Origin of the sequence: Paraburkholderia acidisoli (assembly GCF_009789675.1) — a bacterium.
In the GTDB taxonomy this organism is placed as follows: Bacteria; Pseudomonadota; Gammaproteobacteria; order Burkholderiales; family Burkholderiaceae; genus Paraburkholderia; species Paraburkholderia acidisoli.
Map to the genome: position 1 here is coordinate 113,000 of NZ_CP046916.1, position 904,634 is coordinate 1,017,633.

At 64.2% G+C, this 904,634-nt stretch carries 865 protein-coding genes, 4 tRNA genes, 7 pseudogenes and 2 riboswitches (2 of these 878 running past the window's edge); of the genes and pseudogenes, 429 read left to right on the plus strand and 447 right to left on the minus strand.

The window, feature by feature from the left end; all coding sequences use genetic code 11:
• The 5 genes from FAZ98_RS29100 to FAZ98_RS29120 form a co-directional block, all read right to left on the minus strand.
• A protein-coding gene (locus FAZ98_RS29100; RefSeq protein WP_233273003.1) for an ABC transporter permease crosses the window boundary here: on the minus strand, positions 1-62 show its 5' portion. 982 nt of this gene lie to the left of the window's left edge; the window shows 62 of its 1,044 coding nt (coding positions 1-62); it begins with the start codon at positions 60-62; its stop codon lies beyond the left edge, outside the window.
• A gap of 13 nt (positions 63-75) precedes the next feature.
• On the minus strand, positions 76-1,104 hold the full coding sequence (locus tag FAZ98_RS29105; RefSeq protein ID WP_158956807.1) for an ABC transporter permease: 1,029 nt from the start codon (positions 1,102-1,104) through the stop codon (positions 76-78).
• A gap of 42 nt (positions 1,105-1,146) precedes the next feature.
• The gene (locus FAZ98_RS29110; protein ID WP_158956809.1) at positions 1,147-2,757 is read right to left on the minus strand and encodes a sugar ABC transporter ATP-binding protein; all 1,611 of its coding nucleotides are present in this window, start codon (positions 2,755-2,757) and stop codon (positions 1,147-1,149) included.
• Between the two features lie 14 nt (positions 2,758-2,771).
• The gene (locus tag FAZ98_RS29115) at positions 2,772-3,803 is read right to left on the minus strand and encodes an ABC transporter substrate-binding protein (RefSeq protein WP_158956811.1); all 1,032 of its coding nucleotides are present in this window, start codon (positions 3,801-3,803) and stop codon (positions 2,772-2,774) included.
• A gap of 137 nt (positions 3,804-3,940) precedes the next feature.
• Entirely contained in the window at positions 3,941-5,029 is a 1,089-nt protein-coding gene (locus tag FAZ98_RS29120; protein ID WP_158956813.1) for a LacI family DNA-binding transcriptional regulator, read from the minus strand.
• 323 nt (positions 5,030-5,352) lie between these two features.
• Between FAZ98_RS29120 and FAZ98_RS29125 the strand changes: the two genes are divergently transcribed.
• Complete coding sequence (locus FAZ98_RS29125; protein ID WP_158958570.1) at positions 5,353-6,303, plus strand: aldose 1-epimerase; 951 nt, start codon at positions 5,353-5,355, stop codon at positions 6,301-6,303.
• 210 nt (positions 6,304-6,513) lie between these two features.
• Entirely contained in the window at positions 6,514-7,872 is a 1,359-nt protein-coding gene (locus FAZ98_RS29130) for an MFS transporter (protein WP_158956815.1), read from the plus strand.
• An 81-nt stretch (positions 7,873-7,953) separates the two neighbouring features.
• Here FAZ98_RS29130 and FAZ98_RS29135 read toward each other — a convergent pair whose 3' ends face one another.
• Positions 7,954-8,775, minus strand: a complete 822-nt coding sequence (locus FAZ98_RS29135; RefSeq protein WP_158956816.1) for a CAP domain-containing protein — start codon at positions 8,773-8,775, stop codon at positions 7,954-7,956.
• On the opposite strand from FAZ98_RS29135, the gene FAZ98_RS29140 reads away from it, so the two are divergent.
• On the plus strand, positions 8,774-9,079 hold the full coding sequence (locus FAZ98_RS29140) for a hypothetical protein (protein ID WP_158956818.1): 306 nt from the start codon (positions 8,774-8,776) through the stop codon (positions 9,077-9,079). The two genes, FAZ98_RS29135 and FAZ98_RS29140, sit on opposite strands and share 2 nt — an antisense overlap.
• Before the next feature lie 236 nt (positions 9,080-9,315).
• Here the strand turns inward: FAZ98_RS29140 and FAZ98_RS29145 are convergent, their stop codons facing one another.
• From FAZ98_RS29145 to FAZ98_RS29180, 8 genes are all read right to left on the minus strand, one after another.
• Positions 9,316-9,669 carry a DOPA 4,5-dioxygenase family protein gene (locus FAZ98_RS29145; protein ID WP_158956820.1) on the minus strand — a complete coding sequence of 118 codons (354 nt, stop codon included), beginning with the start codon at positions 9,667-9,669 and terminating at the stop codon, positions 9,316-9,318.
• An 87-nt stretch (positions 9,670-9,756) separates the two neighbouring features.
• Entirely contained in the window at positions 9,757-10,536 is a 780-nt protein-coding gene (locus FAZ98_RS29150) for an ATP-binding cassette domain-containing protein (protein ID WP_158956822.1), read from the minus strand.
• Positions 10,533-11,507, minus strand: a complete 975-nt coding sequence (locus tag FAZ98_RS29155; RefSeq protein ID WP_158956824.1) for an ABC transporter permease subunit — start codon at positions 11,505-11,507, stop codon at positions 10,533-10,535. The genes FAZ98_RS29150 and FAZ98_RS29155 overlap by 4 nt, the downstream gene beginning before the upstream one ends.
• 31 nt (positions 11,508-11,538) lie before the next feature.
• A complete protein-coding gene (locus FAZ98_RS29160; RefSeq protein WP_199272480.1) occupies positions 11,539-12,519 on the minus strand; it encodes an ABC transporter substrate-binding protein in 981 nt (326 codons plus the stop codon).
• 184 nt (positions 12,520-12,703) lie between these two features.
• Positions 12,704-14,302 carry a threonine ammonia-lyase, biosynthetic gene (gene ilvA / locus FAZ98_RS29165; RefSeq protein WP_158956826.1) on the minus strand — a complete coding sequence of 533 codons (1,599 nt, stop codon included), beginning with the start codon at positions 14,300-14,302 and terminating at the stop codon, positions 12,704-12,706.
• A 507-nt stretch (positions 14,303-14,809) separates the two neighbouring features.
• Complete coding sequence (locus FAZ98_RS29170) at positions 14,810-15,844, minus strand: ParB/RepB/Spo0J family partition protein (RefSeq protein WP_158956828.1); 1,035 nt, start codon at positions 15,842-15,844, stop codon at positions 14,810-14,812.
• Entirely contained in the window at positions 15,834-16,523 is a 690-nt protein-coding gene (gene parA / locus FAZ98_RS29175; protein WP_158956830.1) for a ParA family partition ATPase, read from the minus strand. Before parA ends, FAZ98_RS29170 begins: the two co-directional genes overlap by 11 nt.
• 1,064 nt (positions 16,524-17,587) lie before the next feature.
• Positions 17,588-18,961 carry a replication initiation protein gene (locus tag FAZ98_RS29180; RefSeq protein WP_158956832.1) on the minus strand — a complete coding sequence of 458 codons (1,374 nt, stop codon included), beginning with the start codon at positions 18,959-18,961 and terminating at the stop codon, positions 17,588-17,590.
• Positions 18,962-20,540: 1,579 nt separating this feature from the next.
• Between FAZ98_RS29180 and FAZ98_RS29185 the strand changes: the two genes are divergently transcribed.
• Genes FAZ98_RS29185 through FAZ98_RS29195 form a run of 3 tightly spaced genes read left to right on the plus strand, consistent with a single transcriptional unit; the run spans position 20,541 to position 23,385 of the window.
• On the plus strand, positions 20,541-21,215 hold the full coding sequence (locus FAZ98_RS29185; protein ID WP_199272496.1) for a response regulator transcription factor: 675 nt from the start codon (positions 20,541-20,543) through the stop codon (positions 21,213-21,215).
• A gap of 40 nt (positions 21,216-21,255) precedes the next feature.
• Positions 21,256-22,650: a sensor histidine kinase gene (locus tag FAZ98_RS29190; RefSeq protein ID WP_158958574.1), complete on the plus strand. Its 1,395-nt coding sequence runs from the start codon at positions 21,256-21,258 to the stop codon at positions 22,648-22,650.
• A gap of 9 nt (positions 22,651-22,659) precedes the next feature.
• On the plus strand, positions 22,660-23,385 hold the full coding sequence (locus FAZ98_RS29195) for a response regulator transcription factor (protein WP_158956836.1): 726 nt from the start codon (positions 22,660-22,662) through the stop codon (positions 23,383-23,385).
• Between the two features lie 276 nt (positions 23,386-23,661).
• On the opposite strand, the gene FAZ98_RS29200 is transcribed toward FAZ98_RS29195, so the two are convergent.
• The 7 genes from FAZ98_RS29200 to FAZ98_RS29230 all read right to left on the minus strand — a co-directional run bounded on the left by FAZ98_RS29200 (position 23,662) and on the right by FAZ98_RS29230 (position 32,291).
• Positions 23,662-23,946: a DUF4148 domain-containing protein gene (locus FAZ98_RS29200; protein ID WP_158956838.1), complete on the minus strand. Its 285-nt coding sequence runs from the start codon at positions 23,944-23,946 to the stop codon at positions 23,662-23,664.
• A 160-nt stretch (positions 23,947-24,106) separates the two neighbouring features.
• Positions 24,107-25,558, minus strand: coding sequence for an efflux transporter outer membrane subunit (locus FAZ98_RS29205; RefSeq protein WP_158956840.1), 1,452 nt, complete (start codon positions 25,556-25,558; stop codon positions 24,107-24,109).
• Positions 25,551-26,744, minus strand: coding sequence for an efflux RND transporter periplasmic adaptor subunit (locus tag FAZ98_RS29210; protein ID WP_158956842.1), 1,194 nt, complete (start codon positions 26,742-26,744; stop codon positions 25,551-25,553). The genes FAZ98_RS29205 and FAZ98_RS29210 overlap by 8 nt, the downstream gene beginning before the upstream one ends.
• On the minus strand, positions 26,734-30,006 hold the full coding sequence (locus FAZ98_RS29215; protein ID WP_158956844.1) for an efflux RND transporter permease subunit: 3,273 nt from the start codon (positions 30,004-30,006) through the stop codon (positions 26,734-26,736). The genes FAZ98_RS29210 and FAZ98_RS29215 overlap by 11 nt, the downstream gene beginning before the upstream one ends.
• A 221-nt stretch (positions 30,007-30,227) precedes the next feature.
• Positions 30,228-30,902: a response regulator transcription factor gene (locus tag FAZ98_RS29220; RefSeq protein ID WP_158956846.1), complete on the minus strand. Its 675-nt coding sequence runs from the start codon at positions 30,900-30,902 to the stop codon at positions 30,228-30,230.
• Positions 30,903-30,924: 22 nt separating this feature from the next.
• Entirely contained in the window at positions 30,925-31,854 is a 930-nt protein-coding gene (locus FAZ98_RS29225) for a LysR family transcriptional regulator (RefSeq protein WP_158956848.1), read from the minus strand.
• 50 nt (positions 31,855-31,904) lie between these two features.
• Entirely contained in the window at positions 31,905-32,291 is a 387-nt protein-coding gene (locus tag FAZ98_RS29230) for a hypothetical protein (protein WP_158956850.1), read from the minus strand.
• Between the two features lie 244 nt (positions 32,292-32,535).
• On the opposite strand from FAZ98_RS29230, the gene FAZ98_RS29235 reads away from it, so the two are divergent.
• On the plus strand, positions 32,536-33,672 hold the full coding sequence (locus FAZ98_RS29235) for an HPP family protein (RefSeq protein WP_233273004.1): 1,137 nt from the start codon (positions 32,536-32,538) through the stop codon (positions 33,670-33,672).
• Positions 33,673-33,729: 57 nt separating this feature from the next.
• On the opposite strand, the gene FAZ98_RS29240 is transcribed toward FAZ98_RS29235, so the two are convergent.
• Positions 33,730-34,734: a sodium:calcium antiporter gene (locus FAZ98_RS29240; protein WP_158956852.1), complete on the minus strand. Its 1,005-nt coding sequence runs from the start codon at positions 34,732-34,734 to the stop codon at positions 33,730-33,732.
• A gap of 68 nt (positions 34,735-34,802) precedes the next feature.
• Positions 34,803-34,996: riboswitch (yybP-ykoY riboswitch) on the minus strand.
• A gap of 89 nt (positions 34,997-35,085) precedes the next feature.
• Positions 35,086-36,264, minus strand: a complete 1,179-nt coding sequence (locus FAZ98_RS29245; RefSeq protein WP_158956854.1) for a porin — start codon at positions 36,262-36,264, stop codon at positions 35,086-35,088.
• A gap of 445 nt (positions 36,265-36,709) precedes the next feature.
• On the opposite strand from FAZ98_RS29245, the gene FAZ98_RS35485 reads away from it, so the two are divergent.
• Positions 36,710-36,865, plus strand: coding sequence for a hypothetical protein (locus tag FAZ98_RS35485; protein ID WP_199272481.1), 156 nt, complete (start codon positions 36,710-36,712; stop codon positions 36,863-36,865).
• 113 nt (positions 36,866-36,978) lie between these two features.
• The gene (locus FAZ98_RS29250) at positions 36,979-37,731 is read left to right on the plus strand and encodes a class I SAM-dependent methyltransferase (RefSeq protein WP_158956856.1); all 753 of its coding nucleotides are present in this window, start codon (positions 36,979-36,981) and stop codon (positions 37,729-37,731) included.
• Here the strand turns inward: FAZ98_RS29250 and FAZ98_RS29255 are convergent.
• The gene (locus FAZ98_RS29255) at positions 37,724-38,257 is read right to left on the minus strand and encodes an outer membrane beta-barrel protein (RefSeq protein ID WP_158956858.1); all 534 of its coding nucleotides are present in this window, start codon (positions 38,255-38,257) and stop codon (positions 37,724-37,726) included. The two genes, FAZ98_RS29250 and FAZ98_RS29255, sit on opposite strands and share 8 nt — an antisense overlap.
• Positions 38,258-38,684: 427 nt before the next feature.
• Between FAZ98_RS29255 and ugpB the strand changes: the two genes are divergently transcribed.
• On the plus strand, positions 38,685-40,001 hold the full coding sequence (ugpB, locus tag FAZ98_RS29260) for a sn-glycerol-3-phosphate ABC transporter substrate-binding protein UgpB (RefSeq protein ID WP_158956860.1): 1,317 nt from the start codon (positions 38,685-38,687) through the stop codon (positions 39,999-40,001).
• An 87-nt stretch (positions 40,002-40,088) separates the two neighbouring features.
• Here the strand turns inward: ugpB and FAZ98_RS29265 are convergent, their stop codons facing one another.
• Positions 40,089-41,960 carry an acyl-CoA dehydrogenase gene (locus FAZ98_RS29265; RefSeq protein WP_158956862.1) on the minus strand — a complete coding sequence of 624 codons (1,872 nt, stop codon included), beginning with the start codon at positions 41,958-41,960 and terminating at the stop codon, positions 40,089-40,091.
• A 164-nt stretch (positions 41,961-42,124) separates the two neighbouring features.
• On the opposite strand from FAZ98_RS29265, the gene FAZ98_RS29270 reads away from it, so the two are divergent.
• Positions 42,125-43,045, plus strand: a complete 921-nt coding sequence (locus tag FAZ98_RS29270; RefSeq protein WP_158956864.1) for a LysR family transcriptional regulator — start codon at positions 42,125-42,127, stop codon at positions 43,043-43,045.
• A 177-nt stretch (positions 43,046-43,222) separates the two neighbouring features.
• On the opposite strand, the gene FAZ98_RS29275 is transcribed toward FAZ98_RS29270, so the two are convergent.
• Positions 43,223-44,116, minus strand: coding sequence for a LysR family transcriptional regulator (locus tag FAZ98_RS29275; protein WP_158956866.1), 894 nt, complete (start codon positions 44,114-44,116; stop codon positions 43,223-43,225).
• A gap of 99 nt (positions 44,117-44,215) precedes the next feature.
• Between FAZ98_RS29275 and FAZ98_RS29280 the strand changes: the two genes are divergently transcribed.
• From FAZ98_RS29280 to FAZ98_RS29310, 7 genes are all read left to right on the plus strand, one after another.
• On the plus strand, positions 44,216-45,109 hold the full coding sequence (locus tag FAZ98_RS29280; RefSeq protein WP_158956868.1) for an HpcH/HpaI aldolase/citrate lyase family protein: 894 nt from the start codon (positions 44,216-44,218) through the stop codon (positions 45,107-45,109).
• Between the two features lie 87 nt (positions 45,110-45,196).
• Positions 45,197-46,387, plus strand: a complete 1,191-nt coding sequence (locus tag FAZ98_RS29285; RefSeq protein ID WP_158956870.1) for a CaiB/BaiF CoA transferase family protein — start codon at positions 45,197-45,199, stop codon at positions 46,385-46,387.
• A gap of 41 nt (positions 46,388-46,428) precedes the next feature.
• Positions 46,429-47,250: an amidohydrolase family protein gene (locus FAZ98_RS29290; protein ID WP_158956872.1), complete on the plus strand. Its 822-nt coding sequence runs from the start codon at positions 46,429-46,431 to the stop codon at positions 47,248-47,250.
• Between the two features lie 44 nt (positions 47,251-47,294).
• Positions 47,295-48,662, plus strand: a complete 1,368-nt coding sequence (locus tag FAZ98_RS29295; protein ID WP_158956874.1) for a short-chain fatty acid transporter — start codon at positions 47,295-47,297, stop codon at positions 48,660-48,662.
• A gap of 14 nt (positions 48,663-48,676) precedes the next feature.
• Complete coding sequence (locus tag FAZ98_RS29300) at positions 48,677-50,005, plus strand: 2-hydroxycarboxylate transporter family protein (RefSeq protein ID WP_158956876.1); 1,329 nt, start codon at positions 48,677-48,679, stop codon at positions 50,003-50,005.
• A gap of 164 nt (positions 50,006-50,169) precedes the next feature.
• A complete protein-coding gene (locus FAZ98_RS29305; RefSeq protein ID WP_158956879.1) occupies positions 50,170-50,772 on the plus strand; it encodes a DUF1007 family protein in 603 nt (200 codons plus the stop codon).
• Positions 50,766-51,911, plus strand: coding sequence for a nickel/cobalt transporter (locus FAZ98_RS29310; protein WP_158956880.1), 1,146 nt, complete (start codon positions 50,766-50,768; stop codon positions 51,909-51,911). The genes FAZ98_RS29305 and FAZ98_RS29310 overlap by 7 nt, the downstream gene beginning before the upstream one ends.
• A 10-nt stretch (positions 51,912-51,921) precedes the next feature.
• Here FAZ98_RS29310 and FAZ98_RS29315 read toward each other — a convergent pair whose 3' ends face one another.
• The 5 genes from FAZ98_RS29315 to FAZ98_RS29335 all read right to left on the minus strand — a co-directional run bounded on the left by FAZ98_RS29315 (position 51,922) and on the right by FAZ98_RS29335 (position 56,911).
• On the minus strand, positions 51,922-52,320 hold the full coding sequence (locus FAZ98_RS29315; protein WP_158956882.1) for a lysozyme inhibitor LprI family protein: 399 nt from the start codon (positions 52,318-52,320) through the stop codon (positions 51,922-51,924).
• Between the two features lie 158 nt (positions 52,321-52,478).
• Positions 52,479-53,822, minus strand: coding sequence for an MFS transporter (locus FAZ98_RS29320; protein WP_158956884.1), 1,344 nt, complete (start codon positions 53,820-53,822; stop codon positions 52,479-52,481).
• Between the two features lie 98 nt (positions 53,823-53,920).
• Positions 53,921-54,592 (minus strand): 3-isopropylmalate dehydratase small subunit, encoded by a 672-nt coding sequence (gene leuD / locus FAZ98_RS29325; protein ID WP_158956886.1) that lies wholly within the window; start codon positions 54,590-54,592, stop codon positions 53,921-53,923.
• A complete protein-coding gene (gene leuC, locus FAZ98_RS29330; protein WP_158956888.1) occupies positions 54,585-56,003 on the minus strand; it encodes a 3-isopropylmalate dehydratase large subunit in 1,419 nt (472 codons plus the stop codon). Before leuC ends, leuD begins: the two co-directional genes overlap by 8 nt.
• A 23-nt stretch (positions 56,004-56,026) precedes the next feature.
• Positions 56,027-56,911 (minus strand): alpha/beta fold hydrolase, encoded by an 885-nt coding sequence (locus FAZ98_RS29335; RefSeq protein WP_158956890.1) that lies wholly within the window; start codon positions 56,909-56,911, stop codon positions 56,027-56,029.
• A gap of 118 nt (positions 56,912-57,029) precedes the next feature.
• Here FAZ98_RS29335 and FAZ98_RS29340 point away from each other — a divergent pair, with 118 nt between their 5' ends.
• Complete coding sequence (locus FAZ98_RS29340; RefSeq protein WP_158958578.1) at positions 57,030-57,947, plus strand: LysR family transcriptional regulator; 918 nt, start codon at positions 57,030-57,032, stop codon at positions 57,945-57,947.
• Between the two features lie 55 nt (positions 57,948-58,002).
• Here FAZ98_RS29340 and FAZ98_RS29345 read toward each other — a convergent pair.
• A pseudogene (locus tag FAZ98_RS29345) lies at positions 58,003-58,838 on the minus strand (oxidoreductase).
• Positions 58,839-58,953: 115 nt separating this feature from the next.
• Complete coding sequence (locus FAZ98_RS29350; RefSeq protein ID WP_158956892.1) at positions 58,954-59,694, minus strand: SDR family oxidoreductase; 741 nt, start codon at positions 59,692-59,694, stop codon at positions 58,954-58,956.
• Between the two features lie 112 nt (positions 59,695-59,806).
• Between FAZ98_RS29350 and FAZ98_RS29355 the strand changes: the two genes are divergently transcribed.
• The 4 genes from FAZ98_RS29355 to FAZ98_RS29370 all read left to right on the plus strand — a co-directional run bounded on the left by FAZ98_RS29355 (position 59,807) and on the right by FAZ98_RS29370 (position 63,265).
• Positions 59,807-60,703: a LysR family transcriptional regulator gene (locus FAZ98_RS29355; protein ID WP_158956894.1), complete on the plus strand. Its 897-nt coding sequence runs from the start codon at positions 59,807-59,809 to the stop codon at positions 60,701-60,703.
• A 224-nt stretch (positions 60,704-60,927) separates the two neighbouring features.
• Positions 60,928-62,235, plus strand: coding sequence for a glycoside hydrolase family protein (locus FAZ98_RS29360; RefSeq protein WP_158956896.1), 1,308 nt, complete (start codon positions 60,928-60,930; stop codon positions 62,233-62,235).
• A 272-nt stretch (positions 62,236-62,507) separates the two neighbouring features.
• The gene (locus tag FAZ98_RS29365) at positions 62,508-62,843 is read left to right on the plus strand and encodes a DUF4148 domain-containing protein (RefSeq protein WP_158956898.1); all 336 of its coding nucleotides are present in this window, start codon (positions 62,508-62,510) and stop codon (positions 62,841-62,843) included.
• A gap of 167 nt (positions 62,844-63,010) precedes the next feature.
• Entirely contained in the window at positions 63,011-63,265 is a 255-nt protein-coding gene (locus FAZ98_RS29370; protein ID WP_199272482.1) for a hypothetical protein, read from the plus strand.
• A 175-nt stretch (positions 63,266-63,440) separates the two neighbouring features.
• Here the strand turns inward: FAZ98_RS29370 and FAZ98_RS29375 are convergent, their stop codons facing one another.
• Complete coding sequence (locus tag FAZ98_RS29375; protein WP_158956900.1) at positions 63,441-65,660, minus strand: TonB-dependent receptor; 2,220 nt, start codon at positions 65,658-65,660, stop codon at positions 63,441-63,443.
• 572 nt (positions 65,661-66,232) lie between these two features.
• Between FAZ98_RS29375 and FAZ98_RS29380 the strand changes: the two genes are divergently transcribed.
• Entirely contained in the window at positions 66,233-68,332 is a 2,100-nt protein-coding gene (locus FAZ98_RS29380; RefSeq protein ID WP_158956902.1) for a putative bifunctional diguanylate cyclase/phosphodiesterase, read from the plus strand.
• A gap of 18 nt (positions 68,333-68,350) precedes the next feature.
• On the opposite strand, the gene FAZ98_RS29385 is transcribed toward FAZ98_RS29380, so the two are convergent.
• Positions 68,351-68,761, minus strand: coding sequence for a rhodanese-like domain-containing protein (locus FAZ98_RS29385; RefSeq protein WP_158956904.1), 411 nt, complete (start codon positions 68,759-68,761; stop codon positions 68,351-68,353).
• A gap of 96 nt (positions 68,762-68,857) precedes the next feature.
• On the opposite strand from FAZ98_RS29385, the gene ftrA reads away from it, so the two are divergent.
• Both ftrA and FAZ98_RS29395 read left to right on the plus strand, forming a co-directional pair.
• A complete protein-coding gene (gene ftrA / locus FAZ98_RS29390) occupies positions 68,858-69,889 on the plus strand; it encodes a transcriptional regulator FtrA (protein ID WP_158956906.1) in 1,032 nt (343 codons plus the stop codon).
• A gap of 299 nt (positions 69,890-70,188) precedes the next feature.
• Positions 70,189-71,679 (plus strand): SulP family inorganic anion transporter, encoded by a 1,491-nt coding sequence (locus FAZ98_RS29395; protein WP_158956908.1) that lies wholly within the window; start codon positions 70,189-70,191, stop codon positions 71,677-71,679.
• A gap of 76 nt (positions 71,680-71,755) precedes the next feature.
• Here the strand turns inward: FAZ98_RS29395 and FAZ98_RS29400 are convergent, their stop codons facing one another.
• From FAZ98_RS29400 to FAZ98_RS29410, 3 genes are read right to left on the minus strand one after another with little or no spacing between them, the layout of a single operon-like run.
• Positions 71,756-72,448 carry a PepSY-associated TM helix domain-containing protein gene (locus FAZ98_RS29400; protein ID WP_199272483.1) on the minus strand — a complete coding sequence of 231 codons (693 nt, stop codon included), beginning with the start codon at positions 72,446-72,448 and terminating at the stop codon, positions 71,756-71,758.
• 21 nt (positions 72,449-72,469) lie between these two features.
• The gene (locus tag FAZ98_RS29405) at positions 72,470-73,261 is read right to left on the minus strand and encodes a hypothetical protein (protein WP_233273005.1); all 792 of its coding nucleotides are present in this window, start codon (positions 73,259-73,261) and stop codon (positions 72,470-72,472) included.
• Positions 73,262-73,285: 24 nt separating this feature from the next.
• Positions 73,286-75,499, minus strand: coding sequence for a TonB-dependent siderophore receptor (locus FAZ98_RS29410; protein WP_233273006.1), 2,214 nt, complete (start codon positions 75,497-75,499; stop codon positions 73,286-73,288).
• A gap of 473 nt (positions 75,500-75,972) precedes the next feature.
• On the opposite strand from FAZ98_RS29410, the gene FAZ98_RS29415 reads away from it, so the two are divergent.
• The 6 genes and pseudogenes from FAZ98_RS29415 to FAZ98_RS29440 all read left to right on the plus strand — a co-directional run bounded on the left by FAZ98_RS29415 (position 75,973) and on the right by FAZ98_RS29440 (position 81,925).
• Positions 75,973-76,656, plus strand: a complete 684-nt coding sequence (locus FAZ98_RS29415; protein WP_158958586.1) for a response regulator transcription factor — start codon at positions 75,973-75,975, stop codon at positions 76,654-76,656.
• Complete coding sequence (locus tag FAZ98_RS29420) at positions 76,643-78,043, plus strand: sensor histidine kinase (RefSeq protein WP_158956910.1); 1,401 nt, start codon at positions 76,643-76,645, stop codon at positions 78,041-78,043. The genes FAZ98_RS29415 and FAZ98_RS29420 overlap by 14 nt, the downstream gene beginning before the upstream one ends.
• A gap of 402 nt (positions 78,044-78,445) precedes the next feature.
• Positions 78,446-79,327 (plus strand): glycosyltransferase family 9 protein, encoded by an 882-nt coding sequence (locus FAZ98_RS29425; RefSeq protein WP_233273007.1) that lies wholly within the window; start codon positions 78,446-78,448, stop codon positions 79,325-79,327.
• A 93-nt stretch (positions 79,328-79,420) separates the two neighbouring features.
• On the plus strand, positions 79,421-80,293 hold the full coding sequence (locus FAZ98_RS29430; RefSeq protein WP_158956914.1) for a glycosyltransferase family 9 protein: 873 nt from the start codon (positions 79,421-79,423) through the stop codon (positions 80,291-80,293).
• 86 nt (positions 80,294-80,379) lie between these two features.
• Positions 80,380-81,441 (plus strand): annotated as a pseudogene (locus FAZ98_RS29435) (glycosyltransferase family 4 protein); the annotation flags it as partial.
• Positions 81,442-81,604: 163 nt separating this feature from the next.
• Entirely contained in the window at positions 81,605-81,925 is a 321-nt protein-coding gene (locus FAZ98_RS29440) for a hypothetical protein (RefSeq protein ID WP_158956918.1), read from the plus strand.
• Between the two features lie 144 nt (positions 81,926-82,069).
• On the opposite strand, the gene FAZ98_RS29445 is transcribed toward FAZ98_RS29440, so the two are convergent.
• The 8 genes from FAZ98_RS29445 to FAZ98_RS29480 form a co-directional block, all read right to left on the minus strand.
• Entirely contained in the window at positions 82,070-83,728 is a 1,659-nt protein-coding gene (locus FAZ98_RS29445; protein WP_158956920.1) for an OprD family porin, read from the minus strand.
• A gap of 96 nt (positions 83,729-83,824) precedes the next feature.
• A complete protein-coding gene (locus FAZ98_RS29450) occupies positions 83,825-84,877 on the minus strand; it encodes an ABC transporter ATP-binding protein (RefSeq protein ID WP_158956922.1) in 1,053 nt (350 codons plus the stop codon).
• Entirely contained in the window at positions 84,874-85,884 is a 1,011-nt protein-coding gene (locus tag FAZ98_RS29455) for an ABC transporter ATP-binding protein (protein ID WP_158956924.1), read from the minus strand. The genes FAZ98_RS29450 and FAZ98_RS29455 overlap by 4 nt, the downstream gene beginning before the upstream one ends.
• A gap of 1 nt (position 85,885) precedes the next feature.
• The gene (locus FAZ98_RS29460; protein WP_158956926.1) at positions 85,886-86,767 is read right to left on the minus strand and encodes an ABC transporter permease; all 882 of its coding nucleotides are present in this window, start codon (positions 86,765-86,767) and stop codon (positions 85,886-85,888) included.
• A gap of 14 nt (positions 86,768-86,781) precedes the next feature.
• A complete protein-coding gene (locus FAZ98_RS29465) occupies positions 86,782-87,720 on the minus strand; it encodes an ABC transporter permease subunit (RefSeq protein ID WP_158956928.1) in 939 nt (312 codons plus the stop codon).
• Between the two features lie 11 nt (positions 87,721-87,731).
• Positions 87,732-89,366, minus strand: coding sequence for a peptide ABC transporter substrate-binding protein (locus FAZ98_RS29470; RefSeq protein ID WP_158956930.1), 1,635 nt, complete (start codon positions 89,364-89,366; stop codon positions 87,732-87,734).
• A gap of 486 nt (positions 89,367-89,852) precedes the next feature.
• Positions 89,853-90,215, minus strand: a complete 363-nt coding sequence (locus FAZ98_RS29475) for a DUF934 domain-containing protein (RefSeq protein WP_158958588.1) — start codon at positions 90,213-90,215, stop codon at positions 89,853-89,855.
• A 19-nt stretch (positions 90,216-90,234) separates the two neighbouring features.
• A complete protein-coding gene (locus FAZ98_RS29480; RefSeq protein WP_158956932.1) occupies positions 90,235-91,692 on the minus strand; it encodes an aminotransferase-like domain-containing protein in 1,458 nt (485 codons plus the stop codon).
• A gap of 390 nt (positions 91,693-92,082) precedes the next feature.
• Here FAZ98_RS29480 and FAZ98_RS29485 point away from each other — a divergent pair, with 390 nt between their 5' ends.
• The 3 genes from FAZ98_RS29485 to FAZ98_RS29495 all read left to right on the plus strand — a co-directional run bounded on the left by FAZ98_RS29485 (position 92,083) and on the right by FAZ98_RS29495 (position 95,049).
• Positions 92,083-92,286: a DUF2970 domain-containing protein gene (locus FAZ98_RS29485; protein WP_158958590.1), complete on the plus strand. Its 204-nt coding sequence runs from the start codon at positions 92,083-92,085 to the stop codon at positions 92,284-92,286.
• A gap of 544 nt (positions 92,287-92,830) precedes the next feature.
• Positions 92,831-93,628, plus strand: coding sequence for a type IV pili methyl-accepting chemotaxis transducer N-terminal domain-containing protein (locus FAZ98_RS29490; protein ID WP_158956934.1), 798 nt, complete (start codon positions 92,831-92,833; stop codon positions 93,626-93,628).
• Positions 93,629-93,654: 26 nt separating this feature from the next.
• A complete protein-coding gene (locus FAZ98_RS29495; RefSeq protein ID WP_158956936.1) occupies positions 93,655-95,049 on the plus strand; it encodes an MFS transporter in 1,395 nt (464 codons plus the stop codon).
• Between the two features lie 109 nt (positions 95,050-95,158).
• Here the strand turns inward: FAZ98_RS29495 and FAZ98_RS29500 are convergent.
• A pseudogene (locus FAZ98_RS29500) lies at positions 95,159-95,260 on the minus strand (DNA-binding response regulator); the annotation flags it as partial.
• A gap of 183 nt (positions 95,261-95,443) precedes the next feature.
• Complete coding sequence (gene cobA, locus FAZ98_RS29505; protein ID WP_158956938.1) at positions 95,444-96,211, minus strand: uroporphyrinogen-III C-methyltransferase; 768 nt, start codon at positions 96,209-96,211, stop codon at positions 95,444-95,446.
• Between the two features lie 611 nt (positions 96,212-96,822).
• Between cobA and nirB the strand changes: the two genes are divergently transcribed.
• The 3 genes from nirB to FAZ98_RS29520 all read left to right on the plus strand — a co-directional run bounded on the left by nirB (position 96,823) and on the right by FAZ98_RS29520 (position 104,098).
• A complete protein-coding gene (gene nirB / locus FAZ98_RS29510; RefSeq protein ID WP_158958592.1) occupies positions 96,823-99,381 on the plus strand; it encodes a nitrite reductase large subunit NirB in 2,559 nt (852 codons plus the stop codon).
• A 38-nt stretch (positions 99,382-99,419) separates the two neighbouring features.
• Complete coding sequence (gene nirD, locus FAZ98_RS29515; protein ID WP_158956940.1) at positions 99,420-99,767, plus strand: nitrite reductase small subunit NirD; 348 nt, start codon at positions 99,420-99,422, stop codon at positions 99,765-99,767.
• Between the two features lie 92 nt (positions 99,768-99,859).
• Positions 99,860-104,098 carry a bifunctional nitrate reductase/sulfite reductase flavoprotein subunit alpha gene (locus FAZ98_RS29520; protein WP_158956942.1) on the plus strand — a complete coding sequence of 1,413 codons (4,239 nt, stop codon included), beginning with the start codon at positions 99,860-99,862 and terminating at the stop codon, positions 104,096-104,098.
• On the opposite strand, the gene FAZ98_RS29525 is transcribed toward FAZ98_RS29520, so the two are convergent.
• Positions 104,052-104,309, minus strand: coding sequence for a hypothetical protein (locus tag FAZ98_RS29525; protein ID WP_158956944.1), 258 nt, complete (start codon positions 104,307-104,309; stop codon positions 104,052-104,054). The genes FAZ98_RS29520 and FAZ98_RS29525 overlap by 47 nt on opposite strands.
• A gap of 244 nt (positions 104,310-104,553) precedes the next feature.
• Here FAZ98_RS29525 and cynR point away from each other — a divergent pair, with 244 nt between their 5' ends.
• From cynR to FAZ98_RS29550, 5 genes are all read left to right on the plus strand, one after another.
• Entirely contained in the window at positions 104,554-105,453 is a 900-nt protein-coding gene (cynR, locus tag FAZ98_RS29530; RefSeq protein ID WP_233273008.1) for a transcriptional regulator CynR, read from the plus strand.
• Between the two features lie 133 nt (positions 105,454-105,586).
• Positions 105,587-106,831 (plus strand): acyl-CoA dehydrogenase family protein, encoded by a 1,245-nt coding sequence (locus tag FAZ98_RS29535; RefSeq protein WP_158956948.1) that lies wholly within the window; start codon positions 105,587-105,589, stop codon positions 106,829-106,831.
• 150 nt (positions 106,832-106,981) lie between these two features.
• Entirely contained in the window at positions 106,982-107,785 is an 804-nt protein-coding gene (locus tag FAZ98_RS29540; protein WP_158956950.1) for a COG4705 family protein, read from the plus strand.
• Positions 107,786-107,866: 81 nt separating this feature from the next.
• Entirely contained in the window at positions 107,867-108,496 is a 630-nt protein-coding gene (locus FAZ98_RS29545) for a phosphatase PAP2 family protein (protein ID WP_158956952.1), read from the plus strand.
• A gap of 123 nt (positions 108,497-108,619) precedes the next feature.
• The gene (locus tag FAZ98_RS29550; protein ID WP_158956954.1) at positions 108,620-108,856 is read left to right on the plus strand and encodes a hypothetical protein; all 237 of its coding nucleotides are present in this window, start codon (positions 108,620-108,622) and stop codon (positions 108,854-108,856) included.
• A gap of 38 nt (positions 108,857-108,894) precedes the next feature.
• Here the strand turns inward: FAZ98_RS29550 and FAZ98_RS29555 are convergent, their stop codons facing one another.
• A complete protein-coding gene (locus FAZ98_RS29555) occupies positions 108,895-109,119 on the minus strand; it encodes a hypothetical protein (protein ID WP_158956956.1) in 225 nt (74 codons plus the stop codon).
• Between the two features lie 153 nt (positions 109,120-109,272).
• Positions 109,273-109,965 (minus strand): GntR family transcriptional regulator, encoded by a 693-nt coding sequence (locus tag FAZ98_RS29560; RefSeq protein ID WP_158956958.1) that lies wholly within the window; start codon positions 109,963-109,965, stop codon positions 109,273-109,275.
• Between the two features lie 384 nt (positions 109,966-110,349).
• On the opposite strand from FAZ98_RS29560, the gene FAZ98_RS29565 reads away from it, so the two are divergent.
• The 6 genes from FAZ98_RS29565 to ilvD all read left to right on the plus strand — a co-directional run bounded on the left by FAZ98_RS29565 (position 110,350) and on the right by ilvD (position 118,234).
• A complete protein-coding gene (locus FAZ98_RS29565) occupies positions 110,350-111,132 on the plus strand; it encodes an HpcH/HpaI aldolase family protein (protein WP_158956960.1) in 783 nt (260 codons plus the stop codon).
• A gap of 17 nt (positions 111,133-111,149) precedes the next feature.
• Entirely contained in the window at positions 111,150-112,304 is a 1,155-nt protein-coding gene (locus FAZ98_RS29570) for a pyridoxal phosphate-dependent aminotransferase (protein ID WP_158956962.1), read from the plus strand.
• Positions 112,305-112,434: 130 nt separating this feature from the next.
• On the plus strand, positions 112,435-113,502 hold the full coding sequence (locus FAZ98_RS29575) for a porin (protein WP_158956964.1): 1,068 nt from the start codon (positions 112,435-112,437) through the stop codon (positions 113,500-113,502).
• A gap of 27 nt (positions 113,503-113,529) precedes the next feature.
• Entirely contained in the window at positions 113,530-114,672 is a 1,143-nt protein-coding gene (locus FAZ98_RS29580; protein WP_158956966.1) for an aminotransferase class V-fold PLP-dependent enzyme, read from the plus strand.
• Positions 114,673-114,706: 34 nt separating this feature from the next.
• On the plus strand, positions 114,707-116,110 hold the full coding sequence (locus tag FAZ98_RS29585; protein WP_158956968.1) for an amino acid permease: 1,404 nt from the start codon (positions 114,707-114,709) through the stop codon (positions 116,108-116,110).
• Between the two features lie 264 nt (positions 116,111-116,374).
• Positions 116,375-118,234, plus strand: a complete 1,860-nt coding sequence (gene ilvD / locus FAZ98_RS29590; protein ID WP_158956970.1) for a dihydroxy-acid dehydratase — start codon at positions 116,375-116,377, stop codon at positions 118,232-118,234.
• 150 nt (positions 118,235-118,384) lie between these two features.
• On the opposite strand, the gene FAZ98_RS29595 is transcribed toward ilvD, so the two are convergent.
• Positions 118,385-120,628: an NADP-dependent isocitrate dehydrogenase gene (locus FAZ98_RS29595; RefSeq protein WP_158956972.1), complete on the minus strand. Its 2,244-nt coding sequence runs from the start codon at positions 120,626-120,628 to the stop codon at positions 118,385-118,387.
• 497 nt (positions 120,629-121,125) lie between these two features.
• On the opposite strand from FAZ98_RS29595, the gene FAZ98_RS29600 reads away from it, so the two are divergent.
• Both FAZ98_RS29600 and FAZ98_RS29605 read left to right on the plus strand, forming a co-directional pair.
• Positions 121,126-121,542: a MarR family winged helix-turn-helix transcriptional regulator gene (locus FAZ98_RS29600; RefSeq protein ID WP_158956974.1), complete on the plus strand. Its 417-nt coding sequence runs from the start codon at positions 121,126-121,128 to the stop codon at positions 121,540-121,542.
• A gap of 64 nt (positions 121,543-121,606) precedes the next feature.
• The gene (locus FAZ98_RS29605; protein ID WP_158956976.1) at positions 121,607-121,870 is read left to right on the plus strand and encodes a hypothetical protein; all 264 of its coding nucleotides are present in this window, start codon (positions 121,607-121,609) and stop codon (positions 121,868-121,870) included.
• A gap of 27 nt (positions 121,871-121,897) precedes the next feature.
• Here the strand turns inward: FAZ98_RS29605 and FAZ98_RS29610 are convergent, their stop codons facing one another.
• From FAZ98_RS29610 to FAZ98_RS29620, 3 genes are all read right to left on the minus strand, one after another.
• Positions 121,898-122,722, minus strand: a complete 825-nt coding sequence (locus tag FAZ98_RS29610; RefSeq protein ID WP_158956978.1) for an alpha/beta fold hydrolase — start codon at positions 122,720-122,722, stop codon at positions 121,898-121,900.
• Positions 122,723-123,025: 303 nt separating this feature from the next.
• Entirely contained in the window at positions 123,026-123,331 is a 306-nt protein-coding gene (locus FAZ98_RS29615; protein WP_407672158.1) for a hypothetical protein, read from the minus strand.
• Positions 123,332-123,514: 183 nt separating this feature from the next.
• Positions 123,515-124,591 (minus strand): purine-nucleoside phosphorylase, encoded by a 1,077-nt coding sequence (locus FAZ98_RS29620; protein WP_158956980.1) that lies wholly within the window; start codon positions 124,589-124,591, stop codon positions 123,515-123,517.
• Positions 124,592-124,868: 277 nt separating this feature from the next.
• Here FAZ98_RS29620 and FAZ98_RS29625 point away from each other — a divergent pair, with 277 nt between their 5' ends.
• From FAZ98_RS29625 to FAZ98_RS29640, 4 genes are all read left to right on the plus strand, one after another.
• Entirely contained in the window at positions 124,869-125,462 is a 594-nt protein-coding gene (locus tag FAZ98_RS29625) for a DUF2760 domain-containing protein (RefSeq protein WP_158956982.1), read from the plus strand.
• A complete protein-coding gene (locus FAZ98_RS29630) occupies positions 125,459-127,309 on the plus strand; it encodes an Hsp70 family protein (protein WP_158956984.1) in 1,851 nt (616 codons plus the stop codon). The genes FAZ98_RS29625 and FAZ98_RS29630 overlap by 4 nt, the downstream gene beginning before the upstream one ends.
• A gap of 6 nt (positions 127,310-127,315) precedes the next feature.
• On the plus strand, positions 127,316-130,252 hold the full coding sequence (locus FAZ98_RS29635) for an Hsp70 family protein (RefSeq protein ID WP_158956986.1): 2,937 nt from the start codon (positions 127,316-127,318) through the stop codon (positions 130,250-130,252).
• A 96-nt stretch (positions 130,253-130,348) separates the two neighbouring features.
• The gene (locus FAZ98_RS29640) at positions 130,349-131,089 is read left to right on the plus strand and encodes a YceH family protein (protein WP_158956988.1); all 741 of its coding nucleotides are present in this window, start codon (positions 130,349-130,351) and stop codon (positions 131,087-131,089) included.
• A gap of 47 nt (positions 131,090-131,136) precedes the next feature.
• Here FAZ98_RS29640 and FAZ98_RS29645 read toward each other — a convergent pair whose 3' ends face one another.
• Positions 131,137-132,192 (minus strand): LacI family DNA-binding transcriptional regulator, encoded by a 1,056-nt coding sequence (locus FAZ98_RS29645; protein WP_158956990.1) that lies wholly within the window; start codon positions 132,190-132,192, stop codon positions 131,137-131,139.
• Between the two features lie 201 nt (positions 132,193-132,393).
• On the opposite strand from FAZ98_RS29645, the gene FAZ98_RS29650 reads away from it, so the two are divergent.
• The 5 genes from FAZ98_RS29650 (at position 132,394) to FAZ98_RS29670 (ending at position 138,595) form a co-directional block, all read left to right on the plus strand.
• Positions 132,394-133,419: a TRAP transporter substrate-binding protein gene (locus FAZ98_RS29650; protein WP_158956992.1), complete on the plus strand. Its 1,026-nt coding sequence runs from the start codon at positions 132,394-132,396 to the stop codon at positions 133,417-133,419.
• Positions 133,420-133,468: 49 nt separating this feature from the next.
• The gene (locus tag FAZ98_RS29655) at positions 133,469-135,388 is read left to right on the plus strand and encodes a TRAP transporter large permease (protein WP_158958596.1); all 1,920 of its coding nucleotides are present in this window, start codon (positions 133,469-133,471) and stop codon (positions 135,386-135,388) included.
• A gap of 98 nt (positions 135,389-135,486) precedes the next feature.
• Entirely contained in the window at positions 135,487-136,026 is a 540-nt protein-coding gene (locus FAZ98_RS29660) for a VOC family protein (protein ID WP_158956994.1), read from the plus strand.
• A complete protein-coding gene (locus FAZ98_RS29665) occupies positions 136,023-137,300 on the plus strand; it encodes a ribulose-bisphosphate carboxylase large subunit family protein (RefSeq protein ID WP_158956996.1) in 1,278 nt (425 codons plus the stop codon). The genes FAZ98_RS29660 and FAZ98_RS29665 overlap by 4 nt, the downstream gene beginning before the upstream one ends.
• The gene (locus FAZ98_RS29670) at positions 137,297-138,595 is read left to right on the plus strand and encodes a four-carbon acid sugar kinase family protein (RefSeq protein WP_158956998.1); all 1,299 of its coding nucleotides are present in this window, start codon (positions 137,297-137,299) and stop codon (positions 138,593-138,595) included. Before FAZ98_RS29665 ends, FAZ98_RS29670 begins: the two co-directional genes overlap by 4 nt.
• A gap of 39 nt (positions 138,596-138,634) precedes the next feature.
• On the opposite strand, the gene FAZ98_RS29675 is transcribed toward FAZ98_RS29670, so the two are convergent.
• The 3 genes from FAZ98_RS29675 to FAZ98_RS29685 all read right to left on the minus strand — a co-directional run bounded on the left by FAZ98_RS29675 (position 138,635) and on the right by FAZ98_RS29685 (position 141,156).
• Complete coding sequence (locus FAZ98_RS29675) at positions 138,635-139,489, minus strand: alpha/beta fold hydrolase (RefSeq protein WP_158957000.1); 855 nt, start codon at positions 139,487-139,489, stop codon at positions 138,635-138,637.
• A gap of 126 nt (positions 139,490-139,615) precedes the next feature.
• Positions 139,616-140,002: a YybH family protein gene (locus tag FAZ98_RS29680; RefSeq protein WP_158957002.1), complete on the minus strand. Its 387-nt coding sequence runs from the start codon at positions 140,000-140,002 to the stop codon at positions 139,616-139,618.
• 137 nt (positions 140,003-140,139) lie between these two features.
• Positions 140,140-141,156, minus strand: a complete 1,017-nt coding sequence (locus FAZ98_RS29685) for a D-cysteine desulfhydrase family protein (protein ID WP_158957004.1) — start codon at positions 141,154-141,156, stop codon at positions 140,140-140,142.
• A 308-nt stretch (positions 141,157-141,464) separates the two neighbouring features.
• Between FAZ98_RS29685 and FAZ98_RS29690 the strand changes: the two genes are divergently transcribed.
• Positions 141,465-141,674 carry a hypothetical protein gene (locus FAZ98_RS29690; protein WP_158957006.1) on the plus strand — a complete coding sequence of 70 codons (210 nt, stop codon included), beginning with the start codon at positions 141,465-141,467 and terminating at the stop codon, positions 141,672-141,674.
• 304 nt (positions 141,675-141,978) lie between these two features.
• A complete protein-coding gene (locus FAZ98_RS29695) occupies positions 141,979-142,986 on the plus strand; it encodes a hypothetical protein (protein WP_233273009.1) in 1,008 nt (335 codons plus the stop codon).
• Between the two features lie 6 nt (positions 142,987-142,992).
• Here FAZ98_RS29695 and FAZ98_RS29700 read toward each other — a convergent pair whose 3' ends face one another.
• The 5 genes from FAZ98_RS29700 to FAZ98_RS29720 all read right to left on the minus strand — a co-directional run bounded on the left by FAZ98_RS29700 (position 142,993) and on the right by FAZ98_RS29720 (position 149,264).
• Positions 142,993-143,991 (minus strand): Csu type fimbrial protein, encoded by a 999-nt coding sequence (locus FAZ98_RS29700; protein WP_158957010.1) that lies wholly within the window; start codon positions 143,989-143,991, stop codon positions 142,993-142,995.
• On the minus strand, positions 143,988-146,411 hold the full coding sequence (locus tag FAZ98_RS29705; RefSeq protein ID WP_158957012.1) for a fimbria/pilus outer membrane usher protein: 2,424 nt from the start codon (positions 146,409-146,411) through the stop codon (positions 143,988-143,990). The genes FAZ98_RS29700 and FAZ98_RS29705 overlap by 4 nt, the downstream gene beginning before the upstream one ends.
• A gap of 184 nt (positions 146,412-146,595) precedes the next feature.
• Complete coding sequence (locus FAZ98_RS29710) at positions 146,596-147,330, minus strand: fimbrial biogenesis chaperone (protein WP_158957014.1); 735 nt, start codon at positions 147,328-147,330, stop codon at positions 146,596-146,598.
• Positions 147,331-147,347: 17 nt separating this feature from the next.
• Entirely contained in the window at positions 147,348-147,872 is a 525-nt protein-coding gene (locus tag FAZ98_RS29715; RefSeq protein WP_158957016.1) for a Csu type fimbrial protein, read from the minus strand.
• 552 nt (positions 147,873-148,424) lie between these two features.
• Complete coding sequence (locus tag FAZ98_RS29720) at positions 148,425-149,264, minus strand: SDR family oxidoreductase (RefSeq protein ID WP_158957018.1); 840 nt, start codon at positions 149,262-149,264, stop codon at positions 148,425-148,427.
• A gap of 99 nt (positions 149,265-149,363) precedes the next feature.
• Here FAZ98_RS29720 and FAZ98_RS29725 point away from each other — a divergent pair, with 99 nt between their 5' ends.
• From FAZ98_RS29725 to FAZ98_RS29735, 3 genes are all read left to right on the plus strand, one after another.
• A complete protein-coding gene (locus FAZ98_RS29725; protein ID WP_158957020.1) occupies positions 149,364-150,278 on the plus strand; it encodes a LysR family transcriptional regulator in 915 nt (304 codons plus the stop codon).
• A gap of 182 nt (positions 150,279-150,460) precedes the next feature.
• The gene (locus FAZ98_RS29730) at positions 150,461-151,354 is read left to right on the plus strand and encodes an alpha/beta hydrolase (protein WP_199272484.1); all 894 of its coding nucleotides are present in this window, start codon (positions 150,461-150,463) and stop codon (positions 151,352-151,354) included.
• A gap of 272 nt (positions 151,355-151,626) precedes the next feature.
• On the plus strand, positions 151,627-152,103 hold the full coding sequence (locus FAZ98_RS29735) for a nuclear transport factor 2 family protein (protein WP_158957022.1): 477 nt from the start codon (positions 151,627-151,629) through the stop codon (positions 152,101-152,103).
• 3 nt (positions 152,104-152,106) lie between these two features.
• Here FAZ98_RS29735 and FAZ98_RS29740 read toward each other — a convergent pair whose 3' ends face one another.
• Positions 152,107-152,568, minus strand: a complete 462-nt coding sequence (locus FAZ98_RS29740; RefSeq protein ID WP_158957024.1) for a YaiI/YqxD family protein — start codon at positions 152,566-152,568, stop codon at positions 152,107-152,109.
• 47 nt (positions 152,569-152,615) lie between these two features.
• The gene (locus tag FAZ98_RS29745) at positions 152,616-154,133 is read right to left on the minus strand and encodes an HD domain-containing phosphohydrolase (RefSeq protein ID WP_158957026.1); all 1,518 of its coding nucleotides are present in this window, start codon (positions 154,131-154,133) and stop codon (positions 152,616-152,618) included.
• Positions 154,134-154,340: 207 nt separating this feature from the next.
• On the opposite strand from FAZ98_RS29745, the gene FAZ98_RS29750 reads away from it, so the two are divergent.
• Complete coding sequence (locus tag FAZ98_RS29750) at positions 154,341-154,922, plus strand: DUF308 domain-containing protein (RefSeq protein WP_158957028.1); 582 nt, start codon at positions 154,341-154,343, stop codon at positions 154,920-154,922.
• 296 nt (positions 154,923-155,218) lie between these two features.
• Positions 155,219-157,279 (plus strand): putative bifunctional diguanylate cyclase/phosphodiesterase, encoded by a 2,061-nt coding sequence (locus FAZ98_RS29755; protein WP_158957030.1) that lies wholly within the window; start codon positions 155,219-155,221, stop codon positions 157,277-157,279.
• Positions 157,280-157,289: 10 nt separating this feature from the next.
• On the opposite strand, the gene FAZ98_RS29760 is transcribed toward FAZ98_RS29755, so the two are convergent.
• The 4 genes from FAZ98_RS29760 to FAZ98_RS29775 all read right to left on the minus strand — a co-directional run bounded on the left by FAZ98_RS29760 (position 157,290) and on the right by FAZ98_RS29775 (position 162,155).
• On the minus strand, positions 157,290-158,411 hold the full coding sequence (locus FAZ98_RS29760) for a porin (RefSeq protein ID WP_233273010.1): 1,122 nt from the start codon (positions 158,409-158,411) through the stop codon (positions 157,290-157,292).
• A gap of 103 nt (positions 158,412-158,514) precedes the next feature.
• On the minus strand, positions 158,515-159,927 hold the full coding sequence (locus FAZ98_RS29765; protein WP_158957032.1) for an FAD-binding oxidoreductase: 1,413 nt from the start codon (positions 159,925-159,927) through the stop codon (positions 158,515-158,517).
• Between the two features lie 12 nt (positions 159,928-159,939).
• Positions 159,940-161,277, minus strand: a complete 1,338-nt coding sequence (locus tag FAZ98_RS29770; RefSeq protein ID WP_158957034.1) for an MFS transporter — start codon at positions 161,275-161,277, stop codon at positions 159,940-159,942.
• A gap of 140 nt (positions 161,278-161,417) precedes the next feature.
• Positions 161,418-162,155, minus strand: coding sequence for an HpcH/HpaI aldolase family protein (locus FAZ98_RS29775; protein WP_158957036.1), 738 nt, complete (start codon positions 162,153-162,155; stop codon positions 161,418-161,420).
• A 371-nt stretch (positions 162,156-162,526) separates the two neighbouring features.
• On the opposite strand from FAZ98_RS29775, the gene FAZ98_RS29780 reads away from it, so the two are divergent.
• Genes FAZ98_RS29780 through FAZ98_RS29795 form a run of 4 tightly spaced genes read left to right on the plus strand, consistent with a single transcriptional unit; the run spans position 162,527 to position 165,231 of the window.
• Positions 162,527-163,219 carry an EthD family reductase gene (locus FAZ98_RS29780; protein WP_233273011.1) on the plus strand — a complete coding sequence of 231 codons (693 nt, stop codon included), beginning with the start codon at positions 162,527-162,529 and terminating at the stop codon, positions 163,217-163,219.
• A gap of 43 nt (positions 163,220-163,262) precedes the next feature.
• Positions 163,263-164,363 carry an LLM class flavin-dependent oxidoreductase gene (locus FAZ98_RS29785; RefSeq protein ID WP_158957038.1) on the plus strand — a complete coding sequence of 367 codons (1,101 nt, stop codon included), beginning with the start codon at positions 163,263-163,265 and terminating at the stop codon, positions 164,361-164,363.
• Positions 164,364-164,392: 29 nt separating this feature from the next.
• A complete protein-coding gene (locus FAZ98_RS29790; RefSeq protein WP_158957040.1) occupies positions 164,393-164,935 on the plus strand; it encodes a flavin reductase family protein in 543 nt (180 codons plus the stop codon).
• 32 nt (positions 164,936-164,967) lie between these two features.
• Positions 164,968-165,231, plus strand: coding sequence for a hypothetical protein (locus FAZ98_RS29795; RefSeq protein WP_158957042.1), 264 nt, complete (start codon positions 164,968-164,970; stop codon positions 165,229-165,231).
• Here the strand turns inward: FAZ98_RS29795 and FAZ98_RS29800 are convergent.
• Positions 165,221-165,541 carry an H-NS family nucleoid-associated regulatory protein gene (locus tag FAZ98_RS29800; RefSeq protein WP_158957044.1) on the minus strand — a complete coding sequence of 107 codons (321 nt, stop codon included), beginning with the start codon at positions 165,539-165,541 and terminating at the stop codon, positions 165,221-165,223. The genes FAZ98_RS29795 and FAZ98_RS29800 overlap by 11 nt on opposite strands.
• Before the next feature lie 249 nt (positions 165,542-165,790).
• On the opposite strand from FAZ98_RS29800, the gene FAZ98_RS29805 reads away from it, so the two are divergent.
• The gene (locus tag FAZ98_RS29805; protein WP_158957046.1) at positions 165,791-165,979 is read left to right on the plus strand and encodes a hypothetical protein; all 189 of its coding nucleotides are present in this window, start codon (positions 165,791-165,793) and stop codon (positions 165,977-165,979) included.
• Between the two features lie 73 nt (positions 165,980-166,052).
• On the opposite strand, the gene FAZ98_RS29810 is transcribed toward FAZ98_RS29805, so the two are convergent.
• The gene (locus FAZ98_RS29810; RefSeq protein ID WP_158957048.1) at positions 166,053-166,961 is read right to left on the minus strand and encodes a BKACE family enzyme; all 909 of its coding nucleotides are present in this window, start codon (positions 166,959-166,961) and stop codon (positions 166,053-166,055) included.
• Between the two features lie 180 nt (positions 166,962-167,141).
• On the opposite strand from FAZ98_RS29810, the gene FAZ98_RS29815 reads away from it, so the two are divergent.
• Positions 167,142-168,185, plus strand: coding sequence for a phosphotriesterase family protein (locus FAZ98_RS29815; protein ID WP_158957050.1), 1,044 nt, complete (start codon positions 167,142-167,144; stop codon positions 168,183-168,185).
• 30 nt (positions 168,186-168,215) lie between these two features.
• Here FAZ98_RS29815 and FAZ98_RS29820 read toward each other — a convergent pair whose 3' ends face one another.
• The gene (locus FAZ98_RS29820) at positions 168,216-169,154 is read right to left on the minus strand and encodes a TetR/AcrR family transcriptional regulator (protein WP_158957052.1); all 939 of its coding nucleotides are present in this window, start codon (positions 169,152-169,154) and stop codon (positions 168,216-168,218) included.
• Positions 169,155-169,446: 292 nt separating this feature from the next.
• Between FAZ98_RS29820 and FAZ98_RS29825 the strand changes: the two genes are divergently transcribed.
• The 4 genes from FAZ98_RS29825 (at position 169,447) to FAZ98_RS29840 (ending at position 174,876) form a co-directional block, all read left to right on the plus strand.
• Complete coding sequence (locus FAZ98_RS29825) at positions 169,447-170,532, plus strand: porin (RefSeq protein ID WP_158957054.1); 1,086 nt, start codon at positions 169,447-169,449, stop codon at positions 170,530-170,532.
• A 55-nt stretch (positions 170,533-170,587) separates the two neighbouring features.
• On the plus strand, positions 170,588-171,889 hold the full coding sequence (locus tag FAZ98_RS29830; protein ID WP_158957056.1) for an MFS transporter: 1,302 nt from the start codon (positions 170,588-170,590) through the stop codon (positions 171,887-171,889).
• A 100-nt stretch (positions 171,890-171,989) separates the two neighbouring features.
• Positions 171,990-173,351 carry an aspartate aminotransferase family protein gene (locus FAZ98_RS29835; protein ID WP_158957058.1) on the plus strand — a complete coding sequence of 454 codons (1,362 nt, stop codon included), beginning with the start codon at positions 171,990-171,992 and terminating at the stop codon, positions 173,349-173,351.
• Positions 173,352-173,355: 4 nt separating this feature from the next.
• Positions 173,356-174,876 (plus strand): amidase, encoded by a 1,521-nt coding sequence (locus FAZ98_RS29840; RefSeq protein WP_158957060.1) that lies wholly within the window; start codon positions 173,356-173,358, stop codon positions 174,874-174,876.
• A 70-nt stretch (positions 174,877-174,946) separates the two neighbouring features.
• On the opposite strand, the gene FAZ98_RS29845 is transcribed toward FAZ98_RS29840, so the two are convergent.
• A complete protein-coding gene (locus tag FAZ98_RS29845; protein ID WP_158957062.1) occupies positions 174,947-176,188 on the minus strand; it encodes a cystathionine gamma-synthase family protein in 1,242 nt (413 codons plus the stop codon).
• Between the two features lie 401 nt (positions 176,189-176,589).
• Between FAZ98_RS29845 and FAZ98_RS29850 the strand changes: the two genes are divergently transcribed.
• Both FAZ98_RS29850 and FAZ98_RS29855 read left to right on the plus strand, forming a co-directional pair.
• Positions 176,590-177,537: a hypothetical protein gene (locus FAZ98_RS29850; protein ID WP_233273012.1), complete on the plus strand. Its 948-nt coding sequence runs from the start codon at positions 176,590-176,592 to the stop codon at positions 177,535-177,537.
• Positions 177,538-177,704: 167 nt separating this feature from the next.
• Positions 177,705-178,028, plus strand: a complete 324-nt coding sequence (locus tag FAZ98_RS29855) for a hypothetical protein (protein WP_158957064.1) — start codon at positions 177,705-177,707, stop codon at positions 178,026-178,028.
• A gap of 149 nt (positions 178,029-178,177) precedes the next feature.
• On the opposite strand, the gene FAZ98_RS29860 is transcribed toward FAZ98_RS29855, so the two are convergent.
• Both FAZ98_RS29860 and FAZ98_RS29865 read right to left on the minus strand, forming a co-directional pair.
• Complete coding sequence (locus FAZ98_RS29860; protein ID WP_158957066.1) at positions 178,178-179,131, minus strand: NADP-dependent oxidoreductase; 954 nt, start codon at positions 179,129-179,131, stop codon at positions 178,178-178,180.
• 51 nt (positions 179,132-179,182) lie between these two features.
• On the minus strand, positions 179,183-179,632 hold the full coding sequence (locus FAZ98_RS29865; RefSeq protein WP_158957068.1) for an ester cyclase: 450 nt from the start codon (positions 179,630-179,632) through the stop codon (positions 179,183-179,185).
• 94 nt (positions 179,633-179,726) lie between these two features.
• Between FAZ98_RS29865 and FAZ98_RS29870 the strand changes: the two genes are divergently transcribed.
• From FAZ98_RS29870 to FAZ98_RS29905, 8 genes are all read left to right on the plus strand, one after another.
• A complete protein-coding gene (locus tag FAZ98_RS29870; protein ID WP_158957070.1) occupies positions 179,727-180,638 on the plus strand; it encodes a LysR family transcriptional regulator in 912 nt (303 codons plus the stop codon).
• A gap of 164 nt (positions 180,639-180,802) precedes the next feature.
• A complete protein-coding gene (locus FAZ98_RS29875) occupies positions 180,803-181,216 on the plus strand; it encodes a hypothetical protein (protein ID WP_158957072.1) in 414 nt (137 codons plus the stop codon).
• 111 nt (positions 181,217-181,327) lie between these two features.
• Positions 181,328-181,804 carry a helix-turn-helix transcriptional regulator gene (locus FAZ98_RS29880; RefSeq protein ID WP_158957074.1) on the plus strand — a complete coding sequence of 159 codons (477 nt, stop codon included), beginning with the start codon at positions 181,328-181,330 and terminating at the stop codon, positions 181,802-181,804.
• A gap of 78 nt (positions 181,805-181,882) precedes the next feature.
• Complete coding sequence (locus tag FAZ98_RS29885; RefSeq protein WP_158957076.1) at positions 181,883-182,296, plus strand: VOC family protein; 414 nt, start codon at positions 181,883-181,885, stop codon at positions 182,294-182,296.
• Positions 182,297-182,496: 200 nt separating this feature from the next.
• Positions 182,497-183,669 (plus strand): iron-dependent methanol dehydrogenase, encoded by a 1,173-nt coding sequence (gene mdh / locus FAZ98_RS29890; protein ID WP_158957078.1) that lies wholly within the window; start codon positions 182,497-182,499, stop codon positions 183,667-183,669.
• A gap of 162 nt (positions 183,670-183,831) precedes the next feature.
• Positions 183,832-185,358 carry an aldehyde dehydrogenase family protein gene (locus tag FAZ98_RS29895; RefSeq protein ID WP_158957080.1) on the plus strand — a complete coding sequence of 509 codons (1,527 nt, stop codon included), beginning with the start codon at positions 183,832-183,834 and terminating at the stop codon, positions 185,356-185,358.
• 176 nt (positions 185,359-185,534) lie between these two features.
• Positions 185,535-187,508: an acetate--CoA ligase gene (acs, locus tag FAZ98_RS29900; protein WP_158957082.1), complete on the plus strand. Its 1,974-nt coding sequence runs from the start codon at positions 185,535-185,537 to the stop codon at positions 187,506-187,508.
• Between the two features lie 209 nt (positions 187,509-187,717).
• Positions 187,718-188,506: an SET domain-containing protein-lysine N-methyltransferase gene (locus FAZ98_RS29905; RefSeq protein ID WP_158957084.1), complete on the plus strand. Its 789-nt coding sequence runs from the start codon at positions 187,718-187,720 to the stop codon at positions 188,504-188,506.
• Positions 188,507-188,628: 122 nt separating this feature from the next.
• Here the strand turns inward: FAZ98_RS29905 and FAZ98_RS29910 are convergent, their stop codons facing one another.
• Positions 188,629-188,817, minus strand: a complete 189-nt coding sequence (locus FAZ98_RS29910; RefSeq protein WP_158957086.1) for a hypothetical protein — start codon at positions 188,815-188,817, stop codon at positions 188,629-188,631.
• A 404-nt stretch (positions 188,818-189,221) separates the two neighbouring features.
• On the opposite strand from FAZ98_RS29910, the gene FAZ98_RS29915 reads away from it, so the two are divergent.
• Positions 189,222-191,240 (plus strand): sigma-54-dependent Fis family transcriptional regulator, encoded by a 2,019-nt coding sequence (locus tag FAZ98_RS29915; RefSeq protein ID WP_158957088.1) that lies wholly within the window; start codon positions 189,222-189,224, stop codon positions 191,238-191,240.
• Between the two features lie 175 nt (positions 191,241-191,415).
• Here FAZ98_RS29915 and FAZ98_RS29920 read toward each other — a convergent pair whose 3' ends face one another.
• Positions 191,416-192,294: an NmrA family NAD(P)-binding protein gene (locus FAZ98_RS29920; RefSeq protein WP_158957090.1), complete on the minus strand. Its 879-nt coding sequence runs from the start codon at positions 192,292-192,294 to the stop codon at positions 191,416-191,418.
• 144 nt (positions 192,295-192,438) lie between these two features.
• Between FAZ98_RS29920 and FAZ98_RS29925 the strand changes: the two genes are divergently transcribed.
• Complete coding sequence (locus FAZ98_RS29925) at positions 192,439-193,335, plus strand: LysR family transcriptional regulator (RefSeq protein ID WP_158957092.1); 897 nt, start codon at positions 192,439-192,441, stop codon at positions 193,333-193,335.
• A gap of 129 nt (positions 193,336-193,464) precedes the next feature.
• On the opposite strand, the gene FAZ98_RS35490 is transcribed toward FAZ98_RS29925, so the two are convergent.
• The 3 genes from FAZ98_RS35490 to FAZ98_RS29935 all read right to left on the minus strand — a co-directional run bounded on the left by FAZ98_RS35490 (position 193,465) and on the right by FAZ98_RS29935 (position 195,299).
• The gene (locus FAZ98_RS35490; protein ID WP_199272485.1) at positions 193,465-193,638 is read right to left on the minus strand and encodes a hypothetical protein; all 174 of its coding nucleotides are present in this window, start codon (positions 193,636-193,638) and stop codon (positions 193,465-193,467) included.
• 104 nt (positions 193,639-193,742) lie between these two features.
• The gene (locus FAZ98_RS29930) at positions 193,743-194,180 is read right to left on the minus strand and encodes a hypothetical protein (RefSeq protein WP_158957094.1); all 438 of its coding nucleotides are present in this window, start codon (positions 194,178-194,180) and stop codon (positions 193,743-193,745) included.
• 213 nt (positions 194,181-194,393) lie between these two features.
• Complete coding sequence (locus FAZ98_RS29935; protein WP_158957096.1) at positions 194,394-195,299, minus strand: LysR family transcriptional regulator; 906 nt, start codon at positions 195,297-195,299, stop codon at positions 194,394-194,396.
• 77 nt (positions 195,300-195,376) lie between these two features.
• Here FAZ98_RS29935 and FAZ98_RS29940 point away from each other — a divergent pair, with 77 nt between their 5' ends.
• The 9 genes from FAZ98_RS29940 to FAZ98_RS29980 all read left to right on the plus strand — a co-directional run bounded on the left by FAZ98_RS29940 (position 195,377) and on the right by FAZ98_RS29980 (position 205,312).
• Entirely contained in the window at positions 195,377-196,264 is an 888-nt protein-coding gene (locus FAZ98_RS29940; RefSeq protein ID WP_199272486.1) for an inositol monophosphatase family protein, read from the plus strand.
• 70 nt (positions 196,265-196,334) lie between these two features.
• Positions 196,335-196,970 (plus strand): NADPH-dependent F420 reductase, encoded by a 636-nt coding sequence (locus tag FAZ98_RS29945; protein ID WP_158957098.1) that lies wholly within the window; start codon positions 196,335-196,337, stop codon positions 196,968-196,970.
• A 180-nt stretch (positions 196,971-197,150) separates the two neighbouring features.
• Entirely contained in the window at positions 197,151-198,386 is a 1,236-nt protein-coding gene (locus tag FAZ98_RS29950; RefSeq protein ID WP_158957100.1) for an MFS transporter, read from the plus strand.
• Positions 198,387-198,447: 61 nt separating this feature from the next.
• Complete coding sequence (locus tag FAZ98_RS29955) at positions 198,448-199,374, plus strand: LysR family transcriptional regulator (RefSeq protein ID WP_407672159.1); 927 nt, start codon at positions 198,448-198,450, stop codon at positions 199,372-199,374.
• Positions 199,375-199,463: 89 nt separating this feature from the next.
• Positions 199,464-200,993 carry an amidase gene (locus FAZ98_RS29960; protein WP_158957104.1) on the plus strand — a complete coding sequence of 510 codons (1,530 nt, stop codon included), beginning with the start codon at positions 199,464-199,466 and terminating at the stop codon, positions 200,991-200,993.
• Positions 200,994-201,000: 7 nt separating this feature from the next.
• A complete protein-coding gene (dsdA, locus tag FAZ98_RS29965) occupies positions 201,001-202,362 on the plus strand; it encodes a D-serine ammonia-lyase (RefSeq protein WP_158957106.1) in 1,362 nt (453 codons plus the stop codon).
• Between the two features lie 200 nt (positions 202,363-202,562).
• On the plus strand, positions 202,563-202,808 hold the full coding sequence (locus FAZ98_RS29970) for a hypothetical protein (protein WP_158957108.1): 246 nt from the start codon (positions 202,563-202,565) through the stop codon (positions 202,806-202,808).
• Positions 202,809-203,036: 228 nt separating this feature from the next.
• Positions 203,037-204,110: an Imm72 family immunity protein gene (locus tag FAZ98_RS29975; RefSeq protein WP_158957110.1), complete on the plus strand. Its 1,074-nt coding sequence runs from the start codon at positions 203,037-203,039 to the stop codon at positions 204,108-204,110.
• 179 nt (positions 204,111-204,289) lie between these two features.
• A complete protein-coding gene (locus FAZ98_RS29980; protein ID WP_158957112.1) occupies positions 204,290-205,312 on the plus strand; it encodes an aldo/keto reductase in 1,023 nt (340 codons plus the stop codon).
• Positions 205,313-205,342: 30 nt separating this feature from the next.
• Here FAZ98_RS29980 and FAZ98_RS29985 read toward each other — a convergent pair whose 3' ends face one another.
• The 5 genes from FAZ98_RS29985 to FAZ98_RS30005 form a co-directional block, all read right to left on the minus strand.
• Complete coding sequence (locus FAZ98_RS29985) at positions 205,343-206,356, minus strand: LysR family transcriptional regulator (protein ID WP_158957114.1); 1,014 nt, start codon at positions 206,354-206,356, stop codon at positions 205,343-205,345.
• A 48-nt stretch (positions 206,357-206,404) separates the two neighbouring features.
• On the minus strand, positions 206,405-207,871 hold the full coding sequence (locus FAZ98_RS29990) for a DEAD/DEAH box helicase (protein WP_158957116.1): 1,467 nt from the start codon (positions 207,869-207,871) through the stop codon (positions 206,405-206,407).
• 127 nt (positions 207,872-207,998) lie between these two features.
• A complete protein-coding gene (locus tag FAZ98_RS29995; RefSeq protein ID WP_158957118.1) occupies positions 207,999-208,328 on the minus strand; it encodes a hypothetical protein in 330 nt (109 codons plus the stop codon).
• Between the two features lie 109 nt (positions 208,329-208,437).
• A complete protein-coding gene (locus FAZ98_RS30000; RefSeq protein WP_233273013.1) occupies positions 208,438-208,800 on the minus strand; it encodes a MarR family winged helix-turn-helix transcriptional regulator in 363 nt (120 codons plus the stop codon).
• A 274-nt stretch (positions 208,801-209,074) separates the two neighbouring features.
• Entirely contained in the window at positions 209,075-209,293 is a 219-nt protein-coding gene (locus FAZ98_RS30005) for a hypervirulence associated TUDOR domain-containing protein (RefSeq protein WP_158957122.1), read from the minus strand.
• A 267-nt stretch (positions 209,294-209,560) separates the two neighbouring features.
• On the opposite strand from FAZ98_RS30005, the gene FAZ98_RS30010 reads away from it, so the two are divergent.
• Together FAZ98_RS30010 and FAZ98_RS30015 are read left to right on the plus strand one after the other, a co-directional pair.
• Positions 209,561-210,328: a hypothetical protein gene (locus FAZ98_RS30010; protein WP_158957124.1), complete on the plus strand. Its 768-nt coding sequence runs from the start codon at positions 209,561-209,563 to the stop codon at positions 210,326-210,328.
• A 137-nt stretch (positions 210,329-210,465) separates the two neighbouring features.
• Positions 210,466-210,909, plus strand: coding sequence for a hypothetical protein (locus FAZ98_RS30015; RefSeq protein WP_158957126.1), 444 nt, complete (start codon positions 210,466-210,468; stop codon positions 210,907-210,909).
• A gap of 24 nt (positions 210,910-210,933) precedes the next feature.
• Here the strand turns inward: FAZ98_RS30015 and FAZ98_RS30020 are convergent, their stop codons facing one another.
• Positions 210,934-211,959, minus strand: a complete 1,026-nt coding sequence (locus tag FAZ98_RS30020; RefSeq protein WP_158957128.1) for an alpha/beta fold hydrolase — start codon at positions 211,957-211,959, stop codon at positions 210,934-210,936.
• A 26-nt stretch (positions 211,960-211,985) separates the two neighbouring features.
• Positions 211,986-212,954 carry a DMT family transporter gene (locus FAZ98_RS30025; protein WP_158957130.1) on the minus strand — a complete coding sequence of 323 codons (969 nt, stop codon included), beginning with the start codon at positions 212,952-212,954 and terminating at the stop codon, positions 211,986-211,988.
• A gap of 207 nt (positions 212,955-213,161) precedes the next feature.
• Between FAZ98_RS30025 and FAZ98_RS30030 the strand changes: the two genes are divergently transcribed.
• Positions 213,162-214,109, plus strand: a complete 948-nt coding sequence (locus FAZ98_RS30030; protein WP_158957132.1) for a LysR family transcriptional regulator — start codon at positions 213,162-213,164, stop codon at positions 214,107-214,109.
• On the opposite strand, the gene FAZ98_RS30035 is transcribed toward FAZ98_RS30030, so the two are convergent.
• A complete protein-coding gene (locus FAZ98_RS30035) occupies positions 214,110-214,490 on the minus strand; it encodes an ATP-dependent protease (RefSeq protein WP_158957134.1) in 381 nt (126 codons plus the stop codon).
• Between FAZ98_RS30035 and FAZ98_RS30040 the strand changes: the two genes are divergently transcribed.
• From FAZ98_RS30040 to FAZ98_RS30050, 3 genes are all read left to right on the plus strand, one after another.
• The gene (locus tag FAZ98_RS30040; protein WP_158957136.1) at positions 214,489-214,767 is read left to right on the plus strand and encodes a hypothetical protein; all 279 of its coding nucleotides are present in this window, start codon (positions 214,489-214,491) and stop codon (positions 214,765-214,767) included. The two genes, FAZ98_RS30035 and FAZ98_RS30040, sit on opposite strands and share 2 nt — an antisense overlap.
• A gap of 106 nt (positions 214,768-214,873) precedes the next feature.
• Complete coding sequence (locus tag FAZ98_RS30045; RefSeq protein ID WP_158957138.1) at positions 214,874-217,255, plus strand: phosphoketolase family protein; 2,382 nt, start codon at positions 214,874-214,876, stop codon at positions 217,253-217,255.
• Positions 217,252-218,409 (plus strand): acetate/propionate family kinase, encoded by a 1,158-nt coding sequence (locus FAZ98_RS30050; protein WP_158957140.1) that lies wholly within the window; start codon positions 217,252-217,254, stop codon positions 218,407-218,409. Before FAZ98_RS30045 ends, FAZ98_RS30050 begins: the two co-directional genes overlap by 4 nt.
• A gap of 91 nt (positions 218,410-218,500) precedes the next feature.
• Here the strand turns inward: FAZ98_RS30050 and FAZ98_RS30055 are convergent, their stop codons facing one another.
• The 8 genes from FAZ98_RS30055 to FAZ98_RS30090 form a co-directional block, all read right to left on the minus strand.
• The gene (locus FAZ98_RS30055; protein ID WP_158957142.1) at positions 218,501-220,819 is read right to left on the minus strand and encodes a xanthine dehydrogenase family protein molybdopterin-binding subunit; all 2,319 of its coding nucleotides are present in this window, start codon (positions 220,817-220,819) and stop codon (positions 218,501-218,503) included.
• On the minus strand, positions 220,819-221,805 hold the full coding sequence (locus FAZ98_RS30060; protein WP_158957144.1) for an FAD binding domain-containing protein: 987 nt from the start codon (positions 221,803-221,805) through the stop codon (positions 220,819-220,821). Before FAZ98_RS30060 ends, FAZ98_RS30055 begins: the two co-directional genes overlap by 1 nt.
• Entirely contained in the window at positions 221,802-222,545 is a 744-nt protein-coding gene (locus FAZ98_RS30065; protein ID WP_407672168.1) for a 2Fe-2S iron-sulfur cluster-binding protein, read from the minus strand. The genes FAZ98_RS30060 and FAZ98_RS30065 overlap by 4 nt, the downstream gene beginning before the upstream one ends.
• Positions 222,520-223,902, minus strand: coding sequence for a sensor histidine kinase (locus FAZ98_RS30070; protein WP_158957148.1), 1,383 nt, complete (start codon positions 223,900-223,902; stop codon positions 222,520-222,522). Before FAZ98_RS30070 ends, FAZ98_RS30065 begins: the two co-directional genes overlap by 26 nt.
• Positions 223,883-224,560 carry a response regulator transcription factor gene (locus FAZ98_RS30075; RefSeq protein ID WP_158957150.1) on the minus strand — a complete coding sequence of 226 codons (678 nt, stop codon included), beginning with the start codon at positions 224,558-224,560 and terminating at the stop codon, positions 223,883-223,885. Before FAZ98_RS30075 ends, FAZ98_RS30070 begins: the two co-directional genes overlap by 20 nt.
• A 31-nt stretch (positions 224,561-224,591) precedes the next feature.
• Positions 224,592-225,884 (minus strand): MFS transporter, encoded by a 1,293-nt coding sequence (tcuC, locus tag FAZ98_RS30080; RefSeq protein WP_158957152.1) that lies wholly within the window; start codon positions 225,882-225,884, stop codon positions 224,592-224,594.
• Between the two features lie 111 nt (positions 225,885-225,995).
• Positions 225,996-226,985 carry a quinone oxidoreductase family protein gene (locus FAZ98_RS30085; RefSeq protein ID WP_158957154.1) on the minus strand — a complete coding sequence of 330 codons (990 nt, stop codon included), beginning with the start codon at positions 226,983-226,985 and terminating at the stop codon, positions 225,996-225,998.
• A 30-nt stretch (positions 226,986-227,015) separates the two neighbouring features.
• Entirely contained in the window at positions 227,016-228,050 is a 1,035-nt protein-coding gene (locus FAZ98_RS30090) for an ABC transporter substrate-binding protein (RefSeq protein ID WP_158957156.1), read from the minus strand.
• Between the two features lie 354 nt (positions 228,051-228,404).
• Here FAZ98_RS30090 and FAZ98_RS30095 point away from each other — a divergent pair, with 354 nt between their 5' ends.
• On the plus strand, positions 228,405-230,030 hold the full coding sequence (locus FAZ98_RS30095; RefSeq protein ID WP_158957158.1) for an FAD-dependent monooxygenase: 1,626 nt from the start codon (positions 228,405-228,407) through the stop codon (positions 230,028-230,030).
• A gap of 2 nt (positions 230,031-230,032) precedes the next feature.
• Here FAZ98_RS30095 and FAZ98_RS30100 read toward each other — a convergent pair whose 3' ends face one another.
• Positions 230,033-231,055, minus strand: a complete 1,023-nt coding sequence (locus FAZ98_RS30100; protein ID WP_158957160.1) for an SGNH/GDSL hydrolase family protein — start codon at positions 231,053-231,055, stop codon at positions 230,033-230,035.
• A gap of 221 nt (positions 231,056-231,276) precedes the next feature.
• Here FAZ98_RS30100 and FAZ98_RS30105 point away from each other — a divergent pair, with 221 nt between their 5' ends.
• From FAZ98_RS30105 to FAZ98_RS30120, 4 genes are all read left to right on the plus strand, one after another.
• Positions 231,277-232,170 (plus strand): alpha/beta fold hydrolase, encoded by an 894-nt coding sequence (locus FAZ98_RS30105; protein ID WP_158957162.1) that lies wholly within the window; start codon positions 231,277-231,279, stop codon positions 232,168-232,170.
• Between the two features lie 46 nt (positions 232,171-232,216).
• A complete protein-coding gene (locus tag FAZ98_RS30110; protein WP_158957164.1) occupies positions 232,217-232,651 on the plus strand; it encodes a GFA family protein in 435 nt (144 codons plus the stop codon).
• 151 nt (positions 232,652-232,802) lie between these two features.
• Complete coding sequence (locus FAZ98_RS30115) at positions 232,803-233,426, plus strand: ABC transporter ATP-binding protein (protein ID WP_158957166.1); 624 nt, start codon at positions 232,803-232,805, stop codon at positions 233,424-233,426.
• 206 nt (positions 233,427-233,632) lie between these two features.
• Complete coding sequence (locus tag FAZ98_RS30120; protein WP_158957168.1) at positions 233,633-235,165, plus strand: hypothetical protein; 1,533 nt, start codon at positions 233,633-233,635, stop codon at positions 235,163-235,165.
• A 40-nt stretch (positions 235,166-235,205) separates the two neighbouring features.
• On the opposite strand, the gene FAZ98_RS30125 is transcribed toward FAZ98_RS30120, so the two are convergent.
• A complete protein-coding gene (locus FAZ98_RS30125) occupies positions 235,206-236,117 on the minus strand; it encodes a CHAD domain-containing protein (RefSeq protein ID WP_158957170.1) in 912 nt (303 codons plus the stop codon).
• 220 nt (positions 236,118-236,337) lie between these two features.
• Between FAZ98_RS30125 and FAZ98_RS30130 the strand changes: the two genes are divergently transcribed.
• Positions 236,338-236,703 (plus strand): NUDIX hydrolase, encoded by a 366-nt coding sequence (locus FAZ98_RS30130; protein WP_158957172.1) that lies wholly within the window; start codon positions 236,338-236,340, stop codon positions 236,701-236,703.
• Positions 236,704-236,766: 63 nt separating this feature from the next.
• On the opposite strand, the gene FAZ98_RS30135 is transcribed toward FAZ98_RS30130, so the two are convergent.
• Positions 236,767-237,009 (minus strand): hypothetical protein, encoded by a 243-nt coding sequence (locus tag FAZ98_RS30135; protein WP_158957174.1) that lies wholly within the window; start codon positions 237,007-237,009, stop codon positions 236,767-236,769.
• A 188-nt stretch (positions 237,010-237,197) separates the two neighbouring features.
• On the opposite strand from FAZ98_RS30135, the gene FAZ98_RS30140 reads away from it, so the two are divergent.
• The 9 genes from FAZ98_RS30140 (at position 237,198) to FAZ98_RS30180 (ending at position 250,340) form a co-directional block, all read left to right on the plus strand.
• The gene (locus tag FAZ98_RS30140) at positions 237,198-238,394 is read left to right on the plus strand and encodes a ParB/Srx family N-terminal domain-containing protein (protein ID WP_158957176.1); all 1,197 of its coding nucleotides are present in this window, start codon (positions 237,198-237,200) and stop codon (positions 238,392-238,394) included.
• A gap of 232 nt (positions 238,395-238,626) precedes the next feature.
• Positions 238,627-239,499, plus strand: coding sequence for an AraC family transcriptional regulator (locus FAZ98_RS30145; protein ID WP_158957178.1), 873 nt, complete (start codon positions 238,627-238,629; stop codon positions 239,497-239,499).
• Between the two features lie 145 nt (positions 239,500-239,644).
• The gene (locus FAZ98_RS30150) at positions 239,645-242,224 is read left to right on the plus strand and encodes a type VI secretion system Vgr family protein (protein ID WP_158957180.1); all 2,580 of its coding nucleotides are present in this window, start codon (positions 239,645-239,647) and stop codon (positions 242,222-242,224) included.
• Positions 242,225-242,235: 11 nt separating this feature from the next.
• Positions 242,236-243,144: a DUF4123 domain-containing protein gene (locus FAZ98_RS30155; RefSeq protein ID WP_158957182.1), complete on the plus strand. Its 909-nt coding sequence runs from the start codon at positions 242,236-242,238 to the stop codon at positions 243,142-243,144.
• A 30-nt stretch (positions 243,145-243,174) separates the two neighbouring features.
• Entirely contained in the window at positions 243,175-244,134 is a 960-nt protein-coding gene (locus FAZ98_RS30160) for a hypothetical protein (protein ID WP_158957184.1), read from the plus strand.
• A gap of 35 nt (positions 244,135-244,169) precedes the next feature.
• Complete coding sequence (locus FAZ98_RS30165; RefSeq protein ID WP_158957185.1) at positions 244,170-246,458, plus strand: hypothetical protein; 2,289 nt, start codon at positions 244,170-244,172, stop codon at positions 246,456-246,458.
• Positions 246,459-246,777: 319 nt separating this feature from the next.
• Positions 246,778-247,596 (plus strand): spherulation-specific family 4 protein, encoded by an 819-nt coding sequence (locus FAZ98_RS30170; RefSeq protein WP_158957187.1) that lies wholly within the window; start codon positions 246,778-246,780, stop codon positions 247,594-247,596.
• Positions 247,597-247,865: 269 nt separating this feature from the next.
• On the plus strand, positions 247,866-248,057 hold the full coding sequence (locus FAZ98_RS30175) for a hypothetical protein (protein WP_158957189.1): 192 nt from the start codon (positions 247,866-247,868) through the stop codon (positions 248,055-248,057).
• Positions 248,058-248,225: 168 nt separating this feature from the next.
• Positions 248,226-250,340 carry a phosphocholine-specific phospholipase C gene (locus tag FAZ98_RS30180; protein WP_158957191.1) on the plus strand — a complete coding sequence of 705 codons (2,115 nt, stop codon included), beginning with the start codon at positions 248,226-248,228 and terminating at the stop codon, positions 250,338-250,340.
• A gap of 138 nt (positions 250,341-250,478) precedes the next feature.
• Here FAZ98_RS30180 and FAZ98_RS30185 read toward each other — a convergent pair whose 3' ends face one another.
• The 4 genes from FAZ98_RS30185 to FAZ98_RS30200 form a co-directional block, all read right to left on the minus strand.
• Positions 250,479-251,669 (minus strand): porin, encoded by a 1,191-nt coding sequence (locus FAZ98_RS30185; RefSeq protein WP_158957193.1) that lies wholly within the window; start codon positions 251,667-251,669, stop codon positions 250,479-250,481.
• A 467-nt stretch (positions 251,670-252,136) separates the two neighbouring features.
• The gene (locus tag FAZ98_RS30190; RefSeq protein WP_158957195.1) at positions 252,137-253,207 is read right to left on the minus strand and encodes an Ldh family oxidoreductase; all 1,071 of its coding nucleotides are present in this window, start codon (positions 253,205-253,207) and stop codon (positions 252,137-252,139) included.
• A 72-nt stretch (positions 253,208-253,279) separates the two neighbouring features.
• Positions 253,280-253,951 carry an isochorismatase family protein gene (locus FAZ98_RS30195; RefSeq protein ID WP_158957197.1) on the minus strand — a complete coding sequence of 224 codons (672 nt, stop codon included), beginning with the start codon at positions 253,949-253,951 and terminating at the stop codon, positions 253,280-253,282.
• A gap of 207 nt (positions 253,952-254,158) precedes the next feature.
• The gene (locus tag FAZ98_RS30200; RefSeq protein ID WP_158957199.1) at positions 254,159-254,395 is read right to left on the minus strand and encodes a DUF4148 domain-containing protein; all 237 of its coding nucleotides are present in this window, start codon (positions 254,393-254,395) and stop codon (positions 254,159-254,161) included.
• Between the two features lie 326 nt (positions 254,396-254,721).
• Between FAZ98_RS30200 and FAZ98_RS30205 the strand changes: the two genes are divergently transcribed.
• From FAZ98_RS30205 to FAZ98_RS30245, 9 genes are all read left to right on the plus strand, one after another.
• Complete coding sequence (locus FAZ98_RS30205) at positions 254,722-255,393, plus strand: GntR family transcriptional regulator (RefSeq protein ID WP_158957201.1); 672 nt, start codon at positions 254,722-254,724, stop codon at positions 255,391-255,393.
• Positions 255,394-255,720: 327 nt separating this feature from the next.
• Positions 255,721-257,781 carry a hydantoinase/oxoprolinase family protein gene (locus FAZ98_RS30210; protein ID WP_158957203.1) on the plus strand — a complete coding sequence of 687 codons (2,061 nt, stop codon included), beginning with the start codon at positions 255,721-255,723 and terminating at the stop codon, positions 257,779-257,781.
• On the plus strand, positions 257,778-259,502 hold the full coding sequence (locus FAZ98_RS30215; RefSeq protein ID WP_158957205.1) for a hydantoinase B/oxoprolinase family protein: 1,725 nt from the start codon (positions 257,778-257,780) through the stop codon (positions 259,500-259,502). The genes FAZ98_RS30210 and FAZ98_RS30215 overlap by 4 nt, the downstream gene beginning before the upstream one ends.
• Positions 259,499-260,125, plus strand: a complete 627-nt coding sequence (locus tag FAZ98_RS30220) for a TRAP transporter small permease subunit (protein WP_158957207.1) — start codon at positions 259,499-259,501, stop codon at positions 260,123-260,125. The genes FAZ98_RS30215 and FAZ98_RS30220 overlap by 4 nt, the downstream gene beginning before the upstream one ends.
• The gene (locus FAZ98_RS30225) at positions 260,122-261,495 is read left to right on the plus strand and encodes a TRAP transporter large permease (RefSeq protein WP_158957209.1); all 1,374 of its coding nucleotides are present in this window, start codon (positions 260,122-260,124) and stop codon (positions 261,493-261,495) included. Before FAZ98_RS30220 ends, FAZ98_RS30225 begins: the two co-directional genes overlap by 4 nt.
• A 9-nt stretch (positions 261,496-261,504) precedes the next feature.
• Positions 261,505-262,521, plus strand: a complete 1,017-nt coding sequence (locus FAZ98_RS30230; protein ID WP_158957211.1) for a dipeptidase — start codon at positions 261,505-261,507, stop codon at positions 262,519-262,521.
• 2 nt (positions 262,522-262,523) lie between these two features.
• Positions 262,524-263,654, plus strand: coding sequence for a M24 family metallopeptidase (locus FAZ98_RS30235; protein ID WP_158957213.1), 1,131 nt, complete (start codon positions 262,524-262,526; stop codon positions 263,652-263,654).
• A 50-nt stretch (positions 263,655-263,704) separates the two neighbouring features.
• Positions 263,705-264,784: a TRAP transporter substrate-binding protein gene (locus FAZ98_RS30240; protein ID WP_158957215.1), complete on the plus strand. Its 1,080-nt coding sequence runs from the start codon at positions 263,705-263,707 to the stop codon at positions 264,782-264,784.
• Between the two features lie 25 nt (positions 264,785-264,809).
• On the plus strand, positions 264,810-265,856 hold the full coding sequence (locus FAZ98_RS30245; protein ID WP_158957217.1) for a glutamate cyclase domain-containing protein: 1,047 nt from the start codon (positions 264,810-264,812) through the stop codon (positions 265,854-265,856).
• A gap of 236 nt (positions 265,857-266,092) precedes the next feature.
• Here the strand turns inward: FAZ98_RS30245 and FAZ98_RS30250 are convergent, their stop codons facing one another.
• Positions 266,093-267,244: a porin gene (locus FAZ98_RS30250; protein ID WP_158957219.1), complete on the minus strand. Its 1,152-nt coding sequence runs from the start codon at positions 267,242-267,244 to the stop codon at positions 266,093-266,095.
• Between the two features lie 684 nt (positions 267,245-267,928).
• A complete protein-coding gene (locus FAZ98_RS30255) occupies positions 267,929-268,834 on the minus strand; it encodes a LysR substrate-binding domain-containing protein (protein WP_158957221.1) in 906 nt (301 codons plus the stop codon).
• 98 nt (positions 268,835-268,932) lie between these two features.
• Between FAZ98_RS30255 and FAZ98_RS30260 the strand changes: the two genes are divergently transcribed.
• The gene (locus FAZ98_RS30260) at positions 268,933-269,982 is read left to right on the plus strand and encodes an alpha/beta hydrolase family protein (protein ID WP_158957223.1); all 1,050 of its coding nucleotides are present in this window, start codon (positions 268,933-268,935) and stop codon (positions 269,980-269,982) included.
• Here the strand turns inward: FAZ98_RS30260 and FAZ98_RS30265 are convergent.
• Positions 269,958-270,608, minus strand: a complete 651-nt coding sequence (locus FAZ98_RS30265; protein ID WP_158957225.1) for a FadR/GntR family transcriptional regulator — start codon at positions 270,606-270,608, stop codon at positions 269,958-269,960. The two genes, FAZ98_RS30260 and FAZ98_RS30265, sit on opposite strands and share 25 nt — an antisense overlap.
• A 246-nt stretch (positions 270,609-270,854) precedes the next feature.
• Between FAZ98_RS30265 and FAZ98_RS30270 the strand changes: the two genes are divergently transcribed.
• The 4 genes from FAZ98_RS30270 (at position 270,855) to FAZ98_RS30285 (ending at position 276,073) form a co-directional block, all read left to right on the plus strand.
• A complete protein-coding gene (locus tag FAZ98_RS30270) occupies positions 270,855-272,639 on the plus strand; it encodes a gamma-glutamyltransferase family protein (RefSeq protein WP_158957227.1) in 1,785 nt (594 codons plus the stop codon).
• A 69-nt stretch (positions 272,640-272,708) separates the two neighbouring features.
• Entirely contained in the window at positions 272,709-274,130 is a 1,422-nt protein-coding gene (locus FAZ98_RS30275; RefSeq protein WP_158957228.1) for an MFS transporter, read from the plus strand.
• 25 nt (positions 274,131-274,155) lie between these two features.
• Positions 274,156-274,692 carry a GAF domain-containing protein gene (locus FAZ98_RS30280; protein WP_158957230.1) on the plus strand — a complete coding sequence of 179 codons (537 nt, stop codon included), beginning with the start codon at positions 274,156-274,158 and terminating at the stop codon, positions 274,690-274,692.
• A gap of 85 nt (positions 274,693-274,777) precedes the next feature.
• The gene (locus FAZ98_RS30285) at positions 274,778-276,073 is read left to right on the plus strand and encodes an MFS transporter (protein WP_158957232.1); all 1,296 of its coding nucleotides are present in this window, start codon (positions 274,778-274,780) and stop codon (positions 276,071-276,073) included.
• On the opposite strand, the gene FAZ98_RS30290 is transcribed toward FAZ98_RS30285, so the two are convergent.
• The 4 genes from FAZ98_RS30290 to FAZ98_RS30305 all read right to left on the minus strand — a co-directional run bounded on the left by FAZ98_RS30290 (position 276,051) and on the right by FAZ98_RS30305 (position 278,339).
• Entirely contained in the window at positions 276,051-276,356 is a 306-nt protein-coding gene (locus FAZ98_RS30290; protein ID WP_158957234.1) for an NIPSNAP family protein, read from the minus strand. The two genes, FAZ98_RS30285 and FAZ98_RS30290, sit on opposite strands and share 23 nt — an antisense overlap.
• A gap of 58 nt (positions 276,357-276,414) precedes the next feature.
• Complete coding sequence (locus FAZ98_RS30295; protein ID WP_158957236.1) at positions 276,415-276,924, minus strand: DUF1697 domain-containing protein; 510 nt, start codon at positions 276,922-276,924, stop codon at positions 276,415-276,417.
• Between the two features lie 13 nt (positions 276,925-276,937).
• Positions 276,938-277,642, minus strand: a complete 705-nt coding sequence (locus FAZ98_RS30300; RefSeq protein ID WP_199272487.1) for a Pr6Pr family membrane protein — start codon at positions 277,640-277,642, stop codon at positions 276,938-276,940.
• A 265-nt stretch (positions 277,643-277,907) separates the two neighbouring features.
• Positions 277,908-278,339: a hypothetical protein gene (locus FAZ98_RS30305; RefSeq protein ID WP_158957238.1), complete on the minus strand. Its 432-nt coding sequence runs from the start codon at positions 278,337-278,339 to the stop codon at positions 277,908-277,910.
• Positions 278,340-278,684: 345 nt separating this feature from the next.
• Between FAZ98_RS30305 and FAZ98_RS30310 the strand changes: the two genes are divergently transcribed.
• Positions 278,685-278,906: a DUF3079 domain-containing protein gene (locus FAZ98_RS30310; protein WP_158957240.1), complete on the plus strand. Its 222-nt coding sequence runs from the start codon at positions 278,685-278,687 to the stop codon at positions 278,904-278,906.
• A gap of 642 nt (positions 278,907-279,548) precedes the next feature.
• Here the strand turns inward: FAZ98_RS30310 and FAZ98_RS30315 are convergent.
• Complete coding sequence (locus tag FAZ98_RS30315) at positions 279,549-279,758, minus strand: dodecin (protein WP_158957242.1); 210 nt, start codon at positions 279,756-279,758, stop codon at positions 279,549-279,551.
• Positions 279,759-280,197: 439 nt separating this feature from the next.
• Here FAZ98_RS30315 and FAZ98_RS30320 point away from each other — a divergent pair, with 439 nt between their 5' ends.
• From FAZ98_RS30320 to FAZ98_RS30340, 5 genes are all read left to right on the plus strand, one after another.
• The gene (locus tag FAZ98_RS30320) at positions 280,198-281,649 is read left to right on the plus strand and encodes an ATPase domain-containing protein (RefSeq protein WP_158957243.1); all 1,452 of its coding nucleotides are present in this window, start codon (positions 280,198-280,200) and stop codon (positions 281,647-281,649) included.
• A gap of 9 nt (positions 281,650-281,658) precedes the next feature.
• On the plus strand, positions 281,659-282,048 hold the full coding sequence (locus FAZ98_RS30325; RefSeq protein WP_158957245.1) for a response regulator: 390 nt from the start codon (positions 281,659-281,661) through the stop codon (positions 282,046-282,048).
• An 81-nt stretch (positions 282,049-282,129) separates the two neighbouring features.
• The gene (locus FAZ98_RS30330; RefSeq protein ID WP_158957247.1) at positions 282,130-282,477 is read left to right on the plus strand and encodes a response regulator; all 348 of its coding nucleotides are present in this window, start codon (positions 282,130-282,132) and stop codon (positions 282,475-282,477) included.
• A 70-nt stretch (positions 282,478-282,547) separates the two neighbouring features.
• Positions 282,548-284,077, plus strand: a complete 1,530-nt coding sequence (locus FAZ98_RS30335; RefSeq protein ID WP_233273014.1) for a sensor histidine kinase — start codon at positions 282,548-282,550, stop codon at positions 284,075-284,077.
• A gap of 409 nt (positions 284,078-284,486) precedes the next feature.
• Positions 284,487-284,777 (plus strand): DUF1488 family protein, encoded by a 291-nt coding sequence (locus FAZ98_RS30340; RefSeq protein ID WP_158957251.1) that lies wholly within the window; start codon positions 284,487-284,489, stop codon positions 284,775-284,777.
• 141 nt (positions 284,778-284,918) lie between these two features.
• Here the strand turns inward: FAZ98_RS30340 and FAZ98_RS30345 are convergent, their stop codons facing one another.
• Entirely contained in the window at positions 284,919-286,616 is a 1,698-nt protein-coding gene (locus FAZ98_RS30345) for a hybrid sensor histidine kinase/response regulator (RefSeq protein ID WP_158957253.1), read from the minus strand.
• A 150-nt stretch (positions 286,617-286,766) separates the two neighbouring features.
• On the opposite strand from FAZ98_RS30345, the gene FAZ98_RS30350 reads away from it, so the two are divergent.
• Entirely contained in the window at positions 286,767-287,171 is a 405-nt protein-coding gene (locus FAZ98_RS30350) for a response regulator (protein ID WP_158957255.1), read from the plus strand.
• Positions 287,172-287,194: 23 nt separating this feature from the next.
• Here the strand turns inward: FAZ98_RS30350 and FAZ98_RS30355 are convergent, their stop codons facing one another.
• Positions 287,195-287,617 (minus strand): hypothetical protein, encoded by a 423-nt coding sequence (locus FAZ98_RS30355; protein ID WP_158957257.1) that lies wholly within the window; start codon positions 287,615-287,617, stop codon positions 287,195-287,197.
• A 246-nt stretch (positions 287,618-287,863) separates the two neighbouring features.
• On the opposite strand from FAZ98_RS30355, the gene FAZ98_RS30360 reads away from it, so the two are divergent.
• Positions 287,864-288,301: a carboxymuconolactone decarboxylase family protein gene (locus FAZ98_RS30360; protein WP_158957259.1), complete on the plus strand. Its 438-nt coding sequence runs from the start codon at positions 287,864-287,866 to the stop codon at positions 288,299-288,301.
• A 139-nt stretch (positions 288,302-288,440) separates the two neighbouring features.
• Here the strand turns inward: FAZ98_RS30360 and FAZ98_RS30365 are convergent, their stop codons facing one another.
• Positions 288,441-288,992 (minus strand): hypothetical protein, encoded by a 552-nt coding sequence (locus FAZ98_RS30365; RefSeq protein WP_158957261.1) that lies wholly within the window; start codon positions 288,990-288,992, stop codon positions 288,441-288,443.
• 118 nt (positions 288,993-289,110) lie between these two features.
• On the opposite strand from FAZ98_RS30365, the gene FAZ98_RS30370 reads away from it, so the two are divergent.
• Positions 289,111-289,800, plus strand: a complete 690-nt coding sequence (locus FAZ98_RS30370) for a TetR/AcrR family transcriptional regulator (protein WP_158957263.1) — start codon at positions 289,111-289,113, stop codon at positions 289,798-289,800.
• 70 nt (positions 289,801-289,870) lie between these two features.
• On the opposite strand, the gene FAZ98_RS30375 is transcribed toward FAZ98_RS30370, so the two are convergent.
• Entirely contained in the window at positions 289,871-290,677 is an 807-nt protein-coding gene (locus FAZ98_RS30375) for an aldolase/citrate lyase family protein (RefSeq protein ID WP_158957265.1), read from the minus strand.
• A 228-nt stretch (positions 290,678-290,905) separates the two neighbouring features.
• Here FAZ98_RS30375 and FAZ98_RS30380 point away from each other — a divergent pair, with 228 nt between their 5' ends.
• The 12 genes from FAZ98_RS30380 (at position 290,906) to FAZ98_RS30435 (ending at position 302,593) form a co-directional block, all read left to right on the plus strand.
• Positions 290,906-291,754, plus strand: coding sequence for an IclR family transcriptional regulator (locus FAZ98_RS30380; protein WP_158957267.1), 849 nt, complete (start codon positions 290,906-290,908; stop codon positions 291,752-291,754).
• A 195-nt stretch (positions 291,755-291,949) separates the two neighbouring features.
• Positions 291,950-293,293, plus strand: coding sequence for an MFS transporter (locus FAZ98_RS30385; RefSeq protein ID WP_158957269.1), 1,344 nt, complete (start codon positions 291,950-291,952; stop codon positions 293,291-293,293).
• A 37-nt stretch (positions 293,294-293,330) separates the two neighbouring features.
• Positions 293,331-294,191 (plus strand): fumarylacetoacetate hydrolase family protein, encoded by an 861-nt coding sequence (locus FAZ98_RS30390; protein WP_158957271.1) that lies wholly within the window; start codon positions 293,331-293,333, stop codon positions 294,189-294,191.
• Between the two features lie 5 nt (positions 294,192-294,196).
• Entirely contained in the window at positions 294,197-295,000 is an 804-nt protein-coding gene (gene hpaH / locus FAZ98_RS30395; RefSeq protein WP_158957273.1) for a 2-oxo-hept-4-ene-1,7-dioate hydratase, read from the plus strand.
• A gap of 14 nt (positions 295,001-295,014) precedes the next feature.
• Positions 295,015-295,401 carry a RidA family protein gene (locus tag FAZ98_RS30400; protein ID WP_158957275.1) on the plus strand — a complete coding sequence of 129 codons (387 nt, stop codon included), beginning with the start codon at positions 295,015-295,017 and terminating at the stop codon, positions 295,399-295,401.
• A gap of 28 nt (positions 295,402-295,429) precedes the next feature.
• Complete coding sequence (locus FAZ98_RS30405) at positions 295,430-296,296, plus strand: amidohydrolase family protein (protein ID WP_158957277.1); 867 nt, start codon at positions 295,430-295,432, stop codon at positions 296,294-296,296.
• A 72-nt stretch (positions 296,297-296,368) separates the two neighbouring features.
• The gene (locus tag FAZ98_RS30410; protein WP_158957279.1) at positions 296,369-297,394 is read left to right on the plus strand and encodes an amidohydrolase family protein; all 1,026 of its coding nucleotides are present in this window, start codon (positions 296,369-296,371) and stop codon (positions 297,392-297,394) included.
• A 16-nt stretch (positions 297,395-297,410) separates the two neighbouring features.
• Positions 297,411-298,259: an amidohydrolase family protein gene (locus FAZ98_RS30415; protein ID WP_158957281.1), complete on the plus strand. Its 849-nt coding sequence runs from the start codon at positions 297,411-297,413 to the stop codon at positions 298,257-298,259.
• Between the two features lie 37 nt (positions 298,260-298,296).
• A complete protein-coding gene (locus FAZ98_RS30420) occupies positions 298,297-299,154 on the plus strand; it encodes an HpcH/HpaI aldolase family protein (RefSeq protein ID WP_158957283.1) in 858 nt (285 codons plus the stop codon).
• 13 nt (positions 299,155-299,167) lie between these two features.
• Entirely contained in the window at positions 299,168-300,061 is an 894-nt protein-coding gene (locus FAZ98_RS30425; RefSeq protein ID WP_158957285.1) for a substrate-binding domain-containing protein, read from the plus strand.
• A gap of 183 nt (positions 300,062-300,244) precedes the next feature.
• The gene (locus FAZ98_RS30430; protein WP_158957287.1) at positions 300,245-301,228 is read left to right on the plus strand and encodes a porin; all 984 of its coding nucleotides are present in this window, start codon (positions 300,245-300,247) and stop codon (positions 301,226-301,228) included.
• Between the two features lie 99 nt (positions 301,229-301,327).
• Complete coding sequence (locus FAZ98_RS30435; RefSeq protein WP_158957289.1) at positions 301,328-302,593, plus strand: MFS transporter; 1,266 nt, start codon at positions 301,328-301,330, stop codon at positions 302,591-302,593.
• A 126-nt stretch (positions 302,594-302,719) separates the two neighbouring features.
• On the opposite strand, the gene FAZ98_RS30440 is transcribed toward FAZ98_RS30435, so the two are convergent.
• Complete coding sequence (locus FAZ98_RS30440) at positions 302,720-302,986, minus strand: DUF4148 domain-containing protein (RefSeq protein WP_158957291.1); 267 nt, start codon at positions 302,984-302,986, stop codon at positions 302,720-302,722.
• A 404-nt stretch (positions 302,987-303,390) separates the two neighbouring features.
• On the opposite strand from FAZ98_RS30440, the gene FAZ98_RS30445 reads away from it, so the two are divergent.
• Positions 303,391-303,597: a hypothetical protein gene (locus FAZ98_RS30445; RefSeq protein ID WP_158957293.1), complete on the plus strand. Its 207-nt coding sequence runs from the start codon at positions 303,391-303,393 to the stop codon at positions 303,595-303,597.
• 127 nt (positions 303,598-303,724) lie between these two features.
• Here FAZ98_RS30445 and FAZ98_RS30450 read toward each other — a convergent pair whose 3' ends face one another.
• On the minus strand, positions 303,725-304,372 hold the full coding sequence (locus FAZ98_RS30450; RefSeq protein WP_158957295.1) for a LysE family translocator: 648 nt from the start codon (positions 304,370-304,372) through the stop codon (positions 303,725-303,727).
• Positions 304,373-304,472: 100 nt separating this feature from the next.
• On the opposite strand from FAZ98_RS30450, the gene FAZ98_RS30455 reads away from it, so the two are divergent.
• A complete protein-coding gene (locus FAZ98_RS30455) occupies positions 304,473-305,321 on the plus strand; it encodes a LysR family transcriptional regulator (RefSeq protein WP_158957297.1) in 849 nt (282 codons plus the stop codon).
• Between the two features lie 31 nt (positions 305,322-305,352).
• On the opposite strand, the gene FAZ98_RS30460 is transcribed toward FAZ98_RS30455, so the two are convergent.
• The 3 genes from FAZ98_RS30460 to FAZ98_RS30470 form a co-directional block, all read right to left on the minus strand.
• Positions 305,353-305,724, minus strand: a complete 372-nt coding sequence (locus FAZ98_RS30460) for a BON domain-containing protein (RefSeq protein WP_158957299.1) — start codon at positions 305,722-305,724, stop codon at positions 305,353-305,355.
• Between the two features lie 42 nt (positions 305,725-305,766).
• The gene (locus tag FAZ98_RS30465) at positions 305,767-307,014 is read right to left on the minus strand and encodes a porin (RefSeq protein WP_158957301.1); all 1,248 of its coding nucleotides are present in this window, start codon (positions 307,012-307,014) and stop codon (positions 305,767-305,769) included.
• Between the two features lie 150 nt (positions 307,015-307,164).
• Positions 307,165-308,406, minus strand: coding sequence for a M20 aminoacylase family protein (locus FAZ98_RS30470; RefSeq protein WP_158957303.1), 1,242 nt, complete (start codon positions 308,404-308,406; stop codon positions 307,165-307,167).
• Between the two features lie 125 nt (positions 308,407-308,531).
• Between FAZ98_RS30470 and FAZ98_RS30475 the strand changes: the two genes are divergently transcribed.
• Complete coding sequence (locus tag FAZ98_RS30475) at positions 308,532-309,464, plus strand: LysR family transcriptional regulator (protein WP_158957305.1); 933 nt, start codon at positions 308,532-308,534, stop codon at positions 309,462-309,464.
• Between the two features lie 19 nt (positions 309,465-309,483).
• Here the strand turns inward: FAZ98_RS30475 and FAZ98_RS30480 are convergent, their stop codons facing one another.
• From FAZ98_RS30480 to FAZ98_RS30490, 3 genes are read right to left on the minus strand one after another with little or no spacing between them, the layout of a single operon-like run.
• Positions 309,484-310,590, minus strand: coding sequence for a M14 family metallopeptidase (locus FAZ98_RS30480; protein ID WP_158957307.1), 1,107 nt, complete (start codon positions 310,588-310,590; stop codon positions 309,484-309,486).
• Between the two features lie 11 nt (positions 310,591-310,601).
• The gene (locus tag FAZ98_RS30485) at positions 310,602-312,077 is read right to left on the minus strand and encodes a CapA family protein (RefSeq protein WP_158957309.1); all 1,476 of its coding nucleotides are present in this window, start codon (positions 312,075-312,077) and stop codon (positions 310,602-310,604) included.
• A 17-nt stretch (positions 312,078-312,094) separates the two neighbouring features.
• A complete protein-coding gene (locus tag FAZ98_RS30490; protein WP_158957311.1) occupies positions 312,095-313,366 on the minus strand; it encodes an MFS transporter in 1,272 nt (423 codons plus the stop codon).
• 190 nt (positions 313,367-313,556) lie between these two features.
• On the opposite strand from FAZ98_RS30490, the gene FAZ98_RS30495 reads away from it, so the two are divergent.
• Both FAZ98_RS30495 and FAZ98_RS30500 read left to right on the plus strand, forming a co-directional pair.
• Complete coding sequence (locus FAZ98_RS30495; RefSeq protein ID WP_158957313.1) at positions 313,557-314,462, plus strand: LysR substrate-binding domain-containing protein; 906 nt, start codon at positions 313,557-313,559, stop codon at positions 314,460-314,462.
• Positions 314,463-314,768: 306 nt separating this feature from the next.
• Entirely contained in the window at positions 314,769-317,708 is a 2,940-nt protein-coding gene (locus tag FAZ98_RS30500) for an autotransporter family protein (RefSeq protein WP_233273015.1), read from the plus strand.
• A gap of 148 nt (positions 317,709-317,856) precedes the next feature.
• Here the strand turns inward: FAZ98_RS30500 and FAZ98_RS30505 are convergent, their stop codons facing one another.
• Positions 317,857-319,026 (minus strand): porin, encoded by a 1,170-nt coding sequence (locus FAZ98_RS30505; protein ID WP_158957315.1) that lies wholly within the window; start codon positions 319,024-319,026, stop codon positions 317,857-317,859.
• Between the two features lie 326 nt (positions 319,027-319,352).
• On the opposite strand from FAZ98_RS30505, the gene FAZ98_RS30510 reads away from it, so the two are divergent.
• The 6 genes from FAZ98_RS30510 (at position 319,353) to FAZ98_RS30535 (ending at position 324,973) form a co-directional block, all read left to right on the plus strand.
• Positions 319,353-320,162, plus strand: a complete 810-nt coding sequence (locus FAZ98_RS30510) for an IclR family transcriptional regulator (RefSeq protein ID WP_158957317.1) — start codon at positions 319,353-319,355, stop codon at positions 320,160-320,162.
• A gap of 54 nt (positions 320,163-320,216) precedes the next feature.
• A complete protein-coding gene (locus tag FAZ98_RS30515) occupies positions 320,217-321,851 on the plus strand; it encodes an OPT/YSL family transporter (protein ID WP_158957319.1) in 1,635 nt (544 codons plus the stop codon).
• 76 nt (positions 321,852-321,927) lie between these two features.
• Positions 321,928-322,872, plus strand: coding sequence for a DUF1177 domain-containing protein (locus FAZ98_RS30520; RefSeq protein ID WP_158957321.1), 945 nt, complete (start codon positions 321,928-321,930; stop codon positions 322,870-322,872).
• A 9-nt stretch (positions 322,873-322,881) separates the two neighbouring features.
• Positions 322,882-323,568: an AroM family protein gene (locus FAZ98_RS30525; protein ID WP_158957323.1), complete on the plus strand. Its 687-nt coding sequence runs from the start codon at positions 322,882-322,884 to the stop codon at positions 323,566-323,568.
• Positions 323,568-324,293 (plus strand): dipeptidase PepE, encoded by a 726-nt coding sequence (gene pepE / locus FAZ98_RS30530; RefSeq protein WP_158957324.1) that lies wholly within the window; start codon positions 323,568-323,570, stop codon positions 324,291-324,293. Before FAZ98_RS30525 ends, pepE begins: the two co-directional genes overlap by 1 nt.
• Positions 324,290-324,973 carry an aspartate/glutamate racemase family protein gene (locus FAZ98_RS30535; RefSeq protein WP_158957325.1) on the plus strand — a complete coding sequence of 228 codons (684 nt, stop codon included), beginning with the start codon at positions 324,290-324,292 and terminating at the stop codon, positions 324,971-324,973. The genes pepE and FAZ98_RS30535 overlap by 4 nt, the downstream gene beginning before the upstream one ends.
• A gap of 77 nt (positions 324,974-325,050) precedes the next feature.
• On the opposite strand, the gene FAZ98_RS30540 is transcribed toward FAZ98_RS30535, so the two are convergent.
• Together FAZ98_RS30540 and FAZ98_RS30545 are read right to left on the minus strand one after the other, a co-directional pair.
• Complete coding sequence (locus FAZ98_RS30540) at positions 325,051-329,406, minus strand: ATP-binding protein (RefSeq protein ID WP_158957326.1); 4,356 nt, start codon at positions 329,404-329,406, stop codon at positions 325,051-325,053.
• Between the two features lie 187 nt (positions 329,407-329,593).
• Entirely contained in the window at positions 329,594-329,821 is a 228-nt protein-coding gene (locus tag FAZ98_RS30545) for a hypothetical protein (RefSeq protein WP_158957327.1), read from the minus strand.
• Between the two features lie 362 nt (positions 329,822-330,183).
• On the opposite strand from FAZ98_RS30545, the gene FAZ98_RS30550 reads away from it, so the two are divergent.
• Positions 330,184-332,673, plus strand: a complete 2,490-nt coding sequence (locus FAZ98_RS30550) for an ATP-binding protein (RefSeq protein WP_158957328.1) — start codon at positions 330,184-330,186, stop codon at positions 332,671-332,673.
• A 114-nt stretch (positions 332,674-332,787) separates the two neighbouring features.
• Here FAZ98_RS30550 and FAZ98_RS30555 read toward each other — a convergent pair whose 3' ends face one another.
• Positions 332,788-334,353 (minus strand): sulfatase-like hydrolase/transferase, encoded by a 1,566-nt coding sequence (locus tag FAZ98_RS30555; protein ID WP_158957329.1) that lies wholly within the window; start codon positions 334,351-334,353, stop codon positions 332,788-332,790.
• A 34-nt stretch (positions 334,354-334,387) separates the two neighbouring features.
• Positions 334,388-335,752, minus strand: coding sequence for an MFS transporter (locus FAZ98_RS30560; RefSeq protein WP_233273016.1), 1,365 nt, complete (start codon positions 335,750-335,752; stop codon positions 334,388-334,390).
• Positions 335,753-335,948: 196 nt separating this feature from the next.
• Here FAZ98_RS30560 and FAZ98_RS30565 point away from each other — a divergent pair, with 196 nt between their 5' ends.
• On the plus strand, positions 335,949-336,932 hold the full coding sequence (locus FAZ98_RS30565; RefSeq protein ID WP_158957330.1) for a LysR substrate-binding domain-containing protein: 984 nt from the start codon (positions 335,949-335,951) through the stop codon (positions 336,930-336,932).
• Positions 336,933-337,249: 317 nt separating this feature from the next.
• Here FAZ98_RS30565 and FAZ98_RS30570 read toward each other — a convergent pair whose 3' ends face one another.
• Together FAZ98_RS30570 and FAZ98_RS30575 are read right to left on the minus strand one after the other, a co-directional pair.
• Positions 337,250-339,373: a hypothetical protein gene (locus FAZ98_RS30570; protein ID WP_158957331.1), complete on the minus strand. Its 2,124-nt coding sequence runs from the start codon at positions 339,371-339,373 to the stop codon at positions 337,250-337,252.
• 18 nt (positions 339,374-339,391) lie between these two features.
• Entirely contained in the window at positions 339,392-340,675 is a 1,284-nt protein-coding gene (locus FAZ98_RS30575) for a hypothetical protein (RefSeq protein ID WP_158957332.1), read from the minus strand.
• A gap of 585 nt (positions 340,676-341,260) precedes the next feature.
• On the opposite strand from FAZ98_RS30575, the gene FAZ98_RS30580 reads away from it, so the two are divergent.
• The 3 genes from FAZ98_RS30580 to FAZ98_RS30590 all read left to right on the plus strand — a co-directional run bounded on the left by FAZ98_RS30580 (position 341,261) and on the right by FAZ98_RS30590 (position 346,534).
• The gene (locus FAZ98_RS30580) at positions 341,261-343,408 is read left to right on the plus strand and encodes a hydantoinase/oxoprolinase family protein (protein WP_158957333.1); all 2,148 of its coding nucleotides are present in this window, start codon (positions 341,261-341,263) and stop codon (positions 343,406-343,408) included.
• Complete coding sequence (locus tag FAZ98_RS30585) at positions 343,405-345,138, plus strand: hydantoinase B/oxoprolinase family protein (RefSeq protein WP_233273017.1); 1,734 nt, start codon at positions 343,405-343,407, stop codon at positions 345,136-345,138. The genes FAZ98_RS30580 and FAZ98_RS30585 overlap by 4 nt, the downstream gene beginning before the upstream one ends.
• A 256-nt stretch (positions 345,139-345,394) precedes the next feature.
• Positions 345,395-346,534 carry a helix-turn-helix transcriptional regulator gene (locus FAZ98_RS30590; protein ID WP_233273018.1) on the plus strand — a complete coding sequence of 380 codons (1,140 nt, stop codon included), beginning with the start codon at positions 345,395-345,397 and terminating at the stop codon, positions 346,532-346,534.
• Here the strand turns inward: FAZ98_RS30590 and andR are convergent.
• Complete coding sequence (andR, locus tag FAZ98_RS30595) at positions 346,531-347,490, minus strand: anthranilate 1,2-dioxygenase regulatory protein AndR (RefSeq protein ID WP_158957335.1); 960 nt, start codon at positions 347,488-347,490, stop codon at positions 346,531-346,533. The two genes, FAZ98_RS30590 and andR, sit on opposite strands and share 4 nt — an antisense overlap.
• Before the next feature lie 234 nt (positions 347,491-347,724).
• On the opposite strand from andR, the gene andAc reads away from it, so the two are divergent.
• The 4 genes from andAc to andAa are packed head-to-tail and all read left to right on the plus strand — an operon-like array spanning position 347,725 to position 351,061.
• Positions 347,725-348,996 carry an anthranilate 1,2-dioxygenase large subunit AndAc gene (gene andAc, locus FAZ98_RS30600; protein WP_158957336.1) on the plus strand — a complete coding sequence of 424 codons (1,272 nt, stop codon included), beginning with the start codon at positions 347,725-347,727 and terminating at the stop codon, positions 348,994-348,996.
• Between the two features lie 12 nt (positions 348,997-349,008).
• Positions 349,009-349,482: an anthranilate 1,2-dioxygenase small subunit AndAd gene (andAd, locus tag FAZ98_RS30605; RefSeq protein WP_158957337.1), complete on the plus strand. Its 474-nt coding sequence runs from the start codon at positions 349,009-349,011 to the stop codon at positions 349,480-349,482.
• Between the two features lie 12 nt (positions 349,483-349,494).
• On the plus strand, positions 349,495-349,827 hold the full coding sequence (andAb, locus tag FAZ98_RS30610) for an anthranilate 1,2-dioxygenase ferredoxin subunit AndAb (protein ID WP_158957338.1): 333 nt from the start codon (positions 349,495-349,497) through the stop codon (positions 349,825-349,827).
• Positions 349,817-351,061 carry an anthranilate 1,2-dioxygenase system ferredoxin--NAD(+) reductase gene (gene andAa, locus FAZ98_RS30615; RefSeq protein WP_158957340.1) on the plus strand — a complete coding sequence of 415 codons (1,245 nt, stop codon included), beginning with the start codon at positions 349,817-349,819 and terminating at the stop codon, positions 351,059-351,061. Before andAb ends, andAa begins: the two co-directional genes overlap by 11 nt.
• Before the next feature lie 126 nt (positions 351,062-351,187).
• Here andAa and FAZ98_RS30620 read toward each other — a convergent pair whose 3' ends face one another.
• Together FAZ98_RS30620 and FAZ98_RS30625 are read right to left on the minus strand one after the other, a co-directional pair.
• The gene (locus FAZ98_RS30620; RefSeq protein WP_158957342.1) at positions 351,188-351,964 is read right to left on the minus strand and encodes an aspartate/glutamate racemase family protein; all 777 of its coding nucleotides are present in this window, start codon (positions 351,962-351,964) and stop codon (positions 351,188-351,190) included.
• A 2-nt stretch (positions 351,965-351,966) separates the two neighbouring features.
• On the minus strand, positions 351,967-353,013 hold the full coding sequence (locus tag FAZ98_RS30625; RefSeq protein ID WP_158957344.1) for an ABC transporter substrate-binding protein: 1,047 nt from the start codon (positions 353,011-353,013) through the stop codon (positions 351,967-351,969).
• A gap of 470 nt (positions 353,014-353,483) precedes the next feature.
• Here FAZ98_RS30625 and FAZ98_RS30630 point away from each other — a divergent pair, with 470 nt between their 5' ends.
• The 6 genes from FAZ98_RS30630 (at position 353,484) to FAZ98_RS30655 (ending at position 361,012) form a co-directional block, all read left to right on the plus strand.
• Positions 353,484-354,635, plus strand: coding sequence for a porin (locus FAZ98_RS30630; protein ID WP_158957346.1), 1,152 nt, complete (start codon positions 353,484-353,486; stop codon positions 354,633-354,635).
• Between the two features lie 98 nt (positions 354,636-354,733).
• Positions 354,734-356,491 (plus strand): thiamine pyrophosphate-dependent enzyme, encoded by a 1,758-nt coding sequence (locus tag FAZ98_RS30635; protein ID WP_158957348.1) that lies wholly within the window; start codon positions 354,734-354,736, stop codon positions 356,489-356,491.
• Positions 356,492-356,618: 127 nt separating this feature from the next.
• Positions 356,619-358,082, plus strand: coding sequence for a protoporphyrinogen/coproporphyrinogen oxidase (locus FAZ98_RS30640; RefSeq protein WP_158957350.1), 1,464 nt, complete (start codon positions 356,619-356,621; stop codon positions 358,080-358,082).
• A 109-nt stretch (positions 358,083-358,191) separates the two neighbouring features.
• On the plus strand, positions 358,192-359,265 hold the full coding sequence (locus tag FAZ98_RS30645; RefSeq protein WP_233273019.1) for an ABC transporter substrate-binding protein: 1,074 nt from the start codon (positions 358,192-358,194) through the stop codon (positions 359,263-359,265).
• 50 nt (positions 359,266-359,315) lie between these two features.
• Positions 359,316-360,098 (plus strand): ABC transporter ATP-binding protein, encoded by a 783-nt coding sequence (locus tag FAZ98_RS30650; RefSeq protein ID WP_158958616.1) that lies wholly within the window; start codon positions 359,316-359,318, stop codon positions 360,096-360,098.
• A complete protein-coding gene (locus FAZ98_RS30655; protein WP_158957352.1) occupies positions 360,095-361,012 on the plus strand; it encodes an ABC transporter permease in 918 nt (305 codons plus the stop codon). The genes FAZ98_RS30650 and FAZ98_RS30655 overlap by 4 nt, the downstream gene beginning before the upstream one ends.
• A gap of 131 nt (positions 361,013-361,143) precedes the next feature.
• Here FAZ98_RS30655 and FAZ98_RS30660 read toward each other — a convergent pair whose 3' ends face one another.
• The gene (locus FAZ98_RS30660) at positions 361,144-361,749 is read right to left on the minus strand and encodes a UbiX family flavin prenyltransferase (RefSeq protein ID WP_158957354.1); all 606 of its coding nucleotides are present in this window, start codon (positions 361,747-361,749) and stop codon (positions 361,144-361,146) included.
• A complete protein-coding gene (locus tag FAZ98_RS30665) occupies positions 361,746-363,086 on the minus strand; it encodes a UbiD family decarboxylase (RefSeq protein WP_158957356.1) in 1,341 nt (446 codons plus the stop codon). The genes FAZ98_RS30660 and FAZ98_RS30665 overlap by 4 nt, the downstream gene beginning before the upstream one ends.
• Positions 363,087-363,339: 253 nt before the next feature.
• Here FAZ98_RS30665 and FAZ98_RS30670 point away from each other — a divergent pair, with 253 nt between their 5' ends.
• Both FAZ98_RS30670 and FAZ98_RS30675 read left to right on the plus strand, forming a co-directional pair.
• A complete protein-coding gene (locus tag FAZ98_RS30670; RefSeq protein WP_233273020.1) occupies positions 363,340-364,503 on the plus strand; it encodes a helix-turn-helix transcriptional regulator in 1,164 nt (387 codons plus the stop codon).
• A 207-nt stretch (positions 364,504-364,710) separates the two neighbouring features.
• The gene (locus tag FAZ98_RS30675; protein ID WP_158957358.1) at positions 364,711-366,141 is read left to right on the plus strand and encodes an aldehyde dehydrogenase family protein; all 1,431 of its coding nucleotides are present in this window, start codon (positions 364,711-364,713) and stop codon (positions 366,139-366,141) included.
• 112 nt (positions 366,142-366,253) lie between these two features.
• On the opposite strand, the gene FAZ98_RS30680 is transcribed toward FAZ98_RS30675, so the two are convergent.
• Positions 366,254-367,303 carry a LacI family DNA-binding transcriptional regulator gene (locus FAZ98_RS30680; RefSeq protein ID WP_158957360.1) on the minus strand — a complete coding sequence of 350 codons (1,050 nt, stop codon included), beginning with the start codon at positions 367,301-367,303 and terminating at the stop codon, positions 366,254-366,256.
• A gap of 253 nt (positions 367,304-367,556) precedes the next feature.
• On the opposite strand from FAZ98_RS30680, the gene FAZ98_RS30685 reads away from it, so the two are divergent.
• From FAZ98_RS30685 to FAZ98_RS30705, 5 genes are all read left to right on the plus strand, one after another.
• Positions 367,557-370,022, plus strand: a complete 2,466-nt coding sequence (locus FAZ98_RS30685; RefSeq protein WP_199272488.1) for a membrane-bound PQQ-dependent dehydrogenase, glucose/quinate/shikimate family — start codon at positions 367,557-367,559, stop codon at positions 370,020-370,022.
• A 372-nt stretch (positions 370,023-370,394) separates the two neighbouring features.
• A complete protein-coding gene (locus FAZ98_RS30690; protein ID WP_158957362.1) occupies positions 370,395-371,225 on the plus strand; it encodes an IclR family transcriptional regulator in 831 nt (276 codons plus the stop codon).
• A gap of 114 nt (positions 371,226-371,339) precedes the next feature.
• Entirely contained in the window at positions 371,340-372,704 is a 1,365-nt protein-coding gene (locus tag FAZ98_RS30695) for an MFS transporter (RefSeq protein ID WP_158957364.1), read from the plus strand.
• A complete protein-coding gene (locus FAZ98_RS30700; protein ID WP_233273021.1) occupies positions 372,701-373,423 on the plus strand; it encodes a hypothetical protein in 723 nt (240 codons plus the stop codon). The genes FAZ98_RS30695 and FAZ98_RS30700 overlap by 4 nt, the downstream gene beginning before the upstream one ends.
• 82 nt (positions 373,424-373,505) lie before the next feature.
• Positions 373,506-373,748, plus strand: coding sequence for a cupin domain-containing protein (locus tag FAZ98_RS30705; RefSeq protein WP_158957366.1), 243 nt, complete (start codon positions 373,506-373,508; stop codon positions 373,746-373,748).
• Between the two features lie 2 nt (positions 373,749-373,750).
• Here the strand turns inward: FAZ98_RS30705 and dld are convergent, their stop codons facing one another.
• From dld to FAZ98_RS30775, 14 genes are all read right to left on the minus strand, one after another.
• Positions 373,751-375,493: a D-lactate dehydrogenase gene (gene dld, locus FAZ98_RS30710; RefSeq protein ID WP_158957368.1), complete on the minus strand. Its 1,743-nt coding sequence runs from the start codon at positions 375,491-375,493 to the stop codon at positions 373,751-373,753.
• Between the two features lie 37 nt (positions 375,494-375,530).
• Entirely contained in the window at positions 375,531-376,892 is a 1,362-nt protein-coding gene (locus FAZ98_RS30715; RefSeq protein WP_158957370.1) for an MFS transporter, read from the minus strand.
• A gap of 36 nt (positions 376,893-376,928) precedes the next feature.
• A complete protein-coding gene (locus tag FAZ98_RS30720) occupies positions 376,929-377,942 on the minus strand; it encodes a zinc-binding dehydrogenase (RefSeq protein ID WP_158957372.1) in 1,014 nt (337 codons plus the stop codon).
• Positions 377,943-378,215: 273 nt separating this feature from the next.
• Positions 378,216-379,217 carry an aldose epimerase family protein gene (locus tag FAZ98_RS30725; protein WP_158957375.1) on the minus strand — a complete coding sequence of 334 codons (1,002 nt, stop codon included), beginning with the start codon at positions 379,215-379,217 and terminating at the stop codon, positions 378,216-378,218.
• A gap of 20 nt (positions 379,218-379,237) precedes the next feature.
• Positions 379,238-380,395 (minus strand): mandelate racemase/muconate lactonizing enzyme family protein, encoded by a 1,158-nt coding sequence (locus FAZ98_RS30730; protein WP_199272489.1) that lies wholly within the window; start codon positions 380,393-380,395, stop codon positions 379,238-379,240.
• Between the two features lie 30 nt (positions 380,396-380,425).
• Positions 380,426-381,103, minus strand: coding sequence for an RraA family protein (locus FAZ98_RS30735; protein ID WP_158957377.1), 678 nt, complete (start codon positions 381,101-381,103; stop codon positions 380,426-380,428).
• A 30-nt stretch (positions 381,104-381,133) separates the two neighbouring features.
• The gene (locus FAZ98_RS30740) at positions 381,134-382,114 is read right to left on the minus strand and encodes a C-terminal binding protein (protein WP_199272490.1); all 981 of its coding nucleotides are present in this window, start codon (positions 382,112-382,114) and stop codon (positions 381,134-381,136) included.
• Between the two features lie 73 nt (positions 382,115-382,187).
• Positions 382,188-383,309, minus strand: coding sequence for a glycerol dehydrogenase (locus FAZ98_RS30745; RefSeq protein WP_325073086.1), 1,122 nt, complete (start codon positions 383,307-383,309; stop codon positions 382,188-382,190).
• Between the two features lie 10 nt (positions 383,310-383,319).
• A complete protein-coding gene (locus tag FAZ98_RS30750) occupies positions 383,320-384,072 on the minus strand; it encodes an SDR family NAD(P)-dependent oxidoreductase (RefSeq protein ID WP_158957381.1) in 753 nt (250 codons plus the stop codon).
• A gap of 102 nt (positions 384,073-384,174) precedes the next feature.
• Positions 384,175-385,866: a GMC family oxidoreductase gene (locus tag FAZ98_RS30755; RefSeq protein ID WP_158957383.1), complete on the minus strand. Its 1,692-nt coding sequence runs from the start codon at positions 385,864-385,866 to the stop codon at positions 384,175-384,177.
• A 71-nt stretch (positions 385,867-385,937) separates the two neighbouring features.
• Entirely contained in the window at positions 385,938-386,930 is a 993-nt protein-coding gene (locus tag FAZ98_RS30760; protein WP_158957385.1) for an ABC transporter permease, read from the minus strand.
• A gap of 4 nt (positions 386,931-386,934) precedes the next feature.
• Positions 386,935-387,873 (minus strand): ABC transporter permease, encoded by a 939-nt coding sequence (locus FAZ98_RS30765; protein WP_158957386.1) that lies wholly within the window; start codon positions 387,871-387,873, stop codon positions 386,935-386,937.
• The gene (locus FAZ98_RS30770) at positions 387,870-389,393 is read right to left on the minus strand and encodes a sugar ABC transporter ATP-binding protein (RefSeq protein WP_158957388.1); all 1,524 of its coding nucleotides are present in this window, start codon (positions 389,391-389,393) and stop codon (positions 387,870-387,872) included. The genes FAZ98_RS30765 and FAZ98_RS30770 overlap by 4 nt, the downstream gene beginning before the upstream one ends.
• 26 nt (positions 389,394-389,419) lie before the next feature.
• Complete coding sequence (locus tag FAZ98_RS30775) at positions 389,420-390,448, minus strand: ABC transporter substrate-binding protein (RefSeq protein ID WP_199272491.1); 1,029 nt, start codon at positions 390,446-390,448, stop codon at positions 389,420-389,422.
• Between the two features lie 189 nt (positions 390,449-390,637).
• Between FAZ98_RS30775 and FAZ98_RS30780 the strand changes: the two genes are divergently transcribed.
• The 8 genes from FAZ98_RS30780 (at position 390,638) to FAZ98_RS30815 (ending at position 397,785) form a co-directional block, all read left to right on the plus strand.
• Positions 390,638-391,327, plus strand: a complete 690-nt coding sequence (locus FAZ98_RS30780; RefSeq protein ID WP_158957393.1) for a GntR family transcriptional regulator — start codon at positions 390,638-390,640, stop codon at positions 391,325-391,327.
• Positions 391,328-391,409: 82 nt separating this feature from the next.
• Positions 391,410-392,486 (plus strand): lactonase family protein, encoded by a 1,077-nt coding sequence (locus FAZ98_RS30785; RefSeq protein WP_158957395.1) that lies wholly within the window; start codon positions 391,410-391,412, stop codon positions 392,484-392,486.
• A gap of 13 nt (positions 392,487-392,499) precedes the next feature.
• Positions 392,500-393,411, plus strand: coding sequence for an NAD-dependent epimerase/dehydratase family protein (locus FAZ98_RS30790; protein ID WP_158957396.1), 912 nt, complete (start codon positions 392,500-392,502; stop codon positions 393,409-393,411).
• Positions 393,412-393,426: 15 nt separating this feature from the next.
• A complete protein-coding gene (locus FAZ98_RS30795; RefSeq protein WP_158957397.1) occupies positions 393,427-394,650 on the plus strand; it encodes an alpha-hydroxy acid oxidase in 1,224 nt (407 codons plus the stop codon).
• A gap of 55 nt (positions 394,651-394,705) precedes the next feature.
• On the plus strand, positions 394,706-395,233 hold the full coding sequence (locus FAZ98_RS30800; protein ID WP_158957398.1) for a 2,4'-dihydroxyacetophenone dioxygenase family protein: 528 nt from the start codon (positions 394,706-394,708) through the stop codon (positions 395,231-395,233).
• Between the two features lie 85 nt (positions 395,234-395,318).
• Positions 395,319-396,047, plus strand: coding sequence for an SDR family NAD(P)-dependent oxidoreductase (locus FAZ98_RS30805; protein WP_158957399.1), 729 nt, complete (start codon positions 395,319-395,321; stop codon positions 396,045-396,047).
• A gap of 50 nt (positions 396,048-396,097) precedes the next feature.
• Positions 396,098-397,108, plus strand: coding sequence for a 2-dehydro-3-deoxygalactonokinase (locus tag FAZ98_RS30810; protein ID WP_199272492.1), 1,011 nt, complete (start codon positions 396,098-396,100; stop codon positions 397,106-397,108).
• Positions 397,105-397,785, plus strand: coding sequence for a 2-dehydro-3-deoxy-6-phosphogalactonate aldolase (locus tag FAZ98_RS30815; protein WP_158957400.1), 681 nt, complete (start codon positions 397,105-397,107; stop codon positions 397,783-397,785). The genes FAZ98_RS30810 and FAZ98_RS30815 overlap by 4 nt, the downstream gene beginning before the upstream one ends.
• A gap of 46 nt (positions 397,786-397,831) precedes the next feature.
• Here FAZ98_RS30815 and FAZ98_RS30820 read toward each other — a convergent pair whose 3' ends face one another.
• The 5 genes from FAZ98_RS30820 to FAZ98_RS30840 form a co-directional block, all read right to left on the minus strand.
• Positions 397,832-398,572 (minus strand): GntR family transcriptional regulator, encoded by a 741-nt coding sequence (locus FAZ98_RS30820; RefSeq protein ID WP_158957402.1) that lies wholly within the window; start codon positions 398,570-398,572, stop codon positions 397,832-397,834.
• Positions 398,573-398,703: 131 nt separating this feature from the next.
• Positions 398,704-399,714 carry an ABC transporter permease gene (locus FAZ98_RS30825; protein ID WP_158957404.1) on the minus strand — a complete coding sequence of 337 codons (1,011 nt, stop codon included), beginning with the start codon at positions 399,712-399,714 and terminating at the stop codon, positions 398,704-398,706.
• On the minus strand, positions 399,711-401,273 hold the full coding sequence (locus FAZ98_RS30830) for a sugar ABC transporter ATP-binding protein (protein WP_158957406.1): 1,563 nt from the start codon (positions 401,271-401,273) through the stop codon (positions 399,711-399,713). The genes FAZ98_RS30825 and FAZ98_RS30830 overlap by 4 nt, the downstream gene beginning before the upstream one ends.
• Positions 401,263-402,222, minus strand: a complete 960-nt coding sequence (locus FAZ98_RS30835; protein ID WP_158957408.1) for a substrate-binding domain-containing protein — start codon at positions 402,220-402,222, stop codon at positions 401,263-401,265. The genes FAZ98_RS30830 and FAZ98_RS30835 overlap by 11 nt, the downstream gene beginning before the upstream one ends.
• 409 nt (positions 402,223-402,631) lie before the next feature.
• Positions 402,632-403,525, minus strand: coding sequence for a LysR family transcriptional regulator (locus tag FAZ98_RS30840; RefSeq protein WP_158957410.1), 894 nt, complete (start codon positions 403,523-403,525; stop codon positions 402,632-402,634).
• 267 nt (positions 403,526-403,792) lie between these two features.
• On the opposite strand from FAZ98_RS30840, the gene FAZ98_RS30845 reads away from it, so the two are divergent.
• From FAZ98_RS30845 to FAZ98_RS30875, 7 genes are all read left to right on the plus strand, one after another.
• A complete protein-coding gene (locus tag FAZ98_RS30845) occupies positions 403,793-405,862 on the plus strand; it encodes a hydantoinase/oxoprolinase family protein (protein ID WP_158957412.1) in 2,070 nt (689 codons plus the stop codon).
• On the plus strand, positions 405,859-407,610 hold the full coding sequence (locus tag FAZ98_RS30850; protein ID WP_158957414.1) for a hydantoinase B/oxoprolinase family protein: 1,752 nt from the start codon (positions 405,859-405,861) through the stop codon (positions 407,608-407,610). The genes FAZ98_RS30845 and FAZ98_RS30850 overlap by 4 nt, the downstream gene beginning before the upstream one ends.
• Entirely contained in the window at positions 407,607-408,713 is a 1,107-nt protein-coding gene (locus FAZ98_RS30855; RefSeq protein WP_158957416.1) for a M24 family metallopeptidase, read from the plus strand. Before FAZ98_RS30850 ends, FAZ98_RS30855 begins: the two co-directional genes overlap by 4 nt.
• A gap of 25 nt (positions 408,714-408,738) precedes the next feature.
• Entirely contained in the window at positions 408,739-409,800 is a 1,062-nt protein-coding gene (locus tag FAZ98_RS30860) for an aminopeptidase P family N-terminal domain-containing protein (RefSeq protein WP_158957417.1), read from the plus strand.
• Positions 409,801-409,805: 5 nt separating this feature from the next.
• Positions 409,806-411,125, plus strand: coding sequence for an MmgE/PrpD family protein (locus tag FAZ98_RS30865; RefSeq protein ID WP_158957419.1), 1,320 nt, complete (start codon positions 409,806-409,808; stop codon positions 411,123-411,125).
• Between the two features lie 63 nt (positions 411,126-411,188).
• Entirely contained in the window at positions 411,189-412,526 is a 1,338-nt protein-coding gene (locus tag FAZ98_RS30870) for an MFS transporter (protein WP_158957421.1), read from the plus strand.
• Between the two features lie 111 nt (positions 412,527-412,637).
• Positions 412,638-413,846, plus strand: coding sequence for a porin (locus FAZ98_RS30875; protein WP_158957423.1), 1,209 nt, complete (start codon positions 412,638-412,640; stop codon positions 413,844-413,846).
• Positions 413,847-414,121: 275 nt separating this feature from the next.
• Here the strand turns inward: FAZ98_RS30875 and FAZ98_RS30880 are convergent, their stop codons facing one another.
• The 6 genes from FAZ98_RS30880 to FAZ98_RS30905 form a co-directional block, all read right to left on the minus strand.
• Positions 414,122-415,441, minus strand: coding sequence for an MFS transporter (locus tag FAZ98_RS30880; protein ID WP_158957425.1), 1,320 nt, complete (start codon positions 415,439-415,441; stop codon positions 414,122-414,124).
• Between the two features lie 263 nt (positions 415,442-415,704).
• Positions 415,705-416,502, minus strand: a complete 798-nt coding sequence (locus tag FAZ98_RS30885; RefSeq protein WP_199272493.1) for an aspartate/glutamate racemase family protein — start codon at positions 416,500-416,502, stop codon at positions 415,705-415,707.
• Positions 416,503-416,556: 54 nt separating this feature from the next.
• The gene (locus tag FAZ98_RS30890; protein WP_158957427.1) at positions 416,557-417,489 is read right to left on the minus strand and encodes a polysaccharide deacetylase family protein; all 933 of its coding nucleotides are present in this window, start codon (positions 417,487-417,489) and stop codon (positions 416,557-416,559) included.
• The gene (locus FAZ98_RS30895) at positions 417,486-418,403 is read right to left on the minus strand and encodes a polysaccharide deacetylase family protein (RefSeq protein WP_233273022.1); all 918 of its coding nucleotides are present in this window, start codon (positions 418,401-418,403) and stop codon (positions 417,486-417,488) included. Before FAZ98_RS30895 ends, FAZ98_RS30890 begins: the two co-directional genes overlap by 4 nt.
• A complete protein-coding gene (locus FAZ98_RS30900; RefSeq protein ID WP_158957429.1) occupies positions 418,400-419,077 on the minus strand; it encodes an isochorismatase family protein in 678 nt (225 codons plus the stop codon). The genes FAZ98_RS30895 and FAZ98_RS30900 overlap by 4 nt, the downstream gene beginning before the upstream one ends.
• A 212-nt stretch (positions 419,078-419,289) precedes the next feature.
• A complete protein-coding gene (locus FAZ98_RS30905; RefSeq protein ID WP_158957431.1) occupies positions 419,290-420,651 on the minus strand; it encodes an MmgE/PrpD family protein in 1,362 nt (453 codons plus the stop codon).
• A gap of 202 nt (positions 420,652-420,853) precedes the next feature.
• Here FAZ98_RS30905 and FAZ98_RS30910 point away from each other — a divergent pair, with 202 nt between their 5' ends.
• The 10 genes from FAZ98_RS30910 to FAZ98_RS30955 all read left to right on the plus strand — a co-directional run bounded on the left by FAZ98_RS30910 (position 420,854) and on the right by FAZ98_RS30955 (position 432,250).
• The gene (locus FAZ98_RS30910) at positions 420,854-421,633 is read left to right on the plus strand and encodes a GntR family transcriptional regulator (protein WP_158957433.1); all 780 of its coding nucleotides are present in this window, start codon (positions 420,854-420,856) and stop codon (positions 421,631-421,633) included.
• Positions 421,634-421,718: 85 nt separating this feature from the next.
• Entirely contained in the window at positions 421,719-422,984 is a 1,266-nt protein-coding gene (locus tag FAZ98_RS30915) for a 3-isopropylmalate dehydratase large subunit (RefSeq protein WP_158957435.1), read from the plus strand.
• A 2-nt stretch (positions 422,985-422,986) separates the two neighbouring features.
• Positions 422,987-423,499 carry a LeuD/DmdB family oxidoreductase small subunit gene (locus tag FAZ98_RS30920; protein ID WP_233273023.1) on the plus strand — a complete coding sequence of 171 codons (513 nt, stop codon included), beginning with the start codon at positions 422,987-422,989 and terminating at the stop codon, positions 423,497-423,499.
• 1 nt (position 423,500) lies between these two features.
• On the plus strand, positions 423,501-424,910 hold the full coding sequence (locus FAZ98_RS30925) for an FAD-dependent oxidoreductase (protein ID WP_407672166.1): 1,410 nt from the start codon (positions 423,501-423,503) through the stop codon (positions 424,908-424,910).
• A gap of 2 nt (positions 424,911-424,912) precedes the next feature.
• Positions 424,913-425,785: an isocitrate lyase/PEP mutase family protein gene (locus FAZ98_RS30930; RefSeq protein WP_158957439.1), complete on the plus strand. Its 873-nt coding sequence runs from the start codon at positions 424,913-424,915 to the stop codon at positions 425,783-425,785.
• Between the two features lie 221 nt (positions 425,786-426,006).
• The gene (locus FAZ98_RS30935; protein ID WP_158957441.1) at positions 426,007-427,167 is read left to right on the plus strand and encodes a porin; all 1,161 of its coding nucleotides are present in this window, start codon (positions 426,007-426,009) and stop codon (positions 427,165-427,167) included.
• Between the two features lie 214 nt (positions 427,168-427,381).
• Positions 427,382-428,131 carry an electron transfer flavoprotein subunit beta/FixA family protein gene (locus FAZ98_RS30940; protein WP_158951018.1) on the plus strand — a complete coding sequence of 250 codons (750 nt, stop codon included), beginning with the start codon at positions 427,382-427,384 and terminating at the stop codon, positions 428,129-428,131.
• A gap of 13 nt (positions 428,132-428,144) precedes the next feature.
• Entirely contained in the window at positions 428,145-429,080 is a 936-nt protein-coding gene (locus tag FAZ98_RS30945; RefSeq protein ID WP_158957442.1) for an electron transfer flavoprotein subunit alpha/FixB family protein, read from the plus strand.
• Positions 429,081-429,193: 113 nt separating this feature from the next.
• On the plus strand, positions 429,194-430,822 hold the full coding sequence (locus FAZ98_RS30950; protein WP_158958635.1) for an electron transfer flavoprotein-ubiquinone oxidoreductase: 1,629 nt from the start codon (positions 429,194-429,196) through the stop codon (positions 430,820-430,822).
• A 591-nt stretch (positions 430,823-431,413) separates the two neighbouring features.
• On the plus strand, positions 431,414-432,250 hold the full coding sequence (locus FAZ98_RS30955) for a c-type cytochrome (RefSeq protein ID WP_158957444.1): 837 nt from the start codon (positions 431,414-431,416) through the stop codon (positions 432,248-432,250).
• Between the two features lie 81 nt (positions 432,251-432,331).
• Here FAZ98_RS30955 and FAZ98_RS30960 read toward each other — a convergent pair whose 3' ends face one another.
• Positions 432,332-433,540 (minus strand): MFS transporter, encoded by a 1,209-nt coding sequence (locus FAZ98_RS30960; protein ID WP_158958637.1) that lies wholly within the window; start codon positions 433,538-433,540, stop codon positions 432,332-432,334.
• Between the two features lie 115 nt (positions 433,541-433,655).
• Between FAZ98_RS30960 and FAZ98_RS30965 the strand changes: the two genes are divergently transcribed.
• From FAZ98_RS30965 to FAZ98_RS30975, 3 genes are all read left to right on the plus strand, one after another.
• Positions 433,656-434,144, plus strand: a complete 489-nt coding sequence (locus tag FAZ98_RS30965; RefSeq protein WP_158957446.1) for a MarR family winged helix-turn-helix transcriptional regulator — start codon at positions 433,656-433,658, stop codon at positions 434,142-434,144.
• A gap of 236 nt (positions 434,145-434,380) precedes the next feature.
• Positions 434,381-434,746, plus strand: coding sequence for an H-NS histone family protein (locus FAZ98_RS30970; protein ID WP_158957448.1), 366 nt, complete (start codon positions 434,381-434,383; stop codon positions 434,744-434,746).
• Positions 434,747-434,924: 178 nt separating this feature from the next.
• The gene (locus FAZ98_RS30975) at positions 434,925-435,674 is read left to right on the plus strand and encodes a response regulator (protein WP_158957450.1); all 750 of its coding nucleotides are present in this window, start codon (positions 434,925-434,927) and stop codon (positions 435,672-435,674) included.
• On the opposite strand, the gene FAZ98_RS30980 is transcribed toward FAZ98_RS30975, so the two are convergent.
• On the minus strand, positions 435,619-437,478 hold the full coding sequence (locus tag FAZ98_RS30980; RefSeq protein ID WP_158957452.1) for a hybrid sensor histidine kinase/response regulator: 1,860 nt from the start codon (positions 437,476-437,478) through the stop codon (positions 435,619-435,621). The genes FAZ98_RS30975 and FAZ98_RS30980 overlap by 56 nt on opposite strands.
• A 373-nt stretch (positions 437,479-437,851) precedes the next feature.
• Between FAZ98_RS30980 and FAZ98_RS30985 the strand changes: the two genes are divergently transcribed.
• On the plus strand, positions 437,852-438,115 hold the full coding sequence (locus tag FAZ98_RS30985) for a hypothetical protein (RefSeq protein WP_158957454.1): 264 nt from the start codon (positions 437,852-437,854) through the stop codon (positions 438,113-438,115).
• Between the two features lie 337 nt (positions 438,116-438,452).
• Here FAZ98_RS30985 and FAZ98_RS30990 read toward each other — a convergent pair whose 3' ends face one another.
• Positions 438,453-439,088, minus strand: a complete 636-nt coding sequence (locus FAZ98_RS30990; RefSeq protein ID WP_158957456.1) for a LysE family translocator — start codon at positions 439,086-439,088, stop codon at positions 438,453-438,455.
• 51 nt (positions 439,089-439,139) lie between these two features.
• Between FAZ98_RS30990 and FAZ98_RS36115 the strand changes: the two genes are divergently transcribed.
• Positions 439,140-439,682 carry a DUF4148 domain-containing protein gene (locus FAZ98_RS36115; RefSeq protein WP_325073087.1) on the plus strand — a complete coding sequence of 181 codons (543 nt, stop codon included), beginning with the start codon at positions 439,140-439,142 and terminating at the stop codon, positions 439,680-439,682.
• A gap of 102 nt (positions 439,683-439,784) precedes the next feature.
• Here the strand turns inward: FAZ98_RS36115 and FAZ98_RS31000 are convergent, their stop codons facing one another.
• From FAZ98_RS31000 to FAZ98_RS31015, 4 genes are read right to left on the minus strand one after another with little or no spacing between them, the layout of a single operon-like run.
• The gene (locus FAZ98_RS31000) at positions 439,785-440,924 is read right to left on the minus strand and encodes a porin (RefSeq protein WP_158957458.1); all 1,140 of its coding nucleotides are present in this window, start codon (positions 440,922-440,924) and stop codon (positions 439,785-439,787) included.
• Positions 440,925-440,966: 42 nt separating this feature from the next.
• Complete coding sequence (locus FAZ98_RS31005; RefSeq protein ID WP_158958641.1) at positions 440,967-441,773, minus strand: ABC transporter ATP-binding protein; 807 nt, start codon at positions 441,771-441,773, stop codon at positions 440,967-440,969.
• 5 nt (positions 441,774-441,778) lie between these two features.
• Complete coding sequence (locus FAZ98_RS31010) at positions 441,779-442,864, minus strand: FecCD family ABC transporter permease (protein WP_158957460.1); 1,086 nt, start codon at positions 442,862-442,864, stop codon at positions 441,779-441,781.
• 2 nt (positions 442,865-442,866) lie between these two features.
• On the minus strand, positions 442,867-444,054 hold the full coding sequence (locus tag FAZ98_RS31015) for an ABC transporter substrate-binding protein (protein WP_158957462.1): 1,188 nt from the start codon (positions 444,052-444,054) through the stop codon (positions 442,867-442,869).
• Positions 444,055-444,339: 285 nt separating this feature from the next.
• Between FAZ98_RS31015 and FAZ98_RS31020 the strand changes: the two genes are divergently transcribed.
• Entirely contained in the window at positions 444,340-445,086 is a 747-nt protein-coding gene (locus FAZ98_RS31020; RefSeq protein ID WP_158957464.1) for a response regulator, read from the plus strand.
• A 3-nt stretch (positions 445,087-445,089) separates the two neighbouring features.
• The gene (locus tag FAZ98_RS31025) at positions 445,090-446,490 is read left to right on the plus strand and encodes an ATP-binding protein (RefSeq protein ID WP_158957466.1); all 1,401 of its coding nucleotides are present in this window, start codon (positions 445,090-445,092) and stop codon (positions 446,488-446,490) included.
• 30 nt (positions 446,491-446,520) lie between these two features.
• Here the strand turns inward: FAZ98_RS31025 and FAZ98_RS31030 are convergent, their stop codons facing one another.
• The 3 genes from FAZ98_RS31030 to FAZ98_RS31040 all read right to left on the minus strand — a co-directional run bounded on the left by FAZ98_RS31030 (position 446,521) and on the right by FAZ98_RS31040 (position 448,404).
• A complete protein-coding gene (locus FAZ98_RS31030) occupies positions 446,521-446,919 on the minus strand; it encodes an ester cyclase (protein WP_158957468.1) in 399 nt (132 codons plus the stop codon).
• Positions 446,916-447,392: a VOC family protein gene (locus FAZ98_RS31035; protein ID WP_158957470.1), complete on the minus strand. Its 477-nt coding sequence runs from the start codon at positions 447,390-447,392 to the stop codon at positions 446,916-446,918. Before FAZ98_RS31035 ends, FAZ98_RS31030 begins: the two co-directional genes overlap by 4 nt.
• 133 nt (positions 447,393-447,525) lie before the next feature.
• On the minus strand, positions 447,526-448,404 hold the full coding sequence (locus tag FAZ98_RS31040; RefSeq protein WP_158957472.1) for an aldo/keto reductase family oxidoreductase: 879 nt from the start codon (positions 448,402-448,404) through the stop codon (positions 447,526-447,528).
• A gap of 162 nt (positions 448,405-448,566) precedes the next feature.
• Between FAZ98_RS31040 and FAZ98_RS31045 the strand changes: the two genes are divergently transcribed.
• From FAZ98_RS31045 to FAZ98_RS31065, 5 genes are all read left to right on the plus strand, one after another.
• Positions 448,567-449,490: a LysR substrate-binding domain-containing protein gene (locus tag FAZ98_RS31045; protein ID WP_233273032.1), complete on the plus strand. Its 924-nt coding sequence runs from the start codon at positions 448,567-448,569 to the stop codon at positions 449,488-449,490.
• Positions 449,491-449,653: 163 nt separating this feature from the next.
• Positions 449,654-450,808 (plus strand): tetratricopeptide repeat protein, encoded by a 1,155-nt coding sequence (locus tag FAZ98_RS31050; protein WP_158957477.1) that lies wholly within the window; start codon positions 449,654-449,656, stop codon positions 450,806-450,808.
• 212 nt (positions 450,809-451,020) lie between these two features.
• The gene (locus FAZ98_RS31055; protein ID WP_158957479.1) at positions 451,021-451,278 is read left to right on the plus strand and encodes a hypothetical protein; all 258 of its coding nucleotides are present in this window, start codon (positions 451,021-451,023) and stop codon (positions 451,276-451,278) included.
• Positions 451,279-451,319: 41 nt separating this feature from the next.
• On the plus strand, positions 451,320-451,559 hold the full coding sequence (locus tag FAZ98_RS31060; RefSeq protein WP_158957481.1) for a hypothetical protein: 240 nt from the start codon (positions 451,320-451,322) through the stop codon (positions 451,557-451,559).
• A gap of 44 nt (positions 451,560-451,603) precedes the next feature.
• The gene (locus FAZ98_RS31065; protein WP_158957483.1) at positions 451,604-451,873 is read left to right on the plus strand and encodes a hypothetical protein; all 270 of its coding nucleotides are present in this window, start codon (positions 451,604-451,606) and stop codon (positions 451,871-451,873) included.
• 39 nt (positions 451,874-451,912) lie between these two features.
• Here FAZ98_RS31065 and FAZ98_RS31070 read toward each other — a convergent pair whose 3' ends face one another.
• The 20 genes from FAZ98_RS31070 to FAZ98_RS31165 form a co-directional block, all read right to left on the minus strand.
• The gene (locus tag FAZ98_RS31070) at positions 451,913-452,644 is read right to left on the minus strand and encodes a hypothetical protein (protein WP_158957485.1); all 732 of its coding nucleotides are present in this window, start codon (positions 452,642-452,644) and stop codon (positions 451,913-451,915) included.
• Positions 452,645-452,658: 14 nt separating this feature from the next.
• Positions 452,659-453,384, minus strand: coding sequence for a patatin-like phospholipase family protein (locus tag FAZ98_RS31075; protein WP_233273024.1), 726 nt, complete (start codon positions 453,382-453,384; stop codon positions 452,659-452,661).
• Positions 453,385-453,475: 91 nt separating this feature from the next.
• Positions 453,476-453,976 carry a hypothetical protein gene (locus tag FAZ98_RS31080; protein WP_158957487.1) on the minus strand — a complete coding sequence of 167 codons (501 nt, stop codon included), beginning with the start codon at positions 453,974-453,976 and terminating at the stop codon, positions 453,476-453,478.
• A gap of 247 nt (positions 453,977-454,223) precedes the next feature.
• Positions 454,224-454,436, minus strand: coding sequence for a hypothetical protein (locus FAZ98_RS31085; protein ID WP_158957489.1), 213 nt, complete (start codon positions 454,434-454,436; stop codon positions 454,224-454,226).
• A 761-nt stretch (positions 454,437-455,197) separates the two neighbouring features.
• The gene (locus tag FAZ98_RS31090; protein ID WP_158957491.1) at positions 455,198-455,695 is read right to left on the minus strand and encodes a hypothetical protein; all 498 of its coding nucleotides are present in this window, start codon (positions 455,693-455,695) and stop codon (positions 455,198-455,200) included.
• Between the two features lie 102 nt (positions 455,696-455,797).
• Positions 455,798-456,334 carry a hypothetical protein gene (locus FAZ98_RS31095; protein ID WP_158957493.1) on the minus strand — a complete coding sequence of 179 codons (537 nt, stop codon included), beginning with the start codon at positions 456,332-456,334 and terminating at the stop codon, positions 455,798-455,800.
• A 586-nt stretch (positions 456,335-456,920) separates the two neighbouring features.
• Positions 456,921-457,670: a hypothetical protein gene (locus FAZ98_RS31100; protein WP_158957494.1), complete on the minus strand. Its 750-nt coding sequence runs from the start codon at positions 457,668-457,670 to the stop codon at positions 456,921-456,923.
• Positions 457,671-457,678: 8 nt separating this feature from the next.
• Entirely contained in the window at positions 457,679-458,131 is a 453-nt protein-coding gene (locus FAZ98_RS31105; RefSeq protein WP_158957496.1) for a hypothetical protein, read from the minus strand.
• Between the two features lie 21 nt (positions 458,132-458,152).
• Positions 458,153-458,614, minus strand: a complete 462-nt coding sequence (locus tag FAZ98_RS31110) for a glycoside hydrolase family protein (RefSeq protein WP_158957498.1) — start codon at positions 458,612-458,614, stop codon at positions 458,153-458,155.
• On the minus strand, positions 458,611-458,859 hold the full coding sequence (locus FAZ98_RS31115; protein WP_158957500.1) for a hypothetical protein: 249 nt from the start codon (positions 458,857-458,859) through the stop codon (positions 458,611-458,613). Before FAZ98_RS31115 ends, FAZ98_RS31110 begins: the two co-directional genes overlap by 4 nt.
• Before the next feature lie 175 nt (positions 458,860-459,034).
• Positions 459,035-459,832, minus strand: coding sequence for an acyltransferase family protein (locus FAZ98_RS31120; protein ID WP_158957502.1), 798 nt, complete (start codon positions 459,830-459,832; stop codon positions 459,035-459,037).
• Entirely contained in the window at positions 459,829-460,182 is a 354-nt protein-coding gene (locus FAZ98_RS31125; RefSeq protein ID WP_158957504.1) for an acyltransferase family protein, read from the minus strand. The genes FAZ98_RS31120 and FAZ98_RS31125 overlap by 4 nt, the downstream gene beginning before the upstream one ends.
• A 405-nt stretch (positions 460,183-460,587) precedes the next feature.
• Positions 460,588-462,000 (minus strand): right-handed parallel beta-helix repeat-containing protein, encoded by a 1,413-nt coding sequence (locus FAZ98_RS31130; protein WP_158957506.1) that lies wholly within the window; start codon positions 461,998-462,000, stop codon positions 460,588-460,590.
• A gap of 119 nt (positions 462,001-462,119) precedes the next feature.
• The gene (locus tag FAZ98_RS31135) at positions 462,120-462,746 is read right to left on the minus strand and encodes a hypothetical protein (protein WP_158957508.1); all 627 of its coding nucleotides are present in this window, start codon (positions 462,744-462,746) and stop codon (positions 462,120-462,122) included.
• Positions 462,743-463,138, minus strand: coding sequence for a hypothetical protein (locus FAZ98_RS31140; protein ID WP_158957510.1), 396 nt, complete (start codon positions 463,136-463,138; stop codon positions 462,743-462,745). The genes FAZ98_RS31135 and FAZ98_RS31140 overlap by 4 nt, the downstream gene beginning before the upstream one ends.
• Positions 463,135-463,299 (minus strand): hypothetical protein, encoded by a 165-nt coding sequence (locus FAZ98_RS31145; protein WP_158957512.1) that lies wholly within the window; start codon positions 463,297-463,299, stop codon positions 463,135-463,137. The genes FAZ98_RS31140 and FAZ98_RS31145 overlap by 4 nt, the downstream gene beginning before the upstream one ends.
• 7 nt (positions 463,300-463,306) lie before the next feature.
• Complete coding sequence (locus FAZ98_RS31150) at positions 463,307-464,194, minus strand: hypothetical protein (protein WP_158957514.1); 888 nt, start codon at positions 464,192-464,194, stop codon at positions 463,307-463,309.
• 2 nt (positions 464,195-464,196) lie between these two features.
• On the minus strand, positions 464,197-465,087 hold the full coding sequence (locus FAZ98_RS31155; RefSeq protein ID WP_158957516.1) for a hypothetical protein: 891 nt from the start codon (positions 465,085-465,087) through the stop codon (positions 464,197-464,199).
• 3 nt (positions 465,088-465,090) lie between these two features.
• Positions 465,091-466,527, minus strand: coding sequence for a baseplate J/gp47 family protein (locus tag FAZ98_RS31160; RefSeq protein ID WP_233273025.1), 1,437 nt, complete (start codon positions 466,525-466,527; stop codon positions 465,091-465,093).
• On the minus strand, positions 466,524-466,871 hold the full coding sequence (locus tag FAZ98_RS31165; protein ID WP_158957518.1) for a hypothetical protein: 348 nt from the start codon (positions 466,869-466,871) through the stop codon (positions 466,524-466,526). The genes FAZ98_RS31160 and FAZ98_RS31165 overlap by 4 nt, the downstream gene beginning before the upstream one ends.
• A gap of 11 nt (positions 466,872-466,882) precedes the next feature.
• Here FAZ98_RS31165 and FAZ98_RS31170 point away from each other — a divergent pair, with 11 nt between their 5' ends.
• Both FAZ98_RS31170 and FAZ98_RS31175 read left to right on the plus strand, forming a co-directional pair.
• Positions 466,883-467,527: a hypothetical protein gene (locus tag FAZ98_RS31170; RefSeq protein ID WP_158957520.1), complete on the plus strand. Its 645-nt coding sequence runs from the start codon at positions 466,883-466,885 to the stop codon at positions 467,525-467,527.
• Positions 467,524-467,709, plus strand: a complete 186-nt coding sequence (locus tag FAZ98_RS31175) for a hypothetical protein (RefSeq protein WP_158957522.1) — start codon at positions 467,524-467,526, stop codon at positions 467,707-467,709. Before FAZ98_RS31170 ends, FAZ98_RS31175 begins: the two co-directional genes overlap by 4 nt.
• Here the strand turns inward: FAZ98_RS31175 and FAZ98_RS31180 are convergent.
• The 45 genes from FAZ98_RS31180 to FAZ98_RS31405 all read right to left on the minus strand — a co-directional run bounded on the left by FAZ98_RS31180 (position 467,706) and on the right by FAZ98_RS31405 (position 498,947).
• Positions 467,706-468,236 (minus strand): hypothetical protein, encoded by a 531-nt coding sequence (locus FAZ98_RS31180; RefSeq protein WP_158957524.1) that lies wholly within the window; start codon positions 468,234-468,236, stop codon positions 467,706-467,708. The two genes, FAZ98_RS31175 and FAZ98_RS31180, sit on opposite strands and share 4 nt — an antisense overlap.
• Positions 468,237-468,668: 432 nt before the next feature.
• Positions 468,669-469,376, minus strand: coding sequence for a hypothetical protein (locus FAZ98_RS35780; RefSeq protein ID WP_233273026.1), 708 nt, complete (start codon positions 469,374-469,376; stop codon positions 468,669-468,671).
• Positions 469,373-469,651, minus strand: coding sequence for a hypothetical protein (locus FAZ98_RS31190; RefSeq protein WP_158957526.1), 279 nt, complete (start codon positions 469,649-469,651; stop codon positions 469,373-469,375). The genes FAZ98_RS35780 and FAZ98_RS31190 overlap by 4 nt, the downstream gene beginning before the upstream one ends.
• Before the next feature lies 1 nt (position 469,652).
• The gene (locus FAZ98_RS31195; RefSeq protein WP_158957528.1) at positions 469,653-470,390 is read right to left on the minus strand and encodes a hypothetical protein; all 738 of its coding nucleotides are present in this window, start codon (positions 470,388-470,390) and stop codon (positions 469,653-469,655) included.
• Positions 470,356-472,260 carry a lysozyme family protein gene (locus FAZ98_RS31200; protein WP_158957530.1) on the minus strand — a complete coding sequence of 635 codons (1,905 nt, stop codon included), beginning with the start codon at positions 472,258-472,260 and terminating at the stop codon, positions 470,356-470,358. Before FAZ98_RS31200 ends, FAZ98_RS31195 begins: the two co-directional genes overlap by 35 nt.
• A gap of 112 nt (positions 472,261-472,372) precedes the next feature.
• Positions 472,373-472,912, minus strand: coding sequence for a hypothetical protein (locus FAZ98_RS31205; RefSeq protein ID WP_158957532.1), 540 nt, complete (start codon positions 472,910-472,912; stop codon positions 472,373-472,375).
• Positions 472,875-473,036: a hypothetical protein gene (locus FAZ98_RS31210; protein WP_158957534.1), complete on the minus strand. Its 162-nt coding sequence runs from the start codon at positions 473,034-473,036 to the stop codon at positions 472,875-472,877. Before FAZ98_RS31210 ends, FAZ98_RS31205 begins: the two co-directional genes overlap by 38 nt.
• An 88-nt stretch (positions 473,037-473,124) precedes the next feature.
• On the minus strand, positions 473,125-473,571 hold the full coding sequence (locus tag FAZ98_RS31215) for a hypothetical protein (protein ID WP_158957536.1): 447 nt from the start codon (positions 473,569-473,571) through the stop codon (positions 473,125-473,127).
• Positions 473,572-473,580: 9 nt separating this feature from the next.
• Positions 473,581-474,117, minus strand: coding sequence for a hypothetical protein (locus FAZ98_RS31220; RefSeq protein WP_158957538.1), 537 nt, complete (start codon positions 474,115-474,117; stop codon positions 473,581-473,583).
• A 20-nt stretch (positions 474,118-474,137) separates the two neighbouring features.
• Positions 474,138-475,130, minus strand: coding sequence for a hypothetical protein (locus FAZ98_RS31225; RefSeq protein ID WP_158957540.1), 993 nt, complete (start codon positions 475,128-475,130; stop codon positions 474,138-474,140).
• A gap of 61 nt (positions 475,131-475,191) precedes the next feature.
• Entirely contained in the window at positions 475,192-476,508 is a 1,317-nt protein-coding gene (locus tag FAZ98_RS31235; protein WP_233273027.1) for a hypothetical protein, read from the minus strand.
• A complete protein-coding gene (locus tag FAZ98_RS31240; protein WP_233272949.1) occupies positions 476,505-476,984 on the minus strand; it encodes a hypothetical protein in 480 nt (159 codons plus the stop codon). The genes FAZ98_RS31235 and FAZ98_RS31240 overlap by 4 nt, the downstream gene beginning before the upstream one ends.
• On the minus strand, positions 476,984-477,628 hold the full coding sequence (locus tag FAZ98_RS31245) for a hypothetical protein (RefSeq protein ID WP_158957544.1): 645 nt from the start codon (positions 477,626-477,628) through the stop codon (positions 476,984-476,986). Before FAZ98_RS31245 ends, FAZ98_RS31240 begins: the two co-directional genes overlap by 1 nt.
• Before the next feature lies 1 nt (position 477,629).
• The gene (locus tag FAZ98_RS31250) at positions 477,630-477,890 is read right to left on the minus strand and encodes a hypothetical protein (RefSeq protein ID WP_158957546.1); all 261 of its coding nucleotides are present in this window, start codon (positions 477,888-477,890) and stop codon (positions 477,630-477,632) included.
• A 2-nt stretch (positions 477,891-477,892) separates the two neighbouring features.
• Complete coding sequence (locus FAZ98_RS31255) at positions 477,893-478,414, minus strand: hypothetical protein (RefSeq protein WP_158957548.1); 522 nt, start codon at positions 478,412-478,414, stop codon at positions 477,893-477,895.
• A gap of 118 nt (positions 478,415-478,532) precedes the next feature.
• Positions 478,533-479,558, minus strand: a complete 1,026-nt coding sequence (locus tag FAZ98_RS31260) for a DUF2184 domain-containing protein (protein ID WP_158957550.1) — start codon at positions 479,556-479,558, stop codon at positions 478,533-478,535.
• 12 nt (positions 479,559-479,570) lie between these two features.
• On the minus strand, positions 479,571-480,176 hold the full coding sequence (locus tag FAZ98_RS31265; RefSeq protein ID WP_158957552.1) for a hypothetical protein: 606 nt from the start codon (positions 480,174-480,176) through the stop codon (positions 479,571-479,573).
• A complete protein-coding gene (locus FAZ98_RS31270; RefSeq protein ID WP_158957554.1) occupies positions 480,177-482,078 on the minus strand; it encodes an NUDIX hydrolase in 1,902 nt (633 codons plus the stop codon).
• Positions 482,079-482,221: 143 nt separating this feature from the next.
• A complete protein-coding gene (locus tag FAZ98_RS31275) occupies positions 482,222-482,443 on the minus strand; it encodes a hypothetical protein (RefSeq protein WP_158957556.1) in 222 nt (73 codons plus the stop codon).
• Positions 482,444-482,447: 4 nt separating this feature from the next.
• The gene (locus tag FAZ98_RS31280; protein ID WP_158957558.1) at positions 482,448-483,284 is read right to left on the minus strand and encodes a hypothetical protein; all 837 of its coding nucleotides are present in this window, start codon (positions 483,282-483,284) and stop codon (positions 482,448-482,450) included.
• Positions 483,281-484,744, minus strand: coding sequence for an anti-CBASS protein Acb1 family protein (locus FAZ98_RS31285; RefSeq protein ID WP_233273028.1), 1,464 nt, complete (start codon positions 484,742-484,744; stop codon positions 483,281-483,283). The genes FAZ98_RS31280 and FAZ98_RS31285 overlap by 4 nt, the downstream gene beginning before the upstream one ends.
• Positions 484,745-486,019, minus strand: a complete 1,275-nt coding sequence (locus FAZ98_RS31290) for a hypothetical protein (protein ID WP_158957560.1) — start codon at positions 486,017-486,019, stop codon at positions 484,745-484,747. It abuts the gene before it with no gap.
• The gene (locus tag FAZ98_RS31295; RefSeq protein WP_158957562.1) at positions 486,016-486,477 is read right to left on the minus strand and encodes a terminase small subunit-like protein; all 462 of its coding nucleotides are present in this window, start codon (positions 486,475-486,477) and stop codon (positions 486,016-486,018) included. The genes FAZ98_RS31290 and FAZ98_RS31295 overlap by 4 nt, the downstream gene beginning before the upstream one ends.
• Before the next feature lie 20 nt (positions 486,478-486,497).
• A tRNA-Thr gene (locus FAZ98_RS31300) sits at positions 486,498-486,573 on the minus strand.
• 60 nt (positions 486,574-486,633) lie between these two features.
• Positions 486,634-486,855 carry a hypothetical protein gene (locus tag FAZ98_RS31305; RefSeq protein ID WP_158957564.1) on the minus strand — a complete coding sequence of 74 codons (222 nt, stop codon included), beginning with the start codon at positions 486,853-486,855 and terminating at the stop codon, positions 486,634-486,636.
• A gap of 801 nt (positions 486,856-487,656) precedes the next feature.
• Positions 487,657-487,737: transfer RNA gene (locus tag FAZ98_RS31310), tRNA-OTHER, on the minus strand.
• Positions 487,738-488,109: 372 nt separating this feature from the next.
• A complete protein-coding gene (locus FAZ98_RS31315) occupies positions 488,110-488,406 on the minus strand; it encodes a hypothetical protein (RefSeq protein WP_158957566.1) in 297 nt (98 codons plus the stop codon).
• Positions 488,403-489,572 (minus strand): oxidoreductase, encoded by a 1,170-nt coding sequence (locus FAZ98_RS31320; protein ID WP_158957568.1) that lies wholly within the window; start codon positions 489,570-489,572, stop codon positions 488,403-488,405. Before FAZ98_RS31320 ends, FAZ98_RS31315 begins: the two co-directional genes overlap by 4 nt.
• Positions 489,573-489,787: 215 nt before the next feature.
• Positions 489,788-489,910 carry a hypothetical protein gene (locus tag FAZ98_RS35995; RefSeq protein ID WP_267904872.1) on the minus strand — a complete coding sequence of 41 codons (123 nt, stop codon included), beginning with the start codon at positions 489,908-489,910 and terminating at the stop codon, positions 489,788-489,790.
• The gene (locus FAZ98_RS31325) at positions 489,907-490,125 is read right to left on the minus strand and encodes a hypothetical protein (protein WP_199272464.1); all 219 of its coding nucleotides are present in this window, start codon (positions 490,123-490,125) and stop codon (positions 489,907-489,909) included. Before FAZ98_RS31325 ends, FAZ98_RS35995 begins: the two co-directional genes overlap by 4 nt.
• 142 nt (positions 490,126-490,267) lie before the next feature.
• Positions 490,268-490,663 (minus strand): phage protein NinX family protein, encoded by a 396-nt coding sequence (locus FAZ98_RS31330; RefSeq protein WP_158957572.1) that lies wholly within the window; start codon positions 490,661-490,663, stop codon positions 490,268-490,270.
• Entirely contained in the window at positions 490,660-491,064 is a 405-nt protein-coding gene (locus FAZ98_RS31335) for a hypothetical protein (RefSeq protein WP_158957574.1), read from the minus strand. Before FAZ98_RS31335 ends, FAZ98_RS31330 begins: the two co-directional genes overlap by 4 nt.
• A gap of 112 nt (positions 491,065-491,176) precedes the next feature.
• On the minus strand, positions 491,177-491,626 hold the full coding sequence (locus FAZ98_RS31340; RefSeq protein WP_158957576.1) for a hypothetical protein: 450 nt from the start codon (positions 491,624-491,626) through the stop codon (positions 491,177-491,179).
• An 869-nt stretch (positions 491,627-492,495) separates the two neighbouring features.
• Positions 492,496-492,840: a hypothetical protein gene (locus FAZ98_RS31350; RefSeq protein ID WP_233272955.1), complete on the minus strand. Its 345-nt coding sequence runs from the start codon at positions 492,838-492,840 to the stop codon at positions 492,496-492,498.
• Positions 492,841-493,176: 336 nt separating this feature from the next.
• Entirely contained in the window at positions 493,177-493,362 is a 186-nt protein-coding gene (locus tag FAZ98_RS31355) for a hypothetical protein (protein WP_158957578.1), read from the minus strand.
• Complete coding sequence (locus FAZ98_RS31360) at positions 493,349-493,540, minus strand: hypothetical protein (RefSeq protein ID WP_158957580.1); 192 nt, start codon at positions 493,538-493,540, stop codon at positions 493,349-493,351. Before FAZ98_RS31360 ends, FAZ98_RS31355 begins: the two co-directional genes overlap by 14 nt.
• A complete protein-coding gene (locus FAZ98_RS31365; RefSeq protein ID WP_158957582.1) occupies positions 493,537-493,722 on the minus strand; it encodes a hypothetical protein in 186 nt (61 codons plus the stop codon). Before FAZ98_RS31365 ends, FAZ98_RS31360 begins: the two co-directional genes overlap by 4 nt.
• On the minus strand, positions 493,719-493,961 hold the full coding sequence (locus tag FAZ98_RS31370) for a hypothetical protein (protein WP_158957584.1): 243 nt from the start codon (positions 493,959-493,961) through the stop codon (positions 493,719-493,721). The genes FAZ98_RS31365 and FAZ98_RS31370 overlap by 4 nt, the downstream gene beginning before the upstream one ends.
• Before the next feature lie 637 nt (positions 493,962-494,598).
• The gene (locus FAZ98_RS31375; RefSeq protein ID WP_158957586.1) at positions 494,599-495,012 is read right to left on the minus strand and encodes a putative PDDEXK endonuclease; all 414 of its coding nucleotides are present in this window, start codon (positions 495,010-495,012) and stop codon (positions 494,599-494,601) included.
• Positions 495,013-495,321: 309 nt separating this feature from the next.
• Positions 495,322-496,281 (minus strand): AAA family ATPase, encoded by a 960-nt coding sequence (locus FAZ98_RS31380; protein WP_158957588.1) that lies wholly within the window; start codon positions 496,279-496,281, stop codon positions 495,322-495,324.
• A gap of 15 nt (positions 496,282-496,296) precedes the next feature.
• Positions 496,297-496,689, minus strand: a complete 393-nt coding sequence (locus tag FAZ98_RS31385; protein ID WP_158957590.1) for a hypothetical protein — start codon at positions 496,687-496,689, stop codon at positions 496,297-496,299.
• The gene (locus FAZ98_RS31390; protein ID WP_158957592.1) at positions 496,689-497,468 is read right to left on the minus strand and encodes a conserved phage C-terminal domain-containing protein; all 780 of its coding nucleotides are present in this window, start codon (positions 497,466-497,468) and stop codon (positions 496,689-496,691) included. The genes FAZ98_RS31385 and FAZ98_RS31390 overlap by 1 nt, the downstream gene beginning before the upstream one ends.
• A 192-nt stretch (positions 497,469-497,660) precedes the next feature.
• The gene (locus FAZ98_RS31395; protein ID WP_158957594.1) at positions 497,661-497,813 is read right to left on the minus strand and encodes a hypothetical protein; all 153 of its coding nucleotides are present in this window, start codon (positions 497,811-497,813) and stop codon (positions 497,661-497,663) included.
• A 323-nt stretch (positions 497,814-498,136) separates the two neighbouring features.
• A complete protein-coding gene (locus tag FAZ98_RS31400) occupies positions 498,137-498,559 on the minus strand; it encodes a hypothetical protein (protein WP_158957596.1) in 423 nt (140 codons plus the stop codon).
• A 103-nt stretch (positions 498,560-498,662) separates the two neighbouring features.
• Positions 498,663-498,947 carry a helix-turn-helix domain-containing protein gene (locus FAZ98_RS31405; RefSeq protein WP_158957598.1) on the minus strand — a complete coding sequence of 95 codons (285 nt, stop codon included), beginning with the start codon at positions 498,945-498,947 and terminating at the stop codon, positions 498,663-498,665.
• A 471-nt stretch (positions 498,948-499,418) separates the two neighbouring features.
• Between FAZ98_RS31405 and FAZ98_RS31415 the strand changes: the two genes are divergently transcribed.
• The 32 genes from FAZ98_RS31415 to FAZ98_RS31570 all read left to right on the plus strand — a co-directional run bounded on the left by FAZ98_RS31415 (position 499,419) and on the right by FAZ98_RS31570 (position 515,504).
• Positions 499,419-499,790 carry a LexA family protein gene (locus FAZ98_RS31415; protein ID WP_158957601.1) on the plus strand — a complete coding sequence of 124 codons (372 nt, stop codon included), beginning with the start codon at positions 499,419-499,421 and terminating at the stop codon, positions 499,788-499,790.
• A gap of 1,000 nt (positions 499,791-500,790) precedes the next feature.
• Positions 500,791-501,165: a DUF1566 domain-containing protein gene (locus tag FAZ98_RS31420; protein ID WP_158957603.1), complete on the plus strand. Its 375-nt coding sequence runs from the start codon at positions 500,791-500,793 to the stop codon at positions 501,163-501,165.
• A gap of 38 nt (positions 501,166-501,203) precedes the next feature.
• Positions 501,204-501,677 (plus strand): HNH endonuclease, encoded by a 474-nt coding sequence (locus tag FAZ98_RS31425; protein WP_158957605.1) that lies wholly within the window; start codon positions 501,204-501,206, stop codon positions 501,675-501,677.
• Between the two features lie 283 nt (positions 501,678-501,960).
• Positions 501,961-502,206 carry an acyl carrier protein gene (locus tag FAZ98_RS31430; RefSeq protein ID WP_158957607.1) on the plus strand — a complete coding sequence of 82 codons (246 nt, stop codon included), beginning with the start codon at positions 501,961-501,963 and terminating at the stop codon, positions 502,204-502,206.
• A gap of 19 nt (positions 502,207-502,225) precedes the next feature.
• Positions 502,226-502,762, plus strand: coding sequence for a hypothetical protein (locus FAZ98_RS31435; protein WP_199272495.1), 537 nt, complete (start codon positions 502,226-502,228; stop codon positions 502,760-502,762).
• A 429-nt stretch (positions 502,763-503,191) separates the two neighbouring features.
• Positions 503,192-503,428, plus strand: coding sequence for a hypothetical protein (locus tag FAZ98_RS31440; RefSeq protein WP_158957609.1), 237 nt, complete (start codon positions 503,192-503,194; stop codon positions 503,426-503,428).
• A gap of 212 nt (positions 503,429-503,640) precedes the next feature.
• Positions 503,641-503,973, plus strand: a complete 333-nt coding sequence (locus tag FAZ98_RS31445; protein WP_158957611.1) for a hypothetical protein — start codon at positions 503,641-503,643, stop codon at positions 503,971-503,973.
• Positions 503,957-504,106 carry a hypothetical protein gene (locus tag FAZ98_RS31450; protein WP_158957613.1) on the plus strand — a complete coding sequence of 50 codons (150 nt, stop codon included), beginning with the start codon at positions 503,957-503,959 and terminating at the stop codon, positions 504,104-504,106. Before FAZ98_RS31445 ends, FAZ98_RS31450 begins: the two co-directional genes overlap by 17 nt.
• The gene (locus FAZ98_RS31455; RefSeq protein WP_158957615.1) at positions 504,103-504,423 is read left to right on the plus strand and encodes a hypothetical protein; all 321 of its coding nucleotides are present in this window, start codon (positions 504,103-504,105) and stop codon (positions 504,421-504,423) included. Before FAZ98_RS31450 ends, FAZ98_RS31455 begins: the two co-directional genes overlap by 4 nt.
• Before the next feature lie 193 nt (positions 504,424-504,616).
• Positions 504,617-505,123, plus strand: a complete 507-nt coding sequence (locus tag FAZ98_RS31460; RefSeq protein ID WP_158957617.1) for a hypothetical protein — start codon at positions 504,617-504,619, stop codon at positions 505,121-505,123.
• Positions 505,124-505,151: 28 nt separating this feature from the next.
• Positions 505,152-505,748 carry a hypothetical protein gene (locus tag FAZ98_RS31465; protein ID WP_233273029.1) on the plus strand — a complete coding sequence of 199 codons (597 nt, stop codon included), beginning with the start codon at positions 505,152-505,154 and terminating at the stop codon, positions 505,746-505,748.
• Between the two features lie 89 nt (positions 505,749-505,837).
• Positions 505,838-506,203: a DUF1566 domain-containing protein gene (locus FAZ98_RS31470; protein ID WP_158957621.1), complete on the plus strand. Its 366-nt coding sequence runs from the start codon at positions 505,838-505,840 to the stop codon at positions 506,201-506,203.
• A 29-nt stretch (positions 506,204-506,232) separates the two neighbouring features.
• The gene (locus tag FAZ98_RS31475) at positions 506,233-506,697 is read left to right on the plus strand and encodes a DUF1566 domain-containing protein (protein ID WP_158957623.1); all 465 of its coding nucleotides are present in this window, start codon (positions 506,233-506,235) and stop codon (positions 506,695-506,697) included.
• Between the two features lies 1 nt (position 506,698).
• Positions 506,699-507,160 carry an HNH endonuclease signature motif containing protein gene (locus FAZ98_RS36000; RefSeq protein WP_158957625.1) on the plus strand — a complete coding sequence of 154 codons (462 nt, stop codon included), beginning with the start codon at positions 506,699-506,701 and terminating at the stop codon, positions 507,158-507,160.
• A 563-nt stretch (positions 507,161-507,723) separates the two neighbouring features.
• Positions 507,724-508,083, plus strand: a complete 360-nt coding sequence (locus FAZ98_RS31485; protein ID WP_158957627.1) for a hypothetical protein — start codon at positions 507,724-507,726, stop codon at positions 508,081-508,083.
• A 26-nt stretch (positions 508,084-508,109) separates the two neighbouring features.
• Complete coding sequence (locus tag FAZ98_RS36220; protein WP_158957629.1) at positions 508,110-508,313, plus strand: helix-turn-helix transcriptional regulator; 204 nt, start codon at positions 508,110-508,112, stop codon at positions 508,311-508,313.
• A gap of 24 nt (positions 508,314-508,337) precedes the next feature.
• Positions 508,338-508,691: a hypothetical protein gene (locus FAZ98_RS31495; protein ID WP_158957631.1), complete on the plus strand. Its 354-nt coding sequence runs from the start codon at positions 508,338-508,340 to the stop codon at positions 508,689-508,691.
• Positions 508,692-508,697: 6 nt separating this feature from the next.
• Entirely contained in the window at positions 508,698-509,795 is a 1,098-nt protein-coding gene (locus FAZ98_RS31500) for a Lar family restriction alleviation protein (RefSeq protein WP_158957633.1), read from the plus strand.
• Positions 509,788-510,186 carry a Lar family restriction alleviation protein gene (locus FAZ98_RS31505; RefSeq protein ID WP_158957635.1) on the plus strand — a complete coding sequence of 133 codons (399 nt, stop codon included), beginning with the start codon at positions 509,788-509,790 and terminating at the stop codon, positions 510,184-510,186. Before FAZ98_RS31500 ends, FAZ98_RS31505 begins: the two co-directional genes overlap by 8 nt.
• Positions 510,183-510,347 carry a hypothetical protein gene (locus tag FAZ98_RS31510; RefSeq protein ID WP_158957637.1) on the plus strand — a complete coding sequence of 55 codons (165 nt, stop codon included), beginning with the start codon at positions 510,183-510,185 and terminating at the stop codon, positions 510,345-510,347. Before FAZ98_RS31505 ends, FAZ98_RS31510 begins: the two co-directional genes overlap by 4 nt.
• The gene (locus FAZ98_RS31515; RefSeq protein ID WP_158957639.1) at positions 510,344-510,730 is read left to right on the plus strand and encodes a hypothetical protein; all 387 of its coding nucleotides are present in this window, start codon (positions 510,344-510,346) and stop codon (positions 510,728-510,730) included. The genes FAZ98_RS31510 and FAZ98_RS31515 overlap by 4 nt, the downstream gene beginning before the upstream one ends.
• Positions 510,731-510,779: 49 nt before the next feature.
• Positions 510,780-511,076, plus strand: a complete 297-nt coding sequence (locus FAZ98_RS31520; RefSeq protein WP_158957641.1) for a hypothetical protein — start codon at positions 510,780-510,782, stop codon at positions 511,074-511,076.
• 172 nt (positions 511,077-511,248) lie between these two features.
• Positions 511,249-511,617, plus strand: coding sequence for a hypothetical protein (locus FAZ98_RS31525; protein ID WP_158957643.1), 369 nt, complete (start codon positions 511,249-511,251; stop codon positions 511,615-511,617).
• A gap of 284 nt (positions 511,618-511,901) precedes the next feature.
• A complete protein-coding gene (locus tag FAZ98_RS31530) occupies positions 511,902-512,252 on the plus strand; it encodes a hypothetical protein (protein ID WP_158957645.1) in 351 nt (116 codons plus the stop codon).
• A 144-nt stretch (positions 512,253-512,396) separates the two neighbouring features.
• Positions 512,397-512,600: a hypothetical protein gene (locus tag FAZ98_RS31535; RefSeq protein WP_158957647.1), complete on the plus strand. Its 204-nt coding sequence runs from the start codon at positions 512,397-512,399 to the stop codon at positions 512,598-512,600.
• The gene (locus tag FAZ98_RS31540) at positions 512,597-512,992 is read left to right on the plus strand and encodes a hypothetical protein (RefSeq protein WP_158957649.1); all 396 of its coding nucleotides are present in this window, start codon (positions 512,597-512,599) and stop codon (positions 512,990-512,992) included. The genes FAZ98_RS31535 and FAZ98_RS31540 overlap by 4 nt, the downstream gene beginning before the upstream one ends.
• Before the next feature lie 54 nt (positions 512,993-513,046).
• Positions 513,047-513,244: an excisionase gene (locus tag FAZ98_RS31545; RefSeq protein ID WP_158957651.1), complete on the plus strand. Its 198-nt coding sequence runs from the start codon at positions 513,047-513,049 to the stop codon at positions 513,242-513,244.
• Positions 513,241-513,789 (plus strand): phage integrase Arm DNA-binding domain-containing protein, encoded by a 549-nt coding sequence (locus FAZ98_RS31550; protein ID WP_158957653.1) that lies wholly within the window; start codon positions 513,241-513,243, stop codon positions 513,787-513,789. The genes FAZ98_RS31545 and FAZ98_RS31550 overlap by 4 nt, the downstream gene beginning before the upstream one ends.
• The gene (locus FAZ98_RS31555) at positions 513,771-514,319 is read left to right on the plus strand and encodes a tyrosine-type recombinase/integrase (RefSeq protein ID WP_158957655.1); all 549 of its coding nucleotides are present in this window, start codon (positions 513,771-513,773) and stop codon (positions 514,317-514,319) included. The genes FAZ98_RS31550 and FAZ98_RS31555 overlap by 19 nt, the downstream gene beginning before the upstream one ends.
• Before the next feature lie 334 nt (positions 514,320-514,653).
• Positions 514,654-514,911 (plus strand): hypothetical protein, encoded by a 258-nt coding sequence (locus tag FAZ98_RS31560; RefSeq protein ID WP_158957479.1) that lies wholly within the window; start codon positions 514,654-514,656, stop codon positions 514,909-514,911.
• A 39-nt stretch (positions 514,912-514,950) separates the two neighbouring features.
• On the plus strand, positions 514,951-515,190 hold the full coding sequence (locus FAZ98_RS31565) for a hypothetical protein (protein WP_158957481.1): 240 nt from the start codon (positions 514,951-514,953) through the stop codon (positions 515,188-515,190).
• Positions 515,191-515,234: 44 nt separating this feature from the next.
• Complete coding sequence (locus FAZ98_RS31570; protein WP_158957483.1) at positions 515,235-515,504, plus strand: hypothetical protein; 270 nt, start codon at positions 515,235-515,237, stop codon at positions 515,502-515,504.
• A 183-nt stretch (positions 515,505-515,687) separates the two neighbouring features.
• Here the strand turns inward: FAZ98_RS31570 and FAZ98_RS31575 are convergent, their stop codons facing one another.
• The 19 genes from FAZ98_RS31575 to FAZ98_RS31660 form a co-directional block, all read right to left on the minus strand.
• On the minus strand, positions 515,688-516,188 hold the full coding sequence (locus FAZ98_RS31575; RefSeq protein ID WP_158957657.1) for a hypothetical protein: 501 nt from the start codon (positions 516,186-516,188) through the stop codon (positions 515,688-515,690).
• Positions 516,189-516,288: 100 nt separating this feature from the next.
• On the minus strand, positions 516,289-516,582 hold the full coding sequence (locus FAZ98_RS35800) for a hypothetical protein (protein WP_233272942.1): 294 nt from the start codon (positions 516,580-516,582) through the stop codon (positions 516,289-516,291).
• On the minus strand, positions 516,579-517,103 hold the full coding sequence (locus FAZ98_RS35805) for a patatin-like phospholipase family protein (protein ID WP_233272943.1): 525 nt from the start codon (positions 517,101-517,103) through the stop codon (positions 516,579-516,581). Before FAZ98_RS35805 ends, FAZ98_RS35800 begins: the two co-directional genes overlap by 4 nt.
• The gene (locus FAZ98_RS31585) at positions 517,103-517,603 is read right to left on the minus strand and encodes a hypothetical protein (protein ID WP_158957487.1); all 501 of its coding nucleotides are present in this window, start codon (positions 517,601-517,603) and stop codon (positions 517,103-517,105) included. Before FAZ98_RS31585 ends, FAZ98_RS35805 begins: the two co-directional genes overlap by 1 nt.
• A 247-nt stretch (positions 517,604-517,850) precedes the next feature.
• Entirely contained in the window at positions 517,851-518,063 is a 213-nt protein-coding gene (locus FAZ98_RS31590) for a hypothetical protein (RefSeq protein WP_158957489.1), read from the minus strand.
• A gap of 52 nt (positions 518,064-518,115) precedes the next feature.
• Positions 518,116-518,760 (minus strand): hypothetical protein, encoded by a 645-nt coding sequence (locus FAZ98_RS31595; protein ID WP_158957659.1) that lies wholly within the window; start codon positions 518,758-518,760, stop codon positions 518,116-518,118.
• A gap of 66 nt (positions 518,761-518,826) precedes the next feature.
• Positions 518,827-519,324, minus strand: a complete 498-nt coding sequence (locus tag FAZ98_RS31600; RefSeq protein WP_158957491.1) for a hypothetical protein — start codon at positions 519,322-519,324, stop codon at positions 518,827-518,829.
• A 102-nt stretch (positions 519,325-519,426) separates the two neighbouring features.
• Complete coding sequence (locus FAZ98_RS31605) at positions 519,427-519,963, minus strand: hypothetical protein (RefSeq protein ID WP_158957493.1); 537 nt, start codon at positions 519,961-519,963, stop codon at positions 519,427-519,429.
• Positions 519,964-521,773: 1,810 nt separating this feature from the next.
• A complete protein-coding gene (locus tag FAZ98_RS31610) occupies positions 521,774-522,001 on the minus strand; it encodes a lysozyme family protein (protein ID WP_233272944.1) in 228 nt (75 codons plus the stop codon).
• Between the two features lie 82 nt (positions 522,002-522,083).
• Positions 522,084-522,236 carry a lysozyme family protein gene (locus tag FAZ98_RS31615; protein ID WP_158957663.1) on the minus strand — a complete coding sequence of 51 codons (153 nt, stop codon included), beginning with the start codon at positions 522,234-522,236 and terminating at the stop codon, positions 522,084-522,086.
• The gene (locus FAZ98_RS31620) at positions 522,233-522,481 is read right to left on the minus strand and encodes a hypothetical protein (RefSeq protein ID WP_158957500.1); all 249 of its coding nucleotides are present in this window, start codon (positions 522,479-522,481) and stop codon (positions 522,233-522,235) included. Before FAZ98_RS31620 ends, FAZ98_RS31615 begins: the two co-directional genes overlap by 4 nt.
• A 174-nt stretch (positions 522,482-522,655) precedes the next feature.
• Positions 522,656-523,804 carry an acyltransferase family protein gene (locus tag FAZ98_RS31625; protein ID WP_158957665.1) on the minus strand — a complete coding sequence of 383 codons (1,149 nt, stop codon included), beginning with the start codon at positions 523,802-523,804 and terminating at the stop codon, positions 522,656-522,658.
• A 200-nt stretch (positions 523,805-524,004) separates the two neighbouring features.
• On the minus strand, positions 524,005-526,374 hold the full coding sequence (locus tag FAZ98_RS31630) for a right-handed parallel beta-helix repeat-containing protein (protein WP_158957667.1): 2,370 nt from the start codon (positions 526,372-526,374) through the stop codon (positions 524,005-524,007).
• Positions 526,371-526,766: a hypothetical protein gene (locus FAZ98_RS31635; protein ID WP_158957510.1), complete on the minus strand. Its 396-nt coding sequence runs from the start codon at positions 526,764-526,766 to the stop codon at positions 526,371-526,373. The genes FAZ98_RS31630 and FAZ98_RS31635 overlap by 4 nt, the downstream gene beginning before the upstream one ends.
• Positions 526,763-526,927, minus strand: a complete 165-nt coding sequence (locus FAZ98_RS31640; RefSeq protein WP_158957512.1) for a hypothetical protein — start codon at positions 526,925-526,927, stop codon at positions 526,763-526,765. Before FAZ98_RS31640 ends, FAZ98_RS31635 begins: the two co-directional genes overlap by 4 nt.
• A 7-nt stretch (positions 526,928-526,934) precedes the next feature.
• Complete coding sequence (locus FAZ98_RS31645; protein WP_158957669.1) at positions 526,935-527,939, minus strand: hypothetical protein; 1,005 nt, start codon at positions 527,937-527,939, stop codon at positions 526,935-526,937.
• On the minus strand, positions 527,824-528,714 hold the full coding sequence (locus FAZ98_RS31650; protein WP_158957516.1) for a hypothetical protein: 891 nt from the start codon (positions 528,712-528,714) through the stop codon (positions 527,824-527,826). Before FAZ98_RS31650 ends, FAZ98_RS31645 begins: the two co-directional genes overlap by 116 nt.
• A gap of 3 nt (positions 528,715-528,717) precedes the next feature.
• Entirely contained in the window at positions 528,718-530,154 is a 1,437-nt protein-coding gene (locus FAZ98_RS31655) for a baseplate J/gp47 family protein (RefSeq protein WP_233272945.1), read from the minus strand.
• Entirely contained in the window at positions 530,151-530,498 is a 348-nt protein-coding gene (locus tag FAZ98_RS31660) for a hypothetical protein (RefSeq protein WP_158957518.1), read from the minus strand. Before FAZ98_RS31660 ends, FAZ98_RS31655 begins: the two co-directional genes overlap by 4 nt.
• A gap of 11 nt (positions 530,499-530,509) precedes the next feature.
• Between FAZ98_RS31660 and FAZ98_RS31665 the strand changes: the two genes are divergently transcribed.
• Complete coding sequence (locus FAZ98_RS31665; protein ID WP_158957520.1) at positions 530,510-531,154, plus strand: hypothetical protein; 645 nt, start codon at positions 530,510-530,512, stop codon at positions 531,152-531,154.
• Between the two features lie 177 nt (positions 531,155-531,331).
• Here FAZ98_RS31665 and FAZ98_RS31670 read toward each other — a convergent pair whose 3' ends face one another.
• From FAZ98_RS31670 to FAZ98_RS31900, 51 genes are all read right to left on the minus strand, one after another.
• Positions 531,332-532,012 carry a hypothetical protein gene (locus FAZ98_RS31670; protein ID WP_158957671.1) on the minus strand — a complete coding sequence of 227 codons (681 nt, stop codon included), beginning with the start codon at positions 532,010-532,012 and terminating at the stop codon, positions 531,332-531,334.
• Complete coding sequence (locus tag FAZ98_RS31675) at positions 532,009-533,007, minus strand: hypothetical protein (RefSeq protein ID WP_233272946.1); 999 nt, start codon at positions 533,005-533,007, stop codon at positions 532,009-532,011. The genes FAZ98_RS31670 and FAZ98_RS31675 overlap by 4 nt, the downstream gene beginning before the upstream one ends.
• A complete protein-coding gene (locus tag FAZ98_RS31680) occupies positions 533,004-533,282 on the minus strand; it encodes a hypothetical protein (RefSeq protein ID WP_158957526.1) in 279 nt (92 codons plus the stop codon). The genes FAZ98_RS31675 and FAZ98_RS31680 overlap by 4 nt, the downstream gene beginning before the upstream one ends.
• Position 533,283: 1 nt before the next feature.
• Positions 533,284-534,021, minus strand: coding sequence for a hypothetical protein (locus FAZ98_RS31685; RefSeq protein WP_158957528.1), 738 nt, complete (start codon positions 534,019-534,021; stop codon positions 533,284-533,286).
• The gene (locus FAZ98_RS35810; protein WP_233272947.1) at positions 534,018-535,142 is read right to left on the minus strand and encodes a lytic transglycosylase domain-containing protein; all 1,125 of its coding nucleotides are present in this window, start codon (positions 535,140-535,142) and stop codon (positions 534,018-534,020) included. Before FAZ98_RS35810 ends, FAZ98_RS31685 begins: the two co-directional genes overlap by 4 nt.
• A gap of 46 nt (positions 535,143-535,188) precedes the next feature.
• Positions 535,189-535,821 carry a hypothetical protein gene (locus FAZ98_RS35815; protein ID WP_233272948.1) on the minus strand — a complete coding sequence of 211 codons (633 nt, stop codon included), beginning with the start codon at positions 535,819-535,821 and terminating at the stop codon, positions 535,189-535,191.
• A 170-nt stretch (positions 535,822-535,991) separates the two neighbouring features.
• The gene (locus FAZ98_RS31695; RefSeq protein ID WP_158957673.1) at positions 535,992-536,654 is read right to left on the minus strand and encodes a hypothetical protein; all 663 of its coding nucleotides are present in this window, start codon (positions 536,652-536,654) and stop codon (positions 535,992-535,994) included.
• A gap of 88 nt (positions 536,655-536,742) precedes the next feature.
• Positions 536,743-536,976: a hypothetical protein gene (locus FAZ98_RS31700; protein ID WP_158957675.1), complete on the minus strand. Its 234-nt coding sequence runs from the start codon at positions 536,974-536,976 to the stop codon at positions 536,743-536,745.
• Between the two features lie 171 nt (positions 536,977-537,147).
• Positions 537,148-538,749: a hypothetical protein gene (locus tag FAZ98_RS31705; RefSeq protein WP_158957677.1), complete on the minus strand. Its 1,602-nt coding sequence runs from the start codon at positions 538,747-538,749 to the stop codon at positions 537,148-537,150.
• A gap of 61 nt (positions 538,750-538,810) precedes the next feature.
• Complete coding sequence (locus tag FAZ98_RS31710) at positions 538,811-539,107, minus strand: hypothetical protein (RefSeq protein ID WP_158957542.1); 297 nt, start codon at positions 539,105-539,107, stop codon at positions 538,811-538,813.
• 64 nt (positions 539,108-539,171) lie between these two features.
• On the minus strand, positions 539,172-540,131 hold the full coding sequence (locus FAZ98_RS31715) for a hypothetical protein (protein WP_158957679.1): 960 nt from the start codon (positions 540,129-540,131) through the stop codon (positions 539,172-539,174).
• Positions 540,128-540,607 (minus strand): hypothetical protein, encoded by a 480-nt coding sequence (locus FAZ98_RS31720; RefSeq protein ID WP_233272949.1) that lies wholly within the window; start codon positions 540,605-540,607, stop codon positions 540,128-540,130. Before FAZ98_RS31720 ends, FAZ98_RS31715 begins: the two co-directional genes overlap by 4 nt.
• Positions 540,607-541,251, minus strand: a complete 645-nt coding sequence (locus tag FAZ98_RS31725) for a hypothetical protein (protein ID WP_158957681.1) — start codon at positions 541,249-541,251, stop codon at positions 540,607-540,609. Before FAZ98_RS31725 ends, FAZ98_RS31720 begins: the two co-directional genes overlap by 1 nt.
• Position 541,252: 1 nt before the next feature.
• On the minus strand, positions 541,253-541,513 hold the full coding sequence (locus FAZ98_RS31730) for a hypothetical protein (RefSeq protein ID WP_158957546.1): 261 nt from the start codon (positions 541,511-541,513) through the stop codon (positions 541,253-541,255).
• Positions 541,514-541,515: 2 nt separating this feature from the next.
• Positions 541,516-542,037, minus strand: a complete 522-nt coding sequence (locus FAZ98_RS31735) for a hypothetical protein (protein ID WP_158957548.1) — start codon at positions 542,035-542,037, stop codon at positions 541,516-541,518.
• Between the two features lie 118 nt (positions 542,038-542,155).
• Positions 542,156-543,181, minus strand: coding sequence for a DUF2184 domain-containing protein (locus FAZ98_RS31740; protein WP_158957683.1), 1,026 nt, complete (start codon positions 543,179-543,181; stop codon positions 542,156-542,158).
• A 12-nt stretch (positions 543,182-543,193) separates the two neighbouring features.
• Entirely contained in the window at positions 543,194-543,472 is a 279-nt protein-coding gene (locus tag FAZ98_RS35820) for a hypothetical protein (protein WP_233272950.1), read from the minus strand.
• Positions 543,469-543,798, minus strand: a complete 330-nt coding sequence (locus FAZ98_RS35825; RefSeq protein WP_233272951.1) for a hypothetical protein — start codon at positions 543,796-543,798, stop codon at positions 543,469-543,471. Before FAZ98_RS35825 ends, FAZ98_RS35820 begins: the two co-directional genes overlap by 4 nt.
• Positions 543,799-545,700: an NUDIX hydrolase gene (locus FAZ98_RS31750; RefSeq protein WP_158957684.1), complete on the minus strand. Its 1,902-nt coding sequence runs from the start codon at positions 545,698-545,700 to the stop codon at positions 543,799-543,801.
• 57 nt (positions 545,701-545,757) lie between these two features.
• Positions 545,758-546,069: a hypothetical protein gene (locus FAZ98_RS31755; protein WP_158957687.1), complete on the minus strand. Its 312-nt coding sequence runs from the start codon at positions 546,067-546,069 to the stop codon at positions 545,758-545,760.
• A gap of 4 nt (positions 546,070-546,073) precedes the next feature.
• On the minus strand, positions 546,074-546,910 hold the full coding sequence (locus tag FAZ98_RS31760; RefSeq protein ID WP_158957689.1) for a hypothetical protein: 837 nt from the start codon (positions 546,908-546,910) through the stop codon (positions 546,074-546,076).
• Complete coding sequence (locus tag FAZ98_RS35830; protein ID WP_233272952.1) at positions 546,907-547,689, minus strand: hypothetical protein; 783 nt, start codon at positions 547,687-547,689, stop codon at positions 546,907-546,909. Before FAZ98_RS35830 ends, FAZ98_RS31760 begins: the two co-directional genes overlap by 4 nt.
• Before the next feature lie 113 nt (positions 547,690-547,802).
• A complete protein-coding gene (locus FAZ98_RS35835) occupies positions 547,803-548,369 on the minus strand; it encodes a DUF1073 domain-containing protein (RefSeq protein WP_233272953.1) in 567 nt (188 codons plus the stop codon).
• Positions 548,370-549,644: a hypothetical protein gene (locus FAZ98_RS31770; protein ID WP_158957560.1), complete on the minus strand. Its 1,275-nt coding sequence runs from the start codon at positions 549,642-549,644 to the stop codon at positions 548,370-548,372.
• Complete coding sequence (locus tag FAZ98_RS31775) at positions 549,641-550,102, minus strand: terminase small subunit-like protein (protein WP_158957562.1); 462 nt, start codon at positions 550,100-550,102, stop codon at positions 549,641-549,643. The genes FAZ98_RS31770 and FAZ98_RS31775 overlap by 4 nt, the downstream gene beginning before the upstream one ends.
• A 20-nt stretch (positions 550,103-550,122) precedes the next feature.
• Positions 550,123-550,198: transfer RNA gene (locus tag FAZ98_RS31780), tRNA-Thr, on the minus strand.
• A gap of 60 nt (positions 550,199-550,258) precedes the next feature.
• Complete coding sequence (locus FAZ98_RS31785; protein ID WP_158957564.1) at positions 550,259-550,480, minus strand: hypothetical protein; 222 nt, start codon at positions 550,478-550,480, stop codon at positions 550,259-550,261.
• Between the two features lie 802 nt (positions 550,481-551,282).
• A tRNA-OTHER gene (locus tag FAZ98_RS31790) sits at positions 551,283-551,363 on the minus strand.
• A gap of 372 nt (positions 551,364-551,735) precedes the next feature.
• Positions 551,736-552,032, minus strand: coding sequence for a hypothetical protein (locus FAZ98_RS31795; protein ID WP_158957566.1), 297 nt, complete (start codon positions 552,030-552,032; stop codon positions 551,736-551,738).
• A 366-nt stretch (positions 552,033-552,398) separates the two neighbouring features.
• A complete protein-coding gene (locus FAZ98_RS31800; protein WP_158957691.1) occupies positions 552,399-553,196 on the minus strand; it encodes a helix-turn-helix domain-containing protein in 798 nt (265 codons plus the stop codon).
• A gap of 215 nt (positions 553,197-553,411) precedes the next feature.
• Positions 553,412-553,534, minus strand: coding sequence for a hypothetical protein (locus tag FAZ98_RS36005; RefSeq protein WP_267904872.1), 123 nt, complete (start codon positions 553,532-553,534; stop codon positions 553,412-553,414).
• Positions 553,531-553,749, minus strand: coding sequence for a hypothetical protein (locus FAZ98_RS35495; protein ID WP_199272464.1), 219 nt, complete (start codon positions 553,747-553,749; stop codon positions 553,531-553,533). The genes FAZ98_RS36005 and FAZ98_RS35495 overlap by 4 nt, the downstream gene beginning before the upstream one ends.
• Before the next feature lie 140 nt (positions 553,750-553,889).
• Complete coding sequence (locus tag FAZ98_RS36225; RefSeq protein ID WP_407672146.1) at positions 553,890-554,315, minus strand: phage protein NinX family protein; 426 nt, start codon at positions 554,313-554,315, stop codon at positions 553,890-553,892.
• The gene (locus FAZ98_RS31815; RefSeq protein ID WP_158957697.1) at positions 554,281-554,685 is read right to left on the minus strand and encodes a hypothetical protein; all 405 of its coding nucleotides are present in this window, start codon (positions 554,683-554,685) and stop codon (positions 554,281-554,283) included. The genes FAZ98_RS36225 and FAZ98_RS31815 overlap by 35 nt, the downstream gene beginning before the upstream one ends.
• A gap of 111 nt (positions 554,686-554,796) precedes the next feature.
• Positions 554,797-554,976 (minus strand): hypothetical protein, encoded by a 180-nt coding sequence (locus FAZ98_RS31820; protein WP_158957699.1) that lies wholly within the window; start codon positions 554,974-554,976, stop codon positions 554,797-554,799.
• Positions 554,977-555,056: 80 nt separating this feature from the next.
• The gene (locus FAZ98_RS31825) at positions 555,057-555,245 is read right to left on the minus strand and encodes a hypothetical protein (protein ID WP_158957701.1); all 189 of its coding nucleotides are present in this window, start codon (positions 555,243-555,245) and stop codon (positions 555,057-555,059) included.
• Positions 555,246-555,261: 16 nt separating this feature from the next.
• The gene (locus tag FAZ98_RS36230; RefSeq protein WP_233272954.1) at positions 555,262-555,681 is read right to left on the minus strand and encodes a DUF1364 domain-containing protein; all 420 of its coding nucleotides are present in this window, start codon (positions 555,679-555,681) and stop codon (positions 555,262-555,264) included.
• A gap of 433 nt (positions 555,682-556,114) precedes the next feature.
• Positions 556,115-556,459, minus strand: coding sequence for a hypothetical protein (locus FAZ98_RS31830; RefSeq protein WP_233272955.1), 345 nt, complete (start codon positions 556,457-556,459; stop codon positions 556,115-556,117).
• 335 nt (positions 556,460-556,794) lie between these two features.
• Positions 556,795-556,980 (minus strand): hypothetical protein, encoded by a 186-nt coding sequence (locus tag FAZ98_RS31835; protein ID WP_158957578.1) that lies wholly within the window; start codon positions 556,978-556,980, stop codon positions 556,795-556,797.
• The gene (locus tag FAZ98_RS31840; RefSeq protein WP_158957580.1) at positions 556,967-557,158 is read right to left on the minus strand and encodes a hypothetical protein; all 192 of its coding nucleotides are present in this window, start codon (positions 557,156-557,158) and stop codon (positions 556,967-556,969) included. Before FAZ98_RS31840 ends, FAZ98_RS31835 begins: the two co-directional genes overlap by 14 nt.
• A complete protein-coding gene (locus FAZ98_RS31845) occupies positions 557,155-557,340 on the minus strand; it encodes a hypothetical protein (RefSeq protein ID WP_158957582.1) in 186 nt (61 codons plus the stop codon). Before FAZ98_RS31845 ends, FAZ98_RS31840 begins: the two co-directional genes overlap by 4 nt.
• The gene (locus FAZ98_RS31850) at positions 557,337-557,579 is read right to left on the minus strand and encodes a hypothetical protein (RefSeq protein ID WP_158957584.1); all 243 of its coding nucleotides are present in this window, start codon (positions 557,577-557,579) and stop codon (positions 557,337-557,339) included. The genes FAZ98_RS31845 and FAZ98_RS31850 overlap by 4 nt, the downstream gene beginning before the upstream one ends.
• Positions 557,576-558,223, minus strand: a complete 648-nt coding sequence (locus tag FAZ98_RS31855) for a hypothetical protein (RefSeq protein WP_158957703.1) — start codon at positions 558,221-558,223, stop codon at positions 557,576-557,578. Before FAZ98_RS31855 ends, FAZ98_RS31850 begins: the two co-directional genes overlap by 4 nt.
• Positions 558,220-558,633, minus strand: coding sequence for a putative PDDEXK endonuclease (locus FAZ98_RS31860; RefSeq protein WP_158957586.1), 414 nt, complete (start codon positions 558,631-558,633; stop codon positions 558,220-558,222). Before FAZ98_RS31860 ends, FAZ98_RS31855 begins: the two co-directional genes overlap by 4 nt.
• Positions 558,634-558,942: 309 nt before the next feature.
• Entirely contained in the window at positions 558,943-559,341 is a 399-nt protein-coding gene (locus tag FAZ98_RS31865) for an AAA family ATPase (RefSeq protein ID WP_158957705.1), read from the minus strand.
• Complete coding sequence (locus FAZ98_RS31870; RefSeq protein WP_158957707.1) at positions 559,338-559,901, minus strand: AAA family ATPase; 564 nt, start codon at positions 559,899-559,901, stop codon at positions 559,338-559,340. The genes FAZ98_RS31865 and FAZ98_RS31870 overlap by 4 nt, the downstream gene beginning before the upstream one ends.
• Position 559,902: 1 nt before the next feature.
• Entirely contained in the window at positions 559,903-560,310 is a 408-nt protein-coding gene (locus tag FAZ98_RS31875) for a hypothetical protein (protein ID WP_158957709.1), read from the minus strand.
• Positions 560,310-561,089 (minus strand): conserved phage C-terminal domain-containing protein, encoded by a 780-nt coding sequence (locus tag FAZ98_RS31880; protein WP_158957592.1) that lies wholly within the window; start codon positions 561,087-561,089, stop codon positions 560,310-560,312. Before FAZ98_RS31880 ends, FAZ98_RS31875 begins: the two co-directional genes overlap by 1 nt.
• Before the next feature lie 8 nt (positions 561,090-561,097).
• Positions 561,098-561,433 carry a hypothetical protein gene (locus FAZ98_RS31885; RefSeq protein WP_158957711.1) on the minus strand — a complete coding sequence of 112 codons (336 nt, stop codon included), beginning with the start codon at positions 561,431-561,433 and terminating at the stop codon, positions 561,098-561,100.
• A 322-nt stretch (positions 561,434-561,755) separates the two neighbouring features.
• Positions 561,756-562,031: a hypothetical protein gene (locus tag FAZ98_RS31890; protein ID WP_158957713.1), complete on the minus strand. Its 276-nt coding sequence runs from the start codon at positions 562,029-562,031 to the stop codon at positions 561,756-561,758.
• A gap of 249 nt (positions 562,032-562,280) precedes the next feature.
• A complete protein-coding gene (locus tag FAZ98_RS31900; protein WP_158957598.1) occupies positions 562,281-562,565 on the minus strand; it encodes a helix-turn-helix domain-containing protein in 285 nt (94 codons plus the stop codon).
• Positions 562,566-562,642: 77 nt separating this feature from the next.
• Here FAZ98_RS31900 and FAZ98_RS31905 point away from each other — a divergent pair.
• The 27 genes and pseudogenes from FAZ98_RS31905 to FAZ98_RS32035 all read left to right on the plus strand — a co-directional run bounded on the left by FAZ98_RS31905 (position 562,643) and on the right by FAZ98_RS32035 (position 578,603).
• Positions 562,643-563,406, plus strand: a pseudogene (locus FAZ98_RS31905) (S24 family peptidase).
• 999 nt (positions 563,407-564,405) lie between these two features.
• Positions 564,406-564,780: a DUF1566 domain-containing protein gene (locus FAZ98_RS31910; protein WP_158957603.1), complete on the plus strand. Its 375-nt coding sequence runs from the start codon at positions 564,406-564,408 to the stop codon at positions 564,778-564,780.
• Between the two features lie 188 nt (positions 564,781-564,968).
• A complete protein-coding gene (locus tag FAZ98_RS36235) occupies positions 564,969-565,169 on the plus strand; it encodes an HNH endonuclease (protein ID WP_407672169.1) in 201 nt (66 codons plus the stop codon).
• A 403-nt stretch (positions 565,170-565,572) separates the two neighbouring features.
• Positions 565,573-565,818 (plus strand): acyl carrier protein, encoded by a 246-nt coding sequence (locus tag FAZ98_RS31920; RefSeq protein ID WP_158957607.1) that lies wholly within the window; start codon positions 565,573-565,575, stop codon positions 565,816-565,818.
• Positions 565,819-565,837: 19 nt separating this feature from the next.
• Positions 565,838-566,425: a hypothetical protein gene (locus tag FAZ98_RS31925; protein WP_158957719.1), complete on the plus strand. Its 588-nt coding sequence runs from the start codon at positions 565,838-565,840 to the stop codon at positions 566,423-566,425.
• Between the two features lie 380 nt (positions 566,426-566,805).
• Positions 566,806-567,042, plus strand: coding sequence for a hypothetical protein (locus tag FAZ98_RS31930; protein WP_158957609.1), 237 nt, complete (start codon positions 566,806-566,808; stop codon positions 567,040-567,042).
• Positions 567,043-567,254: 212 nt separating this feature from the next.
• Complete coding sequence (locus tag FAZ98_RS31935) at positions 567,255-567,512, plus strand: hypothetical protein (RefSeq protein WP_158957721.1); 258 nt, start codon at positions 567,255-567,257, stop codon at positions 567,510-567,512.
• Positions 567,513-567,568: 56 nt separating this feature from the next.
• Positions 567,569-567,718, plus strand: coding sequence for a hypothetical protein (locus tag FAZ98_RS31940; RefSeq protein ID WP_158957613.1), 150 nt, complete (start codon positions 567,569-567,571; stop codon positions 567,716-567,718).
• Positions 567,715-568,035 carry a hypothetical protein gene (locus FAZ98_RS31945; protein ID WP_158957615.1) on the plus strand — a complete coding sequence of 107 codons (321 nt, stop codon included), beginning with the start codon at positions 567,715-567,717 and terminating at the stop codon, positions 568,033-568,035. The genes FAZ98_RS31940 and FAZ98_RS31945 overlap by 4 nt, the downstream gene beginning before the upstream one ends.
• Before the next feature lie 193 nt (positions 568,036-568,228).
• The gene (locus FAZ98_RS35845) at positions 568,229-569,359 is read left to right on the plus strand and encodes a hypothetical protein (protein ID WP_233272956.1); all 1,131 of its coding nucleotides are present in this window, start codon (positions 568,229-568,231) and stop codon (positions 569,357-569,359) included.
• An 89-nt stretch (positions 569,360-569,448) separates the two neighbouring features.
• Positions 569,449-569,814 carry a DUF1566 domain-containing protein gene (locus tag FAZ98_RS31955; protein WP_158957621.1) on the plus strand — a complete coding sequence of 122 codons (366 nt, stop codon included), beginning with the start codon at positions 569,449-569,451 and terminating at the stop codon, positions 569,812-569,814.
• A gap of 29 nt (positions 569,815-569,843) precedes the next feature.
• On the plus strand, positions 569,844-570,308 hold the full coding sequence (locus FAZ98_RS31960; protein WP_158957623.1) for a DUF1566 domain-containing protein: 465 nt from the start codon (positions 569,844-569,846) through the stop codon (positions 570,306-570,308).
• Position 570,309: 1 nt separating this feature from the next.
• Positions 570,310-570,771 carry an HNH endonuclease signature motif containing protein gene (locus FAZ98_RS36010; protein WP_158957625.1) on the plus strand — a complete coding sequence of 154 codons (462 nt, stop codon included), beginning with the start codon at positions 570,310-570,312 and terminating at the stop codon, positions 570,769-570,771.
• 207 nt (positions 570,772-570,978) lie between these two features.
• A complete protein-coding gene (locus FAZ98_RS31970; protein WP_158957723.1) occupies positions 570,979-571,695 on the plus strand; it encodes a hypothetical protein in 717 nt (238 codons plus the stop codon).
• A 26-nt stretch (positions 571,696-571,721) separates the two neighbouring features.
• Positions 571,722-571,925, plus strand: a complete 204-nt coding sequence (locus FAZ98_RS36240) for a helix-turn-helix transcriptional regulator (protein WP_158957629.1) — start codon at positions 571,722-571,724, stop codon at positions 571,923-571,925.
• Between the two features lie 24 nt (positions 571,926-571,949).
• On the plus strand, positions 571,950-572,318 hold the full coding sequence (locus FAZ98_RS31980) for a hypothetical protein (RefSeq protein WP_233272957.1): 369 nt from the start codon (positions 571,950-571,952) through the stop codon (positions 572,316-572,318).
• Positions 572,308-573,405 carry a Lar family restriction alleviation protein gene (locus FAZ98_RS31985; RefSeq protein WP_158957633.1) on the plus strand — a complete coding sequence of 366 codons (1,098 nt, stop codon included), beginning with the start codon at positions 572,308-572,310 and terminating at the stop codon, positions 573,403-573,405. The genes FAZ98_RS31980 and FAZ98_RS31985 overlap by 11 nt, the downstream gene beginning before the upstream one ends.
• The gene (locus FAZ98_RS31990; protein WP_158957725.1) at positions 573,398-573,958 is read left to right on the plus strand and encodes a Lar family restriction alleviation protein; all 561 of its coding nucleotides are present in this window, start codon (positions 573,398-573,400) and stop codon (positions 573,956-573,958) included. The genes FAZ98_RS31985 and FAZ98_RS31990 overlap by 8 nt, the downstream gene beginning before the upstream one ends.
• Positions 573,955-574,341, plus strand: a complete 387-nt coding sequence (locus FAZ98_RS31995; protein ID WP_158957639.1) for a hypothetical protein — start codon at positions 573,955-573,957, stop codon at positions 574,339-574,341. Before FAZ98_RS31990 ends, FAZ98_RS31995 begins: the two co-directional genes overlap by 4 nt.
• Before the next feature lie 49 nt (positions 574,342-574,390).
• Positions 574,391-574,687 (plus strand): hypothetical protein, encoded by a 297-nt coding sequence (locus FAZ98_RS32000; protein WP_158957641.1) that lies wholly within the window; start codon positions 574,391-574,393, stop codon positions 574,685-574,687.
• Positions 574,688-574,859: 172 nt separating this feature from the next.
• Positions 574,860-575,228, plus strand: coding sequence for a hypothetical protein (locus tag FAZ98_RS32005; RefSeq protein ID WP_158957643.1), 369 nt, complete (start codon positions 574,860-574,862; stop codon positions 575,226-575,228).
• Positions 575,225-575,524, plus strand: coding sequence for a hypothetical protein (locus tag FAZ98_RS32010; RefSeq protein WP_158957727.1), 300 nt, complete (start codon positions 575,225-575,227; stop codon positions 575,522-575,524). Before FAZ98_RS32005 ends, FAZ98_RS32010 begins: the two co-directional genes overlap by 4 nt.
• Positions 575,524-575,874 carry a hypothetical protein gene (locus tag FAZ98_RS32015; protein ID WP_158957645.1) on the plus strand — a complete coding sequence of 117 codons (351 nt, stop codon included), beginning with the start codon at positions 575,524-575,526 and terminating at the stop codon, positions 575,872-575,874. The genes FAZ98_RS32010 and FAZ98_RS32015 overlap by 1 nt, the downstream gene beginning before the upstream one ends.
• A 342-nt stretch (positions 575,875-576,216) precedes the next feature.
• On the plus strand, positions 576,217-576,612 hold the full coding sequence (locus tag FAZ98_RS32020; RefSeq protein ID WP_158957649.1) for a hypothetical protein: 396 nt from the start codon (positions 576,217-576,219) through the stop codon (positions 576,610-576,612).
• Between the two features lie 54 nt (positions 576,613-576,666).
• Positions 576,667-576,864 (plus strand): excisionase, encoded by a 198-nt coding sequence (locus FAZ98_RS32025; RefSeq protein ID WP_158957651.1) that lies wholly within the window; start codon positions 576,667-576,669, stop codon positions 576,862-576,864.
• Between the two features lie 120 nt (positions 576,865-576,984).
• Complete coding sequence (locus FAZ98_RS32030; protein ID WP_158957729.1) at positions 576,985-577,938, plus strand: tyrosine-type recombinase/integrase; 954 nt, start codon at positions 576,985-576,987, stop codon at positions 577,936-577,938.
• Between the two features lie 152 nt (positions 577,939-578,090).
• On the plus strand, positions 578,091-578,603 hold the full coding sequence (locus FAZ98_RS32035) for a glycosyltransferase family 9 protein (RefSeq protein WP_325072960.1): 513 nt from the start codon (positions 578,091-578,093) through the stop codon (positions 578,601-578,603).
• Positions 578,604-578,613: 10 nt separating this feature from the next.
• Here FAZ98_RS32035 and FAZ98_RS32040 read toward each other — a convergent pair whose 3' ends face one another.
• The gene (locus FAZ98_RS32040) at positions 578,614-580,041 is read right to left on the minus strand and encodes a dipeptidase (RefSeq protein ID WP_158957731.1); all 1,428 of its coding nucleotides are present in this window, start codon (positions 580,039-580,041) and stop codon (positions 578,614-578,616) included.
• Between the two features lie 396 nt (positions 580,042-580,437).
• On the opposite strand from FAZ98_RS32040, the gene FAZ98_RS32045 reads away from it, so the two are divergent.
• Both FAZ98_RS32045 and FAZ98_RS32050 read left to right on the plus strand, forming a co-directional pair.
• The gene (locus FAZ98_RS32045) at positions 580,438-581,544 is read left to right on the plus strand and encodes an EAL and HDOD domain-containing protein (protein WP_158957733.1); all 1,107 of its coding nucleotides are present in this window, start codon (positions 580,438-580,440) and stop codon (positions 581,542-581,544) included.
• Between the two features lie 89 nt (positions 581,545-581,633).
• Positions 581,634-582,587 carry a chemotaxis protein gene (locus FAZ98_RS32050; RefSeq protein ID WP_233272958.1) on the plus strand — a complete coding sequence of 318 codons (954 nt, stop codon included), beginning with the start codon at positions 581,634-581,636 and terminating at the stop codon, positions 582,585-582,587.
• Positions 582,588-582,665: 78 nt separating this feature from the next.
• Here FAZ98_RS32050 and FAZ98_RS32055 read toward each other — a convergent pair whose 3' ends face one another.
• From FAZ98_RS32055 to FAZ98_RS32085, 7 genes are all read right to left on the minus strand, one after another.
• Entirely contained in the window at positions 582,666-584,381 is a 1,716-nt protein-coding gene (locus FAZ98_RS32055) for a tannase/feruloyl esterase family alpha/beta hydrolase (RefSeq protein ID WP_158957737.1), read from the minus strand.
• Positions 584,378-585,487: an OpgC domain-containing protein gene (locus tag FAZ98_RS32060; RefSeq protein WP_158957738.1), complete on the minus strand. Its 1,110-nt coding sequence runs from the start codon at positions 585,485-585,487 to the stop codon at positions 584,378-584,380. The genes FAZ98_RS32055 and FAZ98_RS32060 overlap by 4 nt, the downstream gene beginning before the upstream one ends.
• A 362-nt stretch (positions 585,488-585,849) precedes the next feature.
• Positions 585,850-590,133 (minus strand): autotransporter domain-containing protein, encoded by a 4,284-nt coding sequence (locus tag FAZ98_RS32065; protein WP_158957740.1) that lies wholly within the window; start codon positions 590,131-590,133, stop codon positions 585,850-585,852.
• Between the two features lie 348 nt (positions 590,134-590,481).
• A complete protein-coding gene (locus tag FAZ98_RS32070) occupies positions 590,482-591,660 on the minus strand; it encodes an acyltransferase family protein (RefSeq protein ID WP_158957742.1) in 1,179 nt (392 codons plus the stop codon).
• A gap of 223 nt (positions 591,661-591,883) precedes the next feature.
• Positions 591,884-592,381 carry a GAF domain-containing protein gene (locus FAZ98_RS32075; RefSeq protein ID WP_158957744.1) on the minus strand — a complete coding sequence of 166 codons (498 nt, stop codon included), beginning with the start codon at positions 592,379-592,381 and terminating at the stop codon, positions 591,884-591,886.
• A 131-nt stretch (positions 592,382-592,512) separates the two neighbouring features.
• Positions 592,513-594,102, minus strand: coding sequence for a sensor domain-containing diguanylate cyclase (locus FAZ98_RS32080; protein ID WP_233272959.1), 1,590 nt, complete (start codon positions 594,100-594,102; stop codon positions 592,513-592,515).
• Positions 594,099-596,873 (minus strand): putative bifunctional diguanylate cyclase/phosphodiesterase, encoded by a 2,775-nt coding sequence (locus FAZ98_RS32085; protein ID WP_158957746.1) that lies wholly within the window; start codon positions 596,871-596,873, stop codon positions 594,099-594,101. Before FAZ98_RS32085 ends, FAZ98_RS32080 begins: the two co-directional genes overlap by 4 nt.
• A gap of 379 nt (positions 596,874-597,252) precedes the next feature.
• Here FAZ98_RS32085 and FAZ98_RS32090 point away from each other — a divergent pair, with 379 nt between their 5' ends.
• The gene (locus tag FAZ98_RS32090) at positions 597,253-599,067 is read left to right on the plus strand and encodes a phospholipase D-like domain-containing protein (protein WP_158957748.1); all 1,815 of its coding nucleotides are present in this window, start codon (positions 597,253-597,255) and stop codon (positions 599,065-599,067) included.
• 20 nt (positions 599,068-599,087) lie between these two features.
• Here FAZ98_RS32090 and FAZ98_RS32095 read toward each other — a convergent pair whose 3' ends face one another.
• Positions 599,088-599,519, minus strand: coding sequence for a hypothetical protein (locus FAZ98_RS32095; RefSeq protein WP_158957749.1), 432 nt, complete (start codon positions 599,517-599,519; stop codon positions 599,088-599,090).
• Between the two features lie 235 nt (positions 599,520-599,754).
• On the opposite strand from FAZ98_RS32095, the gene FAZ98_RS32100 reads away from it, so the two are divergent.
• Complete coding sequence (locus tag FAZ98_RS32100; protein ID WP_158957751.1) at positions 599,755-600,060, plus strand: DUF4148 domain-containing protein; 306 nt, start codon at positions 599,755-599,757, stop codon at positions 600,058-600,060.
• Between the two features lie 85 nt (positions 600,061-600,145).
• Here FAZ98_RS32100 and FAZ98_RS32105 read toward each other — a convergent pair whose 3' ends face one another.
• Both FAZ98_RS32105 and FAZ98_RS32110 read right to left on the minus strand, forming a co-directional pair.
• A complete protein-coding gene (locus tag FAZ98_RS32105; protein WP_158957753.1) occupies positions 600,146-601,336 on the minus strand; it encodes a GNAT family N-acetyltransferase in 1,191 nt (396 codons plus the stop codon).
• Between the two features lie 2 nt (positions 601,337-601,338).
• On the minus strand, positions 601,339-602,241 hold the full coding sequence (locus FAZ98_RS32110) for a class I SAM-dependent methyltransferase (protein WP_158957755.1): 903 nt from the start codon (positions 602,239-602,241) through the stop codon (positions 601,339-601,341).
• A gap of 434 nt (positions 602,242-602,675) precedes the next feature.
• Between FAZ98_RS32110 and FAZ98_RS32115 the strand changes: the two genes are divergently transcribed.
• Positions 602,676-603,650 carry a hypothetical protein gene (locus FAZ98_RS32115; protein ID WP_158957756.1) on the plus strand — a complete coding sequence of 325 codons (975 nt, stop codon included), beginning with the start codon at positions 602,676-602,678 and terminating at the stop codon, positions 603,648-603,650.
• Positions 603,651-603,690: 40 nt separating this feature from the next.
• Here FAZ98_RS32115 and icmH read toward each other — a convergent pair whose 3' ends face one another.
• The 3 genes from icmH to tssJ form a co-directional block, all read right to left on the minus strand.
• The gene (gene icmH / locus FAZ98_RS32120) at positions 603,691-604,476 is read right to left on the minus strand and encodes a type IVB secretion system protein IcmH/DotU (protein ID WP_158957758.1); all 786 of its coding nucleotides are present in this window, start codon (positions 604,474-604,476) and stop codon (positions 603,691-603,693) included.
• Positions 604,473-605,819, minus strand: coding sequence for a type VI secretion system baseplate subunit TssK (gene tssK, locus FAZ98_RS32125; protein WP_158957760.1), 1,347 nt, complete (start codon positions 605,817-605,819; stop codon positions 604,473-604,475). Before tssK ends, icmH begins: the two co-directional genes overlap by 4 nt.
• A 144-nt stretch (positions 605,820-605,963) precedes the next feature.
• Positions 605,964-606,578 carry a type VI secretion system lipoprotein TssJ gene (gene tssJ, locus FAZ98_RS32130; protein WP_158957762.1) on the minus strand — a complete coding sequence of 205 codons (615 nt, stop codon included), beginning with the start codon at positions 606,576-606,578 and terminating at the stop codon, positions 605,964-605,966.
• 346 nt (positions 606,579-606,924) lie between these two features.
• Here tssJ and FAZ98_RS32135 point away from each other — a divergent pair, with 346 nt between their 5' ends.
• The 10 genes from FAZ98_RS32135 to FAZ98_RS32180 all read left to right on the plus strand — a co-directional run bounded on the left by FAZ98_RS32135 (position 606,925) and on the right by FAZ98_RS32180 (position 618,811).
• On the plus strand, positions 606,925-607,593 hold the full coding sequence (locus FAZ98_RS32135) for a tetratricopeptide repeat protein (protein WP_158957764.1): 669 nt from the start codon (positions 606,925-606,927) through the stop codon (positions 607,591-607,593).
• 99 nt (positions 607,594-607,692) lie between these two features.
• A complete protein-coding gene (gene tssB, locus FAZ98_RS32140) occupies positions 607,693-608,241 on the plus strand; it encodes a type VI secretion system contractile sheath small subunit (RefSeq protein WP_158957766.1) in 549 nt (182 codons plus the stop codon).
• A 16-nt stretch (positions 608,242-608,257) separates the two neighbouring features.
• A complete protein-coding gene (tssC, locus tag FAZ98_RS32145; protein ID WP_158957768.1) occupies positions 608,258-609,751 on the plus strand; it encodes a type VI secretion system contractile sheath large subunit in 1,494 nt (497 codons plus the stop codon).
• 151 nt (positions 609,752-609,902) lie between these two features.
• Positions 609,903-610,406, plus strand: coding sequence for an Hcp family type VI secretion system effector (locus tag FAZ98_RS32150; protein ID WP_158957770.1), 504 nt, complete (start codon positions 609,903-609,905; stop codon positions 610,404-610,406).
• Between the two features lie 80 nt (positions 610,407-610,486).
• Positions 610,487-610,966 carry a type VI secretion system baseplate subunit TssE gene (gene tssE, locus FAZ98_RS32155; protein WP_158957772.1) on the plus strand — a complete coding sequence of 160 codons (480 nt, stop codon included), beginning with the start codon at positions 610,487-610,489 and terminating at the stop codon, positions 610,964-610,966.
• A 39-nt stretch (positions 610,967-611,005) separates the two neighbouring features.
• Positions 611,006-612,844, plus strand: a complete 1,839-nt coding sequence (gene tssF, locus FAZ98_RS32160) for a type VI secretion system baseplate subunit TssF (protein ID WP_158957774.1) — start codon at positions 611,006-611,008, stop codon at positions 612,842-612,844.
• Complete coding sequence (gene tssG / locus FAZ98_RS32165; RefSeq protein ID WP_158957776.1) at positions 612,808-613,893, plus strand: type VI secretion system baseplate subunit TssG; 1,086 nt, start codon at positions 612,808-612,810, stop codon at positions 613,891-613,893. The genes tssF and tssG overlap by 37 nt, the downstream gene beginning before the upstream one ends.
• Before the next feature lie 54 nt (positions 613,894-613,947).
• Positions 613,948-616,620, plus strand: coding sequence for a type VI secretion system ATPase TssH (tssH, locus tag FAZ98_RS32170; protein ID WP_158957778.1), 2,673 nt, complete (start codon positions 613,948-613,950; stop codon positions 616,618-616,620).
• 29 nt (positions 616,621-616,649) lie between these two features.
• Positions 616,650-617,783 carry a type VI secretion system protein TssA gene (tssA, locus tag FAZ98_RS32175; protein WP_158957780.1) on the plus strand — a complete coding sequence of 378 codons (1,134 nt, stop codon included), beginning with the start codon at positions 616,650-616,652 and terminating at the stop codon, positions 617,781-617,783.
• A 71-nt stretch (positions 617,784-617,854) separates the two neighbouring features.
• Positions 617,855-618,811: a DUF3592 domain-containing protein gene (locus tag FAZ98_RS32180; RefSeq protein ID WP_158957782.1), complete on the plus strand. Its 957-nt coding sequence runs from the start codon at positions 617,855-617,857 to the stop codon at positions 618,809-618,811.
• 45 nt (positions 618,812-618,856) lie between these two features.
• On the opposite strand, the gene FAZ98_RS32185 is transcribed toward FAZ98_RS32180, so the two are convergent.
• The 6 genes from FAZ98_RS32185 to FAZ98_RS32210 all read right to left on the minus strand — a co-directional run bounded on the left by FAZ98_RS32185 (position 618,857) and on the right by FAZ98_RS32210 (position 627,404).
• A complete protein-coding gene (locus FAZ98_RS32185; protein WP_158958659.1) occupies positions 618,857-619,783 on the minus strand; it encodes an OmpA family protein in 927 nt (308 codons plus the stop codon).
• A 4-nt stretch (positions 619,784-619,787) separates the two neighbouring features.
• Entirely contained in the window at positions 619,788-620,798 is a 1,011-nt protein-coding gene (gene tagF, locus FAZ98_RS32190; RefSeq protein ID WP_158957784.1) for a type VI secretion system-associated protein TagF, read from the minus strand.
• Entirely contained in the window at positions 620,795-624,667 is a 3,873-nt protein-coding gene (gene tssM / locus FAZ98_RS32195) for a type VI secretion system membrane subunit TssM (RefSeq protein ID WP_158957786.1), read from the minus strand. The genes tagF and tssM overlap by 4 nt, the downstream gene beginning before the upstream one ends.
• A 7-nt stretch (positions 624,668-624,674) precedes the next feature.
• Positions 624,675-626,159 carry a hypothetical protein gene (locus tag FAZ98_RS32200; protein WP_158957788.1) on the minus strand — a complete coding sequence of 495 codons (1,485 nt, stop codon included), beginning with the start codon at positions 626,157-626,159 and terminating at the stop codon, positions 624,675-624,677.
• A gap of 74 nt (positions 626,160-626,233) precedes the next feature.
• Positions 626,234-626,497: a PAAR domain-containing protein gene (locus tag FAZ98_RS32205; protein WP_158957790.1), complete on the minus strand. Its 264-nt coding sequence runs from the start codon at positions 626,495-626,497 to the stop codon at positions 626,234-626,236.
• Between the two features lie 49 nt (positions 626,498-626,546).
• The gene (locus tag FAZ98_RS32210) at positions 626,547-627,404 is read right to left on the minus strand and encodes a M15 family metallopeptidase (protein ID WP_158957792.1); all 858 of its coding nucleotides are present in this window, start codon (positions 627,402-627,404) and stop codon (positions 626,547-626,549) included.
• A gap of 136 nt (positions 627,405-627,540) precedes the next feature.
• Between FAZ98_RS32210 and FAZ98_RS32215 the strand changes: the two genes are divergently transcribed.
• Positions 627,541-628,464 (plus strand): hypothetical protein, encoded by a 924-nt coding sequence (locus tag FAZ98_RS32215; RefSeq protein WP_158957794.1) that lies wholly within the window; start codon positions 627,541-627,543, stop codon positions 628,462-628,464.
• 118 nt (positions 628,465-628,582) lie between these two features.
• On the opposite strand, the gene FAZ98_RS32220 is transcribed toward FAZ98_RS32215, so the two are convergent.
• Both FAZ98_RS32220 and FAZ98_RS32225 read right to left on the minus strand, forming a co-directional pair.
• Positions 628,583-629,353: an IclR family transcriptional regulator domain-containing protein gene (locus FAZ98_RS32220; RefSeq protein WP_158957796.1), complete on the minus strand. Its 771-nt coding sequence runs from the start codon at positions 629,351-629,353 to the stop codon at positions 628,583-628,585.
• Positions 629,354-629,386: 33 nt separating this feature from the next.
• Positions 629,387-630,562, minus strand: a complete 1,176-nt coding sequence (locus FAZ98_RS32225; RefSeq protein ID WP_158957798.1) for a 4-hydroxyphenylpyruvate dioxygenase family protein — start codon at positions 630,560-630,562, stop codon at positions 629,387-629,389.
• A gap of 399 nt (positions 630,563-630,961) precedes the next feature.
• Here FAZ98_RS32225 and shiA point away from each other — a divergent pair, with 399 nt between their 5' ends.
• Both shiA and FAZ98_RS32235 read left to right on the plus strand, forming a co-directional pair.
• Positions 630,962-632,293, plus strand: coding sequence for a shikimate transporter (shiA, locus tag FAZ98_RS32230; protein WP_158957800.1), 1,332 nt, complete (start codon positions 630,962-630,964; stop codon positions 632,291-632,293).
• Positions 632,294-632,454: 161 nt separating this feature from the next.
• Positions 632,455-633,093, plus strand: a complete 639-nt coding sequence (locus tag FAZ98_RS32235) for an FMN-binding negative transcriptional regulator (RefSeq protein WP_158957802.1) — start codon at positions 632,455-632,457, stop codon at positions 633,091-633,093.
• 79 nt (positions 633,094-633,172) lie between these two features.
• Here FAZ98_RS32235 and FAZ98_RS32240 read toward each other — a convergent pair whose 3' ends face one another.
• Positions 633,173-633,565, minus strand: coding sequence for a hypothetical protein (locus tag FAZ98_RS32240; protein ID WP_158957804.1), 393 nt, complete (start codon positions 633,563-633,565; stop codon positions 633,173-633,175).
• Between the two features lie 178 nt (positions 633,566-633,743).
• On the opposite strand from FAZ98_RS32240, the gene FAZ98_RS32245 reads away from it, so the two are divergent.
• A complete protein-coding gene (locus tag FAZ98_RS32245; RefSeq protein ID WP_158957806.1) occupies positions 633,744-634,178 on the plus strand; it encodes a phosphate-starvation-inducible protein PsiE in 435 nt (144 codons plus the stop codon).
• A 24-nt stretch (positions 634,179-634,202) separates the two neighbouring features.
• Here FAZ98_RS32245 and FAZ98_RS32250 read toward each other — a convergent pair whose 3' ends face one another.
• Positions 634,203-635,039 carry a LysR family transcriptional regulator gene (locus FAZ98_RS32250; protein ID WP_158957808.1) on the minus strand — a complete coding sequence of 279 codons (837 nt, stop codon included), beginning with the start codon at positions 635,037-635,039 and terminating at the stop codon, positions 634,203-634,205.
• 143 nt (positions 635,040-635,182) lie between these two features.
• Here FAZ98_RS32250 and FAZ98_RS32255 point away from each other — a divergent pair, with 143 nt between their 5' ends.
• Together FAZ98_RS32255 and FAZ98_RS32260 are read left to right on the plus strand one after the other, a co-directional pair.
• On the plus strand, positions 635,183-635,608 hold the full coding sequence (locus tag FAZ98_RS32255; protein WP_158957810.1) for a cupin domain-containing protein: 426 nt from the start codon (positions 635,183-635,185) through the stop codon (positions 635,606-635,608).
• A gap of 82 nt (positions 635,609-635,690) precedes the next feature.
• Complete coding sequence (locus tag FAZ98_RS32260; protein ID WP_158957812.1) at positions 635,691-636,770, plus strand: tartrate dehydrogenase; 1,080 nt, start codon at positions 635,691-635,693, stop codon at positions 636,768-636,770.
• A gap of 100 nt (positions 636,771-636,870) precedes the next feature.
• On the opposite strand, the gene FAZ98_RS32265 is transcribed toward FAZ98_RS32260, so the two are convergent.
• Complete coding sequence (locus FAZ98_RS32265; RefSeq protein WP_158957814.1) at positions 636,871-637,128, minus strand: hypothetical protein; 258 nt, start codon at positions 637,126-637,128, stop codon at positions 636,871-636,873.
• Between the two features lie 160 nt (positions 637,129-637,288).
• Between FAZ98_RS32265 and FAZ98_RS32270 the strand changes: the two genes are divergently transcribed.
• Positions 637,289-638,062, plus strand: a complete 774-nt coding sequence (locus FAZ98_RS32270; RefSeq protein ID WP_158957816.1) for an SDR family oxidoreductase — start codon at positions 637,289-637,291, stop codon at positions 638,060-638,062.
• An 83-nt stretch (positions 638,063-638,145) separates the two neighbouring features.
• On the opposite strand, the gene FAZ98_RS32275 is transcribed toward FAZ98_RS32270, so the two are convergent.
• From FAZ98_RS32275 to FAZ98_RS32290, 4 genes are all read right to left on the minus strand, one after another.
• Positions 638,146-638,850 (minus strand): glutathione S-transferase N-terminal domain-containing protein, encoded by a 705-nt coding sequence (locus FAZ98_RS32275; protein WP_158957818.1) that lies wholly within the window; start codon positions 638,848-638,850, stop codon positions 638,146-638,148.
• Positions 638,851-639,095: 245 nt separating this feature from the next.
• Entirely contained in the window at positions 639,096-639,407 is a 312-nt protein-coding gene (locus tag FAZ98_RS32280) for a cupin domain-containing protein (protein ID WP_158957820.1), read from the minus strand.
• Between the two features lie 70 nt (positions 639,408-639,477).
• On the minus strand, positions 639,478-640,185 hold the full coding sequence (locus FAZ98_RS32285) for a dienelactone hydrolase family protein (protein WP_158957822.1): 708 nt from the start codon (positions 640,183-640,185) through the stop codon (positions 639,478-639,480).
• Positions 640,186-640,342: 157 nt separating this feature from the next.
• Entirely contained in the window at positions 640,343-640,762 is a 420-nt protein-coding gene (locus tag FAZ98_RS32290) for a secondary thiamine-phosphate synthase enzyme YjbQ (protein ID WP_158957824.1), read from the minus strand.
• A gap of 209 nt (positions 640,763-640,971) precedes the next feature.
• On the opposite strand from FAZ98_RS32290, the gene nfsB reads away from it, so the two are divergent.
• Together nfsB and FAZ98_RS32300 are read left to right on the plus strand one after the other, a co-directional pair.
• On the plus strand, positions 640,972-641,622 hold the full coding sequence (gene nfsB / locus FAZ98_RS32295; protein WP_158957826.1) for an oxygen-insensitive NAD(P)H nitroreductase: 651 nt from the start codon (positions 640,972-640,974) through the stop codon (positions 641,620-641,622).
• Between the two features lie 100 nt (positions 641,623-641,722).
• Positions 641,723-642,181, plus strand: a complete 459-nt coding sequence (locus FAZ98_RS32300) for a PACE efflux transporter (RefSeq protein WP_158957828.1) — start codon at positions 641,723-641,725, stop codon at positions 642,179-642,181.
• 1 nt (position 642,182) lies between these two features.
• On the opposite strand, the gene FAZ98_RS32305 is transcribed toward FAZ98_RS32300, so the two are convergent.
• The 5 genes from FAZ98_RS32305 to FAZ98_RS32325 all read right to left on the minus strand — a co-directional run bounded on the left by FAZ98_RS32305 (position 642,183) and on the right by FAZ98_RS32325 (position 652,430).
• Complete coding sequence (locus tag FAZ98_RS32305) at positions 642,183-642,632, minus strand: YMGG-like glycine zipper-containing protein (RefSeq protein ID WP_158957830.1); 450 nt, start codon at positions 642,630-642,632, stop codon at positions 642,183-642,185.
• Positions 642,633-642,948: 316 nt separating this feature from the next.
• Complete coding sequence (locus tag FAZ98_RS32310; RefSeq protein ID WP_158957832.1) at positions 642,949-644,550, minus strand: efflux transporter outer membrane subunit; 1,602 nt, start codon at positions 644,548-644,550, stop codon at positions 642,949-642,951.
• Positions 644,547-647,897 carry an efflux RND transporter permease subunit gene (locus tag FAZ98_RS32315; protein ID WP_158957834.1) on the minus strand — a complete coding sequence of 1,117 codons (3,351 nt, stop codon included), beginning with the start codon at positions 647,895-647,897 and terminating at the stop codon, positions 644,547-644,549. Before FAZ98_RS32315 ends, FAZ98_RS32310 begins: the two co-directional genes overlap by 4 nt.
• Positions 647,894-651,031: an efflux RND transporter permease subunit gene (locus tag FAZ98_RS32320; RefSeq protein WP_158957836.1), complete on the minus strand. Its 3,138-nt coding sequence runs from the start codon at positions 651,029-651,031 to the stop codon at positions 647,894-647,896. The genes FAZ98_RS32315 and FAZ98_RS32320 overlap by 4 nt, the downstream gene beginning before the upstream one ends.
• A 70-nt stretch (positions 651,032-651,101) precedes the next feature.
• Positions 651,102-652,430, minus strand: coding sequence for an efflux RND transporter periplasmic adaptor subunit (locus FAZ98_RS32325; RefSeq protein WP_158957838.1), 1,329 nt, complete (start codon positions 652,428-652,430; stop codon positions 651,102-651,104).
• Between the two features lie 545 nt (positions 652,431-652,975).
• Between FAZ98_RS32325 and nadE the strand changes: the two genes are divergently transcribed.
• From nadE to FAZ98_RS32350, 5 genes are all read left to right on the plus strand, one after another.
• Positions 652,976-653,812, plus strand: coding sequence for an ammonia-dependent NAD(+) synthetase (gene nadE / locus FAZ98_RS32330; RefSeq protein WP_158957840.1), 837 nt, complete (start codon positions 652,976-652,978; stop codon positions 653,810-653,812).
• Positions 653,813-653,886: 74 nt separating this feature from the next.
• Positions 653,887-654,405 carry a CinA family protein gene (locus FAZ98_RS32335; RefSeq protein WP_158957842.1) on the plus strand — a complete coding sequence of 173 codons (519 nt, stop codon included), beginning with the start codon at positions 653,887-653,889 and terminating at the stop codon, positions 654,403-654,405.
• Positions 654,406-654,480: 75 nt separating this feature from the next.
• Positions 654,481-655,746 (plus strand): AAA family ATPase, encoded by a 1,266-nt coding sequence (locus tag FAZ98_RS32340; protein WP_407672148.1) that lies wholly within the window; start codon positions 654,481-654,483, stop codon positions 655,744-655,746.
• Position 655,747: 1 nt separating this feature from the next.
• Positions 655,748-657,541 carry a cobaltochelatase CobT-related protein gene (locus FAZ98_RS32345; protein WP_233272960.1) on the plus strand — a complete coding sequence of 598 codons (1,794 nt, stop codon included), beginning with the start codon at positions 655,748-655,750 and terminating at the stop codon, positions 657,539-657,541.
• A gap of 166 nt (positions 657,542-657,707) precedes the next feature.
• Positions 657,708-658,883, plus strand: a complete 1,176-nt coding sequence (locus FAZ98_RS32350) for a J domain-containing protein (RefSeq protein ID WP_158957844.1) — start codon at positions 657,708-657,710, stop codon at positions 658,881-658,883.
• A gap of 64 nt (positions 658,884-658,947) precedes the next feature.
• On the opposite strand, the gene FAZ98_RS35860 is transcribed toward FAZ98_RS32350, so the two are convergent.
• Complete coding sequence (locus FAZ98_RS35860; protein ID WP_233272961.1) at positions 658,948-659,226, minus strand: transporter; 279 nt, start codon at positions 659,224-659,226, stop codon at positions 658,948-658,950.
• Positions 659,227-659,257: 31 nt separating this feature from the next.
• Positions 659,258-659,521 (minus strand): hypothetical protein, encoded by a 264-nt coding sequence (locus FAZ98_RS35865; protein ID WP_233272962.1) that lies wholly within the window; start codon positions 659,519-659,521, stop codon positions 659,258-659,260.
• Positions 659,522-659,861: 340 nt separating this feature from the next.
• On the opposite strand from FAZ98_RS35865, the gene FAZ98_RS32360 reads away from it, so the two are divergent.
• Together FAZ98_RS32360 and FAZ98_RS32365 are read left to right on the plus strand one after the other, a co-directional pair.
• Complete coding sequence (locus FAZ98_RS32360) at positions 659,862-661,454, plus strand: aspartate:alanine exchanger family transporter (RefSeq protein WP_158957846.1); 1,593 nt, start codon at positions 659,862-659,864, stop codon at positions 661,452-661,454.
• 56 nt (positions 661,455-661,510) lie between these two features.
• Positions 661,511-662,521 (plus strand): 2-hydroxyacid dehydrogenase, encoded by a 1,011-nt coding sequence (locus FAZ98_RS32365; RefSeq protein WP_158957848.1) that lies wholly within the window; start codon positions 661,511-661,513, stop codon positions 662,519-662,521.
• A gap of 134 nt (positions 662,522-662,655) precedes the next feature.
• On the opposite strand, the gene FAZ98_RS32370 is transcribed toward FAZ98_RS32365, so the two are convergent.
• Together FAZ98_RS32370 and FAZ98_RS32375 are read right to left on the minus strand one after the other, a co-directional pair.
• A complete protein-coding gene (locus FAZ98_RS32370) occupies positions 662,656-663,831 on the minus strand; it encodes a porin (protein ID WP_158957850.1) in 1,176 nt (391 codons plus the stop codon).
• A 173-nt stretch (positions 663,832-664,004) separates the two neighbouring features.
• Complete coding sequence (locus FAZ98_RS32375) at positions 664,005-665,918, minus strand: bifunctional sugar phosphate isomerase/epimerase/4-hydroxyphenylpyruvate dioxygenase family protein (protein WP_158958665.1); 1,914 nt, start codon at positions 665,916-665,918, stop codon at positions 664,005-664,007.
• A 294-nt stretch (positions 665,919-666,212) separates the two neighbouring features.
• Between FAZ98_RS32375 and aroQ the strand changes: the two genes are divergently transcribed.
• From aroQ to FAZ98_RS32445, 14 genes are all read left to right on the plus strand, one after another.
• The gene (aroQ, locus tag FAZ98_RS32380; RefSeq protein WP_158957852.1) at positions 666,213-666,668 is read left to right on the plus strand and encodes a type II 3-dehydroquinate dehydratase; all 456 of its coding nucleotides are present in this window, start codon (positions 666,213-666,215) and stop codon (positions 666,666-666,668) included.
• Positions 666,665-667,570, plus strand: a complete 906-nt coding sequence (locus FAZ98_RS32385) for a shikimate dehydrogenase (protein WP_158957854.1) — start codon at positions 666,665-666,667, stop codon at positions 667,568-667,570. The genes aroQ and FAZ98_RS32385 overlap by 4 nt, the downstream gene beginning before the upstream one ends.
• 55 nt (positions 667,571-667,625) lie before the next feature.
• The gene (locus FAZ98_RS32390; protein WP_158957856.1) at positions 667,626-669,005 is read left to right on the plus strand and encodes an MFS transporter; all 1,380 of its coding nucleotides are present in this window, start codon (positions 667,626-667,628) and stop codon (positions 669,003-669,005) included.
• Between the two features lie 244 nt (positions 669,006-669,249).
• Positions 669,250-669,918, plus strand: a complete 669-nt coding sequence (locus FAZ98_RS32395) for a TetR/AcrR family transcriptional regulator (RefSeq protein WP_158958667.1) — start codon at positions 669,250-669,252, stop codon at positions 669,916-669,918.
• Between the two features lie 373 nt (positions 669,919-670,291).
• The gene (locus FAZ98_RS32400) at positions 670,292-671,965 is read left to right on the plus strand and encodes a methyl-accepting chemotaxis protein (protein WP_158957858.1); all 1,674 of its coding nucleotides are present in this window, start codon (positions 670,292-670,294) and stop codon (positions 671,963-671,965) included.
• Positions 671,966-672,019: 54 nt separating this feature from the next.
• On the plus strand, positions 672,020-672,535 hold the full coding sequence (locus tag FAZ98_RS32405; protein WP_158957860.1) for a chemotaxis protein CheW: 516 nt from the start codon (positions 672,020-672,022) through the stop codon (positions 672,533-672,535).
• The gene (locus FAZ98_RS32410) at positions 672,532-674,073 is read left to right on the plus strand and encodes a CheR family methyltransferase (RefSeq protein ID WP_158957862.1); all 1,542 of its coding nucleotides are present in this window, start codon (positions 672,532-672,534) and stop codon (positions 674,071-674,073) included. Before FAZ98_RS32405 ends, FAZ98_RS32410 begins: the two co-directional genes overlap by 4 nt.
• A 10-nt stretch (positions 674,074-674,083) precedes the next feature.
• Complete coding sequence (locus FAZ98_RS32415) at positions 674,084-674,746, plus strand: chemotaxis protein CheW (protein WP_158958669.1); 663 nt, start codon at positions 674,084-674,086, stop codon at positions 674,744-674,746.
• On the plus strand, positions 674,743-677,157 hold the full coding sequence (locus FAZ98_RS32420; protein WP_158957864.1) for a hybrid sensor histidine kinase/response regulator: 2,415 nt from the start codon (positions 674,743-674,745) through the stop codon (positions 677,155-677,157). Before FAZ98_RS32415 ends, FAZ98_RS32420 begins: the two co-directional genes overlap by 4 nt.
• Positions 677,154-678,170: a chemotaxis response regulator protein-glutamate methylesterase gene (cheB, locus tag FAZ98_RS32425; RefSeq protein ID WP_158957866.1), complete on the plus strand. Its 1,017-nt coding sequence runs from the start codon at positions 677,154-677,156 to the stop codon at positions 678,168-678,170. Before FAZ98_RS32420 ends, cheB begins: the two co-directional genes overlap by 4 nt.
• A gap of 131 nt (positions 678,171-678,301) precedes the next feature.
• Positions 678,302-679,417, plus strand: coding sequence for a response regulator (locus tag FAZ98_RS32430; RefSeq protein ID WP_158957868.1), 1,116 nt, complete (start codon positions 678,302-678,304; stop codon positions 679,415-679,417).
• A 313-nt stretch (positions 679,418-679,730) separates the two neighbouring features.
• Positions 679,731-680,579: a hypothetical protein gene (locus tag FAZ98_RS32435; protein WP_158957870.1), complete on the plus strand. Its 849-nt coding sequence runs from the start codon at positions 679,731-679,733 to the stop codon at positions 680,577-680,579.
• A gap of 96 nt (positions 680,580-680,675) precedes the next feature.
• Positions 680,676-681,194, plus strand: coding sequence for a sigma-70 family RNA polymerase sigma factor (locus FAZ98_RS32440; RefSeq protein WP_158957872.1), 519 nt, complete (start codon positions 680,676-680,678; stop codon positions 681,192-681,194).
• Positions 681,191-682,039 (plus strand): anti-sigma factor family protein, encoded by an 849-nt coding sequence (locus tag FAZ98_RS32445; protein WP_158957874.1) that lies wholly within the window; start codon positions 681,191-681,193, stop codon positions 682,037-682,039. Before FAZ98_RS32440 ends, FAZ98_RS32445 begins: the two co-directional genes overlap by 4 nt.
• A gap of 88 nt (positions 682,040-682,127) precedes the next feature.
• Here FAZ98_RS32445 and FAZ98_RS32450 read toward each other — a convergent pair whose 3' ends face one another.
• The 3 genes from FAZ98_RS32450 to FAZ98_RS32460 all read right to left on the minus strand — a co-directional run bounded on the left by FAZ98_RS32450 (position 682,128) and on the right by FAZ98_RS32460 (position 683,833).
• On the minus strand, positions 682,128-682,448 hold the full coding sequence (locus tag FAZ98_RS32450) for a DUF4148 domain-containing protein (protein ID WP_158957876.1): 321 nt from the start codon (positions 682,446-682,448) through the stop codon (positions 682,128-682,130).
• 246 nt (positions 682,449-682,694) lie between these two features.
• On the minus strand, positions 682,695-683,264 hold the full coding sequence (locus tag FAZ98_RS32455; protein ID WP_158957878.1) for a chromate transporter: 570 nt from the start codon (positions 683,262-683,264) through the stop codon (positions 682,695-682,697).
• Complete coding sequence (locus FAZ98_RS32460; RefSeq protein ID WP_158957880.1) at positions 683,261-683,833, minus strand: chromate transporter; 573 nt, start codon at positions 683,831-683,833, stop codon at positions 683,261-683,263. Before FAZ98_RS32460 ends, FAZ98_RS32455 begins: the two co-directional genes overlap by 4 nt.
• A gap of 398 nt (positions 683,834-684,231) precedes the next feature.
• Between FAZ98_RS32460 and FAZ98_RS32465 the strand changes: the two genes are divergently transcribed.
• From FAZ98_RS32465 to FAZ98_RS32485, 5 genes are all read left to right on the plus strand, one after another.
• Positions 684,232-685,557, plus strand: coding sequence for an MFS transporter (locus tag FAZ98_RS32465; protein ID WP_233272963.1), 1,326 nt, complete (start codon positions 684,232-684,234; stop codon positions 685,555-685,557).
• A 282-nt stretch (positions 685,558-685,839) separates the two neighbouring features.
• Positions 685,840-686,889 carry an extracellular catalytic domain type 1 short-chain-length polyhydroxyalkanoate depolymerase gene (locus FAZ98_RS32470; protein WP_158957882.1) on the plus strand — a complete coding sequence of 350 codons (1,050 nt, stop codon included), beginning with the start codon at positions 685,840-685,842 and terminating at the stop codon, positions 686,887-686,889.
• Positions 686,890-686,960: 71 nt separating this feature from the next.
• Positions 686,961-688,214: a DUF1479 domain-containing protein gene (locus FAZ98_RS32475; RefSeq protein WP_158957884.1), complete on the plus strand. Its 1,254-nt coding sequence runs from the start codon at positions 686,961-686,963 to the stop codon at positions 688,212-688,214.
• A 157-nt stretch (positions 688,215-688,371) separates the two neighbouring features.
• Positions 688,372-689,412, plus strand: a complete 1,041-nt coding sequence (locus tag FAZ98_RS32480) for a transporter (RefSeq protein ID WP_158957886.1) — start codon at positions 688,372-688,374, stop codon at positions 689,410-689,412.
• A 172-nt stretch (positions 689,413-689,584) separates the two neighbouring features.
• The gene (locus tag FAZ98_RS32485) at positions 689,585-690,544 is read left to right on the plus strand and encodes a sulfonate ABC transporter substrate-binding protein (RefSeq protein ID WP_158957888.1); all 960 of its coding nucleotides are present in this window, start codon (positions 689,585-689,587) and stop codon (positions 690,542-690,544) included.
• 31 nt (positions 690,545-690,575) lie between these two features.
• Here FAZ98_RS32485 and FAZ98_RS32490 read toward each other — a convergent pair whose 3' ends face one another.
• From FAZ98_RS32490 to FAZ98_RS32510, 5 genes and pseudogenes are all read right to left on the minus strand, one after another.
• Complete coding sequence (locus tag FAZ98_RS32490; protein WP_158957890.1) at positions 690,576-691,520, minus strand: ABC transporter substrate-binding protein; 945 nt, start codon at positions 691,518-691,520, stop codon at positions 690,576-690,578.
• Positions 691,521-691,628: 108 nt separating this feature from the next.
• A pseudogene (locus FAZ98_RS32495) lies at positions 691,629-692,579 on the minus strand (ABC transporter permease subunit); the annotation flags it as partial.
• A gap of 124 nt (positions 692,580-692,703) precedes the next feature.
• Positions 692,704-694,257: a sugar ABC transporter ATP-binding protein gene (locus FAZ98_RS32500; protein WP_158957894.1), complete on the minus strand. Its 1,554-nt coding sequence runs from the start codon at positions 694,255-694,257 to the stop codon at positions 692,704-692,706.
• Positions 694,244-695,494, minus strand: a complete 1,251-nt coding sequence (locus tag FAZ98_RS32505) for an ROK family transcriptional regulator (protein ID WP_158957896.1) — start codon at positions 695,492-695,494, stop codon at positions 694,244-694,246. The genes FAZ98_RS32500 and FAZ98_RS32505 overlap by 14 nt, the downstream gene beginning before the upstream one ends.
• A 394-nt stretch (positions 695,495-695,888) precedes the next feature.
• Positions 695,889-697,043, minus strand: a complete 1,155-nt coding sequence (locus FAZ98_RS32510; RefSeq protein ID WP_158957898.1) for an MBL fold metallo-hydrolase — start codon at positions 697,041-697,043, stop codon at positions 695,889-695,891.
• Between the two features lie 88 nt (positions 697,044-697,131).
• Here FAZ98_RS32510 and FAZ98_RS32515 point away from each other — a divergent pair, with 88 nt between their 5' ends.
• From FAZ98_RS32515 to FAZ98_RS32535, 5 genes are all read left to right on the plus strand, one after another.
• Positions 697,132-697,746, plus strand: a complete 615-nt coding sequence (locus FAZ98_RS32515; protein ID WP_158957900.1) for a TetR/AcrR family transcriptional regulator — start codon at positions 697,132-697,134, stop codon at positions 697,744-697,746.
• 165 nt (positions 697,747-697,911) lie between these two features.
• Entirely contained in the window at positions 697,912-698,265 is a 354-nt protein-coding gene (locus tag FAZ98_RS32520; RefSeq protein ID WP_158957902.1) for a YciI family protein, read from the plus strand.
• 177 nt (positions 698,266-698,442) lie between these two features.
• A complete protein-coding gene (locus FAZ98_RS32525) occupies positions 698,443-698,865 on the plus strand; it encodes a YciI family protein (protein WP_158957904.1) in 423 nt (140 codons plus the stop codon).
• Between the two features lie 32 nt (positions 698,866-698,897).
• Entirely contained in the window at positions 698,898-699,317 is a 420-nt protein-coding gene (locus tag FAZ98_RS32530; RefSeq protein ID WP_158957906.1) for a VOC family protein, read from the plus strand.
• Complete coding sequence (locus tag FAZ98_RS32535; protein WP_158957908.1) at positions 699,317-700,678, plus strand: RNA polymerase sigma factor; 1,362 nt, start codon at positions 699,317-699,319, stop codon at positions 700,676-700,678. The genes FAZ98_RS32530 and FAZ98_RS32535 overlap by 1 nt, the downstream gene beginning before the upstream one ends.
• A 149-nt stretch (positions 700,679-700,827) precedes the next feature.
• On the opposite strand, the gene FAZ98_RS32540 is transcribed toward FAZ98_RS32535, so the two are convergent.
• The gene (locus FAZ98_RS32540) at positions 700,828-701,823 is read right to left on the minus strand and encodes a hypothetical protein (RefSeq protein ID WP_158957910.1); all 996 of its coding nucleotides are present in this window, start codon (positions 701,821-701,823) and stop codon (positions 700,828-700,830) included.
• A 254-nt stretch (positions 701,824-702,077) separates the two neighbouring features.
• On the opposite strand from FAZ98_RS32540, the gene FAZ98_RS32545 reads away from it, so the two are divergent.
• Positions 702,078-703,148: a hypothetical protein gene (locus FAZ98_RS32545; protein WP_158957912.1), complete on the plus strand. Its 1,071-nt coding sequence runs from the start codon at positions 702,078-702,080 to the stop codon at positions 703,146-703,148.
• Positions 703,149-703,300: 152 nt separating this feature from the next.
• Here FAZ98_RS32545 and FAZ98_RS32550 read toward each other — a convergent pair whose 3' ends face one another.
• A complete protein-coding gene (locus FAZ98_RS32550) occupies positions 703,301-703,729 on the minus strand; it encodes a PRC-barrel domain-containing protein (RefSeq protein WP_158957914.1) in 429 nt (142 codons plus the stop codon).
• A gap of 163 nt (positions 703,730-703,892) precedes the next feature.
• Here FAZ98_RS32550 and FAZ98_RS32555 point away from each other — a divergent pair, with 163 nt between their 5' ends.
• Positions 703,893-704,438, plus strand: coding sequence for a GNAT family N-acetyltransferase (locus tag FAZ98_RS32555; RefSeq protein ID WP_158957916.1), 546 nt, complete (start codon positions 703,893-703,895; stop codon positions 704,436-704,438).
• A 45-nt stretch (positions 704,439-704,483) separates the two neighbouring features.
• Here FAZ98_RS32555 and solA read toward each other — a convergent pair whose 3' ends face one another.
• A complete protein-coding gene (gene solA / locus FAZ98_RS32560; RefSeq protein ID WP_158957918.1) occupies positions 704,484-705,653 on the minus strand; it encodes an N-methyl-L-tryptophan oxidase in 1,170 nt (389 codons plus the stop codon).
• A 185-nt stretch (positions 705,654-705,838) separates the two neighbouring features.
• Positions 705,839-706,111 (minus strand): hypothetical protein, encoded by a 273-nt coding sequence (locus tag FAZ98_RS32565; RefSeq protein WP_158957920.1) that lies wholly within the window; start codon positions 706,109-706,111, stop codon positions 705,839-705,841.
• Between the two features lie 547 nt (positions 706,112-706,658).
• Here FAZ98_RS32565 and FAZ98_RS32570 point away from each other — a divergent pair.
• The 13 genes from FAZ98_RS32570 to FAZ98_RS32630 all read left to right on the plus strand — a co-directional run bounded on the left by FAZ98_RS32570 (position 706,659) and on the right by FAZ98_RS32630 (position 718,341).
• Entirely contained in the window at positions 706,659-707,468 is an 810-nt protein-coding gene (locus tag FAZ98_RS32570; protein ID WP_158957922.1) for an N-acyl homoserine lactonase family protein, read from the plus strand.
• Positions 707,465-708,250 (plus strand): SDR family oxidoreductase, encoded by a 786-nt coding sequence (locus FAZ98_RS32575; RefSeq protein WP_158957924.1) that lies wholly within the window; start codon positions 707,465-707,467, stop codon positions 708,248-708,250. The genes FAZ98_RS32570 and FAZ98_RS32575 overlap by 4 nt, the downstream gene beginning before the upstream one ends.
• Before the next feature lie 19 nt (positions 708,251-708,269).
• Positions 708,270-709,616 carry an MmgE/PrpD family protein gene (locus tag FAZ98_RS32580; RefSeq protein WP_158958671.1) on the plus strand — a complete coding sequence of 449 codons (1,347 nt, stop codon included), beginning with the start codon at positions 708,270-708,272 and terminating at the stop codon, positions 709,614-709,616.
• A 57-nt stretch (positions 709,617-709,673) separates the two neighbouring features.
• The gene (locus tag FAZ98_RS32585; protein WP_233272964.1) at positions 709,674-710,600 is read left to right on the plus strand and encodes an NAD(P)-dependent oxidoreductase; all 927 of its coding nucleotides are present in this window, start codon (positions 709,674-709,676) and stop codon (positions 710,598-710,600) included.
• A 21-nt stretch (positions 710,601-710,621) separates the two neighbouring features.
• Positions 710,622-710,948 carry an NIPSNAP family protein gene (locus FAZ98_RS32590; protein ID WP_158957925.1) on the plus strand — a complete coding sequence of 109 codons (327 nt, stop codon included), beginning with the start codon at positions 710,622-710,624 and terminating at the stop codon, positions 710,946-710,948.
• A gap of 12 nt (positions 710,949-710,960) precedes the next feature.
• On the plus strand, positions 710,961-711,872 hold the full coding sequence (locus FAZ98_RS32595; RefSeq protein ID WP_158957927.1) for an NAD(P)-dependent oxidoreductase: 912 nt from the start codon (positions 710,961-710,963) through the stop codon (positions 711,870-711,872).
• A gap of 46 nt (positions 711,873-711,918) precedes the next feature.
• Entirely contained in the window at positions 711,919-713,358 is a 1,440-nt protein-coding gene (locus FAZ98_RS32600) for an aldehyde dehydrogenase family protein (protein ID WP_158957929.1), read from the plus strand.
• 123 nt (positions 713,359-713,481) lie between these two features.
• Positions 713,482-713,877 carry a carboxymuconolactone decarboxylase family protein gene (locus tag FAZ98_RS32605; protein WP_158957931.1) on the plus strand — a complete coding sequence of 132 codons (396 nt, stop codon included), beginning with the start codon at positions 713,482-713,484 and terminating at the stop codon, positions 713,875-713,877.
• An 83-nt stretch (positions 713,878-713,960) separates the two neighbouring features.
• Positions 713,961-715,319 (plus strand): MFS transporter, encoded by a 1,359-nt coding sequence (locus FAZ98_RS32610; protein ID WP_158957933.1) that lies wholly within the window; start codon positions 713,961-713,963, stop codon positions 715,317-715,319.
• A gap of 25 nt (positions 715,320-715,344) precedes the next feature.
• Positions 715,345-716,247, plus strand: a complete 903-nt coding sequence (locus FAZ98_RS32615) for an NAD(P)-dependent oxidoreductase (protein WP_233272965.1) — start codon at positions 715,345-715,347, stop codon at positions 716,245-716,247.
• Between the two features lie 31 nt (positions 716,248-716,278).
• Positions 716,279-716,674 carry a cupin domain-containing protein gene (locus tag FAZ98_RS32620; protein WP_158957937.1) on the plus strand — a complete coding sequence of 132 codons (396 nt, stop codon included), beginning with the start codon at positions 716,279-716,281 and terminating at the stop codon, positions 716,672-716,674.
• A 94-nt stretch (positions 716,675-716,768) separates the two neighbouring features.
• Positions 716,769-717,566 carry a carboxymuconolactone decarboxylase family protein gene (locus FAZ98_RS32625; RefSeq protein ID WP_158957939.1) on the plus strand — a complete coding sequence of 266 codons (798 nt, stop codon included), beginning with the start codon at positions 716,769-716,771 and terminating at the stop codon, positions 717,564-717,566.
• Positions 717,567-717,645: 79 nt separating this feature from the next.
• Complete coding sequence (locus tag FAZ98_RS32630) at positions 717,646-718,341, plus strand: GntR family transcriptional regulator (protein ID WP_158957941.1); 696 nt, start codon at positions 717,646-717,648, stop codon at positions 718,339-718,341.
• A 79-nt stretch (positions 718,342-718,420) separates the two neighbouring features.
• On the opposite strand, the gene FAZ98_RS32635 is transcribed toward FAZ98_RS32630, so the two are convergent.
• Together FAZ98_RS32635 and FAZ98_RS32640 are read right to left on the minus strand one after the other, a co-directional pair.
• The gene (locus FAZ98_RS32635) at positions 718,421-718,654 is read right to left on the minus strand and encodes a hypothetical protein (protein WP_407672149.1); all 234 of its coding nucleotides are present in this window, start codon (positions 718,652-718,654) and stop codon (positions 718,421-718,423) included.
• A gap of 265 nt (positions 718,655-718,919) precedes the next feature.
• Entirely contained in the window at positions 718,920-720,491 is a 1,572-nt protein-coding gene (locus FAZ98_RS32640) for a C40 family peptidase (RefSeq protein ID WP_233272966.1), read from the minus strand.
• Positions 720,492-720,974: 483 nt separating this feature from the next.
• On the opposite strand from FAZ98_RS32640, the gene FAZ98_RS32645 reads away from it, so the two are divergent.
• Entirely contained in the window at positions 720,975-721,976 is a 1,002-nt protein-coding gene (locus FAZ98_RS32645; RefSeq protein ID WP_158957945.1) for a GNAT family N-acetyltransferase, read from the plus strand.
• Between the two features lie 152 nt (positions 721,977-722,128).
• Here the strand turns inward: FAZ98_RS32645 and FAZ98_RS32650 are convergent, their stop codons facing one another.
• Positions 722,129-723,325 carry a glycosyltransferase family 4 protein gene (locus tag FAZ98_RS32650; RefSeq protein WP_233272967.1) on the minus strand — a complete coding sequence of 399 codons (1,197 nt, stop codon included), beginning with the start codon at positions 723,323-723,325 and terminating at the stop codon, positions 722,129-722,131.
• A gap of 748 nt (positions 723,326-724,073) precedes the next feature.
• On the opposite strand from FAZ98_RS32650, the gene FAZ98_RS32655 reads away from it, so the two are divergent.
• Complete coding sequence (locus FAZ98_RS32655) at positions 724,074-724,352, plus strand: HU family DNA-binding protein (protein WP_158957947.1); 279 nt, start codon at positions 724,074-724,076, stop codon at positions 724,350-724,352.
• Positions 724,353-724,583: 231 nt separating this feature from the next.
• Here FAZ98_RS32655 and FAZ98_RS32660 read toward each other — a convergent pair whose 3' ends face one another.
• Both FAZ98_RS32660 and FAZ98_RS32665 read right to left on the minus strand, forming a co-directional pair.
• Complete coding sequence (locus FAZ98_RS32660; RefSeq protein WP_233272968.1) at positions 724,584-726,101, minus strand: sensor domain-containing diguanylate cyclase; 1,518 nt, start codon at positions 726,099-726,101, stop codon at positions 724,584-724,586.
• Between the two features lie 275 nt (positions 726,102-726,376).
• A complete protein-coding gene (locus FAZ98_RS32665) occupies positions 726,377-726,754 on the minus strand; it encodes a DUF427 domain-containing protein (protein WP_158957949.1) in 378 nt (125 codons plus the stop codon).
• A gap of 360 nt (positions 726,755-727,114) precedes the next feature.
• On the opposite strand from FAZ98_RS32665, the gene ssuD reads away from it, so the two are divergent.
• The 3 genes from ssuD to FAZ98_RS32680 all read left to right on the plus strand — a co-directional run bounded on the left by ssuD (position 727,115) and on the right by FAZ98_RS32680 (position 730,012).
• Positions 727,115-728,257, plus strand: a complete 1,143-nt coding sequence (ssuD, locus tag FAZ98_RS32670; protein WP_158957951.1) for an FMNH2-dependent alkanesulfonate monooxygenase — start codon at positions 727,115-727,117, stop codon at positions 728,255-728,257.
• Positions 728,258-728,379: 122 nt separating this feature from the next.
• The gene (locus FAZ98_RS32675) at positions 728,380-728,685 is read left to right on the plus strand and encodes a helix-turn-helix domain-containing protein (protein ID WP_158957953.1); all 306 of its coding nucleotides are present in this window, start codon (positions 728,380-728,382) and stop codon (positions 728,683-728,685) included.
• A gap of 1 nt (position 728,686) precedes the next feature.
• The gene (locus tag FAZ98_RS32680; RefSeq protein WP_158957955.1) at positions 728,687-730,012 is read left to right on the plus strand and encodes a type II toxin-antitoxin system HipA family toxin; all 1,326 of its coding nucleotides are present in this window, start codon (positions 728,687-728,689) and stop codon (positions 730,010-730,012) included.
• Positions 730,013-730,072: 60 nt separating this feature from the next.
• Here FAZ98_RS32680 and FAZ98_RS32685 read toward each other — a convergent pair whose 3' ends face one another.
• On the minus strand, positions 730,073-730,396 hold the full coding sequence (locus FAZ98_RS32685; RefSeq protein ID WP_158957957.1) for a hypothetical protein: 324 nt from the start codon (positions 730,394-730,396) through the stop codon (positions 730,073-730,075).
• A gap of 113 nt (positions 730,397-730,509) precedes the next feature.
• Here FAZ98_RS32685 and FAZ98_RS32690 point away from each other — a divergent pair, with 113 nt between their 5' ends.
• From FAZ98_RS32690 to FAZ98_RS32720, 7 genes and pseudogenes are all read left to right on the plus strand, one after another.
• Positions 730,510-731,670 carry a porin gene (locus tag FAZ98_RS32690; RefSeq protein ID WP_158957959.1) on the plus strand — a complete coding sequence of 387 codons (1,161 nt, stop codon included), beginning with the start codon at positions 730,510-730,512 and terminating at the stop codon, positions 731,668-731,670.
• A 234-nt stretch (positions 731,671-731,904) separates the two neighbouring features.
• Complete coding sequence (locus FAZ98_RS32695; RefSeq protein WP_158957961.1) at positions 731,905-732,333, plus strand: MarR family winged helix-turn-helix transcriptional regulator; 429 nt, start codon at positions 731,905-731,907, stop codon at positions 732,331-732,333.
• A gap of 47 nt (positions 732,334-732,380) precedes the next feature.
• The gene (locus tag FAZ98_RS32700; RefSeq protein ID WP_158957963.1) at positions 732,381-733,649 is read left to right on the plus strand and encodes a M20 family metallopeptidase; all 1,269 of its coding nucleotides are present in this window, start codon (positions 732,381-732,383) and stop codon (positions 733,647-733,649) included.
• Between the two features lie 20 nt (positions 733,650-733,669).
• Positions 733,670-734,305 (plus strand): annotated as a pseudogene (locus FAZ98_RS32705) (trimeric intracellular cation channel family protein); the annotation flags it as partial.
• Between the two features lie 482 nt (positions 734,306-734,787).
• Positions 734,788-735,891, plus strand: coding sequence for a porin (locus tag FAZ98_RS32710; protein WP_158957965.1), 1,104 nt, complete (start codon positions 734,788-734,790; stop codon positions 735,889-735,891).
• A gap of 90 nt (positions 735,892-735,981) precedes the next feature.
• Positions 735,982-738,651, plus strand: a complete 2,670-nt coding sequence (locus tag FAZ98_RS32715) for a glucose/quinate/shikimate family membrane-bound PQQ-dependent dehydrogenase (protein WP_158957967.1) — start codon at positions 735,982-735,984, stop codon at positions 738,649-738,651.
• 223 nt (positions 738,652-738,874) lie between these two features.
• Complete coding sequence (locus tag FAZ98_RS32720) at positions 738,875-739,903, plus strand: porin (RefSeq protein ID WP_158957969.1); 1,029 nt, start codon at positions 738,875-738,877, stop codon at positions 739,901-739,903.
• A 30-nt stretch (positions 739,904-739,933) separates the two neighbouring features.
• On the opposite strand, the gene FAZ98_RS32725 is transcribed toward FAZ98_RS32720, so the two are convergent.
• The 3 genes from FAZ98_RS32725 to FAZ98_RS32735 form a co-directional block, all read right to left on the minus strand.
• A complete protein-coding gene (locus FAZ98_RS32725; protein WP_199272465.1) occupies positions 739,934-740,365 on the minus strand; it encodes a Rieske (2Fe-2S) protein in 432 nt (143 codons plus the stop codon).
• Positions 740,362-741,786 carry an MFS transporter gene (locus tag FAZ98_RS32730; protein WP_158957970.1) on the minus strand — a complete coding sequence of 475 codons (1,425 nt, stop codon included), beginning with the start codon at positions 741,784-741,786 and terminating at the stop codon, positions 740,362-740,364. Before FAZ98_RS32730 ends, FAZ98_RS32725 begins: the two co-directional genes overlap by 4 nt.
• 235 nt (positions 741,787-742,021) lie before the next feature.
• Positions 742,022-742,696: a hypothetical protein gene (locus FAZ98_RS32735; protein WP_233272969.1), complete on the minus strand. Its 675-nt coding sequence runs from the start codon at positions 742,694-742,696 to the stop codon at positions 742,022-742,024.
• A 313-nt stretch (positions 742,697-743,009) separates the two neighbouring features.
• On the opposite strand from FAZ98_RS32735, the gene FAZ98_RS32740 reads away from it, so the two are divergent.
• Entirely contained in the window at positions 743,010-743,981 is a 972-nt protein-coding gene (locus FAZ98_RS32740; RefSeq protein WP_158957972.1) for a hypothetical protein, read from the plus strand.
• Positions 743,982-744,056: 75 nt separating this feature from the next.
• On the opposite strand, the gene FAZ98_RS32745 is transcribed toward FAZ98_RS32740, so the two are convergent.
• The gene (locus tag FAZ98_RS32745; RefSeq protein WP_158957974.1) at positions 744,057-744,497 is read right to left on the minus strand and encodes a hypothetical protein; all 441 of its coding nucleotides are present in this window, start codon (positions 744,495-744,497) and stop codon (positions 744,057-744,059) included.
• Between the two features lie 342 nt (positions 744,498-744,839).
• Positions 744,840-746,201: an LLM class flavin-dependent oxidoreductase gene (locus FAZ98_RS32750; protein WP_158957976.1), complete on the minus strand. Its 1,362-nt coding sequence runs from the start codon at positions 746,199-746,201 to the stop codon at positions 744,840-744,842.
• 178 nt (positions 746,202-746,379) lie between these two features.
• Between FAZ98_RS32750 and FAZ98_RS32755 the strand changes: the two genes are divergently transcribed.
• The 5 genes from FAZ98_RS32755 (at position 746,380) to ubiM (ending at position 753,138) form a co-directional block, all read left to right on the plus strand.
• The gene (locus FAZ98_RS32755) at positions 746,380-747,768 is read left to right on the plus strand and encodes an MFS transporter (RefSeq protein WP_158957978.1); all 1,389 of its coding nucleotides are present in this window, start codon (positions 746,380-746,382) and stop codon (positions 747,766-747,768) included.
• Between the two features lie 26 nt (positions 747,769-747,794).
• The gene (locus FAZ98_RS32760; protein WP_158957980.1) at positions 747,795-748,406 is read left to right on the plus strand and encodes a carboxymuconolactone decarboxylase family protein; all 612 of its coding nucleotides are present in this window, start codon (positions 747,795-747,797) and stop codon (positions 748,404-748,406) included.
• 1,648 nt (positions 748,407-750,054) lie between these two features.
• Positions 750,055-750,567 (plus strand): hypothetical protein, encoded by a 513-nt coding sequence (locus FAZ98_RS35500; protein WP_199272466.1) that lies wholly within the window; start codon positions 750,055-750,057, stop codon positions 750,565-750,567.
• Between the two features lie 866 nt (positions 750,568-751,433).
• Complete coding sequence (locus FAZ98_RS32775) at positions 751,434-751,856, plus strand: hemerythrin domain-containing protein (protein ID WP_158957982.1); 423 nt, start codon at positions 751,434-751,436, stop codon at positions 751,854-751,856.
• A 76-nt stretch (positions 751,857-751,932) separates the two neighbouring features.
• Positions 751,933-753,138 (plus strand): 5-demethoxyubiquinol-8 5-hydroxylase UbiM, encoded by a 1,206-nt coding sequence (gene ubiM / locus FAZ98_RS32780; RefSeq protein WP_158957984.1) that lies wholly within the window; start codon positions 751,933-751,935, stop codon positions 753,136-753,138.
• A 38-nt stretch (positions 753,139-753,176) separates the two neighbouring features.
• Here ubiM and FAZ98_RS32785 read toward each other — a convergent pair whose 3' ends face one another.
• Complete coding sequence (locus tag FAZ98_RS32785) at positions 753,177-753,443, minus strand: DUF2934 domain-containing protein (RefSeq protein ID WP_158957986.1); 267 nt, start codon at positions 753,441-753,443, stop codon at positions 753,177-753,179.
• A 247-nt stretch (positions 753,444-753,690) separates the two neighbouring features.
• Between FAZ98_RS32785 and FAZ98_RS32790 the strand changes: the two genes are divergently transcribed.
• A complete protein-coding gene (locus tag FAZ98_RS32790; protein WP_158957988.1) occupies positions 753,691-754,164 on the plus strand; it encodes a PRC-barrel domain-containing protein in 474 nt (157 codons plus the stop codon).
• Between the two features lie 73 nt (positions 754,165-754,237).
• Positions 754,238-754,504 carry a hypothetical protein gene (locus FAZ98_RS32795; RefSeq protein ID WP_158957990.1) on the plus strand — a complete coding sequence of 89 codons (267 nt, stop codon included), beginning with the start codon at positions 754,238-754,240 and terminating at the stop codon, positions 754,502-754,504.
• A gap of 30 nt (positions 754,505-754,534) precedes the next feature.
• Here the strand turns inward: FAZ98_RS32795 and FAZ98_RS32800 are convergent, their stop codons facing one another.
• On the minus strand, positions 754,535-755,476 hold the full coding sequence (locus tag FAZ98_RS32800) for a LysR family transcriptional regulator (RefSeq protein ID WP_158957992.1): 942 nt from the start codon (positions 755,474-755,476) through the stop codon (positions 754,535-754,537).
• 204 nt (positions 755,477-755,680) lie between these two features.
• Between FAZ98_RS32800 and FAZ98_RS32805 the strand changes: the two genes are divergently transcribed.
• Positions 755,681-756,544 (plus strand): oxidoreductase, encoded by an 864-nt coding sequence (locus tag FAZ98_RS32805; protein WP_158957994.1) that lies wholly within the window; start codon positions 755,681-755,683, stop codon positions 756,542-756,544.
• 286 nt (positions 756,545-756,830) lie between these two features.
• Here FAZ98_RS32805 and FAZ98_RS32810 read toward each other — a convergent pair whose 3' ends face one another.
• Both FAZ98_RS32810 and FAZ98_RS32815 read right to left on the minus strand, forming a co-directional pair.
• A complete protein-coding gene (locus FAZ98_RS32810; protein WP_158957996.1) occupies positions 756,831-757,637 on the minus strand; it encodes a sulfite exporter TauE/SafE family protein in 807 nt (268 codons plus the stop codon).
• A 34-nt stretch (positions 757,638-757,671) separates the two neighbouring features.
• Positions 757,672-758,871, minus strand: a pseudogene (locus FAZ98_RS32815) (cysteine desulfurase family protein); the annotation flags it as partial.
• 204 nt (positions 758,872-759,075) lie between these two features.
• On the opposite strand from FAZ98_RS32815, the gene FAZ98_RS32820 reads away from it, so the two are divergent.
• Together FAZ98_RS32820 and FAZ98_RS32825 are read left to right on the plus strand one after the other, a co-directional pair.
• On the plus strand, positions 759,076-759,459 hold the full coding sequence (locus FAZ98_RS32820; RefSeq protein ID WP_158958000.1) for a BON domain-containing protein: 384 nt from the start codon (positions 759,076-759,078) through the stop codon (positions 759,457-759,459).
• A gap of 17 nt (positions 759,460-759,476) precedes the next feature.
• Complete coding sequence (locus tag FAZ98_RS32825; RefSeq protein ID WP_233272970.1) at positions 759,477-760,235, plus strand: protein-L-isoaspartate O-methyltransferase family protein; 759 nt, start codon at positions 759,477-759,479, stop codon at positions 760,233-760,235.
• 155 nt (positions 760,236-760,390) lie between these two features.
• Here the strand turns inward: FAZ98_RS32825 and FAZ98_RS32830 are convergent, their stop codons facing one another.
• Positions 760,391-760,654 (minus strand): DUF6723 family protein, encoded by a 264-nt coding sequence (locus FAZ98_RS32830; RefSeq protein ID WP_158958002.1) that lies wholly within the window; start codon positions 760,652-760,654, stop codon positions 760,391-760,393.
• Between the two features lie 370 nt (positions 760,655-761,024).
• Between FAZ98_RS32830 and FAZ98_RS32835 the strand changes: the two genes are divergently transcribed.
• The gene (locus FAZ98_RS32835; RefSeq protein WP_158958004.1) at positions 761,025-762,278 is read left to right on the plus strand and encodes a multidrug effflux MFS transporter; all 1,254 of its coding nucleotides are present in this window, start codon (positions 761,025-761,027) and stop codon (positions 762,276-762,278) included.
• A gap of 123 nt (positions 762,279-762,401) precedes the next feature.
• On the opposite strand, the gene FAZ98_RS32840 is transcribed toward FAZ98_RS32835, so the two are convergent.
• From FAZ98_RS32840 to ku, 9 genes are all read right to left on the minus strand, one after another.
• Positions 762,402-764,027, minus strand: a complete 1,626-nt coding sequence (locus FAZ98_RS32840; protein ID WP_158958006.1) for an FGGY-family carbohydrate kinase — start codon at positions 764,025-764,027, stop codon at positions 762,402-762,404.
• 52 nt (positions 764,028-764,079) lie between these two features.
• On the minus strand, positions 764,080-764,808 hold the full coding sequence (locus FAZ98_RS32845; RefSeq protein WP_158958008.1) for an SDR family oxidoreductase: 729 nt from the start codon (positions 764,806-764,808) through the stop codon (positions 764,080-764,082).
• A 63-nt stretch (positions 764,809-764,871) separates the two neighbouring features.
• Entirely contained in the window at positions 764,872-766,149 is a 1,278-nt protein-coding gene (locus FAZ98_RS32850; protein ID WP_158958009.1) for a sugar ABC transporter permease, read from the minus strand.
• Positions 766,150-766,160: 11 nt separating this feature from the next.
• Positions 766,161-767,051 carry an ATP-binding cassette domain-containing protein gene (locus FAZ98_RS32855; protein ID WP_233272971.1) on the minus strand — a complete coding sequence of 297 codons (891 nt, stop codon included), beginning with the start codon at positions 767,049-767,051 and terminating at the stop codon, positions 766,161-766,163.
• Positions 767,052-767,148: 97 nt separating this feature from the next.
• A complete protein-coding gene (locus FAZ98_RS32860; RefSeq protein ID WP_158958011.1) occupies positions 767,149-768,213 on the minus strand; it encodes an ABC transporter substrate-binding protein in 1,065 nt (354 codons plus the stop codon).
• A 123-nt stretch (positions 768,214-768,336) separates the two neighbouring features.
• Positions 768,337-769,281, minus strand: a complete 945-nt coding sequence (locus tag FAZ98_RS32865) for an AraC family transcriptional regulator (RefSeq protein WP_233273036.1) — start codon at positions 769,279-769,281, stop codon at positions 768,337-768,339.
• 344 nt (positions 769,282-769,625) lie between these two features.
• A complete protein-coding gene (locus FAZ98_RS32870) occupies positions 769,626-770,747 on the minus strand; it encodes an NADH:flavin oxidoreductase/NADH oxidase (protein WP_158958013.1) in 1,122 nt (373 codons plus the stop codon).
• A 156-nt stretch (positions 770,748-770,903) separates the two neighbouring features.
• Positions 770,904-773,690 carry a DNA ligase D gene (gene ligD / locus FAZ98_RS32875; protein WP_158958015.1) on the minus strand — a complete coding sequence of 929 codons (2,787 nt, stop codon included), beginning with the start codon at positions 773,688-773,690 and terminating at the stop codon, positions 770,904-770,906.
• Positions 773,691-773,722: 32 nt separating this feature from the next.
• Entirely contained in the window at positions 773,723-774,673 is a 951-nt protein-coding gene (ku, locus tag FAZ98_RS32880; protein ID WP_158958017.1) for a non-homologous end joining protein Ku, read from the minus strand.
• Positions 774,674-774,958: 285 nt separating this feature from the next.
• Between ku and FAZ98_RS32885 the strand changes: the two genes are divergently transcribed.
• Positions 774,959-778,003 (plus strand): PAS domain S-box protein, encoded by a 3,045-nt coding sequence (locus FAZ98_RS32885; RefSeq protein WP_158958019.1) that lies wholly within the window; start codon positions 774,959-774,961, stop codon positions 778,001-778,003.
• Between the two features lie 444 nt (positions 778,004-778,447).
• Positions 778,448-778,888: a hypothetical protein gene (locus FAZ98_RS32890; RefSeq protein ID WP_233272972.1), complete on the plus strand. Its 441-nt coding sequence runs from the start codon at positions 778,448-778,450 to the stop codon at positions 778,886-778,888.
• Between the two features lie 34 nt (positions 778,889-778,922).
• Here the strand turns inward: FAZ98_RS32890 and FAZ98_RS32895 are convergent, their stop codons facing one another.
• Positions 778,923-780,551 (minus strand): EAL domain-containing protein, encoded by a 1,629-nt coding sequence (locus tag FAZ98_RS32895; RefSeq protein ID WP_233272973.1) that lies wholly within the window; start codon positions 780,549-780,551, stop codon positions 778,923-778,925.
• A gap of 221 nt (positions 780,552-780,772) precedes the next feature.
• Between FAZ98_RS32895 and FAZ98_RS32900 the strand changes: the two genes are divergently transcribed.
• Entirely contained in the window at positions 780,773-782,233 is a 1,461-nt protein-coding gene (locus tag FAZ98_RS32900) for an MFS transporter (RefSeq protein ID WP_158958023.1), read from the plus strand.
• Between the two features lie 33 nt (positions 782,234-782,266).
• Here FAZ98_RS32900 and FAZ98_RS32905 read toward each other — a convergent pair whose 3' ends face one another.
• Positions 782,267-783,451, minus strand: coding sequence for a porin (locus FAZ98_RS32905; RefSeq protein WP_158958025.1), 1,185 nt, complete (start codon positions 783,449-783,451; stop codon positions 782,267-782,269).
• Between the two features lie 273 nt (positions 783,452-783,724).
• Here FAZ98_RS32905 and FAZ98_RS32910 point away from each other — a divergent pair, with 273 nt between their 5' ends.
• The 6 genes from FAZ98_RS32910 to FAZ98_RS32935 all read left to right on the plus strand — a co-directional run bounded on the left by FAZ98_RS32910 (position 783,725) and on the right by FAZ98_RS32935 (position 789,779).
• Positions 783,725-784,879 carry a LysR family transcriptional regulator gene (locus FAZ98_RS32910; protein WP_158958026.1) on the plus strand — a complete coding sequence of 385 codons (1,155 nt, stop codon included), beginning with the start codon at positions 783,725-783,727 and terminating at the stop codon, positions 784,877-784,879.
• Between the two features lie 108 nt (positions 784,880-784,987).
• On the plus strand, positions 784,988-785,644 hold the full coding sequence (locus FAZ98_RS32915) for a DUF4286 family protein (protein ID WP_158958028.1): 657 nt from the start codon (positions 784,988-784,990) through the stop codon (positions 785,642-785,644).
• 113 nt (positions 785,645-785,757) lie between these two features.
• Positions 785,758-787,068: an MFS transporter gene (locus FAZ98_RS32920; protein ID WP_158958030.1), complete on the plus strand. Its 1,311-nt coding sequence runs from the start codon at positions 785,758-785,760 to the stop codon at positions 787,066-787,068.
• A 73-nt stretch (positions 787,069-787,141) separates the two neighbouring features.
• Positions 787,142-787,843 (plus strand): DUF2848 domain-containing protein, encoded by a 702-nt coding sequence (locus FAZ98_RS32925; RefSeq protein ID WP_158958032.1) that lies wholly within the window; start codon positions 787,142-787,144, stop codon positions 787,841-787,843.
• 141 nt (positions 787,844-787,984) lie between these two features.
• Positions 787,985-789,358 (plus strand): amidase, encoded by a 1,374-nt coding sequence (locus FAZ98_RS32930; protein ID WP_158958034.1) that lies wholly within the window; start codon positions 787,985-787,987, stop codon positions 789,356-789,358.
• A gap of 82 nt (positions 789,359-789,440) precedes the next feature.
• Positions 789,441-789,779, plus strand: a complete 339-nt coding sequence (locus FAZ98_RS32935) for a DUF2322 family protein (protein ID WP_199272503.1) — start codon at positions 789,441-789,443, stop codon at positions 789,777-789,779.
• 113 nt (positions 789,780-789,892) lie between these two features.
• Here FAZ98_RS32935 and FAZ98_RS32940 read toward each other — a convergent pair whose 3' ends face one another.
• The 3 genes from FAZ98_RS32940 to FAZ98_RS32950 all read right to left on the minus strand — a co-directional run bounded on the left by FAZ98_RS32940 (position 789,893) and on the right by FAZ98_RS32950 (position 793,522).
• On the minus strand, positions 789,893-791,332 hold the full coding sequence (locus FAZ98_RS32940; RefSeq protein ID WP_158958036.1) for an MFS transporter: 1,440 nt from the start codon (positions 791,330-791,332) through the stop codon (positions 789,893-789,895).
• Positions 791,333-791,409: 77 nt separating this feature from the next.
• Complete coding sequence (locus tag FAZ98_RS32945; RefSeq protein ID WP_158958038.1) at positions 791,410-792,564, minus strand: CaiB/BaiF CoA transferase family protein; 1,155 nt, start codon at positions 792,562-792,564, stop codon at positions 791,410-791,412.
• Positions 792,565-792,580: 16 nt separating this feature from the next.
• Positions 792,581-793,522 carry a hydroxymethylglutaryl-CoA lyase gene (locus FAZ98_RS32950; protein ID WP_158958040.1) on the minus strand — a complete coding sequence of 314 codons (942 nt, stop codon included), beginning with the start codon at positions 793,520-793,522 and terminating at the stop codon, positions 792,581-792,583.
• Between the two features lie 154 nt (positions 793,523-793,676).
• Here FAZ98_RS32950 and FAZ98_RS32955 point away from each other — a divergent pair, with 154 nt between their 5' ends.
• Entirely contained in the window at positions 793,677-794,624 is a 948-nt protein-coding gene (locus FAZ98_RS32955) for a LysR family transcriptional regulator (protein ID WP_158958042.1), read from the plus strand.
• Between the two features lie 95 nt (positions 794,625-794,719).
• A complete protein-coding gene (locus FAZ98_RS32960; RefSeq protein ID WP_158958044.1) occupies positions 794,720-795,385 on the plus strand; it encodes a DUF2278 family protein in 666 nt (221 codons plus the stop codon).
• Positions 795,386-795,398: 13 nt separating this feature from the next.
• On the opposite strand, the gene FAZ98_RS32965 is transcribed toward FAZ98_RS32960, so the two are convergent.
• Together FAZ98_RS32965 and FAZ98_RS32970 are read right to left on the minus strand one after the other, a co-directional pair.
• A complete protein-coding gene (locus FAZ98_RS32965) occupies positions 795,399-797,591 on the minus strand; it encodes a TonB-dependent siderophore receptor (protein ID WP_199272504.1) in 2,193 nt (730 codons plus the stop codon).
• Positions 797,592-797,871: 280 nt separating this feature from the next.
• Positions 797,872-798,378, minus strand: coding sequence for a hypothetical protein (locus FAZ98_RS32970; RefSeq protein ID WP_158958046.1), 507 nt, complete (start codon positions 798,376-798,378; stop codon positions 797,872-797,874).
• 317 nt (positions 798,379-798,695) lie between these two features.
• On the opposite strand from FAZ98_RS32970, the gene FAZ98_RS32975 reads away from it, so the two are divergent.
• Positions 798,696-799,781, plus strand: a complete 1,086-nt coding sequence (locus FAZ98_RS32975) for a linear amide C-N hydrolase (RefSeq protein ID WP_158958048.1) — start codon at positions 798,696-798,698, stop codon at positions 799,779-799,781.
• Between the two features lie 27 nt (positions 799,782-799,808).
• Here FAZ98_RS32975 and FAZ98_RS32980 read toward each other — a convergent pair whose 3' ends face one another.
• Entirely contained in the window at positions 799,809-800,234 is a 426-nt protein-coding gene (locus FAZ98_RS32980; RefSeq protein ID WP_158958050.1) for a VOC family protein, read from the minus strand.
• 111 nt (positions 800,235-800,345) lie between these two features.
• Here FAZ98_RS32980 and FAZ98_RS32985 point away from each other — a divergent pair, with 111 nt between their 5' ends.
• Positions 800,346-801,245: a LysR family transcriptional regulator gene (locus FAZ98_RS32985; RefSeq protein ID WP_158958052.1), complete on the plus strand. Its 900-nt coding sequence runs from the start codon at positions 800,346-800,348 to the stop codon at positions 801,243-801,245.
• A 38-nt stretch (positions 801,246-801,283) separates the two neighbouring features.
• Here FAZ98_RS32985 and FAZ98_RS32990 read toward each other — a convergent pair whose 3' ends face one another.
• The gene (locus tag FAZ98_RS32990) at positions 801,284-804,607 is read right to left on the minus strand and encodes an autotransporter outer membrane beta-barrel domain-containing protein (RefSeq protein WP_158958054.1); all 3,324 of its coding nucleotides are present in this window, start codon (positions 804,605-804,607) and stop codon (positions 801,284-801,286) included.
• 248 nt (positions 804,608-804,855) lie between these two features.
• Between FAZ98_RS32990 and alr the strand changes: the two genes are divergently transcribed.
• Entirely contained in the window at positions 804,856-805,974 is a 1,119-nt protein-coding gene (alr, locus tag FAZ98_RS32995; RefSeq protein ID WP_158958056.1) for an alanine racemase, read from the plus strand.
• Between the two features lie 68 nt (positions 805,975-806,042).
• On the opposite strand, the gene FAZ98_RS33000 is transcribed toward alr, so the two are convergent.
• Entirely contained in the window at positions 806,043-807,104 is a 1,062-nt protein-coding gene (locus FAZ98_RS33000; RefSeq protein ID WP_158958058.1) for a LacI family DNA-binding transcriptional regulator, read from the minus strand.
• A gap of 116 nt (positions 807,105-807,220) precedes the next feature.
• On the opposite strand from FAZ98_RS33000, the gene FAZ98_RS33005 reads away from it, so the two are divergent.
• On the plus strand, positions 807,221-808,285 hold the full coding sequence (locus FAZ98_RS33005) for a fatty acid desaturase family protein (RefSeq protein ID WP_158958699.1): 1,065 nt from the start codon (positions 807,221-807,223) through the stop codon (positions 808,283-808,285).
• Positions 808,286-808,319: 34 nt separating this feature from the next.
• The gene (locus FAZ98_RS33010; protein WP_158958060.1) at positions 808,320-808,640 is read left to right on the plus strand and encodes a MocE family 2Fe-2S type ferredoxin; all 321 of its coding nucleotides are present in this window, start codon (positions 808,320-808,322) and stop codon (positions 808,638-808,640) included.
• 74 nt (positions 808,641-808,714) lie between these two features.
• Here FAZ98_RS33010 and FAZ98_RS33015 read toward each other — a convergent pair whose 3' ends face one another.
• From FAZ98_RS33015 to FAZ98_RS33075, 13 genes are all read right to left on the minus strand, one after another.
• Positions 808,715-809,938 (minus strand): MFS transporter, encoded by a 1,224-nt coding sequence (locus FAZ98_RS33015; protein WP_158958062.1) that lies wholly within the window; start codon positions 809,936-809,938, stop codon positions 808,715-808,717.
• 103 nt (positions 809,939-810,041) lie between these two features.
• The gene (locus tag FAZ98_RS33020; RefSeq protein ID WP_158958064.1) at positions 810,042-810,494 is read right to left on the minus strand and encodes a MarR family winged helix-turn-helix transcriptional regulator; all 453 of its coding nucleotides are present in this window, start codon (positions 810,492-810,494) and stop codon (positions 810,042-810,044) included.
• Between the two features lie 73 nt (positions 810,495-810,567).
• Positions 810,568-810,783 (minus strand): DUF3820 family protein, encoded by a 216-nt coding sequence (locus tag FAZ98_RS33025; protein WP_158958066.1) that lies wholly within the window; start codon positions 810,781-810,783, stop codon positions 810,568-810,570.
• Between the two features lie 63 nt (positions 810,784-810,846).
• Positions 810,847-811,584 carry an energy transducer TonB gene (locus FAZ98_RS33030; protein WP_233272974.1) on the minus strand — a complete coding sequence of 246 codons (738 nt, stop codon included), beginning with the start codon at positions 811,582-811,584 and terminating at the stop codon, positions 810,847-810,849.
• A complete protein-coding gene (locus FAZ98_RS33035; RefSeq protein WP_158958068.1) occupies positions 811,571-811,975 on the minus strand; it encodes an ExbD/TolR family protein in 405 nt (134 codons plus the stop codon). Before FAZ98_RS33035 ends, FAZ98_RS33030 begins: the two co-directional genes overlap by 14 nt.
• Positions 811,972-812,607 (minus strand): MotA/TolQ/ExbB proton channel family protein, encoded by a 636-nt coding sequence (locus tag FAZ98_RS33040; protein ID WP_158958070.1) that lies wholly within the window; start codon positions 812,605-812,607, stop codon positions 811,972-811,974. The genes FAZ98_RS33035 and FAZ98_RS33040 overlap by 4 nt, the downstream gene beginning before the upstream one ends.
• Positions 812,608-812,632: 25 nt before the next feature.
• Positions 812,633-814,984, minus strand: coding sequence for a TonB-dependent receptor (locus FAZ98_RS33045; protein ID WP_158958072.1), 2,352 nt, complete (start codon positions 814,982-814,984; stop codon positions 812,633-812,635).
• A gap of 275 nt (positions 814,985-815,259) precedes the next feature.
• Entirely contained in the window at positions 815,260-815,976 is a 717-nt protein-coding gene (locus FAZ98_RS33050; protein ID WP_158958703.1) for an O-methyltransferase, read from the minus strand.
• A 65-nt stretch (positions 815,977-816,041) separates the two neighbouring features.
• Positions 816,042-816,335 carry a 4Fe-4S dicluster domain-containing protein gene (locus FAZ98_RS33055; RefSeq protein WP_407672171.1) on the minus strand — a complete coding sequence of 98 codons (294 nt, stop codon included), beginning with the start codon at positions 816,333-816,335 and terminating at the stop codon, positions 816,042-816,044.
• Positions 816,336-816,719: 384 nt separating this feature from the next.
• Positions 816,720-817,607, minus strand: a complete 888-nt coding sequence (locus FAZ98_RS33060) for an ABC transporter permease (RefSeq protein ID WP_158958074.1) — start codon at positions 817,605-817,607, stop codon at positions 816,720-816,722.
• Complete coding sequence (locus tag FAZ98_RS33065) at positions 817,604-818,515, minus strand: ABC transporter ATP-binding protein (RefSeq protein WP_407672151.1); 912 nt, start codon at positions 818,513-818,515, stop codon at positions 817,604-817,606. Before FAZ98_RS33065 ends, FAZ98_RS33060 begins: the two co-directional genes overlap by 4 nt.
• A 155-nt stretch (positions 818,516-818,670) precedes the next feature.
• Positions 818,671-819,726, minus strand: a complete 1,056-nt coding sequence (locus FAZ98_RS33070; protein ID WP_158958076.1) for an ABC transporter substrate-binding protein — start codon at positions 819,724-819,726, stop codon at positions 818,671-818,673.
• A 141-nt stretch (positions 819,727-819,867) separates the two neighbouring features.
• Positions 819,868-820,788 (minus strand): LysR family transcriptional regulator, encoded by a 921-nt coding sequence (locus tag FAZ98_RS33075; protein WP_158958078.1) that lies wholly within the window; start codon positions 820,786-820,788, stop codon positions 819,868-819,870.
• Positions 820,789-820,955: 167 nt separating this feature from the next.
• On the opposite strand from FAZ98_RS33075, the gene FAZ98_RS33080 reads away from it, so the two are divergent.
• Both FAZ98_RS33080 and FAZ98_RS33085 read left to right on the plus strand, forming a co-directional pair.
• Positions 820,956-822,350 (plus strand): MFS transporter, encoded by a 1,395-nt coding sequence (locus tag FAZ98_RS33080; RefSeq protein ID WP_158958080.1) that lies wholly within the window; start codon positions 820,956-820,958, stop codon positions 822,348-822,350.
• A gap of 244 nt (positions 822,351-822,594) precedes the next feature.
• Positions 822,595-824,130, plus strand: coding sequence for a sensor domain-containing diguanylate cyclase (locus tag FAZ98_RS33085; RefSeq protein ID WP_158958082.1), 1,536 nt, complete (start codon positions 822,595-822,597; stop codon positions 824,128-824,130).
• Between the two features lie 64 nt (positions 824,131-824,194).
• On the opposite strand, the gene FAZ98_RS33090 is transcribed toward FAZ98_RS33085, so the two are convergent.
• From FAZ98_RS33090 to FAZ98_RS33100, 3 genes are all read right to left on the minus strand, one after another.
• On the minus strand, positions 824,195-824,461 hold the full coding sequence (locus FAZ98_RS33090; protein WP_158958084.1) for a hypothetical protein: 267 nt from the start codon (positions 824,459-824,461) through the stop codon (positions 824,195-824,197).
• A gap of 346 nt (positions 824,462-824,807) precedes the next feature.
• A complete protein-coding gene (locus tag FAZ98_RS33095) occupies positions 824,808-825,977 on the minus strand; it encodes a lytic transglycosylase domain-containing protein (protein WP_233272975.1) in 1,170 nt (389 codons plus the stop codon).
• A gap of 203 nt (positions 825,978-826,180) precedes the next feature.
• Positions 826,181-826,594 (minus strand): hypothetical protein, encoded by a 414-nt coding sequence (locus tag FAZ98_RS33100; protein WP_233272976.1) that lies wholly within the window; start codon positions 826,592-826,594, stop codon positions 826,181-826,183.
• Between the two features lie 266 nt (positions 826,595-826,860).
• Here FAZ98_RS33100 and FAZ98_RS33105 point away from each other — a divergent pair, with 266 nt between their 5' ends.
• From FAZ98_RS33105 to FAZ98_RS33125, 5 genes are read left to right on the plus strand one after another with little or no spacing between them, the layout of a single operon-like run.
• A complete protein-coding gene (locus FAZ98_RS33105; protein ID WP_158958090.1) occupies positions 826,861-827,172 on the plus strand; it encodes a BufA1 family periplasmic bufferin-type metallophore in 312 nt (103 codons plus the stop codon).
• A gap of 57 nt (positions 827,173-827,229) precedes the next feature.
• The gene (bufB, locus tag FAZ98_RS33110) at positions 827,230-828,078 is read left to right on the plus strand and encodes an MNIO family bufferin maturase (RefSeq protein WP_158958092.1); all 849 of its coding nucleotides are present in this window, start codon (positions 827,230-827,232) and stop codon (positions 828,076-828,078) included.
• Entirely contained in the window at positions 828,068-828,841 is a 774-nt protein-coding gene (locus FAZ98_RS33115; protein WP_158958094.1) for an HvfC/BufC N-terminal domain-containing protein, read from the plus strand. The genes bufB and FAZ98_RS33115 overlap by 11 nt, the downstream gene beginning before the upstream one ends.
• A gap of 2 nt (positions 828,842-828,843) precedes the next feature.
• Positions 828,844-829,347 carry a DoxX family protein gene (locus tag FAZ98_RS33120; RefSeq protein WP_158958709.1) on the plus strand — a complete coding sequence of 168 codons (504 nt, stop codon included), beginning with the start codon at positions 828,844-828,846 and terminating at the stop codon, positions 829,345-829,347.
• Between the two features lie 55 nt (positions 829,348-829,402).
• Positions 829,403-830,044 (plus strand): DUF1109 domain-containing protein, encoded by a 642-nt coding sequence (locus tag FAZ98_RS33125; RefSeq protein WP_158958096.1) that lies wholly within the window; start codon positions 829,403-829,405, stop codon positions 830,042-830,044.
• A 216-nt stretch (positions 830,045-830,260) separates the two neighbouring features.
• Here FAZ98_RS33125 and FAZ98_RS33130 read toward each other — a convergent pair whose 3' ends face one another.
• Positions 830,261-830,902 carry a DUF1109 domain-containing protein gene (locus FAZ98_RS33130; RefSeq protein ID WP_158958098.1) on the minus strand — a complete coding sequence of 214 codons (642 nt, stop codon included), beginning with the start codon at positions 830,900-830,902 and terminating at the stop codon, positions 830,261-830,263.
• Positions 830,899-831,444: a sigma-70 family RNA polymerase sigma factor gene (locus FAZ98_RS33135; RefSeq protein WP_158958100.1), complete on the minus strand. Its 546-nt coding sequence runs from the start codon at positions 831,442-831,444 to the stop codon at positions 830,899-830,901. Before FAZ98_RS33135 ends, FAZ98_RS33130 begins: the two co-directional genes overlap by 4 nt.
• Positions 831,445-831,593: 149 nt before the next feature.
• Here FAZ98_RS33135 and FAZ98_RS33140 point away from each other — a divergent pair, with 149 nt between their 5' ends.
• Complete coding sequence (locus tag FAZ98_RS33140) at positions 831,594-832,199, plus strand: TetR/AcrR family transcriptional regulator (protein ID WP_158958102.1); 606 nt, start codon at positions 831,594-831,596, stop codon at positions 832,197-832,199.
• A gap of 29 nt (positions 832,200-832,228) precedes the next feature.
• Here the strand turns inward: FAZ98_RS33140 and FAZ98_RS33145 are convergent, their stop codons facing one another.
• From FAZ98_RS33145 to FAZ98_RS33190, 10 genes are all read right to left on the minus strand, one after another.
• Positions 832,229-833,227, minus strand: a complete 999-nt coding sequence (locus tag FAZ98_RS33145) for a lysylphosphatidylglycerol synthase domain-containing protein (protein ID WP_158958104.1) — start codon at positions 833,225-833,227, stop codon at positions 832,229-832,231.
• Between the two features lie 70 nt (positions 833,228-833,297).
• A complete protein-coding gene (hpnI, locus tag FAZ98_RS33150) occupies positions 833,298-834,566 on the minus strand; it encodes a bacteriohopanetetrol glucosamine biosynthesis glycosyltransferase HpnI (RefSeq protein ID WP_158958106.1) in 1,269 nt (422 codons plus the stop codon).
• Positions 834,563-835,984 (minus strand): hopanoid biosynthesis associated radical SAM protein HpnJ, encoded by a 1,422-nt coding sequence (gene hpnJ / locus FAZ98_RS33155; RefSeq protein ID WP_158958108.1) that lies wholly within the window; start codon positions 835,982-835,984, stop codon positions 834,563-834,565. The genes hpnI and hpnJ overlap by 4 nt, the downstream gene beginning before the upstream one ends.
• Positions 835,981-836,439 (minus strand): hypothetical protein, encoded by a 459-nt coding sequence (locus FAZ98_RS33160; protein ID WP_158958110.1) that lies wholly within the window; start codon positions 836,437-836,439, stop codon positions 835,981-835,983. Before FAZ98_RS33160 ends, hpnJ begins: the two co-directional genes overlap by 4 nt.
• Positions 836,440-837,093: 654 nt before the next feature.
• The gene (locus tag FAZ98_RS33165; RefSeq protein WP_158958112.1) at positions 837,094-838,152 is read right to left on the minus strand and encodes an ABC transporter ATP-binding protein; all 1,059 of its coding nucleotides are present in this window, start codon (positions 838,150-838,152) and stop codon (positions 837,094-837,096) included.
• Positions 838,149-839,834, minus strand: a complete 1,686-nt coding sequence (locus FAZ98_RS33170) for an ABC transporter permease (RefSeq protein ID WP_158958114.1) — start codon at positions 839,832-839,834, stop codon at positions 838,149-838,151. The genes FAZ98_RS33165 and FAZ98_RS33170 overlap by 4 nt, the downstream gene beginning before the upstream one ends.
• Positions 839,835-839,838: 4 nt before the next feature.
• Positions 839,839-840,822, minus strand: coding sequence for an iron ABC transporter substrate-binding protein (locus tag FAZ98_RS33175; RefSeq protein WP_233273039.1), 984 nt, complete (start codon positions 840,820-840,822; stop codon positions 839,839-839,841).
• Between the two features lie 87 nt (positions 840,823-840,909).
• On the minus strand, positions 840,910-842,220 hold the full coding sequence (gene efeB / locus FAZ98_RS33180; RefSeq protein WP_158958116.1) for an iron uptake transporter deferrochelatase/peroxidase subunit: 1,311 nt from the start codon (positions 842,218-842,220) through the stop codon (positions 840,910-840,912).
• A gap of 1 nt (position 842,221) precedes the next feature.
• The gene (locus tag FAZ98_RS33185) at positions 842,222-843,325 is read right to left on the minus strand and encodes an NHL repeat-containing protein (RefSeq protein ID WP_158958713.1); all 1,104 of its coding nucleotides are present in this window, start codon (positions 843,323-843,325) and stop codon (positions 842,222-842,224) included.
• 135 nt (positions 843,326-843,460) lie between these two features.
• Entirely contained in the window at positions 843,461-844,885 is a 1,425-nt protein-coding gene (locus FAZ98_RS33190) for a carbohydrate porin (RefSeq protein ID WP_158958118.1), read from the minus strand.
• Positions 844,886-845,355: 470 nt separating this feature from the next.
• Between FAZ98_RS33190 and FAZ98_RS33195 the strand changes: the two genes are divergently transcribed.
• Entirely contained in the window at positions 845,356-846,018 is a 663-nt protein-coding gene (locus FAZ98_RS33195) for a response regulator (protein WP_158958120.1), read from the plus strand.
• Positions 846,015-847,361, plus strand: coding sequence for an ATP-binding protein (locus FAZ98_RS33200; protein WP_158958122.1), 1,347 nt, complete (start codon positions 846,015-846,017; stop codon positions 847,359-847,361). Before FAZ98_RS33195 ends, FAZ98_RS33200 begins: the two co-directional genes overlap by 4 nt.
• A gap of 214 nt (positions 847,362-847,575) precedes the next feature.
• On the opposite strand, the gene FAZ98_RS33205 is transcribed toward FAZ98_RS33200, so the two are convergent.
• From FAZ98_RS33205 to FAZ98_RS33215, 3 genes are read right to left on the minus strand one after another with little or no spacing between them, the layout of a single operon-like run.
• Complete coding sequence (locus FAZ98_RS33205) at positions 847,576-850,632, minus strand: efflux RND transporter permease subunit (protein WP_158958124.1); 3,057 nt, start codon at positions 850,630-850,632, stop codon at positions 847,576-847,578.
• Positions 850,629-851,756: an efflux RND transporter periplasmic adaptor subunit gene (locus FAZ98_RS33210; RefSeq protein ID WP_233272977.1), complete on the minus strand. Its 1,128-nt coding sequence runs from the start codon at positions 851,754-851,756 to the stop codon at positions 850,629-850,631. The genes FAZ98_RS33205 and FAZ98_RS33210 overlap by 4 nt, the downstream gene beginning before the upstream one ends.
• Positions 851,757-851,761: 5 nt before the next feature.
• Complete coding sequence (locus tag FAZ98_RS33215) at positions 851,762-853,222, minus strand: TolC family protein (protein WP_233272978.1); 1,461 nt, start codon at positions 853,220-853,222, stop codon at positions 851,762-851,764.
• Between the two features lie 309 nt (positions 853,223-853,531).
• On the opposite strand from FAZ98_RS33215, the gene FAZ98_RS33220 reads away from it, so the two are divergent.
• A complete protein-coding gene (locus FAZ98_RS33220; protein ID WP_158958128.1) occupies positions 853,532-856,399 on the plus strand; it encodes a putative bifunctional diguanylate cyclase/phosphodiesterase in 2,868 nt (955 codons plus the stop codon).
• Here the strand turns inward: FAZ98_RS33220 and FAZ98_RS36120 are convergent.
• Complete coding sequence (locus FAZ98_RS36120; protein ID WP_325073062.1) at positions 856,300-857,958, minus strand: methyl-accepting chemotaxis protein; 1,659 nt, start codon at positions 857,956-857,958, stop codon at positions 856,300-856,302. The two genes, FAZ98_RS33220 and FAZ98_RS36120, sit on opposite strands and share 100 nt — an antisense overlap.
• Positions 857,959-858,250: 292 nt before the next feature.
• Positions 858,251-858,472: a hypothetical protein gene (locus tag FAZ98_RS33230; RefSeq protein WP_158958132.1), complete on the minus strand. Its 222-nt coding sequence runs from the start codon at positions 858,470-858,472 to the stop codon at positions 858,251-858,253.
• Between the two features lie 268 nt (positions 858,473-858,740).
• Here FAZ98_RS33230 and FAZ98_RS33235 point away from each other — a divergent pair, with 268 nt between their 5' ends.
• From FAZ98_RS33235 to FAZ98_RS33245, 3 genes are all read left to right on the plus strand, one after another.
• Entirely contained in the window at positions 858,741-859,784 is a 1,044-nt protein-coding gene (locus FAZ98_RS33235) for a porin (RefSeq protein ID WP_158958133.1), read from the plus strand.
• Positions 859,785-859,879: 95 nt separating this feature from the next.
• Positions 859,880-861,100 (plus strand): MFS transporter, encoded by a 1,221-nt coding sequence (locus tag FAZ98_RS33240; protein ID WP_158958135.1) that lies wholly within the window; start codon positions 859,880-859,882, stop codon positions 861,098-861,100.
• Positions 861,101-861,119: 19 nt separating this feature from the next.
• Positions 861,120-861,977, plus strand: a complete 858-nt coding sequence (locus FAZ98_RS33245; protein ID WP_233272979.1) for an amidohydrolase family protein — start codon at positions 861,120-861,122, stop codon at positions 861,975-861,977.
• Here FAZ98_RS33245 and FAZ98_RS33250 read toward each other — a convergent pair.
• The 3 genes from FAZ98_RS33250 to FAZ98_RS33260 form a co-directional block, all read right to left on the minus strand.
• On the minus strand, positions 861,974-863,047 hold the full coding sequence (locus FAZ98_RS33250; protein WP_158958139.1) for a porin: 1,074 nt from the start codon (positions 863,045-863,047) through the stop codon (positions 861,974-861,976). The two genes, FAZ98_RS33245 and FAZ98_RS33250, sit on opposite strands and share 4 nt — an antisense overlap.
• A gap of 135 nt (positions 863,048-863,182) precedes the next feature.
• Positions 863,183-864,484, minus strand: coding sequence for a dicarboxylate/amino acid:cation symporter (locus FAZ98_RS33255; RefSeq protein WP_158958141.1), 1,302 nt, complete (start codon positions 864,482-864,484; stop codon positions 863,183-863,185).
• Between the two features lie 144 nt (positions 864,485-864,628).
• Positions 864,629-865,492, minus strand: coding sequence for an amidohydrolase family protein (locus FAZ98_RS33260; RefSeq protein ID WP_158958143.1), 864 nt, complete (start codon positions 865,490-865,492; stop codon positions 864,629-864,631).
• A gap of 172 nt (positions 865,493-865,664) precedes the next feature.
• Between FAZ98_RS33260 and FAZ98_RS33265 the strand changes: the two genes are divergently transcribed.
• The gene (locus FAZ98_RS33265; protein ID WP_158958145.1) at positions 865,665-866,576 is read left to right on the plus strand and encodes a LysR family transcriptional regulator; all 912 of its coding nucleotides are present in this window, start codon (positions 865,665-865,667) and stop codon (positions 866,574-866,576) included.
• 88 nt (positions 866,577-866,664) lie between these two features.
• On the opposite strand, the gene FAZ98_RS33270 is transcribed toward FAZ98_RS33265, so the two are convergent.
• Complete coding sequence (locus FAZ98_RS33270) at positions 866,665-867,129, minus strand: hypothetical protein (RefSeq protein WP_158958147.1); 465 nt, start codon at positions 867,127-867,129, stop codon at positions 866,665-866,667.
• A 423-nt stretch (positions 867,130-867,552) separates the two neighbouring features.
• On the opposite strand from FAZ98_RS33270, the gene FAZ98_RS33275 reads away from it, so the two are divergent.
• Positions 867,553-867,855, plus strand: coding sequence for a hypothetical protein (locus FAZ98_RS33275; RefSeq protein WP_158958149.1), 303 nt, complete (start codon positions 867,553-867,555; stop codon positions 867,853-867,855).
• A gap of 60 nt (positions 867,856-867,915) precedes the next feature.
• On the opposite strand, the gene FAZ98_RS33280 is transcribed toward FAZ98_RS33275, so the two are convergent.
• The 3 genes from FAZ98_RS33280 to FAZ98_RS33290 are packed head-to-tail and all read right to left on the minus strand — an operon-like array spanning position 867,916 to position 870,522.
• Positions 867,916-868,803 carry a MipA/OmpV family protein gene (locus tag FAZ98_RS33280; RefSeq protein ID WP_233272980.1) on the minus strand — a complete coding sequence of 296 codons (888 nt, stop codon included), beginning with the start codon at positions 868,801-868,803 and terminating at the stop codon, positions 867,916-867,918.
• Positions 868,804-868,808: 5 nt separating this feature from the next.
• Positions 868,809-869,747 (minus strand): alpha/beta hydrolase, encoded by a 939-nt coding sequence (locus FAZ98_RS33285; protein WP_158958151.1) that lies wholly within the window; start codon positions 869,745-869,747, stop codon positions 868,809-868,811.
• A gap of 1 nt (position 869,748) precedes the next feature.
• The gene (locus FAZ98_RS33290; RefSeq protein WP_158958153.1) at positions 869,749-870,522 is read right to left on the minus strand and encodes a DUF4118 domain-containing protein; all 774 of its coding nucleotides are present in this window, start codon (positions 870,520-870,522) and stop codon (positions 869,749-869,751) included.
• Positions 870,523-871,029: 507 nt separating this feature from the next.
• Between FAZ98_RS33290 and FAZ98_RS33295 the strand changes: the two genes are divergently transcribed.
• The 3 genes from FAZ98_RS33295 to FAZ98_RS33305 are packed head-to-tail and all read left to right on the plus strand — an operon-like array spanning position 871,030 to position 873,536.
• On the plus strand, positions 871,030-871,689 hold the full coding sequence (locus FAZ98_RS33295; protein WP_158958155.1) for a response regulator: 660 nt from the start codon (positions 871,030-871,032) through the stop codon (positions 871,687-871,689).
• Positions 871,686-873,158: an ATP-binding protein gene (locus FAZ98_RS33300; RefSeq protein ID WP_158958156.1), complete on the plus strand. Its 1,473-nt coding sequence runs from the start codon at positions 871,686-871,688 to the stop codon at positions 873,156-873,158. Before FAZ98_RS33295 ends, FAZ98_RS33300 begins: the two co-directional genes overlap by 4 nt.
• 48 nt (positions 873,159-873,206) lie before the next feature.
• Positions 873,207-873,536 carry a hypothetical protein gene (locus FAZ98_RS33305; protein WP_158958158.1) on the plus strand — a complete coding sequence of 110 codons (330 nt, stop codon included), beginning with the start codon at positions 873,207-873,209 and terminating at the stop codon, positions 873,534-873,536.
• A 73-nt stretch (positions 873,537-873,609) separates the two neighbouring features.
• Here the strand turns inward: FAZ98_RS33305 and FAZ98_RS33310 are convergent, their stop codons facing one another.
• The 5 genes from FAZ98_RS33310 to FAZ98_RS33330 form a co-directional block, all read right to left on the minus strand.
• Positions 873,610-874,962, minus strand: coding sequence for a TRAP transporter large permease (locus FAZ98_RS33310; protein WP_158958160.1), 1,353 nt, complete (start codon positions 874,960-874,962; stop codon positions 873,610-873,612).
• 63 nt (positions 874,963-875,025) lie between these two features.
• On the minus strand, positions 875,026-875,631 hold the full coding sequence (locus FAZ98_RS33315) for a TRAP transporter small permease (protein ID WP_158958162.1): 606 nt from the start codon (positions 875,629-875,631) through the stop codon (positions 875,026-875,028).
• Positions 875,632-875,657: 26 nt separating this feature from the next.
• On the minus strand, positions 875,658-876,650 hold the full coding sequence (locus FAZ98_RS33320) for a TRAP transporter substrate-binding protein (protein WP_158958164.1): 993 nt from the start codon (positions 876,648-876,650) through the stop codon (positions 875,658-875,660).
• 111 nt (positions 876,651-876,761) lie between these two features.
• Positions 876,762-877,988 (minus strand): porin, encoded by a 1,227-nt coding sequence (locus tag FAZ98_RS33325; protein ID WP_158958166.1) that lies wholly within the window; start codon positions 877,986-877,988, stop codon positions 876,762-876,764.
• 190 nt (positions 877,989-878,178) lie between these two features.
• Positions 878,179-879,177, minus strand: a complete 999-nt coding sequence (locus tag FAZ98_RS33330) for a LacI family DNA-binding transcriptional regulator (RefSeq protein WP_158958168.1) — start codon at positions 879,175-879,177, stop codon at positions 878,179-878,181.
• Between the two features lie 169 nt (positions 879,178-879,346).
• Here FAZ98_RS33330 and FAZ98_RS33335 point away from each other — a divergent pair, with 169 nt between their 5' ends.
• A complete protein-coding gene (locus FAZ98_RS33335; RefSeq protein WP_158958170.1) occupies positions 879,347-880,192 on the plus strand; it encodes an NAD-dependent epimerase/dehydratase family protein in 846 nt (281 codons plus the stop codon).
• Positions 880,193-880,318: 126 nt separating this feature from the next.
• On the opposite strand, the gene FAZ98_RS33340 is transcribed toward FAZ98_RS33335, so the two are convergent.
• Positions 880,319-881,761 carry an NAD-dependent succinate-semialdehyde dehydrogenase gene (locus FAZ98_RS33340; RefSeq protein WP_158958171.1) on the minus strand — a complete coding sequence of 481 codons (1,443 nt, stop codon included), beginning with the start codon at positions 881,759-881,761 and terminating at the stop codon, positions 880,319-880,321.
• Positions 881,762-882,280: 519 nt separating this feature from the next.
• On the opposite strand from FAZ98_RS33340, the gene FAZ98_RS33345 reads away from it, so the two are divergent.
• The 5 genes from FAZ98_RS33345 (at position 882,281) to FAZ98_RS33365 (ending at position 886,986) form a co-directional block, all read left to right on the plus strand.
• Positions 882,281-883,459, plus strand: a complete 1,179-nt coding sequence (locus tag FAZ98_RS33345; protein WP_158958173.1) for a fumarylacetoacetate hydrolase family protein — start codon at positions 882,281-882,283, stop codon at positions 883,457-883,459.
• A 137-nt stretch (positions 883,460-883,596) separates the two neighbouring features.
• Positions 883,597-884,154 (plus strand): carboxymuconolactone decarboxylase family protein, encoded by a 558-nt coding sequence (locus tag FAZ98_RS33350; protein ID WP_158958175.1) that lies wholly within the window; start codon positions 883,597-883,599, stop codon positions 884,152-884,154.
• Positions 884,155-884,183: 29 nt separating this feature from the next.
• Positions 884,184-885,059 (plus strand): helix-turn-helix domain-containing protein, encoded by an 876-nt coding sequence (locus FAZ98_RS33355; protein ID WP_158958176.1) that lies wholly within the window; start codon positions 884,184-884,186, stop codon positions 885,057-885,059.
• Between the two features lie 182 nt (positions 885,060-885,241).
• A complete protein-coding gene (locus FAZ98_RS33360) occupies positions 885,242-886,777 on the plus strand; it encodes a methyl-accepting chemotaxis protein (protein WP_158958178.1) in 1,536 nt (511 codons plus the stop codon).
• A gap of 11 nt (positions 886,778-886,788) precedes the next feature.
• On the plus strand, positions 886,789-886,986 hold the full coding sequence (locus FAZ98_RS33365) for a hypothetical protein (RefSeq protein ID WP_158958180.1): 198 nt from the start codon (positions 886,789-886,791) through the stop codon (positions 886,984-886,986).
• A 63-nt stretch (positions 886,987-887,049) separates the two neighbouring features.
• On the opposite strand, the gene FAZ98_RS33370 is transcribed toward FAZ98_RS33365, so the two are convergent.
• Positions 887,050-888,228: a GGDEF domain-containing protein gene (locus FAZ98_RS33370; protein WP_158958182.1), complete on the minus strand. Its 1,179-nt coding sequence runs from the start codon at positions 888,226-888,228 to the stop codon at positions 887,050-887,052.
• Between the two features lie 414 nt (positions 888,229-888,642).
• Here FAZ98_RS33370 and FAZ98_RS33375 point away from each other — a divergent pair, with 414 nt between their 5' ends.
• Positions 888,643-889,158 (plus strand): DUF6622 family protein, encoded by a 516-nt coding sequence (locus FAZ98_RS33375; RefSeq protein ID WP_158958184.1) that lies wholly within the window; start codon positions 888,643-888,645, stop codon positions 889,156-889,158.
• Between the two features lie 26 nt (positions 889,159-889,184).
• On the opposite strand, the gene FAZ98_RS33380 is transcribed toward FAZ98_RS33375, so the two are convergent.
• From FAZ98_RS33380 to FAZ98_RS33400, 5 genes are all read right to left on the minus strand, one after another.
• Complete coding sequence (locus tag FAZ98_RS33380) at positions 889,185-890,726, minus strand: dynamin family protein (RefSeq protein WP_158958186.1); 1,542 nt, start codon at positions 890,724-890,726, stop codon at positions 889,185-889,187.
• Positions 890,723-891,988: a GTPase gene (locus FAZ98_RS33385; protein ID WP_233272981.1), complete on the minus strand. Its 1,266-nt coding sequence runs from the start codon at positions 891,986-891,988 to the stop codon at positions 890,723-890,725. The genes FAZ98_RS33380 and FAZ98_RS33385 overlap by 4 nt, the downstream gene beginning before the upstream one ends.
• A 116-nt stretch (positions 891,989-892,104) precedes the next feature.
• A complete protein-coding gene (gene catA / locus FAZ98_RS33390; protein WP_158958190.1) occupies positions 892,105-893,040 on the minus strand; it encodes a catechol 1,2-dioxygenase in 936 nt (311 codons plus the stop codon).
• Positions 893,041-893,136: 96 nt separating this feature from the next.
• Entirely contained in the window at positions 893,137-893,427 is a 291-nt protein-coding gene (gene catC / locus FAZ98_RS33395; RefSeq protein WP_158958192.1) for a muconolactone Delta-isomerase, read from the minus strand.
• A 39-nt stretch (positions 893,428-893,466) separates the two neighbouring features.
• Positions 893,467-894,603 carry a muconate/chloromuconate family cycloisomerase gene (locus tag FAZ98_RS33400; RefSeq protein WP_158958194.1) on the minus strand — a complete coding sequence of 379 codons (1,137 nt, stop codon included), beginning with the start codon at positions 894,601-894,603 and terminating at the stop codon, positions 893,467-893,469.
• Positions 894,604-894,796: 193 nt separating this feature from the next.
• On the opposite strand from FAZ98_RS33400, the gene FAZ98_RS33405 reads away from it, so the two are divergent.
• Positions 894,797-895,678, plus strand: a complete 882-nt coding sequence (locus FAZ98_RS33405; protein ID WP_158958196.1) for a LysR family transcriptional regulator — start codon at positions 894,797-894,799, stop codon at positions 895,676-895,678.
• 87 nt (positions 895,679-895,765) lie between these two features.
• Here the strand turns inward: FAZ98_RS33405 and FAZ98_RS36015 are convergent, their stop codons facing one another.
• Positions 895,766-895,900 (minus strand): hypothetical protein, encoded by a 135-nt coding sequence (locus FAZ98_RS36015; protein WP_267904873.1) that lies wholly within the window; start codon positions 895,898-895,900, stop codon positions 895,766-895,768.
• Entirely contained in the window at positions 895,897-897,246 is a 1,350-nt protein-coding gene (locus FAZ98_RS33410; RefSeq protein ID WP_158958198.1) for a voltage-gated chloride channel family protein, read from the minus strand. The genes FAZ98_RS36015 and FAZ98_RS33410 overlap by 4 nt, the downstream gene beginning before the upstream one ends.
• Before the next feature lie 90 nt (positions 897,247-897,336).
• A riboswitch (Fluoride riboswitch) is annotated at positions 897,337-897,408 on the minus strand.
• A 259-nt stretch (positions 897,409-897,667) separates the two neighbouring features.
• Between FAZ98_RS33410 and FAZ98_RS33415 the strand changes: the two genes are divergently transcribed.
• The 5 genes from FAZ98_RS33415 (at position 897,668) to FAZ98_RS33435 (ending at position 902,762) form a co-directional block, all read left to right on the plus strand.
• Positions 897,668-899,065, plus strand: a complete 1,398-nt coding sequence (locus FAZ98_RS33415; protein WP_158958200.1) for an MFS transporter — start codon at positions 897,668-897,670, stop codon at positions 899,063-899,065.
• Positions 899,066-899,117: 52 nt separating this feature from the next.
• Positions 899,118-900,386 (plus strand): acyl-CoA dehydrogenase family protein, encoded by a 1,269-nt coding sequence (locus FAZ98_RS33420; RefSeq protein WP_158958202.1) that lies wholly within the window; start codon positions 899,118-899,120, stop codon positions 900,384-900,386.
• Between the two features lie 14 nt (positions 900,387-900,400).
• Positions 900,401-900,919, plus strand: a complete 519-nt coding sequence (gene hpaC / locus FAZ98_RS33425; RefSeq protein WP_158958204.1) for a 4-hydroxyphenylacetate 3-monooxygenase, reductase component — start codon at positions 900,401-900,403, stop codon at positions 900,917-900,919.
• Positions 900,916-901,629 carry an ethyl tert-butyl ether degradation protein EthD gene (locus FAZ98_RS33430; protein ID WP_325073073.1) on the plus strand — a complete coding sequence of 238 codons (714 nt, stop codon included), beginning with the start codon at positions 900,916-900,918 and terminating at the stop codon, positions 901,627-901,629. The genes hpaC and FAZ98_RS33430 overlap by 4 nt, the downstream gene beginning before the upstream one ends.
• A 212-nt stretch (positions 901,630-901,841) precedes the next feature.
• Positions 901,842-902,762: a LysR family transcriptional regulator gene (locus tag FAZ98_RS33435; RefSeq protein WP_158958206.1), complete on the plus strand. Its 921-nt coding sequence runs from the start codon at positions 901,842-901,844 to the stop codon at positions 902,760-902,762.
• Between the two features lie 30 nt (positions 902,763-902,792).
• On the opposite strand, the gene FAZ98_RS33440 is transcribed toward FAZ98_RS33435, so the two are convergent.
• A complete protein-coding gene (locus tag FAZ98_RS33440; RefSeq protein WP_158958208.1) occupies positions 902,793-903,515 on the minus strand; it encodes a GntR family transcriptional regulator in 723 nt (240 codons plus the stop codon).
• Between the two features lie 336 nt (positions 903,516-903,851).
• On the opposite strand from FAZ98_RS33440, the gene FAZ98_RS33445 reads away from it, so the two are divergent.
• Positions 903,852-904,634, plus strand: the 5' portion of a protein-coding gene (locus tag FAZ98_RS33445) for an iron-containing alcohol dehydrogenase (protein WP_233272983.1). Its footprint extends 465 nt past the window's final position; only the first 783 of its 1,248 coding nucleotides appear in the window; it begins with the start codon at positions 903,852-903,854; the stop codon falls past the right edge of the window.

Sequence of the window (904,634 nt, forward strand, 5' to 3'; positions counted from 1 at the left end):
ATCAGCTGCGCGCGCCGGTTCGCGGCGGGCGCGGCCGTCGGATCCGCGTTGGAAGAGGTCACGTTGGCCATCGCTTCAAGCTCCCGAGCGTTGCAGATACAGCGCGACGACGATAAACACGGCCTTGAGGATCTGCGCGTAAGTAAAGCTGATGTTGTTCATGATGAAGCTCGCGTCGAGGACCTGCAGCAGCAGCACGCCGAACACCGCGCCGACGATCGAGATGCGGCCGCCCGAGAGCGGGGTGCCGCCGATCACCGAGGCGGCGATCGCGTCGAGTTCGAAATTCACGCCCACGTAGTTCGGGTCCGAGGCGCCGAGCCGCGACGAGGCGAACAGACCGGCCAGCCCGGCGAGCGTGCCGCTCACGGCGTAGACGAGAAACAGCGTGCGCCGCACCGGAATGCCGGCAAGAAACGCCGCGCCGCGGCTCGCGCCGACCAGGATCGCGTAGCGCCCGAAGGTCGTGCGCCGCACCACGAATGCCACGACCGCCGCGAGTGCGAGCGCGATCAGCATGATGATCGGCACCGGGCCGACCGTGCCCGCGCCGAGCAGATCGAACGCCGGTGCGTCGGGCAGATTCACGCGCGAGCCGCCAAGCAGCGCCTGCGCCAGCCCGCGTGCGGCCACCAGCAAGGCGAGGCCGGAAATCAGCGGATCGATGGCGAGCACCGCGACGAGGAAGCCGTTCCACAAGCCCACCAGCGCGCCCACCGCGACCGAGCCGACCAGCGCCGGGCCGATGCCGTAAGGCAGGAACACGGCGACCGAAGCGCTGGCGAGCGCCATCACCGAGCCGACCGAGAGGTCGATACCGCGCGTGGCGATCGCGAGATTCTGGCCGAGCGCGATCAGCACGATCGGCGCGGCTTCGAACAGCAGGCTGCGCGCGGCGAACGGATTCGAAAAGCCCGGCGTCACGATCAGATTGAACACGACGAGCGCCGCGAGCGCGAAGTACACGCTGTGCTCGCGCAGCACGGTGCGCCAGGCGCCGCCACCGCCCGGATTCGTGGATTGCGGCGACCGCGGAGATTGCGGCGCCTGCGGAGGTGTCGAGGGGCTCAAGCGTTCCTCGTTGGTTTCGAGATTGATCGCCATCGGAACGGTCGTCGAGTGAGGCCGGTTTCGCGAGCGGCCCGTTCAGGCCTTGTCCGCGCCGGCCGGGTTGCGGGTTGCGCCGACGTCGCGGGTTGCGCTCACGTCGCGGCTGTCGTTGGCGTCGCCGGCCAGCACGGCCAGCACGTCGTCGGGGTTGGCGCCCGCCGTCGGCATGCCGCCTTGCGTCGCGCCCTCGTTGAGCACCACGAGGCGGTCGGTCAGCGCGAGCAGTTCTTCCATTTCGGACGACGTGACCACGACGGCGAGCCCGTCGCGCGCGAGTTCCTGCACCACGCGATGCACTTCTTCCTTCGCGCCCACGTCGATGCCGCGCGTGGGATCGTCGAGCAGCAGCACGGTGGGTTGCGTGGAAAGGCAGCGCGCGATCAGCGCCTTCTGCTGGTTGCCGCCCGAGAGTGTGGTGATGAGCGCGTTCGGGCCGGCCGTCTTGATGCCGAGCCGTTCGATCGCCTCGCGCACGACCTGCGCTTCCTTCGCGCGCGAAATGAAGCCGAAGCGCGAGATGCGCGGCAGCAGACTCGCGACGATGTTCTCGCCCACCGACAAGCGCGGGAAGATGCCTTCCGAGCGGCGGTCTTCGGAGAGGAACGCGAGACCGCGCGCGATCGAACGCGCCGGCGTGGCATGCGTGAGCGCGCGCCCTGCGATATCGACATCGCCCGCATCGGCCTTCTGCGCGCCGAAGATCGTCTTGAACGTTTCCGTGCGGCCCGAGCCGAGCAGACCGGCCAGTCCGACAATTTCCTTGCGCGCGACCTTGAGCGACACGTCGCGCACGCGGTTGCCCCATTGCAAACGGTCGACCGCGAGCGCGGGCGCGGCGTCGGCGGTGTCGGCGCTGCCCGAACGCTCGGTCCAGGCGTGTTCGCCCGAGCTTTCGCGGCCGAGCATCGCGGCGATCAACGCGGCGCGCGGCAATTCTTCGGGCGTGCCCGTGCGCACCACGGCGCCGTCGCGCATCACCGTGAATCGATCGCAGAGCCGGTAGCACTCGGAAAGCCGGTGGCTCACGAACAGCAGCGCGATGCCTTCCGCGCGCAGCCGGTCCACCACGTCGAACAACACGTCGACTTCCGCGCTGCTGAGCGCCGACGTGGGTTCGTCGAGAATCAACACGCGCGCGCCGAGCGACACGCCGCGCGCGAGCGACACCATCTGCTGCGCGCCAAGCCCCAGCGAACCGAGCCGCGCCGCCGGATCGACGGACAGGCGGTAGCGCTGCACGATCTCGGCGGCACGCTCCAGCATGCGCTTGCGATCGACGAGCACGCCAAAGCGCTTGGGCTCGTGACACAGAAAAATATTGTCGGCGACGCTGCGCTCGGGAATCAGGTTGATTTCCTGATACACGGCGCACACGCCCGCGTTCTGCGCGCCGCGCGGGCTGTCGAACGTGACGCTCTTGCCGTCGAGCGTGAGCGCGCCGGTATCGGGCTGATGAAACCCGGTCAGCACCTTGATGAGCGTCGATTTCCCGGCGCCGTTCTCGCCGACGAGGCCGTGCACCTCGCCCGCGCGCAGCGTGAGCGACACGTCGCGCAGCGCGCGCACCACGCCGAAAGTCCTGGAAACACCGCGCGTTTCGAGCACGGCGCGCGGCGTGGCGGAGGAGGTGGCGGCGCTCGTCGTCATCGTGTGGCCGCGGCTCAGTAGACCTTGCCCGCCGCGAGCGACTGCTTCGCGTTGGTCTTGTCGAAGAGTGCGTCGTCCATGATCTGCTTCTGCGGCACCGGCTTGCCCGCGAGGTAGTCTTCGAGCGACTTGAAGGCGAGCGGGCCGAAGCGCGGGTTCGTCTCCACGTCGGCGGCGACGGTGCCCTGGGCGATGCCGTTGACGATTTCCTTGGTGCCGTCGATCGACACGATCGTCACGCCCTTGAGCTTGCCGGCCTGGCGCAGCGCCGTGATCGCGCCGACCGTCATCGTGTCGGCGTGGGTGTAGACGGCGTTGACGTCCGGGTGCGCGAGCAGGATCTGCTCCATCACCTTCTGCGCTTCGGTCGTCGACCAGTTGGCCGTTTGCGCCGCAGCGATCTTCATGTTCGGGTACGCCTTCAGGCCGTTCGCGAAGCCGTCGGTGCGCTGGCTTTCCACCGTGTTGCCGTAGCCGCCCTGGATTTCGGCGATAACCGCCTTGCCGCCCGTGGCGTCGGCGAGCGCCTTGGCCGCGCGTTCGCCCTGCTTGTAGAAGTCGGAGCCGAGGAAGGTGATGAAGTCGTCGCAGACCGTGCCCGCCGTCTGACGGTCGATCGTCACGACCGGAATGCCCTTGGCGCGCGCCTGCGCGAACGCCGGTTGCAGGCCGGTCGAGTCGTTCGGCGCGACGATCAGCGCTTCGGCGCCCTGATTGATCATGCTTTCGATGTCGGCGACCTGCTTCGCCTGGTTCGCGTTGGCGTTCGTGTAGAGCAGGCGTTTGACGCCCGCGGCCTTGGCGGCGGCGCGCACGGAGGCGGTTTCGGTCGCGCGGAACGGATTCTGTTCGTTCTCCGACTGCGAGAAGCCCACCACCATGTCGCTGAGCTTCTTGCCGCCCGGCTTGGCGATCGTGCAGGTTTCGTTGGAGTTCGACTGGACCTTCTGCGCGCCGCTGTCCTGCGCGTAAGCGCTGGCGGCGAACGCGCTGGCGACGCACAGGCCGGCAGCGAGGAAGGCGGACTGAATACGATGATGACGCATGGCTGTCTCCGTGAGTGACATATACGGTGCGGGTTCCACACCCGCCCTGGGTCTTGTTTTCTTTCTTCAATGCCCCGGAGCACTGCGCCACGCACTGCGCCGGATTATTACGGCCACTGCTCAACTAATATTACCAGTCAATTTTCACCAATATTAATGAGGGTATTCACGGGGTCGGCGCTGCTTGGCGCGCACACCGAGGTACGCTCGATGAGCGGTCCGTCGAGCTTCACGGTGCGGCGGCGCACGGGCGCGCCCGCGTCGCGGTTCTGCTCTTCCTGGAGCAGCGTCTCCACGGCCCAGCGGCCGAGTTCGTAGTTGGGCAGCACCACGGTCGTGAGCGGCGGATGCGTGTGGCGCGCGATTTCCTGGTCGTCGTAACCCATCACCGACACGTCTTCAGGCACGCGCAGCCCGAGCTGCTTGAGCGCTTCGATCGCACCGATCGCCGTGAGGTCGTTCGCGCAGAAAATGGCCGTGGGCGGATTGGGCTCGCGCATGAGCGACAGCGTGAGTTCGAAGCCTTTGCCTGAACTCCAGTCGCCGTCGCGCACGAGGCGTTCGTCGTACAACAAATCGGCCGTGGCGAGCGCCTGCCGATAGCCCTTGAGACGGTCCTTCGCCGCGTCCTGCCACGTTTCGCCGTTGATGAAACCGATGCGCCGGTGCCCCGCCTCGATCAGATATTCCGTGGCGGTGTGGCCGCCCGCCACCTCGGCCGGCACGACCGAAGAGAGCGCGTGGTCCGACGCGTAGCAGTTGAGCAGCACGGCCGGCACCTTGAGCAGCGCGGGCGGCACCGTGACGCGGCGGGTGTAGACGGTGGCGTAGATCACGCCTAGCACGTTCGGCATGAGGAGCGTCTGCAGCACGTGCTGCTCCATTTGCGCGTTGCCGTGGGTCGAGAACACGGCGAGCAGACAACCGTTGTTCCAGGCGGCGTCGCGCGCGCCGTCGATGCTCACCACGGGATGCGGGCTGGTCGAGACTTCGTCGGCGATATAGACGATCAGGTTGCGCTCGCCGGCCGGCGCGGGCGTTTGCGCGGCGCGCACGGTGAGCTGGTAGCCGAGCGACTGCGCCACGTCGTTGACCTTGCGGCGCGTGGCTTCGGAGAGTTTCGCGCCGACCGCGCCGTTGAGCACGAGCGACACCGTGGATTGCGACACGCCCGCGGCCTTCGCGATGTCGGTCATGGTGGGGCGGCGCTGGGTCGATTTTTTCATCGGTATGAGAGCTGGCGATCAGCGGTGCACTAAGACTGTGGACGCGCTGCGCGGTCGGATGCCGCGCTGTTGGGCCGAAGCGTAGCACTAATAATTAGCATCATCAATTGACGTATGTCGCTATTTTTTTACCTCGGCTGCAACGTACTTATCGGTCTATATTAACGATTATTAGTAATAAATTCGTTAGACAGGAGGATGCCCTGTTGACCCCCCGCCCGACCGCTCCCCAAGCTATTTCGCCGGCCGCCACGCCATCGTCCCCGTCGCATTCGGGCGCGGCGCCCGAGCCTTTCGACGCCGCCGCGCTCGACGACGGCCAGCTGGTCACGCTCACCCACGGCAATGCGCGCGTGCTCGTCGCGCCGCACGTGGGCGGTTCGATCGCGGCGTTCTACGACGAAAACGGCGGCGCAGGAATGGAAGCGCCGTTCCACTGGCTGCGCCCCGCCACGCGCGCGGCGATCGACGCCCGCGATCCGCTCGGCATGGCGAGTTTCCCGCTGATGCCGTATTGCAACCGTATCCGCGACGGACGTTTTCGCTTCGAAGGCGAGATGATCGACCTGCCGAGCGGCACCGGCCAGTTGCGCCACGCGCTGCACGGCCATGCATGGCGCCGGCCGTGGACGGTGGAAGCGCGCACGGAAAATTCGCTCACGCTGCATTTCCTGCACGAGCCCGACACCGGGCACGGCGCCGCGCACGACGCGGCGCCCGGTGGCAAAGGCTGGCCGTTCCGTTACGAAGCGCGTCAGCACATCGTCCTCGACGACACCGGCCTGAGCGTGCGGCTCTGGGCGCGCAACCTGGCCACGCGGCCGATGCCGTTCGGCTTCGGCCATCATCCGTACTATCCGCGCACCCCCGGCACGCGCATTGCCGCGCGGGTGCGCGCGATGTGGGAAATCGACGCCGAGGTGCTGCCGGTCTCGCTCAACGCGCATCCGGCCGTCGATGCGCTCCAGGCCGGTCTCGTCCTCGACGATTTCGATCTCGATAACAATTTCTCCGGCTGGCGCCGCGAAGCGCTGATCGAATGGCCGCAGCACGCGCGCCGTCTCATGCTGCGCGCGAGCGCGCCGCTCGACTTTTTCGTGCTGTTCAGCCCGCCCGACATTCCGTACTTCTGCGCGGAGCCGGTCAGCAATACGACGGACTGGCTCAATCTGACGCACGCGGGCGCGGCCGAGCGCATCGACGTGGGCGGCACGGTACTCGCGCCGGGCGAGACCATCGAAGCGCAGCTCGCGTGGTTGCCGGAGCGCGGCTGACACCACGAGCGCGCCGCGCCGGTCCACGACCTGAAGACCAGCTCGGCGCTCTGCCGGCCCACCGCATTCGCGTGCGTCGGCTGAAACAGGCTGTTAGTTGCATCAAGCACGCCCCCGACCGCGCGCGCGGCAGTTAATATTCCTGATTGCCAGTACAGAAACAGCGGCCCGCCACGGCAGCCGCCTCATAACGACAATCAGGAGACACTCATGGACAGCCCGCGCGCCGTCGACGTCCAGACGTTCATCAACGAGCATCCGTTCTCGCCGTTCCAGTGGTTCATCTTCGCGATGTGCTTCGTTATCGTCCTGCTCGACGGTTTCGACACGGCCGCGATCGGTTTCATCGCGCCTTCGCTGCTCGGCGAATGGGGCATCGCCAAACCCGCGCTCGCGCCCGTGCTGAGCGCCGCGCTGTTCGGCCTGGCGTGCGGCGCACTCGCGTCCGGCCCGCTGTCCGACCGCATCGGACGCCGCACCATCCTGCTCGGCTCCGTGCTGCTGTTCGGCGTGGCGTGTCTCGCCTCGTCGTTTTCGTCGAGCATCGGCCAGCTCACCTGGCTGCGCTTCGTCACCGGCGTGGGCCTCGGCGCGGCCATGCCCAACGCGGTCACGATGATGGGCGAGTTCTGCCCCGACCGCCGTCGCGCGACCGTCATCAACCTCATGTTCTGCGGCTTCCCGCTGGGCGCGGCGTGCGGCGGCTTTCTCGCCGCGTGGATGATCCCGCACTTCGGCTGGCGCAGCGTGCTCGTGCTCGGCGGCGTGACGCCGCTCGTGCTGGCCGTGCCGCTCTTCCTGCGCATGCCGGAATCGGTGCGCTATAGGGTCGCCAATCATCACCCGGCCGAGCGCATTCGCGCGGCGCTCGCGCGCATTTCGCCCGACGCCGCCCGCGCGCAGGTGTTCGCGATGAGCGAAAACGCGCCGCAGACGCAAGGCAAAGGCCTCGGGGTCGTGCTCTCGCCCGCCTATCTGATCGGCTCGGTGATGTTGTGGATCGCGTACTTCATGGGCCTCGTGATCTTCTACGCGTCGATCAACTGGATGCCGCTGCTGCTCAAGGACGCCGGCCTGACGCCCGCGAACGCCACGCTCGTTTCCGCGCTGTTCCCGCTCGGCGGCGTGGGCGCGGTGCTGTGCGGCGTGCTGATGGACCGCTTCAACGCGAACCGCATCATCGCCGTGTGCTATGCGCTCACCGCGCTGTCCGTGTGGGCGATCGGCCAGGCCGTGGGCAACGTGGGCGCGCTCGTGCTCGTGGTGTTCGTGGCCGGCGTGCTGATGAATACGGCGCAGTCGTCGCTGCCCGCGCTCGCGGCCGCGTTCTACCCAACGCAAGGGCGCGGCACGGGCGTCGCGTGGATGCTCGGCATCGGCCGCTTCGGCGGTATTGCGGGATCGTTTCTGGTGGCGGAATTGACGCGCCGCCACTTCACGTTCGCGGGCATCTTTTCGACGGTCGCCGTGGCCGGACTGATCGCTGGCGCGGCGTTGCTGATCAAGCAGGCCGCGCGGCCGCAGGAAAGCGGCAGCGACACGGCGAAAAAGGCCTCGTTCGGCCACTGAGGCCGGTTTGAATCGATCTTCGCCCGGGGTTCGCGGGCATCGCGCCGCGTGGGATCGCGGTGCGATGCGTCGATGCGTCGATCAGAACAGCGGCAGCGGACGGCTCGCGGGTGCGCCCGGCACCGCGGCGTTCGCCACGCCGGAGACGGCCGTCGAGAACGTCCACGTCACGTCGATGGGACGCGTTTGCGAGGCGCTCGTCAACGTGCCGGTCACGTGCACGATGTAGGTCGTATTGGCGGCGAGCGGCGAATAAGGCACGCACAGCGCGCCGTTCGACAGCTCGTCGGGAGCGGTCTGCGGCGTTTGCGCGAGGCACGGCACGTTGTTGCCGCTCGCGTCCGTGATCGTGAAGCTGACCGAGCTGAGGCTCGTCTGGAAGCCACCTTCGATCGTCACGGGGTAACCCACCGTCGTCATTTCGTACTGCGTAGCACCTGCGAACGGATTCGGCGATTCGTTGGCGAACCAGCTCGTGGGCGCGCCCTTCTGACCCGGATACGGATACGCGACGAGCGACGTGGACGACATCGTGCCCGAGAGATTGCCGAGGTCGATATTGAAGGCTTCCCAGCTCGCGTTCTGCGAGGTGGCCACGCCCATCGTCTTGAAGTCGTCGAGCATGATGATGCGGTGATACGGCGCATCGAACAGGGTCTCGACCGGCGAAAGGCTGTTGGCGAACGCGGCGGGCTGGCCGGCCACGACCACTTCGCCGGTTTGCGCGTAGCTGCCTTCGGCTTCGATGCGCGTGAACGGATCGGCGCCGGTGAAGCCGGCCTTGCCTGCCGTTTCCGTGTGACCATACGCCTGGTTATCGACGAGATAGGTCGCGTGATCGAGCGACGAAGTCGTGAGGCCCGCATCGCTCGGGACCGTGGCGATGCCAAGGTTCTGGCGCATGGTGTTGAGCCAGGCGGTGCCGTCCGTCGTGGGATTGCCGCTTGCCGTGGGCAAGGCCGCGAGCGTGGTCGCCGGGGAAATGATCGTTGCCGAACCGGCGGCGGCGCTCAATGTCGCGACCGTCGTGCTCGTCGTGCCGCTGCCGCCCGACGCGTTGCCAACGGCAACGCTGCTCGAGCCGCCCGACGTGTTCGACGCGCTACCCGACGATCCGCCGCCGCCGCCGCAAGCGGCGAGCAACGCGAGAGAGGAAACGGAGAGTGCGCCGAGTTTGAAACTGGAAAACCGCATGACATGCCTTTGAGTGGTTGCTGGGTGACGCCGGGTCCCAAAAGCGGTGATGCGTTTTCTTCGACGAAAACATCCGCGCCGCGCGAACCACGCGGCTGCGTATTCGATGCGATGCACATTGGATTGGCGTCCTGCCTAACGGCAGAAATGACCGTGAACTTGAGTGTCAATCAGGATTGACACTCAAGGAAAAAAGAGGGCGCAAAGCGAGTGAGTTGTTTTCGAACTCACTCGCGGCTTAGAAGCGGCTCAAGAACCGAAAGCGCCGAGATTCAAGCTGTACGAATTACCGATCCACAACGCGGCATCGCGATGGTCTCGCAGACCATCGGACGTATTGGGATGTATGAAAACATCCAGTGCGCCGTGATTGAGCGTGAGCCACGCAATGACTTCAGTGAAGCGCTCGCACGCGATCGTCAATTGATAGGACCACATCGGGTGCGGACCGACGGGGCGTTCGTGAAAGCGCCCGATGGGAACGGTGTCGCCGAAACGTGCGGCAATGGCCTCACGCAGCGTCCACGCGGCATCGCGCGATGCGGCGCCGAAATAAACGTGAGCGTGCCAGCTCGCGATTTCAGCGGGATCGAGATAACTCATTGAAAACAACAGACAAAAGAAAGAAAGTCAGCCTGTATTTTCGCCTGGAATGTGCTTTGCTTGCAGCGATTCTCACAAACGGTAACGTCAACGCGAGTTGTTTGAATACGTGTCGCCGACCATGAGATGCACGATTTCGTCGCCGTGCGTTTGCGCGACCTGACGCTCGCCCGCCACTTCGCCGCGCCTCAACACCACGATGCGATCGGCGACGGCGAAAATGTCGTGAAGATTGTGGGAAATGAGAATCACGGCCACGCCCTGTGCCTTGAGCGCGCCGATCAGCGACATCACCTTGCGCTGCTCGGGCACGCCGAGCGCAGCCGTGGGCTCGTCCATGATCAGCACGCGCGCGTTCCAGTAGATCGCGCGGCCGATCGCAATGGCCTGGCGCTGGCCGCCGGAGAGCATTTTGACGGGGCCCGCGAGCTTGCGCGGCGGAATCACGATATCGAGCCGTTCCAGCACTTCGCGCGCCACCTGGGCCATGCGTTCGCGATCGATCGTCAGCAATCCCAACTTTCGTTGCACGGGCTCGCGGCCAAGAAAGATATTGCTGCCGACGTCGAGATTGTCGGCGAGCGCGAGATCCTGATAGATCGTTTCGATGCCTTGCGCACGCGCGTCTTGCGGGTCGCGCAATTGCAGCGGCTGGCCTTCGAAGCGCAATTCGCCGGAGTCGGCGCGATACACACCCGAGAGAATCTTGATGAGCGTGGATTTTCCCGCGCCGTTGTCGCCGGCGAGCGCGAGCACTTCGCCCGGCATCACGTGCAAGGAGACGCGCTTGAGTGCTTCCACGCCGCCGAAGCGGATCGACACGTCACGCGCCTCGAGTATCGGCGACGCGCTGGCTGCGTGACTCATTGCGCGCCTCCGAGCCGTTCCTTGTATTGATCGATCAGCACCGAAAGAATGATGACGATGCCGACCACGATGAATTGCCAGAAGGCATTTACGTCGATAAACACGAGCCCGAACTCGATCACCGCGATGATGAGCGCGCCGATCAAGGTGCCCACGACCGTGCCCGTGCCGCCGAACAGGCTCGCGCCGCCGATCACGACCGCCGCGATGGAGTCGAGCAGCATGGGCTCGCCCGCGTTGGCGGCGCCCGCCGCGAAGCGCGCCGTATAGACGATACCGCCCACCGCCGCGAACGCCGCCGCGATCAGGTAGATCGCGAACAGGTGACGGCGCACGTTGATACCGGCGCGGATCGCCGATTGCGGATTGCCGCCGATCGCGTAGGTGTATTGACCGAAGCGCGTTTGCGAAAGAATCACGTGCATGACCGCGAGCAGCACGGCCGTGACGATCACCGGCACCCAGCCCGTGCCCAGCCATGCGAGGCCCCCGTTGTTCACCGAGACCGTCATGCCGCTGCCCGCCGCGAGAAACCCCGCGCCCCGCGCCACGCCGTACATGCCGAGTGTGCCGATGAAGGCGGGCACGCCGAGCCGCGCGATCAGCACCCCGTTGACGAGCCCGGGAACCAGGCACACGAGCAGCGTGAGCGGAATCGACATCAACAGGATCCACGGCGAATTGCCGCCGGGAATCGTGAACTGTGCGACGCACACGGCCGCGAGTCCCATGACGAAACCCACCGAAAGATCGATGCCCGCCGTGATGATGACGAAGGTCTGACCGATCGCGAGCAAGAGCGGCGCACTCGCGGCGAGCCCGATCGATTGCAGGTTGTACGCGTTGAAGATAAACGAGCGATGCGCGGAAATGCGCGCCCACGCCTCGAAAAACACGAGCAATGCGCCGAGAAACAGCCACGGCCACACTTTGCTGACGAGCGCGAGCCGATCGAGTTGTTGGTCGTTCATTTCGATGTGCGAATGATCGTGGCGCCTGCGCTCAGTTCGAATAGATGTATTGCTTCGTCTCCGGCTTGTCGATATTGGTCTTGTCGAGCACGACGAAGCCCGTGCCTTTGAAGGTGGGAATCTTTTTGCCGTGAATGGCGTCCACGGCGAATTTCACCGCGTCGTAGCCCATTTGCTCGGGCAGTTGGGCAATGGCGATATCGACGAGACCGCTTTTGATCTGCGCGTCGATGCCCGGCACGGCGTCGAATACGACGACCTTCACCGCGCCTTCCTTGCCCGCCGTTTTCACGCCTTGCGCGGCGCCCGCGCCCGAAAACGTATTCGCGCCGAATACACCCGCGAGATCGGGATTGCGCGCGAGCACGGCGGCCACGTGCGAAGCCGCGCGATTGGCGTCGTCTTCGTTGTACTGCGTTTCGAGCACCTTGATATTGGGGTGCTGCTTCATCTCTTCCATGAAGCCTTGCGCACGCGCGTCGGTGCTCGAGATGCCGGGCTTGTTGTTCTCGCAATAAACCGTGCCTTTGTCGCCGATCGCTTTCGCGAGCGCGCGCGCCGCGACGCGGCCGCCTTCGAGGTTATCGGAAGCGATATACGAGAGCGGAAAATCAGCATTGCCCTTGCCGGTTTGATAGTGGCCGTCGCCGATATAGGTATCGACGGTAATCACCTTGATACCCGCGTCGGCGGCTTCTTTGAGCGGCGCGATGAGTTGTTGTTTGTCGACGGGCGATACGAGCAGAACGTCGGGGTGCTTGGCAATGAATGCCTTCAGGATGGGCACCTGCTCGGTGGTGTTCCAGGCTTTGGGCACCTGGAAGAGCAACTGCACGTTGGTCTCTTTCGCCGCGCGCTCGGCGCCGCGATGCATCGTGAAGTAAAACGGATCGGTCACGCCGGGCAGCAACGCGACGACCGGATGCGCGGCATCGGCGTGCGCCATGCCCGGCAACGCACTGGCAACCACGGTGGAAAGAGCCATCAGACAGCCGAGAACGATGCGCATCATCTTTGTCTTCCTCCAGGTGAGAGTCCGACGCACGGCGCCCCGTCTTCCCGAGGCGACGACGCCCGGCAGCAGCAGTGGCTCAGTATACTGACGCGCACTGCTGCGGGGCCTGGTGTTTTCCTGAAGTCGATGCGTCGTTTTCGCGCTGTTTTAGCGTTACTGCGGCATTGTTATGGATTCCGCATTATTTGAGGAACAGCCGATACACGGGGTTCTGCGTTTCCTCGTAATACGGATAGCCGATGGTGGCGAGGAAGCGGCTGAATTCCGCGTGTTCCGCCGCCGGCACCTGAATGCCGACCAGGATCGAGCTGTAATCCGCGCCCTGGTTGCGGTAGTGGAACAGGCTGATGTTCCAGTTCGGCGCCATCGAGGAGAGAAAGCGCATCAGCGCGCCCGGCCGCTCCGGAAACTCGAAGCGGAACAGGCGTTCGTCGTGCGCGAGCGGCGAGCGGCCGCCCACCATGTAGCGGATGTGCTGCTTCGAGAGTTCGTCGCCGGTGAGATCGACCGTGGGGAAACCGTGCGAAACAAAGGTCTGCGCGATCTCCTGCGACTCGCCGCGGTTGCGGATCTGCACGCCCACGAAGATATGCGCGCGCTCGGCGTCGTCGATACGGTAGTTGAATTCGGTGACGCTGCGCGTGCCCACGAGTTCGCAGAAGCGCTTGAAGCTGCCGCGTTCCTCGGGGATCGTCACGGCGAACACGGCCTCGCGCGCCTCGCCCACTTCGGCGCGTTCCGCCACGAAGCGCATGCGGTCGAAGTTCATGTTCGCGCCCGAGGTGATCGCGACGAGCGTCTGGCCTTCGACGCCCGTGCGTTCGGCGTACTGCTTCGCGCCCGCCACGGCCAGCGCGCCCGCCGGTTCGAGCACGCTGCGCGTGTCCTGGAACACGTCCTTGATCGCGGCGCACAGCGCGTCGGTGTCGACGGTGAGCACATCGTCGAGATACTGCTGGCACAGCCGGAAGGTTTCCTCGCCCACGAGCTTCACGGCCGTGCCGTCCGAGAACAGGCCGACCTCGCTCAGTTCGACGCGCTCGCCCGCCTTCATCGACCTGGCCATGGCGCAGGAGTCGTCGGTCTGCACGCCGATCACCTTGATCTCGGGCCGCACCGCTTTCACATAGGCCGCCACGCCCGCCGCGAGCCCGCCGCCGCCGATCGGCACGAAGATCGCGTGAATGGGAGCCTGATGCTGGCTCAGCACTTCCATGGCGACGGTGCCCTGGCCGGCGATCACGTAAGGATCGTCGAAGGGATGCACGAAGGTCAGGCCGCGTTCTTCCTGAAGCTGCACGGCGTGCGTGTAGGCGTCGCTATAGGATTCGCCCGCCTGGACGATCTCGACGGTCGCGCCGCCGTGGGCGCGCACGGCATCGACCTTGACCTGCGGCGTGGTGACGGGCACGCAGATCACGGCCTTCACGCCGAGGCGCGCCGCCGAAAGCGCGACGCCCTGCGCGTGATTGCCCGCCGAGGCGGTGATCACGCCGCGCTCGAGCTGCGCGGGCGTGAGGTGGGCCATCTTGTTGTAGGCGCCGCGCAGCTTGAAGGAAAACACCGGCTGGTTGTCTTCGCGCTTGAGGAAGACGCGGTTGCGGATGCGGGCGGAGAGATTGCGCGCGGGCTCGAGTTCCGTTTCGCGGGCCGCGTCGTAGACGCGAGCCGTGAGGATCATTCGGAGATAGTCGATCTCGCCGCGTTGAACCTCGGGCACCTTGTTCGATGGGACGGTTTCTGCGGTTGCAGCGGCGCGATGACTTTGATGGACCTGCATGACGGCTCCTGTGCTCACTCTCATGTTGACCAGGAGGCAGGAACAAAAAACCCGCCTCGTGGGGCGGGTTGTTGTCGCGGCTTTCGGAATGCGCTAACCCACCATTCGATGAATGGTGCGAATAATCAGCGCGATCGAGAAAGGGCGGCGGTTCATTCTTCTAGAATGACTTAGGGCCGAATGCTTGTCAACGCTCATGTTTCGGCCGATCAAATTAGATTACAAAATACGTTGCATTCATTACGCGCGGCGCGGATTGGTATGACCGATGACCTCGGTCCGACATGGACAGTCGAAACGAACTCACTTTAGCGCGTATTCCCGTGAAACATTCTAGGATTTCTCTTGTAAGTCCATGATATATCGGGTGAAAGCTTGGGAAAGTCCAAATTGGTGTGATGTTTCACGATTTGGCCCTACGGCATGTTTGGCGTGCTGTCAGGCAGCGAAAAACAAGAAAAAGGGCGTCCGCAGACGCCCTTCCCCACCCTCTCGCGCCTTAGACAATCAGGCCACGTCCGGCGTTTCCATTTCCGATGCCCACTGATCAATGACGGTCTTGACGCGCTCTGCCAGACGTTGCTGGTCAGCCGCCGCAATTCCCTTCAGGCTGAGCTCGGCGCGACCATCGCCGAACAGCTTCAATTCGCCCAGCGCCACACCATCGGGGCGGTTGAACTGCACACGCGACTGATAATGCGTGCGGCGCGGCCCGATACGTCGAGCACCCGCCTCCGCCGATGCCGCCGCTTCGAGCTTGCGCACGCTCGCCTTCCCTTCCACGACTTGCTGCAGCCAATGCTCGGCTACCGTTGCGCCTGCGCGATCGAAGATCAGCTTGATGTTGTAGGCGTGACCCAAGCCGACGTCACTACGATTCTGGGCCATGCGTTGAAGCAGGAACGGCGGCAGCGATGTGAGCGAAATGACCTTGCTGATGTGCTTCGGATCTTCGCCGACAGCCACACCCAGCTCGACCTGATCGACGTAGATGCCGTCGTCGAGCAGTTTCTTCCACGCGAGCGCATCGTCGAAAACGGTTTGCTCTTCGCGCTCCTTGTTGGCGTGATAAGCGCGCAGATAAAGATTCTGGTTGTCGAGACCGTCGCGAATGTCGGCGTCGATGAACTTGTCGCCGCGCGAGCGTGCAGCCCGAATACGACGTTCGCCATCGACGATCACATATTTGCCGGGAAATTCGCCGAGGCGCGTCACCAGAATCGGCGTGATCTGTCCCTGCGCTGCAAAGCTTGCGGCCAGTTCGTCGATGGTCTCCGCGCTATAAAACGCTCGCGGGTTGTACGGGTTCGACACCACGTCGTCGACGGAAATCTTCTGCACCGCATGCAGGGCGATGACCACATCGGCTTTTTCAGCGACCGGCATCTCCTGCACGACTTCCGTTGCGGGGACAACTGGCGCACCCGCGTCGCGTTGCGCAATATTGACGACGTCGGCCTCAGCCAGTCGCTCCCCTGCCGACACACGTTCGGCGGCCATGCCTGCGCGAACTTTGCTAGTGAAATTGAGCTTAGCGGCCATCGACGGTTTCCTCCTCTTCTTCCTGGACGAGCGCGATGATCTCGCTATAAACCGCGCTGATCTCGTCCTTGGCAATCTTCGTCCCGCGCACGCCGCGAACGTCGAACACAGTCCGACCCAGTGCGGCTGCCTGACGATAGAGTTCACGCTGCTTGACCGTCGCTGCGAAGACGCGGACGTTGCTCTCGGCAAGAATGGCGCTCATCTGCGTATGAAGCAGTGTCTTCGAATTCGATTTATTCAGCAAAATCGCAAATTTTCCAGCCGGATTCGCGACGCGAGTTCGTTCGACCAACTCCATCATGCCTTCGCTACTCCAGATATCGATCGGCGAGGCGTCGGTCGGGATGATGGTCGCATCGGCCACGGCGAGCACGCGCGCCGTCGTCAGGTCGTTGATATTGGGCGGGCAATCAACGATCACGACATCGTAATCGTTCGCCAGAGCGGCGATTTCCGGGCCGATCATCTTTTCGAGCTTATGGATGCTGCCAACCCGAAAGGGCAAGGGTGTTTCCGGGCCGGCAGCGGCGCACCAGCTCATGCAAGACTGCTGGCCGTCGGCATCGGCAACATAGACTTTGTAGCCCTCGGTCTGAAACGCTCCCGCCAAATTCATGGTGGTCGTAGTCTTCCCGACACCACCTTTCTGGTTCGCAACCGCGATGACAAGTCCCATTCAATTCTCCGTGCACTGTTCGACAGCCGATGAAGCTCCACGCACTCTCCACGTGGAGACTTCCTGTGGTCAACTCGCAGTCTAGCGGCTAGTTAAAGTAATTTCTAGGATTACAGGCAGAAAATTATCGATTTATGACTGAAATGGCCGAAAGGATAAGTCGTGGGGATTTGAATCGTGGATTGAGGCTGGAGCGGGTTCAGATCGAGCCATTGTGAGTCTCATTCTCCACGTGGAGAGCGAGGGCACGACATACGCGACGATCGCGCATGATCTAACGGTCGCAAAATCATTTGCAGCAGATTGCACTCCGCGCGTTTGCGCTATGGACTTGGGTTACGGGTACGGTTGCAAGAGCCTAGGTTGAGCTTTGGAATCCTCCGACATCTTGGATGAAGCTCAGCTCTGACGTGCTAAGCGGCGATGCCGGTTGAAAAGACACTTTGAGCGAGGAATTGAATACGGTCGTAATCAGTGCGTTTGCCCGCGTATTTCATTGTGGCCACCGCGATCTTCCCGAACATCAGCAAGAATGTGCGCCCGATCAACCGAAACCGGCGGAGTCTAGCGCGAACATCTCGCAGTTCTCTCCACGTGGAGAGAACTTAAGTTCCAGCGAGCAACCGAATCACAAACTAGTGCACGCAGTAGACACCGCGTACTTCGACCTCGATTAATCTCCACGTGGAGATTCGCGTGGACCAATACTAGGTTTGGTTGTCGCGACCGGCGGGCCATTTGCTCTTGAGCGATCAGTGGATGACGAATTGCAAACCGACCCATCAAAGTCGCGATCGAATAATCGCGCGGCGTAAATGCCCTGATCGGCACCATCAAATCTCCACGTGGAGAAACTCTAAACAGCAACGCACATGCGTGAAAGATCGACGGCTATCAAACGAGGATGTAACCCAAGTTTGTTTAGAGTCTCGGCAATTCAAGCTAAATTACGAAGGAAAGATAATTAAATTTGATTAATTTATGGATGAAAATTTTGTGGACGAGTAAGGGCGAAAAAAATGGCGGCTAAAGCCGCCATCACCATTTGGACCAAACTCAATCACTCATAACCCGCGAGTCTTCAGCGCAAGCTCAACCTCCGTGGCAGCCTGGGCATCGCCGGCTGTCGGTGCCGATGGGCCGCTCAACAGGAATTCGAGCAGATCCGTCGCTGTCGGTTGACCCCAGGTATCGAGCACCACCCAGCGGAAGAAGTTTGTCGATGCCATTTTGCTCGGCACCTTCGTCGTCGAGACCTTCAGCTTATCCATGCCAACGGTCTCGTTGTAACGCTGGATCAGCGCCGTCTGATCGTCGTATTCGAGTTCGTTGAAGTACGCACGCGCCTCGGTGATCTTCGCAGCGATATAACGATCGGCGACCTGATCCTGGCTTTCGCGCGCGCGGCCGGCATCCGCGGTAGCCGTCGCCGCGTTGGCGCCCGGCAACTCGTAGCCTTGCATCAACGCCTTACGGAAATACGCGGCAACATTGGCAAGCGGCGCCGCATTCTTCTGCGCAACGCGCGCAGCCGTATAGGCGATGGCCGTGCGGATTTTTTCGTCACCGTATTGCTTGATCAGGCGACGCGCTTCAGAAACGGGAATGCTGAACTTCGACATCTCGCCGATCAGCAACGTTTCGTTGACGCGCAACTCTTGCGCGGGATCCGTCTCCGGCTTGCGTGTTACCCGAAACTGCAGCGCAACGACCGAGCGTCCGACCTTGTGCTCGATCAGCTCGAACAGGTGATCTGAAATCTCGTTCACTTCCTTGATGCACGGAACGAGCACCCGGCTCTTGAATTGCTTGTAGAGCTTGTACGACTGCGCGGAGGTGTCCTGTCCGAGAATCAGATCACGCAACGTCGCGAGCGGAAAGCGCGCAGTCACGCCCACGGCCTCGTAGCGCACGACGTTTTCCCACAGCGCCAGCGAATGTGCCTTGCGAAACTGCCGCGTGATCCGCATATCGATCATCGCGTAGATTTCCGGGTTGAGCAGTTCGCCGCGGATCTGCTCGGAGAAGGTGTAGCGCAGCACGGACCGCTCGAGTTCGGCACCCGCGAGCAGACCCGACGCCTTCCAGATGCTGCGTTTATCCTGCGTGAGATAGTCCCAGTTGACGACCGTGCTGATGAGCGAGTTGATCGTTTCCTTGACGTACTCGGTGTTGTTGCTGTTCAGGTCGACGTCCTGGGAGAGGGCGGAAATCGTGATCTCGAATGACGAGCGACCTTGCTCGAGCGAATCCTGGCGGATTGCATTCTTGATCAACGAGCTGAACATTTTGCGCTGTTGCAGGCTAATCGACCCGGATTTCGGAGCGATATGAATCGCCGGGACGGCCTTGCGGAACAGATCAGGCGGCTGGCCTTGCTGAAATACGAGTGCACCTTGCTTGTCGGCATCGCCGGCGTCGGCCTTTTTTCTTGCCATATGACCCACGTAAAAGGGAACCTGTTCGGTTGGTAACTGTATACCAAGCGACCTGGTGACTCAAGGCTGCGATGAACGCCGTGGTAGAGCACGACAGTACGTGACGCCAAGGTTGACAGATCGTGGTTCCACTCAGATACAGCCGTGCTCCGGAGGTGGGTGGCGAGGGTCCAGAAGCCGCAAAGCAGTTCCCATAACAAGGTACCTTAGAGATCGGCAACCCCTAAAACTGGTCCCATACCTGGATACCAATGTGCAGAATGTGAGTACTTACTCTCGCTATTGAACGAATCACAGGTAACTGAATATGGGAAAACGGCTGGTGTCGAAGATATCCCCATTCCAGACGCCAAGCAGCACATGGGCCGAGGCAATCCTCCCATTCATGGTGACCTTCAAGCGATCCCATAAGCGGGCACCTACCGCTATCCGCGATACCGATCCTTCTCACTGCCTGGTGGGAACGGCATCCCAGATGCGGTTACCTTTGTTAGCCCCCATAAGCGGTGACCTTGAAACGGATGAGCCTCGATGACACCGGCCCCTTCAGGGTTTCAGCATGACCATAGAGGCAGAAATGGCTGCATGCCACCCCGAAAGGGCGCCCATAACCGGTTACCCAAGGAAATCCCCATAACTGGCTACCTCACTACGCTCCCGGATCTGAAAAATACGGCACCCGGGACGAGCAAGCGCCCATAACACGTGACCTTTCCCACCTCCCATAGCCTGCTACCTATCTCTGGAAACGCCCGTTTTCCCATACTTGACGACCTTGTTCCCATATCCAGAGGCCGGAAAACCCATGGTTGGATACCGAGATCCCATATCCACAACCCGAAGTCCCCATAGCCGGTACCTCAGATCCCATAACGCGCCACCAAATCGGCCGCAAACCCACGCCAGGTAAGGCTTTCCGCCGCCTAAAGGTTTACTAAAGTAGTTAAAGCGTAAAGGTAAACACTGAAACACACGTGTTCGACAGGAAAGACGTTTCCCAAAACCCGTGACCTGAATGGATGTAAGCGGTTACCAACCTCCGATCTCCCAACCCCGGTTACCTTCGGCTCAATACCCCTTCAATCCACCCATTTCGCGTTACCTTAGCGCTTTCAAGCTAAGAATCTACTTTTACTATCACCCGCAGATAGCTGATCTGTAACGATAAAACCCTATTGGTATCCACGTATGGGACTTCAGAAATCACATGAGGTCGCCGTCTATGGGACGAACCTTGATTGGCTCGCCTGAAAGTGGCATCGCGCCGGCGGAATGCCATCCGCGCGGAGTCGCTACCTCATCCATGCCATGCCCGACCCACCCCCGGCACGGCGTGTCGATCCGCGTTGCTCCCAAATCCGGTTACCCAACCGATGGTCACCATTCATGGGGACGCGCTACCTCACACATGGCGGACCGCCAAAAGGTGCACTGCACAACTCCAACACGGTAACCTCAAACAGCCACCTAAATTTAATTTCATGAAAGCGAACGACGGTTGCCGCCGCGCGCAACGCTAAACTGATCGCTCTTGAAAGTCGCGCCGCCGGGGCGACGGAGTGCGAGGAACATGAGTCAGGTGCGCGTGTTGACGGTCGAGGACGATGCCGTGACGGCCAACGAAATCGTCAGCGAATTGAGCCAGCGCGGTTTTGCCGTGGATTGGGTGGACAACGGCCGCGACGGCATGGCGCGCGCGATGAGCGACGACTACGACGCCGTCACGCTCGATCGCATGCTGCCCGGCGTCGATGGCCTCTCGATTCTCACCGCCATGCGCACCGTCGGCATTCAGACGCCGGTGCTCATGCTGAGCGCCCTCGGCGACGTCGACGAACGCGTGCGCGGCCTGCGCGCCGGCGGCGACGACTATCTGACCAAGCCGTTCGATCCGGAAGAGCTGACCGCGCGCCTCGAAGTGCTCCTGCGCCGCCGCGACGCCCAGAACGTCGCGCGCGAGACCGCGCTGCTGGTCGGCCCGCTCGAGCTCGACCTGATCTCCCGCAAAGTGCGCCGCGACGGCGAAGAAGTTGCGCTGCTGCCCACCGAATACCGCGTGCTCGAATTCATGATGCGCCACGCGGGCCAGACCATCACGCGCACCATGCTGTTCGAGGCGGTCTGGGGCTACCACTTCGATCCGGGCACCAACCTTATCGACGTGCACATGGGCCGCCTGCGCAAGAAGATCGATCCGCCGGGCATGCCGCCGCTCATCCAGACCGTGCGCGGCTCCGGCTACATTCTCGGATAACCGCGTGTCGAGCCGTTCCCCCGCCGCCGCGTCCGCGCCCATGCGCCGGCGCTGGCACACCACGACGTTCCGCTGGCTGTGCGCCTACACGGCGCTGTTCGGCGTCTTTCTCACGCTGCTCGTCGGTTTCATCGCCTGGACCGCGACCACCACGATCGAGCGCGACGCCGACACCATCATGGGCTGGCAGCTGATTTATTTCGATGCGATTCCCGACGCCGACCTGCCTCGCGTGATCCACCAGCGGCTCGAGCACGAGCGCATGCACGTGAATTACTACGGCCTGTTCGCCGCCGACGGTCACCGCGTGGCCGGCGACCTGCTCGCGCCGCCCGCCGACCTGCCGTTCACGCGCGAGGGCAAGACGCTGCATCACACGCTCGTGCTGCGCGACCGCGAGGTTTCGCCGATCGCGCGCGTGGTCGGCATGATGCGGCCCAACGGCATGCACCTCGTGCTCGCGCGCGACATGACCAACGTGCTGAGCATCCGCAAGGACGTCGTGCGCGCGCTCACGCTCGGCGCGGTGCTCGCGCTCGTCGCGGCCGCGAGCGCGGGCCTCGTGCTCGGCATGCGGCAGATCCGGCGCGTGCGCGAAATCCGCAGGGTCACCGAATGCATTGCGCGTGGTGACCTCGCGCGCCGCCTGCCCGTGGGCGGCGACGACGAACTCGACATGCTCGCGCACCTCGTCAACCACATGCTCGACGAAGTCGAACGGCTGATGGGCGAGGTGAAGGGCGCCTGCGACGGCATCGCGCACGACCTGCGCACGCCGCTCGTGCATCTGCATACGCTGCTCGCGCGCGTGGCCGAGCGCGAGAGTCTGCGCGGCGATGTCGACGGCACCGCCATGCTCGATCACGCACGCGCGGAGACCGGACAATTGCTCGAGCGTTTCCGCGCGATGCTGCGCATTTCCGAAATCGGCACGTTGCAACGGCGCGGCGGTTTCGCGACCGTCGATCTGTACGAGCTTGTCCAGGAACTCGCCGATCTCTACGAACCGCTCGCCGAAAGCCGCGAGATCGAGTGGCGCGTGAACGCGGAACGCGTGAGGGAGATTCACGGCGATCGCGCGCTGCTGTTCGAGGCCTTCAGCAATCTGATCGACAACGCGCTCAAGTTCGCGCCGCCAGGCGGCATCGTGAGCGTGACCTTGCGCGCGACGCCGCTCGGCCCGCTGCTCGAAGTCGCCGACAACGGTCCCGGCATTCCCGCCGGCGAACGCGCGGCCGTGCTGCAACGCTTCTATCGTGGCGACGGCGTGCGCCATATCGCCGGCTCGGGGCTCGGGCTCTCGATCGTCGCGGCCGTCATGCGCGTGCACGACTTCACGCTGCGCATCGACGCCGCGCCGGAACTGCGCGCTGCCGGCGCGCTCGGCATGGGCGCGCGCATGAGCGTGGAATGCTGGCCGCGCGCGCTCGCCTGACTTTCCGCCATGCGTATCCTGCTCATCTCGCCGCACCACGCCGAAGGCGCGTGGCTGCACAAGGCGCTCCACGAAAGCGCGCACAGCCTGCAACGCGCCGACGACCTGCGCGACGGCGTGTTCGTCGCGGGCGAGGAACCGTTCGACGCGGTGATCGTCGTCGCGCTGGATGGCGCACGGCTCACGGCGCTGCACGCCGTGCTGCCCGGTCTTGTCGAGGTGGCGCGCGGCGCGGCCATCGTCACCGTGCTGGGCGTCGAGGCGAGCGCGCGCGAGCGTTCCCGGCTGCTGCGCGCGGGCGCCGACGCGTGCTTTCGTCATCCGTTCTCGTTCATCGAAATGCACGAACGCCTGCTCGCGCTCTCGCGCACGGCGACGAAGCCGCCTGCGCCGGTCGCGTCGGCCACGCCGTTGCCGCACGACGCGTTGTCCGCGCAAGCCGCGAAGGCCGCGCCCCGCCTCGACGCCGCCACGCGCGAAATTGTCGAGGGCGAGCGCCGCGCCGGACTCACGCGACGCGAGTATCTGCTGATCGAATGTCTGCTACGCGAAGCGTGCCGCCCGGTGCCGCGCGAGCAGGTGATCCGTTACGCGTGGCCCGAGAAGGACGACATCGACGCCTCCACGGTCAATCTCGTCGTCTCGCGGCTGCGGCGCAAGCTCGACGGTGCCGGTATCGACGCGCGCATCGAGACCATCAGCCGCTACGGTTACCAGTTGTCGCTCGGCGCTTGAGGTCACCTGCGGCCGCGCGTGGTTACCTGTGGTCACGCGAATTTTCACGGTCGCTTTTCAGGTGACCTAGCAGGTGACCTAGCAGGCAGCCGTCTGAGGTAACCGTTTGTGGGAACCGGTTACCTATCCGAGCGAGCCACGCTTCGAATCCGCATTCCGCAGACGTAAAAAAACGAACGGCACGCTTGTGAAAGCGTGCCGTTCGTCGTGGTGCACGAAGTGCGACGAATCGCACCGCGGCCGCGAAACCCGCGGCGCCAGGCGCTTCGCCGTCGATCAATGCGCGTACAGCGTCGAATTCAGATACGCGAGCTGACCGTCCTTCTCCGCTTGCACGAGTTCGTGATAGACCTGCGCGCGCGTCTTTTGCGCGACTGGTTGCCCATAAGGCGGTACCCATGCGCCCGGCGAGAGTGTCGGCGCCGTATCGATCGCGGCGACCTGGGTCGAGTCGTTCGCGTGGCTGCCTTGCGAGCCTGTGGCCGGTGCGGCGGTTTGCGCGAAGGCGGACGTGGTGACGACGGTGCCAGCGAGCGCGGCGATGAGCATGAGCGTCTTCATGGTGACGATTCCTCCAGTAACGAGAACGGTGTGCCGGTTATCGAATGCGCGGTAACGCATCCGGTATTGACAGATTACTTAGGCATCCGTATCGAACGGACTGCGCCACCATGAAGAATTGTTTATCGTCGATGCGCATTTGCGCGCGCCAGCCGGTCGATCACGACGTCTTGGGCGCCCGCAGCGCCTGCGTGCTCCAGCCGCCGCCGATCGCCTGAATCAGGCCCACGGTGGCGTCGAGCCGCCGCGTATCGAGTTCGAGCGAGGCGATCTGCGTGGAGAGCTCCGTGGTCTGCGCCGTGACGACGTCGAGGTAGCTGACCACGCCGTCGCGGTATCGCGACATCGACAAGGCGAGCGTGCGCTGCGCGGCCGTGAGCGCGTCGTTTTCGCGCCCGGCCTCGTCGCCGAGATGGTGCAGCAGCGCGAGATTGTCCTCGACCTGCTGGAACGCGCTTAGCACCGTGGCCTTGTATTGCGCGCCGTTCTCCGCGAGCTTCGCCTGCGCGCCGCGCACCGCCGCCGCGCGCTTGCCGCCGTCGAAGATCGTGCCCATGAGCGCCGGGCCGATCGACCACATTTCGTTGGGCGCGGCGAGCCATGGCGAGAACGTCGTGCTCTGGTAACCGCCGTCGATGCCGAGCGAGAGGTCGGGGAAAAACGCCGCCTTCGCCACGCCGATCTCCGCGTTGGCGGCCGCCACGCGACGCTCGGCCGCGGCGATGTCGGGGCGCCGTTGCAGCAGCGCGGAAGGCAAACCCGCGGGCAGATTCGGCAGGTGCGGGCGCAGCGTGTCGGGCGCCACGTTGAACTGCGACGCGGGCACGCCGACCAGCGTGGCAATCGCGTGTTCGTACAGCGCGCGCCGGGCGCTCACGTCGGCGGCGGCGGCTTGCGCCGAGGCGAGTTGCGTTTGCGCGCGCGAGACGTCGAGCGACGACGCAATGCCGCCGCGATGGCGGCTTTCGGTGAGCGCGAGGGCATGCCGGTACGCGGCGATCGTGTCGTCGAGCAGCTTCGCCTGCTGATCGAGCCCGAGCAGATCGAACCACGTGGTCGCGAGCTTCGCCTGCAGGCTCAGTTGCAGCGAGGCGATGTCGGCTTCGCTCGCCACGCTCGACGCCTCGTTCGCCTTCACCTCGTTGCGGACCTTGCCCCACAGGTCGAGGTCGTAGCCGATGCCGACATCGACCGTATCGGCGTTGTAGACGTCGGGCTGGCCCGAACCGCGAAGCGGCCGCAACGCCGACTGCCGCTCGCGCGTGATGTCGGTTTCGGCGCCTACCGTCGGCATGAGCGCGGCGCGCGCCTCGCCCACGAGCGCGTCGGCTTCGTCGTGACGCGCGAGCGCCGCCGCGATGTTCGGGTTCGCCTGCGCGACCTTGGGTTCGAGCTGATCGAGCATCGGGTCGCCGAACGCGCGCCACCAGCCGTCGCGCGGCAATTGATCGGCAGGGCGCGCCGTTTGCCACGCGCCCGCTTCCTTGAAGTGCGTGGGGATCGCGGCGGCTGGCGCGTGATACGCAGGCGCGAACGAACAGGCGGAGAGCAACGCCGCCGCCGCGAGCGCGATCGATCGCAAGGTGTGGCGTGTCACGGAACGTTCAGCCATGCGCATGCTCCGCGCGGTTCGCGTCATGCGCGGCGCTCGACGCGAGGCGTACCGTGTCGCCGTTCGCGAGCGAGTCGGGCGGGTTGTCGATCACGCGCTCGCCCGCATGCAGGCCTTGCGTGATCTCCACGCGCTGGCCGAGATCGGTGCCGATAGTGATGTCGCGCAATTGCACGTGACCGTTCGCGTCGGCCACGGCGATCTGCTCGCCGTTGGCGCGGAAGATCAGCGCGCTCGCGGGCACGAAGAGGGCGTGCGCGTCGCCGGGCATCGCCAGATGCACTTCGGTGTACTCGCCGGGGAAAAGCTTGCCCGCGCTGTTATCGACGGCCAGTTGCACGAGCATCGTGCCCGAGGCGGGCGAGATCGACTGGTCGGTGTCCACGAGCTTCGCGTCGAACTTCACGCCGGGGCGCTCGGGCACGGTGAGCGTCGCGTGCATGCTGGGCTGGATCGAGGCGGCGTCGTTTTGCGGCACACTCACGTACACGCGCAACTGCTTCGCGTCGGACACGGTGAAGAGGTCCGGGCCGCTGCCGCTGCCCGCGTCGATCAACGCGCCCACGTCGGTCTTGCGCGCGGTCACCACGCCGTCGAACGGCGCGGTGAGACGTTTGAACGATTCGAGTGCCTCGAGCCGCCGCACGTTGGCTTGATTCGCCTCCACGGTCGCCTGCTTCGCGAGCAGATCGGCGGTCTTTTCGTCGGCGTCCTGCTGCGAGACCGATTCCTGCTTGAGCATTTCGCTCCAGCGCTGCGCCGTGGTCGCGGCGAGCTTTTCGTTGGCGACCGAGTTGCGCAGATCGGCGCGCGCCTGCTGCAACTGCTGGTCGAGGTCGGGCGTGTCGATCACGCCGAGCAGTTGCCCGGCCTTCACGTGCGTGCCGATGTCGGCGTACCACGCGTGCAGATAGCCCGAGACGCGTGCGTAGATCGGCGCGTTCACGTAAGCGGCTAGGCGCCCCGGCAGCACGAGCGGCTGCGAGGCCGGGCTCGCTTCGGGCAGCACGGTTGCAACAGTGGGAATGGCTTGCGCGTCGGTCCACGCGGCTAGCGCTTCGTGCGCGTGCACGCGGCTGAACACGCCGCCGGAGACGACGCCGGCCGCGATCAGCAGCGCGATCGCCGCGGCGGATTTGAGGTGGCGCAGCGGCTGCGGTGCCGCGATGTCGACTTCAGTAGACATGGGATTCTCCCGTTTCGAGGGCGGTTTGTTCCGTGGATGTTTCGGATGACGAATCGTTTCCGTGCTCGCCGCTGGCTTTGCTTTCGCCTCGATGCACGAGGCTGAACACGACCGGCACGAACAGCAGCGTGGCGCAGGTCGCGCAGATCAGGCCGCCGATCACGGCGCGGCCGAGCGGCGCGTTCTGCTCGCCGCCGTCGCCCAGGCCCAGCGCCATCGGCGCCATGCCGATGATCATCGCGAGCGCCGTCATCAGCACGGGGCGAAAGCGCGTGAAGCCCGCTTCGAGCGCGGCGCGCATGGCGTCGCCGGTGACCGCGAGCCGCTCGCGCGCGAACGAGATCACGAGAATGGCGTTCGCGGTGGCCACGCCCATGCAGAGAATCGCGCCGGTGAGCGCCGGCACGGAGAGCGGCGTGTGCGTGGTGAACAGCATCCAGACGATGCCCGCGAGCGCGGCGGGCAGCGCGCTCACGATCACGAACGCGTCGGCCCACGAGTGGAAGTTCACGACGATCAGCAGATAGATCAGCAGCACCGCGCCCGCGAGTCCGAGCAGCAAACCCGTGAAGGCGCTGTTCATGGTCTGCACCTGGCCGCGCATCGTCACGGTCGAGCCCTTCGGCAGGTCCTTCGCGGTGGCGTGGATCACCTTGTCGATCTGCGAAGACACCGCGCCGAGATCGAGACCCTGCGTGGTCGCGTAGATGTCGTAGAGCGGTTCGATGTTGTAGTGCGACACCACCGCGTCGGTCTGGCCGCGCTTGATCGTGGCGATACCGCTCAGTATCTGCGAGCCGCCGTTCTTGCCGGTGATGGGCAGATTCTCCAGCGCCGAGAGCGTGTCCATGCGGTACTGCGGCGTTTGCGCGACGATCGGATACGACACGCCGTTCTGCGGATTGAGCCAGTAGGTGGGCGCGACCTGGCTCGTGCCCGAGAGACTCGCGACCACGGTATTGGTCACGTCCTGCTCGGTGATGCCGAGTTCGCTGGCGCGCGTGCGGTCGACGGCCACCGTGAGTTGCGGATAGGTGGACGCCTGCTGGATGCGCGGATCGGCCACACCCGCGATCCTGCTGATCTTGCGCAGCAGTTCCTGCGCATAGACCTTGTTCGCCGCCTGGTTCGGGCCGCTCACCTGCACGTCGATCGGCGCGGGCGAGCCGAAGTTCAGGATCTGGCTCACGATGTCGGCGGGCAGGAACGAGAACGTCGTGCCCGGAAAGCGGCGCGGCAGTTGCGTGCGCAACTCCCGCACGTACTGCGCGGTGGGGGCGTGCGATCTGGCGAGCGTGATGAGGATGTCGCCGTCCTGCGGTCCGATCGTGCCGCTGTTGTTGTACGTGAGGTTGATGCCGCTGTTCGGCAGCCCGATGTTGTCGATCACGCTCGCGAGTTGATTGGCGGGAATCGCGGCGCGCACGGCATTCTCGACGTGATCGAACAGATCGGCGGTTTCTTCCACGCGCGTGCCGATGGGCGCGCGCACGTGCAACGCGATCTCGCCGGAGTCGACGTTCGGGAAGAAGTTGCGGCCGAGGAACGGCACGAGCGCGAACGACAGCGCGACGACCGCGAGAAAGCCCACGATGAAGCGCTTGCGATTCGTGAGCGCGAGCCCGAGCAGCACGCGGTAATTCGCGCGTACTTTCTCGAATCGGCGCTCGAAGCCGCGCTGGAACCGCACGAGCGGGTTGCGCGAGACCGGCGCGTGATCGTGCGCGCCATGCGGCGCCATCGCCGCGGCCAGTTCGCCCGAAGCATGCCCTTGCGAAGCGTGGGGCTTGAGCAGGTAGCGCGCCATCATCGGCACGAAGGTGCGCGAGAGCACGAACGAGGCGATCATCGCGAAGATCACCGCTTCGGCCATCGGCACGAACAGGAAGCGCGCGATGCCGTCGAGCAGCAGCATCGGCACGAACACGATGCAGATACACAGCAGCGAGACAAGGGCGGGCGCGACGATCTGCGCGGCGCCGTCGAGGATCGCGCGGCGCACGTCCTTGCCTTGCTCCAGATGCCAGTTGATGTTTTCGATGGTGACGGTGGCGTCGTCCACGAGAATGCCCACCGCGAGCGCGAGCCCGCCGAGCGTCATCACGTTGAGCGTTTCGCCGCAGGCCGCGAGCGCCGCGATGGCCGCGAGCACGGCGAGCGGAATCGACGCGGCGATGATGAGCGTGGAGCGCCAGCTGCCGAGAAACAGCAGGATCATGGCCGAGGTGAGCGCGGCCGCGATGATGCCTTCGCGCGCCACACCGCTCACGGCGCCCTTCACGAACACCGACTGGTCGGACAGCGGCACGAGCTTCAGGCCCGGCGGCAGCGTCTGCTCGATGAGCGGCAGCTTCGCCTTCACGCCCGCGATGATGTCGAGCGTGGACGCCGAGCCGTTCTTCATGATGCTCATGAGCACGGCGCGATGGCCGTCCACGCGCACGATGTTCGATTGCGGCGGATAACCGTCGCGCACGTGCGCCACGTCCCGCATATCGATGACCGTGCCGTCCACGGTCTTGATCGGCAGCGCGTTGAGCTGATCGATCGAGAGCGGGCTGTTGTTCAGGTGAACGTTGTATTCCAGACGGCCGATCTTCTGCGTGCCCGCCGGAATGATCTGGTTCTGCTGCGCGAGCGCGTTGGCCACGTCCTGCGCGGAAAGCTTCTTCGCCTGCAGCGCCTGCTGGTTCAGGTCGATCTGCACCTCGCGAACCTTGCCGCCGTACGGTGACGGAATCGCCACGCCGGGCACCGAGAGCAGCGCCGGCCGGATGAAGTTGGTCGCGTAGTCGGCGAGCTTCTGCTCGTTCAGCGTGTTGCTCGTGAGCGCGAGTTGCAGCACCGGCACGGTCGACGCGTTGTAGTTCAGAATCTGCGGCGGCGTGGTGCCGGGCGGCATCTGCTTGAGCACCGTTTGCGACACCGAGGTCACCTGCGCGGTGGCGGTGCGCACGTCCACCGTGGGCTGGAAGAAGATCTTCACGACGCCATAGCCGCGAAACGACTGCGACTCGATGTGCGCCACGTCGTTCACGGTGGTGCCGAGCGTGCGCTCGTAATAACTGACGATTCGTCCCGCCATGTCGTCGGGCTGCAGGCCCGTGTAGTTCCAGACCACACTGATGACGGGTATGCGAATGTCGGGAAAGATATCGGTAGGCGTGCGTAACGCCGCGAGCGGGCCCGCGATCAGGATCAAGAGGGCCAGCACGATGAACGTGTACGGTCGGTTCAAGGCCAGCCGGACGATTTTCAGCATCAGAAGGGGCTCCGGTCAGAACATCGGCGCCGGCGGGTGCGAAATCGCATGAACCGGCGGCGCTATTGTGTCGAGCGGGCCCTAACAACCGGCAGCCAGATAAATGAAGAAAATTTTAACTATCTGGTTAATCTCGGCATCGATTCGGATATCGAATCAATCGGCGTGATGTTGCCGTGATGTTGCCGCGAGGTTGCCATGATGTTGCCGCGGCGAAACCGTCAACCGAGCAGATAACCCGAGCCGCGGATGGTGCGAATGAGCGAAGGCTCGCCGGGTGCGTCGACGCGATGGCGCACGCGACCCACGTGCACGTCCACGAGATTGGTGCCGGGATCGAAGCGGCCACCCCACACGCCTTCGAAGATCATCGTGCGCGTGAGCACTTCGCCCGCATGGCGCATCATGAATTCGAGCACGCGCATTTCGGTCGGGCGCAGCGTGAGCGGTTTGCCGCGGCAGGTGAGGCGGCGTTTGACGAGATCGAGTTCGAGCGGCCCCACGCGCAACTGCGTTTGCAGCGAGGTGGGCCGCACGCGGCGGCGCACCAGGGCTTCCACGCGCGCCTGCATTTCGTCGATGGAAAAGGGCCGCGTGAGGTAATCGTCGCAGCCCGCGCGCAGGCCTTCGATGCGCTCTTCCACGCCCGCCGTCGAACTCATGACGATCACGGGCGTTTCGATGCCCACGCCGCGCATGGTGGTGACGATGGTGAGGCCGTCGAGGTCGGGCAGGCGCCGCTCGAGCGCGACGGCGTCGTAGTCGCCGGCCATGGCGAGCGCCATGCCCTCGCGGCCCGAGCGCGCGACGTCCACCTCGAAGCCCGTGGCGGCGAGCCGGGGTACGACGCTGCGCTCGGTGATGGCGTCGGGTTCGATGGTCAGGATGCGCGGCATAAACCGTCTGTCGTGCGGCGCATCAGGCAACGGCGCGCAGGGCGACCGGCGCGTGCTGCGTCGCGCCCGAGCGGAAGTGCTCGACGGAAAAGTCGATGAAGCTGCGGATCTTCATGGTGAGGTAATTGCGGCCCGAATACACGATCGAGAGGTGCTGCATGCCGCCGTTCACGTCGAACGCGTTGAGCACGGGCAGCAGCGCGCCGCGCGCGAGATCGTCGGCCACGAGCGGCAGCGGCAGACGCGCGACGCCCATGTCGGCGAGCGCGGCGGCGCGCACCGTGGCGTAGCTGTTGGCCGTCATCGGGCCGTTCACGTTGATGCGCTGCACGCCCTCGGCGTTGGTGAATTCCCACGCGCGCGGCGCGTCGGAGACCGCGAGCAGATCGTGCTCCGCAAGCTCGTCGGGCGTGCACGGCGTGCCGCGCCGCGCGAGCCACGCGGGCGTCGCCACGAGCATCTCTTTGAGCGAGGCGAGCTTGCGGCTCACGAGCGAGGCGTTCACGGCCTGGCGGTCGGTGGCGAAGCACACGTCGAAGCCGCCTTCGATCAGGTCGATGTGCGTGTCGTACGCGGTCACGTCGAATTCCACGCGCGGGTTCATCTGCCGGTACGCGGTGAGCACCGCGGGCAAGCCGGCGCTCGCGAACACGTTGGGCGCCGCGATGCGCAGCACGCCGCTCGGGTCGCGGGTCGCGCGCACGAGATCCGACTCGACTTCGTCGAGCTTGTCGATCACGGCGCGGCAGCCGTCGAGATAGAGGCGGCCCGCCTCGGTGAGCGAGAGGCTGCGCGTGGAGCGATTGAGCAGGCGCATGTTCAGGTGCGCTTCGAGCATGCCCACGCTGCGCGTGACGGCGGCCGCCGACATGCCGAGCTGCTTGCCCGCGAGTCGAAAGCTGTTCAGATCGACGACGCGCGTGAAGACGCGCATGGCCTGGAGCTGGTTCATGGTGTGCGGTTCCGCTGAAATGTCGCGTGATGGCGCCGGGCTGGCGCGGCTTAGTTGGGCAGGGCGTGCGCGAGCGCCGGAGCGCGCGCGGCGGCGGCTTCGTGCTCGCTGAGCGCTTCCTTGAGCCGCTGCATGCTCTCGGTGGGAATGGCGAAACCGGTCCAGCCGAGGCCGGTGTGGCGGAAGAAAAAGACCGCGCCGTCGAACAGCGGATTGCGCTCCGTGTACCAGCAGGGATCGATTTCGAGCAGATATTGATGCGCGCGCTGCGGATGATCGGCCACGGCGGGCCGCATGCCCGCGCGCAGCTTGCTGAGTTCTTCGATAAGACCGTCGACCTCGGTGGCGTCGAGCAGCGCGGCTTGCCCGTTCACGTTCACGCAGACCGCGTGCTGACCATACTCGTTGACGAGTTCGAGCGACATCGGCTTTTGCATGTTGCGTACCTCGCAGTGCGGAAACTGGAGGCATTATCGGCGCGCGTGCCAAGCCGATGGCTGAAGTTGCGGCGCACTATAAATGAAAACTAATTTAGGAAGATCGTGCACGCATGCACCGCGAAAAAACATGCATACACGATGAACTATATATACGGATAGAAATCGCAATTATCGATTTTTCGCGCGCGCCGCTACGCTGGCACCCATCTTCGATACTTCGACGCAGGCCGCCGCCGCGATCATGTCCCGCACCGCGATCATCGAATGGCTGACGAGTTTCCTGCCGCAGCCGGCCGCGCCCCATCCCGCCGCGCCGCCGTGGCGCGAGCGCTTGCGGCGCTGCGCGGGCGCGTTGTTCGGTATCGCGTTCACGGGGCTCGCCACGCACGCGGCGTTCGGTGCGGCCGGCGACATCCCGCTGCTCGTCGCCCCGATGGGCGCCTCGGCCGTGTTGCTGTTCGGCGTGTCGGAGAGCCCGCTCGCGCAACCGTGGTCGATCATCGGCGGCAACCTCGTTGCGGCGCTCGTGGGCGTGGCTTGCGCGCGCTGGATCGACTCCACGGTGATGGCGGCGTCGGCCGCGGTCGCGCTGGCGATCTGCGCAATGTTCCTGTGCCGCTGCGTGCATCCGCCTTCGGGCGCGGTGGCGCTCACGGCCGTGCTCGGCGGACCGGCCGTGCACGCGTTGGGCTTTCACTTCGTACTCGCGCCGATCGCGTTTCAATCGCTCGCGCTGGTGAGCGCGGCGCTCGCGTTTCATGCGCTCACGGGGCATCGCTATCCGCGCGCGGCGTTCCGGCCCGCGGCGGAAGCGGCCAACGCATCGATATCCGCTGTGCCATCGACATCATCGTTCGCGCTGCCCGCGCTCGAACCCGTCGACAAACCCATCGCCTCGTTCGAACAACTCACCTGCGAAGAGATCATGTCGACGCCATGCGCGGCCGTGCCCGCGACCATGGGCACGCACGCAGCGCGCGAGATGTTCCGCCGCCACGGCGCGACGGCGCTGCCCGTGGTCGATGCGATGGATCGCGTCGTGGGCATGGTCACGCAGCACGCGCTCGGCGAGATGGCGCCGCTTGCGGCATGGGCAAGATGGCGGCGCGCGCTTTTGAAGTCGGGCGCGCGTGCGGAGAAAACGGGGGAAACAGGGGCGCGGGGCGAGGCGAAGGACACGGTGGCGGCGGTGATGGCCGCGGGCGTGCACGCGGTGCATCGCGCGACGCCGCTCGCGCAACTCGTGCCGATGTTCACGGAGCACGCATGGCACGACGTGCCCGTGATGGACGACGCGCGCCGCCTGATCGGCGTGGTGCGGCATTCGGACATGATCCGCTGGCTGCATCGGCAGGCGGGCGCCGCGCAGCCCGCTTGATGCGGTGATGCCGTCGCGCGACCGGGCCGATCTCGCCCGGTTCGCGCCACGCCGCCTTCACACCACGAACAGCAGCACCGCGAACACCGCGTAGAGCCAGCCCACGTGCGTGAGCTGACGGCTCTGCACGCGCGGCGCGCTGAACGCCCATTGCAGGAACAGGATCGCGGCCATCGTCGTGACGGCGGCGAGGATCGACGGCGCGCCCAGATGCCACGGCGTAAAGAACATGCCGAACGCCGTGGGAATGGTCGCCTGGATCATCATCGCGCCGCTGATATTGGCGAGCGCGAGACGCTCCTTGCCCTGCCGCACCCAGATGATCGCGTTCATGATCTCGGGCAGTTCGGTGGCGATCGGGCTGAACAGCAGCGCCGTGAGCTGCGGGCTCAGGCCGAGCCACGGGCCCACCGCGCCGATCTGCTCCACGAACAGATGCGAGGCGAAGAAGATCACCGCGAGCGCGCCGAGCGTTTGCAGCAGGATCCAGAACAGTGCGGGGTTCTCGTCGCGCGGACGCAGCTTGAGCGGTTCCAGGTCGCCTTCGGCTTCGTCATGGCCACCGCCGTTGTCGGACAATTCCTTCCAGCAATAGAAGCCGTAAGCGGCGAGGAAGGCGATGCCGAGTATCGGCTTGAAGCTGAACACCACGAGGCCGAGCGCGATCTTGGCCACGAAGATCGCGAGGAACCAGAGCTGGTCGCGGCGCAAGCGGCGCGTATCGACGTCGACGACCCCCGCGCGTTCGCGGCCCGCGCGCTTCGCCGTGGCGAGCAGCGCGACGCCCACGACCGCGTAGGCGATCGTGCTCAACGCGAGCGGGCCGCCAATGGCCGCGCCCACGCCGATCTCCTTGTGCGCGGGCGTGTCGCCGAACGCCACGGCCACGAGCGTGACCACGCTTTCGGGCAGCGCCGTGCCGAACGCGGCGAGGATCGTGCCGGTGGCGGTTTGCGTGACCTTGAGCTTGTGGCCGAGCCACTCCACGCTGTTCACGAAGGTCTCGCACGACAGATAGATGATGCCGGCGGCGGCAATGAGCAGGGCGAACGTCCAGATCATGACGAACGCTCCGTGGCGCGACAGCGGGAAAGTTGTGGGGTGAGGCTTGTCATTATTGTGCCGTTCTTGTATGCGAGCCGGGCTGCGAAACCAATGACGCTTCCCTTCGCCCGGCTCGGCAAAAAAGGGAAAACGTCAAAGGTCTCGTCAGGCCGCGAAAGCTGCAACGGCTGCCGGCGCCATGGTGCGCGAGGCACCAATTATGTTGACGACGGCGCTCCGCCGGGGTTGGCGAAGCAGACTACTCCCCTAAGACAGGGGGCGATTATAGCGCAAACGACATGGCGATCGCGTGAAAACGTGTCCGCCGTTGTTCGTCCGCCGCGGGCCTCCGCAGCGGACCGGTACCGCTTAGAACTTGTGGCGCACGCCCACCATCGCCATGGCCTGCTTGTTGGTGGAAGCGTCGTTGCCGAAGTCGGCGAACGAGGCGTTGGCGTTCACGAGCGCGCCCGTGTCCGCGTCGATGGTGCGGCCCGACGCCTTCTGGTAGCCCGCGAGCGCGTAGATGTCGGTGCGCTTCGAGAGGAAGTAGTCGCCGCCCAGGCTGAACTGGTTGTAGCTCGCATTCACGCCGTTGCCGCTGCCCTTGGTGTAGTCGTAGCCCAGGCCGACGAGCGCCTCGGGCGTGACCTGGTAGTTGACGAACAGCTGGCCCGTGTTGAACTTCGTGTTGCGGTTCGCGCCGGCCGCGCTCTGGTAGTTCGCGTATTCGACGTTGCTGTACGCGAGGCCGGCCGTGACCGGGCCGTAGGTGTAGTCGCCGGCCGCGCGGATGATCTGCAGCGAGTTCGCGTTGACGAAGCCGCCCGTGATGGCCTGCGAGTCGGCGTCCACGTCGCTGTTGGGCGAGAGGCCGTCGAACGAGGCCGCCGTGCCGCTGTTGCTGTTGGCCTTGAAGTAGCCCGCGCCGAAGCCGAACGGACCATGGTTGTACGCGGCCGCGACGGCCCACGTCTGGCCCGCGCCCGTGCTGCCCGCCTGGCCGCCGAACGCGTACATCGCGCTGACCTGCAGCCCCGCGAAGTCGGGGCTCGTGTACTTGATGGAGTTGCTGGTGCGATAGCTGTTGTCGTAGTTGTCCATGTCGCCCGGCGTGGCGAACGCGGAGCCGAACGCGCCGTCGTTGGTGAGCGGCTGGATCAGGTCGATGAGCGGATCGTACTGGCGGCCGAGCGTGACCGTGCCGCCCGTTTTCGAATCCAGGCCGACCATTGCGGTACGGCCGAACAGGCGGCCGCCCTGATTCGACTTGCCGTTGTCGACATTGAAGCCGCTTTCGATCTTGAACACAGCCGCGAGCCCGTTGCCGAGATCTTCCTTGCCGCGCAGGCCCCACAGGTTGGGCGAGAGATTGCCGGCCATCATCTGCACCGTATTGCCCGAGCCGTTCGCGCCGTGCTGATTGCCGAAGAAAGCGACGGACGTGTCGAGCGCGCCGTACAGCGTGACGCTGCTTTGTGCGTGGGCGAGCGAAGCGAAGGTGGACAGCGCGGCGAACGCGGCGGTGGCGAGAGCGGTTTTCTTCATGGCGAATCGTGGAATCCGTTTGAGTTTGTCGTGAGAGATTCAGCCGATGTCGTGCGAAAGAACGCATGCGGCAAAAATCTGCGGCGATTATCCGTAACGCCCTGCACCGACAAATTCGAAAAGCGGAAAGACTGAGTTTCAGAAAACGCACGCGCGCGATGAAGCCTTGAATACAGGCACTTCAGACGTATCGCCCCGTCACGCCGTTGTTTTTTCGCGCCATCTTGCATGGCCGTTTTTTTAATCTGGATGACTAAGTTAACACCGGTTAAACCGTGTTTAAAAGATTTTTCATGCTGCTGTGGGCTTTCGGTGCGGCACGCGTCTCTATGCTGGCCACGGTCGATCGCACGCTTTGGGCGTGCATCGTGTCAGTCGCGCCGCCGGGTGCCGCACGTCGCGACGTCACAGTCAACGCGGCCGAAACTTATCCCATGTCTCTCTCATGAAATTACGCCTTCTTTCCCGCTTGCTGCGCGCGGCGTTGTGCCTCGCGGCGGTGGCCGCCGTGTCCGGCTGTGCGAACCTGCATCCGCAACCCAACGGTCCCGGCGACTGCGTCGGACCGCCCGACTACTGCGTGCCGTTCTTCGGTTCGTAAGCGCATACCGGCGTTTGCGGGGCGGGCGGCGCGCGCATAATACGCGTGATTATCGATCACACCGGTTTCGATCGCGCTGGTTTCGACCACGCCGCCCGCACGCAAGGACCGCCATGACCCGCGACACGCTCACCGACGCCACCGTTCTCGCGGCATGGCAGCGCAACGCCACGCCGTGGATCGCGGCCGTACGCGGCGGCGAGATCGCGAGCCGCAAGCTCGTCACCGACGCCGCCGTGCTCGATGCCGTCCTCGAGTGTCTGTCCGAACGCACGCCCGAACTCGGACCAACGCGCGGGCAAAAACGCGTGCTCGATCTCGGTTGCGGCGAAGGCTGGCTGGCGCTCGCGCTCGCTCGCCACGGCATGGCGGTCACGGGCGTGGACGCCGTGCCGGAACTCGTCGCCGCCGCGCGCGCGGCGGGTCTCGCCGACTGCCGCGTGCTCGCCTACGAAGCCATCGCGCAAGACGCGCTCGATCTGCGCGCCGACGTCGTCGTCTGCAATTTTTCGCTGATCGGCAAGGCGAGCGTGGACGGCCTGCTGCGGGCCATGCCCGCGCTGCTCGCGCCGCACGGCACGCTCGTCGTGCAAACGCTGCATCCGCTCGTGGCGTGCGGCGACCTGCCTTATGCCGATGGCTGGCGCGAAGGGTCGTGGGCCGGTTTCAGCCCCGCGTTTCGCGACGCGCCGCCGTGGTATTTCCGCACGCTCGCGAGTTGGCTGGCCTTGATCGAGGCGAGCGAACTCGCCTTGCGCGAGATGCGCGAGCCGCTCGACCCGCGCAGCGGCAAACCGGCCTCGGTGATCTTCGTCGCGCGAGCGCGGCCGCCATGCCTTCGCGACGTTCCCGGCGGCGTTACTTGAAGTAGATATTCAAGCCGGCGGAAACGAACACGTCGCCGAGATTGGGCGCCCCGCCCGTGCTGCCATGCCATTGGTAGCGCGCGTCCATGCGGAAATCGATGTTCGAACTCACGCTCGTCGTGAAGCCCACGCCGCCACGCAGCAGCAGGTCCCGGTTGCGGCCTTCGACCGGCAGCGGCCCCTCGTGCACGCCGCCCACGCCCGCGGTGATGAACGGGGAAAACGTCTTGTTGCGTTTGATGAAGTACAGACCGTCCAGCGTGATGCTGGCCTGGTTGTCCTTGTCGCCGAAAGCGGCGTACTGCCCCGCGAGTTCCACGTTCCAGTGATCGCTCAGGATCTTGCCCACGGCACCGCCGCCCGCCACGCCTTCGCTGCGCGTGCGCGCGCTGTCGTTGATCGTGAGGCTGACCGTGGGCGCCACGTACCAGGTTTTGTCAGCCGCGCTTTGCGCGAAAGCGGAGGATGCCGATACGGCGGAAGCGGCCATCACGCCAGCCACCAGAAACGAACGCAGTAATCTCATGATCGGTTTTCAGAAGGTTAAGTGAAGGACACCCCCTGAACGTTGCGTCCGCAACCTGTTGCTGTCACGGGGGCGACGCTATCGTGCGATGGTTACCATTTCGCGTCTGTGGGGTCCGCCACTTAAAACTTTTTTCCCGCCGATAACGCGTGTGGCGCGCCGGGCCGTCCGTTGCGCCGTCAACCTTGCCCATCACGGGACCTCCGCACGGCTGTGCTACCCTTCCCGGGCCGTTGGCCAGCGGCGCGCGGCCAGCGGCGCGCGGCAAGCGGTGCGCGACCAGCGGCGCGCGACCAGCGGCCCACGCCTCACGGCAAGCTCGAAGCCTCATCGAAGTACACCGAAGTCCTGAACCCGATAACAGGAATCCACAGGAAAGACGCAGATGAAAAAGCACGAGATACAACGCGCAGGCGCGCGCTCACGCATGCGGACCGGACTGCGCATGGCCGTGGCCGCGCTGGCGATGGCGGGCGGCGCGCAGGCCGCGCACGCGGCCACCGAGATCCAGTTCTGGCACGCGATGGAGTCCGAACTGGGCGAGCGCGTGAACGACATCGCGAAGCAGTTCAACGCCTCGCAGAGCGAGTACAAGATCGTGCCCGTGTTCAAGGGCACTTACGATCAGACGCTCGCCGCCGGTATCGCGGCGTATCGCAGCGGCGACGCGCCGGCGATCCTGCAGGTCTACGAAGTGGGCACCGCGACCATGATGAACGCGAAGAAGGCCGTGCTGCCCGTGTACGACGTGATGCAGAAAGCGGGCGTGCCGCTCGACGAGAAGGCGTTCGTGCCGACCATCGCCAGCTATTACAGCGACGCCAAAACCGGCCACCTCGTCTCCATGCCGTTCAACAGCTCGACGCCGGTGCTCTACTACAACCGCGACGCGTTCCAGAAGGCGGGCCTCAATCCCGACCAGCCGCCGAAAACCTGGCCCGAAGTCGCCGCCGACGCCGCGAAGCTCAAGGCCGCGGGCCTGACCTGCGGTTTCACGACCGGCTGGCAGGGCTGGATCCAGATCGAGAACTACAGCGCCTGGCACGGCGCGCCCATCGCCACGCGCAACAACGGCTTCGACGGCCTCGACGCCCAGCTCGAAATCAACAAGCCGCTGCAGGTCGCGCATATCGCCTTCCTGCAGAAGATGGCGAAAGACGGCACCTTCACCTACGTGGGCCGCAAGGACGAAGCCACGGCCAAGTTCTATAGCGGCGACTGCGGCATCATGATGGGGTCCTCGGGTGCGCTCGCGAACGTGCAGCAGTACGCGAAGTTCAAGTTCGGCACCGGCATGATGCCGTACGATCCGAGCGTGAAGGGCGCGCCGCAGAACGCCATCATCGGCGGGGCGAGCTTGTGGGTGCTGGGCGGCAAGAGCCCGGAAGTCTACAAGGGCGTGGCGAAGTTTCTCGCGTATCTGAACACGCCCGCCGTGGCGGCGAAGTGGCATCAGGACACGGGCTATCTGCCGGTGACGAAGGCCGCCTACGAACTCACGCAGAAGCAGGGCTTCTACGCCTCGCATCCGGGCGCCGACACGGCCACGAAGCAGATGCTCAACAAGCCGCCGCTTGCGTGGACCAAAGGCCTGCGCCTCGGCAACATGCCGCAGATCCGCACCATCGTCGACGAGGAACTCGAACAGGTGTGGACGGGCAGCAAGACGCCGCAACAGGCGCTCGATTCGGCGAACTCGCGCGGCAACGCGTTGCTGCGCCGCTTCGAGCAGCAGGCGCAGTAAGCAACACGAACGCCGCTCGCCGGCGAAACACGTCGCGGCGATCGAACGCCGCGCTGCCCGAGGAAGGCGGCGCGGCGTTTTTGCTGATTAGAACCACGCGTCCTGCATGTCGAGCGTCGTGCGGTCGAGCGACGCCAGCAAGTCGAATTGCGCCGATGTCTTCGGCAATTCCCACGCGAAGAAGTACGCGCAGGCGGCGAGCTTGCCGCGATAAAAACCAGCATCGTCGCTTTGCGCGCTGGTGGGTTCCGCAAGCGCCACGCTCGCCACCAGCGCCTGTTCGAGCCAGATCCACGCGAGCACCACGTGCCCGAACGCTTCGAGGTACACCGAGGCGTTCGCGAGCGTCACGGCCGGGTCGCCCGCCGCCCACACCTGCTTCGTGACGTCGATCAGGCGCGCGAGCGCCGCGCCGAGCGCGTGCGCGTGATTCGCCAGTGCCGTGCCGCCCGCAGCGGCCGTGCCGGACTGCGCGCGTTCGACGCTCGCCTGCACCCGCTTTGCCAATAGCGCGAGCGCGGCACCGTCCTGGATCACGACCTTGCGGCCCAGCAGATCGAGCGCCTGAATGCCGTGCGTGCCCTCGTGGATCGGATTGAGCCGGTTGTCGCGCCAGAATTGTTCGACGTTGTACTCGCGCGTGTAGCCGTAGCCGCCGTGCACCTGGATCGCGAGATCGTTGGCGGCGAGACACCATTGCGACGGCCAGCTCTTGGCGATGGGCGTGAGCAGATCGAGCAGCAGCGCGAGCGGCGCGCGCTCGCGTTCGTCGTCAGTGGCACGGGTTTCGTCGATGAGCTTCGCGCACCACAGGTTCAGCGCGAGCGCGCCTTCCACGTAGCTCTTTTGCGCGAGCAGCATGCGCCGCACGTCGGCATGCTCCACGAGCTTCACTTGCGGCGCCGCCGCGTCCTTGCTGCTCGCGGTGATCGGGCGCCCCTGCGGCCGGTTGCGCGCGTAATCGAGCGCGTGCAGATAGCCCGTGTAACCGAGGAGAGTCGCGCCGAGACCCACGCCGATGCGCGCCTCGTTCATCATGTGGAACATGTAGGCGAGCCCGCGATGCGCCTCGCCCACCCGATATCCCACGGCGCCTGCGCGCCCGAGCGGCGTGTGCCGCGTGCCTTCGCCGAAGTTGAGCAGGCAGTTGGTCGTGCCGCGATAACCGAGCTTGTGATTGAGGCCCGCGAGCACGACGTCGTTGCGCTCGCCGCGCGCGCCGTTTTCGTCGACGAGAAACTTCGGCACGATGAACAGCGAGAGCCCCTTCACGCCCGGGATCAGTTTGCCGTCGGGGCCGGGAATCTTGGCGAGCACGAGATGCACGATGTTCTCGGCGAGTTCGTGATCGCCGCCCGAAATCCACATCTTGTTGCCGCGCAGCCGGTATTGCGCGCCGAGCGGCGAGTCGCATTCGAAGTCGGCGCGCGTGGCCACGTCGGCGAGCGACGAACCCGCCTGCGGCTCCGAAAGACACATCGTGCCGAAAAAGCGGCCTTCGAGTTCGGGCCGCACGAAGGCGTCGATCTGCGCGGCGCTGCCGTGCGTGAGCAGCAAGTTCGCATTGCCGATGGTGAGAAACGGATACGCGCTCGTGCCCACGTTGGCGCCCGTGAACCACGCGAAGCCGGCCTTTTCGACCACCAGCGGCAACTGCATGCCGCCATATTCGTAGTCCTGGCCGGCCGCCATCAGGCCCGCCTCGCAGAACGCCTTCAGCGCCGTTTCGACCTCGGGGATGAGCGTGACCGTTTCGCCGTCGACCTGCGGCTCGTGCTGGTCGCTCTTCTTGTTGTGCGGCGCGAACAGGTCGGTGGCCATGCGCTCGCAGGTGTCGAGCGCGGCGTCGAAGGTCTCGCGGCTGTGGTCGGCGTAACGCGCAATGCGCGTGAGCGCCGTCACGTCGAGCCATTCGTAGAGCAGGAAGTTGAGATCGCGGCGGGAAAGGATCAGCGACATGGCGGGATGGTCTCTCGGCTTCGAAGGGAAGGCACGATCGTAGCCCGAAATAGAACGATCGTGCGATGGGTGTTTGCGCGAGCGGCGTGCTGTCCCACCGCGCTTCCGATTCTGGCAAGAATCGGTCATGATCGGCGTTCATCCTTCCAGAAAGCGAGAACGCGATGGACCGGCTCGACGCCATGCATGTGTTGATCGCCGTGGTGGACGCGGGCAGCCTCTCGGCGGCGGCGCGGCGTCTGGGCATGCCGCTCGCCACGGTGAGCCGCAAGGTCAACGACCTCGAGTCGCACCTCAAGACGCGGCTGCTCACGCGCAGCACGCGCCAGCTCACGTTGACCGAAGCGGGCGAGTCGTATGTGGCCGCGTGCCGCCGCATCCTCGACGAAGTGGGCGAGGCCGAGCGCGCGGCCACCGGCGAGTACCGCGCGCCGCGCGGCGAACTGGCGATCACGGCGCCGGTCGTGTTCGGGCGGCTGCACGTGCTGCCCGTGGTCGCGGAATTTCTCGCGCAGTTTCCCGAGATCGGCGTGCGGCTCATGCTGGCGGACAGCGTCGTGAATCTGCTCGAAGACCATGTCGATGCGGCGGTGCGCATCGGCGAACTGCCCGATAGCGCGCTGGTGGCGACGCGCGTGGGCACGATGCGCCGCGTGGTGTGCGCGAGCCCGGCGTATCTCGCGCAGCACGGCACGCCCGCGCATCCCGACGATCTCGCGGCGCATGCGTGCATCGCGTCGAACGGTTTTTCGTCGGCGCGCGCGTGGACCTTTCGCGTGGGCAAGGAAACGATCTCGCCGCCGCTGCGCTCGCGGCTGTTGCTCAACACGCCCGAGGCGGCCATCGACGCCGCGTTGCTCGGCATCGGCCTCACGCGCGTGCTGTCGTATCAGGTGGCGGCCGCCGTGCGCGAGGGCAAGCTCGCGCTCGTGCTGGAAGACTTCGAGCCGCCCGCGTGGCCCGTGAGCCTCGTGCATGCGGGGCAGGCGCCGCTGCCGCTCAAGCTGCGCGCATTTCTCGATTTCGCCGCGCCCAGGTTGCGCGCGCGGCTGGAGGCGGTGCGGCTGGGGAAGGGCGGAGTTTGATCGGCGCTGGGTTTCAGGTAACGCGTGGCTTCAGGTAACGCTTCGCCGCGCCGTGCCTGGACCTCACGCCGATCCACCGTCGCGTGCCGCGCGACATCGCCGAAAAACGCCGTAGCGACGCACGACCGCCATCGCTCCACACGAGCGCCGCCGCAAGCGAGAACCCACCGGCAAGCCTCACCGCCCGTTGCGCGCCACGCTCGCCTGCACGGCTTCATCGGCGCATTGCAACAGCCCCTGAATCAGCCGCGAGCGCGGTGACGCCCGCTGCCACACCATGCCGAAGCGGCGCGGCTCGATCGGCATCGGCAACGCAATGCGCGCGATCGAGAGTGCCGCCGTCATGGGCGACACGATATCCGGCACCAGCGAAACGCCCAGGCCGCGATCCACCATCATCGCGATCGGCATCAACGCGTTCAGCTCGAACAGCTCGCGCGGCACGATGCGCGCCGCGCGCAGGTACTGGTCCGCCTGCTTGCCGCCGCCGAGCGAGCGGTCGTAGCGAATAAACGGCTCGCGCCGCAGCAGCTCGTGCGGGTCTTCGCCGGCGAGACGCTGCGGCGCGAGCACGACGAGCGGCTCCTCGCGCAGCAGATGCCAGTCGTACGCCTTCGGCAGCGCGAACGCCGGGTGCAGGCAAATGGCGACGTCGAGATCGCCGCGATGCAGCGAGTCGTACAGCTCCATCGAGGTGCCCGCGCGGATCAGCACCTTCGCGCGCGGAAAGCCGCGCGCGAAGTTCGCGAGCACGTCGGGCAACAGGCTCAGGAGCGCCGTGGTGATCGTGCCGATGCGCAGTTCACCCGCCGCCTCGCCTTCGAGCGCATGCGCTTTCAGCTCGGCGAAATCGGCGACCAGACCGCGCGCCCGCTCGATGATGCGATGCCCGGCCTCCGTGGGCGTGACCGTGCGGCCGGCCCGCACCAGCAGCGTCACGCCGAGTTCGCGCTCCAGCGCCGACATCTGCTGGGCAATGGCCGCCGGCGTCACGCCCACGCGCCGCGCGGCCTCCGCCATCGACCCGGTGTCGACGATCAAGAGCAGATTGGCGAGAAATGCCGTCTCCACAAGATGGTTTTCCTATTGTTTGAAGATAGACGCAGGTAGTTTATCTAAAACGTGGACGCTCCTACACTGGGCGAAATTTCGAAGAAGTTCGGGAGACACATGAGAAGCAAGCTGTTCGTGCCGGCATCGCGCCCGGAACTGTTCGCCAAGGCGCTCGCCAGCGCCGCCGACGCGCTTTCCTTCGACCTCGAAGACGCCGTCGCGCCCGAGCGCAAGCCGCAGGCGCGCGCGGACCTGCGCACGCTGCTCGAAACGGCCGAGGCGCGCGCCACCGGCAAGACGCTGATCGTGCGCGTCAACGCGCTGGACACGCCGCATTTCGCCGCCGATATCGAAGCGGTCGCCCGCACCGGCGTGAAGCTCGTGAATCTGCCGAAGCCGGAACATCCCGACGACGTGCGCGCCGCCGCCGCCGCGCTCGAAGCGGCCGAACGCGCCAACGGCGTGACCACGCCGATCGGCTTGCTGCTCAACGTCGAGTCGCCGCGTGCGCTGCGTCTCGCGGCCGAGCTGGCGGGCGCGCATCCGCGCGTCGCCGGTTTGCAACTGGGTCTCGGCGATCTGTTCGAGCCGCTCGGGATCGCGCGTCGCGAGACGGCGGCGATCCATCAGGCGATGTTCGCGCTGCGCGTCGCGGCCGGCGAAGCAGGCGTGTTCGCCTACGACACCGCGTTCGCCAATATCAAGGATGCCGAAGGATTTCGCGCCGAAGCGCAGATGTCGCGCGCGTTCGGTTTCATCGGCAAAAGCTGCATTCATCCGAGCCAGATCGCGATCGCGAACGAGGTGTTCCGGCCGTCCGACGACGACATCGCGCATGCCGTGCGCGTGGTGATCGCGGCGCGCGAGGCGGACGCGAACGGCGTGGGCGCCTATGTCGTCGACGGCCGCATGATCGATCCGCCCTTCGTCGAACGCGCGCGCTCGCTCGTGAACGAAGCCGCGCGGTTCGACCTGCTCTCGCACGAACAACGCGCATCGCTCGGGATTTAAGGCCGGTTCCCATTCATAACGGCCAGCCCCTGGAACGAAATTGTCGATGGGGGGAACGTGCCCTAAGGTATCAACGGAGAAGTATTCATGGAACCCATTTCGCAACGCGGCGGCCCGCTTTCCGGCGTGCGCGTGCTCGACCTGAGCGCGTATATCGCCGGTCCGTACGGCTGCACGCTGCTCGCCGACCAGGGCGCCGAAGTCATCAAGATCGAGCCGCCCACGGGCGACAATCTGCGTAAATATCCGTCCACGCTCGAAGCCGAAAGCCGCGCATTTCTCGGCGTGAACCGCGGCAAGCGCGGGCTCGTGCTCGACCTCAAGCAGCGCGAGGCGCTCGACGTGCTGCTCGATCTCGTCAAGCAGGCGGACGTGCTCGTGCACAACTTCCGCCCGAGCGTGCCCGCGCGCCTCGGCATCGCCTACGAACAACTGCGCGCGATCAATCCGCGTTTGATCTACTGCGCCGTGACGGGCTACGGCGACAACGGTCCCAACAAGGACAAGGCCGGTTACGACCAGGTGCTGCAGACCATGACGGGCATGTGCACGCTGCAAGGTCCCGCCGAAGGGCCGCCCGAAGTGCTGTACGGTTCCGTGGTCGATTACTACGCGGCGGCGCTGGTGGCGTCGGGCGTGTCGTCGGCGCTGTTCGCGCGCGAGAAGAGCGGCGAGGGACAGTATCTCGGCGTTTCGCTGTTGCGCAGCGCGTTGACGATGCAGTCGGCGCGCATGATCTGGGCCGACAGCGAACCGAAGGACGTGGGCCGCGACATGCGCTCGGGCGGCATCACGGGCATTCATCCCACGCGTGAAGGCTACCTGTATCTTTCCGCGAACACGCCGCATTTCTGGAACGCGCTGTGCGAACTGACGGGTCTCACCGCGCTCGCCGCCGACGAACGTTACGACACCGTGCGCAAGCGCGCCACGCATCGCGACGAGATCGTGCCGCAGTTGCGCGCGGCGCTGGCGCAGCGTTCCGCGCTCGAATGGGAAGCGGTGTTCGGCGACGTCGTACCGTGCGCCGCCGCGCGCAGCGTGGAAGACATGTTCGACGATCCGCAGGTGCTCGCGGAAGACATGGTCGCGCACTTCGACTATCCGGGCGTGGGCGCGTATCGCGGCTTCAAGCATCCCGTGCGCTTCAGCGGCACGCCGCTGCCCGAGCCGTTCGCCGCGCCTGCGTTCGGCGAACACAGCGTCGCGCTGCTGCGCGAGGCAGGTTTGCGCGAGGACGAGATCGAAGCGTTGCGCGCGAAACGCGCCGTGCTCTGATCGACCGCTCGCCAGCCCAACCAACACGGAGACTCCTCGCGATGCAGTGCGATTCCCATATCCATATCTATGACCGCGCGTTTCCCGGCTCGCAACCGGGCCAGGGCGGCGCGGCGGGCTTCGTCGATCATGCCGATGTGGCCGCGTATCGCGAGGTGCAGGCGCGCATGGGCACGCAGCGCGCCGTGATCGTCACGCCGCGCATTTATGGCACCGACAATGCCGTGACCGTGGATGCCATTCGCCAGCTCGGTATCGACCATGCGCGCGGCGTGGCGGTGCTGCATCCCGACGTGAGCGACACCGAACTCGACGCGTTGAACGAGGGCGGCATTCGCGGCATTCGCTTCACGCTCTACACGGCGAAGCACGCGGCGGTGAGCTTCGAGATGGTCGAACCGCTCGCGCACCGCATCGCCGAACTCGGCTGGCATGTGCAATTGCACTGGACCGCCGAGCAGGTGGTCGAGCATCGCGCGCTGCTGGCGCGTCTGCCCTGCGCGATGGTGTTCGATCATCGCGCGCGCCTGCCGCTGCAGACGGGCACGCATCACGCGGCGTTCGGCATCGTGCGCGAGCTGGCCGAAGCCGGGCGCGCGTGGATCAAGCTCTCGGGCCCGTACCTCGATTCCGCAGCCGGACTCGCGGCCCGTTACGCCGACATCACGCCCATGGCGCGCGCCTGGGTCGACGCGGTGCCCGAGCGGCTCGTCTGGGGCAGCGACTGGCCGCACGTGACGGAAACGCACCAACCCGACGACGTCATGCTGCTCGATCTGCTGGCCGATTGGGCGCCCGACGACGCCACGCGCGACCGGATTCTGGTCGCGAATCCCGCCGAGCTGTACGGCTTCGCGATCTAAAACGCCGTTAAGAACATCCAGTAAAAATAGCCTTGGAGACACGCATGAAACCCACCGCCGCGCCGCCCGCGCCCGCGCGTAAAACGAGCTTCACCGAAGCCACCATCCGCGTATTCGAACGCACCATTCCCGATCCGTTCGTGCTCGCGATCCTGATCACCGCCGTGGTCGCCGCGCTGTCCGCGATCTTCGCGCCGCACGCCACGGTGCCGAAGATGATCACCGGCTGGTACAAGGGCTTCTTCGACATCTTCACGTTCGCGTTCCAGATCACGCTCGTGCTCGTCACCGGGCACGCGTTCGCGCATGCGCCGCCCGTGCAGCGCGTGTTCAAGGCGCTGGTGTCCGTCGCGCGCACGCCCGCGCAGGCCGGCGCGCTCACTTTCGTGCTGGTCGCGGCCACGTCGTTCTTCAACTGGGGCATGGGCCTCGTGGTGGCGGCGTTGCTCGCGCGGGAAGTGGCGAAGCGCATGCGGGTGGACTTCGCGTGGATCGTGGCGGCCGGCTTCTCGGGCTGGGTCGTGTGGGCGAGCGGCATTTCGAGTTCCATCGCGCTCGCGCAATCCACGCCCGGCAGTTCGATGAACGTCGTGCAAAAGCTCACGGGCGCCGTGCTGCCGTTTGGCGACACCGTGTTCACGCGCTTCAATCTCGTGCCGACGCTCGTGATGCTCGTGGCGATGCCGTTCGTGCTCGCGTGGCTGCGCCCGAGCGATGCCGAGGCCGTGCCGCTCGACACCGACAAGCATCCCGACGAAGCCATCCGCAAGAAGCCCGAGGGCAAGCTGAGTTTCGCGCGCAAGGTCGAGCATTCGTGGATCGGCAGCGCGTTTATCGGCGCGGTGGGGATCGGCCTGATCGTGCTGACGCAGTTCCAGCACATCGCGTTTTCGGGCGTGAATGCCGTGATCTTCGTGATGTTCATCGCGGGCGTGATCCTGCACGGCTATCCGCTCGCCTACGCGGACGCGATCAAGAACGCCGCGAAACAAACCGGCTCGATGATGCTGCAGTACCCGCTCTACGGCGGCATCATGGGCATGATGGACGCGACCGGCTTGCCCGACGTGATCTCGCACTTCTTCATCGCCATTTCGAATGCGCACACGCTGCCGTTCTGGAGCTACGTGTGTTCGCTGATCGTCACGTTCTTCATTCCGAGCGGCGGCGGTCACTGGGCCGTGCAAGGCCCGTTCGTGGTGCCCGCGGCGGTCGCGCTGCACGCCTCCGTGCCCGCCACGACGATGGCGGTGGCCATGGGCGAGCAGGTGTCGAACATGATGCAGCCGTTCTGGGCCGCGCCCGTGGTGGCGATGGCGGGCGTGGGCGTGCAGCGGGTGCTGGGCTTCACGGTCATGACGTTCGCCGTGGGCTTCGTCGTGTACGGCGCGGCGCTGCTGATCTTTGTATGAAGGGAGACAATTCGATGGATACCGCGACGCATCGCGCCGAGACCGCGCCCCAGGGTCTGAAAGAACGCTGGTGGCGCATTTTCGACCTGCGGGTGGGCGCGCTGCCGCTGCCCGTGTATGCGCTGTTGATCGCCGTGCTCGCGCTGATGACGGCGCACGGCAAGCTCGCCGCCGACCTGCCCACGGGCATCGCGCTCGTGGCCGTGGGCGGTTTCACGTGCGCCGAACTCGCGAAGCGCATTCCGTGGATCCGGCATATTGGCGCGACCTCGATTTTCGCGGCCTTCATTCCGTCGATGCTGGTCTATTACAAGCTGATGCCGGAGCCCATCACGAAGGCCGTTACCACGTTCACGAAGCAATCGAACTTTCTGTACCTGTTCATTGCGGCGATCATCGTGGGCAGCGTGCTGAGCATGGACCGGCAGACGCTCGTCAAAGGCTTCCTGCGCATTTTCGTGCCGGTCGCGGCCGGTTCGCTCGCGGCCGCGTGCGTGGGCACGGCGGTCGGCACGCTCCTCGGCCTCGACGTGAAGCACGCGCTCTTCATGGTGGTGGTGCCGATCATGGCCGGCGGCGTGGGCGAGGGCGCGTTGCCGCTCTCGGCCGGGTACGCGCAGATTCTCGGCGTGGAGCAGGGGCCGCTGTTCGCGCAGGTGCTCTCGGCGGTGATGCTCGGCAACATCGCGGCGATCTGCTGCGCGGGGCTGCTGAGCTATCTGGGCGCGCGCCGCCCGCATCTCACGGGCAACGGCCGTCTCACGGTGGCCGAAGACGACGGCGTGACCGGCACACAGCCGCAGTCGTTCGAGTTCGACGTGAGTTCGGTGGCTTCGGCGGGCGCGACGGCCATCGCGCTGTACCTGCTGGGCGTGCTGAGCCATCAATACTTCGACTGGCCCGCGCCCGTGGTGATGCTCGTGATGGTGGTGGCGGCGCAGTTCTTCCAGATCGTCTCGCCGCGCGTGCGAGGCGGCGCGCGTTTCATGTACGGCTTTTTCTCGACGGCGGTGACGTATCCGCTCATGTTCGCGATCAGCGTCGCCATGACGCCGTGGGGCGAGATCGTCACGGCGTTTCACTGGGTCAACATCGTCACGGCGGTCTCGACGGTGCTCACGCTCGTTGGCACGGGCTTTCTGGTGGCGCGCTACACGGGCATGTACCCGGTGGAGGCGGCCATCGTCAACGCCACGCACAGCGGCCTGGGCGGCACCGGCGACGTGGCCATTCTCACCGCCGCGAACCGCATGGAGTTGATGCCGTTCGCGCAGATCGCCACGCGTATTGGCGGGGCCATTACGGTGATGGTCGCGCTCGCGGCGTTCGCGTGGTTGCGGTGAGGGGGCGAGCGCTGCGATGAAGGCGCGATGAAAGCTCACCGAGGCGGCGGCGCGCATCTCGTCCATCATCGCCACGCCTCGCCGCGCATCGCCCCAAAGCACGACGCATCGTTCGGACGGTAAGATACCCAGCCTCAACGTTGCTGGAATCCCCACCGCAAGCCATGCGCAATCTTTCCTTGTCCCGATGGCTCAAGCGCCTCGCGGGCGCCGCCGTATGGATCGTCCCGTCGCTGGCCGCCGCGCATCCGCACGTCTGGATCCGCTACGCCGCGCGCGTGCAGATGCAGGGCACGACGATCACCGCCATCGCCGAAAGCTGGCGCTTCGCCGAAGGCTTCCCGGTTCAACTGGTGGGCATCGACACCTTGCCCGACAACGGCCCGCTCGATGCGAAGCAGACCGCGATCTTCCGCGAGCAGGCTTTCGATTCGCTGGCGGGCGCGCATTATTTCAGCCAGCTTTTCGTCGATGGCCGGACGCAACCGCTCGGCGCGCCCACGGGCTTTCGCGTGGTCATCGACCACGGCAAGCTCGTCTACACCTTCACGTTGCCGCTGAAAAAGCCGCTCAACGTGCGCGGCCATAACGTTTCGCTCGGCATCTGGGACGAGTCGTTTTTCGTCGACTACGAACCCGACGGCGCGAACGCCGTGACCCTGGACGGTCACGCCGCGCCCACGTGCACGGTGAAGCCGTTTCAGGATCACGCGCATCCCATCTTCGACGGCCTCTACGTGCCGCAAGCCATGGCCCTGTCATGCTGAGCTTCGTGCGCGTTTCGCTTTGGGCCGTACTCGCGCTATGCGTGACCGTGCTCGCTGCAACGGTTGCGTTGCCCGCGCACGCGGCGCCTGCCGTCGACGTGTTCGGCCAGCCCCTGCACGCGGCCTCCGCCGCCGCCGCGCGGGACGACGCGGGCGCGTCGGCGGCCGATTCCGGTTCCGGTTCCGCGCCCGAATCCGTTGCCGCACCCGCCCCGCATCGCGCGATGCTCCTGCCGGAATTCGCGCGTGGCTGGCTCGCGACCGCGCTCATCTGGCAAGGCCGCCTCAACGCGCGTATCGCGGATGCCGCGCAGCAATTGCATCGCGATCCGGCGCCCGCAACGTGGCTCACGCTGATCGCCGTGGCGTTTGCCTATGGCGTGCTGCATGCGGTCGGGCCGGGGCACGGCAAGCTCGTGGCCGGCACGTATCTCGGCTCGCGCACGACGCGTGTGGCGCAGGCCATCGGTCTCGCGGGCTGGAGCGCCGCCGTGCAGGCGATGAGCGCGATTGTGCTCGTGTTCGCGGCGGCGTGGTTCGCGCGGGCGGGCATGACGAACGTGCTGTCCAACGCGGCTTCGCTGGACGTCGTCAGCTATCTGCTGCTCTGCGCGGCCGGCCTCTTCACGCTCTACACCACGTTCACGCGGCGCGACTGCTGCGTCGATCCGCGTACGCTCAAGCTCGTGCCCGAAGAACGCGATGCGGCGCCCGAACAACCCGCGTATCTCGGCGCGAAACTGCGGGTTCACACGCGCGCAGCGCGCGGCACGTTCACGGCCCGGCAGTCGAAATTCGCCGTGGTGGCGCAGATCCTGGCAACCGGTTTCGCTTCGGGCATCCGGCCGTGCGTGGGGTCGATTTTCGTGCTGGTGGCGGCGGTGGCCGCGCACGCGCCGTGGGTGGGCATCGCGGCGACCTTCGCGATTGCGGCGGGCGTGGCCGTGACGGTCTCGCTGTTCGGACTCGGCGCGATGGGCGTGAACCGCTTCGTCATGGGGCGCGGCATCCGCCTGCGCGCCCGGCTTCAGGCGACCCAGCGCGCCGTGGCCATCGTGGGCGCGCTCGCCATCGTGCTGTTCGGCGCCGTTCAAACCACGCTGATCCTTACCGGCTACGTGCAGCCCGCGCTGACTTGAACGGTGCGCGTCATTGCCCGCCGCACGAGAGATCGCCTTCCTCGCAATGCAGCTGCGCGGCGAGATGCTTCGTTTGCTGCTGCGTCAGGTCGTTGACGCATAGCGTGTAGACCATCGGATTCACGCTGCCCTGGCGCGTGCCCAGGGTGTCGAACTGGCATTGCGCGTCGCGCCACGCGACCCACGCGCGCTGCGCCTTGCGCAATTGCTCGCCGCCCGGCTTGCTGGTTTTGGCGAGCAGGGCGTTGTACGTGGTGTTCAACTGCTGATCCGATGCCTTGAGCTTCTGACCCGCGCAGGCGTTCATGGCCTGCTGGGTGGTGGCGGTCGTCATGCAATCGGATTGCGCGGACCAGGCCGGCGCGCTCAGGAACGCGAGCGCCGCGGCCGAAACGAGGGGGAAACGCATGGGACAACACTCCGGAAATGGGCGAAGGGATCGCGGGAGAGTCCGGTGCAGCAGACGGTGTACCCGCACGGGTTGAACCGGGGCGGCCCGACCTGGGCGGCCCGAAGCGGATGGCCCGACCTACGCGGCCCGACCTGCCTCCCTCGCGCCGCACGTCGCTAGCGCGAAGCCGCGCTGCCGCTGCCTTCACGCATCGGCGCCTTCTTTGCCGCCCCGAACATCGCCGATAACACCGCCGAAAGCAGCAGCGTCGCGCTGACGAAATACAGGCCGAGCGAATAGTCGCCGCTCAGGTCGCGCAGCTTGCCGATCACCATCGGCCCCAGGGTGCCGCCGATCAAACTGCCCATCGCGTTGATGAGCGCGATGCCCGCCGCCGCGGCCGAACCCGAGAGGAACTGCGTGGGCAGGCTCCACAGCGGCGGCTTGGCCGCGTTGATACCGAAGTTGGCGATCGAGAGCCCGAGGATCAGCACGACCGCGTGCGTCGCATAGCCCGCCATCAGCATGCCGATACCCGCGGCGAGACACGCGACGGCCACGTGCAGGCGACGCTCGCCGGTGCGGTCCGAATGGCGCGCCCACGCCACCATCGTGATGACCGCGAACAGGTTCGGCACCGCGTTCACGAGCCCGAGTTCGAAGTAGCCAAAACCGAAGCGGTGAATGATGAGCGGCGCCCAGATGCCGATGGCGTAGAGGCCCGTGGACGTGCCCGCGTAGACGAGCGCGAGCAGCAGGACGCGCCGGTCCTTGAACGCTTCCCACACGCGCGAGCGACCCTGGGTGACGCGCGCGTCGCGCTCGCGCTGCATTTCGCCGCTGAGCCACGCGCGTTCCTCGGCGGCGAGCCAGCGCGCCTGTTCGGGGCGATCGGTCAGGAAGAACAGCGCGACCACGCCGAGCAGGACCGTCGGTGCGCCTTCCACGAGAAAGAGCCACTGCCAGCCGTGCAATTGCGCGACGCCTTCGAGGTTCATGAGCGCACCCGAAATGGGCGAGCCAATCATGTTCGAGAGCGGCGCGGCCGTCATGAACATCGCGGTGACGAGCGCGCGGTGGCGCGCGGGAAACCAGAAGCTCAGGTAAAGAATCATGCCGGGGAAGAAGCCCGCTTCGGCGAGCCCCAGCAGGAAGCGCAGCGTGTAAAAGCTCGCGGGGCCGGTGGCGAACGCCGTTGCCGAAGAGAGCAGGCCCCACGTGAGCATCAGGAGCGCGATCCAGCGGCGCGCGCCCACGCGTTGCAGCGCGAGATTCGAGGGCATGCCGGCCACGATATAGCCGACGAAAAAGATCCCCGCGCCGAAGCCGAACATCGCCTGGGTCAGGCCGATGTCGTGATTCATCGTGAGACCGGCGAACCCCACGTTGGTGCGGTTCAGAAAGCTCAGGAAATACAGCACGATGATGAACGGCGTGATGCGCCGCGAGACCTTGCGAATGACGCGGCGTTCGAGCGCGGCGGGCGCGTCGGGATGGAGCGGAGTCTGGGTGGGGGGCATGATTGTCTCCTGCCGCTGCGCGCCGTGGCGCGTGCGGTCTTGTTTAGCATGGCGAAATAATCAGAAAGCGCGCCGGTGTCGACGGCGCGCACTCGCGACTACGGCTGCGGCATGGCGGGTTCGGACAGGGCAGCCCAATGCGCCTGCTGCGCGGGCAAATCGATCCGGCACCACGGGTTCGCGGCCCAGTGGCGCTGTTCGAAGGCGTCGATGGCGGCGGCGTCCTTCAAGGTCATGCCGACCATGTCGAGGCCTTCCACCAGCATCTGCTTCTGGCGCGCGGGCAATTCGAACGCATAGCGCACGCCCGAGGGCGATTCCACGTATTGACCTTCGATGTCGATGGCCAGTTGCTTGCTGCCGCCCTGCTCGATCTCGTGCACGAGCGCCTCGATCTGCGCGGGCGGCAGCACGACCAGCAACAGCCGGTTGTTGGCCGCGTTGAAGTAGAAGATCTCACCGTAGCTCGGCGCGATCACGGCTTCGAAACCGGCCTGCTGCAAGCCCCACACGGCATGTTCGCGGCTCGATCCGCAACCGAAGTTCGAACCGCCGATCAAAATCTTCGCGTCGCGATACGCCTCGCGGTTCAGCACGAACTGCTCGCGTGCGCGGCCCGCGGGATCGAAGCGCAGGTCGTAGAGCAGACCGCGCGCGAGGCCCGCCTTGTCGATGCCAAGCAGAAACTGCTTGGGCATGATCTGGTCGGTGTCCAGATTGTTGATGGGCAGCGGCGCGGCAACGCCGGTCACGGTCAGCGGCTTAGCCATGAGCGAACTCCTTGCGAATGTCGACGATACGTCCGGCGAGCGCGGCGGCGGCCGCCATGGCGGGACTCATCAGATGGGTTTGGCTGTCGCGGCCTTGACGGCCTTCGAAATTGCGGTTGGTCGTGGAGGCGCAGCGCTCGCCGGGCGCGAGCACGTCGTCGTTCATGGCGAGACACATGGAACAGCCCGGCTGCCGCCACTCGAAGCCCGCGTCGATCAACACTTGCGCAATGCCTTCGCGTTCCGCCTGGTCGCGCACCATGCCCGAGCCCGGCACGACCATCGCGCGCACCGTGGCGGCCACCTTGCGCCCGCGCACCACGTTCGCCACCGCGCGCAGATCCTCGATGCGCGCATTCGTGCACGAGCCGATGAACACGCGGTCGATCGGCGTGCCTTCGATCGCCGCGCCGGCGGGCAGCGCGATGTAGTCGAGCGCCTTTTGCAGCGTGGCGGCGTCGAGGCCCGTGCCGGCCGTGCCGGCGGGCAGATGGCCATCCACCGGAATCGCCTGGTCGGGGCTCGTGCCCCACGTTACGAAGGGCGCGACGGCGCTCGCGTCGAAGCGGTGTTCGACGTCGAACACCGCTTCCGGGTCCGAGTGCAATTGCTGCCACGCCGCGCAGGCGGCGTCGAGCGTGGCGGCGTCCAGGTCGCGTATCGTACGGCGCACGTAGTCGAGCGTCATGCGGTCGGGCGCGATCAGCGCGGCGCGCGCACCGGCCTCGACGGTCATGTTGCACAGGGTCATGCGCGCCTCGGCGCTCAGCGCGGCAATGGCTGCGCCCGCATATTCCACGGCGTAACCGCGCGCGCCCTGGGCGCCGATCGTCGCGATGATGCTCAGCACGAGATCCTTCGCCGTGGTGCCGGCGGCGAGCGTGCCGTCCACGGTGATGCGCATGGCTTTCGCCACGCGATACACGAGCGTTTGCGTGGCGAGCACGTGCTCGACCTCCGAGGTGCCGATGCCGAATCCGAGCGCGCCGAGCGCGCCATAGGTGGTCGTGTGGCTGTCGCCGCAGAGCACGACCATGCCGGGCCGGATCAGGCCGATCTCGGGCGCGACCACGTGCTCGATGCCTTGCATCGGATCGTCGATATCGAACAGATGAATCCCTTGCTCCACGCAGTTGCGCGTGAAGTTGGCCGCCTGGCGCGCCGCATCGACGATCTCGATGGTGCGCGCGGGTACCGGCACCGGGCGCGTGGGAATCACGTGATCGACCACGCCCATTTGCTGGCGCGGGCGGCGCACGCGCAACTGCTTCTCGCGCAGGCCCGTGAACGCTTGCGGGCTGGTGTATTCGTTCATGATGTGCAGATCGGCGTACAGCAGCACGTGATCGGCGTCGAGGGTCGAGACCGTATGCGAGTCGACCAGCTTTCGATAGAGCGTATGTGCGGACATGAGGTGGCTTTCGAGTCGGTGATTCACGGCGTCTGCTGGAGAAACGGCAGTACGCGTTCGAGCAGTAATTCGGGCGCTTCCTCGGGAATGTAGTGGCCGCAAGGCAATGCGCCGCCTTGTACCGCCGCGTTCCAGGCGCGCCATTCGCTTAGGGGTTCGAAGCATTGTTCGATCACGCCTTGTGCCCCCCACAGCGCGAGCATGTGACATGTCATGCGTTTGCCCGCCGCGAGATCGGCGCGGTCGTGTTCGAGATCGATCGTGATCGAGGCCCGGTAGTCCTCGCAGATGCCGTGCGCGGTGGCGGGGTCGGCGAGGCAGCGCAAGTACTCCGCGTAGGCCTCGGGCGCGAACGGCGCGAGTCCCGCGCTGCGCGCGCCGATGGTCTGCTTCAGGTACAGGTCGGGATCGGCGCGAATGAGCGTTTCCGGGAACGGCGCGGGGCGCACCAGAAAGAACCAGTGCCAATAGGCGCGCGCAAAGGCGAACGAAGTCTGCTCGTACATCGCGACGGTGGGGGCGACGTCGAGCGTGACGAGCCGCGTAACCGCCTCGGGGTGATCGATGGCCATGCGCGCGGCCACGCGGCCGCCGCGATCGTGACCGATCACGGAGAACGCGTCGAAGCCCAGCGCCTGCATCAACGCAACCTGATCGCGTGCCATGGTGCGCTTCGCGTAGTTGGCGTGATCGGCTTGCCCCGCGGGTTTGGCGCTGTCGCCGTAGCCGCGCAGGTCGGCGGCCACCACCGTGAAGTGCTCCGCGAGCGCGGGCGCCACCTTGTGCCAGATCGCATGGGTTTGCGGATGGCCGTGCAGCAGCAGGAGCGCAGGGCCGCGGCCGCCCTGGATCGCATGAATATGGACGTCGCCGACCTGCATCGACGCCTCCTTGAAACCTTCGAACATCGCTAACTCCGGTTGTCTCCTGAACGCGAATCGAGTCTAATTGATAACCAAATCGATTGGGTTTCCGCAAAGGCAATCCGGTCGTAACTTAAAGGAACAAATCAAGGGCACTGCGACGATGGATGGCTTTTCCGATCTGAATCTGTTCGCGCTGGTCGCGCGGCATCGCAACCTGGCGGCGGCGGCGCGCGAGATCGGCGTGACGCCGCCCGCGGTGAGCAAGCGGCTCGCGCAACTGGAGCGGCGCCTGGGCGTGCGCCTGATGAACCGCACCACGCGGCGCCTGAGCCTGACGCCGGAAGGCGAGCTGTATCTCGCGAACGGCTCGCGGATACTCGACGAGCTTTCGGAGCTGGAGCAACTCGTCGCGCGCGGCCGGGGCGAGCCCACCGGCATGCTGCGCGTGAACGCCTCGTTCGGATTCGGCCGCACGTATATCGCGCCGGCCATCTCGGCGTTCATCGCGCAGTATCCGGCCATGCAGATTCAGTTGCATCTCACCGACCGCCCGCTGAACTTGCAGGAAGAGGGCTTCGATCTGGGCATCCGCTTCGGCGAGGCGCCCGACGCGCGCGTCAATGCGCGCCTGCTGCTGCCGAACCGGCGCATGGCGTGCGCCGCGCCGGATTATCTGAAGCGCCACGGCGAACCCGCCGCGCCGCACGATCTCGCGCACCATACCTGCATCGTGTTGCGCGAGAACGAGTCGGCGTACGGCACGTGGCATTTTTCGCGCGGCAAGCGCACGGAAACGGTGAAGGTGAGCGGCGCGCTGTCGAGCAACGATGGCGGCGTCGCGCTGCAATGGGCGCTCGACGGGCGGGGTGTGGTCGTGCGCTCGGAGTGGGAAATTCGCCGGTATATCCAGAGCGGCGCACTGGTGCCGCTGCTCGGCGCGTGGACGCTGCCCAACGCCGACATCCACGCGATCTATCTCGAACGCCACCGGCTTTCCGCGAAGCTGCGCACCTTCATCGACTATCTGGGCGTATTCCTGCAAACGGCGTTTACGCACGACGCGCCCGCGAAACCGTGATGGCGTGTCGCGGGCGCGTCGTGCGTGCCGATCGGCCGATGAACGACCCGGCGCGCTATTCCGGGAAGTCGGCGCCGCACGTCAGCGCCTCGAGCGCTTCGAACGCCTTGCGTTGCGTGTCGAGGCGCGCCATCGCCAGCCGGTAGGCGTCGCGGCCCAACAGCAGGCGCAGCGGCGGCGACGGCATCGCGACGACCGCTTGCATCGCGGCGGCCGCGCGCGCGGGTCGCCGCGCTGCTTGCCCGAGGCGTCGCGGGTGGCCTGGCGGCGCGCGCCCGCCGTGGCCGCGTAGTCGTCGATGACCGTTTTCGACTCGATGATCGAACGGCCCGCCCAGTCGGTGCGAAACCCGCTCGGCTCGACGAGCGTGACCTTGATGCCGAGCGGCGCGACTTCCGCCGCGAGCGCTTCCGAAAAGCCTTCCACCGCGAACTTGCTGGCGTGGTAGTAGCCGGTCGCGCCGAACGCCACCAGACCGCCGATCGACGAAAGATTGAGGATGTGGCCGCTGCGCCGCGCGCGCATGCCGGGCAGCACGTGACGCGTGAGCGCGAAGAGGCCGAACACGTTGGTCTCGAACTGACGGCGGATTTCCTCGTCTTCGCCTTCCTCGATGGCCGCGACGTAACCGTAGCCCGCGTTGTTGACGAGCACGTCGATCTGGCCGAACGCGGCCTGCGCGGCTTCGGCGGTGGCGGCGATGCTCGCGCGCTCCGTGAGATCGAGTGTGAGCGCGCGTGCGCGGTCGGGGTATTGCGCCTGCAGATCGGCCAGGCTCGCCGGGTCGCGCGCCGTCATGACGACGCGCTGTCCCGAGGCGAGCACCTGCTTCGCCAGTTCACGGCCGAGGCCGCTCGAACACCCAGTGATGAACCAGACTGTGTCGCTCATGGTGGTTTTCTCCTTTGTTTGAAAATAGCGATACGCGCGCTTCGCAAGCGTGCGTCGAATCGTTCGGATGACTAAAGATAGCGTTGTGACGCTAGCGTGAGGGGTGCGCGAAAGCTCAGCGCGTGCGCACGGGCCGCACGACGATCTCGTTGGTATCGACGTCGGCGGGCTGCGTGATGGCGTGCAGCACCGCGCGGCCGATGGCGTCCGGCTGAATGCTGATTTGCCGGTACGTGCGCATCAGGTCGGCGGCGGCGGGGTCGGTGATGGTGTGCGCCAACTCCGATTCCACCACGCCCGGATACACGCAGGTCACCCGCAGCGTGTCGTTCTCCTGGCGCAGGCCGTCCGAGATGGCGCGCACGGCGTATTTGGTGGCGCAATACACGGCGGCGGTGGGCGAGACGCTCAGGCCGCCTATCGACGAAATATTCACGATATGTCCGTGCCCTTGCGCTTCCATCACGGGCAAAACCGCCGCGATGCCGTGCAGCACGCCGCGAATGTTCACGTCGATCATGCGGTCCCACTCGTCGAGCTTGAGCGAGCGCATGAGCGAGAGCGGCATCACGCCCGCGTTGTTTACGAGCACGTCGACGCGGCCGTAGGTCTCGCGCGCGAACGCCACGAAGTCGACCAGTGACTCGCGCTGCGTGACGTCGAGCGCCCGATACACGACCTGCGCGCCGGTTTCGCGCAACTCGTTCGCCAGCGCGTGCAGGCGGTCGGTGCGGCGCGCGCCCAGCACGAGCCGCGCGCCCGCCGCCGCCGCGACCCGCGCGATGCCCTCGCCGATGCCGGCGGACGCGCCGGTAATCAGGATCGTTTTGTCGGTACGTGCGGTTTGAGTGTCCATCGGGAAGTCCTTGTCGAATGAAGTGGAGGCAAACGGATACGTGGACATTACGCGGTGGAACTGGGAAGATCGAGAGGGTTGAGTTATATGGGCTGGTAAGCCTAAATTTCCAATGACCGATTTTTTCGATGGCATGGACGTGTTCATGGCCGTGGCGGAGACGCTCAGCTTCCGGCGCGCGGGCGAGCGGCTGGGCGTGACGCGCCCGGCGGTGAGTCAGGCCGTGGCCCGGCTGGAGGCGCGCGTGGGCGTGCCGCTGTTTCAGCGCACCACGCGAACCGTGCGCCTGACGGTGGCGGGCGAGCGGCTGTTCGCTTCGCTGGCGCCCGCGCGCGCGACGCTGGTGGAAACGCTCACGGCGATCGGCGACGAACAGGGCGAGCCGCGCGGCACGATCCGCCTCGTGGTGTCGTCGATCGCCGAAAGCGTGATGCGCGGGGAGTCGCTGGCGCGCTTCATCGAGCGGCATCCGGGGATCGCGCTCGACGTGTTCGTCACCGACGACGAATTCGACATCTTCCGCGAAGGCTACGACGCGGGCGTGCGGCTCGGCGAGGTGATCGAGGCCGACATGATCGCCGTGCCGGTCTCGCGGCCGCAGCGGCAAATCGCGGTGGCCGCGCCGCACTATTGCGCGCGGCGCGGCACGCCCGCGCATCCGCGCGAGTTGCCCGAGTTCGATTGCATCGGCTGGCGGCCCGCGCCCGATACCGCGCCGTACCGCTGGGAGTTCGCGGAGTCGGGGCGGCCGTTCGACGTTGCCGTGCAGCCGCGCACCACCACCAACGACATGCGCGTGATGATCCACACCGCCGTGGCGGGCGCGGGCATCACCTTCGGCATGGCGGAGACCTTCGCGCCCTGGCTCGCGCGCGGCGAGCTGGTCACGGTGCTCGACGCGTTCTGTCCCGTCATCCCCGGCTTTTATCTGTATTTTCCGGGCGGCAACAAGGTGTCGGCGAAGCTGCGCGCCCTGATCGACTGCCTGCGGCTTCCGGCGAGCGCCTGAGCCTGGGTGCCTTGCGCCTTGGCGCCGAGGCGCGTGCGCGGTCCGCTGGTCCGGGTTCGCAGCGGCCGCCGTTTCGTTTGCTTCCGCATGCGTTCGTGCGCACGCGCGCGGGATCGCGTCGACCTGCCAGGCTCGGTACGGGCTTTGCGGGGAACCTCCGCGATTTCCGGCTCGTTGCGTTGTCCACGAATCTGACTACCACTCGCTGCGGAGGTATCGACACGATGAGAGAGACGCCCATTCTGCCGTTCCCACGGTTCATCATCATTCGCGCGCGGGCGCGCCGTGCCTGGCGGCCGGTGACCGCGCTGCTGTCCTGCGGTTGCGTGGCGCTGGCCGGGTGCGGCGGCGGCGGATCGTCGGGCAACCCCGGGTCGACGGCAGCGAAGGTCGCGATCCAGCCGATGAGCACGGGCTACTTTTCGGACCCCTATCCGATTCACACCGTGACGCCGAACAGCGCCTCCACGGTTCCGGCGTTCTCGGGCACGACGAAGCAACTGCTGACCTGCGCGGGCTCGCTGCAACCGAACTGCTTCACGGGCACGGCGATGACGATCGACGGCAGCGCGTTCGCAGCGCAGGCCACGGCGGCCGGGACCTCGATCAGCGGCTTCGAAAATCTGAACGTGTACCAGGACAGTAGCGGCGCGTGGCAGATGGCGGTGACGGCGCATATCGCGGGTCCTTCGACCAACCCGCCGAACCAGCGGAGCTGGAACGTGATCCTGCATGCGAGCCCGGGCCCGGCCAATCCCTCCACGGGCATCCCGACCGCCTGGGTCGCCGACGCCGTGCTGAAAGGGAAGATCGGCGCGTGGGGCCAGGCGAACTACGACGGCAAGTACGTTGAGGATTCGGGCACGCTGTATCTCGTGTACAGCGGTGTGATGGCCGATCAAACCAACGGCATCATGGCGCAGGCCATGCAATCGGCCACCGTGGCGGCCAGCAGCGCGCCGGTGCCGTTGCTGGGCGACGAAACCAGCAATGGCGGCTACAACTCGGAGTTGTTCTACGGGCTCGGTTCGGGCAAGACGTACAAGCAGATCGAAACGGGCAACATCACGAAAGTGCAGGGCAAGTACGTGATGACGTATTCGGTGGGCGGCTACAACCAGCCCGATTACAAGGCGGGGATTGCCTGGTCGGATCACTTCCTGCCCACCACCGCGGGCGCGTATTACAAGCGCGCGCAGAAGCTGGATACGGCGGGTGTCTGGGGCCAGCCGAACCATGCGGAAGTGGCGTATCTGCTGCAGTCGCAGGAAGCGCAGTGGCCGAATTACGTGGCCGACCAGGTGCTGGCGCCGGGCGTGCCGTCCATTGTGAGCGATACGGGCGGGCAGACCTATCTGGTCTTCGCGGGCTATGCGCCTTCGGATGCGCCCACTCAGGACGGGCTGTACATCGGCTCGCATCGTCGGCCGTATTACGTGCGGCTGAACGTGCAGATTCCGCCCAACGCCACGGTCGATGGAACCGCCGCGCAGGATTTGACGAATTGGGTCCAGCCGGTCACGAGCCCGTGACGGCGCACGGACCGGCGCGGTTCGGCGCATCACCGGGCGAGCGGGCTGCGTCGAACGCGCAGGCCGCCGGGTCGCGCCGCCGATGCGCTGGCTAGATGCGGTCGGCCAGACGCGGTCGGCTAGACGCGGTCGGCTAGACGCGGTCGGCTAGACGCGGTCGGCCAGATGCGGGCCGCGAAGGCCTGAGGCAGAATAGGCGCGAAAGCCCGCGTGATCGTCCCTACCAAGGCGGCTGCGCGGCGCCCGTCCAGTCCCACATAGGGAGATGCGCCATGAAACGTCTGCCGGGAGGTCGTCGCACGCACGTCGTGTGGGTGCTGCTGCTAGCGGGATGTACCGTGGGCGGCGTGTCGCAAAGCGGGCCATACAGCGGACCGCCCGGCGGGCCGCATCTGAGCCCGACCGAGTGCCGCGATCTGACTGCGCTCAGAAGCCAGGCGCCGCCCACCATGGCGGAACACCAGAGCGAACTCGGGGCGCTGAGGAAGGCGGGTTACGACCCGTCGCCGTGGGCCGACGACCCTTACTATCCCGACGATCTGCAGGCGGCGCAGCGCCTCGTGGACTACTGGTTCCAGACGGAATGTCCGCGATTGCAGTCGCAGTGAGCGATCGCGCGAAAAAAGAGGCGTCGGGCAGGCCGGCGTCCTTCAATGCGCCCTTTAATGTGCCCTTCAATGCGCGCGTCAAAACGCGCGTTAAAACCCAATAGGGCGAAGTCTCTAAATCGAGGCACGTGTCTAAAGTTCGCGGGTCGTCTGCCGAAAATTCCAGCATGACGCATGAACGATTCACACTCCCCAAAGACGATCCCATCTGGGCCGAAGCCCGGGCGCTCGAGGCCAGTATCCGCGTGATCCGGCGCGCCCAGGGCAAGCGCAATCCGCAAGACCTGGAGGCCGGCAGCTCCGCATGGCTCGAAGCGATGGAAGATTTCGCGCACGATGTCGCGCGTGTCGTCGCGCAATACCCGAACGCATCGGCTCAGGACGACGACAGCGAATTGCACGGCGCGGGCGCGGCTGGCTAGGTGCGGCTGGCTAGGTGCGGCCGGCAAGGTGCGGCCGGCAAGGCGGCGAGCGGGTCCGCTCGCCCGGAAGGCCTAGGCCGGTCCGGCCTGGCGCCGCGCAGCACCTCGCGCGGGAAGCCGAAACGGCGTAATAACGCGTCCCGAAGCCCGTGCGGGCCCCGGCCGCGTGCGGTCATCAGAAGTCGCTCGTGACCGAGAACCATGCCGTGCGCGGCGCGGCCTGTGTCAGGTAACCGCCAAGCGACGACGACCAGTACGAGCGATTCGCGAGATTGGTCACCATCACCTTGAAGCTCGTGTCGTGGCCCGCCACCTTGGTTTCGTAGCGCGCGCCCACGTCGAAGCGCGTCCACGAAGGCACCTGCAACGTGTTCGCCTGATCGAGGTACTGCGTGCTCGTCCAGAGCGCGCGGCCCATCAGCGTGAGGCCGGCGAGTTGCGGCACGTCGTATTCGACGTTCGCGTTCACGCTCCATGCGGGCACGCCGATCGGACGATTGCCGTCCGTCGCGCCGCCCGCCGTGTCCTCGAGCTTCGCGTTGATGTACGACACGCCGCCGATCAGGCGCACGCCCTTGAGCGGTTCGCCGTACATCGAGAATTCCACGCCGCGGTGTTGCTGAATGCCGTCCGCGCCATAGATGTTCGTGACCGCGTTCGTGTAGGCGACCTGCTGGCGGATCTGATAGATCGCGAGCGCCGCGCCGTAGTGGTTCGCGTCGTACTTCACGCCGGCTTCGTACTGCTTGGCGCGGAACGGGGCGATCACGGCGCCGGAGTTGGCCGCCGTGGTCGGCGCGGTGCCGCCCTCGACGAGGCTTTCCGCGCGATTCGCGTAGACCGACAGGTTCGGCTGGATCTTGTAGACGAGGCCGACGATCGGCGTCGTCGCCGAGTCGGAGTACGCCGCGTTCTGCACTTCCGTGCCGTACGCGTAACCGTTCTGGAGAAGGTCCTGATGGCGGGCGCCGATCGTGAACAGCACGCGGTCATTGAAGAGACCCAGCGTGTCCGACACGACGAAGCTGCGCATCAGCGCGACGCTGGTCAGGCCCGGATCGGCGAAGTTGCCGGTGGCCGGTGCCGTCGGTTGGGCCACGCGCGGCGTGTCGTAGAGGCTCGTGGAGAAGCCCGAGCTGAAGCCGTACGCGTTGTAGCCCGCAACGCGGTTGATCTGCCAGCCCGCGTTGAACTGGTGCGAGACCGGACCGGTGTCGAACTTGCCGCGCACGCCCACCTGCGCCGAGATGGCGTTTTCCTTGTGGATCGACGGGAACGCGTAGGCCGTGCCCGCGCCGTTGAAGTCGTAGATGCTCGAGGTGGTGCTGTTCTCGCTCGTGTGGCGCGAACCCACACCCGCGTAGAAGGTCCAGTTGCGCGTGATGTCGTACTCGCCGCGCAGCATGCCGATGGTGTCTTCGGTCTGGTAATACGCCCACGGCTGCGCGTAGTTGTAGCTGGCCGAAGGCGTGGCCGGCAGTACGGTGCCCGACTCGAACACCACCGGGCGGTTCTGCGCCTGATGTTCCTTCTGATACAGGAAGTCGGCATACAGGCGCAGCTTGTCGCCGCGATAGTCGAGCGAAACAGCCGTTTGCTGCGAGTGATCGACTTCGTTCTGGATCGCCGCGTCGCCGCCTTCGACCGTCTGATTCACGCGAATGCCGAACTGGTCGTTGCTGCCGAAACGGCGGCCCACGTCGACCCGCGTGCCGATCTCGCCCGACGCGCTGCCTTCCACCGTCACGCGCGTGAGCGGTTTGTCGTCGGCGACCTTGGTCTGGATGTTGATGTCGCCGCCCACGCCGGAACCGCCGGGCGCCGCGCCGTTCACGAACGCCGTCGCGCCCTTGAAGATGTCCACGCGTTCGATCGCGCCCGTGCCCACCATCTGGCGCGGCGTGAGGCCGTACATGCCGTTCAGGGCGACGTCGTCGGAATACACCTCGAAGCCGCGAATGATGTAGGTCTCGGCGATCGTGCCGTAGCCCAGCGCGGTGCGCACGGCGGGGTCGTTGGCGACCACGTCCGCGATCGTGTGCGCCTGCTGATCCTGAATCAGCTTCGAGGTGTAGCTCGTGACCGAAAACGGCACGTCGATCAACTTCTGCTGGCCCAGCACGCCGATCTGCGCGCCGCTCGCCGTCTGGCCGCCCGCGTGGGCCGGGGCGAGATCGCCCGGCAACTGCTCGCGCGCGCCCTGAACCTTGACCGCGGGAAGCACCGAAGCCGCCGCACCGTTCGTATCGCCCGCGCCGGTTTGCGCGTCCGCGGCGAAGGCGCCGTTCGACAGGCCGGCGAGGCAGACCGCGGTAATCGGGAAAATCTGCCGGATGACGGCGGTGAGCGGCGACAGGCGGAGCGCCGAAGCGGAACGGTTAGCGGTTCGATTCATATGAAGGGCGGCGTGTGGAAGCGTTGATCTATGGTGCATGAACGGCCGCTATGATACATGTAAATGAGAATGATTCTGGTTTTGACTCGCAACGCGACCGCAAAAACAACAGTCGCGATTCCGGTCGTCGCCACGCGGTAAAAATTGCGGCGTGCGGGTCGAACGATGTTTTGTCACCGGTTTCGGGCACGATCGCACACTGACGTAAGAACACGTAATCATCAGAAGAAAGCTTCAAAAAACGGGCAAACGTTTGCACAGGCTTGCGCAGCAAAGGGAATCTTGAAGTTTTTCGGCTGGCTGCCGTAAACTCGGTCGCGGGCCGGGTGGGCCGCCGGTTCCGGCATCCAGACGGCGGCGGCCGTTCGCGCAACGCGCACCCGCTGCCACGCCCGGTTTTCATTCGCCTAACAAAAGTCGTTCATGCTGGCAGCGTCGCCGGTCCTCGCCGAGTCCTGCCCCGCGTCCTTCCCCGAATCGTCCGAATTCGCGCGTGAGCCATCGCGCGCGTCCGGTGCGTTGGCGTTCGGTCCGGCGAGCGGGCATTCGGCTGAAATGGAGAGTTCCCTGTAATGAGCGTGTTCGGCTGCATCGTGTACCACCACAATCTGTGGCTGGTCCTGCTCGCGGTGATGATCTGCGGCGCCGGTTCGTGGGTCACCGCGCGCCTCGTGCTGCGCGCGTTCGCCACGCAGGGCATGCAGCGCGTGGGCTGGCAGTTTCTGACCGCCGTGGTGGCCGCCGCCGACATCTGGTGCACGCACTTCGTCGCCATGCTCGGCTTCGAACCCGGCGTGCCCGTGGCCTTCGACCCGGTCATGACCATCGCCTCGCTGCTGATCGCGCTGGTGGGCGGCTTCGCCGGTTTCGTCGTGGCGACGAGCCGCATCATGCGCGCGGCCCCCGCGCTGGGCGGCGCGATCGTCGGGCTCGCCATCGCGCTCATGCATTACACGGGCATGCTCGCGTATCGCGTGGAAGGCATCGTGAGCTGGAATCGCGGCTGGCTGGTCACGTCGATCGTGTTCTCGGTGCTCTTCAGCGCGCTCGCGCTCCAGCGCGCCCATGTGGCGCACGCGCGCGCGGAGCGCGGGCCGTCCATCGGCGGCCTGGCCGACCGCAAGTCGGCGCACGCGGCGGTGCCGCTGATCGCGGGCATTCTCGCGTTCGCGATCGCTTCGCTGCACTTCATCGGCATGACGGCATTCCAGGTCGAGCCGCTGGCGCTTGCCGGCGACTTCACGAATCCGGCCGCGCTGCACGCGCTCGCGCTGGCCGTGGCGAGCATGGCGCTCGTGATCGCGGGCGCGGGTTGCGTGAGCTATCTGCTCGACGACAGCGTGCGCGCCGAGTCGGTCGAGCATTTGCGTACCATGGCGATGAGCGACATGCTCACGGGCCTGCCGAACCGCGCGAGCTTCAACGCGCGCATCGACGCCGAACTCGCCCGCACCGACGACCCGCGCCAGCTCGCGCTGATCGGTATCGACCTGAACCGCTTCAAGGAAATCAACGACCTGCACGGTCATCATGCTGGCGACGAAGTACTGCGCATTCTCGCGCGGCGCCTGCAAAGCCTCGTGCGCGAAGACGAGTTCGTAGCGCGCGTGGGCGGCGACGAATTCGTGGCCATGCAGCGCTTCGCCACGCGCGAGGCGCTGGCGGATCTGCTCACGCGGCTCGAAACGGCGCTGTATCGCCCGGTTCGTTACGACGACGCCGAAGTGACCGCGGGCGCGAGCCTCGGCGTGGCGATCTATCCCGACGACGCCACCAGCAAGACCGTGCTGATCAACAACGCCGACCTCGCGATGTATCGCGCGAAAGCCGACCTCACGCATGCGGTGTGCTTCTACGAGCCCGCCATGGACGAGATCGCGCGGGCGCGCCGCTCGCTCGCGGCCGACCTGCGCGAGGCGCTCGCGCGCGGCCAGTTGAGCGTCTATTACCAGGTGCAGACGTCGATCTCGACCAACGGCATTTGCGGCTACGAGGCGCTGCTGCGCTGGGAGCATCCGCGCCACGGCTTCATTTCGCCCGCGGAGTTCATTCCGATCGCGGAAGAAAACGGCCTGATTCTCAGCATCGGCGCATGGGTGCTGCGCGAGGCCTGCCTGCGCGCCGTTTCGTGGAAGCCGCCGTACAAGGTGGCCGTGAATCTTTCGGCGGTGCAGTTCGCGCACGCCGACTTGCCCAAGCTCGTGGAAACCACGCTGGCCGAAACCGGTCTCGCGCCCGAGCGGCTCGAACTGGAGCTGACCGAATCGACGATTTTCGCCGATCGCGAGCGCTCGCTCGCCGTGCTCCAGCGTATCAAGGCGCTGGGCGTGAACATCGCGCTCGACGATTTCGGCACGGGTTATTCGTCGCTCGACACGCTGCGCTCGTTTCCGTTCGACAAGATCAAGCTCGACCGCTCGTTCGTGAGCGATGCCGAGTCGAACCGGCAGACCACGGCGATCATTCGCGCGGTGCTCGCGCTCGGCAAGAGCCTGGAGATTCCGGTGCTCGCGGAAGGCATCGAAACCCAGGACCAGCTCGCGCTGCTCGCCGAGGAAGGCTGCGACGAAGTGCAGGGCTTCCTGCTCGGCCGCCCGGCGCCGCTCGACCAGATCGTCGCGAGCGGGCAGCTCACGATCGCGGGCGAGGCGGTGGGCGCGGCTGCGAGCTGAGCGGCCGAACCGCTGTGATCACGCGCTGTCCCCAGCGGCCAGCGCGAACCCTTCGTCGACCCAACCCGTCACGCCGCCGATCATCACCTTGACCGGGCGGCCCAACTGCGCGAGGCGGATCGCGCCGCGCGTGGCGCCGTTGCAGTGCGGGCCCGCGCAATAGGTCACGAAGCGCGCGTTGGCGGGGAAGGCCGCGAGCTTCGACGCCACGATCTTGCCGTGCGGCAGATTGATCGCGCCGGGCACGTGGCCTTGCGCGTAGAGCGCCGGGCTGCGCACGTCGAGCAGCACGAAGCCGGGGCTTTCGCGGTCGGCCAGCGCGAGCGCGGCATGCACGTCGGAGCAATCGGTTTCGAAGCGCAACGACGCGCTGAAATGCGCGAGCGCGTCGGCGCTTTCCGCGGCGGGCACGGCGAATACGGTGGACATCGGCTGTTCTCCGGTGAATGTCGATAGCGTCCATTCTGCGAATTCGCACCGCCGCGCGACAGTGGCGCGATAGTCAATCTCCGGTAACATTGCGCCATGAACGCCTCCCGTGCCCATCTCGTCGTCGCGCTCGCCTACGATCGGCTGTGCACGTTCGAATTCGGCTGCGTGACCGAATTCTTCGCGCTCGAGCGCCCCGAACTCGACATCGACTGGTATCGCTTCGCCGTGTGCGCCGACGAACGCGGCCCGTTGCGCGCGGCGGGTGGCATCACCGTGCAGGCCGGCTACACGCTCGCGATGCTCGACCGCGCGCAGACCATCGTCATTCCCGGCTGGCGCGACGCCGACGAAACGCCGCCCGAGGCGATCCTCCGGAAGTTGCGCGCGGCGTACGAGCGCGGCGCGCGGCTCTGCTCGATCTGCTCGGGCGTGTTCGTGCTCGCGGCCGCGGGCGTGCTCGACGGCAAGCGCGTCACCACGCACTGGCGTTATGCGGAACGGTTGGCGCAACGCTATCCGCGTGTGCACGTGGAGCCGCAGTCTCTCTATGTCGACGAAGGCCAGATTCTTACCTCGGCCGGCTCGGCGGCGGGGCTCGACATGTTGCTGCATCTCGTGCGCCTCGATCACGGCGCCGCCGTCGCCAATCGCGTGGCGCAACGGCTCGTCATCGCGCCGCATCGCGAGGGCGGTCAGGCGCAATTCGTGCCGCGCCCGATGCCGCCCGACGAGGCGAGCCGACTCGCCCGGCTGATGGACTGGGTGCGCGCGAACCCGCGCCGCGCGCATAGCGTGGCGTCGTTGGCCGAGCGGGCGGCCATGAGCCCGCGCACGTTGCAACGGCAGTTTCTCGAGGCCACCGGCATGGGGCCGTACGAATGGGTCGTGCGCGAGCGCGTGAACGTGGCGCGCGATCTGCTGGAGTCGCGTCCGCGTCTCGCGCTGGCGCGCGTGGCCGAACTGGCGGGCTTCGGTTCCGAGGAGTCGATGCGCCGGCATTTCCGGCGTATCGCGCTGACGAGTCCGGCGGCGTATCGAGCGCAATTCGGGGCACAATTCGGGGCGCAATTCGGGGCGCAATTCGGAGAAAAATTCGGGGAAAAATTCGCAGCGAAGACCGGCTGAGGCGGCGGCACGTAACGCGGCAGAGCCGCGCCTCGATTCGCGTTGGCCCCAGGGCAAACCCTTGCCATTCGTGTTAGCATGCGCGCTTCCGTCCGTCAGACAAACCACGCGCGCGCGTAGGCGCGTGACCCGCTGGTGGGCGCCGCCGGGCCTTGAAAATCCGCAGAAGCCCGTCTCGCTGCGGTTTTGCGCCCCGTCCCCCATTCCCGTTGTTCTCGAGTTCCGTTTCGCGTCGCGCGCGCGGCGGGCGGGGGTGGCCGCGACGTTTTTCGACAACCAGCCGCCATCCCGACCGTTTCATGGAATCCGCTCACACCGGCGTCAGCCGCACCGCTTTCCTGCGCAGCGAACTGCTCGCGGGCCTCACGTCGTCGTTCGCGCTCGTGCCCGAATGCATCGCCTTCGCGCTCGTCGCGGGCGTCAATCCGCTCGCGGGCCTCTACGGCGCGTTCTTCATCTGCACGCTCACAGCGCTGTTCGGTGGCCGCCCCGGCATGATCTCGGGCGCGGCGGGCTCGATGGCCGTGGTGATCGTCGCGCTCGTCGTGCAGCACGGCCCGCAGTATCTGTTCGCCACGGTCTTGCTCAGCGGCCTCGTGATGGTGCTGTTCGGCGCGCTGCGGCTCGGCAAGCTGATCCGCATGGTGCCGCATCCGGTCATGCTCGGCTTCGTCAACGGTCTCGCGATCATCATCGCGCGCGCGCAGTTCGAGCACTTCAAGGTGCCCGGCGCGCAGGGGCCGCAATGGCTGCACGGCGCCGCGCTCTTGCTGATGGCCGGTCTCGTCGCGCTGACGATGGCGATCGTGTTCCTGCTGCCGCGTCTCACCAAGGCGGCGCCGCCCGCGCTGGTGGCGATCGTTGGCGTGGGCGTGGCCGCGCAGTTGCTGCATCTGCCCGTGCGTACGCTCGGCGACATGGCGCACATCGCGGGCGGTCTGCCGACCTTCGCGCTGCCCGCCGTGCCGTTCGATCTCGCCACGCTCAGGATCGTCGCGCCGTACGCGGTGCTCATGGCGATGGTGGGCCTGCTCGAAACGCTGCTGACGCTCAACCTCACCGACGAAGTGACCGCCACGCGCGGCCAGCCCAACCGCGAATGCGTCGCGCTTGGCGTGGCCAACGTGGCCTCGGGTTTGTTCGGCGCGATGGGTGGTTGCGCGATGATCGGCCAGACGGTCATCAACCTCGGCTCGGGCGGCCGCGCGCGGATTTCGGGCGTGACGAGCGGCGTGATGATCCTGCTCTACATCCTGTTCCTCTCGCCGCTGATCGAGCGCATTCCGCTCGCGGCGCTGGTGGGCGTGATGTTCGTCGTGGCGGCGCAGACCTTCGCTTGGGGTTCGCTGCGCGTGCTGCACAAGGTGCCGCGCAACGACGCCGTGGTGATCGTCGCGGTCACGGTCATCACCGTGTGTACGGATCTGGCCACGGCGGTGCTGTGCGGCATCGTCATCGCCTCGCTGAATTTCGCCTGGCAGCACGCGCGCGAATTCCGCTGCGACACCCGCGACAGCGCCGACGGCGCGCGCACCTACGTGCCGCACGGCACGCTGTTCTTCGCTTCGGCCGCGCATTTCCAGACCTTGTTCGATCCCGCGAACGATCCCGTCGAAGTGACGATCGACTGCGCGCATCTGCACGTGGCCGACCACTCGGCCATTGCCGCGTTCGAAGGCGTGCAGCAACGCTACGAGCGCGCGGGCAAGCACGTGGTGTTCGTGCATCTGTCGAAGCGTTGCAGCGCGTTGCTGGCGCGCGCGGACTTCGCGGTGAAGGTGCCGACCTAGGCCGGGTTTTCGCCGATGGCAATCGCGGGCTCGCGGCCCGCTTCGCGAGCGCGCTCGCCGTCCGTTCGCCGCTGCGTTACAGCGACTGAAACGCGAACAGGATCATCGCGACGATCGAAGCGAAGAAGATCGTCGCGCCGATCGTGCGGCGGCGATTGAGCTCCGTCCACAGAATCACGCCGGTAATCGAAAGCAGCACGAGACTGCCGGCGATCGAATCCGCGAGCAGGATCCAGCCCGCCGTCGTGCCGTTCGCGCGATGCAGCGCTTCGAGCACCGCGATCAGACCTTGTTCGCGACGCTCCACGGCAACGAAGGTGCCGCCCTTCCAGTATTCGGCATCCACCAGATATTTCGGCGAAGCGAAGCGCGCGGTCCAGCGTTCGGGCTGCATCACCGACTGATCGCCCCAGCTCACGGCCTGCGCCGGTTCGCGCGCGACGCGGGCGGCGCGCCGGTCGAGTTTCATTTCGCGCTGGACCCATTGCGCCAGCTCGCGCGGGTTGTGCAACGTGGCGGCGTCCACCGGCAACTGCACCCTGGACACCACCGGCGCGCCGCCGGCCTGGATCTTCATCACGGCGCGGTGATTCTGCAAGAAGCCCGTTACGCCGAACAGCAAGCCGAGCACCGCGCCCCACAGGCCCACCCAGCCGTGGATCTTGCGCAGCCATTTGAGAAACTGACTCCGGCGCGAGCGGTTGCCTTTGGGGCGTGACGCGGTGTTAGCGTCGCGCTCGCGCACGGGTTCGGTCGACAAGTCCATCATTTCGATTCGTCCGGTTGGCGATTACCGCGGCGCGCGGCGTTGCACGGGTTCGGCCGGAGCGGAAAGCGCCCAGTCGAAGGCGGCGTCGAACAGCGTCTGGCCGTCGGCGCTGAGTTTTTCGAAGCTGCGATTGCCGAGGAAGAGCGCAACGCGGCGCGCGGGCGCGATGAAGTCGTAGTCCATCGTCGCGCCTTTCTCGTACGCGAATTCCACGGCGTGGGTGGGTTCGCCCGGCACCGTGGCGATTACCGTGGCGGCGGGCGCGGGCTTGCCCCAGCCCATCTGGTCGTCGCGCGGGTAGACCCAGCGCTTGCCTGCGGGCACGCCGCCCGCGAGCGCGCTCGGTGCGTTCACGATATCGACGTAATGCTCTTTCTCGATCTCGCCGCAATCGTCGCCTTTCTTCTGGCCGGTAAAGCGCAGCGAATCGAATAGATCGGACTCCCAGGTGAGGAGCGGCACCGGCACGTCGCGAAACGCCGTGCCGACCATGTCGCGCGCGCTCACCACCGAAGAGATGACCACGAGATCGTAGCCCTTGGCGGCGCTGGCATCGGTGGTTTCGTCGACCATGGTCACGGCCATGCCGCGCGCGGTCAGACGCGCGACCACCTTGTCGTCCTCCTCGCGATCGCGATGCGCGAGGCGCGTCACGTAGAGCACTTTCTTGTGCAGCGTCGTGGCGTTGGATGCGGGCGCAACGGTTTCGCTCGCGGCGGCGTGCGCGGGCAGGGCGGCCCCGCCCCACAGCGCACAGGAAGTCAGGACGGCAAGCGCGCAACGCGTCATGCCCGAAAGATACAGTGTGTTCATAGGTCGTGTGTGCGGTGGAACCGATTAGAAGTCGAACGTGGAGGTGAGAATGAAGGTGCGCTCCAGTCCGATGCCCAATTGACTCGATCCGGCCGAAGCCCAGTAATGTTTGTTGAACGCGTTTTCGACGTTGAGCTGGAAACTCGCATGCTTGCCGAAGAGTTGCGTGTCGTAGCGCGCGCCGGCGGTAAACAGCGTATAGCCGGGGATGTACGCCTGATTCGCGTCGTTGATCGGCCGCGAGCCCACGAAATACGCGCCGCCGTTGATCGAGAAGCCCGCGAGTTGCGGCACGCGGTAGTTGAGGAACACGCTGCCGGTGTAGCGCGGCGTGTTTTCCGGCGTTTTGCCCAGCGTGGTCGCGTCCGTGCTGTCCACGAGTTTGGCGTTGAGCCACATGGCGGTCGTGACGATCGACAGGTCGCGTGTGATATCGCCCTGGTAGGAGAATTCCACGCCGCGATAACGGCCGTTGCCGTCGAGCGCGTAGACGTTGTCGGCATTCAGGCTGGCGGACGGCTGGCGGATCTGGAACAGCGCGACCGAAAAAACGCTGTCATTGCTGAAGCGATGACGCAAGCCCACTTCTTCCTGGCGACTCACCGCGGCGGGCAGCGCCTGATACGCGTTCGCCGCGGTCGCGGGCGCCGTACCGGCCGATTCGAGCCCTTCGATATAGCTCGCGTACACGCTCGATTGCGGCGTGAGCTTGAACAGAAGGCTCGCCGTGGGCGACGTGTGATGCACGTCCTGCGTCGCGGTGAACGCCTGGGTTTGATGGAAGTCGGAGTAACGCACGCCCGGCGTGAATTGCAGGCGCGAAGTCAGATCGATGCGGTCGAACACATAGGCGCCCGCGTTCGACGAGTGCTGCGCGTAGAACGCTTTCGAACCGGCCGCCGTCAAATTCGTGATGCTGACGGGGTTATACAGATTCTGCGTCGCGGTGTAGTAATACGTCGTGAAGTTGGGCTGGAATTGCCACGTTTGCGACACGCCGAAGGTTAGATCGTGATGAATCGAGCCCGTGTCGAAGAGGCCGTTCGCCTCGGCGCGCACGACCTTGCTTTCGTAGAACTGACCGTTCTGCTTGCTGCCTTGCAGCGTGCCGGTGCCCGTGTTCACGTTGTACTTCTGCATGATCCAGAGCCAACGGTCGCGCTGCGTGATCGACTGGCCCACCGACACGTTCGCGCTCCAGTTGTCGTTGAACAGATAGTCCGCGCGGAACAACTGACTCATCGCGGTCGCGTTGGTCTTCTTGTCGTTCGGCGAGAGCAGCGTGGAGGCGTCGGGCAGGCGCGGCAACGTGATCACGCCGTTGCTCGCGGCGAGCGGCGTGATGCCGGCCTGCTCGACCACGCGTTCGTCAATATGCTCGAGATCGTATTTGAACGACAGGCGCTGGGTCGCGCGCCAGTCGAGCGCCACGCTTTCGAAACGGCGGTAGCCGCGATCGCCGTCGATCGGCGTTTCCACGTGCTCGTCCATCGCATTCACGCGAATGCCGAACTGCTTGTCGGTGCCGAAGCGGCGCGCGAGATCGGCATGCGCGCCGATCGAGCCGTGCGAATCCGCGACGATCGACGCCGACGTGACGGGCTCGTCGCCCGCGCGCTTCGTCACCATGTCGACCACGCCCGCCGGCACCATGAAGCCGTAATAGACCGCCGACGCGCCTTTGAGCACTTCCACGCGGTCCTTGTCTTCCATCGGCATCCAGATGTTGTTGTCCACGGGCAGCACGCCGTTCAGCAGGTAGCTGTTGCGGTTGTCGAGCGCGATGCCGCGCACGGAGAGCTGGTCGTAGGCGATCCCGCTCAACTGCTGGCGCACCACGCCCGCGACGTTGCGCAAGCCGTCGTAAAGCCCGCTCGCCGCCTGGGCCTTGAGCAGGTCGGACGTGACCACGTTGACGGTGGCGGGCACGTCCAGCGCGTCGACGCCCCGATACGGGCCGGACTGCACGGTTTTGGCCGCGTAGGGGCTGGCGGCGGCCGCCTTCTTCGACTGGACCGAAATGGTGGCCAATGTGGCCTCCCCTTGCGGCGCGCTGGCCGGAGCGGGCGACGCGGCCACATCGGCGGCGGCGGCCGGTTCCGCGGCCACCGCGCGATGGTCGGCGAATCCGCCATAGGCGATCACGGACAGGGCCATGGCAATGGACTGGTTGCGCGTGCGGCGACCGTGGCGGCCGCTCGTCACCGCGCGGCTCTTTTGGCGAGAAGAGTGATTCATGAAGGTGGTTAAAAAGTGAACGCGCAAGGCGGCCCGATCCAATGCAGCGCAGGTGCATTCGATGAGTGTCCACCCCTGGAAAAATGGCCCGGGCGAGCACGAAACGCGTTGCCCGAACCTGGCGGAACCGGTGCGGCTCGTTCGCTACCCGGATCGCGATAGCAAAGCGAACGGCATGGGGCCGCGGCAAAGCGAACTAGGGCTTCTCGTCAGGCGGCATGGTCACGCAGGCGCCGCGGCGTCGCGTATCCAGCGGTGCCGCGCGCCGGTGGCGGGCATCGGCTAGGGAGGTCATGGGAGCGGCTTCGCAGGTACAATGAGAATGGTTCGTATTTATACTTTAAAATCTGCGAAATGGCAATTCCTTAGAAAAATCAATGGGATGAATTGCGTTTAATGAACTTTTTTTAATGTTCAGGCGGATTTTGCCGGCGGTCTTGCCGGACGACGGCCCCCATCAGGAAGAACAACGTATGCCGACAGTACTCGTCGTCGAGGACGACGCCAGGACACTCCGCGAAGTCACGGTCGCGCTGGAAGATCATGGATACGCCGTCGAAACGGCGCGCGACGGCGAGGCGGGATTCCGGCTGGCGACCACGCGCCAGCTGGACGCCATCGTGCTCGACCGGATGTTGCCGGGAGGCCGCGAGGGTCTCGAGGTATTGAGCGCGCTTCGTAGCGCCGGGTCGACCACGCCGGTGCTGATTCTCAGTGCGTTGTCGACGGTCGACGAGCGCGTGAGGGGATTGCGCGCGGGCGGCGACGACTATCTCGTGAAGCCCTTCGAATATATCGAGCTGACGGCCCGGCTCGACTCGCTGGTCCGGCGCGCGCAGTCCGTGGTCCAGGAGCCGATTTACCGCATCGGGCCATTGAGCATCGACCTGATCAGCCGTGTGGTGATTTACTCGGGCAAAGAGATCGAACTGTTGCCGCGCGAGTACCGCATTCTCGAGTATCTGATTCGCCGCGAAGGACAGGTGATCAGCCGCTCGATGCTGTTCGAAGCCGTGTGGAATTACACGGTGGCGGAGCGCACCAATGTCATCGACGTTCATATCAGCCGCCTGCGGAAGAAGCTCGATCCGACCGGCGCGGCGCCCATCATTCACACGGTTCGCGGGTCCGGCTATGTCTTTCGTGCGCCTGATTGATCTGCGCCGCACGACGAGCTTCCGGCTCGCCGTGATCTTTCTCGGCATTTTCGGCGGCATTTCGGTGCCGCTGTTCGCCTACCTGTACGTTTCGATCACGGGCTTCGAAACGGGGCGGGTGGACGGCTGGCTGGGACGCGAGTACGTCGCCATGCAGCGCAGCACACCGGAGCGTCTCGCGGCGCAGTTCACGGTGCTAAGCCAAAGCGATCCGGACCAGCAACGCCCGAACGGGCTGTTCGACAAAAACGGCCGCTATCTCGCCGGTTCCATCGCGACCTTGCCGCGCGATCTCCCGGCGGCGGGCCAGCCGTTCAGCATTCGGCTCGACGACGGCCCGATTCATCAAACGGCCCGCTGCATCACGGCGGCATTGCCGGGCGAGCGCCTCGCCATGCGCTGCCAGAACGCGCAGGAATTGAGCAGCTTCAATGGCGGGCTCGTGCGCGTGCTGATGATCGGCGCGCTCATCGCGCTGGTGGTGGGACTGATCGGCGCGGCGTTCATCGGGTTAGGCTCGCTGCGTCGTCTGGACGAAGTCACCGCGACGATCAACCGGATCGTGGGCGGCGATTTATCGCAACGTCTTCCCACGCGGAGAAAGCAGGACGATCTCGAGCGCCTGGTGCGGGTCGTCAATCATATGCTCGACGAAATCGAGCGTCTGATGAACGAAGTCAAAGGCGTGTGCGACGCGATCGCGCATGACCTGCGTACGCCGCTCACTTCGATGATCGCGGGACTCGAGCGCACGCAACGCCGCGCGCGAACCATCGACGATTATCGTCAGGCTGTCGACGAAACCTTCGTCGACGCGAAAGGCATGCTCCACACGTTCAACGCGTTGCTACGCATCTCCGAGCTGGAAAGCGGCGTGCGTCGTCAATCGTTCGTGCCCGTCGATCTGGCCGCGCTCGCGAGGGACGTGTACGACTACTACGAAGCTTCGGCGGAGGAGAAGGCGCTGAGTTATCGCTGCGAGATCGAGCCGGGCGAGGTGTTCGCTCTGGAAGGCGACCCCAATCTGCTGTTCGAAGCGCTCGCGAACCTGATTGAAAACGCCATCAAGTTCGCGCCGGAGCGCGGCGCCGTGACGATCGGGCTGAGCCGGCTCGAAGGCCGGATACAGCTATCGGTCCACGACGACGGTCCCGGCATTCCCGCAAGCGAGCATCAGGCGGTGCTACGGCGGTTTTATCGCGGCGAAGCCAGCCGGCATACGCCGGGGAACGGGCTGGGCCTGAGTCTGGTGAGTGCCGTCGCCGCCATGCACGCGATGACCTTGGCATTCGATCCGGTGGCGCCAGGTTGCCGCGTGAGTCTGACGACAACCCGCGCGGCGCCCGCCGAACGTCATGACGAGCGGCTTGCCACGGCTTCGGTCTAAGCCGCCGTTTTTTACCAGATATTAATTTCCTTATCTTTCGCCGGCCGCTTCAAGGAAAGTTCGGCCTGCTAAACGGCGTGGCTCCCGTTTGGTGTTTCGAGGCGGCCGCCGTTGGCCGAATGGGGTTTCGGGCCATGCGGGCGGGCGCCACGGCCCGGCGGCGGTCGCCCGCGGAACACGCTCGTCACACGCCCCGGTGCAACGCCGGGCGGGGTCCCAGGCGGGGCCGAAAGTTACGGAAATAATGGGTAATCAAGCAACGCGCCGAAAGTGTCAGCATGCGTTCCCATCTTCCAGGCCCGATTGCAGACTCCACCGATGTATCAAACCGACCGGCCGCGTGCAGTGCCTCACCACGAGCTGAATGCCGGCCTCCCGCCCGGGCAGGCGGCGCGCCGTAGCGTGGCGCTCGTCTTGTCGCCCGCGCTGGGCGATTCCCTCAACCTGCTGGTCATCGCCCACAATCTCGTGCGCGCGAACTGGCAGGTGCGGATCTTCGGTGCGCACGCGTGGTCGCTGGCGGCGTGGTTTCCTCATTTGCCCATTGAGCCGGCGCTGCGCGAAGACGCCGCGCGCGAGACGCTCGAACGCTTCGACGTGGTCATCCAGATGCACCGGGATCGTCCGTTCGCCGATCTGCACGCGTGGCATCCCGGTTTCGTCGATCTGCACGAGATCGAATACGCCGATGGCGAGCCGTGCATGGCGCACCGCTTCGCCGTCTTCGCCGCGGCCCGCTTCGACCTGCCGGGCGTGGAGATATCGAACGGCATGCAGGCACCGGCGGGGCTCGTTCATCGTCGCTACGCGCACCGTGTGGCCGTGCATCCCGAAGCTAGCACGCCGGACAAGCGCTGGCTCGCGCGCCGCTTTATCGGCTTGTGCCGGCGGCTCGGCACGCAGGGTTTCGCGCCGGAGCTGGTGATGGCCGAGCGCGAACGCGCGCGCTGGTTGCCGCGCGTGCGCGACGCATTGCCGTTGCGCGCATTCCACGACACGGCGGAACTGGCCGCGTGGCTGTACGAATCGGGCTGGTTCATCGGCAACGATTCGGGCCTCGGGCATCTCGCCTCCGCGCTCGGCATTCCCACCTTGACGCTGTTCCGGCGCCGCCGCGTGGCGCAACGCTGGCGCCCCGGCTTCCACTGCGCGGAGATCGTCCTGCCGCCCTGGTGGCTGCCCTCCGCGGGACTCAAGGAACGGCTGTGGCGCGAGAGCATTTCGATCAACCGGGTGATGCGACGGTTCGGAGAACTCAGAAAGCGCGCCGCCGCCGCGGCGTGAAGCCCGGCGCGACCCGCACCCTCGTACACGGCGCCGTCACGCGCACCTTATCGACCTGACCTCCGCTTATCGCCGCCCCGAAAGCTTCGGCCCATGAACTTGCAGAACTCCAATCGTCTCGCGGTGGCACTGCCGCCGCCCATCGGTGACAGCCTGATCGGGCTCGTCCTCGTCAACAACCTGATTCGCAACGGCTATCGGCCGGTGGTGTTCGGCTGGGTCGCGGAGCAGCTGGAGCGCTGGTTTCCGCACGTCGAAGTCGGCTATCCCGCAGCCTACGCCGGCGCGTTCGACACGGTGATCGAGCTGCGCCGCACCGATTTCGCGCCTGCGCTGAGCGGCACCGGCGAGACGCTGTGCCTGAGCGAGCTGGACGCGTACCGCGCGCCGAATCACATGGTCGACCGCATTACCGCCGTGGCGGCCAGCGTGCTCGCACTGCCGGACGTGACGCGCTCGAACGGCATCGCCGTGCCCGCGCACGTACAGCGCGGCCGCTACGCCAACCGCGTGGTGATTCATCCCACCGGCAGTCATCCCGAGAAAATGTGGAGTCCGAATAAATTTCTGGCACTGGCCGACCGGCTGCGCGAGGCGGGCCTGCAACCCAGCTTTCTCGTCGCGCCGGGCGAATATGCCGCGTGGCGCCAGATCGAAGCACGGGGCCACGAGATCCATGCTCTCGCGCGGCTGGAAGACGTGGCGGCGTGGATTGCCGAATCGGCATGGTTTATCGGCAACGACTCGGGCCTTGGACATCTCGCTTCGGCGATCGGCGTGCCCACGCTCACGCTGTTCATGCGCCGCGGGCTCGCGCGCACGTGGCGTCCCACATGGGGACCCGGCGACATCGTGTTGCCGCCGGACGTGGTGCCGTTCGGCAATCTCAAGGAAATGCTCTGGAAGCGGTTGCTCGGCGTGAACCGCGTCATGACGCAGTTTCATTCATTGCAGGCGCGCTCGTAGCCGCGCCGTGCAGAGGTGGTCGGCGCGAGAGGGTGCCGATTGGAAAAACGGTCCGGCAAGCCGGGCCGATCGAGAGAAGTGGACTTATGAAACTCGGAGTATCGTGTAACGTCTTGAGGCACAGCGGCGGAATGGAGCGTTACGCGCGAGATATTGCTCGCGGTATCGCCGCGCGCGGCTTACGGCCCGCGTATTTTGCCCGCAGCCTCGACGAGTCGTTGCCAGAGCACGCCATGGTCGAGCCGCACCGGATCAACGTGTCGTTCCTGCCGGGCAAGCTGCGCGACGCGTGGTTCTCGTGGCGCCTGCGCAGCGCGAAGCGCACGGCCGGCGTGGATGTCATGGTCGGCTGCAACCGGGTCGATAGTTCGGATATCGCGGTGTGCGGAGGCACGCATCTCGGGTTTCTGCGCGCGACCGGCCGCGCGCCCACGCTCGCGGACCGCTGGCAGATCGCGCTGGAGAAACGCCAGTACGCCAACGCGCGCATCATCCTCGCGCATTCGCCGATGATGCACGACGAGTTGACCGAACTCTATGGTATCGACGAAGCGAAGGTGCGCATCCTTCGTCCGCCCGTCGACACGGCTCGCTTTTCGCCCGTGAACGCCGCCGAGCGCCGCGCCATTCGCGCGCGTCTCGGCTTTGGCGAGCACGAGACGGTGCTCCTCTTTCCCTCGGGCGATCATGTGCGCAAGGGGCTCGCGCTGATCGAAGCGGCCTTGCGGGACATGCCGGAACGCGTGGTGGTGGCGGTCGCGGGGCGGCCGGCGGGCCGGCTTTCGCCGCACGTGCGCGACATCGGCTTCCAGCGCGAAATCGAAGATTGCTATCGCGCCGCGGACTTCACGATTCTCGCTTCGGCCTATGAGCCCTTCGGGCTGGTGGGCGTGGAGTCGGTGTTATGCGGCACGCCCGTCATCATTCCCTCGACGATGGGCTGCTGCGACGTCATCGCCCCGCACGCCAAGCACGTGTTCGAACGCGACACGGCCGGCTCGCTGCGCGTGACGATCGAACACGCCGTCGCGCAGGCGCGGTCCACCGCGCTACCCGACGACGCGACCGGCGTGACGTACGACGCGACGGTCGCGAGTCATATCGATTCGCTGCTTGCGATGGCGGGCAGCCTGTTCGACGGGCCGAAGGGCAAGCCGCTGGCGACGTGGCGCAGGAACGCGCCGGCTCTCGCGAAACCCTTGGGGCATTCCGGTGCGTCGAGTTGAACGATCGAAGATCGTGACCCTGCAGGATTCCAGCAAAAACAAGGCCGAAACTTTCGCGCCCGAATAGAAGAAAAGGAATGACGTAATGAAGAAAGTTTTGCTGATCGCGGCGCTTTTTTCCGGCGTGACGGCCCAGGCCGCGCCCGTTGGCGACTTCGAATCGGACGAATACAACACCTGCGACGCGCACAGCGCGGGCGATATTGTGATGGCGAAAGATGCCGCACGCGCGCACGTGCCCGTCGAGGACGTGGTGAACCGGCACTTCGGCGAGCACGCGCCCATCATGGACTTGACGCTCTCGCTGCTGGCGGAAAACATGATCAAGGCGGGTTACCTCAAGAGCGCCGGGGAGCAGAAGCTGCAAGGATTTTTGACGGGCGTTTGTTACTACACCGCGCATTGAGATCGCGGGAACGTGCTAGCTGCCGCGCTCGACATGAAGCCGAGGGTTTCGTCGATACAAAATACAAAAAGCGGGCACGGGGCCCGCTTTTTTCGCACCTGAGGTAACGGCGAGCGAAGACGCGTCGCCTTGAATTCCCGCGCCCTAGAAAATCTTCACCGGCATGTTCACAACCAGCCGATATTCCATATTCGACGCATCCGAATAGTATTTCGAGCCGTGATGCCACATGGCGATGAACGTAACCTTGGTGTCCTTGAAGCGCCCGCTTTGCAGCGTATAGGACGGAATGAAGCCGAACTCGTGATGCGAGCCGTGCACGGGCTGACCGTTCTTCCAGTAGAGGCCCGAACCCGGATTCGCGAGCGCGCCCGCCGTAGCGTCCGCGCCCCAGCCGAGCGCATACCAGAGCATCGCGTTCGCGCCCGGCAAACCGGCGTATTTGCCGTCGAAGCCATAGCGCACCTGAAACGACTTCTCGTGCGGCGCGTTGTAGTCGACATCCATTGAATTGACGAGATAGATGCCCCCCGTCTCGTTCACGTAGTCGAAGAACTGATCGCCGAGAATCTGCTGATAGCCAAATAGCAGCGAATGCGCGCCATGCTGCGCGGCCAGCGAAAGGCTGTACGCGTTGTTGTCGATATGACCTTGCTTCGCGTCGCCGGTGCTGTGGGTCGAGTAGACGTTGGCGAAGCCGGTCCATTTGAGCGTGGAGGGATCGCCATAACTCTGCTGCACGGAGCCGTAATACTGGCGCCAGACGTCGTCGGCCTGATTCGCGAACAAGGCGAGGCTGCCGCTCTTGCTGTAATCCCAACTACCGCCGAGATAGCTGAAACGCTTGAACTGCACGCCGCCGTACGAGGTGGAGAGGTCAGTGAGATTCGTGTGGCCGCGCGGGTTGACCTTGGTGAAGCTGCCTGCCTGCAGCGCCACGTTCGCAATGTCCTTGCTCACGAGCGAAACGCCGAGAAACGTGGGCGGCAACGCGCGATTGTCATGCGGCTCGAAGAACGGATTGTCGGAGACCATCTGCAAGCCGTATTTCGCGACCGTGTCGGACACGCGCGCCTTCACGTCCCAGATGCCCGGATAAGCCCATGCGAGCTGGTTCGAGCCGCCGCCGTCCTTGCCCACGTGCACCATGTTCCCCGCGCCCGCGCCGCCGTCGAGCTTGAACGCGCCGTATAGCGACGCATCCACGCCCAGCCCTACCGGCCCCTGCGTATAGCCCGAGGTGTAGTCGAGCATTGCGCCTTGCACCCATGCATGCCGGTGCGGCCCGCCTTCCATGTCGAGATGGTCGGCGTAATTGCGCAGATTCAGCGTGAGATGACTGTCGTCGATAAAGCCCTTGCTCTGCGATTGACTCGACTGCGCACGGGGCGGATTGTCGGCCTCGACGGCGAGATGGGTGCTCTGCTCGGGCGAACCGGCTGCGAGCAGTTCGGGCGCGTTGGGCTGCACGAGCGGTTCGACGGCGGCGGGGCGCGATTGCGCGGCGTTCTGCACCTGGCCTTGCTGAGCGGAGGTTGGTGCGTTGGCCTGTGCACTTTGCTGCGCGCTTTGCCCGGTCTTCGCGTGCATGGACTTGCGCCAGCGTTTGGCTTTCGTCTTGCGTGCGGCCGGCTTCTGCGCCGAGGGAGCGGGCGTGGCCTGCGTCGTGGCGATCGCGGCGGTTCGCGCGGTGGCTTGCGATGCGTCCACGGCCCACGCCGATTGCGCGAGGCAGAGCGGCAAGCCGATCGCGAGGGCGGCGAGCGCGTGCGCCGGGCGTGTTGCGGTAGTGTCTCGTTTCATTGTTGGTCTCTGATGCTGTCGTTGTGTGGGCTCAGTGATTGCTTAGGATCACTGATCTACCGGAGCGTTCGCCCGGCTCGGGGCCGGACGAACGGTTCAGGCAGCGGGCAGATCGTCAGCGATGCGGGGATGCCAGCACGTGACGATCGAATGGGTCGAACCGATGAGGGCCGCGGGCGGCGGCGCCTCGGCGCAGCGCCCGGACGCGTTCGCGCAGCGCGTGCGGAACGCGCAGCCCGAAGGTGGGCGCAGCGGCGAGGGAATGTCGCCCGTGAGCAGCGGCGCATGACGCTCACGCGCCCGCGCGGGGTCGGGCACGGGCACCGCGTCGAGCAGCGCGCGTGTGTAGGGGTGGCCGGGTGCGCCGTATACGGCGTCGCGGTCGCCCAGTTCCATCACGCGGCCGAGGTACATCACCATCACGCGGTGACTGAGCGCTTTCACCACGGCGAGATCGTGCGCGACGAACAGCAGCGAGAGCCCGAGTTCGCGTTGCAGATCGCGCAGCAGATTGACGATCTGCGCCTGAATGGACACGTCGAGCGCCGAAACCGGTTCGTCGCAGATCACGAGTTGCGGTTCGCCGATCAACGCGCGCGCGATGCCTACGCGCTGACACTGGCCGCCCGAGAATTCGTGCGCGCGCCGTTCCACGTGATGCGCGCTCAGACCCACGCGTTCGAGCATCGTGAGCACACGGCATGCGATCTCGGCGCGGCCGAGTTGGGGCGCGTGGGTGCGCAGCGGTTCCGCGACGATCTCGCCAATCGACATGCGCGGATCGAGCGAGGCGAGCGGGTCCTGAAAGATCATCTGCGCGCCGCGCCGCAATGCGACCAGCCGGCGCCGCGCGCCGAACACGGTTTCCTCGCCGTGCCAGCGCACGCTGCCGGACGCCACGGGCGCGAGCCCGATCAAGGCACGCGCGAGCGTGGACTTGCCGCAGCCCGACTCGCCCACGAGGCCCAGCGTTTCACCGCGCCGCATCTCGAACGAGATACCGTTGACCGCGCGCAGCATGGACTTTTGCCACGGCCATGAACCCGAGGCGACGCGAAAGTTCACAGCGAGATCGCGCACGGACAGCAGCGTATCGGCTGGCGCGGTGTGCTCTTGCTGAAGGGCTTGAGCGTGGATATCGCGGCTCATGCGCGGGCTCCCGCAACGGGCAGATGACATGCACTCAGGCGCGTGCCGTCGCGCGTGTCGATCGATTCGAGCGGCGGGCGTTGCGTGCGGCAGCGCTCGAATACAGCCGCGCAACGCGGCGCGAAGGCGCAGCCCGCGTCTCCCGTGTCGCCCGCGCTACCGTCGCCGCCGCCGGGCAGCGGCGGATCGCCGGGAATGGTGCGCAGCGGTTCGCCGGCCGGCGCGTCGAGGCGCGGCAGCGCGCCCAGCAGGCCGTTCGTGTAGGGATGCATCGGCTGCTCGAACAGCGCGCGCGCACTCGCCTTTTCGACGGCGCGGCCCGCGTACATCACCATCACGTCGTCGCAGAGTTCGGCGACCACGCCCATGTCGTGCGTAATCAGCAGGATCGCCGTGCCGCGTTCGCGATTCATCTCGCGTAGCAGCGCCATGATCTGCGCCTGCACGGTGACGTCGAGCGCCGTGGTCGGTTCGTCGGCGATCAGCACGTCGGGCTCCATCATGAGCGCGGCCGCGATCAGCACGCGCTGGCGCATGCCGCCCGAAAACTCGTGCGGATACATGGCGATACGGCGCGCGGCGTCGGGAATGCGCACGCGCTCCAGCGCCTCGATCGCGCGCGTGCGCGCCGTGCGGCGCGTGACCTTGCGATGCAACTGCAGCGCTTCGGTCATCTGCCGCTCGATCGTGAGGAACGGGTTGAGCGACGTCATCGGGTCCTGAAAGATCATGGCGATGCGGTCGCCGCGAATGCGGTTGAGCGCGCGCGGCTTCATCGCCAGCAGGTTCTCGCCGCGCAGGCGCGCGTGGCCCGTGACGCGCCCGTTCGACGCGAGCAGCCCGAGCATGCCCATCACCGTCTGGCTTTTGCCGGAACCCGATTCGCCGACGATGCCGAGCGTGCCGCCCGCCTCGAGCGCGAACGAGACGTCGTGCACGACGGTCACGGGCGGTGCGTCGCGGCGTTCGAACCGCACGCTGAGGTCTTGAACTTCGAGCAGGGCCATCTCAACGCTCCCGCGGGTCGAAGGCGTCGCGCAGGCCGTCGCCGACGAAGTTCACGCAGTAGAGCGTTGCGCACAGCAGCGTGGCGGGGCAGAGCAGCAGCCACGGCATGGCGTCGAGTTTTTGCGCGCCGTCCTGGATCAGCACGCCCCAGCTCGTCATGGGTTCCTGCACGCCGAGCCCGAGAAACGACAACACGGACTCCGTCAGCACGATGGCGGGCACGGTCACGGTCGCATAGACGGCGACGATGCCCGCGAGATTCGGCACGATGTGACGCGCAATGATCGCGGCGGGGCGCACGCCGATCGCGCGGGCGGCATCGACGAATTCGCGCGAGCGCAGCGACAGCGTCTGGCCGCGCACCACGCGCGCCATGTCGAGCCACGAGAACGCGCTGATGGTGAGCACCACGAGCGAGAACGCGCGGCCGAACAGCGTGACGACCAGAATCGCGATCAGCATGTAGGGAATCGCATACAGCATGTCGACGATACGCATGAGCGCGGCGTCCACGCGGCCGCCCAGGAAGCCCGCCGTCGCGCCGTAGACCACGCCCACGAGCGCGGAAACGAGTGTGCCGAGCAGGCCCACTTCGAGCGAGACGCGGCCGCCGGTGAGCGTGCGCGCGAGCAGGTCGCGGCCGAGTTCGTCGGTGCCGAACCAGTGGCCGTTTTGCAGCGTGGGCGCGAGGCTGATGGCGCTCCAGTCGTTGTCGGTGGGCGTGTTCGGCAGCAGGAGCGGGCCGACGAAACAGGCGAGGGCGATGAGCGCGAGCAGCACGGCGCTCGCGAGGGCCGCGCGATGGCGCAGGAAGCGTGCGAGCGCGGGCGAGGTACGCCGGGGCGCCCTGGCGTGGGGCGCGGAATAAGCGGGAGCAGTCATGAGGATGCGCTCGGTCAGTAGCGAATGCGCGGATCGAGCCACGCATACGCGAGGTCGACGAGCAGATTGAAAAGCACGGCACACACCGTGGTGAGCACGACAAGGCCGAGCACGAGCGTGTAGTCGCGGTTGATGGCACCGTTCACGACCAGCTGGCCGAGGCCGGGCAGCGCGAACACCGACTCGGTGACGACCGCCGCCGTGATCGACGAAATGCACACGGGCCCGAGCAGCGAGACGACCGGCATGAGCGCGGGCCGCAGCGCATGACGCAACACGATCGTGCGGCCCGGCAGGCCTTTTGCGCGCGCGGTGCGGATGAAGTTGCCCGACAGCACGTCGATCAGGCTGCCGCGCATCACGCGTGCGATGGCCGCCGAGTTGATGATGACGAGCAGCGCGACGGGCAAGACGCGATGCCGCCAGTCGCCGTCACCCCAACCGCCCGCGGGCAGCAGGCCGTTGCCGTCGGCGGATTTGATAAGGATGGCGAAGCACAGCACCAGCACCGGACCGAGCACGAACGGCGGCACGACGTTGCCGAGATTGCCGAGCAGCATGACGGCGTGATCGACGAGCGTGTTGCGGCGCACGGCCGCGAGCGCGCCGAGCGTCACGCCCAGCAGCACGGCGAGCGGAATCGAGATGCCGCCGATGCCGAGGCTCACCGGCGCGGCCTGCTTCACGAGTTCATCGACGCTCCAGTCGGCGTAACGGAACGAACTGCCGAGGTCGCCGTGCAGGAGGCCGCCCAGGTAGCGCAGATATTGCTGCCAGAGCGGTTCGTCGAGGTGATAGCGCGCCTGGAGGTTGGCGAGCGCGGCGGCGGACAGTGGCCTCTCGGTGTCGAACGGGCCGCCGGGTGTGAGATGCAGCAGCAGGAAGCAGGCGGTCACGACGGCGAGCACGGTCGGCACCGCCCACAGCAGGCGGCGCAGGATATAGGCGAACATGGGGCGGGCGATCAGTGCTTGAGGATGTACATGTCTTGTGTCGCGCGCTGGTCGAGATAGTTGGTGAGCGTGTAGCCGCCCACGTATGACTTCACGAGGCGCACGTTCGCGTACTGGAACAGCGGCAGCAGTGGCGAATCGGCTTGCGCGAGCGCGAACGCTTGCGTCATGCGCGCCTTGCGCTGGCCCGCGTCGCTTTGCAGATTGGCCTCGACCACGAGCGCGTCGGCCTTCGCGTTGCAGTTGCGCTGATCGTTCTGCGGGCTGCCGCATTTAACGAGGTTGTAGAACGAGGTGGCGTCGTTGTAGTCGGCGTACCAGCCGTCGCGCGCGACCTGGTACGCGCCTTCGTGGCGTTGCTTGAGCAGCACCTTGAATTCGAGGTTTTCAAGCTTCGCATTCACGCCGAGTTTGCTGCGCCACTCGCTCGTGGTGAACAGCGCGACCTTCTTGTGCATGTCGTTGGTGTTGTAGACGAGCGAAAGCGTGAGCGGCTTCGCCTCCGAGTACCCGGCGGCCTTCATGAGTTCGCGCGCTTTCTCCACGCGTTGGGTCATGGGCCATGCGGCCCACTCGGGCGCGTAGGTGTCGGCGCCCTTGGTGCCTTGGGCCACGACTCCATAGGCGGGGCGCTCGCCGCTTTGCGTGATCTTCGCGGTGAGCAGATCGCGGTCCACCACCATGGAGAGCGCCTGGCGCACGCGCGCGTCGCGCAGCGCGGCGTTGGTGTTGTTCAGCGCGTAGTAGTAGGTGCCGATCTGCGTGTTCGCGCGCAGTTCCGCGCCGAACTGTTTCGTGAGCGACGCGTACTGGCCCGAAGGCACTTCGTACGTCATGTCGATCTGTCCCGCCTGGAACATGCGCATGGCGGTTTCGTTGTTTTCGATCGGCACCCACGTGACTTTCGCGATGCGCACATTGGCCGCGTTCCAGTAGTGCGGGTTCTTCACGAGCACGATGCGGTTGTTCGGTTGCCACTCGGTGAGCATGTAGGCGCCATTGCCGACGAGATTGCCGGGGCGCGTCCACGCGTCGCCCGACTTCGCGATGGTCGCGCGATCCAGGGGCGCCATCGACGAATTGAACAGTGTTTCGGGCAGGAACGGCACCGGCGCTTCGGTTTTGACTTCGAGCGTGTAAGCGTCCACGGCGCGCACGCCGAGCGACGCGGGCGGCTGCTTGCCCGCGATCACGGCTTTCGCGTTTTTCACGAATTCGACGGCCACCGTATAGGGCGACGCGGTTTTCGGGTCGACGAGACGCTGCCACGCGTAGACGAAATCGGCGGCGGTGACCGCGTGGCCGTCGCTCCATTTCGCGTCGTGACGCAGCTTGAACACCCACGTGTCGGGCGCGGTTTGCGTCCACGAGACGGCGACGCCGGGCACCACGTTGCCCGCGGCGTCGAGATGCGTGAGACCTTCGTAGAGGTCGATGCCGATGAGATTCGCGCCCGTGGTTTCGATGTACGCCGGATCGAGCGACTCGACTTCGGCAAGCACTTGACGCGTGATTTCCTGTTTCGCGGCGAGCGCGGTGCCGGGCGGCACGGTAACGGCGAGCGCACCGGGCGCGTGCGTGAAGGCGAGCGAGGCAAAGGCGGCGAGCGTTGCCGCGAACCACGAGGATCGATGTGATCGTGTCATTTTGGTCTCCTGATTAATGGTCGTTGTGCGAAGCCGCGTTGCAATGCACTGGCGATTCGCGTGTACGAATCAGGCGTGCTTGCCGGAGCTAAAACTCGCCTGGTGGGCAAGTTCGGGGGCGATTATTGGAAGCGGTAAAACGCTTGTCAATCGGGGAGGATGCGCCGGGAAATTCGGATCTATCCGATGGCGAAACGAGCGGTGGAATCGAATGAAAAAGCTTCGGCCGATTAACTCGTTGATCTTGAGCGCAATCTTTTCGGCGTGAAAATCGAGACGGGCGCGGCGGGAAAGCGCGGCGCGGTGGCGGGCGTGGCGTGGCCAGCAAATCGTCGAACGCGAGGCTTGCGTTCGATCAAGAAGGAAGCGGCACTCGAAGGGCGCCGTGAGGCATTAAATGCGGACGCTACCGCGATCCAAGGCGCATTATTGCGCGACTTGGTGGTGGTGCACCGAGCGACGCGGCAGAAATGCGCGCTTTGGGAATCAGCGCACCGCATCGCCCTGATAAAACGACGCGAAGCGTTCGAGCTGGCGGCGGGCCTCGATGTCGATGCCTTCGGCGAGCACCGCGCTCGAAAACCCCACGCGCTCCATGTGCTGCAACTGGCGGACGAGCACCTCGCCCGTCGCGCGCAAGTCGCCCCGGAAGCCGAGCCGCCGCCGCACGAGCCACGCCTGGCGGTACGCGCGGCCGTCGGTGAACGCGGGGAAGTGCAGTTCCACGCGCGCGGCGGCCGCGATGTCGGCGGCGTAGGCGAGCGGGGCGGCGTCGTTGGGCAGCACGAGCGTGCGCGCGGCGTCGGGGTTCGGCGGTGAGGCGTGCGTGGCGGCCGCGACGAGCAGCAGGCAGCAGATGCGCGGGCGTTCACGCGTCGCGCGCGCGAACCTCGGGATGCACGAGCAGTTCGCCGAGCGTGCGGATGGCTTCGTCGATGCGCGGCGACCACGGGTGGCCGTAGTTCAGGCGGATGCAGTTCTCGAAGCCGTGCGTGGCCGAGAACAGTGGGCCGGGCGCCACGCTGATGCCGCGTTCGATGGCGAGCCGGTGCAGCGCCATGGCGTCGATGCGCGCGGGAAAACTGAGCCAGAGGAAATAGCCGCCTTCGGGGTTCGTGTGGCGCGTGCCTTCCGGCAGCCAGCGCGCGATGGCGTCGATCATCGCGTCGCGCTGGCTTTGCATCGACAGACGGATTTTCTTCAGGTGCCGCTCGTAGCCGCCATGCTCCAGATAGTCGGCGATACCCGCCTGCACGGGAATGCTCGCCGACAGCGTGGTCATGAGCTTCAGGCGCTGCACGCGCGCGGCGAAGCGCCCCGCGCTCGCCCAACCCACGCGATAGCCGGGCGCGAGCGTCTTCGAAAACGAGCCGCAGTGCATGACGAGCCCGTGGCGGTCGAACGCGAGCGCGGGCGGCGGATAGTGGGGCGCGTAGTGCAGTTCGCCGTATACGTCGTCTTCGATCAGCGGCACCTGGTGCTGCGCGAGCAGTTCCACGAGCGCCTGCTTTTTCGCCGCGGAAAGCGTCACGCCCGTGGGGTTCTGGAAGTTGGTCATGAACCAGCACGCGCGGATCGGGTGCCGTTCCAGCGCGTGCGCGAGCGCCTCGAGATCGAGGCCGGTCGCGCCATCCACCGGGATCTCGACGGCGCGCAAGCCGAGCCGTTCGATCGCCTGCAAGGCCACGTAAAAGCCCGGCGACTCCACGGCCACCACGTCGCCCGGCTGCGTCACGGCCATCAGGCACAGGTTGAGCGCTTCGAGCGCGCCGTTGGTCACGACGATGTCCTCGGCGGGCTGCGAGATGCCCACGCGCATGTAGCGCAGTGCGATCTGGCGGCGCAGATTCTCGTTGCCGGGCGGCAGGTCGACCACGGTGCTCCACGGGCTCACGCTGCGCGCCGCCAGGCCGAGCGACTTGGCGAGGCGCGCCATGGGAAACAGCAGCGGCGAGGGAAACGCCGAGCCGAGCGGCACGATGCCGGGCCGCTTGGCCGCGTCGAGCACGGAAAACACGAGTTCGCTGATGTCGACGGTGGCCGTTTCGTCCGTTTCGTCCATTTCGCCCGCTTCGCCTGCGCTGGCCGCCCGCTTTGCCGCGCCGTGGCCTGGCTTCGCGGGCGGCGCCACGAAGTAGCCCGAGCGTTCCTCCGCGAGCACGAGGCCCCATTGCTCGAGCAGATAGTAGGCGCGCGCGGCCGTGGACTGGCTCACGCCGTGCTGCGCGATGATCTGCCGGAGCGAGGGCATGCGCGCGCCGGGCTTGAGGTTGCCCGAGCGGATTTCGGCGGCCATACCCTGGGCGAGGCGTTCGTAGCGTGTCATGCGGTGGTTCTCGTGGTGAAGCGCTGCTGCGCTGTTTTTGTCGCCGACTGCTGCTGTACGGCCGGCGCGCGCCCCCGCATGATAGCGGTCAGCGCGCGTCGGAGTCCGGGTGGGTTCACCCGCGATGCGCGGGGATTACTGCGCGAGTGCCTGGCTTCATCACCTAAACCCGCAGAGCTTGCGGCTCTTTTTTGCCTGTAGCGCGGCAAGTATTTTTTCCCCGGCACGCGAGTGCCGGGGCTTTTGTCGTGCGCGCCGTTCGGCGAGTGCGCGAGTGCGGGTTTCGTCGATAAAAAACTGCGTCGCCCGAATCGTCGGCAACTGCTGCTTTTCACGCGCGCGCCAAACCGCGACCCTACGTTCATGCCATCGAACCGTCTGGAGGACCGCATGGAACTGCTGCGCATGATCCGCATCGTGCTGTGGAGCTTCTTCGGCGTGCGCCGTCGCGCCGCCCACGAAGCCGACTTCGCCCACGTCAACTTCAGCCTGCTGCCGTTCGTGGCGCTGGCGCTGGCCGCGCTGATCGGCGGCGGCATTTTCGGCATCGTGCTGATCGTGGCGCACGCCACCGGTACGGTGCAGGGCTTCTAGTTCGATCGACGCCTGCCGCTTGCCGGCCTTCGGGCCGCGCCCCTCGCAACGGCTCGCCGGGCGCTCCGCGCGCCTCGAGTCAGCCCGCACTGCGCCGAGCCACACCGCCGCCCGCACCGCCCGCCCGTGGTGCGCGCTCACGCTGCGGTGCACCACCACTAATCACGACAAGCACACGAATGGTGGCGCCCGTGGCCGCGCGCCCGCCGCCGCCATGCGTCGCGCGAAAACGGGGCCGCCCGCGCAAGTGCCGCGCGACGGCGCGCCGCGGCGGCCTTCGCGCGGTTTCCCTCGCTTTGGCATAGCTATTGCTTTGTAAGCTGCGAGGCCAAAGGCGGCTTCACCGAATTCAGCGCTTCCCGCTCGGCGCAACCACGAGCGGGACAGTTTCGATCCAGTCGATCGAGCGGGGCAACGGCGTCCCGAAGCGGCACCCAAAGACACGATGCTCATGGCGTCGGACGGCGGGTGCGCTTCGGGACGTTTTTTTTTTGTGCCTGCGCCGCGACGGGCCCCACGTCAAAACGATTTGCACGACTAAGCGATGGACAAGCGGGAAACGACACCGAACGTCACCGGCGAGATCGTCGGCGAGCTGATCAATCTGGCCGGACGCCAGCGCATGCTCTCGCAGCGCATCGTCCTGCATGCGTTGCTCGGCCTGCGTGGCGACGCCTCCGCCATCGCCGTCGCACGCGCTTGCCTCGCGACTTTCACGGCGTCGCACGCGAAGCTGGTGGACGGCGACGCGCATTGTCCCGGCGTGTTCTCGCACGCACTGCGCGAGGTGTATTTCGGCGCGCGCAAGGCCGACGAGCGCATTCGCGCGTTCGTCACGCTCGCGGGCGCCGCGTGCGACTGCCTCGAACGCAGCGCCAGCACCGACGCGCACGAAGCCGCCGTCGCGAAGCTGAGCGCCGAGGCCACGCCGCTGCTCGACCTGCTGCAGGCGATCACGCAGGCGTATCAGGACGAGATGCGCGGCGTCGAAGCCGCCACGGCCCGGCGCCACGCGGGCATCGTCGACGAATTGGCGGCGATCTCCATGCGCGCCAACATCGTCGCGCTCAATGCCCGCGTGGCCGCGGCGCGCGCGGGCCAGTTCGGACTCGAGTTCGCGGTGATCACGGCGGAACTCACGCACGTGATCCGCGAAATGGACGGCCTCGTGCAAAGCGTGGTCGGCAAGCGCGAGGCGGGCGCGAGCGGCACCGCTCACGCCGGTTCGAACACCGGCGCGCACGCGTACGCGAAGAACACGGCCGCCGCGCCGAATGCCGCGACTCATCCGGGTCGTGGCGGCAACGGAATTCAACGGATGCCGGCCCGCGTCGCGGGTTGAGATCCAACTACTGGGGAGAGAACCTCGTGAAAGACCTGGCAAATTCGCTGAAGAGCGGTAACTGGCGCGCGCTCATCGCGTGCTTCCTGTACTTCGATACCGGCTTCACGGTGTGGGTGATGTTCGGCCCGCTCGCGCCGTTCATCCAGAAGGACATCACGATGACGCCGGGCGAGCTCGGTCTGCTCGTCGCCGTGCCCGTGCTGGGCGCCGCGATCCTGCGCGTGACGCTCGGCAATCTCTATCAGGCCTGCGACGGCCGCCGCGTCGCGTTGCTCGGCATCGCGCTCTCCGCCATTCCCTCGCTCGTGCTGCTGCTGATGCCGGGCACGCCGTCCTATACGCTGCTGCTGGTGCTCGGCGTGCTGCTGGGCGTGGGCGGCGCGAGCTTTGCCGTGGCCTTGCCGATGGCGGGCAGCAACTATCCGCCGAAGGTGCAGGGCCTCGTGCTCGGTCTCGCCGCGGCGGGCAACATCGGCGCGGTGCTCGACGGCTTCCTGTTCCCGGGCCTCGCCAATACGCACGGCTGGGCGCATGCCACGGGCGCGGCGCTGCCGCTGCTCGCGCTCGCCGCGACAGCCGTGGTGTTCTGGGCGCGCGATCTGGGCACCAAGACGGGCAGCGCGCGGCAAGCGTTTCGCGCGTTCGCCATCACGCTCGTGGGTCTGATCGCGCTCGTGCTCGCCGTCCACGCCGGTTTGTTCGGCGCGGGCAAGACGGGTGTGCTGCTGCTGCCGGTGCTGGGCGCGCTGCTCGCCATCGCGGTGCTGCCGCGTCACTATCGCGGCGTGCTCGCCGAAGGCGACACGTGGGTCGTCATGCTCGTGTACAGCATCACGTTCGGCGGTTTTGTCGGCATGTCCTCGTATGTGTCCACGCTGCTGATCTCGCTTTATCAGGTGCCCAAGCTCGAAGCGGGCGTGGTGATGTCGCTGCTCGCGCTCACGGGGGCGATGGTGCGCCCGATCGGCGGTCTGATCGCCGACCGCATTTCCGGCGTGCGTGCGCTCGTGCTGCTGCTCGCCGCGATCTCGCTGTGCGACTTCGCCTTCGCGCTGTGGATGCCGCCGTTCGCCGCCGGCATCGCGCTGCTCGGCTTCACCTACGTGTGCTTCGGGCTCGGCAACGGCGCGACATTCCAGCTCGTGCCGCGCCGCTGGCAAGGCCGCACCGGCCTGATGTCGGGCATCATCGGCGCGGCGGGCGGCATCGGCGGCTTCTATCTGCCGGTGATCATGGGCATCGCCAAGGAAAGCACGGGCAGCTACCAGATGGGCTTCGCGACCTTTGGCGCGATTGCCGCCGCGGCGTTCGGTCTTGTCGTGCTGCATCGTGCGCGCTGGCTCGAATGGGCGCTCCCGCAGGAAGCCGTCATGGCACCGGCCGTGGTGCGCGCGCCCCAGGCGAGCGCGGGTAACTGAGGCGTCGCGCTCGAGATCGAGCAGGCCGGCACTATCGTTCGTGTGCCGGCTCGTAGGTGGATCGAGCGGCGCCGCGTTCGCTCTCGACCGGATCATGGTCGGGCAACGCGGCGTCCTTCATGCGCAGGATGTCGCCGAGACCGCGCAGCGTGAGTATCTGCGCGCAGGTAAGCGCGAGATGCTTGCGCAGCCGGTGGATGTCGATGTCGATGAGCTTTCGAGGCATGGCGCGGCGCATTCGACCGACGAGAACCCGCAACGCCACGCGCACGAGCGGAGTCATCGTGCGCGCCGGCGCGGCGTGAAGGGAAGATGAATCAAGCGACGTCGAGCGAGGTTCGGATCGACGGGATCATGCAGTGTGGGCTGGCGCGCCGCGCGCAATGAGCGCGCTTCACGCGCTCCGGCGCAGCGCATCGGACGATGCCTGCGCGAGGTCGATACCGAACGCGGCCGCCTCGCCGATCGCGCCGCCGACCAGAATGATCGCGGGACTGCCGAGTCCCGCCGCGCGGGCGAGCGTGGCGATGTTGCCGAGCGTGCCGGTCACGCGCCGCTCGTGCGCGCTGCCCGCCCATTGCACGACGGCAGCGGGCGTCTCGTTCGAGAGCGCTGTGCCGAGCGTGGCGCACAGCGTGTCGATGCGGCTCATGCCCATGTAGATCGCGAGCGTCATGCCGGTGGCCGCGAGCGCGCGCCAGTCGGGTTCGCTGTGATCGCGCAGGTGCGCCGTGACGAACGTGACGCCCTGGCAGTGATCGCGGTGCGTGAGCGACATGCCGAGTCCCGCCGCCGCCGCGAACGCCGACGAAATGCCGTTGACGATCTCGACGCTCACGCCCGCCCGGCGCAACGCGGCGAGTTCTTCGCCCGCGCGGCCGAACAGCAGCGCGTCGCCGCCTTTCACGCGCACCACGTGCAAACCGCGGCGCGCATAACGTTGCATCAAACGCTCGATGAACGCCTGCGGCGTGGAGCGGCAGCCGCCGCGTTTGCCCACGCGGATCACGCGTGCCTGCGGGGCGAGCGTGACGATCTCGGGATTCACGAGGTCGTCGAGCAGCACCACGTCGGCGCTGGCCAGCGCCTTCGCGGCGCGCAGCGTGAGTAGATCGAGATCGCCCGGACCGGCGCTCACCAGCGTGACTTTGCCCGTTTCCATCCTGTGTGTTCCTTTGCCTGCGTGCCGCGTCGTGGCCTGAAGTGGCCTGAAAAAAAATGGCGTCCGCTCGCCTTGCCGACGAGGGGACGCCATTGTCCGGAATGCTGTGCTGCGTGCTGTTGCCTGGTGCTACGTAATGCTCGTTTGCCGCGCCCGGCATCGTTGCCAGGCGGTCTTTAGGATGCAAAATCCAGACCAGCTTCCTTGCACGCCTTCCGACCTCGACGAGCGCGATTCGCCGCTCCACACGCACACAAAAGCCGCACAGCGGCTGTGCTGCGTAGCACCAAACTTGTGCTGCCTTGCATCACGATGTGTTTCGTTGCGACTCGCCGCCCACGCCGGGAGAACGCCGCAAAGCCGCGCGGGAAGCGGCGCTGCGCACGCCGGGCGCAAATTGGCACAGTGCTTGCATTAAGCGATACAGCAAGTGCCACGCGGATCAACGGCGATCTGGCTGCGAACCACGCAGCGCACACACAGTTTCTCTTCATTCAGGGCAATGGCGTCCCCGAATCTGGCTTCTCGACAAGCTGGAATCGCGGGACGCCTTTTTTATTTGGCAGGGGCTCATGGTGCAAGCAAACAACGTAGCGAACGATTCCCTCGCGATGGAGATCGTGGTGATCGGCCATGGCATGGTGGGCCACAAGTTTCTCGAGTCCGTGCTCGCGGATGGCGGCCCCCACGTGCGCGTGACCGTGCTCTGCGAAGAGCCGCGTCCCGCCTACGATCGCGTGCACCTCTCCGACTACTTCGCGGGCAAGAGCGCCGACGATCTCACGCTGGTCGCGCCCGGCTTCTTCGAGCGCGAGAACGTGCGTCTCGTACTCGACGCGAAGGCCGTGTCCATCGATCGCGAAGCACGCACCGTGACGGCCTCGAACGGCGAAACGCTCGCTTACGACAAGCTCGTGCTCGCCACGGGGTCGTCGGCGTTCGTGCCGCCCATCGCGGGCAACGATCGCGCCGACTGTTTCGTCTACCGCACCATCGCCGATCTCGAAGCCATGCAGGCGCGCGGCGCGAGCGCGACCACGGGCGTGGTGATCGGCGGCGGCCTGCTCGGCCTCGAATGCGCGAAGGCGTTGCGCGACATGGGCCTCACGACGCACGTGGTGGAGTTCGCGCCGCGCCTGATGGCCGTGCAGGTGGATGACGACGGCGGCCGCATGCTGCGCGGCAAGATCGAAGCGCTCGGCGTGAGCGTGCATACGCAGAAGAACACCACGGCCATTGTGGATGGCGAGGGCGCCGCGAATCGCATGGTGTTCGCCGACGGCACGCATCTCGAAGCCGACATGATCGTGTTCTCGGCCGGCATTCGTCCACGCGACGAAATCGCGCGCGCCTGCGGTCTCGAGATCGGCGTGCGTGGCGGTATCGTCATCGACGATCAATGCCGGACCCGCGACGCGAACATCTACGCCATCGGCGAATGTGCCTTGTGGCAAGGGCAAATCTTCGGTCTGGTCGCGCCCGGCTACGACATGGCGCGCATCGCCGCGAAGGCGCTGGCGGGCGAAGCCGCGACGTTCGCGGGCGCCGACATGAGCACCAAACTCAAGCTGATGGGCGTGGATGTCGCGAGTCTCGGCGACGCGCACGGCAAGACGCCGGGCAGCCGCTCGTACCGCTACGCCGACGAACGCCGCGAGGTCTACAAGAAGATCGTCGTGTCCGACTGCGGCAAGAAACTGCTGGGTGCGGTCATGGTTGGCGACGCGAGCGAATACGGCACGCTGTTGCAGATGATGCTCAACGGTATCGAGTTGCCCGAGGCGCCCGAATTCATGATCCTGCCGCAAGCGGACGGCCGCGCGAAGCCCGCGCTCGGCGTGGAAGCGTTGCCCGAGGGCGCGCAGATCTGCTCGTGCAACAACGTCTCGAAGGCGCAGATCTGCGCGGCCGTGCGCGACGGCGCGACCACCATTGCCGCGATCAAGGCGGGCACGTGCGCGGGCGCGTCGTGCGGCGGCTGCGTGCCGCTCGTCACGCAGGTGATGAAGTCGGAGATGGCGCGCCAGGGGCTCGCCGTCAACAATCACCTGTGCGAGCACTTCAAGTATTCGCGCCAGGAGCTGTATCACATCGTGCGCGTGGAAGGCATCAAGACCTTCGGCGAACTGCTCGCGAAGCACGGCCACGGTCTCGGCTGCGATATCTGCAAGCCGGCCGTGGGCGGCATTCTTGCCTCGTGCTGGAACGAATTCGTGCTGAAGAAAGAGCACGCGAGCCTGCAGGATTCGAACGATTACTACCTCGCCAACATCCAGCGCGACGGCACCTATTCGGTCGTGCCGCGCATGGCGGGCGGCGAGGTCACGCCCGACGGCTTGATCGCCGTGGGTCAGGTCGCGAAGAAATACGGTCTCTATACGAAGATCACGGGCGGCCAGCGCGTGGACCTGTTCGGCGCGCGCGTCGAGCAACTGCCGTTCATCTGGGAAGAACTGATCGATGCCGGTTTCGAGTCGGGCCATGCGTACGGCAAGGCGCTGCGCACGGTGAAGTCGTGCGTGGGCTCGACGTGGTGCCGTTATGGCGTGGGCGACTCGGTGGGCTTCGCGATCGATCTGGAGAACCGCTACAAGGGTCTGCGCGCGCCGCACAAGATCAAGTTCGGCGTTTCGGGCTGCACGCGCGAGTGCGCGGAAGCGCAGGGCAAGGACGTGGGCATCATCGCCACGGAAAAGGGCTGGAATCTCTACGTGTGCGGCAACGGCGGCATGAAACCGCGCCACGCGGAACTGCTCGCCGCCGATCTCGATCACGCCACGCTCGTGCGCTACGTGGACCGCTTTCTCATGTTCTACGTGCGCACGGCCGACCGCCTGCAACGCACGAGCGTCTGGCGCGACAACCTCGAAGGCGGCCTCGAGTATCTGATCGACGTGATCGTGAACGACAAGCTCGGTCTCGCGGCGGAACTCGAAGCGGAAATGCAGCGCGTGGTGGACACCTACGAGTGCGAATGGAAGAAGGCCGTGACCGATCCCGCCACGCGCCGCCGCTTCCGTCACTTCGTGAACAGCGAAGCGGGCGACGCCAACGTGACCTTCATCGAGGAGCGTGGCCAGATCCGTCCGGCCACGCCCGAAGAGCGCGCGGTGGCGCCGCTGCGTTACGAAGCGCTCGAAGAGATTGCCGTTGTTGTCGAAACGGTTTGATCGGAACGATCAGGCCGACCCATTACGAGGAGTACGAAATGCATAGCGAACATCATGTGGCGTCGTGGTTTCCCGTCTGCACGCTCGACGACATCGTGCCCAATACGGGCGTGTGCGCGCTTGTCAAAGGCGAGCAGGTCGCCGTGTTTCATGTCGACGACGGCAACGCGCGCGTCTACGCCATCGGCAATTACGACCCGAACTCGCATGCGGCCGTGCTCTCGCGCGGGCTGGTCGGCAGCCTCGGCGAACGCGTCGTGGTGGCCTCGCCCATCTACAAGCATCACTTCGATCTCGCCACGGGCGAATGCCTCGAAGCGCCGCAGCATTCGGTGAGCGCGTTCGCGGCACGCGTGGAAAACGGCCAGGTGTGGGTGGCCGCCTAACGTGCTGAAGCGCTGAGGCGCGGGCAGGAGAACGGCGCGGCGCGAGAGCGCGGCGACAGGTACACACAGGGCAGCGGAAAGCGATCCACGGCATGACCAGCAAGAGCGTAAAGAGCGTGTGTCCGTATTGCGGCGTGGGGTGCGGCATGATCCTGCACGTCGAAGACGGCCAGGTCACGAAGATTTCCGGCGACGCCGAGCACCCCAGCAACTTCGGGCGGCTCTGCACGAAGGGCACTTCGGCGCACGTGGCGTTGCGCAAGTCGGGCCGGCTCGAACGCGCGTTCGTGCGTCATGCGCGCGACGAAGACCCGGTGCCGCTGCCCGTGGCGCAAGCGATCGCCGACACGGCGCGCCGCCTGCGCGCGACGCTCGACGCGCACGGTCCGGACGCGCTCTCGTTCTATGTGTCGGGGCAGATGTCGATCGAGGCCCAGTACCTCGTCAACAAGCTGGCCAAGGGCTACGTGCGCACCAACAACATCGAGTCGAACTCGCGTTTGTGCATGGCGAGCGCGGGCAGCGGCTACAAGCTTTCGCTGGGTGCAGACGGCCCACCCGGCTCGTACCGCGACTTCGACAAGGCCGACCTGTTCTTCGTGATCGGCGCGAACATGGCGGACTGCCATCCGATCCTGTTCCTGCGCATGATGGACCGCGTGAAGGCGGGCGCGAAGCTGATCGTGGTGGACCCGCGCCGCAACGCGACCGCCGACAAGGCCTCGCTGTTTCTGCAGATCACGCCCGGCACCGACCTCGCGCTGCTCAACGGCCTGCTGCATCTGCTGCACCGGAACGGTCACACGAACGCGGCGTTCATCGCTCAGTACACCGAAGGCTGGGACGCGATGCCCGCGTTTCTCGACGACTACACGCCGGAGAAGGTGGCCGCGATCACGGGCCTCGCCGAGGCCGACATTCGTCGCGCGGCGCAATGGATGGGCGAGGCGCCCGAGTTCATGAGTTGCTGGACCATGGGCCTGAACCAGAGCACGCACGGCACGTGGAGCACCAACGCGATCTGCAATCTGCATCTCGCGACGGGCAGGATCTGCCGCGAGGGCAGCGGCCCGTTCTCGCTCACGGGCCAGCCGAACGCGATGGGCGGCCGCGAAATGGGTTACATGGGTCCGGGCTTGCCTGGCCAGCGCACGGTGCTGTCCGCCGACGACCGCGCGTTCGTCGAGCAGCAGTGGAACGTGCCCGCGGGCACGCTGCCGCAGAAAGTGGGCACGGGCACCATCGACATGTTCTCGCGCATGAGCGCGGGCGAGATCAAGGCGTGCTGGATCATCTGCACGAATCCGGTCGCGAGCGTGGCGAACCGGCAGACCGTGGTCGCGGGCCTCAAGGCCGCCGAACTCGTGATCGCGCAGGACGCATTTCTCGACACGGAAACCAACGCCTATGCCGACGTCCTGCTGCCCGGCGCGCTGTGGGCCGAGGCCGAAGGCGTGATGATCAACTCCGAGCGCAACCTGACGCTCACGCAGCAGGCCGTCGAACCGCCCGGCGAAGCGCTGCCCGACTGGCGGATCATCGCGCGCGTGGCATGCGAAATGGGCTTTGCCGAAGCGTTCGACTACGCGAGCGCCGCGGAGGTGTTCGACGAAATCACGCGCTTCGCGAATCCGAACACGGGCTACGACCTGCGCGGCGCGAGCCATGCGAAGCTGCGCGAGACGCCGCTGCAATGGCCAATCGCGACGGATTCCAGCGAGGATCGGCATCCTGTCCGGTATCTGAACGACGGCGTGAGCCAAACGCTGAAGGAAGACGCCGACGGCACGCGGCCGCGCCTCGTGTTCGCCACGCCGCATGGCAAAGGCGTGTTTTTCGCGCGCCCGCACGTCGCGCCCGCCGAGTTGCCCGACGCCACGTTCCCGATCGTCTTCAACACGGGCCGCCTGCAACATCAATGGCACACGATGACGAAGACGGGCAAGGTGCCGATGCTCAACAAGCTCAACCCGGGCCCGTTCGTGGAGATTCATCCCGAAGATGCGGCGCAACTGGGCGTGGCCGCGAAAGATCGCGTGGAAGTGCGCTCGCGCCGCGGCCGCGTGGTGCTGCCCGCCGTGGTGACCGAGCGCGTGCGCCCGGGCAACTGCTTCGCGCCCATGCACTGGAACGACGTATACGGCGAAGACCTGTGCGTGAACGCGGTGACGAGCGACGCGGTGGACGCGATCTCGCAGCAGCCCGAACTCAAGTTTTGCGCGGTCGCGCTTACGCGCGTCGGGCCCGACGTGCCGGCGGAAACGCCAAGGTCTGGCCGCAATCGAGCCGATGCCGATGTCGATGCCGATGCCGATGCCGATGCCGCCATCGCCGATGCGAGCCCCGGCGCGCGGGACCCGCACGCCGTCAACCCGTCTCAGGAACACGACATGTCCCGTATCGATGCCTTCTCGACGCTGCTCGGCCTCGACGACGTTCCCGCACCGCCATTGAGCGCCGCGGAGCGCCAGTACCTCGCCGGTTTCGTCGGCGGCCTGCGTTCGCTGAAGACGCACGAGGCCGTGGGCGTGCCCGTGCTGCCCGCGCAGGCGCCGTTCGCGCCGGGCACGCGGGTCTATCTCGACGGCCTGCTCGCGGGGCTGTTCAGCCGCGTGGAACCGGCCGCGAGTGCGCGCGCGGCATTGGCCGCGCCCGTCGACATGAGCGTGGCGGAAGACCCGCCGCAAGGCGTGCGTATCGCGCACACGCGGCCGAAAGTCGTGTTGCTGTGGGCGTCGCAAACGGGCAACGTGGAATCGCTCGTGGAGTTGTACGCGACGCATCTGATGCAGTCGGGCTTCGAGATCCGCACCGCCTGCATGTCCGACTACCCGCTCGCGAACCTCGAAAAAGCGCAGTACGCGTTGCTGATGACGAGCACCTTCGGCGACGGCGACGCGCCCGACAACGGCGAGCCGTTGTGGAGCGCGCTCAACGCGCAGAACGCGCCGCGTCTGGCCGCGCTGCGCTTTGCCGTGCTCGCGTTCGGCGACCGCAATTACGACCAGTTCTGCGGTCACGGCCGCCGTCTCGACGCGCGCCTCGAAGCGCTGGGCGCCACGCGCCTGATGGAGCGCACCGACTGCGACAGCGAATTCCAGCCCGCCGCCGACGCCTGGCTCGAACGCATCGTCGTGCGCATCAAGGAGGAAGACACCGCGCTGCACGCCGTCCCCCCCGAAGGCGCGATTCCCGACGTGCTGCCCGGCTGCGCCGCGACCAAGGCGCGCCCGGCCACCTCGCGCCTGCTGCGCAACGTGCGCCTGAACCTGCAGGGCGCGACCAAGGACACGCGCTACTTCTCGCTGGCTACGGGCGAAGCGGGACTCGACTACGAGGCCGGCGACGCGCTGGGTGTGTGGCCGACCAACTGCCCGGCGCTCGTCGACGAACTGCTGCATCTCACGCGGCTGGCGGGCGACGCGAGCGTAAGCGTGAGCGGCCACGGCGACATGCGTCTCGCCGACGCGCTGGCTCGCCACTACGAAATCGCGCGCCCGAGCCCCGACGCGCTCGCGTTCATCGCGGCGCGCACGCGTTCGCGCGGTCTGGCCGAACTGCTCGGCGAAGCGCGCAAGGCGGATTTGCGCAACTGGCTCTGGGGCCAGCAGATTGCCGACGTGCTGCACGAATATCCCGTGGATGTTTCGCCATCCGAACTACTTGGCATGTTGAAGCGTCTGCAGCCGCGCCTCTATTCGATTTCGTCGAGTCCGAAGGCGCACGCGGGCGAAGTGCATCTGACCGTGTCGGCGGTGCGCTACAACAATGGCCGGCGCGAGCGTAAAGGCGTGGCATCCACGTTTCTCGCCGACCGCGCCGAGGCGGGCAGCGTGCCCGTGTTCGTGCAGAAGAGCACGCATTTCCGTCCGCCGCGCAACGGCGACACGCCGATGATCATGGTCGGCCCCGGCACGGGCGTCGCGCCGTTCCGCGCCTTTCTGCACGAGCGCCGCGCGCGCGGCGACGCGGGCCGCAACTGGCTCTTCTTCGGCGAGCAGCACGCGGCCACCGACTTCTACTACCGCGAGGAACTGGAGACGATGCAGCAGGACGGCCACCTCGCGCGGCTCGATCTCGCGTTTTCGCGCGATCAGAGCGACAAGGTCTATGTGCAGGACCGCATGCGCGAGCAGGGCGCCCAACTCTGGTCGTGGCTCCAGGACGGCGCGCATCTGTACGTGTGCGGCGACGCGAGCCGCATGGCAAAAGACGTGGATGCCGCGCTGAAAGACGTGGTCGCGGCGCACGGCGGCCTGAGCGGCGAGGCCGCGCAGGATTACGTCAGTGGGCTCGCGCGGGACCGGCGCTACGTGCGCGACGTCTACTGAACCCGACGAAGCGCGGCGCGCGCCACGGCAAAGGCGCGTTCGCGCGGCGTGCGCGCGTGAGCGGCGCGTCGTTTTCCTCGCCGAGCCCCGCGTAGAGGCCGCCGCGCGCGCCCTTGGCCGCGACCGGTTCGGGCAGCAGAATGGCCGTAAGAAATGTCAGGCAGGCGCCTGCGCACACGGCCAGCACGCTCATCGTGAACGACTCGAACATCCGCTTGACTCCCGACGGTAGAATGGTGCGCGAACGCCGGTTCACGCGTGCGCCACCACTTTGCGTACTATTTTGCGCAGCGCGCGCGGCGGCGTCCAAGACGATATTCGGATCGTCACGATAAGCGCGGCTTATGGTTGCAACGCGCGCGGACCGAATCTCGATTCCGAATGCCTGGCAGGGTGCGTGGCCAGGCGCCGGCGGATGACCGAGGGTGCAAGCGAGCGGGGAGACAGCCACCTTGATGCTTCGTGCGATACGCTACGTGATCACCGTGGCGGAGTTGAAGAACTTCACGCGCGCGGCGGAAGTGCTGCACGTGTCGCAGCCCGCGCTCTCGCAGCAGATACGCCAGCTAGAAGCCGAACTCGGCGGCGAGCTGTTCGACCGCAGCGGCCGGGCGATCAGCCTTACCGAATTCGGCCGTGTCTACATCGAACACGCGCGCGAGGCGCTCGCGCATCTCGACGCGGGGCGCCGCGCGTTGCACGACGTGCGCGACCTCACGCGCGGACTCTTGCGGCTGGCTTACACCCCCACCTTCGCCGAATATTTGATCGGGCCCGCGCTGCGCCGTTTTCGCGCGGCGCATCCGGCGCTCGCGATCGAGGTGAGCGAGCGGCCGCTCGAAGATATCGAAGGCGGCCTGGAGCGCGACGAACTCGATCTGGGCATCGGTTTCACCGACGTGCGCTCCGACGAAATCGACGTGCGTCCGCTGTTCGCCGAGCAGATGGCGTTGCTCGTGGCGACGCGGCACCCGCTCGCGCGGCGGCGCGAGGCGGTCTCGTCGCAGCAACTGGAGAGCATGCCGCTCGCGCTCCTGAGCGCCGACTTCGTGGTACGCCGTTTCGCCGACGCTTATTTCCGCGCGCATCAACTCAGCCCGCAGGTGATGTTGCAGGCCAATTCCGTGGGCACCGTGCTCAAGCTCGTGAAAGACGGCACGCTCGCCACGCTGCTGCCTTCGGCGGTCCTGCGCGAGCATCGCGGGCTCGTTTCGCTGGCGGTTACCCCCGCCTTGCCGCAACGCACGGTCGCGCTGTTGTCGCGCCGCCGCGCCGCCACGACGCTCGCGGCGAATGCGTTCGTGGCGCTGCTCACCGATCTGATCGCGGAAGAAGGACTGGGCGCCACGGCGTAATCATGTGATGGCGTGCGCGCTTTGCAGCGCCGCGCATAACGTAAGTCGAAATCCATCGTTATCGCGCCGCGCGCGCATTCCTATACTTTGCTGCCCGGCGGCCGCGTGCCGCGCATCATGCGAAGGAACGAGAATGCCCGCGACCGAATCTTCCGTGCCGACCTCTGCTGTCGAGGCGGCATCACCCGCCACGCCCGCTCAACCCGCGCTCGCCGGATTGCGAGAACTCGCGCAGGCGATCGCGCAAGGCGCGGCCGCGCGTGAAGTGCGGCGCGAATTGCCGTTCGACGCGGCGACGCGTTTCCGCGAGTCGGGGTTGGGGCGCTTGCGTTTGCCGGTGGCGTGGGGCGGCCTGGGCGGCTCGCTCGTCGACGTGTTCGAACTGGTCGCCACGCTCGGCGCGGCCGAAAGCAATCTCGCGCATGCGTTGCGCCTGCACTTCGATCAGACGGAAGTGCTGACGCTCTCACCGCGTTCGCCGTTCAACGATACGCAGATCCGCCGCGTGGCCGCGGGCGCGATTTTCGGCGGCGCCTCGACGGAACTCGGCACCGCGCGGCCCGGCGAGATCACGGTGCAACTGCGCCGCGACGGCGCGCACTATCGGCTGGATGGGCGCAAATACTATGCAACCGGCACGGCCTTCTCCGACTACGCGCGCCTGAACGTGCAGGACGACGCGGGCGCCCCGGTGATCGCGATCGTGCCTGTGCAGCGCGAAGGGTTTCGCGTGCTCGACGACTGGGACGGCATGGGCCAGCGCATGACCGCGAGCGGCGGTCTCGTGTTCGAGAATCTGCTCGTGCAGGCCGGAGAAGTCTCGCCGCGCGTGCTCGGCTCGCTGGTCGGGCGACATACGGGCGCGCTGCGGCAACTGCATCTCGTGGCGGTGGCGGCCGGCATCGTTCGCAATATTGTTAGCGATGCGAAGCATTATGTGATCCATCACGGCCGGCCCGCGCTGCACAGCCCGGCGCCGAGCGCGCGCGAAGACGCGTTCATCCAGCAGGTCGTGGGCGAACTCGCGGCGCACAGTCACGCGATCGATGCGCTGGTGCGCGAAAATGCCCGCGTGCTCGACCGGCAGGCCAACGCGATCCTCGCGGGCGACGCCAACGCCGAAGCGCTCGTGCTCGAAGGCGCGCTCGCGACCGCGCGCACGCAACTCGTGGTGAGCCAGCTCGCGTTGCAGGCGGCGGAACGGCTGTTCGAAGCGGGCGGCGCCTCGGCCACGGCGCGCACGCACAACTTCGACCGCCACTGGCGCAACCTGCGCACGATCTTCAGCCACAATCCGCTCACGCACAAAGCACGCGTGCTTGGCGACTACGACCTGAACGGCGTCACCACGCACCTCACCGAAGGGCGCGTGTTCTGAGGCCTGGGCGTACGCGTTGTCATCGTTGCGTCATTTGCCGATGCCCGATTGCCGATGCCGCTGGCGATTCTTTCGCGCCTTCAGCAAACGTTAAGCTAGCGTTGGCTACGATGAACGGCTTCACGTTCTACGTGCCCTCGGAGCGAGCCGATGAATTCAGCAGCGGGAGATGCATCGCGTCAGGCGTTGAGCAAGGTGCCTGCGCTCACGCTCGGTTTCTGGATCATCAAGATCGCGGCCACGACGCTCGGTGAAACCGGCGGCGACTGGGTGACGATGTCGCTCAAGCTCGGCTATCTCGTCGGCACGCTCATCTTCCTCGCGGCCTTCCTCGTGCTCGTATTCGCGCAGGTGCGCGCGCACCGCTTCAACGCGTGGCTCTACTGGGCCACCATTGTCGCGACCACCACGCTCGGCACCACGCTCGCCGACTTCTGCGACCGCTCCGCCGGCGTGGGTTATCCGGGCGGCGTGTCGATCATCGTTGTGCTGCTCGCCGCGAGTCTCGGCATCTGGTATCGCACGGAAGGCACGGTGTCGATCGGCAGCGTGGCCACGCCGCGCGTCGAGTGGTTCTACTGGGTCACCATTCTGTTTTCGCAAACGCTCGGCACCGCGCTCGGCGATTGGGTCGCCGACGAGGATCTCGGCGGTCTCGGGCTCGGCTACGAAGTGGGCGCGGCGATCTTCGGCGCGGGTATCGTCGCCGTTGGCTTGCTGTGGATGTGGGGCCGCGTGTCGCGCACGCTGCTGTTTTGGGCGGCGTTCGTGCTCACGCGTCCGCTGGGCGCGACGCTTGGCGATCTGCTCGACAAACCCGTCGCGCAGGGCGGTTTCGCCGTGAGCCGCTTTTACGCCTCGCTCATTCTGCTGGCGTTCATCGTGGTGTGCATTCTGGTGTTTCCGCAACGCGCCGCGCCGAGATCGCACGGCGCGCAGGCGCTGTCGAGGTAGTAGCGGCAATAGCGTGAGTCGCGGTGGCAAAAAGCACGCCGCAAAAAACATTAAAACAAGCTGTTTTCGGGGGTAGTCGCTGTGAGATTTTCCATATCGCGCGGCCGCGCGATCGTATCCGCCCTGGTCGCGGCGGCGGCCGCCTGCGCGCCGCTGTTGGCGAACGCCGGCGACGGTATCGACCATCGCGTCAATCGCAATACCGGCGGCATCTTCGCCGCGCAAGACGTCGTGCCGATCGCGCTCGCGGTCTTCAGCGGCGGCTGCGCGCTCTGGGAAGGCACGCAAACGCCCATCGGCAAGACCTGCTGGGAAAGCGCGGAGAGCATCGGCATCAGCGGGCTTTCCACTGAAGCGCTGCAATACCTCACCGGCCGCCAGGGGCCGAGCGAGACGAGCGATCCGGGCCGCTGGTTCACGGGCCGCAAGGGAACGTTCCCGAGTCTGCACGTGGCGGTGACGACCGCCGCCGTGACGCCGTTCATCCTCAACAACTTCGAGTCGCATCCCTGGCTGTCGAGCGGGCTCGCGCTGGTGCCCGTGTACGAGATGGTCGCGCGCGTGAAGGCGCAGCAGCACTGGCAAACCGACGTGCTGGCGGGGGCGCTGCTGGGCGCGGGCGTGGGGATCGGCGAAGTCTACAAGAACAGCCCCTTCGTGTTCGGCCTGCTGCCGGACGGCGGGTTTGTTGGCTATCACGCGAGGTTCTGAACGCGGCGCGGGCCGCTCTCATTGCGTGCGCTGCGTGCGAATCGAATTCGTCCGATAGGCGCGGGCCGCCGCGGGCTCTATCGTGATGTTCGTCTCGTTATCGAACGCGCAAGGAGTATCGCCATGGGCCCGCAACTGCTGCTCGACACCACGCATCTGCAAAAACATATCGACGCCATGGGCGCGGCCATGCATGGCGCGCAGGCAACGAACACGCCGATGTCGCGCCCGCTGCGCTCGCTGGTCGAGTACGTGCAGGCGCGCCACGCGGCGTTCATCGATCTGGGCATCGCGCTTGGTTGCGTCGCGTTTTCGCTGGGTGTGGTGCTCGGCGTGATGCTGTTGCTGGAGAAGCTGTAACGGCAAAGTGGCCCGCGACGGTCACGCCGCGGCGCGCGTTATCGCCGGGTAATTCGCCACAAGGACTGGCCGCCGCACATTGCCAGAATCACGCCGATCAGCACGGCCGCGACCGACGCCGCCTGATCGCCCGCGACGGCATCCGCCTCTTCGCTCAGCGCGCGCAGCCACAGCGCCGCGCCCGATCCCACCGCCACCAGCCCGAGCACGAGTGCGCTCGCGGCCATTGCCGTGCGCTCGCGCACGTCTTCCATCGTCTTCATCCTGTTTCGTTCCCCGATCAACACGGGCGCTCGCCCATGCCGAACGCCACCTGGCAACGATAACTCGCCAGAATTCGCGCTGCATGCGCGGATCGGGCAAAAAAAGCAACAAGCCAAATAGCAGAAGGCCTCGCGCGAATACTCCTCGCGGGTTCAGTCCTGACCGCTCAGCAACGCGAAATAACGCTGCTCGGCGTGCGTGATGAACGCCGTCATGGCCGTGTTGACCTTCTTCGGGTTGCGTTCGAGAAAGCCGTCGAGCAGTTCCTTCATGCCGTCCACAACGATCTTCTGCGTAGCCTGGTCGCGCAGCGTGCCGAGCCGCACTTGCTGCGCATGGTCGGCGAAGCGCTGGATGGTGTCCTGTAGCCGCGTGTTCTGCACCGCGCCCAGCCACGCGTCGCGAAACGCGATGTTCGCTTCGATCATCGCCTCGTTGTCGGTTTTGTCGCAGGCCTTGCGCGCCTGCTGGTAGGCCCGCTTGAGCGCCTCGTCGAGCTGGCGGTCGAGCGATGCGGTAGCGCTCGCGGCCGCGGCGGGCTCGAGCAGGCGGCGCACCTCGAAGATCTCGTGCACGTCGTCGCTCGTGAGCGTGGGCATGACGAAGCCGCGCGTGGTACCGATCAGATAGCCCTCGTTGACGAGCCGCAGCAGCGCCTGGCGCACGGGCATGCGCGTGCAGTCGAATTCGTCGGCGATTTCGTAGTCGAGGATCCGGTCGTCGGGGCCGACCTCGCCGCGCCGCAAGCGCGCGCGGATTTCCGTGTAGATGGTTTCGGTGAGCGTGGTTTGGCGCAGCGCGGTGCGCCGGGGCAGTTTCACGACCTTCGCGGTGGAGTCGGGCATGTGGCTGGAGGTCTCGTCGTTCTGCGATGGGTTCTGTGCTGGGTTCCGCGTGGGCTTTCTGGATTCTGAAGCGTGATCTAGGGTAGGCGGGCGCGCGCGGCGCTGTCAAGCGGGTTTGCCGTGTGTTGGGCGTGAAAAAACGCATTTCAGTCTTGACAGGATCAATCTGCATTCAGTTTATGCGTCAGCTGGCGGTGTGCGGGCACGCACCGCGTGGCGGCCACCGGGAAACCTGCCCACGCGCCGCTGCGTCAAGCCGTATCGGGGACTTCCCTTAAATTGCTTGAGGCCTAAACGATTTCGTTTGACAGCCGGTTTTTCTCCGCTTACCTTGGCCTTCGTCAAGAAACTGAATTCAGAATTCGTGAGGCAAACGAAATCGACATGCTGTTCCAATCGCTCAAACCCACCCTGCACGCCCCGGCGCCGCTCGATCTGATCTGGCTCGCGCTCGGCAGTGTGCCGATGGCGGAGTTCGCCGCGCAGGCGAAGCCGGGCGCGCTCGTGCTCGACCTGCAACACGGCCTGTGGGAACGCGGCACGCTCGAAGCGGCGATCGGCGCGGCGGCGCGGCGTGTGCCCGTGATCGCGCGCTGCGCCGAGAACACCCACGCCGCGATCGCCCAGGCGCTGGACGCGGGCGCGGCCTCGGTGCTCGTGCCGCTGGTGGAAACCGCCGCGGAAGCGCAACGCGCGGTGGAAGCCTGCCGCTACCCGCCGCACGGCCGCCGTTCGGGCGGTGGCGTGCGGCCCTTGCTCGCCGGCGTGGACGCCATGCTCGCGGCCGACCGCGAGGTAGCCGTGGGCGTGATGATCGAAACGGTGGCAGGCGTGGAAAACGTCGCGGCCATCGCGGCCACGCCCGGCCTCGACTATCTGTTCATTGGCACCGGCGACCTCGCGCTCTCGCGCGGCACGCACGACGCCGAAGTGCTCGCGCGCGACTGCGAGCGCGTGCAACAGGCGGCGCGCGCACACGGTCTCGCCTGCGGCCTCTTCACCGGCGACGCCGAAGCCGCGCGCCGGGCCTTTGCCGACGGCTACCGCATGGCCGTCAGCGCCAACGACATCGACATGGTGCGCAAGGGTTTTCTCTCCGCGCGCGCCCATAGCCTCGGCGCGCCTGGCGATCATGCCGATGCCGCGCCCGGCCACGACCACGAATGAACGAGGGAGAACACGCCATGAGCCTTACACGAGACGCGATCCTCAACATGCCCGATTCGCCCATCATCGACGTCTGGCGCCTGGGCGTCGGGCGCAGCGACGTGATCGGCCTGTGGGCGGGCGAAAGCGACCTGCCCACGCCGAAGCAGTTCAGCGAGGCGGCCATGGCGGCACTCGCGAACGGCCAGACGTTCTACTCGCAGAATCGCGGCGTTCCCGCGCTGCGCCAGGCGATCGCCGCGTATTACCAGCGCCTGTGCAACGTGACGCTCGAAGACGAGCGTATCGCGGCTACCTGCTCGGGCATGAATTCGGTGATGCTGGTCGCGCAGGCGATCATCGAGCCGGGCGACAACGTCGTGTGCGTGACGCCCTCGTGGCCCAACATCCTGCGCGCGATCACGATCACGGGCGGCGAAGTGCGTTCGGTGCCGCTCGGGCATGGCGAGGACGGCTGGCATCTGGACCTGCAGCGTCTGTTCGATGCCTGCGACGCGCGCACGAAAGCGATCTACTACGCCTCGCCGGGCAATCCCACGGGCTGGATGATCGAGCCCGAACAGCAGCGCGAACTCATGGCGTTCGCGCGCGAGCGCGGTATCGCGATTCTCGCCGACGAGGTGTATCAGCGCATCGTCTACGACCGCTCGCACGCGCCTTCGCTGCTCGAGCTCGCCACGCCCGACGACCCCGTGTTCGTCATCAACAGCTTCTCCAAGGCGTGGGCCATGACGGGCTGGCGCATGGGCTGGCTCGTCTATCCGCGCGCGATGCTGGAGACGTTCGAGAAGCTCATCCAGTTCAACACCAGCGGCGGCCAGGCATTCCTGCAAGCGGGCGCGACGGTCGCGCTCAACGAGGGCGAGCCGTTCGTGAAGTCGTTCGTCGAGCGTTGCCGCGGCGGCCAGAAGATCGCGCTCGAACGTCTGCGCGCGATTCCGGGCGTGAGCGTCGTGCCGAACCAGGCGTCGTTTTATCTGATGTTCAGCGTGGAAGGCGTGAGCGACACGCTCGACTTCTGCAAGCGCGCCGTGCGCGACGCGGGCGTGGGCCTCGCGCCGGGCATCGCGTTCGGCGAAGAATCGGCGCAACAGATCCGGCTGTGCTACGCGCGCAGCGACGCGAGCCTGATCGAAGCGATGGACCGGCTGGAAAACTTCATTGGCCGATGAAACCTTGAGGGTCACCTGAGAGGCAGGGCGCGCTCGCGTGGGCGCCTCGAATAATAATAGTTCGTTATCCGAAGCACTGTCATGCGATGACGGTGCTTCGTTTCCCATCGAAGAAAGAGAGAACAAGACCATGCAACGCAAACTCAAGGCTGTGCTCGCCACCCTCGGGGTAGGGCTGTCAGGTACCGCGTTCGCGCAAAGCGACGTCACGCTGTACGGCATCGTCGATCAGAGCATTCGCTTCACGACGAATTCGAACGCGCAAAACGACAATCAGGTGCAGCTCACCAATGGCGCGATCACCAACAGCCGCTGGGGCTTGAAGGGACAGGAAGACCTGGGCGGCGGCATGACGGCGCTGTTTCGCCTCGAAAGCGGTTTCGAGCCGCAGAACGGTCAGGTCGACATGAACCGCCTGTTCGGCCGCTACGCCTATGTCGGGCTTTCGGGCCGTTACGGCACCTTCACGCTGGGCCGCCAGGGCACGGAGTCGTTCAACTTCTTCGGCGACTTCGATCCGCTCACCGTGGGGAATTACACGGGCAATTCGTGGCCGTTCTTCATGACGATCGGCCGTATCGACAACACGGCAACCTACGCGGGCAAGTTCGGCGGCCTGCATCTGGGCGCGACTTACGGCTTCGGCCAGCAGCCGGGCAGCCTGAGCCAGAATTCGTACTGGGGCGTGCGCGTGTCGTACGACCTCGGCCCGGCGAGCTTCGGCGGCACGTATCAGGAACAGCGCGACTTGAACAACAACGTGCAGCGCATGTGGGGCGTGGGCGGCAAATACGCGTACGGACCGGCCACGGTGTTCGTGGGCTACATGGGCGGGCGCGACGCCACGGGTTTCGTCGACGACTCGCTCAACGATTCGAGCCGCACCGTCACGCAGGGCTCGTTCGCGCAGAACCCGCGCCGCGACACGACGTTGTTCACGGGCGTGGTGTATCAAGCCACGCCGGCGCTCGCGCTCACGGGCGCGTTCTACTACGACGACATGAACAACGTGAACGGTTTCGCCGGCAACGGCGGCAAGCGCTACACGGGTGTGCTGCTCGCCGAATATGCGCTCTCCAAGCGCAGCCAGATCTACACGACCGTCGACTACAACAAGGTGAGCGGCGGTGCGTACACGGAACTGCCGGGCAAGAGCAACCAGCTGGGCGTGGCCGTCGGCATGCGCCATATGTTCTGATGCAGGCGCGTTCGATAAGGATGACGAATGATTAAACTCAACGACGATTCGACGCGCGCGGGCTGGCTGCTGTATCACTCCGTGGGCATGTTCCCGGGCCAGGAAGACGCGGTGCGCGGCGCGCTCGATGCGTTCGCGTCAAACTGGTGCCGCCCCGACCTGCAACGCTGGGATTACGGTCTCAAGGCGCGCCGCGAGGTGCTCGACATGTGGGCGCGCCTCGTGCATGCGCCCGCGCACGCGGTGTTCGCCGCCGAAAACGTGACGGACGCGTTCGCGCGCTTCGTGGGCGCGCTCGGCCGCACGCGGCTCGAAGGCCGCCGCGTGCTGATCGCGGGCGACTGCTTCCCGAGCCTGCACTACATGCTCTCGAGCATGGCGAAGGTGCTCGGCTTTACGCTCGACACCGTGCCGCTCGAAGACAACGCGGCCTATGTGAGCGACGACGCCTTCATCGCGCGCTGGCAGGACGACGTGGCGCTCGCCATCGTCACGTGGGTCACGTCCACGGCTTCGAAGCGCGCCGATCTCGAACGCCTTGTTGCGCACGGCCGCGCGCAGGGCAGCCTGATTGCCGTGGACATCACGCAGGGCGCGGGCATTCTGGACTTCGACGTGAACGCGCCGGCCGTGGACTTCGTCGGCACGACCACGCTCAAGTGGCTGTGCGGCGCGCCGGGCACCGGGCTCGCGTATCTGAACCCTGCGCTCATCGACGAAAAACTCGCGCCGATGGTGCAGGGCTGGTTCAGCCAGCCCGATCCGTTCAACTGGGATCTCTCGCGCTTTTCGCTCGCGGCCGACGCGCGGCGCTTCGATCACGGCACGCCCTCGTTTTTGCCGTTCGTGGCGTCCGCGCCGGGTCTCGCGTGGCGTTTGTCGCCCGAAGCCGCGGGCATGCGCGAACACAATCTCGCGCTCTCCAGGCAACTGATCGCGCTCTGCGACGAGAAGGGCTACGCGCTGCGCTCCCCGCGCGACGAGGCGCAACGCGGTGGCAGCGTGATGGTCGACCTGCCCGCGCACCTCGCAGCGGCCGCGCTCGAAACCGTGCTCGCCGCCAACGGCGTGCTGGTGGACACGCGCGGCCAGACCCTGCGTCTTTCGCCCGGCGTGCTCACCGAGCCCGCCGTTATCGACAGCCTGTCGGCCTTGCTGCCCGCAGCCTGACCTCGCATCCATCACCTCGCAAAGGAGCCAGGACATGGAAGATACGAGTATCACCTCACGCGAAAAGGGCTTGCACAAGGCGCTTACGCAACGCCAGATCGCGATGATCGGCATTGGCGGCGCGATCGGCACGGGCCTGTTCATGGGCAGCGGCATCGCCATTGGTTACGCCGGGCCGGGCGTGCTCATCAGTTATGCGATCGCGGCGCTGATCGCCGTCATCATGGTGTTCAGCCTCGCCGAGATGGCCGTCGCGCATCCCACGGCGGGCTCGTTCGGCACCTATGCCGAGATGTATCTGAACCGCTGGACCGGTTTCGTGGTGCGCTACACGTACTGGATCATCGAAGTCGTGGCCGTGGGCGGCGAAGCGATCGCCGTGGGCGTGTACATGGGCTTCTGGTTCCCGGGCGTGCCCGTGTGGCTCTGGTCGATCGCGTTCGGCATCGCGCTCGTCTACGTCAACTGCCGCTCGGTCACGAACTTCGGCTCGTTCGAGTACTGGTTCGCGCTCATCAAGGTCGTGGCCATTCTCGGCTTCATCGTGGTCGGGCTGTCACATCTGCTCGGCTTCGGCACGGGCCAGGCGGCGATCGGTCTGCACAATCTCACGGGCCTGCCCGGCGGCTTCATGCCGCACGGTTTCGGAGGCGTGTGGATGGGCGTGCTGATGGCGATCTTCTCGTTCTACGGCGTGGAGATCGTGGCCGTGACGTCGGGCGAGGCGAAGGATCCGTCGAAGGCGATTCCCAACGCACTGCGCTCCATGGTGCTGCGGCTCACGCTGTTCTACATCCTCGCGCTCGGCATCATGGTGGCGTATCTGCCGTGGACCGAAGCGGGCGCGAAGGTCGTGCAGCAAAGTCCGTTCGTGAAGCTGTTCGCGCATGCGGGCATCGCGCACGCGGCCGGTCTCATGAACTTCGTGGTGATCACGGCGGCGCTTTCGAGCATGAACACGAATATCTACCTCTCGTCGCGCACGCTGTTTTCGCTGGCGCGCGGTGGCTATTCGCCGCGCTGGATCGGCCAGCTTTCCGCCAACGGCACGCCGCTCGTCGCCACGCTCATCTCGGGCGCGGGCATTCTCGCGGCGGCTGCGGTGTCGTTCTTCAGCCCGCTCGCGTACAACTACCTGTTCGGGATCGCGCTGTTCGGCGGCATCTTCGTGTGGATCGTGATTCTGGTCACGCACCTGCGTTTCCGTCGCGCGTGGCGCGGCCGCGCGCTGCCCGTGCGCATGCCGTTTTTCCCGATCGCGCAGATCACCGGCATCGCGCTGCTCGCGGCGATTCTCGTGACGATGGGGCTCGACACCGAGTTCTGGAACATCTCGTGGATCGTGGGCGTGCCCTGGCTCGTGGGGATTTCGCTCGTGTACTTCGTGTACCGCAAGCGCCTCGCGCAGGCCCCGATGGGCGACGCGGCGGGCGTGTGAACGTCGCGTTCCGTGGATAAAGCGCGCTGAATCGGGGCGCAAACCGGGCGCAAGCCGCATGCAGGCGCGGCCGAGTCGCGCGGGGCATCGCCGAAAAAAGCGGGCCGCGGCGCGAACCGGCCAGCGGGACGCGCCGCCGGGGCCTGTGGGATAATCGACGGGTTTGCCCAGAGCGCAGCTCAAGAGGTTGTTCGCACGGGCGCGCAAGGGGCCATTATTCCGGCGGCCCCGCTACCTTTCTGCGATTTTCACTCCACAACCACGATGCCCGCATACCGTTCCAAAACCTCCACCGCCGGCCGCAACATGGCTGGGGCGCGCTCGCTGTGGCGCGCCACCGGCATGAAAGACGAAGACTTCTCGAAGCCGATCATTGCCGTCGTCAACTCGTTCACCCAATTCGTGCCGGGCCACGTGCACCTGAAGGATCTGGGCCAGCTCGTCGCGCGCGAAATCGAAGCCGCGGGCGGCGTCGCCAAGGAATTCAACACGATCGCCGTCGACGACGGCATCGCCATGGGTCACGACGGCATGCTCTATTCGCTGCCGAGCCGCGACATCATCGCCGATTCGGTCGAATACATGGTCAACGCGCACTGCGCCGACGCCATGGTCTGCATCTCGAACTGCGACAAGATCACGCCGGGCATGCTGATGGCCGCGATGCGCCTGAACATCCCCGTGATCTTCGTCTCGGGCGGCCCGATGGAAGCCGGCAAGACGCGCCTCGCGAATCCCGTGACCAAGGCCATGGAGTTCAAGAAGCTCGATCTGGTCGACGCCATGGTGATCGCCGCCGACCAGAACTACACCGACGAGCAGGTCGCCGAAGTCGAGCGTTCCGCCTGCCCGACCTGCGGTTCGTGCTCGGGCATGTTCACGGCCAACTCGATGAACTGCCTGACCGAAGCGCTCGGTCTCTCGCTGCCGGGCAACGGCACCGTGGTCGCGACGCACGCCGACCGCGAACAGCTGTTCAAGCGCGCGGGTCATCGCATTGTCGAACTGGCCCGCCAGTACTACGAGCAGGAAGACGAGCGCGTGCTGCCGCGTTCGGTGGGCTTCAAGGCGTTCGAAAACGCCATGACGCTCGACATCGCCATGGGCGGCTCGACCAACACGATCCTGCACTTGCTCGCCATCGCGCGCGAAGCCGAGATCGACTTCACGATGACGGACATCGACCGCCTCTCGCGGATCGTGCCGCAGCTGTGCAAGGTCGCGCCGAACACGAACAAGTACCACATCGAAGACGTGCATCGCGCGGGCGGCATTTTCGCGATCCTCGGCGAACTCGATCGCGCGGGCAAGCTGCACACCGACGTGCCCACGGTTCACGCGCCGTCGCTGAAAGACGCGCTCGCGCAGTGGGACATCACGCTCACGAACGACGAAGCCGTGAAGACGTTCTACATGGCCGGTCCCGCGGGCATTCCCACGCAGACCGCGTTCAGCCAGAACACGCGCTGGCCGAGTCTCGACACGGACCGCGCCGAAGGCTGCATCCGCTCGTACGAGCATGCATTCTCGAAGGAAGGCGGCCTCGCCGTGCTGACGGGCAACATCGCGCTCGACGGCTGCGTGGTGAAGACCGCGGGCGTGGACGAAAGCATTCTCGTGTTCGAGGGCTTGGCGCACGTGACGGAGTCGCAGGACGAAGCGGTCGAGAACATTCTCGCCGACAAGGTCAAGGCCGGCGACATCGTGATCGTCCGTTACGAAGGTCCGAAGGGCGGTCCGGGCATGCAGGAAATGCTGTATCCCACGAGCTACATCAAGTCGAAGGGTCTCGGCAAGGCGTGCGCGCTGCTGACCGACGGCCGCTTCTCGGGCGGCACCTCGGGTCTGTCGATTGGCCACTGCTCGCCGGAAGCGGCGGCGGGCGGCGCGATCGGTCTCGTGCGCGACGGTGACAAGATCCGCATCGACATTCCGAATCGCACGATCGACGTGCTCGTCTCGGACGAAGAACTGGCGCGCCGCCGCGAAGAGCAGAACGCGAAGGGCTGGAAGCCGGCGAAGCCGCGTCCGCGTAAAGTCACGGCGGCGTTGAAGGCGTACGCGAAGCTGGTGATGTCGGCCGACAAGGGCGCGGTGCGCGACCTTTCGTTGCTGGACGACTAAGCCGGTTCAGCGTGAGGCGGCCCGCAAGGGTCGCCAAAAAAATCGGGCCTCCCACAGCGATGTGGGAGGCCCGATTCGTTTGTGCAGCAGGCTTATGCAGCCGTCTCGTGAAGCCGGTTCCCCACCTAAGCAGGGAACCCGGGCCGTCACTTACTTCGCAGCGGCTTCGAGAGCAGCGTTGAAGGTCTTGCTCGGACGCATGATTTCAGCGAGCTTCGCGAAGTCCGGCTTGTAGTAGCCGCCGATGTCGACCGGCTTGCCTTGCACTTCGGCCAGCTCGGCCACGATCTTCTGCTCGTTCTCGGCCAGCGTCTTCGCGAGCGGCGCGAATTGAGCGGCGAGTTCCGCGTCTTCCTTCTGTGCGGCCAGTTCTTGTGCCCAGTACATCGACAGATAGAACTGGCTGCCGCGGTTGTCCAGCTCGCCGGTCTTCGGCGACGGACCCTTGTTGTTGTCGAGCAGCTTGCCCGTGGCGGCGTCGAGCGTCTTCGCGAGCAGCTTCGCACGCGCGTTGTTCGTCTTGATGCCGAGGTCTTCGAGCGAGACGGCCAGCGCGAGGAATTCGCCGAGCGAGTCCCAGCGCAGGTGGTCTTCCTGCACCAGCTGCTGCACGTGCTTCGGCGCCGAACCGCCCGCGCCCGTTTCGTACATGCCGCCGCCGGCCATCAGCGGAACGATCGAGAGCATCTTTGCCGAGGTGCCCAGTTCCATGATCGGGAACAGGTCGGTCAGGTAGTCGCGCAGAATGTTGCCCGTGACCGAGATCGTGTCCAGACCGCGGATCACGCGCTCGAGCGTGTAACGCATCGCGCGCACTTGCGACATGATCTGGATGTCGAGGCCCTTCGTGTCGTAATCCTTCAGGTACGTTTCGACCTTCTTGATCAGCTCGTTTTCGTGCGGACGGTACGGGTCGAGCCAGAACACGGCCGGCATGCCCGAGTTCTTCGCGCGCGTGACGGCGAGCTTGACCCAGTCGCGGATCGGCGCGTCCTTCACGAGGCACATGCGCCAGATGTCGCCTTGCTCGACTTGCTGCGTGAGCGCTTCGATGACTTCGCCCGTGGCGTTGTCGACGATGCGCGCTTCGCCGTCTTCCTTGATCTCGAACGTCTTGTCGTGCGAACCGTACTCTTCGGCCTTCTGCGCCATCAGGCCGACGTTCGGCACCGTGCCCATCGTGCGCGGGTCGAAGGCGCCGTTGGTCTTGCAGAAGTTGACGATTTCCTGGTAGATGCGCGCGAACGTGCTTTCCGGAATCAGGCACTTCGTGTCGGCCGGGCGGCCGTCGGCGCCCCACATCTTGCCGCCCGCACGGATCATGGCCGGCATGGATGCGTCGACGATCACGTCGTTCGGCGCGTGCAGGTTCGAGATGCCCTTGGCCGAGTCGACCATGGCGAGCGCCGGGCGGTGCTCGTGGCACGCGTGCATGTCGCGGATGACTTCTTCACGCTGCGATTCCGGCAGCGTTTCGATCTTCGTGTACAGGTCGACGAGGCCGTTGTTGACGTTCACGCCGAGCTGTTCGAACAGCTTCGCGTGCTTCGCGAACGCGTCCTTGTAGAACGTGCGCACGGCGTGGCCGAACACGATCGGGTGCGAGACCTTCATCATGGTCGCCTTCACGTGCAGCGAGAGCATGACGCCGGTCTTGCGCGCGTCTTCCATCTGTTCTTCGTAGAACGCCAGCAGGGCCTTCTTGCTCATGAACATGCTGTCGACGATCTCGCCGGCTTGCAGCGTGACCTTCGGCTTGAGCACGATGGTTTCGCCGCGCTTCGTCACGAGTTCCATGCGCACTTCGCGCGCTTTCTCGTTCGTGATCGACTTTTCGCCGTGATAGAAGTCGCCGTGCTTCATGTGCGCGACGTGGGTGCGCGAAGCCATGCTCCACTCGCCCATGCTGTGCGGGTGCTTCTTCGCGTAGTTCTTGACCGCGAGCGGCGCGCGGCGGTCCGAGTTGCCTTCGCGCAGAACCGGGTTCACGGCCGAGCCGAGGCACTTCGAGTAGCGCTTCTGAATGGACTGTTCTTCTTCCGTCTTCGGATCTTCGGGGAAGTCAGGGATCTTGTAGCCCTTGCCCTGGAGTTCCTTGATCGCGGCGACGAGCTGCGGCACCGATGCGCTGATGTTCGGCAGCTTGATGATGTTGGTTTCCGGAAGCTGCGTGAGACGACCCAGTTCAGCCAGGTTGTCCGGCACGCGCTGCTCTTCCGTGAGGAATTCGGGGAATTCGCCGAGGATACGGCCTGCCACGGAGATATCGCTCGTCTCGACGTTCACGCCGGCCGGCGCAGCGAAGGTGCGGATGATCGGCAGAAACGCGCTGGTGGCGAGCAGCGGCGCTTCATCGGTCAGGGTATAGATGATGGTGGGTTGCTGGGTACTCATCGGCTTCTTGGCGGGGAGATTAAACGGGGTGGCAAAACCACCGGCTGCGCGCAGTCGGCGAAACACGTGGATTTTGCCTGATTTTGAGGACGCGCGGGGCCGAAGTCGGCATGAATTTCATAATGTAAAATGACATTGCGCGACGTCGAATGGGCGAAAAATTGCTGCGCCAGCCTTGTTCGAGCGGCGCCTTGGCGAAAACGATTTCACGTGAGAAGCCTGTCCGGTAAGGGTTTCCGGCCCGATTCGGGTAATTTTGCTGCATTGCATGATTTTTAAGGTTTGCTCCTTATGTAGGCTGTCAAGCCAGGAAAGACCCTTGTAAAAAGAAGGGGGATTCGGGCAGTCTTATATAAGAATTTTTTCCCGGACGCGGTTTTTCGACGCGGCTTTTCCTGGTCATTTAGACGGGTATTGGCACCGGTTTGGTGCGCGCCGAATACGCGCTCCTCACCATATCGATTGCCTTGCTAATCAATTTATGAAACGATGACGGCATGTTCGATCACTGCCTGTACTTCAATTCGTCGGCGCTGGCGCGGCTCGTGGAGCGCGAGTGGAGCCTCGCGTACGCGCCGTTCGGCTTGACGCCCGCGCAAGGTTTCGTGCTGCGCGTCGTGCTCGCGAAGCCCGGCTGTCTCGCGAGCGATGTCGCGCAAACGCTCGGGATCGCGCGCCCGACCGCCACGCGTCTCGTCGATGGCCTGTGCGACAAGGCGCTGCTCGAACGCCGCCAGGGCGAGGCGGACGGCCGCGAGTGGGGGCTTTTCCCCACCGAACAGGGCGCCGCGCTCGACGGCCCGATCAACGCGGCAAGCGCGGAGGTCGCGCGCCGTTTGCGTTCGCAGGTCGGCCCGGAGCTGTTCGAATCGACGGTGACAGGCATGCGCAAGATTCGAAACGAGCTGGTTTGAGATCAGCCGTTTTTTTTACCCAAACGATTGTCTTGCTAATCAAATATCGAAACGGAGAACCACGATGCACGACTCGGCACGCACGGCAGGCGGCAACAAGGCGAAGAGGGAAGACGCGTGGCACTGGCTGCTCGGCGGCGCGATCACCGTGTTCGCGGTCGGTTCCGTGGCGCTCGCGCTGATGGCGATGCCGCGCGCGGTGGAGGCGAACCGCCGGGCGTGCCTCGCCGCGCGCGCGAACGATCTGCATGCCGATCTCGCCGCGTTCGGCCAGGATCCGGCGTGGCAGTCGCCGTATGTGGATGCGTTGGCGGCGTGCGCGAACTAGCCGCGCCACGCCGCGCGCAACGATCGCTTACTTCTGGTTGAGGAACGCGAGCAGGTCGGCGTTGACCTGATCGGCCATGGTCGTGCACATGCCGTGCGGGCCGCCCGGATAGATCTTGAGCGTCGCGTTCTTGACGATCTTCGCCGAGAGCTTGCCCGCGTCGTCGATCGGCACGATCTGGTCGTCGTCGCCGTGCAGGATCAGCGTGGGCACGTCGAACTTCTTGAGGTCGTCGGTGTAATCGACTTCGGAGAATTCATGCACGCACTCGTAGAGCGCGAGCACGCCGCCGAGCATGCCTTGCAGCCAGAACTGGTCGATGGTGCCCTGCGAGACCTTCGCGCCTTCGCGATTGAAGCCGTAGAACGGCGTGGCGAGGTCCTTGAAGAACTGCGAGCGGTTGTCGACCACGCCTTTGCGAATGCCGTCGAACACGTCTTTCGGCAGGCCGCCCGGATTCGTCTCGCTCTGGATCATGATGGGCGGCACCGCGCCGATCAGCACCGCGCCTGCCACCCGCTTCGTGCCGTGGCGGCCGATATAGCGCGCGACTTCGCCGCCGCCCGTGGAATGGCCGACGAGCGTGGCGTCTTTCACGTCGAGCTTGTCGAGCAGTTCGGCGAGATCGTCGGCCCAGGTGTTCATGTCGTTGCCCTTCGCGGGCTGCCCGGAGCGGCCGTGACCGCGCCGGTCGTGCGCGATCACGCGAAAGCCGTGCTGCACCAGAAATAGCATCTGGGCGTCCCACGCGTCGGCCGAGAGCGGCCAGCCATGGCTGAACACGACGGGCCGGCCGCTGCCCCAATCCTTGTAGTAGATCGACGTGCCGTCGCGAGTGGTGAAGGTGCTCATCGCAAACTCTCCTGTTTCGTACACCGGATTAATGACGAAGACGAACGCCGTCGCGCGAATGCGGCTGTGATAACAACCGGCGCGACGGGTCGGGAACGGGGTGGAGCGAGACTACGAAGCGTGCGCGAGCCCGCGAGAAATCGTGCGGACGAGACGGGCGGCCAGCGACGCGAATGCAGTATAGAGAGAACGAAATCGCGGTGGCGCGAAGGTGCGCGAAGTGCCGTGGCGCGATGCGGGCGCGCTCACCCGGTGGCGTGAAAATCGCGCGTGGGAATCGCGTGTGGGAGTCGCGTGTGGGAATCAGCGGCGGCGCTTTTTCCAGTCGTAATCGGGGGGCGGCTCGGCAGCGCCCGCGGGGCCCACGCTGGCGGGATTCTCCGAGCACAGCGTGACGAAGCCGACCGAGCGGTCCTGCGCCTGGCGGCGGCGCAAGGTCTCGGCGAACGCGAGTGCCTCCGACATGCCGCCCGCCGCGAACGATTCCATGTGCGGCACGCGCCCGCCATCGGCCGACATTTCGCACCAGTACACCACGAACACCGCGCTCATGATCGGGCTGCCGGATACCGGCGTAACGCGTGCGCGATACGCGAGATGCGAACGCATTCGCTACATGTTTGCATTGCAATGGTTGAGTGGCGTGTCATGTCGATTCGTATCCTGAGTGGCGGGATTTTCGCCGATGATTTGCCGATTCGGCGAGTGTCATTGGTTGCGCGCGCAACCAGTAGATTTCGACACCGCCGCGTCCGCCGCGATTTGCCGTATCGACATGAATCCGCGCACGCATCATGGATTGGCCGGCACGCCGTCGCGCCACGCGCCCCAGTTCCCGACGATCGCCGCGACCAGCGGCTGCCCCGCGCGATAAAGATTTTCGAGCGCGGGCGCGAAGCCGCCCTGGCTCGCGTAATTCAGCAGATTCGCGGCGTTGGTTTCGCCCTTGTACGGCCGATCGAAGTCCGAGCCCGCGCGCAGCACGGCCACGCGGTCGAGATCGACGCGCTGGGCGGCCGCCGCGCGCTTGAGCGCTTCGTAGGTCGCGTTGTCTTCCTGCTGCGTCATGCAATAGCGCCCCTGGCCTCCGGTGAGCTGGCGCGTGAATTCGGTCGCGCGTTCGCCGAGCGCGGTGCCGGAGAACCACGTGTCGTCGGCCACGGAATCGCAGCGGATCACCGTGGGCGCCCGGTTCGCGGGCGCGTAGCCGTATTTGGCGCGCGCGGCTTTGGCCTCGGCGCTGTCCGCGAGCGCAACCTCGTGCGAGAGCGCGAAGGCGGCATCGGCGAGTTTCGGATTCAGCCGGAATACCTCGGTGCGGTAATCGAGCGGCGGCTTTTGCGTGGGATTCTTCGTGTTGATGCCGAGATAACCCGTGGGCCAGCCGCGCGGGCGGCGGTCGCCGTCGATCTCCCATTGCAGGCCGAAGTCGACGAGCCAGTCCGACCACGCCGCCGAGCCCACCGTCCCCAGGTGCGGATTCACGCCCGCGATGCCCGCGACGAGGAAATACGTGTGACGCAGATCGAACTGCGGCGCGAACGCCAGCGCCATGGTCGAGGCGGCGGCGTTGGTGTGGCCCATGCCCGTGGTCATCACGCACACGTCGCTGGCGTTGCACTGCACCTCGGGATAGTCGGGCGACAGACCCGCCACGCGCACCGCCTGCCACGGCCCGAGCCGGTCGAGCCAGGTTTTGGCCTCGGGCGCGAACATCGTCACGATCATCACCTTGACCGGGCGCGGCGTCTGCGCGACGGTCGGGCTGCCGGGATTCGCCGAGGCGGGCGCGGTGGGCGAAGTCGTGGCGCAGGCGGCCAGCAGCGCGGCGCCTGCGAGTGCGAACACGGTGAGAACGCGGTTTGGCATCAGGTAACTCCTTGTTCCGATTGGCGGAACTATCGCACCGAACGGCTTGATCGCGCCCCGAATGTGCGCGCGGCACGCGTCGAGCGGTCGCCGCGACTGCGGCCGAATCGCCACCGAATCGCCACCGAATCGCCCATTTTGTCCGGCTTTGCGCCGCGACAAGGCAAAATACCGGTTTCGAGCCCGCCCGCGGGCTCCTGTTTTTCCTGCCGGCGCCTGGCGCGTCCGGCGCGCAGGCGCCCCGGCGGTGCGCCTGCGCCACACTGGAGTCGTCTTCATGCCCGAATCGAACCTGTCCTTCTTTGGACGTCTCTCCGTTGCATTCGGATCGTTCTTCGCGATCCTCGGCGACGGCGAACTCGCCGCCAACGTGCGCGGCCTGCGCGAAGGTCATTTCCCCGCCGCCGCTTCGTCCGTTCCCACGCCCGCGCCGGCCGCCGCGCCCGTGGCGAAGCCGGAACCGAAGCCCGCGCCCTCGGTCGTCAAGGAATCCACGCCCGAGGCCGCGCTGCAACTGCTCGGCCTGCTCCAGCGCAACGCGCGCTTCATCGACTTCGTCGAGGAAGACATCAAGCACTATTCGGATGCCGATATCGGCGCCGCCGCGCGTATCGTTCACGAAGGCTGCCGCGCCACGCTGCGCGATCACTTCACGATCCGCCCCGTGCGCAGCGAATCCGAAGGCGCGCGCATCACGCTCGCGCCGGGCTTCGACGCCGCCGCCGTGCGCCTCACCGGCAACGTGGTGGGCGAGGCGCCGTTCACGGGCAGCCTCACGCATCGCGGCTGGCGCGTCGAGGAGGTGAAGCTGCCGCAACTCGTGAAAACGCACGACGCGCGCATCGTCGCGCCCGCCGAGGTGGAACTGTGAGCGCGCGCTATTCGATCGGCGTCGATCTGGGCACCACGCATTGCGCGCTGTCCTACGTCGACCTCACGGCCAGCGACGGCGAGAAGACCACCGAGGGCGTGCTCGCGGTCACGCAACTCACGGCGCCGGGCACGCTGGAAGCGCCGGAATTGCTGCCGTCGTTTCTGTATCTGCCGCATTCGGGCGAACTGACGCCGGGCGACCTCACGCTGCCGTGGACCGCCACGCGCGACTACGCCGTGGGCGAATTCGCCCGCAGCCGTGGCGCGGGCACGCCTATCCGCCTCGTGTCGAGCGCGAAGAGCTGGCTGTGCCATCCGGGCGTGGATCGCCGCGCGGCCATCCTGCCGAACGACGCGCCGCCCGAAGTCGAGCGCGTGTCGCCGCTCGAAAGCTCGGTGCGCTATCTCACGCACCTGCGCGAGGCATGGGACCACGCGCATCCCGAGGCGCCGTTCGGCGAGCAGGAAGTCACGGTGACGATTCCGGCTTCGTTCGATCCGGCCGCGCGCGAACTCACGGCGGAAGCCGCGCAGGCGGCGGGCTACGCCAACATGACGCTGCTCGAAGAGCCGCAGGCCGCGCTGTATAGCTGGATCCAGAAGAGCGGCGGCGCGTGGCGCAAGGAAGTGAAGGTCGGCGATATCCTCCTCGTCGTGGACGTGGGCGGCGGCACCACCGACCTTTCGCTGATCGCCGTGGTGGAGCGCGAAGGCAATCTCGAACTGCATCGCGTGGCCGTGGGCGAGCACATCCTGCTCGGCGGCGACAACATGGATCTCGCGCTCGCGCACGTGGTCGCGCGCAAGCTGGCGGCGCAAGGCACGCAAGCCGATCCGTGGCAGCTGCGCGCGCTCACCTACGCGTGCCGCTCGGCGAAGGAAACGCTGTTGAGCGACGCGAGCGTGGACACCGTGCCGCTCGTCGTGCCGAGCCGCGGTTCGAAGCTGATCGGCGGGTCGATCCGCACCGAACTCACGCGCGCCGAACTCACGCAGATCATCCTGGAAGGCTTCTTTCCGCAGGTCGAGGCGGCCGCGCGGCCCGCGGTGCGCACGCGCGTGGGTCTCACGCAACTGGGCTTGCCGTACGCGCAGGACGCGGGCGTGACGCGCCATCTCGCGGCATTCCTCGGCCGCCAGGTGCAGGCGCTCGCCGAAGTGGCGGGTCTGGGCGAACAAAGCGTGCAAGATGCGAACGCCACCTTCCTGCATCCCACGGCGGTGCTGTTCAACGGCGGCGTGTTCAAGTCGCCGCTGCTCTCGCAGCGCGTGCTCGACATTCTGAATGGCTGGCTCGCGGCGGAAGGCGCGCCGGCGGCGCGCATGCTGAGCGGCGCCGATCTCGATCTGGCCGTCGCGCGCGGCGCGGCGTACTACGGCTACGTGAAGCGCGGGCGCGGCGTGCGCATTCGCGGCGGCACGGCACGCGCGTACTACGTGGCGGTCGAGTCGGCCATGCCGGCCGTGCCCGGTCTCGAACCGCCGGTTTCGGCGCTGTGTGTGGCCCCCTTCGGCATGGAAGAGGGCAGCGACGCGCCGTTGCCGCCGCAGGAGTTCGGCCTCGTGGTAGGCGAGCCGGTGCATTTCCGCTTCTTCGGCTCTTCGGTGCGGCGTCACGATCAGGTTGGCACGATGCTCGACTACTGGTCGCCCGAGGAGTTGCAGGAACTCGAAGCGATCCAGGCCACGCTGCCCACCGAAGGCCGCACGCCCGGCGAAGTCGTGCCCGTGCGCCTGCACGCGCGTGTGACCGAAGCGGGCACGCTCGAACTCGAGGCCATGCCGAGCGGCACGAACGAGCGCTGGAAGGTCGAGTTCGACGTGCGCGGCAGCGTGCCCGAATAAGTGTCGATGAAGCACTACCTCGTCGGCATCGACCTGGGGACGAGCAACACGGTCGTGGCGTATGCGCCCGTTGCGGCCGCCGATTCGTCCACGCGGGCGAACGCGCAGTCCGAGCCACGCGCCGGAGCGATCCGCGTGTTCGAGATCGAGCAGCTGACGGGACTCGGCGAAGTGAGCGCCGAGCCGCTGCTGCCCTCGGCGCGTTATCAAGGCGCTCCGGGCGAACTGGCCGCCGACGACTTGCGCCTGCCGTGGAGCGCGAGCGATGCCCGCACCGACGCCAAAGCGAGCACGAACGCCAAGGCGAGCGGCCGCGCCGTCACCGGCCGGCTCGCGCGCACGCTCGGTGCGCAGGTGCCGGGGCGGCTCGTGGCGAGCGCGAAAAGCTGGCTCTCGCACGCGGCCGTCGACCGGCTCGCGCCGATTTTGCCGTGGGGCGCCCCCGACGACGTCGCCAAAATCTCGCCCGTGGACGCGAGCGCGAGCTATCTCGCGCACGTGCGCGCGGCGTGGAATCAGCGCTTTCCGCACGCGCCGCTCGAAGATCAGGACGTGGTGCTCACCGTGCCCGCGTCGTTCGACGACGGCGCGCGCGCACTCACGCTCGAAGCGGCGCGGCGCGCGCAGTTGCCCAAACTGCGCCTGCTCGAAGAACCGCAGGCCGCGTTCTACGACTGGCTCTATCACCATCGCGATTCCCTGCGCGCGGAGCTGGGCGACTCGCGGCTCGTGCTCGTGTGCGACGTGGGCGGCGGCACGACCGACCTCACGCTGATCCAGGTCGAGTTTCCCGGCGACGATCAACCGGGCGAGCCGCCGCGCGAACCGAAGATCGCGCGTATCGGCGTGGGCAATCATCTGATGCTCGGCGGCGACAACATGGATCTCGCGCTCGCGCACCTCGCCGAGAGCCGGCTGGCGACGGGCGGCGCGCGGCTTTCCGCGGCGAGTCTGTCGCAACTGGTCGAGCGCTGCCGCGTGGCGAAGGAGCAATTGCTCGACGCCAGCGCGCCCGAGTCCGTGCCCATCACGCTGCTCGGGGCGGGCGCCCGGCTCGTGGGCGGCGCGCGCACGACGCAGCTCACGCGCGAGGAAGTCACGCGTATCGTCGTGGACGGCTTCTTTCCGCAAGGTCAAGCCGATGAGATGCCGCGCCGTTCGCGCGCGGCCATCGTCGAATTCGGTTTGCCCTATGCCGCCGATGCGGGCATCACGCGGCACGTGGCGGCGTTTCTGCAACGCTTCGCGGGGCCGTCGCGCGAGGCGCTCGGGGTATCGTCCACGGAGACGGCCGCGCCGGTGCCCGCGCCCGTGCCCGATACGCTGCTGCTCAACGGCGGCGTGTTCCGCGCCCGCGCGCTGGCGGACCGTCTCGCCGGGACGCTCGGTGCCTGGCGCGGCGCGCCGCTCAACGTGCTGCAGAACGATCAGCCCGATATCGCGGTCGCGCGCGGCGCGGTCGCCTATGCGCTCGCGCGCGCGGGCCACGCGCCGCGCATTGGCGGCGGCTCGCCGCGCAGCTATTTTCTCGTGCTCGAAGAGGGCGCCGATCCGAACGGCGACGTGAAGGCGCGCGGCGTGTGCGTGCTGCCGCGCGGCACCGAGGAAGGCCGCGAACTGCATCTCGACGATCGCACCTTCGCGCTGCAACTGGGTCATCCGGTGCAGTTCCACCTCGCCTCGACCGTGGCCGACACGGCGTGGAAGCCGGGCGACATCGCCGATCTCGCACCCGCCGACTTCGTGCGCCTGCCGCCGCTCGCGACCGTGGTGCCCGCATCGGGTGACGCGAGCGGCAGCGCCGCAGCCGCGCACGAGCGCGCCGTGAAGCTCACGACCGCGCTCACCGAAGTCGGCACGCTGGAAATGCACTGCATCGCCACCGACGATCCCGCGCAGCGCTGGCTGCTCGAATTCGCGCTGCGCCGCGCGGGCGGCGCGCAGGCGGCGCACGATAGCGGCGAGGCGCAAGGCGGGGAAGGCGTGCCGCGTCATCCGCAGCTCGACGCGGCCATCGACGCCATCGAGCGCGTGTTCGGCGCGCGCTCCGCGAAAGTCGACGCGAAGGAAGTGCGGCGCCTGCGCGTGCAGCTCGAAGCGCAACTCGGCGCGCGCCAGCACTGGGACGGCCCGCTGTTGCGCGAGCTGTTCGGCGCGCTGTGGGAACGCGCGGGCAAGCGCCGCCGCTCCGCCGACCACGAGCGCCTCTGGCTCAATCTCGCGGGCTTCTGCCTGCGGCCGGGCTTTGGTTATCCGCTCGACGAATGGCGCGTCGCGCAACTGTGGTCGCTGTTCGACGACGGCATCACGCACGTCAACGAAGGCCAGGTGTGGTCCGAATGGTGGACGCTCTGGCGGCGCGCGGCGGGCGGCCTGAACGCGGCGCAGCAGCAGGACGTGCTCGACGCGATGACGTTCCTCGAAGAGGCCGCGGGGTCGAAGCGCCACAAGCTGCCGTTCGATCCCGCGAAGCTCGCGCCCGCCGACATGATCCGGCTCTACGCGTCGCTGGAACAGGTCGCGGCCGCGCGCAAGGTCGAGATTGGCGAGCGCTTGCTGCAGCGCCTGCAAAAGCCCGGCGAGAATCATCAGACGTGGTGGGCCGTGGGACGCCTCGGCGCGCGCGAACCGTTCTACGGCAGCGCGCACGGCGTCGTGCCGCCCGAAACGGCCGCGCAGTGGCTCGACGCGATCCTCGCGCTCGACTGGAAGAAGGTCGAACCGGCGATGTTCGCGGCCGCGCAGATCGCGCGTATGACCGGCGACCGCTCGCGCGATTTGCCCGACGACTTGCGCGACGCCGTGCTGCGGCGGCTCGAAAGCGCCAACGCGCCGCCTTCGTGGGTGGCGATGGTGCGCGAAGTGGTCGCGCTCGACACCGCCGACACGGGCCGCGTGTTCGGCGAGGCGCTGCCGGCGGGGCTCAAGCTGATCGGCGTATAGAAACACGTGGAGCGGGCGGGGTGCAGGCTGGCTTTTTGCCCCGCCGCGCGTATCATCGAACGCCTGATTAATCGACGAAGGTAATCGACGAAGCCCATGAATACTCCTGCCGATGCTTCTTCGCCGCGCACGCTGCGCGCGCTCACGCCGCTCGAGGCGCGCATCGTCGGCGTGCTGGTCGAAAAGCAGCACACCGTGCCCGACACGTATCCGCTCTCGCTCAATGCGCTCACGCTCGGCTGCAACCAGAAGACCGCGCGCACGCCGGTCATGAACGTGAGCGAGGCCGACGTGCTCGCCGCCATCGAAGAACTCAAGCTGGTGAGCCTCGTGTTCGAGGGCAGCAGCAGCCGCGTGCCGCGCTTCGAGCACAACCTGAACCGCGTGCTGGGCGTGCCGAGTCAGGCCGTCGCGCTGCTCACCGTGCTGATGCTGCGCGGCGCGCAGACGGCCGCCGAACTGCGCCTGAATTCGGCGCGGCTGCATGGTTTCGCCGATGTTTCTTCGGTCGAGAGCTTTCTCGAGGAACTGGCCGAGCGCGAGCCGGCGCTCGTCGTGAAGCTGCCGCGCGCGCCGGGCGAACGCGAAAGCCGCTGGGTGCATTTGCTGTGCGGCGAAGCGAGCGTGAGCGCGGCGGCGGCCGCGTATTCGGGCGATGGAGCCGCGCGCGACACGGGCGGCGCCGCGAACATCTCGCTCGCCGACTTCGAAGCGCTGCGCGGCGAGCAGCAGCGTTTGAGCGACGAAGTCGCGCGCTTGCAGGCGCTGGTGGCGCGCATGGCCACCGAGCTGGGTATGTCGATGGAAACGCCCGAAGGCGATGCGGCCTCGAGCTGAACGCGCGGCGTCACGCCCGGCGCAAAACGGGCGCGCTCAGGGCACGTTCAGGGCAGGTTTTCCCGCAAGACGATGTTGAACTGAATGGGTTTCACGTCGGCGAGCGCGTCGCGGCGGTCGGCGACGTTACGGAAGATCTTCAGGCAATTGCCCACCATGGACTGCGGCGTTTGCGTGATGAGCGCGTCCATCGTCCCGTCGATCAACAAGGCGCGCGTGTCGGGCGTGAGGCCGTGGCCGATGAACAGGATCTTCTGCTCGGCCCTCGCCTCGACGATCGCGCGGCCCACGCCGTCCGAGCCGCCGCCGCTGTTGTAGATGCCCGCGAGATCGGGGTGCTGGTCGAGCAGGCGGCGGGTTTGCTCGTAGTTGCGCTCGCTGTCGTCCTGACCTTCGCGCAGGCCGATCACGCTCACTTGCGCGAACGTCGATTCCACCAGCCGCAAGAAGCCGATTTCGCGTTCTTCATGGCCGCGATAGTTGAGGCTGCCCGCGATCATCGCGATCTTGCCGGCCGGCCGTGGCCCCATGAAGCGGCCGAGCAGCAGACCGGCGGTGCGCCCCGCCGCACGATTGTCGATGCCCACATAGGCGAGACGGCGCGCATTCGAAAGGTCCGAAATCATCGTGATGGCCGGCACGCCCTGGTCCGCGAGCGTATTCACCGCGTCGCGCACCACGGGATGTTCGAGCGCCATGAACACCACGCCGTCCGAGCGCTGGCCCGCCTGCAACAGGCGCAGTGCGAGTTCGTTCGGATTGAAACTCTCCACGTACTGCACGCGGCATTTGATGCCGAGCGCGCTCCATTGCTCGTGCGCGAATTCGATGTAGTCGCCGAGCATGTGCAGGTAACGGTTCGTGCCCGCGGGCAGCAGAAAGGCAATGCGCAACGGCCGCGCCGTTTGCGACGACGCATACGCGCCCGCATCGAGCACATAGCCCAGTTGCGCCGCGGCCTGGCGCACGCGCTGCGCGGTGACGTCGCGCACGCCGTCGCGGCCGTTGAGCACGCGGTCGACGGTGGCCGTGGAGACGCCGGCCGCGCGCGCGATGTCGGGAATGCGCGCGCGGGCGGCGTAGGGGGGAATCGTTTCTGACATGAATGAGGTCCGATCAGCGGTCCATCAAAAACCATCAATTGCGCGGTTTGACAGCGTCAGGCGGCACACCTAGTCTTGCAGCTATCGCGCCGATGCACACGACGATCATAGGGCAAAGCGAAGCGCGCACGGAATGATGGTTTTTGATGTATTCGACAAAGCCATCAATCACACAATAAATCGGTTTGGAGACACGTCATCATGACCAACCAGGTTCGACGCGCGTTGCTGCGTGCCGCCGCCGCCGCGCCCGTGGCCGGCGCGCTGGGTTTTCCCGCCATCGTTCGCGCGGCCTCGGGGCCCGAATTCGTCTTCAAGTACGGCAACAATCTGCCGCTCTCGCATCCGCTCAATGTGCGCGCCCAGGAGGCTGCGAATCAGGTGAAGGACGCCTCGAAGGGGCGTATGGAAATCCGCATCTTCCCGAACAACCAGTTGGGCGGCGACACCGACATGCTCGCGCAGGTGCGCAGCGGCGGCATTGAAATGTTCACGCCGTCGTCGCTGGTGGTTTCGACGCTCGCGCCGGCCGTGGCCATCAACGCGGTGGGCTTCGCGTTCGCCGACTACGACCAGGTGTGGAAAGCGATGGACGGTTCGCTCGGCGCGTTCGCGCGCGACGCCATGCGCCGTGCCGGGCTCGAATCGTTCGAGAAGATGTGGGACAACGGCTTTCGCCAGACCACCACGAGCAGCGGGCCGATCGCGAACGCGCAGAGCATGAAGGGCCTCAAGATTCGCGTGCCCGTGAGTCCCTTGTCGATCGACATGTTCAAGGGGCTCGGCGCGGCGCCCACGAGTCTGCAGTTTTCCGAAGTGTATTCGTCGCTGCAGACGCACATCGTGGATGCGCAGGAAAACCCGCTGCCGATCGTGCAGGTCGCGAAGCTCTACGAAGTGCAGAAGTATTGCTCGCTGACCAATCACATCTGGGACGGCTACTGGTTCGTGCTGAATCCGCGCGCGTGGCAGCGCCTGCCGAAGGACTTGCAGGGGATCGCCAGCGACGCGTTCAACCAGGCCGCGCTCAAGCAGCGCGAAGACGTGGCGCGGCTCAACGGCGCGGCCGTGGCGGACCTCAAGAGCAAGGGGCTGGCGATCAACCAGCCCGCGCCCGACACGTTCCGCGCCGCGCTGCGCCAGGCGGGTTTCTACGCGCAGTGGAAGGGCCGTTTCGGCAACCAGGCCTGGGACCTGCTCGAACAGACCACGGGCAAGCTCGCATGAGCGCCCGGAGCCATCGATGAGCCGCGACACGGCGCGAGGACACCGCATCATGACCGACCAGGCATGGCATCCCGCCGAGGCGAACGCCATCGACGCAGCCAGCGATGCAAAAAACCACGCTGGAACCGACGCAAACCGCGCGTGGCGGCGCGGGCTGCATCGCTTCGACCGCGCGCTCGTCGGGCTCGTGGAATGGGGCGCGGCCGCGCTGCTCGCGGTGGAGATCGTCGTGCTGCTGGCGGGCGTGATCTCGCGCTACGTCTTTCACGCGCCGCTCGTGTGGTCCGACGAACTCACCGGCATTCTCTTCATGTGGCTCGCCATGCTCGGCGCCGTGCTCGCGCTGCGGCGCGGCGAACACATGCGCATGACCGCCGTGGTCGGGCGGCTCGCGCCGCGTGCGCGAGCGTTCGTCGATACCTTCGCGATCGGCGTATCGATCGCGCTGCTCGCGTTGTTGCTGCAACCCGCGTACGAATTCGCGGCCGGCGAAATCCCGATCCAGACGCCCGCGCTCGAGATCAGCAATGCGTGGCACGCCATGGCGCTGCCAGTGGGCGCGGCGCTGATGCTCATTGTCGGCGTGATCCGGCTCGCGCAGGTGGGCCGCCCGCGCGACGTGCTGGCGCTGCTCGCGCTGGCCGCGGTGATCGGCTGCATGGCGGTTTATGCGGCGCCGTGGCTGCAAACGCTCGGCAAACTCAATCTCGTGATCTTCTTCGTGGGCGGCGTCGCGCTCGGCATTTTCGCGGGCGTGCCGATCGGCTTCTCGTTCGCGCTGGCCACTTTCGGCTACCTCAGCCTCACGACCTTCACGCCGATGGAAGTGATGGTCGGCCGCATGGACGAAGGCATGTCGCATCTCGTGCTGCTCGCGGTGCCGCTGTTCGTGTTCCTCGGGTTGCTGATCGAAATGACGGGCATGGCGCGCGCGATGATCGGGTTTCTCGCGAGCCTCGTCGGGCACTTGCACGGCGGCCTCTCGTACGTGTTGATCGGGGCGATGTATCTCGTCTCGGGTATTTCCGGCTCGAAAGTCGCCGACATGGCCGCGATCGCACCCGTGCTGTTTCCGGAGATGAAGCAGCGCGGCGCGAACGAAGGCGATCTCGTCGCGCTGCTCGCGACCACGGGCGCGCAGAGCGAAACCATTCCGCCGAGCATCGTGCTCATCACCATCGGCTCGGTCACGGGGCTGTCGATTTCAGCGCTGTTCACGGCGGGCATGCTGCCGGGCGCGCTGCTCGCGCTGATCCTGTGCGTGGTGGTCTGGTGGCGCTACCGCAACGAAGACCTGAGCGGCGCGCAGCGCTACAAGCGGCGCGAGATCGCGCGCATGGCGCTGATCGCGGCGCCCGCGCTCGCGCTGCCGTTCGTGATTCGCGCGGCCGTGGTGGAAGGCGTGGCCACGGCCACCGAGGTCTCGACCATCGGCATCGCGTACACGATGGTGGTCGGCCTGCTCGTGTACCGGCGCTTCGACTGGCGGCGGCTCGGCCGCATGCTGGTGGACGCGGCCACGTTGTCGGGCGCGATCCTCTTCATCATCGGCTGCGCCACGGCCATGGCGTGGGCGCTCACGCAGTCGGGCTTCTCGCAGGATCTCGCGCAATGGATGGGCGCGGTGCCGGGCGGATCGTACGGATTCCTTGCGATTTCCATCGTCGTGTTTACGCTGCTCGGCAGCGTGCTCGAAGGCATCCCTGCCATCGTGCTGTTCGGGCCGCTCCTGTTTCCCATCGCGCGCATGGCGGGCGTGAACGAAATTCACTATGCCATCGTCGTGATTCTGTCGATGGGACTCGGGCTCTTTTCGCCCCCGTTCGGCGTGGGCTACTACTCGGCGTGCGCCATCAGCAAGGTCAATCCCGACGCGGGCATCCGGCCCATCGTCGGTTACATGAGCGCGCTCTTCGTGGGACTCGTGCTGATCGCCGCGATTCCCTGGATATCGACCGGCTTCCTCTAAATCGTCCTTACCGGTGAGGTTTTTCGCGTCGCGCGCCGTTCGCGCCACGCGCTGGCCTCGCTCGTCCCTTCCTTCTTTGCAGCAGCGTGGAGACGCTTATGAGCCGCTATTTCGGCGAGATCAGACAGGCCGGTTATGTCGTGCGCGACATCGAGGCCGCGATGGATTACTGGAGCCGCGTGCTCGGCGTGGGGCCATGGTTCTACAACGAGCGCGTGCCGATCGTGAATTATCGCTATCGCGGCGAGGCCTACGAAGTGCACAACTCGGTCGCGCTCGCGAACTCGGGGCCGTTGCAGGTCGAACTGATCCAGACGCGCAACGACGCGCCTTCGATGTATCGCGACTTTCTCGCGGCCGGAAACACCGGCCTGCAGCACAACGCGTACTGGACCACGCGCTTCGACGCGGATCTCGATCGTCTGCTCGCGCACGGCTTCAAAGTGGCGATGAGCGGCGAAGTGGGCAGCAATGGCCGCTTCGTGTACTTCGATACGGAAACGCACCCCGGCACGGTGATCGAACTCTCCGAAGTGGCGGGGCCGAAGGGCAAGCTGTTCGACCTGATTCGCGCGGAATCGTTGAACTGGGACGGCCGCGATCCCGTGCGCGCGTTCCCCGACCTGAGCACGCTATGACGCTGGCCCACGACACCATCGAAGCCGATTACCTGATCGAAACGCCGCTCGATCCCGCACGCGTGGCGGACGTGATGGCGGGCGAGCAATCGAGCGGCACGTTCGTGCGCGTGCAGAACGAAACCGACGCGCTGCGTGCGCGCAGCCGCGCGAGCGTGCTGCGTATCGACGAACTCGAAGCCGTGGCGCAGCCGAGTCTCGCGAGCGCCTGGCTCACGCGCCAGGGCACGGGCGGACCGTACCGGCGCGCGCGCGTGACGCTCGGGTTTCCCGTCGCCAACCTCGACGCGAACTTGCCCACGCTCGCCGCGACCGTGGCGGGCAATCTCTACGATCTCGGCGAAACGACCGGCATGCGGCTCACGGCGTTGCGCGTGAGCGCCGCGTATCGCGCGCGTTTCGAGCTGCCGCGGCACGGCGTACGCGGCACGCGCGCGGCCACCGGTGTGGCGCAGGGGCCCATCGTCGGGACCATCATCAAGCCGAATGTGGGCATGGATGCGATGGAAACGGCGGCGCTCGTGCGCGATCTCTGCGAAGCCGGCATCGACTTCATCAAGGACGACGAAGTGTGCGCGAATCCCGCGCATGCGCCGCTCGAAGCGCGCGTGCGTGCCGTGATGAACGAAGTGAAACGCTATCGGGAGCGCTCGGGGCGCAACGTGATGATCGCCTTCAATATCACCGACGATCTCGACGCCATGCGCCGCCACGCCGATCTCGTGGAGCGCGAGGGCGGCGCGTGCGTAATGGCGAGCATCAACTGGTGCGGGTTCTCAGCGCTGCAGTCGCTGCGGCGCTCCACGCCGCTCGTGCTGCACGCGCACCGTAATGGCTACGGCATGATGTCGCGCGATCCCGCGCTCGGCATGTCGTTTCAGGCGTATCAAACGCTGTGGCGGCTTGCCGGCGTCGATCATATGCACGTGCATGGCCTGGGCGGCAAGTTCGCGCAGAGCGATGCCGAGGTGATCGAGTCTGCGCGCGATTGCGCCACGCCGCTCACCGAGGCGTTCGACGACGTGGTGATGCCCGCGTTCTCGTCGGGGCAATGGGCGGGCACGGCGCGCGCCACGCGCGAGGCCGTGCCCAGCGCCGACTTGCTGTTCATGTGCGGCGGCGGCATTCTCGCACACCCGGATGGCGCGGCGGCGGGCGTGGCGAGCGTGCGCGACGCGTGGGCGGCGCTCGAGGCGGGCATCGACATCGACGACTACGCGCGCACGCGCCCCGCCTTGCAACGCGCACTGCAGTACTTCGGCGGCAAGCGATGAGCGCGCCGGAGTACGCGTTCTACGGCGACGACTTCACGGGAGCCACCGACACGCTCGCGCAGTTATCGCGAGCCGGGTTGCGCACGCTGCTATTCCTTGGGATTCCTGATGAATGGCGTTTGCGGCATTGCGGCGAACTCGATGCGATCGGTATCGCGGGCGCGGCGCGCTCGATGGCGCCCGAGGCGATGCGCGCGGAACTGAACGCCGTGGGCGCGCGTTTCGCGTCGCTGGGCGTGAAGCTCGTGCACTACAAGGTGTGTTCGACGTTCGACAGTGCGCCGCAGGTGGGCAGCATCGGCGTGGCGCTGCAAACCTTGCGCGCGTATTGCGCGAATCCGCTGCGCGTGATCGTGGGCGGTCAGCCCGACTTGCGGCGCTACTGCGTGTTCGGTCAGTTGTTCGCGGCAAGCGGCGCGGACGAGCGCGCGCCCGTGTACCGCATCGACCGTCATCCAACCATGCGCGCGCATCCCGTGACGCCCATGCACGAAGCCGACTTGCGCGCGCATCTGCGTGAACAGGGCGTGAAGGCGGTGACGTCTGTCGACTGGCGGGCGCTTGCGCTCGAGGCGAAGGCGTTATCGGCACACGTGAACGATGCGCTGCGTGAAGCGCCCGATGCGCTGTTGTTCGACGTGCAGGACGCGGCGCACTTGCGTGCGATTGGCGGCGTAATGCGCGAGCGGGCCGCGCTTGCGCCGTTGCTCGCCGTGGGCGCGAGCAGCGTGGCGCAGGCGTGGGCGCATTCCGCGGCGTTGCACGATCACGCCGATACGAGCGCGATTGGCGCGGCGCAGGGGCCAGTGTTCGTGCTCGCGGGCAGTCTTTCTCCGCGCACGGCGGCGCAGATCGAAGCGGCGAACGCGTATGTTCGCGTGCGCCTCGACCCCGCGCGCATGACTGGCGACGCATATCTCGCCGCGCAGATCGCCGCGATCGGCGCCGAACTCGCACGAGGCCATCACGTGCTCGCCTATACGGATCGCACGCGTGTCGAGGGGGCTGCGTCGCCAGCCGACAATGCGCTCGCGCGTGCCTGCGGCGCGCTGCTCGATGGCGTGCTGAAGCGTGCGAGCGTGCGGCGTGTGGGTGTGGCGGGCGGCGACACGTCGAGTTTCGCGGTGCGCGCGCTCGATGCGTGGGCGCTTTCGTATCGCGCGACGCTCGCGCCGGGTGTCGCGCTATGCCGCCTGCACGCGGACGACGCGCGTCTGGACGGCATCGAACTGATGCTCAAGGGCGGGCAGATGGGGGACGTCGACCTGTTCGCGCGCCTCGCGCGCGGAACGTGATGCGAGCGCGCGGCGAGGGACCGCGCGCTGCGGTGTTCATCAACCTTGCGTGATGAACGTATGCACGTGGCTGTTGAAAATATCGGGGTGCGTGCCGTTCATGCCGTGCGTCGCGCCCTTGATCGTCACGCGGCGGGCGTAACCGGTCCACTGTTCGAGCGCTTCCACGTTGTTGCGGAACATGAGCGGGCTGCGCTGCCCGTCGATCAGCAGCGTGCGGCACTTGATCTCGCCAGCGGCGCCCGGTGCGTAGGCGGGCAGCGGGTCCTGCAACTGCTTGGGCAGCGTGGTCGCGTTGGCGATGGCCATCTGGCGGAAGCCTTCGGTGCTCTTCTTCCACGCGCCGGGCATGCTCACGGAATCGACGAACAATTCCAGGCCCGCTTCGAGTTCGCCGCGGTGGATGAAGTCGGCGGCACGCGTGCGCAGCGCATTGGTCGCGCTCGGCATGGCGGCGGCGTCTTCGTCCTTGCGCGCGAGCGGGCCGCCCGGGTCGGCGAGCACCAGCGAACGCACGAGGCGCGGGAAACGGCGCGCGAGATTCCACGCGATCGAGCCGCCGCGCGAATGACCGACCAGGTGCACGGATTCGAAACCCAGCGCCGAAATGAAGTCGGCGAGTTCCGTTACGTGGCTGTCCCAGCCGAAGTCGTCCTGGATCACGGCGTCGGCGGCGGGCCAGTAGTGGCTCAGGCTCGGCGCGATGCAGCGGAAGTGGTCGGCGAGGCCGTCCAGTTGCGGCATCCAGTAGCGGTAATCGCAGAGCGAACCATGCACGAACAGCAGCGGCTCGCCTTCGCCGCGTTCGAGGAACGGCAGCGCAATGCCCGATTGGAGCGTCGCGTACGACAGATCGGGCGGGGCGAGAAGGGACGGATCGATGCGTTGGTTCAAGAGAGAGCTCCGGCGTATGAGCGTCACTTTGCCGCAAGCGCCCGATTAAGGGAAACTCAATAAATTGAACGAATCGATCAGGTTTTCTGATGCCGACGGAATTTTTCGAAATTCCGTCGGCAGCGCCTACTTTTTCACGTCGACGAGATTGGCATCGCGCGCGAGCAGCCAGCGTCCGCTGGCTGCCTTGCGCAGCAGCGTGAGCGTGTAACCGGCGCGCTGCACGGGCTGCGCGGCGCCCGGCGGCGTGACGGCAATCTCGATGCGATTGCGCACGAACGCCCACTCGCCGAGCACCTGCAACTCGACGATCTGCGCCGTGCCGTCCACGCGCATGCCTTGCTGGGCGCGGGATGCGGCCTCGAACGCCGCCTTGCCGAAGGGCTCCATGCCGGGCACGCTGAACACCACGTCGTCGGTCATCAGGCTCAGGATGGTGTCCGTGTCACCGGCGCGGCTGGCCGCCATCCACGTGTCGATCAGCTCGCGTATCGCGCGTTCGTCGTCGGTCATTTTGGCTCCTTGGCGGGAAAACGAGGCCGGCCGGTTTCAGTAACCGGCCGGCCGGTCGGCGGGGCGAGAACGCTCGCCGGGCGTCGTTCCGGGTCAGCGCCCGTTGCGCGCACGCGACGATGCCGTTGCCGCCCCACTCACAGCGCGCTGCGATAGGCGAACAGTCCCGGCGTGCCGCCGCTCATGACGAACAGCACGTTGTCGCCCGGCGCGTGCCGCCCCGCGCGCACGTCGGCGATCAAACCGGCAAACGCCTTGCCGCTATACACGGGGTCGAGCAGCAGCCCTTCTTTCGAGGCCATCAGCCGCACGGCTTCGCGCATCGAATCGGTGGGAATGCCGTAGCCGTCGCCGAGTTGGCTTTCGTCGATGACGACCGCGGGCGCTTCAATCGTCAACGCCGCGTCGATTGCCCGCGCGGTCGCGTTGGCCTTGTCGAGCGTGTTCGCGCGCGCGTGATCGGCTTTCGAATACACGGTGAATGCTTGCACGAGTTGGGGATCGACGCCGAGCGCGGCGAACCCCGCGACGAGGCCCGCATGCATGCCGCCGCTGCCGTTGGGCACGACGATGCGCGCGAACGGTGTGTTGAGCGCTTGCGACTGCGCGAGGATTTCGGCGGCGCATGCCGCGTAGCCGAGGCAGCCCACCGGGCTCGACCCGCCGAGCGGACACACATAGACGTCGCGGCCTTGCGCGCGCAATGCTTCTGCGCGAGCGTTCGCGAATTCGAGCGCGTTGGCCGAACCCGGCAGGTCGTGAACGTGCGCGCCGAACAGATCGTCGAGCACGATGTTGCCGTTTTCCAGATAGTCGGCGTCGAAGCGCGGCACCGCGCGCGTGAGCACGAGTTCGCACTGCAAGCCGGCGCGTGCCGCCGCGGCCGCCGTCAAGCGCGCGTGATTCGACTGGCGCGCGCCCACGGTGATGAGGGTGTCGGCGCTCGCGGCCAGCGCCTCGCCGAGCAGGAATTCGAGCTTGCGCAGCTTGTTGCCGCCGCCGCCCAGGCCGTTGAGGTCGTCGCGCTTGACGAACAGATTCACGCCGCCGAGATGCGCGCTCAGGCGCGGCAAAGGCTGAATGGGCGTGGGGCCTTCGAGCAGGTCATAACGCGGATGGGACGACAGGTCGAGCCGATGTGTTGCGTTATTCATACGAGTCTCGCGAGTGGCGGAAGAGAGAAGCATGACGCGAAAAGCACGTCGCGCGCCATCATAACGGGCGGGTTGGAAACGTGTTGGTGCGCGATGGCATCGCGCTGGTGCGAATGAGCGCCGGCGGGTATCCAGAAGGCACACTCTCGGCAGGGCTTTTGCCCGATTGGTGTGCGTAGAATTCAAACATCGCCTCTCAGGGTTCTCACGTCCACGTTAATCCGCATTGCGTCGCAGCATTGGGATTTATAGACTGCTCCCATCGAGACAATCGTCAATGACGATATTCCCACTCAGGGAGGCTGCACATGAACATCTTTCAAACGCCATGTCAGGCTGCGGGACCCCGGCTCCACGTTTTCGAGCAGGAAGGTGGCTGGCACTGGGGCATCACCATCGAACGTTCGGCCGGCGGCGGCTTCAAGGTCATCGCCTATAGCGAGCAGACTTTTCGCGGCGCGGACGAAGCGCAAGACGACGGCGACCGCGCGCTCGTCAATCTCTCGGAGTTGAGCTGAGGGCGATTCGTCTCGCCCTGGCTTTGCCGTCTTTTAGTCGACGTCATTTCTACCGTTTTGATTTCACGTTGCCGGTAAATATGGGCAGCGCCAAGGCTGTTTGCCGCGGGCGCTAGCGCTCAATGTTCGCCATAACACGCAACGCGCCACATTACGGATTATTTATTTGATTAACGGCGAACCGCTTTCCATTGCTTGCGATACATTAGCAATCGAAAATGATTTAACGTCGTTAACTTACAAATAAATAATGAATAACACGAAAATATCAAATCGCTTTCAATATTCGGGGCTGGTCATGGGCATGGCCGGATCATTGCTGATGGCGGCCTGCGGAGGCGGGGGCTCGTCGTCCACGCCCGCGGCCAGCGCCAATCTCAGCGCTACGCAACAGGCCTACGAGCGTGTCGCGCTGGCGCAAAACGGCGGCCAGCATCTTTTGAATGCGTCGCTCGCGATTTCCACCTCGTCCACGAGCACGATCAGCGTTAATCCGGCCAATTCGTATTTGTTCACGACCAATGAAAGCCTGCCGCAAAGTCCGGCTTCCGCCGGTCCGCAAATGATGACCATCGGTACATCAACGGTGGACCCGAAACTGAGTGTTCCGACGCAAACCGCGCCGCGCTTCCTCGTCAACGGCGCGGTGGTGGTCGAGGCGTTGCCGCAAAAAATTCAGGTCAGCTATAACGGCGCGAATATCCAGAGCACGCTATACGCGCAAGACGGTACGACAGCGGTCGAAACGCTGCTCGTCACCCAATATGTTTCGGTGCCGCTAACGGGCACGATTGCGAGTTCGCCGTCTGAACTCGCCTCGGGCAGCGCGTTTGGCGTGCTGACCAATACGTTCAACGGCGCGTCGCTCTACAACACCTCGGCAACGTGGCAAAGCGGCGCCGCTTACGCGAAAGCCACGCGGCAATTCGTGGGCGACACCGTGGAAGTGGGGGATTGCGCCACGCCGGCCACCACGGGCGCGAGCGTGACCGCGTGCGCGACCACGGCCACCACGCTCGAAGGCTTTTTCCCGCACACGAGTGCCTCGGACGACAAGACCTATAACCTCGCCGACGGCCAGATCGTGACGCTCGCGGGCACGCGTGCGTGGGTTGCCACGGCGGCGCGCAACAGTCCGACCACGGAATACCGCGTCTACTATCAGAGCAACGGCCAGATCTTCAGCGCCGTGCTGGTTCGCGACGGCACGCCGTCCCAGATCGACTCGCTCGGCACGAACACGCCGCAGAACTTCGAGATCTATCTGAACCAGGCGGCGGTGCAATCGCTCACCAATGCCATCGCGTTTTAACGCGCGCTAGAAGCTGATGGTCGCCGTGATCGAGTCGCTGTAATTACCCGGTTGCGGCGTGCTTTGCACTGGCACGAGGCCGTACATTGTGTACGAAGCCGTGCTGCCGGTGCCCACGCCCGTCACGGCGGTCGTGCCGCCCGTGTTGTCGCCCCACGCCGTCTGGTTCTGCGCATCGGCGTAGATCTGATACGCCACCCTGGCCGTGCCGCCCGCGAGCGTCATTTTGCGCGACGCGGGCAGGCCCGTGGCGCCGCCGCTCAGGCTGATGCGATACGCGTCGCCGTTCGTGCACTGCGCCGTGATCGTGCCCGTGGCTGTAAGCGATTTGGTCAGGAGTCCGGAGGACGGGAACACGAGATCGGTGGCGCCGATACTGCAATTGTTGGTGACGGTGGCCGAGGCCGCGAACGTGAAGCCGCCGCCGCTCGTGGTCATCGACGAACAGCCCGGCGGCCCGAGCAGGCCGAGTAGATAGTAGCCGTACGTGAGGGACGTTTCGCTCGCGCCGAAACTGTGCGAGTACGAGGTGTCGCCGTTGCCCGCGGTGGGTAGCGTGGGCTGATTCGCCGCGATCAGCCCATAGTAGGGAAACGTGACCGTATTGCTCGTGCCCAATAGCGGCTGCGATACCGACACGGAAATTGGCGTGGTTCCGGCCGCCGCCGACCCCCACGCAATCGTATGCGCCTGGTCGCTGTAGAGGTCGTATTGCATCGTCGCGCTGCCGCCCGCCATCGCCATCGTGCGCGGTTGCGCGGCCGTGAGATTGAGGCATACGAGCGCCGTGGGCGCGAGCGACACCACGGTCCAGTTGCAGGTCACGCTGATCGTGCCGGAGCCGCCCACGGGCTGGCGCGTGATCGGGCTCACCACGCCGAACGAGATTGGCGACACCGTGGCCGAACAGGTTTGCGCGTGCGCCCGCGCGGGCAGCAGCAGCGCGAGTGCGCAGAGCAGGGCGCCGAACAGCACGATGGGCCAGCGGCGTGAGGAGCGGGTCATCGCGAGTCTCCGGAAACGGGATGGCATGTGTAGGGGCCAAAGGTGGGCAGCGAGCCGTCGGTGGGGCGCACGTAGCGGAAATCGACCGTGCAGTGCAGGTGTCCCGCGCTGATCAGCAGATGATTCTCGGCTTGCAGGTTGTCGAGGAACGCGAGGCCGTCGTAGCCGACGATGGTGTCGGTGCCGCTTTCGCGCAAATGCACGCGCGTGCCGGGCGGCAGCAGTTCGCCGTCGGGGCCGCGCAAGATCACCGAGGCCGCGCGATACTGCGTCACCGCAAAGCTCGCGAGCACGCCCGATTGCGCTTGCGGCACGACGGTCGCGCGCGTGGTGGCAATATGCGTTTCGGCGGGCAGCCCCATGCTGTCGACGGCAACGAGATTGCTCTGATACGCGTTGAGGTCGGGCACCAGCAGGTGGCCGCGGCTGTCGGTCGTGCCGATCACGCGGTTCTCGTGCAGCACGGGTACGCCTGCGAGCCCATCGGTGGATACGAGCGCGAAGCCGTCGTCGATACGGCGCGCGGGCAGCACGGCGCGATCCATCAGCACGAGCGCGCCGGACGCGTCGAACGAGGCGGCCATCTGCCCTTTCATCGCCTGACCCATCATCGTCAGTTGTCCGTAGCGTCCGAGATATTGCGCCTGCGCCTGCTGGTAATGCATGGCGTTGCTGCCGCCGTCCTGCACGGCCCAGCCCCAGCCGCCGTCGTAATCGGGCGTGCGCGACGCGTTGAGGTTGTCGGTCGTACCGCCGTATTGACGGCCCACGCTGCCGTTGACGGAGGTGCGGTTGCCGAGGCCGATGCTCACGCTCAGGAACACGCCCGACGACGCGCGAGCCGCGAAGTCGCGAAACCCGGAGACGGTGACCGAGGCCAGGTTGAAGGCGTTGACGGAATAGGAGATCGAGCCGATGTGCGCGGTGGGCGTGTTCGGATAGCGATAGCCGATATAGCTGAACGCGAGCGTTTCGTTTCCGGGCAGCGGCACGCTGACGGTCGCGCGGTCCGTGGCGCGCGCCACGGGTGCGCCGTCGCGCGCGGCGAGGTCGCCGTAATGGCGCGTGGCGCGCAAGGTGTTGAGTTCGATCGAGAACGCCGACTCGATCAGCTGGTAGCCGATACCGCCCTGCACGCCGTCGAGGTGCCCCGCGGAGGCGGCGAGCGACGCGTTGATCACGCCGAGCTGGCCGATGCGCAGGAGCGCGCCCGCGCCCGCGTCGTAGAGCCCGCCCGTGACTTCGGCATGCGCTTCCACGGTCAGCCGGTCGCTCACGCCGCGCCGCCACGACGCGCTGGCCACCGGGTTCGGATCGTAGCTGAACGATTCGAGGCCATACGCGCGCCGCAGGAAACCGGCTTCGACGGAATAGCTCGACAGTCCCGCCGCGAGCAGACGCGTGTCGATATAGAGCGGCACCGTGGTCGTCACGGCGCGGCCCAGCGCGTCGCGCGTGACCACGGTGGCTTCGCCCGCGCCCGTGATGCCGGGCACGTTGCTGATGACGAACGGTCCGCCCGGCACCGTGCCGCTGAACTGCTTCACGTTGTTGACGTAGAGATCGACCGACGACGGCACCACCGCCGAGCCGGAAAGCGAAGGCACCGGAAACGTCACGAGATCGGGCCGCAGCGCGAAGTTGCTGCGCCACTGGAAGCCGCCGATGCGCAGCGACCGGCTCCAGTCGAGCGACGACGAAATGGTGTCGCCGAATTGCGTGGTGGAGAGCCGGTTCGGATTCGAACCGCGCCACCACGTGTCGAAGCGCACGTAGCGGTGCATCGTGCCGTAGAGATACGCCGTGCCGTTGTTGCTCAGCACGCCGTGTGCGTCGAAGTAGCGTTCCTCGGACCAGAGCGCGGCTTCCGTGCCGCCCGCTTGCTGCACATACGCGTCGTAGTTGAAGACGAAGCCGCGCGAGGCGCTGGCCTGCGGCGCGCGATCGGCCGCGCGCGTGTCGAACACGTAGACCTTGCGCAGCAGGTCGGGCGCGTCGATCGTAATCGACTGGGATGTTTCGTCATACTGATAATGGAGGCCCGGCAAGCTGTCGAGCGCGATCTCGGCGGCCTTCGACTGTGCATTGGAGAGATGCAGGCCGATGGCGTCGAGGTCCCCGGCATCGGCGTACAAATGACCGTCGCGCTGGCGGAAATGCGCGATCAGCGCGGTGCGCTGGCCGTTGAGCGTGACTTCCAGGTAGAGGTCGCCTTGCGCGGGCGGGAGCTTGCCGCGCGGGCGCGCGGCGAGCACATCGGGGTTGTCGTCGCCTTGCGAAGACGGGGCGGCTGGCGCGGGCAACGTGGTTTGCGCGCGCGCGTCGCGCTCAGCCCACACGATCGCCACCGCTGCCAATGCGAGGGCCGCGAACAGGCGCACGCGCGTGCGCAAGCGATCGGGGCGTCGCCGGGTGGCCATATGCTTCGGTATCCTGAGCGAATGCCCTGCTGCGGCATGAACCGCGGCGAGCGAAGCAAGCTGTTCGTAGGACATCGTGGAACACGCGACAAGACCCGGCGGCGAGCGGCGTCGGCACGGCGGCGCCGCGCCGATCGCGCGCTACGTGAGGAAGCGGAAGAAGGGGGCGGGATGGCCGCGCGCGTCAGCGGGCGACCACCGACGCTTCCGTCTGCACGGAATTGACCGCGGCGCGCACCTTGAGCGGACCGTTCAGGTCCGCCGCGGCCGGCAGCGGCAGTTGCCACTGGCGTCCACAGCCCGCGAGTGCGTAGCCGAGCAGCCCCTTGTTGATGGCGTAGGCGTTGCCCGCACCGTTGACGATCTCGACGCCCGCGATCTGCGCGCGACGGCGGCCCGTGTTCTCGACTTCGAGCGTCCAGCCGGCCTCCGTGTGACGCACGCGCCACGAGAGATTCGGCTCGCCGGTCGGCTCGCTCGCCGGGTCGATGAACACCGGCACCGAGTAGCGCAGGCGAATCGACACGCCATTGGCGGGCGTGGTGTCGGGTTCGGGTAATTCGTCGATCAGGATGCGATAACTTTGCTCGCTGCCGGTCGCGGCGGCGGCCGTTCGCACGAGGCGCACGAGTTGTTCGCCGCCCGCGCCGATCTCGATCATCGGCGGGCTCGCGACCACGTCCTGGGTGGGCGTGAGCGAGTCTTCGCCGTTGGCCTGGCTCCATCGAAATACGCGCACCTGGCCGTAGATCGGTTTGTCGCCCGAATTGCGCAGCGTGAGACCCGAAGCGTTCGCGCCTTTGGGGAGCACGACCATGACGGGCGAAATCTGCAGCGTGGCCGCATGCGCCGCGCCGATGCACGACGCGGCCGCGAGCGCGCAGCACGCGGTGCGCCACCAGTGACGGAGCACGGTCATCTCGCTCTCCCAGCCGCTCAGAAGTACACCGTCGCCGTCACCGTGGTCTGGTAGGTATCCGGACGCGGCGTGGTCTGCACGGGAATCTGGCCGTACACGGGGATCGTCTGCACGGCGCCCGTACCCGTGCCGCCGTACGTGTTCGTCCCTTGCGTCGAGCCCCACAGCGTGGTGCGGCCCGAATCCTGGTAGAGCTGGAACGCGACGGTCGTCCCCGTGTTGCCGCTCGCGGTGCCGCCGAGCAGACGGTTCGCGACGGTCGAGCCTGTCACCGTGCCGCCGTCGAGGCCGACGTTGTACGGCGTGGTGTTGGTGCAGTCCACGGCCACCGTGGTCTGCTGGTTGATCGCCGAGGTCAGCACGCCGTTCGTGCCGAAGCTGAGCGGGTTCGCGCTGATCGTGCAGTTCGCCTGCAGCGTGAGCGACACGGTGAAGGTCGCGGTGGCGGTGCCGTTCGAATACGTCGCGGCGTCCGCGAGGCTCGCGGCGGCGCCGCAGATCAGTGCGCCAATTGCGGCGCGGGACAACAGGTTGAGTTTCATGTCAATGGCCCTCTCTCTCAGCATCCGTGTCGTGCTTGCGATACGGATTCGTTTGGTTCTTTCCGGCTCTGATTTGACGTGAAACCACGGGTCTCGACCGGCTGCATCGCGTTCTATTCAGGGTCTCATCGACGCCCCGGACGCTTACATCTGACGTTTACGGCGCGACTCCCTATTCCTGAACGAGAGAATTCGCATGCGAATTAACTGAAGAGTTAAAACATCGGCGAGGTGCGTCGTTAGATGGGAATTCTAAGGATCGGCACGCGCGACGTTCGGTCGAGCAGAAGGCGTTTTTACGGGTAATTCGAGGGTTTGCGAAGGCGAGGTAAGAATTGCCACGCGACCGAATGGTCTGCGCGAGATGCGGGTTTGTCCCAACGCGAAACTAGCGTGCGCCTCATGCAAAACGCACGTTACGTCCCACGCGTTTCGCGATTGCCGCGATCGTGGCGTGAGTGAGTTTTCATGCGGTATCGACTCGGCGAATATGGATTACGCGGCTTCGAAACGGGCGTTCCGAAGCCGCAAAAAACGCGTGGCGAAAAGCACTCAACGCGATTCGGGCATCACTGAATTCGCGACGGCTTCCTGCTCCTCCACTTCCGCGAGGCGCGCCTGCAAGGCGCTTCGAATCGAGGTGTACGCGGAGCGTCCGAGCGCAAGGCGTAATGGCCGCGGCTCGTTGTCGATGGCGTGGAGCATCGCGTCGACGGTTTTGTCGGCGTCGGCGAATGCGAACACGGCGCCCGAGCGGCCCTCGATGGCGCGCCGCACTTCGTCCACGGGCGTGCCGTCGTAAGCGTCGCTCCATTCGCCATGGTCGAGCCCCGCGCCGAATTGCGTGGAGGTCGGCCCCGGTTCCACGATCAGACAGCGGATACCGAATGGCGCGACTTCCTTCGCGACCGCTTCCACGAAGCCTTCGATACCCCATTTCGTCGCGTGATACAGACTGAAGCCGGGGTAGGCGATCTGGCCGCCTTCCGACGACACCTGCACGATCAGCCCTTTGCGTTGCGCGCGCAACCCAGGCAAGGCCGCGCGAATCACGGCGATCGAGCCGAGCAGGTTCGTGTCGATCTGGCGGCGTATCTGCGCGTCGCTGAGCGCTTCCGCCGCGCCGAACAGGCCGTAGCCCGCGTTGTTGACGATCACGTCGAGATGGCCGAAGGCCTCGAACGCGCGTGCGACGCTCGTTTGCACGGCGCGCGCCTCGGTGAGATCGCACTGGAGCACCAGCAGGCGATCGCCGTAACGCTGTTGCAGTTCGTGCAGCGCGTCGGCCTGCCGCACGGTCGCGGCAACGCGATCGCCGCGCGCGAGCAGCCTTTCAGTCAGACCGCGGCCGAGTCCGCTCGACGTGCCGGTAATGAAATAGTGCTGGGTCACGATTGCCTCCGTTCGTGGTGAATGTCGTTTATCGTAGAACCGGCGCATTGCAACCGGAAGACCGCATAATGCGTATGGGCTGGTGAAGGAAATTCAACAATGAAGCAACCCACATTTGCCGATCTGCAGGCATTCATCACCGTGGCCGAGCGGCGCAGTTTTCGCCAGGCGGCCGAACAACTGGGCGTCTCGCGCTCGGCGCTCAGTCACGCCATGCGCGGGCTCGAAAGCGAACTGGGCGTGCGCCTGCTGCACCGGACCACGCGCAGCGTCTCGCTCACCGAAGCGGGCGAGCGTTTGCTGCGGCGAATCGATCCGCTGATCGGCGAGTTGAGCGCGGCGCTCAGCGACGTGTTCGAGTCGCGCGAGCAGTTGACGGGCACGCTGCGCATCAACGGCAGCGAAGGTGCGATCCGGCAGTTGCTGCAAACGGTCGTGCCCGAGTTTCTGGCGCGCTATCCGTCGATGGAACTCGACCTCGTGGCCGAAGGGCGTTTCGTCGATATCGTCGGCGAGGGTTTCGACGCGGGCGTGCGGCTCGGCGAGGCGCTGGAGCAGGACATGGTGGCCGTGCGTCTCGGCGACGATCTGCGCTTCATCCCGGTGGCCTCGCCCGGCTACGTGCGCAAGCGCGGGCGTCCCGCCGCGCCGCGCGATCTGCTGCAGCACACCTGCATCCGGCAGCGGCTGCCGGGCGGCAAACGTTACCGCTGGGAATTCGCGCGTCACGGCCGCCAGATCACGATCGATCCGCCCGGTGCGCTCACGCTCGACAGCAACACGCTGATGGTCGAAGCGGCCATGGCCGGGCTCGGCATTGCCTACGTGCCGCAGCCGTACGCGCAGGCGGGATTGTCGCGCCGCCGCCTCGTGAGCCTGCTCGACGACTGGTGTCCGGCCATTCCCGGCCTGTATCTCTACTATCCGAGCCAGCGCCATCTCGCACCCGGGTTGCGCGCGTTCGTGGACCTCGTCAAGGCGTTCCGCGACGGCGACGAGGCCGCGCTGCCCTGACGTTGCCCTGGACGTTGTCGTCCGGGTCGCGATCGCAGTCGCCAGCGCCGCTGGCATACGCACCGCATATGGCGGCTGTGCCTCAAACGTCTTTTACAGCGCCCGCGCCGGCGTTGTACGCTCCGCGTCCACCGGAGTGAGCGTCACGTCCGGTCATCGCTTCATTTTCCGGAACCTCGCCCGTGTCACTCATTCGCCCTCGTTCGCCCTGGCAGCCGCTCGGCTGCGCCTTGCTTGCCGTCGTCGCGTCGATGCCGGTTCATGCTCAAGGCACTGTTCCCACACCAGCCGCCGAGTCCGCAAGACAGGTCGCCGTGCACGATCTCGCCTTGCAGGACGGCGCGTCTCAACGCGTGCTGTTCTACGCTCCGGGTGCGGCGATGCGCGGCTTGATCGTCATGTTCCCCGGCGGCGCGGGCGACGTCGGCATCGAACAAGACGGGCAGATTCGCAACGGCGAGAACTTCGTGGTGCGCACGCGTGAGCGGTGGGCGCAGCGCGGCTACGGCGTGCTGATCGTCGACGCGATTGGCCGCGAGTCGCTGCGCGGCGAACGCAGCACGCCGCAGTACGCTGCGGTCGTACGCGAGGTGCTGGCCTATGCGCATACGTTGACGGACCGCCCCGTGTGGGTGATGGGCACGAGCCAGGGCGCGATCTCCGCCATGCGCGCCGCGTCGATGGCGCAAGCGGGCGAACTCGCGGGCGTGGTGCTGAGCGAGTCGGTCTCGGTGCTCGGGCGCTCGCATGAAACGGTGTTCGACGTGCACCCGGAGGCGGTGCGGATTCCGGCGCTCGTGGTCGCCAATCGCGACGATCGTTGCCGCGTCGCGCCGCCTTCGAAAGCGCGCGACATCGCCGCGGCCATGCCGCGCGCGCAAGCCACGGTGTTGATGGAGGAAGGCGGCAACTGGCAGTCGAACAACGCCTGTAGTTCCGGGTCGCCGCATGGCTACTGGGGTATCGACGCCAAGGTCGTGGACGATATCGACCAATGGCTGACCAGCGTGGCGGCCGCCCGATCATCGGATGCCGCTAGCGCGACTCGCGCCGATCAGGTCGAATCCGGCCGATAAGCTCGGTAAAACGCGACTCCTGGCGATCCCTGGCGATCGCTTTGGTTCGAGGATCCAGCCTCTCAAGCGCGCTATTCGCGCGTGCCCTGCATCGACAAACAGCACGCGCACGGCGAGAAAATGCGCTGAAATCTGATTCCCTGCCGTGGCGAGAACTTTAGCGGCGAGCGGCCGTTGCAGGATCATCGGGTTATCGAGCGAATTGTCCTGGCTCACCTTGCTCGCGTAGTGGCAAGATGGCGGTCTTGCCCCGATCACCGTCCCCATCACCCATGCCCCATCCCAACGCCGACCTCATCGCGCGCTTCTACACCGCGTTCCAGCAACTCGACGCCGAAACCATGGCCGCCTGCTACGACGATAACGTCGTCTTCAGCGACCCCGCTTTTGGCGAACTGCGCGGCGAGGCGGCGCGCGACATGTGGCGCATGCTCACCGCGCGCGCACAGGACTTCTCGCTGACCTTCGGCGACGTGGAAGCCGACGACCGCAGCGGCCGCGCGCACTGGGTCGCGCGCTACGTGTTCACGCAGAGCGGACGCAAGGTGGAGAACCGTATCGAGGCGCGCTTCGTGTTTCGCGACGGCCGCATCGTCGAGCATCGCGACCGCTTCGACGTGTGGCGCTGGTCGCGGCAGGCGCTGGGCTTCAAGGGCCTGTTGCTCGGCTGGACGCCGTTCGTGCAGAAGGCGATTCAGGCGCAGGCCAACAAGGGTTTGCAGGCGTTTCGCGCGAAGCGCCGCGCGTGAGTGTCATGCGTTTCGCGGCGGCGCATGCCGCGCGAGGAACCGGTCGAGCTGGCTCGCGAAGGTCTTGCTGTCGCGCGCGCTGAACGGCGCGGGGCCGCCCGTGTCGATACCCGAGTTGCGCAATTGCTCCATGACGTCGCGCATCGTCAAACGCTCCTGGATATTCTCGCGCGTGAACCAGTTGCCGCGCGTGTCGAGCACGTGCGCGCCGCGCTCCAGCGCGGCGGCGGCGAGCGGGATATCGGCGGTGATGACGAGATCGCCCGCGGCCGCGAGTTCGACCACGCGCGCGTCGGCGGCGTCGAAACCCGCCGGCACCTGGATCGACTTGATGAACGGCGAGGGCGGCGTGCGCAGCGCCTGATTGGCGACGAGCGTCACGACGATTTCCGTGCGGCGCGCCGCGCGGAACAGGATGTCCTTGATGACGACCGGGCAGGCGTCGGCGTCGACCAGAATTTGCATGAGCGAAGGCGGAATGGGCGAAACGAGTCCGCCATCATAGCAGCGCGCTACAGCAGGCCCAGCGCGGCCGCCTTGAGTGTTGCCGCCGCGCGCGTCGAGCACTCGAGCTTGCGAAACACGCTTTCGACGTGCGTGCGCACGGTGCTCGGACTCAGCGTCAATGCGCGCGCGGCCTCTTTGTTGCTCGCACCGCGCGAAATGGCGCGCAATACGTCGATCTCGCGTGCCGAGAGCGGCGCGGATGCTTGTGAGGATCCTTGTGCCGATGCGCGCGCACCCGGCGTGCCGCCACCGGCGGGACGCGGCGCGGTCACGCCGCTGTCGGCGAGCAGGGCGTCGACCACCTCGCCGCTCAAGCGTCCGGCGGCCACGTCGTCATGCAACTGCCGCGCGGCCTCTTCGGCGCAAAGCGCCGCGCGCCACGGGCGTGCCGAGCGCAACGCGACCCATGCCACCGTGGCGGCCAGCACGCGGGCTTCGAGCGTTAGCGCAGCCTCGCGTGCGCCGCGAAAATAGCCCGAGCCGTCGAGCCGTTCGTACGCCTGCGACGCGAGTTCCGCCGCCTCGTTCAGCGCGCCCGCCTGCTTGCCCGCCCGCGCGGTCCAGTACGGCACGAGCCGTACTTTCTCCCATGCGCTCTCGGGCAAGCGCGTGGTCGCGTTCCAGATGCCATTGGGTACCGCCGCGCGCCCGATGCCGTGGATCAGCCCCGCGCGATAGACGCGCAGCGGCGCGGCCGGGTCTGCGGTGAGCCGCGCGCAACATTGCGCGGCCGTGGCCGCGACGGCGCGCGAAAAGCCCGTCATCCACGGCAGTTTCAGGTCGATGACGTCGGCGATCAGTTCGGCCGAGGTCGTCTGCTGCATGGCCGGCGTGGCGAGCGCGGCGTCGAGTTCGCCGGGCGTGGCGCGATCCAGTTCCGCGATCCATTCGTGCGCATGCTGTGCCGCGATCGCGACGAGGCGCGCGGGATAGCGCGTCTCCGAACGTTGCGCGACGAGCGCTAGCGCCGCCGCCACGCCATGCGCGCGGCCCAACGCTTCCAGATCGCCGGCCAGCCCCACCACGAACACCGCGAACGGCACCGCTTCGCCCGCGAGTTGCGCGGGCACGCCGTGGCCGTCCCACGATTCGAAAATGTGGCGCAACGCGCGCTCGGTCTCGCGCGCGAGGCCCAGCATGCGTGCGACTTCGCCGGACACTTCGCAGTGGATTTGCGCGAGCGGCGCGAGCAGGGCGCCGACATCGCCACGGCCTTCCAGCGGCTTCGCCCAGCCCGAGCGGTTTTCCAGCATGGCGCCGCGCACCTGGACGTCGTCGCCGAACAGCTCGGCGAAGCCGCCCGCATTGGCGGTGCAGCCCGACCAGCGCAGCAGCGAGGTTTCGCGCACGGTGTCGCAGGCGGCGGCGTCGAGTTGCGCCGCGTGCGCGAGTCGCGCCGCGAGCCAGGCCGTGCGCGGCGAGTGGTCGGTGGGCTGGCCCATGCTCAAGTCGCCGATAAAGGCGAGTGCCTTCACGGCGTCGAACACGCGCAGCGGCGAGAGACGGGCTTCGTCTGCGGTCATGGTGTATCGGCGGAATGACGCGGAAAAGAGCGACCACTATAAGGCACGGCGCGTGACGCCGCATGCGCCGGGTCGGTCATTCGACCGATGCCGCCGCGCGCCGCGCAATGCGATGCTGTTTCCCACTGCAGGCCGTGCCGCAACAGCATGCGGGGACGCACCCGCGCACCCGCGCACACGGCCGCGACGAACCGGACAGGAGTTGCCATGAACGATCGACATGTGAATACCGCCCGCGCCACGGAAACGCGCTGGCTCATGCAGTATTACTTTGTGCGGACGGCGTTTTCCGCGCTTTGGGTGGCGCTCGCGTTCAGCCTCGGGCGGCACTCGCCGGGCGCCGCGGCCGCGCTGCTCGTCGTGTATCCCGCGTGGGACGCGCTCGCCAATTACGTTGATATGGCGCGCAGCGGCGGCGCGGCCGCCAACCGCACGCAGGCGCTCAACTTCGTGATTAGCGTGTTGACGGCGCTCGCGGCCCTCGTCGCACTGCGAGCGGGCGCGCATTGGGTACTGGACGTGTTCGGCGCATGGGCGATTCTCGCCGGGCTGATGCAACTCGGCACGGCCGTGCGCCGCTGGAAAGACTTCGGCGCGCAATGGGCGATGATTTTGAGCGGCGCGCAGTCGGCCTTGGCGGGGACGTTCTTTATCGTGCAGTCCAATGCGCCCACACCCGCCATCGAGAAAATCGGCGGGTATGCGGCGGTGGGCGCGGTCTATTTTCTGATCTCCGCGCTGTGGCTCGTGGTGAGTCAATGGCGACGCAAGGCGGCCCAGGTTTCGTAAAACTCACTCACGGTTTTCCGGTCGTATTTTCCGCCTATGCACCATAAGCGATCGCCGGAAGCATCAATATTGCCGGTTCGGCGCGATGCGCAACGTTCTTGCGCGTCGTCGCATCGACTTTTACCGGCATCGGCAAGCATGCCTAAGTATCGCGTGAGATTTATTCTGACCGTTCCCGACCGCCGTTTTTATGCGAAAAGAATAGAGTGATTTTCGGGGTAGGAGAGAAGCGGAAAACTCGCGTAATCTGATCCTTTGTGCCGTAGCCAATTCACTCGGGACGAAGGAATCACTCGATGCTGGTGAGCACCTATAACCAGATGCTGGTGGCCTGCTCGATGCTTGTCGCGATTCTGGCGTCCTACACGGCGCTCGACATGGCGGGAAGAATCGCTTCGGCGAAAGGCCGGGCCGCGCGCTGGTGGCATGCGGGCGGCGCCTGCGCAATGGGGCTCGGTATCTGGTCGATGCACTTCGTCGGCATGCTCGCCTTCAGTCTGCCCATCCCGCTCGGCTACGATCCCGGCATCACGCTGCTCTCGCTGTTGATCGCCATCGGGGCTTCGGCCTACGCGCTTTCGGTGGTCGGGCAAGTCACGCTGCCGGGGCATCGGTTGCTGGCGGGCGCGTTGCTGATGGGATTCGCGATCGCGGCCATGCACTACACGGGCATGGCCGCGATGCGCATGAACCCGGTCATTCAGTACGATCCGGCGTTGTTCGCGCTCTCGCTCGCGATTGCCGTGGCCGCTTCGGGCGCCGCGTTGTGGATCGCGTTTCGCCTGCGCAAGCCGTCGCGGCGCGTGCGCCGCCTGCGCGTGGGCGCGGCCGTCATCATGGGCTGCGCGATCTTCGGCATGCACTACACCGGCATGGCCGCCGCGCATTTCGAGGCGGGCAGCGTCTGCATGGCGGCGGGCGAAGGCGTCGATCCGCAATGGCTCGCGGTGGTCGTCATCATCGTGACGCTGGCGGCCTTGTCGATCGCGCTGATCGTTTCCGTGCTCGACCACCGGCTCGACGCGCGCACCGCGATGCTGGCCACTTCGCTCGCGCAGGCCAACGAAGAACTGAACTATCTCTCGCTGCACGACGCGCTCACCAAACTGCCCAATCGCACGCTGCTCGACGACCGCCTCAAGCAGGCCATGCATCGCTCGGCGCTGGGCAATTCGCGTTACGCGTTGATGTTCATGGGGCTCGACAACTTCACGGCCGTCAACGACGTGTATGGCCATCATGTCGGCGACCTGCTGTTGATCGACGCCGCGCGGCGCATCGTGGAGACCGTGCCCGGCAGCGACACCGTGGCGCGCGTGGGCGGCGACGGTTTCGCCCTGCTGATCAAGATCGGCGAACCGCAGGACGCCGCCGCCATCGCCGAAAAACTCACTAAAGTGATTGGCGCGCCCTTTCCGGTCACGGGCCATCAATTGAGTGTGTCGATGAGCGTGGGCATCGCCATCTATCCCGGCAACGGCGTTCATCCGCAGGACGTGCTGGCGAATGCCAACGCGGCCATGCATCACGCCAAACTCACGAGCCGCAACAGTTACTGTTTTTTCGAAACGTCGATGAACGTCAACGTGCATGCGCAGATGCAGATCATTCAGGACCTGCGCCGCGCGCTGACGCAGCACGAACTCGCGCTCCACTATCAGCCTAAATTTCAGGTGCCGTGCGGTTCGATCGTGGGGGCCGAGGCGCTGTTGCGCTGGGTGCATCCCACGCTCGGCATGATTCCGCCCGCCGAGTTCATTCCGGTGGCGGAAAAGTCCGGCCTGATCGTGCCGATCGGCGTGTGGGTGCTCGACGAGGCGTGCCGGCAGATGCGGGCGTGGCACGACGCCGGGCATATCGACTGGACCATCGCCGTGAATCTCTCGCCCGTGCAATTCGCGCATGCCGATCTGATCGACACGGTGCGCAAAACGCTGGCGCGGCATCAACTCAATCCCGGCAGCCTCACGCTCGAAGTGACCGAATCCACGGCCATGGCGAATGTCGAGGCGAGTTTGTCGATACTGCGCGCGCTACGCCAGGCGGGCGTGAGAATTTCGATCGACGACTTCGGCACGGGTTATTCGAGCTTGCTGTATCTGAAGCGCTTGCCCGCCGCCGAACTCAAGATCGATCGCGGCTTCGTGCGCGACTTGTCGCGCGGCTCGGAAGACGCCGCGATCGTCGCGGCCATTGTTGCGCTCGGCCATACGCTCAAGCTCAAGATCGTCGCGGAAGGCGTGGAAACCACCGAGCAGCGCGCGCTGCTCACCGAACTGGGCTGCGACACGCTGCAAGGCTATCTGCTCGGCAAGCCCATGACCGCCGACCGGTTTCTCCAGGCGACGGCCGCGTGAGGCGCACGCGTCAGAAGGTCTTGCGTATGCCGAGCCGCAGCGCGAGTTGATTCACCGAGGTCGAAGGCGCCAGCACGGGCGCGAGATCGGCCACCGCGCCGCCGCCCGCACGCATGTAGGTCGCCGTTGCGTAGACGTCGGTGCTCTTCGAGAGGAAATAGTCGGCGCTCGCATCCACCTCGTGATAGTGCGGTTTCTGGCCGGTGGCCGAGACCGAGCCCAGCGTGTAGCTGTACGCGGTGCCCAGTTGCAGCGTGGGCATGAGCTGATAACTCGCGACGATTTCGCCGATATTGAACGTGACGTGACCGCCGATCTTCGCGCCGAGCGTGGCGTCGAGATCGCCGAACTGCGTGTGCGTCCAAGTGGCGCTGAGCTTGAACGAACCGAGCGTATACATGCCGCCGAGGCCCAGTACCTTGTAGCTGCCCGCCGCGAGACCGTAGTTGCCGTCCACGGTATTGCTCGCGAGCCAGACGCCGTCGGTGACGGACGTGGCCGGATGGTCGATCGCGGTGTAGGCGGCGGCGAACTCGAACGCGCCGCCCACGTACTGCAACGCGAACGACTTCGCGCTGTTGCGCGCGAAATTGCCGGCCGTGCCGCCGAAGCTGTACGCGGCTACGCCGGTCAGGCCGGCCATGACCGGCGACACGTATTTGACCGCGTTTTGCAGGCGAAAGTCGATGCCGTTGTTGTCCAGATCGCCGGGGTGCGGGAACAGAATGCCGCCCGGCAAGCGCGCGTTCGCGGAATACGGGCCGATGTAATCGCCGATCTCTTCGTCCTGGCGGCCGAGTGTCAGCGTACCGTAGCGCGCGTTCGACAAGCCCACGTAAGCGGGACGGCCGAACATGCGGCCGCCCTGACTCAGCGCGCCCGTGTTCACGTTGAAGCCGCTTTCCAGCCGGAAAATCGCGCTGCTGCCACCGCCCAGATCTTCGGTGCCCTTGATGCCCCAGCGATTGCCCTGCGAAATGCTGCTTTGCATCTGCAACGCGCTGTGGCCGCCCTGATTGCTCGACCACGTCAAGCCGTCGTCGATGATGCCGTACAGACTAACGCTGCTTTGCGCGTAGGCACCCGTGCTGATCGTCAGCATGCCTAATGAAAGTGCTGCGAACCTTTTCATGTTGTTCACCTCTTGCGGTTGCTGGCTTTTTTGGGGTTGATGCGGCGGGATTGCGGGAGAAACGGCGCGCACCGCCTTCGAAAGGCGAGGCGCGCGAAGCGCGTCAAGATATCGAGGGCAACACCTTGCCGGGATTGAGGATGCCGTGCGGGTCGAGTGCCGCCTTGATCGCGCGCATGGCCGCGAGTTCGGCGGGTGCGCGGGTGTGGCCGAGCACATCGCGCTTCTTGCTGCCGATGCCGTGTTCGGCCGATACCGAGCCACCGTATTCGCGCACGATGCCGTACACAAGTGCTTCCACGGCGTTGACCGTGGAGTCGTCCGCGCCCGCGACTTGCACGATCAGATGCAGATTGCCGTCGCCGAGATGGCCGTACGTGAGCACCGTGCTGCCGGGCCACGTGGCGCGCAACGCCTCGTCGCATTGCTGCGCGGCGCGGCCGATGTCGGCAATGGCGAAGCTCACGTCGAACGCGATCAGATCGGGCATCAGAATCGGGAATTCCGCAGTGGCGTCGCGAATACGCCAGAACGCACCCGCGTCGCTTTGCGATTGCGCGATCGACGCATTGGCGATCACGCCTGCCTCGAGCATCGCGGCGAGAAAGTCCTCGAATGCCTGCTGATGGCTCGCTTCGTCGCCGCCTGCCGATTCCATCAGCACGTAGAACGGATGCGGCGTGTCGAGCGGCGCGCGCAGGCCGTGCACGTTGCCGAGCATGTAGTCGACGAAACTCGGCCACATCACCTCGAACGCGGAGACGCCTGTCGACAAGTGCCGCTGCGCTTCGCCGAGCAGGCGCGTGACGGCCGCGTAGTCGGGCAGTCCGCACCATGCCGTGGCGAGCGCGCCGGCGCGCGGCCGCAAACGCAGCACGGCGCGCGTGATGATGCCGAGCGTGCCTTCGCTGCCGATCATGAGATTGCGCAGGTCGTAACCCGTGTTGTTCTTGACCATCTTGTGCAGACCGCCGATCACGCTGCCGTCGGCGAGCACCGCTTCGAGACCGAGTACCTGGTCGCGCGCCATGCCGTAGCGAATCACGCGATTGCCGCCCGCATTGGTCGCGAGATTGCCGCCGATCGTGCAGCTGCCGCGCGCCCCCAGATCGAGCGGAAACATCAAACCGGCTTCGCTCGCGGCCTGCTGCACGGCCTCGAGCGTGACGCCGGTCTGCACGGTGATCGTGCTCGAAATAGCGTCCACTTCCTCGATGGCCATCATGCGTTCGAGCGACAGCGCGATCTCGTTCGCCGCGGTACACGCGCCGCCCGCGAGCCCGGTGAGGCCGCCTTGCACGACCACGGGTTGACGAAAGCGGTTGCAGATCGCGAGCGCTTGCGCAACCTGTTCGGTCGAGCGCGGCCGCAGCAGCGCGAGCGGCGTTGCGCCGGGCATGCCGCTCCAGTCGGCGTTGCGGCGCTCGAGCAGACGTTCGCGCGGGCTGACCACGTCGTCGCCGAGCGCTTCGGTCAGGGCCGTCAGGATTGCGCTATTCGATAGTGTATTGGACATAGTCTGGATTCCTTATCGATGGGTCGGCTCGCCATTCGGCGCCGGCTCGGTCTGGACCGACACCAGCGCGAGCAGTACGACCGCGAGCAGCGAGACGGCGGCGAACAGGTACATGGCGTCGTCCAGCCGGTTCGTCAGCGTCTTGATCCAGCCGACGATATACGGCGAGAAGAAGCCGGGCACATTGCCGAGCGAGGTAATGAACGCAATGGCCACGGCGGCGGCCGTGCCCTGATAGCTCGACGTGGGCAAATTCCAGAACACGGGCAGCGACGCCATCAAGCCGAACATGGCAAGGCTCAGCACCACCATCGACAAGGCCACGCTGTCCACGACGAACGGGCTCGCAGCCCAGCCGAGCGCGGCGAGCAGCGAGAGCACCATCAAGGTGCCGCGTGTGTTCTGGCGCCGATCCACGTGCGCGGCAACGAAGAACATGGCAACGGTCGCCACCGCCCAGGGAATGGCCGAAAGCAGACCGATGGAAAGCGGGTCCTTCACGCCCGACGACTTGATGATGGTCGGCAGCCAGAACACGAAGCCGAAGAACGACATGCCGTAGCAACCGTAGATACCGGAGAGTATCCAGACTCGCGCGGAGGCCAGCACGCCTGCCGTGGAGACTTCCGGGGTGGCGGTGCGGTCGCTCGCGATCAACGCGGCGAGTTGTTGCTGCTCAGCGGCGCTCAACCAGCTGGCGCGCTCGGGCGTAGGCGGCAAATAGAGCAGCGTGGCAAAGCCCAGCAGCACCGAAGGCACGCCTTCGATCAGGAACAGCCACTGCCAGCCGGCGATACCGCTCAAGCCCGTCATGCTGTGCAGGATCGCGCCCGAGACCGGTCCGACCACCACGCCCGCGATCGCAATGGCCGTCATGAAGATGGCCGTCATCTTGGTGCGGTATTCGCGTGTGAACCAACTCGTGAGGTAGAAAATCACGCCGGGGAAGAAGCCCGCCTCGGCCACGCCCAGCAGAAAGCGCATGACGTAGAACTGCATGGGCGTATGCACGAACATCATGCAAGCGGAGACGATGCCCCACGAAATCATGATGCGGGCGATCCAGCGGTGCGCACCGTATTTTCGCAACAGAACATTGCTTGGCACTTCGAACAAAACATAGCCGATAAAGAAAATGCCCGCGCCGAGCCCATAGACCGTTTCGGAAAAGCCGAGTTGATCGAGCATTTGCAACTTGGCGAACGCCACGTTCATGCGGTCCACCTGAGCGATCAGATAGCAGACGAACAATAGGGGCATCAAACGCCAGGCGATCTTGCCGAACAGCGCACGCGACGTGTCGCGCGATTCGGACGGCAGCGTACCGATGATGCTTTCTTCGGGAACCATGCTTGCCTCACTGCGTTGTTGTTCTCTGAGACGGGAAGAGGGCAACCGCGGCACCGAAATCATGCGTGCGCCCCGACGTTTGACGACTTGCGCGAGCGCCCGCGCACGCGATCCATGCGGGCGCCCGGTATGCGTACGCGTTACGACGTGGCGCTGGCGTGCGCCGTGATGAAACCTTGCTTGACGAGATCGATATCGTTCGCAGCCACCGCCATGCGATAGCCGTTCGCGAAGGCTTTGCGTGCGGCCGCCGCGTCGCCGGTGAAGAGGCCGCACGGCAAGTCGTGCTCGCGCGCGGCCGCGAGCACGCGTTCGCAGTCGCGCGTGATCACGTCGGGGTCGGCGGTGCCGCGCGACAGCGACAGATCCCCAGTGCCGATAAAGAGGTAGTCCACGCCCGGCACCGCCGCAATCGCGCGTGCGTTCTCCACGCCCTGGACCGTTTCGATCAGCATGCCCACCGCAACGTGGCGATCGGCGTCGAGCATGGCCTCGATGCCTGCGAGCAGCGGCCGCACGCCGCCTGCCGAGCGATTGCCGAAGGGCGGGTAGCGCGAGGCGGAAACGGCGCGGCGTGCGTCGTCGGCGGTTTCGATCATGGGAATGAGTACCGACGATGCGCCGGCATCCAGCGCCTGTGCAATCGCGTGCGGCGAGTTCTCCGCGCAGCGGCCGATCACGGGCACGCGCAGACGCACGGCGGCAATGGCCGCTTCGAGCGTGCCGCGCTCCCACAAGCCGTGCTGGAGATCGAGCACGATCGCGCCCGGTGCGGCGTGCGTGGCGAATTCCACGAGTGGCGTACTGCCCAGCGCGAGCCAGATGACGTCCACCGGCGCGGCTTGCTGCAAACGAGACTTGAGCGACGAAAAGAGCATGACCGGTTTCCCCGAGCGTCCCGGCGCGACGGCCGTAAACGGTCGCGCCTGTGTTCGTCCTGTGTGAGTCGCCGCAGTGGAAATTGCGGCCGTGTCCGGACAGGAATGCCGGGCACAGGAAACAAAACTGAATTCAGAATATTTTTGAAAAAAAAGAATGTCAAACGCGAATTCCATGATTCTGGATCGATCGCGGGTATACGCGGATACGCACACCTGTACCGTGAAATCGTCACGAATTCGGAGCGCAATCGTTGACTTCGAAATTTTCAAACCATATTCTGTATTCAGAAGTCAGTTGCACGATTGCGGTGCATTCGTTGGACAACAGACCGGCTCGCAAGCCGGCTTGTCGATGGGGAGATCACGCTGTGGAAATCGCTTTATTTCTGACGTATCGTGTGCCGCCGGGCGCGGGGGCCGCGCCGCTCAACACGTTCGCGCAGGCGCTCGCCGCCACACCGGAATTGCGGCAAGCGGTGCTGCACGTACCGGCCACGGCGAGCGATCCGTATCTCAACGACGAGCACGCGCCGCAACTCGTACTGCAGCTCTATTTCAACGAACTCACTGCGCTCGAAGCAGTGGCTTCGAGTACGGGCAGTTTGCAGGCTCTCACCGACCGTCGCACGATCGCGTGGACGGGCAGCGCCGAAATCACGCAGCAGGCCATGGCCGTGCGCCGCTATGCAACGCCCGCGCCGAATCACGACGCCGGCACCCGCTGCACGTATCTGGTCGCGTACGAAGGCGCACCGCGCGACTACGACGCGTGGCTTGGCCACTATCTCGCGGGGCACGTGCCGCTGATGCAGCGTCTGCCCGAGATCCGCGAACTCGAAATCTACACGCGGCTCGAAACCGTGAGTGCGTTGCCCGCGCGGCGCGAACAAGCGGTGCAGCGCAACAAGGTCGTGTTCGACACGGCCGAAGCGCTCACGCACGCGCTGCATTCGCCGATCCGCCACGACATGCGTCGCGACTACGAAGCGTCGCCGCCGTTCGACGGCCATAACGTGCATTTTCCGATGACGAGCCGCTACGTGCGCGTGCTTGCCGAATGACGCCGGCGTTGCGCCGGTCAGCGTAATTTTCAGGAGCGTACTGATGAGCGAGGTCGTGCAAAACCCCATGCGCGGGCCGAATCCCTTCAAGGTCGGCGTGTTCTCCGCGAATGCCGATGGCGGGCTGAGTTTCACCACCGTGCCCGAGCGCTGGACCGCGCAGTGGGACGACGTGCAGCGCGCGGCCGTGATCGCCGACCAGGGCGGCCTGGACTTCTTCCTCCCGATCGCGCGATGGAAGGGGTTCGGCGGCGCGACCAACGCGCGCGAATGGTCGTTCGAGACGTTCACGTTCGCGGCCGCGCTTGCGGCGGTGACCCGGCGCATCGCCTTGTTCATGACGGTCCACGTGCCGCTCGTGCACCCGATCTACGCGGCCAAGGCGCTCGCCACCGTCGATCACGTGAGCCACGGGCGCGCCGGTCTGAACATCGTGTGCGGCTGGAACCCCGACGAATTCGCCATGTTCGGCACGAAGCTCAGCGAGACGCCCTACGTGCAGGCCGCCGAGTGGACCGAGATTCTCACGCGGCTTTATAACGATCCCGCGCCGCTCGATTTTGCCGGCCAGTTTTATCAGCTGAAACAGGCGGTGTCGAAACCAGCGGCATTGCAGTCGCCGCGACCGGTGACGATGAACGCGGCGTTCGGGCCGCCCGGCCGCGATTTCGCGGCACAGTATTGCGATTATCTGTTCACCACGTTCACCGACATCGACACGGGTCGCCAGCATATCGACGATGTGCGCACGCGCGCCGCCAAGGTCGGGCGCGACGTGGGCGTGTACACGGTCGCGCACGTGGTTTGCCGCGAGACGGAGCGGGAAGCGCGCGATTACTACGACTACTATTCGCGCGATCACGCCGACGAAGCCGCGCTCGACTATCACATGAAGCAGAAGCAGGGCTTTTCGAAGAGCCACGAAGACGACGCCTACCGCCTGTACCGGCAGCGGTTCGCGGCGGGCACCGGCAGCTATCCGCTCGTCGGCACGCCGGAGCAGATTGTCGAGCAGATGGTCCGCATGCACGAAGCGGGATTCGGCGGCGCCGCGCTCACGTTCGTGAATTATGTCGAGGAACTGCCGTTCTTCTGCGAACGCGTGGTGCCGCTCATGCGCGAACGCGGCTTGCGGGTCGAGTGAGTAGAAAAACCCACAGGGAGTGAGTTTGAATGAGTCTGTTTGAGAATCCCGCCGAGCCGCGCGCCTTCGCTCCAGCCGACGAATTCCGCCGCGGCATGCGCCGGCTCGCGGGCGGTGTGACGATCGTCGCCGCGCGGCTGGCAGACGGGTCGCCATGCGGTCTCGCGGCCACGGCCGTGTGCTCGGTCACCACGGAGCCGGCCGCGCTGCTGACGTGCGTGAACCGCTCGAGTTCGCTCGGCAGCGTGATTGCGGAAGGCATGCCGTTCACCGTCAACGTGCTCGCCGCGCATCACGAGGAACTGGCGCGCGCGTTTGGCGGCATGCTCGGCCTCGATCAGACAGCGCGCTTTCTGGCCGGCGACTGGCGCGAGGCGCACAACGGGGCGCCGCGGCTTGCCGATGCGCTGGTTTCTTTCACGTGCCGGGTGGCGCGAACCGTCGACGTGTCGAGTCACCTGGTCGTGATCGGCGAGGTGGAACACGTGAACCTGCCCGAAGACGACGCTGCACGCCCGCACCTCATTTATCACAATGGCACGTTTCGGCAGATCGGCGAGAGTTCGGCGTAATGGCTGGCGCGCGGGTTTTGCGAATCAGTGTGGTGGCTGCGCAGTATGCGCAGGCAATGCGAGGTGAGGCGCAGCGTGTATTTGCACCGTTTCTGTGCGTTACGATCATCCGGCTTTCTGAAGCGCGGGGAAAAGCGCGGCGGAAAAACCTTGCGAATAACGCGTGCGAAAAAGCACGGCCTTTTCACATCGACGAGACAACAGCCCGCCACACGGCCGCGCGCGACCATGGCGTGAAAGCGCTGACTCAGGGAAAACCAGGAGAAAAAACGGTAAATGCCGCGATTAAGCTCTGACCGTTGCGAGGCGCGTGCCGGCAAAGGGATCGTTTCTCCAATCCACGGCATGCGCTTCTTTCGCCTCGACCGGAGTGGCGGCAATGGCGAAATGTTCCAGGGATTGCCCCGCGCTAATGGCCTGTTGAACCCATTGCGGCGCTTCGCCTTTACCGTCCCAGGATTGTCCGGTCGCGCTGCGGTACCGCGCCGCTTTAACGGCTAATTGATCCTGGGCGATGGATTCCGCCAGGGCTTCGGGGCTAATGCCGAATTCGTCCATTCTGCGGCGCAGATAGGACACGATGCTTTCTCTTTTGCGCTCGTCCACGCTTCCTTCCTTCAATCTTTATTTTTGCGCCGATTGGCACTCACGGTAGCGCAAGCGGCGTGCCTTTAGAATAGCACGCCGGTCGGGCGGGGGCTGTCATTTAGCGCACATAACGGGTGAATCCCGATACCGCGCGTTAAGGATCGCGTAATAAACCGTGACGTAATGAATGTTAATGCGTTTCGCCGCCGGGCGCGGCGCTTTACAACGCATTATGGCCGATTTTAAACGGTCGTTCGTGCGGTGTGTATGAAACGGGCGAAATCGGGCGAGCTTGCGACGAGAAAGGCGCTGGCGGTGCGCAACATGGCGGCTGGCGGCCAGATCGCTTTCGAGCACCATTTCGGGTGGCGGCACGATGCGCCTGAAGCGGTCGAGATCATCTTCAGCGAACGTTCCCTGGACGCGTGGTCGGTTGGGGGAATTGAGGTCGGATAAGTGAACCGGCTCGTCATCATGCGCGGCGACTGGCGGGGGCACGCTCCGCCAGTCGCTCAACGCATGGCACAACTCACGCAACAACTACGGCATGGGAATCTGCCCGCAAGCCGATGATCTCGCGCGCCTCCGCGGGCGTGGCCGGTTCGTAACCCATCTCACGCACGAGCCGCACAATACGCTCGGTGAGTTGCACGTTGGTCGCGAGTTCGCCGGGACCGTAGTACAGGTTGTCTTCGAGACCCACGCGCACGTGGCCGCCCAGCAGCAGCGAATTCATCGCCGAAGGCAGTTGCGCGGGCCCGATGCCGCTCACGCAGAAGATACTGCCTTGGGGCAAGAGATCCACCATCGACTGCAACACGCGCGGCGTATACGGCATGGCGTTCTGGAAGCCGCGATGCGCGCCGAGCACGATGTTGACGAAGAACGGCTCGGTGTCGAAACCGGCCGCCGTGAGCGCCGCCACGTCCTGCACGATATGCGTCGGGCTGAACACCTCCCACTCGGGTTTGATGCCGCGCCGCTTCATTTCCGCCGCAAGCTGTTTCGAACGTTGCGGCGAAGTGTGCATGAGCAGTTCCTTGTTGTCGAAACTCGCAATGATGGTGGTCGCGTCGAGCGTGCACATTTCCGCGCCCGCTTCGAGTCCCTTCAGCCGCTCCTCCCAGAGAATTTCCCAGTAGCCGTTGGGTGCCTGCGCGATCATGTCGCCGTGCACGCCGCCGCCTGTCGAGTTGTTGATGACGATGTCGCATCGCGCGCGAATGCGGGCGTTGATGTCGCGATAGATCGCGGGATCGCAGGTCGCGCCGTCGTCGGGACGTCGCGCGTGGATGGCGACGACGCTCGCACCCGCGTTGTAGCAGTCGTACACGTCGCGTGCGATTTCCCCGGGTTGCGTGGGCAAGTGCGGGTTCTGCTGCTTGCTCGCCATGCCGCCCGTGGGTGCGATGGTCACAATGACTTTCGGTTTGCTCATGAATGCCGTCTCCGGAAAAGTTGCCTCGGCAAAATCTTTTTGATCGAGGAACAGTTTTTTATTGTTCAGCGTACAATAAAATTTATTCCACGCCTCGTGGACGCATCAACCTGGGGATAACGCGAGCCCCGCGTGTCGTGTTCGCGCTCGCGCCTTCACCGCTCTCATGGACGCCGCAACATGAACGAACCGCTTTCGCGCAAAGGCCGCATTCAAACGGTGCTCGGTCTGATCGAGCCTGAAGCGCTCGGCCCCACGCTGATGCACGAGCATCTGCTGATCGACCTCGTGCCGCCGCGTCTCGCCGAAGACGCCGACCATGATCAAACCGAAATCGACATCTGCAATTGCTGGAAAATCAACTACGGGCAGGTGCCTTCGCTGAAGAACTATCGGCTCGATCAGAAGGACGTGGCGATCGAGGAGCTGGCGGAGTTACGCGCGGCGGGCGGCGCGGCCATTGTCGATCTGACCACGGGCGGTCTCAAACCCGACCCCGAAGGGCTTGCACAGATCGCGCGCGAGACGGGCGTGCAGGTGGTGATGGGTTGCGGCCATTACGTGCACGAGTATCAGGACCCGGCGAATGCACAGCGCAGCGTGGACGACTTCGCGCGCGAGATGATCGGGCAGATCACGCAAGGCGCGTGGGGCACGACGGTGCGCGCGGGCATTATTGGCGAGATCGGCTGCCAGTCGCCGTGGACCGATCAGGAAAGGCGCGTTGTCCATGGCGCGCTGCTCGCGCAGCAGGAAACCGGCGCGGCGCTCAATCTTCATCCGGGGCGGCACCCCGATCAACCGCAGGAACTCGTGGATACGATCGGGCGCCTCGGCTTTCCGCTCGAGCGCGTCATCATCAGTCATATCGACCGCACGATTTTCGACGACGAGCGTCTGCTGCGTCTCGCCGATTCGGGCTGCGTGATCGAATTCGATCTGTTCGGCTGGGAGCAGAGCGCGTATCCGATGTCCGACATCGACATGCCCAACGACGGCGCGCGCCTGCGCATGGTGCGCACGCTGTTCGACCACGGTCACGCGGAACGCGTGCTCATGAGTCACGACATCTGCACGCGCACCCGTTTAGGCCGTTATGGCGGCCACGGGTATCAGCATATCTTCGCCAACATCGTGCCGCGCATGCTGCGGCGCGGCTTCACGCAGGACGAAATCGACACGCTGCTCACGCGCAATCCGCGCCGCCTGCTCACGTTCGTGTAACGCGGCGTCGCTGCCCCAGCGCTTCGCCGCTCACTTCGCGAGCATGCGTTCCATGCCCGCGATGGCGACTTCCACGAAGGTGTCGAAACTCGAATCGAGCGGCACCTCGCTGCCGCTTTGCCAGCGCACGATGAACGCACGGTTCGCGAGCGCGGGCAGATGACGCGCGAGCGTCGGGTATTCGAGCGCGCGAATGTCGTGGACTTTCTCCTGCAACTGGCCAGTCCAGATCGCGAGGTCGTCGGTGGGCAGCGGCGCGAATTCGAGCGTCGCGAAACCCACCATGTTCGCCACCACCACGTTGTACATGTCGACCAGCCGGGTTTCGGCGCAGCCCGCCTGCAACAGCACCGCGAGAATGCGGTCGATCAGCAGCGGGCTCAGGCTCGCGTTCGACACGAGTTGCGCGCCCACCAGTTGCGCGACGTTCGGATGCCGTTGCACCGACTTGCGGTAGCGGCGGAACAACTCGCGAAACCAGTCCTGCCAACCCAGCTTGCCGATCTCGGGCGTGACGCCCGCCATGGTGGCTTCGACCACGGCGGCGAGCAACGCGTCGCGATTGGGCACGTGCCAATACACGGCGGTGGGATAGACGTCGAGCTGGCGTGCCACTTCGCGCAGGCTGAAGGCCGTGAGGCCGTTCTGGTCGATCTGCTCGATCGCCACCGCGACGATGCGCTCGCGCGTGAGCGCCTTGTCGGCGGGCGCTGCCTTCTTTCTGGCGGTGCCGCTGGCGCGTTTTGCCGGCGCCTCGGTCGAAACCTTGGCCGGCGCTTTTGCCGGAGCTTTGGTGGCCGATGCGGTGGCCGATGCATTGGCCGATTGGGTTGCCAGCCTGGTCGCCAGATTCGCGGGCGTTTTCGTCACGCGCGCGGCGTTGCCAGCGGGCGTGACGCTCGCCGCGGTTCTTGCCGCCGGTTTCGAGGTTCTTGCTGCGGCTTCCTTTGCAGTGGTGGCTTTCTTCACGTGTGTTCCGTTATTCGATGATGCGCCCGGCGCCCCGCGCAGACCACGAGGTCGAGCGGGATCATGCTGGATCAAGCGGGGCCGGGTCGGACAAGGCTTTCATTGTATATCGCACAACTGTCTCTTCACCGCGACGCCAGGCGCGCCTCCATTTTTTTCCTGGTTGCGTTTCCATTTTTATCGCCCTATAACCTCGTCTTGTTCATTGAACAATAAAACAGTGTTCGAAGTACAGATAAGCGGATGACAGCGTTCAGCCGCGACATTCACACGACGGGTATCGGAGATCGTTATGAAATGGAAAGTGTTGGGGAGCGCAATGGGGCTGATGGCGGCGAGCGCCGCGGCGCACGCGCAATCGTCGGTCACCTTGTACGGCGTGATCGACGACGGGCTCACGTTCGTGTCGAATCAGGGCGGCCATCACGCGTACCGCATGGACGACAGCATCAGCCAGGGCGACCGCTTCGGCTTTCGCGGCGCGGAAGACCTGGGCGGCGGCCTGAAGGCGATCTTCGATCTCGAAGGCGGCTTCAATCCCAACACGGGCGCGTCGCGCCAGGGCGGTCTGGAATTCGGGCGCCAGGCGTACGTTGGTCTGCAAAGCGATCGCTTCGGCACGCTCTCGCTCGGCCGCACCTACGACCAGATGACGACCACGCTGATCCGCTATCACTCGGGTTACTGGTCCGGCATCTACGCGTTCGACGCCGGCGACCACGACCGCATCTCCGGCAACTGGCTCAACAACGTCGTGACCTACGTGAGCCCGACCGTGCGCGGCCTGCATTTTTCGGCGCAATACGCGTTCAATTCGCTGAGCGCCACAGCGAACAACTACGGCGTGGCGTACAGCCTGAGCGCGACCTACGAACACGGCCCGTTCAGCATGGGCGCGGCGGCCACGAGCATTCACGACTACACGGTCACGCCCGGCAGCAGCCTGGGCGTGAGCCGCTTCCTCGGCACGAACGTGGCGTTTTCGTCGCAAGCCGTGGTGGTCGACCGGTATCGCACGGCGGGCGTGGGCGCGTCGTACGACTTCGGCATCGTCGGACTCTCAGGGCTGTACACGAACACGCGTTACGAGAAGGGCGCGAATGCCTCGACCCTGCAAAGCTTCAACGTGGTTTTGCACGGCAATGTGCGCCCCGACCTCGTACTCGCGGGCGGCTATGGCTATTCGAAGATGTCGCCGTATCAGTGGAACGAGTTCAACGCGGTGCTCGACTATCTGCTTTCCAAGCGCACCGACGTGTATCTCAGCGCGAACTACGACAAGGCCAACGGCGGCGCGCGCGCCGTACTGGTGACGCTGCCGATCTCGGGCAACGACAAGCAGCTCGCCGTGCGCGTGGGCATTCGTCACAAGTTCTGATGCGCGCCACGGCGCCCACTCACTCCTTTTTCCTGTTTCCCAGCCGGACGCGATCATGAACAGCAGCTCTTCTCACGCAGCCCCCTTCGATGCCACCACGCCCGCTTCGCTGCGCGCCGAGCAACGGCGCGCCATCGGCGCAGGCATGGTCGGCTATATCCTCGAATGGTTCGACTTCGGGGTGTACGGTTTTCTCGCGGCGATCATCGCGAAGAACTTTTTCCCGTCGACGGACGAATTCACCGCGTTGCTGGCCTCGTTCGCGGTGTTCGGCGTGGGCTTCGTCGCGCGGCCTATCGGCAGTGTCGTGCTCGGGCGCATCGCCGACGTGCGCGGCCGTCACATCACGCTTGCCACGACGATGATCCTGATGGCGCTCAGTACCGTCGCGATCGGCGTGCTGCCCACTTATGAGCGCATCGGCATCTGGGCGCCCGTGCTGCTGGTGGCGGCGCGTCTCGTGCAGGGGTTCGCGGCGGGCGGCGAGTGGGGCACGGCGGCGGCGTTCCTGGTGGAGTGGGGCGGCGCGAACCGGCGTGGTTTCTTCGGCGCATTCCAGCAATCGAGCATCGCGGCGGGCCTGTTGCTGGGCTCGCTCGTCGCGGCCATCCTGAGCAGCGCGCTCGATTCGAACGCACTCGCTTCGTGGGGCTGGCGCATTCCGTTCTTTCTAGGCGCCTTGCTCGGGCCGGTGGGCATGTACGTGCGCCGTCGCGTGCAGGAGTCGCCGTCGTTCGAGAGCGATGCGGCGCGCGCCAGCACGCTGAGCGGCGCGCAATTCGCGAAGGCGCTCTTTCACGCGTTTTCGTTCGTGATCTTCTGGGCCGTGAGTTCGTACATGGTGGCGGTGTACATGCCCACGTTCGCGAACAAGTACGCGCATATTTCGCGTACACAGGCGCTGTGGACGAGCACGGCCTCGCTTTTCACGGTGATGATCGTCGCGCCGCTCATGGGCGCGCTGTCCGATCGCGTCGGCCGCAAACCCGTGCTGCTCGCGAGTTGCGCATTCTTCGTGCTGCTTTCGTATCCGCTCTATGCTTTCATTGTCTCGGGCATCGGCTTTGCCACGTTCTTCTGGACGCAGTGGCTCATGAACGTGGTGTTCACGATGTACTCGGGCGCGGGCCCGGCGGCGCTCGCGGAGATGTTCCCAACGCGCGTGCGCTCCACGGGCGTGGCGTTCGGCGGCGCGCTCGCGACCATCCTGGGCGGCTTCTCGCCGTTCCTCACCACGTGGACGATCGCCTCGACGGGCGCGAGCGCGAACGCCGGCTGGCTGCTCGCGGGCAGTGCGCTGTTCACGCTGCCCGCGCTCGTGGTGATAAAAGACCGCGCGCGCGACGCGTCAATCTGATGCGCGCTCCCCTGCAAGACAGGCTGCGGAGTATCGTTGTTCACCGTACAATGAAGTATTGTTTGAAGATCCACCGTTCAACGAAGCAGGAACACACAGAATGACGACGTCGATTCTTCCCGAAGCGCGGGTCCACGCTCGCAGCACTGCCGCGACGGTCGGCGAGGCGCTGGCGACTGCCGCCGCCGCATTTGCCGCGCGCAACCCGCAAAGCGCCCAGCAATACGAACGTGCGGCCGAAGTCATGCCCGGCGGCAACACGCGTTCGGTGCTGTTTTACGAGCCGTTTCCGCTGGCCATGGCGAAGGGCGAAGGCTGCCGCCTGTGGGACGCGGACGGTCACGAATACCTCGATTTCATCGCCGAATTCAGCGCGGGCATTTACGGCCACTCGCATCCGCAGATTCGCGCGGCCATCGACGCAGCGCTCGACGACGGCCTGAATCTGAGCGGCCACAATCTGCTCGAATCGCGGCTGGCGCAAGCGGTGTGCGAACGCTTCGCTTCGCTCGAAACGGTGCGCTTCACGAATTCGGGCACCGAAGCCAATCTGATGATGCTGGCCACCGCGAAAGCCTTCACGGGGCGCGACAAGGTGATCGTGTTCGTGGGTGGCTACCACGGCGGCGTGCTCACGTTCGGGCGCGGCGCCAACATCGTGAACGTGCCGCACGCGTTTCTTTATGCCGAGTACAACAATCTCGACAGCGTGCGGCAATTGCTCGACGACAACGCGAACGAGGTGGCGGCGATTCTCGTCGAGCCGATGCAAGGCGCGTCGGGGTGTATTGTTGGCGAAACGGCCTTTTTGCAGGGCTTGCGCGAACTTTCGAGCGCGCATGGCGCACTGCTGATGTTCGACGAAGTGATGACCTCGCGGCTCGCGCCCGGCGGCTTGCAGGCCGAACTCGGCATCGTGCCGGACCTGACTTCGCTCGGCAAGTACATCGGCGGCGGCATGTCGTTCGGCGCGTTTGGCGGCCGTGCGGAGATCATGGCGTTGTTCGATCCGCGCAGAAGCGGCGCCTTGCAGCATGCGGGCACCTTCAACAACAACGTGATGACGATGGCGGCGGGCTGGACCGGGCTCACGCAGATCTACACAGCCGACGCGGCGCGTGCGCTCACGGCGCGCGGCAATGCGTTGCGCGAGGCGCTGAACGCGTGTTTCGCCGCGGCGGGCGTGGCGCTGCGTTTTATCGGCATCGGCTCGCTGATGAACCTGCAGATCACCGCGCGCCCTGTGCGTTCGGTACGCGACATCGACGCCGCGATGAACGTGTTCAAGGACCTGTTCTTTTTCCATCTGATCGAGCAGGGCATCTATATCGCGCGGCGTGGTTACGTGGTGCTGAGCCTGCCGGTGGGCGACGCGGAAACGGCGCGCTTCGAAGCGGCGGTCGCGAGTTTCATCGAGCGCTACGCGCCTCTATTGCCGCGTGAAAATGGTTCGGATCGCTAACGACATGGATCTCGTCGAATTGCCCGCGCCCGAGTTGCGCAAGATGATCGGCAGCAAAGCCATTTCGCCGGTCGAACTCACCGAGGCGTGCATTGCGCGCATAGAGGCACTCGATCCGTATGTGAATGCCATGGCCGCCACCGATTTCGACGCGGCCCGTCGCGCGGCGCGAGCGGCGGAAGACGCGGTGATGCGCGGCACGGCGCTCGGGCTGCTGCATGGCTTGCCCGCGGGCATCAAGGATCTCGAAGCCACGGCGGGCCTGCTCACCACGCACGGCTCGCCGCTGTATCGCGATCTCGTGCCGGCGGAAGACAATCTGCTCGTCGCGCGTTTGCGGGCGGCGGGCGCGATCGTCGTCGGCAAGACCAACGTGCCGGAACTGGGTGCGGGCGCGAATACGCGCAATCCCGTGTGGGGCGCCACGGGCAATCCGTTCGACCCGAACCGCAACGCGGGCGGTTCGTCGGGCGGCTCCGCGGCGGCGCTCGCGTGCGACATGCTGCCGGTGTGCACGGGTTCCGACACGGGCGGTTCGCTGCGCATTCCCGCCGCGTTGTGCGGCGTGGTGGGTTTTCGGCCTTCGCCGGGACTCGTGCCGAGTCCGCGCAAGCTGCTGGGCTGGACGCCCATTTCGGTGGTCGGGCCGATGGGCCGCAACGTGGCCGAAGCGCGCCTGCAACTGGCGGCCACGGCCGGTCTCGATAGCGGTGATCCGCTCAGCTACGCGGTGGATGGCCGCGAATTTCTTGCGCCACGCGAGATCGATCTCAGCCGTCTGCGCGTGGGTTGGACGGAAGACTTCGGCGTGTGCGATGTCGACGACGATATTCGCCGCACGTTCCATCGCAAGCTCGACGCCATGCGCGGCATGTTCGCGGTTTGCGAGCCGGTCGAGGTGGATTTCACCGATGCGCATCGCGCCTTCGACGTGATTCGCGCCGAGAGTTTCGTCGCGGGATTGCGTGCGGCGTACGAGCGCGATCCAGAGTCGCTCGGCCCGAACACGCGCGCCAACTACGAGCTGGGCGCCGCAATGACGCTCGCCGATTCGGCCTCGGCGCATGCGGCGCAAACGGTCATCGCGCGACGTTTCCAGCGGCTGTACGACCGCTACGACGTGATACTCGCGCCGACCACGCCGGTCGCGCCGTTCCCGTGGACGCAGATGTTCGCGAGCCGCGTGGGCGGTCGCGCGCAGGAGAATTACTATCGCTGGCTGGCGCTGACTTACGTGACCACGCTGTGCACGAATCCGGCCGCGAGCTTGCCGTGTGGAACGGACGAAGCGGGCATGCCGTTCGGTTTGCAGGTCATCGGACCGTTTCGCGGCGACCGCCGCACGCTGGATATCTGCGAGTCGCTGGAGACCGCGTTCGCGCGCTCAGTGGAACTCGCGAGGCCGCGCCCCGATCTGCACAAGCTCGCGAGCACGGTGGTGGAGCCGCCGTTGCGCTCGATCGTGGTGGCGGCGCCCGCGGGCAGCGAGCGGGCGATTCGCAACGCGGGGACGTCGCTGGTCTGAGACGTCCTGAACTGAGGCGTCCGGATCAGGATGAACGTCCGTGCGTTCGTCCTGATTCCGGCAACGCGCCTCAAGCCGCCAGTTTCAGCGCCTGTTCGAAGTCGGCGATCAGATCGTCGATATCTTCGATGCCCGCCGAAAGGCGCAGCATGCCGTCGGAAATGCCCATTGCCTTGCGGGTTTCGGCACCCGCTTCGAAGAAGATCGTCGGCGCGACGGGAATGATGAGCGTGCGCGTGTCGCCGAGACCCGTTGCCTTGATCGGCAACTGCAGCGCATTGACCACGTCGATCATGCGGCTGGCGTCGAGCAGTTCGAACGACAGCAGCCACGACGCGCCCTTGAACAGCTTTTGCGCGATCTCGTGCTGCGGATGGCTCTTCAAGCCCGGATAAAACACCTTGCCGACCGCCTTGTGGCTTTCGAGGAACTGCGCGAGCGCGAGCGCGTTGTCGCTGCTCTGCTTCACGCGCAGCGCGAGCGTTTCCGCACCCAGCGCGATGCTGTGCGCCTGCTCCGACGAAAGCGCCGCGCCCATGTCGCGCAGCCCTTTCTTGCGGATCTGCAGCAAGCCCTGGTCTTTCGCGGCCGAGCGGCGGTAGTCGTCGGCGATGTTCGGATACGCGCTCCAGTCGAACAGACCGGTGTCGGTGACCGCGCCGCCGAGGGCCGCGCCGTGGCCCGCGACGGTCTTCGTCAACGAGTTGATGACGAGGCTGGCGCCCACCGCTTTCGGCTTGAACAGCGCGGGCGAGGTGATGGTGTTGTCGACCACGTAGGCGACGCCACGCGCGCGGCAAATGTCGCCGATGCCTTGCAGGTCGGGAATCTGCGTGCCGGGGTTCGCGATGGTTTCGACGAACACCATGCGCGTGTTCGGGCGAATGGCGTTGTTGACTTCGGCGGCGTCGCAGGCGTCGACGGTCGTGACTTCGACGCCCAGCGTGCGCAGCGTGCCGAACAGGCTGTTGGTGTTGCCGAACACGTAACGGCTCGACACCAGATGATCGCCCGCGCGCAGCAGCGTGAGGAACGTGGCCGTGATCGCAGCCATGCCGGTGCCGAAGCAGATGCTGCCGACACCTTCTTCCAGACTCGTGATCTTGCGCTCGAGCGCGGCCGTGGTGGGCGTGCCCTGGCGCGCGTAGTTGAAGCCGCCTTTTTTGGTGCCCTGGAACACGCCGATCAGATCTTCGACGCGCTCGAAACCGTATTGCACCGAGGTGTGAATCGGCTGGCGCACGCCGCCGTGCTCGGAACCCGAGATCCTGTCGCCGTGAACGATGCCCGTGGTGAAGCCTTGCTTGCTCATTCTTTCTCCGCTTTCAAGTCCGCTAGTCGAGTCGACGCGCTTCGGTGCTGCCGGTTTCCCGTGCCGGGCGTCGATGGCAATAGCGGGATTATCGCCCGTAACGCAGGATGCCAGGAAGGTTTGGGGATCGGCGCGGCGGCCGGTGCAGGGGCGCGCGCTCGTGGATTGCCCGTCGAGGCGGCGCTGCGCGGCAGGCGCCCAGCCCGTGTATGCGTGGTCATGCGTGGATGGGGCGATGCAAGATGAATTGTAAGCGACAGCTCTCCTTGTTTCCCCTGCACGGCCGCGCGGGCATGCGCGACAACGCTCGAATGCGACAGGGTTCCACTGCACCGGCACGCGATTTTAGCTGCCTTGTTTCTTCGCGGATAATGGCGATCCCCATCACTCGCATCCCTGCCATGACCTCTCTCGTGCCGCTGCGCCGCGCCTTCGGCGTTGCCGCTCTTGTCTTCGCTTTGCCGGTTTCGTTCGCCCTGGCCGACACCACGGTGCCCTCGCTCGCGGGCGTGCGCGGCGCCATGCAGACGAGCGACGCGAAGAAGCTATTCGACCGGTCGATGAGCGGCGCGCCCCAGCCCGACGGGTTCGGCACCGCGTTGCCGGCGGGATTCACCACGGCATGGCTCGTCGACCAACTTGCGCCGGGTCAGGATGTACGCGACGTCGTGCTTTCGGGCGCGAAGCCCTGGCCGCTGCGGCCGAACAGTTACGTCGCCATGCTGTGTCTCGCCGATAGCCCGGAAAAGGCCGCCGCCGCGCGCAAATACGCGGCGGCGACCTGCGATAGCCTTGGCGACGACAGCGACGCGCGGCGCGTCTGGTTCGGCGTGTTCGACAGCATGGGCACGGGTGCGCCGCGACTCGTCGCGCGCACTATGCAACCCGTGGCCACGCCCACCGACTGGAGCGACACCAACATCGACCAGCCCGTTGCGCTCGAGAACGGCGACGCGGGCAGTGCGCAGGCGGCCATGCCCTCGAGCTGGTCGCGCTTCGATCTCGCCGCTTATCAACTTCGCGCGGGCCAGTACGCATTCGGCGTGCGCGCCGGATGGAGCGAAGGCTATGCGGGCGGTGGCGCGGATTTCGAGGCGCTCTATCTTTTCGTGATCGACGGCAATGCGCTGAAGGTGGCGTTCGCGCAGCCCATGGCCTTCGACAAGATGCTCGCGGGCGACTGGAACAAGGATGGCACGCGCAGCCACGACGTTTCCGACGCGGCCAACGCGCTTACCGTGCTGCCCACCGTCACCGGCGGTTATCACGACCTGCAATTGCGCGAGAAAGCGCGCGGCAAATGGCGGCGCACGTTCAAGTGGTCGGTGGAGAAAGGGCGCTACGAATAAACCTATGCCGCTGGGCACAACGTGAATTAAATAGTGGGATTCGCTCGACAACTCACTCCTCGATGTGGAATCGAATCATTGCGCGGCACGCTGATTGCGCACACGAAGGTTCAGTAGGCGTCAAACGTCTGCGTCGATATTTCAGTCAATCATAGGAGGGGCGGATCATGAACAAGGCAACCAGCACACTCATCGCGGCCGTCGCCGCACTCGCAATGTCGGGCGGCGCCTATGCGCAAGCGGGCGGCAGCAGTGGCAGCAACGGCAATACGCCCGCCGCGGGCAATGCGGTGAATCCGACCGCGAACTCGATGAACAACAATTCGTCGAGCGGTTACGGCATGCCGGGCTCCACGAATTCGGATAGCGGTAATGCGCTGCCGGGCGGCACGAACAACAACGCTTCGACGTCGCATCACACGCCGGCGCCCGCGAGCAACAACTCGCTTGCGACCCCCAGCGTGAAGTCGCCGGCGGCTACCCAGCAGTAATTCGTTGGCAATACTGAGCAATACTGAGTAAGTTTGACAAAGACGCACGGAGCGCAATCATCGCGCTCCGTGCGTCTTTTTGTATCGCCATGTTACTGCCGATTCACCGCATTTTGAGGTAACAAGCGGGGCGTGGTGGTGTCATCTCGTCAAGACCCATCGCCGGCAGGTTGCCCCCACGCACCGTGACTCGCGCGAATCACGATCTTGCCGCGCGCATGGCCGGTCGCGAGTTTTTCGAGTGCGGCGCGCGCTTCGCCGGGCGCGAAGATCTCGTCGATGATGATTTGCAGTTCGTCGGCCTCGTACCGCTCGACGGCTTTCGCAAGGAACGGTTGCGCCGTGGCGAAGAACACGGAAGCGCCGTCGCGGCCGTCGCGCGGCTGAATGCCGAACTCGACCATGCTGACGATACGGCCGCCCGCACGCAACACGGACCACGATTGCTCGAGCGTCTCGCCGCCGAGCGTATCGAGCACGAGATCGACGTCACGCAACGCGGAGAAGTCCTCCGCGCGATAGTCGATCACGCGATCCGCGCCCAGGCTCTTCACCAGTTCGTGATTGCGCGCCGATGCCGTGGCGATCACACAGGCGCCCGCCCGATGCGCGAGTTGCACGGCCATGCTGCCGACGCCGCCCGCCGCTGCGTGAATCAGTACGCGCTCGCCGCGTTGCAACCGACCCACCTCGAAGAGACTTTGATATGCCGTGCCGAAGGCCGTGGGCAACGCGGCCGCGTGCTCGAAGCTCATCGACGCGGGCATGATCGATACGTCGTTTGCGGCGATCACGACGCGCTGCGCGAACGCGCCGCCCGAACTGGGCGCAGTGCGCCCGAACACGCGATCCCCGGGGCGTAGCGTGGTCACCGCCGCACCGGCCGACTCGACCACGCCGCTGAAGTCGGTGCCCGGCACATAAGGGAATTCGACCGGAAACACGGCCTGCATATAGCCGGCCATGATCTTCAGATCGAGCGGATTGAGGCCGGCGGCTTCCACGCGCACGATCACTTCGTCGGCGTTGAGCGCGCGTAATGCGATCTCGCCTTGCGAGACGACGTCGGCGCTGCCGAACTGGTTGAGCCATGCTGCTTTCATGATTCGCCTCTTTGAATGCGGAATGCTGGAATGCCCGAGTGAGTTGGCGGATCAACCTTGTTGCGGGAATTGGCCGAGTTGCAGGAACAGGCCGAACCAGTCTTCCATATGCCACGTGGTTGCGATGCGGCCGTTCTGCACCTTGTGGAATTCGTGCAGGCGGAAACTCACTTTCTTGCCGGTGGGCGCAATGCCGAAGAGTTCGCCTTCGTGCGTGCCGGTGATTTCGGCGCGCACGGCCACCTTTTCGACTGCCTGCACGATGTCGTGAATCACGATCTGCACGTCGGGGAACGCCTTGCCGAAACTCTCGATGATCGGCTTGATGCCGGCCGGACCGGGCTGCTGACCCGGCGCGAGCGGAATGTCGTCCCAGTCGGCGGCAAGAACGGCATCGACGAGAGCGGGGTTCTTCTCGCTGAACGCGCGATACAGGGTGCGGACGGCTTCGAGGTCGGCGTTGGAGGCGGTTGAAGTGGCGTGCGTGGCGGTTTGGGTCATGTCGGGACTCGTGGTGGGGTTGAACGTGAGCGAATTCTGGGCGAGGGCGTACAATCCGTCCAACAAATAACCTGTATAGATAATTATTTGAAATATGGATTTTCATGGCATCGACCTGAATCTGCTGGTGGCGTTCGACGCCCTCATGAACGAGCGCAACGTGACGCGCGCCGCGACCCAGGTGGGCGTGAGTCAACCGGCGATGAGCGCGGCGTTGTCGCGCCTGCGCACGCTGCTCGGCGATCCGCTTTTTCTGCGCAGCGCCGAAGGCTTGATCCCCACGCCCAGGGCGCGCGATCTCGCCGAGCCCATTGCGCAGGCGCTGCGGCAGATCGAGCAGACGCTGGTGGACAAGCCGCGCTTCGATCCCGCGCAAACGTCGTTGACGTTCAATCTCGGGCTCTCGGAGTACCCGGCGTTCGTGCTGCTGCCCACGCTGCTCGCGGCGATGGAGCAGGCCGCGCCCGGCGTGACGATCACGGTGCACGCGTACAACGATCGCGATACGGCCGTCGACCTGCTGGACGCGGGCGAGATCGACGTGGCCATCGGCATCGTGCCAACGAAGTCGGACCCGCGCATCCTGCATCGCCCCATCCTGCACGACGAGTTCGTGACCATCGTGTCGAAGCGTCATCCGGCCGCGCGCCGGGGCATGGATCTGAAGACGTATCTGACGCTGCAGCACGTGCTCGCCTCGCCCGAAGGCGACCGGCATGGGCTCGTCGATCAGGCGCTCGCGCAACTCGGCGAGCGCCGCACGCTCGCGCTCACGCTGCCGCAAATGTTCGCGATTCCGGGCATCGTGGCGCGTACGCGGCTCTCGGCCACGTTGATGAAGCGCGTGGCGCTCAATACCGCGGTGGGGCGAGAACTCGTGGCGTTCGCGCCGCCCGTCGCGCTGCCGGCGATCCGCTTCGATCTGATCTGGCATCGCCGTGGCGACTCGCATCCCGCGCAGGTGTGGCTGCGCGAGTTCATCGCCGGTCACGCGGCCACGCTGTAGCGCGCGACGCGCGGGGTCATCGACATGTTCGCGAACGTAGGCTGGCGCGATGCGTGGGCGACGCGCTCGCAGGGGTTTCGTCCCCATGGCAAGAGGCTCGCCAGCGCGATTGTGCGGGGTGCGGTTACACTTGAGAGTCGTGCGCCGAACCCCACTTAATCGCCGTGAATCAGCGTATCCGTCCTCCTTTGCCACCCGAATGGCCGTTCCCGCCCGCGCGCGATGTCGCCGGGCGGACGTTCGGCGATCTCACCGCGCTGCGTTATCGCGGCGCGGACGTGTGGCTATGGAAGTGCCGGTGCGGCGGTCATATCATCGCGGCGCTCGACACGGTGGAAGGCGGCGAAACGCGCGATTGCGGTTGCCGCGAGCAACGCCGCGTGTGGCGTTCGCGCCCGGATTCGCGGGCGCTGCGCGGCGGCGAGGTGTTCGGCCAGCTCACGACCGAACGCTACGCCGGCGACGGTTTGTGGATCTGCCGATGCGAATGCGGCCGCGAAACGACCGTGAGCGCGGGGCGCCTGCGCTTGGGCCAGGCGCGCTCGTGCGGCCGTTGTCACGACACATCGGGCGATTGAGCGGTAACGCCGACGGCCGCGTCAGCCCGTTTTTTCGGCCAGCTTTCTTTGCGCTTTCGACCCGGGCCGCGCCCGATTGAAGGCACGCTCGCGCCATGGCACGATGCGGCCATGACGCGTTCTCCTTCCCGCACGCCAGCTGGCAAGCCAGCGAGCCCGCAGCGCAGCACGCGGCTGCGCGATCTCGCCCGCTTGCGGCGCGTGCGCGACCGTATCGACCGCGAATTCGCCCAGCCGCTCGATGTCGACGCGCTGGCGCGAGGCGTTCATATGTCGTCGGGCCATTTGAGCCGGCAGTTCCGGCTGGCCTACGGTGAATCGGTGTATGCGTACCTGATGACACGCCGTATCGAACGCGCGATGGCGCTGTTGCGGCGCGGCGATCTGAGCGTCACCGAGGTCTGCTTCGCGGTGGGCTGCGCGTCGCTGGGCACGTTCAGCACGCGCTTCACGGAGTTGGTGGGCATGAATCCCAGCACCTGGCAACGCGATGGCGCGAGCGACGTGGCGGGCATGCCGGCCTGCGTGGCCAGGCAGGTGACGCGACCGGTCAGGAATCGAGAAGCGTCGAACAAGACGAGTGCCTAAACTGCATCCGGCAGTGCGCCGCGCCCGATCTAACCGGTTCGGCGGCGTGCACAACCTCGTCCTCACCGGAGCCTGACCATGGATATCGTCGTCCACTCGACCTTTCTGCCCCACACCGACCCCGAAGCGTCGCTGGCGTTCTACCGCGATGCGCTCGACTTCGAGATTCGCAAGGATGTCGCTTATGGCGGCAATCGCTGGATCACCGTCGGCCCGAAAGGCAAGCCGGAGGCCGCCGGCATCGTGCTGTATCCGCCCAACGCCACGCCGGGTCTGACCGACGAAGAGCGCCGCATGATCGCCGAAATGATGGCCAAGGGCACCTTCGCGATGCTGCTGCTCGGCACGCACGACCTGGACGGCGTGTTCCAGCGGCTTCAGGACCGCGACGCCGAGATCACGCAAGAGCCCACGGACCAGCCGTACGGCGTGCGCGATCTGGGCGTGCGCGATCCGGCGGGGAACATGCTGCGGATACAGCAGATCGCCTGAGCGGTCATCTGCGCGGTCACGCTAGTCACGCGCGGTTGCCCACCTCTGTTCCGAAACACAACACCTGTGTTGAATGAGAGCAGCGGGATGACAGCGCCTCATCGTAAAACCCTTTAAATACGGGCTTTCGCGCGCTGGTACGGTTCGTGCAAAAGGTTAAGCGGGTGCAACGACATCCCCACATAACCTTTGGAGACGACATGAGTTATCTGAGCATCGCGGATCGTACCGACAGCTTCTTCATTCCCTGCGTCACCCTCATCGGCCCCGGTTGCGCGCGCGAAACCGGCACGCGGGCGAAGTCGCTGGGTGCGAAAAAAGCGCTCATCGTGACGGACGCCGGTCTGCACAAGATGGGGCTACCGGAGATCATCGCGGGCTACATTCGCGAAGCCGGACTCCAGGCCGTGATCTTTCCGGGCGCGGAACCCAATCCCACCGACATCAACGTGCACGAAGGCGTCAAGCTCTATCAGCGAGAGGGTTGCGACTTCATCGTCTCGCTCGGCGGCGGGTCCTCGCACGATTGCGCCAAAGGCATTGGCCTCGTCACCGCGGGCGGCGGTCATATTCGCGACTACGAAGGCGTCGACCAATCCAGCGTGCCCATGACGCCGCTCATCTCGATCAACACCACGGCGGGCACGGCGGCGGAAATGACGCGCTTCTGCATCATCACGAACTCCAGCAATCACGTGAAAATGGCGATCGTCGACTGGCGCTGCACGCCGCTCATCGCCATCGACGACCCGCGTTTGATGGTCGCCATGCCGCCCGCGCTCACGGCCGCGACCGGCATGGACGCGCTCACGCACGCCGTGGAAGCGTACGTCTCCACCGCCGCCACGCCGATCACCGACGCCTGCGCGGAAAAGGCCATCGCCCTGATCGGCGAATGGCTGCCCAAGGCCGTCGCGAACGGTGAATCCATGGAAGCGCGCGCGGCCATGTGCTACGCGCAGTACCTCGCGGGCATGGCGTTCAACAACGCCTCGCTCGGTTATGTGCACGCCATGGCGCACCAGTTGGGCGGCTTCTATAACCTGCCGCACGGCGTGTGCAACGCCATCTTGTTGCCGCACGTGTCCGAGTTCAATCTGATCGCCGCGCCCGAGCGCTTCGCGCGCATCGCCGCGCTGCTCGGCGCGTACACCGCGGGGCTGTCCACCACGGAAGCGGCCGCGGCGGCAGTGGCCGCCATTCGCGGCTTGTCGGGTTCCGTCGGCATTCCTTCTGGTCTCGCGGGGCTCGGTGTGAAGGCGGAAGACCACGAGGTGATGGCGCATAACGCGCAAAAGGACGCGTGCATGCTGACCAACCCGCGCAAGGCCACGCTCAACCAGGTTATCGCCATTTTCGAAGCCGCAATGTAAGCGGGCGAGCCTTTATTCGCCGTGAGCGGCGAAGCAATCATTTCGATCAGGAAACCTGATTAATTTTGTGTTGTCATCGACCCGGAACGACGGCGTCGCGACTTCGCGCGCACGGGCGCCGTCTCCCGACATCACGCAACTGACACCGAACAGGACCGCACCATGAATCCCTTCGACCTCAAGAATCTTGGCCTCGACGTCGAGTATCCGTACCGTCAGCGTTACGAGAACTACATCGGCGGCAAATGGGTTGCGCCCGAGGGCGGCGACTACTTCGAAAACGTCTCGCCGATCAACGGCCAACCGTTTTGCCGCGTGCCGCGCTCGACCGGCGTGGACGTGGATCTCGCCATCGACGCCGCGCACGCCGCGCGCCGCAAGTGGGGCAAGACCTCGGCGGCCGAGCGGGCGAATCTGCTGCTCGCGGCCGCCGGGCGCATGGAGAAGAACCTGCGCCTGCTCGCCGTGGCCGAAACCATCGACAACGGCAAGCCGCTGCGCGAAACCATGGTCGCGGACCTGCCGCTCGCGATCGACCATTTCCGTTACTTCGCGGGCTGCATTCGCGCGCAGGAAGGCGGCATTTCCGAAATCGACGACAACACCGTCGCCTATCACTTTCACGAGCCGCTCGGCGTGGTCGGGCAGATCATTCCGTGGAATTTCCCGCTGCTGATGGCGGCGTGGAAGCTCGCGCCCGCGCTCGCCGCCGGTTGCTGCGTGGTGATGAAGCCCGCCGAGCAAACGCCTGCCTCGGTGCTCGTGCTGATGGAGTTGATTGGCGACCTGTTCCCGCCGGGCGTGATCAACATCGTGAGCGGCTTCGGCCGCGAAGCGGGCGAGGCGCTCGCCACCAGCCCGCGCATCGCGAAGATCGCCTTCACGGGCTCGACGCCCGTGGGCAAGCGCATTCTGCACGCCGCCGCGGAAAACCTGATTCCGTCAACGGTCGAACTGGGCGGCAAAAGCCCGAACATCTTCTTCGCCGACGTGCTAGATCACGACGACGCGTTCCTCGACAAGGCGCTCGAAGGCCTCGCCATGTTCGCGCTGAACCAGGGGGAGATCTGCACGTGTCCCTCGCGCGTGCTCGTGCAGGAATCGATCTACGAACGCTTCATCGAAAAGGCCATCGCGCGCGTGGAGCGCATCAAGAGCGGCCACCCGCTCGATCTCGAAACGATGATCGGCGCGCAGGCCTCGCAGCAGCAGCTCGACAAGATCCTCTCGTATATCGACATCGGCCGCGAAGAGGGCGCGCAATGTTTGACGGGCGGCGCGCGTGCGAGTCATCACGCCGATCTTGCCGAGGGCTTCTACGTGAAGCCCACGATGCTGTTCGGCCACAACAAGATGCGCGTGTTTCAGGAGGAAATTTTCGGGCCGGTGGCCTCGGTCATGACCTTCAAGGACGAGCAGGAAGCCATCGAAATCGCCAACGACACTTACTACGGTCTGGGCGCGGGCGTGTGGACGCGCGACGGCACGCGGGCGTATCGCACGGGGCGCGAAATCGAGGCGGGGCGCGTCTGGACCAACTGTTATCACCTGTATCCCGCGCATGCGGCGTTCGGTGGCTACAAGCAATCGGGCATCGGGCGCGAGACGCACAAGATGGCGCTGTCGAACTATCAGCAGACGAAGTGTCTGCTGGTCAATTATCAGCCCGACGCGCTGGGCTTCTTCTGATGCGCCGCAGGCAGGGTTGATGCACACGGGTCGCGCGCGCATGCCGCAGTCGGCGCGATCCGGCGTCCATCCGCGTGATCGATGTCATCGACGTCATCGACGGGTAACGAAAACACACGACGAGCGCGCCGCCTGCGGGCGGACGCCTCGCGCAGTCAGTCAGGGTGGGAGAGTCAATGTCAGCGATCGAATCGGTTCTTCATGAACCGCGCGTGTTTGCGCCTGCCGCGCAAACGGTGGCCAACGCCACGGTGTCGGGCATGGCGGCCTACGAGGCGCTGTGCGCCGAAGCCGCGCGCGATTACGAAGGGTTCTGGGCGCGTCTCGCGCGCGAAACGCTCGCGTGGCATACGCCGTTCGCGAAGGTGCTCGACGAATCGAAGGCGCCGTTCTACACGTGGTTCGAAGACGGCGAACTCAACGCGTCGTACAACTGCCTCGACCGCCACGTGGAGGCGGGCCACGGTGAGCGCGTCGCGATCATTTTCGAGGCCGACGACGGCGCGGTTACGCGCGTCACGTACCGCGATCTGCTCGCGCGCGTCTCGCGTTTCGCCAACGCGCTCAAGCAGCGCGGCGTGAAGAAGGGCGATCGCGTGGTGATCTACATGCCGATGTCGATCGAAGGCATCGTGGCCATGCAGGCATGCGCGCGCATTGGCGCCACGCACTCGGTCGTGTTCGGCGGTTTCTCGTCGAAGTCGCTCAACGAACGCGTGGTGGACGTGGGCGCGGTCGCGCTCGTCACCGCCGACGAACAAATGCGGCGCGGCAAGGCGCTGCCGCTCAAGCGTATCGCCGACGAAGCGCTCGCCATGGGCGGCTGCGACGCCGTGCATAGCGTGATCGTCGACCGGCGTACCGGCGGCGACATCGACTGGATCGAAGGCCGTGACCACTGGATGCACGAACTCGCGCACGCGCAAGGTGAGACGTGCGCGCCGGAACCGGTGGGCGCGGAGCATCCGCTTTTCGTTCTCTACACCTCGGGCTCGACGGGCGCGCCCAAGGGCGTGCAGCACAGCACGGGCGGCTACTTGCTGTGGGCCGCGCAAACGCTGAAATGGACCTTCGACTGGAAGCCGGACGATATTTTCTGGTGCACCGCCGACATCGGCTGGATCACGGGCCACAGCTACATCGCCTATGGTCCGCTTGCGCTGGGCGCGACCCAGGTCGTGTTCGAGGGCGTGCCCACGTGGCCCGACGAAGGGCGTTTCTGGCAGATGATCGAGAAGCACAAGGTCACGCTGTTCTACACCGCGCCCACGGCCATCCGCTCGCTGATAAAAGCTTCGGATGCCGATGCCGCGGTGCATCCGGCGCGTTATGACCTGTCCTCGCTGCGCATTCTCGGCACGGTCGGCGAGCCGATCAATCCCGAAGCCTGGATCTGGTACTACGAAAACGTGGGCGGCAAGCGCTGCCCGATCGTCGACACGTGGTGGCAGACCGAAACCGGCGGCCACATGATCACGCCGCTGCCGGGCGCGACGCCGCTCGTGCCGGGCTCGTGCACGCTGCCGCTGCCGGGCATCATGGCGGCCATCGTCGACGAAACCGGCCAGGACGTGCCCAACGGGCAGGGCGGCATTCTGGTCGTGAAGCGGCCGTGGCCCGCGATGATCCGCAACGTGTGGGGTCAACCGGAGCGCTACCAGTCGGGCTATTTCCCCGCGGAACTTGGCGGCACGCTGTACCTCGCCGGCGACGGCAGCGTGCGCGACAAGGACAGCGGCTATTTCACGATCATGGGCCGGATCGACGACGTGCTGAACGTCTCCGGTCACCGTCTGGGCACGATGGAAATCGAGTCGGCGCTGGTGGCGAATCCGCTCGTGGCCGAGGCCGCGGTGGTGGGTCGTCCGGACGACACGACGGGCGAAGCCGTGGTCGCGTTCGTGGTGCTCAAGGCCACGCGCCCGCAAGGCGACGAAGCCGTGAAGCTCGCGAACGATCTGCGCGCGTGGGTCGGCAAGGAGATCGGGCCGATCGCGAAACCGAAGGACATCCGCTTTGGCGAAAACCTGCCGAAGACGCGTTCGGGCAAGATCATGCGCCGCCTCTTGCGCTCGCTCGCGAAGGGCGAGGCAATCACGCAGGACGTCTCCACGCTGGAGAATCCGGCCATTCTCGATCAGCTCGGCTAGCTGGACCCGGCGAATCGAACGCACGCGCACTGAGCGTTGCCAACGCGTCACCGCCCGGCGGACGCGTGAGCCGGGCGCGCGCATTTCCAGGCCGGGTCATGCTGATTGATCGCCGTGTGGCGGCACGCCGCGTGGTTCGAAGGGCGCTCCAGCGGGGCGCCGTGTCGCCGCGTTGGCGTGCGGCCGCCCCGGCGGGGAGGAAGCCGCCCATGTACGCAACCGAACCTGGCAAGCCCGGCAAACCGGACTCAGCGCGCACGCCGCGCGTGATCGTGCGCGAGGCGCGCCGCGGTCGCGGCGTATTCGCGCGACGCGACCTGCGCGCGGGCGAGATCCTGCTCGAATACAAGGGCGAGTGTCTCGACGAAACCACGGCGCTGGACCGCCTCGGCGCGCGTCCGTTTCTGCTGGGTCTCGGCGACGGGCGCATCGTGGACGGCGATCGCTGGGGCAATACCGCACGCTGGATCAAGCACGCGTGCGAGCCGAATAGCGCGATCGTGGAGCGCAAAGGCCGCCTGTTTGTGCGCGCCTTGCGGCCCATTCGCATGGGCCGCGAGATTACGCTCGATCATGCGCTCAGCGTGAACGCGCCCATCACCGAAACCCTGCGAATGCGCTTTGCCTGCGATTGCGGGTCGCGTTTCTGCCGCGGCACGCGGCTGCTGGTGCAGCACCCCGATCGCGCGGCGGCTGAGCCCAGGTCGCGGGCGTTGCCCGCGCAACCAGCCTCGCCCGCGACCATCCGCGTGCTCGAACGTCTGCCGCGCAACCGCATTGTCGTTTCGTGGCGCGAGCCCGGCCGCGCCTGCTATTCCGAGCAACTCTGGCTGCCGGCCATCGCCGCCGTGGCGGGGGTGTGCGCGCTCACGCTGGCGTCGTTCGAAGCCGGGGCGAGCGTGTTCCTGCCTTCGTGCGAACCGCGACCGCTCAATGTGGACGAGCGGATTCTCGCCGATGCGATTCGCGCGCTCGATATCGGGCCCGCGGCGGTTTGAGCTTTTGGCGCGGCGTGCGCGGCTCGCTTGACTCAAGTCACTTGATTCAAGCTGCCCGCGCAAGAAAAAGCCGGTAGCGTTCGCTACCGGCTCATCGGCACCCCTTGGTGCATTCCTCGCATTCAGTTGTAGCCGAGAATGGCCGCGCTCGTGATGTCGGGGCGATTCGGCACGGCGCCTGCCATGCGCAGCAAGGGCGCGCGCAGCAGGATGGCGTAGAGCGACGACGCGCTTTCGTCGGCGAAGCGGTTGCCTTCGTCGAAAAGCGAAGCCAGGTCGGACAACGAGAACAGTCGATCGGCCAGATTCATGCGGACCTCATCGGCAACGGAACACGGTGAAAGTCGAAACAACGATGCTCAGGATGGCTGAGTAATTCGTGCCGCGCGAAATGGCGGCGCGGCCGGGTGTCCGGGGCGAATCGAATCATGTTTAACGTCTCCGATGAATCATGTGGGGTTGCGTCGTGACACCCCACGTCTGGTGCACGTTCCGTACCAGCGCGCGATTTCGCCGTCCCGCCACGCGCCGCGCGAACACGCGCCGGTCGCACTGCGCCGAAACACCACAATGCCCGCGCCGTATTGTGCCGAAATCGCACAGGTCAGACCCTTGGCATTGCCATCGCGCGCGATGCATCGGCACGCATATGGCATGGACTTTGCATATGCGATACATTGCCCGGCCTGAAGCCGGGGCTATCGCGGAGGAGACGATGCACGAGGGAAATCAGACCGCCATGGATGCGGTCGCGCGGTCCAGCCACTGGCCGGTGCCGACGATCCAGAAAGCGCACGAGCGTTCCGAAACCTTTGGCCTGTGCGTCTCGGCACGGCCCGATTACGAAATCCTTTCCAGCGCCGCGCTCACGCTCAAGCGCGAGCAGAACCGCATTCTGTGCGCGCACGCCACGCCCGTGATGGAGACGCTGCACGATCAGATCGCCAACACGCACAGCATGATCGTGCTGACCAATGCGGAAGGGCTGATCCTCCATTCGGTCGGCGACGACGACTTTCTCGCGCGCGCGGAGAAGGTCGCGCTGCGGCCCGGCGCGAACTGGGCCGAGAGCCGCCAGGGCACGAATGCGATCGGCACGGCGCTGGCGGAACGCTGCGCCGTGGTCGTGCACGGCGATCAGCATTACCTGGCCGCCAACCGTTTTCTCACCTGTTCCAGCGTGCCGATCCTCGACCCATATGGCGAGGTGACCGGCGTGCTCGACGTCACCGGCGATCATCGCAGCTATCACCAGCACACCATGGCGCTGGCGAAGATGTCGGTGCAGATGATCGAGAATCATCTGTTCGCGACAACCTTCCAGGACATGCTGCAAGTGTCGTTTCATGGGCGGCCCGAGTTTCTGGGCACGCTGATGGAAGGCATCGTTGCGTTTTCGAGCGACGGGCAGTTTCTCGCCGCCAACCGCAGCGCGCAGTTTCAGCTCGGCATGCCACTGTCCGCGCTGCGCTCGCACACGCTCGCGTCGCTGTTCGAGGTCACCTGCGCGCAACTCGTCGACCGCCTGCGCGCGAGCCACGACACGCATATCACCCTGAACCTGCGCAACGGCACGGTCGTGTGCGCGCGGGCGCAGTTCAAGTTCGCGCCGCAGGTCGAGAGCGCGCGCCCGCGCTTCGCGAACGCGCGGGCGAATGCCGTATCCGGCGGGACGCCATTGGGAACGCATCCCGCGACCATGCCCGGCGCCGGGAACCGGTCGCAACTGAGCTATCTCGACACCGGCGATCCGCAGGTCGCCGCGGTCATCGCCAAAGTCCGCAAGGTGATCGGCAAGGACATTCCCGTGCTCATCACGGGCGCGACGGGCACGGGCAAGGAACTGCTCGCGCAAGCGATCCACGGCGACTCGCCGCGCCGCGCCGGGCCGTTCGTGGCGGTCAATTGCGCGTCGATTCCCGAGACGCTGATCGAATCCGAGCTGTTCGGCTACGAGGAAGGCGCGTTCACGGGCGCGCGGCGCAAGGGCGCGGCGGGCAAGCTGTTGCAGGCCAATGGCGGCACGTTGTTTCTCGACGAAATCGGCGACATGCCGTACCCGTTGCAAGTGCGGCTGCTGCGCGTGTTGCAGGAGCGCCTCGTGAATCCGCTGGGATCGACCAAGTCGATTCCTGTCGATATCGCCATCGTCTGCGCCACGCACCGCGACTTGCGCGAGATGATCGCGCAGAACCGCTTCCGCGAAGACCTGTATTACCGGCTCAACGGCCTCGTGGTGCGCCTGCCTTCGCTGTGCGACCGCACCGATCTGCGCGTGGTGATCGAACGCATGCTGGAGCAGGAGTCGCTGGAAATGGGCCAGATGCGCGCGCTGAGCGTGGCGCCCGAGGTGATGACGATGTTCGAGCAGTGCGCGTGGCCCGGCAATTTCCGCCAGCTCGGCAACCTGCTGCGCACGGCGGCCGCGATGGTCGACGACGACGGGCAAATCACGCGCGAGCATCTTCCCGACGACTTCTTCGACGATCTGCGCGGCCAGCACGCGGCCGGGCACGAGGCGGCCGCGGCGCATTTCGCCCAAACGGATTCCGTCGATGCGATTGGCGCGGGCAAGGCGCGCTTGCAGGACGTGGCGGCTTCGGTCGTGGCGCAGACGCTGGCGCGGCACGGCGGCAACGTTTCGGCGGCGGCGCGCTCGCTCGGTGTCTCGCGCAATACGATCTACCGGAAAATGCAGATGGGCGCACCCGGCAAAGCACCCGGTAACCGCTGATCCCCACGGTTCCCTCGCTGGCTGGCGGTGTGGCAGAAGTGTTCCGTGTTGTGTTCCGTTTTTGAACACTCTGTGCCGATACGAAACAACGGCAACATCGGCAACATCGCCATGAGCACCACGAAGGCAGCGCGGCGCGCCGGAGCGCAGGCTCGACGCGCCGCCTGATCGCGGGTTAGTTCGCCGCCCATTCCTTCGCGGCCGCCTGTGCGAAGTCGCGATACGAGCGCGGCGCGCGGCCGAGCAACGCCGTGAGCGCGTCGATGTCCGCCGCGCTCGCCACGGCGCCGTCCTGCTGGTAACGCTGCATCATCAGGCGCATGTCGTAGGCGAGCCAGCCCGGCGCGACCTGGCGCAAGCGGGCCTCGAGCGCGTCGAGATCGTCGCCGGCGTAGCGGATCGGGCGTTGCAGCGCGTCGGCCCAGATCGCGGCGAGGGCGTCGGCGGTGAGTGCGTCGGGGCCGACCAGTTCGTACGCCACGCGCGGCAGCGCGGTGCTCGCGCGCTCGCGGCGCAGCAGTTCGCGAGCGGCCGCCTCGCCGATATCGCGCACATCCACCATGGAAATCCCCTTCGCGCCAACCGGCATGCCGTAGATGCCGTGGCCGAGCAGCGCCTCTTTCTGGCGGCTGTCGTTCTGGATGAAGTACGCGGGGCGCAGCACGGTGGCGGGCAGATCCAGCTGCTCGATCATGCGCTCGACCGTGTGCTTGCTCGTGAAGTGCGGCACGTCGACATAGTCCGCGCCCTTGAACACCGAGAGATACACGATGCCCTTGACGCCCGCTTCACGCGCGAGGCTCAGCGCCTGCAAGGCCTGCGTGAGTTCGTCGGCGGCGTTCGGCGCGAGCAGGAACAGCGTGCTCACGCCTTGCAGCGCCGCGCGCATCGACGGGAGATCGCCCAACTCGCCCTTGACCGCCGTGACCTTGCCGCCGAACGCTGCCTTCTCCGGCGAGCGCGTGAGCGCGCGCACTTCGGCGCCGTGATTTTGCAGATGCGCGATGACTTGCGTGCCGACGACGCCCGTGGCGCCCGTAACCAGAATCGTCATGATGATTGCCTCGAATGGTGATACGTGAATGAAGGGCCGGCGTTGCTGCGTGGCGTGGCCCGGTAGGTAAAACGATAAACGTTCCGTTACGGTGCCGAAAGGCCGATAATCAAGACTAGTCGTCTCATCAATGGAACGTTCTAAATGGACCTCGCCGCGCTCGCCGATTTCAATGCCGTTGCCGAACACCGGGGTTTCGGACCGGCCAGCCGCGCCGTGGGGCGCCCCAAGGCGACGCTCTCGCGCCACGTGGCGGAACTCGAAATGGCGCTGGGCGTGCGGCTCGTCGAACGCGGCTCGCGGGCGCTGCGGCTCACCGAGGAGGGCCACGCGCTCCATGAGCGCACACGCGGCCTGCTCGCGGAAATCGACGAAGCGGGCGAGGCGGTGGCGGCGCGCGCGCCGGTGCCGCGCGGACGGCTGCGTATCAGCGCGCCGATGGTGTACGGGCATGTGGTGCTGAGCCGCCTCGCGGCGCGTTACGCGCTGGCTTATCCGCAGGTGGAACTGGAGATCGTCGCGGAAGATCGGGTTGCCGATCCCGTGCAGGACGGCTTCGATCTCGTGATTCGCATCAACCCGCCGCAGGACGTGCTGCTCGTCGGGCGCCGTATCGCCACGGACCGGCGCGTGCTGGTCGCGCCGCCGGGATTGTCGATGCCGGGGCTGCCGCGCGATGTGAGCGAGCCGCTGGCGCTGCCGGCGGTGCTACTCGGCACGCCCGCCGCCAGCGCCAGCTGGCAGATCGAGATGAGCGACGGCACGGTGCGCACGGTCGCGCCCGCACCGGTGTTGCGGATGTCGTCGTTGCTGATGGTGCGCGAGGCCGTGCTCGACGGCGCGGGCGTGGCGCTGTTGCCCGCGCTGCTGGTGGAGACCGACGTGCAGGCGGGAAGGCTCGTGCAGCTCGGCGTGGATGCGGGGCCGGCCGTGGAAATCTGGGCGCTGTACAGCTCGCGGCGCTTGCTGAGCGCGAAGGTGCGCGCGTTCGTGGATCTGTTGCAGCAGTTCGGCGGCGCGCGGCGGGGGACAGGCTTTTAGCGCGGCTTTCGCACGGCTCTTGCCCTTGCCGCGCGCTTGTATTCAACGCTTGGGGAGAACGGTTCTCGCGAGGATTCGCGCGCCTGCCGGTCGCGTAGGGGAGCGGCAGGCGCGTGTCGAACCCGCCGGCTACGACGACCGGTCGCGGCTGCGCGCGCGCGTGGCACCCGTGATCACCGCGATGCCGAGCAGGATCACCGAGACGATCGCGATGGTGTGATGCGTGACGTGCAGCGCCATCAATCCCCAGGCGACGCCGCCGATAAAAATGATCCACCCGACCAGATAGATGAGGAAGGTCATTGTGTTCTCCTTGTGATTGGCCGCTAAGCCCGCAAACGGCTGGCGGATGTGTTGTGTAGCAGATTGCGGGCCTGGGGTGAGGAGAGGGCGTGGACCGTGGGTCCTTATTCGGGCGAGGTGGCGCGGGCGTCGAACCAGTTGGAGCAGACGGGGAGAAATAGCAGCCCGGTTGCGACGGCGTTGGCGAGAAAACTCGCAGCGAAGAAGTTCAGGCCAAATTGTGCAATTGCCGCAAGCAACGCGAACGCCATGCCCACCGTCAGCACCAGTTGCAAGGTGCGAGCGAGTTTTTGACGCTGGCACAGACCCACGATGAGGCAGGCATTCATGGCGAGCCAGCAAGCCAGAAAGCCGATCGAGCCCGAGAGGAGCGCGAGATGTTTGGGCTGTGTCACGATGCTCGGCAACACGGCGATCGACAGCATCACCCAACCGAACGCGTAGATAAACCACATGAAGGCGAACAGCGTAATGGCATGACGTATTTGCGGCGGCGCGTCGGCGTGAAAGGCCGGCGTACTTTTCAATCTGTTGATTGGCATAGCGATTGAGCGTTTTCGCTCTTCCCCGTTTTTAGGTCCGGCATTTTATTTCTCACAGCCGGGGGCATTGTCGCCAATCGCGATCGCGATGTCGACCGTCCATTCTACAAACGGCATTGCCTATGCAATAACGCCGCACGAACGCAGGATCGACTCCGAAAGGCACGGGCAGCGCGGCATGTAGCGTGAATGCGAGCCGCCCGCCGCTCCTCATCAACGCGCCTTGAACATCGCCTGCGCCGCGCTAAAGACCGTTTCGCGCAGCCATTCACGCGCGCGATCACCGTCATGACGCAGATGCCATGACGCGATCACCGGCAACGCGCTCACGCGCACCGGCATGGCCGCGGTCACGAGCCCGAACGCGCGGGTCAGCGCGTGGCACGCCCGCGTGGGCACGACAACCAGCAAATCCGACGCGCCCGCCATGCACAGCGCCGCCGCCGCCGTGGGCGCGGCGGCGACCACGCGGCGCGCGAGCGATTGCGCGGCCAGTGCGTCGTCGACCGGATCGCGCAGCCGCCCGCGGCGCGAGACGATCACGTGCTCGGCGCCAGCGTAGCGGCGCGCCGTGAGTTTGTTCGCGGCAAGCGGATGGCCCGCGCGCATCGCGACCACCATCGTGTCGTGGCCGAGCAGCGTGTGGCGAATGTCGGCCTGAGCGGGAATGGCCGCGCCGATATGCAGATCGACCTGCCCCTGCCGCAATTCCGGCGCGTCCGCGGCCGCCTCGGCGAGCACGCGCAAACTCGCTTGCGGGGCCGCCTCGCGCACGCGCGCGACCAGCGCGGGACCGAGCGCGCACGCCAGCGCGTCGTGACACTGGATCGTGAAACTGCGCGTCAACTTCGACACGTCGAAGCGCCGCTGCTGCGCCAGTACTGCCTGCGCCCGCGCCACGATCGCGTGCACTTCTTCCTGAACCGATTCGGCATAGGGCGTTCGCGTCATGGTGCGGCCCGCGCGCACGAGAATCGCGTCGCCGGTCATGTGGCGGATGCGGTCGAGCGTGCGGCTCATGGCCGGCGAGCTAACGTGCATGCGCGCGGCCGCGCCGCCGACGCTGCCCTCGTCGAGCAACGCGTCGAGCGCGACGAGCAGGTTCATATCGAGTTGCATATAGGTTAACTCTGCGGTAACGGGATTTGACTTGATGTTAAGTCTGCCGCACCGAAAAATGAAGTCCGTTCGCGCTGATGCGCACTCCCGAAAGCCAGGCCGATATGGACACTCACGACTTCAAGACTCACACCGCCACGCGGCTCGCGAAGCAAGCCGCCTTCATTGCCAGCGACGGCGCGCTGCTCGCCGCGACCGTCGTGGCCGTGCGCGCGGCGGGCGACGCGATGCTGCGCCGCTTCGACACCGCCACGCGTACGCCCGACGATCTGCGCGATCTCGTGCGCGCCATTCACGCCAACGACGACGCCTCGCTGGCCGTGCTGCGGCCGCTGCTCACGCAGGCGCGGCCCGGTGCGCGCTGGGTCGAGGACGAACTCGAGGGCGGCGCGCTACCCGCGGGCGAGTGGTGGCTCGTGGATGCCGTCGAGGGCAACGTCAACCACGTGCACGGTCTCGCGGAATGGGGTGTGAGCGCGACGCTGATCCGCGACAACGCGCCGGTTCTCACCGCGATCTACGAGCCGGTCGCGCAACGCCTCCACAGCGCGCTGCGCGGCGGCGGCGCGGCCTGGCTCAACGGCGTGCCGATGCGCGCCTCGACGAAAACGGAACTGCGCGCGGCCATCGTCGCCACGGGGCAGGCGAAGCCCGGCGAGAGCGAGGCAACGTGGCGGCGCCTGGGCGTCTCGATCACGGCGATGCTGCGCGCGGCGCTCGTGGTACGCGCGACGGTGCCCGCCACCTTCCAGCTCGCGCAGGTCGCCGCGGGCCAGATCGACGGTTTCTGGCAGTACAGCAACGTGCGCTCGGGGCAGGCGGCGGGCGCGCTGCTCGTGGCGGAGGCGGGCGGCATCGTCACCGATCTGCGCGGCGAACCGTGGACGCTCGCCAGCGACGACTTTCTCGCCTGCGCACCCGGCATTCATGGTGAATTCGTCGACGCATTGCGCGAGGTGGCCTGAGCGCCGCCGTCGACACATTCGAAACCCCACGCAAACTCACTCACTTATTCGATCAGGAAGATCACTCATCATGAACCTCGGTATTCTTGGCGCGGGACGCGTCGGTGCATCGCTGGCGCGCGCGTTCGCGGAAAAAGGCCACACTGTCACGCTCGGACATCGCGATCCGCAAGCGGGCGCGGCGCGCTGGCAGGGTCCGCCGGTCCATCACGCAACGCTCGCGCAAGCGGTCGCGGCCGCGCCGCTCGTCATCAACGCCACGCCCGGCGATAGCTCGCTCGAAACGCTCACGGCATTGCGCAACGCGCTGCGCGGCAAGACCTTGCTCGATGTGGCCAATGCGAGCGAGCGCCTGCCCAACGGCATGCCGGGCGGCCTGCTGTATCCGGGCAGCAGTCTCGCGGAACGCTTGCAGGCCGCGCTGCCGGAAACGCAGGTGGTGAAGTCGCTCAACACGATGTTCTTCAGCGTGATGACCGCGCCCCAAAGTCTCGCGACCGCGCCCAAGGTATTTCTGAGCGGCAACGACGGCGCCGCGAAGGCACAGGTGCGGGCGCTGCTTGCCGAGCTGGGCTGGGCCGACCATGCCATGCTCGATCTGGGTGCGATCGCTTCGGCGCAGGCAACGGAGGCGCTCATGCTGATGGTCCCGCACGTGATCCGCGCGGCCGGGTTCCGGCCTTTCGCGCTCACCGTGGCGGACTGATACGCGGCGCAAAGCCGCGGTTCGCCGGGCGTCTCCAGTGAGTTTTCGCGAACGCAGCGATCTGAATATGTCACTTGTCGGCCAAATTACGGCTACTTACGATCGTTTCGACTAGTCGCGGTGGGACTGCACGGCACAGCCGGCGCGGGCCCGGTCTTCTCTCTCCGGCGGATGCCCAGCATGATCGACCCCAATAAAAGCAGACGAGCCAGCCTCGCGGTATTTGTACTGCTCTACCTCGGCTATTGCATTTCCTATATCGACCGTTCCGCGATCGCGCTCTCGCTCGTCGCCATCGGCAAGGAATTTCATGTGGGCTCGGCGGCGCTCGGCGTCGTCATGAGCACGTTCTATATCAGCTACGCGGCCATGCAGATTCCCGGCGGCTGGATCGCCGACCGTTGGGGCAGCAAGAAGGTCATCTTCGTTTCGGTGGCGTTCTGGTCCGTGTTCACGCTGATGACCGGACTCGCGTGGTCGCTCGCCTCGCTCATCGCCATCCGCTTCATCTTCGGTCTTGGCGAAGGCGGTTATCCGGGCGCGGCGGTGAAGGGCGTGACCGAATCGTGCGCGCGCGCCGACCGGCCGAAGATGTCGGCGCTGCTGATGTCGTCGAATTACGTGGGCAGCTTCGTCGCGCCGCTCGTGATCGCGCCGCTCATTCTCACGCTCGGCTGGCGGCATGCGTTCGTCGTCGCGGGTATCGCGGGTCTCGTGTTCGCGCTGTTCTATCTGTTCGCGGTGAAGGACACGCATCAGAAGCGCGATTCGGCAGGCCGTTCCGCGCGCATCGACGGCGCGGCCACGCGCGCGCTGCTGAAGATGCCGCTCATGTGGAAGATCCTGCTCACGTGGTTCGGCATGGGCATCGTCAACAAGGGACTCGATGCGTGGATGCCCGCGTATCTGCTCACCGAGCGTCATCTCGACCTCAAGGCCGTCGGCATGCTCACGCCGCTGCCGTTCGTCGCGGCGAGTATTTCCACGGCGCTGGGCGGCTGGATTCTCACGCGCTGGTTCGACGGCCGCGAGAAGTGGCTGATGGCGGCCTGCTGCGCGATCTCCGGCTTCTTCCTCTACGAGATGTACACGGCGCAAACGGTCACGGGCGTGATCGCGTATCAGTCCATCGTGTACTTCTTCAAGTCGTTCGTGTTCGCGGGCGTCTTCGCGCTGCCGGCCAAATTCCTGCCGCAGAAACTCATTGGCACGGGCGCGGGCATGGTCAACTTCGGGGGTCAGGTGGCGGGCTTCGTCGCGCCGGCGGTGATCGGCGTGCTGGTCTCGGTCACGGGCAACTACAACGCGGTGTTCGGTTTCCTGATCGTGGCCACGGCATTCGCGCTCGTCACCAGCCTGTCGATCCGGCTCTCGCCCGAGGCGGATGCGCGCATCGGCGCGACGGGGGAAGCCTGATCGCGGTTTCACCCGGACTGGCGCTATGATGGAGCGTTTCGCGTCCTCCCGTCCGTCCATCATGAGCGCCCGCATTCTTCAGGAAGCCGCTGTCCGCTACTTTCTGGAAGTCGTCAACACCGGCTCCGTCGCCGACGCGGCCAGTCGCCTGAACGTCGTGCCGTCCGCCGTGAGCCGCCAGATCGCGCGGCTCGAAAGCGAACTCGGCACGCCGCTGTTCGTGCGACAGTCGCGCGGCATGGTGCCGAGCAAGGCGGGCGAGATGCTCGCGGCGTATGCGCGCCGCTCGCAACTCGACGCCGAGCAGATCTCGCTGGAAATCGACGCGCTGCGCGGCGAAGCCGAACGCACGATTCGCATCGCGTGCACGGAAGGCTTCGCGGCCACGTTCCTGCCGCGTGCGATGGCCGAATTCCGCCGCAGCGTGGCGCCGGCCTCGTTCGAAGTCGTTGTCGATACGGCGGCGGGCGTCACGCAGCGCGTGCGCGAAGCCGAATGCGACATCGGCCTCACGTTCAGCTTCGGTCCGGCGAAGGACATACACGTGGCGTTCTCCGCGCCGTCGCCCGTGTTCGCAATCGTGGCGTCGTCGCATCCGCTGGCGGCGTCCACGCAGGTATCGTTCCGCGAATTGCTCGCGTATCCGCTCGCCTTGCCCGGCGTGCATTCCACGCTGCACAAACTCATCGACATTTATTGCAGCCGCGAAGGCGTCGCGTGCAAGAGCGTGCTCAGCAGCGCGACGCTCGAAACGCTGCTCGGCTTCACGATCGCGAGCGACGCCGTCACCTTCAGCGGCGAACTCTTCGTGCGCCCGCGTCTCGCCTCGGGCGAACTCGTTGCGTTGCCCGTGCCGGAACTGACTACCAGCGAGCGCGCCATCGAGATTCAAACGCTCGCGCGGCGCGCGTTGCCGCCCATGCTGCAAGCGTTCATCGAGCGTTTGAGCGACGAACTCGCGCCTGCCGCGCGCGTTGAGCAAAAGTGAATTGACCGTTCGATAAACGTCACTGGCGGTCGTTTTTCTCGTCGTCTACATTGGGCGAACTCTTGCCTTGTTGCTCAAAGGATTGCTCGATGAACGACCGTCACGAACTCACTCGTCTTAGCGCCGTTGCGTTGCGCGCGTTGTTGCAGGCGCGCGAAATTTCCGCCGTCGAATTACTCGAAGCGTGCATCGCGCGCATCGACACACTCAACCCTTACGTCAACGCCATCACGGCCACGAGCTTCGACCGCGCGCGCCGCGAAGCGCTCGCCGCCGACGCCGCGGTTGCCCGTGGCGAGGCCGTGGGCATCTTGCACGGCTTGCCTATCGGCATCAAGGATCTCGAAGAGACCGAAGGCCTGTTGACCACGTACGGCTCGCCGCTCTATCGCGCCAACGTGCCCGCGCAGGACAACACGCTGGTGCGCCGCGTGCGCGCGGCGGGCGCGATCGTGGTCGGCAAGACCAACGTGCCGGAAATGGGCGCGGGAGCGAACAGCTTCAACCCGGTGTGGGGCGCGACGGGCAATCCGTTCGACCCGCGCCTGAACGCGGGCGGCTCCTCGGGCGGTTCGGCGGCGGCGCTCGCGCTCGACCTCGTGCCGCTCGCGAGCGGTTCCGACACCGGCGGCTCGCTGCGCATTCCCGCGGCGAAATGCGGCGTGGTGGGTCTGCGCACCTCGCCGGGTCTCGTGCCGAGCGATCGCAAGCCGCTGGGCTGGACGCCGATCGCCGTGGTCGGGCCGATGGGGCGCACCGTGGAGGACACGTGGCTGCAACTCGCGGCCACCGTGGGCCAGTCGGGCAGCGATCCGCTCGGTTATCCGTTCGCGATGAGCGCGACGATGGAAGGCCGCGCGCCCACGGATCTCTCGGCCTTGCGTATCGGTTACACGGAAGACTTCGGCGTCTGCGAAGTGGACGACGAGATTCGCGCCGTGTTCCGCCGCAAGATCGCGTTTCTGCGCGGCAAGGTCGCGGTGTGCGAGCCGGTCGAGGTGGACTTCGAAGGCGCGCATCGCTGCTTCGACGTGCTGCGCGCGGAGGCCTTCGTCGCCGGTCTGCAAAAGGCGTATGAAACCAACCCCGACTTGCTCGGCCCGAATCCGCGCGCGAATTACGAAATGGGTATCGGCCTCGGTCTCGCCGACTGCGTGCGCGCGCACGCCGACCAAACGCGTTTGTTCCGCCGCTTCCAGACGCTGTTCGACCGCTACGACGTGATTCTTTCGCCGACCACGCCGGTCTCGCCGTTCGCTTGGGCGCAGCCGTATTTGAAGTCGGTGAACGGCGTCGAACTGGAAAACTATTATCGCTGGCTTTCGCTCACCTACGTGGTGACGCTCGCGACCAATCCGGCCTTGTCGCTGCCGTGCGGTGTCGATCATCGCGGCATGCCGTTCGGACTCCAGATGATTGGTGCGTTTCGCGGCGATCTCGCGCTGCTTGATGCGGCGCGCGCGTTCGAAACGCTTTTCGCGACCGCCGACGAAACCCGCCGCCCGATTCCCGACGCCGCGAAGCTGCGGGAATCGACCGTCGACCTGAAATCCATCGTCACGCATCCGCCTGTGCTCGATGCCGTGGCGGCCTCTCACGTTTCCGCCTCCGCAGTCTGATACGACCATGACCGATTCCATCTACGGCAAGCCGCTCGACGCGTGGCTGCGCGACTTCCCGCTCATGCGCGAGCTGCTTGAGCTGCAGCCGGTCGAGTGGTTCAACCCGGCTGTCGCGCCGCTCGCCGAAGCGCTCCACGATATTCCGCTCGACGCCTCGCATGTCGCCGACGCGAGCGCGCGCCTGCAACGCTTCGCGCCGCTACTCGCGCAAGCCTTCGCCGACGTGCGCGAGGCGGGCGGCATCATCGAGTCGCCGTTGACGCCCGTGCCCGCGTTCGCGCAGGCCGCGAGCGAGCGCTACGGTGTGGAAACGCCGCGCCGCCTGCTGCTGAAGCAGGACAGCCATCTACCGATTTCCGGGTCGATCAAGGCGCGCGGCGGCATCTACGAGGTGCTGTTTCATGCCGAGCAACTCGCGCTGCGCCACGGCTTGCTCAAAGAGGACGACGATTACCGTGCGCTCGCGGGCGACGCGTGCCGCGCGTTGTTTCGCGAGCACAGCATCGCGGTGGGATCGACGGGCAATCTCGGCATGTCGATCGGCATTGCGAGCGCGACGCTCGGCTTCACGACCACCGTGCACATGTCCGCCGACGCGCGCCAGTGGAAGAAGGACCGCCTGCGCGCGCACGGCGTGACGGTGGTGGAATACGCGGGCGATTACGGCGAGGCGATCGAAAGCGGGCGCCGTCTCGCGGCCCACGACCCGATGTGCCATTTCGTGGACGACGAAAACTCCACCACGCTGTTTCTCGGCTATGCGGTGGCGGGCGAGCGCCTGAAGCGCCAGCTCGACGCGGCGAACGTGCCGGTGGATGCGGCGCACCCGCTGTTCGTGTATCTGCCGTGCGGCGTGGGCGGCGGACCCGGCGGCGTGGCGTTCGGGCTGAAGCTCGCGTTCGGCGACGCCGTGCATTGCGTGTTCGCGGAACCCACGCACTCGCCATGCATGTTGATGGGCGTGATGACCGGCTTGCACGAGAAACTCGCGGTGCAGGATTTCGGCATCGACAACCTGACGGCCGCCGACGGTCTCGCGGTCGGGCGGCCTTCCGGCTTCGTGGGACGCGCGATGCAGCGCATGATCGACGGCTATTACACCGTCGACGACGGCGAGTTGTACGCGCTGCTCGCGCTGATGGCCGAGACGCAGGAGATCCGCCTCGAGCCTTCCGCGCTGGCGGGCGCGCCGGGGTTCGCGCGCGTGGCGAAGGCGCCGCAGGACTACCGCGAGCGCATGCGGTTCGACGCGGCGGCGCTGCGCGACGCCACGCACGTGATCTGGGCGACGGGCGGCGGCATGGTGCCGGAAACCGAAATGCGCGCGTATCTGGAAACAGGGCGCAAGGCGTTGAAGGGCGCTTGATTGGGGCGTTGCTTGAGACCGGGTTGAAGCATTATCGAGCCTCGATCCGGCCCGGATTGGGGCGCGAGCGCCGCTGCCCGAGACTGGGCGGGCGGCCCGGCGGCGCCGACAGGCTAACCGGGCGACGCCCGGAACGCGGCCCATCTTCAAAATCTGCTTAATCGTCTAAAGTTTGCGGGTCCTGTGCCGAAAATCCGGCCATGACGCGCAAACACTCCCCCTCCCCCGAAGACGACCCGATCTGGGCCGAGGCACGCGCACTCGAAACGAGTATTCGCGCCATCCGGCGCGCTCAGGGCAAAAAGAACCCGGAGGATTTTCCGCCGGACAGCCCCGAGTGCCTGGAGGCGATGGAAGCGTTCGTGCGCGACGTCGGGCGTATTCTCGGCCTCTACGTGGGCGGCGGGGCCGCGGAGGACGACGGGGAACTGCACGGCACGGAATAGACCGGGAGCGAGCGAGGTCGGCCGGAACGGTAGGCGCCCCGCGAGTTTTCAAAACACGCCGATTATCCCGTTTGTATGGCGAGCGCACACGGAAACGTTTGCCGTCGTAATTAATTGGCAGACGTGTTTATCTATTTCGAGCCCGCTCGAGCGGGTCAAACGCATTCCGTTGTTATTATCGATGATCGACGTGGCGGTTAATCCATCGATAAACAAACAGAACGCGCGATGCTGAATACTTTCACCATGACCCCCGAGCAGGAACAGGACGCACGGGCGAAGGCGTTTTATCTGCTAAAAAAATGGACGAGTCTCACGTTCCTGAATCACGCGGTCAACCTCTACCGGAATTTTCTCGACGCCTACGCAAAGCAACTGAATACGCCGAGTGAAAATCAGGAGGAACTCGAGAGCCACTATGCCTGTGTCTTTCTGCGTCCGTTGGTTCAAATGGAAGACGGCATCGAGATATTGCGGATGGGCGCCAACAAGCGATCGGCCTATCGTGCGCTCGTTGCCGGCAGTGAGCGGAGCGGCGACCAGCTGTTCGGCCGAAGCGCGGATGAACTCGGGCGAGTGCACGACCCGTTCTTCCAGGCACTGGGCCTGAGAGACACCAACTATACCGATAGCATTTACGCCACGGGATACGCCGAGGGCGTGTGGATCGCGGAGTTGAGTTGTGGGGTGCTCAAATGCACCGCGAATCTGGATTTCACGGGCTTGCTCACCGCAGGGAAACGCGCCGACGGCGGAACGCGCATTTTCGAGCATTGGACCTACGAGTCGATTTTTCAGGACGCGCGCTTTCCTGCGTGGCGCCATTGGCCTCCCGGCCGCAACTATCCTCCGGTCTTGCCTCCTTGTCCGCCACAGAACGAATCGAACGGCGCGGAGGTCAATAGCGGCCAGGAGATTCCCGTTGAAGGCATCTGGGAACCGTGGCTTGCCGAAGGCAAGGTGGGTTGCCCGAACTATTTTCTCAAGGGCAGCATTGCTCACCCTTATCTGCTCGAAGGAAGCAACGACGAGCGGCCGGTGCGATGGCGCTTGTTGTGGGAGGACGATCGCTATCGCGGCGGTAGTCTACCCGCGGAAGAAGCGGCGCTCTTTCTCGCCGTTGCCCCGCAATTGACGCCACGTGCCTTACCGGGAGCGCTGTGCCCGCGGTCGGGCTACTGGCAACACGACGCGGCGCGCGACACGGTCTTCATCGAGGCGGGAACGCCGATGCCGGGACCCGAACAGACGCCCTGGGGCGTGCTCATCTGGCGGTTTTGCGATCCGCAACCTGCCGATTGAACGCCGCGCGGAACACCACGTCGCCGATACGCCGCTCCCATTACTCGATTGCCATGACAACGCGTGCGGCGTACCGCATTTCTCGCTCCAAACGAACAATCTCTTCGCTTTCTTCGCTCTAGGCACGACGTCGCCCGGTCTTTATCGTATGCACCGTTACCCACACGGAGCATCGAAACATGAACTATTGCACTTTGGGCCGCTCGGGTCTGCGCGTGTCGCGCCTCACGCTCGGCGCGATGACGTTTGGCGCGGGCGAGGGCGTCTGGCAATCCATTGCCGGTCTTGGCCGGGATGCGGCCACGCAGCTCGTTCAGCTTGCGCTCGAACGCGGCGTCAACCTGATCGATACCGCGGATGCGTATTCGCAAGGCCAATCCGAGGAAATGGTCGGGCGCGTGCTGTCCGAACTCGGGATCGACGAAACGCAGATGCTCGTTGCCACGAAGGTGCGTCTGCGCACGGGCCCGGGCCACAACCAGGTTGGCCTCGGACGTTCGCACGTGATCCGCAGCGTCGAAACCAGCCTCAAACGGCTGCGCCGCGATCATATCGACTTGATGCAACTGCACGATCGCGACGCGCTCACGCCACTCGACGAGACGCTGCGCGCGCTTGACGATCTCGTGACGCAAGGCAAGGTGCGGCATGTCGGCGTGTGCAATTTCAGCGCGTCGGAGCTCGAACGGATGCATGCGTTGTCGAACGCGGCGCACTGGGTGCACGCGTGCAGCAACCAGGTGCATTACTCGCTCGCCTCGCGCGATATCGAGCATGAGATCGCGGCTGTCGCGCAACTGCGCGAGATGGCGCTGATGATCTGGAGTCCGCTCTCGGGCGGCTACCTGAGCGGCAAATACACGGCAGGCGCACCGCACGCGCAAGCCGGGCGCCGCACGACGCTCGATTTTCCGCCTGTCGATCCCGAACTCGCCGACCCCATCGTGCACACGCTGCGTGCTGTCGCGCAAGAGCACGACGCCACGCCGGCCCAGATCGCGCTCGCGTGGCTGCTGGGGCGCCCGGAAGTGGCAACGATCATTGTCGGCGCCAGTTCGACGGCGCAGCTCGCCGCGAATCTCGACGCCGCGGCGTTGACCTTGTCCGGCGCGCAGCGCGAGCGGCTCGATGCCGTTTCGCAACGCCCGCTGCCGTATCCGCACTGGATGCAGCGCTTTCACGACCGGGACCGGATCGTATAAGCGCCGGGAATCGCAACGCTGTCCCGGACGTTACTTAGACATCCGAAGGGATTCCTTGATCCACGTGGAGAAGGCTTCCATCGTCGCGTGTGTTCGCGCGGGCAGGTTCCGGTCGCGCGGATACAGTATCGACACCTCGGGCGCGGCGGTCTCCCAGCGCGGCAAGATGCGCACGAGCCGCTTGTCGCGCAGCGCGGGCGCGGCGATGAAGCAAAGCGTCTGCACGATGCCCATGCCCGCGATCGCCAGTTCGACCCGCGCATGCGCGTCCCCGACCGCCGCGATAGCCGAGGGATTCCACGCCGCGGTTTGACCGCCTTCCTCGAACTCCCATTCGAGCCGCTCGCCAGGATGGGGCAGCAAAAAGTCGATGAGCTGATGGCGCTCCAGATCCTTCGGTGTCCTTGGCTTGCCCATGCGGCTCAGGTAATCGGGCGACGCGACGTTGATGCGCCGTGGCCGGCCGAGCGGGCGCAGCACGAGATCCTGATCTTCGAGTCCGCCGATCCGGACCGCGAAGTCGATACCGTCACGCACGAAGTCGCTGCGCCGGTCGCTCATGACGAGTTCGACGTGGATGCCAGGGTGCTGTTCGAACCACTCGGGCAAGCGTGGGATCAGGATGGCGCGGGCGACGGAGCTGTTCGCGCTGATCCGCACCCGGCCGGCGAGCGCGTCTCTCGACTCGGAGAGCGACGCTTCGACGTCGTCGAGTTCGGCCAGCATGCGCCGGCAGGCCTCGAAATAGCGGCTGCCCGCCGTCGTGGGCGCCACCGCGCGAGTCGTGCGCGCAAGCAGCTTGATCCCGAGCGTTGCTTCGAGCTTCGCCATTCGCTCGGTGGCATTCGACGAAGACATGTTCATCGAGCTTGCCGCCTTGCTGAAAGAACCCGTTTCCACGATCCGGACAAAAAGACGCATTGCCGCCAGTCGATCGATCCGCATGCCGTTCTCGCTCGCCACGAATAAAGAGCGAGTATTGTACGGTCGAACCGGATAATGCCGGCGATGGAAAACAGGGTGCGCGTGGGGCCGCGTGCTCATCGCCAGCCTCGGGTCAAGGCCGGCGTGCAGCGATGCAAGTGAGCGGGACTAGCGCTTGCCGCGCCCGCCGCCGGGCTTGCTTGCGGGCTTACCTGCGGGCTTACCTGCGTGCTTGCGTGCATGCGCAGCGGGTTGGCCGGCCGGTTTGATACGCGGTTTTTTCGTGGCGAACGGACTGCCCTCGATCAAGCTGGCATCGATATTCGTGATCGTGGCTTGCGGCGGCGCCGGTTTGGCTTTGTGCGCCGCGCCGCCTTGCGCATGCGGCTTTTTGCCGGTCACCTGCGCAGCACCCGCCGCCGCTTGCGGCACCTTGGGCTTCTTGGGTTTTTTCGGCTTCTTGATGATCTCGCCGGTCGCGCTGGTCTCCGGCACGCGGTGGTCGGCTTCGAAACCCGGCTCTTCCTCGCGGCGCAGCGTTTGGCGGATCAGCGCTTCGATCGCGGCCAGTTGCGGCGCCTCGTCGGCGCACACGAGCGACACCGCCACGCCGCTCGCGCCCGCGCGGCCCGTACGGCCGATACGGTGCACGTAGTCTTGCGCCACGATCGGCAGATCGACGTTGATCACCAGCGGCAAGTCGTCGATATCGAGTCCGCGCGCGGCCACGTCGGTGGCGACCAGCATCTGCACTTCGCCGGTCTTGAAGCGCTCCAGTGCGCGCAGGCGCGCGGGCTGCGGTTTGTCGCCGTGGATCGTGTCGACCGCGTAGCCCGCTTCGTCGAGCATGGCCGCGAGGTAATCCACGCCACTACGCGTCTTGACGAACACGAGCGCATGCTCCCAACGGTTCTGCGCCATCAGATGCAGGAAAAGATCGGGCTTGTTCTTTTTATCGACGGTCACCACCCACTGCTTGATCTTGCTGGCCGTGGCATTGGGCGCGCTCACGCTGATGTCGACAGGATCGCGCAGAATGCTCGCCGCCATGGCGCGAATCTCGTCGGTGAAAGTGGCGGAAAACAGCAAGGTCTGGCGCCGGGCAGGCAAAGCGGCGAAGACGGCGTTGAGTTCGCGCGCGAAGCCCAGATCGAGCATGCGGTCGGCTTCGTCCAGCACGAGCGTTTGTACCTGATCGAACTGCACGGCGTTCTGGCGATTCAGATCGAGCAGCCGGCCGGGCGTGGCAACGAGCACGTCCACGCCTTTGCGCAACTTCATCATCTGCGGATTGATGCTCACGCCGCCGTAAGCGGCGAGCATGCGCAAGTCGAGGCCTTTGCCGTACTCGACAAAGCTTTGCAGCACCTGCTCGGCAAGCTCGCGCGTGGGCACCAGCACCAGCACGCGCGCGCGATTGCTCGACACCGCCGGGCCGTGTTGCACGAGCCGTTGCAGCAGCGGCAGCGCGAAACCCGCCGTTTTACCCGTGCCGGTTTGCGCCGCGGCCATGACGTCCTTGCCGCCAAGCACGGCGGGAATCGCCTTCGCTTGCACCGGCGTGGGCGTCTGGTAGTTGAGGGCCTGCAGGTTACGCTGCAACGAATCGATCAGGCCAAGCGAGGCAAAGGACATGGGCGTGTTTCGGGCTAAAACCGCAATTTTAGCGGTTAGCGCGCCGCTCGCAGCGCTTCACGTCGATCGAGGCGAGCCTGTGTCGAGTGCTGCGCCGCCTCGGGGAGATCGATAGCTGAGGAAAGGCTCACGTCCGCTCTGCCGCGCGGCCGCCGTGAAATTGGCCGAAGTGCCGCGCCAAAAACAGGCCGATCGCCAGCATGCCCAGACCGAGCGCGGCGGCGTCGCCGGTTTGGCGCAGGTCGAAGCGGCCCACGTGGCAGACCAGCGCATAGCCCACCGCCAGATTGAACAAGCCCCACAGCACGTTCACGGTCGACGAGGAGAGGCCCTTTCCGGGCGGATTCGCGAACGGACTCTGAAATGGCTCGCCCCGCACGCCGCTCACGAGATGCGGCACGGCATTGAGCAGAAAAACGCCACCGAAAAACCATGCTACGAAATCGAGCCACTGCATTGTCGGATGCCTCTTGCGTCGAGAAAAGGGAAAAGAGCGTGGTCAGCCGGCTGGGTGCGGGTGATTCGCACGGGCGACGCACGGTACGGCTTCGCTCGTAGCGCCGCGTTCATTCGTCGACAAGGCGCGCGAGTATCGCGACGGCGGCCAGGATTTGCTCCTGTTCGGCGCCCGAAAGGCGCGCGCGGATGATGCGCGACAGCCAGTCTTGCCGCGCGCTCCGACCTTCGTCGATCCAGGCACGGCCTGCGTTTGTCAGCGAGAGGATGGTCCGGCGGCCGTCGCCGGGGTCCGGCGTGCCGACGATCCAACCGGCGGCTTCGAGCGGCGCGATGGCGGTGCCCATCGACTGCGTGCGGATGCCTTCGGCTCGCGCCAACTCCGAAACGGAGGCCGGTCCCTCGCGTTCGAGCCGCAGCAGAACCGCGATCTGCGTGACGGTGAGATCGCCGTGATCCGACTGAGCCCGCATGTTGCGTTTCAGCCGGGAAACGAGGGATCGAAGCTCGGCGGCAAGCGTTTCGGAGCAATCGGTGCCGGGGTGCTTGGGTTGATCTGGCATGCGAGCACTGTGCCACATGCCAAGTCATCTGCCAAGTTAACTTACTAATTTTGCGTGGCCGCGCTCACGCGGATGAAACGAAACGGCTACAACGTCTCGCAAAAGTGCATCGCGTCAAAACGGCATCGCGCCAACCGTCAGGCCAATGCGACGCCGTTCAGACGGCTTCGATCAACGGCGGAAGTCAGTGCTTGTGCACCTTTTCCAGCGCCTCGGCGCGATGGACCGCGTGATCGCCGCTCTTTTCACTTTCGACCTCATAGCGCGGATCGTCCTTCGACGCGCGGACGGCAAGCCCGTCCAGCTCGGTATCCCGGATGATCCGGCGCACGACGGTGCCCGTCGTCATGCCTTGCGGGGTGTTCCACGTAACGCGGTCGCCGGTCTTGAGTCGATGGGACATGATGGTCTGCTCCGTGAGTGAGAAACCCTCGTCATGCCGCATGCTCCGTTCCCACCAATGCGTATTGGCTGCCTGATCGCCGCTTGATGCGTTTGGCAATTGGGTATTTCCAGTGAGAATGTGCGGCCCCGCACATACCTGTGGCGATTCGGACCGAATTATTCTGAAGCGTTTAATTGACCGAAATTCGTAGCACACCGAACCCGGCAGACGATGAGGACAACGATGCACCATCAGATCAGATTCACGACGCTGAGCGCGCTCGCGGTGCTTGCCTTCGGCGGCTGCGCCCATCCTTCGAAGGTCGCGGACACGCCGCCGCACAAGAGCGATGCCACGAACGACGGCTGCCGCCGCGGGCCCGATGCCAACGCGGACTACGCCTCGCGCTGCGCAAGCGCGACGAAGCGCGAGAAAGCGATGAACACCACGCCGATGCAACCGACGGTTGCCGCGTCCGGCCGCGGCGGCCAGCCCGTGCCGCTCGCGGTGCCCGCGCGGGGGGGCACCGTCTACGACAGCCAGGTCGTCGCGCACTTCCAGCCCGAAACGAATATCAAGCATGGCGCGGCCTACGAGTCGTGCATGCAGATGATGGACAAGCTGCAAACTCAATATGGCCGTGCGCCTTCCTGCGTGGCCGATATGCAGAATGGCGTCGATATGTCGGACGTCAAGCACACGGTCTTCGTCACGTTCGATGGGACCGATCGTTTCCCCATCACCGTTGAAACCGACGTGGTGTCCGATCGTTTCTATTACCGTCCCGAGCAGATCAACAAACTCGGTCTGGAACTCCAGCGCGGGGCAGGGAAGAGCCGCGCGGAGTGGACGCGCTATTACTGGCAGATCCAGTATCGTGCCGTTCTCGCCGGGCTCGACTACGAACAGCGTGTGCTCGACAGCGGCGGCGTGGTTATCGACGACGCGGGCGGCGGTCATCGCAAGCTTAAGACGGCCGACCTCAAGATGCTGCGCCGGCGCATGGAGGAGACGAACCGAAAGATGGGCGCGGAACTCAGCGCGTCCAAGTAAGTTTTCGAAAACGTCGCGCGCGAGTGAGTTTGTCAACGATACCCGTAGTATCGAAACGCCATACCGGCGCATTCAAAGCTTTGTGCGATCAGGCTTCTGTTGGAGAATTCGCCAACCTCATTTAGCGACGCGAATTCATGCTCAATAACCGGAAATATATCGTCGGCATCCTGGTGCTGATCTATGTGGCATCGCTGCCTTTTACGGGCTTCTGCTATCGCGAGACGAATTGCTGGCAAGGCTGGGGCATCCTCGCGTTCGGCGCACTCGGTCTGCTGGATGGCTATCAAATGAGCTGGTTGGCCAATGTGTTTCTGTGGCTGGCCTGGGGCGCACTGCTCACGCGCAGTAAAACCGGCGATTGGGGCGCGCTCGCGAGCGCGTGCTTCGCGTTGCTGGTCGGCAATGCGTTTCTGTTGCAAGGCGTCGATACGTCCGAGGCCGGCGTGTCATTGGAGCCGGTGTCTTCGCTCGGGCCGGGCTACGCTTTGTGGATGGCGTGTCAGGCCGCTACGGCGCTAGTGGGCGCGCACGGCGTGCTCCACCGCCGGAGCGCAGCGGCGAGCACGCGTGGCAAGTGAACACGGCGCTTGCCGCTGGCCAGTTCAAAGGTCATTGGACTCGAGCCAGTTGCGAATCACGTCGATGAGTTCCGCCTTGCATTCCAGCGGCAACCAGTGCCCAGCGGGCAAGCTCGTGACGGTCAGCTTCGCGCAGGCCGCGCGCATCGGGTCGCCTTGCCGATTTCCCGTGATGCTGCAGATCGGGTCGAAGTCGCCGTTGACGAACAGCACGGGTTGCGCGAGTCGCCCGTGATCGGGCGCCGCGTGGGCGTAGCGCATATTGGCGTCGTCGTTCAGATACCACGCACAGGCGGGACGAAAGCCGTGGGTCTGAAACGACTGCGCCAGTGCGCCGAAGTCCGCTTGCGGCCAGAGATTCGTGTCGGGCTCGGTCGGCGGGGCACGATGCGCGGCGCCGAAGCGACCGCCGTTGCGTGTGACGAGCGCATGCGGCGCAACCTGGCCGACGCTGGCCGGATTGCCCGCGCGAAAGATCGACGCCAGCGATGCTTCCTTGTCGGCATCGAGATCGGCAACCGCCGGTTCGAAGTGAGTCTGGTAATAGCGGTAATAGTCCCACTGACCATCGGGGTACGTGCTGGCAGGGTAGATCGCCCGGTCGACGAGCGGGACCACGGTGCGCAGCGCGTGTCCATTGGGTTGATACGCGAGCGAGGTGAGAACGACGCCACGGCTTCGCGCGGGCGCATGCGCGGCCAGTTCGGCGACCACGACGCTGCCCCAGTCGTGGCCGACCCAGATGGCTGGCGCGCCGCCGAGGTGCTCGTGAAGCGCCGTCATGTCCGTCACGATGGCCTCGATCGTGTAGGCGTCGTTGGCCGCGGGCGCCGACGAGCCGCCGTAGCCGCGCAAGTCGGGCGCGATGCAATGCCAGCCGCTGGCGGCGAACGCGTCCATTTGCGCGCGCCACATCAAAGCGATGCTCGGCCAGCCGTGGAGAAAGATCATCAGCGGTCCATCGGCGGGACCGCTCTCGTGATAGTGCGTTGTTTGACCCACCATGCTGAACGTGCGCGAAGCGAGCGGGGAGGGACGTGGGTTCGTCATGGTCGAAAACTCCGGTTGAATTCAGTTCATTCGCGAAGGTGATGGCGTTGCCGTAGCGGCTGCGGTTCTTCGGGCCTTTCGGGTCGTTCGCGGGCAATCATCAACGCAACGCCCACGAGCGCGATGCCGCTCGACGCCAGCTTCACGAGCGTCAGGGGTTCGTGCAACAGCAGCGCGGAGAGACCTAGCGCGATCACGGGCGCGGCGTAGTTGAAGGTGTTGGCGAGCGTCGACGAAACTCTGGCGTTGAGCGAGAGAAACACGGCGTAACCGATCAAGGTACTCGCTATGACGAGAAACGCCAGCGCGGCCCACGCCGCAAGCGGCACGCGGGTGAAGCGAGTGGCCGCGGCGATTCCCGAGACGCCCACCATCGCGCCGAGCACCCCGCTTGCCGAGGCGAGTTGCGCCATGAGGCCGATCACGGGATCGCGAGGCAATGGCACGCGTGACGCAAGCAGCGACCCCGCTGCCCAGGCCGCGCAGGCGGTCAGCGCCAGCACCGCACCTTGCGGCCGGAACTCGCTGCCTCGCGCGGACGTCCAGCCCATCAGCGCGAGGCCGGCAAAGCCGATCGCGACGCCGGCGAGCTGGCGTCGCGTCAACGGCTGATGAAACACGGCCCACGCGAACACGGCGAGGAAAAGCGGCGAGGATGAGCCAAACACGGCGGCCACGCCAGCCGGCAAAAAATGGGTGCCCCAGATCGCGAGCGCCTGGCTCGCCACCAGCATGGTGACGCCGATCAGCGCCGCGCCGCCCAGTTCGCGGAGCGACGCGGGCGCGCGCCGCCAGCGTGCCAGCGCGACGGGCAACAGGATCAGCGCCGCGAGCGAGAAGCGCAGCGTGGCCACCATCAGCGGATGAAATGCGTTTCCCGCGACCTTGAAGGCGAGAAAATTGGCGCCGTTGTAGAACCATTGATAACCGACGGCCAACGCTATCCACCCGCGATGCGTGCTCCAGCCCGATGTTGCTGGGTTCGTTGCGATCATGCTAGCCCTCCCTTGCCGCGACTGGCGTGCTGATTCAAGCTCAGGTTCCAGCTTAAGGAAGGAATGGCTATGCCGATAATGCTCAACGGCCATAGGTGTTATTCGCATTGCGTATAACAAGGAACCTCGATTTTTCCGTGCGCCCTATAATCGTTTCGCGGATAACAAATACCGAAGTTAGCCAATCGGGGACTAACGGAGGCGGTCGTGGACTCCCGGCTGATCGAATACTTTTTGCGTGTGGCGGAACTCGGCAGCATCAACAAAGCGGCGGCCGACTTGCGGCTCTCTCAACCGGCGTTGTCGCGCCACATCGCGCTGCTCGAACATCAGCTGCGCGCGAGGCTGTTCACGCGCACCCAGGGCGGTGTGGTGCTAACCGAGTCCGGTACCTTGCTGCTCGAACGTGCGCGACCGCTGCTGCGGCAGTTGACGCATCTTGTCGATCAGGTCGGCGATCGCGCGGCCGGTCAACTCTCGATCGGCGTGGCGCCGTCCTGGCGGCATCTCTTCACGACGAAATACATTCCGCGGCTGGTGGCCGAATATCCGGGCGTGCGGCTTCGTGTTCACGAAGGCGTGAGTCACGAGTTGCGTGAGGTCATGCATGCCGGCATGCTCGATCTGGCGATCGTGCCGTTCGAAGGGGCGCCGCCGCAAGGCTATGTGCATACGCCGCTGGTTCGCGAGCCGCTCATTCTCGTCGCGGCCAAAAACGCCGGCTTGCGACCCGACAAACCCGTGCCGCTATCGCGCCTCGCCCATCGCAAACTCGCGTTGGCTTCGCGGCAGAACGTGATTCGTTCGACCATCGAGAATGCCATGGCTCGCCGCCATCTCGACTTCAATATCGTGTTCGAACTCGACGCGATGCATCTTTCGATCGACCTCGCGCGCGAGGGCGTCGCCGACACGGTAACACCGTGTTGCGCGGTGAGCGGCAACGCGCATTGGGACGATGCGATCTCGTGGAGTCCGATTCGTGGCGCGTACATGACGTGGGCGCTTTGCGAGAATACGGCGCGCTCGCACTCGCAGGCGGTACGCGAAGGGCAGCGCGTCGTGCTCGACATGGTCGACGAGATCATCGGCAGCAAGCGCTGGCTCGGCGCCGAACGCCTGAAGAACCGTAGCCGCCACGATCCACCGCAATGATCAGAGATCGCCGCGCACTTCGCCAGTGCCCAGTGCGGTGCGCTGCCGGTTGACCTCGGCCCAGAGCGCGTCGCTGTCGTCGTTGCGCAGGAGAACGATGCAGTCGAGCTGATCGTCGGTGACGTCGAAATAAGCGCACATCTCCTGCCGTGCGGCTGCGATGAATTGCGCGTATTCCGCGGTGGTCTGGGCTTGCGCGTGCAAGGCGTCGTAGACGGCGTCGTCCTCGCCGCCGCCATGTTCGTCGATGTAACGGGTAATCCACTGATCCCGTTCGCGGTCGTAATCGGCTTCGGCGCGCATGGCCTGCACAGCCGTACGGAAGTCCAGTTGGGCAAACGCGGCGATCGCCGCCGTGGTTGCCTCGTCGAATGTCGTCATGCCGTTTCTCGTGATAGTCGTGGCGGTGCGGAGCGGAACGCGCGCCATGATCCTGGGTGAAAGGCGTCATCATAAAAGCTTATTCCGCATCGAAGAGAAAAGCTTCGCGCGCAGAGCCGCCGCAGCGCGCGAGAATCTCTCCGTAAGTCCGCCGCAAGCCGCCCGCAACATCAAACTCACCGACTCTCGCAACGCAGCATCCTCGACGCATAAACGCGCGATTTGCTCTATCGTCATGCTGGATCGATCGCCTGCTGCCTGCATGACACGCGCGTGACACGTGCGGCATTCTCTCGCAGCCGCATCGGCACATTCCGCGCGTGATGCGCCACCCGCGCATGGCACGCCAGCTTCGCTCAAGCACCGCTCACGAGGAGCCCCGCATGGCTGAGGTCTCGAATCAGACGCCGCTGTCCGACGACATGCTGCGCGACATGAACCGCTACTGGCACGCCGCGAATTACCTGGCAGCCGGCATGATTTATCTGCGCGACAACCCGCTGTTGCGCGAGCCGCTCAAGCCCGAGCACATCAAGAATCGCCTGCTCGGTCACTGGGGTTCGTCGCCGGGGCAAAGCTTTGTGCTCACGCACCTGAATCGCGCAATCAAGGCGCGCGATCTCAACATGATCTACATCTCGGGCCCCGGTCACGGCGCGCCCGCCTCGCTCGCGCATGCCTATCTCGACGGCCACTACAGCGAGATCTATCCCGATTGCGCGGAAAGCGAAGGCGGCATGCGCCGTTTCTTCGGGCGCTTCTCGTTTCCGGGCGGCGTGGGGTCGCACTGCACGCCGGAAACGCCGGGCTCGATTCACGAAGGCGGCGAACTCGGCTACAGCCTCTCGCATGCGTTCGGCGCGGCCTTCGACAATCCCGATCTCGTGGTCGCGCTCACCATCGGCGACGGCGAGGCAGAAACGGGGCCGCTCGCCACGTCGTGGCATTCGAACAAGTTTCTCAACCCCATTCGCGACGGCGCCGTGCTGCCGGTGCTGCATCTGAACGGCTACAAGATTGCCAATCCCACCGTGCTCGCCCGTATTCCCGAGGAAGAACTGGAGATGCTGCTGAAGGGCTATGGCTGGAAGCCGTATTTCGTGTCGGGCGACGACCCCGAGCCGATGCATCGCAAGATGGCCGCCACGCTCGACCAGTGTCTCGACGAGATCGCCGCGATCCAGCGCCATGCGCGCGACAATGACGACCCTACGCGGCCGCGCTGGCCGATGATCGTGCTGCGTACGCCCAAAGGCTGGACCGGCCCGAAGGAAGTGCACGGCCACAAGGTCGAGGGCACGTGGCGCGCGCATCAGGTGCCGGTGACCGACGCCGCGACCGACCGCAAGAGTCTGCATATCGTCGAGGACTGGCTGCGCAGCTACGCGCCGCACACGCTGTTCGACGAAGCGGGCAAGCTGGTCGACTCGCTGCGCGCGCTCGCGCCGGAAGGGGCACGCCGCATCAGCGCGAATCCGCACGCGAACGGCGGCACGCTGTGCAAGGCGCTCGACATGCCCGACTTTCGCGAGTTCGCGGTGGAGGTGAAGGCGCCGGCCGCGAGCTACACCTCGCCCACCGAAGCGCTCGGCCGTTTCCTGTGCGGCGTGATGCGCCGGAATATGACCAACTTCCGCGTGTTCGGCCCCGACGAAACCGCGAGCAACAAACTCACTGCCATTTACGAAGCGTCGGGCAAAACCTGGATTGCCGAATCGGAACCCGACGACGCCGACGGCGGCGACCTCGCGCCCGACGGCCGCGTGATGGAAATGCTCAGCGAACACACGCTCGAAGGCTGGCTCGAAGGCTATCTGCTCACGGGCCGTCACGGCTTTTTCGCGAGCTACGAAGCGTTCGTGCACGTGATCGATTCGATGTTCAACCAGCACGCGAAGTGGCTCGAAAAGTCGAAAAAGGAACTCGGCTGGCGCCTGCCGGTGCCTTCGCTCAATCTGCTCATCACCTCGCTCGTGTGGCGCCAGGATCACAACGGCTTCACGCACCAGGACCCCGGCTTTCTCGACGTCGTGACCAATAAAAGCCCGGACGTGGTGCGCATCTATCTGCCGCCCGACGCGAACTGTCTGCTTTCCGTGGCCGACCATTGCCTGCGTTCGCGCGACTACGTGAACGTGATCGTGGCCGATAAACAGCCGCACTTGCAGTATCTCGACATGGACGCGGCCATCGTGCATTGCACGAAGGGCATCGGCATCTGGGACTGGGCTTCGACGGACCAGGGTTGCGAACCCGACGTGGTGATGGCGTGCGCGGGCGACATCGCCACCATGGAAGCGCTCGCCGCCACGCAACTGCTGCGCGAGCATTTTCCGGAGCTGAAGGTGCGCTTCGTGAACGTGGTCGACCTGTACCGTTTGATGCCGAACGACGATCATCCGCATGGTTTGTCCGACCGCGATTTCGACTCGCTGTTCACCACCGACAAGCCGGTGATCTTCAACTTCCATTCGTACGCGACGCTCGTGCACAAGCTCACGTATCGCCGCAAGAATCACGCGAACTTCCACGTGCACGGCTACCGCGAGCGCGGCAATATCAACACGCCGCTCGAACTGGCGATCATCAACGGCGTGGACCGCTTCACGCTGGCGATCGACGCGATCGACCGCGTGCCGAAGCTGCGCGGTGTGGGCGATCACGCGAAGGAATGGCTGCGCGGCGAGATCATCGCGCATCAGGCGCATGCGTATCGCGAAGGGATCGACGCCGAGGCGATCCGCGACTGGACGTGGTCCGCATGAGCGCGCGCGACACGGTGCTCGCGCTGAACAGCGGCTCGTCCTCGCTGAAGTTCGCGTTGTTCGCGCGCGAGGCTGGTGATGCCGGTCAGGCGGCGGCCGCGAAGCCCATCGTCGAAGGCAGCGCGAGCGGCATTGGGCGCGACGACGGCCGCTTCGTCATGCAGGCCGCGGACGGCTCGATTCATGTCGACACGGCGCGCCGCTTCAAGACGCAAACCGAAGTGCTCGCGCAGATCGCCGCGGCGTTCGACGAACACGCGCTCGCGCGGCCGCTCGCGGTCGGGCATCGCGTGGTGCATGGCGGTCCGCATCTGCGCGAGCATTGCGTGCTCACGGCTCAGGTGCGCGAAACGCTGGCGGCTTCGGTGCATTTCGCACCGTTGCATATTCCGCCCGCGCTCGGCTTGATCGACGAAGCCACGAAAATGTTCGGTAATGCGAAGCAAATTGCGTGTTTCGACACGGCGTTTCATCGCACCTTGCCGGATCGCGCCTCGCATTTCGCGCTGCCGCGCCGCTATGCGCAGCAGGGCGTGATCCGTTACGGCTTTCACGGGCTCTCGTACGAGTCGCTGGTGCGGCGGCTCGGCGCTTCGCTGCCCGCGCGCGCGGTGTTCGCGCATCTGGGCAACGGTTCGAGCCTGTGCGCGGTGCAAGACGGTGTTTCCATCGACACGACCATGGGGATGACGCCCACCGGCGGCGTGCCCATGGGCACGCGCACGGGCGATCTCGATCCGGGCGTGCTGCTGCATCTCATGCGCACCGAGCAGCTCGACGCGGACGCGCTCGAAACGCTCGTCAACCACGAGAGCGGTCTGGCCGGTTTGTCGGGTGGCGAAAGCCAGATGCAGACTCTCACCGAACGGGCGCAACGCGGCGACGCCGACGCGGCACTGGCCGTGGAGGCGTTCACGAGCGCGGTGCGCAAGACCGTGGGCGCTTATGCCGCGTTGATGGGCGGCATCGACATGCTGGTGTTCACGGGCGGGATTGGCGAACACAGCGCCGAGGTACGCGAGCGCGTGTGCGGCGAACTGGGTTTTCTTGGCTTGCGCGCGCGCGAAACGAACGGCCTGGCCGCGAACGTGGTCACGCTGCGCGCCGAAGAAGAAGCGCAGATCGCGGAGCATTGCCGCGCGCTGCTGGCGTGAACGCAAAGTGGCGAACGCCGCATCGAGACGACAAACGTCTTGATCGGCGTCCGCGTTCTGGTGCGCTTCGGCGTGCGCTTCCGCGTGCGTTTCAGGCCGGGCCCATCACCTTGTCCAGCGTGATCGGTAGATCGCGAATGCGCTTGCCCGTGGCGTTGAACACCGCGTTCGCGACCGCCGCGCCCACACCCGTGATGCCGATCTCGCCAATGCCGCGTGCGCCCATCGGCGTGTGAGGGTCCGCTTCCTCGTTCCAGATCACGTCGATTTCCGGCACGTCGAGATGCACGGGCACGTGGTAGTCGGCGAGCGACGGATTCATGATGCGGCCGCTGCGCTCGTCGAACTGGGTTTCTTCCATCAACGCAAGGCCGAGACCCATGACGATGCCGCCGCGAAACTGGCTGGTGGCGGTTTTGGCGTTGATGATGCGGCCGCAGTCGAACGCGCCCAGGAAGCGGCTCACGCGCACTTCGCCGGTTACCGCATGCACGCGCACTTCGCAAAAGAGCGCGCTGTGGCTGTGCATCGACCAATGCTGCAACTCGAACGGTGTGGGTGCTTCGGCCTCGGCGGTCACTTCGTCGCGGCGGGCACGCGCGAGCAGGGCGGTGTAGCTTTCATGGCGGCTTTCGTCGGCGAGCGCGCAGAGGCCGGCGTCGCGTCCGCCCACTTCGTCGGGCAGCAGGCCGGAGAGCGGCGACTGGTTGCCCGCGAAGCGCAGCAGTTCCTTCACGAGCTGGTGATGCGCGGCGATCACCGAAGCGCCGATCGCGGCCGTCTGCTGCGAGCCGCCCGCGAGCACGCTGCCCGGCAGCGTGGAGTCGGCGTAACGGAAGTCGATGTCTTCCATGCGCAAGCCAAGGCGTTCCGCCACGATCTGCGTTTGCGCGGTCGCGGTGCCCATGCCCATTTCGTGCGCCGCGATGCTCACGGTCGCACGGCCGTCCTTGCTCAAGACGATGCGCGCGGCGCCGCCCGGCATGCGGTAGTACGGGTAGGTGCCGGTCGCGCAACCCATGCCCACGAACCAGTCGCCTTCGCGGCGCGCACCGGGCGCCCCGCGCGCGGCCCAGCCGAAGCGCGCACGCCCGGCGTTCCACGCGTCGACAATGCCGCGCTGCGAGAACGGTAACCCCGTGGTCGGATCTTTTTCCGGCTCGTTGCGGATGCGCAGTTCGATCGGGTCCATGCCCATGGCGTGCGCGAGTTCGTCGACGGCCGATTCCAGCGCGAACGTGCCCACCGCTTCGCCGGGCGCGCGCATGAAGGTGTTGGCCGTCATGTTCAGCTTGACGGTCTCCACGTCGAGCAGAAAGCTGCGCGACGCATACACGCTCTTCGCGGGCAGCACGAACGGCTCGGGCATGTTGTTGTGCGGCGTCATCGCGATCAGGCCGGTGTGGATCAGCGCGTCGAAGCTGCCGTCGCCCTGCGCGCCGAGCGCCACGCGTTGCTCCGTGAGCGTGCGGCCACCCACGAGGCGATACACGCCTTCGCGCGACAAGGTCATGCGCACGGGGCGCTGCGCGAGTTTGGCCGCGGCGGCCGCGAGCACCTGATGCTGCCACACGGTCTTCGAGCCGAAGCCGCCGCCCACGTACGGCGAGGTGACGTGCACGTCGCGTTCGTCGAGGCCGAATACCTGCGCGAGCGACCATGCCTCGTGCGCCACGGCCTGCACGGTGTCGTGAATGCGCAGCGTGTTGCCTTCCCACGCGAGCGTGGCCGCATGCAGTTCGATCGGATTGTGATTGTGACGCGGCGTGGTGTAGCGCGCGTCGATCCGGTGCGGCGCGGCGGCCAGCTTTGCCTCGGCGTCGCCGATGGCGAGCTTGAGCGGTTCGCCCATGAATACGCCGGGCTCGGCGCCGTTGGCCTTCGCCTGCGCGAGCGAGGTCACGCCTTCGCCAGCTTCGTAGGTCACGTCGATCAGGGCTTGCGCGTGATCGGCCTGTTCCTGCGTTTCGGCCAGCACCAGCGCGACCGGCTGCCCGTTCCAGTGCACCTGGTCGTCCTGCATGACCGGCACGTCGTCGCCGCCCACGGCCTTCGGCTGCGTGCCGAACGGCGGCAGCGGCTTCAGACGCGGCGCGTTGCGCCAGGTCATCACCAGCACCACGCCGGGCGCGGCCTCGGCGGCCGCCGTGTCGATCGTGGCAATGCGCCCGCGTGCGATGGTCGAATACTTGAGCGCGGCGTAGGTCATGCGCTCCAGCGGAAATTCGGCGGCGAAGGTGGCGCGGCCCGCGACCTTCAGCGGGCCGTCGATACGGCTCACGGCCGCGCCGATCAGACCGTGTTTGTGACGGATCAGCGGGTCGGGCTCGCCGCCGGGAATGAAGCTGTCGGGAGCAAGCGCGACGGCCTTCTTCACGACGGCTTGCACGGCATCCTTGAGGGTGGCCATTAGCGTGTCTCCTGAAGCGCGGCGAGCTTGACGAGCGTATCGACGATCACGCGCTCCGCCAGTTCGATCTTGAAGGCGTTGTCGCGCAGCGGCCGCGCGTTCGCCAGTTCGGCGTGCGCGGCGGCGCGAAATGCCGCTTCGTTCGCGGGCGCGCCCAGGAGTGCGGCTTCGGCGGCGCGGGCGCGCCACGGCTTGGGCGCCACGCCGCCCAGCGCGAGGCGCACGTCCTTCACCGTGCCGTCCCGCACTTCGAGCCGCGCGGCCACCGAGACGAGCGCGAAGGCGTAGGACGCGCGGTCGCGCACCTTGCGATAGGCAGAGCGTCCGGCCGCGGCGGGCGGCAGCGTGACGGCGGTGATGAGTTCGCCGTCGTGCAGCACCGTTTCCACGTGCGGGGTGTCGCCGGGCAGCACGTGAAGCTCGATCAAGGGGAGGTCGCGCGTGCCATTGGCGTGTTCCACGGTGACCACGGCGTCGAGCGCGGCGAGCGCCACGGCCATGTCGGAGGGATGCGTCGCCACGCAATGCTCCGACGCGCCGAGCACGGCGTGCATGCGGTTGAAGCCCCCCACGGCGTCGCAGCCGGCGCCGGGCGTGCGCTTGTTGCAGCGCGCGGCGTCGTCGTAGAAATAACCGCAGCGCGTGCGCTGGAGCAGGTTGCCGCCCACCGTCGCCATGTTGCGGATCTGTGCGGAGGCGCCCGCGAGAATCGCTTCGGACAATAGCGGATAACGCTCGCGCACGCGCGCATCGGCGGCGAGCGCGGTGTTCTTCACGCCCGCGCCAATGCGCAGACCGCCGTCGCCGGTGTCGTCGATGGCGCAGGCGAGGCCGGTGATGTCCACCAGCATCGACGGATGCTCGATGGTCTCGCGCATCAAATCGACGAGATTCGTTCCGCCGCCCAGGTATTTGGCGCCCGGCCGCGCGCCCAGCACGAGCGCGGCGCGCGGGTCCGCCGCGCGTTCGTAGGTAAAGGGATTCATTGGGCGGCCTCGCTGCTGGCAGGTTCCGGCACGGCGGCGGGGGCGCCGAAGGTTTCCTGGATCGCCTCGACGATGCCGTTGTACGCGCCGCAGCGGCACAGATTGCCGCTCATGCGCTCGCGCAGTTCCTCGGGCGTCAATTCGAAGCGCGGCGCCGCCACGTTGCCGCTGACATGGCTGGGCACGCCGCCCTCCAGTTCGCGCATCATGCCCACGGCCGAACAGATCTGGCCCGGCGTACAGTAGCCGCACTGAAAGCCGTCGTGCTCGACGAACGCGGCCTGAAGCGGATGCAATGCGCCCGGCTCGCCCAGCCCTTCGATGGTGGTGATCTCCCGGCCCTGATATTGCACGGCGAGCGCCAGGCAACTGTTGATGCGGGTGCCCTCGACGAGGACGGTGCAGGCGCCGCATGCGCCCTGGTTGCAGCCCTTTTTCGCACCAAAGAGATGCAGCCGCTCGCGAAGCAGGTCGAGCAGCGAGGTTCTCGGGTCGAACTCCAGCTCGATCGCGTTGCCGTTGATAACGAAATGCATGCGTGTTCCCCTCCAGTTCTGGCTCGCGCCGCGACGCCGAGGTGATTCGGCGTCATGGGAGAAATGCCGGTGCGGACCGGTGGGTGCATGCCGCAATTTCCGCGCCGCGCTCGATCGCGCGGAAGAGGGACGCCAGATGTTTGCTATGGATGGCACGCGCGGGGCGTGGTGCGCTGCCTCATTCGTCCCGGCGCGCCGCGAAATGGAGTTCGACGCTCAATCCGCCGCCGGGCGCATCGCGCAGTGCGATCGTGCCGCGATGCGCGCGCACGATCTCCCGCGCGATCGCGAGCCCGAGACCGCTGCCTTCTTCCGTCGATGCGCGGAAGAACGGCTCCATCACGCGCTCGCGCAAATCGGCGGCAATGCCGGGCCCCTGATCGATCACACGAATCGCGATCTGACCGTCCTGGCCGTCCTGGACATCGCCCTCGATCGTGACCTGCGAGCCTGCGGGCGAATAGCGGATCGCGTTGTCGACGAGATTCGCGAGCACGGCCGAGAGCAGCGTTTCGCTACCCGTGACGGGGAGTGGCGCGGCAATCAACACGGCCAGTTCGATATCGCGCCGCCGCGCCGCGAGCGCGAGCTTTTCCACGGCGCGTGTGACCACGTCGCGCAAATCCACGGCCTCGCCTTCGAACGTGGTGTAGTCGGCGGCCTCCGCTTGCGCGAGCATCAGCAACTGGTTGATGAGCGTGACCATGGCGCGGTTGCTGTGATGCATCGCGAGCAGCGTTTCGCGCACATCGTCGAGATTGCCCTGGCGGCGCGCATATTGCAGCTGCGTGCCGAGCAGCGTGAGCGGCGTGCGGATCTGGTGCGCGGCGTCGGCGATAAAGCGGCGTTGCGTGAGCGCCTGGCGCTCGATCACGTCGAGACACGCGTTGAACGCGGCGATCAGCGGCTTGAGTTCGACATGCACGTCGGTGTCGTCGATACGGGCACGGCCCGCGGGCGGATGCGCGGTCAGTTCGCGCGCGAGCCGCGCGAGCGGGCGCAACTCCAGCGTCAAACCCGCGCACACGAGCAGCATGGCCGCCGCGATACTGCCGAGTATGTAGGCGAGTTGCGGTTTCCACAGCGACGCCACCATGGCGTCGCGCGAGACGAGCGTGCGGCCGACCGAGACCACCACGTCGACGATCCGGCCCGCGTCGTACATCGGGCGGGTGAGCGTCACGGCGCGGATCGGCATCTCGCCCACGCGCGCGTCGTACCAGCGCGGCGCGGCGGCGGGGCGCGTGGGCGGAAACGCCGAGGTGCCCGCGATCATCGCGCCGCCCGCGATCTCGACGCGATAGAACACCTGGTCGCCCTCGGGGGTGCCGACGATCTCGATCGTGCTGGGCGCGACGCTCGCGACCAGATTGTCGCCGCTCCAGCGCACGTCGGAGGCCATCACGCGCGCCGCCGCGAGCAGCGCGGCGTCCTGGAGCAGATCGGCGGTGCGCCGCGCGCTCGCGTGCGTGAACCAGCCCGCCGCGAGGCTGAACGCTGTCATGGGCACGATCAGCCACAGCAGCAGCCGCGCGCGCAGGCTACGCTTGCGGATCAACATGTTCGAGCAGATAACCGAGTCCGCGCAGCGTGATGATGGCGGCGCTGCTCGTTTCGAGCTTCTTGCGCAGCCGCGACACGTAGATTTCGATGGCGTCGCTGCTCGGCGGCGCGTCGCCGTCGTTGATGGCTTCGGCGAGCACGCTCTTCGAAACCGTGCGGCCGGCCTGGAGAATGAGGGCTTCGAGCACCGCGTGTTCGCGCGGCGTGAGCGAGAGCGGTTCTTCGTCGACGAAAAACTGCCGCCGGTCGAGATCGTAGAGCAGCGTGCCGCAGCGAATGCGGTTCGAGCGCGCGGGCGCGTGACGCCGCGCGAGTACCTTGATGCGCGCGATCAACTCGCGGTCGTCGAACGGCTTGACGACGTAGTCGTCGGCGCCCGCGCTCAGGCAGATGACTTTCTCGCCGACGTCGCCCGTGGCGGTGAGCACCAGCACGGGCGTGTCGTTCGCCTGGTCGCGCATGCGGCGCAGCAGCGCCTTGCCGGACATGCCCGGCAGATTCAGATCGAGCAGCACGACGTCGTAACGCGCATCGTGCAGCAGGCTCGCGGCGGTCTCGCCGTCCGGCGCGTGATCGACGAGAAAACCCTCGTCGGCGAGGGTTTTCGAGAGCCAGTGCGCGAGTTGCCCGTTGTCTTCGATCAGCAGCAGTTTCATGTCACGAGTGCGCGCGTGGCGCGAGCGAGAATCAGGCCGCCTTGTAGCCGTTGCGTGCCGCCTGCGAACGGTACAGCACCAGCGTGGCCACGGCGCCGCACACGCCCGCCATGGCCATCCATGCACCGGGCGCGGCCTTGTCGCCGGTGTAGTGGATCAGCGAGGTCGAGATGGCCGGCGTGAAGCCGCCGATCAGCGTGGCGAGACTGTACGCCATCGAGAAGCCTGTTGTGCGCACGTGCGCCGGCATCAGTTCGGTGAGCGCGACCACCATCGCACCGTTGTACCACGCGTAGAGCACCGAGAGCCACAACTCCACCAGCAGCAGGCGCTCGAACGAGGGCGCGGCCACGAGCCATTGCATGGCCGGATACGCGGTCACAGCGGCGAGCAGCGCGAAGGTCAGCAGGATCGGGCGGCGGCCGAGCCGGTCGGAGACCGCGCCCGAGACCGGCAGCCAGATCAGGTTCGACACGCCCACGCACACCGTCACGATCAGCGAGTCGATCGACGAGAGATGCAGCACGCTCTTGCCGAACGTGGGCGTGTAGGTCGTGATGAGGTAGAAGGAGGCCGTGGTCATGACCACGAGGCCCATGCCCGCGACGATCAGGCCGGCGTTATCGACCATCGACTTCATGATTTCGCCGATACGCGGATGATGCTTGCGGGCCGCGAATTCGTCGGTTTCGCGCAGCGTGCGGCGAATCAGGAACAGGAACGGCACGATCAGGCAGCCGATCCAGAACGGCACGCGCCAGCCCCATGCGCTCACCTGGTCGGCGGGCAGCAGCTGGTTGAGCAGCACGCCGAGCGAGGCCGCGAAAATGACGGCGACCTGCTGGCTGCCCGACTGCCACGAGCAGAAGAAGCCGCGCTTGCCCGGCGTGGCGATCTCCGAGAGATACACGGAGACGCCGCCGAGTTCGACGCCCGCCGAAAAGCCCTGCAACAGCCGGCCGATCAGCACGATCATGGGCGCGAGCACGCCGATGCTCGCGTAGCCCGGCACAAATGCCACGCACGCGGTGCCGAGCGCCATCAGCGAAAGGGAAAGAATCAGGCCCTTGCGGCGGCCGTGACGGTCCACGTAGGCGCCGAGCACGAGCGCGCCGATGGGCCGCATGAAGAAGCCCGCGCCGAACACGGAGAGCGCGAGCAGCAGCGAGACGAATTCATTGTCGGCGGGAAAGAAGGTGCGCGCGATCGCGCTCGCGTAGTACGCGTACACCGTGAAGTCGAACATCTCCAGAAAGTTGCCGCTGACGACGCGGAAGACCGACCGGAAACGCGATTCCGCGGGAAGGTGGTTGGCGGATTCCATAGTGCCCCTTGTGCCTTCGCTCACGCAAAGACGAGTGTCGACCACCGGCGCGCAGGCACGCGCCGGGCCATTGAGTTGAACGAGTGAAAGAAGCGGTGGCTTAACCGGTGCTCAAGCGATATCCATCACGGCCTTGCCCGATTGCCGCCGTTCCTCGAGCGCCGCATGCGCGGTCTCGACGTTGTCGAGCGTGTAGCGGCCGTTGATCTCCACGTCGAGCGCGCCTTGCAGGATTGCGGCGAACACGTCGTTGGCGCGGCGCTGCACGGTGGGCGCGTCGGCGAGATGGTCGGCGAGACGCGGGCGCGTGAGGAACAGCGAGCCGGCTTCGCCGAGTTCGTACGGATCGAGGTCGCGCATCGGGCCCGTGACCGAGCCGTAGTTGACCACGAGCCCGCGCGTGCGCGTCGCGCGAAAACTGTCGCGCAGCGTGGTGCGGCCCACGGCGTCGAACACCACGTCCACGCCTTTGCCGTGCGTCATGTCGCGGATGCGGTCGGCGAACGCGCCGTCTTCGTACATCAGCACGTGGTCGGCGCCGCGCGCGCGGGCGACGTCGGCTTTCTCGGCCGAACTGGTGGTTGCGAACACTTCCACGCCGCGCCGCTTCGCGAGTTGCACGAGCAACTGACCGATTCCGCCCGACGCCGCGTGGATCAGGCAGGTGTCGCCCGCGCCGAGACGCGCGACGTCTTCGAGCAGATAGTGGGCGGTCGAGCCCTGGAAGATGGCGGCCGCCGCGAGGTCGTAGGCGATGCCGTCGGGCAGCGTCGCCACGCGCGCCGCGGGCACGACGGCGTAGTCGGCATACGCGCCCCACGCGATGCACCACGCCACGCGGTCGCCCTTGCGGCAGTTCGTGACGCGCTCGCCCACGGCGACCACGTCGCCCGCGCCTTCCATGCCGAGCGTGCACGGAATGCGCACGGGATAGGTGCGCGAATCGCGGTACTTGCCCTGGCGCGTGTGGACGTCCATGAAGTTGACGCCCGCCGTGACGACGCGCACGAGCACCTCGTCGGGGCCCGGCTTCGGTATCTCGATCTCGACGCGCCGCAGCACTTCGGGGCCGCCGTATTCGTGTATCTGGATCGCTCGCATGCGGCGTGTCTCCGTGGGTTCTGCGTTGCGTTATTCGGCGCGAGCGGCAGGCGCCGCGTCGGTAAAGCGGTTCGTGTAGGTGCGCGCCAGATCCACGTGGCGCGCGGCCACATCCGGGTCGACGCGCGCCAGCACCGCCAGCACGGCCGGTGGCGCCTCGGCGGGCATCGCGCCGGTGGGCGAATACGCGGGCTTCGTGACGGCCAGCGCCTGCCGGTACAGCGCGGAATCGCCGCCGCGCAACGCGGTGGGCACGACCGCTTCGATCTGCGCTTCGTCGTGCGTCTGGATGAAGTGCAAGGCCGCGACCACGGCGCGCACGAGCTTCGCGGTGTCGTCGCGATGCGCGTCGATCCAGTCGCGCCGCATATAGAGGCACGCGCCCACGTACGGGCCGCCGAGTCGCGCGCGGGTCGCGGCGACGCTGCGCATGTCGGCGAGCGGCCGCGCCTGCGCGCGCACCAGCAGACGCGTGGCCGTGGGCTCTTCGATCATGCCCGCGTCGATCGAGCCGTCGGCGAGCGCGCGTTCGAACGCGGCTTCGTTCGCGAGCGGCACGAGCGCGTAACTGCCCGCGGCCACGCCCGACTGCTCGACCAGAAAGCGCGTGAGGTAATACGTCGACGAACCGAAGCCGGTCACGCCCAGGCGCCGCCCGCGCGCATCGGCCATCGAGCGCATGGTGTCGTCGCGGCGCGCCACTTCGATCAATCCCGCCGACTGCATGAGCACCGCCACCGACTGCACGTCGAGCCCGTGACTCTGCAGCTCGATCGTGTGGTCGTAATAGCCGACCGCGCCTTGCACCGCGCCCGCGACGAGTTCCGTCGACGTGTCGATGCCGGCCGGCGCGGAGATCACGCGCACGTCGAGCCCCTCACGGCGGAAATAACCGAGCTGATCGGCGAGTATCACGGGCAGATAGACCAGCTTCGCGGCGCCGCCCGTCATCAGCGTGATCGGCTGCGCGTGCGCATGGCTGGCCAGCCAGAGCGGCGCGCAGCCGAGAAAGGTGCGGATCAGGGCGCGAAACTGTGCGCGGAAGGGCGCGGCGCGGCGCGGCATTTGGTCTCCTCGTGGTCGGGACGCGTCGTTATCGTTGGCATCGTCGATAGGGGTGCAGTATAAAAAACGTCACCCTTCTGATTGCCTTCCGGCGGCGCGCCGATTTCTACGTAGTTTCCCGGCCATCGCCGGGCCGCGATCGGTGGGCGATCGGGTTTGTGATATAAAGCCGTGTCGGAAAAGGCAGGCTTGGCGTGGTCAGCCCAAGCCCTTTCGGTAACGAAAGCTCTGGTCTTTGGCTTCGTGCACGAGATCCCCACGACGAACAGCGGCGCCATCGGGCGCTATTTTGTTCGTCCGTGTGGCATCCCGCATGAGGAACGCTCCGGTCGAACTCGACACCAGGAGCCGTTCATGCCCGCATTCCCTTCGTCCATTCATGATGTCCTCATCGCAGGGGCCGGTCCCGTCGGGCTGTTTCTCGCCTGCGAATTGCGCCTGCACGGCCTTTCGGTGCTCGTGCTCGAACGCGCGCCCGACCCGCATTCTCCCTTGAAGCGCTTGCCGTTCGGCATGCGCGGGCTCAACGCGCCCACGCTCGAGGCGTTGTACCGGCGCGGCCTGCTGGCGGAGCTGACCGCGGAGCAGGGCACGCGCGACGCCGCGCAGCCCGCCGCGGCGAACGCGGCGTCCGCGCACTGGGCGCAGCAGCCGCGCCGTCCCGCCGGGCACTTCGCGGGCATTCAGTTCTTTCACGACGATATCGACGAAACCCGCTGGCCGTATCGCTTGCCGAGCCCGGCCGGCACGAGCCTGCCGGTCGCGCTGGAAACGCTCGAAACGGTGCTCGCGCGCCGCGCCGTGGCCCTGGGCGCGCAGATCCTGCGCGGCGTGAGCGTGGACGACTGCGTGGGTTCCGCCGACGACGTGACCGTGCGCGCGGGCGCCGCCACGTTTCGCGCGCGCTGGCTGGTGGGTTGCGACGGCGGGCGCAGCGCGGTGCGCAAGGCGGCGGGCTTCGACTTCGTGGGTACGGAACCCGAGTTGACGGGCTATTCCGTCGATGTCGAACTCGCCGATCCCGCCGCGCTGCCCGCCGGCCGCCGCTACACGCCAACCGGCATGTACACGTACGCGCGTCCCGGCACGATCGCCATGGTCGATTTCGACGGCGGCGCGTGTCATCGCACCGCACTCACGCTCGATCACGTGCAGGCGGTGCTGCGCCGCGTCTCGGGCGTCGAGGTCACGCTCACGGCGCTGCGCACGGGCACGACCTGGACGGACCGCGCGATGCAGGCGAGCGCGTATCGCCGCGGGCGCGTCCTGCTGGCGGGCGACGCCGCGCATGTTCATTCGCCGCTGGGCGGGCAGGGGCTCAATCTCGGCATCGGCGATGCGATGAATCTGGGCTGGAAGCTGGCGGCCACGTTGCGCGGCGAGGCGAGCGCCGGGCTGCTCGACAGCTATCACGCGGAACGGCACGCGGTGGGCGCGCGCGTGCTCGACGGGTCGCGCGCGCAAATCGCGCTGATGCGGCCCACACCGGCTACGCGCTCGCTCGCGGCCATCGTGCGCGATCTGCTCGCCACGCGCGACGGCGCGACGTATTTCGCGGAGCGCGTGTGGGGTGTGGGGCTGCGTTACGATCTGAACGCCGATGATGCGGGCATCGATCACGCGGATGTTCATCCGTTAGTGGGCCGCAGCGCGCCCGATTTCGAATTCGTCGACGGTACGAAGCTCGGCACTTTGCTGCGCGAGGGCAAAGGCTTATTGCTCGATTTCGAGCGCGAGGCCTCGCGCGATGCCTTGGCGAGCGGCTGGCGCGATCGTGTGAATTACATCGCGCGCGAGGCGAAAGACCGGCTCGGTTTGCGCGCGCTGCTGATCCGCCCCGATGGCTGTGTTGCGTGGGCAAGCGACGCCGCGCCCGGCGAAGCGGAACTCACTCGCGCGCTGCGGCGCTGGTTCGGCACGCCGGGCGAAATTGGCGAAAGCGGCGGCGGCCCATTCGCCGCGCGCCGGGTGATCGAGTAAGTTCAATGCCCCAGACCGCTCGCCGCGATCTGCTGCTCCACGTACTGCGCGAATAGCGCGTGCGTATGCGTGGTCGGATGCAGGTCGTCGGCGAACATGTACTTCTGGTCCGCGTCGGTCGAGACATAGGTCGCGGGCGAGCACAGCAGCGAAGTATCGTCGGGCGTTTTGTTCGGGTCGCACGCCTGGCCCGTATTCGACACGGTAAAGCCGTTCGACTGATAGTTCGCGATAGCCTGCGTGAGCCACGTATAGGAATCGACCTGAATCACCTTGTTCTGCACGCCTTGCGTTTGCAACGCGCTGGTCAACGTGCTGTTGAACACCTGCGAGAGCTGCGTGTAGTTCGCGCCGCCGTCCGTGGAGGTGATGCCCTTTGGCGAGAGACCCACGTTGGGCGCGTTGACGACCACCACGTGCGTCGCGCCGTTGTTCACGATGGACGCGATCACCTGCGCGAGCGTGGTCGCCGCGGTTTGCACGGTGGCCGTTGCCGCGGGCGGCGAACCCGCGCGCAGGATGTCGTTCGCGCCCGCCCACACGAGCACGAGCTGGTTCGAGTTGAATTTCCCGTACGTGGAGAGAAAACTCGACACTTGCTGATTGACCGGCATTTCGATGTTGCCGATCACGTCGGTGAGAAAGTCGTATTGCGTGGCGGCGGTCGCGACCGTCGAGCCGCCTTCCGCATAGCCCAGGCCGCCCGCCGCGCTGAGTTTGTGATCGACGCTGATGGTAAAGGCGGGCGTGAGTGAGCCACCGTAGTACTGCGCCACGTCCTGGGTCCAGACCTGGCCGGGATTGGTCGTGAATTTGCCGCCGCCCACGGCGCTCGCAATGGGCGCATAGGTGCCCACGTCCGAAAGACTGTCGCCGAACGAGACCACTTGCAGCGTCACGCCACCGGGCGCGGTGCTGCTCGTGCTGCCGCCCGATGAACTGCCGCCGCCACCGCCGCAAGCGGCAAGAAATGCAAACGCCGCGGAAGAAATTGCCGCGCGTACGACATTGAGTTTGACTCGCATGGCGACTCCTTTCCGCACGCAGCGGCTTGGCCAGTGTGTTGAATTCGTGATGTCACGCGATCATCAGGAACGGAGTAGCAAGAAGAGTGCGCGCCTCGCCCGATTCGCGAAATTTTCTAACGCGAATCGGCAAATTAACTGGTTTGCCGCGCGGCCCGGGGATGGTTATCCTTGCGGTTCGACGGCAATTTGACGGCGATTTCAGGCGACGGAAGACTCTCATGCTCAAACACATCGAAACGGCGTTGCTCGATATCGCCTATGAGGAACACGGCGAGGCGAGCGGCTGGCCGGTCGTCTTGCTGCACGGGTTCCCCTACGACATTCACGCCTATGACGAGGTGACGCCACGGCTCACGGCGCAGGGCGCACGCGTCATCACGCCGTATCTGCGCGGCTACGGTCCCACGCGCTTCCGTTCGCCCGAAACCGTGCGCTCGGGCCAGCAGGCGGCGCTCGGCGCCGACTTGCTGGCGCTGCTCGATGCGTTGCACATCGAGCGCGCCCTGCTCGGCGGATACGACTGGGGCGGCCGCGCCGCGTGCGTCGTGGCGGCGCTGTATCCCGAGAGGGCGCGCGCGCTGGTATCGGTCAACGGCTACAACATCCAGAATATCGCCGCCTCGGCGCAGCCCGCGGATCCCGAGAAGGAATACCGCATGTGGTATCAGTACTATCTGCACGGCGAGCGCGGCCGCGCGGGACTCACTGAAAACCGCCGCGCGTTTTGCCGTTTGCTCTGGTCGCTCTGGTCGCCAACGTGGCGTTTCAGCGACAGCACTTACGCGCAATCGGCGGCGGCGTTCGACAACGCCGATTTCGTCGATGTGGTCGTGCATTCGTATCGGCATCGCTATGCACTGGTCGAAGGCGATCCGCAGTTCGATGCGATGGAGCGCCGCCTCGCGGCCACACCGCCGATCACCGTGCCCACCATCACGCTCGAAGGCGATGCCGACGGCGTGGCGCCCGTTGGCGGCAGGCTCGCCAATGCGCAGCGCTTCACGGCGCGCCACGAGAATCGCATCGTCGCGAACGCGGGCCACAATCTTCCGCAGGAAGCGCCCGAAGCATTCGCCGCCGCGGTGCTCGACGTCAACGCGTGGACCGCATGACGCGCGGCGTCCCGCCCGCGGTTTCAAATCGAAGAGGAACAAGACAATGAGCGACAACACGCATTCGCATGCGGGCCAGTGTCATTGCGGCGCCGTGCGTTTCGAGGTGACGTTGCGTGACGGTTTCACAAGCGTGCGCCGCTGCAATTGCTCGTATTGCCGTATGCGCGGCGCGGTGATCGTCGCGGCGGAAGCCGGCGGCATCACGTTTTTGCAAGGCGAAGACCGGCTCACGAGTTATCGCTTCAATAGCGAAACGGCGCGGCATTTTTTCTGCTCGCACTGCGGGATCGCCACGCATTTGCAACGTCGCTCGGACCCGAATCTGTTCGGCGTGAACGTGGCGTGTCTGGATGGCGTGAGTCCGTTCGATTTCGCCGACGTGCCGGTCATGGACGGCGTGAATCATCCGAACGATACGGGCGGCCCGGCGCGCCGGGCCGGCACGTTGCGGTTTATCGCCGCCGAATCAGGCGCGTAGTCAATCGCCGCAAAAACCCGGCGCGGTTGTGGCGCGGCGACGCGCGTGGCAGGATGGCGGCTTCATGCGGCTGGCGGCAGTGGGCTTATGCAATGCAATGTTGAAGCGTTGCGCGGCCGCCTCGCACTCACTTCGTTCGCTTGATTCCCTCATGCTTCGATTCGACAACCTCAGCAAGCGCTATGGCGAGCGCGTTATCTTTCAGGGGCTGCAACACGCATTCGGCGCTGGATGCGTCGCGTTGTGCGATGAAAACGGCAGCGGCAAATCCACCTTGTTCGGCTTGCTCGCGGGCACGCTCGAGGCCGACACCGGCGAGGTCTGGCTCGGCGGCCACTCGCTGCGCAGCGCGCCGCTCGAGGCGAAAGCGGCATTGGCCTACGTGCCGGACGATTGCCTGACTTATCCCACGCATACGGGGCGCGCGTTTCTGGAACTCGTGGCGGCGCGTCGCAACACGACCGTGAGCGCGGGAACGCTCGAACTCGCGGAGCGTTTCGGCCTGGCGCCGCATCTGGAGAAGCGTTTCGAGCAGATGTCGCTCGGCTCGCGCAAGAAGTTCTTTCTCACGGCGGCCACGCTGGGCGAATCCAGGGTGTTGATCGCGGACGAAGCGGACGCGGGCCTCGACGCCGCCGCGCGCGCCGTGCTTATCGACCTCTTCAAGACCCTGGGTCAGGACCGCACCGTGTTTTTCTCCAGCTACGATACGGTGCTGATACGCGGCTGCGACGCGAAAATGCTGGGTTTTGCCGAGCTGGGAAGGCACGAATAAGGTCAGCGCGCGCGTCGGGCGCCACGGCGCTGCGCTGGGACAGAACCGCCGCGCGAACAGTCAAATCCTTTCAATTTATTGCGAATTGTGCCGTTAACCCGTTAGCGTAGGCCGGCAGAATCCGGAAACGCTGCGCAGCAGGCGTGCGTAGGCGTCGGCCGGTACGCGGTCGAGGAGACGAAGACGATTGACGGGACAGTCCAGCAATGAGCGATATTGAAGCGGCAGGCATGACGATCGAAACCGCCGCCACGGCCCGCGCCAGCTCCGCCCAGCGTATCGAAGTCATGCGCGAACTCGCGTTGGCGGGCGCATTGCCGCTGTTCGTGCTGTTCGCGGCGATCCTCTACACGACGAACGGTCACTTCACGTACTCGTTCGACGATCCCTATATTCATCTCGCGCTCGCACGCAACATCTGGCTCGGTCACTACGGGATCAATCTCACGGAAGCGTCGGCGCCTTCGTCGAGCATCCTCTGGCCGTTTTTGCTGGCGCCCTTCGCCTCGCTGCCCGGACTCTTCGAATACGTGCCGCTCGTCGTGAACGCGGCGTGCCTGATCGCGCTGGTGTTCGTGATCGGCCGCACGTTCGACGACGTGCGGCCGCGCTATCGCATTGCGCTCATCGTCGGTATCGCGTTCTGGGTCAATGCATACGGCCTCGTGTTCACGGGCATGGAGCACAGCCTGCAACTGCTGCTGATCGCCGTGGTACTGCGGCCTCATCTGCGTTCGACGCGTTCCCCGGCGGCGCGCATCCGCTTGCCCGCGTACGTTTTCGTGGCATTGGCCGTGTTGCCGCTCGTGCGTTACGAAGATTGCGCGATCTCCGCACCGTTGTTGCTGCTCGCGGCGCTGCGCGGGCAGTGGCGTGCCGCCGCGCTCTCGGCGGGCTTGATCGTCGTGTCGATGGGCGGTTTCTCGCTGTTTCTGCACCATCATGGACTCGGCTTTCTGCCGAGTTCGGTGCTCGCGAAGGAGAGCATGACGAACGGACTCGGGCCGGCCTGGAACGTGTTGTTGAACGTGGTCCAGTCGCCGGGTCTGGTGTTGATGGAAGTGTGTCTGGCGGTTGCGAGCTGGCGGCGTGACAGAACGTGGGGGCTGCTGATCGCGACCGTGTGCGTGCTGCATTTGCTGTTCGGCAAAAGCGGCGCGTTCGGCCGCTACGACGCGTATCTCGCGCTGTTCGTGGCGCTGTGCGGCGCGCGCCTGTTGATCGGGCGCGCGCAATACTGGCGCGGTGCGCTTGCCGTGGTGCTGCTCGGCGTACCGTTTGCGTATGCGACGGTGTGCACGCCCGCCGCGAGCTCGAACATCTACTACCAGCAGGCGCAACTGGCGGAGATCGTGCGTGCGCTCGGCGCGCCGGTCGCGGCCAACGACATTGGCCTGATCGCATTGCGCGGCAATCAGTATCTGCTCGACCTGTACGGGCTCGGTTCGGTGAGCGCGCTACGGGCGCGGCAAAGCCATGCCGACCCGGTGTGGATGAGCGACCTGATGCAAAAGAAGGGCGTGCACTACGCCATCATTTACGACCGATGGTTCCCCACGCGTCCCGCCGCGTTTCAGCGAGTGGGCACCTTGACGCTCCACGGGTGGATCGTTAGCGCGGCGTTGCCCACGGTTACGTTCTACGCAACCGACTCGGCCTCCGCCGCGAAGCTCCGGCAGACGTTACGCGACTACGCTGCGTCTCACACCAACAGGAAAGTGTCGTTCGAGATCGACTGAAAGCGTCGCGACGCCGCATGGTTCGAGGCGTCGCCCAGACTCACTCCGAAAGCGCCCGCACGCGCCGCGACGCCGCGCGCATGCGGCGGCACTTCTGACCCTCCAGCCAGCGCAGCGATTCCTCCACCACGGCCGCCGGCACCGCGTCGAACGAGGTGCTGCGAATGAGCGTTTCGCTCGCCGCGATATCGTTGAACTGGCCGAGCTTGTTCTGAACGGCGGTCAGCGCCTTGATCGTGCGATCGTGGCCGCCCTTGACCACGGGCTGGAAAAATTCGAGCAGATAACGCAGCTTCTTGCCCGCCTTGCGCACGTCGTGAAGCGCTTCTTCGTGAGCGATTTCGTGGCGCGCGGCACGGCGGCTGCGCTTGCGCAGCGTGCGCTGGGCGAGCCGCAGACGCTTGCGCGCGAATGCGCGCACGGGCAATTCACCGCACGACGATTCCAGCGTGGTTTGCGCGCGCAGCAGCACGTCGTTGAGAAAGGCCTCGACAGCGTCGCTCTGGATCATCGTCTGGCTGTGCACGACGGCCTCGGCGCGCTTTTCGCGGGCGGCGGCCACCAGCGTTTCGATCGACGCGCCTGACTCCAGCGCGTCATTCAGCAAACCGCCGGCAATATCCCAATCGCGCGTGCCGCCCGCCACGGCGGCAAGGCGTTTGAATTCCTCGATGGCCGGTGCGGAGGTCGCTTCGCCAAGATAAGGCGAGTAAGCCCAGTACAATGCGCGCAACTTGCGGAACGCGATGCGCAACTGATGAAACCCCTCGGGACGACTTTCGACGGACAAGGCTCGGGCTTGTTGCACGGCTTCGGCGACGACGGGCGCCGCCAATGAAGAGAATGTGCTGGCAATAGAGCTTGTTTTCGTGAGTGATCCAGCGGACCGTTTCCGGCCGATTTTGAAGCGAGTGGTTGGCCGCGGTAAAGGCCAGTCACCGTCCATATCCATTGCAGTCTCGATTCCGGCGAATTTGATGGAATCAGACCATACCATAGAGGTTGCCGATAACCTCGCTTATGTGACGGTTTGATGAAGCGTTTAAAATTAAATGCATGCGCTGCCCCCGCTTTATCAGTACCTGGCGCGGGCTTTTCTGTACTACGATAATTAGCTAAATCAGGCATGAGCCGGTCCGCAATGCGTGCCGCCAGCAATCCAGGAGTTTGAGTTGAAGAAACGCGCCACCGTGATCTGTCGCAGAGGTAAGCGAATCCTTCTGGTCTCGCGTAGTCAGTCGAAGTGGGCATTGCCGGGCGGCATTCGCAAACGCGGAGAGCCGATGCTGGAGGCGGCGCTGCGCGAACTCCGCGAAGAAACGCGGCTCTCGGGTAAATCGGCCAAATATCTGTTCGATATTCGCGGCAAGCAAAAACATCATCATGTTTTCGCCTGCGAAATTCCGAGCCAGGCAAAAGCGCGCCCGAGCAGCGAAATTGCACGCTGCCGCTGGGTTCACGTGGACGATATCGCGCGCCTGCTCACGAGCGGCCCCACGACCGATATCGTGAAACTCGTCAACCGCCGCCGCAAGTAATACTCGCCTCATTCGTCACGCGCGTTCGGTGCATCCACGCGCCAGGCTGGCCAAGCACGCCAATCAGAAGTCCGTGGGCTTGACGGTCACAGGCGAAAGCGTGCCGCGGTACACCTTGTGTGCCGCCACACGTAATATCTCCTCGACATTTTCCCGCGTCGAAATCTCGTTGCCTTCCTGCGATCCATCGGAGCTGAAGATGTCGCACAGGCACGCGCTCGTGACCTGAATCTGGTGCGTGCGCCCGCCAATCGGGTAGTGGAAGAACACATCGCCGTCGATATGTTGAAGCGGAATGTCGAACATCTCGATCCCCGTCGTTCACGCGCGACGATTCACGCGTATCGACACGATGCTAGCCGATTTGCGTGTCATTCTTCGGCCCGGCACGACGATTTCAAAATGGTTTCCTCAGCATTACTGTATGCCTTCATCGTGCTTTCACATGAATTGCGCAGAATGGGCGGTTTTCATCCAAAATCAATTAATCGACGATGACCACCGCCGCCAGCCGACTCGCCCTCGCTCTTTCCTTCTCGTCCTTGCTTTCGCTCGCCGCCTGCGGCGGTGACGGCAAAACGCCCGCTTCGAATGCGGCAGCGGCGGCCGATGCGGCGTCCGCGCCGGTCACGGCGTCGTCGGCGGATGCCGCCTCCGCGCCCGCGAGCGCTTCGGCGCCCGTGGCCGCTTCCGACACCGCCTCGGCGCCGGGCAGCGCCTCGGACACGCCGGTGGCCACGCAGCCCGGCGTCTGGGCGAGCGCCAAGGCCGGCGACATTCTCGACGTCACGCTCGCCGACCTGCGCCCGACCCAGGCCGCGCTCGGCTACGACCAGATCTACTACAAGCTGGGCCGCTACGAAGCCGATTACACCAAGAAGTTCGACGACTTCTGCGCCGACGAAGGCATGAGCGGTCTGAAGAAGAACACGTCGACGGCCACCTCGAAGCTCACCGACGCCACTACCTACACCTGCAAGGTCACGGACGCCACGCAGCGCGACACCAGCGCGCTCAACCCCGTCGTGATCGGCCCGAACGGCGACACGCTCTATCTGACCGATGGCCATCATGGTTCGTCGACGTATTACGAAGTCCCCGACGGCGGCCCGACGCTGCACGTGCACGTGATCGTCAAGGACAATCTGAGCGCGACGACGGGCAGCACGTTCTGGGCGGAAATGCAGAGCCACGGCTATACGCGCCTGAAGGATGCGAACGGCCTCGCCATCACCGCGTCGCAACTGCCCACGGCGCTCGGGTTGAGCCACGGCATGCAGAACGACGCGTATCGCTCGCTCGTGTATTTCACGCGCGACATCGGCTACAGCAAGCCGACGCCTTCCACCGACTTCCTCGAGTTCTACTGGGCCGACTGGCTGCGCACGGCGTTTCCGCTCACGCCGTACGACCGCACGCAACTCGGCACGGCCACGACGAATCCCGCGACCGACGGCACGGGCTATGTGAACGCGGTGTGGAATGCCTCGACGGCGATGGTCGCGACCACCGACGGCCAGGTGGGCGGCATGACGAGCGCCGCGCTCGGCAAGAAAGCGCAGATCAACGACGGCCTCGCGTGGAACGACAGCACGAGCGAGTTTTACAGCCTGATGCAGCCGATCACGGCGTCCAAGCCGGGCAAGATCGCGTACATGCTCGACTACAAGACGAAGCACGCGATCCAGTAAGTCGCAGGCGCGGTGTTTCGCGCGATCAAACCCGCCGCGTCGCTCAGGACGTGGCGGGTTTTTTCTTTTGCGCCGGTCGGGGGCGTGGCATCGCCGTGGTTGCGGCGCGGCACCTCGTCGGGGATCATGGCTGCGCGGTGAGTTCGCCGGGAAATTGAGCAAGCGCGGCTAGGCGCGCCGTGGCCAATCTGGGCGACGATAACGCCAGTCGCACGATTCAGACACCCAGACCATGCCCACTCAGCTCGATGCCACTCGCGCCTATACAAAGCGCTTCGACACCGTACTCGCGTATATCGAAACGCATCTCGACGGCGACCTTTCCGTGGAGGCGCTCAGTGGCGTCGCGAACTTTTCGAAGTTTCATTTTCACCGGCAATTCGCGGCCTACGTGGGCATGCCCGTCGCGCGCTTCGTGCAGTTGATGCGCTTGCGTCAGGCGGCGCGACGCCTCGCCTCGCGCGAGTTCTGCGCGGTTCTCGACGCCGCGTTCGAAGCGGGTTTCGACAGTCCCGAAGCCTTCAGCCGCGCATTCAAGCGCGCGTTCGGCATGGCGCCGAGCGCGTTTCGCGAGCATCCGAACTGGGAAGTCTGGAGCGCGACGTTCGTCGTCCCTTATCTTTCGAGGAAACTCACCATGCAAGTTCAGATTGTCGATTTTTCCCCCACGCGCGTGGCCGCGCTCGAACACCGCGGCGCGATCGGGCTCGTCAACGAGAGCGTGCGCCGTTTTATCGACTGGCGCAAACAGAGCGGTCAGTCGCCGGTGGCGTCGAGCCGGACCTTCGGCATTCCGCGCAACAACCCCGACACCACGCCGGCCGACGCGTTTCGCTTCGACATTTGCGGCGAAATTCACGAGCCGGTCGCCGCTAACGACTACGGCATACGCGAACTCGCGATTCCGGGCGGCCGTTGCGCCGTGGTCCGGCACACGGGGTCGACGGACCACGTGGGCGAAACGATCTATCCGATCTATCGCGACTGGCTGCCTTCGAGCGGCGAAGAACTGCGCGACCATCCGCTGTTCTTCCATTACCTGAGCGTGTTTCCGGAAACGCCGCAGGATCAGTGGCAGACCGATATTTATATCCCGCTGGTGTGAGTGCGCGAGGCGGGCGTTGGACGACATGGCGTCCCGCTCGCCGCGCCTGAATGCGCCGCAATCGAGAAATCCCAATTTCAACGCGTTTGTCTGAAGATTATGTAGAATGACGCCGCCGATTAAATAAACTCGTCCGGGGACTTAAATGGGGGCGCAGGACTTAATGGCGGCCATTTCCGGCGGCCTTATACAAAGCGACCGACTGCTCAAGCTCGACACGCCAGCCGGCGATAATGTGCTGCTGCCGCAGCGCGCGGTGGGATATTCGCGCATGGGCCGCGATTACGGCTTTACGCTCGACGTGGTTTCGACCAACGAAAACGTCGAGTTGAAAACGCTCATCGCCCAGCCCGTCACGTTGTGGCTGCAACAGGCCGACCAGTCGTATCTGCCGCATCACGGCTACGTCCACACGGCCCGCCGGCTGGGCGCGGACGGCGGGTTGACGAGCTATCAGCTGGCGTTCGCCTCGTGGCTGCACTTCCTCAAATTCCGCAAGGACGCGCGCATCTGGCAAGACCAGACCGCCGAAGCGATTCTCACCGACGTATTTAATGCGCATCCGCAGGCGCAAGGCGCATTTCGATTTTCGATTCAAAGCGCATTGCCATCGCACTCGTTTTGCATGCAATACGAGGATGACTGGAATTTCTGCCAGCGGATCATGGAATCCGCGGGCCTCTTTAGCTATTTCGAGCAGGCCGCGGATGGTAAATCGCATACGGTTGTAATTACCGATAATATCGACTCGTTGCCCGCTTTAAATCCGCAATCGGTTAATTTTTACCGATCGGGCGTGAATAGCGAAACGAATGCGCTGGTGCAATGGAGCGGGACGCGCACGTTGCAGAGCGTGACGCTCACCACGCGCACGTTCGACTACAAGGCGCCGTCGAGCGCGGGCAATCCCAAGGGCACTTCGGTGCCCACGCTCGCCACGCAAGGCGACCTGCCGCAGCAGGCCGAGGTGTACGAGTACACCGGCGCGTACACGTATGGCGAGCAGTCGCATGGCGACACGCAGTCGGAAATCCGCATGCAGGAATGGGAGTCGCGCGCGAAGCGTTTCGAAGGCGCGGGCGCGGTGCGCGCGCTCGACAGCGGGCGCTGGTTCGAACTGGACGGGCACCCGCAGCACGACACAGGCAGCGCGCAGGAGCGCCAGTTCGCCGTGCTCGAGGCGCGCTGGTTCATCGAGAACAATCTGCCGGTTTCGAGCACGCAGACGCAGGCGTTTCCGCACAGCCTGCAAGGCGAACTCGCGGCGATCAAGACCGCTCAGCAGGGCAAAGGCGAAGCCGGCAGCGCGGCGCTCATCGTCCCGAGCGCCGACGGCAGCGAGGGCTTTCTGCTCGTGCAGATCGAAGCGCAGCGCAAGAGCGTGGCGTATCGCAGTCCGCGCGAGCACCGCAAGCCGCAGATGCACATGCAAACGGCGCTCGTGGTCGGGCCGTCGAACGAAGAGGTCTACACCGACTCGCTCAATCGCATCAAGGTGCGGTTCCACTGGGACCGCCTGAACGCGGGCGACGAAACGGCGTCGTGCTGGATACGCGTGGCGATGTCGGATTCGGGCAGCGGTTACGGCGGCGTGCACGTGCCGCGTGTGGGCGAAGAAGTGATCGTGAGCTGGCTCGACGGCGACTGCGACCGGCCGCTCGTGACGGCGCGCGTGTACAACGGCGCGACTACGCCGAACTGGCATTCGAACGGCATTCTCTCGGGCTACAAGTCGAAGGAATACGGCGGCAGCGGCTACAACCAGATGGTGATGGACGACGCCACGGGCCAGAACCGCATGCAGCTCTACAGCACGAGCGCGAACTCGCAGCTGCACCTGGGTTATCTGGTCGCGCAGAACGCGAACGCGCGCGGCGCGTATCTGGGCAGCGGCTTCGACCTGAAGTCGGACGCGTTCGGCGCGGTCAACGCGGCGCGCGGCCTGTACGTGGGCACCTACGCGAAAGGCGCGGCCGGTCAGCAGCTCGACGTGAGCGAAGCCCACGCGCAACTCACCCAGGCGCAGAGCACGATGGACGCGCTCTCGCAGGCGAGCGAGGCGCATCAGGCCGAACCGTTGCAGGACGGCGCGAAGGCGCTGGAGACGTTCGCGAGCGCCACGCAATCCACGGCGCAGGGCGCGGCCAATGCGGCCAGCGGCGGCAACACGGCGGGCGGCGGCACGGGTAGCGCGAACGCGTTCACCGAGGCCGTCATGCTGATGGCGAGTCCCGCGGGCATTGCCTTGTCGACGGAACAGTCCGCGCACATCGCCGCCGACGAGCAGATCAATCTCGCGAGCGGCCAGAGCACCTATATCGCGGCGGGGAAGTCGCTGATCGCGAGCGTGGCGCAAAAGGCGAGTCTGTTCGCGCAGAACGCGGGCATGAAGCTGTTCGCGGGCAAGGGCAAGGTGGAGATTCAGGCGCAGTCCGACAGCGTGGAAATCACGGCGCAGAAGACCCTCAAGGCGGTCTCGGCGACGGAGCGCGTGGAGGTGGCGGCGGATCAGGCGATCCTGCTGACGGCGGGCGGCGCGTATATCCGCATTGCCGGCGGGAACATCGACATTCATGCGCCGGGCACGGTGGATATCAAGGGCGCGCAGCATAACTTCGCGGGCCCCGCCTCGCAGCCGTATCCCTTGCCGAAACTGCCGGAAGGCATCTGCCATTCGTGCGTGCTCGACGCGGCGGCGGACGTCAATCCGTTCGTCCCGTTATGAGCCCGCAGGCCATGTCATCGAATCACGAAGACCTCGCGCGGGACCTCGCGGCGTTGCCGGTTCCGGAACCTCGCGAACGCCGCTACGCGCTGGTCGATCTCGCGCAACTCTCGTCCGAACAACGGCGCCTGTTGCGCGCGGACCGGCTGCCGCCCGGCGCGCGCCTGTTCGACCACGACGCCGTGCTCGAACGTCAGCGCGACATTGGCGCGGTGCTGGTCGATCTCACCGGCGCGGAGCAGCCGTCGCACGAGTCGCACGCGTTCTGCGTGTCGCTCGTGGAGTCGGGGCGCGGTCTCGCGCAGGCGAGCTGGCTCGTTTCCGCCGCGCCCGTGGCCGGGTTGTCGCAGCATCTCGCGCGCTATCTGAAGGTGGCGTTGCCGGACCAGCGCCGCGCATTGCTGCGCTTCTACGACGCGTGGCTGTTGCCGCGCTTCGTGCGTGTGCTCTCGCCCGCGCAGTGGACCGATTTCATGCAGCTCGCCAGCCAATGGCGCGCCATGCAGCCCGACGGCACGTGGGTGGATCTGCGCACACGGCCTGAGCGATTCGTCGTGGAGGAGGGCGCGGCGCCGCCCGCCGAAGCGGGCGCCGCGTGGCCCATGGCGGAGAGCCAGCACCGGATGATGGTCTATGCGGGCTTGCCGGGGCAGGTCATGCGCCGCTACTTCGACGAACAACCCGTGCGGGCGCAAGCGCGCACGCGCGCGCAAGTCTATGCCGAAGGCGTGAGCACGATGCGCAAGGCGGCGCGGCACGGCGTGGCCGAGATCGACGATCTGGAGGCCATCATGATGATCGGGTTGCTCAACGGCCCCGCGTTCGTCGAGTTGCCCGCCGTGCACGAGCAGTTCGCGCAGCTCGACGCCGGCGCCGATTTCCAGCAGGTGTTGATGCGTCTCGCGGCCATTCGTGCCTGACTCGCCGCACGCCGAAACGCGCGGGCCCGAGTGAAGGACGCGGCGCGGAAACCACGCGCAAAACAAGCGGAACCACGCAGGCCGTTCGCCCTAACCGGAGCGGCCGTCATTCAGTCAATCAGGAGCGGTATGGATTTGAAGCAGCGTATTTTTCGGGCCGGCGTCGCGTTCGCGGCCGCATCGTGCGTGTTGCTGGTGCCGGCTTGGGCGCAGGCGAAATCGTGGGCGGTCAGCGTCACCGGCTTCAACTACAACGCGCTTCCGATCGACCGTTTCACGGTGGAGACCGACGCGGGCTCGGCCAGCGGCGCGAACATGCCGGGGCTGGCGTACTCGGGCGGCGAGGGTAGCGGCTCGACCTGCTGCTACCGCGTGGGTGGCAAGACAATGACCGTGAAATACCAGCTCTGGACGGCGAAGCCCGACTGGAAGCGGGGCGATCCCGAGCCGCCGTTCATCACGCGCACCGCGCCGTTTCCCGCGCCGAGCGATCCGAAGGCGCGCATTCTCGAAGTCTATTTCCTGCCCGACGGCAGCGTGCAGGGCAAGCTGGTTTCGGAGCGCGACCGCGGCCCCATTCCGTATTCGCGGATCATGGACCGCATCCACAACGAGTCGCTGGATTTCATTCTCAATTACCCCAAGGTGCAAGGGCGCGACGTATTTTCCGAGCGATTCTCGCACGCCATCATTCGCGGCTGGCTGCTCGGCTTGCGCTCCGAAGCGGATCTCTATGACTTCAGCATGCGCGCCCTGAAAGTGAACGCGGGCTTTGCCGAAGATCCGTCGATCGCGCCGGGGCTGGACGCGCGCAGGGGCAACCCGCGCGCCATCATGGCGTATCTCCAGACCGTGCCGGACGCCACCTGGAAGCGGCTCGCGGCCGAACAGAAGCATTACGACGAAACCGAGCTCGAGGCGCAGGATGCGCACGCGAAACATCTCGCCGAGGTGTGCAAGGACATGTTCACCCCCTGCAAAGCGCACTGAAACCGCAGTCACGCCACCCGCAACCCGAGGACGTCATGGAATACGGTCTGTTCGACGAAAGCCCCGCAGAGCGCGAAGTCATGCAGCGCGCGGCGAAGGCCGCGCAACCCACGCCGCCGACCTGCAAGACCTGCCGGCAGCGCGTTTACGCTTCGTTTTTCTTCGACGATCTCGGGCGTAACGAAACGGCCGACGAGAGCGTCGACCGGCTTTCGAATGTCGCCAGACTGTTTCGCGCGCATCCGTCGCGACCGGCGGACTGGGTGCATGCGTTCTACTATTCCGGGCTCGGCACGCCGTTCGACGACACGGCCGAAGCGGCGTTCGCGCTGGCGCTCGACAAGTACGAGGACGCGGCCAAGGACCACGCCAAGGATTCCGTGAAGGACGCGGTCAAGGACGAGGCGAAAGAGAAGGCGAAAGACGCGAAGAATCTCTACGTGAACTTCAACCGCACGGTCGCGCAAAAGCGGGCCGCGCTGGCGGCGCGAGCGCGTCAACTGGAGCAAAAGGCGGGGCGCGTGCGCCGCGCGGCGGCCCAGAGCGGCAAGGCGCGCGCGCAGAAAGCCGTGGCGCGCGGGCTCGCGGCCGAGGCGGGCGAAATGCGCCGCAAGGCGGCGACGGTAGCCGTGGACGAATTGAAGTCCGCGTTGCGCGAGTCGGTCGGCAAGATCAAGCGAACCTCGATAAAGTCGTTGGTCTCGAAGAAGGCCATCGTCAAGCTCGCGGCCGGTGTGAGTATCGACCTGATTCCCGCCACCCGCGACAACGCCTGGCTGTCCCAACTCATGAATCTCGGCCCCGACATCCGTCTGGAAACGGCCAAGGAAGAACTGGAACTCGCGGTCAAGGACGCCGTCACGCGGCAGCAGGCCGAGCGGCCCGTGCAGGAAATCTTCGTCTCGGTGTTCGGTTGCGGGCGCGGCGGCGCGCTCGCCAAGGCGTTCGCGAACGCCGCGCCTTCGTCGGTCAAAGGCGACATCAACGGCGTGAAGTACGAAGTCAGCGTCAAGCTCCAGTACATCGGTCTCTTCGACGCCATGCACGCGATGAGCGGCAGCGAGCTGGAGTTCTTCGAGCCCACCGCGCAGACCAGCTTCTTCGCGCCGAACAACCCGTTGTGGTTCTTCTCGCCCGTTTCACCCACCGTCAACATGGACGACCGCGATCTGCAACTGGCAGGATTCGCGGGCGGGCTGCATCTGATCGCGGGCCAGGAAAATCGGCCGTGGCAACGGCTCTCGCTCAACAGCGGCAACGACCGCGTCAAGCAGATCGTCGTGGCCGGGATTCACGAAGACGTCTCGGGCGGCTATGTCGATGGCGAAGACGGGCGCCACGCCGACTTCGCCCGTGCGTCGCTGCTGGCGATGTATGCGCACGCGATCGACTGGGGCGTGCCGTTTTTCGGTACGCCCGCCAAGCCGGGCTTCAAGACGCGCGACGGCCAGGCGATGACGTTGCAGGAAATCGCGCCCGACGTGCAAAGCCGTTTCTTCCAGGCGACAGACGGCGTGGCCGAAGCGCTGAAATTGCACCAGCCTTATCTCGCCTATGTCGGCACGCTGGGCGGCGCCGCAACCGAGAGCATCGACGACCAGTTGAAGGCGCATCACATGGCGTTGCTGCACTGGGTGGGCTACGCGCAGAAGAATCTGCCCGGCTTCTGGGCCGAGGCGCAAAAGTCGGTGGACGCGGCCATCGCGCGCGCGGCCGATCTGCTGTCCCAGGTGCGCGGCGAGGAGCCGGTGGCGGGCAAGCATGTCTCGTACACGGCCGACGGCATTCCATTCACGACCTACGACTCGGATCAAGACCGCGAGGCCGACGAGAAATGGCAGACCCGGCTCGGCGCCACGACCTCGCTCAACGACGACCTGAAAACCCAGCGCGAACACCTCGGCACGCTGAAGACGAAAATCGACCACGACGTGAAAGCCATGCGCGAGCGCAGCAGCGACGACGCGGTGATGATGAACAACGCGTACATGGTCGCTAAAGTTGGCATCGTGCCGCAGGGCGCGAAGGACGCGCAGAACGTCGAGCGCAAATGGCTCGCCGCGTGGGACAACGCGATCCTGCCGCTGCCCGCCTCGCTCGTGCCGTTGTTCCAGAAGTATCTGCACGATCCGGTCGTGAGCGGTACCGGCGACTATACGGCGGTCGGCCTGCTGTATCTGAATCAGGTGTCGTACTTCAGCGAGCGCGGCACCGACGTGGGCGAGAAGCAGAAGAGCACGCTCGACAAGGTCAAGTCGGGCTGGGAGGCCACGAAAAAGAACATGAGCGAAGTGGGCTCGCAGATCGCGCACATGTTCGACTGACGCCGGTTTTTTTCGTCGTCATGTCGCGCCACCGCGCGTTGCCACCCGTATTCGGCGGCTTTGGACAGCACGGGAAATCGCGCGATGCCCCGTCGCAGAATGACAGCGTTATGCGCCCGGCATGGCGTTGTCGCTCAGCCGTTTCCTTAGCCTTTCTGGCCCGAAAATCCTTTGCTAAAGAATGAGTTGGCCGCGCCGTTAATCTGTCCGGAGAGAGCCTGAGCGGCCGTCGAAAGCGGTCTAAGTCTCAACGGACGAGCGGCAAACAAGCGACAATCAAGCGACAAACAAGCCACGCAAAGCGGCATAAGGAAACTCAATGAAGGTCAACCGGGTAGTGGGCGCAGTCTTGTCGTCGGTCTTGTTTTGCGGCGCGGCGCTGGGGTCGGGCGCGGCAGTGGCGGCAACCAGCGTGGCCACGGCGGTCAGCGCGGCGAGCACGCAGGTCGGGCTGGTCGTGCCTTCGTATTTCGATGCCGCGAAGAATGTTGCCGGCTGGAATATCCTGACCGCCGCCGCGCTGAAAATTCCGGTCAGCGCGATCCTGAATCCCAACAACGGTCCGGGCACCAGCCAGGATGCGAACTACGTTGCCGCGATCAAGCGCTTGAATGTGGCGGGCGGCAAGGTGCTGGCGTATGTCTCCACGTCGTACTCGAAGCGCCCGCTTTCGGCGGTGGTGGCCGACATCAACAAGTATCTCGCGTTCTATACCGTCGACGGCTTCTTTATCGACGAAATGACCTCGGATGCGCTCACGGCACATATTCAGTACTACCAGTCGATTTACAACTACATCAAAGGCCTCAAGCCGACGTACACGGTCATGGGCAATCCGGGCGTGAACGTGCCCGAGCTTTACGCGAGTTTGCCCACCGCCGATCGCTTCGTGGTGTTCGAAAGCGACGTGAGAAGTTATACGAGTTACAAGCCGCTCGCCTGGCAGGCGTCGTACCCGAAGAGCCGCTTCGTGCATATGGTGTTCAACGTGAACGCCGCGCAATTGCCGGGCGTGGTCGCCTACGCGAAGTCGCACGGCGCGGGCGGTTTGTACGTGACGTCGCTCACGGGCGCGAATCCCTATCTCGCGTTGCCCGCGTACTGGACCAACGAAATCGCGGCGCTGCTTGCGCCGTGAGTTTGCCTTGACGCTTTCCGAAAGAGCCGCTCGATGCGGCTTTTTTCTTTTGCGCGGCGCTTGCCGACTTTCAATCAGCCCTAAATGATCCCTTCGATCGCGATGCGCGCGGCGCCAGCCCGGCAGGTGAATAGAAAGGCAATAGAAAGTTTAATCCGGACGGTATGTAACATTTAGAAATTATCGTTCCGTGGCGATCGCACCCCCTGGCGCTCGCCACGGACGCGCCTCGCGTCCGCTGATTCCGCTCGCCTTCGAGGAGAACACTCATGCAGACGCCGGCACTTCGGCTCCTGGTCACGCTTGGCGCGCTCGTCGCCACCGCCGCGCTCGGCGCGTGCAACGGCGACGACCACGCCAATTCCGCCACGGCGGCCAGCGCCAAGGCCGCCTGCGGCGGCGCGGCGCTCGCCAACACCGAGATGCATTGCCCGCCCGGCTTCACGCAACCGAAATCCTGACGCGCGGCTAGCTGCGCACCGCGCGCCGTTGCGATGCCCGCTTCACGTCGATCGCTCATGTCGATGTCGCTGCGCCGCTGCCGTCGCCCTTTGTTGCGCGCCGCTCGCCGCTCGCCGCCCGCCGCCCGCCGATAAAACAACTGCCGCCCTCACTCTACGAACCGTTCCATGGCCATCAACTCCAGACGCGACTTTCTGAAGCTCTCAGCGGGGCTCGCCGGTGCGACCGCCGCCAGCGCGATGTTCCCCGACGCCATTCGCAAGGCGCTCGCGATCGAACCGGCGAAAGTCACCGGCACGATCCAGGATGTGCAGCACATCGTGGTGTTCATGCAGGAAAACCGCTCGTTCGACCACTACCTCGGTCACCTCTCGGGCGTGCGCGGCTATAACGACCGCTTTCCGACGACGCTGCCCAACGGCCAGCCGGTTTGGTTCCAGCCGCGTCAGGAAAACAAGAGCCAGGTGATCGCGCCGTTCCGCTACGACACGACCAATCCGTCGATCAACGCGCAATGTATCGGCGGGCTGCCGCATACGTGGGCGACGACGCATGGCGCCATCGACGGCGGTCGCGCCGACATGTGGGCCACGCAGAAAACCAACATGACGATGGGGTATCACACGCGCGACGACATTCCGTTTCACTACGCGCTCGCCGACGCGTTCACCGTGTGCGACAACTACTTCTGCTCGATTCCCGGCAACACGCACCCGAACCGCATGTACCTGATGACGGGCATGGTCGACCCGCTCGGCACGGGCGGCGGTCCGTTGCTCGACAACATCGACTACGTCGACAACCAGTTCGACACGATCAAGCTCAATCCCTTCACGTGGACCACGTATCCAGAGCGCCTGGAAACGGCGGGCGTGTCGTGGCAGATCTACCAGCAAGGCACGGACTTCGACAATTACACGGGCAATTACGGCACCAACATGCTCGCGTGCTTCCAGAATTTCGTGAACGCGCCGGCCGGTTCCTCGCTGCAAACGCGCGGCATGAGCACGCGCACGCTCGCGCAGCTGAAGACCGACGTGCAGGCGGGCAATCTGCCGCAAGTGTCGTGGCTGTTGCCGCCCGCCGCGTATTCGGAGCATCCGAAGTTCACGCCGCTCTACGGCGCGAACTACATCGCGACGATACTCGACGCGCTCACGTCGAACCCCGACGTGTGGGCAAAAACCGTGCTGTTCATCATGTACGACGAGAACGACGGCTTCTTCGATCACGTCGTGCCGCCGCAGGCGCCCACGCTGCCGTACACGGGCGCGAGCACGGTGGACATTTCGCTCGAGCGTCACACGGTGGTGACCGCCACGCAACAGGGCACCTATACCGCCGACGGCCTGCCGTACGGCCTCGGACCGCGCGTGCCGATGTTCGTGGTGTCGCCGTGGTCGAAGGGCGGCTACGTGAATTCGCAGGTGTTCGATCACACCTCGGTGCTGCAATTCATCGAGCAGCGTTTTGGCGTGAAGGAGCCGAACATTTCGCCATGGCGTCGCGCGGTCTGCGGCGACCTCACGACCACGTTCGACTTCACCGTGTCCGACCCGACCGTGCCGACGCTGCCGAGCACGTCGAACTATATCTCGCAGGCCGACCTGCAATGCGCGCGTCCGACCTCGCAGACGGCGCCCGCCAGCGGTGCCACGCAAGCGATCGCCGCGCAGGAAGCGGGCACGCGCCCGACGCGCGCGATTCCGTACGAACTGCACGTGAATGGCCAGTTGCAGCCGACCGGTTACACGGTCACGTTCGCGAACACGGGCAAGCAGGGCGCGCACTTCTGGGTCTACACGGGCGACGCCAACGCCACGCCGCGCCATTACACGGTGGAAGCGGGCAAGTCCTTGTCGGACACCTGGGCGGTGGATGCGAACGGCAACTACATGGTCAACGTGTACGGTCCGAACGGTTTCTATCGGCGCTTCGCGGGTTCGGTTTCCGCCGATGCCGCCGCGTACCCCGACGTCACGACGTGCTACGACGTGGCGAACGGCAACGTGTATCTCGCGCTCGCGAACAGCGGCACGGCGGCACTCACGGTGACCGTGGCCGATAACGCCTACGCGCAGGCGCCGCAAACGGTGACGGTGCCCGCGGGCCAGAGCGTGGAAGTGCACTGCGATCTTTCGTGCAGCGCGCAGTGGTACGACCTGATGGTGTCCGTGGCCGGCAACGCCGCGTGGTCGCGCCGTATCGCGGGCCACCTGGAAACGGGCAAGGTCAGCACGACGGACCCGGCTGCCACGCAGCCTGTCGTGAAGGCGATCTAAACGCTGCAAAGCGCTAACGTCGACGAAAAACGCCGCTGCGATTCAACTCGCAGCGGCGTTTTTCATTGCCGGGCGGTGTGTCGTCCTGTCGCCGAAGCAACGACAAGGCGCAACGACACAGCGCAACGACAGCTACGCTCAGAACTTGTGACGAATCCCCACGCGCCCGACGAACTGCTTGCCGTTCGAGGAAATGGCCGTGGTGTCGGTGATAGCCGCGACCGCCGCGCCGCCGGTCGAATCCTGACCGATCGCGCGCTGGTACAGCGCCATCACGTAGACGTCGGTGCGCTTGGAGAGCGAGTAGTCGAGCGAGGCGTCGTACTGCAGATACTTCGCGCCTTCGACCGATTGCCCGTTCTGCTCCGTCAAGCCGTTGCGATTGACGTAGTCGGCGGCCGCGAGAAAGCGCAGCGCCGTCGAGAAGCGGTACTGCAGATTGACCTGCCAGTCGTTGAAGGTTGCCGTGCTATTTCTCGCGTAACCCGAGGCCGGTCCTTTCGCGCCGGTCGGCATGGCATTGCTGCCGAGGTCCATGAATTTGGCGTTCGTGTAGGTCACGCCGAGCGTTGCCGGGCCGAACGTATAGGCGCCGCCGAAGTCGATGATCTGAAACGTGTTCGCGCTCATGAAGCCGGAGTAGATCGGCGTCATCAGGGTTTCGGGCAAGCTCGAAGCGGACGTGCTGAACATGCCCGTGCCCGGATTGCGCGCGTTCAGGTAGGCCGCGCCGAGCGCGACCGGGCCCTGGTTATACGACGCGCCGAGCGACCAGATCTGGTTGTTCGTGAAGTTGCCGGCCGTGCCGCCCAGACTGTACGTGCCGCCGAATTTGAAACCGCCGAACGAGGGGCTCGCGTACTTGATGGTGTTGTTGTCGTGATAGTCGATGTTCGAGTTGTCGAGGTCGCCCGGGTGCGCGCCATACACGCCCGCGCCCAGTTGGCCGGCCGCGAGCGGCGCGGCGTAATCGAACACCGAATCGTACTGGCGGCCGAGCGTGACCGTGCCGTAGCGCGTGGACAGCCCGACGAACGCCTGGCGGCCGAACATCAGGCCGTTCTGGCTCAGGGCGCCGCTATTCAGATTGAAGCCGTTTTCGAGCGTGAAGATCGCTTTCATGCCGTCGCCGAGATCTTCCGAACCGAGCAGGCCGAAGCGATTGCCCTGCATCACGCTCGACGCCATTTGATAAACGTGGCCACCTTTGTTGTTGGTGACCATGTCCAGACCTTCGTCGATGATCCCGTACAGCGTGACGCTGCCTTGCGCGTGCGCGGTACTGGCCAGCGCACCGAGCGCGGCGAACATAATGAGTGGTCTTTTCATGAGATTGGTGTTTTTAGATTTATTAAAACGACGCTAGTCGGATCGGCGAGTTATTGCCCGGTTTCCCGCGAGTCATACCCATTGGGCAAAATGTCTCCACCAGTCGAGCGCAAACGCATTACCGTTGCGCATTCCCGCTGCCGGATTTTATTAAACGGAACTCACGATTTTTAGAATGCCACTACTCAACGCGCACTTAAATCAGGGTAAGCACGGGATTCCTTAATGCGCCATTTCGGTTTGGGTGGCGTGCGCGAGACGGCGAACGGCTTCCGGAAAGCCGGCTCGATGTCATTGGTTAGTTTGGCGTAGGCGCAATGTAATGAGGCTGGAATAAGCGCCGTGAATGGCGATTACCCGTCGCTTCAATAAGCCAATACTGGCAGAAATGTCAGGAAGCGGATTTTGTGATCGACAATCCCGGTTATTTTCCCGCTATCGTCGCGTATTAATTCCTGTGCGATCGCTCATTCGCGCGCGACCGGCGTCACGCCCGATTCAGCGGCAACCGCGTCCAGTCCGGCAATCGTGTCGTGCGGCAACACAATGCCTTGCGCGAGATTGGTCTCGTGCGCGCGCGCTTCCTTCTCGCCCGGATAAAACACTTCTTCCGCGCCTTCGGCGAGCGGCACGGCCTTCAGCGTGTCGATAAAACGTTCCATGCGCGCATGGAATGCGTCGAGCGGCTGAAACGCCGCGACGTTCAGCACGATCATCAAATGCCCCGCGCGGCTGCGGTTCACCGGGTCGTAAGGGCCATGCACTTCGTCGAGAAAGCCGCTGCCCGACAACACGCCCGAGAGCACGTCGACGATCGCGCCGATCGCGTAACCCTTGTGACCGGCCATCGGCAGGATGAAGCCCTCGAGCGCCGCTTCGGGGTCGGTCGTCGGGCGGCCTTTCGCGTCGATGGCCCAGCCTTCGGGAATCGCCTCGTGACGCGTTTGCGCGAGGAAGATCTTGCCGCGCGCGACACCCGAATTGGCGACGTCCATGATGAGCGGCGCGTAGCGGCCCGCAGGCACGGCCACCGACCACGGATTCGTGCCGATCAGCTTCTTGAGGCCGCCCCAGGGCGCCATGTTCGGGCCGCCGTTGGTCGTGCACAACATGATGCAGTCCTGCTGCGCGGCCATGCGCGTGAAGTACATGCAGGTGCCGAAGTGGTTCGAGTTGCGCACCGACACCGCGCCAATGCCATGCGCCTTCGCGCGCCGGATCGCGTCGAGCGCCGCATGCTTGGCCACGACGGGGCCAATGCTGTCGCCGCCGTCCATCACGGCGATCGCGCCCGCATCGACGGGAAAACCCAGCTGGGTTTGCGCCCGCATGGCGCCCGAGCGTAGCCGCGCGTAGTACCAGCCGAGGCGCAGCACGCCGTGTGACTGATGTCCCCAGAGGTCGGCCTGCACCATGGCGTCGGCGGCAATCAAGGCGTCTTCCGCCGCGGCGCCCTGGGTTCGATAGACCGCGCTGACGAAGTCTCGCAGCGCATTGGGGTGGACGCGCTGGAAGGCGTCGGCGTGGTGATCGCTCACGGTGCGAACTCCCTGGGCTGTGCTGGCATCGCCCGATGTTGTCGAAACACGAGGCGCGTGCCTCGTGCGAACTCAGTGCGGAAATTGAATCATGCCGGAGCGCGTGAGGGTGATGTTCTTGCTCACGCCGGCCGGCGCATTGGCCATGATCCACGCGGCCGAGAGTTCGCCGAAGGGCTCCTTGCTCGACATGCCGTCGACGGGCACCACGACCTTGAAGCCACGCAACGCCGCCGCGCTTGCCGTGTACAGCACCGCGCCGTGCGCGACCGTGCCGGTGACGATAACCGTTTGAATGCCGCGCGCTTTCAGCGCCGCTTCGAGATTCGTGTTGAAGAATTTGTCGACGCCCGACTGCACGACGGTCTCGTCGCCCTTTGCCGCGATCACCGGCGGGACGGCGGCCAGCGTGCCCGTGCTGGTCAGGCTGTAGATGGTCATCAGGTTGGCGTCGCGCGCTTCGTGCAACAGCTCGGCGACATGCGGCAACGAGGCCACGCAGTTGGGGCGTTCTTTTTCGTTGCAGGTGTTGGTGTCGAAGTCGAGCAGCAATAGCGCGGTGTGCGCGGGATCGGTGACGGTAACGGGTTTGAGGGCGGGCGGCGGCGGTGCGGGAATCGACTGCCAGGAAGCCACCACATCGGCGTGTGCCGTGCCGGCGAAGCACAGACTCAATGCGCTCGCGCACAGACCGGTTGCGAGGCCAGCGGCCACGGCACACACCCCATTTCGAACGCTACGCATGGACTCTCCTGATACCTGATAAGGCGGCGAGCCAACGTTGCGTTGACGGGATTCTGAAAGCAGGACGTGCCGCCAGGTCCCGCGATTCTACCGGCGAAGCCGGGCGGGTGCCGTGGCGGCGTTGGCGGATCGCGGTGCGCGGCGCACAGTGCGGGGTACGGGCGGGTCACGGCGCGTTACCGCTGCGCATTCGAGGCCCTGCGCGGCTTACGAGTGCGCGTACAGCGTGGCGTCGAGATACTTGAGTTGACCGTCCTGTTCCGCGCGAATCAGATCGTGATAAACCTCGGCGCGCGTTTCACCGGCAACGGGCGTGCCGTACGGCGGCACCCAGCGCGCGGCGTGCGCGGCCGGCACCGTCGCGTGCGTGGCGGGCGTTCGCGCGAACGCGGTGGCGGAGCTGGCGAGGGCGGTGAGGGCGACGGCGGCGAGGATGACTTTCATCGGGGGTTCTCCGAGGGTTGGGGCAGCGGCGCGGTGTTGCGCCGGTGAGACCAGCTTAGTCATCGCGGGCTAACGGAAGCCGCGCAGAAAGATGAAGAAGATTTAACTTCGCGTTCACGTAGCGATGCGGTTTCAAACTGGTTGCAGGCGCCACCTTCGTCACTTGCCTGGCGTGCTATCCGCAACGAGGCTGCCGCGTGCAACGTTGGCGTGGCCATGCCGGGCGACGCGCGATTTAAGCGGGAAATGAAAAAGATCAAATATGGTATTCTATTTGGTCAACCATTTTCCAACTCCTGTGCATGAATCCCGAACCGTCCACTAATGTGTCCGACGATCTCAACGACGACGAAGCGGGCAAGAACCTCGCCGAAGTCATTTCGGAACTGAGAGAGCGCATCGTCCGACAGGTGTTGACGCCCGGCCAGCGCCTGGTCGAGCGTCAAATCGCGGCGGAGTTCGGCGTTTCGCGCGCCGTCGTGCGGGACGCGCTGAGCGACCTGACGCGGCGCCATCTGATCGTGCGTTATCCCAATCGGGGCGCCGAAGTCGTGCGGCTGGGCGCCGCCGACATCACCGCCATCTACGAAGTGAGGGAGAACATCGAGTCGCTGTGCGCGCGCCTTGCCACGGAACGCACGCAACCCGGCGACTGGAGCGATCTCGTCGAACTGTTCAACGGTCCCGTGGCGGAAACGGTGCGCGCGCGCCGCTTCGACGAGTACGCCGGTTACACCGAACTGCTGGACCGGCGCATGCATGCCGCCGCCGGCAACCCGGTGCTGCTGGAGATCCTGGGCACGCTGGCGGACCGCGTGGCCGTGCTGGCGCGGCGCAGCGTCTATCTGCCCGAACGCGCCGAGCAAGGTCTGGTGGTGTATCGCGCGCTGATCGATGCGTTCAATCGCGGCGACGCCGACGAAGCCGCGCGCCTCAAGCAACTCAATCTGCGCCAGTCGCGCGACACGCTGCTGCATTACGAAGGCTTCGTGCGATAACGCGCGCAGCAGGCGGCCGCGGCGCATCATGGCGCGCGGCCACGGCGGCTCGCCCGAGCCGCACGCCATCCTGGTTTTTCATCCCGATCGTCCTCGATGATCGCGGCCTTATCGCAGCGGCCCTCCCGCGCTGCTCGAGACACATCCCGACAAATCGCGTTCGTTCCGGCCCTAATCGCGGCCTGTTCGCGTCGTGATCGCGTCAAAAAAAGAATCCGCGAAAACATTTTTGACACGATTTGAAACCCCGTCCATCTGGTCTACTATTTGGTCAACCAAACGGCAAGTTGATTGAAAACTTGCCCAACCTAGACCAGGAAGCAGCCAATGCATATCGGCGAGTGGATCGTCGGGATCGATGTCGGTGGCACCTTCACCGACATCATCGCCGTCAACCAGATAACGAATCAGCGTCGCGTAGCGAAGTTGCCGTCCACGCCGGAGCGGCCCGCCGCGGCCATGATCGCGGGCATGGCGCAGATCTGCGCCGACATCGGCATCGACGCCACCGACGTCGCGCGTCTCGCGCACGGCACGACCGTGGCGACCAATGCGCTGATCCAGCACCGCGGCGCGAAGCTCGCGCTCATCACCACGGCGGGCTTTCGCGACGTGCTCGAAATCGGCCGCCAGGTGCGCCCGCACATGTTCGACCTGCACCGCGATCCGCCGCCCGCGCTCGTGCCGCGCGAGCGCCGCTTCGAAGTGCGCGAACGTATCACCGCCGACGGCAGCGTGCGCGAAGCGCTCGACGACGCGGAAATCGCGCGCGTCGTCGCCGAGGTCGAGGCGTCGGGTGCGCAGGCCTGCGCGGTCTGCCTGCTGTTCTCGTTCCGCCGCCCCGAGCACGAGCGCCGTTTGCGCGACGCGCTGCGCGCGGCGATGCCGGATCTGCCCGTGTCGATTTCCTCGGAAGTGCATCCCGAGTTCCGCGAGTTCGAGCGTTTCTCGACCACGGTCATCAACGCGTTCGTGCAACCCGTGATGGCCGCGTATCTGGGCGAGCTCGCGGCGGGCATGGCGGAAAAGGCGCCGGCCATGCAGATCGGCATCAACCAGTCGAGCGGCGGCCTGATGTCGGTGGAGCGCGCCGTGGCGCTGCCGGTGCGTACCGCGCTCTCGGGGCCGGCGGCCGGCATCGTCGGCGCGGTGCGCTCGATGCGCGCCTCGGGCGACGGCAACTTCATCACGCTCGACATGGGCGGCACCAGCGCGGACATCTGTCTGATCCGCGATTTCGAACCCGAAGCCACCGGCAATCGCGAAGTGGAAGGCTACCCCGTGCGTCTGCCCGCGCTGGACATCAGCGCGGTGGGCGCGGGCGGCGGCTCGATCGCCTGGCTCGATCGTGACGGACTCCTGAAGGTCGGTCCGCAGAGCGCGGGCGCCGTGCCCGGCCCGGCGTGCTACGGCCGTGGCGGCGTGCTGCCCACCGTCAGCGACGCCAATCTGTATCTCGGCCGTCTCTCGCCGGACGGTCTGCTGGGCGGCCGCATGCGCATGGACGTCGATGCCGCCGAAACCGCGCTGCGCGGGCCGGCCGAAGCGCTCGGTCTCGACGTGATGGCGGTGGCGCTCGGCATCGTCCGCATCGTCAATTCGAACATGGTGCGCGCGATTCGCCGCGTGTCGATCGAACGCGGTCACGATCCGCGCGACTTCACGCTGGTGCCGTTCGGCGGCGCGGGCGCGCTGCACGCGATGGAAGTGGCGCGCGCGCTCGGCATTCGCCGCGTGAACGTGCCCGAACTGCCTGGCCTGCTGTGCGCGCAGGGCTTGATCGGCGCGGAGCAGCGCGAGAGCTTCGTGCGCTCGGTGCTGATGCCGCTCACGAACGCCTCGCTGGACCAGCTCGCGGAGCATATCGCCGCGCTGCGCAACGAGGCGCAGGCGTGGTTCGACGCCGAAGCCATCGGCGAGCCGCATCGCGAACTGCGTCTCGCGCTCGACATGCGCTACGTGGGTCAGAACTTCGAGCTGAGCGTGCCGGTCGCCGGCTGGCCCGCCGCAATGCCCGATGCCGAAACCTTGCGCGCCGCGTTCCTCGTCGCGCACGAACGCAACTACGGCTTCAATTCGGGCGCCGCGCCCATCGAGATCGTCAACGTGCGGCTCGACTCGTTCGGCCGCCACCCGGTCGGCGAGCAGAAGGCGAGTCCCGTCATGCCCGCGCAGGCCTCGCGGCTCGAACGCTCAAAGCGCGACGTCACGTTCGAACAAACCGGCACCGTGCCCGCGACGGTCGTGTGGCGCGGCTCGCTGCAACCGGGCGACCGCATCGACGGCCCGGCGGTGATCGAACAACTGGACGCCACCATCGTGCTGCATCCCGGCGACAGCGGCGTGGTGGATCAAGCAGGCAACCTGATTCTCGAGGTGGGCGCATGAGCAGCATCAGTCAAGACAAACCCGCGGCGTCCGTGATGGACCCGATCACGCTCGAAGTGCTGTCGAACGCGCTGCGCTCGATCACCGACGAAATCTTCATCGCGCTGATGCGCAGCGCCTTCTCCGGCAACATCAAGGAGCGCCGCGATCACAGCACGGCCATCATCGATGTCGACGGCCGCCTGATCGCGCAGGCCGAGCAGTCGCTGCCGATTCACCTGAGCGGTTTGATCGGCCTGATCGACGCCGTGCGCGAGAAGTTTCCGCTCGACGACATTCGCCCCGGCGACCTCTTCATCGCCAACGATCCGTACGAGGGCGGCGGCTCGCATCTGCCCGACATCAACACGGCCGCGCCGGTGTTCGTCGACGGCAAGCTGCTGTGCTTCATCTGCACGATCGCGCACCACTCGGATATCGGCGGCGCGCGGCCCGGCAGCATGGCGAGCGGCCTCACGGAGATTTATCAGGAAGGCATTCGCATTCCGGTCGTGCGCCTCTTTTCCGGCGGCGAGATGGTCAAGGACGTATTCGACCTCGTGCTGCTGAACATGCGCATGAAGGAAGAGCGTCTCGGCGACTTCAACGCCCAGTTCGCGGCGAGCAAGCTCGGTCTGCGCCGCTTCGAGGAACTCGCGCAGAGCTACGATGGCGCGATGCTCTCGGAAGCGTTCGGTCTGATGCTGGGCGCCACCGAGCGCCGCATGCGCGCCGCCATTGCCGATATTCCGGACGGCACCTACACGTTCGAGGACTATCTCGACGGCGACGGCATCGACACGACGGACATCCTGATCCGCGCGAGCGTGACGGTCGCGGGCTCGTCGATCGCCATCGACTTCGACGGCACCGCGCCGCAGGTGCAAGGCAACATCAATCTCGTGATGAACGGTTTGAAGTCGACCGTTGCGTTCGCGCTGAAGTGTCTGCTCGATCCGCTCGCCGCCAACAATCACGGCCTCATCAGCACGGTGGAAGTCACCGCGCCGCTCGCGTCGATCGTCAACGCCGTGGCGCCGGCTTCGGTCGCGCACCGCGTGATGACGGGCATGCGCGTGGTGGACGTGGTGATGGGCGCGCTCGCGCCGGTGCTGCCGCAACGCGTCACGGCCGCGGCCAACGGTTCGAACACGGCGGCGATGTTCTACGGCCGCCATCCCGGCGGCGACCGCGAGTACGTGTACTTCGAAACGCTCGGCGGCGGCGGCGGCGCGCGTCTCACGCGCGACGGCAAGGACGGTGTGCAGGCTTACCTCACGAACACCACGAACCTGCCGATCGAGGCGATCGAAACCGAGTATCCGCTGCTGATCGAAGGCTATGCGCTGATCGAGGATTCGGCGGGCGCGGGCCGTCAGCGCGGCGGTCTGGGCATTCGTCGCGTGGTGCGACCGCTGGGCCACGTGGCGATGTTCAGCGGCGCGGGCGAGCGTTTCGTGCGCGCGGCGTGGGGTCTCGCGGGCGGCCAGTCGGGCGCGCCCGGCCGCTTCATGCTGCGCAACGACGACGGCACGGTGGAAGCCCTGCCGACCAAGCCGGGCATGACGCCCGTGCGCGCCGACCAGCAGCTCGTCATCGAAACGCCGGGCGGCGGCGGCTACGGCGCCCCCGCCGAGCGCGATCCGGCGCGCGTCGAGATCGACCGGCAGAGCGGGGCCTTCGGCGCCGCGTATCTGAACCGCAACTACGTGACGCACGGCGTCGAGGAGTTGTCGTCATGAGTCTCGCCCGCATGCCTCGCGTACTGCGATCGATTCTTCGTGTCACCCAGGCCACGCGGCGCGGTCTGGGGCGGCTTTCCAGCTGGATGAACGCCGCCGCGGGATGGAGTTATCTCGCGGTCGCGCTGTTCGTCACCTGCGACGTGGTTTCGCGGAAAGTCTTCGGCTTCAGTTCGGGCAGCACGACGCAGATCGCCGGCTACGTGCTCGCATGCGGGATCACCTGGGGGCTCGCTCACACGATGTACGAACGCGCGCATATCCGCATCGACATTCTGGTGATGCGCCTGCCGTTGCGCGTGCGGCAATACATGCACGTCATCGCGCTCACGCTGCTGCTCGTGTTCATCGGCTTTCTCGCGTATTCGGGCGTGAATCTGTCGTCCGATTCGGCGATGTTCCAGTCCACCGACCTGAGCGCGCTCGCCATGCCGCTCGTCATTCCGCAATCCATCTGGACCTTCGGTCTCGCGTTCTTCACCGTCGTGCTCGCAACGATGCTGGTCGAGACGCTGGTGCTGCTGCTGCTCGGCGAGGCGCGCGCGATCGACGCGCTGCTCGCCCACGACGAAGCCGAAGCCGAACAACACGAAATGCCAACCGGGGAGCGCGCCGCATCATGATCGTCGTTATCTTTTTGCTCGTCATGCTGGGCGTGATGGGCGGCCTCGCCCTGACCGGCCATGCCGCCACGGACCTGCCGTTGCCCGCGATCTTCTCGCTGATCGGCATCTTCGCGTTTCTGTTCACCGCGGGTGTGTATATCGCCGCCACGCTGGCCATTCTCGGCCTGCTCGCGGGCTTCGTATTTTCCACCCGGCCGTTCTGGCTCGCCATCGGTCCGACCGCCTGGAACACGAGTTCGAACTACGTGCTGATCGCGGTGCCGCTGTTCCTGCTAATGGGCGAGATTCTGCTGCGCTCGGGGGTTTCGGAGCGGCTGTATAAAACGCTCGGCATGTGGGTCACGCGTCTGCCGGGCGGCTTGCTGCACGCGAACATCGTCTCCTCGGGCGTGTTCGCCACCGTGTGCGGCTCGAGCATCGCCACGGCGGCCACCATGGGCTCGGTCGCGCTGCCGTACTTCGAGCGCACGAAGTACGACAAGAAGATGGTGCTCGGTTCGCTGGCGGCGGGCGGCGCGCTCGGCAATCTGTTTCCGCCCGGCATCACGCTCATCATTTACGGACTGCTAACAGAAACCTCGGTGGGCAAGCTGTATCTCGCCTCGCTGCTGCCGGGCATCATGGTGATGCTGCTGTGCATGGCCGTGGTGGTGGCTTACGGCCTGCGCAACAAGCGCCTGATCATCGAAAAGGGCGTGCCGCTGCGCGAACGGCTGATGGCGCTGGTGCACCTGCTGCCCGCCGTGGTGCTGATCGCGCTGGTGCTCGGCTCGATCTACGGCGGCCTCGCCACGCCCACGGAAGCGGCGGCGCTCGGCGTGGTGGGCGCGGCCGTGTTCGCGGCGCTCAACCGCACGCTCTCGCTGAAGATGCTGCATGCCTGCGCCGTTTCCACGGCGCGCAAGACCGCGATGATCGGCCTGATCCTGCTCGGCGCGTTCCTGCTCAGCTACATCCTCACGAGCCTGCGTCTGCCGCAGATCATGACCGCGTTCGTGGCGGGGCTGCCGCTGCCCGCGTGGGCGGTGATGAGCATGATCATCCTGTTCTACTTCGCGCTCGGCACCTTCATGGAAGGCTTCGCGATGGTCATCACCACCATTCCCGTGGTGTTTCCCATCGTCAAGACGCTCGGCTACGACCCGTTGTGGTTCGGCGTGATCGTCACGCTGTTGATCGAAGCCACGCTCATCACGCCGCCCGAAGGCACCATCCTGTACATCCTGCAAGGGCTGCGGCCCACGCCCGGTCCGATCAGCGACGTGTTCGCGGGCGTCACCAAATTCGTTGTCATGTACCTGCTCGCCGTTGCGGTCCTGATGGTTTTTCCGCAGATCGCGCTCTGGCTTCCCAACGTCCTCAATTAAGGAATGCTGATGTCTGAAACCGCTCTTTCCCGCCGGACCGTGCCCGTTGTCGATACGCTCGGCGGCACGATCGCCACGTTGAATCCGCCGCGCAGCAGGCCCACCGCTTACGGCCAGAAGCTGATGGACGCGGGCATCGACGCGATCGTCGTGACGATGGGCCTCTACGCCCGCGACATTCGCCCCATTCTGCGCGAGTTCTTCGACTGGACCTGCCTGTTCGAGCAGATGCCCACGCGCGTGAAACACGTGCGCACGGCCGCGGATCTGCGCGACGCGTGCGCGACGGGACGGATCGGCGTGATTCTCGGTGTGCAGGGTTTGCACTTCATCGAAGAAGACACGGTGTTCATTCCGATCCTCGCGCAACTCGGCCTGCGCGTCGCGGCGCTCGCCTATAACGAGCAGACGCAGTTCGGCGCGGGTTGCATGGAGCGCGTCGACTCCGGCCTCACGCTGCTCGGCCAGCGCGCGGTGGAGGAAATGAATCGCAGCGGCATTCTCGTCGACGTCACGCACGCCGGTTATCGCACCTCGCTCGACATCATCGAAACGAGCACGCAGCCGGTTATCGCCACGCATTCGAACGCCTACAGCGTGACGCCGAGCGTGCGCAACCTGAAGGACGACCAGATCAAGGCGATCGCCGAATCGGGCGGCATGGTCAGCGTCTCGCCGTATTCGCCGTTCTGCGCGCAGCCGGACAAGCCGCGCCCCGACGTGGAAGCATTCCTCGACCATCTCTGCTACGTGGCCGAACTGGTCGGACCGCAGCACGTGGGCGTGGGCACGGACTTTTTCCCGCACACCAAGGTCAAGTGGGAAAACAGCACGGGCCGCATGTACAAGGGCATGACGGGGCGTTTCAAGTTCGAGGACCTCTATGCCGAAGGTCTCGAAGACCACGAGCAATTCCCGGCGATCCCGGCGGGTCTCGAGCGCCGCGGGTTCAGCGCGGCCGATATCGATGCGATTCTCGGCGGTAACGCGATGCGCGTGTTCGAAGCCGTCTGGAAGGAGAACTGATCATGCTGGCCAATCTTGCGCGCGCCCGCGCGGTGATGACGGAGCAGGGCCTCGACGCCATCGTGCTGGCGCAGCCCAACAACTTCGTCTACGCAACCGACTTTCCCGTGCCCAGCACGTTCTCGTTCATCGACCGCCCGTTTCTCGCGCTGCTGTTTCGCGATCCGTCGATCGAACCGGTGGCCATCGTGCCGGGCTGGGACTTGCCCGATTTCCGCCGCCGCAGCTGGATGAAGAAGGTGATCGGCTACGCGGAATTCCGCACCGACCGCGACGTGGACCTGATGCCCAACTGGCGCGCCGCGCTCAAGGCGTGCCTGACGAGCCTGAACGGCGTGGTGCGCGTGGGCGTGGAAGAGCGTTATCTGCCGAAATGGATTCTCGAAGCGCTGATGGAAGACGTGCCCGGCATGACGCTCGTCGATTCCACCGCCATCGTGCGTTCGATCCGCTCCGTCAAAACGCCCGAGGAAATTCGCCGCTTGCACAAGGCCGCCGAGATCATGGAGCGCGCCGTGGAGGTCATGCTGGCGAGCGCCGAGGACGGCATTACCGAACGCGAACTGGGCACGATCTACGCCACCGAGGTCTCGCGCCAGGGTGGCGAGAACATCGCGAACTTCGTGCTCGGTTTCGGCGCGGACAGCGGCTTTTCGCACTGCATTCCGGGTGACAGGCGTCTCGCGCCGGGCGACGTGATTCGCTTCGATCTGGGCGCGCGCTACATGGGCTATCACGCGGACACGGCGGTGTCGCGCTTCTGGCGCCGCGCGGGCGATCGCGAGCAGGTGCTGTACGCGGCCATGCTCGACTCGCAGCGCGAAGCCGCCGCGATGCTGCGCCCGGGCGTGCGCGTGGCCGATATCTATCGCAAGGCCATCGAGGTCGCGCGCCGCAGCATCCCCGACTTCCGCATGGAACACGTGGGGCACGGGATTGGCGTGGAGCATCACGAGAGCCCGGCCTTCACGGCATCGAGCAACGTGGCGCTCGAAGCCGACATGGTCATCAATGTCGAAACGCTGTACCTCGACCCCGTATGCGGCGGATTCGGTATCGAAGATACCTATCTGATTACGGAGTCGGGCGCGGATCAATGGACGCATTTCGACCGCGCAATCTGTCTTGGCTGAGGCTTCGGCTGCCGCTTATTTCTTCCTCACGATACGAAGGATGGCCCGCAATGCGTAGCAAACTTACTCTGATCACGGCGCTGCTCGCCACGTGTTTCGCGTTCACGATTCAAACGGCGTCGGCTGCCGATCCCGCGCTCGCCGCTGGCGGCGACAAGGTGCAGATCACGTCGATCACGCAGTCGCTGCCGAGCCTGCCGCAATACACGCAGGTCGAAATGCCGATCTACAAGAAGGTGCCGGCATGGAGCCACGGCCGCGTGACGTTCCAGCCGAGCACGTGGGCCGAGTCCAGCGTGAACGGCTCGGACATCCTGCGCCTGATTCGCGAAGGACAGGCCGAGATCGGCGCGGCGCCGTTCGCGACTGTCTCCGGCGATCTGCCGTTTCTCGAAGTGGTCGACCTTGCCGGCGCGAGCCCGACCATCGAAATGGCGCACAAGATCACCGATGCCGTGATTCCGCAGGCGAACAAACAGCTGGAACGGTTCGGCGTACGAATCATCGGCAGCTATCCGTTTCCGGCCAACGTGCTGTTCTGCCGTCAGCCCGTCAAGAATCTCGAAGACCTGAAGGCGCGCAAGGTGCGCACGTTCGGTCCTTCGCAGAACGATCTGGTGAGCCAGCTGGGCGCGCAGTCGGTCAGCATCGGCTTTCCGGAGGTGTATCCGGCGCTCTCCACGGGCGTGGCGGACTGTGCGATCACGGCGGCGCTTTCGGCCAATGCGGCGAAGTGGCCGGAAGTCACGCGTGCGATGTACGACCTGCCGATTTCGTGGGGCACGGGCGGCTATTTCGTGAATCTGCGCTGGTGGAACGGCCTGAAGCCGGAAGTGCGCTCGTTCCTCGAAGCGGTTTATGCGCAGATCACGGAACAGGAATGGAAGCTGGGCGCGGACGGCACGAAGGCCGGCATTGCCTGCAATATCGGCGACGCGAAGGGTTGCCATCTCGGCACGCTGGTGACGAACAACCCGATGACGGTCGTGGAGCCGAGCGCCGAAGACAAGGCCAAGCTGCAGAACATTCTGCGCACGGTGATCGTGCCGCGCTGGGCGAAGCGTTGCGGCTCGGCGTGCAGCGCCGCGTTTAACGAATCGGTGGCGCCGGTCGTCGGTTTCAAGATTTGATGCGTAGTGCGAAATGGAAAGGAACATGACGACGAATACGGATAGCGGATTTTTGGACGCGGCGGTGGGCGAGGCGATCGACAGCCTGATTCAGGTCGAGATGCGCTTTGCCTCGGGACTGCCGCGCGGGGTGATTCACCGGCTCTACGACGCGGCGCGCGACTGGCAGCAAGCGCCGCTCACGCTGCTGGCCGCACGTGCGCTGCTGGAGCGCGTGGGCAAGGGCGACCGCGTGCTGATCGTGACGGGCGCGGGCGCGCCGCCGTGGCTGCCGCACGGCGAAACCGACGGCCCGCTGGGCGCCGCCGCGTTGGCGCGCGCGCTGGATCTGGGTGTGGGCGCGAAGCCCATCCTGGTGTCCGAGGCGCGCAACCTGCCGGCCATCGTGGCGAGCACGGAAGCGGCGGGTCTGGCCGTGGTCACGCCCGAGGTGTTCGACGCGCGCGGCGCGTGTGCGACCACCGAAGTCTTCACGCTGGGCGAGAACGGTCCCGCCGACGCGCGCGCGCTGCTGGAACGGCACAAGCCGACCGCGGTGATCTTCGTGGAGAAGGGCGGCCCGAACAAGCACGGCGTGTTCCACACGATCACGGGCAGCGGCCGCAGCCGCGAAGTAATGGCGAGCGCGGATGCGCTGGCCGACGCGGCGCGCGCCGCCGGCGTGCTGACCATCGGCATCGGCGACGGCGGCAACGAGATCGGTTTCGGCAAGATCGCGGACAAGGTCGCCGAGATCCAGCTGTTCGGCCGCAAATGTGCGTGCCCGTGCGAAGGCGGCGTGGCCACGGTCGTGGAAACGGACATCCTCGTGGTGGCCGCCATCTCGAACTGGGGCGCGTATGGCGTGGTCGCGGCGCTGGCAATCGCGCTGGGCCGCTCCGACGTGCTGCACAGTACCGCCGACGAAGCGCGCATGCTCGAATACTGCGTGCGCCTGGGCGCGGTGGACGGCATTCTCGCGCGCCCGATCATGGGCGTGGACGGCACGAACGCGGCGTCGCAGGAAGCGTTGATCGTGCTGTTGCACAACCTGGTCGCCAATGCGATCGGGCATCAGAACCGGCCGTTCTGATGCGCTAACGCCGGTCGTTTCAAGCGGGACGTGCAGGCGCTTCTACGGAAGCGGTTGCACGTCCTTTTGGCGTTTACGGGTTTGCCAGCTTTAGCTCGTTAGTGCTGCCAGGTTTTGCCGATATCGTGCAGTGGGTCGATGTACGGCTTTGAGAACACCCTTGCAGTCGACCCATAAAAAAATCGCCAGGCACCGGTTGCCCGGTGGCCTGGCGATTCACTCGAAAGACTTGCCGATCAGAACTTCACGCGCAGCGCCGCGACGGCGGCCGTTTCGTTCTTCGAACTCGACAGGCTGGTCGTGAAGATTTCCGCCTGCTTTGCCGCGCCGCCCGCACGCTGGTAGCTCACCGTGCCGATCAGGTCGGTACGCTTGCTGAGCGAATACACCACACCGGCATTGAGCTGGTTGTAGTGGCCATTCGTGCCGCCCGAGGTTTGCGAGGTCGTGTACGTATAGCCGATGCCCGCGAGCAGATCGGGCAGGAAGCGCTTGTCGATCACCACTTCGACGTTCTGCACGCGGCGGCCGGTCGAATCCTGATACTTGAACAGCACGTTCGAGTAATTCATGGCGACGTTCGCGAAACCCAGATCGTAGCCGGCTGCGAACGCCACGGCGCGCTGCTGCGCGACGAGCGCATTGTTGTCGCTGCGCGTGAACGGCGAGGTGAAGCCGTACGAGTCGGAGATCGCGCCGTTGGTATTGGTCGTGGAGGCTGGGTTGTCGTTCTGCAGCATCGCCACACCGAGGCGCAGCGGGCCGCGCTGGTAGCTTGCGCCCACGCTGTACGCGCGGTTGTCGGCGAAGCTCGTGGAATTGGAGAACGAGTATTGGCCGGCGAACGAGAGACCGTGAATGTTCGGCGAGGCGTAGCGCACCGTGTTGTTCTGGCGCAGTGTGTCGAAGATGTTGTCCGAATCGCCGATATGCGCGGCGTAGAAGCTGGCAAAACGCGCCGCCGCTTCCGACCACACGAGTTGCTGCGCCATTTCGTCGTACTGACGGCCCATCGTGACCGTGCCGTACTTGTCGCTTTGCAGGCCGACCCACGACTGCCGGCCGAACAGCTTGCCGCCTTGCGCGAGCGCGCCCGAACCAATCGAGAAGCCGTTTTCGAGCGTGAAGATCGCGGCATAACCGCCGCCGAGATCTTCGCGACCCTTGAAGCCGAATCGGGCGGGATACGTCGGTCCGTTGACGAGCGAAACCAGCGATTTGCCGCCCTGGTTCGACGTATAGCCGATCCCGACGGAAATCACCCCGTACAACGTCACGCTGCTCTGCGCATGGGCGGCGAGCGGCGCCAGCGAGAGGCAAGCCGCGGCCAGCAGAAGGGACCGTTTGGGTGCGAGAGTGCCTGTGGCCTTCAATCTTCGAGTCTTCATTGTTTGATATCCCTGATCAGCGGAACGGGTTCCAGAAACACTAAGGCATGCTAAGTAGTTACCCTTGATGGATTCATGCTCGTGCACCAAATGGAGTGGGGACGGCACCACGATCGCACGCGCTTCGATCGACATCGAAGGCAATCTGCAATGAAGTTGTCCATTTGGTTGACCAAAGAGTAAACCAAACAAAACGCATTGGGTATCGCGTCAAAAATGTTTCGCGGCGCGTGTTGTTTTGCGGTCGTAGGGTTGATTTCTGGACGTTCCGGGCTGTGTTTTCACCGCGGAGGATGGGGCCTGCGGCGTTCCATCGCGGCTCGGTGGATTGCGGTGATCTTTGTCAATCGTTCCAAAATGCGCCGCTGGTGGGTGTATTGACGGCCCACGCGCGCATGGAGACAGATTGGGGCGAAGAACTCGGGCGGGCGCGGCTTCGCGCGTTGGCGTCCGGTTGGCGCCTGGCACAGCGCGGTGCGCCTTGCGGGGTGTCTGCCGAAGGCGGTCGGGTCGTGGCGTTGAGTGCTACCGGCACACCGCCGGGCACACGCCGCGCCGTCACGGCTCTGACTGCTTTGGCGCGAGAGGACGCAGGACAAGATCTTCGGATCTACCTGACGAGGCGGAGGCGGGGCGACTGCTCTCGCGATGTTGCCGCGCCCGCGTGCGTCACATGCGCACGAATCATGTCATCGCGCGACTTGCTTGGCCGATCCACTCGATCACGGCATGGACTTCCGCACGCGGTACGTCCTCGGCCTGATCGAGAAAGTAAGCGTGTCCCGAAGCGCGCGGCGCCGTGTTTTTGCCGATTACGGCGAGCCGGCCGTCGGCGAGCATGGGGGCGATCAGAGGCCTTCGACCGAGCGCGATGCCCCGGCCCGCGAGCGCGGCCTGAATGACCTGATCGTATTGATTGAAGCGCAGCATGCCGCGCGGTGGCGGGCTGGCAAGACCGCATGCGCTCAGGTAATCCGTCCAGCGCAATAGCGGGCGGCGCGGGCCGTCGAATTCGATCAGTACGCTGCGCGCCAGCGTGGCGGCGTCGAGCCGGGCAACGCGCAGCGAGGGATGCGCCACGGGTACGATCGCCTCGTCGAACAGACGCAACGATGACGCCGCCGCGCCGCGCAGGCTCGCATAGCGGATCGCGAGATCGACGCCTTCGGCGCGCAGGTCGAGCACCTTGTCGGTGGCGGCCACGCGCAGATCGATCGCCGGATGACGCTGCTGCAGCGCACCGAGGCGCGGCAGCAGCCAGAGCGCCGAGACGCCGATGCTCGCGGTGATCGTCACCGGTCGGCGCAGCGTGCCTTGCCGGAGTACGTCGAGCGCTTCCTGCAACTGCTGAACCGCGCTGTCGGCAGTGCGAAACAGACGCTCGCCCTCGGGCGTGAAGGCGATCGAGCGATAGCCGCGCTGAAACAGGCGCAGGCCGAGCGCGTCCTCCAGCGCCGCAATCTGGCGACTCACGGCCGACTGCGTGAGGCACAGGTCGTCGGCGGCGAGCGTGATGCTCATGCGGCGGCCCACTGCGACGAAGCCGCGAATCTGATCGAGCGAGGCGAGTTGTGCGAGCGAAACTGGCATGCGTTTTCCTCATGCGAAAGGCCCACAAAAGATTGATTGAGCGCTGCCGTGCCGTCAAGTCAAATGAGGGGAACGCATAATATACAGGAGCCACGCTCATGAGCGAAACGCAAGCCTCGCCGGTCGCCGCTCAGGCGGCGGCACCCACCCCTGTCGCCGTGACGATTGCCGCCGCCGACGGCTTCCCGCTACGCGCCTTCGTGTGGCGACATCGCCCGTGCATGGACGCGCTGCCGCCGCGCCCGGTCGTGATCGTCAACGCGGCGACCTCGGTGCGCTGCCGCTACTATTTTCGTTTTGCGCAATGGCTGCACGAGAACGGTTGCGACGTGGTGGTCTACGATTACCGCGGTATCGGCGAATCGCGGCCGCCGGACCTTGCGCAACTTTCCGCGAGCTGGCTCGATTGGGGCGAGCGCGATTTCGAAGCGGTGCTGCGCCACGTGCGCCGGACCTGCGTTGGGCAGCCCATCGACGTGGTGGCGCACAGCATCGGCGGTTTCGTGATCGGACTCGCGCCGTCGAATGCGTGTATCCGGCGCGTGTTCACGGTAGGGGCGCAATACGCGCACTGGCGCGATTACGCGCCGCGCCACCGGCTCGCGATGCTGTGGAAATGGCACGCGGTCATGCCGCTGCTCAGCGCGCTATGCGGCTATTTTCCGGCGCGCCGGCTGGGCTGGATGGAAGACACGCCGCGTGGCGTCGCGCTGTCGTGGAGCCGCAGCGCGGCCCGGTTCGAGGACAGCTACCAGCGTGCGCCCATCGCGCGTACGCAGCAGGAGCGCGATGCGCTCGTGCGCCGTTTCGCGGGCCTGCGTGCGCAGTTGCTGGCCTTCAGCGCAAGCGACGACGCGTTCGGCACCGTGCCCGCCATCGAACGCTTGCTCCGCTATTTCGTGCACAGCGACGTCACGCATTGGCGCGTCACGCCGCAGGAAATCGGCGTGGACAGCATCGGGCACTTCGCGTTCTTTCATAGCCGCTTCGAAAAGCGTTTGTGGCCGCTCGCGCTGCACTGGCTGCGCTTCGGCGCGCTCGACACGGACCGGCCCGGCCGCATCGCGTCGATACGCAGCGCCGGTGCCACCTCGCCGCATCGTGCGGCCTGCGCGCCCTGTGCTCAATGCGCGGAGCCGAACCCCTGAACGTTGAGCAGATGCTCGCGCATGCGGCGCGCGGCGGTTTCGCCGTCGCGCGCCACGATCGCATCGACGATAGCCTGATGCTGCTGCGCGAAATGGTGCCGCGTGCCCTGATCCACGGTCTTTTCCCGTTGATTCGGCTTCACGCGCATGCCGTTGATGACCTCCATCAGCGCGATGATCGCGGGGTTGCGCGAGGCCTGCGCAATCAGCAAATGGAAACGGTGGTCCCATAGCTGCCATTCCTCGTCGTTCTTCGCGCCGGCGTTGCGCTTCGCGCATTTCTCCAGTTCGCCGAGGTCTTCGGGCGTGGCCTTCGCCGCCGCGAGACCGGCGAGCACCGGCTCGAACATGAGCCGCATTTCGGCGATGTCGGCGGGACTCGTGCGCGAGCGCAGCCCGCGCAACGTGGGGGCGAACTTGAGTGGCCGCGTGCCGAGATACGTGCCGCGCCCCACGCCGCGCCAGATCCGTCCCGCCGCTTCGAGCGACGCCAGCGCCGTGCGCAGTTCGCGGCGCGTGACGCCCAGCGTTTCGGCGAGCGAGCGTTCGGGCGGCAGGGCGTCGCCATCCTTCAGGCCGTGCTGTGCGATCCAGGCGAGCAAATGATCCAGCGCGGATTTTTCCATGACAGTTTTTATGAACCAATATTAATTGGCGCGATTGTAGCAGCGTGTTGCGGGCACGCAAGCGGCGGCGGGCGTAGCCGCGGGGGATTCTTTGATGTGCAATGGAATTAGCATTTGAATTCAGGGTTAACACCGGCTGTAAGCAAAATTCTTCCTTCGTATGCTGGCTAGGGCATCAGTTGATACCAATTGATATTGGTTCAGTCTGGATTGCCGGTCCCGCAGTTGCCGTGAAAGGAGTCGCAGATGTCGTTCACCACACGCCCCGAGTTGCTCGGGACTTTCGGCATGGTTGCCTCGACGCATTGGCTCGCCAGTGCGTCGGCCATGGCCGTGCTAGAAAAGGGCGGCAATGCGTTCGACGCGGCGGCGGCGGCGGGCTTCGTGCTGCAGATCGTCGAACCGCATCTGAACGGCCCAGGCGGAGAACTGCCCGTCGTGTTTTACAGCGCGCGCGAAGACCGCGTGCGGGTGCTGTGCGGTCAGGGCGTCACGCCCGCGACCATGACCATCGAGCGCATGCGCGCGCTCGGCCTCGAAGTCGTACCCGGCACGGGGCTGCTGCCTGCCGTCGTACCCGGTGCGTTCGGCGCGTGGATGACAATGCTGCGCGACTACGGTCAGCTAGCGCTCGAAGACGTGCTCTCCTATGCGATCGGTTACGCGGAAAACGGCTATCCGGTGCTGCCGCGCATGTGCGCTTCGATACTCGCGATCAAGGATTTTTTTCTGCGCGAGTGGCCCACATCGGCCGGGCAATGGCTGCGCGACGGCGAGGCGCCCGCGCCCAATCAACTGTTCGCGAATCCCGCGATCGCGGCCACCTATAAGCGCATCCTGCGCGAAGCTGGCGCGCGCGGCGATCGCGCCGAGCAATGCGAACTCGCGCGCCACGCGTTCTATCGCGGCTTCGTGGCCGACGCCATCGACCACTACTTCCGCTCGACCGACGTGCTCGATACCTCCGGTCAACGCAATCGCGGGCTGTTGACCGCCGACGACCTCGCGCGCTGGGAGCCCACTTACGAAGACGCGCTCTCGTACGAATATCGCGGCCTGCGCGTGCACAAGACGGGACCGTGGGGGCAGGGGCCGATGTTCCTGCAACAGTTGGCACTGCTGAAGCATTTCGACATCGACGCCATGGACCCGCTCGGCCCCGAGTTCGTGCATACCGTCATCGAAACCTCGAAGCTCGCGTTCGCCGACCGCGACGTGTTCTATGGCGACCCGAATTTCGCCGATGTGCCCATGCACACGCTGCTGAGCGACGCCTACAACGACGAACGCCGGCGCCTGGTCGATCCGCACAAGGCCTCGTTTCAGTTCCGCCCCGGCGTGCTCGGCGACAGCACCGTGCGCGCCGCGCGCATTCTCGCCAACGCGGGGCGGCAGCAGCCCGGCGGCTTCGGTCAGGGCGAACCGACCTTCGCGCCGCTGCCCGAGCTGCGCGGCGACACCGTGCATCTCGACGTGGTGGACCGCTGGGGCAACATGGTCTCGGCCACGCCTTCCGGCGGCTGGTTGCAGGCGTCGCCCGCCGTGCCGGGACTCGGTTTCAACGTCACCACGCGCGCGCAGATGTTCTGGATGGAAGACGGGTTGCCCTCGTCGCTCGGACCGGGGCGGCGGCCGCGCACGACGCTCTCGCCCACGCTCGTCACGCGCGAAGGCAAGCCGTATGCCGCGTTCGGCACGCCGGGCGGCGATCAGCAGGATCAATGGTCGATGCAGTTGTTCCTGCGCCACGTGCACGCGGGCATGAATCTGCAGGCGGCGGTGGACGCGCCCTCGTTCCAGACCGCGCACTTTCCGGGCTCGTTTTATCCGCGCTCGATGCAACTCGGCAAGATGTCGGCGGAAGCGCGCTTCCCTCAAGCGACGCTCGATGCGCTGCGCGCGCGTGGCCACGATCTCACCGTGGCCGAGCCGTGGGGGCTCGGTCGCGTGTGCGCCGTCGGTCTGCGCAACGGCCTCATGCGCGGCGCGGCCACGCCACGGCAGATGCAGGCGTACGCCATCGGCCGTTGATACGGCCTCCTGAACGCCGAAGCGATTACCTTTGCGCAGGTAGCACGAGCCACCACCCGGGAATCCATCATGTCCACCATCGCCGCCCGTCTGGAACGATTACCGCTCGCGGGCTTTCATCGCAAACTGCTGCTGATCGGCGGCCTGGGCTATCTGTTCGACGGGCTCGATTCTTCGTCGCTGGCCTTCCTGCTGCCGGTGGTGAGCAAACTGTGGCATCTCACGAGCGCACAAACAGGCCTCGTCGCGAGCAGCACGTATATCGGCTATTTCTTCGGCGCGTTTCTCTCGGGTGTACTCGCCGACGTGATCGGCCGCCGCCGCATCATGATGAGCGCGCTGGCCATCTATTGCGTAGCCTCCATGGCGAGCGCCACCGCGCAGGACTGGCACACGTTCTTCGCGCTGCGTGTGGTTGCCGGGTTCGGTTCGGGCGCGGAAACCGTAGTGATCGCGCCGTTCCTCGCCGAATTCGTGCCGCGCCGTTATCGCGGCATGTTCTGCGGCGCGCTGGTTGGCTTCATGTCGTTCGGATACCTGAGTTCTTCGATATTCGGCTACACGGTCGTGCGCAATTTCGAAGACGGCTGGCGCTATCTCGCCATCATCACGTCCTTGCCCGTGGTCATGCTGCTTTGGTGGCGGCGTACGCTGCCCGAGTCGCCGCGCTGGCTCGAGAGCCAGGGGCGCGCCGCCGAAGCCGATCATATCGTCGACGCCATCGAAATGCGCTTCGAGGCCCAGGGCATCGCGCTCGCGCCGCTCGCTTCGGTCGGGCCGATTCCCACGGCCGCGCACGGCAGCGGCAGCGCGTTGCAGAACGTACTCACCCTGTTCTCGCGACGCCTCGCGGGCACCACGGCCGTGAGTTGGCTCATGTGGTTCTCGGTGGCGTTCGCGTATTACTCGTTCTTCTCGTGGATACCGAGCCTGCTCGTGAAAGAAGGGCTCACGCTCACCAAAAGCTTTGGGTATTCGATTGCGATTTACGGCGCGCAGATTCCCGGCTATTTCTCCGCCGCGTATCTCAACGAGCGGATCGGCCGCAAGGGCGTGGTGGCGTCGTACATGACGCTCGGCGGTCTCGCGGCCATTGCGCTCGCGTTTTCACACACGGGCGCGCAGATCACGGTGGCCGGCATTTGCCTCTCGTTCTTCATGAACGGCGCATTCGCGGGCGTGTACGCCTATACGCCGGAAATCTTTCCCACGGCGGTACGCACCACGGGCACGGGTTCTTCGTCGTCGTTCGGGCGCATCGGTTCGGTGAGCGCGCCGATTCTCGTCGGCCTCGTGTACCCCGCGTTCGGTTTCTTCGGCGTGTTCGCCATGACCACGGGCGTGCTGCTGGCGGGCGCGTGCGTGGTGTACTTCCTCGGCATCGAAACGCGCAACCGTTCACTCGAAGACATCGAGGCGAGCGGCGGCAATGCCGCACTCGACGCGGCCGAACCACTTGCATCTGCCCGCACCGACAAGGTGCGCGGCTGACCTCGACGAACCCGGCGATCCTCCCATGCACTCTCCACTTTCCACTGATACCGACCTGCAACCGCGCGCGCTCGAACTCGCCGATCTCACGCACCTCGCACGCAGCATTCGCCTGCCCGCGCAACCGGCGGCGATCTTTCGCGACGTGCAGGAAGTTGCGGCCGCAACCATCGGCATGCGGCTCTTCACGATCATGGCCTATGACGCCGAGCACGAGGAAGTCGAGCGCCTGTATTCGAATATGCCCGACGTGTACCCGAACGGCGGCCGCAAGAAGAAGCGCGGCACGCCTTGGGCGCAGCGCATTCTCGCCGACCTGAAACCATTTCGCGCGGCCACCCAGGACGATCTGCGCGACGCCTTCGACGATCACGCGGTCATGACTTCGATGGGTCTCGGCTCGATCCTCAATATCCCGATCGCGTTCGACGGGCGCTGCATCGGCACGATGAATCTCACTCACGTGGAAGGCTGGTACACGGCGCGCCACGAGGAGCTGGGCATTCTGCTGGGCGCGTTTCTCGCACCGGCGCTGGTCGCGCATCGCGGCGCGCAACACTAACGCGCTTTTCATGCGGGCGCGCGAATACCGCACGGATACCTCACGCATACCACGCCAACTCAACACGCACACATAGAGCGCATTCATGGCATCAGGCAACGCAGGCACCTCCGGTAACGCGCATCGCTGGCTGATCGTATTCGCGCTCGGCTATCTGGCGCTGCTCGTCGACGGCGCCGACGTCATGATGTACGGCCTCACGCTCACGCGTATCAAGCACGAGTTCGGCCTGAGCAACGTGGAAGCGGGCGCGCTCGGCAGCCTCACGCTGCTCGGCATGGCGATCGGCGGCATTCTCGGCGGCTGGGCGAGCGATTCCCTCGGCCGCGTGCGCGTGGTGGTGTGGGCGATGGTGTTGTTTTCCGTGGGCGCGGGACTGCTTGGCTTCACGCACAGCTTCGTGGAGTTCGCGGTCGTGCGTTTCATCAGCGCGATGGGCATTGGCTGCATGGTGCTCGTCACCACGCTCGTGGCCGAATATGTGCCAATGGCGCGGCGCTCGCTGATACTCGGCGTGCTGCAAACGGCCATTTCCGCGGGCTATATCACGGTAATCGCGCTGAGCAACTGGATCTTGCCGCACTACGGCTGGCGCATGCTGTTTTACGTGGCCGTGGCGCCCGTGTTCATCGCACTGGCCATTCACTTTTTCGTGCCCGAACCGCCCACGTGGCGCGTGAGCGAGGCCACGCGCCACCCGAGCGGCCGCCGCTGGCACGACAACCGCTATGCGCTGATCTTCGCGAATCGCGAGGCGCGCCGCATGTTCATCTTGTGGTCGCTCGCCTCGGTGTTCGCGCTCTCGGGGTTTTATGGCTTGAACAACTGGCTGCCCACCTATCTGGAAAGCGAACTGCACATCAAGTTCAGTTCGATGACGGGCTATATGACGGCGACGTGGGTGGTCGCCTTCATCGGCAAGATCGTGGCGGGCTGGCTCGGCGACCGCTGGAGCCGGCGCGGCGTGTATGCGCTCGGCTGTGTGGGTGCGGCGATCTTTCTCCCCGTGATCGTGCTGTTTCACTCGCGCGAAAATATCGCGTGGCTCATGCTCGTATTCGGCTTTCTTTATGGCGTGCCGCTCGGCACGATTGGCACGTTCATGTCGGAGAGTTTCGAAACGCGCATACGCGGCACGGCCGTGGGCGGCTCGTACAACGTGGGCCGCTTTTGCTCCGGCGCCGCGCCGGTGGTGATCGGTTTTATCGCCACGCAGTTTTCGATTGGCATGGGCTTTCTCGTGGTGGGCGCCGTGTTCTTTCTGAGCGGCATGACGGTGCTATTCATTCCGGACCGCCTGCACGACACGAACGTGAACGAAGCCGAAGCGCCCATTGCCGAGGCAAGCGACGGTGCGCTTACGCGAACACCGGCCGCATGAAACTGCGCTCGTAACTCACGATACAACGCGTTTCCTGCGCGTAGCGAAACGCGGCCAAGCATTCGGCGTCTTGCATCGAGTCTTTGCGGTAGGTTTCGTAAGCGGCCAGGCTCGGAAACGAAAACAGCGCGAGTGCAATGTCGTTCGCGCCTTCGGACGGCAAAAAATAACCGTGATGCTGGCCGCCGAATTTCTCGACCAGCGGAATCCACATTTTGGCGTAATGCTCGAATTGATCGAGTTGGTACGGATCGATCACATAACGCAAATAGCACGTAATCATGGCGCGGTTGGGTAACGGATTGGAGTGAGTCGAACGTTATCGGTGGGTTGGGCGCGCGTCATGCCTGCGCCATTTCCAGCAACTTCGCGACGGTATTCATATTGCGTGCAGTGCCGTTTTTCGCGGCGGCGATCTTGAGTTTCGATTTGCCGATGCCGTCCGGGTAATGCACGTAGATTTCGCGTGGGCCCAGCGCCATTTCCTCGCTATTCACGCCACTGGCACCGGAGAGCGCGTCGGCGGCCGGTGGGGTATCGAGGAAGATCGCAACGGTTCGATCGGGCGCCGCCTCGCCGAACGGATTCGCCTTCAGCACGGCGGCCAGTTCTTCGGCCGTGCGTACCAGCACGCCCACGGGCTTGCCCGCATACGCTTCGAGCCGGGCTTCGAGTTGTTGCCTCACGGCAGCCTCGCCGAGCCGGCTTTCGAAGACGACATTGCCGCTGGCGATATACGTGCGCACGTGCGTGAAGCCGATGGCTTCGCACATCTCGCGCAAGTCGGACATGGCGAGTTTGCCGGTGCCGCCGACATTCACGGCGCGCAATAAGGCGATATAGGCAGGCATGGAGAATCGGGCGTTATTCGTCGACGGATAACACATCGGCCCCGGCAAGCGGCCGACGCCGCGCATTGATCGCCGTGAATACCGCCATCAACACAACGAACGCCGCAAACAATAGCGCACTATTGAGGATCACGCGCGCATAGCCGAGTTCGCCGACATCGATGAAAGGATAAGGGTAAAAGTCGGTCACGCTGCCGCGCCAGAATGTGACCACGAGATAGCCGAGCGGATAGATGAACCACGCAAGACGCTCGCGCCGCGAGAGACGGCAATACGGCACGAATCGCAGCCAATACACGGCGCAGAGCAGCGGCAAAACGGTGTGCAGGCTTTCGTTCAGGAGCGCGCGAAAACCGTGCGGTGTCCACAGGTGACGCAGCAGCACGTTGTACGCCACGCCCACGAACACGATGTACACCGTGACCGCGCCGGGCGCTGCCGGCCCGGCGAGAAAACGCAGCGGCCGGACGCGCACGCGCAAGGTCACACACGTGAAGCTGAGCGCGACGAGCAACACGGTGAGGTTGGTGAGATAGGACGCGAGGCGCAGGAGGGCGTCGAGGGTGTCGAAGCCGCGCAGCAGCATGCGGTGCAGCGTGAGGTCGGTTTGCGCCGCCAGCGCGAGCCACGCCAGTATGGCGATCGCGCCAGCCAGCACGGTCGCGGGGAAGGGCGGCGGCGCGGCGTTCGCGGCGGCGGAAGGCAGGCGGTCAGACATGCGGCGATGGTAGCGCACTATGAAACAGCGGGCAGGCAGCGGCCCGGCGCGTGGGGCGCGACGCGGCCCTTAGCGCGATTTTTGAGGCAGCGCAAAAAAACGCTTGCAGACGGTACGGGAAAACCCTATACTTATTTCCGTCTCCTCCATGTCTCCTCCAGATATGGATTCAGCCCGTCTCTTTAGGCGGGCTTTTTCTTTTGTGGCGCCGCTTTTACACGCTCAGCGCCCGCATCACTCGTCCTGTACTACGCCTCCCGGCGCATCACGTCCTCACGAATACCAGATGACAGCGGCGCGCCGTCGTGCGGCTGCCGCTGCCCGAGGTCGCGTCGAAATGCGCGCTGACTTCGTACGAATACGGCGTGCCTTTGCGTGCGCGCCGGGCCGCGCGAGCGTCCGCATTCGAAATGCCCTGTGCGACGAGCGTGGCCGACCCGTCCGGCTCGATCCGGCCGTCCAGCGCGAGCCAGCCGGCCGCGTTCGGTTCGCCATGGTCGCCGTGCAGCACGCTGTCCCCAACCAGCACGGGGAAGTGAACGGTATAAGCTTTCGCGCCGTCGCGCGCCGCGGGGCAAGTGAGCGTGACATTCCAGACGCCATCGTAGGCCCCGGCCGCCGATGCACCGGTGGCGCAGGCCAGACCTGCGGCGAATACGGCGTAGCGGACGAGACGGGTCGATAGACGGGCGTGCATGGCGATTCCTCGTTGTTGGTTTAGGGGCAGTGTGGCGGTAAATGGCGCGGCGTGACGTGGGCGTGCGCACGTTTTCAATCGCTGCGTCTCGTCGAAGAGATGCAACTAACTGCCAAGTCCGCGCGGCGCCTTCGAATTGCGAGATGCCAAGGCCCGAAATCGCGGCGATCGTCTATATCGGCGATAGTGTGTCGATACCGCCTCGATACCGCATCGATACCGCATCGATACCCAAAGCGATCAGCAATGCGGTTGCGTGCAGGAAAACGCGTGCGTCAATGCGTCTCTGGAAACGCGCCGACGGCGAACTATATTGGAACGATCGTTCGCTAGCCGTTGCACGACATGGCCAAGAAAATCCCCCTCTATCCCCAACACCCTGAACGCATCTGCTGGGGCTGCGACCGCTATTGCCCGGCCAATTCGCTCAGTTGCGGCAACGGTTCGAGCCGCACGCAACATCCCATCGAATTGCTCGGCGAAGACTGGCTCGACCACGGCGATTGGGGCTTCGAGACGCAAGCCGAAACGGCTGCCGCGCTCGAACCCGCTGCCGGGCGCGCGTAAGCCGTTTCGAGCTAGCGCACCATGCGTTCTGTCGAGCCCGTGCCGCAATGAACCGTGCGGAAGGCGCTGCGCGAAAGCGCGCCTGGTAAACGCAACGTCAGGCAGCAACGTGGTCGTAATGCATGGCCTTGCATCTAGTTAGGGATGCGTACGATCAGGCCGTGCTGACGCAGCGTCGTTTCGCGCGCTCAAAGCGTATGCCGATGATGGACATCGGGGTTATGCGCATGCGGGTGCGTGATCGGCGTATGGCGATGGCAGTGCTTATGCCGCTCGCTGCCGTCCCACGCGAAATCGTGTTCATGCCGATGATGCGCGTCGTGGCGAGTTGGCGCACTGCCAGCAAGAGGGCGAGGCCCGCGCCGCTTCCCGGATAGAACAGCCGGCCTGCATGAACGGCGCGACGCTGCCGAACAGGGCGGCGGCGAACAGCGCGGTGGCAATGGCGCGTCGATGAGCCCGCGTCGCGAGTCGTTTTGGTCGTGAGAGGCGAGCGATACGGCAAGCTTAGGCGAAAATCAACACAGCGATGGCGCCCGCAAGGACGCGCTGCACGTGGCGAAGGCGCTCGAACCGGCGCTGGTCCGAAACCGGCTTGCTGGAGCGATCCAGGCGCGTGCGAGCCGCCTTCGCCGCGCGAGATCAGTCCTCGACGCGCAAACCGACCTTGATGGTCACTTGCCAGTAGGCGATCTTGCCGTCCTCGATTTGGCCCCGCGTGTCGGTGACTTCGAACCAGTGCAGGTGATGCAGCGTTTTCGACGCCTTGGCGATGGCGTTGCGGATCGCTTCGTCGGTCGAGGTCTTCGACGAGCCGGTGAGTTCGATCTGCTTGTAGACGTGGTCTGACATGCTGTCCTCCAGACGGTGGTGGGAAAGAGGGGATCGGCGGCATGCGCTGCGGCCGGATCGATCTTTCATGCACGACGCGTGCCCGGCTCTCGCCGCGCCAACGCGAGGCGCGCGAGCCCAGACGTGCCGCGATCTTCAGCTCGCTTGAGCGCGATTCAACGCCATTCACATCGCTTTGCCGGCGTTAATCCGGCCAATGCACCGGCGATAGTATTTATTTCCCTTTTCCCCGAAATACCGGCCAAAACCATTGGATTGGTCCATTGACCCGCCAATTCGGGCCCATTCGATAACGATTGGCGCATTGAGCGAAAAGAATTGACGGCCGATTCAGGTAGACTCCAATGTTGGAGACAGCTTGTGGCATAGAGGTTCACTCACGATTGTGGCCCGTCCGGCCGCGCCTGCTGCTCAAAACCTCTCACTATGGATTCAGGCAATGGACAAGACGCTTGCGCGACTCTCCAGCGATGTTCCCGGACTCGACGAAATCACCGGCGGCGGTTTGATCGCCGGTTCTTCGTACATTATCCAAGGGCGTCCCGGCGCGGGTAAAACCATCCTCGCGAATCAGATCGCGTTTGCTCAAGCGCGGCAGGGGCGAAAAGTCCTGTATGTCACGCTGCTCGCCGAGTCCCATGACCGCCTGTTTCAATCGCTTTCCACGCTCGACTTTTTCGAAGATTCGCGCGTCAGCAAAGACCTCACCTATCTGAGTCTGTTTCGCACGCTGCGCGAAGAGGGCTTGAGCGCGCTCGTCGCCATGCTGCGCAGCGAGCTGATGCGGCAGCAGGCCAGCATACTCGTGCTCGACGGGCTGCTGAACGCGAGAGAAAGCGGGCAGAGCAATCTGGACGTCAAGACGTTCGTGGCGGAGCTTCAGGGCCATGCCGCGTTCACCGGCTGCACCGTGCTGTTTCTCACGAGCGCCCACACCGACGAATCCAGCCCCGAACACACCATGGTGGACGGCGTGCTGCAACTCGACGAAAGCCTGTTCGAGTCGCGTACCGCGCGCCATATTCGGGTGGCGAAGTCGCGTGGCAGCCGCGCGATGGGCGGTCTGCACGCCTATGAAATCACCGACCGCGGCATTGAAATCTATCCCCGGCTGGAGGCGGCGTTCGCCGTTCCCACCCAGTCCGACCGCGCGAGCGCCGAGCGCATCGACACGGGTATCGAGGGCCTCGACGAACGCGTGGGCGGCGGCTTGCCCGGCAGCTCCGTTTCCGTGATCGTGGGTCCGGCCGGCAGCGGCAAGACCACGTTCGGGCTCGGTTTCCTGCGCGCGGCCACGCCCGAGCGGCCCGCGGTGCATTTCGGCTTCTACGAAACCGAACAACGGCTCACGCGCAAGGCGAAGGCGCTCGGCATCGATTTGCCGGCGCTGATCGATTCGGGCGCGCTCACGCTCCTCTGGCGTCCGCTCACCGAGAACCTGCTCGACAAACTCGCTTACGACCTGCTCAACGCGGTTCGCGTGTCGAAGGCCGAGCGCCTGTTTATCGACGGATTGGCGGGCTTCGAGCGCGCCACCGTCATTCCGCATCGCATGGTGGAGTTTTTCGCCGCGCTCACGAATGAATTGCGCGGCGCCGGGGTCACCACGGTCTGCACGTGGGAGGTCAAGGAACTGTCTGGACCGTGGATCACCAATCCCTCGCCGGAAATTCTGAGCCAGATCGACAACATCCTCGCCCTCGAACACGTGCGCACGAAAGGCGTGCTGCGGCGCTGCGTGACCGTGCTCAAGGTGCGGGACAGCGACTACGACACGTCCGTGGCCGAGATCAAGATCGCTGCCAACGGCGGATTGCGGGTGACGGGAAATCTGCTGGAGGGGGATGGCGCTTCGCTGGGAAGCGCCGAGGCAGATCGTCGTCAGCGGTGAGTCGAGAGCATGACTACCCTGGTTATTGTCGACGACGAATCGCTCGTGACCGAGTTTTTGTCGTTCCTCTTAAACGGTGCAGGCTACGAGGTTCATGCCGCGTTCAACGGCAGGGATGCGATCGCGCTGATCGAACGGCAGCGCCCCGCGCTGGTCATTACCGATCTCATGATGCCGGTCATGTCAGGCCTGGGGCTTGCGAAAGCCATTCGTCATCACGACGAACTCGCGCAGCTGCCCATCATTTTGTGCAGTTCCGCGCCGGATCCCGTGACGCCGGAGGAAAGCCTGATGTTCAGTGCGATCCTGCGCAAGCCCTATCCCCCCAACCGTCTGCTGGAACTGGTGACGCGTTTCGCGGGCGAGGCGGAGCCTGGCGTCGGCGCCGGCGACCGGTGAGGCTGTCACCCGGCAACGCCGGGTGAGCCCGCGGTGTCGTCGAGGCAGGCCCCGTTAACGTAGTCGTTTTCCGATTGGTCCATGGCACGAGTCCTTCTTGTAGACGACGAACCGGAGATTCTTGAAGCGTGGAGTTTCGCACTCGGCTACGCGGGGTACGAGGTCGACTGCGCGCGGAACGGTCGGGAAGCGCTGCGCGCGGTCGAGGCGCAATTGCCCGATCTCGTCGTCACCGACCTGATGATGCCGGTCATGAGCGGGGAGGACTTTTGCCGCGCCTTACGAGGCAATCCGGCATGGAGCCGCATTCCCATCCTGCTGCATTCGTCGGCCCGGGTCGGATCGACGAATCTTTGGGACGCCGTGCTCAGAAAGCCGGCCCACATGGAAACCTTTCTCCAGACAGCGGAAAAGCTGATTCGCGGTTGAAGGTCGCCATGCCCGCACACACACCGCTTACCGTCAATTTTTCGTGGCTGCTGACTGCCGAGGTCGCCCTTTGAGTGATTTTCAGGCTGTGTTGGAGCACTTTGCCGAGCCCTGGCTCGTGCTGGACGACAAGCTCGCGCTCGTCTGCGCCAACGCGGCGTGGCGCGAGCGGTTCATGGGGACGGCTTCGGCGGGGGCGCCACTGCCCGCGAACGGCGCCGTCGCGGCCGTCGTCGCCCATCTCCGCGCGAGCCGGGTGCCGCTGTCGCGCGTGTTCCGGCTCGATCTCGCGCTGGCGGATAGCCGCGACGGCGGCCGGCGCTACTGGCGCATGCACGCCTCGCCGCTGCCCGCCGATGGCGACCGTGCCGCGCTAATGGCGCTGCGTTTCGAGGACGTGACCGCCCAGCTGGACGCGGGCGAAACGGAACGGCGCGAAAAGGCCAAGCTCCGCTCTTACGCGCGACTGGGCGAAATTCTCGCCAGGCAAACGGGGACGAAAACGGCGGCGACGCGAAGCACGCTGAACGGCAACATCGACCCCACGCTCGCGCTCGCGGAGCTTGGCGTATGGCAAATCGACCTGGCCTCGGGCAGCGTGGAATGCAACGACCGGTGCCTGCGCGATCTGGCGTTGGAGCCGTTGGCCGATGCGAAGCGATTCGGCGAAGCGGTGCAGCTCAGCGCGGCGAATCTCCAGCGCGTGCAGGCGGGCGAATCCTTCGAAAGCGAACTGCGCGTCGATCATGCGGACGGCCCGCACTGGGTGCTCGTGCGTGGCTCGGGCAGCGCGCAGGACGATGGCCTTACCGGCCGGGTCGGCGGCATTACGCTCGACATCACCTCGCGCAAGAAACACGAACTCGAGCTTTCGGCGTTGGCCGACAAAGAACGCGACGCCCGCGAGCAAAGCGAGGCGTTGGCGCGCGCGATGGACGAGTTCGTCGCGGCGGTGAGCCATGAACTGCGCTCGCCGCTGAACGCGATCATTTCATGGGGCGAACTGTTGAGGCTCTCCTCCGACCCCGCCGCGGTGACGAAGGCCGGCGACGCGATCCGTCGCAACGGGCGCCAGCTTTCGCTGATGGTGGACGACCTGCTCGACAGCGGCGCCATTGCCTCGGGCAAACTTTCCGTGCAGTTGCAGCCGCTCGACCTGGGCGCGCTGGCGACGCTCGCGGCGGAGGACGTGCGCAAGCAGGCCGAGCGCAAAAATCTCACGCTGGACGCGAGCCAGGTGAGTTCCTGCACGGTCATGGCCGACGAAGGCCGCATCCGCCAGGTCATCTGGAATCTGCTTTCCAACGCCATCAAGTTCACGGAAGCAGGCGGCGTGCGCATTGCGCTCGCGGCGGACGGTTCCGCCGCCCGCCTGAGCGTCGAGGACACCGGGCGCGGCATTCCGGCCGCGCAATTGCCGCAGATCTTCGGCCGCTTCGTGCAGATCGACGCGCGTTCGAGCGGTCGCGCGGGCGGCCTCGGACTCGGGCTGTGGCTCGTGAAGCATATCGTCGAGCTTCATGGCGGAACGGTGAGCGTCACCAGCGAAGGCGCGGGACACGGTTCGACGTTCACGGTAACGCTGCCGCTGCTGGCATGACTCGCCGCGCGTGGCGAGTCCGGCGCGCCGAGTCCGACTTCCACCGCAAAACACGCGCTTCTCCACTTCCATTCCATGCCGGCTGCTTGAATTTCGCGAGCGGGCACGCGGCATGCTGTGCGTCCCGTCGACCAGCGGCCGCGAGACGCGAAACCCGCGCGCACAACCGCTGACAAAGACACTTTGATTCGATCGGGCGCGGTAACGAAGCCCGGTCGAAATCGACAGACGGGGCGATTCCCAAAAGAGAAGATTGCGTCATCGGCAAGGCGCGCTCGCGATTCCCGCTGAGCGCCCGCGGCAATGACCGCAGTCACGAGCACAGTTACGGGGTATCAGACCGGCAACCTTTGCGTTTGTAATGCCCACTGCACGATTACCAGCGTCGCATGACAACAGGAGCCGAGCCATGGAAGCGATCATCGAGGAAACGATCAGCGAAGAAGCGCCGCGCGTTTTACCGGACAAGAGCGGCGTCGCGTTCTGTATTACGAGCGGCAAGACGTCGGCCGATTGCGTGGTGTCGATCCGCGCGCTCGAAGACTGGTTCTGGCTGCCGCGCGGCGCCGACACCGCGCGCGTGCTGACCACCTTCAGCGACGGCTACGGCCGGATCCGCGCCGTGGCCGAGCGGCGCGTCCGCGCATCGTCGGGTCAACACGTGTACCTGAAAACCGACGACTTTCGCAGCCGCGGATAGCCCGGAAGAACGCCAGGCGGCATCGCTCGCGAAGCACATCGCCGCCGTGTCGCGCTCGCGCAAGGAAGCGCGAATCCGGCCTCGCGCGCGCTCGAATTCGCGCAAAGCGCGCCACAGCGGCCGCGCCGCGCTCTGACGACGCTACGAACCGGCGCGCGGCGCGCGAAGGGCGCGGCCGGCCGAGGCGAGCAGGGCGCCGAGCCGGTCCATGTCGACGGGTTTGGCCAGATGCGCGTCGAACCCGGCATCGAGCGCGGCTTGCCGCTCGCCTTCGGAGACGCGCCCGCTCAGGGCGATCAGCGTCACGCGAGCGCGCTCGGGATGCGCGTGCAGGCGCCGCGCGAGTTCCAGCCCGTCCATGCCCGGCATGTCCAGATCGACAAGCGCCAGGTCCGGCGTCCAGCCCGCGAGCAGTTCGAGGGCATGCGCGCCGCTTTCCGCCGTTTTGACGTGATGCCCGTCCATGTCGAGCAACGCGGCGAGCGCAACGCGCGCGTCCTCGCTGTCGTCGACGATGAGAACGTGGCTGGCCGGCACCGGCGCGCGTTCGGCTGCGCCGCGTTGCGCTTCGCCCGCAAGCGGCGGCGGCCGCAGCGGCAGCGACAACGCGGCCACCGTGCCACGGCCGATGCCTTCGCTGCTGAGCGTCAACGTGCCGTCGTGGAGCTGGGCCAGTTTGCGCGAGATGCCGAGCCCGATGCCGAGGCCGCCTTCCTGATGCGCACGGCCGCCCGCGAACTGCGAGAACGGTTCGAACACGCGCGGCAGCGAGTCGCTGTCGATACCGATGCCGTTGTCGCGAACGACGACTTCGAGGCGCGGGCCCTGCGGGTCTTCCCGGCGCGCGACGGACAACGCGATGGTGCCGCCGTCGGGCGTATAGCGCGCGGCGTTGGACAGCAGGTTCGACACGATCTGCACGAGCCGAACCGGATCGCCCGCAAAACGCATGGCGTCGATCGGACCGACTTCGAGCGCATGACGGTGCGCGCTCATGTGTTCGCGAACCGAGGCGAGCGCGTCCGATATCACGTCGTCCAGCCGGACTTCCGCAATGTTCAGCGTGAGTTTGTCGTGGTCGAGGCGGGCGGCGTCCTGAAGCTCGTCCATCAGCCGCTTCAGATGTTGCACCTGCCGTTGCGCGATGTTCAGCAGTTGCCGCTGCGCGGTTTGCGCGCCGGTCAACCGGCTCAGGCCTTCGAGCGAATTTTCCAGCGGGCCGAGCGGATTGCGGAACTCATGCGCGAGCACGGCGATGACTTCCGAGTAGTGGCGGGTTTCCTGGCGGCTCGTTTCGCGCGCGCTGGCCATTTCGAGCGAGGCTCCGGCGACCTGCGCCAGATCCAGCAGAATGCGCTCGTCCTCCGGGCCGAAACGGCAGGTGTCGCTCACGGAGGCGACCCATAGCGCGCCCACCTTGATCCCTTCGCGGACAACCGGAACGATGAGCGCTTCCTGCACGCCTTCGCAGGGAACGGCGAGTGCGGGGAAGTCGCGCAACAATGCGGTGAACAGTAGGGGTTGAGCGGCTTCGAGCGTGGCGGCGCACGGGCAGTCGGCGGCGGGGATGGTCTGCCCTTGCAATGCCGCGAAGCAGCCCGCCACCGCGTGCCAGCGAAAGCAAGGTTCGCCGTTGATCCGTTCGGGCAGGCTGACACCGGCAGCGCCGGCATGGCATAAACGCAGGGCAGCCTGGGCGACGCCGGCGATCAGGTTCTCGCGCGACTCGGGCTGCAAGCGGGCGAGGTCCAGCAGCGTTCGCGATTGCTCCCGCCAATCCGGTTCGCGCGCGGCACGCGAACGGATATCGCCCAGCGAGTCATTGCTGAATTCGACCACGGAAGCCCGCCGCAACGAAGGATAGACAGAGAAGCAGCCCGCATGGCGTCAAGCGCCGCAACGCTGCAGGATGAAGAAGAAACGTGGAAGATCGTGCTCTGGCAGAGCAATTGCTCTCACGCGTGACCCTATTAACGCCATCCCAACATCATGACACGAATATTAGTCGTTGACGACGATTCCAGTACCTTGGCCGCGCTCGCTTCCGCGCTGGCGATGTGGTTCGAAGTCGTGACCGCCTCGGACGGCATGGCCGCCTGGACGCTGTTGCACGACACGGCGGTGGACGGTGTGATCGCCGACCTGCGCATGCCCGGCATGTCGGGCGGAACCTTGTGCGAAAAGATTCGCGACGCGCCGGGGTTGTCGGCGTTACCGGTCATTCTCGTCTCCGGCGAATACAGTCCGCCGGCGTTCGTGCGCTACGACCGCTACTTCAAGAAGCCGGTGGACGTGGCGCAACTGGCGGAAGCCGTGCAACGCCTGCTGCATGCGAGACCCATTCGTGCGATGTCCACGCAGTCGCGCGGCGGCAGCGATCCGATGCCGGGGTAACGACCGGCCGGGTCGCGGTGACGCTAGTCGAGCGCGTTGATGCTGCGCTGCAAGTGGGTTTCGCCTTCATCGATCAGGTCGGCGGCGGTTTCCAGCACCTCGGCGGCCCTGAACAACAATTGCTCGCGCCACTCGTCGTCGTCGCTCGAAGGCGATGGCGCGGCGAGGCTCTCGAAAAGCGAGTTGGCCGTTTCGAGGAAGAGCCCGCTTTGCCGATGACACTGAACGGCCGCCGCCGCTTCGTCCTTCGCGTCTTGCAACGCGTGCGAAGCGTGAGAAGTCGCGTCGGGTTCTTGCGGCGATGTTGCCGATGTTGCCGATGTTGCCGATGCTGTTGAGCCTGGCGCCGCGAGCCGGTCGACGCGCGACTGACCTTGCGACGCAAGACGTTGCGCTCGCTGCTGGAGACTCGCATGGTGCTCGCGCAGTTCGGTTTCACTCTGCATGGGGTGGCCTGGCGGTTGTCGGTTCAAAGGACGCCATTCTAAGGCAGCCGCTCGAGCGAACCGGACGTCGTCGCGATCGAGCCGGGCCGGTATCGAAGCGCGGCATGGGCGATCCGCCAACTCGGATAGACTGTGCCAAGCCACGACCGGCAACGCAATCGCGTGCGCGCTCGACGTTCGCCATGAAGGTGCGAACGCAACGATTGCGCCGGCGTCTTGATCGAACGTTCCTTGAAAGGCCACGCCATGACCACCGTAACGTTGCTGACCGATGACGAACTCTCGCCTGCCGCGAAGGCCGTGTTCGACGACATTCGCGCGACCCGAAACTCCGATTTCGTGAACAACTTCTGGCGAGCGCTGGCCCACGATCCGAAGACGCTCAAGCGCACCTGGGAAAGCATCAAGGAAGTCATGGCGCCCGGCGCGCTGGATCCCAAGACGAAGGAAATGCTCTACGTCGCGGTGTCGATCGCGCACGGTTGCGCGTATTGCATTCACTCGCATACGGCCGGCGCGCGCGCCAAGGGCATGACCGACGAGGAGTACGCCGAGATGGTCGCGATCGTCGGGATGGCTTCGGAAACCAACCGCCTCGTGACCGCGCTGGGCGTGCCGACCGACGAAGCGTTTCTCGTCGGATCGCCCGAAGGGTCGGGTGCGGCAAAGGGGCGTCCTGATTAACGCGCGCAGCGGTGGCGCTGCGCCGGGACACCGAAAGGCGTGTTCCAGCAGCGTTCCTCGCTGTGAAATCGGGACAGCCGGGCGCGCGGCGCGCGATGTTCGCCTGGATGTTCGCCTGGTTCCTGCCCAGGATCGCCCCTCAAGCCCGCTGCGCCAATCGTTGTTGCCGCGGATACCACCCCGTGAACTTCATCGCCGCATACAGGGCCACGACCGTGATCGCGATACCGGCCGAGTGCGGCACCGCAGTCACGTAGGTCATCAGCAGATCGGCGGCGACCATCGCGGCGAACGCGAGCGCCCACGCGCCGGTGATCGTGTAGTTCGTGCGCAGGAAGGCGGGCGCGCTCCACACTTCGCGCGCCACTTTTTCGCGCGCGTATTGCAGCGTGAACGGCTGGCGCAAAGCGATGGACGCCAGCACGATCAACAGCAGCCCCGCGTCGACACGCAGGCGCACCGCCGCGACCGACCACGACGCGCCGTACAGCACCGCATACACGGCCAGGCCGCCGAACAGCAGGAAGGTGCCGATCTCCAGGATTTTGGTCTGGCGCTCGCGCGAGACGAGATCGCGCACCAGCAGCGCCGCCGACACCAGCGCGCCCGCCGTTAGTCCCACGGAAACGCCAAGCACGCGCTCGAGCACGACGAACGCAATAAAGGGGGCAAACGCCAGCAGCAGGTTCATGGCTACCTCGCACGAAATCGGCAATGGTTAATGTGTCCAGTGGAAACATTTTGACTTCACCGATGCCTTGCGTCAACATATCTTTGCACTGGAAACATCTGAAGAAAACGACCACGACATGACCGCAACCGCAGCGAAACGCAAGACAGGCAAGCCTTCGGGCCCGGCAAAACAGGACGCCGCCGAGGGCCGGCCGTATCACCACGGGGCGCTGCGCGAGGCCTTGCTCGCGGCGGCGGAAACGGTGTTGCGCCGTGACGGGCTGCGCGGTCTCACGTTGCGCGCGATCTCGCGCGAGGTCGGGGTTTCGCACACCGCGCCGCAGCGGCATTTCGTCGATACCGCGGGCGTGCTCAGCGAACTCGCTGCCATTGGGCACGACCGGCTGGCGGCCTCGATGGCCGCGCATTCGCAGGGGCTCACCGTGGAGATGGAGCGTCGCCGTGGGATCGCGCGCGGCTATGTGAGCTTCGCGGTCGAGCAACCCGACCTGTTTCGCCTGATGTCGCGCAACGAATTACTCGACCCGTCGAACGAGGCGCTCGCCGGTGCGCGGCGCCGGTCGATCCGGATGCTGGCGGGCACGATCGGGCAGCACGGCGAGCTCGAGCGCGCGGTCGAGGGTATCGGCAATGCGCAGGCCGTTGAAATGACGGCCGGTTGGGCCTACGTGCACGGACTCGCGACCTTGTTGATCGACGGGAGACTCAACACGGTCGCGCGCATGGCCGAGGGTATCGACGACGCCGCGGCGCTGGTCGCCGCCACGATCGAGCGGATGCGCCTGCGCTTCGACGAGGCGGATTGACGGCGCGACGCCGCCGTCAACGTTGCGCGTGCAGCGAACCGCGCGTGCCGCGCGCGTTGCATTGCGCCGGTCAGTAGGCGCCTTGGGGCTTTTCCGTGTTGTCGACGGGAGCGCTGCGATAAGTCGCGAGCACGTGTTGCGCGGCGGCGCCGAGCAGGGCGACGTCGGTGCCGATCGCCACGAAGTTCGCGCCCGCGGCGAGATACTCGCGCGCGAAGCGCTCGTCGGGGGCGAGCACGCCGGCCGCCTTGCCCGCGCGCCGCGCGATGCCGATGCCGTCGCGAATCGCGGCGCGCACCGGTTCCGCGCCCGCCTGGCCGAGCAGTCCCATCGACGCGCTGAGGTCGGCGGGCCCGAAGAACACGCCGTCCACGCCATCGACTTCAGCGATTTGCTGGAGATTGCGGAGCCCGGTTGTCGTTTCCACCTGAACGAGCACGCAGAGTTCGCCGGCCGCCGCCTGCAGATAGCCGCTCACGTGATTCCAGCGCGTCGCCCGCCCGAGTGCCGCGCCCACGCCGCGCACGCCGTGCGGCGGATAGCGCGTGGCCGCGACCGCTTCGCGCGCCTGCTCGACCGTGTCGATCATCGGCAGCAAGAGGGTTTGCGCGCCGATGTCGAGCATCTGCTTGATGATGGCCGTGTCGGCGCGAACGGGGCGCACGACGGCGTGCGAGGCGTAGGGCGCGACCGCCTGCAATTGCGCGAGCGTGGTGCGCACGTCGTTCGGAGCGTGTTCGTTGTCGATCAACAGCCAGTCGAAGCCGCGCGCGGCGAGGGCCTCGGTGACGCAGGCGTCGGCGAACGCGGCCCACAGCCCGAATTGCGGCGCGCCGCTCGCGAGGGCGCGTTTGAAGGGATTGCCGGGAAGATCCATGCTTCGTCCTTGAAAGTGCAGGCGAGACGACGGGCCGCGCGCGTCGCGGCGCCGTGCGAGCCCGCATTATCCCGCCCGCACGCGTGCCATTCGCGCGCAAGCGGGCAGTCATCCACGCGAATGTCCGCCTGCCGGACATTTTGGCAACCCGGACAGCTACGGATTCAGAGACCGCATGGGCCGATGCTATTGTCGAAGACCGCCAAACGATGCCGGTCCCTGCTCGCGATGAACGCCAAATCCCTCAAGAAACCCAGTGCCGACCCCGCCCGCGTGCCGGACCCCGCGAGGCCCGGCGACGACGACGCGGGCGTGCGCGTGATCTCGCGCGCGTTCGAGGTGCTGCGCATTCTCGCGCTGGGCGGCGAACACGGCATGCGCATCACCGACGTCGTGGCGTACTCGGGGCTGAGCCGCCCGACCGTGCATCGCATCCTGCAAACGCTGATCGCCGAAGGCGTGGGCGAGCAGGACGCCAGCACGCGTCGCTATCGCGTGGGGCCGGAGATCAGCCTGCTCGGCATGAGCCGCCCCGCGCAGTTTCCCGTGCGCGCCGCGGCCGAACCGCATCTGGCGGCGCTCGCGGACGAACTCGGCGACACGACTTTTCTCACGATTCGCGTGGGTTGGGATTCTGTCGCGATCGACCGCAAGACCGGCTCGTATCCGATCAAGGTGCTGGCGATCGACGTGGGCATGCGCCGCCCGCTCGGCGTTGGCATCGCGGGCGTCATGCTGCTCGCGGCGCTCACGCCCGAGGAGTCCGACTACATCTGCGCGATGAACGTCGCGCGCCTGCCGCCCGACGGTCCTTCGGTCGAGACCATTCGCGCGCGCGTGGCTGCGGCGCGCCACAACGGCTACGCGTATTCGGAGGTTGGCGTGCTGCTCGGCACACGCGCGCTCGCGGTGCCCGTGCTCGACGCCGACGGCGCCGTGATTGCCGCGCTCGCCGTTGCCGCGATGGCGGAGCGGCTCGCCGAGCCCGAACTGCCGCGGCTCGTGGCGGCCATGCGCGGCAAGGCGGCGCTCATCACGAAGCGTCTCGCGGAGATGCAGCGCGCGCGTCAGCGCTGAGCGGGAAAACGGGCCGTGGCCACCTCGATGCGGATATGTCCACGCTGCGGACTTTCTGGGGTGTTTCGGGTGGTTGGCAGGCCATGCCCATGTGAAGATGCGTCGACATTGAGATGACGCAATCGATGCAGGCGCGCCACGCCACGGTTTGACGGCGAAGCGCGCGACGTGCGAGGGCGTCCCGAGGAGACGCCCATGAACGACACCGCCGCTACGTATTCCCCGGCCCAACGGCTCGGCATCATCGTGTCGTGCATGCTGGGCTTCGCGCTCGATCTCTACGACGTTCTCATCCTGCCGTACCTCATGCCGTCGATCCAGCGGTCGATGCATATCTCGCTCGCCGAAGTCGCGAGCATCACCACGGTCACGCTGGTCGGCTCGGTCGCGGGCGGCGGTCTGTTCGGCTGGCTCGGCGACCGCATCGGCCGCAAGGCGGCCTTGCAATGGACGCTGGTCGTGTTCGCGCTCGCTTCGGTGGGCTCCGCGTTCGCCTGGAACTTCGCCTCGCTGCTCGCCATGCGGCTCGTGCTCGGCATCGGGCTGGGCGGCGAGTGGGGCGCGGGCATGGTCCTCTTCAACGAAACCTGGAATCCGCAGCGGCGCGGGCTCGGCACGGCGCTCATCCAGGGCTCGGCAACCGTGGCCGCGGCGGGCGCATCCGTCGTGGGCCTGTGGGCGGTGCAGTCGTTCAGCGTCGATTGGGGTTGGCGAGTCGGTTTGTTGACGGGCGGCGCGCCCGTGATCCTCGCGGTCGTCATCCGCTTCTGGATGCCCGAGTCGCGCGCCTGGGAGCAATTCGATCGCACGCGTCGCGCCGGCTTGAGCGCCGCGCCGCGCAATACCTTCGCCGGGATGTTCAGCAAGCGGTTGCGCGCGATCTCGTTCGCCGCGGCGCTCTGGCTCACGGCCTATATGTTCTGCTACTACGCGGTCGTGGTGTTCGTGCCCAGCCTCATGCTGCGCGTGCTGCACACGCCGCCCGAGGTGGTGCGCGCGGCGACCGTCACGGCCGCGTTCGTGGGCGGCCTCAGCTACCTCGTGATGGGTTGGCTCAACGATCGCATGGGCCGGCGCTTCGGCGCGATCGTGCCGGCCGTGTTCTGGCTGATCGCGTTCGCCATCCTGTTCTTCGCGCCGGACGCGCGCTATCACGGCTCGATGCTCGCGTGGCCGGTGTTCTGGCTGCCGATCGTGTTCGCCATTGGCAGCAGCGCGCTCGGCGTGGTGGGCGCGTGGCTCTCGGAGTTGTATCCGATCGAGGTGCGCGCGACGGCCGTGTCCGCCATCTACATGTTCGGCCGCGCCGCGGGCAGTCTCGCGCCGGTGCTCGTGCCCGCCCTCGCCGCGGCGTGGGGCGGCAGCCTGCCGCGCGGCATGTTGATCGCGCTGCCCGCCGCCGTGGCGTTCCTGCTGCTGTCGTTCGTGCTGCCGGAAACGCGTGGACGGGGCCGCACGGCCCGCGCGCTGGACGATACGCGAGACCGCCCGCGCAACACCCGCGACGAAACGCTTCTGCACAACGGTCAGCGTCGCTAGACGCGGCTATCACCCCATCGACTGACAGGGATTGGATATGAAACTGCTTCGCTTCGCCTCGCTCGAAGGCGACACCACGCCGCGAGCGGGCGTCATGCTCGACGACGGTATCGTTGCATTGCGCGAGTTCGCAACGCTCGACGCGCTGCTCGCGACGCCCGACTGGCTCGCGGCCGCGCACCGCGCGATCGACGCCGCCGGTGCCGCCCGCATCGCGCCCGCGAGCGTGCGCCTGCTGCCGCCGCTCAGCGCGCCCGAGAAGATCTGGTGCATCGGCGTGAACTATCAGGAACGCAACGAGGAATACAAGGACAATTCGGAAGCGCCGCGCTACCCGAGCCTCTTCGTGCGCAACGTGCGTTCGTTCGTCGGGCATGACGCGCCGCTCGAGCGCCCGCGCGTGTCGACGCAACTCGACTACGAAGGCGAACTCGTGCTGGTGATCGGCAAGGCCGGCCGTCACATTCCGCGCGAGCGTGCCTTCGAGCACATCGCGGGCATGACGCTCGCGAACGAAGGCTCGGTGCGCGACTGGCTCAAGCACGGCAAATTCAACGTCACGCAAGGCAAGAACTTCGACGCCTCCGGCAGTATCGGGCCGTGGATCGTGACCGCCGACGAACTCGATCCGCGTGCCGAGCACACGATCCGCACACGCGTGAACGGCGAACTGCGTCAGCAGGAAACCACGGCGCGCATGATGTTTTCGTTCGACATCCTGATCGAATATCTGAGCACCTTCGCGACGCTGCAACCCGGCGATCTCATCCTCACCGGCACGCCGACCGGCACCGGCTGGCGCCTCGATCCGCCGCAATGGCTCGCGCCCGGCGACGTGGTGGAAATCGAATCGCCCGGTATCGGCACGCTGCGCAACGGCATCGTTCAGGAGGCCTGATCGTCATGCTCGCACCGGAAATCATCGAACGCCTCGCGCAGTCGCTGGAAGAGGCCGAGCAGCGCCGCGAGGCGATCGGCATTTTCTCGCACACGTATCCCGACATCACCATCGACGACGCCTACGCGATCCAGCGCGAATGGATGCGCATCAAGCGTGACAGCGGTCGCACGGTGATCGGCCACAAGATCGGCCTGACCTCGAAAGCGATGCAGGACGCGGTGGGTATCGACGAGCCCGATTACGGCGTGCTGCTCGACGACATGCTCGAGTACGACGGCGCGTCGATCGACATCTCGCGCTTTCGCTCGCCGCGTATCGAAGTGGAACTGGCCTTCGTGCTGGACAAGCCGCTTGCCGGGCCGAACTGCACGTTGTTCGACGTGCTCGACGCCACGCGCTACGTCGTCCCCGCGCTGGAAATTCTCGATGCGCGGCTGCATCGCGTCGACCCACAGACCAAACGCGGCCGCAAGGTCATGGACACGATCTCGGACAACGCGGCCAATGCGGCGATCGTGCTCGGCGCGCGTCCGTTCCGCGTGCACGACTTCGATCTGCGCTGGGTGGCCGCGCTGCTGTATCTGAACGGCGGCATCAGCGAGACCGGCGTCGCGGCCGGCGTGCTCGGTCATCCCGCGCTGGGCGTGGCGTGGCTCGCCAACCGGCTCGCGCCGTTCGGCGAAAGTCTTGCCGCGGGCGAGATCGTACTGGCGGGCTCGTTCACGCGTCCCATCGACATCGCGGCCGGCGACGTGATTCATGCCGACTACGGCCCCTGCGGCTCGATCTCGTGCCGTTTCATTTGACGAAGGAGCGTGCCATGAGCCGTCGCAAAAGCCTTTATATCGCCGGATTCAAGCACAAGAATCCGATCCCCAACGCCTGCGTGATCGACGGACTGCTGATGTCGGGGATCATTCTCGGCGTCGATCCCGTGAGCGGCGAGATGCCGCCGACCATCGAGGCGCAATGCGCCAACATGTTCGGCCACGTCAAGGCGATTATCGAAGCGGCGGGCGGCACGCCTGCCGACATCATCAAGATGACCGTGTGGCTGCGCGATCACTCGCATCGTCAACCGGTCAACGACGAGTGGATCAAACTTTTTCCGGATCACGACGACCGGCCCGCGCGTCATGCGCTGCCTCTCGCGGCCGAGGGTCCTTCGCTGGTGCAATGCGACGTGACGGCTGTATTGCCCGATTAAATGACGCTTATCGTTTAGGAATCCTTTCATGTCTGCGTATCTTCCGTTCGATCCCGAACCGCGCACGCCCGCGAAAATGCCGCCGCCGCTCGCATGCGACAGCCAGTTCCACGTTTTCGGTCCGGCCGAGCGTTACCCGGTCCTGCCGGGCGCGGCTTACGAAATGCCGAGCGCGACCGTCGAGCGCGCACTGCGTCTGCATTCGATTCTGGGCTTCACGCGCGGCGTGATCGTGCAGGCCACGACCTATGGCTCGGATCACCAGGTGGTGCTCGACGGGCTCGCCGCCGCCGGACCGAACTACCGCGGTTGTGCGAACGCCATCGTGCTCAAGGAGCGCGACGATGCCTACATCGGCAAGCTGCACGATGCGGGTGTGCGCGGTGCGCGCTTTTCGCGTGCGGGCCTCGGACCGTCGATGGACGAGCACGACGTCGCGCGCGCGCTGGCTCGCGTCAAAGAGTTGGGCTGGTATGTGAAATTGCAGCCCGAGCCCGGTGGCATTGCCTCGACCATCGCACCGTTTCGGCATTTGAACGTGCCGGTGGTGATCGATCACATGGGGCGCCCGAACCCGGAAGCCGGCGACGCCGATCCGTCCTTGCAGGTCGTGCTGCAAATGCTGTCCGAAGGCAATACGTGGACGATGCTGTCGCTGGGCGAAAAAATCACCAAAGCGGGCCGCCCGTGGGACGATGTCGTGCCGCTCGCGCACAAGATCGTGCAAGCCGCGCCGGACCGTTGCCTCTGGGGCAGCGACTGGCCGCATCCGGTTTCACCGAAGCAGCCGCCGAACGATGCCGATCTGCTCGAATTGCTGTATCGCTATGTGCCCGACGAAGCGTTGTTGAAGCGCGTACTGGTGGACAATCCGGCGGCGCTGTTCGGCTTCTAGAAACGACGTGCCGGTAGCGGTTCGCGCGCAATGCCCGCGGGCCGACAAAGTTTATGAAGGAATGGAGTCAAGATGATCATCGATTGTCACGGTCATTTCACGACCGTCCCCGCATCGTTCAAGGCGTGGCGCGCGAAGCAGATTGAATGTGCCGACGATGCGGCCAATGCGCCTTCGCGCGAAGCGGCGCATGTTAGCGACGACGAAATTCGCGAGGCCATCGTGAACGGGCAACTCAAGCTTCAGCGCGAGCGCGGCAGCGATCTCACGCTGTTCTCGCCCATTGCGGGTTTGATGAGCCATCACCTCGGCAACGAGCGCACGAGCCTCGAATGGGCCGAACTCTCGAACGATCTCGTGTATCGCGTGACGGAATTGTTTCCGGACAATTTCGCGCCGGTGTGCCAGTTGCCGCAGTCGCCGGGCGCGGCCCCCGCGAACTCGGTGCCGGAGTTGCGGCGTTGCGTGGAGCAATTGGGTTTTGTCGGCTGCAATCTGAACCCCGATCCGAGCGGCGGTTACTGGACCGGCAAACCGGTGACCGACCGCGAGTGGTATCCGCTCTATGAAGCGCTGGTCGATCTCGACGTGCCCGCGATGATCCACGTGGCTTCGTCGTGCAATGCGTGTCATCACGGCACCGGCGCGCATTACCTCAATGCGGATACGTCGGTGTTCATGCAGATCCTGCAGTCGGAGCTGTTCAAGGATTTTCCCACGCTGCGTATCGTGATCCCGCACGGTGGCGGCGCGGTGCCTTATCACTGGGGACGTTATCGCGGCATGTCGCTGGAAATGAAAGAGCGCCCGCTGGAAACGCTGCTCAACAACGTCTTCTTCGATTCCTGCGTGTATCACCAGCCGGGCATCGAACTGCTCACCAAGGTGATTCCCACCGACAACGTCCTGTTCGGCTCGGAGATGATCGGTGCGGTGCGCGGCAAGGATCCGCGTACCGGTCAGTATTTCGACGACACCAAACGCTATCTCGACGCGTGCCCCATGCTGTCGGACGAGGATCGCCACCAGATCTTCGAAGGCAACGCGCGGCGCGTCTATCCGCGTCTCGACCAGCGCCTCAAGGCGCGCGGCAAATGAATGAACCGGAAGCATCATGACCCAGATCGTTGATATTCACCCGCACATCATTTCCGACGACGAAGGCCGTTATCCGCCCGCGCCGCTGTTCGGCAAGCGCTCCGAATGGTCGAAGGAGCGGCCCACCACGGTCGAAACGCTGATCGAAGCCATGGACGCGGCGGGCATCGCCAAGGCGGCGGTCGTGCATTCGTCCACGACCTACGGGTTCGACAACAGCTATGTGGTGGACGGCTGCGCGAAATATCCGCACCGGCTCGTTGCCGTAGGTTCCGTCGACGTCCTGCAACCGGACGCGCCGCAGACCATTCGTGCGTGGGTGAAGCGCGGCCTCGTGGGCCTGCGTCTCTTCACGGGTGGCAGCACTCAGGCGTTCGACCCAAGCCAGCTGGAAAACCCGGCCTCGTTCGCGGCATGGGAAGTCTGCGCCGAACTGAAATTGCCGATGTGCATCACCACGGGTGCGGTCGGGTTGCCGCAGGTGAAGGCCCTCGCGCAGCGCTTTCCGCAGGTCGCCATCGTGCTCGATCACATGACGCGTCCCGACCTGAAGGACGGCGCACCGTACGCCCGCGCCGCGAACTTCTTCGAACTGGCGGCACTGCCAAACGTATACCTGAAACTCACGCCGAAGAATGGCGACGACGCGAAGAGCGGAGCGGCCACGCCAGAGACGTTTTTCCCCAAACTGATTGCCGAGTTCGGCGCGCAGCGGCTCGCGTGGGGCTCGAATTATCCGACTTCGCCCGGCACGCCCGGCGAGATTTTTCAAACGATGCGCGACACGCTCGAATGCGTGAGCGCGGAAGATCGCGCGTGGATTTTCGGCAAGACCGCGCAGCGGCTTTATCCCGCGCTCGCGTGAACGATCTTCGGCACAACGCTACTCACCGGACATTTTTATGAGCGACGCACGCCTCAACAGCATCATCCGCGCCTTCGAATCGGGCAAGCCGGCCATGACGGCTTTCGCGAAACTCGACAAGCAAACCGCCATCGAAATGAGCGATGCGCCGTATGACGGCATCGTGTTCGAAATGGAGCACAACCCTTACGACGTGGCCGCGCTCGGCGACGCGCTCCAGTACATGCTCAATCGCCGGGAGATTGCCGAGTCGGGTTCCATTGCGCCGCGCGTCACACCCATCGCGCGCATTCCGTCGAACGGCGTGGAAATGAATCAGGCCTTCGCGAAACAGGTGCTCGACCGCGGCTGCTACGGCGTGATCTGGCCGCACGTTTCGACCGTTGAGCAAGCTTATAACGCCGTGGCGTCGTGCCGTTACGCCCGGCCGAAGCAGGCGCCGCTTTACGAGCCGAAGGGCGTGCGTGGCGACGGCCCGGCCACGGCCGCGCGCTACTGGGGCTTGAGCGCGGCGGACTACTACGCGAAGGCGGATGTGTGGCCGCTCGCGCCGCACGGCGAAATTCTGGTGGGCTTGATGTGCGAGAGCGTCGAGGCCATCGAGAACCTCGACGACATGCTCGCCAATGTGCCCGGCATTGGTTTCGTCTTGATCGGCGAGGGCGATCTCAGCCAGCAACTGGGCTATGCGCGCCAGTACGATCATCCCGAAGTGCTGGGCGCGATGGCGAAGATCGTCGAGACCTGCCATCGGCATAAAGTCATCGTGGGTCATCCGCACGTCACGGCAAAGAATTATCAACGCGTGTTGCAGGAGGGCTATCGTTTCCTGATGTCGGCGCCTTCGCGCAGTTATGGCGTGGTCAACGAGACACGCGAGCTGGCCGGATATTGAAGGGACGCACGACATGGCGACGAATCAAACGGCTAAGCCCACCTTGCGCGTCAATCTCGACGTGCATCCCCTCACGCGAGCCATGCGTGACGGACGCGTGACCACGGATCTCGTCACGCTCGATTACTGCGGGCCGTCTCCCGCGCACAACGGCTTCAAGGCCATGTTGCAGGACGACGCCTACGACGCGGGCGAGCTTGCGATCGTCACGTTCCTGCAGGCGAAGGCGTACGGCAAGCCCTTCGTGCTGCTGCCCGTGCCCGTTCTCGGACGGCTGCAACATCACTGCGCGGTCTATAACGCGCGCTATGGCGTGATCGGCCCGAAGGATATCGAAGGCACAAAGGTGGGCGTGCGCTCGTATGCGCAGACCACCGGCTTGTGGATTCGCGGCGTCTTGCAACACGAGTACGGTGTCGACCCCGCGCGAGTGCAGTGGACGACGCTCGAAGACGGCCACCTTGCGGAATACGCCGACCCGGCGGGTTGCGAGCGACTGCCGCACGGGGCCTCGATCGCCCAGCGCATGCTCGACGGTGAGTTGGCCGCCGCATTGCTCGGCGCACCCGACATGCCGAAGGACCCCGACGTGCGCACGCTGATTCCCGATGCGCACGAAGCGGCAAAAGACTGGTTCGCGCGCGAGGGCGTCGTGCCCATCAATCACATGTTCGTCGTGCACGAAGCGCTTTCGAAGCAACGGCCGGATATCGTGCGCGAACTGTATCGGATGCTCGCGGCAAGCCGCGCACTGGCCCACGATCTGCCGTCGATTTTTCCGCCTATCGGCCTCGAGGCTAATCGCAAGTGCCTGCAGCTCGCGATCGACTGGGCGATGGAGCAGAAGATCATTGCGCGGCGCCTCAGTGTGGATGAACTCTTCGACGACGTGACGGCGACGCTTTGATCGATCGAGGCTTTCGAAGAGCGGCGCGATCTGTGTTCGCATTGAATTCGATTCGGATGACGAATCAAAAATTTCAGTAACCGAAGTTGACCGATAAGCAGCCCGGGCGTACGACCTGGGCCGGATAAACATAACAATTGACGAGTGGCGGAGATGAAGAAAACACTTTTGACGATATGGGTTATGGGGACGATGAGCGGCGTGGCGCAGGCACAGTCGAGCGTCACGCTGTCCGGCATTGTCGACGGCGGTATCCGTTATACAGACACGAGCGCGGGCACCACGTACTCCATGGCCAATACGGGTTGGTACACGTCCAATCGCTGGCTCCTGACCGGCAACGAAGATCTGGGCGGCGGCTGGGTCACGTACTTCCGGCTGGAATCGGGTTTTATCGAAAGCACGGGCGCGTTGAACAATACCAACAACATCTTGTTCAAACGGGCTTCGTATATCGGCATGCGCGGGCCTTACGGCAACCTCGTGGTCGGCAACCAGTTCACGGTTGCGCACGACGTGGTCTATAACTCGGACCCGTTCAACCTGCTGTATCCCGTGCTGATTCCGCTTTCGGCGGCCACGGCGGGGTTCATCGTCAACAACGACGTGAAATACATCACCTCGGTGGGCGGCTTGACGGTGCGCGCCGAAAATTCGTTTGGCGGCGTGACCGGCAATTTCAACGCGGCCTCGTCCCGGGCGGTGGGCGCGCAGTATCAATGGAACTGGTTGAGAGTGGGCGCGGCCTATTCGTATCGCACCGTCCTTTCGGGCACGGTCTATCAGCCGGACAACTATGTCACGGCGGGCGCGGAACTCACTTTCGGCAAGCTGAGACTGGCCGGCGGCTACATGAACGACAACGAGGATCAGAACAAGCCGGTCGCGGATATCCGCACGCTCAACTACTGGGGCGGCGCAACGTATGATCTGAGTCCGAGCGTACGGATTGGCGCGAGCTGCTACATCACGGATTTACCGAACCAGCATGGCAAACGCACGCTTGGCGTCGCCAGCGTCACGTACGCGCTCAGCAAGTCGACCTTGTTGTACGCCGAAATGGATTACACGAAGTACGCCGGGAGTTACATCACGAATACCGCGCTCAATGCGCAGAAGGTCCCGCATCAGCTGGGCGCGGCGATCGGTATCAACCACAGTTTTTGAACACCGCTGCGGCGATCGAGGTGTGAAGCATCACGCGACGAGATCCGCAGCGGACAGGTATCAAACGGTTTCGGAGTCAGCATGAACAGGAACATAGAGATGACTGGAGCGCGCGTCGCACAAACGTCGGCCGAGAAGCCATGGGCGATTCTGATTCTTTTGACGATCGGATGGACCATTTCCTTCATCGACCGTACGAGTCTTTCTTCGGCGATGGCGGACAAGCATTTCATTCACGAGTTCGGGCTGACGAGCGTGGATCGCGGCTGGCTCGGTTCGGCCATCTTCTGGTCGTATGCGGTCCTGCAGTTGCCGATGGGCTGGGTCGTCGACCGCTTTGGCGTGAAATGGCCCTATGCGATCTGCTTTGCGCTGTGGTGCGTCGCGGCGGCCGCGACCAGCCTTTCGCATTCTTTACCGTCGCTATTCGTGGTGCGGCTGTTGATCGGCGCGAGCGAGGCCGTGGTGTTGCCCGCGAGCTACCGGTATATCGCCAATCGTTTCGACGAAGCGCACAAGGGCACGGCTACGGGCATTTTCTCGCTGGGCGGCAAGGTCGGACCGGCGATCGGTGCGGCCATTGCCGCCTGGCTGATCGTGACGTATTCGTGGAAGGACATGTTCGTGCTGACGGGACTGCTGGGCATGGTCTGGCTGGTGCCCTGGCTGCTCATGGTCAAGAACGATTTCCCGACTCGAGAGCAACTTGCGGCGGCCAAGCGTCGCGCGAAAAGCGTGCCGCTGCGCAACCTGCTGGTGAGCCCCGTGGTGTGGGGCGGTTTCATCATGACGTTCTGCTACACGTACTTCGTGTTCTATTGCGCGACGTGGATGCCGTCCTATCTCGTCGAACAGCGCGGCCTTTCGCTGATGAAATCCGGCATGCTCACCTTCGTGAGTTTCATCTCCGTGGCGATCGTTGCGGTGACGGCGGGCTGGGCCGCCGACCGCATCATCGCGCGTGGCCGCGACGCGCTGGTGGTGCGCAAGGCGTTCGTCGTGGCCGGTGCGCTCGGAGGCATGACGGTCCTGCTCGGTGCGTATGCGCAATCCCAGGAGGCGGCATTGTTCTGGAACGTCGCTTCGCTGTCGCTGGCGGGTTTGGCCACGGCCAACAATCTCGCGCTGTCGAAACTGACGCTCATTCCCAAGCAGGCGATTGGTTTGAGCACGGGGATCTTGACGATCGCGACGAGTCTCGCGGGCGGTGTGTCGGCGAGTTTGTGCGGATGGCTGCTGCACGTGGGCAAGAGCTATACGCTGCCTATGCTGTCCGTCTGCATCTTTCTCGGCATTGGCGCGGTGAGTGCCATCGTGCTGATGCGCCGCGAGTGGGCGCCGAAAGTCAACGAAGTCGTCGACTGAACGGTTTGCCACCGCCGGCATGCAGCGTGTCTAGCCGGTGCTGCCGGCAAAAAGCATGTGAGACGAAGCGCTCGCGCGCTTCGTCGGTTGCGAACGCGCGTTGAATGAGCGTTGCGAAGCAGTGGATCAATGACCGGACTCGACCGTGCCATTCGAGCCGGGACCATAGGCGGCGTTCGCAACGGCATTTTGCTGCGCGACGGTGGCCTCGGCGCGTTTGACGCCGTCGGGGTACAGCCAGTCGTTGGCATACGGGTTATAGCCCGCTTTCTCGAGCTGCACGAGATGCGCGTGAACCTGCGCGCGAGTCGTGGGCTCGCTCGATTGCGCGAGCGCGAAACCGGGGAGCACGAGCGTTGCGAGTAGAGCGAAGTGTTTGAGTGACGATCGCATGATTGACCCTGTCTGGTGAGTGGTGCGCTGCGAATCGTGTTCGCGGCGATGAAGAGAGTCTACGGGTTAACCACATCAGGGAAAACGCTTGGAGAGAAGGTGTCGCGATGCATTTCCACACCGCGGACATTTCATGATTTTTGCGCGGCAAGCGCGCGCGGTGCGTGGCGTTTTATCAACGTCTCATTGCCCAGGCGTCCTATGAGTTCCATGGGATGGCGACAAGCGTTCGTCAGTGTTTTTTCACCCGAAAACCCCGAATAAATCTTGACCCTCGCCAAATTGAGCGCACGATAGATAAACGCGGTTCGGCAGTCGTATCGTCGAGAGATTGTGGTGTGCCTGATTCGTTGACGATCCTCGCAGCGGCGAAAAATGCCGGGCCGCGGCTCAAGGAGCGAGCGATGAAGTTCTACGCGCGAGAGTACGAGGGGCGGCTGGAGGTATTCAGCTTCGACGGGGTCTACCGGATCTGCGTCATCCGGTTGTGCGGCGCAGAAAAACAGGCGTTTGCCGATACCGTCCAGCTATGGGTGAGTGACGGCGTGCGTGCCGATATCGCGATCGCACGCGAAGCGGAGTCGTTGGCCCGGTTAATCAAGGAATATTAAAAGACTCGCGCGCCCGATTGTCGTGCTCTTGCCAAACTAATCAGACGAATCGGCGCATTCGTTATCGATACGACCGGCACGCTAGGCCCGTGAATTCGCCGAGCGCGAAATTCGAGGGGCACCGCGCTCACGACGTCAAAAAAGGCCGCGCCGCGTCAATCGCCAGATTGATGCCGAGCGCCCCCAGCATGACTCCCATCACCCATCGCTGGGCGAGCATCAGACCGGGTTTGCGTTTGAGAAACGTCGCCATCCCGCTGGACGCGATGGCGACCGACCCGTTCGCGAGTGCGAACGCCGCAATCAGCAACGAGCCGAGCGTCAAGGATTGACCGAAGACGTCGCTGCGTCCGTGGTCGATGAATTGCGGCAGCAGCGAGATGAAAAGCATCGCGAGCTTCGGGTTCAGCAAACTGGTCGTGGCGCCCATCGCCAGAAGCCGGAGCGGCGGCTCCTGCGCCAGGGGGCGCACTTCGAACGGCGAACGGCCGCCCGGCTTCACGGCTTGCCAGGCAAGATACACGAGGTAGATCGAACCGGCTGCGCCGAGCATCGCGCTCGCGCCCGGCACTTTGAGGACCAGTGCGGTGATGCCGAACGCGGCGCTGAACATGTAGAACAGATAGCCGAGCATGACGCCGGCCAGCGAAATGAGCCCCGCGCCGCGTCCCTGTGCAATCGAACGCGACATCACGTACACCATGTTGGGTCCGGGCGTGATCGCGAGCATCCCGCCCAACGCCAGGAACTGATACATCGACGCGGAATCGTGCATGTCGTCTCACCCTGAATCTCGATGACGGTTATTTTCCTGCCACGCAGCCGTGAAGAGAAACGAATTAAACTGTGTGGACTCGTCAGATTTTCTGAATAATATGAAAAAGCTCGATTTGGATGTGCTCGAGATGATCGTTGCCGTGGCGGACTCGGGGTCGTTTGCGAGGGCGGCAACGGCGGTGTTTCGATCGCCTTCGGCCGTCAGCATGCAGATTCGCACGATCGAAGAATCGCTCGGGAAGCCGCTGTTCGTACGGGACACCCGCAATGTGTCGGTGACAGCGGAGGGCAAGCGACTCGCGGACTACGGTCGTCGCATGCTGGAGATGCGCGACGAAGCGTGGGCTTCCGTCGTGCGGCCCGAAGTGGAGGGACAGGTCACGATCGGGGTGCCCGACGACTACATTGCTTCGTTGCTGCCTCAAGTGCTGGCGAAGTTCGCCGTCATGCATCCGCGCGTGGACATACGCGTGATCGGACTGCCCAGTATCGCGCTCGTGCCCATGCTGAAGGACGACAGTATCGACCTGGCCTGTCTCACCCGGGTAAAGGGTCTCGCGGGCGAGTTCATCCGGCATGAGCCCATCATCTGGACGGGCTCGGAAAAGCGCAAGATCTGGCTGGAGCGCCCCCTGCCCATCGCGGTATTCGCGGACGGCAGCACCGCGCGCGACCACGCGGTTCGCGCGTTGCGGCGCGAGAACATCAAGTTCCGCATGAACTACGAGAGCCCGAGTTTTCTCGGTTTGCTCGCCATGGTGGAGGCCGGGTTGGCGATCGCGCCGCTCGCCAAATGCAGCGTCCCGGCCAACTTCATCCAGTTGACGGAGAGCGATGGCGTGCCCCTCATGAACGACGCCGAAGTCGTGCTCGCGCGCAGCGCGCGGTCGGCCCGGCCGCCCTGCGATTTCCTGGCGCAACAGATCCTGGAAGAGTGGAAACAGTGAGGGGCAACGCGAAATGACCGCCGCGTTTCGCTTACTGGTTCCCTGAAAATCCCCGCACATCGGTACGCACTTCGAGCTGGCCCTGCACCGCACGCACGCCGCTCACCGATTGCGCCACCTGCGTGGCGAAGGCGATCTGCTGTTCGCTCGCCACGACGCCGCTCAACGTCACGACGCCGTCGCGCGCACGCACGCGAATATAAGTCGACTTCAGGCCTTGTTTGCGCGCCGCATGCAGGGCGTGGCGCACGTTCGCGGCGAGTTGCCGGTTGGTGGGCGCGGCGGCGGCCGTGTCGGACGCGCGGGCGCCGCTCGAAGCCGTGGCGCCATTCTGTGCGTGCGCGGCGGCGCTCACGCCGAGCAGACCGGCAACGACGAGCGGCAAGATACGACGAAGGATCATGATTTTTTCTTCCGTGAATGGGTGATCTGAGGGGATGCGCGCCTAGAACTTGTGATACATGCCGATCAGCACGACATGCGGCGTTTTATAGAACGCGGTGCCGCTGCCGGTGGTATAGGCGTTGCTGACGTTGTCGAGCGTGGGCTGTTGCGTGTACGGGTACGGATAGTGGCTATAGGTGGGCGCGCTGCCGATGTTGTGGATCACCGAGCCGCGCACGTAGAGCGCGGTGCGCTTCGAGAGGTTGTAGTCGTAGCCGAGCGTCACGCCATACGAATGATCGACCCAGCCGCCCACCGTGCGATACACGACTTCGGCGCGAAAATCATTGCGCTTCTGGTAGCGGTAGAGCGCGCCGAGCGTATAAGTCGACGAAACGCGATCGCCCTGAAGGCGCGGCGCGAGAAAGCTGTAGCCGGCGGAGAGCACGTAGTGTCCGGCGTCGTAGAGCAGGCCGCCCGAGATGTTGTCGGTGCGCACGTATTGCGACGGATTGAGGCCGTTCACCGCGTAGTTGCCGAAATAGCTGACCGTGCCGAACAGGTGGCCGTCGAAGTAATTCAGCGCGATGGAGCGGTTGCTCAGCGTGGGCGCGGTCGAGTCCGCGCTGTGCATCGCCACCAGCACCTGGGCGTTGAACGGCCCGAACCACGGCGAGGAGTAGCTCGCGGCATTCGAAATATGCAGCGACTGATAGCTCGCGCCCGGACCCAGGTCGTAGGTCCAGCCCGCGAGATACGCGACTGTCGAAACCGTCAGCACTTCGCCGAACACGTCGACGAACAGCGGCACGCCCACCGCATCCTGCAAGCCGAACTTGACCTCGCCGGTTTTGGCCGAGCCGAGCGCGACCCAGGCTTCGCGATTGAACATCGTGCCCGAGGTGCCGAGCGCGCCGCTCGCCGCGTCGAAGCCGTTTTCGAGCGCGAAGCGCGCGCGGAAGCCGCCGCCGAGATCCTCGACGCCGTACAGGCCGAGCTTCGAAGTCCATTCGCCGCCGCTTTGCTGCACGAACGCGGTCTGCGCGCCTTTCGTGAAGCCGATCGACTGGTCGACGGCGCCGTACAGACGCACGCCGGGCGTGTAGGCGCCCGTGGTCGCGTAGGGCACGCCCTGGAAGTAGTCGCTGAAGAACAGGTCCGAGGTCATCTGCGCGCAAGCGCCGTGGCTGACGCCGCATAGCGCGGCGATCAGACCGGCGCGGCGCACGGCCAGCGCGACGCGCTTGAGCTTCGGGTTCGAGCGGGGTTCCGTCTTGTCGATGGCGGATTGGGGGCGGCTTGCTGACATGAATGGGCTCTTGTTAGGGTGGTCAGAAACAGCAAAAAAGCGGCGAAGGAGTTGCGAAGAAGCAGCGAACAAGCGGGGGAAAAACGCGGCGATGCCCGCGCGGGCGAGACGGCCAGGGTTGTCGCGCCATGCGGCGAGGCGGGCGCGCGCTCAGGCGTGCAGATAACGCTCGCTGAGCGCGACGAACCACGCCGCGCCCCACGTAATGGCGGCGTCGTTGAAGTCGTAGGCGGGGTTGTGGACGACGCAGCCGCCCGTCTGCCCCACGCCGTTGCCGAGCAGCACGTAGCAGCCGGGCAGGTGCTCGGTCATCCACGAGAAGTCTTCGCTGCCCATGATGGCGTCGGGCAGGCGCGTCAGCGCGGCGGCGCCCGCGAGCGCTTCGATCGTGTCGATGGCGAGGTCGGTGGAGACGCGCTCGTTGACGAGCGGGCGCGAGATGGCGCGGTAGTCCACCGTGGCGGTCGCGCCGTACGACTGCGCCTGCAACGTGGCGATCTCGCGAATGCGCGCCTCGAGCGTGTTGCGCGTTTCGCCGTCGAGCGCGCGCACGGAAAGCTGCAACGTGGCGGTCTCCGGGATCACGTTGCCGGCCTGGCCCGCGTGGATCGCGCCCACCGTCACGACGGCCGCGCGCGTGGGTTCGATGTTGCGCGCCACGATCGACTGGAGCGCCATGACGATGCTGGCCGCCGCCACCACGGGATCGCTCGCGAGATGCGGCATCGCGTCGTGACCGCCGCGTCCCGTGACGGTGATCGTCACGCTGTCCGAGGAGGCGAGCATGCAGCCGTGACGCACCGCGAAGTGCCCCACGGGCAGCCCCGGCGCGTTGTGCAGCGCGAACACGCGGTCGCACGGAAAGCGCGTGAAGAGGCCGTCCTCGATCATGCGCGCGGCGCCGCCGAGTCCTTCTTCGGCGGGCTGGAAGATCAGGTTGAGCGTGCCGTCGAACCGGCCGTGCATCGCGAGGTGGTGGGCGGCCGCGAGCAGGATCGCCGTGTGACCGTCGTGTCCGCAGGCGTGCATGGTTTTCGCCACGGTGCTGGCGTAGGGCAGACCGGTGGCTTCTTCGATCGGCAGCGCGTCCATGTCCGCGCGCAGGCCGATGGCGCGCGGCGAGCTGCCGCGCCGGAGCTGCCCGACCACGCCGGTGCCGCCCACGCCCGTCGTGACTTCGTAGCCCCACTGCGCGAGCGATTGCGCGACGAGGCGGGCGGTGCGCGTTTCCTCGAAGCCCAGTTCGGGATGGGCGTGCAGGTCATGGCGAATCGCGATGAAAGCGGGCTCCGACTCGCGCAACGTGGCGAGCAGTGCGGCGTAGTCGGCGCGGTCGGTGGCTGCGGTGTGGTCGCCGTATGCGGCGTATGCGGCGGCGTTTTGCTGTGTCATGAATCTCGTCTCCCCGTGGCCGTTCAACTCGCGACAGCCTTCGAAGACAGAGACTAAGGACGATCGGTCGAAATAAAAACACAATAATGGGAATGTCTATTACCAATGGTAATATCGTCCGCATTATGAAAATTCATCAGCTTCGCGCACTCGTCGAAGTGGCCGCGGCGGGCACCCTCAAGGGCGCGGCGCACCGTCTGCACGTCACGCAACCCGCCGTCACCAAGGCCATTCGCGAGCTGGAGGACGAGTTCGGCGTGCGTCTGTTCGAGCGCAATCCGTGGGGCGTGGTGCCAACCGCCGAAGGCGTCGCGCTGCTGCAACGCGCGCGTACCGTGGTGCGGGAGATGGAGCGGGCCGAGGAGGATCTGGCCCATATGAAAGGGCAGCGCGAGGGGCGGCTCGTGATCGGCGTGTCGCCCATTGCCGGCACGGCGGGGCTGGCGGAGGCGTTCGTGGAGTTCCGGCAGCGCTGGCCGCAGGTCGCGATCGAATTCGTCGAGCTGGGGCTGAACCAGTTGCGCGAGCAGTTGCGCAGTCGCGCCGTCGATCTGGCGTTCGCGGCGTTTCCCGTCAATCCGGGCGAAGACGACGTGCAGGTGAAGGCGCTGCTCTCGTTCGACGCGGTGTTCGTGACGCGCGCCAACGGGGCGTTCGCGCGCGCGACGTCGCTGGAAGCGCTGCAGGACGCGGAGTGGATTCACACCGACGTCACCGACAACTACCCCGGCTATATCCAGGCAATGTTCTCGCGCGCCGGGCTCGAGCCGCCACGGCGCGTCACGCGCTGCACGTCGTATGGGTTGTTCTACGGCCTCACGGTGCGCTCCGACGCCGTATTCGCGTGGACCCGGCATTCGCTCGAAGAGGCCGAACTGGGCCGCGCGTTCGTCGAACTGAAGGTCGAGGCGCGGCCGCCTTCGCTCCAGCTGTATCTGTTTTCGCCGCCGGAAGCGCAACTCACGCGTCCGGCGGAATATTTCGTCGATTGCATTCTCGAGGTCACCGCGCAGCGCATGGGGCAGCCGCGCGCGAGCGGCTTCGCATCGGACCGCTGAGCGCGCGCGAGCCGCGCGCCTACGGTGCGGGTAACCGCGCAGGCAAGGGCGTGGCGAGGGCCGCCAGGCTCTGATTCATCACGTCGCGCGCCTGCGCGAGCACGCTGTGTTTCCACGCATCCGTTTCCACGTAGAACGCCGCGCGCAGGCGCCGCTTGATCGCCGCGGCGCGGCGCTGGCCGGCCTCGGGATGCAACTGCAGCCATTGCTCGGCGCGCAGCGCGTCGAGCACCTGGCGGCCCGGCAAGGTGCCGTATTCGAGCGTGAGTCCGTTGTATTGCGCCTGCGGGCACTCGCTCATCACCGCGAGATCGAGCGTGCCGTCCACTACCGCGGAACTCGAGTTGCCTTCTTCGCTGCACGTGACGCCGCAGCCCCACCACTGGCGGGCGCGCGCGATCGATGCCGCGTCGAGCCGGCCTTTGTAGATGCGCTCGCCCACGCCCAATGGGCCAAGGCCCGTGTGCAGGTCGATCCAGGCGATGCGGCGCGCCGCGCGCCCGTGCTCGCGCAGGATGTCGCGGATTCGCAGATGGCTCCAGGTGGGCGCGTGACCCACGTAGAACAGGCCCTCGGGGTCCACTTGCTGCCCCGCCGAGACGGCGCGCTGCAACGCGCGCCGGCCATGCCGCAGCGCATAGCCGAGAAGGCCCGCGGTGCTCGCCACGGTTGGCGGGCAGCGTCGCGGCACGAGCAGCGTGGCGATCTGCCAGTACGCGGCGTCGCCCGCGGGCGGTGTGTCGAAGTCGCGGAAATTGCGGTTGAGGTCAACGTTCTCGTGCGTCACGCGCCGCTCCCACGAAAAGCCGTAGGGGTTGAGCGCGTGCAGATAGAGCACCGCCAGATCGTCGCGGCGGCAGCGTTGCAGCCAGTCGGCATCGCGCAGCAGGTCGACCTGCACGCCCGAGCCGCAAAACCCTTCGATGCCATGGCAGCCGCTGCTGGTCACCAGCAGATTGGCGGCGTCGGCGCGCCCCATGCGGGCGACGTCGATGGCGAGCGCCTCGCCGTCGCGGCCGCGCAGCGGGTGCCGATGCGATTGCACGGCGAGGCCCGCCGCATCACACGCGCCGAGAAAACGCGCGCGCGCCTCGGCGTAGCTGAGCGAGAAACTGCTGATGTCCATGGTCGCGCGCCTCAGTCGGCCAGACACACGCGGCCGACGCTGCTCACGCGCTCGCCGAACGTCACCGTCTCGATCTCGATCCGCGTGCCGAACTCACTCGACAGGGCTTGCAGGCGTTCGAGAATGCGGCGCGCCTGAGCGCCGTTCTCCTCGGTATCGAAGGCGAGGCGCGGAATGCCGCGTTCGGCGTCGCGGCCGGCAAAGCCCAGCTCGATCGGATGCAGCAGCAGTGCCTCGAGCCGTCCGTGCGCGCCGAACCGGCATTCGGCGACCACGCTCTCGAACCAGATCGGCTCCGAGAAAATCCCGACCACGCGTTTCCACTCGAGGAATTCCGCGGGCGTGCTCACGTTGGGCTGCGTGATGCCCTTCGGCCCGACCATGGCTTCCGCGGCCATCCATTCGCGTTCCTCCCACTCGTCGCGCGGCACGATCTGCTGGGTGTTGTCCATGAAGCAGAAGTTGCCGAGCGAATAGAGCAGCGGTTTGCCCCGGTAGATTTCGATGCCGCGCAACTGGTGCGGCCCGTGACCGCAGAGCATGTCGGCGCCGCCATCGACGAGCTTGCGCGCGAGCGCGGGCAGATAGCCGGGGACTTCGGTCGTGAAGTTGTCGGGCTCGTGGGTGTGCTGGGCGACGATGGCGAAGTCGCTGGTCTGCTTCGCCTGGCGCAGGTTGCGCTCGATCGCGCCCAGATCGCGCGGATCGCATTCGTGCACGATGCGCAGCGAACCGGGCCGCGCTTCGGGATCGACGCGATAGTGCAGCGCCATGCCCAGATGCACGCTGTGCTGGCCGTACAGCGCCCGCAACAGAAAGTGATCCTGAAACGCTTCCTGATCGTTGAGCCGCTTGAGCACGGCGAAGTCGTCCGCGCTGACGAGCCGGTGCGCGGTCGTGCGCAGCGGGTTCAACCCGGGCCGAGGCGGGACCGCGCCGAGCCCGTCGTTGGCGGGCGCGTTGCCTTCGAAGGTCGTGGCGTGGGACAGCAGCGCCACGCGGGCCTTTGCCGTGTTCAGGAACGCGGGCGCGCGCGCTGCCGCGAGACTCGCGCCGGTGCCCGCATGAGCGATGCCGGCGGCGTCGAGCAGGTCGTCGGTCATCGCCATGCCGGCCGCGCCCCAGTCCAGCGCGTGATTGTTCGCGCGCGCCATCAGGTTGAAGCCGAGCGCGGCGAGATCGGCGGGGCACTCGGGATCGCTCGTGAGCCAGGCGAAGCCGGACTGTGCCTCGGGGTGGCCGTCGAAACGCCGCAGGTCGATTGCCGAGCCTTCGTAGTTGCCGACCACGACATCGCCGCGCGAGAGGATCGCGAGCAACTCCGGCGAGCGGCGCGCGAGTTTGGCGCGGATCGCGTGCGTAATGATGATGTCGCCGACGGCGATCACGGTGAAGCCGCTTTCCACGTCGGCGTCGCGCCAGTTGGCCTGGAGTTCGAGCGAGGCGGGGCGTTGCGAGGGCGCCTTGATGCGTTGGTGCTGGGTCATGGTGGGAGTGTGCGCGGTCAGCGCGGTTGGAGTTCGGAAGGGAGAAGTTGCGAGCGCGTGCGTTCGGGATCGATCCACGCGAGGCCGAGCAGGCCGCTCAGCACGAGCGCGAGACCGAACGCGCCGATCACGAGCTCGAAGCCCGGCGCGATGCGGCCGCCCAGATGCTCGACGGCGCGTCCGACCAGCAGCGGCGCGAGCATGCCCGCGCTCGTCATCACGCCGATATGAATCGCGAGCAGGCTGCCGCGCTGGCGGACCGGCGCGACAAACGCGACGATGCTGTTCGCGAAGGCCGGCAGCAGATTGACGAGCACGCTGCCGGCAAGAAAGAGCGCGAGCGTGCCGGTGCGCCCGGGCGCGGCGAAGCCGAGTGCGGCCATCGCGAGGCCGCCGGCGAGGCAGGCCAGCATGGGCGGCGCCACCAGCGCGCGGCGCACGCTCGCGCCGCGTGCGAGCGCGCGCTGCGAGAGTGTCGAGACCGCGAGATTGAGGACGATCACGCCGAGCGTGGCCGCCATGACCACGTAACCCGACTGAAGCGGCGCGAGCCCGAGGCCGCGTTGCAGGTAGACCGGCACCCAGCTGTAGATCAGGGCCGTGGGCAGGTAACTGCAGAAGCCCGCGAGCGTGACCAGCACGAAGCTGCGATTGAGCAGCAGGCGGCGGTAGGAGACGGCGGCGCTGGCGGGGCTTTGCGCCGCGTCGTCGTGCGCGCCCTCGCGGCCGAACGCCGTCCACGCGAGCAGCCACGCGAGGCTCACGGCGGCCAGTAGCCCGTACGCGAAGCGCCAGCCGGCGCGCTGGATCACGAGCGGGAGCATCAGCGCGCCGGCCACGGCGCCGAGCATGATCGCCACCTGAATCAGCGCGGCCGGGACCACGCGTTCGCGCGGCGCGTACCACTTGAAGCACGCGTGCTGCGTGACGGCCGTGCCCGGACCGCAACCGGCGCCCAGCAGCATGCGGCTGCCAACCAGCATGGCGAAGCCGCTGCCGCGCGCGGTGAGCACCTGGGCGAGCATCCAGACCAGCGACATCGCCGTGAGGATGTGGCGGGCGGGCCAGCGGTTGGCCGCGAAACCCACCAGCAATCCGGACACCGAATAGAGCACGAAGAACGCGCTGCCGATCGAGCCGAATTGCGCGGGCGTGAGCTTGAGTTCGTCGATGATCTGCGGCCCGGCGAAGGCGAAGACCGATTTGTCGAGCACGGCGATGACCATCACGGTCATCAGCAGCGCGACCACCACGCGGCGGCGGCCGCCGCTGGAAAGAGCATCTGGCATGGGCGATGAGGCGCGGCGTTGCGGCGCGCGCGGGAAAGAGGAATCGGGACGGCCAACGTGCGCACTGCGGCTTGCGCGGCGGCGTGCGGGGCCGCGTTCGCCGGCAACGAACTCTGCGGGAGCCACTAAAAAGCAACAATCAAAAATTGCTTATACTGATAACCAACGTTTATCAGTCGAGGCGGCAGGCTTGAAGCATCATCAACTCGTTGCGCTGGTCGCCGTGGCGGACCAGGGCAGCTTTCACGGCGCGGCGCGCGCGCTGCATCTCACGCAGCCCGCCATCACCAAGGCCATCAAGGATCTCGAAGCGGAGCTGGGCATTTTGCTGGTGACCCGCCAGGCGCGAGGCGTGGTGCTGACCGACGAAGGGCAGACCCTGCTGGCGCGTGCGCGCCTGATCGTGCGCGAGGTGCGCCGGGCCCAGGAGGATATCGACCAGCTCAAGGGGCGCCGCGCGGGCGAGCTCGCGATCGGCGTGACGCCGCTGGCGGGCCTGACCATCGTGCCGCGCGCGTTCGCGCGGTTTCGTCAGGCATGGCCCGAGGTGCAGGTGGATTTCATCGAATACACCTCGGACCAGTTGTTCGCGCAACTGCGCAGCGGCGCGCTCGATTTCGCCGTGGGCGCCGCCACCGCGAGCGCGGTGGGGACGCCCGTGCGGCACGAAGCGTTGTTTTCGCTGCCCACGTCGCTGGCCGTTCAGCGCGACAGTCCGTTGGCGCGCGCGAAGTCGCTGGCGGAGTTGCATCATGCCGAGTGGATCCACACCGATCTGACCGAGCGGTTTCCCGGTTTTCTCGCGGAGCTGTTCGCACGCGAAGGTCTCGCGCCGCCGGCGCGCGTGACGCGTTGTACCTCGCAGGCGCTGTTTCATAGCCTCGCCATGGCCAACGACGTGGTGTTTTTCTGGTCGCTGTTCGCCATCGGCATGCCGGAGTTGCGCCAGCGGTTCACGGCGCTGCCCCTCGCCGCCGATTTGCCGCGCCTGAACATGAGCCTGCTCGTGCGCGAAGACAGTTTGCTGACGCGCGCGGCCGCCTATTTCATACGCTGCATTCGCGAAGTCGCGCAAAGTGAATGGACGGCGCTTTAAAGGCGATTGAGTTAATGGTCTGCTAACGCTTGGTCAAATTTCGAATACATTGAACGCGATCGTTCAATAAACTCATTTCATTTTTATTATTCTGAAATTACTTTTTTATAACCCGCATTTGAGAATGGAGGAATATCGTATTTGCATTTGAAACGGTATTTCCGCTTCGTAAGTTTTGTATAGACTGAGGATTCAATCGATTTATCGGGAGCATTCATGGTCCTGCATAACGTTGAATTGTCAGAAAACCTGTCAAGCCGGCTGCATCGCGTTCCGGTCATTATCCCCTTCAGGCTGGCGAGCGGAATGTTTCTTGTCCTCGCCGCGGCCGGCATTATTCCGGCAGCGCAGGCCGCCAATTGCGTATCGAATCAATCCGAATATAGCAATAGCAGTGGTGCGTGTTCGATTCCGCCTGGCACGACCGGCATTGCCCGTATTACCGCCACCAATGGCGGCGCCATCGAAGCGAATGGCGATGCGGTACTCGTGCCTTATGGCGTTGCGGTGACGGCGGAAAATGGCGGAAGCGTGGTATTCGGTATCGATCCTTCGGCCGGTGCGTCGACACTCGGCGAATTGTATGCGGGCTCCGGCGGCATTACCGGTTTGTTCGCGAGCGGCGCGGGCAGCCAGATCGTTGCGAGCGGGCTCGCCATCCGTCTTCCCGCGAGCGGCATCACGGTGGCGCTCGCGCAAAATGGCGGCCAGATCACCTTGAACGAGGGCTCGACGATCACCATCGAATCGGGCGGCGGGAGCCGGGCGCTCGTGGCGGACGGCGCGGGCAGCAAGATCAGCGCCGACGGCCTGACGCTCACGGGACAGACGGGCGGCGGCGACGTGGCGGTCTACAGCACCGCTGGCGGCGATATCGATCTGACCGGCAGCACGGTCTCGCTCACCACGCAGGGCGGCGGTATTGCCGCGTTGCGCGCCGATCAGGGCAGCACGATGACGGCGACGGACACGGCCGTGACGGTGTCGGGCACGGGCGGCAACGTGGTCGGCGTGAATGCGAGCGGCGCGAGCACGATCACGCTCGACGGCGGCTCGATCGACGTGAGCGGCGCGGGCGGCTCGACGGCGCTGCTGGTGCAGGGCACGGGCACGAGCGTGACCACGTCCGGAACCACCGTGGACGTGCAGGCCGCGAATTCGTCGGCGGCCAACCTGCAGGACGGCGGGAGCTTGTCGATCGAAGGCGGAAGCGTCAATGCCACGGGCGAAGGCAGCGTGGGCTTTCTCGTCAACGGCGCGTCGGGCTTCACCAACGCGATCGCGCTCTCGGGCACGACCGTGACCTCCACGGGCGCCTCGTTCAACGTGCAGGGCGCGAACGCCGACATCGACATCGCCGACTCCACCGTCGTGCAGAACAACGGCGTGTTTCTCGCCACCCAGGGCGCGGCCACGACGCAGTTCAACGCGAGCCACGCCACCTTGAGCGGCGCGATCACGACGGCGAACGACAGCGTCGCCAATGTCGCGCTGAGCAACGGCACGCTCTGGACGGTGACCGGCAACTCGAACGCGACGAGTCTCGCGAACGAGGCGAGCACGATACGGTTCGCGGCGCCGAGCGGCGACGCGGCGCAACTCTCGAGCTACAAGACGATCACCGTGGGCCGGTATGCGAGTTCGGGCGGCACGCTCGAAATCAACACGTATCTGGGCACGGACGGCTCGCCGTCCGACCGCTTGATCATCAACGGCGGCGCGGCCTCGGGCACGACGTTTCTGGTCGTCCACAACACGACGGGCCCCGGCGCGAGCACGCAGGGCAACGGCATCGAGGTCGAAGAGTCGATCAACGGCGGCACCACGGATGCCCACTCGTTCCAGCTGGCCGGCGAGGCGCGCGCCGGGGCGTTCGACTACGACCTGTTTCGCGGCGGCACGAGCGCGGGCACGGCGAACGACTGGTTCCTGCGCTCCGATTTCACCGTCGCACCGCCGCCCACGGGCGGTGGCGGCGAGGGCGGTGGCGGCACGACCGGCGGAGGCGGTGGCGGTGGCGGCTCGGTCGGTGGCGGTAACGGCGGTGGTGGCGGTGGCGGGACCACGGGCGGTGGCGGTGGAGGCACCACCGGCGGCGGAGGAGGCACGACAGGCGGCGGAGGAGGAACAACGGGCGGTGGCGGAGGCACAACCGGCGGCGGTGGCGGCACGGGCCCGGCGGTGGTGCCTCCCATCGTCTCGCCGGACATCAATGTCGATCCGCCCACTGAGCCGCTCGCGCCGGGCACCTATCCGATCATCGGGCCCGAACTCGCCACCTACGGCGTCGTGCAACCGGTCGCGCGCCAGATGGGCACGACGATGCTCGGCACGCTGCACGAGCGGATCGGCGACACGCTCATCGACGAGCCGGACGCGGGTTCCGGCTCCGGCTGGGGCCGCTCGGCATGGGGCCGCTTTTTCGGTCAACAGATCGACAATCGCTACCGGAGCTTTGCCGATCCTTCCGCGAGCGGGCGCCTGCTGGGCCTGCAGGCCGGTCTCGACCTCTGGCACGGCAGTCTCGTTCCGGGTCAGCACGATACGGCAGGCGTGTACTTCGCCTATGCCAACAGCAACGTGGACGTGGACGGCCTCGTGACCGACCTCGACGCGCTGTCCTACCTCAACCAGCACACCGGCAAGGTGGATCTGGACGCCTACGCCGGCGGCCTCTACTGGACGCACTACGGTCAGCAAGGCTGGTATCTGGACGCGGTACTGCAAGGCACCTACTACAGCGGCGATGCCACGACCGCGAATGCCCGGCTGCCCGTGAACGGCGGCGGCTTCGCGTCGTCGCTGGAGGCGGGCTATCCGTTTCCGATCGGCAACCGCTTCGTGCTCGAACCGCAAATGCAGGTCATCTGGCAATACGTGAGTTTCAGCGACGAGAACGACGGGCTCGGCCCCGTGGCGCTGGGCTCGTCGAGCGGCACGACCGGGCGCATCGGCGTGCGGGGCCGCTGGACGCTGGACGGCAAGAACGGCCAGATCTGGCAGCCCTACGGCCGCGTGAATCTGTGGCACGACTGGGGCGGGGAATCGAGCACGGCGTTCGGCGCGGACCCCGTGCCGCTGCTCTCGCAGGCCACGCGGCTAGAGTTCGCCGCGGGGGTGACGACCCGCATCGACCAACGCTTCAGCGCGTACCTGCAAGCGGGTTATCAGTTCGCGGTGGGCGGCACCGAAGGCGGCCGCCGGCAAAGCGTGCAGGGCGATATCGGCTTGCGATATCGCTGGTAGGCGGCGGCAACCCGCATGCGCCGCCGCAACGAACGCTCGGGCCAACCCGTGCGAGTCTGGCCGATGCCCGGCCCATTTGCGCCGATGGGCCGCCGCCAGACCGCCGCCAGTTCGCTACCCAGGCGGCGGTCCATCGCACGCATTCCGCTTAGAACTTGTGGCGAATGCCGACGCTCACGGCGACCTGCGAATCGCTCGACGAGGCACCGCCCGCCGACTGGATGTACGCGATCTTCGACAGCGTGCCGCCCGAAACGATCGAGGCGTCGCCCGCGGCCAGCTGATATTCCGCCGACGCGTAGAACTCCGTGCGCTTGCTCACCGAGTAATCGACGCCGAGCGTGAGCTGATGCCAGCGCGGCTTCAGATGTGCGGTGGAGCCCGGCACGTGGTCCGCGGTGCCGTAGGTGAACGTGTAGTCGGCGATCAGCGCGAGTGCCGGATTGAGGCGATACCGCACGTTGGCGCTCGCGTTGTTCAGCTTGCGCGAGGCGCCGTCGTTGTAGTCGAGCTGAACGTTCGTGAAGCCGATGCCGATCTGCGCCGCGCCCAGCGCGTAGCCGGCCCCGGCGCCCGCCACCTGCTGGCGGGCCACGCCGCCGTCCATGCCGTAGAAGAACGCGCTGCCGTAGTCGTCGCCGTTGGCGGTCGACGCGCCGCCGAGTGCGCCGCTGGTGTTCGTCGTCGCGTTCGGGTGGTTGATCTGCATGTAGCCCGCGCCGAACGACAGCGGACCGTTCGCATAGCTCGCCGCCGCCGACCACTCGCGATTGTTCGCGAAGGCGCCCGCCTGGTTGCTGAAGCCGTAGATGCCGGAGAACTTGAAGCCGGAAAGCGACTCGGTCGTGACCTTGACCGAATTGTTGACGCGCCAGTACCAGTTCATGTCGTCGTTGTCGCCGATATGCGTCGCGGGCGTGAAGTAACCGGCGCCGAAGAACGGCGCGACGATGTCCGCGAGCGAGTCGGCCTGGCGGCCGAACGTGAGCGAGCCGAGCCCTTTCTTGCTCAGGCCGACGAGCGCCGCACGGGCGAACTCGCGGCCCGCGCTGTTGGTGCCGTTGGTCGCGTTGAAGCCGTTTTCCAGATTCATGATCGCGCTCAGGCCGTTGCCGAGCGGCTCTTCGCCGCGCAGACCCCAACGGCTGCCGCCGAGCTTGCCGGACTGCAACTGCACGGCCGAGTGTCCTTTCTGGTTGCTCGACCAGGTGACGCCCTCGTCGATGATGCCGTACAAGGTCAACGAACCCTGCGCGTGAGCGACCTGCGAGCCGAGCAACACGGCAACCGCGCCGGCGAACGAACACTTCTTCAACATCTCATACCCCTTCGACAAAAAACCTTGGTCAAAAAAATTCGTTGTACTTAGCAACGTCGTTGCTTCCCCCGTGCCGATGGCCGCGTGCAGTGACGCACGGCGCCGTCGTGTCGGTTCCGTAAAATGGAACCGGGTTCCACAATGAGATCGATTTTATGGACCTTCGATTTTTTTCCGAAATCTTTCGGCAACCTTTAGGCCAGGGTGTGGCGCGCAACGCGAATTATTTTTGACACGCTTTTCGCCGCCGTTTTTCCTCGCTACGATATTCGCTAATTTGGAACCGAGTTCCATAAAACGGAACCGAAAGCGAAAAGCGAGCGCCTATGAGCATCCTGGAAACTGCGACCACCGTGCTGCGCCTGATGGCGAAAGAGCAGCGCGAACTCTCGATGATCGACCTCGTCGATCGTCTCGACATGCCGAAAAGCTCGGCGTCGCGCGTCCTCAAGCAGATGACGGAAACCGGCCTGCTCGAACGCGACAAGAAATCGCTCGCGTACCGGCCTTCGATGCTGCTGCTCGAACTGAGCCATCTCGTGCGCGCGTCCAGTTCGCTGATCGACATGTGCGCGCAGGCGCTCGAAACGCTGGGCGCGCGGTACGGACACACGGGGTACGTCTCGGTGCTCGAGGGCAACGACGTCGTCGTGCTGCGCGTGCGCCCGGGCTCGCTCGCCTTCCGGGCCATGACGAATCCCGGCCATCGCTCGGCGTCGTGGGCAACCTCCACGGGGCGTGCGCTGCTCGCCCGCGAAACCGACGAAAGCATTCGCGCGCGCTTCCCGCTCGGCCTGCGGCCCGCGCACGGCGCGGCCGCCGACCCGGCGCAAGCCGACGACGCCCGCTCGCCCAACCGCGGCCCGGCCACGGTCGACGCGCTCATCGAAGAGATCGCCGCCACGCGCTCGCGCGGTTACGCGCTCGCGCAGAACGAAGCGCTTTACGGCGTGTGCTCGGTCGGGTGCGCGATCGCGGACCCGTCCAGCGGCGAATGCCTGTCGTTCTGCCTGAGCTTTCCGAGCGGCGCGGAGGAGGCCGCCACGATCGCCGAACTCGGCGAAGCCGTGCGCGCCGAAGCCCGCACCATCGGCCGCTCGCTCGGCGACCCTTACTGGGGCGCGTTTGCCCGTTGACCGGCACCGCCTTCCCGCTTTTTGCGAACCACACGTAGCCAACGAGACCACACCATGCATGCTTCCCACTCGCCCGAAGGGCAGCCCACCGGCGCGGGCACGGCCGCCGGCAGCGGCGCGCCACGCGCCGCGCAAGTCCATCCCGCCGCGCTGTCGCCCGCCAATCTGCTGCTGCTCGCGGTCCTGAGCGTGATCGGCGCGATCATCGGCATCGAACTGTTGGTGAAGGTGGGCGTGACGCCGAACACGTCGATCGTCGGCGCGCTGGCCGCCATGATCTGCGCGCGCGTACCCCTGCGTTTCTTCCGCTCGTATCGTTCGGTGCACGCGCAGAACCTCGCGCAAAGCGCCATCTCGGCGGCGACCTTCGGCGCGGCGAACAGCCTGCTCCTGCCCATCGCGATCCCGTTCCTGTTCGGCCGCGAAGACCTCGTGATGCCGATGTTCGCGGGCGTCGCGCTCGGCATGCTGCTCGACGGCTACATGCTGTACCGCATGTTCGGTTCGAGCGTGTTCCCGGCCACGGGCACCTGGCCGCAGGGCGTCGCGGCGGCGGAAGCGATCAAGGCCGGCGACGAAGGCGGCAAGCAGGCGCGCCTGCTCGGCGTGGGCGTGGTCGTGGGGCTGATCGGCTCGTGGCTCGGCATTCCGATGTCGGCGTTCGGCACGGCGTTCATCGGCAATATCTGGGCGCTCGGCATGCTCGGCATCGGCTTCCTGATTCGCGGTTATTCGGTGCCGCTGTTCCATTTCGCGATCGACAAGGCCTACATTCCGCACGGCATGATGATCGGCGCGGGACTCGTCGCGCTGGTGCAGGTCGGGATGCTCGTGATGCGCGATCAGAAGACCTCGAAGGCGGCGAGCAACAGCGCGGCCATGCGCGCGCCGAGCGTCGCCAGCTCGATGCGTTTCGGCGCGATCGCGTATGTCGTGCTCGCGGGCCTCATCGCCCTCGTGAGCGGCCTGTATGGCGAGATGTCGCCCGGCATGCTCGTGGGCTTCGTGCTGTACGCGGCGCTCGCGGCGTTCGTGCACGAGTTGATCGTTGGTATCGCGGCCATGCATTCGGGCTGGTTCCCGGCCTTCGCCGTCGCGCTCATCACGCTCTTGATCGGCATGCTGATCGGTTTCCCGATGGTCTCGCTGGTGGTGCTCTGCGGCTTTTCCGCCGCGACCGGTCCGGCGTTCGCCGACATGGGCTACGACCTGAAGGCCGGCTTCATTCTGCGCGGCCACGGCGAAGATCCCGCGTTCGAACTCGCGGGCCGCAAGCAGCAGTTGATCGCCGCCATGCTCGCGTTCGTGGTTGCCATTCCCGTCGTGCTGCTCGCGCATCACGCGTTCTTCGCCAACGGCCAGATTCCGCCGGTCGCGAAGGTCTATGTCTCGACCATTCAGGCCGGTGTCGCGCCGGGCGTGCTGCATTCGCTGCTGATGTGGGCGGTGGTGGGCGCCGTGTTGCAGTTCATCGGCGGACCCAAACGCCAGCTGGGCGTGCTGTTCGCGACCGGCCTGTTGATCGCGAGCCCGCTCGCGGGCTGGGCCGTGGTGGCCGGCATTGCGATCCGGCTCGTGATCGAGCGGCGCCATCCCGCCGCGCGCAACAGCATGGAAGTGTTCGCCGCGGGCGTGATCGCCGCGGACGCGCTCTACAGCTTCTTCGGATCGCTCGTCAAAACGCGCTGAGCGTTTCCTTTCCTGCCCGGGCGCGCCGGTTTCGGCGCGCAGCGGGCATTCATCGTTTGCACTCGAATACCCCGTTATGAGCCTCGCACAAACCCTGCAAGTCTTCGAAGCCTTCGACAGCCGCTATGCCAGCGGCCAGACCGTGATCGATCTGCTCGCGCCGTTCGCCGACCTCGGCGTGAGCGTCGACGTTACCGAGATCGGCGGTCCGAAGGGCACGACCGATTTCGTCAAGATCGCCATTCCCGGCGACGACGGCAAGCGCCGCGGCGGCAGCGCGAAGACGCTCGGCATCGTCGGCCGTCTGGGCGGGATCGGCGCGCGGCCTTCGCGCATCGGTCTGGTGTCGGACGCGGATGGCGCGATCGCCGCCGTGGCCGCCGCGCTCAAGCTCGCGCAAATGCGCCGCAACGGCGACCCGCTGCCGGGCGACGTGTTCCTCACCACGCACATCTGCCCGACCGCGCCCACGCGCCCGCACGATCCCGTCGATTTCATGGATTCCCCGATCGACACCGAAGACGTCAACGCGCACGAAGTGTGGGACGAAATGGACGCGGTGCTCTCGCTCGACACGACCAAGGGCAATCGCATCATCAACCACAGCGGCTACGCCATTTCGCCCACCGTGAAGGAAGGCTATATCCTGCGCGTGTCGGAAGATCTCATCCGCATCATGGAAATGACGAGCGGCAAGCCCGCGGTGACGTTCCCGGTGACCACGCAGGACATCACGCCTTACGGCAACGGCGTGCATCACCTGAACAGCATCATGCAGCCGTCGATCGCGACCAGCGCGCCGGTGGTGGGCGTCGCCATCACGACGCAAAGCGTGGTGCCGGGCTGCGGCACGGGCGCGAGCCACGAGACGGACATCGCGCTCTCGGTCAAATTCGCCGTGGAAGTCGCGAAGGAATTCGGGCGCGGCACCTGCGCGTTCTTCGACGAGAAGGACTACGCGCGCCTGCTCGAACTCTACGGCTCGCTCGCGCATCTGAAGGTGCGTCATCCCAACAAGTAAGGTGACAGCATGAACACACGAAAACTCGGCACGCTCACGATCGGCCAGGCGCCGCGCGCGGACATCACGCCGATCCTCGACGCCTATCTGCCCGCCGGCCTGCCGTGCGTGCACATGGGCGTGCTCGACAACCTCACGCGCGCCGAAATCGAAACGCGCTACGCGCCGCAGCCCGGCAACGCGACGCTGGTGTCGCGCCTGCTCGACGGCAGCTCGGTCGTCGTCGACAAACCCGCCGTGCGCGCGGTGTTGCAGGACAAGATCGACGCGCTCGTGGCGCAGGGCTGCAACGTGGTGCTCGTGTTGTGCACCGGCGAGTTCCACGGCCTCACGGGCGGCAGCGCGTGGCTGGTCGAGCCGGACCAGATCGTGCCGCCCACGGGCGCGGCGCTCGCTGGCGACCGCCAGGTGGGGATCGTCGTGCCGCTCGCGAGCCAGATCGACAGCGAGTTCCGCAAGTGGGCCGGCCTGCGCCGCCCGCCAATCTGCGCGGCCGCCTCGCCTTACGCGAGCGTCGACCAGAACGACGACCTCATCGCCGCCGCGCGCGAACTGCGCGAGCAGGGCGCGGAACTGCTGATCCTCGATTGCATGGGCTTCACCGAACGCCATCGCGAGATCGTCAAGCAGGCGAGCGGCTTGCCCGTGATTCTCTCCAACGCGCTGATCGCGCGACTGACCGCGGAGCTTCTGTGATGAACGCACTGCTGCTGAGCAATTCCCGAGGCCCCGACGGCGCATATCTCGTGCACGCGCTCGACGCCATTCGCGCGCTGACGCCGAGTGGCGGCCAGTCGCAAACGGAGGCGCTGTTCGTGCCGTTCGCGGGCGTCACGATGACGTGGGACGACTACGCGGCGAAAGTCGCGGCGGCGCTGGCGCCGGCCCATGTCTCGCTGCGCTCCGTGCACACCTTCGCGAGCGACGCCGAAGCGCAGGCGGCCATCGCGAAGACGCAACTGATCGTGGTGGGCGGCGGCAACACGTTCCAGCTGCTCGCGCAGTGCCGCTCGCGCGGTTTCGTCGAGGCGATTCGTCAGGCCGTGCGCGGCGGTGCGCGCTATCTCGGCTGGAGCGCGGGCGCGAACCTCGCGTGTCCGACCATCAGCACGACGAACGACATGCCGATCGTCGATCCGCAAGGCTTCGGCGCGCTCGATCTCGTCGATTTCCAGATCAATCCGCACTACACCAATGCGCTGCCCGCGGGGCACCAGGGCGAAACGCGCAACCAGCGGATCGAGGAATATCTGGCCGCGAACCCGCAGTCCACCGTGCTCGGTTTGCCCGAAGGCGACTGGCTGCAGGTCGCGGAGCGCGCCGTCACGCTGCGGGGCCCGCACGAGGCGGTCTGGTTCGCGCACGGCGCCGCGCCCCGCGCGCTGACCTCGGGCGAGGCCGTGCCGGGAGCCGCGCGATGACGCTCGGCATCATTCGCGTCCTGACCACCGACGACGACGCCGTTCTGCTCGAACACGGGCGGCTCATCAAGGCGCAGTACGGCATCGCTTCCGTGTCGCGCTGCATTCCCGACCAGCCCACGGGCATTTTCGACGCGGCGACCGAACAGCGCGCCGTGCCGAAGATCGTCGAACTGGGCCGCCAGATGGAAGCCGAAGGCGTTCGCGCGCTGTTCCTCAGTTGCGCGGCCGACCCCGGCCTCGCGGCGTTGCGCGCGGCGGTGAGCATTCCGGTCGTGAGCGCGGGCAGCGCGGCGGCGCGCGTGGCCGCGTTGACGGGCTTGCCGGTCGCGGTGCTCGGCATCGGTGCCGAGGCGCCTCGGCCGTTTCGCGCGTTGCTCGGCGAAGCGGTGCCGTACGCGCGGCCCGACGGCGTGACCAAAACGAACGATCTGCTCACGCCCGAAGGCGCGGCCGCCGCGCTCGCCACGGCGCGCCGCCTGCACGAGGAAGGCGCGAAGGTGATCGCGTTCTCGTGCACGGGCTTGTCGACGATCGGGCTCGCCGCGCGCATTCGCGAGCACATCGGCTGCGTGGCCGTCGACGCGGTCGCGGCGGCGGGCATGTTCGCGGTCGAGATGCTCGGCGCGGCGCGCTTGACGCGGGTCGCGCAGGTGCCGCAGTCGTCGCAACTGCATTGAGACCCCGGGCGGCCACGCCAGCCGGCTAGCCTGGCGGGCTCGGGGGCGTCGCGTGCGTCGTGTGCACGCCGACGCCTTCAGCCCAGGCTGCGTTGCAGCGCGTCGTGGTCGATCGGCTTGACCAGATGCTCGTCGAAGCCCGCTTCGCGCGTGCGCTGGTAGTCTTCGGGCTGCCCGTAGCCGGTGACCGCGACCAGCCGCACGCCTTCCAGATGCGGTATCTCGCGCAGTTTGCCGGCCAGTTCGTAACCGTTCATGCCCGGCAACCCGATGTCGAGCAAGGCCACCTCGGGAAGGAAGGTCTGCGCGCGCTCGATCGCTTCGAGCGCGCCGTACGCGACTTCGGGCGTGTGACCCAGCACGCCGAGCAGCATCGAGAGCGAGTCGGCGGCATCGCGGTTGTCGTCCACGACCAGCACGCGGCGCGAGCGTATCCCGGCGGTGTCCGGTTCGATGGGCGCTCCGGCCGGCATGGCGATCCGCGGCAGTTCGATCTCGAAGGTCGCGCCGTGACCGACGCCGTCGCTGCGCACGAGAATCTCCCCGTGGTGCATGTGGACCAGCCGCTTGACCACGGCCAGCCCGATTCCCAGCCCGCCTTGCGCGCGATCCAGCGTGCGGTTGCTCTGCACGAAGAGATCGAAAACGTGCGGCATCAGCTCGGCGGAAATACCCGAGCCGTTGTCCGCAATGCCGATGACGGCGTGAGTGCCACGCGGCCGCGTCCAGACGTGAATGGCGCCGCCCGGGTCCGTGTATTTCACCGCGTTCGTGAGCAGGTTGCCCACGCATTGGACGAGCCGCGCGATGTCGCCTTCCACGAAGAGCGGCGTGTCGCGCGTCGTCGTTTCCACCGTTAGCGTGTGGCGCTTTTCGCGCAGCTTCGGCTCGACCATTTCGATCGCCTGGGTCACCACGCCGGCGAGATCGACGGGCCCATGCTGCAGCGTGATCCGCCCCTGCGTAATGCGCGAAATATCGAGCAGATCGTCGACGAGCCGCGTCAACTGGGTCGTCTGGCGCTTGATCATGTCGGCGGCGGCCTTCGCGCCGTCGTGGCCGGTCACCATCCGCGAAAGCAGTTCGCCCGCGTTCGCGATGGGCGCGAGCGGATTGCGCAGTTCGTGCGCGAGCATGGCCAGAAATTCGTCCTTCTGACGGTCGGCGTGACGCAGCGCCTCCACGCCGTGCGCGCGCTCCTCGGCTTCCTGCTGGCGCGACACGATGATGGCCGCGGCCTGCGTGAAGCGCATGGCCAGTTCGCGGTCGCGCGCGCCGGGCTGGCCCGGTTGCGCGCGAAAGATCGTAAATGTGCCGACCACTTTGCCCGCCACGGTCTCCACCGGGAAGGACCAGCAGGCGCGATAGTCGTATTGCCGCGCGAGCCACAACCAGTCCTTCCAGCGCGGCTCGGTGTTCACGTCCGGGGTGATGACCGCCTGGCGCATGCAGGCGGCGCGCCCCCAGTCCACCGAGCCCGCGTCGATCGGCACCGTTTCGAGCGCGTGCGTGCCGTGCTCGAGCATGCCGGCGACATGCCGCAACCCGGCCTGCTTCGCATCGGCGATATGGAACGCGCAGCGCGCCTGCCCCTGCATCTGCCCGGCGGCGGCGTGGGTGAGTATGTCGAGCGAAACCGTGAGTGGTTCGTTGTTGACCGCGGCCTGAAACGCGTCCTTCAGCGCCGCGAGCCAGGCGGTGTTATCGCGCAGCACGGTCTCGATCCGCTTTCGCTCCGTCATGTCGACGGCCATGCCGAACCATTCCACCACCGTGCCGTGTTCGTCCTTGACCGGAATGGCGCGCGACATCGCCCAGCCCTGCGAGCCGTCGAGGCGCCGGATGCGGTGCTCGCATTCGAAGCGGGTTTGATGGTCGATGGCGTGCTGGACGTAGTCCGAAACCCGCGCGCGATCCTCCTCGGGAATGTAGCGTTCGAGCCAGCTCGAACTGGCGTCGTTGGTATCGGCAATGAAATTCCGGCCTTGCAGAAAGCGCATTTCCGTCCAGTCCGCGTTCATGGAGTAGACCGCGTCGGACGAAGCGCCGATCAACGCGCGAAAGCGCTCCCCGCTCTTGCGGCGCAGCGCCGTCAATTCGATCAAGGCGTCGATGCGCGAGACGAGTTCGCGCGCGGAGAACGGCTTCACCAGATAGTCGTCGGCGCCCGTGCCGAGGCCTTCCACGCGCGCCTCTTCGCCGGCCCGCGCCGAGAGCAGGATGACCGGCACGTCGCGCAGCCGTTTGTCGCCGCGCAGGGCGCGCAGCACGCCGAGCCCGTCGAGGCCCGGCATCATGATGTCCGAAACGATCAGGTCGGGCCGTTCGCGCGTGGCGGCTTCCAGTGCGGCGCGCCCGTCGCCGACGATCTCCACCTCGAATTTCGCGGCGAGCAGATTGCGGATATAGGCGCGCATGTCGGCATTGTCGTCGGCGACCAGCACGCGCGGCCGGAGGCTGACCGGCGCGGCGATCGACAGGCCCACGGGAGGCACATCCGGCACGATCTCCGTCGACAAAACCTGCGGCGGCTGGCTGCCCGCGTCGTCCGGCAGCCAGCGCATGGCCTCCTGCACGAAGGCCTCCGCGCCGATCGCGGCCGGCGTGGCGTGCCCGGGCGCCTTGAGCCGGTCGGCGGGCAGATGGGCCGTGCCGAACGGCAGCGAAACCCGGAAGGTCGTGCCGTGCCCCGGCTGGCTGCGAACCGTGATCTCGCCCGCATGAAGCCGGACCAGTTCCTGCACCAGCGCCAACCCGATGCCGGTGCCTTCCTGGCTGCGCCCGGCAATGCCCTCCACGCGATGGAAGCGATGAAAGATGCGCGGCTGTTCGACTTCGGGAATCCCGGCGCCGGTGTCGCTCACCTCGAAAACGGGACGCGCGTCCTGCACGCTCAGCCTCACGGCGATGGTCCCCTGCAAGGTGTACTTGAAGGCGTTCGAGAGCAGGTTCAGGACGATCCGTTCCCACATTTCCCGATCGATATACACCGGTTCGCGAAGCGTTTCGCAGTCGACCTCGTAGGTCAGGCCGCCGCCCTCGATCGCCGAGCGGAACATGCTCGCGAGTTCGCGCGTGAGCGCCGCCAGATCGGTCGGTTCATAGGACGCCTGAACGCGGCCCGCCTCGATCCGCGAAAAGTCGAGCAAGGTGTTGACGAGCCGCAGCAGCCGCAGCGCGTTGCGATGCGCGAGGTTGAGCTTCGCGCGCGCGTGCGGGGGAAACTCTGGGTCGACCGCGAGTTCCGCCACCGGGCCGAGCATGAGCGTGAGGGGCGTGCGGAATTCGTGGCTGACATTGGAGAAGAACGCGGTCTTGGCGCGATCGATTTCGGCCAGCGCCTCGGCCCGCCGGTGTTCCGCTTCGAGCGCCCGTGCGTCGCGCAGCGAGGTGACGACCTGCGACGACGCCAGTTCGAAGAAGGCCTGGTAACCCGCGTCCAGCACGCGGTGCGGACTGACGCCGCAGATCAGCGCGCCGTACGCGTCGGGCTGTTCGGGCGACGCGAGCGGCAGCACGAGCGCCGACCGTACCGTTTCGTCCCATGGGCTGCGCGGCAGGCTTTCGGGCGCGTGCGGCAACTCCGCCATGAACTCGATACGGCGCGCGCGCGCGATGTCGTGCAAGCGCCAGGGAGTCTCCGCCGGCGCGCCCGCGAGATCGAGCGTGGCGGGCGCCAGCCGTTCGAGCAGCGCCGGATCCAGGCCGGCGCTGGCGATTCTGCGGGCATGCGCCGCGCCGTCGTCGAACAGATAAATCAGGGCGAACGGCACGTCCCACGGATTGTCCTTGAGCACGGCGGCGGCGCTGATACAGGCGTGATCGACGGTCTGCGCGTCCGCCGAACCGCGCGCGCCCAGGTCGCGCAGCGTGCGGAGCTGCCGGTCGGCGTAAATCTGTTCCGTGATTTCGGTGACGGTTGCCAGCACGCCGCCAATGCCGCTCTCGACGGTGTCGTCCGGCACGGGGCTATAGGCGAGACGGAAGTGGCTTTCCTCGCGCGGCACCTTGCGTTCGAGCAGAACGGCAACGTCGTCGCTGACCGAGGCGGGGCCGCCGCGAAACGGCCGTTCGGCCATGGGGCCCAGAATGTGGAAGACCTCGCTCCAGCAATCGCGAAAGCGCTGCCCCATTGCGCGCGGGTGTTTTTCGCCGAGCACGGGCCGATACGCGTCGTTGTAGATCTGGACGAATTGCGGCCCCCACCACAGCAGCATGGGCGAATGATTGTGCAGGACCAGCGAGGCTGTGGAGCGCAACGACTGCGACCAGCCCGCCACCGGACCAATGGCGGTGCTGGCCCAGTCGACCGCGCGGGCGAGCTCGCAGGCCTCGCCTGGGCCGGTCAGGCAGCGTATTTCCGCCTCGGTGTCGGCCTCGGGTTCGTGGGCGGACTGGCGTTCCGCTTCGCGTCGGTCTTGCGTGGTAGACATGGTTCCGTTGCCCAAGAACGCCCTCTGATCGCGTCGAGATGAACGCAGACAAACGGCTAGCCGCGCGGTCGAAATGCCGCGACGTCCATGCTACTTCACCTGTTTCACCCGGCGCCAGATCCGGGCTACCCGGGGCAAGCCCGGCATGCCGCGGGCAAACGGCGGCCGAACGGCAGGCTACACCGCTTCAGGCGGCATTCACGCAGTGTTCCGCGACCCAACCCATGGCGCATTCTTTCGCAAACGAAAGCGCTTCGTTTTCGTCGATGAAATTGCCGTCCAGGCACAGATCGTGGACGTCCTCGTCGAACGAGCCGTCGGTGGCCGGGCTGAAGATGCGCGCGTTCGCCACGATCCGGCCGTCGTCGATACTCGCGCTGGTGCTGATGAGACAGGACTGGAATACGAATTGCATGATGCGCTCCGGGTCGACTATTGAAACAGGACAGTGAACGGGACACTGGACGAAGTTCGCCAGCGCAAACGCCATGCCGCGTGCCGTCGAAATCAGGCCACCGCGCCGGTCACCGCGCGCGAACGCCGCGGCATCCTGCGCCACACGACGCCGCCGTTGCCGGCGCGGCGGGCGTATCCGCGCATTGAGCAGGCGCCCTGGTTGCGCTGGCGCGATCCATACGTATGATTCAATTCACCGCTCCACGATGAGGGCGGACCACCAGGCGCCGGGGTAGCGACAAACCGGCGACTGGCGTGCGACAAAAGCGGCATTCTGCGGAGCAGCGTTACATGACGGATTGGCCACATGGGAATGGCGAGATGGCTCGCCTGATTCGGACGTTCGACTGGGCCGGCACGCCGCTGGGACCCGTCGCGCAGTGGCCGTTTAGCCTCAAGAACACGGTCGACCTGATTCTGGCCTCGGGGCATGCCATGCAACTGGCGTGGGGACCGGAAAAAGTCATTCTGTACAACGACGCCTATGCGCCGATGCTGGGCGGGCAGCACCCGCGCGCGCTCGGTCTCCCGTTTCACAAGGCGTGGCCCGATATCTGGCGCGACATCGAGCCGCTGGTCGCGCAGGTGTTCGCGGGCGAGACCGTGAAGTTCGAAGACATGCCGCTCGTCATGAACCGCAACGGTTATGCGGAAGACACGTGGTGGAACTTCTCGTATTCGCCGGTGCGCGACGAGTCGGGCGAGGTCTCGGGGCTGCTGAACGTGACCGTGGACGCGACGGCGAAGCACCGCACCCAGCAGGTGGAGCACGAGCGCGACACCGCCCATGCCCAGCTGCAACTCAACGAGGCCCGCTTCCGGGCACTGGTCACGGCGGGCGGCAATTCGGTCTACCGGATGAGCCCAGACTGGCGGATGATGTTCCAGCTCGACAGCCAGACGCTCGCCAACACGGCGGCGCCCATCGAAGACTGGGTCACGAAATACATTCCCGACGAAGATCTGCCGAAGGTGCGTTGCGCGATCGACGCGGCCATTCGTACCCGCTCGCTGTTCGAACTGGAGCATCGCGTGCGCCTGTCCGACGGCGGCGTGGGCTGGGTGCTGTCGCGCGCGGTGCCGCTCCCGGGACCGGACGGCGAGATCGCCGAATGGTTCGGCTCGGCCAGCGACATCACGCAGCGCATTCAGACCGAGCAGGCGATGCGCGAGCGCGAGGAACGGCAGTCGTTTTTGCTCGTCCTCAGCGACGCGCTGCGCACCGAACAGGCGCCGGAGGCCATCGGCCGCATCACCACGCGCCACGTGGCCGAACGGCTGGGCGCGGACCGCTGCTACATCGTGCGGCTCTCGCGCGACATCGGCAAAGGCTGGGCCGAGTTCGAGACGCGGCGCCCGGATTTATCGTCCGCCGAAGGGGAATATCGCCTGGACGACTTTCCCGAGTCGACGGCGCGCATGGAAACGCAGTCTCTGGCGCTTGCCGATATCGCGACGGACACGACGCTTTCGGACGTCGACAAACAATCGTTTCGCGCGCTGCGGATCGGTGCCATCCTCGCGGCGCCGCTGCGGCGTGGCGGGCGCGATACGTTCTGGGCACTCGTTGCGACGTCCACGCAACCGAGGGAATGGCGCAGCGAGGAGCTGCGCCTGCTGGAAGAGTCCGCCGAGCGAAGCTGGTCGGCCATGGAGCGTGCGCATGCCCAGGCCGCGCTGCACGACGCCGACCAGCGCAAGGACCAGTTTCTGGCCGTGCTGGCGCACGAGCTGCGTAATGGACTCGCGCCGCTCGTGTACAACGTGCAAATCGGCAACAGCCGTTCCGGGAACGTCGCGCTGATGAAAGAGCTGTTCGTGCGCAGCGACCGGCAGTTGAGGCACCTCGTGCTGCTGGTCGACGACTTGCTGGACGTGGCGCGCATCACGACCGGCAAGATCGAACTGAAGCTCGAAACCGTGAATCCGCGCGACGTGGTGAATCTCGCGCTCGACGCCTGCCGCCCCGAAGCCGAGCGCAAGCACCACCATCTGACCGTGATCGACGAGGCGAGCTTTGGCCTCGCGGTGCGCGGCGATCGCGTGCGCCTCACGCAGGTCGTGTCGAACCTGCTGTCCAACGCCACGAAGTACATGAACGACGGCGGCAACATCACCGTGCGGATCGCGCGGGACGGCGAGCAGGCGTTGATCGAAGTGAGCGACACGGGCATCGGCATTCCGCCTGCGGCGTTGCCGCGCGTTTTCGAGCTGTTTTCGCAGGTGCGCGAGCAGCAGGCTTATTCGGCGGGCGGCCTGGGGATCGGGCTTTCCATCGTCAAGCAACTGGTGGAAATGCATGGCGGCGGCGTGACCGCGGTGAGCGAGGGCGAGGGCCGGGGCAGTACGTTTTTCGTGCGCTTGCCGCTCATGGTGGGGGACGACGCGAGCGAGGCCGCCGACGTGGCGCAGCCCGAGGTCCCTGCGTCGGCCCGTGCGCTGCGGGTGCTGGTGGTCGACGACCGGCGCGACGCCGCCGATGCGCTAACGGAACTGCTGAAGCTCGACGGCCACGACGCGCAGGCGGCGTACGGCGGCGTGCACGCGCTGGAAAGCGCTCACCGGCGCCGCCCCGACGTGGTGTTCCTCGATCTGATGATGCCGGACATGGACGGGTTCGAAGTCGCCCGCCGGTTGCGTAGCGAGTTTCCGGACCAGCCGCCCTTGCGGATCGTGGCGCTCACCGGGCGCGGTCAGGAAACCGACCGGCGCGAAACCCAGGCGGCGTCCTTCGACGGTCATCTGACGAAGCCCGCCGTGGACGCCGAGCTGCGCTCCGTGTTGTCGGCGGCGCGCGAGTCGCTGGCGTGAGGCCGATGCAACCGGTGCGCCGCGGCTGGCGATAGCGAGGTTCATCGCCTGGAACGGGAGCGGCGCCGGGTGTGCGCATCGGCGCCGCTTTATTCGCTACATTGCCCGCGCCGCTCACCACACGCCGTAGAACACCCCGGCTTTCTTGTACTGATGCGTGCCGCGTTCGACGTCGTCGTGCGTCACGGTCGTGCGGTTGCGCAGGCCGAGCGACCAGCCGAGCAGGCGCTCGCGCATGCCTTGACGCACGCTCTCGAACGCCGGGTCGGTGCCGAGGTCGACGAATTCCTCGGGATCGTTGCGCAGGTCGAACAACTGCGGCGCGAAGCCGTCCCAGTGAATGTATTTCCACGCGTCGGTGCGCACCATCCAGCCGCGGCAGGCGTCGGGGTCGCGGCCGAGAATCTGGCGTGCCTGCCGATACGCGTAGTCCAGCTCGGAGAACACGGCGTCACGCCATGGCTTTGACGTTGCGGCGTTGCGCGTGAGCGCGAGCAGCGAGCGGCCTTCGACGCGGTGTTCGGGGACCGGCATGCCGAGCGCGTCCAGCAGCGTCGGGACGGTGTCGATCGCCTCGACGAAGCGCGCGTCGCTGCGGCCGCGCGTGGCGTCGGCCTCGGGCGACGGATCGTAGACGATGTACGGCACGCGCTGCACGGTGTCGTAGAACAATTCCTTCTCGCCCAGCCAGTGGTCGCCGAGGAAGTCGCCGTGGTCGGCGGTGAAGACGATCAGCGTGTCTTTCCAGCGTCCGAGCCGGTCCAGCGTTTCCCACAGTCGCCCGAGCTGATCGTCGAGCTGGCTGATCAAGCCCTGGTAAGCGGGCCGCACCTTGGCGATGACCTCGTCGCGCATGAAGTTGGCGCATTCCTCCTGCTCGAAGTAGGCGCCCGTCACCGGATGCGGCGTTGCGCGCTCGCGCGCCGCGCGCTGCACCGGCAAGCATTGATCGAGCGTGTACTTGTTGTGGTAGGGCGCCGGCGCCATGTACGGCCAATGCGGCTTCACGTACGAGAGATGCATGGCCCACGGCGTGTCGCCCTGGCGTTCGATGAAGCGGATCGCCTGGCCGGTCGTGTAGGCGGTTTCGGAGTCGGCTTCGCGCACGCGCGCGGGCAGGTGGACATTGCGCATGTGCCAGCCGCTGACGATGCGGCCTTGTTCGTCTTCGGCCGAAATCACGAAGTCCGTCCACGGGTCGTCGCTCGCGTAGCCCTGGCGGCGCAGGTAGTCGGCATAGCCTCCGGCGGGTTCCGCGTGGTGACCGTCGTAGCGGTCGACCAGCGTGAAATGGCCTTCGCGCAGCAGGGCGCCGAGCGCGTTGCCGCCGTCCAGTTGCAGCCGTTGCAGACCGTGGCTGTCCGGCATCATGTGCGTCTTGCCGACCAGCGCGAGCGGCAGGTTGCGCGCGGCGAGGTATTCGCCCAGCGTGATCTCGTCGGTCGACAGCGGCACGCGGTTCCACGTCGCACCATGGCTCGCCACGTAGCGCCCGGTGTAGAACGACATGCGCGACGGACCGCACACGCCGGACTGCACGAAGGCGCGCTCGAATTTCATGCCGCGCCGGGCCAGACCGTCGATATTGGGCGTGGCCAGATAGGGATGCCCGTAGCACGAGAGGTGATCCGCGCGCAGCTGGTCACACATCACGAAAAGCACGTTGCGGACGGTTGACATCTTAGGTATCCGAAGTGAAATGAAGCGTTGCCGCTCAGCGCGAAGGCGTGCCGTCGCGGGTCGCGTCGGGGCTTGCATCGCGGGTAGTGGGCGGTGCGCCGGCGGGGCGGCGCGCGAGGTCGCGCATCGGCCACAAGGCGGCGAGCCCGACGAGCATCGCCACGGTCACGAAGTACGCCGGCATCATCTTGTCGCCCGTCGCACTGATCAACCAGGTGACGAGAAACGGCGAGAAGCCGCCGAACAGGGTGGTGGCCACGTTATAGGAAATCGACAGGCCGGTCGCGCGCACCTGCGCGGGGAACAGTTCGGCCAGCGCCGTGGAGGCGGGGCCCAGCGCGGCCGCCATCAAGACGGCGAAGACGATCTCGGCGCCGAGCAGTCGCGGCAGGCTCGGCGCGGCCACGAGCCACAGGAACAGGGGATAGATGGTCAGCACGTACAGCGCCATCGAGACGCCCATCACCGGTTTGCGTCCGACGCGATCGGACAGCAGGCCGAACAGCGGAATCAGGATCATGCGCAGCGTGCCCGTGACCATCAGCACGATGAAGGGCGCGGAGACGGGCAGCTTCAACTGGCTCACCGCGTAGACCGGCAGATAGACGTTGAGCACGTACTGGGCGACCGAGCTGGCGACCACCAGCCCGAAGGCGATCCACAGCGCCGCCTGATGCTCGCGCCACACCGTGGCGAGCGTCGAGGCGGCCTGGCGAGACGCGGTCGCGCTCGCGCCTTCGCGCGTGTTCGGCTGGTCCGGCACCGTCTCGTGCAACCGCGTGCGGATATAGAAGCCGACCGGACCGATCAGCATGCCGAATAAAAACGGCAGGCGCCAACCCCAGGCATCCAGCGCGCTGGCGCTCAGGCCGCGCGTGACCAGCGCGCCCATCAACGCGGCCGTCACCGCGGCCACGAACTGGCCGAAGTTCTGCCAGCTGCCGTAAAAACCGCGCCGGTGCGGCGGCGCGTACTCGATCAGCATGGCTGTGGCACTGCCGAACTCGCCGCCCGCGGAGAGGCCTTGCAGCAGCCGGGCCAGCACCACGACGACCGGCGCGGCGACACCGATGCTGGCGTAGCCGGGCGTGAGCGCCATCATGGCCGAGGACACCGTCATCAGCAGGATGACCAGTGAAAGGGCGGCTTTGCGCCCGGCGCGGTCGGCGTAGACGCCCAGCAGGATGCCGCCGATCGGGCGCATCAGGAACGCGCTGCCGAACGTGGCGGTGGTCAGCAGCATCGAGACCGTCGGGTTCGACGCTGGAAAGAACTGGCGCGCGATGATCACCGAGAGGAACCCGAACACGATGAAGTCGTACCACTCGAAGGCGTTGCCGATGGTCGCGGCGACGATCGCGCGGCGGTTGGCCGGGGGCAGGGCGGGCAGGGTGGGCATGGCGGATTTCTCCTGGCGGCGGCCGGCCTCCTGGGCGGGCGGCTGCCATGTCTCGTTTCAGTGTTGTCGTTTTTCGTGGTTGCCAGCGCGGCGCGCGTGGCTGGCCGCGTGGCATGCAATGAGGATTGTGTGGATTTACATCGATACCGTCCAATGAGATATTGCCTGCCAATCATAAAATAAAGGTTATGAGTTGATGGGTCCCGCACCTTCCGGCGCCGCGTCCGGCGCCTCGCTCGAACGCAGCGCAATCGAAAGCTATTTCTCGCGTCAGTTGAAGCTGCGCCATCTCCAGTTGCTGGTGGCGCTGGCCGATCGCCAGACCGTCGGCAAGGTCGCCGACGCGCTGCACGTGACGCAGCCGGCCGTCTCGAAGATGCTCAATGAGATGGAAAAGGGCATCGGCGTGCCGCTGTTCGAGCGCGACGGCCGCCGCATCCGGCCCACGGCTTACGGCGAGTGCCTGATCCGCCATGCGCGCGAACTGTTGCTGCACGCGCAGCGCGCGAGCGAGGAACTGCACGCGATGACGAGCGGCGTTGGCGGTCGCGTCGAGGTGGGCGTGCTCTCAGTGGCCGCGCCAATCTTGATGCCGGCCGCCGTGGCGCTGTTCAAGCAGCGCTCGCCCACGGCCACGGTGTGCCTGCAGGAAGGCACGCTCGATCAACTCGTGCCCGCGTTGCGCGCGGGCCAGCTCGACATGATCGTGGGTCGCTTCGCGCGGGGTCTGGCCGCGCCGGAATTCACCAGCGAGCCGTTGTTCGACGACCCGACGGTCATCGTCGTCGCGCGCACGCATCCGCTGGCGTCGCGCAAGCGTATCAAGTGGGCCGACCTGGCCGGCCTCGCGTGGATCGTGCCGAGCGCGGGCGCGCCGATGCACCGGCATCTGCTGGCGGTGCTGGAAACGCATGGCGTGGGCACGCCGATCAACACCATCGAGTCGGTGGTGATCGACGCCAACGTGGGCATGCTGCAGTCGTATCCGGTGCTGGGCCTGCTGCCGCGTTCGCTTGCGCGCCATCATGAAGCGAACGGCGCGCTGAAGATCCTGCCGCTGAGCCTTGGCGCCGCGCTCGGCCCGGTCAGCACGACATGGCGCGCCGACGCCGACGACACGCCGGCCAGCGCACTGTTTCGCGCCTGCCTGAGCGAGGCGGCGAAGGCCGTGCGGATTTGATGGGATCGTGCGCCGGGTCGCTGGCGCGGAGCGAGACGTGCCGCGCGCTTGGAACGCCTCCCGCGATAAATCGCGCCACGCACGTTCGTTGTTTTGCGTGCCGTTCGCGGCGCCTGCAACACCGGCTCGACGAATTTGCGCGGCTTCTGCGACTTGCTCGCAGACGTGCATGCGGCCCGAAACCGAAGCGTTGTCACGCAAGGACGTGGCCGCGTATCTCGACGTGCCGGCGGGCTGCCGCCGTTCCCGAACACCGAAACTTCGATATCCCCGGCAAAGAGAGTTGGCTGCGATCGATAGCGCAAGTCATCTCGACCTCATGCGCTTTCGGCGTCTTCCTCGAGTCGTCGCAAGATAAACATGGCATCAACCTTTTCCGGCGGGCAAATATAGAAGTTGAAGTGGCTTCCATCCCATTGAACAGGGGGCTTGTCCTTGTCGAATCCTTCGTCGTCCACGTGTTGATCCCGTGTCCAGCCAAACGAAATGTGCGATTCGATAAGAGCGCCATTGAGCGATTCCAGAATGGATTTCGCATCGGGGTTCAATTCGGCAAACGGCACAAAGTAATTCTGTATGAGATCGTCCAACGATACTTTGTCGGCTTGTCGCACCAGTAGCAGTCCCGCATTGGTACATTGACGTGCGATATTGCTTACATCCTCGCACGAAACCCGCGAGAGACCGTAACGCCCCACCGCGCAGGTGATGCAGGCCAGTATCATCGCGCTCGTACTGCGCATGTTGTTCAGTCGAGGAAGGTCGACCATATCAAACGTGAAATGAAATTGATTCATTCCAATATGGGTTAGACGGAATACACCGCCCTCCTCGCCAAGCGTGATCGCATTTTCGTGCCCCACCAGTTGCCGGCTGTCGGGGATAAATTGCTGATTGAGCCGGCGTACTGCCAGTTCAAGGCAGGGATGCACGAAGTAGTGAGAGCTTCTTCCAAGGTTAAAGGAACCCGTTCTGAACGCGCCAGGTGGTTTAAAGGCAATGTGCTGCAGATCGTTATTGATCTTTCTGACGAATCCGATCAGGCCGCGATTGATGAAATTGGAAAATGGATGATCGAGATGCGGTTCGGCCGTCTTGAAGCGATTGAAGCTGGAAAAGGCGCTCCGTTCCGATATGACATTCGTTGATATGAGCTTGAGCAGCGCATTATAGCGATTGTCCCAATACGGAATCATTTCCCGCTTGTATTGCTTATAAAAAATATAACCGACCTCGTCAACCACGCGCCTGACCGTGTCGGGCTTGCGGTCGGTGCACGCAAGTCGATTTCCCAACATCACGATTTCCCTCGGCCTGCCCAGTGTATGCCTGTACAAGTATTCGAAAATGGGTTCGGCTACACGAGCTCCCGTCTTGTCATAAATTTCATCGTGTTCGATGGTGGTATAGCCGAAGAATCGCTCGATGGGGGTGATCGCATTGGGTGCGATCAGACGGCCGGGGCGCATGCGAGCTATGTTGGCTTCGAAAATTTCCTGCCCGATAACCTTGTTGCAGGAAAGCTCCTGGTAGAGTTCCATCTCCTGAAGCGACAGCGCGGACCGGGACGCATCGATCGCTTCTTTTCGAAGTGTGGAGATCACGCGTATTCTTCTACTGGCGTTCCGTAAGTCTCGTTGCGCCGCCAGTAGTCCCAACTGAGCGGAGATCCAGACCTGCTCGCTCAGCGCGCCTGCTTGATAAAGACCCGTTACGATCGCTGCCTCGTCATCGGTGTCGTCGTCGCCGCCTGGGGCCGGGTAGTCGTTGGAACGATTCCCCGAACCATCGTACAGCTTGGTGCCGCTGCGGTAAGCGAGCAACGAATACCCAACATGCTTGTCGAAGGCTTCGTCGATACTGTCGATGAAGACGTAGGCGTATTGATCCAGCGTCGAAAGAATGGGTTTCAGCGTTAGTGTATAGAGATCCTGGTAAGAGGAGATACGTTCGTTAAGGAGCTGGATGAGGAAGGATTCAACGGTTCGTGGCGAACGTAAATCCACGTTCTCAGACATTTGATCGGAAATCTTCAATGCTCGCGCACAGGCGATGGGAAGTTTCAGCCTGGACCGGTAGATGATCGCCGTCGCGATGGCGGTCGACCAAAGCGTTTTCCAAAGACCGGGATTGCTGTACTGTTCTAAAGCGCCTTCTTTAAAATCAATACCCAGACGATCAAATTTCTCGATCAACTCTTCTTTCGGCAGGAAAATGGCATTGACAGCCGAGTCGCGTATCAATTTGCTTTTTCGTTGCAGAGCCAGTGTTTTTCCCATGCCTTTTGGCGCAACCAGGGAGAGCACCGAATCACGATTGAGGAAGTCGAGGATCTCTGGTGTCTCCACGAAAGGTTGTGCCAACGGATTGGTGCTGTCCTGAGCGTCGAAGATCCACGCTCCATCACCATATTCTCCGTCCTGACCACAAATGTCGCCCATGCGGATCCCCTATCGAAGTTAATTGCGGTGTTGTTGTACTTCAGTTTCCTTGCTCGAATATTCAACGATAAAGTAGTAGATCGACAACACAGCAATCAACAGCGAGACCGAGGCTGCATACTCGAATTTGATAATTGCCTTATCTTCCTTGAGAACCTGGGTCACTGTGGATGCTGCAATGATCGCGATGAACAGCGCAACTTCAAACGCTTTGAATTCGAGTAACTCTCTCCGGAAAACATTGGTCTCTTCCTTGTACGCGAGCGCCTTGATGTATCGGTTCAATGCAAGGATGAGCAGATAGGGCAACGGGGCGACCAGAATGATTTCCAACGCACCGAGGCTGGTCAGCATGGCTTCGTGCGCATTGCGCGCCGAGGCGTGTTCTATCTCCCCGGGCGGCGCCTGAGGGTCGGCTTTTTCTGGCGTTTCTCCTGAATGGTTGGCGGGCGCAGGCCCTGGTCCCTGAATGCTCTCGTGGGGGGCGCCGCCCAAGCCCGCGCCCTGTAATATGGCGGCGCCTAACTGGCACATGCCCAGAAGAAGCATTAAAAACATGAATGCGGCCGCCGAAGCCGAAAAGATGACGCTAAGACGCGAAAATATTTTCTGTATGTACTCGTGCTGGCGTTCGGTCCTCATTTCTGCAGCCCGCTTTCTGGGAGAAAAGAAGGCCAGTTCGTTCGCCGCGGAGCCCATCGCCGAGGTTTGATTTCGACATTCGACGCGCTCCCTGAATTGCCTGATTCGCGTATTTCTGGAAAGCGGCAAGGAAAGATAATAAAGAATTTTCGAAGGTAGCCGGAAAACCAGGCTCCCTGTGCGTAGAAAGTATTTTTTTAGCTCTGGTAGCGGTTCGCTCGACAAATTCCGATGCACTTCGAAGAGCGCTTCGCTGGATTCGACAAAATCGAATTCGCTTTCATACAGCGACTTAAGCGCATCGTTGACGATTTCGTGCGGCACAACCTCTGAAAAATTATAATATCTAAGCTTCGTATTCCATTGTTCGGAAACCCAGTTTCTTGTGAATTGCACAACATTGATCCGGGTGGGGCGCTCTATTTTCAGCTTTTTGATCTCTTCTTCGATTGCTGCCGCCAAAAGATCCTGGACGTTGTCGACTTTGGCCTGTTCGACCTCGGATACCTGGCGATGGACGGGCGAGTCTCGTAGCAGTGCGTGCAGCTTCGAGTGAATTTCCGCGAGTTCGAGTCGTTTGCGGGCGATCTCGATTTCGTTGATTAACCCACTCAATACAGGATCGTTATCGCGCTCTTCGTCGAGATCGGCAGCGTGCATGTTTTTTCCTATGAAGAATGACGACCGCTCTCTACCGCACGTTTTTTGCTTCTTTGCACCGTCCAGTCTAGTTGTATTTTTTAAATAGTCTAGCGCTTGTCGCATTCTTAAATTCGGCTTTCGTGCCCAACAATTGGGCGAAAGAGAGTTTCAAAAAAATGGATTGCAATCGTTCGGGTGGTCCTTTCGTCTCGGGAAAATGGCGAACCGTAAAAATCAGCGTTTGTCGGGAATGCCGGGAAGCCGTAATGGAATATCCTGCGTTCCGCGGAGCGAATCGCTGAACGGCACGTGACGTTGAATCTCATGCATGCATGAAACCGGAGATCGCGTGCGGCGCCGGACATCGAACTCCCTTCGCTGATGAGAATGAGAGTCGAAGGACCGGCGCAGGCGGGGCGCGACTGATGCTTTGCGCGCCGTCACGCCACAGTCGCCCGGAAATCGGGCGAGCAGGCGAGCCCCACGATATTGCCAATACCAAAGGACACATTTCCGATATCGAAAGCCGGCAATAATCGTTGTCCGTATCGTTCAAGCTCGCGTCGCGCACGGATGCGCGTCGCCAATCCTGACCGATACGTTATGAGCCAACTACCCGCACCCGCAGCGGACGCGTCGAAACCGCGTCTGGGCATCGATATCGGGGGCACGTTCACCGATTTCGTCCTCGAAGCCGGTCACGTTCGCCACACCCACAAACGCCTGACGACGCCCGACGCGCCCGAGCGCGCCGTGCTCGAAGGCGTGCGGCATGTGCTGCGAGAGACCGGCATTGCCGCGAGCGCACTCGGGGCGATCATTCACGGCACCACGCTCGCCACGAACGCGCTGATCGAGCGCCGTGGCGCGCGCACTGCGCTCCTCACGACCGAGGGCTTTCGCGACGTCATCGAAACGGGCTTCGAGGCGCGTGCCGATCAGTACGATCTGCGGGTGCGCAAACCCGAACCGTTGATCGCCCGCGATCTGCGCTTCACGATGGCCGGCCGCATGAGCGCGCAAGGGGACGAACTCCAGCCGCTCGACCTGGGCGCGCTGGAAGGCATCGCGGCGGAACTCGCCGGGCGCGGCGTCGAGAGCCTCGCCATCGGCTTCATGCACAGCTACCGTAATCCACGGCACGAACAGGAGGCCGCGCGCTGGCTCGCCCAGCGCCTGCCCGGTTTGTCGATCAGCCTGTCGTCCGACGTATCGCCCGAAGTGCGGGAATTCGAACGATTCTCCACGACCGCGGTGAATGCGTATGTCCGACCGCTCATGGCCTCGTATCTCGGCCGTCTCGGCGCGGCGCTGCAGGCCATGTCGATCGAGGCGCCGCTGCTCTTGATGACGTCGGACGGCAGTCTCTGCGACGTTCACACCGCCAGTCGCTTGCCGGTTCGCCTGCTCGAGTCGGGGCCGGCGGGCGGCGCGTTGCTCGCGGCGCACATCAGCGAGCAGCTCGGCATGCGGCAGGTGCTGTCGCTCGATATCGGCGGCACCACCGCGAAGCTGTGCTTCATCGACGAGGGCAAGCCGCATATGTCGCGCTCGCTCGAAGTCGCGCGCCTCTATCGCTTCAAGCCCGGCAGCGGCATTCCGTTGCGCATTCCGGTGGTCGAACTGTGCGAGATCGGCGCGGGCGGCGGTTCGATTGCGCGCGTCGACACGCTCGGGCGCGTTCAGGTCGGCCCGGTGAGCGCGGGCTCGGACCCCGGCCCCGCGTGCTACGCGCTCGGCGGCCAACGCGCGACGCTCACCGACGCGCATCTGGGCGCGGGCCGTCTGGACCCCGCCAACTTCGCGGGCGGCACCCTCACGCTCGATGCCGAAGCCGCCCGCCGCGCGCTCGAGAACGATCTTGCGCGGCCGCTCGGCGTCAATGTGGACGCGGCGAGCTATGCCGTTGCGGAGATGGCGGACGAGGCAATGGCGAGTGCCGCGCGCGAGCACGCCATCGAACTCGGCAAGTCGGTGGCGGGCCGCACCATGATCGCGTTCGGCGGATCGGCGCCGCTGCACGCCGCGCGGCTGGCCGAAAAGCTCGGCATCGATCGCGTGGTGATTCCCGCGGCGGCCGGGGTTGGCTCGGCCTACGGCTTCCTGCTCGCGCCGGTCGCGTTCGAGGCGGTGCGCAGCCGCTTCGAGCCGCTCGCCCAACTCGACGCCGAAGCGGTCAACCGGTTGCTGTCGACGCTGGAAGACGAGGCGATGCAGATCGTCGAGCGCATCGCGGCGCGCGAGACGTGCGGCGTGCAGGCGACGGTCTCGATGCGTTATCGCGGGCAAGGCCACGAGTTGCAGGTCGCGCTGCCCGCCGCGCGGCTCGAGGGCGACGCGGTCGCGCTGCTGCGTGAACGCTTCGAAGCCGTTTATCGAGAGCGGTTCGGCCGTCTCGTGCCGCGTGCGGCGTTCGAAGTGCTCGGCTGGAGCGTCCGGGTGAGCGCGCCGCAGCGCGTCGCCATGTCCAACACCGCGCAGGCGGACCGCGCCAGCGACGCTCAGGCCGACTTCTTCACGCCCGAGCCTTCCGGCGAGCGCGACGTGCTCGACCAGTCGCGGCGCGAGCGCGTGCCCGCGCGGTTTTATCGCCGCGAGTCGTTGACGCGCGGCGCATTCGTCAGCGGTCCCGCCGTGATCGTGGATCGCGAAACCACCGTGGTGGTCCCCGCCGATTTCGACGCGCGCGTCGATTCCGCCGGCCACCTGCTGCTCGACCGCCGCGCCGCCGCCGGAGCCCACTCATCATGAAACCTGCCGATACCGCCATGACACACGACACGCCGCGCCCCCTGGACTCGATCCGCCTGCAGGTCATCTGGAACCGCCTGATCGCGGTGGTGGAAGAGCAGGCGCGGCTTTTGATGCGCACGGCGTTCAGCCCCACCGTGCGCGAAGCCGGCGATCTCTCGGCGGGCGTGTTCGACGCGCGGGCGCGGCTGGTCGCGCAAGCGGTCACGGGCACGCCCGGCCACGTCAACTCGATGGCGGCCGCTGTCGGGCATTTTCTCGACGTCTACCCTCTGGCGACGATGCGTCCCGGCGATCACTTCATCACCAACGACCCGTGGCTCGCCTCGGGACATCTGCATGACGTGACCGTGGTCTCGCCGGTCTTTCGCGGCGAGCGCGTGATCGCGTTCTTCGCCTGCACGTGCCACCAGGTGGATATCGGCGGCATCGGCCAGGGTCCCGACGGCCGCTCCGTGTTCGAGGAAGGCCTGTGCATCCCGCGTTTGCCGCTTGCGCGCGCGGGCGTCATCAACGCCGATCTGATCGAGATCATTCGCGCCAACGTTCGCACGCCCGACGAGGTGGAGGGCGACATCCTCTCGTACGTGGGCGCGAACGAAGCGAGCGGCGCGCGCCTCGTCGCGATGCTCGACGAGTTCGGCGAGGACGACATGGCGCGCGTGTCGGACGCCATCATCGAGCGCTCGCGCGCGGCGATGCAGCAGGCGATCGCGCGGTTGCCCGAGGGACGTTATCCCTACGCGATGCGGATCGACGGCTTCGATACGCCCGTCGATCTGATGGCGACGCTCGAAGTGTCCGGCGGCCGCGTGAAGGTCGACTTCGACGGCACTTCGCCCGCGAGCCATCGCGGCATCAACGTGGTGCTCAACTACACGCGTGCCTATGCCGCCTTCGGCGTGCGCGCGGCCGTCGCGCCGGAAGTGCCGAACAATGCCGGCTCGCTGGAACCGCTCGACATCAGCGCGCCGGAAGGTTGCATCCTCAACGTTCAGCGCCCGTGGCCCGTGTGCGCGCGGCATATCATCGGGCAATTCCTGCCCGACGTCGTGTTCGGCGCGTTGTCCGGCGTGTTGCCCGAGCGTGTGCCGGCGGAGGGCGCGTCGTGTGTCTGGGGCGCGCAGTTGCGCGGCGGTCCCGCGGCGTGGATGGCGGCGGGCGAGACCTTGCCGGAAGCGGGCGCGGCGAGCCAACCGCGCGCCTTCGAGACGCTGTTCTTCAACAGCGGCGGCTCCGGCGCGCGCAGCGGCGACGACGGCATGTCCGGCACCGCGTTTCCGAGCGGCGTGCGGGCGATCGCGTGCGAGATCGTCGAGTCGCTCTATCCCGTCGTGATCTGGAAGAAGGAGTTGCGGCCCGATAGCGGCGGCCCCGGACGCTGGCGCGGCGGCCTCGGGCAGCGGCTCGAAATCGCCTCTCTCGACGGCGCGCCGTTCCAGTTCTTCGGCATGTACGACCGCATCGTGCACGCCGCCCGCGGACGCGAAGGCGGCGGCGCGGGCGCGCCCGGCGCCGTCTCGCTCGACGACGGCACGCGGCTGCGCGCGATGGGACTGCAAACGGTGCCGCGCGGCCGCCGCCTGTGCCTCGATCTGCCCGGCGGCGCCGGCATGGGTCCCGCGAACGAACGCGATTCCGACCAGCTGGCGCTCGACGTCAGGCTGGGCTACGTGAGCCGCGCGGCGGCCGCACAGGCCTACGGTCTCGCGGAGGGCGCGGCGCCGTAGCGCCTGGTCACGAGGACGGCGGGTTGGCGCGTTCGACGCGCGCGGGAGACCGTGCGCCGAAGCATTTGGGGCGGATACGACCTTCGATTTCGGGTCGCCGACTGAGTGCATCGGGTCTTTCTTTCCCGCCGCGCGAGCGGGCCGTTGCGTGCGCGCCGGACATTTTTGACGCGCGATGCCGCGTGACTAGAATGCATTCCATCCAACTGACGATGGGATCGCGTCGCGCCGCGCGGTTGTACCTATGGACCGACCCTTGCCTGACCCGCAGCCCGTTTCTCATGCCGATCCTGCCGCGATCGAGGCGCACGGCCTGTTTCGCACGGCGCTCGCGCACCACGGCGCGCCCCTCACGGAGGCCTACCGGCGCTTGCGCGAAGACCCGCGTTGCGTGAGCGCGCCGGCGCTGGGCTTGTACGGCCGCACGGTCGACGTGCCTGGCAAAACCGGCGAAGGCGACGAAGGCGCGTGGAAGATGATCTCCTTGCGCGACGAGATCTTCGTGGCGATCTCGGATTGCCAGTACGCGAGAGCGCGCACCGAACTCGTGCCGCCGGAAGGCTTCGTCGAGTTTCACTATCTCGTCACGGGCCCGGCGCACGTGGGCGTCGACGATACCGACCATGTTCAGGTCGACGCCCCGAACGGCATCATCTGCTATCAGGGCGCGGGACTGCATTACCAGATCACCTGCCCGCAGGGACCGCGCCGCGCGCTCGGCCTGTATGTGTCGTCGCGCTACTTTCAGCGCTTGCTGGACGCGCTGGGCGTCGAGGGCGAGCCGATCCGCGCGCGCCTCGCGGCGGTGAAGGCCGACGAGCTTTATCACCTGCAAATGCGTTTGACGCTGGAGGCCGTGCAGTCCATCGAGCAACTGCTCGCGAGCGCGCATCGCGGCGTGCGCGAACTGCTGTTCGTCGAGGCCAAATGTCTCGCGATCCTGTATGCGAGCGTGGGCGTCTGGACCGACAGCCTGCGTGCCAGCGCGCCCGATGAAATTCTTTCCGCGCGCGATCTGATGCTGATGGAGCGGGCGCGCCGCATGATCGACGACGACCTCAAGAAGACCATGACGATCCCGGATCTCGCACGCGCGGTGGGCACCAACGCCTCCAAGCTCAAGCGCGCGTTCAAGTTCCTGCATGGCGTGACGGTGTTCGAATACAGCTTGCGGCGGCGCATGCAGGAAGCGCTGCGCTTGCTCGTGGACGAGCGGCAAGCCGTGGGCCAGGTCGCGGCGGCGGTGGGGTATCAGCATCAAACCAGCTTCACGACGTCGTTTCGCGACTTCTACGGCTTCGCGCCGAAGGACGCGCGGCAACTGCGCGGCGGGGAACGCGCGCCGGCCTCCGATCCCGTACGCGGCGAGGCCCTGCACGCGGACCCGCGCGATTAACGCGCGCGCGGCGTCTGCGAGGGCAATTCGCCGAAGCGCTCCTTGTAGGCCTGCGAAAAACGTCCGAAATGCGTGAAGCCGCAGTCCAGCGCGATGGCGGAGATCAGGCGCCCGGCCGGCGTCGAGCGAATCACGTCGCGCGCCCGTTCGAGCCGCATCTGGCGCAGGTACTGCATCGGGCTCGTCTGGCGAAAGCGCAGGAAGCCGCCGCAGAGCGTGCGCACCGGCACGCCCACGGTATCCGCGAGATCGGTGAGGCTGAGCGGGGCCGCGAGGCTGGCCATCATCAGGTCTTCGGCGCGGCGCACGAACGAGGGCGTGATCGTGGCGTGGCGCGCGTGCGGCAACGCGGGTTCGACGGACGCCACCGTGAGCAGATTGAGCAGCAGCGATTCCACGTTGGCGCCCACGCGCGTGTCGCTGCAAGCGCTCGTCAGCAGTTCGGGTGAACTCGCGATCAGCTTCAACTGATCCTGCAACGCGCGCAGCGACCCGTTGCCGAACTGGATGCGCGCGCCGGAAACGAGCGCCTGAAAGCTGGCGTTGTGCGCGATCGACGCCGGATCGATGCGCAGGATGAGTTGCTCGCAATCGGCCGATAGCAACGCGCTGAACGATTCGCCCGGCGCGCGTATGACGCCCTGACGATCGTCGACCTTGATGACTTGCCCGCGCGCGTCGATTTCCGCCGCGCCGGACACGCAGAACATCAGCAGGTAATAGCCGTCCACGGCTTCCACGTCCACGCGCATGCCGCTGCCGAATCCGATCGTGCCGATGCCGAGCCGCCCGAGCTTCACGAAATCCATATGCGAACGCCCGCTGCCTTCGCCGAACGGCACGAGCGAATGAGGCTGCATGACGCGCGAAATACGCTCGCGTGTCTCGTCGAGATCGGTCGACTCGAACAGACGATGTTGGCGCAGCGCGTGCGGACGAAACTCGGAGCGGGGCATGGCGACGAAGAATAAGGGGCGCCGGACGCGTCGTGCGGCGCCTGCCAAAGGCCGCGCCAAAAAAAGCTGCCCGAACTGGATAGGCTTTGCACTTCGCGCCGCGCGCGTAGCCAGAATCGGCTAGTGCCGCCATTTTGCTTCTCCAAAAATAAGCGTGTGCCCCGTCAAAAAAACGCCTTGGCAAACGACGGTCCCCATCCCGGCAGCAATACAGCACATCAACGGAGTCGCAACATGGAAATGGCCGAAACGCCGGTCCGTCTCTTCAACGAGCGCGATACCGATCACGTCGTGTTCCCGCATGACGACGGTTCGCGTGTCCCCTACAAAGTGTTCAGTTCGCAAGCCGTGTACGAGCGCGAGCAGGAGCGCATCTATCGCGGTCCCACCTGGAATTTCGTCGCGCTCGAAGCGGAAATTCCGCAGGCGGGCGACTTCAAGAGCACGTTCGTCGGCGACACGCCCGTGGTGGTCACGCGGCTCGAGGACGGTGGCGTTTCCGCGTGGGTCAATCGCTGCGCGCACCGTGGCGCATCGGTGTGCCGCAAGGCGCGCGGCAACGCGACCTCGCATACCTGCGTGTATCACCAGTGGAGCTTCGACAATAGCGGCAACCTGCTCGGCGTGCCGTTCCGGCGCGGACAAAAAGGCATGAGCGGCATGCCTGCCGACTTCGACCCGAAGAACCATAGCCTGCGCAAGCTGCGCGTGGAAACGTACCGCGGTCTCGTGTTCGCGACCTTCAGCGACGAAGTGGGGCCGCTGCCCGAGTATCTCGGCGCGCAAATGCGCCCGTGGATCGACCGCATCTTCCACAAGCCCATCGAGTATCTGGGCTGCACGCGCCAGTATTCGAAGTCGAACTGGAAGCTCTACTTCGAGAACGTGAAGGACCCGTATCACGCGAGCATGCTGCATCTGTTCCACACGACCTTCAACATCTTCCGCGTGGGCATGAAGGCGCGTTCGATTCCCGACGCCACGCACGGCCTGCACAGCATCATCACCGTGACGAAAACGGGCGAGGACACTTCGGCGGCCTACAAGCAGCAAAACATCCGCTCGATGGACGACGGCTTCGCGCTGGAAGACGATTCCGTGCTCGGCCATATTTCCGAGTACGAGGAAGACACGACCAACCACATTCAGCCGATCTTTCCGCAACTCGTGATCCAGCAGATTCACAACACGCTGGTCGCGCGGCAACTGCTGCCGAAAGGCCCGAACAACTTCGAATTGGTGTTCCACTTCTTCGGCTACACCGACGACACGCCCGAACTGCGCGCGCTGCGCATCAAGCAGGCGAATCTCGTCGGTCCCGCCGGCTATATCTCGATGGAAGACACCGAGGCGACCGAACTCGTGCAGCGCGGGACGATCCGCGACGGCGACGCGACTTCGGTGATCGAAATGGCGCGCGGCAATCCGGACCAGCAGGACACCGTCATTACCGAAAGCCTGATTCGCCGCTTCTGGGTGGGGTATCAGAAGCTGATGGGTTATTGAAAAGGAACGCACATGGAAGCGATGAAGCTGTGGTTCGAATTGCACATGCTGCAGAACCAGTATCTCTACAACCTCGACAACGATCGTCTCGAAGCGTGGCCGACGCTGTTCACCGAAGACTGCACGTACGAAATCGTGCCGAAGGAAAACGCGGACATGGGGCTGCCCGTGGGCATCATCCATTGCACGAATCAGCGCATGCTGCGCGATCGCGTGGTGTCGCTGCGCAACGCCAACATCTACGAGGAGCACACCTACCGGCACATGACCTCGGGGCTGGTGATCGTTGGCGAAGCCGACGGCGTGATCGAGACGGAAAGCAGCTACGTGGTCGTGCAAACGCGCTCGAACGGCGAGTCGGACGTCTACCAGGCCGGCAAGTATTACGACCGCGTGGTGCGCACGCCCGAGGGCCTGCGCTACTTGAGCAAGCGTGTGGTGTACGACACGTCGCGCGTGCAGACGCTGCTCGCAACGCCTATTTGACGAGGATTTCGCATGGAACAGGCAACTCAGGCGCTCGCGCAGTGGCAACCCATTGGCGCGCTCGACGACTTCACGGAAGGCGAGCCGGCGGCGATCGTCGCGGGCGGCAGACAGATCGCCGTCTTCCGGCTCGGCGACGACGTGTTCGCGCTCAACGACCTCTGTTCGCACGGGCACGCCCGGCTCTCGGAAGGCTATGTCGAGGACGGCTGCGTGGAGTGTCCGCTGCATCAAGGCTTGATCGACATTCGCACGGGCGCGCCGAAATGCGCGCCGATCACCGAGCCGGTGCGCGCGTTTCCCATTCGTATCGTCGATTCGCGGGTCGAAATTCATGTCGACTGATACGGCACCGCTGCGGCACGTGATTGTCGGTGCGGGGCACGCCGCGCGCCGTGCGGCGGAGACCTTGCGAGCCCGCGACGCGGCGGCGCAAATCGTGATGATCGGCGCGGAACCGCACGCGCCCTACGATCGCCCGGTGCTCTCGAAAGACGCGCTGCTGGCGCACGATGGCGAGAAAAAGGCCTTCGTGCGCGAGGCAAGCTGGTACGGCACGCAGAACATCGCGCTGCGTCTGGGAACGACGGTCACGGCCATCGACCGTGAACGCCACGCCGTGCGGCTCGACAACGGCGAGGCGCTGCCGTACGACCGCCTGCTGATCGCCACGGGTTCGCGCGTGCGCGCGTTCAACGGTCCCGTGGACGCGCGCGTGCCGCTCCATTACGTTCGCACGCTCGACGACGCGCTCGCGTTGCGCGCGGCGCTCGCGCCGGGCAAAACGGTGGCCATCCTCGGCGGCGGCTTCATCGGTCTGGAGGTGGCGGCGGCGGTCACGCAGGCGGGCGGCACGGCCACGGTGATCGAGCCGTCGCCGGCCTTGTTGCAGCGCTCGCTGCCCGCCGAAGCGGCGCGCTTCGTCGCATCGTTGCATACGCAACGCGGTGTCACGCTCAAGCTCGGCGCGATGCCCGCGCGTATCGATCACGAGGGCGGCCGCGCCGTGGTCGTGACCGATTGCGGGAAGGTGAGCGCGGATCTCGTCGTGGTCGGCATTGGCGTGCTGCCCAATCTCGAACTCGCGCGCGATGCCGGGCTGGAGGTGGACCACGGCATCGTCGTGGACGCGCAATGCCGCACCGCGGACCCGCGCATTTTCGCGGCGGGCGAGGTCACGGCGCACTTCAACCCGCTGCTCGGGCGGCGCGTGCGGGTCGAGTCGTGGCAGGTCGCGGAAAATCAGCCGGCGGTGGCGGCGGCGAACATGGGCGGCGGCGCCGGTTCGGCGGATGCGGCGGAGTACGCGGAATTGCCGTGGCTCTGGTCGGATCAATTCGACTGCAATATCCAGACGCTCGGCCTGGCCGATCCCGCGTACGAGTGGATCGTGCGCGGCGACCTCGAGAGTGGCGCGTTCTGCATGCTGGCGATCGACGCGCTACAGCGCTTGCGCGCGGTGGTGGCGATCAACAGCGGCCGCGAGATCGGCGCCTGCAAGCGGCTGATTCTCGCGGGCAAAACGCTCGACCCGGCGCAACTGCGCGACGCCGCAGTTGCGTTGCGGTCGCTGCTTTGAGGTTGTGTCGCGCGTCTTTCACGGGTGACCACGCCGTGACTGGGGCTGCCTTGCGGCAGGCCCGGCCACGGCGCAGGTCCGGCGCAGATCTGGCGCGTGTGCGACCTTATATTTCGAGCCGCCCGGTTAAAAACGCCGCGGCTGGAGCCCCGCGCGGAACCATTCGATCATCGTCACGATATCGAACACGGGTACACCGAAGCGCTCGCTGATCAGCGCAGAATACGGCGCGAAATTACTGCACTCGCTCACGATCGCGCCGGTTTCGGGGTGCGCGCTCAGCAGGCGCTCCGCGCAAACCAGCAGGTCGTGCGCCTGTTCGTCGAAACTCACTTGCGGCGCGTTGGTGAGGTTGTTGCGGAAGAAAACGCCGTCCTCGTCGAGTCCCGCGACAGGCAGATCCGTCGGCGCGCGCGCGGCGAGAAGATGACGCGCGGTCAACGAACTCGCTCGCGCGGTGAGAATGCCCACGCGCTGGCGAGACGGCAGAAACGCCATGACCGAGGGAATCTGCAACAGCGCCGAAGTCGCCACGGGCACGGGGCAGCGGTCGGCCAGCGCCTGCTGGAACGCCACGAGAAAACCGCAGCTCGTGGTGATACCGTCCACGCCGAGCGCGGCCAGTTGCTGCGCGCCTTCGACAAAACGATCGAGCAGCGGCGCCGCGGCGGCTTCGTCGCCGCTCGTCGCGGCCATCACCTGCGGACCGCTCACGCCGCTCATCAAACCGAATTGCACGGCGAACGGCCAGGTGTCGCCATGGCCGATGTCGCCGGGCAGGCGCTGGAAGCCGGTGTCGAGCATCAAAATGCCGATGCTGACGCCGTGCAGGGTGCGACGACGCCCGCGCAACGCGAGCGGGTCGCGGTGCGGCGTGGCGATGGGTTGCGCGGGAACGGTCATCGTTAGTTCACAAAGCAGTTGCAGCTGTCGAGCGAGGCGGGCACGGGCAAGCCGAGTACCTTGAACTTGTGGCGGTTGACGAGTGCCTTGTAGTCGCCGGGCACCGCGCGGTACACGGGCATCGCGGAAGGCTTCACGCCCTTGAGCATGTTCAGTGCCATGTCGGCGGCATGCGAGCCTTGCGACTCGTACGAGGGCGCATACGCGACCGCGATGATGTCGCCCTTGCGGATCAGCTCGTGTTCGGCGCTGAGGATGGGCACGCGCATGTGGTCGGTGACCGAGGCGACCGCGGGCAGCGACGACTGGATCAGGCTCGAGCCGATCGCATAGAAGAAGTCGATGCCTTGCAGCGTGCTCGCGCGTTGCGGCACGTCGACGGTCGAGTCGGCCGACGTGGCTTCCATCTCGAGCCCGGCCTTGGCGGCGGCTTCCTTGAGGCTCGCGATCGCGGCGACGTCGTTCACTTCGCCCGAGTTGTACAGCACACCGAACTTTTTCGCCTTCGGGAACACCGTCTTCGCAAAGCTCAGCACGGCGTTGTAGTCCGTGACGCTCGACGTGCCGTTGATGCGGGCGCTGCCGTGTTGCCAGTCGGGCACGATGCCGGCCTTCACCGGATCGGTCACCTGCGCGAACACGAGCGGGATCGACAGATTGGTCACGTTGCGCACGGCGGCCTGGGCGACCGGCGTCGTCACGGTGAGGATCAGCGAGGGCTGCTGCGCGACGATCTGGGCCAGCGTTTGCGGAATCAGGCTCGGCGTGAAGTTCGCGTCGCTATAGACGTAGCGCACGTTCTTGTTCTCGACATAGCCGTGCGCCTGCATCTCGTCCTTGAAGCCCTGGATCGTGGTCGACAGGGCGGGGTGCGGGCCGAAGTTCGCGATGCCGACCACGAGCGGGGCGGGCGCGGCCGGCGTTTGGGCCCGCGCTGCGCCCGCGAAGCCGCCAAGGCCGCCGAAGCCGAGAGCCGCCATCGACACCAGGGCGGCCGGCGCACGCCAGCGGCGGCCAAGCCGTCGAACACACGCGCTGAACATATCCATATCGTGTTTGCCTGAGAAAAGAGGAGAAATTTGCCGCTCGAAACGAACCGGAAACCAACCGGAAATCGGCCGCGCGGAACCCAAGCATCGTGCGGGTTGGCATCGATGCGACAGCCCGATTGTGGTCGAGGCGGCACGTGCGGCCCACCTGGCCAAAATAAACAATTCCGATTGCCTAAGTATTGAAGCCTCTAGCGGAACCGCGGGGCGCGGCTTGGGGATAGCGTAGAGACGAGGCGGCCTTCGCGTCGTTGCACCGCCGCATCGTTCGAGCGAGCGCCCGTGGGCGCGAATCGGCCTAGTGAAGCGATTCTGAATTGAAGGAAAACGGTTCTAACTATTTTGAGTGGATTGTCACTGCGGTGTGCGGTTTTTAGTCTTCGCTCTGCAAACGCGTTCATTCGAGAGCGCGCCCTGCATGTCGCGAAACACGCGTTCCCGCAATCCACTGACCTCTACGGACCTCCGAGATGAAACGTATCTGCACTACGGCTTTGCTCCTTTCCATGGCGGCCGCCGCTCACGCGCAAAGCGCATCCGGTTCCAGCGTCACGCTGTACGGCGTGCTGATGGAAGGCCTGATCTATTCGAACAATTCGCTGAAAGGCGCGTCGATCGGTACCGCGAACGGACCGAGCCGTTGGGGTTTCCGTGGCGTGGAGGATCTCGGCGGCGGCATGCGCACGATCTTCGTGCTGGAAGGCGGCTTCAACCCGAACACCGGGACGATGTCCCAGGGCAGCCGCGAGTTCGGCCGCCAGGCTTACGTGGGACTGGCCTCGAACGACTACGGCACGTTGACGTTCGGCCGCCAGTACGACCTCACGCAGGACTATCTCGCGCAGTATTCGTCGCCGCTGATGTGGAACGGCTACACCGCGACCGTGGGCGACAACAACAACTTCAATTACCAGTTCCGCACCAACAACGCCGTCAAGTACGTGTCGCCGCTGTATCGCGGTCTGCAGGCGGGCGTGATGTACAGCTTCGGCGGCGTGGCGGGCAGCTTCGGCAATCAGAGCGCGGTGGGTTTCGGCCTCAATTACGCGCAGGGTCCCGTCAAGCTCTCGGCGGCCTACATGCGCATGAATCATCCCGCGGCCGCGGCCAGCGAAGGTCTCTGGAGCACCTCGCAGTTCGCGTCGATCTCGGCGGCCTCGCCGACCTTCTCGTACGCGATCGCGCCGTCGAGCATGGAAATCTGGGGCGCGGGCGGCCAATACGCCATCGACAAGCAGACCTTCGTGGGTTTCGTGTACACGCACAGCCGCTACGACGATCTCGGCGTGGCGCAGCTCGGCCTCACGCATGGCCGCGCCAGCTACGACAACATCGAGGCCAACGCGAGCCACTACTTCACGCCGGCCTATCAGCTCGATTTCGACTACACGTACACGCACGGCACGATCCAGCCGACGGACTTCAAGCCGCAGTATCACCAGTTCTCGCTCATCAACAACTACTTCCTGTCGAAGCGGACCGTGCTGTACGTCACGGGTATTTTCCAGCTTGCGGCGGGTGACGCCCAGCACGCCAATATCGAATACGCAAGCGGCTCGGCGGGGGCGTCGTCGAGCAAACGTCAGGTGGCGCTCACCGCGGGGATTTTTCACCGGTTCTAATAGCGCAGGCGGCGCGCCGCGCGCCGCGATGTGACAACGCGCTCGCCGAGCCGGCCGGTTCGGCGAGCGCGTCTTACGTAGAGGAGTTTCAGCAGCAGATGAAGCACGCAGAAGCGAGGGTGACGGCGCCAGCGAGCGTCGAGGCGGCGGCAGGCCGCGATCCGCAGAACGAGACCGACGGCGCACGCGTGCTGGCGGACGTGCTCACGGCGTTCGAGGTGCCCGCCGTGACGTTCATTCCGGGCGAAGGCATTCTCGAGGTGCTCGACGCCCTCGCCGTGCACGCACCGCACATCGCGCTCGCGAGCTTCCGCCATGAAGCGGGCATGACCTACGCCGCCCAGGCGATCGGCCAGTTGAGCGGGCAGCCGGGCGTTTGCTTCGCGGCGCGCGCGCCGGGCGCGTTGAACACGACGTTGGCCGTGCATACGGCCTATACCGACAGCGCGCCGATGATCCTGATCGTCGGGCAGGCGAGCCAGGCAATCTCCGGCCGCGAAGCCATGCTGAATGCCGACGACTTCCAGCGCGTCTTCGGCCCGCTCAGCAAATGGGTGGGGATCGTCGACAGCGTGGAGCGCATCGGCGAAATGTTCGCGCGCGCCTGGCATCTCGCGATGACGGGCCGGCGCGGCCCGGTCGTGCTGGTCTTGCCCGAGAACGTCGCGCAGGCCCGGCTTGCCGCGCCGCGTTCGCTGCCCGCCGTGCCGCAACTGCCGTGTCCCGGTCTGCCGCGCGCCGCGCTCGACACGTTGCGCGCGCTGCTCGGTGGGGCGCGCCGGCCGCTGTTGCTCGCCGGCGGCACGGGATGGAGCGCGCCCGCGCTCGACGCGCTGGCCGCGCTGGCGCATCGGCATCGGCTGCCGGTGGCGACCACGTACCGCCGCCGCGATCTCGTCGATCATCGCGCCGAGGTGTTCGTGGGCGAAATCGGTATCGGCATCGATCCGGCGCTGGCGAAGCGCGTGAGCGAGGCAGACCTGCTCATCGTGCTCAACGGGCGGCTCGGCGAATTGAATACGCTCGGCGAGGGCTTCCGGGGCTATGCGCTGATCGAGCCGGACGAAGCCCGGCGCGGCCCGTCGCAGCGCCTCGTGCACATTTACCCGGACGCCGCCGAACTCAACGCGGTCTATCGCCCGGATCTCGCCATTGCGGCCGAGGTGAACGCGGCGCTCGACGACTGGCGGTTCGCGAGCGCCGACGGTGCCGCCTGGGTCGACGCACCGGCGAGCGCGGATCGCGAGCAGTGGCTGGCCGACCTGCGCGCGGAGCGCTGCGCCTTCGTCGCGAGCGGACGTTGCGAGGGGCCGGTCGATCTGCGCGCCGTCTACGCCACGCTCGACGCCGCGCTCGACGACGACGCGCTCGTCACCTCCGGCGCGGGCGCGTATGCGGTGTGGCCGCAGCGCTATCTCACGCACCGGCGGCACGGCACGCAGCTCGGCCCGAAAAGCGGCGCCATGGGCTACGGGCTCGCGGCGGCCATCGGCGCGGCGCTCGTTCCGTCCCGCCCGCGCCAGATCGTGGCCATCGCCGGCGACGGCTGCCTGATGATGCACGCGGAAGAGCTGGAAACCGCGGTCAGGCTGGGCGTCTCGCTGCTGGTGCTGGTCGTGAACAACCGGGCCTATGGCGCGATCGACGGCGCGCAGCGCCGCCTGTTCGGCCGCGCGACAGGTACGGAGCTGGGCGCGATCGACTTCACCGCGTTCGCGCGCGCATTCGGCGCCCGGGCGTGGACCGTGGAAGACACGGCGGGTTTTGCGCCCGCACTGGCCGAGGCGTTGGCGGCGCCCGGCGTGAAGCTGATCGAACTGCGCGTGCCGCGTTCGGTCGGCAAGCCGCTCGCGTGATGCGCGCCGAGGTTGCGATGCAGACCGTTGCGATGCATGTCGATATGAAAGACCCCGGAACCCGCGCATTGCCGTGCCGGGGCGATCTCGTGGCGCCCGTCTGGCGGCGCCCTTCAACAGGTAACGTATGAATCAAGCGGATTTCCCGGCCGGCACGGACCGGACCTTGAAGCGCGACCCCGCGGTTCGTGGCGAAGCGGATGCGCGCGCGCAGGCGGCACGAGGCGGCGTGGCGAGCGCGGTGGTGGTGGGCGCGGGCATCGCGGGGCTGACCACCGCTTATCGTCTCCACGAGGCCGGCCTGCGCGTGACCGTGCTCGAGGCCGGCGAGGTAGTGGGCGGCCGCATGGGCGACCGCCGCGTGGGCGAGATCGCGTTCAATAGCGGCGCGCGTCTGGTCTACCCGTTCGGCAGCGCCTTCAACCGGCTCACCTCCCAACTGGCGATGACCGACCGGCTGGTGCCGCTGCGCCGCCTCACGGCCGATTGCATCGGCACGGGCGGCAGCCGTCACACGATCGAACTGATGCCTTCGGCACGGTCGCTCGCCACGCCCGGGCTGCCGCTGGGCGAGCGCGCCGCGATGGTGGGCCACGCGCTGCGCATGCGCCTGTCGCGCGAGCGCGTCGACCCCGACTGGGCGATGAGCGCACTCGCCGACGATCCCGCCGCCGATCAGCAGACGCTGGCCGACTACGTGCGCCGCGCGGTCGGCCCGCAGGCGCTCGCCAGCATGGTCGAACCGGTGTTCCGGTCCACGCGCAGCTTCAATCCGGAAACGCTCTCGGCGCTGTTTTACCGCACCACGGTGCCGCATCTGATCGGCGAGGACACGGTGTACACGCTCAAGGGCGGGATGGGCAGCGTGTGTCAGGCGCTCGCCGCGAGGCTCGAGGTGCGCACGGGCGCACGCGTGGCGTCCATCGCGCGCGTGAACCGGGGTAGCGCCGCTGCGCTGCCGGACGCGGGCTTCGCGGTCGCGCTGGCCGGCGGCGAGACGCTGTTTGCCGACCATGTGGTGTGCGCGACCGAAGGCTCGCTCGCGGCTGCGCTGGTCCAGGACCCGTTGCCCGACGAGCGCCAGATGCTCGCCGCCGTGCGCTACAACGCGCTGGGCGTCGTGCACTATGGTTTCGCGCAGCCCTTGCCAGCGCTCATGCACTTCGCCGCGCGCGGCTCGAACAGCCGCATCTCGACGTATCAGCAGTTGCCCGCCGCGCCCGCCAACGGCCGCCCCGTGACGCAGATCTACTGCCAGCTCACGCCCGAGGCGGCGGAGGAAGCGGAGCGCAACGGGCTGACCGAAGCGCTCGACGTACTGTTACGAGACGAACTGCGTGCGCGCATTCCGGATTTTGACCGTCATGTCACGGCCGTCGTCAATCAATGGATACCCCGCAAGTTGCCCGTGTTCGGCCTCGGCTACGGCGCGCGGCTGCAGTCCTTCTGGCGCTGGCAGGCCAGTCCCGACCGGCGCCGTGACCGTCCGGTGGTCTATTGCGGCGACTGGACCGCCCAGGCGCTGTTGACGGGCGCCTGCGCGAGCGGCGAGCGCGCCGCGCAAATCGTGCTGTCGCGCGCGCAAAACTAGGCAAAACGGACCAGTTTTTAGCGAAACGGCAAAAGCCGGGACGCGAATAAATTCGCCGGCAACTTCGATGCTACAAATTCGCTACCTATTACGCTACGGAAAAGCTGCCATGAAGGGTTTCACCAGAAAAGTCCGCGAGTGCGCGGCCTCCCGCCCCAGCTTGCGCGGTCGCAGCCGCCGCCGCGCCGCCGTCGCGGCGCTTGCCCTGCTCGCGGGTGTGGCGAGCGTGCCGTTCCCGACGTTCGCGCAATCGAGCGCACAAGCGGCCGTCCCGGCGGGCGCGCCGCTGACCATCGGCATCGCCAATCTCGGCCCGCATCCGTCGCTGGCCATGACCATCCAGGGCTTCAAGGACGAGATGGCGAAAGAGGGCTACGTCGACGGTAAAAACGTGACCTACGCCTACAGCGACGCGAACTTCACGCAGGCGCTGATGCCGCAGATGTTTTCGCAGATCATGGCGAAGCGTCCCGCGCTCGTGCTGACCGTGACGACCTCGGTTTCCCAGGTGGCGCGCTCCGCCGTGACCGACCCGCATGTGCCGCTCGTCTTCACCGAGGTGACGGACCCGGTGGCCGCGGGTCTCACGCCCGACTGGAAGCACGGCAGCGACCGCTTTACCGGCTCGTCGGACCTGCAGGACTTCGACGCCGTGCTCGCGTTCGCCAAAAAGCTGCTGCCGGGCGTGAAATCGTTCGGCGCGCTCTACAACCCCGGCGAAGCCAACGACGTCGTGACCACGCATGCGCTCGAAGCCGCCGCGAAACGCGCGGGTCTGGTGTTCAAGCCAGTGAGCGTGGACAGCGTGAACGACATCACGCAGCGCGCGCAAATGCTCGACGGCGTGGGCTTCGTCTACATCACCGGGTCGAATCTCGTGCAGTCCGCGATCCCGGCCGTGGCCGCGAGCATGCAACGCATGAAGATTCCCGTGATTAGTTCGGAAACCGAAGCGATCAAGAAGGGCATGGCCACGGCTTCGTACGCGGTCTCGCTGCAGTCGGTGGGCGCAAACGCCGCGCGCCAGGCCGTGCGCGTGCTGAAGGGCGAGAAGACCACCGCGCTGCCGGTCCTCACGCCCGCGAAGTCCGACTATGTCACGCAGATCAGCCGCAGCCAGTTCGCCAAAATTGGCCTGAGCGTGCCGAAATCGTTCGAGGACTGCCAATGCTTCATCGACTGAAAGACACCCAGCCCGCCCGGATCGTGAACATGCGCGAAAAACATATTCCTATGCTGTCGGTGGAGCGGGTCGGCAAGACGTTCCATGCCGGCACGGTCGACGAACGCATCGCGTTGACGGACGTCTCGCTGAAGCTGCAAGCCGGCGACTTCGCCGTGGTGGTGGGCGGCAACGGCGCGGGTAAATCGACCTTCCTGAACATGCTGGCGGGCGAGGTGATGCCCGACTCGGGCGAGATCCTCATCGACGGGCAGGAAGTCACGCGGCTACAGACGCACCAGCGCGCCAAATACATTTCGCGCGTGTTTCAGGACCCATCGGTGGGCACGGCGGCCGCGCTGAGTCTCGAAGAGAATCTCGCGGTCGCGAACCTGCGCGGGCTCAAACGCGGCTTCGGCCAGGGACTCACGCGCGCGGAGTCGGAGGCGTTCCGCGAACGCATGGCGTCGTTCGATCTCGGCCTCGAAAAGCGCATGAAGGCGAAGGCGTCGCTGCTCTCCGGCGGCCAGCGTCAGGCGTTGTCCTTGTTGATGGCGGTGCTGCAACGTCCGCAATTGCTGCTGCTCGACGAGCACACGGCCGCGCTCGACCCGCGCACCGCGGCGATCGTGATGCGCGTGACCGAGCAGGTCGTGCGCGAAGCGGGCCTGACCACGCTGATGGTGACGCACAACATGCAGCACGCGCTCGATTACGGCAACCGCCTCGTCATGATGCGCGACGGCCAGATCGTCGGCGATCTGACCGGCGACGCGAAGCGCACGATGACGATGGAAAAGCTGATGGCGACTTTTAACGAGGAGCCGGCAACGGCGCGCACGGTGAACGCATGAATCTGATCACGGGTTTTATCGGTCTCGTACCGGTAGGGATGATGCAAGGTCTGACCTATGCGCTGATCGCCGTGGCGATCATGATCCCCTTTCGCATTCTGAACTTCTCGGACATGACGGGCGAAGGCGCGTTTCCGTTCGGCGCGTGCGTCTGCGCGAAACTGCTCATGGTCGGCTTCAACCCCGTCATGGCGTTGCTCGGCGGCGCGCTCGCGGGCTTCGTCGCGGGCCTGTTGACCGGCTACATTCACGAGAAGGCGAAGATCAACACGCTGCTGTGCGGCATTCTCGTGCTGTCCATGCTGTACTCGGTCAACATTCGCGTGATGGGGCAGCCGAACTCCGCGCTGTTCGCCTATTCGAGCGTGTTCTCGTGGCTGCCCGACGCGGGTGGCGGCTACACGCCGCGCATCCTGATGCTCGCGGTGATCGACCTCGTGATCGGCGCGGGGGTGCTCTGGTTCCTCGGCACGCAGCACGGCCTCGCCATGCGCGCGATCGGTTCGAGCCCGTCGATGGCGAAGGCGCAGGGCATCAACGTGAAGGTCTACACGCTGGTCGGGCTGGGTCTCGCGAATCTGTTCGCCGCGCTGGGCGGCGCGATGCTCGCGCAGAACCAGGGTTTCGCCGACGTCAACATGGGCTTCGGCGTGCTGGTCAACGGTCTGGCCGCGCTGCTGCTGGGCGAGGCGGTGGTGGGCAATCGCTCGATGCTGCGCCAGGTGGTGGCACCGATCATCGGTTCGATCATCTACTTCCAGCTCATCTCCATCGTGCTCGCGATCGGCTTCCAGCCTTCCGACCTCAAGCTCGTCACCGCGCTGTTCGTGCTGGGCACCTTGCTCTCGATGGCGGCGCGCAAGCGCAGCGGCAAGGGACGCAAGGCGGCCATGGCGCCGGTGCGGGTGAACTGAGCGGGCGGGCGCCGCGCTGCGGCGCTCCGCAAGTTCGCCGCGAGCCGTTCAATAAGAAAGGCCCGGAACATCATGTTCCGGGCCTTTTGTCATGGTCGCGCCGTGTTGGCCGCGTGCTCGTTGCGCCGTCTTTATTGCCGTGCGAGACCCTGCCAGCGCGCGTAGGTTTGCGGCGGTTCGATACCCAGTTGATCCAGCACGCGCATGACGGTGTAGTCGATCATCGCTTCGATGCTGTCGGGTTTGGCGTACAGCGCGGGCAAGGGCGGCATGACGACGGCGCCCATCTCGGTCGCGAGCGTCATGTTGCGCAGATGCGCGAGCGTCAAGGGCGTTTCGCGCGCGAGCAGCACGAGCTTGCGCCGCTCCTTGAGCGCCACGCTCGCGGCGCGCGCGATCAGGTTGTCGTCGAAACCATGGGCGACGGCGGCGAGCGTTTTCATCGAACACGGCGCGACCACCATGCCGTCGTGCTGAAACGATCCGCTCGCGATGCTCGCGCCCACTTCGTTCTGGTCGTGATAGATGTCCGCCGCTTCGCGCAACGCGTGCCGGTCCAGGCCCGTTTCGTCGAGGAGCGTCATCCAGCCGGCGCGCGACACGACGAGATGGGTCACGACGCCGCTCGCGCGCAGCATGGCGAGCAGCCGCACGCCGTACGCGGCGCCGGTCGCGCCGGTGATGGCGACCACGACGCGCTTGCCGCGCGCCGCGCCTTCGTGGCTCGCGCGACTCATGATTCCTGGCCCGAAAAGCGCGGCAGGTAGTCGGCTAGCACGACCTCGTTCACGCCGGGGATCGACTTGCGCGCGAACTCCGCTTCGCGGCCCCACGGCTTGGTGGCGTCGAGCGCCAGACGTCCCCAGTGATCCTTGTGCGGATCGCGGTAGAAGCCGGGCACGTCGTGGATCACCATCGTTCGCGTGTCGGCGCGGCCGCGCGTGAGGAACGCCCACATCACCTCGTCCATGTTGTAGATGTCGACGTCCTTGTCGACGACGATCACGAGCTTGTTGTAGTCCAGGTGCGAGCCGAGCGCGGCCAGCAACGCGTGCTGGGCGTGGCCTTCGTATTGCTTGTCGAGCTTGATGATGGTGTTCATCACGGTCGGGCGGCAACTCACGTCGAGTACGCCGCGCACCTGGCTGGAGATGGCCTTGTAGATGCGTGCGGCCGTGGCGGCCTCGAGCGGGCGCAGGTCTTCGTCCGATCCGCAGATCAGCCCCTGAAACACGGCGCCTTCGCGCCAGCCCACATGCGTGACTTCGAACACGTGGTTGTCGCCGACTTCCACGTAATAGCCCATGAACTCGCCGAACGGTCCTTCGGGCCGCTTGACGTTCGGCAGGATGCGGCCTTCGATGACGATCTCGGCGGAGACCGGCACGTCCAGATCGACCGTGAACGCGCGGCGCATGGGAATGGGGCCGCCGCGCATGGTGGAGGCGAGCGCCATCTCGTCGCCGTCGGGCGGCAGCGAGACGCAGGCGCTCATGAAGATTTCCGGGTCGGCGCCGAGCAGGATCGCGGCTTCCAGCGCTTCGCCGCGCGCCTGGGCACGCAACTGGAATTGCGCGAGGTCGTGGCTGCTGCCGAGGCGAATGCGCAACTCGTCGTCGGACACCACCATCGAGCGATGAAACGACAGGTTGTTGCGGCCCGTGTCGGGGTCTTTCGCGAGGAACACGCCCGCGGTGATATAGGGCGCGCCGTCGCGTTCGTGATACGTGAGTATGGGAAGGTCGGAGAGCTTGCCGGTGATCCAGTCGCGCGGCGGCGCGACGTGCTCGAGCGGCGCTTCGTTGGTCGCGGCGAGCGAGATTTCGCGGTCGAGGCGCGCGCAGAAGGTTTCGTCGGCCTCGCAGCGAATGATCTCGCGCAGCCGCTCGTGATCGGTATAGAGATTCAGCAAAACCGGCAGCTTGCTGCCGCGTATGTTCTCGAAAAGGACCGGCCGGGTCGTCTCCTGCTGCAGACGACGCGCGACCGCGGCAACCTCGTAGCGCGGATCGACTTCGCGCGTCACGGTCAGCAGTTCGCCGCGCGCTCGCAGCCTGGAAAGGTAATGTCTCATCGTAGCGGGTTCTCGTCGATTCAAAGAGGAAATGGCGTGCGGTAAGCGCCGCGCGTGCGCTACTTATACCCGCGTCAATTTCGGCCGATATGGGCGATCGGGACGTCGATCTAGGCAAAGCGGTTTTTATCTTCCCGTGCCGATCCGTATCAAGCGAAAGGCAGGGAACGCCCCAAGTCCCAGGATTATTTTGGCCGCCCGATAATGATGCGCATCGCGTTACCGCCGCCCCCCTTTTTGCTCTGGAGCCGTTATGTCAACGCCATTGGGTCTTTTTCGCACGTCGCTGGCCGGTCCGCAGTCGCGCCTGACCGAAGCGTTCGATCAGCTACGCACCCGGCCCGATTGCATCAGCGTGCCGGAATTCGGGCTGTTCGGCTGCGTCGTGCCGGTGCCGGGCGACGCGGAGGAAGGCACGTGGCGCATGGCGAGCATTCGCGACGAGATCTTTATCGTGGTGTCCGACTGCAATTACGCGCATAGCCGCTCCGAAAGCGTGCTGCCCGAGTCGTTCGTGGAGTTTCACTTCTCGCTCTCGGGGCCCGCGAGCGTGGACTTCTCCGACACCGGCAATCTTCAGGTCAACGCGCCGAATCTGCTCGTGTGCCGGCAGGGCGCCGACGTGCGCTATCAGGTCACGTGCGGCCCGGGACCGTGGCAGTCGGTGGGGCTCTACGTGACGCAGCGCTACTTCGACCGCCTGTTGCGCGCGCTGGGCGGCGAGGCCGACCGCATTCGCGCGGAACTGGCCGCCATCGGCAACGACCAGATCTATAACCGCCAGATTCCGTTCAGCGTCGAGGCCCTGCATATCGCCGAGCAGTTGCTGGCTTCGCCGTATCGCGGCGCGCGGCAAATGCTGTATCTCGAAGGCAAGAGCACGGAGATCCTGTGCGCGTGCATCGAAATGTGGCTGGCGCATTTGAGCGACGACAAGCCCGGCGAAACGTTGTCGGCGCGCGACCTGCGGCTGATCGAGAAGGCTCGCGAAACGATCCTCGCGGACCTGCGTCTCGCGCCGACCATTCCCGAACTCGCGCGCGCGGTGGGCACCAACGCGTCCAAGCTCAAGCGCGGTTTCAAGTTTCTCTACGGCATGACGATCTTCGAGTACGGGTTGCGCTGCCGCATGAATCACGCATTGCATCTGCTCGTGGAAGGCCGCCACCCGGTGGGGCAGGTTGCGCTCGCGGTGGGCTATCAGCATCAAACGAGTTTCACCGCGGCGTTTCGCGACTACTTCGGTTTCGCGCCGAAAGACGCGCGCCGTCTCGCGAGCCCGGTTTCACTGGGGAAAACGGATACGCTCGCGCTAGCGGGCGCCGGGAAGGACAAGGCGCTCTCCGCGGAAGCGCCGCGGCCCACTGAAAACGAAACGCGCGAAGCGTCGTTGAGCACGCCGCCGCGCGCGAAGTAACGCGGGTTCGCTCGCGGAACGGGCGCAATGCGTATGCGTCACGCTCTTTGATATAGGAAATCGGCAGGATCGCCTCGCGCCCCGTGTCTTCCGGGTTTTTACGTTGCTAGCATCGACCATCGTCGCGTGAGCCGTGTTGTCACGACTCGCGCTGCATGAAACGATCCGTCCCGTGTGGACGGCACCACGCAACGAAAAGGAAACACGATGACGTCTATCGCAGTTCGCAATCCTCGCACCGGCGAGTTCGACTACGAAATCGAGAATATGGACGCGGGCCAAACGGGCGCCGCGATCTCCGCGGCTCGCGCGGCCCAGCATGCGTGGGCGCAAGGCGGCCTGCCGCATCGTACGGCGGCGCTGCTGGCCTGGGCCGACGAGCTGGAGAAGAACGGCGCCGCGATTGTCGAGGCGCTTTCCGTCGACACCGCGCGGCACCGCATCTCGCACGAAGAACTCGGCGCGGTGATCCATTTCATTCATGGCTTCTGCCAGCACGCGCCCGATGTGCTCGCCACGCCGTTCCGCAAGCTCGACGCGCACCCCGACGTCGTGTTCAAGATCACCTACGCGGCCTACCCCGTGGTGGGCGTGATCAGCCCGTGGAATTTCCCGCTCGTGCTGTCGTTCATCGACGCGATTCCCGCGCTCGTGGCGGGCGCGGCCGTGGTCATCAAGCCGAGCGAAGTCACGCCGCGTTTCATCGAGCCGCTGCGCCGCAGTATCGCCGCGATTCCGGCTCTCGCCAACATCATCACGCTCGTGACCGGCGGCGCCGAAACCGGTGCGGCGATCGTCGCGCAAGCCGATGCCGTGGTGTTCACGGGCAGCGTGCCCACGGGGCAGAAGATCGCGACGGCGGCCGCGCAGGCCTTCATTCCCGCGTTCCTCGAACTCGGCGGCAAGGACGCGGCGGTCGTGCTCGCGGGCTCGGACGTCAAGCGCGCGGCCACCAGCATTCTGCGCAGCGCGCTCTATAACTCGGGGCAGGTGTGTTACGCGATCGAGCGTGTCTATGCGCACGATTCGCTGTATGACGCGCTCGTGGAGGAACTGCGCACGCAGGCGGGCGCGATGCGCCGCAGTCTGGCCGCGGGCGACGGCGGCCACTATGGACCGATGATCTTCGAACGCCAGGCACAGATCATCGACGCGCAACTGCAGGATGCGCTCGACAAAGGCGCGTCGATCGTGCTGGGCGGCAAGAGCGACGCGGTGGACGGCGCCGTGTGGATCGACCCGACAATCGTCACGAACGTCGATCACACGATGACGATCATGACCGAAGAGACCTTCGGCCCGATCGTGCCGGTCATGCGTTTCACCGACGACCTCGAAGCGGAGCGCCTGATGAACGACTCGAATTTCGGCCTGAGCGGCGCCGTGTTCGGTCCCGACACGCACACGGCCGGCGACTTCGCCACGAAGATGGAAGCGGGCGGCGTGAGTATCAACGACACGGAACTGCCGCGCGTCATGATGTTCGACGGCGAGAAGACCGCGTTCAAGAAGTCGGGCATGGGCGGTTCGCGCTACGGCGCGACGAGCATCATGCGCTACGTTCGCAAGCGCGCGCTGCTGGCCAACGAGGGCGAAGTGGCTTCGCTGGATAAACTCGCGGAAACCACGGGCGCGTAAGACGACGTTCGAGCCCACGCAGCAAACTTCGGCGCCCCTTTTTCAAGGGGCGTTTTGCATGGGCGGCGGCGCATTTCCCAAGTCATGAAACCGCGCGGCGCGCGGCCTCCGTTCAGGCCGCGGCCGTGCCGCCTGTCTCGGGTCGGCGCGTCGTGCCGCGCAGGACGAGGCGGGTTGGGACGACCACGGGGCGCGCCGGCGTGTCGCCGCTCAGCAGCGCGACACTGCCTGCCGCGAGGGCGTCCATGTCCTGGTGAAACGTCGTGAGGTCGGCGCTTTTCCATGCCGCCATCGGCACGTCGTCGAACCCGATGACCTGGATATCGTCGGGAACCGACAAGCCGAAATCGCCGCGAATGGCGTCGAGCGCGCCGATCGCCACGAGATCGTTCACGCAGAAGATCCCGTCCGGTTTGCGTCCTCGGGCGGACAGCAGCCGGGTAGCGGCCGCATGGCCGTCTTCGTAGTTGAAGCCCGCCCCGACGATCTCGGGCTCCGGCAGCCCCAGGGCGCGCAGACGATTGACGAAACCCTTCTGGCGATCGCTTTGCACGGGGATGTCGCGCCCCGCGAGATACGCCATGCGCCGGCAGCCCGCGCGATGAAGCACGTCGGCGGCCATTGCGCCGGCTTTCAGATTGCCGGACGAGATGCAGCGCACCGTACCGATCGCGCGCGAGTTCATGGCCACGACCGGGATCTTGAACGCCTCCAGTTGCGTGGCCACCTGGCGCGAACGAATGGACAGCGTACTGATCACGCCGTCGATGCGGTAACGCGAGAGGTCGCCCACGATCTCGTCGAGATGGTCGTCGCTGGCCGTATGCACGACCATCGCTTCCCGCCGCTGCTCCCGCAGCAGAGACACGACGCGCCACAGGTACTCGGTGTAAAAAGGATTGTAAAAGCCGCCGACGATAACCGCGATGATGCCCGAGCGGCCGGTTTGCAGAATGGCGGGCAACGCGTTCGGCCGATAGTGCAGGGCTTCGGCGGCCTTCAGCACTTTTTCGCGCACGCTTTCGGATACCGCGGCGCCGGGCGTGAATACGCGCGACACACTCGACTGCGATACGCCCGCCAGACGCGCGACCGCGGTCGAGGAAGGCTGCGCGACGGGCTCGGCCTGGCGCGAGATCGGGTTGGGGCGGCTTCTGGACATGAACCGATCGTAGCAGAAGCCTCCGCGCCCACGCGGCAGCACGCGGCGCGAAAAATCTGGAAGGCGTTTGTCAGGATCGTCGCTTGCATAGCTATGCAGACACGGACGCAGGGCTCGCTGCCTGGACGCTCGCTCGCTTCACGCGGCCGTGCAATCGTTCAAAAAAAACGCGCGAGTGGCCAGCCATGGCCCTCGCGTTTTTGCGTGCCGCATTCCTCCCGGGTGAACGGCACGACCACACGTAAAAAGGACAATGATGAGTACGTCGGAAAGTGCCCTCGCGCGATGGGGCAGGCTGTTGCTCGCGCTCGTGCTGGCCGTCTTCGGTCTTTGCATGGTCATAGGCGGGGTCTGGCTGATCGCGCTCGGCGGGAACTGGTATTACGCCATCGCGGGGGTGTTGAGCATCGGCAGTGCGATCGGGTTGTTCCGGCGCAGCCGTGCCGCCGCCACGTGGTTCGCGGTGCTGTTCGTGATCACGCTCGCATGGACGATCTGGGAGTCGGGTACCGACTACTGGGGCTGGGTGCCGCGCTTCGCCTTGATGATGCTCTTCGCGATCGCCTTCTCGTTCCTGTTGCCGTCATTGCGGCCGGACCTCTCGCGCAAGCTGACCGGTGGTATTTCGGCGGTGCTCGTGCTCGGGTTCGTCGTGGCGATCGGGCTGGCCTTCGTGCCGTATCACGTGACGACGGCGAGCGACGTGCCCGTGAGCCAGGGCGATCCCTTCGCCGCCGACACCGGCAGCAGCGTGGCGGCCGGCATTCCCGGCACGGACTGGCCGTCCTATGGCGGCGATCAGGCCGCGCAGCGCTTTTCGTCGGCGACGCAAATCACGCCGGCCAACGTCAAGGACCTGCGCGTGGCGTGGACGGCGCGAGCGGGCGAGACGCCTTCGGGCGCGAAGTGGGGGAACCAGAACACGCCGCTGAAGATCGGCAATACGCTGTACGTGTGCGCGTTCCTCAACAAGGTCGTGGCGCTCGACGCCGCCACGGGCAGCCAGAAGTGGGTGTTCGATCCGCACGTCAACCCCGACGCCATTCCCTACACGCCGTCGTGCCGCTCGCTTGCGTATTACGCCGATCCGGCCGCGAACGCGCAAACGCCGGCGCCTGCGTCGTCGGGTGACTCGAATCCGGCTGCCGCCGCCGCCTGTTCGCGCCGTATCGTCCTGGGCACGCTCGACGGCCGCGTGATCGAGATCGACGCGAACACGGGCAAGCGATGCGCCGACTTCGGCAATCACGGCGAGGTGTCGATCCTCGAAGACATGGGCAAGACCTACAAGGGTTACGTGGCCATTTCCTCGGGACCGGTGGTGGTGCGCGACACGATCGTGGTGGGTCACGAAGTGGTCGACGGCCAGCGTGCGTTCGGGCCGCCGGGCGTGGTCAAGGCCTATAACGTGAAGACGGGCGCCCTCAAATGGGCCTGGGATGCGGCCACGCCCTACGACCCGAAGCCGCGCCACGGCGACAATGCCTACAAGCGCGGCTCGCCCGACGTGTGGACGTCGTTCACCGGCGACGACAAGCTCGGTCTCGTATATCTGCCGGTCGCCAATGCCTCGGGCGACTATTACTCGTCCACGCGCACGCCCGAAGAACTGAAGTTCTCGCCTTCGCTCACCGCGCTCGATGTGGAAACGGGCATGCCGCGCTGGTCCTTCCAGAACGCGCACAACGATGTCTGGGACTACGATCCGGGTTCGCCGCCCACGCTCTACGACTACAAGGCGCCCGACGGCAAGATCGTGCCGGCCATTCTGTTCCCCACCAAAAACGCCCAGATGTACGTGCTCAATCGCGCGACGGGCAAACCGCTGTTCGGCGTGCAGGAACGTCCGGCGCCGCAAGGCGGGATCGAACCGGCGGCGCGCGCGAAGACGCAGCCGTATTCGCTGTTCAACTCGTATGCGAAGCCGGACTTGAAGCCGGAGAACACCTGGGGCTTGACGCCGCTGGATCAGCTCTATTGCCGTATCCAGTTCCAGCAGGCCGACTATCGCGGCAGCTATACGCCGCCGCGCCTGGACAAGCCGATCATCGACTATCCCGGCTATAACGGCGGTTCGGATTGGGGCGGCGTGTCGTTCGATCCCACGCGCGGTCTTGTCGTCATCAACTACAACGACATGCCGAACTACACGCGCCTCGTCTCGCGCAAGCAGGCCGACAAACTGGGATGGCATGCGCTGGACGTGGTGAGCGACCCGAACGCGAAAGCGTCGCAAGCCGAAGGTCAGGGCGATCCGCAAGCGGGCCTGCCGATCGCGGTGGACGTCAACGCCGGCTGGCAATTGCCGTTCACGGGCATGCTGTGCAAGGAACCGCCCTACGGCGGCATTCGCGCGGTCGACGTGCGCACGGGCCGAACGGTGTGGGATCGTCCGCTGGGCACGGCACGCGAGAACGGCCCCTTCGGCCTGCCGACCGGCCTGCCGATCAACATCGGTACGCCCAATAACGGCGGCTCGGTCGTCACGCAGTCCGGGCTGGTGTTCATCGCGGCGGCCACGGACGACCTGATCCGCGCTATCGACATCAACACGGGCAAGACCGTCTGGTCGGCGCCGCTGCCCGCGGGCGGCCAGGCCAATCCGATGGTCTACGAAGAAGGCGGCCGCGAGTTCGTGGTGATCGAAGCCACGGGCCACCACTTCATGCATACGCCGAAGGGCAACTACGTGGTGGCCTACGCGCTGCCGCAATCCTGATGCGTTAGCGCGCGCTGACTCGAGCGCGAAGCGCCGCCGCGAGCCCGGTTTTTTACGCGGCGGCGCGCCCCGTCAATCTCACTCGCGAGACCCCGCCGTCCGGCGGGATGCGAAAGCGCATGGGCGTGACCGGCGCGCCGTGTTCGCGCTGTGGTCTGCCTTCCCATGGTTTTCGCCGCGATGTCGCGCAGGTTCCGCGCTGCCGACCATCAACGCAGGAAAAGGCAGCGAACGGGGTAAACCCGCCAGTTTCGGAAACAACTTGCAAAGTGGAAAACATTTCCATATTCTAGGTTCCATGCCGGAATCGTCGGGTGATGTGAGATTTCCCCTGCAATGGTTCCGATAACCGTGTCCCACCGGATCAGCCGCATGAGCGCCGTCCTGCAACGCAGTTTCCGTATTCTCGAAGAACTGGCCACCGCGCCGGAAGGCAAGACGCTCACGGAACTCGTGGGCGAACTGGGCTTGCCGCTGAGCGCCACGCACCGGCTGCTCAGCGATCTCATCGAACTCGGTCTCGTACACAAAGACGAACGGCGCGGCGAGTTTTCACTGACGATGAAAATTCCCTCGCTGGGCCTCAAATTCCTCAGCGCGGGCGGCGTGGTGGATATCGCGCAGCCCATTCTGGAGCGGCTCGCGGCGGCGTCGGGAGAATTGGTGCGCCTCGCCATTGTGGAGAACGAAACGCTCATCTACGTGGCCAAGGCGCAGGGCGCGAAGCAGGGCTTGCGCTACGACCCGGAAATGGGCCGCCCCGTCACACTCTCGTGCAGCGCGGCCGGCATGATCTGGCTCGCGGGCAAAACCGACGAAGAAGCCATGCGCCTCGTGTCGCAACAAGGCTTCGGCACGCCCGCCGAATTCGGCCCGCGCGCGCCCACCACCTTCAAGGCGTTGATGCCGCTCGTCGAAGCCGCGCGTGAGCACGGTTACGCCACCACCCAGGACATGTTTCTGCCCGCCATGAGTTCGATGGCGACGCCCGTGCTCGCGCCCAACGGCGAGGTGCGCGCGATCCTCATTATCGCCGGGCCCATGTCGCGTTTGAGCGAGGATCGCATGCAGGCGCTCGTGCCCGCACTCAAGGCTACAGCGGAAGAACTCGCCGAAGCGAGTGCGGTTTCGCCCATGTTCAGGAGGCCGTTGGCGCAGGAACATAGCGGCGGCAGCGAGGCAAAAACCACGCGTACGGCGTGAGCGGCGCGGCAAGACGCTGAGCGCTGCTTCGCGCGAAAGAGCGTGTTGATTGAATCATTAGTATCACGAATGTTTAGCTATACGAAATAAAATCCACATCACGAGGAGACCTTCATGCAAACCGCTACGCCCGAGCGCTCGTCGCTTGCCATGGCCAACCGCGCCGTGAGCGCCGCCACATTGGGAACGGCGCTCGAATGGTTCGATTTCACGCTGTACGGCGCGGTTGCCGCCACCATCCTGCCCAAGCTGTTTTTCCCCGCGCTCGACCCAACCTCGGCGATCCTCGCTTCGCTCGCGACCTTCAGCGTGGGACTCGCGGCGCGACCGCTCGGTGCGATCATCTGCGGCCATCTCGGCGACAAGGTGGGGCGGCGCAACCTGATGCTCGGCACGGTTTCGGTCATGGGCATCACGTCCGTGCTAATGGGGCTCTTGCCCACCTATGCGCAAATCGGCGTGTTCGCGCCGCTGTTGCTGGTGATTCTGCGCATCGTGCAGGGCTTCGCGCTGGGCGGCGAATCCACGGGCGGGCAGTTGATGGCGCTCGAACACGCGCCCGCCGACCGGCGTGGCAAGTACTCGGGCTTGATCGGCATGTGCGCCCCGTTGAGCCAGATCGTGGCCAACGCGGTACTGTTGACGCTATCCGCCACGATGAGCGCGCAGGCTTTCCTGAGCTACGGTTGGCGTATCCCCTTCGTGGCGAGCGTGGTGCTCGTGCTGGTGGGCATCTACATTCGAGTCCGCGTGAGCGAAACACCCGCGTTCGTGGAGATGAAGCGCTCGGCCATCGCGCAGAAGGGCCGGCCGTTGCACGACGCATTTCGTCTGCACTACAAAACGATTCTGCGCATGATGCTGTTTTTCTGTGGCCCCACGGCGCTGTTCTATCTGGCCGTGGTGTTCACGCTGAGCTATCTGACCAACACGCTCGGCGTGCCGAAGCAAACCAGCTTCATTCTGCTGATGATCGCCAATGCCTGTGCCATCGTCGGCTCGATCGTGGGCGGCCTGGTGAGCGACCGGGTGGGACGCAAACGCGCGCTGCTGTTTGCCTCGGCGGCGACCTTCGTCATCATGCTTTGCTACTTTCCGATGCTCGGCACCAAAAGCTTCGCGGTGATGGCGCTCGCCATGGGCCTCTTCATGGGCTTCACGCAGGTGCAGACCGGCATCCAGCCCGTGGCCTTCGCCGAGGTATTTCCGACCAATGTGCGTTACTCGGCTTCGGCACTCGCGTTCACTGGCGCGAGCCTGTTCGCGGGCGGCCCGATCCCCGTGGTCGCGACGTGGCTCATCAAGCTCGGCAATGGCTCGCCGTGGGGCCTCGTCGCACTGTGCGGCGCGCTCAACCTGCTGTCGTTCGCGATGATCGCGATCGGGCCGGAGACCGCGGGTATCGACATGAATCGCCTCGACAGCGTGGAAGACGTCACGGGCCAAAGCGACGCGCTCGCACGCGGGGCATCGGCATGAACGCGGCGCACGACGCAGTGGCGGCCACGCTGCCAACGATGCAAGCCAAAGGGGCGGGTTTGCTCGCGATCTGGAGCACGGTCACGCGCGAGTTCGAAACCGACTATCTGCACTGGCTTACGCGCGAGCATATTTTCGAGCGCGTGGGCGTGCCGGGTTTCCGCTCGGGGCGCGCATACCGGCGCGCCATCGTGAGCGGCGTGAATGGTGCGGATGCCGCGGAATTCGCGATCGTCTACGAACTCGATCATGCCGATGTGATGTCGAGCGAAGCTTATCGCGCGCGGCTCGACGAGCCCACACCCTGGACGCAGCGCATCATGCCGAAGCTCGGCGGCTTCCGGCGCGGCGGCGGCAGCGTGGTGGCACGCGCGGGTAACACGGCGGCGTTCGGCGCGCGCCTCGGCGTGCTGCGATTCGCCGAGGCGCTGCCCGCGTGCTGCGAAGGCGAGACGGCGCAGCCGCGGCTCGACGCGATCGCGGCCGTGGATCGCGTGACGGGCGTCACGCTCATGCGGGTGGCATCGGACGCGACCGGCATCGTCACGCGCGAGAAGTCGATGCGCAACGGCGAGGAGGGCGCCTTCGCGGGTGCAATGCTGATCGAGTCGCTCGATCAAACGTCGATGCATGCGGCGATCGAAGTGGCCGCGCAGATCGGCGTGGCTGCGGAGGACTTCGGGGTGTACGAGCTGGTGTTTGCGTTCGACCGGCACTGAGGGACCATGCGCGCGGGTTGTCGCCAGCGGAGCGCACGGCCATTAAAGGCGAACGCGGGCGGCACATCGTCGGCGCATCGAAATGGGTGATCGCGGCATCAGGAAAGCGAACCTCACGCCAATTGCCGCAAGCGGATCGATTGGGTCGTATCGCGCGGAGATCGAGCCAAACGGGTCGACGGGAGCCGGTCTTTTCACGACGGTTGCGGAAGAGCAGATTGGCGATGTCGTTGAAGGGCAACTCGAGTTGTTTGTCGGCGGCCAATTGTTGCTGCTCAACGCCGGCGACAGTTTTGTCTACCACGCAAACCGGATGGAAGCGTGAAATCACCCGGAATTGGCATCCTCGGCCGAATGGGCAGGCTGGCAACGGCAGTCGTAAGTCGAGTGGCCCCAGTGGGAAAGCCGTGAAGTCTTTCCTATGCCGGGGTTGAAAGCGTTAGTGGGATCGAGGTTCTGATAGAACTGTCTAAGACTCGCCTTGGCTTCGTAAAGGTGCCCAACATTGTGCTCGGCGGGATACTCTGCACCGCGCGAAGCCAGTAGCGTCAGAATGTCGTCCTTGATCCGGTCGCAATCGGCGCCTTTCTTGACCAGATACTCCTGATGCAGGACATGACAAAAGAAGTGACCGCAGTACATCGTCAGTTCGATGCGCTCTGCGATCTGCGGCGGCAGTCGTTCGAACCAGTCCGTGGCATTGCGCGGCAGCGCGATGTCGAGCGCCACGATGTCTTCCACGGTTTTGGGGTGAACCGCCCGATAGCGAACCATGGCGCCGCCAATCACAAAGCGATTGAGAAACGCCGCCGCGCCTTCCTCCGGCGTGCACTCGAAATAATCGCCACTCGCGGATGGGAAACGCGACGCCAGATACGCTCGCGCCTCACTCACGCCGTCGTTACCCATCTTGAGCAACAAATGATGCTCGAAGCGGTCGCGGTAGTCGATCAACCGGCGTGGCAAATGCGCGGGAAGCAGCCGGCTCACGCCCTGGAGTAACCGGTCGCTGATCGCATTGCCAAGGCCAAATTTTTTCGTGAAGCCGTCGAACGCGCTTTTGAGCGCGAAGGCGCGAGGCACCTTATCGGTTCCGAATGCCTGAATGTAGCGATACATATCCTTGCCGTAGCGGCGGCTGATATCGAATGCCCCACGATGCATGTACTCGCCCGCAATCGGCAGGTTTCGAAAGCCGCTCAGCACGTCGCGGCGCAGCGTTTCGAGTTCGGCCGGGTCGTTGCTGCCAATGTAAAACACCTGAGTCTGTTTGTCGGCCGCGAAAGTATCGAGCCGCAACGCGAACACTGCGACGTGACCGGCGGAGCCCGATGCTTCATAGAGCCGCCGTGGATCGGCGTTGAAACGCGCGGGCGTGGATGCGGAAATGTCTCGCACGTGCGTGCTGTATTCCTGGTCGGACGCGAGCAGTCCATTCGCGGCGGGAATATCCCCGGGTAGTTCGCCTGCATCCAGGCGACCGAGTATGGCTTCGGCGGAGTCGCCCAGATCGATTCCCAGGTGGTTGACGAGTTTCAGTTCGCCCTGTGCGGTAATGCGCGCATGGATCGATAGCTGAGTAAACGCCGGCCCGCGGCGAATCATCGAGCCGCCCGAATTGTTGCAGATACCGCCGGTGACCGAAGCGCCGATACAACTCGAGCCGAGCACCGAGTGCGGCTCGCGATCGAGCGGTTGCAGGCGCCTTTCCAGTTGATCGAGCGTCACGCCCGGTTGGCAGATCACCTGTTCGCCGTTGCGGATCAGGTCCAGCCGCCGCAGACGCATGCCGTTGATCACCACGACGGGACGGTCATAGCCATCCGCAACGGGTGTCGAGCCACCTGTCAGCCCGGTATTCGCGGCCTGACAAATGACGATGACATTGGCGCGATGGCACGCTTGTAACGCGCGCCACATCTCCATGAGCGTACCGGGCTGGACGGCGGCGAGAATCGTGCCGCCGCCATAGCGATAACCCCGCTGAAAACGACGTGTCCTCGCGGCTCCGGTAAAGACGAACCGTTTGCCGACGATACCGGCTAGCAAGGGGATGAGGTCATCATGCATGTTGACGGCTCCGCGGCGCGATGTAAGTCAACTCGAGTCAGCTCGTTACGCGTGACAGGCTATTCGCACTCTGCGTCTCCTGTTCCGAAATGATGGGCTGACGGACATAAAAATGATACGCGACCGCGCCGAGCACCGACACCACCGCCGAGGAAAGAAAAACCAGCGTAAACGAGTGCGTTGCGTCCACCAGCATGCCCGCCACGAGCGGCGACAAGGTCGCGCCGAGAAAGCCGCCGAAGTTCTGCACCGAAGCGGCCGACGCAACGGTGGAAGGCGCCGTTACCTCGGCCGGCAGCGACCAGGCATGCGCGACGACCGCGCCATTGAATCCCAGCGCGAAAGCCATCAGAACGACGGCCACGGGCAGTCCGGCGGCCTGACCGAACATGGCGTTGAAGGGCAGCAGCGCCAGTACCCCGGCTTGCAGCAGAAGCGCGACAACGATCGTAACGCGCTTGGCTTTCAGCGTGCTCCAGCAGGGGCGCCCGGCGAGTTTGCCGGAAACGACGCCGCTCGCGATATCGCCGATCATCGCGCCGATCCAGGGCACGCTGGCCGCAATGCCCAATGAGGAAAACTTGAGCCCGAACTGCCGGATGATGAACATGGGAATGAAGATGAGGAAGATCTGATACACCCACATGTTGCAAAAAAAGCCGGCCATCATGCCCCACATGCTTTGGCGCCGGAACATCGTCAGCCAGGGCACGCGCGTATCGTGCACCGATGTGCGCGTACCGCCGTCCTGCTCGATATACGCGCGCTCTTCCGGGCTCAGGCGCGGGTTCCGGTCCACGTCGCGAAAGCAGGCAAAGAAAATCACCGTCACGGCGAGGCCTGCGGCGCCCGCCAGAACATACATGGTCCGCCAGCCGAATTGCGCCACCACGAAAACGAGCGCCGCCGTGAAGAAGGCTGGCCCGATCTTGAGCGCCGCATCCCAGCTCGCGTTGGCGATGCCCTGTTCCTTCTTCGGGAACCATTGCGTCACGATCTTGTTCGTGGACGGCAGGGACGGCGACTCGGCCACGCCGAGCCAGGCTCGTGCGAACAGAAATGCGCCGAAATTCTGCGCGATACCCATCGCGGCGGTCGCCGCGCTCCAGACGAGCACGGAAATGCCGAGCAGCTTGCGCGGGCCGAAGCGGTCGATGAACCAGCCGGACGGTAACTGGCCGAACGCATAGAACAGGGAAAACGCGCTCCCCAGCAAGCCGATGTCCGTGGCCGTGATTCCCAGTTCGGATTGCATCGCGGGTGCGGCAATGGAGAGCGTGAGCCGATCGATGTTGTTGACGAGCGCGATCAGGCACAGCAGGCTCAGAACGAACCAGCGCTGACGTCCAGCGGGTTTGGGCAGCGCGTTCTGGTTTGCCGCGTGTTTTGTTTGAAGCATGAACAGGTGTCTCCCTTCTTGTGTTCTGGCGGTGAGTTACGGTGTGTCGGACCGCACCGCAATAAGCGATTTTCCGGAGAAGCTGCGATGCTTGAGCGCATCGAGGCGTTCGGCGAGCGACTCGAAATCTCCCACGATGTGTGTTTCGATTCGTAGTTGCGAGTGATCGACGAGGTCGAGAAAATCGACGCCCATCGCAACGAGGCGTGCCCAGTCTGCGTCGTTGCCATAGCGATGTAACGCGCCGAGCGCGACCTCATGCAACGAAAGCGACACGCCGAACGGCTCGCTGGGCCAATCCTGAACGCGGCCTTGCACGCAAACCAGATGACCGTTCGCCGAAATCGCGGGCGCTAGCCGGGCCGCGTGCGCACCGTCGACGCTATCGAGAATCGCGAAGTAACGTCCTTCGTTCTGCGTCGGCCACATACTGGACGCATCGAGCGCACCTTCGAAGCACGCGCCCGCGCCGAGTTCGTGCAACCGCGCCCAATGTCGTGGATGACACATGACATCCACTTCGAATCCGCGCCTGACGGCCAGTTGTAGCGCATAGAGGCCCACGGCGCCGCCCGCGCCGCTGATCAACAGGCGAGCGCCCTTGCGGTCGGGCAGCTTGTCGAGGGCGAGGCAGGCGGTCAGCGCCGGGCACGGCACGCTTGCGGCACTCTCCCAGCTCACACCCGCCGGGACGCTCAACAACGCACGCGCGGCGACCGGCGTGTATTCGGCGAAACTGCCCGGCTTCGCGAGACTCGTGTGATAGGCGACGCGCTTGCCGAGCCAGTGCGGCTCGACGTCCGCGCCGACCGCGGCGACGATGCCCGCGCCATCCACGCCGGGAATTTTGCCCGCACGCCAGCCGGCATGATCGCCGCGCAGCATTTTCCAGTCGACAGGATTCAGGCCGATTACGGCATTGCGCACCAGCACTTCGCGGCTGGCGAGCGGCGGAGCATCGACGGTTTTCAGTTCGAGTGAAAGCGGATCGGCGTGGCCGGTCCAGATCCACGCCCGCCCGTGGCGGGGCGCGCTAGTGTCCGTTTGCATGGGTTCGACTCTCGACGGGTGATGCGGGTGAACAGCGTGGCTGAAGGCCGACGGCGCGCTTCAGCGCTTTCCAGCACGCGGTATCCGGCTAAGGACAACGCCCGCCAGGCGATCCGCGAACAGAACGGTCAACGTCTCGGCGGACCCCGGTGAGAGCTCGCCGGATCGGCCGGCGGCACGGCGCGCGACGAGGCCATGGTGCTGTCTCGCTTCCATTCGCTTCAGAAGCTTGAATAGCGGCTCGAAGCGGCGGGAAATTGGCCTTTTCATCGTCTATTCAGAAGACAACGCTGCGGACAGCGTGTAGCGAATCGTTCGCGGCGCGGACGCCTCGAAGCGAAATCCCTCGCGTCCGGCCAGCGGGTGGTGGGAGGGCGGCGTGACGACGCGTCCGAGATCGAAGAAGCCGCACACCGGTTCGACTCCCAGCGCGAAGTTCCTGCCGGACCACGGCGCATAGTCGCGTCCGCCGTTGCTGATCCAGAGAACGGCGTCCGGGAAGTCGTCGGTGTTCCAGTCGAGCTCGACGTCGGCGTTGTCCGCCGGATAGCGCAACACGAACGGCGGCCGGCACGCTTCGAGCTGGACGAGTTCCTCGGTGATCCGGGGCAATGGCAGCCGCGTGACGTCGAGCGGCCCCTCCGGCGTGTCGAGCGCGCGCAGCGAGTCGAACGTGCGGTTGGTCGCAATGCGCGAGTACCGCGGCTCGACCGGAACGGGGTAGGTGTGTACCGCGCGGTATGGGCACGCCAGCACTTGCACGCTTTCTTTCGGCACGGCGAAAGTGGGGTGAAGCGCGAATGGCAAGGTGATGTCGCGACGTACCTTCACCGTTAACGTGACAGTGAGCGCGGGCGCGTCAGCGCTGGCTTCGATCACGCGGTGCAGGCTTTCGACGGCGCTATCCTGCGGATAGTCGATACGCAGCGCGACGCGGTGTTTCGTGTGCTCCACGCATTGCCACAGGTGATTCGAACTGAAGCCATGGCGCCATTCGTCGCCCGCCTCGCGCGGCGTGAAGCCAGCCGGAAGGTTGTCCGGCACATCGATCGTGCCGAACGGCACGCAGGGCCATTCGCCGCGCAACGCGCGCATGAGTCCCGGCCAGGCCGGATCGTCTCCCCACGGGGCCACGTGAAGCGGAGAAACACTGCGACCTGAACCGATATCGAAGCGCACGGGCGCCAGCATGCCGCCCATGGCCTGGACCGTGGCTTCGCCGTGCGCCCACTTCAACGTCCAGCGTTCATTGTTCTGCATCGTGATGTTCTCCACGTTTTTCGCCTGCTGCGGCCTCAAGCTCCGACGCGAACCGCCGTTCTGTCGAAAAATGCCTGATCCAGTTCGAAACCGAGGCCCGGGCCTGTGGGCACGTTCAGCCAGCCGCCCTGATGTTCGAGCGGCTGTTTGACCAGCGCGGTCCTGAACGGGTGTGACGACGTATCGAATTCGAACAGGGGTTGATCGGCGAATAGCGAGTAATGCGTATCGGGCGTGGCGGCGATCATATGCATTGACGCGTACTGGCCGATCGCGGTGCCCCACACGTGCGGATTGACCTTCACGCCGTTGACCTGGGCGAGCGTGTTGATATGCCTGAGCGCCGTGAAACCGCCCGCGAGACAGATGTCCGGCTGGGCGATATCCACCGCGCCCGCCTTGAACAGATCGTGAAAACCATACATGGAAAATTCCGCTTCGCCGCCCGCCACGGGCGTGTCGATGGCGTCGCGCACGCGCCGGTAGCCGGCGAGGTCTTCGGGCACCACGGGTTCCTCGATCCAGCGCAGCTTGAAGTCGGCGAGCGCGCGGCCCAGGCGGATCGCCTCGTTCGCGCCGTAGGCGTGATTCACGTCGATCATCAACTGCGTGCGAGGGTCGAGTGCTTCGCGAATGGCGTGCATCACGGCGATATCGTCGTCGAGACCGAAGCCGAGCTTGACCTTCATGATGGAAAAGCCCGCCGATTGATGACGCCTCGCTTCGAGCGCCATCTCGTTCGCCTGACCTTGCCCTTCAGGCCGGAAAAAACCCGTTGCGTAGCATTGCACACGTTGACGGAAAGCGCCGCCGAGCAACTGCCAGACGGGCTGCTTCGCGACCTTGCCACAGATATCCCAGAGCGCGATATCCACCGCGCTGATCGCGCCGAGGACCACCCCCTTGCGGCCGAAATCGCGCGTACGCAGATACATGTTGTTCCACAACACTTCCGTGTCGAGCGGATTTTGACCCACCAGAAGCGGCTTGAGCGCGCTTTCGATCACGGTGGCGGCGATCTCCGGCGGTTGCAGGCCCACGCTGAACGTTTCCCCCCAGCCTTCGAGGCCGTCGGTCGTGCGGATTCGCACCACCGTGGTCGAGCGGCCGGTGACCCAACCCTGGGAGTACGCGAAGGGTTTGTCGAGCGCGGTTTTGAGTACGAACGACTCTACACTTTCGATCTTCAACATTCTTCTCCTGAAGAGATGCGTGGCCGCACCTCAGATGCGCCCGAACTTGTCGAGCAGATCCTGGAAGGTCTTGCCCTCGAGAACCATTTCGCGCATGCGTGCTTCGTTATCGGCGATGGTTTTCGCGCGCTCGTAGACGGCGGCCATATCGGCCTGCGGCACGATCGCCACGCCGATTTCGTCGGCAACCACGAGATCGCCGGGATTGACGATCACGCCGCCACACGAAATCGGCACGTTGATACTGATCGGCTCGCGGCGGCCGCTGATGGCCGTATGAGCCTGACGCGGGCCCGAAACCTTCGCCGAAACCGGGAAGTCGAGATACTTCGCTTCGTCGGTATCGCGGCAACTGCCGTCGATCACCGCGCCGACGACGCCGGCATTGCGCGCGAGGCCCGTCATCAAGCCGCCCCAGATGGAGGTTTCGGTTTCGCCGAATGCGTCGATGACGATGACATCGCCCGGTTTGGCAACGGTGAAGACGTCGAGACAGTCGACGATATCGCCCGCGGTCAACTGCACGGTCAGAGCGGGGCCGATGATCTTGCGATCGGCGCCTTTCGGCTTGATGTCGTGACGCATGGTGCCGTTGCGCTGCAGGGCGTCCGAAACCACGCAAGACAGTGACATGACGTCGGCCATGGCGACAAAACGCGCGATCAGTTCGGCGTCCACTTCGCGGCGCGGGTTGATAGTCGTGCTCATTGTCGAATTTCCTCCAGGTGGATTGGTTGATTAGTAGCCGGCGTTGACCGGGTTGAGCGGCTTTTCGCCGAGCAGGACGGCGCGCACGTTTTCCGCGGCAACACGGCGGGCCTCGTTCAGCGCATCCTGCGAGATGTACGCCACGTGAGGCGTGACGATGCAGTTCTCCAGTGCAAAGAGCGGGTTGTCTTGCGGAGACCAATCCGACTGCTTGGCGGGTTCTTCTTCGGTGTCGTCGAGCGCCGCTGCTGCGATATGGCCGCTGACGAGGGCGTCGTAGAGCGCGCGATTGTCGACCACCTTGCCGCGCGCGCAGTTCACCAGCAGCGCGCCGGGCTTCATCGCCGCCAGCGCTTGCGCGTCGATCAGGTGATGCGTCTGTGGCGTGTAAGGGCACATGACATCGATCAGGTCGGCGCGCGGCAGCATCGCTTCGAGCGAAACCTTCTCCACGCCGTGAGATGCCATCAGGCTCGCGCTGACGAACGGGTCGTAGGCGACGATCTCGAAGCCGAACGGATGCAGCTTGCGGGCCATGTTCTGCGCAATCCGGCCGAAGCCCACCATGCCGAAGACACTGCCGCGCATGCGGGCAATCGGCCGGTTCCATTTGCTCCAGTGCCACTCGCCGCGCCGCGTGGACGCCGTATAGGTGGGAATCGAGCGGAAGATGGTCAACGCCATGCTGATGGAGTGGTCGGCCACTTCCTCGATGCAATAGTCCGGCACATTCGTCACCACGATGCCCGCCGCGCGCGCCGCGTCGACATCGAGAATATCGACGCCAATGCCATAGCGCGCGATGACTTTGCAATGCTCGAGCGCCCGGATGGTTTCGGCGGGAATCTTCGCGTACTGCTGCATCAGCGCGTCGGCATCGCTCGCGAGTTCGGCGAGCCCTTCGCCGGTGCGCGACTGCAGGCCGATCACCTGTGCACCGATGGGTTCGAGGATCGCGCGCTCGATGTCGAGGTCTGGATAGTCGTAATCGGTCACATATACTTTGAACACTGCGTTTCCTTTTATGGGTTGATTGATGCATGCCGGTGCGAGCGCCGCGCGCGCCGCACGAACAGACCTGAAATCAATGAACGTTTCGTTTTGCGTATCGGTCCATGGCGATCAGCGCAGTGACGACCATGCCGGCCGTTACCGTGTAGGGCTCGTTGTGAATGATTTCGCCGTGACGGCACGCCCGTTCGGCAACCGTTTCCAGCGCTTCGCCGTCGTCGGCATCGACCCCGATATCGGCAAGACGGGTCGGCAAGCCGACATCGCGGCAAAAGCGGAATACCGCGAGGCGTTCGCGGTCCGGCGCCGGCCACAGGAAGAGCGACGCGAGCGTGCCGACCGCCACCTTCTCCCCATGAAGGAAGCGGTGCGATGAAGGCAATTCCGCGAGGCCATGATGAATCGCGTGCGCGGCAGCCACGCCCGCCGACTCGAAGCCGATGCCGGACATCAGGACGGTCGCTTCGAGCGTGGCGTCGAAGTCGGGTGTGACGAGGTGAGCACGGCAGTCGTCCACAGCCTGCACGGCATGCTCGAATAACGTGTCGCGACATAGCCTGGCCGTCTGCAGCGCAACGGCGCTGGCGTGGCCACCGCAGAGATTGGCCGCGTGTGCCTTGTGACACGCCTGTGCTTCGTACCAGGTGGACAGTGCATCGCCGATTCCTGCAATGAAAAATCGCACCGGCGCGTTGGCAATGACCTGCGAATCCACCAGCACGAGATCGGGATTGCGCCGCACGAACCGGTCGTGCACGACACGGCCATCCTTGTCGTAGATGACCGAGAGTGCGGAGCAGGGCGCATCGGACGCGGCGATCGTCGGTACGCAGACGAACGGCAGACGCAGGTTGTCGGCGGCGGCGCGCCCCGTGTCGACCACTTTGCCTCCGCCCAGCGAAACGACCATCTGCGCGCCGCTTGCACGGATCCATGCGGTGGCGTCGCTCACCGAACGTTCGGTGCAGGCCGCGTCCGTCTCGCGCACGTGTAGCCGTACGCGTCGCGCCTGGGCGACCACGGTGTCGCGCAGCGTCACGACGTTGCTATCCACGAGACAGGCGGCCGACGAGCCGAATCGCGCGAGTTCGTCGTCGAGCGTGCCGAGCGCTCCGGCGCCCTGTACGTAGCGAGAGGGAAAGACGCTCGTTCTCAACATGATCCGGGGCGCGCTTGCTGATCGGTTTCCATGCATCCGCTCACATTCAGCCAACGACGTAGCCGCCGTCCACCGCGAGCGTGGCGCCGGTCACGTAACGGGAGGCGGGCGTCGCGAGAAAAATGGCCGCGCCAACGAGGTCGTCGGCTTCGCCCCAACGCTTGAGCGCAGTCCGCTCCGCAATCTTGTGCGCGGCGGCTTCCTCGCTCCATAAGCCCTGGGTCATCGCCGTGCGGTGATAACCCGGTGCGATGGCGTTGACGCGCACCCCGTCGCGCCCATATCGATGCGCGAGCGCGCGCGTGAGGCCGAGCATGCCGCTCTTGCTCGCGCAATAGGCGGGCACTTCTTCGTCGGCGAGGTAGCTGAGCATGGACGCGATATTGATGATCGAGCCGCGCGCTGCCTTGAGCAGCGGCATCAGGGCAGTCGAAAGACGCATGGCGCTGACCAGATTGATGTCCATCACGTTCATGAACGTGGCGTCGTCGTATTCCTGGCCGGGGCGCGAGATGCCCTGTGCGTTCACCAGAAGATCGAGGCGATCGAAACGCTCCGCGTACGAGGCGAGCGACTCGCGTGACGTCACGTCGAGAGCATCGAACCGCAGGTTCTTGCGATCGTTGGTGTCCACCAGCTGGCGGATTTTTTCGGCGGAGCTGCCGGTTGCCGTGACGCTGGCGCCGAGACCCGCGAGACCTTTCGCGATCTCGAGGCCGATTCCACTGGTGCCGCCCGAGACGAGCGCGGTTTTTCCGGCAAGTACGTCGGAAGCGAAACAGGAGAGAATGTCGTTCATTTATCGTCCCCTCAGGAGTCCTTATATAAAAATCGGTTGCGGTGCAGCGGGCGCGACTCGCGGTGGCCGGACGTCAGCCAGCCGCGTGTGTTAGCCGATTGCTTAGAGCACTTGCATCACAGGTGGCGATTCCGCAACGCTGTCTCGCTGCGTGGGCTCGCCGGGCAGCGTTTCGCCCATCATCAGGGAGACGCCGCGATCCGCTACCGCATACGTGGTCGCGACCGTGTTGCCGCTGATGATGGTCGGCCACGACGACGTGTCGAATACGCGCAAACCCTGAATCCCGCGCACGGTCAGGTCGTTATGCAGAACCGCCATCGGATCGTGGTCCGCGCCCATGCGCGCGGTGCCGGCCGGGTGATACACCGTCTTGACGGTGCGGCGGCAATGCTCCGCGAGCGCTTCGTCCGACGCGGCCGTTTCCGCACCCAGCGCGCTTTCGTCCGGCAGCACGATGCGCTCGACGATGTCGGCCAGCGGTCCCGCGCGCATGATGCGTTCGGCGCGCCGCAGGCCCGCGATCGACAGCCGCAAGTCGTCCGGGTGCTGGAGGTAGTTCGGATAGACAATGGGCGTCGCGTTCGGATCGGCCGTTTGCAGCGACACGCGCCCACGGCTCTTAGGCCGCATCACGCAGCTGTTCAACGTGAAGCCGTAGGTGGCGCGCGTCGACGTCACATCCGGATCCAGGTACACGGTCGGCAGGCAGAACATCTGGATCGACGGCGCGCCACTGGCATCGTCCGGATTGAAGAACGCGCCCGCTTCCACCGCGTTGGACGCAACCGGACCGTTGTGGAACGCGAGATATTGCAGACCGTTGCGGATCTGGTTCCAGCCGCGGTCTTGATTGAAATAGCCGTACCGTCCATTGCAGAACGCGACCACCGGCACCTCGTGATGATCCTGAAGGTTCTCGCCAACGCCCGGCAAATCGACCTTCATGGGAATGTTCAAGCGCGCGAGTTCTTTTTGCGGGCCGATACCGGACAGCATCAGCAGCTTGGGCGTGACCAGCGCGCCTGCCGTGAGAATCACCTGGCCGCCTTTGATCTGCTCGCGTTGCGAGCCGCTTTGCACTTCGATGCCGGTGGCGGTGTTGCCTTCGATGAGAATGCGCGTGACCGTGGTGCCCGTTCGAATTTCAAGCCGCGAATCGTCCATGACGGGCGCGAGAAACGCGTCCACACCGCTGCATCGGCGGCCACGGAAGGTCGTGGTCTGGTAGAAGCCGGTCCCCATCTGCGAGCCGCTGTTGAAATCGGCATTGAAGGGCAGGCCGGTCTGCTGCGCCGCGAGAACGAAGGCGCGCGATACGTCGCTGAGATTGGCGCCGTCCGACACCTTCAGCGGTCCGGACACGCCGTGAGCGGCGTTGTTGAACGTGGTGTTGCCTTCGAGTCGCACGAAGTGCGGCAGCAGGCGTTCGTAACGCCACGACTCGTCGCCGGTAAGGGAGACCCAGTCGTCGTAGTCGCGTGCCTGGCCGCGGATATAGACCATCGCATTGACCGAGCTGCCGCCGCCGAGCACTTTCCCCTGCGGAATGGAAGGCTGGCGGCCGTTCAGATGCGCGTGTTCGGCACTGCGGTGAAACGTCATGTAGTCCCGGTTCGTCAGCAGTTTGACGAAGCCGGCGGGCATGTGGATGAGCGGATTGCGGTCGCGCGCGCCTGCCTCGACGAGCAGGACGCGCGCGCCGTGATCGCGCACGAGGCGCCCAGCGGTCAGGCATCCCGCCGCGCCGGCCCCGATCACGATGAAGTCGTAGTGTTTCTTGGCGTTTGACATGGTTGAAACCTTCAAAACCTGTTCTGGTCCGTCCGCGCCGCCAGCAGTTGGCCAGCGGCGGGCAGGCGTGCTCAGCGGCGCGTGCGCGCCATTCCCGCGAGAATGGCCGCGCTCGCGATCGCGAGACCTTGCACGATCAGCTTGCCCGACTCGCCCGCGCCGTAGGCATTGAGAACGTTGAAGAGCAAGGTGAGCGCGAAGGCCGCCGCGCACGGGCCGATCAGGCCGCCGCGTCCGCCGCCGAAGGTGATGCCGCCGAGAATCACGCCGGCGATCGAGTTCATCACCACGTCCGTGCCCACGCTGGTCGTGCTGACGCCCACGTAGCCCGAGAGCAGCAAACCGCCGCCGGCGGCGAGCAAACCGGCCGCCACGTGCGAGGCGATAAACACGCCTTCCACCGGCAGCCCGGACAGGGTCGCCGCGACCGGATTGCTGCCCACGGCCTTGAGCAGGCGGCCGAATACCATGAAGCGCAGCGGGATCGCGAGCAGCAGCAGCGTGCCCACCCAGATGACGGTGGCGATGGGGACGACGCCGAGCTTCGCGCTGCCCAGCGTCTGCACCGGGTCGGGCACCGAGCCCGGACTGCTGCCGGAGCTGAGGAACAGCACCGTGCCGGTCAGGATGGATGCCATCGCCAGTGTCGCGATCACGGCCGACGCGCGGAACTGCGTGATCAGAAGCCCGTTGACGAGACCGATCCCACCGCCCACGGCCAGCGCGCCGAGAATCATCGCCGGAGCCGACATGTCGTTGAGCGGCGCGGTCGTGATCAGGTAGTTCGTGAGCACGAAGATGCCGCCCACCGAGAGATCGATCGACCGGCACCGCATCACGATCATCTGCGCCGCGACGGCGAGCCCGAGCGGGGCGGCCTGCCGCGCGATCACCATCTGGAACGGCAGCTGCAGCAGCACGGGGCGGAAGAACACGCAGAACAACAGCAGCGCCGCGAGAACGAAGAGGGACGGCGGCACGGCGACCACGATCTGGCGGACATTGAAGCGAGGCGCCGCGCGGAGCGCCAGCTTTCCGGCTTCGGAGGCAGGTTGTACGGGCATGGCGTTAGATTCCAATTTCTTTGCGACGACGCAGGCACACGGCGAACAGCAGCAACGCGCCGTTGACCACGGACAGCAGGAAAGGATTGACCTGCACGATGTTCATCGCGTTGCCGACGATGCTGAGCAGCAACGCGCCGAACACCGTGCCGAGCGGACCGCCGATGCCGCCGCTCAGTTGCGTGCCGCCGAGCGCGACCGCCGCCACGGAGTCGAGTCCGTAAGAGGTGCCTACCCACGGATCGCCGGAAGAGATGCGCCCGGCGAGAAAGATGCCCGCCACGGCGGCGAACAGCGCGCAGATCACGTACGCGGCGATGGTCGTGCGCGCGACGGAGACGCCTGCGAGCGCGGCGTTGTCGGCGGCACCGCCAACGGAATACACATGCAGGCCAAGACGCGAGCGATGCAGGAGTGCCCACGCGACCCACACGGCCAGCACGACCCAAAGCAGCGCGATGGGTACGCCGAGCACCGTATCGCTGACGGCGGACGGAATGACCGGCCAGACGCTGCCGCCCGGGGAAGGCTGAACGAGCAGCACGATGCCCTGCAGGATGGTGCCGGTCGAGAGCGTCATGATGATCGGGTGCACGCGAAACCGTGTCACGCCGATGCCGTTCACGACGCCGATCAACGCGGCGCTCAGAAGCGTGAGCGCAATGGCGAGGACAGGCGAGCCCGTGGTGGCCAGGATGCAGGTGGACAGGCTCATCACGACGCCCACCGAAAGATCCAGCCCGCCGGTGAGAATCGGCAAGGTCTGCCCGAGCGCGACGACGAGAAGCGGCGTGGCCTGAACGACGAGGTTGCCGAGATTCTGCGGCGTGCGGAAACTGCCGAACGAAATGGCGAGCGCCGCGACCGCGATCACGAGCAGCAGGCCGGAAACGTATTGACCGCCGGTGCGGTCGGCTCGCAAGGACATCATGCGGTTGATCATGCTGGGGCTCCCGCGAGGGTTTCGGTGCGCGCGACGGCGGCCTGGAGAATGTCTTCTTCCGTGGCGTTCTTCGCTTCGATTTCCTTGACGATGCGGTGATCGCACACCACGAGCACGCGGTCGGCGAGACCGATCACCTCGGGCAGTTCGCGCGAAGTGAAGATCACCGCGCCGCCGCGCTCGCAGAACGTGCGCAACGCGTTGTAGATTTCCACTTTCGCGCCCACGTCCACGCCGCGAGTGGGTTCTTCGATGAGGAGCACGTCGGCGTCGATGGCGATCCAGCGCCCGAGCATCACCTTCTGCTGATTGCCGCCGGAAAGGTTCACGACGGCTTGTGCCGTGCTCGCGGCGCGGATGCGCAATTCGTCCGAGAGCCGTTTGACGAGCGCCGTGAGCGCATGCGCGGGCGCCCACGCCGGTTTGCGCTGATGCACGCCGAGCGTGAGGTTGTCGCGAATGGGCAGGTCCAGATACAAGCCCTCGCCCTTGCGGTCTTCGGGCATGAACGCGAGTCCATTGGCCAGCGCGCGGCGCGCACCGGCGCGTGCCCTGAACGTGACCGGCCTGCCGGAGCGGCGCTGCAATTCCAGCTTGCCGTTGCAGCCTTTCGCCACGCCCGCCAGCGAGCGCACGATCTCGCGCTGTCCCTGGCCTTCGAGGCCGCCGAGTGCGACGATCTCGCCGCGCCGCACTTCGAAGTTCACGCTGGCGCGGCCCGGCGCCGTGCTGAGTTCGCTGATCTTCAGCGCAGGGCCGTCGTGATGATCCGCGCGCGGCGGATAGAGATGTTCGACGTCGCGGCCCACCATCAGCGAAAGCAGCCGGTCGGGATTGAGATCCGCAGTCGCATACGAGCCCACGAGCTTGCCGTCCTTGAGCACCGTCGCCGTGTCGCAGAGATCGAAGATTTCGCGCATGCGATGGGAAATGTAGAAAATGCATTTGCCCTGATCGCGTAGCTTGAGCAGCAACGATTCGATGCGTTCGACGTCTTTCGTGTTCAATGCGGCGGTCGGCTCGTCGAAGATGAAGATATCGGCGTTGACCGCGAGCCCTTTCGCGATTTCGACCGATTGCTGCTCCGCGACGGTGAGCGAACTCACGAGGCGGCGCGGGTCGATCTGCAAGCCGATATAGCCGAGCGCCGCGCGCGCCTCTTCTTGCATGCGCCGCCGGTCCACGCTGAACACGCCGCGTTTCGGCTCGCGTCCAAGGAACATGGTTTCGGCAACCGTGAGATTGCCAACCAGAGAGAACTCCTGGAACACGGTCGAAATGCCGGCGTTGAGCGCGTCGAGCGGTGAAGAAAACTTCACCGCCTTGCCTCGCAGCAGGACTTCGCCTTCGGTCGGCGCGACCACGCCGGCGATGATCTTCATCAACGTGGATTTGCCTGCGCCGTTTTCACCCGTAACAGCGTGAATCGAGCCGGCTTTGCCGATGATCCCGACATCCATGAGCGAGGGCACACCGTCGTAAAGCTTCGTGATGTGGCTCGCAGCGACTAACGTTTCCATGACGCGTAACTCCGCCTGACTACTTGTTACTTGTTGCCGTAATACTTCTTCAAATCCGCTTCGGAGAGCGAACTCGGCGCCCAGTAGTTGTCGTTCAGGTCGGGACGGTAGAACTGCGCGAAATTGGCCTTGGTGATCGGCGCCGGGCGCAACACGTAGTGCTTGTGCAGCGACTCGCCGTTGAGCAGATCGACGGCGGCGCGAATGCCCGCCGCGCCTTGTTCCGAGGGAAACACGGCCGCCATGGCGTTCGCGCCGCTGTTTTTCCATGCGCGCATGAAGCCGTTGTTGCCTTCGCCGGTAATGGGCGGAACGGGCTTGCCGAATTCCTTGAAGACGTCGATACACGCGCGGCTCATGTCGCCGCCCGAGGACCAGATGCCGTCGGGATTCGGGTTGCTGAGCATCAGTGACTCGCACACCTGCTTGCCCTTGTTATACGACCAGTCGCCGTATTGCTCCGAGGCGATCTTGATGTTCGAACCGGCAAGCGCTTTGCGCAGACCGTCGTAGCGCATGGTGTCCGCCGCGATGCCGGCCTGACCGCGCAGCACCCAGATGTTGCCCTTGCCATGCAGCGTGTCGACGAGGAACTTGCCGCCGACCTCGCCGAAGTAGAGCGATTCGCCCTGGATCTCGGTGGTGTAGGCGTCGGTATCGACTTCGGTCGAATGGACGATCACGGGAATGCCGGCCGCCACCGCTTTCTTGATCACCGGCGTGAGCGCCGTGTACGAGACCGGCGCGATGATGATCGCGTCGACCTTCTGCGCGATCATGTCTTCGATGTCGGCGATCTGCTTGGCGGGTTTGGAGTTGGCATCCGCAAAAACGAGCTTGGCGATGTCCTTGTGTTTGGCGGCTTCCGCGTCGGTTTCATGCACCATCTGCGTCATCCAGGTGTTGCCAAAGCCCCAGATGCTGAAGCCGATTTTCCACGGGCCAGCCTTCTTGTACTGGTTCGGCGCGGTCATGGGATTGGGACCCTCGCGCACGATGGCGCCGGGCATCAGGACCGGCTCGGCGGCCTGACTGGCCGCGCAAGCAAAGGTCATTGCGGCTGCAATGAGGGTGCGAACCAAAAGGGCTTTTTTTTGCTTCATGTCACTTTGTCTCCGGGTTTGACTTGCGTTATCGCGTTGCTTGGCACCGCTCGTTCTGTAGTGTAATATTTCACATGTTAGATGTTGATGTCAACACAATCTGTGACCAGCATTCGCAATCGATTGATAGGAGCCGTACCAATGAACCGCGGGTTTACGCCGATTCAGCACACCCATTTGACCGACCAGGTGTACGACGCCGTGCGCGCCCGCATCCTGAGCCGCGCCATCAAAATCGACGAACAGATCAACGTGGACGAGGTGGCGCTCGAGCTGCAGGTCAGCCGCACACCCGTCGTGGACGCGATCAAGCGGCTGGCATCGGATGGGCTGGTCGAGGTGAGGGCGAGACGTGGGACGTTCGTTCGGGGCATCACCGAGAAAGACGCGGTCGAGATCTTCCAGGTGCGCGAGGCGCTCGAGCTGTACTCGGCGCGACTTGCGATCAACAGTCCCGAGAACCCCGAGTTGACGAAACAGATGCGCGCGCTCATCGACGAGATGAGCGGGTACATGTCGGATGGAGAATTCAAGGACTATCTGGCGTTCTCGATGGCGGACAGCGCGTTCCACAACACGCTGATCGACGCCTGCGAGAACGAGCGCATGAAGAGCAACTACGAGAATCTGAACATCTACATGCACATCATGCGCAGCCATTACTACCGGCCGCTCGTGCCGCCCAAGCGCGTGCACGCCGAGCACCTCGCCATCCTGGAGGCCGTCGTGTCGAAAGACCTCCCGGCGGCGGAGCGCGCGATCAGCCAGCATCTCGCGTCCACGCGCGAAAAGATGATCAACAACATTCGCAACAGCGGCGGCGTGCTATAGCACGCGGCCATGAATCGCTTTGCCCGTATCGGTCCGCGCGCTCCGGCGTGATGGGCCGACCATAAACAAGGAGACGAAACAGATGCAAGCACAGGGCACACAAGCATTGCTCGTTGTCGGCACGTATACCTTGCCCATGCCGCACGTGAACGGGCAGGGTAAGGGCCTGTACGTACTCGGCTTCGATACCGCCACTGGCCGGTTGAGCGAGCGGTCGATCCAGGAGGCGGTCAATCCTTCGTACGTCGCGTTGTCGGCCGATCGCCGGCGTCTATACGCGGTGCGCGAAGTCGATGGCAACGACGGTCCGGGCGTGAGCACGTTCGAACTCGATCCGCGCACGGGCGCGCTGCGTCTGTTGAACGACACGCCCACGCCCGGCGGCTGGCCGTGCCATGTTTCCGTCGACAACGATGTGTCGCTGCTGCTCGTTTCGAACTACGCGACCGGTGAAGTGCTGCGATACCGGCTCGACGCGCAGGGTGTGCCCGCCGAGGCGCCCCAGTTGCTGAAGCGCGAAGGCAGCGGCCCCAATGCGGCCCGTCAGGACGGCCCGCACGCGCATTGCGCGCTCGTGAGCCCCGACAAGCGGCATGTCTATCTTGCCGACCTTGGTATCGACGGCGTGGTCCGGCACCGGCTGACGGATGGCGCGCTCGACGAAGCGATCGACACGGTGCTGCCCGCCGCGGCGGGCGCCGGGCCGCGGCATCTGGTGTTCACCCTGTCCGGCAAGCACCTGCTCGTCAACTACGAGTTGTCGTCGACAGTCCGCATGTATGCGCTCGACGAAACCGAACCGCGCCTCGTTGGCGAAATCTCCACGCTGCCCGAGCTTTTCAAGGGGGAAAGCGCGACGGGCGGCATGCGCCTGCACCCGTCCGGCAAGTTCGTCTATGTCGGTAATCGTGGCCACGATTCGGTGTTCGCCGCCAGGATCGATGAAGCGGAAGGCACCCTCACGCCAATCGGTACATGGGCTGTGGAAGGGCGAACGCCGCGCGATCTTCGTGTCTCGCCCGACGGGACATTTCTGCTGGCCGCTTCCCAGGATGACGGCTTCATCCGCGTGTTCTCCATCGACCCGCAAACCGGCGCGCTGAGCGACACGGGCCACACCCACGCGATTCCCTCGGCCGTTTGCATCGAATTCATTTAAGGAAGGCGACACCATGAATCATCCAATCCCTCGCTGCGTGATGGTGACGGGTGCAGGCGGCAACCTCGGGCACAAGGTCGTCGAAGCGCTGGCGCGAACCGACTGGTGCGAGCTGGTTGTCGGCATCGACCGCAGCGGCGATTACTCGAAGTTCTCCGACGTCGCCCGCAAACGCCTGCGCCTCGTTCAGGGCGACCTGACGCTGCGCTCCGGCGAGTGGACGCGCGCCATGGAGGAAGTGGACGCCGTCATCCACTTCGCCGCGCTCAACCCGGTGCCGGACTCTTCGTGGCCGGATTCCCTCGCGTCGTACGAGATGACCTCGAACCTCTTGATGGAATGTGTGCGCGCGGGCGTCGGCCGGTTTGTTTTTGCTTCGTCCAATCACACGATGGGTGCCTATAAAGACATGCCGTTGGCCGCGAAAATGGGTCCCGGCCGTCTGACGACCCGTATCGCGACGGCGCCGGGCACGAAATGGCACGATGGCACGCGCGAGTTGCATTCGCTCGCGTACGGCACGGCGAAGGTGATGGGCGAGAAGCAGTGTGCTGCGGTCGCGGAACTCTCGGGCGGCAAGCTCAGTACCGTGTCCGTGCGAGTCGGCTGGGCGCTGACGGGCGAGAACCGTGCGCGCGATATCACGCACTCCGGTTCGCCCGCATCCACATCCGACGTGTCGACGCTCGACGACGAAGCGCGTCGCGCGCTGCGCTGGTTCCGCAACATGTGGCTCTCCAATCGGGATCTGGATCAGCTGTTCATCCGTTCCGTTCTCGCGCCGAGCGATCAGTGGCCTTCGCAGGCCATCATCGTGAACGGCGTATCGAATAACGAGGGCATGGACTGGGACCTGAGCGACGCCACCGCGTATCTCGGGTATCACCCCGAGGACGATGCGTACCGGGACATTGCAAGGTCATAACGGAATCCCGTGCCCATGACCATCTCGAATATTGAAGACCTGCGTCGCGAAGCGCGGCGCAAGCTGCCGAGAATGTTTTTCGATTACATCGACGGCGGCGCCTTTTCAGAGCACACGCTCACGCGCAACACCGAAGACTTCGACCAGTGGACGCTGGAGCAGCGCGTGCTCGTCGATCTGTCGAAACGCGATCTGTCCGCCGAATTTCTCGGCGCGCGTTATTCGATGCCGGCCATGCTCGCCCCGGTGGGATTCGCGGGATCGTTCTGGCCGGACGGCGAGGTGCAAGCCGCACTCGCGGCGACGGACGCGGGCATTCCGATGTGCCTTTCCACGTTCTCGGTGAATTCGATCGAGGAAGTGGGCGCCGTCATGCCACGGGGTCTCGCCATGCAGCTCTACGTGTTCAAGGACCGGGAGCTGGCCTCGGAGATCATCCGGCGCGCGTGGAAGGTGGGCGTCACCACGCTGTTCCTCACGGCGGATACGAATGTCTCTTCCGTGCGCGAGCGCGATACCCGCAATGGTTTTCGTACGTCTTCGTCGCTTAATCTGAGTACCGTGCTCGACCTGCTCTCGCGGCCCGCGTGGTGCGTTCGAATGGGGCTGCATGGGCGGCTGATGCTCGGCAACGTCAAGGGCAAGCCCGGCGTGCCGGGCAATCTGATGGCGCAGGCGGCCTATCTGTCGGCCAATGTCGACCCGAGCATGAGCTGGTCGGACCTTGCCTGGTTACGCCAGCAATGGCCCGGCAAGCTCGTCGTCAAAGGCGTGCTGTCGATCGAGGACGCCGGCAGGGCGCTGGACGGCGGCGCGGACGGCGTGTGCGTGTCGAATCACGGCGGACGGCAACTGGACGGCGCGCGTTCGACGATTTCCATGCTGCCCGAGATCGCCCGTTTCGTTGCCGGCCGCGCCGAGATACTGCTCGACAGCGGCATTCGCCGCGGCAGTCATATTGTCAAGGCGATCGGTCTGGGCGCAGACGCCGTTCTGCTGGGTCGCGCCTACGCGTATGGGCTTGGCGCGTCGGGCCGCAAAGGGGTTCGGCAGGCGATCGAATTGCTGCGCACGGAAACCGAACTGACGCTCGCGTTGATGGGCATGTGCTCTATCGACGAACTACGCGCGAATCGTGGCGCCGTGCGACGCCTCGCTGGCGAGCGTTCGGCGGCTGCGCGTTCCCCCGCTGAACGTGTGCGCGATGCCGCTGAAAACGAGGTAACGGCGGATCGGTAAAGGATCGGTAAACATCGAGAATCACGTCCCCCAAATCAAACACTGGAGAAGAGCAATGGCTGAAACTGTTGAGAAGTATTCGCCCATGACGCCGTATCAACTTCCTTTCCCCAAAGAGGCGCAGAAGGAAGTCGTCGTTCCCATGGCGATTCCGGAAGACGAGCGTGTGTGGGTGCCGCAAGCGGATAATGTTTCGTTTCGCCCGCTCTGCCTGAACGCATCGCAGGGGTACTGGATGAACCTGCTGCGGGTGCGCAAGTCGGGCGTGTTGAGCCGGCATCGTCACCCGCAAGGCGTGCATGGCATGGTGCTCAAAGGGCGCTGGAAGTATCTCGAACACGAATGGACCGCCACCGAAGGCAGCTATGTCTACGAACCGCCGGGCGAAACGCATACGCTCTATGTGCCGGAAGACGTGGAAGAAATGATCACGTATTTCCAGGTCAATGGCGTGATGTTCTACTGCGACCCCTACGGCAACTATACCGGCTACGAAGACGTGTTCACGAAGATCGACATGTGCCGCAAGCACTACACGGAGGTTGGCCTCGGCGCCGACTACGTCGATCAATTCATTCGATAGCGCGTACGAGAGAGTCAATCATTTCTCGTAGATTAATTGTGTAGCACTACTACATTGATTGAATTTGGTACTTTTCGGACCTGATATGACGTTCAAAGAGAATTTGCTCGAAGGGAAGGTCGCGCTCGTTACGGGCGGGCGTTCTGGCATCGGTGCCGCTATCGCCAATCACCTTGCGCGGCTCGGCGCGAAAGTGGTCGCTGCGGGATTGCCGCAACCGGAAAGCGCGCCGAAAGCGCTCGACGGAGGGATCGAGGAGATCGCACTCGACGTCTGCTCGGACGCCGATGTCACCGCCGTATTGAGTCGGTTCGAGCGCCTCGACATCCTGGTGAATTGCGCGGGCGTGATCCGTCGCGGCGATGAGCACGAAGTCGAAGTGTTCGAGAAGGTGCTCGACATCAACCTGAATGGAACGATGCGAGCCTGCGCCGGCGCACGGAAGCTGCTGAAGGAGTCGTCGGGGTGTATCGTGAATACCGCTTCCATGCTGAGTTTTTTCGGCGGCGGCCTGGTGCCCGCTTACAGTGCGAGCAAAGGCGGCGTTGCGCAACTGACCAAATCCCTTGCGATTGCCTATGCCGCAGACGGCATTCGTGTGAACGCCGTGGCGCCTGGCTGGATTGCCACGCCACTGACTCAGGCACTGCAAAACGACGAAGACCGTTCGAAAGCCATTCTCGGCAGGACGCCGCTCGGGCGTTGGGGTACGCCTGAAGAAGTCGCACAGGTGGCCACGTTTCTCTGCACGCCTGCCGCATCGTTCATGACGGCGTCGATTGTTCCGGTCGATGGCGGCTATCTCGTTGCTTGACCTATCACGCCATGGCTTCCAGGAAACTGACTGAATCGACGGTACCTTCCATGCGCGAGAAATCCACCGGCACACCCGTGCTCATCGGGCTCGATTGGGGGACATCGTCGTTACGCGCCTACCTCTTTGATGCCACAGGCGCGGTGATCGATCGCCGCCATTCGGACAACGGCATCATGCGCTTGCCGAAACCGCGTGAGGTCGGTGGTTTCGACGCGGCATTCGAAGCCATCTGCGGAGACTGGCTGGAGAGCCACGATTTGCCGGTCGTCGCAGCGGGTATGGTCGGCAGCGCACAAGGCTGGATGGAGGCGCCGTATGTGAGCGCTCCGGTCAACCGCGCGCCGCTGGCCGCCGCGCTTGCCACGGTCGAGTCTTCGCGAGGCGTGACGGTGCGGATCGTGCCGGGCGTCATTGCTCACGGCGCGGCCCCGAATGTGATGCGCGGAGAAGAAACGCAAATCTTCGGCGCGTTGGTGGCGCACCCGGAACTCGCACAGCGCGGCAAAACGTTGATCGGCTTGCCGGGAACGCATGCTAAATGGGCGTTCGTGGTCGATGGGAAGATCGAACGCTTTCTGACTTTCATGACCGGAGAGGTGTTCGGCGTCCTGCGGGATTACTCGATCCTGGGGCGCACGATGCATCCGTGCCCGGACACCCACGACTCCGCTTTCTTGCGGGGCGTCGAGACGGCGAAGGAGCACGGCGAAGCGGGTGTGCTCGCAACCATGTTCAGCGCGCGGACATTGGGGTTGACCGGCGAGTTGCCGCCCGAGGAGCAGTCCGACTACCTTTCGGGGGTGCTGATCGCGCACGAGCTGCTCGGTTTGCAAAGTCATCTCGCGGCCGAAGATTCGACGTTGTCCGACTGGGCCCTGGCGTTGATCGGTCAGTCCGCGCTCTCCCAAAGATACGCGACGGCGCTGGGTCGGTTAGGTTGCGTTGACGTACGCGTGCTGCACGGAACCACGGAATGCGGTCTTTTTCAAATTGCTCGCGATTCCGGCCTGCTATCGCCGTCGCCAACGTGCGCAGGGCAAGTCGGGGCAAACCAATGACGACGCACAGCTTATCGAACGATCCCCGGCAAGCGGGCACTCGCGCCAGATTCGACACGGCGCTCAGTGCATGCCCGCTGATCGCCATCCTTCGCGGTATCGAATGCGGCGAGGCCGCCGCCCACGCAAGCGCCTTATACGAGGCGGGATTTCGTGTGATCGAGGTGCCGCTGAATTCGCCTTCTCCCTTGGACAGCATCGAGGCAATCCGCAAAACGTTGCCTCCCGACGCCATCGTGGGTGCCGGTACGGTGTTGACACGAGCGGAAGTGCTGGGCGTAAGCGACGCCGGCGGGGAATTGATCGTCATGCCGCACAGCGACCCCGAGGTGCTGGCGGCCGCGGTTGAGTGCGGCCTCGTCACCGCGCCGGGCGTTGCGACGCCAACCGAGGCGTTCGCGGCGCTCAAATCGGGCGCCGACGCGCTCAAGCTATTCCCGTTCGAGCAACTCGGTCACCGCGTGCTAAAGGCGTGGCGCAGCGTCATGAATCCAGGTATCGCGCTGATTCCAGTGGGCGGCGTTCGGCCCGAGGACGTTGGCGCTTTGCTCAAGGCTGGAGCGAGGGGCCTGGGATTGGGTTCAGGCTTGTACCGGTCGGGCCAGACTGTCGACGCTACGCGCGCGACCGCGCAGGCTTACGTTGCCGCATGCGAAGGCGCGCGTTTCACCGCATAGGCAGCATGCCGTGCCTGCTCGCTTCGAACAGGTATTTCGGCTTGCCCTAGGACGTCTTCGGCGGTGTTGCCAGTCGTTGTCGACCATGCGTGATTTCCGATCCCGGCATGGCGCCTTTCGGTGGGGTCGTCTGGATGGTATCGACCATATGCGTAAAGCTTTGCCGGGTACGGCCGATGTGTTTGTCGATCAAATCGAGCGTCTGCGCGATGTCGCCGCTTCGCGCGGCGGCGGCAATTTGCTGATGCTCGTCGAAGCTAAGGTCGGTGTGCCGCGGTCGTACGGCAAGGTGCGTGCGCAACGCGGCGATCTTGCCGCTGTGAATGGCATACGTGCTGGCCATCAGTTGATTGCCGCAAAACTCGAAGAAACACTGATGAAAAGCGGTGTCGCATTCGAGGTAGAGACGCGCATCCCCCTTGGCGCGCGCATCGGTCATGCGTTGTACGATCTCGTCGAGTTTATCGGCGAAGCCCGCGCCGCCCCGTTGAATCGCGTGCGTGATCGCGGTGCCTTCGAGCGCTTGCCGCAGTTCGCACAGTTCACGGACCTCGACTTCGTTAGGCAGAAATACCGTAGCGCCGCGTTGCGGGAGCACTTTCACCAGGCCTTCCATTCTTAGCAGCGACAAGGCCTCGCGAACCGGTGTTTTGGACACGTGCAATATCTCAGCCAGAACACGCTCGGACAAAGGTTGGCCTAATTCATAGTCGCCGCGGACAATCGCCGCGCGCACTTTGGCGGCCACGGTCTCGGCGAGGGATGTGCTGCGTTCGATGGGCTCCATCAGATTCGTCCAGTTTAAGGCAGGGCAATCATACGTCAGAACGGCTACGGAGGGGACTGACGATCCTTTCGGTTGCAGTGAGCGGACCACCGGCAAGCGGTCCGCTCGGCCCGTGAAAATGGCAAGGGCAATCAGGCGTTGCCGCGTTCCGTGACCTGGCTAAGCATGACCGCGCCCACGATCAGGGCGCCGCGAACCACGTACTGCCAGTATTCGGAAACATTCAGCAAGGTCATGCCGTTCCCGATGACGCCAAGAAACAGCACGCCGATAAACGTCCCCCAGATCCGGCCCTTGCCGCCGAACAGGCTGGTCCCGCCGATAATGGTCGCGGCGATCACATCGAGCTCCATACCCGTCGCTGTCGTGCCCGTGCCGGAGCCGATTTGCGATGCAATGAGAATGCCGCTGAGCGCTGCGAGTGCACCGGTCAGAACGAGCGTCGCCGTTTTGACGAGCGATACCTTAATGCCGGAAAGACGGGCCGCTTCGGCATTGCCGCCCACGGCATAGACCGCCCGTCCGAAAGTCGTATAGGTCATGACGAAATGCATGACGAGCACCACGGCAACAAAAACGAACGCCGGAAACGGTAAGCCGAAAAGGGCGCCGTTCCCCACGAAATCGAACCAACCGGGGAACGTGGCCAGAGGATAGCCGCCGGTGATGAGATTGGCCGCGCCGCGTAGCGCGGCAAACAAACCCAGTGTCGTGATGAAGGTCGGAACGTTGAAAGCGGCTTTCATGATTCCGCTGAATGCGCCGCACATCATGCCTGCGACGATTGCCGCGAGCGAGCCGAGGATGACGGCCGCCACGCTGCCGATCAACGGCGTGCAGGTGCCCACCACCCACGCGAGAATGCAGCCGGAAAGTGCCATGCCGGACCCGACGGACAAGTCGATTTCCGCACAGATGATCACCGCGGTCATGCCGCACGCCACGATGCCCAGCATCGAAATGGCGCGCATGACGTTGAGCAGATTCGAAAACGTCGAAAAGCCCGGCGCGCAAAACGCGAGCATGATCGCCACCACGATCAGCACCATTTCGAGCATATAGCGGTAGAGCGTCGACCGGTTCGGCTGCCTGGCCGCCATCGTTGCCGTCGTGTTTGTCATTGCACTTCCCTTGGCGGTCATTGCGCGCCCTCCATCATGATTTGGTAGAGATCGTCGAGTGCGATCGTTTGAGGATTGACTTCCGCGACGATCCTGCCGCGATGCATGATCAGAATACGGTCACAGACTTCCAGCAGTTCTTCCGGCTCGCTCGACACCACGACTGCGCTCATGCCGTGGCGTGTTTTTTCGCGGATGATGCCGAAGATCTGCTCCTTGGCTTGTACGTCAATGCCGCGGCTGGGCTCATCGAAAAACATCACGTCCGGATTCGTGTTGAACCAGTTGCCGAGAACGACTTTCTGCTGGTTGCCGCCGGACATCGAAGAGACAGGAAGCTGCGGGCGCGGCGCCTTGATCGCGAGATCGATGATCTGTTGTGCGACCGGAGCGGACTCCATTTTCTGGTTGATAAAAGCGAAGCGCGACATGCGGTTGAGACCGGCGACGCACAGATTGGTGTGGATAGAGTGCATCTGCACGAGGCCGTGTTCTTTGCGGTTCTCCGGCGTGTATCCGAGCCCCAGCTTTTTCATGCGCGCTGGCGTGGGCTTGTGCACCGCCACGCCATGAAGCTCGATCGTTCCGGCGTCGAGCGGATCGGCGCCAAAGATCGAACGGAGTAGTTCGGTGCGCCCGGCGCCCAGCATGCCGGCGATGCCGAGTACTTCGCCGCGTCGCAAATCGAAGCTGATATCCTCGAAAACTCCGTTGCGTTGCAGGTCCTTGACCGACAGCGCGGGCGGCGACACCGCCAGCGTTCGCGGCTCGGCGCGCGCCGGCACGTGATGCTCACCGAACATGGCTCGAACGACCTCCTTCGGACTGGTTTCCGCGATCGGCAACGAGCTGATGTGCTCGCCGTCGCGCAATACCGTACACGTGTCGGCAATGTCGAATATTTCGTTCATGCGATGCGTGATGTACAGCATCGTCACACCGTGCGAACGAAGCAGGCGAACCAGCGTGAACAGGCGTTCCACTTCGCGGTGGCTGAGCGCCGAAGTCGGCTCGTCGAGCAGCAGCACCGAAGGCAAAGTCGCATAAGCCTTGACGATTTCCACCATCTGCTGTTGCCCGACCGGCAGTTTCGAAACGGGAGCGTCGGGTGACACATCGAGCCCGGTGGCTTCGAGCATAGCGAGCGCATCCTGCCGCAACTGCTTCCAGTTGACGTTGCGCGCGAGGCCTTTGCCGCTAACCGGCAAGCGCCCGAGAAAGATGTTTTCCGCCACCGAGAGCGTGGGCACCAGCGACAGTTCCTGATGCACCATGCGGATACCCACGTCGAATGCATCGGCAGGATGACGAAAATCGCATGGCTTGCCGTCAATGACGAGCTGGCCGCTGTCCGGCCGGATCGAGCCCGCCAGGATCTTGAGCAAGGTTGACTTGCCGGAGCCATTCTTGCCCATCAATGCGTGAATCTGGCCGGACTCGAAGCGGTGCGTGAAGGGGCGCAAGGCGACGTTGGCACCAAAGCTACGAGCCAGGCCGCGCGCCTCGATGCGCGCGGCGGCCTCCGGCAGCAGGTTCGCGCGGGCGCCCCGGGAGATCACGGAAGCGGTCTCAGTTGACATTTTTGAGGCTTGCGGCGTAGTTGGCGAGCGTCTTCGGATCGTCGCGGCTGAGCGGAACGGCGGGGACCTCGACCACCTTGTCCACCGGTTGGCCCTTCACGGCCTTCATGGCCGCCTTCACCGCTTCGCGCCCGATGAGCTTGGGCTGCGCCGCCGTGGTGGCGACCAGGACATCGTCATTGTCCTGGAGGAAACGGGTCAACTGTTCCGAGCCGTCCGTGCCGAAAACGAACACCTTGCCTTGCTTGTTCATGCGCCGGACCGCCTGCACCGCGCCCACCGTGCCGCCTTCATTGGCCGCGTAAATGACGTTGATTTTCGGGTTGGCGGTCAACATGTCGCTGACCACGGAAACGGCTTTCTCAGCGAGCCACGCATCCTGTTCGGCGACTACATTCACCGTGCCGCCCTTGCGTGCCTCGGTCAGGAAGCCCTGAGTGCGCGCATTGCTCAATTCCGGCAACTGGGCCTTGAAGCCGATCAGGCCGACCGTCGCAGTGCCGCCCAATTTCTGCTTGATGAAGCGGGCCGCGGCTTTGCCGGTTCCTCCGCCCATGATCGCCCCCGACGAACCGACGCGCGCGGCGGGAAAGTCGGCCTTGACGTCCGTGGTCCACGTAACGATCTGCACGCCTTTGTCGTGGGCCCGCTTTAGCGCGGGAATCGACGCCTGATCGCTCAGCGGCGCAATGACGATAGCCTTGACGCCGCGCGCAACGTAAGTGTCGATCAGGCTCGCTTCTTTCTCGGGTTTGTTGTCCGAATTGCCGTCGAGTATTTGCACGCCTTCGGATTTCGCTTCTTCATCCATTCCTCGCGCCACGCTGCGCATGAACATGTCCTGCTGAAAAACAACCCCGGCGATGGCGATGTTGTCTGCCGCGTGTGCAAGGCCGGCGCTGACTAAAGTGGTCGCCGCGGCGAAAACCACCAGAACACGCTTGTACATAGGAATCCTTATGAATAAATTGAATCGCACCACGAAGGGAAATTGGAACCCGCGATATCAAACAGCAGGACGCGAGACTGTCACCAGAAATCCCACCATCTGACCCATTCTGCCGTCTGGTATCTGGAATACCAGTCATTGTAGGAGGATCGTCTGCCCGTTCTATCGGGACTTTTACCGATGAGGCGACGATTCATCGTCAGCGGAAAAGCCAGTGGAGATCAGGCGAGCGAGGCGAGCGCTGTGGTTAAGGCGCGGCGTGAGGGCGGGGCGGGGTGAGGGATCGCGAGGTCTCGCGCGCGTCGCGGGTCGCAATGCGCGCGCGTTTCCATCTTTGCGGCGCCGGGTCGTCAGGGATGAAAAGCAAACGGCGCCTTCGAGCGATGAGAACGCGCCGGGTGACAGGCAATCAGACTTTTTGTTTCTCGTGCTGCCGGATCAGGGCCACGAGTTCGCGAATCTCGGTCAAATCCGTATTTGCGCTGCGGAAGTAATGCATCCAGAGATGCATGGGTTCCATCGCCACATCGAGTTCCACGAGCTTGCCTTCGGCGATGTCGTTCTGGACCGCGCGGCGCAGCGAGCACGCGATCCCGACACCCGCCACCACCATGCCACGCACCATGTTCATGTCCTGGGCCTGAAGCGCGACCTCGACGCGTGAAAGTCCCGCTGCCGCGAGCATGGCCGCGATCGTGCGCCCGAAATACGACGCGCTGTGCGCGACCACGAACGCGTGGTTCGCCAGTTCCTGCACGGGAATGTCGCTCGCGCGCGCGAGCGGGTGATTGGGCGACGCGATGATGGCGAGCCGGTAGCGGCCGAGCGGTTCGGTCGCGAGCCCCGGCACTTCGCCGTCGCTCAGCATGAAACCGAGATCGGCGTGACCCGAGCGGCACGACGCGTGCACCTCTTCGAACGTCCCCGAACGCGCGATCAATTCGATCTGTGGAAACCGCGCCGCGAATTCGCTCAACGGTTTCGCGAGCAACTGATCGGCAACGAAACGCTGCGCCGCGAAGCGCAGTTTGCGTTTCGATTTGCGGATGTCCGACGAGACCGCCGTGGCGCGTTCGAGCGTTTCCAGCGCGTAGGCGTAATACGCGTGGCCCGCTTCGGTGAGTTGCGGGGCGGCGCCTGGGCGCCGCTCGAACAGGCGGTTGCCGAGCTTGGTTTCCAGGTCGCGAACATGCACGCTCACGGACGGCTGCGAAATGCCGAGCGTGGCCGCCGCCGCGCCGAAGCCGCCCGATTCCACCACGGCGACAAACACTTCCAGCCCTCGAAACGTTACCGGCAGCATGACGGGCGTTCCTCCTCGTTGCGTCGAATCGACGGATCGGGCCGATTCTGCCAAATCGCGCCGCCAGGTCATATCCGGTCATAGCCCTATGGCTATGAGGTCATAGCCCGCTGGCGCATTGCCGCGTCGTTGCCCGCGCTCGTACTCTGTGTGCCAAGGCCAAACAAGACAAAGCACGGAGACACCCGCAGCATCCCCCGCCTTTCGTCCGGCCCTGGACCTTACATGCCGCAAGCGCATGCGTTTCCATCACGACCAGGAATTTCGATGAATCAGATAGGTGTAGATATCGGTGGCACGTTCACGGATCTCGTCGGCTATCGCGCGGGCGAGCTGCTGCTCGCCAAGACGCTGACCACGCCGGCCAATCCCACGCAAGGCGTCGCCAACGCGCTCGAACTCGCCAACACGGAACTCGGCGAGCTCGACGAATTCCTGCACGGCTCGACCATTGCCATCAATACGGTGCTCGAGCGCAAGGGCGTCGTCACGGCGCTCATCACGACCGCGGGCTTTCGCGATGTCTACGAAATCGGCCGCGGCAATCGCCCCGAGGCGTTCAATATTCATTTCCAGCGCCCGCTGCCGCTGATTCCGCGCGATCTGCGCTTCGAGGTGGCGGAGCGTCTGAATGCGCGCGGCGACGTGCTCACGCCCCTCGACGAAAGCGCCGTGCGTGAACTGGGCGCGCAACTCGTCGAAGCCGGCGTCGAATCGATTGCGATCTGCTTTCTGCACGCCTACGCGAATCCGCAGCACGAGATCGCGGCGGGGCGCATTTTGCGCGAGGCATATCCGGGTCTGTTCGTTACGCTCTCGCACGAGATCCTGCGCGAGTTCCGCGAATACGAACGCACGTCCACGACCGCGCTGAACGCTTATGTGGGGCCGCGTGTGCAGAAGTATCTGCATACGCTCAAGTCGCATCTCGACGCGCGCAGCTTCAAGGGCGCGATTCATATCATGCGCTCGAACGGCGGCAGCATGTCGCTCTCGCATGCGGCGATCGAACCGGTTTCGATGATGGAATCCGGACCGGTGGCGGGCATGATCGCGGCGGGGCACGTCGCGAAGGTGCTCGGCATTCATCAGGCGATCGGCTTCGACATGGGCGGCACGACGGCCAAAGCCACGCTCATCACCGAAGGCATTCCCGCTATCGAAGACGGCTATTACATCGGCGGTTACGCAACCGGCCAGCCGATGCAGTTGCCCGTGGTGTCGATCGTCGAAGTGGGCGCGGGCGGCGGCAGCATCGCGTGGTGCGACCGCTCGGGCGGCCTGCACGTCGGGCCGCAAAGCGCCAGCTCGACGCCGGGCCCGGTTTGCTACGGGCGCGGCGGCACCGAACCCACGGTCACCGACGCCAACGTCGTGCTCGGCCGCCTGAATCCGAGCCGCTTCCTCGGCGGCGGCATGGCGCTCGATCTGGAAGGCGCGAAGCACGCATTGCGCGAACGCGTGGGCGCCGGGCTCGAGTTGTCGGCGGAACAGGCGGCAATGGGCGTCGTGCAGATCGCCGACTCGGCCATGGCGCTCGCCGTGCGCGCGGTTTCCGTGCGCAAGGGCGTGGACCCGCGCGACACGGCCATGATCGCGTTCGGCGGCGCGGGGCCGGTGCACGCGGCCGCGCTGTGCAAGGAAATCTACATTCCCACGCTCGTTATTCCCAAGCTGCCCGGCAATTTTTCCGCGCTCGGCATGCTGCTCGCGCCGTGGCGTCACGATCTCGTGCGCACGCTCGTGGGCGAACTCGGCAAGCTCGACCAGCAGGCCGTGCAGGCCGCGTTCGAAGAACTCACGAACGCCGCGAAGCATCAGCTCGAAGAAGACGATCTCAGCGATCGCGAGGCGCGTCTCGACTTCGCCGTGGACCTGCGCTATCGCGGCCAGGAGCACAGTATCACCGTGCCGCTCGCGGGCCCGGACGCGCTCTCGCACACCAACTCGGAAATGCGCGCGCGTTTCGACGAACTGCACGAGCAACGCTACGGCCACTCGGCCGACGGCGAAATCATCGAGGTCGTGAATCTGCGTCTGACCGCGACGATCGTGCGCGGCGACCACAACGCCGACGACTTCATCAGCGCACCGTTCACCGTGCGCGAACGGCAGGCGGAGCAAGAGCGCGAAGTGTATTTCGACGATTCGGCCACGCCGCTGCGCGCGCGCATTCTCTGGCGCCCGTCGCTCGAACCCGGCTTCACGGTGGAAGGTCCGGCCGTGATCGAGGAACCGCATTCGACCACGGTGATTTTCCCCGGCGACGTCGCCCGCATCACCGAACACGGCCATATGGTCGTCACGATCAAACTGCCCGAAGGAAACGCGCAATGAACGCTCAACCCGCCAGTCTTGCCAACAAGCCCGTCGCGAAGGCCGCGAGCCGCGCCAAGGTCAACCCCATCACGCTTGAAGTCGTCACGAATTCGCTGATCGCCTACGCCGAGGAAATGGCGCTCGCGCTCTGCAAATCGGCGTACAACATGATGATTTACGAGGTGCGCGACTTCTGCTGCGGCCTCATCGACACCGAAGGCCGCATGATCTGCCAGAACGAAGGCGGCCTGCCGATCTTTCTCGCCGATCTCGGTATCGCGGTGCTCGACGGCATCGAGCGTTACGGCCTGGACGGCTTCTCGCCCGGCGACGTCATCATCATGAATCACGGCGGCGTGTGCGGTCAGCATCTGAACAACGTGGTCGTGTATACGCCATGCTTCTTCGAAGGCAGGGTGGTGGCGTTCGCCGCCAACCGCGCGCACTGGGCCGACGTGGGCGGCCTGCGCACCGGCTTCGGCAACGTGCAGACGTACGAGATCTATCACGAGGGCATCCAGATGCGCTCGATCAAGATCTACGATGCCGGCCGCCGCAACGAAGGCGTCTGGCAGATGATCACCGACAACGTGCGCTTTCCCGACGCCTCGCTCGGCGACCTGCGCGCGCAGATGGCCGCGTGCCAGCTCGGCAGCCGCCGCCTCGCGGAACTGTTCGGCCGCTTTTCCGTGCAGACGGTGAACGACTGCATCGCCGCGTCGTGGGATCAGGCGGAAGCCGAAGCGCGCGCCGTGGTCGAGCGCATTCCCGACGGCGTCTACACGGCCGAATCGCGGCTCGACAGCGACGGCCGCCGCCTCGACGTGCCGCTGCGCGTGAAGGTGAAAGTCGTGGTCGAAGGCTCGAATCTGACGATCGATTATTCGGAGATGAACGAGCAGGTGCCGGGGCCGCTCAACTCGGGTTATTCGGGCGGCTTGTCGGCGGCGCGCGTGGCGTTCAAATGCATCACCATGCCGCACGCGCCCGTGAACGAAGGATGTTTTCGCGCGCTCACGCTGATTTCGCCCGAAGGCACCATGCTCAACGCGCGTCCGCCCGCGGCGCTCGGGCTCTGGAGCATCGCGTTGCCGACCGTCATCGACACGCTGCTGCGCGCGCTCGCCATCGCACTGCCCGATTTCGTGCCGGCCGCGCACAAGGGCGACATGGGCGGTTGCTCGTTCTACGGCCAGCGCGAGGAAAGCGGCGACCGTTACGTGCTGATGAACATTCTCGGCGGCGGCTGGGGCGGGCGCGCGGAGAGCGACGGCGCCTCGGCTTCGGTGTCGATCTGCCAGGGCGACGTGCGCAACACGCCGGTCGAGCTGCAGGAGATCCGCTATCCGTTCCTCGTCGATCGTCACGAACTGCGCGAGGACAGTGGCGGCGCGGGACGTCATCGCGGCGGGCTTGGCGTGGTGCTCAGCTATCGCGCGCTGCAGAAGAGCACGGTCAACATCAATCTCGAACGCATCATCGACCCGCCCTGGGGCGCGGAAGGCGGTCGTCCGGGCGCGAGCAACGTGGCCGTGATCCAGCGCGCCGACGGCACCGAGCGCTCGGTCACGAAGGAAAGCAATATTCCGCTCGGCGCGGGCGACGTGGTGACGTTCTGGACCGCGGGCGGCGGCGGTTTCGGCAAGCCGCAGGAGCGCGATGCGGACGCGCTCGCGCACGATCTCAAGCTCGGCTATGTGAGCGCGGCACGCGTGTCGAGCGACTACGGCGTAACGGTGGAAGCCGTGACCGAGGCAGCGCAATGAGCGCCGCCCTCGCGGCCTTTCGCGAGGCGCGCCTGCGCCGCGCGATGGACGACGCGGGCGTGGACGTGCTCGTCGTGCCCGGCGACGCGTGGCGCAGCGACTATCTGCGCTACGCGATCGACGTGACGCCCATGGAGGGCCACGCGATCGCGTTGATCGGGCGCGACGGTACGAAGCGCGTGTTCGTCTCGCATCCGCAGGAAGCCGCGCGCATTGCCGGCGAGGTGCCTGCGGCGGAAGTGACGTGGACGGCGCGTGTGGCGGACGCGGTGCAAACGCATCTCGCCGCGCGCTGCGCCGGGCAGCGCGTCGCGCTGGTCGCGCCGCAGGTGGCGTCGACGACACTCGCGCACGGCCTGCACGGCGGCGGCGTGAAAGAAGCGACCGCGTGGTTCGACCGGCTCATGGTGGCGAAGAGCGCGAGCGAAGCCGACGCCGTGGCGCGCGCCACGCAACTCGCCGACGCGGGTTACGCCGTGTTTCGGGAGGCCGCGCAAGTGGGGCGGCGCGAATACGAAGTCGTCGCCGAAGTGGAAGCGTGGTTTCGTTCGCAGGGCTGCGCCGAGAACTTCATCATCCTCGCCTCGGGCGGTGTGGACGTGCGCGGCATGCATCCGCCAGGCGAGCGGCGCATTCAGCCCGGCGACCTCGTGACGACCGAACTCACGCCTTGCATCGACGGCTATTACGCGCAGATTTGCCGCACGCTCGTGACCGGTGTGCCGACGCAGGCGCAACGCGACGCCTACGCGGTGTATCTCGAAGCGCTCGAAGCGGGCATCGCCGCCGTGAAGCCGGGCGCCACGCACGGCGAGATCGCGTGCGCGCAGAACGACGTGTTCCGCCGCCACGGTCTCGCGGAGTACATCACCTCGGCGTACACGCGTGTGCGCGGTCACGGCGTGGGCCTGTATGTCGATGGCGTACACGTGCTCGAGGACGTCGATCTCGTGCTCGAGCCCGACATGACGCTGATCGTGCATCCGAACACGTATCACCCCGGCGCGGGCTATATCGTGCTCGGCGACACGGTGCGCGTGAGCTCGACCGGTTGCGAAGTGCTGACGCAAACGCCGCGCGAACTGTTTGCGGAGTTGCCATGAACCACGTGAATCTGGGAGTGACGGAATGCGTCGAGGATTGATCGGCTGGGACCATGACGAAGTCGCGCCCGCCGTGCTGGAGCGCCGTGTGCAGCGCGTGCAGCAGGCCATGCGCGAGCAGAACATCGACGCGATACTGGCGTACACGTCGTTCGCGCAGCCTTCGGCGGTGCAGTGGCTCACGCATTTCGTGCCGTACTGGAGCGAGGCGCTCGCGGTGCTCACGCGCGAAGGACAACCCACGCTGCTCGCGTCGCTCACGCAGCGCGTGCATCCGTGGATTCGCGAGGTCTCGCATCTCGCGGACGTGAAGGTGGCGCCGCGTCTGGGCGATAAAACGGTCGAGGTGCTGCGCGAGGCGTTCGGCCAAAGCGGTTTTCGCATGGGTGTGATCGGGCTCGATACGCTGCCGTGGTCGGTGGGCGGTGCGTTGATTCACGCGTTCGGCGCCGACGCAATCGCCGATGCGAGCGAGTTGTACGCCGCGCTGCGCCAGCCCGCCGACGAAGCGGAAATCGCGCTCGCCCGCAGGGCGATCGTTATCGGCACACAGGCAATGGCGCAGATTCCCGCCGATGCGACTCGCGCGTCCGATGTGCTTTCGGCCGTCGATCGCGCAGCGCGCTGGGCGGGTGCGGAGGAAGTGCTGCTGCGCATCGCGCCTGATTATCGCGACGATGCACCGTTGCGGCGCATGGAAAGCGACGCGCCGCTCGGCGAACGTTACGCGCTCGAAATCTCGGTGGCGTACAAGGGCGCGTGGGTGCGTCTGGCGCGTTGCTTCGGGCAGGTTCGCGCGGATCGTTATGCGCAACTGGATGCGTGGTTCGCGGCAGCGGCGGCTCGTTTCGAGCCAGCACGCGCGTTGCCCGCGCCGCCTGAAGGCGAAGTGAAAGCGTGGACCTTCGAGGCGTGTTCGGGCGTCTATCCGCTTGAGGTTGTCGCCACGCAAAGGGACGTCAGCGAAGCTTGTGCGCCCGGTACGCTCGGCACCTTGAGCGTCGAATGCGCACTCGCGGACGGTCCGTGGCGCGCAAGTGCGACACTGTTGACGGGCAGCGGAATCGTTGCTCCCGCAACGGTATGACGGCCATGGACGAAGGCATTCTCGCGCGGTGGGCGGCGTTCGCCGTGCATGCCTCGGCGCCGGATCGCGCGGCCACGTCGCGTCAGCTTGCCGATACGACGATCGCGCTGCTGGCCGGCGCGCGCACGGCGGACGGCGAGGCGCTCGCGCAGTTCGCGCAGGCAACGGCCGAGGGCGGTACGCTCGCGCTCGCGGCCACGCTGGCGGCGACGATCCGTTTGACCGAACTCGACGATATCCATCGGCCGAGCGCGGTCACCGCGAGCGCCATCGTCGTGCCGGCGGCGCTCGCGTTCGGCGCGCCACGGCCCGAAGCGTCGCGTCTGGCCGATGCGCTGCACGTGGGCGAGGAACTGGCGATCCGGCTCGCGATGGCGCTCGGCGGCGCGCGCATGCTGGCGCGCGGCTGGTGGCCGTCGCTTACGGTTGCGCCCTTGGGCGCGGCGGCAACGGCAGGCAGAATGCTGAATCTCGGCGAACGCGAGATGCAGCACGCGCTGGCCCTCGCGCTCGCGCAGACGCCGCCGCCCATCGGCCGCACGCCGGCGGTGCAGCCGGGCCGCTGGCTGCTGTTCGGCGCAGCGGTGCGTGCCGGGTGCCTCGCGGCGCTGGCGGCGCAGCGCGGGTTTCATGCCGATACGGCGCTGCTCGACGCGAACTGGCTGCATCGGTTCGATCCGGCAGCGGAGCACGCGCACTGGCTCGACGCCGGTTTGCCGGGCAACGTGCGCGCGCAAACGAGCGTGAAGCCGCATCCGGGCGCGAAGCAGACGATGGCCGCCATCGCCGGATTGCAGCAATTGATGGTGCGAGGCATTGCGCCGGAGTCGATCGATGCGGTCACGCTGCGTGTGCCGGGCGCTTATGCCGCGATGATCGTGCGCGAAGCACCCGACGCGGGGCGGCTCGCGAGCTTTGTCAGCGCGCCGGGGCAGCTTGCGCTCGCGGCGTTGTGCCCGCGTGCGCTCGACGATGCCGACCGTTCATCGGTTGCGTGGTCGCCGGCGAGGCTCGATTTCGCGCGCGGAGTGACAGTCAGCGCCGACGCTTCGCTCGACGCGCTGTATCCGCATAAATGGCCCGCGCACGTGAGCGTGAGCGCCAACGGCGAGCGGCATGAGATCGACGTGTCGGACGGTCCCGGCGATCCTGATCTGCCGTTCGATGCGAACGCGATACGCGGAAAAGCGGAGCGCCTCGTCGTGGCGCATGCAGACCGGCAATGGGTGGACGTGGCGGCAGCGGCGGCCACCGACGCCGACGCATTGCGCGCGCTGCAAGAGTGGGCCGTACGGCGCTTCGGCACGCACGCGGACCCGCCTTGAGCGTCGCGCAGGGTGCCCCACGGATTCAAGAAAAACGGTACGCAGAGACCATTGGAGGAAGACATGAGCAGTACGACGGACGTCGACAAATTTCTCGGGCAACAGCCGCTCAGGTGGCTGCATGTATTCATCGTGCTGATGCTCGCCGCCGCGATCCTGATCGACGGTTACGACATTTTCATGGTGGGGCTGATCTTGCCCGTACTCGCGCACGGCCTGCACGTGCGGCCCGCCGATCTCACCCAGGTGTTCGTGCTGCAACAGCTTGCGCTGCTGATCGGCACGCTTGCTTCGGGGCCGCTGCTCGACCGCTTCGGCCGCCGGCGCGTGATGCTCGTCGCCATGCCGATCTTCGCGTTGCTCACCATCGCGACTTCGCAGGTGACGACCGTGTTCGAACTCGTGGCCATGCGCTTCGTGGCGGCGCTGTTTTTCAGTTCGCTGATTCCTTCCGTCATTACGCTTGCCGCCGAATTCGCTCCGGCGAAATATCGCGCAGCGGCGGTTTCGGTCGTGTTTTGCGGCTATGCGGGCGGCAATCTGATCGGCGCGAGCGTGCAGGCGTGGATCCTGCCGTTCGGCTGGCAGGCGGCGTTCTGGGTGGGCGGCGTACTGCCGCTCGTGGCGGCGGTCGTGATCGCCGTCTGGATGCCCGAATCCGTGCAGTTTCGCGCGTTGCGCAATCCGCACGATCCGTCCATTGCGGGCACGCTGCGGCGCTTCGATCCTTCGTTCGAAGCGGGCGAGAATCATCGCTACGATTCGCGGCGTTCGGAAAAGCAGGGCGCGCGCGTCTCGCCGTTCGAACTGCTGAGGAGCGGCCGCACCGTCGCGACGCTGCTGCTGTGGATGGCGTATCTCGCCACCGGCATTTTCAGCTACATGAACAACTCGTGGACGACCACGCTCCTGCACACCACGCGCGCCATGCCAATGCAGCATATTGCGGGCTTGATGGCGATGAGTTCGATCGCGGGTGTGATCGGCACCGCGACGAGCGGCTTTGTGATGGACCGCTTTGGCGCGGCCAAAGTGGTGCCCGCGTATCTGTGCGGCGCTGCCGTGGCCGTGGCGGTGATCGCATCGATCGACGTGTATTCGGTTTGGGCGGGCTTGGCTTTCGCGGTGCTCGGGTTCCTCTACAACGGCGGCTGGGGCACGCTCAACGCGTTGTGTTCGTCGATCTCGCCGCCGGAATTGCGCGCGACGGGCGTGGCGTGGGCGCAGGGTGCGGGCAAGATCGGCGGCATGATCGGTCCGGCGATCGGCGGTGCGCTCGTCGGCGCGGGCTGGGATTTCTCACCCGTGCTGATGGTGGCCGCAGGCTTCGAGTTGATCTCGGGGCTCGCGGTGGTCGTGCTGCTCATGCGGCGCAAGTCGCTGGTGCCAGTGCAGGCTTGAGGGCGGCTACGGTCTGCCGGCTCGCACGGCAGACCGTCAAATCACGCCGAATGGGTGTGGAAAATTATCAGGATGACGAAGTAAATACCAGAATCACAACAGGAGACACAGATGAAAAAAACGACCTCGCGCGTCGCGCTCTCGGTCGCCGCGCTCGCGGCGGCGACGCCCGCGTTCGCACAGAGCACCGTGACGCTGTTTGGTATTGTCGATAGCGGTCTTTCGTACGGCAACAGCCAGACCACGCTCGGCTCTAACAGTAACGGTCACTCGGCGGTGCGCGCGACTTCGGGCGTGTGGATTGGCAGCCGCCTCGGCTTTCACGGGATCGAGGACCTCGGCGCGGGCAACCATGCGATCTTCTGGCTCGAATCCGGCTTCACGATGTATAACGGCGGCCTCTCGCTGGGCGGTATTTTCGGGCGGCAAGCGTACGTGGGTCTCGGCAACGACCACTACGGCACGGTCACGGCAGGCCGCCAGTACACGCCGTATTACCTGCTGCTGTTTCCCTACGCGCAGATCAAATACCTGACCGGCGGTGTGGGCGCGCACCCCGGCGATATCGACGGTTTCGACACGACGTATCGCGTGAATAATGCACTCGTCTATACGTCGCCGAATCTGAACGGACTCACGTTCAGTGCGTTATACGGCTTTGGCGGCGTGGCGGGTGCGTTCAATCGCGGGTCGGCGTGGAGCGGTGCGGTTCAGTACGCACATGGACCGTTCGGCATCGCGGCGGGCATTTTTCGCATGAACAATGCGACGCCGGGCGGTGGCGCGTGGGGCACGGATTCCACCGTGAATTCCGCGGGCCTGCCGGGCATTTCCACCGTCAACAACGGCTATCAGACGGCAGCAGCGCAGCAGCGTATTGCCGTAACAACGGGATACGACATCACGTCGACGGTGGGCGTGAACGCGTCGTACTCGAACGTGCAATACATCTCGGGCATTGCGTCGAGTTTCCACGACACCGAAATCTTCAACGTATTCGGCGGTCTCGTGCATTGGGCGGCCACGCCCGCGCTCACGTTCTCGGCGGGCTACAACTACACGAAGGCGTCGGACGCGAACGGCATCACCGATGGCGCGCGCTATCACGAAGTGACGGTCGCCGAGTCTTACACGCTTTCGAAGCGCACGTTGCTTTACGCATTGCAGGGCTATACGCGTGCGTTGGGCCAGACGCTCGGCACGGCGGGCAGCGGCCATGTCGTCAATGCGACCGCGACCGTGGGCGACGGATTCAACGCCACGCCGTCGTCCACGGGCAAGCAGTTTGTGGTCGCCGTGGGTCTGGTCAACAAGTTTTAGTATTGCGCCTCGATTCGCCCCGGATGTTACGCCGCGACGCACCTCAATAAGCTCGACTTGAGCGCTTGTCTCACGTCGAGTCAGGCAAGCCGGTTTTGACCAACGAAAAGGTCGCACCGGTGTGATCGATCGAATCCCGGCAGAGCGCGACTGTTAGCGCGCTCTGCCGTCTCGTGAGGTACCGCCGTCCCGAATAAAACCGCCTTTGAAAGCGCTGGATCGCGCCAGCGTACCGAAGGCATGAGACGCTCGGAGAGCGGCACCGGCAACCTGGATCAATCGGTCGCTTTCGGGCCGAAGAACGTCGCCAGCATAGCGAAGCCGCCGGAGATAACGAGGGGAATCGCGAAGTAGCCAAACGTCGTGGACAGCGGGGTCTTCGCCGCAAGCAGTGCGCCGCCGATCATCGGTCCGAGGATGGCGCCGAAGCGGCCAAAGCCACCGGCCCAGCCAATGCCGGAACTACGGAGACGCACGGGATAGATCAGCGCCGCGAGCGAGTAGAAACCGCTGAATCCGCCCATCAGCGTGAAGCCCATGCCGAACGCCGTAAGCAGCGTTGCCGCAAGCGGCATGTGATGAACGAACAGCATCATCATGCCCGAGCAGACGAAGAAGAACAGGGCGATCAACTTGCCGATGTCGCGACGGATCGCCAGGTAGCCGATGATCACGTCGCCGAATACGCCGCCGAGGTTGGTCAGGCTGCCCGCCCAGATCGCGTTGGATTGGCTCAGGCCGGCCATCACCGAAATCTTGGGAATCCAGCTCATCAGGAAGTACAGCACGCCGTAGCTCAGGAATGTCGCGATCCACAGCGCAATGGTGCCCTTGAACAGCTCGGCGCTGAACAGATCTTTGGGCTTCGGCAGATTGCCTTTCTGTTCCCGCGCGGGCAGTGCGGTGATCGGCTGCATACCCAGGCGCGCACGCAGGGCGTTCGAGCGCTGCAGCGCATTCTTCGGTTGACGCGATTCGAGGAAGGCGATCGACTCCGGCAGTGCGATCCACACGACAGGCAGCAGAACGAGCGTGATGATTGCCGCGCCGAGCATGGTCGCTTGCCAGCCGAAGGCCGGGATAGCGAAAATCGCGGCGATACCGGTCAGCACGGCGCCAACGGGATAGCCCGCCTGGAAGAAACCGACTGCAAGGCTGCGGCGGCCCGGCGGCGCGTATTCGCTAACCAGTGCGCCGACCGAAGCCAGCAGCGTACCCAGACCCAGCCCGGTCAACACGCGCATGGCGGAGAAGACAGTGAGATCGTGGGTCAGGCCCGATCCCAGCGAACCGAGTGTCATCAGCACCAGGGCCAGCAGAATGATGGGGCGGCGACCCCACGAGTCGGCGAAGGGCGCAACGACGATACAGCCGAGAACCATACCGGTCATGCCCGCCGAAAATACGACGCCGAGCTGGGCCAGACTGATGTGCCAGTCCGACGCCATGGCCGGCGCGATATAGGACACGATGAGCAGGTCCATGCCATCCAGACCGTTCATGACCGTACAGAGAATGACGACGGCAATCTGCAGCGCCATCCATTTCACCGTTTTGCTCCCCTGTGCGGACGGGGATTCTGCAACGTAGCTCATAAAAGCTTCCTTCAAGATTGTTATTTAATTCACCTGTACGACACGGTGCAGCCAACGATCAACGGGTCAACCCCTTGCATTCGTTTCTTGTCCACGTTCGGCAAGGGTTGCATTGATCGTTCGTCTCCTTCTCTGCATCCGTCAGGTAACGATCGCAGCGATCAAGGATTCTGGCGACAACTCGGGTGACGCTAGTCGTTCAATTTCCGAAACACATTTTTGATCGGTAATCCTTAATATAAGGCTCGAAAAACTGAAGCGGCTCAGCGGCTTCCGCCTGCCAGGCTCTTCGCGCCTGCATCCATCATTGCGCCCAGCATATCCAGACGCGGGTTTTGCGGGCGAGGATATCCGACCGCGCTGTGCTTGAGATTCAGATCGAGCATGGAAGCCGCGATCTTGTACGAGAGCGGGCCGGGGTTGATGATCGGCACCGGAAGACGCGGCTGAAGCCATGCGTGCGACTGGTGCATGGTGGTCGAGCCGAGAATCAGGCATTCCGCGCCGTCTTCCTCGATCGCCTTCATGGCGGCTTCCAGAAGGCGCGGATACACCTCGTCTTCCTTGCCCGACAACAGGCTTTGATTATTGGTCGGCGCTTCGATCGCGCGCACCGACGCGCACTTGTGATGCATGCCGAGTTCGTCCAGCGCCTTCTTGTACAAGGGCTTCCAGTGGCTCGCCATCGTGAGGATCGAGAACTTGTCGCCCAGCATCAAGGCGGTCAGCATCGAAGCCTTGCCGGGGCCGAATACCGGAATATCGAGAACCGAGCGCAGCGCGTGGACGCCCGAATCGCTCATCGTGTCGATACACACGGCATCGTAGCCTTCGTCCTGGGCACGACAACCGGCTTCGAAATTGGCCACGTCGGCCAGCACGAAATCGTGATGGCTTGCGTAATTCGCCGGGCCCGACTTGACCGCGCGATATTCGAAGCGGATGTCGTCGCCGAATTGAAGTCCTTGCAGTTGCGATTCACGCAGCGCAAGATTTTCGCTGCTCATGGCGAACGGCACGACCACCAGAACGCGGCGCACTTTTTTTGCGGATTCAGTCATGGAAATAGGGGAACGGTAACTTGAAACGCCGGTGCTTCAGCGCACCGGCGTAGTTCATCGGGCGGACTGTCCGGCCTTCCAGGCGTCGAGAATTTCGCTGCCCGTAGCCGACCACACACCGCGATGGCGAGTGATGTGCGCGAGCGCTTCTTCAAGGGCACGAATGCGATACGGCTGACCAATCACCCACGGATGCAGGGAGATAGCCATGACTCGGCCGTTATCGGCGCTCGATTCCTTGTAGAGAACATCGAACTGGTCGATCAACTGATCGCGGAAGTCGTCCTCGGTGTGATGGTTCTGAACCAGGATCGTCGCGTCGTCGATGTCGATGGGATGCGGCATCGAGTGAATTTCGCCGGCACGCGTATTCATCGGATACGGCATGTCGTCGTTGACCCAGTCGCACACGTAATCGACGCCCGCTTCCTTCAGCAGATCCGGAGTGTTCCATGACTCCGATTTGGCCGGACTCAACCAGCCGCGAACCGGTTGACCCGAAGCTTTGCGCAGGATATCGAGCGACTTCGCAATCAAACCGCGTTCCTCTTCCTCGCTCATGCCGCCGTGATGCAGATGATCCATGTCGAGGCCGTTGGCGACGATTTCCCAGCCGCGATCCACGCAGGCTTTCACGAGCGCGGGATAACGCACCGCCACGGCCGCGTTCATGGCGGCGCTGGCCTTGAGCCCGTACTGTTCGAGCGCTTCCATGATGCGGAAGATACCGACGCGGTTGCCGTAATCGCGCAGCGTGTAGTGGCGAAAGTCGGGGTAAGCCGTTTGCATCGCACCCATCGGTTTGAACGGCTTGCCCTGCATGTTCAGCGGGAACCATTCGAGAGCCGGGACGATCCAGAGCGCCACACGGTTTTCATTACCCCACTTGACGCCTTGACGTTGCGGCAGCATGGACCAGTCGTAACGCTCGTGATCCATACCGTAGCGGCGCAGCGGGTATTCCAGATATTCCTGGTCGAGGCTCATGGTGCTTCTCCGACAGCATGGGCAGCCTTCGCGAAGGCGTCGTAGTAGTGAGTGTTGAAGTGCTCGGCGATCTCGCGGCCGGTCGCCAGCCACACCTTGTCATGGCCCGTGATGTACTGAAGCGCTTCTTCGAACGCGGCGAGTCGATACGGCTGGCCAATTAGATAGGGATGCAAAGGAATACACATCACCGTGCCCGACTTTTCGCCTTCGCGATACAGGCGATCGAACTGGCGCTTGATGATGTCGCCGTAACGGCGGGGCGAAACCTGATTCACGTTATAAACGATGGTGTCGTTCATTTCGAGCGAATAAGGAATCGAGGCAAGCTTGCCTTTCGCCGTCTTGACCGGGCCCGGCTGGTCGTCGTGGAACAGGTCGCAGACATAAGTCAGACCCATTTCCGCCACGAGATCCATGGTGCGATCCGTGTAGGTGAGCGCCGGAGCCAGCCAGCCATCGAGCTTCTGGCCCGTGTGCTTCTTGATCGTATCGATCGAATCCTGAATGACAGCGCGTTCCTGCGCTTCATCCATACCCATCAGGTAGCGCGTGTTGTACGTACCGTGCGAATAGAATTCCCAGCCGTTCTCCGCGCAGGCCGCAATGACTTCGGGATGGTGTTCGCACATGGCGACGTTGAGCGAAACCGACCCGCGCATGCCGCAGCGCTTCATCACGTCGAGCATGCGCCAGAAGCCAACGCGATTGCCGTAGTCGCGATACGAGTAGTTCTGGACGTCGGGAGCCGGGCGCGACCAGGCGGCGCGCGACGGATTGCGCGGCGGATTCAGTTCATAGAATTCGACGTTCGGCGCAACCCAGAAAGCCACTCTTGCACCGTTCGGCCATTCGATTCTGGGCCGCGCATCGTACGGCAGATAGTCGTAAAAATTCGGATCGCGTTTCATCATGCGTCCTTGCCCGGCATTTTGGCGATGGATTCGAGAATCTCGTGCACGGAAAGCACATCGGCGTATTTCACGGCCATGTCGTACAGGTTCGCGAAGTGCGGGCTTTCGTGTTTGTCGGCCACGCATTCTTCGGCCACGATCGTGCGGAAGCTGCGTTGCAGGCTGTCGACCACCGTGGCGCGCACGCAGCCCGAAGTGGAACCGCCCGTGACGATCACGGTATCCACGCCGTGGAAGGTGAAGATCGAGGACAGATTCGTTTCGAAGAACGCCGACGCCATGCGCTTGTTGACGATGATGTCGCGCTTCGGGTCGATCACGAGACGCGGGTCGAATTCGGAACGGGCCGAACCCACCTTGATGTTTTGCAGCGAATCAGGCGTGTTGCTGCGCGTGCCCCAGATGCCACAGTCCTCGCCCGAATCCATATAAGCCACATAGGTCCACACGACCGGGAATCCCTTGGCGCGGAACGCCTCGGCGAGTTGATTCGTGTATTCCATCTGCTTCGGGTCGGTTTCATACGCCGTGGCGAATTCACCCACGCTCGTATAAGCCTTTTGCGGATCGACGTTGATGAGGGCGGGCATGCGGCCAAAGCCGAAGCGCTTACGGGTGGGATTCGCCTTGAATTCCTCGAACAACTGACGGGCGGTTTTGTTGGAAGTTTGCATGCGAAAGTCTCGAATAATTTTAGTGTGAGGGGCGCGCAGCGGGCTTGCCGGTCGAGCAAGCCGGGGGCGCGAAGACTACGTGACGACCATGATGCGAGCGGTTTATTATGCTGTCAATAGAACATTTGACTCTTTGCATCGTCCGCGATTTGCCATATGAAGCGAAAGACGAGGTCGTGTCAGAGATTCGTCACGGTAGTGACGCGGATACGTCATCGATCGGCGCGGCGGTTCAGCATGTCCAGCCAGGTCGAGAAGCTCGCCGTCTCGCCGGACTTCGCCTCGCTCAAGGCGAGCGTGGCATTGAGCAACGCGTCGGCATGCGAACGCGACCAGACTCTCTCGCACAGGTCGATAAATTTGCTCGACAGTTCCTGCGTCGTATAGGGCGATGTGTCGTCGCCGCGATTGGTGCCGACCTCGGCTTCGTGCAACTGGCCGCTTTTGTGGACAATGCGGACGCGCGCCGGGCGTTCCTGAGGCAATCGCGCCGTCATGGACGGGTCTTCGACAACCGATACCCTGGCAGCCAGCGCGAGGACCTCGGGATTGCGAATCGCGTCCCACGTGAAGCTGGACAAGCCGCTGCTCCCGTTCACAATGCGCGTGGCCACCGCGAAGGGCACCGAGAACTTGGCGCCCAGCGTGTTGCGCGGCGCAGGATCGGTGAGTTCGGCCGCGTATTTGTAGGTCGTCACTTCGATCGACGAAATATCGGCGGCTGCGGGGAGCGAGTTGCGTTGCGCGAGCATGTCGAGCGCATCCAGCGTGCCGTGGTTGTAGCGGCAGCACGAATGCAGCTTGAAGTAGTTCTGCATGAGGTGCCATTCGTCGCCCAATCCACGCAGTAGCGCGACTTGATCGTAACGCTCCGAAACGATTTCGCCGAACAGCGAGGCGGGGCCATCCGCTTCGCCCTGGAAGCCGCAGCGAACGAGCTGTGCGGCCAGCAGGCCGTTGCTGTTGGACAGGCCCGCATAGACGTTGCGGACCAATCCACCTTGCAGCATGGTTTTTTTCGAAGTGGCGATGGTCATGGAGGACGCCACGTTGAAGCTCTCGCGCAAGGCGCCGGCGTCGGCGCCGAACACGCGCGCGCTTCCCGCCGCCGCGCCGAGCGTGCCCCACGTTCCGTGCACGTGCATGGCGTCGCGCAACTGCGCCGAGGCACCGAAACGCGAGCCGATTTCATAGCCAACGGCAAAGGCTGCCAGAAAGCGATGCGCGTCGGCGCCTTGCGTTTCGCTCAGCGCGAGCACGGCGGGAAGGACGTGGATCGCGGGATGGCCCCGCGAAAAGCGGTTTCCCTCGTCCATTTCCAGGAAGGTGCCGGCGGTTCCGTTGATCAGCGCGGCTTCCATCGGGCTGGCCTTCGCGCCAAGCCCGATCAAGGTCGAACCGCTGCCGCAGGCAACGCTTTGGGCCATGGCGCGCAGTTCGGGCTCGGCCGAGCCGCCCACGATCGCGCCCACGGTGTCGACGAGCACCCACCCGAGTTGCTGGCGCACGTTCTGGGGAAGATTGGCATATTGCAGACCGGCGCCGAAGGTGCCGAGTCGATCGAGATACTCCATGTGTTCTCCTCCTTGTAAAAGACGATCTGCGTGGTCCATGCTTGACAGTCTAACAAAGCTGTCCTATCGTTGGAACAATAAACTATTTCACGATCATTCATCACTTCTTGCGCGACTCCACGCTCGCGAGAACTACCAGGGATTCTGTGTGATGCGCAATACGCAGGCACGCTCCGCACCGGCTACGGCAGCAAGAACGGCAATGGACTCGCTTCCGCTTCCGAAATACCACCAGATCTACCTCGTCCTCCGGCAGAAGCTGGATGAAGGTCTTTATGACGATGGCGTCCCGCCTGAAAAGGAACTTGCGCAACAGTTCGGCGTTGGCCGCGTCACGGTGCGCCGTGCGTTGGAGCAGTTGGTCAACGAGCGCCTGATCATCCGCGAAGCTGGGCGGGGCACCTGGCCGGCGCCGCGAGCGGAGCAGCAGGACGCCGCGGCGCAAGCCGACAACGTCAATCTGAGGCTGGGCGGACTGCTGAACAACATCGTTCAGGCAAGCCGCCGGACCTCCATCAAGGTGCTCGAGTGGAGCGTGATCCGGGCTTCGCCGATGCTGGCTCAGGCGTTGCAGGTCGCGGAAGGGGCGGACGTGCGCAAGATCGTGCGTACGCGTAGCAGCAATGCCGGACCGGTATCGTTTATCACCACTTATCTGCCTGCTGAGCGTGCAAAGGATTTCACGCGCGCCGATGTCGCCCGCAAGCCGCTGCTTCAACTGCTGGAGGAGACGGGCGTGGAATGGGGGCGGGCACGTCAGACGATTTCGGCCAGCCAGGCCGATGCAACGGTCGCTGCGGAGCTGGATGTGGCAATTGGTGCGGCGTTGCTATCCGTTCGACGGTTGGTGTACGACAACACCGACCATCCCGTGCAATTGCTTCACGGCTTGTACAGGCCTGATCGCTACGAGTATCAAATGGAGCTGACTCAATTCGGCGACATCGATGCACGCGTCGCAGAGGGTGAAATTTTGCCGTGAAACGGCCGACGTAAATTCAGCCCAGAATCAATCAAGGTGCCTGCGAGAAGCACCACCGACTAAAAGAGTACGTTTCCGATTCTCTATGACTCTCCCTGCCAACTTGGCCCAGAAGTTGATCGCCCGGGCCAGCGGTCGTCCGCATGTGACGCCGGGCGAAATCGTCAACTGCAAGGTTGATCTCGCGATGTTCCATGATTCCTCCGGACCCCGTCGCCTCAAACCCATGCTGGAGGAGTTGGGGGCGCAAGTGTGGGACAAGTCGAAGATCGTCCTCGTGATGGATCACTACGTGCCGGCGAAAGATGAAGACTCCCACCGGATCGTGCGTATTGCGCGGGAATGGGCAGCCGAACAGAAGTTGCCTCACGTCTACGATAGTGAAGGCATTTGCCACGTGGTGCTTCCGCAGAAAGGTCACATTCGGCCTTCCATGTTCTGTGTCGGCGGAGATTCGCATTCGCCAACCGGCGGCGCGTTCGGTGCTTATATGTTCGGCGTCGGCAGCACTGAAATGCTCGGTGTCGTCGTCACCGGAGAAATATGGGTGCGTGTTCCCGAGACCATTCGCATGCAGTGGGACGGTCGCTTGCCGGCCGGCGTGACGGCCAAGGACATGGCGTTGCACATGATCGCCCGGTTCGGCATGAATGGCGGGAAGTATCAAGCCATCGAGTTCTGCGGCGAGGCCGTGCGCGCGCTGTCGATGCAGGAGCGCATGACCCTGTCGAATATGAGCGCGGAAATGGGCTCCCAGGTGGGGCTGATCGCGGCGGACGAGACTACGCGCGAGTGGCTGCGCGGTGTTGGCGTGAATGACGTCGAGGTCGACCCATGGCAAAGCGACGAGGGCGCGGAGGCAACGACGCATCGTTTCAATGCCGCCGAACTGGCGCCGCAGGTGGCGGCTCCGCATAGCCCGGCCAACACCCGTCCCGTCGATGCTTACGAGGACGTGGCCGTGCAGGCGGCCTACATCGGCGCGTGTACGGGCGCCAAGCTCGACGATCTGCGCGCTGCCGCCAAGGTGCTGGCGGGTCAGCGCGCCGCGGCCGGCGTGCGGTTGATGGTCGCCCCGGCCAGCGTTCAGGACCAGCAACAGGCCGAGGCGGAGGGCGTCATGGAGGTGCTGCGGCAGGCGGGCGCGGAAGTGCTGCCCACTGCGTGCGGCGCGTGTTCCGGTTATGGCGGCAGTATTCCCGACCATGCCAACGTCATCGCGACCACGGCTCGAAATTTCAAGGGGCGTATGGGATCGGCAAGCGCTCAGGTGTATCTCGCCTCTCCGTACACCGTTGCGGCCTCGGCCCTGCGAGGCCGTATCACCGATCCGCGCGAGGTGCTGGCATGAGCATGAATAGCATTCAGAACGCGCGTGTCTGGGCCGTGGGCGCGGACATCGACACGGACCAGCTGGCTCCCGGTGCCTACATGAAGCTCGGGCTGGACGGCATCGCACCGCATTGCCTGGAAGTGGTACGGCCTGAGTTCGCCGCGCAAGTTCGTGCGGGCGACGTCATCGCGGCCGGTCCGAACTTCGGCATCGGTTCTTCGCGCGAACAGGCGGCCGGCGCTCTCGTGCGACTCGGGGTGCGGGCCGTGATCGCGCCGTCGTTTAACGGCCTGTACTTTCGTAACGCCTTCAACCTCGGTCTCCTCCTGATTACGTGCGCCGACGCCGGGCTTCTGCACGATGGTGAAGCCGTAAGCCTGAAACTCGAGGGAACGAGCCCGGCAATACATCGTGCCGACGGCCAAACTTTGGACTGCGAGACCATTCCGGCATTTCTGCTGGAAATGGCGGCAGCCGGTGGATTGCTCAATCAACTGCGGGCGCGTTTTGGCAAAGCGCCGAAGGAACTGTGAGATGACATTCAATTTTTCGGAACATCCTGCACGTATCGTTCGTGCTGCCGAAATGCCGGAGGAGACGCCGGTCGTTCCTGCCGTGATCGTCGGGGCGGGCGCCTGCGGTCTGACTTCAGCCATTCGACTGCGCGAAGCGGGCATCGATTGTCTGCTTCTGGAGCGCGATTCGGTGCCGAGCGGATCCACCGCATTGTCGTCGGGTTTCATTCCGGCGGCGGAAACGCGGCTTCAGCGTGAACTGAACATTGAGGATTCCCAAGCGCTGTTCGCGGAAGACGTGACCGAAAAAACGCACGGACAAGCGGCGCCTCATTTGGTCCAGGCATACACGCGCGGCGTAACCGGAGCGGTTGACACGCTAGAGCGCCTCGGCGTCAAGTTCGAAATTCTCGATGGCTTTCTTTACCCTGGCCACCGCGCGCGGCGTATGCACACGACACCCGAGCGCACAGGCGCGGCGCTGATGGCGTGTCTGGAGCGCACCGCTACGACGGCCGGCGCGGACGTGCTGGTGGAGTCGATCGTGCGCGAGCTTTGGCTCGACGAAGACGACCGGGTCCTGGGCGTCGGCTACGCATCGCCGGACGGCGCGATCGCCCACGTCGCATGCGAAGTCCTGATTCTGGCGTGCAACGGGTTCGGCGGGAATGCCGCCATGGTGCGTGAGCTTCTTCCGGTGATGGGCGATGCCACGTTCGCGGGACATACCGGCAATGATGGCTCGGCGATCGCGTGGGGAACGGCGCTCAAAGCGCAAATGGCCGATCTCGGCGGCTATCAGGGGCACGGTTCCTGGATCACGCCTCAGGGTGCGCTGATGACGTGGGCCGTGATGATGGAGGGCGGTGTGCAGATCAACGCGCGCGGCGAGCGTTTCCAGAACGAGAACAACGGCTATTCCGAAGCCGCGACTGGCGTGCTCGCGCAGCCCGGTACCATCGCCTGGAATGTATTCGACGAACCCGTGCTGGCGCTCGCTCGCACGTTCCCCGACTACATGGAAGCCGAGAAGGCCGGTGCGTTACGCCGCGCCGACGACGTGGCGGCGCTGGCCGCGTTGATCGGCTGCGAAGTGGCAGCGATTCAGCGAACACTCGATGGAATCGCGGCAGGTGCTACCGATTCCTTTGGCCGCACTTTCAAGCGTTCGCTGCAGGCGCCGTACTACGCAGTGAAAGTGACGGGCGCGCTTTTCCATACGCAAGGCGGCCTCAATGTCGATGCGGACTGCCGGGTGCTGCGCGAAGAAGGTTCGCCCTTCCCGAATCTGCTGGCCGCCGGGGGCGCGGCACGTGGCGTATCGGGTAACGAGGTATGGGGTTATCTGTCGGGCAACGGTCTCCTCAGCGCCGTTGGTGGCGGGTGGGTGGCTGGCGGGACCGCCGCAACTCAAATTCAGGACGCTTGAACATGACGAAACAAAGCTTGAAGGAACAACTGCGTGGGGATCAGGCGGTGCTGGCTCCGGGCATTTACGACGCATTTACCGCATTGATTGCCGAGCAGGCAGGTTTTGGCGCGCTTTATCTGTCCGGCGCATCGATTGCTTATACGCGTCTGGGTCGCTCGGACGTAGGCTTGACGACCGCAACCGAAGTGGCCGACACCCTCTCCCGTATTACGGAGCGCATCAACACGCCTGTGATTGTGGATGGTGACACGGGTTTCGGTAACGCACTCAATACGCAGCGCACGGTGCGCGCTTTCGAGCGCGCCGGTGCCGCGATGATTCAGCTCGAAGACCAAACCTTCCCGAAGCGCTGCGGTCATCTCAATGGCAAGGGCGTTATTCCGGCAGCCGAGATGCGCGGCAAGCTGCACGCGGCGCTCGACGCCCGCCATTCGGAACAGACCTTGATCCTCGCGCGCACCGATGCACTGGCTGTCGAAGGCTTCGAGAAAGCGCTGGAGCGGGCCGAGACGTACCTCGATTGCGGTGTCGATGCCATTTTCATTGAAGCACTTCGTACTCCTGAGCAGATGCAGGAAGCGTGCGACCGCTTTGCACACCGTATTCCGTTGTTGGCCAACATGGTCGAAGGTGGCAAGACGCCGGTGAAGAGTGCGGCCGAACTGAGTTTGATCGGCTTCCGGATCGTGATCTTTCCGGGTGGTACGGCACGGGCGGCCGCCTTTATGCTCCGGGACTACTACGGCAGCCTGCATCAACACAAGACCACCTTGCCCTGGCAGGATCGCATGCTGGATTTCGATGCGCTCAATGAAATGATAGGAACGCCTGAATTAATGGAGATGGGCAAGAAATACGACGAAGCTGTTTGAGCGGAATCCCAGTCGTGAGATAGCAATTCTCATGTGGCGGCGTTGGGGTCTCTACCGGTGCTATTCAGAGCCGGTCACATGAAGAGCGAAAAGACCGTGTAGAGCATTATTGCTTCGGTCGAACCCATTCGATACTGGTTCGTGCACTTCAATGCGCGGATGATTGTTGTCGTCTATACGTAGTACAACTAAATCTAAAAACGAGGAGTTGGAGACTTAACATGAAGAAATACGCGTTGACTGTTTTGAGCGTAGTGCCCTTGTTCGCGCACGCGCAGTCGTCGGTGACGCTCTACGGTATTCTGGACGAGGGACTGCATTACCAGAGTAAGGTGGGTGCGGGTCAGAAAGTGTCGATGGACTCACTGTCGGGTCCGTACGGCAGCCGCTGGGGCGTCACGGGTACGGAAGATCTCGGCGCGGGTACTCAAGCCATTTTCACGCTGGAATCAGGCATCAATATGCCCAACGGGCAGGCGGCGCAGGGTAACACGCTATTCGGCCGGCAAGCGTTCGTGGGCTTGAAGAATGCGCAGTACGGAAGTGTGACCTTCGGTCGTCAGTACGACATGGTCTTCTATTTCCCGGAGTTTCTGGCGGGATATGCGCTGATGGGCGGCCCGACGTCTGTGCACCCGGGCGATCTGGACAATGCAGCGAACTCGGTCCGCTGGAACAACACCATTCGCTACATGAGCCCGTCCTTCAGGGGCTTTACGTTCGGCGGCTTGTACAGCCTGGGCGGTGTGGCGGGTGATTTCACATCGCAAAGCGGTTATTCGCTGGGCGCAGGCTACACGGCTGGCGGACTCAAGGTCGGAGCAGCGTACGAGTTCTTCAAGAATCCGACAGCCACGGCCGGCAAAGGTCTGTTTACCGACAACCAGAGTGGCGCGTCGAACCTGAGCGGTTCGCTCAACTCCGGGTATCAGACTGCGCAGTCCTATCAGGTCGCCATGATCGCCGCTAGCTACGCGCTGACGGACAAGTGGTCAGTTGCCGGCTCGTATTCGAACACCGAATACGGAAATCTTGGCTCGGGCTTTCAGAAAAACGCGGCTAAATTCCACAATTTCGATGTTGCCATCTCGTACAAGTTCACGCCGTTTCTTTCGACAGGATTGGCTTATGACTATCTGAAGGGCACGGCCGTCGGCAAAGCGGGGGATAGCGGTGCCGGTAATCAGCATTACAACCAGATCTCGTGGGCGACGGACTACGTGATGTCAAAGCGTACCGAGCTTTACGGCGCGATCGGCTACCAGATCGCTTCTGGGCAAAACTCGCTCGGAAAAAGCGCGGTTGCCAATATCAGTAATCTGGGCGATTCGTCGACCAATAAGCAGGTTCTCGTTCGACTCGCGATTCGTCATCGCTTCTAGATCGCGTCGCGCTTCGAGGTCTAAGCGCCATTGTTCGATCGATGGGGTTTCCGCTCGCTGACTGAGGCGACCGCTGGTCGTTTCAGTCAGTGTGTTTTATTGGGCAGTCAAAACCCGCAGACACGATGGGTGGATAGGTGATGCGGGTGTATCAGCGCGACGAATGCTTTCGTGCCGAACTATGCATTCTTTGAAATTTTGAAAAGTTGCCAAAATGAAAGTCCTTGTGCCAGTCAAACGCGTAGTGGATTACAACGTGAAGGTCCGTGTGAAGTCGGATGGCACGGGTGTGGATATCGCCAATGTGAAGATGTCGATGAATCCGTTCGACGAGATCGCCGTTGAAGAGGCGGTGCGTTTGAAGGAAGCGGGCGTGGCGACCGAAGTGATCGCCGTGTCGTGCGGCGTGACGCAAGCGCAGGAAACGCTACGTACGGCGCTCGCGATTGGCGCGGACCGTGCGATTCTCGTGGAGTCGAGCGAGGATTTGCAGCCGCTGGCGGTGGCTAAATTGCTGAAGGCTTTGGTCGATAAAGAGCAACCTTCGTTGATTATTCTTGGCAAACAAGCCATCGATGACGATTCGAACCAGACCGGCCAGATGCTCGCCGCGCTCGCGAATCTGCCGCAAGCGACGTTCGCCTCGAAAGTGACGGTTGCCGATGGCAAGGCCACGGTCGCGCGTGAAGTCGATGGCGGCGCGGAAACGCTTTCGCTCACGCTGCCCGCTGTGGTGACTACGGATCTTCGTTTGAACGAGCCGCGCTACGTCACGCTGCCGAACATCATGAAGGCAAAGAAGAAGCCGTTGGAGACGATCAAGCCTGAAGATCTTGGCGTGGATGTCACGCCGCGTCTCAAGACGCTCAAGGTCGCCGAACCGCCCAAGCGCAGCGCGGGCGTGAAGGTGCCGGACGTGAAGACGCTGGTCGAGAAGCTGAAGACCGAAGCCAAGGTGCTGTAAGGGGAGCTGAAAAATGACAACGCTGGTTATTGCTGAACACGACAACGCTACGATCAAGGCTGCAACGCTCAACACGGTTGCAGCAGCACAGAAGATCGGTGGCGACGTGCACGTGCTGGTCGCGGGCCACAACGCACAGGCCGCCGCCGACGCCGCCGCGAAGATCGCAGGCGTGGCGAAGGTGCTGCTCGCCGATGCGCCGCAACTCGAACAAGGTCTCGCGGAAAACGTCGAAGCGACGGTTTTAAGCATCGCGAAGAACTACTCGCACATCCTCGCGCCCGCCACGGCCGCAGGCAAGAACGTCGCGCCGCGCATCGCCGCGAAGCTCGACGTTGCGCAGATCAGCGACATCACCGCAGTGGATTCCGCCGATACGTTCGAGCGCCCGATCTACGCGGGCAATGCGATTGCGACCGTGCAATCGCAAGATCCGATCAAGGTCATCACCGTGCGCGCAACGGGCTTCGACCCGGTCGCGGCGGAAGGCGGCAGCGCCTCGGTGGAAAAGATCGAAGCGGCAGCGGATTCGGGTCTCTCGCAGTTCGTGAGCCGCGAAGTCACGAAGCTCGATCGCCCGGAACTCACGAGCGCGAAGATCATCGTTTCGGGTGGCCGCGGTCTGGGCAGCGGCGAGAACTATACAAAAGTGCTGGAGCCGCTCGCCGACAAGCTCGGCGCGGCCCTCGGCGCCTCGCGTGCCGCCGTGGACGCGGGCTATGTGCCGAACGACTTCCAGGTCGGTCAAACGGGCAAGATCGTCGCGCCGCAACTGTATGTGGCCGTCGGCATCTCGGGTGCCATTCAGCATCTGGCAGGCATGAAAGACTCGAAGGTCATCGTCGCCATCAACAAGGACGAAGAAGCGCCGATCTTCAGCGTGGCCGATTACGGCCTCGTGGGCGATCTGTTCAGCGAGATTCCCAGCCTGGTCGCTGAACTCGATTAAGACGCGCAGAACGAGCGAAAAATTTCTTCTGGGAGCGTTAAATCTTGACTACACCAAATGGCCGCGACGAGTCGTCATTGCGTCTGTGCGAAAAATACGGTCCCCGCGAGTCGATGGAATACGACGTGGTGATCGTCGGTGGCGGCCCGGCCGGGCTCTCCGCGGCGATCCGCCTGAAGCAACGGGCGGCAGAACAAGGCGTCGAGATCGGCGTGTGCGTGCTCGAGAAGGGCTCGGAAATCGGGGCGCATATCCTCTCGGGCGCGGTCATGGACCCGCGCGCCATCACCGAACTCTTCCCCGACTGGAAGGAACAAGGCGCGCCGCTGAACGTGCCCGTGGCCGAGGACAAGTTCCTGTTTCTCTCCGAAACGGGCGCGAAGGCCGTGCCGAACTGGGCTCTGCCCGACAACTTCAAGAACCACGGCAACTACGTGATCAGCCTCGCGAACGTCACGCGCTGGCTCGGTCAGCAGGCCGAGGCGCTGGGCGTGGAGATCTTCCCGGGCTTTCCGGCCGCCGAAATTCTCTTCGACGAGAACGGCGCGGTGAAAGGCGTCGCCACCGGCAACATGGGCGTGGGCAAGGACGGCGAACCCACCGAGAATTTCCAGCTCGGCATGGAACTGCACGCGAAATACACGCTGTTCTGCGAAGGCGCGCGCGGGCATCTGGGACGCCAGCTCAACGAAAAGCTCAAGCTCGACCGCGACGCCGATCCGCAGGTCTACGGCATCGGCATCAAGGAACTGTGGGAAATCGATCCGTCGAAGCACCAGCCGGGGCTCGTGATTCACACGGCCGGCTGGCCGCTCGAAAGCGATACCTACGGCGGCTCGTTCCTCTATCACATCGACAATAACCAGGTGATGGTGGGTTTTGTCGTGGGCCTCGCGTACCAGAATCCGTATCTCTCGCCGTTCGAGGAATTCCAGCGCTACAAGACGCACCCCGAGATCCGCAAATATCTCGAAGGCGGCAAGCGCGTCTCGTACGGCGCGCGCGCGATCACGGCGGGCGGCCTGATGTCGCTGCCCAAGCTCGTGTTCAAGGGCGGCGCACTCGTTGGCGACGACGCGGGTTTTCTCAACGTCTCGCGCATCAAGGGTTCGCACGCGGCGATCAAGACCGGCATGCTCGCCGCCGACGCCGCGTTCGACGCCGTGCAGGCGGGTCGTCAGCAGGACGAACTCGCGGCGTATCCCGAAGCATTCAAGCAGTCGTGGCTCTACACCGAGCTGTACAAGGCGCGCAATTTCAAGCAGTGGATGGGCAAGGGCCTGTACCTCGGCACGCTGATGGTGGGCATCGAGCAGAAGCTCATGGGCGGCAACGTGCCGTGGACGCTGCATCATCAGCATCGCGACAACGAAATGCTGAAACCCGCGTCGCAGTGCAAGCCGATCGAGTATCCGAAACCTGACGGCAAGCTCACGTTCGACCGGCTCTCTTCGGTGTTCATCTCGAACACGAATCACGAAGAGAACCAGCCCGCGCATCTGACGCTGAAAGACGCGAAGACTCCCGTCGACGTGAACCTGCGCACCTATGCGGGTCCCGAGGCGCGTTTCTGCCCGGCGGCGGTGTACGAGTTCGTGAAGAACGACGACGGCAGCGACCGTCTGCAGATCAACGCGCAGAACTGCGTGCACTGCAAGACCTGCGACATCAAAGACCCGACGCAGAACATCGTGTGGGTCACGCCGGAAGGCGGCGGCGGTCCGAACTATCCGAACATGTAAGCGCGCGCAGGTAAGCGCCGTTCGGAAGTCGAGATGAAAAAGCCGCTTCGGTTGAGAGACCGGAGCGGCTTTTTTGCATTGGTGCGTTCGCCACGACACTGTTGCGTTGTTGGCAAGGCCGAGGGGGGATGACAGTGAGCCGCTGCGAGACCTGTCAAGCAAGTGTCGTTGATAGAAGGGTTGGTTTATGTGGCTGGAGGCTTCGAAATATTGCTTGCTAACGTGATGGGCGTTGGAGTGCGACCTCTCCGGTTTGCGTCCCATCACGCGCCGACCGTACAATCCTGGTGATTAACGTAGCGCGCTCGACTGAATACTGGTGTCGCGATCATGAGAGATACGCAATCCTCACGGCCATCAATGGCTACGGGTTCTATCATGAATGATGGGAGTGGATTCCCCGGTGACTGGAAATCCGTTTTCGCGGCGCTCGAAGACCTCTTGCTCAAAACCTCTGAAAATGACGGGCTCTGCATCATCCGATTGGACTTGTTCGTTTGCTGACGAAGCCGAAGCATTGCCTGTTGGAACCGGCGGGATCGAATTATCGGCAACGGACGACACCGGCACTCCTGCTTTCAGGGAGGTCACATGCCAAAACGCATAATGGTCCCGGTTGTGCTGCTGACACTCGTTCTGGTCGTGCACGACGCCTTCGCGCAGTCCGCGCTTGAAATGACTATCGGTGGGAAGACGCAGTCGTTCAGCCAGGCAGCGTTGCTGGCTCGCAAGGACGCGGCCGACGTCACCGTTGCCCGCGATGTCGCATACGGCACGGCGTCGACCTACCGGGCGGTGCCGCTGGCCGACCTTATCGAAGGTGAATCGTTGCCCGCCGACAGCGTGCTTGAGGCACGCGCGCTCGACGGTTTTGCGGCGCAACTCCCGATGGACCTGGTGCGCAACCGCGACCCGGCCACTGCCGTTGCATGGCTCGCGGTCGAGGATAGCGCGAAGCCTTGGCCGAAACTGCCGGGCAAGCCGGTCAGCGCGGGACCGTTCTATCTGGTCTGGATCGGGAAAGAGGCGTCATCGGTGCGTAGCGAACAATGGCCGTATCAGCTTTCGAAGCTTGCTACCCAACCTTCGCCCGCGAAACGCTGGCCGGCGCTTGCTGTCGATTCCGCGCTGCCGGCAACCGACCCGGTTCGCGCTGGCCAAAGCCTGTTCATCACACAGTGCTTTACCTGCCACCGGCTCAATCACGCGGGCAGTGCCAATTTCGGCCCGGATCTCAATGTGCCGATGAACCCGGTCGAGTATTTCCAGCCCGCCGCGTTGCACCGCTATATCCGCAATCCGGCCTCGGTTCGCGACTGGGCCGGGCGCTCCATGCCGGCCTTCGCGCAAGACGAGTTGAGCGATCGCGAGATCGATCTGATCGTGGCTTATCTGGCGTACATGGCGCAAAGAAAGGTTGCGCAGTAGGGTGGTTTCGTACCGCCGGATAGCGACGATTGCAGCGCTCGCAATGTGAGCGGCCGGGTAAGCCGCTCTGGGTGCCTGGTATCAGCGTTGAGGTGCGAAAGCACGTGCATACGAGCGCGGGGAAAAGCGTGTACAGAGCAGACAAAGCCCAAGCGCGCCTGCCAGCATGATCGCCCATGCCGCTGTGAGATCCGCCAGATGATCGCGTAACGCGCCAGCCACGAGCGGCATGAGACTCGCGATCAGATAACCGCCGCCCTGGACGAAAGCCAGCAGTTCTCCGGCTCGCGCCGGGTTGTCGCTATGGTCGAGCGCGACGATCAGCGAAAGAGGAAACAGGGCGCCGATCCCCAGACCGAGCAGCAGGCACGCGAGGGCGGCGAGCGCGAGGGGTGCGCTCAGCAGGCAGCCGAGGCCACCGATCAGAAGCGCGAGCGCGACGAGCAAAGGCATGCGCCGATCGGGCATGCGAACGATCGAGGCCGAAACGGCGAGCCCGGCGGCGACTTCGGCAACGGTGACGCCCGCGAGGAGATAACCGGCCTGCGCGTGGCTCCAGCCCAATTGCGTGTAAAAAGGCGGCAGCCATGCGAGCACGAGCGTATAGGCGCCTGTACCCACGCCGAAGAACAGCATCAACTCCCATGCGCGCCTCAGGCGCCAGACCGGGGAGCGCGCCGCCGGGACGCGTGCTGCATGCACTGGCGGAGGACTTTGCCGCGCGCGAGGACCCGCAGCCACGAGCCAGAGCGCCCATGCGAATAACGCGGGTAGCGCCCATACGGCCAGTGCGCCGGGCCAGCCGCCGACCTGCGCGAGCGGAGCGGCAAGCGCGGCGGCCGCGGCTGCGCCGCCCATGATGGCGGTCGTGTACATGCCCATCATGGCGTCTGCGCGCACGCCGTAGTTGCGTTTGATAAACGCGGGCATCAAAGCCTGGATCAACGCAATGCCCGCGCCGGCCAGCAAGGCCGTAACCAGCATGGCCGCTGCACCATGGGCAAAGGCGCGGGTCGCGCACGCTAGCGCAATCAGCGCGATGCCGAGTCCTACCAGGGCGCGGGCGTCCGCGCGTCTTTGCAACGGCGCGCTGAGCAGAGCGCCTACTCCCATGACGCCCACCGGAAAGGCGGTGAGCATGCCGGCGCCCGCGTGATCGAGTCCGGTGGTGGCCATGATGCCGTCGAGCAGAGGTCCGACACCCGCCATCGTCGGGCGCAAATTCAAGGCCAACGCGATGATCGCGATCGTGAGAACGGGTGCTGCCGTTGCGGATTTTCGATGGTCCATATATTTCGACGTAAAGTATCTTGATGTCGAGTAAACTAGCCTGGTTATAAAGTCGGTGCAAGCGTCGATGCAAGCTGATATCTTGACGTCGAGAAAATGAACAGGAGCGGTACCCATGGGGCGAGCGAAGCGCGCGGCGGATCAATGGCGCAAGGAAAGACCGGACATCGACGCGAACGTCATGGCGACGATCGGCCGCCTGCTGGAGGCGAGCCATCTGATCGAGCGCACCCGGCTGATGCCGCTCGCGGCGCAATTCGGATTGCAGACGGGAGAGTTCGACGTAATCGCCGCGTTGCGCCGCGCGGGCGAGCCGTATCGGCTCACGCCCACCGAACTGTACGAAGCGCTGATGCTTTCGTCAGGTGCGATGACGAGCCGCCTCGATCGGCTCGAACGATCGGGATTGATCGAACGGCGTCCTTCGGCAACCGACCGGCGCAGCGTAGAGGTTTGGCTGACACAGAAGGGGGCGGACCTGATCGACGAAATCCTGCCGCATCATATTGCCAACGAGCAGGATGTTCTGAAGCTGTTGAGCGTGCGGGAGCGTGAACAACTCGATCGTCTCCTCGACAAGCTCATACGCGCTGTCGAGACCTGATCGCCCCTTGGTCGCCGATTGCGTCGTGCAGAGGAACCCGGTTCAGCACGAGAGCGGCACGTGCTCCAGTCGCGCGAAAACGTGTGCGATGCCGTAGGCCCTGCCGTCGCAGTGGGTATTCAGCAGCGTTTCCGGCGCGGCAGCGAAATTGCGTGTGGGGGTGCGATGGCGCGCAGACAGCCGCGAACTTGAGGGGTCCAATAGCCGACCGAGCCCATGTACCAACGGAAAGGAACATGAACGACAAGGTAGCGGTATTGGAGCAGCAGCTCGCGCGACTCGATGAAAGAATTTCGGTTGCCTGGCAGCAGGAACAGAAGGCCGCCATCGAACATATTCGCGAGGTAATGAACTTCTTCAATCTCGTGCCGAACCAGCTACGCGTCGACCGGAAAGGCACCTATAAGACCGTGCCGCTCGAGATCAAGTATCAGGATCCTGTTAGCGGGGCGACGTGGAGCGGCCGCGGCCGCGCGCCGTCCTGGATCCGGAACCGGACCTACCGCGACTTTCTGGTTCGACAGCCGGATATTGCGAAGGCCGAAACGCGCCAAAGTCCAGAACCGTCCAGCCGCGCAAAGAACTCAAACAATCGGCGTTAAAAAAACCCGACGCTCCGGGAAAAGAATGAATCGCCCCGAGCATAACGAAACATAGGGCGACTTCAACGAGAAACCGCGAGTAACATGGTCCGATGCGTGAATAGCGCGGCCATTTTATTGCCCGATTGCGGCGCATGGCATCGCTACGCTGGCACAGGGTGTGCCGGGAGACGATGAGATGCGCGTTCTGCTCGTCGATGATCACGAACTTTTCAGGGCAGGTCTCGCACTGCTGGTGAAAGCGTTATTCCCTAACGTCGAGCTACTTCATGCGAGTACGTTGCTGGGCGGAGTGAAAATCGCGACCATCGAGCATCCGGACATCGTATTCCTCGATCTCGAACTGCCCGATGGGCATGGATGCGACGCGCTGGCTCAATTGAAAATCGCGCGGCCATCGGTGCCGGTGGTGGTCGTATCGGCGGACGAAAGACTGGAAACAGTGGTGCGATGCCTCGAACTCAGGGCAATGGGCTACGTGCCGAAATCGTCGTCGCCGGAAGCGCTGCATGCGGCAATTCACGCCGTGCTCTCGGGCGGCGTATTCCTGCCAGCGGCGAGCATTGCCGGTCTAAGACGCATGATCGACGCCGATGAAAAGCGAGCGCAAGAGTCAGGAACTCCGCCGCCGGAACGCCGCGAGGCGCCGTGGAATACCCCGAGCTTCGGACTGACGCCGCGCGAGTTCGAGACGCTCGCGTGGCTCGTGCGCGGGCTGCCTTCCAAAGCGATCGCCGCGAAGATGGGGCTCGAAGACATCACCGTACGCAAATACATCAGTCATCTGCTCGCGCACTTCAACTTGCGGCGCCGCACGGAACTCATCGTGATGCTGGCCGACAAGGGCATCACGCTCGACCTACCTTCTGCTTTCAGTCCTGCGCCAGGTCGGGAGTCGCCTTACGCTGGGCCGCAACGTAACAGCTGATGTCGGCCAGCAGGTCTTTGGGGGCGGAGGATTTGCGCAACAGCATGAACGGTTCGGGGAAGTCCTGAAGAAAACGTTCGGACAGCAACTCGCCAGTGATGAACGCCACGGGAATCACGCCCGCCCATGCGAAGTGACGCCGGATCAGGTCAGCGACGTCCTTGCCCGTGGCGCCGTCACGTAAGCGGATATCGGTGACGATGAGATCGGGAATGCGGCTGTCGTCGGCGAGGATGGCTGCGAATCCCTCCATCGACCCGGCGGCATGCACGAGCGCACCCGCGCTGGAGAGAAGGCGAAGCAGGCCTTCGAGGACGATCGGCTCGTCGTCGCACAAGAGAATGAACGCCCCGCTGAGATCGGGCGTGCCGAGATCGGCTCCGGGATCGCTCGCGCCAGCGGCAGACGCGTTCACTGAAACCGGTGCATAGAGAGAAAACCGCGATCCGCGCCCCTCCACGGAGGCGAAACGGATTGCGTGCCCTGGCAGAATGGAGGCGACACGATGCACGATCGACAGCCCCAGGCCCAGACCTTTGGAACGGTCCCGACCGGGATTGTTGATCTGGTAGTACTCGGAAAAAATCGCCTCCCTGTGAGTGGGTGCAATGCCGATCCCGGTATCCCACACATCGACGCGCACGCGCTCGCCCAGTCGCACCCCGCCCAGTACGACGCCGCCTGCCAACGTGTTCTTGATGGCGTTCGACACGAGGTTGGCGACAGCGCGCTTGAACAGCGAGCGATCGGTCTCGATGGCCTGGATTGGCCGTTGCCTCGCGGCAATCCGGAAGTCGATCCCTTGCAGGCGGCTGGTTTCCCGGTATTGCTCGAAGATTTCGTTCAACACGTCGTGCAGATTCACGGGCGCCAGGCGCGGAACATAGGAGCCCAATTCACTGTAGTCCTGAATGTCTTTGAACATGTCGAGCAGGTCGCATGCGGTTTCCTCGATCACGTCGAGTTCGCGATCGACTGCGTTGCCGGTCAGGATTCTCGTGCGCGCGCTTCGAATGAAGAGATTGATGGCGGCGAGCGGCTGCTGGATGTCGTGATACGCGGACGAAAAGAATCGTTCTTTCTCCTTGACGAGTTCCTGCATGCGCAGATTCTGTTCGTTGATCTGCCGTGACGCCGCTTCGACGCGGGCCTTGGCCGCGCGCAACGTGCGCCCGTAGCGGAATTCGCGCCGTGCCGCGCGTTCAAGGGGAATGCTGAGCAACACACCGACGAGCGCCATCATGGGCAACATCGTCGCGTGCGCCGTTACCGATTCCACCCGCAATTCGACGCTTCCTCCCACCGGCTTGAAATAAAGCATGACCAGATAACTAACGACGCATATTCCGATCAGCCACGCCGCCGTGATCACCCGAAGCCGAAAGGCCATGAAGATCACGAAAAGGGAAAACATCAGTACTGGGTAGATTTCGCGCCAGCCGATGTCGCCGGGATAGAACTGCAGCATTCTCAGCGCCGCAAACCAGCAACTGAGTGTCCAGAGGGTGAGCAACCTGACCGCCCAGCGCTCGTCGAGTGCGCGCGGGGTCCAGATCAATACGGGAATCGTCATGCCGATTGCCGCGGCGACTCTGAGGAAAATCAGTTCGTTGTGGTGCAGATGGTCCGGGTCGAGTAGGTTCAACCGGTAATAATCCCGGAAGCAAAACAAGAACCACAGCGCGGTGAAGATCGCAATGGCGAGCCGGCGCTGCCCCGAGAACCGTCGCGCATAGTCTCGCCGGAACGCGCGCTCCTGAGCCGCAGATTTGAACTTGCGCACCGTGAGGCCTGACGATCTCATGAGGACGCTCAATCAGGAAAATGCCAGCCTGGGAAGGCGGCGTGTGATCCAGACAGAATAGCAGTCCGTCGTGCCGGCTCCTACGCACAAATGTAGCGTTGCGCAGGTCCCGGCCGGGTCCGCGCACCTACATCTTTCCACATGCTGGTTTGTTTTCCTGACTACCTGTGTGGGTAGCGACGCCGTCTCGCTCGACCGACAATCGACATGACCGTGCCAGGAAACGACAGTCGCGCCAATGCGTAACGATCACCGTGTCGCTACGCCTCCTTCCCCTGGTCTCTCATCCGTTTTTCGTCAGGGCGATCGTCCGGGTCTTTTTCGGTCCTTTTCCAGCCGGACATCGCGGCAACGCAGGTCAAAGGAGAGTCTCATGAGAACAGTTTTGCTCGTCGCGGGTGGCGTACTTTGCGCGTGCGCCTGGCATGCCAATGCGCAGGACACGAGCACGAATCCGGCGGCTGGAATGCAGGGCAGCGCGGACACGTCGGAAGGTCCGGATCTTGCCGGAAAATCGATGTCCGGAGCGCCTGCCGGGCTTTCTGGAAAGTCTCGCGACGAGGTCTATCAAGACCTGCTGCGATCACAGAAAAATGGTGAGGCAGCGCGAATCCAGGAGTTGTTCAAAGGCAGCTGAACGCCCGCAACGGGGTGCCAGGAAATGCGGACAGCGGGTGGCGAATGGCGGTGTACAACGTATCAAGTTGCCACTTTAATGAAATGCAATACAGTTGATGCGTGATCCTTAATCAGCGATTCGTCAACTTCATTGCCGTGACTCCGCAGTCGCGCTGCGACGGTGCAAGTCCAGCATCGTCTCGGGCACCCCAGGCGACCTGGATCGTGTCTATGATCGGCTAAAGGACGAGGCCGACGTGGCGCTCGTCTCCCGCAGACGAGATTCGTTCGCGCACGAGGCCCGGTCAGAACCCGGTTGGGGAAAAAAGGCAGAACGCGTAGGCCAGCGCACCGCATCACTGCCTCAGCAACGCCATCATCGCGCCAAATCCCACGAATACTCCGCCCGTCGCGCGATTGAACGCCTTCGCCACGCGGCGGCTCTTGAGCGTGACGCCGATGCGCGTGCCGAAACCCGCATAGACCAGATACCAGCTCACCTCGCACACGGCGAAGGTCGCCACGAGCACGCCGAATTGCGGCAGCACGGGGCGGCTCGCGTCGATGAACTGCGGCAACAGCGCGGCCGCGAACAGAATCGCCTTCGGGTTGCTGCCGCCCACGAAGAAGCCGTTGCGATACAGCGAGAACACCGAACGCGCCGGCGCGCGCACGGCGGCTTCGGTCGCGACTTCCGCCGCGTCCGGCACGCGCGCGCTCCACGCCTTCACGCCCAGATACACGAGATAGGCGGCGCCAATCAGGCGCAGTGCGTTGAACATGGCGGGCCACGCTTGCAGGAACACGCCGAGGCCGGCGGCGGACACCGCGAGCATCAGCACGAGCGCGGAAAGGCAGCCCGCCATGGTCGCGCCCGTGCGGCGCAAACCATATTGCGCGCCGTGCGACATGATGAGCAGCATGTTGGGACCGGGAATGGCACAGACGACGAAAACGGTGACGAGGAACAGCCACCAGGTATGCAGATTCATTGCAGTGGAGCGGTAAAGAGGGCCAAAGGACACATCGTGCGAACGTGAATTATGCCAGCCGCCGCCGCGATCCTGCACGCATTCCTCATTCGCGCTGTTTTAAACCGGTTTCGCGTGACGAGGCAACACAGCGCCCTCTTTGATTTCAACGCCTTATCGAACTCCTTGCATTTCCGGCAACGAACTCTTATTCGCGAGTGGATTTTAGTTGTGCTGCTAACTGCCTACACTTCAGTCGTCGCGCGGTGTTCCATGAGAATGCGCGCGTTTGAAAACGATCTGGAGTTAGCGAACATGAACACGCTCATCAAACTGGCGGCGGTCACCGTGGCGGCGCTCGCCGTGCCTGCCGTTTCGTACGCGCAAACCACCAACGACCGGCCGTTGACCCGCGCCGAGGTGCGTCAGCAGCTCATCGATATCGAACAGGCGGGCTACAACCCGGCCACCGCCAACGACATCGACTATCCGTCCGATGTTCAAGCCGCGCAGCGCCGTCTCGCGCAAACGAAAATGGCAAATCAGAACGGCGCGGGCGCCACCACGAGCGGTTATGGCGCGCCGGCAAACAACGCCACGCAATCGGGCGAATAAAATCGAATCAACGCGAATCGAAGCGAATCAAAGCGAATAGGGACGAATAAGGACGAATAAGGACGAATAAGCGCGAATAGCTTTTTCGCAACGCGTCGCCGCTTAAAACCGGTGCCGCATCCCCACGGCGACCACGGTCTGCTGATTCGCCGAGGCCGCCGTTTGTCCGCTGATATCGGCGGTGAATCCCGAGTTGTCGGCATTCAGATGTTGATAGCTTGCCTGGACATACGCATCGGTGCGTTTGGACAGCAGGTAGTCGGCTTGCACGGACACCTCGTGCCATTTCGGCCGATGCGCGCCGTCCGCGTTTGACATCGACGCGCTCGTGTACGTGTATTCGGCGGAAAGATCGAGCGTGGGCGTGACGAGATAACTGGCGTTCACTTCCACGTTGCTGAAGTTCATGCCCGCGCCGTTCATGGCGATACCCAGGCTGTTCGCGCCGTTGATCGTCGCGAGGCCGTCCAGTTGCGTGCGGGTCCAGACCACGCCGAATTTCGCTGCGCCGACGCGATACGCCGCGCCCGCGCCCAGCACACGCTGGCGTGCCGCGACGAAGGTGCGTTCCGTGAGCGTGAGCGCGCCGCCGGTGTTCGCGCTGCCGCCGTTGTTCGCCTGCAGATACGCGGCGGCGAGACTCAGCGGTCCCATGTCGTAAGCGGCGCCTGCGCTGTAGACACGGTTGTCGTCGAAACCGCCCGCTTCGTTCGAAAAGCCGTACAGGGCGCCGAAGCGCAAACCCGCAATGGGCGCGCTCGCGTACTTGACCGCGTTATTCACGCGAAACGAGTTGTTGAGGTTGTCGTTGTCGAACGGATGCGCGGAGAGATTGTTGCCGCCCGGATGATGACCCGTGAAGCTTAGCGGTGCCAGGTAATCGACCACGGAGTCGTATTGCCGGCCGAGCGTGAGAGCGCCGTAGCGCGCGTTCGCGAGACCCGCGTACGCCTGAAAGCCGAACAGGCGGCCGCCCTGGCGCAAGCTGCCGTTCATCACGCTGAAGCCGTTTTCGAGCTGGAAGATCGCTTGCGTGCCGCCGCCCAGATCCTCGCGGCCACTCACGCCCCAGTGGCTGCCGGTCACGTCGCCGCTGCCCGCTTGCCAGGCGCTATGGCCGCCCGCGTTGCTCGTGTAGTAGAGCCCCGCGTCGACAATGCCGTACAGCGTGACGCTCGATTGCGCGTGCGCCGCGCAGCTGAAAAGCGCGGCGCATCCCGCCGCAAGCCATGCCAACTTCATCGTATTTCCCTGGTTTCGCTATTTGAATTCGAATGGCGCCGATCAGGCCGCGAGTCCGTCGATCAGGACCTGATGCTGCCCGCGCGAACACGCCTCGATGCGCGCGCGCACGCCGAACACGCTTTCGAGCGTGGCGGGCGTGATGACGCTGGCGGGCGTGCCGAACGCGACGACGCGGCCGCCCGACAGTAGCATCGCGCGGTCGCAGGCGCGCAGCGCGACGTTGAGGTCGTGCAGCACGACCACGGTGACGATGCCGCGCTCGCGCGTGATGTCGGCGAGCGAGCGCATCACGTGAAACTGATGATTGAGGTCGAGCGCCGAAAGCGGTTCGTCGAGCAGCAGCACCTGCGGATCGCGCACGAGCGCCTGCGCGATGCCCACGAGCTGACGCTGGCCGCCCGAGAGTTCGTCGAGCGAGCGGCTGGCCAGTTCGCCGATGCCAAGACGCCGCAGCGCGTCGTGCGCGATGGCGACGTCGTCGGTGCGTTTGTGTACGCCGTGCAAACCGATGGTCGAACGCGTGGCATGCAGCGCCACGCGCACCGATTCGAGCGCCTGCATGCGCACGCCCGCGGGCAGCGTTTGCGGCAGATAGACCACGCTGTGCGAACGCGCGCCCGCCGCCGTGAGCGCGAGCGGTTCGCCGTCGAGCGACAGCGCGCCTTGCTGCGCGCGCGTCAAGCCCGCGAGCGCGCGCAGCAAGGTGGACTTGCCGCTGCCGTTCGGCCCCAGCAGCGCCGTGATCGCACCGCGCGGCAGGGGGCCGGCGCTCAGCGCGGCGAGCACCTCGCGGCGTCCGTAACGCACGCTCAAGTCCTGAATCTCGAGGCCGCTTTTCGTCGCCATCGTCATCACAGGTCTCCCTGCGCGCGCACGACAATGCCGAGAAAGAGCGGAATGCCGACCAGCGCGGTGACGATCCCCACCGGAATCAGCACGCCCGGCACGATGACCTTCGAGGCGATGGACGCGAGCGAGAGCATCAACGCGCCCGCGAGCGCGCTGCCCGGCAGATAGAAGCGGTGGTCCTCGCCGAACACGGTACGCGCGATATGCGGCGCGATCAGCCCGATGAAGCCGATGGTGCCAACGAACGACACCGCGAGCCCCGAGAGCACCGAGACGCGCATGAGGGTGCCGAGCCGTACGCGCCGCACATCCACGCCGAAACTCGCCGCGCGGTCCTCGCCCAGGCGCAGTGCCGTGAGCGTCCACGCGTTGCGCATGGCGAGCGGCAGCGCCACGGCGAACGCGGTCGCGAGCACGCCGATCTTCGGCCAGTCGGCGCGCGCGAGCGAACCGAGCGTCCAGAACACGAGGCCTTGCAGCGCGTCGGCGTCGGCAACGAATTGCATCAGCGAGGTCAGCGCATGGAACGCGAACACGAGCGCGATGCCCATCAGCACGACGCCCGTGGTGCTCATGCCGCGCCAGCGCGCGACCACGTCCAGCAGCAGCGCGCAGCCGAGCGCGAACAGAAAGGCGTTGGCCGACACGAGCCACGTTTGCGAAACGCCGGGCAGCGTGACGTCGAGCACGATGGCGAGCGACGCGCCGAACGCCGCCGCCGCCGAAACGCCCAGCGTGTACGGGCTCGCGAGCGGGTTGGCGAGGATCGTCTGCATTTCCGCGCCCGCGAGGCCCAGCGAGGCGCCTACGAGCAGCGCCATCACCGCGTAGGGCAGGCGGATCTGCCACACGATCACGTTCGTCGCGGTATCGACGGAACCGTGCTCGAACACCGTGCGCAGCAGCGTGGCGATCGGCAAACCCGAAGGCCCGGAGCGCAGGTCGAAGGCGAGCGAAACCAGCGTCAGCAACGCCGTGAGCGCGAGCAACGCGACGCGCCGTTGCGTGAGCCGCCGGTAGCGCGCGATGTCGGCGGCGGCTTCGGGCGGGCGCGCGAGCGGGGCGCGCGCGTGCGTGACTTCGGCCATTGTCAGCGCACCGGCTGGCCGAGCGGCGCGTCCACCCAGTACGCGCCGTCCGGCGGCACCGCGAGGAACTGGCGATACAGCTGCGCTTGCGTCGCACGCACGTCGAGGTCCTTGAACTGCTGCGGATAGAACCACTTCGCGAACGCCTCCACGGCGACGATGTTGTACGGCGAGTCGTAGTAGTTGTGCGAGACGCCGTGCACGCGGCCGTCGTGAATGGCCTTGATCGCGTCGAAGCCGGGGCGCGCGACGAGTTCGGCGAGGCTCGCCTCGGCGTCGTGTGCGCTCGTTTGCGCGCCTACGCGCAGCGAAGGGAAGCCGGGCTTCGTGTGGCTGCCGGTGGCGATATACACGTCGGGCTGCGAGGCGATGATCTGTTCCATGCTCACGTCGCCGAGCGCGCCCGGCACGAGCTTCGCGGCGATGTTCACGCCGCCCGCCGCGTCGACCAGATCGCCGAAGCTGCCGTTTCCGGCCGTGTGGCAACAGCCGCCGGCCCACACGCCCGCGAGCAGATCGACGAACACTTTCGGACGCTGCGCGGCCGGAATCGCGGCCACGGTGCGCTGCACGCGCGCGAGATGCTGCTGATAGAACGCGATATACGCATTCGCTTGCGGCTCGCGATGCAGCACCTGGCCGAGCAGGCGAATGCTCGGCACCGTGTCGGTGAGCGGATGCACGCGGAAGTCGACGAACACGACCGTGGTGCCGGTGGCTTCGAGCTGCTTGACGAGCGCGTTGTTGCGGCCCGGACCTTCGCCCGTGATGCTGAAGATCGCCACGTCGGGTTTGAGGCTCAGCGCCTTCTCCGCGCTGATGCTGTCTTCGGAGGCGTTGCCGATCAGCGGAATGCGCTTGATGTCGGGAAAGCGCTGCGCGTAGGCGTCGTAGGTTTGCGGGTCCATCAGCGGCAAATCGCCTTGCCAGCCGACGATATTGGCCAGCGGTTGCGCGCCTTGCAGCAGCGCGACGGCGGTCAGCAGACGGCTTTCGCCGAGCAGGATGCGATGCGGCGCGGCGGGAATCCGCACGGTGCGGCCGGCCAGATCCGTGACGGTGACGGCGCTTGCCGCGGTGCCGGCGTTGGAAGGGGAAGTCGCCGCGCTCGCGTCGGGGAGCCACTGCAGCGCGCCCACCAGCGCCGCCGCCATGATCGCGCCACGCGCGGCAAGCCGGAAAATCGCCATGATATACTCGTAAATGAGAACTATTGCTATTAACGGCGCTCACTTTACCGGCGCGATGTAATGGCGATGTGTTGGCGAACGGCCGATTTGTAATGGAATGTGTTGGCGGCGTGACGTTGCGGTTTTTGTGCCACGCCCGTGCGGCGGCTGTGTCTTTCGCTTGCACGTGTCGAGCCAGCGGCGATTGACGCGCCAGCCCGTTTTGCCCGACGATCCGCTTTTTCCCCCGCGTGCCCGCAGCACGCCCGTAGCGCGTTTCCCCGCGCGCGCCGCAACCCGAAAACGATGGACCACATACTGATCGTCGACGACGATCCGAGCATTCGCCAACTGCTGCGCGACTATTTGCGCGAAATGGGCTACGAGGCGAGCGCTGCCGCGAACGGCGCGCAGATGCGCCAGGTCATGCAGGCCTCGCGCGTCGATTTGATCGTGCTCGACCTCATGCTCGACGGCGAGGACGGCCTCGAACTCACGCGCGAACTGGCGCGCGAGCATGGCACGCCTATCGTCATCCTGAGCGCGCGTGGCGCGCTGCTCGACCGCATCATCGGCCTCGAAATGGGCGCCGACGACTATCTGCCCAAGCCCTTCGACCCGCGCGAACTGGTCGCCAAGATCAAGGTCGTGCTGCGCCGCACGCGCGCGCAGCCGGGCGTCGCGCAAGACGCCGCGCCGGATGTGCCCACGCGCGCGCGCCCCGACCGCTACGCGGCCGTGCTCTTCGACGGCTGGCGGCTCGACACGCAGATGAAGCAGATGCTCTCGCCCGAAGGGCTCGTGAAGTCGCTCGGCGGCTCCGACTACCGTGCGCTGCGCACGCTGCTCGATCATCCGAACCGGCCGCTCTCGCGCGAATATCTGCTCGATCAGGTGTTCGGCAAGGAACGCTCGCCGCTCGACCGCGCCATCGACGTGTGCATTAGCCGCTTGCGTCAGCAGCTCGGCGACCCGGCGCGCGCGCCGCGGCTCATCCGCACCGTGCGCAACGAAGGCTATCTGCTGGCCGCGCAGGTCCGCTACGAAAGCTAGACGATGAAGCTGCGCCTCTGGCCCGACACGCTGTTCGGGCGGCTCGTTCTGATTCTCGTGATCGGCATGTTCGGCGGCCAACTGCTCACGAGCACGATCTGGTTCCAGGTGCACGACGCGCGCACGCTCGAAATGCCGGCGCGCCTGTTCGCGAGCCGTCTCGCCGACGCCGTGCGTTGGCTCGAACGCAGCCATGACGGCCGGGCAGGCGATGAGGCACAACGCGCCGTCCTCGCGGCCCTCGACGACGAGCGCTTCCAGCTTCGCGCCATCGCCGCGCCCGCGCCGCCGCGCGACCTGCCGCTCGCGCAGCACGCGGTGAGCGACCTGATCGCGACGCTCGTGGCGCGCCGCCTGCACGAGCCGGTCGAAGTGCGCGTGCTCGACGCGGAGCTACACGACGGCGGCGGCCGGCGCGACGGCATCCTCAGTCTGTTCAGTTCGCGCATGCCGTACGGCGTGTTTCATGCGCAGGCGCGCCTGCGCGACGGCACGTGGATCGACGTGCACGCGACCGAGACGCAAGCCGGTTTGCAGATGGAACCGCGCGAACTCGTGCTCGATTACCTCGTGCGCATTTATCTCGTGCGCTTCGCCGCCGTGCTGCTGATCGCGCTGCTCGCCGTGCGCTTCGCGGTGCGCCCGCTCAAGCGGCTCGCGGGCGCGGCGCGCGCGCTCGGGCACAATCTGCACCGGCCGCCGCTCGACGTTTCCGGGCCCGCCGAAGTGCGGCTCGCGGCGCAATCGCTCAATACGATGCAGCAGCAGTTGCTCGACGGCATCGCCGAACGCACGCGGTTTCTCGCGGCGGTCTCGCACGACCTGCGCTCGCCGCTCACACGCCTGCGGCTGCGCACCGAGATGCTGCCCAGCGCCGAGTGGCGCGAACGCCTGCGCGGCGATCTCGACGAGATGGAAGCGATGGTGGGCGCGACGCTCGACGCGGTGCGCGGCGTGGAAATCACGGAGGCGCGCCACGACATCGACGTCGATTCCCTGCTCGAGAGTCTCGCCGACGACGCGCGCGAAGCGGGTCGCGACGTGACGGTGGAAGGCCGCGCGACTGCGCCGCTGGCGGGCTATCCGCGCAATCTGAAGCGCTGCTTGCAGAACCTGCTCGACAACGCGCTGCGCCACGGCAGCACGGTGCGAATCGCCGTGCACGACGACGGCCAGACGCTGCGCATTGCGATTCGCGACGACGGCCCCGGCATTCCCGCAGCCGAACTCGAAAAAGTGTTCGAGCCGTACTATCGCGCGAGCACGAACGCCGCCGCGCACGATTCGGGCGCGGGGCTCGGTCTCACGATCGCGCGCAGCATCGCCGGCGCGCACGGCGGCACGCTCGCGCTGCGCAATCGCGCGGCGGGCGGCGTGGAAGCCGTGCTGGTCATGACGCGCTAAAAGGCACGGCGCAGGGTCGCGCCGCGTGTGCTAAGGCAACTGCGCGGCGATCGCGGCCGTGTCGATCACCGACCAGACTTCCACGATCTTCGCGTTCTCGAAACGATAGAACACGTTCTCCGCGAACCGCACGCGCCGGCCGTTGATCGGCAGTCCGAAGAACGTGCCGCGCGGCGTGCAGTCGAAGCGCAGGCGGCTCGCGAGCAGCGGCGGCTCCACGCTCAGCAGTTCGATCTCGAAGTGCAGGTCGGGAATCTCGCGCACGTCGTTTTCGAGCATCGCGCGATACCCGGCGAGCCCGAACGGCCGCGCGTTGTGCGCGACCGTGTCGCTCACGAACTGCCCGAGCGCGTCCCAGTCGCGCCGGTTCAGGCACGCGAGATAGTCGCGGTACAGCGCGCGCAGACCGGCGGCGTTCGTCAGGTTCATGACCCCGCCGCCGCCGTTTCGATGGTCGCGATGTCGATCTTGCGCATGGTCATCATCGCGGTCATCGCGCGTTTGCCCACCGCTTGATCGGCGCTGCTCACGAGTTCGAGCAGGCGGCGCGGCGTGATTTGCCACGAAAAGCCCCAGCGGTCCTTGCACCAGCCGCACGCCGACTCCTGACCGCCGTTGCCGACCACGGCGTTCCAGTAGCGGTCGGTTTCCTGCTGGCTGTCGGTGAGCACCATGAAGCTCACGGCTTCATTGGGTTTGAAGTTGTCGCCGCCGTTCAGGCCCACGAAGCGGCGTCCGAGCACGGTGAATTCCACGGTGAGATCGTCGCCCTGGCCGATGCCTTCGATGGGCGAGGGGTGCCCGGCGTCGACATGACTATCGGGGAACGTCGCGGCATAGAACTCCGCCGCTTCGCGCGCTTTGCCCTGATCGAACCACAGGCACGTGACGAGATCGGCCATCGCAAGTCTCCTATGAGCAAAAAAAGGGCGTCGCCGGTGTGGCGACGCCCTCATGCTGACACGTCCGGCCGCGCCGAAGTTTCCGGATGCGGGTAAGTCCGCATCCGTCGCGCTGCGCGATGTGCCACGGCGCTTAGTTTTGCTTGCCGATGGCGTCGAGTTCCGCGAGCACGTCGCCGGTGAGATCGAGCTGCGCGGCGGCCACGTTTTCGCGCAAATGCGCCACCGATGAGGTGCCGGGAATCAGCAGGATGTTCGGCGCGCGGCGCAGCAGCCAGGCAAGCGCGAGTTGCATCGGCGTGACCTGAAGCCGCGCGGCGAGCGTGGAAAGCGCCGACGACTGGATCGGCGAAAAACCGCCGAGCGGGAAGAACGGCACATAGGCGATCCCTTGCGCGGCGAGCGCGTCGATCAGCGCGTCGTCGGCGCGTTGCACGAGGTTGTAGTGGTTCTGCACGCACGCAATGGGCACGATGCGCTGCGCCGCCGCAACTTGCGCGAGCGTGGCGTTCGAGAGGCCGACGTGGCGCACGAGCCCGCGTTCGCGCAGCGCCGCGAGCCGTTCGATTTGCGGCTCGACCGGGCCGTCCTTGGGCGCGTGGACGTCGCCCATCATGCGCAGGTTGACGACGTCGAGCGAATCGAGGCCGAGGTTGCGCAGATTGTCGTGCACGGCGCGCTCGATGTCGTCGGGTTCGAACGCGGGCAGCCAGCCGCCCTTGTCGTCGCGCCTCGCGCCCACCTTGGTGACGATCGTGAGACCGGCGGGATACGGGTGGAGCGCCTCGCGAATGATCTGGTTGGTCACGTGCGGGCCGTAAAAATCGCTCGTGTCGATATGGTTGATGCCGAGTGCCACGGCCTCGCGCAACACGGCGACGGCGGCGGCGCGATCCTTCGGCGGCCCGAACACGCCGGGGCCGGCGAGCTGCATGGCGCCGTAGCCCATGCGGTTCACCTCGCGGCCGGCGAACGGGAAGGTCGATGAAACAGTCGATGTGCGTTGGGTCATGGCGATGTCCTCGGTGAAAGGCGGTGGATGCGTGAATGACTGACCGCAGTATGGGCGCGTTCGAATTGTTCGATAATCCCCTTTTGTATGAACGGGTTGTGCAAAAAAATGAACAATGAGCGAACGAGTGAACCGACGTTGACCGCCGACATTCCGGCCGACATGAACGACCTGGCCGCCTTTGTCTCGGTGGCGCGGGCGGGCGGTTTCCGGGACGCGGCGCGGGCGGCGAGCGTTTCGGCGTCGAGTCTGAGCACGGCCGTGCGGCGGCTGGAGGCGAAGCTCGGCCTGCGTCTCCTGAACCGCACCACGCGCAGCGTCGCGCCCACCGAGGCGGGCCAGCGCCTGCTCGACGCCATCGCGCCGCTGTTCAGCGAAATGGCGGCGGCGCTCGACGTGCTGAACGGTTATCGCGAGCGGCCGGCGGGCACGCTCAAGCTCAACGTGCCCGCGAGCGCCGCGCGTACGATCCTGCCGGGCGTGCTCGCCCCGTTTCAGCGCGCCTATCCCGAGATTCGCGTGGAAGTGGTGGTCGAGGACGGTTTCGTCGACGTGCTGCAAATCGGCTGCGACGCGGGCATTCGCTACGACGAACGGCTCGAGCAGGACATGATCGCGATTCCCATCGGGCCGCGCGTGGAAAAGTTCGCCACGGCGGCGGCGCCCGCGTATCTCGCGGCGCGCGGCCGGCCCGCGCATCCGCGTGATCTGCTCTCGCACGCGTGCCTGCGCGTGCAGTTCGCGGGCGGCGCGTTGCCGCTCTGGCATTTCGAGCGCGACGGCGAGCACGTGCAGATCGATCCGCCCGCCACGCTCGTGGTGCGGCCCGGCGCGGCGGCGCTCGACCTGCTGATCCGCATGGCGCTGGAGGGCATGGGCGTGGTGCATCTGTTCGACGAGATGCTGCAGCCGCATATCGAAAGCGGCGCGCTCGTGCCCTTGTTCGACGACTGGCCCGCACCGTTTTCGGGGCCGTTTCTCTACTATCCGGGGCGGCGGCACTTGCCCGCGCCGTTGCGGGCGTTCGTCGATTTCGTCAAGGCGATGGCGCCGGGCGAGGCGGCCGAACCGGCGTCGCCGCCGTAAAGCGATGGCGATCGCAAGCGGCGCGGCGATAAAACGATCGGCCGCGATCGGGGCGAGATGGCGTGTGTTTTCAGATCTTTCCGATGTTCCGGCCATCGGGCGAATTTTAGGATGTCAGATCTTTCGCAAATCTGCCGTCCGGCGCCGTTCGCGGCCTTCTCCCATGCACGCTCACACGCTCCCTAACTGCCTGCGCGAGGCCGCCGCGCAGTATGCCGCCGGCCAGCACGCCGCGGCGCTCGCCACGCTCGACCCGGTGTTGAATGCGTTGCCCGATCAGGCCGAGGCGCACGAGCTGGCAACGCGCATCCATGCCGGCATCGCCGGGCCGCACACCGCGGCTGCTGCCCAGCGCAACGCCGCCGCGTGGCTGTTCCGGTGCGAGCGGTTTGCCGCGGCCGTTCACGCGTTCGAACGCGCGCGTGCACTCGAGCCCGGCCACGTCACCACGCTTGCGAACCTCGGTATCGCGCTGCTGCGCGCGAACCGCCCGCAAGATGCCGAAGCCGTACTCGCGCACGCGCTCATCCTCGACCCGCATCACACCAGCGCGCGGCTCAACCATGGCACCGTGCTGCGCGCGCTCGGCCGGCTGACCGAGGCCGAGGCCGCGTATCGCGACGTGCTCGCGCGCGAACCCGCTCACGTCGCCGCCTGGAACAATCTCGGCTTGCTGCTGAAGGACCTGAACCGCCTGCCCGAGAGCGAACGTGCGTGCCGCCGCGCGCTCGCGCTCGACGACCGCCACGCCGAAATCCACAACAATCTCGGCAACGCGCTCTGGCAAATGGGCGAGATCGCGGCGTCGATCGACGCTTACCAGCGCGCGCTCGCGCTGCGGCCCGACTACGCGGCCGCGCGCACGAATCTCGCGTTGCCGCTGCTCACGCGCGGCGACTATGCGAACGCGTGGCCGCTCTACGAATCGCGGCACGATCCTTCCATGGGTGCGGAAGGCGTGGCCCGGCCGCCGGTGCCGTATCCGCAGTGGCAGGGCGAGCCGCTCGCGGGCAAGTCGGTGCTCGTGTGGCCCGAGCAGGGACTCGGCGACGCGCTGCAATTCGTGCGCTACGTACCCATGCTCAAAGCCTTGGGCGCGGCGCACGTGAGCCTCGCCTGCGCGCCCACGCTCGCGCGCCTGTTCGAGACGCTCGACGGCGTGGACCGCGTGATTGCGCTCGACGGCACGGGCCATATCGAGCGCCACGACTACTGGGTGCTGACAATGAGCTTGCCGCTGCGCTTCGGCACCACGGTCGCGACCATTCCGGCGCGCGTGCCCTACCTGCATGTAACATATTTCATGATTTGTATATAAAAATCATATGCTTATGGCCATTTGCGGCGATTGTGTTACGCGTCAAAAGATACAAACGCATGCCAACACAATCAGATACTTACGTGGTTTATTAAACAATACTGGAATTTCCCAATTCAGCGACATGCGGCGAATAGCGGGATTATTCACCGCAAAATATGCGGCGCATAAATTTCCCAATACTGTATATGCATACAGTGTTATCGTGGCGCATGAACAGCGTCTACGAATGGTTTCTTGAGCGCTCCGCAATCATGTCCGCAGATGGCAACATGCCGATCTACCAGGCAGACTTCTGCGCGTACGCCCTCACGGCGAGCTATTGCAAACGCACAGGCCAGACGATGCCGAGCGATGGCTATCTGGGTGCATTGCGCCCCGGAGCGAGCGATCCGATATGGTCCGACGAACTGGGCGATGCAGGGTGGTACGAAGATCGCAATTTCAGGATCAAGGGCAAGATCCGGTAGGTGAGAATTTGAGGCGCAGTGACAGCCGGCGAGGAGGGTGTGTGAAGGAACCGAAATACGATGTGTACCGGCTGGAGGTGTATGGGCTGCCAATGTTTGGCTGTACCGGCATCGTCATCTGTCACAAATTAGTTGATCACGTGACGACCGATCTTGAAGAGCTTCGACGGAATGTCTACGAGGCTTTCATGCATTGCTGCGGCGCACTTTGGATTACGTACCTTGGAGCGCGCAAGCTGGTGACGACTTGCGCTCAGTTTGAGGCTGAGTATGGGCATTGACGTAACTGAGACGAGCAGCTTGAGTCTTGCTAACGGAGACTGTAATGACCGACGAAGAATATCGAGAGCATGTCCGCTCAGCGCTTCTTGACGGATTGATGCAATTTGAGGGCTCAGCCTACAACGAAGAGACGAAGCAGGCGATGCTCGAGATGATCATTGACGTCTGGCCGCCGCGGCCGCCTGTCAATTGGATTGAAGCAGTCGAGATCAAAAGCGGCGCATTGCACTACACGCTGACGCGCGAGGCTGCGGAGTTGCTTAGAAAGCCGGAATGGGAAGAGGTTGACGCGCAACCGAAATCTGCTGTCTAAAAGAGGGGTGCGGGAGCGCAAGCGCTCCCGGATGCTTAATCAGGCGGTGATGGCCTTCATGTCGGCCATCAGTTCCTGCCAGCCGATGTTCGACGGCGAGATGCCGGCGACGTCGAGCCAGTGGTGCGAGAGGACCGCGTAAGCCTCTTCGCAGTACGCCTTGAGGAACGCGTTCGTCATCTTCAGCGGCTTGCCCCACGAGACGCACGTGAAACCCGTCTCGTCGTAGGCAAGCAATGGCACCGCATGGCCGCCCCAACTGCCTGGCGCGCCATCCCCCACCGCGCCGCCCGGCGCCACGTCCCACACGTCCTGAGTCTGCGCTGAAATCGGCAGGTTGATGCCGATGTAGGCCGCGCCAAAGTACTCGATCGAGAGTTTCAGTTCATTCAGGTTCGTGGGCATCAGCGCCGAGAACGCGATCGTGTCGGTGCCATCAGGTGTCGGGATACCGGTCGCGCTCCAGTACGCCAGCACGCGCGTCTCCACGGCGCCGTCGTCCTCTTTCGGGAAATCGCTCGTGGCCGAGTAAAGCGCGAGCGTCTGCGCTTCCGTAGGCTGAAAATCGACGCCATTGTTGGCGAACCACGTCTGTACGATGTGGAACGCCGCGGCGGCCGTGCAGCAGCCGTAGCGGTCATTACCGAGGCTGTTCCACGATTTGACCGCCGTCATCCAGTCCACGGCTGGTTTCGGCTGCGCCACCATCATGCTTTTCAGAAGGTGGGGGACGCGCGAAGGGATTGCGGCGGGTTTGCGGCCGAGGCGCACCGATGTGAGATCAATCATGCGGAGGCCACCGTGGGAAGTGCTGCGAGCGCAGTCGCCGTCGTCGTGTAGCCAACGGCGTACAGTTTCTGTCGCGTCGCGGCGGACATGTTGCGATCGAAGCTGGAAGCGAAGCCGGTTAGCACGTGAACGATCGTGGCGCCGTTCTTCGTATCGAGCGCGACGTGCGAACTCTCGTTCGAGGCGAGCAACAGGTCAATGATCCGCGGCGCCAGCGTGCGCAGGCCATAGTTGCCAGGCTTGAGCGGCGCGTCGTCAGACTCGAGGTAGATCCCGAGACGCGGCACGTCATCGATGGTCAGGACGCTGGCCGGCATGTTGTTGCAGCAACCGCCGTCGACGAGCAGCGAGTTTGCGAACGCGACTGGCGCAAAGACAAGCGGTATCGACGCGGACGCGCGCGCGGCGGTCGCCAGTTCAGCGTCCGGCGTCGCCGCCCGGCTGAAGACGAACTCCTTTTCGGTCAGCAGATCCGATGCGATCACCTTGAGTTCGATCGACAGATCCGAGAATTTCTTCCCGTCCGTGAGCTTCTGCAGGTACTGGAGCAGGGTATTGCCCGAGCAGAGGCTCTGGCTCGCGACGAGTGCCCATGGCGAGAAGCTCATCATGGGCGACCAATCAAGCGACATGCATAGCTCGCGCAGAACGTCGAGCGACATGCCGCTCGCGTACAGGCTGGCGACGATCGAACCGCCGGACGTGCCGGACAGCTCGACCACCTCATACCCTGCGTCCGCGATCGCCTGAAGTGCGCCGAGGTGGGCCGGGAGGCGAAACCGGACCCACTAAGAGCGACGCGGATGGGCTTCATCAGTCAGCGACCTTCGAAACCAGCTTCACGCTCACGTGCGGCGCGACCGCCGAGCTAAGCGACGTCGGCGTGCCGGTCGCGACCGACAGGTTGTATTCGGCCAGCGCCACCGACAGCGACGATTGCAGCACCATCAACGCGGCGACAATCCCGTTCTTGGCGCTGAGCGATGAGCTGTTCACGTCGGCAATCGCGGCCGGGAGCGCCGTGTTGATCAGGTCCGAGACGGTCGTCGTGTTGAGCGCGGAGTTCGCAGCGCACGCGAGCGCGACATCGCTGGTCACGGTGCCGAGCGCGGGAATGGTGTTCAGCACCAGCGACACGCTGTTCAGCGTCGGCTGGAAGACCGTACACGCGGCGGCGATCTTCGCCTGCGCCGTCGCGGCGAACTGGGTGATTTGTGCTTGCGTGACGTCGCCGGTCGTGGTGCTGCCGGTGTTGGCGCAGCCTGCAAAGAAAGTGAGCGCGGCAACGCCTGCCGCGAGAAGCAGCTTCTTCATGATGGATTCCTTGGGATGTGCCGCGAGAGCGGCTGAGGACTTCAGAAACGCCAGCGGGCGCCGGCCTTGATGGAAAAACTGGTGTTGCTCTTCTTCACCGTCACGCTGACTTGCGTGGTCGGCGGGACCTCTGCGTACGCGACGCAGCATGAAACGTCGTAGGTAGCTGGATTTACAACGGGAAGTACCTGCACATGCTCTACAACCGCGCAGCCGGAAAGGGCTACGCACAACAGCACGCCGCGGATCACGATGCCTTCGGCTTCTTCGCGGCCACGTAAGCGGCGTACTGCTCTGCTACCCAGTGAGCAGCCACCACAATGCCGCCCGCGATCGATACCTGGTCCTGTGCCGACAGATTCAGGCCGAAATGGTTGTTCGCCGTCGAGATGACGGCGACGAGGCACGCGATGGCCGCGCCCGTGGTGCCGGTAGCGGCCGGGGACGTCGTCTGGTTCATGAATGCTCCTATGAATAGACAATAAAAAACCCCGCCGAAGCGGGGTTGTCGTTCATCGCCCAGTCTGTGTTCTAGGCGGCGTTTTCAAGGCGATATCAATGGGCCACTTCAATCTATAGATGCGCGCGAAAAGTGTGTTGTAGGCCAACCCAAATTCGCGCGCCCAATCAGCGATTGATTGTTTGCGGCCATCACACTCAAGAATCGTATTGGTGCGTTTGTTGTTCGACTGTCGTTCCCGGGTCGCCCACGTACAATTTCCCGGCTCATAATTTCCGTTAACGTCCTCGCGCTCAAGGGTGGCTCCGCGCGGACGCGCCCCATATCAGCAAGAAAACTTTCGAATGAATACCAGCGATCACATACGACAATTCCACGGCCACCGTAATCAGCGTATTTCCATGATTTCGGGTTCGCGCATCTCGTCATCATTGACGACCGGAGTGGTACTCGGGGCTGAATTTTCTACCCTTGGTGTGGCCATGAGTGCGATAGCACTCACCTTCACGTTGAATACAACCGCAAGATTTGGTTTTGCCAAGGCGTACCTCGGACAAAACATAGTCCCGGACGGTACCGCATTCGCATCGTGCGAATACACGTCTGTTCTTGTTGCTGGTGTGATACGGGGCATCCCCGAGAACAGTAAGTCGGTTGAATTTTTCCCCAATTGGGGTAGGATTTTTCACAGCCATCGTTCGATCTCCAGTATCGGATGGTGGTTAGAGCCGCCTTGGTGTTGACGCACCTTGGCGGCTCGTTCATTTTACGGCCGTCTCGAAGTGGTGGATCGTTTCAAAATCCGAAAATTTGTATCCTTCCTTCGCATATTTTTGCGCTACCCATAGAGGAAAAGGCAAAGTATGAATTCCGGAATCCTTTGCTGTATGGTGACTACGACACAAAAGCATTCCGTTGACCGTCATGTCGTCGACAAACTGTGTCCAGTCGGTGAAGTTATCCCAGTCAAACGCACGAATCTTTTCGCCCCACATACCTCCCAACGCATCAGCCTTGAACCGCTCCCAATCGATGAGCTCGGCCAGTGAACGTTCTATGGGATGATGGTGAGCTTCGAGGGGGTGACCCGATTCCTCTGCGGTGCCGTTGCACACAAAGCAGCGACCGCCTTCGCGCTCGATCAACTCCTTGCGTGAGCGCTCGAATAGAGCCGTGGCTTTTCTCTCTTCGTGCGCAGGGATGAGCACTTCGATGGAAAGCGTTTCCTTTTCGGCGTGAGCCTTGGTGACCTTCTCCATACCTTCCTTTCGGCAGTTTGAGCACGGATCCTCCAGCCGAGTCCCGTGGCTACAGCGGGTCGTCATCGCGACCTCCAAAGAAGAAAGCCCGCTTCCGAGGGCCTACTGATTCGCCATCGGCAAGATGGCTTTCAAGACGGGTGAGAACTGTGGATTGCTGGTCTCGCACGGGATCGCGATCAGGTACTGAGCGCCGAAAGCGCCAGCCGAAGCTTCGGCTTGCACCGCACAACCTGCCTTGATCGTGATGTTCCCGATCGTCACCGGGGCGGAATTGATGATGACGTTCGACAGCACAGGTAGTGTTGTGCGATCAGAGCCGAGTTCGGCGGTGATGATAGGCGTGCTGAACTGGGTGAGGGTGGCGCCGTTCAGAATCGCTGTCGCGTCGAAGGTGAGCACCACCGTCTCACGAGGGTCCATGGGGGACATCGTTGGGATCGCGATTTGCATGGGACGTATGCGGACAAGAAAGTTGCGCGCTGGCGCTGCAGCATAGAAGGTGCGATTGGGCGCCTTGCAATAGAACGACCTGTACAGCGATCGAGCGAAGTACGAAGGATTGACCGGGTACGCCGTCGAGTTGAACACTACGATCGTGCCGGACGCCTTCGCGGCGATCGATGCGTAACCGTTCATGGGCTGACTGGCGGCGAGCCTACCGAATGAGCCCGGCGTTACAATGGACACGCCTATTGCCTGGACACTCGCACTGCTTATCGACCCGAATGCGAGAGCCGTCGTCGAAGCCGTAGCGACTGCGCGCTGCGACTGCGCCAGATTGCTCGCTGCCGAAAAGGCGAGCACCGATGAGCCGATCGCTATCTGGCTTTGAGATAGATCACCAATAGCTGAGGTATCAACAGCCGCCACTCCGACGAGAGATTGAGATTGCGCAATCACCGCCGCTGAAGTCGGAACTACTACAGCACGCCCGGATAGCTGATTCGTTCCTTGTGCAACGATGCTGCCGACGGATTGAGGCACAACCGATGCGACGCCAGCGGCGAGTTGGGTGCTTCCGCAAATCCCAATTCCAATGGGATGAACCACTGAGGCGCCGACGGCGCTCGCGGATGTCGACAATAGTCCTGTCGATGACGGCGAGAGTACCCCCGCAGCATTCGCGGAATTGAAGCTTCTTGCGGCACCAACTACACCGGGAACGATTGACGCGGACCCGATTGCGGCTACCAAAGCAACCACCGCACCCTTCGCGATGGGGCTACCAGATGAAAGACCGATGGCTGACAGGGTACTCGACGCGGCACCAGCCACGCTTGGGGCAATCTTCGCCAAGCCGGTCAACGTGTTTGTTGCTGCGTACCGGAATGAGCGGGACAATGACCGAGGCGTAACCACCCGAATCTGCATTCAGCCCCGACCATGTGATCGATGGAGTGGAAGCGGTGGAGAACGTTTCGTACGCCATCGCCCCGGAGATGCCGGCAGAGTCATCCTGAAGTTGCCAGTCTCTTGTCCATCCAGAAGACGGTGTAAATGTCTGGTTATAGTCGTTGCCGGAGTCGAAGGCGATTGGGGAGAAGGCAAACTCCCCGACTCCCTGCAATGCCTTTGCGCTGGTGGCAGTTAAAGTCGTCGAAGTCCCCGTAGCGTATCCGATCGCGCTTACGTCAACTGGGCTCGCGGCAACGCCCGACAGTTCGTAAATTCTCCCAGTGGGATACTGAGGGTTTGACGTGGAAGCCGTTACGGTCACCGAAACGCTTCCACCAGTCACATACTGGCCAGGCAGGACCGCAACGCACGCACTCGCCCCCTCACCCGGAGTGAGTTGCGAATAAACAAGCCAGTTAGTCGGGAACTGGGGGACACTTCCACCGCCATACCCGTCACCGAATAAAACAGCGACCACCAGCGTGTTGCCAGCCGCTACTCCAGAGAGCGAAAAGGTTACGGAAGAAACGCCGCCCTCTTCGACAAGGGTGCCCGACTGGACTATCGCGATGGTCATGTGGATCGTCAGCTAGATTGCGACGGAACGACGAGAGAAAAGGCCATCTCAACCGATGTGCCAGTTTGGATCGAGGTGTTGCCGAGAATCACATCGGCACCCGAGGTGCCTACCGTCAACTGCTGCTCGGCGGTCCCACCTGATGTGCTCAGCCTCGCGAACGTTGCCGTACCTGCAGCGGCTGGCGAATAGCTGGCTGCCGAAAACGTACCAACCGAGGTCATGCCGCCATTCGCGGATACGTACGTTGGTGAGCCCCACGACGTAATCGTCCCCGACGCGAGCAGTGTGTTGCCGCTCAGAGCCGTATCAGGGCCGGCGGGCACCGTGCCGCTGTAGACCGAAAGGACTGCATTGGTGCCAGCGTTGGTGGCGAGCGCGGAAACGGCGGCAGACGCTGCGGATTGCGACAGGATCATGTGAGTTCCAGAAAAAGAAAAAGGCCGATCAAAGGCGGCCATGGATTCTTGTGGGGCGTTCGCTTAGGCGACGCCTGCGGCGACCGGCATTACTCCGGTGCTCATTGCCGAGCACAGGCGAACGGCGCGATCACCAACCTGCCCGAACCATTTCGAGTTCTTCATCTCGGCTGCGGCAACCGCGAAGTTGTGAAGCTTGAGCGCGGCGAGCATGTGAGCGAATCCGAGCAGTTTGTCGATGCCCATGTTGAAGCACATGTTGGCGATGACGCGCTGACGCACCTCGTCCAATTGGCGCCACCACGACAGATGCACGTCGAGTTGATGGAGCGTGTCAGCGATGTCCTGCGAGAGGAGTTGAGTGACCTGCGCATCATTCAGCGGGAATTTCCAGCCGGCCGGCAGCGGCGACGAATTCAGGTTATGGCCAACACCACAGGTCGGATTCCCCTCGCTGTCGATGTATCGGACATACCGAACCGCTTCGTCTCGCCTGAGTTCGGCTTCGAAGAGCGTCAGGATCATGATTCACCCGGCCACTTGCCGTGCGCGAGGCCCCAAATAGCGGCTGCGAACATGATGAACGGACCACACCAGAGAACGACCTTGCGGAGCACTCGCCCTGTACCAGTGAAGAAACCGAGGCCACTCTTGGCCATCTTCAAAAGTTCGACCAGTTCTTGCGTATTTCCCTCGACGCGCAGTGTCGCTGCGGTGTTGTCGTCAAGAGATGCCTGATACGTCGCCATCGTCTTTTCGAAATTGGTCATCCGAGCCTCCATTTCCGCGCGCCACTGCTGGTCAGCGGTGCGTCTGTCAACTGGTTCGTGGTTCAAGGAATGGCCCCCGTAAAAGAAAAAGCCGCCCGGAGGCGGCCTTTGGCTGGTCTATATACGTAAAAAAGCCGCCCTTGGGCGGCTTGTCGAATTTGCTTCCTGATGTGGATCAGGCTTTAGCAGCGGTCCACTGCCGGATGGATATTTTTTTCACCATATCGCGCGCGGGCATTTCGATAAATCGCCACAGAGCGAACGCGCATGCGAGTGCGACAACCCAATACGCGACATAAAGCTGCGCGTCGGAATAGTCGCGCAGCCAGTCGTCGCGATGAACCCGGATGAGGCCGATCAAAATCTGGTGGATCAGATACAGGGCGAAGCTCGCTTCACCGAGCAGCACCATCGGCCGCACGCTGAGAATCTTTGAACAGAGCCCGCGGCCAAATGCCATAGCCGTGATCAGCAGCGCGAATCCAGGCGCCGCGCACGAGTGCCCAAAAAACACGACCCATGCGTTGGTATCTAGTCGATGCCCGGCAATCAACATAGGCAGAGATGAGGCGTGGTGCCAAAGGAACCCGATCGAACAGATTGACGCTATTTCGATTGCGGTCCAGACCCAAACATTGTGCCCACCGCGGTCGACGTTTCGCAGGTAGAAGCCTGCGGCAACCATACCCATCACGAACTCACTGATCCGCGCGAACGGCCCGATGTAGGCGATGCCGACAGAAGAGATCGCGAGCGGCGTGCGCGGATCGAAATCGGGGAAACCGGCTGCCGTCGATATCGACAGGAGAAGCGCCACCAGACACCAAACCAGCGGCGCTTTCCACTTCCACGTGTGATGCCAGTCGCGCACAAGGAGAGGAAACATCAGATAAAAGAACATCTCCGTCGAAATACTCCATGAAACGCCGTTGTAAGAGAAGAAGTAGCGCGCGACCGGTATCCACGAATTCACCAGAACACGTTAGTGAGTGCAATCAGTGGAACATCCGGCCCCTCAGGTCCGACGAACTTCAACCATGGCGGCAACAGGAAAGCGGCGAGAACAAACGTTGTGACGTGCAACGGCCAGATGCGGCCCACACGCAAAGCGTAGTAGCGGCGGATGCTTCCCGGTTCTTCGAAACCTTTTTTGTACACGCAAGTCAGGATAAAGCCCGACAGCACGAAAAAGAAGCTCACGCCGTAGTCGTAAGGAAGACCGTCGAACAGCGTGACGCTGCTTAAAACGGCCCTCATATGCTCAATGACTATCGCTGCTGCTGCGAAAAACCGTAATGTTGTGAGCGCATTTAATTTATTCAATTCGGCACCCCGATTAGGTGCCGAATTATCGCATATTACTTACCAGTTATTACTGGGACTCGTATGAGCCTGAAACCTGATACGCGTAGCCAGCCGAAATCGGCGAAGTGTTCGTCTGATCGATGATCTGGGCGACTCCGCTCGAACCGGAAATCTGCCCAGTCAGGAAGTTACCCGACGAGCCACTGCGCCCCATCAGGTTATAGGCCCCCGGACCAGACGTGAGCGGAAGCGATACCAGGATAGACCCGGAGCATGTTCCAACCGTTGACAGCGTGGCGCTGATCTGGAGAGTGATCGTCTTGCCGATTCGCTTATACCGTCCCGACCCGCTTTGCGTCCCAGGCGATCCCGATGCGCACGTCAGAGTCGGCGTATAGGTGACCCACGAGTTGGAAGTGTTTATCACCTGCGTCGCCGAACTAACGGCCGAGATTTGACCGGAAGTGCCAACGGTGCCGGCCATGCCCTCAAGGAAGTTCCCGCTGGGGTTGCCGCTTCCATCGTTGTACGTTCCTTCGCCGATTTGCCATGCCATGTGCCCGTACGGGTCAACGACAAAGTTATTGCCAACGCTGTTGGGACCGTTGCTGCCCCATACAGAAGAATGCCCGACGTGTAATCACCAGTTGTACCCGCACATTGATTCGGCGCGTAAATGTAATTCCCGGTAACGTTGAGGCGGGTAACAACGTCTGCGAGTGCTATCCCCGACTTGCAAGGGTTGAAGATCGAATTACCAGTTACCGCGATGTCGCTCGTAATCTCTTGCGGAGACGTTCCCGGCGCGCCATAAAACGACATGCCGAAATCAGTCGAATGGCTGTTGAAATAGCACGCGTTGCCCGTTACTGCGCCAACGGCACCGTTCTCGACGTTGATGCACTCGATTTGCGTGCCGTATGCAACATTGTTCGCGACCGTGAAGAACGAGGTTGTGCCAGCCGAGGAAGGGCTCGACACATTGATGCCGAACCCAACACACTCTTCAACGTGGTTCCCAGTGATCGTGTAGTTCGAACCTTGCTCGACCGCGATGCAATGACTTGAGCCAGAGCTATAGCCCGCATTGACATAGTTGTTCGAGATGTGGCCAAAGCTTGACGCACCAACAACCGCGATCCCGAGTGCGGTGTCGTTCAGGACGTAATTGTTCTCCAGCGTGAAGTTGGTTCCGGCATTGACGAGAACGCCGTTTGCCGCGGTGATCGTAGTGTTGCGAACATTGAAGTTCGACGAACCGCTCAGGCGAATACCGGAGTTGTTCGTGTACGTCCCGGTCGCAACCTGAATGCGTGGGCCGTCAATGACCAAGCCGCCAGTGTTGCTATCAGCTTCAAGCAGCCCCGCGCCGGACGTCACGGTACCGCTCGCGATCAACGTGCACGCGCCATAGATACGCGTGGTGGTCGTCGGAACCGTGATCCCGCCGATATAGAACGTCTGACCATCCGGGCAGTGAAACACCGGATTTGCCGCCATCGCGTTCTGAAACGCGGTCGTGTTCGTCGCGGCAGCAGCGCTACTGTTCGCAACGGCGCCGAAATCGAACGGATTGCTCGCGTTCGAATAGCAGTCGGACGGCGTGCTGGCAGACGTGGAGGCGTTGCACTTATAGCTGTTGGCCGGCGTCGAAGCAAGATCGGCATTTGTGACAAGGCCCGGTGCCGAGAAGGAACCGGCGACTGCGAGACCATCGCTGATCGTCGTCAGCCCCGAGGCGTTGTTGATCTTGAATGGGTAATCGACGACCGAGCCAGAGTTGTATCGACCGAAATAGAGGTTGCCATTGGTGGACGAATTGCCGTCAATGAGCATTTCCCAATTCGTCGTGCCGCTGTGCTGCAAATTGATGCCAGCAAAGCCGCCGCTGGTATCGTTGACCGTCAGGTGTGCAGCGGAATAGCTGAGCCCAAGCGCGCCGGTGTACGTCCCCGTTAGCGATGCCGGGCTTGCGAGGTTCGCGCTGTCCCAAGGCGTTGCGCCGTTGAAGGTGGGGCGAACAGTAAAGACGCTTGACCTGTTGATGCCAGAATACTGAAAGGGTAATCAACAAATGATCCGGAAGCATATCTCTGGATGTAATAGCCGGTCGTTCCGACTGTCGTTCCGAAATACTTGGTGCCGCCCACGGCATATGAAATCGTGGTCGCTGCGCCGCCGCTGCTGTCATTCAGCGCAAAGATCGGATTCGTATAACTCAGTCCGGTAGGGCCTGCGAAAGATGCCCCCGAAAGCGCAGCACCGCCCAGATTCGACAACGCAGTGGCTGCACTATTGGCACCCGTACCGCCGCTGGCGACAGGTACAGCGGTCGTCAAGCCGCTGATTGAGCCGCCTGTGATGGCCGGGTTCGTCAGCGCTGGCGAGTTCGAAAGAACAGCCGAGCCGGTGCCGGTCGAAGTCGTTGCACCCGTACCGCCATTCGAAGGCGAAAGGGGATTCTGGAGAACTACGCTATTGAACGTCGGCGACGGATAGGACTGCGCCGATGCAATCAGCGGCAGGGCCAAAAAAAAAGCCGCCCCGAAGGCGGCAATCTTATTCAGTTGGCTTTTCATCATGATTTGCTCAAGACCCCCCCGTTATTCCAGTAGACGCCGCTCGTTGCGGGCAACGTAGTTGGGAGGCTGTTGAACCACGAGGCATATAGCGTGCCGAATACCGAAGTAGAGATACCGGTGATCGCGCTGCCTACGAATGCGGTGGTGGCAAACTGGGTGGTGCTGGTGCCAGCCGCTGCGGTGGGACCAGAGGGCGTACCCGAGAACGTCGGCGACGTGTTCAAGACAACTGAGCCTGTACCCGTTGCTGTCGTGGTCCCGGTGCCGCCGTTCGCCGCCGTCAGCGGGCTTTGCAGTGTGATGCTGTTGAATGTGGGCGACGGATAGCTTTGCGCGAAAGCGACGACCGGCGAAAAGAGGGCGATCAGGAGTAGTTTTTTCATCAGTGTCATGCCGCCACGATTTGGCCGTTAGAAAGCTTCCACAAAGCCGGAGACTTCCATTGCTCGAAAGTACAAACGAGTTCGTTGCTCGAAAGTTCCGGTTCGCTGGAATACGAGCCGACTGCTTCGACCAGATCCGTCTTCGGATTAAAGATCAAGGTGTAGATCATTCGAGCCTCACGAAGGCATGAACTGGTATTCGAGCCAGTGGGAGGCGGGGATAGTTGTCCCGGCATTCGAAGTCGCCGTGGCCGAAACCGTCACACTAGAACCGGATGCAACGTTTTGAACGGTCGAAACAATGGAACTACCAATGATGGATTCCGCGCCACCCGCTACGCCGTTGATGCTCGCGTAATTGGTGAAAGATGCTGTCTGACCAGCATTGGAATTGACAAAGCTTCGTGAAATCACAACACCGTTACAAGGTGCCGTAAAAGTCACCGATCGAACATCTGAACTCGCGGTGCTTGGGGTCCATCCGATGTTCGCTTGCGTCCCTGCAAGGGCAGCGGAGCCGTGTTTGACATAACGGGCGTCTCCCGTATCCAGATTGACAGCGGCATCGCCGATGGTAGGAGCCGCGCAATATAGTTCTGCGTATGCGGTATTGGTGCTATTGACTACGCTTACGTGAGAGTCTGTTTCGAGGAACAGCGGCGACGCGCCTGCTTCGATAGTTCCTGTATTTACCGTAGGGGCGGTAACTGTTTCGGTGAACGTATTGGCGCCAGTCCATGTGTTAGCAGCGCCTTCCTGCCCAAACGATTCTTGCTGACCAGCGGTAGGGCCGCTGAATGCGAAGTCACCGACCAACCAGGAAAGCGCCGCTGTACTTTCTTGCGCACGCTGAACCGTGAGCGTTGCGCCAGAAATTGCTGTTGCGTAGACGACTTCATAGTTATTCCGCGTGGCCACATCGTTCAACGTGACGACCAGCACGGAACCAGACGGAATGCTAGAAGGAAGGTTCGCGGAACTGGCTAATGTGATCGAGGTGGCGGTGTTCGATACTGCACCAGCCAGCGTCGTATTGACGTTGTTGGCAAAAATGAATGCTGTCATGGTCACGAAATGGAAACGACGCCGCCGTTATTCCAGAGCTGGTTCGTATTGTTCGGGTTGGTGGTCGGCAAACCGGCGCCGCCAGACGAAAGAAGTTGCGCTGCGGTAACTGATCCAAAATAGACTGGGGCGCCCGTTCCCGATCCGCCCGACACAACAGCCACCGTTCCGCCGTTGTACCAAACCGCCCCGGCAGCAAGTCCCATAGGACTGGTTGGATAGTTCAGGGGAGCCGACATCCACAACACGCCGCCATCGTTATAGAAACTGATGGCCTTGAACTCGAAGTTGTACTGGAACGGAACCGAAACCAGTCGCGCGTTGATCAGTTCCTGAAGCGCGGTAAAGACCGCATCGTCGAAGGAAGTGATCGTGAACGTGTTGCCCGATACCGTGATCGACGGCGGATTGTCCAGAACTGCATAATCCGAACCGTTCGCACCGTTGATGAATCGGCTAACACGATTCTTCAACCATCCCATCGTGAACATCTGTCCGTCGCCGCGGTACAGGTTCCACGTCATCATCCGTTTGTAGATATCGTCGGATGCGGTCTGCGCTGTGCCTGATGAGGAATAGCTCAGGTAGTTGTATGGGACAGTGTTGTAGGCGAAGGCGTCATAGCCTGCGGTGATAGTTGTCGTTTGTGTTGAGAGAACCGGGCGCGATATGCCGTAAATCCCCTGTCCAATCCAGTCAAGCAGCGTACCTGTGATGTTGGGCGAAGTGTAAAGCCCAAGCGGGGTATTGTTGAACCACGACAAGTAACCTTGTGCGAGGCTGTTATAGCTGTCAACAAAAGCCTGAATACTCGAATCATCGAAGTATTGCTGGTACAGGTAGGCGGGAATAACCTGCTGGAGAGGCTGCACAGCAAATGATTCGAGTTGCATGCATCACCCCTGAACAACAGTAACGCCGGACGCGCTCGCAGAAAAGACGCTCTCGGGATCGCCAGCTATGATGCTGGTGCCAGCACTCGGACTTACTGTCACGCCGTTGATCTGAACGACATATTGAAGTGTCGTAATGTTGGCCGCCGAGATGACCGAAGCAACAGCACCCTGGAAGGCGGCCGTCATTTCCAGTTCATTGATCGGCTGGCCTACATAGATACTGTTGATATACGACTGGATCGCCGGGATAGCTAACTGATTGACCGAATCGCCCGCCGTGAAATTTGGCAGCGTCGTATTCCATGTCACCGCTACCGTAACGATCTGCGTGGGCGGATTGACGAACGGAATGTTGTACGTATCTGGATTCTGGAATAACGATACGTTCACATTTCTCGGATTGGGTGAGAACGTCGCGCCACCTGTATAGGCTCCGAACGCGCTCCCATTCGTGCTGGTGGTGATCGTGTCACCACTTATCGAGCGGACAATCGACACCACTGTGTATGTGCCGTTGTATGCGGTTGGCGTCGCCCCCGATACTGTAAATGTCTGCCCAACAGTGAAGTTGGTTGTCAGGTTTGTCGTCACGACGACTGGGCTCGCCGCTGTCATGCCGCTGATGGAAAGCTGCGAGCCTTGCAGCGTTGCGATATCGCCTACACCTTGCAGGATCGCGTTTGCTACGGCATAGGCATCGCCACCGCCACACACGATTCGCCAGCCGCCAGTTGCCTGCTGGATAGAAACAAGCCGAGCCTGAACGCCGGTTACTTTCTCAAGCAGCGTCTTGAGATATGCGGGCGATCCGACCGAAGCGACGACACCGGCTTGCAAGACGCGCGCACGATAGTCTTGCGGACTTTCCGCACTACTGGCTGGCGTGCCTGCTTCTGGGTTCGTGACCGTGATCGCATAGCCAGTCGGAACCGAAGTGATAATCTGATTGACCGAACCCGCTGGAATGGCAAAAGTGCCGCTATTGGTGGCGACGGCAAAGAGTTGGGCGCTTACGCCGCCAGTCTGAATGACGCCGCCGTCTTGCAGCTTGTATTGATTCGTCCCGTCGCCGACTACGAAACCCGGCTGGAACACGTATCCTGCGGGTCCAGCGAACTGAACATAGACGCTCGCGTTGGCACTGACGCCTTGTTCAATCCCGAATTGAACGCCGAGTTGCGCGAGAACCGAGGCATTTGCGCCATAAGGCGTAACGCTGGAAATGCAATCAACGCGCGCACGGTCAATCGCGACTAGCGCACCGGTCGCCGTCGAGGAAATGTCCTCAATCAGAAGGCCCGGAAGGTTTGCGGTATAGTCGGGGACTTCTGCGGCGACGCCATTGATGAGCGCTGCGTTCAGCGTAGCGGGCGGCGTGGTTTGCGGGCCTGCCGCGGTCATCACCAGCGGAACATTCGTAGGCGTGATCGTGGTCATGTCGCGACGGTGGTGTTAAGAATGGCCCCTGATGGGCACAAGGCCGTAATGTTGTACTGCGGCGGATTGCTGCCAACGACGCGGACGATCGTTAGGGTCGCGAAATATTGGGCATACTGTTGTTGCAAACTTTGTACGTAGAAGTCGGGGTTGACTTGCGTAAGGATCGTTTGCTGCTGCGGGATTCCCGTATTGGAGTAAAAGGGGCTTTCCCCGAGATTGAGCTTGATCGCCTGACACAGCGCCGTAAGGTAGCAATTGCTGTTAAATCCTGCTGAATCGGTGGTGACTGCTACCCATTGATATGTGCCATCTGAAGAATACTGTCGCCCCCAAACTCTCATAATGCGTACCTATGTCTGAATCGCATTCATCGCCTTCTTTGACTCATGAGAGTCTTTGCGCGCTATCGCACAATCACCTTGTGATCGTGCTATTTGTAAATAGCCGGTCGGCGGCGTTTGATCTTGCAATTGATGTGGCGAAGCGCGCGCCGTTATTCGAAGTGCGCGATCTGGAATCGATCAGAATCTATGCGGCGGGATTTGCGCGTAGCTTCGAAGGTGCCATTCTGGCGATGGACTTGATTCACTATGTTCGAGGCTGGAAGGGGACGCACTTCTATGCGCGTGGCCGCATGGTGATCGGTGAGATGAAACAGGCTTACGATGTTGAAGCGGTGCTTCAATGCTTCATGGATTCATGCAAAACGGATGATTGGCGCGCGCACTGTCAGCGCACCATTGATTCGCCATATTTCCCGATTCACTTGCGCACGAAATTCGAATACATTCATCCGATGTTTCGCCATATCACAGCTGCTTCGGATGAAGGGAATTTCCTTTTTCCTTGCTCTTACATGCTTCAATGGTTTGAGGCGCAACCGGATCATCCATCATCCGTCACAGACCAGATTCAGGCCGAGGGCGTCGCCAAGATGTGCGATATATGCCCCAGATTTAACCCGAACGATTTCCAGTCACTGAGAGAAGAAAAATGACCCAGACCATTCAAAGAACCGGGAAACCCTACAAGGCGCTCATCCTTTTGGGCCAGCTTTCCATGCTGGCTTCCCCATTCCTATTTTTCACGCATCACGGTGCTATGTCCGCTGCCGCTCTGATTACTGGGCTCGTCGTCTACTGGCTCGGTAAAATCGGTGCCTGGTGGAATAACGGCTAGTTCTGCATGGGATCGGTGACGCCACCGCCGTTCTGCACATTGCCGTGATTGTGTTCATTCACCGCGCCATTAGGTAGTACAACGTCTGGCGCCTTGATTGGCAGGGTAGATACCGCCTGAGTTCCGCCCCATGTGAATGTCTGGCCGCCAACTGTCAACGTAATTCCTGAAGCGTTGACAACGAGCGTGGTCGACTCGCAGGTGATTGTGGTTCCATCCGTATTGGTCACGATCGACGATGCGCCAGCAGTCGTCCTCAGTATCGTGCCATTCGGACCTTGAATCTGGGCTGCGTTCGGATCAATGGGGGAGAACGATTTATTCCCCACTGGCACGAAAACGAGTGCCGTCAGGTTACCGCGCTGACGGAAATCGGCATTGCCGCCGCCAAGCCCCGATATCCCGCCCAAATATGCGTCCGCAGGCATAGTCATGCCCTCGTCGCCAATCTGCGTGGGCTCGGTGAGCCATTGACTTTCCGCCTTCGGTATCGTGATGGGCGGCAAAGTCCATGGCGTAGTGTCCATCTGGAACTCAACCGTAACGATCTTGCCAGTTACGCTTGTCACCCGACAGGGTAACGCTCTACCCAAACTTTTAATGGCCTGCTGGGCTCGGGTTATCGCAACCTGATTGAGATTACCACGAGCCAAAGTTTGGAAAAATCGTCACTCATGGGCTATTCGTTATGCATTTGATGACGGTTACCCACGATGACCCATCGGCTGAGCGATACGATCCAATATGGCGCAACTCTGAAACGGAAAACGTCCCGGAATGCTGTTTGATAATTGCTGCTCGACGGATACGATTGCGCAGTTGTTCCCACAATTCCGGACTAGCGCTCGCCAAAGCTGGGCCGCTAGCGCTGGAATATGTCAGTTGCGGCATCCGGATGGTAGAGCCAAGTTGAATATCGTGCCGCAATATCAACTTGCAGATCATCGTGTTGACATCAATCAGGTCGGCTGACCGACAAAATCGTTGAAAGACAACTGGATCGCGTTGGGTAGATACGTGCTATCCCAAACGAAAAATTGACCGTTCTGACAGGTCAGATTGACGCCGCTATAGGTCGGACCGACAAAATAGCTTTGTGTCACACCCTTGATGCACTGGCACAACTCCTGGAGCGTTGAGCAAAAATGAATCTCGTCGAAATCCTGCACGAGTTGCGACGTGACGTTCGCAGTGAACGGAAGCGCTGGATAGGCAACGGATAATGTTTGCTGAAGGGCGTCCGAAAGGGTTTGCCCCGCCTGCCAGTTCAAGACCAGATTGCCGGGATTCGATAGGGTATAGATAGACGGCGAGATCACGAGATCCAGCCGCATATCGACGCCTTCCCAGTTGCCGTAAGCCTGAAACACCGTCCCGGCTACCAGCAACCCAGCCTGCTGTGGATTAGCAAGCGGAAGTCCCGCCTGCATGCCGCCGCTCATGCTGAATTGCATCCCGGTAAATTGCTGAGCCTGGGATAGATCAGCCAGCGAAACACCGTGAATCGTGACGGTGAACAACTGCGGCGAAGTCGCGAAATCCTGAACCTGACAATCGAACTCGATATCAAGCGCGCTCGGGTCAAACGTACCGCCGGGATGAGAGGTCCATGTTCGTATCGGTTGCGTGGCGCCATCGGGCGTGAGCGTGATCGAATAAAACCTCACGGCGAAACCTCGAAGTTACCCGTATCTTCTCGCCAAAGGATCGTCGAAGTCGTGAAAATGCCCGGCGCGAGCGGGATATCGTAGTCAAGCGGGGAGCCAACAAGCGGGCCGTTCCAGACCACATTTGCAAGTTGATCCTGCAACGTGAAATACCAGCGTTGCGCATAGACGTTCCACGTCACCGATCCAGTGTATGACGCGCTATCAAGCGTAAAGACGTAGGAAAAGGGTGGCGATGCTGAGTTGTTCAGCGTGAGCGCAACCAGTGTCGTCATATCATTGCGCCACGAAATTATTTACGGCAGCCGTGATTCCATTGATGCCTTGCGCTGCACCTTGCGCTGCGGAGCCTATAGCGGTTGCCGCGCTCGACCAGATTGATGTTCCAGCCAGACCGGAGGGCGAAATCTGCTGCCCGCCGCTGAGCTTCGACATCAATGAATTTTGAGCGGATTGCGTATCGGAAAGGGAGACAAGCGGCTGGAAGAAATCCCATTGGAACTGCACCATCTGTTGCTTACCCATCTCGCCGCTCGTGACATCAGTGATGTTGTTGAGCAAACAATTTAGATAAATGTGTGCTGGCGTTGCAATGTGGAAAGTACCGCCCGCTGCCACGTGTGATTCAATGGAACTTCGCAGCGCCTCGAAGATCGCCAGTTTCGTCAGATAGCCGCCCGTATCCTGAACGGGCGCATACATGACGAGAGAAATGTTTTTAGGCTGCTTGATGACGGCATTCGCTGCGACAAACTGGTTTGCGAAGGGATATGTCGCAACCGTATTTGCCACTAGCGTGCTACCGGGTGCGGGAACGAATCGCGCGAACGGCTCGTTGTTTCCCGACAAAACACCTTGTGCGAGCGCCGCCAGTTGCCCGGTCAGTCCGATGATTGGCATCATGCCGCCCAACGAATTCGCTACGATCCCGCCATTCAGAATAATAGGAGATATTTGAAAGGCAAGATCGTATGCGAAACTAAACGCTGACTGAGAGACGGTAGAAATGCTCATTGGGCTGCGGCCGCATTATTTGGACCGCCACCCGGGCGGCGGTACTATTTTGAACGGTCACGCGAACATTCTGCTTTTGGGAATTGAGAATTTTCGCGATCTTGATGTAGTCCATCGATTCCGCGGGCAAGCCCTTCTGCCAGTTAGCGCCGTTTTGGGCAATCGTCTTGTCGACATTACGGCCCCAGTCGTAGGCGGCCAGCGCCTTAGCTATATCGCCCTGGTAGCGCTTGGACAGGAACCCCATATAGGCGCCCCCTGATTTCGCTTCGTCCATGAAATTCCAGCGATCGCCGCCTTTGCCCCAGTCCTTCCACGCGGCTCCTGTGAATTGAAGATCGCCAATTGCCTGATCGCCATTTCGCAGGACGGGCCCAACCAGATTTTTCCCTTCACTGGATTCTTTCGCCCACATTGCTTCCAGTGTACCTGCGGGCAAACCGTTCTTCGCGTCCATCTCGGCAAGAACAGCGCGAGGGTCTGACGGCATGTTCAGCTTGTGACGGGTATATCCAAGCGCCTTGTCAGCGAAAGATACGCCGCCGTATCCGCGAACTTGCCCCCGCGTCTCCCGCTGCACCTCATCAGGATCCAGACCGGGATTGACAGGAATTGATGCTGGATTCGTCGACGACGAAGGGCTTGTGTCAATGCCCAAGAATCTTGCCGCCTTGCGCATGGCTCCGGCCACTGCGGCAACGAGCCCAGCGAAGTCCTTCATGTCCTGCTGGAACTGGCTCGATCCGAGATACTTCGTGAAGCCGTTGATGCCGTCTTCAAGTGCGTTCAGATTGGCGGGCGTGAAGATTTGATCAATAAGGACCGTTACATCCTTGCCAACTGCATCTGCAAAATGCTGAAGCGGACCAGCAAGGTCCGAAAGCTTATTCGTAAGATGCGTCTCGATGAAGTTTCCGGCATCCTTGATCTGTCGAAGGAAACCATACCAAGCATCGGTGTTGCGATCGCTTACGTTAAATCGCCCTTGATCTGAACCGTACTGGGCTGCGGCTCTTTGAAGTTCCGCAAGAGGCGTATTACCCAATTGCTTCATCAAATTAAGATTGAAGCCCGACTGGGTGAAGCCGGTAGATTGCAGGACTTCTGCGGTACGCATGGAAGCGGGCGTATTCACCCACCAGTTATGCGCACGAATAGCGAGGTTAGCAGCTAGTTGACCGGGGTCTTCGCCCGCCACCTGGCCCATATTCTCGCCTGCCGCGCGAGCAAGCCACATCCGACCAGAAAAGCTGCTCTGCGCGCTTGATATCGAGCCCAACACCCCCGGGTCAAGATATCGCGTCCCGAAGTCCTGATTGAACGCAGTCAACTGGCCCGGTGTCATACCCAGTCCGCGAGCGCTGCGTTGTGTATCGACCGCCGACGATGCAAGGTCTTTCAGACCGATGCCGCTTAGCAATCCACCCAAGCCCGCCAGACTTCCGCCGAGGGCACCAAGACGCATGAGGAAACTACCGAGCCCGAAAATCTCGTGAGCGAACTCGCTGGCCCCCTTTTTTAGCTCCTTCATGTGCTTTTCGCTGCGCTCAGCCTGATCAGCGAAAGATTTTTGAGCCGTCACGTTTTTCGTGAGGCTTTCCAGGAGCGCGTTGTTCGCAGCGCTTGCCTTGCGAATTTCACGGGAGATGATTTCCGATTGCGTCGCAGCGATTAGCAGGAATTCTTTTGATGCCTTGGAAGCATCGGCGAAATCCTCCATATCCGCACCGGCATCACCAATGGCGTCGCCAACCTTTTTCCAGTCGTCCGGAGCACTCTCAAGATGCTCCTGATATTCCTGGTAAAGGTCAAGGAATGACTTGAACTGGGTATCGTCAACCTGGACCTTGATGATTGACGTACTCGACATGTTTATCCTTTCAGGGCTTCTATGATGTATCGCTCGCGATGCTCTCGCGCACTACGAAAAGGGAATTCGTGGCGCTCGGCGAATTCCCGGAATCCCTCGTGCGCGACGTAATTCAGGATGGAACCGAGGATACCGCCTTGTGCACGGAAGTCGCGGCCTGCGTCAAGTTCGGCAAGGAAGCGAGGTACACCGACAAAGGAGAGGGCGTAGTCGATGCCTTCAGGAAAGTAGCCGTGCTCTGTCCAATCCGCTTTCGATCTGACTTTTTTGCCATGGACCAGTGGCAGCAGAAAAAAACGATGGACGCTTCCACCTCCTCCCAGTCCTCAGCATCAATTTTCCCACCGGAGATTGCAAGATCCACCGGAAGCATTTCCCAGCCGCCACTACCCGGGCAAAGAATGGTCGTGAGCCGACGTAGTTCCGCGAAGAACGCTTTAACTTCGTCCTCTTTGGGCTTGCCGTTGTCGTCCACGTAACCGCGTTCTTCCGCGTCTCGCAAACCTTCCGCGCGCAACGTTAATGCGGCCACCCGCGGGCCTGCGGACATCAGATATTGACGACCTTTCCCTTCAAGTGTCGCTTTGGTCGCAGCGAGAAGGGCAAAGTTCTGGTCAAACACAGCCTTGCTGATGGGGGGTGTGAAAAGCATGGACGCGCACGATATTTTCATGCACGTCCTTTTCTTCGCCCGTTACCTTGTCCTTTTCCTTGCGTGTCACGCGATCCGTGACGACAGGGAATACGACGTTGAAGTTCTCATCTAAAGAAGCCATCTCAATCCCTTTTTGAGCCCCCGTTTAGAAGCTGCGGCAACCGGCAGGGGTCCGGCTTTCGGGTCGCGTCCCTAGCCGCAGCAAACTATTACGCCGACCAGAGCGATGCGTTGATCGGCATGGAACCACTTAGCACTACGCGCACAACCGGGTCGGTGCCATCAAAGGCGCCTGGATCAACCGAAACGATCGATGTATCTGTCATCGTCGAGACGGGGAAGGTCGAGGTATCGCTATGCACGTTGACCTGACCGAGATACGTTGCCGTTTGACCTTGCGTGACCCAGCTTGCGGAAAGCGCCTGCGTGCGCAGCAGATTCATCGTTACGCGTGCCATGACATATGGCTCTGGAGAATTCACAATCCCGGTGCCTGTGCCGACCTGGCCCGTCCAGTCGCCAGAGAATTCAAGCCTGGCGAATCCCTTCGCCATGTACGGTGCCGTTACGTTGAGCGCCGTATTGCCGGGAATAATGACCGCAGTTAGGACGCGGTTAAGGACGCCCTGCGCAATCTGAGGGTTTTGAGTTGCCATTTATCGTCCTTATGCGAACTGGACCGCATCCAGGTAAAAGCCGATGGTCAAAAATCCGTTCTGACCAACTACAGTCGCCTGAAAGCCCTTGTAAATGCCCGCGGCGTAATCATCGGGATTGGCCGTCGTGTAATCAGCAAACGACGTTGCCGTGATCGTGATCGACAATGCGCACTGGAATTTCACGGCGCTATTGGCGCGACCCTGAGCAACAGCGAGCAGCGAATTGATACCGTTCTGGTCGTAGACCAGCGGCGGATTCTGGTTCGAGCCGTTGATTACGGCCGCGGCAAGGTCTTGTGCAACCTGAATCTGGAACCAGTCGATGCCGTACCACCAGGACGCTTGCGTGCCGTCCATCATCGTTCCCTTCCAGATGCCGGCCTTGGAGATGCCGCCTTCCGACGTGGGATAGATGATGTTGCCGTATGCCGACAGAATGCTATTGACGGTCGCCTGATTGCCCGAGATTGCCCACGGCGTTACGCCTGTGAGATACCGATACGACATCGGGCCGAGCGGATTGGCTGCTGACGGATTGTTCACCAGCCATTGGTAAAACGCGCCTAAGCATCAAATTCCTGAGAAGTCGCAGTCGGCGCCGGAGCGGTCGCGTACACCGATTTCAACGTCGCATAATTCGGGAGATTCGCGAGGGTCGTCGTCGGGAAGAAGTAGGTCTTTCCGGTTGCGCTCGCATACTTCCCCGCGAGAATATTGATCGCCGATGCGAGGTTCGCCGTGGCCACAGCGCCTACGCCGCCACCGCCGCTAAATGTCACAGTAGGAGCGGCCGTATAGCCAGAACCCGGGCTGGTGACGGCAACCGCTACCACGACGCCGTTTTGAACAGTAGCGGTGCCAGTCGCAGTCGTACCGCCGCCACCAGGAGCCGAAAATGTGACGGTCGGCGCCACCGTATAGCCATTGCCGCCATTATTGATGACGACCGAGCCGACCTCATCCTTCGAGTAGTCCCATGCGGCGGGCGTCAGGTAGCTATAGAAAACGCCAGGGTTGCTTGTGATCCAAGCGTCAAGCGTGGCGATCTGAGCATCTACGCCCGTCACGTTTCCAAGCTCAAGCACATAAACACCAACTGACGTGCCTTGCGCGAAGAACGAAGTCGCGGGATAGGTAATCGGCGACGCGCCCGAAATCGTGAACGAACCGAGGGCGGTTTCGGTGCCCGGATTCGATGCTACTGCGTAGGTGAACGTAGTCGACGAAGCAACGGTAGCGATATACGTTCCGTTGTAGCCACTCGGCGCAGCGCCAGAAATGGTCGTCGTGAACGTCGATCCGACAGTAGGAAGGACGCCAGCCGCAACAGTTGCCGTGACTTCGCTAGACGCCCACGTCAACGAGGCGATCGAATACGAAGTCGCCGAGATGGAATTGACGGTGGGCAGATTGCCGCAATACTGATAAGTACCAGGCGTCAGAGTCGTGCCGCCCACCGAGACGATTGCACCGCTTTGCTGGAGCTGTGATGGCTCGGGTGCAGTGGTGACAACTGCGGTGAGATTGACGATCTGGGGAGTGATCGTGTTAGCCATGCAGGCTCCAGAAAAACGAAACCCCGCTCACTGGCGGGGTTGATGATAGGGCGGCGGGAATTTACGACCAGGAAACTGCGAGCGTTTGACCAGTACCCGGCACAACCACGATCCCCGCAGCAGTCGGCATGGCATTGAAGTTGATTGGACCCGCGACATCAGCAATGACGCCAATCTGGTTGGCCGCCGTATTGCCAGTCGTGGCCACGCTGTCATACACGGCGCCCGCCGCGGTGCCTGCGACCAAGACCGAAACAGTGAACAGGCGACCCGGTGCATTTTTGATAACTGTCGCTGCGGTCACGTCCAACGTGGTAGTTGTGCCGCCCGGGACGGGAGCGAGGGGATACTGGGGCATCAAAGACTCCAATAAAAAGCCCGCACAAGACGGGCAATGAACGTCATGCGGGGATGCCCCGTCTAGACGGTGATTGAACTGAATCCGGCGGAGAGGATCAGGCGACGCGCAATGGCGTCTGCGGCTGCCTGGTAATACCAGGCGACGATCTGAATGGTTTTTCATGGCAAGCGCACTGATTTCCACTTGAGTGCGCTTTTCATCGCGAGGAACCGGCGTGTTGCCAAATCCAAAGTTGTCGGTATTGACGGAGTAATCAATCAGCATGGCAAGGTATTGCCATGCCATCTGGTTCGTGAATCCGTACAACGTCAGTCTTACGTTGTCCTTCGCTAGTTGCGATATGGACATCTGGACCAACTGATTGGGCGATACAGGGTTGCCGGGCCATTGTGCGATCGGGAACGAAGGCGCCTCCGTCATATCGGGCTCGACGTGGGCCACGATGTATGGCGGCACTACATTGTCGGGCACCAAGTATGACGGATAAACGGGCACAGTCGTTGTGCCAAATGTGGTCTGGCTTAACCATATCGGCAGGCTGTTTGAAACAATTGGCTCGGGTGGCAGATCAGCGGCACTTTCGACAAGCTGAGACGAAAGGGCGGGGTAGACCGCAAATCCGCGGTAATGCCATAGACCGGCTTGTTGATAGTTCGCGCCCGTTTCGGAGAACGCCACCTGAAGTGTCGTCCCGTCCACGTTCCACGATCCAACCCACATCGTGCCCGGAGCAATCGCATTGAGCTGCGATACTTCTTCCGTTGCCGTGAACACCATCTTGTTCGCGGCAATCGTCTGGTCTTCTTCCTGGTGCCGATCAGTCAGGACATGCAATGATCCGGAAAACTGCTGACTTGTTCCCGTCGCAACCCAGAATACGTAACCATCTATGGGAAGCGTTGATTTCGTATATTGCTGAAACGAAACCGTTTGATCATCCGATATCTGTGCGACACCGGCTGCTAGAGAGGCAGCCAATTGCCCGGGTGCGCTAGCGGCTTCGGATATCAGGGTCATGATTCGTCATTGGTGAGCCACGCTCGGAACGAGGCTTGATACAACCCGGTATCAACAAAAGCTGCGCGCGCCTTGTTTTTACTTGAGTTGGGATGTTTCTTCTTATGACTGACGCCTGCATCAGCCGCATCAATGGTCTGGCCGCTTGTCGTTTGCCACTCGCGCGAATCGAGATAATCTCGGAATGCTTCTTCTATGCGACCGTTGACACTTTGGCCTTCGATAACACGGTCACCAAGCGTTGTCGTGACATCGCGACTCGCAAATGGAATGACCGGCTTTCCTTGAGCAAGCGATTCAATCTCGTCTGCCATTGCATTTGCGAGAAAGTCTCCAATCTCGTCTTCGTGCAATTCCAGGAACGTCCGCATGACGTGATAGTCGTTCTCGATGTATTGAGCGACATCGCCTGTCGTCGTGGCGCCGTCAGCATCGGAATAGGCGACATCCACGACACCGAGATTCAGGGTGACCATCAGCTAACACCGACGATATTCGGGCCGTAGCTCTGCGAATAGTCCAGGTACTCACGGCCCCAAGGCGTCAGTAGCAGATCAAGATCGCCCATCGTCAAACCTTTCAGGAAATCCGGGGTGAGCAGCGTATCCGATGTGGATTGATCCGCCGAAGCGCTGACGGGACCAGCCTTGAACGACATCAGCTTGAATGCGGCTCTTTGCTGCGTGAAGAATGTTTGGCCCGGTTGATCCTGACCGATCTTCAGCAGTTTATGCATCCCGTAGTTATAAACCGCTGTCACGTACAGGATCGGCGGCATACAGGCAGGCGGGATCAGTGTTACCGCCTCCGCACCAAGGAACGCCCACGCCAGATACGGCGAGTACGTTCCGGCTGAAGCGGCACTGACGGACGCAGTAGGTACAGGCATCACCGTGCCGCTTGTGCCGTCCCATGTTGCGATGTAGGTATTGATGTCCACACCAACGAGCGCCATTCCAGCCGCAACCGTTCCCGTTGAACTTACTGCGGTCAAATTGCCTGATTCATCAATACTGACGTTCGCAAGCGCGCCGCTCGGCAGATCGGCCGGCGGCACACCTTGATTCAATACGAACGCATTGAAATCGGCAAGATTCGGCTGGGTCGGATTGGTCCACATATCAGGAAATCGTGACGATTTCGCCGCCCAACGCCAGATACTGGCTGACATCGTGGGCAGCAGGAAAGGCCGCACTGTACGGCGACCAGCAGGACAACGCTTTCGGGGCGAACGCCCATACAGCATGGCCACGCGTAAAGATGATCTTCATCCCCTTGGCCATGAGCGCCTTGACTTCTTCGGCGTGCGTCATTGGCGCGGGCTGAGGAAGATCGCGCAACGCCTTCCTGCCTTCCTCGGTGATCCGGAAAGAGGCTTTCATGATCAGATCGGCAACTTGGCGGTGCGATTGTCGCTCGCGCCATCTTCAGCGATAGTGAGTTGCATGTTGACCTCTTTGCCGGTCGCCTTCTCCCGCGGCGGGATGTCCTGCTCGACCGTGACTTCAACGGCCTTTGCCAGACGCTTGCGCTTGTCCTTCGGTGCACGGTTGACGGTATCGACTGCGAGCGCGGCTTTTGTCGCCTCGGATGCCGAGCGATACTCCTGATGCTCAATCAGGGCCTCGTTGCCCTGATAGATGTGATCTTCGATAATCGGCTTGTCGACGCTATAAAGAAAACCGGAGAATTCCGTAAGTTTGCGACTCGTTTCCGCGGCACGACGAAATCCGCAGCGCTCCAGATCCCTGACAAATGCTTCGACTTGCGGTTGATTCCATTGCTCGCCGACAACTTTCTGATGACCGGAATCGATTTCAATCATCGAAAGTTTGTTTGACTCCGCAATGCGATAGCAATGCTTGAGGTGTTGGCGAGTGCAGTTCGCGAGGTAGATCTTTGCCATTTCACTTTCCCTGAAAAGAAAAAGCCGCGCGAGGCGGCTTGACCCTGTATTTGATGCCCGCACCAGGCCAGACAGGGACTGGCTTTTCGACCGCGCGATCTAGGTGCGGGGCAAATCGTTAATGCGGAATGGACAAGAGGTACAAGCCTTGCCCGCGGAGGTTCCAACCGCTGGAAATTCGCATTTCCTGAACTTCCGTGATAGCACCATCCGGGATCGGCGTCGGGATCTTCATCGGCGCTGGCATGTCGGTGTACATCGCGTTCACCGCCTTCGTGGACGGTTGAACGTCACCGAACACGTTGGTGTTGATGCCGGGCATATCGGGTTGCTCGATTTCCGGGATGGTCAGAATGACCATATCCGCGCCGCCCGCGCCCTTGCCCTGCAACGTGTCATCGAAGTAGTACTCGACTTCATCGCCAGCTTCTGCGGTCACGTTCGCCACGACCTGACCCGTCGTCGACGTGCCAGCACCCGGACGCTGATATGCCGTCACCTGGACGATGTTGGCAAGTTGCCAGTTCAGCAGAATGCGTTGCGGCCCGATGAAACGAATGCGGTTCGTGATCTGCGCGCCTGATTGGAACATGCCCGACTTGATGTTCACGATCTGCGACAGCAGCCACAGCGACATATCGCCATTGTCGTAGGTCGATGCGGTCGTGTTGCCGTACTGGTCGGGAGGCAGAGTAACGGCTGTCGCAGCAGCAGCGTTGAGCAGGCCTTCGTTGTTCGACGGCTGGTAGCCGTAGAGCAGCGCTGTGCGCATTTGCTGATAGATGCCCTGCCGAGCGGCCAGATCTTGAGCGGCGGGCAGGCTCACGTTGTAGTGAGCCGCTGCGGCGATGTCGTGATGATCCCAGATCGATCGCGTGCGAATCAGGTACGTCTGTGTGCTGTACTGCGTGCCAACAAGCGTTGCCGAAGGCAGGAAATTACCGGCAGCCTGGGCCGAAAGCGTTTCCGTGCGCAGATCAAGCGCGTTGATGTAGACGTACAGGTCATCGTTGCCGAGTTTCACCTTAGGCTTGTTGCCGGGAAGTGCGGCGAATGCGCCCGATGCCTGCGCATACGTGACGATCAGATCGGGTTCCGCGAAGTGCGGATTGACCCGTACCTGGGCGGGGAAGTTGTTTGCCATGTGGTGGGCTCCTTAGATCTGGATGATGGCGGCCGAACCCGTCGTCCAGGTGAGAGCCCCGGTGCCCGAGTTGTAGCTGACGATCTTGCTGTTCGAGTTGAATGAGATGATGCGCGTCGTGGACGGCAGTGCGAATGCGCCGCTCGTACCCGATGCGGTCAACTGGAACAACACCGGATCCCAATACAGCGTCTGATTGACTGCGCCACCTTCAAGAGATGCAACCAGCGATGCGAGACACGAAACAGCGATGCGGGCATTCGAGCCAGTGCGGAAATAGGCCATCGTCATGCCAGCAACAGCCTGTTGCACGTTGTTGCCCGGCACGAGCAGCATGTTGTTCGACTGGTTGAAGACCGTAAAGCCGGTCACAGTCCCTGCGCTCGCTGCGGGCGTGATCGAACTGCCGAGTGCGTTGGCGTTGACTTGGGCGACTGTTTCTTCGATCGCCAGACCGCCCCACATCGGCTGCGTTACGCTCGACCCGACAACGCCGCTCAAAAGCCAGTTCTTCGTCGACGGATCGTCGAAGTAGTTACCTTGAACGTAACCTTCCGTTTGCAGGAGGAAGGTATTCTGCGGCGAAGTGGTCAGCGCCGGATTGAAGCTGATGGTCATTTATCGTGCTCCGTGATTTTGACGCAGGACCTTGGCGACAACGCCGTGGTGTTTGAAGTGATTGAGCCAGACATCCATATCGCCGTGGTATTCGGTAATCTGACGACCGGCGCTGTCCATGCGGATGGTCGGCAGGAGGCGGCCGGCGGGCATCACGGACGGGCTCTTGGCATACGCCTGTGCGTCTTGACGGATCTGATCTTCGATCGTGTCGAACACGGCACCGTCCAGCGAGTCAAGGCGAATGCCCTTGAACTTGTCCGAGTGCTTCTGGAACTTTTCAGCCAGGCGCTTGCGATAAGCGATCGGCGTTTCGAAGTGCAGGGGAGCCGGTACCGAATCGCCGAGCATCTGCGCGACCGAATCCCAGCGAGCTTGCGCGGCGCTGAGTTGATCGCGATCCGATGCAGACGGGGGCGTGGCGAGTGCCTTGATCTGCGCGTTCATTGCCTCGATCTGCTTCTTCATCTCGGCGTTTTCGCCGCGCAACTGGGCATCCGCGCGAACTTGGGCGTCCATGCGTTCCTTCTCCTCTTTTTCCTTGCGCTCTTTCTCGGTGCGTTCCGCCTCTTCCGAGTCGAGGCGAGCTTGCTCAGCGTCCTGCCGCTCCTTCAGTTCACGCGCAGCCTTGGCTTCTGCGGTTTCTTCTGCGGCGCCAGCAGCTTCGGCAGCGGCCAAATCAGCAGCCGCAGCAGCTTCGTGGCCGCTTGCATCTGGGCGAAGCTCTGCGGCCGGCATTGTTTCGCCGCCTTTTTGCTCGATTGCATCCATGCGCGCATTCAATGTCGAATATGCTTCATCAAAGCGCTTGCCGAGAGCGTCGGCCCACGCGGGCACTTGCTCCTGAACGTTTTCGTCCATCTGTGAATCTCCGTTATTAATTCCGCTGGGCTCGCCGCCCTTATCCCAAACACCAACCGGGCAAACCGCCAGATGGTCGAGGAAAGAGGGTTTGCCTTCTATGAGAACCGTTTTGCCGTCAATCTCGACGGTTTCGGTCGAGCCCGCGTCGCGGAAAATCACCGCGGGACTAGTCGATTCGTGCGATGTCAACATCAGTTGAGCACCGTCCGAATCGAATATCTTGGCTACACCGCGGACCTCATCGCCCGCGATATAAGGAAAGAAAATCGAGCCGATATTTCGGTCTCGATACTCCTGCGTGTTAAGGGCGCCTTTGGAGTGCAGGAAGAGAACCGGTAGGCCGTAACAGCGCTCGCGGAACTCTTCGGTGAGGAATGTTTCGGGCGGGCGGTAGGCGTACTCATCGAGCGCCTTGCGATAGCTCGTGCCCGTTCCGGTGATCCGAAGATCAAAGAGCCACGCACCTTCATACTTCTGCGGAGAGAGCAGATAGCCCGCGGCCATCCGCTTGGCGATATCGAGTTCATTGCCAGTAACCAACTCGATCGTGCGGGCGACCGGCACCAGCATGTTTTCTGGCAGGGCATCTGCGGCGGCCCATTGCCATGCTGTGTGCTCGTGGTTTAGCTTTGGCTCGAATGGCTCTGGCACGTCCTGCAGGAAGCAGGTGTATTCACCGCTGCCATCGGGAATCGGATTGCGTCGAACCGGCCAGCGAATGCCATCTGGGCACACGCCGATCTCTTCTTCGCATTCGCGGACTGCCGCAGCTTCGGGCGTTTCATCGCCTTCCGCGTGGCCCCCAGGCTGCTCCCATTCGCCCGTATCGCTACGCCTGACGAGCAGATAGAGCGGGCCGGGGGCGCGGAAGAGGACGCCGGCACAGTTAATTTGCGTGGATTCTTCGGCGTCTTGGCGGCTCTTTCCAGCCTCGCTATATGCAATCGCGATCGCCTGCTTCTCGGGCTTTCCTGCTGCGCGCTCGGTCGCGATGTTGTGGCTTATCGCCTCGCGCGACGATCCTTGTTCAAGCGGCATGAAAGTACCAAAGAAAAGCCACCCGAAGGTGGCTTCTATGTGTGGATGGTGCAAGTTAGACGTTGCCGAGGGGATCGCTCAATCTGACGAATTCGCCACTGACGAACTTGCCGAAACTGCTAGTGGCATCGGCAATCTGTGCATCAGTCAAACTGACGATCGTCATATAGTGGCGAGTTTTCGTATCCCTTGTCTGGATATGCGCGCTTCATCAAGTCTTCGCCATCCATGTTTCGCGTCGCCAAATGGTATGAGCGTTCGCCATTGGCGATGATTTCGAAACAGTACGCAGGTCCATAAGGCAAACTATCCGCATCACCTTGTGCGCGGAAAATGTAAGGCTTGCAGCTCAAAAGCGGATTCATGCAGTTACCTTCCTGTAAGTCGCGTCTCGTCGAGAACCTTGCGCCCCTTTTCAGTCAGCATTTCATCGGGCAATTCACGCAGCGCGTAGACTGCAACAACGTAGCACTCGCAGAAGGGCTCTTGGGCGGCGGCAGTTATTTCGTCGTAGTATCCGGCGTCGCCTTTTTTCACAAGACCCTGTTCGTGCGCCCAACTGCCGCGAATCAGATAGATCTTCTGATCCCGTTCTTTGTGGTCCTCACGATAGTCATACCCGGCACGTCGCCAATGCGAACGCCAGCGGTAGGCGATGGCGCCAGCCTGCGTCGCCACGACCTCATTGATCGCCGCAACAAGTTTGGCGCCCTGATCTATCTGGCAACGACGCGCTTCATACTTGATCTGCTGAATTGGTTTGGCGATGTTTTCCTTGACATCAACCTTCTCGACTATCCGCGATCCGCCATCAGGGATCGAGGTGGCCCAGCCAGAGAACCGGCGGAGCGTTTTCTCGATCGCCTCTTCTCGATTCAGCTTGATCAACTGCGCACTCGACCGAATGCGCCGATCCAGTTCTTCCCGCGCGAAAGGCTTAAGACGTTCTACCGTGAAGCGCGGCACGCCTGGGTGATACTTGAGCACCGATGATTTGGAGAATGTACGGTCAAAGACCGCCTTCATCGCCAGTTGCATCCTGCTCTCAATTTCCTCCGGTGTTGGCAGGTCAGCGACCGCAGCAAGCCTCAAACGTCTCAGCCACTCGTCGAGCCGCCCAACGTCGTCGTAACCATTCTCTGTGATATCCCGAACGGCAGCAGTCAGGACCTCTTGGAATGTCTGACTGGCGGAACGGGATTTCATAGATGCGATGACTCGACAATGGGCTTGGGCTCGGTCTCAGGTGCAACTGGCTCGTATGCGGCGATCGCATCTTCGTCCAGTTCGAGCGGCGACGAGAACATGAGCTTGCGCTCGTTCATCGTCTCTGCGAGCCAGATTGCTGCGCGAGCCTTTTCGGATTGCGGCAGCAGCGGCGATAAGACTTCAACCGCAGAGATTGCCGCCTTCAGGATCTCGGAATCAACCTTGATCTTCTCGCTATCCGGTTCGACCAGTAGATTCGGCCATGTTGCAGTGAAGGCGTTCTTCCACTCGTAAAACGCCGTCTCGTAGGGCACCGACTTATATTCAGCATACTTGCGCTGCATCGTCTTGTAGAACTCTGGACTCCACGCCCGTCGCATCACGATCTGATCCATGAAGCGATAGGCCGGATTCATTTCGATGCGCATTCGATCAATGAAGCGCGCGATGATCTTGGCATCTTCCGAGCCTTCGCCGAATCCTTCAGTCAGCGTTTCCTGATAGAGCATCGAGGCGGGCATCTTGGCCGCCGTGGCGATGTTCTTGACGCAGTTGTTGCGCGAGAACTCTGCGGCATCACGGAGGTTCTTAAGATCTACTGATTCGATATTTTCATCAATACCGATCGAGATGACGTTACCCGTCTTGGCGCCTTTGAGCGCGGAGCGCTTAAGTCCAAACCAGTTACGCGCCCGCTGATCGATGATTGCCCCCGGTGATTTCATCTTCATCACCAGCAACGCAGCCTTTTCCGCCACTGCCTGGTCGGTGATCATCGTCTGGACGTAGGTTTTCAGCGGATAAAGTGCCCGCTGATAGACCGATCGCCCCACAAAGCCGAATGCGCTATTCGTCCACTCGATGTAAATCGGAGATTCATTGAGTGCGATTACCGCCCGGGACGAGTGGTAATCCTTCCCCGCCACACGCAGATATTGAGGCTTCTGAAAATCAGGCGCATTGGGATTCTGGTTCAGCACGAGAGACCCCGCCGTATTCAGCGGATCCCACGTGTTGAAGTACACCTCCATCTCATGGAGGCGCTCATAGGGGAGTGGCTCGTTCGTCGGAAAATCATCCCCATTGAGGAATCGGCCACCGACACCCAGCGAGGCAATCCCATAGACGCGCTTGAGCGTCATGAGACCTCTGATGATCTCGTCGGCCCCCGTCATGCCGATCGCCATCCATTCGCGGTTGAATGCCGAGATCAGGTCTTCTTCGGGTGCGCCCGGGATTGTGATCTCGCGTTCTTGGCTTTGGGCCTCCTCAATAGGAGCCTCGGCCATCTTGGCACCAAGCGGATGAAAGCTATACAGCGTCTTGCAGCTTTCATACGAGGGAGCGGCGCCGGGCACGATGTCATCGGCCATCAGGATCCGCATGAGCGAAGACGGAACAGTAGCGCCAAGCCCGATTGATGCCTGGCTGCCGTCGTCAATTAATGGGTCGCTCATTTACCAGCCATATGAATCGCCGAGCGATATTGCTGCGGCATAACAGAACACGTCGAGCGCGTCCATGTGATGAGGCGTTTTCGTACCAATGCGGAAGCCGCACACTTGGGCAAGTAAGTGGTTGCGGGTCTGCCCCTTGTAGTTGGTCACTTTGTCGTAGGCATTGCGACTAAATTTCACGTCTCCGCGATAGACATATCCGCTCACCGATAGGGCTCGCCCCTCTTTCCCCATATCGACGAGCTTTTCCTCAATGGGATAAACGGGAAGCCCGCGACGCTCGGATTGCTGGATCAGCACGATTCCGCTGCCTTTATCTTCGACCCAGATACCGACATTGCCTTGCCGGGCACCCGTTTCCTTCGCCAGATCCTCAAGCCGTTGATTAACGGAGGGAAGCCATTCTTCGAGAAGTGCGCCCTGTATCTGAACAATGTCCCAATCAAGAATGATCAGTGGGTGTCCAGCGATCTTGTTGCGCGCGCAGTAGATAACAGCCGTACCGTCATGTTCAAGCCCATCTTTGAGGGCCGTGTCGACTACAGCAAAGACCTGATCGCATCGCGTCGGATATTCGACCGGTTGACCGTCTTCGAGAAGATTGACTTCGGAGAAGAACGCCGAACCGCGCCAGTCAACAAACTCGGCAAGAAACTCCTGCTGATATACCAGCGGCGGATATTCATTGACGAGCTTCGCTACAGCATCAGGATCCAGCTTCGGGTTCGAAGCGGTAGGAGCGTGGAATTCAACCCAACCCAGCGCTTTGTCCGTGCAAGCCTGATAGAAGAAGTTTTCGGGGTCTACGCCCTTCGGCGTCCCTGCCATCATCGCCTTACCGCGGCGATCCAGCAAAGTAGGGCGAATCGACTGTTCCCACGTCTCGCGCAAGCCCTTTGCTACGAGACTTGCCTCATCGACGATCACCCGATCATAGAAACGCGAGCGCCCGGCATCCTCGTCTTGCAGCGTCCAGAATTCGACGCACCCGCCTTTCTGTGTCTCGATGATCTGATCGATCTTCGACTTCGATACGACGACCGGGGAGATCGTCTGAAGCACCCGCTTATAGGTCGGGAGGTTGAGCTTGTATGTCGGCCCGAACCAGCCAACGCGCAACCCTTGGTAGGACCATTTCGTGGCACAACGCTCGAGCAGCGTGGTCTTACCGAAACGTCGCCCACACCGAACGACGACAAGATCGTGTTCGCTAAAAGCCTTCCCGATCTCAACCTGCTTCGAATGAAGCTCCTGTAACTTGACAGATTGCTTCATACGTCAGGATTTGGGTCGTCGAGGCCGGGGCCGCCTTCGCCGCCACCATCGGAATCAATCTTGATTGCTCCATATTTCTTTGGGAGCATCTTGGACATCAGCCATTTACGCGTCTCGACTCGCAGCTTCGACCTCTGAACGGCCTCGCCGTTGACGCGCCAGCCTACGGTATCGCCGTCTTTGCCGACGATTTCCATCCAGTCGTTTCTGCCATCGTCCGATATTTCAAGGATGTCATCGGCCATTGACTCAGACTGAAGCTCGCGCGCACGCGCGTACTGGTCACGAAAAGCTATATAACGGTCATCCCCCAACCAACGAAGAATAGTTGTCTTGGTCGGCATTCCTTCCAAGTCGCCGATCTGACGCAAGGTCATGCCGTCAATGATGCTTTCGCAGATCTTGTCCGCTAGCGCTTTAGAGAAACCAGACGTTCTGGCCATACCCGCAATGGGCATGCGCCCTTTATTTCTATGATTGGTGCCGGATGCAGGACTCGAACCCACCACCCACTGATTACAAATCAGTTGCTCTACCTGATGAGCTAATCCGGCGCAGAATAAGAAATGCCCGAGTGGGCAAAGCCGAAGGGTGTCGGCAGGAGAAACTGTTGCTTACCCAATGACTAGCTTGTCTTGGACGCTGCCAATCGCACGATCGGCGATGCTGCCGCGCCGGATTTCCAACATTTCGGAAATCTCCACAGCAGCCTTCATAACAGCAAGTGCACGTGAGATAACATGCTTCTCATCGGCACCGTTAATGGAGGCGTTGTATGCGACGTCCATTGCGCGCTGGAAGGCGTAATCGCCAAGATCTTTTGTCAAAAAAGCCATTTTGCGTCCCCTGTAAACGCAGATTAAGGAAAGCTACTGGTCGTCGGCCCGCATGGCACTTTGGCTTCCTATCGGAACGCGCGGCTAACGATATTCGCCTTCGAGAGTGCGCTCTCTGTCGGCCGACTTTAGCTACCGGTGTCGCCCAGCAGCATGAGAACGCACGCGCGAAGGCCCGCGACCCAAACGCATCGAGTACCACTCAGACATGCGCTGGGATGCGGGTTAGTAATCACCAAACTCCCGGTCGAATATCCATCTCACACCTTCAAATACCAAGCCGCCCATTCATCCATCCATCTTGACCATAGCCATGCGTTGCGAGCCATGGCGTTCAGGTAGTGGCTGATGATTAGATTGGCGTTCATGATTGAAGAGAGCGGCCCGCGCTGATTTCGAGCTTATGGGACTGTCTAAGACTTCGCTTCCCGTCCTGTAACGGATAGGTAATCGCCCCTACGGCGAACTCCATCGGGCTTTTGGGCTTTAACCCCGTTCCCGCGCGCAGTCAGCACCTGCGCATTCGCTCTCAACGGAGGGACTGGCATGCGAGTGCGCGCCACTCACCAATCCCGTGCTGCGCGCTCCGTTGAGAGGACCGGTTACGCCGGTCAAGCGACCGCTTAGGGTATATGCGGTTCCGTCGTAACGTCACGGACCTTCCCAAACGCTGGCTCTAATTTTCTCCAGCCGCCACCGCAGTTTTTGGATTGCGGCTCCCGTCCGCCCAGCGACGCGCCGGACACTACCACATCAGCCCATCCAATACGCAAAGCGCAAGCTATGGGGGTGTCGCACCGTCGAGAGCGGCGGGATTCGAACCCGCGATACACGGCTGCCGAGGCATTGCCGTAGTCCATCCCATCTCGACTTATCGCTCTCAAGCATGGCGAACCCTTCACCCCGGACGGCCAGTCCTCACCTTTCGGCTGATAGGCACTTACACCAGACCCTAAAGGGATCGCCATGCGTGAAACGGCTGGTAACGAGTTCCAGCGCCGCTCTATCTTTGCGGCCGATTTTCGCGCCTAGCACACAGCCAGCACGCAATTACTGCGGCCGATGCTACCCAAGGGCTATCTGCGGCTACGGCGGTCATGACTATCAGAAAGCATAGGGTTGATAGCATGACGCGCCTTGATTACAAATCCCAACCTTCTCGCATGTTCAAGCGCTCCATTGGATCGCAGCAGCGCTGACCCTCTTCGACTACATTCGCGCAGTACCAGCAGCGGTAGACGTAGCGATGATTCATCAGCAAATGAGGATGCTACTGTCTGCTTGTTGACCGTTGGTGCATGTGATTGTGTAGGGCGGTGAGAATAGTGAAGGCGCTCCTGTCCAATACTTCTTCAGCAACTCGTCCACGCTCTTGCCCGCCATTGGATCATGCGTTCCGGGCTCCGGTCCGGTTTGCACGGGCGCCGTCATCTTCTTGAACACAAGGTCAAGATGCTCAAGAATCGACTTCCATTGCGCCGGGTTAGGCGTTTGGCCTTGCGTCAGTTCGGCAAAACCTTGGAGCCAATAAGCGAAATTCTCGGGCGTCATGCTGCCTCCAACATTCCGACATCGCAGCGATGCCGTTCAATTTCACCAAATTCGCGATGATGGACAATGCACTGCATGTCCCGACCCGCGCGATACCCATGCCCCGCGGCGTATGAATCCTGCGCCGCGAGAGTGCGAAATGACTCGCAGAGGACGCCCGGCAATTCCGTGACCGACTTTGAATGAATATGGCCTGTGTACCAATATCGATACAATGTTTCGCCCCAATCTTTCGCGCGATCACATGCCATGATGCCGCCGAGTTGGCCGTGTTTCGTCGTATCGCCATGAGTCGACCCGATCAAAACCTTGCCGAAACGGTAATACCAGTGTTTGGCAGGCCCAAGATCAACTTCTACACGGGATTCATTTGAGAAGTAGGCCGACAGCGTAAATGCTAGCGACCAAATCGCGTGCGGATCGTGATTGCCGGGAATCGCCTTGACGACGACCCTTGCGTGCTTTTCAAGTGCGCGAAGAATGGCATGTCGGTATGTTTCGATGCCGACCTGCAATACCTTCACATACCGCGAATCAACATCGAGCGGGTTATGGTGTTGGGGCGTTCTATTGGTGCCATCATCGGCATGGAATACGTCGCCGAGAAGGAGGAGAATTGCCGTTTCGGCAGGGGGCGCACTGGAAACTAAGCGATCAACCGCTCCAAGAGTCAATCTTCGCCCGATTTCGAGGTCAAACGCCTCCCCGCATTCCTTTGCCCAAACGTACAATCCCACATGAGGATCGCCGAACGGATAAACACACAGAAGGTCACCAAGTACACGTTTCGGTGATTCTGTAATTGGCGCCAATCCCCGAACATTTTCGGAGAGCACCGAGACGGCCTCGCGCACCAATTCTTCAGCTCGATTATGGTCAACGGCGGACTTAACCCACTGGCCCCGCGGCTTACCTTCGTCGTCATAGTACGTCGAAACGCCCTGGACGCGGAATCCATCGGGCACTACGTGCGTCCAATCATGCTCGGGCGAATAGCCCATCTTGGCCGCTTTCTGCTGCAACGACACAATGGCATTCCCCACCGTCCCGCGCGAAACACCCAACGCGTCTGCGGCGGCTCGCTGGCTACCGTGCTTCTCGATCGCGTCCAGATATGCAATCTGACGCTCCGAAGCAAATTCGCGCAGCTTTTGATCGATTGCCATAGGTCAGGAATTAAGCTGCGGACTAAACTCGCCGCATACCAGTTCGGGCGCGACAATTGGGAAGCTGCTACAGGGACAGCCTTCTTCGTAGTCGTATGTGACTGCGGGAGGATAGCGGCGGCACATCCATACGCCATTCAAATGCCAACTATGGCGACACGTTTTGCATGTCTCAGTCGGCTCCGCGACGATCTTTACCTGCTTCCGGGCAGCCATTACGGCACCAGCTTTCGTAATTCGTCTAGCCGCGCGGTCATGCTCGCCAGCAGCGCCGGATCGAGATTCCGAATGCGAATCAAGTCGGCCTCAATCGAGTCGATAATTTGCTGGACGTTCATGTGTTCTTCCCGGTTGAAGCGCCGGGACGATCCCCGTTGCGGAGAATGCGACTCGTGGATGGCTGAGCAGCCGAGTCGGCGAAGTCGGTGAATAAGGCCTCGGCGCGCTTGCGTGCGTCGCTCCACCCCGATTTGGCGTGGAGTGTGCCGCGTTTGCGTTGCCGCTCTTCCTGCGCCTGCTTACGCTCCAGAATAGCCATCGGATCGCCGTACATGTGCGATTCGAGAGGTTGAGAGCGTTTCATGGCGTAGAAAATGAAAAACCCCGCTCGGCGCGAACCGGCGGGGTTGGAATTCTGTGTGGTTTGGACGTAGCTCGACGACCACGGATGTAAAGGTACACCAACTTTTCTGAGTTTACAAGCCCTGTATGAAAATATTTTCGTCCGGTACTTCTTTTCCGAATTTCGACACCACAAAGGCACGCATAGCCGCAATTAGCGGATCAACTCCGTATGAAGTCGCGTCCATATCTCCCGTCGCGTAAGCCTTCCAATCAATCCCAGCCGGGATAATCCCAATACGCTCCCGCCCGATAATATCACCGCCGATTGTCCAATCCGATGACGGCCTCCATGCGGAGATAACATCTTCTCGGGCGATGCGCAGAGTTCCTTGTGCCGTTTTGAATATGCACGGAGCCATTTGCCCATCAAGAGCAAGTGCGGCCTCACGGGCGGTCTTGAATTCAATTCCCGATGCGCGAGCTACCCAGTAATCCAAGAGTATCCCAGATACGAATTCCACTCTCACGCTGCCTCCGCACTAATCTTGATAAGCCCACGCGCGACAAACTTGGGGTAGAGCGCCTCCTTGGCTTGCTGGAAGAAGATGTGGATTTCTTCCTTTGAGAATCGCTCGCTCTTGAATACGTCATAGCCAATGCGCTTGTTGCGAAGCGTCGTTTGCAGGCCCGCACGCTGTTGCCACGTCAACCCCTCCACGAGCGCGTCAACGGTTTCGCCATTCCGCTTCCAGATTTTCAAATCAGAGATTGCCGCGGCTTCGTCAGCCGAAAGCCTATCCACCGGGAGCTGATAGGCGCGACAGGTTGAGTCGCAACGCGGCAAGCCCAAACGGACTGCATACACCTCCTGCCAGCGGTGCCAGGACACTAACAGGTCATCGACGAGATTCGATTCGTCCAGCGTCATTTCCTTCTCCCAGCAGGGGCGAATGCGCCCAAAGATTAGCGATCTGACAATGCTTAAGCATCCTAATTATATAGCGAATTCAATGCCTTGCGTTGCCGATCACCTCTCTTACTTAGTAAAGATTTTCGGAGTAAAGAGTTCCGCCGTTTGTGTCATCGCCACCAACGCGACGAATGATCTGACCGGCTTCTTCGGCGATGCACCACGCAGCATGACGGTCAACAAATTCGCCTTTGTTCGTGATGAATCCTTGCTCCACCGGATCACCTTCCGTATCGAGCATGTTGGTCATGAAAGCATCCCAATGACGGATACCAAGCACGATTTGGCCAGTGAAGCGCTTGCGGTTTGCCGCGCATACGATTCGACGAATCACTTCCCATCCGCATCGTGAATGCACACGAAATCGACGTGTTGATAGGTATCGTGCAATTTCTGCTCGACGGACTGCCCAGCAGTCTGACACGCGTTCTGTTGATAGAAACGCGCGCTTGTGATGGCGATGTCGTCGTTGTGCGACATCATACCGGCGTGAATCATTACCAAGGAGAATCCAGTTCATACGGCTTCCTTTTCAATTAGGTTGATGCCAATTTTCTAGTCCTGACAGGCTCCCACTCCGCGTAGGCAAGATCGAATACAAGCCTCTTTTCTGCGCGCGTAGCCGATCCTTGGTCCAGCCACCTATGGCACCAGAAACACCCTGGCACAGTCTTTTCGTGACTAGATTTGATTCCCATGCCCTTGCCGGATGCCAAACTATTGTCGTGGCATGGAACAACCGTCTCGTCGGCAGGAACGCGCCAGCATTCGGACGCCACGCGCAAGTAGCAATCGGCCCCGCGGCACGCTTCAAGATACTTCGACCCTCCGCGACGGTCGGCTTCTTAACGCGCCGCTTCATCTCGCTTCTTTTAAGTTGCTGTTTCGCCGTAGCGAGGGGCCATGCGCTTCGTTTGAGAGGCGTTTTGCGAGGGCCGAATGATGAGCGTTTCATTCGCTCCGCTCCGATTTTATGGGCCGAAATTTAAATGCGAACGCCCACGGCCCAACTATCAAACGCCAACACGATCCGTCCTTCATGATGAGATGCGACAGAGATATCACGTGGTATAGACGGCTGCGACTTTTGCGCGTGCGGTCATACCAAATCTTCTTCCCGCCGTGACCGGTAGCCTTTCGAATTATCATTTCCTCACCTTGCAATCAAAGACCTTCGAGCCGACCAAGAAAGAGCCCATAAGGTTGCATTCAGCGGAAACGGTGGAATAGGCTAGTACCCATGCTACAAAGAAAATTGCAGCGCCTCGGATCATTTCGACCTCCTAAAGCCGACAGCAAATCCTTGCGCGATTGCGGCCACGCAAAGATAAGCGATATATCCCAAAAATGCCGTCAAAATTGGATGCTCACCCATGAATTGCCAGCCGTTCATAACGTTCTCGCTTCGGCGCGCTTCGTCGCCTCAATGGTCCGCCATGCCTCAATCTTTGCTTCGGCTGCCGTGATAAGCCAGCGGAGTCTTTCCTCCTCAGCGGTCGCGGTTTGCAATGCCTCCAGAACCTCGATGTATTCAGGATCGGCGTAGGCTTCGCGCTCCTGCATCGCAGCAGTCTTGTGGCCTTTAAGCTCCGCCGATCGCATCAAAAGTGCCTTCTTGCTCTTGCGAAAGTTCTCTAGATATACGCGCTGAGCTTTGGCTTGTGCGTATTCCGGTGCGTTGTCGCGGATAAAATCCAGACAACGGAAGATGTTCAGTTCGCTATCGTCGCTCATCCCATTCTCCCCAGCGCGAACGCACAAACAGTCACCAGACAACATACCCACCATGTGCCCGATTCAGGTCCGATTCGGCGGCATGTCAGCGACAGAAGTAGCACCATTATTAGGGCAGCCAAGAGAAGGCCGGTCAGTGCGAAGTTGGAGGTAATCATTTCACACCCACATAGCACTCACGCATACAGACCGGGCAGTTGTGCCGAAGAACATCGCCATCTCGCTGGTTCGAGATGTATTGGCATTCGCGCTGCGTAGCCTCAAAAACCGTTTTGCAGCGAGTGCATTGGAACGTATAGGCACGTTCTTCAGGGATTTGACCGCGAGTGATGATTTTCAAGCGGCCTCCTTATTTCCCGCAGCCCAGAATTCGGCGGTCGCCAACTCAAGCAGCGTGCCAACGGTTTCCTCGATCTTGTAAAGGATTTGCATCGCCTCTCTAGAAACAAATCCCTTTGCACTCGCTTCTTCGAGCTTCGATTGCAATTGCCCAATCTTCACCACCAGCTCAGCACTCTGCATCTTGACCTCTCCATTTCACGTTTTGATTTGCCAGCGCCCAGCCATTCGGGCAGTCGCGCCATGTTTCGCCGTCAAACCACATTCGCCACTCGTAGATCCAGCCGCCATCGAATACCTCAGCCTCGTAATAGCCAACTCGGACAGGCTTTTGATTCGGCTCGTACCAGTCGGTCTTCACGCTGCTTCCTTTTTGTCGTCATTCGTTGATTGAGCGGCTAGGGCGCGACGCTGCGCTTCCTGCAAGATGCGAGCGAATTTGTCGTGTCCGCAGAAGATGCCGTTGTCGGCCATGATGGTCAGCATCTCCCGGTGAGTCATTCCAACGACTAACTCGGTAGGTTCTTTGAGGGGCTTGGTCATTTCATCTCCAGCATCGCGCCTTTAATCGATTCCTTTATTGCTTCCTCAATCGGGACGTACTTTTCGGCATCCCAATAACCGTCGTATGTGTAACATCCGCTCGGATCGCGAACCGTGATGTACCAGCGCTCATCGTCAACGCGCTTTACCCAAATCTGATGACTGTCCCACTCGCCGAAGAATTCGTTCGGTTCGTTGATATCGACGGTGCCTTCGTCGAGGATTTTTTGTAGGGTCATGCCGCCTCCTTCAGATCGTCAACATCCATTGATTGCTGATAGATTCTTGACGGCAACGTCGCCAAACTTTTTTCGTCTGCGACACGCGCCCCGAAGAGGGCGGCTGTGAGCGGATCACGATTCGGAGTGGAAGATTTCGTAGCGGCTTTCTTTCCCGCTTTTCCTCGTATCGCGCACGATGAAGCTTCATTTTTTCGCTGCGCACTTCCGGAGATTCCGGCTCCGGATATGACGCATCGGGCTTATTGCCGAACGCCCAGATACGCGTTCTACTGCCGCCATTTTTCCCGATGTCATAGTCACAGATATAGACCTTTTTATTTTGATGGAAGCATTCTAGGACGTGATCAATCGTGACTTGCGATAGACCAGTCTTGATTACGAGAGAGAGGTAGTGGCTTGCTTCGACTCGCGAAGTGCGACACTAATTGCCTCTACGTTCTCAGGCTTGTGAGGGAGGTTCAGTGAAGTCTTCGAGCGTCGTTTAAAGACTGGCAATTTCGCCCAGTCCGATTGCCTCATCACGAATGGGGTATGTCGCGGTTTTTTGCACACTACGTATCCGGAATCTCGGCGACAAAATGAAGCCGCTCTTTGCGATACAAGCGAGTACGAATGTCCACAGCTACTGTCGGGTTCATGCTGCCTCCTTCAAATTTGCGATCTCACGGGCGACTGCGGCCCATGCGGCAATGCTTCCTTCGATGGCCCATTCGTAGCGCAGCCAATTTTCAGCAGTGTTCACGCCGAGTTGCTGGCCGAGCGCCCACACTGCGCGCCATTCGTCGCGGTCCTTGCGATAGAAAAGGACGGGTAGCGCTTTTTCGCTCGTTGCTTGCATCGTTGCTTGCAACCACCAATCGGAGACTTCGCCGCGCGTTGCCGTAGCGTGTCGCTTCACTTCGATGCACCAACCGGGGACGCCTTCAAGATCAGATTCGCCATCGAGTTGTCGAACCTTGCGGCGAACAGTCCAGCCAGTCAGGTCGGAGACGATCAACGCAATCTCACGCTCGCCGGTCTTTCCTTTGTTACGCGACTTCAATCCCATTTCGCACTCCTATGCATATCTGTTACTTGTTGGCCCATCGAGTTATCTCCGTTTAGACGTCTACCGTATCCGCTAATTCGCCCACGTAAGGGTGGGGTATTCCGTGCGTCGCGCAATACACCGCCAATCCTTCGCCGCCACTAGCTGCGTAACCTGTTCGATGGGCCTGCGCGAGCGATGCAAGGTAATGGCTAAATTCGTTCGGCGACTCCCGAAGTGCGGCCTTTACGTGATCTTTCATCCATTCTTGCCACTCGTAATACCAAGCGAGATATTTCAAATCCTGAAGAAGTTGGGGAGAGATGCGCATTAGAAGCTCTCAAGATCAACCGATTCGCCGTCAACCGGATATTTCCTCGGCAACTGCCCACGGTTTTCAACGTATTGCATTGATGGACCGTCAAACCAAAGCCCGAACACGCCTTCGTAATCGCCGTTGCGCTGCTTTTCGAGAGACAGGTAGCAATCCGGCTCGCCCATCACCAAATCGGCCTCTTCGCGCTTTAGTTTCAGTTTTTCGCTGCCAACCGCTTCCTTGCGCTTGTTGCGCCACACGATGAAAAGATTGTCGGCAAGGTCGGTAATCGAACCGCTGCCCTTAACATCGAACTTGCCGGGCCGGTCGTATTCACTGCCACCTTTCTTCACGTGAGCAATCAGGTGAATGTGCGCGCCGGTATCGTGAGCAATGGCCGTCAGCGAATTCACGAAATCCTTTTGCCCGTTGTAGTCATCGTCTCCAGGCACGCACTTCATCAGGTTGTCGATGACGAAGTGTTGAATGTGGTAGTTGTCCACGGCGTACCGAATCACAGCGAGCATCTTTTGCGGCTTGACGCTACCGGTGTGGTCATAGAGCCACAGACGGTTATCAGTCCAGCTATGCAGGCTACGAATGAACTCCTGAGAAGGGCGCGCATCTCCGGCAGCCTGCTTGCTCATGCGCAGCATCGTCTTTTCTGGCTTCATTTCCAGCGAAGCTATGCAGACGCGTTGATCCTGCATACACAGGTCAAGCGCCACCTGGCTCGTGAGCATCGACTTGCCGTGGCCGTTAATGCCGCCCCAGATCGTGACCTCCGAACCGCGAAACGCAAACCGGCCCTCGGTTTTTTGCCAGCCCAACTGAATATCCGGCACCGTCGCGCGCGTATATAGCGCGTCGATGACGCCTTGCGACCATTCGCTGGCAGGGCGGATCTTATGAACGTCCTCCGGCTCGGACATGTAGTCCGACAGGTTGATTTTTTCTCCGTCGATGACTCTCATTTCAGAAGCCCATTTTCAAAATTCACGTTCTTGCCAACTGAACCATGGCATCAGTTCGATATTCATCGTCCTGCCGCGTGCACGCTTGCAAAGTTCAGCAATGTCGGCGGGGTAATCGAAATACACACCAGCGCCGCTTTTGCGATCCACATCCCACAACGAGAGAGACTTAGGCCGCTCGTTGCGGATTGCCTTCAGCGAAGCCGCGACAGCCTGTCCGCGACGCGCGAACGCAATCAGGTCAAGCCCAACCGTCCAGCGCCAGTCGTAATCGCGATCCGGGCGCGCATACACCGTGAAACCGTTGTCCTCGTTCGCGATGCGGCCGATGAACGAGACAAGCACCCAAGCGGCAGGTTGTTTGCCTTGTTCGCGCAGGGCGGCGATCTGGGAAGCGTTGGCAGCCATCACAGGTATTTCTCCCCACTCGCGAACAGTGGGACCACGTTGCTTTGTCCAAGCTGACCGACATAGCTCGCGAACTTCGTGGCGTTGAACAACGTTTCAGGCCGCAGGTACTGAGACCACTTCTCGTCGTTCAGCCATTCATCAGTCTTTGCGTCGATAACGGCTACGCAATCAGCCTCGGTTGCTCCCTCCTTGAGGCGAGCGCGTATCAGCTTGAGGTTCGACTCAACCGGCTTGTAAGACCTACCCGACTTTTCGTTCAGGTGGGCAAGGATTGCCTTGGCAACGTCCGGCTCGCCGGACATATGCTTTTCTTTATCTTCTCTACTCTTATCTAATCTATCGTTCCCGAGCGTTGCATCGTGTTGCATCTGCGTTGCATCCGTTGCATAGCGTTTCTTTTCGTCCCTGTGTTTGCGACTGCGTTCCGTACTGGAAAGCGCGCCGGTATTGGGATTGCCGGAATCTTCGCGCTTCGGTTGGCGATCCTCCCAACGAGCGAGACGGCCATCAACAATCAGATTTTTCTCAACCATTGCATCGAAAATCTTGCGAACGCTTCCATCGTCCAAACCAAATGCAACGTCGTAATCGTTGCAATCGAACGATGCAACGTTGCCGCGCGTTGCATCTGCGTTGCATTGCGTTGCATTGCTCGCGCATTCCAGAAGCGCAGCCCAAACAGCGATAACCGATGCGACTGTCTGCCCGCTCTTGCGAGCGACCCATCCGAACTTGGGGTCGTTCACCGTGCCATGCCACCAGCGGAGCCAATCCATTTCCTACCTCAGTTGTTAGTGCCGGCGGTTGACTGGTGTGAGTCTGCGTAGCAAGCCTCGGAGAGCCACTTACAGACGACCGGGATTTGATCTGGATGCAAGGTGACGACTGAATTCCCGCCATTCCCGTCATCCTGCTGAATCCAGATAACGCCGCCTTCATTCGTGATCTTGACGCCGAACATTTCCATCTCACTTCCCCTTAATCATCCGAACCAACGACTGGCAGAGAAGGTGCGCCTGTTGCTTCTTGGCCTTCTTGCTTTTCAGGCGGGCGATGTTCGTCGCCATGCGATCTTGATCGCGTTGCATTTCAGGCTTCATGTTCAACAGGTCACGCTTCATCGCTGTTGCTCCAACCGCATAAAGCGGTCACGTTTTCTTTACTCATATGGCATCGAAGTGCCAAATTTACCGATATATGGGCCGCGAAAAGCGGCTCTCGCCGCTCACAATTTTTTGACCCTTATCGTCCTATGCTGCGTTCCTGGGCTCCCCCAGGAAGTCCCCCGGATCTGTCCTGAACCACTCAACTTCCATCTTCGAAAGTGGCTCGGGCGATTCGATAATCCGTTGTGATCGCCCTCGGACATACCGGCTGTACCTGATGTGGCCGTCGTTGGCGGCCTCGATACGGACTAGCGGTATGTGATTAAAGATTCTCTCGTTCATGCGGCCCTGGTCTCCAATCGTTGTGACAACTGCTCCTCAACGAGTCGAGAAACCAGCGCCTGCATTTCCGGGGAAAGTGCAGGTTCCGTTTTCTCGATCATTTCTTCAAGCTGGGTTTCGCGGCGAGCCGCGTATTGGCGAATCGCCCAGTTTGAACAAATGCGCTGAAGAACAAGTTCTTGATCGGTAGTCAGATAACCTTTGCCCATCTTTACTTTCGCCAGGTGCGGGCCGCTGAAGCCCAGATACCCGGCGATTTCCGCTTCGCTCATACGACGAAGGCGGTACTCCAGACAGAGACGAACGGCGTCGCTGTAGTCCTTGCACGACTTGATCAACAGATCATCAAGGGAGCGCATCGGCGGAACGTCAGTAATCACCGGAAGGGACAACTGAACGAGTTGGTCGAAGCTTTTCATCGAAATCGCCTTTAATTGACTGTTGATGCGTCTTGCTTTAACTGTTGGCTATAGGGAAAATAATTGGCGTCACATCGGACGCCAAGAAGAAAATTTGAAACTCTTAAATTGTTGCTGCACGCGCCAACTTTTCCTTACCGCTGGAGCCGCCGATGGGTGGCTGGACGTCATCACTCGATTCGACATCGGTAATCTCGTTTGCCTCGATTTGCCGCTGACGAAGCAATTGTTGAAGGTCAGTGACAAGTTGATAGGAGGGGCGCGCTTTCCCGATCTTTCCGTTTTGGATCTCGGAGATGGTCGACTGAGCGCAATGCACCGACGCCGCAATTTCCGCCTGGGTCATGCCGAGGCGCTTCAATTCGAGAACGATGTGTTGGATGTCCATGAATCAAAGTATAGGCGTACCGATATCGGAATGCAATAGGCAAACCTATGCCATTCTGTATCAGAATTCCGATAATTATGAAAACTACGCTAGGATCACGTCTAAAGCAGGCGCGCAAAGAGGCGGGGCTAACTCAAAAAGAGTTGGCCGCAAAAAACGGGTATCAAACAACCGACCGTCTCTGAGTTAGAAAACGATACCTATCAAGGATCGTCTTATGCGCCCCAGATCGCCGCAGTGCTCGGCGTGGAGGCTCTATGGCTCTCGTCCGGGAAGGGGCCGCAGCGCTCTCAGCACAATTCCTCGTCAGCCAATGGGCCGAGCAAGTCGCCAACGACGCCCGTTATCGCTGGATTGGAAGCGGGAAAAGAAGCTACGATTGGGAAAACAAAGCCAGCAGCGTATGGGAATTTTGAACATGCGCCAGTGGGCTATCGAGAGATCCCAGTAATTAGTTACGTGCAGGCCGGCATGATGACAGAAGCAGTAGACCCATTCTCATTGGGCGACGGGTTTGAAACACTAACCACCGATCTGGATTTATCTGGGGGAGCGTTCGGCCTCATCATCAAAGGGCTGTCCATGTCCCCTGAATTCAAGGAGGGGGATAAGGTAATCATCGATCCGGCCGTTGCTCCGCACCCTGGTGATTTCGTTGTGGCTAAAAACACCGAAGAAGAGGCCACCTTCAAGAAGTACCGGCCGCGCGGGACGAGCGAGCGCGGCGAGATGATTTTCGAGCTGGTCCCGCTGAATGATGATTTCGCGACCCTTCATAGCGAGCGCGATCACCTTCACATTATCGGGGTCATGGTCGAGCATCGTAAGTACCGACGACGCTGATCTCACGATTCAAAGCTCCCCTGTTTGCAACCAAGCCCGCCGCGAGCGGGCTTTTTTGCGCCCTCAACTAGCCAGAATAAAAATCTCCAAAAAATATCGGATCGCCTATTGACTCAAAGTATCGGCATGCCTATACTTCACTCCATCAACAGCAGCAACCCAGCGCAACGGCGCGACGATCGGGGACAGCGATCGTGCTCTTTAAAAATTGACGACCGATGAATAGATGCGAGCAATCGTGTCCAGCCCAATGCCTCGTGCGGCTGAAGTAAAAGCGCGAGAAATGGCGGCCTGATGAGCTGCTACCGAAAGGCGCCCCGTGTCGATGGCGTGGTAATCGATGCAAACGTCCCCGGCCCGGAGCTGGCTTGCCAGGTGTTGCCGCGGCGGGGACGTAAAGCAATGTTGAGTGAATGACGCTGTGCGGCGTGGAGAGCAGACACGCAACGCAAGCAGGGAGCAGGCCTGCAACCCCTAGCGCATTGAATGGAAGCCCGTTGATTAATTACCTTTCGGTACGTTCCCGGCTTCGCGCAGCGTGGGTGGGGGTTCCAATAGCTAAAACTGGTAGCCAGATTCGCGACTGGCCACAGCGTCATTCACTGAGCAACGCAGCAGATTCAGGGAACGGGAATGCGCAGGCTGATGCGCCTTGTGAAAGCGATCGCAACGGAACTAAGTAACGCCATGGGGCGGCCCTAAAGCGATTCGCGAAGCTTGGGGAGGCACCGCAAGCCCGAAAAGTCATGCCAGAGATCAGCACCGGCCCCGTTCCCTGAGTTTGTTTTATTGCCGGATGAGTCCGTTGGCCGACGGTATGAATCAATAAGAGTTGCGTTGCGGTTAGCTACCGCTTTTCTGGTTACCCAGACACAACCCAAGGGGTTCGAATCCCCGATCCGGCTCCATTCAATACAGCAATCTAAATCGCGCCCGTTCCAACGAGTAGGCGCCGCTTAGATTGTTGTCAAACAGAAAGTTAGGACAACTGGAGATATCTATGAGCGAAATCAATAGCGCAATCGAACTGCCGGAACTCCGCGAAGGCGAAATCTACCTCTGCGGCCTCGTCAACGGTAATGGCAGCGTGACGCACACGATCTTGCTTCCGGGTGATAACGACGACGCCAACTGGAGTGCGCAGCTCGAATGGGCGAAAAGCATCGGCGGCGATCTGCCGACGCGCGTGGAACTCGCAGTTGCGTTCGAGCAGCATCGCGATCAGTTTCAGCGCGACTGGTATTGGTCGAATCAGGATCACGAGGACGATAGCGCCTACGCCTGGTATCAGGACTTCGGCGACGGCTACCAGAACGACGACCTCAAGAGCGACGACGTTTGCCGCGCGCGGGCCGTCCGCAGATTAATTATTTAGTCTTTATCAATTTAATTCGAGCACGCCGGAGATGCTTTATGAGGGAGATCCCGCTGTCAAAGGGCTTGACCGCTATTGTGGATGACGAAGACTTCGATACCTTGCGAGGCTTCAATTGGTTTGTATCGAGTTGGGGATATGCGGTAAGGAATGCGGGTGGAAAACAAATTCGTATGCATCGACAAATAATGGGTGTCGAAAACAATCGGCAAATTTTGATCGATCATATCAATATGGATCGACTTGACAATCGACGATCAAATCTGCGTTCCTGCACGCAGTCACAGAATCTTTCAAATCGCCCCTCTCCGAAAAATTCCACAGGATTCAAAGGCGTCACAAAAAGGAATAAAAAATGGACGCCGAGGATTTTTTACAAGGGGCGTATGAGACATCTGGGTTGTTATACGACACCTGAAGAGGCACACGAAGTCTATTGCTTGTGGGCTGATTTGATTCAGGGCGAATTCGCGCATTATGGAGTGAAAGCATGTCCCTCTACGCCGACTTAACCCGCGAGCCGATACGCCAGCGGGTATCGCGGTACATCTTAAGGTATTGGTTGCACTACAGCGAGTACAGAAATAGTCAGTTTGTGCGCACCGTCGATCTCGTTAGCGAGGTTGTGTGGTGTTAGCCATTTACTTCGAGAGGGAGTAGCGACATGCCCACATGGATTTACTGGACCGCACTTATTGCTGCGGCAGACGTAGCACTGGTGCTGTTTTTCAAAGGTGCAGCGCGAAAAGATGAGCCGCGCGAGTTTCGGCGGATTCGAGCAATGGAGGGGCCGCAATGAGCACGATCCACCAAGGCAACATATCCGAACGCCTCAAGAAGTGTATCGCCGAGATAACGGGCCTCAACGCTGAAGAGATCGCCGACACATCTTCTTTCGCTGACCTCGGTTGCGATTCCATCGAACTACTCGAAATCGTAATGGCTGTGGAGGACGAATTTGGGATCGAAGTTTCGGATGACGACGGCGATAAGTTGAAGACGGTTCAGCAGGCGATTGATTACGTTACGGCGAAAGTTTAATCTCCATTCGGAAAACAACATGAGCGCAGATAAACGCAGCGTAGCGACCGACGCACTGGAAACTCTCGGCACGATCATCGACGGCTCGCAGGCGCGCGATGCCATTCACCTGGCGGTTGAGCCTGTGATTGCCGCCCACAACATGGAACCCGGCGCGCACGTCGGCTTGATGGCTGACGGCAGAGCATCCGAGATTGCGGACAAGCATGTAGGCATCGTCGACCCGTTCTTGAAGGATGGCGTTTGTGCGGGGGAGCGCTTCTGGCTCGTCGTCTATCCGCGTCAGATTACTTCGCTTCGCCATGTTTGGGAGCACCCAGATTTCGCACGATCGCCAGATGTAACGCTCGCACCGCAATACAGCGAATCTGAGCAATGGATTCGCAACTTTGCCGATCGTGTGAGCCTTCAATACGACATATTGATGGATGGCGCTCGCGATTGGGTGGATAGCCAAAAGCGCGGTAGCTGGGGGGAATACCTCTGTTTCGGCGGTCTGCTCGAAGGCGAGTGTGCCGGACGAGTTTTGGCCACACTACGAAGCTGTAACGGGTGAAAAGGTTGAGGAAACTCATCGCGGCTCGTTCTTCACCTGTAGCTGCTGATTTTCAAAGCGACGGCCGCTCTAAGCATCTATAAGCCGCTGAGGTGCAATGCCTCCGCCCGGTCCCCGTCAACGGACCGCCCTGATGTGTGCGTCATGCCGCGGCCGGGTTGATCTCCGGTTTGGCGTGGGCGGTCCCAGCAGTTCGAATCTGCAACGCATGGCGCACGCATGAGGGTGAATCTCGAAAGAGACGACGGAGTTTGTCGCCGACACGTCAAGCGTGTGACCGATACGCCGAAAGGCTGGTAGTGCGCGACACGCCCTCACCAATGCGCCCGAAGCCGCGACCGAAAGGCCGGATCTGAGGGGTAGACCGCCGCAGTTCCCCCAGGCGGGCAGTCGGGTGGAAGCCCCGGCCCATATACATAGGAGTCCGATATGTCAGAAATAATCGAACTAGCCTGCTTCATCAAATGCGACGGCGGCCTTGAAATCGACAATGCCGATTTGGTACTGGTCTACGAAGAACACATGAACGATCGCATCGAAATCAAGGCGAAAAGCATCGTGCCCCATGTGAGCGATGCGCAACTTGTTCGTGCGATCAGGGACGCGCTTAAACAGCGCAAGGCAGATTCGAAGGTTGAAGCGGCGCAGGCTGCGGCGGGAGTGTGAGATGAAAACTTCTGGGCGAAGGTATTTTTATTCTCTCGGTTTTCGGTCCGTCGACCCTAGCTATACCGGTCCCAGAACCGAGTCACTTAGCCATCAATGGGCTCTCGATTCATTCACCCAAGGACAACATGACGGTCGATGGGCCCGTGCTCGAAATATCACAAAAGAGTGGCCTACGCAAAAACTTGTCGATTCAATTACAGGGAAATGAAATGAAAGTCACTTTGACGGGCTTCCTCATGGCCCAAAAGCTCACCCGATACGACTATGAGCAACGCTGCATCGTCGGCGATTTGAATGTTACGTTCAGTCACTACGATTCGTCGATCTATAACGCCGATCAAGTTGTTATCGGACCCCATTCGTTTGAGGTCGAAGTCCCGGACGACTTTGATATGCGAGATGGCCTCGTTGCCAATCTCCAGCGCGAGAAGCGCAAGGCCGCTGCCGAATATCAAGCCCGCATCACTGAACTTGACGGCCAGATTGGCAAGTATCTCGCCATCGAAAACGCTGCGGAGATTCGCGATGTACACCACACCTGAGTTCGAAATGGCATGTCGAATCAACACGGTTGCCTGCATCGTTTTCTTCGCCCTGTTCGTTGTACTCGCGATTCTGGAAATGGTGCCCGGCGTCAATAACTGGCTGTTTTCGCTGTTTGGAGGTGCGCTTTGAAAACCATCAAACGTCTGGTTGACTGGAATGACCGGCGCCGTGCCCGCGAAGCCGTGCAAGCGTATTGCGATGACCGCGTGAAGGCAATTCGCGCTCTCGATACGGCGCATCGGCTCGCCCTTCGTGCAACGGAAGAGGCGGCGAAGCTTGAAGCGGAACAATTCCGCGCTGCGTTCTTCGGTGGCCGAGATCAGGTGCATTCAGGGTTCATGGAGGGATCGGCAAAGCTGTTCGGTATTGCTGAACCCACGCGCTATACGGTGAGCGTGTTGCCGTTGACCGCAATCGCACCCCTTCGTTTGGTGAAGGCAGCATGAAGTCATTCATCAACTGGACTAACCGAAACCATCTACTCGCCGCCTGCCTCGGCCTATTCGTCTACATGGCAATTCTTATTGCCGCCAGTGCATGGGATGAGCATGCGGATAGTACGGTTAGGGCGCAGATTGTTGCGCAGCACGCCACATAATTCAATTCCGATTTGTCGGATTCGCGGCTAAGGAGCCGGACATGGACAACCAAAAGACACACTGGAAGCGACTCATCAATCCCGATTACATCGGGGCCTACGCGCTAAATCCGGACGAGGATTTGACGGTAACGATTGACTATGTGCAGCGTGAGCAGATCGTCGGAACGGATGGCAAGAAGGAAGAAGCCACGGTTGCACACCTCAAGGGCAACAAGCCCCTCATCCTCAATGTTACGAACTCGAAATCAATCGCCAAGCTCTACGGTCCGTACATTGAAGAATGGGCGGGAAAGGAAATAACCCTCTACGCGAGCATGACCAAGGCGTTCGGTGATGTTGTCGAGTGTCTGAGGATTCGTCCCAATGTAGCCAAGAAGAAAAAGCCGTCGATTACACCAGATCGCCTGAAGAATGCAATCAAGTCTATCGTATCCGGCCAGTACACGACGGAGAAGCTCCGCGCCAATTTCGACATCACCAAGGCGCAAGAGAAAGAAATTAACGACGCTGTGCGCGCTGCCGTGGAGGGAAAAGAGAATGCTTAAGATTCGTTGTTCGTCACTGAGCAAGATCATGACTGAACCGAAGTCGAAAACGGAAAAGCTTTCAGTCGGAGCGAAGACGTACATCGAAGATCTTGCAAAGGAATTTGTCTACAACTACCAAAAGGTAGTTACCTCGAAAGAAATGGAGAAGGGGACGCTCGTTGAGCCGCACGCAATCCAACTGATTAATGACGTGTTTTTCACTAGCTACGAGAAGAATGCCGAGCGGCGTGAGAATGAATGGCTAACTGGTGAGTGCGATATCTTCGTGCCAACTACAAAGATCATTGATGTCAAATCTCCTTGGTCGCTCGCCACGTTTCCTGCCACTATTTTTGCGGGACAGAATAAAGATTACGAATGGCAAGGGCGCGGCTACATGATGCTCTGGGATGTTGATCTTTTTGAGATCAATTATTGCATGGTCAACACACCCGATGAACTTATTCGATTCGAGGATCCGAACGTTCATTACGTTGATCACATTGAACCATCTCTTCGCGTTACACGCGTGCCATATGAGCGCGATTCGGAACTTGAAGAAAAAATCAAGGAAAAAGTGGAAGCTGCCCGCGAATACTTCAACGAAGTAGTTGATTTGATCGCAATGGAGCATGCCGCCTAATTTACCGCCTCAGCATCGCAGCGGATCGGCACAAGCGTTTCCCGCGGAAGACGCGATGCAGAGGCCCAATTTCTCAACAAGGAGATGCAATGCAGCAACTTCAAATTCCGCCGCTCGAAGAAGGCGAAATCTACATCGGTGCGATCGGCGACAAGAATGGCGATTTTTATCATGTGATCTTGCTGCCCGGCGACAACGGCTATGCACCGTGGCAGGAGCAGATGGATTGGGCAAAGAGCATCGGCGGTGATCTTCCGAATCGCATCGAACAGGCCATGCTCTGGGCGAACCACAAGGATCAGTTCGAGCAGGACTGGTACTGGAGCAACGAGACGTATCACCGCAATGACGCCTACGCCTGGTATCAGGGCTTCGGCATCGGCGGCCAGAGCTACTACGGCCACAAGGACGACGACAGGTGCCGAGCGCGGGCCGTCCGCAGATTGCCCATTTAATCATTCATCTATTTCAACGGAGCATCGCAATGACGATCACGCTTGAGGCCATCGAGGCCAAGCAATCGGAGATTTCGAAGTTGATCGAATCGTTCAAGAAACAGTCAACTCGCAGCACCATTACGATTTTGGGCGCGACGATCAAGCTGGAGGCTGGCGAACATTACGCCGGCATCATTCTCGGAGACGACGGGCAACCGCTTCATCACTTGATTCTTCTCCCCGGCGACGTAGACGAAAAATCGTGGTCGGACGCGAAGTCGTGGGCCGCAGAGCAGGGCGGGGAATTGCCGACTCGACGCGAACAATCACTGCTATTCGCGAATTTGAAACAGTGTTTCGAGTCACGTTATTACTGGTCGGCGGAAGAGCGTGAATCGGATTCCGCCTACGCCTGGTGTCAGGACTTCGACGACGGCTTCCAGTACGACGGCCACAAGGCCAGCAGCGGTTGCCGAGCGCGGGCCGTCCGCAGGATAGCGGTAGGAGCATGACTTGGCGACCATCGAAAGCCTGATGAGTCGCACGCGAAAAGTCGGCGACTGTCTTGAGTTCACAGGTTACATCTGCAAAGCGGGCTATGGCCTCGTTTGGCACAACGGCAAGAACCGACTGGCCCATAGGGTGTCGTTTGATCTTCATCACGGAACGATTACGGATGGACGCGATGTGATGCATTCCTGTGACAACAGAAAATGCCTCAATCCAAAGCATTTGAATCTCGGGACGCGATTAGAAAACATGCAGGACATGATCGCGAAGAGAAGAGACAAACATCCCTGCGGATTGCACTCTGGAATGTCGAAAATCACGCCCGAGATTGCCATAGAAATCAGGCGTAGATATACGCCATATAGTCGGACGGATAGTTCTTGCGCTTTGGGGCGCGAGTTTGGCATTTCACAGGCCGCAGTATGGGCAATTATCACCGGCAAGACATGGGCTGATTGCTCGTAGCTACTTTGGTCTGCTGCGTCAGGCTAGCGCGAGTCATCAGGACCGCGCTGCACTAGCCAATGTGGTCCGCAGTCAAGGTCATGCGGTCGACGGCGCGCTCACGAAGAGCTATCGACGGGCACTCCATCAGTAACCCTTTCCGTCGGCAGCAAATCCCGCTGTCGGCGTGTGTTGAGGCGCCTGTCCGGGCCTCCTTTTTCGAGAGACATGATGGAATTCACCGTCCCGCAACTTGTTCGCCACAAACCATCGGGTAACGTTCTGGTAACGCGACGCTATTACGAAGCGACTCAATCGCGCGGTGCAGGCTATAGCTGCTCACCAGTCAAGAACAGCAACACAACGCGCGGCTATCCCATCGATGAGCTTGAGGCGATGGTACGAAAGCGCGGCGTGATTGATTACGACCTCGATATCGTGCCTCGCGCTCAGGGCGTCCTCAATTGGGAGGTTATTGAGCCCGTTGATCTTGCGCTGACTCTCTCGAACGTCGCCGCATGCGCTGGATGGACCGCATACCCCGAAATCGCGTGGGTGCAGAAGCCGGGTGACAACAGGAAGTCGTGGGCGCGCATCTTTCTCCATGGCACGCAATGGGGCGGTTGGACGGGCAGGCTCACGCCATCGTATATGAGGGCGGTCAGTCGAAGTATCCGAGTCACTTGCGCGATGCGGTAGTTGATGCCGCAGTGCGTGCCGTGCACAAACGCAGCGAGCCAGCTGGAAATCTAGCCGCAGCCGTTCTGGATATGGAAGCGACGAAATACTACCAGCGCGAGGCCGCGATGCCATCAGCGTGGCTCCTGTCGATCTGCAAGCATGAAGTCGTCGACACCGGCACCGCAGATAGCAAGATGCGCGGCTGGCACCCTGCACACTGCTCGAAATGCGGCATGAATCTGTCCGTCGATTCGAGCGACTGAACCCCAACTGATTGAGTGAGACGAGCATGAGCGATATTCGGCATCAACTACGCGATCTAAGAGTCAAGGAAGGTGTCACGCAAACAGATCTCGCAAAATCCGTGGGGCTGAATAGAACCTCGATCACGAACATTGAGTCGCTGCGTCAGAAACTGACGATGGACAACCTAATCTGCATTGCGGACGCGCTCGACTATCGAGTCGAGGTCAAATTCGTCAAGCGTCGCTAACCCACCACTAACGCAGAGACGCATATGAGCGATACCGCAAAGAAGCTCCAGCAGATCCAGGTCGTGCGAGACGAAGACGGCTACTTCCACCATCCCGACCTGCGCCACTTCTGGGACGTGACGATGGGTGGCGCCGAGCATTGCACGAAGGAGCAGTGGCAGGCATTCGAGGCGGAAGCAGGCGTCAAGACGCAGATCGTCTACCTCGAAAGCGAGGACATGAACCACCCAGCTTACGTCGAGTACTTCGAGAAAGGTGGTGGCGTCGGCCTTTGGAATCCGGCGCCGCCTTCCGGTTGGTGGCTGGTCGAAATCAGCGATACCGAGGATGGCCCGTTCGCAGTCTGGGCAACGCATGCCGACACTCACGAGGATTGAACCAACATGGATGCTAAAGAACTGAAGCCGTGCCCGTTTTGCCGTAGCAGCGACGTGTGGACTGAATCCGCGCTGGGCAAACGCCAAGTGCTATGCAACTCGTGCGAGGCGTCCGGGCCTACTGAAGAGACGGACGACGAAGCAATCGACTCGTGGAATCGACTCGCCGCTATCCCTTCCGATGCAGCGCAAGCGCCGATCATCGCTTGGGTGCGCGCCGACGATCCCACCGACGCCGTTTCGGATGCAAAAAAGCGCGGCATGATCGAGAGCGCCGGGGCACCCGGCAAGAAGCTCGCCGCGTGCTATTCGGTGCCTGCATACGCCGCTCCCGTCGCCCCTGCTGCGGCAGCGCCGAAGCTTGTAATCGACGGCAAGCCGACCGAGAAAGGCATCTACGCGTGGATCGTCGAAGGCTCTGCGGCACTCGTGCACGTCCACAAGCGTCCGACCGATCATTCCCCGGGCAACGTGCTCAACGGCTCGCTGATCCATAACTGCGCGTTCTACGATGGCTGCGCCATTGATCAATGGACTGGCGGAACTTGGTACGGCCCGCTCAAGCATCCTGCCGCCCCTACGCCTACCGTCGCCGCAGATGCGGCAGCGCCGAGCCTGACGCAAGACGAAATCGACATGCTGATTCACGTGCTGCCGGAGCACTTCGGCCTTGATCGCGCGCAGCAGATCATCAACGCGCTGAAAGCTGCTCCTGCACCCGCAGCGCAGCCCGACGAGCGCGCGGATGCACTGCAAGATATGGCTTTCGTGAACGGCGTGCAGGCCGGCTATAAATTCGGCTTGGTCGAGGATCACGCTGCCTATGAGAAGTGCATCGCGGCGCGCGACGGCTATTTGAAAGTGCTGCGCGAGACGAGCGCCACCATTCAGCACTCCGACGCGCAAAGCGAACGGCAACGCCCGGTCGCGTGGGAATGCGCATCGCCGATTGGCGAAAAGCCCGCGCTTGCGTTTCTCACGTCGAAGGCCCCGACGCGAGAGCACTACGAGGCCCAGGGGTGGCGCGTTACGCCCCTCTATCTCGCCGCCCATCCCACCGAGCAGCGCATGAGCGATGCGGAACGCGGAGAAAGTCATGAGTAGTGAATTGAAACACTGCCCGTTTTGCCGCCGATTGCTTTCCGGGATTCAGCCATCTCTCGGTCTCGTGCAGGTCGTATGTGAGATATGCGAAGCGGCTGGACCGACAGCAGAGACAGAGGAGGAAGCCATCTCTGCATGGAACTCCGCTGACCCTGCATTGGTTGCGGCATTGCAAAAAGCGCTAGCTTACTGGATGCCCAAAGTGTTTGATGATCGCTCGGCGCATGACGCGTATCTGCTCGTCGGATACGAAGGCGAAGACGAAACCAGTTGCTGGGGCGATCAGATGGTCGCCGCGCTTCCTCGCTGGATGCCCGTCGACGAATCGCTGCCGACCGAACCGGATGGTATCTGGCGATCCTTAAGCCCGATAACGATTGGGGACTCATGAGCGATACGGCACTGCAAGTCGAATTCGATGCGTACACGAACAAGCCCAAAGCGTTCACGTGCTTTTACGACCATCACGGCGACGAGGATATTACTGAGGCCGTCACACACTGGATGCGCATGCCTTCCATCGACGCCGCCCGCAAAGGATCCAGCCAATGAGCGAAAAGCGAGTCTGCTACTGCCACCGTTGCTGGAAAGAAACGGAAGAGCACGGCATCGGCTTTTGTGCTGAATGCTACAACCCGGCCTACGACACCTATTTCCTGCCGATGGACCGCGTGCGTCATAAGGCGACGGGGGAGGAATTGACGATCAACAGCGCGCACTACTTTTCCGTGGATGGGCGCCCCATGTTTAGTGTCTGTCGGAGACTCAAGCCCGGCGAAGAGCATCCTGGGCAACTCTACTATCAGGACGAGTGCGAGTTTGTCCATCGGCACGTTTTCCGTCCGTACAAGGGAATCCGCCGTTGCGACTGCGGGCAGATTTTCACCACGATGGCGGACACGATGCCGCCGAGAGAAAAGGTGACATGGCAATGACTATGCAAAAACATCGCGTACCGCGCCCCGCTGCGCAGGATGGTGCGCAATGAGCGAAGCGACGGAAAAATGTGCGCACGATGATGCGCAGAGCCGGGCGAAGTTTGAGGCGTGGTGGAACAGCGACGAGATATCGAGCAGCGTTTGGTGGTGGCGCGTAAAGAAGGTCGACGCATTCGATATTTGGAAAACCACTCGCGCCGCAGCGCTGGAGGAGGCGGCGCAACTCATTGACGAGGAAACGGAAAACGCACGCCATGAGCGCCTTTATCCAGGTCTCGTCGGAACGCTTGAAGAATGCGCCGACGCTATCCGCGCCCTCGCCAAATCCGAAGGGGTAGGCTGATGACCGATTGGCGATATGCCGAATACGCTCCCGAAGGCATCGAAGTCATGACCAAGATTGACGACGCGAATGGCGTGCGCAATGTCCAAACTCTCGTGCGGCGCGGAAATTTATGGTTCTTGCCGGACGAATCAATGTATGTCTACTACACGCCTACCCATTATAGGGAGATATGGTGAGCGATATAAATATCCCCAAACGCTTAAGAGATCGCGCGGATTTGGGTGACATGGGGCGTAAGCCGGAGAAGAAGGATCTTCTGCGAATCGCAGCAGACCTAATCGAACAGCAAGCCCGTGATCTCGCTGCCCTACGCCAAGATATCGAAGCGCAGATTCAGATTGCTAAGGAAGCGCGTGAGCGGGCCGAAGAGAATTTGAAGGATGCCAAGCGATATCGTTGGTTGCGAAGTCGGACGCGGTGCTTCGCTCTTGATATGGGTGGCAAGCATCGTTACGACCCGAGCGGGGCATTTCTACGTCTCGCCGGACCCTCTATAGATGATGCTTTCGATGCTGCTATCGAAAAGGACTCGAAATGACCAACGATGAAATCGCCGCCATTTGGAATGGCATGCCGGGCGGATATGACGGATTCTGCAAAACATGGGGTTCATTCAGTTTGCGCGTCGTATTTTGGAAGTCGCCAATATTCAATCGACTACAGACGGTGAACGATACCGCACGCTTCGCGATCCAGGTTGCCCCGGAACGGTGTACGCGTGCGTGTACACGCGCCGGGAACCATCCCATATCAACGTGCGGTTGTTGGGAGGGAACTTGATTCGGTGATTGACTTCGCTATCGCACAGAAGCAGGAGGAGTGATGGACGCTATTAAACTCACTGACTGGCATCCTGCTAACGTTGATCCGCTGCGGATCGGCTACTACGAGATGATTAATGAATCCACAGGCACAATTTTTACCGCGTGGTATAGCGGCTGCATGTGGTTCCGCGATCTTCACGGGCCCACAGTTCCGCTGCTTCGAATCTGGCCATGGCGAGGCCTCGCTCAAGATCCTCAGAAGCAGACACTGACGCCCCGCCTGACCCACTGCGCCGCCAGTCGAGATGGCGAATGCAGTCACAAGAAATGCCCTCAAATCCGTGACAACGAACCATCCAAAAGTGGGCGGCACTGTCCGCTGGATATCAGGGACGAGGACGAATCATGAACCACGGATACACCTGCCGTCACGGCCTATCCCTTACTGAGCAGTGCGAAGCTTGCGACAAGGAGATTGCGCAGGATATTTTGCGCCGATGGGGTAAGCCGGTTGACGATGCGAGAGAAGTTGTAGGCGCCCCGGAGCGACGCGATGAAAGCGCAGTTCAAGGCTGAGAACCCGTCAGATATTCAGATGACCATGACGCTCACGATGACACTGGGCGAGTGGCGAGAGATTGGCGAGCACTTGACCGACACGCGTAGTTTTCGCGCAGACGGCAAGTTGCTGGACGCGATCAGGACGATGGTGCGCAAGGCGTCGCAGCACTTTGATGAAACGACGGAGGAAGCGTGACAGATCGCGAACTGTTGGAGTTGGCGGCGCACGCGGCGAAGTTCCGCGTGCATGGCTGGATTGGCGAGAAATTCTATGTAATCAATCCGCCAAACCCAGCCGCACATTACGATCCGTTTTCGTGGTCGCCGCTCGACGATGATGGGGATGCGTTGCGACTGGCCGTGAAGTTGGGGGTATGCCTCGAAACGGCGGCATCTATAGAGGTGGGCACATTTACTTATGCCGGGGTCACTGAAGGCGAATATGAGTCTGGGGTTGAAGCGTGGTATGTGACTAAAGAAGCAGTCACAATTACGGCTCAAGAGGTCTACGGCTCTGATCCATGTGCCGCCACACGCCGAGCTATTGTCCGTGCGGCCGCCGAAATCGCGAGGGCACAAGCGCAGTAATGGAAGCAGCGTTGGAAAAATTCTGGCCGCGACAAAGGCGGCGTGGGAGATCAAATGAAAGTCTTGCTCGGAGATTGGCTCGAATCACAATTCAGCCCAGCACCCGCCATTCGGACGGCTCGCACGTGGATCAAACAGGGGCGGATTTTTCCGCCGCCTACCAAAGTAGGCCGGTCCTATTATGTGGAGCAGGATGCCGTATTCAATGACGGCACCGCACGACCTCGACTTGCAGATCGCATTCCTCAATGAGCCCAAGACCTCGAATCAAGAAGCGCTCCAATTGGCCGGAAAACCTCCACGAACCACGGCCCGGCTATTTCACCTGGCGCGACCCACGTGACAAGAAAACTCACATTCTCGGGCGCATCCCCTTGGCGCAAGCGATTCACGAGGTAACTGAAGCCAACGTGATTGTTGCCAAAGGAAAGGTCACGAAAACGCTTGCCGAGCGGATTTCGGAAGAGGGCAAGACGGTGACCGACCTGATCGCCAGAATGTCGACTGACATTAAGGCGAGCACCCTGGCATCGCGCAAGTATCACGACGAAGAAATTAAGCGAGCATTCGGGAGCAAGGAGTGCAGAGACCTAACGGTAACGGACGCGTCGGATCTGGTCGAAGCGCTCAGGGAACGAGGTAAGTTGCGATGGGCACAAGCGGTTCGAACCCGTCTTATAAAAGTCTGCGCGAAGGGCGTCGCTCTAGGCTGGATGGAAAAAAACGTAGCAGAAATCACAGAAAAGGTTGCGGTTAAGGTCCAGCGCCAGCGCCTGACATGGACCAATTCAACCTGATCTTCGAGAAGGCACCCGAAATCGCCGACTGGCTACAGGACGCCATGCTTTTAGCCCTAGTCTCCGGGCAAGATCGATCCACAGTAGGGCTGTGGCGACGCGACTGGATTGAGGGCCATGTTGTGGTGGCGAAGCGCATCAAGACAGGCGTGCAGATCGCGATTCCGCTTAAACTGAAGATGAAGGCAATTGACATGTCGCTGGAGGATGTCATCGAACGCTGCCGTTCAAGTGGAATCGAATCCGAATATTTGATTCATCATCGAAAGGCACATGGCTCTGTTGTGGCTGGCTCGCCTGTGAGATATCAGAGTTTTTCTCAGGCGTTCGCGGATGCTAGAACACTGGCTGGGATTGAAGGGGACAATGTGCCCACCTTCCACGAGATCCGCAGTCTTTCGAAGCGCTTATACCTTGATCAGGGCGGCGTCGACACGAAAGCGCTGCTTGGTCACAGCAATGATGCAACGGCTGACCTATACGCGAACGCTCGAGGAATTGAGCCTGTCAAGGTGAAGTACGACGGCTAAATCGCTTGTCTTATTTTGAACAAGTATTGAACGATTGTTGAACGAGCCAAAGCCGGACAAGCGTTTGCGCCCCGACATGCATATCCTACCTGCATGTAACATATTTCATGATTTGTATATAAAAATCATATGCTTATGGCCATTTGCGGCGATTGTGTTACGCGTCAAAAGATACAAACGCATGCCAACACAATCAGATACTTACGTGGTTTATTAAACAATACTGGAATTTCCCAATTCAGCGACATGCGGCGAATAGCGGGATTATTCACCGCAAAATATGCGGCGCATAAATTTCCCAATACTGTATATGCATACAGTGTTATCGTGGCGCATGAACAGCGTCTACGAATGGTTTCTTGAGCGCTCCGCAATCATGTCCGCAGATGGCAACATGCCGATCTACCAGGCAGACTTCTGCGCGTACGCCCTCACGGCGAGCTATTGCAAACGCACAGGCCAGACGATGCCGAGCGATGGCTATCTGGGTGCATTGCGCCCCGGAGCGAGCGATCCGATATGGTCCGACGAACTGGGCGATGCAGGGTGGTACGAAGATCGCAATTTCAGGATCAAGGGCAAGATCCGGTAGGTGAGAATTTGAGGCGCAGTGACAGTACGAGGAGGGTGTGTGAAGGAACCGAAATACGATGTGTACCGGCTGGAGGTGTATGGGCTGCCAATGTTTGGCTGTACCGGCATCGTCATCTGTCACAAATTAGTTGATCACGTGACGACCGATCTTGAAGAGCTTCGACGGAATGTCTACGAGGCTTTCATGCATTGCTGCGGCGCACTTTGGATTACGTACCTTGGAGCGCGCAAGCTGGTGACGACTTGCGCTCAGTTTGAGGCTGAGTATGGGCATTGACGTAACTGAGACGAGCAGCTTGAGTCTTGCTAACGGAGACTGTAATGACCGACGAAGAATATCGAGAGCATGTCCGCTCAGCGCTTCTTGACGGATTGATGCAATTTGAGGGCTCAGCCTACAACGAAGAGACGAAGCAGGCGATGCTCGAGATGATCATTGACGTCTGGCCGCCGCGGCCGCCTGTCAATTGGATTGAAGCAGTCGAGATCAAAAGCGGCGCATTGCACTACACGCTGACGCGCGAGGCTGCGGAGTTGCTTAGAAAGCCGGAATGGGAAGAGGTTGACGCGCAACCGAAATCTGCTGTCTAAAAGAGGGGTGCGGGAGCGCAAGCGCTCCCGGATGCTTAATCAGGCGGTGATGGCCTTCATGTCGGCCATCAGTTCCTGCCAGCCGATGTTCGACGGCGAGATGCTTAGCGACGTCGAGCCAGTGGTGCGAGAGGACCGCGTAAGCCTCTTCGCAGTACGCCTTGAGGAACGCGTTCGTCATCTTCAGCGGCTTGCCCCACGAGACGCACGTGAAACCCGTCTCGTCGTAGGCAAGCAATGGCACCGCATGGCCGCCCCAACTGCCTGGCGCGCCATCCCCCACCGCGCCGCCCGGCGCCACGTCCACACGTCCTGAGTCTGCGCTGAAATCGGCAGGTTGATGCCGATGTAGGCCGCGCCAAAGTACTCGATCGAGAGTTTCAGTTCATTCAGGTTCGTGGGCATCAGCGCCGAGAACGCGATCGTGTCGGTGCCATCAGGTGTCGGGATACCGGTCGCGCTCCAGTACGCCAGCACGCGCGTCTCCACGGCGCCGTCGTCCTCTTTCGGGAAATCGCTCGTGGCCGAGTAAAGCGCGAGCGTCTGCGCTTCCGTAGGCTGAAAATCGACGCCATTGTTGGCGAACCACGTCTGTACGATGTGGAACGCCGCGGCGGCCGTGCAGCAGCCGTAGCGGTCATTACCGAGGCTGTTCCACGATTTGACCGCCGTCATCCAGTCCACGGCTGGTTTCGGCTGCGCCACCATCATGCTTTTCAGAAGGTGGGGACGCGCGAAGGGATTGCGGCGGGTTTGCGGCCGAGGCGCACCGATGTGAGATCAATCATGCGGAGGCCACCGTGGGAAGTGCTGCGAGCGCAGTCGCCGTCGTCGTGTAGCCAACGGCGTACAGTTTCTGTCGCGTCGCGGCGGACATGTTGCGATCGAAGCTGGAAGCGAAGCCGGTTAGCACGTGAACGATCGTGGCGCCGTTCTTCGTATCGAGCGCGACGTGCGAACTCTCGTTCGAGGCGAGCAACAGGTCAATGATCCGCGGCGCCAGCGTGCGCAGGCCATAGTTGCCGCTTGAGCGGCGCGTCGTCAGACTCGAGGTAGATCCCGAGACGCGGCACGTCATCGATGGTCAGGACGCTGGTACATGTTGTTGCAGCAACCGCCGTCGACGAGCAGCGAGTTTGCGAACGCGACTGGCGCAAAGACAAGCGGTATCGACGCGGACGCGCGCGCGGCGGTCGCCAGTTCAGCGTCCGGCGTCGCCGCCCGGCTGAAGACGAACTCCTTTTCGGTCAGCAGATCCGATGCGATCACCTTGAGTTCGATCGACAGATCCGAGAATTTCTTCCCGTCCGTGAGCTTCTGCAGGTACTGGAGCAGGGTATTGCCCGAGCAGAGGCTCTGGCTCGCGACGAGTGCCCATGGCGAGAAGCTCATCATGGGCGACCAATCAAGCGACATGCATAGCTCGCGCAGAACGTCGAGCGACATGCCGCTCGCGTACAGGCTGGCGACGATCGAACCGCCGGACGTGCCGGACAGCTCGACCACCTCATACCCTGCGTCCGCGATCGCCTGAAGTGCGCCGAGGTGGGCCGGGAGGCGAAACCCGGACCCACTAAGAGCGACGCGGATGGGCTTCATCAGTCAGCGACCTTCGAAACCAGCTTCACGCTCACGTGCGGCGCGACCGCCGAGCTAAGCGACGTCGGCGTGCCGGTCGCGACCGACAGGTTGTATTCGGCCAGCGCCACCGACAGCGACGATTGCAGCACCATCAACGCGGCGACAATCCCGTTCTTGGCGCTGAGCGATGAGCTGTTCACGTCGGCAATCGCGGCCGGGAGCGCCGTGTTGATCAGGTCCGAGACGGTCGTCGTGTTGAGCGCGGAGTTCGCAGCGCACGCGAGCGCGACATCGCTGGTCACGGTGCCGAGCGCGGGAATGGTGTTCAGCACCAGCGACACGCTGTTCAGCGTCGGCTGGAAGACCGTACACGCGGCGGCGATCTTCGCCTGCGCCGTCGCGGCGAACTGGGTGATTTGTGCTTGCGTGACGTCGCCGGTCGTGGTGCTGCCGGTGTTGGCGCAGCCTGCAAAGAAAGTGAGCGCGGCAACGCCTGCCGCGAGAAGCAGCTTCTTCATGATGGATTCCTTGGGATGTGCCGCGAGAGCGGCTGAGGACTTCAGAAACGCCAGCGGGCGCCGGCCTTGATGGAAAAACTGGTGTTGCTCTTCTTCACCGTCACGCTGACTTGCGTGGTCGGCGGGACCTCTGCGTACGCGACGCAGCATGAAACGTCGTAGGTAGCTGGATTTACAACGGGAAGTACCTGCACATGCTCTACAACCGCGCAGCCGGAAAGGGCTACGCACAACAGCACGCCGCGGATCACGATGCCTTCGGCTTCTTCGCGGCCACGTAAGCGGCGTACTGCTCTGCTACCCAGTGAGCAGCCACCACAATGCCGCCCGCGATCGATACCTGGTCCTGTGCCGACAGATTCAGGCCGAAATGGTTGTTCGCCGTCGAGATGACGGCGACGAGGCACGCGATGGCCGCGCCCGTGGTGCCGGTAGCGGCCGGGGACGTCGTCTGGTTCATGAATGCTCCTATGAATAGACAATAAAAAACCCCGCCGAAGCGGGGTTGTCGTTCATCGCCCAGTCTGTGTTCTAGGCGGCGTTTTCAAGGCGATATCAATGGGCCACTTCAATCTATAGATGCGCGCGAAAAGTGTGTTGTAGGCCAACCCAAATTCGCGCGCCCAATCAGCGATTGATTGTTTGCGGCCATCACACTCAAGAATCGTATTGGTGCGTTTGTTGTTCGACTGTCGTTCCCGGGTCGCCCACGTACAATTTCCCGGCTCATAATTTCCGTTAACGTCCTCGCGCTCAAGGGTGGCTCCGCGCGGACGCGCCCCCATATCAGCAAGAAAACTTTCGAATGAATACCAGCGATCACATACGACAATTCCACGGCCACCGTAATCAGCGTATTTCCATGATTTCGGGTTCGCGCATCTCGTCATCATTGACGACCAGGAGTGGTACTCGGGGCTGAATTTTCTACCCTTGGTGTGGCCATGAGTGCGATAGCACTCACCTTCACGTTGAATACAACCGCAAGATTTGGTTTTGCCAAGGCGTACCTCGGACAAAACATAGTCCCGGACGGTACCGCATTCGCATCGTGCGAATACACGTCTGTTCTTGTTGCTGGTGTGATACGGGGCATCCCCGAGAACAGTAAGTCGGTTGAATTTTTCCCCAATTGGGGTAGGATTTTTCACAGCCATCGTTCGATCTCCAGTATCGGATGGTGGTTAGAGCCGCCTTGGTGTTGACGCACCTTGGCGGCTCGTTCATTTTACGGCCGTCTCGAAGTGGTGGATCGTTTCAAAATCCGAAAATTTGTATCCTTCCTTCGCATATTTTTGCGCTACCCATAGAGGAAAAGGCAAAGTATGAATTCCGGAATCCTTTGCTGTATGGTGACTACGACACAAAAGCATTCCGTTGACCGTCATGTCGTCGACAAACTGTGTCCAGTCGGTGAAGTTATCCCAGTCAAACGCACGAATCTTTTCGCCCCACATACCTCCCAACGCATCAGCCTTGAACCGCTCCCAATCGATGAGCTCGGCCAGTGAACGTTCTATGGGATGATGGTGAGCTTCGAGGGGGTGACCCGATTCCTCTGCGGTGCCGTTGCACACAAAGCAGCGACCGCCTTCGCGCTCGATCAACTCCTTGCGTGAGCGCTCGAATAGAGCCGTGGCTTTTCTCTCTTCGTGCGCAGGGATGAGCACTTCGATGGAAAGCGTTTCCTTTTCGGCGTGAGCCTTGGTGACCTTCTCCATACCTTCCTTTCGGCAGTTTGAGCACGGATCCTCCAGCCGAGTCCCGTGGCTACAGCGGGTCGTCATCGCGACCTCCAAAGAAGAAAGCCCGCTTCCGAGGGCCTACTGATTCGCCATCGGCAAGATGGCTTTCAAGACGGGTGAGAACTGTGGATTGCTGGTCTCGCACGGGATCGCGATCAGGTACTGAGCGCCGAAAGCGCCAGCCGAAGCTTCGGCTTGCACCGCACAACCTGCCTTGATCGTGATGTTCCCGATCGTCACCGGGGCGGAATTGATGATGACGTTCGACAGCACAGGTAGTGTTGTGCGATCAGAGCCGAGTTCGGCGGTGATGATAGGCGTGCTGAACTGGGTGAGGGTGGCGCCGTTCAGAATCGCTGTCGCGTCGAAGGTGAGCACCACCGTCTCACGAGGGTCCATGGGGGACATCGTTGGGATCGCGATTTGCATGGGACGTATGCGGACAAGAAAGTTGCGCGCTGGCGCTGCAGCATAGAAGGTGCGATTGGGCGCCTTGCAATAGAACGACCTGTACAGCGATCGAGCGAAGTACGAAGGATTGACCGGGTACGCCGTCGAGTTGAACACTACGATCGTGCCGGACGCCTTCGCGGCGATCGATGCGTAACCGTTCATGGGCTGACTGGCGGCGAGCCTACCGAATGAGCCCGGCGTTACAATGGACACGCCTATTGCCTGGACACTCGCACTGCTTATCGACCCGAATGCGAGCCGTCGTCGAAGCCGTAGCGACTGCGCGCTGCGACTGCGCCAGATTGCTCGCTGCCGAAAAGGCGAGCACCGATGAGCCGATCGCTATCTGGCTTTGAGATAGATCACCAATAGCTGAGGTATCAACAGCCGCCACTCCGACGAGAGATTGAGATTGCGCAATCACCGCCGCTGAAGTCGGAACTACTACAGCACGCCCGGATAGCTGATTCGTTCCTTGTGCAACGATGCTGCCGACGGATTGAGGCACAACCGATGCGACGCCAGCGGCGAGTTGGGTGCTTCCGCAAATCCCAATTCCAATGGGATGAACCACTGAGGCGCCGACGGCGCTCGCGGATGTCGACAATAGTCCTGTCGATGACGGCGAGAGTACCCCCGCAGCATTCGCGGAATTGAAGCTTCTTGCGGCACCAACTACACCGGGAACGATTGACGCGGACCCGATTGCGGCTACCAAAGCAACCACCGCACCCTTCGCGATGGGGCTACCAGATGAAAGACCGATGGCTGACAGGGTACTCGACGCGGCACCAGCCACGCTTGGGGCAATCTTCGCCAAGCCGGTCAACGTGTTTGTTGCTGCGCCGGCCGGAATGAGCGGGACAATGACCGAGGCGTAACCACCCGAATCTGCATTCAGCCCCGACCATGTGATCGATGGAGTGGAAGCGGTGGAGAACGTTTCGTACGCCATCGCCCCGGAGATGCCGGCAGAGTCATCCTGAAGTTGCCAGTCTCTTGTCCATCCAGAAGACGGTGTAAATGTCTGGTTATAGTCGTTGCCGGAGTCGAAGGCGATTGGGGAGAAGGCAAACTCCCCGACTCCCTGCAATGCCTTTGCGCTGGTGGCAGTTAAAGTCGTCGAAGTCCCCGTAGCGTATCCGATCGCGCTTACGTCAACTGGGCTCGCGGCAACGCCCGACAGTTCGTAAATTCTCCCAGTGGGATACTGAGGGTTTGACGTGGAAGCCGTTACGGTCACCGAAACGCTTCCACCAGTCACATACTGGCCAGGCAGGACCGCAACGCACGCACTCGCCCCCTCACCCGGAGTGAGTTGCGAATAAACAAGCCAGTTAGTCGGGAACTGGGGGACACTTCCACCGCCATACCCGTCACCGAATAAAACAGCGACCACCAGCGTGTTGCCAGCCGCTACCCAGAGAGCGAAAAGGTTACGGAAGAAACGCCGCCCTCTTCGACAAGGGTGCCCGACTGGACTATCGCGATGGTCATGTGGATCGTCAGCTAGATTGCGACGGAACGACGAGAGAAAAGGCCATCTCAACCGATGTGCCAGTTTGGATCGAGGTGTTGCCGAGAATCACATCGGCACCCGAGGTGCCTACCGTCAACTGCTGCTCGGCGGTCCCACCTGATGTGCTCAGCCTCGCGAACGTTGCCGTACCTGCAGCGGCTGGCGAATAGCTGGCTGCCGAAAACGTACCAACCGAGGTCATGCCGCCATTCGCGGATACGTACGTTGGTGAGCCCCACGACGTAATCGTCCCCGACGCGAGCAGTGTGTTGCCGCTCAGAGCCGTATCAGGTAGGCGGGCACCGTGCCGCTGTAGACCGAAAGGACTGCATTGGTGCCAGCGTTGGTGGCGAGCGCGGAAACGGCGGCAGACGCTGCGGATTGCGACAGGATCATGTGAGTTCCAGAAAGAAAAGGCCGATCAAAGGCGGCCATGGATTTTGGGGCGTTCGCTTAGGCGACGCCTGCGGCGACCGGCATTACTCCGGTGCTCATTGCCGAGCACAGGCGAACGGCGCGATCACCAACCTGCCCGAACCATTTCGAGTTCTTCATCTCGGCTGCGGCAACCGCGAAGTTGTGAAGCTTGAGCGCGGCGAGCATGTGAGCGAATCCGAGCAGTTTGTCGATGCCCATGTTGAAGCACATGTTGGCGATGACGCGCTGACGCACCTCGTCCAATTGGCGCCACCACGACAGATGCACGTCGAGTTGATGGAGCGTGTCAGCGATGTCCTGCGAGAGGAGTTGAGTGACCTGCGCATCATTCAGCGGGAATTTCCAGCCGGCCCGGCAGCGGCGACGAATTCAGGTTATGGCCAACACCACAGGTCGGATTCCCCTCGCTGTCGATGTATCGGACATACCGAACCGCTTCGTCTCGCCTGAGTTCGGCTTCGAAGAGCGTCAGGATCATGATTCACCCGGCCACTTGCCGTGCGCGAGGCCCCAAATAGCGGCTGCGAACATGATGAACGGACCACACCAGAGAACGACCTTGCGGAGCACTCGCCCTGTACCAGTGAAGAAACCGAGGCCACTCTTGGCCATCTTCAAAAGTTCGACCAGTTCTTGCGTATTTCCCTCGACGCGCAGTGTCGCTGCGGTGTTGTCGTCAAGAGATGCCTGATACGTCGCCATCGTCTTTTCGAAATTGGTCATCCGAGCCTCCATTTCCGCGCGCCACTGCTGGTCAGCGGTGCGTCTGTCAACTGGTTCGTGGTTCAAGGAATGGCCCCGTAAAAGAAAAAGCCGCCCGGAGGCGGCCTTTGGCTGGTCTATATACGTAAAAAAGCCGCCCTTGGGCGGCTTGTCGAATTTGCTTCCTGATGTGGATCAGGCTTTAGCAGCGGTCCACTGCCGGATGGATATTTTTTTCACCATATCGCGCGCGGGCATTTCGATAAATCGCCACAGAGCGAACGCGCATGCGAGTGCGACAACCCAATACGCGACATAAAGCTGCGCGTCGGAATAGTCGCGCAGCCAGTCGTCGCGATGAACCCGGATGAGGCCGATCAAAATCTGGTGGATCAGATACAGGGCGAAGCTCGCTTCACCGAGCAGCACCATCGGCCGCACGCTGAGAATCTTTGAACAGAGCCCGCGGCCAAATGCCATAGCCGTGATCAGCAGCGCGAATCCAGGCGCCGCGCACGAGTGCCCAAAAAACACGACCCATGCGTTGGTATCTAGTCGATGCCCGGCAATCAACATAGGCAGAGATGAGGCGTGGTGCCAAAGGAACCCGATCGAACAGATTGACGCTATTTCGATTGCGGTCCAGACCCAAACATTGTGCCCACCGCGGTCGACGTTTCGCAGGTAGAAGCCTGCGGCAACCATACCCATCACGAACTCACTGATCCGCGCGAACGGCCCGATGTAGGCGATGCCGACAGAAGAGATCGCGAGCGGCGTGCGCGGATCGAAATCGGGGAAACCGGCTGCCGTCGATATCGACAGGAGAAGCGCCACCAGACACCAAACCAGCGGCGCTTTCCACTTCCACGTGTGATGCCAGTCGCGCACAAGGAGAGGAAACATCAGATAAAAGAACATCTCCGTCGAAATACTCCATGAAACGCCGTTGTAAGAGAAGAAGTAGCGCGCGACCGGTATCCACGAATTCACCAGGAACACGTTAGTGAGTGCAATCAGTGGAACATCCGGCCCCTCAGGTCCGACGAACTTCAACCATGGCGGCAACAGGAAAGCGGCGAGAACAAACGTTGTGACGTGCAACGGCCAGATGCGGCCCACACGCAAAGCGTAGTAGCGGCGGATGCTTCCCGGTTCTTCGAAACCTTTTTTGTACACGCAAGTCAGGATAAAGCCCGACAGCACGAAAAAGAAGCTCACGCCGTAGTCGTAAGGAAGACCGTCGAACAGCGTGACGCTGCTTAAAACGGCCCTCATATGCTCAATGACTATCGCTGCTGCTGCGAAAAACCGTAATGTTGTGAGCGCATTTAATTTATTCAATTCGGCACCCCGATTAGGTGCCGAATTATCGCATATTACTTACCAGTTATTACTGGGACTCGTATGAGCCTGAAACCTGATACGCGTAGCCAGCCGAAATCGGCGAAGTGTTCGTCTGATCGATGATCTGGGCGACTCCGCTCGAACCGGAAATCTGCCCAGTCAGGAAGTTACCCGACGAGCCACTGCGCCCCATCAGGTTATAGGCCCCCCGGACCAGACGTGAGCGGAAGCGATACCAGGATAGACCCGGAGCATGTTCCAACCGTTGACAGCGTGGCGCTGATCTGGAGAGTGATCGTCTTGCCGATTCGCTTATACCGTCCCGACCCGCTTTGCGTCCCAGGCGATCCCGATGCGCACGTCAGAGTCGGCGTATAGGTGACCCACGAGTTGGAAGTGTTTATCACCTGCGTCGCCGAACTAACGGCCGAGATTTGACCGGAAGTGCCAACGGTGCCGGCCATGCCCTCAAGGAAGTTCCCGCTGGGGTTGCCGCTTCCATCGTTGTACGTTCCTTCGCCGATTTGCCATGCCATGTGCCCGTACGGGTCAACGACAAAGTTATTGCCAACGCTGTTGGGACCGTTGCTGCCCCCATACAGAAGAATGCCCGACGTGTAATCACCAGTTGTACCCGCACATTGATTCGGCGCGTAAATGTAATTCCCGGTAACGTTGAGGCGGGTAACAACGTCTGCGAGTGCTATCCCCGACTTGCAAGGGTTGAAGATCGAATTACCAGTTACCGCGATGTCGCTCGTAATCTCTTGCGGAGACGTTCCCGGCGCGCCATAAAACGACATGCCGAAATCAGTCGAATGGCTGTTGAAATAGCACGCGTTGCCCGTTACTGCGCCAACGGCACCGTTCTCGACGTTGATGCACTCGATTTGCGTGCCGTATGCAACATTGTTCGCGACCGTGAAGAACGAGGTTGTGCCAGCCGAGGAAGGGCTCGACACATTGATGCCGAACCCAACACACTCTTCAACGTGGTTCCCAGTGATCGTGTAGTTCGAACCTTGCTCGACCGCGATGCAATGACTTGAGCCAGAGCTATAGCCCGCATTGACATAGTTGTTCGAGATGTGGCCAAAGCTTGACGCACCAACAACCGCGATCCCGAGTGCGGTGTCGTTCAGGACGTAATTGTTCTCCAGCGTGAAGTTGGTTCCGGCATTGACGAGAACGCCGTTTGCCGCGGTGATCGTAGTGTTGCGAACATTGAAGTTCGACGAACCGCTCAGGCGAATACCGGAGTTGTTCGTGTACGTCCCGGTCGCAACCTGAATGCGTGGGCCGTCAATGACCAAGCCGCCAGTGTTGCTATCAGCTTCAAGCAGCCCCGCGCCGGACGTCACGGTACCGCTCGCGATCAACGTGCACGCGCCATAGATACGCGTGGTGGTCGTCGGAACCGTGATCCCGCCGATATAGAACGTCTGACCATCCGGGCAGTGAAACACCGGATTTGCCGCCATCGCGTTCTGAAACGCGGTCGTGTTCGTCGCGGCAGCAGCGCTACTGTTCGCAACGGCGCCGAAATCGAACGGATTGCTCGCGTTCGAATAGCAGTCGGACGGCGTGCTGGCAGACGTGGAGGCGTTGCACTTATAGCTGTTGGCCGGCGTCGAAGCAAGATCGGCATTTGTGACAAGGCCCGGTGCCGAGAAGGAACCGGCGACTGCGAGACCATCGCTGATCGTCGTCAGCCCCGAGGCGTTGTTGATCTTGAATGGGTAATCGACGACCGAGCCAGAGTTGTATCGACCGAAATAGAGGTTGCCATTGGTGGACGAATTGCCGTCAATGAGCATTTCCCAATTCGTCGTGCCGCTGTGCTGCAAATTGATGCCAGCAAAGCCGCCGCTGGTATCGTTGACCGTCAGGTGTGCAGCGGAATAGCTGAGCCCAAGCGCGCCGGTGTACGTCCCCCCCGTTAGCGATGCCGGGCTTGCGAGGTTCGCGCTGTCCCAAGGCGTTGCGCCGTTGAAGGTGGGGCGAACAGTAAAAGACGCTTGACCTGTTGATGCCAGAATACTGAAAGGGTAATCAACAAATGATCCGGAAGCATATCTCTGGATGTAATAGCCGGTCGTTCCGACTGTCGTTCCGAAATACTTGGTGCCGCCCACGGCATATGAAATCGTGGTCGCTGCGCCGCCGCTGCTGTCATTCAGCGCAAAGATCGGATTCGTATAACTCAGTCCGGTAGGGCCTGCGAAAGATGCCCCCGAAAGCGCAGCACCGCCCAGATTCGACAACGCAGTGGCTGCACTATTGGCACCCGTACCGCCGCTGGCGACAGGTACAGCGGTCGTCAAGCCGCTGATTGAGCCGCCTGTGATGGCCGGGTTCGTCAGCGCTGGCGAGTTCGAAAGAACAGCCGAGCCGGTGCCGGTCGAAGTCGTTGCACCCGTACCGCCATTCGAAGGCGAAAGGGGATTCTGGAGAACTACGCTATTGAACGTCGGCGACGGATAGGACTGCGCCGATGCAATCAGCGGCAGGGCCAAAAAAAAAGCCGCCCCGAAGGCGGCAATCTTATTCAGTTGGCTTTTCATCATGATTTGCTCAAGACCCCCCCGTTATTCCAGTAGACGCCGCTCGTTGCGGGCAACGTAGTTGGGAGGCTGTTGAACCACGAGGCATATAGCGTGCCGAATACCGAAGTAGAGATACCGGTGATCGCGCTGCCTACGAATGCGGTGGTGGCAAACTGGGTGGTGCTGGTGCCAGCCGCTGCGGTGGGACCAGAGGGCGTACCCGAGAACGTCGGCGACGTGTTCAAGACAACTGAGCCTGTACCCGTTGCTGTCGTGGTCCCGGTGCCGCCGTTCGCCGCCGTCAGCGGGCTTTGCAGTGTGATGCTGTTGAATGTGGGCGACGGATAGCTTTGCGCGAAAGCGACGACCGGCGAAAAGAGGGCGATCAGGAGTAGTTTTTTCATCAGTGTCATGCCGCCACGATTTGGCCGTTAGAAAGCTTCCACAAAGCCGGAGACTTCCATTGCTCGAAAGTACAAACGAGTTCGTTGCTCGAAAGTTCCGGTTCGCTGGAATACGAGCCGACTGCTTCGACCAGATCCGTCTTCGGATTAAAGATCAAGGTGTAGATCATTCGAGCCTCACGAAGGCATGAACTGGTATTCGAGCCAGTGGGAGGCGGGGATAGTTGTCCCGGCATTCGAAGTCGCCGTGGCCGAAACCGTCACACTAGAACCGGATGCAACGTTTTGAACGGTCGAAACAATGGAACTACCAATGATGGATTCCGCGCCACCCGCTACGCCGTTGATGCTCGCGTAATTGGTGAAAGATGCTGTCTGACCAGCATTGGAATTGACAAAGCTTCGTGAAATCACAACACCGTTACAAGGTGCCGTAAAAGTCACCGATCGAACATCTGAACTCGCGGTGCTTGGGGTCCATCCGATGTTCGCTTGCGTCCCTGCAAGGGCAGCGGAGCCGTGTTTGACATAACGGGCGTCTCCCGTATCCAGATTGACAGCGGCATCGCCGATGGTAGGAGCCGCGCAATATAGTTCTGCGTATGCGGTATTGGTGCTATTGACTACGCTTACGTGAGAGTCTGTTTCGAGGAACAGCGGCGACGCGCCTGCTTCGATAGTTCCTGTATTTACCGTAGGGGCGGTAACTGTTTCGGTGAACGTATTGGCGCCAGTCCATGTGTTAGCAGCGCCTTCCTGCCCAAACGATTCTTGCTGACCAGCGGTAGGGCCGCTGAATGCGAAGTCACCGACCAACCAGGAAAGCGCCGCTGTACTTTCTTGCGCACGCTGAACCGTGAGCGTTGCGCCAGAAATTGCTGTTGCGTAGACGACTTCATAGTTATTCCGCGTGGCCACATCGTTCAACGTGACGACCAGCACGGAACCAGACGGAATGCTAGAAGGAAGGTTCGCGGAACTGGCTAATGTGATCGAGGTGGCGGTGTTCGATACTGCACCAGCCAGCGTCGTATTGACGTTGTTGGCAAAATGAATGCTGTCATGGTCACGAAATGGAAACGACGCCGCCGTTATTCCAGAGCTGGTTCGTATTGTTCGGGTTGGTGGTCGGCAAACCGGCGCCGCCAGACGAAAGAAGTTGCGCTGCGGTAACTGATCCAAAATAGACTGGGGCGCCCGTTCCCGATCCGCCCGACACAACAGCCACCGTTCCGCCGTTGTACCAAACCGCCCCGGCAGCAAGTCCCATAGGACTGGTTGGATAGTTCAGGGGAGCCGACATCCACAACACGCCGCCATCGTTATAGAAACTGATGGCCTTGAACTCGAAGTTGTACTGGAACGGAACCGAAACCAGTCGCGCGTTGATCAGTTCCTGAAGCGCGGTAAAGACCGCATCGTCGAAGGAAGTGATCGTGAACGTGTTGCCCGATACCGTGATCGACGGCGGATTGTCCAGAACTGCATAATCCGAACCGTTCGCACCGTTGATGAATCGGCTAACACGATTCTTCAACCATCCCATCGTGAACATCTGTCCGTCGCCGCGGTACAGGTTCCACGTCATCATCCGTTTGTAGATATCGTCGGATGCGGTCTGCGCTGTGCCTGATGAGGAATAGCTCAGGTAGTTGTATGGGACAGTGTTGTAGGCGAAGGCGTCATAGCCTGCGGTGATAGTTGTCGTTTGTGTTGAGAGAACCGGGCGCGATATGCCGTAAATCCCCTGTCCAATCCAGTCAAGCAGCGTACCTGTGATGTTGGGCGAAGTGTAAAGCCCAAGCGGGGTATTGTTGAACCACGACAAGTAACCTTGTGCGAGGCTGTTATAGCTGTCAACAAAAGCCTGAATACTCGAATCATCGAAGTATTGCTGGTACAGGTAGGCGGGAATAACCTGCTGGAGAGGCTGCACAGCAAATGATTCGAGTTGCATGCATCACCCCTGAACAACAGTAACGCCGGACGCGCTCGCAGAAAAGACGCTCTCGGGATCGCCAGCTATGATGCTGGTGCCAGCACTCGGACTTACTGTCACGCCGTTGATCTGAACGACATATTGAAGTGTCGTAATGTTGGCCGCCGAGATGACCGAAGCAACAGCACCACGGAAGGCGGCCGTCATTTCCAGTTCATTGATCGGCTGGCCTACATAGATACTGTTGATATACGACTGGATCGCCGGGATAGCTAACTGATTGACCGAATCGCCCGCCGTGAAATTTGGCAGCGTCGTATTCCATGTCACCGCTACCGTAACGATCTGCGTGGGCGGATTGACGAACGGAATGTTGTACGTATCTGGATTCTGGAATAACGATACGTTCACATTTCTCGGATTGGGTGAGAACGTCGCGCCACCTGTATAGGCTCCGAACGCGCTCCCATTCGTGCTGGTGGTGATCGTGTCACCACTTATCGAGCGGACAATCGACACCACTGTGTATGTGCCGTTGTATGCGGTTGGCGTCGCCCCCGATACTGTAAATGTCTGCCCAACAGTGAAGTTGGTTGTCAGGTTTGTCGTCACGACGACTGGGCTCGCCGCTGTCATGCCGCTGATGGAAAGCTGCGAGCCTTGCAGCGTTGCGATATCGCCTACACCTTGCAGGATCGCGTTTGCTACGGCATAGGCATCGCCACCGCCACACACGATTCGCCAGCCGCCAGTTGCCTGCTGGATAGAAACAAGCCGAGCCTGAACGCCGGTTACTTTCTCAAGCAGCGTCTTGAGATATGCGGGCGATCCGACCGAAGCGACGACACCGGCTTGCAAGACGCGCGCACGATAGTCTTGCGGACTTTCCGCACTACTGGCTGGCGTGCCTGCTTCTGGGTTCGTGACCGTGATCGCATAGCCAGTCGGAACCGAAGTGATAATCTGATTGACCGAACCCGCTGGAATGGCAAAAGTGCCGCTATTGGTGGCGACGGCAAAGAGTTGGGCGCTTACGCCGCCAGTCTGAATGACGCCGCCGTCTTGCAGCTTGTATTGATTCGTCCCGTCGCCGACTACGAAACCCGGCTGGAACACGTATCCTGCGGGTCCAGCGAACTGAACATAGACGCTCGCGTTGGCACTGACGCCTTGTTCAATCCCGAATTGAACGCCGAGTTGCGCGAGAACCGAGGCATTTGCGCCATAAGGCGTAACGCTGGAAATGCAATCAACGCGCGCCTGGTCAATCGCGACTAGCGCACCGGTCGCCGTCGAGGAAATGTCCTCAATCAGAAGGCCCGGAAGGTTTGCGGTATAGTCGGGGACTTCTGCGGCGACGCCATTGATGAGCGCTGCGTTCAGCGTAGCGGGCGGCGTGGTTTGCGGGCCTGCCGCGGTCATCACCAGCGGAACATTCGTAGGCGTGATCGTGGTCATGTCGCGACGGTGGTGTTAAGAATGGCCCCTGATGGGCACAAGGCCGTAATGTTGTACTGCGGCGGATTGCTGCCAACGACGCGGACGATCGTTAGGGTCGCGAAATATTGGGCATACTGTTGTTGCAAACTTTGTACGTAGAAGTCGGGGTTGACTTGCGTAAGGATCGTTTGCTGCTGCGGGATTCCCGTATTGGAGTAAAAGGGGCTTTCCCCGAGATTGAGCTTGATCGCCTGACACAGCGCCGTAAGGTAGCAATTGCTGTTAAATCCTGCTGAATCGGTGGTGACTGCTACCCATTGATATGTGCCATCTGAAGAATACTGTCGCCCCCAAACTCTCATAATGCGTACCTATGTCTGAATCGCATTCATCGCCTTCTTTGACTCATGAGAGTCTTTGCGCGCTATCGCACAATCACCTTGTGATCGTGCTATTTGTAAATAGCCGGTCGGCGGCGTTTGATCTTGCAATTGATGTGGCGAAGCGCGCGCCGTTATTCGAAGTGCGCGATCTGGAATCGATCAGAATCTATGCGGCGGGATTTGCGCGTAGCTTCGAAGGTGCCATTCTGGCGATGGACTTGATTCACTATGTTCGAGGCTGGAAGGGGACGCACTTCTATGCGCGTGGCCGCATGGTGATCGGTGAGATGAAACAGGCTTACGATGTTGAAGCGGTGCTTCAATGCTTCATGGATTCATGCAAAACGGATGATTGGCGCGCGCACTGTCAGCGCACCATTGATTCGCCATATTTCCCGATTCACTTGCGCACGAAATTCGAATACATTCATCCGATGTTTCGCCATATCACAGCTGCTTCGGATGAAGGGAATTTCCTTTTTCCTTGCTCTTACATGCTTCAATGGTTTGAGGCGCAACCGGATCATCCATCATCCGTCACAGACCAGATTCAGGCCGAGGGCGTCGCCAAGATGTGCGATATATGCCCCAGATTTAACCCGAACGATTTCCAGTCACTGAGAGAAGAAAAATGACCCAGACCATTCAAAGAACCGGGAAACCCTACAAGGCGCTCATCCTTTTGGGCCAGCTTTCCATGCTGGCTTCCCCATTCCTATTTTTCACGCATCACGGTGCTATGTCCGCTGCCGCTCTGATTACTGGGCTCGTCGTCTACTGGCTCGGTAAAATCGGTGCCGGTGGAATAACGGCTAGTTCTGCATGGGATCGGTGACGCCACCGCCGTTCTGCACATTGCCGTGATTGTGTTCATTCACCGCGCCATTAGGTAGTACAACGTCTGGCGCCTTGATTGGCAGGGTAGATACCGCCTGAGTTCCGCCCCATGTGAATGTCTGGCCGCCAACTGTCAACGTAATTCCTGAAGCGTTGACAACGAGCGTGGTCGACTCGCAGGTGATTGTGGTTCCATCCGTATTGGTCACGATCGACGATGCGCCAGCAGTCGTCCTCAGTATCGTGCCATTCGGACCTTGAATCTGGGCTGCGTTCGGATCAATGGGGGAGAACGATTTATTCCCCACTGGCACGAAAACGAGTGCCGTCAGGTTACCGCGCTGACGGAAATCGGCATTGCCGCCGCCAAGCCCCGATATCCCGCCCAAATATGCGTCCGCAGGCATAGTCATGCCCTCGTCGCCAATCTGCGTGGGCTCGGTGAGCCATTGACTTTCCGCCTTCGGTATCGTGATGGGCGGCAAAGTCCATGGCGTAGTGTCCATCTGGAACTCAACCGTAACGATCTTGCCAGTTACGCTTGTCACCCGACAGGGTAACGCTCTACCCAAACTTTTAATGGCCTGCTGGGCTCGGGTTATCGCAACCTGATTGAGATTACCCTGGAGCCAAAGTTTGGAAAAATCGTCACTCATGGGCTATTCGTTATGCATTTGATGACGGTTACCCACGATGACCCATCGGCTGAGCGATACGATCCAATATGGCGCAACTCTGAAACGGAAAACGTCCCCTGGAATGCTGTTTGATAATTGCTGCTCGACGGATACGATTGCGCAGTTGTTCCCACAATTCCGGGACTAGCGCTCGCCAAAGCTGGGCCGCTAGCGCTGGAATATGTCAGTTGCGGCATCCGGATGGTAGAGCCAAGTTGAATATCGTGCCGCAATATCAACTTGCAGATCATCGTGTTGACATCAATCCAGGTCGGCTGACCGACAAAATCGTTGAAAGACAACTGGATCGCGTTGGGTAGATACGTGCTATCCCAAACGAAAAATTGACCGTTCTGACAGGTCAGATTGACGCCGCTATAGGTCGGACCGACAAAATAGCTTTGTGTCACACCCTTGATGCACTGGCACAACTCCTGGAGCGTTGAGCAAAAATGAATCTCGTCGAAATCCTGCACGAGTTGCGACGTGACGTTCGCAGTGAACGGAAGCGCTGGATAGGCAACGGATAATGTTTGCTGAAGGGCGTCCGAAAGGGTTTGCCCCGCCTGCCAGTTCAAGACCAGATTGCCGGGATTCGATAGGGTATAGATAGACGGCGAGATCACGAGATCCAGCCGCATATCGACGCCTTCCCAGTTGCCGTAAGCCTGAAACACCGTCCCGGCTACCAGCAACCCAGCCTGCTGTGGATTAGCAAGCGGAAGTCCCGCCTGCATGCCGCCGCTCATGCTGAATTGCATCCCGGTAAATTGCTGAGCCTGGGATAGATCAGCCAGCGAAACACCGTGAATCGTGACGGTGAACAACTGCGGCGAAGTCGCGAAATCCTGAACCTGACAATCGAACTCGATATCAAGCGCGCTCGGGTCAAACGTACCGCCAGGATGAGAGGTCCATGTTCGTATCGGTTGCGTGGCGCCATCGGGCGTGAGCGTGATCGAATAAAACCTCACGGCGAAACCTCGAAGTTACCCGTATCTTCTCGCCAAAGGATCGTCGAAGTCGTGAAAATGCCCGGCGCGAGCGGGATATCGTAGTCAAGCGGGGAGCCAACAAGCGGGCCGTTCCAGACCACATTTGCAAGTTGATCCTGCAACGTGAAATACCAGCGTTGCGCATAGACGTTCCACGTCACCGATCCAGTGTATGACGCGCTATCAAGCGTAAAGACGTAGGAAAAGGGTGGCGATGCTGAGTTGTTCAGCGTGAGCGCAACCAGTGTCGTCATATCATTGCGCCACGAAATTATTTACGGCAGCCGTGATTCCATTGATGCCTTGCGCTGCACCTTGCGCTGCGGAGCCTATAGCGGTTGCCGCGCTCGACCAGATTGATGTTCCAGCCAGACCGGAGGGCGAAATCTGCTGCCCGCCGCTGAGCTTCGACATCAATGAATTTTGAGCGGATTGCGTATCGGAAAGGGAGACAAGCGGCTGGAAGAAATCCCATTGGAACTGCACCATCTGTTGCTTACCCATCTCGCCGCTCGTGACATCAGTGATGTTGTTGAGCAAACAATTTAGATAAATGTGTGCTGGCGTTGCAATGTGGAAAGTACCGCCCGCTGCCACGTGTGATTCAATGGAACTTCGCAGCGCCTCGAAGATCGCCAGTTTCGTCAGATAGCCGCCCGTATCCTGAACGGGCGCATACATGACGAGAGAAATGTTTTTAGGCTGCTTGATGACGGCATTCGCTGCGACAAACTGGTTTGCGAAGGGATATGTCGCAACCGTATTTGCCACTAGCGTGCTACCGGGTGCGGGAACGAATCGCGCGAACGGCTCGTTGTTTCCCGACAAAACACCTTGTGCGAGCGCCGCCAGTTGCCCGGTCAGTCCGATGATTGGCATCATGCCGCCCAACGAATTCGCTACGATCCCGCCATTCAGAATAATAGGAGATATTTGAAAGGCAAGATCGTATGCGAAACTAAACGCTGACTGAGAGACGGTAGAAATGCTCATTGGGCTGCGGCCGCATTGGCTTGGACCGCCACCCGGGCGGCGGTACTATTTTGAACGGTCACGCGAACATTCTGCTTTTGGGAATTGAGAATTTTCGCGATCTTGATGTAGTCCATCGATTCCGCGGGCAAGCCCTTCTGCCAGTTAGCGCCGTTTTGGGCAATCGTCTTGTCGACATTACCTGGCCCCCAGTCGTAGGCGGCCAGCGCCTTAGCTATATCGCCCTGGTAGCGCTTGGACAGGAACCCCATATAGGCGCCCCCTGATTTCGCTTCGTCCATGAAATTCCAGCGATCGCCGCCTTTGCCCCAGTCCTTCCACGCGGCTCCTGTGAATTGAAGATCGCCAATTGCCTGATCGCCATTTCGCAGGACGGGCCCAACCAGATTTTTCCCTTCACTGGATTCTTTCGCCCACATTGCTTCCAGTGTACCTGCGGGCAAACCGTTCTTCGCGTCCATCTCGGCAAGAACAGCGCGAGGGTCTGACGGCATGTTCAGCTTGTGACGGGTATATCCAAGCGCCTTGTCAGCGAAAGATACGCCGCCGTATCCGCGAACTTGCCCCCGCGTCTCCCGCTGCACCTCATCAGGATCCAGACCGGGATTGACAGGAATTGATGCTGGATTCGTCGACGACGAAGGGCTTGTGTCAATGCCCAAGAATCTTGCCGCCTTGCGCATGGCTCCGGCCACTGCGGCAACGAGCCCAGCGAAGTCCTTCATGTCCTGCTGGAACTGGCTCGATCCGAGATACTTCGTGAAGCCGTTGATGCCGTCTTCAAGTGCGTTCAGATTGGCGGGCGTGAAGATTTGATCAATAAGGACCGTTACATCCTTGCCAACTGCATCTGCAAAATGCTGAAGCGGACCAGCAAGGTCCGAAAGCTTATTCGTAAGATGCGTCTCGATGAAGTTTCCGGCATCCTTGATCTGTCGAAGGAAACCATACCAAGCATCGGTGTTGCGATCGCTTACGTTAAATCGCCCTTGATCTGAACCGTACTGGGCTGCGGCTCTTTGAAGTTCCGCAAGAGGCGTATTACCCAATTGCTTCATCAAATTAAGATTGAAGCCCGACTGGGTGAAGCCGGTAGATTGCAGGACTTCTGCGGTACGCATGGAAGCGGGCGTATTCACCCACCAGTTATGCGCACGAATAGCGAGGTTAGCAGCTAGTTGACCGGGGTCTTCGCCACCGGCCCATATTCTCGCCTGCCGCGCGAGCAAGCCACATCCGACCAGAAAAGCTGCTCTGCGCGCTTGATATCGAGCCCAACACCCCCGGGTCAAGATATCGCGTCCCGAAGTCCTGATTGAACGCAGTCAACTGGCCCGGTGTCATACCCAGTCCGCGAGCGCTGCGTTGTGTATCGACCGCCGACGATGCAAGGTCTTTCAGACCGATGCCGCTTAGCAATCCACCCAAGCCCGCCAGACTTCCGCCGAGGGCACCAAGACGCATGAGGAAACTACCGAGCCCGAAAATCTCGTGAGCGAACTCGCTGGCCCCTTTTAGCTCCTTCATGTGCTTTTCGCTGCGCTCAGCCTGATCAGCGAAAGATTTTTGAGCCGTCACGTTTTTCGTGAGGCTTTCCAGGAGCGCGTTGTTCGCAGCGCTTGCCTTGCGAATTTCACGGGAGATGATTTCCGATTGCGTCGCAGCGATTAGCAGGAATTCTTTTGATGCCTTGGAAGCATCGGCGAAATCCTCCATATCCGCACCGGCATCACCAATGGCGTCGCCAACCTTTTTCCAGTCGTCCGGAGCACTCTCAAAGATATCCCTGGTAAAGGTCAAGGAATGACTTGAACTGGGTATCGTCAACCTGGACCTTGATGATTGACGTACTCGACATGTTTATCCTTTCAGGGCTTCTATGATGTATCGCTCGCGATGCTCTCGCGCACTACGAAAAGGGAATTCGTGGCGCTCGGCGAATTCCCGGAATCCCTCGTGCGCGACGTAATTCAGGATGGAACCGAGGATACCGCCTTGTGCACGGAAGTCGCGGCCTGCGTCAAGTTCGGCAAGGAAGCGAGGTACACCGACAAAGGAGAGGGCGTAGTCGATGCCTTCAGGAAAGTAGCCGTGCTCTGTCCAATCCGCTTTCGATCTGACTTTTTTGCCATGGACCAGTGGCAGCAGAAAAAAACGATGGACGCTTCCACCTCCTCCCAGTCCTCAGCATCAATTTTCCCACCGGAGATTGCAAGATCCACCGGAAGCATTTCCCAGCCGCCACTACCCGGGCAAAGAATGGTCGTGAGCCGACGTAGTTCCGCGAAGAACGCTTTAACTTCGTCCTCTTTGGGCTTGCCGTTGTCGTCCACGTAACCGCGTTCTTCCGCGTCTCGCAAACCTTCCGCGCGCAACGTTAATGCGGCCACCCGCGGGCCTGCGGACATCAGATATTGACGACCTTTCCCTTCAAGTGTCGCTTTGGTCGCAGCGAGAAGGGCAAAGTTCTGGTCAAACACAGCCTTGCTGATGGGGGTGTGAAAAGCATGGACGCGCACGATATTTTCATGCACGTCCTTTTCTTCGCCCGTTACCTTGTCCTTTTCCTTGCGTGTCACGCGATCCGTGACGACAGGGAATACGACGTTGAAGTTCTCATCTAAAGAAGCCATCTCAATCCCTTTTTGAGCCCCCGTTTAGAAGCTGCGGCAACCGGCAGGGGTCCGGCTTTCGGGTCGCGTCCCTAGCCGCAGCAAACTATTACGCCGACCAGAGCGATGCGTTGATCGGCATGGAACCACTTAGCACTACGCGCACAACCGGGTCGGTGCCATCAAAGGCGCCTGGATCAACCGAAACGATCGATGTATCTGTCATCGTCGAGACGGGGAAGGTCGAGGTATCGCTATGCACGTTGACCTGACCGAGATACGTTGCCGTTTGACCTTGCGTGACCCAGCTTGCGGAAAGCGCCTGCGTGCGCAGCAGATTCATCGTTACGCGTGCCATGACATATGGCTCTGGAGAATTCACAATCCCGGTGCCTGTGCCGACCTGGCCCGTCCAGTCGCCAGAGAATTCAAGCCGGCGAATCCCTTCGCCATGTACGGTGCCGTTACGTTGAGCGCCGTATTGCCGGGAATAATGACCGCAGTTAGGACGCGGTTAAGGACGCCCTGCGCAATCTGAGGGTTTTGAGTTGCCATTTATCGTCCTTATGCGAACTGGACCGCATCCAAGGTAAAAGCCGATGGTCAAAAATCCGTTCTGACCAACTACAGTCGCCTGAAAGCCCTTGTAAATGCCCGCGGCGTAATCATCGGGATTGGCCGTCGTGTAATCAGCAAACGACGTTGCCGTGATCGTGATCGACAATGCGCACTGGAATTTCACGGCGCTATTGGCGCGACCCTGAGCAACAGCGAGCAGCGAATTGATACCGTTCTGGTCGTAGACCAGCGGCGGATTCTGGTTCGAGCCGTTGATTACGGCCGCGGCAAGGTCTTGTGCAACCTGAATCTGGAACCAGTCGATGCCGTACCACCAGGACGCTTGCGTGCCGTCCATCATCGTTCCCTTCCAGATGCCGGCCTTGGAGATGCCGCCTTCCGACGTGGGATAGATGATGTTGCCGTATGCCGACAGAATGCTATTGACGGTCGCCTGATTGCCCGAGATTGCCCACGGCGTTACGCCTGTGAGATACCGATACGACATCGGGCCGAGCGGATTGGCTGCTGACGGATTGTTCACCAGCCATTGGTAAAACATCGCGCCGGCATCAAATTCCTGAGAAGTCGCAGTCGGCGCCGGAGCGGTCGCGTACACCGATTTCAACGTCGCATAATTCGGGAGATTCGCGAGGGTCGTCGTCGGGAAGAAGTAGGTCTTTCCGGTTGCGCTCGCATACTTCCCCGCGAGAATATTGATCGCCGATGCGAGGTTCGCCGTGGCCACAGCGCCTACGCCGCCACCGCCGCTAAATGTCACAGTAGGAGCGGCCGTATAGCCAGAACCCGGGCTGGTGACGGCAACCGCTACCACGACGCCGTTTTGAACAGTAGCGGTGCCAGTCGCAGTCGTACCGCCGCCACCAGGAGCCGAAAATGTGACGGTCGGCGCCACCGTATAGCCATTGCCGCCATTATTGATGACGACCGAGCCGACCTCATCCTTCGAGTAGTCCCATGCGGCGGGCGTCAGGTAGCTATAGAAAACGCCAGGGTTGCTTGTGATCCAAGCGTCAAGCGTGGCGATCTGAGCATCTACGCCCGTCACGTTTCCAAGCTCAAGCACATAAACACCAACTGACGTGCCTTGCGCGAAGAACGAAGTCGCGGGATAGGTAATCGGCGACGCGCCCGAAATCGTGAACGAACCGAGGGCGGTTTCGGTGCCCGGATTCGATGCTACTGCGTAGGTGAACGTAGTCGACGAAGCAACGGTAGCGATATACGTTCCGTTGTAGCCACTCGGCGCAGCGCCAGAAATGGTCGTCGTGAACGTCGATCCGACAGTAGGAAGGACGCCAGCCGCAACAGTTGCCGTGACTTCGCTAGACGCCCACGTCAACGAGGCGATCGAATACGAAGTCGCCGAGATGGAATTGACGGTGGGCAGATTGCCGCAATACTGATAAGTACCAGGCGTCAGAGTCGTGCCGCCCACCGAGACGATTGCACCGCTTTGCTGGAGCTGTGATGGCTCGGGTGCAGTGGTGACAACTGCGGTGAGATTGACGATCTGGGGAGTGATCGTGTTAGCCATGCAGGCTCCAGAAAAACGAAACCCCGCTCACTGGCGGGGTTGATGATAGGGCGGCGGGAATTTACGACCAGGAAACTGCGAGCGTTTGACCAGTACCCGGCACAACCACGATCCCCGCAGCAGTCGGCATGGCATTGAAGTTGATTGGACCCGCGACATCAGCAATGACGCCAATCTGGTTGGCCGCCGTATTGCCAGTCGTGGCCACGCTGTCATACACGGCGCCCGCCGCGGTGCCTGCGACCAAGACCGAAACAGTGAACAGGCGACCCGGTGCATTTTTGATAACTGTCGCTGCGGTCACGTCCAACGTGGTAGTTGTGCCGCCCGGGACGGGAGCGAGGGGATACTGGGGCATCAAAGACTCCAAATAAAAAAGCCCGCACAAGACGGGCAATGAACGTCATGCGGGGATGCCCCGTCTAGACGGTGATTGAACTGAATCCGGCGGAGAGGATCAGGCGACGCGCAATGGCGTCTGCGGCTGCCTGGTAATACCAGGCGACGATCTGAATGGTTTTTTTCATGGCAAGCGCACTGATTTCCACTTGAGTGCGCTTTTCATCGCGAGGAACCGGCGTGTTGCCAAATCCAAAGTTGTCGGTATTGACGGAGTAATCAATCAGCATGGCAAGGTATTGCCATGCCATCTGGTTCGTGAATCCGTACAACGTCAGTCTTACGTTGTCCTTCGCTAGTTGCGATATGGACATCTGGACCAACTGATTGGGCGATACAGGGTTGCCGGGCCATTGTGCGATCGGGAACGAAGGCGCCTCCGTCATATCGGGCTCGACGTGGGCCACGATGTATGGCGGCACTACATTGTCGGGCACCAAGTATGACGGATAAACGGGCACAGTCGTTGTGCCAAATGTGGTCTGGCTTAACCATATCGGCAGGCTGTTTGAAACAATTGGCTCGGGTGGCAGATCAGCGGCACTTTCGACAAGCTGAGACGAAAGGGCGGGGTAGACCGCAAATCCGCGGTAATGCCATAGACCGGCTTGTTGATAGTTCGCGCCCGTTTCGGAGAACGCCACCTGAAGTGTCGTCCCGTCCACGTTCCACGATCCAACCCACATCGTGCCCGGAGCAATCGCATTGAGCTGCGATACTTCTTCCGTTGCCGTGAACACCATCTTGTTCGCGGCAATCGTCTGGTCTTCTTCACGGTGCCGATCAGTCAGGACATGCAATGATCCGGAAAACTGCTGACTTGTTCCCGTCGCAACCCAGAATACGTAACCATCTATGGGAAGCGTTGATTTCGTATATTGCTGAAACGAAACCGTTTGATCATCCGATATCTGTGCGACACCGGCTGCTAGAGAGGCAGCCAATTGCCCGGGTGCGCTAGCGGCTTCGGATATCAGGGTCATGATTCGTCATTGGTGAGCCACGCTCGGAACGAGGCTTGATACAACCCGGTATCAACAAAAGCTGCGCGCGCCTTGTTTTTACTTGAGTTGGGATGTTTCTTCTTATGACTGACGCCTGCATCAGCCGCATCAATGGTCTGGCCGCTTGTCGTTTGCCACTCGCGCGAATCGAGATAATCTCGGAATGCTTCTTCTATGCGACCGTTGACACTTTGGCCTTCGATAACACGGTCACCAAGCGTTGTCGTGACATCGCGACTCGCAAATGGAATGACCGGCTTTCCTTGAGCAAGCGATTCAATCTCGTCTGCCATTGCATTTGCGAGAAAGTCTCCAATCTCGTCTTCGTGCAATTCCAGGAACGTCCGCATGACGTGATAGTCGTTCTCGATGTATTGAGCGACATCGCCTGTCGTCGTGGCGCCGTCAGCATCGGAATAGGCGACATCCACGACACCGAGATTCAGGGTGACCATCAGCTAACACCGACGATATTCGGGCCGTAGCTCTGCGAATAGTCCAGGTACTCACGGCCCCAAGGCGTCAGTAGCAGATCAAGATCGCCCATCGTCAAACCTTTCAGGAAATCCGGGGTGAGCAGCGTATCCGATGTGGATTGATCCGCCGAAGCGCTGACGGGACCAGCCTTGAACGACATCAGCTTGAATGCGGCTCTTTGCTGCGTGAAGAATGTTTGGCCCGGTTGATCCTGACCGATCTTCAGCAGTTTATGCATCCCGTAGTTATAAACCGCTGTCACGTACAGGATCGGCGGCATACAGGCAGGCGGGATCAGTGTTACCGCCTCCGCACCAAGGAACGCCCACGCCAGATACGGCGAGTACGTTCCGGCTGAAGCGGCACTGACGGACGCAGTAGGTACAGGCATCACCGTGCCGCTTGTGCCGTCCCATGTTGCGATGTAGGTATTGATGTCCACACCAACGAGCGCCATTCCAGCCGCAACCGTTCCCGTTGAACTTACTGCGGTCAAATTGCCTGATTCATCAATACTGACGTTCGCAAGCGCGCCGCTCGGCAGATCGGTAAGCGGCACACCTTGATTCAATACGAACGCATTGAAATCGGCAAGATTCGGCTGGGTCGGATTGGTCCACATATCAGGAAATCGTGACGATTTCGCCGCCCAACGCCAGATACTGGCTGACATCGTGGGCAGCAGGAAAGGCCGCACTGTACGGCGACCAGCAGGACAACGCTTTCGGGGCGAACGCCCATACAGCATGGCCACGCGTAAAGATGATCTTCATCCCCTTGGCCATGAGCGCCTTGACTTCTTCGGCGTGCGTCATTGGCGCGGGCTGAGGAAGATCGCGCAACGCCTTCCTGCCTTCCTCGGTGATCCGGAAAGAGGCTTTCATGATCAGATCGGCAACTTGGCGGTGCGATTGTCGCTCGCGCCATCTTCAGCGATAGTGAGTTGCATGTTGACCTCTTTGCCGGTCGCCTTCTCCCGCGGCGGGATGTCCTGCTCGACCGTGACTTCAACGGCCTTTGCCAGACGCTTGCGCTTGTCCTTCGGTGCACGGTTGACGGTATCGACTGCGAGCGCGGCTTTTGTCGCCTCGGATGCCGAGCGATACTCCTGATGCTCAATCAGGGCCTCGTTGCCCTGATAGATGTGATCTTCGATAATCGGCTTGTCGACGCTATAAAGAAAACCGGAGAATTCCGTAAGTTTGCGACTCGTTTCCGCGGCACGACGAAATCCGCAGCGCTCCAGATCCCTGACAAATGCTTCGACTTGCGGTTGATTCCATTGCTCGCCGACAACTTTCTGATGACCGGAATCGATTTCAATCATCGAAAGTTTGTTTGACTCCGCAATGCGATAGCAATGCTTGAGGTGTTGGCGAGTGCAGTTCGCGAGGTAGATCTTTGCCATTTCACTTTCCCTGAAAAGAAAAAGCCGCGCGAGGCGGCTTGACCCTGTATTTGATGCCCGCACCAGGCCAGACAGGGACTGGCTTTTCGACCGCGCGATCTAGGTGCGGGGCAAATCGTTAATGCGGAATGGACAAGAGGTACAAGCCTTGCCCGCGGAGGTTCCAACCGCTGGAAATTCGCATTTCCTGAACTTCCGTGATAGCACCATCCGGGATCGGCGTCGGGATCTTCATCGGCGCTGGCATGTCGGTGTACATCGCGTTCACCGCCTTCGTGGACGGTTGAACGTCACCGAACACGTTGGTGTTGATGCCGGGCATATCGGGTTGCTCGATTTCCGGGATGGTCAGAATGACCATATCCGCGCCGCCCGCGCCCTTGCCCTGCAACGTGTCATCGAAGTAGTACTCGACTTCATCGCCAGCTTCTGCGGTCACGTTCGCCACGACCTGACCCGTCGTCGACGTGCCAGCACCCGGACGCTGATATGCCGTCACACGGACGATGTTGGCAAGTTGCCAGTTCAGCAGAATGCGTTGCGGCCCGATGAAACGAATGCGGTTCGTGATCTGCGCGCCTGATTGGAACATGCCCGACTTGATGTTCACGATCTGCGACAGCAGCCACAGCGACATATCGCCATTGTCGTAGGTCGATGCGGTCGTGTTGCCGTACTGGTCGGGAGGCAGAGTAACGGCTGTCGCAGCAGCAGCGTTGAGCAGGCCTTCGTTGTTCGACGGCTGGTAGCCGTAGAGCAGCGCTGTGCGCATTTGCTGATAGATGCCCTGCCGAGCGGCCAGATCTTGAGCGGCGGGCAGGCTCACGTTGTAGTGAGCCGCTGCGGCGATGTCGTGATGATCCCAGATCGATCGCGTGCGAATCAGGTACGTCTGTGTGCTGTACTGCGTGCCAACAAGCGTTGCCGAAGGCAGGAAATTACCGGCAGCCTGGGCCGAAAGCGTTTCCGTGCGCAGATCAAGCGCGTTGATGTAGACGTACAGGTCATCGTTGCCGAGTTTCACCTTAGGCTTGTTGCCGGGAAGTGCGGCGAATGCGCCCGATGCCTGCGCATACGTGACGATCAGATCGGGTTCCGCGAAGTGCGGATTGACCCGTACCTGGGCGGGGAAGTTGTTTGCCATGTGGTGGGCTCCTTAGATCTGGATGATGGCGGCCGAACCCGTCGTCCAGGTGAGAGCCCCGGTGCCCGAGTTGTAGCTGACGATCTTGCTGTTCGAGTTGAATGAGATGATGCGCGTCGTGGACGGCAGTGCGAATGCGCCGCTCGTACCCGATGCGGTCAACTGGAACAACACCGGATCCCAATACAGCGTCTGATTGACTGCGCCACCTTCAAGAGATGCAACCAGCGATGCGAGACACGAAACAGCGATGCGGGCATTCGAGCCAGTGCGGAAATAGGCCATCGTCATGCCAGCAACAGCCTGTTGCACGTTGTTGCCGGCACGAGCAGCATGTTGTTCGACTGGTTGAAGACCGTAAAGCCGGTCACAGTCCCTGCGCTCGCTGCGGGCGTGATCGAACTGCCGAGTGCGTTGGCGTTGACTTGGGCGACTGTTTCTTCGATCGCCAGACCGCCCCACATCGGCTGCGTTACGCTCGACCCGACAACGCCGCTCAAAAGCCAGTTCTTCGTCGACGGATCGTCGAAGTAGTTACCTTGAACGTAACCTTCCGTTTGCAGGAGGAAGGTATTCTGCGGCGAAGTGGTCAGCGCCGGATTGAAGCTGATGGTCATTTATCGTGCTCCGTGATTTTGACGCAGGACCTTGGCGACAACGCCGTGGTGTTTGAAGTGATTGAGCCAGACATCCATATCGCCGTGGTATTCGGTAATCTGACGACCGGCGCTGTCCATGCGGATGGTCGGCAGGAGGCGGCCGGCGGGCATCACGGACGGGCTCTTGGCATACGCCTGTGCGTCTTGACGGATCTGATCTTCGATCGTGTCGAACACGGCACCGTCCAGCGAGTCAAGGCGAATGCCCTTGAACTTGTCCGAGTGCTTCTGGAACTTTTCAGCCAGGCGCTTGCGATAAGCGATCGGCGTTTCGAAGTGCAGGGGAGCCGGTACCGAATCGCCGAGCATCTGCGCGACCGAATCCCAGCGAGCTTGCGCGGCGCTGAGTTGATCGCGATCCGATGCAGACGGGGGCGTGGCGAGTGCCTTGATCTGCGCGTTCATTGCCTCGATCTGCTTCTTCATCTCGGCGTTTTCGCCGCGCAACTGGGCATCCGCGCGAACTTGGGCGTCCATGCGTTCCTTCTCCTCTTTTTCCTTGCGCTCTTTCTCGGTGCGTTCCGCCTCTTCCGAGTCGAGGCGAGCTTGCTCAGCGTCCTGCCGCTCCTTCAGTTCACGCGCAGCCTTGGCTTCTGCGGTTTCTTCTGCGGCGCCAGCAGCTTCGGCAGCGGCCAAATCAGCAGCCGCAGCAGCTTCGTGGCCGCTTGCATCTGGGCGAAGCTCTGCGGCCGGCATTGTTTCGCCGCCTTTTTGCTCGATTGCATCCATGCGCGCATTCAATGTCGAATATGCTTCATCAAAGCGCTTGCCGAGAGCGTCGGCCCACGCGGGCACTTGCTCCTGAACGTTTTCGTCCATCTGTGAATCTCCGTTATTAATTCCGCTGGGCTCGCCGCCCTTATCCCAAACACCAACCGGGCAAACCGCCAGATGGTCGAGGAAAGAGGGTTTGCCTTCTATGAGAACCGTTTTGCCGTCAATCTCGACGGTTTCGGTCGAGCCCGCGTCGCGGAAAATCACCGCGGGACTAGTCGATTCGTGCGATGTCAACATCAGTTGAGCACCGTCCGAATCGAATATCTTAACTACACCGCGGACCTCATCGCCCGCGATATAAGGAAAGAAAATCGAGCCGATATTTCGGTCTCGATACTCCTGCGTGTTAAGGGCGCCTTTGGAGTGCAGGAAGAGAACCGGTAGGCCGTAACAGCGCTCGCGGAACTCTTCGGTGAGGAATGTTTCGGGCGGGCGGTAGGCGTACTCATCGAGCGCCTTGCGATAGCTCGTGCCCGTTCCGGTGATCCGAAGATCAAAGAGCCACGCACCTTCATACTTCTGCGGAGAGAGCAGATAGCCCGCGGCCATCCGCTTGGCGATATCGAGTTCATTGCCAGTAACCAACTCGATCGTGCGGGCGACCGGCACCAGCATGTTTTCTGGCAGGGCATCTGCGGCGGCCCATTGCCATGCTGTGTGCTCGTGGTTTAGCTTTGGCTCGAATGGCTCTGGCACGTCCTGCAGGAAGCAGGTGTATTCACCGCTGCCATCGGGAATCGGATTGCGTCGAACCGGCCAGCGAATGCCATCTGGGCACACGCCGATCTCTTCTTCGCATTCGCGGACTGCCGCAGCTTCGGGCGTTTCATCGCCTTCCGCGTGGCCCCCAGGCTGCTCCCATTCGCCCGTATCGCTACGCCTGACGAGCAGATAGAGCGGGCCGGGGGCGCGGAAGAGGACGCCGGCACAGTTAATTTGCGTGGATTCTTCGGCGTCTTGGCGGCTCTTTCCAGCCTCGCTATATGCAATCGCGATCGCCTGCTTCTCGGGCTTTCCTGCTGCGCGCTCGGTCGCGATGTTGTGGCTTATCGCCTCGCGCGACGATCCTTGTTCAAGCGGCATGAAAGTACCAAAAGAAAAAGCCACCCGAAGGTGGCTTCTATGTGTGGATGGTGCAAGTTAGACGTTGCCGAGGGGATCGCTCAATCTGACGAATTCGCCACTGACGAACTTGCCGAAACTGCTAGTGGCATCGGCAATCTGTGCATCAGTCAAACTGACGATCGTCATATAGTGGCGAGAGTTTTCGTATCCCTTGTCTGGATATGCGCGCTTCATCAAGTCTTCGCCATCCATGTTTCGCGTCGCCAAATGGTATGAGCGTTCGCCATTGGCGATGATTTCGAAACAGTACGCAGGTCCATAAGGCAAACTATCCGCATCACCTTGTGCGCGGAAAATGTAAGGCTTGCAGCTCAAAAGCGGATTCATGCAGTTACCTTCCTGTAAGTCGCGTCTCGTCGAGAACCTTGCGCCCCTTTTCAGTCAGCATTTCATCGGGCAATTCACGCAGCGCGTAGACTGCAACAACGTAGCACTCGCAGAAGGGCTCTTGGGCGGCGGCAGTTATTTCGTCGTAGTATCCGGCGTCGCCTTTTTTCACAAGACCCTGTTCGTGCGCCCAACTGCCGCGAATCAGATAGATCTTCTGATCCCGTTCTTTGTGGTCCTCACGATAGTCATACCCGGCACGTCGCCAATGCGAACGCCAGCGGTAGGCGATGGCGCCAGCCTGCGTCGCCACGACCTCATTGATCGCCGCAACAAGTTTGGCGCCCTGATCTATCTGGCAACGACGCGCTTCATACTTGATCTGCTGAATTGGTTTGGCGATGTTTTCCTTGACATCAACCTTCTCGACTATCCGCGATCCGCCATCAGGGATCGAGGTGGCCCAGCCAGAGAACCGGCGGAGCGTTTTCTCGATCGCCTCTTCTCGATTCAGCTTGATCAACTGCGCACTCGACCGAATGCGCCGATCCAGTTCTTCCCGCGCGAAAGGCTTAAGACGTTCTACCGTGAAGCGCGGCACGCACGGGTGATACTTGAGCACCGATGATTTGGAGAATGTACGGTCAAAGACCGCCTTCATCGCCAGTTGCATCCTGCTCTCAATTTCCTCCGGTGTTGGCAGGTCAGCGACCGCAGCAAGCCTCAAACGTCTCAGCCACTCGTCGAGCCGCCCAACGTCGTCGTAACCATTCTCTGTGATATCCCGAACGGCAGCAGTCAGGACCTCTTGGAATGTCTGACTGGCGGAACGGGATTTCATAGATGCGATGACTCGACAATGGGCTTGGGCTCGGTCTCAGGTGCAACTGGCTCGTATGCGGCGATCGCATCTTCGTCCAGTTCGAGCGGCGACGAGAACATGAGCTTGCGCTCGTTCATCGTCTCTGCGAGCCAGATTGCTGCGCGAGCCTTTTCGGATTGCGGCAGCAGCGGCGATAAGACTTCAACCGCAGAGATTGCCGCCTTCAGGATCTCGGAATCAACCTTGATCTTCTCGCTATCCGGTTCGACCAGTAGATTCGGCCATGTTGCAGTGAAGGCGTTCTTCCACTCGTAAAACGCCGTCTCGTAGGGCACCGACTTATATTCAGCATACTTGCGCTGCATCGTCTTGTAGAACTCTGGACTCCACGCCCGTCGCATCACGATCTGATCCATGAAGCGATAGGCCGGATTCATTTCGATGCGCATTCGATCAATGAAGCGCGCGATGATCTTGGCATCTTCCGAGCCTTCGCCGAATCCTTCAGTCAGCGTTTCCTGATAGAGCATCGAGGCGGGCATCTTGGCCGCCGTGGCGATGTTCTTGACGCAGTTGTTGCGCGAGAACTCTGCGGCATCACGGAGGTTCTTAAGATCTACTGATTCGATATTTTCATCAATACCGATCGAGATGACGTTACCCGTCTTGGCGCCTTTGAGCGCGGAGCGCTTAAGTCCAAACCAGTTACGCGCCCGCTGATCGATGATTGCCCCCGGTGATTTCATCTTCATCACCAGCAACGCAGCCTTTTCCGCCACTGCCTGGTCGGTGATCATCGTCTGGACGTAGGTTTTCAGCGGATAAAGTGCCCGCTGATAGACCGATCGCCCCACAAAGCCGAATGCGCTATTCGTCCACTCGATGTAAATCGGAGATTCATTGAGTGCGATTACCGCCAGGACGAGTGGTAATCCTTCCCCGCCACACGCAGATATTGAGGCTTCTGAAAATCAGGCGCATTGGGATTCTGGTTCAGCACGAGAGACCCCGCCGTATTCAGCGGATCCCACGTGTTGAAGTACACCTCCATCTCATGGAGGCGCTCATAGGGGAGTGGCTCGTTCGTCGGAAAATCATCCCCATTGAGGAATCGGCCACCGACACCCAGCGAGGCAATCCCATAGACGCGCTTGAGCGTCATGAGACCTCTGATGATCTCGTCGGCCCCCGTCATGCCGATCGCCATCCATTCGCGGTTGAATGCCGAGATCAGGTCTTCTTCGGGTGCGCCCGGGATTGTGATCTCGCGTTCTTGGCTTTGGGCCTCCTCAATAGGAGCCTCGGCCATCTTGGCACCAAGCGGATGAAAGCTATACAGCGTCTTGCAGCTTTCATACGAGGGAGCGGCGCCGGGCACGATGTCATCGGCCATCAGGATCCGCATGAGCGAAGACGGAACAGTAGCGCCAAGCCCGATTGATGCCTGGCTGCCGTCGTCAATTAATGGGTCGCTCATTTACCAGCCATATGAATCGCCGAGCGATATTGCTGCGGCATAACAGAACACGTCGAGCGCGTCCATGTGATGAGGCGTTTTCGTACCAATGCGGAAGCCGCACACTTGGGCAAGTAAGTGGTTGCGGGTCTGCCCCTTGTAGTTGGTCACTTTGTCGTAGGCATTGCGACTAAATTTCACGTCTCCGCGATAGACATATCCGCTCACCGATAGGGCTCGCCCCTCTTTCCCCATATCGACGAGCTTTTCCTCAATGGGATAAACGGGAAGCCCGCGACGCTCGGATTGCTGGATCAGCACGATTCCGCTGCCTTTATCTTCGACCCAGATACCGACATTGCCTTGCCGGGCACCCGTTTCCTTCGCCAGATCCTCAAGCCGTTGATTAACGGAGGGAAGCCATTCTTCGAGAAGTGCGCCCTGTATCTGAACAATGTCCCAATCAAGAATGATCAGTGGGTGTCCAGCGATCTTGTTGCGCGCGCAGTAGATAACAGCCGTACCGTCATGTTCAAGCCCATCTTTGAGGGCCGTGTCGACTACAGCAAAGACCTGATCGCATCGCGTCGGATATTCGACCGGTTGACCGTCTTCGAGAAGATTGACTTCGGAGAAGAACGCCGAACCGCGCCAGTCAACAAACTCGGCAAGAAACTCCTGCTGATATACCAGCGGCGGATATTCATTGACGAGCTTCGCTACAGCATCAGGATCCAGCTTCGGGTTCGAAGCGGTAGGAGCGTGGAATTCAACCCAACCCAGCGCTTTGTCCGTGCAAGCCTGATAGAAGAAGTTTTCGGGGTCTACGCCCTTCGGCGTCCCTGCCATCATCGCCTTACCGCGGCGATCCAGCAAAGTAGGGCGAATCGACTGTTCCCACGTCTCGCGCAAGCCCTTTGCTACGAGACTTGCCTCATCGACGATCACCCGATCATAGAAACGCGAGCGCCCGGCATCCTCGTCTTGCAGCGTCCAGAATTCGACGCACCCGCCTTTCTGTGTCTCGATGATCTGATCGATCTTCGACTTCGATACGACGACCGGGGAGATCGTCTGAAGCACCCGCTTATAGGTCGGGAGGTTGAGCTTGTATGTCGGCCCGAACCAGCCAACGCGCAACCCTTGGTAGGACCATTTCGTGGCACAACGCTCGAGCAGCGTGGTCTTACCGAAACGTCGCCCACACCGAACGACGACAAGATCGTGTTCGCTAAAAGCCTTCCCGATCTCAACCTGCTTCGAATGAAGCTCCTGTAACTTGACAGATTGCTTCATACGTCAGGATTTGGGTCGTCGAGGCCGGGGCCGCCTTCGCCGCCACCATCGGAATCAATCTTGATTGCTCCATATTTCTTTGGGAGCATCTTGGACATCAGCCATTTACGCGTCTCGACTCGCAGCTTCGACCTCTGAACGGCCTCGCCGTTGACGCGCCAGCCTACGGTATCGCCGTCTTTGCCGACGATTTCCATCCAGTCGTTTCTGCCATCGTCCGATATTTCAAGGATGTCATCGGCCATTGACTCAGACTGAAGCTCGCGCGCACGCGCGTACTGGTCACGAAAAGCTATATAACGGTCATCCCCCAACCAACGAAGAATAGTTGTCTTGGTCGGCATTCCTTCCAAGTCGCCGATCTGACGCAAGGTCATGCCGTCAATGATGCTTTCGCAGATCTTGTCCGCTAGCGCTTTAGAGAAACCAGACGTTCTGGCCATACCCGCAATGGGCATGCGCCCTTTATTTCTATGATTGGTGCCGGATGCAGGACTCGAACCCACCACCCACTGATTACAAATCAGTTGCTCTACCTGATGAGCTAATCCGGCGCAGAATAAGAAATGCCCGAGTGGGCAAAGCCGAAGGGTGTCGGCAGGAGAAACTGTTGCTTACCCAATGACTAGCTTGTCTTGGACGCTGCCAATCGCACGATCGGCGATGCTGCCGCGCCGGATTTCCAACATTTCGGAAATCTCCACAGCAGCCTTCATAACAGCAAGTGCACGTGAGATAACATGCTTCTCATCGGCACCGTTAATGGAGGCGTTGTATGCGACGTCCATTGCGCGCTGGAAGGCGTAATCGCCAAGATCTTTTGTCAAAAAAGCCATTTTGCGTCCCCTGTAAACGCAGATTAAGGAAAGCTACTGGTCGTCGGCCCGCATGGCACTTTGGCTTCCTATCGGAACGCGCGGCTAACGATATTCGCCTTCGAGAGTGCGCTCTCTGTCGGCCGACTTTAGCTACCGGTGTCGCCCAGCAGCATGAGAACGCACGCGCGAAGGCCCGCGACCCAAACGCATCGAGTACCACTCAGACATGCGCTGGGATGCGGGTTAGTAATCACCAAACTCCCGGTCGAATATCCATCTCACACCTTCAAATACCAAGCCGCCCATTCATCCATCCATCTTGACCATAGCCATGCGTTGCGAGCCATGGCGTTCAGGTAGTGGCTGATGATTAGATTGGCGTTCATGATTGAAGAGAGCGGCCCGCGCTGATTTCGAGCTTATGGGACTGTCTAAGACTTCGCTTCCCGTCCTGTAACGGATAGGTAATCGCCCCTACGGCGAACTCCATCGGGCTTTTGGGCTTTAACCCCGTTCCCGCGCGCAGTCAGCACCTGCGCATTCGCTCTCAACGGAGGGGACTGGCATGCGAGTGCGCGCCACTCACCAATCCCGTGCTGCGCGCTCCGTTGAGAGGACCGGTTACGCCGGTCAAGCGACCGCTTAGGGTATATGCGGTTCCGTCGTAACGTCACGGACCTTCCCAAACGCTGGCTCTAATTTTCTCCAGCCGCCACCGCAGTTTTTGGATTGCGGCTCCCGTCCGCCCAGCGACGCGCCGGACACTACCACATCAGCCCATCCAATACGCAAAGCGCAAGCTATGGGGGTGTCGCACCGTCGAGAGCGGCGGGATTCGAACCCGCGATACACGGCTGCCGAGGCATTGCCGTAGTCCATCCCATCTCGACTTATCGCTCTCAAGCATGGCGAACCCTTCACCCCGGACGGCCAGTCCTCACCTTTCGGCTGATAGGCACTTACACCAGACCCTAAAGGGATCGCCATGCGTGAAACGGCTGGTAACGAGTTCCAGCGCCGCTCTATCTTTGCGGCCGATTTTCGCGCCTAGCACACAGCCAGCACGCAATTACTGCGGCCGATGCTACCCAAGGGCTATCTGCGGCTACGGCGGTCATGACTATCAGAAAGCATAGGGTTGATAGCATGACGCGCCTTGATTACAAATCCCAACCTTCTCGCATGTTCAAGCGCTCCATTGGATCGCAGCAGCGCTGACCCTCTTCGACTACATTCGCGCAGTACCAGCAGCGGTAGACGTAGCGATGATTCATCAGCAAATGAGGATGCTACTGTCTGCTTGTTGACCGTTGGTGCATGTGATTGTGTAGGGCGGTGAGAATAGTGAAGGCGCTCCTGTCCAATACTTCTTCAGCAACTCGTCCACGCTCTTGCCCGCCATTGGATCATGCGTTCCGGGCTCCGGTCCGGTTTGCACGGGCGCCGTCATCTTCTTGAACACAAGGTCAAGATGCTCAAGAATCGACTTCCATTGCGCCGGGTTAGGCGTTTGGCCTTGCGTCAGTTCGGCAAAACCTTGGAGCCAATAAGCGAAATTCTCGGGCGTCATGCTGCCTCCAACATTCCGACATCGCAGCGATGCCGTTCAATTTCACCAAATTCGCGATGATGGACAATGCACTGCATGTCCCGACCCGCGCGATACCCATGCCCCGCGGCGTATGAATCCTGCGCCGCGAGAGTGCGAAATGACTCGCAGAGGACGCCCGGCAATTCCGTGACCGACTTTGAATGAATATGGCCTGTGTACCAATATCGATACAATGTTTCGCCCCAATCTTTCGCGCGATCACATGCCATGATGCCGCCGAGTTGGCCGTGTTTCGTCGTATCGCCATGAGTCGACCCGATCAAAACCTTGCCGAAACGGTAATACCAGTGTTTGGCAGGCCCAAGATCAACTTCTACACGGGATTCATTTGAAGTAGGCCGACAGCGTAAATGCTAGCGACCAAATCGCGTGCGGATCGTGATTGCCGGGAATCGCCTTGACGACGACCCTTGCGTGCTTTTCAAGTGCGCGAAGAATGGCATGTCGGTATGTTTCGATGCCGACCTGCAATACCTTCACATACCGCGAATCAACATCGAGCGGGTTATGGTGTTGGGGCGTTCTATTGGTGCCATCATCGGCATGGAATACGTCGCCGAGAAGGAGGAGAATTGCCGTTTCGGCAGGGGGCGCACTGGAAACTAAGCGATCAACCGCTCCAAGAGTCAATCTTCGCCCGATTTCGAGGTCAAACGCCTCCCCGCATTCCTTTGCCCAAACGTACAATCCCACATGAGGATCGCCGAACGGATAAACACACAGAAGGTCACCAAGTACACGTTTCGGTGATTCTGTAATTGGCGCCAATCCCCGAACATTTTCGGAGAGCACCGAGACGGCCTCGCGCACCAATTCTTCAGCTCGATTATGGTCAACGGCGGACTTAACCCACTGGCCCCGCGGCTTACCTTCGTCGTCATAGTACGTCGAAACGCCCTGGACGCGGAATCCATCGGGCACTACGTGCGTCCAATCATGCTCGGGCGAATAGCCCATCTTGGCCGCTTTCTGCTGCAACGACACAATGGCATTCCCCACCGTCCCGCGCGAAACACCCAACGCGTCTGCGGCGGCTCGCTGGCTACCGTGCTTCTCGATCGCGTCCAGATATGCAATCTGACGCTCCGAAGCAAATTCGCGCAGCTTTTGATCGATTGCCATAGGTCAGGAATTAAGCTGCGGACTAAACTCGCCGCATACCAGTTCGGGCGCGACAATTGGGAAGCTGCTACAGGGACAGCCTTCTTCGTAGTCGTATGTGACTGCGGGAGGATAGCGGCGGCACATCCATACGCCATTCAAATGCCAACTATGGCGACACGTTTTGCATGTCTCAGTCGGCTCCGCGACGATCTTTACCTGCTTCCGGGCAGCCATTACGGCACCAGCTTTCGTAATTCGTCTAGCCGCGCGGTCATGCTCGCCAGCAGCGCCGGATCGAGATTCCGAATGCGAATCAAGTCGGCCTCAATCGAGTCGATAATTTGCTGGACGTTCATGTGTTCTTCCCGGTTGAAGCGCCGGGACGATCCCCGTTGCGGAGAATGCGACTCGTGGATGGCTGAGCAGCCGAGTCGGCGAAGTCGGTGAATAAGGCCTCGGCGCGCTTGCGTGCGTCGCTCCACCCCGATTTGGCGTGGAGTGTGCCGCGTTTGCGTTGCCGCTCTTCCTGCGCCTGCTTACGCTCCAGAATAGCCATCGGATCGCCGTACATGTGCGATTCGAGAGGTTGAGAGCGTTTCATGGCGTAGAAATGAAAAACCCGCTCGGCGCGAACCGGCGGGGTTGGAATTCTGTGTGGTTTGGACGTAGCTCGACGACCACGGATGTAAAGGTACACCAACTTTTCTGAGTTTACAAGCCCTGTATGAAAATATTTTCGTCCGGTACTTCTTTTCCGAATTTCGACACCACAAAGGCACGCATAGCCGCAATTAGCGGATCAACTCCGTATGAAGTCGCGTCCATATCTCCCGTCGCGTAAGCCTTCCAATCAATCCCAGCCGGGATAATCCCAATACGCTCCCGCCCGATAATATCACCGCCGATTGTCCAATCCGATGACGGCCTCCATGCGGAGATAACATCTTCTCGGGCGATGCGCAGAGTTCCTTGTGCCGTTTTGAATATGCACGGAGCCATTTGCCCATCAAGAGCAAGTGCGGCCTCACGGGCGGTCTTGAATTCAATTCCCGATGCGCGAGCTACCCAGTAATCAAGAGTATCCCAGATACGAATTCCACTCTCACGCTGCCTCCGCACTAATCTTGATAAGCCCACGCGCGACAAACTTGGGGTAGAGCGCCTCCTTGGCTTGCTGGAAGAAGATGTGGATTTCTTCCTTTGAGAATCGCTCGCTCTTGAATACGTCATAGCCAATGCGCTTGTTGCGAAGCGTCGTTTGCAGGCCCGCACGCTGTTGCCACGTCAACCCCTCCACGAGCGCGTCAACGGTTTCGCCATTCCGCTTCCAGATTTTCAAATCAGAGATTGCCGCGGCTTCGTCAGCCGAAAGCCTATCCACCGGGAGCTGATAGGCGCGACAGGTTGAGTCGCAACGCGGCAAGCCCAAACGGACTGCATACACCTCCTGCCAGCGGTGCGAGGACACTAACAGGTCATCGACGAGATTCGATTCGTCCAGCGTCATTTCCTTCTCCCAGCAGGGGCGAATGCGCCCAAAGATTAGCGATCTGACAATGCTTAAGCATCCTAATTATATAGCGAATTCAATGCCTTGCGTTGCCGATCACCCTCTTACTTAGTAAAGATTTTCGGAGTAAAGAGTTCCGCCGTTTGTGTCATCGCCACCAACGCGACGAATGATCTGACCGGCTTCTTCGGCGATGCACCACGCAGCATGACGGTCAACAAATTCGCCTTTGTTCGTGATGAATCCTTGCTCCACCGGATCACCTTCCGTATCGAGCATGTTGGTCATGAAAGCATCCCAATGACGGATACCAAGCACGATTTGGCCAGTGAAGCGCTTGCGGTTTGCCGCGCATACGATTCGACGAATCACTTCCCATCCGCATCGTGAATGCACACGAAATCGACGTGTTGATAGGTATCGTGCAATTTCTGCTCGACGGACTGCCCAGCAGTCTGACACGCGTTCTGTTGATAGAAACGCGCGCTTGTGATGGCGATGTCGTCGTTGTGCGACATCATACCGGCGTGAATCATTACCAGGAGAATCCAGTTCATACGGCTTCCTTTTCAATTAGGTTGATGCCAATTTTCTAGTCCTGACAGGCTCCCACTCCGCGTAGGCAAGATCGAATACAAGCCTCTTTTCTGCGCGCGTAGCCGATCCTTGGTCCAGCCACCTATGGCACCAGAAACACCCTGGCACAGTCTTTTCGTGACTAGATTTGATTCCCATGCCCTTGCCGGATGCCAAACTATTGTCGTGGCATGGAACAACCGTCTCGTCGGCAGGAACGCGCCAGCATTCGGACGCCACGCGCAAGTAGCAATCGGCCCCGCGGCACGCTTCAAGATACTTCGACCCCTCCGCGACGGTCGGCTTCTTAACGCGCCGCTTCATCTCGCTTCTTTTAAGTTGCTGTTTCGCCGTAGCGAGGGGCCATGCGCTTCGTTTGAGAGGCGTTTTGCGAGGGCCGAATGATGAGCGTTTCATTCGCTCCGCTCCGATTTTATGGGCCGAAATTTAAATGCGAACGCCCACGGCCCAACTATCAAACGCCAACACGATCCGTCCTTCATGATGAGATGCGACAGAGATATCACGTGGTATAGACGGCTGCGACTTTTGCGCGTGCGGTCATACCAAATCTTCTTCCCGCCGTGACCGGTAGCCTTTCGAATTATCATTTCCTCACCTTGCAATCAAAGACCTTCGAGCCGACCAAGAAAGAGCCCATAAGGTTGCATTCAGCGGAAACGGTGGAATAGGCTAGTACCCATGCTACAAAGAAAATTGCAGCGCCTCGGATCATTTCGACCTCCTAAAGCCGACAGCAAATCCTTGCGCGATTGCGGCCACGCAAAGATAAGCGATATATCCCAAAATGCCGTCAAAATTGGATGCTCACCCATGAATTGCCAGCCGTTCATAACGTTCTCGCTTCGGCGCGCTTCGTCGCCTCAATGGTCCGCCATGCCTCAATCTTTGCTTCGGCTGCCGTGATAAGCCAGCGGAGTCTTTCCTCCTCAGCGGTCGCGGTTTGCAATGCCTCCAGAACCTCGATGTATTCAGGATCGGCGTAGGCTTCGCGCTCCTGCATCGCAGCAGTCTTGTGGCCTTTAAGCTCCGCCGATCGCATCAAAAGTGCCTTCTTGCTCTTGCGAAAGTTCTCTAGATATACGCGCTGAGCTTTGGCTTGTGCGTATTCCGGTGCGTTGTCGCGGATAAAATCCAGACAACGGAAGATGTTCAGTTCGCTATCGTCGCTCATCCCATTCTCCCCAGCGCGAACGCACAAACAGTCACCAGACAACATACCCACCATGTGCCCGATTCAGGTCCGATTCGGCGGCATGTCAGCGACAGAAGTAGCACCATTATTAGGGCAGCCAAGAGAGGCCGGTCAGTGCGAAGTTGGAGGTAATCATTTCACACCCACATAGCACTCACGCATACAGACCGGGCAGTTGTGCCGAAGAACATCGCCATCTCGCTGGTTCGAGATGTATTGGCATTCGCGCTGCGTAGCCTCAAAAACCGTTTTGCAGCGAGTGCATTGGAACGTATAGGCACGTTCTTCAGGGATTTGACCGCGAGTGATGATTTTCAAGCGGCCTCCTTATTTCCCGCAGCCCAGAATTCGGCGGTCGCCAACTCAAGCAGCGTGCCAACGGTTTCCTCGATCTTGTAAAGGATTTGCATCGCCTCTCTAGAAACAAATCCCTTTGCACTCGCTTCTTCGAGCTTCGATTGCAATTGCCCAATCTTCACCACCAGCTCAGCACTCTGCATCTTGACCTCTCCATTTCACGTTTTGATTTGCCAGCGCCCAGCCATTCGGGCAGTCGCGCCATGTTTCGCCGTCAAACCACATTCGCCACTCGTAGATCCAGCCGCCATCGAATACCTCAGCCTCGTAATAGCCAACTCGGACAGGCTTTTGATTCGGCTCGTACCAGTCGGTCTTCACGCTGCTTCCTTTTTGTCGTCATTCGTTGATTGAGCGGCTAGGGCGCGACGCTGCGCTTCCTGCAAGATGCGAGCGAATTTGTCGTGTCCGCAGAAGATGCCGTTGTCGGCCATGATGGTCAGCATCTCCCGGTGAGTCATTCCAACGACTAACTCGGTAGGTTCTTTGAGGGGCTTGGTCATTTCATCTCCAGCATCGCGCCTTTAATCGATTCCTTTATTGCTTCCTCAATCGGGACGTACTTTTCGGCATCCCAATAACCGTCGTATGTGTAACATCCGCTCGGATCGCGAACCGTGATGTACCAGCGCTCATCGTCAACGCGCTTTACCCAAATCTGATGACTGTCCCACTCGCCGAAGAATTCGTTCGGTTCGTTGATATCGACGGTGCCTTCGTCGAGGATTTTTTGTAGGGTCATGCCGCCTCCTTCAGATCGTCAACATCCATTGATTGCTGATAGATTCTTGACGGCAACGTCGCCAAACTTTTTTCGTCTGCGACACGCGCCCCGAAGAGGGCGGCTGTGAGCGGATCACGATTCGGAGTGGAAGATTTCGTAGCGGCTTTCTTTCCCCGCTTTTCCTCGTATCGCGCACGATGAAGCTTCATTTTTTCGCTGCGCACTTCCGGAGATTCCGGCTCCGGATATGACGCATCGGGCTTATTGCCGAACGCCCAGATACGCGTTCTACTGCCGCCATTTTTCCCGATGTCATAGTCACAGATATAGACCTTTTTATTTTGATGGAAGCATTCTAGGACGTGATCAATCGTGACTTGCGATAGACCAGTCTTGATTACGAGAAGAGAGGTAGTGGCTTGCTTCGACTCGCGAAGTGCGACACTAATTGCCTCTACGTTCTCAGGCTTGTGAGGGAGGTTCAGTGAAGTCTTCGAGCGTCGTTTAAAGACTGGCAATTTCGCCCAGTCCGATTGCCTCATCACGAATGGGGTATGTCGCGGTTTTTTGCACACTACGTATCCAGGAATCTCGGCGACAAAATGAAGCCGCTCTTTGCGATACAAGCGAGTACGAATGTCCACAGCTACTGTCGGGTTCATGCTGCCTCCTTCAAATTTGCGATCTCACGGGCGACTGCGGCCCATGCGGCAATGCTTCCTTCGATGGCCCATTCGTAGCGCAGCCAATTTTCAGCAGTGTTCACGCCGAGTTGCTGGCCGAGCGCCCACACTGCGCGCCATTCGTCGCGGTCCTTGCGATAGAAAAGGACGGGTAGCGCTTTTTCGCTCGTTGCTTGCATCGTTGCTTGCAACCACCAATCGGAGACTTCGCCGCGCGTTGCCGTAGCGTGTCGCTTCACTTCGATGCACCAACCGGGGACGCCTTCAAGATCAGATTCGCCATCGAGTTGTCGAACCTTGCGGCGAACAGTCCAGCCAGTCAGGTCGGAGACGATCAACGCAATCTCACGCTCGCCGGTCTTTCCTTTGTTACGCGACTTCAATCCCATTTCGCACTCCTATGCATATCTGTTACTTGTTGGCCCATCGAGTTATCTCCGTTTAGACGTCTACCGTATCCGCTAATTCGCCCACGTAAGGGTGGGGTATTCCGTGCGTCGCGCAATACACCGCCAATCCTTCGCCGCCACTAGCTGCGTAACCTGTTCGATGGGCCTGCGCGAGCGATGCAAGGTAATGGCTAAATTCGTTCGGCGACTCCCGAAGTGCGGCCTTTACGTGATCTTTCATCCATTCTTGCCACTCGTAATACCAAGCGAGATATTTCAAATCCTGAAGAAGTTGGGGAGAGATGCGCATTAGAAGCTCTCAAGATCAACCGATTCGCCGTCAACCGGATATTTCCTCGGCAACTGCCCACGGTTTTCAACGTATTGCATTGATGGACCGTCAAACCAAAGCCCGAACACGCCTTCGTAATCGCCGTTGCGCTGCTTTTCGAGAGACAGGTAGCAATCCGGCTCGCCCATCACCAAATCGGCCTCTTCGCGCTTTAGTTTCAGTTTTTCGCTGCCAACCGCTTCCTTGCGCTTGTTGCGCCACACGATGAAAAGATTGTCGGCAAGGTCGGTAATCGAACCGCTGCCCTTAACATCGAACTTGCCGGGCCGGTCGTATTCACTGCCACCTTTCTTCACGTGAGCAATCAGGTGAATGTGCGCGCCGGTATCGTGAGCAATGGCCGTCAGCGAATTCACGAAATCCTTTTGCCCGTTGTAGTCATCGTCTCCGGCACGCACTTCATCAGGTTGTCGATGACGAAGTGTTGAATGTGGTAGTTGTCCACGGCGTACCGAATCACAGCGAGCATCTTTTGCGGCTTGACGCTACCGGTGTGGTCATAGAGCCACAGACGGTTATCAGTCCAGCTATGCAGGCTACGAATGAACTCCTGAGAAGGGCGCGCATCTCCGGCAGCCTGCTTGCTCATGCGCAGCATCGTCTTTTCTGGCTTCATTTCCAGCGAAGCTATGCAGACGCGTTGATCCTGCATACACAGGTCAAGCGCCACCTGGCTCGTGAGCATCGACTTGCCGTGGCCGTTAATGCCGCCCCAGATCGTGACCTCCGAACCGCGAAACGCAAACCGGCCCTCGGTTTTTTGCCAGCCCAACTGAATATCCGGCACCGTCGCGCGCGTATATAGCGCGTCGATGACGCCTTGCGACCATTCGCTGGCAGGGCGGATCTTATGAACGTCCTCCGGCTCGGACATGTAGTCCGACAGGTTGATTTTTTCTCCGTCGATGACTCTCATTTCAGAAGCCCATTTTCAAAAATTCACGTTCTTGCCAACTGAACCATGGCATCAGTTCGATATTCATCGTCCTGCCGCGTGCACGCTTGCAAAGTTCAGCAATGTCGGCGGGGTAATCGAAATACACACCAGCGCCGCTTTTGCGATCCACATCCCACAACGAGAGAGACTTAGGCCGCTCGTTGCGGATTGCCTTCAGCGAAGCCGCGACAGCCTGTCCGCGACGCGCGAACGCAATCAGGTCAAGCCCAACCGTCCAGCGCCAGTCGTAATCGCGATCCGGGCGCGCATACACCGTGAAACCGTTGTCCTCGTTCGCGATGCGGCCGATGAACGAGACAAGCACCCAAGCGGCAGGTTGTTTGCCTTGTTCGCGCAGGGCGGCGATCTGGGAAGCGTTGGCAGCCATCACAGGTATTTCTCCCCACTCGCGAACAGTGGGACCACGTTGCTTTGTCCAAGCTGACCGACATAGCTCGCGAACTTCGTGGCGTTGAACAACGTTTCAGGCCGCAGGTACTGAGACCACTTCTCGTCGTTCAGCCATTCATCAGTCTTTGCGTCGATAACGGCTACGCAATCAGCCTCGGTTGCTCCCTCCTTGAGGCGAGCGCGTATCAGCTTGAGGTTCGACTCAACCGGCTTGTAAGACCTACCCGACTTTTCGTTCAGGTGGGCAAGGATTGCCTTGGCAACGTCCGGCTCGCCGGACATATGCTTTTCTTTATCTTCTCTACTCTTATCTAATCTATCGTTCCCGAGCGTTGCATCGTGTTGCATCTGCGTTGCATCCGTTGCATAGCGTTTCTTTTCGTCCCTGTGTTTGCGACTGCGTTCCGTACTGGAAAGCGCGCCGGTATTGGGATTGCCGGAATCTTCGCGCTTCGGTTGGCGATCCTCCCAACGAGCGAGACGGCCATCAACAATCAGATTTTTCTCAACCATTGCATCGAAAATCTTGCGAACGCTTCCATCGTCCAAACCAAATGCAACGTCGTAATCGTTGCAATCGAACGATGCAACGTTGCCGCGCGTTGCATCTGCGTTGCATTGCGTTGCATTGCTCGCGCATTCCAGAAGCGCAGCCCAAACAGCGATAACCGATGCGACTGTCTGCCCGCTCTTGCGAGCGACCCATCCGAACTTGGGGTCGTTCACCGTGCCATGCCACCAGCGGAGCCAATCCATTTCCTACCTCAGTTGTTAGTGCCGGCGGTTGACTGGTGTGAGTCTGCGTAGCAAGCCTCGGAGAGCCACTTACAGACGACCGGGATTTGATCTGGATGCAAGGTGACGACTGAATTCCCGCCATTCCCGTCATCCTGCTGAATCCAGATAACGCCGCCTTCATTCGTGATCTTGACGCCGAACATTTCCATCTCACTTCCCTTAATCATCCGAACCAACGACTGGCAGAGAAGGTGCGCCTGTTGCTTCTTGGCCTTCTTGCTTTTCAGGCGGGCGATGTTCGTCGCCATGCGATCTTGATCGCGTTGCATTTCAGGCTTCATGTTCAACAGGTCACGCTTCATCGCTGTTGCTCCAACCGCATAAAGCGGTCACGTTTTCTTTACTCATATGGCATCGAAGTGCCAAATTTACCGATATATGGGCCGCGAAAAGCGGCTCTCGCCGCTCACAATTTTTTGACCCTTATCGTCCTATGCTGCGTTCTGGGCTCCCCCAGGAAGTCCCCCGGATCTGTCCTGAACCACTCAACTTCCATCTTCGAAAGTGGCTCGGGCGATTCGATAATCCGTTGTGATCGCCCTCGGACATACCGGCTGTACCTGATGTGGCCGTCGTTGGCGGCCTCGATACGGACTAGCGGTATGTGATTAAAGATTCTCTCGTTCATGCGGCCCTGGTCTCCAATCGTTGTGACAACTGCTCCTCAACGAGTCGAGAAACCAGCGCCTGCATTTCCGGGGAAAGTGCAGGTTCCGTTTTCTCGATCATTTCTTCAAGCTGGGTTTCGCGGCGAGCCGCGTATTGGCGAATCGCCCAGTTTGAACAAATGCGCTGAAGAACAAGTTCTTGATCGGTAGTCAGATAACCTTTGCCCATCTTTACTTTCGCCAGGTGCGGGCCGCTGAAGCCCAGATACCCGGCGATTTCCGCTTCGCTCATACGACGAAGGCGGTACTCGAACAGAGACGAACGGCGTCGCTGTAGTCCTTGCACGACTTGATCAACAGATCATCAAGGGAGCGCATCGGCGGAACGTCAGTAATCACCGGAAGGGACAACTGAACGAGTTGGTCGAAGCTTTTCATCGAAATCGCCTTTAATTGACTGTTGATGCGTCTTGCTTTAACTGTTGGCTATAGGGAAAATAATTGGCGTCACATCGGACGCCAAGAAGAAAATTTGAAACTCTTAAATTGTTGCTGCACGCGCCAACTTTTCCTTACCGCTGGAGCCGCCGATGGGTGGCTGGACGTCATCACTCGATTCGACATCGGTAATCTCGTTTGCCTCGATTTGCCGCTGACGAAGCAATTGTTGAAGGTCAGTGACAAGTTGATAGGAGGGGCGCGCTTTCCCGATCTTTCCGTTTTGGATCTCGGAGATGGTCGACTGAGCGCAATGCACCGACGCCGCAATTTCCGCCTGGGTCATGCCGAGGCGCTTCAATTCGAGAACGATGTGTTGGATGTCCATGAATCAAAGTATAGGCGTACCGATATCGGAATGCAATAGGCAAACCTATGCCATTCTGTATCAGAATTCCGATAATTATGAAAACTACGCTAGGATCACGTCTAAAGCAGGCGCGCAAAGAGGCGGGGCTAACTCAAAAAGAGTTGGCCGCAAAAACGGGTATCAAACAACCGACCGTCTCTGAGTTAGAAAACGATACCTATCAAGGATCGTCTTATGCGCCCCAGATCGCCGCAGTGCTCGGCGTGGAGGCTCTATGGCTCTCGTCCGGGAAGGGGCCGCAGCGCTCTCAGCACAATTCCTCGTCAGCCAATGGGCCGAGCAAGTCGCCAACGACGCCCGTTATCGCTGGATTGGAAGCGGGAAAAGAAGCTACGATTGGGAAAACAAAGCCAGCAGCGTATGGGAATTTTGAACATGCGCCAGTGGGCTATCGAGAGATCCCAGTAATTAGTTACGTGCAGGCCGGCATGATGACAGAAGCAGTAGACCCATTCTCATTGGGCGACGGGTTTGAAACACTAACCACCGATCTGGATTTATCTGGGGGAGCGTTCGGCCTCATCATCAAAGGGCTGTCCATGTCCCCTGAATTCAAGGAGGGGGATAAGGTAATCATCGATCCGGCCGTTGCTCCGCACACGGTGATTTCGTTGTGGCTAAAAACACCGAAGAAGAGGCCACCTTCAAGAAGTACCGGCCGCGCGGGACGAGCGAGCGCGGCGAGATGATTTTCGAGCTGGTCCCGCTGAATGATGATTTCGCGACCCTTCATAGCGAGCGCGATCACCTTCACATTATCGGGGTCATGGTCGAGCATCGTAAGTACCGACGACGCTGATCTCACGATTCAAAGCTCCCCTGTTTGCAACCAAGCCCGCCGCGAGCGGGCTTTTTTGCGCCCTCAACTAGCCAGAATAAAAATCTCCAAAAAATATCGGATCGCCTATTGACTCAAAGTATCGGCATGCCTATACTTCACTCCATCAACAGCAGCAACCCAGCGCAACGGCGCGACGATCGGGGACAGCGATCGTGCTCTTTAAAAATTGACGACCGATGAATAGATGCGAGCAATCGTGTCCAGCCCAATGCCTCGTGCGGCTGAAGTAAAAGCGCGAGAAATGGCGGCCTGATGAGCTGCTACCGAAAGGCGCCCCGTGTCGATGGCGTGGTAATCGATGCAAACGTCCCCGGCCCGGAGCTGGCTTGCCAGGTGTTGCCGCGGCGGGGACGTAAAGCAATGTTGAGTGAATGACGCTGTGCGGCGTGGAGAGCAGACACGCAACGCAAGCAGGGAGCAGGCCTGCAACCCCTAGCGCATTGAATGGAAGCCCGTTGATTAATTACCTTTCGGTACGTTCCCGGCTTCGCGCAGCGTGGGTGGGGGTTCCAATAGCTAAAACTGGTAGCCAGATTCGCGACTGGCCACAGCGTCATTCACTGAGCAACGCAGCAGATTCAGGGAACGGGAATGCGCAGGCTGATGCGCCTTGTGAAAGCGATCGCAACGGAACTAAGTAACGCCATGGGGCGGCCCTAAAGCGATTCGCGAAGCTTGGGGAGGCACCGCAAGCCCGAAAAGTCATGCCAGAGATCAGCACCGGCCCCGTTCCCTGAGTTTGTTTTATTGCCGGATGAGTCCGTTGGCCGACGGTATGAATCAATAAGAGTTGCGTTGCGGTTAGCTACCGCTTTTCTGGTTACCCAGACACAACCCAAGGGGTTCGAATCCCCGATCCGGCTCCATTCAATACAGCAATCTAAATCGCGCCCGTTCCAACGAGTAGGCGCCGCTTGGGTGTTGTCAAACAGAAAGTTAGGACAACTGGAGATATCTATGAGCGAAATCAATAGCGCAATCGAACTGCCGGAACTCCGCGAAGGCGAAATCTACCTCTGCGGCCTCGTCAACGGTAATGGCAGCGTGACGCACACGATCTTGCTTCCGGGTGATAACGACGACGCCAACTGGAGTGCGCAGCTCGAATGGGCGAAAAGCATCGGCGGCGATCTGCCGACGCGCGTGGAACTCGCAGTTGCGTTCGAGCAGCATCGCGATCAGTTTCAGCGCGACTGGTATTGGTCGAATCAGGATCACGAGGACGATAGCGCCTACGCCTGGTATCAGGACTTCGGCGACGGCTACCAGAACGACGACCTCAAGAGCGACGACGTTTGCCGCGCGCGGGCCGTCCGCAGATTAATTATTTAGTCTTTATCAATTTAATTCGAGCACGCCGGAGATGCTTTATGAGGGAGATCCCGCTGTCAAAGGGCTTGACCGCTATTGTGGATGACGAAGACTTCGATACCTTGCGAGGCTTCAATTGGTTTGTATCGAGTTGGGGATATGCGGTAAGGAATGCGGGTGGAAAACAAATTCGTATGCATCGACAAATAATGGGTGTCGAAAACAATCGGCAAATTTTGATCGATCATATCAATATGGATCGACTTGACAATCGACGATCAAATCTGCGTTCCTGCACGCAGTCACAGAATCTTTCAAATCGCCCTCTCCGAAAAATTCCACAGGATTCAAAGGCGTCACAAAAAGGAATAAAAAATGGACGCCGAGGATTTTTTACAAGGGGCGTATGAGACATCTGGGTTGTTATACGACACCTGAAGAGGCACACGAAGTCTATTGCTTGTGGGCTGATTTGATTCAGGGCGAATTCGCGCATTATGGAGTGAAAGCATGTCCCTCTACGCCGACTTAACCCGCGAGCCGATACGCCAGCGGGTATCGCGGTACATCTTAAGGTATTGGTTGCACTACAGCGAGTACAGAAATAGTCAGTTTGTGCGCACCGTCGATCTCGTTAGCGAGGTTGTGTGGTGTTAGCCATTTACTTCGAGAGGGTAGCGACATGCCCACATGGATTTACTGGACCGCACTTATTGCTGCGGCAGACGTAGCACTGGTGCTGTTTTTCAAAGGTGCAGCGCGAAAAGATGAGCCGCGCGAGTTTCGGCGGATTCGAGCAATGGAGGGGCCGCAATGAGCACGATCCACCAAGGCAACATATCCGAACGCCTCAAGAAGTGTATCGCCGAGATAACGGGCCTCAACGCTGAAGAGATCGCCGACACATCTTCTTTCGCTGACCTCGGTTGCGATTCCATCGAACTACTCGAAATCGTAATGGCTGTGGAGGACGAATTTGGGATCGAAGTTTCGGATGACGACGGCGATAAGTTGAAGACGGTTCAGCAGGCGATTGATTACGTTACGGCGAAAGTTTAATCTCCATTCGGAAAACAACATGAGCGCAGATAAACGCAGCGTAGCGACCGACGCACTGGAAACTCTCGGCACGATCATCGACGGCTCGCAGGCGCGCGATGCCATTCACCTGGCGGTTGAGCCTGTGATTGCCGCCCACAACATGGAACCCGGCGCGCACGTCGGCTTGATGGCTGACGGCAGAGCATCCGAGATTGCGGACAAGCATGTAGGCATCGTCGACCCGTTCTTGAAGGATGGCGTTTGTGCGGGGGAGCGCTTCTGGCTCGTCGTCTATCCGCGTCAGATTACTTCGCTTCGCCATGTTTGGGAGCACCCAGATTTCGCACGATCGCCAGATGTAACGCTCGCACCGCAATACAGCGAATCTGAGCAATGGATTCGCAACTTTGCCGATCGTGTGAGCCTTCAATACGACATATTGATGGATGGCGCTCGCGATTGGGTGGATAGCCAAAAGCGCGGTAGCTGGGGGGAATACCTCTGTTTCGGCGGTCTGCTCGAAGGCGAGAGTGTGCCGGACGAGTTTTGGCCACACTACGAAGCTGTAACGGGTGAAAAGGTTGAGGAAACTCATCGCGGCTCGTTCTTCACCTGTAGCTGCTGATTTTCAAAGCGACGGCCGCTCTAAGCATCTATAAGCCGCTGAGGTGCAATGCCTCCGCCCGGTCCCCGTCAACGGACCGCCCTGATGTGTGCGTCATGCCGCGGCCGGGTTGATCTCCGGTTTGGCGTGGGCGGTCCCAGCAGTTCGAATCTGCAACGCATGGCGCACGCATGAGGGTGAATCTCGAAAGAGACGACGGAGTTTGTCGCCGACACGTCAAGCGTGTGACCGATACGCCGAAAGGCTGGTAGTGCGCGACACGCCCTCACCAATGCGCCCGAAGCCGCGACCGAAAGGCCGGATCTGAGGGGTAGACCGCCGCAGTTCCCCCAGGCGGGCAGTCGGGTGGAAGCCCCGGCCCATATACATAGGAGTCCGATATGTCAGAAATAATCGAACTAGCCTGCTTCATCAAATGCGACGGCGGCCTTGAAATCGACAATGCCGATTTGGTACTGGTCTACGAAGAACACATGAACGATCGCATCGAAATCAAGGCGAAAAGCATCGTGCCCCATGTGAGCGATGCGCAACTTGTTCGTGCGATCAGGGACGCGCTTAAACAGCGCAAGGCAGATTCGAAGGTTGAAGCGGCGCAGGCTGCGGCGGGAGTGTGAGATGAAAACTTCTGGGCGAAGGTATTTTTATTCTCTCGGTTTTCGGTCCGTCGACCCTAGCTATACCGGTCCCAGAACCGAGTCACTTAGCCATCAATGGGCTCTCGATTCATTCACCCAAGGACAACATGACGGTCGATGGGCCCGTGCTCGAAATATCACAAAAGAGTGGCCTACGCAAAAACTTGTCGATTCAATTACAGGGAAATGAAATGAAAGTCACTTTGACGGGCTTCCTCATGGCCCAAAAGCTCACCCGATACGACTATGAGCAACGCTGCATCGTCGGCGATTTGAATGTTACGTTCAGTCACTACGATTCGTCGATCTATAACGCCGATCAAGTTGTTATCGGACCCCATTCGTTTGAGGTCGAAGTCCCGGACGACTTTGATATGCGAGATGGCCTCGTTGCCAATCTCCAGCGCGAAGCGCAAGGCCGCTGCCGAATATCAAGCCCGCATCACTGAACTTGACGGCCAGATTGGCAAGTATCTCGCCATCGAAAACGCTGCGGAGATTCGCGATGTACACCACACCTGAGTTCGAAATGGCATGTCGAATCAACACGGTTGCCTGCATCGTTTTCTTCGCCCTGTTCGTTGTACTCGCGATTCTGGAAATGGTGCCCGGCGTCAATAACTGGCTGTTTTCGCTGTTTGGAGGTGCGCTTTGAAAACCATCAAACGTCTGGTTGACTGGAATGACCGGCGCCGTGCCCGCGAAGCCGTGCAAGCGTATTGCGATGACCGCGTGAAGGCAATTCGCGCTCTCGATACGGCGCATCGGCTCGCCCTTCGTGCAACGGAAGAGGCGGCGAAGCTTGAAGCGGAACAATTCCGCGCTGCGTTCTTCGGTGGCCGAGATCAGGTGCATTCAGGGTTCATGGAGGGATCGGCAAAGCTGTTCGGTATTGCTGAACCCACGCGCTATACGGTGAGCGTGTTGCCGTTGACCGCAATCGCACCCCTTCGTTTGGTGAAGGCAGCATGAAGTCATTCATCAACTGGACTAACCGAAACCATCTACTCGCCGCCTGCCTCGGCCTATTCGTCTACATGGCAATTCTTATTGCCGCCAGTGCATGGGATGAGCATGCGGATAGTACGGTTAGGGCGCAGATTGTTGCGCAGCACGCCACATAATTCAATTCCGATTTGTCGGATTCGCGGCTAAGGAGCCGGACATGGACAACCAAAAGACACACTGGAAGCGACTCATCAATCCCGATTACATCGGGGCCTACGCGCTAAATCCGGACGAGGATTTGACGGTAACGATTGACTATGTGCAGCGTGAGCAGATCGTCGGAACGGATGGCAAGAAGGAAGAAGCCACGGTTGCACACCTCAAGGGCAACAAGCCCCTCATCCTCAATGTTACGAACTCGAAATCAATCGCCAAGCTCTACGGTCCGTACATTGAAGAATGGGCGGGAAAGGAAATAACCCTCTACGCGAGCATGACCAAGGCGTTCGGTGATGTTGTCGAGTGTCTGAGGATTCGTCCCAATGTAGCCAAGAAGAAAAAGCCGTCGATTACACCAGATCGCCTGAAGAATGCAATCAAGTCTATCGTATCCGGCCAGTACACGACGGAGAAGCTCCGCGCCAATTTCGACATCACCAAGGCGCAAGAGAAAGAAATTAACGACGCTGTGCGCGCTGCCGTGGAGGAAAAGAGAATGCTTAAGATTCGTTGTTCGTCACTGAGCAAGATCATGACTGAACCGAAGTCGAAAACGGAAAAGCTTTCAGTCGGAGCGAAGACGTACATCGAAGATCTTGCAAAGGAATTTGTCTACAACTACCAAAAGGTAGTTACCTCGAAAGAAATGGAGAAGGGGACGCTCGTTGAGCCGCACGCAATCCAACTGATTAATGACGTGTTTTTCACTAGCTACGAGAAGAATGCCGAGCGGCGTGAGAATGAATGGCTAACTGGTGAGTGCGATATCTTCGTGCCAACTACAAAGATCATTGATGTCAAATCTCCTTGGTCGCTCGCCACGTTTCCTGCCACTATTTTTGCGGGACAGAATAAAGATTACGAATGGCAAGGGCGCGGCTACATGATGCTCTGGGATGTTGATCTTTTTGAGATCAATTATTGCATGGTCAACACACCCGATGAACTTATTCGATTCGAGGATCCGAACGTTCATTACGTTGATCACATTGAACCATCTCTTCGCGTTACACGCGTGCCATATGAGCGCGATTCGGAACTTGAAGAAAAAATCAAGGAAAAAGTGGAAGCTGCCCGCGAATACTTCAACGAAGTAGTTGATTTGATCGCAATGGAGCATGCCGCCTAATTTACCGCCTCAGCATCGCAGCGGATCGGCACAAGCGTTTCCCGCGGAAGACGCGATGCAGAGGCCCAATTTCTCAACAAGGAGATGCAATGCAGCAACTTCAAATTCCGCCGCTCGAAGAAGGCGAAATCTACATCGGTGCGATCGGCGACAAGAATGGCGATTTTTATCATGTGATCTTGCTGCCCGGCGACAACGGCTATGCACCGTGGCAGGAGCAGATGGATTGGGCAAAGAGCATCGGCGGTGATCTTCCGAATCGCATCGAACAGGCCATGCTCTGGGCGAACCACAAGGATCAGTTCGAGCAGGACTGGTACTGGAGCAACGAGACGTATCACCGCAATGACGCCTACGCCTGGTATCAGGGCTTCGGCATCGGCGGCCAGAGCTACTACGGCCACAAGGACGACGACAGGTGCCGAGCGCGGGCCGTCCGCAGATTGCCCATTTAATCATTCATCTATTTCAACGGAGCATCGCAATGACGATCACGCTTGAGGCCATCGAGGCCAAGCAATCGGAGATTTCGAAGTTGATCGAATCGTTCAAGAAACAGTCAACTCGCAGCACCATTACGATTTTGGGCGCGACGATCAAGCTGGAGGCTGGCGAACATTACGCCGGCATCATTCTCGGAGACGACGGGCAACCGCTTCATCACTTGATTCTTCTCCCCGGCGACGTAGACGAAAAATCGTGGTCGGACGCGAAGTCGTGGGCCGCAGAGCAGGGCGGGGAATTGCCGACTCGACGCGAACAATCACTGCTATTCGCGAATTTGAAACAGTGTTTCGAGTCACGTTATTACTGGTCGGCGGAAGAGCGTGAATCGGATTCCGCCTACGCCTGGTGTCAGGACTTCGACGACGGCTTCCAGTACGACGGCCACAAGGCCAGCAGCGGTTGCCGAGCGCGGGCCGTCCGCAGGATAGCGGTAGGAGCATGACTTGGCGACCATCGAAAGCCTGATGAGTCGCACGCGAAAAGTCGGCGACTGTCTTGAGTTCACAGGTTACATCTGCAAAGCGGGCTATGGCCTCGTTTGGCACAACGGCAAGAACCGACTGGCCCATAGGGTGTCGTTTGATCTTCATCACGGAACGATTACGGATGGACGCGATGTGATGCATTCCTGTGACAACAGAAAATGCCTCAATCCAAAGCATTTGAATCTCGGGACGCGATTAGAAAACATGCAGGACATGATCGCGAAGAGAAGAGACAAACATCCCTGCGGATTGCACTCTGGAATGTCGAAAATCACGCCCGAGATTGCCATAGAAATCAGGCGTAGATATACGCCATATAGTCGGACGGATAGTTCTTGCGCTTTGGGGCGCGAGTTTGGCATTTCACAGGCCGCAGTATGGGCAATTATCACCGGCAAGACATGGGCTGATTGCTCGTAGCTACTTTGGTCTGCTGCGTCAGGCTAGCGCGAGTCATCAGGACCGCGCTGCACTAGCCAATGTGGTCCGCAGTCAAGGTCATGCGGTCGACGGCGCGCTCACGAAGAGCTATCGACGGGCACTCCATCAGTAACCCTTTCCGTCGGCAGCAAATCCCGCTGTCGGCGTGTGTTGAGGCGCCTGTCCGGGCCTCCTTTTTCGAGAGACATGATGGAATTCACCGTCCCGCAACTTGTTCGCCACAAACCATCGGGTAACGTTCTGGTAACGCGACGCTATTACGAAGCGACTCAATCGCGCGGTGCAGGCTATAGCTGCTCACCAGTCAAGAACAGCAACACAACGCGCGGCTATCCCATCGATGAGCTTGAGGCGATGGTACGAAAGCGCGGCGTGATTGATTACGACCTCGATATCGTGCCTCGCGCTCAGGGCGTCCTCAATTGGGAGGTTATTGAGCCCGTTGATCTTGCGCTGACTCTCTCGAACGTCGCCGCATGCGCTGGATGGACCGCATACCCCGAAATCGCGTGGGTGCAGAAGCCGGGTGACAACAGGAAGTCGTGGGCGCGCATCTTTCTCCATGGCACGCAATGGGGCGGTTGGACGGGGCAGGCTCACGCCATCGTATATGAGGGCGGTCAGTCGAAGTATCCGAGTCACTTGCGCGATGCGGTAGTTGATGCCGCAGTGCGTGCCGTGCACAAACGCAGCGAGCCAGCTGGAAATCTAGCCGCAGCCGTTCTGGATATGGAAGCGACGAAATACTACCAGCGCGAGGCCGCGATGCCATCAGCGTGGCTCCTGTCGATCTGCAAGCATGAAGTCGTCGACACCGGCACCGCAGATAGCAAGATGCGCGGCTGGCACCCTGCACACTGCTCGAAATGCGGCATGAATCTGTCCGTCGATTCGAGCGACTGAACCCCAACTGATTGAGTGAGACGAGCATGAGCGATATTCGGCATCAACTACGCGATCTAAGAGTCAAGGAAGGTGTCACGCAAACAGATCTCGCAAAATCCGTGGGGCTGAATAGAACCTCGATCACGAACATTGAGTCGCTGCGTCAGAAACTGACGATGGACAACCTAATCTGCATTGCGGACGCGCTCGACTATCGAGTCGAGGTCAAATTCGTCAAGCGTCGCTAACCCACCACTAACGCAGAGACGCATATGAGCGATACCGCAAAGAAGCTCCAGCAGATCCAGGTCGTGCGAGACGAAGACGGCTACTTCCACCATCCCGACCTGCGCCACTTCTGGGACGTGACGATGGGTGGCGCCGAGCATTGCACGAAGGAGCAGTGGCAGGCATTCGAGGCGGAAGCAGGCGTCAAGACGCAGATCGTCTACCTCGAAAGCGAGGACATGAACCACCCAGCTTACGTCGAGTACTTCGAGAAAGGTGGTGGCGTCGGCCTGGAATCCGGCGCCGCCTTCCGGTTGGTGGCTGGTCGAAATCAGCGATACCGAGGATGGCCCGTTCGCAGTCTGGGCAACGCATGCCGACACTCACGAGGATTGAACCAACATGGATGCTAAAGAACTGAAGCCGTGCCCGTTTTGCCGTAGCAGCGACGTGTGGACTGAATCCGCGCTGGGCAAACGCCAAGTGCTATGCAACTCGTGCGAGGCGTCCGGGCCTACTGAAGAGACGGACGACGAAGCAATCGACTCGTGGAATCGACTCGCCGCTATCCCTTCCGATGCAGCGCAAGCGCCGATCATCGCTTGGGTGCGCGCCGACGATCCCACCGACGCCGTTTCGGATGCAAAAAAGCGCGGCATGATCGAGAGCGCCGGGGCACCCGGCAAGAAGCTCGCCGCGTGCTATTCGGTGCCTGCATACGCCGCTCCCGTCGCCCCTGCTGCGGCAGCGCCGAAGCTTGTAATCGACGGCAAGCCGACCGAGAAAGGCATCTACGCGTGGATCGTCGAAGGCTCTGCGGCACTCGTGCACGTCCACAAGCGTCCGACCGATCATTCCCCGGGCAACGTGCTCAACGGCTCGCTGATCCATAACTGCGCGTTCTACGATGGCTGCGCCATTGATCAATGGACTGGCGGAACTTGGTACGGCCCGCTCAAGCATCCTGCCGCCCCTACGCCTACCGTCGCCGCAGATGCGGCAGCGCCGAGCCTGACGCAAGACGAAATCGACATGCTGATTCACGTGCTGCCGGAGCACTTCGGCCTTGATCGCGCGCAGCAGATCATCAACGCGCTGAAAGCTGCTCCTGCACCCGCAGCGCAGCCCGACGAGCGCGCGGATGCACTGCAAGATATGGCTTTCGTGAACGGCGTGCAGGCCGGCTATAAATTCGGCTTGGTCGAGGATCACGCTGCCTATGAGAAGTGCATCGCGGCGCGCGACGGCTATTTGAAAGTGCTGCGCGAGACGAGCGCCACCATTCAGCACTCCGACGCGCAAAGCGAACGGCAACGCCCGGTCGCGTGGGAATGCGCATCGCCGATTGGCGAAAAGCCCGCGCTTGCGTTTCTCACGTCGAAGGCCCCGACGCGAGAGCACTACGAGGCCCAGGGGTGGCGCGTTACGCCCCTCTATCTCGCCGCCCATCCCACCGAGCAGCGCATGAGCGATGCGGAACGCGGAGAAAGTCATGAGTAGTGAATTGAAACACTGCCCGTTTTGCCGCCGATTGCTTTCCGGGATTCAGCCATCTCTCGGTCTCGTGCAGGTCGTATGTGAGATATGCGAAGCGGCTGGACCGACAGCAGAGACAGAGGAGGAAGCCATCTCTGCATGGAACTCCGCTGACCCTGCATTGGTTGCGGCATTGCAAAAAGCGCTAGCTTACTGGATGCCCAAAGTGTTTGATGATCGCTCGGCGCATGACGCGTATCTGCTCGTCGGATACGAAGGCGAAGACGAAACCAGTTGCTGGGGCGATCAGATGGTCGCCGCGCTTCCTCGCTGGATGCCCGTCGACGAATCGCTGCCGACCGAACCTGGATGGTATCTGGCGATCCTTAAGCCCGATAACGATTGGGGACTCATGAGCGATACGGCACTGCAAGTCGAATTCGATGCGTACACGAACAAGCCCAAAGCGTTCACGTGCTTTTACGACCATCACGGCGACGAGGATATTACTGAGGCCGTCACACACTGGATGCGCATGCCTTCCATCGACGCCGCCCGCAAAGGATCCAGCCAATGAGCGAAAAGCGAGTCTGCTACTGCCACCGTTGCTGGAAAGAAACGGAAGAGCACGGCATCGGCTTTTGTGCTGAATGCTACAACCCGGCCTACGACACCTATTTCCTGCCGATGGACCGCGTGCGTCATAAGGCGACGGGGGAGGAATTGACGATCAACAGCGCGCACTACTTTTCCGTGGATGGGCGCCCCATGTTTAGTGTCTGTCGGAGACTCAAGCCCGGCGAAGAGCATCCTGGGCAACTCTACTATCAGGACGAGTGCGAGTTTGTCCATCGGCACGTTTTCCGTCCGTACAAGGGAATCCGCCGTTGCGACTGCGGGCAGATTTTCACCACGATGGCGGACACGATGCCGCCGAGAGAAAAGGTGACATGGCAATGACTATGCAAAAACATCGCGTACCGCGCCCCGCTGCGCAGGATGGTGCGCAATGAGCGAAGCGACGGAAAAATGTGCGCACGATGATGCGCAGAGCCGGGCGAAGTTTGAGGCGTGGTGGAACAGCGACGAGATATCGAGCAGCGTTTGGTGGTGGCGCGTAAAGAAGGTCGACGCATTCGATATTTGGAAAACCACTCGCGCCGCAGCGCTGGAGGAGGCGGCGCAACTCATTGACGAGGAAACGGAAAACGCACGCCATGAGCGCCTTTATCCAGGTCTCGTCGGAACGCTTGAAGAATGCGCCGACGCTATCCGCGCCCTCGCCAAATCCGAAGGGGTAGGCTGATGACCGATTGGCGATATGCCGAATACGCTCCCGAAGGCATCGAAGTCATGACCAAGATTGACGACGCGAATGGCGTGCGCAATGTCCAAACTCTCGTGCGGCGCGGAAATTTATGGTTCTTGCCGGACGAATCAATGTATGTCTACTACACGCCTACCCATTATAGGGAGATATGGTGAGCGATATAAATATCCCCAAACGCTTAAGAGATCGCGCGGATTTGGGTGACATGGGGCGTAAGCCGGAGAAGAAGGATCTTCTGCGAATCGCAGCAGACCTAATCGAACAGCAAGCCCGTGATCTCGCTGCCCTACGCCAAGATATCGAAGCGCAGATTCAGATTGCTAAGGAAGCGCGTGAGCGGGCCGAAGAGAATTTGAAGGATGCCAAGCGATATCGTTGGTTGCGAAGTCGGACGCGGTGCTTCGCTCTTGATATGGGTGGCAAGCATCGTTACGACCCGAGCGGGGCATTTCTACGTCTCGCCGGACCCTCTATAGATGATGCTTTCGATGCTGCTATCGAAAAGGACTCGAAATGACCAACGATGAAATCGCCGCCATTTGGAATGGCATGCCGGGCGGATATGACGGATTCTGCAAAACATGGGGGTTCATTCAGTTTGCGCGTCGTATTTTGGAAGTCGCCAATATTCAATCGACTACAGACGGTGAACGATACCGCACGCTTCGCGATCCAGGTTGCCCCGAGAACGGAACGGTGTACGCGTGCGTCTATGTACACGCGCCAGGAACCATCCCATATCAACGTGCGGTTGTTGGGAGGGAACTTGATTCGGTGATTGACTTCGCTATCGCACAGAAGCAGGAGGAGTGATGGACGCTATTAAACTCACTGACTGGCATCCTGCTAACGTTGATCCGCTGCGGATCGGCTACTACGAGATGATTAATGAATCCACAGGCACAATTTTTACCGCGTGGTATAGCGGCTGCATGTGGTTCCGCGATCTTCACGGGCCCACAGTTCCGCTGCTTCGAATCTGGCCATGGCGAGGCCTCGCTCAAGATCCTCAGAAGCAGACACTGACGCCCCGCCTGACCCACTGCGCCGCCAGTCGAGATGGCGAATGCAGTCACAAGAAATGCCCTCAAATCCGTGACAACGAACCATCCAAAAGTGGGCGGCACTGTCCGCTGGATATCAGGGACGAGGACGAATCATGAACCACGGATACACCTGCCGTCACGGCCTATCCCTTACTGAGCAGTGCGAAGCTTGCGACAAGGAGATTGCGCAGGATATTTTGCGCCGATGGGGTAAGCCGGTTGACGATGCGAGAGAAGTTGTAGGCGCCCCGGAGCGACGCGATGAAAGCGCAGTTCAAGGCTGAGAACCCGTCAGATATTCAGATGACCATGACGCTCACGATGACACTGGGCGAGTGGCGAGATTGGCGAGCACTTGACCGACACGCGTAGTTTTCGCGCAGACGGCAAGTTGCTGGACGCGATCAGGACGATGGTGCGCAAGGCGTCGCAGCACTTTGATGAAACGACGGAGGAAGCGTGACAGATCGCGAACTGTTGGAGTTGGCGGCGCACGCGGCGAAGTTCCGCGTGCATGGCTGGATTGGCGAGAAATTCTATGTAATCAATCCGCCAAACCCAGCCGCACATTACGATCCGTTTTCGTGGTCGCCGCTCGACGATGATGGGGATGCGTTGCGACTGGCCGTGAAGTTGGGGGTATGCCTCGAAACGGCGGCATCTATAGAGGTGGGCACATTTACTTATGCCGGGGTCACTGAAGGCGAATATGAGTCTGGGGTTGAAGCGTGGTATGTGACTAAAGAAGCAGTCACAATTACGGCTCAAGAGGTCTACGGCTCTGATCCATGTGCCGCCACACGCCGAGCTATTGTCCGTGCGGCCGCCGAAATCGCGAGGGCACAAGCGCAGTAATGGAAGCAGCGTTGGAAAAATTCTGGCCGCGACAAAGGCGGCGTGGGAGATCAAATGAAAGTCTTGCTCGGAGATTGGCTCGAATCACAATTCAGCCCAGCACCCGCCATTCGGACGGCTCGCACGTGGATCAAACAGGGGCGGATTTTTCCGCCGCCTACCAAAGTAGGCCGGTCCTATTATGTGGAGCAGGATGCCGTATTCAATGACGGCACCGCACGACCTCGACTTGCAGATCGCATTCCTCAATGAGCCCAAGACCTCGAATCAAGAAGCGCTCCAATTGGCCGGAAAACCTCCACGAACCACGGCCCGGCTATTTCACGGCGCGACCCACGTGACAAGAAAACTCACATTCTCGGGCGCATCCCCTTGGCGCAAGCGATTCACGAGGTAACTGAAGCCAACGTGATTGTTGCCAAAGGAAAGGTCACGAAAACGCTTGCCGAGCGGATTTCGGAAGAGGGCAAGACGGTGACCGACCTGATCGCCAGAATGTCGACTGACATTAAGGCGAGCACCCTGGCATCGCGCAAGTATCACGACGAAGAAATTAAGCGAGCATTCGGGAGCAAGGAGTGCAGAGACCTAACGGTAACGGACGCGTCGGATCTGGTCGAAGCGCTCAGGGAACGAGGTAAGTTGCGATGGGCACAAGCGGTTCGAACCCGTCTTATAAAAGTCTGCGCGAAGGGCGTCGCTCTAGGCTGGATGGAAAAAAACGTAGCAGAAATCACAGAAAAGGTTGCGGTTAAGGTCCAGCGCCAGCGCCTGACATTGGACCAATTCAACCTGATCTTCGAGAAGGCACCCGAAATCGCCGACTGGCTACAGGACGCCATGCTTTTAGCCCTAGTCTCCGGGCAAGATCGATCCACAGTAGGGCTGTGGCGACGCGACTGGATTGAGGGCCATGTTGTGGTGGCGAAGCGCATCAAGACAGGCGTGCAGATCGCGATTCCGCTTAAACTGAAGATGAAGGCAATTGACATGTCGCTGGAGGATGTCATCGAACGCTGCCGTTCAAGTGGAATCGAATCCGAATATTTGATTCATCATCGAAAGGCACATGGCTCTGTTGTGGCTGGCTCGCCTGTGAGATATCAGAGTTTTTCTCAGGCGTTCGCGGATGCTAGAACACTGGCTGGGATTGAAGGGGACAATGTGCCCACCTTCCACGAGATCCGCAGTCTTTCGAAGCGCTTATACCTTGATCAGGGCGGCGTCGACACGAAAGCGCTGCTTGGTCACAGCAATGATGCAACGGCTGACCTATACGCGAACGCTCGAGGAATTGAGCCTGTCAAGGTGAAGTACGACGGCTAAATCGCTTGTCTTATTTTGAACAAGTATTGAACGATTGTTGAACGAGCCAAAGCCGGACAAGCGTTTGCGCCCCGACATGCATATCCTACCTGCATGCGCGGGCGGCCGAAGCCGCGCGCTGGCGCGGGATCTTTGCGCCGGACCGGCTCAACGTGGGGCTGGTGTGGGCGGGCAATCCGCGCGCGGATCAGGCGGCGTCGAACGCCATCGACCAGCGCCGCTCGCTCGACGCGGCCGCGTTCCTGCCGTTGTTGCACACGCCCGGCGTGCGCTTCGTGAGCCTGCAACTGGGCGAGACCACGCGCCCGCGGATCGAGGCGTTGCCCGCCTCCGTGCGTCCGCTCGATCCCATGGGCGAAGTGCGCGATTTCGCCGATACGGCGGCCATCGTCGCGGCGCTCGATCTCGTGATTACCGTCGATACGTCGATGGCGCATCTCGCGGGCGCGCTCGGCAAGCCGGTGTGGGTGCTTTCGCGTTACGCGGCGTGCTGGCGCTGGTTCGAGGACCGCGACGACTCGCCGTGGTATCCACGCACGCGTGTGTTTCGCCAAACGCGCCGCGACGCGTGGGACGACGCGCTCGCCAACGTGGAGGCGGCGCTGCGCGCGCTGGCCGCATCGACATCGACATCGACATCGGCATCAAAACCGGCAAAGCGCTGAGTCGCGCGGCTCAGGCCGCCATCGACGCCATGAAGACGCGCCGGTAATTGCCGCCGAGCAATTGCGCCGTTTCGGCCTGCGTGAAGCCCGCGGCCAGCAGCGCGTTGCCGAGCGCGGGCAACTGCTCGTAGCTGCGGAACACGGGCGGGGCAATGAAGCCGAGCATGTCGGTGCCAAGACCCACGTGGTCCACGCCCACGATATCGGCCATGCGCCGGAAGCCGTGCGCCATCGCCGTCAAATCGTGGAAGCTGCCCGAGCTGGGCCACACGCCGATCACGCCGCCCGTTTGCGCAACCGCGCGCGCATGGTCGGCCGTGATCAGGCGGCTGCGCGCGCCGGGGTGCGTGGCAAGCGCGGTGTGCGAGAGCACGAGCGGTTTCGTGGTGACATCGGCGGCGCGCTTCACGAGATCGAAGGTGCCGTGCGCCACGTCCACGACCATGCCGAGCGCGTTGCAACGGCGCACCACGTTCGCGCCGAAATCGGTGAGACCGCCGTGCACGGGCGCCTCGGTCTGGATGTCGCCGAGTTCGTTCACGCGGTAATGCGTGAGCTGCAAATGCCGCAGGCGATGCTGCGTATAGGCCTCGTCCACGCGATCGACCTCGCCTTCGAGAAAGTCCGCGCCTTCCGCCGCGATGATGATGCGCGGTTGCGGCGCCGGAGCCGCGGCCAGATCGCTCGCCGAAGTCACCACGCCCAGCTGCTCGCGCGCGACGATCTCGTTCGCGCGCGTGAATTCCTCTTGCGACAACTGGTACAACTCGCCGGGCGCGGGCGTGCGCCACGCCTCGAAGCGCTTGCGGTCGGCGGACACGCGCGTGACGACCGTGTCGGTCACGATCGCGAGGCAGATCACGTTCATGCCGCCCGCGCGCATCTGCGCGCTCACGGGCAGAAACGGCCGGTTCGCGCCAATGGCGGGATTGCGCGAAACGATCACGCGGCCCGCGTGGCTGTGCATGTCGATGGTGAGCGCGTCGGGTGAGGCGCGCCACGGCGGCGTGTCTGGACTGGCGGCTTCGGCTTCCGTGTAATGGGCGAAGCGGCCCGGCGCGCACGCGGCCAGGCTCAACGCGGCGCCGGCGGCGAGGAACGCGCGGCGCGTCATGGGCGCGCTCGCGGAAGACAGCACGGCCGCGTCCATGCGGTAGCGCCAGCCCGCCGGGTCGTCGTGCAGGCGGGAGAGACGCCCGCGTAACGTCACGGGGCCGTCGTGCAACGCGATGGGGGCGAGCGCATAAGCTTCCACGCAGCTCGACGGATCGTGCGGCACGCAGCCGCCGCAGCACGGCTCGTTCGCGCTGAGCAGGAAATAACCGGCGGTTGCGGCTTCGGTGTCGAGTGGAATCAGCCAGCCAGTGAGTTCGAGTTCGGTGGATTCGTTTTGCGCGACAACGTTTTCGCGGATGGCGTTCCAGATGTCGATGGGCATGGCACAAGCCGCTGATCGGCGTTAATTACATCAATGAAAGGATAGGCGCACGTTTCAATCATTTTTCCTGGCGGAAGGGATTAAAACCGGAAAGCAGAATCCATTCAATCGAATCGTGCCGGAGCCCAATCTATAACCCTTTACGCGGGCGTTATGAGAGCGCTTGTCAAGCACGCCGGGCTCACAATTAGTTCCACCTCAAATAAGCTTCTGGTTTACCAGATAGTTGTCCGATAGCCCTAAAAATCCCTCCAAAGCCACTCAAGCCTCACGGTCTCGCGCCGTTAATTCGGGAAGGCTCAGATGTCTTGCGGACGCATCCGCCAGGGAGGATGAATGGGCGGTATGCCGGCGAATGGCAATTCTCAGAGGATTGCACGCCAACCGATTACCGATGTGAAAGGGCGGCTCATGGGTTACGAGCTGTTGTTCCGCGATGCCAACGCCGACGTGGCGCTCATCAACGACGCCGTGGCGAGCACCAACGCCGTGGTCGAACGCGCGCTGGGCGGTATCGGTCTCGACGCCATTTCGTCGGGGAAGGACTGCTACCTCAACTGCACCACCGAATTCCTGCAGTCGCCGGTGATCGACCTGTTGCCGCCGGACCGCTTCGTGCTCGAAATCCTCGAAACCTGCAAGCCGGGCCCGGCGCTCTACGCGCTTTGCAAGGCGCTGCGCGCGAAAGGCTTCCGCCTCGCGCTCGACGACGTGCGCGAGCTGCCGCCGTTGCTGCGCCAGATGCTGCCCGTCATCGACATCGTCAAGCTCGACTGGCTGGAGATCGCACCGGCCGACCGTTTGCCGATGGCGCGCGAACTCACGGCGCAGGGCATTGTCGTGCTCGCGGAAAAAATCGAGGACGCGCGCGAGTTCGAACTGGCGCGCGACGCCGGTTGCCAGCTGTTTCAGGGCTATTACTTCAGCCGCCCCGAAGTGTTTCCGGTGCGCGCCGTGCAGCCGCATTTCGCGGCGGTGCTCGACGTCATGCATTTGCTGATGAACGGCGCGCCGTACCGGCAACTCGCCGACGCGTTGCTGCGCACGCCCGCGCTGCTCGCGCAACTGCTGCGGCTCGCGTCGAGCGGGGCCGTGGGGCAGGCGTGGAAGGGCAATCTCGGGTCGATCGACGCGGCGCTGATGCTGGTCGGCACGGAGCGGCTGCTGCAATGGTGCGGCCTGCTCATGTACTCCGACCGCCTGCCGACCGGCGACGATCCGCTCGCGCAGCTCGCGCTCGAGCGCGCGGGCTGGATGCGCGAACGGATCGAAGAGACGCATCCCGACGACGAGTCGCTGGCGCGCCGCGCGGTGCTGGCCGGGTCGCTTTCGCTGCTGCACGTGGCGCACGGCGCGTCGGCCTCGACGTTCTGGCAGGGCGTGCGGCTCGCCGACGACGTGCACGCCGCGCTGGTCGACCGCAGCGGCCCGATCGGCCAGGCGCTCGCCGACGCCGAGTCGAACGAGCGGCAATGCGACTCGACCTCGTTCAGCGCCGCGTGAGTCGAAACGGCAATGCAAACGAATCGCCTCTGAAAACGCCGCGGAAAAAACCGCAACCGAATCCCCGTTAGATCGATATGGACTACAAAGTGAAAGCATCCCAGCATGGCGTGGACGAGCGCACGACGCTCACCAGCAACAACCGCCTCGAGTTGCTGCTGTTCCGCCTGGGTTCGGCGCGCAAGGGCGCGGCGCGCGGCCTGTACGGCATCAACGTGTTCAAGATCCGCGAGATCGTGACGATGCCGGAACTCACGCCGATCGCCGGTGCGCCCGAGCATCTCGCGGGTGCGGTGGATATTCGCGGCCAGATCATTCCGGTGATCGACATTGGCTCGATGATCGGTTCGGTGTCCGACAAGCCGCCCGGCATTCTGCTCGTGACGGAATTCTCGCGCGGCACCCAGGCGTTCGCCGTGGAGGAAGTGGAGGACATCGTGCGGCTCGAATGGCGCGAAGTGCTGAGCGCGGAATCGAGCGGCACCACGGGTTACGTCACGGGCGTGGCGCGCATCGATCCGGGCACCGAGAACGCGCGCCTCGCGCAATTGCTCGACGTCGAGCAGATCATGCGCGACGCGTTCCCCGAGCAGCATTCCGAAGTCAGCTCCGACGCCGTGGGCGCGGCCGTGCGTCTCGCGGGCGGCCGCATTCTCGCCGCCGACGATTCCGGCTTCGCGCGCGCGCTCATCGGCCAGGCGCTCACCGCGCTCGAAGTGCCGCACGTGATCGCGCACAACGGCCAGGCCGCGTGGGAATTGCTGGAGAAACTCGCCGACGAGGCGCAAGCCGAAGGCATGCCGGTGCGCGACAAGGTGTCGCTCGTCATCACCGACCTCGAAATGCCCGAGATGGACGGCTTCATGCTCACGCGCAAGATCAAGTCGGATCAGCGCCTCAAGCATGTGCCCGTGATCATTCATTCGTCGTTGTCGGGCAGCGCGAACGAAGCGCATGCGCGCAATGCGGGCGCGAACGGCTATATCGCGAAGTTCGCGCCGGCCGAGTTGTCGGCGGCCATTCGCAAGGCGCTGGCGGCCTGAGCCGCTTTCGATCGGGCACGCGGCGCTTCAGCGCTGCCTGCCCGACGCCTGATCGACGAAACCCCTTGCGCGCCCCCTCTATGGCGACGTCAACGACGAGGTCGCGCACACGAAGCTCGACGCGCGATTCACGTTGCCCTTGCCGACATAGCGCGCGAAGCCCGGGTAGCGGCACAGCGGCCGCGTGCGGCCGTTGCTCGCCTCGGTGAGATCGGTCATCACCAGCGTTTCGGGCGCCACGCCGCGTGCGACCCAGTCGTCGAGCGCGCCGAGCAGGTCCACGGACGGAATGAACACGCCGTTGCCGTGCTGATAGCCGGGCACCATGTAGAGCCGCATGAAACTGTCCACGCGCGGCTCGCCGTAGCGCGCGATCAGGCTGTTGTAATAGGCGATGGTCTGGTTCGGGCTGATGACTTCGTCGGCGAGACCTTGCAGCGTGATGAGCTTGCCGCCGTGCGAGAGATAACGCGCGATGTCGGGGTTCATCGCGCCGATGGTGGTCGAGAGCGTCACGAGGCGCTGCTGGTAGCGGCCCGGATGCTCCACGTCGAAATTCGACGAATCGAACGTGGGATCGTGCGTGACGAAGTACTTGACGTACGCGTCGCCTTGCGCGAACAGATAACCGTTGGCGATGAATTCGAGCTGCGGCAGCCGTTGCGGCGAATGCGCGAGACCGAGCCCGCTCGTGAAGCGCGTGCCCTGAAACACGTTGTAGCCGTGGTACGTCTCCACGTTCCACGCGAGCGGATACGGCAGGCGCAGGCCGTCGCGCAGTTTTTCGAGCGTGGCGAGTTGCGGCGGCGTGAGGCAGTTTTGCGTATTCACGGGGTCCTGCAGCGAGCAGCGCAGCGACCCGATGATTTCCGGCTCCTTCGCGCGGCACGCTTCCACGTCGCTGACGAGGCCGTCCGCCACGCCGTCGAGCGCGTCGCAGGCCGCGAGCACCCGCGCATACACGCGCTCCAGCAAATGCGGCGGCACGAAGCCGCCGGGCACGCGATATTCGTCCTGTCCCACTTCCACGCCCAGCAGGCGCACGCCCGAGAAGTTCAGCGCGGGCGCGTTGGCGATCACGCCGTCGTAGTCGTCGGGATAACGCTGGATCACGGTGTAGCCTTCGCGGCCGCCCGTCGAGCCGCCCGCGAAATACATGTACTGCGGCGCGCGCCCGTAGCCGCGCAGGATCAGCGCGAGCGCCGTGTCGTGCGCCTTCTTCAGGTGCGCGTAGCCGAAATTCGTCACGGCTTCGTCGAGCAGCCCGAAACTCGCCTCCGACGAATCGCCGATATGTCCCGAGTCGTCGCCGAAAGTGGCATAGCCGCGCGCGAGCGGGGCGCGGTCGGGCGAGAACGGCACCGGGCCCGTGCCCGTCACCACCACGCCGTTGTAGCCGCCGCCGCCGAATTGCAGCGCGCGGCCGTTCCAGCGGCTCGGCAGATTCAGTTCGAAGCGGATGTCGGGCGTGCCCGCCGTTTGCGGCCGGATCACGCCGGTGATGCGGCAATAGTCGCCGTTCTGGTTGCCGGTGGCGGTGGCCGGGATCATCGTGGCGGTTTGCACGAGCGCGCCGCCGGTGGGCAAGCCGATCACGGCGGGCGGAATGACCACGCCCGCGAGATCGGCGCAATGGAGCGGCAGCGCAGGCGTGCGCTGCGCGTAAGCATGGCCGCAGGCGAGCAGGGCGAGCGCCGCCCATAACGCGCAACGGAGCGCGTGGCGCGCGCTCCGTGTGGGTTGTCCTGCCGCGAAGGCGCGGAACGCCGGAATGCGAAACCCCCGACGCCTCATCGGCAGCCGGCGCCGTTGACGCTCGCGCGCGCCTTCTGGCGCCCGAGCGTGCCGCGCCAGGTTTTGGCGAGCAGGAGCATCGCGGCAATCGCCACCATGTCGCCCGCGAGCGCCGCCGCCACGCCCGCCGTGCCGTGCAGCGCGCGCGGCGTGGCCGTATCGACGATCACCGAGATCAGCGTGCCGCCCACGAAGCAGACGAGGCCGGTGCGGCCGACGTTCACCACCGAGGGCAGCCACGCGGCGAGCCGCGCGATGGTGCCGCGATGCACGAAGTACGCCGCCACGATGGCGACGCCGATAAAGTTCACGACGCGTGAGAACGCGAGATGCTGTTTCATGGCACCGGGCAAAGGTTGAGTCAGGACGAACAGCTTGACGGCCGCGAACGCCGCGACGGCTACGATCGCCAGCCGCAGGATCCAGCGCGCCGTGACCGATGCCTTGAAATCGGCGGACATCGGGTGCAGCCGGCAAAGTATGCCGAACACGAACATCAATTGCCAGGCAAATGGATTGAACGACCAGTTGGCGAGGTCGCTCACGCGCAGCAGCGCGGCCAGTTGCGGCGCGAGCGCCCAGATCACGAGGCTCGCGGTGAGGGCGGCGAACGGCGCGCGGCGGGCGAACGGCACCGTTGCCGGGACACAGAGCGCGAACAGGACATACATGGGCAGCACGCTCGACAGATACGGCTGGCGCGTAAGCGAAAGCGTATGCAGCGTTTCGCGAATCGGGTGCGCGGCGAACGGCGCCCAGCCGCTCAGGTCGGCGGCGGTGGCGTTCAGGTGCGAGGCCGCGAGCAGCGCGCCCGAGAGCAGCGTGAGCACGGCCGTGAGCAGGTAGGCCCGGTAAATTTCCCAGCTGCGTTTGAAAAAACGCCCTTGCGCCGCGCCCACGCCGCGATGCGCGAGCACCGCCTCGTAGGCGGCGGCCGAGGCATAGCCGCCGAGAAACACGAACACTTCGGCGGTATCGCACAGCGCATAGGCGTGCAGCGTCAAATGCGACAACGCGCTGCCGGGAATGTGATCGATCACGATCACGATCAACACGACACCGCGGAAAAAGTCGACTTCGATCGAACGTCCCTGACGGGAATCCATGTGGCCCTCGCTGACTGGCGGGCCGCCCGCCCGAACGTCATGACGACATGAACGGCGGCCTCGCGATGAAAGGAGAAGGCAAGCTCGCTGCGCTTCCTCTTGCACGTACGAACGGAAGACGCAGGTATTGTTCCCCGCGCGAGGCCCAAACCCGCCGTTTCGCGCCGATTAAGCCGAAGATGACGCGCGCGCCATGTTGCCGTCAGGCGCGTGACAGTCTGCCGCCGGAGGACGGGCGGCGCCGCGCGGCCGTGGCGCGCACAACGAAAAATGCGCCGTCCCGCTCGTGGCGGAAACGGCGCATGGCCAGATGTCCAACGAATCGACGGCGTGACATCAAACCGTCGAAAAGCTCAGAACCCTCAGAACTGATACCCGACCCGCACCTGGCCCTGCTGCGCCGAGGCGTGCGTCGTGTTGATCAGCGCGTCGTAGCTCAGCGAGACCGAAAGATTCTTCTTCGGATGCAGCGTCACGCCCGCGCCCGCCGTGAAATAGCCGCGCGGCAGGCTCGTGCCCGGCGCCGTGAACAGCGTGCCGTCGCTGGCCGCCACGCTCATCGCGCGGTTCGCGTCGAGCAGTTCGTGCGCGTAGCCGAGGCGCAACTGCGCGTTCACGGGGCGCAGCGCGTCGCCGAAGGCACGGTCGACGGTCACGCCCACGTACGGTTGCAGGCTGCGCACGTTGTCGGTGCCCACGGCGAGATCCTGGCCGCCCGCGCCGCTTTCGCTGAAGGCGTCGGCGTGGAAGTACGCGTAGCGCAGGCCCACGCTCGGCGTCACCGTGAAGCTGCCGAGCGTCATCGGCAGGCTCGCCTGGCCGCCCAGGTTGAATTCCTCGCCCGAGTGGTCGCCTTCGGCCGTGCCGACCGCGCCGAACGGACGCTTCTGCGACATGAAATCCACGCCCACGCCGAGCGTCGCGCCCAGGTTGACCGGACCGTAGGCGCGGCCGCCGTAGAGCGCGGCGCGCAGCGCGTCGGTGGTGCCCGAGTCGCCCGTGTTCGATTCGTCGATGTCGGTGTGGTCGTAGCCCACCGCGATGCCGGTCGTGTACGCGCCCACCTGGTGTTCGAGACCCGCGAGGAAGCCGTAGCGGTCCGCCTGGAAGCCCGGCGCGCCGTTGCTGCCGCCCACCTTGGTCTGAATGCCCGTGGCCGTGATCCAGCCGGCCGGGTTGCCGGCGCTGGCGCCCGCGCCCGCATTCGCGAGGCGGCCGAGCAGCGCGGCGCTTTCGGCCTGCGAGGCGAGGATCGCCGAAGTGCCCGCCGCCGTGTAGATGCTGGTGTTGTTCGGCGCGACCACGGTCGTGCCCGTGCCGGTGCCGGAGAGCACGAGCTGCACGTTGTTCGCGCCGTAGCTCACCGCCTGGGTCAGCGTGCCGATGTTCGCCGTGCCCGAACTCGTGACGCTGCTGAAGGTGCCGCTCACGCCGCCCGCCGCCGTCACCAGCGTGTAGGTGTGCGCCGAGTAGGTGCCCGGATCGTAGGTGATCGCGAGCACGCCGTTGAGCGTCGCCTTGCCGTTCACCGCGAGCTGCGAAGCGGCGGTCGGGCTCACTTCGATGGCGAGCGTGGCCGTGGAAGCCTGCGCGTAGTTGCCGCCCACGGTGAGCGTGCCGATCGAGCCGCCCGGCTGGACCGTGCCCGAATTGTTCACGCTGCCCGCGACCGTGCCGTGGCCGCGCAGCGTGCCGGCGGCGTCGACATTGGCGGTGCCGCCGAGCACGGCCGATGCGTTGTCCGCGTCGCCCACTTCGAGCAGGCCCGCGCTCACTTCCGTCGTGCCCGTGTAGCCGCTGCTGTTGCCGTCGAGGATCAACGAGCCCGTACCTTGCTTGACGATCGAGCCGCTGCCCGTGAACGCGCCGGCGTACGTGCCGCTCGCGTTGGCGAGCGTGAGCTTCTGCGCGCCGAGCGCCACCGTGCCGGAGCCCGAGAGGTTTTGCACCGTCGCGCCCGAGGTCGTGCCCGAGATGTCGAGCGTGCCGTTGGTCGTCACGCCGCTCGATGCCGCGATGCTGCCGCTGCCCGTGAGCGCGAGCGTGGCGCCCGTGGCCACCGAGGTGCCGCCCGTGTAGGTGCTGGCGGTCGTGAGCGTTTCCTTGCCGCCCGTCACGCTCACGCCGCCCGTGCCGCTGATCGCGCCGCTGTAGGTGCCCGCCGCGTTCGAAAGCGTGAGCGTCTTGCTGCCGAGCGCGACCGTGCCGTTGCCCGAGAGCGTCGTGATCGACGCGCCCGAGGTCGTGCCCGAAATGTCGAGCGCGCCCGCGTTGGTCACGCTGCTCGACGCCGCGATGCTGCCGCTGCCGGTGAGCGCGAGCGTGGCGCCACTCGAGATCGACGTCGCGCCCGTGTAGGTGTTCGCGCCCGAGAGCGTCTGGTTGCCCGTGACGGTGACCGCGCCGCTGCCCGCGACCGTGCCGCCGAAGCTGCCGCCCGAAAGCGTCGCGCCGCCGCTGCCGACCGTCACCGTGCCGGTGCCCGAGAGATTGCCGAGCGTGCCTTGCACCTGCAGCGTGCCGTTGTTGACGACGTTCGCGAGGATGATGTCGCCCGAATCGGACAGGATCAGCGTGGCGCCGGTCTGGATCAGCGTCGTGCCCGTGTAGGTGCTCACGCCCGTGAGCGTTTGCGTGCCGCTCACGAGCGTGAGGCCGCCCGTGCCCGAGATCGAGCCGCTGAAGACGCCGCTCGCGTTGGTGAGCGTGAGCGTCTGGCCGCCGAGGTTGACGGTGCCGCTGCCCGCGAGGCTCGCGATGGAGGTGCCGGCCGTCGTGCCGGAAATGTCGAGCGCGCCGTTGGCGGTCACCGCCGATTGCGCGAGGCTGCCCGTGCCGGTGAGCGCGAGCGTCGCGCCGCTGGCGACCGTGGTCGCGCCCGAGTACGTGTTGGTGCCCGACAGCGAAACCGTGCCCGCGCCCACGTTGACCGCGGAGAAGTTCGAGATCGCGCCGTTGTAGGTGAAGGCGTTGCCCGAGCCCGGCGTCATCGTGAGCGTGCTCGTGCCGGTGCCGCCGCTCATGTCGCCGGTGACCGAGGCCACGCTGCCGAGGATCGACACCGTGCTGTTGCCGCTGCCGAGGTCGATGGCCTTGCCCGTGCCGTCGGCCTTGATCGTGCCGTAGTTGGTGACCGTCGACGCATTGCCGCCCGTCGAGACCACGGCTTCCGAGCCGCCGCCTTCGAGCGTGCCCGTGGCTTCGTTCGTGATCGACACGGTGAAGGCGTTGGCCGCGCCCGTCACGGCAATCGCGCCCGCGCTCGAACCGTAGATGAGGCCGCTGTTGTCGACGGACGTATTGGCGTAGATGCCCTGCGTCGGGATCGCGGCGCTCGTGACCGGGTCTTTGTCGAGACCCGCGAGCGTGATGCCGCGGCCGAGGCCGCTGTTGGCCGTGCCGTCGCTGTTGGTGGCCGAGTTGTAGCCGGCGATGGTGCCCGTGTTGACGATCGTGCCGCCGCCCACGGTCACGCCTTCGCTCGTGTCGTTGTACGCGTGCAGCGACTGGATCGTGCCCGAGTTGGTGAGGTTGACGAGGCCGTCCACGTCCACGCCGTCGCCGTCCGAGCCCTTGCCGTCGTTCAGGCCGTCCGCGTTGCCGTTGCCGGTGATGGTGCCCGCGTTTTTGACGGTGACGACTTCTTTCGCGTTGAAGCCGTCGATGTTGATGCCCGAGCCGTCGTCGCCCTTGATGACGCCGCCCTTCGCGTTGGTGACGGAGAGCGTGAAGGTGCCGTCGCCCGCGGGATCGGCGCCGCCCGTGATGCCGTGGCGGCCGCCTTCGATCACGCCCGTGGCTTCGTTGGTGACGGCCACGCCCGAGTTGTTCTGCGCGTCGATGCCGTCGCTGCTGTCGCTGAGCGCAATCTGGACCGGGCCGTCGCTGGTCGCCACCGTGCCGACCGAGTTGTACGAATAGATCGTGCCGGCGTTGTCGATGGTGCCGTTCACGCCCGGGCGCACCGCGTCGGCCTCGTAGGCCTGAATGAGCCCGGTCACGCCGTTGTAGACGGAGTTGGCGCCGGTCATGATCTTGTTGAAGTCGATCGCCTGTGCACCGCCGATGCTCGCGTTGTACGAGATGATCTTGCCGTAGTTGGTGATCGCGACGTTGTTGTCGGCGTACTGGATCTGGATCGCGTCGTTGTCCGCCGCCGAGATGACCGCGCCCGCATTGTTGATGACGGTGAGCGAAAGCGGGTCCGACTTGTCACGAATCGCGCGGCCGGCATTGTCGCCCGTCAGGGTTTCCGTGATCGTGCCGTTGTTCGTGATGGTGCCCGTGCCCTTTGCGGCGATCGAATTGCTGCCGTCGCTCACGTTGAGCGTGACGCCGCTATTCACCGTGACCGAGCCGTTGGCCGCGAGATTCTGCGAGGTCGTGCTGTTCGCGGAGAGCACGATATTGCTGCTGGCCGCGTGCGCGTAGCCTTGCGCGAACAGCGCCGTTGCGAGCGCAACGATCTGCGCGATGCGCTGCTTGCGGAACAGGCTGTCCGCGCGTTCGCGGGCGGGATTGCCGATGCGGCCCGTGGCCGTTTGCCCCGCGCCTGCCTGGCTTCCCGCGTTCGCCTTGCCGGTCTCGGCGATCGCCTGCATGACGCCCAACGCGTGATTGAACACGACTCGGTAGATGTGATTCATCGCTGCATTTTTCTCGTTCTGTCGGCGCTGTCTTCGACGAGCAACCTTGGTGGATCGGCCAATCCGGGCATGTCGGTCAGTCCACGTGTCAGGCAGTCGGAAACGCAGCCAGGCGGTCGATGCGGGTAGCGCCGCGCCTCGTCGTTCACGAGCTTCTGATGGGTGATGGAGTGGCCGCGCAAAGCTGCTTGCTGCCGGGGCACGGGTCTCCCGCTTCGGAAGTTATTTCTTGTAAGGACGCGGGCCCGGCATGGCGCAAATGGCGCGAAAGCCCCGGCCTGGCGCTTACGGGGCGCTATTCAGCCACGCGGATATGACGTGTCCGTGACGTCTTTTGAAAGGAGTTGATTACGGCGTATTACGCGCGGGAAGGTCGGCCGGGGCAGGCGAGCGGGGGGACGAAGACTCGGGCGCAGACCCGGCGGAGGCCGGCGGAAGCGGTTGCGCGCTCAACCAGAACGCGCGCGCGAGCAGGGCGCGGCGCACGGGCACATCGAAAAAACGCTCGACGCACCACGCAAGCAGCACCACGCCGGGCAGCAGCGCGAGCGCCGTGACGCCGAGCGGATGCGGCAGCCACCGTTGGCGCGTCATGAGGTCCTGCAGGAGGAACGCAAACGGCACGTGCAGCACATAGATGCCGTAGGAGACAAAGCCCGCGAACGCGAACCACGGCGCGCAGCGCGCGGAAGGTTCGATGCGCGAGGCGGCCCACACCACGGCGGGCAGCGCCACGAGCACGAGCGCGAGATTGGTGGCGGCTTGCCATGCGCGCGGCACCGGCGCGACGAGCAAGCCAATGGCGAGCGCGACCACGGCGAACGCGGCGGCGTCGCTGGTCGTGCCGCTCGGGGCATCACCGCCGTGCCATCGATACAACAGCAAACCCGCGGGAAACGCGTAGCCCACGCGCGCAAAGCCGAGATGGAAGGTGGGCCAGAGCGCGCCGCCGTCGATCCCGCTCGTGAATGCGGCCACCGTGAGTGCAAATGCACAGATCGCCATGATCGCGAGCAGCACGCGCGTGCCCAGATAGCGATGCCACACGCCGTAACTCACGCTGGCGAGCAGTTCGAAAAACAGCGACCACGCGGGAAAATCGAGCGGATAAAAGTAGTGCTGCACGCCGGGCCACGGATACAGCGTGCGCATCGCGGCGGGAAACGGCAGCATCAACACGCCCGTGGGCAGCGCGGAAGCGATCAGCGGCCAGTCGGACACGGGCAGGCGCATGGCCAGCGCGAGCGTGCCGAGCACGAGGCCCGCGAGATAGAGCGGGTAGAGGCGAATGAGCCGCAGCGTGGCGTATTGCACGCGATCCAGCGCGCCGCTGCGAAGTTTGCGATCGTAAGCACTGCCGATCACAAAGCCGCTCATGGCGAAGAACAGGTCGACGGCGAGATAGCCGTGCGTCGTGCGGTGCAACTGGAACAGATACGGAAAGTGCACGAGCACGACGACCAGCGCGGCGGCACCGCGCAGGCCATCCAGCGTTGCATATCTCGGCGGCGAACCAGGCTGGCGCATGATGCCCTTTCGCGAGAGCGGCGAAACGAATCAACGAATCGCCTTGGGGGGGTGACCTCGATTGGGTCGCCCCTCGGGTCACACTTTTTTCTCACGAAATTTTGCAGCGCGCCATCGCGTTCGGGCTCAGGTCTGGAGATTGTCCGAATCGACCTGGGGCGATGGGCTCATCGAGCGTTGGCCGCGCGCAATGTCTTCAAACCATGCGCTTTTAGCCGGATTTTCAGCCGCGCTTCCAGCCATATTCGATGAAGGTGCGGCAGAGCAGCTCCATGCCTTTCGCGTCTTCGGCGTCGAAGCGCGCGAGGTGCGGGCTGTCCACGTCCCACACGCCGATCAGCTCGCCTTCCGGCGTCACGAGCGGCACGACGATCTCCGACTGCGACGCCGAATCGCAGGCGATATGGCCGGGGAATGCATGCACGTCGGGCACGACCTGGGTCTGCCGCGTGGCCGCCGCCGTGCCGCACACGCCCTTGCCGAGCGCGATGCGCACGCAGGCAGGCTTGCCCTGGAACGGGCCCACGACGAGTTCGGTGCCGTCGAACGAATAGAAACCGGCCCAGTTGAGGCCGTCGAGCGAGTGGAATACGAGCGAAGCGAAGTTCGCGGCGTTCGCGATGACGTCGGATTCGCCTTCGATGAGCGAGCGCGCCTGCGCGGCGAGCGTTTCGTAGCGGGCGGTCTTGTCGGCGGGCAAAGAGTCGGAAAGCGAGAACATATGTCGGTCGATCGAAGTAGGGCGCGCTCGCCCGCACGGTGTTCACCGTGCGACTGCCAGCGCGCGCAAGGACAAACCCCGATTTTATCAACTCGTGCGGCGGCCTGTGCGCGGGCGGCAACGCCGCGTGCTCAGACCGCGCTGGCCGCGTCGGTGGCCCGTTGCGTAACCACCGTGTTGCGGCCGGCGGCCTTGGCCTTGTAGAGCGCTTCGTCGGCGGCCTTGATGATCTTCGCGACATCGACATCGACATCGACATCGACATCGACATCGACATCGACATCGACATCGACATCAAGATCGCTACCCGCATCGGACCCGGGTGTCCAGCTTGCGCAACCGATGCTCGCGGTCACGCGTCCGTATTCGCTGCCCGCGTGCTCGATCCCGAGCGCGGTGATGGCCGCGCGCAGTTTTTCGGCGATGGCGCGCGCGCCTTCGGCGGGCGTGTCGGGCAAGACCACGACGAATTCCTCGCCGCCGTAACGCGACGCGGTGTCGGCCGGGCGCCGGATGCTTTCGCCGATACAGCGTGCCACCGCCGCGAGCGCGTCGTCGCCGGCCTGATGGCCGTACTGGTCGTTGTAGGCCTTGAAGCGGTCGATATCGACGAACAGCAGCGAAAACCCGCTGCCCGCGCGTTTCGCGCGCCGCGATTCGGCTGCGAGAATTTCGCCGAACGTGCGCCGGTTGGCGAGGCCCGTCAGGCTGTCCGTGCGCGCGAGCAGTTGCAGTTCCGACTCCGCGCGCACGCGCCTGCGCAACTGCGAGCCCAGCATGAACGACAACGCGACGAAGCCGAGCGCGAACACGCCCATGAGCGAGCCGATCGTGAGCGCGCGGCGGTGCCACGCGGCGTAAATGTCCTGCGGCGCTTCGGCAACCATGATGACGAGCGGCACGTGAGGAAAGCGCCGGTACGTGTAGAGCCGGCGCACGCCGTCGACAGGCGAGCGCGCCGTAAAGCTGCCTTCGCTGCCCGGCTCGAAATGGCGGAACGTGGGCGCCTTCGAGTAATTGCGGCCGATCAGTTTCGGGTCGTAGGGCTGGCGCATGACGAGCGTGCCGCTGGCCGAGAGCAGCGAGATCGCGCCGTTGGTGCCGAGCGACAGGCCGCTGAACAGATCGTGGAAATAGTCGAGATTGATGGCGATCATCACGATGCCCGCGAACGTACCGTCCGGGTGCGTGAGGCGCCGGCTCAGCGCGATGCTCGGCGTGCCGTTGCGCAGGCGCGAGCGGAACGGCTCGCTCACGTAGAGCCCGGCGTCGTGGTCGCGCTGCACCGTGAAGTAGTCGCGATCGGCGAAGTTGGCGTGACGCGGCGTGTCGTGCGCCGAATCGATGACGATATTGCCGGCCTCGTCGAGCACGAGCATCGAGCCCAGAAAGTTCGCCGTGGCCGCGCGGTCGAACAGCAATTGCGAGCGCAGATGCGGCGGCAGCGCCATCACGTCGTCGTGTTTGAGTCCTTCCACCACGGCTTCGAGCGAGAGCGCATAGAGCTCGAAGTTGCGCTCGATATCGCGTTCGGCAATGAGCGCGACGTTGCGCGACGTGTCGCGCGCGCGGTCCAGCGCGTCGTGCCGGCTTTGCAGCAACACGGTCGCCAGCAGCGCGACCATCACGAACGCGAGCAGCAGGCCGCCGAAGAAAATGCCGTTGGGGCCCGTGAGTCGTCGGGCCCAAACGCGCGCGTGTTTCGCGAATGCGGCCATCATCCGGACCAGGGTTTGGTCGAGGCATCCAGCGCGGCGCGGCTTTCTTCGAGCCACGCCAGGGCGTTGGGCGCCTCCACCGGGCGCGAGAACCAGTAGCCCTGCACCTCGTCGCAACCGTTTTCCACGAGGAAGTCGAGCTGGCGGCGCGTTTCCACGCCTTCGGCCACCACGTGCATGCCGAGCGTCTGGCCGAGCGCGAGCACGGCCTTCACGATCACTTCGTCGGCATGCGAGCGGCCGATGCCCTTCACGAACGACATATCGAGCTTCAGCCGGTCCGCCATGAAGCTGCGCACGTAGCCGAGACTCGAATAGCCGGAGCCGAAATCGTCGATGGCGATCGACAGCCCCATTTCGCGCAATGCCCGCAGCGTTGCGAGCGAGCGCGGCGCCATCAGCACGCCTTCGGTGATCTCGAGTTCGATGTTGCGCGGGCTCACGCCGGTGCGCTCGAGCACGGCAGCGATCATGCGCGGCAGATCGGAACGCACGAACTGCACGGGCGAGACGTTCACCGAGACGACGATGTCGGGATACCGGCTCGCCCACGCCCGGGTCTGGCGGCACGCGGTCTCGAACACGAATTCGCCGATTGGCACGATCAGCCCGTTTTCTTCCGCGAGCGGAATGAACACGGCGGGACTGACCGGCCCGCGCTCGGCGTCGTTCCAGCGTACCAGCGCCTCGAAACCCGCGGCCTCGCCCGTGCGCGGATTCACGCGGGGCTGGTACGCGAGCGTGAACGCGCGTTGCGTCACGGCGCGGCGCAGCGCGTGCATGAGGCTCGTGCGCGCGCTGTTTTCCGTGGCGAGATGCTGGTCGAAGACCTGCATGCTGTCCGGTCCGATCGCCTTCGCGCGGTACATCGCCGAATCGGCATATTTGAGCAGCACGTCCGGGTCGCGCGAGTGGTCGGGGAACACGGCCACGCCCACGCTCGCCTGGGTGGCCACGACCTTGTTGCCGATCAGGAAGCCGTGCGTGAGCGACTCTTTCATCGCGGCGGCTGCGGCCACGAAACTGTCGAGGTCGCCGCGCCCGTAGAGCACGGCCACGAACTCGTCGCCCGCGTAACGCGCGACCACTTCGCCCTGCGCGATATGGGCCGAGAGACGGCGCGCGACTTCGCACAGCACCTCGTCGCCGGCCGTGTGGCCGAGCGAGTCGTTGATCTCCTTGAAGTTGTCGAGATCGAAGAAGGCGAGCGCCATTTTCTGGTGCTCCCGCGTCGCGAGTTGCGTCATGGCGTGCAGGCGCGCCGTGAGACCGAGGCGATTGGGCAGGTGCGTGAGCGCGTCTTCGTTGGCCTGGCTGCGCAACTGCTCCTGGTAGCGAATGCGCTCGGAGACGTCGCTGAACACGGTCACGCAATGCGTGGGCCGCTGCTGGTCGTCGAGCACGGGCGCCACGTGCAACGCGATCCAGTACGGCGTGCCGTCGGGCTTGACGCTTTGCAACAGGCCGCTGCCCTCGTTGGCGGATTGCATGGCTGTCCGGATCGCCAGCGCTTCGTGTGACAGCGGGTCCGTGCCGAGCATGGTCCAGTGCTCCGCGCCGGTCGCTTCCCGCACGGAATGCCCGGTGATGCGCTCGAATGCGCCGTTCGCATAGGTGATGACGTCTTCGCCCGCGATGCGCCGCGAGATCACGACCGCGTTGTTGGTGGCTTCGAGCGCGCGGCTGCGTACCCGCAGCGTGTCCTTCGCCTCTTCGTGTGCGGTCACGTCGTGCGCGGTGATGAAGCAGGCCTCGCGGTCCGCATAGTCGAGCAGATGCCAGGCGACGTCGACATAAATGATGGAACCGTCCGCGCGCTTGTGACGGCGCACGCCGCCCGAACCGCCGCGATTGCCGGAGTCGATATAGCGCCGCAGGTCGCGGCGGAACGCTTCGACGTCGGCGAGTGGACGCAGTTCGTCCACCGACATCGCGCGTAATTGCTGCAGCGTGGCGTCGTATTGACGCTGCGCGGCGGCGTTGGCGGTGAGGATCGCGAGGTCGTTCACGTCGAAAATGAGCATCGCAATGGGATGCTGCTCGAAATATTCGCGAAAGCGCCGCTCCGCTTCGAGCGCGACGATCCGGGAGGCACTGCGCGAAAGCGCCGCGCGATGGCTCGTGAATACCGCGAAGATGAGCAGCAGCGCGCCGGCCGTGGCCGCGGCGATCAGCGACAACTTCTGCCGAGCGAGCTGCGATTGCGAACTCATTTGCATCGCGCGGATCTGATCGCGTTCCTGGCTGCGCAACGCGGTGAGCAAAGTCATGATCGAGCTGAGCGTGTCGTTCGCGTGTTGCAGCAGCGCCGGTTCGAGCTTCGCGCCCGCGTCGGCGAGGGCGATATTGCGGGCGGCGGCGTCGAGCTGTTCGGGCCAGACGGCGCTCAACGCGCGCAACTGGCGCAGCGTACGCGTAATGCGCGCGCCGCCCCGCGCGTCGCGTTCGAGGCGGTCGTAGATGCCGGCGACCGTCGCCGCCCGCTTGATGGGCCATGCACGCGAGGTATAGCCGGCCGTACCGACGCCTTTGAGAAAGTCGGTGTTGGCCGCCATGTGCAGCGTGAGCAGCGTTTCGAGTTCGGCCGTGACGCCCAGCGCGCTTTGCAGTTCGCGATCCTGCGCGCCGCGCGTGAGCGCCGCGGTAATGGCCGCGCTCACGGAAAGGCACAACACCAGCACCACGGCCAGCGTAATGACGGGGGATCGGCCAGCGAAGCGGCGCGCCTTCCACGCCCTCGTTGCTCTCAGATTATGGTTTTCTGCTACGTTCATTGCCGCGAAAACAGAATGCGCCACACCGTCCGCGACACACACTCGGAAGCGGAACCGGCATACGGGTTACTTGCGGCGGCGCGTCGCATTGATCAGCACGCGACGTACCAGGACGTTCCCGAATCCAGCGCGCATGACTTTTGGCGCGGCCCGGGTTCTTCTGCTGAATAACGGGCTAATCGTGCACGGCTTGAGTCGGTGTAAATACCTGGCGAGTCAACCTGATAAGTGGTGTTCAGAAAGAGGGATCGGTCATTCGTGCATCGCGCCGGTCGTTATTGCCGATTTTTTTCGCGCCGCATCAATCTCCGTTTATTCTCCAAACTGTCATAGCGCGCAGATTACTCTCGCAGCGTGCCGGCTAACATAGGGAGCAAGCATGCCGACGAAATGCATCGCGTTTTCGAATAACGACGTCATTCTGATTGCCTGGACCTTTGCGGGGAAACTCAAGAACTGCGTGGGCTGCGATATCCGGCGTATTCCGGCAGAAAAGGCCGACGTGCGCAGCAGCGAACCGCAAGGCGAATCGCTGCCCGCCATGGCTGGTTTTCCCGGCGACCCGAATACCGGCAAGAGCGGCCGAACCACCGCGCAGGCGCCGATCCAGAAATTGTTCTGGAAAGATTTGTCGGTCACTTATTTGAAGTCGCCCGGTCCGTATATCTACCAGATCATTCCGCTCAAGGGCGAATTCGATAAACAGGGTGTGCCCACGCTCACGCCGTATCCCAACGTGAAGCCGCTCTTCTCGAATCCCGTCTCACTCAACGCGAATCACGGCCCGAAAAACGCCGAAGCCGATTTACAGGCCTGGTTCAATCGCGGCATTCTCGCGACCCAGGCGCTCACGCACGAAGTCCCCACGAGCAAAACCACGGGTGCGCCGGACAAGGGCGCTTTGCTCAAGCGCATTGCCGACCCGAAAGACAGCCTGCGCGAATCGCTGGCGAGCGATCTGATCACGGTCTTGCCCTCGCTGCTGGAGGAAGCGAAACAGGAGGGCGGCGACTGCTATGCGGCGCTTTACGAGTTGAATGACAAGGAACTCGAATCGCATCTCATCGGCAACAAGCAATTGCATTTGATTCTCTCGAATACCTACGACAGCGAGAGTCACGATCCCGATAAGGAAAATGCGCCCGCGCGCAAGGCATTGCATGCTTCGGGCGTGGATATGCTCGACCGCATTTTTCCGGACAGCAGCCATATCGGCCATAACAAATTCATGCTGTATCTGGACGCCAAAGGCAAACCTGCCGCGGTGCTCACGGGCTCGACCAACTGGACTTCCACGGGCCTCTGCGCGCAAACCAATAACAGTCTCGTGGTGCGCTCGCCGAGCGTGGCGCAGGCGTATTCGGACTACTGGGATCGCATCAAGGCGGACACGGACCAGGCCAGCGGCGACGGGCATTCGTTGCAGGGCAAGACGTTTCGCACCGCCAACCACACCCCGGTAAGCGTGAAAGTGCCGGGCGCCGCGAAGGGCACGGCGTGGTTCTCGCCGAACACGCCGCAAAAGAACAAGCCGAAAAACGCGAAAGACCTGCCGCCCGCGGATATGGCCGATATCAACGCGCGCATCATGGCGGCGAAACATGCTGTGCTGTTTCTTTGCTTCGACCCGGGTAACCCGAGCATCATCGAGTCGGCGGCGCAGGCGCTGGTCGCGAGGCCCACGTTGTTCGTGCGCGGCGCGCTCACCAATGTGGAACGCGCGGGCAACTTCGTGATCGACCTGCACGACAATCAGCGCGAACCCGACGATCCCGCCCAGGTCATTCCCGCAAAGGCTGTCAACGACACCTTCGGCGTCTGGGAAAAGGAACTGCTCAACGCGGGGCATGCTGTCATCCACGACAAGATCGTGGTGATCGACCCGTTCGATCCGAAGCGTTGCACCGTGATCGTGGGCAGTCACAACCTCGGCTACAAGGCGTCGTACACGAACGACGAGAACCTGCTCGTGATCGAAGGCAACACGAGTCTCGCGCAGGCCTACACGGTGCATGTGCTCGACGTGTACGACCATTACCGCTGGCGCTATCTGCTCGCCGAATACGGCAACAAGGACAGCTGGCACGGCCTCAATCCCGACGACAGCTGGCAGAACCGTTATTTCCCGGGCAAGAATAAAAAACCCGATGCGGAACTGAGTTTCTGGCTATCGGCGGCAAGCGTCATGCGCTGAGGCTCGCGCTTCCCGCGGTTTTAGCCGGCTCCGCCCTTGATTTCCACGGAGCCGGTGCAGTCGATCAACGCCGTGTAGTTCGGCGAGCCCGCCGGTTGATCCGGAGTCCGAAACGGCACGACCCAGTTCCGATCGTTGCCGTCCCAATGCGCGCCGCTCTGCAAGGTGAACGACTTGCTTTGGAAGGCTGCGCCTCGTTCGCCGTCTATCTTGCCCTTGAGGGCGGTTTGTTGCCATTGCACCGTGTTGCTTTCGCAGATGCCGGCGTCCGCGGGCTTGCGGGCCCACGGCTTCATTTCCGCGAGCACGAACGTGAGGATGATGAACCCCGCGCAGATCACGGCGGAGAGGGTAACGGTCTTGCGAGGGCGTCGGGCGGCTTCCTGCATGGCGGCTCCTGTTTCAAAAACGTTCGCAAAGGTTTCCGCAAGCGCGGTGCCCGCGTCGTTCACAAAAGCCGGCGCCTTTAATCGGCCGCCTGCCGTTCCATTGCGTCATCGCACGTTCGGCCACGCAGGAAAATGATTCGGGGCAGAATGGACGGCATTAACCAGCGTGCCGGAAAAAACCTGAAAAAAATCGGGCGCGGCTTTTGCGTGAAGGGCGTCGAAATCCTGCAAGTCCGTCTTGTCAGATCAATCGGTCGAGTCAATTTGCGCAGTCCATGCGCGCCATGAGGAGGGGAAAATGAACCAGCAACGCAAGTGGTTTGCCGTCGCGGCCGCCGTTTCCGTCATGATGCTGGCCGAACCGGCGTTCGCGCAGAATGCGCCTGCGGATACGTCCGGCACCGCGGCCAGCGCGAGCACCGCGAAACCGACCAAGGCGCAGCGCAAGCAGGCGCGCAAGGAAGCACGGGCTCGCAAGAATGCCGAATTGAGCAAGCTGGAAAAGAACGGCTACAACCCGGCTACGTCCAATGATTCCACGTATCCGCAAGACATTCAGAATGCGGAGAAAAAGGCGAATGCGGCGCCGGGTGCGAACCAGTAATGCGCAGACGAGTGCGCTGAGAGAAGCCCGGCGTCCGCGTCTGACGATGCGGCGCCGGGGTTCTTCTTCGACAACACCCCCGTTTTCATTTCACGCGATCGACCTGATCTGCGCGACGTGAAATCAAACCTGTGAGTTTTCGGGCGACGCGCTTCGCTTGCGCCCACAGCAGCTTTATCTCCACGCAGCGCCCACGCAGACCGAGTACGATCACGCGCGTTTCATGCCGCGTTTGCCGATTGCTCCAGCGGGCCTTGTAGTCGCCATGCAGCGGCCGGAAGTCGAAGTCGAGTTGATGCTCTTGCGCCCAGCGAGCAACGAATTCCACCAGTAAGTTTCCCGGCGAATGCGTGCTGAACGCTTCATCGTAGGTGGTAATGAAATATTCGACCTGCTGCGCGCCCACGAGATTGATCGAAGCGGCCACCGGCTTCCCATCGACTTTGACACAGGCAACCAGTGGCGTGCAAGCGAGGTCGACACGCGCTGCGAGCGCGAGAAAGAAATCACGCACGTCGTCTTGCAGCAAATACGGTGTGTCGATGGCGCGTTTCTGCGCCCACTCGCGCTTATTGGCGAATAGCCATGTGAGTACGTTTTGCGTGTCTTCGACATTCGTGCACCAGCTGCAACTCACTGCGCCGGTTTTGGCGAGCCGTCTCGCGCTGTAGCGCAGCGCCGAGCGAAAGGCGGCCGGGCGCGTGGCGAGAAAATCATCGAACAAGACATACGCGCGCAAGCCGATTGCATAGCCGGGCATGACGCGCGCACGCTCGGGCAGCCAGCGCGGCGCCCAGGCGCGAGGTGCGGCGTCCAGTGCGTAGGACAGCGCGCTGCCGTGTTCGAGCATGGGTACGTCGAGCACGTCGGCATGGATACGGCGTATCGCGCCCACGGCCGCGGCGTAAAGGTCCGCGCGGCGGGTGTCCTTAATGAGCGGGCCGCCGTATTCCTCGCCGCTGCCGCAACTCAAATGGCGTGCCGTGCGCAGCACGCCTTCACGCGCGATCGACACGGGCCACATCACCACGAGTTCGTGCGCGTCGTAGACGCAGGCGACTTCGAGGGTCGCGCCGTTCGCGAAGGCGCGCGCCGCCGCGAGCGCGGCATAGTCGAAACCCGTGAATGGCGAGCGGGCGTCGGGCGCGGCCACCAGCGCGAGCCACTGTGCTTCGAGCGCGCGAAACGCGTCGAGCGACTCGCAACGTCGCACCTCGCTGCGCAACGAGGTCGAAGACGCGTCCAGCGCGTCGGGCGTGAGGACGGGCGTGGCCACGGTCAGTCGAGCGCCGCGCTCATGCGGTCTTTGACCGTGATGCGCCGCTCGCGGTCCGCGAAGACGTCGGGGCGCGCGTGGCCGCGGCTCTGCCAGACCACGACGCTTTCCTCGAGTTCGGGACCGTAGCCCACTTCGCGATGATCGTAGGCGAACACGCCGGCGAACCAGCGACGCAACAGCGGCGAGCCGTCGAAGACCTCGCCGCACACCGGATTGTCGTAGACCACGAACAGATGCTGGATTGCGCCGCTCGCCAGTCCGGCTTCGAGCTTATGCCGGAGCGCGGTCATGAGTTCGGCGCCGAACGGGTTGAACAGAAACACGACGAGGTTGCCCGAGGGCAGCGTGAGATCGCTAACGTTTGCGGCGATCGCCCGAATAGGCGGCCGGTACGGAAAACGCTGAGCGATTCGCGCGGCGTTGCGATTGGCGGTGCGCACGAGGTCGGCGCTGATGTCGTAGCCGAGCGCGAGTGCGAACGCGTATTCGGAGGCGACGATCATCGGCCGTCCTTTGCCGCAACCGATGTCGATGAACGTATAGCCTGTGACGTTGCCGAGCGTGTCCAGCGCGCGCCGGATGATGGTGGGTTGCGAGCCCATGTACGGGCGCAACTGACCGACGAGCCGCGCGTCGCGCAGCGTGGGCGCGTCGACGAGACCGCTCGTGTCGGTGCCGTATTCGACGTCGATGGGATGGCGGCGCAGGCAACCCGAATACACCGCGCGCAACAGCGGGATGCGTGTGCAGACGCGCCGGATGCGTGGGGCGAACATCGCGCGCTGCACGCCGTCGGGCAATCTCGCGACGACGTTCAATAACGTTCGTTTGAGCACGGGCCGCCATGTCGCGAGCGTCGTGCCCGTGGTGCCGCCAGTGGTCCCGTCCGTCGTCGTTCGCATGACTTTGTCCGCCCGAGAAAGAGGCCAGTGAATGGGGCAACTGCGTTGGGTGAATTCAAGGTTCGCGCGATAGCATCGCGCGTCGCTCCAGTGTGGTGCCGCCAAAGGCCGGTTGAATTACGACAAAACGAAAGGGAAATATGCGCGCGAGATTTTTGTTCTCGTAACACCGCTTTGAGCGCGCATTTTTGACAGGGCGCTAATCAAAACTAATGGTATGGGCGGTGTGAATCGCCTGGCCGACACGGGCCGCTTTCGCCAGCTTCTAGGCCGATTCCGCCACGCCCGGCGTCGCGCGATTGATCTTCATGGCGAACTAGCCCATATTCGAAAAGTCCTGCTTCGTCCCTTTCTGAACTGCCGCACTCTCCATGTTCGACGAATCCGGCCGAGATGACGCGGCCCCCGAGCAATGCCGTTATTGCGGCGCCCGCATGAAGGCGCCGCTGATCTTTTGTCCGCAATGCGGCGCGAATCTGCTCGTCAAGCCTTCGAGCGAAGCCGAGGCCCTGCTGTTTCCCGACGCGCTCGCCGATCCCCCCGCGCGAGGCAGTCTTTCCGGGCGTCTGCTGAACGCCATGCCGTGGCGGAGGACCCGCGCGCGCATGGGGGAAACCGGCATGCCTTTCGACTATGCGCCGCGCGACGAACCTATGGCGCCGCCGCTTTCGCGCCGCGCAGTGGGTGCGTGGAGCGGCGTGGCGATCATCGGCGTGATGATCGGTGCGTACGCAATGTTTCATCGCAGCCCCACGAGGCCCGCGCAGGGAGCCCAGATCGCCGAGGGCGCGGTGCTGAGACCGCAGGGCGCATCGGCCGCGCTGGCGGCGATTCCGCCCACGGTGCTGCGGTCTCGCACGCCTGCGCTGCCGCGGTTACCCGCGGCGCCGGTCGCGCCGCTTGCTCCCGTCGACGACGCGAAAGAGCAGGCGCAAGAGGCATCGTTTGGACAACGTAACACGCCAGCACCGAAGCCGAACGGCTACGCGAACTCCGCGGTGACGCGCGATCTCGCGATGGCGCGCGCGGCGCTCGATCGGCATAGTCTCTGGCCTGCGCGCAAAGCCGTATTGAGCGCGCTTGCCGTGCAACCCAACAATCCCGACGCGCAGCAGCTTCGCGCCGAACTCGCCGCGCGCGAACAGGAGCGCGATGCGTTGATCGGCGACGCGCGCCAGTGCGCGCATGCGCGGCAGTGGACCTGCGTGCGCCGCAATGCGGGGCGCGCCGCGAGCGTGGACATCTCGAGCCGTGAAGCGAAGCGCCTGCTTGCGCGGGCTTCGGGAGAACCGGCGCGGCCGGCCAATCCGCTGGACGTGGTGGTGGGCTGGATCGAGCGGCACGCGCCGCCTTCGCGCGTGCAGAGCGGCGATCGCTACAACAACGACAACTCGCCGTATCAGCATTGACAACGCGCGCACGGCGCGCTGCCCGCCACGATAACAATACTTAGGGTAGCGAAATAGTCAGATTCGCCGATTGCGGGCCGAGCTTGATCAGCTGCGTATACGGCGCGAGCGTATGGATCGTATTGTCGCGCAGCCAGGTGCTCAGGCCGAGCCACGTGAGCACGCCCACGAGCGCGAACACCGCACCGATGGTCCAGAGCGGCACCTCGCGCTTGAGGCGGTGCGCGACCTGATCGGGCAACGGCCAATGCGGTGCAAACGGCGCGCGCTTGCCTTTCATGTGCGCGATTTCGTCGCCGAGACGCGCGGTCAGATACGCGAGCTTTTCCGGCCCTTCGAGCATGTACTTGCCCTGGAAACCGAGCAGCAGGCACATGTGGAAGACCTCGAGCGATTGCAGGCGTGCGGCGCCTTGCGCGCGGCAGTCTTCGAGATGCGTGAAGAACTTCTCGCCCGCGAGCTGCTCGCCGAACAGAGTGAGTTGCAGCGGGCGGCGCTCCCATTCGGTGCGGATGCGGAATGTCGATGCCAGCACGGATTCGTCCACGGCCGCGCAGAACGCGAACTTCGCGGCATACACGTCTTCGGCCGGTACGTTGAGCTTTTTCGCGCCGCGTTCGAAGTCTCCCAGGAACTGCTGCACGCGCGAGCTGAATTCCGCGGCTTCACCGGGTTCGCGGCCGTTCTTCAAGAGAAACAGCATGAAGAAGCCGTCGTACAGCAGGTCGAGCAGCGAACGAACCTGATACGCGGGGTCGGCGTGACTCGTGGGCGGCGGCGTGACCGAAGGCGCGGCGCTGCCGAAAAGGGAAGGAGCGTTGCTCATGACGTCACCGCAATGAGTTCGAGTTTGAGATCGTTGATGCCCGAGGGCGTGTAGACCATGGCCGACTGCGACTGCACCATGCGCTCATAGAGCGCGCCGCGCGATTCGAACGAGAAGTAGCAGGCGCCGGGCCGCACGGGAATCGCGGGCGGCACCTGCGGCGTGTAGACGAGGCGCACGCCCGGCATGGCCGAGAGCACGAGCTTGTCGACGTCGTCGGGGGCGCCCACCTTGAAGCGCGCGGGCACCGCGTCGACGAGGTCGACTGCGGGCATGTCCGCCGAGACGGCGAGATAGAACGTGGTCTTGTCGTCGATCTTGCCGGAGTCGAGCCTGCCGATATGGAACGACGGTCGCACCTCTTCCAGCGCGATCGCGAAGTACTGCGTGGAGATCACGGTTTCGAGCAGGTCGCGCAGGATCTGGTCGAGCCGCGCGAAGCCGGGGCCCGGATCGTCGTGACGATACGCGGGCAAGTCGGCGAGCGTATAGCCCTTCGAGAACGTCATGAGCTGACCCGCGAGACGCAGCAGTTCATGAAAGAGCCGCTCGGGATGCAGCGCCGAATGCTGATACAGATGCGCGAGCGTGGCGAACGCGCCGCTCGCGGTGTGCAGCAGCCAGAACGATGCGATATCGCCCGAGCGGAACTCGATGATGTTCTTCGTGGGCTCGCGATGAAAACCGTAGAGCGCGTTGACCTTGGCCTGTAGCGCGTCGATCAGGCGGCGCAGCCGTTGATGCAGCAGCGGCGATGCCTCGATCGCGAGACTCGGCGCGACGAAACTTTCGTCCACTTCGAAACCCGAGGTGGCCGTGCGGCGCACGCGCACCACGGGCACGGCGAGCAACTGGTCGCGCGGTTCGGTGTGCGCGATCAGTTTCACGTTGGTCTTGAGGAACGTGACGTCGGCCTGCGCGGCATCGGTGTAGTGATCGGCCACGCTCGCCTGTTCGCTCACGTAGCGCGCCACGAAACCCGTGTTGCGGTCGGCTGCGTAGTTCGTGCCGGTCTCGCGCACGGGATGCAGCGCGAGATAGAAGGTGAATTCGTTGATGCCTTCGGGCAGCGTGTCGAGCGCGACGGGCGGCGGCAGGTCGTCGGCCTGCGGCGCGCTGTAGAGCGTGCCGTCCGGGAACACGAGCGACAGCTCGCTCAGGTGCAGCAGATTGCTGCCGAGCGCGTCGTGATCGGTGCGAATGCTGCGCACGCCCCAGTTATACGGCTGAATGGCCTGAATCGATTCGAACAGGCGCGCTTCGTGATAGGCGTCCTGCCGCTGGAAGTGCTGAGGCCTCAGGAAAAGGCCTTCTCCCCAAAGCACTTTCGATGAATAACTCATGACAAATACGCTATAAGTGTGATTCGGGCTGCGCCGCTCGCGCGCAAGCGGCGCCCGCTAATCGTTGAATAATTCGCCTGCGCGCCATTCGCGCCATTCATCCCGGCTTCTTATACGCTTCTCGCTGCGCTTTTGATCTCCGACTCAACCGCAACTCACGGAAGACAGCAGATTCAGCGATTGCGCCGGTAAGCCCTGTTCAGTGGGGATCACCGTGCCGCTCGTGACGGTCATTGCGCAATTGTGGAGGCCGACCATTATGCCGGATTTCTCCGATTTCGTCGGATCGAAGGCGAACTTCCAACGCTGCATGGCCGGATCGCGGAATAGCGCGACAATTCCGAATGCCTGCGCTTCGTGTGAAACTTTTTCCGTAGCGTTATATCTTTGCCCCGGAATCAGCGTGATCTCGCGTACGTTGAGCAGGTCCGCGCCCAATGCGCTTTTCTCTTTCGCCGGGTCGGTGAAGGTGTCGAAGGGCGCCTGCTGGAACGAAGTGGGGTCCTTCAGCACGTAGAGCCGCACGACCAGCGCAAGCGGCTTGTTGTCGTTGGCCGCGTTGAGGTTTTTCGCCGCAAATAGTGTCACACCCACGTTGCGCGGGGGTTTCTGGGCGTCGGGCACGTCGGGCTTGCCGATGCCCGCGAGTTGCAACGCCGCCGAAGCGGCGCTACCGAGCGCCGGCACCGCGGCCGCGCAACCCGCGAGCGCGGCGCTCGCCATTAACGTCAATGCGATTTGAATAAGGCGCGCGTTCATTTATTCGCACCGTGCCGCAAAGGCCGGGTTTTTGTTGATGTCGCGCGCGGAATGCCGCGAATGCGCGGTGCATTGCATGGTATTGCCCCCGTGATGCCAACCCGATTATATGAGCGGAAAAAATTTCCTCTTCAATTCTTATTTGATTCGATTGAACGGGAAATAATTTCCTTATTGACTGCCGATGCGCCGTAAACCCGCTTCAAAGATTTATTTAGAGTACGCATCTTGTAATGATAAGTTGAATTATCGAAATTTGGCCTGTACTATACCCGCGCACTGGAGCTAAAGCAAAAAACTCCGGGCCCTTCCTTCGAATTAAAAATTACACGCTGGTGAAAGAACGATGATAAACAGGTTCATTTCCAGGCTTTCCGGGGTGGTGCTGGCATGCAGCGTCGTCGCGGGCTGTGCTACGCAGGACAAAAACCTCGCCGCGTCGCCAGACACGTACAACAAGGCATTAGCCGACGCCGACGCCGCCTACAAGGCGGGCGATCAGGACAAGGCCATCGCGCTCTATCAGAAGCTGGCCGAGAGCGATCCCACGCGTGAAGAACCGTGGTCGCGCATCGCGCAGATCCAGTTCCAGCAACAGCATTACGGTCAGGCCATCGTCGCGGCGCAGGAAGCGCTGCAGCGCGATCAAAGCGATCGTTCGGCGAAGAGCGTGCTCGCCGTCGCCGGCTTGCGCGTCGCCACCGAATCGCTTGGCGAACTGCGTCAGGACGCCTCGCTGCAAGGCGACGCGAAGTCCGACGCGCAAGCGCTCGCGAAGCAGTTGCGCGACACGCTAGGCGAAGACTCTTTGTTCCCGCCCGAGCAGGCTGAAAAGCCCGTGCTGAAGAAGCGCCGCATCGTGCGCCATGTCGCGAAGCCCGCGCCGAAGGCCGCCGAAGCCGCTGCCGCGGCACCTGCTGCTCCGGCGGCGCCCGCTGCACCGGCCGCGCCTGCAGCGCCTGCCAAAGCCGCGCAAAGCGGCGGCGCATCCGATCCGTTCAGCGCACTGCGCTGACCCGCAAGCGGCGCGCGTCGATCACGGCGCGCGCCGCTTCGCGATTCGCAGCGATTCGCTCATTCATAACCGGTCGCGACCGGAACAGGGGAGCCCTCGATGGCCAAGAAAGAAAGTATCCAGAAGCGCTTGCAGAAAGTGCGGCCGCCGCGCGTGCAATTGACCTATGAGGTCGAACGCGGCGATGCGATCGAGGTAAAGGAACTGCCGTTCGTGGTCGGCGTGATGGGCGATCTCGCGGGGCAATCGGAAGTGGAGCAGCCGCGTCTGCGCGACCGCAAGTTCGTCAGCATCGACCGCGACAACTTCGATGACGTGATGAAGGGCATCGAGCCGCGCGCCGCCTTCCAGGTGGAAAACCGCCTGAGCGAAGCGGGCGGCAAGTTCGCCGTGGACCTGCGCTTTCATTCGATGGCCGACTTCAATCCCGACGAAGTGGTCGCGCAGATCGAACCGCTGCGCCGCTTGCTCGAAGCCCGCTCGAAGCTCGCCGACCTGCGCAACAAGCTCGCCGGCAACGACAAGCTCGAAGACCTGTTGAGCGAAGTGCTCGCGAACACGCAGCAATTGCAGGCGCTGGCCGGCACTGGCGATGCGGCCGAGCCGCAGGCGGGCGACGCCAGCGACCCGGCGAAAGACGGCGAATAAGGCTTCGGAGACCGATATGAACCAGCAGACTGGCGCGGCACGCGCCGTGGCCGTGGAAGACGTGCAAACCGCGCCTTCGTTGCTCGACGACATCGTCGAGAAGAGCAAGGTTGCGAAATCGGAATCGGAACATGCCCGTGCGAAGGACCTGATCGGCGAACTCGTGAATCAGGTGCTCGAAGGCACCGTGGTCGTGTCGAACAATCTTTCCGCGACCATCGACGCGCGCGTGGCCGAACTCGATCAGCTGATTTCCGCACAGTTGAGCGCCGTGATGCACGCGCCGGAATTCCAGCGCCTGGAAGGCACGTGGCGCGGGCTCGAATATCTGTGCAAGGAAAGCAACACGGGTTCGACCATCAAGATCAAGGCGCTCCATGCGCCCAAGCGCGATATCGTGCGCGACTTCAAGACGGCAGTGGAATTCGACCAGAGCGCGCTCTTCAAGAAAGTGTACGAAGAGGAATTCGGCACGTTCGGCGGCGCGCCGTTCGGCACGTTGATCGGCGACTACGAGATCACGCGTCAACCCGAAGACATGTATTTCATCGAGCAGATGTCGCATGTCGCGGCGGCGGCGCACGCGCCGTTCATCGCCTCCGCTTCGCCGGAATTGCTCGGCCTCGAATCGTTCGCCGATCTCGGTCGTCCGCGCGATCTCGGCAAGGTGTTCGACACGGTCGAATACGCGAAGTGGAAGTCGTTTCGCGACGCCGAAGACTCGCGCTACGTGGGTCTCACGCTGCCGCGCTTCCTCGGCCGCCTGCCGTTCAACCCGAAGGATGGCGCCACGGCGGAAGGTTTCAATTTCGTGGAAGACGTGGACGGCACCGACCACAGCAAGTATCTCTGGTGTAACGCGGCATGGGCATTCGCCGCGCGCCTCACGGCGGCCTTCGACGACTTCGGCTGGTGCGCGGCCATTCGCGGCGTGGAAGGCGGCGGTCTGGTGGAAGACCTGCCTACCCACACGTTCAAGACCGACGACGGCGAAGTCGCGCTCAAGTGCCCGACCGAAATCGCCATCACGGACCGCCGCGAAAAAGAATTGAGCGACCTCGGCTTCATTCCGCTCGTGCATTGCAAGAACTCCGACTATGCGGCGTTCTTCGCGGCGCAGTCGGTGCAAAAGCCGAAGAAGTACAACACCGACAGCGCGAATGCGAACGCCGTGCTTTCCGCCCAGCTTCAGTACATTTTTTCGGTCTCGCGCGTCGCGCATTACCTCAAGGCGATGATGCGCGACAAGATCGGCAGCTTCGCTTCGGCGCAGAACGTGGAAGTGTTCCTGAACCGCTGGATTTCGCAGTACGTGCTGCTCGACGACAACGCGACCCAGGAGCAGAAAGCGCAATTCCCGTTGCGCGAAGCGTCGATCCAGGTTGCGGAAGTGCCGGGCCGGCCGGGCGTGTACCGTTCCGTCGCGTTCCTGCGGCCGCATTTCCAGCTCGACGAGTTGTCGATTTCGCTGCGCCTCGTGGCCGAACTGCCGAAGCCGGCGAACTCGTAATCACGTAAGCGGGCATCGACCCGCGATCGTCGTGAAATCAGCAGTCCGAAGCGGGCCGAGCCGCCCGCGAACGGACCGCTCCGATCTATGTGCGAGTCAAGATGGGCTCGCATATACCGTGCAAACCACCACTCTGGGGAGTCGAGGCATCATGAAGGACATTTATCTAAAGTTCGGTAATCCCGCGATCAAGGGCGAGTCGCAAGACAAGGACCACGCGGGCTGGATCGAAATCGATACGTGGAATCACTCGATCCTGCAACCGCGCTCCGCCACGGCCTCGACGGCCGGCGGTCACACGGCCGAGCGTTGCGAGCACGCCGACATGCGCTTCACGAAGGATATCGACGTCGTGAGCCCGCTGCTCTATCAACACGCTTCGGGCGGCACGACGTTCGACGAAGTCACGATCGACTTCATGCGTTCGGACGGCGAAGGCAACCGTATCAAGTACCTCGAAATCAAGCTCAAGTACGTGATCATTTCGAGCATCACGCCGGAAGTTGTGGGCGAAGGTTTGCCGAACGAGCAGTTCTCGCTCAAGTACGCGGCCGTGCAATGGAAGTACACGCAGCAAAAGATTGGCGGCAACCAGGGCGGCAACGCGCAGGGCGCGTGGAGCCTCACGAAGAACGACAAGACGTACGCCGTCTAAACACTGCGCCTGCGCAGGACCGGAGCGCGAGGCGGCGAGTGCCGCTTCGCCTTGCATCAGCGACTGTTTGACCTGTACCGATGAAGCGTTTCGAACCGGGTTTGCTCGACAAGCTGTTCGACGACGACCCGCACTCGCCGGCACCGGCGGCCGTGCGGCAATTGTCGATCGACGAACTCAAGGCCACGGTCGCGCGCGACCTGGAGTCGATCCTCAATACGCGCATCGCGTTCACCGAACACGAACTGGCGGCGTTGCCCGAATGCCGCCAGTCGATACTCACTTACGGGCTCAACGACTTCGCGGGCCTGAGTCTCGCGAGTCATTACGATCGCGCGTTCATCTGCAGGTCAATCCAGCAGGCGATCGAGCGCCACGAACCGCGGCTGCAGCGCGTGAGCGTGACGCTGGAACTGAACGAAGCGTCCACGAGCGCGTTGTACTTCGCGATCCAGGCGCTGCTGGTGGTGCACCCGGCCGAGGAGCCGGTCAATTTCGACGCGATGCTGCAACCATCCACGCTGCAGTATTCCGTCACGCGGGCGCGCGCGAAGTCATAAAGCGCCACGCGCATAGCGTTATTGGGGGCGGGGGAGTCGATGGAAGAGTTATTGCCTTACTACGAGCGCGAATTGTCGTTTCTGCGACGCTATTCGCGCGAATTCGCCCAGCGCTACCCGAAAATCGCGGGCCGTCTCGCCTTGACCGGCGAGCACTGCGAAGACCCGCACGTCGAGCGCATGATCGAGTCGTTCGCGCTGCTCGGCGCGCGTATCAACAAGCGGCTCGACGACGATTACCCCGAGTTCACCGAAGCCCTGCTCGAAGTGCTGTATCCGCACTATTTGCGGCCGTTTCCTTCGTGCTCGATTGCGCAACTCGGCACGCCGGGCGCATTCGGCAATCTCACCGAGCCCGTGTTGATCGAGCGCGGTACCGAACTCAAGTCGCGGCCGATTCGCGGCGTGCAATGCCGCTTTCGCACGGTGTATGACGTCACGCTCGCGCCGATCCGTATTTCGGAAGCGCGCTTCATGCCCGCGGCAGGCGCGCCGAGCGCGACCGTATTGCCGCAAAACGCCAGCGGCATCATTTCGATCACGTTCGAATCCACCGCGCCGCAATTCGATCTGGGCGCGTTGAAAAGCGGCAAATTGCGCGCGCATCTGCAAGGCGAGCAATCGTTCATTGCGGCGCTTGGCGACTGCCTGTTCGTCAATGCGATTGCCGCGTACGCGGAGCCCGAACGCAACGGCCGTTGGCGCGCGCTCTCGTCGCTGCCGTACGCGCAGGCGGGTTTCGACGAAAGCGAAGCGCTGATCGATTACCCGGCGAAATCGCATCCGGCCTATCGGCTGCTGACCGAGTATTTCGCGTTTCCCGAGAAGTTCGATTTCGTCGATTTCAATCTCGACGCGATGACGCGCGCAGTGGGCCGGTGCCGCCGTCTCACGCTGCATATCGTGTTGAAAGACGTGCGCGGCGACTCGCACGCCGCGCGTTTGCTCGACGCGCTCGCGGCGCATCATCTGCGGCTGTTCTGCACGCCCGTCGTCAATCTTTTCAAGCAGCACGGCGAACCCATTCGTCTCGATCATCAGGCCGTGTCGTATCCCGTGGTGGCGGAAGCACGCCGCGCCTTCGCCTACGAGGTGTATTCGATCGATTCGGTGCAACTCGTGCGCCAGCGCGCGCACGAGGAATCGGTGATCGAATTCCGCCCGTTCTACTCGTTGCGTCACGGCGAAGCCACGCGCGCGGGCCATTACTGGTTTTCGCGCCGCGACGACTGGGTGGCGCAAAAGAGCCCCGGCTACGAAACCGAAATTTCGATCGTCGATATCGACTTCGATCTGGTCGAGAAGCAGGCGGAAACGTTGAGTCTCGAACTCACCTGCACGAATCGCGATCTACCGGCGGGACTCGCCATCGGGCTCGAAGGCGGCGATCTTTTCATCGAAGGCGGTTCGATCACGAGCAGCATCGCGCTGCTGCAACGGCCCACGCCGTGCGTGCGCTTCGAGCGCCGCCAGGCCGCGCATTGGCGGCTCATTTCGCATCTCGCGCTCAACCATGTTTCGCTGGCGAGCGAGGGCGCGACGACGCTCAAGGAAATGCTTTCGCTGTATGACTTGCGGCGCACGGCGGTGTCGGCGCGCCATGTGGACGGCATTGTCGATATCGAGCAGCGCGCGGCCGTGCAGTGGCTGCCCGGCAAACCGTTCGCCACCTTCGTGCGCGGGCTCGAAATACGGCTCACGGTGGACGAGGATCATTTCGTCGGCACGAGTCTCGGCACCTTCGTGCGCGTGATCGACGTGTTCTTCGGTCTTTACGTGCACATCAACAGTTTCGTGCAACTGGTGGTCGTCTCGCGGCGCACCGGCGAGGAGATCATGCGATGCTTGCCCCGCAGCGGCGAATCGATTCTGGCGTAATCGGGCGGCTGCTCGAGGAGCCGCATCGCTTTGCGTTTTTTCAGGCGGTGCGCCTGCTCGAACGCTGGTTCGTCGATCACACCGAAACGCGGCAGCGCGATGTGCTGCCGCATCGCATTGCGTTTCGCAATACGCTCTCGCTGGGTTTTCCGCCGAGCGAGATCGAAGGCGCGACGTCGTACGACGCGGCCGGCGATCCGCTCGCGGGCGCGGAGCAGCGCGCGGCGGCGCTCGTGGCGGGCGAACTGGACAGTGTGGACATCACGCCCGCGTTCTTCGGTTTGCTGGGCGCACAGGGCGCCTTGCCGCTCAGCTACACCGAGCAGATTGCCGCGCGCGAGCATTTGCGGCGCGATCGCGCCGCGCGCGAATTCTTCGACGTGTTTTCGAATCGCGCCACGGCGCTGTTCTACTCGGCGTGGAAGAAGTATCGCCTCCCGCTCCATTACGAGCTCGATCGCGACGAGCGCTATTTGCCGCTGTTGCTCGCGCTCGCGGGCGTGGCCAGCGAGACCTCGCGCGACGGCCTGCACGAGGGTGCGGGTGCGATCTTCGACGAGTCGATCGCAGGGCACGCGGTGGCTGCGCGCCATCAGCCGGTGTCCGCGGCGTATCTGCGCAATTCGCTCTCCGACTATTTCGGCGTGCCCGTGCGTGTCGAGCAATTCGTCGGCAAATGGTACGACGTGCCACCCGATCAACTGTCGATGCTGGGGCAGCGCAACGTCGTGCTGGGCGCGACGGCGCTCGCGGGCGAACGGGTCTGGCAGCGCGACATGCGCGCGCGGCTCGTGATCGGGCCGCTTTCCAAGGCACAGTACGAGGCGTTCCTGCCCGGCGCCGAACATGCGATCGCTTTGGAGCGCATGCTCACGCTGCTCGCGCGTGTGACGCTCGAATACGAAGTGCTGCTGATCCTGCGGCGCGAAGACGTGGGTGGCAGCCGGCTCGGCGCGGGTGCGCGGCTCGGTTGGGACGCGTTCCTCTCTACTCACGAAGCGGACCGGGATCGCTCCGACGCGCGCTACGAACTGCACGTGATTCACTGACCACGCAGACACGCGATACACGCAACCACAATAAACGAGGCCACAGCGCACACCATGAGCACGCCCCTGAAGACCCTGATCGCGAAGCTCGATACGACCAGCCGGCTCGCCGCCGAGCGCGCCGCGAGCCTGTGCCTGTCGCGCGGGCATTACGAAGTGGACCTCGAGCATCTGTTCCTTGCGCTGCTCGACGCGCAGAAGAGCGATCTCGTGTGCGTGCTGCGCCATGCGCGTGTCGACGCTCACGCGTTGCGCGCCGATCTCGAACGCGAGTTGCAGCAGCTGAAGTCCGGCAATACGCGCACGCCGGTGTTTTCGCCGCATCTGATCGCGTTGTTCGAACAGGCGTGGCTGATCGCGTCGCTCGATTCGCATATTGCGCGTATTCGCTCCGGGCATTTGCTGCTCGCCTTGCTGAGCGCGCCCGATCTCGCGCAATTCGCGCAGCGCATGTCGGCGCAATTCGCGGAGGTGTCGGCGGCCGATCTCAAGCATCGCTTCGACGAAGTGACCGAAGGCTCGGAAGAGGCGGTGCAGCCGGAAGGCGCGCGCACAGCAACTTCGGCCAGCGCGAATGACGCGGTGGCGGGCGTGGCCAATGGCGCGTCGAAAACGCCCGCGCTCGACACCTACACGACGGATCTCACGCAACGTGCACGCGACGGGCATCTCGATCCGGTGATCGGCCGCGAAGCCGAAATTCGCCAGACCATCGACATTCTCATGCGCCGCCGCCAGAACAACCCCATTCTCACGGGCGAGCCGGGCGTGGGCAAGACAGCCGTGGCCGAGGGGCTCGCCTTGCGGATCGCGGCGGGCGACGTGCCCGAACCGCTGCGCGGCGTGGCATTGCGCGTGCTCGACATGGGGCTGCTGCAGGCGGGCGCGAGCGTGAAGGGCGAGTTCGAGAATCGCCTCAAGAGCGTGATCGACGAGGTGAAAAAGAGCCCGCATCCCATCGTGCTTTTCATCGACGAAGCGCACACGATCATCGGCGCGGGCGGGCAGGCGGGTCAGAACGATGCCGCCAACCTGCTGAAGCCCGCGCTCGCTCGCGGCGAATTGCGCACCATCGCCGCGACCACGTGGAGCGAGTACAAGAAGTACTTCGAAAAGGATGCGGCGCTCGCGCGGCGCTTCCAGGTGGTCAAGGTGGAAGAACCCGACGAAGCGATCGCCGCCGCCATGCTGCGCGGTATCGCGCGCTTGATGGAGTGCCACTTCAACGTGCGCATTCTCGACGAGGCGATTACCGAAGCCGTGCGCCTTTCGCATCGCTACATCAGCGCGCGGCAATTGCCGGACAAAGCGGTGAGCGTGCTCGACACGGCGTGCGCGCGCGTGGCGCTGGCGCAAGGTTCGACGCCTGGCGCGATCGACGACGGCAAGAAGCGGATCGAACGCATCGAAGCCGAGATCGCCAGCCTGGAGCGCGAAGCCGTGCATGGCGCGGCGCACGAGGAGCGTCTCGCCGAACTGCGCGAACATGCCGCGGCCGCGCGCCAGGAAGTGGCGGATCACGAAGTGCGCTACGGCGAGGAGCGCGAACTCGTGACGCAGATCGCAGCGCTGCGCGAACGGATCGACGCGGCGCGCGAGGATAATACGTCATCCGAACGAATTCGCGAGGCCGACGCGGCGCGTGAAGCGCTGCCCGCGCTGCTCGAACGCCTGAACGCGTTGCAGGGCGATGCGCCCATGGTGCCGCTGCAGGTAGACGCGCACGCCGTGGCGGAAATCGTCGCGTCGTGGACCGGCATCCCGCTCGGCCGCATGGTCAAGGACGAAATCCAGACCGTGCTCAACCTCAAGCCGCTGCTCGCGGAGCGCATCATCGGCCAGGATCACGCGCTGGAAGCGATCGCGCAGCGCGTGCGTACGGCGGGCGCGAATCTCGAAGATCCGAACAAGCCGCGTGGCGTGTTCATGTTCGTGGGTCCCTCGGGCGTGGGCAAGACCGAAACCGCGCTCGCGCTCGCTGACATTCTCTACGGCGGCGAACGCAAGCTGGTGACCATCAACATGAGCGAGTACCAGGAGGCGCACAGCGTCTCGGGGCTCAAGGGTTCGCCGCCCGGCTACGTGGGCTATGGCGAGGGTGGCGTGCTGACCGAGGCGGTGCGGCGCAATCCCTATTCGGTCGTGCTGCTCGACGAGGTGGAAAAGGCGCACCCCGACGTGCTCGAAATGTTCTTCCAGGTGTTCGACAAGGGCACGATGGACGACGCCGAAGGGCGCGAGATCGACTTCCGCAACACGCTCATCATCCTCACCTCGAACGTGGGTTCCACGTCGGTGATGCAGGCCTGCCTGAACAAGCCTGAGGAAGACATGCCCGACGCGCAGGCGCTCACGGAATTGTTGCGTCCGCAACTTTACAAGACCTTCAAGCCCGCGTTTCTCGGCCGCATGAAGGTCGTGCCGTATTACCCAATTTCCGACGACGTGCTCGCCGAGATCATCGACCTGAAACTCGAACGCATTCGCCGCCGTATCGACGCCAATCATGGCGCAACCTTCGAATGGGACGAGTCGCTGGTCGACGCCGTGCTCGCGCGCTGCACCGAAGTGGATTCGGGCGCGCGCAACGTCGATCACATTCTTAACGGCACCTTGCTGCCCGAACTCGCGCAGCACATGCTCGAGCGCATTGCCGAGGGCACGCCGCTCCTGCGCGTTAGCGTGCGCGCCGACGAGAGCGACGAGTTCGCCTACACGGTCGAATGACGCGTGCCTGAAACCGACTGAGTCAAACGATGTCCACCGATACCGAAGCGCTGCTGGCGCCTGTTAACGACACCTCGCCGTGCGGCGACGATCTGCTGTTCTCGTCGGATTTCGACGCGATCCAGCATGCGCGCCGCTTCGACGACCCCTCGCTCGACCAGGGCGAGTGGATCACCGAAATCAAGGAAGCTGACTGGCCCTTCGTGATCGAGCGCAGCAGCGCGTTGCTGCGCTCGCAAACCAAGGATCTGCGTCTTGCCGTGTGGCTCACCGAGGCGCTGGCCATTCAGGAAGGCGTGCCCGGTCTCACGCAGGGCTACGCGCTGCTCACGGGGCTCGTCGAGCGCTACTGGGAGACCGTGCACCCGCTGCCCGAAGGCGACGACGTGGAATATCGTCTCGGCAACGTGGCGTGGCTCGCGGCACGCTCGGCCGAACTGCTGCGCTCGGTGCCGCTCACCCAGGCGGGCACGGCCTATAGCGCGATCGACTGGGAAGTGGCCACGCACGTGGCACAGGCAATCAAGCGCGACCCCGACCACGCCGACGATATCGCGCGCGGCAAGCCTTCGGTCGAGCAGATCGAAGCCTCGAAGCGCACGACGTCGCCCGCGTTCTATCGATCGTTGCTCGCGCAACTGAAGACCTTCGAAACGGCGCTTGCCGCGCTCGATACTTCGCTGGATCGCCATGCGGGCGAACATGCGCCGAGCTTTCGCCAGACGCGCGACGCGTGCGAGAGCGTGTACCGGCTCGCCGAGCGTTTCGCACGCGACGTGGGCGTGGACGTTCACGCGCCAGCCGCCGTGCCCGCGCCCTCGCTTTCGCCCGACGAAGCCGCGCAAGCTGCCGCGCACGAACGCGCGGAACCGAGTTTCAAAACGCCCTTGTCCGCCGAGGAAAGCATGACGAACACGATCCGTATGCCGATCCGCACGCCAGCGGGCATTCAAACCCGTGCGGACGCCGTGGCGCAATTGCGCGCCGTGGCGGCGTTCTTTCGCGAGACCGAGCCGCATAGTCCGGCTGCGTATCTCGCGGATAAAGCCGCGGCATGGGCCGAGATGCCTCTGCATCAGTGGCTGTCGAGCGTGGTGAAAGACGATGGCACGCTCTCGCACTTGCGCGAAATGCTCGGCGTGAAACCCGACGAAGGGCATTGAGCGTCGCGCGTGAATTGCGGTTTGACTCGCTCGCTCATCGGACGTGAATAACAAAGCCAACAAGGGACACCATGCGTGAAGACACGCTCGCCACCGAGCACGCCGTGAACGCCCATTCGCGCGCGTCGATTCTGAATGCCGCGGTCGTGATGCTCACGCTGGGTGTCGTGTTGCTGGCGATCGCGGCGGTGTGGGCGGGCACGTCGTGGTCGTCGATGCGGGCGATGACGCCAACGCAAGCGACCGTGGTGCGCTTTCTGAACGAGAGCGGCGACTTGCGCAGCTTTCATCCGGTCTTTTCTTTCGTTCCCGAGAGCGGGGCGCGCGTGGAAGTGGAGGGCCATACCGGCTCCACGCCACCGGCTTACGAACTCGGCGAGAAAGTCACGCTCTACTACCATCCCGCCCATCCGTCGCAGGATTATGTCGTCGACAATTTCAGCGAGCGCTGGTTTCCCGTTTCCATCACCGCTGCGCTGGGTCTGGTGTTCGCGGGCATTGGCGCGATTGCGCGCGTTTATCCGCGAGATCGGGGCGGCGCACGCAAGGCGCCGCGCAGCGTCGCGCAAAAGCGCCGGGCAATCCATCGTCGCAATGTGCTGATCTGTTTCGCGCCCATTGCGATCGGCGCGATCGCGTTAGTGATTGCCGCTGCATTGCTCGTGCACGAGCTTCATCTGTCGAGTCGGTATGTGCGAACCACGGGCACCGTGCTCGGGTTGAAAGAGCGTGCGTGCGCCTACTCGCGCAAGCACCTCGATTCGGCCGTGGTGCAGTTCACGAGCGCGAACGGGCAACCGGTCACCTTCGTGCAAGGGTCGTCGTCGATGGGGAATACGTTGACGGCGGGCGAGTCGGTCGATGTCATGTACGACCCGAACAATCCGCTGCGCGCGCAGCTCGTCACGTTCGGCGACCGCTGGGGCGCGGCGGCGATTCTATGCGGGATCGGCGCGCCGATGGTGGCGCTCGGTGTGTGGTTTTTGTACGGCGTACTCGGCTTCGGCGCGGGCAAGAAGAAGCGCTAGACGAGTGGCTCGCGCGTGGCGCGCGAGCCCGGCGAACTCACCGCATTACAGACCGGCGCGAAACTCGATGCGCCGATTGCGCGCGCGGCCGTCGCTCGTGTCGTTCGAGGCGATCGGCTGATCGGGGCCCACACCCGTGGTCGTCATCTGTTGCGGTGAAATACCTTTGGTGACGAGATACCCCTTCACGGCGTCGGCGCGCGCCTGGCTCAAGGCGATGTTCGACGCGCGATTGCCCGAGTTGTCCGTGTGGCCGATGATGTCCACCGTGCGCGTGTTCATCTTCGCGAGCACGGCCGCCATCTGGTCGAGAATCGCGCGGCCTTGCGGCGTGAGCGTGGCGCTGCCCGTTTCGAATTCGATCGTGCGATTCGCGAGCGTCTGGTCGAGCAGGCCCTGCTCGGAGGTGCTCACGCGCAAGCCGTTGCGGATCGTATAGGTGGGATTGAGTGCGTTCGCCATGTCGCTCGCGATTTGCTGGCGCGTGGCCTCGTTGCCCACTTCGCCGCGCACGTCGATCTGCGTGCCGTCGATCTTCAGCTGTCCTTTGTGAATCTGCTTGAGCTGGGCGTTGAGCAGTTTCTGGATGTTATCGGACCAGTTCGCGGGCGTGGACACTTCGCCCACTTCGATCTGATCGACCACGTTGCCCGCGCCGTACGTGTCGCGCAATTTCGCGAGCACGGCGGCGTGCGTGGCTTCGTCGGGCACCTTGCCGCCCGCGACCACCTGGCCCGGCGCGGCGTTGACGGGCGCGGGTACCGAGGTCACGGGTGCGTTGGCGCGCGGCGCGGCTGCGGGCATCGATCCGGGCAACACGGTCGTGCGCACCTGCGCGCCGCTGTTGTCCACGGGCGTCACGCGTGCGGGACTCGCGTCGTCGGCGTACGCGGCGGCACTCGCGAACGCGAGCAAGGCGGCCGCGAAGGGCGCCGCGAAGGGTGACTTCAATGATGCGGCAATACCGGCCATCGACTTACGCCCGCCGCGCATGATTCGCCTCCCCGACGAATGCTTCGAGGAAGGTGTCGATCGCTTGCCGCAACGACAATTGCGGCTGATCGAGGTAGCTGACGAGTTTGCTGATGCCATGGTCGCTTTGTGCGTGGTCGTTGACCCACTCGGGATCGTCGATGTCGATGTTGTGAGCGGCGTAGGTTTGCGGATCGACGACGCTATGCAGCGTTTTCGCCGAGGCGCCGTTGAACCCGACGATCAGCCGCTCGCGCTGCGCGATCGTGCCGATGAAAATGGCCAGCTCGAAATCGGCCTTCGAAACGAACGGCGCGATCAGTTCGAGCCAGAAGGCCGCCACGAGGCTGCGATAGAACGGGTCGGTCGGCAGCGGCAGCGTGAGCCCGCGTTCGAGATGCGAGGATCCGCTCGTCATCACCGGCCGCAGCAGCGAGCCGAGCGCGAGCATCGCGCCGCGCAGGCGCACGGGGTGGCCGCTCGCGAGCAGCATCTGTTCGAGACCGGAAAGCGTCTGGTGCTCGATGAAGTCGTTGAAGGTGCCGTCGTGCGAATTGCCCGCGCCGCCCACGTCCACGCTCACATGGGTTTCGCCGAGCGCGTGCAAGGCACCCGAAGGTTCCGTCGAAGCGAGCAGCGGCTGCATCTGCGAAGCCGCGCGCGACCAGAGCCGCGCGAACGCGAGCGGGCTGCGCGCGAGAAACGCGAGCGGCTGCTCGACTTCGAGCGCGGTGGCCGCGAGAAACGGAAAGCGCCGCGAAGACTGGTCGTGGCTCGCCACCATGTGACCGGCAATCGCGAGCTTGCTCTGCGAGCCGAGAAACGCGAAGTGCATCGGCTGCGCTTCTTCGTAGACGATCTTCCAGCGCGGGTCGTCGGCGAGCAGTTCCATCGCCTGGGCGATCCAGCGGTCGAGCGTTTGCAGCAACTGCGGATTGTGCGCACTCTTGACGAAGTCGCCGCGCGACGGAATCTTGCCGAAATACGCGATCTGCGCCTGAACGGACTGCGTCATTGCGCGTCTCCTCCTTGTTGGGACGTGGGCGCCGCCGCCATGGCGGCGGGTTGCGCGCTGGCCGGCGCCGCGCTTGCGGCCGACGCGGACGCCGCAGGGTTCGCCGCGCCGAGACTCGCGATCGACGAAGGCAGCTGCACGCCGCGCAAGCCTTGCTGCTGCGGAGCGTCGCCGTTCGCGGCCGTGGGCTGCGAGGTGCTGATGATGCGCATGCTGACCGAGACCGTCACGTTGCCCTGCGTCCACGAAAGATCGAACGTGCCGTCCGGGTGGCGCGTGCGCTGCGCGGAGTTGATGAGCTTCTCCAGACCGAAGCGGCCCGGCTCGTTCACGAACTGGATCGTGCGGCCGTCGAAGGTGGTCGCCGTGAGCGTCGCGCCCGGCGAGCCCGACGGATTCGGCCACACGAAGTTGGTCCACTGTGGCGGCGTGTTGCGGTAACGCATCTGCTGGCCGTCGATAGCGATCGTGTACTCGGTCGTGCCGCTCGACGGCTGCGGCAGGATCTGGAACACGGTCTGCGGTTCGCTCGCGCCGCCTGCACCCGCGCCCGCCGCGCCACCTGCGAGCGGCGCCACCCAGCGGCCGAAGCCGTTGGTGAAGTCCGGCGTGAGCGAGAGCCCCATGTCGCCCCAGGTGCGCGCGCTCAACGTGTCGCCGCGGCGTACCGCGAGCGGTCCGAGCGTGGTGCTGACGAACTTCGAGATCGCGCCGTCCGGGCCGAACATCTGGCCGATCTCGCTCGCGCCCGCTTCGACCTTCGCGTTGCCGGAGAACGGATACTTGTTCGCGAGCGACGCCTGGAACGGCTGGTACACCTGCGCATTCCACACCTTGTTCACTTCCACGCTGGCGGGCTGGATCACCACCGCGTACGCCTGCATGAGCGGGCGCACGAGCAACGGACGCAGCGCCTTCTTCTGCGGATCGGTGAGGCCCGTGAGCATCTGTTCGTCGACGAATTTGAGCGAGTCCGACAACTCGGAACCGTTGCCGTCCAGCGTTTGCTGCATGAGCTGGCGCGCGCCGGGTCCCGGATCGCCCTGGTTCTTGATCGTGTTCAAACGCGTGCGCACCTTCGAGAGCGAATCCATATAGCCGGCGAGCAGCGAGCCGTTGTCGTGCGTCACCACCATGCGGCCGAGACCTGCGAACGCCTGGCCGATCGGGCCCGTCGGCAGTTCGACCGGATTGCCGTTGATGTCGACGTTGGCCGCGAGGTCGCCTGCGTTGCCGCGCGTCACGCTGTTCGAGGCCCGCGAGAACCACTGCTTGAACCAGCCCGTCACGCCGCTTTGCGCGCGCTTCAGCCCCGCGTTCACGAGCGAGGGGTTGTCCCAGGAAGTCTGGTCGTAAGCGGTTTCGAGCACCTTGCGGATGGGCGAATCCTGCGGGTCGCCGAGCCGGTTCATCGCATCCACGGCCTGACCGAACGTGCCGAAGTCCTGCACGGCAATGCCCTGCATGAACTTCTGCCAGTTCTGCGCGTACTCGGTCTTGTACATCGAGACGAGTGCCTTCTGGATCTGCTCGGGGCTGCCTTCGAGCGTGAGATCGTCTTGCGCCGAGGTGTTGAGCACCCAGTCCTTCGCCTGCAGTTCCTTCGTCGCTGCGTCGCGAATCGCGGGCTGCACGTACTGGAACCACGCTTCGCGCGTGAAGGTGCCCGGAATCGCGTAGCTGCCCGCGACCAGCGAGGTGTTCGCATCGCCGACGATGCGTGCCACCGTCATCGGCGCGAAACGCGTGGAGGCGCGCGCCTTGATCTCTTCGTACACGCGCTGGCGCGCCGGCATGCCGCGCACCACGTGACGCAGGTTTTCGCGGGTCTGGTCGACGAGCGCGAGATTCTCGTCGATCATCGGCCAGTCGTCGTCGTTCACGCGCGAGAGATAGAACGTGATCATGCGTTCGGCGCTCTTGATCATGTCGCCGCGCGGCATGTTGCCGCGATTCGTTTCGAGCCAGCCGCGCCAGAAGCGCGCGATCTGATCGGTCAGATGCGCGGTTTCCACGTGACGCTTGTCGGAGAGCATCAGGTAGGTCTTGAGCGCGTTGTACGCGTCTTCGACGCTGGTGGGCGAGGCGTCGCTATAGAGGCCGCCCTGGCTCGTGTTCGACATCGCCGCGTGCGCCGAGACCGGCACCGCGCCCGACTCGGGCGGGTGCGAAAGCGGGGCGAGCTGATCGGGATGCGCGTCGACTTCCTTGAGGAACGAGGCGAGATTTTGCGAGACCGGCGTGAGCATGATCTGCCGCACGCCGCCGTAGTACTCCTGCAGCAGATGCGCTTCGAGACGATCGCCCTGATACAGCCCGAGCGAGACCGCGAGCGGACGGCTGCGGCGGAACTGTTCGAGCTGCTCGATGCGGTCTTCGAGAATGTCCATGGCCTGCAAACGCGATTGCAGGTCGTTGCGGTTCTGCTGGAGGCGCTGCACGTTGTCGAGATCGGCCTGCACGTTCGCGACCAGTTGCTGGTTGCCGATCGTGGACCACGCCCAGCCGCCCAGCGCGAGCGCGAGCACGGCCACGAAACCGAAGAACGTGGCATAACGCAGGCGGGTTTTCGCGGGACTCGCGAATTGCCGCACCGTCTGCCGATCGGCAAAAATCACCTTCGAAAACAGGTCGCGCAGGAAGAAGCCGTTCTTCGAAAACGCGCTATGCGGCTTGGGCAGATTCTCGGCGCTGAGATCGAAGCGGTTGGCGATGCGCTGCGCGGCCGCGCTATTGGTTTCGCCTTCCTGCAATGCGCTCGTGAAATAGAAGCCGCGGAAAATGGGCTTGTACTGGAACGGGTTGTTTTCGAACAGCGTGGCGAGGAAGGCGCGCAACGCGGGCTTGATCGTCGAGAATTCGAGCGGGAAACTCAGTTGGCCCGGCGAGAGACTCTTGCCGCGACCGATCGACATCTGCGCAATGCTGATCTCTTTCAAACCTTCGTACAGCTCTTCGAAGCGCTCGTCGAACAGCGCGACGATATCGCGCTTCTCGTCGGGCTCGTAGGGCAGGGTGGCGCCCCACACACGGTCGTACTCCTGGCGCTCGCTGCCGCTGAAGAATTCGGTGAAGCCGGTAATGAGGTCGGCCTTCGTGAACATCACGTAGACCGGCGCGAAGACTTCGAGCTTTTCCGTGAGTTCCTGCACGCGCTGGCGCAGGTTCTTCGCGAGATTGATGGCGAATTCGGGGCGATTGCCGGTGAGTTCGGCAATGCTGGCCGTCACGATGATGCCGTTGATCGGCGCCTTCGGGCGAAAACGCTTGAGCAGGCCGAGAAAGCCGAGCCATTCGCTGCGATCTTCCTCGTGCACCGAATAGCGGCCCGCCGTATCGAGCAGAATGCCCTCGGTCGTGAAGAACCAGTCGCAGTTGCGCGTGCCGCCGATGCCGTGCACCACGGCTTCGTGCTTCTCCGCAAACGGAAATTGCAGGCCCGAATTGAGCACGGCGCTGCTCTTGCCCGCGGCCGGATTGCCGATGACGATGTACCACGGCAGTTCGTATAGCGCCGAGCCGCCCGACATCTGGCCGATCTTCGAGGTCTTGATGGTCTTGACCGCTTCCACGAGGCGCGTGCGCAGCACGTCCAGTTCCGCCTGCTTCGCGGGCGCGGCCGTGGCGCTTTCGACTTGCGCCTGCTGTTCGAGCATGTCGCCGAGCTTGCGGTTCGCGCGATGCACGCGCGCGCGGCGCACGAGCCACACGACGAGCCAGATCGCGAGCAGCGCACCGAGTACGATCGCGGCCCAGATGAGCCCGATCTGCAAGGAGTCGGCGGCAATGAACAGCACGGCGGCGAGCGCGATCACGCCGATGACGGAGAGCGTGCGCGTGTGAGTCAACACGTTGAGGATGCGTTGCATATGCCGGTCAAGTCCTGGTGCTGAGTGTGCTGTGTGAGGTGTCGGGGGCTGCCGCGGCTTGCTGCGCCGCTTCTGGCGTCGTTGCTGGCGTCGGCGGCGTCATGACGAGCGCCGCGCGCGTGGGCGTGTCGGCGAAGGTCGAGGCGAAGGTGGCGGCGAGTGCCGCGCGTTCGGTGTCCTTCACACGCTGCGCCGCGAGCGCGACGGCGAGCAGCGCGTTGGCCGCGCCATTCGCGCCGCACGCGACGTCGAGCGCGAGGGTGTCCGCGAGCGGTTCGAGTTTCGGGAAGTGCTCGCCCGCGCCGCGTGCGAGTTCGACGGCGTGGTCGGACTGCGTGCCGCTATCGGCGACGATCGTGCCGATGGTGTCCGCCGCCGCTTGCGCATTGGCCAGCGCGGGTGCGATGCAGACGCCGAGCGCTTGCGTGCTGGTGGCGGAACAGGTAATGAGCGCGAGCGGCGCGGGCGCGGCGCCGTGATCGCTCGCCATGTTCGCGTCGTCGCGAGCGGGCGCACCGCGCAGCACGATGGCGGCGGCGGCTTCGCCCGCGATTTCGCCGTGCTGGCGGCGCGAGGTGTAGAGCCGTTCGGCCAGATCGGCGCGCATGATGGCTGCCTCGCTCAATGCGCTATGCGTGGCGGCCACGATGTGCCAGCCCGTGACGCCCGCGTCGCGTTGCGCGTGATCGAGCGCGGTGATGGCGAGATCGAGTTGCGTGAATGCCGTGCCGGGCGCGGCGTCGCGCACGGGCGTCACGTCGAGTTGAAGGCGGGTCTCGAATGCCGTCGCGCTGTCTCGCAGATACTGCGCGAGCGGTGCATCGAGCGCGGCGTTCCAGTCGCGCGGCACGATGGCGTCGAGCCGTACGCGGAGATTCGCGTTCGCAGGGGCGTGGCCGGGCAAGCTGGCGGCGACGGGTTCGAGCGCGTCGAGCACGGTGTCTTCGAGCAAGGCGATGGCGCGTTGCTCGTCGGGGTTCGGTTCGACCGTGGCGCCGCTCGCCTTCCACGCGGCGCGCAGTGTGTCGAGGCGCGAGTCGTCCACGCTTTTCACGCGCGCGGCGAACACGGGAAAGCCCGCGCTGTCCGCAAGCGTCGTGTCGAGCGGCGCGCGTGCGCCTTCGCTCAGCGCCGCGAGTAGCACGGCAGCGTCGTTGCCGGGCGCGGCGCGCACGCTCGTGTGCAGGACGCTCGCGCGTTGCAGGCGCGCGGGCGGCGTGGCGGCTTGCGCCTTCGCTGCGGTCGCGGCCACGTTGGCTTCGGGGTTGCGGCTCGCGGGCAGCGGCGCCGCGGCGGTGCGAATGCCGTCGATCGCGCGCCGCATGAGCGCATACGCGACGATCAGCCCAATGGGCAATGCGAATAGATAAGCGACGATGTCGCGCGACGTCGGCATGCGGTTCGTCTCGTGCCACCAGACGAACACCGCGAGCCAGATGAGCGCGACGATCGCGAAGCCGAGCAGGGCGCGTTGGAAGAGCGTGCGCAACATGATTCAGGCGCCCCGCGCGAGCGCGCGCAAGACGAGGCGAGCCCGGCCGGCCGGGCTGGGACGGGCCAGCATGATCAGCCGACGTGCGAGGAGGACTGCGAGGCGATCAGCGTCGCGCCGCACGAGGTCTTGTCGCCGTCGCGGGCCACGGGCTTGCCGTCGATCAGAAGGGAGGCGTCGCCGGTCACGATGGTTTCGTCGTCCTTGTGACGCGGGCATTTCACCTTGTCGCCAACGCACGCGATGTTGCGGCCACCCGTTTGCGCATGACCGGAAGCGGTAATGACAGTGCCGCCATGATCGGTCTTGTCGCCAAGCAAAATGAATGAACGCCCCATATAACCCCCTTTATCTTTTTCGTCGCACGCGCATTGGCCTCAATTGTCCTCATTGGCCATTCTTCGGCGCGCGACCGAGGACGAAACCGGGTTTGTGATATTCGACGTGACCCAGATCCATCAATTTCCATCGACCGCCCCAGGTCAGCCCTACCTGCTCGGCCACTTGACCGTATAGCTGATAGCCGCGCATTGCCCAAGGATCTTTTTCTGAAATGACGAGCTTGCCGTCGCGCAAAAATGCGTTATCCGCCGCGAGTCCGTATTGGTGATAGCTCTGGAACGCCGCGGCATTCGTGACATTGCCGCCCATTTGCGCAAGCCGGTTTTGTCTTTCCGGGCTTCGATAACCCTCCAGTAAAGCCATTTCATAGCCGTATTGCTCGCGCATAATTTTGTAGACGAGCAGCAATCGCGTGCGGAAATCGGCATCGAGCAAATTCCAGTCGCGGCTCGCGTCTCGCAACGCGGGCCGAATCTGCTCCACTTCCCTCGTGGCAAACACCTCCGGAGGCAGTGGCGGCGGCGGCACGAGCTGTTCGCCATTCAAAAGCGCGGCGATTTTCTCGTCCGGTACGCGGGCCGTGTCATCGTATTGAAATAACTGATGACCGCGCAACGTAATGGCAATCAGCGGCGGCGTCGCAAGAATACATGCGGTAATGAAAATCAGCAAGCGCCGCTTAATCAGTATATTTTTCATATCGGCAATTCTTGATTGGGAATTTTTTGCCGATTTAAAAAAATGACTGCGCGCGTGTGTAGCGCTTGCCGTGGCGCGACGCATGACGAGACTATGCAGATCGAATAGCGCGCTGAATACCGTTGTGCGCACGGCCGGCAACAGCAATAGCGCGGCTAACGATACGACAATGGCGAACCAGGCGACGAGAGCAATGGCGAACAAATGGAAACCCGCGACGTAGGCAATTGTTTTTTGTAAAGCTTGATTTTAGAATCAGGCCTGCCCGAAGACGGGCCGCTCCGTATTATTACGGTGAATTCAGCCCGATTCAATGAGCACGATTCGAATGAGACAGTGAATGAGTGCGCCGGATACCCCGACTCCCAAAGCTGCACCCAGCCTATTAGGCGACGCCCCCGCACCCGCGGCGGGCAAGACCGCTGCCGCGCCCGCGAACGGCTCGCGCATCCTCGCGAACCTCGAGGGCCGCGTCGTGCCGCCCGCCGCGCCACCGCGCGCCACAGGCCGTTCCGGCAAGGCCGTTGCGCTGCTCGCGCTCTGCCTGCTCGCCGTGGGCGGGTTCGGTGCGTGGCACGTGTACGAACGCGGCACTGGCGCGAGCGCCACGCGTAGTACGCAGCCCGCGGCCGCCGACAACCCCGCAACGAAGCCCGCGGTCGTGGCGGCGGCGAGCGTGCCTGCCGCTGCGCCGCAAACCGCCACCATCGTCAACGACGACGATGCCGATACGGCGAGGCCAGCCGCGGCAGCATCGTCGGCGGGTGACGACAACCGCCTGTCGCGCGCGTTGTCCGATGGCGCGAAGGACGATGCGAATGTCGCGGCGGCGAGTTCGGCGCCCGTGACGGCGTCGACGGCTTCCTCTACGGCGGCGACATCGGCCAGTCATAAAGAGGCCGAGGCGAAGGCCGCATCGCACCACGAAACGAAGAGCGACGCCAGGGCCGAAGCGAAGAAGGCGCATCACGCGGCGGCGGTCGCGCAGGCGAAGAAACGCGAGGCGCATCGCGCGGGAACGAAGGACGATTCAGACGCCGACCTGCTCGCGGTGCTCGTCGCGCGCACCAAGCCTTCGGACGGCAAGGCCGACGCGCGGCCTGCGAAAACGGTCGCGGCCAGCGCTTCGCTCGCGCAGCAGATCAAGGCGTGCGGACAACGCGGCTTCTTCGAAGAGCAACTGTGCCGCTGGCGCGTTTGTGACGGCCATTGGGGCAAGGACGCGGCCTGCCCGGCCGCCGCGAAGGCGAACACCGAGCACTGAAGTCCTGCAAAACCGGCGCGTCGTGCGCGCGCCGGTTTTTCTTGCGGTGACTACCTGGTTATCCTGACGATAATTCCATGCATTGCACGCGCGCGGGCAGCGCTCGCCGAACGTGCGTTCACACCACGTTCAGCAGTGAGAGCGCGGTTTCCTGCAACGGCGCCAGCACGCGTTGCAGCGCCTTGTCCGCCGACTCCTTGCCGATAGGCATATTCGTGCTGAGCGCCGCCACGACTTCGCCGTGGCGATTCTTCACCGGCACCGCGAGCCCGCGCACACCCGACTGCAATTGCTGTTCGACGATGGCATAACCGTGCGCGCGCGCCGTTTGCAGCGACTCCAGCACGCGCGGCTTGCTCGTGAGCGTATGCGGCGTGAACGGATGCAGGTCGGTGGCGTCGAGCCATTCGCGCACGGCTTCCTGATCGGGCCAGTGCGCGAGCAGCACCACGCCAGGCGAGGTGAGCGGCGCGGGCACGCGCGCACCCAGCACGAAGCCCGTGGTCATCACGCGCGAGGTGCTGTTACGCGCGATGAAGACGAGCTCCCAGTCGTCGAGCACGCTGATATAAACCGCCTCGTTGATGCGCGCGCTCAATTGCTGCAAATACGGCTGCACGAGTTTGGGCAGGCGCGCGGAATCGAAATACGACCAACCCACGCGCAGCACGCGCGGCGTGAGACTGAACTGCTTGCCGTCGCCGTGGAGATAGCCGAGATGCGCGAGCGTGAGCAGATAACGGCGCGCGGCGGTGCGCGTGAGACCCGTGCGCGCGGCGGCTTCGGAGGGCGTCATGCGCGCGTGCTCGCTGTCGAACGCTTCGAGTATCGCGAGGCCTTTCTCGAGGCCCGCAATCCAGTCGCGCCGGTCGAGTGGCGGACGATCCATAGGTCGAATTCCGTTGATTGACGTGCGAGACGCCTAGTTTTTTTGCGCGGGATTTTGCACGGGGGCTTGCGCCGCGGGTTGCGTGGCGTGCCCAATGGAATGTTCCGCAACACGCGCCTGTTCGAGCGCGACGAGATTGCCCTCGCCGAAGCCCGTATCGCCGCGTCGCTCGATGATTTCGAGCGCCATTTCGCCGAGCCCGCGCCGCACGAATGTTTGCAGCAGCAAACGCGGCGCGCCGGGCTGGCTCGTGTCGCCATCGACGAGAATATGGCGCTGCTGCAGTGCCGCGACGTCGAGGCCGTGACCGGGCAGGCGCGCGTCGAGTTGCGCGTAATACCCGGCGGGCGGCTGCACGAATTCGAGTCCTTCGCGGCGAATGAGGTCGACCGTGGCGAAGATGTCGTGGGTGGCGAGCGCAACATGTTGCACGCCGTCGGTGGCATGCTCGTGCAGGTAGCGATGCATCACGGCCGTGCGCGGCGCGCCTTCCTCGTACACGGGAATGCGAATGAGATTGCCCGGCGAGACAATCACGCTCGACGCTTGCGAGACATGCCAGTTCGCATGCGCTTCGGGCAATTCGGAAAAATGCAGCACGCTGCGATAAAAGTCCTTCCATTCGGCGAGCGTGCCGCGACTCACCACTTGCGTGAAATGATCGATGGTTTTAAGGCCGCAGCCTTCCGGCTCGGCTTGCACATCGTCAATGCCGGGCTGCGGCAGGAAATCGACATCGAATACCGACTCGCCACTCGGTTGCATGCGCGGTTCCACGCCCGATTCGTTCGTGCCGGTTTTCCCGCGCCAATGCTCGACGAAATAAATCAGCGAATGGCCAATGCCTTGAATGGCGGGAATGCGCAATTCGTGCGGGCCGATCTGTTCGTGATCGAAACGCCAGGCGCCCCATTGAATGGCGCGCGAATACGCCTGCTTCGCATGCGCCACCCGCATGCCGATGGCCACGACGCCCAGCCCGTTGACGTCGGCGAAGCGGCTCGCGAAGGTGTCGGGCTCCGCATTGATGAGGAAATTGATGTCGCCTTGCCGGTACAGCGTGACGGCCTTGCTGCGATGTCGCGCGAGCGCGCGAAAGCCGATAGCCGTGAACAGGCGCGCGAGCGCCTCGGGGTCGGGCGTCGCGAATTCCACGAAGTCGAGGCCGCGAATGCCCAGCGGATTGGGGTCGAACGGCGTGTCGGTCATGAGTGGCGTTCCACAGAGGCTTTGGCGTGCGCTTGATTCTTGCGTTGACTCTTGCGCTCGACTCTTGCGTTGAATCGCGCATTTAACGCGCGCTTTAAACGGGCTTTTAAAGGCCGGCGTCAATGGCCGGGTTGAGGCTTCGGCCCGGCGGGATTGCGCGCAGTCTAACAAGCGCTTCTCGGCGGAGGCAAGCGGGCCGCTAAAGCCGTTCGAACCACCGTTTCGCCCATTAAGGGATCGGTGCAAACCCGGAAAATGACCGATAATCGCACCAATGCGTTCGATTATCGCACGGCGACGTTCGATGAACCGTTGCTAGCTCAATGCGCTTTGCCTATTCTTGTCGCACCGTCGCGCAATCCTTTTTCCTCTGGATTACAACAATCTTCGAGACACGCTATGACCTTCGCACTCCATTCCTCCGAATCGCAGGGCGCGCCTTCCGCCGATTCAAAGATTGAATCCAGCGCCCAGAAAAGCCGCGCACGCAAGGCCGCCATTGGCAGCTTCGTCGGCGCCGTGGTCGACTGGTACGACTTCCTGCTGTACGGCATCGTCGCCGCCCTGATTTTCAACAGCGAGTTCTTCCCGAAGATCAGTCCCGCCATGGGCACGCTCGCGGCCTTCGCCACGTTCGGCGTGGGCTTTCTGTTCCGTCCGCTGGGCGGCTTTATCTTCGGTCATTACGGCGACCGTCTGGGCCGCAAGCGCATGCTCGTGCTCACCGTCATGATGATGGGACTGTCCACCGCATTGATCGGCTTGCTGCCGACCTTCGCTTCGATCGGCTGGTGGGCGCCGGTGCTGCTCGTGTTGCTGCGTGCGATTCAGGGTTTCGCCGTGGGCGGCGAATGGGGCGGCGCGGCGCTCATGGCCGTGGAAAGCGCGCCTGAGAAGAGGAAGGCGTTCTACAGCAGCGGCGTGCAGGTGGGCTATGGCGTGGGTCTGATCCTTGCTACGGGCCTCGTGTCGATTCTCACGTCCACGCTCGACAACGACGCGTTCAAGTCGTGGGGCTGGCGTGTGCCGTTCATTTTCAGCGTGGTGCTCGTGGGCATCGGCTTGTGGGTGCGGTCGAGCATGGACGAGTCGCAGGAGTTCGTCGAAAAGGTCGAGAAGTCCACCCAGAAGGTGCGCTTGCCCATCGTCGAAGCGCTGCGCCAGAATCCGAAGGCGTTTCTGCTCATCATCGCCATGCGCCTCGCCGAGTTGTTCACGATGTATATCGTCACGGCTTTTGCGCTCAGCTATTCCACCTCGAATCTTCATATGTCGCGCCAGTTCTTCCTGAACATCGGCTTGCTGGTGGGCGCGGTGAGTATCGTGACAATTCCGCTCTTCGCCATGGCCGCCGACCGCTTCGGCCGCCGCCAGGTGTACATGACGGGCGCGATCATCGGTACCTTGTCGGCGGTGCCGTTCTTCCTCGCGCTCGACGCGCGTTCGACCGTGTGGATCGTGGTGTTCGCGGTGATGCTCGCCAACGTCGCGCACGATATGTGCGTGAGCGTGCAGCAACCGATGTTCACGCAACTCTTCGGCACGGAATACCGCTACAGCGGCGCGGGCGTGGGGTATCAGGTCGCCAGCGTGGTTGGCGGCGGCTTCACGCCGTTCATCGCGGTGGGGCTGGTGAATCTGGCGGGGGGTTCGTGGTATCCGGTGGCGGGTTATCTCGCGCTGGGCTGCCTGATTTCCGTCATCGTGGCGTGGAAGATGAAGACGCGCTAACGCCTCGTTTCATCTCCGTAACCGGGTGCGAGTCACGCGGCGCCTTCGGGCGCCGTTGTGCATGGGTGGTCTCATGAAATTGGCCGCTGCTGGCTCTAGGGATTCGCAGCGTTTCGCGCCAGAATAGCGGTTTTCGTGACCCCGGTTGCACTGGAACGCTCATGTACGTCCCCGCCCAATTCGTCGAAGCGCGCAAGGAAGTCCTGCACGCGCACATCGTTCAACATCCGTTCGGCACGCTCGTCACGCACGGCGCGAGCGGCCTCGACGCGAATCACATTCCGTTCGAGCTGTTCGCCGACGAAGGCGAGCACGGCGTGCTGCGCGCGCACGTGGCGCGGGCGAATCCGGTCTGGCAGGACGTGGCGAATGGCGACGAGGTGCTGGCGATCTTCCGCGCCGGCGACGCCTATATTTCGCCGAACTGGTACCCGAGCAAGCACGAGGCGCACAAGCAGGTGCCCACGTGGAATTACATCGTCGTGCATGCACACGGGCGCGTGACGATACGCGACGACGAGCGCTACGTGCGCGGCGTGGTGAGCCGCCTCACGCGCACGCATGAAGCCGCGCTGCCGCAGCCGTGGAAGATGGGCGACGCGCCGCCCGATTATCTGGATGCCATGCTGAAGGCGATCGTCGGCATCGAGATCGAAATCACGCGTCTCGTCGGCAAGAGCAAGCTGGGACAGAACAAGGAAGCGCGCGACATTCGCGGTGCCGGCGAGGCGCTGGTCGAACGCGGCGAAGCGCCGATCGGCGAGGCCATGCTGGCGCATCTGGCCAGCAAAGCGGAATGAGCCGTTGCAAAGCGTGTTAAATCGGCCTTGAGCCGGCGTTAAAGTCGCTTCACGCGCGCTTTAAACCGGCTTTCAACGCTCATTCGCTGACGTCGGTAATCAGGCGCGCGTGCAGCGCGCGAATGCGGCGGTCCACGAAATAGCCGCCGCCTTCCGTATAGCGCAGATAAAGCCGGTTGCACGCGCTGCATTGCCACACGTCGCAGCGATTGTACGGAAAGAAGTATGGCGCCACGGGCGCTTCGGCAGACCAGTAGTTCGTGCCTTCGGGCAAATACTCGCTGTAAGTGGGTTCGGCCAGTTCGGGGTTCAGCAGCGTGCCGACCTGCACGAGCCGCGTTTCGTCGAGCGAGAGCGGCTGCGATTGCCAGCCTTCGAGCGAGGCCTTCGTGCAACTGCAGTCGGGCACGATCCGCGCTTCGGCCGCTTGTGCGAGTTCGAGTAAAGACTGGGCGTCGAGCTGTCGGGTCATGATGGCGGCAAAATCGTGTGAATCTGAAAGCTTCGAATCGAACGCCCGTGCGCGATGTCCCATCACGTGGCACCGGGATTCGTGCTGCGCAGTGTACACGCAATCACTATTTTTTAAATTCACGTTCTCGCGTTACGATGCCTCAATCCAGCGGTCATTTTTAAAGGATTCGAGGAACATGAAATACGAGAACGCCTTGCAAAAGGCGATCAAGGGGCATCTCGAGCGGGCGATGGAACTCGCCGAGCTGTTCGGGCTGTTCATCATCGGCATTGGCACCGTGGCGGCCATGGTGCATCTGATCTGGCGCATGATCAATTCCGATGGCGTTTCACTGACCGATCTGCTGCTGATGTTCCTGTATCTGGAAGTGTTCGCGATGGTCGGCCAGTACCTGAAGGCCGGTCAATTGCCGGTGCGCTTTCCGCTCTATATCGCCATGGTCTCGATCGCGCGGGATCTGATCCTGCGCGCCGGCATGAATTCCGAGTTGCATCTGCTCGCGAGCGCGGGGGCCATCGTGCTGATCGCGCTGGGCGTGCTGATGATCCGTTACGGCCAGTACAAGTATCCGAGCGACTCGGTGCAGTCCAGGATCGAAGAGGTTAAATAGTTCGCCATCCTGAGTGTTGGCGGATTACGGTGCGGCTAGCGCGGCGCACAAGGCATCGGCGAAAGCGCGCACCCGCGCGCTCATGTCGCGCCGCGAAGGATAGACCAGATATAAATCCGCTTGCGGCTCCACACCGTCCGGCAGCGCGACTTCCACGAGTTCGCCGCGCTCCACATGCGGCGCGCCCACATGCGCGGGTAGCACGGCCACGCCCGCGCCGCGCAGGGCGAGCGCCTTGAGTAACGCGAAGGTATTGGCCCGCACGCGCGCTTTGGCCGTGCGTGCGCCATCGGCAAAGCCCGTGCTGAAGGCGAGCGCCGGTTCGGCGTGCGGTGCGGAATGCGCCTCGAGCCATTTCGCGCTCGCGAATGCCGCAAAGCGAAACGACGCAATGCGGCGCGCCACGGCGTCGTTGCCGCCGGGCTGGCGGCCGCGCACGGCGAGATCGACATTGCCTGCCACGAAATCGACCACTTCGTTGCCCGCATGCACGTCGATGTTGACGAGTGGGTGCGCCGCCACGAAGCGCGCGATGGCCTCGCCGAGCACGTCGGCGGGAAAATCGAGCGGCACGCTCAGGCGTATCGAGCCCGCGAGCGCCGACCCGCGCGCGATGCCGGTGCGTTCGGCTTCGCGCAGCGTGCGGATGGCTTCGGCGACGCTCGCGTACCACGCTTCGCCGTCGGCAGTGAGGGCCACGCTGCGCGTTGTCCTGCGCAACAGGCGCACGCCCAGGCGGGCTTCGAGTGCGGCGACGCGTGCGCTCACGGTCGAGCGCGGCAAGTCGAGTGCGCGTCCGGCGGCGGCGAAGGAGCCTTCCTCCACGACGGCGACGAAGGCGAGACAACCGTTGATGTCCATAGTGGCGTGAGTCGTTGCGCGCATTGTCCAGCTTGCTGGCGGGACTCGCCATTCTAGCGGGCTTATCGCTCAAAGCATGGGCAGGCAGACTGAGGAACGAGGGCAGTCTCCTCGTTCCTTCTTCTCTGCCAATGGAAATCGCCATGCACACAGGCCGTATCGAATCAAATGAAACGCTGGAATTCGCGGGCATGCGCACGCGCGTGATAGCGGGCGTCGCCACACAATCGCTGTGCACGATCATGGAGATGTCGATCGCGAACGGCGGCGGCGCGCCCGCGCATCGCTCGCTCGACGAGGACAAGACCTTCGTGCTGCTCGAAGGCCAGCTCACATTTCATCTCGCCGACGCGGCGCTCGAGATGCGGCCCGGCGACGCCATTGCGGTGGCGCGCGGCGATCTGCACGGTTTCGTCGCGGGCGAGGTGGAGGCGCGACTCCTGCTCGTCAGCGCGCCCGCGGGGCATGACGCTTTCTTTCGGGCGATGGCCGCATTGCCCGTGCCGCACGATGCGGGCGCGGTGCGCGAACTCTGCGCGCGGCACCGGCAGGTGATTGCCGGCCTGTGAAACGGCATGTCTCGTGCTGCCGTGCGATCATGCACTTTTCGTTGGTGCATGACATGCCCACGACGCGAACGGAGAACGAGACATGAGCAAGACATTCAAGGTCGCCGCCATTGCCGGTGACGGCATTGGCCAGGAAGTGATGCCCGAGGGCGTGCGCGTGGTCGAAGCCGCTGCCGCGAAGTTCGGCCTGAAGATCGAATTCACGCATTTCGACTGGGCCAGCTGCGACTATTATTTGCAGCACGGCAAGATGATGCCGGACGACTGGTTCGCCACGCTCAAGGGCTTCGACGCGATCTACTTTGGCGCAGTGGGTTGGCCCGAGAAAGTCCCCGACCATATTTCACTGTGGGGTTCGCTGCTCAAATTCCGCCGCGAATTCGACCAATACGTGAATCTGCGTCCCGTGCGCCTGCTGCCGGGCGTGCCGTGCCCGCTCGCCAACCGCAAACCGGGCGATATCGACTTTCTCGTGGTGCGCGAGAACACCGAAGGCGAATATTCTTCGGTGGGCGGCAAGATGTTCGAAGGCACCGAGCGCGAATTCGTGTTGCAGGAGTCGGTGTTCACGCGTCAGGGCGTGGATCGCATTCTGCAATATGCCTTCGATCTCGCGAATCAGCGCAAGCGCAAGCAACTCACGGCGGCCACAAAATCGAACGGTATCTCGATCAGCATGCCGTACTGGGACGAGCGCGTGGCCGAGATGGCCCGGTCGTATCCCGAGGTGAAGTGGGACAAGCAGCATATCGACATTCTGTGCGCGCGCTTCGTGCTGCAACCGGATCGCTTCGACGTGGTGGTTGCGTCGAACCTGTTCGGCGATATTCTTTCCGACCTCGGTCCGGCCTGCACGGGCACGATCGGTCTGGCGGCTTCGGCGAACCTGAATCCGGAGCGCAGGTTTCCTTCGCTGTTCGAGCCGGTGCACGGGTCCGCGCCCGATATTTTTGGCAAGCAGATCGCCAATCCCATCGCCATGATCTGGTCGGGCGCGATGATGCTCGATTTTCTCGGCAACGGCGATGCTGCGTATCAAGCCGCGCACGATGCCATCATGCAGGCCATCGAAACGGTGCTCGTGGAAGGACCGCGTACGCCGGACATGGGCGGCAATGCGAGTACGCAGGTATTGGGTAAAGCCGTGGCGGCCGCGCTGTAAATCGAATTAAAGCGGCCTTCAAACGCGCTTTAAAGCGCGCTTGAAGCGCATTGGGCGGTAAATTCAACGGGCAGATTCAATGGCAGTGAATCTGCCCGACTCATTCGCCGTCGATGCCCAGTTCCTTGCGCTCGCGGCGTTCTTCGTTGCCGCGGCGCGCGCGCATGCGCTGGCGCGACAGCACGGTGATGATCTGGCCCGTGGTGGCATGAGCGGGGATCTCGTTGCGAATCACGTTCGCGACCATCGGCAAGCCTTTGCGCTGGCGGTTCAGCGCCTGCGCGATCGCGCGGCGGCATTCGTCGCCGTGGCAATCCCATTCGTCGCGCAATTTTCCGCAATAACGGCAGGTGTCCATCAAGTTAGTTTACCGAAATTTGCACGAACGTTCCGGGCGCGAGCCCGTTTGCGATGGCGCCCCAAAACCGTTGGCCACGCGAACATGGCGATTTTCCGCGCGCGACTATGATCGATCGAGGTAAGGCCGCAGGGGCGGCCTTCGCAGCGGAGAGACGATCATGGCCGATCACGGTATCGAAGGAAAGACGGTATTGATTGCGGGCGGCGCGAAGAATCTGGGCGGCCTGATCGCGCGGGATCTCGCCGTACACGGCGCGAAAGCCGTGGCGATTCACTACAACAGCGCCGCCACGCAGGCGGCCGCCGAAGAAACGGTCGCGGCGATCCAGGATGCGGGCGCGAAGGCGGCGGCATTTCAGGCCGACCTCACCTCGGCCGGTGCAATGGAAAAGCTGTTTGCCGATACGGCGGCGGCAATCGGGCGCCCCGATATCGCCATCAACACGGTCGGCAAAGTGCTGAAGAAACCGTTCGTGGAAATCACGGAGGCGGAATACGACCAAATGTCGGCGGTCAATGCCAAGACCGCTTTTTTCTTTTTGCGCGAGGCCGGCCGGCACGTGAATGACAACGGCAAGATCGTCACGCTCGTCACTTCGCTGCTGGGCGCGTTCACGCCGTATTACGCGGCCTATGCGGGTACGAAGGCGCCGGTCGAGCACTACACGCGGGCGGCTGCCAAGGAGTATGGCGCGCGCGGTATTTCAGTCACGGCCGTGGGGCCAGGGCCAATGGACACGCCGTTCTTTTATCCCGCCGAAGGGCAGGACGCCGTGGAATATCACCGCACGGCGGCGGCCCTGTCGGCGTTTTCCAAAACAGGACTCACCGATATTCACGACGTCGTGCCGTTCATTCGCCATCTCGTGAGCGACGGCTGGTGGATCACGGGGCAAACCATTCTCATCAATGGTGGCTACACTACGAAATAAGCCGTGAAATCAGTCGATGAACGCGCGGCCAATGTGAATGATCTGGAATCCGAACGAATTCGACACGGCCGTGCGTTCACGAATCACGGCCGCGGCGGAATGTTCAAGCCGCGTTCGACGGCCGGTCGCGCGACGAACGCATCGAGCGCACGCGCGACGTGCTTGAAGTCGCCGAAGCCCACGATATCGGCCGCTTCGTAGAAACCCACGAGATTGCGCACCCACGGGAACGTGGCGATATCGGCAATGGTGTAATCGTCGCCCATGATCCACTGGCGGCCGTCGAGGCGCTGATCGAGCACGTGCAGCAGACGCTTCGTTTCCGCCACGTAACGATCGCGCGGACGCTTGTCTTCGTAGTCCTTGCCCGCGAATTTGTGGAAGAAGCCGAGTTGACCGAACATCGGGCCCACGCCGCCCATCTGGAACATCACCCACTGGATGGTTTCGTAACGTGCCGCGCCGTCGCGTGCGAGCAGTTGGCCGCACTTGTCGGCGAGATAGATCAGAATCGCGCCTGATTCGAACAGCGGCAGCGGCTGACCGCCGGGACCGTTGGGGTCGAGAATCGCGGGAATCTTGTTGTTGGGATTGAGCGAGAGGAACTCGGGCGTGAGCTGGTCGTTCGTGTCGAAGCGCACCAGATGCGGTTCGTAGGCGAGGCCGGTTTCTTCCAGCATGATCGACACCTTGACGCCGTTGGGCGTGGGCAGCGAATACAGCTGAATGCGCTCGGGGTGCTGCGCGGGCCACTTCTGGCTGATAGGGAATGCGGAAAGGTCGGTCATGGCAGGTCCTCGGGCTTGCGCCGCGCGCGAGTGGCGCGTGTTATCGAATGGAGGGGCGAGAGCAGAGCGCGGGTGCGTTCAGGCCGCCCAGTGTAGTGGAAACGGGCGCAGCGCGTGCGGGAGGTCGGGCTGCCCAGGTCGGGCCGCGCAGGTGGGGCCGCCGAGGTCGGGCCGCGCAGGTGGGGCCACGCAGCTGGGGCCGCCCGTCGGCCCGCGCAGGCCGCGTCAGGAGCGCATGCGGCGGATCAAACGCTGCCTTCGCGCTCGATCACGAGAATGCGCGCTTCGCCACGGGGATGCGCGACGTGCTCGCAACCCACGTTCGCGAAAAACACGTCGCCGGTTTCGAGCACGGCAATGTGTTCCTCGCCCGCCTCGCGGTAGTGCATGTCGACGGTGCCGTCGAGCACCGCGAACACTTCTTCGCCGTCGTTGACGTGCCAACGGTACGGCTGGTCGGTCCAGTGCAGGCGCACCGTCGTGCCGTTCAGATTGGCGATGTCGAGCGCGCCCCAGGCGCGCGCGGCCGTAAACGTTTTGGGGCGAATGACTTTCATGCGAGATACCGGTGAGCAGGTGTGGCGCCCGGCACGCGAGCACGAAAGACCGCGGCGCCTTGCCTCGACCTTACTTCCACATCGTCCGGGCCCAGAAGGTCAGCGAGCGGTCCCACGCAAGCTGTGCCCACACCGGGTCGTATTGCGTGATGGCGATGCGGCCCGGGCCCACGGCCGTTTCGTTCGCGAACGCGTGATGCGCGAGATAGCGGTGGAACTCCACGTTCACGTTGGCGTCGCGCAGCTTCTGTTCGAGCGTGGCCACGGTTTCGATATTGAACGCCGCGTCCTGCGTGGCGAAGTGGCCGAGCACCGGCGCGGTGATCTTGCTCGCGTCGATGTACTCGAGCGGCGGGAACCCGTACCAGACCACGGCGGAGTCGATGCCCGGCACCATGCTCGCGGCCAGCAGCGTGAGCGCGCCGCCCATGCAGTAGCCCGTCACGCCCACACGCGAGGTGAGCGTCTTGAGGTAGGTGACGGCGCCGTGAATGTCCTGCGAAGCGGCGTCGCCGAAATTCAGGGCGTCCATCAGGTGATGCGCTTCTTCTTCCTCGACCGTGCTCTTGCCGCGGTAGAGGTCGGGCACGAGCGCGTAGTAGCCGGCTTGCGCGAGACGGTCGGCCACGCCACGAATCTGGTCGTTCAAGCCCCACCATTCCTGGATCACGACGATGGCGGGCGCGCCTTCCGTCTGCGCCGGTTTGGCGAGATAGCCTTGCAGCGACTGGCCGTCGGGGCGGTTGAAGGAAATCATGGTGCCGGCGGACTGGGTCATGGAGCGTTCCTCGTGAGTGGGATTCGGTGGCACGTCAGGCGGAATTACGCCGCGCGTGAAAGCCGTAGCATAGCGCTTACGCGTGCGATCTGCGTGTATCGGCCCGATCGGAATGCGCTGATTTGTCGACCGGATTTGCCAATCCGGGGTGCCGACATCATGCGCCGATCAGATGCAGCACCACGTCGCGCGTATGCGCCACGCGACGATGCTCGAACACGTAGATGCCTTGCCACGTGCCCAGCACCGGTTCGCCGTGCTCGACGGGAATCGACAATTGCGTGTGCGTGAGGGCCGTGCGCAGATGCGCGGGCATGTCGTCGGGGCCTTCGGTGTCGTGCTCGTAGCGTTGCGGATCTTCGGGCGCGAGCGCTTCGAAATAGCGTTCGAGGTCGCGGCGCACCGAAGCGTCGGCGTTCTCCTGGATCAGCAGCGACGCCGACGTGTGGCAGCAGAACAGCGTCAACAGTCCCATGTCGATGCCTTGCTCGCGCACGAACGCGCGCACTTCGCGGCTGATTTCGGTGAGCCCGCGCGTGCGCGTTTTCACACTCAGATGGTGGATGGCCTGGCGCATGATCGGTTCTCCGTGGCGGCGCGGAATGGAGTCAGTCTGAGGCGGTCAGCCTGTCGTAGCGAGGCCGCACGCGGCGTGCCGCATGCTGGTACGATGTCGGGCTTGCCGGCGCGGGCAGGGTTCCTGTTCCGCGAAAACCGGCGCACCGCATGTTACCGCCGAACCGGACGCACCGGTATCGGCCCACCCTCATTCGAAGGAGCCCGCTCTTGAATCTCTCCCGCTTCGCGAAAGCACGCCATTCCACCAAGGCATTCGACGCCAGCCGCAAGATTCCCGCCGCCGTCATCGAGGAACTCAAGGAACTGGTGCGCTTCAGCCCGTCTTCGGTGAACTCGCAGCCGTGGCATTTCGTGGTGGCGGAGAGCGACGCGGCCCGCGCGCGCATCGTCAAGGGTATGGACGGCTACGCCTATAACGAGCCGAAAGTCACGCGCGCTTCGCACGTGATGGTGCTGTGCGTTCGCACCGACATGGACGACGCGCACCTCGCGCAAGTGCTCGCGCAGGAAGAGACCGACGGCCGCTTCGCGAATGCCGAGGCGAAGGCGGGCCAGGAAAAAACGCGCGCGTTCTACGTGAATCTCAACCGCGAGCGCAACGCGCTGAATGCGTGGATGGAGAAGCAGGCGTATCTCGCGCTCGGCACCTTGCTGATCGGCGCGGCCACGCTCGAGATCGACGCGTGCCCGATGGAAGGTTTCGACGCGAAGGCGCTCGACGCCGAACTCGGTCTGCGCGAGCAGGGCTTGACGGCGCTCGCCGTGGTCGCGCTCGGCTACCACAGCGCCGACGACTTCAACGCGAAGCTGCCGAAGTCGCGTCTGCCGGCCGCCACGGTGTTCACGGACCTCGGCTGAGCGGTTCGAGCCATACGCGCGCGACCGCATCCGGTTGCGCGCGCAACCTCCGCAAAGAAACAGCGGCGCCTCGTGCGGCCGCCACGTAAGGCGGTGAGCGATGCAAGGGATCAAGCGCCGGATCGTCTATGTCACGTTGTTCGAGACGATCGCCATTCTCATCACGGGCACGAGTTTCGCCTCGCTTTCGGGCAGCGGCATGGACCGCGCGGGCGCGGCGGCGATTTTCTCTTCGCTGATCGCGGTGGTGTGGAATGTCGTGTTCAACGCGCTGTTCGAGCGCTGGGAAGCGCGCCAGACGAAGCGTGGCCGCGGCACCGCGCGGCGCATCGCGCATGCGGTGGGCTTCGAGGGCGGGCTGATCGTCTTTCTCGTGCCGATGATCGCGCTCACGCTGCACGTGCCGCTCGTCGAAGCGTTCTTGATGGACGTCGGCCTTTCGGTGTTTTTTCTCGTGTACGCCTACGTGTACAACCTCATTTTCGATACCGTGTTCGGTTTGCCGGCCTCGGCCCTGCCGCTCGACACTCCCGCCACTGACCGGCAACCTCACGCGTAAGTTACTGCACGCTGTAGCCGCGCCCCTGCATGCACGCGCCGTACGAACGCCAGTAGGTGCTCATCGCGGCGCTTTGCGCCTGTTGCGATGCCTGGGCCTGCGCCGCGTGTTCGCGCCGCGCGCGCACGCCGCCCGCGAGCGCACCCGCCGTCGCACCAACAGCCGCGCCGTGCCCCGCGTCGTTGCCGCTCACATCGCCGATGATCGCGCCCGCCGCCGCACCGCGCGCCGCACCGCCCACGCGCGCGCCCGTGGGGCCGCCTTGCGGCGGCGGTGCCTGCGAAGCCGCAACGGGATCGACGCCCGTGTTCTGCTTCGCCCATGCGTAACAGGCGGCATCGTCTTGCTGCTGCAACTGCGGGCTCTGGCCGTGCGCGGGATAAATGGCGGGTTTCTGCGCGAAGGCGAGTGAGCATGCGCCCAGCAGCAGGCATGCGGAGAGACGCTTCATGAAGGACTCCTCGTTATCGAGTGTATTGCGCGGCGTAACGCGCTGCGCACGCGTGACGCGGCAGCATGTTTGATTTCATGGCGTGGCGTGCCGCCTGGGGCGAGAGGCGAGGAATGCGCGTGCGAAAGCGGCAAGCTGACGCTTCAGCATAGTCGATGGATTCGGGTGTCCGTTCGCGGATGCGCAGCGCGGTGCGCGTGTGCGTCAAGGCGCGCCGGGCAGGCGCTGCCGGCGAAGGCGGATGGCGGTTGCAAAACCGCAATCGAATGAAAACATCCGGCGCGGTAAGGCCGGCGATGCCGCGTGTGCCGGCGCGTTATTGCGTCGCTGCGCCGCTCGCCGCGCTCGCGTTGCCCGCCGTTGCTGCCGAGTCGGAAGCGCTCGTGGCGGAATTTGCCGAAAGCCGCTGCGGATGCAGCGCATCGTGCAGGTCGCCGTTCCAGCCGCCGCCCAGGTCGCCGATCAGCGCCGCCGCGTCGAGCAGGCGTGTCTGCTGCACGTTGAGCGCGGTCTGCTGGCTCGACAGTTGCGTGGCCTGCGCCGTGGCGACGGTCGTGTAGTCGACGGTCCCGGCCTGATATTCGTCCTGGGCGATTTGCGCGCCGTGCGTGGCGTCGCGTACCACGGCGTCGAGCATGTCGGCCTGCTGGCCGAGAATGCGCAAGCCCGAGAGGTCGTTTTCGACGTTCTGGAACGCGGTAAGCACGGTGCCGCGATAGTTCGCCACGGCGGCGTCGTAGCTCGCGCGCGCCGCAGCCACCTGGCCGCTGCGCTCGCCGCCGTCGAAGACCGTTTCGGTCGCGCTCGCGCCCAGCGACCACACATAGTTGCCGATATGCAGCAGGCCCGAGATGGGCGACTGCGTGAAGCCGTCGAGCGCCGAGAGTGAGATGGTCGGGTAATACGCGGAAATCGCCACACCAATGGCCGCATTCGCCGAAGCCATTTGCCGCTCGGCCGTGGCGACGTCGGGGCGGCGTTGCAGGATCGTCGAGGGCACGCCCGCGGGAATCACGGGCAAGGTGGGCAATTTTGCGCTGTGCGGGATTGTCACGTCTTCGGGATTGCGGCCCACCAGCACGGCAATCGCGTGTTCGTACTGCGCGCGCGAGACGCCCAGCGCGATCAGGCTGGCTTGCGCGCTTTCGAGTTGCGTGCGCGCCGAAATCAGGTCCGAAGGCGCGACCGTGCCCGCGCTGTCCTGGTCGGACACCACGCGCAAAAAGTTCTGGTACGCGGTCACGGTCTGCGTGAGCAGGTCGATGTCCGCATCGGCGATACGCAGCTGGATCACCGCGTTCGCGAGCGCGATCTGTTCGGACAACGTCGCATTCGCGAGCGTGGCTTCGCTCGCCTGCGCGGTAGCCGATTGCTCTTCGATCTGGCGCCGTACCTGGCCCCAGAAGTCGGGCGCCCAGCTCACGTTGCCTTCGAGCGAGCCGCTGTTGACGATGCGCGCGCCGCTCGACTGGCCGAGCGCGCTCAACGTGCTCGACGTGGACCCGGTGCCCGCGCGCTCGCGCTGCGCCGACCCTGTGATGCCGATGGTCGGAAAGAGGCTCGCGCGTGCCACACGCACTTCGGCGAGCGCTTCCTGATAGTTCGCGTAGCTCTGCCGCACGGTCTGGTTCGACACCGCCACGAGCGGTTCGAGTTCGTCGAGCAGCGGGTCCTGGAACGCGGTCCACCAGTCGCCTTTCGGGCCTTGCGCGGCGTCGGGCTCGGCCTGGGTCCAGCCGGGCAGTTCCTTCCACTGCGCAGGCACGTTCACCTGCGGCCGGTGATAGTCGGGGCCCACCATGCAGCCCGCGAGCAGGGCGGCGGAAAGCGGCAGCAGGCGCGCGGCCAGGCGAGTCAGACGCGGAAGACGGGGCGCGGCGTGGCGCAGGAGCGATCGGTCAAAACGGGTCTTCTTCATGATGCGCTCTCGTTGGCGTCGGTGGCGTCGCTTGCGTTGCCGGCGTCGGGGTTGTTGCGGTTCCAGGGCAGACGCGCCGACCAGCGCGCGAGCCGCGCGCGCAGGCGGTCGAGGAACAGATAGATCACGGGCGTGGTGTAGAGCGTGAAGACCTGGCTGAAGATCAGGCCGCCCATCACCGTCACGCCGAGTGGTTGACGCAGCGACGCGCCCTGGCCGATGCCCACCGCGAGCGGCACCGCGCCCAGCACCGCGGCGAACGTCGTCATCATGATCGGGCGCAGGCGCACCACGGCCGCTTCGTGAATCGCGCGGCGCGCGTCCATGCCCTCGTGGCGCTGCAATTGAATCGCCACGTCCACCATCATGATGCCGTTCTTCTTGACGATGCCGATCAGCAGAATGATGCCGATCATCGCGATCACCGAGAACGGCGTGCCGAAGATCAGCATGGCGAGCGTCGCGCCGATCCCGGCCGAAGGCAAGGTGGACAGAATCGTGAGCGGGTGGATCGTGTTTTCGTACAGGACGCCCAGCACGATGTACACCACGGCCAGCGCCGCGAGAATCAGCAGCGGCACGGTGCCCATCGACTGCGCGTACGCCTGCGCCGCGCCCGCGAACGCGCCGTGAATGGAGGCGGGCATGCCGATGTCGCGCTCGGCTTTCTCGATGACGGTGCTCGCCTCGGAGAGCGAACCGCCCTCGGGCAGATTGAACGAGACCGTGCCCGCCACCTCGGTGCCCTGATGGTTCACCTGGGTGGCGGTGTGGTTCGTGGTCCAGTTCATGAGCGCCGTGAGCGGCACCATGGTTTCGGCGGCGGTGCTGTCCGCGCTGCCGCTCGAACTGCCGCCCTTGCTGTTGGCGATCGAGTTGGTCTGCTGGTTCGCCACGGCGTTGGCGTTGCGGGAATTGGTGTTGCTGCTCGCGCTGGACGTGCTGCTTTCGGCGGTGAAGGCCGTGACGCCGGACACGGTGCTGCTCGACATCTGCGTTTGCGCCGAGCCGTTCGCGTTGCCCGCCGCCGTGCTGAGCCAGATATGGTCGAACGACTGCGGATACTGCCAGTATTCGGGCGCGACTTCCATCACCACGAAGTACTGGTTGATCGCGTTGTAAATGGTCGATACCGTGCGCTGGCCGAAGGCGTCATAGAGCACGCTGTCGATCTGGTTCGGATCGAAGCCGTAGCGCTTGGCCGTCGCACGGTTCACCGTCATCATCGCTTGCAGGCCGTTTTGCTGCAGGTCCGAATTCACGTCGGTGAGCGTGCCGTGGTACTTGTTCAACTCCGTCACGAGGCGCGGCACCCACGTGAACAGCGCGTCGGCGTCGTCGCTCGTGAGCGTGTACTGGTACTCGGCCGCCGCCTGCCGCCCGCCGATCTGCAAGTCCTGCTGCGCCTGCAGGAAGAGGCGCGCGCCCGAGACCGCGTTGAGCTTGGGCCGCAAGCGGTTCACGACCTGGGTGGCCGAGAGATGCCGCTGCGCGAGCGGTTTCAGTTCGATGAATACGGTGGCCGTGTTGAGCGCGCGGCCGCCCGTGAAGCCCGCGACCGATTCCACTGCAGGGTCCTGCTTCACGATGGCCTGCAATTGCGCGAGCTTCTTCTCCATGGCCGTGAACGACACGCTCTGGTCGGCAATGATCTGGCCGATCAGAATGCCCGTGTCCTGCTCGGGAAAGAACGTGCCCGAGAGCAGCTTCATGAGAAATACGTTGGCTACCAGCAGCGCGAACAGCGTGAAGATGATGAGCGCCGCGTGATCGAGCACGCTGTCGAGCGTGCGCGAATAGAACTGTTTGAAGCGCTCGAATTGCGCGTCGATCCAGCGCGCCACGCGCGACGGTTCGCGGTGCATCTGCTCGCGCTTGAGCACGTACGCGCACATGGTGGGCGTGACCGTGAGCGAGATGATGAGCGAGATGACGATGGCGATGGAGAGCGTCATCGCGAACTCGTGGAACAGCAGGCCGACGATGCCCGGCATCAGCAGGATCGGCAGGAACACGGCGATCAGCGAAAGACTCATGGAGATCACGGTGAAGCCCACTTCCTTCGCGCCGATCAACGCGGCTTCCTTCGGGTCGAGCCCGGCCTCCACGTGGCGCACGATGTTTTCGAGCACGACCACGGCGTCGTCCACCACGAAGCCGGTGCCAATCGTGAGCGCCATCAGCGAAAGACTGTCGATGCTATAGCCGAGCAGCCACATCGGGCCGAAAGTGCCGACGATGGAGAGCGGCAGCGCGACCGCGGGAATGAGGGTCGCGCGCGGCGAAAGCAGGAACACGAACACCACGCCAATCACGAGCAGCACGGCGATAAAGAGTGTGCGTTCGGTGTCGGCCACGGAAGATCGTACGGACTCCGAGCGATCCACGGCCACGTTCACCTTGATGGTGGCGGGCAGCGCGGCCTCGATATTGGGCAGGCGCGCCTGGATCTGCTGCACGGTCTTGACGACGTTGCTGCCCGGCATGGGATAGACGATCACGAGCACCGCCGACTTGCCGTTGTACAGGCCGGCATTGCGGATGTTTTCGTTCGAGTCACGCACGGTGCCCACGTCGCGCAGGAACACGGGCGCGCCGTCGCGATACGCGATCACGACGTCGCCGAACGGCTTCGCGTTGCTGATCTGGTCGTTCGAGATGACTTCGAAGCGCTGGTCGCCCTGGTCGAGGTGACCCTTCGCGCTGTTCGCATTGGCCGCGCCAATGGCGGCGCGCACGTCCTCCAGGCCGATGCCGTAACTGTTGAGCTTGCCCGGCTGCAACTCCACGCGCACCGAAGGCAGCGCGCCGCCGCCCAGCGTGATCTGGCCCACGCCGTCCACCTGCGAAAGCTGCTGCATGATGACCGAGTCGGCGGAGTCGTAGAGCTGCGCTTTCGTGAGCGTGTCCGAGGTGAGCGCGAGCACCATGATCGGCGCGCTCGCGGGGTTGTATTGCCGATACGTAGGGTTGCTGCGCAGCGTGGTGGGCAAGTCGCCGCGCGAAGCCTGAATGGCCGCTTCCACGTCGCGCGCCGCGCCGTTGATGTCGCGGTTCAGGCCGAACACCACCACGATCAGCGAAGAACCCACGTTGTTGATCGACGTGAGCTGGCTCACGTCGGCGATGGTGCCGAGCCGCCGTTCGAGCGGCTCGGCCACGGTGGAGGCCATGATGTCGGGGCTCGCGCCCGCCATTTGCGCCTGCACGACGATCACGGGATACGCGATGTTCGGCAGCGGCGCCACGGGCAGGCGGAAGAATGCCAGCACGCCCGCAAGCAGGATCGCGATCGCGAGCAGCGAAGTCGCGACCGGCCGGCGGATGAAAAGCGCCGAGATGTTCACGGCGTGCCCTCGGGTGCCGTGCCGCTTTGTTCGTCGTCCGAACGATCTTCAGGTTTGCGCTTGCGGCCGAAGCGTTCCGCGAGACGGTCGAAGAACAGATAGATCACGGGCGTGGTGAAGAGCGTGAGCATCTGCGAGAGCGTGAGACCGCCAATGATCGCGAGACCGAGCGGGCGGCGCAGTTCCGAGCCCGTGCCGCTGCCGAGCAGCATGGGCAGCGCGCCGAGCATGGCCGCGAGCGTGGTCATCAGAATCGGCCGGAAGCGCAGCAGCGAAGCCTCGAAAATGGCCTCGCGCGGCGGCTTGCCTTCCACGCGTTCGGCTTCGAGCGCGAAGTCGACCATCATGATGGCGTTCTTCTTGACGATGCCGATCAGCAGCACGATGCCGATGATGCCGATCACGTCGAGGTCCTTGCCCGCGATCATGAGCGCGAGCAGTGCGCCGATCCCGGCCGAAGGCAGCGTGGAGAGAATCGTGACCGGATGCACGTAGCTTTCGTACAGCACGCCCAGCACGATATACACGGCCACCAGCGCCGCGATCAGCAGATACACCTCGCTCGAGAGCGAGTCCTCGAACGCCTGCGCCGCGCCCTGGAACGACGAGGTGATCGAAGGCGGCAGCTTCACCGCGGCCTCGGCCTTGCGAATATCGCGCACGGCGGAGGACAGCGACGCGCCGTCGGCGAGGTTGAACGAGATCGTCACCGCCGGGAATTGCGCGAGGTGGCTGATCATGAGCGGCGAGCGCGTGATGTGGATCGTCGCGATGCCCTTGAGCGGCACCTGGCCCGAACTCGCGGTCTGGCTCGGCAGATAGATGTCGCCGATCGATTCCACGGTGGGCAGCGACTCGGGCTTCGCCACCAGAATCACACGGTACTGGTCCGACTGCTGGAAGATGGTCGAGACGATGCGCTGGCCCAGCGCGTCGTAGAGCGCGTTGTCGATGGTCGCCGCCGTGATGCCGTAGCGTGCCGCGAGCTGGCGGTTCACCTCGACATCGACGGAAAGACCGCTGTTGTTGAGGTCGCTCGTGACGTCCGTGATCGACGGAATCTTCTGCATGCGCGCGACGAGATCGGGCACGTACTGCTGGAACGCGTCCTGGCTCGGGCCGCGCAGCACGAAGTTGTACTGGTTGCGCGAGACCGTGGTGTCGAGCGTGAGATCCTGCTCGGGCTGCAGATACAAACGGATGCCCGAGACCTTCGCGACCGACTGCTGGATGCGCCGCGCGATTTCCTCGGCGCTTTCGGAGCGGTCGTCGTGCGGCTTCAGGTTGATGAGGAAGCGGCCGTTGTTGAGCGTGGTGTTGATGCCGTCAATACCCACGTACGACGTGAGCGAGACCACGTCCGGGTCCTTGAGGATTTCCTCGGCAAGCGCGGACTGGCGCCGCACCATGGCCGCATACGAGACCGAGTTGTCGGCCACGCTGATACCCTGGATCACGCCCACGTCCTGCACCGGGAACAGGCCCTTGGGGATCACCACGTAGAGCACGGCGGTGATGACCACGGTGAGCACAGCCACGATCAGCGTGAGCGTTTGATGGTCGAGCACCCAGCGCAGGCCGCGCTCGTAGGCGTTGAGCGTCTTGTCGAACAGGCCTTCGCTGATGCGCTCGAAGCGGCTCGGCTTGCGCTCGGCCTGGGCGCGCAGGATGCGCGCGCACATCATCGGTACGACGGTGAGCGAGACCACGGCGGAAAGCACAATGGTCACCGCGAGCGTCACCGCGAACTCGCTGAAGAGCCGGCCAATCACGCCGCCCATGAACAGCAGCGGGATCAGCACCGCGATCAGCGAGATGGTGAGCGAGAGAATCGTGAAGCCAATCTGGCCCGCGCCTTTCAACGCCGCCTGCAACGGTTTTTCGCCTTCCTCCAGATAGCGCACGACGTTCTCGATCATCACGATCGAATCGTCGACGACGAAACCCGTGGCGATGATGAGCGCCATCAACGAGAGGTTGTCGATCGAGTAACCGAGTTCGTACATGATCGCGAGCGTGCCGACCAGCGAAACCGGCACCGAAATGCTCGGGATGATGGTGGCGGGCACGTTGCGCAGGAACACGAAGATCACGGCCACCACCAGCGCGACGGCGAGCACGAGTTCGAACGCGGCGTCGTGCACGGACGCCTGGATCACGCCCACGCTGTTCGACACCACGGTGACCTGCATGCCCTTGGGCAGCGTGGATTCGAGCTGCGGCAACTCGCGCATGATCTGGTTGACCGTGGCGATCACGTTCGCGCCCGGCTGGCGCTGCACGTTCAGCACGATCGCGGGCGCCTTGTTGTACCAGGCGCCGCGCTCCACGTCCTGCGCGGCCGTGGACACGCGCGCGACGTCGCGCATGAACACGGGCGAGCCGTTCTGGTAGGCGATCACGGTGTTCTCGTAATCGGTCGGGTCGGAGATCTGGTCGTTCGAATTGATCGTGTAGTCGAGCTCGGGACCGTCGAAGTTGCCCTTCGGCGCGCTCACGTTCACATTGGCGAGCAGCGTGCGCAGGTCGTCGAGATTGAGACCGTAGGCGGCGAGCTTTTGCGGATCGGCTTCCACGCGCACGGCGGGCACGTTGCCGCCGGCCGTGGTCACGAGGCCCACGCCCGGCACTTCGGAAATCTTGGTGGCGAGGCGATTGTTGGCCGCGTCCTGCAACTGCGTGAGCGACATCGACTTCGAGGTGACCGCGAGCGTGAGGATCGGCTGGTCGGCGGGATTGACCTTGGCGTAAGTGGGCGGCGCGGGCAAGCCGCTCGGCAGGAAGCTGTTGGCCGCGTTGATGGCCTGCTGTACGTTCTGCTCGGCCACGTCGAGGTTGAGCGAGAGATCGAATTGCAGCGTGATGATCGACGCGCCTTCGGAGCTGTACGAGATCATCTGCTGCAAACCCGGAATCTCGCCGAGCTGCACTTCGAGCGGCGCGGTGACAGTCGTCGCCATCACGTTCGGGCTCGCGCCGGGATAGAAGGTCTGCACCTGAATGGTCGGATAGTCGACCGCGGGCAGCGACGAGACCGGCAGGAACTTCATCGCGACGAGGCCGACCAGCACCATCGCGATCATCAGCAGGGAAGTCGCGACCGGACGCAGGATGAAGAGGCGCGAAATATTCATCGGCGCGTGTTGGGCTCGGTTGGCACTGTTGACCCGTAAGGGCGTGACCCGTTAGGGCTCGGTGACTCGATTACTCGGAAGCGGCGCTGGCCGCGTTCGCCTCGCTGGCGGCGGCGTCCGATGCCGCGGGCGCATCGGCCGCGCTGGCCGCGCTGCCGGCGCCCGGCACGCTCGCGGCGCTGGCGCTGGCGGCCCCCGAGGCCGCCGCAGGTTTCGCCGCCGAGGGCTGGATCTTCGCGCCGTCGTTGAGGCGGTCGAGGCCGTCGGTGACCACGCGCTGGCCCGCTTGCAGGCCCGACGCGATCACGGTGTGCTGGCCGTCGCCGGGCCCCAGCGTGACCTTGTGCACCGAGACCGTGTTGTTCGCATTCACGAGATACACGTAGTTGCCGGGCGCGCCCGTCTGCACGGCGGGCGTGGGCACGAGCACCGCGTTCTGCAGGGTGTCGACGAGCAGCTTCACGTTGACGAACTCGTTGGGGAACAGCGCGCCGTCGTCGTTGGGCAGGCTCGCGCGCAGCGTCACGGTGCCGGTGGCCGTGGCCATCTGGTTGCTGATCGCGTAGAGCGTGCCGGTGCCGAGCTGGCGCGTGTTGTCGCTGCTGTACACGGTCACCGGCAGCTTCGCGCCGTTGTTGAAGCGCTGGAAGACGTTGCCCAGCGCGTTCTGCGGCACCGCGAACTGCACGGTCGTGGGCTTGATCGTCGTGATGACGGCGATGCCCGTGGAACTCGACGCGGTCACGTAATTGCCCGGATCGACGAGACGCAGACCCACGCGCCCCGAAACCGGCGCCGTGATGCGGCAATAGATCAGGTCCAGCTCGTACTGCTTGATATTGGCGATGTCCGACTTGACCGCCGCTTCGTCCTGCGCGACCAGAAATTTTTGATCGGAGTAAGTTTGCTCGGCGATCGACTTGCGCTCGTTCAATTGCGTGTAGCGCGCGAGATCGGCGCGCGCCTGGGCGAGCGAGGCCTGATCCTTTGCGAGCTGCGCCTGCGCCTGCTCCTTGCTGATCTCGTACTGGCGCGGATCGATCTGCGCGAGGAACTGCCCCTTCACCACGTCCTGGCCTTCGCGGTAGCCGACTTCGGTGAGGTAGCCGCTCAATTGCGGCAACACCGTGACGGTCGCGACCGGCGTGATGGTGCCGAGCGCATTGAGCGTTTCGGGCATCGAGCCGAGCGTGGCGGGCGCGACGGTCACCACTTGCGGCGCCGCGCCGCGCTGCGGTTTGCGGTTGCTGCGCACGTGCCAGACCACCACGGCGATCAGCACGATCACCACGATGAGCGCGATGATCCAGCCGCGTTTGCGACGCCGCGCGGCATGCGGCGGCGGGGCCGTGGGCGGTTGCGGCGCGGGGGGCGGGGGCGTGTGCGGGGCGTCGCTCATGCGGGCCTCCGTGAAGAGATGCCAGGATGATCCACGGCGCATCCGGATGGGCGGCGCGCGTGCGCTGCGCAGGCAACGAGCCAGACAGCCAGCCGCGCGCATGCGCGCATCGGCCGGGGCGCTTCGAGGTCCAGCCGGGGACTATCGTGACGATCGGATCGCTGCATACGCTTTCTCGTGTTTGTTATGCCGACATGCCTCTTGAAGCCGCGCACCAAAACGCGGCGAAGGCCAAGACTCGCAGTCTAACCAACTCAGGCGCCAATTTCGAAACGTTAGTAATTTGAAAGGTTTTGGCGTATTACATAGCGTGGGTTTGGACACGGGCGGTTACCGGAAGAAAGGCAATGCAATGACAAAGTGGGATTTTGTAAGCTCTCGCGCCGTGCGGTTCGAGCGATCGAGCGACGGGCGCAATCGCCGCGATCAGCGCGATCGGCGGCAATAAAGTACGCTCGCATCGATCCGGCGAGTTTCCCGCCGCGCCGTCTGGTTTTCATCGACTTCATTCATCGACATCGTCCATCGACAGGAGGAACCCGCCCATGAACGACGAAGCTCGCGAGTGGCAGCGCGCCGTGATCGCGGAACTCGGCGTGGCGCCGTTATTCGATGCCGCCGCCGAGTGCGAGCGCCGGATCCGCTTTCTCACCGATTATCTCGTCGCGCAAGACCTGCATACGTATGTGCTCGGCATCAGCGGCGGCGTGGATTCGTCGACGGCCGGGCGACTCGCGCAACTGAGCGTGGAGCGCGTGCGCGCACAGGGTCGCGAGGCACGGTTCGTCGCGCTGCGCCTGCCGTATGGCGTGCAGCAGGACGAAGCCGATGCGCAGCGCGCGCTGGACTTCATTCGCGCCGACGAAACCCTCACCGTCGACATCAAACCGTCATCGGACGCGATGCTGGCCGCGCTCAAGCAAGGCGGCATGCCGTTCGCGGACGCGCATGGCGAGGACTTCGTGCTCGGCAACATCAAGGCGCGCGAGCGCATGATCGCGCAGTACGCGGTGGCGGGCGCGCGGCGCGGTATCGTCGTCGGCACGGATCACGCGGCTGAGTCGCTCATGGGTTTCTTCACCAAGTTCGGCGACGGCGGCGCGGATGTCCTGCCGCTCTCGGGCCTCACGAAGCGGCGCGTACGCGCGGTGGCGCGCGAATTGGGCGCGCAAGAAGGCCTCGTGATGAAAGTGCCCACCGCCGACCTCGAAAGCCTCACGCCGCAAAAGCCCGACGAAGCGAGCTACGGCATCGCCTACGAAGACATCGACGACTTTCTCGAAGGCTTGCCCGTGTCCGATCACGTGTTGACGACCATCCAGCGCTTCTATCGCGCTACGGCGCACAAACGCGCGCTGCCCGTGACGGTTTCAGCGGCATGACGCCTGTGCGGGAATGCGTGATGCGCAGCAACATGCATCGACGCATCGGCGCGCGGGTCGCCGTTGGAGACGAGATGGATATTGCGGAAGACACGGTGGCCTTCATGAAGTCGGTGGGCTTGTCGCTCGCCACGGCGGAGTCTTGCACGGGCGGATTGATGGCCGCGGCGCTCGCTTCGGTGCCGGGCAGCGAGCCATGCCTCGATGTGGGCTTTATCGCCTGGTCGCCCTCGGGCAAGGCGGGCTTTCTCGGCGTAAGCCGGGCAACGATCGACGCGTTCGGCCTCACGAGCGAGGAAGTCGCGCGCGAAATGGCCGAAGGGGCGCTCGATTGCCCCGGTTGCGAAGCGGGCGTGGCCGTATCGAATACGGGAGACGCGGCGGGCAGCGGCGCGAACGAGCTACCTTCGGGCACGCAATGCTTCGCGTGGTCGTGGCGGCTCGAAGCGGGCGAGCGCATGACCTTCAGCGAGACGGCGCGCTTTGCGGGTTCGCGCAACGAAGTGCGCGAGGCGGCGGCGATGTATGCGCTCTCGCGCATCGAGCATTACTACCGGTTGCTGCCGCTGGAAGATGTGGATGACGAGATTTAGGGGCTGGTGAAGCGCAACCTGGCGGCTATGCCAGCCAGCCAAGGCTTTTTGCCGCCCCTTCTGCACGCAGGTAAGATGAGCGATTCCCAGCTTGTGCCGCCTGCCATGAACACCGCGCCCGCATTCGACGAAGACGAAGCCAGCCAGCAGGCGCTCGGTCTCTATACGCGCGGCGAAGGCCCGGCGCGCGAGTGGTGGCGCGTCACCCCGTCCGAGCGCGCGCAGATGTACCGCATCGCCCACGGCCGTGGCGATCAAGACGATTTGCATATCGATATCGACACGGTCGTCGATCTCGACAATCTCGAAGCGAAGCTGCTGAAATGGCGTCGCGAAGGCTTCGTCTCCGAAGCGCAACGCGGCGACGAATTGAACGCGGAGCAGGCCGGCCACACGTTCTCACGCGCACTGCGCAAAGCCGTCGCGCAAACCCGAACACAACAGCATGCCGCCGAGACCCGGCGCGCGGCGATGCCCACGGTTCGCATCGGCAACGTACCCGTGCCGCTCGGCAAGCCGAACGCGCTCGTGCCGCGCATCAATGCGGCGTACCTCTTCACGAACCGCACGCGCGACATTCTCGAAGATATCGTCGAAAACCGCCGCGTCATGTTGATCGGTCACACGGGCTCGGGCAAGACGAGTTTCATCGAGCAGGTGGCCGCGCGCGCGCACTACGGCGTGCTGCGCGCGAACATGAACGGCCAGACGACCATCGGCGACTTCGTGGGTTTCTGGACCGTGAAAGGCGGAGAGACGATCTGGGTGGACGGCGTGCTGCCCGTGGCCATGCGCGAGGGCTACTGGCTCATTATCGACGAACTCGATTTCGCCGAGCCGTCGATCCTTGCCGTGCTGACCGCCGTGCTCGAACCGAACGGGCGGCTGCTGCTCAAGGAGCGCGGCAACGAGATCGTCGAGCCGCATCCGTCGTTCCGCCTGTTCGCCACCGCGAACGCGGCGGGCGCGATGAGCGTGTATCGGCACCTGTATCAAGGCGCGAATCTGCTCAACGAGGCGTTTCTCGACCGCTGGCGCGTGTATCTGTTCGACTATCTTTCCGTCGATGAGGAAACCGAAGTATTGCTGCGCACGCTGCCGGTGCTCACGCCACCCATCGCGCGGACGCTCGCCGCCATTGCCGCCGATTGCCGCGCCGCGTTCGCGCGCGAAGACCTCGCCAGCGCGTTTTCCACGCGGCGCTTGATCGACTGGGCCGAGCTGATGCTGCGCACGGGCGACATCGAGCGCGCGGCGGGACCGGCGATCTACGCCAAAGTGAGCGCGGACGACGCGGCGCTGATCCGCAGCATCATCCGCCATCACGTGATCGTCGATTGACGTGGCCACGCCGCCCGTCGCGACCGCAGGCTTGCTCGCGAGCGCCGAGCCGGAACTCGCGCTGGGCCGCCTCGCGCGCGTGCTCAGCGGCGACGCGCGCGTGAGCGTCGCGTTCGGTGCGGGCGAACCGCATGTGCGCGCGGAGCCGGGCGAGTCAGGCGTGCATTTCGTGCTGCCCGCGCGCCTTGCCGAAAACGCCGCGCACGAAGCCGGGTTGCTCGGCGCGCTGGATCTGCTCGCCGCGCGTCAACGCTATAGCGACACGGTGCGGCTCGATCATCCGCGCGCGGGCGTGACGGGCCGCATTGCGCAGGCCGTGGAGGACCGTCGTGTCCTGGCGCGACTCGGCGCGGCGTTTCCCGGCGCGCAACATTATGTCGATCGCTGGCGCGCGCAGCGTGGCGAGGAGATCGCGCGGCGCTGGCCAGGCTTGCCGTGGCGCGAGCGCCTCGCGTGGACAATCGAGCGCGCGCTCTGGCACGAAGCGCCGCATGCGCTGGAGCGCGATGCCGCTTCGCTCGCGGCGGCCCTGCGCGCGGTCGAGGACGGTCCGCTCGCCGCCGCGCGCGCCAGCGACTCCACGCGCGCGAGCGTGCGCGCGGCCGAGGCGATCGTCGCGGGCGTGCGCTCGCTGGCTTCGCGCGGCGCGAACAACATGATGCAGACGGCGGGGCCGGCCGAAGGTCTCGACGACGATCCGGCACTCGCGCAGGCGCTGGCGGATTTCGGCATCGACGACGACATCGCGCCCCCAGGCGGCGAGGCGGCAATCGATAACGCCAGCCGCGAGCCGGGCGGCGCGGGCGCGCAAGCGGCGAACGAAGCCGAATCCGCGCCGGGCGCGTCGTTATCGGAGGCCGATGCGCCGCATGCCGCCGGCGGACCGCGCGCCGGAGCCAGCGGGCGTCCGCTCTTGTCGATACCGCTCACCACCGCGTTCGACACCGTCACGGATCTCACCGGTCGCGGCGACGCCACGGCGTGGCGCAAGTTGCGCACGCTCGCACGCGCGGAAACGGGCGCGCTCAAGACGCATCTCGAACGCGTGCTCAAAGCCGACGAACTCACGCACTGGAAGCGCGAGCAGGAGCGCGGCGAGATCGACCGCGCGGCGTTGGCGCGGCTGGCGGCCTCGCGCGGCTATCGCACGCCGTTTCGCGTGGCGCGGCAGGCGAGCGGCCGCGATACCGTCGTCAGCTTGCTGATCGACCTGAGCGGATCGATGGCGGGGCGCAAGATCGAACTCGCGCGGCTCTGCGCGGCGGCGCTCGGCGACGCGCTCACGCAACTCGCGTTCGACGCGGAGGTGCTCGGCTACAGCTCGATCGAGTCGCCGGAGATGCGCGCCGTGTTCGAACGCGAGCGCGCGGCCGGTGCCGATTTGCGCCGCTTCAACCGTTTTGTCGAGCGGCTCGATCTGCGCGTGTTCAAGCGTTTCGGCGCGCGCGACCTGAGCGGCCTCGCGGCGATCGAATGCGGCCACGAGAACCCGGACGGCGAGGCGCTCGCGTGGGCCGCCGCACGGCTCGCGCAGCGCAAGGCGCGCCGCCGCCTTCTGTTCGTGCTCTCCGACGGCTATCCCTCGACCAGCGACGGCGACGCCGCCGTGTTGCGCACGGACCTGCTCGCGCGTGTGGCGGCCGTGCAGCAGATGGGGATCGAGCTCGTTGGCATCGGCATCCTCGACGACGCGGTCGAAGCCTTTTACCCGAACGCCGTGGTCGTACGCAAACTGCACGAATTGCCCGCGGTCGCGTTCGCGACGTTGAGCCGCCTGCTGGTCGGGCATCGGTAGTGAGCAATAGTGAGGAAGCGCCAGGTCGAAAAATCACGCGCATTCGGCAAAAATCACCGGGCGCGCGGCTTGCGACCGACTTGCATCCCGCATCAACGTGAACTAATTTCAGTGAAACGGGCGTTGCGACCCCGCGCGCCCCTCACGTCTAACGAAAAACAAGGACATGCCAGGCCACGATTACCGCCCCGTGGATTACGACCGCCTTTACTACCGGCTCGAACTCGAACCGGGTGCAAACGAGGCGGATATCAAACATCGCTACCGCCATCTCGCGCAGATCCTGCACCCCGACAAATGGCGGCACCCGACCGCGGCTTCCGTGCGCTGGGCCGACGAGCAGTTCAAGCGCGTGAAGGAAGCGCGTGAATTGCTCGAGGCGTACTGGTCCGTGCACCACGCACCGCCCGTGAGCCGCGCCGCGCTGAGCGTCGCGCAGGCCGAGCAGTTGCATGGCCAGATGCAGGCGCTCGAAGCGCAGCGCGAACGCGTGCGCGGCGAACTCGACGCGCTGCGGGCCGAACGCACGCGCATGCTCGACGAGATGACGCGCATGCGCATCGAACGCGACGCGTTGCAGGGCGAACTCGTCGGCATGCGCGACACGAGCGGCAGCGACGCTCGCTACGCCGCGCACGAGAAGTACCAGGCGCACCAGGCGAACGAGGCTCATGCAACGCGCGCGCAAACCATGCCGCAAGCCACGGCTCGCGCGCCGCGTTCGCACGGCCTGCGCGACGCCCTGTTCGCCCGTTTCGACGATCCTTCGCGCGGCTGGCTGCTCACGCTCTCCGCGAGCGTGGTAGCGGCAATTGTTGTGTTCGCAATCGCGCACGGCCTGGCGGGCGTGCTGCTCGCGCCCGTTTCGGGCTATGCGTTCGGGCGCGCGCTCGCCAGCGGCCTGCAGTGGCTGCTCACGGTGTTCGGCGTGATGCTCGTGTTCGGCTGGGCGTGGGCGCAGCGCACGTTCTATCGCGCGGCGCGCGCGGGCGTCGAACACGGCGTGGCCTTGCCCGTCGACGAAACGCTCCGGCGCGTGAACGCCGCGTTGCGCCACGAAGGGCATTTCGGCGCGAATTGGACCGTCGAGTCCTATGACGACGCCTCCCGCGCGTCGCGCTTCGCGATGCGTGCCGTGCTGCGCTTTTCGCCGCGCGCGGGGCAAACCGCGCGACGTCAGGCGGTCACGTTCCATTGCCGCGCGCATGCGTCGGGGCCCGCGCAAACGGCTCTGGCGTACGAATTCGAGGTGTCGGCGCCCACGTGGTGGCTCGTGAGTTCGGCGCGCGTGGTGCGCGATCTGCGCAAGCGTATCGATGCGGATCTGGGCGCGCTGCGGTGAGAACCCTGCGCGAAGCGCGAGAGAAGCGCGTAGCGGGCGGCGTGCGGCGCAACGCCGCTCGCGGCTACTCGAATGTCGCGCTGAACGAGCGTTGCACCGCGTTGCCGCTGGGCCGCGCGTGCGCGGCGAACTCGTTCACCCAGCGCAAGGTGGCGCTCACCGGGGTCTTGTCGAACTTGCCGTTCCACATGACCATGGGACCCAGGCCGACAGAATAGCCTTTCGCGCCATCCAGCAGGTTGGCGGCCAGTCCCGTGTCATTGCCCAGTTGCTGGATCCAGCCGCCCGTCACACCCACGCCCCAGCCGTGTCCCAACCGTTTCAACGCTAGCAGATCGAGCACGCTTACCGGCGCATTGTGATAGTTCGTACTGCTATTGGCCGTGCCCGGCGGTGACGCGTCCGGCCACGGCCACGCTCTTGCTCGCACCGAGCGACCCCTCGTAGTAGATAGTGGCCCACGAGACGATCCAGTCGTCGGTCGGCGGTACCACGCCGCCATAGGGGGTGACTTGCTGCCCCGTGATCGGACGGCCCACGCCGCCTTCGGTCGCGAAAGACGACAGCGCCGCCGCGGCGAGGCAGAGTGCGGCCATTGCAACTGGTTTGATGCGGGGAGAAGCGGGCGTCTTCGGCATGTCGGTGCCTCGTGGCGTAGGTCACCGCACGGCGTGGCCGGGCGCGCGTGCGTTTCTCCGCATCACGCGATCGACGCATTGATTTGTGATTTGCGCGATCATCATTTCGTACAGCGCTCACCGCGCGAGTCGATAACCGCATTCGTTTGCAGACGTCTCGTGAAGCACGGCGTCGGCGCGGTGTCTCGCGTCGTGCTACCGGATTCTCCAGGACTCTTTCGCCCCGTTAGCGGCGCGAGCGCGAATCGCCTTTTTGCCCGTATGCCGCGCAGTGCGCATAAACGTGGCTCAAGCGCGGTTGCGCTAACGTCACGCAGTCTGACCGACCGAGGTTGTTCGCATGGACGCGCTCAGGATATTGCTGGAGACCCAACCGTTGCTCACGCTGTTCGTGACCGTGGCGCTCGGCTATGCGGTTGGCGAAATCGGCATCAAGGGCGTGGCGCTCGGGTCGGGCGCCGTGTTGTTCGTCGGGCTCGCGATCGGCGGCTGGGCTCCGCGTTCGGCGCCGCCGCCCTTGCTCGGCACGCTAGGGCTGCTGCTGTTTCTCTACGGTATCGGTATTCAGTATGGCGAACAGTTTTTCAAGGGGCTGACGAGCGCCGAAGGGCTCAAGGCCAACGCCGCGGCGGCGCTGGGCGTGATCGTCTCCGGCTTCGTGGCGGTGGCGCTGGTGCCACTGTTCGGTGTGGGGCTCGATCAGGCGCTCGGCATGTTCGCGGGCTCGGGCACGAGCACGGCCAGTTTGCAGGCCGCGATGTCGTCGATGAAAGGCGACGGCGCGACCGTCGGTTACAGCGTCTCCTATCCGTTCGGCGTGGCCGGGCCGATTCTCTTTCTCTACGCACTCGGGACCCTGCTGAAACCCAAGATCGAACGGCCGCCGCCACGCATGATCGAAGCCGCGGAAATCGCGCTCACGAATCCCGCGCTGGTCGGGCTCACGCTGGCCGAACTCGCCGCACGCCTGCCGCCGGGCGTGGTGATCGCCGCGGTGCGTCGCGCGCATCACAATCAGCAGGCTCGCACCAATCTCGTGCTGCAATCGGACGACGTGCTGCTCGCCACCGCGACCAGCCCGGCGTTGCTGGTCGAAACCACGGCGCTATGCGGCGAGTTGCAGCCCGGACGCATGACGAATCATCGCGAGGACCTCGACTACATGCGCGTGTTCGCGTCGAGCCGTCTCGTGGTCGGGCGCGCGCTGCGCGATTTGCGTTTCCCGGAAGGCGTGGTCTGCTCGATCGCGCACGTGCGGCGCGGAGACATCGACATGATGCCGGGCCAGGAGCTGATACTCGAATTCGGCGACCGCGTGGGCCTGCTGGTCAATCATGCGCACCTCAAGACCATGCGCGCGTTTTTCGGCGACTCGATCAAGGGCACGGCCGAACTGCGCTTCATCTCGATCGGCGTGGGCGCGGCGCTCGGCCTGATCGCCGGCGTGATTCCCGTGCCCATTCCCGGCGTGGGCCGCCTCACGCTCGGGCTGGCGGCGCTGCTGCTGGTGGCGCTATGTCTGGGCCGCGCGCGGCGCTTCGGGCCGTTCGTGTGGACCATGCCGCTCACCGCGAATCTGGTGCTGCGCAATTTCGGCCTGACGATCTTTCTGGCTCAGGTGGGTCTCGCGTCGGGGCCGAAGTTTTTCGCCACGGTTGGCGTGACGGGTGCGTCGTTTCTGCTCTACGGCGTGGTGATCGTGCTCGCGCTGCTGTGCGTCACGGCGGCGTGCTGCCTGTGGGTCTTCCGCCTGCCGTACGACATGGCGGTGGGCGTGATCAGCGGGGCGACGGGCAATCCGGCCATTCTGGCGTTCGCGAATCGCGTCGCGCCCACGGACGCGCCCGACGTCGGCTATGCGATGATCTTTCCTTCGATGACCATCGTGAAAATTCTGTTCGTGCAGGTTGCCGCAGTCCTGATCGGCTCATAGCCGGTAGCGTTGCCGCGGCGCGTGGCCTGCGCAAACGCCTTGCAGGAGAGAAGGGAATGGATATCGCCGTATTCAGCGCAAAGCCTTACGATCGGCAGTTTCTCGACGCGGCGAATGCGGATCGCCGTCATCGGCTCAAGTACTTCGACGACCCGCTCAACGCGGAGACCGTCGATCTGGCGGCGGGGCATCGCGGCATCTGCGTGTTCGTGAATGATGTCGCCGACGCACCCGTGCTCGAAGCGCTCGCGCGCGGCGGCACGCAGCTCGTGGCGCTGCGCTGCACGGGCTTCAACAACGTCGACCTGCAAGCGGCCGCCGACCTCGGCATCAAGGTCGTGCGCGTGGTCGACTACTCGCCCAATTCGGTCGCGGAGCACGCGGTCGCGCTGCTGATGGCCGTGAACCGCAAGGTCCATCGCGCCTACAACCGCACGCGCGACTTCAATTTCGCGCTCGACGGGCTGATGGGTTTCGATCTGTGCGGCAAGACCGTGGCGGTAATCGGCACGGGCAAGATCGGCCGCGTGTTCGCGCGCATCATGCTGGGCTTCGGCTGCAACGTGATCGGCTACGACGCGTATCGCTCGCCGGAATTCGAGGCGCTGGGCGCGCGTTACGCGGACGCCGGCGAGATCGGTGCGAACGCCGACATCGTCTCGCTGCATTGCCCGCTCACGCCGCAGACCTATCACATCATCGGCGCGCAAACGCTCGCGCGCGCGAAGCGCGGCTCGCTGCTCATCAACACGAGCCGGGGCGGGCTGGTGGACACCGAAGCCGTGATCGACGCGTTGAAGAGCGGCCAGTTGGGCGGCCTCGCCATCGACGTGTATGAGCAGGAGGCGGGCGTGTTCTTCCGCGACCTCTCGGGCACGATCGTCGACGACGACGTGCTGCAACGCCTGATGACGTTCCCCAACGTGATCGTCACGGGCCACCAGGCGTTTCTCACGCGCGAGGCCGTGTCCACCATCTGCGAAACCACGCTGCGCAGCATCACCGAGTTCGAAACCGGCCAGCCGTTGACGAACGAGATCACCGCGGTGATGGAGCGCAAGCCGTGACGTGACGCGGTGCGGGTAAGCCGGTGATCGCGCACGCGCGAGCTTGAAAGCAACGTTCGCGCGTCCGTGAAGGCGGCGTGAAAGCCCGCGCGCTCGCGCGGATCGCGACAGCGCGCGTCAGTCGAAGCCGCGCGTCAGAACAGGAACGCGATGCCCGCCATGCCCACGAACTGCGAGCGCGTGGACGAAGGCGTCGAGTTTTGCGAATCGCCCACCGCGGGCGCGGCGTTGATGACCGTGCCCGTCGCGCTGAGCGTCTGGCCGCTCGCGTGCTGGTAGGCCTGCAGCGCGTACAGCGTCGTGCGCTTCGAGAGGTGGTACGACTCCTTGAGCGAATACTGCTGATAGCGCGCGGCGCTCGTCACGCCATTGGCCTGCGAGGCGAGCGTGTAAGCGAAGCCGCCGCCCACGTCGAAGGCCGGCGTGAAGCGGTACACGGCGAGCGCGGCCCACGTGTTGAACACGGCCGTGGTATGGAAGATCGACTTGCCGCCCGCGATGTATTCGACGTTCGAATACGAGGCGCCCAGCGTGAAATTGCCGAGCGCGTAGTTGCCCGCCACGGCCACGTGCTGCACCGCGTTCGCCGACACATAGCCGGTATTGAGCGACGAGGTGCCGAAGCTGCCCGTCGAAGTCGAATCGAACGCGGTCGTGGTCGACTGCACGTTGTCCATGCGCAGATAGCCGGCGCCCAAGGTGAACGGCCCATTGGCGTAGCGCAGCGCCGCGCTCCACGTCTGCCCCTTGCCCGTGCTGCCCGCAATGCCGCCGAACGCGTACATCGCGCTCGCTTGCAGGCCGTACCACGTGGGCGAGGTGTAGATCAGCGAATTGTTGATGCGCACGGTCGTGTCGAGACCGTCGATATCGCCCGGATGCGCGCCCGTCGCGCCCGTGAGCCAGTTGCTGCCCGTGAGCGGCCCGACGAACTGGTAGTACGGCGTGTACTGGCGGCCGGCCGTGACCTGGCCGAACTGCTTGTTCTGCAGGCCCACGTAGGCCTGGCGATTGAAGATCAGGCCGCTCGACGAGAGCGCGCCCGAGTTCGGATCGAAGCCGTTCTGCAGATCGAAGATCGCAAACGTGCCGCCGCCGAGATCTTCCTTGCCTTGCAGGCCGAACTTCGACGCATACAGGTTGCCCTGACGCAGATAGACGTTCGAGTGGCCCTTCTGGTTGTTGACGTAAGTGATGGCGTCGTCGACCGCGCCATAGAGGGTCACGCTGCTTTGCGCGAACGCGGGGCTTGCCACGAGGGCGGCGCCGGTTGCGAGGAACGTGCCAAGACCAAGGCCTGCTTTCTTCATCGTCGTGTGTCTCCGTTGAGATCCGTACTGCTTATCGTGTAGTTATGGCGACGCCGCGCGAGTGTCCTCATCCGGCGTCGGGTGGCGCGCGAGCGCGCCGGTTGCGAGAAGCGACTGCTTTTATCGTTACCGCAATGCGTTGATGCGTGACTGCCTTTCACCGGCTCGCGCGCTTACGCTTCCTCGCCGCCGTGGCGTGCCGCGAGCGCGCGCTGACGCGCCTGCGCCGCGAGCCGCACGGCGGCGTTCGGCGCACCGTAGCCGTCGTAGCCGTTGCGGCGCTCCACGAGTTCGAGGAAGAAACGCTGATCGAGCGTTTCCGTGTACGCGTGCAGGAACTCGCCGCCGCGCTCGTCGCGGTCGTAGAGCAGGTTGTGCTGGCGCAGCGAATCGAGAAACGAGGGGTCGAGCGCGAAGCGCGCGTCGAGATCGTCGTAATAGTTCGCGGGCACGCGCAGCAGCGGCACGCCCGCCGCTTCGAATTCCGTTACCGCGCGGAAGATGTCGCTGGTGCCGAACGCCACGTGATTCAAGCCCGTGCCGTGATACGCGCGCACCGTTTCGGCGGCGGCCGTGTGCTGGTCGAGCGAAGCGTTGAGCACCATGCGCAATGCGCGGTTCTGACTGAACAGGGCGCGACTGCGCACGAGTCCGTACGGATCGGGCAGCAGCACGGCCGCGCCCGCGTCGAGGCCGAACACCGACTTGAGGAACAGCACCCACGCGTCGAACGAACCGGCGGGCAGCGAAAGGCTCACGTGATCGATGCCCGTGATGGGGCCCACTTCGACGGGGCCGTCGATATCGGTGAGCGAAAAGTCGGCTTCGAACAGGGTTGGCTGGCCGGGCTGCTCGTTAACGAAGTAGTTAAGACTGCCGTCCGGACCTTGCACCGCGGGCACCACGCGCTCGTTCGGCCCCACGCGTCCCGAGAACGGTTGATAGCCGAAGCCCGCGGCGCGTTCGAGCGCGAGCGCCGCATCGTCGACACGAAACGCCGAAGCGCACAGCGAGAGCCCGTGGCGCTGAAAAAACGCGCCTGCGAACGAATCCGGCTCGGCATTGAGCACGATCGCGGCCGTGCCGTGCTGATAGAGCGTGACGTCTTTGGAGCGATGCTGGCCCGCGCGGCGGAAATGCAGTTTGTCGAGCCAGTTCGCGACTTGCGCGCGCGCCGTATCGTCGACGGCGAATTCGAGGAATTGCCACTGCGCATTCGCGGGCGCGGCCGGCGCATGCCAGAGCGCGGGCGCGGCGACGCCTTCGGCTTGCAACGCGTCGCGCGTGCGCTCTTCGAGCAGCAGCAGCGAGCGATAGCCGTCCGCGGCCGTGGCGGCGGGCGGCGCGCCGCGAAAGCCGTCGTTAAAGATTTCGAGCGAAAGCGGCCCCTTGTAGCCGCTTTTCACCACCTGCGCCGTGAAATCGGCGAGCGCGAAGTCGCCCTGGCCCGGAAAGCAGCGGTAGTGGCGGCTCCATTCGAGCACGTCCATCTGCATGCGCGGCGCGTCGGCGATCTGCACGAAACCGATCCGGTCGCCTGGAATCGCGGCGATACCGTCGGGCGCGTCGTCGAGCGAGAGCGTGTGGAAACTGTCGAGCGCAAGCGTGAGATTGCGGTGATTCACCGTATTCACGAGCTTCCACGCGTGGCCGAAGGTGCGCACGTGGCGGCCCCATGCAAGCGCTTCATAACAGATGGTCACGCCCGCGTCGCCGGCCGCGCGGGCGAGCACGGCGAGTTGTTCGGCGAGCAGCGCGTCGTCGCAGATCATGTCCGGCGAGACGTTGCTGCACACCAGCAGGCGGTCGGTGCCGAGCTGCTGCATGACGTCGAACTTGCGCTTCACGCGCTCGACGTTGCGCGCGAGGCGCTCGGCCGGTACGCCGTCGAAATCGCGAAACGGCTGATACAGCACGATGTCGAGCCCGAGGTCGGCGGCCATGTGGCGCACGTCGGCGGGCGAGCCTTCGAAATACAGCAGATCGTTTTCAAAGATCTCGACGGCGTCGAAACCGGCGGCGCGGATCGCGGCGAACTTCTCCGCGAGCGTGCCGCTGACCGACACCGTGGCGATCGAGCGGCGCAGCGCGTGAGAGGGGGCGGCAAGCGGCTTGGACATGGACATTGCACGGGCTTCGGTATTGAACGAGGCTCCGGCGGCGGCCCGTAGGTGCGTGCTGCTGTCATACGAGGATGCCGCTGGAGTGTGCGAAGAATACGCCAAACTAACTAGTTAGTACAAATTCTGGCAAACCCCAGGTGACCGCGGCACCGGGTCGCGGCACACTGGCGGCCAGATTGCGGAGTGTCTGCGCCAGATCATTGTCGATGTGAGGCGCATGTGCCGTACCGGTCTTCAAGCTGTCGTGGAGTGTGAGTGATGCAATTGCCGTCGGTGCTGGTCCTCAACGGGCCGAACCTCAACTTGCTGGGAACGCGGGAACCCGCGATCTACGGCGCCGAAACCCTGAGCGATGTCGAACAGATGTGCCGCGACGCGGCCGCGCGTCTGAATCTGCGGGTGGATTGCCGCCAGTCGAATGCCGAACATCAACTGATCGACTGGATTCACGAATGCCGCACGCAGTTCGACGGCATCGTCATCAATCCGGGCGCGTACACGCACACCTCGGTCGCCATCGCCGATGCGATCGTGGGCGTCGCCAAACCGGTGATCGAGGTCCATATCTCGAACGTGCACAAGCGCGAAGCGTTCCGGCACCATTCGTATATCTCGCCGATCGCCGAGGCGATCCTCGTCGGCTGCGGCACGCAGGGTTACGTGCTCGCGCTCGAACGCATGGCCACGGTGCTCGCGAAGAAGGTGGCGAAATGAGCGCGAACCAACCGGGCAATCCTCTGGGCGCGCGCGCCACGGCGCATTCTTTCCTGTGCGGCCTGATCGGCACGGGTATCGGCGGCTCGCTCACGCCCGCGATGCACGAGAAAGAGGGCCGCGAACTCGGCTTCAACCTCGTGTATCGACGTATCGATCTGGACGCGCTCAAGCTCACGCCCGCCGCGTTGCCCGACTTGCTCGACGGCGCGCAGCGCATGGGCTTCGACGGGTTGAACATCACCTATCCGTGCAAGCAGGCCATCATCCCGCTGCTCGACGAACTCTCCGACGACGCCCGCGCGCTCGGCGCCGTGAACACGGTGTTGTTCCGCGACGGCCAGCGCATCGGCCATAACACCGACTGGTCCGGCTTCTCGCGCGCGTTCCAGCGCGGCCTGCCCGACGTCTCGCTCGAAGCCGTCGTGCAACTGGGCGCGGGCGGCGCGGGTGCGGCCGTCGCGCACGCGGCGCTCGCCATGGGGGCGCAGGCGCTCACGCTGTTCGATGTCGATGCGAACCGCGCGCAAGCGCTCGCCGACGAGTTGCAGGCACGCTTTCCCGCCGCGCGCGTGCGCGCGGGCGGCGATCTGCGCGCCACGCTCGAAACCGCCACCGGCCTGATCCACGCCACGCCCACCGGCATGGCCAAGCTGCCCGGCCTGCCGCTGCCCGCCGAGTATCTGCACGCGCGGCTGTGGGTCGCCGACATCGTGTATTTCCCGATCCGCACGGCGCTGCTCGAAGCGGCCGAGGCGCTCGGCTGCCGCACGCTTTCCGGCGGCGGCATGGCGGTGTATCAGGCTGTCGACGCTTTCCAGCTGTTCACGGGCGTCGAACCCGATGCGGAGCGCGTGTACGCGCATCTGCAATCCATGCTGGCGGCCAACGCCGGCGAATAACAAAAGGGACGCCGGGGCGAGCGCTCCGGTCTATCCAGCTGCTTTGGAGACAGAAATGGCACAAGCATCCCCGGGTCGCGGCGACGCGCAGGCCCTCAACGCGGCCGCCGCCGCCGGCGCCGTGCGGCGTACGAAGGTGCGTTACCGCATCCTCGGTCTGCTGGCGATCGGCACGATGATCAATTACCTCGATCGCACCGTGCTCGGCATTGCCGCGCCGCAACTGACCAAGGAACTCGGCATCAACGCCGCGATCATGGGCCTCGTGTTTTCGGCGTTCTCGTGGAGCTACGTGGTCGCGCAGATTCCGGGCGGCGTGTTTCTCGACCGCTTCGGCAGCAAGTTCACCTACTGGCTCTCCATGACGCTGTGGTCGCTCTGCACGCTCGTGCAGGGTTTCGTGGGCGGCGTGGGCGCGCTGCTCGCGTGCCGGCTCGGGCTGGGCGCGGCCGAATCGCCGTGCTTCCCGACCAATAGCCGCGTGGTCGCCACGTGGTTCCCGCAAAGCGAGCGGGCGTTCGCGACGGGCACCTACACCGTCGGCGAATACATCGGTCTCGCGTTCTTCAGCCCCGTGCTGTTCGCGCTGATGGGTGCCTACGGCTGGCGCTCGCTGTTCTATGTGGTGGGCGCGGTGGGCGTGGCGTTCGGCGTGGTCTGGTGGTTCCTGTATCGCGAACCGCACGACCATCCGGCCGCGAATCGCGCCGAACTCGACTACATCGAGGCGGGCGGCGGTCTGGCGCGCCACGAGAAGGTCGAGGCGCAAGCCGAAGCGCAAGCCGCCAAAAGCGGGGAAACGCCGCGCAAGAAGGGCTTCGACTGGCGTCTGGCGGGCGCTCTGGTGCGCCGCCGGCAGCTCGCGGGCATCTGTCTCGGCCAGTTCGCGGGCAATTCCACGCTGGTGTTTTTCCTGACGTGGTTCCCGACCTATCTCGCCACCGAACGCCACATGGGCTGGCTTAAGATCGGCTTTTTCGCGGTGATGCCGTTCATTGCCGCCTCGGTGGGCGTGATGTTCGGCGGCACGTTCTCCGACTGGATGCTGCGTCGCGGCATTTCGGCCAACGTGGCGCGCAAGCTGCCGATCATCGCCGGGCTGCTGCTCGCCTCGACGATCATTCTGGCGAACTTCGTCGAAAGCAACGTGGCGGTGATCGCCATTCTCTCGGTGGCGTTCTTCGCGCAAGGCATGGCTGCGCTGGGTTGGACGCTGGTGTCCGATATCGCGCCGGCCGGGCTGCTCGGCCTCACGGGTGGCATCTTCAACCTCGCGGCGAATCTGGCCGGCATCGTCACGCCGCTCGTGGTCGGCCTGATCGTGGGCGCAACCGGCTCGTTCGTCTGGGCGCTGGTGTTCATCGGCGTGATCGCCTTGATCGGCGCGGCGTCGTACATCTTCATCGTCGGCGACATCGAGCGCATCGAGCTGTAAAACGGGCAGGGCGCGCCGCGGATTGTTGCGGCGCGTCATGCCCGCCGCGCCGGATTGAGGCGGTCTATTGGCTGGCGATACATCGGGTAATTCGCGTTTAAAAGCGGCAAACACGCAGCAAGTCAGCGGCAAGAAGTCACGATCGCGCGGGCGGCTGGCTGCGGCGCGACGCCTCCCGAGGCGCCGGGACCGCCATGCTAGAATCGCCCGCATTCTTTTTCCTCCTGCTGCGGGCCACAACGACATGGCAAGACCGGCGGCTTCGGCCGAACGCAACGACGCTCAATCCGAAAGCCGCCGCAAGTACGATCCCGAGCAGACCAAGCGCAATATTCTCGAAGTCGCCACGGCCGAATTTTCGGCGATGGGTCTCGCCGGCGCGCGCGTGGACGCGATCGCCGAGCGCACCAATACGACCAAGCGCATGTTGTATTACTACTTCGGCAGCAAGGAAGGGCTGTACGAAGCGGTGCTCGACAAGGTCTACGGCGACATTCGCGCGCTGGAGCAGGATCTGCATATCGACGAACTCCCGCCCGAAGAGGGTTTGCGGCGGCTCGTCGAATTCACCTTCGACTATCACGACCGGCATCGCGACTTCGTGCGCCTCGTGACCATCGAAAATATCCACGGCGCCAAATTCATCGAGCGCCTCAAGACCTTCCGTACGCGTAACGCGAGCGTGATCCGCACGATCGAGGACCTGCTCGCGCGCGGCGTGGCGGCGGGCGCGTTCCGCGAAGATATCGACCCGATCGATCTGCACTTGCTGATCAGCTCGATGTGCTTCCATCGCGTCGGGAATCGTCATACGTTTGGTGCGGCCTTCGGGCGCGATCCGTCGCATCCGCGCCTGCGCGCGCGGCACCGCGAAATGGTGGTGGACGCGGCGCTGCGCTTCGTCAAGAAGTGATCGCCGGGATGCGCGCTGGGTGAAGGTTCCGCGCGCGTGTTGCAGCCGCGCCGCACTTTACCCTCCGCCGACCCCTGAGTTTCCCCAGGATTTCATCTGAAAATTGCCTGAAAGCCCCATTCCATGGGGCTTTCGCCATTTTTCCCTGTCCCCAAAACACGCGGACGCATTACACTACGCCCGGGAGCCCGTTTGCGGCGGGGCTTCGCGCGCTGTCTGTGCGCGGGGCCGCGCGGGCGGCGAGATTTTTGCTGTCGCTTCGTCGTCGTAGTGCGGGCGATCGATTCGGGCCAGATCCCATCGTTGCCGTTTTCACAGGTTCCGTGCCGCCGCGCGCCGCGCCGCCCACCGTCACCGGAGAGTCCCAAGCGTAATGAGCACCGCCATGCCCCGTTCCAGCCAAGCCGGCCTGCCGCGCCAGACGCACGGCCGCTTCACTCTCGGCACGCGCATCGTGCTCAGTTTCGGCCTGCTGTTCGTGCTGATGCTGGCGATGGCCGTGGTTTCCTGGGATCGCCTGCGCAGTATCGACGCCCAGGCGCTCAGTCTCACGCACGACTCCGTGCCGGGTCTGTTCTATTCGACCTCGATGCGCGCCTCGGCCAATCAGACCTACAGCCTGATGGAGCGCGCGGCTTTCGTCGAATCCGACCCGGAAGCCATCGCGCGCGACGTGGCCGCGCTGCCCACGGCAATCGCGGGCGTGGAAAGCAACGCGAGCCATTACGAGCGCTCGCTGTTCCGCGCCGAAGACCGCGAGCAATACCGGCGTTTCCGCGAGGCCTACGCGCACTATCTGCCGATGGTGCAGTCCGTCGCGCGCCAGGTGGGCACGTCGCGCCCGGCCGCGCAGGCCGCTTTCCTGCAGATCGGTCCGGTCTGGACGGACGTGCTGGCCAAGGCCAATGCGCTCGTCGACGAAAACCGGCAGCAGGCCATCGTCTCGGCGCAGGACATCCGCTCGGCCGTGACCGGCACCGAAATCACCGTGGCGACCGCGCTCGCGATCATGCTGCTCGCCGCGCTCGTGACCGGCTTCCTGCTGTATCGCGCGATCACGGTGCCGATGGCTCGTCTCGTCGACGTCCATGACGCCATGCGCACGGGCAAGCTGGGCCTGCGGCTGCAACTGAACCGGCGCGACGAATTCGGCCTTGTCGAAGACGGTTTCAACCGCATGAGCGACGAACTCGGCGGCCTCGTGGCCCAAGCGCAAAAGTCGTCGTTACAGGTGACCACCTCGGTGGCGGAAGTGGCGGCGACCTCGAAGGAGCAGCAGGCCACGGCGAGCGAAACGGCCGCCACCACGACGGAAATCGGCGCGACGTCGCGCGAGATTTTCGCCACGGCGCGCGATCTCGTCGCGACCATGGGCGAAGTGGCCACGGTCGCGGAGCAGTCGGCCACGCTCGCCACGACCAGTCAGAGCGGCCTCACGCACATGGAACACACCATGCGCAGCGTGATGGAAGCGGCCGGTTCGGTGAACGCCAAGCTCGCGATCCTCAACGAGAAGGCCGTGAGCATCAATCAGGTCGTGGCGACCATCACGAAGGTGGCGGACCAGACCAATCTGCTCTCGCTGAACGCGGCGATCGAAGCGGAGAAGGCCGGCGAATACGGGCGCGGCTTCTCGGTGGTGGCGACGGAAATCCGCCGTCTCGCCGACCAGACGGCCGTGGCGACCTACGACATCGAGCAGACCGTGAAGGAAATCCAGTCGGCGGTCTCGGCGGGCGTGATGGGCATGGACAAGTTCGCCGAGGAAGTGCGGCGCGGCATGCACGACGTGCAGGCCGTGGGCGCGCAGCTTTCGCAGATCATCGGTGCGGTGCAGACGCTCGCGCCGCGCTTCCAGATGGTCAACGACGGCATGCAGGCGCAGGCCACCAGCGCCGAGCAGATCACCCAGGCGCTCACGCAGTTGTCCGAGGCCGCGCAGCAGACGGCGGAGTCGCTGCGCCAGTCGTCGCAGGCCATCGACAATCTCACGCTGGTCGCCAACGAACTGCGCACGGGCGTCTCGCGCTTCAAGGTCGAGGCGTGAGCGCGGCCGCACGTCACGCCAGCCGCGCGTAGCCCTAACGGAGACGGAGCGCCGATGCTGTTCCTGATGTTCGAGCTGGACGGCGAGCGTTATGCGCTCGATGCGCGCGAGATCGCGCACGTGCTGCCGCTCGCGCCCGCCCGGCCGTTTCCGGGCACGCCCGCGTATATCGCGGGCGTGATCGATCACGAGGGCGCGCCGGTGCCGGTCGTCGACCTGCCGATGCTGGCGCTCGGGCGTCCCGCGCGCGCGTTGATGTCGACACGGCTCGTGCTCGTGCATCTGCGCGACGAATATGCCGATTTCGACGATGCCGATCGCCATGCGGCGCCGCGCCGCCTCGCGCTGCTGCTCGAAGGCGCCACGCGCACCCAGACGATCGCGGCCGAGCGCTTCGCCGAAGCCGGCATCGCCACGCCCGACGCGCGCTGGCTCGGTCCGGTCGCGCGCGACGAACACGGTTACGTGCAGTGGGTGAAGGTCGCGCATCTGCTCGATGCGCGCGTGCGCGCGCTGCTGTATCCCGAGCCGCCCTCGTGGCAGGCGGCCGGCGCCGGGGAGGCACGATGAATCAGGCTACGCTGCATGCCTCGCCGGCCGACCCGCGCTTCGCCGCGTGGCTGCTCGAGGAAACCGGCATCGAGGCCGAATCGCTCGGTCCGAACGCGCTCTCGCGCGCGCTCGCGGCCCGCGCGGTCGCGACGCTATCGGCCGAAGCTCAGGATGCCGAAGCAACCCGCGCATGGACCAGCGTGGCCGCGTTGCCCGACTGGGCGCGCGACGCCTACTGGCAGCGCCTCACCACCACGCCCGCCGAGCGGCAGGCGCTCATCGACGCGCTCGTGGTGCCCGAAACGTGGTTCTTTCGCGAGCGCGAAGCGTTCGCGGCGCTCGCGCGGCTCGGCGCGAAACGGCTCGAAGCGCAGCCCGGCGAAATCGTGCGCGTGCTGAGCGCGCCGTGCTCGACGGGCGAGGAACCGTATTCCGCCGCCATGGCCTTGTTCGACGCGGGCCTCGCGCCCGGTCAGTTCGCCATCGACGCGATCGACATCAGCGCGCAGTCGATCGCGGCGGCCGAGCGCGGCATCTACGGCCGCAATGCGTTTCGCGGCGACGGCCTCGCGTTTCGCGAGCGCTATTTCACGAGCGCACCGGACGGCTGGCGCATCGCCGCCGCCGTGCAGCGCGCCGTGACTTTCGAATGCGCGAACCTGTTCGACTGGCTCGCGGCGCATCCGGTGCGCTACGACTTCGTCTATTGCCGCAACGTGCTGATCTATTTCGACCGCGCCGCGCAGGATCGCGCGATCGGTTTGCTGCGCGCGCGGCTGGCGGCGGGCGGCATGATTTTCGTGGGCCCGGCGGAAACGGGTTTGATGATGCGGCACGAGATGGCGTCCGCGTACATTCCGCTCGCGTTCGGATTTCGCGCGCCCGAGCCGCGGCTTGCGAGTGATACCGCGCGCGATGCCGCAGATGAGGCAAAGCGCGCGCGCGCCGTGGCGCGTCCGGCGTTCTCGCTGAACGTGCCGCTGCCGGGGCAGGCGGCGACGGCGTCCGGCGCGGCGTTCGCGACGCTGACCGTGCCGGTGCCTGCGACACCGCCCGCGCGCCGCAGCGCGCCGCCGCCGCTCACGCTGCGGCCGTTGCACGGCACGCCCGCGCCGCGCGCGGCGGCTGTCGTGCCCGCGTTGACGCCTGCGGTGGCATCGACCGCTGCAACGTCGGCGGCGAAACCGGCGTCCGACAATTCGGAAGCGGTGCTCGCCAACGCCCGCCGTCTTGCCGATGCCGGCGCGCTCGACGAAGCCGAGCGCCTTGCGAAGGAAGCCGCCAAAACCCTCGCGCAGAACGCCGACACCTGGTATCTGCTGGGTCTCATCGCCGACGCCCAGGGCCGTAGCGCCGACGCGCACGCGCACTATCGCAAGGCCGTGTATCTCGAACCCGCGCACTACGAAGCGCTCACGCACCTCGCGGCGCTGCTCGAAGTGCAGGGCGATGCCGACGGCGCGCGCCGCCTGATGCGCCGCGCCGAACGCGCCGCGCAGGAGCCACGCGACAACCCACGCTACGACGGTGGCAAGCCGGGAGGCGCGCGTGTCTGAGCGCTTCGTCATGACCGAAACGGGCGGCACGACGCTCGACACCTGCTGGACCACCATCGGCGTGCGCGGCGACAACTCGTGCCCGCGCCTGCAGCAATACGTGCGCTGCCTCAACTGCCCGGTGTTCGAGCAGGCCGCCGCAGGCATGCTCGACCGGCCCGCGCCCGCGATGGAAACGCGCGTTGCGGCGGCCCCGGCGCCGAAATCGGGCCAGGCGCGCGGCGCCGGTTCGCTGGTGTTTCGCGTGGGCGCGGAATGGCTGGCATTGCCCGCCGCCGTGTTGCGCCATGTGGAAGACGCGCGCAGCGTCCACACGCTGCCGCACCGGCGCAGCGCCGCCGTGCTCGGCATCGTCAACGTGCGCGGCGTCCTTACGCTCGCGGCTTCGCTGGCGGCGCTGCTGCACATCGAACGCGCGGCGCGCGAAGGCACGTCGGCCAATGACCGGCCGCGCCTGCTCGTGACCGAATGGGCGGGCGCCACCACGGCGTTTCCCGTCGACGAGGTCGAAGGCGTGGTGGCGTTTGCCGCCGAAGAACTCTTGCCCGCGCCCGCCACGCTCGCGCAGTCGGCGAGCCGTCACGTGCGCGGCGTGGTGACGTGGCGCGGCCGCTCGGTGGGCGTGCTCGACGCCGACGCGCTATTCGAATCGCTGGCGAGGAATCTGCGATGAGCGACGACGACCTGAGCCGCCGCTCGCTGCTCGACCTGTTCCGCGAGGAAGCGGACGCGCAGACCCGCACGCTTTCGGCGGGACTGCTGGCGCTCGAGGCATCGCCCCAGGACGCCGCGACGCTCGAGGACTGCATGCGCGCGACGCATTCGCTCAAGGGCGCGGCGCGTATCGTCGGTCTGCCCGAGGCCGTGATCGTGGCGAGCGCGATGGAGGATTGCTTCGTGGCGGCGCAGCAGGGCGAACTGCGTATCGACGCCGCGCGTATCGACGTCCTGCTCGCGGGCATCGACCTGCTGATTGCCGCGGGCGACGCCGACGCGCCGCCGCTCGCCCGCGAGGCCGCCGAAGCATTCGCGGCGCGCTTGACGGGCGCGTCGAGCGCGAGCGCGCCGCAAGCCGACGCGTTCGATGCGCTGGCGGCGTCGCTGCGCTTGCCGGAGCCGGATGCGCAACCTGAACCTGAAGCGCAGGCAAAAGCGCCGGCAGAAGCGCAGACCGAGCCGCAGGCGGCAGCAGAACCGGCCGGGCCGCGGGAAACGCCACCGGCCGCGCCGGCGGAACCTGAAAAAGCCCGCGCCGAGCCCGCATCCGAAGCTCAGAAAGCACCGGCGCAACCTGCCCGCCGCGCGACCGATCCGGGCGCGAACGGTGCACCTTCGCACGAGCCCGACCGCATGCTGCGCGTGCGTGCGCTCACGCTCGACCGCGTGCTCGGTCTCGCGGGCGAGTCGCTGGTGGAATCGCGCCGCATGCGTCCGTTCGCCGACGGCCTGCTGCGCGTGCGTCGCGCGCAAGGCGACGTGCTCGCCGCGCTCGGCCAGTTCCACGAACGCCACGGCGAGACGCTCGACACCGAGGCGCGCGCCGCGCTCGACAACATTCGCGCCGCGCTCGGCTCGCTCGATCGTCAGCTATCCGAACGATTCGACGACCTCGACCGTATCGACCGGCGCGGCACGCAGCTCGCGCAACGGCTTTACGACGAGGCGCTGCAATGCCGCATGCGGCCGTTCGGCGACACGGCGCATGCGTATCCGCGCATCGTGCGCGATCTCGCCCGCTCGCTCGACAAACGCGTGCGCTTCGAGATCGTCGGCGAAAACACCCAGGTGGACCGCGATATCCTCGAAATGCTCGACGCGCCGCTCGGCCACCTGCTGCGCAACGCGCTCGATCACGGCATCGAAGACGGCGCCACGCGCCTGCGCGCGGGCAAGCCCGAGGAGGCGCGCCTCACGCTCGAAGCGCGGCACAGCGCGGGCAAGCTGCTGATCACGGTCGCCGACGACGGCGCGGGCATCGACCTGAACACGGTGCGCGAGCGCGTGGTCAAGCGCGGCCTCGCGCAGCCCGAAGCCGTGGCTGCGATGTCCGAACCCGAACTGTTCGACTTCCTGATGCTGCCGGGCTTCTCGCTGCGCGAGAAAGTCACCGACGTCTCCGGGCGCGGCGTGGGCCTCGACGCCGTGCTGAACTTCGCCAAGACCGTGCGCGGCACCGTGCGTATCGAAAGCACGGCCGGCCAGGGCACGCGCTTCGTGCTGCAACTGCCGCTCACGCTTTCGGTCGTGCGCAGCCTGATCGCCGAAGTCGCGGGCGAGGCGTACGCGTTCCCGCTCGCGCACGTGCGCCGCGCGCTGAGCGTGCCGCGCTCCGCCATCGAAACGCTCGAAGGCCAGCAGCACATCACTTACGAAGGGCGGCCCGTGGGTCTCGTCACCGCGCGCCAGTTGCTGGGCGCGGGCGCGGAGGCGCATGCGGGCGAGGTCGTGAACGTCGTGCTGGTGGGCGGCGAAACGGGGCTTTACGGCGTGGCCGTCGACCGTTTCGCGGGCGAGCGCACGCTGGCCGTGCAGCCGCTCGACGCGCGCCTCGGCAAGCTGCGCAACGTGATGGCGGCGGCGCTGCTCGAAGACGGCGACGTGGTGTTGATCGTCGACGTGGAAGACATCGTCGCTTCGGTCGGGCGGCTGGTGCGCGAAGGGCAGCTCGCGGGCGTGGCGCGCGGCGGCCAGGACACGGCGCGCGAACGCAAGCGCATTCTCGTCGTCGAGGATTCCTTGACCGTGCGGGAGCTGGAGCGCAAGCTGCTCGAAAAGCGCGGCTATGCGGTGACGGTGGCCGTCGACGGCATGGACGGCTGGAACACGCTGCGCAACGCGCGCTTCGATCTCGTCATTACCGACGTCGACATGCCGCGCATGGACGGCATCGAACTCGTCACGATGATCAAGGCCGACGCGCAGCATCGCAACGTGCCGGTGATGATCGTGTCGTACAAGGATCGCGAAGACGACCGGCGCCGCGGGCTGGATGCGGGCGCCGACTACTATTTGACCAAGGGCAGCTTCCACGACGAAGCGTTGCTCGATGCAGTGAACGATTTGATCGGAGATGCGGCGGGATGAAGATCGGTATTGCCAACGACATGCCGCTCGCCGTCGAGGCGTTGCGCCAGGCTATCGCCACACGGCCGGGGCATCGCGTGCTATGGGTCGCGAGCAACGGCGAGGAAGCCGTGCAGCACTGCGCAGCGCAGGTGCCCGACGTGATCCTCATGGATCTCGTGATGCCGAAGATCGACGGGGTGGAAGCCACGCGCCGCATCATGGCGCGTTCGCCGTGCCCCATTCTGATCGTGACCAGCAGCATCGGCGCCAATGCGTGGCGCGTGTACGAGGCGATGGGCGCGGGCGCGCTCGATGCCGTCGACACCCCGGTGCTCGCGGGTCCCGGCGCGCGCCGCTCGATGGACCTGCTGCTCGCCAAGATCGAGCAGATCGGCAAGGTGAGCGGCGTGCCCGACGTGCTCGCGCGGCCCGCCGCCGCGGGCGCGGCCGGGCGCAACGAGGCGCCGATCGTGGCCATCGGCTCGTCGGCGGGCGGGCCGAGCGCGCTGGCCGCCGTGCTGGGCGCGTTGCCCGCGGACTTCGCGGCGAGCGTCGTGATCGTGCAGCACGTGGATCAATCGTTCGCCGCGGGCATGGCCGCGTGGCTCGACTCGCAAACGCCGCTCACGGTGCGCGTGGCGCTCGAAGGCGAGGCGCCCGCGCCCGGCGTGGCGCTGCTGGCGGGCACCAACGATCATCTGTGCATGACAGCGGGCGGCAAGCTGGCTTACACTCGCGAGCCTGCCGAAACGCCGTACCGGCCCTCCGTGGATGCGTTTTTTCACAGCCTGGTCGAGCACTGGGCGGGCGAGGCGGTCGGCGCGCTGCTCACGGGCATGGGCCGCGACGGCGCAATCGGCCTGAAGGCAATGCGCGCGAAAGGCTGGTACACGATCGCGCAGGACGAGGCGACCAGCGCGGTTTATGGCATGCCGAAGGCGGCCGCCGCGCTGCTCGCCGCGCGCACGATCCTGCCGCTCGACGCGATCGCGCCCGAACTACGCGGCCGGATTGCACTCAGACGCTTCTGACCCTTTGCCGATTTCGCGCCGACCGTAACGAAGCCCGTGTGAAAAGTGTGTGAAACCCATGCGTTTTGTTTAACTCTCACCCGCGAGAAGCCGTAAACACCGTAGACGCGATAGAAACCGCGAACGAGATCATGACCGAGAAGCCTACTCCCGCTCCCAGCGCAGTGCTCGCACCCGGCGCCGGCAATCCCGACGACACGTCGCTCGACGTGGCGCTGGAAGCCGTGCGCACGGCGCTCGAGGAGCCGCTGCCCAACGTCGAAGTGCCGATGATGGTGCTGCTCGTCGACGACCAGGCGATCGTTGCCGAGGCCGTGCGCCGCGCGCTGTCGAGCGAGCGCGAGATCGACTTCCACTATTGCGCGCATCCGGAGCAGGCGGTCAAGACCGCCGAGCAGGTGCGCCCGACCGTGATCCTGCAGGATCTGGTGATGCCGGGCACCGACGGCCTCACGCTCGTGCGCGCGTATCGCGCCAACGAAGCCACGCGCGACGTGCCCATCATCGTGCTCTCGACCAAGGAGGAGCCCGCGATCAAGAGCGCCGCCTTCGCCGCGGGCGCCAACGACTACCTCGTGAAGCTGCCCGACAGCATCGAGCTGATCGCGCGCGTCAAGTACCACTCGCGGTCGTACGTGACGGTGCTGCAGCGCGACGAGGCGTATCGCGCGTTGCGCCGTTCGCAGCAGGAATTGCTCAAGGCGAACCTCGAACTGCGCCGCCTCACGCATTCGGATGGCCTGACCGGTCTCTCGAACCGCCGTTATCTCGACGAATTCCTGAGCGCCGAATGGAAGCGCGCGCTGCGCGAGCGCACCGAGATTTCGCTGCTGATGATCGACGTCGATTACTTCAAGCCCTATAACGACACCTACGGTCACGTGGCCGGCGACAACGTGCTGCGCTCGGTCGCGACCACGATCCGTCGCGAGATTCGCCAGCCGCGCGATCTGGTCGCGCGCTTCGGCGGCGAGGAATTCGCCGTGGTGCTGCCGGGCACGGGCAGCGCGGGCGCGCGCCTGCTCGCCGAGAAGATGCGCCAGGACGTGGCCGGTCTGGCGCTCCCGCATATCGGTTCGGCGGTAAGCGAGCATCTGACGATCAGCATTGGCGCGGCCACGCTCACGCCCGCGCCCGGTCTCGCCGAAACCTCGCTGATCGAGGAAGCCGACGTCGCGCTGTATCGCGCGAAACGCGACGGGCGTAACCGCGTGGCGTATTCCACCCAGGTTTCCGGGCGCGAATAAGCCTGCGCATCGGCCTTTTTCGCCGATACGGCGCGCGGGTAGCCGCCCGGCGGGTGCGCGGCTTACGGGGCGTGGCGCACGGCCAGTGGCCTTGGCGCGCGACATCGGCGAAACCTGCGGGCATTGCGGGCCGTTCGGCGGCGTCAGGCCACGTTTTCGGCGCCGCCCCGCGCGCCCGTTGGCGATTTTCACGTAAATTCATCCTCTGGCGCGGCCGCGAGCGGCCGTGCCGCTTCGTGCACGCGACGCGCGGGAATAAACGGCGCGCCCGCGTGTTTGCCCGGCATCCCCCCTCACAGCGTTAGCGACGATCATGAAGTTCCGCGGGCCGCTCGACGAGCCGCCAGTCTCCGAAACCGATATCCAGGCGTACAGCGACGGTACGCTCGTGGGCTCGCGCGCGGCGCAGGTGCGGCATTACCTGGCCAAACGCCCCGGCGAGTGGCATCGCATCCTGTTTTATCGGCGTCTGAACGAGCAGATGCGCGACGCGTATCCCGAGCCGCGCGCCCGGCGTGCCTCGCGCGCCGCGGGTTTCGGCGAAGATTCGTACGGCGGCCCGGACGACGGTTCGCAGGGCGGCGTGCATGGCGGTTCTTTCGGCGATTCGTCAGACGAGACGCGCGGTGCTTCGCGGCCCGGTTCGCAATCTTCTTCGCGGCGCCGGGCGAAGCGCTATATCGCGGTCGCGCTCGCGGCGGCGGTGCTGGCGGGCGCGGCTATCGCGTGGATCTCGGTGAGCGAGCCGAACCAGCAGGTGCTCAACGACGCGGCCGTGATGGCGCTCATGGATGCCGAAAACGCGGGCAACGCTCAAACCACGCCAGGAGCGCCTGCGTTGCCCGCGCCGTTCGATCTGGGCGCGGCCGGTCTGCGCTATATCGGCAGCAGCGAGATGAACCTCGGCCGCTTCGCTCGCGCGCAACGCTACCTCTACGAGAACGCCGAAGGCGAGCGCGTGGTGCTGCTCGGCGCGCGCGCGTGGCTCGACGGCAGCGCGCCGCAGTGGAGCGCGCATCGCGCCGGGCAGTTGCGTCTCCTGATGTGGCGCGACGACGGCACGCGCTGGGTGCTAGCGGGCCATGCGGCCACGCGCGGCCTCATGCATGCCGCCGACATCGCGACCATGCCGACCATGCCGCCGCACGAAGGTGCGCAGTGAGTGGGGCTCGCATGCGACGCAGGCAACGTGTGGACGACCTGCGGGCATCACGCAACCCGAAGCGCGCCACGAGAGGCACGAAGCAAAGGATGAATCATGGACATCCGTGACGAGTTGATAGAACACGTGCCGCGCCTGCGCCGCTACGCGCGCGCGCTCATCAACAACCGCGAACTCGCCGACGACCTCGTACAGGACACGCTCGAACGCGCCATCGCGCGCACCGAACTGTTTCGGTCGGGCACCGACCTGCGCGCGTGGCTGTTCACGATCATGCACAACATTTTCGTGAATCAGGTGCGCAAATCGGCGTCGCGCGGCGCGCATGTTTCCGTCGACGACGAAAGCGTGCCCGAAACCGACTATGCCGTGCCCGCCACGCAAACCGGCGCGCTCGAAGTGCGCGACCTCGACTATGCGTTGCAGCGCCTGCCCGTGGAGCAGCGCGAAGTCGTGCTGCTGGTCGGGCTCGAAGAGATGAGTTATGCCGATGTGGCGCTGGCGCTCGACATTCCCATCGGCACGGTGATGTCGCGGTTGTCGCGTGGCCGCGAACGGCTGCGTGCGCTCATGGCGGGCACGGTCCCGCGTGCGAACTTGAAGGTGGTGCGATGAGCGATCAACACAATCCCGTGACGCAGGACGAGATCCACGCCTATGTGGACGGCACGCTTTCGGAAGCGCGCCGCGCCGACGTCGAGCGCGAACTCGAACGCAACCCCGATCTCGCCACGCGCGCGAGCGACTTTTTCGCGCTCAACAATTTGCTGCACGAACGCTACGACCGGGTGCTCAACGAGCCGCTGCCCGCGCGTCTGCGCATTGCCGCGCCCGCGAGCGAAGCGAAGCCGGTGGGCAGCGCGAAACCCGCCGCGAACTGGCCGCGTTTCGCGGGCATGGCGGCGGCGCTCGTGCTGGGCGTGGGAATCGGCTGGGGCACGCACTACGGCATGAGCGTGCCGGGCGGTGGCTTCAACGGCGGCGCGGGCGCGCTGCACACGGTCAGCGCCGACGGCACCGAGCGGTTCGCGGAGCAGGCGGCCATCGCGCACGTGAACTACATGCCGAGCGTCGCGCGCCCCGACACCATGGACGACACGCAGGAGCAGGACTTCGTCAAATGGCTCGCGAACCGGCTCGGCACCAACGTGCATGCGCCGATGCTCGCGCGCGAAGGCTTCGAGCTTTCCGGCGGCCGCCTGCTGCAAAGCGACGACGGCGACGTGGCGCAATTCATGTATCACAATGCACGCGGCGAACGCGTGACGCTGTGCATCTCGCACCGCAAGACCAGCGCGAACACGACCGCGTTCAAGCTGTATCAGGACGGCCCGGTGAACGTGTTCTACTGGGTCGACGGCGACTTCGGTTATGCGCTCTCGGGCGGCATCGACCGCAAGGCGCTGCTGCAACTGTCGCACGATGTCTACGCGCAACTCACTTCGGGTAGAACGGAGTGAGTTGCCGCGCTTGACCGGTATCCAGTCGGCAAATGAAAAAGCCCCGCTCATGACGAGCGGGGCTTTTTGTCTTGCGCGAGTGATGGATTCAGCCGCCCGAATAGAGATTGCAGAAGCTCTGCGGTCCCACGCATTGCGACATGCGCGGCGCGCCCGCGTCGCTGCTGCCTTGCATCGCGGCGCCCATGGCGTCGGGCGGCGTGGCGGCCTTCGCGTGCGCGACTTGTTGCGCGAAAACCGGGCTCACGTCGGGGTACGAGGTATCGGTCACGAACTGCGAGCCGTTGGCTTCGGCCTCGATCAACTGCTGGCGCACTTCGGCACGCGTGAGTCCTTGTGCGGAAGCGCTGGCGGCGGCAAAGCAGGCGAGGGCAGCGAACGAAGCGATGAGCGTGTGACGAAGGTTCATTTCGAACTCCTGACTAAATCGATGGGATCCGCGACCGGTTTGTGTCCGGTCGCAACAACGTAGACTGCAATGGGTATACCCGCGCGCACCGCCTGCTATTCCCGCGTATTTGTAACGGCGCTTTCGGGATGTCTCGCGAGAGGCGATCGATGTTCGATATCGATCGGGTGCGAAGCGGCGCGCGAGTGCGTTGTGTACGGAAGGTGTGCGAGTGGCCTGAAGCTCGCCGTGTTCGGCTTTGCGTCGCTAGCCGAGCTGTACCTGAAGCCAGTGCGGCAGGGCGTTGCCGGCGAGGCTCGCGCCGAACAGCACGAGCGCGCCCACGAGCAGAAGCAGCAGCGGACTGATGCGCGTCTTCAGCAGCACGCACAGCGAGGCCACCGCGATGAGCTTTGCAGGCATGCCGCCGTTGAGCGTCTTGAGCAGCACCCAGCCCGCCGCGAGCATCATGCCGGCGGCGATGGGCCGCAGCCCGCGCTCGAGCGCGACTTGCCACGGCGCGCCTTGATAGCGGCCCCAGATGTGCGTGACGCCATAGATGAGAAAGCCGGTGGGCAGCAGCAGCGCGGCGGTGGCGACCACGGCGCCCCAGAAGCCCGCAACCTGCCAGCCGATCAGCGTGACGAGCAGCGAGCCGGGACCGGGCGCCATGCGCGAGATCGCGAAGTCGGCGGCGAACTGCGCATGCGTGAGCCAGGCATGCACTTCCACGACCTGGCGTTGAATTTCGGCAATGATCGCCTGGCCGCCGCCTATTGTCACGAGCGAGAGTGGCGCGAAGATAGCCGCGATCTGGCCGAGCAGGCGCAGGTTCATGGCTGACCTCGCCGGATCGAAACGTACTCGTAACCCACGCTGAAGCCGCCGCCGGCGAGCACGACCCAGACGAGCGGCCAGCGCAGCAGGCCGATGGCGACGAAGGTCGCCGCCATCAGCGCGAGCGGTACGAACCGGCGCCGTACGCGCCGCGCGGTGACCACGCCCATCGACAGCGAGAGGCCGGTGGCCGCCGCCGCCGCGCCCGCGATCAGCACCTGCGTGAGCGGATGCAGAATGAGCGCGCTCACCACGGTGCCGAGCACGATGATGAAGATCGCGGGCGGCACGAGAATGCCCGTGACCGCCACGGCCGCGCCGCGCCAGCCCAGCAGCCGGTGGCCGATCCAGATCGCCATGTTTTTGACGTTGATGCCCGGAAGCGCCTGCGAGAGCGCGAGGCCGTTGAGGAAATCCTCTTCGTCGATCCAGTTGCGATCCTGCACGAATTCGCGCAACAGCCAGCCGCTCAGGCCGCCACCGAAGCTCGTCAAACCGATGCGGGTGAAGATGAAAAAGAGACCGGAGAGGGTCGGGCCGGGCGTGGCGGTGCGTGCGGGTGCAGTCACGGGGAGAAACGCGGAGAGTGAGCGATGCCCGCCAACCTTTCTTTATGGCTTCAATGCGATTCGATTCGTCTTTCGAAGCGAAAGCGTTCGAAGTGAAGGCGGCGGCCGTCGCGGTACGGGGTGCGTCGCGCAGTATAGCGCTGGCGTTTCCTGCGTCACAGGATTGCCTTGGCGCGAGCGTGGCAATCTGTATGCGTCCCATTAATCGGATCGAACCGCATTGCTGGGCGATAAACAAATCAGATGGCCGTTCGCCGCGATCGGCATAGCGCCTGAAGGCTGGCCGTAATAGCATGATTCTTCCCGTCGAACGCCCGTTCCACGGGGCGAAACGGTGCGGGGCGCCGGCAGAAAGGAGCGGCGCATCTCGCATTGAGAAAGGCCGGAGGAGAAGAAGCATGTTCAAGTGGTACACCGAGTTGACCAAGGCCGAAAAGCGCACGTATTGGGCGTGTTTCAGCGGCTGGGGACTCGATGCGATGGATACCCAGATGTACGCGCTCGCGATTCCCACGTTGATCGCGCTTTGGGGCATGACGCGCGGCGAAGCCGGCATCCTGGGCACGACCGTGCTCATCATGGCGTCGCTCGGCGGCTGGATCGCCGGGATCCTCGCGGATCGTTACGGCCGCGTTCGCGTGCTGCAAATCACCATTCTGTGGTTCTCGGCGTTCACGCTGCTGTCCGCCTTCACGAATTCGTTCGGTCAACTGATGGTCACGCGGGGCCTGCAAGGTCTCGGCTTCGGCGGCGAGTGGGCCGTGGGCGCGGTGCTCATCAGCGAAACGATCCGCCCGCAGGTGCGCGGCCGGGCCGTGGGCTCGCTGCAAGCGGGCTGGGCGATCGGCTATGGCGTGGCCGTGCTGCTCTCCACGCTGCTGTTCAGCTCGCTCGAACCGGCAATGGCGTGGCGCGTGCTGTTCGCGATCGGCTTGCTGCCGACGCTGCTCGTGCTGTGGATTCGCCGCAGCATCGAGGAGCCGCCCCTGTTCGCGCAAATCCGCAAACAGCACGCGGAAGACCGCCCGAGCATCTGGGCCGTGTTCGACAAGCCCACGCGCGGCACGACGCTCAAGGCGATCCTGCTCACCTTCGGCATCTATGGCGGCAACTACACGATGATCACGTGGCTGCCCGCGTATCTGAAGATGGCGCTGCATCTGTCGATCGCGAACGTGGGCGGCTATCTCGCCATCAACATTCTCGGCTCGTTCGCGGGCGCGTTCCTCAACGGCTGGATGGCCGACCGTTTCGGCCGCCGCAAGACCTTCGTGGTGATCGCGGTCCTCCAGGCGATCGCCGTGGCCACGTACACGCTCGCGCCCATCACGCTGCCCGTCACGCTCGTGCTCGGCTTCGTGCTCGGCACGCTGCAATCGGGTACGGCCGCGGGCACGGGCGCCTATATCGCCGAACTGTTCCCCACGCGCATTCGTGCTTCGGCGCAAGGCTTGTGCGGCAACGCGGGCCGTGCGATCGGCGCGATCATGCCGACGATGGTGGGCGTGCTCAGCGCGAAGCTCGATCTGGGCGCGGCCATGGGCCTCTGCGCGTGCATCTCGTACCTGCTCGTGGTGACGGCGGCGCTGCTGCTGCCCGAAACGCGCGGCCGCGATCTCTCGCACGTGGCGCAGGACGGCTCGGCAAGCCCCGATGCGCCCCAGGCGCAGACCGGCGCGACCGCTCAGGTGCAGGAAGCGCGCTCGCCCAGCGACGTGCGTTGAGCACCGATAACCGGTACAGAAGCAACGGCGCCTCGGCGCCGTTTTTTATTTTGGTGCACCTGCATCGCTTCGAGGCGGGTTTCGCGCAAGCCGCGATGTCAAGCGCGTGAGATTGACATCGTGTGCGACGCAAATCGGCCGCAGACTGCATACGACGCGGGGCCACATCGGCGTGACATGACATCACGCGAGCGCACTGCCGCGCAGAACGCGGCGCACGGCGAGGGCCGCTATGATGGCCGGGCTTGCCTCGCATGCCGAAGCGCTTCTCCCACCCCGCCCATGCCCAGAAAAAAGACCAGCCTCTGGTTCAAAGGCCTCGAGTTGCTCGCGCGCGCGAGCCTCGCGCCGCCGAAGAAAAAGACCGCGGCGCGCAAGCCGGCGGCACGCAAGGCCGCCGCGAAAGCGCCGTCGGTGCGCAGCCCAGCCGCGAGCGCCACGGGCAAATGGCTGCGCTCGTATCACTCCGCGCCGCCGCTCGCGGGGCACCTCGTCAATCATCTGGCCTATGCGCTGTACGTTCCCGCCTCGCTGGCATCGCAAGCGGGCGCGCCGCTCGTGGTGATGCTGCACGGTTGCAAGCAAACCGCCGAATCGTTCGCGGCGGGCACGCGCATCTGCCGGCTCGCGGAGCGCGCGGGGTTCGCGGTCCTGCTGCCCGAACAGGCCAAGACGGCTCACGCGCAGCGCTGCTGGCATTGGCATGGCGAGGTCGAACACACCGAGGCGCCGGCGGTGGCCTCGCTGGTCGAGGCGATGGTGGCGCAGCACGGCTTCGACGCCTCGCGCGTCTATCTCGCGGGTATTTCGGCGGGCGCGGGGCTCGCTTCGGTGCTGGCGATGCGGCATGCGCCCCTGTTCGCGGCCGTGGGCCTGCATTCGGGGCCGGTGTTCGGTGCGGCCACGTCCACCATGAGCGCGATGCACGTGATGCGGCGAGGCACGCGCGACGATCCGGTGCAGCTTGTCGACGAGGCGGTGGACGTGGCCGCGTATCCGGGCATGCCCGCGATGATCGTGCACGGCGAGTTCGACGCCGTGGTCGACAAGCGCAACGCCACGCAACTCGCCACGGAGTTCGCGCGCGTGAATCGTCTGATCGATGCGCAAGGCGAATTGCGCGTGGGCGAAACGCGTTCGTATCGCCGCGACGACACCGATTACACCGACTGGCTCAGGGCCGGCCGGCTCGTGGTGCGCCTGTGCATCGTACGTGGGCTCGGTCACGCATGGAGCGGCGGCGACGCGCGCGAGGCGTTTCATTCGGGCAAAGGCCCCGAAGCCACCTCCCTGCTGTGGCAGTTTTTCCGGCGGCAGCAGCGCGCGGGTTGATCCACCGCTATCCCTCCGTTGCCGTGGCGCTGCTACTCTACGTCTCAGCCCAAAACAAAACGGAGACAGCCATGGCCGCGCTTCAGATCGACGATCTTCCCGCCGCGATCCGGCACGCCAAGCGCACGCTGCGTGCGCAATTGCCCAACTACCAGGCCGTATTCGAGGACATCGCGCAAGCCGTGAGCGAGGAGGCGCGCCGCATTGCCGCGCTGCGCGACGCGGGCGAGGCCGTGATTCCCGAGATCGATTTCGCCGATATCGCCGCGCAGCGCGTGAGCGCGGAAGCCATCGCCCAGGTCAAGGCACGCGGCGCCTGCGTGATTCGCGGCGTGTTCGCGCCCGAAGTCGCCGCGCGCTGGGACGACGAGATCGCCGGGTACGTCACCCGCAACGACCTCGACGCGCGCCTCGCCCATCGCGCGGAAGACCGCTATTTCGGGCAATTGCAGTCGAGCAAGCCGCAGATCTACGGCGTGTACTGGTCGCGCCCGCAAGTGCTCGCACGCGAGTCCGCCGAACTCACGGCGGCGCGCGTGTTTCTCAACCGGCTCTGGCGCCACGAGAGCGAAGGGCGCGTGCATTTCGATCCCGAGGTGGTGCCGGTTTACGCCGACCGCCTGCGCCGCCGCCCGCCGGGATCGGCTTCGCTCGGGCTTTCGGCGCATTGCGACGGCGGCTCGGTCGAGCGCTGGATCGACGACAATTTCCGCCGCGTCTACCGCCACGTGTTCGCGGGCGACTGGCGCCGCTACGATCCGTTCGACGCCGCGTTCCGGCCCGACGTCAACGAAATCCCTTCTCCGGCCGTGTGCTCGATGTTCCGCACCTTCCAGGGCTGGACCGCGCTCACGCCGCAAGGTCCCGGCGACGGCACGCTGCAACTCGTGCCCATCGCCAACGCCATGGCGTACATCCTGTTGCGCGCGTTGCAGGACGACGTGGCCGAAGACGACCTGTGCGGCGCGATGCCGGGCCGCGCGCTCTCCATCCGGCCGGAATGGCACGCGCCGCTGTTCGAGGCGCTCACGTCGATCCCGCAGATGCAGGCCGGCGACACGGTGTTCTGGCACAGCGACGTGATCCACGCCGTGGAGGACGAGCATCGCGGTGCGGGCTACAGCAACGTGATGTATATCGCCTCCGCGCCCGGCTGTGCCAAAAACGACGCCTATCTGCAACGCCAGTTGCCGAGTTTCCTGGAAGGGCGCAGCCCGCCCGATTTTCCCGCCGATCACTTCGAAGTGGATTTCGCGGGGCGCGGCGGTGAGCGCGATCTGACGCCGCTCGGCCGCAGCCAGATCGGCTTGCCGCGCGAACCTTGAGCGAAGTCGGGCCGTGCCTCGGCCCGGTTAGCACATGGCGATGACCCACGCGTGTCGCCGCCGCGAGCGCGCGTGAGGCGCGCGCGGTAATACGGCGCGCTTGCGCCCGAAAGCGCCCGTGTGGCATGCTGTGCGCCGATCCAACCGGCCATTGAACATGGATTTCGCTCCGTCCATCGCAGCCTACGGCGCCGACCTCACGGGCCTGATTTGCGGTTTTCGCTTCACGCCGGGCCAGCCCGGCGAACCTGTCACGTGTGACGACGTGCGCGACGCGCTGCGGCGTACCCGCACGCCTGCGGCGGCCGCCGAAGACGACAACGCCTTCTACTGGCTGCATTTCAATCTCGCGCATGCAGCCGCGCAGCCCTGGCTGCGCACGCAACTCGATCTGCCCGACGCGTTCTTCGAAATGCTCGTGGAAGGCTCGCACTCCACGCGCATCGAGCAGCAGGAGGGCGCGCTGCTGGCCGTCGTCAACGACGTGATGTTCGATTTCGAACTCACGCCTTCGCAGATCGCCACGCTCTGGTCGTACACGCACGAACGTATCCTCGTGACGGCGCGCCTGAAGCCGCTGCGCTCGATCGACCGTTTGCGCGGCTACGTGCGCAACGGCGAAACGTTCCGCTCGCCGGCCGAGTTGCTGGTTCACCTGATGCGCGATCAGGCCGACCTGATGGTGGAAATCGTGCGCCGCTCCAGCGTGGACGTCGACCGCGCCGAAGACGCGTTCCTTGCCTCGCGCCGCCCGAAGAGCCGCCACGATCTCGCGGCCATGCGGCGCATTCTCGTGCGTCTGCAACGCATGCTCGCGCCCGAGCCCGGTTCCGTGTTCCGCTTGCTCGCGCGGCCGCCGCGCTGGCTGCAGGCGCCCGACATGCAGGATCTGCGCGAGGCGACCGAAGAGTTCTCGCTGGTGCTCGGCGACATGGCGGGCCTCGTCGAACGCATCAAGCTGTTGCAGGAAGAGATCGCCGCGCGGCTCGAAGAGCAGAACAACCGCACGCTCTTCACGCTCACGCTCGTGACCGTGCTGGCGCTGCCGATCAATATCGTCGCGGGTTTCTTCGGCATGAACGTGGGCGGCATTCCGCTCGCGGAAAATCGCCACGGCTTCTGGCTCATGGTGCTGGTCGTCGCCACCTTCACCGCGCTGCTGGGCTGGTGGGTGTTCCGCAATCGCGGCGACCGCTGATCACGGCGTATCACCGTAGACGTCCGCATCGGGTGCGGCGGCGAAGGATATTCTCGCCGCCGTGATTTGCTTAGCGCGATTCATCGTTTCTGCGATTGCGTCGATACCGGTAGCATCGGTCGTTCGATGGCGGCGCCGTTCAGGCGCGCCGACAATAACGGAACGCACCACGATGACTCGCGCTACTCACACCCGCCGCCAATTTCTCGCCACGCTGGGCGCCACGCTCGCCAGCGCCGCCGTGCCCAAACTCGCGTTCGCGAAGTATCAGCCGGATCAATTTCGTATTGGCTATCAGAAGGCCGCGAGCACGCTCGTGCTGCTGAAGGCCAACGGCACGCTCGAACAACGTCTCGCGCCGCAAGGCATCAAGGTTTCGTGGACGGAATTTCCCGCCGGCCCGCAATTGCTCGAAGGCCTGAACGTGGGCGCGATCGACTTCGGCTACGTGGGCGAAGCGCCGCCCGTGTTCGCGCAGGCCGCGGGCGCCGATTTCGTCTACACGGCCTATGAATTGCCGACGCCGCACGCCGAGGGCGTGGTGGTCGCCAAAAACTCGCCGATCCGCACGGTCGCCGAACTGAAGGGCAAGAAGGTGGGCTTCAATCGCGGCTCGGACGTGCACTGGTTCATCGTCGCGCTGCTGCAAAAGAACGGCTTGTCGATCACCGACATCCAGCCCGTGTATCTCGCGCCCGCCGACGCGCGCGCCGCGCTGCAAAGCGGCGCCATCGACGCATGGGCGATCTGGGACCCGTTCCTCGCGGCCGTGGAAGCGCAGGACGGCGCGCGCCTCGTGGCCGACGCGAGCGGCGTGGCGAGCCATCATCAATTCTTCCTGAGCCAGCGCGAATTCGCGGAAAAGCGCAAGGACGCGCTCGCGATCGCGCTCGACGAACTCGGCAAGACGGGGCAGTGGGTGCGCGCGAACACGGCGGCCGCGGCCACGAAACTGGCTCCCATCCAGGGGCTGGACGCCGCGACGATCGAGAGCGGCCTCAAGCACTATGCGCACGAGTACCGCCCCATCGACGCGGCCGTGATCGCGCAGCAGCAGAAGATCGCGGATACGTTCTACGACCTCAAGATCATTCCGCGCCGCGTGGTCACGAAGGACGCCGTGCTCGCGTAAGCACGGCGTTTCAAGGTCCGCCGCGCGTTGCTCAGTGCGGCGACGACCAGCCCTTGTAGCTGCCCACGTTGTCGCGCGTGACGAGTTGCGGCGTCATCTGGATCAGCGGATTCGCGGGCTTCTTGCCGTTCATGATCTCGTAGCCCACCTGCACGGCCGTTTGCGCCATCTTCCACGGGTCCTGGCTCGCCGAGGCCTGCACGAGCGTGTCGCTCTTGAGCGCCGTTTCGATATCGGGCGCGCCGTCCACGGACGTAATCACGATATTGGGGCGATGCAGTTGCTTCGCCGCGAGATCCGTGCCGATCGCCTGCGGGTCGTTGATGGTGAACACGCCGTCGAGTTTCGGGAAGCGCGTGAGGTAGCCCTGCATGGTGTTCATGCCGCCTTCGCGCGAACCCTTGCCGTCCTGGTCGTCGGAGAGAATCTTGATGTTCGGCGACTTGGCGAGCGTCTGTTTGCAGCCGTTCACGCGATCGATCACGGCGGAGACCTGCGGACCGTTTTCGATGATCACGTTACCCTTGCCGTTGAGCTTCTTCGCGAGGAATTCGCACGAGATCGCGCCCGCTTTCACGTTGTCGGTCTGCACGGTGGCGTCGGCGCCGGCCGCGCTCACGTCCACGGCCATCACCACGATGCCGGCCGCCTGCGCCTTTTTCACGGCGGGCAGGATCGCCTTCGGGTCGGTGGCGTTCAGCAGGATCATGTCGACGTGCGCCGAGATGAAGTTGTCGATCTGCGTGAATTGTTTGTTGAGATCGTAGTCGGCGGAAACGGCCGTGACCTTCGCGGCCGGGTTGATCTGCTTCGCCTTCGCCTCGGCGCCTTGCACGATCGTCACGAAGTAAGGATTCCCAAGCGAACCCACGGTAATGCCGATCGACTTGAGCTGCTTGTCGGCGGCATGCGCGCCTTGCAGGGCGAAGCCAAAGGTGAGTGCGGCAGCGGCGAGAACGGCTTTCTTCTTGAACATGAGGTTGTCTCCTGAGATTTCACTGCTTGGCGAGCGCGGCGAACGGCCCGCGCCCGGTGTGTGATGCCGTTGCGAAAAGTGTTTGTTTAAAGCGGTTTTTGCACAAAATCAGGTGCGAGCCGAACCGCGCTGGCGATAGCGGTCGAGGGCCACGGCGCCCACGATCACGAGCCCCTTGATGATGTACTGCCAGATGTCCGAGACGCCGAGCAGCACGAGGCCGTTCGTGAGCACGGCAATGATGAGCGCGCCGATCAGCGTGCCGACGATCGAACCCACGCCGCCCACGAAACTCGTGCCGCCCAGAATCACGGCCGCGATGGCGTCCAGCTCGTATGACTGGCCCAGTTGCAAACCATTGGCCGCATAGAGCCGCGCCGCCGACATCACCGCGCCCAGGCCCGCGAGCAGACCCGAAATCGCGTAGACGAACATTTCGATGCCCCAGACCTTGATGCCCGAGAGGCGCGCCGCTTCCGGGTTGCCGCCCACGGAATAGATGCGCAGACCCAGGACCGTCCGGCGCAGCACGAACCACGACGCGGCCACCACCACGAGCGCGATGATCACGAGCCAGGGAATGCCGAGCACGGTGCCGTTGCCGATGAACGCGAACGGCAGTTGCGGATTGAAGATGGTGGTGTCGTGACCCATCAGGCGTGCCACGCCGCGCACGGCCGTGAGCGAACCGAGCGTGACGATGAACGGCGGCAGGCGCAGGAGCGAGATCAGCGCGCCGTTGAGCACGCCGAAGCCGAGGCCCACGAAAAGCGCGAAGGGCACGCCCAGCCAGCCCCAGTGCGGAATGTTGGAGCCGATCATCGCGGCCATGGCGGCCGCCGCGAGCACCGAGCCCACCGAAAGGTCGATGCCACCCGTGAGAATCACGAAGGTCATGCCCGCCGCGAGCACGATGTTGATCGACGCCTGCTGCGTGACGATCGAAAGATTCTCGAGCGTGAAGAAGCCGTCGGTGAGAAAGCCGAAGCCAATGCACAGCAGCACCAGCACGGGCAGCATGCCCGCCGTGCGGATCAAGGACTTCATGCGCGCGCGATGACCGTCGAGCGCGTGGCCACCGGGTGTTTGCTTCGATTGCGAGGACGACGCCGCTACGCCGTGGCGCGGAAGAATGCTTTTCATGACGGACTCCTGATGAATACTGAAGCGTAGGCGGTAAAGGTCAGGCGGCTTCGTCGAGCGCGCCTTGCGAGCCCGTGGCCAGTTCGATGATGGCTTCCTGCGTGATCGGTTTGCCGGTGTAACCGCCCAGTTCGCCTGCGAACACGCCTTCGCGCATCACGAGCACCCGGTCGGCCACGCCGATGATCTCGGGCAGTTCGCTCGAAATCACAATGATCCCCACGCCGGTTTTGGCGAGGTCGTTGATGATGCGGTAGATCTCCGACTTCGCGCCGATATCCACGCCGCGCGTGGGCTCGTCGAGAATCAGCACGCGCGGGGCCGTTTCCAGCAGGCGCGAAAGCAGCACTTTCTGCTGGTTGCCGCCCGAGAGCGCGCCCACGTTCACGCGCGGGCTGGGCACGCGGATCGTCAGCGAGCGGATCGCTTCCTTCGCGCGCTCGCCGCCGCGCGCGAGGTCGAGCACGCCGAAGCGCGCGTCGCGTCCGGCCACGGCCACGTTGATGTTGTCGCGCACGCTCATGTCGAGAAAGAGGCCCTGATGCTTGCGGTCCTCGGTGAGATAGACGAGGCCCGCGTTGATCGCGTCGCGCGGCGTGTGCACGTGCAGCGTTTTGCCGTCGATGGCGATCTCGCCGCGCACGCGCGGTTCCGCGCCGAAGATCAGGCGCGCGAGTTCCGTGCGGCCCGCGCCCACGAGGCCCGCGATGCCGAGCACCTCGCCCGCGTGCAGGTCGAGGCTGCAGCCGCGCACGCGCTTGTCGTCGGCCACGTCGCGCACGGTGAGCACCGCTTTGCCCGGATCGTAGGGCGCGTGCGCTTTCTTGTAGAAGCCCGAAATATCGCGGCCGACCATCATGCTCACGAGGCTGTCGGCGTTGAGCGCGTCGCGCATCAGCGTGCCCACGTAGCTGCCGTCGCGCAGCACCGAAACGCGGTCGGACAGTTCGTAGACCTCGGCCATGCGATGGCTGATGTAGATAATCGCGAGCCCTTCGTCGCGCAGTTGATTGATGAGCTTGAAGAGCCGCTCGGTCTCGCGCGAGGAGAGCGGCGTGGTGGGTTCGTCCATCACCAGAATGCGCGCCTGCGTGTGCACGGCGCGCGCGATTTCCACGAGCTGGCGTTCGGCAATGGACAGCGCGCCCACCGGCGTGGTTGGCCCGAAGCTCGCACCGAGGCGCGTCAGCACGTCTTCGCAGCCGCGCTCCATCGCCCGGCGGTCGACGGTGCCGAAGCGGCCGCCGCCCTTGCGCAGTTCGCGGCCCGCGTAGATATTTTCGGCCACCGTGAGATTGGGCGCGAGGCTCAACTCCTGGTAGATCACGGCCACGCCCAGTTCGCGCGCGGCGAGCGGGCCGTCGATCACGACCGTCTTGCCTTCGATGAGAATCTGGCCGCCCGGGTCGGCCTGGTAGGCGCCGGAGAGAATCTTCATCAGCGTGGACTTGCCCGCGCCGTTCTCGCCCATCAGCGAATGCACTTCGCCGGGATGGACCGTGAGGCTCACGTTGTCGAGCGCGCGCACGCCCGGAAACGTCTTGCTGATGCCGCGCATTTCGAGCAGCGGCGGCGTGGTTTCAGAGCGCGGCATGACTCACCTCCTGGTTTTGCGCGCCGGCGCCCATCAAGATGCCGGCGCGGGGCGAAAAGTTGAAGAACATCGGCAGCGTGGCCGCGCCGAGCGCGCCGGCGTCGGGGCCGAAGGTGCCGCGCACTAGCGCGGGCGTGCCGCGTGCTTCGGGCGCCGTGGCCGCGACCGCCACGCGCAGGCGTTCCATGAGCGTGTCGATCAGGCCCGCGTCCACGTCGGCGTCGAGCACCACGGCCGGCACGTCGAGCACGCAGAGCGCGGAGCGCAGCGCGGGCGCGAGCGCGTCGATACAGTCGTCGAGCCATTCGCGCACGGCCGGATGATCGCGCGCGATGCAGGCTTCGAGGTCGGCGCGACTGTCGACGGTTTCGCCGCTGTATTGCAGGTGGCGGCGCAGCGCGATCAGCGAGGCGCGCGAGAGCAGGATGTCCCACTGGCCGTCGGGACGGTGCGCCGAGGGCAGACGGCTGGGCGGCACGGGCATCACGGCGAAGTCGCCCGCGTTGCCGGTGAGGCCGCGCACACAGTCGCCGTCGATGGCGATGCCGCCGCCGATAGCGGCGCCCAGAAAGAGGTAGAGGAAGTCGTCGCGCTGACGTCCGCAGCCGTAGAAGATTTCGGCGATGGCGGCGGCGTTGCCGTCGTTCTCGCTGAACACGGGCAGGCCGGTCGCGCGGCCGAGTTCGCCCGCGAAATCGACGTCGTTCCAGACGCGGAAGACTTCCGGCGCGAGGCCCAGTTCGCGCAGCCAGCTGCCGAGGTTGTACGGTTGCGCCACGCCGATGCCCGCGAGGCGGCTGCGTTCGTGGTTGGTCAGCATGCCTAACAGATCGCGGATGTCGCCTTGCACGAGGTCCTGGGCGACGGCAGGTTGCGGCAGGAGAATGTCGTGGGTGCGGCGGCCGATCATGCGGCCCGCGAAGTCGACGAGCACGGTTTCGATGTTGGTCCGGTCGAGCCGCACGCCGATGGCGAACGCGCCGCGCGGGGCGAGCCGCAGGAGCGAGGCGGGCTGGCCGCGCTGACCGTCGAGCCGCCGGCCGGTCACTTCGATGAGGCCGTTGGCGGTGAGCGACGTGATGATGCTGCCGACCGCGGTGCTCGTGAGATTCGCGAGGCGTGCGAGATCGGCCTTCGAGGCTTCGCCGGCGCGCCGTAGCGCTTGCAGCAGCAGGCGTTCGTTGAAGCGGCGGACGTTGGCCGAATTGCTGCCTTGCCCGACATGCGGACTTCTCACGTGTCTCCTCCTGTCGATCCGGAGTTAGCGCTTCAGCGCTTACTCCGGTCCCACGCAGAGCGGTCGATCCGGAGTTAGCGCTTCAGCGCTTACTCCGATTCCATGCAAAGCGAATTCGAGGGCGCCGGCGTAAGAAGCAAGAAAGCTTCGTCGTCGACTAAATAAATCAAGTTGATTTATTTAATGCCACGGCGAGAGGCTTGTCAGCCTGGGGAAATCCCCTTGACCACATGGAAAGCGGTTTGCTTAACGGCTAAGCGATCGGGAAAAGCAGCGAACCGGCGCAGAAGACGTGCCCACACGCGCGGCAGGCGCCGGGCGTGTGGGACGAGAGAAAGGATAGGAGAGGGAGCTTACGAACGGCTGCTAACGACGGCGCGTGAGCGGCGGGAACTTACGATTGCGACGACGAAGCGCGCGCCTCCCGGCAAGCAAACCAGCGTCGCGCGCCGCGCGGCGTATCCGTCGCGGCGGCGGTTTGCGCCGTTTCGCGCCACCAGCGCTCGCCGCGATGCGGCGCGGCCAGATCGAGCCGTTCGCCCATGCGTGGCGTGGAGAGCGCGACGCCGCGCGCGAGCGCCAGCCCCGTCACGCGCTCGAACGGGTCCTGCCAGCGGTGCATGGCGAGATCGAAGGTGCCATTGTGGATCGGCACGAGCCAGTTGCCGCGCAGGTCGATGTGGGCCTGCACCGTTTCCTCGGGCTGCATATGCACATACGGCCATTGCGGGTCGTAGGCGCCGGTCTCGACGAAGGTCGCATCGAACGGCCCGAGACGTTCGCCGATGGTGCGAAAGCCGTCGAAATAACCGGTATCGCCGCTAAAAAACACGCGCAAGTCCTGATCGACGATCACCCACGACGCCCACAGCGTACTGTTGCCGTCGAACAGGCTGCGTCCCGAGAAATGCTGCGCGGGCGTGGCCGTGAATTCGAGTCCGCCGACGCTCGCACTCTGCCACCAGTCGAGCTGGCGAACCTTGGCGCTGCTGATACCCCATTCGATGAGACGGTCGCCCACGCCGAGCGGCGTGAGGAACAGGGCCGTGGTGTCGGCGAGTGCGAGCACGGTTTCATGGTCGAGATGGTCGTAGTGGTCGTGCGAGAGGATCACGCCCGCGAGCGGCGGCAGGTCGGCGAGCGCAATGGGCGGCGCGTGAAAGCGCTTGGGGCCGACGCTGCGAAACGGCGAGGCGCGCTCGCCGAACACCGGGTCGGTGAGCCAGAACGCGCCGCGCAGCTTGAACAGCAGCGTGGAATGGCCGAGCCGGAACACGCTACGGTCGGGGGCGGCTTCGAGGTCGGCGCGCGTGAGCGTGTGCAAGACCAGCGGCGCGGCCGGCACCGTGCCGCCCGGCTTGTGGAAAATCATGTTCCACATGATTTTCAGCGTCTTGCCGATGCCTTCCACCGGGCGCGGGCGCGCGTTGCGAAAGCGCTCGCCGTCGTGTTGCGGCGAGGTGTGCGACAGCGCGCGGCCGCGGCGGGCGGCGGTCACGCCCAGGCGGCGTTGCAGCGAATCGGTCAGCGAGCCAAAAAGCGAAGTCATCAGAATCGCCTGTCAGGAATTGATTAAGTAGACTACACAGTGTAGTTTATTCGAGAGAAAAGTAAACCGTCTGGTGTAAAATTTGACGATGGAGACTATCGCCATCCCTCAACGCCTGACCGACCGCAAACGCGCGGCCATCGTCGCGGCGGCCATCGACGAATTCCTTGCCGCGGGCTTCGACGCCACGAGCATGGACCGCATTGCCGCGCGCGCGAGCGTCTCGAAGCGCACGGTCTACAACCACTTCGAGAGCAAGGAAGCGCTGTTCGCGGAAATCCTGCGGCAGCTCTGGGACGCGAGCGCCGACGGCGAATCGCCCGCGTATCGCGCCGACACGCCGCTGCGCGCGCAACTCGTCGGGTTGCTTATGCGCAAGCTGCGCCTCATGAACGGCGAGGCGTTCCTGTCGCTCGCGCGCGTGGCCATCGCAGCCGGCATTCATTCGCCCGAACGCGCGCGCGACATGGTCGCGCGTATCGGCGAGCGCGAGGAAGACCTCACGGTCTGGGTGCGCGAGGCCGCCGCCGACGGCCGCCTGAAGACCGCCGAGCCCGCTTTCGCGGCGCAGCAACTGCATGGTCTCGTGAAGGCGTTCGCGTTCTGGCCGCAGGTCACGATGGGCCAGCCGCCGCTCAGCGCGGAACAGCAGGTGCAGGTCGCCGAGTCGTCGGCCGATCTGTTTCTCGCCCGCTACGCCTGATCTTCGTCGGGGCTTCGTCGGGGCTTCGTCGGGGCTTCGGGTCGCGCGCGATTCGTCACTAAAGCGGCGTGCTTCTCGTCTAGACTCCTTGCTTGCGCCGGGCGCGCCTTAGCCGCGTTTCCGCCGCGTTTGCGTGCCTCTCAAGCCATCGACAAGGAGATCGTCATGCCCTACATGCTGCTCATCGCCGAGCCGCGCGGCCAGCGCGCCACGCGTGCGCAACCCGAAGGCGAAGCGCTCTACGCGAGCATGGTCGCGTTCGCGCGCGAACTCGCGGAGCAGGGCACGCTGATCGAGGCGCACGCGCTCACTTCCGACGACAACGTCACCCGCGTGCAGGTGCGCGACGGGCGCACGAGCGTGGTGGATGGGCCGTTCTCCGAGGCGAAGGAAATGATCGGCGGCTTCTTTCTCGTCGATTGCGCTTCGCGCGACGAAGCGCTCGCGATCGCCAAACGCTGTCCCGCCGCGCAATGGGCGAGCGTGGACGTGCGCGAAACCGGGCCGTGTTTTCGCTGATGGCACGAGCGGCGCTCGCCCACGCCGCGTTCGCTCAGGACTTTCCCTGGTTCGCATCGAAAATCGCAAAAAAATTCAGGCAGGCTGTCGATTCGCACCGGGCTCGCGCGTCGTATCGATGAACGCGTGGAAACACCGCGCGGCTTTGCGTTCAAGACGCCAATCCAGGAGAACACAATGCGATTCATCATCATGGTGCGAGCCAATGCGGCCAGCGAATCGGGCGAGATGCTGCCCGACGAGGCCTTGTTCGCCGAAATGGCCGCCTACCACGAGGCGCTGACGAAAGCGGGCGTGCTGCTCGATGCGTCCGGCCTGCAACCCAGTTCGCGCGGGTTCCGCGTGCGTTACCACGACGGCAAGCCGACGATCGTGGACGGGCCGTTCGCCGAGACCAAAGAGCTGATCGCCGGCTATACGCTCATTCAGGTGCGCTCGCGCGACGAGGCGATCGAATGGGCGCGCCGCTTTCCCGCGCCGTTCGGCCGCGAGATGGACGGCGAGATCGAAGTGCGCCAGCTTTACGAACTCGAAGATTTCCCGCCCTCGGAATCGATCGAACGGTTCCGCAAGCTCGAAAGCGAGCGCAACGCGTCCTGACATCCCCTGCCATCGCAACTGGAGAACACCTCATGCACAAGCATCTCTTCATCAATCTGGGCGTGGCCGACCTGAAGCGTTCGATGGACTTCTTCGGCAAGCTCGGTTTCACCTTCGAGCCGAAATTCACCAACGACATGGCGGCCTGCATGGTGCTCGGCGAGAACATCTTCGCGATGCTGCTCACGCACGACTTCATGCGCGGCTTCACCGATAAGCCGCTCGCGAACGCGCACGAAACCACCGAGGTGCTCACCTGCCTCTCGTGCGAGTCGCGCGCGGAGGTCGACGGGCTGGTCGAGAAGGCGCTCGCGGCGGGCGGCACCTCGAAGCGCCCGCCGATCGATTGCGACGACCGGATGTACGGCCGCAGTTTCGAAGATCCCGACGGTCACATCTGGGAGCTGATGTACATGTCGCCGGAAGCGGTCGAAAAGGGCGCGCACGGTTGATGGCCGGTTCCCGCGCGCCCGATGTCGAACCCGACGCGAAGCAGGCGGCGGCGCGCCGTGCGGTGGAAGCCGTGTGGCGCATCGAATCCGCGAAGGTGATCGCGCATGCCGCGCGCGTGGTGCGCGACGTGGGCGTGGCCGAGGATGTCGCGCAGGACGCGTTCGTGGCCGCGCTGGAAAGCTGGCCCGCGAGCGGCATACCCGAGAATCCCGGAGCGTGGCTCATGACCGCCGCGAAACATCGCGCGCTCGACCGGTTGCGGCGCGCGGCCACGCAAGGCCGCGCGCACGACGCCTTGGGCGCCGATCTCGAAGCGCTGGAGGCGCATTTCGCGCCCGATTTCGTCGAGGCACTGGACGCCGCGCGCGAGGACGAGATCGGCGACGATCTGCTGCGTCTCGTATTCGTCGCGTGTCACCCGGTGCTGGCGAAGGAAGCGCGCGTCGCGCTCACGTTGCGCCTGCTCGGCGGCCTCACCACGGCGGAAATCGCGCGTGCGTTTCTCGTGCCGGAGCCGACCATCGCGCAGCGCATCGTGCGCGCGAAACGCACGCTCGCGGCCGCGAAAGTTCCGTTCGAAGTTCCGCGTCACGCCGACCTCGCGCCGCGTCTCGCCTCGGTGTGCGAATCGATCTATCTGATCTTCAACGAAGGCTACGCCGCGACGGCGGGCGCGGACTGGATGCGTCCCACGCTTTGCGAGGAAGCGCTGCGGTTGGGCCGCATGCTCGCGGAACTCGTGCCCGGCGAGGCAGAAGTGCAGGGTCTCGTCGCGTTGATGGAATTACAGGCGTCGCGGCTGCGGGCGCGCGTGGACCGCGAAGGCCGCGCGGTCCTGCTCGCCGACCAGGACCGCGGCCGCTGGGACGCGCTGCTGATTCGTCGCGGGCTGGCGGCGCTCGAACGGGCCGCGTCGTGCCCGGGCGCGCCGGGGCCTTATGCGTTGCAGGCGGCACTCGCCGCCTGTCATGCGCGCGCGCCGAGCACCGAAGCCACCGACTGGCCGCGCATCGTGTCGATCTACGACGCGTTGCTCGCGCTCGATGCCTCGCCGGTCGTGCGGCTCAATCGCGCCGTGGCCGTGAGCATGGCGCACGGGCCGCAGGCGGCGCTCGATGTCGTCGACGCGCTGGGCGCGGAGCCCGCGCTGCGCCGGTATCCGTGGCTCCCGGCCGTACGCGGCGACCTGCTCGCGAAGCTCTCGCGTCACACGGAGGCCTGCATGGAGTTCGAGCGCGCCGCCGAACTCACGCAGAACGCGCGCGACCGCGAGGTGTTGCTCGCGCGCGCGGCCGATTCGAGGCAGGCCGCAGAGCCGGCTGAAAAGCCAGCCAAGAAGCCAGCCGCGACAAGCGATTGAGCGAACCGGCGCGCCTTACCGCATCAATGCCAAAGCAGCGCGATCAGAATGATGATGGGAATGGGCACGCCAAGCAGATAGAGCAGGATCGATTGCATGATGAGTCTCCGGTTGAGTCGCGTCAGTGAAATGCTTCGGGATGCAGAGGATCAGAATTCGCGCATCCGGCCGCCGATCGTTGCCATGAAGCTAGCCGAGAACGCACCGATCAACAGCGAGACGAATAACCACAACGTGGCGTGTATCGTCACGCGGCGCGCCTCGTCGGCGGCGGCGCGCGCAGCGGTGTCGAGCGCGTTGACCTTGTCGACCAGACGCGTCCACGTGGTCGTGACACGCGCTTGCGCATCGGCGGGTGTGAGACCCGTTTGACGCGCGACGATCTGCGACACGTAAGCCGTGTCTTCCGGCGAGAGCGCGCCGCGAGCGGGCAAGCTGTTCAGGAAGATGCGCGCGATTTCCTGCTTCTCGGCGATAGTCGCGATGGTGGCGTCGGCGTGATCGCCGCTGGTCGCCATGGTGTTCGCCGTCGCCGGCGGGGCGGCGGCCACATTCGCGCTCGCCGGGGCGCTTGCCACCGGCCTCAGCAATCCGTCGATCATGTAGCCGAGCGGCCATATTTGATACGCCGCCTGCGCGTTGCCACGGTCGAGTGCGCCATTGAGCGCGACCATGCGCGCCTCGGTCTGGCTGGCCACACTCGCCGCGCTGCGCGCGATGCCCGACACCGCCGATGTCAGCAGCAGGGCGGTCACGATCGTCGCCACGCACCATGCGAGAAAGCCGTGCACGGTGTCGCGAAAATGCGTTTCCTCCGTGCCGATGCGCGGCCAGTGCCGCCGCATGCGCCCCGCGAGGTAGCCGCCCAGACCGCCCGCCATGATCTGCGTGACGATCACCCAGATCACCACGGCGCCGCCGAAGGTCTTGGCATGCACGCCGCTCGACTGCCACGGCGAGATCGACGTGAGGCCGAGCCCGGTGCCGAGCGTCAGCAAGATAAGCGAGAACGCGGCCATGGCGAACGCGCCAGCGAGTATCGCGCCCCAGGAAACGGCCTCGCGCTCGAGTCCGAACGGCGTCGTGAGCGCCGCGGCGGGGACGGGCGTCGGGACCCCCGTGGTCAATCTATCCGTTTGATCCATGACTCCTCCTCGATGCGGGACTGGGCGATGTTGAGCTTCGGTGCCGGGGTGTCAGGCGATGCCATGACGCAGTCGCCGTGTCGCAGAAAACGTGCCGCGATCGGGCGGTATCGGCGTGTTCATGCAAAACGCAACGCGCGCGAAAGCACCCGGGCCTCGCAGTGCCTCGAATGCGCAAAGCCAGGCGCCATCGACGAAATCGGGGTATGAAGCTTGCTCCCTGTCCGGCCGAACCCATTCGACAACGGACTCTCATGATTTCGAAAACCACGGTTCTCGCGGCGGTGTCTTCAGCATTGCTGGGCACGGCCTGCGTCCACGTTGGTCCAACGCGTCTGCGCGCCGATCAGGTCGATTACGCACGCGCCCTTGGCGATGCGAAAAAGCGTGAAATTCTTGCCGCCATCGTGGGCCTGCGATACGGCGACTCGCCCGCCTTCCTTACGGTCAGCTCGATCATCGCGGCTTATCAGTTCGATTCTTCGCTCGGCGCGACCGGCAATCTCGGCACCGGTTCGCAGCCGAATTACGCGCTCGCCACCGGCACCGTGTCGTACTCGAATCACCCGACATTCACGTTCACGCCCACCACGGGCGAGGCGTTCGCCTCCGCGTATATCCGCCCGCTCGCGCCCGAACTCGTGCTGCCGCTCGCCGAGGGCGGCATTCCCGTGGACTTGCTGTTGCGGATCACGGCGCAGTCGATCGGCGGTTTGCAAAACGGCAGTGCGCTGGGCGGCGAGGACAGCGCGGGCGCGCCCGGTTTCTTCCAGCTTCTGCAGGCGTTGCGCCGCCTGCAACTGGCGGGCGAGCTGAACGTGGAATCGCGTACCGAGGACGGCCACAACAACGTGTATCTGGCGCTAGGCGCGGCGAACAGCGCGCAGTCGCCGGACGTGTCGGCCGATCTCGCGCATGTGCGCCAGTTGCTGCATCTCACGGGCAATACGCGCACGTATCAGGTCGTGTACGGGCCGTCCGCGCAGGGCGGCGATCGCATTCCGATGGTCACGCGCTCGGTGCTGGGCATCCTCACGAATATCGGCGCGCAGGTGCAGGTGCCCGCCGATCAGGTCGCGAGCGGTTCGACCAAGGCCACGGTGGGATTGATCGGCGGCGAGACGCGGCCCATCATCATCGTGCACGAGGGCGAAAAGACCGACCCGCGCGCCTATGTGGCGATCGATTACGAAGGCACGGCGTACTGGGTCGCGCGCAACGACTTCGACTCGAAATACGCGTTCACCGTGTTGCAAAATCTGATGGCGCTGGCCGAATCCGATACCACGGCGAAGGCGCCCGTGGTGACGATACCCGCGAACTGAGCGGCTAAGCGGCTAAGCGACTAAGCGGCTAAGCGCAGGCGAGGCGCCATCGGCACGACGTTTCGCGCACGCAAAAAAGGCGCTGGACAGGCCAGCGCCTCGTTGCCGCCCATATCAACCGCGCGGCTTGATGCACGATTCAGCGGCACGATTCAGTGCAGGTCGCGCCAATACGGCTCCTGGCCATAGTATTCGTGAAGCTGCGTGCCCCACGTTTGATCGGCCATGGTGGGCCAATGGTCCTTGTCGAAGCCCGGGTCGTCCTTGATGCGTTGCGCGGCGATGTCGACGCGGAAGCATTTTTCGGCCGTGTCGAGCGTCAGCGCGCCCCACGGAATCGCGTGCAGCTTGTCGCCAATGCCGAGGAAACCGCCCTCGGACAGCACGGCATAGGCCACGCGGCCCGTGCGTACGTCGAGCATGATGTCGGAGATTTTGCCGACGTGTTCGCCATCCGACGTGTAGACCTTGTTGCCGTCGAGCGTGTCGGCGGCCATGATTTCCGGGCCCGGACCTTCGCCGACACCACCGCCGACAATACGTGCACCGCCCGAATTCGCTTGGGGATCCAGCATGCTCATGATGTGCTCCTCTCAGGGTTGAGGCATGGGCTCTAGCGCATCGCCTGTGCCCGCGAAAGCGCGCGCCGGCCAGGCGCGCGGGTATCGAATGCGGGTATCCGCTTTGCTGATTCGCCGGTTCACTGGTTTGCTAATCAGACAATCCGCGCATCGGGAGGAACACATGAATCAGTCATCCATGGCCATTGTCGTGCGGCGTGAAGATCCCGATAGCGACGACGCGCGCTTGCTGCTCGACGAACTCGGCGCGCTGCTCGCGCTGCGTCATGGTGACAGCGGCCAGGCCGGATTCGATCCCGAGGATTTCCGGTCGACGCGCGGCGGCTTCATCATTGCGCGCACGCTCCACGGCGAACCCGTGGGCTGCGGCGGATTCCGGCGCTTTTCGTATGAAACCGTGGAGATCCGGCGCCTGTACCGGCGCCCGGAAATGTCGGGCGTGGGTTCGGCCGTGCTGGAGAGTATCGAAGACGCGGCGCGCGAAACGGGGTATCGGCGCATCGTGCTGCGCGTGTGGGCCAGCGACATTCGCGCGATCGACTTCATCTTGCGCCACGGTTATTCGTCGATCGAAAAGTTCGGCGGCAAGACCGCGAACGGCGAAGGCGCGCTGTGCTTCGGCAAGCGGCTGGTGGAAACGCCGGAAGCGCCGGAAGGACCGCAGCCGAAGCGCAAAGGTCGCCGCGGCGCGACCGACCGGAAAGATTGATTGGGAATCCTGATCGATGGATCGCGAGCGGTGGTGACGTGCCGCTTACGGTGCGCCCGGCGCGAATCGCGCGCGCGAAAACATTGACAGATCGATGCGGCTCTCGCCTTGCGTGACGCGCTCGGCGAGCGCCTCGCCGACCGCGCTCGCGAACTTGAAACCGTGCCCGGAAAAACCGGTCGCGACGTGAACGTTGGGCCGCCCCGGCGCGCGGTCGATGATGAAGTGCTCGTCGGGCGTCATGTCGTATTCGCACGCGCGGCCCATGCGCAGCGCGCCCGCATCGGGCAGATACCGCGCCAGAAAGCGCTGGAGATCGGCGAGGTCGCCGGGTTCGTCGCCGAACGACGCGAGCGGTGCCTCCACCGCGACGGGTTCGCCGCCGTCGTGGCGCCCCACCTTGAGACCGCTGCCGTCCAGATCGGGAAAACCGTAATAGGTGCCATGTGCGGTGGCGACCGCGAAGCCGGGAAAGCGCTCGGGCAAAAACACGCCTCCGGGCGCTTCGAACCACGCGAAGGTCTTGCGCACGCGTGCCACCGGTAACGCGCAATCGAGCGCGGCAAGCAGCGGTTGCGTCGCCTTGCCGGCGCAGACGATCAACGCGCGCGCGGCGAAGGTCTCGCCGCGCGCCGTGACCGCTTCGACCTGTTCCGCCCCATGCCACTGGAGGCGCGCGACGCGCGTGTGGGTGCGCAGCGTCGCGCCGTGCGCCAGCGCCAGTTCGCGGTAGGCCCGGATGGCGCGCTCGCAATAGAGCACACCGCCGTTGGGTTCGAAATTGACGATGTGCTGCGCGCCAAGGCGCCACGCGGGCCAGCGCGCGCTCGCTTGCGTGCCGTCGAGCGTCTCGAGCGGCAGGCCGTGGCGCGCGGCGCTCAGTTGCACCTGGCCGAGAAACGCGTCGCCGGGCGAACCGATATTGACGATGCCGGTGCGCGCGAAGATCGTGGTTCGCGCGTCGCGTTCGAGCGCTTCCCAGAGGGTTTGCGCGCGCAGCGCGAGCGGCACGTAGGCCGCGCCTTCACCATAGGCGTGGCGTATCAGCCGCGTGGCGCCGTGATGCGCGCCCTGGTCGTGCGGCGGGTCGCCCGCGTCGACGAGCAACACCCGTTGGCCCGCGCGTGCGAGATGGTAGCCGGCCGCCATGCCCATCGAACCGGCGCCGACGATGAGCGTGTCGAAACCGCGATTGTCGCCGTGTAAATCCTGCATGCGTGCCCTCTGTCGTGCGCTCAGTCCGCTTCGTCTGACCCGGTGTCATGACGCGATGGCCCAACGGCAAACGCCGCCCGGTGCGGAGCGGCGTTTGCCATTGGGGGCGGATATTGTCGGCGCTACCCGCGGCGCTGTCGAGCGCGCGGCGGCCGTGAGCTTGCCGCAGGCCGGCTACGCGAGCCTCAGGCGCGCGGCAGGTTCAGCACGATCTCGCGTTCGAGCCGGTCGAGCAAACCCAGCAGACGTTTGCGCTGCGTCGCGACGAGGTCGTACGTGTCGGAAAGGGTGCGCAGACGTTTGCGCCAGTAATCGGAGTCGAAACCGACATCCACCGCGCTGGCCATGTTGTGCGTCAGGTACTGCACCATGCGCTCGACGTGGTCGAGTTGGGTATCCGCCAGCGACGCGGGTAGCAAGCCCGCGGTTTTTGCTCCCGCTTTGATGATGGTCTGCATTGTTGTTCTCTTTTTTTGTTTCTCTCAGGTCGCCCACGGCCCCGTGGTGCGATTCGGTTGTCCCGCCTCCCTGCGCGCGAACTGCCCAGCGCCCCGTCCCCCAACAATCGGCGCGCATGCGGCGCAAACTGCGGCGCCGCGGCCTCGCAGCGGCCGCCCAACAGGGGTTCGGCCTGCGTCGAGACACCACACCTTAGCCTGCTTTTCCAGGCACGCTTGACCATCCGTCTCAAAAATAGGCCTAAACCTGTGCCGCGAATGCGTGTTTTATCTTCTTGACGGATTGTATGACAAGAATATAATCCGCCTCATGCATGGCGGTTCGCGGGTCGGCGTCGAGTCGATCGACACGGACAAAAGCCAATCGCGAAGGCGGGCGCCACGCGCCCCGCACAGAACATCCAAGCCATCGGAGACACCCCTTCATGCACCGCACCGCCGGCCGCGCCGAGGCTCCCGCCTCGAGACTTTCCCGCCGATCCCGCCCACGCTGATCGCGCCCGCCGCCGCGCCCTCGATAGCCAACACCAACAAGGACACCCGAGACATGTCATCGCCGATCGAGAACTACCGCATTTACGCCGTCAAATACGCCCATTTCGAGCGCCGTTCGTATCACAACTTCCTCGGCGGCGACACGCACGACGTGCCCATGCCGCTCGATTATTTCGTGTGGGCGGTGGTGGGCCGCGAGCGGACGTTCATCGTCGATACCGGTTTCGATCAGGCCATGGCGGACAAGCGCGGCCGCACCATCACGAACACGGTGGAAACGGGGCTCGGCAAGATCGGTATCCGCGCGCACGACGTCAAGGACGTCATCATCACGCACATGCATTACGACCATGCGGGCAACCACGCGCTGTTTCCGCAGGCGCGCTATCACCTGCAGGATCGCGAGATGGCGTATTGCACGGGCCGCTGCATGTGCCATCACGCGCTCAGCCATCCGTTCGAGCCGGAAGACGTGAAGGCGATGGTCGGGCGCCTGTTCGACGGCCGCGTGCAGTTTCACGAAGGCGCCTCGGAGGTCGCGCCCGGCATTAGCGTGCATTGGGTGGGCGGCCACACGAATGGCCTGCAGATCGTGCGCGTGCACACCGAAAACGGCTGGGTCGTGCTGGCCTCGGACGCCTCGCACTTCTACGCGAACATGGACGATCACCGGCCGTTCCCGGTGGTCTACAACGTCGGCGACATGCTCGAGGGCTACGAAACCGCACACCGTCTCGCAAGCTCGCACGCCCAGGTGATTCCGGGCCACGATCCCGCGGTGCTGTCGCGGTTCCCCGCGCACGATCGCGAGACCGAAGGCTGGATCGTGCGGGTCGATGCGCCCATGCGGAGCGATCGATGAGCTTGCGAGGCAAAGGCGCGCTCGTGACCGGTTCGTCGAACGGACTCGGTCTCGCGATGGCCACGGCGCTCGCGCAGGCGGGCTGCGATATCGTGCTGCACGGGCTCGAAGCGCCGCACGCGATGGTCGAATCGTGCGAAACGCTCGCCCAGCGCTGCGACGTGCGCGTGAGTTACGTGCAGGCCGATCTCACCGAAGTCGCGGGCGTGGACGCGCTCATGGACGCGGCGCTCGCGCGGCTCGGCACACTCGACGTGCTCGTCAACAATGCGGTCGTGCGCCACTTCGCGGGCATCGACGCCTTTCCGCTCGAACGCTGGCAGGAAGCGCTGGCGGTCAATCTCACGGCGGCGTTTCGCGCGATCCAGCGCGCGCTGCCGGGCATGCGCGAGCGCGGCTTCGGGCGCGTCTTCAACATGACCTCGGTGTATGGCTCGCGCGCCGTGGCGAATCGGGTCGATTACGTGACGACGAAAACGGCGCTGATCGGCATGACGCGCTCGGTCGCGCTCGAAACGCTCAAGCACGGCATTACGTGTAACGCGATCTGCCCGGGCTCCGTGCTCACGCCCAACATCGACGGCCGGATCAACGAACTCATGCAGGCGCGCGAACTCGACCGCGACGCGGCGGTGCGCGCGTTTCTCGAAGGCAAGCAGCCGACCGGCGAGCTGATCGAGGCCGCGCACGTGGGCGAACTCGTGGTGTTCCTCTGCGGCCCCGCGGCGGCGCACATCACGGGCGCGACCATGCCGATCGAAGGAGGCTGGCTTGCAGGCTGATCTTCGCGTTTCATCGTCGATGCAAAGCGGCGTGACGGACACGCTCGCGCGTTTCGTCGCGCGCGCGCAATGGGCCGATGTGCCCGCCGACGTGCGGCACGAAGCCAAACGCGCGCTGGTGAACTATTTCGCCGTGGCGCTCGCGGGCGCGCACGATCCGACCATCGACAAAGCCGTGAACGTGTATGCGCGTTTTCGCGCGAACGAAGACGCCACGCTCGTCGGGCGCGGAGAACGCAGCGACGTGCTCAATGCGGCCGCGCTCAACGCCATGAGCGCGAACGTGTTCGATTTCGACGACACGCATCTGCCCACCATCATTCATCCGGGCGCGCCCGTGGCTGCGCCGTTGTTCGCGCTCGCTCAGGACACGCGTCAAGCGCGTGCGCTCAGCGGCGAGGCGCTGCTGCTCGCGTTCGTGCTAGGCGTGGAAGCGGCATGCCGGATCGGCAATGCGGTGTCGCCGGAGCACTATCAGCGCGGTTGGCACATCACGTCCACCTGCGGCGTGTTCGGCGCGGCGGCGGCCGTGGCGCGTGCCATCGGGCTCGATGCGCGCGGCACGGCATGGGCGCTCGGCAACGCGTCGGCGCAAACGGGCGGGCTCGTGGAAACGCTGGGCACGATGTCGAAAAGCATCGGCGTGGGCAATGCCGCGCGCAACGGCATGTTGGCGGCGCTGCTCGCCCAGGTCGGCTTTTCCGGGCCGGCCGCGCCGCTCGAAGGCGAACGCGCCTTCCTGCGTTGCGCGGCCACGCAGCCCGATTTCGGCGCGATTACCGAAGGGCTCGGCCGCGACTGGGCGTTGCGCGCGAACATGTACAAGCCGTATCCCTGCGGCGTGGTGCTCAACCCGGTGATCGATGCGTGTCTCGCGCTGCATGGCGCCGCGCTCGATGCGATCGAATCCGTCGAACTGCGCGGCCATCCGCTCTTGCGCGAACGCACGGATCGCCCCGGCGTCACGAGCGGGCGCGCCGCGCAGGTGAGCGCGCAACACGCGGTGGCGGTCGCGCTGGCGCGCGGCCGCGCGGGCCTCGCGGAGTTCAGCGACGCCACCGTGGCCGAGCCGCCCTTGCGCGCGCTCGGCCAGCGTCTGCGCTTTATCGACGAACCCACGTGGTCGGTGGAATCCGCCGAAGTCACGCTCGTGCTGCGCAGCGGCGAACGCATGACGCAGCACGTGGCGGCCGCGCGCGGCAGTCTGGCCGCGCCGCTCAGCGACGCTGCACTCGAAGCCAAGCTCCGCGAGCTGGCGGCCTGCCACGGCGCGAACCTCGACGTGGACGCATTGCTCGCGCAACTCTGGGCGCTCGACACGGCGCCCGATGCGGCCGCCGTGATGCGTGCCGCGCGACCGGCATAACGGACCGGAGTAACGAATACACAGCATACCGAAGTTTTATCGAAGCGAGGACTGAACATGAGTCAGGCAACAACGGAGCAGCGCGGTGCGCCGCTCGGATTCGTAGGCGTGGGAACGATGGGCCGGCCGATGGCGCGCCGCCTCCTGCAGGCAGGACACGCGCTGGTGGTGTTCGACCGCGACGAAGCGGCGGTGGCGGAACTGGTTGCGCTCGGCGCGCAGGCCGCGAAGTCCGTGCGCGAAGTCGCGGACCGCGCGCGCATCGTGTTCACGAGCCTGCCCACGCCCGCAATCTTCAAGGACGTGGCGATCGGCGCGAACGGCTTGCTCGAAGGCGAGACGCTGAAGATTCTCGTCGATCTTTCGACAGTGGGCTCGCGCACCGAGAAGGAAGTGGCCGCGGGCCTGCGCGCCAAAGGGATCGAAACCGTGGATGCGCCCGTGAGCGGCGGCGCGGCCGGTGCGCAGAAGGGCTCGCTCGCGATCATGGCGGCGGGCGCGAGCGCGGCGGTCGAGGAAGTGCGGCCGCTGTTCGACGTGCTCGGCAAGGTGTTCGTGGTGGGCACCGAAGCCGGCCAGGGCCAGTTGCTCAAGCTGCTCAACAACATGCTGTCGTCCACGGCGTTCGCGATCACCTCCGAGGCGTTCGTGGCCGGCATGCGCGGCGGCCTCGACCCCGAAGTGATGATTTCGGTCATCAACGCGGGCAGCGGCAAGAACGGCGCGACGCTCGACAAATTCCCCAAACACGTGTTGCCGCGCTCGTTCGACTTCGGCTTTCCGGTGGGCAGCGTGTGCAAGGACATCGGTCTGGCCGTGGACGAATGCCAGGCGCTGGGCGTGCCGATGTGGGTGGGCAACGTCGCGCGCCAGATGTGGAACTACGCGGCCATGCAGGACGGCGCCGCGCGCGACATGACCGAACTCGTGCGCTACGTCGAACGCTGGTCGTCGACCGACGGACTCGAAGACTCGCAAGCATAACGAACGATATTGGAGAACAGCATGATTGTTGAAATGCGCATCTATCACTGCGCGCCGACGCGTCTGCCGGCGTTGCTCGACCGCTTCTCGTCCACCACGCTGGGCTTCTTCGAGAAGTACGGCATCAAGCCGATCGGGTTCTGGACCACGCTGATCGGCGAGAGCAATCACTCGCTCACGTATCTCGTGCAGTGGGAGAACCTCGCCGAGCGCGAGCAGAAGTGGAACGCGTTCCAGGCCGATGCGGAATGGATCGCGAAGCGCGCTGCGAGCGAGGCGGAGCGTCCTATCGTCGAGCGGATCGAGAGCCATATTCTCGCGCCCACGGCTTTCTCGCCGCTGCGTTAAGGAGCGTGCCTCATGACTGACTCCAAGCAGGCGCCGCGCAAGATCGGCTTTATCGGCCTCGGCATGATGGGCACGCCGATGGTGCAATGCCTCGTCAACGCGGGTTACGCGCTGTATCTCGACGACGCCGACGCATCGCGCGCCGACACGCTCGCCGCACAAACGGGCGCGCAACGTCTCACGGCCGCCAATGCGGCCGAACTCGACGCGCTCATCACCATGCTGCCGAACTCGGCGATCGTGGAAACCGTACTGCTCGGCGCGGGTGCGAGCGGCTGGGCAAGCCGCCTGACGGCGGGCACCGTCGTGATCGACATGAGTTCCTCGGAGCCGGAGCGTTCGCGCAAGCTCGGCGCCATGCTCGAAGAACGTGGCCTCGCGTATCTCGACGCGCCGGTCTCGGGCGGCGTGAAGAAAGCGAAGGAGGGCACGCTCGCGATCCTGATCGGCGGGCGGGCAGACGTGGCCGAACGCTGCCATGCGCTGCTTTCGGCAATGGGCAAGAGCCTGCTGCATATCGGCGGCGCGGGCGCGGGCCATGCCGCGAAGGCGCTCAACAACTACGTGTCGGCGGCCGGGCTCGCGGCCACGGTGGAGGCGCTGCACGTGGCCGAGCGCTTCGGCATCGAGCCGGGCGTGATGACGGACGTGCTCAACGCTTCCTCGGGCCGCAGCAATACCTCGGAAAACAAGGTCAAGCAGTTCATGTTGAGCGGCACCTTCGGTTCCGGTTTCGCGCTGCAACTGATGAACAAGGACATCAAGATCGCCGCCGCGCTCGCGCAATCGGTGGGCTACCCCATGGCGCTCGGCACGACCTGCGCCGCGCTCTGGAACGACGCCGCGCAGCGCGCCACGCCCGCGACCGATCACACCGAGATGTACCGCATGCTGCCGCTCGACGCCGAAAAGAACGCGGGCTGACAAGCAGGCGAAAAGCAGGCTGAAATTCAATCGATACGGAGTGCTTATGTCTATCGAAGTGCATAGCGGCGAGTTTTATGTCGATGGCGCCTGGGTGGCGCCGGCCGCGCCGCGCTGGTTCGACGTGATCGATCCGGCCACGGAAGCCCCGGTTGCGCGCCTCGCGCTCGGCGACGCCACCGACGTGGATCGCGCCGTGGCCGCCGCACGCCGCGCGCTGCCCGCGTGGTCGGCCACGAGCGTGCAGGAGCGCGTGGCGCTGCTCAGGCGCGTGGTGGAGCGTTACGAGCAACGCTACGACGACTTCGCGGAACTGATGCGCCGCGAGATGGGCGCGCCCATCGCATTCGCGCGCAGCGGCCAGGCCGCGCGCGGTCCCGCGCATCTGAACGCGTTGATCGACGTGCTCGAACGTTTCGAGTTCGAGGAGCAGCGCGGCAGCACGCGCGTCGTGCTCGAACCGATCGGTGTCTGCGGCCTCATCACGCCATGGAACTGGCCGATCAACCAGATCGTCGTGAAGATCGCGCCCGCGCTCGCGGCCGGTTGCACGATGGTGCTCAAGCCCAGCGAATATTCGCCGCTGAGCGCGTTGTTGTTCGCCGAGGTGCTCGAAGCAGCGGGCTTGCCGCGCGGCGTGTTCAATCTCGTCAACGGCGACGGCCCCGGCGTGGGCGAAGCGATCGCGCGCCATCCCGACATCGACATGGTCTCGTTCACCGGCTCGACGCGCGCGGGCGTGCTCGTGGCCGAAGCGGCCGCCACCACGGTCAAACGCGTGGCGCAGGAACTGGGCGGCAAGTCGGCGAACATTCTGCTCGACGACGTCGATCTCGAGGCGGCCGTTACGCGCGGTGTGGCCGCGTGCTTCACGAACTCGGGCCAATCGTGCTCGATTCCCACGCGCATGATCGTGCCGCGCCATTTGCTCGAAGCCGCGGAAGCGATCGCGCAGAAAGCGGCGCAAGCGTATCGCGTGGGCCCCACCGACGATCCCGCCACGCAACTCGGCCCGCTCGTGAACCGCAACCAGTTCGAGCGCGTGCAAATGCTGATCCAGAAGGGCATCGACGAAGGTGCGCGCCTCGTCACGGGCGGCACGGGCAAGCCCACCGGACTCGAACGCGGTTACTACGTGAAGCCCACGGTGTTCTCGCAGGTCACACCCGAGATGACGATAGCGCGCGAGGAAATCTTCGGCCCGGTGCTCTCGATCATGGGCTACGACAGCGAGCAGGAAGCCATCGCCATCGCGAACGGCACGGAATACGGCCTGGCCGCGTACGTGCAGTCGGGCGACCTCGAACGCGCGCGCAAGGTAGGCCGCGCATTGCGCGCGGGCGGCGTGCATTTGAACTATCCGCCCGCCGACTTTCACGCGCCGTTCGGCGGCTACAAACGCTCCGGCAACGGCCGCGAATGGGGCGAGGCGGGGCTGCGCGAGTATCTGGAAACGAAGTCGATGGTGGGCTACGGCGCGCCCTGAGCGTGTTGCCGTAAAAAATTTTGCGCCGCGCGCTTGTCCGACAATCAGCCCCGAAGACACGCGCGGTGCATCGAATCGATGAAGCATTGACGAAGCACGACACAACACAGAGAGGAATCCGAAATGAGTGACAACGAGCGTTTCGAAGCCGGTTTCGAAAACCGCAAGGAAGTGCTGGGCGCGGCGCACGTGGAAAAGTCGTGGGCCAACGCCGACGACTTCAACCGCCCGATGCAGAAGTACGTGACCGAATGCTGCTGGGGCGACATCTGGGGCGACCCCACGCTGCCGTTCAAGACGCGCAGCCTGCTCAACCTCGGCATGCTCACGGCCATGAGCCAGCATCACGAACTCGCGGTGCACGTGAAGGGCGCGCTGCGCAACGGGGTGACGAAGGAGGAAATTCGCGCGGTGCTCATGCAGGCCGCCATTTACTGCGGCGTACCGCTCGCGCTCGCGGCGTTCCGCGTGGCAACCGACGCGATCAAGGCGTACGAAGCGGAGAAAGCCGCGGCGTAAGCCGCCGCAACCCACGCAGTCGCACGGCAAGCCCACTATAAACGCGCGCATCGAACGGTGCGCCAAACCAGTTGGAGACAAAGATGAAAACCCTGGCTGCAACCGACGTCGTTCAGCACGAACGCGAGGAGTCGATCGAGGCGAAGCGGCGCAACGCCATCAAGGGCGCGTTCTTCTCCGAGTACATCGACATGTTCGACATCTACCTGCCGGTGGTCGTGCTGTCGCCCGTGCTCGCGTTCTTCCAGCCGCCGCATCTGTCGGCCGGCATGGAGACGATCCTCGCGTCGCTCGTGTTCATCACCACGCTGCTGGGCCGCCCGGTGGGCGCGCTGATCTTCGGCATGATCGCCGACCGCGTGGGCCGTCGCAAGGCGTCGATCTATTCGGTGTCGGGCTTCGGCGTTATCACGTTGCTGATCGCGTTGCTGCCGGGTTACGAGAGCATCGGCATCACGTCTTACTGGTTGCTCGTGCTGCTGCGTTTCGTGGACGGCATCTTTCTCGGCGGCGGCTATACCGGGGCCATGCCGCTCGCGATCGAGTACTCGAAAAAGCACCAGCGCGGCTTCGTGGGCGGCTTCATCATCGCGGGCTTTCCGGCCGCTTACGTGTCGATCAATCTGGTCGCCATGCTGATGTTCGCGGTGTTCCCGCTCAACGGCATCCATTCGCCGTACGCGCAATGGGGCTGGCGCATTCCGTTCGTGCTGGGCGCCGTGCTCGCGGGCTTGCTCGCGCTGTACTACGTGCACAAGGTGGCCGAGTCGGAAATCTGGAAGAGCGAGACCGCCGATAAAGCGGGCGAGAGCGCTGTGCAGGCAGAAAAGCTGCCGCTGAGCGATTTGCTGCGCGGCAAGAGCGGCCGCAGCCTGTTGCAGGTGCTGGTGATGATGACGGGCTTCTGGCTCACGCAGAACATCATCACGATCTTTCTGCCGACCGGGCTGCTGTTCAAGACGCTGCATCTGACCGGTTTCCAGATCACGCTCACGCTGATGATCACGTATTTCGTGCTGTTCTTCAGCTATATCGCCTCGGGCATGATCGGGCAACGCATCGGGCGCCGCCGCTTCTTCGCCATTCTCGGCCCCGTGATCGCCACCGTGGGCGCGGGCCTGCTCTACGTGCTCGCCAACGTCGACCTCACACTGCCCGCCATCATCGCCATTACCTGCGTGCTGGCGGTGATCGTCACCTCGCCGTGGGGCGTGATCGTCACGTACATCAACGAGCGCTTCGTGACCGATGTGCGCGCAACGGGCTTCGGCGTGGGTTTCAGCCTCTCGGTGATCATCCCGTCGTTCTACGCGTTCTACATGAATGCGCTGAGCGCGTTCATGCCGCTGCGGCTCACGCCGGTCGCGCTGCTTTGCGTGGGCGGTTTGATCGGCGCGATCGGTGCGCTGATGGGACCGGAAACCAAAGATGTGGACTTCTAAGCAATCAGAACAGGAAGGAATGACGATGAACAAGGAGCGCATAGGCTTTATCGGCCTCGGCAACATGGGCGGGCGCATGACGCGGCGTCTCGTGGACGCGGGCATTCAGGTGCTCGGCTTCGACACCGTGCGCGAGCGCGTGGACGCGGCGGGCGCGCAAGCCGCCGCCACCGTTGCCGACGCCGTGAAATTCGCCGATGTCGTGATGATGTCGCTGCCCGACAGCAAGGTCGTGGAAGCCGTGGTGGAAGGCCCGGACGGCGTGCTGGCGCAGTGCCGCGCGGGGCAGATCGTGGTGGATCTGAGCACGGCCGCGGCCAGCTCGACGATCCGCCTCGCGAAATTGTTCGCCGAGCGCGGCGTGCAGTACGTGGACGCGGGCATCTCCGGCGGCGCGGCGGCGGCCGAGAAAGGCAAGCTCACGCTGATGGTGGGCGGCGACACGCAAGCCGTGCAGGCACTGCAATGGGCGTTCGCGCCCATCGCAACGAAAGTCGCGCACATGGGCGAGAGCGGCGCGGGCCACACCACCAAGCTGCTGAACAACTTCCTCAACGCGGTGAGTCTCGCGGCCAGCGCGGAAGTGATGGTGGCGGGCAAGAAGGCCGGGCTCGATCTGCATCTGCTGCTCGACGTGCTTAACAGCAGCAGCGGCGTGAACTTCGCCACGCTCAACCGGTTTCCGAAGATTGTCGACGGCGATTATCTCGAAGGCGGTCTCACCGGCAAGCTCATGACGAAGGACGTCGTGCTCTATGTCGATCGCGCGCGCGAGCTGGGTGTGGTGTCGCTCAACGCGTCCGGGCCGCTGGCGAGCTTCGGTCTCGGCACGGCGCTCGGTTACGGCGACGTCATCAGCAATCGCGTGGTGGATGCCATCGGCGACGTCTCGGGCGGCGTGCGGCTTCACGACAAGAAGGCAGGATAACGAAGCAATTCGAAACAACGGAGCAATCAGCATGAAGGTATTTCACGGCAGGGCGGAAGGTGGCAAGTCGGAACAACGCGGCGCGACGTTTACGGGCGTGGTGTATGCGGATCCGGTGATGGCGCCCACGGACGGCGTGACCATCAACACGGTGTTTTTCTCGCCGAGCGCGCGCACGTTCTGGCACACGCACGAGTACGGTCAGGTGCTGACCGTCACGGCCGGGCGTGGCTGGGTCTGCAAGGAAGGCGAGCCGCCGCAGGAGATCCGTCAAGGCGACATCGTCTTCATCGGGCCGAACGAGCGTCACTGGCACGGCGCGAGCGACGCGAGCTACATGGTGCATATCGCCACGTCGCTCGGTTCGGCCACCTGGCAGGAAGAAGTGGCCGAAGCCGATTACCCGCAAGGGCTGAACGCGCGCTGAGCGGGTTTCAGGCCGATGCGGGGTGCGCTCCGCATCGGCGAAAACCCGTTGGATCATTCGCGCAGAATGTATTGAAAACAGGAGACACGCAGCAATGACACCCGTGGAAGCCACGCGCGATCGAGACGATCACGGCACCCCGCGCGATCCGCAACGTATCAAGGACGATTTCGTGCGCGTGCACGGCACGTGGAACGCCGCGTGGGAAAGCATGCTGCGGCTCGACGCGGGTTTCGTCGATGCGTACGTCGCGTTTTCGGGCGTGCCGCAACGGCGCAATCATCTGGAACCCAAGGTGCGCGCCTTTATCGCGCTGGCCGCCGACGCGTGCGCCACGCAGCTTTACGCGCCCGGCGTCGCGCAGCATATCGACGCGGCGCTCGCGTGCGGCGCGACGCGCGAGGAGTTGATGGAAGTGCTCGAACTCGTGAGCACGATCGGCATTCATACGAGCAACGTGGGCGTGCCCGTGCTGCTCGAAGTGCTCGAAGAGGAGGGCCTGCGCGCGGGGCCGGCGGCGCTCAGCGAACGTCAGCTCGCGCTCAAGGAAGCGTTCACGCGCAATCGCGGCTACTGGCATCCCACGTGGGAAGGCCTGCTCGAACTCGATCCGGATCTGTTCGAGGCGTACGTGGCGTTTTCTTCGGTGCCGTGGCGCACGGGCGTGCTGAGCCCGAAGGTAAAAGAGTTCATGTATTGCGCCTTTGACGCGTCCTCCACGCACCTCTACGTGCCGGGGCTGAAGTTGCACTTCCGCAACGCGCTGCGTTACGGCGCGACGGCCGAGGAATTGATGGAATTGCTCGAAATCGTCAGTACGACGGGCATTCACGGCGCGGAACTCGGCGCGCCCTTGCTCGAAGCCGCGCTCGCGCGGCGCGAGGCCGGCTGAAAACCACACCCTCGTTTAGGGAAATGGCGCGCGGTGCAGTATCATACCGGCTGGAACTTTGTCGGACGGGAAGACAATAATGTCGACTGATATTGGTTTGGTGCGGCCCGAAACGCTGCGTCATCAGGTCGAAAACGTGCTGCGCCAGGCCATCATGAGCGGCCGCTTCGCGCCGGGCGCGCGCCTCATCGAACGCGAACTCTGCGAGTCGCTCGGCGTGAGCCGCACTTCGGTGCGCGAGGCGCTGCGCAAGCTCGAGGCGGAAAAACTCGTGCGCAACGTGCCGCACAAGGGCCCCGTGGTCGCGGTGATGTCGCGCGAGGAAGCCGCAGAGTTGTACGCCTTGCGTGCACTGCTCGAGGGGTTTGCCGCGCACGAATTCGCGCGCGTCGCGAACGACGCGACCATCGAGCGCTTCGGCGAAGCCGCGAAGGAACTGCGCGTGCAAGCCACGGCGCAGAGCCAGGAAGGCGTGTTGAAGGCCAAGACGGCGCTCTACGACGTGCTGCTCGATCACTGCGGCAACAGTCTCGTGAAGGAAATTCTCACGAGCCTGTATTCGCGTGTGAATCTGCTGCGCGCGACTTCGCTGATGCATCCCGACCGGCTGCCGAGCAGCCTGAGCGAAATCGACAAGCTCTACGAGGCGCTCAAGGCGCGCGACGCGGATAAGGCGCAGGAACTGGCGCGCCAGCACGTGCTCAATGCGGAGAAAGCCGCGATGCGCATGCTCGACGGCAACAATGCCGCAACGGGCGAGGGCGAAGAGGCTTGACGCAAACGCCTGAAATCGCGCGCGTGAATCTTTCGCTTTGTTTCGCCGTCAACGCGGCTAACGCGCGTTTTGAGGCGTCTTATTCCGCCGATCCCGTCGCGCAGTAACGCGCGAATTGCGTTTCGCCGGGCGTGAAGTGCTGCCGCTGGGCCAATTCCCAGGGGCGCTCGCAGCGCTGGGTGTGCTCGCACCAGCTGTAACCGGCCGAGGCGCGGCAGCCGTGGGCGTCGGCGTCGTGGCCCACGAGATCCGCTGCGGCGGGCGCCGCTGCAGTGGGCGCCGAATTCGAGGCGGTGCTTTGCGCCGCGTTCATACACGCACCGAGCAGAACGGCAGTCGCGATCGCGACTCCCATCGGCAATAACGGTTTCCCGCGCATCAGGTTCACTCCCGGTATAACGATCGACGCCAGTTCGATCGGCTGAAAACCGGCGAGTCTAGCAGCCGCGCGCGCGTTGGCAAGGCTCCCGCGGGCTTTGGCGGCGCCCCTCGCGCGCGTGTTGTGCCGCACCGCGCCCGGCGCTCGCCACACTCAGGTTCGCAGCAGCCCGTAGCGTGGTGGCGCGCGTAAAGCCCGCTCAGCCCGCCGGATTTTCCTCGTCGTCGTGCGAGGGCGCCGCGCCCGCGGGCGTGCCGAGGATGCTCACCTGGAAGGTGGGCGTGGCCGCCAGCGATTGGAGGCTCGGGTCTTCGGGATAACTCAGCAGCAGCGGCAGAACGACCGAGCCGCCGATCACGGCGCGGCGGCTGTTGTCCGCCGGTCGCAAGCCCCATACGTCCTGATACACGAGCGGCACCGCATGACCGTCGCGCTCGGTGTTGCCGAGATACAGCATGACGTGGCCGCCGATATAGATGAGCGTGCGCATGGGCGCGCCGTGCTGCGCGAGCCACGCCAGGCGTTCGGCGGGCGTGGACGACGACAGATCGGTCATGACGCCCGCGCTCATTTGCGTCGACGAATGGCGCGGCAGCCATACGCCGAACGCCGCGAAAATGCTCTGCAGTTCCGCCGAGCAGTCGTTGTCGAAGTTGGCGTTGCCCCAGCCGTACGGGCGGCCGATCAGCGCTTTCATCAGCATCGCGAGATGGCGCGGCGTGGCGGCGAGCGGTCCGCCGACCACGGCGTTCGCGTCGAGCGGCGCGGTGCGGATCACGGCGCGTCCTTCGATATCGCGCGCGGGCACGACGACTTCACGCGTGGCGCCGGTCGCGCCGCTTCCCTCGTTCGCGCCATTCACGCCGTTCGTGGCAGTCGCCGCGCCCGTTGTGCTCGCGCGCAAGGGCAGCAGCGAACCGGCGGGCGCGTCGAAGCGGAACACGCCGCTGTCGTCGCGCACGGCCGCCGACGCCACGACCACCACACCCAGCGATTGCTTCACCGCCGCGCGCCAGGCGGCGACGAAGGCGTTGTCGGCGCGCGCCACGCCCTCGGCGCGCACCCAGCCTTGCACGTCGGGCGTCTGCACGTAGCGCCACGCGCCGTCCGCGCTGGTGCCGAGCACGTAGAGCGGCGTGCCGGGCCGCACCGCGCTCACCTGGAGGTTGTCGAACGGATAGCCTTCGCCCGCGATCCGGTGCGAGTAAAACGACGGATCGATGGTTGGCAACTCGCGCACATAGAGCGCCGAAGTCGCGATCGCGCGGCGGCTCGCATCGTAGGCCGGCGCGCGTTCGAACTGCGCGACGTTCATGTTGCTGGCAATGGCGTCGATCCACGCCTTCGTATGCGGACGGAAGTTCATGCCGTAACCCACGCGGCGCGGCGCTTTGTCGGCGTTATCGAACAGGGCGATGCGGCGCGTTTGCAGCGCGGCGATGTCGCTGCCGCCGTTGCGATAGACGCGCTGCTCGACGTAAGCGCGATTCCATGGCGAGGGATCGCTCGGGCCATCGCCGAAATAACGCGCGACGAGCGCCGCGAACTGCGCACGCTGGACCTCGGGCGTGAGAAACGGCGTGTCGTAGCTGGCGCTCGCGGGGTCGATGACATGGTCGACGTTCTGGTCGTAATGCTCGATGGCAAAGAGCGAGACCGTGTCGGGCGGCAACGCCGGCGCGGACGATGCCGACGGCGAGGGCAACGCGTTCGGGCCGCTCGCGCAGCCGGCGAGCGCGCAGGCTGCGGCCAGCGCGAACGCGGCGAGCATGACGCGAGGCGAGTGGCGAGCGTGCGGAATAGCGGAAGAAGAACGGGACGGCGAAACCGAAGAATCGAGAGCGAAACGCATGGGATGACAGGCGCGAGCAGAAAGCCGGAAGCGGGGGAACCGCGAATCCGCCGATGATACAGGAGCCGCTGCGCACCTTTCGCCGCCAGGTTGCGCGCGCCACGATGGGCGTCTCGATTCGCGCAAACGGCTGCTTCGAAGCGCAGCAATCGGCAGACGAATTCCCGGCTGAACTTTCTGCATTGAAAGCCAATGCGAGGCGTTCGCATCGCCAATGTGCGGCAGCGCGCAATATCGTGCGGGAAAACGCTAGCACGTCGCGCCTTCGTGCCTTTGCTGCTGGATTTTGGCGTAAACCGCCGGTTTGTTATCCCTAGACTGCTTCTCGTGCAGCATGCGCGATCGACTGTCCGCGTCGCCGATCCGCGCGCAGAAAGAACACGGAGACCGGGGAACAGAGTCATGTCCACAGTTAAAGACTGGGCGCCGTCTGTGCAACAGCCCGACGCTGCCCGGATATCACAAGAGCCGGCTCCGACCGCGCATTCGATCTTCCACGAGCCGTGGTGGCTCGACATCGCGACGCAAGGCAACTGGCAGCGCGCGGTCGTGAAGCTCAACGACAAGGTGATCGGCGAAATGCCGTATGCGATACGGCGCACGCGCTTGTGGCGCGTCTCGCATCTGCCGCCGCTCACGCGCACGCTCGGCCCGGTGATCGCGCCGGTGACGGGCAGCGCCGCGCGCCAGCAGCGCCACCGGCTCGACGTGACCGCGCGGCTGATCGATCAACTCCCCGAATGCGACAGCTTTTTCCAGGTGCTCGACCCGCGCGTGGACGACGCGCTCGCGTTCGCGCTGCGCGGCTTCTCGGTGTCGGCGCGCTACACCTATCGGATTGCGCCGGACGTGCCGGCGGAGGAAGCCTGGGCGCGGCTCGACAGCAAGACGCGCAACGTGATCCGCAGCGCGTCGCATGAACTCACGATCGACGCCGATCTCACCCCCGAAGCCTTCCTCGCGTTCTACGACGCCAATCTCGCCGCGCGCTCGCGCACCAACGCGTATGGCTCGACCGTGATGCGCGAACTCGTGAACGCGTTCGTCGAGCGCAAGACCGGCATGCTGCTCGGCGCGTATGCGTCGAACGGGCAACTCGTGGCCGCGATCGGCATCGTCTGGGATCATCAGTCGATGTACTACCTGCTCTCGTCGCGGACGCACGACGCGCATTGCGGTTCGATCAGCCTGTTGCTCTGGACGAGCATCTGCCGCGCGCTGGACCGCAAGCTCACGTTCGATTTCGACGGATTTTCGAGCCCGTCCACGTTCAACTTTCTAAGCGGATTCGGCGCGACGCTCACGCAGCGGCTGGGCGTCGAGCGGCTCGGCACGCTGTATCTGCTCACGCGCACGGTCAAGCGCCGCTTCGCACCCGCGCACGTGTTCGCGCCGAATCTTTGAAGGCGCGAGGGCGTTGTCGATGTCGATGTCGACGGTCCGACGCGCGGGGGCCCAACTGCTTCGTCACGGCGTCAGCGCGAGAGGATGATCGCCACGGCGCGTTCGTACGCAACGTGAGCAGCGCGGCGTTTTCCGGCGTGGCTACCGCCGCCTCAAACGAGTCCGTGACGCGCCGAATCGCGGGCCTTGCGGGTGGTCGTTTCGGCGAGATCGAGCGCGCTCGATGCGAACAGCGTGGGCGTCCAGCGGCGGATGGTGGTCTGCGCGTTGAGTGCGAAGCGGTCGCGCATCACGCGGTCGCCGCCGAGTTCGGCGATGCGCAGCGCGAGCGTGTTCACGTCGCGCGGCTCCACGACGAAACCGTTCACGCCGTCGATCACCACCTCGTCGGCCACGCCGCACGTGCGCGTGACGATCGCCGGGCAGCTCGCCGCGAACGCTTCGCTCACGCACAGTCCCCACTGATCGAACTCGCTCGCGAGCACGACGAACTCCGCGAGCGCGTAGAGATTCGGCATTTCGGTGTTGGCGAGCGACTGGAGGATCGTTACCTGACTCGCGACGCCGCTCGCCTCGATCCGTTCGCGCAAATGCGCTTCGAGCGGACCTTGCCCGACGAGCACGAGGCCGACGCCTTGCTCGTGCACGCCCGATTGCCGCCACGCTTCGATCAGCACGTCGACGTTCTTGCGCGCCACGAAACGGCTCACGCAAAGCACGTAACGCTGCGGCAGGCCGAAGCGCAGGCGCACCGTTGCATCGTCGTCGCGAGCCTGTTGTGCGAGTTGCGCGAAATAGTCGACGTCGATGACATCGAAGCCGATGCGCGATCGCGCCATGGGAATGCCGAGCGATTGCGCGTAACGCCGATGCTTTTCGCCCGCGACGAGCGCGCCGTCGAAGCGGCTCACGAGCCAACGCTTGAGGCGTTCCTTCGCTCGATGACGCAGGCCGTCGTCGGCTTTCGAATCCGACATGTAGATGAGCTTGTAACGCCGCGTGAGGAGGCGCAGTGCGCACAGCAGCGTCGAATAGCCCGTGTTGTAGCCGAGCGTGATGACGACGTCGGGGCCGAACTCGAGCACCTTGGTGGTGAGGCGCGCGCTCGCGCTCACGCCGAGGCTGTCGCTGTCGCTGCCGTCGGCGACCAGCGTTTCGGCCTGACGCGGACGATTCGCGAAGAACGCCGCGCGCCGCTCCTGCGGAAAGCCATAGACGCCCGAGCGCGGAAACACCTCGAGTAGCGCGACCTGATGGCCACGGCTCGCTGCCGCGTTCACGAGCGCTTCGTAGCGGGGGACGTGGTAGTCGCCCAGATTGCCGATGACGAACAGGATGCGTATGGACAAATGACGGCTCACGAAAGGTATAGGCAAAGTGCCACGACGGTGCGTGACCGCTCGAGTTGAACGCGCGACTTAACGCATCGTAACCGTTGCGGCGCGCCGTGGCGCGCGATGTCGGCGATGGGCGAATACTTGTCCGAAAGGAGAGGATGCGGGGCGAAAACGGGCGCGCTTTGCGATGTTGGATGGGCTGCGCGGGCAACTATGGCGTCTCGTGGGAAATTTAGGGTGCCATCGTCCTAAGGTCGACATTATAGGATTAATGTCAAATAAAATAGCTTGAATCGTCAGATATTTTACGGTTTGCGTTATATTATTTACGGCTCAGCTTGATGCACGCGATACACAACGCAAACTGCACGGATACAGCCGGATTTTGACGTTTTCAGACACGATAACTCCAGCCATTCGCAACTCGCGCATCGATCCGGGTTACGTCATATTCCCCGCGATCCATTGCATCGCAATCCTGATTAAATCGCGCCTTTCGACGCGCTTTAAAAATTGACAAAAGCGAACGTATTGAAATCGATTTCCCGTTTATTTTTGTTATTTCGAACGATTCGCCCGTGTTTTTTCTACACACTGTCTTCGGGTTGTGCTATTGATTCGACCTTCGCCGCAACCCGCGGCGAACCGCAAAACACGTGCCGGTCGGGCTTTACACGCGTTTCCATATGCAACGCGATTTGCCTGTTTCGCGCGCGTGAGGTAGGGTATGCAGGTTTTCTCAACTCAAAACAGGTAGCAGATGAACAAACAGGAACTCATTGACGCAGTCGCCGCAAGCACGGGCGAAACCAAGGCTGCCACGGGCGCCGCGATCGACGCGATCCTCGAGGTCGTCACGCGTGCGGTCACGTCGGGTGACTCCGTGCAGCTCGTCGGCTTCGGTTCGTTCTCGACTGGCCAGCGTGCCGCTCGCGTGGGCCGCAACCCGGCCACGGGCGAGGAGATCCAGATTGCCGCTGCAAAAACGGTGAAGTTCACCGCAGGCAAGGCCTTCAAGGACGCCGTCAACGCGTCGTGATGTAAAGGCCGCCGCCAGGCGCTCGCACGCGCGGCCCGTATGGCCGGCGCGTGCGACGCGTCTTCTCCCCCGTGGCGGCGCGCTTCCCCCGTCTCATCGTTCTCTCTCGGCATCAAGATCGACCGTGCGCTCATAGGCCGGCCGCGATCCTGTTCTGATCCACCTTCCGCCGTGTCCGATACGCCTCGTTTTGTGCAATAACGAAGCGCGCCGCTGCACGCCGAACTCGCGTCACGCCTTGCCGGTCACATCCTTGCCGACCGCTTCCGCTTCCATTGGCGCGCGCGCGTTTTCATTGCGACGGCGCTTGGCCTCGTACATCGCCGCATCGGCTTCGCGCAGCATCGTTTCCACGTTGTCGCCTTCCTCGCAGCTCGCCACGCCGAGCGAAAAACTCAGCTTCGGGCCGCCATAGAACTGATTGTTGAGCTCGACGAGCTTCGTGATGCTGTCCGCCACGATCGCCGCATCGCGCACGTCCGCGCCCGGCAGCAGCACCGCGAATTCGTCGCCGCCGATCCGCGCCGCCTGATACGGCTTCTGAATCGCCTTCGCGAGCGCCTCGCCCGCGCGACGCAGCAGCGCATCTCCGGCCGCGTGGCCGAGCTGATCGTTCACGGCCTTGAGGTTGTCCATGTCGAGGACGATCGCGCTAACCGGGAACGGCCCTTTGCGTTGCAGGCGATTGATTTCGTCGACATAAAACGAACGGTTCTTGAGCTTCGTAAGCACGTCGTGCTTGCCGAGGAACTCCAGGTACGCCTCGGCTTTCTTGCGCGCCGTGATGTCGGTGAGCGCGAGCAGCACGAGATCCCACTTCGCCTCGTGGCCGGGAAACACGGAGAACTGCAAGTGCACGTTCAACTCGCTGCCGTCGAGCGCGTAGTTCACGACTTCGCGTTGCTGGAACAGGCGGCCTTCCCACAGGTCGAGCAACTGCTCGCGAAAGTGCGGGCGCATTTCGTCGCGGAACACGTCGGGGAGGCGCGCGAGCAGCGTGGCTTTGTCCGGCACGCGGAACATGCCGAGCGTGTAGTGGTTGACGTCGAGCACGCGAATCTCGCTCATGCAGCGTTCGACGAATTCCGGATGCACGTCGGTGAAGGTGCGAAAGTCGACGATGCCCTGCATGCGCACTTCGTCGAGCAGATCGCGGATCGCCGAAAAATCTTCCACCCACAGCGACACCGGCGCGTGCTCGAACACGCCCAGTGCGTACTGTTCGCTCGCCGCCGCGCGATGACGCGCCTCTTCGAGCGCGGAGACATCCTCGATCGACACCAGCACGCGGCTCCAATCGTCTTCGTGGCCGGGCAGGATCACGCCGCGCAGCAGAATGTCCATGCGCCGGCCCGCCAGCGTGTAGTTCACGCTCTTGCTTTCGAAGGTGGCGCTGCCGGTCCACATCTGCTCCAGTTCGCCCACGTGGGCCTGGAACATGTCGTCGCGCAGCACTTCGGAGAGATGCGCGGAGAGTTCTTCGTAGTCGCGCGCACCGTAGAGCGAGAGCGTGTGCCGGTTGACCTTGAGCACGCGTATGCACGCCGAGCATTCGGCCACGCGGCGCGGGTCTTCTTCCAGAAAGCGCCGCAGGTCGGTGACGCCTTGCGCGCGCCAACGCTCGAACAGCGCGCGCAGCTGGCTATAGTCTTCGAGCCAGAGCGACGTGGGCGTGACGTCGAAGAAGTCGAGCAGGTCGACGCCCATGTTGGCGAAGCTGGCGGCCGTAGCCGGGGTGCCTTGTTGCATATCGGTGCGAGGTAGGGGAACGGGGCGCGGCCGGCGCCGCGCGCGAATAACCGAATCCTGGCACACCTTCACGCCCCTGTGAGCGTCGCCGATGCAGATAGCGCGGCGCCGGAGCGGCCGAATCCTTCGCCGGGACGTGCAGTGAACCTGTCTGATTAACGGCACGTACGGGGCGAACCTTCAGGATCCGCGGCGCTGGCGTGTCTCACATCGACGACGTCGGGCGCGCGCACGCCGCCTATTTCTCTGGCGGTGCGCCCGGCGTACGTGCCGCATCAAGGCAGCGTTTCGATCGAATCGACGCGGTCGGGATAGAACGCGAGATGGTCCTTGATCGCGGCCACGGCGTCATGCGGCGTCTCGTAGCTCCACACCGCGTTGCCCGCGCGTTCGCCGCCCGGCGTGATCGAGTAATACGACGCGGTGCCCTTATAGGGGCACCAGCTCGTGTGGTCGGTGCGCGCGAGCGAGGCGAGGTCGGCGTCTTCGCGCGGGATGTAGAACACCGCGGGATAGCTGGCTTCGCGCAGGGCGAGGGCGCGGCGGGTGTCGGCGATCACGCGGCCGCCCGATTTGACCACCACGCGCGCGGGCGCGGGTTCGATCGTGATCGGATGATCGGGGCCGGGAATTTTCACGGTTTTCGTATCCATGGCAGCGTCTCCCTGTGGCGGGTTGGTCGATGCGAATCGTCGATAACGACAGCCGGCCGTCACGGTCAGCGGTAACCGGCGATAACGAGGCGATGCAACCCACAGTCTAGGCGAGCCGCGCCGTCCTTGCCGTTCGCGACGGAACGCCGCAACGGTCGGCGCAGGCCCGCGCGCGATCCGCCACGGGCGCGCATAGCCGGAATCGTCATATGCAATTGCCGATTAACTGGTAGGGGAAAGCGCCGCCGGCTGTTTCAATGGGCGACCGATGCCGTTCGACGCACGGACGGCGATTGCCACGCGATAGCGCCCATTTCTGCCGTGCGCGGCCTTCCCATTTCATCCGCTGCAGGATCTTCGATGAGTCTCGACATTTTCTGGTTCTTGCCGACTTCCGGCGACACCCGCTATCTCGGCAAATCCGATTTCGGCCGCGCGCCGACCAACGCCTACCTGCGCCAGATTGCCGTGACCGCCGAAGAACTCGGCTACGACGGCCTGCTGATTCCCACCGGCAGCAGTTGCCTCGACCCGTGGGTGACGGCCGCGAGCCTCGCGCCGGTCACGCGGCGCATCAAGCTGCTGGTGGCGCTGCGCACCTCGCTGGGCGGCCCGACGGCTTCGGCGCGCCAGGCGGCCACGCTCGATCAGGCCTTGAACGGCCGGCTGCTGCTCAACGTGGTGCCCGGCGGCGACGCCACCGAACTGGCGGCCGATGGCGTGTTTCTCGCGCACGACGAACGCTATGAAGCCGCCGACGAATTCCTCACGGTCTGGCGCGACCTCTTGCGAGGCGAGAAGGTCAACTACGAAGGCAAACATCTACGAGTGGAGAACGCGCAGAATTTCCACGCGCCGGTGCAGACGCCGTATCCGCCGCTGTACTTCGGCGGGTCGTCGCCGGCGGCGCACGAACTGGCCGCCAAACACGTGGACGCCTATCTCACGTGGGGCGAGCCGCCCGAAGCCGTCGCGCAGAAGTTTGCCGACATTCGCGCGCGCGCCGCGCGTCACGGCCGCACGCTCAAGCTCGGCGTGCGCCTGCACGTGATCGTGCGCGAAACCAGCGAAGAGGCGTGGGCCGCCGCGAATCGCCTTATCAGCAAGCTCGACGAAGACGACATTCGCCGCGCGCAGGAAAATTACGCGCGCATGGATTCGGTGGGGCAGCGCCGCATGGCCGAGCTGCACGGCGGCAACCGCGACAAGCTCGAGATCAGTCCGAACCTGTGGGCCGGCGTGGGGCTCGTGCGCGGCGGAGCGGGCACGGCGCTCGTCGGCGACGCGGAAACGGTGGCGCTGCGCCTGAAGGAATATGTCGATGCGGGCGCGGACAGCTTCGTGCTCTCGGGTTATCCGCATCTGGAAGAATCGATCCGTTTCGCCGAACTCGTGTTCCCGCTGTTGCCTGGCAAGAAACCCGTGACGCTGCGCGACCAGACGCTCACGGGCGGCGCGTTCGACGTGCGCGCGCACGAACGGGGTGAGGCGGTGCGCGCCTGAGACATCGGCGTAAGTGGTGTTCTTATTCGTGTGAGCGATAAAATCTTTTTATTGCTATCAGCGATATCTTGTGAATATTCGCCACAGGCATATAATCGATTTATGCCTCACAGGAATATGCCATGAAGATCATCGTCCCGACCCCGGCAGCGCTCGGCGAAATCCTGCAGTCCGCGCGCAAGGACAGCGGCCTGACCCAGGCGCAGGCCGCGGCGCAACTCGGCGTCGGCCAGCCGCGGCTTTCCGCGCTCGAAACCACCAGCACCGCGAGCCTGTCGCTCGACCAGATGCTCGCATTGTTCGCACTCTACGGGCTCGAACTCTGCGTGCAGTCGCGCGAAGCGGCCTCGCCACGCGCGCGCGCTGACAAGTCGGGCGCGGATGCGGCGGGCGTCGATAAGCCGGGCGTCGATACGCCGGAGTGGTGAGATGGGCCGCAAATCGCATTCGCGCGCGCTGTCGATCTGGGCCAATGGCGAACGCGTCGGCACATGGGTCGTCACGCCCACCGGCGACACCGAACTGCGCTACGACGCCAACTGGAAGCGCTCGGCGGTCGGCCGGCCGCTCTCGCTCTCGTTGCCGTTCGGGATCGGCGAGGTGCCGCTGCGCGGCGAGCGCGTGCATCACTATTTCGACAATCTGTTGCCGGACAGCCCGCAGATCCGCCGCCGCATTGCCGCGCGCTTTCGCACCGACACGCTCGACGCATTCGACCTGCTCAAGGCGATCGGCCGTGACTGCGTGGGCGCCGTGCAATTGCTCGACGAGGACGAGGCGCCCGAACACGTCGACCGCATCGAGGGCACCCCGCTGAGCGAAGCAGCCATCGAGCGGCTGTTGCTCGAAACCTCGGGAGCGCTGCCGGGCGCCCAGGAGGAAAGCGACGAACTGCGCATTTCGCTGGCGGGGGCGCAGGAAAAAACGGCGCTGCTGCGCCATCGCGGCCGTTGGCGCCTGCCGCGCGGCGCGACACCCACCACGCACATCCTCAAGCTGCCGCTCGGTTTTATCGGCCATCGCAAGGTGGATTTCAACACCTCGGTCGAAAACGAATGGCTGTGTCTCGCGCTGCTAAAAGCCTACGGCTTGCCCGCGTCGAACGCGCAAATCCTGACGTTTGGCGCGCAAAAAGTGCTGTGCGTCGAGCGCTTCGACCGCGCGCTCTCGCGCAGCGGCGCGCTGCTGCGCCTGCCGCAGGAGGACTTCTGCCAGGCGCTGGGCGTGCCGCCGCATCGCAAATACGAGGCGCATGGCGGTCCCGGCGTGCGCGACATCGCGGGTTTGCTGCGCCAGTCGCAACAGCCGCGCGAGGACCTCGAAACGTTTCTGGCCGCGCAAATCGTCTTCTGGATGCTTGCCGCGCCCGACGGCCACGCGAAGAATTTCAGCCTGCGCCTGTTGCCGGGCGGCCGCTTTCAACTCGCGCCGCTCTACGACGTCATGTCGATCTGGCCCGTGGAGGGCGACGGCGGCAACCAGTGGTCGTGGCACAAGGCCTCGCTGGCCATGGCCGTGTGGGGCAAGGCGCGCCACTACCGCATGCGCGACGTGAAGCGCGCGCATTTCGACGCCACCGCGCGCCTGTGCTACTACGGCGTCGACGCCACGCCGCTCGTGGAGCGGCTGATCGAACGCACGCCGCACGCCATCGACGCCGTTGCGGCCACGCTGCCCGAAGGCTTTCCCGTGCGCGTGGCGGAGCGCCTGTTCGACGGTTTGCGTTTCTCGGCGCAACGGCTGGCGGCGCAGTGAGTCGTATCGCATCAATTCATGTCGATATAAAGCGCATTTAAACGCCGCAATATCGATGAATCAAAGGTCGTAATTCGCGTGTTCGCCGCGCCAATAATCTTCTTGACGAATGCCGTTAATCGATCGGATTGAAAGCATTATGTAACGCTTCTTATCGCGCCTTGGCAATGTTTCGATAACGGCACATTCGCCGGCTCGCGTCGAGTGCCTTGCCGACGATGTGCTTTTGACGCCACGTCCCCCGAATTTCAACACCGTTTTTATTTTCGACGCTCTATGATGCGGCTGTTCGTTTTTGCGCCGGTCTCTCGCCGCGCGAATTTTTTCCTGATTGCTTGAATGCAGGCAGCGATGAATTGCGTAATTCGCAATAATCGCCGCCATAAAAATTCAATACAGCAATTGCAGTGGACGGAATTCACGCGCATGCCATGCACTCGCATGGTGCCCGGCGCAGGCATTGGCAACATCGACTCGACTCTCGGAGCTAAATCAATATGAAAAAATCGCTACTCGCCGCGGCACTCATGGGCGCTTTCGCTATTTCGGCACATGCGCAAAGCAGCGTGACGCTGTACGGCCTGATCGACACCGGTCTCGTCTACACGAACAACCAGCAGGGCCACAGCAACTGGCAGCTCAACAGCAGCTCGACGCAGAACACCGTGTTCGGCCTGAAGGGTTCCGAAGATCTGGGCGGCGGTCTGCATGCGATCTTCAAGCTCGAGCAAGGCTTTCTGCTGAACAATGGCGCCCAGGCGTTCTCCGGCGACATGTTCGGCTCGCAGGCCTGGGTCGGTCTGCAAAGCGATCCGTACGGCACGCTCACGTTCGGCCGTCAGTTCGACGTGATGAACGATCTGGTCGGTCCGCTCACCGCCGAATTCAATACGTGGGGCGGCAGCCTCGCGGGTCACCCGTTCGAGAACGATAACCTCTCGGCCAACTCGGTCGTCATCAACAACTCGGTCAAGTACGCGAGCCCGGTGTGGTACGGCCTCACGTTCGAGACGATGTACTCGTTCAGCAACCAGGCAGGCAACTTCGCGAACAACCGCTCGTACGGCTTCGCGGTCTCGTACAACCAGGGCCCGCTGAACCTCGCGGCAGGCTACCTGCAACTGAACGACGCGGGCAGCGGCAGCGGCGCGGTCACGAGCAGCGACGCCAGCGCGAACTTCATCGCGCAACGTCAACGCGTCTGGTCGCTCGGCGGCAACTACACCTACGGCCCGGCAACCGTCGGCCTCGTCTGGAGCCACTCGCAGATCGACAACGCCTCGGGCGTGTTCTCGTTCGGCACGGGCTCGTACCTCGGCTCGGGCGACACGTCGTCGGGTTCGCTCGCGGGCTCGCTGCGCCTCGACAACTTCGAAGCGAACGTGAAATACGCGCTCACCCCGGCATGGTCGGTCTCGGGCGCCTACACGTACACGCACGGCGCCTACAACGGCACGAATCCGGGCTGGAACACGGCCATGCTGCAAACGGATTACGCGCTCAGCAAGCGCACCGACTTCTACCTCGAAGGCGTGTTCCAGAACGTGCATGGCGCGCCGAGCAATTCGGTGCTCTCGCACGCGATGATCAACACGCTTTCGCCGTCGTCGACCGACACCCAGGTCGCCGTCACGGTGGGCATGCGTCACGCGTTCTAATCCACGCACCGACGTTTTGTAACGTTACCATCGCGCTGGCGGGCGTCTGTGCCCGCTGGCCGCTGCATCCGGCGCGGCGCGGCTTTCCTGTAATGGAAGGCCCGCCGCGCGGTCGCATCCGCGCCTTCCGATGGCATTAAACGGGCACTCCCCGCGGCGCCCGCTGCGGACAAATAGTTGAAATTTTCAACTATTTGACTATACTGGCGAGCAATTGCCGGATGGAGCCCGCCTGTGTACTCCGATTTTCTGACCTTCAGGCTCGACCAGACCAGTGCGTTGCTGATCGAGCGCGCCAACGCCGTGTACCGCGAGCGCTGGGATCTCGACGTGCGTGCCATGCGTGTGCTGCGCATCGTTCGCAGCGAGCCCGGCATCACGCCGAAAGCGGTCTCGCAACTCGCGCTGATAGAAAAAACGCTGCTGTCGAAAACGCTCGCGGAACTCGAAACGCGCGGCCTGATCGCGCGCGGCGCGCATGTCGCCGACCGCCGCAGCGTGGCCTTGCGCGTCACGCCGGAAGGCGCGAAGGTCGCCACGGCTTCGGAGAAAGTGGGCTCGAAACTCGAGTCGGAACTGGCCGCCGTGCTCACCGAGCGCGAGCGCGAAACGCTCGGGCAATTGCTGGCGAAACTCGCGCAGAGCCTCGTCGAGGAAAACTGACGGCCGCCGGCACGTCGCTCAAGGAAACACGCAACAAGGAGTCGTCCATGACGAATCTGATCGAGGCACTCGCGCCCGACATCGGCGCTTTGCTGCCGGAACTCGAAACCGTTTACCGCGATATTCATCAGCATCCCGAACTATCGATGCAGGAATTTCGCACCGCCGCGCTCGTGGCGGAGCGCATGGAAAAGCTCGGCTTCGAGGTCACGCGCGAAGTGGGCGTGACCGGCGTGGTCGCGCTGCTGCGCAACGGCGAGGGGCCCACGGTCATGCTGCGCGCCGACATGGACGCGCTGCCCGTGACCGAAGCCACCGGTCTGCCTTACGCGAGCACGGTCAGGGCGAAAGACGAAGACGGCGTCGAGGTGGGCGTCGCGCATGCCTGCGGCCACGATCTGCACGTGACCTGGCTGCTCGGCGCGGCGCAATTGCTGGCCGCGCATCTCGACGCCTGGCAGGGCACGCTGCTCGCCGTGTTCCAGCCGGGCGAGGAAGTGGGGCGGGGCGCACGCAGCATGATCGACGACGGCATGATCGCGCGCTTCCCGAAACCCGACGTGATACTCGGCCAGCATGTGATGGTGGGCGAGGCCGGCACCGTGGGTTATCGCAGCGGCACGATCCTTTCGGCGGGCGACAGCCTCAAGGTCAAGCTGTTCGGGCGCGGCGCGCACGGTTCGCAGCCGCAGACCTCGGTCGATCCGGTCATCATGGCGGCCTCCACCACGTTGCGTTTGCAAACCATCGTCTCGCGCGAGATCTCGCCGCGCGACAGCGCCGTGCTCACGGTCGGCGCGCTACAGGCGGGCACGAAGGAAAACATCATTCCCGACGACGCCACGCTCAAGCTCAACATGCGCACCTACGACGAAGACGTGCGCGAATACATGCTGGGCGCGATCCGCCGCATCTGCTGCGCCGAATGCATGGCGTCGAACGCGCCGCGCGAGCCCGAATTCACGACGCTCTCGAGTTACCCGCTCACGGTCAACGACGACGCGGTGAGCGAGCGTTTGCGCGCGGCGTTCGTCGCGTGCTTCGGCGAGCGCGCCTATGAAACGCAGCCCGCGGCCGCCAGCGAGGACTTCAGCGTGTTCGGCCGCGAGTGGGGCGTACCGTACGCGTTCTGGTTCGTCGGCGGCACCGATCCGCAGGTCTACGCGGCCGCGCGCGCCGCGAAGAAGCTCAACGAGATTCCCGGCAATCACTCGCCGAAGTTCGCCCCCGTGCTCGAACCCACCTTGCGCACGGGACTCGAAGCGATGCTGTGCGCGGCCGCCGCCTGGCTCGGGCGCGAAAGCGAGGCGGCGTGAATGCTGTGCTAAGCGCGCACATGAGCGCGCATCTCAACGTGCATACCGCGTACACGGTGCTCGATCTGATCGGCACGTTCGCGTTTGCGATCTCGGGCGCCGTGGCTGGCAGGCAACGGCGGCTCGACCTGTTCGGCATCATCGTCGTGAGCTTCATGGTGGCGTGCGGCGGCGGCATCGTGCGCGACCTGTGTATCGGCGCCATTCCGCCCGCGGGTCTGGCCAACTGGGCGTATCTCGCGGTGTCGCTGCTGGCCACGCTACTCACCATTGCCGCGTATCCGCAAGTGCGGCGCTTGCGGCATCCGGTGCTGTTCTTCGACGCGATCGGGCTCGGGCTCTTCGCCGTGGCGGGCGCGCAAAAAACGCTCGCCTACAGCGAAAGCGCGGAGATGGCGCTCGTGCTCGGTGTCGTCAGCGCGGTGGGCGGCGGCGTGATGCGCGACGTGCTGCTTTCGCGCGTGCCCGCCATTCTCGAACGCGATATTTACGCGTCGGCGGCGCTACTCGGCGCGGCAGTGCAGGTCGGGCTCACGTATGCGGGCTGGTCGCCGTTCTGGACGCCATGGGTGGCCGTGACCGCGTGCGTGGCGCTGCGGCTGGCTTCGCTGTATTACGGCTGGCGCTTGCCCGATTTTCAGCGGCGCATGATGGTCGGGGCCGTGAGCCCGCGCGCGGAGACGCCACGCAATCCGCTGCAAAATCAGGCCGGGGATCAGGCTGACGATCAACCTGTTGCTCAGCCCGCCGACCCGCGCGCGGAGCACGCCACCCAAACGCCCACGCGCGAAGACGCGCGATAACCGCGATACTTTTTCCTCTCTTTGAACGCGCGTGCGATGCATTCCGCACGCGCGCTTCCACGGGCCGCCTGCCTTGCCCGTCTCGCCCGCCAATATCGCGGCACGCAATGTGCTACAGGCGAGCAGCCATTCCGCCTGCAATCTTCCTTGCATTCGCCGCGCGCGGCGTCGACGCCACGTTCGCGTGAGCGCATGCGCATCAGAAATGCGACGTTTTGCATGAAGCGCTATGCTTTTTTGCGTACCGCGTGCAGCACGTTTGCAAAGGCATTGGCATCCGAAACGCCCCGGCATCGCCGCCGGACTACGACAAAAGACTCCATCAGGAAGCTGACGTGAAAACGACTCTGGGCGCCGTCGTGCTGCTCGCCGCCAGTTCAGCGGCATCGGCACAAACAAGTGTCACGCTGTATGGCCGCGTGGACGGCGGTATCGAATATCTGAATCACATCGCCAACGGCAACGGGGGAACCGCCAGCCGCTGGAGCGCCGAAGGGGGCGACTGGGGCACTAGCATGCTCGGCTTCAAGGGCACCGAAGACCTGGGCGGCGGCTCGGCCGCGATCTTCGATCTCGAAACCGCCTTGCAGATCATGAACGGCACCACGGGCGGCGGCCGGCTCTTTTCGCGGCGCGCTTACGTGGGTCTGAAGAACGAGACGTGGGGCCAAATTCAGGCCGGCCGCAATCTCTTCATCGACAGCGACGGCGTGTGGGAATTCGATCCGTTCGTGCAGCAGGCGGTGTCGTCGGCGTCGCTCGTGCGCGGGCGCAACTGGCAGCAGAGCAGCAATAACGTCGAATATCACAGCCCCGTGTGGCACGGTCTCGACGTGCAAGGGCAGTACGCCTTCGGCAATCAGGCAAGTGGCTTCAACAACGGCGCCGCGGGCGACTTCGGCCGCTCCGACGGCATCATGCTCACGTATCACTCGACGCTCTTCGACGTGCGCGGCATCTACGACGAACTGCGCGATTCGAGCGGGCGCTTCTCGAACATCTTCACGGCCTCGCGCGAATATTTCGTGGGCGGCAATCTGCGCGTGCAGAAGTTCAAGATCCAGGCCGCGTACACGCACTACGCCGCGCCCGACACGCCCGCGGGCATGGCCGATAGCGCCGACCACTACTGGCTCGGCGCCACGTATCAGGCCACGCCCAAATGGGCCGTCACCGCCGCCGGCTTCTATATCCACGTGAACGAAGGTTCCGGCGACGCCGCGCACGACCCGGGCAGCCATGCCACGCTCTACGCGCTCGGCACGACCTATAACCTGAGCGCGCGTACGTTCCTCTACGGCACGCTCGCGTATGTCGATAACAGCCGCAACGGTACTTTCTCCGTGTTCGCCACGCCGCGCGACTCCAGTTCGCCCACGAGCCCGATGGCCGGCGAATCGCAGACGGGCGCCTACGTCGGCATGATGCACATTTTCTGATGCTGAAATGACCGCTTCATTCGCTATCTCACTCGTCATCCCACTCCATCGCCATCCTGTCGGCATGTTTCGAAGAAGGTTGAGAACATCATGACCAGATCATCGAAATCGCTGGGCGTCATCGGCGGACTCTCATTGCTGTTCGCGCTGCTCACCGCGCTCTATCTGCTGATCGGCGGCGCCTGGCTGCTGTCGCTCGGCGGCTCGCCGTATTACCTCGTCACGGGCATCCTGCTGCTCGTCTTCGCGTTCCTGTTGTGGCGACGCAATCCCGCCGCATTCGTGCTCTACGCCATCGTGCTGGTGGGCACGGCGATCTGGGCGCTCTGGGAGTCGGGTCCCGACTTCTGGGCGCTCGCGCCGCGCTCGGGCGTGCTCGTCGTGTTCGGCGTGTGGCTGCTGCTGTTCGTGAGCTGGCAGCTCGAACGGCCGCGCCAGACCGGCGTGGTGTCGCTCGTGGTCTCGCTGCTCGTGTGGGCGGGCGTGCTCGTCTACGCGAACTTCAACGACCCGCAGCAGGTGAACGGCACGATCGCGGGCGCGACCGGTTCGCCCGGCGCGAACATCGAGGGCATCGCCCCGTCCGATTGGCCCGCGTATGGGCGCACCCAGGAAGGCACCCGCTATTCGCCGCTGCAGCAGATCACGCCGGAAAACGTGAAGAATCTGCAGGTGGCGTGGACCTTCCGCACCGGCGACATGAAAGGCCCCAACGATCCGGTCGAGATCACGGATGAAGTCACGCCGATCAAGATCGGCAATCTGCTCTACCTGTGCTCGCCGCATCAGATCCTGTTCGCGCTCGACGCGCAAACGGGGCAGCTCAAGTGGAAGTTCGACCCGCAGTTGAAGGCCGATCCGTCGTTCCAGCACGTGACCTGCCGCGGCGTTTCGTATATCGACCTGTCCGCGAGCGCCGATAGCAACGCCGCGGCGAATGGCGCGCCTGCCGCCGCCTCGGACGCCGCCGCTTCGGGCGCGCAAGCCGCCGCACCGGCAAGCGACCTCGCCTCGGGCGCGATTGCCGCCGCCGCGGGCGCGAGCGACCCGATCGCCGCCATCGTCGCGGCGAAAACCGCCTCGGATTCGGCCACGGCCGCCAGCGCCGCCGCAGCCAACGCGCAAGCCGCCGCTTCGGACGCCCAGGCCGCAGCCGCGACCGCTGCGAATGCGGCCGCGAGCGCCAGCAGCGTGCCGGGCACGATGCCGGCCGCCGCGCCGCTCGACGCCAACGCCGCCTGCACGCGCCGCATCTATCTGCCGGTCAACGACGGTCATCTCTACGCGCTCGACGCGCTCACGGGCCAGCGCTGCACCGAGTTCGGCGACAACGGCGACCTCGACCTGCAACACGCGCAGCCGGTCACGACCGCGGGCATGTACGAGCCGACCTCGCCGCCGATCATCACGCCGAAGGTCATCATCGTAGCGGGTTCGGTCGAGGACAACTTCTCGACGCGCGAGCCTTCGGGCGTGATTCGCGGCTTCGACGTGCGCACGGGGCAGCTCGTGTGGGCATTCGATCCGGGCGCGAAGGACCCCAATCACATTCCGGGTCCGGGCGAACACTACACGTGGAATTCGCCGAACTCGTGGGCGCCTTCGGCCTACGACGCGAAGCTCGACATGGTCTATCTGCCGATGGGCGTGACCACGCCGGACATCTGGGGCGGCAATCGCACGCCCGAGCAGGAACGCTACGCGAGCGGCCTGCTCGCGCTGCACGCGTCCACCGGCAAGCTCGCGTGGTTCTACCAGAGCGCGCACCACGATCTCTGGGACATGGACCAGCCCTCGCAGCCCACGCTCGCCGACATCACCGACAAGGACGGCAAGAGCGTGCCCGTGGTCTACGCGCCCGCGAAAACCGGCAACCTGTTCGTGCTCGACCGCCGCACCGGCGCGCTCGTGGTGCCCGCGCCCGAAACGCCGGTACCGCAAGGCGCCGCCGCGGGCGACCATGTCTCGCCCACGCAGCCGTTCTCGCAGCTCACGTATCGTCCGTCGAAGAATCTCACCGACAAGGACATGTGGGGCGCCACGATGTACGACCAGCTCATGTGCCGCGTGATGTTCCACAAGCTGCGCTATGAAGGTACGTTCACGCCGCCTTCGGAGCAGGGCACGCTCGTGTTCCCGGGCAACCTGGGCATGTTCGAGTGGGGCGGCATTGCCGTGGACACCGACCGCCAGATCGCCATTGCGAACCCGATCGCGCTGCCGTTCGTCTCGAAGCTGATTCCGCGCGGTCCGGGCAATCCGGAAGAACCGGCCTCGGGTGCGAAGGGCAGCGGCACGGAATCGGGCATCCAGCCGCAGTACGGCATTCCGTTCGGCGTGACGATCAACGCGTTCCTCTCGCCGCTCGGCCTGCCGTGCAAGCAGCCCGCGTGGGGCTATATCTCGGCGATCGATCTCAAGACCAACCAGATCGTGTGGAAGAAGCGCATCGGCACGGTGCGTGACAGCTCGCCGATCCCGCTGCCGTTCAAGATGGGCATGCCGATGCTGGGCGGCCCGATCGTGACGGCGGGCGGCGTGGCCTTCATCGGCGCGACGGCCGACAACTATATCCGCGCGTTCGACGTGAACAACGGCTCGCAACTGTGGCAGGCGCGCCTGCCCGCGGGCGGCCAGGCCACGCCGATGAGCTACTCGATCAACGGTCGCCAGTACGTGGTGATCGCGGCGGGCGGCCATGGCTCATTCGGCACCAAGCTCGGCGATTACGTGATCGCCTACGCGCTGCCGCAGCAGTAACCCACGCGTGTGCCGCCGGGCTGTGAAGTCCGGGGGCGCGCGCTCACGAGCGGTCTTCGAAGAACGCGGCAGGCGTGCGCTACGGCAAGCGCGTCTGCCGTTTTTTATCGCGCGTGTTTCGGTGTGGCGACGCTGCCGCGGCGATGGCCTTCGAGCCGCGCCGCTCATGCGCGTCCTGCGCGACTTCAACGCGCCATTCACGCGCCTCTCTCGCACACAACCCATGAAATACCTCTCGCGCGCGACACGCACGCTTGCCGTTCTGCCGGTACTCGCGGCGCACACGCTCTGCGCACAGGCGCAAAGCTCGGTCACGCTGTACGGCGTGATCGACACCAGCATCGAAGTGACGAATCCCGGCGGCGGCTGGGTCACGCGTATGGATTCCGGCGCGTATCGCGGCTCGCGCGTGGGCCTGCGCGGCGCGGAAGACATCGGCAACGGCTACCGCATCCTGTTCGACATCGAGAACGGCTTCGGCTCGACCGACGGCACTTACGCCGTCGCGAACACCATTTTCAATCGCCAGGCGTGGGTCGGCATGGACTCGCCCTGGGGCACCGTGCGCGTCGGGCGCCAGTATTCGCCAATCTACATTCCGTTCAAGGGCGGCCTCGACGCGTTCGGCGCGGGCACCATCGCCTCGGGTCTCAACAATCTCTCGAAGATCACGCCGTACGAGAGCAACGCGGTGACCTATATCTCGCCGGAAGTTCACGGCTTCACGACCACGCTGATGGTCTCGCTGCGCGACGCCTCCGACGACGCCAACGGTCTCGCGGGCACCATCGAAACCTTCGCGTGGCGCCACGGACCGTTTCGCATTTCCTACGCGCATCAGCAGCAAAACGGCGATGGCGCCTTGCGTGCGAATCTCGGCGGCGTGTCGTATGCGTTCGGCCCCGTCACGGGCTTCCTGTCGTATTTCAATGGCGATGGCGGGACGCCGCGCTATCACGACGCGGGCGTTTCCGTCTCGGCGCGCTATGCCGTCACGCCGCGCCTGCGCGCCTCGCTCGGCTACACCTACATGAGCGACCGCTCGGGCGGCGACAACGACGCCGACCAGCTCAGCGCGGCCTGCGAATACGATCTTTCGAAAAAGGTGCTGCTCTACGCGAGCGCGGGCTGGCTGCGCAACCGCGGCACCGGCACGATGACGCTGCGCGGCGTGAACGTCACGGGTCTGCCGCCGTCATGGCCGGGCGCGGGCGTGCGCGGCGTGCAACTCGGCATGATCGACCGCTTTTGAGCGGCGAAGGCCGCTCGATGCTTTAGTCGACTAGCCAGGCGCGGCGCGCATAAATATGTTGCCGTCGCGCTCCTCGGCTTCGTGCACGACGGCACGCGACGGATCGCGGCACACGGGCGTGCTCGACGTGATGAGGCGGATCTGCTCGCCGTTCACGTCGAAGCGCCAGCCATGCGCGGGGCAGGTGAGGAGACCGCCCGAAACGAAGCCCTCCGAAAGCGGCACGCCGCGATGCGGGCAACGATCGTCCCAGACGTGCACGCCGCCTTCGCCGTCGCGCCACACGGCGAGGCACGCGCCGCCCACGACGAAGCCGCGCACTTCGCCCGCCACGACGGCGGCCGATTCGCATACGCGCTGCCACGCGCCCCTATCGCCAAGATCGCCAAGATCGCCAAGATCGCCAAGATCGCCAAGATCGTCCATAGCGCGCGCACGGCCCATGCGACTCGCCTCGCTCATGACGGGCGCGTGATGAAGTGGTCGGCCGCGCCTTTCGGCAGGCGCACCGCATCGACGATACTCGCCAGCGCCACGAGCCCGATCAGCACGAACGCGAGCCGGTATTCCACGCCGCTCGCATGCCAGTCCGCGCGCGCCGCGAGGAAATGACCGAAGCGCACGCCGAGCGCGCCGAGCGTGATGCCCGCGGCCATGGCGATCTGCGAGGCGGTGTTGAAGAGGCTGTTGGCATCCGACATGCGTTCCTTCGCGACGTCGGCGTAGGCGATCGTGTTGAGCACGGAAAACTGCATCGAACGCGTCATGCCGCCCACGAACAGAATGACGACGGTGAGCGCCACGGGCGTGTCGCGCTGAAGCAGGGCGCAGGCGGCGAGGCTGAGCGCGCAGAACGTGCCGTTCCAGATCATCACGGGCCGATAACCGAAGCGCTGAAGAATGGGCATGGTGATCGTTTTCATCATGAGATTGCCCGCGAACACAGCGAGCACGAGCAGCCCCGAATGGAACGCGTCGTAGCCGAAGCCCACCTGGAACATCAGCGGCAACAGAAACGGCGCGCTGCCGATGGCCATGCGCGCGAGCGAGCCACCGCGCAACGCGGCACGAAAGGTGGGAATCGCACACGCCGAAAGATCGACGAGCGGCGCGCGCGAGCGCAGCAAATGCCGGATCGCGACCACGAGCAGCGCGACGCCGCCCAGCAGCATGGCGAAGGTCACGGCGTCGAGGCGTTCGTCGGCGCGCTCGAAACCCGTGAGCAGCACGAACGTGCCTGCGCCGCTCAAGAGAAAGCCGGGCCAGTCGAAACGGCGTTCGCGCGTCTCGCGCGCGTCCGGAATCAGCAGGCACGCGGCCACGAGCGCGACCACCCCGATGGGTACGTTGAGATAGAAGATCCAGCGCCAGCCGAAATGCGTGGTGATGAAACCGCCGATGGGCGGCCCGAGCACGGGCGCGATCAGCGCGGGCCAGATGAGCGACTGCATCGCGGCCATGAGTTGCGCCTTGGGCGTGAAGCGCATGACCACGAGACGGCCCACCGGCACCATCAACGCACCCGCGATGCCTTGCAGCACGCGCAGCGCGACGAAGGTCACGAGACCGTTCGACATGCCGCACAGGGCGGAGGTGAGGGTGAACAGGGCGATGGCGAACGCGAACACGCGGCGCGCGCCGAAGCGGTCGACGACCCAGCCGCTCGCGGGCACGAACACGCCGAGCGCGAGCAGATATGCGCTCACGCCGATGTTGAGCGCGACGGCCGTGGTGCCGAACGAGCGCGCCATGGCGGGCAACGCCGTGGCGATCACGGTGCCGTCGAGAATCTCCATGAAGAGCGCGCCGGTCACGAGAATCATGATCGCGCGAAGCGGAACGGCTGCGGGCGCGGTGGCCTCGGTCGGTAACGGTCGGTTCATGCAGGGCGTGGTGGCGCGGCGAACGGCGCGGGTAAATGCCCGCGCGCGAGCGTGAATGTCGTGGATATCGAAAAACCTATCTTACGACATTCCCGCACTCTCCCGCGCATTCCCTTGCATGCGACATCGGCATGCCGGTGTTTTAAAGGCGCATTGACGGCGCCTTTAAACCGCTTTGCGGTCTGTCTTTAAAGCGCCTTCACTGTGCGTTAAAACCAAGCGCTAAAACCACAACTTAAAAACGATACGTCAGCGCGACCTGAACCACCGGATACCAGTGGTACTTTTCGATCTTCGAGGTCAGGTCATGTTCTTCGTCGGCGATATCCTGCTGCGAAACGAACAGCTGATAAATGCCCGGCACGCTGTAATCCACGTGCGGCTTGCCGTACGCCACGCCCAGGTCGAACGTCACGCCAAACCCGCGCACGGGCTTCTTGTGGCCATAGCCCACACCGAAATACGGCATCACGCGCGGCATGGTTGCCTTGGCCGTGGGCGCGCCGCCCACCGCGGGCACGAAGTCGTTGCCGATCTTGTAGTTGCCGTCCGCGTTCGGCAGGGCCGCGGCCGTGAGCGTGTCGCCGTTGATGATCGCGCCGCCCGTGAAGCGGAATGCGCTCGAGGCGAACGGGAACACGTCCATATAAAGGCCGCCTTGCGCGAGCGTGAGGTGCCCGCTATAGCGATTGTCACCGGCCGTGAAGTCGTGGCTGAAGCCGAGACCTTCCGCATCCGCGCGCACGCCGAAATGCGGCCCGAGATTGAGCGCGCCGCCCAGACCTGCGCCGAGCGTGCCGCCCGTTACATACACTTCCTGCCCGTGCGCGGCACCTGCCGCGCAAACGAGCGCCGTGACGCCCGCTGCGACGCGCGCCACCCGATACATCGTTTTGCTGATCGATTTCACTACGTTCTCTCCCTGGAGCCGGCGCGCGCCACTCGCTGGCTGCCGACGGATGAGACTTTACGATCGTTGCGTGCGCCTCAATCGGGCGAGATGCGGGGTGATGACCCTTCAAATCGACAGGTTCGCAAACTTCCATTTGACCCTTCTTCGAACGCATCGGTAAAGCTTTCTGATGACGATTCGAATGCGCGGATTGGCTGGTTTTTCAAGGGCTTATCGATGAATCGGCGCGCTGCGGGTCTCCCGATAATTCCGGTCATGGCGAAGTGCGGCCGGGTCACGGCAGCGCGCCACTGTCGATACGGGAGCAGGGATGTTTTACAAGGGAATGGTGCGTTCGGTTGCGGTCACAACGATCGTGGTGGCAACGGCAGGTCTCGCCGCATGCGGCGGCGGTTCGAGCGCGCCGGCGAGCGCGTCGAGCAACGAGTTGAAACTTTCTTCAGCAGTCCAAAGCGAGCACGTTGCGCGCTACGCGGGCGCCTTCGGTTTGATCGGCGGTCCGGGCGTAGGTGCCATTTACGCGGCCGTGGCGCAGACCTTCGTCAAGCAGGCGCTGGCCGGTGCGGTGAGCGGCAGCAGTTCGTGCTCGACCAGCGGCAACTATACGGTGACGTTGCCCACGACCACGGGCGTGACGGTGGGCGAGAACGCCAATGTGACGTTCAACGGCTGTGTGGGCGAAATTTCGGCGCCTGGCGTTTCATCACACGATTCGGTAACGGGCTCGATGTCGCTGCAGGTGCAAAGCGTGCAGGGCACAGTGGGCGCAACCAACGCGAACTGGTCGTACACGGCGCTCGCGAGCGCGAACAACCTCGTGCTGACCTCGTCGAACGGAACCACCACGCTCAACGGCAGCGTCACGTACACGACCAGCTACGACGCCACCACGGGCAACACGACGACTACGGCCAGCGCGCCGACCGTCACGATCGCGCGCACGCTACCGGCCTCGAGCATCACCGGCACGATCACGGTGGGCTCGCTCGCCTTCACGCGCGTGCAGAACCCCACGACGCAAGCGCAGACGATCACGGCGTCGGCATCGATCGGCATCGCGGCCAGCGACGTCACGATGACCTTCGACGTGGCAACCTCCACGCCGATCGCGTTCAAGAACGGTTCGCTCACGGCCGGCACGCTCACGCTTACGAGCGACAGCGCGACCGAAACGCTGGTGGTGCAGGGCAGCAGCACGCTGGGCGTCACGGTGACGGCGAACGGCAAGACGGGCACGTACACGGAACAGCTTTCGGACTTCCAGTCGCTGCTCGGCAGCTGATTGATCGGAAGAATCAGCAATACGACGGGCGCCTGCGGGCGCCCGCTGTTTTTTCGTCGACGAATTCGGCAGGCGTTACTGGAACGGCGCGCAAAGCCGTTCGATCGGCGCGGCCACGAGAATGCAGCTCGAAAACGCGATGCCGAACGTGAACGCCACCGATGCCGTGGCGCCGCACCAAGCAATGAAACGCTGCGAGTCGCGCTTGCCCGTGGAGACGGAAAGAATCTGCCGCCAGGCGCGACCGGCCGCCCAGGCGATGCCGAGTGCGGCGATGAACGCAACGGCCGAACTCACACCGACAATCCAGCGAATGGCTTCCCACGACGGCACGCTATGCGCGAGAGCGTCGCCGCAGATGCGCGAGACGAGCACCACGCCGAGCGTGAGATGCGCGAGCCAGATCAGTGGCACGGCCACCACGCCGAGCCAGATCGCGATGCGTTGCGACCGTGTGGGTTCGCCGGGCGTGGCGGCTTCGATCATCGGGGAATCGGGAGCTTGTGCGGGAATCATGGTTAGGCGCGCCTTTGCTGGCGAGCGGGATTCGCGCGATGCCATGGTCGAGGCGTGTCATGTCGAGGATTTCTTATTTTACATAACACAAATTATCGACATGAAAACCCACGCGCGCGATGCCCGCGAAACACCAGCTTGCAAGCAGTTATCGGGATGCTTTCGTTGAAATCCAGATCCGACTTAACTCGTGATTATTCGGAATGGATATTCGCAAACGCTGTGCCCGAGGCTTGCGGTTGTGCTGTCTGTTGTCCGTGTCGCTCAGCGCAAGCACGACGACGCTCGACGAGCGCTCCAGCCGGATCGCTTCACGCTCCCACAGCGGCACCCACGCGGCGATCAAACCCGATACGACGCCCCCACATGCGGCGCTTCGAGTTGCGCGCCGCCGCCCAGCAGCTTTTCGCGCAAGGTACCGGGTTCGTAGCGCGTCTTGTACGCGCCGCGCCGCTGCAACTCGGGCACGAGGTAGCGCACGATGTCGTGAAACGTGCGCGGCGATTCGACCCACGCGAGATTGAAGCCGTCGATGCCGGTGTCCTCGACGAGCGCCTGCAGTTCGTCGGCGACCTGCCGCGCGTCGCCAACGATCACCGCGCCACGCCCGCCGATCGCGACGAATTCCACGGCGTCGCGCACGGTCCAGACCTTGTCGGGGTCGAGCTTGCTGAACGACGCGAGCGCGGACTGCCCGGCGTCGGTATCCACGTACTGCAGCGTGTCCTCCGGCCGGTAACGCGCGAGATCGATCCCGGTCCAGCCCGACAGCAACGCCAGCGCGCCCTCGTAGCTGGCCCGCGCGCGGCAGGCCTCGTAGCGCGCTTGCGCCCGCTCGGCGGTTTCATCGACGATAACGGTGAGCATCGCGAATAACCGCGCGCTGTCGGGCGCCCGGCCCGCGTCGCGCAACGCCGCGCGCGCCTGTGCCGCCGCCGCGCGCAAGCCGTTGCGCGTGGGCGCGCCCAGAAAAATGCACTCGGCGTGCCGGGCGGCGAACTGCGTGCCGCGTGTCGAGCCGCCCGCCTGAAACAGCAACGGCGTGCGCTGCGGCGAAGGCTCGCACTGGAACACGCCGTCCACGCGAAAATGCGCGCCTTCGTGCTGCACGGCATGCACGCGCGCCGGATCGGCATAGATACCGCGCTCACGGTCGCGCAGCACCGCGCCCGCCTCCCAGCTGCCCTCCCAAAGCTGATAACAGACCGACATGAATTCGTCGGCGCGATCGTAGCGAGCATCGTGCGCGCGCAAGGCGTCCTGACCGAGACTGCGCGCACCGCTTTGCAGATACGAGGTCACGACGTTCCATGCCACGCGGCCGCCGCTCAGATGATCGAGCGTGGTGAAACGGCGCGCGAGCAGATACGGCTGCTCGTAAGCCACCGAAACGGTGAGCCCGAACCCGAGATGGCGCGTGGCATGCGCCATCAGCGGAATCAGCACGGCGGGATCGTTCATCGGCACCTGCGCGGCGGTGCGCAAGGCCGTGGCGGGACTGCCGCCGTATTCGTCGTAGAGGCCGATCACGTCGCCGAGAAATAAGCCGTCGAACAGGCCTTCTTCGAGCACTTTCGCGAGTTCGACCCAATACGACGTGTCGAGATAATCGACCGAGCGGTCGTCGGGAGCAGTCCATTGACCGGGCGCGAGATGCGCCACGCAATTCATCATGAAAGCATTGAAACGGATCTGGCGAGGCATGGCGTTCGTTGCGGCAGCAAGTAGAAAGCGTCGATTCTAGGAGCCACGGGCGGCACGCCAAATCGCAATTCGCGCGTTGCTTATACGCGCCGCCGCTTCGATGCAAAGCACGAATCGTTGTTAGGCCGATGGCGCCTGGCATGGTCAACTGACCGGCTTTTCCTGTGCTTGCTGAATCATGTCCACGCGCCTCTCAACCTCGGCTTCAACTTCATCGACATCGGCGTCTTCGCCGCAACGTTCGCCACGCAATGGCGCGGCGCGCGTCGGCTTCGCCGCCTTCATCGGCACCACGATCGAGTGGTACGACTTCTACATCTACAGCACCGCTTCGGCGCTCGTATTCAGCCATGCGTTCTTTCCGGCCAACACGAGTGCGCTGACCGGCATCCTCGGTTCGTTCGCGGCGTACGGCGTGGGCTTCTTCGCGCGGCCGCTCGGCGCGGTGTTCGCGGGGCACTTCGGCGACCGCATCGGGCGCAAGCGCGTACTGGTGTTTTCGCTCGTGCTGATGGGTATCGCCACGCTGCTCACGGGCCTGCTGCCCACCTACGCGACAGCCGGTCTGCTCGCGACCGCCCTGCTCGTCGCGTTGCGCCTGCTGCAAGGCGTGGCGACAGGCGCCGAATGGGGCGGCGCGTCGCTGCTCTCGGTCGAACACGCGAGCGCGCGTTCGCGCGGCCTGCTCGGTTCGTTCACGCAGGTCGGCTCGGCGGCGGGCATGTTGCTCGCCTCGGGCACGTTTCTCGGCGTGCGGCAGTGGCTTTCCGCCGACGACTTCGCCGCGTGGGGCTGGCGCCTGCCGTTCCTGTTCAGCGTGGTGCTGGTGGCCGTGGGCGTGTTCGTACGCGCGCGCATTCACGAACCGGCGCCGTTCCTCGAAGCCCAGGCCGAAGGCAAGCTGCGCCGTCTGCCCGTCGCCGACGTGTTCCGCCATCATCGCCGCGCCCTGCTCGTGACGATCGGCTTGCGGCTGCTGCAACCGGCCATGTACGCGATCGTCACCACCTACGCCATCAGCTATCTGAATCTCAAGCGCGGCGGCGCGTCGTTCGCGCTGAGCGCGGTGATCGTCGGCTCGGCGTTCGCCATTGTCGCGACGCCGCTGTGGGCCGCGCTCTCCGACCGTATCGGCCGCAAGCGTCCGGCGGTGTGGGCCGTGGTCGGCATCAGCCTGCTGGTGTGGCCGTTCTTCTGGTTTCTCGATCACGGCGATCTGCGTTATCTACCGGTGGTCTTCGCCATCGAGCTGGCCATTTTCGATGCCGCGATCTACGCGCCCGGCGCGGCCTGGTTCGCGGAGCAGTTCCCCGTTGAGGTCCGCTATAGCGGCATTTCGCTCGGCTACCAGATCGGCACGTTGATCTCGGGCGGCCTGACGCCGTTCGTGGCGGCGGCGCTCCTCGCGCTCGGGCACGGGTCGCCGTGGTACATCTGCGCGTATATCAGCGGCTTGGGCGTGGTGAGCCTGATCGCCGTGCTGGCCGCGGCGGATCCGGCGCGGCGCGCATCCGGCACGACGCGTCCAACTGAAAGACGCGATTCGGCGATCGTCCGGCCGCGCTGACTTCCCCTTTTGCAGAGAGTATTTCGATGAGCGGACACCGCACACACGACGACGAAGCCCGCCTCGTGGGCGCCCTCGAACGCCTGCACGCCGGGCCCAAAGCGTTTCGCGCGCTCTCGGCGCCCGTGTGGCGCGCGGGCGCGTTGTCGGAGAAGGACAAGCACCTGGTCGCGATCGCGATTGCGCAGATCACGCGCTGCGCGTTCTGCATCGAGCATCACGCGGCGCTTGCGCGCAAGTGCGGCGCGACCGAGGCCGAAGCGCTCGCCGTGAGTTATCTGAGCGCGGCGCTGGAATCGCTCGGCGCGGCGACGCTCGCGGTAACGAACGGCGCGCTTTCCATCGACGATGAAGCGGGGCTACGCAACACGCGCGTCGCGAAGGCACGCCTCGAGTTCGCGCAGACCGTGTTCGCCACCCATGTCATCGATAACGCTCTGGTCTGGCTTACTGCCGCGGCCGTGGCGTATGCGCAGTCGAACGAAGCGCGGCGCGTGGTGCTGCACGAACAGGCGCTAGTTGCGCATGCAACGACCGAGGCCCTGGACGAGGCGTATGCGATTGCCGTCGTGCTGCGCGCGGGGGCGGTGTACGCGCATACGCTGCATGTCGTCGATGCGTTTCGCGAGCGCGAATGATCGTGCGTTAAGCCGTGTTGGAGTGCCCGCTGCGGATTGGCGATTAGATTTCGTCGATGTCGATGTCGATCGCAATGGGAAACGATTCGCGATGAGGTGTCCGGCCGCGATAGCGAGCCGCGCGAAAACGTCCGGCATCGTCGCCGCTACGCTGAAACCATGGAGAGAGACGGCATCGCCAGCGCTGATTCACGCTGGCGATGCGCTCATGCTTCTTCTGGCCGATCAGTGACCGCCGCCGTGGCCGCCACCGCCTCCACCGCCGCTTCCACCACCGTGGCCGCCGCCATACCCCCCACCGTGACCGCCGCCGAAGCCCCCTCCGAAGCCGCCGCCATGGCCGCCTCCGAAGCCTCCGCCAAAGCCGCCACCGTGACCGCTCGACGAACCGCCCGCAGGACCGCTCGGTCCGCAACCGGGGCCGCTGCCGCCGCCCGAGCTGGAACCACTGCCGCCACCGCCGTAGCCACCGCCGCCGCCAGGGCCGCTGCCGTGACCGCCGCCGCTGCTGCCCGGTCCCGAACCGGAGCCGCCACCACTATGGCCGCTGGAACCGCCGGGACCGCCAGGGCCTGAGCCACCGCTACCGCCAGGGCCACTCGGACCGGAACCACCACCGCCGTGGCCGCCGCCGGGGCCACTTGGGCCTGAGCCACCACTTCCGCCGGGACCACTCGGACCAGAGCCACCGCTACCGCCAGGGCCGCTCGGACCGGAACCACCACCGCCGTGGCCGCCGCCGGGGCCACTTGGGCCTGAGCCGCCGCTACCGCCGGGACCACTCGGACCAGAGCCACCGCTTCCGCCAGGACCGCTCGGACCGGAACCGCCACCACCGTGGCCGCCGCCAGGACCGCTCGGACCAGAGCCGCCGCTACCGCCGGGACCACTCGGACCAGAGCCACCGCTTCCGCCAGGACCGCTCGGACCGGAACCGCCACCACCGTGGCCGCCGCCAGGACCACTCGGACCAGAACCACCGCTACCGCCGGGGCCGCTCGGACCGGAACCGCCACCGCCGTGGCCGCCGCCGGGGCCACTTGGGCCTGAGCCGCCGCTACCGCCGGGACCACTCGGACCAGAGCCACCGCTACCGCCAGGGCCACTCGGACCAGAGCCGCCACCGGGCCCCGAGCCTGAACCGCCGCCGCTATGACCGCCACCTCCGCCTGGGCCCGATGGGCCGGACCCCGTGCCACCGCCAGGGCCAGAGCCCGTGCCGCCACTAGGCCCTGAACCGGAGCCGCCGCTGTGCCCACCATTCCCGCCACCGCCGTGATGGCCGCCAGAGCTTCCGGTGCTGCCCGTACTGCCGGTACTTCCCGTACTGCCGGTACTTCCCGTGCTGCCGGTACTTCCCGTACTACCGGTACTTCCCGTACTACCGGTACTTCCCGTACTTCCCGTACTACCGGTGCTTCCCGTACTGCCGGTACTTCCCGTACTACCGGTGCTTCCGGTGCTTCCCGTACTACCGGTACTTCCCGTACTACCGGTGCTTCCCGTACTACCGGTGCTTCCCGTGCTGCCGGTACTTCCCGTGCTGCCGGTACTTCCCGTACTACCGGTGCTTCCCGTGCCGCCGGTACTCCCAGTCGCCCCGGTACTCCCCGAGCTGCCGCTCACCCCAGGCGATCCGGTACTGCCCGTGCCATTACCCGAGCCGGTCGTGCTCCCGCCGGGGCTACCCGGCGAGGTCCCGCCCGTCGTCGCGGCGCCGGTGCCCGTCGTCGATCCCGACGTGCCGATCGACCCCGAGGTCGTCGTGCTGCCCGTCGAACCGCTCGTGCCCGTGGAAAGGCCGCCATTCCCGCCGCTGCTCTCGTTCGCTGCGATCGAGGCAACCCCGCTGTCGCCGCCGGCACACGCACCGAGATTGCCCTGGCAATCGTTCGGCCCGGTGATGCCGGAAGCGACCCGCGCGGCGCGCGTGTTTTCGACTTGCGGCCCGCTCTGCGCGGCCGGGTTCACGCTTCTGGCATCGGCGGGCGCCGTGCTGCCCAACGGATTGGCGCTGGCACCGCTCGCCTGGACTGGCGCGTCGGCGGCAACCATGATGGAAGATGTGGGATCGTCGCCGCTTGCGGCATGCGCGGCCATGGCCGGCAGCACGATGGCGGCGCTAATGGCACACAGTCTGAAGCCGCGGCGCATTGTGTAGTAGTACTGATTGGGTTTTGAAGTTCTCATCGCGTTCTCCCGTGAGACGAAGGCGGCGCGCGCGACACCCCATCGCGCGAACCACGATCGCTACGCGCGTCATGAACGCGCGTCGCGCTTCGTCAAGCGAAACCCCCGCTACGCCTCGGTACGCGCCGCTGTCGGGCGGCGCGCACGGTTCGGTCCGGTGCGTGCGGCGCACAAGGTATCCGGCCGGTTGAGTAATAGGCATGCTCACCGACGCGGGGATGGCTTGTGGGTTTGTCGCAGACCTGTTGGGGCGACAGGAGACAAGCACGTCATGCGGTCGGCCGTATAAACGTTGCGATGACCCTCGTTATCGCGAACGCGCGGCGACCGGATGCCTTGGGGGGCCTTTTTAGCCAAATCCATGCCATCGGCCGCAATCCGCGCTGTGAAGCGGCACTCATCGTTTTCATGCTGAACGCATGACTGAAAACGTGTGCAAAATGTTTCGATGCTGAAACGCTCAGCCGAATTACTGCGTTTCTCGTGAAGAAAATGAATAACGCCGGCGTCACGCTGTTGTGCCTGCAACGTATTCGTATGAAGGAAATGAATGCGGCTGCATGGGCCATGAAGGCGCTTAACTCATTGTTTGGCGCTCAATAAACAGGGGAAACCGATATTTCCAGAAGCGTTCAAATTTGATTCATCGAAAAAACGAATTGAATTGATCGACTGTTGGATGGCGAATATCGTGCGATCGCACCCCGCGTAGGGCATTCATCGGACTAAATGCCGCACGCCATCGGGACATATCACGACATTTGCGCGAGATCATCAGAAATAACGTGCGCCATTGTTATCTTGATAATTTCCTCGAGAAGCACTCGCGCCGTTTTCATGTCCCTTTCCGCTGCCATTCCCGCCTCGCATTTGCCTGCCGAGCTCCATCTCGGCGAACCCGTCACCGACGCCATGCACGCCGGGTTCATGCGCCTGCTCGACCAGACCCGCGATGCCCCGGACGACACGCTCGTTGCCGCGCTCGACGCGTGGATCGCGCATACGCAAGAACACTTCGCGCAGGAGGAGCGCTGGATGGACGCCATGGATTTCGCTGGCCGCCATTGCCATACCGGTCAGCATCGCAACGTGCTGCACGTGGCCGGCGCCGTGCGCGCGGAAATCGTGGAGAACGGCCGCTTCGATCTGGGCCGCGGTCTGAGCGCCGAATTGCGCGACTGGTTCGCCCATCATGTGAGAACGATGGACGCGATGATGATCGGCCACATGCGCGAAATGGGCGTAGCGCCGGTCGCGTGAGGGATCACATCGTGCATCGCGCGTCGACTCTTCCGTCTTGCCGTTTTTCGCTCACTCGCATCCGGGCAACCGCTTCATGAACAACGACGTCATCATCGTCGGCGGCGGTCCCGTCGGCTTATGTCTCGCGCGTGCGCTCAGCGGCCACGGCATGCGTATCACGGTAATCGAGCAGCAGGCGACCGACGCATTGGCAGCGCCCGCATTCGACGGCCGCGAAATCGCACTGACGCAAAAGTCCGTGCGCCTATTGCGCGATCTCGACGTATGGGAACGCATCGATGCCGATGCCCGTTCGCCCATGCGCGCGGCAAAAATTTTCAATGGCATGTCGATGCATGCGCTTGAAATCGGCGCGGGGAATGCTCGTTCCGGCAACCATGCGGAATTGGGCTGGCTCGTGGCCAATCACGTGATTCGCCGGGCGGCATTCGAGTCGGTGCAGGCGAGTATCGCCACGCATCGCGACATCACGTTGATGGCGGGCGAAACGGTGAGCGCCGTCACGGCCAACGCCGAAAGCGCGAGGGTGACGCTCGCGAGCGGCGCGACGCTCACGGCCGCGTTGGTGATTGCCGCCGACAGCCGCTTTTCGCCCACGCGCCGCATGATGGGCATCGCCGCCGACCTGCACGACTTCGGCAAGACCATGCTGGTGTGCCGCATGACGCACGACCAGCCGCATCGCGAGGCCGCCTGGGAGTGGTTCGGTTACGGCCAGACGCTGGCGTTACTGCCGATGAATGCGCACGCGGAAAGCGGTGCGCATCAATCTTCCGTGGTCCTAACTTTATCGGCTCACGCAATGGAGGCGGTGGCCGCCATGAGCGAGACCGCATTCAACGCGCATCTCGAACAACGCTTTGCAGGGCGCCTCGGCGCGATGCAACTCGCGAGTACACGCCACTGCTACCCGCTCGTATCCGTCTACGCCAACCGTTTCATGGCCACGCGTTTTGCCACGGTTGGCGATGCGGCGGTCGGCATGCATCCGGTCACGGCGCACGGCTTCAACTTTGGTCTCGCCAGTATCGAAACCTTGTGCGAAAGCGTGACGCATGCGCGACGCGCAGGCGGCGACATCGGCGCAGCAGCGGTTTTACGAAGCTATGAACTACGACACCAGCGCGCAACGCGGCCGTTGTTTCTCGCCACTCGCTTCGTCACCGAAATCTATACGAACGGCACGCTGCCCGCGCGGCTCGCACGCGAAGTCATGCTGCGCGCGGCCTCGCGGCTCGCGCCGTTCAGAAACGCGGTGGCCGCGTCACTGATGGGTTAGTTTCGCGGCCATTACGTGCACGGAAACGTCGGCAAACGTTATTTCGGCGCCCCGCCGCGGCGCTCGTCGCGCGAGAGTTCGGCCGGTGGCAACGAATCGCTTTCCTGTAGCGGGTCGCCCACCACACGGCGTTTGCCGGACTGATCGCTGGCCACGCCGCCCGAGTCGCTCTCGGCGTCGTATTCGGCGGCGACCTGTTTCTCCGCGCGGCTCCAGTATTCGTCGGATTTGCCATCGGGCGCGCCGTCGTCTTGCCAAAGCTGATACGCGCGGCGGCGGATGCGTTCTTCACGTTCGTCGTTCATGGCGATTCCTCCTGCGAAAGTCGCCTTCATCTAACGACGTGCCCACCGCAAACGCGATGCCCGTGCGCACTCATGCGTCTCCCAGCCGCCGCTGGGCGCGCAAAGGCCGTACGCCGGGCGCGAAGGTTGCGTCATTAGCGCTGCGTGAGCCACATGAGCCACATGAGCCACATGAGCCACATGAGCCACATGAGCCACATCGACATAATCGATCACAATGCCGCCATCCACGAACCAGGAGGTTTTCATGGACCCCACCACTCCCGCCCCGCCGCTGTTGCCGCAAACCGATGCCGCCGATGTCGGTCTGGTCGGCGCCGTGGCGTTGAGCGGCGCGCGCGTGATCGCCTCGGACGGCAAGCACGCGGGCAAACTCGAACACGTGATGCTCGACGTGCGCCGCGGCCGCATTGCCTATGCGGTCGTTTCGGTCGGCGGCATCGCGGGCCTGGGCAGCAAGCTGCTCGCCGTGCCGTGGCGCGCCGTGATGCTCGACCTGACGCATAATCATGTGCTGCTGCCCGTACCCGCCGAGAAGCTCAAGGACGCGCCGGGCTTCGACAAGGACCACTGGCCCGCAATGGCCGACCCGGACTGGGAACGCGGCATCTGCGACTACTACGGCAGCGCGCCGTACTGGGGCGCCGAGGACGGCCGCGTGGGCGACCTGCCAACCGGATCGTCGAACCTGCCCGGCCCGGGGCGCGGCGTGGAGCCTTGAACCGGAGTCGGCGCGCGTCGAGCTTGCACGCGGGCGCGCGCCCTCTCTTCACGCCGTACAAGGAACCGAACCGATGTTTGCCGCCGTCACCACTCTCGCCTTGCTGATCGTCGGCTATGTGCACACGAGCCTTTCGCGCTTCACTGAGCCGGGGCGCAAACGCGTGATCGCCCATGTAACGCTCATCGCCGTGGGGCTGATGTTCGGCGTGATCGGCGCGATGCTGGCGGGCCAGGTCGCGCCGCCGTGGGTCGTGATCGCGTGCGGCATGGGCATCGTCCATATTCCGGCGCTGTGCGTGCTGATCCTCAAGCGTTTTGGCCGCTCGGGACAAAGCTGAGCGGCACGTGGACGATCGCTGTGGCGGCACTCAGGGTCGCATCGCCGCAGCCAGTTCGTCGGCGGTCAGGAAATACTGCCGGTTGTCCGCCAGCCGCCCGATCATGAAGTCGATGAAAGTCCGCACGCGCAGCGGCTGTTCCGTGCGATGCCCGTAGTAGATGTAGAGCGCGCCGTAGTCGACCACGTGCTCCGCCAGCAGCGCCACGAGCCGGCCTTCGCGAATAGGCGTGGCCGCGCTGAAACTGCCTAGCTGGCCGATACCCAGCCCCGCCAGCACGGCCTGCGTTTCCATCTCCGTATCGTTCACGTGGATCACAGGCGGCACGTCGCGCCACACGATCTCGTCGCGCACCTGAAACGCCCATTGCGCGAGCTTGCCCGTATTCGCACGCCGATACCCCGTGCAGCGGTGCCGCGCGAGATCGTCGATGCTGCGCGGCGCGCCGTGACGCGCGAGATAGTCCGGCGACGCGCACACGATCAACTGGATCGGCACGAGCCGCCGCGCGATGGAGCCGCCCGCAGGCGGCGGGCCGCCGCGAAAGCCCACGTCCGCGCGTTCGCTCACGAGGTCGGTGAAGCGGTCATCGAACTGCACTTCGAGCTGTACGTCGGGATAGCGCTGCGCGAACGCCTCGAAGTGTTCCCACAACACCGGCATGCCCAGCGCGCGCGGCGCACTCACGCGCAACGGGCCGCTCGCCGCTTCGGTCGAGCGCCGCGCCTCGTCCAGCGCCGAAGTCAGCGTGGCGAGCGCGGGCCTGGCGCTCTCGTAGAGGCGCTGACCTTCCTCGGTCAGACTCAGCTTGCGCGTGGTGCGATGAAAAAGCCGCACGCCCAGCGACTTTTCGAGTTGCATGACGGCCTGACTCGCGGCCTGCGGCGAGATGCCCTGATCGACCGCGGCGCGCCGCAGGCTGCCCAGCGCGGCAGCGCGCACGAAGGTGGTGATTGCGCGAATTTCGTTCATGCCGGCTTCCGGTCGAGTTTCAGGTTGCGCTTGCGCTCGCGTTTACGTTTGCGTTCCGATTGGCCACCGGTTGGCCACCGGTTGGCATTCGTTCGCCAATTAGCAACTTCCGCTTGCCAATGATTCCAGTGATTATGGTCTAGTTCGGGTCAATCGTCGCGCCTACGATGACGTCACTCACCTCACCTCAGCAAGGAGAACGTCATGGCCACTATCGAACAAGGGCAGTTCAAGCGCGTCTGGTTCATCACGGGCGCTTCGCGCGGCATTGGCGCGCTGATCGCGGAAGCGGCGCTCGCCGACGGCAACGCGGTGGTCGCCGCGGGCCGCAACGTGGAGGCGATCACGCAACGTCTGGGCACCTCGGCCGCGCTGCTGCCCGTCGCGCTCGACGTCACGCGCGAAGACCAGGCGCACGACGCCGTGCGGGCGGCGATCGCGCGTTTCGGCCGCATCGACGTGCTGGTCAACAACGCGGGGTTCGGCCTGCTCGGCGCGATCGAGGAGTCGGCGGACAAAGACGTTCGGCGCATGTACGACACCAACGTGTTCGGCCTGCTCAACGTCACGCGCGCCGTATTGCCGGTCATGCGCGCGCAACGCGCGGGTCACGTCGTCAATATTTCGTCGATTGGCGGTTATCGCGCGGCGGCGGGATTCGGCGCGTATTCATCGACGAAATTTGCGGTGGAAGGTATCACCGAGGCCTTGCGCGCGGAACTCGCGCCGCTCGGCATTCATGCGACCGTGGTCGAGCCGGGCTACTTCCGCACCGACTTTCTCGATGCGTCTTCGCTGGTCGTGGCCCCGCAGGTGATCGACGATTACGACGCGACCTCGGGTGCGGTGCGCCGCCGCGCGCGCGAGCTGAACCACAATCAGCCCGGCGATCCGGCGAAGCTCGCCGCGGCGATGATCGCGCTGGTGGATGCGCCCGCGCCGCCGCTGCGCCTGCCGCTCGGCACCGACACGCTCGCGGCCATCAGCGCGAAAAACGACTACGTGGCGCAGGAGATGGACGCGTGGCGTGCGCTGTCGGCATCGACGGATTTCGCGAGCGCGAGCTAACGCTCCACGCGGCGACGAATACGGCGCGGGGCCGCCATGCTGCGCAAGCGCACCGGGTGGGAGCGCCGAGCATGTTGGCGCCCAGCGCCGCTTTGACCAGCGAGCCGCACGCGACGGCACGACGGCGCGGGGCCGCCATGACACGCAAACGCGTTGGGTGAAGCAGGCGCGCCGAGCATGTTGGCGCCCAGCGCCGCTCAGGCCAGCGAGCCGCACGCGACGGCACGACGGCGCGGGGCCACCATGACACGCAAACGCGTCGGGTGAAGCGGGCGCGCCGAGCCTGTCAGGCGCCCAGCGCCGCCTTCGCGAGCAAGCCGCACGCGACGCACACGAGAATGCCCGCGAAGCCCATTTGCGTGTGACGCGCGGAAACGCGCCGCGAAGCCTGACGCCCGAGCACCATGCCCGCGACGGTGGCGAACGTGAACCACACCGTGAGGTCGAGCCGCAGCGGCACGCCGTGCAGCACGGTCGAAATCACGCCGCCGCTGCCCACGAGCGCGATCACCGCCAGCGAAGTCGCCACGATGCCGTGCATGGAGATATTGGTGAGCTTGCGCAGCATCGGCACGATGATGAAGCCGCCGCCCACGCCCAGCAGGCCCGTCATGAGCCCTGTGAGCGCGCCCGTGGAAGCGAGCGCGACGGCCGTGCGCGGCGACCACGCGAGCCTGCCGGTATCGGGGTTGATGCGCGCGACGCACAGCGGCGACGCCTCCGGGTGCGGCTCGCCGTGCCCGACCGTCTGCCACAACAGCCGCGCCGCCACCACGGCCATCACCGCGGCGAACAGCGCGAGCAGCACGCGCTGCGAGAGATGCTGCGCCAGTTGCACGCCGATCCACGTGGCCGGCACGCCCGCGAGCGCCATGCAGCACGCCGCGCGATACCGCACGAGCCGCCGCCGGAACGCTTCGAGCGCGCCAATGGCCGCGCTGAACGCCACCGCGATCAACGCAACGGGCGTGGCCTGCTGCATCGGCCAACCCATGCCCACGACGAGCGCGGGCACGGCCAGAATGCCGCCGCCCGCGCCGGTGAGGCCGAGCAGCGCGCCGATCATCGCGCCGAGTGCGAGGGAGACGATCATCGCGAATCCGGAAGGCGGTGCGAATGCGGCATCAAGCCGTGGCCGTGGCTTCGGTGCGCGGCTGGCACTGCGCCACCACGCGCGCGATGCAGTCGATCGCGAAATCGATGTCGGCCGCCGTGGTGAAACGGCCCAGGCTCAGGCGCACGGTGCGGCTCGCGGCTTCGGCGTTCAGGCCGATAGCCGTGAGCACGTGCGATGGCGTGCCCGCCGCCGAGTTGCAGGCCGAGGTGGACGAAATCGCCATGTCGCCCGTGAGCAGGAAGGGAAAGAAGCCGGGCAGATCGATCGTGAGACTCAGCGTGTTGGGAATGCGCGGCGCGTGCGCGGCGTTCTGCGTGACGCCGGGCAGCGCGAGCACGCCTGTGAGCAGTCGCCGCGCGAGCGCGTCGATACGCGCGTGTTCGTCGTCCAGCGCGGCGCCGGCGAGTTCGCACGCCACGCCCATGCCCACGATCTGATGCGTCGCGAGCGTGCCCGACCGCAGGCCGCGTTCGTGACCGCCGCCGTGCATCTGCGGCGCGACGCGCTCGAATGCCGCGCGGCTCACGTAGAGCGCGCCGATCCCCTTGGGCCCATAGACCTTGTGCGCCGACATCGAGAGCAGATCGATGCCCTGGGCTTGCACGTCGATGGGCGTCTTGCCGAGCGCCTGCGCCGCATCCACGTGCAGCAGCGCGCCGGCCGCATGCACCACGCGGGCGATCGCGGCGATGTCGGTGAGCGTGCCGAGTTCGTTGTTCACCAGCATCAGCGAAACGAGGCCGGTGTCCGGGCGCAGGGCGGCGGCCACGGCTTCGGCGGTGATCGCGCCGTTCGCGGCGGGCGCGAGGCGCGTGACGCTCATGCCGTGGCGGTCGACGTGGCGCTCGAGCCAGGCGGCGGTGTCGAGCACGGCCTTGTGCTCGAGCACGCTGGTGATCAGATGCGTGCGGGTGTCGCCGCGTGCGCCCGCGTTTTCTGCGTAACCCTTGAGCGCGAGATTGTTCGATTCGGTGGCGCCCGAGGTCCAGACGATGTCTTGCGCGTCAGCGTTGATGAGCGCGGCAACCTGCTTGCGCGCTGTTTCCACGAGCCGTTTCGCGCGCTGGCCCGCGTCGTGCGAACTGGAGGCCGGATTGCCGAAATCGCCGTCGATGCCGAGACACGCCGCCATGGCCGCGATCACGCGCGGGTCGGCGGGCGTGGTCGCCGCGTAGTCGAAATAAGGAGTGTGGGCGGGGGTCGTCGTCATGAGAGCGGGTAGGTCGGGAAGCGGGCTTCGGAATGCGGGCAATGCTACGCGGGGACGCGGGGAATCGGCTTCCAAATTTCCTGACGATATCGGGCGCGAGTAGAACAATTTTCTTCGATCGCCGGGATCCGAAGAAACGACTCGCGTGGCGGCATGCGCGTTGCGCGCGTTCAGGTCGATCGAGCACGTCATCGGGAGTATCGAATGTCAGTCTTCGCACCCATCCGGCACGGCGCGCGACTCGCGCTCGCGGCCGCACTCGGCACCTTTGGCACCCTCGGCGCGACCCGTGCCGTCGCACAAAGCCGCGCGAACGCCACGCCGCCTTATTCGCTCACGAACAGCGGCCCGAGTCTGGGCCAGCAAAGCGGCGACGCGCTCATCACCGCGAAAGCGAAAGCCGCGCTGCTCGCGGCGTCCGATCTCGACTCGGGCGATATCCATGTGACGACGGAAAGCGGTGTCGTCACCTTGAGCGGCGTGGTGCCGCGCCGCGCACAGAAGGCGCAAGCCGAGCAAACGGTCAAGCAGATCGACAACGTGGTGGGCGTGCGCAACACGCTCGATGTGGATGAAGCGCCGCAATAGCCGGGGCGGGACGCACCATGGCCCAGAGCGTTGAATCCGGCGACGGCCGCGCGCAGGAGCGCGCCGCCATGGTCGACCGGCAGATCCGCGCGCGCGGTATACACGACACCGCCTTGCTGGCCGCGTTCGCCGCCGTGCCGCGTCACGTGTTCGTGCCGCCGGCGTTGCAGAAGCACGCGTATGCCGACGCCGCGCTGCCGATCGGTCGTCACGCAGGCAATCAGGCGCGCAGTCAAGCGGGCAGCCAAGCAGACAGCCAAGCGCGTAGTCAATCGAGCATTCAGACCATTTCGCAGCCGTATATCGTTGCGCGCATGATCGATCTCGCGCAGGTGCGGGCGACGGACAACGTGCTCGACGTGGGCACCGGTTCGGGCTACGCGGCGGCGATCCTCGCGCGTCTCGCGGCGAGGGTCGTGTCGATCGAGCGCGACGCCGGTCTCGCGCAACACGCCCGCGAGACGCTCGCGCGCCTGAACGTGCGCAACGTCGATTGCCGTACTGGCGACGGCACGCTCGGCGTTCCCGAGGCCGCGCCCTTCGACGCGATCCTGTGCGCCGCCGGCGGCCCCGGCGTGCCGCGAGCATGGCGCGAACAACTGGCCATGGGCGGGCGTATCGTCATGCCGGTCGAAACCGGCCGGGGGATGCAACGGCTCGTGCGGCTCACGCGGCGCGACGCCGTCACGTTCGAGGAAGCCTCGTTCGAACGCGTGCGTTTCGTCCCGTTGATCGGCGCGCAGGGGTGGGACGACGCGGCACGGCCGGATGGCTAATGCACCACCGCCTTCGCTTGCCGCCTTCGTATACCTCTACCGGGTTAGTCAGGCGCGCGGCAGGAAACGGGGCGCGTTCGCGGGCAGCGTCGCGCGATTGCGCGTGAAAAACGCCACGCAACGCCGCCCGTCCACCTTGGCGCCACTGCGAACCGTCAAGGCTCCGGCGTCGCGATATCGGCGCGTATCAATGCATCGGCTAGCGCGAGCGCTTCGCGGCGCGCTTCCGGGCCCGTCGCGCAGGGGCCCGCGCGCGAGCAGCCTTCGAACGGATAGATGATCCGTCCGTCGTACTTGCGGCGTATGCGCAGCAGACCGAAATAGCGCCCTGCGCTGTCGATCTGCTCGCCGCAAAACACATCGTAGTCGTCAGCCGTGGTCGGATGTCGCTCACTGGGCTGCGGCCTCTTTTCTGACATGGGGCACTCCACGTTGTCCTTGAGTGGGAGATGCCTTGCGCCCCGCAAGAGTCGGGCCCGCGCTCGCGCAGCCGTGCTCCGCAGGCGATTCATGCCGATGCGATCGTCGCGCGCCGACTGCCACGCCGATGGCAAACCGATGGCAAACCGATGGCAAACCGATGACACGTCCACCGCGCACCGCGCGCTCGAACATCGTCGGAGTTCCGGTGCGCATCCCTTTCCCCGCGATGGGCTTTGGGCGACGCGCCGCAATCGCAGGCAAAATACGCGTTCTTTACGGGCAAAGCGCCGCCCGGCCCTCCCGCGTTCGCGATACGAACGCTTGGGGAGGCCGCCACGGCGCCGCCCATCGCCCTCTCCGCCTCACATGAACGACCACGACGCCACAGGCGGCGCGCGCCCCAATTCGCCGCGCTTCCTGCTGTTCCTGATTTGCCTGTTCGCCTCCGCGGGCCAACTCGCCATCGACATTTACGTGCCCGCGCTGCCCGCCATGGCGCGCTATTTCTCGACCTCGCCGCAGGCGATCCAGTCGAGCGTCTCCGTCTATCTGGCCGCGTATTCGCTCGGCCAGCTCGTGTTCGGGCCCGTCTCCGACGCCATCGGGCGCAAGCGCGTGCTCGCCTTCGGCCTGGTCGTCTACACGGTCGGCTGCGTGCTCTCGCTGTGCGCGCCGAATCTCGAGACCTTCGTGTTCGCGCGCTGCCTGCAAGGCTTCGGGATCGCCGCCACCAATCTGCTCGCGAAAGCGATCATCACGGATTCGTTCACGGGTAGCGCGCTCATGCACGCGTTCACCTACATGTCGATCACCTGGGGACTCGCACCGATCGTCGCGCCCGTGATTGGCGCGCACTTGCAGGAATGGTTCGACTGGCAGGCGTGCCTGATCTTCCTGCTGATCTATTCGATCGTGATGTGGGCGCTGCTCTGGCGTTACCAGGAAACTTTGCGTCAGCCCGTGCAGCTCGAAGTACGCACGCTCGTTTCGAATGCGGGCAAGGTGCTCGCGAGCCCCGTGTTTCAAAGCTGCTTTCTCGCGCAGGGCCTGTGCTATTCGATCCTGCTCGTGTTCAACGTGGTCGGGCCGTTCATGGTGTTGAGCACGCTGCACAAGCCGCCCACTTACTTCGGCTATCTCGCGCTCGGCATCGGCTTCATGTATTTCCTCGGCGGCCTCTCGAACCGTCTGCACGGCCCGCTCGCGCCCACGCCCGAGCAGCGCCTGCGCTGGGGCTCGCACGCGATGGCGGGCGCGGCGGTGGTGATGCTCGCGCTGGCGCTCGTGGTGGGTCTGCGCGTGTGGACGCTCGCCATGCCCGTGCTGTTCATGGGCTTCTGCGCGGGCGCGATGTACCCCACGTTCATGGCGAAGGGCAACTCGCTGTTCCCGCATATCGCGGGACTCACGAGCGCGATCCTCGGCTGCGCGCTGCTGCTGGTTTCATCGGCGATGATGGGGTTGGCGGGCTTTGTCTCCGTGCACGTGCTCACGCCGCTCGCGATGTTTTTCGTGCTGCTCGGCTTCACCGTGGTCGCGATGACGAAGAAGCTGCTGCGCCATCTGGCCCAGCTCGAAGCCGCGCCCGCCGTGGCCGCTTGCAACGGCGAGGCGGCCTGAAGTACGCGAAGCCGGAGCGCCGGATCGCCGGATCGCCGGAACGCTCAAAAAGTCTCAACACCCGTTTCCGCGTGAACCGGCGCCGACCCCAAGAAATAACCGCCAACGCGCCGCGCCAGACACTCACCGAATTGCGCGCGCCACGTCCTGCAACTGCGTGAACGCACGGTATCGCGCATCGTGCGTGGCGACGGTTTCACCGGTCGCGGGCGCATAGGTCTTGTCGATCTGCGACATCGCGGCCATGGCGCTGCGCACATCGGCATACAGACCGCCCGCCACGCCGCCCAGCATCGCCGCGCCCAGCAGCACGGGTTCCTCGGCGGCGGTCGCGAGCACGGGCTTCCCGGTGGCGTCGGCGAGCAGCTGACGCACGAGATCCTGGCGCCCCGCGCCGCCGCTAATCACGATCTGCTCGATGGACGCACCCGCGCGCGCCTGCACGTCGATGATCTGGCGCAGCCCGTAGCCGATACTCGCGATCCCCGCCACGTAGAGCGCGACGAGGCTCGCGAGATCCGTTTCCATGCCGAGCCCGGCGATCACGGCGCGCGCATGCGGGTCGGCGAACGGCGCGCGATTGCCGAGAAATTCGGGCACCACGTGCAGCCCCTGGGTCAGATCGATGGCACCGGACAGGCCCCCGGTGCCCGCGGCTTCGGCGGCGAGCGCCGCCAGCATCGCGGGCAGCGACTGCCCCGCCTGCGCCGCGCGCTGCGCCGCTTCGCCCGCGTACGGGTGCATCGCCACGAGCCGGTCGATGGCCGCGCCCGCCACGGATTGACCGCCCTCGTTGAGCCAGGCTTGCGGCACCATCGCCGAGAAATACGGCCCCCAGACGCCCGGCACGAACACGGGATCGCGCGTGGTCGTCATGGTGCACGACGAGGTGCCGAACACGTAGGCGAGACTCGCCTCCGGGTCACCCTGCGCGCCCACCGTGCCGATCCCGCCCGCATGCGCGTCGATCACGCCCGTGGCGACCGGCGTGCCCGCGCGCAGGCCGAGTTGCGCGGCGGCTTCGGGCGTCAGGCCCTGGCCGAGCGGCGTGCCCGGCTCGACGATGCGCTGGCCGATGCGCGCGAAGTCTTCGTCGGCCAACACACCGAGGCCCACAGTGCGGAAATAGCTTTCGTCCCAGCGCTGTTCGTGCGCGAGATAGGTCCACTTGCAGGTGACCGTGCAGGTCGAGCGCGCGAGGTCGCCGCTCGCGCGCCACGTGAGGTAATCGGTCAGGTCGAAGAATTGCCACGCCGCTTCGAACGTGGCGGGCCGGTTTTCCTGGAGCCACAGCAGCTTGGGGGTTTCCATCTCCGGCGAAATCTTGCCGCCCACGTAGCGCAGCACCGGGTGATGCGTGGCGTTGATGCGGTCCGCCTGATCCAGCGCGCGATGATCCATCCACACGATGATGTCGCGCTCCGCGTTCTCCGAAGGGCCGACCGCGAGCGGCGTGCCGCCCGCGCCGAGCACGACCAGCGAACAGGTGGCGTCGAAGCCAATGCCGGCCACGTCTTCAGGCGCGACCTTCGCCTGCGCGAGCGCGTCCTTGACCGCGTCGCACACGGCGCGCCAGATCTCCGTGCTCGACTGCTCGACCATCGCACCGCTTTCATGGAACACGGTGATGTCGCGTTTGGCCGCGCCCGCCATGCGTCCCGCGGCGTCGAAAATGCCCGCGCGGGCACTGCCCGTGCCCACGTCCACGCCGATCGCGTATTGCGCGCGGCCTTGCTGTTGAGTTGTCATGGCGTCCCGGTAGGTGTCTTCATGGCTGATCGCCCGTGTAGGGTAATCGCGTTCACAGATCGACGCTATTCGGCAGAATCACGAGATCGCGTATGGTCACGTTGCGCGGGCGCGTGAGCATGAACACCACGGCCTCGGCCACTTCCTGCGGCTGCATCAGGCTGCCTTGCGCGAGCGCTTCGTCCATCTTCGCTTTCGGCCAGTCGTCGAGCAGCGCCGTGACCACCGGCCCGGGCAACACCGCGCCCACGCGCACGCCGTGCTTCGCGACCTGGCGGCGCGTGGTGTGCATGAACGCCTGCACCGCGAACTTGGACGCCGTGTACACCGGCTCCCACACCACCGGCACCACGCCCGCCACCGAACTCGTGAACAGAATGTCGCCCGACTTCTGCGCGACCATGTGCGGCAGCACGGCTCGCACGGAGCGGAACGCCGCGTTGATGTTGAGGTTCAGCATGCGGTCCCAGTCGTCGGGATTGCCGTTCACGACTTCGCCGCCAATATAGGCGCCCGCGTTCGCGTGAAAGATGTCGAGACCGCCCGCGAGGTCGAGAATGCGCGGCAGCATGGTGGCGAAATCGGCGGGTCTCAGCAGGTCCATGGCAAGCCCGAACGCGTTCGGGCCGAGTTCCTGGCAGCACTGGGCGAGACGGTCTTCGGCGCGATCGATCAGCACGACCTTCACGCCTTCGCCGATGAGCGCGCGCGCGCAGGCCAGCCCGATACCCGAGGCCGCGCCCGTGATGGCGGCCACCTTGCCGTTGATGGATTCAGACATGAATGAGGCTCCTCACAGGATCAAGCGTCGAAGAAATAAGGATCGAAGGAATAAGGATCCGACTCATGCGCGGCCGTGCGAAACCCGCGACTGGCGCGCGAGCGAGTCGACAATCACGGCAATCGCCAGCACGGCGCCCGTGATCATGAAACGCAGCGAAGAAGAAAGATTGAGCAGCGTGAGGCCGCTCGCGATCGACTGGATCACGATGATGCCGAGCACCGCCGACCACGCGCTGCCGCGCCCGCCGAACAGGCTCGTGCCGCCGATCACGGCCGCCGCGATGGCATTGAGATTGACGTCGCCGGTGCCCGCCTGCTGGCTCGCCGAAGCGAGCCGCGCCGCCGTGAGCACGCCGCCGAGCGCGGCGAGACCCGCGCATAGCACGAAGGCGCTCGTGTAGATCGCGCCGACCTTGATGCCCGCGCGGCGGGCCGCTTCGTGATTGCCGCCCACGGCGTTCATCGAGCGGCCCCAGCGCGTGCGCGTGAGCGCGTATTGCATGACGACGGCGAGCAGGAGGAAGAGGCCGAACATGAGCGGCACGCCGCGCCCCTGGTTCAGGTAAGCGACCACGATCTCCAGAAATACGGTAATGGCCGCCGCGCGCGTGACGAGGCTCGCGACCGAAGGCGCCGAAAGGCGCGCCGCGTGCCGGCGCGCGCGCGTGCGCATGCCGAGCAGCAACACCACCGCGCCCGGCAACAGCGCGAGGAGGTGCGAGACCGGCGCCGGCATCACCATCAACTGGCCGAAATTGACGATGGTGGAGCCGTACGGCAGGTTGATCGAGCCCGTCGAGCCGAGCACGTACAGTTGCATGCCGAGGATCGCGAGCAGGCCCGCGAGCGTCGAGACGAAACTCGGCATGCCGATCCAGTTGAGCAGCAGCGCGTAGAGTGCGCCGATCGCCGCGCCCACCACGATGGCCGCGGCAATGGCGAGCAGCACCGGCCAGCCTTCGTTGACCCAGAGCGTGCCGACCATCGCCGAGGCGAAGCCGCTCATGGAGCCCACCGAAAGATCGATTTGCCCGACCAGCAACACGCAGACGATGCCGAGCGAGATCACGCCCACGGTCGAGCAGTCGAACAGCATGTTGACGAGATTGTCGGCGGAAAGAAACACCGGGTTCAGGCTCGTGAACACGGTCCAGATAATGACGAGACCGGCGATCACGGGCAGCGAGCCGAGATCGCCCGAACGCACGCGATCGACGAAGGCCGAAACCGTTTCGCCGATCCCGCTCGCGTGCTTCACGCGCACGTCGCTGCGGTCGAGCAGCGTGGGCGGCGACGACGCGGTCTCGCGTTCGGGGTCGGGATGAGTGTGATTGCTCATGATCGTGCCTTTCATTGAAGGTCCTGTTGTTGCGAAGGCGCGGGGGCTTGCGCCTGGGTCTGCGCCGATGCCTGCGACTCCCGCCGCCCCGCGCGCCGCGACACGGCGTTCTCGGTTGCGCCCGTAATGGCCGCCACGAGTTCCGCGTTCGACGAGTCGGGATAGAACACGCCGTTGTTGCGGCCGAGGCGCAGCACGACGATGCGGTCGGCCACGGCGCGCACGTCCTCCATGTTGTGGCTGATCATGATCACGGCGTGCCCGCGGTCGCGCACGCGCTCGATCAGGTTCAGCACCTCGGCGGTTTGCGCCACGCCGAGTGCGGCGGTCGGTTCGTCGAGCATGATGAGCTTGGGGTCGAGCAGCAGCGACCGCGCGATCGCCACGGTCTGACGCTGGCCGCCCGACAGCGACGCCACCACGTCGCGCACGCTGGGAATGCGCGCGGAAAGCTCGTTGAGCAGCGTCCACGCCTTCACTTCCATGGTCACTTCGTCGAGCCGGTACGGGCTCAGTTCGCGGCCGAGGAAGATATTGGCGACAACGTCGAGGTTCTCGCACAGCGCGAGGTCCTGAAACACGGTGGCGATACCGAGATCGAGTGCCGCGCCCGGATCGGAGAGCGAGACCTCCTTGCCGCCGAACGTGATGGTGCCGGAACTCGGCTGGTGCACGCCCGCGAGGATCTTCACGAGCGTGGACTTGCCCGCGCCGTTGTCGCCCACAAGCGCGACGACTTCGCCGGCGCGCACGTCGAGTTCGATGTCGGTGAGCGCCGAGACCGCGCCGAAGTGTTTGGACACGCCGCGCAGGCTCAGCACGAGTTCGCCGCTTTTCGCGCGGGCTTGCGTGGGCGCCGGGGTGATGGCGGGCGCGGTAGAGGGTGCGCTGGGCTCAGTCATGGAATGGGTACCTCTTCATCGTGTCGTACGAAATGCGCGGGACCCGGCGGCGCGCACGCGCGCCGGTTCCCGCCTGTGGCAAGCCGCTTCGCGCTTATTAGTTGGCAATGCCGAGTTTCTTGCAACCGTCCGCGTAACGTCCCGTGCACAGGTCCTTCGCGCTCGCGAAACCCTTGTCGATCACTTCGGCCTTGATGTTCTGCTGCGTGATGACGGCCGGCTTGAAGAGTTGCGTGGGCGTCTTGAACAACGTGGTTTCGCCCTTCACCGGCTGATTGCTGAGAAAGCCCACGGCCACTTTGGCCGCCGCGCCCGCGACGATCTCGCTGGGCTTCAGAATGGTGTTGTACTGATCGCCCGCAATGATCAGTTGCAGGCCCGCCGTGGTCGCGTCGTTGCCGGTCACGGGCGGCACGGGATTCACGCCAGCCGCCTTGAACGCGGCCACGGTGCCGCCGGCCGTGCCGTCGTTGGCGGCCACCACGCCCACGATCTGCGTGGAAAAGCGCGTGATCTGGCCGCTCACCCATTGCTGCGCCTTGGGCGGCGCCCATTCGGGCGTGTCGTATTCGGCGAGCGTCTTGTAGCCGCTGCCTTCGAGCCCTTCGTGAATGCCCTTCTTGATGAGCCCGGCCGCCGCGTCGGTGGGCGAGCCGTTGACTTCGAGCACGCCGCCCTTGCTCGCCGCCACGCCGCTCGACTTCAGATGCTGCACGAGCGACTGCGCGATGGACTTGCCGATGTCTTCGTTGTCGAATGAAACGTAATAGTCGGCGGGCGTGGACGGCACCGGGCGGTCATAGGCGATCACCTTCACGCCGCGCCCCTGCGCCATGTGCACGAGCGAAGCGGCCGCCGTGGAATCGACGGGATCGAGCACGATGACCTTGGCGCCCTGCGCGATCACCGAATTGAATTGCTGCTGCTGTTGCGAGGCGTCGGCGTTGGCGTTCTGGTACAGCACCTTGCAGTCGGGGCAGAGCTTGCTCATCTCGGCCTTGAAGCCGGGAAAGTCGTGCTGCTCGTAGCGCGTGGACGCCTGGTCGGGCATCAGGAACGCCACCGTGCCGCTCGGCGCGGCATGGGCCGTCATCGCGCAGGCGAGGCCGAGCGCCACGGCGGCGATGAGCTGCGTGCGCAGCGGGGTCGTGAGTCGGTTCATCGTGTGTCTCCGTTTATTGATTGGATGTGTCGAATGCCGGCGTTGCGCGGATGTGCGTATCCCGCGCCGAGCGGGCTGCAAGGCACTGCGTTTGAAACAGCGATAAAGGACGATAAAACCGCGTCAGCCGAACGCCGGCACGCCCTGCGCGGCGGAATGGGGGAAGTCCGTGCCCGCGTCCGTGCTTACGGCTTCCGCGCTGGCGGCGTTCAGGCGCTGGTACGCGCGCCATCGCGTGGGTGACATCTCCTTGAGCAGGAGGAACTGGCGGTTGAAGTTGGAGAGATTATTGAAACCGACCTGGTAACAAATGTCGGTGATACTGACCTCGCCCGACATCAACAACTGGCACGCGAGATTGATGCGCAACCGGTTCACGTAGCGCACGAACGACACGCCCGTATGCCGCCGGAAGTAGCGCGAAAACGCACTCACGCTTTGGCCCGCGAGCGCCGCGAGTTCGGTTTCGCGCAATTCCTGCGAGAGATTCTTGCCGATGAACGCCAGCACGTGATTGATGCGCGTGCCCGCGTAACGCGCGGGATCGGCGCGATAGGCGTCGCTCGCGAGCATCGTGGGCTCCGCGCTTTGCACCAGCAACTCGAGCAGCGCGATGAAGAGCGTGATGCGGCGCATGCCTTGCGCGTTGAGCATTTCGCGCAGGACGGGTTCGGCGGCCGCGCCCGTTTCGGGCGTGAACAGCAGGCCCCAGCGCGAGGCGTCGAGCAGCGGCGCCACGCGGCGGAACTCCGGAAACACTTCCGTGGCGCGCGCGATGAACGCCGAATCGAATTGCAGCACGAGGCAGCGCTCGTCCACCTGCTCGCCGGGCGTGACGCTGCTCACCCAGTTGTGCGGCAGGTTCGAACCAACCATCACGAGATTGCCGGGCGCGAAACTGCCGATATAGTCGCCCACGAAATACTTGCCCGTGGTCGCCGTGATCAGATGAATTTCGTACTCCGGATGAAAGTGCCAGCGCACCGTGCGATACGGATAACCGTGCGACCACACCTTGAACGACTCGTCGCGCGGCACGGCCACGAGTTCGAGATCGGGCTGTGCCAGCCGCACGCGGCGCAGGCCGTCTACGCGCTCGCGCGGCGCGACCTCGTGCGTGCCCGCCGCTGCGCTGCCCTGCTCGATCTCCATGGTCTGCATCCCGCCTCCTCGTCCCGCACCGGTTGTTGTTCTTGTGTGGCGCCGCGTGCCTGCCTGCTTGCCTGTTCGTCCGCCGACGAAACGACGCCTTGCCATAAGCTGAAAATTACCCGTCGCGCACCGCGATCACCACTGAAAATCAGACCGCGGACTGATACTTTTTTGCATTCGGGTGAACCCTGGCGCGGTGCGATGTCAACTTTTGTGCAAGGCAGCAGCCTGTCAACCACGCTTGCAGAAGCCATACCCCATCAGTCCCCGCAATCGCGCGCAGCCGGGTCGGGCTGGTAGCGCTCGAGCCAGTAGGCGTACTGCGCGGGCAGCACCCACGAAGGTTTCTCGAGCTTCAAATGCTGCGCGGCGCGATACGGGTAATGCGGGTCGGCGAGATGCGCGCGGCCGATCATCGCCAGATCCATCTGCTGCGCGGCCACCACGCGCTCGGCCACGCGCGGAATATCCACGCCCCACGACGACGCCACCGGCACATGCGCATCGCGCCGCACCTGCTCCGCAATGGGCGCGAGAAACGCCGGTCCCCACGGAATCTTCGCGCCGGGAATCGAAAATCCCACGCTCACGTTGAGCAAGTCGAGCCCTTCGGCGCGCAGCGCGCGCGTGAGTTCGATGGATTCGCGCAGCGTCTCCTCGTCGCGGCCGTCGTATTCGATCACGCCGAAACGCGCGGTGAGCGGCAAATGTTCCGGCCACACGTCGCCCACGGCGGCGAGCGTTTCCACGAGAAAGCGGCCGCGATTTTCGAGGCTGCCGCCGTAAGCGTCCGTGCGATCGTTCGAATGCGTCGAGAAGAAACTCTGCGCGAGATAGCCGTGCGCGTAATGCAGTTCGAGCCATTCGAAACCGCAGGCACGCGCGCGGCGCGCGGCATCGACGAAAGCCTGTCTGACGCGCGCGATGTCGTCGAGCGTCATCGAGCGGGGCACACGCGGCAGGTTCGCGCCGAACGCGATGGCCGAGGGCGCGATGGGCTGCCACGCGCGCGGGTCGCGCTCGGGAAGATGGTCGTCGCCTTCCCACGGACGATTCGCGCTGGCCTTGCGCCCCGCGTGCGCGATCTGGATGCCGGGCACCGCGCCCGCCGCCTTGATCGACGCGGCAATGCGCGCCATGCCTTCGGCCTGCGCGTCGTTCCACAAGCCCGTGCAGTACGGTGTGATGCGGCCTTCGGGCGCGACCGCCGTGGCCTCGACGATCACGAGTCCCGCGCCGCCGCGCGCGAGCGCCGGATAGTGCGCCCAGTGCCAGTCGTTGGTGACGCCGTCGACGGCGCTGTACTGACACATTGGCGGCACGGCGATGCGGTTGCGCAGCGTCACGTCCTTGAGTTTGAAGGGGCTGAACAGGGCAGACATCGTGCGACTCCTCGGTGGGGAATCGCTTCACCTTAGGTGAATTTTTCGCGGCGCGGCGGCGGCATGCAGCGTGCGAAACACGCGACGAAAACGACTGCGAACGTTGCCGTTTCGTACGCGGTTCGCTTCGGCAAAACCTCGGGCGAAAACGCTACTTCACGCCTGTTTCACGCCCAGATCGCGCCACATCGCTGCCGTGATGCGCTGACGCGTCTTGCCGTAGTCGCGCCAGGGATCGTTGCGCTGCGCGTCCAGCCGCTCATGCAGATTGGCGATATTCCACTGATCGCCGCGCGTGACCGTTTGCAGTTCGTCCCACGCGATCGGCACGGAAACGCCCAGGCCCGGCCGCGCGCGCGGCGCGAACGCGGCGATCGTGCTGGCGCCGCGCCCGTTGCGCAGGTAGTCGACGAAAATGCGGCCTTTGCGATTCTGCGGCCCCGACTTCGCGCTGAAGCGGTCGGGCAACGTGCCCGCCATATGACTCGCCACGGCATGCGCGAAATCCTTCGCTTCGTCCCAGCCCGCATGACGCGTGAGCGGCACGACCACGTGCAGGCCCTTGCCGCCGCTCGTCTTGCACCACGAACGCAGCCCGAGCGCGTCGAGCAGTTCGCGCGTGAGTTGCGCCGCCTCGATCATGCGCTCCCAGCCCAGCGTGGGATCGGGGTCGAGGTCGAACACGAGGCGATCGGGCTTTTCGATGCTCGTGACGAGCGCGTTCCACGTGTGCAGTTCGATCGTGTCCATTTGCGCGGCGCCCACGAGCGCCTTGACCGAGTCGAGCGTGAGCAGCGGCTCGTGGCCGGGGTCGAGGTCGGCGTGCTGCGTGGCGTGCGGAATTTGCAGTTTCGTCGCGTGCTTCTGGAAAAACAGTTCGCCGCCCACGCCTTTCGGCGTACGCGCGAGCGCAACCGGACGCTGCTTCAAATGCGGCAGCAGCCACGGCGTGATCCACTCGAAGTATTCGACGAGGTCGATCTTGCGCAGGCCGCTTTGCTCGTCCATCACGCGGTCGGGGTTGCTGATGCGCACGCCGCCAACCTGCGTTTCGCCGCGCGATGCTTTCGACTTCATCGTTACGGATTCCGAAGCACGGCCTCGGGCTCCGGACGAGGTGGCTTTCGCCGATACGGCTTTCGAAGCAGCCGTCGACCTTTCCGTTTGCTGTTCGCGCACGATGTTCTCCGCTGGCTTGTCGGTTCGCAAACCGATAAACGACGCATGACGCACCACGCCCGCACTCGTCCACGTCTTGAAGCGCACCTCGGCCACGAGTTGCGGTTGGACCCAATGCACGCGGGCGCGGGTTTCGGCGGCCGGTACGGCGGCGAACGGCGAGGCCTTGCTTGCGCGCGCCTTCAGGTCCTTCGCCATCGACTTGAGCCGCGCGTTGTCGAATCCCGTGCCGACCTTGCCCGCGTATTGCAAGGCGCCCTGCTCGTCGTACACGCCGAGCAGCAGCGCGCCGAAGCCTTCGCGGCTGCCCGCCGGGTCCGTATAGCCGCCGATCACGAATTCCTGCCGTTGCGTGCAGCGCAGCTTGAGCCACGCCGAACTCCGCGTGGACGTGTAGCGGCTGTCGCGCCGCTTCGCCACGAGGCCTTCGAGCTTCGCTTCGCAGGCGGCGGCGAGCAGCGTTTCCGGATCGCCCTCGAACGCTTCGGAGAAGCGCAAGGCGTCGTCCGTATGGCGGGCGAGCACCGCTTCGAGCGCGCTACGGCGCGCTTCGAGCGGCGCGGCGCGCAAATCCATGCCGTCGAGCCATGGCGCGTCGAACAGCCAGAACGTGATGGCGTCGGGGCTGCCTGCGTCGAAGGCGTTTTGCAGCGCCTGGAAGTCGGGCACGCCGGACGCGTCGAGCACGACGGCCTCGCCGTCGAGCCACGCTTTGTCGACGTCGAGCGCGCGCAGCGCCTGCACCTGGCGCGGGAATTTGGCGGTCCAGTCGTTGCCCGTGCGCGTATAGATGCGCACGTCGCCCTCGCCGCGTGCGCTGCGGTCGATGCGCGCCAGCACGCGATAGCCGTCGTATTTGAGCTCGTAGAGCCAGTCTTCGCCTTGCGGCGGCGCTTCGGCGGGCGTGGCGAGTTCCGGCGCGAGCGTCGCGGGGAGCGCCGCGCGTCTGGCGCCTTCGATCGCCTTGGCGCCGCGCGCTTTCGGACCGCCCACGGCCTTGCGCGCCGCCGTGCCGCGTGCCGTTGCGGTCGCGTCGGCGGCTTTCGCCACGCGCGCCTCCGCCTTCGGAGTCGCGCCATTGGCGTCATTGGCGCCCTTTGCGGCGGACGCGGCACGCGTGCCCCCCGACGATTTCGAAGTTTTCGCCGTCGCGCGCGCTTTCTTGTTCGGCGCATGCTCCGCTCGATCGTCGATCACCTTGTAGTCGTCCTCGCTTCTGGCATCCGCGTCGCGATGCTTGATCAGCAGCCACGTGTCCTGCTTACCGCTCTTCATCGAACTGCGCACGAGCGCCCAGCTGCCGTGCAACTTGTCGCCATCGAGCGTGAATTTGAGCCGGCCTTGCGCATAGGCGTCGCGCGCGGCGCGCATGCCGCCTTCGGGATGCCACACGCCGTGGTCCCAGATATCGACCGTGCCCGCGCCATAACTCCCCGCCGGAATACGCCCTTCGAACGAACCATATTCCAGCGGATGATCCTCCACGTGCACGGCGAGCCGCTTGACCGTGGGATCGAGACTCGGCCCTTTCGGCACCGCCCACGACTTGAGCGTGCCGTCGAGTTCGAGCCTGAAATCGTAGTGCAGATGACTCGCGTCGTGCCGCTGGATCACGAACGCGGCGCTGTCCTTATCTTTGCGGGCGCGGCTGGGCGCCCCGCGACGCGCGCTGCTGCGTGCGGGCGGGTGCGCGTGCTGGCCGCGCGGCTCCGGCGTTTCGTCGAAGCGCCGCTTCGATTCATACTGTTCGAGCTTGTGCTTCATCGCGCCTCTCCGTCAGACACCGCGAGCCCGGTTCATGCTGCTTTGCGGCCGCGCTTCGAAGCGGGTTTCGTGCGCGCGGTTTCGCGTGTTGCTTCGCGCGGCGCCGCGTCGTCCTTCGAGTCGCTCCTTGTGCCGCCCTTCGCGCCGTCCTTCGACTCGTCGCTCGACGCGCCGCGCGTGCTGCCCTTGCGCTGCCCCAGGCTGCGCTTGAGCAGATCCGACAGATCGACGATATCGGCGCTGCGGCGCGCGGGTTCGGCACGCTCGACCGGCGCGATCTCATGCGCCTTGCCTTCGTTCGCCTTGCGTTCGGCCAGTTCCAGGATCGCGTCGCGATACGTGTCGCGATACGCCTCGGGATCCCACTCGGTGCTCATATCGTCGATGAGCTTTTTCGCCATGTTCAGCTCGCCCGCGCTCACGCCCGCCGCCTTCGCGCTCTTCGGCAAACCCTGGATCTCGTCCATGTCGCGCACTTCGGTCGACCAGCGCAAGGTTTGCAGCGCGAGCGCGGGACCGGCCGCCACCAGCGCCGCGAGATGCTGCCGGCTGTGCAGCACGACGTTCGCAATGCCGATCTTGCCGCTCGCCGCGAGCGCGTCGCGCAACAGCGCGTAGGTCTTGCCCGCGCGCTTGTCGGGCGCGAGCCAGTACGGGGTATCGAGGTAAAGAAACGAGACCTGCGCCGCTTCCACGAAGCCGAGAATATCCACGGTCTGGGTCTGCTCGGGACTCGCCGCGTCGATTTCCTCGTCGGACATCACCACGAACTCGCCCTTCTCGTACTCGTAGCCGCGCACGATGTCGTCGCGTTTGACCGGCTTGCCGGTGCGCTTGTTGATCTGCTGATACCCCACCGGGTCGAGCGAGCGCTTGTCGAGCAGATGAAAGCCCGTGCGCTCGCTTTGGGTGGCGGGAAATACCTCGACCGGCACATAGACCAGTCCGAAACTGATGGCGCCTTTCCAGATCGCGCGCGGCATGATGGACTCTCCTCGCATTGGGAACGCGTACGGTATAGCCGGCCTGTCGAGCAATCGCAATGCCCGCAGCGGCGCGGCTTTGCGCGGATTCCGCAGACGAAACTCACCGCCTGAAACCCGCCTCGCGGCGAAAAAGGGCCGCACCGCGCCTGGCCGTGGCACTGTTTTTTGCGCAACGGGAATACGCAATGCTGAGCCATGGGGGAAGCGCCACGCGGCGCGCCGCTATCGTCAAGCGCGGCGCGTAGGGCGGGTGCGATGGCCACAGCCAAGGGAGGCACGAGCATGCCGGACGATGGCGCACCCGCGCTCAACGTCGAAGACGTCCTCATTACCGAACTGCTGGCGAGCCGCCCCAATCGTCTGCCTGACTACCAGGGCGAAAGCGGCGCGCTCTCCACGCTCGCACTGGAGATGGCGCGCAATCCTTCCGGCGTCCTGCACAAGGTCGCCGACTATGCGCGCGTGCTGTGCGGCGCGGAATCGGCTGGCGTGAGCGTGCTCGAACGCTATGCGGGAGAGCCCGTGGTGCGCTGGTGCGCCACGTCGGGCCGCTATGCCGCCCATCTCGACCGCGCGCTGCCGATCGACGGCTGCGCCTGCGGCGCCGTTGCGCAGCGCAATGCGCTGCTGTTGTTCGAGCGCCCCGAGCGCTGCTTTGCGATGTACGAAACCATCGGCCCGGCCATTCACGAGGCGCTGCACGTGCCGTGGATCATCAACGGCCAGGTGGTCGGCACGGTCTGGGTGCTCTCGCACGACACCGACAAGCATTTCGACGCGGAAGACGCGCGGCTGCTGCAAAGCCTCGCGTCGAGCGCATGTGCGGCGTTCCAGATGACGCGCGCGATGAGCGACGCGCGCGACGCCGGCCAGAACCTCGCCGAGCAGGTTGCATCCCGCACGCGTTCGCTGCAGGACATCAATGCCCGTTTGCGCGACGAGTCCAAGCAGCGCAAGGACGCCGAACACGCCTTGCACGAAAGCGAGGCGCGCTTGCAGGCGGCCGTCTCGATCGAAACCGTGGGCGTACTGTTCTTCAACCTGGACGGCACGATGGCCGACGCCAACGACGCCTTCGAGCAGATGAGCGGCTACACCCGCGCCGACCTGCGCGCCGCCGCGCGCACGCCGGCCCCGCGCGATCCGCTGCGCGAAGCCCACAATCCGGTTCGCAACCCCGTCCGCAACCCGGCCCGCGTGCCGCTCGACGCGCTCGGCGTGACGACGCGCGCCGTCAACGATCTCGCCACCGCCGGCCGCACCCAGCCCTACGAGCGCGAACTCGTGCGCAAGGACGGCACGCACTGGTGGGGCCTCTTCGCGCCCACGCGCCTCTCGGGCGCGGGCATGGAGTCGAAGTGCGCGGAATTCGTGCTCGACATCACCGAGCGGCGGCGCGTGGAGACGGAATGCATGGAGAGCGAGGAGCGTTTTCGCGCGCTCGTGGAAGGCTTTGCCCAGGCCGTGTGGGAAACCGACGCGCGCGGCCAGACCGGCACGGCGTCGGCGAGCTGGTCCGCGTACACGGGGCAGCCGGTCGAGGAATGGCTCGGCGACGGCTGGATCGACGCCGTGCACCCGGAGGACCGCGAGTACGCCCTGCGCAACTGGAAGGAATCCGTGGCCATGCAACGGGTGGTGAACGCCGAGTTCCGCCTGCACACGGCCACCGGCGGCTGGCGCTGGACCAACCTGCGCGCCGCGCCGCTCTGGAACGCCGACGGCAGCGTGCGCAAGTGGGTGGGCATGAACATCGACATCGACGACCGGCGTGGCGCGCAGGAAGCGCTACGCGAAAGCGAGGCGCGTTTTCGCGCGCTCGCCGACGCGTCGCCCGCGCTGATCTGGCAGATCGACACGCTCGGCAATACCGTCTACCTGAACCAGCGCTATCTCGCGGCCATCGGCCTCACCCCCGACGAACTCCTGCTCACGGCGTGGCACGCGATCGTGCATCCGCTGGACCTGCCGAGCTTTCTCACGAGTCTGCAGGCCGCGCAGCGCGAACAGAGCGCGTTTCAGAGCCGTATCCGCATCAAGGTGAAGGACGATAGCTGGCATTGGTTCGAGACCGGTTGCGCGCCGTGGTTTTCGTCCAGCGGCGAATACCGCGGCCACGTGGGTGTCTCCATCGACATCAGCGAGGCCGTGCGTGCCGAAGACGCGCTCAAGGAAGCGGACCGCCGCAAGGACGAATTCCTCGCCACGCTCGCCCACGAGTTGCGCAACCCGCTCGCGCCCATTGCCAACGCCTTGCACCTGCTGCGGCGCGACGACATGCCCGGCCAGTCGCAGCCGATCCTCGCCATGCTCGACCGCCAGGTGCATCACATGGTGCGGTTGATCGACGATCTGATGGAGGTTTCGCGCATCACGCGCGGCAAGATCGGGCTCATCAAGGCGCCGGTTTCGCTCGCGGAGATCATCGACAACGCGCTGGAGACGAGCCGCCCCGTGATCGATCAGGTCCGCCACGAACTCACGGTGACGATGCCCGAGACGCCGCTCATGCTCGACGCCGACCGCACGCGGCTCACCCAGGTATTCACGAACCTGCTCAACAACGCCGCGCGCTACACCGACGCGGGCGGCGCGATTCGGGTGAGCGCGCAACGCGAGGGCGAGTGGGCCGTGATCGTCTTGCGCGACACGGGTATCGGCATGTCGACGGAGCAGATCGACAAGGCATTCGAGATGTTCGCGCAAGGGCAGCGCCCCTCCGCGCGCGGTCAGGGCGGCCTCGGGATTGGCCTGACGATGGTGCGTCACCTCGTGCGCATGCACGGCGGTACGGTCGAAGCGGCCAGCGCCGGGCCCGGCAAGGGCAGCGCGTTCACGGTGCGCCTGCCGCTGCTCGCGCGCGGCGATCAGGCCGACATGGCCGATCAGGCCGCGCGGATGGCGAGCGGGCAGGTCGGCAGCGACCAGACGAGCGCCAGCGTGGCGGAACCGCTCTCGGGCAAACGCATTCTCGTGGTGGACGACAACCGCGACGCGGCCGATTCGCTCGCGATGGTGCTGCAAGGCGAAGGCGCCGACGTGCACGTGGCCTACGACGGCGCGGCCGCGCTCGCGGCACTCGAGGCTTCGTCGCCGCAATCCGAGCCGCAGGCCATCGTGCTCGACATCGGCATGCCGGGCATGGACGGCTATGCGATCGCGCGGACCATTCGTCAGAGCCGGCGCTTTCGCGGCGTGTTCATCGTCGCGCTCACGGGCTGGGGCCAGCATGCCGACCGCTTGCGCTCGCGCATGAGCGGCATCGACTCGCATCTCACCAAGCCTGTCGATTTCCCCGCGCTCATGGATCTGCTCGTTACGCATTGACGCTCGCCTCGCTCGACGCTCGCGCCGCATGTTAAAGAACCAACCGCCAGTGAGATCGACCGTGCGATGACGCGAAACGCCTCATGACATGTCATCGATGAAGGAATGAATTCGTCGGCGGATTTCGCGAATTGATTGCCCGTGCATCTATCCAGACAGGTGCGATTCGGGTATGTCGCGTGCTAGGCAGATTCGGCTGGCGAGACGCCATCGAGCGACTACAATAAATCGGAGTAGGTCAATCGGTAGGCCGTTGGGTGCCCGCAGTGAGTTCAATAGAAGTTCGGTAGTGAGACGGTGTCATTCCTGATCCGCTATTCACGCTATTCCGCTATTGGAGGCATGCCCATGACGTGCCTGAACGAAAGACTGATCGGCGCACTCCTGCTTATGCTGGGTGGATACGCTTACGCTGAAGGTCCTGCCGCCGCACTGCCCGAAACCATGACCGTTGCGAATATTGCAACCACGCCCATGGAAGTGGGCTCCTCCTTACCCGAGCCCACGGTTTATTTGCATCGGTACGAGATGCAATATCAGGCCAATCAAGCCAGTCAAACCGATCCCATGTTCGCGCAACTGGAAAACTTTTATAGCGCGCCCATCGGCAAAAACGAATTCGACTTCGAGCGCAAGGCGGCGGGGCAAAAAACCGCTCGCAACGCCGCTCCGGCCGCCGCGGCCAACGCGCTGCATATCGGGCCGTCCACCGCCCCGCAAATCTCCATCGTCCAGTTGCAGAACCAGACGCTCACGCTCGGCGCACAGCCGCAGCGGCGTCTTTCGTTGACAGTGGACGACTGGGTGTTTTCGGCCACGGCGCGGCTCGCCGTGCTCAAGTCGCACGACACCGGCGCGACGCTCACGGTGCGCAAGGGCTTTTAAGCTTTAAACGCAGGACAACGCCGCTAGACCGCGCTCACGGGTTGCGCGCGAACGCGAGCGCCTGTCCTTCGCGCGACGCCTGCGCGGCGTGATGAGCCGGGCCGGGCCGGTAGTAGTAGAAACCCTGCGCGTAGCGAATGCCGAGCCGGCACAGCATCTCGTGCTGTGCCTGGGTTTCCACGCCTTCGGCAATGATCTGCATGCCGAAATGACTCGCCACGGCCGCAATGCCCTTCATCAGCTGATCGCCGCGGCGTTCCAGTTGTTGCACGAACTGCCCGTCGATCTTCACGTAGTCGAACGGAAAGCGCGCGAGCAAGTCGAGATTGCTGTGATGGGTGCCGAAGTCGTCGATGGCGAACTGCACGCCGCGCGCCTTCAGCATTTCGAAAATCGCCTCGGTATGCGGGCGTTTTTCCAGCAGGAAGCGCTCGGTCACTTCGAGGATCAGCACGACGCCTTCGGGCAGGCGTTCCACCGCCGCGAGCACTTCGGCCACGAACGTCTTGCGCTCGAAGTCGGCGGGTGCAACGTTCACCGCCAGATGGAACGGGCGCACGCTGCTGTGTTTCGCGCTGGCCTGCGCGCCCTCTTCGCTCCCGCGTTCGAGCACGAAACGCGTGACGCGGCCCAGCAGGCGGCTCGCTTCGACATCGGCCATGAACACGGCCGGGCTGATTGCGCCGAACTTGGGATGCGTCCAGCGAATCAGCGCTTCCATGCCGGCCACGCGGCCCGTTTCGAGTTCGATCACGGGCTGGTACGCCACGTAGAACTGGCCGAGCCGGAGCCCGCGCTCGACCGCCGAGAGCAGGAGCCGGCGCGGCGCGAACGCGATCAGCCAGATCGCGCCCATCAGCAGGTCGATCAGGAGCGCCGCCGCGCCGAACATGAGGCAATACTTCCAGCGCGCTTCGTCGTAGGCGGCGCCCGGAAACGACACGCTCACGTCGAAGCCCCAGCGCTTCGAGACGGCGCGCGCGCCCGGCCGCCGCGTGGCGCGTTCGTCCGCGTCCCGGGCCGCCTGCGCCGAGGTCCACACGCCGCGATCGTCGAGCGTGCCCGCGCCCGGCACCGTGAGCGTCACGCGGTCGGCGCCATAGCGCACGCCATGCGCGAGCGCGTCGGCAATATAAGTCGATTCGATTACATAGAGCAGCCCGACCGAGGGGCCGGTGGGCACATAGAGCGGCAGCACCGGCACCGTGGGCTGCCACGGCGAACCGCCGATCAGGTTGATGGACGTGACGCCGGGGACTTGCGTGAAGAACGGCGCGAGCGTCATGTCGAGCGGGCCGAGCGCCGCCGAGCAATAGATACGGCCGTTCGCAACCAGATTAATGCCGCGCACATAGTTCACTCTCGTGCGCAGCACGGCGAAGCGGCGCGCCACGCTTTCGCAGGTTTCGCCGGGCAGCGCCGCGAGCGCGCCGCTTTGCGAGGACTGCACGCTGTCGAGCATGCGCCCGACCGCCGTGACCATGTCGCGCGCGATCAGGCCTTCGCGTTCGCGGATCGATTCGGTGCCCTCGCGCACGCCCGCCACGACGGCGAGCAGCAGCAGCGCGCCGGCACACGTAACCGTGGCGACGAGCGCCAGCGTCGGCATGAAGCCGGACAAGGGACGCTTGCGGATGGCAATACGTTCGGCACTGAGTGTCATGGATGGACGGTGTGGTGCGGCCGGCGCGCACGAGTCACCCGCGAATGCGTTCGCGCCGCCCGTGCCTCTCAACGCGCTGTCACAGCGCCGCTTTTTTGTATGACGGAAATGATACGTCAGCGCCCCTCTCGAATGACGATTTTTCCTACGCAATTGCAAGGTTTTTCGTCGGGAATGACATATGCGCAACGGCTACCCGAGCCATTTACGTTCTTTCCCCGATGACTTCTCAAGCGACGTTCTCCGACCGGCCCGCCATCGTCGAAACGACCCTGCCCGCGCGGCTCGACCGCCTGCCGTGGGGCCGCTTTCATTGGCTGATCGTGGTGGCGCTGGGCGTGACGTGGTTGCTCGATGGCCTCGAAGTCACGCTCGCGGGCGCGGTGGCGAGCGCGCTGAAAACCAGCCCGATGCTGCATTTCGACAACGCCCAGGTCGGGCTCGCGGGCAGCGCGTATATCGGCGGCGCGGTGCTGGGGGCGCTTGGCTTTGGCTGGCTCACGGACCGGCTGGGGCGCCGCAAGCTGTTTTTCATCACGCTCGCGGTGTATCTGCTCGCCACGGCGGCCACCTCGCTCTCGTGGAGCTTCGCGAGCTTCGTGGTGTTCCGCGCGATCACGGGCGCGGGCATCGGCGGCGAGTACGCGGCCATCAATTCCACGATTCAGGAGTTCACGCCCGCGCGCGTGCGTGGCTGGACCGACCTGAGTATCAACGGCACGTTCTGGGTGGGCGCGGGCATTGGCGCGGCGGGCTCGCTCGTGCTGCTCGACTCGCATTTCCTGCCCGCGGATTGGGGCTGGCGCTCCTGCTTTCTGATTGGCGCGGTGCTCGCGCTCGTGATTCTGCCGATGCGCCGCTGGATTCCCGAAAGCCCCCGCTGGCTGCTCACGCACGGCGAGCACGACGAGGCGCAGCGCATCGTGGAAGGCATCGAGGCGCGCTTTCGCGCGGAAGGCCACACGCTCGACGAACCGTCGCACCAGCCGCTGCGTTTGCATGCGCGCGACCACACGCCGCTCGGCGAAGTGCTGCACGCGATCTTCGTGACGCACCGGCGGCGCGCGCTGGTCGGGCTGGCGCTGATGACCGCGCAGGCGTTCTTCTACAACGCCATTTTCTTCACCTACGCGCTCGTGCTCACCGAGTTCTATCGCGTGCCGGGCGGTAGCGTGGGCTTGTATCTGCTGCCGTTCGCGCTCGGCAATTTTCTCGGACCGATTCTGCTCGGCCGCTTGTTCGACGTGATCGGGCGCCGCCGCATGATCGCCGCGACCTATGCGATATCCGGCGTGCTGCTCACCGTGAGCGGCTGGCTCTTCGCACAGGGCCTGCTCTCGGTGACGATGCAGACCGGCGCGTGGATGGTGATCTTCTTCTTTGCATCGGCGGCGGCGAGTTCCGCGTATCTCACGGTGAGCGAATCGTTTCCGCTCGAGATTCGCGCGCTCGCCATCGCGGTCTTCTACGCGTTCGGCACGGCGCTCGGCGGCATGATCGGCCCGGCGTTTTTCGGGCGCCTGATCGACACGCATCAGCGCGGCGCCGTGTTCACGGGCTATCTCGTGGGCTCGGCGCTCATGATCGGCGCGGCCGTCATCGCGGCCATCTGGGGCGTGGACGCCGAGCGCAAGTCGCTCGAAAGCGTCGCCGCACCGCTTTCGGCGGTGGACGACACGTGAATCGAGATCCCGTTCCGTATGACTTCGGCTGGCCTAGAACTTGTGCGTGATGCCCGTGAGCACCGCCAGCTGATTCGGCGTGGACGATGCCGACAAACCGTTGAGATTGGCCACGGCCGCCTGGCCGCTCGAATCCGTGCCCGAGGCATGCTGATACAAGCCGACCAGATACACCTGGGTGCGCTTCGAGAGAATATAGGTCGCGCCCAGATCGCCCTGCTGATAATTCACGCGATTCACGCCATAGCCGTGCGTGTAATCGTACGCGGCGCCCAGCAATAGCGAAGGCGTCACGAGATAGCGCAGATTGAGTTCGGCGTTATGGAATTTCGCGGCGCCGCTGTAGCCACGCGGGTTGAGGCTTGCGAACGCGCCGAGATCGCGGAACTGCGTATTCGTGTACACGGCGCCGAGCGTCACCGCGCCAAGCCGGTAGTTGCCGCCCAGCGCGACGATCTGCTCGCTGCCCGCCGATGCATAGCCGGAATACACGCGGCTCGCGGCCATGTTGCTCGCGGTGGCGCTAGACGTGGCGTTGTTGCCGAAGTACGAGAAGTTCGGATCTTCCACGTGCACGTAGGCCGCGCCCAGCGTGAGCGGACCGTGGGTATAGCCCGCGCCCAGCGACCAGATCGCGTTGCGGCTGAACTGTCCCGCCACGCCGCCGAAGCTGTAGAGACCGCTCACGCGCAGGCCGTTCCAGGTGGGCGTCGTGTACTTGACCGAACTGTTCGAGCGATAGTCGTTGTTGGTGTTGTCGAGGTCGCCGGGGTGGCCGCCCAGGTAGGTCGCCCATTGCGCGCCCGCGATCAGCGGCGTGACGAAATCCACCACGGCGTCGTACTGGCGGCCGAGCGTGAGCGTGCCCGCCTGCTTCGACGTGAGGCCCATATACGCTTGCCGGCCGAACAGATCGCCGCCTTGCTGGAAACCGCCCGTGCTCGACGAATAGCCGTTTTCGAGCAGGAACAACGCGCCCAGCCCGTTGCCGAGGTCCTCGTAACCGCGCAAGCCCCAGCGATTGCCGAGCACGTTGCTGCTGTTCATTTCCACCTGATGCTTGCCGCCCGCATTATTGGCGTAGACGAGCGCGGTGTCGATGGTGCCGTACAGCGTGACGCTCGATTGCGCATGCGCCGCGCCGGACAGCGTGGCGGCGGCAACCGCCACCAGGGCGGCAAGAGTCGTGGCGTGGGCGCGCAAAGGCGGCTTCCTCATGGGTTTTCCTCGTTTTATTTGGCACTCCGATTCATCGGCGCGATCGAGCAAGCGCGTGACGAACGCGGCGGCCGGATGGACCGGCGGGTGCCAGGGCTGGTCGATGCGAGAGTGTTGCGATTCCGGGGCCAGCCGGTCCAACAAGAAAAAAATTTCGCGCTGAAAAGATTTTGCTATCGATGGCGACGCCGCCTGCCGCGACGGCGCGCAATTTGACCAAAAATCCGACGCGTTATGATGCGGGGCTCGCCGTGTCTTTCGCCCTTGCGCACCATGAACATCCGCTTCCTCGAAACCTTTATCTGGCTGGCGCGTCTGCAGAACTTCCGTCTCACCGCGGAAAAGCTCCACACGACGCAGGCCGCCGTGTCGAGCCGTATCGCCTCGCTCGAGGAAAGCTTCGACGTGCGCCTGTTCGACCGCAACTCGCGCTCGGCCACGCTCACGCCCGCGGGGCGCAAGATGCTCGCGTACGCCGAGCGCATCGTCAATCTGGGCGAGGAAATGCGCCGCGAAGTGGAAGACGCGAGCGGCGACGGCGGGCTGATCCGTATCGGCGTGGTCGAGTCGATCGTGCACAGCTGGTTTCCCGCGCTCATGGCGCGCGTGCGCGAGCGCTTCCCGCATCTGGAAGTGGAGGTCACGAGCGACACCACGATCCATCTCGCGCAATTGCTGCGCGCCGACGCCGTGGACCTGATCCTGCAAACGCACGCGCTCAACGACCGCGAGTTCGCCGACCAGCCGCTCTGCGAATTCCCCATGCGCTGGGTCGCGAGCCCGTCGCTCGGCCTCTCGGGGCAGCCCGTCGATCTCGCACGCCTCGCGGAGTTTCCCGTCATCAGCTTTTCGCGCAACTCGGGTCCGCACATCGCGCTCGAACGCGAATTCGCGCACGCGGTGGAGCGGCCCGTGCGCATCAACTGCATCAGCTCGGTCGCGGCCATGATCCGGCTCGTGGCCGACGGCTTTGGCGTGACCGTGCTGCCGCCCGCCATCATCCAGCGCGAGTTGCGCGAAGGCGCGCTCGAAGTGCTCGACGTGGAAAGCGGATTCGTGCCGTTGCCGCTGGTGGCGAGCTACCGGCTGCAAAATCACCCCATGGCCGCGCGCGTGGCCGAACTCGCCGCCGAGCAGGCGCGCGCCTTCGTACTCGCTTTGGGGCCGGATCTGGACGGCGCGGCGGTGGGAACTATCGAGGTGGATAGCCGAGCCGCTGGCGCCGCCGACATCGACATACCCGCACCCGACTCGCCCGCGACAGGCAACGCCGTGCGCGTTACCGCGAAGCGCCCGTCGCGCCGGTCTCCCGCCAAGGCGGTCAAAGGCGCAGCAAGCCCTGCCGAAACGCCCGTCAAAGCGCCGGTTAAAGCGCCCGCTAAAGTGCCCGTCAAAGCGCGCTCGCCGCGCGCCGCCCGTAAGCGATAAGAAAACCCTTTCACTGCCTATTTTTTTTCTTGTTGGACCGAAACGCCCCGCTCTCGCCAAACTGCGCTGACCGATTCAACGATTCAACGCCTTGCGCAGGAAGACCCGATGAGCACCACACCGCACGCCCAGCCCGGCCAGCTTTGCATCTGGACCGATACCGACCCGCAAGCCGAAGCCGACTTCAACGCGTGGTACGACCGCGAGCACATGCAGGAACGCGTGGGCATTCGCGGCTTTCGCTTTGCGCGCCGCTTTCTCGCCAATGACGGCGCGGCGCGCCGCTATCTCGCGCTGTACGTCACCGAATCGCTCGACGTGTTTCGCAGCGACGCCTATCACCAGGCGTTCACGCAGCAAACCGACTGGTCGCTGCGCAATTTCTCGCACATGAGCGACACGCAGCGGCGCGTGGGCGAGCTGGCGTTCGAAGCCGGCGAAGGCGAAGGCGCCCATGTCGCGATATTCGTGGCCTCGCCGGCCGCACTCGCCGCCGCGAACTGGCGCGATCTCGCCGATGCCGCCACGCACGAGGCCGGCGTGCATGCAGTGCGCGTGTTCCGCACCGAAGGCTCGCTGTCCGCGCCGCTGTCCACCGGCGCCGCCGACGCCGCCACGCGCGCCGCGCAGGAAGACGCCGTCGTATTCGTCGAAGGCAGTGCGAACGAAGCCGCGCGCGCCGCGGCCCAAAAGCTCGCCCAGGCCTGCGGCGTCGCGCCGGATTCGGTGCGCAGCTTCGACATGCTCTGGCGCCTTTCGGCCTGAGTTCGGCCTGACCTGGAACTCGCCAGCCCGGGCCGCTCAACGCCACACCTCACGTCAACGCCACACGCCAGGCCACCCGCAAGACGGCCCGCCCCATGACCACGGAGAACCCGATGAACTCTCTCGCACAAGAAGCCCCGACGGCCAGCCACCCGCGCGCCGGACGCGGCCGCCTCGCGACCGCCAGCATGATCGGCACGTCGCTCGAATGGTATGACTTCACCGTCTACAACACGCTCGCGGCGCTCGTCTTCAATCACCTGTTCTTCCCGTCCGTCGATCCGCTCGCGGGCACGCTGCTGGCGTTTTCGACCTACGCGGTCGGGTATGTCTCGCGGCCGCTCGGCGGTTTCATCTTCGGCAATCTCGGCGACCGCGTGGGCCGCCGCGCCGTGCTCATGCTCACGCTCGTGCTCATGGGCCTCACCACCGCGCTGATGGGCGTGCTGCCCACCTATGCCACCGCCGGCATCCTGAGCCCGATGCTGCTCGTCGCGCTGCGCTTCGTGCAGGGCATCGCGCTCGGCGGCGAATGGGCGGGCGCGGTGCTGCTCGCGGTCGAACACGGCGACCAGAACAAGCGCGGCCTCAACGCCTCGTGGGCGCAGGTCGGGCCGTCGTTCGGCACGCTGCTGGGCACGGGCTTCATTGCGCTGATCACGCTCGCGGTGTCGTCGGAGGACTTCCTCACGTGGGGCTGGCGCGTGCCGTTCCTCGCGAGCCTGCTGCTGGTCGGCTTCGGCCTGTGGGTGCGCCGCAGCGTGGGCGAAACGCCCGCGTTCGAAAAGCTCAACGAAGCGCATGCCACGGCCAAGGTGCCGGTGCTCGAAGTGTTCCAGCAGCACTGGCGCCGGCTGATCGTGGCGGGCGGTGCGCGTATCGGCTCGGACGTGCTCTACGCGCTGCTCGTGGTGTTCACGCTCACCTACGTGACCACGGTGCTCAATCTCTCGCGCTCGCTCGCACTGACCGCCGTGCTCGCGGGCACCGCCTGCAACGCCGCGACCGTGCCGCTGTTCGGCGCGCTCTCCGACCGCTTCGGCCGTCGCCCCGTGTATCTCGGCGGCGTGATCGCGGCGATCGTCTGGGCGTTCGGCTTCTTCATGCTGATGAACACCTCGCAGCCCGCGCTGATCGTGCTCGCCGTGATCATCGGCCTCGTGATTCACGCGGTGATGTACGGCCCGCAGGCCGCCTTCGTGACCGAACAGTTCCCGACGCGCGTGCGCTACGCCGGTTCGTCGCTGGCCTATACGCTCGCGGGCATTCTGGGCGGCGGCTTCGCCCCGCTCATCATCGTCGCGCTGTTCCGCGCCTCGCATGGCACGACGGCCGTGTCGCTCTACGTGACCGGCGCGCTGATCGTCACCGGCATCGCGCTGCTGGCCGCCCGCGAAACGGCGAAGCGCCCGCTGCAAGACTGATTCCGCACTTCCGCCCGGCGTGCGCGTGGGTTAGCGCGCGCCGGGCTCGCTCCCCCTTCCTCGAATTCCCATCATGACGACGCTTTCCTTCAACGTCCTGCCGGCCGATGGCGCGGCCACGCCGCTCACGCTCGACATCGACACGCTCGTGATCGCCGGCTGGGCCGGCCGCGACGCGCACGCGATCCAGCATCACATCGACGAACTCGCGGCGCTCGGCGTCGCGCCGCCCTCGAGCACGCCGCTCTTCTACCGCGTGGGCGCGGAGCAACTGAGCCAGGCCGAAACCGTCGACGTGCTCGGCACGCACACGAGCGGCGAGGTCGAATGCGTGCTGTTCGCGAGCCCGCTGGGCACGCTCGTGACGATCGGCTCCGACCACACCGACCGCAAAGCCGAAGCGTACAGCGTGGCCGTCTCGAAGCAGGTCTGCCCGAAGCCGCTCGGCCGCGAAGCATGGCGTTACGAAGACGTGGCCGGGCACTGGGACCAGTTGACGATGCGCGCGACGCTCGTCACCGCGAACGGCGCCACGCGCGCCTACCAGAGCGGCGCCGTGGACGGCCTGCTGCCGCCCGCCGATCTCTGGCAACGCTACACCGAAGACGGCGCGTTGCCGCCGGGCAGCGCGATGTACAGCGGCACGCTCGCGGTGCAAGGCGCGATGGCGGCGATGGAATCCGGCGACGCGTTCGAGCTCGAACTACACGATCCCGTGCTGAAGCGCAGCCTGCGCGCGCGTTACGCGATTCGCGCGCTGCCGGTCGTGGCCTGACCGACTTATCGCTTGATTTAGATTTTTGGGCGCGACGGTTTTGCGCCCCGTTCCTGTTCCGCTTTCGTGCGTTGCGCGTGTGACGAATCACGCGCCATTCACGCAATCCACGTCACTCACGCCCTTCACGCCCCGCACGCCATGTCATTCGCTCCCGCCACACCGCTTACGCAACTCGCCGCCGACCTCGACGCGGGCCGCACGACCAGCCGCGCGCTCGTCGAAGCCGCGCTCGACCGCATCGCCGCTGAAGGCAACCATGGCGGCCACGCTTTCGTTTCTGTGGATGCCGAACGCGCGCGCGGCGAAGCCGACGCCCAGGACGCGCTGCGCCGCGCGGGCGTGAAGCTTTCGCCGCTCGCGGGCGTACCGGTGTCGATCAAGGATCTGTTCGATGTGGCGGGCGAGCGCACGCGCGCCGGTTCGCGCGTGTTCGACGGCGTCGCGCCCGCCACGCAGGACGCCGAAGCCGTCGCGCGCCTGCGCCGCGCGGGCGCGGTGCCGCTCGGCCGCACCAACATGAGCGAGTTCGCGTTCTCCGGGCTCGGCGTGAATCCGTGGTACGGCACGCCGCGCTCGCCCTGGCGCGACGGCGCCAGCGGCGAAGCGCGCGTGGCGGGCGGTTCGTCGTCGGGCGCCGCGATGTCGGTGGCGTTCGGCATGGCGGCGGCGGGCCTCGGCAGCGACACTGGCGGCTCGCTGCGCATTCCCGCCGCATTCTGCGGCCTCACCGGCTTCAAGCCCACGGCGCGACGCGTGCCGACCGCTGGCGCGTTCCCGCTTTCCACCACGCTCGATTCGATCGGCGCGATCGCACCGGGCGTGGCGTGTTGCGCGATGGTCGATCGCGTGCTCGCGGGATTGCCCGTCGACACGCCCGGGTTGCCCGGCGATACGGCGGCCGGTTTGCGTCTCGCGGTGCTCACGAACTACGTGACCGAAGGCATGGACGCGCGCGTGAGCGAGGCGTGGGAAACCGCGCTCGGCCGCCTCGCGCGCGCGGGCGTGCAACTCACGCCGCTGCGCCTGCCGCTGCTCGACACGCTGCCGTCGATCAACCGCTTCGGTTTCTCGCCGATCGAAGCGTACGCGACGCATCGCGGCCACCTGCCCGGGCACGCCGACCGTTACGACCCGCGCGTGCTCGCGCGCATTCGTATCGGCGAAACGGCGCTGGCCGCCGATTACCTCGATCTGATCGCGGCGCGCGCGGCGGCCACCGCGCAAGCCCACGCGGCACTCGACGGTTTCGATGGCTTCCTCATGCCGACCGTGCCGATCGTGCCGCCGGCGATTGCGGCGCTCGAAGCCGACGCGGCGCATTTCGCCGCCACCAACGCGCTGGTGCTGCGCAATCCGTCGACGGTCAACTTCCTGGACGGCTGCGCGGTCTCGCTGCCCTGCACGCCGCGCGACTCGGCGCCCGTGGGCTTGAGCGTGTGCGGACTCGGCGGCCGCGACGCGCGCTTGCTGCGCGTGGCGACGGCGATCGAAGCCGTGTTGCAAGCCGCCTGAAAACGGGAGACGACGGCTGCCTGGCGCGCGATCGGCTAAGATACGGGGCTATTTTTCATCGAACCAACGGAGCATTGCTGTGATTCAACCGATTCAACCGGGCCAAGTCTTCAAGGAAAACCTCGCGCAACTGCCGGGCATTGACGGTATCGAGCGTATCGACCTCGTCGACGGCCAGGGCGCCGTGCTCGCCAGCATCGAGAACAAGCCCGGCAAGCAAGGCTCGCTCGCGGTTTATTACTATCTGCGCGAGGCGTTCGGCATGCTCGACGCGCGCGCCGCGCAGCACGGTCTCGCCGTGTTCGCGGAGCATTCGGCGGACGCGCGCAATCGTCCGGGCGCGCATCCGAATGTGGATCGCCTGCTGGAGATCGTGGCGGGTGGGGAGGCGTTGAAGGTTGAGGTGGTTAAGGCCGCGTGAGGCACGCGTGAGCGCACGTGAGCGACTGCCGCTATCGCCCCACTAGCGCGCAGCACGCCAGTACGAAAAAACGGCCGCATTGCGAGCCGTTTTTTCGTTGATAACGAATCCCCTCAGCCCGACAACTCATCCAGCCTCACCCCATTGGTCTTCGGCCCGAACGCGCCGATCGACACCATCACCGCGAGCATGCACACCACGATGCCCGCGAACACACCGCCCACGCCGAAGTCACGCAGCAACGCGGCGATGATGAAACCCGACATCATCGCGCCCACCCGGCTCGCCGAATACACGATCCCGTTCGCGCTGCATCGCACCGCGGTGGGGAACAACTCCGCCTGATACGCGTGATAGCACACTGAAATCGTCTGCCCCGCAAGACTGATCAGCACACCTAGCGAAATCAACGCTACCGCGCCGCGCGAATGCGCGAACAGCGAACCGAACACGATCACCGCGAACGCGGAGCCCACGATCAGCCACTTGCGCTCGATACGGTCCGCCACGAGCATCGCCAGCATCGGGCCGCACGGCAACGCGATCGCGATCACGAACGCGTAGAGCAAACTCTTCGTGACCGTCACGCCCTGCCCGATCAGCAAGGTCGGCACCCAGTTCGCGAAGCCGTAATAGCCCACCGCCTGGCACAGATTGAACGCGATCAGCATGAGGAGGCGCGCGCGATATGGCGGCTGCCAGAGTTCTGCAAGCGACGCGCGACGATGCGGCGGCAGCGCTACCACCGGCGCAGGTTCGGGCAACGCGCGCCCGCTTTCGCGCTCGGCCTGCGCTTCCATTCTTGCGATCACCTGCTCGGCGGCCTCGGTGCGGCCATGCGAGACGAGCCAGCGCGGGCTTTCCGGCACGCGCCGGCGCACGATCCACACGAGCGCCGCGCCCAACGAACCCGCGAGCACGACCCAGCGCCAGCCGTCGAAGCCGAACGGCGCAAGCGGCACGAGCCACCACGAAAGCAGCGCGGAAACCGGTGCCGCGCAGAACATGATCGCCTGATTGAACGCCATGGCCCGGCCGCGCATTTGCTGCGGCACCATCTCCGTCACGTAACTGTCGATGGTGACGATCTCGATGCCCACGCCGATGCCCGTCACGAAGCGCCAGAGTATCAGCCCCTCGGAGCTGTGCTGGAACGCCATCGCGACCGAGCCGATCGAATACCAGAGCAGCGAAAACGTGAACACGCTGCGCCGCCCGAAGCGGTCGGGCAGCCAGCCGAAGCAGAACGTGCCGATGAACAGCCCCGCGAACGTCGCCGCCACGAAGGCGCCAATGCCGTTGAAACCGAAGAAGGCCGAGGTGGTCGTTTGCAGCAGACCGCTTTTCGCCATGCCGGGCGCGACGTAGCCCGTGAAGATCAGATCGTAGACTTCGAAGAAGCCGCCGAGCGATATCAGCAACACGAGCATCCAGAGTTGCCGCGTGGCGGGCAGCCGGTCGAGGCGTGCGGAAAGCGCCGCGGCGGCGCGGCTGGCGACGGGTATGGCCGTGACGGCGTCGAGCGGATCGTCCGCGCCCAGGGTTCGTTGCATGCTTGTCTCCGTGTCGGCGCCTCGTCGGGCGTCTGATCAGGTGGATGCCGGAACGTCATGATCCGGCGCGGGCCAACTCAGTGCGCAATCTCCTCGTGCTTGAGGCGCGCCAAGACTTCCTCGGTGTGTTCGCCCACGCGCGCGAGCGGCTGGCGCACGCCGGGGCGGCGCCCGCCCATCGTGATCGGCAGCAGCACGACTTCCGTGGTGCCGCCGTCGTCGGTTTGCATCGGCACGAGTCCGCCGCTTTGCTTCAGGTGCGGATCGTCGAGCAGTTGATCGGGCCGCACGATGGGCGCGTAGGGAATGCCCGCAGCTTCGAACTGCGAAATCAATTCGGATGCCTGACGATGTTTCAACACCTCGCCGAGACGCGCCAGCAATTCGGGCCGCACGGCCACGCGCAGTGCGTTGTTCGCGAAGCGCGGCTCGGCCGCCAGTTCGGGGCAGCCGATCACGTCGCAAAGCGTGACAAATTGCTTGTCGCTCACGGCGCCGATGAAAAGCTGCTCGCCGTGCGCGAGCGTGAACACGTCGTAGACGCTCCATGCGGAAACGCGCGACGGCATTGGCGGCGGCGCTTCACGCGTCATCGCGTATTGCTGCATGTGCTGCGCGCTCAAAAACACACAGTTTTCGAACAACGCGCTTTGCACCTCCTGGCCGCGGCCCGTGGCGTCGCGCTCGCGCAGCGCCGCCAGCACGCCAATCGCGCCAAACATGCCGCCCATGATGTCGTTCACCGACGTCCCCGCGCGCAGCGGCCGCCCTTCCGGGCCGGTCATGTAAGAGAGGCCGCCCATCATCTGCACGACTTCGTCGAGCGCGAGACGCTTCTCGTAGGGCCCCGGCAGGAAGCCTTTATGCGACACATAGATCAGGCGCGGATAGCGCTGCGAGAGCGTCGCGTAATCGAGGCCGAGTTTTTCCATCAGGCCGGGCCGGAAGTTTTCCAGCACGATGTCGCTTTGGCCGATCAGTTCCGTGGCGGTCGCGCGGCCGCTCTCCGTGGTGATGTCGATCACCACGCTCTTCTTGTTGCGATTGAACGAGCGAAAGAAGCCGATCCCGAGTCCCGGCAGATTGCGCGTCTTGTCGCCGCCGGGCGGTTCGATCTTGATGACTTCGGCGCCCAGATCCGCGAGGATCATGCCGCAGGTCGGACCCATGACCATATGGGTGAATTCGACCACGCGCACGCCTTCGAGCGGCAAACGAGTTTCAGTATTCATAAGGATCTCGAATCAATCAGAAAACGGAGGTGGAAACCGGTCGGAACGTCTTCGGCAAACCGGCGCGCCAGAGCGTGCCGTGCAGCGCTTCGCCTTCGAGCCAGGCGGCCACGCGCGCGCGCAGCGCCAGCAGCCGGCCGAGGTCGATGCCGGTGTCGATACCCATGTCGGCGAGCATGAACGCGAGGTCTTCGCTCGACGCATTGCCGCTCGCACCCGGCGCATGCGGACAGCCACCGATACCGGCCAGCGTGGCGTCGAAGCGCGTCACGCCGGTTTCCAGCGCCGCGTAGACGTTGGCGAGCGCGAGACCGCGCGTGTCGTGAAAGTGCGCACAGCAGAGTCGGTCGCCAGCGATATTGCGCGCGGCCTCGAACAGCATGCGCACGGCCGCGGGATTCGCATACCCGACGGTATCCGCGAGACTCACACGATCGGCGCCCGCGTCGAGCAGCATCTGCATGCAGCGCAGCACCTGCGCGGTTTCCACATGCCCTTGCAGCGTGCAGCCGAACGCCGTGCCGATGCCGCCTTCGATCAACGTTTTCGAACCGCTCGCGTCGCGCGCGGCCCGCATGCGCGCGACTTCGGCAACCACGTCTTCAGGCGTTTTGCGCAGATTCGCGAGGCTGTGCGCCACGCTGGCCGAGAGCGGCACGAGCATCCAGTCGGCGTGTGTCTCGATGGCGCGTTCGGCGCCCTTGAGGTTCGGCACGAGCACCGAGACGACGAGGCCCGGCAAGGTCTTCGCGTAGGCGACGAGTTCCGCCGTATCGGCGAGTTGCGGCAAGAGGCGCGCGGGCACGAACGAACCCACTTCGATCTCGCGCTGGCCCGCCTCGTAAGCGCCGCGAATCCATTCGAGCTTGTGCTCGGTGGGCAGCACGCGCTCGATGCTTTGCAGGCCGTCGCGCAAACCGACTTCGCGGATCACGGCGCGCTGGGGAATGAGGGACATGAAGCGTTGTCTCCGTGTTTGGTATGCGGCCTTGCTGCAGCCGTTGTGCTAACCGATGTGCTAACCGATGTGCTAACTTTAGGCATTCCATGAAATACATAAAGCGGTATTTTGGAAGCTTAATCATTCCAAACCGGAAACACAGGAGACGTCCGTGCGCGACATCGATCTGAAAACGCTGCGCCTGTTCGTGAGCGTGTGCGAACACGGCAACATGGGCCGCGCCGCGCGTGAGGAACACATCGAGCCTTCGGCCATCAGCAAGCGCATCGCGCAACTGGAGAGCGAATTCGGCGTGCCCCTGCTCGCGCGTTCGCGGCGCGGCGTGCAGCCCACGGCGGCAGGACTCGCGCTCATCGAGCATGCGCGCAGCGTGATTTTCACGCTCGAGCGCGCCGCCAGCGACGTCGCCGCGCTCGGTAGCGGCCTCTATGGCAGCGTAAGCGTCTGTGCCTCGGCATCGGCCATTGCGGAGGCCTTGCTCGACGATCTCGCCTCGTTCATGCGCCTGCCCGCGCATCAGAACATCCGCGTGAATGTGGAGGAACGCACCTCGCGCGACCTGGTTGCGCGCGTGCGCGACGGCGCCGTGTCGCTCGGCGTGTGCTGGGACAACGTGGATTCAACGGGCCTCGAAGTGCGGCCGTGGCGCGAGGACCGGCTCGCGCTCGCGGTGCATCCCGAGCACGCGCTCGCGAAGCGCCGTTCGATGGCGTTCGAAGAGACGCTCGATTACGAGCACGTGGGTTTGCCGCCGTCCACCGCCGTGCATACGTTGCTGCAGCGCGCGGCGGCGCAGAGCGGACGCACGGTCGCCTATCGCGCGGTGGTGTCGAATTTCGATGCCGCGTTCCGTGTGGTGGCCGCGAATCTCGGCATCAGCGTGGTGCCGGAAGAAGTGGGCAAGACCTATGGACGCATCACCAACGTGCGCACGATTCCGCTCACGGATGCATGGGCGCGCCGCCGCTTCATCGTTTGCTTTCGTGCATTCGACGCGTTGCAGCCCGCCGCGCAGCACATGGTCGAACATCTGGTGGAACGCGCCATGCCGGCTGCGAAGTCCCCGCGCGCGGTGAAAGCCACGCGCAAGAATGCGTGAGGCAACCGTCATGCGCAATGTGACAGCGCAGTGTCAGCGCATCGTCATGTGATTGCGGCACAATGCGTCGATTCCCCACTCGCGAGGAGCACCGCATGGCCCTGCCGTATGGTTTCGTGAAGACGAAGATCGTGAGCGCGCCGCAACTGAAATCCACGCGCCGCCCGCACGAAGTTCAATATCATCTGCACTTCGGCGTGAGCGTGAACGGCGCGCAGTGGGATATCGCCGTGAACGTGGGCACGACCGACGCCGACGACTTGCTCAAGTACAAGCTCGTCTACGACTTCCGCCACCCCATCATCGAGCAACTGAAAGCGGCGCAGGCCGGTTCGACCACGCTCACGGGTACGCAGGCACTCCCCGCGCTCGACTTCCAGCGCAGCGACTTTCTCGCGAACACGGGCGCGTGGCGCGACAGCGACGTGATGGACGGCTCGGACACCGTGCTGCCCGTTGCCTCGCTCGAACGCCTGTTGTTAAGCGCGCAACAATCGTCGTACGACGTGTACGTGTTCGGCCGCTTTTACAGCGAAGGGAACGGCGTGCACGACGTCCACATGAATCAAGGCTCGAAGGGCGAGTTCATTCATCGCGCGGGCAACGACAAGAACGACCACAACGACATCTGGCAAGACGGCGCGCTGCTCGTGGATGTCGGGCAGCCGCAGTGGGCGCTCTATGCGGCCGCGTTCGATCAGCAGTATCTGCCCACCGACGACCTCGGCAATCCCACCGCGAACTCGAAGCCGATTTCGTGAGCTTGCGCGCGCGTCAGAAGTCGATCTTCGCGTTGAGGCTCACCATGCGCGGATCGCCCGGCGCGATGTAGTCGGCGTACTGGAACATCCAGTAGCGGCGATTGGCGATATTGTCGATGGCCGCGCGCAGCGTGACGTCGTGGCCGCCCACGCGCGTCAGGTAGTTCGCGCCCACGTTGACGAGCAGAAAGCCGCCGGTTTGCAGATTGTTCTGCGGGCGCACTTCGGTGTTGCCCGTGAACTTCGCGTCGGCGCCCAGTTGCAGGCCCGGCACGTAAGGCACGTCGTAGCTCACGCGTCCGGCCACGACGAACTTGGGCGCGCCCGCCACGCGATTCGTGTTGTACGACTGGCCCTTCGCGTACCACGTATCGAGCAGCATCACGTCGCCGGACACCTGCCAGCTGCGGCCGAGCCGCACGCTGCCGCCCGCTTCGATACCCTCGTAGATCGAGTCGCCGTCCTGCACGTACACGTTCGCGCTGTTCGCATAGGCCGCGCCGCGTTCGATGCGGAACAGCGCGGCATTCGCGCTCCAGCGCGCATGCTCGCTCTTCACGCCGATCTCGTACTGACGCGAGCGTAGCGGCCGCAGCATCGAACCGCCGTTCGCGTAGATGCTGTCGACGATCGCGCCCTGCTCCAGCGACTCGACATAGCTTGCATACAGCGTGGTCTGCGGTTCGAGCTTGAACATCAGCGCGAACGTTGGCGTGAATACCCCGTTCTGGCTGTACGAAGCGGTCTTCGCGCCCGTGGTCGCGTAGGTATCCTGACTATAGTTGGTGTAGCGCAGACCCGCGAGCAACGACCAGCGGCTCGTGATCTCGACCGTGTCGCTCGCGAACACCGAAGCCTGCGTGATCTCGCTCGCACGATACTTTTCGAGCCCGCTGCCGGAGTAGTATCGCCACGGATTCGGCTGGTAGAGATTGCCGTCGCCCTGGGTGAAATACAGCGAATTCGAAGCGTAGTCGTTGGTCTGGTGCTGCCACGATCCGCCCATTACCAGTTGATGCGTGAGCGGCCCCGTTTTCACCTTGCCTTCGAACATGCCCTGCCAGTAGATGTCCTGATGGCCTTCGTCGCCGTTCCAGCGCGAGTCGGAATAGTCGCCCGCCTGGTTGAGCAGCGTGAGCGTGCTCTCGTTGCGATCGCGCGACGACTTGCTGTAGCTGCCCGAGGTGCTGAAGGACCAGTCCGGCGCGATCTGATAACGCACGCCCGCCGTGTACAGCTGCAAGTTCGTGTTCAGATGCTGATCGGTGCCGCCCAGCCAGTTGGTGCCGCCGCTCAGCACGGCAGGCAGGCTCGACGCCGTATAGCTGCCCGTGTAGATCGCGGGCGTCTGACCGCTCGAACGAATCGTTTGATACAGCGCGTTGAAATAGACCTGCAAATCGCGCGTGAGCTGGCCGTCGAGCGCGACCGAAAGCGAATTGCGATTGATATCGCCCGCGTTATAGGTCTTGCCCGCTTCCTTCGTGTAATTCAGCCGCGCGCCGAACATGTCGTCGGGACCGAAGCGCCGGCTCAAATCCACGTGCTCGCGCATCACGCCGTCCATGCGATAGCCAACGTCGAGGCTCGTCACCGGGTCCTTGCCGGCACGCTTCGTGACGTAGTTGACGAGGCCGCCTGGCTGCGCGAAACCGTACATGAAGCCGCCGAGGCCCTTGAGCAGTTCGACGCGATCGAGCTGTTCGTAAGGCATGGTGATGCCGTACGAGATGAACGGATTGCCGTCGATACGAAAGCCGTTCTGCCAGTCGATCGGCAGGCCGCGAATCGTGATGTAAGTCGCCCACGCGCTGTAGGCGTTGCTGTTGTCGCTCACGGAGGCGTCGCCCGCGAATACGTCGCCGAGACGATAGACCTGACGATCGGCGAGATCGTCGCCGGTCACGACCGTGGTCGAAAACGGCGTATCGAGCTGCGTGCGCGTGCCGAGCGCGCCGCTCGACACCGGTGCGTCGAGGTGCAACGGCGAATCGCTCACGGCGCTCGCGTTGACTTTCACGGCGGGCAGCGTGGGCGCGGCGGTTTGCGCCGACGTAACCGCCGGCGTTGATGCCGCGTTCGCCGCCGATGTCGCCGGTTCAGGCGTGGTCTGAGCCCAGGCCGCTTGCGAGGCCGCAAAAGTCAGCCAGACGGCCAGGGAAATCGGGCGATATCGCGCGCCGCGAGTGAAGCCTCGATCGGTCATGTCGTTCAGAAAGATGTCCCCATCGCCAATGAGACGCATTCTCATTAGCATCCGGGGCGCAATCTTAACAAACTCGTCACGAGATTTCAAAGCGATTACAGCGGGGGATAACAGTTTGCAACGACTATTGGGGCAGGATTGCTGGTATCCGAGGAGAAGGTGCTCGAACGCACGAAGGCCCACCAGCGGCGGCGTCTAGTGAGATACGAACGAGGTTGGCGGAGAGATTGGCCGGCCGCCGGATGGCCCGGCGGCGGTTCAAGCGGCGTGGCCCGAAGGCTCAGATATGCACGCCCGGTGCGTGCGGTTGCGTTACTGCGGGAGCCGCGGGCGCTGCGGGCGCAGGCGCTTGACGCTGCAAGGCATTTTGTCCGGGCGCCACGACAATCACTGGCCCCGGCACCGCCCACGTGGGCACGGCGAACAACACCGGCGTCGGCGCGGGCATTGCGAAACCGCCGTTGAACGCGGCCTGCTGGAACTGCTGCATCTGGATCTGCATGGCCTGCATCTGCGCATTCATGGCGCGCATTTGCGCGACCGCCCAGTCTGGCGGCGGTCCGCCGTTGCTCGACTGAACCTGAATCTGGCTGGCCCCGTTCGGGCTATGCCAGCTCCACGTGCTGACCTTGACGGGACCGCCCGCTGTTTGCACCACGCGGGTTTCGTGCACCCCCGCGCTGGCCGGCACGGCGTGGCCATCGACATCGACGAAAAGCGGCTGGGCCGCCAGAGCGGCGACCGGTACGGCGACCAGTGCAACCGCGATAGCAGTGCGAAAACGCATCTCATCCTCCATGGATCGGGCCCGCGCGCGAGGTGCGCGGCGAGACGCCCATCAGCATGTCGATCGACACTTAAAGGTGCCTTAAAGCGCATGAGGAATGACGGACGCGGCCATGCGAACATGGGCGAAAAGCGGCGCGGCGCGTGCCTCGAAGCTGCCGGCGATACCGCCACGAAAGCGCGGCGGCCACGTTCGCGCGGCGTCGCGCGCCTTCGTGACATGATCGGGCGTTCCATTTTGGGAGCGCCGCCATGCGCCAACTGCCTTGCACGCCGCTTCGTAGGCTCTGCCGCTCGCGCAGGTACTGGAAAGCGAGCATGAAAGCCGGCGCCATCGCCGCCGCGCTCGTGCTCGCCGTCGCGCCGCTCGCCTCGCCGCCCGCACAAGCCTGCACGCGCGCGCTCTACGTGGGCGACAGCGGCCAGGTCATCACGGGGCGTTCGATGGACTGGTCCGAAGACATGCGCTCGAACCTCTGGGTGTTCCCCGCCGGCATCGAACGTACCGGCAACGCAGGGCCGCGCTCGCCGCGCTGGCGCTCGAAATACGGCAGCGTGGTGGTGTCGGGCTACGACATCGGCAGCGTGGACGGCATGAACGAGCGCGGCCTCGTGGCCAACGCGCTCTATCTCGCCGAGACCGACTACGGACCGCCCAACTCGGGCCGCCCGCCCCTGTCCATCAGCCTGTGGGCGCAGTACGTGCTCGACAATTTCGCCACCGTGGCCGAAGCCGTGGATGCGCTCGGGCACGATCCGTTCCAGATCATCGCCCCGCCGCTGCCCGACGGCAAACCGATCTCGATCCACCTCTCGCTCTCGGACGCGCACGGCGACTCGGCCATCCTCGAATACATCGACGGCAAGCTCGTGGTGATGCACGACAAGGCCTACAAGGTGATGACGAATTCGCCCATCTACCCGGAGCAGCTCGCGCTCAATACTTACTGGAAAGGCGTGGGCGGCCTCGCGTTCCTGCCCGGCACGAATCGCGCGGCCGACCGCTTCGTGCGCGCCTCGTTTCTGCTCGACGCCATTCCCAAGCGGCCCGATCCCGCTTATATGGCGGGCGTGCCGCAGCAAAACGCGGCGTATCAGGCGGTGGCGAGCGTGATGAGTCTGATGCGTTCGGTGAGCGTGCCGCTCGGCATTTCCACGCCCAACATGCCGAATCTGTCGTCGACGATCTGGCGCACCGTCTCGGACCAGACCAACCTTGTCTATTACTTCGATTCGGCCACGCGCCCCGACACGTTCTGGATCTCGCTGCGCAAGCTCGATCTCAAACCGGGCGCGCCCGTGATGAAACTCACGATCGACTCGGGCCAGGTGTATTCGGGCGAAGTCGCGGGCAATTTCGTGGCAACGCCGTCGTTCAAGTTCATGCCCGCGCCGCCACCGTGAGGCGCGCGAATCCGCCGCGGGATTCGCTTACTTCGCGAACAGTTGGCCGATGTCCTTGAACGCCTTGAATTCGAGCGCGTTGCCGCACGGATCGAGCAGGAACATGGTTGCCTGCTCGCCCACCTGCCCCTTGAAACGCACATACGGTTCGATCACGAACTGCGTGCCGAACGTGCGCAGGCGTTCGGCCAGCGTTTCCCATTGGTCCCAGCCGAGCACCACGCCGAAATGCGGCACGGGCACGTCGTGGCCGTCGACGGGATTGGTGTGCGCGTGATCCTGCGCCGCCGTTTTCGGATGCTCGTGAATCACGAGTTGATGGCCGAAGAAGTCGAAGTCGACCCATTGCGTGCTCGAGCGGCCTTCGGCAAGGCCGAATACGCGCCCGTAGAAGTCGCGCGCCGCCGCGAGGTCGTACACGGGAATCGCAAGATGAAACGGCGAAAGCGCCATGGCCAGGCTCCTGAATCGTGGGGAATATAAAAAGCGTGGCGCCATCTTAGGCGCGGCGAAGCAAAAATAAAATCAATATATAATTTTATGATTCACAAATAAAATCGATCAATGATACGCGAACTGAAAACGCTGCTGGCGGTGGCGCAGGCCGGCACGTTCGCGGCGGCCGGGCAGAAGATCGGCTTGACGCAGGCCGCCGTGAGCGCGCAGATGCAGCGTCTCGAAGCGGAACTCGGCTTCGCGCTGTTCGACCGCGAAGGCCGCAGCGCGCGCCTCAACGCCATGGGTCAGCAGATTCTCGCGCAGGCGCAGGAAGTGATCCGGCTCTACGAGAATCTCAGCACGAGCGCGGAAAATCCGGCCGCAACGGGCCGCGTGACGGTGGGCGCCATCGCGTCCGTGCAGCGCTCGCTGTTGCCCGACGCGCTCGCGGCGTTCTTCAGGCGCAGCCCCGAGTGCCGCGCGCGCGTGATTCCGGGCGTCTCCATGGATCTGCTCAATCTCGTCGATGCGGGCGATATCGACGTGGCCGCGATCATCCGGCCGCCCTTCGCGCTGCAAAGCGATCTGCGCTGGACCACGCTTGCGCGCGAGCCGTTCCGGCTCATCGTGCCGCGCCGCGGCACGCGTGACGTCAAGGGCAATATCAAGGGCGACGACTGGAGCGCGCTGCTCGCGAGCGAGCCGTTCATCCGCTACGACCGCGCGTCGTTCGGCGGTCGCCAGGTGGACCGCTTTCTGCGCCGCCAGCATTGCGCCGTGCGCGATCTGTGCGAACTCGACGAACTCGATGCCATCGTGCGGCTCGTCGCCAACGGCGCGGGCGTCGCGCTCGTGCCCGAAACCGCTGCGTGGCGGCGCTGGCCCGCGCAGGTGCGCGCCATCGATCTCGGCGCACACACGTTTCATCGCGACATCGGCCTCGTGCATCGCGCGCCCGGTACGCTCGCCGAACCGGCACGCCTGCTCGTGCAGGTGCTCGAAACCTTCGCGCAAGACGATGTTTGAACGCACGCAAGTCCACTCGCGCACGCGCGCGCACGCATTCACCACGCCCAGCGCAGCCCCGCGTCGCCGGTAATCGTGCGCACGTGTTCGCCGCCAAGATTGCCGGTATAGCTGAAGGTGGCGAACACGCTGCCGCGCTTCGTCACCTGCGCGACGAGTCCCGCGCCCACCTGTCCCGCCGTTTGCCCCACGGGCGTGCCGAGCGTGGTGGTGCCGCTGAAGGTGGTCTGGTCGCCGCTGCCGAACGAACGCAGCACATTCACGCGCAGATACGGCTCCCAGTTCACGCCGTGCGCGTCGAACGCCCATTGCAGCCGCGTGCCGACGCGCGCCAGAAACGTGCTGCCGTTGTTCCAGGTGACGTTCGAGACGCCGTCGTCGAATTGATCGAGCGAGAGCCATTGCCACACGAGTTGTGCCTGCGGCTCCAGCGTGAGGCCGTAACCGAGCGCGATCGGCAGGCCCGCTTCCACCGAGCCCGTGAATGCGCCGCCGTGCGTGGAGCCGCGAACGCCGTCGATGGAACGGGTGCTCACGCTGAGCGCGCTGCCCGTCGCCACGGCATCCGTGTACCAGCCGCTCGCGCCGATATGCGTCCAGTACGCGCCAAGGTTGTACGCGTTCACTTGCAACGCGCCCACGCCGTAATCGGGCTGGCCGAGCGCGAGGCCGTTCACGTCGCCTACCGAGCGCGCGAAGCCGAGGAAGAAGCCGTAGTGATTGCGCACACCGTTCGCCGTCGTGTTCGCGTACACGTCCTGGCCGACCTGCATGCCCCACACGGTGGCGTCGTACGAAGGCTTCAAGTCGCCGCCCCCGGCCACGGTGCTGCTGCCGCCCCACGCGCGCGCCCACGTTGCGGGCACGGTGCCGGTTTCGGTCAACAGACCTTGCTCGCCTTGCCGGTCGTGAAAGGTATCGATCTGTAGCAATCCCAACTGTCTGGCGGCGGCGGGCGCGGCGGCGTAGAGCGCCGCTTCGGGGCGATAGACGGGCACGGGAGTGCCGCTTTGCGGCGCCTGCTCGACCGCCGTCGTGATGGCTTCGGGCGTGCCTGGCGCGGCGACGATGGGCGTTTGCGGCGCCGGTGGCGGCGATCCGGGCGATACCGGTTGCGTGGGCGCGGCGGGCTGCACGGGAATCGTGTTACGCAGATACCAGTTGCTGCCGCTGCCCGCCGACTCGCCGCCTTTCGCGAGAAAATACTCGTACGCGCCGGCCTTCGCCGACCCGCCGTCGAGCGTGAACGCACTCGCGCTCGTGGTTGCGCCGTTCGCGGCCTGCACGACTTCGATGCCGTCGCCCAACGTTTGCGCGCCCGGTCCGCCGACGTTGGTGACCTTGAGCGCACTCGTGCCGCTCGCCGTGCCGCCGTTCACCACAAGCTTGTCGGAAGGCGCACCGTCGCCCGCGAGATAGGTGTTGAGCGCAATCGTCGCATTCTGGCCAATGTAGTTGCCCGCCACCGTGAGCGTGTTGCCCACGCCCGCGCCGCCCAGTTGCACGAGTCCCGCGTTGGTGAGATTGCCGTTGATCTGCAGATTGCCGGTCGCGCCGCTGGCGAGACTCGCGAGCGCGTTCGCCACCGCGATGGTGCCGCCGTTCGTGACATCGCCCGTCACGCTGCCATAGCCCGCGAGCGTCGCGCCCGAAGCCACGGTCACGGCGCCGCCGCCCGCGAGCGCCGCCGTCGCGCTCGTGCCATCGCCCACGATCAACGTGCCGGCGTTCACGTTCGTGCCGCCCGTGTAACCGTTCGCGCCGTTGAGCGTGAGCGCACCGCTGCCGAGCTTCGTGAGCGTGCCCGCTCCGCTCATCGCCTGCGCGATCGTCGTGTCGTAGTCCTGAGTATCGATCGTGCCGTTGTTCGCGGTGATCGAGATCGCGCGGCTCGCGGCAAGATCGAATGCACCCGCGAATTGCAGCGTGCCGCCGTTGAGCGCGAGCGCGCCGCGGGTCGCGCCCAATGCGTTATCGGCGGCCAGCGACAACGTGCCTTGTGTGATCGTCGTGCCGCCCGAGTACGTATTGCCACCGGCGGGCATCATGACGAGCGTGCCCGCGCCGGTTTTCTCCATCGCGCCCGTTCCGCCGATCGCGCCGGTATACGTGCCCGCGCCGTCCTGCTGGAACCGCACGAGGCCGTTGTCGGTCACGGTCAGCGGCAGGTTCGACGCGTTCGCCTGCAGCGTCGCGCCCGCATTCACGCTCGCGGTGACCGTCGAGGTCGTCGTGCCGAGCGTGCCCGTGAGGTCCAGCGTGCCGCTTTGCACCTGCGCCGTCGAGAAGGTGCCCGTGCCGGACCATGTCCACGCATCGCCCTCCATGGTGAGCGTCTGATAGCCCACGAACGCGTTCGACGCCGTGCCCGAGCCTTGCAGACGCACGAGGTTGTTGCCCGCGCCGCCATTCGCGATGCCGACGATCTGCGAGCCGGTTTGCAGAATCAGCGCGTCGTTGCCGTTGCCGTTGCGAATCGCCGTGCCGTTGCCGCCCTGGATCAAACCCGCGTTCGTGATAGTCGTGTTGCCGTTGGTCGAGCGTATGCCGCTGCCGTTATTGGCGATGATCTGGCCGCCCGCCGCGTTCGTGATGGTCGCCGTGAACGAACTGCCCACCGTGTTCGACACCACCGCGTCGACACTGCCCGTGCTCGACGCCGTGCCGGTGGTCTGGATCGTGCCGCTGTTGACGAGCGTCTCGTTGTTGCCCTGCATGAACACAGCGGGACTGTCGCGGCCGTTCGCGGTAAGCGTGCCGCTGTTGTCGATCGTGCTGTTGCCGCCCAGCAGCGAGGCTGCGCGCGCGTTGCCGCCGGACGTGGTCACGCTGCCCGTATTGACGAGCGTGTTGCCGGTTTCGCCGGTGTTGCTCTGCCCCCAGGCGGCCGTCATGCCGTACGAGTTCGCGCCCGTGGTCGTGATCGTGCCGTTGTTGACGAGGCGATTGTTGCTACCGTTCGCCGCGAGGCCGTCGTTGTAGGTGCCGGTGGTGCTGATCGTGCCGCTCGCCGCGTTGGTGACGACGTTGCCGTCGTTGACGCCGAGCAGCGTGGCGCCGCGATTCGCGACCCCCGAACCGTTGCCCGAGAGCGCGAGCGCACCGTTATTCGTGATGGCGCTATTCGTGTCGACGGTGAAGGGCGTGGGCGTGCCTGGTAGTGCGAAACTTCCCGAAGCCGTCGAATCGAGATTCACGGTCACATTGGTGCTGCCGGTGGCCGCGTTGACCGTGCCGATGCCCGCCCCCGAGCACGTGACCGTGGTACTGCTCGCGGGCGCGCTCGCCGTGCACGCCGCATCCGCCGCCGGGGAAAGCGCCCCGGACGAAAGCGCGCCCGACCACAGCGCCAGCTTCGTCATAGTGCTTCGCATCGTTCGCCTCGCAGGCTCGCGCCGTAAGGACCGGATGCGTTGGTTCTATATCTTTTTAAGGAAATATGCGCGGAATGTGAATCTTCAGAGGAAAGCTTGCGCAAAACGCAATAGTCGAATCGCCCAAATTAAGCAACAAATACGTTAAAAATAACTGCCAAAAAATCAATACGATTGCGCAATCCACTGGATAGCCTTACGTCGCCGTCAGTCACCTTTCTTCACGTCCATCGTCCATGCCGCGCCCTATCCTCGCCCGCATTCACCCCGACGCCATTCGCCACAACCTCCACGTTGCCCGACAACGCGCGCCGCAATCGCGTGCGTTCGCGGTCGTCAAGGCCAACGGCTACGGGCATGGCATCGAGCGCATCTATCCGGCGCTCGCGAGCGCGGACGGCATCGCGCTGCTCGATCTCGACGAAGCCATACGCGTGCGCGAACTCGGCTGGACGAAGCCGCTGCTGCTGCTCGAAGGTCTCTTCGAGCCCGCCGACGTCGCCCTCGCCGTCACGCACCGGCTCACGGTGGCCGTTCATTGCGACGAGCAACTGGACCTGCTCGCCGCCACGCGTCTCGCGCACGGCGCGCGTCCCGTCGACATCCAGCTCAAGATGAATTCCGGCATGAACCGGCTGGGCTTTCGCCCGCATGCGTACCGCGCGGCGTGGGAACGGGCGCGCGGCATCGATGCGATCGGCGAAATCGGGCTCATGACGCATTTCGCGAACGCCGACGACGGCCACATCGACTGGCAACTCGATACCTTCGACGCCGCCGTGGGCGATCTGCCCGGCGAACGGTCGGTGTCGAACTCGGCGGGCGTGCTCTGGCATCCGCGCGCGCATCGCGACTGGGTGCGGCCCGGCACGATCCTGTACGGCGCTTCGCCCACGGGCGTGGCGCGCCATATCGAAGACACGGGTTTGCGCGCGGCCATGACGCTCACGAGCCGCATTATTGGCGTGCAGACGCTCGCGCCCGCGGAAACGGTCGGCTATGGCCGCACGTTCGCGGTCGAGCAGCCGATGCGCATCGGCGTGGTCGCGTGCGGGTATGCCGATGGCTATCCGCGCCACGCGAAGAGCGGCACGCCCATTGTCGTGGACGGCGTGCGCACGCGCGTCGTGGGCCGCGTCTCCATGGACATGCTCACGGTCGACCTCACGCCGTGCCCGCAGGCAGGCATCGGTTCGAGCGTCGAGCTGTGGGGCGACCAGGTGCGCGTGGACGAAGTGGCCGAGGCGTCGGGCACCATCGGCTACGAGCTGATGTGCGCGCTCGCGCGGCGCGTGCCGGTGCAGGTGTCGAGCGACCACGCCGTGCGCGAGCGCGAAGCGGCGGCGGTGGCCTGACCGATCGACACGATGGCAGCCGGCCAGCGCTCGCATGAACCGCGTGCAGAAGGTGGCGGAAGCGGCGTTCACTCGCGCAGATAACGCGTAAGCCGCACGTTGGCCGGGCAGAACACGCGAAACTCCACCGGCTCGGCGGGCGGTGCTTCCGCCACCACGCCGCACGCATGCAACGCGTGCTGCAACGCCGCGATCACCTGGCCGTCCGGGTCCTGATCGATCGCCACGTCCATGATGCCGGCCTCGATGTATTCGCGATGCAGATCGACCATCTCGTGGCCGATCCACACCGTGCGCCCCGCCGCGCCATGTTTGCGCAGCGCCGCCGCCACGCCCGCCGAGCCGTAGCCCGTGTTGTAGAGACCCGCCAGCGGGCCGCGTTTGAGCGCCGCCATGACCGCGCGAAAGGCGCGGTCGTCTTCGTCGCGGGTTTCGTCGCCGGCGCATTCGAAGGCGAGCGATGCGAAGCGCCGCGCGAGTTGCGCGCGGCACCCCTCCACGCGCTCCACGTGTGCGCGATAGTCGAGCCGGCTCGGCAACACAAGCACGCGGCCCGGCTCGCGCGCGAGACGCCCGATCCAGTACGCCGCCGTCGCGCCGGCACGCGCGTTGTCGATGCCCGCGTAGTGCCGATGCGCGAGACCGCCGATGTCGGTGACCATGGTCACGACGGTTTCGCCGCGCGCGATCGCGGCCGCCAGCGCCGCACGCACGGCCGGCGTATCTTGCGTCGTCACGATGAGCGCCCCGCGCCGATACGGCGGCGCGTCGAGCGCGGCCGTCACGCGTGCTTCGTCGGCCGCGGAAATGGGCAGACGATGCACGACCACGCGCCGGTCGAGCATCTGCGTGGCGCGCTGCAACGCCTCGCGAAGGCGCGCGAAGAACGGCACGCCGCTTTCGGGCAGCGCCACGTCGATATGGATCAGGCCGTGTTTCGTGTCCGGCAACTGACGCGGCACCGCGAGTTCGCGCGCGGCCGCGACCACGCGTTCGCGCGTGGCCACCGAAACACTGCCGCGCTCGTTGAGCACGCGATCCACGGTGGCCGTGCTCACGCCCGCGAGTGCGGCGATCTCGACGAAGCGCGCGCTGCGCTTGCGCCAGCGGGGCGGAATCTCCGCGCTCATGGTGTCTCCTCCGTGGGCGTGCTGTATCGGCATCACTTTTCACGTTGACGTTCCAAACTAGTCGTCTGCCGAAATTTCGTCAATCGCGGCGTTGAGGCGCGCGCGGCTATCGCCTACTGTGTGGAAAAGCACAGGAGACAACCGTGGCAAATCACGCGGACTATCAACTCGTGGGCGGTGCGGGCGAACGCGCGCGCGCCGCAGGCCTCGTCAACGCCGAATGGTACAAGTGCGCGGTGCCGCGCCCGCTGATGAAGCAGTTGATGCAGCGCAGCGACGCGCGGGCGATACGCGACACGGCAATCTGGTACGCCGCCATTCTCGCGAGCGCCGTGCTCGCGGGCTGCCTTTGGCACCGGCATTCGTGGTGGGCCGTGCCCGCCTTTCTGCTTTACGGCACGCTCTATTGCAGTCCCGCCGACTCGCGCTGGCACGAAGCCGGTCACGGCACGGCCTTCAAGACGCGCTGGATGAACGACGTGCTGTATCAGGTCGCGTCGTTCCAGATCTTTCGCCGCGCCACGGTCTGGCGCTGGAGCCACGCGCGCCATCACACCGACACGCTGGTCGTGGGCCGCGATCCCGAGATCGCCGCGCCGCGCCCGACGGACTGGCTCTCGCTCGCGCTCAACGTATTCGCGATCAAACACGTTGCCAAAGAATTGCCGGGAACGATTGCCGCCGCACGCGGAAAAATCGGCGCGGAAGAACGAAGTTTTGTACCCGAGACGGAATGGCCCAAGGTGAGACGCGAAGCGCGCATCACATTGTGTGTGTATGCACTCGTCATTGCCGCGTGCATTGGCTTTCGTTCCATTTTGCCGCTGCTCTATATTGGCTTGCCGAGTCTTTATGGTGCATGGCTCTACGTGTATTTCGGCCTCACGCAGCATGCGGGCATGCCCGAAAACGTGCTCGATCATCGGCGCAATTGCCGTACGGTGCGGATGAATCCCGTGTTCCGTTTTCTCTACTGGAACATGAACTATCACGTCGAGCACCATATGTTTCCGATGGTGCCGTTTCATGCGTTGCCGCGTCTGCACGAAGTCGTGAAGGCGGATATGCCGCCGCCCTATGCCAGCACGCTAGCCGCTTACGCCGAGATCATTCCGGCGCTCGTGCGGCAAACGCGCGACCCGGCGTATTGCGTGGCGCGGCCCGTGCCCGGCGAAGCCTGATGGCCAATCCAGCCTTGCAGCGAGGAGATCAACGATGACGCAATGGATCGATGCGGTCGCGCTCGACGAGATCGACGACGAAGACGTCATGCGCTTCGACCACGGCGGGCGCACCTTTGCGATCTACCGCGTGGACGACGAAGTGTTCGCCAGCGACGGCCTCTGCACGCACGAACAGGTGCACCTTGGCGACGGGCTCGTGATGGGCCACGTGATCGAATGCCCGAAGCACAACGGCCGCTTCGACATTCGCGACGGCAGGCCGCTCGGCGCGCCCGTGTGCGTGAAACTCGCGACATACCCGGCAAAAGTCGAGGATGGCCGGATATTGATCGAGATTTCAGGGAAGCTTTGAGGGAAGCCCGCGGCTCGAGTTCGGCTTATTACCTTGCTGACATGCTGCAACGCGGCAGGCAGGGTTGCGCCGAGTCATGCCTTGATGTGCGCGCGCCGCGCCACCGCGCGCGCGGCCACCACGGCGGCCGCGAACCCGGCGGCCGCGCCCACGAGCAAGGCCCAGCGCGGGCCCCAATGATCGGCGATCCAGCCGACGATCGGCGCACCGATGGGCGTGCCGCCCAGCGCCACGGCGAGACGGATCGCCAGCACGCGGCCGCGCATGCCGGGTTCCGTCGATAGCTGCATGAGGCTGTTGGTTTCGGTCATGAACGTGAGCGACGCAATGCCGATCACCACCAGCGCCGCCCCGAACCACCAGTAGCCGGGCGCGACCGCCGCCAGCGTGCAGCCCACGCCGAACACCGCCGAGGCGATCAGCAGCGACATGAAACGCGGCTGGCTGCGTCCCGCGCCGAAAAACGCGCCGCTCATCGTGCCCACCGCCATCAGCGAAGACAGCAGGCCGTAGCGCCCCGCCTCGGCATGAAAGACGCGCACGGCCATCGTCGAGATGAAGATCGGAAAGTTCAGGCCGAACGTGCCGATCAGAAACAGCATGATGACGATCGCCTTGAGGTCGGGACGTCCCCACACGTAGTGAAAGCCCGCGGCAAGACCGCCCTTCGCGGGGGTTTTGAGCTTGGCCGCGCGCAATTCGTCCACGCGCAACCGCGTGAGCGAGATCAGTACCGCGATGAACGACAGCCCGTTGAGCACGAATGCCCAACCCACGCCCACGCCCGCGATGACGACGCCCGCCACCGCCGGGCCGATCATGCGCGCGGCGTTGAACGAAGTGGAATTGAGCGCGACGGCATTGGGCAGGTCGGCGTCGCGCACGAGTTCGGACACGAAGGTCTGACGCACGGGCGAGTCGAACGCCGTGGCGCAACCGAACAGAAACGCGAAGACGTAGACGTGCCACAACTGCACCACATGCGTGACCGTGAGCACGCCGAGCACGATGGACAGCGCGCCCAACGTGGCCTGCGTGTACATCAGCAGCTTGCGCTGATCCATGTGATCCGCTGCATAGCCGGACCACGGCAGAAACAGCATTTGCGGCCCGAACTGCAGGCTCATGACGATGCCCACCGCCGCCGCGCTGTGATGCGTGAGGCCCGTGAGCACGAGCCAGTCTTGCGCCGTGCGCTGCATCCACGTACCGACGTTGGACACGAGCGCGCCCGCCGCCCAAACGCGGTAATTGTACGTTTTGAGCGAGCGAAAAATGCCCGTGGCCGGGGTGCTCATACGCGCTCCGGAACGCGGCTGGGACGTGACATCGCGGACATGAAGCGGCTCCGGCGAAAATGATCAGGGATGCGAAGCAATGAACGAAGGCGATGCGTGCGCATCACTCGTCGACGAGACGTTCGAGCAGCGCGAGCGTCGCAACCACCTGACGCTGCTCGGCGGCCGTGAGCCGTTCTTCGATGCGATGCGACAGCCAGTCCTGACGCGCCGCGCGCCCTGCCTTGAGCGATTTGCGCAGGCTTTCGGTGAGCGACCAGAGCGTCTGGCGGCCGTCGTTGGGATCGGGCGCGCCGCTCGCGTGACCGCCGGCTTCGAGCGCGGCAACGAGCGTGCCCATGGATTGCGGGCGCATGCCTTCCGCCCGTGCGAGATTCGACACGGTGGCCGGCCCTTCGCGTTCGAGCCGCAGGATCACGGCCAGTTGCGAGGGCGTGAAGTCGCCGAGAATCGCGTGCTCGCGAAACCGGCGCCGGAGCTTGCCGACCACCGCGCGCAAGTCGCCGGCAATGGCGTGCGCGAGTTCGGGCGTGGCGGGATCGATGCGCTGGGTCATCCGCGCATTCTAGAAGATATGAAGGTAAACTGCAAAGATTAGCTTCAGGGTTGGGCGGCGTGCGCGAGTGACGCTAGGCGCGCTTGCGCAGCGGATCGAGCAAACCTTTCAATCCGTTATGGTCCAGCTCGTGCATCAGCGCGAGCAGTCGCCCGAGTTCGCCTTGCGGGAACCCTTCGCGGGCGAACCAGTTGAGGTAATGCCCGGGCAGGTCCGCGATCAGGCGGCCCTTGTATTTGCCGTAGGGCATGGTGAGCGTGACGAGGCGTTCGAGGTCGGGAGCTTGCATAGGCGGTATTGTGCAAGGGTTTGGGCGTGCGCACAGTCCGCTTAGCGGCAACGTCGCGCAACCTTACTCGACGTTGAAATGCACCCGGATATCCTGCTCGCTTTCCACCGGGTGCCCCGCTTTCATGGCCGGAAAGAAGCGCCATTTACGCAAGCTTTCGAGCAGGATCTGGTTGAGCCGCGGGTTCTGCGTGGGATGCACGAGCGCGACGTCGACCGAACCGTCGGCATGAATGGTGAAGCGGGCGAGCGCGAGCGCCTGGTATCCCTGGTCACGCAGGTCGTCGGGGATCACGGGCAAGGGTTGCACGAGCGCATGCGCGGCCGCATTGCCCGAGGCGTTCGCGTCGGTTGCGGCGGCAGGCGCGTCCGTGGCGGAGCGCGCGGCGGTTGTCGCTTGCGGCGCGGCGGCAGGCGCGGTTTCTGGCGCCGGGGACGGCACGGGCGTCGCAGCGGGCTTTGCCAAGGGCGCGGGAATCGACGCAGCGGCATGCGGCGCGGCCAAGTGCGTCACGGGCATCGAGCGCGCTGGCGCGGGCACGTGCGCAGCCGCCCGAGGCGCCGCAGTTGGCGGCGAGGGAGTCAACGGGCGAGGCAACGAAGGCGCCGGCGGCGGCACGATCTCCACGAGGCGCGCATCGAGCGTCACGGGTGGCGCGGCTTGCGGCGCGACGGCCAGCTCGCCGACAAAGCCCCCGACGAACGCGGACCACAGCGCCACGGCCAGCACGCAACCCGCCACGGCACGCGGACGGCGCGCATCGAGCAGCGTCACCATGCGCATGGCGTTACGGCCGATCACGCTGAACCGCAATCAGGAAGTGGGCCGCTCCGCCCTGCCGCGCCTGCAACATGGCCTGCACGACGAGGCCGTTCGGCGCGCCCGCGTCGGCGGCCACCACCACATCGCCATCGGGTCCAAGCAGGCGCTTCACGCTCGCGGCGAGCTGGTTCAACGTCACGGCCTGGCGGTTCAGCTGCAACTGGCCGTCGCGGGTGATGCCGAGCGTCAGCGGGGCTTGTGCCGTCAACGGCTGCGCCACGCCTTGCGGCAGATCGAGCTTGACCGCGTCGAGCCGCTGCATCGCGAGCGAAGCGAGCATGAACGTGGCGAGCAGAAAGAACATCACGTCGATCATCGGAATGATCTCGATGCGGCCGCGCTTCGAGGCCCGTGAGCGTTGCAGTTTCATCGCGCAGGCGCCTCGCGTTCCTGGGCGAGCCGCACATCGCTCAGCCAGGCGTTCGCCGCGGTTTCGAGTTCCTCCACGAGCCGCTCGGTGCGCCGCGAGAAGTAGTTGAACGCGAACAGCGAAACCAGTGCGATCACGAGGCCGATGGCGGTGGCCACGAGCGCCTGCGCCACGCCCCCCGTTACGCCGCCGGGATTGACGAGCCCGTTGTTACCGATCAGCCTGAACGCGTGCATCATGCCGACGATAGTGCCCAGCAGCCCGAGCAGCGGCGCCGCGGTCACGATGGTTTCGAGCACCCACAGCCCGCGCGACATCTCGCGCTGGATCTCCAGGGCGAGCGCGTTCGCCCTCGCCTCGATCCACCACGCGGGCTTCGTGGCGTTGCGCATGAGCGGTTCCAGCAGCCTGCGCAGCGCGTGCTGCGGCGGCAGGCGCCCGATCGCGGCGGCCAGATCCGTCTCGCCGGAAACCTTGCCGTCGGCATCCGGCTGCGCCACGGCGGCGAAGCGCCAGAAGACCCAGGCGCGGTCGAGCACGACGACGAGCGCGATCACGGCGAGCAGAGTCAGCGGATACACGACCCAGCCGCCAATACGCGCGGCCTGTACGATTCCGAGCCAGTCTTGCATGAGCGTATCCGTTGATGGTTCGTTGTCAGAAGTATTTGGTGACACCCGCGTAGAACGCGCGATACGGCCCGTACTGCGGCGCGAACACGCCGATGCCCGACCCGTCGCGCAACTCGTAGGTTCTCCCAAATGCATTGACCACGACGACGCGCCCGTCAACCTTGCCGATCATCGGCAAGTCGAAATGCTGGATCACGGCCAGGTTGAACTGCGCGTAGAGTGGCAGCTTGCCCGTATTGGCGAAGCCGTTGCGCAAGCCGCTGCCGACCGTGCCGTCCAGGGTGAAGGTCGTGTGGTGCCAGTCGTACGAGCCGCCGAACGAAGCGGTCACGCGCTGGTCGTGATCGAGGAAGACCCAGTTATTGGCGATGAAAGCGAGTTCGTCGGCGCCGAAGTTGAATTGCGCGGAGTCGACGTTCTTGCCCTGCGCGCGGCTATACGCGAGATTCAGATACGCAGAGACATTGTCGTGCTTGTAATTGGCGGTGAATTCGACGCCATAGACGCGACCGTACTGATAGTTGAACGGCGTGTACATGAGCGCGGCGCCGAACTGGCCGAGATCGAGCAGGTTGTGCGCTTTCTTGTAGTAAGCGTCGAGACCCAGCGTGAGCGCGGAACCGACTTGCTGCGTCACGCCAATGTCGAAGTAGTCGTCGCGCTCGGGCTGCACGGGATCGTTCTGCGTGACCTCGCTCTGGTTGGTCGTGCCCGCGTAGCGATTGATTGTCGAACTGGCAACCAGTTCCATGGAAGGCGGCGTGAAATAGCGCGAGTAGCCCGCGTGGAAGGCCGTGGTTGGCGTGAGTTTGAATACCGCGCCAATACGCGGACTCACCTGGTTCGCCTGCACGTACTCGTCCATGCCGTCGTAGCGCAGGCCGTAGTTGATCGTGAGCCGGTCGTTGATCTTCCACTCGTCCTGGATGTACGCGCTATACAGATAGCCCGTTTTGCCGCTCGAGTCGGAGAGCGTGAACGGAACGTTCGAGGTCTGGTTGCCGTCGGCGTCGGCGGGAAACACCGACACGTTGTCCCAGAAGCTCGCATGTTCCTGTTGCAGCATCAGACCCGCGCGAATCGTGTGCCGGTCGTTGAGACGATAAGTCGTATCGGCCTGCAAGCCATTGGCGGTGTCGTTGTGAAAGTCCTGCGAGGCCACGCCGTTGAAGATCAGATCGCCCGCGGGGTCGGGGTTGAACTGCGTGCGCGTATAGCGCGTGAAGAACGCCACCTGGTAGTCGAGCGCGCCGCCGTTGGTGCCCTGCAACGCGACCACCGCGAAGTTATTCAACTCCGACTGCGTTTCGTTCAGATTCGCGGAGTCGAACGACGGCACGCCCGCCAGCGAGAAGTTCGGCGCAAGGCCCGGCGTATTGGGAATTTCGAACTGGTTGGACGTGGTGCCGAACATCACGCTCACGCGCGTGAGCGGATTGATGATGTACGACATGTAGCCGAACGCGTTGCCCTGGCGCGTGCGATCGTGCACCGGGTCGGGCGACGACGTGGGCGCCTCGATCCCCAGGTTGTTCGCACCCAGCGAGCCGCTGAAAAAGTAGCTGAAATCGCCTTTGCTGCCATAGACGTCGGCGCTGGTCTGAAGCGTGCCGCGATTGCCGCCATAGACATCGACGGAACCGCCATTGCCCAGATCGCCCGACTTGGTGCGGATATCCACGATGCCCGCCGTGCGATAGCCGTACTCCGCGGGCAGCGCGCCCGTGAGCAGATTGACCTGATCGATGATGCGCGTGTCGAGCGCCTGGCCAAAGCCGCTGATCGGCTCGGGAATCATGATGCCGTTGATACGGTACTGCAAGTCGGCGTGGTCGCCGCGAACGTGCAGTTGACCGTACGAGTCGGCCGCCACACCCGGCGCTTGCAGCAGCACCTGATTCAGCGGCGTGTTTTCGCCTTGCGGCATGGCCTGGATATCGGCGTGACTGATCCGGTAGATGCTGCTGCCGGTTTCCGGAAGCAGGCCGTTGCGCGCGGCATCGAGGCGCTTCGCGTTGACCTGCACGTCCATCGTCGAATCTTGCGTCATGACCACGGCGACCTTGGCCGGCGTATCGGCGCTGGCCGTCGCGATCTGCGAACTGGCGGCAAAGCCCGGCGCCGAGACGGCGACCGCATACGTGCCCGGCGCGACGTGCTCGACCGCGAAGTGCCCGCTCGCGTCGGTCGTGGTCTGGCCGACGTTGGCGCCGCTGGCATTCGAGAGGATGACCGCCGCGTGAGAAACCGGCTTGCCGGTGGCGTCTTGCACGGTGCCGTCGAGCGTGGTGCCGGCGTTGGCGGCCCACACGTGGCCGCTTGCGGCAACGGCGAACGCCACGAGCGCTGCCTGCGAAATGAGTGTGCGGTGGTTCATGATCCCGACTGAAAGCGTTATTTTTAGGGCGTGCGAAGTCAGCGCGAACCGGCTCCGGAGAGCGTCGATCCGACGTTGGGCAGTCACACGATTTGCGTGAGTGTAACGTTATAACGTTACACAAACCTTGCGCTTTGAGCCGTTATCAAAAGAATTTCGCGAGCGTGCGTTTAAAAGGAAATTGAAAGTTTTTAGCGCCGATGACAAACCTCATCGGCTCCCATGCATTTCGCCCGCCTTCAACCGGTTAGTATCGACAAACCGTTATTCGCCGTTCACGAAACGACAACGGTGAACTCGATCCCCGATTCGAAATCGAGCGTGGTTGTCGAAAAGCGCGGCGCGGCATCGAGATAGCGTTTGTAGCCCTCAACCGCTTGCTCCGCGGTGTACATGTTGTCGGTCAGCACGATCGAACCCGGTCGCAGAAGACGCTCGATCCGCTGGAACGCCTGCAGATAAGCGTCGGCCCAGATGTCCATGAAGACCATGTCGAAGCGGCCATCGAGCGCCGAGATCGTCTCGAATACGTCGCCTTCCCGCACATCGACATAATCTTCCAGACGCGCGGCGGCCACGTGAGCGCGCAGCAGTTCGCACTTCGAAGCGTCGCGCTCGGTGGCGACGACCGTGCCTCGACCCAGCGTGCGAAGTGCCTCGGCAATGTAGAGGGTCGACACGCCGTACGAGCTGCCGAGCTCGAGAATGCGCGTTGGCCGATGCGCCAGCACCATATTGCGCAGAAATTTTCCCGTTTCCGCCGATACCGCGAGCGATAACGTCGTTCCGTTCGACGCCTCGAAATCTTCGGTGGACAAGCCCAGTGTTTCGAGGAACCGGCCGCGCAAGCGCGGCGCCAGCATTTCGTACTCCTCCACGAGATGCAGGAAATCTTCCTGCGTTCCGGATAACTGCGCTTGCGCGCGGGCGATCACTTCCGCCTCGCTCTGGTCGTGCAGACGACGCAACAGACTGACTGTCGACGGTGCCATGGGGAGTCCTTGATGAGGGTATCGAGAGCAGCGGCACATAAACTCACTGCCTTATTGCGCAACGCTTAAGCGTGTCTCGCCAGTTTGATCGCGCGCTCCGGGCACGCCGTCACGCATAATCCGCACGACCGGCAGGCCATCGCATTGGGTGTATACGCCACCTGCATGCCGTGCACCCTCAGCTTCATGCGATGCATGAAACCAAGATCGCGGTAATCGCTCTCGTCGATGCGCCGGATCTCGAACACGTTTTCCGGGCAGACCGCCAGGCAATCGCCCTTTCCTTCGCAACGCTGCAAATCGACGACGGGCACGATTACGCCCGGGTCCTGTTTGCATGCCCCGGTTGGGTTCTCCACGGTCACATCTCCTTGCTTCGCCTGTCGCGCGATCGATCTTCGTAAAAGAATGGCGACGCGCCAGCGCGTCTTCATGCCTCTGAAGACGTTTCGGCAAGGCAAATATTGTCGAGTGCGGGAGAAAATTTTCGAGCGGCGCGCAATTCGTCTTCGGGGACACGATGACAAGACGATGTCGCGTTGGCGAGGCGAGGCGAGGCGCAGCGCGGCCGGCAAGTCACCGCCCGTGCCGCAGAAAGGCGAGTCCTCGAGCGGCGAGCGCGAACGGCTCGCCGTCATGCGAGAGCGCAGGAAGCCCGGCGCCCTCTGCGCGTGAGGTGCGCGGGCGCGACTACGCTGGCTTGGCGCCCGGCCCTGTCACGCCCAAAGCAGCCGCATTAGCGATCAATGCTGCACGCCCCAGCGGCGCACGGTCAGGCGTTCGAGCGTATCGAACACGAGATGTTCGACCGCGAGACCGATCACGATCACGGCCGCGAGACCCGCGAATACGCGGTCGGTGTAAAGCTCGTTGCGATTCTGGAAGATGTACCAGCCGAGCCCGCCCTGGCCCGCGCTCGCGCCGAACACGAGTTCGGCGGCGATCAGCGTGCGCCACGCGAACGCCCAGCCCACGCGCAGCCCCGCGATGATCGACGGCAGCGCGGCGGGCACGAGGATCAGCGCGACCTGCCGCAAGCCGTTGAGCCCATAGTTGCGGCCCGCCATGCGCAGCGTGGCCGGCACGCCGAGAAAGCCCGTGTACATGTTGAGCGCGAGCGGCCACAGCACCGCGTGCACGAGCACGAACAGCAGACTGCCCGTGCCCAGCCCGAACCACAGCAGCGCGATGGGCAGCAAGGCGATGGAGGGCAGCGGGTTGAACATCGCCGTGAGCATCGAAAGCAGATCGCGGCCCATGCGCGTGGATACGGCGAGCGAGGTCAGCGCGAACGCCAGCACCACGCCGATCGCGTAACCGCGTAGCAGCACCGACATCGAGATCCCGGTTTTCACGAGCAGTTCGCCGCTCACGATGCCCTGAACGAATGCGCGGAGCGTGGCGCCGAAGGTCGGCACCAGCAGATCGTTGGCGACGATACGCGCCGTGATCTCCCAGCCCGCGATCAACACCAGCGCGATCAGCGTGCGGCGCAGCCAGCCCGAGTCGAGCACGCGGCGCGCGAGCGGCAGCGGTGCGGAAATCTCGGCGCGCGCGACGGGTTGCAACGGCCGTTCGTATTCGCCGCGCACGGGCGGCAGCGGCGGCAAGGAGGCGTGGGGCGTACTCATGCGTGAACTTCCTCGGGATTCGTATCGAACAGCAAACGGTGAATGCGCGCGACGCTCTCGCGAAAGTCCACGCCACCCAGGCTCGCATGCGAATAGTCGTGACTGTTCAGCTCCGCGCGCACGCGCCCCGGATGCGGCGACAGCAGCAGAATCCGGTTGCCGATCACGAGGGCTTCCTCGATCGAATGCGTGACGAACAGCAGCGTGAATCGTTCGTCCTCCCAAAGACGCAGCAACTCCTCCTGCATCTTGCGGCGCGTGAGCGCGTCGAGCGCCGCGAACGGTTCGTCCATCAGCAGGACGCGCGGCTGCATCGCCAGTGCGCGGGCAATGGCCACGCGCTGCTTCATGCCGCCCGAAAGCGTGTGCGGATACGCGTTCGCAAACGCCGCGAGCCCGACCTTGTCGAGATAATGCAGGGCACGCTCGCGCGCTTCGGCGCGGCTTACCTTGCGCGCCACGCGCAGCGGAAACGCCACGTTCTCGACCACGGTTTTCCACGGCGGCAACTGATCGAACTCCTGGAACACCACCACGCGATCGGCGCCGGGACCGCTCACGGTTTCGCCCGCCAGCGAGATCGAACCGGCCACCGGCTCGATAAAGCCCGCGATAGCCTTGAGCAAGGTGGATTTGCCGCAACCCGAAGGGCCGAGCAGCACGAAGCGGTCCGCGCCGTAGACATCGAAACTCACGTCTTGCGTGGCGCGCACGATGCGCTCGCGATTGCGGTATTCGAGGCTCACGCGCTCGATGGCGAGCAGGCGTTCGCTGCGCGCCGACGGGGACATCGGCAATTCGGGCGGCAGCGTGCTTTCCGCCGGCACACGGCGCGCGTCCGCGCGTGCGGGAGACGCGGCGGCGGCGTCCGATGCGCCATGCCAGATTCGGGAGGTGGTGACGTTCACGATAGCCTGGTCAGCAGAGAAAACGACAACATACGAGCATTCGCCGCCACGCCCAACCAACGATTCGCCATATTCAAACGAGGCCGGCGCATAAGCGCGAAATACGCCGCTGCGACGCCCAGGAACGCGGCGTCGCGCGCGGCGCTCGGCAACACTCAGCTACCGCCGGAAATAGCCGGATCGTCGAAGAAATAGTCGCGCCACGATTTCGGCTCGTTGCGGATCGCGCCCACGCGATACATGAACTGCGCGAGGCCCAGCGTATTCTGCGGCGCGGTCTGGAAGCGCACCTGCGGATCGCGCAGGATCTTGATCAGCAGATTGCGGTCGATCTTCGAATCGTTCACGCGAATATAGATGTCGGCGGCCTGGTCGGGATGCGCGTCGATGAGTTTCGCGGCGTCCACGAGCGCCGCCACGAATGCGCGGTATGTCCTGGGATTGTCCTGACGAAACTTTTCCGTCGCGTACAGCACGGTGGCCGAACTCGGGCCACCGAGCACGTCGTACGAATTGAGCACGATGTGCGCTTTCGGATTCGCGGCGAGTTCCTGTTGCTGGAACGGCGGATTGCCGAAGTGGCCCGTCACCACGGTGCTATTGGCGATGATCGCCGCGGTGGCGTCGGGGTGCGGGATCGCCTGCGTGAGCGGGTCGAGCTTGTCGAACTGCTTGTCGCCCCACTGCTTGGCCGCCGCGTATTGCAGCACGCGCGATTGCACCGAGACCCCCACGGCCGGCACGGCAATGTGGTCCTTGCTCGTGAGGTCGGCGATAGTCTTGACGTTCGGATTCGTGCTCACGAGGTAATACGGCAGATTGCCGAGCGACGCCACGCCCTTCACGTTCTGCCGCCCGTGCGTGCGGTCCCACACCGTGAGAAGCGGCCCCACGCCCGCCCCGGCGATGTCCACGGCGCCGGACAACAGCGCGTCGTTGACCGCCGCGCCGCCCGACAGGCGCAGCCAGTCCACCTTGATGTCGATGCCTTCCTTGCGGCCTTCCTGCTCGATGAAATGCTGATCGCGCGCGACGTTGAGCATCAGATACACCACACCGAACTGCTCGGCGATACGAATCTGCCCCTCGGCATGCGCCGGCGCCGAAACGCCCAGGCTCGCGCCAGCCAGCAACGCGACGAGCGACGCCGCGCCGGTGCGGCGCAGGGCACGCGTGCGGCGCGTGAACGCCTTGCCAATCTTCTCGATCATCTTCGGGATTTCCTTGTTGTAAGCGTTGTCGTGCAGCGCGCGCTCAATCTACGTGCGCGCGAAACCGCTGACAACGAAGGAAATCCGATACGTTTATCCGCTCGAGTCATAAAGGCGCCGCTACGGCGTACGCGCCCCGAATCAAGCTTCAGGAGCCGGCTCCGCGCCGAACCGCGCCAACACGAACTCGATGAAACTCCGCAATTTCGGCGAGGTCTGTTGCTCGCGCAAATACAGCAGATTCAATTGCCGCTCGGGCGCGGCATGGTCCGGCAGGACTTCCACGAGCCGCTTCGCGCGCAGGTCGTCGTGCACGAGAATCTCCGGCAGCATGGCAATGCCGAGACCGCGCAACACGGCGCGCCGCAACGCTTCGGAGTTGTCGATTTTCAGGCGCCCGTCCACCCGCACGGCCACGCGCCCCGCCTCGCCTTGCAACACCCACTCGGGCTGCGCCGCATACCACTCGGAGCGCGGCGGATACGCGTAAGTCAGGCACTGGTGCGTGACCAGCGCCTCGGGCGTCGCGGGCGTGCCGTGCGCTTTCAGGTACGCACGCGTCGCGCACAGCACGAGCCGATACGGCTTGAGCGGCCGCGCGACGAGATCCGGATTGCCGAGCGTGCCGATGCGGATGGCCGCCTCGAAACCGTCGTTGATGAGATCCGCAACGGCGTCGGTGGCGACGATATCGAGCTTCACCTCGGGATAGCGCTCGCAATAGTCGGCGATGGCGGGAATCAGGCATTCGTTGGTGAACATGACCGGCGCGGTCAAGCGCAGGCGGCCGCGCGGCGTTGCGAGATGGTCGTGCGCGAGCCGCTCGGAATCGTCGATCAAGCCGAGGATCTCGACGCAGCGTTCGTAGTAGGTCTGACCGAACGCGCTGACCTGCTGCTTGCGCGTGGTGCGATGAATGAGCCGCGTGCCGAGCCGTGCTTCCAGGGCTTGCAGGTGCGTGCCGACCATGGTCGGCGACAGGTCGCACGCCACCGCCGCCGCCGTGAGGCTGCCGGTTTCGACCACGCGCACGAACACGGTCATCGCTTTGAGAAGATCCATTCCCCAATAATACCGGGTTCTGTTGTCAGGTGACCGCCGTTTATCAAGCCCGGCTTATGGAATACAGTTCGGGCTTTACCGCCGCTTTACGGCGGCTTCCGCGCATCCCCGCGACACGGCAACTTACGCCCGTCCGGCCCGCGCGCGCCATCCTCCGCACCGACATCATGCGCACACCTGCTCCTGCGCCGCGGCAATCGTCGCGGCTGGCCTTGCTCGCGACGAGTCTCGGCTTCGTCATCATCTGTCTCGACGTGACTGTCGTGAACGTCGCGCTCGCCCGTATTCGCGCGAGCCTCGCGATTGACGCGACCGCGCTCGAATGGGTCGTCAACGCCTACACGCTGGCGTTCGCCTGCCTGCTGCTCACGGCGGGCGCGCTCGCCGACCGCTTCGGCGCGCGGCGCGTGTTCGTCGGCGGCTTCGCGGTGTTCACCTGCGCCTCGATCGGCTGCGGCCTCTCGGGCGGCGCGGCGGTGCTGGTCGCCTCGCGCGTGCTGCAAGGCGTGGGCGCGGCGCTCTGCGTGCCCTCCTCGCTGGCGCTGCTCGGCGCGGCGTTCCCCGAAGCGCACGCGCGCGCGAAGGCCGTCAGCATCTGGGCGGGCACCGCGGCGCTCGCGCTCGGCGCGGGGCCGCTGGTGGGCGGCGTACTGGTCGACCGGTTCGGCTGGCAGTCGATCTTCCTCGTCAACGTGCCGATCGGTATCGCCGGAATCTGGCTCACGCTCGCGCACGCGCCCGACACCGTGCGTCACGCGGCGCGCCGTATCGATCTGGCCGGGCAAGCGCTCGCGGTCGTCACGCTGGCCGCGCTGACCTATGCCGTGATCGAAGGCGGCCGGCTCGGCTGGGCGAGCGCGACCGTCCTGACGAGCCTCGCGGCGGCGCTGGCCGCGGGCGCGCTGTTCATCGCCGTGGAAGCGCGCCACGCGCAGCCGCTGCTGCCGCTCGCGCTGTTTCGCAACGCCGTGCTGAACGTCAGCTCGATCACGGGCCTCACGCTGAACTTCGGCTACTACGGCCTGATGTTCGCGATGAGCCTGTTCTTCCAGACCGCGCGTCACGACACGCCGCTCGAAACCGGCATCGCCTTCCTGCCGATGACCGCCGTCGTGACCGTCGCGAACGTGATCTCGGGCCGCCTCACCGCGCGCTTCGGGCATCGTTTGCCGATGGTGGCCGGCCAGTCGCTCGCGGCGCTCGGTTACCTGGCGCTGGCGTTCATCCACGCGGACAGCAGCGCGCTCGCCATCGGCTTGCCCATGCTCGCGGTGGGCACGGGCGTGGCGCTCGCGGTGCCGTCGATCAATACCGCCGTGCTCGCGCATGTCGAAGCCACGTCCATCGGCATCGCATCCGGCGTGCTCAATACCGCTCGGCAGATCGGCGGCGTAGTGGGCGTGGGCGTGTTCGGCTCGCTCGTGCGCCCCGAGTCCGGCGATCTCGCGGCGGGACTGCACGTGGCCGTGATGCTGGCCTTTGTCATGACGCTCGCGAGCCTCGTGACGATTGGCGTGGGTCTGGCGAAACCGCGCGCGGCCGTCACGAACTGCGCGGGCTAATGGCGGGCGTGCACCACGCTCGCGCCAGGGACGCGCGCGCCGAATCCGTATCGCGTCAGCGGATGCAAGGGTAAGCCCTGAGTCGTGGCGTAGTGAGTGCGCGGTCGATGCGAGGCGACCGTTGTATGGGCGTGACACCGGGTACGCACGCTGTTAAGGCGAACTGAGTTTTTGCCGTTAATCAGCCTGCATTGCTGCCAGGCGGGCAGCCGATCGAGACCCAATACCAACGCGCCGAAACTTCATGCCTCGCACCGATTCCGTCAGCCTCAGGGCTGTCGCCTTTGTCGCCTTCACCTGTCTGTGCCTGATTGCCATGGACGTGTGGGAAGGCTGGCGCGCGCGCGCCGTGCAGCTGAAGGAGGTCGAGGTCGCGGCCTCCAATCTCTCGCGCGCCGCCGCGCAGGATGTGGAGGACACGATCACGCAGAGCGACATGGCGCTGCTCGGTATCGTCGAACGGCTCGAATCCGAAGGCACCGACGCGCTGCCGATGTCGCGCCTGCGCCGCATGATGATCATGCGGGTGGGCCAGCTCAAATACCTCAACGGACTGTTCGCCTACAACGAGCGCGGCGAGTGCATCACGAGTTCGATTCAAACGATCTCGAGCTACCCGAATATTGTCGACCGCGAGTTCTTCACGTTTCACAAGACGCACACGGATCCGGGGCCGCACATCGGCGCACCGGTGCGCAGCCGGATCTCGGGCAAATGGATTCTGCCGATCTCGCGCCGCGTCGATCATGCGGACGGCAGCTTCGCGGGCATCGCTGTCGCCACGATCAACATCGACTATTTCGAGGACTTCTACAGCAGCCTGAACATCGGGCAAGCGGGCGCCATCGCCATGGTGCTCGACAACGGCACGATGATCGTGCGCCGCCCTTACGACGACAGCTTCATCGGCAAGGACGTGCGCAAGAGCACGCTCTACCAGACCTATCGCGCGCATGGCCCGGACGGCGTTTACACGAGTCCGTCCACGCAGGACGGCGTCGTGCGCATCTTCAGCTACCGGCGCGTCGATCAATATCCGCTCTTCGTCGCGGCCGCATTGTCGAAGGACGAATCGCTCAGCCAATGGTGGCGCGAGACGCTGGTTCACTCGGCGGGCGTGGGTTTGCTGGTGGCGGCGATCGGCTTCTTCGGGCTGCGGCTCACGATGCAGATTCGCCTGCGCGCGCACGCCGAAACCGAACTGATCGCGACCCAGCAGGCGCTCACGAACGCCAACAAGACGCTGCAACGGCTCGCCATGCAGGACGGTCTCACGGGTCTCGCGAACCGGCGCCAGTTCGACATGACGCTCGACGAAGAATTTGCGCGCGCCGCACGCCTGCACAGCGCGCTCGCGGTCATCATGATCGACGTCGATTACTTCAAGCAGTACAACGACCTTTATGGCCACGTGGCCGGCGACGACTGTCTGCGCGCGATCAGCCACGCGATCCAGAACCTGATGAGCGTGCACGGCGGCTGCGTGGTCGCGCGTTACGGCGGCGAGGAACTGGCCATCGTGCTCTCGGGTAAGGACGCGCTCGACCCGCTAGCGGTTGCCGAGCGCATTGGCCGCGCGGTGGCCAATCTGCATATCACGCACGCGGGCAGCGTGCGCGGCTTCGTTACGGTCAGCGCGGGCGTGGCGTCGCTCACGCCCGCGTGCCGCCAGCCCTCGGACCTCGTGCAACTGGCCGACAAAGGGCTGTACGCCGCGAAGGCCACGGGCCGCAACCGGGCGCTGTACGGGCGGCAGCCGGGCGAGCCGTGCCCGCATTGACGCAGGCCGCGCGGCACGGGCGCGGCAACGCCTGCACAAGGCGGCAATCGCGCGCCGGGCCGCGTTACGCCAGGTCGCCTGCGCGCAGGACGATGCGCTCGCCCCGATAGTCCAGTTCGACCGACTCGACGGCTTTGGCGATGGTCTGGCGGCCCAGACCGAATGCGAGCGTCAATTTTTGCGCGCTGCCGTCGGCCGCGCCGAGCTGATTCTTGGCAACGTCGCCGGGAATTTCGAATGCCCGATAGCCCCAGCCGAATTCATAGGCGGAGAACCACAGCGAATCCGCACGCACGAGCGGTTGAGTAAGTTTGACCGAAATAACATCCATAAAAACCCCTGGCAAATGACGTCTTGGGATTTTGCCAGCCCGATTTCAATGCCGGGTGATTGAAATCGTTTTCACTTCGAAGTTTTTATTTCTGGCGTTGCGAATCAACCTTCGCAATGGTTCCGCGCATTCCCGCGCATAGGAACAAAGATAATTAAAAGGCATGCCGCCGATGAACGGTGACGTTGCGGATCACGCGGAAGGTCATGCATCGCTCGCTGCGGAAGCGCTGGCTTTAAAAGCGCGTTTGCTGGCGTATTCCCTGGACGGCCGCCATTCGCGAATACGAGCGTCAAACGCTCTTTACATCCCGCATTAGCACTCGCGAAGCCTCACTTTCGCCACCTCATTTCGACAGATACCAAAGCGCGTCGGTATTCACATTGCTGCGGTTCGCGTTCTCCGCTGGTGCCGGGGCCGGTGCCGCGACCGTGGGGATCGGCGTGACTTGCGCCGTTGGCTCAGTCTGCGTTGCGTCCGATTGAACGTCGCCCGCCGACGTGCCCGAAGCGCCCGACTTCACGGAAACATACCAAAGCGCCCCGCTCGCGGCTGACGTGGCTTTGCGCTCGCCCGCTGGCGACGCGGCCACCGTCGCACCCGTTGGCGCTTTCGCCGCCTGCGTGGTCACGCCGCCAGCCGGCAGCGGCGCTTCGTGCGCCGTGCGCCGCGCCTTTGCCTCCGCATCGCCCAACTGAAACACCAGCGTGTCCGCAGGCGCGGAGATGACCGCATAAGGCGGCTGCGCTTCCCATTGCAGAATCACGCGGCCGCGCGGCGTCTCCGAGAAAATCGCCGGCACTTTTTTCAGGTCGCCGAATTGCACATAAATTTTGCTGCCGTCGTCGAAGACCTGCACCGGACGCGCAGCCGCCACGCCCTCGATGGTCCAGTCGAAATGGAACGTACCCGGCGTGGCGGCGGCACTTGCCGCGCCCGGCTTCGCCATCAACGCGGCCGGGGCGGACGGCGTAGTCGCCGCATGCGGCGCCAGTTTCACCTGATTGACCGCGAGGCTGGCAAACGGGTTGTACGTTTGGGGCGGCATGTACGACGGCGGAAGAATAGGCATGGGTGAATCCGGTGTATTGACGATAGACTGGGCCGCGTCATAAACCTTGTGTGCATACGCGAGCCGTTTGTCGGGCGACGAGGCGTTATACGCGCCGATAGCGATCCACGTTGGCCCGAATTGCCGGATATTCTCGGAAAGAATCCACGCGCCCACATAGGCGTTCGTGCAGGGATCGAACAGGCTTTGTTTCGTAATGCCTTCCTGCGAAAGCCGCGGCAGCCACGAACTGTTTATCTGCATCAGGCCGATATCGAACGAGCCGTCGGTATTCGGATTGATCACGTTCGTGCGTGTGCCCGATTCCACCTGGGCAATGGCCCGCATGAGTCCCACGTTGACGTGATGAAACGCCGCCGCGTCGTCGATGCAATCGGCTTGCGCCGCGCCATGGGTGGCAATCAGCGCAATACCCACGCGAACCACGCCAAACACGCCAAACACGCCCAATCGCGCGGATCGAACCCATCGAATTCCGCGCATTAAGCGAATTGCATCATTCCCCGCCCGTTCCCCGAACTGCATGATCGTTATTCTCGCGATAATCCCGGCTTGATTACGGCGATTTTAACCGGCATAACGCCGCTTTGCGCCCGGCGAGTCGCTTTCGTCTTTTAGCGCGTTAATCGCGGCGCCATGCGGGCCCATTATGGCCGGTTGCGCCCCGGCATCCGCAGCGCGGTCCAGACCGCACGCAACCGGCGCGCGCGATCTTCCAGCAGATACCACGCGATCCACGCGAACACGCCCGAGGTCACACCGGTCAGCACGTGCTCCACGACCGGATGCGCGTAGCCGCTGCGATGCGAGATGAAATCGCCGAGGCAGGTGAGCACGCCGACCATCAACGCATTGCCCGTGCGCTCGCGAAACAGGCGCGCCGCGGGCGTGAACGTGAGGAGCAGCGCTAGCACGCTCGTGAAGAGGCCGGTGCGAATGGCGATGATCCAGTGCGCCGCGCTCATCACGTTGGCCCAGCTTCCGAGCATGCAGGTCATGCACGCACAAGTGGGTTGCCAGAAGCGCTGCACGACAATGCGCAAGCGTAGCGGTAAGTTCAAGATCCCCTCCTGCCATGACACGCGATTCGTCTCGCGCGTCATTCGTGAAGTGCTTGCTGATGGAAGCCGCCACGGCGACCGGCGTGACGCGAGCATGTCGCATCGTAAGCCAATTGGCCGCGGCCGGGTGGACGCCGGCGGCGATAAACGCCCTGCCAAAAAACACCGAAAAAATTTTCGCGCCGCTGTAACCGCTGCGCCTTGCGCGCCGAATTAACCGGTGTACCTGCTGCGGGTACCGTCCACTCAACTACCGGAGAAAGTCCATGTCGTCGAAAACCACCGTCACGTCCGCCCTGCTCGCAAGCGCCGTCGCCAGCCTGCTCGCTTCCGTCGCGCACGCCGCGCCGCTGACCCAGGCCGAAGCGAGCGCCGCCGTCGCCGCGCACAAGGAAAAATGCTATGGCGTGGCCCTCAAAGGCCAGAACGATTGCGCCGCCGGCCCCGGCACGACCTGCCAGGGGACGTCGCAAGTCGACTTCCAGGGGAATTCGTGGAAGTTCGTGCAAGGCGGCACGTGCACCGGCATTCAGGTGCCGGGCGGCGGCCACGGCTCGCTCATGCCGATGAAGTCCTGATCCGCAACCTTGCCCGGAGGACCGGAGCGGCGCCGCGCGCGCCGTTCCGCTTCAGCGATGAAGAATCGATCCCTCAACGTTGGTGTGAGCTTCAAGCCCGATCACCTCGCCGCGATCCAGGCGCATGCGCCGCGCGAGTTGTTCTTCGAAGTGCATGCCGAAAACTACATGGGCGCGGGCGGTCCCGCGCATCGTGCGCTCGCGGCGCTCCGCCGCGATCACGCGCTTTCCGTGCACGGCGTATGCCTGTCCATTGGTGGCCGCGAACCGCTCGACCTGCGTCATCTCGCGCGGCTGCGTGAGGTGGTGACGCGCTACGAACCCGCGCTCGTCTCCGAACATCTCGCCTGGTCCTCGCATGCGGGCACGTTCTATAACGACCTGCTGCCGCTGCCCTACACGGCGGAGACGCTCGCGACGGTATGCGCGCATATCGATCAGGTGCAGGACACGTTACAGCGGCACATTCTGCTCGAAAATCCGTCGACCTATGTGGCCTTCGCGGCCTCGACGCTGCGCGAAACCGACTTCCTGCGCGCGGTCGCGCAACGCACCGGTTGCGGCCTGCTGCTCGACCTCAACAATGTGTTCGTTTCCGCCACCAACCGGCACGAATCCGCCGATGCGTATCTCGCCCACTTTCCGCTCGAGCACGTTGGCGAGATTCATCTGGCCGGTCACAGCGAACAACGCGACGACGAAGACGCGCCCTTGTTGATCGACAGCCACGATCGCGCCGTGGGCGACGCGGTCTGGCGCCTGTACGCCGATACCCTCGCGCGCACCGGTGCCGTACCCACGCTGATCGAATGGGACAGCGCGTTGCCCGCGTGGCCCGTGCTGCACGCGCAAGCGTTGCACGCGCAACAGATTGCCGACACGTGCGAGGCGCGCCATGCAGCCTGATCCGGCCGCTTTCGCGCGAGGCTTGCTCGACCCGCGCGCTACCGCCCCCAAGGACGTGATCGCGCCGCACGGCAAAGGCGTGATCCAGCGCTACAACGTGTATCGCAACAATGTCACGGTGAGTTTGATCGACGCGCTCGCCGCCGTGTTTCCGGCCGTGCAGCGCATTACCGGCGTCGAGTTTTTCCGTGCGATGGCGCGCTTTCATGTGCGCGCGACGCCGCCGGTTTCGCCGCTGCTGTTCGAATACGGCCACAATTTCCCCGCTTTCATCGAAGGCTACGAGTACGCACGCGAACTGCCCTGGCTCGCCGATGTCGCTCGCATCGAGCGTGCCTGGCTCGACGCGTATCACGCCGCCGATAGAACGCCACTCACCGCCAGCGCGCTCGCCAACGTCGATGCCGCCGCGCTCATGACGCTGCGCTTCGTCGCTCATCCTTCCGCCCGCGTGCTGCGCTCGCGCTTTCCGGCCGTGTCGATCTTCGCAATGCATCGGATGCCTAACGAAATCGAGCCGCACGCCACGCTTGCTTCGAGCGAGCCCGAAGACGCGCTCGTCACGCGCCTCGACGACGAAGTCATGGTCTCGCGTTTGCCGCCGGGCGGCGCGCCCTTCCTGCACGCGCTGTTCGAAGGCGAACCCTTCGGCGCGGCCGCGGCCATCGCGCTCGACACCGCACCGTCCTTCGATCTTGCCACCAACCTCGCCGGCATGATCGCCGCCGGCGCGGTCACCGCCCTCCACCCGGGAGCCCGATGATGATGTCCGACCCGCACACTCCGCCTGCCACTGCCGTCAACCCGCTCTCGAACGCCGTCGGCAAAGCGCGCCGCGCGGTCGAATGGCTCGCGCAACCGTGGCTCGTGCAACTCGTCGTGCGCGTGGCGCTCGCGGTGCCGTTCTGGCGCTCGGGCATCCTCAAATGGCACGGTTTTCTGCAACTGAGCGACACCGCCATCACGCTGTTCACCGACGAGTTCATGCTGCACTTGCCGGGCGGCCCGTATCCGTTTCCCGCGCCCGCCGTGGTCGCGTTTCTCTCCGCCTGCGGCGAGGTGACGTTTCCCGTGCTGCTCGTGCTCGGCTTCGGCACGCGCTTCGCCGCGCTCGGCCTGCTCGCGATGACCGTCATCATCGAGCTCACCGTGCCCGAAGGCTGGCCCGTGCACATCACGTGGGCCGCCATGGCGCTCGCGATCGCCGCGTGGGGACCGGGGCGTCTCTCCATCGACTATCTGCTCGGTGACCGCCGCGCGCGCTCATAGCGCCCGCAGCACCTCCGCGCTCCTCGATACCGCCATCAACCGGGCCTTCACGCCGATGGACACCCGCGATCTCGTCACGCGGCTCGCGGGCAGTCCGCTGCGCGCCGAACGCAACGCCATTACGCGCCGCCTCAATCGCGCGCTCGTGCTCGGCTTCGTCGGCAGCGCGATCTTGCTCGTGCTGCTCTACGGCGTGCGCAGCGACATGCCCTGGCTGATCCTCACGGCGATGTTCTGGCTGCGTCTCGCGTTTCCGCTCGCTATCGTCGTCACGTCGATGAGTCTGGCCGCGCGCCTCGGCCGCCCGGGCGCGCGCATCCGCGAAGCCTGGCTCGCCGTCGCGCTGCCGCTCGCCGCCATGCTCTGCGCGGCCGCGGGCGTGCTGCTCGCCGCGCCGCCGGGCTACCGCCTGCAACTGATGCTGGGCACGACGTGGCACGTGACCACCGGCAATATCGTCGTGCTCTCGCTGCCGCCGCTCGCGGCGATCATGCAGGCCATGCGGGGCCTCGCGCCCACGCGCCTGCGTCTCGCGGGCGCGGGTGCGGGCGTACTCGCGGGCGCGCAAGGCACGCTGGTCTATTCGCTCTATACGCCCGAAATGTCGGTGCCGTTCTGGGCCGTCTGGCATGGCCTCGCCCTCGCGATCACGGCCGCGCTGGGGGCCGCGCTCGCGCGGGCATGGTTGCGCTGGTGAAGTCCACGGGCGCGCGATAGGCGCTCGCATCGTGGCGATGTGAACGCGGGAGATCGCGGAGTGGGAGCGCCGATACGGCGCGAACGTGAAATCGCACGGCAACCCGCCTTGGCACGCGCACGCGCACGCGCATGCGCAAGGCCGTGGCGCTCGCTGGCGCGATCAGCGGTGCATCGTCGACCAACCCGCGAGAAGGTGCGGCCGCGCTACGCGCGCTTACCAGCGCAGCAGCCTGGGCCCGAGCAACGCGCCCAGCCCGGTGGCCAGCGCCATGCCAAGCACGTACCAGATGCCCCAGAACGCCGGGCTCATCTCCGGGCAATGGAAGCTGTAGGCGAAGGTCGCGATCGCGGCCGCGAGCAGACCCGACGCCGCGCCCGCCGCGCGCAACCGCGTGGGCGCGAGACCGCGTACCGCGCGGAAGACGGCGACGAAGCCCGGCAGCGAGAGCAGCAGGATATTGAACGGGCAGGTGCGCCACGTGTAGCCAAGCAGCAGCGCGATGCGATCGCCGGGCGCGGCCAGCGCGACCAGCGCCGCGCCACCGATCCACACGAGCGCGACCGGCAGCGCGATCAGCCAGCCGCCCGCGCCAACGCGCGCGCCGGGCCTCGCGAGCCGGCTCACGGTCAGCAACGCGCCCAGCATGGCGAGCGCGGCGAACGCGAGCTTTTCCCAGAACGCCGCGGTGCGCGCGACGGCCGCGAGATCGGGGCGCACGCCGAACACCACGGCCATCAGCAGCAAGGAGCCGAGCGCGGCCAGCGGCACGGCGGCACCGAACCGGCGCGCACCGGCATGCCGGTCGACGGGCGCGGCGCCGGTCGCGAGCATATCGATGAGTTCGTCGGTATTCATGCCAGTCCCTTGATTCTGAGCGCGAGCGCCTTGAGCCCGCGATGCACGCCCACCTTGACCGCCGATTCGGAAAGCCCCGTCAATTGCGCGGTTTCCGCCACCGACAAGCCCTCGAGCTTCACGTGCTGGATCGGCAAACGCTGCTTGTCGGGCAGATGTTCGAGCAGTTTGCCGATGTCGCGGCGCGCCTCGGCGGGTTCGTCGTCGGAGGCCGCGAACAGGTCGTCGTGATCGTCGAGCGGATCGTGCAGCGCCTCGCGCCGCGCGCGCCCGCGAAAGAAGTCGGTGAGCTTGTAACGCGCGATGGCGTGCACCCACGCGGTCAACGGCTCGCCCTCGCGATACGTATGGCGTGCATTATGCACCGCGAGCAGGATCTCCTGGACGAGGTCTTCGACGTCGTCGCGCAAGGTGGGGATCCGCCGGCGCAAATAGCCGCGCAAATGGCGCGTGAGTTGTTCGAGAAAGGCGCGGTACGCGGGCGCGTCGCCCGCCAGCCCCTTCACGAACAGCGCCCTCAGGCGGTCTTCCGCTGTCTGCACGATGCCTCTTCGATTGTGATACGCGCCGGCGTGCGAGTCCGGCGGCGGCCAGTTTTAGAACAAGTGCTTTAGAATATCGGAAGGCACCCGCACGCGCAATGGCGCCCGCGGGATCGGCAGGCATCCCCCATCCGCGAGAACCCAGCGCCATGGCGCGACCGAGAGAATTCGACGAAGCCGCGGCGCTCGAGGCGGCGGTGCATTGCTTCTGGCTGCGCGGCTACGAGGCGACTTCCGTGCGCGATCTGGCCGAAAGCATGGGCATCACGGGCGCGAGCCTCTACAACGCGTTCGGCGACAAGCGCTCGCTGTTCCGGCGCGCGCTCGCGCACTACGTCGAGCACAGCTTCGGCGCGCGCGAGGCGCGCTTCGAGACCACGCTGCCGCCGCGCGACGCCCTTCACGCCTTCTTTCGCGAGATCGTCGAACGCTCGGTCGCCGACGACGAACGCAAAGGCTGTCTGCTCGTGAATTCCGCGCTCGAAGTCGCGCCGCACGACCCGGAGTTCCAGCAGGCGATCGCCGCCGTGCTGGTGCGCGTCGAAGCGTTTTTTCGCCGCTGCGTGAGCGCCGGCCAGCAGCGCGGCGAGATATCGCGTACGCAAACCGCCGAGGACCTCGCGCGCACGCTGCTCGGCACCTTGCTCGGCTTGCGCGTGCTGGCGCGCTCGCGTCCCGAACGCGAGCTGCTCGAGGGACTCGTGCGGCCGATTCTAGCGCTGCTCGACCGCGATCTCGCGCTGGAACGCGGCTAGCGCTCGCGCTTCATGGCGCAATCCACGGTTCACGACACGCAGCGCGTCTTGCGCACCGCGTCGCGCGCGGGCGCATGTTCGGCGACTTGCCACGCGATCAATCCCGGCACGTAGAACAGCAGATCGCGAATCCGCCGCGCGCCCGCCAGGGCGAGACACGTGGGCGCGTCGAATCCGAACAGCGCCCCGATCAATACGAAACCGCCTTCCTGCACGCCCAGACTGGCCGGAATCAGAAACGCGATGCTGCTGACGATCTGGATCAGCGCCTCGATCACGCACGCCTGCGCGAAGGTGGGATGCGCGCCGAGCACGTAGAGCGCGAGCCAGATCTCGAGCGAAAAGCCGATGAACTGCAACGTCTGCCAGATCGCCAGATAACGCAGCACGGTGCCCTTGCGGCGCCAGATCAGCTTGACCGACTGATCCACTCGCACCGAAGCGCCCACCAGTTCAACGAGCTTGCCGCTCGTGACCTTGCTCAGCACGCGCGCCATGCGCTCGAACGGACGCGCATGCTGCACGAGCACGAACAGCACGAGCACGGGCACGGCCGCCGCGATGCTCCAGAGCAGCGTGCCCGTGGTGCGCGCGGCGGCGGAGTTCGAATGCGCGAGCAGATAGCCGCACGCGAGGAACGCGAACACCACCTGGCTGATGAGCGTGAGCTGAATGTCGGCGACGAGACTCGCGAGCGCGCTCGCGGGCCGCACGCCGAGGCGGGCGAGCAGCCGGAACGAGGTGATCTCGCCGCCCACGCGCGCGACCGGCAACAAGCCGTTGATGGACTCGCGCAGCCACACGATCTTGAGCATGGTGAGCAGCGCGGGACGTTCGGCGGGACGAATGAGCGTGCGCCAGTCCCACGCGTTGGCGAGCATGGGGAGGATATGCACGCAGGCCGCGAGCACGAGACCGAATCCGGACTCGCGCATCAGTTGCCACGTGGCGGCGGGATGCTCGCGCCACACGAGCCAAACGGCCACGGCCAGACCCGCCAATGCCGCCAGGCGGCCAAGCTGCTTCATGATTCACACGCTCCCGCTTCCCGCATTTCCTCTTGCAACTTCAACTCGCGACCTCGGTTCGCATGCGTTCTCACTCCTCCTGCGCGGGCGAAAGCATGCCATTGCCGTCGACGCTGAAGCGAATGCCGCGCCACACCACGCCGGAGGAACAGAAGCTCGCGAGATAGATCACGAACTGCAGGATATCCCAAAGCGGCAGATTGAATAAACCGCGCGTGGGCGAGCGCGTGGCGCGGTCGATATTGCGAACCAGCAGCATGCGCGCCGCCAACGCGACACAGGCGAGCAGGCACATCGGCGCGGCGCCGCCCGAAAACATCGCCGCAAGCAAGGCCAGCGGCACCGGATGCATCAGCACGGCGCCCAGATGCCCCGAGCGATCGGCGGCGCGGATCGTGCGGCTCCAGCGCAGTTCGTGGGTAAACAGCTTGGCGAAAGTGTCTTCCACACAGGCGTGCTGCACCACCATCGGCGGAATCGCGACCTTCACGCCGCTGCGGCGGACCGCTTCGCCCATGGCGTGATCTTCGGCGAGATGATGCGCGAATTGTTCGAGCCCGCCGATGGCCGTCAAGGTGTCGCGCGTCATGGCGATGGTCTGGCCGAAACAGGGCCGCGCACGGCCGATCGCCACGCCCGTGATGACACCGGGGAGGAAGTGATAGTCGGTCATGGCCGCGCCCACTTGCGACCAGAAGCCGGGCGCGCACAAACCGCGATACACGGTGGTCACGAGCCCCACGCCGGGCTCGCCGAGCGCCCCCACGACCTGGCTCAGATAGTCGCGGCTCACGCGCACGTCGCTATCGGCAAAGCACAAAATATCGTGCTCCGCGTGCTCGAGCATATTGACGAGATTCGCGATCTTGCGGTTCGGCCCGTACAACCGGCCATCGGCAACCACGGTGATGGTCGCTTCCGGGTAGCGCGCCCGCAGCGCTTCCACGGACTTCAACGCCGGGTCCGTCGCATCGTGCACGCCGAAGAGATACTGGATCGGGCCGGGATAGTCCTGGCGCGAAAACGTGTCGAGGTGTTCGGCCAGTTGCCATTCGTCGCCATGTAGAGGCTTCACGACCGTCACGCCTGGAAAGCGGCTTGGCACGCTCGCGCCGCGCGCGAAAAAACGGCCCACCAGCCAGCTCGCCAGCAGCGTATAGACAATGCCGAGCAAGGCCGCCACGGCAAACACGCCCGCAATGGCGTCGAACAGCAGATTCTCCGCATGAGGCGAAACGAGATGCCTGAGTAACCACGCCGCCGAAACACCGAGCACGAGAAGACAAGCCGGTGCACGCACACTCCACGACAAGCCGCTCTTGGGCGCGATATTCGTCATGCTTCGTGCGCGCGCAGGAAGCGGAAGAACTCGACGCCTTCCCGCAGGCGACGCTTCATCATCTCCCAGCTCGTGAGCATCTCGCGCACGATCTCCCAGATCTTCGACGGCCGGAAATAGAACTCGCGATAAAACCGCTCCAGCTCGTGATAAATGGCCTCGCGCGACAGATGCGGATAACCGATCGCCGCGAGTTGCACGCCCGCTTTCGATACCAGATTGATGGTCTTGTTCTCTTCCATCCAGCCGTTTTCCACGGCCTGCTTATACAGCGTCGTGCCCGGATACGGCGCCGCCAGCGAGACCTGGATCGTGTGCGGATTGATTTCCTTCGCGTATTCGATGGTCTTCTCGATCGTTGCTTCGGTCTCGCCCGGCAGGCCGAGAATGAACGTGCCGTGAATCTTGATGCCGAGCGTCTTGCAGTCGGCGCTGAAACGGCGCGCGAAATCGGTGCGCACGCCCTTCTTGATGTTGACGAGAATCTGGTCGTCGCCCGATTCGAAGCCCACCAGCAGCAGACGCAGGCCGTTGTCCTTCATGATTTTGAGCGTGGAATACGGCACGTTGGCCTTCGCGTTGCACGACCACGTCACGCCGAGTTCGCCGAGACCGCGCGCGATGGCTTCGGCGCGCGGAGCGTCGTCGGTGAAGGTGTCGTCGTCGAACATGATCTCTTTCACTTCAGGCATGTTGTCGCGAATCCACTTCACTTCTTCGAGCACGTTGGCCACCGAGCGCACGCGGTAACGATGGCCGCTCACCGTTTGCGGCCACAGGCAGAACGTGCAGCGCGACTTGCAGCCACGCCCCGTGTAGATCGACACGTACGGATAGTTGAGATAGCCAATGAAGTAATTGCCGATCTTCAGGTCGCGCTGGTAGATGGGCGCCACAAACGGCAGCGCGTCCATGTCTTCGAGCACGGGACGGCCTTCGTTGTGCTCGATCGAGCCATCCTGCGCGCGCCAGCTCAAGCCCTGGATCTGCGCGAACGGTTTGCCTTCGGCAAGCTCCTTGCAGGTGAAGTCGAACTCCTCGCGGCACACGAAGTCGATCGCCTCGGTGGCCGTGAGCGAGTTGTGCGGATCGACCTGCACCTTCGCGCCCACCATGCCCACGAGCACGCCGGGCTTGCGCTTCTTGAGGTCTTCGGCGAACAGGGCGTCCGTGGGAAACGACGGCGTGCTCGTGTGAATGATGACGAGGTCGTATTCGGCCGCGATCTTCAGCGTTGCGTCGATACCGAGGCCATCCGCGGGTGCGTCGAGCACGCGGCTCCCGGGCACGAGCGCGGCCGCCTGCACGAGCCACGTGGGATACCAGAACGAGCGGATCTCGCGCTTCGCCTGATAGCGCGAACCCGCGCCGCCATCGAAGCCGTCGTACGACGGGGCCTGCAGAAACAGCGTTTTCATGTCCGGGTACTGCCGCGACTCATCGCGGGCTTACGCTCGATTAAGGATTGGGGAAGAGAACGGCCGGGTTTCGCTTCGCTCCCGGCCGCACGCGCGGCGCCGGATGGCGGCGAAGCCAATGCGAGACGGCGCGGGTTGAGCAAAACGTGAAGCATGACGAATGCGCGCCGCGGACACTCGCTGGAGACTTCCACCACGTTCTGCCCTGGCTGGGCAAACGCGATGTCTTCGCGGGCAAGCGCGGCACGGAACGACTGCGCCGCAAACCACTGCGCGACGAACACGGCAGCCACGACGAGGGCGACCACCGCGACACGAAATGCCGATGATGTGAACACCGCTTCCGGCACGTTGAAGACGAGCAGCGCTGCAACCGCCGCGATCTGAATGACCAGCGCAGCGATCGAACCGACCCATAAATAAGCGCGACATTGAATCAGGGTAGAGCGTTTCATGATGAGTGCTTCCCGCTCCGCTCGATCTCAAGACACATCGATTTGAAACACCTGCCTTTCATAACCGTGTCATTGAAACCGACCGGTGAGTGGTGGACTCACTTGCCACGATTGGCAGGCATGAGTACGTTCCGTCCGATCGTACGGATTCAACCTGATGAAGTGCTTAAGATTTGGACCGCCTATGTCTGAATAGAATGACGAAAACGCAATTCGCATTACGTTGCGTTACGTTGCGCTACACCGCCATTCCGGAATGCTTTCAATTTCGAGGTGACGATGTACGGCATCCGCATGTAGCCCGCATGACAAATCGCAAGCGCCGATGGCGTGCTGTCATGCGGTGCTCACTCACGGCCCCTTGCTTGTATGCAGTGCGACGACACGGCGCAATCCCTTACCGGATCTTTCGCGCGGGCGGCAGACCGTGCGCGTTGCACATGGCGTCAGGTCGCTCGACACCTTAGCAGCGCAATTTGTCACCATTGAGACGAGCCTGGCGAATTCGCGACGCTGTGCCGCTTAGCCACTCACTGTCACACGCGTGACGCGGCAGTGAATTAGCCCTCAGGCTGCTCAGGCTGAATCGAATTAATTCGCATCGCCACGCGAGCGCGGCAGAAAGAGAGAGTCGGCAGAGAGATGGCGCGCGGCTCAGCGCGCCGTGCGCGGAAATACATTCGCGCACCCGGAAACCGCGAAACGGATCCACGTGCCTGCATCGGGCGTGCGAAAGCCCGGTACCCGTGCGCGTACGCGCGCCGAGGTCGATAACAGTTCGAGCGTGACCAGCGCATCGCGGCCGCCGAAGCCCACCTCGCGAACCAGCGCGCGTTGCGCGTCGCTGCGCGGGGCGGTGTCGGGCAAGACTTCGATCTGCTCGGGGCGCAGCACCACGTCGACATCGCCTTCCAGCGGCAACGCGCCCGCCTCCACCGGCAACGCGCCGAGCACGCAATGCGCGACGCCCGCGATCACGCGCCCCGGCACCACGACGGCCTCGCCCACGAACGCCGCCAGTTCCGGCGTCGCGGGCTGCTGGTACAGCGTGCGCGGCGCAGCCTGCTGGCCGATGCGGCCATCCAGCAGCACGGCCACCTCCTTGCCAAGCGAGAACGCTTCCGCCTGGTCGTGTGTGACGAGCAGTGCCGTCGCGCCGGCCGCCGCCAAAGCGCTCGCCACGGCATTGCGCGTCTCCGCACGCGCCGAGGCATCGAGCGCCGAGAACGGTTCGTCGAGCAACACCAGCCGCGGCGCGGGCGCGAGCGCTCGCGCCAACGCCACGCGTTGCTGCTGGCCACCGGAAAGCGCCTGCGGCGCGCGTTCGGCGTACTGCTGCGGCAGCCCCACGAGTTCGAGCAGTTCCGCCACGCGATGCCGTGTCTTGCGCTGCGCGCGCGGCAATCCGAACACGATGTTCTGCGCCACGCTCAAATGCGGAAACAGCGCGCCTTCCTGCGGCACGTAACCGATCTCGCGCGCCTCGGGCGCCACGTGCATGCCCGCGCCCGCAACGCGCTTTTCGCCAATCTCGATGGTGCCCGCATCGGCGCGCTCGAATCCGCACAGCAGCCGTAGCAGCGTGGTTTTACCGCTGCCCGATGGTCCGAGCAGCGCGACCAGCGTCCCCGCATCGACATGAAAATCCACACCGCGCAACACGGCATGCCCGGAAAAAGCGTGCGTCAGCCCGCTCACGCGAAGTGCGCTCATGATGTCGATTCGGCCAGTGCGCCGCTCGTGAGTTGAGATTGCGGCCCGGGTTCGCCCGCGATGGCCGCTTTGCCCGCGAAGGCCGCGCGCCCCGCGAACGCGAACAGCAATGCGGATGCGGCCAGCGAGATGGCGGTGAGCAACGCGGCATAGGGCGCGGCGGCGGCGAACGCTAGCGTCGAGGTATCGGACCAGACCTGGGTCGCGAGCGTGTGCGTGCCGATGGGCGCAAGCAGCAAGGTCGCGTTCAGTTCGGTGACGACGGAGATGAACACGAGCGTGGCCGCCGCGCCGAGTCCCGGTCCCGCGAGCGGCAACACGACGCGGCACAGCGTGGCGAACCAGCCGAGGCCGAGCGCGCGCGACACGTCTTCGAGACGCGAGGGCATTTGCAGCAACGCCGCGCGCACGCTCACGACCGCGAGCGGCAAACAAAGGATGGCGTAGGCCGCCAGCAACAGCAGCGTGCCTTGATACAGCGGCTGAAGCAGGCGCACCGCGATCGACACGATGGCGAGCGCGATCACGAGCCCGGGCACGCCCTGGGCGACGAAGGCCACGCGCTCCAGCAGCGTGGCGAAACGGCCGGGATAGCGCACGAGCAGATACGCGAGCGGCAACGCCAGCACCGTGGTGACGAGCGCCGCGAGCAGGCCGAGCCGCAGCGAGGCCAGGGTGGTGTCGAACAGCAGTTCCGGCGAGACGTCGGCGGGCGTGATGGCGGCTGCGCCCGGCTGCGTGAGCCAGTACGCGATCATGCCGAGCGGCACGCCCAACGTGACGATATTCAGCATGCCGAACGAAGCCGCCACGGGCCAGCGCCAGCGACCGAGCGATTGCCGTTCGACCGCGCGCCGTACGCCGCGATCCACGCGCTCGTAGCGCGCGCGCCCGCGCACGCGAAACTCGCCGGCGAGACAGACAAGACACAAGAGGATCAGCACCGAAGCGAGCAGCGACGCGCCGCCGCCGTCGAAGCTCGTGCGATATTCGGCATAGATCTCGGTGGTGAACGTACGGTAGCGCAGCAACGTGAACGCGCCGAACTCGGAGAGCACGCCGAGCGCCACGAGCAAGGCCGAGCCGAGCAAGGCGGGCCGCAATTGCGGCAGAATCACGCGCCAGAAAATAGCCAGCCGATGGCAACCGAGCGAACGCGCGCATTCCTCCAGCGCCGGGTCCAGACCGCGCAGCGCCGCCGCAACCGGCAGATACACCAGCGGAAAGTACGCGGTGGTGATGACGATCAGCGCACCGAGAAAGTCCTGCAAATCGAGGCTCAGCGAAACCCACGCATAGCTCGTCACGAAGGCGGGCATGGCGAGCGGCGCGGCGCCGAGCAGCGCCCACGCGCGGCGCCCCGGCACGTCGGTGCGCTCGACGAACCACGCGAGCGCGGTGCCGAGCAGCACGCTCAGCAGCGTCGCGCTCACCACGATGGTCAACGTGTTGACCAGCAACTCGCCAACCAGCGGCCGGAAGATCAGTTCGACGGCGTCGCGCAGCCCGTACGTGCAGGCTCGATAAAACGTGAGCGCGAGCGGCAGCAGCACAAGCACGGGGCCAACGGCCGCGGCCGCGAGCAACGCGCGCGGCGCGCGCCGCCGGTTCACGACCGGCGCGCGAGGCGAATCCCCGCTCGACGCCTCGCGAACGACCGGCGCGGTGGTGGCGTCGTTCATGCGCTCAGAGCAGCCCCGCCTGACGCAGCAGACGCCCCGCCTGACTGTCGTCGCCGAGTTGCTGGATCGTGAGCGACGGCGGCTTGAGCTGATCGAACGGCTTGTTGATGGGATCGCCCTGCACGCCCGGCCGCAGCGGATATTCGAAGCTGATGTGGTTCTGCGCCATCAACTTCTGCGCGCGTTCGCTCACGAGGTAATCGAGAAACTTCTGCGCGTCGGCGGCATTGTGCGCGGTCTTCATCACCGCCGCGCCCGACACGTTGACGAGCGCGCCCACGTCGCCGTCCGCGAAATGGCCCACCGCGCTATGTGTGGCCTTGTCGCCGATCTCGGCGTGCAGGCGGTCCCAGTAGTAGTTGTTGATGATGCCGGTCGCCACCGCGCCGCGGTTGACAGCGGCCACCACGCCTTCGTCGTCGTCGAAGATCTGCGCGTTGGCCTTCAGGCCTTTGAGCCAGTCGAGCGTGGCGCTCTCGCCCTTGAGCGCGAGCACGGCGTCCACCACCGGCAGAAAGTCCGCGTCGCTGGGCGCGATCCCCACCTTGCCGCGCCACTCGGGCTTGGCGAGATCGAGCAGCGAATGCGGCAATTGCGCCGCCTGCAGCTTCGACGTGTTATAGGCCAGCACGTTTTCGCGCGCCGTCACGCCCACCCAATGCCCCGTGGGCGAGCTGTACTGCGCGGGCACGGCCGCGAGCGTGGCCGCCGCGACCGGCGCGAGCAGGCCCTTCTCTTCGAGCAACATCAGCTCGGGCGAATTCTCGGTGAAGTAGACGTCGGCGGGCGTGTTCGCGCCTTCCGCCACGAGTTGCGCGGCGAGCGCCGGCCCTTCGCCGCTGCGGATCTTCACGCTCACGCCGCTCTGTTGTTCGAAGTCTTTCGCCAGCTGATTGACGACCTGCTCGTGCTGCGCGTTATAGAGCGTGATCGACGCGGCATGCGCGGGAAGCGGCACCAGGCTCGATGCCGTGAGCGCGAACGCCATGCGCAGCGGAATCGAGATGCGTGAGAGTTTCATCATTGTCGTTGTCCTTGTTGTATCGCACATCGCGTGACGGAGGGGCCGAGGCGTTCAGGCGTCGAACAGGCCGGCACCGATAAACGAGCCCGGCTTCGCACCGGGCGGGCACGCGAAAATCGCGCTGCCCACATGCGTGGTGAACTGATTCATCATGTCGAACTTCGCGAGCCGGTCGTTGATGGGAATGAAGCCCTTGCGCGGATCGGCCTGATGCGCGATAAAAATCAGTCCCGCGTCATACTCGGTTTCCTGGCGCCACGGCGGCCAGCGTTCGATATAGAAGTTCGTGCCGTCGTTGTACGAATACGAGCGGCGCAGGATCTGCGCGCCGTCGTTCGAATCGCGATTGGAGAGCCGCACATGCGAGTTCTCGGGAATGAGCGGATTGCCGTCCTTGTCTTCGGCGGCGAGATCGACCGCGTCGAATTCGCGCGTCTTGCCGATTGGCGCGCCGCTGTATTTCTCGCGCCCGAACACCTGCTCCTGAAAGCCGCGCTCCATCTGATCCCAGTGCTCGACGGTGATGCGAATGCGCCGCACGACCGTGTACGTGCCGCCTTCCATCCACGGCGCGTCGGCGGCCTGGGCCCAGACGAACTGGTTCATCGCGGCGGCGTCGCTGATGGGCGGATTGTTGGTGCCGTCCTTGAAGCCCATGAGATTGCGCGGCGTCTGCCCGCGCGGCCCGGAAACGAAGCCCGCCTGGCCCCAGCGCATATGCACCGTGCCATACGCGGCGCGCGAGAGTTCGCGCACGGCATGAAACGCCACTTGCGCGTCGTTCGCGCACGCCTGAATGAACAGGTCGCCGCCGGTTTTCTCGGCCACGAGTTGATCGCCGTTGAAACGCGGCAGATCGACCAGCGCCGCCGGCCGCCGATGCGCCAGGCCATAGCGATCTTTATCGGCGGCCATGAAGAGGCCCGGTCCAAAGCCGAACGTGATCGTGAGCCCCGCGGGCCCGATGCCGAGCACGTCGCCCGCGTCGGGCGCGCTCTGGTTGTCGCCGCTGCCTTCGAGCGGGCCCGCGGTTTGCCCTTGCGTCAAACGCGCGGCGGTTTGCGTCCATTGGCGCAGCAGTTTGATGACGTCGTCGCGAGAATTGGTCGCGAGATCGAACGCCGCCACGTAGGTATGCGATTGCTGTGGCGTGACGATACCGGCCTGATGCGGCGCGTAGAACGGCTCGACCACGCTGTACGGATCGAACGGCTTGTCGCGATGCGTGGCGCCCTGCGCGACACCCGGCGCGGCGAGTCCCGCGCCGAGCGAGGCACTCGCGGCCACCGCCGCGCCGCCCGTCTTCAGAAACTTGCGCCGCGAGGCCTGCTTCGCGCGGTCGTCGTCGGAAGAAGAAGTCATGTCATTTCGCCAGAACCAGGGTGTTGACGTCGTCTTCCACGTAATAGAAGCCGTCGCCAGCGGGCGTGAGTGCAATGCCGAACAGGTCGCCGTTGCCCGGCGGCGACTGCGCGCGGTCGGCGTCGATCCAGCGCGCGAACAACTGTTTCGCGGCCACGGGGTCGATCTCGACCACTTGCCCGTTGAGCGCGTTGGTCACGAGCAGATGACCCTGCGGCGTCATGATCATCGCGAGCGGACGATGCAGCAGACCGTCGGCGGTGAGTTGACGCCCCACGCCCGCGCTCGAGTCGCGCGTGAGCGGGTCTTCGATCACGTTGATGCGATTGCCGATGGCGTCGGACACGTACAGCAATTTGTTGTCCGCCGAGAGCGCGAGGCCCGTCGGCCCGACCAGGAACACGCCTCTGTCCGCGCGCGCGCCAAAGCCGCTCGCGATCACCGTTTCGCTCTTGACCGAAGGCGGCTGGCCATTGGGAATGTCGAGCTCGAGGCGCAGCACCGTGGCCTGCTTGAACACGGGCGGCTCGCCGTCGGGCCCGAGGTCCGTGCCGCCCACGCCAAAGCCCGCATTGCTCACGAACAGCGTGGCCTGATTGCCGTTATCGACCAACGCCATGTTGCCCCACGGGTCGTTGATATTCGGGGTACTGATCGTTTTCGCAATCTTGCCTTGATTGTCGAGCACGATCATGCAGCCCGCGCCCTTCGTGTTGGTCGTGCCGTCGTTGCTCGGCGTGCTGCCCACGATCACCCAGCCCGACTTCAGCATCACCATGGCCGTCGAAAGACCCACGCCGCCGGGGCAACCCTTGAGGTCGCGCGGAATGGTCGCGAACAGCGTCATCTTCTTCGTGTCAGGGTGATAGTCGACGATGGTGGTGCCGGTACCTTGCAGATTGGCCGAGTTGTTGAAGTTGTCGACCAGTACGTCGCCCTGTTGAATTACGCCCGAACTCACGGGCGCCACGATGATCGCGTAGGGATTCTGGTCGCCGTTGTCGGGCACCGTGTTGATCAGCGTCGTGTGATGACGCACCGACGAGAGCAATCCCTCGTCGTCCGCATGCGCCACCGTTGCACAGGCGCACGCCGCCATCGCCATGACGACACTGGCACGCCACGTTCGTTGCGCGCTTGAGCCGGTCAAGCGAGCCAATAAGCGGGTCAGCGAGCGAAACAGACTTTTCATGAATTCATCTCCTTCTTCTGCGAGTTGCTTTCTCTCTACGCACACGCGTCAGAAAGTAATGTTCGTTCTCAGGCCGATCACGAAGGTATTGCGCAGCGGCACAGTGGGATCGTTCGGGTTCTGGCCCGCGCCCGCGTTGAACGTGTATTGCGCATCCGCTTGCACGATCCACCACGGCGTGACCTGATACTGGTAAGTGGCTTCGAGCGTGGTTTCGCTCGTGCGCACGCCATAGGGGCCACCGTAATACGCGAGATTGTCGAGATCGAGGTTGTGCGCGTAATTGCCGACCTTGATGTAGGTGACGGCGAGCCCGACGTTGTCTTCGTCGCGGCCCTTGAACGGCGCCTGCATGACCACGCCCAAGTTCGCAGAAAGACTCACGGGATTGCGATTGCCCGGCGCGCCCATCACGCGCGCGAAGACGCCGATACTGCGGGGCTCGTCGGGGTCGGGGCGCCATACCATTTGATCGGCCACCGCATAGAAGCTGTAGTCGCCGCGATGTTGCGCGGGCGAACCGGTCGTGAGCGGATTCGCCAGCGAAAGCCCCGTGTTGTCGTAACGCTGGTCGTCGAAGGAGCCGCTGTTGTACCAGACGCCGATCTTGTACGTGCCCGGCAAACCGCGGCTGTCGGCACGCACGAGTTCGCCCTCTTCCGGCTGGTTCACCGCGTACTGAAGCTCGCCGATCCAGAGCGCGCCGTTATGCAGATTGAAATTCGTGCCGCTGATATTGTTCGGATTGTTGCCGAGCGGATCGCCGTCGTACACGCCCGCCATGCCGATCAGCGAAGGCGCGAGACGCGCCTGCACGCGCACGCCGAGCGCCGAGAGCGGATACGCGGGACCGCCCGACGGCATGTCGTACGAAGGCAGCGCGGGCCAGCCGAACATCGTGTTGACGAAGGTCGACGCATACTTGCTGACCATGAACTCCTGGTCGATGCTCTGCTGCCCGATCTTGACGTTGACCTTCTTGTCGAGAAAAGACTGCTGATACCACAGCTCCCAGAGACGCGTGGTCGCCTGCGCCTCGATGCCGCTCGCGGTATTGAGCGTGCCGAGATTGTCGGTGCTCAGATTCGTGCCGTGAATCTGCAACGCGCTCACGTTGAACTGGCCACCCGGAATGCCGAGCGCCTTGCTCGTATCGAGCCCGAACGTGACCGTGGTCAGCCCGTCGTAAGCGCCGCCGGTGCGCAAACCGCCGCGCAGGTTGGCAAGGTATTCGCTGGTTTCGGTAATGTCGAGCGTGGCGCCGTAACGGCCGAGCCACGTGCGCAGTCCGCCTATGTCGCCGAGCATGTTCTGGCGTGTCCAGAAACCGGTCCAGAAATTGCCGGGCTGCGCCTGGATGGCAAGATCGGCCTCCTGCTCCTGCGCGAAGGCATCCGGGTTCTGCATGGGCGGCGTGGCGAACACGCTCGACGAATACACCATCGCGCATACCGCCGCCAGCATGCAACTCATGGAAACGCTCGCAGCCGGCTTTACGCGAGAATGACTACCCGGCCCCTTATGTTGGCGCAACGCGCCCACGCCTCGCCCTATCCCTGGTCGGACCATTTTCATAGAACTCCTAATTAATTATTTTCTTAAACAGCCCGCTTTCTTATGACGACACCGGCGAACTGTGCAGAGCGACGCGAACCCTTGCTGGGTCGATTTTTTGGATCGTATCACCGGCGATGGAAAGTGCAATAGAAATGAGAACGGTTCTTAATATGATTGATAAATGAAAGATTGCTTTCGAGAACATTCACGCTGATTAACGGATTTATCGCACCATTAAATGACTCGCCTCAAACAGCGTTCACACCAATGCAAAACGAGTCATTGACAGGCTCGATTGCAATCATCGAGACAATGGGCGCGCAAGGCGCTTAAGCATCGGCTAAGCTTCGCTGGGCGAAAATATCGTAAGAAACACGAGGTGGACGATGCGGGTGTTGCTGATAGAAGACGACGAAATGATTGCGGAAACGGTGCTCGAGTCGATGCGCCGCGAAGGTCACGCCGTCGATTGGGCCAAGGACGGCCGCGAAGCCGAACTGTCGCTCGGCAACGACCTGTACGACCTCGTGCTGCTCGACCTTGGGCTGCCGAAGAAAGACGGCCTTCAGGTCCTCAACGAGTATCGCCGCAAAGGCGGCGAGGCGCCCGTGCTTATCATGACTGCGCGCGACGCGGTGACCGACCGCATCGGCGGCCTCGACTCCGGCGCCGACGACTACCTCATCAAGCCCTTCGATCTCGACGAACTCGCCGCACGGGCACGCGCGTTGTTGCGCCGCCGTACCGGCCAGAAGCAACCGGTCTATAGCCACGGCAATCTCTCGCTGGACCCGGCTGCGCACGAGGTCACCATGGACGGCGCACCGCTCGCCCTCGTGCCGCGCGAATATGCGCTGCTGCACGTGCTGATCGAGCAACCCACGCGCGTTTTCCCCAAGCACGAACTCGAAGACCGCATTTACGGCTGGGGCGAGGAAGTGGGCAGCAACGCCATCGAAGTTCATGTGCATAGCCTGCGGCGCAAGATCGGGCCGGAACAGATCGTGACCGTACGCGGCGTGGGATATCGGCTCAAGAGGCTGGAATGACGTCGATCCGCCGGCGGCTGCTGGGCTGGCTGATTTGCGGGTTTGCAGCCGGTTCGGCGATCGCGGGCGCCGGCATCTTTCATACGGCGCGCGGCGAGGCCAGCGAACTGTTCGATTACGAATTGCGCGCCGTGGCGCTCTCCATGCCCGTGAGCACGGAATCCGCGCGCGCCGTCGAACAAGCCGGGCCGGGTTTCGATCAACTCGCCGACGACCGCATTCTCATCGAAACCTGGGACGGCGCGGGCGCGCCGGCCTATCGCTCGCAAAATACCTCGCTGCCCCGCTATCCCGCGGGCTTCAGCACGATCGAACACGACGAGGTGCATTGGCGCGTGTTCGGCGTTGCGCAACCCGGCCGCTTCGTGCAGGTCGCGCAGCCGGTGTCCGTGCGCAACCGGCTCGCGCTGCGTCTCGCGTTGCACACGCTATGGCCGCTGGCCCTGCTCGTGCCCGTGGCCATCGTGCTCGTGCTCGTGGTGGTGAGTCGCGGCCTCGCGCCGGTGCGCTCGCTCTCCTCGCTGCTGGCCACGCGTTCCGCCACGACGCTCGAACCGCTCAGCATCGACCGCACGGTGCCCGTCGAACTGCGCCCGCTCGTCGAGTCGCTCAACGACCTGCTGCTGCGTTTGAGTGCCGCCTCGCAGGCGCAGCACACGTTTATCGCCGATGCCGCGCACGAGCTGCGCACGCCGCTCGCCGCGCTCAAACTGCAATGGCAGGCGGCCATGCACGACGGCACGCTGAGCGGCGAAGCGCGCACGCTCGAACGCATGAGCACGCGGCTCAATCGCACGATCCGGCTCGTGCATCAACTGCTCACGCTCGCGCGCGAGGACGCGCAATCGGCGGCGAAAACCAGCCGTATCAGCTTGCGGCGCCTGTGCGAACAAGCCATTGGCGACTTCTCGCTGCTCGCCGAGGAAAAAGGCATCGACCTCGGTCTCGACACGCGGCCGCCGTTGACGCCCACGGACGCGTGCGATACGAGCGCCGATCTCTCCGGCATCAGCATCCTGCTGAACAATCTGCTCGATAACGCGATCCGCTACACGCCCGCCGGTGGACGCATCGACGTCGTGCTCACGCGCACGGAACACGGCCTCGGCTTCGATATCGTGGATAACGGGCCCGGCATTCCCGAAAGCGATCTCGAACGCGTGCTCGACCGCTTCTATCGCGGCGAACATGCGCACGGCACCGGCAGCGGCCTGGGGCTCTCCATCGCCACGCGCATCGCCCAGCGCAATGCGCTCGTTTTCACGCTGCGCAACAACCCCGAGGGGCACGGCCTCACGGCTTCGGTGAGCGGCCTGATCGCCGACCACAACGGCAACGCGTGATCGACCGTCGCGCACGAGCGCATTTCGCCGCTTCCCGGTTAAGCCCATTTTAAGTTCGCGACGCTAGAGTGATCTCGCGTATGGCAATACGCGTCCAGGTTTCCCGCAGTGATTGTGTCGAGCGCTGTCTTGCTGTCCTGGATCGCACTCACGATCACTTTGAAAAGCCCCGGCATGCCGGGGCTTCTTTTTTACTGCGGCCTTGCGCCCACACTCAAGGCTGCTGACGTTTCGCGCCGAGCAGCATGCGCAGCAGCGCGGGCAACACGAGCAGCACGAGCGGCATCTGCACGATCAAGCCCGAGATGATCGCAATGGCCAGCGGCTGTTGCATGGCCGAACCCTGACCGAGCGCGAACGCGAGCGGCAGCAGCGCGAGAATAGCGGCGATGGTGGTCATCGCGATCGGTCGCAGGCGGTTGCGCCCCGCGGCCTGCAACGCTTCGTCGAGCGCCATGCCCTCGTCGCGCACGAGCGTCTGGAACTCGGACACATAGAAGATCGCCACTTCGGTCACGATGCCGATGATCATCGTCATGCCCATCATCGCCGAAATATTCAGTTCGATGCCGGTGACCCACAGGCCGATGAACACCGCGCCCGTGGCGAGCAACGGCATGGCCATGACCGCGAGCGCCACGCGAAAGCGCTCGTAGAGAAACAGCAGCAGCGCGAACACGAGCGCGACCGCCGCGCCGAACACGGCCAGCAACCCCTTGAAGGCGATCTGCTGTTGCTGATAGAGGCCGCCGAGTTCGTAGTACACGCCTTGCGGCAGCAATTGCGGATCGGCGAGCGCGTGCTGTACGTCGGCGATGGTCGAGCCCAGATCGCGCCCGTCGATCCGCGCGGTGACCGCCACCATGCGCTTGAGATTGTCGCGGCTGATTTCGGGCTCGCCGCTCACGTGGCTAGGCGACGCCACGCGGGACAACGCGAACACGTGACCGTCGGGTGCGCGAATCGGCAGGCGCGCGAGTTCGGTATCGGTCATCTGCAACGCGCCGCGCGCCCACACGCGCACCCCGATCGTTTTCGGGCCGCTCTGGTACTGCGTGGCCACGTTGCCTTGCAACAGATCCGCCACCTGCTGCGCGACGGCTTGCGGGTCCATGCCTTCTGCCGCGGCCGCGTCGGGGCGAATGCCCAGATCGAGCGCGTCGCCGGCGGGATTGATGCCGTCGTTCACGTCCACGATGCCGTCGATCTTGCCGATGCGTGCCGCCACGCGCCGCGCCGTGCCGTTCAGCACGTTCTGGTCGTCGGAGTAGATCTTGATCTGTACGGGCTGCGGCACGGCCGTCAAATCGCCGATCAGGTCTTCCATCAACTGGGCGAGTTCGATGCTCACGCCCGGCACCTGGCTGTCGACGCGCGAGCGAATCTCTTCCATCACCACGTCGATCGGCTCGCGCTTGCCCGACTTCAGCCGCACGAAGAAGTCGCCCTTGTTCGGCTCGTTGAGATCGCCGCCGAGACCCGCGCCCGTGCGCCGCGAATAAGTCGCGACGTTCGGATTTTCGCTGATGATCGTTTCGACCTGCTTCATCAGCCGATCCGTTTCCGCCACCGACGTGCCAGGCTGCGTGTGATAGTCGAGCACGAAGCCGCCCTCGTCCATCGACGGCATGAAGCCGCTGCCCACGCGCGTGAACGCCAGCGCCGAGACGACCAGCAGCGGCAGCACGAACGCGAGCATCCACAGCGGACGCACGCTCACGCGCGCGACGAGCTTCGCGTAAGTGCGATTGAGCGCGGCGGCGAAGCGCGTCTCGCGATGTTCTTCGGCGTCTTTCGCGGTGAGCCAGCGGTCGCAGAGAATTGGAATCGCGAGCCAGGTCACGAGGAACGAGATGAACAGCGCACTCGCCATCGTCACGGAAAGCGCCTTGAAAAACGCCCCCGTCACGCCCGAGAGAAACGCGAGCGGCAGAAAAATGATGAGCGTGGCTGCCGAGGAGCCCGCGAGCGGACGCGTGAACTCGAGCGCCGCGCTCATCACGCGGCCATGGAATGCGTGCGATCCCGCTTCGCGCATGCGGCGCGCGATGTGCTCGATCATGACGATGGCGTCGTCGATCACGAGGCCGACCGCCGCCGCCATGCCGCCGAGCGTCATGATGTTGAAGCCCATGCCGAACACGTCGAGCAGCAGAATGGTGGCCGCCATCACCACGGGCACGAGCGCGACCGCGATGAGCGTGATCTTGCCGTTGCGCAGAAAGACGAACAGCGTGAGCGCCGCGAGCACGACGCCGATGAGGATCGCGTCGCGCACGCTCGTGGCCGAAGCCACCACGAGTTCGCTCTGGTCGTACCAGTTCGCGAGTTTCACGCCTTGCGGCATCTGCTTGCCGAACCCCGCGAGACGCGCGCGAATCGCCTGCGCCATGGCCACGCTGTTCGCGCCCGGCTGCTGGTACACGTTGACGAGCACGGCGTCCTGACCGTCGGCGGTCACGCGAATCCATTGCGGCACGGTGCCCTGCGTGACGCTGGCGAGGTCGCCGAGCCGGACCTGCTTCGCGCCGCTCGTGGTCACGACGATGTTCTTCAACGCGTCGAGTCCGCCAATGGCGGCATTCGCGACCACGAGATAGAGCTTGTCGTGATCTTCGATACGGCCCGTCGCCATCAGCACGTTGCTCGCGCCAACCGCCTTCGCGACGTCGGCCACGGAGAGCTTGTACGCCGCGAGCCGCACCGGATCGACGGCCACCTGGAGTTCGTCGCGCGCGCCTCCCGTCACGTCCACACGCGCCACGCCCTGCACCGAAGACAGCAGCGGGCGCAACTGGAATTGCGCGAGATCGTAGAGCTGCGTGAGTGGCAGGCGCTGCGAAGTGAGGCTGTAGGCAATCACCGGAAACACCGTGGGGTCCATGCGACGCACCTGCATGGTCGTGCCCGGCGGCAGCGTGGCGAGAATCTCGGCGATAGCCGACTGCGCCTGCAACGTGGCCTGCGCCATGTCGGTGCCCCAGTCGAAATTCAGCGAAATCTCGGCCGCGCCGCGACTCGTGCGTGACTCCACGTCGCGCACGTTGGGCACGCGGCGCAAGGCTTCCTCGACCGGCATGGTGACGAGCGTGGCCATCTGCTCGGCCGGGCGATCGCCCGCATCGAGCGACACCACCGCACGCGGAAACGATACGTTCGGGAACAGCGAGATTGGCAGACGCATCGCGGTAAGCGCGCCTGCGACGGCGGCCAGCGCGATTGCGAACAGCAACGAACGGCGATGGCGCTGCATCCATTGACTGAAATTCATCGCGCGCCGCCTTCGCCAGCGACCACGCGCACGGCCATGCCGTCTTCGAGTTCGTAGTTGCCGCTCACGACGAGCGGCCGCGTGACATCGAGCGCGCCGTCCACGCCATACTGGTTGCCGTGCTCGACCTTCACCGCCACGTCCACACGATGCGCCTTGTTGCCCGGCGAGACCTGAAAAACGTAGTAGCCCTTGCCGTCCTGCAACACCGAGGCGCGCGGCACATTCCACCAGACGCCCGTTTGCGTGTCGATGTCGGCGCGCACGCGTGTGCCGGGCAGAAAGCCGCCGGCCGCGAGCGGCGCGTTGACGCTCACGTCCACCAGTTGGCTCTGCGGGTCGATCGCCGCGCCCACGAGCACGACGCGCCCTTGTGCCTGCTCGCCGCCGAGCGAAGCCGAAAGCGGATGCAGCACGACACCGTCGCCCGTGCGCAGCTTGAGCGCGTCGGCGGGGTCGGCGCCCAGCGTGATGTTCGCGCTGTTGCCGCTCGAGGCGCGATCGGCAACGAGTTGCGCGAGCGCCGCGCCCGCCTGCACCTGGTCGCCGGGCGCGGCCGTGAGTTGCGAGACCACGCCCGCCACCGGCGCGGTGACCGTCTTCGCTCCCACGCTCACACCGGTCGCGCCTTGCGCGTCGAGCGCCTGTTGCGCGTCGGCGAGCGCCTTCTGTGCGGCGGCCAGTTGCGATTGCGTGGCGAGGCCGTCGTGGTAAAGCGCTTCGGTGCGTTCGAGTTCGCCGCGCGCGAGCGTGGCGGCGCTCTGCGCCTGGCCCAGCGCGATTACCGCGTTCGGGTCGGCCTGCACGACGAACAGCGGCGCGCCGCGCGTGACGCTCTGGCCCGGTTGCACGAGTACGCGCACGACGCGCGCGAGATACGACAGGCTCACGGTCGTCACGTTCGCGCTGGCCGAAGCCACGCTGCCATAGGCGACCACGACCTGCGAGACAGGCTTGCGCGAGACGTGCACGACTTCGACCGCGGCGGTCGGTTGCGATGCCGCTGCGGGCGCGGCGGCGTTATCGGCGCGAGCTGCGCACACACCGATCAGCGCGACGCCCGTGGCCAGTACGCTACATGCCGCCCACACGGACGGCCGATACATCGATCGACGAAAAGACATGGTATTCAGCGTGCGAGAGAGTTTGAATGACGATGAGCGGCGGCGACGCTTTGATCGTGCGTGTTATCCGGCATCACGTTGCCGAGCAGGGCCTGAAGACCGATGCGCTGTTCGGCCAGCGCCTCGCGTGCGGTCTCGGCGTCGAGGCGGCGTGCGTTCGCCGCGCTTTGCGCATCGACGTATTGGCCGAGCGTTATGTCGTGCGCGGTATACGCGCGGTGCGCGTGCGCGGCGGCCCGCTCGAGTTCGGGCAACGCGGCATCGTCCTGCGCGAGTTGCCGTGCGGCGATCGCGCTGTCATTGCGCAGGTGCGCGATATCGGCGTAAGCCGTATTCAGGCGTGCCTGGTATTCGTCGGCGAGACGTTGGCGCGTGGCCTGCTCGATGGCGATATTGCCGCGATTGCGATTGAACACCGGCAGCGTGAGATTGATCGCGAAACCGCTCGTGTAAATCTCCGAGGTATCGCGCTGGCGAGTGAACCCGATGGAAAGACTCGGAAACTGATTGAGAATGGCCGCGCGGTATTTCTGTTCCTGCGCCTCGTAACCCAGTTGCAGGGCGATCAGATCGGGGCGGCGCTGCGGCAATTGATGCATGGCGTCGTCGAGCGACGCATCGGGCAACGCCATATCGCGAGACGGCGCGTCCGCCAGCGGCAATTCGACATCCGGCGCGAGGCCCAGCAGCGCGTTCAGATCGTGATGCGTCTGCGCTTGCGCATGCTGCATGTCGGTCCATGCCTTGCGGGCGTCTTCGTACGCGGTGAGCGCGGCCGTCACGACATCGGCGGTCATGTCGTGGCGGCGCGCGGCATCGGCCGTGCGGTCGTAGCGCGTGCGCGCGAGTTCGGCTTGTTGCGCGAGCAACGGTAGGGCCGCGGTTTGAAAGCGCGTTTTCACGTAGAGTTGCCGCGCCTGCGCGACCACTTGCCACTCTTGCCAGAGCAGCGTGAGATCGGTTTTCTGCGCGGCGGCATTGGCCGATTTCACGTTCGCGCTGCGCGTGAGCAAGGCCATGACGTCCATGCTCAAGCCGTAACTGAATGCGCGCGACATGCCGATCGCACCGGGGTAGTCGCTCGACACGCTCACTTGCGGGTCAGGCAGCAAGCCTGCTGAAAACGCCTGGGCGCGCGCAATGCCCAGGTCGTCGCGAGCGAGCTTGAGATCGGGGTTGTTCGCGACCGCGAGCATGGCGACTTCGTCCATATCGAAACCGTCGGACGGGTCGAAACGATGCGCGGCCAGTTCCGGCAACGGCATGGCCGCGGCGTCGATCTGCACGCGCGCGACGCCGTCCGGTTCGAGAAGCGAGACGCCCGCGGGCAATGGCTGCGCGTGCCAACTCGCGCAACCGCCCAGCAGCGCGGCGAGCACCGCCACGCTGCACGCGGCCGCGCGCGTGGGACATGACGACAGATGACGGACGAGCGAACGCCCCGTGCTAATCGACGGTAGGAACAACGTGGGTTTCCTCAAGACGGGGCCGCGCCACAAGAACTGCGCACGGCGCATTGAGCAGACATGCCGGGCTTTTTATGGCCGATACGGCAGCGTGGAACGCATTCTGGAGGGGTAACGCTTATGCGATGCTTAAATCGGACACGTGAATGTGATATGACAAGGCGCTGCAATCAGCCTTAAAGGCGGCTTACAGAAAGCATTCTGTCGTCAAATAGCGACCTTTGCGTCAAGCAACGCGTTCGCCGCCAACTCAAGTAAACGCCGCCGCGGTCGTTATGTCGTCTGGGTAGAAACGGACGGAACACGGCGATGAGAGCATTCGGGCTCCCCGAACACGCGCGCACGGGCAACAAGGCATCATCAGGCAAGGGACAGACCGCGCAGGCGGGGGTCTCCTGGCGTTCGCGGCTCATTGCCGCCAGCGCCGTGGTGTCCATTCTCGCCGCACTCACCCTCAACACCACGCTGGCGATCCACCAAACGCACGAGCAGGCGCGCGCGCTGAGCCAGCAGCGTGCGGTGGCCTCCGTCAAACACCAGCTCGACGCCTTGCAGGACGACCTGCTGGACGAGCACGAGCAGCTTTACACCGTGATCGGCACGCGCCCCTTTTTCCGGCGGCCCGACTATATTTACCCGCTGCCCGCGCTGCTCGACTACGCCACCGCCGCACAACAGACCTGCGGGAGCGAAGCACGCTGCGTCGAGTTGCTCGACCAGCTCAAGGGCATGATCGAGCAACTCGGGCGGCTGAGCAATCAACTCGCCATGCGCGCGCTGCTGAAACCGGGCAGCGTGACGATCAGCGCGCCCATGCTCGGCGAACTCGACGCGCGCTTCTTCCAGACCATGCAGAAGATCGGCGAGATTCGCATGGCCGAAGACGCGCATCTCGCGACCTCGGTGAACAAGTCCACGCGCGACGCGCAACTCGTGTCGAACCTGCTGCTGGCTTCCGGTCTGGCCGCGGGCGTTTTGCTGCTTGCCTTCATTCGCCGCAACGCACGCATCACGCGTTCGCTGCGCGCCGCCTTGCATACCGCCGACACGAATCGCGAGAAAGAGCTGGCGGCGCAGGCCGAACTGTTCCGCTCGATGCAAATGCTCGAACAGGTGCTCGACAATATTCCCGTGGGGGTGGCGTGGAAAGATCCATCGCACCGCTACGCGGGCGGCAACGAGATCTACGCGCGCGACGCGGGCCTGCCCTCGCGCCGCGAACTGATCGGCTTGACCGACGCGCAGTTGCGTTGGGGCGACGACCCCGCCGCAGTGCGCGCGGAAGACGCCCGCATCATGGCGGGCGAGTTCGTGAAGAAACGCGTCGAGCGCTCCGCCACGGCCGTGGATGGCAGCAAGGTCTGGATCGCCGAAACCAAACTGCCGATCGTCGATCCCTCGGGCAACGGCATGGGCGTGCTCACCGCTTACGAAAACATCACGGCGATGCGCGAATCGCAACTCGCGCTGCGTTTGCAGGGGCGCGCGCTCGACGCGAGCATCGGCGGCATCGTGATCGCCGAAGCGAAAGGCGGCGTGCATCCCATCACCTACGCGAATCGCGCTTTCGAGAAACTCACTGGCCTGCGCTTTACCGATATTGCGGGCACCGACTTCGCGACCTTGTTCATCGGCCAGAACAGCGCGGGCAACTGGGACGAAGTGCGCGCGGCGCTGCAATCCGATATCGACGCGAATCTCACCCTGCAATGCGAGCGCGAAGACGGCGCGCGCTTCTGGAGCAACATGCTGATCGCGCCCGTGCGCAACACGCGTGGCTTGCTCACGCATCACGTCGTGAGCATGAGCGACGTCACGGCGGTCGTGCGCTATCAGGCGGAACTCAAGCATCAGGCCGAATACGACGCGCTCACGGGGCTGCCCAATCGCAAGCAACTCGACACGCGCCTGGATGCCGCGCTCGAGCAGGCCGCGCAGCGCGGCGAATCCGTTGCCGTGGTCTTTCTCGATCTCGATCACTTCAAGGAAGTCAACGACTCGCTCGGCCACCGTGTAGGCGACGCGTTGCTCACGCAGATCGCGCGGCGGCTCGAACGCGTGGTGGGCGACGACCGAACCGTGGCGCGCTATGGCGGCGACGAGTTCATGGTGATCGCGGCCGGCGGTGGTGCGAGGGATCTCGTGCCGCTGCTCGAAGGGCTGCTCGCGGTCATGGCGGAACCCGTGCGCGTGGCGGGGCACGAGTTGTTCATCGAAGCGAGTATCGGCATCAGCATTTATCCCGGCGACGGCACGGACGCGGACATCCTCATTCGCAATGCCGACGCCGCCATGTACCTCGCCAAACAGAACGGCCGCAATCAATACCAGTTCTATCGCCCCGAGTTGAGCGAGACGGCAACGTCGCGTTTGCGTATGTCCACGCGCTTGCGTCGCGCATTCAAGAGCGGCTTGCTCAGAGTCCTCTATCAACCGCAATTCGACATGCAAAGCGGCGCGATGATCGGCGCCGAAGCGTTATTGCGCTGGAGCGACCCCGAACTCGGCGAGGTCTCGCCCGCGATATTCATTCCCGTTGCCGAGGAAACCGGCCTGATTCGCGCGATTGGCGAGTGGGTGTTGCGCGAGGCGTGCCACGAGGGCGCGCGCTGGAATGCGGCGCCCGGACGTGGCATTGGGGTTTCGGTGAATGTGTCGCCGCTGCAACTGGAGCACAGCGATCTCGTCGAACAGGTGGGCGCCGCGCTGCGCGAATCCGGGCTGGCGCCGGGCTTGCTCGAACTGGAAGTGACGGAGAGCGCGCTCATGCGCAATCCCGAGCATGCATCGCGAACCCTGGTGCGGTTGCGCGAGATGGGCGTGCGCATCGCCATCGACGACTTCGGCACCGGTTATTCGAGCTTGAGCTATTTGAAACGCTTCCGTGTGGATCGCCTCAAGATCGACAGAGAGTTCGTGAAAGAGATTGGCGTGGATACGGAAACCGAAGCCATCACGCTCGCCGTGATCGCCGTGGCCAAAGCGCTCAACTTCGAGCTGCTCGCCGAAGGCGTGGAAACCAGCCGTCATCGCGACTTCCTGGTCGAAAACGGCTGCACCCAGGCGCAAGGCTTTCTCTACAGCCGCGCCATTCCCGCCGACGCCATTGCCGGCATGCTGCGCGCTCTCGCCACGTCGAACGACGACGATGCCGCCGTCGTGCTGACGCCCGCGTGATCGCCGCGCTCGTGCGCATATGACTCGTCGGTCCGGAAGCCATTCACGATGTCGCGCAGGCGCGCCGCCTGATCTTCGAGCGACATCGCGGCAGCGGCGGCCTGCTCGACCAGCGCGGCGTTCTGCTGCGTGACGCCGTCCATCTGCGAGATCGCCTGATTCACCTGCTCGATGCCGCGGCTCTGCTCGTGCGAAGCCGTCGCGATTTCGCCAACGATGTCGTACACGCGCTGAATGGAGAGATTGATCTGCTCCATGCTGTTGCCGTTACGCACCACCAGTTCGTGCCCCGTGCGCACGCGCTCGACCGAGGCGCCGATCAAGTCCTTGATCTCTTTGGCCGCCGCGCTCGAACGTTGCGCGAGCGAACGCACTTCGGACGCCACGACCGCGAAGCCACGGCCGTTTTCGCCGGCGCGCGCGGCTTCTACCGCGGCGTTCAACGCGAGAATATTGGTCTGAAACGCAATGCCTTCGATCATGCCGGTGATGTCGGCGATCTTCACCGCGCTCTCGCTGATGCCGGACATGGTCTGCACGACTTCCTGCACGAGCCGGCTGCCGGCCAGCGTCACGTCGCGCGCCGTGGCGGCGAGTTGCCGCGCCTGCTGAGCGTTGTCGGTATTGTGCTTGACCGTGGACGTGAGTTCCTCCATGCTGGCCGCCGTTTCTTCCAGCGCGGCCGCCTGCTCTTCGGTGCGCGCCGACAGATCCTGATTTCCCGCCGCCACTTCGCTCGTGGCGAGCGCAATGGCGTCGCTGCCCTGGCGCAAGTCGCGCACGGTCTGACGCAGGCGCGCCTGCATATCGGCGATCCCGTGCTGCAATCGCCCCATTTCGTCCTGCGAAGTGATCGGCACGGTGCGCGTGAGATCGCCTTGCGCGATACGTTCGAAGTGCGCGAGTGCGTCGCCGAGCGGCCGCGCAATCGCGCGCCGCAAGCCGAGGAAGCTGCCCACGGCGGTGAGCAGGCCAAGCGCGAGCGCCGCGAACGTCACGACGCGCAGCACGCCGTACCAGTACTGCCCGGTTTCGAATGCCTCGCGCGCTTCCTTCACCTGCAACTCGCGCAGTTTCACGCTGCTGGCGTGGTATCGGCCATACAAGGTGTTGTTGTCGAGCGCCGCGCGCATGATGCGCGGGCCGTCTTTCGAAACGAGCGCCTGTGCGAACGCGTCGAGCCCCTGATCCATGGCGGCGCGTTGCACAAGCAGATCGCGCGCGAGTTCGGCTTCGGCCTTCGACTGCGGCAGCTTCATGTAGCCCGCGAGCGCCGTGCGCGCCATCGCACGAAACGCTTGTTCGTGCTCGACGGTGTCGCGAATGTTCTTATCCGACGATGTGTCGATCGCGCCGCGCAGCAGCGCTGTTCGCTCGCGCTGCAAACTCAGCTCCGCCTCGCCGATGAAATTCGCGCTGGGTAATTTATTCGTATAGGTATCGAGATTGCCGTCGTTGCTGTAGGTCATACCCGCAATGCCGAACAGGCCCACGGCCAGCAGCAACGCGGAGAGCAAACTCATTGTCAACGCCAGGCGCGATTGAATGGAAAGACGCATCACGGTATTCCTCTATGGCTGATTCAAAATGCCCACGCATTTCAAACGAGCCCGGAATGTGATGTCGACCAACATGGCGCCCCGTTCGAATCTGTCTCCTAACGTCTGGTCGCTTTTTTGTTGCCGCTTGATTGCAGCCGGCCGCTTCTACCAGACATCAAGCTATTTGTAGGTTGGCGTCAATGTAAATGTACCGGCGGCGCAAGCCCTAATATGAATTGCGCCGTCAGTCATAAGTTCTAACTAAGCTAAGGGTTTTCGATGAGACCTCAACCGCGCGTTGGCCTTTGCGTCAAGGTGCGGTTCCGACCCCGCCGCCCGGCCCAGCGAGGTCCGCTGCTTGCGCCGGGTCGCCCCTCAGTTCGCCCTCGCTGCCGCCGCGCGCGCAGTGGCAGCATGCGCAGGCCTTCGCGCACATCGCCGCGCGCCGTCGCTCGCCGTGTTCCGGATCGAGGTAATACATGGCCGCCATGCCCGCCGCCGCAGCCGTCACGAGATGAATGAAGCGCGTCATGATCGTCTCTCCTTTGATGCCTGGCAATGACTGGCATTTCGCATCGTCCATGCCCAGGTAAATTTCGCCGGATGGCGGCGTTGACGGATCGGTTAACGCACCGCCCCGCTTATTCAATGGACGCGACCCGGTGTTGATTCCATGATGCTCGCTAATCTGGATCGACGCAGCATTCGTGCAATACCGGAGATCGCGCGCGGCGCATCGCACGCCGCATCAGGAGACAACTCTCGTTCACGAGAGTCATAAACATAAGCGAATAAAACGGATGAAAAACCTTGAATGGCGCATGGGTTGGCGCGTCGGCTGGTATTGCGGCGCGTTGACGTTGTGTGCGCTCGCCTGTACGGCACACGCGCAGTCGTCGGTCACGTTTGCCGGAAATGTGGATGGTGGCATACGTTACGTGAGCAACGGCAAAGGCAGTTACGCGACCATGAGTTCGAACGGTCTCTATACGGCCAACCGTCTCGACTTTCTCGGCCGCGAAGATCTGGGCGGCGGCTGGGACACGCATTTCCAGCTGGAAATGGGCTTCAATACCGGCACCGGCGCGCTCGACAATACCAGCGGCCTGCTGTTCAACCGCATGTCGTTCGTGGGCGTGAACAGCCCCTACGGGACGCTCGATCTCGGGCGGCAATATACGCTCGGCCACGACGTGCTGTACGACTTCGATCCGTTCAACTTCGGTTATCCGACCATCCTGCCGCTCTCGCCCGCCGTGGACGGCACGCACTTCAGCAACGACATCAAGTTTCATGGCCAGTACGGACCGCTCAAGGTTGGCGCGGAAGAGGCGCTCGGCGGCGTGGCCGGCGATTTCAACGCGGGCACGGCACACGGTGTGGGCGCCACGTACAAGATCGGCTTTTTCAACGTGGGCGCGACGTATATTCATCGCACCGTATTGGTCGGTACTGCGTATCAACCCGACGACTACGTGGCGGGCGGCACCGAGTTGCGCTTCGGCACGCTGCGATTCGCGGGCGGCTATATGGGCGAGCAGACGGCCAACCCCGCACCCACTCACTCCACGCGCACCGAGAATTACTGGGGCGGCGTAACGTGGGATGTCGCCTACGACACGCGTCTCGGCGCGGGCTACTACGTCACGAACATCCCCACGGCGCAAGGCCGCAAGAATCTGGCGCTGCTGAGTGCGGCCTACCTGCTTTCGAAGCGCACGCGCCTCTATCTGGAAAGCGACTACACGACTTATCACGGCAGCTACATCACGAATACGACGCTCAATTCGGCGCATGCCTCGCATCAACTCGCCATATCGGTTGGCATCAACACGCTGTTCTAACGCGTTGCGGAGACACACGAGTGAATCATCTGGCATCTAACGAAGGCGCGGCGGCAACACCCGGTCGATGGCGGCAGCTCCGCCCGCATTGGCGCGTGATCGCGGCAGCGTGGGCGGGCTGGATGCTCGATTCGTTCGACTTCGCCATGCTGCTGTTTCTGTTGCCGCATCTGGGCGGTGTCTTTCATGCGGGCTTGCCCGCGATGACGCTGATCGTCACGGCCACCGGGCTCGCAAAGGTGGTCGGCACGATCGGCTGGGGTTTCGCCGCCGACCGCTTCGGCCGCAAGCTCGTGTTCATGGCCGCCGTGCTGTGGTTCTCGTGCGCGGCGGGCTTGAGCGGCCTCGCGTGGAGCTACGCGTCGTTCATGGCGTTTCGCGTGTTGTTCGGCCTGGGCTTCGGCGGCGAATGGACCGTGTCCGTCTCGCTGCTGATGGAGACCGTGCCCGCCGCCGTGCGCCCGCACGCTTCGGGGCTCATGGTCACGGGCTACGAGATCGGCTATATGGTTGCGGCTGCAACGTTTCACCTGCTCTTTCCGGTGCTCGGCTGGCGCTGGATGTTCGCGATCGGCGCGGTGCCCGCGCTGCTCACGATCTTCATCCGCAAGAACATTGCCGAGTCGCCCGACTGGTTGCGCGACCGCCAGCAACACGCGCGGCGCCGCGCGCGCGAAGCCTTCGAAATCAATCCCGCCGCCGTGCAGGCGTGGCTCTTTTCGGGCGCGCTCAATTTCCTGCTGTGGTCGGTGCAGGTGCTGTATCCCACCTTGCTGATCACCGTGCAGCATATCGACGCGAGCCGCACTTATCCGTTCCTGATCGCGTATTCGATCGGCTCGCTGAGCGGCAAGCCGTTGTGCGGGTATGTCGCGAGCCGGATCGGCGAACGGCGCACCATCGTCGCGTTCCTGTGCGCCGTGATTCCGCTCACCGTGCTCTATACGCTCGTGTCGAGCGTCTGGCTGCTCACGTTGGGCGCGATCTCCATGGGTCTGTTCGCCAGCGGCCTGTTCGGCATCCTGCCGCATTACCAGGCGCAGCGCTTTTCGGTGAAGGGGCGCGCCACCGGTGTGGGGATCAGCTATGCGATGACGGGCGCGAGTTCAGTCGCGCCCTATGCGATCGCGCGTCTCGCGCCTTCGCTGGGGTTGAGCGAAGCGATGGCGATGTTCATCGCGGGCAGCGCCGCCGTCGTGATCGCCATCGCGCTCTGGAACACGACGCGCTGGATGCCGGGCGCGACGTCCACCGACGAAGCGAACGACGCGCAGCGCCCCACGACGCACGGCCCCGACGCGCATGCGCGCGCCTGACCACCTCGAGACCGCCACCGTGAATCACGACGAAAACACCACGCTGCGCCGCCCCGCGTTCGCATTGCCGCGCGGCGCATGCGACACGCACTGCCACGTGCTCGGCCCCGTGGATCGCTTCCCGTACGCGCAGGCGCGCCACTACACGCCGCACGACTCCGACAAGCAGGTACTGAGCGCGATGCATGCGCGGCTGGGCGTGGAGCGCACGGTGATCGTGCAGGCCACCGTGTACGGCACCGACAACCGCATCGTGCTCGACGCGATCGCCGACGATCCGCAGGCGCGGCGCGGCGTCGCGCTCATCGACGACACGACCACCGACGCCGAACTCGAAGCGCTTCACGCGGGCGGCATGCGCGCCGCGCGCTTCGGCTTCGTGCCACGTTTGTGGACGCCGCCCGAACCCGCCACATTGTTGCGGCTCGCCGCGCGCATTGCGCCGCTCGGCTGGCATCTGCTGCTGCATCTCGACGCCACTTCGCTCGACGCCTTGCAACCCACGCTCGACGCACTGCCCGTGCCGTTCGTGATCGATCACATGGGCCGCATCGACGTGGCGCTGGGCGTGCGGCAAGCGGGCTTCGTGCAACTGCGCGAATGGGCGCGGCGCGAGCACTGCTGGGTCAAGGTCTCGGCGCTCGACCGGCTTTCGGCAATGGGCGCCCCCTTCATCGACACGGCGCCGTACGTGCGCGCGCTGCTCGACATCGCGCCCGGGCGCGTGCTGTGGGGTACCGACTTCCCGCACCCGAACCCGCGCCACCTCGTGCACGACGACGCCGATCTCGTCGACGTCCTGCCACTCTGCGGCGACACGCAAGCGTTGCATCGCCTGCTCGTCGCCAACCCCGCGCGCCTCTACGGCTTCGACTAGAACGTGTGCTGCATGCCCACGCCATACGTGCTGCCGGACGGGTTGCCCGTGAGTTTGTCGTACGAATACACGGCGTACACATACGTGCGCTTCGAGAGGATGTAGTCGTACGCGAGGCTGCCCGTGTTGCGTACGTTGCTCGCGTTGAGCGGCGCGCTGTGTTTGGTGCGCGCCCATTCGGCGAGAATCACGTTCTGCGGCGTGATGGGCACGGAAACGCCCAGTTCGTAGGTATGCGAGCCGGTTTCGACGTTGGTGTTGCTGGTCATTTGCGCGGCGCCGTAGAACTTGGCGAACTTCGCGTCGAAGGCTGCGCCCGCGAGATAGAGATATTGTCCCGACGAAGGCGCGACGGCCGCCGTGCGATCGCGTTGCGCGGAGAACACCGCCGTGACCGGCCCCTTCACATAGGTCAGATGCAGGCCGATATTGTCCTTGCCCTGATGCCCCGTCGTGCTGCTCACGCTATAAATGACCGTGCCCGTGAGCCCGTTGAAGCTCGGCGAGACATACTCGGCCGCGTTCTGCCAGACCGTGTCGCCAATCTGCGTATTGCTGTAGCTCGCCGTGTACGACTGCACGATCAGCGGCGAGAACACCACCGAAGATCCAAACGGATTCACCAGTTGCTGGTTGATATAAGTCGGATTGGTTTGCTCGCCGAACTTGACCGTGCCGTACGAGCCCGTGAGGCCCACGTAGGCATTACGCGAAAACAGCCCGTCCGTGGTGTTGCGGCCCATTTGCCCCGTGTTCGGGCGGAAGAAACTTTCCAGGCTGAAGATCACGGCATTGCCGCCGCCGATATCTTCACGCCCGCGAATGCCCCAGTACGAGGTCGTCATGCCGCCGCCGCCTTCCTGCACGGTGCTCTGGCGCGTGGTGCTCAGTTTCGAGCTGTCGATATACATGCCGATCAGGCCGTACAACTGCACCGAACTCGACGACAATTGCGCCGCACCCGCGTTGATTTGCGAGGGATCGGCGGCATGCGCCGCACCGGCGGCGAGCGTGAGGGAAAGCAATGCGCCGCGCGCGATGCGGGTCAGGCGGAACGGGGTTTGATACATGGGCTGGGTCTCCAGACTTTCTTATGTACAGCGAGCGAGAAGTGATTTTTTAATGCGTAGCCGGTCCCGCCGCGCGCCTCGCGAAAGGCGCGCGTGCAGGAGAAAACCGGTCAGGTGAAACGAAACGTCAGTGAGTTATCGCGTGCGTCGGCGCGACATCTCTCCATTGAGTTTCGAGCGATCGAGTTCGTGTTCCCACGCGGAAACCACGAGCGTCGCCACGCCATTGCCGATCGTGTTGACGATTGCGAGGCCGGTGCCCATGAAGCGGTGAATGCCGAGAATCAGCACCATCCCCGAAACCGGAATGATCGGGAACACCAGCAGCGTGGAGGTGAGCATGACGAACGCCGCGCCCGCCACGCCGCTCGCGCCCTTCGACGTGAGCATGGCCACGCCCACGAGCGTGAGTTGCTGCGTGAGCGTCAGGTCCACATTGAACGCCTGCGCGATGAACAGCACGGCCATCGTCAAATAGATGTTGGTGCCGTCGAGATTGAACGAGTAGCCCGCCGGAATCACGAGACCCACGACCGACTTCGAGCAGCCCAGACGTTCGAGCTTTTCGAGCATTTGCGGCAACGCGGCTTCGGAAGAACTCGTGCCGAGCACGATGAGGATTTCTTCGCGGATATAGCTCATGAAACGCAGGATGCTGAAGCCAAGCAACCGCGAAATCACGCCGAGTACCACCAGCACGAAAATCACGAGCGTGGCGTAGAACGCGCCGATCAGCTTGAGCAGCGGCACCACCGCGCCAATACCGTAAGTGCCGATCGTGAACGCGATCGAGCCGAACGCGCCGATCGCCGCCACCTTCATGATGATATGAACGATGCCGAAGAACGTCTGCGCGATGCGGTCGATCAGCGTGACGAGCGGCTTACCGTGCTCGCCCGTGGCCGCCAGCGCCGCGCCGAACAACACCGAAACCAGCAGGATCTGCAGCACGTTGCCGGAAGTGAACGCGCCGATCACCGTGTCCGGAATGATGTGCATGAGAAACTCGACCGTGCTCATTTCATGCGCGGCCGTGGTGTAGCCCGCGAGCGCTTTCGTGTCGATGGTGGCGGGATTCAGGTTGAAGCCGCTGCCCGGATGAAACGCGTGACCGGCGATCAAACCGATCACGAGCGAGAGCGTCGAGACGATTTCGAAGTACAGCAGCGCCTTGCCGCCCACGCGCCCCACTTTCTTCATGTCGCCCATGCCCGCTATGCCGGCCACGACCGTGCAGAAAATGATCGGGCCAATCACCATCTTGATGAGCTTGATGAACGCGTCGCCGAGCGGCTTCATCTTCACGGCGAGACCCGGCGCGAAATGGCCGAGCAGCACGCCCAGCAGAATCGCGACGAACACGTGGACGTAAAGCTTGCGATAGAACGGCGTTTTCGTGGGTTGCGGGCGGGCGGTCATGACAGCGCTTTCGTTCATGACGCCGCTCGCGAAGAAAAGAAATGGCGGTTGGCTTGCATCGATGTCGTCTCCTGAGTTTTCTGTCAAAGGCGGCCGCCTTGTCGCGGCGGCTCGCAGGTGTGTTGCACGGGTGGCGCGCTGGCTGCGCGCCGCCCGGTTCGCTTAGAACCCGTAAAGGCGCGCCGGGTTCGTCACGAGCAGTTTTTCGCGCAGGCTCGCGTCGGGGCAAAAGCGGAACAGCAGGTCCACGAGTTCGCCGTCGTTGGGCATGTCCTTGCTGATGTTCGGATGCGGCCAGTCGGTGCCCCACAGCACGCGATCAGGGGCGATTTCGATCAGCGTTTGGGCGAACGGAATCGCGTCGTCGAACGGACGCTTGCCCGCCGAAACGCGCTCCGACCCGCACACTTTCACCCACGCGAGCGGATTGCGCATGAGTTCGCACAACTGCTTGAACGGTTCCTGTTCGACGCCGGCTTCGGCGCGCACGCGGCCCATATGGTCGAGCACGAACGGCACCTTGATGCGCGCGATGCGGTCGGCGTATTGCACGATGTCCTGCGCATCCAGATGCAGCACGACGTGCCAGCCGAGATCCTGGATGCGTTCGAGCACGCGGTCGAACACGTCGAGGTCGGGCGCGCCGCCGAGATGCGCGACGAAGTTGAAGCGCACGCCGCGCACGCCCTTCGCATTGAGTTCGACGAGTTGGGCGTCGGTCACGTCGCCGTCGACGATCGCCACGCCGCGATAGCGGCCGTTGCCGCGCGCAATGGCGTCGAGCATCGCCGTATTGTCGCTGCCGTGGCAGCTCGCCTGCACGATCACGCCGCGCTCAAGGCCCAGGAAGTCGTGCAGCGCGACGAGACCTTCGTACGGCGCGTCGGGCGGCGTGTAGCTGCGGTCGTCGGCATAGGGAAACACGGCGGCGGGGCCGAAGACGTGGCAATGCGCGTCGCAGGCCAGCGCGGGCAACGCGTGAGCGGGTTTGACGGGGTGGGGATCGGGCGGCAGGCAGGATTTCATCGAGCGTTGTCTCTGTGTCTCACGGGTATCTTGGGTCCGCACGCCTGGCGCGCGGGACCTTGGTGTAAGTGCATTGTGTATAAGCACTCGACTGGCTACAATCGCCATACCCAACTAGCTGCTATGTGAATTTCACATAGCGCGCTCCGCCCCGGCCAATGCCCCGCCCAGCATGGATCTGAAGCAACTCGAAGCCTTCGTGCATGTCGCCGAACTCGGCAGTTTCACGCGCGCCGCCATTGCCCTCGACACCAATCAGCCCGCGTTGAGCCGCCTCGTGCGCCAGCTCGAGGTGGAATTGCGCCACACGCTGCTCGAACGCAACGGGCGCGGCGTGAGCGCAACGCCCGCGGGCCAGCGCATGCTCGCGCACGCCAAGGGCATTCTTCAGCAGGTGCAGCGCGCCACCCAGGACCTCGACGCGCTGCATGGCGCCTCGGGCGGCCACTTCGCCATCGGCGTGACGCCGAGCTTCGCCAAGGTCGCCACGCATGGTCTCGTGCGCGCGTTTCGTGCGACCTTTCCGCAAGCGACGATCTCGGTCGCGCAGGGTTTGTCGACTCACCTCGTGGAATGGCTGATGCAGGGACGTATCGACGTGGCCGTGCTGTACGACGCGTTCGAAACGCCACTGGTCGACAAGCGCACGGTGTTCACCGAGGAACTGTTTCTGATCGGCCCCGACCCGGGCGGCAGTGCGGCCACGCTGCCGGCTTCGGTGCGGTTGCGCGATATCGGCCGTTATCCGCTCGTGATTCCCGGCCGCATGCACGCGATCCGGCGCATGGTCGAATCGGCGGCGGCCGAGCAAGGCGTGCGCTTGCGCATCGAGCTGGAAGTCGACGCGGTGGCGTCCATTCTCGACCTCGTGAGCGAAGGCATCGGCTATGCGGTGCTCTCCATGCACGCGACCGCCACCGACGCCCTCAAGCGCCGCTTCCAGGTGCTGCGCATTACCGAGCCCACGCTGTTCTCGAAGCTGGCGATCGCGACCAGCAGCAAGCACATTCCCTCGCAACTCGCCACCGAGGCGATCGCGATGCTCGAATCGCAGATCCTGCCGCTGTACGGCAAGGCGGCGTGATCTACATGAAGCGGTATGAAGCGGTATGAGGCGGCACTGCGGCTCGCCGCCTCACTGCGGTCCGTTTTTCGACCGCTTTGAGATCCGCTTATTTCGCCGCGCCCACGAGCGTAAACGCGTCGAACTTCGGGTCGATCGGGGTGCGCGGCATATGCGTGATGGCCTCGGACACGAGCGGCTCGCACGCGTTGTAGTCGGAGCCGATGCTGTCCGCGTGCGCCTGCGGAAAGTTGATTGCTTCCACCTTGCCGCCCCAGCGGTCGACGGTGGCCGTCATGCTGCATTTGCCCGCGCCGCCCACCTTGATATCGAGCAGGATGAGCGTCATGTCGAGCGCCGAATCGGAATTGCTGAAATTCCATTGCGCGACCATGCGGTCGCTGTCGCCGCCGGTGTTGACGACTTTCATCGTCTTGTCGGGAATACCCACCGATTGCACGAGATCCTGTATGTTTGCGCCGACCAGTTCGCCCGACTTCTCGCGCGCCTCGTGCATGCGATAAGTGGCGCAGCCCGACAACAGCACGGGCAGCGTAAGCAGAATGGAAACCATGGACCTTGCAGTACGCACGAAAACTCCTCCGGTTACGCGCATGAGATGAATGCGCGGTGACAGAAGTGGCGCACGCGACAGCCTTCTGCAAGCCATGCCTTGAAGGGGTCGCGTATCGCCGCGTTGAATCAGTGATTCGTGGTTGCAAGGCCGGTTCCTGAAAGCTTTTCTCCTCATTACAAAAAGTTGCGGACACAACGATCTCCCTATCGCGCGGACCGGCGCGCCATGCAATCGCACGCCCGTTCGGCGTAACTCAGCAATCCCATAACACCGCGCCGCTGGCGAATCTCGGCATGAGACTTAAAGCCGCGGCAAATATGACCGTTAACGTGGGGATGAGCGCAGGTTCGCCGCGTCAGCTCGTCGATCAGGCGGTATTTTTGAAGTGCCGAGAATTACTCAACTCTGTGAGTTTCGATTGTGACCACCCTCAACATCACGTTTCCCCGCTCCATTGGCTCCACCACGCGCTTCGTCGACGCGAGCGGCAAAGCCGTGCATCTCTTCATGATCGACGCGACGCTGCCTCTGTATAACGTCGTGCACGGCACGCTGCGTTTTCTCGCCAGCGAAGAGCAGGTGCACGCGCAGGTGGCCGCATTGCAAGCGACCGGCGCCATGCCGCAACCGGACTGGCAATGGGTGCTCGACGCGGGCTTCGACGGGTCCGTCGACGGTTCGCATCAGAAGCAATGGGTGATGAAGCCGGTGGCCGCGGCCTGAAGGTGAATCGCACGTTGCGCGGCTAGCAAAACCCGCGCAGCGTGCGCTCGGAAGTCGAGTTCAGAAGCGGTAATCGAGCGACGCGAAGGTGGTCAATTCGCGCCGGCGCTCGGTGATCGGGCTGCCCGCCGCGTAGTGCTGCAAGCGCCCGAGCGTGGCGTTGACGGTGCCCACCCAGTGCTTCGAGAAGTCGTGCGTTGCGTAGAACGTGAGATGCAGGTCGCGCACGCCCGAGCCGGTCGAATACTGCGGCAAGCCCGAGGCCGCGCTCTGGTTCGGCGAGACGCCGAACAGCGTGCGCGTGTAGACCGCGTTCGCCCACGTGAGACCCGGCCCCACCGAAAACAGCCAGCCCGTGAGCGGCAAGGACGCATACAGGTCGACGCTCGCCGTCATGCCCTGACCGTTCGAACTGATGTCCTGATAGACCGCCGCGGCGCCCGTGAACGCCCACCAGGTGTAATCGGCGAACAGGCGTAGCTTCGGGCCGTCGTCCACATCGCCGAGACCGCGCAGATGCGGGTCGTCCGACGCCTTGCGCGACTGGAAGTCAAAGCTCAGCGAGGCACCCACGTGATAGTTCTCGTTCGTCAGCACGTTGATGCCGAGCACGTCCGGGCCTTGCGAGAAGATGCGGTCGCGCCAGGAAATATCGAGCGCCGGAAACGGATACGCCTTGAGACGCCGCGCGCCCGGATACTGCGGCGCGAGATACACGCCCGGGCCAATCGCCACTTTCCAGTCCGACGCGGTACTGCCCGAGCCGCTCGTACTGCTCGCGGTGGTCGAACTCGCCGAACTCGTCGCGCCGGTCGAATCGGCGGAATCCGTGGAGTCGGCGTAGGCGGATTGAAACGCCGCGAGCAGCATCGCGCCCGCGATCACGCTGGATTTAGGCACGCGCGCGCTCCAGCACGAAGCGGCAGGCACGGTGAACAAACTAGTCATGCGCTTCACGTCTTGCTTCGCCCCACGCTGGCCAGTTGTCGCAAACGGCGCGCGAGCGCCTTCGACACCACGGGTTGGCTCTGGGCATCCTGGCTGCCGCGCGCGACTTCGCTTTCGCGCAGGAACAGCGCGGTTTCGCGCGCGACGATCTCGCGTTCGTTGTCGGAGGTAATCATGTGATAGGAGTCGTCGAGCCACACCGTACGCAAAAACGCCGAGCCCAGATGGTCGATCACGTAGCGCGGATTGCGCGGGCTCGAGGTTTCGTCGTCGATAGCGTGAACGATGAGCGCGTCGTTTTCGACCGCGTCGAGGTGCTTGCGCGCCGAACGCCCGAGCCGCAGCGCTTCGTGCAACGCAGGCAGCGAGATCGTGGAGGGTCCCACTTCGCTGAAGGCATTGCGCTGCATCGCGCGGGCGATTTTCGAGCGCAGCGCTTCGTTTCGCAATCCGAACGGTTCAGCCTCGCGATACGAATAGCGGTGCCGCAGCGGCGTGTAATAGGCGAGATCGAGCACGAAGCGGTACCACGGAATCGCCCAGCCGTCGTACGCGAGCGTGAGCGAGAGCAACACGAGCGACTGCGCGCTGGGGCGCTCGCGAATCACGCGCAGCGCGAGCGCGCCACCGATCGACAGCCCGCACACGGAAACGCGCTCGTAGCGCGCCGCCAGCGCGTCGTATTCGCGCACCGCGCCTTCGACCCACTGCTCCATGGTCTGCACGGGCGAACCGGCGCTATAGCCCTCGATCACGGGCGCACACACCGTAAAGCCTTCTTTCTGCAGATAGCGCGCGAGATAGCGCAGTTCCAGCGGCGAGCTGGAAAGCCCGTGCAGCAGCAACACGGCGTGGCCGTCGCCTTCGCTGAAAAAGCGCGCGGAATGCGCGGGCGGCGCGGCCTGCGTCGTGGCGCTCGCGGCGTCGAGTTCGATCGTCGCCATGTCAGCTCTCCGTGCGCAGGACGAGGAAATCGCCCGCGTGAGTCGTGAATCGCTCGCAGATGCAATTGATCAAGCGATGCTCGCTGTCGTTCGCGTCGCGCAGGCGCACACGATGGCTGCCGGGCCACAACGCGTTGTTCAGCCGCTGCACGTCTTCGGGATGCACGGCATCGAACAACGGGCCCGGTTCCACTTCGCTCGCCTGCAGCAACACGGCGGCGCCGCCCTTGCTCACGGCCGAGCGCTGCACCGCATTGCGTTCGAGCGCCTTGATGAGAATGAAGCCGCTGTGATATTGCGCGAGATGACGCAACAGCCGGTGCGTTTCGTCGCCGGCGCGGCGCGCGAGTGCGCGCTCGTTGTCGTGACGCAGCAGCATTTCGTAGCGCGACTGCGCCACCGAGGCGAGCAGCAACGCGCGAAACTGTTCGCGCCGCAAGCGCTCGATCAGCGTGATGACGATGATCGTGACGAGCGGATACGACACGAGCAGAATGGCGTCGCGCCGATCGAAATGAGTAAAATTTACGTACGGGGGTACGAACAGATAATCGGCGATCCCGAGCCCCATGCACATCACCGCCAAAGCCGGGGCCAGACCGCAAAAATATTCGACGAGTGCGGCCGCGATATAGAACACCGTGGCCGGCATGACGGGGCCGAGCACCGGATGCAGCGCAAGGCGAATGGCGCTCGCGACAATCAGCACGCCCGCTGCGATGTACCAGCGTTGCGCACCGCGCGGCGCCCAGTGACGGGCATTGCGGATTTCCATGGCTAACGTAACGCCATCCTCGTAATGAATTACCGGAATTCGCATTAGATACCGGTTAGCCGGCTGAATTCCGAATCAATGAACGGGGAAGTACGCCTGTGCTCCTCCGACAATCGCGCATATTACCATCGATTACAAACGTTTTTAGTCAGAATCAAGGCGTTTTTTAAACATCTGGAGAAATTCTTTTTGCAGGGGTTATGGCTTCTCTAACGGCCGTCGCGCTGTAATCTTAATGTCAGCAATACGGCGGTAATGGAAAACCACGAAGGCGTCCCCCATGCGTTTCAATGCGCAGGATAAAACCCTGCGCAATGCGCTGGCCAACGCCGCTTTAAACGTGATTAAAGACAGCGAAGGCGCGCCGATGCTAACCAGATTAGCTTAAGAGACGCTGAAGTCCCGCACGCCCCAAGCCTGTTCCCGGGCGCAGCGTGTTTCAGCGCAGGGCTCGCATACAATTGAAGCGCAATGGCGGGCATTGCCGCCGTCAAGAACTCTCTGCCCATGCGCATTCTTCTCGTTGAAGACGATGACCTGATCGGAAGCGGGCTCGAAATGAGCCTGATTCAGGCCGGTTATAGCGTCGACTGGAAACGCGACGGTTATGACGCGTCCATGGCGCTCGCCACCGACAACTACGCGCTCCTGATCCTCGACCTTGGCCTGCCTGGCCGTTCGGGCACCGACCTCCTGCGCTCGCTGCGCGAAGAAGGCGACGACATTCCCGTGCTCGTGCTCACGGCGCGCGGCACGGTCGCCGACCGCGTGCGCGGACTCGACGCCGGCGCCGACGACTACCTCGCCAAGCCGTTCGAGCTGACCGAAGTCCTCGCGCGCTGCCGCGCATTGGTGCGGCGCTCGCAAGGCCGCATTCAGGAAACCATCGTCTGGCGCGACATCGAAGTGGACGTCACGGCGCGCGTGGTCACGCGCCACACGGAAGCCGTCGCGCTCACCGGCAAGGAGTGGGCGATCCTCACGCAGCTCGTCACGCATCAAGGCGTGCCGCAAACCAGGACGCGCCTGCAGGACCGGCTCTACGGCTGGAACGACGGCGTCGAGAGCAACACCATCGAAGTGCACGTGTCGAGCCTGCGCAAGAAGCTCGGCGCGGACCTCATCCGCACCGTGCGCGGCGTCGGCTACGTGATCGAAAAACCATGAACGGCCACGCCATTCGTCATCGGCTCTCGCTCGTGGTGCTCGCGTGCGTGGTCGTGGTCTGGCTCGCGGCGCTGTACGGCTGCTTTCGCCATGCGTCGCGCGAAGTGCAGGAATGGGGCGACGGCCGGCTCGTGGAATACGCGAGCTTCATCGCCGCGCTCGACACCACCGACCTCGCGCGCTTCACGCAAACGCCGCCGAGCGCGCAATTCGAGGTGTCCACGCCGAACGCGCCCGCCGCCGTGCAGTCGCAATGGGACGAAGACGCCTCGCCGCGCGACATCCTCTTTCAGGTGCTCGACCGCAGCGGCAAGAGCATTGCATCGAGCCTGCCCGCCGCCGCTGCCGCGTTCACGACACCCGTGCTCGGCGCGCCGCCGCGCAACGTGGAAATCCAGGGCGTGGCGTGGCGCTTCTATGCGTATCGCGACGAGACGAGCGGCCGCATCGTGCGTGTGATGGAAACCGCCAACACGCGCAGCGATCTCGTCACGGGCACGGCGTGGCAGATCGTCTGGCCGCTGCTCGTCGCGTTGCCCGTGCTCGCGGTCGTGCTGTGGCTCGCCATTGGCCGCAGTCTCGTGCCGCTGCGCACGCTCTCCGCAACCATCCGCGCGCGCGACGCGAAGTCGCTCACGCCGCTTGGCATTGCCGCCGTGCCCGTGGAAGTGAAAGCGCTCGTGGACGCCATCGACCAGTTGCTCGCGCAATTACGCCAGTCGCTCGTGCGCGAGCGCGCCTTCACCGCCGACGCCGCGCACGAACTCAAAACGCCGCTCGCCGCGATCAAGGTGCAGGCGCAAGTCGCGCTTTCCGTCGACGATCCCGCCATGCAGCGCCTCGCCATGCAGCGCGTGGTGCAAGGCGTCGACCGCAGCGCGCGCCTCGCCGAACAACTGCTGTTGCTCGCGCGGCTCGACGAGCACGAGCGCATTCCCGCGCGCGCCGTGGACCTTCGTGAATCGATCGACGACGCCATCGCGCGGCACGCCGCGCATGCGCACGACAAGGGCATCGCGTTGCGCGCGCACGTGCAGTCCGAACGCGCCATCGACGCGGACCCGGTCCTGATCGGCATCCTGCTCGACAACCTCGTCGACAACGCCATCAAGTACGGCGTGCACCAGGGCCATGTGGAAGTGTCGCTGTGCGAGCGCGGCGAGATGCAATGCCTCGCCGTGCGCGACGACGGGCCGGGCGTGGCCGCCGCCGATCTCGCGCGCCTCACCGACCGCTTCTATCGTGCGAGCGGCGCACAATCGCCGGGCAGCGGGCTGGGATTGTCGATCGTCGAACGCATCGCCAATTACTTCAATGGCGCGATGACGCTCGGCCCCGGCAACGACGGACGCGGCCTTGGCGTGGTAATCGAATTCGCGGCGCTGCACGACGGGCCCGGGGGCGAAGCCGGCGCGCACGCCCCGCATCGCCCAACCCGGATGGCGCACGGCGACACCGCGGCGACCTGAAGCGCGGGCATTGGCTACACTCGTCCCTATATCGCCACGGGGACCGCCATGCCGTACAAAAACCTTTCCAGCGCCTTGCTCCCGCTCGCCGCCTGCGCCCTGCTCGCGGCGTGCGCGCAACCGGTCGAGTTTTCCGCGAACCCCGCCAACGCACCCTCGCTCACGCGCGCCGACGACCTCGATTTCGGGCCCATGGATCAAAGCATCGCGCAATGCAAAAGCGCCGCGCGTGCAGCGGGCAGCGGGCACTGCACGCAGGTACGCGCCTACGAGGCGTGCATGAAAACGAAAGGCTATCTCACGATCCTCGGGCCGGAGAATCCGCGCGATTGCGGCGAGCCCGCGTGGGAGCAGAATGCGAGAAAGTGGCTGCCGTGATGCCTTGCGGCAGCACGAACAGCCACTTCCGGGAACGCGCGAAGGGAACGGGTTGCGCTGAAGACGCGCGCGCTCAGAACACCGGATGCCCGTTGATCAGACTCGGCAGCCAGGTGGAGAAGAACGGCACGTAGGTGACGAGATTGATCGCGCTGAAGATGGCGAGATAGTACGGCCACGCCACCTTGGTCGTATCGCCGATCGACACGTCGCCGATCGCGCAACCAATGAACTGCACCGAGCCGATGGGCGGATGCACGAGCCCCAGCGCGCAATTCAGCAGGATCATGATGCCGAACTGCACCGGCCCCACGCCGCTATGCATCGCGAGCGGCAGGAACAGCGGCGTCGTGATCAGGATGTGCGCGGCCATGTCGATGAACGTGCCGAGAAACACCTGAATGATGTTGATGTACAGCAGCATCAGCCAGGGCACCGTGGTCGCGTGTTCGAGCACGTGCTCGATCGACTCGGGAATCTCCAGATACGCCATCTGGTAGCGCAGCATGTTCGACACGGCAATCAGCAGCAGCACCACGCCCGTGGTTTTCGCGGCGCGCGAGAGCGCCGTGAAGAGCAGCTTGCGCGTCATCGAGCGATACACCAGCACGGTCAGCGCGAGCGAATACACCACGGCGATGGCGGCGGCCTCCGTGGCCGTGGCAATGCCGCGCGCCACGCAGAACAGGATGATCGCGATCACGAGCAGGCCCGGCAGCGCGCCGAGAAACGCGCGCACCACCGCGAGCCAGCCGGGGAAAGCCTGAATGCGCGTGCTGCCGTCGGCGCTCATCGGATAGCCGAAGCGGCGCGCCTGCCAGTAAGCCGCGACCAGTACGAAACCCATCACCCACAGCACCGGCAACAAGCCCGAAAACAGCAGGTCGCCGATCGACACGCCGCTCATCGGCATGCCGTTAAGCGTGCCCGTGATGCCCTGCGCGGCAAACGCGTAGATGATCATGTTGGTCGACGTGGGCATGAGCGCGCCCGCCAGCGAAGAATGCGTGGTCACGTTCACCGCATACGCGGCGCTGTAGCCTTCGCGCTTCATCAACGGAATGACCACGCCGCCCATGGCCGAGGTATCGGCCGAAGGCGAACCCGAAACGCCGCCGAACAGCGTGCACGCGACGACGTTGGCCATGCCGAGGCCACCGCGAAAATGCCCCACGGCCGCTTGCGCGAAGCGCAGGATGCGGTCGGCGATGCCACCGTGCAGCATCAGTTCGCCCGAGAAGATGAAGAACGGCACCGCGAGAAACGAGAACGCGTTCATGCCCGAGATCATCGACTGCATTGCCGTGGCCGCGGGCAAGCCCTCGTAGAGATACGTGAGCACGCATGCGAGGCCGAGCGAAAACGACACCGGCACGCCCACCGCGAGCAGCACCAGAAAACTACCGGAAAGAATGGCGAGTTCCATGATTACCTTGCCTTGTTCACGCGAGTATCGCGCGGGGTTTTGCGCTGCGATCGAGCGCCTGTTTCAAGCGCTTTCGCGTGTTTTGCCCACGAACAGCATCAGCAGATGTTCGAGCGAGAACGACATGATGCAGATGCTGGCCACGATGGGAATGAAATAGCGCAGCGCCTCGGGCACGCCGAGAATCGCGATGCGGTCGTCCATGGTGGTGTCGGCCATTTCCCAGCAGCCGTAGAAGATCGCCGCGCCCAGCACGATCAGGCACGCATGCTGGAACGCTTCGGCGATACGCTGCCCGTTGGGCCCGAGGTTCTTCACGAGCGAATCGAGGCCGATATGCCCGCGTTCGCGCACCTTGAGCGCCGCGCCGAACATGGCGATGACGATCACGAGCAGGAGCGCGACCGGCTCGACGAAGTCCGGCGCGTTCGCGAACACGTAGCGCATGACGACGCCGTAGAACACCAGCACCGTGAGCACGGCCAGCGCGACGGACGCGAGGATCGTCAGCAGGTGGAAAAGAAAGTCGTTCGCGCGCGTGAGCACGCGCAGGCCGGGCGCTTTCGCGCGTGCGCCGTCGAGGCCGCGCGACGGCCCCGCCGCTTCGCCGTGGGCACGGGAAGCGGCGGCGGACGTCGTTGCCTTGAGCGCCTTTTTCGGTTCGATCATGGCGGAATGGCGTGGCGTGACGGCGGTTACTGGATGGCCTGAATTTCGTCGACGATCTTCTTCATCTCCGGCGTCTTCTCGTACTTCGTCCACACCGGCTGCATCGCCTTCACGAACGCCGCGCGATCGACTTGCGAAGCCGGAATGAGGGTCGCGCCGCCCTTCTGCACCGCCTTGCCCGCGTTGTCCTCGCGCGCGGTCCAGAGCTTCACGTAGTACGGCACTGAATCGGCGGCGGCCTTCCTGATCGCGTCCTGCTCTTGCGGCGTGAGCGTGTCCCAGACCTTCTTCGAGAACACCAGCACTTCGGGCGTCATCGCGTGTTCGGTTTCGGAGAAGTCGGGCGCGACTTCGTAGTGCTTGGTTTCTTCGTACGACGGCAAATTGTTTTCCGCGGCATCGACCAGACCGGTCTTGAGGCCCGTGTAGACCTCGGCGAACGGCATGGGCGTAGGCGTGCCGCCCATGGCCTTGATCTCGTCGACCATCAGGTCGGAAGGCTGCACGCGCACCTTCAGTCCTTTCATGTCGGCCGGCGACTTGATCGGACGCTTCGCGTAGATCGAGCGCGCGCCGCTTTCGTAGAAGGTCAGCGCGATCATGCCCTTGGCCTTGAACGCGTCGAGAATCTTCTGGCCTTCGGGGCCGTACATCACCTTGCGGAAATGGTTGATGTCGCGAAACAGGAACGGCAGCGAGGGAATCATCGACTCGGGCACGATCTCGTTGAACGCCGCGCCGTTCGCCCGCACCATGTCGAGCGCGCCAATGCGCACCTGATCGATCGTGTCGTTTTCCGAGCCGAGTGCGCTATTGCCGAACACTTTTACGGAATCCTTACCATTGGTCGCCTTGTTGATTTCCTCGCCCATGAACTTGACGGCCATGTTGGTCGGGAAGGTGTCGCTATGCACGTCGGCCACGCGGAACACGCGCGCGTGCGCGGCGCCGGCCATCAGCGCCAGCGAAGCGGCCAGCACGGTCATTGCAGTACGGGAATTGCGAACGGTCTTTGTCATCGCTACCTCAGGGAGAAGTCGTGTCTCTATCGTTGCTGTCGTTATGGCGCTGCGTGCCGCGCTCGGGCACGCACGCGTGCGGATCGATTCGTTTCTTGTTGCGGGCGTTTCCTAGAAGCGGTGGATGATGCCCGCGCCCACGCCAACCATGCTGCGCGACGACGACGGCGTGCTGTTGAAGCCGTCGCCGAGCGTGGCCGTCGCGCCAATGACATGCGTGCCGCCGCTCGTGGAAGGCGCGAGCGTCTGGCCGTTCGCGCGCTGATACGCTTCGAGCGCATACAGGCCCGTGCGCTTCGAGAGCGTGTAGTACTGCGAGAGATTGAACTGCTGATACTGGGCGCTGCTCGTGATGCCGTTGGCTTTGGTCGCGCGCGTGTAGCTGTAGCCTGCCGCGAAGTCCCACGTGGTGGCCGGCTTCCAGTGCAGCACCACGCCGCCCGTGTTGAAGATGGCCGTGTCGCGGAACGCCGAACCCGTGCCGGGCAGGTACTGCACGTTCGAATACGTGGCCGAGATGTCGAACTGGCTGTTGAACGTGTAGCCCGCGCCCACCGCGAGACGCTGCTGCGCCTGGGCCGACTGATAGCCGTTGGTCACGGCCGAGATGCCGGCCTGGCCGCCCGCACTCGAGGTGGTGGAATCCGCGCCGAACGCGCCGCCGCCGAGCGTGGAGTTGTTGATGCGCGAGAAGCCCACCGCGAGGCCGACCGGGCCCATGGCGTACTGCCCCGCCGCCGACCACGTGGAGCCGCGATTGAAACTGCCTGCCACGCCGCCCAGCGAATACGAGCCGCTGAATGTGAAGCCCGCGATCTTCGGCGAGGTGTAGAGCAGCGTGTTGTTCGCGCGATAGATGGTGTCGAGGCCGTCGAGGTCGCCCGGATGCGCGCCGTAGAAGCCAGTGAGCCACGTGGTCGGGCTGTAGGGCGAAAGCATCTGGTAGTACGAGGCGTACTGGCGGCCCGCCGTGAGCGAACCGTAGCTCGCGTTGGTCACGCCCACGTACGACTGGCGATTGAACATCAGGCCGCTCGTGGATTGCGCGCCGGTTGCGCTGTTGAAGCCTTCTTCGAGCTGGAACACGGCTTTGGTGCCGCCGCCCAGGTCTTCCGCGCCTTTGAGGCCGAAGCGGCTGCCGGCCCACACGCCGTTGATCATCTTGACCGCCGACTGCCCACCGGTGGTCGAACCGAGCGAGGTCTGGCTCGATTGCCAGCCAATGCCGGTGTCGATGATCCCGTACAGCGTGACGCTGCTCTGCGCGAACGCGGGCGCGGCGCCCGTGATCGCCACCCCCACCACGACGGACTTCAGACGGCTGTGTTGCCTCGACATCTCCGATCTCCTTTGTTGTTTTGCGCCTGCCGCGGACGAATCGCCGCTTTGGAAAACGTTTTCCAGAAATCTAAACGCTTCCTTTCAGATTGGCTAGTAGGTAGTTACGCGAATTCCTACACGGAGATCGGACGCGACAAAGCCGCGCACGCTTTCGCAGCGGCGCAAGCCATCAAAACCGAGGGAGACTTCAGCCGTGGGACGCGGCGGCGGTGGAGTCGCGCACGACGAGGCGCGGTTCGAGCATGACGTTGTCGATGTCGGTGCGGCCCGAGAGCGTGTCGATGAGCTTTTGCATCGCCACTTCGCCCATGCGTTCGCTTTGGCCTTCGATGGTGGTCAGGCGCGGCTCGACGTATTCGCCGTAAGGCACGTTGTCGATGCCGGCCACGGACACGTCACGCGGTAGCGAAAAGCCGAGCGTCTTCGCCTCCTTCATGAAGCCGAGCGCGATCAGGTCGTTGTAGCAGATCACCGCCTGCGGGCGCTTCGGACCCAGCATTACGCGCGAGCACGCGGCCTCGCCGCCCTGCGCCGTGGGCGCGTGCGTGTCGTACACGTCGAGCGCGAGGCCCGCTTCGGCGAGCGCCGCGCGCGCGCCTTCGATGCGCTCGTTATTGATCGTTTCCGCGTCGAAGCCCAGATATGCCAGGCGCCGGTGCCCGAGGTTGAGCAGATGGCGCACGAGCATATAGGTGGCGAGCCGGTTGTCGAAGCCCACGCTGGGAATGGCCACCTCCGGCACGCGCCGCAGCATCACGGCCGGTTTGCCGAGTTCGAGCAGCCATTTGCCGATTTCCGTGGAAATGCGCGAGCTGATCAGCAGCCCGTCCACGCGCGGCGCGAGCGCCTCGATCAGCGAGCGTTCGCGCGCCGGGTTTTCTTCCGTATCGACGAACAACAGCGTGTAGTCGTGCTGCAGCGCGACGCGGTTCGCGCCCTTGACCACGTTGGTGAAATGCGGATTGGTGATGTCGAGGACCGCCACGCCGATGGTGCGCGTGCGCCCCGTGATCATCGATCGCGCGAGCGGATTCGAGCGGTAGCCGAGCCGTTCGATCGCCTCTTTCAGCTTCGCCTCGACCGCGGGCGTGAAGCGCTGGGTGCCGTTGACGTACTTCGAAACGGTCGCGACCGAAACGCCAGCCATGGCGGCGACATCGCGAATCGTCGGGGAAACACTTTTCATGGCACGGCACGTTTATCAGGGCGACGGCGTGCATTGTCGCAGAAACGGCGGCGGCTCCGGCCACGCGCTCGACCGGTCGTATTCCTCCATTGACGCTGTCCCGGCCGGTCGATATATTGGAAAACGTTTTCTCTCAAATTTCCTTCATACCAACCATCGGGAAACTTCGATGCCCCAGCACTCCACCTCAGGCAGCCCTTCCAGCAAACCGTTCGGGCGCCTGCTCCTCACGGGCGCGAGCGGCAATCTGGGCCGTCAATTGCGCGGCGCGCTCGCGCACTGGGCCGACCACGTGCGCGTGAGCGACATCGCGGCGCTGGGCGAGGCGGCGCCGCACGAGGAACTGTGCCCCGCCGATCTCGCCGATCGCGCGGCGGTCACGCACATGGTGGAAGGCGTGGACGCCATCGTGCACCTGGGCGGCATCTCGATCGACGCGCCCTTCGACGATCTGATCGAAGCGAACATTCGCGGCACCTACAACCTCTACGAGGCGGCGCGCAAGCATAGCGTGAAGCGCGTGGTGTTCGCCAGTTCGAACCACGTCACGGGCTTTCATCCGGTCACGAGCGTGCTCGACGCCGAAGCGGACCATCGTCCGGACAGCCTCTATGGCGTGACCAAGAGTTTCGGCGAATCGCTCTCGCGCTACTACTACGATCGCTTCGGCATCGAAACCGTGTGCCTGCGCATCGGTTCGTCGTTCGAGGAGCCGAAGAACGCGCGCATGCTCGTCACGTTCCTGAGCTACGGCGACTTCATCGAACTCGTGCGCTGCTCGCTGTTTGCGAATCGCGTGGGGCACGCGGTCGTGTACGGTGTCTCGGATAACCCGGCCAGCTGGTGGAACAACGCGAAGGCGGGGTTTCTCGGCTATCGTCCACGCGACAGCTCCGCACCTTATGCGGCGCGTTTCCCGGCCACGGCGCCCAACGCCGATCTCGCCGACCCCGCGCAGTTATTCCAGGGCGGCCCGTTCGTGCTGGGCGAGCCGATGGAAAAAGTGGCACGCTGAAACGCACGCGCCATAAAAAACGCGCGGCGATGCTGGAGAGCATCACCGCGCGTGGCACGACGATCGCAGCCCTCGCGCCGGCCATGCCAACCGCGCATGACCGGCTCGAGCGCCGGGCGCCGAGGCTTACGACATTACCGTGACCGACTTCGTCACGAGGTACGGCTCGAGCGCTTCCGGACCGCCTTCCGAACCGTAGCCCGAATCCTTCACGCCGCCGAACGGCATTTCCGGCCAGGGCGTGGCGGGCTGGTTGATCCACAGCATGCCCACTTCGAGCGACTGCGTGAGCAGGTGCACGTTCTTGAACGACTTCGTGAACGCGTAGCCCGCGAGGCCGTACGGCAGACGGTTGGCTTCCGCAATGGCGTCTTCGAGCTTGTCGAAGCCGCGAATGGCCGCGATCGGGCCGAACGGTTCGTTGTTGAACACGTCGGCTTCGAGCGGCACGTCGGTCAGCACCGTGGGCGCGAAGAAGTTGCCCGCCGAGCCAATGCGCTCACCGCCCGTGGCGATGGTCGCGCCGCTCTTGCGCGCGTTGTCGATCACGCTGGCCATGGCCGTGATGCGGCGAGCGTTGGCGAGCGGCCCGAGCGTCGTGCCTTCGGCCAGACCGTCGCCGACCTTGAGGCCTTCCGCGTGCTTGACCAGCGCTTGCGCGAACGCTTCGCGCAGGCTGTTGTGCACGAGGAAGCGCGTGGGCGAAATGCAGACCTGGCCCGCGTTGCGGAACTTGGCCGCGCCCGCTGCCTTCACGGCGAGTTCGACGTCGGCGTCTTCCGCGACGATCACCGGTGCGTGGCCGCCCAGTTCCATCGTGGCGCGCTTCATGTGGCGGCCCGCGAGTGCGGCGAGTTCCTTGCCGACCGGCGTGGAGCCCGTGAACGTGACCTTGCGGATGGCCGGATGCGAGATCAGGAAGTTCGACACTTCCGGCGGGTTGCCGTACACGAGGCCGAGCACGCCGGCGGGAATGCCCGCGTCTGCGAACGCGCGAATCAGTTCGGCGGGCGAAGCCGGCGTTTCTTCCGGTGCCTTGACGATGAACGAGCAACCCGTGGTGAGCGCGGCCGAAAGCTTGCGCACGACCTGGTTGACCGGGAAGTTCCACGGCGTGAACGCGGCGACCGGACCGACCGGCTCCTTCACGACCGTTTGCTGCGCGTTGATGTTGCGCGGCGGCACGATACGGCCGTAGACGCGGCGGCCTTCGTCGGCGAACCATTCGATGATGTCGGCGGCCGAGGCCACTTCGATCTTCGCTTCGGCGAGCGGCTTGCCTTGCTCTTGCGTCATCAGGCGCGCGATCGGTTCGACGCGCTCGCGAATGATGCCCGCCGCCTTGCGCATGAGCGCCGCGCGCTCGTTGGCCGGGACCTTGCGCCACTTCGCGAAGCCTGCCTGCGCGGCCTGCACGGCGCGCTCGAGGTCGTTGACGCTGGCGCGCGCAACCTTGCCGATCTTCTCGCCGGTGGCCGGGCTGACCACGTCGATGCTCGCGCCGCCTTCGCCGTCGAGCCATTCGCCGTTGATAAAGAGTTGCGTGTCCTGGTACGTGTTAGACGTCATAAATCACCTTCAGTACGTGTCCTCGTGGAAACAAGCGAATGCCGCAAACGACGCGAAAGACGGGCGACGCAGGGGCGAAACGCTTGCGCTACAGCGGTGCCGATGCCCGGATGCTTTACCGCATCCGCAAATGGTAGAGCAAAATCGCATTCGGCGAGGAGCTTTCGCTCAGCGCCGGCGCAGGGCAAAAGCGCCGCCGGCCTTATCCGTGGCGGGATTCGGGCAGTCTTTCGAATCGCTTCGCGAAGCGCCGGAAAGCGTATTTTCCGCAATTCGGGCACATTACGCTTTCGCCGCCGGGTTTCGCTGATGAGTTTTGCCGCCGGGTTTCGCCAATGCGGCCCCGGCACGCGCGAAGCGTGTGCGCGCCTGCCATCACCGTGTCACAGATAAGGCACGGTGCGCGCGGCCAGGCGAGCGTGGCCTGCCGTCCAATCGGCTGGATTTCATGTCATTCCCTTGGACGCATTCGCGCTTCCGCCCTACGATGGGCGCCATTCCTCACACTGGACCGACTTCATGGATTCGATTTCCGCCTATCTCCCCGACGATCTCGACGATGCGCTGCTGGTCGGCCGGGTCTGGCGCGCCACGCCCGAAGGCGACGGTCCGTGCGTCGTCGTGGTGCGTCATGGACAGGTGTTCGACATCACGCATCTCGCGCCCACCACCGCCGACCTGTTCGACCGCGAAGACCTGCTCGAACTCGTGCGCGAGGCGCAGGGCGACCCGCTCGGCATCGTGCACGCGCTCGTGGACGCGAGCCTGCCGCCGCATCGCGAAGCGGGCCGGCCGCATCTGCTCGCGCCGTGCGACCTGCAGGCGATCAAGGCGTGCGGCGTGACCTTCGCGGTGAGCCTGCTCGAACGCGTGATCGAAGAACAGGCCGGCGGCGATCCCGCCAAAGCGCAGGCCGTGCGCGCGGAAATCACGCAGCTCATCGGCGCGGACCTCTCGAAGATCGAGCCGGGTTCCGAAGCCGCGCTCAAGCTCAAGGCGGAACTGCAACGGCGCGGTGCGTGGTCGCAATACATGGAGGTGGGCATTGGTCCGGACGCCGAAGTATTTTCGAAATCGCAGCCGATGTCCTCGGTGGGATTCGGCGCCGACGTCGGTCTGCATCCCGCCTCGGCCTGGAACAACCCCGAGCCGGAAATCGTGCTCGCCGTGAACAGCCGCGGCGACGTGGTGGGCGCAACGCTCGGCAACGACGTGAACCTGCGCGACATCGAAGGCCGTTCCGCGCTGCTGCTCGGCAAATGCAAGGACAACAACGGCTCGTGCGCGATCGGGCCGTTCATCCGCCTGTTCGACGAGACGTTCACACTCGACTCGGTGCGCGCTACCAGCGTCGCGCTGCGCGTGGAAGGCGAAGACGACTTCCTGCTCGAAGGCGTGAGCCACATGCGTGAAATCAGCCGCGACCCGCTCGATCTCGTCGCGCAGGCGTGGGGCCGCCATCATCAGTATCCCGACGGTTTCATGCTATTTCTCGGCACCATGTTCTCGCCGATCCAGGACCGCGACGCGCCCGGCGGCGGCTTCACGCATCACCTCGGCGACCGCGTGACGATCAGCGCGCCGCCGCTCGGGGGCCTCGTCAACACCGTGCGCCTGAGCACCGAAATCGAACCGTGGACCTTCGGCGTGCGCGCGCTCTACTGGAGCCTGGCCGAACGCGGCTTTGCGCTGGATTGAGCGCGGTATCGGCCGTCGATTGCACTTCGCGCGCCGCGCGGCGATTACATCGCATGTAATTGGCGGCAAGCGCGAAGCTCCCTACTCTTGGCGTGTCGCGTCGCCATTCGGGCGGCGCTCAACGCCAGGAGCACACCATGTCCCGCTATCCCGCCCATACGATCGACTCCGCGCCCGAGGCCTCGAAGCCCGTGCTGCGCCAACTTCAGCAGGCGTTCGGCGCCGTGCCGAATATCGCGGCCGCGATGGCCAACTCGCCCGTGCTCATCAACGGCTTCATCGGTTTGTTCGAGCGCGTTCACGCGAGCAGCCTCACGGAACCGCAGATTCAGACGCTGCTGCTCACCAACGCCGTAACGAACGCGAGCGAATGGCCCGTGGCATTTCATAGCGCGCTCGCCTTGCAGCAAGGCGTGAGCTCCGCCGATGTCGAGGCGATCCGTCACGGCGCGCTGCCCGCCGACGCGCAACTCGCGGCGCTTTCGCAACTCGCGCGCACGCTGATCGAAAAACGTGGCCGCGCGAGCGAAGCCGACAAGCAACACTTTCTCGACGCCGGCTTCAACGCGGAGCAAGTGCTTGAAGTGATCGCGGTCGTGGCCGCCTCCACGATCACGAACTACGTGAGCAGCGTGACCGAACCGGCGCTCGAAACGCCGTTCCAGCCGTTTGCGTGGCATGCTCGGGCCGCCTGAGTTTCCAACGTCCAATTCAAGGAAGTCCGATGAACACGAGCCGCCGCGCGCCCCCACCCGCCACGAACGATTCCGGCGATCTGGGTGACCTGTTGCGCTACTGGCGTGACTTGCGCGGCGTGAGTCAGCTCGATCTGTCGCTGGAGGCCGGCGTCTCGCAGCGGCAGATCAGCTTCATCGAAAGCGGACGCAGCGTGCCCGGCCGCGACACGCTGCTCACGCTCGCGCAAACGCTGGACGTGCCGCTGCGCGAGCGCAACGCGCTGTTGCTCGCCGCGGGCTATGCGCCCGTGTATTCCGAAGCGCCGTGGGACGCGCAGGAGATGCAGGCCGTCGCGCGCGCGCTCGAGCGCGTGGTGCGCCAGCACGAGCCGTTTCCCGCGATCGTGATGGACCGGCACTGGAACGTGCTGATGACCAACGACGCCGCGCCGCGTTTTTTCAATCGCTTCATCGACATGGCCGCGCGCAAGGGGCCGCGCAACATGCTGCATCTGATGTTCGATCCGCACGGCATGCGGCCGTTCGTGGACGACTGGCCCACCGTGGCGCGCAGCCTGCTGCAACGCGTGCATCGCGAGTCGATCGGACGCGCCATCGACGCGGGCACGCAACGCCTGCTCGACGCCTTGCTCGCGTGGCCCGACGTGCCGCGCGACTGGCGCAACTGGCAAGCGCCGGCTTCATCGTCGTCCGCGGCCGCGATGCCGTTCGTGCCGCTCGGCTTTCGCCACGAAGGCACCGTGCTGCGTTATTTCTCGATGGTGACGACGGTGGGCGCGCCGCAAAACGCGAGCGCGCAAGAGTTACGACTCGAATGCCTTTTTCCCGCCGACGACGAGACCGAAACGCGTCATCGCGAATGGCTGGCCGACACCATAAAGCCAGCTACAAATCAATCTTGATAACGCTTCGGCGCCATGCTATTTCGCGTTTGATTGCGCTAATCGAACGGCAACGTTTGCGCGCTGCGACCGACTGTCGCGATGCGCGATTCACTGCCGGATTCCTTCCTCGTGAATCGTTGGGTGACTTATTCTCGCGATAAATTTCGCAGTGAATTTCGCAATCCCAACGAAGGAACGATGTGCGCACGAATCTCCCCGTCACTCAACGCGAGTACGAGCTCGACGACGACGCCACCCTGCTTTCTCAAACCGATATCCACGGCAATATCACTTACGCCAACGACGCCTTCATCAAGGCGAGTGGTTTTAGCGCCAGCGAACTGCATCATTCTTCACACAATATCGTTCGACATCCCGATATGCCGCCGCAAGCGTTTGCGGATATGTGGAGCACGTTGAAAGCGGGATTATCCTGGACCGCGCTGGTAAAAAACCGGCGTAAAGACGGCGATCATTATTGGGTTCGCGCGAATGCCACGCCGGTTTATCGTGACGGCAATCTCGCAGGCTTTCTTTCCGTGCGTACCAAACCCGCGCGAGAAGAAGTCGACGCGGCGGCCAGACTGTATAGCGACTTTCTCAGCGGCAATGCGCGCGGGCTGCGTTTTCATCATGGGCTCGTCGTGCGCAAAGGCTGGCTTGCGTGGACCGCGTGGCGGCGCACGATGCCCGTGCGTTGGCGTATTCGCAGCGCCGTAGGCGTCGCGTTCCTGCTGATGGCGTCGAGCCGTATCCTGCCCGGCGCCGGGTTGGTGTCGATCGTTGCGAGTGCGGGCATTGCCGTGTTGCTCGCGTGGTGGCTCGAAGCGCAGATCGGCCGGCCGCTGCGAGGTCTGCTCACGCAGGCGCAAGCCATTGCCGCGGGTCAGGCGATGGGCGACGCACGCCTGAATCGCGTGGATGAAATCGGCATGATCGAGCGCGCGATTCATCAGAGTGGACTGAACCTACGCTCGCTCGTGGACGACGTGAGCGCCCAGCTCAAGGCACTGCACGGCGCGAGCGACGACATCGTCACGCGCAATGGCGACATCTCGCAACGCAGCGAAGAAGCCGCCGCGAGCCTCGAGGAAACCGCCGCGACGATGGAGCAGATCACGGCCACGGTGAAGAACAACGCCGACACCGCCGACCAGGCCGGCGAACTCGCGAAAGCCACGAGTTCGGCCGCCAGCGCGGGCAGCAAGACCGTGCACGAAGTGGTCGCGACAATGAGCGAGATCACCGCGTCGAGCCGCAAGATTCGCGAGATCATCGACGTGATCGACGGCATTGCGTTTCAGACCAACATTCTCGCGCTCAACGCGGCCGTGGAAGCGGCGCGCGCGGGCGAACACGGCCGCGGTTTCGCCGTGGTCGCGGGCGAGGTGCGCACGCTCGCGCAACGCAGCGCCACGGCCGCGCGGCAGATCGCGACGCTCATCAACGACAGCGTGACGCGCACGAGCGCGGGCAGCGATCTTGTCGGCAAGGCCGGGCATGCAATGGGCGATATCGTGAAGCAGGTCACCCAGGTCGTCGATCTCATCCACGAGATCAGCCTCGCAACGCGCGAACAGGCCGATGGCATTGGCCAGGTCAACGTGGCCATGACGCAACTCGACGGCGTGACGCAAAAGAACGCGCGCATGGTGCAGGACGCGGCCGCCGAAGCCGAGGCGCTGAGCGCGCGGGCGCAGCGGCTGGAAGATGCGGTGGCGGTGTTCGCGGGATAGTGTTTGGCCGCTTGCGGGAGGCTCTGGTAACGGGTTCGATACGGTGGCGACCGGATGTCGATGTCGATGTCGATGTCGATGTCGATGTCGATGTCGATGTCGATGTCGATGTCGATGTCGATGTCGGTACGGATGTGACGCTGACGCCCTGCCGGCGCCTCGAAGTTGCCGCGCCGTTCGGGCGCGTTCATAGCTGGGGTGCGGGCTAGGCGGTTAGTTGCAACTTGCGGCATGACAAAGGCCGCCAATCGCGCGCCGAAACGCCATACCGATCACACCTGTACCGGCAGCCCCTGCACTTCGCGCATATCGTCCCAAGGCGCCGTGACCACGCGGTTGCGGCCCGTGGCCTTGGCCATGTAAAGCGCGGCGTCGGCGCGCGCCATCACGTCTTCGAGCTTTTCGCCCAGCGCCACGCGGCTCACGCCCGCGCTGAGCGTGCAGCACACGCCGCTGCTGGGCGTTTGCTCGACAGCGAGCCGCAGCGCGTTCGTGAGCGCCTCGGCCTCGGCCTCGCGCGCATCGGAGAAAACAATGGCGAACTCCTCGCCGCCCAGCCGCCCGAACACGTCGCTCGGCCGCAACTGCGTTGCCACCACCGACGCCACGTGACGCAGCACGCGGTCGCCCACGGCGTGGCCGAAGCCGTCGTTGATCGACTTGAAATTGTCGATGTCGAGCAGCGCGACCGAAACCGATTTGCGCGCCAGCGCGCCGTCGAGGAGCATGAGATTGGCCTGCGCAATGAAGGCGCGGCGCATGAGAATACCGGTCAGTTCGTCGACGGTCGCGAGCCACTCCATGCGGCGAATCAGTTGATCGTGCGTGAGCATCACCATGCCGATCGACATGCACGGCAGCGTGACGATCGCCAGCCCGAGAAACAGCGTATTCCACGGCGTGGGTTGCAGCAGCGTGGCATGCGGCGCGATGCCGAACGCAATGGCCACGATGCGCGCGACGTGAATGAGCGCGCCCAGATACGCGGCCACGCCGACGAAACGATACGGATAACGCGCGCCTTCGCGCGGCGCATAACGCAGAGCCAGTGTGCCCACGGCAATGCGGCCGTACGCGGAAACGAGCGAGAACAGCACGACGCGCGCGTCGGCGTTCGGCGACATCCACGTGAACCAGACGAGTTCCGCGAACACGATGATAGCCGCCGCCAGTTCGCGATTGCGCACGGGTTTCATGCCGAAGAACTCGCGCGTGCCCTGCACGAGCAGCAGCACCGCCAGCACCGTGAACAGCGCCGTGACGACGATCACTTCGCGGCTCAACGGCAGCCCCACGAGCAACACCAGCAGCGAAGCCGCCGCGACCAGCGAGTATGCCGCACACCAGCGCACGAGCCCCGGCACGGTCGTGCGATGGAGCGAGCCCAGAATGGCGACGCTCGTCAGGCACGACACAATCAGGATCCCGAACAGGGAAAGTGGGCTAAGCATGCGAACGTTGGCGCGTGATGGTATTGGCTATAAAGATCGGAATCGGCAAAAAAGAAACAGCAACAGAAAGGCATTCGAAAGATAAAGCAATAAATGCAATCCTGCCCTAATGCGTATCGTATCTCAGGAATGCGTGGCCGAAATGACTATCGTGTGATTGGCGCGTTTTCCCGGCTGACGCAATCGTTTGCGCATTGCATTGAGTAAGGAATTAAATGTTTGCTGGCTTTATCGAGTGACGAAGCCGCGCCATTCCCGCGAATATGCGCGATACCTCGTAGTGCAATGTTTGCGGACATGCGCCTTGTGTCGTACTGAATCTTTCACACGACTCATTTCACGCTAACTTTGCCGGCGCACGATACCCAGCATCGAACCGATGAACCCGTGAACGCTGAAACCGAGGAGGTCGCCATGTCGTTTCAAGCCATTCTGCAAGGCACGCCCACATGGGTGTGGGTGCTGCTCGTCTTCCTGCTCTCGCGCGGCGTGAAAGCGCTGAAAGGCGGCACCGCGCCGCTTTCGCGTCTCGCGCTCGTGCCGGCCATCTTCGCGGTGTGGGGCGCAACGCATCTGCTGACCGATCCGTTCGCGAGTTGGGCCGCCGCGCTCGCGTGGCTGGCGGCAGTATGCGCGGGCATCGCGGGCGGCCTGCATCTGGCACGCCGCAGCGGCTTCAGCGTCGATCCCGTCGCGCGTACGGTGACGCTGCCGGGTTCCGCCGTGCCGCTCGTGCTGATCGTCGTGATCTTCGCCGCGAAATTCTGGCTAGGCGTGGCGCACGCCACGGTCACGGATGCCGCCGCGCACGCGCAGTACGCCACGCTCGGCGCGGCGGTTTCCGGAGTCGTAGCGGGCATTTTCGCGGGACGCTTCCTGAGCTACGTCCAGGCCATGCGCAACGCGGTCACGCCGCTCGCGCAATCTTGAAGTTTGCTTGCGATGGCGCGCGAGCGTTACGAGGAAACGCCCTCGCGCAAGGGCGTTTTCAACGCGATCAACGCGCTGCCTTGCGAGTCGATCGAAGCCGTGAGCGCGGCTGCTTGTTCCGACAATCGCTCGACTGTCGCGCGGCACGCATCACAAGCTGCTTTCGAACGCCGCATCAGGTCGTCACGAATGGCGTTTTGCAACGCACTGTATAGCGGCTGATAATCGATCGTCTCGCCATTGAAGTGCGTGGCTTCAGTGAATGGCAGCGAAGCCGAGTGATCTTGCGCGATTGCATCGGCATAGTCAGTGAGTTGCGCCTGCGCTTCCTGCGCGAAGTTTTCGTCGACGGCACGCGCAAGACTCGCGCTCAATGCATCGACATCGCGCGCTTCCATGAAGGCGTCGAGCAGCGCGGGCAGCATGGGCACGCTACGCCGCCACGCCGCATTGACGAGGCGCGTTTCGCATTCGTCGAGCGCGAGCAACGCCGCTTGCGCCGCCGCGCGCAAGCCGCCTAGCGCGGGCAGCACGTCCCGCTGCAACGCGCCCAGCACGTCCTCTTCGAGATGATGCAGCACCAGCTCCGCGTACTTGCGCCGCTTGTAATCGAGCGTCGAAGCGGTGATCGTCAACAACGCCTCGTACAGCCGTTCGAAGCCCGCCTCGTCCATGGCCTCGGGCGTATGTCCCGCTGCGCGCGCCATATAAGCGGAAACGGACACGGGCGATTCGAGCCGCGCGACGTCCACGCCCAGGCTGCGCAATTTTTCTTGCGCGCGCGCTTCGACATCGGCTTCCTGCTCGACGCGCGTTGCCGTGGATTTGTTGCGCAGGACTTTGCAGATCGCGCCGTCGACTTCGTCTTCCTCGTACATGTCGCTGCGCGTGACCACGGGCATCAGCACCTTGCCGCGCCGCAGTTCGTTGCCCAGTTCGTCGAGTTCCTGCACTTGCCCCGGCGAGGTGGAACTCGTGAGCCACAGCACGGCGTCAGCACTCTCCATGAATCGTCGAGTGAGCGCCGCGTTCTCCTGCGTCACCGAATGCAAGCCGGGCGTGTCGAGCAGCACGAGTTTCTCGCCGAGGCGCACGCCTTGCAGCCGCGCCGTGGTTTCGGTCGAGCCTTCGCAAAAGCGTTCCACCGTCTCGACCAGATCGCCCGCTTCCGCATGAAAGTACTGCACCGTCTTGCCGAGCGCGAGAAAGCGGTCCGCGAGGAAATTGCAGAAAGCACTCTTACCCGCGTTGAATTTGCCGAACACCAAGAGCAACGCGCAATCGTCGAATGCCTGGGCCAACGATTGCGCGGGCAGCAGACTCACACGCTGCTGCGTCCAGCGAGAAGCGCTTTCACTCAATAAGGTATGGATACCGTTCGTGCGCTGCGCCAACGGCGAGTGAGTTGGCAAGCCGGCGGGTTCCAGACGGTGCGCGAGCAGATCCGCCGCGAGTTGCGTACGCCACGTTTCCAGCGCGTGCAGGATTGCGTCCAGATCGCGCGCGACGAATTCGAACGCGTCCACTTCGCGCAGGAAGCGGGCTTCGTGGCTCGCCGCTGTCGTCATGCCGCGCGTTCCCGCGTTTCGAGTTCGCGCAAGGCGTTCGACGCTTTCTCAGCCGCACTGAGCGCCGCTTCGATTTCGCCGATACGCGCCGCCTGTGCGCGGCGGTCGTCGGAGCGTTCGAAATAATGCGTGAAGTCGCGATGCAAGCGCTCGCGCCCCGCCGCCTCGCCGAACATGCGCCGCAAGTCCTTGCGGAATTTCACCGAAACGCCCATGACCGCGATCATCACCGAATTCAAACTGCTCGCGGCGGTCTGCTGCTCGGCCGGCAAGCCGATCACGCCGTGACCCGCGAGAAAACTGTCGATTTCGATGCACGCGCGCGAATACGCAATCTGAATATGCGCGCGTTCGCGCTTGCCCGCCGTAATGCCGTAGTGATCTTTCGCGTGATCGGGAACCGCGGCATGGTCTTCGCCGAGTGCATTCAACATCGCTTCGAGATCGGCACTCACTTTGTCGATCACCGCTCGCAAGCCGCGGCTGAAGTTCTCGGCTTCGCGTTCCCGCGTTTCGTGCAAGCGTTCGAGCGTTTGCGCCTGCACGGCGCGCAGCTCGCGCAACTCGCCGTTCATTTCGCCGAACAGCAATGCCGTTTCCTGCGCGCGCGCTTGAGGAATACGCGCGAGCGCCGCGCGCAATGCGGCATTCAAAGCAGGAAAGCCGCTCTTTTCGAGCAACAAGGCTTTGCCGCCTTCACGGCCTTTGCGATGCCGCGTGGACGACACCACGTTCAGCGCCAGGCCGTTCGCCTGCGCACTCACGGCCTGTTCGATTTTCTCGCGCTCGTGCTCGCTGGCGAGCTGATCCACTTGCGAGAGCACGAACAGCGTCTGGCGTGCCGTGCGCGCGCCGTCCTCGCGCAACGCATGCAATAGCGCGAGTTCTCTGGCGTCGAGCTCGCCTTCTTTCGCGGCATGCACGAACAGGCGGATATCCGATTGCAGCCACGTGGCCTGCAATGCGTGGCGGTCGTCTTCGGCGCCCACGTCGGCGTCGAGTCCGGGCGCGTCGAGCCAGCGCACCCCTTCGTGCAGACGGTCCGCCAGCGCAACGGTCTCGCGCTTGTCCGATACGGCAAAGGTATCGCGGCCGATCAACTCGTTGAGCAGGCTGCTCTTGCCGTGATTGTATTTACCGATGACGGTCACGACCGGCTCGCCGCAACTCACGAGCCGATGCAAACGCGCCAGATCGTGCGCGCGCGCCGGCAGCACCGGCAGCACGTCGCGCGCGGCTTGTTCTCGCCATTCACTCGACACCGCTGTCTCCTTCACGCTCGAATGCAACGCGGCGGTGTTCGCACACCGCCGCCCGCTCATGCACTAAAACTCAAGCACTAAAACTCACGCTTTAAAGCCCGCGCCTTGAAGCCCACTCAGGCAGCGGCAGCCGCGCGCAGACGGTGCACGACCTGATTGTCCTTGCCCTGCACGAGCGGCGTGAGCACGAAGTTGAACTCGATGTCCTTGTACGCGTCGTCCTTGAGGCCGAGCGCCGCGCCGCCGGTCTTTTCGGTCACGGGAGGAATGAGTTCTTCGCGCGTCGCATACGCGAAGTCGTCCCAGATCAGCGGATCGCCTTCGATATTGAATTGCGTCGTGAGTTTGCGGTGGTCGTCGCTGCTCACGAAGAAGTGCACGTGCGCGGGACGATTGCCGTGGCGCGCGAGCGCGTTGAGCAATTGCTGCGTCGAGCCGTGCGGCGGGCAACCGTAACCCACGGGCATAAGCGTGCGGAATTCGTACTGGCCGTCGGCGCCCGTTTTCACCGCGCCGCGCAGGTTGAAGTCGCTTTGCGCGCCGGTCGGGTCGAAGTGCGAATAAAAGCCCTTCGAATTGGCGTGCCAGCATTCCACCACCGCGTTCGCCACGGGCTTGCCGTCTACGTCCGTGACAGTGCCGCGAATCACGAGCGGGCCCGCGTCTTCGTCGGGGTTGATGTCCATCTTCGTCATGCCGTCGCGCAGCGGTGCGCCGCTCACGTAGAGCGGACCTTCGATGGTGCGCGGCGTGCCGCCCGCGAGCCCGATCGCCTTATCCTCGGCGTCCATGCGAATGTCGAGATACTTCTCCAGGCCGAGGCCCGCCGCGAGCAGCGCGGCTTCGCCATCCTGGCCCAGCTTGTTCAGATAGTTCACGCCTGCCCAGATTTCATCGGGCGTGATGTCGAGATCGTCGACTGCCTTGAACAGATCGCTCAGCAGGCGATGCACGATCTGCTTGAAGCGGACATTGCCGCCGTCGCCATCGACATTCGCCGCGGACTTCAGCAGATCCTGCACTTCCTGGGTCTCGAATACCTTCGCGCTCATGATTACTGTCTCCATCTGGTTTTCGGGGATTCACGGCCGGGCTTTTCTTGCTGCGTGGCAAGCCCTGTCATTCATGTCGTTCGACGCGATGCAAACTCACTCGTCGCTCTCGCGGATCGACGAAGGATGCCGGCACAGCGGCGTCACTTCGATCTTCATATACGGAAACAAAGGCAGCGCCGTGAGAATGTCGTGCAATTCCGCGTTGCTCGCCACGTCGAAAATACTGTAATTCGCGTATTCGCCCACGATGCGCCAGATATGCCGCCATTTGCCGCTGCGCTGCAATTCCTGCGAATACGCTTTCTCGCGCGCCTTGATTTCGTCGCCGATCGCGGCCGGCATGTCGGCCGGCAAATGCACATCCATTCTCACGTGAAACAGCATGCTTGACGTCCTTTTGCTTGCGCCGGATATTCAGGCGATTTATCGGGTGACTTTCATCAGACCATCGCGCACGAAACGCTTGACCCTGGCTTCGTCGAGTTCGATGCCGAGACCCGGTCCGGCCGGCACGGTCAATTCGAAATCGCTGTAGTCGAGCGGCGTGGCGAGGATTTCCTCGGTAATGAGGAGCGGGCCGAACAATTCGGTGCCCCACTGCAGATTGGCGAAGCTCGCGAACAGATGCGCCGAGGCCACCGTGCTGAACGCGCCTTCGAGCATCGTGCCGCCATACAGTTCGATGCCCGCCGCGTCGGCAATGGCTGCCACGCGTTGCGCCGCGAACAGGCCGCCGCTCTGCTCGATCTTGATCGCGAAGACGTCCGCGCCCTGCTGCTTCGCGATCTCGAACGCGCTTTCCGGGCCTTGCAGCACTTCGTCGGCCATCAGCGCCACGGGAAAGCGGCGCACGAGCCGCGCCAGCGCCGCCGCCGAAGCCACCGGCTGCTCCACGAGTTCGCAACCCGCGTCGGCAAGCGCCGGAATCGCCCACGCCGCCTGCGTCTCGCTCCATGCCATGTTCACGTCCACGCGCACCGCGCCGCGATCGCCCAGTTGCCGCTTGATGGCGGCCACGTGCGCGATATCGTCCTTGAGCGGCTTCGCGCCGATCTTCAGCTTGAACACCTTGTGACGCCGCGCTTCGAGCATGCGCTCGGCTTCGGCGATGTCTTTCGCCGTGTCGCCCGAGGCGAGCGTCCAGGCCACCGGCAAGCGGTCGCGCCGCCGCCCGCCGAGCAACTCGCTCACGGGCACGCCGAGGCGCTTGCCCTGCGCGTCGAGCAGCGCCGTTTCCAGCGCGCTCTTCGCGAAGTGATTGACCTTCACGAGTTTGCCGAGATGCGCCATCAACGCCTGAATACGCGTGGCGTCGCGGCCGATCATGGCGGGCGCGAAGTACGCGTCGATCGCGAGTTTCATCGACTCCGGGCTTTCCGGGCCGTAGGCCAGGCCGGCGATGGTCGTGCCTTCGCCGATGCCCACCACGCCGTCGCTGGCGTAGACCTTCACGAGCATCAGCGTCTGGCCGTGCATGGTCGCGACGGAGAGCTTGTGCGGACGAATGGTCGGCAGATCGACGAGGCAGGTTTCGACGCGTTCGATAGTCGCTGAAGTCATGAGGAATGCGGCTTGAGAGAGTTCACTGACCTGTTTTATACAAGCCGCGCCCGCGCGACGTCCAATACCATTCGCATCGGCTTCAATACCTTTAAGATATGGAATTCGCGCAAGCCCAATAAAATATGGGCTTTCCGCACCGCAACATATCGGTTCGGTATCGACTTTTCATCGACGACATTCGCCCACGACCATGGATCTGCGCCAGCTTCGCTATTTCGTCACCGTCGCGCGCGAGCGCAATTTCACGCGCGCCGCCGAGCAACTGCATATTGCGCAGCCGCCGCTGAGCCGCCAGATCCAGTTGCTCGAACAGGAGATCGGCGTGCCGCTCCTGATCCGCAACACGCGCCCCGTGCGCATGACCGACGCGGGCCGCCTGCTCTACGAGCAGGCCATTCAGGTGCTCGGCCGCATCGACCAGATGCGCGCCGCCGCGCAGCACGTGGGGCAGCATCAGCGCACGGTGTTTTCGATCGGCTTCGTGGCGTCCACGCTCTATGCGGGGCTGCCCGACGTGATGCGCCAGTTGCGCGAGCGCGCGCCTGAACTCGACATCCAGATGGTCGAATTGATGTCGATGCAGCAGATCGAGGCGTTGAAGGAAGGCCGGATCGACGTGAGTTTCGGGCGCGTGCATCACACCGATCCCGCCGTGGTCAGCATCGTGCTGCAAGAGGAACGCCTTGCGGCCGTGGTGCCCGTCGATTCACCGATGGCACGCGAGTCCACGCCGCTGCCCATCAAGCAGTTGGCCGGGCAAAAGCTGATCGTCTACCCGAAGGAGCCGCGGCCCGGTTACGCCGACCAGGTGCTCAACGTGCTGCACGGCCACGGCGTGGAACTCGGCGAAGTGCTCGAAGTGCGCGAGATCCAGACCGCGCTCGGGCTGGTTGCGGCCGCATTCGGCGTGTGCGTGATTCCGGCTTCGGCGCGGCAGATTCGCCAGGACGTGCATTGCCGGTTGATCGACAGCGACCGCGCCACCTCGCCGGTGATCTTCAATCATCGCGTGAACGACAATTCGAAGTACATCGATCTCGTGAAGCAGTTGCTCGACGAGCGATACGCGTGAAGCGCCGGCCGCCTGTGCCGTCAAGCGCAGCGTTATCGGCCATTTCGAAGCGGTACGCCGAATGAAAGCGGCACGCGTGATCGGCAATCAGATGGCTCGCGTGCCCATGGGAATGGGCGGCAGCGCGTTCATCGCCGCGCTCAGCCCATCGCGCGCCAACGCGCCGATGAGGGAACCGATGCCAACCGCAGCGATCGCGCTCAGACCCGGCATGGCGTTCAACCCGCTTCCGTCGCCGCTTCGCGCGTCAGGTCCGACGCCGTGGCGGTCGACTCCGCGACTGGCCCGGTTGGCGCGGCGGCCAAACGCTCGCGCGCCTTGCGCGGCTTGCCGTGGCCCACGCGTTGCGCGCGATAGATGCCCGTGTGCCCGGAGAACAGATAAGCGGTCACGCAGCCGATGGCGGCGAGCGGCCCGATCTCCGCGCCGAACAGTTCGATCGCCATGAGCGTGGTGGCGATGGGCGTATTGGCCGCGCCCGAGAACACGGCGACGAAGCCGATGCCCGCCATCATCGCGAACGGCATATGCAGCAGCGGCGCGAGCGCGTTGCCGAGCGTCGCACCGATATAGAACAGCGGCGTGACTTCGCCGCCCTTGAAGCCGGTGCCGAGCGACGCGATCGTGAACACGAACTTGGCGAGGCTGTCCCACGGCTGCATCGGCATCTGGAACGAGAGCACGATGTCGGGCACGCCGAGGCCGATGTAGCGATACGCGTCGAGCGCCCACACGGCCGTTGCGATCACGGCGCCGCCCAGCAGCGGACGCAGCGGCGCATACGCGATGCGCGCCTTGACGAAGGCGCCGAGCCGATGCGCGGCGGTGGCGAACGCCATGCCCACGAGTCCGAACACGATGCCCGCCAGCGCCACGGCAATCACGCTGCCCACGCCCACGGCCACGACGTGCCCGATGGCGTAATGCACGTGATGCGCGCCCCATGCGAGACACACTTGGTCGGCGACGATGCCCGCCACCACGCACGGAAAGATCGCGTCGTAGCGCATGCGCCCGATCGCCAGCACTTCGAGGCCGAACACCGCACCGGCGAGCGGCGTGCCGAACACCGAAGCGAAGCCCGCGCTCATGCCCGCCATCAGCAGAATGCGGCGGTCTTCGTGGTTCAGACGAAACACGTGCGTGAGCTGATCGGCGAGCGCGCCGCCCATCTGCACGGCCGTGCCTTCGCGCCCCACCGAAGCGCCAAACAGATGCGAGACGATGGTGCCGCCCAGCACCAGCGGCGCCATGCGCAGCGGCACGACTTTCTTCGGGTCATGAATTTCGTCGATGAGCAGATTGTTGCCCGCGTCGACGGGTTTGCCGAGCCGGTGATAGACCCAGCCGACGGCGAAACCGGCGAACGGCAGCAGCCAGATCGCCCAGCGATGCGTTTCGCGCCACGCGGTCGCGCCGTCCAGCACGACGAGGAAAAACGCCGACGCGCTGCCCGCGAGCGTCGCGACGAGACTGGCGATCAGCAGCCACTTGCCGAAATACGGCAGCAGTTCGAGTTGCTCGATATGACGAAACGAGCGGCGAGATGAGCGGCGAATAGAGTTCATTGGTCCGGAGCCTGTGAAACGACGGGCTGACCAACGAAGCGCTGACAAGTGGAGGCTTCAGACGAGCGCCCACAGCTCCGACGAAGGTCAGTAACTGTAGGCGTCATTAACCGCGAACGAACGTGCGGTGGTTAAGGGAGGAACGCCATCTCCAAGGGCGTGACTATACACGAAAAAGCGCACGAAAAGCGCACGAAAAGCGTACGAAAGCGCGCACGAAAATGCGTGCCTCGAAATCCATGAAACGCACCCCGCCCACGCGAATGCACTGCGCCGCAACATGCATCGCATTCATATCCGCCATTTTTGTTCGTCATTTGACCCGCGTTTGCGCCACTTTTATCGTGAGGTCCAGTCGTCCGGTGTGGTTCGCCCCGCGTTGCGCGTGCAGCGCGGCATTCAACTTCAGCCCGTGATCGCCATGAACCCCAACGCCGTCAATCCGGATTTGAGCGCGCCGCGCCGCGATGCATTCCCTGAGGCATTCCCTGCGCCGCAAGCCACCCGTTCTGCCAGTGCGAGCGTCGTGAAGCGCGCCGTCACCACTGCGGTGCTCGGCCAGATTCTCGAGTGGTACGACTTCTTTCTCTACGGCACGGCCGCCGCGCTCGTGTTCGGCAAGCTGTTCTTTCCCGTGGGCACCGACCCGCTAACGGGCACCATCGCCGCGTTCGGCGGCTTCACCGTGGGCTTCATCGCGCGGCCCATCGGCGGCGTGCTGTGCGGCCATCTGGGCGACCGCTACGGCCGCAAGGTCACGATGATGCTCACGCTGCTCACCATGGGCGTGTCCACCGTGCTGATGGGCGCGCTACCCACCTACGTGCAGATCGGCATTGCCGCGCCCGTGCTGCTCGTCTTGCTGCGCATTCTGCAAGGGCTCGCGGCGGGCGGCGAATGGAGCGGCAGCATTCTGCTGATCCACGAAAACGCCCCGGCCTCGAAGCGCGGCGCGCTCGCCGCGTGGAGCCCGAGCGGCGCGGCGTTCGGCTTCGTGCTGTCTTCGGCGGCATTCCTGCTTGCGCAGAACCTGCCTGCCGCCGACTTCCTGAGCTGGGGCTGGCGCTTGCCGTTTCTCGGCAGCGCCGCGCTGATCGTGCTCGGCCTGTGGATTCGCCGCTCGGTGGGGGAAAGCGCCGCGTTCGCCGAGGTCAAGGCGACGAAGCACGAAAGCCACATGCCGGTTCTCGACGTGCTGCGCCAGCATCCGCGCGAAGTGCTCACCGTGTTCGGCCTGCGCTTCGGCGAAGGCGGCGCCTCGTATATTTTCTTCGCGTTCTCGATCGCGTATGGCCAGTTTCTGCATGTGAAGTCCGCGTGGATTCTGGGCGGTCTCACCGTCTCCATGCTGCTGCTGATTCCCGTCTCGCTGTTCGTCGGGCATCTCACGGACAAGGTGGGCCGCAAGCCCGTGTATCTCGTGGGCGCGCTCGCCATCGTCGCCATCGCGTGGCCGTATTTCGTGCTGCTCGGCTCGGGCGAATACTGGAAAGTGATGGCGGCGCTCGTGCTCGCGAACAGCGTCACGCTCGGCATTCTCGAAGGCGCGCAACCCGCGTTCATCAGCGAAATGCTGCCGGTGCATCTGCGTTACTCGGGCCTCGGCATCGGGCGAGAACTCGCCTCCGTGCTCGGCGGCGGTCTCGCGCCGATGGTCGCCACGGGCCTGCTCGCGCACTATCGCGGCGCGGGACCCGTGGCCGTGTATCTCGGCGGGCTCGGTCTTGTCACCGTGATCGCCACGATCTGCGCGCGCGAAACCTTCCCGCGCGCGGCACGCCTCGCCGCACGCCAACACGATCTTCAGCAATCCCAATGATTGGCGGATCGCACCCCCGCACTCATTAGAAACACGTCAGGAGATAGTCCGCATGCATGCCCTGCATTCCGTTCACGCCGAGACCGGCGAAGATCATGACGTCGACAAGAATGTCGACATCGGCACCAATAATCGCACCGACATTCGCACCGATATTCGCGCCGCCGACACGCCGCAAGCGTGCGCCGCGCCGCTCTCGCTCGACGCCTTGATCGCCGAAATCGAGCGCCGCCGCGACGAATTCGACACGCTCTCGCACATTCCGCGCGACATGATCGCGCAAATGAAACGCGCCGGCATCTTCCGCGCGGGCACGCCCCAACGCTTCGGCGGCGACGCGCTCGCGCCGCACCGCTTTCTCGCGATCCTCGAACGCATCGCCATCGCCGACGGCTCGACCGCGTGGGTCGCCGCGTTCGGCAGCGCCAACACCTATCTCGCCGCACTGCCCGTGGAAACCCAGGCGCAGATCTACGCGAGCGGCCCCGACCAGGTGTTCGCGGGCGGCCTTTATCCGCCGCAAAGAGGCGAGCGCGCGCCGGGCGGCTTCCGCGTGAGCGGTCAATGGCACTTCGCGAGCGGCTGCAAGGGCGCGGACTGGATCGGCGTGGGTATCGGCGGCGCGCCCGGCGCACCCGGCGAGCCGAACGCGGGCAAGCCGTTCACGGCCGTGTTTCCCGCGCGCGAAGTGGAGATCGTCGAAAACTGGAACGTGGTCGGCATGCAGGGCACGGGCAGCCACGATCTGCGCCTGAAGGACAAATTCGTCGACGAACGCTGGACCTTTTTGCGCGGCAGCACCGCCGTGATCGACGAACCGCTTTATCGCTATCCCGCCGTGTCGTATCAGGCGCAGGTGCACGCGGCCGTCAATCTCGGGCTCGCGCGCGCGGCGCTCGACGTGCTCACGGGTCTTTCCGGCGTCACGGCCACGACCACGGGCGCGCCGCGCCTCGCCGACCGCGCCTATTACCGTGCGGGACTCGCACAAGCCGAAGCGAGCCTGCGCAGCGCGCGGGCATTCTTCTTCGAGTCGGTGGAAGCCGCGTGGGACGCCATACTCGCGGGCGACGCCGTGTCGATCGAACAGGCGAACCTGCTGCGCCTGAGCGCCACGCACGCCGCGCATGCCTGCGCCGAGGTCGTGATGAACGCGTACAAGATGGCGGGCATCGGCGCGATCTATCGCGAAGGCCGCATGCAGCGGCTCGTGCGCGATTCAATCGTGGTCACGCAGCACGGCTTTCTCGGCGAAGGCACCTACGATGCCGCGGGCGCGGTGTTCGCGGGCATCGCGCCGGTGGTCACGCCGTATCCGTAATGCGCGAGGCCGCCATGACTCACGACGAAGACCGTTTGCGCTTTCGCGAAGCGATGGCCTCGCTCGCGGCCGCCGTCAACGTGATCACGACCGACGGGCCGCGCGGGCGCTGCGGCATTACCGCGAGCGCCGTGTGCCCGGTGACCGACTCGCCGCCCACCATGCTCGTGTGCATCAATCGCGCGAGCCACGCCCACGACGTGCTGCGCGAGAACGAGAACGTGTGCATCAACGTGCTCGGCGCGCGCGATCAGGAACTCGCGCGCGTGTTCGCGGGCATGACGGGCTGCACCATGGACGAGCGTTTCGCACGCTGCGCGTGGACGCGTGGCGCGCTCGACGTGCCCCTCCTCGCCGGAGCCATCGCGAACCTCGAAGGCACTATGTGCGAAAGCAAGGAAGTGGGCTCGCACTCGGTGTTTTTCGTGCGCATCGCGCAGATCGTCTTGCGCGACGAAGCCGATAGCCTCGTGTATTTCCGCCGCCGGTTTCATCGGGTGTCGCCCGGCGAACTGCTCTGCGAGGCACCATGACGATGCAGGCCTGCTGCTATTTCACGGCCGCGCCCGGGGCCCGTGTTGCGAATGACGCCGATACGGCGGCGCTGCTGCGAGACGCACGCGACATCGCCGGATTGACGCAGTTGATCGTGCACACGGCAATGCCGCTCGCGCCCGACCCGCACATCGCCGCGAATCACGACACGACGCACGGTGCGCCGCCCTGCGTGGTGCAGGCGTATTTCAGCGACCTGTGCGCGCTGGAAGCGGCGCTGGAATGCGATGGCGCGCTACACCGCGCCTTGCAGCGCGCGGCGCCAGCCGCACCGGCGGGCGTGTCTCCGTTCACGCAGCAAACCATGGCCGTGCGCCGCTATGCGCCGTTGCACGCACGAGCGCTCGACGCCGAACGCGAACGCTGCACGTATCTCGTAGGCTACGCAGGTCCCGCCGACGACTTCAACGCGTGGCTCACGCATTATCTGCAGCATCATCCGCCCTTGATGCTGCAATTGCCCGGCCTGCGCGAACTGGAAATCTGCACGCGGCTCGACGTGCGCAGCGGCTTGCCTTACGCGTTCGACGGCTTCATGCAGCGCAACAAGGTCGTGTTCGACGACGCGGCCGCGCTCGCGCGTGCCCTCGCCTCGCCGGTACGCGACGCCATGCGTGAGCACTTTCACGCGCTGCCGCCGTTTCAGGGCGCCGCGCCGCATTTCCCCATGCGCAGTTGCCACGCGTGAACGTCCGCGCGCGCATCGCACCACGTCGTCGGAGCGCGCGTGTATATTCGCAGCGCGATTCGCACGGCGGGTTCCCCATGCTTTCACGAGTAGCTTCGCGCCGCTTTTCACGTGTACATTCGCGTGTACGTTCGCCAGAGATTCCCCCGCATCGCACGCCCTGATCCGCCGCACCGTTTCGGGGCGCGCGGCCGCCGCCCGACACGAAGCGCATGAGCCATCCCAATCTCGCCGTTGCCGACCTCAACCTGCTGCGCGTGTTCATCGCCATCTGGGATTTGCGCAGCCTGACCGCCGCGGGCGAGCGGCTCGGCCTCACGCAGCCCGCCGTGAGCCACGCGCTGCGCCGCCTGCGCACGCGCTTCGACGACCCGCTGTTCGTGCGCACGCCCGCCGGCATGGTGCCCACCGACGCCGCGTACCGCCTGTATCCGCCGCTCGCGCAGGCGTTCGCGATGATCCACGAAGCGGTGCAGCAACTCGGCCAGTTCGATCCGGCCACGGCGCAGCGCGTGTTTCGTCTGTCGATGTCGGACATGTCGGAGTTTTACTTCTTGCCGCCGCTGCTCGCGAAGCTGGACAAGGAAGCGCGCGGCGTGCGCATCGAAGTGGCGAACCTGCCCGTGGATTCGGTGAGCGCGGCCATGCGCGCGGGCGAAGTCGATCTCGCGCTCGGCTACGTGCCCGGCCTCGACGCCGACTGCTTCGCGCAGAAGCTGTTCGTGGACGAGCACGTGTGCGTGATACGCGCGGGGCATCCGTTTCGCGCGGCGAAACCCACGCGCGACGACCTCGCGGCGCTGCGCTACGTGTACGCGAGCACCAATGCCACGGGCCATCGCATGGTCGAGCGCTGGCTCGACGACCTGAACCTCAAGCGCGACGTGGCGCTGCGCGTGCCGCATTTCGTGGTCGCGCCCGAGATCGTCGCCCATACCGATCTGGCCGTGATCTTTCCGAAGAGCATTGCGAAGCGCTTCAACCGCGGCAAGGCGTTTCGCATTTTGCCGCTGCCGTTCGCGCTGCCGCCCATCGACATTCAGGTGCACTGGCACGTGCATTTCGCGTCCGATCCCGGCGTGGCGTGGCTGCGCGCGACGATCTACGAAATGTTCCAGCAAACGCAGGAATAAGGCCGCAAAAAAACGCGCGAAGGAGCCGCTCTACTCCATCAGCTCGAAAAACGGCGCCATGCGCGCGCGCGATTGCTCGATGTGAAATGCCATTGCCGTGGCGGCTTTTTTGCCGTTGCCGTCCGAGAGCGCCTTGACGATGGCCGCGTGTTCCTTGATCGCCTCGTCGGTCACCGTGGTGTGATAACGCAGACGAAACAGATGCGTGTGTGCGTAGAGGCGCGCGAGCGCGTCGGCGGCCAGCTCGTTGCCGCTCTGCTTCGCGATCCACGCGTGGAAATTCGCGTCCTGCACGGCGAATTTGCCGTACGCGAGCTTCGAGTGGTCCTTCGCGAGCGCCGTCATGCCCGCGGCGAGGCGCGCCAGTTCCTCGCGCATTGCGGGGGCGAGATGCTTCGCGGCGCGCTCGGCCATGTACGGCTCAAGCATCAGGCGCATGTCGTAAGTGTCTTCGAAGCGGCGGCGGCTCGGCATGGGCGCCGCGCTAAAGCCCACGTTGTGCGTCTTCACCACCAGCCCTTCGCTTTCGAGGCGAATGAGCGCCGCGCGGATGGGCGTTTGCGACACGCCCAGTTCGCGCACCACCGCGTCCACGGCAATGCGCGTGCCGGGCGCGATTTTCAACGAGATCAGTTGCGAAAGCAGCGTGTCGTAGACGCGGTCGCCCATCGACGCCGCGCGCACGAATTCGGCCGGCGCCGCCTGCGCGGGCATTGAGAAAAGCGTTTCGCTGGTGGATTCCGGAGTGGCCATCTGCCGTAGTTCTGCCTAAGTCGTGGTTGACGTGAATCATACCGTCAAGCTAGTATCGATCCAATCGGATATCAGATCGTATCGGATTTTACAAATACGCGCCGATGGACGGCGAGAGCCGGCACTCCGCACCCGTGAGCGCCGGCGTTGACACGCCTCGCGAACCGCGAGCGTCATCGCGCACCGCCTAGCACACGTTTCGCCCACGCTTCGCACACGCGTTGCCTGCACCCGCGCGTGCCGCACCGTCCGTGCGCGGCCTCGTTTTGGCACCCTCACCCGCCTGGCCCGCTGGCGCAGGCATGACCTTGCATGACTATTCATCAGGATCCCGAAATGATGAGAACACCACAGCCGCTCGACCATCCCTTCGGCGTCATGCGTGCGCCACGCGAGCTGATCTTCGGCGATGGCCACCGCGCCGTGCTCGGCGAGGTCGTCGCGCCGCTCGGACGCAAGGCGCTCGTCTGCACCGACCGGCGCTTCGCGGCTTCGGCCGCCATGGACGGCATGCGCGCGAATCTGGCGGAAAAAGGCATCGAGGCGCGCGTGTTCGACGGCACGCTCGCCGAACTGCCTTCGGACAGCATTCACGCCTGCGTGGAGCAATGCCGCGGCTTCGCACCCGACATGGTGATCGGCGTGGGCGGCGGCAGTTGCATGGACATGGCCAAGCTGGTCGCGCTGCTGCTCACGCACGGCGGCCCGCTCGAGCGCTACTACGGCGAATTCAAGGTGCCGGGCCCCGTGCTGCCCGTGATCGCCCTGCCCACGACCGCCGGCACCGGCTCCGAAGTCACGCCCGTGGCCGTGCTCGCCGACAGCGCGCGCGATCTCAAGGTCGGCATTTCCTCGCCGTGGCTGATTCCCTATGCCGCGATCTGCGACCCCGAACTCACGCACACGTGCCCGCCCGCGCTCACCGCACTGTCGGGCGCCGACGCGCTCACGCACGCCATTGAAGCGTTCACCGCGATCCGTCATCCCGCCGATCCGCTGATCGCGCACCAACGCGTCTTCGTCGGCCGCAATGTATTCAGCGATCACCACGCGCTCGAAGCGATCCGCGCGATCTTCGGCTATCTCGAACGCGCCGTTGCCGAACCCGGCGACGCGCAG

Bases quoted from the DNA above. Each gene is read 5' to 3' on its own strand.
- FAZ98_RS29105 (WP_158956807.1), bottom strand. From the start codon at position 1,104: ATGGCGATCAATCTCGAAACCAACGAGGAACGCTTGAGCCCCTCGACA.
- FAZ98_RS29110 (WP_158956809.1), bottom strand. From the start codon at position 2,757: ATGACGACGAGCGCCGCCACCTCCTCCGCCACGCCGCGCGCCGTGCTC.
- FAZ98_RS29115 (WP_158956811.1), bottom strand. From the start codon at position 3,803: ATGCGTCATCATCGTATTCAGTCCGCCTTCCTCGCTGCCGGCCTGTGC.
- FAZ98_RS29120 (WP_158956813.1), bottom strand. From the start codon at position 5,029: ATGAAAAAATCGACCCAGCGCCGCCCCACCATGACCGACATCGCGAAG.
- FAZ98_RS29130 (WP_158956815.1), top strand. From the start codon at position 6,514: ATGGACAGCCCGCGCGCCGTCGACGTCCAGACGTTCATCAACGAGCAT.
- FAZ98_RS29140 (WP_158956818.1), top strand. From the start codon at position 8,774: ATGGTGTTGAGCCAGGCGGTGCCGTCCGTCGTGGGATTGCCGCTTGCC.
- FAZ98_RS29135 (WP_158956816.1), bottom strand. From the start codon at position 8,775: ATGCGCCAGAACCTTGGCATCGCCACGGTCCCGAGCGATGCGGGCCTC.
- FAZ98_RS29145 (WP_158956820.1), bottom strand. From the start codon at position 9,669: ATGAGTTATCTCGATCCCGCTGAAATCGCGAGCTGGCACGCTCACGTT.
- FAZ98_RS29150 (WP_158956822.1), bottom strand. From the start codon at position 10,536: ATGAGTCACGCAGCCAGCGCGTCGCCGATACTCGAGGCGCGTGACGTG.
- FAZ98_RS29155 (WP_158956824.1), bottom strand. From the start codon at position 11,507: ATGAACGACCAACAACTCGATCGGCTCGCGCTCGTCAGCAAAGTGTGG.
- FAZ98_RS29160 (WP_199272480.1), bottom strand. From the start codon at position 12,519: ATGATGCGCATCGTTCTCGGCTGTCTGATGGCTCTTTCCACCGTGGTT.
- ilvA (WP_158956826.1), bottom strand. From the start codon at position 14,302: ATGCAGGTCCATCAAAGTCATCGCGCCGCTGCAACCGCAGAAACCGTC.
- FAZ98_RS29170 (WP_158956828.1), bottom strand. From the start codon at position 15,844: ATGGCCGCTAAGCTCAATTTCACTAGCAAAGTTCGCGCAGGCATGGCC.
- parA (WP_158956830.1), bottom strand. From the start codon at position 16,523: ATGGGACTTGTCATCGCGGTTGCGAACCAGAAAGGTGGTGTCGGGAAG.
- FAZ98_RS29180 (WP_158956832.1), bottom strand. From the start codon at position 18,961: ATGGCAAGAAAAAAGGCCGACGCCGGCGATGCCGACAAGCAAGGTGCA.
- FAZ98_RS29190 (WP_158958574.1), top strand. From the start codon at position 21,256: ATGCGCCGGCGCTGGCACACCACGACGTTCCGCTGGCTGTGCGCCTAC.
- FAZ98_RS29195 (WP_158956836.1), top strand. From the start codon at position 22,660: ATGCGTATCCTGCTCATCTCGCCGCACCACGCCGAAGGCGCGTGGCTG.
- FAZ98_RS29200 (WP_158956838.1), bottom strand. From the start codon at position 23,946: ATGAAGACGCTCATGCTCATCGCCGCGCTCGCTGGCACCGTCGTCACC.
- FAZ98_RS29205 (WP_158956840.1), bottom strand. From the start codon at position 25,558: ATGGCTGAACGTTCCGTGACACGCCACACCTTGCGATCGATCGCGCTC.
- FAZ98_RS29210 (WP_158956842.1), bottom strand. From the start codon at position 26,744: ATGTCTACTGAAGTCGACATCGCGGCACCGCAGCCGCTGCGCCACCTC.
- FAZ98_RS29215 (WP_158956844.1), bottom strand. From the start codon at position 30,006: ATGCTGAAAATCGTCCGGCTGGCCTTGAACCGACCGTACACGTTCATC.
- FAZ98_RS29220 (WP_158956846.1), bottom strand. From the start codon at position 30,902: ATGCCGCGCATCCTGACCATCGAACCCGACGCCATCACCGAGCGCAGC.
- FAZ98_RS29225 (WP_158956848.1), bottom strand. From the start codon at position 31,854: ATGAACCAGCTCCAGGCCATGCGCGTCTTCACGCGCGTCGTCGATCTG.
- FAZ98_RS29230 (WP_158956850.1), bottom strand. From the start codon at position 32,291: ATGCAAAAGCCGATGTCGCTCGAACTCGTCAACGAGTATGGTCAGCAC.
- FAZ98_RS29235 (WP_233273004.1), top strand. From the start codon at position 32,536: ATGTCCCGCACCGCGATCATCGAATGGCTGACGAGTTTCCTGCCGCAG.
- FAZ98_RS29240 (WP_158956852.1), bottom strand. From the start codon at position 34,734: ATGATCTGGACGTTCGCCCTGCTCATTGCCGCCGCCGGCATCATCTAT.
- FAZ98_RS29245 (WP_158956854.1), bottom strand. From the start codon at position 36,264: ATGAAGAAAACCGCTCTCGCCACCGCCGCGTTCGCCGCGCTGTCCACC.
- FAZ98_RS35485 (WP_199272481.1), top strand. From the start codon at position 36,710: ATGAAATTACGCCTTCTTTCCCGCTTGCTGCGCGCGGCGTTGTGCCTC.
- FAZ98_RS29250 (WP_158956856.1), top strand. From the start codon at position 36,979: ATGACCCGCGACACGCTCACCGACGCCACCGTTCTCGCGGCATGGCAG.
- FAZ98_RS29255 (WP_158956858.1), bottom strand. From the start codon at position 38,257: ATGAGATTACTGCGTTCGTTTCTGGTGGCTGGCGTGATGGCCGCTTCC.
- ugpB (WP_158956860.1), top strand. From the start codon at position 38,685: ATGCGGACCGGACTGCGCATGGCCGTGGCCGCGCTGGCGATGGCGGGC.
- FAZ98_RS29265 (WP_158956862.1), bottom strand. From the start codon at position 41,960: ATGTCGCTGATCCTTTCCCGCCGCGATCTCAACTTCCTGCTCTACGAA.
- FAZ98_RS29270 (WP_158956864.1), top strand. From the start codon at position 42,125: ATGGACCGGCTCGACGCCATGCATGTGTTGATCGCCGTGGTGGACGCG.
- FAZ98_RS29280 (WP_158956868.1), top strand. From the start codon at position 44,216: ATGAGAAGCAAGCTGTTCGTGCCGGCATCGCGCCCGGAACTGTTCGCC.
- FAZ98_RS29285 (WP_158956870.1), top strand. From the start codon at position 45,197: ATGGAACCCATTTCGCAACGCGGCGGCCCGCTTTCCGGCGTGCGCGTG.
- FAZ98_RS29290 (WP_158956872.1), top strand. From the start codon at position 46,429: ATGCAGTGCGATTCCCATATCCATATCTATGACCGCGCGTTTCCCGGC.
- FAZ98_RS29295 (WP_158956874.1), top strand. From the start codon at position 47,295: ATGAAACCCACCGCCGCGCCGCCCGCGCCCGCGCGTAAAACGAGCTTC.
- FAZ98_RS29300 (WP_158956876.1), top strand. From the start codon at position 48,677: ATGGATACCGCGACGCATCGCGCCGAGACCGCGCCCCAGGGTCTGAAA.
- FAZ98_RS29305 (WP_158956879.1), top strand. From the start codon at position 50,170: ATGCGCAATCTTTCCTTGTCCCGATGGCTCAAGCGCCTCGCGGGCGCC.
- FAZ98_RS29310 (WP_158956880.1), top strand. From the start codon at position 50,766: ATGCTGAGCTTCGTGCGCGTTTCGCTTTGGGCCGTACTCGCGCTATGC.
- FAZ98_RS29315 (WP_158956882.1), bottom strand. From the start codon at position 52,320: ATGCGTTTCCCCCTCGTTTCGGCCGCGGCGCTCGCGTTCCTGAGCGCG.
- FAZ98_RS29320 (WP_158956884.1), bottom strand. From the start codon at position 53,822: ATGCCCCCCACCCAGACTCCGCTCCATCCCGACGCGCCCGCCGCGCTC.
- leuD (WP_158956886.1), bottom strand. From the start codon at position 54,592: ATGGCTAAGCCGCTGACCGTGACCGGCGTTGCCGCGCCGCTGCCCATC.
- leuC (WP_158956888.1), bottom strand. From the start codon at position 56,003: ATGTCCGCACATACGCTCTATCGAAAGCTGGTCGACTCGCATACGGTC.
- FAZ98_RS29335 (WP_158956890.1), bottom strand. From the start codon at position 56,911: ATGTTCGAAGGTTTCAAGGAGGCGTCGATGCAGGTCGGCGACGTCCAT.
- FAZ98_RS29340 (WP_158958578.1), top strand. From the start codon at position 57,030: ATGGATGGCTTTTCCGATCTGAATCTGTTCGCGCTGGTCGCGCGGCAT.
- FAZ98_RS29350 (WP_158956892.1), bottom strand. From the start codon at position 59,694: ATGGACACTCAAACCGCACGTACCGACAAAACGATCCTGATTACCGGC.
- FAZ98_RS29355 (WP_158956894.1), top strand. From the start codon at position 59,807: ATGACCGATTTTTTCGATGGCATGGACGTGTTCATGGCCGTGGCGGAG.
- FAZ98_RS29360 (WP_158956896.1), top strand. From the start codon at position 60,928: ATGAGAGAGACGCCCATTCTGCCGTTCCCACGGTTCATCATCATTCGC.
- FAZ98_RS29365 (WP_158956898.1), top strand. From the start codon at position 62,508: ATGAAACGTCTGCCGGGAGGTCGTCGCACGCACGTCGTGTGGGTGCTG.
- FAZ98_RS29370 (WP_199272482.1), top strand. From the start codon at position 63,011: ATGACGCATGAACGATTCACACTCCCCAAAGACGATCCCATCTGGGCC.
- FAZ98_RS29375 (WP_158956900.1), bottom strand. From the start codon at position 65,660: ATGAATCGAACCGCTAACCGTTCCGCTTCGGCGCTCCGCCTGTCGCCG.
- FAZ98_RS29380 (WP_158956902.1), top strand. From the start codon at position 66,233: ATGAGCGTGTTCGGCTGCATCGTGTACCACCACAATCTGTGGCTGGTC.
- FAZ98_RS29385 (WP_158956904.1), bottom strand. From the start codon at position 68,761: ATGTCCACCGTATTCGCCGTGCCCGCCGCGGAAAGCGCCGACGCGCTC.
- ftrA (WP_158956906.1), top strand. From the start codon at position 68,858: ATGAACGCCTCCCGTGCCCATCTCGTCGTCGCGCTCGCCTACGATCGG.
- FAZ98_RS29395 (WP_158956908.1), top strand. From the start codon at position 70,189: ATGGAATCCGCTCACACCGGCGTCAGCCGCACCGCTTTCCTGCGCAGC.
- FAZ98_RS29400 (WP_199272483.1), bottom strand. From the start codon at position 72,448: ATGATGGACTTGTCGACCGAACCCGTGCGCGAGCGCGACGCTAACACC.
- FAZ98_RS29405 (WP_233273005.1), bottom strand. From the start codon at position 73,261: ATGAACACACTGTATCTTTCGGGCATGACGCGTTGCGCGCTTGCCGTC.
- FAZ98_RS29410 (WP_233273006.1), bottom strand. From the start codon at position 75,499: ATGAATCACTCTTCTCGCCAAAAGAGCCGCGCGGTGACGAGCGGCCGC.
- FAZ98_RS29415 (WP_158958586.1), top strand. From the start codon at position 75,973: ATGCCGACAGTACTCGTCGTCGAGGACGACGCCAGGACACTCCGCGAA.
- FAZ98_RS29430 (WP_158956914.1), top strand. From the start codon at position 79,421: ATGAACTTGCAGAACTCCAATCGTCTCGCGGTGGCACTGCCGCCGCCC.
- FAZ98_RS29440 (WP_158956918.1), top strand. From the start codon at position 81,605: ATGAAGAAAGTTTTGCTGATCGCGGCGCTTTTTTCCGGCGTGACGGCC.
- FAZ98_RS29445 (WP_158956920.1), bottom strand. From the start codon at position 83,728: ATGAAACGAGACACTACCGCAACACGCCCGGCGCACGCGCTCGCCGCC.
- FAZ98_RS29450 (WP_158956922.1), bottom strand. From the start codon at position 84,877: ATGAGCCGCGATATCCACGCTCAAGCCCTTCAGCAAGAGCACACCGCG.
- FAZ98_RS29455 (WP_158956924.1), bottom strand. From the start codon at position 85,884: ATGGCCCTGCTCGAAGTTCAAGACCTCAGCGTGCGGTTCGAACGCCGC.
- FAZ98_RS29460 (WP_158956926.1), bottom strand. From the start codon at position 86,767: ATGACTGCTCCCGCTTATTCCGCGCCCCACGCCAGGGCGCCCCGGCGT.
- FAZ98_RS29465 (WP_158956928.1), bottom strand. From the start codon at position 87,720: ATGTTCGCCTATATCCTGCGCCGCCTGCTGTGGGCGGTGCCGACCGTG.
- FAZ98_RS29470 (WP_158956930.1), bottom strand. From the start codon at position 89,366: ATGACACGATCACATCGATCCTCGTGGTTCGCGGCAACGCTCGCCGCC.
- FAZ98_RS29480 (WP_158956932.1), bottom strand. From the start codon at position 91,692: ATGACACGCTACGAACGCCTCGCCCAGGGTATGGCCGCCGAAATCCGC.
- FAZ98_RS29485 (WP_158958590.1), top strand. From the start codon at position 92,083: ATGGAACTGCTGCGCATGATCCGCATCGTGCTGTGGAGCTTCTTCGGC.
- FAZ98_RS29490 (WP_158956934.1), top strand. From the start codon at position 92,831: ATGGACAAGCGGGAAACGACACCGAACGTCACCGGCGAGATCGTCGGC.
- cobA (WP_158956938.1), bottom strand. From the start codon at position 96,211: ATGGAAACGGGCAAAGTCACGCTGGTGAGCGCCGGTCCGGGCGATCTC.
- nirB (WP_158958592.1), top strand. From the start codon at position 96,823: ATGGAGATCGTGGTGATCGGCCATGGCATGGTGGGCCACAAGTTTCTC.
- nirD (WP_158956940.1), top strand. From the start codon at position 99,420: ATGCATAGCGAACATCATGTGGCGTCGTGGTTTCCCGTCTGCACGCTC.
- FAZ98_RS29520 (WP_158956942.1), top strand. From the start codon at position 99,860: ATGACCAGCAAGAGCGTAAAGAGCGTGTGTCCGTATTGCGGCGTGGGG.
- FAZ98_RS29525 (WP_158956944.1), bottom strand. From the start codon at position 104,309: ATGTTCGAGTCGTTCACGATGAGCGTGCTGGCCGTGTGCGCAGGCGCC.
- cynR (WP_233273008.1), top strand. From the start codon at position 104,554: ATGCTTCGTGCGATACGCTACGTGATCACCGTGGCGGAGTTGAAGAAC.
- FAZ98_RS29535 (WP_158956948.1), top strand. From the start codon at position 105,587: ATGCCCGCGACCGAATCTTCCGTGCCGACCTCTGCTGTCGAGGCGGCA.
- FAZ98_RS29540 (WP_158956950.1), top strand. From the start codon at position 106,982: ATGAATTCAGCAGCGGGAGATGCATCGCGTCAGGCGTTGAGCAAGGTG.
- FAZ98_RS29550 (WP_158956954.1), top strand. From the start codon at position 108,620: ATGGGCCCGCAACTGCTGCTCGACACCACGCATCTGCAAAAACATATC.
- FAZ98_RS29555 (WP_158956956.1), bottom strand. From the start codon at position 109,119: ATGAAGACGATGGAAGACGTGCGCGAGCGCACGGCAATGGCCGCGAGC.
- FAZ98_RS29560 (WP_158956958.1), bottom strand. From the start codon at position 109,965: ATGCCCGACTCCACCGCGAAGGTCGTGAAACTGCCCCGGCGCACCGCG.
- FAZ98_RS29565 (WP_158956960.1), top strand. From the start codon at position 110,350: ATGCTGTTCCAATCGCTCAAACCCACCCTGCACGCCCCGGCGCCGCTC.
- FAZ98_RS29570 (WP_158956962.1), top strand. From the start codon at position 111,150: ATGAGCCTTACACGAGACGCGATCCTCAACATGCCCGATTCGCCCATC.
- FAZ98_RS29575 (WP_158956964.1), top strand. From the start codon at position 112,435: ATGCAACGCAAACTCAAGGCTGTGCTCGCCACCCTCGGGGTAGGGCTG.
- FAZ98_RS29580 (WP_158956966.1), top strand. From the start codon at position 113,530: ATGATTAAACTCAACGACGATTCGACGCGCGCGGGCTGGCTGCTGTAT.
- FAZ98_RS29585 (WP_158956968.1), top strand. From the start codon at position 114,707: ATGGAAGATACGAGTATCACCTCACGCGAAAAGGGCTTGCACAAGGCG.
- ilvD (WP_158956970.1), top strand. From the start codon at position 116,375: ATGCCCGCATACCGTTCCAAAACCTCCACCGCCGGCCGCAACATGGCT.
- FAZ98_RS29595 (WP_158956972.1), bottom strand. From the start codon at position 120,628: ATGAGTACCCAGCAACCCACCATCATCTATACCCTGACCGATGAAGCG.
- FAZ98_RS29600 (WP_158956974.1), top strand. From the start codon at position 121,126: ATGTTCGATCACTGCCTGTACTTCAATTCGTCGGCGCTGGCGCGGCTC.
- FAZ98_RS29605 (WP_158956976.1), top strand. From the start codon at position 121,607: ATGCACGACTCGGCACGCACGGCAGGCGGCAACAAGGCGAAGAGGGAA.
- FAZ98_RS29610 (WP_158956978.1), bottom strand. From the start codon at position 122,722: ATGAGCACCTTCACCACTCGCGACGGCACGTCGATCTACTACAAGGAT.
- FAZ98_RS29615 (WP_407672158.1), bottom strand. From the start codon at position 123,331: ATGCGTTCGCATCTCGCGTATCGCGCACGCGTTACGCCGGTATCCGGC.
- FAZ98_RS29620 (WP_158956980.1), bottom strand. From the start codon at position 124,591: ATGCCAAACCGCGTTCTCACCGTGTTCGCACTCGCAGGCGCCGCGCTG.
- FAZ98_RS29625 (WP_158956982.1), top strand. From the start codon at position 124,869: ATGCCCGAATCGAACCTGTCCTTCTTTGGACGTCTCTCCGTTGCATTC.
- FAZ98_RS29635 (WP_158956986.1), top strand. From the start codon at position 127,316: ATGAAGCACTACCTCGTCGGCATCGACCTGGGGACGAGCAACACGGTC.
- FAZ98_RS29640 (WP_158956988.1), top strand. From the start codon at position 130,349: ATGAATACTCCTGCCGATGCTTCTTCGCCGCGCACGCTGCGCGCGCTC.
- FAZ98_RS29645 (WP_158956990.1), bottom strand. From the start codon at position 132,192: ATGTCAGAAACGATTCCCCCCTACGCCGCCCGCGCGCGCATTCCCGAC.
- FAZ98_RS29650 (WP_158956992.1), top strand. From the start codon at position 132,394: ATGACCAACCAGGTTCGACGCGCGTTGCTGCGTGCCGCCGCCGCCGCG.
- FAZ98_RS29655 (WP_158958596.1), top strand. From the start codon at position 133,469: ATGACCGACCAGGCATGGCATCCCGCCGAGGCGAACGCCATCGACGCA.
- FAZ98_RS29660 (WP_158956994.1), top strand. From the start codon at position 135,487: ATGAGCCGCTATTTCGGCGAGATCAGACAGGCCGGTTATGTCGTGCGC.
- FAZ98_RS29665 (WP_158956996.1), top strand. From the start codon at position 136,023: ATGACGCTGGCCCACGACACCATCGAAGCCGATTACCTGATCGAAACG.
- FAZ98_RS29670 (WP_158956998.1), top strand. From the start codon at position 137,297: ATGAGCGCGCCGGAGTACGCGTTCTACGGCGACGACTTCACGGGAGCC.
- FAZ98_RS29680 (WP_158957002.1), bottom strand. From the start codon at position 140,002: ATGACCGACGACGAACGCGCGATACGCGAGCTGATCGACACGTGGATG.
- FAZ98_RS29685 (WP_158957004.1), bottom strand. From the start codon at position 141,156: ATGAATAACGCAACACATCGGCTCGACCTGTCGTCCCATCCGCGTTAT.
- FAZ98_RS29690 (WP_158957006.1), top strand. From the start codon at position 141,465: ATGAACATCTTTCAAACGCCATGTCAGGCTGCGGGACCCCGGCTCCAC.
- FAZ98_RS29695 (WP_233273009.1), top strand. From the start codon at position 141,979: ATGGCCGGATCATTGCTGATGGCGGCCTGCGGAGGCGGGGGCTCGTCG.
- FAZ98_RS29700 (WP_158957010.1), bottom strand. From the start codon at position 143,991: ATGACCCGCTCCTCACGCCGCTGGCCCATCGTGCTGTTCGGCGCCCTG.
- FAZ98_RS29705 (WP_158957012.1), bottom strand. From the start codon at position 146,411: ATGGCCACCCGGCGACGCCCCGATCGCTTGCGCACGCGCGTGCGCCTG.
- FAZ98_RS29710 (WP_158957014.1), bottom strand. From the start codon at position 147,330: ATGACCGTGCTCCGTCACTGGTGGCGCACCGCGTGCTGCGCGCTCGCG.
- FAZ98_RS29715 (WP_158957016.1), bottom strand. From the start codon at position 147,872: ATGAAACTCAACCTGTTGTCCCGCGCCGCAATTGGCGCACTGATCTGC.
- FAZ98_RS29725 (WP_158957020.1), top strand. From the start codon at position 149,364: ATGAAGCAACCCACATTTGCCGATCTGCAGGCATTCATCACCGTGGCC.
- FAZ98_RS29735 (WP_158957022.1), top strand. From the start codon at position 151,627: ATGCCCCATCCCAACGCCGACCTCATCGCGCGCTTCTACACCGCGTTC.
- FAZ98_RS29740 (WP_158957024.1), bottom strand. From the start codon at position 152,568: ATGCAAATTCTGGTCGACGCCGACGCCTGCCCGGTCGTCATCAAGGAC.
- FAZ98_RS29745 (WP_158957026.1), bottom strand. From the start codon at position 154,133: ATGACCGCAGACGAAGCCCGTCTCTCGCCGCTGCGCGTGTTCGACGCC.
- FAZ98_RS29750 (WP_158957028.1), top strand. From the start codon at position 154,341: ATGAACGATCGACATGTGAATACCGCCCGCGCCACGGAAACGCGCTGG.
- FAZ98_RS29755 (WP_158957030.1), top strand. From the start codon at position 155,219: ATGCTGGTGAGCACCTATAACCAGATGCTGGTGGCCTGCTCGATGCTT.
- FAZ98_RS29760 (WP_233273010.1), bottom strand. From the start codon at position 158,411: ATGAAAAGGTTCGCAGCACTTTCATTAGGCATGCTGACGATCAGCACG.
- FAZ98_RS29765 (WP_158957032.1), bottom strand. From the start codon at position 159,927: ATGTCCAATACACTATCGAATAGCGCAATCCTGACGGCCCTGACCGAA.
- FAZ98_RS29770 (WP_158957034.1), bottom strand. From the start codon at position 161,277: ATGGTTCCCGAAGAAAGCATCATCGGTACGCTGCCGTCCGAATCGCGC.
- FAZ98_RS29775 (WP_158957036.1), bottom strand. From the start codon at position 162,155: ATGCTCTTTTCGTCGCTCAAGTCTCGTTTGCAGCAAGCCGCGCCGGTG.
- FAZ98_RS29785 (WP_158957038.1), top strand. From the start codon at position 163,263: ATGAGCGAGGTCGTGCAAAACCCCATGCGCGGGCCGAATCCCTTCAAG.
- FAZ98_RS29790 (WP_158957040.1), top strand. From the start codon at position 164,393: ATGAGTCTGTTTGAGAATCCCGCCGAGCCGCGCGCCTTCGCTCCAGCC.
- FAZ98_RS29805 (WP_158957046.1), top strand. From the start codon at position 165,791: ATGAAACGGGCGAAATCGGGCGAGCTTGCGACGAGAAAGGCGCTGGCG.
- FAZ98_RS29810 (WP_158957048.1), bottom strand. From the start codon at position 166,961: ATGAGCAAACCGAAAGTCATTGTGACCATCGCACCCACGGGCGGCATG.
- FAZ98_RS29815 (WP_158957050.1), top strand. From the start codon at position 167,142: ATGAACGAACCGCTTTCGCGCAAAGGCCGCATTCAAACGGTGCTCGGT.
- FAZ98_RS29825 (WP_158957054.1), top strand. From the start codon at position 169,447: ATGAAATGGAAAGTGTTGGGGAGCGCAATGGGGCTGATGGCGGCGAGC.
- FAZ98_RS29830 (WP_158957056.1), top strand. From the start codon at position 170,588: ATGAACAGCAGCTCTTCTCACGCAGCCCCCTTCGATGCCACCACGCCC.
- FAZ98_RS29835 (WP_158957058.1), top strand. From the start codon at position 171,990: ATGACGACGTCGATTCTTCCCGAAGCGCGGGTCCACGCTCGCAGCACT.
- FAZ98_RS29840 (WP_158957060.1), top strand. From the start codon at position 173,356: ATGGATCTCGTCGAATTGCCCGCGCCCGAGTTGCGCAAGATGATCGGC.
- FAZ98_RS29845 (WP_158957062.1), bottom strand. From the start codon at position 176,188: ATGAGCAAGCAAGGCTTCACCACGGGCATCGTTCACGGCGACAGGATC.
- FAZ98_RS29850 (WP_233273012.1), top strand. From the start codon at position 176,590: ATGACCTCTCTCGTGCCGCTGCGCCGCGCCTTCGGCGTTGCCGCTCTT.
- FAZ98_RS29855 (WP_158957064.1), top strand. From the start codon at position 177,705: ATGAACAAGGCAACCAGCACACTCATCGCGGCCGTCGCCGCACTCGCA.
- FAZ98_RS29860 (WP_158957066.1), bottom strand. From the start codon at position 179,131: ATGAAAGCAGCATGGCTCAACCAGTTCGGCAGCGCCGACGTCGTCTCG.
- FAZ98_RS29865 (WP_158957068.1), bottom strand. From the start codon at position 179,632: ATGACCCAAACCGCCACGCACGCCACTTCAACCGCCTCCAACGCCGAC.
- FAZ98_RS29870 (WP_158957070.1), top strand. From the start codon at position 179,727: ATGGATTTTCATGGCATCGACCTGAATCTGCTGGTGGCGTTCGACGCC.
- FAZ98_RS29880 (WP_158957074.1), top strand. From the start codon at position 181,328: ATGACGCGTTCTCCTTCCCGCACGCCAGCTGGCAAGCCAGCGAGCCCG.
- FAZ98_RS29885 (WP_158957076.1), top strand. From the start codon at position 181,883: ATGGATATCGTCGTCCACTCGACCTTTCTGCCCCACACCGACCCCGAA.
- mdh (WP_158957078.1), top strand. From the start codon at position 182,497: ATGAGTTATCTGAGCATCGCGGATCGTACCGACAGCTTCTTCATTCCC.
- FAZ98_RS29895 (WP_158957080.1), top strand. From the start codon at position 183,832: ATGAATCCCTTCGACCTCAAGAATCTTGGCCTCGACGTCGAGTATCCG.
- acs (WP_158957082.1), top strand. From the start codon at position 185,535: ATGTCAGCGATCGAATCGGTTCTTCATGAACCGCGCGTGTTTGCGCCT.
- FAZ98_RS29905 (WP_158957084.1), top strand. From the start codon at position 187,718: ATGTACGCAACCGAACCTGGCAAGCCCGGCAAACCGGACTCAGCGCGC.
- FAZ98_RS29910 (WP_158957086.1), bottom strand. From the start codon at position 188,817: ATGAATCTGGCCGATCGACTGTTCTCGTTGTCCGACCTGGCTTCGCTT.
- FAZ98_RS29915 (WP_158957088.1), top strand. From the start codon at position 189,222: ATGCACGAGGGAAATCAGACCGCCATGGATGCGGTCGCGCGGTCCAGC.
- FAZ98_RS29920 (WP_158957090.1), bottom strand. From the start codon at position 192,294: ATGACGATTCTGGTTACGGGCGCCACGGGCGTCGTCGGCACGCAAGTC.
- FAZ98_RS29925 (WP_158957092.1), top strand. From the start codon at position 192,439: ATGGACCTCGCCGCGCTCGCCGATTTCAATGCCGTTGCCGAACACCGG.
- FAZ98_RS35490 (WP_199272485.1), bottom strand. From the start codon at position 193,638: ATGACCTTCCTCATCTATCTGGTCGGGTGGATCATTTTTATCGGCGGC.
- FAZ98_RS29930 (WP_158957094.1), bottom strand. From the start codon at position 194,180: ATGCCAATCAACAGATTGAAAAGTACGCCGGCCTTTCACGCCGACGCG.
- FAZ98_RS29935 (WP_158957096.1), bottom strand. From the start codon at position 195,299: ATGCAACTCGATATGAACCTGCTCGTCGCGCTCGACGCGTTGCTCGAC.
- FAZ98_RS29940 (WP_199272486.1), top strand. From the start codon at position 195,377: ATGCGCACTCCCGAAAGCCAGGCCGATATGGACACTCACGACTTCAAG.
- FAZ98_RS29945 (WP_158957098.1), top strand. From the start codon at position 196,335: ATGAACCTCGGTATTCTTGGCGCGGGACGCGTCGGTGCATCGCTGGCG.
- FAZ98_RS29950 (WP_158957100.1), top strand. From the start codon at position 197,151: ATGATCGACCCCAATAAAAGCAGACGAGCCAGCCTCGCGGTATTTGTA.
- FAZ98_RS29955 (WP_407672159.1), top strand. From the start codon at position 198,448: ATGAGCGCCCGCATTCTTCAGGAAGCCGCTGTCCGCTACTTTCTGGAA.
- FAZ98_RS29960 (WP_158957104.1), top strand. From the start codon at position 199,464: ATGAACGACCGTCACGAACTCACTCGTCTTAGCGCCGTTGCGTTGCGC.
- dsdA (WP_158957106.1), top strand. From the start codon at position 201,001: ATGACCGATTCCATCTACGGCAAGCCGCTCGACGCGTGGCTGCGCGAC.
- FAZ98_RS29970 (WP_158957108.1), top strand. From the start codon at position 202,563: ATGACGCGCAAACACTCCCCCTCCCCCGAAGACGACCCGATCTGGGCC.
- FAZ98_RS29975 (WP_158957110.1), top strand. From the start codon at position 203,037: ATGCTGAATACTTTCACCATGACCCCCGAGCAGGAACAGGACGCACGG.
- FAZ98_RS29980 (WP_158957112.1), top strand. From the start codon at position 204,290: ATGAACTATTGCACTTTGGGCCGCTCGGGTCTGCGCGTGTCGCGCCTC.
- FAZ98_RS29985 (WP_158957114.1), bottom strand. From the start codon at position 206,356: ATGAGCACGCGGCCCCACGCGCACCCTGTTTTCCATCGCCGGCATTAT.
- FAZ98_RS29990 (WP_158957116.1), bottom strand. From the start codon at position 207,871: ATGTCCTTTGCCTCGCTTGGCCTGATCGATTCGTTGCAGCGTAACCTG.
- FAZ98_RS29995 (WP_158957118.1), bottom strand. From the start codon at position 208,328: ATGCAGTGGCTCGATTTCGTAGCATGGTTTTTCGGTGGCGTTTTTCTG.
- FAZ98_RS30000 (WP_233273013.1), bottom strand. From the start codon at position 208,800: ATGCGGGCTCAGTCGGATCACGGCGATCTCACCGTCACGCAGATCGCG.
- FAZ98_RS30005 (WP_158957122.1), bottom strand. From the start codon at position 209,293: ATGTCCCATCGACTCAAGACCGGCGACCGCGTTACGTGGAACACCCCG.
- FAZ98_RS30015 (WP_158957126.1), top strand. From the start codon at position 210,466: ATGCTCAATAACCGGAAATATATCGTCGGCATCCTGGTGCTGATCTAT.
- FAZ98_RS30020 (WP_158957128.1), bottom strand. From the start codon at position 211,959: ATGACGAACCCACGTCCCTCCCCGCTCGCTTCGCGCACGTTCAGCATG.
- FAZ98_RS30025 (WP_158957130.1), bottom strand. From the start codon at position 212,954: ATGATCGCAACGAACCCAGCAACATCGGGCTGGAGCACGCATCGCGGG.
- FAZ98_RS30040 (WP_158957136.1), top strand. From the start codon at position 214,489: ATGCCGTTTCTCGTGATAGTCGTGGCGGTGCGGAGCGGAACGCGCGCC.
- FAZ98_RS30035 (WP_158957134.1), bottom strand. From the start codon at position 214,490: ATGACGACATTCGACGAGGCAACCACGGCGGCGATCGCCGCGTTTGCC.
- FAZ98_RS30045 (WP_158957138.1), top strand. From the start codon at position 214,874: ATGGCTGAGGTCTCGAATCAGACGCCGCTGTCCGACGACATGCTGCGC.
- FAZ98_RS30050 (WP_158957140.1), top strand. From the start codon at position 217,252: ATGAGCGCGCGCGACACGGTGCTCGCGCTGAACAGCGGCTCGTCCTCG.
- FAZ98_RS30055 (WP_158957142.1), bottom strand. From the start codon at position 220,819: ATGGCCACCCTCAAGGATGCCGTGCAAGCCGTCGTGAAGAAGGCCGTC.
- FAZ98_RS30060 (WP_158957144.1), bottom strand. From the start codon at position 221,805: ATGAATCCCTTTACCTACGAACGCGCGGCGGACCCGCGCGCCGCGCTC.
- FAZ98_RS30070 (WP_158957148.1), bottom strand. From the start codon at position 223,902: ATGTTGATCCGCAAGCGTAGCCTGCGCGCGCGGCTGCTGCTGTGGCTG.
- FAZ98_RS30075 (WP_158957150.1), bottom strand. From the start codon at position 224,560: ATGAAACTGCTGCTGATCGAAGACAACGGGCAACTCGCGCACTGGCTC.
- tcuC (WP_158957152.1), bottom strand. From the start codon at position 225,884: ATGGAATCCGCCAACCACCTTCCCGCGGAATCGCGTTTCCGGTCGGTC.
- FAZ98_RS30085 (WP_158957154.1), bottom strand. From the start codon at position 226,985: ATGCGAGCGATCCAGATACACGAATACGGCGGCCCCGAAGTGCTGCGG.
- FAZ98_RS30090 (WP_158957156.1), bottom strand. From the start codon at position 228,050: ATGCCGCGCCGCGCCGCGCCCTTCCGCGCACAGTTTCGCGCCCTGATC.
- FAZ98_RS30095 (WP_158957158.1), top strand. From the start codon at position 228,405: ATGCCCGCATTCCCTTCGTCCATTCATGATGTCCTCATCGCAGGGGCC.
- FAZ98_RS30100 (WP_158957160.1), bottom strand. From the start codon at position 231,055: ATGCGAGTCAAACTCAATGTCGTACGCGCGGCAATTTCTTCCGCGGCG.
- FAZ98_RS30105 (WP_158957162.1), top strand. From the start codon at position 231,277: ATGCTCAAACACATCGAAACGGCGTTGCTCGATATCGCCTATGAGGAA.
- FAZ98_RS30110 (WP_158957164.1), top strand. From the start codon at position 232,217: ATGAGCGACAACACGCATTCGCATGCGGGCCAGTGTCATTGCGGCGCC.
- FAZ98_RS30115 (WP_158957166.1), top strand. From the start codon at position 232,803: ATGCTTCGATTCGACAACCTCAGCAAGCGCTATGGCGAGCGCGTTATC.
- FAZ98_RS30120 (WP_158957168.1), top strand. From the start codon at position 233,633: ATGAGCGATATTGAAGCGGCAGGCATGACGATCGAAACCGCCGCCACG.
- FAZ98_RS30125 (WP_158957170.1), bottom strand. From the start codon at position 236,117: ATGGATATGGACGGTGACTGGCCTTTACCGCGGCCAACCACTCGCTTC.
- FAZ98_RS30135 (WP_158957174.1), bottom strand. From the start codon at position 237,009: ATGTTCGACATTCCGCTTCAACATATCGACGGCGATGTGTTCTTCCAC.
- FAZ98_RS30140 (WP_158957176.1), top strand. From the start codon at position 237,198: ATGACCACCGCCGCCAGCCGACTCGCCCTCGCTCTTTCCTTCTCGTCC.
- FAZ98_RS30145 (WP_158957178.1), top strand. From the start codon at position 238,627: ATGCCCACTCAGCTCGATGCCACTCGCGCCTATACAAAGCGCTTCGAC.
- FAZ98_RS30150 (WP_158957180.1), top strand. From the start codon at position 239,645: ATGGGGGCGCAGGACTTAATGGCGGCCATTTCCGGCGGCCTTATACAA.
- FAZ98_RS30155 (WP_158957182.1), top strand. From the start codon at position 242,236: ATGTCATCGAATCACGAAGACCTCGCGCGGGACCTCGCGGCGTTGCCG.
- FAZ98_RS30165 (WP_158957185.1), top strand. From the start codon at position 244,170: ATGGAATACGGTCTGTTCGACGAAAGCCCCGCAGAGCGCGAAGTCATG.
- FAZ98_RS30170 (WP_158957187.1), top strand. From the start codon at position 246,778: ATGAAGGTCAACCGGGTAGTGGGCGCAGTCTTGTCGTCGGTCTTGTTT.
- FAZ98_RS30175 (WP_158957189.1), top strand. From the start codon at position 247,866: ATGCAGACGCCGGCACTTCGGCTCCTGGTCACGCTTGGCGCGCTCGTC.
- FAZ98_RS30180 (WP_158957191.1), top strand. From the start codon at position 248,226: ATGGCCATCAACTCCAGACGCGACTTTCTGAAGCTCTCAGCGGGGCTC.
- FAZ98_RS30185 (WP_158957193.1), bottom strand. From the start codon at position 251,669: ATGAAAAGACCACTCATTATGTTCGCCGCGCTCGGTGCGCTGGCCAGT.
- FAZ98_RS30195 (WP_158957197.1), bottom strand. From the start codon at position 253,951: ATGCGTAGCGTTCGAAATGGGGTGTGTGCCGTGGCCGCTGGCCTCGCA.
- FAZ98_RS30200 (WP_158957199.1), bottom strand. From the start codon at position 254,395: ATGAAAGTCATCCTCGCCGCCGTCGCCCTCACCGCCCTCGCCAGCTCC.
- FAZ98_RS30210 (WP_158957203.1), top strand. From the start codon at position 255,721: ATGCATATCGGCGAGTGGATCGTCGGGATCGATGTCGGTGGCACCTTC.
- FAZ98_RS30215 (WP_158957205.1), top strand. From the start codon at position 257,778: ATGAGCAGCATCAGTCAAGACAAACCCGCGGCGTCCGTGATGGACCCG.
- FAZ98_RS30220 (WP_158957207.1), top strand. From the start codon at position 259,499: ATGAGTCTCGCCCGCATGCCTCGCGTACTGCGATCGATTCTTCGTGTC.
- FAZ98_RS30225 (WP_158957209.1), top strand. From the start codon at position 260,122: ATGATCGTCGTTATCTTTTTGCTCGTCATGCTGGGCGTGATGGGCGGC.
- FAZ98_RS30230 (WP_158957211.1), top strand. From the start codon at position 261,505: ATGTCTGAAACCGCTCTTTCCCGCCGGACCGTGCCCGTTGTCGATACG.
- FAZ98_RS30235 (WP_158957213.1), top strand. From the start codon at position 262,524: ATGCTGGCCAATCTTGCGCGCGCCCGCGCGGTGATGACGGAGCAGGGC.
- FAZ98_RS30240 (WP_158957215.1), top strand. From the start codon at position 263,705: ATGCGTAGCAAACTTACTCTGATCACGGCGCTGCTCGCCACGTGTTTC.
- FAZ98_RS30245 (WP_158957217.1), top strand. From the start codon at position 264,810: ATGACGACGAATACGGATAGCGGATTTTTGGACGCGGCGGTGGGCGAG.
- FAZ98_RS30250 (WP_158957219.1), bottom strand. From the start codon at position 267,244: ATGAAGACTCGAAGATTGAAGGCCACAGGCACTCTCGCACCCAAACGG.
- FAZ98_RS30255 (WP_158957221.1), bottom strand. From the start codon at position 268,834: ATGCCAGTTTCGCTCGCACAACTCGCCTCGCTCGATCAGATTCGCGGC.
- FAZ98_RS30260 (WP_158957223.1), top strand. From the start codon at position 268,933: ATGAGCGAAACGCAAGCCTCGCCGGTCGCCGCTCAGGCGGCGGCACCC.
- FAZ98_RS30265 (WP_158957225.1), bottom strand. From the start codon at position 270,608: ATGGAAAAATCCGCGCTGGATCATTTGCTCGCCTGGATCGCACAGCAC.
- FAZ98_RS30270 (WP_158957227.1), top strand. From the start codon at position 270,855: ATGTCGTTCACCACACGCCCCGAGTTGCTCGGGACTTTCGGCATGGTT.
- FAZ98_RS30275 (WP_158957228.1), top strand. From the start codon at position 272,709: ATGTCCACCATCGCCGCCCGTCTGGAACGATTACCGCTCGCGGGCTTT.
- FAZ98_RS30280 (WP_158957230.1), top strand. From the start codon at position 274,156: ATGCACTCTCCACTTTCCACTGATACCGACCTGCAACCGCGCGCGCTC.
- FAZ98_RS30285 (WP_158957232.1), top strand. From the start codon at position 274,778: ATGGCATCAGGCAACGCAGGCACCTCCGGTAACGCGCATCGCTGGCTG.
- FAZ98_RS30290 (WP_158957234.1), bottom strand. From the start codon at position 276,356: ATGATTACGTGCTATTTGCGTTATGTGATCGATCCGTACCAACTCGAT.
- FAZ98_RS30295 (WP_158957236.1), bottom strand. From the start codon at position 276,924: ATGCCTGCCTATATCGCCTTATTGCGCGCCGTGAATGTCGGCGGCACC.
- FAZ98_RS30300 (WP_199272487.1), bottom strand. From the start codon at position 277,642: ATGTCTGACCGCCTGCCTTCCGCCGCCGCGAACGCCGCGCCGCCGCCC.
- FAZ98_RS30305 (WP_158957238.1), bottom strand. From the start codon at position 278,339: ATGCACGCCCGTCTATCGACCCGTCTCGTCCGCTACGCCGTATTCGCC.
- FAZ98_RS30310 (WP_158957240.1), top strand. From the start codon at position 278,685: ATGGCCAAGAAAATCCCCCTCTATCCCCAACACCCTGAACGCATCTGC.
- FAZ98_RS30315 (WP_158957242.1), bottom strand. From the start codon at position 279,758: ATGTCAGACCACGTCTACAAGCAGATCGAACTCACCGGCTCGTCGAAG.
- FAZ98_RS30320 (WP_158957243.1), top strand. From the start codon at position 280,198: ATGGACAAGACGCTTGCGCGACTCTCCAGCGATGTTCCCGGACTCGAC.
- FAZ98_RS30325 (WP_158957245.1), top strand. From the start codon at position 281,659: ATGACTACCCTGGTTATTGTCGACGACGAATCGCTCGTGACCGAGTTT.
- FAZ98_RS30330 (WP_158957247.1), top strand. From the start codon at position 282,130: ATGGCACGAGTCCTTCTTGTAGACGACGAACCGGAGATTCTTGAAGCG.
- FAZ98_RS30340 (WP_158957251.1), top strand. From the start codon at position 284,487: ATGGAAGCGATCATCGAGGAAACGATCAGCGAAGAAGCGCCGCGCGTT.
- FAZ98_RS30350 (WP_158957255.1), top strand. From the start codon at position 286,767: ATGACACGAATATTAGTCGTTGACGACGATTCCAGTACCTTGGCCGCG.
- FAZ98_RS30355 (WP_158957257.1), bottom strand. From the start codon at position 287,617: ATGCAGAGTGAAACCGAACTGCGCGAGCACCATGCGAGTCTCCAGCAG.
- FAZ98_RS30360 (WP_158957259.1), top strand. From the start codon at position 287,864: ATGACCACCGTAACGTTGCTGACCGATGACGAACTCTCGCCTGCCGCG.
- FAZ98_RS30365 (WP_158957261.1), bottom strand. From the start codon at position 288,992: ATGAACCTGCTGCTGGCGTTTGCCCCCTTTATTGCGTTCGTCGTGCTC.
- FAZ98_RS30370 (WP_158957263.1), top strand. From the start codon at position 289,111: ATGACCGCAACCGCAGCGAAACGCAAGACAGGCAAGCCTTCGGGCCCG.
- FAZ98_RS30375 (WP_158957265.1), bottom strand. From the start codon at position 290,677: ATGGATCTTCCCGGCAATCCCTTCAAACGCGCCCTCGCGAGCGGCGCG.
- FAZ98_RS30380 (WP_158957267.1), top strand. From the start codon at position 290,906: ATGAACGCCAAATCCCTCAAGAAACCCAGTGCCGACCCCGCCCGCGTG.
- FAZ98_RS30385 (WP_158957269.1), top strand. From the start codon at position 291,950: ATGAACGACACCGCCGCTACGTATTCCCCGGCCCAACGGCTCGGCATC.
- FAZ98_RS30390 (WP_158957271.1), top strand. From the start codon at position 293,331: ATGAAACTGCTTCGCTTCGCCTCGCTCGAAGGCGACACCACGCCGCGA.
- hpaH (WP_158957273.1), top strand. From the start codon at position 294,197: ATGCTCGCACCGGAAATCATCGAACGCCTCGCGCAGTCGCTGGAAGAG.
- FAZ98_RS30400 (WP_158957275.1), top strand. From the start codon at position 295,015: ATGAGCCGTCGCAAAAGCCTTTATATCGCCGGATTCAAGCACAAGAAT.
- FAZ98_RS30405 (WP_158957277.1), top strand. From the start codon at position 295,430: ATGTCTGCGTATCTTCCGTTCGATCCCGAACCGCGCACGCCCGCGAAA.
- FAZ98_RS30410 (WP_158957279.1), top strand. From the start codon at position 296,369: ATGATCATCGATTGTCACGGTCATTTCACGACCGTCCCCGCATCGTTC.
- FAZ98_RS30415 (WP_158957281.1), top strand. From the start codon at position 297,411: ATGACCCAGATCGTTGATATTCACCCGCACATCATTTCCGACGACGAA.
- FAZ98_RS30420 (WP_158957283.1), top strand. From the start codon at position 298,297: ATGAGCGACGCACGCCTCAACAGCATCATCCGCGCCTTCGAATCGGGC.
- FAZ98_RS30425 (WP_158957285.1), top strand. From the start codon at position 299,168: ATGGCGACGAATCAAACGGCTAAGCCCACCTTGCGCGTCAATCTCGAC.
- FAZ98_RS30430 (WP_158957287.1), top strand. From the start codon at position 300,245: ATGGGGACGATGAGCGGCGTGGCGCAGGCACAGTCGAGCGTCACGCTG.
- FAZ98_RS30435 (WP_158957289.1), top strand. From the start codon at position 301,328: ATGACTGGAGCGCGCGTCGCACAAACGTCGGCCGAGAAGCCATGGGCG.
- FAZ98_RS30440 (WP_158957291.1), bottom strand. From the start codon at position 302,986: ATGCGATCGTCACTCAAACACTTCGCTCTACTCGCAACGCTCGTGCTC.
- FAZ98_RS30445 (WP_158957293.1), top strand. From the start codon at position 303,391: ATGAAGTTCTACGCGCGAGAGTACGAGGGGCGGCTGGAGGTATTCAGC.
- FAZ98_RS30450 (WP_158957295.1), bottom strand. From the start codon at position 304,372: ATGCACGATTCCGCGTCGATGTATCAGTTCCTGGCGTTGGGCGGGATG.
- FAZ98_RS30455 (WP_158957297.1), top strand. From the start codon at position 304,473: ATGAAAAAGCTCGATTTGGATGTGCTCGAGATGATCGTTGCCGTGGCG.
- FAZ98_RS30460 (WP_158957299.1), bottom strand. From the start codon at position 305,724: ATGATCCTTCGTCGTATCTTGCCGCTCGTCGTTGCCGGTCTGCTCGGC.
- FAZ98_RS30465 (WP_158957301.1), bottom strand. From the start codon at position 307,014: ATGTCAGCAAGCCGCCCCCAATCCGCCATCGACAAGACGGAACCCCGC.
- FAZ98_RS30470 (WP_158957303.1), bottom strand. From the start codon at position 308,406: ATGACACAGCAAAACGCCGCCGCATACGCCGCATACGGCGACCACACC.
- FAZ98_RS30475 (WP_158957305.1), top strand. From the start codon at position 308,532: ATGAAAATTCATCAGCTTCGCGCACTCGTCGAAGTGGCCGCGGCGGGC.
- FAZ98_RS30480 (WP_158957307.1), bottom strand. From the start codon at position 310,590: ATGGACATCAGCAGTTTCTCGCTCAGCTACGCCGAGGCGCGCGCGCGT.
- FAZ98_RS30485 (WP_158957309.1), bottom strand. From the start codon at position 312,077: ATGACCCAGCACCAACGCATCAAGGCGCCCTCGCAACGCCCCGCCTCG.
- FAZ98_RS30490 (WP_158957311.1), bottom strand. From the start codon at position 313,366: ATGCCAGATGCTCTTTCCAGCGGCGGCCGCCGCCGCGTGGTGGTCGCG.
- FAZ98_RS30500 (WP_233273015.1), top strand. From the start codon at position 314,769: ATGTTTCTTGTCCTCGCCGCGGCCGGCATTATTCCGGCAGCGCAGGCC.
- FAZ98_RS30505 (WP_158957315.1), bottom strand. From the start codon at position 319,026: ATGTTGAAGAAGTGTTCGTTCGCCGGCGCGGTTGCCGTGTTGCTCGGC.
- FAZ98_RS30510 (WP_158957317.1), top strand. From the start codon at position 319,353: ATGAGCATCCTGGAAACTGCGACCACCGTGCTGCGCCTGATGGCGAAA.
- FAZ98_RS30515 (WP_158957319.1), top strand. From the start codon at position 320,217: ATGCATGCTTCCCACTCGCCCGAAGGGCAGCCCACCGGCGCGGGCACG.
- FAZ98_RS30520 (WP_158957321.1), top strand. From the start codon at position 321,928: ATGAGCCTCGCACAAACCCTGCAAGTCTTCGAAGCCTTCGACAGCCGC.
- FAZ98_RS30525 (WP_158957323.1), top strand. From the start codon at position 322,882: ATGAACACACGAAAACTCGGCACGCTCACGATCGGCCAGGCGCCGCGC.
- pepE (WP_158957324.1), top strand. From the start codon at position 323,568: ATGAACGCACTGCTGCTGAGCAATTCCCGAGGCCCCGACGGCGCATAT.
- FAZ98_RS30535 (WP_158957325.1), top strand. From the start codon at position 324,290: ATGACGCTCGGCATCATTCGCGTCCTGACCACCGACGACGACGCCGTT.
- FAZ98_RS30540 (WP_158957326.1), bottom strand. From the start codon at position 329,406: ATGTCTACCACGCAAGACCGACGCGAAGCGGAACGCCAGTCCGCCCAC.
- FAZ98_RS30545 (WP_158957327.1), bottom strand. From the start codon at position 329,821: ATGCAATTCGTATTCCAGTCCTGTCTCATCAGCACCAGCGCGAGTATC.
- FAZ98_RS30550 (WP_158957328.1), top strand. From the start codon at position 330,184: ATGGCTCGCCTGATTCGGACGTTCGACTGGGCCGGCACGCCGCTGGGA.
- FAZ98_RS30555 (WP_158957329.1), bottom strand. From the start codon at position 334,353: ATGTCAACCGTCCGCAACGTGCTTTTCGTGATGTGTGACCAGCTGCGC.
- FAZ98_RS30560 (WP_233273016.1), bottom strand. From the start codon at position 335,752: ATGCCCACCCTGCCCGCCCTGCCCCCGGCCAACCGCCGCGCGATCGTC.
- FAZ98_RS30565 (WP_158957330.1), top strand. From the start codon at position 335,949: ATGGGTCCCGCACCTTCCGGCGCCGCGTCCGGCGCCTCGCTCGAACGC.
- FAZ98_RS30570 (WP_158957331.1), bottom strand. From the start codon at position 339,373: ATGGGCGACATTTGTGGTCAGGACGGAGAATATGGTGATGGAGCGTGG.
- FAZ98_RS30575 (WP_158957332.1), bottom strand. From the start codon at position 340,675: ATGCACGCTGCCGATCTCGACGAAGAGCGCGATAACGATCCTGTATTG.
- FAZ98_RS30580 (WP_158957333.1), top strand. From the start codon at position 341,261: ATGAGCCAACTACCCGCACCCGCAGCGGACGCGTCGAAACCGCGTCTG.
- FAZ98_RS30585 (WP_233273017.1), top strand. From the start codon at position 343,405: ATGAAACCTGCCGATACCGCCATGACACACGACACGCCGCGCCCCCTG.
- andR (WP_158957335.1), bottom strand. From the start codon at position 347,490: ATGCCCCGCTCCGAGTTTCGTCCGCACGCGCTGCGCCAACATCGTCTG.
- andAc (WP_158957336.1), top strand. From the start codon at position 347,725: ATGGAAATGGCCGAAACGCCGGTCCGTCTCTTCAACGAGCGCGATACC.
- andAd (WP_158957337.1), top strand. From the start codon at position 349,009: ATGGAAGCGATGAAGCTGTGGTTCGAATTGCACATGCTGCAGAACCAG.
- andAb (WP_158957338.1), top strand. From the start codon at position 349,495: ATGGAACAGGCAACTCAGGCGCTCGCGCAGTGGCAACCCATTGGCGCG.
- andAa (WP_158957340.1), top strand. From the start codon at position 349,817: ATGTCGACTGATACGGCACCGCTGCGGCACGTGATTGTCGGTGCGGGG.
- FAZ98_RS30620 (WP_158957342.1), bottom strand. From the start codon at position 351,964: ATGACCGTTCCCGCGCAACCCATCGCCACGCCGCACCGCGACCCGCTC.
- FAZ98_RS30625 (WP_158957344.1), bottom strand. From the start codon at position 353,013: ATGGATATGTTCAGCGCGTGTGTTCGACGGCTTGGCCGCCGCTGGCGT.
- FAZ98_RS30630 (WP_158957346.1), top strand. From the start codon at position 353,484: ATGAAACGTATCTGCACTACGGCTTTGCTCCTTTCCATGGCGGCCGCC.
- FAZ98_RS30635 (WP_158957348.1), top strand. From the start codon at position 354,734: ATGAAGCACGCAGAAGCGAGGGTGACGGCGCCAGCGAGCGTCGAGGCG.
- FAZ98_RS30640 (WP_158957350.1), top strand. From the start codon at position 356,619: ATGAATCAAGCGGATTTCCCGGCCGGCACGGACCGGACCTTGAAGCGC.
- FAZ98_RS30645 (WP_233273019.1), top strand. From the start codon at position 358,192: ATGAAGGGTTTCACCAGAAAAGTCCGCGAGTGCGCGGCCTCCCGCCCC.
- FAZ98_RS30650 (WP_158958616.1), top strand. From the start codon at position 359,316: ATGCTGTCGGTGGAGCGGGTCGGCAAGACGTTCCATGCCGGCACGGTC.
- FAZ98_RS30655 (WP_158957352.1), top strand. From the start codon at position 360,095: ATGAATCTGATCACGGGTTTTATCGGTCTCGTACCGGTAGGGATGATG.
- FAZ98_RS30660 (WP_158957354.1), bottom strand. From the start codon at position 361,749: ATGAGTCGCGCGAGCCACGAAGGCGCGGCGCGCGGCAAGCGCGTCGTG.
- FAZ98_RS30665 (WP_158957356.1), bottom strand. From the start codon at position 363,086: ATGAGACATTACCTTTCCAGGCTGCGAGCGCGCGGCGAACTGCTGACC.
- FAZ98_RS30670 (WP_233273020.1), top strand. From the start codon at position 363,340: ATGTCAACGCCATTGGGTCTTTTTCGCACGTCGCTGGCCGGTCCGCAG.
- FAZ98_RS30675 (WP_158957358.1), top strand. From the start codon at position 364,711: ATGACGTCTATCGCAGTTCGCAATCCTCGCACCGGCGAGTTCGACTAC.
- FAZ98_RS30680 (WP_158957360.1), bottom strand. From the start codon at position 367,303: ATGTCCAGAAGCCGCCCCAACCCGATCTCGCGCCAGGCCGAGCCCGTC.
- FAZ98_RS30685 (WP_199272488.1), top strand. From the start codon at position 367,557: ATGATGAGTACGTCGGAAAGTGCCCTCGCGCGATGGGGCAGGCTGTTG.
- FAZ98_RS30690 (WP_158957362.1), top strand. From the start codon at position 370,395: ATGAGCGCCGTCCTGCAACGCAGTTTCCGTATTCTCGAAGAACTGGCC.
- FAZ98_RS30695 (WP_158957364.1), top strand. From the start codon at position 371,340: ATGCAAACCGCTACGCCCGAGCGCTCGTCGCTTGCCATGGCCAACCGC.
- FAZ98_RS30700 (WP_233273021.1), top strand. From the start codon at position 372,701: ATGAACGCGGCGCACGACGCAGTGGCGGCCACGCTGCCAACGATGCAA.
- FAZ98_RS30705 (WP_158957366.1), top strand. From the start codon at position 373,506: ATGGGTGATCGCGGCATCAGGAAAGCGAACCTCACGCCAATTGCCGCA.
- dld (WP_158957368.1), bottom strand. From the start codon at position 375,493: ATGCATGATGACCTCATCCCCTTGCTAGCCGGTATCGTCGGCAAACGG.
- FAZ98_RS30715 (WP_158957370.1), bottom strand. From the start codon at position 376,892: ATGCTTCAAACAAAACACGCGGCAAACCAGAACGCGCTGCCCAAACCC.
- FAZ98_RS30720 (WP_158957372.1), bottom strand. From the start codon at position 377,942: ATGCAAACGGACACTAGCGCGCCCCGCCACGGGCGGGCGTGGATCTGG.
- FAZ98_RS30730 (WP_199272489.1), bottom strand. From the start codon at position 380,395: ATGTTGAAGATCGAAAGTGTAGAGTCGTTCGTACTCAAAACCGCGCTC.
- FAZ98_RS30735 (WP_158957377.1), bottom strand. From the start codon at position 381,103: ATGAGCACGACTATCAACCCGCGCCGCGAAGTGGACGCCGAACTGATC.
- FAZ98_RS30745 (WP_325073086.1), bottom strand. From the start codon at position 383,309: ATGCATGGAAACCGATCAGCAAGCGCGCCCCGGATCATGTTGAGAACG.
- FAZ98_RS30750 (WP_158957381.1), bottom strand. From the start codon at position 384,072: ATGAACGACATTCTCTCCTGTTTCGCTTCCGACGTACTTGCCGGAAAA.
- FAZ98_RS30755 (WP_158957383.1), bottom strand. From the start codon at position 385,866: ATGTCAAACGCCAAGAAACACTACGACTTCATCGTGATCGGGGCCGGC.
- FAZ98_RS30760 (WP_158957385.1), bottom strand. From the start codon at position 386,930: ATGCCCGTACAACCTGCCTCCGAAGCCGGAAAGCTGGCGCTCCGCGCG.
- FAZ98_RS30765 (WP_158957386.1), bottom strand. From the start codon at position 387,873: ATGATCAACCGCATGATGTCCTTGCGAGCCGACCGCACCGGCGGTCAA.
- FAZ98_RS30770 (WP_158957388.1), bottom strand. From the start codon at position 389,393: ATGGAAACGTTAGTCGCTGCGAGCCACATCACGAAGCTTTACGACGGT.
- FAZ98_RS30775 (WP_199272491.1), bottom strand. From the start codon at position 390,448: ATGACCTTTGCTTGCGCGGCCAGTCAGGCCGCCGAGCCGGTCCTGATG.
- FAZ98_RS30780 (WP_158957393.1), top strand. From the start codon at position 390,638: ATGAACCGCGGGTTTACGCCGATTCAGCACACCCATTTGACCGACCAG.
- FAZ98_RS30785 (WP_158957395.1), top strand. From the start codon at position 391,410: ATGCAAGCACAGGGCACACAAGCATTGCTCGTTGTCGGCACGTATACC.
- FAZ98_RS30790 (WP_158957396.1), top strand. From the start codon at position 392,500: ATGAATCATCCAATCCCTCGCTGCGTGATGGTGACGGGTGCAGGCGGC.
- FAZ98_RS30795 (WP_158957397.1), top strand. From the start codon at position 393,427: ATGACCATCTCGAATATTGAAGACCTGCGTCGCGAAGCGCGGCGCAAG.
- FAZ98_RS30800 (WP_158957398.1), top strand. From the start codon at position 394,706: ATGGCTGAAACTGTTGAGAAGTATTCGCCCATGACGCCGTATCAACTT.
- FAZ98_RS30805 (WP_158957399.1), top strand. From the start codon at position 395,319: ATGACGTTCAAAGAGAATTTGCTCGAAGGGAAGGTCGCGCTCGTTACG.
- FAZ98_RS30810 (WP_199272492.1), top strand. From the start codon at position 396,098: ATGCGCGAGAAATCCACCGGCACACCCGTGCTCATCGGGCTCGATTGG.
- FAZ98_RS30815 (WP_158957400.1), top strand. From the start codon at position 397,105: ATGACGACGCACAGCTTATCGAACGATCCCCGGCAAGCGGGCACTCGC.
- FAZ98_RS30820 (WP_158957402.1), bottom strand. From the start codon at position 398,572: ATGGAGCCCATCGAACGCAGCACATCCCTCGCCGAGACCGTGGCCGCC.
- FAZ98_RS30825 (WP_158957404.1), bottom strand. From the start codon at position 399,714: ATGACCGCCAAGGGAAGTGCAATGACAAACACGACGGCAACGATGGCG.
- FAZ98_RS30830 (WP_158957406.1), bottom strand. From the start codon at position 401,273: ATGTCAACTGAGACCGCTTCCGTGATCTCCCGGGGCGCCCGCGCGAAC.
- FAZ98_RS30835 (WP_158957408.1), bottom strand. From the start codon at position 402,222: ATGTACAAGCGTGTTCTGGTGGTTTTCGCCGCGGCGACCACTTTAGTC.
- FAZ98_RS30840 (WP_158957410.1), bottom strand. From the start codon at position 403,525: ATGCTGCCGGTAACGTTTCGAGGGCTGGAAGTGTTTGTCGCCGTGGTG.
- FAZ98_RS30845 (WP_158957412.1), top strand. From the start codon at position 403,793: ATGAATCAGATAGGTGTAGATATCGGTGGCACGTTCACGGATCTCGTC.
- FAZ98_RS30850 (WP_158957414.1), top strand. From the start codon at position 405,859: ATGAACGCTCAACCCGCCAGTCTTGCCAACAAGCCCGTCGCGAAGGCC.
- FAZ98_RS30855 (WP_158957416.1), top strand. From the start codon at position 407,607: ATGAGCGCCGCCCTCGCGGCCTTTCGCGAGGCGCGCCTGCGCCGCGCG.
- FAZ98_RS30860 (WP_158957417.1), top strand. From the start codon at position 408,739: ATGCGTCGAGGATTGATCGGCTGGGACCATGACGAAGTCGCGCCCGCC.
- FAZ98_RS30865 (WP_158957419.1), top strand. From the start codon at position 409,806: ATGGACGAAGGCATTCTCGCGCGGTGGGCGGCGTTCGCCGTGCATGCC.
- FAZ98_RS30870 (WP_158957421.1), top strand. From the start codon at position 411,189: ATGAGCAGTACGACGGACGTCGACAAATTTCTCGGGCAACAGCCGCTC.
- FAZ98_RS30875 (WP_158957423.1), top strand. From the start codon at position 412,638: ATGAAAAAAACGACCTCGCGCGTCGCGCTCTCGGTCGCCGCGCTCGCG.
- FAZ98_RS30880 (WP_158957425.1), bottom strand. From the start codon at position 415,441: ATGAGCTACGTTGCAGAATCCCCGTCCGCACAGGGGAGCAAAACGGTG.
- FAZ98_RS30885 (WP_199272493.1), bottom strand. From the start codon at position 416,502: ATGACTGAATCCGCAAAAAAAGTGCGCCGCGTTCTGGTGGTCGTGCCG.
- FAZ98_RS30890 (WP_158957427.1), bottom strand. From the start codon at position 417,489: ATGAGCCTCGACCAGGAATATCTGGAATACCCGCTGCGCCGCTACGGT.
- FAZ98_RS30895 (WP_233273022.1), bottom strand. From the start codon at position 418,403: ATGATGAAACGCGATCCGAATTTTTACGACTATCTGCCGTACGATGCG.
- FAZ98_RS30900 (WP_158957429.1), bottom strand. From the start codon at position 419,077: ATGCAAACTTCCAACAAAACCGCCCGTCAGTTGTTCGAGGAATTCAAG.
- FAZ98_RS30905 (WP_158957431.1), bottom strand. From the start codon at position 420,651: ATGGAGTATCTCGATCGACTCGGCACCTTCGGCGCCGGTCTGCAATAT.
- FAZ98_RS30910 (WP_158957433.1), top strand. From the start codon at position 420,854: ATGGACTCGCTTCCGCTTCCGAAATACCACCAGATCTACCTCGTCCTC.
- FAZ98_RS30915 (WP_158957435.1), top strand. From the start codon at position 421,719: ATGACTCTCCCTGCCAACTTGGCCCAGAAGTTGATCGCCCGGGCCAGC.
- FAZ98_RS30920 (WP_233273023.1), top strand. From the start codon at position 422,987: ATGAATAGCATTCAGAACGCGCGTGTCTGGGCCGTGGGCGCGGACATC.
- FAZ98_RS30925 (WP_407672166.1), top strand. From the start codon at position 423,501: ATGACATTCAATTTTTCGGAACATCCTGCACGTATCGTTCGTGCTGCC.
- FAZ98_RS30930 (WP_158957439.1), top strand. From the start codon at position 424,913: ATGACGAAACAAAGCTTGAAGGAACAACTGCGTGGGGATCAGGCGGTG.
- FAZ98_RS30935 (WP_158957441.1), top strand. From the start codon at position 426,007: ATGAAGAAATACGCGTTGACTGTTTTGAGCGTAGTGCCCTTGTTCGCG.
- FAZ98_RS30940 (WP_158951018.1), top strand. From the start codon at position 427,382: ATGAAAGTCCTTGTGCCAGTCAAACGCGTAGTGGATTACAACGTGAAG.
- FAZ98_RS30945 (WP_158957442.1), top strand. From the start codon at position 428,145: ATGACAACGCTGGTTATTGCTGAACACGACAACGCTACGATCAAGGCT.
- FAZ98_RS30950 (WP_158958635.1), top strand. From the start codon at position 429,194: ATGGAATACGACGTGGTGATCGTCGGTGGCGGCCCGGCCGGGCTCTCC.
- FAZ98_RS30955 (WP_158957444.1), top strand. From the start codon at position 431,414: ATGCCAAAACGCATAATGGTCCCGGTTGTGCTGCTGACACTCGTTCTG.
- FAZ98_RS30960 (WP_158958637.1), bottom strand. From the start codon at position 433,540: ATGGACCATCGAAAATCCGCAACGGCAGCACCCGTTCTCACGATCGCG.
- FAZ98_RS30965 (WP_158957446.1), top strand. From the start codon at position 433,656: ATGGGGCGAGCGAAGCGCGCGGCGGATCAATGGCGCAAGGAAAGACCG.
- FAZ98_RS30970 (WP_158957448.1), top strand. From the start codon at position 434,381: ATGAACGACAAGGTAGCGGTATTGGAGCAGCAGCTCGCGCGACTCGAT.
- FAZ98_RS30975 (WP_158957450.1), top strand. From the start codon at position 434,925: ATGCGCGTTCTGCTCGTCGATGATCACGAACTTTTCAGGGCAGGTCTC.
- FAZ98_RS30980 (WP_158957452.1), bottom strand. From the start codon at position 437,478: ATGAGATCGTCAGGCCTCACGGTGCGCAAGTTCAAATCTGCGGCTCAG.
- FAZ98_RS30985 (WP_158957454.1), top strand. From the start codon at position 437,852: ATGAGAACAGTTTTGCTCGTCGCGGGTGGCGTACTTTGCGCGTGCGCC.
- FAZ98_RS30990 (WP_158957456.1), bottom strand. From the start codon at position 439,088: ATGAATCTGCATACCTGGTGGCTGTTCCTCGTCACCGTTTTCGTCGTC.
- FAZ98_RS36115 (WP_325073087.1), top strand. From the start codon at position 439,140: ATGCCAGCCGCCGCCGCGATCCTGCACGCATTCCTCATTCGCGCTGTT.
- FAZ98_RS31000 (WP_158957458.1), bottom strand. From the start codon at position 440,924: ATGAAGTTGGCATGGCTTGCGGCGGGATGCGCCGCGCTTTTCAGCTGC.
- FAZ98_RS31005 (WP_158958641.1), bottom strand. From the start codon at position 441,773: ATGGCGACGAAAAGCGGCCTCGAGATTCAGGACTTGAGCGTGCGTTAC.
- FAZ98_RS31010 (WP_158957460.1), bottom strand. From the start codon at position 442,864: ATGGCCGAAGTCACGCACGCGCGCGCCCCGCTCGCGCGCCCGCCCGAA.
- FAZ98_RS31015 (WP_158957462.1), bottom strand. From the start codon at position 444,054: ATGGCGATTTTCCGGCTTGCCGCGCGTGGCGCGATCATGGCGGCGGCG.
- FAZ98_RS31020 (WP_158957464.1), top strand. From the start codon at position 444,340: ATGGACCACATACTGATCGTCGACGACGATCCGAGCATTCGCCAACTG.
- FAZ98_RS31025 (WP_158957466.1), top strand. From the start codon at position 445,090: ATGAAGCTGCGCCTCTGGCCCGACACGCTGTTCGGGCGGCTCGTTCTG.
- FAZ98_RS31030 (WP_158957468.1), bottom strand. From the start codon at position 446,919: ATGAACCTGACGAACGCCGCCGGTCTGCGCGCGCTGTACCGCGACTAT.
- FAZ98_RS31035 (WP_158957470.1), bottom strand. From the start codon at position 447,392: ATGGCCGATCTCGTCACGTGCCTGTGGTTCGATCAGGGCAAAGCGCGC.
- FAZ98_RS31040 (WP_158957472.1), bottom strand. From the start codon at position 448,404: ATGACCCAACGCACATCGACTGTTTCATCGACCTTCCCGTTCGCCGGC.
- FAZ98_RS31045 (WP_233273032.1), top strand. From the start codon at position 448,567: ATGAACGACCTGGCCGCCTTTGTCTCGGTGGCGCGGGCGGGCGGTTTC.
- FAZ98_RS31050 (WP_158957477.1), top strand. From the start codon at position 449,654: ATGCACGCTCACACGCTCCCTAACTGCCTGCGCGAGGCCGCCGCGCAG.
- FAZ98_RS31055 (WP_158957479.1), top strand. From the start codon at position 451,021: ATGAACAGCGTCTACGAATGGTTTCTTGAGCGCTCCGCAATCATGTCC.
- FAZ98_RS31065 (WP_158957483.1), top strand. From the start codon at position 451,604: ATGACCGACGAAGAATATCGAGAGCATGTCCGCTCAGCGCTTCTTGAC.
- FAZ98_RS31080 (WP_158957487.1), bottom strand. From the start codon at position 453,976: ATGAAGAAGCTGCTTCTCGCGGCAGGCGTTGCCGCGCTCACTTTCTTT.
- FAZ98_RS31085 (WP_158957489.1), bottom strand. From the start codon at position 454,436: ATGAACCAGACGACGTCCCCGGCCGCTACCGGCACCACGGGCGCGGCC.
- FAZ98_RS31090 (WP_158957491.1), bottom strand. From the start codon at position 455,695: ATGGAGAAGGTCACCAAGGCTCACGCCGAAAAGGAAACGCTTTCCATC.
- FAZ98_RS31095 (WP_158957493.1), bottom strand. From the start codon at position 456,334: ATGAACGGTTACGCATCGATCGCCGCGAAGGCGTCCGGCACGATCGTA.
- FAZ98_RS31100 (WP_158957494.1), bottom strand. From the start codon at position 457,670: ATGACCATCGCGATAGTCCAGTCGGGCACCCTTGTCGAAGAGGGCGGC.
- FAZ98_RS31105 (WP_158957496.1), bottom strand. From the start codon at position 458,131: ATGGCCGCCTTTGATCGGCCTTTTTCTTTTTCTGGAACTCACATGATC.
- FAZ98_RS31110 (WP_158957498.1), bottom strand. From the start codon at position 458,614: ATGATCCTGACGCTCTTCGAAGCCGAACTCAGGCGAGACGAAGCGGTT.
- FAZ98_RS31115 (WP_158957500.1), bottom strand. From the start codon at position 458,859: ATGACCAATTTCGAAAAGACGATGGCGACGTATCAGGCATCTCTTGAC.
- FAZ98_RS31130 (WP_158957506.1), bottom strand. From the start codon at position 462,000: ATGCTCATTGACGGCAATTCGTCCACCAATGGCAACCTCTATTTCGGT.
- FAZ98_RS31135 (WP_158957508.1), bottom strand. From the start codon at position 462,746: ATGATGAAAAGCCAACTGAATAAGATTGCCGCCTTCGGGGCGGCTTTT.
- FAZ98_RS31140 (WP_158957510.1), bottom strand. From the start codon at position 463,138: ATGACACTGATGAAAAAACTACTCCTGATCGCCCTCTTTTCGCCGGTC.
- FAZ98_RS31145 (WP_158957512.1), bottom strand. From the start codon at position 463,299: ATGATCTACACCTTGATCTTTAATCCGAAGACGGATCTGGTCGAAGCA.
- FAZ98_RS31150 (WP_158957514.1), bottom strand. From the start codon at position 464,194: ATGACAGCATTCATTTTTGCCAACAACGTCAATACGACGCTGGCTGGT.
- FAZ98_RS31155 (WP_158957516.1), bottom strand. From the start codon at position 465,087: ATGCAACTCGAATCATTTGCTGTGCAGCCTCTCCAGCAGGTTATTCCC.
- FAZ98_RS31160 (WP_233273025.1), bottom strand. From the start codon at position 466,527: ATGACCACGATCACGCCTACGAATGTTCCGCTGGTGATGACCGCGGCA.
- FAZ98_RS31165 (WP_158957518.1), bottom strand. From the start codon at position 466,871: ATGAGAGTTTGGGGGCGACAGTATTCTTCAGATGGCACATATCAATGG.
- FAZ98_RS31170 (WP_158957520.1), top strand. From the start codon at position 466,883: ATGTCTGAATCGCATTCATCGCCTTCTTTGACTCATGAGAGTCTTTGC.
- FAZ98_RS31175 (WP_158957522.1), top strand. From the start codon at position 467,524: ATGACCCAGACCATTCAAAGAACCGGGAAACCCTACAAGGCGCTCATC.
- FAZ98_RS31180 (WP_158957524.1), bottom strand. From the start codon at position 468,236: ATGGACACTACGCCATGGACTTTGCCGCCCATCACGATACCGAAGGCG.
- FAZ98_RS31190 (WP_158957526.1), bottom strand. From the start codon at position 469,651: ATGACGACACTGGTTGCGCTCACGCTGAACAACTCAGCATCGCCACCC.
- FAZ98_RS31195 (WP_158957528.1), bottom strand. From the start codon at position 470,390: ATGAGCATTTCTACCGTCTCTCAGTCAGCGTTTAGTTTCGCATACGAT.
- FAZ98_RS31200 (WP_158957530.1), bottom strand. From the start codon at position 472,260: ATGTCGAGTACGTCAATCATCAAGGTCCAGGTTGACGATACCCAGTTC.
- FAZ98_RS31205 (WP_158957532.1), bottom strand. From the start codon at position 472,912: ATGCTTTTCACACCCCCCATCAGCAAGGCTGTGTTTGACCAGAACTTT.
- FAZ98_RS31210 (WP_158957534.1), bottom strand. From the start codon at position 473,036: ATGGCTTCTTTAGATGAGAACTTCAACGTCGTATTCCCTGTCGTCACG.
- FAZ98_RS31215 (WP_158957536.1), bottom strand. From the start codon at position 473,571: ATGGCAACTCAAAACCCTCAGATTGCGCAGGGCGTCCTTAACCGCGTC.
- FAZ98_RS31225 (WP_158957540.1), bottom strand. From the start codon at position 475,130: ATGGCTAACACGATCACTCCCCAGATCGTCAATCTCACCGCAGTTGTC.
- FAZ98_RS31235 (WP_233273027.1), bottom strand. From the start codon at position 476,508: ATGACCCTGATATCCGAAGCCGCTAGCGCACCCGGGCAATTGGCTGCC.
- FAZ98_RS31240 (WP_233272949.1), bottom strand. From the start codon at position 476,984: ATGGTCACCCTGAATCTCGGTGTCGTGGATGTCGCCTATTCCGATGCT.
- FAZ98_RS31245 (WP_158957544.1), bottom strand. From the start codon at position 477,628: ATGTGGACCAATCCGACCCAGCCGAATCTTGCCGATTTCAATGCGTTC.
- FAZ98_RS31250 (WP_158957546.1), bottom strand. From the start codon at position 477,890: ATGAAAGCCTCTTTCCGGATCACCGAGGAAGGCAGGAAGGCGTTGCGC.
- FAZ98_RS31255 (WP_158957548.1), bottom strand. From the start codon at position 478,414: ATGGCAAAGATCTACCTCGCGAACTGCACTCGCCAACACCTCAAGCAT.
- FAZ98_RS31260 (WP_158957550.1), bottom strand. From the start codon at position 479,558: ATGGCAAACAACTTCCCCGCCCAGGTACGGGTCAATCCGCACTTCGCG.
- FAZ98_RS31265 (WP_158957552.1), bottom strand. From the start codon at position 480,176: ATGACCATCAGCTTCAATCCGGCGCTGACCACTTCGCCGCAGAATACC.
- FAZ98_RS31270 (WP_158957554.1), bottom strand. From the start codon at position 482,078: ATGCCGCTTGAACAAGGATCGTCGCGCGAGGCGATAAGCCACAACATC.
- FAZ98_RS31275 (WP_158957556.1), bottom strand. From the start codon at position 482,443: ATGAATCCGCTTTTGAGCTGCAAGCCTTACATTTTCCGCGCACAAGGT.
- FAZ98_RS31280 (WP_158957558.1), bottom strand. From the start codon at position 483,284: ATGAAATCCCGTTCCGCCAGTCAGACATTCCAAGAGGTCCTGACTGCT.
- FAZ98_RS31285 (WP_233273028.1), bottom strand. From the start codon at position 484,744: ATGAGCGACCCATTAATTGACGACGGCAGCCAGGCATCAATCGGGCTT.
- FAZ98_RS31290 (WP_158957560.1), bottom strand. From the start codon at position 486,019: ATGAAGCAATCTGTCAAGTTACAGGAGCTTCATTCGAAGCAGGTTGAG.
- FAZ98_RS31295 (WP_158957562.1), bottom strand. From the start codon at position 486,477: ATGCCCATTGCGGGTATGGCCAGAACGTCTGGTTTCTCTAAAGCGCTA.
- FAZ98_RS31305 (WP_158957564.1), bottom strand. From the start codon at position 486,855: ATGGCTTTTTTGACAAAAGATCTTGGCGATTACGCCTTCCAGCGCGCA.
- FAZ98_RS31315 (WP_158957566.1), bottom strand. From the start codon at position 488,406: ATGACGCCCGAGAATTTCGCTTATTGGCTCCAAGGTTTTGCCGAACTG.
- FAZ98_RS31320 (WP_158957568.1), bottom strand. From the start codon at position 489,572: ATGGCAATCGATCAAAAGCTGCGCGAATTTGCTTCGGAGCGTCAGATT.
- FAZ98_RS35995 (WP_267904872.1), bottom strand. From the start codon at position 489,910: ATGAACGTCCAGCAAATTATCGACTCGATTGAGGCCGACTTGATTCGC.
- FAZ98_RS31325 (WP_199272464.1), bottom strand. From the start codon at position 490,125: ATGTACGGCGATCCGATGGCTATTCTGGAGCGTAAGCAGGCGCAGGAA.
- FAZ98_RS31335 (WP_158957574.1), bottom strand. From the start codon at position 491,064: ATGACGCTGGACGAATCGAATCTCGTCGATGACCTGTTAGTGTCCTGG.
- FAZ98_RS31340 (WP_158957576.1), bottom strand. From the start codon at position 491,626: ATGAACTGGATTCTCCTTGGTAATGATTCACGCCGGTATGATGTCGCA.
- FAZ98_RS31350 (WP_233272955.1), bottom strand. From the start codon at position 492,840: ATGAGCGACGATAGCGAACTGAACATCTTCCGTTGTCTGGATTTTATC.
- FAZ98_RS31355 (WP_158957578.1), bottom strand. From the start codon at position 493,362: ATGCAGAGTGCTGAGCTGGTGGTGAAGATTGGGCAATTGCAATCGAAG.
- FAZ98_RS31365 (WP_158957582.1), bottom strand. From the start codon at position 493,722: ATGACCAAGCCCCTCAAAGAACCTACCGAGTTAGTCGTTGGAATGACT.
- FAZ98_RS31370 (WP_158957584.1), bottom strand. From the start codon at position 493,961: ATGACCCTACAAAAAATCCTCGACGAAGGCACCGTCGATATCAACGAA.
- FAZ98_RS31375 (WP_158957586.1), bottom strand. From the start codon at position 495,012: ATGGGATTGAAGTCGCGTAACAAAGGAAAGACCGGCGAGCGTGAGATT.
- FAZ98_RS31380 (WP_158957588.1), bottom strand. From the start codon at position 496,281: ATGAGAGTCATCGACGGAGAAAAAATCAACCTGTCGGACTACATGTCC.
- FAZ98_RS31385 (WP_158957590.1), bottom strand. From the start codon at position 496,689: ATGGCTGCCAACGCTTCCCAGATCGCCGCCCTGCGCGAACAAGGCAAA.
- FAZ98_RS31390 (WP_158957592.1), bottom strand. From the start codon at position 497,468: ATGGATTGGCTCCGCTGGTGGCATGGCACGGTGAACGACCCCAAGTTC.
- FAZ98_RS31395 (WP_158957594.1), bottom strand. From the start codon at position 497,813: ATGAAGCGTGACCTGTTGAACATGAAGCCTGAAATGCAACGCGATCAA.
- FAZ98_RS31400 (WP_158957596.1), bottom strand. From the start codon at position 498,559: ATGAAAAGCTTCGACCAACTCGTTCAGTTGTCCCTTCCGGTGATTACT.
- FAZ98_RS31405 (WP_158957598.1), bottom strand. From the start codon at position 498,947: ATGGACATCCAACACATCGTTCTCGAATTGAAGCGCCTCGGCATGACC.
- FAZ98_RS31415 (WP_158957601.1), top strand. From the start codon at position 499,419: ATGATGACAGAAGCAGTAGACCCATTCTCATTGGGCGACGGGTTTGAA.
- FAZ98_RS31420 (WP_158957603.1), top strand. From the start codon at position 500,791: ATGAGCGAAATCAATAGCGCAATCGAACTGCCGGAACTCCGCGAAGGC.
- FAZ98_RS31425 (WP_158957605.1), top strand. From the start codon at position 501,204: ATGAGGGAGATCCCGCTGTCAAAGGGCTTGACCGCTATTGTGGATGAC.
- FAZ98_RS31430 (WP_158957607.1), top strand. From the start codon at position 501,961: ATGAGCACGATCCACCAAGGCAACATATCCGAACGCCTCAAGAAGTGT.
- FAZ98_RS31435 (WP_199272495.1), top strand. From the start codon at position 502,226: ATGAGCGCAGATAAACGCAGCGTAGCGACCGACGCACTGGAAACTCTC.
- FAZ98_RS31440 (WP_158957609.1), top strand. From the start codon at position 503,192: ATGTCAGAAATAATCGAACTAGCCTGCTTCATCAAATGCGACGGCGGC.
- FAZ98_RS31445 (WP_158957611.1), top strand. From the start codon at position 503,641: ATGAAAGTCACTTTGACGGGCTTCCTCATGGCCCAAAAGCTCACCCGA.
- FAZ98_RS31450 (WP_158957613.1), top strand. From the start codon at position 503,957: ATGTACACCACACCTGAGTTCGAAATGGCATGTCGAATCAACACGGTT.
- FAZ98_RS31460 (WP_158957617.1), top strand. From the start codon at position 504,617: ATGGACAACCAAAAGACACACTGGAAGCGACTCATCAATCCCGATTAC.
- FAZ98_RS31465 (WP_233273029.1), top strand. From the start codon at position 505,152: ATGACTGAACCGAAGTCGAAAACGGAAAAGCTTTCAGTCGGAGCGAAG.
- FAZ98_RS31470 (WP_158957621.1), top strand. From the start codon at position 505,838: ATGCAGCAACTTCAAATTCCGCCGCTCGAAGAAGGCGAAATCTACATC.
- FAZ98_RS31475 (WP_158957623.1), top strand. From the start codon at position 506,233: ATGACGATCACGCTTGAGGCCATCGAGGCCAAGCAATCGGAGATTTCG.
- FAZ98_RS36220 (WP_158957629.1), top strand. From the start codon at position 508,110: ATGAGCGATATTCGGCATCAACTACGCGATCTAAGAGTCAAGGAAGGT.
- FAZ98_RS31495 (WP_158957631.1), top strand. From the start codon at position 508,338: ATGAGCGATACCGCAAAGAAGCTCCAGCAGATCCAGGTCGTGCGAGAC.
- FAZ98_RS31500 (WP_158957633.1), top strand. From the start codon at position 508,698: ATGGATGCTAAAGAACTGAAGCCGTGCCCGTTTTGCCGTAGCAGCGAC.
- FAZ98_RS31505 (WP_158957635.1), top strand. From the start codon at position 509,788: ATGAGTAGTGAATTGAAACACTGCCCGTTTTGCCGCCGATTGCTTTCC.
- FAZ98_RS31510 (WP_158957637.1), top strand. From the start codon at position 510,183: ATGAGCGATACGGCACTGCAAGTCGAATTCGATGCGTACACGAACAAG.
- FAZ98_RS31515 (WP_158957639.1), top strand. From the start codon at position 510,344: ATGAGCGAAAAGCGAGTCTGCTACTGCCACCGTTGCTGGAAAGAAACG.
- FAZ98_RS31520 (WP_158957641.1), top strand. From the start codon at position 510,780: ATGAGCGAAGCGACGGAAAAATGTGCGCACGATGATGCGCAGAGCCGG.
- FAZ98_RS31525 (WP_158957643.1), top strand. From the start codon at position 511,249: ATGGTGAGCGATATAAATATCCCCAAACGCTTAAGAGATCGCGCGGAT.
- FAZ98_RS31530 (WP_158957645.1), top strand. From the start codon at position 511,902: ATGGACGCTATTAAACTCACTGACTGGCATCCTGCTAACGTTGATCCG.
- FAZ98_RS31535 (WP_158957647.1), top strand. From the start codon at position 512,397: ATGAAAGCGCAGTTCAAGGCTGAGAACCCGTCAGATATTCAGATGACC.
- FAZ98_RS31545 (WP_158957651.1), top strand. From the start codon at position 513,047: ATGAAAGTCTTGCTCGGAGATTGGCTCGAATCACAATTCAGCCCAGCA.
- FAZ98_RS31550 (WP_158957653.1), top strand. From the start codon at position 513,241: ATGAGCCCAAGACCTCGAATCAAGAAGCGCTCCAATTGGCCGGAAAAC.
- FAZ98_RS31555 (WP_158957655.1), top strand. From the start codon at position 513,771: ATGGACCAATTCAACCTGATCTTCGAGAAGGCACCCGAAATCGCCGAC.
- FAZ98_RS31560 (WP_158957479.1), top strand. From the start codon at position 514,654: ATGAACAGCGTCTACGAATGGTTTCTTGAGCGCTCCGCAATCATGTCC.
- FAZ98_RS31570 (WP_158957483.1), top strand. From the start codon at position 515,235: ATGACCGACGAAGAATATCGAGAGCATGTCCGCTCAGCGCTTCTTGAC.
- FAZ98_RS35800 (WP_233272942.1), bottom strand. From the start codon at position 516,582: ATGACGTGCCGCGTCTCGGGATCTACCTCGAGTCTGACGACGCGCCGC.
- FAZ98_RS35805 (WP_233272943.1), bottom strand. From the start codon at position 517,103: ATGAAGCCCATCCGCGTCGCTCTTAGTGGGTCCGGGTTTCGCCTCCCG.
- FAZ98_RS31585 (WP_158957487.1), bottom strand. From the start codon at position 517,603: ATGAAGAAGCTGCTTCTCGCGGCAGGCGTTGCCGCGCTCACTTTCTTT.
- FAZ98_RS31590 (WP_158957489.1), bottom strand. From the start codon at position 518,063: ATGAACCAGACGACGTCCCCGGCCGCTACCGGCACCACGGGCGCGGCC.
- FAZ98_RS31595 (WP_158957659.1), bottom strand. From the start codon at position 518,760: ATGGCTGTGAAAAATCCTACCCCAATTGGGGAAAAATTCAACCGACTT.
- FAZ98_RS31600 (WP_158957491.1), bottom strand. From the start codon at position 519,324: ATGGAGAAGGTCACCAAGGCTCACGCCGAAAAGGAAACGCTTTCCATC.
- FAZ98_RS31605 (WP_158957493.1), bottom strand. From the start codon at position 519,963: ATGAACGGTTACGCATCGATCGCCGCGAAGGCGTCCGGCACGATCGTA.
- FAZ98_RS31615 (WP_158957663.1), bottom strand. From the start codon at position 522,236: ATGATCCTGACGCTCTTCGAAGCCGAACTCAGGCGAGACGAAGCGGTT.
- FAZ98_RS31620 (WP_158957500.1), bottom strand. From the start codon at position 522,481: ATGACCAATTTCGAAAAGACGATGGCGACGTATCAGGCATCTCTTGAC.
- FAZ98_RS31630 (WP_158957667.1), bottom strand. From the start codon at position 526,374: ATGATGAAAAGCCAACTGAATAAGATTGCCGCCTTCGGGGCGGCTTTT.
- FAZ98_RS31635 (WP_158957510.1), bottom strand. From the start codon at position 526,766: ATGACACTGATGAAAAAACTACTCCTGATCGCCCTCTTTTCGCCGGTC.
- FAZ98_RS31640 (WP_158957512.1), bottom strand. From the start codon at position 526,927: ATGATCTACACCTTGATCTTTAATCCGAAGACGGATCTGGTCGAAGCA.
- FAZ98_RS31650 (WP_158957516.1), bottom strand. From the start codon at position 528,714: ATGCAACTCGAATCATTTGCTGTGCAGCCTCTCCAGCAGGTTATTCCC.
- FAZ98_RS31655 (WP_233272945.1), bottom strand. From the start codon at position 530,154: ATGACCACGATCACGCCTACGAATGTTCCGCTGGTGATGACCGCGGCA.
- FAZ98_RS31660 (WP_158957518.1), bottom strand. From the start codon at position 530,498: ATGAGAGTTTGGGGGCGACAGTATTCTTCAGATGGCACATATCAATGG.
- FAZ98_RS31665 (WP_158957520.1), top strand. From the start codon at position 530,510: ATGTCTGAATCGCATTCATCGCCTTCTTTGACTCATGAGAGTCTTTGC.
- FAZ98_RS31670 (WP_158957671.1), bottom strand. From the start codon at position 532,012: ATGAGTGACGATTTTTCCAAACTTTGGCTCCAGGGTAATCTCAATCAG.
- FAZ98_RS31680 (WP_158957526.1), bottom strand. From the start codon at position 533,282: ATGACGACACTGGTTGCGCTCACGCTGAACAACTCAGCATCGCCACCC.
- FAZ98_RS31685 (WP_158957528.1), bottom strand. From the start codon at position 534,021: ATGAGCATTTCTACCGTCTCTCAGTCAGCGTTTAGTTTCGCATACGAT.
- FAZ98_RS35810 (WP_233272947.1), bottom strand. From the start codon at position 535,142: ATGCGTACCGCAGAAGTCCTGCAATCTACCGGCTTCACCCAGTCGGGC.
- FAZ98_RS31695 (WP_158957673.1), bottom strand. From the start codon at position 536,654: ATGGCTTCTTTAGATGAGAACTTCAACGTCGTATTCCCTGTCGTCACG.
- FAZ98_RS31700 (WP_158957675.1), bottom strand. From the start codon at position 536,976: ATGAATCTGCTGCGCACGCAGGCGCTTTCCGCAAGCTGGGTCACGCAA.
- FAZ98_RS31705 (WP_158957677.1), bottom strand. From the start codon at position 538,749: ATGGCTAACACGATCACTCCCCAGATCGTCAATCTCACCGCAGTTGTC.
- FAZ98_RS31710 (WP_158957542.1), bottom strand. From the start codon at position 539,107: ATGCCCCAGTATCCCCTCGCTCCCGTCCCGGGCGGCACAACTACCACG.
- FAZ98_RS31715 (WP_158957679.1), bottom strand. From the start codon at position 540,131: ATGACCCTGATATCCGAAGCCGCTAGCGCACCCGGGCAATTGGCTGCC.
- FAZ98_RS31720 (WP_233272949.1), bottom strand. From the start codon at position 540,607: ATGGTCACCCTGAATCTCGGTGTCGTGGATGTCGCCTATTCCGATGCT.
- FAZ98_RS31725 (WP_158957681.1), bottom strand. From the start codon at position 541,251: ATGTGGACCAATCCGACCCAGCCGAATCTTGCCGATTTCAATGCGTTC.
- FAZ98_RS31730 (WP_158957546.1), bottom strand. From the start codon at position 541,513: ATGAAAGCCTCTTTCCGGATCACCGAGGAAGGCAGGAAGGCGTTGCGC.
- FAZ98_RS31735 (WP_158957548.1), bottom strand. From the start codon at position 542,037: ATGGCAAAGATCTACCTCGCGAACTGCACTCGCCAACACCTCAAGCAT.
- FAZ98_RS31740 (WP_158957683.1), bottom strand. From the start codon at position 543,181: ATGGCAAACAACTTCCCCGCCCAGGTACGGGTCAATCCGCACTTCGCG.
- FAZ98_RS35820 (WP_233272950.1), bottom strand. From the start codon at position 543,472: ATGACGATGGCCTATTTCCGCACTGGCTCGAATGCCCGCATCGCTGTT.
- FAZ98_RS35825 (WP_233272951.1), bottom strand. From the start codon at position 543,798: ATGACCATCAGCTTCAATCCGGCGCTGACCACTTCGCCGCAGAATACC.
- FAZ98_RS31750 (WP_158957684.1), bottom strand. From the start codon at position 545,700: ATGCCGCTTGAACAAGGATCGTCGCGCGAGGCGATAAGCCACAACATC.
- FAZ98_RS31755 (WP_158957687.1), bottom strand. From the start codon at position 546,069: ATGAATCCGCTTTTGAGCTGCAAGCCTTACATTTTCCGCGCACAAGGT.
- FAZ98_RS31760 (WP_158957689.1), bottom strand. From the start codon at position 546,910: ATGAAATCCCGTTCCGCCAGTCAGACATTCCAAGAGGTCCTGACTGCT.
- FAZ98_RS35830 (WP_233272952.1), bottom strand. From the start codon at position 547,689: ATGATCACCGACCAGGCAGTGGCGGAAAAGGCTGCGTTGCTGGTGATG.
- FAZ98_RS35835 (WP_233272953.1), bottom strand. From the start codon at position 548,369: ATGAGCGACCCATTAATTGACGACGGCAGCCAGGCATCAATCGGGCTT.
- FAZ98_RS31770 (WP_158957560.1), bottom strand. From the start codon at position 549,644: ATGAAGCAATCTGTCAAGTTACAGGAGCTTCATTCGAAGCAGGTTGAG.
- FAZ98_RS31775 (WP_158957562.1), bottom strand. From the start codon at position 550,102: ATGCCCATTGCGGGTATGGCCAGAACGTCTGGTTTCTCTAAAGCGCTA.
- FAZ98_RS31785 (WP_158957564.1), bottom strand. From the start codon at position 550,480: ATGGCTTTTTTGACAAAAGATCTTGGCGATTACGCCTTCCAGCGCGCA.
- FAZ98_RS31795 (WP_158957566.1), bottom strand. From the start codon at position 552,032: ATGACGCCCGAGAATTTCGCTTATTGGCTCCAAGGTTTTGCCGAACTG.
- FAZ98_RS31800 (WP_158957691.1), bottom strand. From the start codon at position 553,196: ATGGCAATCGATCAAAAGCTGCGCGAATTTGCTTCGGAGCGTCAGATT.
- FAZ98_RS36005 (WP_267904872.1), bottom strand. From the start codon at position 553,534: ATGAACGTCCAGCAAATTATCGACTCGATTGAGGCCGACTTGATTCGC.
- FAZ98_RS35495 (WP_199272464.1), bottom strand. From the start codon at position 553,749: ATGTACGGCGATCCGATGGCTATTCTGGAGCGTAAGCAGGCGCAGGAA.
- FAZ98_RS31815 (WP_158957697.1), bottom strand. From the start codon at position 554,685: ATGACGCTGGACGAATCGAATCTCGTCGATGACCTGTTAGTGTCCTCG.
- FAZ98_RS31820 (WP_158957699.1), bottom strand. From the start codon at position 554,976: ATGACCAACATGCTCGATACGGAAGGTGATCCGGTGGAGCAAGGATTC.
- FAZ98_RS31825 (WP_158957701.1), bottom strand. From the start codon at position 555,245: ATGAACTGGATTCTCCTGGTAATGATTCACGCCGGTATGATGTCGCAC.
- FAZ98_RS36230 (WP_233272954.1), bottom strand. From the start codon at position 555,681: ATGAAACGCTCATCATTCGGCCCTCGCAAAACGCCTCTCAAACGAAGC.
- FAZ98_RS31830 (WP_233272955.1), bottom strand. From the start codon at position 556,459: ATGAGCGACGATAGCGAACTGAACATCTTCCGTTGTCTGGATTTTATC.
- FAZ98_RS31835 (WP_158957578.1), bottom strand. From the start codon at position 556,980: ATGCAGAGTGCTGAGCTGGTGGTGAAGATTGGGCAATTGCAATCGAAG.
- FAZ98_RS31845 (WP_158957582.1), bottom strand. From the start codon at position 557,340: ATGACCAAGCCCCTCAAAGAACCTACCGAGTTAGTCGTTGGAATGACT.
- FAZ98_RS31850 (WP_158957584.1), bottom strand. From the start codon at position 557,579: ATGACCCTACAAAAAATCCTCGACGAAGGCACCGTCGATATCAACGAA.
- FAZ98_RS31855 (WP_158957703.1), bottom strand. From the start codon at position 558,223: ATGAACCCGACAGTAGCTGTGGACATTCGTACTCGCTTGTATCGCAAA.
- FAZ98_RS31860 (WP_158957586.1), bottom strand. From the start codon at position 558,633: ATGGGATTGAAGTCGCGTAACAAAGGAAAGACCGGCGAGCGTGAGATT.
- FAZ98_RS31870 (WP_158957707.1), bottom strand. From the start codon at position 559,901: ATGAGAGTCATCGACGGAGAAAAAATCAACCTGTCGGACTACATGTCC.
- FAZ98_RS31875 (WP_158957709.1), bottom strand. From the start codon at position 560,310: ATGGCTGCCAACGCTTCCCAGATCGCCGCCCTGCGCGAACAAGGCAAA.
- FAZ98_RS31880 (WP_158957592.1), bottom strand. From the start codon at position 561,089: ATGGATTGGCTCCGCTGGTGGCATGGCACGGTGAACGACCCCAAGTTC.
- FAZ98_RS31885 (WP_158957711.1), bottom strand. From the start codon at position 561,433: ATGAAGCGTGACCTGTTGAACATGAAGCCTGAAATGCAACGCGATCAA.
- FAZ98_RS31890 (WP_158957713.1), bottom strand. From the start codon at position 562,031: ATGAGCGAAGCGGAAATCGCCGGGTATCTGGGCTTCAGCGGCCCGCAC.
- FAZ98_RS31900 (WP_158957598.1), bottom strand. From the start codon at position 562,565: ATGGACATCCAACACATCGTTCTCGAATTGAAGCGCCTCGGCATGACC.
- FAZ98_RS31910 (WP_158957603.1), top strand. From the start codon at position 564,406: ATGAGCGAAATCAATAGCGCAATCGAACTGCCGGAACTCCGCGAAGGC.
- FAZ98_RS36235 (WP_407672169.1), top strand. From the start codon at position 564,969: ATGGGTGTCGAAAACAATCGGCAAATTTTGATCGATCATATCAATATG.
- FAZ98_RS31920 (WP_158957607.1), top strand. From the start codon at position 565,573: ATGAGCACGATCCACCAAGGCAACATATCCGAACGCCTCAAGAAGTGT.
- FAZ98_RS31925 (WP_158957719.1), top strand. From the start codon at position 565,838: ATGAGCGCAGATAAACGCAGCGTAGCGACCGACGCACTGGAAACTCTC.
- FAZ98_RS31930 (WP_158957609.1), top strand. From the start codon at position 566,806: ATGTCAGAAATAATCGAACTAGCCTGCTTCATCAAATGCGACGGCGGC.
- FAZ98_RS31935 (WP_158957721.1), top strand. From the start codon at position 567,255: ATGAAAGTCACTTTGACGGGCTTCCTCATGGCCCAAAAGCTCACCCGA.
- FAZ98_RS31940 (WP_158957613.1), top strand. From the start codon at position 567,569: ATGTACACCACACCTGAGTTCGAAATGGCATGTCGAATCAACACGGTT.
- FAZ98_RS35845 (WP_233272956.1), top strand. From the start codon at position 568,229: ATGGACAACCAAAAGACACACTGGAAGCGACTCATCAATCCCGATTAC.
- FAZ98_RS31955 (WP_158957621.1), top strand. From the start codon at position 569,449: ATGCAGCAACTTCAAATTCCGCCGCTCGAAGAAGGCGAAATCTACATC.
- FAZ98_RS31960 (WP_158957623.1), top strand. From the start codon at position 569,844: ATGACGATCACGCTTGAGGCCATCGAGGCCAAGCAATCGGAGATTTCG.
- FAZ98_RS31970 (WP_158957723.1), top strand. From the start codon at position 570,979: ATGATGGAATTCACCGTCCCGCAACTTGTTCGCCACAAACCATCGGGT.
- FAZ98_RS36240 (WP_158957629.1), top strand. From the start codon at position 571,722: ATGAGCGATATTCGGCATCAACTACGCGATCTAAGAGTCAAGGAAGGT.
- FAZ98_RS31980 (WP_233272957.1), top strand. From the start codon at position 571,950: ATGAGCGATACCGCAAAGAAGCTCCAGCAGATCCAGGTCGTGCGAGAC.
- FAZ98_RS31985 (WP_158957633.1), top strand. From the start codon at position 572,308: ATGGATGCTAAAGAACTGAAGCCGTGCCCGTTTTGCCGTAGCAGCGAC.
- FAZ98_RS31990 (WP_158957725.1), top strand. From the start codon at position 573,398: ATGAGTAGTGAATTGAAACACTGCCCGTTTTGCCGCCGATTGCTTTCC.
- FAZ98_RS31995 (WP_158957639.1), top strand. From the start codon at position 573,955: ATGAGCGAAAAGCGAGTCTGCTACTGCCACCGTTGCTGGAAAGAAACG.
- FAZ98_RS32000 (WP_158957641.1), top strand. From the start codon at position 574,391: ATGAGCGAAGCGACGGAAAAATGTGCGCACGATGATGCGCAGAGCCGG.
- FAZ98_RS32005 (WP_158957643.1), top strand. From the start codon at position 574,860: ATGGTGAGCGATATAAATATCCCCAAACGCTTAAGAGATCGCGCGGAT.
- FAZ98_RS32010 (WP_158957727.1), top strand. From the start codon at position 575,225: ATGACCAACGATGAAATCGCCGCCATTTGGAATGGCATGCCGGGCGGA.
- FAZ98_RS32015 (WP_158957645.1), top strand. From the start codon at position 575,524: ATGGACGCTATTAAACTCACTGACTGGCATCCTGCTAACGTTGATCCG.
- FAZ98_RS32025 (WP_158957651.1), top strand. From the start codon at position 576,667: ATGAAAGTCTTGCTCGGAGATTGGCTCGAATCACAATTCAGCCCAGCA.
- FAZ98_RS32040 (WP_158957731.1), bottom strand. From the start codon at position 580,041: ATGCCCATCGACATCTGGAACGCCATCCGCGAAAACGTTGTCGCGCAA.
- FAZ98_RS32055 (WP_158957737.1), bottom strand. From the start codon at position 584,381: ATGAGGCGTCGGGGGTTTCGCATTCCGGCGTTCCGCGCCTTCGCGGCA.
- FAZ98_RS32060 (WP_158957738.1), bottom strand. From the start codon at position 585,487: ATGGATTCCCGTCAGGGACGTTCGATCGAAGTCGACTTTTTCCGCGGT.
- FAZ98_RS32065 (WP_158957740.1), bottom strand. From the start codon at position 590,133: ATGAATCACATCTACCGAGTCGTGTTCAATCACGCGTTGGGCGTCATG.
- FAZ98_RS32070 (WP_158957742.1), bottom strand. From the start codon at position 591,660: ATGCGCCAGCCTGGTTCGCCGCCGAGATATGCAACGCTGGATGGCCTG.
- FAZ98_RS32075 (WP_158957744.1), bottom strand. From the start codon at position 592,381: ATGTTCTCGCTTTCCGACTCTTTGCCCGCCGACAAGACCGCCCGCTAC.
- FAZ98_RS32080 (WP_233272959.1), bottom strand. From the start codon at position 594,102: ATGATGGCCGCATTCGCGAAACACGCGCGCGTTTGGGCCCGACGACTC.
- FAZ98_RS32085 (WP_158957746.1), bottom strand. From the start codon at position 596,873: ATGAACGTAGCAGAAAACCATAATCTGAGAGCAACGAGGGCGTGGAAG.
- FAZ98_RS32090 (WP_158957748.1), top strand. From the start codon at position 597,253: ATGCCGACGAAATGCATCGCGTTTTCGAATAACGACGTCATTCTGATT.
- FAZ98_RS32100 (WP_158957751.1), top strand. From the start codon at position 599,755: ATGAACCAGCAACGCAAGTGGTTTGCCGTCGCGGCCGCCGTTTCCGTC.
- FAZ98_RS32110 (WP_158957755.1), bottom strand. From the start codon at position 602,241: ATGCGAACGACGACGGACGGGACCACTGGCGGCACCACGGGCACGACG.
- FAZ98_RS32115 (WP_158957756.1), top strand. From the start codon at position 602,676: ATGAAGGCGCCGCTGATCTTTTGTCCGCAATGCGGCGCGAATCTGCTC.
- icmH (WP_158957758.1), bottom strand. From the start codon at position 604,476: ATGAGCAACGCTCCTTCCCTTTTCGGCAGCGCCGCGCCTTCGGTCACG.
- tssK (WP_158957760.1), bottom strand. From the start codon at position 605,819: ATGAGTTATTCATCGAAAGTGCTTTGGGGAGAAGGCCTTTTCCTGAGG.
- tssJ (WP_158957762.1), bottom strand. From the start codon at position 606,578: ATGAACGCGCGCCTTATTCAAATCGCATTGACGTTAATGGCGAGCGCC.
- FAZ98_RS32135 (WP_158957764.1), top strand. From the start codon at position 606,925: ATGATAAACAGGTTCATTTCCAGGCTTTCCGGGGTGGTGCTGGCATGC.
- tssB (WP_158957766.1), top strand. From the start codon at position 607,693: ATGGCCAAGAAAGAAAGTATCCAGAAGCGCTTGCAGAAAGTGCGGCCG.
- tssC (WP_158957768.1), top strand. From the start codon at position 608,258: ATGAACCAGCAGACTGGCGCGGCACGCGCCGTGGCCGTGGAAGACGTG.
- FAZ98_RS32150 (WP_158957770.1), top strand. From the start codon at position 609,903: ATGAAGGACATTTATCTAAAGTTCGGTAATCCCGCGATCAAGGGCGAG.
- tssE (WP_158957772.1), top strand. From the start codon at position 610,487: ATGAAGCGTTTCGAACCGGGTTTGCTCGACAAGCTGTTCGACGACGAC.
- tssF (WP_158957774.1), top strand. From the start codon at position 611,006: ATGGAAGAGTTATTGCCTTACTACGAGCGCGAATTGTCGTTTCTGCGA.
- tssG (WP_158957776.1), top strand. From the start codon at position 612,808: ATGCTTGCCCCGCAGCGGCGAATCGATTCTGGCGTAATCGGGCGGCTG.
- tssH (WP_158957778.1), top strand. From the start codon at position 613,948: ATGAGCACGCCCCTGAAGACCCTGATCGCGAAGCTCGATACGACCAGC.
- tssA (WP_158957780.1), top strand. From the start codon at position 616,650: ATGTCCACCGATACCGAAGCGCTGCTGGCGCCTGTTAACGACACCTCG.
- FAZ98_RS32180 (WP_158957782.1), top strand. From the start codon at position 617,855: ATGCGTGAAGACACGCTCGCCACCGAGCACGCCGTGAACGCCCATTCG.
- FAZ98_RS32185 (WP_158958659.1), bottom strand. From the start codon at position 619,783: ATGGCCGGTATTGCCGCATCATTGAAGTCACCCTTCGCGGCGCCCTTC.
- tagF (WP_158957784.1), bottom strand. From the start codon at position 620,798: ATGACGCAGTCCGTTCAGGCGCAGATCGCGTATTTCGGCAAGATTCCG.
- tssM (WP_158957786.1), bottom strand. From the start codon at position 624,667: ATGCAACGCATCCTCAACGTGTTGACTCACACGCGCACGCTCTCCGTC.
- FAZ98_RS32200 (WP_158957788.1), bottom strand. From the start codon at position 626,159: ATGTTGCGCACGCTCTTCCAACGCGCCCTGCTCGGCTTCGCGATCGTC.
- FAZ98_RS32205 (WP_158957790.1), bottom strand. From the start codon at position 626,497: ATGGGGCGTTCATTCATTTTGCTTGGCGACAAGACCGATCATGGCGGC.
- FAZ98_RS32215 (WP_158957794.1), top strand. From the start codon at position 627,541: ATGAGTGCGCCGGATACCCCGACTCCCAAAGCTGCACCCAGCCTATTA.
- FAZ98_RS32220 (WP_158957796.1), bottom strand. From the start codon at position 629,353: ATGGATCGTCCGCCACTCGACCGGCGCGACTGGATTGCGGGCCTCGAG.
- FAZ98_RS32225 (WP_158957798.1), bottom strand. From the start codon at position 630,562: ATGACCGACACGCCGTTCGACCCCAATCCGCTGGGCATTCGCGGCCTC.
- shiA (WP_158957800.1), top strand. From the start codon at position 630,962: ATGACCTTCGCACTCCATTCCTCCGAATCGCAGGGCGCGCCTTCCGCC.
- FAZ98_RS32235 (WP_158957802.1), top strand. From the start codon at position 632,455: ATGTACGTCCCCGCCCAATTCGTCGAAGCGCGCAAGGAAGTCCTGCAC.
- FAZ98_RS32240 (WP_158957804.1), bottom strand. From the start codon at position 633,565: ATGACCCGACAGCTCGACGCCCAGTCTTTACTCGAACTCGCACAAGCG.
- FAZ98_RS32245 (WP_158957806.1), top strand. From the start codon at position 633,744: ATGAAATACGAGAACGCCTTGCAAAAGGCGATCAAGGGGCATCTCGAG.
- FAZ98_RS32250 (WP_158957808.1), bottom strand. From the start codon at position 635,039: ATGGACATCAACGGTTGTCTCGCCTTCGTCGCCGTCGTGGAGGAAGGC.
- FAZ98_RS32255 (WP_158957810.1), top strand. From the start codon at position 635,183: ATGCACACAGGCCGTATCGAATCAAATGAAACGCTGGAATTCGCGGGC.
- FAZ98_RS32260 (WP_158957812.1), top strand. From the start codon at position 635,691: ATGAGCAAGACATTCAAGGTCGCCGCCATTGCCGGTGACGGCATTGGC.
- FAZ98_RS32265 (WP_158957814.1), bottom strand. From the start codon at position 637,128: ATGGACACCTGCCGTTATTGCGGAAAATTGCGCGACGAATGGGATTGC.
- FAZ98_RS32270 (WP_158957816.1), top strand. From the start codon at position 637,289: ATGGCCGATCACGGTATCGAAGGAAAGACGGTATTGATTGCGGGCGGC.
- FAZ98_RS32275 (WP_158957818.1), bottom strand. From the start codon at position 638,850: ATGACCGACCTTTCCGCATTCCCTATCAGCCAGAAGTGGCCCGCGCAG.
- FAZ98_RS32280 (WP_158957820.1), bottom strand. From the start codon at position 639,407: ATGAAAGTCATTCGCCCCAAAACGTTTACGGCCGCGCGCGCCTGGGGC.
- FAZ98_RS32285 (WP_158957822.1), bottom strand. From the start codon at position 640,185: ATGACCCAGTCCGCCGGCACCATGATTTCCTTCAACCGCCCCGACGGC.
- FAZ98_RS32290 (WP_158957824.1), bottom strand. From the start codon at position 640,762: ATGCGCCAGGCCATCCACCATCTGAGTGTGAAAACGCGCACGCGCGGG.
- FAZ98_RS32300 (WP_158957828.1), top strand. From the start codon at position 641,723: ATGCAAGGGATCAAGCGCCGGATCGTCTATGTCACGTTGTTCGAGACG.
- FAZ98_RS32305 (WP_158957830.1), bottom strand. From the start codon at position 642,632: ATGAAGCGTCTCTCCGCATGCCTGCTGCTGGGCGCATGCTCACTCGCC.
- FAZ98_RS32310 (WP_158957832.1), bottom strand. From the start codon at position 644,550: ATGAAGAAGACCCGTTTTGACCGATCGCTCCTGCGCCACGCCGCGCCC.
- FAZ98_RS32320 (WP_158957836.1), bottom strand. From the start codon at position 651,031: ATGAATATTTCGCGCCTCTTCATCCTGCGTCCGGTCGCGACTTCCCTG.
- FAZ98_RS32325 (WP_158957838.1), bottom strand. From the start codon at position 652,430: ATGAGCGACGCCCCGCACACGCCCCCGCCCCCCGCGCCGCAACCGCCC.
- nadE (WP_158957840.1), top strand. From the start codon at position 652,976: ATGAACGACGAAGCTCGCGAGTGGCAGCGCGCCGTGATCGCGGAACTC.
- FAZ98_RS32335 (WP_158957842.1), top strand. From the start codon at position 653,887: ATGGATATTGCGGAAGACACGGTGGCCTTCATGAAGTCGGTGGGCTTG.
- FAZ98_RS32340 (WP_407672148.1), top strand. From the start codon at position 654,481: ATGAGCGATTCCCAGCTTGTGCCGCCTGCCATGAACACCGCGCCCGCA.
- FAZ98_RS32350 (WP_158957844.1), top strand. From the start codon at position 657,708: ATGCCAGGCCACGATTACCGCCCCGTGGATTACGACCGCCTTTACTAC.
- FAZ98_RS35865 (WP_233272962.1), bottom strand. From the start codon at position 659,521: ATGCCGAAGACGCCCGCTTCTCCCCGCATCAAACCAGTTGCAATGGCC.
- FAZ98_RS32360 (WP_158957846.1), top strand. From the start codon at position 659,862: ATGGACGCGCTCAGGATATTGCTGGAGACCCAACCGTTGCTCACGCTG.
- FAZ98_RS32365 (WP_158957848.1), top strand. From the start codon at position 661,511: ATGGATATCGCCGTATTCAGCGCAAAGCCTTACGATCGGCAGTTTCTC.
- FAZ98_RS32370 (WP_158957850.1), bottom strand. From the start codon at position 663,831: ATGAAGAAAGCAGGCCTTGGTCTTGGCACGTTCCTCGCAACCGGCGCC.
- aroQ (WP_158957852.1), top strand. From the start codon at position 666,213: ATGCAATTGCCGTCGGTGCTGGTCCTCAACGGGCCGAACCTCAACTTG.
- FAZ98_RS32385 (WP_158957854.1), top strand. From the start codon at position 666,665: ATGAGCGCGAACCAACCGGGCAATCCTCTGGGCGCGCGCGCCACGGCG.
- FAZ98_RS32390 (WP_158957856.1), top strand. From the start codon at position 667,626: ATGGCACAAGCATCCCCGGGTCGCGGCGACGCGCAGGCCCTCAACGCG.
- FAZ98_RS32395 (WP_158958667.1), top strand. From the start codon at position 669,250: ATGGCAAGACCGGCGGCTTCGGCCGAACGCAACGACGCTCAATCCGAA.
- FAZ98_RS32400 (WP_158957858.1), top strand. From the start codon at position 670,292: ATGAGCACCGCCATGCCCCGTTCCAGCCAAGCCGGCCTGCCGCGCCAG.
- FAZ98_RS32405 (WP_158957860.1), top strand. From the start codon at position 672,020: ATGCTGTTCCTGATGTTCGAGCTGGACGGCGAGCGTTATGCGCTCGAT.
- FAZ98_RS32410 (WP_158957862.1), top strand. From the start codon at position 672,532: ATGAATCAGGCTACGCTGCATGCCTCGCCGGCCGACCCGCGCTTCGCC.
- FAZ98_RS32415 (WP_158958669.1), top strand. From the start codon at position 674,084: ATGACCGAAACGGGCGGCACGACGCTCGACACCTGCTGGACCACCATC.
- FAZ98_RS32420 (WP_158957864.1), top strand. From the start codon at position 674,743: ATGAGCGACGACGACCTGAGCCGCCGCTCGCTGCTCGACCTGTTCCGC.
- cheB (WP_158957866.1), top strand. From the start codon at position 677,154: ATGAAGATCGGTATTGCCAACGACATGCCGCTCGCCGTCGAGGCGTTG.
- FAZ98_RS32430 (WP_158957868.1), top strand. From the start codon at position 678,302: ATGACCGAGAAGCCTACTCCCGCTCCCAGCGCAGTGCTCGCACCCGGC.
- FAZ98_RS32435 (WP_158957870.1), top strand. From the start codon at position 679,731: ATGAAGTTCCGCGGGCCGCTCGACGAGCCGCCAGTCTCCGAAACCGAT.
- FAZ98_RS32440 (WP_158957872.1), top strand. From the start codon at position 680,676: ATGGACATCCGTGACGAGTTGATAGAACACGTGCCGCGCCTGCGCCGC.
- FAZ98_RS32445 (WP_158957874.1), top strand. From the start codon at position 681,191: ATGAGCGATCAACACAATCCCGTGACGCAGGACGAGATCCACGCCTAT.
- FAZ98_RS32450 (WP_158957876.1), bottom strand. From the start codon at position 682,448: ATGAACCTTCGTCACACGCTCATCGCTTCGTTCGCTGCCCTCGCCTGC.
- FAZ98_RS32455 (WP_158957878.1), bottom strand. From the start codon at position 683,264: ATGAACCTGCGCCTGCTCGGCCAGATCGCGGCTATCTTCGCGCCACTC.
- FAZ98_RS32465 (WP_233272963.1), top strand. From the start codon at position 684,232: ATGTTCAAGTGGTACACCGAGTTGACCAAGGCCGAAAAGCGCACGTAT.
- FAZ98_RS32470 (WP_158957882.1), top strand. From the start codon at position 685,840: ATGCCCAGAAAAAAGACCAGCCTCTGGTTCAAAGGCCTCGAGTTGCTC.
- FAZ98_RS32475 (WP_158957884.1), top strand. From the start codon at position 686,961: ATGGCCGCGCTTCAGATCGACGATCTTCCCGCCGCGATCCGGCACGCC.
- FAZ98_RS32480 (WP_158957886.1), top strand. From the start codon at position 688,372: ATGGATTTCGCTCCGTCCATCGCAGCCTACGGCGCCGACCTCACGGGC.
- FAZ98_RS32485 (WP_158957888.1), top strand. From the start codon at position 689,585: ATGACTCGCGCTACTCACACCCGCCGCCAATTTCTCGCCACGCTGGGC.
- FAZ98_RS32490 (WP_158957890.1), bottom strand. From the start codon at position 691,520: ATGTTCAAGAAGAAAGCCGTTCTCGCCGCTGCCGCACTCACCTTTGGC.
- FAZ98_RS32500 (WP_158957894.1), bottom strand. From the start codon at position 694,257: ATGCCGCGCTCTGAAACCACGCCGCCGCTGCTCGAAATGCGCGGCATC.
- FAZ98_RS32510 (WP_158957898.1), bottom strand. From the start codon at position 697,043: ATGACTTCGCTTTTTGGCTCGCTGACCGATTCGCTGCAACGCCGCCTG.
- FAZ98_RS32515 (WP_158957900.1), top strand. From the start codon at position 697,132: ATGGAGACTATCGCCATCCCTCAACGCCTGACCGACCGCAAACGCGCG.
- FAZ98_RS32520 (WP_158957902.1), top strand. From the start codon at position 697,912: ATGCCCTACATGCTGCTCATCGCCGAGCCGCGCGGCCAGCGCGCCACG.
- FAZ98_RS32525 (WP_158957904.1), top strand. From the start codon at position 698,443: ATGCGATTCATCATCATGGTGCGAGCCAATGCGGCCAGCGAATCGGGC.
- FAZ98_RS32530 (WP_158957906.1), top strand. From the start codon at position 698,898: ATGCACAAGCATCTCTTCATCAATCTGGGCGTGGCCGACCTGAAGCGT.
- FAZ98_RS32535 (WP_158957908.1), top strand. From the start codon at position 699,317: ATGGCCGGTTCCCGCGCGCCCGATGTCGAACCCGACGCGAAGCAGGCG.
- FAZ98_RS32540 (WP_158957910.1), bottom strand. From the start codon at position 701,823: ATGGATCAAACGGATAGATTGACCACGGGGGTCCCGACGCCCGTCCCC.
- FAZ98_RS32545 (WP_158957912.1), top strand. From the start codon at position 702,078: ATGATTTCGAAAACCACGGTTCTCGCGGCGGTGTCTTCAGCATTGCTG.
- FAZ98_RS32550 (WP_158957914.1), bottom strand. From the start codon at position 703,729: ATGAGCATGCTGGATCCCCAAGCGAATTCGGGCGGTGCACGTATTGTC.
- FAZ98_RS32555 (WP_158957916.1), top strand. From the start codon at position 703,893: ATGAATCAGTCATCCATGGCCATTGTCGTGCGGCGTGAAGATCCCGAT.
- solA (WP_158957918.1), bottom strand. From the start codon at position 705,653: ATGCAGGATTTACACGGCGACAATCGCGGTTTCGACACGCTCATCGTC.
- FAZ98_RS32565 (WP_158957920.1), bottom strand. From the start codon at position 706,111: ATGCAGACCATCATCAAAGCGGGAGCAAAAACCGCGGGCTTGCTACCC.
- FAZ98_RS32570 (WP_158957922.1), top strand. From the start codon at position 706,659: ATGTCATCGCCGATCGAGAACTACCGCATTTACGCCGTCAAATACGCC.
- FAZ98_RS32575 (WP_158957924.1), top strand. From the start codon at position 707,465: ATGAGCTTGCGAGGCAAAGGCGCGCTCGTGACCGGTTCGTCGAACGGA.
- FAZ98_RS32580 (WP_158958671.1), top strand. From the start codon at position 708,270: ATGCAAAGCGGCGTGACGGACACGCTCGCGCGTTTCGTCGCGCGCGCG.
- FAZ98_RS32585 (WP_233272964.1), top strand. From the start codon at position 709,674: ATGAGTCAGGCAACAACGGAGCAGCGCGGTGCGCCGCTCGGATTCGTA.
- FAZ98_RS32590 (WP_158957925.1), top strand. From the start codon at position 710,622: ATGATTGTTGAAATGCGCATCTATCACTGCGCGCCGACGCGTCTGCCG.
- FAZ98_RS32595 (WP_158957927.1), top strand. From the start codon at position 710,961: ATGACTGACTCCAAGCAGGCGCCGCGCAAGATCGGCTTTATCGGCCTC.
- FAZ98_RS32600 (WP_158957929.1), top strand. From the start codon at position 711,919: ATGTCTATCGAAGTGCATAGCGGCGAGTTTTATGTCGATGGCGCCTGG.
- FAZ98_RS32605 (WP_158957931.1), top strand. From the start codon at position 713,482: ATGAGTGACAACGAGCGTTTCGAAGCCGGTTTCGAAAACCGCAAGGAA.
- FAZ98_RS32610 (WP_158957933.1), top strand. From the start codon at position 713,961: ATGAAAACCCTGGCTGCAACCGACGTCGTTCAGCACGAACGCGAGGAG.
- FAZ98_RS32615 (WP_233272965.1), top strand. From the start codon at position 715,345: ATGAACAAGGAGCGCATAGGCTTTATCGGCCTCGGCAACATGGGCGGG.
- FAZ98_RS32620 (WP_158957937.1), top strand. From the start codon at position 716,279: ATGAAGGTATTTCACGGCAGGGCGGAAGGTGGCAAGTCGGAACAACGC.
- FAZ98_RS32625 (WP_158957939.1), top strand. From the start codon at position 716,769: ATGACACCCGTGGAAGCCACGCGCGATCGAGACGATCACGGCACCCCG.
- FAZ98_RS32630 (WP_158957941.1), top strand. From the start codon at position 717,646: ATGTCGACTGATATTGGTTTGGTGCGGCCCGAAACGCTGCGTCATCAG.
- FAZ98_RS32635 (WP_407672149.1), bottom strand. From the start codon at position 718,654: ATGAACGCGGCGCAAAGCACCGCCTCGAATTCGGCGCCCACTGCAGCG.
- FAZ98_RS32640 (WP_233272966.1), bottom strand. From the start codon at position 720,491: ATGCTCGCCGCGTTCGCGCTGGCCGCAGCCTGCGCGCTCGCCGGCTGC.
- FAZ98_RS32645 (WP_158957945.1), top strand. From the start codon at position 720,975: ATGTCCACAGTTAAAGACTGGGCGCCGTCTGTGCAACAGCCCGACGCT.
- FAZ98_RS32655 (WP_158957947.1), top strand. From the start codon at position 724,074: ATGAACAAACAGGAACTCATTGACGCAGTCGCCGCAAGCACGGGCGAA.
- FAZ98_RS32660 (WP_233272968.1), bottom strand. From the start codon at position 726,101: ATGCAACAAGGCACCCCGGCTACGGCCGCCAGCTTCGCCAACATGGGC.
- FAZ98_RS32665 (WP_158957949.1), bottom strand. From the start codon at position 726,754: ATGGATACGAAAACCGTGAAAATTCCCGGCCCCGATCATCCGATCACG.
- ssuD (WP_158957951.1), top strand. From the start codon at position 727,115: ATGAGTCTCGACATTTTCTGGTTCTTGCCGACTTCCGGCGACACCCGC.
- FAZ98_RS32675 (WP_158957953.1), top strand. From the start codon at position 728,380: ATGAAGATCATCGTCCCGACCCCGGCAGCGCTCGGCGAAATCCTGCAG.
- FAZ98_RS32680 (WP_158957955.1), top strand. From the start codon at position 728,687: ATGGGCCGCAAATCGCATTCGCGCGCGCTGTCGATCTGGGCCAATGGC.
- FAZ98_RS32685 (WP_158957957.1), bottom strand. From the start codon at position 730,396: ATGGCGGCGATTATTGCGAATTACGCAATTCATCGCTGCCTGCATTCA.
- FAZ98_RS32690 (WP_158957959.1), top strand. From the start codon at position 730,510: ATGAAAAAATCGCTACTCGCCGCGGCACTCATGGGCGCTTTCGCTATT.
- FAZ98_RS32700 (WP_158957963.1), top strand. From the start codon at position 732,381: ATGACGAATCTGATCGAGGCACTCGCGCCCGACATCGGCGCTTTGCTG.
- FAZ98_RS32715 (WP_158957967.1), top strand. From the start codon at position 735,982: ATGACCAGATCATCGAAATCGCTGGGCGTCATCGGCGGACTCTCATTG.
- FAZ98_RS32720 (WP_158957969.1), top strand. From the start codon at position 738,875: ATGAAATACCTCTCGCGCGCGACACGCACGCTTGCCGTTCTGCCGGTA.
- FAZ98_RS32725 (WP_199272465.1), bottom strand. From the start codon at position 740,365: ATGAGCGAGGCGAGTCGCATGGGCCGTGCGCGCGCTATGGACGATCTT.
- FAZ98_RS32730 (WP_158957970.1), bottom strand. From the start codon at position 741,786: ATGAACCGACCGTTACCGACCGAGGCCACCGCGCCCGCAGCCGTTCCG.
- FAZ98_RS32740 (WP_158957972.1), top strand. From the start codon at position 743,010: ATGTTTTACAAGGGAATGGTGCGTTCGGTTGCGGTCACAACGATCGTG.
- FAZ98_RS32745 (WP_158957974.1), bottom strand. From the start codon at position 744,497: ATGATTCCCGCACAAGCTCCCGATTCCCCGATGATCGAAGCCGCCACG.
- FAZ98_RS32750 (WP_158957976.1), bottom strand. From the start codon at position 746,201: ATGCCTCGCCAGATCCGTTTCAATGCTTTCATGATGAATTGCGTGGCG.
- FAZ98_RS32755 (WP_158957978.1), top strand. From the start codon at position 746,380: ATGTCCACGCGCCTCTCAACCTCGGCTTCAACTTCATCGACATCGGCG.
- FAZ98_RS32760 (WP_158957980.1), top strand. From the start codon at position 747,795: ATGAGCGGACACCGCACACACGACGACGAAGCCCGCCTCGTGGGCGCC.
- FAZ98_RS32775 (WP_158957982.1), top strand. From the start codon at position 751,434: ATGTCCCTTTCCGCTGCCATTCCCGCCTCGCATTTGCCTGCCGAGCTC.
- ubiM (WP_158957984.1), top strand. From the start codon at position 751,933: ATGAACAACGACGTCATCATCGTCGGCGGCGGTCCCGTCGGCTTATGT.
- FAZ98_RS32785 (WP_158957986.1), bottom strand. From the start codon at position 753,443: ATGAACGACGAACGTGAAGAACGCATCCGCCGCCGCGCGTATCAGCTT.
- FAZ98_RS32790 (WP_158957988.1), top strand. From the start codon at position 753,691: ATGGACCCCACCACTCCCGCCCCGCCGCTGTTGCCGCAAACCGATGCC.
- FAZ98_RS32795 (WP_158957990.1), top strand. From the start codon at position 754,238: ATGTTTGCCGCCGTCACCACTCTCGCCTTGCTGATCGTCGGCTATGTG.
- FAZ98_RS32800 (WP_158957992.1), bottom strand. From the start codon at position 755,476: ATGAACGAAATTCGCGCAATCACCACCTTCGTGCGCGCTGCCGCGCTG.
- FAZ98_RS32805 (WP_158957994.1), top strand. From the start codon at position 755,681: ATGGCCACTATCGAACAAGGGCAGTTCAAGCGCGTCTGGTTCATCACG.
- FAZ98_RS32810 (WP_158957996.1), bottom strand. From the start codon at position 757,637: ATGATCGTCTCCCTCGCACTCGGCGCGATGATCGGCGCGCTGCTCGGC.
- FAZ98_RS32820 (WP_158958000.1), top strand. From the start codon at position 759,076: ATGTCAGTCTTCGCACCCATCCGGCACGGCGCGCGACTCGCGCTCGCG.
- FAZ98_RS32825 (WP_233272970.1), top strand. From the start codon at position 759,477: ATGGCCCAGAGCGTTGAATCCGGCGACGGCCGCGCGCAGGAGCGCGCC.
- FAZ98_RS32830 (WP_158958002.1), bottom strand. From the start codon at position 760,654: ATGTCAGAAAAGAGGCCGCAGCCCAGTGAGCGACATCCGACCACGGCT.
- FAZ98_RS32835 (WP_158958004.1), top strand. From the start codon at position 761,025: ATGAACGACCACGACGCCACAGGCGGCGCGCGCCCCAATTCGCCGCGC.
- FAZ98_RS32840 (WP_158958006.1), bottom strand. From the start codon at position 764,027: ATGACAACTCAACAGCAAGGCCGCGCGCAATACGCGATCGGCGTGGAC.
- FAZ98_RS32845 (WP_158958008.1), bottom strand. From the start codon at position 764,808: ATGTCTGAATCCATCAACGGCAAGGTGGCCGCCATCACGGGCGCGGCC.
- FAZ98_RS32850 (WP_158958009.1), bottom strand. From the start codon at position 766,149: ATGAGCAATCACACTCATCCCGACCCCGAACGCGAGACCGCGTCGTCG.
- FAZ98_RS32855 (WP_233272971.1), bottom strand. From the start codon at position 767,051: ATGACTGAGCCCAGCGCACCCTCTACCGCGCCCGCCATCACCCCGGCG.
- FAZ98_RS32860 (WP_158958011.1), bottom strand. From the start codon at position 768,213: ATGAACCGACTCACGACCCCGCTGCGCACGCAGCTCATCGCCGCCGTG.
- FAZ98_RS32870 (WP_158958013.1), bottom strand. From the start codon at position 770,747: ATGTCTGCCCTGTTCAGCCCCTTCAAACTCAAGGACGTGACGCTGCGC.
- ligD (WP_158958015.1), bottom strand. From the start codon at position 773,690: ATGAAGCACAAGCTCGAACAGTATGAATCGAAGCGGCGCTTCGACGAA.
- ku (WP_158958017.1), bottom strand. From the start codon at position 774,673: ATGCCGCGCGCGATCTGGAAAGGCGCCATCAGTTTCGGACTGGTCTAT.
- FAZ98_RS32885 (WP_158958019.1), top strand. From the start codon at position 774,959: ATGCCGGACGATGGCGCACCCGCGCTCAACGTCGAAGACGTCCTCATT.
- FAZ98_RS32890 (WP_233272972.1), top strand. From the start codon at position 778,448: ATGACCGTTGCGAATATTGCAACCACGCCCATGGAAGTGGGCTCCTCC.
- FAZ98_RS32895 (WP_233272973.1), bottom strand. From the start codon at position 780,551: ATGACACTCAGTGCCGAACGTATTGCCATCCGCAAGCGTCCCTTGTCC.
- FAZ98_RS32900 (WP_158958023.1), top strand. From the start codon at position 780,773: ATGACTTCTCAAGCGACGTTCTCCGACCGGCCCGCCATCGTCGAAACG.
- FAZ98_RS32905 (WP_158958025.1), bottom strand. From the start codon at position 783,451: ATGAGGAAGCCGCCTTTGCGCGCCCACGCCACGACTCTTGCCGCCCTG.
- FAZ98_RS32910 (WP_158958026.1), top strand. From the start codon at position 783,725: ATGAACATCCGCTTCCTCGAAACCTTTATCTGGCTGGCGCGTCTGCAG.
- FAZ98_RS32915 (WP_158958028.1), top strand. From the start codon at position 784,988: ATGAGCACCACACCGCACGCCCAGCCCGGCCAGCTTTGCATCTGGACC.
- FAZ98_RS32920 (WP_158958030.1), top strand. From the start codon at position 785,758: ATGAACTCTCTCGCACAAGAAGCCCCGACGGCCAGCCACCCGCGCGCC.
- FAZ98_RS32925 (WP_158958032.1), top strand. From the start codon at position 787,142: ATGACGACGCTTTCCTTCAACGTCCTGCCGGCCGATGGCGCGGCCACG.
- FAZ98_RS32930 (WP_158958034.1), top strand. From the start codon at position 787,985: ATGTCATTCGCTCCCGCCACACCGCTTACGCAACTCGCCGCCGACCTC.
- FAZ98_RS32940 (WP_158958036.1), bottom strand. From the start codon at position 791,332: ATGCAACGAACCCTGGGCGCGGACGATCCGCTCGACGCCGTCACGGCC.
- FAZ98_RS32945 (WP_158958038.1), bottom strand. From the start codon at position 792,564: ATGAATACTGAAACTCGTTTGCCGCTCGAAGGCGTGCGCGTGGTCGAA.
- FAZ98_RS32950 (WP_158958040.1), bottom strand. From the start codon at position 793,522: ATGTCCCTCATTCCCCAGCGCGCCGTGATCCGCGAAGTCGGTTTGCGC.
- FAZ98_RS32960 (WP_158958044.1), top strand. From the start codon at position 794,720: ATGGCCCTGCCGTATGGTTTCGTGAAGACGAAGATCGTGAGCGCGCCG.
- FAZ98_RS32965 (WP_199272504.1), bottom strand. From the start codon at position 797,591: ATGACCGATCGAGGCTTCACTCGCGGCGCGCGATATCGCCCGATTTCC.
- FAZ98_RS32970 (WP_158958046.1), bottom strand. From the start codon at position 798,378: ATGCGTTTTCGCACTGCTATCGCGGTTGCACTGGTCGCCGTACCGGTC.
- FAZ98_RS32975 (WP_158958048.1), top strand. From the start codon at position 798,696: ATGAAAGCCGGCGCCATCGCCGCCGCGCTCGTGCTCGCCGTCGCGCCG.
- FAZ98_RS32980 (WP_158958050.1), bottom strand. From the start codon at position 800,234: ATGGCGCTTTCGCCGTTTCATCTTGCGATTCCCGTGTACGACCTCGCG.
- FAZ98_RS32985 (WP_158958052.1), top strand. From the start codon at position 800,346: ATGATACGCGAACTGAAAACGCTGCTGGCGGTGGCGCAGGCCGGCACG.
- FAZ98_RS32990 (WP_158958054.1), bottom strand. From the start codon at position 804,607: ATGACGAAGCTGGCGCTGTGGTCGGGCGCGCTTTCGTCCGGGGCGCTT.
- alr (WP_158958056.1), top strand. From the start codon at position 804,856: ATGCCGCGCCCTATCCTCGCCCGCATTCACCCCGACGCCATTCGCCAC.
- FAZ98_RS33000 (WP_158958058.1), bottom strand. From the start codon at position 807,104: ATGAGCGCGGAGATTCCGCCCCGCTGGCGCAAGCGCAGCGCGCGCTTC.
- FAZ98_RS33010 (WP_158958060.1), top strand. From the start codon at position 808,320: ATGACGCAATGGATCGATGCGGTCGCGCTCGACGAGATCGACGACGAA.
- FAZ98_RS33015 (WP_158958062.1), bottom strand. From the start codon at position 809,938: ATGAGCACCCCGGCCACGGGCATTTTTCGCTCGCTCAAAACGTACAAT.
- FAZ98_RS33020 (WP_158958064.1), bottom strand. From the start codon at position 810,494: ATGACCCAGCGCATCGATCCCGCCACGCCCGAACTCGCGCACGCCATT.
- FAZ98_RS33025 (WP_158958066.1), bottom strand. From the start codon at position 810,783: ATGCAAGCTCCCGACCTCGAACGCCTCGTCACGCTCACCATGCCCTAC.
- FAZ98_RS33035 (WP_158958068.1), bottom strand. From the start codon at position 811,975: ATGAAACTGCAACGCTCACGGGCCTCGAAGCGCGGCCGCATCGAGATC.
- FAZ98_RS33040 (WP_158958070.1), bottom strand. From the start codon at position 812,607: ATGCAAGACTGGCTCGGAATCGTACAGGCCGCGCGTATTGGCGGCTGG.
- FAZ98_RS33045 (WP_158958072.1), bottom strand. From the start codon at position 814,984: ATGAACCACCGCACACTCATTTCGCAGGCAGCGCTCGTGGCGTTCGCC.
- FAZ98_RS33050 (WP_158958703.1), bottom strand. From the start codon at position 815,976: ATGGCACCGTCGACAGTCAGTCTGTTGCGTCGTCTGCACGACCAGAGC.
- FAZ98_RS33060 (WP_158958074.1), bottom strand. From the start codon at position 817,607: ATGAGTACGCCCCACGCCTCCTTGCCGCCGCTGCCGCCCGTGCGCGGC.
- FAZ98_RS33070 (WP_158958076.1), bottom strand. From the start codon at position 819,726: ATGATCGAGAAGATTGGCAAGGCGTTCACGCGCCGCACGCGTGCCCTG.
- FAZ98_RS33075 (WP_158958078.1), bottom strand. From the start codon at position 820,788: ATGGATCTTCTCAAAGCGATGACCGTGTTCGTGCGCGTGGTCGAAACC.
- FAZ98_RS33080 (WP_158958080.1), top strand. From the start codon at position 820,956: ATGCGCACACCTGCTCCTGCGCCGCGGCAATCGTCGCGGCTGGCCTTG.
- FAZ98_RS33085 (WP_158958082.1), top strand. From the start codon at position 822,595: ATGCCTCGCACCGATTCCGTCAGCCTCAGGGCTGTCGCCTTTGTCGCC.
- FAZ98_RS33090 (WP_158958084.1), bottom strand. From the start codon at position 824,461: ATGGATGTTATTTCGGTCAAACTTACTCAACCGCTCGTGCGTGCGGAT.
- FAZ98_RS33105 (WP_158958090.1), top strand. From the start codon at position 826,861: ATGTCGTCGAAAACCACCGTCACGTCCGCCCTGCTCGCAAGCGCCGTC.
- bufB (WP_158958092.1), top strand. From the start codon at position 827,230: ATGAAGAATCGATCCCTCAACGTTGGTGTGAGCTTCAAGCCCGATCAC.
- FAZ98_RS33115 (WP_158958094.1), top strand. From the start codon at position 828,068: ATGCAGCCTGATCCGGCCGCTTTCGCGCGAGGCTTGCTCGACCCGCGC.
- FAZ98_RS33120 (WP_158958709.1), top strand. From the start codon at position 828,844: ATGTCCGACCCGCACACTCCGCCTGCCACTGCCGTCAACCCGCTCTCG.
- FAZ98_RS33125 (WP_158958096.1), top strand. From the start codon at position 829,403: ATGGACACCCGCGATCTCGTCACGCGGCTCGCGGGCAGTCCGCTGCGC.
- FAZ98_RS33130 (WP_158958098.1), bottom strand. From the start codon at position 830,902: ATGAATACCGACGAACTCATCGATATGCTCGCGACCGGCGCCGCGCCC.
- FAZ98_RS33140 (WP_158958102.1), top strand. From the start codon at position 831,594: ATGGCGCGACCGAGAGAATTCGACGAAGCCGCGGCGCTCGAGGCGGCG.
- FAZ98_RS33145 (WP_158958104.1), bottom strand. From the start codon at position 833,227: ATGAAGCAGCTTGGCCGCCTGGCGGCATTGGCGGGTCTGGCCGTGGCC.
- hpnI (WP_158958106.1), bottom strand. From the start codon at position 834,566: ATGACGAATATCGCGCCCAAGAGCGGCTTGTCGTGGAGTGTGCGTGCA.
- hpnJ (WP_158958108.1), bottom strand. From the start codon at position 835,984: ATGAAAACGCTGTTTCTGCAGGCCCCGTCGTACGACGGCTTCGATGGC.
- FAZ98_RS33160 (WP_158958110.1), bottom strand. From the start codon at position 836,439: ATGAAACGCTCTACCCTGATTCAATGTCGCGCTTATTTATGGGTCGGT.
- FAZ98_RS33165 (WP_158958112.1), bottom strand. From the start codon at position 838,152: ATGAGCGCACTTCGCGTGAGCGGGCTGACGCACGCTTTTTCCGGGCAT.
- FAZ98_RS33170 (WP_158958114.1), bottom strand. From the start codon at position 839,834: ATGAACGACGCCACCACCGCGCCGGTCGTTCGCGAGGCGTCGAGCGGG.
- FAZ98_RS33175 (WP_233273039.1), bottom strand. From the start codon at position 840,822: ATGGCGTTCGCGCTCACGGCATCGAGCCTGGTGCCGCTTCCCGCGCAT.
- efeB (WP_158958116.1), bottom strand. From the start codon at position 842,220: ATGACTTCTTCTTCCGACGACGACCGCGCGAAGCAGGCCTCGCGGCGC.
- FAZ98_RS33185 (WP_158958713.1), bottom strand. From the start codon at position 843,325: ATGGCGATGGCGGCGTGCGCCTGTGCAACGGTGGCGCATGCGGACGAC.
- FAZ98_RS33190 (WP_158958118.1), bottom strand. From the start codon at position 844,885: ATGAGTTGCATGCTGGCGGCGGTATGCGCGATGGTGTATTCGTCGAGC.
- FAZ98_RS33195 (WP_158958120.1), top strand. From the start codon at position 845,356: ATGCGGGTGTTGCTGATAGAAGACGACGAAATGATTGCGGAAACGGTG.
- FAZ98_RS33200 (WP_158958122.1), top strand. From the start codon at position 846,015: ATGACGTCGATCCGCCGGCGGCTGCTGGGCTGGCTGATTTGCGGGTTT.
- FAZ98_RS33205 (WP_158958124.1), bottom strand. From the start codon at position 850,632: ATGAATTTCAGTCAATGGATGCAGCGCCATCGCCGTTCGTTGCTGTTC.
- FAZ98_RS33210 (WP_233272977.1), bottom strand. From the start codon at position 851,756: ATGTCTTTTCGTCGATCGATGTATCGGCCGTCCGTGTGGGCGGCATGT.
- FAZ98_RS33220 (WP_158958128.1), top strand. From the start codon at position 853,532: ATGAGAGCATTCGGGCTCCCCGAACACGCGCGCACGGGCAACAAGGCA.
- FAZ98_RS36120 (WP_325073062.1), bottom strand. From the start codon at position 857,958: ATGCGTCTTTCCATTCAATCGCGCCTGGCGTTGACAATGAGTTTGCTC.
- FAZ98_RS33230 (WP_158958132.1), bottom strand. From the start codon at position 858,472: ATGACGCGCTTCATTCATCTCGTGACGGCTGCGGCGGCGGGCATGGCG.
- FAZ98_RS33235 (WP_158958133.1), top strand. From the start codon at position 858,741: ATGAAAAACCTTGAATGGCGCATGGGTTGGCGCGTCGGCTGGTATTGC.
- FAZ98_RS33250 (WP_158958139.1), bottom strand. From the start codon at position 863,047: ATGTATCAAACCCCGTTCCGCCTGACCCGCATCGCGCGCGGCGCATTG.
- FAZ98_RS33255 (WP_158958141.1), bottom strand. From the start codon at position 864,484: ATGAACGAAAGCGCTGTCATGACCGCCCGCCCGCAACCCACGAAAACG.
- FAZ98_RS33260 (WP_158958143.1), bottom strand. From the start codon at position 865,492: ATGAAATCCTGCCTGCCGCCCGATCCCCACCCCGTCAAACCCGCTCAC.
- FAZ98_RS33265 (WP_158958145.1), top strand. From the start codon at position 865,665: ATGGATCTGAAGCAACTCGAAGCCTTCGTGCATGTCGCCGAACTCGGC.
- FAZ98_RS33270 (WP_158958147.1), bottom strand. From the start codon at position 867,129: ATGGTTTCCATTCTGCTTACGCTGCCCGTGCTGTTGTCGGGCTGCGCC.
- FAZ98_RS33280 (WP_233272980.1), bottom strand. From the start codon at position 868,803: ATGACTAGTTTGTTCACCGTGCCTGCCGCTTCGTGCTGGAGCGCGCGC.
- FAZ98_RS33285 (WP_158958151.1), bottom strand. From the start codon at position 869,747: ATGGCGACGATCGAACTCGACGCCGCGAGCGCCACGACGCAGGCCGCG.
- FAZ98_RS33290 (WP_158958153.1), bottom strand. From the start codon at position 870,522: ATGGAAATCCGCAATGCCCGTCACTGGGCGCCGCGCGGTGCGCAACGC.
- FAZ98_RS33295 (WP_158958155.1), top strand. From the start codon at position 871,030: ATGCGCATTCTTCTCGTTGAAGACGATGACCTGATCGGAAGCGGGCTC.
- FAZ98_RS33300 (WP_158958156.1), top strand. From the start codon at position 871,686: ATGAACGGCCACGCCATTCGTCATCGGCTCTCGCTCGTGGTGCTCGCG.
- FAZ98_RS33305 (WP_158958158.1), top strand. From the start codon at position 873,207: ATGCCGTACAAAAACCTTTCCAGCGCCTTGCTCCCGCTCGCCGCCTGC.
- FAZ98_RS33310 (WP_158958160.1), bottom strand. From the start codon at position 874,962: ATGGAACTCGCCATTCTTTCCGGTAGTTTTCTGGTGCTGCTCGCGGTG.
- FAZ98_RS33315 (WP_158958162.1), bottom strand. From the start codon at position 875,631: ATGATCGAACCGAAAAAGGCGCTCAAGGCAACGACGTCCGCCGCCGCT.
- FAZ98_RS33320 (WP_158958164.1), bottom strand. From the start codon at position 876,650: ATGACAAAGACCGTTCGCAATTCCCGTACTGCAATGACCGTGCTGGCC.
- FAZ98_RS33325 (WP_158958166.1), bottom strand. From the start codon at position 877,988: ATGTCGAGGCAACACAGCCGTCTGAAGTCCGTCGTGGTGGGGGTGGCG.
- FAZ98_RS33330 (WP_158958168.1), bottom strand. From the start codon at position 879,177: ATGAAAAGTGTTTCCCCGACGATTCGCGATGTCGCCGCCATGGCTGGC.
- FAZ98_RS33335 (WP_158958170.1), top strand. From the start codon at position 879,347: ATGCCCCAGCACTCCACCTCAGGCAGCCCTTCCAGCAAACCGTTCGGG.
- FAZ98_RS33340 (WP_158958171.1), bottom strand. From the start codon at position 881,761: ATGACGTCTAACACGTACCAGGACACGCAACTCTTTATCAACGGCGAA.
- FAZ98_RS33345 (WP_158958173.1), top strand. From the start codon at position 882,281: ATGGATTCGATTTCCGCCTATCTCCCCGACGATCTCGACGATGCGCTG.
- FAZ98_RS33350 (WP_158958175.1), top strand. From the start codon at position 883,597: ATGTCCCGCTATCCCGCCCATACGATCGACTCCGCGCCCGAGGCCTCG.
- FAZ98_RS33355 (WP_158958176.1), top strand. From the start codon at position 884,184: ATGAACACGAGCCGCCGCGCGCCCCCACCCGCCACGAACGATTCCGGC.
- FAZ98_RS33370 (WP_158958182.1), bottom strand. From the start codon at position 888,228: ATGCTTAGCCCACTTTCCCTGTTCGGGATCCTGATTGTGTCGTGCCTG.
- FAZ98_RS33375 (WP_158958184.1), top strand. From the start codon at position 888,643: ATGTCGTTTCAAGCCATTCTGCAAGGCACGCCCACATGGGTGTGGGTG.
- FAZ98_RS33380 (WP_158958186.1), bottom strand. From the start codon at position 890,726: ATGACGACAGCGGCGAGCCACGAAGCCCGCTTCCTGCGCGAAGTGGAC.
- catA (WP_158958190.1), bottom strand. From the start codon at position 893,040: ATGAGCGCGAAGGTATTCGAGACCCAGGAAGTGCAGGATCTGCTGAAG.
- catC (WP_158958192.1), bottom strand. From the start codon at position 893,427: ATGCTGTTTCACGTGAGAATGGATGTGCATTTGCCGGCCGACATGCCG.
- FAZ98_RS33400 (WP_158958194.1), bottom strand. From the start codon at position 894,603: ATGACTTCAGCGACTATCGAACGCGTCGAAACCTGCCTCGTCGATCTG.
- FAZ98_RS33405 (WP_158958196.1), top strand. From the start codon at position 894,797: ATGGATCTGCGCCAGCTTCGCTATTTCGTCACCGTCGCGCGCGAGCGC.
- FAZ98_RS33410 (WP_158958198.1), bottom strand. From the start codon at position 897,246: ATGAACTCTATTCGCCGCTCATCTCGCCGCTCGTTTCGTCATATCGAG.
- FAZ98_RS33415 (WP_158958200.1), top strand. From the start codon at position 897,668: ATGAACCCCAACGCCGTCAATCCGGATTTGAGCGCGCCGCGCCGCGAT.
- FAZ98_RS33420 (WP_158958202.1), top strand. From the start codon at position 899,118: ATGCATGCCCTGCATTCCGTTCACGCCGAGACCGGCGAAGATCATGAC.
- hpaC (WP_158958204.1), top strand. From the start codon at position 900,401: ATGACTCACGACGAAGACCGTTTGCGCTTTCGCGAAGCGATGGCCTCG.
- FAZ98_RS33430 (WP_325073073.1), top strand. From the start codon at position 900,916: ATGACGATGCAGGCCTGCTGCTATTTCACGGCCGCGCCCGGGGCCCGT.
- FAZ98_RS33435 (WP_158958206.1), top strand. From the start codon at position 901,842: ATGAGCCATCCCAATCTCGCCGTTGCCGACCTCAACCTGCTGCGCGTG.
- FAZ98_RS33440 (WP_158958208.1), bottom strand. From the start codon at position 903,515: ATGGCCACTCCGGAATCCACCAGCGAAACGCTTTTCTCAATGCCCGCG.